The organism is Herbaspirillum sp. Her4, assembly GCF_057961335.1.
Genome location: NZ_CM176330.1, coordinates 1760902 through 2683647, shown reverse-complemented (window position 1 = coordinate 2683647; position 922746 = coordinate 1760902). Strand labels below are relative to the sequence as shown.

Here is a 922746-nt window from a genome sequence, read left to right as displayed (position 1 = left end):
GAGCATCAGGCCCTGACGCGGGCGCGCTTCTGTGCGGGCGATGCCGCCATCGGCGAGCGTTTCGAGGCACTGCGTGAGCGTGTACTGCGCCAGCCGCGCGATGTGAACAAACTGGAAGAGGAAGTGCTGTCGATGCGCCGCCGCATGCGCGACGCTCATCCCAATCGCAGCATGATGTTCGATCTGAAGCACGATGAAGGCGGCATGATCGACATCGAGTTCATGGTGCAATACCTGGTGCTGCGCCATGCCTGCGACCACCCGCAGCTGACCGGCGACATCGGCAACATCGCCCTGCTCAAGCTGGCCGGCCAGCTCGGGCTGATTGATGCGCTGCTGGCGGCGGAAGCAGCCAATGCCTACCGCCTGTTCCGCAAGCTGCAGCACCAGATCCGCCTGCAGGGATCGGAACGCGCCCACATCGATGCGATCCGGGTGGAACATGAACGGGCTTGCGTGATCCGGCTGTGGCAGCAGGTCTTCGGCTGATCTGCTTTCCGGCGGGATGAAGAAAAAAACGAGAGTTGCCTCTCGTTTTTTCATTTCCCTTCATCTGCACCGGATCGTGCGTGAAACCCTTTAATTCATGGGTTTGACGGCCACCAGGTTGATCAGCGTTTCTTCCCGCTCCGCCTTGGGCTTGATGCCGAAGACGCGTTCCAGTATCCCCAGGTCTTCCCGGCTCCACCACAGGTAGGGATAGGAAATCGACTCCGGCGCGACCTCGAAGCCGGCGCTGCGCACCAGGGCCAGGTACTCGCCGGCGGTCTTCTGGACCTCCATCGGATGGCGGAACAGCAAGCGGATGATCCACGAATGAATGTAGCGCCTGGTCGACTCGGCAAAGAGCAGGATGCCGCCCGGTTTGAGGACGCGGTAGAACTCACGAATGGCTTCTTCCTGGTCGATCAGGTGATGGAAGGTCTGGTGGCAGAACAGCAGGTCCACGCTATTGTCTTCCAGCCGCATGCGCGAGCTGGAGCACTGGATGAACTCCGCGCGCAGGCCCTCGGCCTCGGTCTCGCTGCGTGCGGCAGCGATCATGTTCGGATCGATGTCCATGCCGATCAGGCGCTGCGGGGCAAAGCGCTGGTGCAGCTTCTTGAGCGAGCGCCCCCAGCCGCAGCCGACGTCGGCGACCACCGCATAGCTGCTGCGCCGCTCGGGAATGAGGCGCTCCAGATCTTGCAGGGCGCGTTCCAGCACGTGCAGGGTCCAGGTCGGTGTACGCAGGAACCAGAGGCCGAAGGCGGTCTCCGGGACGTGCTCCGGCATGGCCGCAGGCAAGGGCTGTGAATGTGAGTTCATGTCGTTGTGCTTGTTGTTCTGGCCGGATGCGCGGGCAGAGGCGGCTGGCATCCGGGTCGCCGGCGGTTCCCCCTGCCGGCTGATGGAAAAATGCCCCGCCGGCAAGCGCCTGCGGGGCATCAGATGTTACCGGCTGGCAAGCAGGACTGCAACTGTCCCGGGCCAGTGTTCATGCGAGATCAATACTTGGGCGGCGTTTTCTCTTCGCGGCTGGCACGGCGGTCGCTGCCACTGTCACGCGAGGACGAGGAGCTTTCGCGGTCACGCGAACGCGCGTTGTCGCGATTGGCGTCGCGCTCACGGGCGCGGCTGCGGTCACTGTCCTTGGCGTCCTTGTCCTTGCCGTCCTTGCCATCCTTGGACTTGGCATCATCCTTGGCGGCATCCGCCGCAGGCGCGGGCGGGGTCACGGTCTGGATGCCCTTGGCGGCCATGTATTCGTGCATGTCCTTCCAGCCGGTGAAGATACCGGCCTTCAGGGCGTCGGGGTTGCGCTGGTAGCAGTCCTCCAGGCTCTGGCCGGCCTGGCGGCAGCCGGCGCCCAGGGCGATGCCTTCGGCCTTGGCTTCTTCCGGGGTCTGCTTGGGCTTGGAAAAGCTGCTGATGTAGTCGCACGCGGACAGCGAGAAGCTGACGGCGGAAATCAGGGCCAGGTTGGCCAACAGGCGGCGGGCCTGGGATGAGCTTGCTGACATGCGTTCCCTCATTGGGTCGGTTGCTCTTGTTGTGGACAGGCAATGCGCAAACGGAAAAAAGGCCATTGCAAGCGGTGCCTGCAACAGCCTTTCACTCCTTTTGCAGGCTGATTCAACTATTTTCACCTTGGCAAGCAAGCTTGCATACGAGGAAAAGAAGCCGAAACAGCCCTGAAATTGACGCTCCCGGCCAGGGAACCCCGGCCGGTGCGTCAGAACACGCGTCTTACTTGGCGTTGGCCAGGGCGACGGTGGTGTCCAGCATGCGGTTGGAGAAGCCCCACTCGTTGTCGTACCAGGAAGACACCTTCACCAGGCGGCCGGAGACCTTGGTCAGGGTAGCGTCGAAGTTGGACGATGCCGGGTTGTGGTTGAAGTCCACCGAGACCAGCGGGTCGGTGTTGTAGGTCAGGATGCCCTTCAAGGGACCGTTTTCGGAAGCGGCCTTCAGGATGGCATTGACTTCATCCACGGTGGTGTCGCGCGAAGCCACGAAGGACAGGTCGACGATGGACACGTTGATCGTCGGCACACGGATGGCGTAGCCGTCCAGCTTGCCGTTCAGTTCCGGCAGCACCAGGCCGACGGCGGCGGCAGCGCCGGTCTTGGTCGGGATCATGGACTGGGTGGCCGAACGGGCGCGGCGCAGGTCTTCGTGGTAGACGTCGGTCAGCACCTGGTCGTTGGTGTAGGCGTGGACGGTGGTCATCAGGCCGTTTTCCAGGCCGATCTTGTCATGCAGCGGCTGCACCAGCGGAGCCAGGCAGTTGGTGGTGCACGATGCGTTGGAGATGACGGTGTCGGAAGCCTTGAGCACGCCGTGGTTCACGCCGAAGACGACGGTCGCATCGACATCCTTGCCGCCCGGAGCGGAGATGATCACCTTTTTGGCACCGCCCTTGATGTGGGCGCTGGCCTTTTCCTTGGTGGTGAAGAAGCCGGTGCATTCCAGCACCACGTCCACACCCAGCTCGCCCCAGGGCAGCTCGGCCGGGTTGCGCTGGGCCAGCACCTTGATGCGGTCGCCGTTGACGACGATGGAATCGCCATCCACGGTCACGGTGCCCGGGAACTTGCCGTGGGCGGTGTCGTACTGGGTCAGGTGGGCATTGGTCTTCGGGTCGCCCAGGTCGTTGATGGCGACGATCTCGATGTCGTGCTTCTTGCCGCCTTCGTAGTGAGCGCGCAGGATATTGCGGCCGATGCGGCCATAACCGTTGATTGCTACGCGAATTGCCATGCTCTTCTCCTCAAGTAGTAAAAATCAATGCAAACCGGTAGTCGGGAAAGCGACCAGGCCGTCAGCTTGCCCCACTTCGGGGCCGCCGATCGGACATGGATCCTTCTTTTCCGGCCTTTTTGTTCAGTTGTTCTTGCCGTCCCTCTTTGCCCTGCTGATCCAGCCGTTCAATCTCGTGCCGCCCTCACCCGCTCAGGAGTGAAGCTTGCGCCAGACGAAACCGATCTCGTCGAGTTCACTGCCATCATCCCAGGTGAACGTTTGTTCATAAAGCCTTTCGGCCCCGAGCGACTCGAAAAATTCCCCGGCGCCTTCGTTCTTGCTCAGCACCCAGGCCATCAGGCCAGTCGCACCGGCACCGATGAGGGTGGCCGCCACATTGGCCAGCAGCCGCTTGCCCAGCCCCTTGCGCTGCTCATCGGGCAGCACGCAGATGGCGGTCAGCTCGGCATCGCAGCCGAAACGCGATTCGGCCAGGGTCATGCCCGAAGCGAAGCCGATGATCTCGCCCCCGCTTTCGGCGACGAAGGTGCAGGCGGCGTCCGACGACGCTTCCAGCACCTGCTCCCACAGCTTGACGCTTTCCTCGGGCTTGAGGTGATCGAGGTAGCTGTCGGGCACCAGGCCGCGATAGGCGGCGCGCCAGGCGTCGATGCGCACGCCGGCGATCGACGCCGCATCGCCCTTCCTGGCGCGGCGGAACAGGACTTCTTCAGTCATGGACACCAGACTGCTCAAGCCAGCACTGCCTTGGCCTTGGCCACCACGTTCTCGACGGTGAAGCCGAAGTGCTTGAACAGCACGCCGGCCGGGGCCGATTCGCCGAAGGTGTCGATCCCGACCACGGCGCCTTCCAGGCCCACGTACTTGTGCCAGAAGGCGGTGACGCCGGCCTCGATGGCCACGCGCGGCACGCCGCGGGTCAGCACGGAGGCCTTGTAGGCCGCATCCTGGCGGTCGAACACGTCGGTCGACGGCATCGACACCACGCGCACGGCGATGCCTTCAGCGGTCAGGGCGTCAGCGGCCTTGGTGGCCAGTTCGATTTCGGAACCGGTGGCCATCAGGATCACCTTGGCATCGGCCGCATCGCGCAGCACGTAGCCGCCACGGGCGATGTCCTTGACCTGGGCGTCGGTGCGCTCCTGGAAGGGCAGGTTCTGGCGCGAGAAGATCAGGGTGCTCGGACCATCGTGGCGCTTGATCGCTTCAGCCCAGGCCACGGCGGTTTCGGTGGTGTCGCACGGACGCCAGTTGTCCAGGTTGGGGATCAGGCGCAGGCTGGAGACGTGTTCCACCGACTGGTGAGTCGGGCCGTCTTCGCCCAGGCCGATGGAGTCGTGGGTGAACACGAACAGCGCGCGGGTCTTCATCAGGGCCGCCATGCGCAGGGCATTGCGGCTGTAGTCGGAGAAGGTCAGGAAGGTCGCGCCGAAGGGCAGGTAGCCGCCATGCAGGGCGATGCCGTTCATGATGGCGCTCATGCCGAATTCACGCACACCGTAGTTGATGTGGTTGCCGCGCTGGTCGGCGCGCACGGCCACCGATTCCTTCCAGTTGGTCAGGTTCGAGCCGGTCAGGTCGGCCGAGCCGCCCAGGAATTCCGGCAGCGCCTGCGCGTAAGCCTGGATGGCGTTCTGGCTGGCCTTGCGGGTGGCGATGGTTTCCTTCTTTTCCAGCGTGGAATTGATGTAGGCGGTCACGGTCGATTCGAACGCGGCCGGCAGCTCGCCCTTCAGGCGGCGCAGCAGTTCAGCGGCTTCAGCCGGGTATTGGGCGGCGTAGCTGTCGAAGGTCTGCTTCCAGTTCGCTTCGAAGTCGGCACCGGTGGCCTTGGCATCCCAGGCGGAATAAACATCCGCCGGGATTTCGAACGGAGCGGAAGTCCAGCCCAGCGCTTCGCGCACGGCGGCGATTTCCTTGTCACCCAGGGCGGCGCCGTGGACCTTGTCGGTACCGGCCAGGTTGGGCGAGCCCTTGCCGATGACGGTACGGCAGCAGATCAGGGTCGGCTTGTCGGCCAGCTTGGCCTGGTGGATCGCGGCGCTGACGGCCTCGACGTTGTGGCCGTCCACGGCCGGGATGACGTTCCAGCCGTAGGCTTCGAAGCGCTTCGGGGTGTCGTCCTTGAACCAGCCTTCGACGTGGCCGTCGATGGAGATGCCATTGTCGTCATACAGCACGATCAGCTTGGACAGGTTCAGCACGCCTGCCAGCGAGCAGGCTTCATGCGAGATGCCTTCCATCAGGCAGCCGTCGCCGACGAAGGCGTAGGTGTAATGATCGACCACGGCCAGGCCGGGCTTGTTGAATTCGGCGGCCAGCAGCTTTTCAGCCAGCGCCATGCCGACTGCATTGGTGATGCCCTGGCCCAGCGGACCGGTGGTGGTTTCCACGCCCGGGGTGATGTGCACTTCCGGGTGGCCGGCGGTCTTGGAATGCAGTTGGCGGAAGGACTTGATGTCGTCCATCGACAGGTCGTAGCCGGTCAGGTGCAGCAGTGCGTACTGCAGCATGGAGCCGTGGCCGTTGGAGAGCACGAATCGGTCGCGGTTGGCCCAGTGCGGGTTGGACGGATTGTGGCGATAGTGCTTGGCCCACAGGGCCACTGCTATCTCGGCCATCCCCATCGGCATGCCCGGGTGTCCGGAATTGGCTTTTTGTACTGCGTCCATCGCCAGCGCGCGGATCGCGTTGGCCATCTTGTCGGTGGGGAGAGTGGAAATCATGTCGAGGTCAGAGTTTGCTGTACTGGGGGGCGCCGCAGGCGCACAAATCGGATGTTCAAGCCAATGCGCCGGCCCGGAAGCCCGGGTAACGGCGCGGGCCCGTATTTTACCAGAGTGCGCCGGGGGGATTAAAATTCGGGACCAGCCCCTGACCGGACTGACAACTTTTTTCATGTCTTTTTGATCTTCTTCCTCCAGGACCCTGCCCCATGCCCCGCTTTTACTTCCCGCACCCCCTCGGCATCGGCTCCGCCCTGGTCCTGCCCGAGCAGATTGCCCATCACATCCAGGTGCTGCGCCTGCAACCGGGCGATACCGTGACCCTGTTCAATGGCGAAGGCGGCGAATACACCGCCAGCCTGAGCACCCTCGAAAAGAAGCGCGCCCACGCCGAAGTGAAGACTTTTTCACCCCGTGAGGCCGAACTGCCTTATGCGCTGACCCTGGCCCAGGCCCTGCCTGAAGGGTCGAAGATGGACTGGATCGTCGAGAAAGCCGTGGAGCTGGGCGCTACCGCCCTCCAGCCGCTGGCCGCGCAGCGCTGCGTGGTGCGGCTCTCGGGTGACCGCGCCGAGAAGAAGCAGGCGCACTGGCAAGGCATCATCCATGCTGCCGCCGAGCAATGCGGCCGCAATCGCCTGCCGCATCTGGGTGAAGTCACCGACTTCAAGCGCTGGATCGCCCAGAGCGACCTGCATCGCCGCATCCTGCTTTCCCCGCGCGGGACCGAGCCGCTGTCAGGCTGGGCGCGCCACCATCCGCCGCAGGCCGTGACCGTCATGGTCGGCCCTGAAGGCGGCTTCAGCGAGGAAGAAGAAGACCTGGCCTGCGCCCAGGGCGCGCTGATGCTGTCCATGGGCAGCCGGGTACTGCGCACCGAGACTGCGGGGTTGGCGGCGCTGGCCGCCTTGAATGCGGTGTGGGGAGAGCTTTGAAGAAAGCTTCATACCGCTGATTTCCAGGCAGCTTGGCCGCAAAGCGTTACCGCGATTTGTTGAAGGAGTTAGGGCAATGAGCAAGCAACGATTTTCCAGCATCTGGGATGCCATCGAGGACAATCCGGAAGAAGCGGAAAACATGAAGCTGCGTTCCGTCCTCATGACGGCACTCAAGAACCACCTCACCCGCACGGAAATGAGCCAGGCACAAGCCGCCAAGCTCTTCGGGGTGACTCAGCCGCGTGTCTCCGACCTGATGCGAGGCAAGATCAGCCTGTTCGGACTCGATGCGCTGGTGAACATGGCCACGGCCGCCGGCCTGCACATTGAAATGCGTGTGATCGAATCTGCCTGAGTATCCCGGGGCTCCTCGTTTGACGAAACGCGCGCAGCCGCCCGGGTCTCAACCTTGTTGCCACGCAACACGGCATCGACGATCAATTTGCCTGATTCCCGTGCAGGCCGCCGCTACGGACGTCCAAGTTCGGCGCACGCCTCCCCATTTTGTCTCGCTGACAAAACTCTTCATTTCCCCTCGCACAACTTGCCTTACGGCACTTCGCCTCGCAAACCCGCGTGGTGAAGCCTTTTCCCGTTTTTCAGCCGCGTGACGGTCGAGCTGGCACGCCTCCTGCTTAAAGATATTCAATCTTGTATTCAAGTTTGAATATCCAATATGACCACCTCCCATGCCCTGCAGCAAGCTGCCCCCGAGGCCGCCCCGACCACCATCGCCGCCACCCTGGCGGCCTATCGAGAAGGCCGCAGCACACCCGGCAAGGTGGTGGCCGAACTGCTGGCCCGCATCGAGAGCGCCGGACGCGATGAAGTCTGGATCAGCCGGGTGCCGTCCAAACAACTGAAACAACAGGCCGCCGCGCTGGACCTGATGCTGCAGATCAAGGGCGAAGCCGTGCTGGAGAGCATGCCGCTGTTCGGCATCCCCTTCGCCGTGAAGGACAACATCGACGTGGCCGAGATGTCCACCACCGGGGCTTGTCCCGAATTCGGCCGCCTGGCCAGCGAGAGTGCCACCGTGGTGCAGCGCCTGCAGGCCGCTGGCGCGCTGCTGGTGGGCAAGACCAACCTGGACCAGTTCGCCACCGGCCTGGTCGGCGTGCGCTCCCCCTACGGCGCGGTACGCAATGCCATCAAGCCGGACTATGTCTCCGGCGGCTCCAGCTCGGGTTCGGCGGTGGCCGTTGCGCTTGGCCAGGTCATGTTTTCGCTCGGGACCGATACGGCCGGCTCGGGCCGCGTGCCGGCCGCCTTCAATCACCTGGTCGGCCTGAAACCGACCAAGGGCCTCATCAGCGCACGCGGCCTGGTACCGGCCTGCCGCACCCTGGATTGCATCTCCATCTTCGCCCACGACGTGGCCGATGCCTGGCGCGTGCTGTACAGCGCATCCGGTTTCGATGCCGAGGATGGCTATTCGCGCCGCCCTACCATGCTGGGCGTGAAGCGGCGGGGTTATCGCATCGCCATTCCCGAGCAATGTGAATTCTTTGGCGACAGCGTCGCCCAGGAAGCCTGGGAACGCAGCCTGGCGCAAATCGCCGCCCTCCCCGGCGTGAGCCTGGCGAAGATCCCCTTCGCCCCCTTCAGCGCGGCCGCGCAGCTGCTCTATCAGGGCCCGTGGGTGGCCGAGCGTCGCGCAGCGCTGGGCGACTTCTTCCTGGAGAACCCGGAAGCCATCCACCCGGTGGTGCGCCAGATCACCGCCCAGGCCGACGACTACGATGCCGTTGACAGCTTCAACGCCCAGTACCGCCTGGCCGACCTGCGCCGCCAGGCCGAAAACCTGCTCGAAGGCAGCGACCTGATGCTGGTGCCGACCACCACCACCTTCCCCACCATCGCCGAAGTCGAGGCCGATCCCGTGGTGCGCAATGCGCAGCTGGGCCATTACACCAACTTCGTCAACCTGATGGACATGTCGGCCCTGGCCATCCCCGCCGTATGGCGGCGCGATGGCCTGCCCGCCGGCGTCACCCTGATCGGCCCGGCCGGTGCCGATCACCTGCTGGCCGAAGCCGGTGCACGCCTGCAGCAGCAACTGGGCGGCGCGGCGCAAGCCGATGCCATTGCGGCCACCCCGCTGCCCTTCAATGAAAGCACCATCAAGGTCTGCGTGGTCGGCGCCCACCTGGCCGGCCAGCCCCTGAACTGGCAATTGCTGGAAGCCGGTGCGCGCCGCGTGGCCGTCACCCGCACCGCCGCCCACTATCGTCTCTACGCCCTGGCGGGTACCACCCCACCCAAGCCTGGCCTGGCCCGCACCGAAGGCGCCGGCGCCGCCATCGCAGTGGAAGTGTGGGAAATGCCGCTGCGCCAGTTCGGCGGCTTCGTCGCCGCCATCCCGGCCCCGCTGGGCATCGGCACGGTGGAGCTGGCCGACGGCAGCAGCGTCAAGGGCTTCATCTGCGAGCCGGCCGGCATTGCCGGCGCGACCGACATCACCCACCACGGCGGCTGGGTCAACTACCTCCATTCGCTGAACTGACACCCTCACCACGGAGCTGCTCATGAAAAAGAACAACCCCACCGCTGTCCACGATGCCAACCGCCGCAGCTTCATCGCCAAGGCAGGTGCCGTCGCCGCCACCGCCGCCATCGCGGGTGCGCCGGCCATTCTCCGCGCGCAGACGGTGCCCATCCGCATCGGCTACTGGCCGGTGGCCGCCGGGCTGCCCTTCTACGCCGCCGTGGAAGCGGGTTACTTCAAGCAGGCCGGACTGGAAGTGCAAGTCCTCAAATTCGCCGGCGCCCAGCAGGTGATGGAAGCCATGCTGGCAGGCCGCGCCGATGGCTCGGCCAATGGCACCGGGGCCGGCAACCTGGCCATCGGCGAGATCGCCCAGCCGGGCCTGTTCAAGATCTTCGCCACCAATCCCAGCAATGCCAAATACGTTCTGGATGAATTCCTGGTGCCCAAGGACAGCCCAGTCAAATCGATCGCCGACCTCAAGGGCAAGAAGGTCGCTTCCGGCCCTGGCATCCAGAACGTGACCCTGGCCAAGACGGTACTCGAACGCGCCGGTGCCACTGGCGCAACCGTAGTTGAACTGCCCATCGGCCAGCACGTCGCTTCGCTGGCGGCCGGCCAGGTCGATGCCGCCTACACGCTGGAACCGACCGGCACCGTGGGCCGCATGAACAACACCACCCGCGTGCTGGAAGCAGGCGTAATCGCCAAGTACATCCTGGGCGATCCGATGGCTCCCTGGCACGGTGGCGCTGCTGCGCTGACCACCGAATTCATCAAGAAGAATCCGGAACTGGCGCGCAAGTACATCGCCGCCTATGCGCGCGGCATCGAGCTGGTGCGCAGCAATCCGGACCAGGCCCGCACCTACCTGAAGGGCTATACCGCCATCGAAGGTTCGCTCACCAATGAAGTGCCGCTGGCAGCCTACATGCTCTACAACGAATTCAAGCCCAGCGACCTGGCCTACTTCCAGAAGTTCTACGACCTGTTCGTCGAGAAGGGCGTGTTCTCGCAACGCATCGTGGTCGACAACCTGATCTACAAGGGCTGAGGCCATCATGAACGAGACCATCGCTTCTGCCGTGACCGTGGCGCCCAAGCCCGCCGCCCCGGCGTCCACCGCTGCGCCAGCGCCCAAAGCGCCGCGCAAGGCCCCGGCCCTGGGCCGCCTGCTGCCCATCATCGGCCCCATCGCGCTGTTCGTGATCTGGGACCTGGTGGTGCGCGCCGGCTGGATCAAGGCCATCCTGCTGCCCCCTCCGGAAGCCACGCTCATGGCCATGCTCAAGGGGCTGGCCGGGGGACCGCTGCTGCTGGACTTCACCGTCACCGTGATCCGCACGCTGGAAGCCTTTGCCATTGCCGCCGTGCTGGGGCTGCCCATCGGCGTGCTCCTGGGCAGCAATGAGCGCGCCTATCGCAGCGTGGAATTCCTGATCGATTTTTTCCGTTCCACGCCCTCCTCCGCGTTGATCCCGCTGTTCCTGCTGATCTTCGGTGTCTCCGACATCAACAAGGTGGCCATCGCAGCCTTCGGCGCCTTCCTGATCGTGCTCTTCAACAGCGCTTACGGCGTGCTCAATGCGCGCAAGCAGCGGGTGATGGCGGCCAAGGTAATGGGCGCTTCGCGCTGGCGCATCTTCTGCGACGTGCTGATCTGGGAAAGCCTGCAAGCCAGCTTCGTCGGCCTGCGCAGCGCGGTCTCGATGGCACTGGTGATCGTGATCGTGGCGGAGATGTTCATCGGCTCCGAAAACGGCCTGGGCCACCGCATCATCGATACCCAGCAGGTCCTGAACGTGCGCGAGATGTATGCCGCCATCCTCTCGGCGGGCGCATTGGGCTATGCCCTGAACGTGGTCTTCATCGTCATTGAAAAACGTATCGTGCACTGGAGCGGAAGATGAGCGTCGTGATCAGCCCCAAAGTAGACCTGCCCCCGGAAACGCCCTTCGTTCCCGGGCCGCCAGGCACCCACATCACCATTCGCGGCCTGACCAAGTATTTCGCCGGCTGGCCGCTGTATGAAAACTTCGACCTGGATATTCCCAAGCACCAGATCGTCTCCGTCTTCGGGCCCAATGGCTGCGGCAAGTCCACGCTCATCAACATGATCGCCGGGCTCATCCCTATCGATGCCGGAGAGATCCTGTTCGACGGCAAATCGCTGGCGCAGACCAAGATCGGCTACGTGTTCCAGAACTACCGCGATGCCATGTTCCCGTGGCTGCGCACCATCGACAACATTGCCTATCCCCTCAAGCTGGAAGGCAAGTCCAAGGCCGAGATCAAGCGCCGCGTCGATGAACTGGTGGCGTCCTTCGACGTCAAGTTCGACCTGATGCGCTATCCCTATGAACTCTCGGGCGGACAGCAGCAGACCGCCTCCATCATGCGTGCCTTGGCGCCGGGGCCGGAAGTACTGTTCCTCGACGAACCTTTCTCGGCGCTGGATTTTGAGATGACACTGTTCATCCGCGAGAAACTGCAGCAAGTCTTTTTGCAGACCGGCACCACCATGGTGCTGGTGTCGCATGACCTGGAAGAAGCGGTCTACCTGGCCGACCAGATCCTGCTGCTGACCAAGCGCCCGACGGCGGTGGCAGACATCTTGCATTACCAGGATCCACGCCCCCGCACGGTGGAGACGCTGTCGCAGCCCGGCTTCATCGCGGCCAAGAAACTGTCCATGGAAATCTTCCAGCGCGAAGTGCGCAAGCCGGCGCGCATGCAGGCACCGGGTTCGCTGGCGCTGTCCTGATTGCCGTACAGGATTCTGTACAGCCTGAGGTACAGAATCCTGCCCGGAAAGAAGTACCGAATTTGTCTTGCCCCACCCCAACCATCCACGATCACACTGGAGCAACAACATGCAAAACCGCCGCGATTTTCTGAAACTGTCCGGAGCTGCCGCACTGGGCGCTGCCTTTCCGCTGGAACTGCTGGCCGCAGGCCCGCTGACCGTCGGCTTCATCTACGTCGGCGCGCGCGACGACTTCGGCTACAACCAGTCGCATGCGCAAGCCGCCGCCATCATCAAGAAGATGCCCGGCGTGAAAGTGATCGAGGAAGAAAAAGTGCCCGAGACCGTGGCCGTGCAAAAGACCATGGAAGCCATGATCCAGCAGGATGGCGCGACCCTGCTCTTCCCGACTTCCTTCGGCTACTTCGATCCGCACGTCCTCAAGATTGCAGAAAAATATCCCAAGGTGCGCATCGCCCACTGTGGCGGCCTGTGGACCGCCGGCAAGCATCCCATGAACGTGGGCAGCTTCTTCGGCTACATCGAAGAGTGCGAGTACCTCTCGGGTGTGGTGGCCGGCCACATGAGCAAGAGCAAGAAGCTGGCCTTCATCGCGGCCAAGCCGATTCCGCAAGTACTGCGCAACATCAACGCCTTCACTCTGGGCGCACAGTCGGTCGATCCCGCCATCACCTGCCACGTCATCTTCACCGGTGACTGGTCGCTGCCGGTCAAGGAAGCCGAAGCCGCCAACAGCCTCATCGACCAGGGTTGCGATGTCATCACCTGTCACGTCGATGGCCCCAAGGTGATCGTGGAGACGGCCGAGAAGCGCGGCATCATGACCACCGGCTACCACGCCAGCCAGGCCTCGCTGGCGCCCAAGGGCTATCTCACCGGTGCCGAGTGGAACTGGGCTACGCCCTACACCGAGATCGTCAAGGCCACGCTGGAAGGCAAGCCGATGATCAACTTCCTGCGCGGTGGCCTGAAGGACGACTTCGTCAAGATGTCGCCCTATGGCGCAGCCGTGAGCGCACCGGCCAAGAAGAAGGCCGACGAGATCAAGGCGCAGATGCTGGCCGGCAAGTTCCAGATCTTCAAGGGACCGATCAAGGACAACAAGGGCAATACCGTGATCCCGGCCGGCACCACCCAGATCCAGACCGATGTGGCGCTGGAGAAGATGAATTACCTGGTGGCCGGCGTGGTCGGCCAGGTCTGATTGCTGAGCCTTGATGCAGGACGGTCTCATGACATCCCTCCCCGCTCCCGGGGTGGCGGCTGCCGCCACCTCGCCCTGGCACCGCTTGCGCTCGGCGCTGCTCAACGGCAGCGCCCCGGCCTTGCCCACGCTGTGCGCGCTGGCCGGGACGCTGCTGCTGTTCGTGCTGTTCCTGCTGGTGCAGGGCAAGCCGGCGGGCGAGGCTTGCCTGCTGATCTTCCAGGGCGCCTTCGGTACCCTGTTCGCCTGGCAGAACACCCTGCAGCGCGCCGCGCCCTTGCTGTTGACGGCGCTGTGCGTGGCCTTGCCGGCACGCGTAGGGCTCATCGTCATCGGCGGGGAAGGTGCGCTGGCGCTGGGCGGACTGGCGGCGGCGGTGATGCCGCAACTGCTGCCGGCATTGCCTTCGCTGGTGATGCTGGCCGTCATGGCGCTGGCGGCGATGCTGGCAGGCGGGCTGTGGATCGCGCTGTGCGGCGGTCTGCGCCAGTGGCGCGGGGTCAATGAGACCATCTCCAGCCTGCTGTTGTCCTATCTCGCCGTGGCCGTCTTCAAGCATCTGGTCGAAGGACCGCTGCGCGATCCGGCCAGTCTGAACAAACCCTCTACCCTGCCCCTGCCCGATCCGTATCTGGTGGGTTCGCTGCCGGGACTGGAAGTGCATTGGGGCCTGGCCTGGGGTGCACTGGCCTGCGTGGCGGCCTGGGTGTTCCTGCGCCATAGCGTCTCCGGATTCGCCATGGGCGTGGTCGGCGGCAACGTCCGTACGGCGCGGCTGGTGGGCTTGCCGGTCAATCGGCTGATCCTGACGGCCTGCGCCCTCGGTGGTGCGGCAGCGGGACTGGCAGGCATGTTCGAAGTCAGTGCCGTGCAAGGCAGCGCCACCAGTGCGCTGCTGGCCGGTTACGGTTTCTCCGGCATCCTGGTGGCCTTTGCGGCGCGCCAGAATCCGCTGGCCATCATCGTCTGCGCGCTCGTCATCGGTGGCGTGGAAGCCAGCGGCAGCCTGCTGCAGCGGCGTCTGGACCTGCCGGACGCCACCACGCTGGTCCTGCAGGGCCTGCTGTTCTGCAACCTGCTGGCCTGGGAAGCCATTACCGGGCGCCTGTCCGCGCTCAAGCTGCGCTGGCAGCAACAGGCGCAAGTCATCCCCGCCAAGGAGGCCGGCCATGCATGACATCGATCTCACCACCCTGCTGCTGGCGCTCTTCGCGGGCGCCATCCGGGTGGGGACGCCCTTTCTCTTCGTCAGCCTGGGCGAATGCCTGACCGAAAAAGGCGGACGCGTGAACCTGGGCCTGGAAGGCATCCTGGTCTGCGGTGCCATGACCGGCTACGCGGCCTCCTTCTACAGCGGCTCGGCCTGGCTGGGCGTGCTGGCGGCGGGCTGCGCCGGACTCTTTCTGGGAGTGCTGCACGGCGTGGTGTGCTCGCTGCCGCGCGTCAACGACATCGCTTTCGGCATCGCGCTCATGCTGCTGGGGACGGGCCTGGCCTTCTTCCTCGGTAAACCTTTCATCCAGCCGCAGGCACCGATGCTGCCCTCCATCGATCTGGGTGCGTGGAGCAGCAATGACCGCCTGCACCATGCGCTGCAGATCAATGCGCTGTTCTTCATCGGCGTGGCGCTCGCACTGGTGTTGCAGTGGGGCCTGTCGGCCACGCGCTGGGGACTGGCCTTGCGGCTGGTGGGCGACCATGCCGAGACCGCTCGCGCGCTCGGTTACCGCCTCACCGGCACGCGCATTGCGGCCACGGCCGCAGGCGGCTTCCTGGCTGCCATCGGCGGCGCCTACCTGTCGCTCTACTACCCCGGCAGCTGGAATGAGGGACTTTCCAGCGGCCAGGGACTCATGGCCGTGGCGCTGGTGATCTTTGCGCGCTGGCAGCCGTGGCGCTGCCTGCTGGCCGCACTGCTGTTCGGTGCTGCCGGTGCGCTGGGCCCGGCCTTGCAGGCGGTGGGCGTGACCTCCGGCTATTACCTCTTCAACGCGGCACCGTATGCGCTCACGCTCTTGATCATGATCCTCACCTGCCGGCCTGACCGCACGCTCTCGAGTGCGCCGGGCGAACTGAGCCTGACCCGATAAATCCACTTGCCCCAAGGAGAAACCATGTCCGAACGCTACATCCAGGCCGAACCCTATCCCTGGCCCTATGACGGTGCCCTGACCCCGGCCAATACCGCGCTCATCGTCATCGACATGCAGACCGACTTCTGCGGTATCGGTGGCTACGTCGACAAGATGGGCTATGACCTCTCGCTCACGCGCGCGCCCATCGAACCGATCAAGAAAGTGCTGGCCGCCATGCGTGCCGGCGGCTACACCATCATCCATACCCGCGAAGGCCATCGTCCCGATCTGTCCGACCTGCCGGCCAACAAGCGCTGGCGCTCGCGCCAGATCGGCACCAATGGCGTGGGCATCGGCGATGCCGGCCCCTGTGGCCTCATCCTGGTGCGCGGCGAACCGGGCTGGGAAATCATTCCCGAACTGGCCCCCATCGCCGGTGAGATCATCATCGACAAACCGGGCAAGGGCTCCTTCTGCGCCACCGACCTGGAAATGATCCTGCACACGCGCGGCATCCGCAACATCGTGCTCACCGGTATCACCACCGATGTCTGCGTGCATACCACCATGCGCGAAGCCAATGACCGCGGCTTCGAATGCGTGATGCTCTCGGATTGCTGTGGCGCGACTGACCACAACAACCACCTGGCGGCGCTGTCCATGATCAAGATGCAGGGTGGCGTGTTCGGCGCGGTCTCCGATGCGGCCGCACTGATCGATGTGATCGGGGCCTGACATGCATGCCCTGGAGCTGGAGATCATCAATGCCGGCAAATCCTTCGGCAGCTTTCGCGCGCTCGATGAGGTCTCGCTGAAAATCCGCGCCGGCACCATCCACGCGCTGCTGGGCGAGAACGGTGCGGGCAAGAGCACGCTGGTCAAGGGCCTGGTCGGCTACAGCCCGCTGGACCAGGGCAGCATCGTGGCTGACCGCCGCGAGGTGGAGATCCGCAGTGCGCGCGTGCCCAACCAGCTCGGCATCGGCATGGTCTACCAGCACTTCACGCTGGCCCCCAGCCTGACCGTGGCCGAGAACCTGCTGCTGGCGCGCGGCGACCTGCCCTGGCGCATCCGCTGGCGCAGCGAACGCGCCGTGCTGGAAGAATTCATGGCGCGCATGCCCTTCAAGTTGGGGCTGGAGCGCGCGGTGAGCAGTCTCTCCGCCGGCGAAAAGCAGAAACTGGAAATCCTCAAGCAGCTCTATCTGCGCCGCCGCTTCCTGATCCTCGATGAACCGACCTCGGTACTGACCCCGCAGGAAGCCGACGAAGTGCTGGGACTCATGCATGCCCTCACCCGCCAGCAGGAACTGACGGTGTTGATGATCACCCACAAGTTCCACGAAGTGACCGCCTATGCCGACGATGTGACGGTACTGCGCAAGGGTCGCCTGGTCGGCAGTGCCAGGGTTTCCGAGACGACGCCGGATGCCCTGGCGCACTGGATGATGGGCCACGCCCGCGCCGAGAAAACGCAGGTGGAGCGGCCTGCAGTGCCAGCAGACGCCCGCTTCGGGCTCGAAGTGAAGGAACTGACGGTCAACAACGATCGCGGCGTGGCTGCCGTGCGGGCCCTCTCGCTGCAGGTGAAGCGCGGTGAAATCGTGGGCCTGGCCGGCATCTCCGGCAATGGCCAGAAGGAACTGGTGGAAGCCCTGCTGGGCCAGCGCCGCCAGCTGCTGGGCGAGATCCGCATCGAGGATGCGCCCTATGCCGCCACGCGTGAGGAAATGCGACGGTTGCGCGTCTTCGCGCTACCGGAAGAACCCTTGCGCAATGCCTGCATCGCAGGCATGAGCGTGGCCGAGAACATGGCGCTGCGCAATTTCGATGTCGCCCCCTTCAAGCGCAGCGGCTGGCGCGTCGACCGCAGCGCCATGAAGCGCCAGGCGCAATCCCTGATCGCGGCCTTCAACGTCAAGCCGCCCGCACCGGAACGCCCCATCGGCACGCTCTCCGGCGGCAACGTGCAGCGCGCCGTGCTGGCGCGTGAGCTCGGCGAAGAGGGCGATGCAGGCGCGGCCAATGTGCTCATCGTCGCCAATCCGGTCTTCGGACTGGACTTCGCCTCGGTGGCCGATATCCACGCACGTCTGCTGCAAGCGCGCGCACGCGGCGCGGCCGTGCTGCTGGTGAGCGAAGACCTGGACGAACTACTGGAACTGTCCGACCGCATCCTGGTGATGACCGAGGGCCGCATCGTGCACGTGGCGCAGGACGTGGCCACGCAAGGAGCGGACCGCGCCGCCCTGGGCCGCTGGATGGCGGGCCACTCCGAACAACCACCCCACGCCGAGGCCGCATGATCCGTATCGACGCCTTCCCCTATCCCTATCAGTTCCATCCGCGCAGCACCGCGCTGGTGGTCATCGACATGCAGCGCGACTTCGTGGAAGAAGGCGGCTTCGGCAGTGCGCTGGGCAACGATGTGCGGCCCCTGGGCGCGATCGTGCCGACCGTGGCGGCCCTGCTCGCACTGGCGCGCCAGGCGCAGATGCTGGTGGTCCACACGCGCGAATCACACTTGCCGGATCTCTCCGACTGCCCGCGCGCCAAGCGCCTGCGCGGCAACCCGACGCTGGGTATCGGCGACGTCGGGCCGATGGGCCGCATCCTGGTGCGAGGCGAGCCCGGCAACCAGATCCTGCCGCAGTTGGCTCCCCTGGATGGCGAGATCGTCATCGACAAACCGGGCAAGGGGGCCTTCTACGCCACCGACCTGCACGCACAATTGCAGGAGCGCGGCATCACTCACCTTCTGGTGGCCGGCGTCACTACGGAAGTGTGCGTGCAGACCTCGATGCGCGAGGCCAATGACCGCGGCTATGAATGCCTGGTGGTGGAAGATGCCTGCGCCAGTTACTTCCCTGAATTTCATCGCGCCACGCTGGAGATGCTGACCGCCCAGGGCGGCATCGTCGGCTGGCGCACGCCGCTGGCGCAGCTGCACAGCGCCGTGGCCGCCTATACCGGAGAAACGCCATGATGCAAGTGAACCTGCCCCACGTGGTGGCCGAGGTCGAACAAGCGTTTACGGATTACGAATACGCCCTGCTCATCAACGACATCCCGGCCCTGGACCGCTGGTTCTGGTATGCCCCCGAAACGGTGCGCTACGGCGTGGGCGAAGTGCTGCTGGGCGGCGAGGCGATCCGCCAGTACCGCAAGACCTGCACCCCGGTGCCGGCCTCGCGCAAGCTGCATCGCACCGTTGTCACCACCTTCGGCAGCGACTATGCTACGGTCTCCACCGAATTCACCGACCATACGTCCGATCGTATCGGCCGCCAGATGCAGACCTGGGTGCGCATGGATGAAGGCTGGCGCATCGTCGCCGCCCATGTCAGCCTGATGGCATGAGTCCGCAGCCCCCTCGAACCAGAATGCCCGCACCATGACCGTCACCGTCGCCAACCCGCTCGCCGAACAGGTCTATCACCGGATCAAGGACGACATCTTCAGTTTCCGCCTGCTGCCCGGGGACAATTTCACCGAGACCGAGATGGCCCAGCGCCAGGGCGTCTCGCGCACGCCCTTGCGGGATGCGCTGTTCAGGCTGCAGCGCGAGGGCTATCTGGAAGTGGGATTCCGGCGTGGCTGGAAGGTCTGCCCGATCGACTTCGACCGCCTCGACAATCTCTATGACCTGCGCATCGTGCTGGAGATGGCCGCACTGGACAAACTCTGCAGCCAGCAGGAGCCGACGGCCGAACTGGAGCAGTTGAACGCCATCTGGCTGGCCGAACCCGAAGCGCGCCACACCGATGCCGTCAAGGTGGCCGAGCTGGACGAAGCCTTCCACACCAACCTGGTGGCCGCCGCCGGCAATGTGGAGATGACCCGGGTGCATACCGAGGTGACGGAAAAGATCCGCATCGTGCGTCGCCTGGACTTCCTCAAGAAGAAGCGCATCGAAGCCACCTACGAGGAACACGGCAAGATCCTGCAACTGATCGCCAAGCGCAAGGCCACCGAAGCGCAGATCCTGCTGCGCGCCCATATCACCCAGAGCAAGCTGGAAGTCAGAAAGATCACCATCTGGATGCTGGCCGAGGCACGCCAGCTCCAGGAGCCCGAAGCGGCGCTGGCCCGCTGACGCTGCCGGGAAGAAACTTTCATATGAAAGTTTGTCAACATTTCCCTGGTGAAATATGAAAAACTGCGCTGCCTGTCCGCTTCAGGCGGCTTGATCCGTGCCAAGCCGCCACCAAATCAAGGAAAGCTTCCGAAACCATTTATAATGGAAGGCTTTTGCAACAGCGCATCTTTCCAGCGGCTCAATGAAGGTATTTCGCGGACTTCCCACAGCCGAATCGCGCGCCCCGTGCGCGCTGACCATCGGCAATTTCGACGGCGTGCATCTGGGCCACCAGGCCCTCTTGGCGCGCGTGCGCGAGGCCGCCGCCAACCTGGGGCTGGACGCGGCGGTGATGACTTTCGAGCCGCATCCGCGTGAATTCTTCGCCCAGCTGGCCGGCACCCCCGAACGCGCCCCGGCGCGTATCGCCAACCTGCGCGACAAGCTTGAAGCGCTCTCCAACTCCGGCATCGACCGCGTGGTGGTGGAGCATTTCGGCAGCCATTTCGCCGCCCTCTCCCCGCAGGACTTCATCGAGAAGATCCTGGTGCAGGGCCTGCACGTGCGCTGGCTGATGGTCGGTGACGACTTCTGCTTCGGCGCGCGCCGCGCCGGCACGCTCGATACCCTGATCGCGGCCGGCAAGCAGTATGGCTTCGAGGTCCATGCCCTGCCCACGGTGACCAATGCCGGTGTGCGCATCTCCTCTTCGGCCGTGCGCGCGGCGCTGGCCGAGGGCGATTTCACCCTGTCACAGCAGTTGCTGGGCCATCCCTATGCCATCAGCGGCCGGGTCGTGCACGGCAAGAAACTGGGGCGCACCATCGGTTTCCCGACGCTGAACATGCGCGTGGGCCACAAGCGTCCGGCGCTTTCGGGCATCTTCGTAGTGCAGGTGCACGGACTGGCCGAGCAGCCCTTGCCGGCCGTGGCCAGCCTGGGCGTGCGCCCGACGGTGGACGACAGCGGCCGGGTGCTGCTGGAAACGCACCTGCTCGATTTCAAGGGCGATTGCTACGGCAAGCTGGTGCGGGTGGAATTCCTCAAGAAGCTGCGCGACGAAGAAAAGTATGTCGACCTGCCCACGCTGACCACGGCCATTGCCCGTGACGTGGACAATGCCCGCGCCTGGTTCCGTGAAAACGCCGGCTTCGCCGTCTCGGCCACCGACCGAATTTGAACGCTGGGCGGTTGCCGGAGCCCTGCTCCCGCAGCTGTCCAGCCGCCCCATCCTGCATCCTGCCTGCCGCAACGCGTCCTGCTTGTGACGCCTTGCCGGGCCCCCGGAATCAACCTGCATTCAACGAAAGCTTTGTCATGTCCAACAACGAATCCTCCGCCAAGCCCGGCAAACCGGAAAAAGCCGGCAAGGCCCCCTCCAAGTATCCGGTCAACATGACCGAAACCGGCTTCCCGATGCGCGGCGACCTCGCCAAGCGCGAGCCGCTATGGGTCAAGGAATGGCAGGAGAAGAAGGTCTACGAGCGCATCCGCAAGGCCTCGGCCGGCCGCCCGAAGTTCATCCTGCATGACGGTCCCCCGTATGCCAACGGTGACATCCACATCGGCCACGCCGTCAACAAGATCCTGAAGGACATGATCGTCAAGGCCCGCAACATGGCCGGCTTCGACGCCCAATACGTGCCGGGCTGGGATTGCCACGGCATGCCCATCGAGATCCAGATCGAAAAGCAGTTCGGCAAGAACCTGCCGGTGGCCGAAGTGCAGGCCAAGGCGCGCGCCTACGCGGGTGAGCAGATCGAACGCCAGAAGGCCGACTTCATCCGCCTGGGCGTGCTCGGCGAGTGGGACAACCCCTACAAGACCATGAACTTCTCCAACGAAGCCGACGAGCTGCGCGCGCTCGGCACGATCCTGGAGAAGGGTTACGTCTATCGCGGCCTGAAGCCCGTGAACTGGTGCTTCGACTGCGGCTCGGCGCTGGCCGAAGCTGAAGTGGAATACCAGGACAAGCGCGACCCGGCCATCGATGTCGGCTTCCCCTTTGCCGAACACGACAAGATCGCCACCGCCTTCGGCCTGGCCGACCTGCCGACCCGCAACGGCTACATCGTCATCTGGACCACCACGCCCTGGACCATTCCGTCCAACCAGGCGTTGAACGTCCATCCGGAATTCGAGTACGCGCTGGTCGAGACCAGCCGCAACGGCGAAGCCACCCTGCTGATCCTGGCCAAGGACCTGGTGGAATCCTGCCTGCAGCGCTTCGGCCTGGAAGGCAAGATCATCGCCACCACCACCGGCGAGAAGCTGTCCCTGATCCGCTTCCATCATCCGCTGGCCAAGGCTGATGCCGGCTACGACCGCCTGTCGCCGATCTACCTGGGTGAATACGTGACCGCCGACAGCGGTACCGGCATCGTGCACTCGGCACCGGCCTACGGTATCGAAGACTTCATCTCCTGCAAGGCGCACGGGATGAAGGACGACGACATCCTCAACCCGGTCATGGGCGATGGCCGCTATGCCTCCTGGCTGCCGCTGTTTGCCGGCCTGACCATCTGGGAAGCCTCCAAGCCCATCTGCGGCAAGCTGGAAGAAGTGGGTTCGCTGTTCAAGCTGGTCATGTTCGACCACAGCTACATGCACTGCTGGCGTCACAAGACCCCCATCGTCTATCGCGCCACCTCGCAGTGGTTCGCCAGCATGGACAACACGCCCAAGGACGGCGGCCCCAGCCTGCGCCAGACCGCGCTGCAAGGCATCGAGGACACCGCCTTCTTCCCCGGCTGGGGCAAGGCGCGCCTGCACGGCATGATCGCCAACCGTCCGGACTGGACCCTGTCGCGCCAGCGCCAGTGGGGCGTGCCCATGGCCTTCTTCGTGCACAAGGAAACGGGTGAACTGCATCCGCGTACGCCGGAGCTGATCGAGCAGGTCGCCCAACGCATCGAGAAGAGCGGCATCGAAGCCTGGCAGGCCCTGGAGCCCAAGGAATTGCTGGGCGACGAGGCCGAGCACTACCTCAAGAACCGCGACACGCTGGACGTCTGGTTCGATTCCGGCACCACCCACCAGACCGTGCTGCGCGGCTCGCACGCACAGCAGTCGCAGTTCCCGGCCGACCTCTACCTGGAAGGCTCGGACCAGCATCGCGGCTGGTTCCACTCGTCGCTGCTGACCTCGTCGATGTTGAATGGCCGCGCGCCCTACAAGGCCCTGCTCACGCATGGCTTCGTGGTCGATGGTGAGGGCAAGAAGATGTCCAAGTCCAAGGGCAACGTGGTCGCCCCGCAAAAGGTCTCGGACTCGCTGGGCGCGGAAATCCTGCGCCTGTGGGTGGCCTCGACCGACTACTCGGGCGAGCTGTCGATCTCGGACGAGATCCTCAAGCGCGTGGTGGAAGCCTACCGCCGCATCCGCAACACCCTGCGCTTCCTGCTGGCCAACACCTCCGACTTCGACCCGGCACAACACGCCGTGCCGGTGGCCGAGATGCTGGAAATCGACCGCTATGCGATCGCCAACATGGCGCGTCTGCAGGCGGAGGTGCTGGCGCACTTCGAGACCTATGAATTCCACCCGGTGGTGGCCAAGCTGCAGATGTACTGCTCGGAAGACCTTGGCGGCTTCTACCTGGACATCCTGAAGGACCGCCTCTACACCAGCGGCGTGGAGTCGGCCGCACGCCGCTCGGCCCAGACCGCCGTGTGGCACATCACGCAGTCACTGTTGCGCCTGATGGCACCGATCCTGTCCTTCACGGCCGAAGAAGCCTGGCGCTTCTTTGCCGGCAAGGACGCCTTCGAGGCCAGCGGCGAAACCATCTTCTCGCAGGTCTATTACGCCCTGCCGGAAGTGGCCGATAGCGCTGCCCTGCTGGACAAGTTCGCGGTGCTGCACGAAGTGCGCGCAGCGGTCACCAAGCAGCTGGAAGAAGTGCGTATCGCCGGCAGCATCGGTTCCTCCCTGCAGGCGGAGGTGGAGCTGAAGGTCGCCGGCGACAAGGCGGCCCTGCTGGAAAGCCTGGGCGATGACCTCAAGTTCGTCCTCATCACCTCGGCTGCCCGCGTCACCCCGGTGGCCACGGTGGAAGAGGAAGCGGTGGTGGTCACGCCGTCAGCACATCAGAAATGTGAACGTTGCTGGCACTATCGCGCCGATGTCGGGTCTCATGCCGATCATCCGGGCCTGTGCGGTCGCTGCTACAGCAACCTGTTCGGCCAGGGCGAAAAGCGCCTGTTCGCCTGATCCGGGCGGGACGGCCTTGCTAGCGGCCCGCTGCACTTGAATGCAGCGGGCCGTCCACTCCAACAAGAACATCCATGGCAACCAAAAAGCGCTCCTCCTCTTCCGGTTCTTCGTCCACCACCCAAGGGCTCTTGCCCTGGCTGGGCATCGCCACCATCGTGCTGCTGCTGGACCAGCTCACCAAGATCACCATCCTGAAACTGTTCCACTATGGCGAGTCGGTGCCGGTGACCGGTTTCTTCAATCTGGTGCTGGTCTACAACAAGGGCGCGGCCTTCAGTTTCCTGGCCGCCAGCGGTGGCTGGCAGCGTTATCTGTTCACCGCCATCGGCATCGGTGCAGCGGTGTTCATCATCCATCTGCTGCGCAAGCATCCCGGCCAACGCATGTTCTGCTGGGCCCTGGCGCTGATCCTGGGCGGCGCGATTGGCAACGTGATCGACCGCGTCGTGTATGGCCACGTGATCGACTTCCTCGACGTCTACGTCGGCAACTGGCACTGGCCGGCGTTCAACCTGGCCGATAGTGCGATCTGCGTGGGTGCGGTATTGTTCGTCGTGGACGAACTGCGCCGCGTCTCCAAGAAGTAAGGCAAGTCCACACGTCCGCAAGTCTGAACACGCCTGCGGTACGCCGCATTCCGGGAGCAAACAATGGATCTGGCTGGCAAGAAAATCGTATTGGGCCTGACCGGCGGCGTGGCCTGCTACAAGGCCGCCATGCTGGCGCGCGAACTGGGCCGCGCCGGTGCCACGGTGCACGTGGTGATGACCGAGGCGGCCACGCACTTCATGACCGCCGTCACCATGCAGGCCCTGACCGGCAACCCGGTCTACACCGACCAATGGGATGCGCGCATGGACAACAACATGCCGCACATCAATCTCACCCGCGATGCCGATGCGGTCGTCATCGTGCCCTGCTCCACCGATTTCATCGCCAAGCTGGCCCACGGGCATTGCGACGACCTGCTCTCGACCTTGTGCGTGGCGCGTCCGGCGCGGGTACCCCTGATGGTGGCCCCGGCGATGAATGTGGAGATGTGGCAGAACCCGGCCGCCCAGCGCAACGTGCGCCAGATCCGCGACGACGGCATCCTGCTGCTGGGCCCGGATGCGGGCGCGCAAGCCTGTGGCGAGGTCGGCGAAGGCCGCATGCTGGAGCCGGCACAATTGCTGGAAGAGATCGTCGCAGCTTTCCAGCCCAAGCTGCTGGCGGGCCGCCGCGTGCTGCTGACGGCCGGGCCGACCTTCGAGCCCATCGATCCGGTGCGCGGCATCACCAATCTGTCTTCTGGCAAGATGGGCTACGCGATTGCGCGTGCTGCCCGCGAAGCGGGTGCGGAAGTCACCCTGGTCTCCGGCCCGACGGCGCTGGAGACGCCTTATGGCGTGCAGCGCGTGGATGTGCAGACGGCCCTGCAGATGCATGAGGCGGTATTAGCCCATGTGAAGGGAAAAGACCTGTTCGTCGCCGTTGCGGCCGTCGCTGACTGGCGCGTGGCCAATGCCAGCGAGCAGAAACTGAAGAAACAGGACGAAAACGATACCCCGCAACTGGAATTCGTCCAGAATCCCGACATCCTGGCCACCGTTGCCGCCCTGCCCCAGCGTCCCTACTGCGTGGGCTTTGCGGCCGAATCGGAGAACCTGGAGCAATACGGCGCGGCCAAGCGCATCCGCAAGAACATTCCGCTGCTGGTCGGCAATATCGGCCACCAGACCTTTGGCCGCGATGACAACGCGCTCATGCTGTTCGACGCCCAGGGCCACAGCGCCCTGCCCCGTGCGGACAAGCAGACCCTGGCCCGCCAGCTGGTACGCGAGATCGCGCGCCGCATGGCGGCCTGACGGTGCACGGCCCGCCTCTTGCGGGCCGTGTCTTTTGTACGTTTCCGTACGTTTTGTATTTGAATCCGATTACGCATCATGAAGACCATCGACATCAAGATCCTCGACCCCCGCATGAAAGACCAACTGCCTGCCTACGCCACCCCTGGCAGCGCCGGCCTGGACCTGCGGGCCTGCATCGATGCGCCGCTGACCCTGGCGCCGGGTTCCACGCACCTGATCCCGACCGGACTGGCGATCCACCTGGCCGATCCGAATTACGCGGCCGTGATCCTGCCGCGTAGCGGCATGGGGCACAAGCATGGGATCGTGCTGGGCAACCTGGTCGGGCTGATCGATTCGGATTACCAGGGCCAGTTGATGATCTCGACGTGGAACCGCGGCAGTACCGAGTTTGTCCTAAACCCCATGGAACGCCTGGCGCAGCTGGTGATCGTGCCGGTACTGCAGGTCGGCTTCAATGTGGTAGATGAATTCGACAGCAGCGAACGCGGCGCCGGTGGTTTCGGCAGCACAGGCAAACACTGATGGAGAACCGCATGCTCGTATCCCCCCTGCCCCAGTGGCAGAAACTGAAAACCCTCGCCGTCCTGGCACCGCTGGCCTTCCTGGCCGCCTGCGCCACCCAGGAACCCGGTCCGGTCACCACCACGCCGTCCAAACCGGTGACCACGACGATCCAGGCCCCGCGTCCGGTGGCCGACAATCCCCAGCAGGCACAATTGCGCGAACTGATCGCGCAGCAGGACCGGCTCTACCGCGTCGCTGCACCGCTGTTGACCAGCAACGCCCAGCTCTGCCGTGGCAATGCCCGCAACCTGCTGGGCTTTACCGCCAAGAACCGCTATTCCTTCCCCATCGAATATGCAGAAACCGCGCGTAGCCTGGGCTACGACGACCGCCTGCAGGTCACCGGCGTGCTGCCCGGCAGCGGTGCTGCCCAGGCTGGCATCCAGCGGGGCGACTTCCTGATCTCGGTGGCAGGCAAGCCGATGCCGCAAGGCACCGATGCCGAACGCCAGGCCGCCGTGCTGCTGAGCCCGCTGGTGGTCAAGAAGGCCCCGATTGCGCTGGGCGTGCAGCGCAACGGCCAGAACACCACCGTCAATGTGCCGCTGACCTTCGCCTGCGCCTTCAGCATCGAGCTGGGCAATGCCGACAACGTCAACACCTATGCCGATGGCCGCCGCGTGCTCATTACCCGCGGCATGCTCAAGTTCACTCAGTCCGATGATGAACTGGCCTACCTGATCGCCAAGGAGATGGCGCACAATATCCTCGGTCACGCCATCCGCCAGCGCATGGTCTCGACGATTGCCGAAGTGATCGACAACCTGCTGCTGCCACATCCGGATCCGACCACCACGGCCGGCACTGCCGGCATCCGCGTCTATCCGCAAGACCTGGATGCAGCTGCCGATACGCTCTCGCTGTACCTGCTGGCGCGCGCCGGCTACAGCATCGACAACGTGCCGGCGTTCTGGAAGCGCCTGGCCGACCAGTATCCGGCCAGCGTGCCCAACGGCTACACGGCGCTGCATCCGGCTACCGCTTATCGTCTCTCGATGATCGACAAGGTCACGCAGATCGTGAAGGCCAAGCAGGAGGCGGGCAAGCCGCTGGTGCCGTAAAAGTGGTGATATGACGTATTGGACGTGAAGACGGCGCGGTGAAAACCGCGCCGTTTTTGTTTGCGTGATGAAAGTGAAGCAAGCTGCAAAACAAAAGGCCACGCCGGTTTCCCGACGTGGCCTTGATGGCTTGCTTGATACGCTTATTCGACTTCGAGCTTCTCTTGCGGCTCTTCCGGCGGGGACGAATCGTCGCCCTCGGGGAAGTCCAGCTTGATCTGCTCCTTGTCGTCCATCTCCACCGTCACGCGGCCACCGCTGACCAGCTTGCCGAACAGCAGTTCGTCGGCCAGCGCCTTGCGGATCAGGTCCTGGATCAGGCGCGACATCGGGCGTGCCCCCATCAACGGATCGAAGCCCTTCTTGCCCAGGAACTTGCGCAGGTTGTCCGAGAAGACGGCTTCCACCTTCTTTTCGTGCAGCTGCTCTTCCAGTTGCATCAGGAACTTGTCGACCACGCGCAGGATGATTTCCTCGTCCAGTGGGCGGAAGCTGATGATGGCATCCAGACGGTTGCGGAACTCCGGGGTGAACATGCGCTTGATGTCCGCCATTTCGTCGCCGGCTTCCTTCTTCTCGGTGAAGCCGATGGTGCGCTTCTGCAGGCTCTCGGCCCCCGCGTTGGTAGTCATGATGATGATCACGTTGCGGAAGTCGGTCTTGCGGCCGTTGTTGTCGGTCAGCGTGCCATGGTCCATCACCTGCAACAGAATGTTGAAGATGTCGGGGTGCGCTTTTTCGATTTCATCCAGCAGCAGCACGGCGTGCGGCTTCTTGTTGACGGCCTCGGTCAGCAGGCCGCCTTGGTCGAAACCGACATAGCCCGGGGGCGCGCCGATCAGGCGGCTCACGGCATGGCGCTCCATGTATTCGGACATGTCGAACCGTACCAGCTCGATGCCGAGGATGAAGGCCAGCTGCTTGGCCACTTCGGTCTTGCCCACGCCGGTCGGACCGGAGAACAGGAAGGAGCCGATCGGCTTGTCGGTCTTGCCCAGGCCGGCACGTGCCATCTTGATAGCCGAGGCCAGTGCTTCGATGGCCGGATCCTGCCCGAACACAACGTTCTTCAGGTCGCGGTCGATGGTCTGCAGCTTGGCGCGATCATCCTGGTTCACGGACTGCGGCGGGATACGGGCGATCTTGGAAATGATTTCCTCGATTTCCGGCTTGCCGATGGTCTTCTTCTGCTTGGACTTGGGCAGGATGCGCTGGGCAGCACCGGCTTCGTCGATCACGTCGATGGCCTTGTCGGGCAAGTGACGGTCATTGATGAAGCGTGCCGCCAGTTCGGCTGCCGAGGTCAGGGCCGAAGCAGAATACTTCACACCGTGGTGTTCCTCGAACTTGGACTTCAGGCCGCGCAGGATCTGCACGGTCTGCTCCACGGTCGGTTCGTTCACATCGATCTTCTGGAAGCGACGCGACAGCGCGTGGTCCTTCTCGAAGACGCCACGGAATTCGGTGTAGGTGGTCGCGCCGATGCACTTCAACTGGCCGCTCGACAGCGCAGGCTTCAACAGGTTGGATGCATCCAGCGTACCGCCCGAAGCCGAACCCGCACCGATGATGGTGTGGATTTCGTCGATGAAGAGAATGCCGTTGGGGCTGTCCTTCAATTGCTTCAACACGGCCTTCAGGCGCTGCTCGAAGTCGCCACGGTACTTGGTACCGGCCAGCAGCGCGCCCATGTCCAGCGAATAGACGACGGCATTCTTCAGTATCTCGGGCACGTCGCCTTGGGTCACGCGCCAGGCCAGGCCTTCGGCGATCGCGGTCTTGCCGACACCGGCTTCGCCCACCAGCAGCGGATTGTTCTTGCGGCGGCGGCACAGGGTCTGGATGACGCGCTCGACCTCGGAATCGCGGCCGATCAGCGGATCGATCTTGCCTTCGGCGGCCGCCTTGTTCAGGTTCTGGGTGAACTGGTCCAGCGGGCTTTCCTTCTGCTGGCCTTCGGCTTGCACGTCTTCCGCGCCTTCCGGGGCCTTCTGCGGATCAGCCTGCTGGTCCTTGCGCACGCCGTGCGAGATGAAGTTGACCACGTCCAGACGGGTCACGCCCTGCTGGTGCAGGTAGTAGACCGCGTGCGAATCCTTCTCGCCGAAGATGGCCACCAGCACGTTGGCGCCGGTGACTTCCTTCTTGCCGTTGGAGGCCGACTGCACGTGCATGATGGCGCGCTGGATCACGCGCTGGAAGCCCAGCGTGGGCTGGGTATCCACCTCATTGGTGCCGGGGACCGTGGGCGTGTTGTCGGTGATGAAATTGGTCAGCGTCTTGCGCAGATCATCAATGTTCACCGAGCAGGCGCGCAGCACTTCGGCCGCCGAAGGATTGTCCAGCAGCGCGAGCAGCAAGTGTTCCACGGTAATGAATTCATGACGCGATTGTCTGGCTTCGACAAAGGCCATGTGCAAACTGACTTCGAGTTCCTGCGCAATCATGCTTCCTCCATCACGCATTGCAGGGGGTGCCCTGCTTTTCGAGCGTGGGTTAAAACGAGTTCCACTTTTGTGGATGCGATATCTTTGGGATACACACCACACATTCCCTTCCCATCGCGGTGAACCTTGAGCATGATCTGCGTCGCGGTTTCACGGTCCTTGTTGAAGTACTGCTGGATGACTGCGACGACGAATTCCATCGGCGTATAGTCATCGTTCAACAATAAAACCTGGTACATCGGGGGCGGCTTGAGTTTTGCCTCCTGCCGTTCCAGGACTGTACCGCCATCATTTTCGTGCTTGGTTGCCATGCGTTTATTCGACCATCAAAGCTGTGCAACGCACAATGATCACGTAACCTCTAGATGAGATAGATATTACTTGTTTTCCGGACCTTGCGCAGATGACGATGATTTATCCTAAATCAAGGGTTTCTTTCCCCATCGCTCAAACAGGGCCACAAAGCGGAATGTGAAAACTGCTTGACTTTTGGATTTCGACCGAGAACAATGGAATTCATTGATTAGTAGTTACTAAATGTAACAACTCATCGATACGATAGGGGGCAGGTTTAAGGGGGGCTGCGTGACGCGCGATGCTTCTTGCTTTAACGGCTCGTGTGAATAGTTAATTTTGAAAGATGCTTTTATGGCAACAGGTACTGTCAAGTGGTTCAATGATTCCAAAGGCTTTGGCTTTATCACTCCGGATGACGGCGGCGAAGATCTGTTCGCTCACTTCTCCGCAATCCAGATGAACGGCTTCAAGACCCTCAAAGAAGGTCAAAAAGTCCAGTTTGACGTTACGCAAGGCCCCAAAGGCAAGCAAGCTTCGAACATCCAGAACGCCGCTTAAACTCCGGTTTCTCTAAAAGCCCCGCTCTTGCGGGGCTTTTTTCATTGGCGCACTGGAAATCAATTCGCCCCCCGTGCCAACAACAAACAGCCGGACGAAGCCGGCTGTTTGTTGTTTTTCCGTCATTATTTTCAGCAAAACAAGTTGCGGAAGCAGTATGGCGGGCTTACATGTTTTCGATCAGCGCTTCACCGAAACCGGAGCAGGAAACCTGCGTCGCCCCTTCCAGCAAACGCGCGAAATCATAGGTCACGCGCTTGGCCGAGACTGACTTCTGCATGGCCGTGATGATGAGATCCGCGGCCTCGATCCAGCCCATGTGGCGCAGCATCATTTCTGCCGAAAGAATGCTGGAACCGGGGTTCACATAATCCTTGCCGGCATACTTCGGCGCGGTGCCGTGGGTGGCTTCGAACACGGCCACCGAATCGGACATGTTGGCGCCCGGAGCAATGCCGATACCGCCGACCTGAGCCGCCACGGCGTCCGAAATGTAGTCGCCGTTCAGGTTCATGGTGGCGATGACGCTGTATTCCGCCGGGCGCATCAGCACCTGCTGGAAGAAGGCATCGGTGATGGCATCCTTGATGACGATCTGGCGGCCGGTCTTGGGGTTCTTCAGGCGCATCCACGGGCCGTCGTCGATCAGTTCGGCCCCGAATTCGCGGCCGGCCAGCGCATAACCCCAGTCACGGAAAGCACCCTCGGTGTACTTCATGATGTTGCCCTTGTGGACCAGCGTCACCGAAGGCTTGTCGTGGTCGATGGCGTACTGGATGGCCTTGCGCACCAGTCGCTCGGTACCTTCGCGCGAGACCGGCTTGATGCCCAGCGCCGAGGTCTCAGGGAAGCGCAGCTTCTTGACCCCCATCTCGCGCGTGAGCAGCTCGATCAGTTTCTTCACTTCCGGGGTACCGGCCTGCCATTCAATACCGGCGTAGATGTCTTCGGAGTTCTCGCGGAAGATCACCATGTCGGTCTTCTCGGGCTCCTTCAGCGGCGAGGGCACGCCTTTGAAGTAGCGCACCGGACGCAGGCAGACATAGAGGTCCAGCTGCTGGCGCATGGTCACGTTCAAGGAACGAATGCCGCCCCCGACCGGCGTGGACAGCGGCCCCTTGATCGAGACCAGATACTCCTTGAGCACGTCCAGTGTCTCCTCGGGCAGCCAGGTATCGGCACCGTAGAGCTTGGTCGACTTCTCGCCCGCATAGATTTCCATCCAGTGGATCTTGCGCGCACCGCCGTAGGCCTTCTCCACCGCGGCATCGACCACCTTGAGCATCACCGGCGTGACGTCCACGCCCACGCCATCGCCCATGATGAAAGGAATGATGGGGTTGTTGGGGACATTGAGAGTGTCATCGGCATTGGCGGTGATCTTGCACCCTTCTGCAGGCACTTGGATATGTTGGTACGACATCGTGGTCTCCGACGGTTGAGGCGGTAGCGTTGGGAAGCATCAGCGGCAAAGCCCATGCACATCGGCAAGGACCTTGCATGAATTGCCATACAAGCGGGGAATTTTAAGAGATTTCCGGATTTTCAGCCGGAAAAATTCCGGATTGCAATCAGCAGGTCTTATATAAGACACATGACTTGCCTGATTGATTATGCATCAGGATTTTACGCAAGGCCATCTTTTTGCGACACTAGCGCATGCCTTTGATCCTCTTCAACAAACCCTTCGGCGTGATGAGCCAGTTCTCCGCCCATCCCGAGCGCCAGACGCTGGCCGATTACCTCGGCCTTCCCGACATCTACCCTGCAGGCCGTCTCGATGCCGACAGTGAAGGCCTGCTGCTGCTCACCGATGACGGCAAGCTGCAGCACGCGATCGCCCATCCGCGCCGCAAGCAGCCCAAGACCTACCTGGCACAGGTGGAAGGCCTGGCCACGCCGGAGGCGCTGCAACGCCTGCGCGATCCGCTGGACCTGGGCGACTTCGTCACCCAACCCGGAGAGGCCCGCTTGATCCAGGAGCCGGCCTGGATGTGGCCGCGCACCCCGCCCATCCGCCAGCGTGCCAACCAGCCCACCAGCTGGATCGCCCTGACCATCAGCGAAGGCAAGAACCGCCAGGTGCGCCGCATGACGGCGGCCGTGGGCCTGCCGACGCTGCGACTGGTACGCATCGCCATCGGCCCGTTCTCGCTGGCGACCCATCCGGTGATGCCCGGCGAATGGCGCGAAGTCGATCCACAGGAACTGGATGCCTGAGCGCTGCGTGAACAATCTGACAAGGTTTGAAGCACTCAGGGCTGCACACTTCTTCCCGAAACCTCATAAAAAAGATCCGAAATGGTGTCAACCTTCATACGCGCGCGCCGTTATTGGCAGTGATTCGCACGAATCATCGTTTGCCTCACATCCCTAACATGTTGAATTGAAGGACGCAAAATGAAAAAATTGATCGCCGCTCTGATCGCTGGTCTGTTCGCCACTGCTGCTTTCGCACAAGCTCCGGCCGCTCCGGAAGCGCCGAAGGCTGAAGCCGCTGCTCCGAAGGCAAAGAAGGCCAAGAAGGCAAAGAAGGCCAAGAAGGCAAAGAAGGCAGCTGAAGCTAAGTAATTAGCGTCCGCACTCAAAAAAGGCAGGCTGGTCCTGCCTTTTTTCATGTCCGCGCGGTTCAGGCGACGCACCCCGTAGCCATCCACGCCGGCCAGCGCCCCGCTCCCGCTGCACACGCCCCGCCCCGCTGCTGCTATCCTGCCCGATCCGAATCCCGATTGATAAAGAACATGCGCCAATCTTCACTTTCCCGACTTTCCCGTTGCTTCATGCACAGCGCCGTCGCCCTGCTGGCTGTCGGCTGCCTGTCCACCGCCGGCGCGCAGACGCCGCAGGTGCGCAAATTCCCGACCACCCAGCTCAATATCGGCATCCACCTGATCAAGGCCGAAGTGGCCCAGACCGAAGCCGAGCGCGAGCAAGGCCTGATGTTCCGCGAGAAGATGGGCGACAACGAGGGCATGCTGTTCCTGTTCGGCCAGCCGGCCGGGGTATGCATGTGGATGAAAAATACGCTGATCCCGCTGTCGGTGGCCTTCATGGACGAAAAAGGCGTCATCATCAACATCGAGGAAATGAAGGAACAGACCCTGGATTCGCACTGTGCCAAGCGCGCGGCGGTCTATGCGCTGGAGATGAACAAGGGCTGGTTCAAGCAGAAGAACATCAAGCCCGGTACCAGGATCGAGGGATTGCCCCAATAAGGCATCCGGGCTGCAGCGTGTGGCTGCGGCCCGTCATCCCGACACCCATGATGGCGACGGCCGTTGAAAAACCGTTGCCAAAATGCAAAAAACCGCTTGAAATCAAGCGGTTTTCTTGTACTGCAGCCTGAAGCGGGCAACGCCGCGCTTCAGTTCAAGCCAGGATGCAATTAAGCAGCCAGGGCCTTCAGGGCAGCAGCCAGGCGGCTCTTGTGGCGAGCGGCCTTGTTCTTGTGAATGATCTTCTTGTCGGCGATGCTGTCGATGGTCGACACGGAAGATTGGAACACGGAGGTTGCTGCAACCTTGTCGCCGGCGGCGATCGCCTTGCGAACTGCCTTGATTGCGGTGCGCAGGGTCGAGCGCTGGCTCGAGTTGTGAGCGTTTTGCTTGACTGCTTGACGAGCACGCTTACGTGCCTGTGCGGTATTTGCCATGAAAATTATCCTAAATCGAGAGTCGTTTGCGCCGCAAACCCCGAGGACTCGCGATGCCAAATTCTGTAAAGCATCGGATTATAACGAGATTCCCGTGACAAGGCAATCAACTTGTCTGCTTCTGCTGTAAACACGATGCCATCCGTTGCGATGCCACCGCACTCATTCCGATTTCCGCAAAGAAATTCATCCCTGCCGCCGAACCTGTGGCCAAGGCAGCGAGTCTATTGCGCCGTGCACCAGGGGGATTGTCTTTTCCTTCATATCGCCTCCGAACCACCCGTACCAAGGGCCTGCTCCCCCCTGTCGTGCTCCCGCACCAATCCTTGCCACTCCAGCAAAAGCACCGCTGCCCACCGCTATAATGCCGCTCCATGAATCTGCATAAAACCCTCGCCGCCATCTCCGGCATGACGATGCTCTCGCGCATCACCGGGCTGGCCCGGGAAATCCTGTTCGCCCGCGCCTTCGGCGCTTCGGCCTACACCGACGCCTTCAACATCGCCTTCCGCATTCCCAACCTGCTGCGCCGGCTGTTCGCCGAAGGCGCCTTCTCGCAGGCCTTCGTGCCCATCCTGGCCGAATACAAGAACCGCCGCGGCCCCGAGGAAACCAAACACCTGGTGGACCACGTGGCCACGGCCCTGATGTGGGTCATGCTGATCACCTGCGTGGCCGGCATCATCGCCACCCCCTTCGTGGTCTATTTCATCGCCACCGGGCTGCAGTACAACCCGGACGCCTTCCAGGCCTCGGTGCTGATGACTCGCATCATGTTCCCGTACATCGGCTTCATGGCCTTCGTGGCGCTGGCCGGCGGCATCCTCAATACCTGGAAGGAATTCAAGATCCCGGCGGTCACCTCGGTGCTGCTCAATGTCGCCTTCATCGTGGCCTCGCTCTTCGTGGCCCCCTTCATGGAACAGCCCATTTATGCGATGGCCTTCGCGGTGCTGGTGGGCGGCATCCTGCAGGTGGCCATCCAGGTGCCGGCGCTGATCAAGATCGGCATGCTGCCGCGCCTGTACTGGAATCCCCTGCTGGGCCTGCGCGATGAAGGCGTCAAGCGGGTGCTCAAGAAGATGGGCCCGGCCGTCTTCGCCGTCTCGGCCGCGCAGATCAGCTTGATGATCAACACCAACATCGCCTCGCGCCTGCAACACGGCAGCGTCTCGTGGCTGAGCTATGCCGACCGCCTGATGGAATTCCCGACCGCCCTGCTGGGCGTGGCGCTCGGTACCATCCTGCTGCCCAGCCTGGCCAACGCCCATGCTGCCGACGACATGGATGAATATTCCGCCCTGCTGGACTGGGGCCTGCGCCTGACCTTCATGCTGGCCATGCCCTCGGCCGTGGGCCTGGCCACGCTCTCCGAGCCGCTCACCGCCACCCTGTTCCACTACGGCCGTTTCGATGCGCTCTCGGTGACGATGGTCGGCCACGCACTGGTGGCCTACGGTGTCGGCCTGATCGGCCTGATCGTGGTGAAGATTCTGGCCCCCGGCTTCTATGCCAAGCAGGATATCCGCACCCCCGTCATCATCGCCATCGGCGTGCTGATCGCCACCCAGCTCATGAACAGCGTCTTCGTGCCCCTGTTCTCGCACGCGGGGCTGGCCTTGTCGATCGGCCTGGGGGCCTGTCTCAATGCCCTGTGTCTTTACATCGGCCTGCGCCGCCGCCAGATCTACGTGCCGCGTCCGGGCTGGGGCCTGTTCCTGGTACGCCTGACCGGCGCGCTGCTGGTGATGGCCGGGGTGGCGCTGTGGATTTCCGGCCACTTCGACTGGGTCGCCCTGCGCGCTCATCCGCTGCTGCGCATCGGGGCGCTGATGCTGGTGCTGGCGGTGTGTGCGGTGGCCTATTTCGGCCCGCTGTTCGCGATGGGCTTCCGCCTGCGTGAATTCAAGCGCATCGCGCGCCGCTGATCAGCCTTGCAGGCCGCTTCAGCACAAGCCTGGGGCGGTCTGAAACAAGAAATTTCATTCCCCGCCCGGCAGACCTGACGCAGCGCGCAATATTTTGATAGCATGGGTGACATGACGCTCACCTCCCTCGACTATTTTGCTTCGCTGGTGCGCCAGGACGATTCGATTCCGCTGTTCGAATCTGCCTTGACGCTGGGACAGGATTTTTATCCGGAAATGGATTTTGCCGAGGAAGAGATGGCGCTCGACACGCTGGCGCTCAAGCTCAGGCAGCGCCTGCCTCAGGATGCCTCGCAGATCCAGAAACTGCGCATGCTGAACCATTTCTTCTTCCAGGAAATGGCCTTCGCCGGCAACGTCAACAATTACTACGATCCCGACAACAGCTATATCCACCGCGTGATCTCGACGCGGCGCGGCATTCCGATCTCGCTGGCGGTGGTCTATATCGAACTGGCGCAGCAGATTGGCCTGGAGATGAAGGGAGTTTCCTTCCCCGGCCACTTCCTGATGAAGCTGTCGGTGCAATCCGGTGAAATCGTGCTCGACCCCATGAATGGCGCGAGCCTGTCGCGGCAGGAACTGGAAGAGCGGCTGGAGCCTTATCTGGCCCATCAGCCCGAAGAAGATTTCGGCGATGAACTGCCGCTGGCGGCCTACCTGCGTGCGGCCCATCCGCGTGAGATCCTGGCGCGCATGCTGCGCAACCTCAAGGCCATCTTCATGGAAAGCCAGCGCTGGCAGCAAGTGCTGGATGTGCAGGAGAGACTGGTGATCCTGCTGCCCGAGGAAATCACCGAGAAACGCGACCGTGGGCTGGCCTATGCCAACCTCGGGCAAGCCCAGGCGGCGCTGGAGGATCTGGAAGCCTACCTGGCCCTGCGTCCCCACGCCGAGGACGCGCCCAACCTGCGGGAGATGCTGCCCGACCTGCGCGAAGCACTGCGCAAGCCGAGCTGACCGGGGGCGTCCCGGTCGTCCGGACTTACTGCTTCCCTTCGATTTCTTCCCAACGCTCCAGACTCACCAGCAGTTCTTCGTCGATCTCGGCGAAGCGCTGGTTCAGCTTGACGGCTTCATCCGCCCCCTTCTTGTACAGATCCGGATCGGCCAGTTTCGCCGACAGCTCCTTCTGTTCCGCTTCCAGCGCGGCGATGCGCTTGGGCAGTTCTTCCAGCTCGCGCTGTTCCTTGTAGCTCAGCTTCTTCTTGGCCGGTGCGGGGGCGGCGGCAGGAGCGGCCATGGTGGACTCGGCCTTGACCTCGTTCTTGTCGGCCGCCTTGGCAGCAGCCTTGGCCCCTGCCGATGTCTGCGCCGGGCGCTGGCGCTCCCAATCGGAATAACCGCCCACGTATTCACGCCAGACGCCATTGCCTTCGGAGGCGATCACCTGCGTGACCACGTTGTCCAGGAACATGCGGTCGTGGCTGACCAGGAAGACGGTGCCTTCATATTCCTCCAGCAATTCTTCCAGCAGTTCGAGCGTATCGATATCGAGGTCGTTGGTCGGCTCGTCCAGCACCAGCACGTTGGCCGGCTTGGCGAACAGGCGCGCCAGCAACAGGCGGTTGCGCTCGCCACCGGAGAGCGTGCGCACCGGCGAACGGGCGCGTTCCGGCGCGAACAGGAAGTCCGACAGATAGGTCATCACATGCTTGCGCTGACCGTTGACTTCCACCCAGTCGCTGCCCGGCGCGATGGTATCGGCCAGGGTCGTTTCTTCATTCAGCTGCGCGCGCATCTGATCGAAATACGCGACCTGCATCTTGGTACCCTGCTTGACGGTACCGCTGTCCGGGGCTTCTTCACCCAGAATCAGCTTGAGCAGAGTGGTCTTGCCGGCGCCGTTCTGACCGATCAGGCCGACCTTGTCGCCGCGCATGAGGATGCTGCTGAAGTCGCGCACGATGGCCTTGGGGCCGTAGGCCTTGTTGACGTTTTCCAGCTCCGCCACGATCTTGCCGGAACGTTCACCGGTGCCCACTTCCAGCTTCACCTGCCCCTGCCGCTCGCGGCGCTCGCTGCGCTGCACGCGCAGGGCTTCCAGACGGCGCACGCGGCCTTCGTCGCGGGTGCGGCGGGCCTGCACGCCCTTGCGGATCCACACTTCTTCCTGTGCCAGGAATTTGTCGAACTTGGCGTTTTCCACTTCTTCATTGGCCAGCAGCTCGGCCTTGCGGGCCTGGTAGGTCGTGAAGTTGCCGGGGAAGGAAAGAATCTTGCCGCGATCCAGTTCGATGATGCGCGTGGAGACATTGTCCAGGAAGCTGCGGTCGTGGGTGATGAAGAGGATGCTGCCCTTGAAGTCGCGCAGCAGGCCTTCCAGCCACAGGATGGAGCCGAAGTCGAGGTGGTTGGTCGGTTCGTCCAGCAGCAGCACGTCGGGGTTGCCGACCAGGCCGCAGGCCAGCGCCACGCGCTTCTTCATGCCGCCGGAGAGCTCGCCGATGCGGGCGTCGCGGTTCAGGTTCAGCTTGTCCAGGGTGGTCTCGACCTTGTTGCCGATGGACCAGGCGTCGGCCGCATCCAGCACGGTCTGGATCTGGTGCATGCGCTCCAGCAGGGCGTCGTCATTGTCGCCGCCGAACTGGCCGGTGATGGCTTCATATTCGGCCAAGAGCGCCGGCAGCTCGCCCAGGCCCGAGGCCACGGCGTCGAAGACGGTCATCTCTTCCGGGAAATGCGGTTCCTGGTCGACGTAGGCGATCTTCAGGTTCTGCTGCATCACCAAGAGGCCATCATCGAGCTTGGAACGGCCGGCGATGATCTTCAGCAGCGAGGACTTGCCGGTGCCGTTGCGGCCGATCAGGCCGATGCGTTCGCCGGTCTCCAGCGAGAATTCGGCGTGATCCAGGAGGGCAACGTGGCCGAAGGCCAGTTGTGCGTCGGAGAGGGAAATGACTGCCATAGCGTGCGTGATCTGCGTGAATGCGTCGGCCCAAGCCGCGCAGGATGAATGCGAAAGGCGCTTGATGCAGGAAAAAGCGCGAGAGCGGCATTGTACCGACTGCGCCGCACAAATGCTGATTTAAGCGCGCTCTTGCCCCTTTCGATGGGCCGGAACGGCTGCGGCTTGCACTTTGGCAACGGGATTGATGAAAAATAACGACAAAAGCTCGAATTTCCCCGTCATCCGGGAGCCATGTTACAACTGGTTAAGCATTGCCCGTGGCGGGCACGCCGGGCCGGCGGTGCGATGCGGTAAGATAGCGCATTCCGATTCCCGCTCATCCCATGCCTTTTTCCTCTTTGCCGGACCTGCGCCGCCAGCGCGGCTTCCTCAATCCCAACATCGCCAAGTTCATCGGTCTGTCCATCCTCGGTCTCGGCGTCGCCGCTGCCCTGCTGGTGGTGTATGCATTGATCTTCATCAACCCGCGCCTGCCTTCGCTGGACCTGATCACCGACTACCGTCCCAAGGTACCGCTGCGCATCTGGTCCGAGGACAAGGTCCTGCTCGGCGAGTTTGGTGAAGAAAAGCGCAGCCTGGTCAAACTGGAAGATATCCCGGCCGACATGAAGAATGCCGTGCTGGCCATCGAGGACTATCGTTTCTATGAGCACGGCGGCATCGACTGGATCGGCATCGCCCGCGCCCTGGCCACCGACGTGCTGCGCGGCAGTGCCTCGCAGGGGGCCAGCACCATCACCATGCAGGTGGCGCGCAACGTCTTCCTGACCAAGGAAAAAACCTTCTCCCGCAAGCTCTACGAAGTGCTGCTGGCCAACAAGATCGAACATGCCCTGACCAAGGACCAGATCCTGGAGGTCTACATGAATCAGATCTACCTGGGCCAGCGCGCCTTCGGCTTCGCCGCCGCCGCCCGCACCTACTTCGGCAAGGACCTGAAGGATATTTCCTTGGCCGAAGCCGCCATGCTGGCAGGCCTGCCCAAGGCCCCCTCGGCCTACAACCCCATCGTCAACCCCAAGCGCGCGCACATCCGCCAGCAATACATCCTGCAGCGCATGATGGAAGTGGGCTTCATCACCAAGGCGCAATATGAAAAGGCCGCCAAGGAAGAACTGAAGGTCCGCGCACCGGGCAGCCAGTACAGCATCCACGCCGAATACGTGAACGAAATGGTGCGCCAGATGGTGTACGCGCAGTACAAGGAAGACACCTACACCCAGGGCTTCAACGTCTATACCACCGTCAATGCGGCCGACCAGCAGGCGGCCTACCTGGCCGTGCGCAAGGGCGTGATGGATTACGACCGCCGCCACGGCTATCGCGGTCCGGAAGAAACCATCGAACTGCCCGCCAATGCCGAAGACCGCGCCTCGGCCATCGACGACGTCATGGACGACCATCCCGACAACGACGACATCCTGGCCGCCGTGGTGGTGGCCGCCAGCCCCAAGCAGATTGATGCGGTGCTGCGCAGCGGCGACAAGATCAGCATCAAGGGCGAAGCCCTGCGCTTCGTGGCCTCGGCCCTGTCGGAGAAGGCCAAGAAGGAGATCCGCATCGCGCCCGGTGCCCTGATCCGCGTGATGCAGGATGCCAAGCAGAATTGGCAGGTGGTGCAGTTGCCGCAGGTGGAAGCGGCGCTGGTCTCGGTGGTGCCGCAGGATGGCGCCATCCGCGCCCTGGTGGGCGGTTTCGACTTCACCCAGAACAATTTCAACCACGTGACCCAAGCCTGGCGCCAGCCGGGTTCGACCTTCAAACCCTTCATCTATTCGGCTGCATTGGAGAAGGGTTTTGCACCGGCCTCCATCGTCAACGATGCCCCGGTCTCCTATCCGGCCGGCCCCGGCCAGCCGAACTGGGAACCCAAGGATGACGAAACCCCGGCCGGTCCCATCACCGTGCGCACTGCCCTGCAGAAGTCGGTGAACCTGGTGGCGATCCGCACGCTGGACTACATCGGCGTGCCCTATGCCAAGGACTTCATCACCGGCACCTATGGTTTTGATGCCGACAAGGTCCCGCCCTACCTGCCCATGGCGCTGGGTGCAGGCCAGACCAATCCGCTGCAGCTGTCTGCCGCCTACTCGGTGTTTGCCAACGGCGGCTACAAGATCCAGCCCTACCTGATCTCGCAGATCACCGATGCGCGCGGCAAGGTGCTGTCCAAGGCGGAGCCGCTGATCGTGGGCAATGGCGCACCGCGCGTGGTCTCGGAACGCAACAGCTACATGATGACCAGCATGCTCAAGGCCGTGGCCCAGGGCGGCACCGGCGCACGCAGCAACAGCATCGGCCGCACTGACCTGGCCGGCAAGACCGGTACCACCAATGATGCCGTCGACGGCTGGTTCGCCGGTTACCAGCGCACTTTGGCCACCGTGGCCTGGATGGGCTATGACCAGCCCAAGAGCCTGGGCAGCAAGGAATTCGGCGCACAGCTGGCGCTGCCGATCTGGGTGGACTACATGGCCAAGGCCTTGAAGGGGGTGCCGCAGTTCGACCTGCCGGTGCCGGAAGGTATCCGCTTCATCGATGGCGAGCCCTATTACGACAACTTCACGCCCAACAACGGCCTGGTGACCAATGTGGGCGTGACGGTGGTGGATGCGATCTCGAACTTCTTCGGTTGGACACCCAGCCAGACTCCGGCTGCACCGGGCAATGCGCAACCGGCACCGAACGTGCCGGGCACGTCGCAGGGAGCGCCGGCGGCAGCGCCTGGCGGCTCGGCAAACCGGCCTCAGAGCGAGAGCGCAAGACGCTTCCTGGACAATACCAACCAGGGTCATTGAGGCAATGCCAGGCCACTGGCCTGGCAACTTCATTGAGCCAATCGGCAGCACGAAAAAAACGGGCACTTCCGAAGAAGTGCCCGTTTCCTTTTGTCTGGTGCCCCCGACACGGATCGAACGTGTGACCTATCCCTTCATACCACTATGGCTTTCGCCACCATCAGATACATGAACGTCGTGTAACCGGATGTTTGTAGTCTGGACTATACCTTGGCCATGGACCCTGCCGTGACGGCAAGGTCGGAAGGCCGGAGCCGTCTAGTCTCTACACCTTCCGGCTTCGCAGGAAACCGGCTTGGCTCGGTATTGCCAGCAGCCGCTGCAAACGTGCATGCATGCGCTGTCAGGGTTCACCGACTTTGACTCCATTCAGGCGGCGCCTTTCGGCATCCGCTGCCCAATTTGACTTAGGAGGGGATCGCTCTATCCACTGAGCTACGGGGGCAAACAAGGCCGCTATTGTATCCGCTGCGCCCGGCCTTGCAAAGCCGCAAGCGCGGCGCGCGCATGGACTACAATAGGCCGATGCGCTTGCCCACAACAAATATGAAGAAGCTTGCAGCCGCCGCCCTGGGGACACTGATCGCGGGCGGCGCAGCCATGGCCCAGACGCCCGCGGACAAGCCGCGCGCCATACCGGGCATGGCCGAACGCATGGCCGCCTGCATCGCCTGCCATGGCAAGGAAGGGCGCGCCACGGCCGATGGCTACTATCCGCGCATCGCCGGCAAGCCGGAGGGATATCTGCTGAACCAGCTGCAGAGTTTCCGGGATGGCCGACGCCGCTATCCGATGATGAATTACCTGCTGGGCCATCTTTCTGACGATTACCTGCAGCAGATCGCCCTCTTCTTCGCCGACCAGCATCCGCCCTATCCGCCGCCGGTGCCAGCCGATGTGAGCGCCACGGTGCTGGAACGCGGACGCCTGCTGGTCAGCCAGGGCAAGCCAGCCCAGGGCATTGCGGCCTGCGCCAGTTGCCACGGGGCCGGGTTGACCGGCGTGCAGCCCGGCACTCCGGGATTGCTGGGCCTGCCGCGCGACTACATCAATGCGCAACTGGGCGCCTGGCGCAATGGCGAACGCACCGCCAAGGCCCCCGATTGCATGGGCGAGATCGCCAGGGCATTGAGCCCGGAAGAAATCAATGCCGCCAGCAGCTGGCTGTCCTCCCAGCCGGTCCCGGCGGACTATGCGCCTGAGCGCGTGCTGCCCAAACCTTTGCCGGTGGCCTGCGGCAGCATGCCGGCTTCCTCCGCCAGTGCAGGAGCGGCACGATGAACAAGACCTTGCGCCTGGGCCTGGGAATCCTGCTGGGCAGCGTGCTGGCCGTGGTGGCGCTGACCGGCGGCGTGATCGCCTGGCAAAGCCTGCGCAGTGAAGATCCTGGCGTGGTCGTCCCGGTGACCGACCATCAGGCGCAGCTGACCAGGGGCCAGTACCTGGCGCGCGCCGGCAATTGCATGGCCTGCCACACCGTGCGCGGCGGCGCGGCCTATGCCGGGGGACGCGCCCTGCCGACGCCCTTCGGCACGATCTACACCACCAACATCACACCCGATCGCGCCAACGGCATCGGTGACTGGAGCGCCGACGATTTCTGGCGTGCCCTGCACCACGGGCGCGGACGCGATGGCCGCTTCCTCTTTCCGGCCTTCCCCTACACCAGCTACACCCAGCTCAGCCGCGAAGACAGCGACGCCCTGTTCGCCTGGCTGCGCACGCTGCCCCCCGTCAATCAGCCCAATCGTTCACATGAATTGCGCTTCCCTTACGACCAGCGCCCGCTGCTGGGGCTATGGCGTGCCTTTTTCTTCACACCGGCTGTATACCAGCCTGATCCGGCGCGCTCCGCCCAGTGGAATCGCGGTGCCTATCTGGTGCGCGGCGCTGGCCATTGCAGCGCCTGCCACAGCGCCCGCAACGTGGTGGCGGCCAGCATCGCACCGCTGGATCTGGCCGGCGGCATGATCCCCGCGCTGGACTGGTATGCACCGCCCCTGCATGGTGGCGAACACGGCCTGGGCGGATGGAGCGAAGCCGACATCGCCGCCCTGCTCAGGACCGGCGTCTCGCCGCGCGGAACGTCGCTGGGACCGATGTCGGAAATCGTCGGGCGCAGCCTGCAGTATCTGAACGATGAGGACATCAATGCGATGGCGATCTACCTGAAGTCGCTTCCGGCCCAGCCCCTGCCCGCTGCCAGCGCCGCCGCGCAGCCGGAGCCCGCCGAGGCGGAACGCATCCTCAAACAGGGCAAGAAGCTCTATGGGGAATTGTGCGTGGACTGCCACGGCGGCAAGGGCCAAGGCAGTGCCCCGGACTATCCGCCGCTGGCCGGCAATCACGCCATTGGCGGACCGCAACCGGTCAATGCCATTCGCGCGGTGCTCAACGGCGGCTTCCCGCCGTCGACGGCCGGCAATCCCTATCCCTTCGGCATGCCGCCCTTCGGCCCGCAACTGAGTGATCAGGAAGTGGCAGCATTGGTCTCCTATGTCCGCAACAGCTGGGGCAACCAGGGAGGATTCGTCTCGGCTTCGGAGGTGAACCGGTATCGCAGCGTGCCGCTGGACTGAGCAGACGCAAAAAAGGCGATCCGGGGATCGCCTTTTCCTTCATCGCGCTGCCAGCGGGTAGCTCACCTCACTGCTCGGCGCTCAGCTTGTACCCCATCCCGCGCACCGTCTGCACGTAATGCGCCAGATCGCCCAGCGACTTGCGCAACCGCATGATGTGCACATCCACCGTGCGTTCCTCGATGAAGGTGTGGTCACCCCAGACCTTGTCCAGCAACTGGGCACGCGAGAAGATGCGTTCCGGATGCGCCACCAGATAGCGCAGCAGCTTGAATTCGGCCTGGTCCAGCGCCACCGCCCGGCCCGCCACCGCCACCTGGCGGCGTTCGACGTCAATGCTGATGTCGCGGTATTTGAGAGCCTGGCTGCCGATCTCCGGCGCCTTTCGGCGCAACAGGGCCTGCACGCGCGCCACCAGTTCCTTGGGAGAGAACGGCTTGGTCACGTAATCATCCGCACCTTCGTTCAAGCCCTTGACCTTGTCTTCTTCCATGCCCTTGGCGGTGAGCATGATGACCGGCAGCGCCGCCGTGCGCTGGTCGCGCCGCAGCTCCGAGAGCAGCACCAGGCCGGAGCTGTCGGGCAGCATCCAGTCCAGCAGCACGACATGAGGCAGCGACTCGGCAATCAGCTTGCGGGCCTGGGCCACGTCGGTGGCGATGGTGGTGGCAAAGCCCGCGCCCTGCATCGTGAAGCGCAACAGCTCCGCGATGCTGGGTTCGTCTTCGACCATCAGGATATGAGGGAGCTCTTTTGACATCGTCCTTGGATCCGCAACAACTGACTCAGAGCACCTTGGCCGCGATACGCTGGGCCATGCTGCGCGCCAGCTCGGCTTCCTGCGCCTCCACCATCACGCGGATCAGCGGCTCGGTGCCGGACGGACGCAGCAGCACGCGGCCGCGCTCGCCCAGTTCTTCTTCCACGGCAGCCTGTTCGGCTTGCAGGGCGGTGTTGGACTTCCAGTCGTAGCCGGCAGGAATCTTCACATTGATCAGCGATTGCGGATACAGGGTGATGTCGCCGGTCATCTGCGCCAGGGTCTGGCCGGCGCGCTTCAAGGCGCACAGTACCTGCAGGGCCGAAACAATGCCATCGCCGGTGGTGTGCTTGTCCAGTGCCAGCAGGTGGCCGGAGCCTTCGCCGCCGAGCAGCCAGCCCTTCTCCTGAAGCACTTCCAGCACGTAGCGGTCGCCCACCTTGGCACGTGCGAAGGGCACGCCCATCTTCTTGAAGGCCACTTCCAGGGCCATGTTGGTCATGAGGGTACCGACTGCGCCATCGACCGCGCCGCTGCTCAGGCGGTCCTTGACCATCAAGTAAAGCAGTTCATCACCGTTGTAGATGCGGCCGCTGCCATCGACCATGATGAGACGGTCGGCATCACCATCGAGCGCAATGCCGAGGTCGGCCCGGTATTCACGCACCGAGGCCACCAGCGATTTAGGCGCGGTGGCACCACAATCCTCGTTGATGTTCAGGCCATCGGGCTGGTTGCCGATGGTGATGACTTCCGCGCCCAGCTCATGGAATACGTGCGGCGCGATGTTGTAGGCCGCGCCGTTGGCACAGTCCACCACCAGGCGCATGCCGCGCAGGTCCATGGCACTGGGGAAGGTGCTCTTGCAGAATTCGATGTAGCGGCCGGCCGCATCCGACAGGCGGCGCGCCTTGCCCAGCTTCTCGGAGGGGACGCACTCCATGGGCTGCTCCAGCGCCGCTTCGATATCCGCCTCGACCTGGTCGGGCAGTTTGTTGCCCTTGGCCGAGAAGAACTTGATGCCGTTGTCGTGATAGGGATTGTGCGAGGCCGAGATCACCACACCGGCCGAGAGACGCTGGGCGCGGGTCAGGTAGGCCACGGCCGGGGTCGGCAGCGGGCCGGCCAGCCAGACGTCCACGCCGGCAGCGGCGAAGCCGGCTTCCAGCGCGGCTTCCAGCATGTAGCCGGAGATCCGGGTGTCCTTGCCGATCAGCACCGTGGGACGGGCCACGCCATCCTTGGACTTGGCCAGGACCTTGCCGGCCGCATAGCCCAGGCGCATGACGAAATCCGGTGTGATCGGGGCCACGCCCACGCGACCGCGCACGCCATCGGTGCCGAAGTATTTTCCTGCCATGTTGGTCCCTTATCGCTTAATGCTTAACGCTTCTGCTGATTGATGTCTTGCAGGCCCGGCGAGCGCACCGGCCTGTTTCCCATGAAATCTGTTGTCGTGCTTGAGTTTCGATCACGTTCGCGCACGTAGCGCGGCCTGCATCAAAGGTCGCCGCGTCCTGCCTGCCACATGGCCAGCGCGTCGACCGTCTCGGCCACATCGTGCACGCGGATGATCATCGCCCCCTGCTGCGCCGCCGCCAGCGCCGCACCGATACTGCCGGCCATGCGGCGTTCCAGCGGCTTGCCGGTGACCGCACCGATCATGGACTTGCGCGACATGCCGGCCAGCAGCGGCAGATCCAGCGTGTCGATCAATCGGCGCGTGTTCCTGAGCAAAGCCAGATTATGCTCCACAGTCTTGCCGAAACCAAAACCGGGGTCGATGCAAATTCGTTCACGTCCGATACCGGCCGCCTTCATCAGGCCGACCTGGGTCTGCAGGAATTGCTCGACCTCGGTGACCACATCTTCATATCGGGGTTCTTGCTGCATGGTCTGGGGCTGGCCTTGCATGTGCATCACGCACAGGCCGGCTTCGCTGTCCTTGACCGCATCGATGGCCCCCTCGGCACGGAAACCGTTGATGTCGTTGATCATGTCCACCTCGGCGACCAGCGCTTCGCGCATGACGGCCGGCTTGTAGGTATCCAGGGAAAGGGGCTTGCCGCAGTCGCGCAGGGCGTAGATCACCGGCATGACGCGCTCCAGCTCTTCCTGCAGCGACAGCGGCGCAATGCCGGGGCGGGTGGACTCGCCACCGATGTCGATGATGTCGACGCCGTCGGCAATCATCTGTTCGGCATGGGTCAGGGCCAGTTCCAGCGAATGATGGCGACCGCCATCGGAAAAGGAATCGGGCGTCACGTTGAGGATGCCCATGACCAGCGGCCGGCGGCCAGGCTGGACCGGCAGGCGGAACCTGCCGCATTTGAGGAAAGCTTGCGTCATCTTGCTGTGGTAGGTGATGCGGATGAATTGCCCGAGGTGGCGGCCCTAAGCATGCTGCGCCGCGCACCATCGCTGTGCGGCAGCATGATACACCGCCGATGGACCGCCTTTACACTTTTGTCCGGCAGGGGCGCCATCGACTGCACGGTTTTTCATCTGCCAAATTCATTCGCCAAATAAAAAAGGTGAGGATTTCTCCTCACCTTTATCGGGTCTGCGGCTTCAGGCATTCACGCCCTGCGCCTTGCGCTGCACGCCTCAGGCCGGGGCAGTGGCGTTGGGCGAGACGTCGCCGGAGCGGTTGTTGTCCGAGGGCGACTTCTTGGCCGGGACACCATTGCGCGGCGGACGCGGTTCGTCGCCATTCATGATGTCGTTGACCTGATCAGCGTCCAGGGTTTCCCATTCCAGCAGGGCCTTGGCCATGACGTCGACCTTCTCGCGGTTCTCTTCCAGCAGGCGGCGGGCCAGGGCATATTGCTCGTCCAGGATGCTGCGGATTTCAGCGTCCACCTTTTGCTGGGTGGCTTCTGAGACGGTCTTGGACGACATGCGGCCGAAGTAGGCATCCTGCTCCGAATCTTCATACACCATGGTGCCCAGGGTCACGGACATGCCATAGCGGGTAACCATGGCGCGGGCCAGCTTGGTGGCGCGCTCGAAGTCGTTGGACGCGCCGGTGGACATCTGGTGCATGAAGATTTCTTCAGCGATACGGCCACCGAAGAGGATCGAGATCTCTTCCAGCATCTTGTCCTTGTACATGTTCACGCGGTCATGTTCCGGCAGCTGCCAGGTCAGGCCGAGGGCATAGCCACGCGGCATGATGGTGACCTTGTGGACCGGATCGGCCTTGGGCAGCAGCTTGGCGACAACCGCGTGGCCGGACTCGTGATAAGCGGTGTTGCGGCGTTCTTCCTCGCGCATCACGGCCGACTTGCGTTCCGGACCCATGACGATCTTGTCCTTGGCATCTTCGAAGTCCTGCATTTCCACCAGGCGCTTGTTGCGGCGCGCAGCGAAGAGCGCGGCTTCGTTGACCAGGTTGGCCAGGTCGGCACCGGAGAAACCGGGGGTGCCACGGGCCAGGATGTCGGCCTTGACGTCAGGGGCGATGGGCACCTTGCGCATGTGGACGTAGAGGATCTGTTCGCGGCCACGGATGTCGGGCAGGCCGACCATCACCTGGCGGTCGAAGCGGCCCGGACGCAGCAGCGCCTTGTCCAGCACGTCGGCGCGGTTGGTGGCAGCGATCACGATGACGCCGGAGTTGGCTTCGAAGCCGTCCATCTCCACCAGCATCTGGTTCAGGGTCTGTTCGCGTTCGTCGTTGCCGCCACCCATGCCGGCACCACGATGGCGGCCGACGGCGTCGATTTCGTCGATGAAGATGATGCAGGGAGCGTGCTTCTTGGCGTTCTCGAACATGTCGCGCACACGGGAGGCACCGACACCGACGAACATTTCCACGAAGTCCGAACCCGAGATGGTGAAGAACGGCACCTTGGCTTCGCCGGCGATGGCGCGGGCCAGCAGGGTCTTGCCGGTACCCGGGGGGCCGACCATCAGCACGCCGTGGGGGATGCGGCCGCCCAGCTTCTGGAACTTGGTCGGGTCACGCAGGAATTCAACCAGCTCCTGGACTTCTTCCTTGGCTTCGTCGCAACCGGCGACATCGGCGAAGGTGACCGAGTTGCTGTTCTCATCCAGCATGCGCGCCTTCGACTTGCCGAAGGAGAACGCGCCGCCCTTGCCGCCGCCTTGCATCTGGCGCATGAAGAAGATCCAGACGCCAATCAACAACAGCATCGGGAACCAGGAAATGAAGATTTGCGACAGGAAGGACTGCTCTTCCGGCTGGCGCACGTCGAACTTCACGCCATTGTTGAGCAGGTCACCGACAAGGCCGCGGTCCAGGATGGTGGTCGCGGTCTTGACCTTGGTGCCATCCTGGGTGGTGGCGATGATGTTGCGATCCTCGATGGTCGCATCCTTGATGTGTCCGGCCTTGACCTCGGAGATGAAGTCCGAATACGCGATCGGCTTGGCATTGGTCGCCATGCTGCGGCTGTCGAACTGTTTGAACACCATAAACAGCACGAGCGCGATGACTACCCAGATGGCAGCCTTTGAAAACATATTGTTCACTGGAACTCCTCCGACGCCTGCGCGCCACGTTGCCTTTGTATCGTCCGATTTTACCCGGATTCAACCACCCTTACACGGAAAACCACCGTCCGCCCAGCCTCGCCCTGCCCCACTGTGCCATCGCGCAACGCACAAAAAGGCGTCACACCCGGCTGCTGGCGCATTTCTTTGCCATTCCGACATCAGCTTGAAGACTGGCGGGGAAGACATTCTTGCCTGCGATTCAGACAAACTAACGATTTACAGAAATCGATATAAGGCTGAAATCGGGCAAAACAAGGCAGGAAAATTCACTAAATCGCCGTGTTCACAGCAGATTTTGCGCTGGTTTGCGGACGACGAACCGGTTTTGCATCAACTTTAACTGAATTAGCTGCGAGGATTTTTCAGGATTTTCCCTAGCAGAAAGATTTCGGACGACTTGTCGCGGCTGGCCTTGGGCTTCTTCGACATCACCGTCTTGAATTCGGCCCGGAATTTGTGCACCAGTTCGTTGTAGCCGGTCCCGTTGAAACACTTGACCAGCAAAGCGCCGCCAGGTTTCATGTGCAGCTGGGCAAAATCGATGGCCAGGTCGATCAGGTACTCCACCCGCGCGGCATCGGCAATGGCCACGCCCGACAGATTGGGCGCCATGTCCGACAGCACGAGGTCGGCCTTGCGGCCCTGCAGCAAGGCTTCCAGCTGGCGTACTGGTTCGTCTTCGCGGAAGTCACCCTGAATGTAGTGCACATCCGCAATCGGATCCATCGGCAGGATGTCCAGTCCGATGATGGTGCCGTGGATGCCCCCGCCTTCAGCCCCGGCCAGCTTGTTGCGCACGTACTGGCACCAGCTGCCGGGAGTGCAGCCGAGGTCGACGATCACCTGCCCGGGCTTGATGAGGCGCTCTTCCTCATCGATTTCCTTGAGCTTGTAGGCCGCACGCGCACGATAGCCTTCCTTCTGCGCCAACTTCACATAAGGGTCGTTGATATGGTCGTGTAACCAGTTTTTGTTCAGTTTGTTCTTTGCCATTCGCGTAGAATACTGGTTTTATCTCATTGAGGGACAACTTGGCTTCGCCGAGACCTCGTCCCGAACCCGCACTCCCATGTTGAATCTGACTCCCGCCGAGCGCAGCGAACTGCGCGCCCAGGCCCATGGCTTGAACCCCGTCGTGATGGTAGGCGAAAGTGGCCTGACCGAATCCGTCATGAAGGAAATCGACAAGAGCCTGAACGCCCACGGCCTCATCAAGGTCCGCGTCTTCGGCGACGACCGCGAAGCTCGCATCGCGATCTACGAAACCATCTGCGCTGAACTCAAGGCAGCGCCGGTCCAACACATCGGCAAGCTGCTGGTGCTGTATCGCCCGCAAAAGGACGAAGGCAAGAAAGCCGCTGCCGGTGCCAAGGGCGGCCTGCGCGAAGTGACCATCGTCAAGTCGCACGCCACCAAGCGCCCTTCGGTGAGCAAGGTCATGCTCAAGGGCAATGAACGCATTACCGCCGGTGGCCTGGTCAAGAAGGCCAAGCCGCGCCAGCGCAGCACCAAAAAGTCGCTCGGCTGATCCCTCGATCGCCCGTCGCGCCGGGCTGCAGCTTGCTGCGGCCCACAAAACAGAATGCCCGCTGATGCGGGCATTTTCATTTCCGGCGTCGGTATTGCGGCAGGATCATTGCCGCATCCGCCAGGCTTGAGCGAGACGGATGCGGCGGGCTACATCAGACGTAGCGCACTTCCAGGATTTCGTATTCCTTCAGGCCCGAGGGGGCTTCCACGGCCACCACGTCACCGGCGCTCTTGCCGATCAGGGCACGGGCGATGGGCGAAGTCACCGAGACCTTCGATTCCTTGATGTCGGCTTCGTCCAGGCCCACGATCTGGTAGGTCACCTTCTCGCCGCTGTCCAGGTTTTCCAGGTCCACGGTGGAGGCGAAGACCACGCGGCCTTCGGCGTTCAGTTCGGCCGGGTCGACGATCTGGGCCGCGCCCAGCTTGCCTTCCAGGTCGGCGATACGGCCTTCGATGAAGGCCTGGCGCTCCTTGGCGGACTCGTATTCGGCGTTTTCGGACAAGTCGCCCTGCGCGCGCGCTTCGGCGATCGCATTGATGACTTCCGGACGGTCTTTGGTTTTCAAACGGTGCAATTCTTCCTTCAGAAGTTCGGCGCCACGCTTGGTAAGGGGAACTGTGCTCATAAGTCTCTTGCTCAAGGTTAGGGTTACACGGAAGACGCATCCAAGGTCCGCCGGCCGCTGAATACGCAAAAAGAGAGCCGCGCCGCCAACCTGGCGGACAAGCCTTGTTTTTACGGGAACAGTCTGGCTGGTGAACGGACCGTTGCTGCAGGATTCCGTCAGCTCTTCAACAACACGCGCTCTGACTCAGAGCCGCTAAGGACATGACGCCACGCGCAAGCCTGAATCAATGTGGCCCGATGGCGTCATGTCCTTAGCGTCCCCGGACGGATCTGCCCTGCAACATTGAACATGTTGTGGCCGCAGGGTGTCGTCCAAAAGTCAGAGAGGGCATCGATTGCTCAGATGCCCTCTTTGCCTGCCGGCGCCCATCAAACTAACGCCGGCAAAAGTAACGTGTTGTGGGTTTAGTGTATAGCTTTATGCAGGCCTTGTAAATCGTAGACGTCCAGCGCGTCCAGATGGCGCATGCCTTCCACTGCCGCTTCGGCACCGGCGATGGTGGTGAAGGTGGTCACGCGGGCCGCCAGGGCCGAAGTGCGGATCGCTCCGGAGTCGGCAATGGCGTTGCGCTTTTCTTCAACGGTGTTCACCACGAGGGCGATCTCGTTGTTCTTGACCATGTCCACGATGTGCGGACGGCCTTCCACCACCTTGTTGACGGTGGCCACGGGGATGCCGGCTGCGTTGATGGCAGCCGCCGTGCCCTTGGTGGCGACAATCGAGAAGCCCAGCCCAACCAGGTCGCGCGCCACTTGCACGGCACGCGGCTTGTCGCTGTTCTTCACCGACAGGAACACCTTGCCGGACTTCGGCAGCTTCACGCCCGCGCCCATCTGCGACTTCACGAAGGCTTCGCCGAAGGTCTTGCCCACGCCCATGACTTCACCGGTGGACTTCATTTCAGGGCCGAGGATGGTATCCACGCCCGGGAACTTGACGAACGGGAACACGGCTTCCTTGACGCTGTAGTAAGGCGGCACGACTTCGTTCTTGATGCCCTGGCTGTCCAGCGACTGGCCGACCATGCAACGCGCGGCGATCTTGGCCAGCTGCAGGCCGGTAGCCTTGGAGACGAAGGGCACGGTACGCGATGCACGCGGGTTCACTTCCAGCACGAAGACGGTATCGACAGTCTTGCCATCGACTTCACTTTGCTGGATGGCGAACTGCACGTTCATCAGGCCGACCACGTTCAGGCCCTTGGCCATCAGCGCGGTCTGGCGCTTCAGTTCTTCGATGGTGTCCTTGGACAGCGAATACGGCGGCAGCGAGCAAGCCGAGTCACCCGAGTGCACGCCAGCCTGTTCGATGTGCTCCATCACGCCGCCGATGAAGGTACGTTCACCGTCAGAGAGGCAGTCCACATCCACCTCGATCGCATCGTTCAGGAAGCGATCCAGCAGCACCGGAGAGTCATGCGAAACCTTGACGGCTTCACGCATGTAGCGCTCCAGGTCACGCTGCTCGTGGACGATTTCCATGGCGCGGCCACCCAGCACGTAGGACGGGCGCACCACCAACGGGTAACCGATTTCCTGTGCCAGTTGCAGCGCGTCGGCTTCGGTACGGGCGGTACGGTTGGGCGGCTGGCGCAGGCCCAGGTCCTGCAGCAGCTTCTGGAAACGCTCGCGGTCTTCGGCAGCGTCGATCATGTCGGGCGAGGTGCCGACGATGGGCACGCCATTGGCTTCCAGGTCCAGCGCCAGCTTCAGCGGGGTCTGGCCGCCGTATTGGACGATCACGCCGACCGGCTTTTCCTTGTCGACGATTTCCAGCACGTCTTCCAGCGTCACCGGCTCGAAGTACAGGCGATCGGAGGTGTCGTAGTCGGTCGAGACGGTTTCCGGGTTGCAGTTGACCATGATGGCTTCGTAACCATCGTCACGCATGGCCAGCGCGGCATGCACGCAGCAATAGTCGAATTCGATACCCTGGCCGATACGGTTCGGGCCACCGCCCAGCACCATGATCTTCTTCTTGTCGGTCGGGTTGGATTCGCACTCTTCGTCATAGGTCGAATACATGTAGGCGGTATCGGTCGAGAACTCGCCCGCACAGGTATCGACGCGCTTGAAGACCGGACGCACACCCAGCTTCTTGCGCTGTTCGCGCACGGCGGTGTCGGTGGTCTTCAGCAGCTTGGCCAGGCGGCGATCCGAGAAGCCCTTCTGCTTCAGCTGGAACAGGGTCGCCTTGTCCAGCGACTCCAGCGCCACATCCTTTTCCAGCCACAGTTCGATGTCGACGATCTCCTTGATCTGCGACAGGAACCACGGGTCGATGTGGGTCAAACCATGCACTTCTTCCAGCGAGAAGCCTTGGGCGAAGGCGTCGCCCACGTACCAGATGCGATCCGGACCGGGTTCGCCCAGTTCCTTCTCGATCAGTTCGCGGTCGGTGGTCTTTTCGTTCATGCCGTCCACGCCCACTTCCAGGCCGCGCAGGGCCTTCTGGAAGGATTCCTGGAAGGTACGGCCGATGGCCATGACTTCACCCACGGACTTCATCTGGGTCGTCAGGTGCTTGTCGGCCTGCGGGAATTTCTCGAAGGTGAAGCGCGGGATCTTGGTCACGACGTAGTCGATGGACGGCTCGAAGGACGCCGGGGTCGCACCGCCGGTGATCTCGTTGCGCAGTTCGTCGAGGGTGAAGCCCACGGCCAGCTTGGCGGCGATCTTGGCGATCGGGAAGCCGGTCGCCTTGGAGGCCAGTGCCGAGGAACGCGAGACGCGCGGGTTCATTTCGATGACGATCATGCGGCCATCGGCCGGGTTGACCGAGAACTGCACGTTGGAGCCGCCGGTATCCACACCGATTTCACGCAGCACCGCCAGCGAGGCGTTACGCATGATCTGGTATTCCTTGTCGGTCAGCGTCTGGGCCGGCGCCACGGTGATGGAGTCACCGGTGTGCACGCCCATCGGGTCCAGGTTTTCGATGGAGCAGACGATGATGCAGTTGTCCGCCTTGTCGCGGACCACTTCCATTTCGTATTCCTTCCAGCCGATCAGCGATTCTTCGATCAGCAGTTCGGAGGTCGGCGAAGCTTCCAGGCCGCGCTTGCAGATGGTTTCGAATTCTTCGGCGTTGTAGGCGATGCCGCCGCCGGTGCCGCCCATGGTGAAGGACGGACGAATGATGACCGGGAAGCCGATGGTCTTCTGCACCGCCCACGATTCTTCCATCGTGTGCGACACGCCCGAACGAGCCGAACCCAGGCCGATCTTGGTCATGGCCTGCTTGAACTTGGAGCGGTCTTCGGCCTTGTCGATGGCTTCCGGAGTCGCACCGATCAGCTCGACCTTGTACTTGTCCAGCACGCCGTTGCGGTGCAGGTCCAGTGCGCAGTTCAGCGCGGTCTGGCCCCCCATGGTCGGCAGGATGGCGTCCGGCTTTTCCTTGGCGATGATGCGTTCCACCGCTTGCCAGGTGATCGGCTCGATGTAGGTGGCATCGGCCATTTCCGGGTCGGTCATGATGGTGGCCGGATTGCTGTTGACCAGGATGACCTTGAAACCTTCTTCACGCAGGGCCTTGCAGGCCTGGGCGCCGGAATAGTCGAATTCGCAGGCCTGGCCGATGATGATCGGGCCAGCGCCAATGATCAGGATGCTTTTGATGTCAGTACGCTTAGGCATTTTGTTTCTTCTCCATCATCGCCACGAACTTGTCGAACAGGGGAGCGATGTCATGCGGTCCAGGGGATGCTTCGGGGTGGCCCTGGAAGCAGAAAGCAGGTTTGTCGGTGCGCTCGAAGCCTTGCAGCGAGCCATCGAAGAGCGACACGTGGGTCACGCGGCAGTTGGCCGGCAGGGTCGCCTGGTCCACGGCGAAACCGTGGTTCTGCGAGGTGATCATCACCTGCTTGCTGTCCAGGTCCTGCACCGGGTGGTTGGCGCCGTGGTGGCCGAACTTCATCTTGAGGGTCTTGGCACCGGAGGCCAGGGCCATGATCTGGTGACCCAGGCAGATGCCGAAGGTCGGGATGCCGCGCTCGATCAGTTCCTTGGAGGCGGCGATGGCGTAATCACAGGGTTCCGGATCGCCAGGACCGTTGGAGAGGAAGATGCCGTCCGGATTCAGGGCCAGCGCTTCGGCGGCGGTGGCTTGTGCCGGCAGCACGGTGACCTTGCAGCCGCGCTCGGCCAGCATGCGCAGGATGTTGTACTTGACGCCGTAGTCGAACGCGACCACGTGGAATTTCGGGGTGATCTGCTGGCCATAGCCGCGGCCCAGGCGCCATTCGGTCTCGGTCCAGTTGTAGGCCTTCCGGGTGGAAACCACCTTGGCCAGGTCCATGCCGGCCAGGCCCGGGAAGGCGCGCGCCAGTTCCAGTGCCTTGGCGGTCGCCGCAGCGATGTCAGCTTCACCGGCGACGATGGCGCCGTTCTGGGCACCCTTCTCGCGCAGGATGCGGGTCAGCTTGCGGGTATCGATGCCGGCGATGGAGACGATGTTGCCTTCCTTGAGGTAATCCGACAGCGATTGCTGGCTGCGGAAGTTCGACAGCAGGCGCGGCAGGTCCTTGATGATGAGGCCGGCGGCGTGGATCTGCGAAGCTTCGACGTCTTCACGGTTCACGCCCGTGTTGCCGATGTGCGGATAAGTGAGGGTGACGATCTGGCGGCTGTAGCTGGGGTCGGTCAGGATTTCCTGGTAGCCGGTCATCGCGGTATTGAACACGACCTCACCGGTGGTGTTGCCTGCGGCGCCGATGGAAAAACCTTGGAAGACAGACCCGTCTGCGAGCGCGAGGACGGCCGGAATCGCGGGACCGGAAAGAAGAGGCAGCAAGGGTAACTCCTGAGATTGTTACCGCCGCGGCTGGATGACCGGTAGACCTTTGCGCGCCAAACTGACCGGCGCAAACACCCCGACTCATTCGGTACGGAAGCGTGGCTGGGCCTGTTGGGAACGAGGAAGAGGAATGGGTATGCGCTACGGCGGATAAAATTGGCTAAACCGCTCGATTATAGCGCAAAAGCCTCCCTCCGGCAAATCGTAGATTGCCGAAAGTTGGCGTAAATTGCACCGAAATTGCACCGAAACAGCGTGCAAGCAAGGCGGGAACGCCGGCCGGCAAGGCCGCCGGCGTCGAAGGGAAATTACAGGCCCAGGGCAGCGATACCGGCCTTGGCGATCTGCACGTCTTCCGACGACTTCACACCGGAGACGCCGACGGCACCGACGTAATGGCCTTCAACCACCACCGGCACGCCGCCTTCGAGCAGGCCGTCCAGGCCGGGGGCGCTCAGGAAGGAGACACGGCCGTTGTTGATCATGTCTTCGTAGATCTTGCTTTCGCGGCGGCCCAGGGCAGCGGTGCGCGCCTTGGCCGGGGCGATCTGCGAGGAGATCGGGGCAGCGCCGTCCATGCGCTGCAGCCACAGCAGGTGGCCACCGTCATCGACCACCGAGATGGCCACGTTCCAGTTGTTGGCACGGGCTTCGGCTTCAGCGCCGGCAGCGATCTTCTTGACGTCGTCCAGCGACAGGAACGGTTTGGTTTGCATGGTGGCTCCGATAGGCAGAAAAAATTGAACGCTGATTGTACGGCCAGAAAGTCTTTTTTGACATCCCGCCCGGCCAACTCATCTTTCACCAATAGATGAAGATTTTTGCATCAACGCGGCCCTCTCGATCGCTTTTCTCATGCATCAAGGAAACTTTCTGCAAAAACGTAAATCATTTAGCCGAAATATTTTCCTACCCCGTGTAGGAAAAACACTGACTGGGAGAAGCCGCCGAATACCCCGCTTTTGCCCCATAAATGATTTCAGTTTGACAAGCTGGCACGAATCCAGCTTTTGACAAGCCGTAAGATTTACCTTACAGTCCCGCAATCCTATTTTGAGAGGATCCCGATGACCCTACGCCGATCTGACCGAATCCGACGACAAACCGCTCGTGCGTGCGCGCTCGCAGCCGGCCTTTGGATCAGTGCATCGGCCTATTCCGCTGACCTTTCCCTGGCAGCGCAGGATCTTCCCCCTCCCCAAGCCACCTCCCCGCAAGCCCAGCTGCTGATCAGCAAGACCAATCTTGCGATCGCCCGCCTGCAAGACATCACCAACCGCGCCTCCGAACTGGCGACCCAGGCCCTGGCCATGCTGGGCATCAATTACCGCTACGGCGGCAATTCGCCCGATACCGGCCTGGATTGCAGCGGACTGGTGCGTTACGTCTTCAAGGAAGCATGGGGCACCGACCTGCCGCGCACCTCGCTGGAAATCAGCCGCGTGGGCGAGAAGATCGGCAGCGACAACCTGCAGCCGGGCGACCTGGTGTTCTACAACACCTTGCGCCGCGGGTTCTCGCACGTGGGCATCTACCTGGGCGACGGCAAGTTCATCCACTCCCCTTCGGCCGGCGGCCAGGTGCGTATCGAGAGCATGGACGAGTCCTACTGGAAGAAGCGCTTCAATGGTGCACGCCGCATCATCGCAGGTGAAGAAGAGCAGAAATGATCACCATCGCGGTGCAGACCGCATGGCAAAAGGCCGCTGGAGACAGCGGCCTTTTTTTTCGTTCATAGTACGGCCAAAAACGGCCAAGCCGTCAATTCCCGCCAGTCGCCATGAGCTTGAGCTTGCGCTTGATTTCCGGCATGGCAGCGGTGGCGGCCTGTTCGCCAGCCAGGATGGCCACGTTGCGGCTGGCGAAGTCGCTGCCCTTCATCGAACCCAGGCCCGGCTGCAGGACGATGTCGGCGTTCTTCAACTCATACTGGTTGATGGTCTGGCCCATGATGGCGAAGGTCTGCAGCAGCACGTCGATGGAGCTGCTGGAGGCCGCCTGCGCCTCCGGATTGGCCGAGATGTTGACCGCGATCACGAAGTCTGCCCCCATCTGCCGTGCAAAGCGCACCGGCACCGGCGACACCAGCCCGCCATCCACATAGGTGTGGTCGCCGATCCTGACCGACTGGAACACCCCCGGCACCGCTGACGAAGCCCGCACCGCAGTGCCGGCATTGCCGCGCTGGAACAGGATGGGCTGGCCGGTGCGCAGGTCGGTGGCGACTGCGCCGAAGGGAATCTTGAATTTCTCGATGGGGACGTTGTGCACGGCCTTGTTGACGTAGTTCTGCACGCCCTCGCCCTTGAGCACGCCGCTGACCTTGGAGAACAGGGGCACCGACCAGTCCGAGATGGCGGCCTCATCCATGGCCAGCGCCAGCTTCTGCAGGGCGAAGCCATCATTGCCCGCCGCATAGAGCGCCCCGACCAGGCTGCCGGCGCTGGTGCCGGCCACCACATCGACGGTGATGCCCTGGGCTTCCAGTGCCTTGATCACGCCGATGTGGGCAAAGCCGCGCGCTGCGCCGCCGCCCAATGCCAGGCCGATCTTGATGCGGCGTGGCGTCGGTGCCGCCGTGGCGCTGGGCGCAACCGCCGTGCCGGCCGGCGTGGATCCGCTGGCCTCCACGGGCTTGTTGCCAGCACCGCCCGGCAAGAGCGACGAGGTACCGCAGGCAGAGAGAAGAAATACCGAAGCGATGGCCGCAGCCATCAAGCGAGAGGAGAGGCGCATGACGCGAGGGAAAGCAGTGACGAAGCCCGACATTGTACTGCAAGCGCCCTGCCCGTCCGGAGAGCACGGGAGGCGGTGGTGTAGAATGCGGCCCCTGGCTTTTCGATCCGGTCCGGCCCATCCAGGCATCACAGGCAGCATAGGCACATGAATATCGTCATCAACGAAGAACTGAAGCAGTACATCGATCCCCTCACCCCCAACGAGTACGCGGCGCTGGAACGCAGCCTGCTGGCCGAAGGCTGCCGCGATGCGCTGGTGCTGTGGGGCGACGTGCTCATCGATGGTCACAACCGTTACGAAATCTGCAGCAAGTACGATCTGCCTTTCAAGACGATCCAGAACGACAGCTTCGGCTCGCTGGAAGATGTGCTGCTCTGGATGATCGACAACCAGCTCGGCCGCCGCAGCGTCTCGGACTTCCAGCGCGGCATGCTGGCCCTGCGCAAGCGCGACATCATCGCCGCCCGCACCAAGGCTGAGGCCACGCCAGCGAAAAACATCAGCACTGAAGAGAACGAAGGCGCAGCTGCCAGCGATGCGCCTGCGACCAGTGACGATCCCTGGCACGCCGACGACAACACCGGCCGCATCAAGACTCGCGAAGACATCGCCCGCGCCGCCGGCATCAGCAGCGCCACCATCGGCCAGATCGACCGCATCCGCAAGACGGCCGCGCCCGAGCTGGTGGAAGCAGTGCGCAATGGTGCCATCTCCATCAATGCCGCCGCCGCCGTGGCGACCCTGCCCAGCGAGGCGCAGGTCAGCGCCGTGGCCGGGGGCAAGAAGGAATTGCGCGAAGCCGCCAAGAAGGTGCGCGAACAGAAAGCCGCCACCCGCACCCCGCGCGCACCCAAGCCCGATGAGGCGATCACGGAAAACGCCATCCCGCTGGTGGAGGGCCAGGAAAACGAACTCACTGCCACCCTGCGCCGCGAAATCGCCGCCCTGCAGTCGCGCGTGAGCCGCCTGTCGGAAGAGAACCAGGGCCTGCGCGCCGAACTGGCCCTGCTCAAGGGCGCCGCTCCGCAGCAGGACTGAAGCGCCCTCTTTCATGGCCACCTTCACCATCGCCCGGCGCGCCGAGATCGAACTGGAGATCCGCAAGAGCCGCTTCATCGGCATCGTCACGCCGGTGCCCGGCCGCGAAGCCGCCATGCAGGAAATCGCGCGAATGCGCGATGCCCATCGCAGCGCCACCCATGTCTGCTGGGCATTGATGGCCGGGGGCCAGTCCGGCATGTCCGACGATGGCGAACCGTCAGGAACGGCGGGACGCCCGATGCTGGAAGTGCTGCGCCACCACGAGCTCGATGGCGTGCTGGCCATGGTGGTGCGTTACTACGGTGGCGTCAAACTCGGCGCAGGCGGTCTGGTGCGCGCCTATACCGAGGCGATTGCGACTGCGCTCAAGAGTACCGAGCGCACCGAACGCGTGGCCCAAGCCGAGATCGAGATCGGCGTGGTCTATTCCGCCGAGCCGCAGCTGCGCCACTGGCTGGCCCAGCAGAAATACGAATTGCTGGACAGCCGCCACGACACCCTGGCCCATCTTCACCTGCGCTTGCCCGAAGCGGCGCTGTCGCAGGCCGAGGAGGCCATTCGCCGGCTCTCTTCGAACGCCGAGATCAAGCGCATCATCTGATCCATCCGCGCCCGCCGTGCCGCTTCGGGCGGACGCGACCACAGCATGTCGAATTCCGCCACGAGCAGGTGGTAGTCGATTTCCGTCAACGGTGTTGAAGCATTCATGCCACCCTCACCGGTCCCGCGCCACACTGCGCGCCACGAAGATCGCCAGTGCCGGTGCCAGCGTGAACAGCGCCAGCAATACCCAGGCTGCGCGCGCAGTGGCCTCTGCCCCGCCCGCTCCCAGCCCGGCCTGATTGGCCACCAGTCCCGCCAGTGCCGCCCCCAGCGCCATGGCAAACAATTGCACCGTCGTGATGGCCGACGAGGTCAGGTTCTCTTCGCCGGGCTGCGCCGCATGCAGCGCACGGGCCACCAGATGCGGCCAGCCCATGCCGATGCCCAGGCCCGTCGCCCCCAGCGCCAGCGCGATCAGGCCATCGGCCAGCGCGCCAGCGGGCAGCCATTGCGCCGGCATCAAGAACGCCAGCAGCGCCATGCCCAGCGTCATCATGCAGGGGCCGAGCCGGATCATGCGCAAGGCCGCCCGTCCGCTCAGACCCGAACCGCCCAGCGAACCCAGGCTCCAGCCCGCTGCCATGGCCGCCGTCGCATAGCCGGCGCCCAGCGGGTCGTAGCCGTGCAAGCCCTGCAGGAAATACGGCAGGAAGATTTCCACGCAACTGCCCATGACCAGCAAGGTAATGCAAGCCATCACCCCGCCCATCACCGTGCGCGGCCGATAAGCCACGTGCGGCAACAGGTTCGCGCGATGGCCCAGGTCGATGCGCGCCATCCACACAGCCAGCAACACTCCCGCCAGCACGCAGGCCGAGGCCAGCCAGTCATCGTCGGCCTGTGCGGCCAGCGCTACCAGCACTACCGATGACGCCAGCAAGGCGATGCGTCCGAGCGGCACGGCCTGCGCCGGGCCGCTCGCGCTGCGCACCGTCGCCGGCCCCAATTGCCGCCACACCAGCCAGGCCTGTGCGGCAAGCAAGGGCAACAAGGCAAAGAACGCCACGCGCCAATGGCCGCTGGCGGCAAACAGGCCACCGACGGCGGGCCCCAGCAAGGTCGAGACACCCCACATGCCGGACACCAGCGCGATGGCACGCGGCCACATGCGCGGCTCGAACACCAGCGGGATCAGGGCATACGCCAGCGCCGCCAGCAGACCGCCGCCGATGCCCTGCACCGCCCGCCCCGCCAGCATCCATCCCATGCTGCCTGCGCTGCCGCACAGCAAGGCGCCGCTGCCGAACAGCGCCAGCGCCATCAGGTAGGCGGCGCGCGCCCCTATCGCCCCCATGAGCTTGCCGGTCAAGGCGGAACCGGCGATGGAGGCGGCCACGAAGAGCGTCACGTTCCAGGCGTAATACGCCAGGCCGCCGATATCCCGCACCACGGAGGGCAGGATGGTGGTGACGATGTGCACGTTGATCGCATACAGGGCGACCCCGCCGGTCAGCGCGACGGCACGCCAGCGGTGCGGGCCCAGCAGTTCACCCCAGCCGGCCGCAGCCGTTGCGGCGCCTGGGGAAAGGGATGAGGTGGAAGAACGAGTCATGGCAACAGGCCTTTCTCAATGCAGCGGACACGATGCGTGGCCCGGGACCGCATCGACAAGGATGGGACACCGGGATATTATGCAAGTCAATTCTTGCTTAATTACCGCAAATGGTAAGAGCAATTTTTTAATTAAACAAGTAAACACTTGGAAAATATCATGCGCGATGAAAGCTCTGCTGCCGACACCGGCCCCAGCACGGCCGAACGTCTCCTGCTGCGCCTGAAGACACGCGGACCGGCGTCCACCGCCGAACTGGCAGGCGAACTGCAGATCACGCCCGAGGCAGCGCGCCAGCAATTGCAGAAACTGGCGGCAGAAGGCCTGATCTGCCCGCGCCAGGCACAGACTACCGTGCGGGCCGGAAGGCCGCGCCAGGACTGGGAGTTGACCGGTGCCGGCCATCGCCGCTTCCCGGACACGCATGCCCAGCTGACGGTGCAACTGATCGGTTCGATCCGCCAGCTGTTTGGCGAACCCGGCCTGCACAAGCTGATCGACCAGCGCGAGCAGGACATGCGTGCGGACTACCTGCTGCAGTGCGACGGGATCACGGCACCCGGCAAGCGCCTGCAGCGGCTGGCCGAGCTGCGCACCGCCGAGGGCTACATGGCACGGGTGGAAAAGCAAGGAAGGGATTGGTTGCTGATCGAAGACCACTGTCCCATCTGCGCCGCCGCCAGCACTTGCCAGGGATTTTGCCGTTCGGAGCTGCAGCTCTTTGGCGAGGTGCTGGGCGAGGAGTTCGCCATCACCCGGGAGGAGCATCTGCCCGCAGGCGGCCGGCGCTGCGTCTATCGTATCCGGCGCTTGCCCGCGCGCTGAAACGCGGGACTGCCGACACGGCCGGAAATGTGCGAAGATCGCGCTCGCCGCGCCGCCTCGGGGGAGGCCGCACGGCCATCGTCACCATGCCACCGTACCAACGCCAGGGGAAGCCATGCCGCCAGACCAGAGTGATTTCGATCCCGTACTCTTCATCAATGATGGGCCGTCAAAGCCCTTGCTCGACCCCAAGCAATATCCGTACATGTGCAACGACAGGGGCGTGGGCAGCCAGAGCGAGACCCCCGTGGGCGAGCTCATCACGCTGGCACCGGAAGCGCCGGCCCTTGAACGCGGTGCGACCTACCGCGACATCGCCCATTGGCAGCGCACCGTCACACCCAAGGACTGGCCCTCTTACGAGATTACCGAATTCGATTTCCGTGTTCCCGAGGTGCGCTATGAGCCCCTGCCAGCCACCCCGGAGAACGCCCAGGCTTTCGGCGCGACCCTGTTGCGCGACGGCCAATGCCTGCACTTTCCCTTCGACAACCTGGTGATGGCCGACTACACCTATGGCAAGTGGGCCGGCTATGAATCGCCCTACCTGGGCGATGGCCGCAGCCGCGAGCTGCTGACCTGGAACGCCACCGACCTGGAGTATCACGATTTCGCGCACATCTTCTTTTCGCGCGGCCCCGAACCGCTGGTGATCACGGTGGCGCGCTGGCGTCCTTACGTCAATGAAATCAGCCTGGCCGACCTGTGGGTGGAACCGGGCGATGCCCTGGTGATCCCGCCCAAGCGCATGGCCCCGCCGCCCACGCCGGGCATGAGCGAAGAGGAGAAGCGCCTGCTGGTGGTGGACATGCACAACAACCGCAATTCAGCCCAGGCCTGCCGCCGCTATGACGGCCCGCCCGGCCTGTTCACGGTCACGGTGCTGGCCGATGCGGCGGTGATGTCGGCACCGCTGACCCGCCCTTATTATCACGAAGAAAAACAGCCGACCTGGCACGGCATGCTGCGTTAGGGCCTCTTCCGCTTTACTGCTGGCCCAGCTCCCGGTACAGATCATTGGCCCGCATCAGGTGCGCGCGCATGGCGTCGGCGGCGGCATCGCCGTCATGCGCGGCAATGGCGTCGACGATGCGCTGGTGCTCGGCCAGGGTCAGTTCCTCCGCGCCGGGGGCGCGCACCAGGGTGGTGTAGAACTCGCTGGCCCAACGGAACATCGACTCCACCACCGAGGGGAAGATGGGGTTGCCGCTGATGTCGGCGATCTCGCGATGGAAAGCCATGTCGCGTTCGATGAATTCCTCCAGGTTGACCATCGAGGCGCGGTGTGCGGCGATGGCCTCGCGCAGGCGCGCGACCTGCTCCTCGGTGGCGCGTTCGGCGGCCATGCGGGCGGTGCTGGTTTCCAGGAAAACGCGCGCTTCCTTCATATGCCTGAGCATGTCCGGCTTGGTACGCAAGAGATGCTGGGCACCGGCCGCGATCTGGGCGATCAGGCGGTCGGCCGTGGGATCAACCACGCGCGCCCGTTCACCATGGGCAATTTCCACGAAGCCGGAACGCTCCATGGCCTGCAGCGCTTCGCGCACGGCCGGACGGCCCACGCCGTACTGGTCCATCAGGTCGCGTTCGGAAGGCAGCTGGGAACCCGCCGGGAATTCCCCTTGATGAATGCGCGCCATCAGGCGCTCCAGGACTTCCTGGTATAACTTGCGTCGCTGTATCGGTTCCGGCATGGCTGCACTGTCTCAATTGTAGGTTTCGTTGGACGCGCACTCTACCACAATCCCGCGCCAGCACTGTGATTGCGGCCGTCCAACCAACCTCTTCTTTCAGCTGCGCCGGCCCTCCAGCACGTCGCCGAAGAAGCTGCGTGCGCCGACCTGCCCCCCCTTGAGTACCAGCTCCAGTCCGTCGCGTCCCGGATGATCCGACCATGCCCGGCACAAGGGGGCCCCCGGTGCCAGTCCGGCACAGACCGACAGCGCGGCAATATCGAGCGCACTGGCTACCTCGCCCGAGCTGTCGCCGCCGGCAATGGCGATGCGTTGCAGGGGGCTCGCTTCGAGCAGGCGGCGCATGGTGGCCGCCAGTGCCATGCCTACCTTTTGCGCTGCCTCCGGTCGCGTCAGCCCGGCAGCCGCCGCAATCCCGTCAAAGCCGCTCACGCAGGGATCGTCCGGCCCTTCCGCCGAAAACACCAGGGGACTGCGCCGTTCCCGCAGCGCCGCCACGGCGGCCGCGACCAGCCGTGCCAGTTCCGCCTCACGCGTGGCCTCGGACAAGACCGCCGGCAGGTCCATGCGCAGGCACGCGAACCCGTGTTCGCGCGCCCAGCCGATCTGCCCTGCAGTGACCGGCGAGCAGCTGCCGCTGACCGCTGCGATCACCGGCACCGGGCCCGCCTGCGGCAGTCCGGCCTGAGGGGAGATCCAGCCACGCGCACGCCAGTAGGCGGTGAGCGCGTATTGCAATCCGGACGATGAGGCCGTGAAGACGCCCGCCCCGCGCTCTTCCCAGACCAGCCGCCCGGCTTCGCGCAGGGTCTCCTCATCGAGGACATCGATCATCACCACCGGCACATCCTTGCCACGCAAGGAAGGCAGGCGCGCATGCGCGGCCTGGCCCCCCTCGCGCAACTGCAACATGTCCACCAATTCGATGCGGCGTGCCGTCTGGTGCCGCAGATGGCGGCGCAAATCGGCCTCGTCCATGGGCGTGACGGGATGACGGGCCATGGTGGGATGGCGATCGAGCCGGTGGCCCTCACCGTCAACGGCCGCAAACAGGTTCCCAAAGACTTGATAGCGCTTCAGCCGTGGCGCCCCCACGATCATGGGGGAGAAATCGCCCGCCATGTGGCGCACGCCCAGGTCAATGGCGCGGCCAATGGATCCGATGGCCGGCGACGAATCAAAGGTGGAGCACACCTTGTACTGCATCAGCGGCGCACGCAGCGAGGCCAGCGCGGCAAAGGGAGCGGGCAGGTGTTCGTCCATCCACTGCGGCGAACGTCCGCGCGAGGCCCCCGCGATGCCGATGCAGCGCGCCTCGGCAAAGCGCGCCAGCAGCGACGCATCGGGCGTCCGCAAAAACAGTACCGTGGACAAGCCGGCCGCGGTCATCACCTCCATGGCATCGGTGGAGCCGGTGAAATCATCGCCGTAATACGCCAGCAGCAAACCCGGCGGCAGGCCGTCGTGATCGGGCAGCAGGCTCATTTCCAGAACTCCAGCGCCACCTGCAAGGCCGGATGCTTGTCCGCATGCTGCCGCAGCGGCACGCCTTCGACGGCCGCCACCCAGGCCTCGCGCAGCGCCTGCACACCAGCGGCCACGCCTTGCGGATGGCCGAAGATGCCGCCACCGGCGGTATGGATCAGGTCGGCGCAGCCGATGGCCGCATAGGTATCGGCCGCCTGCAGGCCGGTCTGGCCCGAGCTGAACACCGGCATGGTACTGACCATCTCCACCCCCGGCACCACCGGCTGCAGTACCGAGCGCGCAGCGGCAACGACGCTGTCGTCCGGTTCGCTGAACTTGTTGCGCAAGCCATTGACGTGCATGTGGTCGGCCCCGGCAAGTCGCCACAGCTGCTGCCACGGTGCGTAGTCCCAGCCCAGTTGCGGGCTGCGCGTGAGATAGCCCCAGCCGGCGCGGTGCGCATGGATCGGCAACTGCGCATGGCGGCGCAATTCCTGCAAGCCGACCAGGCCGATGGAGTTCAGCACCGCCATCACGCAGGTACCGCCTTCGGCCAGGACCAGGTCGTGGCGGCGGCGCATCTGATCGAGGTCGCCGGTCAGGTTGAAGGCCACCATCACCTTCTTGCCGGTGCGCTCGGCGTGCTCATTGACCACCCGCATCACCGCGCGCACCCGCTCATCGAAGGGACAGCGGCCCCCATCGGCCTGCAATTCATCATCCTTGATGAAGTCGATGCCACCGGCCACCAGTGCGCGCACCTGCTCGACCGTCTCCTCGACCGACAAGCCGATGCTGGGCTTGATGATGGTGCCGATCAGCGGACCGTGGGTCACGCCGGTCAGCTTGCGCGTCCCGGCGATGCCGAAGGCGGGGCCGGGATAGGCCTCCACGAAAGCGCGCGGCAAGCGCAGCCCGGTCAGGCGCAAGCCCGAGACCTGGCGCAGTTCGAACAGGTTGCCGGCCACCGTGGACATCAGGTTGGGCAGCGAGGCGCCGGTGTTTTCCAGCGGCCAGGACAGTTCCAGCCGGCACTGCGTATAGCGCGCGGCGGGCATGCCGCCGGGCAGGCTGGGCGTGGTGCTGTGGCCAAGAATCTCCAGCTGTTCCACCCGCGCGCCGGAGCGCTCCTTCAGGGCGGGCGTTTCGGTGGCCAGGGCCACGAAGGTGCCGCTGGATTGTTCGCCCGCGATGACCTCGGCCGCGCGGGCCGGATCGTCGCCGGTTTCCAGCCAGTAGCTGGCGTAGATGCGTTCCATGCGCGCTCCTGGTCAGGTGATGCGGCGGATGCTCTCGGCGATCTCGTCGTGCTCGAAAACCTTGAGCCAGTCATCGCGCAAGAGGCGCGGCAAGCCGTTCTGGATGGCCTTGTTGCAGGCATCCGAAAACGCGCCCGGGATTTCCTTGAAGATCACCGCGCCCAGGATATTCATGTGGCCCAGCAGGAAGTCGCGCGCGGCCTCTTCCGGTACGCCCCGGCGCACGGTCTCGTCCATGGCCTGCTTCATCGCGTAGAGCAACGTGGCGCAGACCGTTTCCGACAGCCCCGGCTCGAGGATGGCCATCTGTTCCACGGTCAGGCGATAGCTGCGCAGGATCGGCTGGTAAATCACCTTGGCCACGTCTTCCCCGAGATCGAAGGCCGACTCCGGTCCCTGCATCAGGGCACTGGTGATCGATTGCCGGGCCGCGCCGCCACCGAAGAAATCGCGCCGTCCTTCGGCCGTGGTTTCATCGTTGAAGATGGGCGGATGGCACGGGTGCGCCACGAAGTAGACCAGGTCCGGCCGGTCCGGCAGGTGGCCGGCGAAGGGCGCAGCGGCGTCCAGGGTCATCACCATCACACCGGCGCGCAGCTTGGGCGAGATCTCGGCGGCAATCCTGCCGATCAGGGTATCAGGCACGGCCAGGATGACCACGTCCACATTGTCCAGCGCGGCATCGATGCTGACGCACTCGACACCGACTTCGTCGCGCAGGCGCTGCTGGCCGGCTGCACTCACTTCCACGTGAGCCACGCGGTAGTCGGATTTCTTCAGGTTCTTCGCCAGGCGCACGCCCATCTTGCCGCCTGCGCCGAAGAGTGCAATTTTTTCCTTCATTTGAGTTCTCCTGTGATCGTTGGCGGCCCGTTCGTGCATTGAACGGGCCGAGTCTTTGCGTGCGCCGACCTCACTCGGCGATCACGCGTCCCTGCAATTCGCTGGCCTCTTGCCTGGCACCGGCACCGATGGCGAAGATCACCAGGGCCGACACCGCCATGAGCGCGCCCACCACGAACATCGGTGCCTGGTAGTTGCCGGTGGCATCCTTGATGGCGCCGGTGATGAAGGGCGCCATGAAACCGGCTGCGTTGCCCACCGTATTGATCAGCGCAATGCCCGCCGCCGCAGCCGCCCCCGAGAGGAAGCGCGCCGGAATCGACCAGAAGGCCGGCAAGGCCGAGAAGATGGCGCAGGCCGTCACGGTGATGGCCAGCACCGTGGTGGCCGGGCTTTGCATGTAGAGGGCGGCCGGGATGCTGATGGCGCCCAGCAAGGCGGGCAGCCCGACGTGCCAGCTGCGCACGCCGCGCCGGGTGGCGTCACGGCTCCACAGGAACAGCGCGAAGGCGGCCGGCAGGTAGGGAATGGCCGTGATCAGGCCTTTCTGGAAGACATTGAATTTGCTGCCGAACTGCGCTTCGAAGCCGCCGATGATGGTCGGCAGGAAGAAGGCCAGCGCATAGAGGCCATAGATCAGCCCGAAATACACCAGCGCCAGCAGCCACACGCGCGGGTTCTTCAGCGCGGCACCGGCATGGGCCACATGCTCGACACGCTTGCTGCTCTGTTCGGCCTGCAACGCGGTGGTCAGCCATTTGCGCTCGGCCGGGTCCAGCCATTTGGCGTCGGCCGGCCGGTCGGCCAGGTAGAACCAGGCGATCACGCCCACCACGATGGCCGGCAGCGCCACCCCGGCAAACATCACGCGCCAGCCTTCCAGCCCGAACAGGCCGTGCGCCTCGATCAGCAGGGCTGCCACCGGCGCACCGATGACGATGGTCAGCGGCTGGGCCAGGTAAAAGAGCGCCAGGATATGGCTGCGGTGCCGCGCGGGGACCCACAGGCTCAGGTAGAGGATGGCACCGGGGAAGAATCCGGCCTCGGCCACGCCCAGCAGGAAGCGCAGCACATACAGCCCCTCCACGCTGCTGACCCAGGTGAAGAGCAGCGCCACGATGCCCCAGGTGACCATGATGCGGGCCAGCCAGCGGCGCGCGCCGTACTTGTGCAGGGCCAGGTTGCTGGGGATTTCCAGCAGCACGTAGCCGATGAAGAAGACCCCGGCTGCAAACCCGAACTGGGCGGCGGTCAGGGCCAGGTCACGGCTCATGCCATTGGGGCCGGCGAACGAGATCGCCGTGCGATCCAGGAAGTTGATGAAAAACATCAGGCCCACGAAGGGCACGAGCCGCATTGCGACCTTGCGGATGGCCGATCTTTCGACGGCGCTTTGGGGCGTCTCCATTATTGTCTTGTCTCCTGTCGGGTTGAGAGGCTGTGCCTGTTCAACGACAACCTCTGCGGGGTTGGCCAGGAAACGCGGGGGCTGTGCGCCTCGCGGTCGCCTGGCTGCCTTGGTTGTTTCTTTATTATTTCTTTGTGCTGCTTCGTCTTTGCCAGCAGGCAACCCATGCGAAAATCCGGACAGCGCCCACTGGTATAATCACTATACCATTACACCAGATTGGCCTGCCCAAATTTTTTGCATGGATGAGGTGAATATCCTTTCATTTCGCCCTGTAACCCCCGTCACTCGGCGGTTTCCGGCCGGGCAGGATTCGGCCGGGGGCATCAGGCAAGGGCGAACGCGTCCTCCCTGCTGCTGCCTGGACAACGCAAGTGAAGCTTTGCGCATTGAAGTGGGGGGGGGAGGAGAGGAAAAAGAGGGGGGGAAGCGAAGACCAGCCCGGCGCCAAGCACCATGGCCGGGCCGGCGGACAGGCTCAGGCGGCCCCGGCCTCTTGGCGCAGCAAGCCCACGAAGGCCTCCCCCGCCGAGGACAACTGCCCGCCCTTGCGCGTGACAATGCCGATGGTCTGCGACATCGACCGCAGCTTCACCGGCAGGATGCGCAGCATGCCGCGCTTGACGAACATCTCGGCCACTGCCGTCGGCAGGATCGAGACCATGTCGGTCCCCTGCTGCAGCAAGGCCACCGTCACGAAGGTGGAGGCGGTGGAGATCGCATTGCCCGGCATGCTCACCCCGGCCAGGTCCATTTCGCGCTCCAGTACCGCATGCAGCGGCATGTGGCTGGGATAGGTGACCCAGCGATAGCCGGCCAGCGCCGCCAGGCTCATCTGCCTGCCGCGCGGGCGCGGGTGCTCGCCCGAGACCACCACCGACAGCGGCTCTTCCGACAAGGGCTGATAGTGATACTTGCCCGGGTTGTCCGAGACGCTCGCGCGCGCCACCAGCAAATCCAGATGGCCTTCATCCAGCCGGCTCAGCAACTGCACGCTGGTCTCTTCGACGATATCGATGGACAGCTCCGGATGACGCCGCTGCAAGGCATCCACCGCCGGCACCACCAGTTCCGGCAAGGCCCCCATGACCGCCCCGATGGCCAGCCGTCCGCCGCGTCCGGAGCGGATCTGCGCCATTTCCTCGCAGAGCGATCCGAGATCGGTCGCCATCAGGCGCGCGTAGCGGATCACGCAATGGCCGAACTGGTTGGGGATCAGGCCCGATTTGGTGCGCTCGAACAATTGCGCATCCAGCATCGATTCCAGCTCGGCCAGCGACTTGCTGGCCGCAGATTGCGTCATGGCCAGGGCGCTGGAAGCCTTGTGCAGGGATTGATGATCGTCCAGGGCGATGAGCAGTTGCAGCTGCTTCATGCGCAGGCGGGACAGGAGACTGTTGAGGCTTTGCTGGCTGGGCGCGGGTTTCATGGGTGATTCCAAAAAGCGATCACATGATGGAAAGTCTTCACTATACAGTCCATCGGCCCCCACGTATATTCAACGCCATCGCACCCCGCCATCGCTGTGATGGCCCATGACAACCACGACGGAGACTCCATGAGCACCCCCATTTACCGCGGCGTATTTCCGGTCGCCCCGACCATCTTTGACGAAAACGGCAAGCTCGATCTGGAAGGCCAGAAGCGCGCCATCGATTTCATGATCGATGCCGGCTCCAACGGCATCTGCATCCTGGCCAACTTCTCCGAGCAATTCGTACTCTCCGACGAAGAGCGCGTGCTGGTGCAGGACACGGTCCTGAAGCACGTGGCCGGGCGCATCCCCGTGATCGTCACCACCACCCACTTCGGCAGCCAGATCTGCGCCGAGCGCAGCCGTGCCGCGCAGGATGCCGGTGCCGCCATGGTGATGGTGATGCCGCCGTATCACGGTGCCACCTTCCGTGTCTCGGAAAAACAGATTTACGAGTTCTATGGCCGCGTCTCCGACGCCATCGACATCCCCATCATGATCCAGGATGCACCGGTCGCCGGCACGCCGCTGTCGGCCCCCTTCCTGGCGCGCATGGCCAAGGAGATCGCCAATGTCTCCTACTTCAAGATCGAGACCGCCGGTGCCGCCTCCAAGCTGCGCGAACTGATCGAGCTGGGCGGCGACGCCGTGGTCGGCCCGTGGGATGGCGAAGAAGCCATCACCCTGATCCCCGACCTGGATGGCGGTGCGACCGGTGCCATGACCGGTGGCGGCTATCCGGACGGTATCCGCAAGATCGTCGATGCGTATTTCGCGGGCGATACCGAGAAGGCCGCCGAGCTGTACATGCAGTGGCTGCCGCTGATCAACTACGAGAACCGTCAGTGCGGCCTGGCCGCTTGCAAGGCGCTGATGCTCGAAGGCGGCGTGATCAAGTCCGACATGCTGCGCCATCCGCAAGCCCCGATGCACCCCAAGGTGCGCGAAGGCCTGCTGCGCGTGGCGCGCCGCCTGGATCCGATGGTCCTGAGCTGGGGCAAGTAAGGCAGTCCGCAGCAAGGCATGTCGCACGCAACGGGAGCTCAGGCTCCCGTTTTTCTTGGGCGCTCGCTTGCTGCCGCGCATCCGGCGAGGCTGTGCGTTCTGTGTCATCCTTGGCGTTTGCCAATTTTTCTATCGCACGAGGAGTCCATGTCACAAGCCAGCCACTTCCGCCCCGTCGCACTGGAACACGCCAGTCGCCTCATCAACCACGGCCCGACCGTGCTCATCACCAGCGCCCATGAGGGTCGCCGCAACATCATGGCTGCCGCCTGGTCGATGCCGGTGGAATTCACGCCGCCGCGCATCGCCGTGGTGATCGACAAGAGCACCTTCACGCGTGAATTGATCAGGCAATCGGGCAGCTTCGGCCTCATCATCCCCGGTGCGGCACAGATGGATCTGAGCTACGCGGTCGGCAGCACCAGTGGCCGCGACGAAGACAAGTTCGCGCGCCACCGGATCGCGGCCACCAGCGGCCCGGTGCTGGGCGTGCCGGTCCTCGAACAAGGCTGCGCCGCCTGGCTGGAATGCCGCTGGCTGCCGCAGGGCCAGACCGAGGATGCCTACGACACCCTGTTCGCGGAAGTCGTCAGTGCCGCCGCCGATGCCCGCATCTTCGAGAACGGCCACTGGAACTTCACGGCGGACAATGCCGACCTCCACACCCTGCATCACCTGGGCGCCGGCAAGTTCGTGGTGGCCGGCAACCAGCAGCAGGCGCGCCAGGTCTGATCTCCCGCAACGGGAACCTTAGCAGGCCTGAATCGCTTCCGTAAAACAGTAGCCCACGCCGTGCAAGGTGCGCAGCGGCAAATCGTACATGGTGCTGTCGCGCCACTTGCGGCGCAGGCGGCTGACGGTCTTCTCCAGCACCCGCTCGTCGAAGCTGACCCACTCCACGCCGAAGGCATGGGCAATGGCGCAACGGTCAGCGGCATGGCGGGTGCTGCTGGCCAGCGCCTTCAACAGCGCCACTTCGCGCGAATTGATTTCCACCGCATCGTGATGCGGTGCGCGCAGCGTGCGTGCGGCCACATCCAGCTGCCACGCCTGCGGCACCACCCGGCGCAACATGGTCTCGATATAGGCATTGAGCAGTTCCAGCCGCTGCGGCAGCGGTTCACAGAAGTCGGCACCGCGTTCCAGGCCGGCGATGCGCACCGTCACGCTCTCGTGCTCGGAGGCCAGCAGCAGGATGCCCATGCGCGCGTTGCTTCTGCGCAGTCGCTGCGTGAGCGCATAACCGGCGGCGCTGGCCCGCCCTACGTGGATGATGGCGATGTCGCCATCCTGCAGCGGCGCGAGCAATTCCTCACCATCCGCCATCATCCGGCTGACCTTGTGCCCCTGGTCTTCCAGGAAGCGGGCCAGGCAAGCGTTGCGGTCGTGTCTCAAAATGTCTTCAACCAACAGAATAGTGGCCATTGCGATTTCCCCTGATGTCATTGCGTTTCCCGTCACGCCGCGCACCTGCTGCGGGCACGGGTTCGTGGTGTCATCGCCTCGCCGCCGGGCGTGCTGCTGCAACGTCGGCGAGCCCGATGACCGGAAAAGAATTTAGCGCAAGACACCCTCCGTTTTTACCTGCAGGTATTGCGAACCGGTCTCATCTTTCTGGCGCAAGGAAAAATATTTCGGTGCGACGCCATCCATCGCTTCAACGATGCGGGAAGCGCTTCTCAGCGGGTCGCCATGCGCTCTCATTTTTTTCCAGGCGGGCCTCGTCAGCGGCGCTCATTTCTTCGCTCCCGGGCGGCTGGTGCAGCGTCCTCCCTGTCGTCGATATAGAACTTTTTCGATGAATTTCTCGTCGATGTTTTGCTCATCCACCGCAGAGTTTTGATCGCGGGAAAAATATTTTCAGGGCGGCCATTTTCGCTTCGTGTCTTCGAATTTTCGCGGTAACGTCCCGCTCATTCAAGATGAGGCGAACATGGTCTACAAATCAATCCACCCGGTCTATGCCGGGCCTTTGTCCGGACAGCGCATCCTGGTCGTCGACGACGCCGAGGAAGATCGCATGCTGCTGTCGGACTTCCTGCTGCGCCATGGCGCGCGGCTCTACGTGGCACGCGACGGACAGGATGGCTACCGCAAGGCGCAGACCGTGCGGCCGGACCTGATCCTGATGGACATCCGCATGCCGGTCTACGACGGACTCACCAGCGCCCGTCTGCTCAAGGCCAATTCCTGCACGCGCAACATTCCGCTGATCTTCCTCTCGGCCGCCGCGTCCACCGAGGAAAAGGTCAATGGACTGAGCGTGGGCGCGGTGGACTACATCACCAAGCCCTTCGATTTCGAGGAGGTGCGGCTGCGCCTGTGCGTGCATCTGCGTTCAACCCTGCATGCGGACCTGCCGCCGATCACGCAGACGCCCACCGGTTCCGCAACGCAGGGCGGCTCCAGCACTTTCGACATGGTCTTATTCCAGGCCGCGCGCCGGCTCATGATGGACAAGCTGGACCAGCCGCTGGGACTCAATGCCCTGGCCGCTGCGGTCGGCACCAATGCACGCCGCCTCTCCAGCGCCTTCAAGCATTGCGCCGGCGTCACCGTCTTCGACTTCCTGCGCGAGGAGCGCATGAAGGAAGCGCGCCGCCTGCTCTCCGAAAGCACCCTCGACATCGGGGCCATCGCACTGGCCTTGGGCTACAGCAACACGGCCAATTTCTCCACGGCCTTCCGCGAACGCTTCGGCATGCCGCCCAGCCAGTTCCGGCGCTGACGAGAGGACGATGTCACGTCTGCGTAAAGCGCTGCTGTGGCCATCGTTGTTGCTCTGGAGCCTGCTACCCCAAGCCGCGCGGGCCGCACCGGCGCTGCCGTCCATCGAGCTGGCGGGGATCGACTCGCGCGTGGTCATCACGCCGCAAGTGCAGATACTGCGCGACACTGAAGGCCGCGCCATGCTGGCCGCGGCCCTCGGCAGTACGCACTGGGAGGCCATCGCCGTCCCCATGCTGCAGGAGGGCTACAGCAGCGCTGCCTTCTGGCTGCGCGGCACGGTGCGCAACGACAGCAGCCAGCCTGTCACACGCTGGCTGACTCTGGCCTCGGCGCGGCTGCAGGATGTGCGCCTGTACTGGCTGCCCGCCACGCCTGCGGAGGTCGCGACGACAGAGATCACGCCACGCAGCGGCGGTACGCTGCATGCCCTCGCGCAACGCGAGATCATCAGTCGCACACCACTGTTCGCTCTGACACTGGCTCCCGGCGAGCAGCGCCAGTGGGTGCTGCGCGTCGCCGGTGAATCCTCCATCGATCTCAACCTCGCCCTGTGGGAGCCGGCTGCTTATCGCGAAGAGGAAGGACGCGAACTGGCTATCCAGGCCTTCGTACTGGGAGGCGCGCTGCTGCTGGTGAGCTATGCCCTGATCCAGGGCATCGCCTGGCGCGACCGTGGCTTCCTGCTGATGGCTGCGTGGATTCTCATCGCGCTGGCTTATATCTGGACGTTTCAGGGCTATCTCTATCGCTACCTGTTTCCCGCGGGCGGTGCATGGCAGGTGCGTGCCCCGGCCACCCTGGGATGCGCGGCCACCCTGCTCTACGTGCGCATGAGCGAGGTGCTGGTCGGAATGGAGCGATTGCGTGGCTGGCAGATCGTCTATCGCACGTTGTACGTGCTGCTGTCGGTGATCATCGGCTGGACCGCGCTGGGCGATTATCGCGTCACCGCGCCGCTGGCCAATGCCACTGGTGCCCTCGCCTATGTGATCTGGCTGGCCTCGATGCTGCATGCCTGGTGGCATGGACTGCCGCACGCCCGATTGCTGACGCTGTCCTTTGCGGTGGCCTGGCTGGGCCTGTCGGTCAAGCTGCTCGAACTCAATGGCCTGGTCGACCGCAGCCTGCTGCCGGACTGGCATTTCGCGGCGCTGTTCCAGATGGGACTGCTGTGCCTGGCCACCGTGGCGATCATCGGCCGCGCGCTGGAACTGCATCGCAAGCATGAGCAGATGCAATGGGCCATGCTGTATATGCGTGTGCGCGAGCAACTCAAGCTGGAACAGGCGGTGGCGACCCGCACCCGCGAGCTGCGCGAAGCGCTGGCGGCGGCCGACCAGGCCAACCGCGCCAAGACCGGATTCCTCACCCGCATCAGCCACGACCTGCGCACACCGCTGACTTCCATCCTCGGCTTTGCCGACATGCTGCAGACCGGCGGCGGCGAGCGTGCGCGCCATGGCCGCATCATCGTGCGCAGCGCCCGCCACATGCTGGCCATGGTCAACGACCTGATCGACTATGCCCGCGGCGATCGCCCCGATCTGCCGCACGCTGCCCCGGTCTATGCCCACGCCCTGCTGCAGGAGATCGGCCAGGAAGCGGCCCTGCTGGCCGAGCGCCAGCACAATTCCTTTCATCTGCAGGTGGACCCGACGCTGCCACCGGTGCTCGCCATCGACGCCCGGCGACTGCGGCGCATCCTCGGCAACCTGCTGGACAACGCCGCCAAGTACACCCGGGACGGCCGCATCGTGCTGCAGATCCTCTGGCATCCGGCCTCGGCGAAATCCGAGATGGGCGTCATGGAGATGCAGGTACGCGATACCGGCAGCGGCATCCCTGCACATTTCCAGACCCGGGTGTTTGAACCCTTCGAACGGGCCAACGCCGACCGCTCGCAGCCGGGTATCGGCATGGGGCTGTCCATCGTGCGCCAGTGGATGCAGCAGATGGGCGGCCAGGTGATGCTGTCCAGCCGGCCCGGCGAAGGCACGACGATGACGCTGCGCCTGCCGGCCGCCATCTCCAGCGAGCGCGACATCGCCCGCCATGATGCGCCGGAAGACGCCAATGGCCGCCTCCTCATCGATGGCCAGGGCCGCCTGGCGCTGGTGGTAGAAGATCATGCCGACATCGCGCAATTGCTGGGCGACCAGCTGGCCAGCGTCGGCTTCGCGGTGGAATTGCTGGCCGATGCGGAAAGCGCCATCGCCCGTATTGCCCTCCCGGAGGCGCCCGCATTGGCGCTGGTGCTGACCGATTACCAGCTGCCGGGCCTGCATGGCGACGCCGTGCTGCAAGCAGTACGCCGGCATCTGCCGCAAGTCCCGGTGCTGCTGCTGTCAGCCACGCTGCAGCCGGCGCCGAGCGATGAGCCGGGTGAACGTTTCGATGCCTGCCTGCTCAAGCCGGTCAATTTTCTGGAACTGCAGGAGACCATCGGTCGCCTGCTGGGCTTGCATCCGGAGGCGGCCTCAGCCGATGACGATGCCGCTCCCCTGCCCTTGCAGCATCCACCGCCGGAAAAGCTGCAGCAGGCGCTGGCGCTCATCGCGATGGGCGCGGTGTCGGACTTGCTGGATTGGTGCGATACGCTGCAGCAGCAGAATCCCGCGTATGAAAGTTTTGCTGTGCTGGCGCGGCAATGGGTGATCACTGCGGATCTGGACCGGCTGGAGGCGCTGTGCCGCGATGATCAAGCCATGCGGCAAGAGACGGGGGGCGAGGCTTAATCGCGCTCCCGGCTCCGTTCATCGTCCCGCGAGGAGTCCCCCTCGGGCCGACTGCGCGCCAGCTCGGCATTGCGCTGGTTGATCTGGTATTGCTCTTCCGCGTGCTGGAACGCCAGTTGCTCCTTTGGCGAACGGCTGCACGCGCCCAGCATCAGCGGCAGCACCACGGCCAAGACGAGAACGGCGAACCATGCGAACGGGAGGGGGACCGGTCGGATTGTCACGTAAAGTCTCCAGATTTATATTTCTATCCGGAAATATACGCCTCACCAATCCTCACCGCAAGCCCCCTCCTTTTTGGGCATGCGCCGCCGGCAGCGTTGATGGGCGCGGCTCAATCGCGCGCCGAGATCCAGTCCCAGGTATCGGCGGCCGCCATCGGGCGGGCGATGCCGTAGCCCTGTCCGTATTCGCACCCGAGGTGATGCAGGATGCGGCGGCACTTCTCGGTTTCCACGCCTTCGGCTACGACGGCAAAGCCCAGCTTCTGCCCGAGGTGAATCATCGAAGGCACGATCTGCTGGTCCGAGTAATTGCTTTCCATGTTGCGGATGAAGGACTGGTCGATTTTGAGGTAGTCCGCCGGAATGTTCTTGAGATAGCTAAGGTTGCTGAAGCCGGCCCCGAAATCATCGATGGCCACCTTCACGCCCAGGCGCTTGATTTCCTGGATCCGCCCGTAGAGCGCCTCGGGGTTCTTGCTCATCGCGCTTTCGGTGAACTCGATCTCGATCAGCCCGGCCGGAATGCGATGCCGCTGCAACTGCATTGCCAGTGCCAGTACCAGATCATCATTGTCGAAGTCGCGGGCCGATACGTTGATGGCCACCGGAATCGCCCGCCCCCGGCGCGCCCACGTCGCCGCCTGCTCGATGCCATGTTGCAGCACCCACAGTGTCACCTGGCGAATCAGCGCGGTCTTCTCGGCCAGCGGAATGAAGAGGGCCGGCGAGATCAGCCCATGCACCGGATGGCGCCAGCGCAGCAGCGCCTCCACCCCGACGCAATGGCCCGAGGCCAGCGCGATCTTGGGCTGGTATTCCAGCCACAGCTGGTCGCCCGTGAGCAGCGCGCCGGGAATGGCCGACAGCAGTTCGAAGGAATGCTTCTGCTGCTTGCCAAGCGGCTGTTCATAGCGGCATTGCAGGCTGCCGCAATCACGTGCCATGTCAGCTGCCGTCAACAGCGAGGGCACCAGTTCGTCGATGTCTTCACACTGTCCCAGCGGCACGATGCCCACGGAAATTTCCAGCCGATGCGGAATACCCTGGTACTCGACGGTACCGGCGAAGGCACGTTCGATCTGCTCCACCTGTTGCTGCCAGATGTCGCGCCGCTCCAGGTAAGCAAAGGTGGTGGTGCCGATGCGATAGAGCGCCACCTCACCCAGCGACTGGCGCAGTTGTTCCTTGGCCTGGATCAAGAAACCTTCCACGTAATCCCAGCCCAGCGCCTTGACCATGTCGCGCAGGTACACGCGATCACAGATGTCGACCGCCATCGCCGTCAACTTGCCCGACAGGCCCTCGCCGTCCTGCCCCAGCGTAGCGAGACTGTGCAGGTCGGCGGTCAGGCGGCTGCGATTGGGCAAGGAAGTCAGGCTGTCGACGTAGTTGGATACCCGCAGGATCTCCAGCCGTGCCATCACGATGGCCGCCAGCTGCGTCAGCTTGGTCCGATCAGCATCACCGAAGGCGGCGCGTGGCGACTTGCCGATCACGCACAGCGTCCCCAGCCGCACGCCATCGCTGGCCTGCAGCGGGGCCCCGGCATAGAAGCGGATGCCGGGCTCACCGGTCACCAGCGGGTTGTCGGCGAAGCGCGGGTCCTGCGTCGCATCCAGCACCACCATGACCTGATCCCGCTCGATCACATGGCTGCAGAAGGACTGCGAGCGCGGTGTGCCCGGCGCATCCAGACCGCGCCGCGACTTGAACCACTGGCGGTTCTCAGCGACCAGCGAGACCAGTGCGATCTCGGTGTTGAACAGCGTGGCCGCCAGTTCGGTCACCAGATCGCACAGCACATCGGGATGGGTATCCAGCACGCAGTAGGTATCGAGCACGGCCAGGCGCTCACGCTCCCGTTCGGCTTGCCCGGCTTGCCCCGACAAGGGGGCGGTCAATCGGAGGAGGTCGGCGTGCATGGTGGCGTGGCGATCAGAAAGTAACCCATTCGTCGGAAGCGCCCGCCAGACTGCGGCTGGGCACCGGTGCCGACAGGCGCGGCTCGCGCGGTGCAATGCGCGGCTTGATGGTGGCCGGAGCCTTCTTGATGGCCGCCGGTGCCGGTGTCACTGCGGCGGCAGCTACGTCGATGGCCATCTCCTGGGCGGCCTGTGCATCGAGGCGGAACACGCTGACGGCCTGCGCCAGTTCCTGCGCCTGTTCCTGCAGCGATTGCGAGGCAGCGGCCGCTTCTTCGACCAGGGCTGCATTCTGCTGCGTGACCTGATCCATCTGGCCGACCGCCTGGCTCACCTGCTCGATGCCGGAACGCTGTTCTTCACCGGCCGCGCTGATCTCGTTGATCATGCCGGTCACGCGCTGCACGCTCTCGACGATCTCGCGCATGGTGTCACCGGCTTCATTGACCAGCACGCTGCCCGACTCGACCTTGGCCACCGAGTCGCTGATGAGCGCCTTGATTTCCTTGGCAGCGGCGGCCGAACGCTGGGCCAGGCTGCGCACTTCGGTCGCGACCACGGCGAAACCGCGCCCCTGCTCACCGGCGCGTGCCGCTTCCACGGCGGCGTTCAAGGCCAGGATATTGGTCTGGAAAGCGATACCGTCAATCACGCTGATGATGTCGACGATCTTGCGCGAGGAGGCATTGATTTCTTCCATGGTTTCCACCACGCGGCTGACCACGCCGCCACCGCTGCTGGCGATGTCGGAGGCGGCCTGCGCCATGCGGTTGGCTTCGCGTGCATTGGCGCTGTTCTGCTGCACGGTGGAGGTCAGTTCTTCCATCGAGGATGCGGTCTCTTCCAGCGAGCTGGCCTGTTGTTCGGTGCGCGAGGACAGGTCCAGGTTGCCGCTGGCAATCTGCGAGGAGGCGGTGGCGATCATGTCGGTACCACGGCGCACACCAGAGACGATGGTAACCAGGCTGGCATTCATGTCCTTCAGTGCGCTGAGGAGCTCGCCGGTTTCGTCACGGGAACGCACGTCGATGCGGGCGGTCAGGTCACCGCCTGCCACCTGGCGTGCCAGGCGCACGGCCACGGCCAGCGGACGGGTGATGTTGTTGGCCAGCCACCAGGCCAGCAGCAGCGCCAGCACCACCGCGACCACGCCGCCGATGATGAGGGTCTTGCCGGTGAGCGCTTCCAGTGCATCGGCCTGGTCGCTGCGCTCTTGTTGCAGACCGCTTTCCATGCGGTCCATCTCGGCAAAGATGGCGCGCATGTTGTCCATTTCGGCTTTGCCGCGGCCAGCCTGTACAAAGGCCACCAGCTTGCTCATGTCCTCGCGCCCGTCACGCACGGCGCGGCGCAGGGCGACGGTGGGCTCAATGGCCGTGCTCACCCAGCGCTGTTCGGCTTCCGCCACTTGCTGCAAGCGCTGTTGCTGGGTCGGGTTATCCACGGTGAGCTGACGGGCCTTGTCCAGATGCGTTTTGAAACTGGCCAGGCCCTGCTGCATCGGCTCCAGCGAAGCTTCGTTGCCGGTCAGGGCGAAACCGCGCGCGCCCGTTTCCATATTGATCAGGCTTTCGAGCATCGCCTGCATTTCTGCCCTTGCCTCGTAGCTATGGATGTTCATGTCCGTGGCCACACCCAGCCGCGCAAAATTGGCATAGGCCACACTGACCAGGATGACCAGGATGGCGGAAACCATTCCGAAGCCGATATAGAGGCGAGTGCCGATTTTCAGGTCCGATATTTTCATGATGGTTCTTTCCGGGGGGATGCAAGGTTTCTCGAATGGATCGACACGTGTCCACGGGGAGCGGGCCGATTCTTGTTGTTGATCACGATGTTTCACATTCAGGCAAAAGCGTGACACACTCAAAATAATCACGAAAACAAACGATAAAATATCTTTTTCAGCGTGCAACAAATTTGCTTTGCAACGACTCTGAACAGATATATTTAAAAAATATCCGTACATTACAAAAATATTTTTCATTGGAAATACGACAATGACGAACCAACAAGCCCCCTCTTCACCGGCTCCCGCAGCAGAAACAGCCGAGCTGTCCGACCTGCCGCTGCTGCGCCCCGGCGCGGTGGCGCGCCAGTTGGGCATGGCAGTCGAGACGCTGCGTGCTTGGGAACATCGTTACGGCATCACCTCCTCGCAGCACAGCGGCGGCGGCCAGCGCCTGTATTCGCAGGAAGACATGCAACGCCTGGCCTGGATCAAGACACTGGTGGATGCCGGCCATCGCATCGGCAAGCTGGCCACGCTGCCCCCGCAGGACCTGCAGGCGCTGGCGCAGAGCCTGCCTGCCGAGGGCAGCGGCAGCCACGAGCGGCAGGCCGGCCCGGTCACGCGGCTGGCCCTGGTCGGCCCCTGGATTGCCACCAAGGCGGTCGGCCAGGCGCTGGCGCATCGGCAATTGAGCGTCATCATGGCTGTCGAGAGCCTGGATGAACTCGACCTCAGGCAGTTCGAGGGCGACCTGCTGCTGCTGGAAAGCACGGTTCTCGACAGCGATCTCGATCAGCGGCTGGAGGGGCTGCGCCGCGACGGCGTGCAGGTACCGGTACTGATCCTGTATCGCTTCGGCTCGCCGGAGATGGTGGTGCGCCTGCGCGAAGCCGGGCATCGGGTGGTGCGCAAGGCGGTGGAAGGGATCGATGTGGAGTGGCTGTGCGAGATGATCCGGCGCATGGAACCAGCGGCCGCGCAGACACCGGGCGAGGACGAATGGGTGCCGGAGCCGCGCTTCAGCGAGAGCGCCCTGGCGTCGGTGTCGGACCAGTCCGATCGCATGCAATGTGAATGTCCGCGCCATCTGGCCGAACTGCTGACGGCACTGGCCGGATTCGAACGCTACAGCCGCCAGTGCGAAGACGACACGACCGAGGAAGCCGAACTGCATCGGGAACTGCGCATTGCCGCCGGACGCGCGCGCCTGCCGCTGGAAGACGCACTGCAAAAGCTGGCGCGCTTCAAGGGAATTTCGCTGACGTAAGCACAGTTGACCGGGATGAGGCCGGTCCGAATTGGGGACAGAATTCTGTACAGGATCTGGTGCAAAATTCGCACGTGAATTCACGCTTCAATCCACGTGCGGATTCACGCCACAGTTCTGCCCTTCATTCACGCTTGGATTCAGGCCTCAATGCAGGCTTGAATCAATACAAAAAAACAGCGCGCCCAATGGACGCGCTGCTCGCCAAACCCTCCCCTTGCGGGATTGAGCTGGCCCTTCAGAACTGTTCCCAATCCCCTTCAGCAGCGGCCGGCTTAAGGGCTGGCTGCGCAACCGGCAGAGCCTTGGCCGGTGCGCTGGCCTTGGCTGCCGGCTTGCGCGGCAGTGCTGCAGCACGGGGCGTGACGTCCACGGTGCGTGCCGCGGTAGCAGCCACCGGTACCGGACGACGCGTTTCATGGTTGCTCAGCTTGAAGATGCTGACCGTTTCCACCAGACGGCCCGACTGCTCCTGCAGCGATTGCGCAGCGGCGGCCGCCTCTTCCACCAGCGCAGCATTCTGCTGGGTCACTTCATCCATCTGCACGATGGCCTGGTTGATCTGCTCGATGCCATCGCTCTGTTCGCCGCTGGCGGCGGTGATCTCGGCCACCACATCGGTGACGCGCTTGACGCTGGCCACCACTTCATCCATGGTGGTGCCGGCCTGTTCGACCAGGCGGCTGCCGTTTTCCACGCGCTCCACCGAGGCGTCGATCAATGTCTTGATTTCCTTGGCGGCGGCGGCACTGCGCTGCGCCAGGGTCCGCACTTCAGAAGCCACCACCGCGAAACCGCGCCCCTGCTCGCCGGCCCGGGCCGCTTCCACGGCGGCATTCAAGGCCAGGATGTTGGTCTGGAAGGCGATGCCATCGATGACGCTGATGATGTCGACGATCTTGCGCGACGCATCGTTGATCTGGCTCATGGTCTGCACCACTTCACCGACTACGCTGCCGCCCTGGATTGCCACCTGCGAAGCGGTTTCGGCCAGGGTATTGGCCTGACGCGCATTGTCGGCATTCTGCTTGACGGTGGAGGTCAGCTCTTCCATCGCCGAAGCGGTTTCTTCCAGCGCACCGGCTTGCTGCTCGGTGCGCGAGGACAGATCCAGGTTGCCGGTGGCAATCTCGCCGGAAGCGGTATTGATGGTATCGCTGCCCTGGCGCACTTCGGTCACGATGCGGTGCAGGTTGTCGTTCATGGCCTTGAGCGACGCCAGCAGCGCGCCGGTTTCATCCTTGGAGGAATTGTCGATCTGCACCGTCAGGTCACCGGCCGCCACGGCGGTGGCCACTTGCACGGCCTGGTTGAGCGGACGGGTGATGGAACGGGTAATCAGCCAGGCACACACCACCGAGAGCACGATGGCGGCCGCCGACAGCAGCAGCATGATGTTGACCGCATTGCTGGATGCGTCATTGGCGCGCTCCACCGCCTTGTCCATCAGGCTGACCTGGAACTCGGCCAAGTTCTTGAGGGCGGCGAAATACTTGTCCTGCACCGGGATGGTCTGATCGAACAGATAAGCTGTTGCCTCATCCTTTTTCTGCTGCTGGATCAATTCCACGACCTTGGCGCGGTGCTTGCTGTATTCGTCGCGCGACTGATTGAGCGCGCCGATCAATTCCCTGCCGCGCGGGGTGTTGATGAGTTTTTCCATCCGTACCAGCATCTCGCCGACATCCTTGGTGTTGGTCTCGACCCGGTCGAGGTATTTCTTCGCCTCCTCCGGATTGCGCGCCAGGATGGCATTGCGCAGGCTGCGGGCGGCCGTGTTGATCTTGTCGCTCATCTGCGCACCGAGCGCGACCTTGACGTAGCGGTCATTGACGATTTCCGAGGTGGCATCGCTGACCGACCACAAATTCTTGACGCCCACTCCCGCGATCAGGCACATCACCGCAATGAGTGCCGCGAAACATGCGCCCAACCGGACGCTGATCTTGATATCCGTGATTTTCATTTCATCCCCTCTTCGTTTTTACACCTGAGCCAACCCCAAGAAACCCCTGTGCCGGGCCAACATTTGTCAGCCGACTGCAAGAAATATAAACGATTTATTTAACGTATTCGATGAAAATGTTTTTAACGCCGAAATTTCGTCGCATTTTCACGCCACAGTTGCCGGATCAATCATCCAGGCGTGACAAATGGTGAGCATTACCATGTGGAAATAGCCATTCCATAAGGAAATGAGAGGAATTCGCGAATCGATCGATGCCTGCCGAAAAGCAACAAGCGGCTTAATCCACATCAACATTCTGTCCTTTAAAAAGGGGCTTTCTATTGCAATAAAGGAAATCAAAATGCATTTGCATTAAAATACAAATGGTGAATTTGATTAATTTGATTTCAGATTGACACGTTCACCCAACATCCCCCGGAGTAAGCCATGCCCCTCAAACGTCTCAACAACAAGGTCAGGATCACCTCGCTGGTCCTGGCCATCCTGGGCAGCGCGCTGTTTGGTTATGCCTTGCTCAACGGCAGCCTCAGCAGCCGCGAAGCAGCGATCAAGAGCGGCGAGACCGCCACCCTCAACCTCGCCACCGGCCTGGCTACCCAGGTCAACCTGAGCTTTCGTGCGGCCGATCTGCTGATACAGGAAATCGCCGGACTGGAAGGCAGCCGCAGCCTCTCCCCGGCTGAACTGCAAGGCCTGGTGCAAGATCTGCTCACGCGCCAGAACCAGCTCTTTCCCGAACTGGACAGCCTGCTGGTCATCGACGAGCAGGGCCACACCCGGCAGCGCTGGCCCGCCCATGCGGAGCCGGCCGGCCTGTCCGGCATGGAACCGGCAATGGCCATGGCGCGCGGAGAGCGCCGTGCGGAGGACAAGACCGGTGGACTGCAGATCGGCACGCCGGTCATCAGCAGCGTCACCGGCCGCTGGATCATTCCGGTGACCCGCCAGCGCCTGCGCCAGGGCAAGCCGGCCGGCGTCATCCGCGTGGGCGTGAGCCTGGACCACTTCATGCGCCTGTTCAACGAACTCAACATCGGCAAGCAGGGCTCACTGGTGCTGGCCAGCACCGACGGCAGCATGCTGCTGCGCCGACCCTACGGCAGCGAGTTCCTCGGCAAGAGCATGGCCGACCTGCCGCTCTATCGCGATCATGCGCAACAGCGCCAGTCGGGCTGGGCGGTGATCCAGTCGGCGCAGGATGGCGTGCTGCGCCTGAACTATTTCACCCGGGTGCCGGACTATCCGCTGTTCGTCACGGCCGCTCTGGCCCATGACGAAATGCTGGCCGACTGGCGCGAAGCGCAGCGTGCGCAATTGCTGGTGATCGTCTCGGCGGCGCTGCTGGTCGGCCTGCTGACGGCCTACCTGCTGCGCGTGGTACGCATGCGCGATCGCGCCGAAGAAGAGATCGAAAAGAAGAACCTGTCCCTCAAGCTGCTCACCGAAAACCTGCGGGCACAGGCCATGCTGGATGGCATGACCGGCATTCCCAACCGGCGCTACCTGGATGAACAGCTGCAACTGGCCATGCGCAATGCCAGCCGCAGCAAGAGCGCCCTCTCGCTGGTGATGTTCGATGTCGATTACTTCAAGAAGTACAACGACCTGTACGGCCATATTCAAGGCGACTACTGCCTGCAGGACGTGGCCCGCACCCTGCGCGGGATGCAACGTCGCCATGGCGACCTGGCAGCACGCTACGGCGGTGAGGAATTTGCGTTGCTGCTGCCCGACACCGATCTCGACAATGCTCATCGCATCGCCCAGAAAGTCCTGGATGGTGTGCGCGCACTGGCGATCCCGCATCAGGGCAATGCCGGTGGCGTGGTCACCATCAGCGCCGGCGTGATGAGCTGCGTGCCACGGCCCGAAATGCGCATCGAAGATCTGTTCGCGGGAGCTGACCGCGCACTCTATCGCGCCAAGGAACGCGGCCGCGACCGGGTGGAAGACTGCCAGCTGCCGCGTCCGGTAACGCCTTCGATCAAACCGGATGCGGCCGCAGGAAATTCGTAGCGAAGCGCGCAGAAATCAAAGAGGAACTCGCAATAAAAATGAATGACATCCGGTGCGAATGAGATCACCAACATGTCTCCGCAGCTGACAAAATACTGGCTGCGGGAGCGATCCCGTCACGAAATCTCCATCGAAACTTTACACTTTGGTCACACAACGGACTAAGTCAATCGACCGGAAATGCCTGCCCATGCTGATTAAAAGGGGGCTCAGATGCACGGCGCATCCATGGTCGCAGGCAGTTTTTTCACAACTGTGAATTTCTCTTATAATTTGCAGCGCATCCCGCCCCCCCCGACAAGAGCGGACTGGTGATGAGACCAGCATGGCCACCACGGCCTCCTCCTCGAAAATTACTCGCATTTCTAACCCCGCATGAGTTCACATCTGATGTCCGATCCGCTCGGCGCCATGCACCAGATCGAAGCCATGTTCATTGAACACCATGTCTGGTTGCGCACGCGCCTGCGGCGCAGCGTGGGGGGATGCCTTTGCCGCCGAGGACGTGGCCGCCGAAACCTTCACTCAGTTGCTCACCTCGCCGCCGCAGGAAGTGCGCGAACCGCGCGCGCTGCTGACCACGATCTCGTGCCGCATCGTCTACGAGCTGTGGCGACGCCGCGATCTGGAGGAAGCCTGCCTGCAGGCGCTGGCCGGGCTGACCGCCAAGGAATGCGCGGCCTTCCTGCTTTACAAGCTCGACGGCCCGACCTACCAGGCCATCGGTGAACAGTTGCGCATCACGCCCAGCGTGGCTCGCCGCTACGTCGCCAAGGGCCTGCTGCAATGCTACAAGGCCGCCGGCTTCGCGCCGCTGGGGTAAGCGCGCGCATGAAGAACGAAGACAAGATCGTTGAGCAGGCCATCGAGTGGATGCTGCAGATCGAACAAGGCGAACTGAGCAAAGGCGAACAAGCCGCCTTCGAACGCTGGAAAGCGGCTGATCCGCGCCATGCCGTGGCCTATGCCAATCTGGCGCAGTCGGTGCAGCAGTTCGACGTTCCGCGCCAGGTCGGTGCCGCCCCTCAGGTGCTGTGCAACACGCTGCAGCAGAAGAGCAGGTGTCGCAAGGCCCTCAAGCAGATCGCCATGCTGGCCAGGCTCACCGTGGGGGCCGGCCTGCTGGCCGACGGCAGCACTCTGATCTTCAACACGCGCAGCGCCATCGACCGGCAGATCGCAACGGGCATGCGGCAAATCCGCTTGTTGGCTGGCGAAATCCAGCCGCAGGTAGCGGCGCGTGCGGACCTGCCCTTCGTCATCCAGACCGTGCCAGCCTGCAGGGCCGTGCTGTCGAACAATCCAACGTCGACCTGACCGCCGAGCTGGTCAACATGATCGTGGCGCAGCGCGTCTACCAGGCCAATTCGCAATCCATCAAGGTGCAGGACACGGTATTGCAGACGCTCATCAGCCTGCGACGAGAAGGCACGCACGAGAACCGGTATGTCCTTCGCCTCTGCCCCTGCTGCCAACGGTGACGACCTCAATGCGGTCATGGAAGAAGCGGCCGCCGAAGCACGGCTGACCATGGGCACGCTGGGGCGCTGTACCGATTACGCACTGGTCGGTGTGCGCGGTGGCTCAGCTCAGCCCAGTCGCGCCGGACTCAAGGCCGCGGCATCGACCCCGAAGCGCGCGATATGCGCCGGCACCGGTTCGCCCCGGATCAGGGCCGCGTAGGCTTCGCCCGCCGCCGGTGACGACTGGATGCCATACCCGCCCTGCCCGGCAGCCCAGAACAAGCCCGGTACCCGGGTGTCGTAGCCGCCAACGAAACTGCCATCGCTCACGAAGGAACGCAGGCCGGCCCAGACATGCGCCGGGCGGCGGATCTCCAGGGTCGTGCCGTTCTGGATATGGTCGATGGCGATGGCGATATCCAGTTCCTCGGCCTGCACGTCGTGCGCTCCGACCGGATCGGCATTGGCCGGCGAACCCAGCAGCAGGCCGGCATCCGGCTTGATGTAGAAAGATTCATCGACCGGCATGAACATCGGCCAGTGGGCGCTCTCGGCCGGTGCCGCGAAGGTGAAGGCTGAACGCCGCTTCGGCACCAGTCCGATGGGTGCGGCTCCGGCCAGTTGCCCGATCTCGTCGGCCCAGGCACCGGCGGCATTGACGATGACGCCCGCGCGCAACTCGCCCTGACTCGTCTGCACATGCCACGTGCTCTCTCCCTGCTCATGGCCATGCTGCAGCGACTGCACCTCGGCATTGCACAGCACGCGTGCGCCCGCTGCCCGCGCGCCGCGCAGGAAGCCCTGGTGCAAGGCATGCACGTCGATGTCGCTGGCATCTTCCTCGTAGACCGAACCGATCAGGTCTTGCTCACGCAGCACTGGCACCATGGCACGGGTCTGCGCCGCATCGAGGCGCTGCACCTTGTCGGACACCGAACGTACCAGTGCTTCATGGGCATCGAGTTCCGCGTGCAAGGCAGCGGTCGCATAGAACAAGGCACCGCGCGGCGTCAGCAGTGCATGGTCGGCAAAGCCCTCGGGCGGATGATCGAAGAAGGCGCGGCTGGCGCAGGTCAGTGCGCGCACTTGCGGCGGACCGTAGCTCTCCATGTAGAGCGCGGCCGAGCGGCCAGTGCTGTGATAGCCCGGCTGCGATTCGCGCTCCAGCAGCAGCACGCTGCCGTGACGCGCCAGCCAGTAAGCGATGGAGGCACCGGCGATGCCGGCCCCGATGATGAGATAGTCGACGCGGCCTTGCTGGCTCATGGGCAAACTCCGTGATCTTTTCAGAGGGCGGCGATGACGGCCACTTCCACGTCCAGCCCCGGAGCCATCAGCAGTGCCTGCACGCAGGCGCGCGTGGGCGCATGGCCGGCAGGGACCCAGGCATCCCACACCGCATTGAAGGCAGCGAAATGCTCCGGGCTGGAGAGCCAGACATTGGCGCTGACGATACGCTCGCGCGCAATCCCCTGGGCCTGCAACTGGGCATCGACCTTGGCCAGCACTTCGCTGGCCTGCTGCGGGATGGGCGCACCCGGATGGTCCGCCACCTGGCCGGCGACGAAGGCAAAATTGTTGGCCAGCACCAGCTGGCTCATGCGGGCATTGGTATTGAAGCGTTGGATCGTGTTCATGGAATCGTTCAAGAATGAAATGATATAAATGGTTTATACCGCAGCCTGCGCCGCCGCTGCCGTCGCCGCACCATCAAAGATGGGCGGATGGGTAACCAGGGAGGTCAGCGCTGCGTTGACGGACTTCAGCTTCGCCAGGTCAGGCCGTGGCCGCCGCAATGTCTCATCGCCCGCGAACGCCGCCTCCAGCGCGCCGGCCCAGGCCAGCAAACGGGCATCGTCGCGGAAGGCACCGGTGACCTGCAAGCCGAAGGGCATGCCGCGATGATCGCGGCCGCAGGGCAGCGAGATCGAAGGATTGGTAACAAGTGTGACCACATAGGTCAGGGCCAGCCAGCGATAATAATTTTCCAGCGGCGCACCGTTGACCTCCTTCAGGTACAGCTCGCTCCACGGGAAAGGCGAGACCGGCGTGGTCGGCGAGAGGATCAGGTCATAGCGCGCATACCACTGCTGGAAGCGACGGAACAGGCGCGTCTGCTCGCCCTGCGCCCACGCGCAGTCGGACAAGCTCATGGCCGCACCCATCTCGTAGTTGGCGCGGGTGTTGGGGCCGAGCGAAGCGGGATCGCGGCGATAGGCGGCCTCGAACCCGGCCACGAAGGCTTCGGCACGGATCACGTCGAAGGCGCGATGGGCCTCGCCCATCTCCATCTCCACGGGCTCGCAAACCTGCACGAAACGGCTGATGGCAGCCATCTTCTGGCGGAACACTGCGCGAATGCCCTCGTCCACTGCGCACACGCCGAAGTCTTCGGTATAGCCGATGCGCAGGCGCGACAAGTCCACCGGCGGCAAGGCCGCGAACGCCGCGTCATCGACCGCGTAGCTCAAGGGATCGCTGGCATGCAGGCCAATGGTGGCGCGCAATTGCAGCACGGTATCGGCCACATTGCGGCCCATCGGACCGACTACCGAAATCGGCGTCCAGCCCAGCAGCTTGCGCTCGCTCGGTACCAGTCCCGGCGAGGGACGGAATCCCACGACGCCGCACTTGGCCGCCGGAATGCGCAGCGAGCCGCCGGTATCCGAGCCCGAGCACAGCGGCAGCAGATCCACCGCCAGCGCCGCCGCCGAGCCCCCGGAGGAGCCGCCCGCATTGAGCAGCGGGTTGAAGGGATTGCCGGTGGCCCCCCACACCGTATTGCGGCTGTTGGCCCCGGCCCCCATTTCGGGCACGTTGGTCTTGCCGGCCACGATGGCACCGGCTGCGCGCAGGCGCGCCACCAGCGCGTTGTCGTGTGCGGGGACGTTGCCGCGATAGATAGGCGAGCCGTAGGTGGTCAGCAGGCCTTCGGTTTCTTCGAGATCCTTGATGCCGATGGGCAGGCCGTGCAGCAGCCCCAGTTCAGCCCCGTCCATGACCGCCTGCTCGGCCGCACGCGCTTCCTTGCGGGCCCGCTCGAAGCAGGTGGCGGTCACGGCATTGATGTGGGGATTGAGGTCTTCGATGCGGGCGATGCAGGCGTCCAGCAACTCGACCGGAGAGACTTGCTTGCCGCCGATCAGCTGGCGCAGTTCGACGGCAGTTTTTTCGACGAGGGAATCAGACATGAATTTCCTTGTGAGTGGATCAGGCCGGCTGCATCTTGCCGCCGGTCTTGCTGGTGCGGATGAACAAGCTCACCAGCACCGAGAACAGGGCCGCGCCGATCAGGAAGCTGAAGGCGTAATCGTAGTTGGCAAAGGCGCTGACCAGGAAGCCGATCACCAGCGGCGAAATGAAGCCCGCCAGTTGCCCGCCCAGGTTGACCATGCCCACGCCGCTGCCCACCAGCTGCGCCTGCAGCAGCTTGGTCGGCAACGCGATGCAGGTGGCCAGCACGAAGGACTTGAAGAAGTAAGCCAGGCATTGCCAGGCGATGACGCCCTCGACGGTCGCGGCAGTGTACATGCAGTAGACGAAGACGGCGGTCAGCAGCGAAGAGGCAATCAGCAACAGCTTCTCGCGGCCATCGAAGAAGCGCACCATGACCCAGCCGCCGATGGCGGTCGACAGACCGGCCATGATATAGGGCAGCGGCAGCAACAGGCCGACCGCCTTGAGGTTGAGGCCGCGCACGGTCATCAGATAGGTCGGCATCCAGCTGTCGAGCCCCTTGTTGATGATGGACAGGCCAAACCATACCGCCACGATCTTCCACATCAGCGGCATCCTGAGCAGGGCCGCGAAGGCTTCCTTGTTGATGGCCTTGGGACCGTCCTTGCCGGGCCGTACCGGACGCACGCAGAACCAGTACACGAGGGCGAACACCAGCCCGGCAATGCCGATGGTATGGAACACCGCGCGCCAGCCGAAATGCATGATCAGCGGTGCGATCAGCAGCGGGGCCAGCATGCTGCCGATGTAGTTGGAGGACATCAGCAGCGAGGACATCTTGGGCCGTTCCTCGCGGCTGAAGTTTTCTGCCACGCCCTTGACGCTGGCGGCCGGAAACGCGCCCTCGCCCAGACCGAAGATGAAGCGGATCACCACCAGGCTGGTCACCGACCAGGCCATGCCGGTCACGCCGGTGAAGACCGACCACAGCAGGATGGAAATGACGATGACGGGACGCGAACCGTAACGGTCCGCCAGCCAGCCGCCCGGCAGTTGCAGGAGGGAATAGCCGAGGAAGAAACTCGACAGCAGGATGCCAAGGTCGGAAGGCTTGAGCGCGAATTCGCTGGCGATCTGGGTCGCGGCGAAGGTGATGGCGGCGCGGTCGATGTAGGACACGCACCAGCCCAGGTACAGCAGCACCAATACCAGATACTTGTAGCGTCCCTCGCCCTGCGCCTTCGTCATTGCAGCCTGTGCAGCATCCATGAAGCCTCCCTCGCGACGCGACGGCGGGCACCCTGCCGCCGATCCGTGAACGCATCCTAAGCCTGCACATGGTTTGCCACAAGTACAAGTTTTCGAACCAGTGATTGCCGAATCGGCAAACCATTCCTACAATTCATGGATGTCCATCATCCATACCCGAGTGCTGCAGGAGACCGCCGTGCGCTACTTCCTCGAAGTGGTGCGGCGCGGCTCCATTACCGAAGCGGCCAATACGCTCAACGTCGCCTCCTCGGCCATCAGCCGCCAGATCGCGCGGCTCGAAGCCGAACTCGACACGCCGCTGTTCGAGCGCGTCTCGCGCGGCATGCGGCCCAATGCCGCCGGAGAACTGCTGGCCGCGCACGCGCTGCGCCAGCAACTGGAAGCCGAACGCATCGGCAATGAACTGGCGGCCTTGAAGGGCTTGCGGCGGGGTGAGGTGAAACTGGCGACCACCGAGGGTTTTGCATTGGAATTCGTACCGGCGGCGATCGAACAATTCTGCCGCCAGCACAAGGGCATCCGTTTCCAGCTCTCGGTGGGCAATGCAGTCCACGTGGCGCAGCAGATCCGCGAAGGCGCAGTCGACCTGGGACTGACCTTCACCATGGCACCGGATCCGGACATCAAGGTCGAGTTCGCGCAGCGCGCGCCCATCATGGCGGTGATGCGGCCGGACCATGCACTGGCCCATCGCAAGCAGGTCAGCCTGTCGGAACTTGCCCCGTATCCGCTGGCCATGCCGCAGAAGAACATCACCATGCGGCGCCTGATCGATGCCTGCTGCAGCCGCCGCAACGTGCTGCTGGAGCCAACCCTGGCGGCGGACTCCATCAGTGCCCTGCTGTGCTTCGTGATGTCCGGCGACGGCATCGGTTTCTCGGCCGCGCTGCCCATCCGCAAGCTGGTGCGCGAAGGACAGCTGGCCGCCCTGCCCATCCGCGACAAGGACATGAACACCCTGCAGCTGGAAATCCAGTCCCTGGCCGGACGCACCCTGCCCGATGCGGCGCGCGCTTTCCTCAACGCCCTGATTGCGCGCGCCAGCGGGCGGCACTGAACTTTTACGCCACTTCAGCGCCTTGCAGCACCAACAGCGGTGCCAGATGGAAGGAATGTTCCAGGCGCGCCTGCGGGTCTTCCATATGCTCGGCAATGACGCCCATGCAGGCCGCCACCAGGCAGCGCGCCACATCGATGGGCGTGAGCCCGCGCCGCAGCTGGCCGCGTTCATAGGCGATATTGAGGGCGGCGGTCAGATGCTGCAAGGCGCGCAGGCTCAGCGACTCGATACGTTCACCCAATTCCTCCGGCAGCTCGGGCGTGCCGCGATAACGCAGCACCACTTCCATGCGACGCCGCTGCTGTACGTTGCGCAGGAAATCCAGCAGCTTCAGCCACAGCACCTCGCGCAGCAACAACAGCGGCTGCTCGCTCTGGCGATAGACCGCCAGTTCCGGACCGATGTCGAAAGGCCAGACCAGATCATCGAACACCGCATTGACCAGGGACAGCTTGTCCGGGAAGTGCCAGTACACCGCCCCGCGCGTAAAAGCCGCGCTGGCCGCCACGTGTTCCAGCGTGGTGGCCCGCACGCCGCGCCGGGCAAACGCGGCCAGCGCGGCATCAAGCAGGATGGCGCGGGTCTTGCCGGCGCGCGGGCTCATAGCGCGGCCGTGGCCAGGTCACTGGCGACAGGGCTGCCGGAGCGTTCCACCCAGCCGCCGCCGAGCGCCTTGTAGAAGGTCACCAGATTGGTCCAGCGCGACAGGCGCGTACCGATCAGGGTCTTCTGCGCCGAGTACAGCGTGCGTTGCGAATCGAGCACGGTGAGATAGCTGTCCACGCCGTTGTTGAAGCGCGCCTGCGAGAGCCGGTACGAGGCATCGCTGGCCTCCACCAGATCCTCCTGCGCCTTCAACTGGCGGCCCAGGGTATTGCGCTGGGCCAGTGCATCCGAGACCTCCTGGAAGGCGGTCTGGATGGCCTTCTCATACTGGGCCACGCTGATGTCGCGGCTGATGGTGGCGATATCCAGGTTGGCCTGGTTGGCACCGCCATCGAAGATCGGCAAGGAGATCTGCGGCACGAAACTCCACGAGCCCGAACCGCCCTTGAACAGCCCGGCCAGCCGCGCACTGGCCGTACCTGCATCGGCGGTCAGGCTGATGCTGGGATAGAAGGCCGCGCGCGCCGCTCCGATGTTGGCATTGGCGGCACGCAGCGTGCGTTCGGCCTCGACGATGTCGGCGCGCCTCTGCAGCAGGTCCGAGGGCAGTCCCGGTGGAATGGTCGCCAGCGGACTGGCGGCGGCCAGTGCGGTATCGGGCAAACCCTGCGGCAGCAGCCGGTCCGGCAGGTCCTTGCCCACCAGCAGCACCAGGGCATTGCGGTCCTGGTCGACCTGGGCGGTGTAGCTCTCCACGTCCACGCGCGCACTCTCCACGCTGGTCTGCGCCTGGCGCAAGGTCAGCGCCGAGGACGAGCCCAGCTCGAAGCTGCGCTGCGTGAGTTCGTAACTGCTGCTCTGGCTGGCCAGCGTGTCCTTGGCCAGCCGCAGGCGGTCCAGGTCGGAGGCCAGCGTCAGCCAGGCGGTGGCGACTTCGGCGATCAGGCTGATCTGGGTGCTGCGGCGAGCCTCGGCGGTGGAGAGGAAGGATTGCAGCGCCTGTTCCTTGAGGCTGCGGACTCTACCGAACAGGTCCAGTTCGTAGGCGCTGAAACCCAGCGTGGCGGTATAGCTGCGCGAGGTCAGCGCACGGCCGGTGGCCGACAGGTCGGCCGGCGTGCGGCTGGCCGATTCACTGGTGGCGGCGTTGATGGTCGGGAACAGTGCGGCGCGCTCCACGCCATATTGGGCGCGCGCCTTCTCGATGTTGAGTACGGCCACGCGCAGATCGCGATTGTTGGCCAGACTGAGGCTTATCACCTCCTGCAATGTCGGATCGGTGAAGACATCACGCCAGCCGATATCAGACACCGCCATGGCCGGCGTGCCGCTCGCGGCCGCTGCGCTGTGGTCGCCCGCAAACTGGCTCGCCACGGGGGCGGCGGGCCGCTGGTACTCGGGCATCAGGGTGCAGCCGCCCAGCAGCATGGCCAGCAGCAGCGGAGTCATCAGCACCCGGGGACGATGCGCGGCGCGATGGGTCAGGGAAGGATTCATGTCAGTGCTCCGGGGAAATCGCGGGTTGGCCTTGCGGCGCGGAGGATGGCTTGCGGGCGAACAGCTTCATGATGATCACGAAGAACAGCGGTACGAAGAACACCGCCAGCACCGTGCCCGAGAGCATGCCGCCGATCACCGCCGTGCCCAGCGCATGCTGCGCGCCGGCACCGGCACCGCTGCCCAGCACCAGCGGCAGCACGCCGAGAATGAAGGCCAGCGAGGTCATCAGGATAGGACGCAAGCGCATGCGCACCGCATCCATGGTGGCTTCCACCAGGCTCTTGCCATGCTCGTGCAGATCCTTGGCAAATTCCACGATCAGGATGGCGTTCTTGCAGGCCAGGCCGATGGTAGTCAGCAAGCCCACCTGAAAGTAGACGTCATTCATCTTCCAGGTCAGGATCGCACCCAGCAGCGCGCCGAACACGCCCAGCGGCACCACCAGGATCACCGAGAACGGCACCGCCCAGCTTTCATAGAGCGCCGCCAGCGCCAGGAACACGATCAGAATCGAGATCGAATACAGCAGGCCGGTCTTGCCGCTGGAGGCCTTTTCCTGCAGCGACAGGCCGGTCCACTCATAGCCGATGCCAGGTGGCATCTTGGCCAGGGCCGCTTCCACGATGGCCATGGCTTCACCGCTGGAGGCCGCCCCCGGCAAGGCCATGCCGAGGATTTCCATGGAGGGCACGCCGTTGTAGCGCTCCAAGCGGGGCGAACCGGAAGTCCAGCTGGCGGTCGAGAAGGCGCTGAAGGGCACCATGGTGCCGGCGCTGTTGCGCACGTACCAGCGATCGAGGTCGGAGGGCAGCATGCGGTATTGCGCATCGGCCTGCAGCATCACCTTCTTGACGCGGCCCTTGTCGATGAAGTCATTGACGTAGCTGCTGCCCCAGGCGGTGGCGATGGTGTCATTGATGTCGGACATGGCCACGCCCAGTGCTCCGGCCTTGTCGGTATCGACATTGAGGCGGAACTCCGGTGTATCTTCCAGGCCGTTGGGGCGCACCGCCACCAGGCGCTTGTCCTGCATCAGCGTGCCCAGCAACTGGTTGCGCGCCTGCATCAGGGCGGCGTGGCCGAGGTTGGCTTCATCCTTCAGCATCAGGTCGAAGCCGGTGGCATTGCCCAGTTCGGACACGGCTGGCGGGGCGAAGGCGAATACGCGGGCATCGCGGATCTGCGCGAAGGCCGCACCGGCCTTGGCCGCGACGTCGGTCACCGAGAGTCCGGGGCCCTTGCGCTCATCCCAGGGCTTGAGCTTGATGAAGGCAAAGCCCATGTTCTGGCCGCTACCGGCGAAGCTGAAACCGGAGACGGCGAACACGCCCGATACCGCATCCTTCTGGTCCACCAGGAAATGATGCTCGACCTGTTGAATGACTGCATCGGTGCGCGCCTTCGTGGCACCGGAGGGCAACTGCAGGATCGCAAACAGCGTGCCCTGGTCTTCATCCGGCAGGAAGCCCACCGGCAGCTTCATGAAACCCGTCACCACCAGCGCCAGCAGCACCGCGTAAGCGGCCATGTAGCGCCAGCCGCGCCCCAGCATGTGACGCACGATGCCCTGGTAGCGCAGGTTGCCGCGATCGAACTGGCGATTGAACCACCCGAAGAAACCGGTCGTGGCCAGCGCATGGCCCTTGGCCGCGGGCTTGAGCAGCGTGGCGCACAGGGCCGGTGTCAGCACCAGTGCCACCAGCACCGACAGCGTCATGGCCGAGACGATGGTGATGGAGAACTGGCGATAGATCACGCCGGTCGAGCCGCTGAAGAAGGCCATCGGCACGAACACCGCTGCCAGCACCAGCGCCACGCCGACCAGCGCGCCACTGATCTGGCCCATCGACTTGCGGGTGGCTTCCTTGGGCGGCAAGCCTTCCTCGGACATCACGCGCTCGACGTTTTCCACCACCACGATGGCATCGTCCACCAGCAAGCCGATGGCCAGCACCATGGCGAACATGGTGAGCGTGTTGATGGTGAAGCCGAACGCCGCCAGCACGCCGAAGGTTCCCAGCAGCACCACCGGCACGGCAATGGTCGGGATCAGCGTAGCGCGGAAATTCTGCAGGAACAGGTACATCACCAGGAACACCAGCACCACCGCTTCGATCAGGGTGCGTACCACTTCCTCGATGGAGATGCGCACGAAGGGCGTGGTGTCATAGGGCTTCTGCACCTTCATTCCGGCGGGGAAGAACTTCTCCAGCTGGGCCACGCGGGCATCGATGGCCTTGACGGTATCGAGTGCATTGGCACCGGTGGCCAGCTTGATGGCCAGGCCGGCTGCGGGCTTGCCGTTGTAGCGGCCGACCGAGGTATAGCTTTCGCTGCCCAGTTCGATGCGGGCGACGTCGCGCAGCTTGACGCGGGCGCCATCGGAGAGCGTGCGCAGCACGATGTTCTGGAACTGCTCGGCGGTGCGCAGGCGGGTCTGGGCCGTGATGGTGGCGTTGATCTGCTGGTTCTCGGCAGCAGGCAGGCCGCCCAGCTGGCCGGACGAGACCTGCACGTTCTGCGCCTGGATGGCGTTCTTCACGTCCAGCGGCGTGAGGCTGTAGCTGTTGAGCTTGTTGGGATCGAGCCAGATGCGCATCGCATATTGCGAGCCGAAGAGCGTGGTATCGCCCACGCCTTCCACCCGGCTGATCGCATCCTGAATGTTGGCGGCCACGTAGTCCGACAGGTCGGAGCCGCTCATGCTGCCATCTTCCGAAGTAAAGGCCAGCACGTTCAGGAAGTTGGTGGCCGACTTGGTCACGGTAATGCCCTGCTGCTGCACTTCCGAGGGCAGCAAGGGGGTAGCCAGCGACAGCTTGTTTTGCACCTGCACCTGGGCGGTATCCGGATTGGTACCGTTCTCGAAGGTCAGGGTGATGGTCACCGAGCCCGACGATTCACTGGTGGAGGCCATGTAGCTGAGACGATCCAGCCCCTTCATCTTCTGCTCGATGATCTGGGTCACGGTGTCTTCCAGGGTCTTGGCCGACGCCCCCGGATAGTTGGCGGTGATGGCGATGGCCGGTGGTGCGATGGCCGGATACTGCGCAATCGGCAGGGTCAGCACCGAGATGGCACCGGCCAGCATGACGATGATGGCGAGTACCCAGGCGAAGATGGGACGGTCAATGAAGAAGCGAGCCATGATGTTTTCCCGCCTCTCAGTTGTTGCCGTTGCCGGCGCTGCCGTTGGCGCTGGCCACCGTGGTCTTGGGCGACCATGGCACCACCTTCACCTTGGCTCCGGCAGTGGCGCGCTGCTGGCCATCGACCACCAGCTGGTCGCCTTCCTTCAGGCCGCTGCTGACCAGCCATTGACTGCCGATGGCACGATCGGTCACCAGCGCGCGCTGCTCCACCACGCCCTCCGCATTGACCACGAAGGCTACCGGCTTGCCGGCACCGTCACGGCTGACCGCCTGTTGCGGTACCAGCAGGCCCTGCTGGCGCACACCCTCCTGCAGCACGGCGCGCACATACATTCCCGGCAGCAGGTCGGTCTTGGGGTTGGGGAAGACTGCGCGCAGCGTGATGGCACCGGTGTCCTGGTTGACCGTCACGTCGGAGAACTGCAGCGTACCTTCCTGTGCGTAGGTGCGGCCGTTCTCCAGGATCAGCCTGACCTTGGCGCCGTTGCCGGACTTCTGCAGTTCGCCATTGGCCAGCGCTTCCTTCAGGTTGAGCCAGTTGGTGCTGGACTGGGTGACATCGACGTAGATGGGATCGAGCTGCTGGATGGTGGTCAGCGCCGTGGTCTGGCTGGCGGTGACCAGTGCGCCCGGCGTCACGCTGGACTTGCCGATGCGGCCGGAGATGGGCGCATCGACCTTGGCGTAATCGAGATTGATGCGGCTGGTCTGCACGTTGGCCCGGGCCGAACCGACATCGGCCTCGGCTTCGCCCAGGGACGCCACGGCGTCATCGTAATCCTGCTGGCTGACCGCCTTGATGGCCACCAGCTCCTTGTAGCGGCTGGCCTTCAGGCGCGCCGTCTTCACGCTCGCTTCGGCCTTGGCCAGGGCCGCCACGCTGCTGTCATAGGCTGCCTGATAGCTGGCCGGGTTGATCTGGTACAGCACCTGCCCGGCCTTGACGTCGCTGCCCTCGCGGAAATTGCGTGCCTTGATGATGCCGTTGACCTGCGGCCGCACGTCAGCAATCTGATAAGGCGAGGTCCGGCCCGGCAACTCGGTATGCAGTTCCACCGGCTGCGCGCGTACCGTCATCACGCCCAGCACGGGCGTACCCGCTGCCGGTGGCGCCCCGCCGGGCGGCTTGCCGCAGGCACTGAGGACACTGAGGATGGCCAGTGCAGCGACGGGCCGTAGGAGGGGTGTGGTGCGCATGAAGGACTCTCCGGAAAGGGAAGAAGGTTTTTATAACGATACCGAACTGTACAGTATTATTAATTGACAGTTCTTCCCCGGTCAAGCAATACTGAACACATCTGTACGAAAATGACACTTGTAAAGAAAACGGAGACAGTTCGATGAGAGTCAAGACCCCTGCCCGGCGCGAGGCCATCCTGGCCGTGGCGGCAGACGTGTTCAAGGAGATGGGTTTCGAGGGTGCGTCCATGGCCGAGATCTCGGCCCGCATTGGTGGCTCCAAGGCCACGCTGTATGGCTACTTCAAGTCAAAGGAGGAGCTGTTCGTGGCGGTGACCCACGGCGAGGCGAAGAAGCAGATGGAGCCGGCCCTGGCCGCACTGGACCAGGAGGTGGACGATCTGGCGAAGACCCTGCAGGTCTTTGGAGAAAAGGCGGTCAGCTTCCTGTGCCAGGAGAGCACCTTGCAGACGCACCGCATGATCGTGGCCGAAGCCGGCCGCAGCGACATCGGCCGGCGCTTCCATGAAGAGGGACCGAAGATGGGGATGGAGCGCATCGCCGCCTTCCTGAAGAAGCAGATGGCGGCCGGCCGCCTGCGCACCGCTGATCCGATGCTGGCGACCCTGCAGCTGTGCGCCCTGCTCGATTGCGAGACCGTCAAGCCGATGATGCTGGGGCTGGAGATCAGCATCTCGCGGCCGCGCATGAAGCGCATGGTCGGCCGCGCGGTGGAAACCTTCCTCGCGGCCTATGCCGTACCTGCCGACTGAGAACGACCGTCCTCAGAAGGTATGCCGGATCCCCAGTTGCACGCCGGTCTCGCTGGCACCGGCGTCCGGGCTCAGGGCCTGGCTGGCCGTGAAGCTGGCACCGGTCATGCGATAGGCAGCGGTATTCTGGTTGATCAGGCGTGAGGCCACCGCATACAGCCGCGTGCGCTTGGACAGGTCGTAGTTCACGATGAGGCTGAACTGGCGCGCGTTGTTGTTGTAGCGTGAAGCGTCTTTGACAAAGCCGCCACCTGCACCGACGGTAGTCTGCGCGTTGATGCGGTAGTCCGCCGAGAGGCTGTAGGTGTTGTGATAGTCGCCCGCCGTATTGCCGACCACGGCACCGGCCGGATCGTACTTGCCCGCCGGGTTGGTGAAGACATTGCCGGTGGTGGCCGAGATCACTTCGTTGGTGCGGAAGAAGGCCAGGTAGACCTTGCCGCTGCCATAGTCAACATTGCCGCCCAGCATGAACTGCTTCACGCTGTTGGTGTTGGTGGCGTTGTTGGCGTTGAGGTAGGCGCTGCCCACGTAGACCGGTCCCTGCTGGGTCTGCATGCCGATCTGGTAGACCGCATTGCCGGCGGTGCTGCCAGCGCGCTCGCCGACCGAGTAATGCAGCTCCAGCGTGGTATTGGCAAACTTGGGCGAGATGTAGCTGATATCGTTGTCCACCCGCGCCAGCCAGTTGGCGAAGTTGTTGTAGGCCGATCCATAGGTGGCCGCACCGAATGCATCCATGTTGCCCGAGTAGAGGAACATGACGCTGTTCTGCCGCCCCACGCGCACTTCGCCGAAGCCGCCGCCGAGACCGACCCAGGACTGGCGGTCGAAGTAACGGTAGCTGTTCTGCAGGCCGCCGGTGCTGGGATCGAAACCGGTTTCCAGATTGAAGCTGGCGCGATAGCCACCGCCCAGATCCTCGACGCCCTTGAAACCGAGACGGCTGGTCATCTGGCCATTGTTGCCCATGGCCCAGAGCGAGGTGTCCTTGCCGCCGACGGTGCTCTTCTGGTAGGCCGTATAGACATCCACTACGCCGTAGATGGTGACGGAACTCTGCGCGAAAGCAGCGGGAGCGGCGGCCAGCAGCAGGGCTGCCGGGATGAGGCCGAAGCGGCGATGAAACGGTTGATGCGACTGCATGGATCTCTCCTCCTGTGGTGAAACCTGTTATGGAATGAAACCTGGGTTGAACCGGCATGGCGCGCGCAGCCTGCGCCCTGCCGGGACGGCATGCGCAAGCTGACAGCTGCGATGAATCAGTCTTGTTGTTCGAGACGCTTCTTGACGATCAGCGCCAGCGGCACCGTGAAGAAGAAGTGCGACATGAAGCCACCGATGATGATGGCCGGGTCGTAGTAGTTGGGATGGTTGTCTGAGGCGATCATGATGGCCACGTGCATGACGATCCAGGCGATCACCGCATAGACCAGGGCCGCCAGCGTGGCTTCATGCCCCCGACGGCGCAGGTGCGGCCACGCTGCGGCAAACAGGATGCCCCACACCAGGGTGAAAAAGAAATGAATGCCGGTGCCCAGCAGGTAGGCCAGCGGGCCCAGTGACTCCTGGACGTCCTTGCCGAACACCAGGCCGGTGGCGTTGCGCGGGATGCCGGCCAGCGGCATCAGGTGCTGCGCACCGACCCAGACCAAGGCTTCATAAATCCAGATGATGATGCCGCCGGTGAGCCCGCCGATGATACCGGCGCGCAGCATGGCGGAGCGGCTCTTCCAGCCGGACGTGGGACGGTCCGCATCGAGGGCGGCCGCGTGGGTGGCGGTGTGCATGGTGTCTTCCTTCTCCTTGGATTGGCGAAATATCGGGACCGTGTTGGCCCGTCTTTGTGCTGCGCTTGATGCGCCTTCTTGTTGTGGTCGTGCGCCTCTTCTGCGTGGACGCTCTCTTCTTCCCCTCACGGCTCCTTGTCAGGTTCAGCCTGTGGGTCACACAAGATCAGTCGATGTATTTCAAGCCGGCCGCCTCCAGCGGCGCGCGCATCTGGTACATGTCCAGCCCCAGCACGCCGGCGGCCAGCTGGGCGCGCTTCTCGCCTTCCAGGGCTTCGCGCTTGCGGGCCACCTCGGCCACACGCACGGCGTCAGCGGCAGGCACGGCCACCACGCCATCATCATCGGCCACGATCACATCGCCCGGATTGACCAGGGCACCGGCGCAGATCACCGGCACGTTGACCGAACCCGGTGTGGCCTTGATGGTGCCCTTGGCACTGATGGCACGGCTCCACACCGGGAAGCCCATTTCCTTCAACACCTTCACATCGCGCACACCGGCATCGATGATGAGGGCCCGCGCACCGCGGGCCATGAAACTGGTGGCCAGCAGGTCGCCGAAATAGCCGTCGGTACACTCGGCGGTGATGGCTGCCACCACGATGTCGCCAGGCCGGATCTGCTCGGCCACCACGTGCATCATCCAGTTGTCGCCGGGGTGCAGCAGTACGGTCACGGCGGTGCCCGAGATCGTGGTGCCGGGATAGATGGGACGCAGATAGGGCTTCAACAGGCCGGTGCGGCCCTGCGCCTCATGCACGGTCGCCACGCCGAACTGGCCGAGCTGTTGTACGGCCGCGGTATCGGCGCGTTCGATCTGGCGCTTGACGACGCCAAGCTGGTTGATCAGGGGAGTGCTCATGCTGTCAGTCCTTTCGCGTTGAGGGCGGCATCCAGGCGCGGGTAGACGCGGCGGGCATTGCCTTCGTAGATCTGGTGGCGCTCTTCGCGGCTCAGGGCGGCGGCCTCGATGTAGCGCTTGGTGTCGTCGTAGTAGTGGCCGGTCTGCGGATCGATGCCGCGCACCGCACCGATCATCTCGGAGGCGAACAGCACGTTCTCTACCGGGATCACGCGCGTGAGCAGGTCGATGCCCGGTTGGTGATACACGCAGGTGTCGAAGAAGATGTTGTTGAGCAGATGTTCTTCCAGCAGCGGCTTCTTCATCTCCTGCGCCAGGCCACGGAAACGGCCCCAGTGATACGGCACGGCACCGCCGCCGTGCGGGATCAGGAACTTCAGCGTCGGGAAATCCTTGAACAGGTCCGAGGTCAGGCACTGCATGAAGGCGGTGGTGTCGGCATTGAGGTAATGCGCACCGGTGGTGTGGAAGCAGGCATTGCAGCTGGTGCTCACGTGGATCATGGCGGGCACGTCCAGCTCCACCATCTTTTCGTAGAGCGGATACCAGGCGCGGTCCGACAGCGGCGGCGCAGTCCAGTGTCCGCCCGAGGGATCGGGATTGAGATTGATGCCGACGAAACCATATTCGCGCACGCACTTCTCCATCTCGGCAATCGAGGTACGGATATCGGCCCCCGGCGACTGCGGCAGCATGGCCGCACCGATGAAGTGATCGGGAAACAGCTGCGCCACGCGATGGCACAGCTCGTTGCAGATGGCCGCCCAGGTCTGGCTGGTGTTGAGATCGCCAATGTGATGCGCCATGAAGGAAGCGCGCGGCGAGAAGATGGTGAGATCCGCACCGCGTTCGCGCATCAGGCGCAACTGGTTGCTTTCGATGGACTCGCGCAGTTCGTCGTCGCTGATCTTGAGCTCGGCCACCTTGGGACCGAGTCCGGGCGTGTTCAGGTGGGCGATCTGCCGGTTGCGCCAGTCTTCCAGCGCCTTGGGGGCGGTGGTGTAGTGGCCATGGCAGTCAATGATGAGGGAGTCTCGCATGGGATTCAGGAATGGTCGGTCAGGAGTTCGGCGGGGATCAGCACTTCCCCGCGCAGGATGGGACGCGCCGTGCGCAGCAGCGCGGCACGCAGGATTTGTTGCTGGTCGTGCGGATCCAGCTCCAGCGCAACGCTGAATTCGCCGCTGGGATGCTCCACCGAGACGGTGCGCTGCAAGCCGCTGCCAGGCAGCGCCAGCCCCTGGGCTACCGAGCCTTCCAGCACGCAGGCGGTGGCGACGGTGACGGCGGCCAGCACACCAATGGCCTCGTGGCAGACATGCGGGATGAAGCAGCGGGTGCTGATCGTGCCGCCCGCCACGGGGGCCGACAGCAGGCACATCTTGGGATAATTCCTGGCACTGACCTCCCCCAGCCCCATGAGTGGACCGCAGGCCAGTCGCAGCGCCTCCAGTCTCTCCTTCAGGAACGCATCGGCATTGAGGACAGCCACGCTTTCATCACCAGTCAGGCCGAAATCAGACGCACGCACCAGTACCATGGGCATGCCATTGTCGATCAGGGTGACGGCCGTCTCGCGCTGCTCACCGCTGGGCGTGACATAACGCACGCTGTCCTGCACGCGCCCCGTGGGCAGCATGGCAGGGCAGACCGAGCCCGCCGTGTCGAGGAAGTTGATGCTGACAGGTGCCGCCGATCCCGGCACGCCATCGATACGGGTATCGCCCCGATAGCGCAGGCGGCCGCCCGGTGTCTGTACCGTCACGTCGCACTGCATGCCGGTGTTGAGTGTGAGGATGCGCGCGGTGGTGGTCTCGGGACCGGCGACGATGAGGCCGCGCTCGATGGCAAAGGGCAGCACGGCGGCCAGCATGTTGCCGCAATTGGGCGTGGTATCGACACGGTCCGATTCGGGCTGCAACTGTGCGAACAGGAAATCCAGATCCACCCCGGTCACGCGGCTGCGGCTGACGATGCCGGCCTTGCTGGTCAGTGGGTGGGCACCGCCGAGGCCGTCGATCTGACGACGATCGGGCGATCCCAGCGCGGCCAGCAACACGCGATCGCGCGCAGCGATGTCCGCTGGCAGATCATCGGCCACGAAGAAGGGACCACGCGAGGTGCCACCGCGCATCAGGGTGCAGGCAATGGCCAGCAGGTCGGACGCGTCAGCGTCTCCGGGAAGAGGGAAATCGAGGTCAGGCACGGCGCTTTACCTTTGAAAACAATGGCGTCGAGTATGCGTGAGCGCCCTGTCGGCTTGGTTGCGTTGTGGGCCTTCCTCTGTTCTAATTTTCTAATCGCGCTCAGAAATCAATGTCCCGGATCGTCACGCCATGGCCCTGCTCAACCTGCGTCACCTGCATGTCTTCAATGTCGTCGCCACCACCGGCGGAGTACGCCGCTCCTCCGACACGCTGCTGCGTGCCTCCTCGGCGGTGGCGCGCTCGGTGGCGGCGCTGGAGCAGAGCCTGTCGGCGCAACTGTTCGAGCGCAAGGGGCGCGGCATGCTGCTGACCGCCGCCGGCGAAGCCGTCCGGCTGCGGGTCGAGCGCATCGAAGCCGAACTGCGCGAAGTGCGCGACGATGCCCTGCGCCTGCGCGACCGCAACGGCCAGCCGGTAGGCAGCCTGGACGCGCTGTTCAATGAACGCCGCCTGCAGGCCGCCGCGCTGCTGGCCGAAACGCATCACATGCCCAGCGTGGCGCGCCTGATGGACGTGTCGCCCTCGGCGGTGAGCCAGGCCTTGTCGATGCTGGAGGGCATCCTCGGGCAGGCGCTGTTCTTTCGCACCGCGCACGGGATGTTGCCCACCGATGCGGGCCGCCGCTGGACCGAACGCTTCGGCCGGGCGCTGGCCGAACTGCGCCATATTCCGGAAGACATCGCCGCCCTTGACGGTGTGGTGCAAGGTACGGTGACGGTGGGGGCCTTGCCGCTGGCGCGCTCGCAACTGCTGCCGGCGGCCATGACGCGGGTGCTGGCACGCCATCCGCGCCTGCAGATCCGTTCGCTGGAAAGTCCCTATGAAGAGCTGGCCGCCGGCCTCATGAGCGGACGCATCGATTTCATCGTCGGCGCATTGCGCGCCTTCTCCAGTGACACCTTCGACATGCGGCCACTGGTGGCCGACAGTGCCGCCCTGATCGCACGGGCCGGCCACCCGCTGGCGCGCCGCAAGAAGCTGTCCTTGCGTGATCTCGACGGCTATCCCTGGGTGCTCTCACGGGCCGGGACGCCCTTGCGCGATTCCATCGAGCAATTCTTCCGCGACAGCCACTGGCCGGCGCCCCGCCCTGCGGTGGAGACCGGCGACCTGGCGCTGCTGCGCGGACTGCTGGTGGGCAGCGACATGCTCACCGTGATCTCGGCCCATCAGCTGCAGCATGAGATCGCCACCGGGCAGCTCACTACCCTGCCCTTCGCCATGCGCGGCATGGAGCGCCGCATCGGGCTCATGCAGCGCAAGGGGGCCCATCTGTCGCCCGGTGCCCGGGCACTGCAGGAAGCCATCGAAGCGGTCGCCGCCGCGCTGGACTGAACGCTGCAAGCCCGCAGGCGGCGGCTTGCGGCCCTGCGGACTGCACTTTCCGGGGACCGCAATAAATCCATCACGATTAGCAAATGGCAACGCTCCGGTAGCCGAAAGCAATACTCGCCAGCCCTCCCCGTCTTACACTTTGTGCCAAGTCGAGGCACGCTGGTGCTGCCTGGACAGGTAATTCCCAAGCCGCGTGCAGACAAGCCGGCAGATCCCGACAATTCGACACCATTACGGAGACTTAATGAATACAGCACAATCGCTGGACGTGCGTTCGCACATCAACGGGCGCAAGATGTCCGGCTATCAATGGCTACTGCTGATCCTGTGCTTCCTCATCGTGGCCACCGACGGCATGGACGTGGCCATCATGGGCTTCCTGGCACCGGCCATCACCAAGGAATGGGGCATCTCGCGCGCCGCCTTCGGCGTAGTCATGAGTGCCGCGCCCATCGGCCTGGCCGTGGGTGCGCTGCTGGTCGGTCCGCTGTCGGACCGCTACGGCCGCAAGAAACTGCTGATGACGGCGGTGGCCTGGTTCGGTGCGTGCAGCCTGGCCTGTGCCTTCGCTCATGACGTGGTCACGCTCTCGGCGCTGCGCTTTTTGACTGGCCTCGGTCTGGGTGCGGCCATGCCCAATGCCACTACCCTGCTCTCCGAATACGTCCCGGAGCGTTCGCGCAGCACGCTGCTGGCCATCATGTTCACCGGATTCAACCTGGGTTCGGGCCTGGTGGGCTTTCTCGCCGCCGCCCTCTTGCCGGACTATGGCTGGCGCACCGTACTGATGGTCGGCGGTGCCATCCCGCTGCTGTGCCTGCCCTTCTACCTGTGGCTGGTGCCGGAGTCGGCGCGCTTCATGGTGGTGCGCCACTATCCCGCCGAGCGCATTGCCCGCACCCTGACGCGCGTGTGCGGCGGCCACTTCGCCGCCGGCCAGACCTTCAGCGTCAGCGAACCGCCGGTCAAGGGCGGCCAGCCGGCCAAGGTGCTGCTCTCGGAGTCCTATCGCAAGACCACGCTGTCGCTGTGGGGCACCTACTTCATGGGCCTGCTGGTGATCTACCTGCTCTCCGGCTGGCTGCCCACGCTGATCAAGGATGCCGGCCTGCCCATCGAGAAGGCGGCCAGCATCACGGCGCTGTTCCAGCTGGGCGGTACCGTCGGTGCACTGGTGGTAGGCTTCCTGATGGATCGCTGGTCGCCCAGCCGTGCCATCGCCAGCGCCTATATCGCCGGTGCCGTCTTCATCCTGCTGCTGGCGTCCGGCAGCGTGCAGTCGGGCATGTTTGCGGCCTACGTGCTGCTGGCCGGCTTCTGCATGAGCGGCGCGCAGACCGGACTGAACGCCTTCGCACCCTCCTGCTATCCGACCGTGGTGCGTGCCACCGGCGTATCGTGGATGCTGGGGGTGGGCCGCTTCGGCAGCATCCTGGGCTCCTTCGCTGGCGGCCTGCTGCTGTCGATGGGCTGGGGCTTTGGTGCCGTCATCGCGATTCTCGCGGTGCCGGCTACGCTGGCGGCGCTGATCATCGTCTTCATCCAGATGGGGCAGCGTCCGGCGGCTGCGGTTTGATCAAGCTGCTGCATCAATCACATCGGATTCATCTGTTACAGGAATAAATCGTCATGGCCAATATCGTCGGCGCCATCGCCACCTCCCATACACCGACCATCGGCTTCGCGCTGGATGCCAACAAGCAGCACGATGCGGTGTGGGCGCCCATCTTCAAGGCTTACGAGCCGGTGCAGCAATGGCTGCAAGAGAAGCAGCCGGACGTGCTGCTGATGGTCTACAACGACCACGTGACCTCCTTCTTCTTCGACCATTACTCCGCCTTTGCCCTGGGGGTGGGCAGCGAGTACGAGGTCGCCGACGAAGGCGGGGGGGCGCGCAAGCTGCCGGCCGTCGGTGGCCATGCGGCATTGGCACGGCATATCGGCAGCTCCCTGATGGCCGATGAATTCGACATGGCCTTCTTCCAGAACAAACCGCTGGACCACGGGTGCTTCTCACCCCTGTCGATGCTGTGGCCGCACGAGAAAGACTGGCCCGGCCAGATCATCCCGCTGCAGGTGGGCGTGCTGCAGTTCCCGATCCCGACCGCACGCCGCTGCTACAAGCTGGGCCAGGGCCTGCGCCGCGCAATCGAAAGCTATCCGGAAGACCTGGACGTGGTCATCGTCGCGACCGGCGGGCTGTCGCACCAGGTGCATGGCGAGCGTGCGGGGTTCAACAATACGCCGTGGGACCATCAGTTCCTCGATCTCCTGCAGCATGACCCGGAGGCGCTCACGCGCCTGACCCACGCCGAACTGGCGACGCTGGGCGGACTGGAGAGTGCCGAGGTCATCATGTGGCTCATCATGCGCGGGGCCATGCCGGCGGGCGTCAACTGCCGGCATCGCGAGTATTACCTGCCCTCCATGACCGGCATCGCGGTGGCCGTGTATGAACCGGCGGTGCCGGTCGATGCGGCCTTGCAGGCGGCCGAGGTGGCGCGTCATCGCGAGCACGTGGCGCAGCAGCTCAAGGGCATCGAGCAACTGCAAGGCACCTATCCCTTCACGCTGGAGACGGCCAATGCGCGCTACCGCATCAACCGCTATCTGTACCAGCTGATCCAGCCGGCGTTCCGCGAGCGCTTCCGGGCTGATCCGCAGGCCACCTATGAGGAAGCCGGGCTGTCGCAGGAGGAATGCGACATGATCAGCCGCCGCGACTGGCAGGCCATGATCCGCTATGGCGTGATCTTCTTCCTGCTGGAAAAACTGGGCGCGGTGGTCGGCGTGTCGAACCTGCATATCTATGCGGCCATGCGCGGGCAGTCGCTGGAAGAATTCCAGAAGACGCGCAATGCGCCGGGAGCGCTGTACTCGGTAGCGGGCGCAGCGTCGGACAAGGCGGCGGATTGGAACAAGACCGGGACGAAGTGAACGTCTTTGCTTGCTGATGTACCTGGTATCGCGCCCTCCTTCGGAGCGGCGCGATTTTTTATGGATGTCGCCATTCAAAACAATTCGTCATTCCATCAAAAACTGCTATCTATCTTGACGATGGCGGAGTGAACGCAGCAATACAAATCGCCTGAAAATTAGAATTTCTTCCATTGAGAAAACGCCTCTCGCAACGGAGACTGTCGCCTTCGTCGCCCGAGGCCTCTGCAGCACCGATGAGCTCAAGGGCATTGGCCGCATCCGGGACTTCCTCCTTCAAGCCGGGCAAGCGCACTTCGCAAGTGGGTCTGCGTTTTTTGCCTGTTTGTTCACTGGCCTGTTCCGGATTGCGCGAATTCTCTCTGGAAAGCGCATCGCATGCCCGCCCCCTCGCAGAAAGATTCAGCCCGCTCCCAAGCGCGCATCACGCAGCATCGCCGGCTGCTCAAGCTGGACTCGCCGCTCGGGCCGGACATCCTCCTGCCACAACGGCTCATCGCCACTGAGCGACTGAATCACGGCTACGAAGTCACCCTCGATCTGCTGGCCACGCGCACCGGCATCGCGCTGGAGCAATTGATTGCACAGCCCGTCACCCTGTGGATCAGGCAGCATGAAGGCGATACCCTCCCCTGGCACGGCTACGTGCATACCGCCAAGCGCCTGGGCAGTGACGGCGAGATCGATTTCTGCCAGCTCTCGTTTTCTCCCTGGCTGCATTTCCTGCGTTTTCGCAAGGACGCCCGGATCTGGCAGGACAAGACCACCGAGGACATTCTTGCGGACGTGTTCGACGGCCATCCGCAAGCACGCGGCCACTATCGCTTCGAACTGGAGCGCCCGTCTCTGGCTCGGTCCTATTGCACCCAGTACGAAACCGATTGGAACTTCGTCCAGCGCCTGATGGAAGAAGAAGGCTGGTTCGCCCATCACGAGCAACAGGAGGATGGCGGCGGCCATGTTCTGGTCATTACCGACACTACGTGGAGCCTGCCCGGCCTGCACCGGCAAGGCATTGCCTTCCACGGTGCCGGCCCCCGTGACGAGCTCGACAAGATCCTGCAGTGGAGCGCCAGCCGCACGCTCGCCTCGAACGTCTGGCGCGGCCGCAGCGACGACTACAAATCGCTTCGCCTGCAGAAGGAGGCCGAAGAGCAGGTGATGGCAGAGTATGGACTGCTGCCCGCACAGCTGGAGGTGTATGAGTACACCGGCGCATACAGTTTTTCCCAGCAGGAGCAAGGCAATCGTCAGGCCGACCTGCAAGTGGAGCAATGGGAATCTGCGATGCAGCGCTACAGCGGCGTCTCGGGCGTGCGCAATCTGGCTTGCGGGCGCTGGTTCAGGCTGGAGGACCATCCCCTGCATCGCAAGGAGCCGGAGAGCGAACGCCAGTTCGTCATCCTGGCCATCGACTGGTTCATCGAGAACAACCTGCCCCTGTCGCATCAGGCGCTGGATTTTCCGGGCAGCCTGAGCGCGGCGCTGCTGGCCTTCAAGGAGTCGATCCGGCGTGAGCGGCAAGTCGACCAGACGGAGAATGAACACACCGGCCATTGCTTCAACCGCTTCGAGGTACAGCGGCGCAAGCTGCCGTTCCGCCCTGCGCGGTCGCATGCCAGGCCGCTCATGCTGCCGCAGACGGCGATCGTCGTGGGGCCTGCGGGAGAGGAGGTTTACACCGATTCTCTCGATCGCATCAAGGTCCAGTTCCGCTGGGATCGCATCAACCCGGGCAATGAGGCGGCGTCCTGCTGGGTCCGGGTGAGTTATGCCAATGCAGGCGAGTACTGGGGTGCCGTCCATGTGCCGCGCATCGGGCAGGAAGTCATCGTGTCCTTCCTCAATGGCGACCCGGATCGACCGGTCGTGACGGGGCGCCTGTTCAATGAGGAACAGCGTCCGCCATGGCACAGCAACGGACGGCTATCGGGATTCGAATCCAAGGAATTCGACGGTGTCGGGTTCAACCAGCTGGTGATGGATGACACCTCGGCGCAAAACCGTATTCATCTCTACAGCTCCCATGCCCATTCGCAGTTGAATCTCGGCCATCTGATCAGCCAGACGGGCAATGAGCGCCGCCATTTCTTCGGCACCGGTTTCGCGCTCAGTACCGATGCCTACGGCGCCATCGTCACGCACAAGGGCTTGTACATCAGCACCTACGGCAGGCCGGGTGCACAGGGAACGCAACTGGATGCCAGCGAAGCCACCGGCCAACTGAAAACCGCATCGGCAATGAGCCGGCAACTCTCCGAGACAGCGGCGAAGGCAGATGCGGAAGCGCTCGGTGGACTGGATGCCCTGGGCAAGATGATCGAAGCGACGCAAGGCAATTACCCGGAAGCCACGCAATCGGAGGCCAATCGTTTCAAGCAAGCCATCCTGCTGGCCGCGTCTCCCGACGGCATCGGCCTGACCACGCGCAAGGGGCTGCATGCGCATGCCGGAGAAGAGATCACCTTGTCCTCGGGTTCGGATACCAGCATCGCGACCGGCAAGAGTCTGCTGGTCAGCGTCGCCGAAAAAATCAGCCTGTTTGCCTTCAAGGCCGGGATCAAGCTGTTCTCCGCCAAGGGCAAGGTGGAGGTGCAGGCGCAGAGCGACGACCTGGATCTCATTGCCGAGAAGGTGGCGCGGCTGCTATCGACCAGCGGGCGCGTAGAGATCCATGCGAAAGAAGAGGTGGTGATCTCGGCAGGCGGTTCCTTCATCCAGATCAACGCCTCCGGGATCACGCAAGGAACCGCCGGCAAATGGGAATGCAAGGCGTCGCAGCATGCGATGACGGGTCCGGCACGCGTGTCGTATGCGATGCCATTGCTGCCCGCGAGCGACTTGAATCTGCCCAAGCGCTATCCCTACTCACAGTGAGTTTTTCTTCAACGAGGACATCATGCTGATCAGTCCCCCTTTCCTGCCTGCGCGCACGGGTCAACAAGCCGAAGACGAATGGCTGGACCTGGCCATGAACGGCGATGCGCCAGGCCGGGGCGCATTTCCGGTCAGTTTCAATCTCGGCTGGCATGGCGGGATTCACCTGACCGCTCCGAGGGCAGGCAATGCGCATGAACCGGTCAGGGCCATTGCGGATGGCACCATCGTTCTTGTACGCCCGTCGACCAAGGGGCTGCCCAACCTGCCGCCTGAACATCCCCTCATGTACAACGGGGCCACCAGCGATGGCGTGGTCGTCATCAGGCATCAAGCCGAGATCGGCGAAGGTGAACAGGCGCGCGTCGTCTTCTTCAGTGTCTACATGCACTTGCATGACATCGCGCCGGCCACGCTGCTCAAGCGCTTCGTGCATCGCAAGGAAATCATCGGACAGGCGGGCTACATCAATGGCGAAAAGGGCCGCCTGCATGTCGAGATCATCTGCGACGATGCCAATCTCGTCCGTCTCGCGGGCCGCGCTGCAGACGCGTTGTCTCTTGCCTCGAATGGACGCAATGATGTGATCTTCGGCGAGACCTTTTTCCTCATCCCCGCCGGCACGCCGGTCTTCGATCAGGAGCCCCTGCCGCATTCCGCGCAGGCGTTGACTCCGGCCCCGAAACGCAAGCGGCGCGCCGGCGATGAAGAACCGGATCCTCCTGTGGCCCTGACAGCCATTCATGCGACGGCGAGTGACTATCTTGTGGGAGTGCGTTACCCCGGTGCGGAGGGCGATGTTGCGCGTACCGGCGAAGCCGTGGTCTCCGCTTACGCCATGGATGGGAGCCGGATGGGCGCGCCCTTGCCGGACAAGGATGGCGAGGCCGGTCTCTACAGAAATGCGGTACGGATTGCCAAGGCCTTTCCCGATGCGCAGCGGCCGGCACCCGCTGCCGTCTATGAACTGCTGCGTTTCGGACGCGTGATCGGTCCTGACAAGCTGCCCTCGGCCTCGCTGCCCCATTGGAGGAAAGTTCCGTATTCCGAGGGATTCGGCTGGGTCAATCTCCACGCGTCCAACATCCGCATTTTCAGCGATGCGGATTTCCCGCCTTGGAAGGGATGGCGACTCATTGATGACGATACGGATCAGGACAGCCGCTGCGACTCCCGGACCATCCGCAGCTGGCTTGACAGCAACTGCGATGGCCGGGTGCAGGTGGAGGAAGCCACGGCGCGACTGAGCGATCCGACAATTGCCGCCAGATTGCGCCGTGTCATTGTCCGATTCCCTACCGAGTGGGAAAGCAGCAGCATCGACGCGCGCTGGGGATGGTTGAAGACCAGCACGGCAGAAAATCCGACGCCGTTGAGCAACACGGATTTTGAGGCCCTGCGTGCGCACATCAAGGCCTTGGCGTTCTGGCCCGGAGGCATGGACCTGCCCAGAGTGCATTGGCATTGGCATCCGAAGGAATTCATTCGCCACTTCCGCAAATGCGCGTGGCTCAGTGCGAAGGACCTGGCGCGCATCTATCCGAATGAGAAATATCCATTGAAGGCGCTGGAGGCAGAGGGACGCCAGCGCACCCCGGCATCGATTCGGGAAACCTACCGTAAAGACCTCAACAAGGTGATGCGCAAGTACCTGATCAATTCACCGGTGCGGATGACGCATTTTCTCGGGGAAGGGGCGGTTGAACGCAACTATCTCGTGATGATGGCGGAGGGATCAGTAAGCTTTTCAAGGAAACCGACGCATGAGAGTTTTCAGCCGGAAGACGCCGGATTTTATACGCCGAAGGCCAAGACTGATTATCTCTATTACCTCACCGGAAGGCTTGGCAATATCGAAGAGCATGACGGGCCGAAGTTCAGGGGGCGGGGGATCAAGCAGCTCAGTGGCAGGGAGAATTACGGCAAGTATTGGGTGTATCGCGGGTGGCTACAGCCCAATTCATTTGAGCCAAGTTGGTGGAACCCATCGCGTCCTGAAAAGGCACCCAGGGTTCCTGATCCGCAGAGACTATCTATCAACCACTATAACGCTATCGATTCTGGTGGATGGTATTGGACGGCAGGGTCCAAAGATAACGATTTTAAGACTATCAACTTGCAAATAAGGTCTGCCACCATTAACGAAGCTACCGTAAAAAAATTGGCAGAGGCAATTAATGGTGTTAATCGAAAAACGCAGAAGCCAAATAATCTCACTGAGCGCATTAACGAGACTCTTTGGGCTCAGAACATACTAATGGATGACAAAAAATGATCAGAATCCAAGTTCTCTTAGGCATCGTTCTCGCAGGAATTTCTCTGTCAGCCCCTGCAACAGAGATTTCTAAAAGGGAGCTGACCTCGCTGGCAAAAAATCTACATATTCCTGCCACCTGGCGCATTCAGAAAAATATGAAACCACTAGGAAAGGACTTTCCTAAAACGTACTGCACCGTCTTTTATTCACGAAAGACAAATCAATGGCTCGGAGAACTCTGCATTTCTTCAAACAAGAATTTCATCAGGACGATGGGGGTCCGGGACGAAGTACCTGAAGAGGAGGACTGGGCCGATCGTAGCAAATATGAGGTCGGCTACTGGAGCGTCACGCCGCTTTCCATCTACCCAATGACGCCATTTATTTTGAAACCGATAAAGAACTACGCCGCCGAACCGGACTGCTATATGGAAGATGGTCCGGTGTATCGCGCGACCAGCATGTGCCATACCGCACTGTATGAGTTGCGCCCAGGCGTCTTCATTTACAGCGTCTTTCACTTCTTTGACAACGTAAAGCGCAAACAGAAGACCCAACTTGCCGACATCAGGGAGTTGTGGATTCACGTCGGAAAGAAGATCAGCAAAAGATCCAAGCCATGAATGAAAAAATCGCCAGCCCCAATCCCCTCTGCGCCAGACGACAAACCAAGACAGAGCACGCCAAAGACAACGAACCGGACGTATATGCAAGCCATCAAGATACTGGTCTTTCTTTTTCTGCTGATGAGCATTCAACCTGCTTTTTCCCAAGTCATCACCCAGGCGGAGGCGACCGAGCTAATGCGAGACGTGAACATCCCGGTTACATGGCGCTTGGCAAAAAACATGAAGCAGCAGAATCGGTATTATCCAAATACTTACTGTGCGATTTTCCATTCAAAGCTCACAAAGCAATGGATCGGAAAATTGTGCCTGACCATCAACAAGGAATACATTTCTGATGTAGTAATTCGCGACGAAGTCCCCGAAGAAGAAGATTGGGCGGATCGGACACGATACGAAGTCGGCTACTGGCGCGTAACGCCGCACTCCCTCTACCCAATGACGCCGTTTATTCTGAAGCCGATCAAAAACTACTCTGCAGAATCCGACTGCTTTATGGAAGACGGTCCTGTCTATCGAGCCACAAGCATGTGCCACACCACGCTTTATGAATTGCGTCCGGGCGTCTTCATCTTCAGCGTCTTCCACTTCTTCGACAACGTAAAACGCAAGCAAATAACCAAACTCGCGGACATCAAAGCTCTATGGATCCAGATAGGAAACAAGATCAAAAACAAGCCAAGTCACTGACCGCCGAAAAAGTCACAGCGAATTCGAACAAAGGGCGGCCGCAGCAGCCTGCACCAACGCTTGGCTGTCCAGATCCACCAGCCCAGCCGCCCCATTGATCCACCCCAAAAATCAACCCACCTGATAAACCCCCTTCAACATCTTGCGCACAATCGCCTCAAAGAAAATCACCGCAAACCCGTCATTGCGAATGAGCTGCTGCGTCAGGTCCGCGCATTTCTGCCTCACCGCATCCGGCAACAGCTGATCCTCCCCCGCCATCGACCGTCCCGCCACCTGGATCTCGGCGGCCCGCTGCACCGTCCACAGCAGGAAGAAGGCGCGCTGGATATCGCTCTCGCACACCGCCACCCCGTGATTGCGCAACACCAGAATGTGCTTGTCCCCGAGGCTCTGCAGCATGCGTTCCTTCTCCTCCGCAAACAGCGTAATGCCCTCGAACTCGTGATACCCGATGCGCCCGAACAGTTGCGCCCCATAGAAATCGTTGTGCTCGAAGCCGCTCTTCTTCATCGTCACTGCCGAGATCGGCGTGGTATGCGTATGGATCACGCAGCGCAAATCATCACGCGCACCGTGGATGGCGCTATGCAGCGCAAACCCGGCCGGATTGGCCTTGTAGTCCGACGGTTCGGCCAGTTGCCCATCCAGCCCGACCTTGAGCAGGTTGGCCGGCGTCACTTCGTTGTAGTTCAGCGCAAAGGGATTGACCAGGTAATGATGCTCCGGCCCCGGCACGCGCACCGAGATGTGGTTGAAGATCATCTCCGTCCAGCCCAGGTAATCCACCAGCCGGTAACAGTGCGCCAGCTGGATGCGCAGCGCCCATTCTTCGTCACTGCAGTGGGATGGCTTATCTGCGCCATAGCTGAATTGCATGATATTCATCAATTTGACTCCTGAATCCGAAAATGAGGTGATCGCGCTCAGGCGGCCCGTGCCGTCGGCTGCGGTTGTTGTGTCTGCTGCGCTCTCTGTTGTCCTGTCTGCTCTGTCTGCTGCTGCGCCGCCTCGCCGCGAAAACGCGCCAGCGATACGATGGCCCGCGTGATCGGCATCGGGATGGCATAACGCTCGGCCATCTCCAGCACCGCATCGCCGATGGCCGCCAGCTCCAGTGGCCGCCCGCGCTCCAGATCCTGCAGCATCGAGGTGCGGAAGGCCCCCATGGCCTCGCCCAGCTGCAGGAAGGTCAGTGGATCGATATCCACCCGCGCCCCATGGCTGGAGGCCACCAGCAAGGTCTCGCGCATGATCTGGCTGACCACCTCGCGCAGCTCCGGCAAGCCGTACAACTGCTGCAGCGTGCCCTGCGTGATGACCGACAGCGGGTTGGTGCTGATGTTGGCGATGATCTTGGTCCACAGCTTGTCACGGATGCGATCGGTGGCGCGGGCTTCGATGCCGGCCGCTTCCACCGCTGCACGCACGCGCATGAGCCGCTCGCTCATCTCGCCGGAAGGTTCACCCAGCACCATCAGGTGCGGATTGACCGAGCGGATCACGCCCGGGCTCTCGACCTCGGCCGTGATGAAGAGCACGCTGCCAATCAGCCGGTCCAGCGCAACCGCGTTTGACAGCGCACCATCCGGGTCCACGGCCTTGACGGCCTGGCCATCGAAGCGCCCGCCCTCGCGGTGGAAATACCACCACGGCACGCCATTGTTGGTCGGGATCACCACCGTCTCTTCGCCCACCATGGGCGCGATCTGGGGCAGCAGGGCTGACATGTCCTGACTCTTGGCGCACAGGAAAATGACGTCCTGAACACCGAACTCCGGCAACTGGCTGGCCGCCGGACGGGCGTGCGTGGTGCCGTGCAGGTCATGCAAGGTCAGACCGCGCTCGCGGATGGCCTGCAGCGTCTGGCCGCGTGCCAATACGCTGACCTGATGTCCGGCCGCCGATAGCCGCACGGCCAGGATGCCGCCGATGGCACCGGCGCCGGCGATGCAGATGCGCAGCGGTGCTGGCACAGGAGAAGAGGAAGTTTCTTGTTTCATGGAATTCAAGGAAGAAGACATCAGCTAGCCAGCTTGTCCTGGTGCTTGCCGGACAAGCCCAGGTAAGCCTCGATCACGCGGCGGTCATGGGCCAGCTGGCTGGCCGGGCCGTGCATGCGGATCTCGCCGTTCTCCAGCACATAGCCGTAATCGGCCACCTGCAGCGCGGCGCGTGCGTTCTGCTCGACCAGCAGGATGGAAACGCCCCGCCGGCGCAGCTCGGCAATGATGCGGAAGATCTCGCGCACGATCAGCGGTGCCAGCCCCAGGCTGGGTTCGTCCAGCATCAGCAGGCGCGGTTTGGCCATGAGCGCACGGCCCACGGCCAGCATCTGGCGCTCGCCGCCCGAGAGCGTGCCGGCGTGCTGCGTGCGGCGTTCACGCAGGCGCGGGAAGAGCGTATAGACCTCTTCCAGCGTCGCCGCGTAGTCGCGCTGGCCGGTGCGGTAGCGCTGGAAAGCCCCCAGCATCAGGTTGTCCTCGATGTTCATCTCCGAGAACAGCTCACGCTTCTCAGGCACCAGGGTCATGCCGGCCGCCACCATCTCTTCGACCTCGGGCGAATGGCGGATGGTGCCGTCAAACGCCATCGCCCCGCGCGAGGGCAACACCCCCATGATGGCCGACAGCAGCGTGGTCTTGCCCGCGCCATTGGGGCCGATCACGGTGACGATCTTGCCCTGCTCCACCGAGAGGTCGATGCCCGACAGTACCTGCACCCGGCCATAGGCCGCCGACAGGTCGCGTACTTCCAATACCTTATTGCCCATGATGTGCTCCTGCTGCGATGGCATTGCCCGCGCCCTCTTCGACTGCGGCGCCCTCTTCCTCGTCGGCCACGCCCAGATAGGCTTCCAGCACGGCGCGATTGTTCTGGATCTCTTCGGGCAAGCCCTCGGCGATCTTCTGGCCGAAGTCCATCACCACGATGCGGTCCACCAGTTCCATCACGAAATCCATGTCGTGTTCCACCAGCAGGATGGCCATGCCTTCGCTGCGCAGCTTGCGCAGAAGGTCGCCCAGCGCCTGCTTCTCCCCAAGGCGCAGACCCGCTGCGGGTTCATCCAGCAACAGCAGGCAGGGATCGGCGGCCAGCGCACGGGCGATTTCCAGGATGCGTTGCTGGCCCAGCGACAGCGCACCGGCCTGCTCGAACATCTGCGCCTTCAATCCGACACGTTCGATCTGGCGTGCCGCTTCCGCCAGGATGCGCGCCTCTTCCTGGCGATCAAGACGCAGCATGGACGACAGCACACCGCGCTGGCCGCGCAGATAGGCCCCGATGGCAACGTTCTCCAGCACCGTCATGCGCGGCATCAGGCGTACATGCTGGAAGCTGCGGCTCATGCCCAGCCCGGCGATGTGACGCGAACCGCGACCGGTGACCTCATGGCCACGGAACTGCACGCTGCCCGAGGTCGGTGTATCGACACCGGAAATCTGGTTGAAGAGCGTGGACTTGCCCGCCCCGTTGGGACCGATCAGGGCCAGCACTTCACCGGCCATCACCTTCAGGCTCATGTTGTTGTTGGCCACCAGGCCGCCGAACTTGCGAGTCACGTCCCGCACGTCCAGCACCACTTCCTGCGGCGCAGGCATGGGACGGCGCGGCAGGGCTTCGGCTTGCGGATCGATCTCCAGCCGGCGGCTGCGCACCGGCACCAGCCGTGCCAGGTAAGGCCACAGCCCATCGCGCGAACGCTGCAGCAGCACCACGATCAGGAGCCCGAAGACGATGGTCTCGAAATTGCCCGAGCGTCCCAGCACCACCGGCAGGATGCCCTGCAGCCATTCCTTGAGCACCACGATCAAGGTCGAGCCCAGCACCGCGCCCCACACATGGCTGGCCCCACCCAGTACCGCCATGAACAGGTAGTCGATGCCGAAGCCCAGCCCGAAGGGCGAGGGATTGACGAAGCGCTGCATGTGCACGTACAGCCAGCCCGACAGGGCCGCGAGCACGGCGGCGATCACGAAGACCACGATGCGCATGCGCGCCGTATTGATGCCCATGGCCTCGGCCATCACGATGCCGCCCTTGAGCGCACGGATGGCGCGGCCCTCGCGCGAATCGAGCAGATTGCTCAGGGCCGCCACGCCCAGCAGCACGGCCACCCAGATGAGGCCAAACATGGCCCGGTCGGAACTGAGCGCGATGCCAAAGAACGTGATCGAGGGAATGCCCGACATGCCGGTCTGCCCGCCCATGCTCTCCAGCGTGCCGAAGATGAAATACAGGCTGATGCCCCAGGCGATGGTGCCCAGCGGCAGGTAGTGGCCGGAGAGCTTGAGCGTGACGCTGCCCACCGCAAAGGCCAGCACGGCCGTCAGCACCAGGGCCACCACCAGCGCCACCCAGGGCGATTGCATCCACAGCAGCGCATCGGGCAGCGGCAGGATCTTGGCCGACAGTGCCGCCGAGAAGTAGGCACCCAGACCGACGAAGGCCGCCTGCCCGAAACTGGTCAGGCCGGCCACACCGGTCAGCAGCACCAGTCCCAGCACCACCAGCGAGGCCAGGCCGATGTTGTTCAACAAGGTCATGGTGAACGGCGGCAGCACGAAGGGCGCAACCGCCAGCAGGACCACGAACAGGCCCAGCGCCGCGCGCGAGGACAAGCGCGCCACCGGACGTTTGGAAGAAGAGGTGGAGGCAGCGGGTTTCATTCTTCTTCCTCCACGTGACGGGTCGACAGAGAACGCCATAGCAGGATGGGAATGATCAGCACGAAAACGATGATTTCCTTGTAGGCACTGGCCCAGAAGGTCGAGAAGGATTCGATGAGGCCAATGGCCAGTGCGCCGATGGCCGCTACCGGATAGCTGACCAGCCCGCCGATGATGGAACCGACGAAGCCCTTCAGGCTGATCAGGAAGCCGGAGTCATAGTAGATCGTGGTGATGGGCGCGATCAGCACGCCCGACATCACGCCAATGAGTGAAGCCAGCAGGAACATGGCCTTGCCCGCGAACACCGGCGAGATGCCCATCAGGCGCGCGCCCATGCGGTTCAACGCAGCAGCGCGCAAGGCCTTGCCATAGAGCGTGCGCTCGAACATCAGGAATAGCCCGACGATGAGCAACAGCGACACGCAAATCACCCACAGCGCCTGACTGGAAAAGCGCAGGCTGCCCAGTTCCAGGCTGGCCTCGGTGAAGGGCGCGGTGCGTGCGCCTTCGGGGCCGAACACCAGCAGCGCCACACCGACCAGCGCCACGTGCACGGCGATGGAGACGATCAGCAGCACCAGCGGCGAGGCCGAGGCGATGGGCTGGAACGCCATGCGGTACATCAGCGGCCCCATCGGCACCAGCAGCAGCAAGGTCATGGCGATCTGTGCGAGCATGGGCAAGGTGGCGAAGTTGAGATTCAGGGCCAGTCCCGCCACGACCACGGCATACACCAGCTTGGCCGGCAGCCACAGGCTGGGGCGGCGGCGACTGGTACGCCACATGTCGTAGAGATCGAAGGCACAGGCACCCAGGCACATGGCCACCAGCAGCCAGGCGACGGTGAGCGGTTGGCCGTTCTGCATCATGCCCATGGTGAGCGCGCCGAAGGAGACGAACTCGCCCTGCGGGATCAGGAGGATACGGGTGACGGTAAAGACCAGGACGATGGACAGCGCCAAGAGCGCATAGATGGCACCGTTGGTGATGCCGTCCTGTCCCAGCAGCGCCACGATTTGGAGATTCATTGCGACTTCCTTGTGGAGCCGGCGCGCGCTGCCATCCAGCCGGGAACGACGCGCCAGGTTCGGGATGCGGGTGGGGGTGGAACACTGCGCCCGCCCGGCGTGGAGGCCGGACCGGCGCAGCAGGCGTGGTCCTTACGGCTTGAGCAGGGTCCAGTTGCCGCCCTTGACGGTGATGAGCTCACGACCACGTTCATCGAAACCACTGTGGTCCGCCGGGCTCATGTTGTAGACGCCCTGGGTGCCGACCACTTCCTTGGTGCTTTCCAATGCATCGCGCAGGGCGGCGCGGAATTCCTTGCTGCCCGGCTTGGCCTTCTTCGCGGCCACAGGAATGGCTTTCTCCAGCAGCAGGCCGGCGTCATACACGTTGGCACCGAAGGTGGCGGGCACGGTGTTGTACATCTTCTTGTAGGCCTCGATGTACTCGGTGGCGACCTTCTTGGAGGGATTGCTGTCCGGGATCTCGGGCAGTACCAGCATCAGGCTCGCGGCCAGGATGGTGCCCTCGACCTTGTTCTTGCCCAGCTGCAGGAAGGCCGGCAAGGCCGCTCCGTGGGTCTGGTAGATCTTGCCCTTGTAGCCCTGGTCGAACAGCGTGGTCTGCGGCAGCACGGTGGCCGCGCCCGGGGCCGCCACCAGCACGGCATCCGGATTGGCAGCGACGATCTTGAGCGTCTGCGCGGTGACCGAAGTATCGGTGCGCTGGTAGCGCTCATTGGCCACGATCTTGATGTTGTTCTTGGCTGCCAGCTCCGTGAAGACCTTGGCCCAGTTCTCACCGAAGGGATCGTTGACGGCGATGAAGCCGGCCGTCTTGACCTTGGTCTTGACCATCTGCGCCACCAGCGCGCTGGCAATCAGGTCATCATTCTGGGTGGTCTTGAAGACCCACTTCTTCTGCTCCGTCATCGGCAGCACCACGGCCGCCGTGCCCACCGGGGCCAGCATCGGCACGCCGGCTTCGGCCGCAAAGGAAATCACGCCCATGGCATTGGGCGAACCGCTGGGGCCGATGATGGCATCGACGTTGTATTCGGCAATCAGTTTCTTGACTTCGGTGACCGACTTGGTCGGATCGCTGGCATCGTCCAGCGAGATGTATTCGATCTTCAGATCACCGGCCTTGGCCGGCAGCAGCGGCACGGTGTTCTTCTGCGGAATGCCCACCAGCGAGACCGGCCCGGTGGAGGAGGTCACGACCCCGATCTTGACCTGGGCAAAGGCAGGATTGCCGGCGACGCTGGCGAGGGTTCCGGCAGCGGCCAGAACGGCGGTGGCGGCGGTGGCAATCAGGCGTTTGTGCAGCATGTGTTTCTCCCTTGTTGGTTGAGATGATGGCGGGCTTCCCCACGCCGCCACCGATCTGGGACAGCAATCTGGCATCGGCACCAGGCCGATCTTCATCAACGCATGTAGAGCCCGCCGTTGATGTCGAGGCAGGCCCCGGTGGCCGAACCCGCATCGGGCGAAGCCAGCAGCAGCACCGCATCGGCGATGAAATCGGGTTCGCCCAGCGTCTTGACCGGAATGGTGGCGATGGTCGCGGCCAGCTTGTCGGCCGGCACGATCTCGCGCACGATGGGCAGGTCCAGCGGGCCCGGCGAGATGGCATTGACGGTCACACCGGCGCCTGCGAGTTCACGCGCAAATACCTTGGTCAGGGTCAGTACCGCCCCCTTGGCCGCTGCATAGTGCGCACCGGTGGCGGTGCCGCCGTTTTGCCCGGCCAGCGAGGCGATGTTGATGATGCGTCCGTAGCCACGATCGGCGAAGCGTTTGCCGAACACCTGGCACGCAAGAAACGTGCCTTTCATGTTGATGGCGGTGACCTCGTCCCACTCCTCGGGAGTGATCTCCATCAACGCTGCCACACGCGAGCGGCCCGCATTGTTGACCAGCACCGCCGCCCCGCCCCAGCGCAATTCGATGGCGTCGCAGGCGGCGATGAAGTCCGGCTTGCGGCGCACGTCCAGCGCCAGCGGCATGGCGGTGGCACCGCTGGCATCGAGACTGGCGGCCACTGCCGAGACCTGTTCCAGGTCGATGTCAGCCAGCGCCACCTTGTAGCCGGCGGCGTGCATCTTGCGCGCGATGCTTTCACCGAGGCCGCGTGCGGCACCGGTGACCAGGGCAATCTTCTTGTCCATGATCAGGCGCCCTGGATGATCAGGGCGCGGCCCACGCGGGCTTCGATCTTGCCGTACTTCCACAGGCGGTGTTCACCGACCATGGTGGTGCGGAACAGGTTGCAGGCCGCCACCACCGTATCGAGATCGGCCACGTCGGCCATGATGTAGAAGGTCCACGGCGCATCGTCGGACTTGCCCACCATGAGACGATCATCGTCCATGGTGCCCAGTACCTTGATGCCGTCCATGGTGGCCAGTGCCGTCATCATCTGGCCATAGGCCTGCCACACCGGACCGGTCTCGGTGGCGGGCAGGTCGAAGAAGTTTTGCGTCACGCCGACACAGAAGAGGACGCGCAGCGGTTCTTTATCATTGCTTGGGACTTGGCTCATGAGGGCTCCGGACTGAAAACTTGAAATCGAAAAAAGAAAGGACGCGGCGGCTTACAGGAAGCCCGGCATCGGCGGCACGCCCAGCGTGACTGCACCGGCACCGTCATAGATGCCCTCGCCCAGGAAGGCGTGCTGCTTGACCACGGCGGCATCGCGCAGGTAGCGCTGCAGCGGGTGGTTGCTGTAGATGGCGGTGGTGCCGGCCAGGCCGAACATGGCCTGCGTGACTTCATTGCCGACCTTGGCGATTTCCACGGCGGTCAGGCGCAGCAGGCTGACCTGCTCGGGCGTGACGGGGTTGCCGGCGAGGATGGAATTCCAGACTTCGCTGGTGGCGTCATAGAGGAAGGCGCGCGCCGAACGCAACTTGGCTTCGGCCTTGGCGACCTCGATGCGCACATAGGAACGGTCGGCCAGCTTGGGCGCACCGGTAATGGCAACACGGCCACCGGACATCTGGTTGATCTCGTCGATGGCGGCGCGTCCCACGCCCAGGTTCACCACGGCCAGCACCTGCGCGGCATAGGCGATGGTCGGATAGCGGTACAGCGGTTCATCGATGGTGGGTACGCCGCCACGGATGAAGGTCCATTCTTCGGAGACGAATTGCTGGCTCACCTTGAGGTCATGGCTGCCGGTACCCACCAGTCCCATCACGTCCCAGTTGTCGATGATCTCGACCTGCTCCGGCGGCAGCACGGCGGTGCGCGGCTTGGAACCGGCCTGGCCCGGTACGGCCGCACCGATGCCCACGCCCAGCACATCGGCGCCCTTGCAGCCGCTGGCGAACTTCCAGGTGCCATTGACCATCCAGCCGCCCTCGATCTGCTCGGCCGGCTGCAGCGGGAACAGGCCGCCGGCGAAGGTCAGGTCCGGCCCCTTGGCATACAGCCTGGCTTGCGTTTCCCTGGGCAGAGCGGCCAGATAGACCGAGGCCGAACCGAAACTGGCGACCCAGCCGACCGAGGCATCGGCGACGGAAATGCGTTCGATCATCTGCAGGAAACCCATCGGCGAGAGACCGCTGCCGCCGAAGCATTGCGGGGTGGCGGCGCGATAGACACCGGCCTTCTTCAACTGCGCGATGAAATCCTTGGGCACGAAACGCTGCGCGGCGAATTCCTCGCGGCGCGCACGGATCTCAGCCAGCAGCGGGACCAGGGCATCTTCTTCACGGGCGGCCAGCGCGGCCGGGTTCTCCATCACGGACATTGCATTCTCCAGGTGGCTTGCATCAGAATGAAGTCGAGTGTAGGGAGCGGCGTATCCCGGTTCAATCGGGAGCGCTGCAGCTTTTTTAGGGGAATAGGTGAAGCCTTCTAAAGAAATCCCCTAGTGCCATTCCACAAAGCAGCGCCAGTGCTTCCTCCGATGCGTGAACTCATCCATGGAGGAAACACCGTCCTGCAGATCATGAAGCGATGACAGAGACGAGCGATGCCAGAACAAACCGCTGCCCCAGTTTCCCCTGCCCTGCCGGATGACAGCATCCGCTTCGGGCTGGACGATTTCCGCCGCATGATGGAAGCACTGCCCATGTGCATCATCCTGCATGACGCTCAGACCAAGTCCATCCTCTGGGCCAATCCCTCGGCCTGCCAGGTACTGGGGTTCACGCTGGAAGAACTGCTGCCGCTCAAAGCCCCTGACATGAGCCGGCAGTCGCACGAATACCGCCGCGAGATCGGCCGCAAGTGGCTGCACGATGCAGTGCTCCACGGCAGCAACATGGTCGAGTGGTGCTACCGCGCCAAGAATGGTGACGAGATTCTCTCGGAGGCGATTGCCACGCTGGTGCCGCTGACCGAGCGCGACGTGATCATGGTGCAGTTTCGCGATATTGCGCGCGAGGAACAGATCCGGCGCGAGATGAAGAAGCTGGAGAGCCGCCTCAAGGAATTCATGCAGGACTCCGACGAAGGCGTGACGGTGCTGCGTTCGGATGGCGGCATCGAGTACCTGAGCGACGCCGGCCGCAAACTGCTGGGCGTGCGGCCGGGCCAGAACCCGCCGAAGAATTTCGTCGAGCAATGCCTGCCCGACTCGCGCGACGAATTGCTGGAGCTGCTCACGCTGGCGCTGCCGGATGCCATCAGCTTCCCGCTGCGCTACCAGATCGTGCGCAAGGATGGGCTGGTGCGCTGGCATCACGCGGTGTGCCGCTACATCGAGATCGAGAACGACCTCAAGGGCCACCTGCTGCACTTCCACGACATCACCGACCAGGTCGAAGCCGAGGAAGCGCGCCGCCGCGACCAGGCCTCGCTGGAATACCTGGCGCGCCACAATGCCATGGGCGAGATGGCCACCGCCATCGCGCACGAGCTGTCGCAGCCGCTGGCGGCGATCCGCAATTTCCTCGAAGGCTCGGTCTTGCGCATCAAACAGAGCGAGGCCCTGCGCGAACAGGCCGGACAGATCGTGTGGGGGCTGGAGAGTGCCGGACGCCAGGTCGACCATGCCGCCACCATCATCAAGAGCGTGCGCGAATACGTGGTGCGGCTGGAGCAGAGCGAAGGCCTGATCGACCTCAACGCCGTGCTGGAGGAAGTGCGCTGGTTCATCGAGATGAAGGCCGCCGAAGGCAAGGTCCACCTGCACATCGAACCGGGTACGCAGCCGCTGGTGGTGAGCTGCGAGAAGGTGCTGATCGGCCAGGTGATCTTGAATCTCGCCTTCAACGCCATCGAGGAAATGATGGCCTTTCCCGAGGGCGCAAGGCATGTGCGCATCAGCACCGCGCGCAGTGCCGGCAATGCCCTGCTGACCGTTGCCGACGAGGGACGCGGCATCGATGCCGGCCACCGCGAACGGCTTTTCGATGGCTTCTTTTCTTCCAAGGTCAGCGGCAACGGCATCGGATTGGCGCTGTGCAAGAACATCATTGCGCGCCATCGCGGCGATATCTGGGCACAACCCGGAGAAAGCTGCGGCACGCGTTTCTGCTTCACGCTGCCGTTGGTGGAACGCCACAACTAAGGATTCCTTTAGTCCGCGCGGGCGACGCGCCGCCTTGGTGATCGCACGCACTCGCGTGGTGAAGTTCTGCACGATTATCCCGTCATCGCGCCGATTCATGCACCGGATTCGAGAGTCGGCGACTTATCTGTCCGGTGCATGAATCGGGCTTATTCCATCTATCCGCTGCATCAATTTGATCTGGCGCAAATGCGCTTCCTATGATGGCCCCACATGACGACATGTCATGCACGCCACGCAGACCTTCCACATCTACCGGCTGCGTTCGCCGCCCGGCATCGGCCTCACCCGGTGCAGAGCGCGACCATCACACTGCAACACCACAGGGAGCCTTGTCACATGAAGAAGAAACTACTGGCCGCCGCCTTGCTCGCGGCCGGCACGGGGATGGCACATGCACAGAGCAGCGTTTCCATCTATGGCCTGATCGATCTCGGCCTGACCTATTACTCCAACGCCGCCAAGACCGGCGGCGGCGGCGCGTCGCTGCTGCGCATGGACAGCGGCATCGCTCAGGGCAGCCGCATCGGCTTCAAGGGAACGGAAGATCTGGGCGGTGGCCTGAATGCCTTCTTCACCCTGGAAACCGGCTTCGGTGCCGATGACGGCAGCCTGGGACAAGGCGGTCTGTTGTTCGGCCGCCAGTCCTTCGTCGGCCTGGGCAGCAAGGACTGGGGCGCGCTGAGCGTGGGTCGCCAGTACGACTTCATGGCCAACATCGGTGGCCAGTATGCGATGGGCGCACTGTCGCCGGCCGGCTCCTTCGGCTGGGGCCTGCATGCCGATGCCGCGCACGGCACGGCCCTGAACAACCACATCTATGCCGGCGACCGCACCAACAATTCCATCAAGGTCAACAGCGCCAAGTTCGGCGGTTTCAGCTTTGGCGCAATGCTCGGGCTCGGTGAAGTGGCCGGCAACAACAATGCCGGCCGCACCGTCAGCGCCACCGGCCAGTACGACAGCGGTGCCTTCAGCGGCGCGCTCGCCTACACCGACATCAAGAGCAGCAGCGGCGCTTCCGCCACCCGCATCTATGGCGGCGGTGCGCGCTACCAGATCGGTGCCTTCACACCGTTCGGCGTGATCACCCAGGTCAAGAACACCGACACCAATGCCAAGGCCACCACCTATGAACTGGGCACGGTCTATGCATTGACACCGCTGTGGGATCTGGCTGCCGCTTACCAGTTCCAGAAGCGCAACCAGGGTGTGGGCAATGCCCAGGCACTGGTGGCGACGGTGGACTACAAGATCTCCAAACGTACCGACCTGTACGTGGGCGCCGTCTATGACCGCGACAAGGGCTACAACGCGTATCCGGTCTTCGGTGGCGGCATCCAGTCGTCGACCGGCAACCAGAGCGCGCTGCGCCTGGGCATGCGTCACCGCTTCTGAGCACGGGCTACTTGAGGAGGGAAGGCCGCCGCCGACATCCGGTGGTCTTCCCGCAGGCAGGGAGAACGGCCCGCCGCGTTGGCGGGCCTTCTGCTTTCCGGCGCAATGGATCAGCTGCTGCGGCCGTAGCTCTGCAGCATGTCGATGACGATCTGGCGCAGCCAGGTATTGCCGGCGTCGGCATCGAAGGCCGGATGCCAGTGCAAGGTGATGTCCACCGCCGGCAGCTTGACCGGCAGTTCGTAGGAGAGGAATACGTCCGGGTGCTCGCTGTGGAAAAGCTTGGCGATGCGCGCCGGGACGGTGGCCACCAGATCGGATTTGCCGAGGATGCGCGGCAGCACGGTGAAGTGCGGGATCGACAGGCTGATCTTGCGCTGCACGCCGAGATTGCGGAAGGAATTCTCGACCTGGTGATGGCTGCTCTCGGCCGACTCGACCAGGACGTGCGAGAGCGCCAGGAATTCGTCGAGCGCCAATTGTTCACGCGCAGGCAGGGCCGGACGCTTGCGCATCATGCAGACATAGGTTTCGCGGAACAGCAGTTCATGACAGGTCACCGCCTTGAGCGCGGGCAGGTTGCCGAAGGCGAAGTCGAGCTGGCCGGTGCGCAGCGCTTCTTCCAGATGCGCCGGCGGCACCTGCTCCACCTGCAGGCGCGTCTGCGGGGCCTGCGCGGTCAGCAGTTCGCAGAGTTGCGGCAGGAACATCATCTCGGCCACGTCCGTCATCGAGGCGCGGAAGACGCGCGTACTGGCGGCCGGGTCGAAGCGCTCGGTATAGCGCAGCGCATCCTGCACCGCCTGCAGCGCGCGGTTGATGGGCTTGGACAGTTCCAGCGCGGCGGGCGTTGGCTGCATGCCCTCCTTGGTGCGGATGAAGAGCGGGTCATCGAAGATCTGCCGCAGCCGTCCGAGCGCATAGCTCACGGCGGGCTGCGACAGGTGCAGGCGGTTGCCGGCCAGGGTCAAGCTGCGTTCGTCGGCAATGGCCTGGAAGACCCGCAGCAGGTTCAGGTCCATGTTGTTGAAGGTCGCCATAGCAGTCTCCGGATGGGGTCGCGCGGGGGCCTGGGCCCGATGAGTCACATCAAGGAAAGCGGCGATCACTATCCATGCCGCTTATGTGAAAAATATTTTACATCAATTTGATCTATTTTAAGGCGACTTTTAGAATGCTTCACATCAGCCAAGGAAACCGCCTGCATGCCGCGCCCGACGTGGATTGCCAGCCTGGTCGGCCCCATTTGAACGGATGCGCCATGAGCCCCCAGCCAACTTCTTCATCTCCCCTGCCGACGCCGCGCAAGCGCAATGGCCAGGCCGCCCTCGCCGCCCTGCAGCAGCAGGCGCGCATCGCCTGCCTGGGAGCGGCAGGATGAGCAACACTTCAGCACGCACCGTCCCCGGCACCGGCAACGCCCTGCTCTCGCGTTTTCACCTCGGTGGCAGCGGCCCGACAGTGGCCATCAAGGATTGCATCGACATCGCCGGCCAGCCCACTTGCGGCGGCAGCGCCGCCCTGGCCGACGCGCCGCCGGCTGCAGCGCACGCCGACGTGGTTCGCAAGCTGCTCGACGCCGGCTGGCAGCTCACCGCCCGCGCCAACATGCACGAGCTGGCCTACGGCATGACCGGCATCAATGACTGGAACGGCACCGCCGTCAATCCGCAGGACGCCAGCCGCATGACCGGTGGCTCCTCCAGCGGCTCGGCCTCGGCCGTGGGCGCGGGCTTGGTGGACATGTCCATCGGCAGCGACACCGGCGGCTCGATCCGCCTGCCCGCGGCCTGCTGCGGCGTGATCGGTTTCAAACCGACCTTTGGCCGCGTCAGCCGCGCCGGAGCCTATCCGGCCGTGAGCAGCCTGGATTGCGTGGGTCCCTTTGCGCGCAGCATGGATCTCATCATCAGCGCCATGGCCAGCATCGCACCCGGTTTCGACCGCGCTGCCGCTACCGCAGCGCTTGCACAGGCCCGCGTCAAACTGGTGACGGTGCAGGCCGATCCCGTGATCGCAGAGGCCGTCGCCGCGGCCTTCGCCGCCAGCGGGTGGACGGGCGATGCCTGGACCCCGCATCACATGCACGCTGCCTTCGAGGCCGGCATGACCCTCATCAATCGCGAGACGCATGACGCTTTCGGCCACCTGCTCGGCCTGGGCAAACTGGGTGCCGACATCGAGAAGCGCCTCTCGGCCGCCGCCGCCACCACCGATGACGCGGTGGCCCAGGCCGAAGCCGTGCGTGCCGCCTTCAGCGCCGAAGTCGACGCCGCGCTGGCCGACGCCGATGCGCTGTTGCTGCCGACGCTGCCGTCGCTGCCGCCGACACTGGAAGCGATCCGCCAGGGTGCCTCGGTGCTGATGCTGTCCTCGCTGGTGCGGCCCTTCAACCTGTCCGGCCATCCGGCCCTGAGCATTCCGGTGCCGATGGCCGGCAGCTCGCTCAAGGCCGGACTGCAACTGGTCGGCCGCAAGGGCGATGACGAACGCATTTGCGCACTGGGCCTGCATCTGGAACAGGCACTCAGCCAACGCCCCTGACACGCACTGCCCCGACAAGCTCGCCCAATCAACACTGACAACGACTGCAAGCCACTGGAGAAAGCCATGAACGCACCGCTACGCTTCCACCCGCGCAAGACCGATTCATCCTATGCCGACCTGGTACAGGATGCGGTGGTGGATCCTTCGCTCTACACCGATCCGGCCATCTTCGAAGCGGAGATGGACAAGATCTTCTACAAGACCTGGATCTGGGTCGCGCATGAAAGCGAGATCAAGAATCCCGGTGATTTCAAGACTGCCCAGATCGGCCGCCAGCCGGTGATCGTGGTGCGCGACAAGACCGGCAAGATCAACGTGCTGGAAAACCGCTGCCGCCATCGTGGCGCCACCGTGTGCGAAAAGCACAAGGGCAATGCCACCGGTTTTACCTGTCCCTACCACAGCTGGTCCTATGGCCTGGACGGCAAGCTGCGCGGCCTGCCCTATCCGGAAGGCTACGAAGACGTCATCGAAAAGGCCGACCTGCCGCTGCAGAGCCTGCGTGCGGAGAGCTACAACGGCATGATCTTCGCCTCCTTCAACCAGGAGATCGAACCGCTGTCGGACTTCCTCGGCCATGCCAAGAAGTGGATCGACCTGTTCATGAAGCAAGGCGCAGGCTTCCCCGTGAAGGTGCAGGGCGAGCACAAGTTCAGCTTCAAGGGCAACTGGAAGATCCAGCTGGAAAACACCACCGACGGCTATCACTTCCCGGTGGTGCACAAGACCTTCCTGTCGTCGGTCGATGAAGAGACTTCCGAGATGCTGTCCTTCATGACCGATGACCAGTCCATCACCCGCTCGCTGGGCAATGGTCACAGCGTCATGATCATGGTGCCGGAACACGTGGACCTGGATGTGGACGATGGCAGCGAACAACTGCAGGAGCGTTTCGCTCACGTCACCGAAGAACTCTCCAGGACGATGCCGCCGGAACAGGTGCGCCGCATCGTGCGCTCGCTGCACGGCGCCGGTTTCAACCTGAACCTGTTCCCCAACGTGGCCATGTCGATGTCCTTCTTCCGGGTGCTGCATCCGGTGTCGGTCGGTGAGACCCAGATCCGCCACGTGGCCCTGGGCATGGATGGCGGACCGGAGATCGCCAACCGCGAACGCCTGCGCATCCACGAACACTTCCAGGGCCCGTTCGGTTTCGGCAGCCCCGATGACGCCGAAGCCTGGGAACGCGTGCAGGCCGGTTCGCACGCTGGCCGCAATGCACCCATCCTGGTCAATCGCGGCCTGAACCGTGAGTGGGTGGACGACAACGGCGACAAGGTGTCGCACTCGACCGATGAAACCGGCATGCGCGAAGCCTATGCCATGTGGAAAAAGATGATGGAGAAATGACCGATATGAACCAACACGACACCCTGCAAGGCATCCCCGCGCCCATGGCGCGTGCCATCGCCTTCATCTGGAAAGAAGCTGAACTTCTGGACAAAAAGGACTATGCCGCCTGGCAAGCCCTGTGGACCGAAGATGGTTACTACGTGGTGCCCATCGATCCCGACACCACCGACTACGCGGCCTCACTGAACTACGCCTACGACAATGCCCACATGCGCAAGATCCGCATCGAGCGCCTGACTTCGGGCCACGCGATGTCGGCCGTGGATGCGGCAGCGACCGTACGCACCGTGTCGCGCTTCGTGCCGGTGCACCTGTCGGAGGAGCTGGTGGAGATCACCTCGGCCCAGGTCCTGGTGGGCTACAAGCGCCAGCAGCACACGATGTTCGTGGCCAACGTCACCCATCGCCTGCGCTTCACGCCCCAGGGTCCGAAGATCGAGCAGAAGGTGATCCGCCTGATCAACTCCATGGACAGCCTCAACGCGCTGGGCTTCCTGCTCTGAGCTGACGCACCGCACATTCGCAATTGAAATGAACCGACGAGTATTGGCCTCATGAAACTGATCGTAGACACCCTCACCGATGAAACCGGCGACATCCGTTCCTTCCGCCTGGTGCGCGCCGATGGCGCCCCGCTGCCGGCTTACGAGCCGGGGGCCCACGTCGACGTCACCGGGCCGACCGGGATCATGCGCCAATACTCGCTGTGCGGTCCGCTGGAAGACCGTTGCGGCTACACCATCGCGGTCAAGCGCGAACCGGCGTCGCGTGGCGGCTCGGCGGCCTTGCATGATGCGGTCAAGCCGGGCATGGAACTGGAAGTGGGCACGCCGCGCAACCTCTTCGCCCTCGATGCCAGCGCACCGGAGCACCTGCTCTTCGGCGCGGGCATCGGCGTGACGCCGCTGCTGGCGATGGCCTATCGCCTGTGGGCCGAACAGAAGCCCTTCACACTGCATTACTTCGTGCGCGCACGCGAGCATGCGGCCTTTGCCGATCTGCTGGAGAACGCACCCTTCGCCGCGCAGGTGCGTTTCCACTATGCGGTCATGCCGGCGCAGATGGAGCATTACCTCACGGTGTGCCTCGAAGCCGGCAGCAAGGACGCCCACGTCTATACCTGCGGCCCCGCTCCCTTCATGGATGCGGTGGTCAAGTGCGCAGCAGCCAGCCGCAGCGAGGAGGCGATTCATCTGGAGCACTTTGCTGCACCGGTGGCCCCTGCTGCTCCTGCGCAGGGTGCTGGCGGTGGCGATGGTGCCTTCGAAGTGAAGCTGGCCAGCTCGGGCAAGGTGGTGCAGATTCCGGTGGGCATTCCCATCGTCGACATCCTGGCGCGCGAGGGCATCGTCATCGATACCTCCTGCCGCGAAGGCATCTGCGGGACCTGCGTGGTGCCGCTGCTGGAGGGCGAGCCGGATCATCGCGACAATTGCCTCTCCAAGAAGGAGAAGGCGGCCAATGACCAGATTTGTACCTGTGTCTCAAGGGCCAGGTCGGGGATGCTGGTGCTGGATCTCTGACAGTCTCACTGACGTCTAACTCATTCCGTTCGGACTGAGTAGCGGCTTCGCCGCGTATCGAAGGCGCACACACCGGAGCGTCTTCGATACGCCGCTGCGCGGCTACTCAGTCCGAACGGTTTTTTAAAACGAAAAAACACCCCCGCAAAGCATGAATGCCGTTCAGCATTGCGCTGAACGGCATTCATCTTTAACTCCAAGGAAAGAATCTCAGAGCGCCGTACGCTTGACCTTGTGAAACAGCCGATTGAAATAAATGAGGCTATCCTTCTTCTCGTTGACCTCGACCTCGGCCAGCTCCACGAACATCACCGAGTGCGTGCCCACTTCCTTGAATTCGCGGATGCGCCCCTGCAGCTTGACCAGCGCATCGGCCAGTACCGGCTGCCCCAGTTCGCCCGGTGCTTCCCAGATATCCCAGCCGAAACGCTCTTCCATCGGAACCTTGGTGGCACCGGAGAAGTGCATGGCCAGCTGTTCCAGCTCATCCGAGAGCACGTTCACGCACAGGCGGCCATTCTTCTTGAACACGTCATGCATGGCACTGCCGCGATTGATGCAGACCAGGATCGTGGGCGGCGTATCGGTCACCGAGCAGACGGCCGAGGCGGTGATGCCGCAGCGGCCGCCTTCACCATCGGTGGTGATGATGGATACCGCCGCCGGCAGGTGCGCCATGGCATTGCGGAATTCCAGTTGCTCGGCAGCAAGGGGGGCGCGCACCACGGGTGCGGATGGCGTTTCTTTTTGAATGGCAGTGCTGCTCATGGGATCTCCCTGTTATGCACGCCGATGAAGCACGGCGTTCGATGAGAGCAGGTTAAGGCATGCCCATGGTGCAGGCAATCCGTGCCACATGCCCGCCCCACAGGGGATTGCGGCAGACGATCTAGGTAAAAATACCTAGACCATCGTCAGGACGGGGGTGTTACAGTGTCGCTGATCCCAAGAATTTCAGGCCTGTTTTTTGCATAAGTCAAAGCATGACGTTTTGATTTGTGCCGACCAGTCCATCAAGAAATCGAGAGGGTCGGAAATAGCGCCGGTGCAAGCCGGCTCCATTTTGACGAGACGAGGAGTGCAGATGGAAACCAACCCGCCGGTGGTCTACATCGTCGATGATGACGAAGCCGTTCGGACTTCGCTGGCCTGGCTGCTGAGCTCGGTCAATATCCGGACCGAATGCTTCGATGGACCCGAGGCCTTTCTCAAGGCCTATGACGCCAACAGCCTGTCCTGCCTGATCCTGGACGTGCGCATGCCTGAAATCAGCGGCTTCCAGCTGCAGGATCGCCTGAAGGAAATCGGGGCCGACATCCCCGTGATCTTCGTCTCGGGCCATGGCGACATCCCCATGTCGGTGCGCGCCCTGCACAATGGCGCGGTCGACTTCCTGGAAAAACCCTACAACTCGCAGCAGATGCTGGAACGCATCCAGATGACGCTCAAGAACGTGGCCGGCAACATGCAGGCCCGCGAGCGCCGCCAGCAGCTCAAGGCGCGCCTGAAGACCCTCACCGCACGTGAACGCGAGATCCTGGAGAAGGTCATCATGGGCCAGTCCAGCAAGCTCATCGCACGCGACCTCAACATCAGCGTCAAGACGGTGGACGTGCATCGCGCCAGCGTCAAGGACAAGCTGGGCTGCCAGAGCACGGCCACGCTGGTGCGCGACGTGCTGATGGATTTCGGGCCGGAATTTCTCAAGGCGGCCTGATTCTTTCTGATCCTTGCTGATCGTTCCCGAGCCTGCATGAATAGGGCCGCAGCACGCTGCGGCCCTTTTCGATATCCGCCGTTGTGCGATTGGCTTATGCCGCCTGCAAGGCGAAGAAAGCCACTGCCCGCTTCAATTGCGCCGCCTGGTCTTCCAGCGATTTCGCCGCTGCGGCCGCCTGTTCCACCAGCGCCGCATTCTGCTGGGTCACGCCATCCATCTGGCTCACCGCCTGATTCACCTGATGAATGCCTTCGGCCTGCTCGCGGCTGGCGGTGCTGATGTCGCCCACCAGCGCATGCGCGCCCTGCACGCTGCCGACCACTTCCTGCATGGTCTTGCCGGCGCGCTCCACCAGTTCACTGCCGGCATCGACCTTGGAGACCGAATCATCGATGAGCTGCTTGATCTCCTTGGCGGCCGAGGCCGAGCGCTGCGCCAGGGCGCGCACTTCCGAAGCCACCACCGCGAAACCGCGCCCCTGCTCGCCCGCACGCGCCGCTTCCACAGCTGCATTGAGCGCGAGGATGTTGGTCTGGAAAGCGATGCCATCAATCACGCCGATGATGTCGACGATCTTGCGCGAGGAGCTGTTGATGTTGCCCATGGTGTCGATGAGCTCCTGCATCACCTGCCCGCCCTGCCCCGCAATGGAAGCCGCCGACTTGACCAGGTCATTGGCCTGATGCGCGTTCTCGGAATTGGTGCGTACGCTGGACGTGAGCTGCTCGATGGAGGCGGCGGTTTCTTCCAGCGCACCGGCCTGCTCTTCGGTGCGGGCCGAGAGGTCGAGGTTGCCGTTGGCGATTTCACCCGAGGCCACGGCAATGCTGTCGGCCCCCAGGCGCACGGTGGAGACCACGCCATGCAGGCGCTCGCTCATGCCTTGCAGCGAGGTCACCAGCTGGCCCAGTTCATCCTGGCCCATGGGCTGGGCGCGCGAGGTCAGGTCACCGGCGGCCACACGCTGCGAGATGGCCAGCGCCGCATGTACCGGCCGCGTGATGCTGCGCGTGAGCAGCAGTGCGAAGGCGATGCCGCAGGCCAGGATCACGGCTTCCAGTGCAAAGATCTGCCACTGGCTGCTGGCCGCATCCTGCTGGATGTCGGCGGAGATTTCATCGATGCGGGCGCGTTCGAAATCCAGCAGGGACCGCATCGCGCCCTGGGTGTTGTTGGCGATGCCGACGTATTGCTGCTGGTAGAGCTGATCCACCTTGGCCGCATCGCCCTCCTTCTTGGCCGCGTAGATCTGGTCGCGGATGGCGAGGAACTGCTTGCGCGCCGCGTTGATGGCCGCGAACAGCTTCTTCTCTTCCTCACTGGTGAGCAGCTGCTCCACGTCCTTCAGGGTCTGCGCGGATTCCTTGCTGGAAGCCGCAGCCTCCTTGGCGAGGAAGGCTTCCAGTTCGGGATCGCGGCTCTTGACCACGGTGGTGGTGCGCTGGATCGCGATGAGCAGCAGCGTGTTCCATTGCGACACCAGCCGTTCGGTCTTCAGCGGCACGTCCATCATCTGCCGGGTCTGCTGCGCGACCGTCTTGAGCCGCCAGATGCCGACGGCGGCGACCACCATGGAAAACACCAGCACCACGGCAAAACCCGCCCCCAGGCGCGAGCCGATACGTATGTTCTTGATCATTGCTTCTTTCCATCCCAACCATGTTGTGTATGGCGCCCCGTAGACGGACTTTCCCCGACCGTCCGGCTTGCCCCCTGATGCCCCTGCTACCCCAGCAAGACCGATGCCAGCGATTGCCAAATGGCAAGGCCGCCTTGCATGCGCTCGATTCTAGGAGCCCGCTGCCATCGCGACCATATCAAAATGCAGAAACGTGGTATGCCAATTCGGCAACGCAAGCCCGCAAACCCTTGCCGGACAAGGATAGCCTCAAACTGGCCGGGTGGAAACATTATGCAATTTAAAACATTAGGATCTGTGGCCCTCATGCGATGGCGCGCGGCGTGGACCGGACGTTGTTGGTACGTCAACCATAGTCCGGCTCATCCTTGGCCACGCAGCGGACCAAACTTGGGCACAATGGCCGCTTGCCTTCGCGTTTCGGGATACCTGCTGCACCATGTCCACACTCTCCCCACCCATCGCCCTGCTGCTGGCCGCCGGCCGGGGTAGCCGCTTCGGCGCGCACGAAGAAAAACTCTTGCAGCCCTTCGTCCATCACGATGGCCGCCCCGGCATCGTGGCCACCGCTACGGCTGCAGCCTTGCTGGAAGTGATGCCGGTGCTGGCCGTGGTCCATGGAGAAGGACCGCTGGCCGATGCGCTGCGTGCGCTGGGCTGTACGGTCTGCATGACCGATAACAATGGGCCGCGCGAGATGAGCGCGTCGTTGCGATGCGGTCTGCAGCAGAGCGCTGATGCGTCGGCATGGCTGGTGGCGCTGGCCGACATGCCGCGCGTGCAGCCGGACACCGTGCGGCGCTTGCGCGATGTGCTGGCGGCGGGGGCATCGATGGTGGTGCCGGTGATGCAGGGGCGGCGCGGCAATCCGGCCGGTTTTGCGCAGTCGCACCTGCCGGCCTTGCTGTCACTGCAGGGAGATCGCGGTGCGCGGGCTTTGCTGGAGAGCCCGGCGCTGGTCGAGATTGCGGTGGAGGATGCGGGGATTTTTGCGGATGTCGATACGCCGGAAGATCTGCAACGACTCCGGCAGAACCGGGGCTGATCTGCCGCCCGGTTTCCGCCGTCCGGATTCCGTCTTGGGGAATCCGCGCTTCAGATACCGCTGAACCAGTTGTAGCCCTGGTCTTCCCAATAGCCGCCCGGGTTCTGGTTGCTCACGAAGATGGCCACCACATGCTTGGGATTCTTGAAGCCCAGCTTGGTCGGCACACGTACCTTCAGGGGATAGCCGTATTGCGTGGGCAGCGCCTCCTTGCCGAAGTCCAGCGCCAGGATGGTCTGCGGATGCAGCGCCGTGGGCATGTCCAGGCTGGAGTAATAGCGGTCCGCACATTTGAAGCCCACGTATTTCGCCGTGAGATCCGCGCCGACCGCCTGCAGGAACAAGCTCAGCGGCACGCCCGACCATTGGCCGATGGCGCTCCATCCTTCGATGCAGATGTGGCGCGTGATCTGCGCCGCCTGCGGCAGTGCGCGCAGGCGCTCCAGGGTCCAGCTGCGCTTGTCGCTGACCAGGCCAGAGACTTCCAGCTTCCAGTCGCTGCCATCGATGTCGGGCGCGTTGAACTCGTCATAGAAGGCGTTGAAGGGAAACGGATTGGTGATCTGGCTGGCCGCATAGGTCGGTGCCAGTTTCTGGCTGCGGAACAGCAATGCCTGCACCCGGTCATTCCAGCGCGACATGGCCCACAGGACCTTGTCCACGCTGTCGTTGTCCTGCAGGTCGCAGCCCGACAGCATGGACAGCGCCCCCACCGAGAGCGCCGAGCGCAGCATGAGGCGGCGCTGCACGTTCAGCAGGGCCGGGCGATGGTCGGCCAGCAGGATCTTGCCGGCCTCCTCCGGACGTGGCGGTTTGATGTCTTCCTTGTCTTTCATGATGCATTGGCCTCGTGATCACGGCCTCCGGTGAACATCGGGATGAGGGTCTTGGGAACGATGGCCACCAGGGCCACGTGTACCACCACGAAGCCAGCAATCCCGGCCATCGCGGCGAAATGCACCTTGCGCGCAAAGTCGAAGCCGCCGAAGAGATCGGCCAGCCAGTCCAGCTGCACCGGCTTCCACAGCGCCAGACCCGACAGCACCACCAGGATGCCCAGCAGGATCACCGCCCAGTACAGCAGCTTCTGCACGGCGTTGTAGACGCCGGGCTGATGCGGCAGGCGAAAGCGCATGGCCTGCACCGCGTCGCTGACCACATCGGCCGCGCGCAGCGGCAGCAGGTGGCGGCGGAAGTGGCCGCTGAAGCTGCCATACAGCAGGTAGAACAGGCCATTGGCCACCAGCAGCCACATCGCCGCGAAGTGCCAGGCGATGGCGCCGCCCAGCCAACCGCCCAGGGTCATCCAGGGAGCGAACTTGAAGCCGAAGATGGGCGAGGCGTTGTAGATGCCCCAGCCACTGCTGATCATGCAGGCGATGGCCACGGCATTGAGCCAGTGGGCAATGCGCACGGCCAGCGGATGAAGAACGGGTGAACGGGGCATCGCGGCACCTGCTTACATCGGCGGGGTGATGCCGTTCTTGCCGGCGCTCACGCTGTTGGCGGTCAGGCTGCCATCGGCGTTCTTGCGGGCGCGCACTACTACCTTCACGCCTGCGACCAAGAGCGAGCGATCACCGGCTTCGATGCTGACCACGGGCACATCCTCGGGCACCACGATCTTCTTCTCGCCGCCCTTGTATTTCAGGGTGAGGGTGCGGCCCTGGCTGGCCACCACGTCACCCACGGTGCCATTGGTCATGGTGCTGTTGGGCGCCAGGTCGAACGGGCGATGGCCGTCGCCGGTACCGGCCATGGCGGGCGGGAAGACATGCACTTCCAGCGCCTTCTGGGAGCCATCCGGCTGCGGGATGCCGGCCGCGCCGATGTAGCTGCCGGGCTTGATGTCGTTGATGTCGGCAATCGAAATGGCGGCCACGCGGGTGTCCTTGTCGAGGGCCACGTTCTGCTCGGCCCCCTTGTTGGTCTTGACCACCAGCTGATCCTTGCCGACCGAGACGATGCTGCCGCGAATGCCGACCTGCGGCGGCGTCTGCGCCATGGCCGACGACCCGATCAGATAACTGGCAAGCAGCGCCGGGATCAGCGCGCCACGGAGGAGACGGGGCAGAGTTGTGTTGATCATGAGATATGGTCCTGAAAGACGATTTTTGAAGGGGGAGCCTGATTCTAGGCAAGCCGAAACGTCATTCGAATGACATTTCAATGACAAAAATGTCATTCTTCTCGCGCCTTGGCAGACCGCGCGCAAGTACCCATAGCCCGCTCAGCGAGGCGGGCTATGGGTGAGGTTCGGAGGGACTGGGTCGACGGTCTGGAAATGACCGACGGATGGCCAATGACTGGCCGATGAATGCGCCGGGACTCAGTTGTCCTGATGCGCCCAGTTGAAGCTCAGCGAAACGGGCTTCTCACCCACGCTGACCTTGGTGGTCTTCTTGACGCCGTTGTAGACGGCGGTGATTTCGTATTCGCCCTTGGGCAGCTTGAGGTTGGTCATGGGACCGGCGGTGGCCAGGCTGAAGACGCTCTTGCCGTGAAGGTCGGCCACGTCCAGCTTGACGTTGCTGACGTAGGCGCCGTCCTTGGCTTCCGAGAACAGCAGGCGCAGGTTGTAGTCCTTGGCCGATTCACGCAGCTTGGCCTGCTCGCCGGCACCGATGCCGCCGTTCATGTAGGTGACCGTGCCCTGCATGTCCTGGGCGTGGGTCAGGGGTGCCGCCATGCCGGCGAGGCCGAAGACGATGGCGCTGATGGCGGTGATCTTGTTGATGTCCATGATGGCTCCTTGTCGTGGTTCAGGATGAAAGCGCTGCCGCTCCATGGCGGAGCGTCGGCGGTCGCCAATGCTGAGCTGGCCGCCGATGCTTTACTGTAGGTCCGCAAAATTAAGGGATCCTTAACACCACAAAAGATTCCTGAGCACTGACGTCGCAGCAGACCTTGCCCACGCGCAAGCCAACGCTCCCCTGCCCGGTCGGCCGCCTCAGCGTGCGGCCATGCCTTCCGGCACACAGCGCAACGTGTCTTCCAGCTGCGCCAGCCGCCGCCCGTGCTCATCGATGAGAGCCCGCTGCACGGACACCGCATCAGACAGTGCCGCCAACCGGGCAGTACAGTACCCTGCCACTTCATCGGCCAGTTCTTCCAGGGTGGCCAGTACGCTTTGGCCCAGCACGTCGTACAGTTTCTCGTAGGACGGCGGCAAATCGTCGGCAATGCGTTCATAGCCGCTGCCCGCAGGCAGGACCAGCGCCACCGGGGCCGGTGCGGACAGCACATGGCTGTCCAGTACGGCGCGCGCGTGGCGCTCGAAGGCGTGCATCAGTGATGCTTGCAGGCTGGCCAGTACAGTGTCCACATCGCCCGTGCCGGCGTGCTGCTCCAGCAAGGCCGGCAGGCCCGGCATCACCTCGCGCCAGGCCAGTTGGACGATGCGTGCGCGACTGGCGGGCAGTGCTTGCAGTTCGCTCTGCACCAACTGCTGCAAGCCCCCCAGCGCGGGCAAGGTCTGCCCTTGCAGAGGGGCCAGTACCGCTTCCTGCAGATGGTGCAGCAGAACTTCGGCCGGCTTGCGGTCGCGATAGGCCAGGGCCGGTGCCAGCAGGTCCGACAGTGCGGCATACAGGCGTTCGAAACCGGCACCGCGCATCGTTTCGGCATCCGCACCGGCCGTGCGGGCCACATAGGCGGACACCGACACGGGGGCCTTCAGCTGATGCAGCGCCACACCCAGCGATTGCAACTTGTCGGCGGCGCGGGCACGGACGTCGGCTTCCTGGTCGGCGCGGTTGGCATCGGATTTGTTGCGCAGGCATTTGACGATCTGGCCATCCACCTCATCCTCATCGATGACGTCGCTGCGCGTGAGCACCGGCAGCAGCGGCTTGCCACGGCGCAGTTCGCGCGCCAGTTCATCGAGTTCCTGCACCTGTCCGGGCGAAGTCGAACTGGTCAGCCACAGCACCGCATCGGCGCTGTCGAGGAAGCGCTGCGTGAGCGCCGCATTCTCGCCGGTGGCCGAATGCAGGCCGGGAGTGTCCAGCAGCACCAGCCCGTCACCCAGGCAGACGCCCTGCAGGCGCGCCGTGGTTTCGGTAGCGCCTTCATGGAAAGGATCTTCACTCTCCACCAGCGCCCCGTCCTGCAGATGGAAATACTGCACCGCCTGCTGGCGCTCGCGGAAGCGTTGCGCGAGAAAGTTGCATAGCGAGCTTTTACCGGCATTGAACTTGCCGAACACCAGCAGCATGAGCTTGCCCTCGAAACGCTGGGCCAGCGCACGGGCGGGAGCGAGGGCAACCCATTGCTCCTCGCGGCAGCGCGCCTGGTGGATCCGCTCTTCGTGCAAGGCGGCCATACGGCGCGCCATGGGGCTGGCCGACTGCAGACCGCTGGCCGGCAGCGGGGCAGCTTCAAAGGCCTGCGCCAGCGCCACGAGCCAATCACGCAATGCAGACAGCACCGGCTGCAGGTCGGCCTCGCCCTGGCCGGTGCGGCCGATGGAGTCGATGAAACGCTGTTCTTCGCGACTCATGCGCCCTCTCCTTCGCGCAGCCGTGCCAGCGCCTGCTGCGCGCGTTGGTGCGCGTGCAGCTCGGCCTGGCCGATGGCGATCTGCTGTTGCAGCGCCTGGCGGTCTTCCGACAGTTCGTAGTAGTGCAGGAAGGCCTCTTTCAATTGCGCCTGCCCTGCCGGTTCACAGAAACGGCGGCGCAGGTCGGCGCGGTATTTGATGGAGATGCCCAGCACCGCCACCATCACGGTATCGAGGCTGGCCACCGAGGTCTGCTGGCTGGCCGGCAGACCTTCCACGCCATGCTGGATCAGGTGCGCACGAATGGCGATGCAGGCGCGTGAATAAGCGACGTGAATGCGCGCCCGCTCGCGCTTGCCGGCGGTGAGCTTGAATTCGTCGGCGGCGGTATCGGGTACCAGCGCGGGATCGTCCCCCTGAAACTCGACGATCGGCAGCAGATCCTGATGCACTTTTTCCAGCACGGCCTGCAGCCCTTGCTCGAAATCCTGGCGTTGCTGCTGCTGGCGCTGGCGCAGCGTTTGCAGCCCGCTCTCCAGCGCAGCTTGTTGCTGCCGTACCTGCTGGCCGATCTCGGTGAAGAGCAGATGGCGTTCATGTCGGCGCGCGCCCGGCACCTGCTCCACCACGTCACGCAGCAAGGCCTGCAGCGCCGGAATGCCGCTACGCTGCAGCAGCAGCGACTTGCCGCCTTCCACGCCACTGCGGTGTCGCGTCGACGACACCGGATACAGCGTGAGCCCCGGTGCCTGGGCAGAGATGGCGGCGCTGACCTTGGCCAGTTGCTCGTCATCGCTCATCTGGTCCACCTGCGTGAGCACGAACAGCGTCTGCCGCCGCGTGCGCTGCTGGTCTTCGCGCAGGGCCTGCAGCAGATGGCGTTCGGCCGCATCCAGTTCGCCTTCCTTGGCCGCATGCACGAACAGGCGCACATCGGCCTGCAGCCAGGTGGCTTCCTGGGCATGGCTGTCATCCTGCAGGGCGACGTCGGCGTCCAGCCCCGGCGCATCCAGCCAGCGCAGTTCGGCGTGATGGTGTTCGGACAGCGTGACCGTCTCGCGCCGGTCGGCCACCGCAAACACGTCGCGCCCCATCAGTTCGTTGAGCAGGCGGCTCTTGCCGTGGTTATACTTGCCGACCACCGTCACGGTCGGCGCGGCCTGCACTTGTGCCAGCACGCGCAGGCGTGCCAGGTCATGCGCACGGCCCGGCACCACGGCCAGGACTTCGCTGGCGAGCGGGTCGAAGGAATCATGCTGAGGGGTCATCGGGGGGGCTCCATGTTTTTCATTTTTTCTGCGCGGGACGGCCGATCAGCCAGTGCGCGGCCATGCCGATGACCACGCCCCAGAAAGCCGCGCCCAGTCCGAACAGGGTCATGCCGGACGCAGTAGCGAGAAAGGTGATGACGGCAGGCTCGGCATGGTTGCCGTCCTCGCTCATGAGGCGGATGTTGGACACGATGGCACCGATCAGTGCGAGTCCGGCCAAGGCCGCGATCAGTTCCTTGGGAAAGGCGGCAAACAGCGTCACGATGGACGCCGCAAAGGTGCCGCCGATGAGATAGAACACGCCATTGGCAATACCGGCGATGTAGCGCCGGCCCGGTTCCGGATGCGCATCCTTGCCGGTACAGAGCGCGGCCGTGATGGCCGCCAGCACGATGGTGATGCCGCCGAAGCAGGCCGTCAGCAGCGAGGCCAGCGCAGTGCCGGTGACCACGGCGCGCGTGGGCGGATGGTAGCCCGCCAGTTGCAGCACCGCCATGCCCGGCAGGAACTGGCCGGTCAGGCTCACCAGCACCAGCGGCACGGTCAGGCTGAAGAACATGCCGACGCTGAAGTGCGGAGCGATGAAGACCGGCTGCGCCAGTTCCAGATGCAGGGCACCCAGTTCGGTGCGGCCGCCGGCAAAGGCCACCGCAAGCCCGGTCAGTGCCACCACCACGATGCCATAGCGCGGCCACCAGCGGCGGCCTGCGAGATAGGCGGCCAGCATGGCAAACACCATCAGCGGCGCGCCCACGCTGGAGCGAAAGGCCTGCACCCCGAACTGGAACAGGATGCCGGCCATCATGCCGGCCGCAATGCCCTTGGGGATGAAGGCGAGAATTTTTTCAAAGCAGCCGGTCACGCCGATGACGATCAGGATCACGGCCGCCATCAGGTAGGCCCCTACCACTTCCGGCATGCCCACTCCGGGAAAAAGGCTCAGCAGCAGCGCCGTCCCCGGTGCTGACCAGGCCGTGATGATGGGCATCCTGAACCACCAGCTCAGCAGCAGGCCGCTCACGCCCGCCCCCATGGAGATGCCCCACACCCAGGACACCAGTTGTGATTGCGGCACCTGGCCCGCATGGGCCGCCTGCACGAAAATCACCAGCGGACCGGCATAGGAAATCAGGACTGCCAGAAAACCCGCCACCCACGCAGTGAGCGAGCCTTGTCGTTGAACCATCGAAGCTTCCTTGCGAAATGCAACTACACGAACGCACGAAAGGTCCGGCACCCGTGGATCGCTCCGCCAGGTGCCGGACCGGCTTGACCGGCTACGATCTTAAACGCTGCGCGAGATCGGCGTGGCGGTCACGGTCGGCGCAGTCTCCGCTGCCACGGCACGCTGGCCATGACGATAGCGCAGCAGGAAGATGCCGATGGCCAATGCAGCGACCAGTCCCGGCACGGCGAACACCAGGAAATTCATCTTCAGCGGCAGCGCGGCCGCCATCAATGCACCGCCCAGCAGGGGACCGACGATGGCGCCCGAGCGGCCCACACCGGAAGCCCAGCCGAGACCCGTGGAGCGGATCGCCAGCGGATAGAACTGGGCCGTATTGGCATACAGCAGGATCTGCGTGCCGATGGTCGTGGCACCGGCCACGATGATGAGCAGGTACAGCACCGGGGTCGGGCTGTTGAAGCCGAGCAACGCAATGGCCACCGTGCCGACCGCGAAGAAACTCACCACCACCTTGGGCAAGGTAAAGCGGTCTCCCAGCCAGCCGCCGCCGATGGCGCCGACCACGCCGCCGAAGTTGAGCGCCAGCAGGAAGGACAGCGACGACCCCAGGCTGTAACCGGCGCTGGCCATCAGCTTGGGCAGCCACGAACCGAGCGCATAGACCATCAGCAGGCAGCAGAAGAAGGCAACCCAGATCATCAGCGTGCCGAGGGTGCGCTCCTGCTTGAACAAGTCCAGCATCGGCGCGCCAGAGCCCTTGGCATCACTCTGCACCAGCTGCACATCGGCACCCAGCACCGCTTGCGGAGCGACCTGCGCCAGCATGGCACGGGCCTGCTCCTGCTTGCCCGCACGCAGCAGGAAGCCGACCGATTCCGGCAGCTTCCACAGGATCACCGGCAGCAGCACCAGCGGTACGGCCGCGGCAAAGAACATCGATTGCCAGCCGAAGTTGGGCAGCATCCAGATACCCAGGCCCGCGCACAGCACGCCGCCCAGCGAGTAGCCGCTGAACATGATGGCCACCAAGGTACTGCGCAGGCGCTTGGGCGCGTATTCATTCATCAGCGCCACGGCATTGGGCATCAGACCGCCACAGCCGAGGCCGGCGAGGAAACGGAAAATGCCAAACTCACCGGGCGAAGTGGCAAAGCCGCTCAGGAAGGTGGAGACGCTGAAGAGCACGAAGCTGATCGCCACGCCCTTCTTGCGGCCGATGCGGTCGGCCAGCGGGCCGAAGACGAAGGCGCCGAACATCATGCCGAACAGCGCATAGCTGCCCAGCGCGCCGGCCTGCACCGGCGACAGGGACCACTCCTTCATCAGCACCGGCAGCACGGCGCCGTAGATGAACAGGTCATAACCGTCGAACACCAGCAGCAATGCGCACAGGCACATCACCATCCAGTGGAATTGCGTGAAACGCGCGCCATCGATGATCTGGCTCACTTCCTGGGTCTTCATGGGTCTCCTCCGTTGTCGTTTGTCTTGCGGGATTGGCGTTGTTTTGCGTTCTTGTGTTTGTCATGCCCGGCGTTTTTCTTGCAGTAATCCAGTGCGAATCAGGCCTGTCCCTTCTTGCGCAGATGCGCCACCGCCTTGATCTCGATGATGTAGCCCGGCGCACCGCCGAGCATGTGCGCGCCAATCGCCGTCCAGGCCGGCAGCGGATAGGCGTTCAGGTAGCGGTTGCGCACCTTGATGAACAAGGGCAAATCGCGCATGTCGGTATGGAAGGTGGAGAGATCGACGATGTCGTCCAGGGTACCGCCAGCCTTCTCCAGCACCCGCTTGAGGTTCTCGAAGGCCTGCACGATCTGGGCTTCGCGCGGCTCCACCAGTTGCATGTCGGGACCGCGCCCGATCTGGCCGGAGACGTAGAGAACATCGCCGACCAATACGCCGGGGGCATAACCGATTTTTTCGTAGACGTCTTCCATTCCCTCGGGAATGATGGCCTGGCGTTCAGACATGGTGTCTCCGTTCAATGAAGTTGATTGAGAGGCCTCAGCCATTGTCGCCACCGGCGACCGGCAATACGGCCCCGGTGATGTAGCTGGCCTCGTCGGAAGCCATGAAGAGGATCGGTGCGATCTGCTCTTCCAGCGTGGCATAGCGTTTGAAGAAAGTGGAGCCGGTCACCTGCTGCACGGCCTCCTGCATCCATGCCTGTTCCTGCGCGCTGTCGCCCTGCGCATTGCGCGGCACGCGGCGTGGTGGTGCCTGGGTACCGCCGGGCGCGGTGGCCACCACGCGGATGCCCTGCTCACCATATTCCATGGCCAGTGCCATGGTCATGGCATTGACGCCGCCCTTGGCCGCCGAATACGGCACCCGGCGAATGCCGCGCGTAGCGTTGGAGGACACATTGACGATGGTGCCCCGGCCCTCCCGCAACATGTGCGGCAGCACCGCGTGGCAGCCGTAGAGCGTGGGCATGAGCGAGCGGCGGATCTCGGCATCGATCTGATCCGCTTCGAATTCGGCGAAGGGACGCATGCGGATGGCACCGCCCACGCCGTTGACCAGCAGGTCGATACGGCCATGCAGTTCGATGGCGCGGGCCATGGCGGCCTGCGCGCCGTCATGGGTTTCGAGGTCGGCGACGAAGCCGGTGGCCCGTCCTTCGGGCGCTTCCATCGCCACTTCATGGATGAAGCCGGCGCGGTCCACCATCAGCACCTGGCCACCTTCAGCCGCAATGCCCAGCGCCACGCCGCGCAGGATGCCCTGGGCGGCGCCGGTGACCACGGCCACCTTGCCGGCGAAGCGTGCGCGGGGGAGCGCTGCGCTCATGCCGCCACCGCCACCGGCTGGCTGGTGACGAACTTCTCGTAATGGAAACTGGCCGGGGCGATGCCCTGTGTCTGGAAGTGCTTCTGCACCGCTTCCACCATCGGCGGCGGACCGCACAGGTAGACATCGACTGCGCCATCGTGCAGCACCTCGGCCGGCATGTGCTGGGTCACGTACCCCTGACGAGGATGGCTCGTTGTGGCATCGGCTACACAGGTGGTGAAGCTGAAGCCGGGCAAGCGTTTCGCCAGGTCTTCAAGACGATCCACCAGTACCAGGTCCTGGTCGCGGGTGACGCCATAGATCAAGTGCACCGGCTGCTGCACGCCCTGCTGCACCATCTCTTCCAACATCGCCAGGAACGGCGCCAGCCCGGTACCACCGGCCAGCATCAGCACGGGCTTGTCGACCGGGCGCAGGTAGAAGCTGCCCAGCGGACCGGTCATCTCCAGCGCATCACCGGTGGCGGCCTTGCCCAGCCAGCCGCTCATCAGGCCACCCGGCACGTTCTTGATGAGGAAGCTCATGCGCGTGGCCCCCGAGGGCGAACTGAACGAATACGAACGATGCTGGCCGCTGCCCGGCACGGCGATGTTGACGTATTGCCCCGGCAGGAAAGCCGGTGCATCGGCCGCCACCTCCAGCACCAGTTCGAAGGCTGCCTCACCGAAGGCGGTGACCTCGGCTACCTTGCCACCGAACTTCGCGCTGCCGGTCTTGCAGGCGGTAGAGGCAACCGGTACGGCAACCACGCAATCGGATTGCGGGATCATCTGGCAGGTCAGCACGAGGCCTTGTTCGGCTTCATCGCTGCTGAGTGCATCGTCGATATAGTCGTCGCCCAGGTCGTACTGTCCGCTTTCGGCGCGGCACTTGCAGGTGCCGCACACGCCGTCGGAGCAATCCATGGGCAGGTTGATGCGTTGGCGGAACGCCGCGTCCAGGACTTTTTCCTTGAAACCGCACTGGATGATGCGGGTCACCCCGTCTTCGAAATTGAGGGCAATGCGATAGCTGCTCATGTCATGTCTCCTGCGGGCTGGTCAGACGTGATAGACGTCGATGACCTGGCGGATGTAGTCGTTCTTCAGGGCGATCTTCTTGCGGGCGATCTGGAAGCCGCCTTCGGTCTTGCGCAAGCTGACCAGGGTGGTGCCGAAGAACTGGTCGGTGATCTTGTAGCGGTGCGACAGCGTATGGAAGTTGTAGCGCACTTCAACCACATCGTCGTGCTCGTCCAGGATCTCCACATTGGCGATCATGTGGCTGGTGCGCGGCTCCGGCATGGAGGCACTGGAGCGCTCGGTCTTGATGCGGAACACGCGGTCTTCCAGTCCATCGCGGTTGGCGTAGTAGATCAGCGAGATCTCGCGCTGCGGGTCTTCGGTAAGCTGGTCGTCATCGTCCCAGGCCGGCATCCAGTATTCGACGTCCGGGGCGTACAGTTCCAGCCAGGATTCCCACTGGCGTTCGTCGAGATAACGCGCCTCGCGATAGAGGAAGGCGCAGACTGCATCGAGTTGGGCAGGTTGGTTCATGCTTGTGCTCCTTGCTCTGCGGCCGCACGTTCCTTGCTGACGGCCTTGCGCATCTGCTCGGTCCAGTAGTGGTGCTGGCAGACGAAGAGCCCTTCGTCCTCGCTGCGTTCACCGCTCAGTTTGGGGTTCATGCCCATCTTCTTCGCATTCTCGTCCGGACCCTGCTTCCACAGCGGCGCGCCCCGGCTCATGTCGTTGTAGCGCACGGCCGATCCGGCATAGCCGGCCTGGCAGGCGCGGAATTCTTCCAGGTCGTCGGCGGTGCCCATGCCGGAGACATTGAAGAAATCCTCATACTGGCGAATCCGCACGCGGCGATCTTCTGCGCTCTCGCCCTTGGGGCCGAAGCAGAAGATGCTGATCTCGGTCTGGTTCACGCTGATGGGACGGGCCACGCGGATCTGCGTGCCGAACTGGTCCATCAGGAACACGTTGGGATACAGACACAGGTTGCGGGTCTGGGCCACGATGGTATCGGCGCGTGCCTGGCCGACGCGGGCGGCCAGTTCTTCACGCTGGTTCCAGATCGGGCGCACTTCCGGATTGAGCGTATTGGTCCACAGGAGGATGTGGCCGTTCTCGAAACCGTAGACGCCGGCCACGGCCTTGCTCCAGTTGTTGGCATCGGTGGCCTTGGTGCCGCCTTCCTTGCGGCGGCTCATGGTGGCGGCGTAGTTCCAGTGCACCGAGCTGACATGGTAACCGTCGCAACCATTTTCCATCTGCATCTTCCAGTTGCCGTCATACAGGTAGCTGGAGTTGCCGCGCAGGACTTCCAGGCCATTGGGGGCCTGGTCGACGATCTGGTCGATGATGACGCGGGTCTCGCCCAGGTACTCTTCCAGCGGCAGCACGTCTTCCGAGAGGCTGCCGAAGAGGAAGCCGCGATAGTTCTGGAAACGCGCCACGCGGGTCAGGTCATGCGAGCCGTTCTTGTTGAAGGACACCGGATATTCGGTGGTCTTCTCGTCCTTGACCTTCAACAGCTTGCCGCTGTTGGAGAAAGTCCAGCCGTGGAACGGGCAAGTAAAACTGCTCTTGTTGCCGTGCTTGCGACGGCACAGCATGGCCCCCTTGTGGGCGCAGGCATTGATGACCGCGTGCAGCTCGCCGTTCTTGTCGCGGGTGACCACCACCGGCTGGCGGCCGATCCAGGTGCTGTAGTAATCGTTGATCTCGGGGACCTGGCTCTCGTGAGCGAGGTAGACCCAGTTCGATTCGAACAGGTGCTTCATCTCCAGCTCGAACAGGTCAGCGTTGGTGAAGATGTCGCGGCGGCAGCGGAAGATGCCGTTGGTGGCATCTTCGTCCAGGGCGGTGTCGAGCAGGCGCTCGACCTCTTCATACTTGTCGGCGGCAAGGGTGGTCATGTCTTTTCTCCAGGGTGCAGCCCGCCTGTCGCGATGGGAAACCATCGCGGCAAGGCAGTCGGCGGGGATGAGGCTGGCCTGCGCCAGCGGCTGGCGCAGGACGATCGGGCGATCAGGCGGCCAGGCGCGGACGGTCCACGACCTGGTTGTCGGCACCGTTGACCAGCGAGGTCAGGTTGATGTCGAAGACGATCTCGGCGAACGGGCCTTCCAGTCCCTCGGCCTTGATGCTGGCCGCATCGGTACGCTCGACCAGCGGCGGCACCAGGCCTTCGCGGGTGGCGTAGGCAAAGTCGTCATAGATCAGCGGATCGCCTTCGATGTTGATCTGCGTGGTCAGCTTGCGATGGCCATCGGCGGTGACGAAGAAGTGGATGTGTGCCGGACGGTTGCCGTGGCGGCCCAGCTGGTTCAGCAGACCCTGGGTCGGGCCGGCCGGCGGACAGCCGTAGGCGGCCGGCATGATGCTGCGGAATTTGTAGCGGCCCTGGGCATCGGTGATGATGGTACGGCGCATGTTGAAGGGCTTCTGTTCACCGGTCGGGTCGAAGTGCGAATAGAAACCCTTGGTGTTGGCATGCCAGACTTCGACCTGCGCGCCCGCCATGGGCTTGCCATCCGAGCCATAGACAGTGCCGTGCATGATGATGGTCTGGCCGTTCTTGTCGCTGCCATCGTCCAGGCGCGCGAAGCCCTGCTCCACCGGCGCACCGGCCACGTACAGCGGACCTTCGATGGTGCGCGGGGTGCCGCCGGTGATGCCCAGTGCGGCGTCTTCGGCATCCATGCGCATGTCCAGGAAGCGATCCAGGCCCAGGCCCGGCGAGAGCAGGCCGGCTTCGCTGGCAGCGCCCAGGCGATTGACGTAGGCCACGCCGGCCCAGTATTCGTCGGAGGTGATTTCCAGGTCTTCGATGGTCTTGAACAGGTCGGACAGGATGCGATGCACGATCTGCTTGGTGCGCGGGCTGCCGCCTTCGGTGTCGAGGCCGCTGGCCAGGCGCAGGAAGTCCTGGACTTCGGGGGTGCTGAAAATCTTGGCTGCCATGTTGAGTCTCCTTTTGGATTTGTTGATTGGGGAAGTGCGTTTTCTTGTTTTATCCGGCCAGTGTGGCCGGCCTCGCTGCTGTCACTGTCGCCCCTTGCTTGCGGTCGCGCCGGAAGTATTGCACACGCTCCTCATCGAGCACGATGCCCAGGCCGGGGCGGTTGGGTATGGCCAACTGGAAATCCTGGTATTGCAAAGGCTCGGCCAGAATTTCTTCGGTCAGCAGCAGCGGACCGAACAACTCAGTCCCCCACTGCAATTCACGGAAGGTGGCGAAGGCATGGGCCGAGGCGATGGTGCCGATGGCGCCTTCGAGCATGGTGCCGCCGTAGAGCTCGATGCCGGCCGCGTCGCCGATGGCGGCCACCTGCTGGGCGGCGCGCAGGCCACCCGATTGTTCGATCTTGATCGCAAACACATCCGCACCGCCGATGCGCGCCAGTGCAAAGGCCGAGGCCGGACCGGTCAGCGATTCATCGGCCATGATGGCGATGGCGTGCTTGCCCTTCAAGCGGGCCAGCGCCTGGGCCGAGGCCACCGGCTGCTCCACCAGTTCGCAGCCGGCATCGACCAGGCCAGCTAGGCCGCGCTGAGCTTCCAGCTCGCTCCAGGCCATGTTCACATCCACCCGCACCGAGCCACGGTCACCGAGGGCCTTCTTGATGGCGGCCACGTGGGCCACATCGGCCTCGACTTCGCGGCGGCCGATCTTGAGCTTGAAAATCTTGTGGCGGCGCGCGGCCAGCATGCGTTCGGCTTCGTCGATATCTTTGCCGGTGTCGCCGGAGGCCAGGGTCCAGGCGATCGGCAGGCTTTCGCGGGCGCGGCCGCCGAGCAGTTGCGAGACCGGCAGGCCGGTGCGCTGGCCCAGGGCATCGAAGAGCGCCGTCTCGATGGCGCACTTGGCGAAACGGTTGTCCTGGATGGCCTTGTTCAGGCGCGCCATGATGGCCGGGATCAGGCTGGCATCGGCGCCCAGCAGCAGCGGCGCGAAGTAGGTATCGATGGCCAGCTTCATGCCCTCGGGCGATTCGGCGCCGTAGGCCAGGCCACCGATGGTGGTGCCCTCGCCCACGCCGACCGTGCCGTCGGAGCAGTACAGGCGCACCAGCATCAGGGTCTGCCCGTTCATCGTCGCCATCGACAATTGATGGGGACGGATGGTCGGCAGATCGACCAGGAAGGTCTCGACCCGGTCGATCAGGGCCGGGGCCGCAGCGTGAAGGTGTTGTGGGGTATCCATGGACTGCATTGAACACCCGGAAGCCCTGCCATTGCCAACACCAAATTCGTCTAGTTTCATACCTTTTTTATATAGTTTGTAAAGGCTCCTATAAAAATCAAAGGATTAGACATCATTAGTTTCTGTGAGATATGATTTTCGGCCATGGACATCAGACAACTGAAATACTTCGTGGCCGTGGCCAATACGCGCAACTTCACGCGCGCCTCGGAACAGCTGCACATTGCGCAGCCGCCACTGTCGCGCCAGATTCAGCTGCTGGAAGAAGAACTGGGCGTGCAGCTGATCCTGCGCAACAGCCGACCGCTGCGCCTGACCGAAGCCGGCCGGGTGTTCTACGAGCAGGCGCTGCAGATCCTCAACCGGCTGGAGCAGTTGAAGAACGCCACCCAGCAGATCGGCCTGAACCAGCGCCAGACGCTGTCCATCGGCTTCGTCGCCTCCACGCTCTATGGCGGCCTGCCGGTGCTGGTGCGCAAGCTGCGCCAGCATTATCCGGAGGTGGACATCCAGTTGCTGGAGCTGACCTCGATGCAGCAGTTCGCCGCCCTCAAGTCGGGGCGCATCGATGTCGGTTTCGGGCGCATCCGCAGCAATGATGCGACGGTGGCGCGCATCGTCCTGCGCGAAGAAAAACTGGTGCTGGCCATCCCGCCCTCTTTCCCGCTGGCCGCCAGCCATCAGCGCGTGAGCCTCAAGGAAGTGCATGGACAGAAGCTGATCGTCTATCCCAAGGAGCCGCGTCCCAGTTTCGCCGACCACATCCTGAGCCTGCTCAATGACCAGGACATCCATCCGGCTGAAGTGCACGAGGTGCGCGAGATCCAGACCGCGCTGGGCCTGGTGGCGGCCGAATCCGGACTGTGCCTGATCCCGGCCTCGGCGCGGCTGCGCAATGACCTGCATTACCGGCTCATCGACGATCCGCGCGCGACCTCCCCCATCATCCTCACGCATCGCATCAACGACAATGCCTGGTACATCGAGGCCATCAAGCAACTGGTGGCCGACATGTATGCCGAACGCCCGGCCTGGCTGGACATCGAGACCAGCTCCTTCCCGGCGACCGGTTTTCCGAATCCCGAACGGCGCGAGTGAGAGACCATCACGATGCGCCCCCAGCGCTCATCCTGCGCGTAGTTGACGCGCAGCAAACCGTCTGCCCAAGTTGACAGTTGCCCGCACGGACGCCTACACTCGTTTGTGCGAACAAAGGATTTATGTTCGTTTATCGAACATCACGATTTCCCGCCCCGCGTTCATCATCGCGACCAGGGCGCGCGCTGCACGACATTCCACCCATAACGACAACGGAGCACACATCATGCTGTTCATGGTTCAAATGCAGGTCAACATTCCCGCCACGCTCGACAAGGCCGTGGCCGATCAGCTGAAGAAAGACGAGAAGGAGATGTCGCAGAAGCTGCAGCGCGAAGGCAAGTGGCGCGACCTGTGGCGCGTGGTCGGGCAGTATGCCAACGTGAGCATCTTCAACGTCTCCGGCAATGATGAGCTGCACAACATCCTGTCGGCCCTGCCGCTCTATCCCTTCATGACCATTTCGGTCACTCCGCTGACCCAGCATCCCTCGGCCATCGCGCAGATTGGCTGATTCCCGGCGTATCTGACGCTTTTTGATTCACACACGCCCGTCACCACCGCCCGGTGGCGCGGGCCAAGGATTTACTCATGCCCTTTGCAACCCTGAACGGAATCAAACTGCATTACCAGCTCGACGGCGACGCAGCCTTGCCGGTGCTGGTGCTGTCCAACTCGCTGGGGACTTCGCTGGCGATGTGGGATCCGCAGATTCCCGAACTGAGCAAGCACTTCCGCGTGCTGCGTTATGACACGCGCGGCCACGGCCAGTCCGAGGTCACGCCCGGTCCTTACACGATTGCCCAGCTCGGCAGCGACGTCATCGCCCTGCTCGACCAGCTCGACATCAAGCAAGCGCATTTCTGCGGCCTCTCCATGGGCGGCAGCACCTTCATGTGGCTGGCGGTGCATCATCCGGACCGCGTGGCCAAGCTCATCCTCTGCAATACCGGTGCCAAGATCGGCACGCCCGAGGCCTGGAACAGCCGCATCGAGACCGTGCAGCGTGATGGCCTGTCGGCCATTGCCGCTGCGGTCGTTTCACGCTGGCTCACGCCCGAGTATGCCGAACAGCATCCGGAGCAAGTGCAGGCATTGACGGCCATGCTGCTGGCCACGCCGGCGGAGGGCTATGCAGCCGCTTGCGCAGCGGTGCGCGACAATGATCTGCGGGAAGCGATTGCGGGCATCCGCGCGCCCACGCTGGTGATTGCCGGCAGCGGCGACGTGCCGACGCCACCGGCCGATGCGCAGTTCATGCGTGCCACCATTCCGGGTGCGCTGTATGTGGAATTTGATGCGGCCCACATCTCCAACCAGCAACAGCCACGCGCCTTCACGCAGGCGGTGGTGCAGTTCCTGACCGAAGCGGCCTGAGAGCGGGAGCCCCGGCAAGGGGTGAACGGGGAGCGCTTGTGTGAGCTTTGCAGGAGGCCACTATAATGGCGGCCATGTGAATTTTTGTTAGTGTCTGATCAACGCACTCACATGGTCTCCTGTTACGAAATTACCGCCGAATCTTCCCCGTTCACCTTCCTGGTCTGGTGTGCAGCCAATGACGCACAATGGTTCGTCAGCGGCGTGGAAATCCGTCATGACACCATCGGCAAACTCTTCCCCAAACGTTCCCTGCCGGGCCGCTATCCCTCGCGGCCGCTGGCCCTGGCGCGCGGCATTCACTGGTGTGAATCGGTGGCCTACCAACTGCTGGAAGCCGATGTGCCGGAGGTAGCGGAGGAGTTCCTGCCACCGCAGGCGCGGATGATTCGCGAGATGCGCTAACGGCAGCTTGTTTGAGGATAATTTCCTGCACAGCGGGCAAGTCTCCTGACTGCGCAGGTCCTGCAGAGCGGAGACCGGAGTGACCGGCTAAAGCCAGGCTTCCTGTTCGGCCTTGCGTCCTTCGGCCTGCATCGCCACACACAAGGACCGCAAAGACTCCGGCAACTCCTTCCTTGCCAACAGGGTCGTCAGCAAACGATGGTCATGCGCGTTCAACGGCCAGCGCTGCGTGGTGTTTTCCCACTGCGCCAAACCCATTTGATACGGTTCCCACGCCAGTCCGGCACGGGTCCAGCGCGCCCCTGCCGTGCAGGCGATATCCACCCCTGCCGGATCGGCATCGGCACTGATCCAGGCTGGTGCCGGTGCCAACAGCAGGAGATGCGACACCGTATCCAGCCAGGCCGCCGAGGGCCGCCCCGGCATCCACAGCAGCGCCACCCCAAGCGGACGCTGGCGCGCCTGGTGTTCGAAACTGGCACGGTTTTCGATCAGCCACCAGCGTTGCGGCGGCGTGATGCGGTCACAACGCTGCAGGTCCTCCAGCGGCAACCCGAGGCAATGCAGAGGGGCCAGTTCCACCCTGCGCGCTTGCCATGACAGCACCAGATCACCGGCCAGCCATCCCACTTGCGCGAAGTTGGCGATGCCGAGCCGTTCAAGATCAAACATCGAATCCAGCCAGCGCCATTCGCTGTTGCTCAGGGCCTTGGTGAGGTCGCGTGCATGCAAGGCGAAGTTGCGGCGCAATCCCTGCTGGCCGCTGTCGTGCCAGGAAGCGATCGCTTCCAGCAAACCCAGGCGGTCGGCCAGCAGCTCGCGGCGCAAGCTCTTGTCGGCCTCCAGCGCATCGAGAGCCGCCATCAGTTCATCCAGCAGATCAGGATCGAGCGCCACCGATGCGCTGGCTTGCGTGCGCAGTTCCAGCCAGCGCCGCGATTGCGCCAGCAGCGCCTCGCGTTCCTGCTGGCGTTGACCGGCATGCGCAATGCCCAGCAAGGATTGCAGCTGGCGCAGATCGCGCCAGCTCAGGGATTTCCACAACCAGTTGCCACCGCTCAGTTCCTCGCGCAGGCTGACCCAGCCCTCCTGCAGCAGGCGCTGACAAAGGCGTTCGGCTTTTTCGATGGACAGGCCCGCGCTGCCGGCCTCCTTGAGCAAGACCTCGCGGCTGCGCGTGACGGCCTCGCCGCGTGCCCAACGCAACAGGGCCGCACGTTCTTCGGCATCCAGCAAAGGCAACACCGATGGCAGCTCGCCCGACGATTGCAACTCACGGCCCTTGCGGCCGCGTGGCGTCTCGATCAGGCTGCACATCGGTGAGCCCCTCAGGCATCCAGCCGCAAGCGCCGCTGCAGCACGCCGATGGGCGGCGCCCAGCGGGCCTCGCGCGGTTTCTTCGAGGTGACCAGCGTAATGTCGGCCGGCTCGAAGACTTCGACGTTGTGCGTGATCGGCGTGGTCAGCACGTATTGCGCGCGGGTCGATTTCAGGAAGTTGCCGACCAGCTGGATGTTGCGCACGTCGAGGTGGGCAAAGGGTTCGTCGATGAAGACGAAACCGCCCGGCATGTCGTCATCCTTCAACAGCCCCACCAGCAGGATCAGCGACTTGATGACCTGCTGGCCGCCCGAGGCTTCACCGTCGTTCAGGCCGATCTCGCCCTTGCCGTCGAAGTTGAAGCTGACCTTCAGTTCGGCCTGGCGCAGGATGGTGTCGTCATTGTCCAGATGCGGCAGATCGGCGCTGACCACCACACCGGCCAGGGCACCGAGGTCGACGATGTTCTTGCGATAGCGGCGTACCGTCGCGCGCAACACGTCGATGTAGCGTTCACGCGCATTGCCGACGGCTTCCTCGGCCTGGTGATTGCTGATCTTGCGCGAATCCAGTTCGTTGCGCTGGTTGCCGACCGTGCCCTGCATGATGAGGTGCTTGTCCTCGACCGTGCCATCCTTTTCCCAGTGGCCGGTTTCCAGTTCGTTTTCGACGGAAGCCATACGCAGCTCGGCCTGCTTGGCGTTGCTGTATTTCTCGTAGAGCGCCTGCACCGTCGCAGTCGCAATCCAGTGCGCAGGGAAGCGGCCCTTCTGCGCACGCGAGGCCAGCGCGCGGGCGCGCTGCTCATCGTGACGCACGCGCCAGTCACGCTCCTGCCCCGCAAGATCGCCTTCGCTGTCGCGCAGGCGGCGCTGCAAGGCATCGAGCTTGCCATCGAGGATGGTGCGCTGTTCGATGGCGTCCGCGTACTGGGCATCAAACTGGCTCCAACGTTCACTCGCCGCCACGCGCGCGGCCTTCAATGCGGGCAACTGACGGCGCGCCTGTTCGAACTCTTCACTTCGCTTCGCCAGCGCCTCTGCTGCGAGGTGGCCCTCGGTGGCTTTCTTGGCGGCGTCGAGCTGGCGCTTGACTTCGCTCTGCTTCAAGACGATGTCGGTCAACTGTTCGTCCAGCGTGGCCAGGCGCTTCTGGATCGAGGTCTGGCGCGCGGCCATGGCGGCCGCACCGAACTGGTAATCGCCCGGATCGCGCCACACGCTGCGCCCGCCCCGGCCATCGCGCCAGTAGGCTTGCGGCGTGATCCATTCGCCACCACTGCTTGCGCCTTCGACCGTATCGGCCACACGGCGGATCTGCGCCAGTTGGCGCAGCAGCCAGGACGGGGCCTTGGCCGAGAAGCGCAACACCGCCAACAGGCTCTCTGCGGGCGGCTGCGAGGTCGCCGTGGCGGCATCGGAGACCACGTAATGGCGATAACGCTCACGCTCGGCCAGCGCCATGGCGGCGGCTTCATCCTTGGGATCATCCAGCACCACCACCCAGCACGAAGCACGCAAGACGCCTTCGGCGGCGGCACGCCACTGGTCGTCCGCAATCTCGATCACATCGGCCAGCAGGTGATGGGCGATGCCGGCCTGGCGCAAGGCCCGCGTGAATTGCTGCACGTCATTCGGGCGCGGGGCCTGGCGTTGTCCGGTCAGGCGGTCCAGCGCGCCGCTGGCATCCTTGCGTTGCTGCTCCAGGTCACGCCAGCGATCGTGCAGCGTGCTCTTCTGCTGTTCCAGTTCCTCCACGCGGGCCAGCAATTGCGTGGCATCGCCTTCCACCGCGGACAGGGCCAGCAGTTCATCGGCCTGCTTGACCAGTTCCTCCACCGGTTTCTCGGCATCGCGCGCCTTTTGCTGGGCTTGCTGGGCTTCCGCCTTGTCGCGTTCCAGCGCAGTCACTTTCTCGCGTGCCGCCTGCTGCTGCGTCAGCAGGGACGACAGCAGCAAGGTATCGTTGCTGCGCTGGCGGCGCAGGTGATTGTGATGCAGGCGCTGGCGATGCAGTTCGCGCAGGCGCGTGGCCGTGCCTTGGCGCTCTTCGTGCCAGCGCAAGACCGGAATGACCTCGGTGGCCAGCGTCTCGCGCTCGCGCAGCTTGCCCTGATAGGTGCGATACAGCGTGACGCGGCTGTCCAGCTGCGCCAGTTGCGCTTCGCTGTAGGCCAGTTCCTGTTCGGCCAAGGTCACCTCGGCGGCCAGGTCACGTTGATGGCGGCGGGCTTCCTCGTAGCGGTCCAGCACTTCCTGGTCGCCGAACACTTCGAACACCAGGCGCAGCAATTCCTTGGGCGAGAATTCGCAGAGGCGGTCAGTCTGGCCCTGCTCCAGTGCCAGCACGCGCGCAATCGCGCGCGACAGGCCGGCCCCCTCCAGGCGCTTGCGCCAGTGGTCCAGGCCCAGCCAATCCTTCTCGGGCAATTGCGCCAGGGTTTCGATGGCGACGTCGCCATCGCTCATGCAGTAGCGGCGCTGCCAGTCGCCGCCGTTGCGCTCGATGCGGCAGGCCAGCGTGACCTGGTCCGCATAGAGCAGGTTGCGCGCGAACGGACGGGTCGAGGTCTGGCGGCCATGTGGACGGTTGTCCACCGTGGCGCGCAGCCAGGTGGTGTCGGCATTGGCATGGCGGGCGTAGGTCTTGTAGCTGCGACCGCCCGAGCAATCCAGGCCCAGCAGGGTGCGCATGGCGTCCAGCAGCGTGGTCTTGCCGGAACCGTTGGGGCCGGCGATGGTGATGATGGAACCGTCCAGGGGCAGCGTCAGGCGCTGGCAATAATCCCACTGCAGCAGTTCCAGCGATTGCAGGTGGAACATCAGGCGTCTCTCTCTTCGGATGGTTCGTCGGCGGCGTCGGCCTCAGCCTCGGCCTGCGCTTCTGGCGCAGTGTCCGCCTCCTCGCGCGGGGTAGCGCGGGCCAGTACATCGCCCAGGGCGCCGTCGAGGATGCGCGGGGCCAGGGCATCGTAGTCCAGCAGCAGGTCCAGCAAGGGGCCTTCGGCAATGTCCACGCCACGGCGCACGATGAAGCCGTGGGCTTCGAGGCGGCGCAGGTTGGTGTCCATGCGCGTCTTCTTGCCGAGCTGGTTGCCGAAGTCGGCCAGCAGCGCCGTATAGGACACCACCGGGCTGACCTCGGCTGCCGTCGGCATGGGCTTGTCGGTGTGGAACATCTCGTCCTGCTGCTGGGCATCGTCACCGGCGGCGCGCGCCGACTGGCGCTCGCGCTTGGGCAGCACGATCAGCGCCCACAGCACCACCAGCAGCGAGATGGCATCGCGCGGCAGGTCAAGGTTGTTGTTGGCATTCATGCCGGCCTCGCCGAAAACGGCCGATTCGGCCGGGCGCACCAGCGCCACGCTGATGTGATCGGCGTGGATGTTGTCCACCAGGCGCAGGCCAACCTGGGCCAGGCGGTCCTGCAGGGCTTGCCACAGGTCGGCATCGACCAGGGCGCGGCGCACGCGCGGGTGCTTGCGGGGCAGCCAGCGGCGCGCCAGCAGTTCGGCGGCCAACAGGCCGGCCTCGTCTAGGGTCTCACTCATTCGGTCTTTCCCGGGATGGATCTGGATGGACGGCCCCGGCGCTCATGGCGGCGACATCGGGGTCATCGACTTTGTCGACACGCGGCAGGAAGCCGGCTTGCCAAGGCAGGCGCGCCAGGTCGCCGGTCTGCCCTTGCAGGGTGCGCGCCTGGGCGTCCCCCAGCAGCGGCAGCAATTGCAGGCGATACGCGGCCTTGCCGAAGCTGCCGCCCAGCACCACCGAGGTCAGTGGCTGCGGTTGCAATTCGCTGGCGTCCTCGCCTTCCGGCAGGGCCCCCAGGCGTGTCAGTTGTTCAATCAGTTCGCCCAGCTCGACCGGCATGCGCAGCGCTTCGATCTTGCCTTCCACGGCCTGGGCCGGAGGCGGCAAGCCTTGCTGGCGCTGGGTATCGGGACGGTCGCGCTCGAATTCGCCTTCGGCCACATCCAGCAATTCGTGGCCGCTGACGAAGACCGGCTTCACACCGATGGACAGCGCCTCCCCCATCAGCGAAGACAAGTCAGCATGCGATTGCAGCCAGTGCCGCACGTCCGAGCTGGTCACGCCGGTGCTGCCGAGGGTGACGCGCTGGCGGTCGGCCTGCTGCAGGGCGCGGGTGAACTGGCTGGCCATGGTCAGCAGGCGCGCCTGGCCGTTGCCGAGCGCACGCGCTTCGCGTTCCAGGCGGGCGTCGGCATGTTCGCTGCGGATCAGGGCGGTCAGCGCTTCACCGGCGCGATTGACCAGCTTCAGGGCGCGTTCGAATCGCGGCTGGGCCTGGCGCAGCAAGGCTTCCGAACCGCTGGCAATGGCATCGGCGAACTGGTCGTGCAGGCGCGCCAATTGCGCATGCAGGTGGCGGATCTGGCTGGCATCGGACAGGCCCAGTGCCTGGGCCCCGGCCACTTGCGCCAGCAGCGCGGCCATTTCGTCATCCTCGCCGACGGCGCGCGTGAGCGGGGCCAGCAGGGCTTGCACCTGCTGGGCGATGGGCGAGAGCTGGTAATCCTGGCCGGTGGCGTCCCAGACCAGCAGACCCAGATCGCGCAGGCGCTTCAGGGCGGCTTCCATGGCCTCGGGCTTCAAGGCATAGAACAGCTGGTTCAGGTCCTCGCGCTGCAGGCGGCCCTGCGGCTGCGCCGCCAGTTCGAGGAACATCCAGATGCGCAGGCGCGCGGCAGCCTGGCCACCGGAGACCAGGCCGCGCAGCGCGTCCAGCACGTCCAGCCGCTGGCCCAGGCCCCCAGGCCAAGGGCGCTTCGGCGGCTTGCGAAGGATCGCGGAAGTAGCTCTCGAAGGAGCCGGAGTCATGCTCGTCCGCAAGGGGAGCGGGGTCGAATTCTTCTGTCAATTTGTCGTGGAGGTTGACCAGGCAGTGCCTGGATCCTGCCCGGTCGGTGGGCGGACCGGCAAGTTTAGCAGGCCCGGGGGACCTGCCTCCAGCAAAGCGGAGGGCGGCACACATGAAAATGCGCCGGAAAGGAAATGATTTATTACATTAATGCAACGTTAATGCCCGTTGAGACAGCATTAACGCCAGCTTAATGATGGATCAGCGGGCCAGTGAGATCGCTTCGTAGGGCGTCTGCAGGTCGCGCTCGGGGATTTCCCAGACCACCAGCTTGGGCGGCGTCTGGGTGAAGGCGGGATTGGCGAAGTAATCGCGGGCGCTGCCGGAGAACTTGCCGCCATCCTTGGCGAAGCTGCCGATCTTCGCGCCCAGCGCCATCTGCAGGAAGCCGACGAAGCTGGAATTACGCGAAAAGGAGGTCCCGATCAGGGCCACGTTGGGCAACTCGCCGTCGCCCAACAGATCGTCGAGATCATCGCCGCCCTTGGCGACGGCGCCCTGCCCTGTGGCGGCCGCTTCCGTGAAGACGGTGGCGGCCACGCTTTCCGGCGTGGGTTGCCAGCGCAACGGCAGCCAGTCCAGTCCGGCCAGGTGCACCAGGTCGCCGGGACGCTGTGCCAGCTTGCCCGGCTGGGCGGTATAGGCCTGCTGCGGCGTGGCCTGCACGCCAGCGGCCGTGATGCGCGCGGCGATGGCCTGCGCGGCGGCGTTCGCGCCGGTCTCGTTCCAGTGCGTATCGGTGTGCAGGTAGGCCGAAGCACCGAGTGGTGCCAGCGCGGGGGCGAGGTCGATGGCGGCCACGCCATCCTGATTCAGTTCGCTCACCCATTGCGCGGCGCGCGCATTCAATTCGGCCGGACGCGTGAGGCCGCACAAGGCGCTGGCGGCGATGCGGCTCTTGTCCGGCACCACCGCCACCAGCAGGCCGATGCCACGTTGGGCCAGCGCCTGCCGGATGGCCAGCACTGCGGCGCGCTTGGTCTGCGCGTTGGCTTGTGCGTGGCGATTGACCTGCAATTCTTCGGCCAGGAACAGCCAGCCGGGGCAGCCGGTGCGCACGCGCGGGCCGGTATCGCCCAGCAGCAGCCAGCTGCCGGCGCGCTCCAGTTTGGCGGCCTGGTCCGGCAGCCAGGCGTTGGAAAGCTGCTTGGCCAGTTGATGCGTCAGCTCGCCATGCAAGGCGTCGTCGCGCGTCCAGCTGGCGGGTAGCCAGTCGATCTTGCCGGCGTACACCAGCCAGCCGCAGGAGATCAATCCTGCACACAGCACGGCGGCCAGCGCGGCACCGGCCCAACGGCTGGCGCGGCGCGCCATGGCGCTGGGCTCAGGAGGCGTATGTGCAGCGTGAACGGGGGGCGTGCTCATCGTCGGCTCAGAACTGGAAGTAAAGGAAAGGCACGGTCTCGCGGCTGGCGATCAGTGCAAAGGAGAGCAGGAAGGCGGCAATCGGCCACGCCCGCACGAACCAGAGATAGAGTGCGCGTTCGCCCCAGCGCGCCTCCAGCGCCGCCTGCCACAGCGGGGCGACGATCCAGAACAAACCCAGCAGCACGGCGAGCGCCTGCACCGGCCGCAGCATCACGGCCAGCGCATCGCTCAGGCCAGTGCCATGCAAGCCGAACTGGCCCGCATACATCGTGGCAGCGGTGGCGAAATCCGGCGCGCGGAACAGGGTCCAGGCCAGGCACACGAACAGCAGCGTCAAGCCATGGGCCAGCCACGAAGGAATGGACGGCAACGAAGAACGCGACCACGCGCGGTCGATGCACAGCGCCACGCCATGCGCCGAACCCCACAGCAAATAATTCCAGCTGTCGCCGCCATGCCAGAGACCGGCGATGGCCATGGTCAGGAACAGGTTGCGATAAGTCTTCCAGACGCCGTGGCGATTGCCGCCCAGGCCGATGTAGAGATAATCGCGCAGCCAGCTGGAGAGCGAGATGTGCCAGCGCCGCCAGAAATCCTGGATGCTGCCGGCCAGATAGGGATGATTGAAGTTCTCCGGGAAGTGGAAGCCCAGCATCAAACCGAGGCCGATGGCCATGGCGCTGTAGCCGGAGAAATCGAAGAACAGCTGCATCGAATACGCCAGGCATCCGATCCAGGCATCGACCAGGGTCGGATGCTCCAGGTGGAAGGCTGCATCCACCAGGGGCGACAGCGTATCGGCCACCAGCACCTTCATGGCCATGCCGACCATGAAGCGGCGCGCACCGAGTGAGAAATTTTCCCAATTGAACCAGCGCTCGCGCAACTCGCGCTGCACCCAGTCGTAACGGATGATGGGGCCGGCAATCGAGTGACCGAACATCGAGATGTAGGTGGCGTAATTGATGAAGCTGCGCTCCACCGCCACCGTGCGCCGGTGCACATCCACCAGATAGGAAATCGCCTGCAGCACGATGAAGGACAGGCCCGCCGGCAGCGCCACCTTCTGCCACGCCAGCGGCATGGCACCGTAGTGCTGCATCAGATCGCTCACGGTGGCAGCGACGATGTTGGCGTACTTGTACCAGACCAGCACCGCCGTGTTGAACACCACCAGCGCGATCAGCAGCACGGGACGGCGCAGACTGCCCTGCCCTTCCTCACGCGCACGGGCGCGGTCCACCAGCAGGCCGCCAACCCAGGCCACGATGGTCAGCACCACGTGCAGGGACAGGAACAGCGGACTCAGCCAGCCATAGAACAGCCAGCTGCCCGCCAGCAGCACGCCATTGCGCCCGCGCTGCGGCACCAGGGCATAGACCAGCAGGAACAGCGGCAGGAACAGCGTCAGGAATTCAAGCGAGGCAAAGACCATGGCGTGGTGCAGTCGGCGTCAGTCAGCGTAAGTCAGCGTCAAGCAATCAGTTGGCCAGCTTGTCAGTCGCGGCCAGGAGGCGCGGACCGCTGGCCGAGGGCAGCAGCAGGACGCTGTAGCGCTCGCCCGCTTTCAGTTCGCCCAGGTCCAGCACCGGGCCTGTGTTGGTCCCGCCGCAGACCAGTTGCACCGACAGCTTGACCGGATTGATGGAACGGCGCTGCAGGCTGCCTTGCGCCACGCCCTTGAACAGGTCGGCAGTGCGGCCGGCCGGACGCAGGGCTGCAGCGGCACAGGAAGCATCGAGATTGAAGAAGGCCAGCGAGGCCTTCAGGCCATTGAAGTCATCCGGATTGTCCTGCACCGTGACCTGGCGGATGCCCTTGGGGTCCGGCAGCACCACCACCGTGGCGAACTCGCCCGGCTTGGCCTGCACGCCCAGCTCCAGGCTCTTGCCCGCCACCGTCAGCGTGCCCTTGATGGTGGACTTGGCCTGCACCGGGAAGAAGGACGAGACCGGCTTGGCCGCGTCCAGTTTCAGCGGCGGCTGGCCCTTCTGGGCCACCACTTGCAGCGCGTCCGGCGTGGCGTTGATGAAGCGGATGAAAGCGGCATCCTCGGCCGGGCCGGTCGGATACAGCGGAATGTCAGCGGCCATCGCCCCCGCGCAGCCCAGCAGGGCCGCGCTCGCGGTCAGTGCGCGCAGCACGCTCATTTCTTGCCTCCCTTGGCGCTCACGGCATCGGCCGGCAGCTTGCCCAGCGCATCGCCGATGGCCGAACCCCAGGACTTGTAGCCGGCCACGGTGAAGTGCTGGCCATCGGTGGTGATCCATTGGCCCGGCTTGGACATGGCCAGCGAATCTATGTAGGTGCAAGGTGCCACGTTGGCAGCCAGGAACTGCGACATCAGCTGGGTGCGTGCATCGTTCTTCTGGTACATGCCGCCGGCCTTGCCCCAAGCCGGTCCGACCCAGGCGCACTTGGTGCCGGTGGCGGCAATCGCCTTGGTCAGGCTGGTCACGCTTTGCCAGGCCCAGGCCTTGGGGAAAGCCGGCTTGTCGTAGGAGGCCATGGTGTCGCCGATGACCAGCACCACCAGGTCCGGTTTGTCCTTGGCGATCAGTTCGGCGATGGGCGTGGTGCTGGCATCGCGGCCCTTGATCTGGATCTTGCCGTTGTCGATCTGCTCGGCACCGCAGTCGACCTTCTTGGTGGTCAGCCAATCGCCGGCACTGGCACCGCAGGCGCCGATGGAGTGGACCTTGGCGCCCATCTGGACCAGCTTGGCATTGAGGGGTTCGGTGAGGTGGTCGGCCAGGCTCATGTGGCTTTCGCCCAGGACCAGGATACTCAGACCAGCGAGAATGGATGCAGCTGCCATGGCAATCTCTCTATCAAAAAATGTTCAGTCAAATCAGTTGGAGTACGGCGAACGATACGGGCTGACCGGCAAGGTCAGGAAACTGCCCTGCATGTCCTCCAGGGTATAGCGCAGGTACATGGCGACATTGAGTTCGCGGAAGTCGCTCGAATTGTTCAGGCGCAGCGTACCGCCCACAAACAGACGCGGCGCAAAGCGGTATTCGCCGCTGCCTTCCAGGCTGTAGCCGATGCCGGTCTTGGTCTGCTGCCCGTAGGTCTTGCCGCTGGCCGCTTGCAGGGCGGCATCCGTGGGGAAGTAATCCGCGCCGTCCTGGCGGAAGTACTGCACACCGGCCGAGCCCTTGAGCTGGAAGCTGAAACGGTCGCTGCGCTTGGCCCAGGTCACCGGCACGCCCAGCCCCAGATAGGCCTGCGGGCTGAAGTAACCGCCGTGGCCATAGGTGTAGAAGTTCTGGTTGTTGGCGTAGCTGATGAGGGTGGCGGAGACACCGGCCGTCATCTTCTCGTCGTTGCCGTTGGCCAGGTACTGGTAGGCACCGCCGCCCAGTTCCACACGCGTGTTGGATTCGACGTTGCGGCCCATCAGGCTGTGCAGGGCACCGTAGGCGTAGACGCCGGTCTGGGCATCATCCGAACTCATCTCGGCACGGCCGCCGTTGGCGGTCACGCCGCCCCAGGAACGGCCGATGCGCGGGTCGGTGCTGCCGGCAAACGAGGTGATGCTGTCGTTGACGGCACGGCGCGACACCGTCACGCCGAAGCGGTTGGTGCTGCTGCCGCCGAGCGGCTGCTCCACGCTCACGCCACCGACCACGTTGGGATACTTGAAACCGCTGGGTGTCGTGCCGATGTCGGCCTTGACGCCGTCGTCAGGACGCTCGTAGGCTACCGCCACGCCCACGCCGCTGGCGCTCTGCTTGCCCACGCCGGTGGCACTGGAACCGCCACCGCCGAAGCGGCTGGCGGCCTCGTCGGTCATGGTGCCGCCATCCAGCGAGACCGGCGTGATACGCACGGCCACGCGGTCATTGCCGACCGGCATGTTCACTTCCAGCGGGGCTTCGATATCGTTGATGCGGCTCAGGCCCGATTCGCTGGCATTGCCGCGTACCACCACGCCTTGCGTGACGTAGGGGCTGCGTGCCTGCAGGATGTCGTTGAGGGCGCGCTGCGCCGGCGTGAGGTTGTCCGCCGGCAGGCCTTGCTGGCCCTGCAGCGCCAGCAAGGCGCGCTGGGCGGCGGTGGCCGCACCCGGCAAAGCGGTGGCAGGTGCCGCACCTTGCTGCGCATAAGCGCCCGCCCTGCCCGGCTGGGTGGTCTGGACCATCTGCGCCGGAGCCGGCGATGCATTGCTGAACACCGGACCGAGCGCCGGGCCATAGGCCACCGCAGGCGCGGCCTGCGACGCCGCCACACGCGCGTTGGCCGGGGTCGGCAAGACGTCGGCCGCCGCCGGTGCGGAAGCCGTCATCATCGCCGGACGCAGCATGGTCTCGGCAGGCGGCGGGATGGCAGCCACATTCTCGTTGCCCGGCAGGCGACGCTGGGTGCGGAAGGGGTTGATGGCCGGATCGAAACCATTGCCCTGGGCCATCAGGCTGCGCTGGCGCGCCGAGTTTTCAATGGCCACCGCCTTGCGCAACAGTGCCGTGGCTTCGCCGGTCTTGCCCAGCGCACGATAGATGCGCGCGGCTTCGGTCAGGGTGGTGGGATCGCTGCTTTCCAGTTTGTTGAACTGATCCAGCAGGTGCAGGGCATAGGCATTGTCGTGCGCCTGCATGGCGGTATCGGCCGCGCCCAGCAACACCGTGACGTCGCGCGGATTGCGTTCGGCCAGTGGTTTGTAGAGCGCCAGTGCGCGGGCATTGTCGCCGGCCGCATTGAACATGCGGGCCAGTGCCGAGAGCGCACCGATATCGGTGGGCCGCTGTGACAGCGCGGGGGCCAGCGTGTCGTAGGCCGCCGCCAGGTCGCCACCTTCGCGCAGGCGTTCGGCCTGGCGCACGCGGTAGAGGAAACGCACATCGTCGTATTGCTTGCGCGTGGCCACGTCCATTTTCTGGTTCTGCAAGGCCGTGAGTACGCTGTAGACCTGCGCATCCTCACCGGCCCTGAGCAGCACCGACGCGTATTGCAGGCGCGTAGCGGCGCTCGGCGTGGCCGGCGGCGCAATCAGCGGCTGCATCAGCGCCAGCGCACGCGGGGTATCGCCCGCATCGACATAGGCCGAGGCCAGTGTGCCTGTGCGCTCGGCATTGCCGGCCGCTTCGGGCTGCACGCGATCCAGCAGCGCCAGGGCTTCCTGGCGCTGGCCGGTCTTGACCAGCTCGCTGGCATGGCCGACCTGGATGGTCAGCGTGACCTGGCGATACAGATCGGTCATCGGTGCGGTACGACGGGCCTCGGGGATGCGGCGCAGGGTATCGAGCGCATCCTGCCACTGCTCCATCTCGGCCGACAGCAAGGCGCTGGCGTAGAGCGCGTCGACGTTGTCGCGATGCTCGCGGGTGAAGTCATCGATGGTCACGCGCGCCTGGCGCGACTGGCCGGCCTTGATGTAGAGGCGGGCCAGGTCGAAGGTGGTCCAGACGTTGTCGGGATCGTTGCGCACCGCTTCGCGCCGGGCGTCCAGTGCGGCATTGAGATCGCCACGCTGTTCGGCCAGGTTGGCTTGCTGGGTCGCACGCAGGGCGCGCAGGCGGCCCTGGTCGCCGAACTCGGCCTGTTGTTGCGGGGTGAGCTTGTCGAGCAGGCGCAGCGCTTCATCGGCTTGCCCGGTCTGCGAGAGCACATTCACCAGACCGCGAATCGCACCGACCTGTGCCGGCTGCACCGCCAGTACCTGGCGATAGTGCGCCGTGGCAGCCTCGAGCTGGCCGGCCGTGACTTCGATATCGGCGATGGCGACCAGGCCATCGGTGTTCTTCGGATCCAGGCGCAGCGCCTGGGTCAGCGCATCCTGCGCCTGCCGGGTCTGGCCGCGCGCCTGCAGTTCGCGGCCGCGCTGGATCAGCAGCCAGTAGCGCACGCTGTCGAGCGCCTTCTTCCAGCCGCTGCCACCCTTCGCTACAGCGCGCGCCAGCAGCGGTTCGGCGTCGGCCAGACGGTTCTGCTGCTGGCGCACCACACCCAGGCCACCGAGTGCATCGGTTTCATCGGGATGGGTGGCGAGGCGTTCCTGGAAAGCCTTTTCAGCTTCCTGCAGATCGCCCTTCTCCAAGGCCTGCAGGCCGCGCGAGAGCACCGTCGGCGTCTGCGTGGCGGTGACCTGCGAGCGGCCCTTGGCCAGCAGGTCGCGGATGTCCTTGTCGTCCGGATGGACCTTGAGGAATTCTTCAAACAGCGGGGCCTGCGCCGGACTCGGCGGGCCCAGCCAGGTCAGCGCCAGACGCCAGCTTTCATCGGCGTCGCCACCGATGTCGGTCTGCTTGCTCAGGCGCGAGAGCACGCGGATGCCTTCCACCCGGCTGTCTTCATGGCGCGCCAGCTGCTTGCCGTAGAACAGTGCCAGGATGCTGTCCTCGGGAGTTTCGCGCAGCAGGCGTTCCATGCCCTTGCGCGCTTCCGGCCAACTGGCATCGTTGAAGGCCAGGTTGTTGTAGTACTCGCGGCCGACCGTGCCCGAGGGCGTCAGGCCATTGAACATCTTGCGGAAGGTGTCGGTGGCGCGGTCACGCTCGCCGGCATCCACCAGGCGCCGGGCTTCGGCCAGCAGGGCCTGGTTTTCAGGGCGGGCCAGGGCGATGTCCTGCATCAGTTGGGCGGCTTGCCAGGGTTGCGGCGAGAGCGCCTGCAGCCGTTCCAGATACGCATTGGCCTGCTGCGGCCGGTTCTGCTTCACGCCGATCAGGCCCATGCCGTACAGCGCGTTGACCTGCGATTTGTCCAGCTGCAGCACCTTCTGCCAGACCTCGGCGGCGCGCTGGTTGTTGTTGCGCGCCTGCCAGTACTGGCCCTGCTCCACCAGCTGGGCTTGCAGGTCCGTCGGCGCAGCCAGGGCCGGGGCCAGGGGTGCGCCCAGGAGCGCGGCCAGCACTCCGATGGCTAGCGTGGTACGGCGCGTGCGCATGACTTCTCCCAAGACAAATTGAGCGTTCCGTCGTCGCGGAACTGATATCGCTGCTCGGCCCATCCGAGGCCGAACAGGCCGAGCATGACGTTGTAATACAGAATTTCCGGTTGCGCACTGGGCTGGGCCAGTCCGCTCTCCAGCTGTTGTGCGGCGCGCGCCTGCCATTGCGCGGCCAGGGTATTTTCGCCCTTGGCCTGCAGATACGGCACCAACGCCGCGCCAAACCCGAACGGCCCCTGCCCTTCGACGGCACCGCTGGTCACGGCCACCTTCTCCGGCGCGATGCCGGTGGCGACGATGCGCTGGCGCATGCCATCCAGGGCGGCCAGCAGCGGTGCGGCCCCGGGGTCACGCGGCGAGGTCATGCCAGCCCACAGGTAGACGCGGATGGCGTCATAGCTGCCCAGTTCGCCCTTGGCCGGATCGACCATGAACTGGCCGGCTTGCTCCGCCGTCATCTTGTAGCCGACCCAATCCGCCACGAAACCCTTGGGGCTGGTGGCCTGGATCATGCGCACGGTATTGGTGGCGATCTGCTGCCAGGGGCCCTTGGGGCGCTCCTTGTGCAGACGGCGCAGCAGCGGCAACGGCAGGTAACTCGGATTGAGCGTCCAGGCCTGGTTGCCCTGGCTGAAGCCCTGCGGTCCCGGCAAGACCATCTTGCCCAGGCCAGGCAGGTCCACCACGAGGCGCGCTTCGATGGCGTCGAGCAGGCGCACTGCATCGCTGCGATAGGTCGGGCGCTGCCACAGGCGCGCCGCTTCCAGCAGCGCGTAGGCAATCCACAGATCGGCATCCGATGCGGAATTGGCGTCCTGCAATTGCCACTTGCCATCGGCACCCTGCCCCCACAACCAGCCCGGCAAGCGGTTGGCGGCATCGGGCGCCATCATGTTGTCGCGCGTCCAGCTCCAGATCTGGTCAAAGCGTTGCGGATCGTTGGCGATCAGCGACAGCAGCAGGTTGTAGGACTGGCCTTCGGACGTGGTGTGATTGGGCAGCAGGCTGGAGTGCAGGACCCGGCCATCGGGTTGCACGTGACTGCCAGCCCAGGATTGCCAGGCCGGCCAGTCAACCGCCGCGCAGGCGGCCGGCGCGGCGCTGGCGGCCGCACCGGCACCACTGAGCGCGAGTGCTGCCATCACCTTCAACAGGCTGCGTCGCAGAGGCTGGAACGGCAGGTCAGGCATTGAGACGCTTTCTCGCCTTGGCGCGCAGGGTCAGGTAAGCCAGGCCGCCGAGCATCAGGATGCCGCCGGCAATCAGTACGAACATGGCCAGCACGTGGCGCGACAGCCACCAGCGCAGCATGCGCAGCGGCGACATGCTGCCGACGAAATAATTTTCTTCGGCCAGCAGCGGATCGATGGTGGTGCCGCGCACCGCCACCAGGCTGCCCTGGATGGTCTCGGCTTCCGGGTCCTTGCTGGCCATCGCATCGAGGATCTGTTGCAGGCCGGATGCATCGCCACCGGCCAGCACCACCACGCTGCGGCCACTGTCGAGGGGCGACTCGAAACCGGTCAGGTAAGAGGTCGGCTCGCCCCCCGAGAAGGCCAGTGCCAGCCGCGCACGGCGCTTGGCCTGGTCCTCGTCATCGATCTGCAGCCAGCTGCGCACGCGCAGGGCCAGGTCGGCCACCTGGAAGCGCTGCTTGTCTCCGGTCACCACCGCCGGCAGGCGATCGGCCCATTGCTTGAGCAGCGGCTGATTCTGTCCCGAGGCCAGCACCAGCAGGTCGCGCGAGGCCACCTTGTCGACCTGCGCAGCCTGGGTCACGGCCACGCCGGTCGCCGGATAACCGGTGGCGCTGCCGAAGCGGCCCAGCAGCGTCAGGTAGGCCGAGAGATCATCGGGCGTGGCATTGTCGGGCAATACCACCGCCGACTCCGAGAGATCGGCCATGCGCGTGAAGGGGAAACCGGCATCCTTGAACACGCCCAGATTGGGCATGGCCATGAAGTGATCGTAGCCGCGCAGGTCGATGGTGGATTCGGGATCGATGCTGCCGCGCACGTTGTCGATGATGACGTCCTGGCATTCGCCCTGCTTGACGAAATCGTACATGTAGCGCAGCTGCAGACGCGATTGCGGACCGGCCAGGTTCAGCGGCAGGCGCACGTTCATCTCGCGGGTCAGCGCGTCATCCTTGATGGCGGCCAGCAGGCTCTTGTCCAGCTGGTCGTGCGGCAGCAGGACGTCGGCCTTGATCAGGCCATCATTCAGGCTGACCATGAAGGACGAATTGGACGACTTGGGCTGCGGCGTATAACGATACACCAGTTTCAGCTTTGCGCCATCCTGTCGCCAGCTGGAGAGCGCGGGCGGGAAGTTGAGCGGAATGGTGATCTCGCCCGGGTTGTAGCCGGAGACATTGAGGCGCTTGGGATCGATCAGCTCGGAGAGTTTCACCGGACGATCGGTAGGCAGCCAGTTGGGCGCGTCATACGGCTGGCGCGGAGTCAGCGGCTGCAGCTTGTCGACCACCACCGAACTGCCCGCCAGGCCCTTGCCGCCCAGCGTCAGGGCAGCGGCGGCCTGCTTGAGTTCGGCGATGTTGCGGCCGGAGACGATCAGCAATTTGCCATTGGCATCATTCGGATTGGCCTGCACGGTCAAGGTCGGCCCCTTGGGCGCGGCCACGGCCACACCGGCCACGGTGGTGGCGGCCTCGCCGGCCACCATCAGCACGGCATTGCCGCGCTGGGGCAAGGTGTTGATCTGTACCGGGAAGCGCGCACCGCGATAGGCGGCCAGCGCGCCGAACCAGGACGAAAGCGACCCTGCCGCTTCCAGCGTGCCGTTGTCGGGCGTGCCGGCAAAGATGAAGGGCAGGTTCAGCATGCGGATGTCGCGCCGGTCGAAGAAGGGTACGGGCATCAGCGCCAGGTCATCCTTCTGCGGCAGCGCCGTGGTCTGCAGGTCCAGCGTGGAGCCATTGGCCACGCGCGTCCACAGGCTGGAATGCAAGGGATCCTCGCAACCCATCGTGTAGTGGCCGATGAACTGCAGGCTCAGGCGGTTGAATTCGGTAATCAGCTTGGCCGGGATGTCGACCTTGGCGGTCTGCATGCTGCCGGAGTTTTCCTTGGGCAGCGGGATGCTGCCGGCCACGACGTCGTTGACCATCACGTTGATCTGCGACAGGTCCGGCAGCAGCGCGGGCGAATACGTGTAATACAGGGTCACGTGCGCACCGGTGGCCACCAGCGAGACCGGCACGTCGAAGTTGAGACTGTCGGTGGCATCCACGCCATGCAGGTTCATCGAACCGTTGCGGCCCAGCTGCTTGAAGGTGAACACGTAAGGATCGCCGGCCATCGGGATCGGTGCCGGCAGACCGGGCGTGGCCGTGGCTGCCGGAGTCGCGGGGGTGGCCGCCAGTGCCGGCAACGGCAGGCTGCCTGCCGTCATCACGGCCGCCAGCATCAGGCACAGGGAGCGCTGGCGCAAGGGCATCCGTTGCGCTTGAGACTGCTTCGTTTTCATTATTGTTTTTCCAGAGTGTTGTCGGTAACGGGCACAGTGGCTGCCGCCACTGTCGAGGGGGCTGCAGCGGGTGCCGGCGCGCGGCGTTGCGCACGCCGGCTGCGCATCAGGATAAGGGTCGCCTTGAACAATTGCCGTACGCCATTCATGCCGATGCCGGCGACTTCACGCAAGGCTTTGAGCGGTGTATCGGGACGGCTCTTGCCCCAGTTGTTGTCCCAGATGTCGGCGCGCGAGAAGGTCAGGCGCACCAGTTCGCTTTGCTGGCGCAGCGACAGTTCGTGGAACTGCGCACCGACCATGTCGTTGCGGCTGAACACCACCATCGCCGGGAACACCTTCTCCTGCGCATTGCGCATCATCGAGACCTCGATGCGTGCATTGCGTGCGATGCTGACGCCGGCAGGCAGGCGCAGGCCAATGCCCTTCTGCGAGAAGTCGAGTGTCTTGCCGTCGATGATGCTGCCGTCGTCGAGCTTGATGCGTACCGGCAGTTCGGCGGTCACGCGCGGCTCGCTGCGCACCTGGCGGGTTTCGGAAGCGACCGCCATGGCGGCGCTGCTGATGATGACGTTGTAGAGCGTCCAGGCCATGTTGATGAGGATGGTGGTGACCGCATTCGGATCACCATGGATCAGTTGCCAGATGCCGAAGCCCAGTCCGGCCACGTTCAGCCCCAGCAGCACCATGTAGGGCCGCGCCAGCTTCCAGTCGAAGTGGTCATCGGTGATGATGCCGCCCTTGTCGGTGACGTTGAAGCCGCCCAGCTTGGGGTTCACCAGCGCCAGCAGCACCGGCCCCAGGATGTACCAGGCCAGCACGGTCTCGTAGACCTCGTTCCAGAAGGAATGGCGGAAGCGTCCCTGGATGCGCGAGTTGGTCAGGCTGGCGTGCAGCACGTGGGGCAGCACGTAGGCCGTGATCATCAGCGCCGAGGCCTGGAAGATGTGGGCGCCGAAGAACAGGTACGTCAATGGCGCAGTCAGGAAGATCAGGCGCGGCAGGCCATAGAAGAAGTGCAGCATGGCGTTGAGGTAGCACAGCCGCTGGCCCAGACGCAGCCCCCTGCCCTTGAGCGGATTGTCGACGCGGAAGATCTGCGCCATGCCGCGCGCCCAGCGCACGCGCTGGCGGATGTGGCGCGCCAGGTTCTCGGTGGCCAGGCCGGCGGCCTGGGGGATGGCGAGATAGGCGGTGTTGTAGCCGGCACGGTTCATCTTCAGCGCGGTGTGCGCATCTTCGGTCAGGGTCTCGGTGGCGATGCCGCCGATTTCCATCAACGCGGTACGGCGCATGACGGCGCAGGAGCCGCAGAAGAAGGCGGCATTCCACAGGTCATTGCCATCCTGCACCAGGCCGTAGAACAGCTCGCCCTCGTTGGGCACCGAGCGGAAGGTGTTGAGGTTCTTCTCGAAGGGATCGGGCGAGAAGAAGAAGTGCGGCGTCTGCAGCATGGCCAGCTTGGGGTCCTTGTAGAACCAGCCCATGCAGATCTGCAGGAAGGAACGGGTCGGCACGTGGTCGGCATCGAAGATGGCCACGAATTCGCCGTCGGTGACCTTGAGCGCCTCGTTGAGGTTGCCGGCCTTGGCGTGCTTGTTGTCGGAGCGCACCAGGTAGTTCACGCCGATGTTGTCGCAGAACTCGCGGAATTCTTCGCGGCGGCCATCATCGAGCACGTGCACGCGCAGCTTGTCCTGCGGCCAGTCGATGGCCTGCGCGGCGAAGATGGTGAGCGAGACGATGTCCAGCGATTCGTTGTACGAGGGAATGAAGACATCCACCGTCGGCCACTCCGCAGGCGGCATGGTCAGCATCTGCGGCTTGCGGCGCAGCGGCCAGGCGGTCTGCAGGTAGCCCAGCGTCAGCACCAGCAGCGAATACAGTTCGGCCGCCAGCAGTCCGTAGCCGAAGCAGATGTCCAGCCAGCTTTCAAAGGCCAGCGTGGAACTGATGCGCCAGTACATGTAGCGCATCGACACCGTCAGCGAGAGCGTGATCAGAACCAGCACCGGGAACCGTCCCGACTGCTTGCGCAGCACCAGCGCGGCGACGAAGCAGCCGATGGCGAAGACGCATTGGGCGGCGAAGTCCAGCGGCACCGAAATGATCAGCAACGCCAGCATCGTGGCAAACAGCAGCACGGCCCATTGCACCAGACGGCGCGGCCCGCGCGGCAAGCCTTCGAGGCGCGCGCCGACGGTCTGCATCCATTGTTGCAGGCGGTTGGCCGATGGCCGTGCCGAGGGCTCCTGTCCTGGCGGATGCGGAGACAGCGTGGCGGCGGCAGGCAGGTCGGACGGGGCTGGCGACTGCGATGGGGAGGGAGCCTGGGATCCGGTCGTCATGCGCGTGCACCCGTAGCGACGGCTTTGGCGACAGCGGCGCGCAGCACCTCGCTCACGCCCTGCAACTGCTCATAGGCCGGCGAGTGGCCGTCCTTGACCAGCGGATTGAAGCCATAGGCCAGGCCTTCGCTGATGGCGTGATCGAGCGCGATCACCCCAGCCAGGCGCGGCCCCATCCAGCGCTTGAGCACTTCCAGCATGTCCTGGCTGAAACTGCGGCTGGCATCGTATTTGTTGACCACATAGCGGCAGTTGTTGCGGCCATGCAGGACCTGGCGCATATGTTCCAGCGCCAGGAAAGAACCGGCGTCGGGCGTCACCACCGCCAGCACCTGGTCGGCGGCTCGCAGGGCCTGGTCGAGATAGGCGGTCTGTCCGGCCGGCAGGTCCAGCAGCACCACGTCGCCCGCCTGCAGCTGCAGGGCGTGCAACTGGCGCAGCAGCCATTGGCCATCCTCGGCCATCTGCTGGGCCAGCGCAGCTTCGCCAGCACCGGCCACCAGGGTGTGGCTGACCACCTGCGTGCCGGCCATGCCGGCAGCCAGGCCACTGCGCCAATCTGCGGCGGCGGCCGCTGCAGCAACGGCGTCGGCACTCACGCCCAGATGGTATTGCAAGGCATTCTGCGGATCCAGGTCGATGGCGATCACGCGGCCATGGCGCGCCAGGCTGCAGGCCAGGGCCGAGCACAGGGTGGTCTTTCCGACCCCGCCCTTGGGCGAGACTACGGCAATCACCTGTGCGGGCGTCGTGGGGGGCAGGGCCACGCCGGACTGGCCGGCGTCGTCGTTGTTGGCGCGCTGCAGGGCCTCGCGCTGACGCGCGGCCTCGCCCAGCATCGAACGCAACAGGGTGGGTACGCCAGGGCCATGGGGCGCCGACGGGCTGATCTGGCTGACCGGCGCCGGGTTCGGGGAGGAAACAGGCACCTGCACGGACAGGGACGGTGCAAGTCTGGCGACAGGAGCGACCGGGACGGCGGCAGGCGCAGCAACGACAGGGGCTTCAACGACCGGCTCGCTGGCCGGCTCGGTCAGCGGCTCGATCACAGGCTCAATGCGCTGGGAGGAGGAAAGCGAAGGCGGGTCCAGCAGCGGCACCACCGCGCTGGCCGCCACGACCGGTGCCGGTTCGGCCTTCACGTCCGCTGCGGCCGGCTGCGCAACCACCAGCGGCGCCTTGGGCTTGCGGACCGGCTCCTTGTAGTTGATGGCGGCCTCGATTTCGAGATACCCATCCACCGTCGCCCCGAACTTGCTCAGCAAGTTGGAGATATCGTTTCCCATGCTTGACTCCCTGCCCTGTCCTGACGGCGGCGGCTTTTGACCGGGCGCGCAAGACCTGTCTGCAACCTTGTTAAAAAGCGGTAAGTGTTCCCATATGCTGCCATCCCCCAGCTATATTTATTCATCCGCTCTGACGGCGGGACTTTTCCCCTCTGGATGCGGAGTCATGCTCCGCGCGGACCAGGCGCAGGAATGTTGTTTTTTCGACCACATTCCACGTTGTCATTAAAACAAACAAATCCTGATACCGCAACCTTCTTCGTTGCCAAAAATGTAAAAAGCCGACAAGACACAACACTCATTTCTTGCCAGGAACATATGAAGAAAGAGGCAGAATCTTACATGCGAGACGGACGCTTTGTCGCTCAATAGCGACAATTTGTTCCTCCTTCGACGCGGAATTGACACAGTTCCCGAAAGATCCCGCAAGGACACTCGCGAGCCACGGCTGGCGCGGCTTTTCGACTCTCATCCTGCAGGAGATCGGGCAAGCCCGGATCCGGCATGTCCACGTACCCGCCTATGCTAGGGGTTCGTAAAAAGATGTCACTCGGGAAAAACCTGAGAAGCCACGGCGTTCACGCTGGCAGCGCACGGGAATCGGCGATCTGCCACCAGGCCGGCAGCAGCGCCTGCACCTCGGGCCGGCCGAAGCGCTGGTCGATCAGCCAGACCGTGCCCTGGTCGGTTTCGGTGCGGATGACGCGGCCGGCCGCCTGCACCACTTTCTGCATGCCGGGATAGAGGTAGGTGTAGTCGTAACCGCAACCGAACAGTTGCTCCATGCGTTCACGCAACTGCTCGTTGACCGGGTTGAATTGCGGCAACCCCAGCGTGGCGACGAAAGCGCCGATGAGTCGATCGCCGGGCAGATCCACGCCTTCCCCGAAGGAGCCGCCCAATACGGCAAAGCCGATGCCCTGTCCGGCGCTTTCGAAACGTGCGAGGAAGGCATCGCGGTCGGTCTCGGACATGCGGCGCGACTGCTGCCAGGTGGCAATATGCGGATGCGCCCGTGCGAAGGCATCGCGCGCCTGCTGCAGGTAGTCGAAGCTGGAGAAGAACGCCAGGTAGTTGCCCGGCCGCTCTTCATACTGGCGCGCCATCAGTGCGCAGATCGGTGCGATGGAGGCTGCGCGGCGCTGCCAGGTGGTGGAGATCTGATGCGCCACCTTCACCTGCAACTGGCTGGCCTGGAAGGGAGACTCGACATCGATCCAGGCGGTATTGGCCGGCATGCCCAGCAGATCGGCAAAATAATTCCACGGGGCCAGCGTGGCCGAGAACAGCGTGGTCGCATGCGCAAAGGCGAAGCGCGGCCCCAGGAAAGGCGCAGGCACCACGTTGCGGATGCACAGCACGGTATTGCGTTCATCTTCCCGGGTGAGATCAAACAGCGAGTGCGGGCCAAAGGACTCGGCCAGCCGCACGAAGGCCATGGCATCGAAGTAGAAATCGCGCAGCGGCGGATCCAGCGGCACCGCCACCTGCGCCAGGAAATCGCTGATGGCGCCCACGCTGCTGCTGAGTGCCTCGACGAACTTGGCCGGCGGCGCTTCCAGCACCTGATAGGGCAAGTCGGCCTTCTTGCCGGCGGCGGTCCAGGCGCGGCCCAGCCGTTCCAGCGGCTTGGCCACGGCCGGCGGGGCCACGGCGCGCGCGGCCCGCAGCGCTGCCCGGCTCAGTTGCGCGCTGTACATGCTGCGCGCCCGCGAGACCAGGTTGTGGGCCTCGTCGGCCAGCACGCTCACGCGCCAGTCATGCGCCTGCGCCATGCCGTAGAGCATGGCACCGCCATCGAACCAGTAGTTGTAATCGCCGACGATGACATCGCTCCAGCGCGTCATCTCGCTGCCCAGGTAGTAGGGACAGACCTGATGCTGCAGGGCCACGCTGCGCAGATGCTCACGATCCAGCAGCGGCTGCGAGAGGCAGGCCGCCCGGGCGGCAGGCAGGCGGTCGTAGAAGCCCTGCGCCAGCGGACAGGAATCGCCCCGGCACAGCCGGTCCGGATATTCGCAAGCCTTGTCGCGTGCGCACAGTTCCAGCACGCGCAGCGGCAGTTCGCCGTGATCCTTCAAGGTGGCGGCGGCATCCAGCGCCAGTTGCCGGCCGGGGGTCTTGGCCGCGAGGAAGAGGATCTTGTCCAGCCGCTGCGCCGGGGCTGCCTTGAGCGCCGGGAACAAGGTGCCCAGCGTCTTGCCGATGCCGGTCGGTGCCTGCGCCAGCAGGCTACGCCGGCCCGTCTGCGCGCGAAATACCGCCTCCGCCAGTTGCCGCTGACCGGGACGGAAATCGCCATGCGGAAAGCGCAGCGTCTGCAAGGCAGTATCACGCGCCGCGCGGTGCGCCAGCTCCTGTTCGGCCCAGCACATGAAACGCTCGCATTGCGCCGCAAAGAGCGTGGCCAGTTCCTCGCGGCTGCGGGTTTCTTCCAGTACCGTTTCCTGCTGGCTGCCGATGTCGAAATACACCAGCGCCAGATGGATGCGCGCCAGCCCTTCCCGCTCGCACATCAGGTGGCCATAGACCCGCAGTTGCGCCCAGTGCAGGTGGCGATGATTGTCGGGCAGGCTGGAGAGCTGGCCGCGATAAGTCTTCACTTCTTCCAGCAGCTGGCGCGCGGGGTCATACCCATCGGCGCGTCCGCGCACATGCAGCGCGCCATGATCGGCCGAGAGCGTCACTTCGCTCAGGTAGCCCTCCCCGCGCCGCTGCGTCACGATGGCGTGACCGGCGATGCCTTCCTGGGCGGTGGGTGTGGGCGTGAAGCGCAGATCGAGATCGCCCTGCTTGGCGGTGAATTCGCACAGTGCACGAACCGAGACGGTGTAGCGCGGTGCGGACTGCTCTTGCGCAGCGCCGGCCGAGAGCGCCTCGTTCATGCTGCCGCCTGTTCCCATTGCAGGTAGCACACCGCCACCGGCATGGCGTGTTGCGCACAGTAGTCCAGCCAGCGGCGCTGGTTGTCCTGCAGGCGGTCGCCCGGGCCTTTGACTTCGACCATGCGATAGCGCCCTTGCTGCGGCCAGAACTGGATCAGGTCGGGGAAGCCGTTGCGGTTCTCTCGAATGTCGTCAAGGATGCGCAGGCACCACAGCTTCAGATGTGCAGCGGGGATACAGTCCAGCGCCATCAGCAGCAGCTCGCGCGTGACCCAGCCCCAGGCGACGAAGGGCGATTGCAGGCCGTGCTTGCTCTCATGGGTGGCAAGGAGATGCGCACGGTAGCTGCCGTCATCGAAACGGCGCAGGCAGCGCGCCAGCACATCGCGCCGACGCGCCGCGAAATCGGCGCTCAAGAGATCGGCCGGCTCGCGCTGGAAGGGATGGAAGAAGGCGCCGGGAATGGGCGCGAACAGCGCTTCCCAGCACAGCAAGCCGAACAGGGCATTGGCCAGCGCGTTTTCGACATAGAACACCGGCGCATCAGCCCGCTGCAAATGCAACTGCACCGACCGCTCGACGCGGCCGCCCTCGGCCGGCAACACGAGCTCGATCTGATCGACCACGGCGGGGCGCGGCCGCAGCGCCGGCGGCAAACCCAGCTGGCGCGCCAGGCGCGGCGCGATGCGCAGCAGTTGCTGGCGTTCCGCCTCGCTCTCGGGCGATTGCCGGGCGATCGTCAGCAGGGCTTGTGCGGGACCGAAGCGGCCCAGTTTTTCCAGCACGCGGATGGCGCGTGCCCGTGCACCGGGATAACGGCAGGCAGCGTAGATCTGCTGTGCCTGTGGCCAGTCGCCGGCCTTCTCGCAATGCTGGCCGAGCTGGAACAGCAGGCGTTCACGGCGGCTCTCCAGCCAGGGATTGTCGAAGCGCTCCGCGGGTAGCGCGTCGAGCACGGCAGCGACCTTGTCACCGGCCTCGAAGCGCTGCTTGCAGGCCTGGAGTTGCAGGTAAAGATCAATGTCGGTGCGGCTGCGAAAACCGCGCGCCTCGGCAGAAAGGGCGATCTGTTCATAGCGCAGCGTACCCAGATCGGCCAGCACGAATTCGCTCCAGTCCTGGCGCAGGTTGCCGAAGAACATCAAACGCAAACGTTCACACAGGCCGCCAACCCGCATGCGCAGGACCGCTTCCCCGCCCTGCCCCGGCGCAGTCCATTGCGACAGGCAGCGCGGCGCGGCATGAAGGGGATCGCTTTCCAGTGCCGCCAGCAAGCTGTCCTTGCGCGCCGTCTTGAGCGCACCGCGCACGCTGAACCAGCGCAGCAGCTCCGGCTTGGTCGCCAGCGCGAAGACCTGGGCCAGCGACAGCGGCGCATCCTGCTCCACCCACTCCGGCGGCAGATCGCGGGACGCCTGCAGCGGGCAGCCGATCTCCGGATAAGCCAGACGACTGGCGCGGAAGTGCTCGCCCTTGCGCATCATCATGCGCACGAACAGCGCCCGCGCAGCCAGCGGCAAGGCCGGGAAACGCAGCAGGAAAGCGCGCTCCTCGTCCTGCAGCAGGTCGGCATAGCGCTGCCCCAGCCAATCCAGCGCCTGCTGGAAATTGCTCAGGTAGTAAAAACGGTGATCGGGGACGGCGGACATTGCGGCGAAAAGCAGGCAAGAAAGGAACTGTATGGATGCACAGTATATCGCGTAGATGCCAATAACTACACTTTGGAGACGAGATACCTGAAATATCAGGCTCTGTTCACCTTCAACCTGAATCGCGACTGCCCGCTAAGATAGTCGCCCTGCACAGACCAATCAACACTTCCAGGAGACCGCCTTGCCCAAGCTTTCCACCCTCGCCTTCGCGCTGTCCGCTGCCCTGCTGGCTTGCGCCGCGCCCTTGCACGCGCAGCAGACGCCGCGCCATGATGAATTCTTCTGGCTCGGCGAAATCAACAAGGCCACGGCCGTGATCAACACCGACGAAGGCTTGCTGGACAAGTCGATGACCCCGCTGGTCGTCAAGGGCATCCGCAAGGTGCTGGCCGATGGCGAGCTGCCGGGTGCCAAGCGTCCGAAGCTGGTGATCACCTTCGAGCCGCTGCTGATCCAGGCGGCCGGTCCGCAGATCACGCTGCTGCACGCCGGCCGTTCCAGCCAGGACATGCTGGCCACGCTGCGTGCGGCCATCCTGCGCGAAGACCTGCTGACGCTGGCCAACCAGCTCAACGCCACCACGGCGGCGCTGGTCAGACTGGCCGCCAGCCAGCGCGACACCATCGTGCCCAACTACACCAACGGAGTGGCGGCGCAGCCCAACAGCTACGGCCACTACCTGCTGGGCTTTGCCGCCGCACTGGACCGCGATGCCCAGCGCCTGCGCGAAGCCTATGGGCGGCTGGACCGCTCGGCCATGGGCACCACTGTCCTCAACGGCACCAGCTGGCCACTGAACCGCCAGCGCATGGCCGACTACCTGGGCTTTGGCGCCATCGTCGACAACGCCTATGACGCTGCGCAGCTGTCGGCGGTGGATGGTCCGGTGGAAGCGGGCGCGGTGGTCTCTTCCATTGCCCTGCATGCCGGCGCCTTCATCCAGGACGTGATGACGCAATATGCGCAGCCGCGTCCGTGGATCCTGTTGCAGGAGGGAGGGGCCAATACTTACGTGTCGTCGGCCATGCCGCAGAAGCGCAATCCGGGCCTGCTCAACAGCACCCGGCGCGATGCCTCGATGGTGATTGCCGAGGGCATGGGCGTGGCCATCGTGGCGCACAACATCCCGCCCGGCATGAGCGATGCCAAGGAGGTGAAGCCCAACAAGGAGATGGTGCTCAATACGGTCAAGGTCCTGAAGAACTGGGAAAGCATCCTGGGCGCGCTGGTGATCGATCCGAAACGCGCGCTGGAAGAACTCAACAGCGACTGGACCGCGTCCCAGGAACTGGCCGACGTGCTCATGCGCAAGTACAAGCTGCCCTTCCGCGTGGGTCATCACTTCGCTTCGGAAGTGGTGGAGTATGCCAAGGCCAACAACATCCGGCCGCTGGAGTTTCCTTATGACCAGGCGCAGCGCATCTATCACGAAGCGGTGCTGAATTCGGAATTCCCGCAGGCCCTGCCGATGTCGGAACAGGAGTTCCGCAGCACCCTCGATCCGGTGGCGATCGTGCGCAATCGGGCCACCGTGGGCGGTCCGCAACCCGCCGAGATGGACCGCATGCTGCGCGAGGCCACTGCGCGCGTGGCGCAGCAGGATGCGTGGATCAAGGCCCGGCAGCAGCGCATTGCAGGATCGCTGCAGAAGCTGGATGCGGATTTTGACCGGATGGCCGTCTCGGCGGGGGTGAAGTAAGTCGTGCCGGGCGGGCCGTGCAGCTTGGCCTAGCCGCGGGAAATCACCAGCAATCCCGCAGCAATGAGCGCGGCCCCGATCAGCTTGGCGGGCGTGATGACTTCATTGAGAATCCAGACCGCCATCAGCAAGGCCACGATGACACTGCCCTTGTCGATCAGCGCCACGGTGGACACGTCCCCCGCCTTGATGGCCTTGTAGTAGAACACCCAGGAGACGGCGGTGGTCACACCCGAGAGGCCGAGCCAGAGGACGTTCTGCCAGGTGACCGCGCTCAACTGCGCGGCCGGCACGACAGCGGCGGCGAACATGAGGACGAAGACGAACACGAAGCAGGTCCGGATGGCCAAGCCCAGATCGCTGGAGATGCCGGTCAAGCCGAGTTTGGCGATGACCGAGGTGAAGCCTGCAAAGACCATGGAAATGAATGCGTAGGCGATCCAGCGTTCCATCCTCTTCTCCTTGAATGAAAATCGTGTGAGCCACACAGGCCACCGTCTGGCGTTCAGCCAAACCGATCAGGCGCACGAAACAGCCCCGGCATCTGCAAGACGCACTGAACGGCGAAGCGGAGTGATAGACTCAGCACTACCGAAAATCATTCGGCTCCGACCGATCAGAAATCATCCTGATCCGCAATGAGGCTCGTCCCCGCCGACGGGATGGACGAGTTCCGCGCCAACCGACACTTACAAGAGAATCCACGGAAATGCAAAAGACTGAGACGAAGGTTTTGGAGTCGCTCATAGAAAGATCCCTTTTCACCAGCAGATGGATTCTTGCCCCCATGTATCTTGGATTGTGCATGAGCCTGATCCTTCTGGCGTTCAAGTTTGCCCAGAAAAGTTGGGGCATGCTGTCAGACTTCATCAACATCGGTGCCAACGATACCATCGTGGGCATTCTCTCTCTGGTGGATCTGACCTTGATGGGTAACCTGCTGCTGATGATCATGCTTGGTGGTTATCGTAACTTCGTCTCCCGACTGGATTTCCGGGGTCACGAGGATACGCCGGAATGGATCAGCCATGTCGGTTTCGGAAACCTGAAGTTGAAGCTGATGAGTTCGATTGTGGCCATTTCCGCGATTGAGTTGTTGCGGAGTTTCATGTTTCTTGACTTGGTCAGCGACAGAGTGCTGTGGTGGGAAATCGGCATTCACTTCACCTTCGTTCTATCGGCTCTGCTGCTCGCTGGTACGGACCTGCTTTCATCGAAAGCAATACACAAGTAGGGCGCGCGTCCAGCATCGCCTGTCGTTGTTGTCTTCGAGAATCTCAACGGGCCAATTGGAATTTTCCTTGCCCGCCGGACGACTCTCCGGAAACGCTTTGGAAGCGACAGAACGCGCTTGTGCCATCAGCGCCCAATCTTCCTGGACCGATAGCCGAAGACAACAAATTCATCAACCTGCGTTCCATTTTCTTTTTCCTTGAAAGTGGTCCGTACAGAAGGGGTGAGTATCCGACATCCCTGAGCAACTTCAATCATCTGTTCCGGCGACGATCGCTCCCTCTATTCCATGGCGGGCCAGCGCTGCAGTCACGACACCGGCGGTCTTCATCTCCTCGACGAAGGCCGCCAGATACGCACGTGCCTTCTCGCCGCGTGCTGCCGGTGTCCCCATGGCCTGGCGGATGACCATGAAGCGCTGGTCGAGGATGCGCAATCCGCCAACCTTGGCAGCATCGGCCTGCAACTGCTGTTTCACGCCGGCGGCCACGTCCAGCCTGCGCTCGACAAACGTCGGCACTACCGCATTCGAGGTCGGCGTGCGCACGATGGTCGCCTGTTTCAGTTCACGGCTCAGGAAGAGGTCATAGGCGCTTCCACTACCGACGGCCACTGTCAGGCCCGGGCGATCCACCTGGGCATTGTCATGGATGGGAGAATCCGCCCGCACCGCGTAATAGCCCTCGATCAGGACGTAGGGCCGGGTGAACGCAATCTCGCGGGCGCGCCTCGGATCAATGGCGAAGAAGCCGATGTCGGCACGCCCCTCCTCCAGATTGGCGACGGAACCCGCAGCAGTCTTGCCAACCACCAGCTCAACGGGAACCCCGAGGCGCTGCCCCAGTTCGCGGGCGAGCTCAACGGAGACGCCTTGGGCTTGCCCACTCTGCGGATCCAGGCTCGCCAGTACCGGGTTGCCCAGATTGATGGAGGCGCGCAGCACGCCGGTCGGTGCCAGCTGCTGCACCAGGTCCGGATCCGGCGCAAGCCGCTTGAGCAACTGCGCATGAAACAACTCCGGCATCTGCATCTGCGGTGCATGACCAGCGCCGGGGAACACCACCAATGTCGCGTGCGGAATGACGGCAGCCGCCTCGCGCCCGAGCACCGCATAGTTGCCCAGCCCGGCGCGCAATGCCGGCGGTGCGAATTCCTTGCCGATGGCGGTGCTGTCCTGGTCGCCGATCATGAGGACCGTGGGCGTCTTCAGGTTCTTCAGTTCGTAGAACACCGGTTGCGTAAGGATCATGTCGTACAGCAGTGCCGAATTCCACGCCACCCGCTCCTTGCCCGGCCCGCGGTACATGCCGGCCAGCATCTGCACCCAAGGTTCATACTCCGCACTCCACTGCCCGGAGAAATACGTGGCGCGCTCGTAGTTGCGGATGCGCTCGGCCGTGGTACCGAGTTCGCGCGCATACCACTGGTCCACCGACACCGGCGGCACGCCCTTGGCGCGCCAGTCTTCCAGGCCGATGGGGTCGACCAGCACCAGCTGGCGGGTCTGCTGTGGATAGGACAACGCATAGCGGATGGCCAGCATGCCACCAGTGGAGTGGCCTACCAGGATGGCCTGATCGATGCCGAGCGAGGCCAGCAAGGCGTGCGTATTCGCGGCCAGTTGCTGGAAGCTGAACTGGTATTGCTCGGGCTTGCTGGATTTGCAGAAGCCGATCTGATCCGGTGCAATCACACGGTAGCCGGCGCGGCGCAGGACATCGATGGTCTGCTCCCAGGTGCCGGCGCAGAAATTCTTTCCGTGCAGCAGGACGACGGTGCCGTGCGGCACACTGCCGGCGGCAGGTGCCACGTCAAGATAGGCCATCTCGATGTCCTGGCGCTGGGAGTGGAAACGATAACGCGAGACCGGCCAGCGGTAGTCGAAGCCCTCCAGCTGGGGGCCGTAGACCGGCGCGTTTTCCATGTCGGTGACAGATGCCGCAGATGCCGGATTGGCAGCAGGTACCAGCGTGTGCAGGGAGGCCAACACGCTGAACAGGCTGGCAGCCAGCACAGTTTTCGCACGGAACAGGAAGGGTTGTGAATGCATGGGAGGAATCGGGCAGGTAGGTGAGATCGGGATGGCGCGCACAATCGATATCGCCGATGGTAGCCGGATTCGCACAACAAGGTCGGGCTTGACCTCGTTTTACCGGCCCGACCTTTTGCGATGGCTTCGCGCGTGGAGGGTAGACGGCTGCCCTGCCCTGCGATTATCGTGTCACCGGTTTGACCAATCTGAACGGAAGGAACGACAGCATGTTTTCAAAACAGTTTGAAGTGGATCCCAAGCACATCGATTTCCAGGGCGTGGTCGATGGGCTGTATTACCCGTTTTATATGGAATGGACGCGGCATGCCTTTTTGAAGGAAGCGCTGGGAATCGATATCGAAGAGGCCTTCCGGCAAGGGCAGGTGTTCATGGTGCTGGAATACTCGCTGCGCTTTCGCAAGAGCCTGCAAAAGGGCGACACGATGGAGGTCACCTGCGAAGTGCAGAAACACGAAAAGCGCAGCCGGGTGAATTTCGTGCAGCAGATCAAGGTGGGGGACGTGGTGTATGCCGAGGCGGTCTTTGTCGGGGCTTGCTTCATGAATAACCGGCCGTTCGTGCCGGAGGCGATTGCGGCGGCGCTGGCGGCGGCTCCTGCCGCCGATCGGGAGCAACCTGCGCCATAGCCACCATGACGGATTTACCCGGTGGCCTTCACATCGATGTCCGCCGATTTTCCATTCGCCGCTGATCTTCATTCAGCCATTTTGTTGGCGCGCGCATTGATGCGGAGAGGGAACAGATCAAGGCCGGGATAGTCTGAACGCATTCAGCGTGCACGTGGCCGCATGCCAAGCCGGAGCAAGCCGCCATGTGGAAACCTTTTCTCTCAGGACTTCTCTCATGCCTCTGAAATCAACTCTCGTCATGGCGGCCCTTTCTGCCGCTGCTTTTTCGGCACACGCCCAATCCGACAGTCAGGTGGTGCAAGACATGGTGACTCGCTCGGCCAATGTCTGCCCGGGCCATAGCGCGGCGCGCACCACGCCGACGGTAAAGATGCTGCCTGTCGGCGCACTGCGGGTCATGCTGGAACGTGGTCTGGTCATGTGCCCTGACCGCCGCCTCGACGCCGACGCACCGGCGGTCTTCTTCGGCAGAGTTGGGGTATTCGCATGGAACCCGGAGCTGCCTGCAGGCGCGCAGGTGATCGTCAAGCAGATCGACACCATGACCCGCAAGGATGAATACCCCGCAGACACCCTGGTATGGGATGCCAACGGCAAGCAACTTGCGCAGCGCACCGTGCCTGCTTTCGAACCGAAGCCTGGGGCTGCTGTGCTGTACAAGGTACGCTAGGGCCTGTTCACATTTAATCTGCGAGTGCGAGAGGTCGCCAAGCGTTGACTGCCTAGGCGCGGCGACGCGCCGTGGTGGTGCCACGGCAAGGAGCTGCAACAACGGCAGGCGACGCTTGGCGGCCTCTCCCGGAGGGTTGCCCCCAGAAGGCGCGCTGGCCGCGTTGCACGTCAGGGCTGGTGGCACCACCACCAGCCCTGACGTGCAACGCGGCCAGCGCGCCTTCTGGGGGCAACGCATCTCGCAGATCAAATGTGAACAGGCCCTAGCCTTTCGTTGTATCGCTATCGCCAAAGCCTTGTTGCTGGCCCGTCTGACTTCTTCCTGACGTCGGTGAAGTCGCGGACCAGCCGCCAACAAGAATGTGAGCGTCATGGATAGCGCAACCTGCATTCCCTTTCGCAAAGTTCGCCCATCGCGCAGGTGATTTCTTTCCTCCTCGCCTGACACGCCATGGGATTTCCCACATTGGAAAAGCGCCGCGCGCTATTGGTCTTACCAATAAACTGGTAATATCCAGTTTCCCAAATCGACAGCCCATCGCCTGTCGCCGGTCCTCGACACGCTGAGGCCGAGCCACGGCAAAAAGGCGTCATTCAGAGACAATCATTTCTCAAAGGAAACACGATGAAATTACTGCGTTACGGCCCGGTGGGGCAGGAAAAGCCCGGCGTCCTCGACCAATCCGGCAAGATCCGCGATCTGTCCGCCTACATCAAGGACGTCAACGGTGCCGTACTGGATGACGCTTCCCTGGACAAGATCCGCAAGCTGGACCTGGAAAGCCTGCCCGCCGTGGAAGGCTCGCCGCGCATCGGCGCCTGCGTCGGCAATATCGGCAAATTCATCTGCATCGGCCTGAACTACGCCGATCACGCCGCCGAATCCAACCTGCCCATCCCGGCCGAACCCGTCGTGTTCAACAAGTGGACCTCCGCCGTGGTCGGACCCAATGACGACGTCAAGATCCCCCGCGGCTCCAAGAAGACCGACTGGGAAGTCGAACTGGGCGTGGTCATCGGCAAGGGCGGCAGCTACATCGACGAGAAGGACGCGATGTCCCACGTGGCCGGCTATTGCGTGGTCAACGACGTCTCCGAGCGCGAATACCAGATCGAACGCGGCGGCACCTGGGACAAGGGCAAGGGCTGCGATACCTTCGGCCCCATCGGCCCCTGGCTGGTCACCCGCGATGAAGTCGCCGATCCGCAAAAGCTGGGCATGTGGCTGGAAGTGGATGGCAAGCGCTACCAGAACGGCAATACCAGCACCATGATCTTCGGCGTGGCGCACATCGTCTCCTACCTGTCGCGCTTCATGAGCCTGCAGCCGGGCGACGTCATCTCCACCGGCACGCCGCCGGGCGTGGGCATGGGCGTCAAGCCGGAAGCCGTCTACCTGCGCGCCGGCCAGACCATGCGCCTGGGCATCGACGGCCTGGGCGAACAGCAGCAGAAGACCATCGACGCCTGATCCATCCGGATCACCGCGTTACCCGCGCCGCCAGTCGGCGGCGCGGTTGCATCCCCATCGAAGTCCACAAGAACAAGAACGACCATGCGCGGGCGCATGTCCGCCTGCGCGATCCAATGACCGCAACAGGGAAGGAGAAGACACAATGAATCACTACGATTTCCAGGGCCGCAGCGCCATCATCACCGGCGGTGCCCAGGGCTTCGGCTATGCCGTGGCCGAACGCCTGCTGCAAGGCAAGGCCAAGGTGGTGCTGTGGGACATGGACGAAAAAGCCCTGGCCGAGGCCCGCGCCAAGCTGGAACCGCTGGGCAATGTCGAGACCGTCCGCGTGGATATCTCCAACCAGTCCGATGTCCAGCAAGCCATCGAAGCCACCGAAAAACTCACCCAGTCCATCGACATTCTGGTGCACAGCGCCGGCATCGCCGGACAGAACAATCCGGTGGCGGACTACTCGCCTGAAGAATGGCGCCGCGTGATCGACATCGATCTCAACGGCGCCTTCTACGTCAACCAGGTGGTGGTCCAGCGCATGATCGCGCAGAACTACGGCCGCATCGTCAACATCGCCTCCATCGCCGGCAAGGAAGGCAATCCCACCGCCTCCGCCTACAGCGCCGCCAAGGCCGGCATGATCGCCCTCACCAAGAGCCTGGGCAAGGAAACCGCGACCCGCAACATCGCCGTCAACGCCATCACCCCGGCCGCCGCGCAGACCCGCATCCTGGAGCAATGCACCCAGGCCCACATCGATTACATGCTCTCCAAGATCCCGCGCGCGCGCTTCGTGAAGGTGGAGGAGCTGGCAGCGATGGTGGCGTGGCTGGTGTCGGAGGAGAATTCCTTCACTACCGCATCCGTGTTCGATCTGTCGGGCGGACGCGCGACCTACTGAGGGCGCGGGGGCTCGGTCCCCGACCCTGCCCTGTGGAGGTGCAGCAGATTGTTTCACCTGCCTCGCTACCACCGGGTTGACGGCCTGCCAAAACAAAGAACCCGCCAGGATATGCATGGCAGGTTCCTTGTTTGGGGCGTCAGTTTTGTCGGGATATCAGCGCAAGGCCGGTCGCGGCGGCGTGATGTCCACAGCCACGCGGCTGGCCACTTCTTCGCTGCCATAACCCACCTGGTCCTGCGCCAGTACCTTGAACTGGCTCACCACCTCGGACAGGCGCGCGGCCTGTTCCTGCATGGCTTCGGCAGCGGCGGCAGCCTGTTCGACCAGGGCGGCGTTCTGCTGGGTGGTCTGGTCCATGTCGGTGATGGCCAGATTGACCTGGCTGATGCCGTCGCTCTGCTCGCTGCTGGCCGCCGTGATCTCGGAGACGATGTCGGCGACCTGGCGCACGCTGGCCACCACTTCGTCCATGGTCGTGCCGGCACGCTCCACCAGCTCGCTGCCGGAGCCGACCTTGGCCACCGAGTCATCGATCAGGGTCTTGATTTCCTTGGCGGCCGAGGCCGAGCGCTGGGCCAGCGAACGCACTTCCGAAGCCACCACCGCGAAGCCCCTGCCCTGCTCGCCAGCACGGGCCGCTTCCACGGCGGCATTCAGGGCCAGGATGTTGGTCTGGAACGCGATGCCGTCGATGACGCTGATGATGTCGACGATCTTGCGCGAAGATTCATTGATGGAGCCCATGGTCGAGATCACCTGCGACACCACTTCCCCACCCTGCTGTGCCACCGAGGAAGCGGAAGCCGCCAGCTGGTTGGCCTGGCGGGCGTTGTCGGCATTCTGGGCCACGGTGGAGGTCAGTTCTTCCATGGCCGAGGCAGTTTCTTCCAGGGCACCAGCCTGGCGTTCGGTCCGCGCCGAGAGGTCGAGGTTGCCTGTGGCGATCTCGCGCGAGGCAGTGCCGATGGCATCGGTGCCGCTGCGCACCTGGCCGACGATGCGCGCCAGGTTGCCGGTCATGGCCTGCAGGGCATGCATCAGCTTGCCGGTTTCATCCTTGCGGGCGGCCAGATGGTCATCGACACGGGTGGTGAGATCGCCAGCGGCCACGGCTTCGGCCACATTGACCGCCTTTTCCAGCGGCCGCGTGATGCCCAGCGCCAGGCTGCGCGCGAACAGCCAGCCCAGCACCACTTGCAGGATGGCCAGGCCGATCATGAGGTTGCGGCTTTCGTGATAGACCTGCTGGATGTCCTTGGCCACCTGGTCGATGTTGGCGCGTTGCAGGTTGAGCAACTGCTGCAGATTCTCCAGATAGCCCTTGGCCGCCGCATCGAAGGGGCCGGCCAGGATCTTGGCGGCTTCCTCGGCGTTGCCGTCGGCCTTGGCCTTGGAGATGGCGTCACGGTGCTTGATGTAATCCTTGCGCACCTCGCCCAGCTTGGCGAAGACAGCTTTCTCTTCCGGCGATTCGATCAGGGCTTCGATGGCCTTCTGCTGTTCGGTGGACATGCGGCTGGCCTCGGCGGCGTCGGCCGCGAAGAAGCTGGCCAGGCTGGGATCGGCACTCTTGGCAATGGCCGTGGTGCGGCGCACGCTGGTGTGGATGGTGCGATACCAGTCGGAGACCAGGCGCTCCTTGGTCAGCGGCTCGTGCATCATTTCATCGGTGGCGGCGGCGATGCCTTGCAAACGCCAGATCGACAGCGCGACGACCACGCTGGCTGCAGCCAGGATGACGGCAAAACCCAGGCCCAGGCGGCGGCCGATCTTCATGTTGGCGAAATAGCTCATCGTTTTCTCTTATGCGCAGTAGGTGGAGGGGTAGACCGGTACATCTACGGACCGGTCTCAGGCGCTTCGGCTTCATGGTGCGACGAATACCGCCGCGGCGCGATCAGGGATTTCCTGACAACAAGCTGTCATCGCGGCAACGGGATGACGGCTTGCTGGCTAGCACACGGCGGGATGCGCCCGGTGCCGGCCAGGAATGCGAAGCCTGCCCGTGGCGCGCACATGCGTACAACAGCGCCGCCGGCAATGGCCGGGGCTTGCGAGGCGCCATTGTTGCCGTGAAGACAGAAGGCAGGCATTCGTAATTTCACTTACTGACGACATGTCAGCGTTGAGCTATGGCGCAATAGTACGCGCCTGCGGCCGATTCAAACATGAAAAAAGGATGCTGAAGCATCCTTTCCATTTGGTTTGACCGGAGGTGGGCTGTTTATTGCTGCGCCGCGTAATCCGCGATGGTCTGGGTCGCCGGGAAGTGCACCGTGAAGGTACTGCCGTGATCCGGCACCGAGGCAATATCCAGCGTGGCATGGTGGCGCAGCAGCACGTGACGCACGATGGCCAGGCCCAGGCCGGTGCCCTGGGTCTCGCGCGAGCGGCTCTTGTCGACGCGATAGAAGCGTTCGGTCAGGCGCGAGATATGTTCGGGGCTGATGCCGATGCCGGTATCCTGCACCGCGAAATGCGCGCCCTGCTCGTCACTCTGCCAGCGCAGGGTGATGGTGCCGCCTTCCGGGGTATAGCGCACGGCATTGGTGACCAGGTTGGTAAAGGCGCTGCGCAGTTCATCGGCATTGCCCTTGAGGTCGGGGCCGTCGACCACCAGGCGGATGTCATGCTTGCCCGCCGACAGCGCACGGCCTTCCTCGGCGATGCGCTCCAGCAGCGGACGGACGCGCAGCACTTCGGAGCGCAGGGGGTAGTCGATCGATTCCAGGCGCGTCAGCGTGAGCATGTCGTCGATCAGGTTCTGCATGCGCTGGCCCTGCTCGGTCATGAGCTTCAGGTGGGCCATGCGGGTGGACTCTTCGAGGTTCGGCTGCGCCAGCGCGATTTCCAGAAAACCGTTGATGACGGTCAGCGGCGTGCGCAGTTCGTGCGAGGCATTGGCCACGAAGTCACGGCGCATCATGTCGATGCGCTGCGATTCGGTGACGTCGTGGGTGACCAGGATCTGGCGGCGGTTCTCGAAGGGGATGATCTGGATGATCAGCTTGCGCTCATGCAGGGCCAGCGTGAGCGGCTGCTCGTAGCGGCCCAGGATGATGTAGTCGATGAAGGCCGGATTGCGGATCAGGTTGGTGACGCGCATGCCCTTGTCGCGGTCCAGCTTGAGGCCCAGGTGCGACTGCGCGGCCGGGTTGCACCATTCGAGGAAGAGCACGTCGTCCATGATCACCACGCCATCCGGCAGCAGGCTCATGGCCTGGCGGAAGCGCGCCAGCCACTCGGCCAGTTCGGCCTGGTTGCGTTCATCGTCGCGGCGCATGCGGTACAGCCGTGCATAGACATCGGTCCAGGCCCCCCAGCCATCGGGCAGGCGCGACTGGCCGGAATCATCCAGCCAGGTCGACAGGCGCAGCAGGTAGTGCAGGTGCGTGATCATCATCGCGCCCACGCCCAGCACCGCCGCGACCAGCCCGATGATGGGGCCGAAGAAGAAACCGACGACTCCTGCTCCGGCCAGGCACAACACCAGGCGCAATACAGCAGGAATCCAGAACAGAAGTTGTGGACTCATTGATTTGACAGATAAATCTGGGAAGCGCCCGCGCGCCAAACTTTTTAATTTTGCTGATTATGAACGACGCGGGCTGTTTGGTCTTTGATCTTTATTTACTCGATCTTTGTTTGCTCGATCTTTATTTGGTCGAGAGCATGTAGCCGACGCTGCGCACCGTCTTGATGAGGTACTCGGCATCGCGCAAAGCCTTGCGCAGGCGCAGCACGTGGACATCCACGGTGCGTTCCTCGATCACCACGTGGTCGCCCCAGACGCGGTCGAGCAGCTGGCTGCGCGAGAACACGCGATCAGGATGCGCCAGGAAAAACTTCAGCAGCTTGTATTCGGCGTGGCCGATATCGATGCGTGCGCCCGACAGGCTCACCGAGCAGCTGGCCGGATCGAGCGTGACCGGACCGGCCGACATCACTTCCTGGGCGTGCTCCGGGCTCTTGCGGCGCAGGAGGGCCTTGATGCGCGCGGTCAGTTCGCGCGGCGAGAAGGGCTTGGTGATGTAGTCGTCGGCACCGTTGTCGAGGCCGGCGATCTTGTCTTCTTCCATGCTCTTGGCGGTGAGCATGATGACCGACAGTTGCTGCAGCTGGCGGTCGGCGCGGATGCGCGAGAGCAGGTGCAGGCCGCTGCGGTCGGGCAGCATCCAGTCCAGCAGCACCAGTTGCGGGGCGCGGTGCTGGACGAAGTCCCAGGCCGCGGCCGCGTTGGAGACGACGAAACTGGACCAGCCTGCCTCCTTGAGGGTGAAGGCAATCAGTTCGGCAATGGAGGGTTCGTCTTCGACGATGAGGATAGTAGTCATGATAGTCAGGCTTGTTAGCAGTATCGCGGGTCTCCCCTCCGCAATCCGGCAGTGGCAGCGCTTCCCCCGCTGCCAGCACCGGTGCCGTCGTGCTTAGTCTTCTTCCTGGAGCGTCTTGGCCGAACCGAAGTCGGTGTGGCGGATATCCTTGCCACCGACCACGTAGACCACGTATTCGGCGATGTTCTTGGCATGGTCGCCGATGCGTTCGATGGCCTTGGCCACCCACAGGGTATCGATGGAACCGGAGATGGTGCGCGGGTCTTCCATCATGAAGGTGATGAGGCTGCGGGTGATGGAACGGAAGCCGTGGTCGATGCGTTCGTCCTGCTTGATCAGTTCGGCAGCCTGCTTGTCATCGAGGCGGGCGAAGGAGTCCAGGGCGCTGCGCAGCTGGTCCATGGCCTGTTCGGCGATCAGGCTCACGGTTTCATAGTGCGAGACCAGGCCGATGCCGCGCTTGTGCAGGTGGATGGCGGTACGGGCGATCTTGGTCGCCTCGTCGCCCACGCGTTCCAGATCGGTGATGATCTTGATGGTGGCCATGACGGTACGCAGGTCATTGGCGGTCGGCTGGCGGCGCACGATGAGGTGGCTGCAGGCGTCGTCGAGTTCGACTTCTAGGCGATTGACGGCTTCGTCGTCCTTCATCACGCGATGGGCGACGTCGAGGTTGCCGTTGCGGAAGGCCGCAATCGCGTCCTGGAACTGGTGTTCCACCATGCCGCCCATGGCGAGCACCTTGGAGCGGATCTGCTCCAGATCCTGGTCATACTGTTTGGAGGAATGATCGCCGGTCATGTGACGTCCCTAAAAAGAATTTCTATAAATAATATATACGGTGCAATGACTACTCTGTGGAATCGTCGTATCGGCGTAGCGAGCGCTTCGAGTTCGCGTCGAGAAGCGCAGCCGTACTGGGGTACGGCGAGCATCGCAGACGCGAAATCGGAGCGCGCAGTAGCCGAGACGACGGTTCGATCAGCCAAAGCGGCCGGTGATGTAGTCTTGGGTTTCCTTGCGCACCGGATTCATGAAGATCTGGTCGGTCTCGCCAAACTCCACCAGCTCGCCCAGGTACATGTAAGCGGTGTAATCCGAGCAGCGCGCCGCCTGCTGCATGTTGTGGGTCACGATGGCGATGGTGTAGTCGTTCTTGAGCTCACCGATCAGTTCTTCCACCTTGGCCGTCGAAATCGGATCCAGTGCCGACGTCGGTTCATCCAGCAGCAGCACTTCCGGCTTCACGGCCACGCCGCGTGCGATACACAGACGCTGTTGCTGGCCACCGGAGAGCGACAGGCCGCTCTTGTGCAGCTTGTCCTTCACTTCACCCCACAGTGCCGCCTTGTTGAGCGCCCATTCGACGCGCTCATCCATCTCGCCCTTGGGCAGGTTTTCATACAGGCGGATACCGAAGGCGATGTTGTCATACACCGACATCGGGAACGGCGTCGGCTTCTGGAACACCATGCCGACCTTGGCGCGCAGCATGTTCAGATCCTGGCCCGGTTCGAGGATGTTGTTGCCGGCATACATGATCTTGCCTTCGGCGCGCTGGCCGGGGTACAGGTCATACATGCGGTTGAAGGTACGCAGCAGCGTCGACTTGCCGCAGCCCGAGGGGCCGATGAAGGCGGTGACCTTGCCTTCATAGATGTTCAGGTTGATGTTCTTCAAACCCTGGAATCCGCCGTAGTAGAAGTTCAGTTGCGAAACTTCCAGCGTGGTCTTCTGGGCCGCAGCGGCGTTGAGAGGTGCGGTCGAAGCGTGGCTTGCCATTTGATGAGCAGTAGTCATGTCGGTCACTTGGAGAATTAGCCGGGGATTTGTTGTTTGAACAGGGTGCGCGAGAGCACGTTGAGCAGCAGCACGCTGAAGGTGATCAGCAAGGCGCCGCCCCATGCCAGCGAGACCCAGTTGTCATATGGGCTCATGGCGAACTGGTTGATCACCACCGGCAGGTTGGCGATCGGACGGTTCATGTTGGTGCTGAAGAACTGGTTGTTCAGCGCGGTGAACAGCAGCGGAGCAGTCTCACCCGAAATACGCGCCACCGCCAGCAGCACACCGGTCACCACGCCCGCCTTGACGGCGCGCAGGCGCACGATGATGGCTACCTTCCAGCGCGGGGCACCCAGCGCGAAGGCCGCTTCACGCAGGCCGCTCGGCACCAGCTTCAACATGTTGTCGGTGGTACGCACCACCACCGGAATGGCGATCAGCGAAATGGCGAAGGTACCGGCCCAGCCCGAGAAGTGGTTCACGTTGGCCACGTAGATCGCATAGATGAACAGGCCAATCACGATCGACGGTGCCGACAGCATGATGTCGGTAACGAAGCGGGTGACCTGGGCCAGCTTGCTTTCCTCGCCGTATTCGGCGAGATAGACGCCGGCCAGGATGCCGATCGGGGTGCTGATGATGGTGCTGATGCCGACCATCAGCAGCGAGCCGACGATGGGGTTCAACAGGCCGCCGCCGGCATCGCCCGGACCGGGGGTGTTTTCGGTCAGCAGGCCCAGGTTCAGTGCGGCCACGCCCTTGAAGACCAGGGTCAGCAGGATCCAGGCCAGCACGAACAGGCCCAGGCCCATGGCCAGGAAGGAGAACAGCATGCCCATGCGATGCTGCATCAGGCGACGGCGGTAGACGGGGTTCATGGCTTGCGCCTGGTCGGTGCTCTTCACACCGGCTTGTACGGTCTGGCTCATTATTTGGCTCCTTCCTTGCGGGTCATGCCCATGAGCATGATCTTGGCGGCGGACAGAACGATGAAGGTGATGACGAACAGGATCAGGCCCAGTGCAAACAGCGAGGACACGTGCAGCTTGCTGGAGGCTTCGGCGATTTCATTGGCCAGGGTCGAGGCGATCGAGTTGCCGGCCGAGAACAGCGACCAGGACAGGCGATGCGAGTTGCCGATTACGAAGGTGACCGCCATGGTCTCGCCCAGCGCACGGCCCAGGCCCAGCATCACGCCACCGACCACACCTGTCTTGGTGTAGGGCAGCACCACCTTGCGCACCACTTCCCAGCGGGTGCAGCCGAGACCGTAGGCCGATTCCTTCAGCACTGCGGGGACGACTTCAAACACGTCGCGCATCACCGAGGAGATGAAGGGGATGATCATCACCGACAGGATCAGGCCGGCGGTCAGGATGCCGATACCCATGGTCGGGCCGGAGAACAGCACGCCGATGCCGGGGATCTGGCCCAGGGTGGCCTTCAGGAAGGGCTGGCCGTATTCGGAGAACAGCGGTGCGAACACGAACAGGCCCCACATGCCGTAGATGATGGAGGGCACGCCCGCCAGCAGTTCCACACAGGTGCCCAGCGGACGGCGCAGCTTGGCCGGGCAGATTTCGGTCAGGAACAGCGCGATGCCGAAGCTGACCGGGAAGGCGATCAGCAAGGCGATGATCGAGGTCGACAGCGTGCCGACGATGGCGATCATGGCGCCGAATTCGTTATTGGTCGGATCCCATTCGACGCGCGTGATGAAGCCCGGGCCGAAGGCCTGGAACGCCGGTGCGGCACCGATGATGAGGGAAACGATGATCCCGCCCAGCATCAGCAGCACGGACAGGGCGAAGATCAGGGTGATCTTGTGGAAAAAGAAATCCTGCAGACGCTGGCGGCGCATGACGGCCATCAACTTCTCGCGCGCGGCTTGCGCACTTTCAGTCTCTGTCGGGGATTTTTTGACTTCGGTATTCGACATTGCCGTGGTGGAATAATTAGCGCTCATTTGAATTCACCATTAAAACGGGCCATCGCCGCGAATGCTCTGTGCTCCAGAGTTGCTCGTTCTCGCTGCGATGACCCGAATGCTCCGTAGGGGAGAGGCTGCTATGACCGGATGTTCATGGCATCCGGCCGGACTGGGCTTGGCTTACCAGAGTGCCTTGCCGCTGCTGTCCTTGACGTTGCTCTTCCAGGAATCTTCCACCAGCTTGGTGACCGAATCCGGCAGGGGCACGTAGTCCAGTTCAGCAGCAACCTTGCCGCCGTTCTTGTAGGCCCAGTCGAAGAACTTCAGGACTTCCTTGCCCTTGGCGCCATCGCCAGCCTGTTCCTTGTGCAGCAGGATGAAGGTGGCGCTGGAGATCGGCCACGATTCCTTGCCGGCTGCGTCGGTGAAGTCCACTGCGAAGCCAGGGGTCTTGGCCCAGTCGCCAGCGGCGGTGGCAGCCTTGAAGGTGGAATCGTCCGGGGAGACGAAGTTGCCATCCTTGTTCTTCAGCTGGGTGTAGTTCAGCTTGTTCTTCTTGACGTAGGCGTACTCGACGTAGCCGATTGCGCCCTTGACCTTCTGCACGTTGGCGGCAACGCCTTCGTTACCCTTGCCACCCACGCCGGTCGGCCACTTGACGGCAGTACCGGCACCGATCTTGCTCTTGAAGTCGGCGTTGGCCTTGGACAGGTAGGAGGTGAAGACGTAGGAAGTGCCCGATGCGTCCGAACGGTAGACGACGGTGATGTCTTCATTCGGCAGCTTCACGCCCGGGTTCAGGGCGGTGATTTCAGCGGCGTTCCACTTGGTGATCTTGCCGGCGTAGATGTCGCCCAGCACCTGGCCCGACAGCTTGATCTGGCCGGGGGTCACGCCGTCCAGGTTGACCACGGGAACCACGCCACCGACGACGGCCGGGAACTGGGTCAGGCCGGCTTCAGCCAGTTCGCTTTGCGGCAGCGGAGCATCCGAAGCGCCGAAATCGACGGTCTTGGCCTTGATCTGCTTGATGCCACCGCCCGAGCCGATGGATTGGTAGTTCAGGCTGTTGCCGGTGGCGGCCTTGTACAGCTCAGCCCACTTGGCGTAGACCGGGTACGGGAAGGAGGCGCCTGCGCCGGTGATTTCTGCTGCATGCACGGCACCGCTGAAAGCGAAAGCGCCAGCCACTGCGATTGCAACAGACTTGATCAGATGGTTAAAACCCATTTCTGCTACTCCTATGATTTTGAAGAGAGGACGGTCACCGAGAAACATCACGTCGGGAGGGATGACTTTCGAGACAGGGCGAACTTTAACCAGCTAATGTGACGAGTTTATGACCCGAACTTGTCATTCAGTCCAGATCGCACGGGCCTCCGCGCCGCGCTGCAACACTCCCTGCCCGGCACCCGGCAACCGCCCGAAAACCCGTATGCCGCGCGCGGTGCGGCTTTCCTGACAGTTTGATGTCATGGCCCGTGGCGGGTGATGCCACGGGTTGCCTGCAGACAAATATGATTTTGTCATCATATAGAGATGGATTTATACTGAAGCAAATATGACAAAGCAGCCAAGGTGTTGTCATAAACTCGTCATACCTCCTAAATACACTGCCCGCTCTAAGTGGATGGACAGGGACCATTGATGACCAGAAAAGCAAAGCCGGAGAGCAGTACCCAACCTGAACTTCCCGCCAGTACGATTTACCTCAACCGTGAACTGTCGCAACTGGCCTTCAACCGCCGCGTGCTGGCCCAGGCCGAAGATGACAGCGTGCCGCTGCTGGAGCGCCTGCGCTATTTGTGCATTTGCAGCAGCAACCTCGATGAATTTTTCGAAGTGCGCATCGCCAGCCTGCTGGCCAACCGCATCGAGGGCGAGAACATCGACCCGCCCGAACTGCGCGCCGCGCTCGAACGCACCAGCGCCGAATGCCACCGCATCGTTACGCGCCAATATGAACTCCTGAACGAAGAGATCCTGCCGCAGCTGGCCGCCAACGGCATCCACCTGCTGCGCCATGACGACCGCAACGAAGCGCAGCGCGCCTGGGTGAAGCAATATTTCGAGCAGCACGTGCGGCCGCTGCTGACGCCCATCGGACTGGATCCGGCCCACCCCTTCCCGCAGGTGCACAACAAGAGCCTCAATTTCATCATCGAGCTCTCCGGCAAGGATGCCTTCGGACGCGGCACGGCCATCGTCATCGTCAAGGCACCGCGCGTACTGCCGCGCGTGATCAAGCTGCCGGACCACCTGTCGGCCAAGGGGCAGTCCTCGTTCTGCCTGCTCTCTTCGGTGATCCATGCGCATATCGCGGACCTGTTCCCGGGGCGCGACATCACCGCCTATTCGCAATTCCGCGTCACCCGCAACAGCGACCTGTGGGTCGATGAAGAAGAGGTCAAGAACCTGCGCCAGGCGCTGGAGACCGAATTGCAGAGCCGCCAGTTCGGCGTGGCGGTGCGCCTGGAAGTGGCGGCCAACTGCCCGGAACACCTGGCGCAGTTCCTGCTGAACCAGTTCAACATCGAGCGCAATCGTCTGTACGCCGTGCAGGGTCCGGTGAACATGGTGCGCCTGGGCGAGATCGTCAACCTGGTGAACCAGCCGGAGTTGCGCTTCCCGCCCTTCTCGCCCACCCTGCCGCCGCAGCTGGCCAATGAAAACATCTTTGCCGCGCTGGACAAGAAGGACGTGCTGCTGCACCACCCCTTCCAGTCCTTCCAGCCGGTGGTCGATTTCATCCGCACCGCCGCCCACGATCCGCGCGTGCTGGCCATCAAGCAGACCATCTACCGCACCGGCATGAACTCGGACCTGATGGAGGCCCTGATCTACGCCGCCCAGCATGGCAAGGAAGTGACGGTGATCGTGGAGTTGATGGCGCGCTTCGATGAAGAAGCCAACATCAACTGGGCCGTCAAACTGGAGCAGGCCGGTGCGCAGGTGGTCTACGGCGTGGTCGGCCTGAAGACGCACGCCAAGCTGGCCCTGGTGATCCGCCGTGACGACGACCAGAACCTGCGCTTCTATGCGCACCTGGGCACCGGCAACTATCACCCCAATACCACCAAGTTCTATACCGACTTTGGCCTGCTGACCTCCAACCAGGAGCTGACCGCCGAAGTCAACGAAGTCTTCATCCACCTCACCAGCCTGACCAAGCCCCGCAATCTCACGCACCTGTGGCTGGCGCCCTTCTCGCTGCAGAAGGAAATCATCCGTGCCATCCGCAACGAAGGGCAGATCGCCCGCGAAGGCCGGCCGGCGCGCATCATCGCCAAGATGAATGCGCTGCTGGATGAATCGGTGATCCGCGCGCTTTATGCGGCCTCGGCCGACGGCGTCAAGATCGACCTGATCGTGCGCGGTGCGTGCGCGCTGCGGCCCGGCGTGCCGGGGCTGTCGGAGAACATCAAGGTGCGCTCCATCATCGGCCGCTACCTGGAACACTCGCGCATCTATTACTTCCGCAACGACCTCAAGCACGACGTCTACCTGGCCAGCGCCGACTGGATGAACCGCAACCTGTTCCGCCGCATCGAGGTCGGCTTCCCGGTGCTGGACAAGGCACTCAAGAAGCGCGTGATGAACGAGGGCCTGAATCCCTACCTGAAGGACAACACCAACGCCTGGCACCTCGACGTCAATGGTGTCTATACCCTCAAGAAAGCGCGCAGCAAGCAGCAGTCCTTCAACGCCCAGCAGCATCTGATGACCACGCTGGGCATCCCGGCCACGCCGCCGGAAGAGCCTGTGTAATGCCGCGCATGGCGGCCTGCTGATTTCCTCAAGGAGCTGAGATGGACCTGATTCTGTGGCGTCATGCCGAGGCTGAACTGGGCGAACCCGACGAGGGCCGCGCCCTGACCCCGAAGGGGCACAAGCAGGCGGCCAAGATGGCCGAATGGCTGGACCGCAACCTGCCCGAGAGCTGCCGCATCCTGGTCAGCCCGGCCACACGCACGCTGCAAACGGTGGAAGCCTTGAAGCGCAAGTACAAGGTGGTGGCCGACCTGGCCCCCAACATGAGCGCCGACGACCTGCTGCGCGCGGCCAACTGGCCCGACAGCCGCGAGCCGGTGCTGATCGTGGGCCACCAGCCGACGCTGGGCCAGGTGGCGGCACGCCTGATCTCGGGGCAGCCGCAGGAATGGTCGCTGCGCAAAGGCAACGTGTGGTGGATCGCCCAGCGCGACCGGGGCGACGTGACCACCAATTACCTCAAGGCCGTGGTCGCCCCGGAATTGCTGAACAGCCCGGGCAAGCATCCGCCGCGCTGATCCCCGTACGGGAGGGGTGGATCGCCCCCTTTTGCGTGAAAAGTGAATGAAAAAATCGCCGCACCCTGCGCAAGCGGGCTGCGGCGATTCTTCATGGAGCGGGGTGAAGTTTCTGGCAAAAACGCCAGATCGTCCGGCGCGGAGGAGATCAGAAGATCAGGAAATCAGAAGGTCTCCCAGTCGCCATCATCCCCCGCCGGCAGACGCGAGGCGGGCTTGGCACTAGCGGCGGCTGCCGGCAAGGCCGGGCGCTTCAGTGCCGGGACCGCCTTGGGTACGGCCGGCTTGGTCGCTGCAACAGGCTTGGCCGGCGTGGCGGCAGCCTTGGGGGCAGGCTGCTGCACGTTGACCTGCGGCCGTAAGCTCACCACATCGCCCTGGCCTACGCGGAAGATCGCCACTTCCTGCATCAATGCCTGCGCCTGCTGCTCCAGCGACTTGGCCGCAGCACTGGCCTGTTCCACCAGGGCGGCATTCTGCTGGGTCGCTTCATCCATCTGCGTGACCGCGCGCGAGACCTGGTCGATACCGGCGCTCTGTTCATTGGAGGCGGCCGAGATCTCGCTCATGATGTCGGTGACGCGCTGCACTGCCTGGATCACGTCGCTCATGGTCTCGCCGGCCTGGCCGACCAGTTCCGAACCGGCCTGCACACGCTCCACCGAGTGCATGATCAGTTCCTTGATTTCCTTGGCGGCACTGGAAGAACGCTGCGCCAGCGCCCGCACTTCGGTGGCCACCACCGCAAAGCCGCGGCCCTGCTCACCGGCACGGGCCGCTTCGACGGCGGCGTTCAAGGCCAGGATGTTGGTCTGGAAGGCGATGCCGTCGATGATGCTGACGATGTCGGTGATGCGCGCCGAACTCTCGCGGATCTCTTCCATGGTCTGCACCACGCGGCCCACCACGGCATTGCCGTCGGCAGCGATGGTAGAGGCGTTGACCGCCAGGGTCGTCGCCTGGCGGGCATTGTCGGCGTTGTGCTTCACGGTACCGGTCAGTTCTTCCATGCTGGAGGCGGTTTCTTCCAGCGAGGCGGCCTGCTGCTCGGTGCGTGCGGACAGGTCCAGGTTGCCGGACGCGATCTCGCGCGTGGCCGTGGCAATCGCATCGCTGCCGCCGCGCACGGCACGCACGGTACGCGAGAGGCTCTCCTGCATGCGGGAAAGACCTTGCAGCAGCTGGCCCATTTCATTCTTCGAATGCACGTGGACCGGCTGCGTCAGGTCGCCATTGGCGATGGCATCGAAGTGGCGCAGCGCACGCTGCATCGGCTCACCGATCGCGCGGCGCAGCGACCACCAGCTGAAGAAGGCCAGCAGCAGGCCACCGATGACGGCGGCAATCGAGAACATGCGCGAGGCTTGGTAGCGCGCGTTGGTGGCAGCCAGGCTTTCTGCGGCCTGCTCGGTCTCGTACTTGTTGAGTGCCTGGCCATCGAGCTGCATGGCGCTGTAGGCCTGGCCCACCTTGCGTGCCTGATCGGCGATGGCCTGGCGATCCTGGGACTTGATGGCGGCCGTGAACTTGTCCAGCGCGACCTGGGTATTGGCAATGCCTTCGGAGACCTTCTTCACCAGCGCCCTGCCCTCGTCCGTCTGCGGCAGGGCCGTGTACTTGTCCCACCATTGCAGGGCTTCCTTGCGGGCATTGGCTTCCATGACGAACATGCGCTCGGTCCAGGCCGCATCCAGACTCATGGCGGCCTGGTCCAGCGAGGTCCGCTGGCGGCCGATCCAGATCAGGGTGTTGTCGGCGGCCACCGTCTTGGGAATGCGTTCTTCGGAAAGCTGGCGGTTGATGCTCACGGCGGCCGACATGCCCAGCAGGCCCGACAGGCCGAGCGCAAGCAGCAGGAGGGACAGGACAAGGACGGCAATGGCGAGTTGCGCCTTGATCGAGAGGTTCTTGATGGACATGGACTGGTTCCGGTGGATGAAGGGAAAGGGCCGCACTGCAATCCCCGGGGCCGCGTGCTGCGCACTCTGCGCAATCGGCGTGGTCGTCGTCCGGCCTGTGTGGCCGCTGCTGCGACGCCGCGCTCTTCCCCCCGGGTGCGCAGGTGACCGCCCTCCCCTTGCCGGGGCAATCCGCCTGCAACATTTGATATAGCTTTACGGCAACTTCGCAATTATCTTGAATTCTCACGCAGCGTGCTTGCCCGCCCCTGAAAAATAAAAACGCCGCCACCTTGACGGTGGCGGCGCTTGCACGCGAACTTGATTTTTTATTGACTAATGCTTAACCAGAATTACAAGTTCTTGCAACAGCGCATCCGATCAGAATTCCTCGAAATCATCATCGCGTGCGGCCGTCGCCGGCTTGCCTTTGGACGCACCGGAGACCGGCGGCAAGCTGGCCACAGCTGGCTTCCTGGCGGCAGCCACCGCGGGCGGCGGATTGACCGTGCGCACCGCTGCCGGGCTGTTCATCACCGGCGCGGCGGACTGCTTGTGCGCGGGATGTTGAGGCTGTGACTGAGGCCGCGCCTGCGCCGCCGTCTTCAGCTTGAACACGGCCACGGCACGGGCCAGCACATCGGATTGCTCCTGCAGGCTTTCGGCAGCGGCGGCGGCCTGCTCGACCAGTGCCGCATTCTGCTGGGTGATCTCGTCGATCTGCGCGATGGCATTGTTGACCTCGGCGATACCGGCGCTCTGCTCCTGGCTGGCGGCCGTGATCTCGCCCATGATGTCAGCCACGTGCTTCACCGACGCCACGATCTCGCTCATGGTGGCCCCGGCCTCATCGACCAGCTTGCCGCCGGCATCGACCTTGTCCACCGAATCGCTGATGAGCTCCTTGATTTCCTTGGCGGCCGCCGCGCTGCGCTGGGCCAGCGCGCGCACTTCCGAGGCGACCACCGCAAACCCGCGTCCCTGCTCGCCGGCACGGGCCGCTTCCACTGCCGCGTTGAGCGCGAGGATATTGGTCTGGAAAGCAATGCCATCAATCACGCCGATGATGTCGACGATCTTGCCCGAGCTCTCCTTGATCGAACCCATGGTGGCGACCACGTCGCCGACCACACGCCCACCCTTGGTGGCGTAATCCGAGGCCGACAGCACCAGCTGGTTGGCCTGCTGCGCGTTGGCGGCGTTTTGCTGCACGGTGGAGGTCAGCTGTTCCATCGAGCTGGCGGTTTCCTCCAGACTGGAGGCCTGCGATTCAGTGCGGTTCGACAGATCCACGTTGCCGCGCGCGATTTCATGCGAGGCGACGGCGATGACGGCGGCGCTTTCCTTGACCTCGTTGAGCGTGGTCGCCAGATTGCCCTGCATGGCATCGAGGGCGTTGACCAGATGTGCGGCTTCATCGCGCCCCTGGTCGTGGAAGTCGTGAGTGAGATCGCCACGGGAAATCGTTTCCGCAATACTGCCGGCGCGCTTGAGCGGATTGACGATGGAGCGCGTGATGATGAAGGTGAAGAAGAAGCCCAGCCCCAGCGTCAGCACGCCCATGGCCAGCATGCCGATCTGCGCCTTGCGGTAGCTGTCCTTGGCGTCAGCGTGAGCCTGCTTCATGTCCTCCTGCTGGAACGCCGCCAGGGCCGCCACGCTGGCCATCCACTTCTCATGCGCAGGGAGAAAATCGCTCTTGAGCTGCTGGGCTGCATCGAAGTAATTGTTGCTGGCCACCTGCTGGCGGATCTGCTCCACCAGCGGGAACAGCTTCTTGCTCTCGCCGCTGGTGGCTGCCAGCAAATCCTTGCCACGGCCATCGGCGGACAAACCTGTGATCTGCTTCTCGAAGCCGGCATAGGCTTTCAGTATCTCGCCCAGGTGTGCGTCCTCGGCCTTGCCCTCGGCGGCATCAGTGGGCGTGACCACCTTGCGCAGCGCCAGGGCCAGCTGGCTGCCGGCTTCGCGCATGTTCATGGCGCTGGTCATGGCGGCGACCTTCTGGTCGATCACGTATTCACTGCTGGCTTCCAGCTCGGCCATGCGCCACAGGCCGATCAGCAGGATGGCGGTGGCCAGCAGCAGAATGAGGCAGAAGCCGAATGCCAGGCGGCTGCCGATCTTGAGATGTTGAATCATGGCGTGTCTCTTCCTGATAACGCGAACGTCGACGGTGATGCAATTGCGCGCAGGGTGAACCAGCACCCTGCGAGTTGCTCTTTTTACTGCGTGTTGTTGCGCTCGCGGTGGAGCATGATTCATGCCCGGCCCGCCACCTTGCCCCGGCAAGGCCCGCCCGTAGCGGCTCTCAGGCCGACGCGACCGGTCTGCGGCGTGCCTCCGGTGTGGATTCTTGGTTTTTTTTAATCGGTATTACAAGCGGCGCACGCGGGCGTGGCGCATCTTAGAAGAGGGGTACGCGGGCATGCCAATGCTTTGTCGGCATGCCCTCATGTGCGTCTTGCATAGTTATCAAAAGATGAAGAACTGAACGGCTGCGCAAGGCAGCCGTTGCCGGGTCAGCGGATCTCTCGCACCGGCTTGATGGCCGCAGCCTTGCCGGGCGCACTGCGGTGCGCCAGGTGCAGGTGCTGCAGGAACTGCTGGGTGGCCGATTCCCAGGAGCGGGTGGCGGCGTGGGCGCGCACCGCCTCATGGTCGAGCTTCATGGCCTGCAGGCAGGCTTGCTTGAGGTCTTGGCGCAATACGCCGGACACGCCGTTGTCGACCACGTCGATCGGACCTTCCACCGGATAGGCCGCGACCGGAATGCCGCAGGCCATGGCCTCCAGCAGCACCAGGCCGAAGGTATCGGTCTTGCTGGGGAAGACGAACACATCAGCGCAGTTGTAATACGCCGGCAGCTCATCATGGCCCTTGGCCCCCAGGAAGCGCACTTCCGGATAGCGCGCGCTCAGGTCTTCCAGTTGCGGGCCATCGCCCACGACCCACTTGGTGCCGGGCAGGTCCAGCTTGAGGAAGGCTTCGATATTCTTTTCCACCGCCACGCGGCCCACGTAGAGGAACAGTGGACGTTCGATGCAGGCATGGTCTTCCACCGCCGGGCGGAAGTGATTGGTATCCACGCCGCGCCCCCACAGCACGACGTTGCGGAAGCCCTCCTCTTCCAGCGCGGTCTTCATCGCGGGAGTGGGCACCATGATGGCTTCGGAGCGGCCATGGAACCAGCGCAGCAGGCGATAGGTGATCGCCTTGGGCAGCAGCTTGCGCGCAGCCAGGTACTCCGGGAAACGGGTGTGATAGGCCGTGGTGAAACTGAGCTTGTGGCGCACGCAATAACGGCGCGCCGCCAGCCCCATCGGTCCTTCGGTAGCGATGTGGATGCAATCGGGCTGGAAGGCTTCGAGCGCCGCCACGATGCGGGCATAGGGCTTGTAGGCCAGGCGGATTTCAGGATAGGTCGGACAGGCGAAGGTGCGGAAGTCGCGCGGCGACAGCAGCAGCACTTCGTGGCCGAGACCGCGCAGGCAATGCACGGTGGAGCGCAAGGTGTTGACGACGCCGTTGACTTGCGGCTCTCCGGCGTCGCTGATGATGGCAATGCGCATAAACTATATAAACAATATAAACGATATGAATCGCGATGAACCCGCTGCCTCAGGCGGTGGCGAGTTCGCGGGCGGCCTGGCGCGCTTCCTTGCCCGCGCGCTTGAGTTGCATGATTTCCTGCCAGGTCACCAGGCGCAGTTCACCGCTGGGGTCTTCCACCAGTGCCGACAGGCTCTCGACCCAGTCGCCGTCGTTGCAGTAGACGACACCGCCGATGTCGCGGATCTCGGGCTTGTGGATGTGGCCGCAGATGACGCCATCCAGACCCTTCTTCTTGGCCTCGTCGGCGAGCGCGTCTTCGAAGGAGGTGATGTAGTTCACCGCATTCTTGACCTTGGATTTCAGGTACTGCGAAAGCGACCAGTACGGCAGCCCGGCACGCGCGCGCCAGCTGTTGAACCACTGGTTGAACTTGAGGATCATGGTGTAGAGGCTGTCGCCCACGTAGGCCAGCCACTTGGCGCAGGCGATCACGCCATCGAAGCGGTCGCCGTGCAGTACCAGCATGCGCTTGCCTTCGGCGGTCACGTGCACCAGCTCGTCGCGGATCTTGATGCCGCCGAAATCGAGGTCGATGAACTGGCGGATCACTTCATCGTGATTGCCGGGAACGAAGATGACATTGGTGCCCTTCTTGGCTTTCTTGAGCACGGTCTGCACGACGTTGTTGTGCGACTGGTCCCAGTACCAGCGACGCTTGAGTTGCCAGCCGTCGATGATGTCGCCGACCAGGTAGAGCGTTTCGGATTCGGTGGCGCGCAGGAACTCCAGCAGGCGTTCAGCCTGGCAGCCGGTGGTACCCAGGTGGATATCGGAAATCCAGATGGTGCGGAAGCGCAGCGGATCGCGCTTGGCTTCCTCGTCACCGGCATCGTGGTCGGGACCCAGGTCGGCGAACAGCCCCTGGGCTTTTTCCATGAACTGTTCGCGTGGCTTCATGCGGTCCTCGAATCCTTGAGGTAGTGACGGGCATAGCGGCTGTCGAGCTTGGAGAGCGGCAGCAGCAGGAAGAAATCGGCCGAGTGGAAATCAGGATCCCAGGCCGGTTCGCCGCACACCCACGCACCGCTGCGCAGGTAGCCGCGCAGCAGCGGCGGGATCTGCGGATCGACGCCGGCCTGGCGGTCTTCCAGCGGGAAGGGCAGGAGCGGCGTGACGCGGTAGTCCGGCGGCGCCAGGTTCTTTTCGCGGAAGGCGTGGTACAGCGCGGCGGCGTTGTGGCCGCCATCGGCCAGGCTCACGCTGGCGCAGCCCATCAGGTATTCGCAGCGTTCCTTGCGCATGTAGGCGGCCAGGCCGGCCCACAGCATCATGATGACGCCGCCGCTACGGTAGTCCGGGTGGATGCAGGCGCGGCCAGCCTCGGCGATGACGCCGCGGATGTTGTCCAGGCGCGAGAGATCGAATTCCTGTTCCGAGTAGAACTTGCCCATGCGGCGCGCACCGTGGGGGCTCAGCACGCGATAGGTGCCGACCACGGAGAGGGTCTTGCTGTCGCGCACGATCAGGTGATCGCAGTAGTCGTCGAACTCATCCTTGTCCAGGCCTTCGGGGTTGGCCAGGGCCGACAGGTTCATCGCTTCGATGAAGACCTTGTAGCGCAGGCGCTGAACTTCGCGCACTTCTTCCGGGGTGCTGGCCAGGCTCAGGTTCAGCTTGGCAAAACTCGGATTGGCATCGGCAGGAATGGTAAGCAGTCTCATGCATTGTCCTTTGTGGTGATGTTTGAAAGAGACCGTGGAAGATGTCAGCCAGGTCAACCAGACAACATAAGCGACCTCACCTGAACTGCTTCCCGCGTCCCCTTCAGAATTGCGGCTGCCTCAAATGAAATCGAAGAATTGATCGATTAATTTCGAGAAACAGCCGATGTCCCCGGGATAACGCTGCACAGACTAACCAGCGAATGTTTCACGCACATGACCTTTGCGGCCGTTTTGGCAGTGCAGCAACAACCGGCGGCCCAGCGTTACAATGGCGTGACAAAGCTGCGTCCGGAGACCTCCCTGCGGGGAGCAGACGCATGCGCGAGGGCAAGGAAAACGGGTGCAAGGGCGAGATCGGCACCCGTGGAATCTTTCGATGCGCAGTTCATCGAAACCAGGGATTGATGGCCGTCATCGGACACCGTGTGCGACAGCGCCGGTGCCGAGGGCGGTCTGGCTTTGCAATGTCCGTCAACTCGAAACATAAAGGAAGATCATGCTACTCAAGGATAAAGTCGCACTCATTACCGGTTCGGCCAGCGGCATCGGCAAGGAAATCGCGATCGAATATGCCAAACAAGGCGCCAAGGTCGTCATCGCCGACCTTGCCCTGGAAGCCGCCAAGGCCACGGCTGAAGAAATCGTCAAGAATGGCGGCACCGCGATGGCGGTGGCCATGAACGTCACCGATGAAACCCAGGTCGACAAGGGCGTGGCCGATGCCGTGAACACCTACGGCGGGCTGGACATCATGATCAGCAATGCCGGCATCCAGATCATCAGCCCGGTCACCGAACTGTCGCTGGAAAACTGGCGCAAGATGCTGGCGATCCACCTGGACGGCGCCTTCCTGACCACCCGCGCGGCGATGAAAGCCATGATCAAGCAGGGCCGTGGCGGCTCCATCATCTACATGGGTTCGGTGCACTCGCATCAGGCCTCGGCGCTCAAGTCGCCCTACGTGACCGCCAAGCACGGCCTGCTGGGCCTGGCCAAGACCGTGGCCAAGGAAGGGGCCAAGGACAAGATCCGCACCAATGTCATCTGTCCCGGCTTCGTGCGCACGCCGCTGGTGGAAAAGCAGATCCCCGAGCAGGCCAAGGAATTCGGCATCAGCGAAGAGGATGTCATCAAGAAGATCATGCTCAAGGACACCGTGGACGGTGAATTCACCACCACCCAGGACGTGGCCCAGACCGCCGTGTTCCTGGCGGCCTTCCCGACCAATGCGCTGACCGGCCAGTCCGTCGTGGTCAGCCACGGCTGGCATATGCAGTAAGCTTCACCCGCATCCAGGCTTCTCCCAAAGCCGCCGTGGCGCAAGCCCGGCGGCTTTGTCTTGGCCACCGGAAACACTGATGTTTTGCAAGATGTTTCAGGTCATGCCGATGTCATATGAAGGTAATAACGTCCCCGGACCCTCCCCCGAGAATCTGGAGATGCCATGGATGCCCAAGCCGTCAAGGATTTCCGCGCCTGCGTGGCCGACACTGCCAGCGAACGCCAGCGTGTGCGCTCGCTGGTAGCCTGCGGACAATGGCGCGAGGCCGAGCCCGACAGTGAACGGGCGCGCGCCTATGCCCTGCGCCAGCGCAACCTGGGCCATCCGGCCGGTCCGGAATCGATCATCGGCGACAGCGAGGATTTCCTGCGCGCCAGCTTCCTGGCGCAAGGCGCAGCGGTGGCGCGAGCGGTGGCATACGTCGAGGTCAACAGCGATCAGAGCAGCGAACTGGCCACCGGCTTCTTGATCAGCCCGCGCCTGTTCCTGACCAACCAGCACGTCATCGCGGATGCCGCCGCCGCACGCGGCACACGTCTCACCTTCCTGCGCGAACTCGACGCACGCGGAGTGCCGCGTGCCACCACCAGCTACCTGCTGGCACCGGAGCGGCTGGCGCTGTTCTCGCCAGCGGATCAGCTGGACTATGCCCTCATCGCACTGGGCGAACGCCAGTCAGGGACGGCCACGGTGGAGGAGCTGGGCTTCTGCCCGCTCTCGGACCAGCCCGACAAGCACGTCATCGGCATGGCGGCCAACATCATCCAGCATCCGTCCGGCTGGATGAAGATGATCAGCATCCGCAACAACACCGTCACCGCGCGCACCGAACACACCCTGCTCTACGAGACCGATACCCAGCAAGGCTCGTCCGGCTCGCCGGTCTTCAACGACGACTGGCAGCTGGTGGCCTTGCATCACTGGGGCGAGCCTTATCGCGATGCCGGTACGGAAGATCAACCGCTGCGCAAGGTCAACGAAGGCATACGCATCAGCGCCCTCTACCGTGACCTGCTGGCACGCCTGCCCACCTTGCCGCCTGAGGCCCGGGCGTTGCTGCAGGAGGCCTTGAGCTATCAGGTGGCCAGCGCGCCCGCTGCCCTCACCGTCGCCGACAACACCGCATCCGACATGACACAGGAGATCAGCATGAACAACAGTGGCAAAGACATCGCTCTGCAGACCGCAACCCTGACGATTCCGCTGGAAGTGACGGTGCGGGTTGCGGGAGGTGCAGCGACCGTCGCCCAGGCGACGACACCCGCTGCCGCCAACGCAAGCCTCTCTGCCAACAACGCGACCTTGCAGCCACCACGCCGGCTCTCCCCGCCCCGCCCCTCCGCAGGCGCAGAAGCCTTGCGCATCGATCCGGATTACGGCAATCGCAGCGGCTACGATGCCGCTTTCATCCCCGGCGCAGAGCTGCCGCTGCCACAGCCGGATGCGAAGCTGGCGGGCGACATCGTCCCGCTGCTGCCTACCGTGGCCGGTGCCGCTGGCGACGACGGCGAACTGAAATATGAACACTTCAGCATCAAACTGTTGAAGCGCCGCCGCATGGCCGCCTTCACTGCCACCAACATCGACGGCACGCATTACCTTGCAGTCGATCGCGGCAGCGGCCAGGTCAATGCGGCCGAAGGCGATGCCTGGTTCCGCGATCCGCGCGTGGCGGCGGGCAGCGTGCTGGAGCAGGATTTTTATTCGGCGTGGTCGACCTATTTCGATCGGGGCCACCTGACGCGCCGTTCCGATCCGAGCTGGGGTACGCCGGAAGAAGCCGAACGCGCCAATGCCGACACCTTCCATTTCACCAATTGCTCGCCCCAGCATTTCCGCTTCAACCAGAGCGCGACCTACTGGCAGGGCCTGGAGCGCTATGTGCTGGAGAACGGCGTGCTGGCTGCCAGCAGCAAAGGCCGCCTGTGCGTCTTCCAGGGCCCGGTGTTCAACGACCAGGTGGACCTGTGGGCCGATGAGGTGCAGATCCCTTCGGCCTTCTTCAAGATCGTGGTGTGGAAGGGCAAGCAAGGCTTGAAAGCGGTAGGCCTGCTGGCCGACCAGTCGGCCCTGCTGTCGGAGAGCCGACACAGCCTGGGAACGCCGCGCGACCTGCCCTCGGTGGACGTCAACCACTGGCGCGTGGCCATTCCCGAACTGGAAAGGATGACCGGGCTGGACTTCGGTTCCAGGGTACGCGCCGCCGATACCATCGCCGATGGCAAGCAGCCGCAGGTCGGCGAAGCGCGCCAGCGCATCACGGCCTTCGAGCAGATCCGGCTGTAGCAGCGAAGTCCGCTATCATGGCGGGATTGCTTTGCATCCCTGCCCGCCATGATCCCATCCTCGCGACCGCATCCCGACACTGCCCCACCCGTGGCGCAGCTGCACCTGCGCAGCTATCGGGAGGAGTCCTTGGCGCACCGGCATGATTTTCCGCAACTGGTGCTACCGCTGGCAGGCCATCTGGCGATGGACATCGCCGGCCGCGAAGGCCTGGCCGATACCGCCACGGCGGCCTTCGTCGAACCCGGCGCGCGGCATGCCACGCGCGCGGGCGGCGAGAATCGTTCGCTGGTGGTCGACCTGGCACCCGATGCGGTCGGCAGCCTGCAACTGGAGGCGCTGGCGCAGCGGCCTTTCCTGCCGTTGTCGCGCGCCGCCGGCAAACTGGTGGAATTCATGGCGGTGGCGGCGAGCGACACCCGCCCCGCCGGCAACACGCTGCAGCATTGGGTTCCCCTGCTGCTGGACGCGCTCACGCAACAGCCGCAGGCACTGTCGCGGCTGCGTTTGATGCTGGCACGGGTGGAGGCGCGCGCCGAGCATCCCTGGACGGTGGCGCAGATGGCGGAACTGGCGGCGATCTCCCCCAGCCGCCTGCATGAATGGTTTCGCGCTGAACTGGACACGTCGCCGCGCGCCTGGCTGGCCGAAGTGCGCGTGGCCCGGGCCTGCCAGCTGCTGCGCACCAGCAGCCTGCCGCTGGCGCAGATTGCCCAGCGCTGTGGCTATGGCGACCAGAGTGCGCTCACGCATGCGCTGCGCAAGCTGCGCGGCACGACCCCATCAGCGTATCGGAAAAGTTATTTGCCCTGAGGACGGCTGGCCTTGCCCGGCCGCAGCAGGCACTCGTTGAAGTAGCCTGCATAGTGCGCATAATCGGGCGTCGGCAAACCCGCCGTCTTGGCACGATCATCCCAGCGCCGCAACCTGACGGCATCCTCGGCATAGGGCCGATCGATGAAAGCCGCCGCCTGTTCCACATCGAAGATCCCGCCCTGCAATTGCAGGCTGCGCACCGAATCGGCCGAGAGCTGCGCGAAGTAGTCCGGATCAGTGGCGCACAGGTAGCGCTTGGCATCCACATGCAGGGCAATCGGCGCCAGCACGGATTCATGGAAGACGCCGCGCAGGAAAGGCAGCACGCGATACTGGTGCAGGTCATCGATGCCGGCCAGGGTGGGCGTCTGGCCCAGGTCTTCCAGCAGGTGGCCAAGATCGTGCAGCAGGCTGGCCACGATCAGACTGGGCGCTGCGCCCTCCTGCTCGGCCAGCAGCGCCGATTGCAGCGCGTGTTCCAGTTGCGTGACCGGCTCGCCGGTGTATTGCGTGTGGCCGTGCCGTGTGAACAGCAGGGCAATGTCATCCAGGCTCAGGGCCATCATGCGCCTCGCAGGTGAAGAAAAAGACCGAACGCCACTATAGCCCCTGCATCGGCGCACTCCGTGACATCTCCATGACACGCGCACGCGCAAAGAAAAACGGCGAGCCTTGCGGCCCGCCGTCGTTCATCGCTTCACTGCCTCACTGCTTGACTGCTTTGCTGCTTACTTCTTCAGGTCATAGCGATCCAGATCCATCACCTTGACCCAGGCCGCCACGAAGTCCTTGACGAACTTTTCCTTGGCGTCCGAGCTGGCATAGACTTCAGCCAGGGCGCGCAGCACGGCGTTGGAGCCGAACACCAGGTCGACACGGGTGCCGGTCCACTTGACGGCACCGCTCTTGCGGTCACGGCCTTCGAACTCTTCCTGGGCGGGCGAAGTGGACTTCCACTCGGTGCCCATGTCCAGCAGATTGACGAAGAAGTCATTGGACAGCACACCCACCTTGGAAGTGAACACACCCTTGGTGCTGCCACCCACCGTGTTGCCCAGCACGCGCAGGCCACCGATGAGGACCGTCATTTCCGGAGCGGTCAGGGTCAGTTGCTGGGCCTTGTCGATGAGCATGTCTTCGGCACGCACTGCATAACGCTGCTTCTGGAAGTTGCGGAAACCATCAACGACGGGTTCCAGCGGCTCGAAGGAGGCCACATCGGTCTGCTCCTGCGACGCATCCACACGGCCTGCGCTGAAGGGGACCGTCACGGCCACGCCTGCATCCTTGGCCGCCTTTTCGACGGCTGCGCTACCGGCCAGCACGATCAGGTCCGCCAGCGACACCTTCTTGGCACCTTGGTTGAACTCGGACTGGATGCCTTCCAGTGCCTTCAACACCTTGGCCAGCTGGGCCGGCTGATTGGCAGCCCAATCCTTCTGCGGCGCCAGGCGCACACGCGCACCGTTGGCACCACCGCGCATGTCGCCACCCCGGAAGGTGGAAGCCGAGGCCCAGGCGGTCGAGACCAGCTCGCTCACCGACAGGCCCGAGGCCAGGATCTTGCTCTTCAGGGCCGTGACATCGGCTGCATCAATCGGCGCACCTTCTGCCTTGGGCAGCGGATCTTGCCAGATCAGTTCTTCAGCCGGCACTTCCGGGCCGAGGTAGCGGGCACGCGGACCGAGGTCGCGGTGGGTCAGCTTGAACCAGGCGCGGGCGAAGGCGTCGGCGAACTGCTCCGGGTGTTCCAGGAAGCGGCGCGAGATCTTTTCGTAAGCCGGATCGAAGCGCAGCGACAAGTCCGTGGTCAGCATGGTCGGACGCAGGGGCGCGCCACCGTGGGCGTGCGGGATCACCGCATCGGCGCCCTTGGCCACCCATTGATGGGCACCGGCCGGGCTCTTGGTCAGTTCCCACTCATAGTTGAACAGGTTCTCGAAGAAGTAATTGCTCCACTGGGCAGGAGTCTGGGTCCAGGTCACTTCCAGGCCGGAGCTGATGGTGTCGCCACCGACGCCGCTGCCGAAGCTGCTCTTCCAGCCCATGCCCTGGTGTTCCAGGCCCTCGCCTTCCGGTTCGCGGCCCACGTGCTTGGCGTCGCCTGCACCGTGGGTCTTGCCGAAGGTGTGGCCACCGGCGATCAGGGCCACGGTTTCTTCATCGTCCATCGCCATGCGGGCGAAGGTTTCGCGGATGTCATGGGCGGCGGCCACCGGATCAGGGTTGCCTTCCGGACCTTCCGGGTTCACGTAGATCAGGCCCATCTGGACGGCGGCCAGCGGGTTTTCCAGGTTGCGGCCGGTGGGGCCGGTGCGGCTCTGCTCATTGCCGTGACGGTCGGCATCGGCCGTGATCTCGCCGTGGCTGGCGCCGGCCTTGCCCTTGCCGTAGCGGTCATCGCCGCCCAGCCAGGTCGATTCGGTACCCCAGTAGACGTCCAGGTCCGGTTCCCACACGTCCTGGCGGCCACCGGCGAAACCGAAGGTCTTGAAACCCATGGTTTCCAGCGCGACGTTGCCGGTCAGGATCAGCAGGTCAGCCCAGGAGATCTTGTTGCCGTACTTCTGCTTGACCGGCCAGATCAGGCGGCGTGCCTTGTCCAGGTTGACGTTGTCGGGCCAGCTGTTCAAGGGCGCGAAGCGCTGCTGGCCACGGCCGGCACCGCCGCGGCCATCGCCGATGCGATAGGTACCGGCGCTGTGCCAGGCCATGCGGATGAACAGCGGACCATAGTGGCCGAAGTCGGCCGGCCACCAGTCCTGCGAATCGGTCATCACCTTGGCCAGGTCGGCCTTGACGGCGGCCAGGTCGAGGCTCTTGAAGGCTTCGGCGTAGTTGAAATCCTCACCCATGGGGTTGGACTTGGAAGAATGCTGGGCCAGCAGATCCACACGCAGCTGCTTGGGCCACCAGTCGCGGTTGCTGGTGCCGCTACCGGCGGTGTGGTTGAAGGGGCACTTGGCTTCGTTCGACATTGCGTTCTCTCCTGTTGATCGACCCGATGGGTCATGACGCCCGGACCGGGAAACGGGCATCTTCGTGGCTACCTCCAGCCTGGCTGGACATAGCGGCTTGTACTGCAGCGACAGGCTGACTGCGTTCTGCTACGGCACCATGACGCCGTACTGCGGGGCCAGCTTCGCCTTGTTCCGGTCGTGCTTGCGAAGAACCATTAATGTAATTGATCGAAAACAATCGCGTGATTGTCTTTTTGTATAATGCCAGTCAATAAATCCAATCCCACAGGTTCAGAATTTGTGGGTGAACAGTGTAGCCAAAGGCAAATATTCCTGCTGAACTTGCGGCACATTGTTTGTGCAGGCCGTGCGCAACAGCAGCGGAGAACGTGATCACCCCGACCGTGAGGAAATGCGAATATCGGATGCGTACATTGCCTGCTGGGGCAATCTTGCCTGAGGGAAGTCGCCATCCTGGCCTACAGGAGAATACGAGTTTCGAGATTCTTCAGGTCAACCGATATGGAGGTGAATCGTTGATGAAACGCTGCCCGCGTGCCGGGCCGCCCTCCTTTTCCCACATTACAAGAACCATCATGACGGAAGCCACCGAAAACCTGGAACACGCCGAGCACGCCCATGCCTCCGGCAACAAGAAGCTGGCCTTGCTCATCGCCATCCTGGCGCTGGTGCTGGCCATTACCGAAACCCTGTCCAAGTCCTACCAGACCGAGGTCATCCTGAAGCATCAGGAGGCGGCCAACCTGTGGTCCTTCTTCCAGGCCAAATCGGTGCGCGGCAATGCGGCGCAGCTGGCCAAGCAGCAACTGACCTTGCTGGGCAATCCCAAGGATGAACGCATCAGCGCGGCCGTGGCCAAGCTCGACGACGCCATCGCCCATTACGACAGCGACGAGAAGAGCGGCGAAGGCAAGAAGGAGCTGTCCCACAAGGCGCGCGAAGCCGAGCACGAGGCGCATGCCTACATGGAGAAGTACGAAAAGATGGAAATGGCCGCCGGCATGCTGCAAGTGGCCATCGTGCTGGCCTCGGCCACCATCATCACCGGCGTGGCCGTGCTGGCCTACCTGTCGATGGGCATCGGCGTGGTGGCGCTGGCCTTTATCGGTGCGGGCTTGTTCGGCACCGCGATCTGAACGGCTTGACCGCACAGCAGACCAACGCCGGCCTCGTGCCGGCGTTTTCGTTTCTGCCCTCGCCCGCCACAAGAAAACCGTAGCCTGCAACAATCCTTCCCGCGTCGGCTGGGGCATACTGCCCCCCTTTGCAACATGGCTGACTTTGATTCCCGATGAGTTCCAACACGATCCTGCAAGGCATTTTTTATGGCGCACTGGCCGGTGCCGCCTGGGGCCTGGTATTCCTGGCCCCTGAACTGACCCGCGCCTTCTCGCCCTGGCAACTGACGGCCGGGCGCTATCTGGCCTACGGACTGTTCGCAGCGCTGCTGATCGCGCCGCGCATCAAGAAACTGCTGCCGCACCTGGGCCGTGACGAATGGCGCGCGCTGGTGTGGCTGAGCTTGCTGGGCAATGTGGTGTATTACGTGTTCCTGGCCAGTGCCGTGCAACTGGGTGGCATGGCCATGACCTCGCTGGTGATCGGCTTCCTGCCGGTGGCGGTGAGCATCATCGGCAGCCGCGGCCATGGCGCGGTCTCGCTGCGCAAGCTGGCCCCGTCGCTGGCCTTGGGCCTGGCCGGCATCGCCTGCGTGGCCTGGCAGTCGCTATCCGGGTCGGCTGGAGGCGATATGAAGCAAAGTGTCATCGGCTTCTTCTGCGCCCTGGCCGCATTGGCCTCCTGGACCACCTATGCGGTCGGCAACAGCCGCTGGCTGGCGCGCCTGCATGAAGTTTCTGCGCACGACTGGAATCTGCTGATCGGCGTGGTCACGGGGCTGCTGTCGCTGTTCATCGCAGTGCCGGCCTTCACGGTGATGCTGCAGCCGCATGCGGGCAGCGCGTGGATGCATTTCGTGGCGGTGTCGGCGGGAGTGGCGATCTTTGCGTCGCTGTTCGGCAATGCCTGCTGGAACAAGGCCAGCCGCCTGCTGCCACTGACCATGATCGGGCAGATGATCCTGTTCGAGACCCTCTTTGCCCTGCTCTACGGCTTCCTGTGGGAACAGCGTTGGCCGACCTTGCTGGAGATCGCGGCCATGGTGCTGGTCACCGTCAGCGTGCTGCTGTGCGTATCCGCGCACCGGGTCGATGAGGGCGGCGGGCACTGAAGCCCCCTCCTCCTTGCCTCAGCTGGCCTTCTCGGCCAGCTTCTTCAAGACATGCGCTGCGGCCACCAGGCCGAAGGTGGCCGTGACCACCATGGCCGAGCCGAAACCGGCGCAATTCAGCCCTGTCACGCCAGCTTGCGTGCTGTCGGCGGCATCCTCGCCCCCATCCAGGTCTTCTGCCTGCACGATCTCGCAGGCTTCGCCCTCGGCCAAATCCGGGAAACGCAGCGGTTCCGTCGAGAACACTGCGTCGATATGAAACTTGTTCTTGGTCCCGCGCGGGAAACCATGCTGTGAACGCAGGCGCTTGCGTACCTTGGCCAGCAACGGTTCCTGCTCGGTACGGCACAGGTCGCGGATCTCGATCTGAGTCGGATCGATCTGCCCGCCGGCGCTGCCGATGGTGACCATGGGCATGCCGTTCTGGCGGCACCAGGCGATCATCGCCACCTTGGCCGGGACATTGTCGATGGCGTCGATGACGTAATCGAAACGGCCACCGCCCAGCATCTGCTCGACATTCTCCGGATCGACGAAATCCTCCACCTCGGTGACCACGCAGGTCGGATTGATCTGCCGGATGCGCTCATGCAGGGCCGTCACCTTGGCCTGTCCCAGGGTGCCGGTGAGCGCATGGATCTGGCGATTGACATTCGATTCAGCCAGGTTGTCCAGGTCGATCAGGGTCAGGTGGCCGATGGCGCTGCGGGCCAGCGCCTCGACGATCCAGGAGCCCACGCCGCCGACGCCGACCACGCACACGCGCGCCTGGCCGAAGCGTTGCAGGGCTGCCGCGCCGTACAGGCGGGCAACGCCGCCGAAGCGGCGCTCATAGTCGATATCGTTCAGATCGATGGATGCGGTCATGATAAAAAAAGGGGAATGCAGTGATGCGCTGTCGTGAAGATCAGCATTATCCCGCCTTTGCGGGCCTTTCATGAAAAAGGGCCGCTGCGTGAACGCGGCGGCCCTCCCTGTGCAACGCTGGTGAATCGGAAATCAGACCACCGCGCCGCCGTTCTCGTCCTTGACCTTGACCGGCTTGATCAGGTCTTCGCGCTTCACGCCCAGCCACATGGCCAGCGCTGCGGCGACGAACACCGAGGAATAGATACCGAACAGGATGCCGATGGTCAGCGCCAGCGCGAAATAATGCAGCGTCGGGCCACCGAAGAAGAACATCGCCAGCACCATCATTTCAGTGCTGCCGTGAGTGATGACGGTACGCGACATGGTGCTGGTGATCGCGTGGTTCAGCACTTCGGGCGCGGAGAGCTTGCCGAAGCGGCGATCCCGGAAGGCCTCGCGCACCCGGTCGAACACCACCACCGACTCGTTGACCGAGTAACCCAGCACGGCCAGGATGGCGGCCAGCACCGTGAGCGAGAACTCCCACTGGAAGAAGGCGAAGAAGCCCAGGATGATGATGATGTCGTGCAGGTTGGCGATCACCGCCGCCACCGCGAACTTCCATTCGAAGCGGAAGGCCAGGTAGATCACGATGCCCAGCACCACCATGCCCAGGGCCAGCAGGCCATCATGGGCCAGCTCGTCACCGACCTGGGGACCGACGAATTCCACGCGCTGCAGGCGCACGTCCGGATCATCAGCCCTCAGGGCGGCATTGACCTTCTCGCTCTGCTGGCTGGCGTTCACGCCGGCTTGGGCGGGCAGGCGGATCATGACGTCCTGGGCAGTGCCGAAGCTTTGCACCAGGGTGTCGCGGTAACCCAGTCCCTCAATGGACTTGCGGATCTTCTCCAGGTCAGCCGGCTTGTTGTAGGCCACTTCCATGACCGTGCCGCCGGTGAATTCGATGGAGAAGTGCAATCCCTTGGAGAACAGGAAGAACACCGCGGCCACGAAGGTCAGTGCCGAGATCGCATTGAAGATCAGGGCATGACGCATGAAGGGAATATCTTTTTTGATGCGGAAAAATTCCATCACTATCCTTTCGGTGCCGGCGCCGCCTTCAACGGGGCGCCCGGCTCAAATCTGGCTGTGCTGCTGATGATTACTTGGCGTCGCGCTTGGCCTGTGCCTTGCCGGAGGTCGAGAGCACGTCACCCTCGGGCTTCCAGATCTGGCCGATGGCCAGGCCGGACAGGCGCTTCTTGCGGCCATACCAGAGGTTGACCACGCCGCGCGAGAAGAACACGGCCGAGAACATCGAGGTCAGGATGCCCAGGCAGTGCACCACGGCAAAGCCGCGAATCGCGCCGGAACCGAAGATCAGCAGCGCCAGGCCGGCGATCAGGGTGGTCACGTTGGAGTCCAGGATGGTCGCCCACGCGCGATCGAAACCGGCAGCAATGGCCGCCTGCGGCGAATTGCCTGCGCGCAGTTCTTCACGGATGCGTTCGTTGATCAGCACGTTGGAGTCGATCGCCATACCGAGCGCCAGCGCGATGGCGGCAATACCCGGCAGGGTCAGCGTGACCTGCAGCGTGGACAGCAGCGCCACCAGCAGCAGCACGTTCACCGACAGCGCCAGGGCGCTGAAGAAACCGAACAGCTGGTAGTAGATCACCATGAAGACGGCCATGGCCAGGAAGCCATACAGCACCGAATCAAAGCCCTTCTTGATGTTGTCGGCACCCAGCTGCGGGCCGATGGTGCGCTCTTCGATGATGTCCATCGGTGCGGCCAGCGAACCGGCACGCAGCAGCAGGGCCAGGTCGCTGGCGGCTTCGGGCGAACCCATGCCGGTGATCTGGAAGCGCGAACCCAGTTCGGAGCGGATGGTGGCCACGGTCAGGACTTCGCCCTTGCCCTTTTCGAACAGGACGATGGCCATGGCTTTGCCGACCTTGTCACGGGTGGCTTCGCGCATCTTGCGGCCGCCGTCGCCGTTCAGGTCGATGCTCACCGCCGGCTGGTGGTTTTCATCGAAGCTGGCCGAGGCGTTGGAGATGTAGTCGCCGGTCAGCACCGGTTCCTTGTTCAGGACCACGGGCGCGCCCTTGCCGATCTTGAACAGTTCGGAGCCGAAGGGGATGGCCGAGGTTTCTTCGGTGCCGCGCACCACGCTTTCATCGACCATGCGCACTTCCAAGGTCGCGGTACGGCCGATGATGTCCTTGGCACGCGAGACGTCCTGCACGCCCGGCAGCTCGACCACGATGCGGTCGGCGCCCTGGCGCTGGATCAGCGGCTCGGCCACGCCCAGTTCGTTGACACGCTTGGACAGGGTGCTGATGTTCTGCTTGACGCCGTCTTCCTGGGTCTGCTTCAGGGCTTCCGGACGCAGGGTGGCGATGAGTTTGAGGTCATCGCCACTGCCGGCGTCGGTGAGCACCATTTCCTGCAGTTCGCCGAGGGCGGCGCGGGCCTTGTTGCGGGTATCGGCATCGCGGAAGGAAATCTCGATGCTGTCGCCGGAGCGGTTGATGCCGCTGTGGCGGATGTTCTTGTCACGCAGCAGGCTGCGCACGCTCGCTTGCATGCCTTGCAGGCGCTTGTTCAGGACCGCCTTGATGTCGACCTGCATCAGGAAGTGCACGCCGCCGCGCAAGTCCAGGCCCAGGTACATCGGGAAGGCGTGCAGGCTTTGCAGCCATTGCGGGGTATTGGGCAGCAGGTTGAAGGCGACGATGTAGGTCGGGTCGCTGGGGTCGGTGTTGAGTTCCTTCTCCAGCAGGGCCTTGGCCTTGAACTGGATGTCGGTGGTGGCAAAGCGGGCACGCACCGAAGGCTGCGAACCGGCATTGTCGAACGCCACGCTCTCTGCGCCGAGATTGCCTTGTTTCAGGATCTGATCGACACGGCCGGCCACGGCAGGCTCGACCTTCAGGGTCGACTTGGCACTGCTGATCTGTACCGCGGGGGATTCGCCGAAGAAGTTCGGGACGGTATAGATCACGCCGAACAGCAGGGCCAGGACGATCAGTGCGTATTTCCAGAGAGAGTAACGATTCATGGTCTTGTGCTTCTTGCTTGCGGGAGAGGGCGGCAGGGACCTGCCACCCTGTTCAGAACGCTCGCCAGGAAACGGAAGTTTCTGCGCGCCGTTCTAACGACATGGGCGCATCAGCGATGCGCCCATGGGTTCGCCGGTTCAGGCCGGCCAACCGGTGAGGCCGATTACAGGCCCTTGATGGTGCCCTTGGGCAGCAGGGTGGTGACAGCGCCCTTTTGCACGATGACTTCGGTGCCTTCGGAGACTTCGATGGTGATGTAGCCATCGGCCACCTTGGTGATGCGGCCCAAGAGACCACCGGAGGTGACGACTTCGTCTCCCTTGCCCAGTGCGTCCATCATGGCTTTCTGTTCTTTCTGACGCTTCATCTGCGGGCGGATCATCAGGAAATACAGGACCACGAACATCAGGATGATCGGCAGGAAGCTGGCCAGGTTGCCCATCGCGCCACCAGGGGCTGCTGCGGCCGTTTGCGCGTATGCGTCGGAAATAAACACGTAAGGCTCCAAAGGTTGATTGAAAAATAGCCCTGCATTCTAGCACTGCGCAGGCACCAAACCGCCAAATCGGGATGCATTGCCGCAGATCAAGGGGGAACCGGGCAAAATCGGGCTTTTTTATCACCTGCAGCGACAGAAAAATCGCTGCATCCCCCGTGAAATGGCAGGGCGCATGAAAAAAGCTTCATTTCGCCCTAAAGCCGCCCTTAATATAGGCGGCGCTCCGGTCCCCTGCTTCGCGCGCCAACCCGATCCGACACCGCATGCCAGCTTCCCCCGCTCCCGAACCTGCCACCCCCTCCGCCTTGCCCGCTGCCCCGCGCCAACCGGCGTGGGCGATCTTTCTGGTCTTCCTGCGGCTGGGGCTGACCTCCTTTGGCGGGCCGGCCGCCCATCTCGGCTATTTCCGCCATGAATTCGTGGCCCGGCGGCGCTGGCTGTCCGAACAGACCTATGCCGATCTGGTGGCCATGTGCCAGTTCCTGCCCGGCCCCTCCAGCAGCCAGGTCGGGCTGGCCATCGGCCTGATCCGCGGCGGCTATCGCGGTGCGCTGGCGGCCTGGCTGGGCTTTACCTTGCCTTCGGCGCTGCTGTTGATGGTGGTGGCCTTGTCGGTGCTGGAGGATGCACATTGGCTCTCCGGGGAGGTGGTGCACGGCTTGAAGATCGTGGCCGTGGCCATCGTGGCGCAGGCGGTGTGGGGGATGGCGCAGACGCTTTGCCGCGGACCGGTGCGCCTGGCCATCATGGTGCTGGCCGCGCTGGCGGCCTGGCAGCTGCAGGGCAGCCTGGTACAGCTGGGCGTGATCGTGGCCGCCGGTCTGGCCGGACGGCTGCTGCTGCACGGCCCGCAAGTTGTCCTGCAGGAACATCTGCCACTGGTGGTCAGCCGCCGCACGGGGCGCGCCTGCCTGCTGTTGTTCTTCGTCCTGCTGGCGGGCATTCCGCTGCTGGCCGCGCTCCATCCGGCGGCCTGGCTGCAGCAGATCAACATCTTCTATCGCGTCGGTTCCCTGGTCTTCGGCGGCGGCCATGTGGTGCTGCCGCTGTTGCAGGCCGAACTGGTCCCCACGGGCTGGGTCAACAAGGACGTTTTCCTGGCCGGTTATGGCGCGGCCCAGGCGATCCCCGGCCCGCTCTTCACGCTGGCGGCCTATCTGGGCGTGGTGATGTCTTCCTGGCCCAACGGTGTGGCTGGTGGCGTGCTATGCCTGCTGGCCATCTTTGCGCCGTCCTTCCTGCTGGTGACCGGGCTGCTGCCGTTCTGGGATGCGGTGCGCCGTCAGGCCGCGATGCAGGCGGTGCTGGCGGGCGTCAATGCCGCGGTGGTGGGATTGCTGCTGGCAGCGCTCTACCAGCCGGTGTGGACCAGCGCCATCTTCGGCGGGCGCGACCTGCTCATTGCGCTGGCGGCCTTTGCTGCTCTGGTGTGGCTGAAACTGCCCTCTTGGGCGGTCGTGCTGCTGGCAGTGCTGGCCGCAGCCCTGCCGGCGCTGGCCGGGATCTGACTGGCGAGCAGTTGCAGCGGACTCAGTAAACCACCACCACCGAACGCTCCTGCTGGTTCACCAGCAGAAAGGCACGCCCATCCGGGCTGCCCACCGGCGCGGCACCACAGGTATTGGTCACGGCCGCCATGCCATTGATGATATTGACCACCACGTTGCAGCGCGTAGTCACCAGCACCGAGATGGAGAGCTTGGCCGTGGTGGCCGCCTGCAAATGCGGCCAGGCCCAGCAGCCAAGCGTGAGCAGAAGCAGCGCGGCATGCCAGCGCAGCAGGTCAGGACGGGCCAGTCGGGCGCGTGCCATCGAGGGGGGATGTGCCATGGTGCGGGCTCCTTGTCGGGTTGGGCCACTGCATTGTTTGGTTGTGCTGTCATCTTAAATAAATTAAGCGAATAAATCAATAAACTTAATTTAACAGAGCAAAATGACAATATTGTTTATTTCGAACTTGCAGCGGAAGCCGCGCAGCACCAGCAGCAGCGTGGCATAGGTCAATTATTATCGCAATGACAAGCTCAGCATTGTGCCGCATTTTGACCACAGTCGCGCTTTCCCGTCGGAACAAATAAAACAATTTCGGCAATTTATTATCCGATTCGTTATAATTGATTCTATCGAAACCCGCAGTGCCTCCCTGCACTTGCGGGCGGAATCGAACCGGAGTCGGGAAACATGGAGACAAGCTCGTGATGCCAGGCAGCACCCCCAATGACGCGCAGCACGCCCCGGCGCGCCCGCGCGACGGGCGTTTGCCGCTGGCGCTGGCCGAGGCCGGCTTTGCCGTGCTGACGTTGGCCGCGCTGTGGCGTGCCAACCTCCCGCCCTGGTTGATCGTGGGACTGCTGGCGCTGTGGCTGGTACGGGCCCTGATCCTGCTGCGCCTGCTGCGCGACCATCAGCGTGCCGCGCGCAACCTGGTCCTGGCCAAGGAAGCGGCCGACCAGGCCATGCTCACGCGCGGGGCCTTCCTCTCCACCATGAGCCACGAAATCCGCACACCCATGAATGCGGTACTGGGCATGGCCGGACTGTTGCGCACCACGCGCCTGGATACGCAGCAAGCCGAATTCGCCAAGGCCATCGAGGATTCGGCCAATGCCCTGCTGGGCATCGTCAATGACGTGCTGGATTTCTCCAAGATCGACGTCGGCAAGATGGACATCGCCGTGGTCGAGTTCGACCTGCTGGAAGTGGTGGAAGCCAGCGCCGAAGCGCTGTCCTTCAAGGCGCACGAAAAGCGCGTGCGCTTGCTGGCGCACGTCGATCCGCGCCTGCCGGTGCGGCTGCTGGGCGACCCCGGACGCATCCGCCAGGTCCTCCTGAACCTGCTGGGCAACGCGCTCAAGTTCACCCATGTGGGCGAAGTGCTGCTGCGGGTGCAGGCCTTGCACGTGTCGGGCGATCACTGCCGGGTGCGTTTCGAGGTGCGCGACAGCGGCATCGGCATGGATGACGATACGCTGCGCCGCCTGTTCTCGCCCTTCTCGCAGGCCGACAACTCGGTCACCCGCCAATACGGCGGCACCGGCCTGGGCCTGTCGATCTGCAAGCGCCTGGTGGAACTGATGGGCGGCAAGATCGGCGTGGAGAGCACGCCCGGTAACGGTTCCTGCTTCTGGTTCGAACTGGGCATTCCCGTGGCGCAACCCGCGCAGTTCGCCACCCGTCCGCATGCAGCCAAAAAACGACAGGTGGCCCTGCTCGAAACGCACGATGCCAGTGCCGCCATGCTGCACGAATACCTGCGCGGGGCCGGGCTGGAAACGGTGCGCTACAGCAGTGCCAGCGACGCCCTGGCGGCGCTGACCGGCCCGGCGGCCACGGCCACCGGCATCGATACCCTCATCGTCAGCAGCGAGATCCGGGATGTGCCGCCGGCCGCAGTACTGGCGCGCCTGCACGCGGAAAGGCCGGCAGTTACGTGCGTGCTGCTTGACCATGGCGTACACGGCCTTAATATAGACGGAAAATCAACGTCGCCAGCCCTGCAGTTGCCGCTGCGCAAGCAACAGCTGCTGCGTGCGGTCGATCCGCTGGCGGGCGGCAAGGATGCGGCCGACGGGGAATTGACGGCAGCGCGCCCGCTCAGGGCGCTGTCCCATCAGGGGCAGCAGGAACAGCGTGAACTCCTGCTGGTGGAAGACAACGTGATGAACCAGAAGGTGGCGGTGTACCAGCTCAATGCCATGGGCTACGCGGTCGATATCGCCTCCAACGGTGCGGAGGCGCTGGAGAAGCTGGCACGGCGCGCTTACGCGCTGATCCTGATGGATTGCCAGATGCCGGTGCTGGATGGCTACGAAACCACGCGCCGCATCCGGCGTCTGCAGGGCGAGCTGGCCCACACCCCCATTGTCGCGATGACCGCCAATGCCATGGCCGGGGATCGGGAACAGTGCCTGGAGGCCGGTATGGACGATTACCTGACCAAGCCTTTGCTGCGCTCGCAACTGGCGGCGATGCTGGAGCATTACCTGCCGGCCGCGCAGGAAGCGGCCGCCGACACCGGGGCTGCGCCGGTCATGCTTGACGAGAGCCGCCTGCAGGAACTGTTCGGCGAGGACACCGCGCTGGCTGGCCAGATGCTGGACATGTTCGTCGAGCACACCACGCCGGTCATGGACGATCTGGCGCGGCATTGCCAGGCCAGCGATCCGCTGCTGGGCGAGATCCAGGCGCTGGGCCACCGGCTGGCGGGCAGCTGCCTGAACCTGGGCATCCAGGCGCTGGGACAGGCGGGACGCAACATGGAATTGGCGGCACGCCAGGGCGAACTGGCACACGTGCGCAAGCTGGCCGAGGAGTGCGCAAGCGCCTTCGCCGCCTTGCGACAACACCTAAAAGAGAGGGCCGGGGGAACACATGAAGATTCTGATCGTTGACGACGACAAGACCAATCTGTCGCTATTCACGCACATGCTGGCGCAACTGCCCGATACCAGCATCAGCACCTGCCCCGATGCGTATGAAGCGCTGGACTGGTGCGGCAGCCACGATCCGGACCTGATCCTGCTGGACTACATGATGCCGGGCATGGATGGCCTCGATTTCCTCTCGCGTTTTCGCGCCATGCCGGGTCAGGAAATGACGCCGGTCATCATGATCACCGCCGACATGGGCCTGCAGGTGCGGCACAAGGCGCTGCAGATGTCGGCCAATGATTTCCTGTCGAAGCCGGTGAACCGGGTGGAACTGCTGGCGCGGGTGAAGAACATGCTGGCCATGCGCAAGTCGCAGCTGGCCATGAGCCGGAAGATCGAAGACTTGTCTGAAGAGGTGGAACAGAAGGCGCAGCAGAGCACCAGTCTGGCGCTCAATTCGGTGGACCTGCTCTCGCGCGCGGCCGGCTATCGCGATCCGGAAACGGGCGAACACCTGGTGCGCATGTCCAATTACACCCGCATCATCGCCGCCCATCTCGGCTTGCCCAAGGAGGAGCAGGACCTGCTGCTGGCGGCCTCCCCCATGCACGACATCGGCAAGATGGGCATCCCCGACCATATCCTGCTCAAACCCGGACGGCTGGACGAGGAAGAACTGAAGGTCATGCGCCTGCACGCGCAGATCGGTGCCGACATCTTGCGCGGCAGTCCGTCCTCCCTGCTGCAGACCGCCTCCCGGATCGCCGAGACCCATCATGAAAAATGGGATGGCAGCGGCTACCCCAATGGGATAAAGGGCGACGACATTCCTTTGTATGGCCGCATCGTGGCCGTGGCCGACGTGTTCGACGCGCTGACCTCCTCGCGTCCTTACAAAAAAGGCTGGAGCCTGGAAGACGCAGCGCGTTATCTGCGCGACAATGCGGGCAGCCACTTCGATCCGCGCTGCGTGGAAGCCTTCTTTGCCGGCTGGGAGGAAGTGGTCGATATCTACAACCGCAACCAGGACGGCAAATGATGCTCACCTTCATTGAACCCACGTTGTTCGAGAAGCTCAGGAGCGCCCAAGCCCTGCCCTCGCCCGGCGGGGTGCGCCTGACCATCATGCGCCTGTGTGCGCAGGATGATCCCGACATGCATGAACTGATCCACCTGGTGCAGGCCGATCCGGCCCTGTCCGGGCGCATCATCCGCATCGTCAACGTACTCAATGCCGACCGCGTGCGCCCGATCGCCTCGGTCAGCATGGACAGCATGCTGCTGGTCGGCCTGCAGGCCGTGCGCCAGCTGGCCCTGGCGCTGTCGCTGGCGGAAACGACGGCCCCGGCCTCCTGCGCCAACTTCAAGCTGCCGGCCTTCTGGGCCCACAGCTTCGCCATGGCCTGCAGTGCCCAGGCCATCAGTGGCCACACCCGCGTGGCACCGCTGGGAGAAATGTTCACCACCGGCCTGCTGGCCAACATCGGCAAGCTGACCCTGGCCTCGGCCCATCCGGCCGGCTACTCGTCGCTGCTGACGCGCCCGCTGGAACCGTCGGGGCAACTGGCGATGGAACAATCGCTGTTTGGCTTCAATCACCTCAACATCGCGGCGGCGCTGATGCAGGACTGGAAGATCCCGGAACTGTTCTGCGATGCCGTGCTGCACTACGAAGCCCCGGCCCTGCCGGAGGAGCTGCCGGCTCCGCGCCCGCTGGAAATCATCTGGACCCTGTATCTCTCGGCCGCCATGGCCGAACTGGGCTGCGGCACACCGCAGGTAGCCGAGGCCGCCCTGCCCAAGATCGCGCGGGCGCTGCCGCAACTGCAACTGGCACCGAATGATTTCCCGGCGCTGTATCAGGCCGCAGGGGAGGACTGGCAGGATTGGACCCAGACCATGCACCTGACCGCCAAGACCCTGTGGCAGGGTCTCCCGGGGCAGGTCCACGACAAACTGCTGCGCCTGCAAGAGGCCGTCGGCGGAGACGATGCAGGCACTTGAACAACTGCTGCTCAGCGAAGCACCCGACGCCTATGTCCTCATGGACATGCAAGGCGGCGTGGTCTACTGGAACCGCTGCGCCGAACAGATCTTCGGCTACAGCGGCCAGGAAGTGCTGGGCCAGCATCTGTCGGACTTCATCGTGCCGCCCGAGCGGCGCGCAGAGGAAGAGCGGGTGTTCGCCGATACGCTGGCGCTGGGCCGGGCCGAATGCCAGTCCATCCGCCGCCGCAAGGACGGCTCGCTCTTGCACCTGTCAGTCTCCAACAAGCTGTTGCGCGATCAGCAAGGGCAACCGCAATACGTGCTGTCCTGCAAGCGGGACATCAGCCAGGCCACGCTGCAGCGTGACATCAGCCTGATCGCGGCCAGTGTCCACGGGCTTTATGATTCGCTGCCCGACGGCATCGTCGTGGTCAACGCGCTGGACCGCGTGGTGCTGGCCAATCGCCGCGCCGGCGAGCTGTTCGGCTGGGAGGTTGGCGAACTGACCGGGCGTGCCATCGATGTCCTGATCCCGCAGCGCTTCCTGGCCATGCATGCGCAAAACCTGGCGGAGTACCTGTCCGGCCGCGCCGGTCCGGCCAGCAATACCACGCCCGACCTGTGCGGGCTCAAGCGCAATGGCAGCGAATTCCCGGTTGACGTCAGCCTGAGCCCGCTGGCCATCGAGGGCGAGACCTTCCTCATGATCGCCGTGCGCGACATCAGCGACCGCAAGCGCATCGAAGAAGATCTGGCCGAAAAGAACCACGCCTTGCAGGAGGCCGTGGAGTCGCGCGACCGCTTCCTGGCCAATACCTCGCACGAGCTGCGCACGCCCCTGAACGCCATCCTGGGCTTTACCGAAATCCTGCTCACACGCATGGGCGGACCGCTCACGGCCGAGCAGGAACAACAGCTGCAGACCGTGCACGAAAGCGCCCAGCATCTGCTGGGACTGATCACCAGCCTGCTGGATGTCTCGCGCATGGAGGCCGAGGCGGAAGACCTGATCCCCGAGGCCCTGCTCTGCTCGGAACTGATCGAGGAAGCCGTGGCCGTACTGCGCCCGGCCGCAATGAAGAAAGGCTTGCAGCTGGAGCTGGCACCCTATGCGGGCGAAGTGCGCATCCATGCCAACCGGCGCGCCCTGGCGCAGATCCTGATGCACCTGGTCGGCAACGCGATCAAGTTCACCGATCGCGGCCAGGTGCTGGTGAAGCTGCGCCAGCAACACCACGACAAGACCCTGACCAGCTGGATCGAGGTCAGCGACAGCGGCTGCGGCATCAGCGAACAGGACCAGCAGAAGCTGTTTCGCGCCTTCACCCAGCTCGACGCCACCGCCTCGCGCAAGCACGAGGGCATGGGCCAGGGCCTCTACCTGAGCCAGAAGCTGGCCAACCACATGGGCGGCACGATTACGGTACAAAGCCGGGTCGGGACCGGCAGCCGTTTCACGCTCTGCCTCGAAGAGAGCACTTGAGCCAGCGCATGCCGTGACATCTCGGCGTGCGCCAATCCACCACAACAGCGTAGAATCGCGGCACAACAAAAACAGTTTCCGAAGGCTGCTTCCCGTGGGGAGCATGGCTGCGGGAGGGTTTCCAAACATGCCGACTTCACGTCTCCTGATCATTGACGATCATGCGCTCTTTCGTTGCGGCCTGCGGCTGGTGCTGCAGGCCGCCTTGCCGCACGCCAACATCGGCGAGGCCGCCTCGCTGGAGGACGCCATGCGCCTTGAGGACGGCCAGCCGCCCGGCATGGTGCTGCTGGACATCCAGCTGGGCGGGCTCAATGGCATCGACGGCATGTCCGTGCTGGCGCGCAAGTGGCCGCAGGTGCCGGTCATCATTCTTTCCGCCGACGATACCGACGAAACCGTGCGTGAAGCCACCCGGCGCGGCGCGGCCGCCTTCGTCTCCAAGGCAGCCACCGCTGACCACATCCTGCGGGTCTTGCTGGAGGTGGCTGGCGGACGGCATGTCCTCCCTGTGGCCGATGTCGCCGCCGATGCCACCGGCAAACCCCAGTTCACGCCACGCCAGTACGAGGTACTGGGCCTGCTCAGCCAGGGCCTGACCAACAAGGCCATCGGCCGCCGGCTCAATCTTTCCGAAAACACCATCCGCGGCCATGTCCAGGCCATCCTGCTGGCCCTGGACGTGGACAACCGCGCCGAAGCCGCCTTTGCCGCCCGCCGGCGCGGCCTGGTGAGCTAGCGCATGAAGAGCGACGGCGCGCTGGCAAGCGCACCCGTGCACGCGGCGGGCGACGACACGCTGCACCGCGTCCGCGTGGAGCAGGTGCGGCTGTTGTGCGGCAATCTGGGCAGCTCGGTGCTGCCGGGCATTCTGGTGGCGCTGCTGGTGGCCTATGCACTGCGCGAGAGCGCCGGTCTGTGGCCACTGCTGGGGTGGGCTGCCGGGGTGATCGCCTCCAAGCTGTTCGACTACGCCGATGCGCGGCGCATGTTGCGCATGGAAATCACGCCCGCCAACATCGACCTTATCAAGCGCCGCCTGGTCGTGTTGCATGGCATCGATGGTGCCGCCTGGGGCCTGTTGGCACCGCTGGCGCTGGATACCGCCAGCCCGGGTGGCAGCATCCTGCTCATCGGGGTGCTGGCGGGGGTGGCCGGCAATTCCATGTCGATCCTGTCGCCGGTGCTGCCGGCCTTCGTCTCCTTCTGCCTGGTGGAGCTGGGCATGCTGGCGGCCAGCGCCTGGCATACGCATGAAGATGCACTCCAGGTGCTGGCCGTGGCCGCCCTGCTCTACGTCGCCTCGCTCATGGTCCAGGCGCGCAACAGTGCGCGTGCGGCGCACGCAGCCATCATGCTGCGCTTCGAGAACAACGCGCTCATCGAGCGCCTGCAGCGCGAATCCGAAAAAACCCAGCAGGCCCTGCAGCAAGCCGAACAGGCCAATGCCGCCAAGTCGCGTTTCCTGGCCGGGGCCAGCCACGACCTGCGGCAACCCATCCATGCGCAAGGGCTGTTCCTGGAAGTGCTGTCCAATACCCCGCTCGATCCCATGCAGCGCGAGGTGGTCGGCCGCCTGCGCAATGCCGCCGACAATTGCGCCGACATGCTGCATACCCTGCTGGATTACTCACGCATCGAAGCGGGCGTGGTGACACCGCAGCTGGCCCCTTTCCGCCCGCAGGCGCTGATCCATCGCATCAGCCGCGAGATGGCCGCGCAGGCCGAGGCCAAGGGTCTGGTGTTCCGCACCCGCGAGAGCCAGGCAGTGGCCAGCGCCGATGCGGGGCTGACCGAACTGATCCTGCGCAATCTGGTGTCCAATGCGATCCGCTATACCGAACGAGGTGGCGTGCTGGTGGCCTGCCGTCAGCGGGGTCCACAGGTGTGGCTGGAGGTATGGGATACCGGCATCGGCATCGCGCCGGAGCAGCAGCAAGAAATCTTTCGCGAATTCCACCAGCTGGGCAATCCGGAACGCGATCACAACAAGGGGATGGGCCTGGGTCTGGCGATTGCCGAGGGATTGGCGAAGATGCAGGGCTTGCAGCTGACGGTCCAGTCACGGCCGGGACGAGGAAGTGTCTTCCGGCTGCAACTGCCGGCGGCGCTCCTGCCGCTGCCGGCGCATCCGGGCAAGCCGGCACCGGCGCTCACGGCACAGCGGGACCTGCACGGCCTGCGCATTCTGCTGATCGATGACGACCAGCGTGTGCGCGACAGCATGGCGCAGCTGCTGGGCCAATGGGGCTGCCATTGCATCGACGTCGAAGGCCTGGAAGAGGCCAAAGCGCTGGCCCACTCACAGGAATTCGACGTGGTCATCAGCGACTACCGCCTGCGTGCGCATCGCAATGGCACCGAAGCCATTGCGGCAGTCCGCGCTGCCAGCCGGGAGCATGTCGGTGCGCTGCTCATCACCGGGGATACGGCACCGGCCCGGCTGCGCGAAGCCAGCGAAAGCGGCATTCCCATGCTGCACAAACCGGTGGCCCCGGCGCAATTGTGGGAGGCACTGCTGCGGTTGGCGGCGAAGGCTGGAGGCGTGCATCCGCAATGATGGGTTGATGCGCAATGGCGGGCACCAACACATCAGCGCATTGACGCATCAATGGATCAGTCCACGCCGCGTGCGCGGTCTTCCTTGAATTTCCTGACGAAGTCCTGGAAGGTGCCGGCGTCGATGGCGTCGCGCATCTCCTGCATCAGTTGCAGGTAGTAGTGCAGGTTGTGCACGGTGTTCATGCGGGCCCCCAGGATTTCACCGGCGCGATGCAGGTGGTGCAGGTAGGCGCGCGAGAAGTTCTTGCAGGCGTAGCAGTCGCAGCTCTCGTCGAAGGGGCGGTCGTCGTTCTTGTACTTGGCGTTCTTGATCTTGACGTCGCCATAGCGCGTGAAGATCCAGCCATTGCGCGCATTGCGGGTCGGCATGACGCAGTCGAACATGTCCACGCCGTTGGAGACGCCTTCCACCAGGTCTTCCGGCGTACCGACGCCCATCAGGTAGTGCGGCTTGTCGGCCGGCAGGCGCGGGCCGACGTGTTCCAGCACGCGCATCATGTCTTCCTTGGGCTCGCCCACCGACAGGCCGCCGATGGCGAAACCATCGAAGCCCAGTTCTTCCAGGCCGGCCAGCGATTCATCGCGCAGGCCTTCGAACATGCCACCCTGGACGATGCCGAAGAGCGCGTTCGGATTTTCGCCGCGATCGAATTCATCCTTGGAACGCTTGGCCCAGCGCAACGACATGCGCATGGATTTGCCGGCCTCTTCGCGAGTGGCGGGACGGCCATCGATCTCGTAAGGCGTGCATTCATCGAACTGCATGACGATGTCCGAATTGAGCACGCGCTGGATCTGCATCGAGATCTCCGGCGAGAGGAACAGGCGGTCACCGTTGATGGGTGAAGCAAAGTGCACACCCTCTTCCGTGATCTTGCGCATCTCGCCCAGCGAAAACACCTGGAAGCCGCCGGAGTCGGTCAGGATGGGCTTGTCCCAGCCGATGAACTTGTGCAGGCCACCGAACTTGCTGACCACTTCCAGTCCCGGGCGCAGCCACAGGTGAAAGGTATTGCCGAGGATGATCTGGGCGTTGATTTCCTTCAGTTCCAGCGGCGACATGGCCTTGACCGAACCATAGGTGCCCACCGGCATGAAAATGGGCGTCTCGACGGTGCCGTGGTTCAGTTTGACGCGGCCGCGGCGGGCCTTTCCGTCGGTTTTCAGCAGGGTAAATTCCAACATGATGCTCTCTGTTTTCTTTCCGGGTTTCTCAGGTACGGGTCAGCAGCATGGCATCGCCATAGCTGAAGAAACGGTATTGCTGCGCAATGGCGTGCGCATAGGCTGCACGGATGTGTTCATAGCCGGCGAAGGCTGACACCAGCATCAGCAGGGTCGACTTGGGCAGGTGGAAGTTGGTCACCAGCTGGTCGACGGTCTTGAAGGTGTAGCCGGGCGTGATGAAGAGCTGGGTGTCATCGCTGCCTGCCTGGAGCTGGCCGCTCTGCGAGCCGGACTCCAGGGCGCGCATGCTGGTGGTCCCCACCGCGATGACACGGCCCCCTGCGGCTTTGGTGGCACGCACGGCCTCTACCGTCTCGGGCGAGATGGTGTACCACTCGCTGTGCATCTTGTGCTGCGACAGGTCTTCCACCCGCACCGGCTGGAAGGTGCCGGCACCCACGTGCAGGGTCACGAAGGCCTGCTTGACGCCACGGGCGGCCAGTTGCTGCAGCAGGGCTTCATCGAAGTGCAGGCCGGCGGTCGGTGCAGCGACGGCACCGGGTTCCTTGGCGTAGACGGTCTGGTAGCGCGTCTCGTCATAGGCATCGGCCTCGTGGTCGATGTAGGGCGGCAGCGGCAGGCTGCCGTATTGCTCCAGCAACTCGAAGGCATCGGCGGGGAAATGCAGGGTGAAGAATTCGCCGAAACGTTCACCTACGGTGACATCGAAGGCATCGGCCAGGCGAATGCGGGTACCTGGTGGCGGCGACTTGGAGGCGCGTACCTGGGCGTGGACGGTACGCGGATCGAGGATGCGCTCGACCAGGGCCTCGATCTTGCCGCCGGTTTCCTTCACACCAAACAAGCGCGCCTTGATGACGCGGGTATCGTTGAAGACCAACAGGTCGCCGGGCTGCAGCAGCTCGACGATGTCTGAGAAGCGGCGATCGGTCAGTTGCGCACCCTGCACCTGCAGCAGGCGCGAAGCGCTGCGCTCGGCCAGCGGGGTCTGGGCGATGAGCTCGGGAGGGAGCTCGAAATCGAAGTCGGAAAGAGAGTACATGCTTGCAAAATATGGGTGGAGGCGATGCGCACGGCAGCCAACATGGCCAAATGGCCCGGTGCCGGGGCACTTCCCGGGCAAGAAGTGTTGCCGGCGGGATTGATACTGTAAATATTCACAGTAAAATAGCGTAACCCGTTATTTTACGCTGTCTGCGCGTTTTTCCCATATGCGCGTGCGACTAGCCACAATGGCCCTCCGTCCATACCACGCCGACCGCATGCCCGCTACCGCGAAGAAAACCACCCCGCCGGCCTCGAAGAAAAAAGCGGCTCCCGCTGCCAAGGCCACCGCAAAGCCTGCCGCCAAGCCCGAAAACAAGCTGGCCAAGCTGGGCCTGCACAATGACATGGACCTGGTGCTGCATCTGCCGCTGCGCTATGAGGACGAAACCACCCTCATGAGCATCGCCGAGGCCTCCATGCGGGGCCTGCAGACGGTGCAGGTCGAAGGCATGGTCACTGCCTGCGACGTGCAGTTCCGCCCGCGCCGGCAGTTGATCGTGACAGTCGGCGACGACAGCGGGCAGTTGACCCTGCGCTTCATCAATTTCTACGGCAGCCAGACCAAGCAACTGGCCGAAGGTACCCGGGTGCGGGTGCGCGGCGAATTGCGGCATGGTTTCTTCGGCGCCGAGATGGTCCATCCCTCTTACAAGGTGGTCAACCAAGGCGCGCCGCTGCCCGATGTCCTCACGCCCGTCTATCCGGCTGGCGAAGGCCTCTCCCAGGCCTATCTGCGCAAGGCCATCGCCAATGCCATGAGCCGCCTGGACTGGAGCGATACGCTGCCGCCTTCGATGCTGGAGACCCTGAACCTGGCCGGCTTCGAGCCGTCCGTGAGGCTGCTGCACAATCCGCCGCCGGACGTGGATGAGCATGCCCTGATCGAACGTTCCCATCCCGCCTGGATCCGCATGAAGTTCGATGAATTGCTGGCGCAGCAGCTCTCGCTCAAGCGCGCCCAGGCCGCGCGCCGCGCCAAGACCTCGCGTGCCTTGCCGGTCACCGGGCGCATCACCGAGGAACTGACCAAGGTCCTGCCCTTCCAGCTGACCGGTGCCCAGCAGCGCGTTCTCGAAGAGATTCGCGCCGACCTGCGCCAGTCCTTCCCCATGCAGCGCCTGCTGCAGGGCGATGTGGGCAGCGGCAAGACGGTGGTGGCCGCGCTGGCCGCCGCCCAGGCCATCGACAGCGGTTGCCAGGCGGTGCTGATGGCACCGACCGAAATCCTGGCCGAACAGCACTTCCGCAAGATTGCGGCCTGGATGGAACCGCTCAATGTCGGCGTGGCCTGGCTCTCCGGCAGCCAGAAAAAAAAGGAAAAGACCGAGGCCCTGGCCCACATCGAATCCGGTGCGGCGCGCCTGGTCATCGGGACCCACGCGCTCATCCAGGACACGGTGCAATTCGAGAACCTGGGCCTGGTGATCGTCGATGAGCAACACCGCTTCGGCGTGGGCCAGCGCCTGGCCCTGCGCAACAAGAGCTTCAATCCGGCCGACCGCGAAGCGGCTGCCGTGCCGCACCAGCTGATGATGTCGGCCACCCCCATCCCGCGTACGCTGGCGATGACCTATTACGCCGATCTCGAAGTCTCGGTGATCGATGAATTGCCGCCGGGCCGCTCACCTATCGTCACCCGCGTGATCGACCAGAACCGCCGCGATGAAGTCATTGAACGGGTGCATGCGGCAGCGCTGGAAGGCAAGCAGATCTACTGGGTCTGCCCGCTGATCGAGGAATCCGAAGCCTTGCAACTGCAGACCGCGACCGACACCCATGCCGCCCTCTCAGCCGCGCTGCCGGACCTGCAGATCGGCCTGGTGCACGGCCGCATGAAGCCGGTGGAAAAACAGATCGTCATGGAAGGCTTCAGCCGGGGGGCGATCCATCTGCTGGTGGCGACCACCGTCATCGAAGTCGGCGTGGACGTGCCCAATGCCTCACTGATGGTGATCGAACATGCCGAGCGTTTTGGCCTGTCGCAGCTGCACCAGTTGCGCGGACGCGTGGGGCGGGGCTCGGCAGCCAGCGTGTGCCTGCTGCTGTATCAAGGCCCCCTCGGCGGCACCGCCAAGCAGCGCCTGGCGACCATGCGCGAGACGACCGATGGCTTCGAGATCGCACGGCGCGACCTCGATATTCGCGGGCCGGGTGAGTTCCTGGGCGCAAGACAATCCGGTGAGGCCATGCTGCGTTTTGCCGATCTGGCCACCGACCAGTGGCTGGTGGAAAAAGCGCGCGATACGGCGCAGGCACTGCTGCAGCATGCGCCCGATATCGTGGATCGCCATCTGGCACGCTGGCTTGGCGGACGGGAAGATTTCCTGAAGGTATGAAACACCCGCGAAGGCCGCCACAGATGCCACCTTGCCGGGTTTCAAGCTTGGTCTTTTGCAAAGCTTTCCAGCATCTCTCAGGCGGCAGGCCAGTGCAAGGGCTGCAAACGCAAACCAGCAAAATGCCAACCAGATTTCCGCAAAAATCGAGAATTTCTTCGCTTTATGTCGATTGACGGAGAGCAGTACTGAGTCCAATCTACGGCCCACGGTGAACGGGTTCATGAAGGATCGCGCGGCGCACGCTGGTTCACCGGCTTCCCGTTGCGCCGGATGACCATCGCTAACTACAGAAGGCTGAACATTTTGGTTTCCAACCACGATCAACAATTGGCCCGCAGACTGCTCTGCCCCATCTGCCAACGCGCACTGACGGCTTGCATCTGCCACTGGACCTCTCCCATCGATCATGCCGTCGATGTGCTGATCCTTCAGCATCCGCTGGAAGTGAGCAATGCCAAAAACAGCGTGCGGCTGCTGCACCTGAGCCTGCCGTACAGCAAGCTGGTGGTCGGCTCGGTGTTTGATGCCGAGGAACTGCACGCAATGATGCACGCTCCGTCCCGCCTGCGCGGCGTCTCTTCGACCGAACCGGTGCATCCGGTGCTGTTGTACACGGACGATGTCTGCACACCCGAGACCCGCTACTTCGATGCGCGCACCATGATGGTGGACAAGCAGGAGACGCTCAAGCGCGTGCGCCTGGTGATCATCGACGGTACCTGGCGCAAGAGCCGCAAGATGCTGTTCGAAAACCCGATCCTGCAAACCCTGCCGCGCATGATGCTGATCGATACCCCGACCTCGCGCTACACCATCCGCAAGTCGCACAAGCCCGAACAGCTGGCCACGCTGGAAGCAACCGGCTACGCGCTCATGCAGCTGGAACGCAACAGCGAGAAATATCATCCGCTGCTGACGGCCTTCGACAATTTCGTCCTGCAACAGGGCTACATGCGCATGCACGGCCAGGCGACGCGGCGCAGCGAATAGGCGATCCGCCTGGCGCAGGGGAACCAAAGGCGCTGACCGCTGACCAAACCCATCCGGCCGCTCCGTGCGGCCGTTCTTGTTCAGGTGGCGTGGCAATGCGCTTATAATTGTGCGATTGAGACGTTGTGATCCTGAACATCTCTGACATACGTTGACGCCGGCCGGCGTCATCCCATCCCTGCGAACAAATCAACACATGAGTTCCGAATTCCTGCAACTGGCTGAAAAAGTCACTCAGCTCGCCAAGCTGGCACAAGGCCTGCGCGAAGAAAATGCCGAGCTGCGCCGGAAAGTCAAACTGCTCTCCGAAGACAACACCACCCTCGCCTCCCGCGTGGACCAGGCTTACCAGCGCGTCTCCGCCGTGCTGGCGCAACTGCCCGTGGCCGAAGTGGAAGAAGAAGCGGCTGCCGCCGGTGAGGAGGCCGCATGACCACCATCCAGATCAATGCCATGATCATGGGCCAGTCCTATACGCTGGCCTGCCAGGAAGGCGAACAGGCCGCGCTGCATCATGCCGTGGCCTATCTCGACCAGAAGATGCGCGCCATCCGCGACGCCGGCCGCATCAAGGGCACCGACCGCATCGCCGTGATGGCCGGACTGGGCATCGCTGCCGAGTTGCTGAGCATGCAACGTGCTGAAGGTCCCTTCGCCGGCCTGACCATTGCGCAATGGCAGCAGCAGATTGCCGCCATCACCGAGGTAGTGGACCAGGCGCTGGCCCCGCAGGAAAAACTGTTTTGAGTGCGCTGTCAGCGCCATGCTGACACGCGGAAATTCTTTACGCGTGCTTGAGAAAATGGCTGCCTTGCGCAGCCATTTTGCTTTCCCGGAGCAAGCACTTCCCCTGAAGAAAATCCGGTTACAAAATCGTCGACTTATTTTTGAGGAAGGTCTTGGAGGACGAAGATGAATCGGTTAGACTTCGTACTCCTGCCGTGTTCGCGATTGCCATATATTCCTTGAACCATTTACGAGCATAGGCTGTGGGATCGTTTGATGGGCGTGAGCGTCGCTAGTCCGATGAACCCGAAATTGAACTACCGCAGCCAACTTGAACCGTCAGGTTCAGGATGCCGGCACAGCGGCACAGGCGGGACTTGGATTGAAGAAAAACGGCTGCATTCGCAGCCGTTTTTTTATGCCTGTTTGTAATGCCTCTTTGTTACGCCTGTTTGCTGGCGTGACGGAGGACCAAGCAGCGCCGCCCCCTCTTCGCCTCACTCAGCTCTCGCGTTTCTTCGCGCCCTTGCGCTCCAGTCCCACTTCATCGATCACATCCTGGAATTCGGTCACATCCTCGAAGCTCTTGTAGACCGAGGCAAAGCGGATATAGGCGATCTTGTCCAGACGCTTCAGTTCGCGCATCACCAGCTCCCCGACCTGCCCCGACATCACTTCCCGCTCGCCGCTTTGCAGCAGCTTGTCCTGGATGCTCTGGATGGCCATATCGACCGCCTCGGCCGATACCGGGCGCTTGCGCAGTGCCAGCATCAGGCTGCCGCGCAGCTTGGCCGGATCGAAGTCAGTACGGCTGCCATTCTTCTTGACGATCACCGGCATGGTCAGCTCGATGCGCTCGTAAGTCGTGAAGCGCTTGTCGCAATTGCCGCAGCGGCGGCGGCGGCGAATGGAATGGCCGTCCTCGGACAGGCGCGTATCCAGCACCGGGGTATCTTCGTGATTGCAGAATGGGCACTTCATGGTGGCAGTGAGGCAGTAGTTGGATTGAGCTGGACAATGAGGGCCGGGGCCCGGTACTTCGATGACGCGCCGGCCACGCCATGGCCAGCACCACAGTGTTGCATCCCCAGGCCGGCCCGGCCATCGTATGCGAGGGCAAACCGGCCGGTCCAAATAAGCGACGGCGCCCGCAGTAACGGGCGCCGTCCGGAACATCTTCTACGACAGGTGCAGTTTCCGCTTTTTGGCAGAAAACTTCACGCCGGCCCCCAACGGGCCGGCATTTCCGTCGTCAATCAGCCGTAGACCGGGAAGGCCTCGGTCAGCTTCTTCACTTCGGCCTTGACGCGCTCGATGGTGGCGGCATCGTGCGGGTTGTCCAGCACGTCGGCGATCAGGTTGCCGACCTTTTCAGCTTCGGCTTCCTTGAAACCACGGGTGGTCATGGCCGGGCTGCCCAGGCGGATGCCGGAGGTTACGAATGGCTTTTCCGGATCGTTGGGGATGCCGTTCTTGTTGCAGGTCATGTGGGCCGAACCCAGGATGGCTTCGGCTTCCTTGCCGGTCAGGCCCTTGGGACGCAAGTCCACCAGCATCACGTGCGACTCGGTGCCGCCCGAGACGATGCGCAGGCCGCGCTTGATCAGGGTCTTGGCCAGCACGTCGGCGTTCTTCACCACTTGCTGCTGATACGCCTTGAATTCCGGCGAAGCTGCTTCCTTGAAGGCCACGGCCTTGGCCGCGATGACGTGCATCAGCGGGCCGCCCTGGATACCGGGGAAGATGGCCGAGTTGATGGCCTTCTCATGCTCGGCCTTCATCAGGATCACGCCACCGCGCGGACCGCGCAGGGACTTGTGGGTGGTCGAGGTGACGAAGTCGGCGAAGGGCACCGGGTTCGGGTACACGCCTGCGGCGATCAGGCCGGCGTAGTGGGCCATGTCCACCATGAAGTAGGCACCGACTTCCTTGGCGATCTTGGCGAAGCGCTCGAAATCGATGCGCAGCGAGTAAGCCGAAGCGCCAGCGATGATCAGCTTGGGCTTCTTCTCACGGGCCAGGCGTTCCATGGCGTCGTAGTCGATTTCTTCCTTGTCGTTCAGGCCGTAGGAAACCACGTTGAACCACTTGCCCGACATGTTCAGTGCCATGCCATGGGTCAGGTGGCCGCCTTCTGCCAGCGACATGCCCATGATGGTGTCGCCCGGCTTCAACATGGCGAAGAACACGCCCTGGTTGGCCTGGGAACCGGAGTTGGGTTGCACGTTGGCGGCTTCGGCGCCGAACAGGGCCTTCAGGCGGTCGATGGCCAACTGCTCGGCCACGTCCACGAATTCACAGCCACCGTAGTAGCGCTTGCCCGGATAGCCTTCGGCGTACTTGTTGGTCAGCTGCGAACCTTGCGCTTCCATCACGGCCGGCGAGGTGTAGTTTTCAGACGCGATCAGCTCGATGTGATCCTGCTGGCGGGTGTTTTCCTTCTGGATGGCAGACCACAGGTCGGGATCGACTTTCGCGAGAGTCTGGTTCTTGTCAAACATGGCTTTTCTCCAAATTGATGAGCTGGGGCCGAAGATCGCGTCACCGGCAGCATGCGGACATGCCGGGGGCTCGACTTCCGAAATCGAATGAGGGCCGGAAAAATGGAATGGGATTGCGGGCAGCCTCAGTCGTACTGTCCATTCGGCTGCCCAGGCGCACGGCTGTTGAAATCTCACGCTTCCCGATGGATCCCCATCTTGGCCGGTTTTACCCGGCGTTTCGCCAGTCACGTGAGACGAAATGGTGAGCGCATTGTAGTGAAACGGGGCGATTTGGGCAAGAACCATGGTGGCCGCGCAACAGCCCCGTTCCCGAGCCGATATGAAAGAAAAAGCCGGAAAAAACCCGAAAAAAGCGAGCCCATCCTCGTAAAAAGCGGCTTTGGGCTACAATTTCGCTTCTTTCGTTTTTACTTCCGGGTCGCCGGTGTGAAGCTTTATCCAGTTTCGCTGCACGGCGCCGGTCTCATCGCCACACAACAGGAGAATCAAGAGATGGTCGTGTTGATTACAGGAGCAACCGCAGGCTTCGGTGCCGCCATGGCACGCAAATTTGCCGGCAACGGTCACAAGGTGATCGCGGCCGGTCGCCGCAAGGAGCGCCTGGATGACCTGGTCAAGGAACTGGGTGCCGACAAGGTGCTGCCCCTGGTGCTGGACGTGACCAGCAAGGAATCGATCAACGCCGGCCTGGAGAGCCTGTCGGGCGAGTGGAAGCAGGTCGACGTGCTGGTCAACAACGCCGGCCTGGCGCTGGGTCTGGGCCCGGCCCACGAAGTGGCGCTGTCGGACTGGGAAACCATGATCGACACCAACGTCAAGGGCCTGGTCACCATCACCCACGCCCTGCTGCCGGAGATGGTCAAGCGCGGCAGCGGCACCATCATCAACCTGGGCTCGGTGGCCGGTGCCTATCCCTATCCGGGCGGCAACGTCTACGGTGCCACCAAGGCCTTCGTCGACCAGTTCACCCTGAACCTGCGTGCCGACCTGGTCGGTACCGGCGTGCGCGCCACCAACCTGGCGCCCGGCCTGTGCGGCGGCACCGAGTTCTCCAACGTGCGCTTCAAGGGCGACGATGGCGCGGCGGCGAAGGTGTATGAAGGAACGACCCCGCTGACGGCTGAAGACATCGCGGAAGCCGCCTTCTGGGTCGCCACCATGCCCGCCCATGTGAACATCAATTACATGGAACTGATGCCGACCTGCCAGGGCTTCAGCCCCTTCAACATCAAGCGCAAACAGTAAGGGATGGAGTAGAATGGCGTTTTTGCCGAAGGTGCCCTGGCACCGCAAGAACGCCATCCTCGCCCGACCTTGGCTGATGGACAAGTTCTACAGGCAGCGAGCAGCCGTCAATCAGTTCGCTTGCCTGACGGCATCATCGCGGATTGCGATGGATTTCCTGGTTCACTTTTCCTGATTTCCTGATTCTTTCTCCCCTGCCACAGCAGATTTCCCAATAACAAGAAGCATATGAGTGCCGCCAGTAGTCCATTCGACTGGAAGATCCGGGTCTATTACGAAGATACTGACACCGGAGGCGTGGTCTTCTACGCCAACTACCTGAAGTTCTTTGAGCGCGCCCGCACCGAATGGCTGCGCTCCTTCGGTTTCCAGCAGCAGCACCTGGCCGAGACCACCGGTGCCATCTTCGTGGTCAAGAACACCAGCGTCGACTATCTCTCGCCCGCCCGCCTGGACGATGAACTCCGCCTGACCGTCGTGGTCGAAAAATTTCGAAATGCCTCCATGCAATTCATCCAGGAGGCCTGGCGCCTGCCGTCGGGGGACGGCTCAGGTAGCGCAGGCCTCGATGGCAGCGCACCGCGTCTGCTGGCACGAGGCAGCATCACCGTAGTCTGTGTGGACCAGGCCACTTTCCGGCCGCGTCCGATTCCTGACGAATTGCTGAATCGCATCAAGAAGGCCACATGATGTCAACGGAAAAGCTCATCCGGGCCTTTATGGTGCTGGGACTGTCGCCTTGTGGCGACACATTCCCGTCGTTTGGGACAATCTGCGCCGTGGAAAACTTCTCTGCACATTTGCCGTCTTTTGTTTCGTACCGTTTCATATAGCGTCACCGCCTCACTGAACGTTCACACAAAACAACAGATTTTTAACCTAGCCTCCTCACCCCAACGCCGCCTTCAAGCCGCCACACTTTCCCATGAACGTCACACAAGACCTGTCCTTCATTTCACTGATCGCCAACGCGTCCGTCCTGGTGCAACTCGTGATGTTGCTGCTGCTGTCGGCCTCGATCATCAGCTGGACCTACATCTTCCGCAAGATGTTCACCATCCGCTCAGCCCGTGTGCAGACCGAGGAATTCGAGCGCGTCTTCTGGTCCGGCGGCAACCTGTCGGCGCTGTACCAGGATGCCCTGTCCAACCGCCGCAAGGCCGGTGCCGGTGGCGCGCTGGAGCGCATCTTCCAGGCCGGCATGGGTGAATTCACCAAGGCCAAGGCGTCGGTCGCCGCGCGTGGCGGTGCCGTCGAACCCGCCCTGCTGCTCGACGGTGCCCGCCGCGCCATGCGCGCCGCCTACCAGCGCGAGATGGATGCGCTGGAATCGCACCTGGCCTTCCTGGCCTCGGTCGGTTCGGTGTCCCCGTACGTGGGCCTGTTCGGCACCGTGTGGGGCATCATGAACGCCTTCCGTGGCCTGGCCAACGTGCAGCAGGCCACCCTGGCTGCGGTGGCGCCCGGCATTGCCGAAGCCCTGATCGCCACGGCCATCGGCCTGTTCGCGGCCATTCCGGCGGTGGTGGCCTACAACCGCTATTCGCACGACATCGACCGTCTGGCGATCCGCTTCGAGAGCTTCATCGAAGAGTTCTCCAACATCTTGCAACGTCAGGCACGCTAATGGCTGGCTCATCGATGCGCGGGGGCCGTCCCCGCAAGTTCAAGTCCGAGATCAACGTCGTGCCCTACATCGACGTGATGCTGGTGCTGCTCATCATCTTCATGGTGGCCACGCCCATCACCAATCCCAGCGTGATCAACCTGCCCACGGCGGGCAAGTCCACGCAGCCGCCGTCGGATTACATCGAGATCGCCCTGAAGCCCAACGCCCAGGCCACCATTCGCATCAACGGCCCCAAGAGCGGCGGCAAGAAGGCCGAGACCGTGACCGGCAAGACCGACCTGTCGGAACGCCTGCGCAAGCTGCATGAGGATAATCCGGACCTGGCGGTGATGATTTCGGCCGACAAGGAAATCAAGTACGACGACGTGGTGCAAGTCATCTCGGAAGCCAAGAAACAGGGAATCGCGCGGGTCGGCCTGGCCACCAAGTAAGCGCACAGCCGAGTGATATGAGCGATAACGCACACTACACCATCCCCAAGCCACCCGGCCGCTGGCGCGCCATCACGCTGGCGCTGGTGATGCACGTGGCCTTGTTCCTGTTCTTCTGGATCGGCATCCGCTGGCAGAGCGAAACACCGCTGACGGTGGAAGCCGAGATCTGGGATCCGCAGTACAAGGAAGCCGCGCCCCTGCCCACGCCGCCACAGCCGCAGCCCGAACCTGATCCGGTGGTCGAGCCGCCCAAGCCGCAGCCCGTGATCGAGCCCAAGACCGTCGCCCCCAAGGTGATCGACGAGCCCAAGCTCGACAAGCCCGATATCGCCCTGCAGAAAGAGAAGGAAAAGAAGCGCAAGGAAGAGCAGGAGAAACAGGAAAAGGCCGACAAGCTCAAGGCAGAGAAGGAAAAGGCCGAGCGCGAGAAGAAGGAACAGGCCGAGAAGGACAAGGCTGAACGCGAGAAGAAGGAAAAGCTGGAAGCCGAGAAGCAGAAGAAGCTGAAGGAAGACAAGCAGAAGGAAGAAGAAGCCAAGAAGAAGGCCGACGCCGAGAAGCAGGCTGCCGACAAGAAGAAGCAGCAGCAAGCCGCGGCCGATGCCAAGGCGGCTGAACAGCGTCGCCAGGAAGACCTGAAACGCATGATGGGCCAGGCTACCAGTGCCACCGGTGGCACCGGCACGGCCGAGAAGTCGCAAGGTCCGAAGGGCAGCCCCAGCTACGCCAACAAGTTGCGCGCCAAGATCCGCAGCAACACGGTCTTCGACAATAGCGGCGTCAGCGGAAACCCTGCCGGGGAGTACACTGTCGAATTGTTCCCGGACGGGACGGTACGCAGCGTGCGTGTGAACAAGCCTTCAGGTGTCCCTGGCTTCGACGATGCCGTGCGGACTGCCGTCATGAAGTCCCAGCCCTTCCCGGCCGATACGGATGGCAAGGTGCCGTCCAGCTTCACATTCACCCATTATCCGAAAGATCAGTAAACGATGATTAAAGCCCGTTACCTGACCCTGTCCCTGACCCGCATGGCCACTGCCATGGTGGCCGTGGCCGGCCTGTCCTTCGCCCCGGCCTCGCAGGCGCAGATCCGCTTCGAGATCACCGGCGTGGGTGCCTCGCAGATCCCGGTGGCCATCGCCGCCTTCCCGGGTGAAGAATCCGCTCCGCAGCAGATCACCTCGGTGGTCAAGGCCGACCTGGCCCGCAGCGGCATCTTCAAGCTGATCGACAACAGCGATGCGCTCTCGGATTCCTCGGCCATCAACTATGCCGACTGGCAGAAGCGCGGGGCCAACGCACTGGCCGTGGGCAGCGTCACGCGCCTGGCCGATGGCCGTTTCGATGTGCGTTATCGCCTGTTCGACACGGTGCAGTCGAGCCAGCTCTCGGCCCTGTCCATCGGTGCCCAGCCGCAACTGCTGCGCCTGACCGCGCACAAGATCGCCGACGACATCTACCAGAAGCTGACCGGCATCCCGGGCATCTTCTCCACCCGCATCTCCTATGTGACCAAGTCCGGCAACGAATACCGCCTGGAAGTGGCCGATGCCGATGGGGAAGGCACGCAGGTGGCATTGCGCTCCAATGAGCCGATCATCTCGCCGTCCTGGTCGCCGGATGGCACCAAGGTCGCCTACGTTTCCTTCGAGATGAAGAAGCCGGTGGTCTACATCCAGAACCTGGTGACCCGCCAGCGCTCCATCGTGGCCAACTTCAAGGGCAGCAACTCGGCCCCGGCCTGGTCGCCGGACGGCTCGCGCCTGGCCGTGGCCCTGACGCGCGATGGCCTGACCCAGGTCTACGTGATCAATGCCGACGGTTCGGGCCTGCGCCGCCTGACCAACAGTGCCGGCATCGATACCGAACCGCAGTTTTCGCCTGATGGCGGTAGCGTCTACTTCACCAGCGACCGCAGCGGCGGCCCGCAGGTGTACAAGGTGGGCCTGGATGGTGGCTCGCCCCAACGCGTCACTTTCAATGGCAGCTACAACATCAGCCCGCGCATTTCGCCGGATGGCAAGACGCTGGCCTTCATTTCGCGTCGCGACGGTCTGTTCCAGCTGTATGCACTGGACCTGACCAATGGCCAGGAGATTCGCCTCTCCGATGGCAGCCGTGACCAGTCGCCCAGCTTTGCGCCCAATGGCAAATACATCATGTACGCGACGGAATCTGGTCGTCGCGGATCCCTGGCCGTCGTTTCCGTCGATGGCCGAATCAAACAGCGTCTGACGACGCAGGCCGGTGATATCAGGGAACCGACCTGGGGTCCGTTCATGAAATAAAGAAATCCAATATTGCTTTCATCACGACAAGGAGAAATCCAAAATGCGCACTATCAGTACCTTCGCCCTCATCGTCTCCAGCGCTGTTCTGCTGGCCGCCTGCTCGTCGACCAAGCTGGACGACAAGGCCAACGCCCCCGTGCAGAACGGCGCCAGCAACGGCGCTGACACCCGCGCCGTGGGCACCGTCAACGCCGGTTCGGTTGATCCGCTGAACGACCCGCAAGGCGTGCTGGCCAAGCGTAGCGTGTACTTCGACTACGACAGCTACACTGTCAAGCCGGAATACCGTACCGTCATCGAAAACCACGCCAAGTACCTGGTGGCCCACAAGGACCGCAAGGTGATCATCCAGGGCAACACCGATGATCGCGGTGGCGCCGAGTACAACCTGGCCCTGGGTCAGAAGCGTGCAGAAGCCGTCCGCAAGGCACTGGTCCTGCTGGGCGTGTCGGATGCACAAGTGGAAGCGGTTTCCTTCGGCAAGGAAAAGCCCAAGGCACTGGGCCAGGATGAAGCGTCCTACGCCGAGAACCGTCGCGCTGACATCGCTTACCAATAATCGACATGCATACCGCTTTCAAACTGAAATCGGTAACCGTGGCGGCCTTGCTGGCCGCCACGGCTTTCCTACCGCTTACCGCCCGTGCCGGCCTGTTTGATGATGACGAGGCGCGCAAGGCCATCCTGGACATCCGTTCCAAGATCGAAGCCCTGCAGCGTGACGTTGCCAACAAGGCTGACAAGAACAGCGTCCTGACGCTCTCGGACCGCAACGACAACCTGCAATCCCAGATTGCGGCGCTGCGTGGCCAGATCGAGGTGCTGACCAACGAGATTACCAACGCCCAGCAACGCCAGAAGGATTTCTACGTCGACCTGGATGCACGCCTGCGCAAGCTCGAGCCGCAGCAGGTGCAAGTCGATGGCCAGACCGTGGCTGTGGGCGTGTCCGAACAGCAGGCCTATGATGCGGCCCTGTCGCAATTCAAGGGTGGCGACTACAAGGGAGCGGCCAACGCCTTTGCCGACTTCATCAAGCGCTATCCGCAATCCGGCTACGCCGCCTCGGCGCAATACTGGCAAGGCAATGCCCTGTACGCCCAGCGCGACTACAAGGGTGCCATCGCTGCACAGCAGGTGGTGGTGAAGAATTATCCGGACAACCCCAAGGCCGCTGACGCCCTGCTCAACATCGCCAGTTCGCAAGCTGAACTGAAGGACAAGGCAGCGGCCAAGAAGACCCTGGAACAGTTGATCGCCAAGTATCCGAACACCCCTGCCGCACAGACCGGCAAGGATAGGATGGCGTCGCTCAAGTAAGCAGGTTCATCGCGGTGGTGGTGTTTGATGAACGATCATGATCGTTTGTGAAGGCACAGTGTTGACACCGCCGATAGAGTTTGCCTATAATAGCGATCTTTCGGGTCGTTAGCTCAGCTGGTAGAGCAGCGGACTTTTAATCCGTTGGTCGCAGGTTCGAATCCCGCACGGCCTACCAGAAATTCAGCAGTACAAGAGAAGGGCTCCAGTTCGCTGGAGCCCTTTTTGTTTTTCGCGCTTGCGAAAACGTGACCGCGATTCAGACCCGGCATCCATCAGGATTTCCACGCTGCAAACCTGATCACCCTCGCACGAAACGACAATGACACCAAAGTTAATAGCAATTGGTGAAATGTAGTTACGAAATAAATCGGCTACCATTGCGATTCCATTTAGAAATACGGGGGAAAGTGTGGCTTTAATAACTCAAGAATCAATCGAAAACGCCTTGGACTGGGCGTATGAGAAATCTGTCAACGGCATTCCCGGATTGGATTCCGCTATCGAGCTCGCAGATAGTTACATCGAAGGCAACAATGACAGTCCATATGAGAGAGCCAACTCATTGATTCGGTGGCAGAACACCAAGGCAGCGACTTCGGGATTCGTGACGGGACTGGGTGGAATAATCACTCTGCCGGTTGCTATACCGGCCAACATTGCCAGCGTCCTGTATGTTCAGGTTCGCATGATTGCAGCCATCGCCCATCTTGGCGGTTACGACGTAAAAATGACAAGGTAAAGACCTTGGTTTATTCCTGTTTGGTAGCCAATAGCGCGAAGGATGTTTTAAAAGATGTCGGCGTAGCCGTAGGCAACAAATTGGCTCTGAATGCCGTCAAGACGATTTCTAGCAAAACACTCGCCGAAATCAACAAGCGAGTGGGATTCAAATTGTTTACAAAATTTGGTGAAAAAGGCGTCATCAATTTGGGGAAAGCAGTGCCGCTACTTGGTGGACTCATCGGTGGTTCATTCGATGCGTATACCACCAATGCAGTGGGCAATGTCGCTAGAGATACCTTTACACCCAAAAATTAGTCGTCAGCATTTTCAATAAGCGAGTTAGAAAAACTAGCTTGTTCGTCTGACCGCATCCTGGCGCCCGGGCATTGCTCTTCACCTAGATGCAGCCGATTGCAACACGCGAACGCCGCCTTTGCGTTATCAACTGGCCCGCGAGCCCTCTCCCGCCCGCGGGCCGCCACCATCAGAAGTGGCTTGGTCACTGCCAGATAAAGCCCACGCCGCTACCAGGGACTACGCTGCCGCTGCAAGTGGTGTCGTGATAAACACAGGACGCGTCGGCCGATATCGTGATCGCCTGATCGTGGACCAGATGACCCCCAGTGGTCATCTTCCGATTTCCATCGGCCTTCAGGCCATTGGACAGGCCCGCGTGCGCCATCTTGGCCGTTAAGCCGGTGTACATCAGTTCCCCCAGCGCGGCTGGCGGAACGTCACTGCCCTTCTACCCCTGCCCTCACCAGACTATCCGCACTGATCTCCGCGATCCTGCGCGCCCCCGTCAAGGTCATGGCCACCTGCATTTCCTTGGCAAAGAGACCCAGCACATTCTCCACCCCGGCCTGCCCCTCTGCGGCCAGCGCATAAATGAAGGCACGCCCCAGCATCACCGTATCGGCACCCAATGCCAGCAGCCGTACCACGTCCAGCCCTGAACGCACGCCCGAATCCACCAGCAGGGCGAGATCCCCCTTCACCGCACTGGCGATCTCCGGCAAGGCGCGCGCAGTCGAGAGCACGCCGTCCAGCTGGCGGCCACCATGGTTGGAGACCACGATGCCATCGGCACCGAATCGGACCGCCTCGCGTGCATCCTCGGGATCAAGGATGCCCTTCAACAGCATGCTGCCCTGCCAGGAATCGCGTATCCACTGCAGGTCATGCCAGCCGATGCCCGGATCGAAATTGGCCCCCAGCCAGCCTACGTAATCTTCCAGTCCGGTCTTCTTGTTGAGATAGGCCGAGACGTTGCCGAGATCATGCGGACGTCCCAGCAAACCCACATCCCACGCCCAGCGCGGATGCGTGACGGCCTGCAGATAGCGGCGCAGCGCCGCATTGGGCCCGGACATGCCCGAATGGCGGTCGCGATAGCGTGCGCCCGGCACCGGCATGTCCACCGTGAACACCAGCGTGCGCACACCCGCCGCCCAGGCGCGGTCCAGCACGTTCTTCATGAAGCCGCGATCCTTGAGCACATACAGCTGGAACCAGATCGGCCGCGTCACCGCCTGCTGCACCTCTTCGATCGGGCACACCGACACCGTCGACAAGGTGAAGGGGATGCCCGCCTTCTCCGCCGCCCGCGCCGCCTGCACTTCCCCGCGCCGGGCATACATCCCGGTCAGGCCGACCGGCGACAGCGCCAGCGGCATGGCCAGCGACTGGCCCAGCAGCGTGGTGGAGAGATCGACTTCGCCCACTTCCTTGAGTACCCGCTGACGCAAGGCCAGCTGGCGCAGGTCCAGCGAATTGCGCGCCAGCGTGTGTTCATCGTAGGCACCGCCGTCGATGTAGTCGAACAGGAAACGCGGCAAGCGACGCCGGGCGGCTTCGCGGTAATCGTGGGTGGAAGAGATGATCATGATGGTCCTGGTAACGTGAAAGAAATCAAACGGCAGCGGCACGCCGCGCACGGGCGGGGGCTTCTTCGATGTCCAGCAGGCGCTGCTGCACGAAGTCGAGATGCGCATTGGCATGCTGGCGCGCCTCTTCGGCGCGGCCGGCGAGGATGGCATCGAGGATCTGGCGATGTTGCTGATCCAGCTGGGCCACGATGTCCGGCAGGCGATACAGCTGGCGCAGGGTGTCGGCAATGCTGATCTCCAGCAGCCGCAACAGGCCCGACATCACCTGCCGCAACACCACATTGCGCGAGGCCTGGGCGATGGCGAGATGGAAGGCCGCATCGGTGCGCGCCTGCGCGGCCAGATCGTCGAGCGGCGCAGTGGAGACTGCTAGATAGGCCTGCTGCAGGCGGCGCTTGTCGTCGTCGCTGGCGCGCAGGGCGGCGAAATAGGCCGCATCGCCTTCCAGCGAAAAGCGGATCTCGGCCACGTCCTTCCAGTACCCGGCATCGCTGCGCGCCAGTGGCGCCAGCGGCTGCAAGGCCTCGGCAATCGGGTCGGTCAGCGCCGCCTGCTCGTCGTCCGCCATGAAGGTGCCGCCACCGTGACGCGCCACCAGCACACCCCGGCTGGCCAGCACGCCAATGGCCTCGCGCAGGGACGAACGCGAAACCCCGAACTCGGCCGCCAGCGTGCGTTCAGACGGCAGCTTCTGGCCCGGTGCCAGCGCTTGCCGGGCAATCAGGCTGGCCAGGCGATCAACCAGGGGAGAGGCAGTCATCGGCAACTCACTTTCTTGGTGGTCGGACCACTTTGCAGGATCCTTGGGGAGGAATTGCAGTCGATTGTAGTATTCGCTTCTCGGACGCCACAATGCCTTTGCATAGTGGTCCGACCACTTCCGTATTCGCCATGCGACTCCTGCTCCGTTCATCTGCCCGTCCACTCGCTGCCCATGCCCGCCGCATTGCCCGGCGGCTGGAACTGCGTTCCTTCCCGCTGTTGCAAGAGCAGTTCAATGCCGGGGAAGGCGTGCGCGCCGGCGTGGCCATTGCCTTGCCGCTGGCGGCTGCGATGCTGAGCGGCCAGCGCTGGCTGGCATGGGCCGTGTTCGCGGCCTTCTGGACCTGCCTGTGCGACGCGCCGGGGCCGCACGCACAACGCCGCAGGCTGCTGGGCGGCTTTGCCGTGGCAGGCACGGCGGTGGCCTTCTTCGGTGCCTGGAGCGCCTCCTGGGGCCCGCACGCGGCCCTGCTGAGCGCGCCGTTGATGGTGCTGGGGGTGGTGACGCTGACCGCTGCCATCGAGTCCGGCACCCTGCTGGGGACGCTGCTGGCGGTGGTCGCCGTGGTGGCGGCTGGTTTTCCGCACGGGGCGGCGATGGCCGCGCTGCAGGCAGCCTCCTTCTGCGCCGGTGCCGCCTGGGCCTGGCTGCTGATCAATCTGGCGTGGCGTCTCGACGACCAGGCTGCCCTGCGCCAGGCGGCCCGTGCAGCGCTGCTGCGCATGATGGACATGAACCTGGCCCTGCTGGCCGCGCCGCCCGGACAGCACCGCGACCAGCACTGGCACCGTGAGCACGGCGAACACCGCCGCGCCACACGGCTGGCGCTGGAACGCCTGCGGACCATGCTGCAGCGGCATGCGGGCACACCCATGGCCGAGGCGGATGCATGGGAACGCCGGCTGGAAGCCTGCGAAATGCTCTTCCACACCCTGATCGCACTGGAGCATGCGGCCATCCAGCAACTGGCCAGTCCGGGCGAGCGCCGCCGGGCTGCGCGTGTGGCCAGCGCCGTGCTGCTGCACGCCCTCGCCGTTCTGGAGACATCCCCCGCGAAGGCCAACCGGCCGCGCAGCGCCCGACCGCACGCTGCAGCAGCCGATCCCCTGATCGCCGGCTGCCTGCGCGCCCTGGCGCAAGCCGACCGCCTGCTGCAGGCACGGCAAGCCGCGCACGCCCGCGCCTGTTCGTCGCAGACCTCGCCAGCCCCGGCGGTCCCGCCCCACAAGCGCCTGCGCGCCGGCCTGCTGCGGGGCGTGCAACAGGGGGGACGCCAGGCTGCCGGCGTGGCCGCCGTGTTCTATGCGGCCGAGGCCTTTCATCTGGGCTATCCGTATTGGGCGACGATGGCGGTGGTCGTGGTGTTGCAGGGCGCGGCGCGCCAGACCTGGACACGCTGCCTGGAACGCATCCTGGGCAGCCTGCTGGGCGGGCTGCTGGCCTTGACGCTGCTGCAGCTGGTCCCGGCCCACGGGCTGCTGCTGCCGCTGGTGGCGGTCCTGCTGGCAGGGCTGGCAATTGCCCTGCGGCTGGTGAACTACACGGTGTTCGTGGTGTTTCTGACCATGCTCTTCATCTGCGTGACCGACATGCTGCAGCCCGGCACCGGGATCGCCTCGGCCCGCGCACTGGACAACCTGATCGGCAGCGCTGCCGCCCTGCTGGCCGCGCTGGCGCTGTGGCCCGATCTCGGCGCTACGCCGCGCCAGCGCATCGCGGCCGGACTGGAAGCCAATCGCGCCTATCTGGACGCCGTCCTGTCGCAGCAGCCAGCTCCTGTGCTGCGACAGCTGCAACGCCAGGCCGGACTGGCCAGCATCGAGGCCGAAACCGCGCTGCACGAGCTCGGCGGTCTGCGCCGCCAGCGCGACGCCCTGAGCGCCGATGAAGTCGCTTCCCTGCGCAGCCTGCGTGAACTGGCCGGGCAAGCCTCGGTTCAGTGGCACCGGCAAAACAGCCGCGCCGACGCTCCCTGAAAAACGGCGCTTCCCTTCATCTTTTTCCGAAGGGAAAGAGCGCAACAGCAATACCGGCGCGGATATCTGCCCAAACCTTCACTTCCCTCATCAAACCGGGGCAATGTTGTCATCCTGTCATTTTCGTGTGATAGATTGCGCTTCATGATTGGCACTACCGGAACAACGGCGACGACTGCGGCATGCAGCGCGAAGCGCCGGGCCGGTAACGCGCGCGGGGGCGCGCGCGGGGGCGCGCAGGCAGACGCCAGACAACAACAACGACCGGCAGCAACGACCGGTCCTTATCGATGGGGGTACAGGCATGCCGCACAAACGCGCAGCCTTCGGGGAAAGTCATCTGATGCCGCAATCCACACTGCTGGCGCGCGCACGCCATTGGCTGGGCAGCCTGCCGGCGGCTTGCGTGGTGGCGCTGGTGTCGGTGAGCTATGCGGTCAGCTATGCCGTCATGATCTTTGGCGGCAGTGGCGATGCCCTGCTGCAGGCCGGGCTGCCGCTGATGTTCGTCACCAGCGTGCTGTGCCTGCTGGTGATCTGCTTCACCAGTTCGCTGCCCTTCATGCTGGGCGGGGCGGACTCCAATTCGGTCGGCCTGCTCTCGCTGATGGTCGGCGGCATCAGCGCCACCATGCAGCGCGCCCAGCTCTCTCCAGCCGAGATCCTGGCCACCGTCACCATCGCCATCACCCTCAGCAGCCTCCTGGTCGGATTGGCGCTCATGGCGCTGGGCGCACTGCGGCGCGGCAACCTGGTGCTGTTCGTGCCGTTCCCGGTGGTCGGCGGCTTCCTGGCCGGGACTGGCTATCTGCTCTGGAGCGGTGCCTTCACGGTGCTGACCGGACATCCCCTGGGACTGGATGTCCTGCGCACCGGCATCGACCTGAACTGGCAGGAACTGCTGCCGGTGGCCATCGTGGTGATCGGCATGCTGGGCCTGCCGGGACGCAAGTTCGATCATCCGCTGGCGCTGCCGGTCTCGCTGGCACTGGCCAGTGCGGCCTTCTATGGCGCGCTGGCGGCCAGCGGACTGTCGCTGGCGCAGGCCCGTGCGCTGGGCTGGATGTTCGCGCCGCTGAGCCTGGGCCATGTGCAGCTGCCGGTGCAGGTCTCCTGGTCGCTGGTGCACTGGGACATCCTGTGGCGCCACTATGGAGAATTGCTGGCCCTGATCGCCGTGACCACGCTCGCGATCCTGCTCAATGCCACCGGCGTGAGCCTGGCCACGCGGCGCGAAGTGGATTTCAACCGCGAACTGCGCAGTGCCGGCCTGGCCAACATGCTCAGCGGATGCTTCGGGGGCGTGGTCGGCTGCCATTCGCTCTCGCGCACCTTGCTCAATTACCGCTTCGGCTCGCGCGATCGCGTCGCCACCCTGCTGGCGGCGGTGCTGTGTCTGGTGTGCGCGCTGTTCTTCATTCCGCTGCTGGGCTATTTCCCCAAGCCGGTGCTGGCAGGGCTGTTGATCGGCCTGGGTGGCGGACTGCTCAATGAATGGCTGGTCCGCAGCCGCCGTCTGGCGCGCGGGGATTATTTCCTGATCGTGCTGATCGTGGCGGTGGTGGCCTGCTATGGCTTCGTCACCGGCGTGGCGCTGGGCGTGGTGGTGGCCTGCGTGCTGTTCGTGCTGGACTATGGCCGGGTGTCCTGCGTGAAGATGGAATTCACCGGCGCCACCCTGCACTCCAAGCTGGAGCGCGGTGCCGCCGCCCATGCGGAACTCAAGCAGCTGGGCCAGCGCGTCTTCGGCATGCGCCTGCAGGGTTTCCTGTTCTTTGGCAGCGCCAACCAGATCGTGCATCGGGTGCGCGAACAATTGCAGTCGCCGCGCCAGTTCATCATCATCGACTTCCGCCACGTGCAGGGACTGGATGCTTCCACCTCGCAAAGCTTCGTCAAGCTGGCGCAGGTGTGCGAGCAATACAAGGTGACCCTGATCCTGACCGGCATTGCCGATCCCATCCGCCGTCCGATTGCGCGTGCCGCATTCAGCGGCACGGCACCGCGCGAGTTTGCCGATCTCGACCTGGCGCTGGAATGGGTGGAAGACCGCCTGCTGAAACAGGCCATGCGGAATGAATCGCGCGATGCCCTGCACAGCAGCCTGGCCGAGCATTTTGATGCGCGCGAAATGGCGTCGCTCATGGCGCGCATGGAGAAGGTGGAACTGGCCGCTGGCACGCTGCTGTTCCGCAAGGGCGATGCGGGTGATTCGATGTATTTCATTGACGAGGGAATGGTCAGCATCTCGCTGCCGCTGGAGGGCGGCGGCCGCATGCGCCTGCGTTCCTTCGGCAGTGCCACCATCGTCGGCGAGATGGCGCTCTATCGCGGCCAGCGGCGCACCGCCGATGTCGTCACCGACCGCCCCACACTGGCCTGGCAGCTGACGCTGGCCAGCCTGCGCCAGCTGGAGCAAGAGGACCCGGCAACGGCCTTGCGCCTGCATGCGTATGTGGTCAAGGTCATTGCCAGCCGGCTGGAATCGACCAATGAGGCGTATCGGCTGGCTTATTGAGCCGCACGCGGTACCGGCAGGCCGAGCTTGTCGAGGAACTCGCCGACGATGGGCTCCCAGATCTCGGGGCCACGGGCAAAGAGCGTATGCCCGTTCTGGGCGAAGGGCGGCAGCAGCCGATACTCTGCATTGCCGCCGGCCTTGACGAAGGCCTCGTGCCACGCCTTGCTGTGGGTCGGGGCGAAGTAGAGGTCGTTCTCGGTATAGATCCACAGCATGGGCATCTTCGTGGCCTGGCCAAAGCGGGCATACATCTCTTCCAGCCGCTGGGGTGCGCAGGGATTGCCGGGACGTTTTTCCGGATCGCCGCCGGAGCCGCCGGCAAAATTGATCGCGCCCACTACCCCCTCGGGATTGCGCGCGGAAGCGGCCACCGTGAGGTAGCCCCCCACCGACTGTCCCACCAACAGCACACGCTTGGCATCGACATACGGCTGCTGCCTGGCGTAATCCAGCACGGCCAGGATTTCGGTGCTGCCGGCCTCGGCCATGGGCGCGTAATCCTTGCTGGAGCAACTGCCGCTGTCCTCGGGATCGAACTGCGTCATGTAGGCGCCGTAGCCGATGCGGGTCGGCTCGAAGACGGCAAAGCCGCGCGAGACAAAGTAGCGCACCTGCCTGGTGAAGCGAAAACGCGGCGGATCCTGACGATTGGTGGGACTGCGTCCGTGACTGAGGATGACCACCGGAAAAGGCCCCGGTCCGGCCGGCTTGAACTGGGTGATGACGACCTTGCCGCTCTCTTGCCGGCCATACAGGTCCTTGACGCTGACATCGATGCTGGTGACCGATTCGTTGATGTCCAGTGCCAGCTGCTGGGCGCGTCCAGAGAAGGGAACCAGGAGCAGGCCGCACAGGCCCAGTGTCGACAGCAGCCTGCCGAAGGCGAAGAAAGAGAATTGGCGCATGGAATTTTTATGATGAGGGCCGAGCAGGCCGGAGCGCATAAGCTACCGCCAGTGCCGAGCGCCAGGCAAGCACTTTTGCAAGTCGACGGCTGGCGCCTCCAGTCACGGCGATCCTATATACTGCTGCCTTCCCCGTAGCCACCACGGGCCGCGCGTGGCGCGGTCCTGCATTGACCATGTCCGAGCAAGCCCCCGAACCGATCTTCCCCGATGATGCCGTTGCCGGTGCCGACACCATCCCCGCACCGCGCACATGGATCGTGCTGCAGAACGTGCAGGAGGTGGAGACCTGGATCGACACCTACAACCGCGAGCTGCAGGCCGTGGTGTTCCGTCACAAGATGAACACCGTCAACGCCGGCCAGGGCATCTGCTTCACGCTGGAACTGGGCGGCGAGATCCATCTGCACACCACGCCCGAAGGCCAGATCCTGCTGGACGTGAGCGAGGAAGCCTCATGGGCGGCCCCGGTCATCAGCGCTGCCGCCAACGTGCCGGCCCCCGCAGGCAGCGTCTGGGTGCTGCCGCCGGATACGCTGACGCAACTGATCCTGGGATTGTCGGGGCTGATCGCCACGTCGCAGTTCGTGTTGCGGCATGAGTATCGGCTGGGCAAGGGCGTACGTCCGACTTACTGAATCAAAATGAAAATACGCATACTCGTCCTGTTACTTGGATTGCCGTCGTTTCCTGCGCTGGCAGCGCCCCTCTCCCAGAGCCTCTGCAAGCCGGGAGAGAAAATCATTTACAGCTGCCAGACCGCGCGCAAGAAAACGGCGTCACTATGCGCCTCGGCGGACTATCCCGACAAGCGCAGTCGCTTGCAATACCGCTTCGGGACTGCAAGCAAGATCGAGATGCAATTTCCCGATACGCCCCAGCCTGCGGAAGGACGATTCTTTCGCAGCTACACCATGTATTCGGGTGGTTACGAATCGCATGTCCGTTTCAGTACCGACAGCTACGATTATTTTTACTATGACCGGATGATTCGCACCGGTTTCAAGGGGCAGAACCTCCCCAAGGATTCCTCCGGACTGGTGGTGCGTGAACGCAGCAGCGGCAAGGAACAGCATCGCGCTTGTTATCCGGATGCCGTCGAGACAGCGGGCAAAGATGGCCTGCCGGAGACGGAACTGGAAACCCTGAATCTTCCCGACTGAAAGCAAGACCGATGAAAGAACGCACCCTGATCGCCGCTGGCGCGCTGAACATGTTCGTGGCCGTGGGCTGTGGCGCCTTCGGCGCGCACGGTTTGAAGAAAATGATTTCCGAAGAGATGCTGGCGATCTGGCATACCGCCGTGACCTACCAGGTCATGCACGCGCTGGGCATGATCGCCGTGGCGCTGCTGATGCCGCGCATGGCCGGTGCCGCGCTGCACTGGGCCGGCCGGCTGATGCTGGCGGGCATCGTCATCTTCAGCGGCAGCCTCTACTTGCTGGCCCTGACCGGCACCCGCATCCTCGGTGCCATCACGCCGTTTGGCGGTGTGGCCTTTCTCGCAGCGTGGCTGCTGGTGGCGTGGGCGGCGCTGAAGAGCCGATAAGCAGCATTAAGCAAAATTCAATGCTCTGGAAAAGAGCATTGAACGCAGATGAATGGTACCAGGAAGGCGCATTCAGGCCGCAGCGCCACTCAGCGCTTCCTTGACCAGTTCATCGATTTCACCGGTGATGTTGGAAAGCACACCAGCCACCACCGAGAATTCCCTGCCAGCCTGTCCTGATCGCGCTGCCACGATGCGGGCATTGAAGGCCACCATCTTGGCTTCGCGTGCAATGGTTTCGATGTCGGTCATGATGCCGCGCAACTGCTCGCGCATGAGGCGCGCATGCTTCTTCGACTGCGCTTCGTAGACCGCCGTGATCTCGTTCAACACGGCCAGCAGCGGCGTGGTTTCCTGCACCAGCTGTTCCAGCAGGGCCGGACCGGTCTTGAGCTTGTCCTCGATGGCATTGAGCGCACGTTGCGCCAGTTCGGCAAAACTGGTGATGCGCGCATCGCCCCGGCTGCGTCCGAAATACACCTCTTCCAGCTCCGGGCAGAATACGCCGGGCAAGTCCCCGGAGCGCTTGAGCAAGGCCGCATGGGCGCTGCGGAACAGTCCCAATGCCTCGCGCGCAGTGGCACAAGCCCCCTGCTGGCCCTGTGCTGCGAGCACCGCGTACAACACCAAGCGCTGCGACGTGAAGCGGCGGCGGCCAGAGAGATTGATCAGGGCACCAAACACTTCGCCCGAAAGCGGAACGATTGCGGACTCCTCAGCGCCCTCAACAGGGGCCTCCTCGATGACAGCCAGGCTGCTCATGGACATCTCCTTCAATTGCATTGGACAGGTGGCCGGCAGAAGGGTCTGACGCGGGCTTACGCCGCTTCCCGCGCCGGATGCGCCTGCTTGCGATACAGGAACTCCAGCACCGCCGTGCGATAGGCACCATACTGCGCATCCTGCGCCAGCGAGACACGGTCACGCGGACGCGGCAGCTTCACTTCCACGATCTCGCCAATGGTGGCAGCGGGACCATTGGTCATCATCACGATGCGGTCCGACAGCAGCACCGCCTCATCCACATCGTGGGTCACCATCACCACCGTCGATTCAGTCTTGGCCACGATCTTCAACAACTCATCCTGCAGGTGCGCACGGGTCAGTGCATCGAGTGCGCCGAAGGGTTCATCCATCAGCAGGACCTTGGGCTCCATCGCCAGCGCGCGGGCAATGCCGACGCGCTGCTTCATGCCGCCGGAGATCTCATTGGGCCGCTTGCTCTCGGCCGCCGTCAGGCCGACCAAGGCCAGCGCGGCGCGCGTGCGGTCACGCAGCTGGGTGCGATTTTCGCTGGCACCGAACACCCGCTCCACACCGAGATAGATGTTTTCATAGCAGGTCAGCCACGGCAGCAGCGAGTGGTTCTGGAACACCACTGCACGCTCCGGGGCCGGACCACCGATCTCGCGATTGGCACACAGCAGTACGCCATCACTGGGCTTGAGCAGGCCCGCAATCAGGTTCAGCAAGGTCGACTTGCCGCAGCCGGAGTGGCCGATCAAGGTGACGAACTCGCCCTTGGCCACCGTCAGGTTGATCTCGCGCAGTGCATGGAAGACGCCCTTCCTGGTGTGGAACACCATCTCCACACCGTGGATGTCGATGAACTTGCCGTTGATGTTGTCCATGATCCTGCCCTCCTCAGTTGTTGACCTGCTCGTAGGTGAACGCCTTGGCCAGCGCCACCAGCAATTGTTCCAGCACCAGCCCGACCACCCCGATGACGACGATGGCGATGATGATGTGCGGCACGTTCAGGTTGTTCCATTCATCCCAGACCCAGAAGCCGATGCCGACGCCGCCGGTCAGCATCTCGGCGGCCACGATCACCAGCCACGCAGTACCGATGGAAAGGCGCACGCCGGTCAGCATGTAGGGCAATACCGAAGGGAAGAGGATCTTGGTCAGCACCTTCCATTCGGAGAGATTGAGCACGCGCGCCACGTTCATGTAATCCTGCGGCACGCGCTGCACACCGACGGCCGTGTTGATGATCATCGGCCAGATCGAGCAGATGAAGATCGACCAGATCGCCGCCGGATTGGCCGACTTGAACACCAAGAGGCCAATGGGCAGCCAGGCCAGCGGCGAGACCGGACGCAGCAGGCTGATGATGGGGCCGAACATGCGCGAGAGGAATTCCACGCGGCCAATCGCAAAGCCCAGCGGAATGCCCACCAGCGCCGCCAGTCCGAAGCCCATGCCGACCCGCTGCAGCGAAGCCAGCACGTTCCAGCCTATGCCCTGGTCGTTGGGACTGTTGCGGTAGAAGGGATCGGAAAACATCACGCCCGCTTCCTTCAGGGTCACCCATGGCGTGGGGAAGCTGGCGGTCTTCAAGGCGATGATCTGCCAGACCAGCACCAGCAGCGCCACCCCCAGCAGGGGCGGCACCACGCGCATGAAGAGGCCGCCCGCAATGATCTTCTTGCGCAGGCTGCGCGCTTTCACGCTGCCGGCAGCGCTGGCGGCGGGTGCCACCTGCGCTTCGTTGGCGGCGGCTGCACGCACCGGCTCGCTGGCAGCAGACACGCCGGCGTGGCCGTTGCCAGCGGGCTTGGCGTTCTCACCCATGATGCTCTCTGCGACTGCACTCATCATCTTCCCCTTGCTCTAAGCACTTCACCTTGATGGACACGGCGCAGGCCGCACCCGCTTACACCTTGATCTTGAACGCCTGCGCGTAGGCCGCCGGATTCTTGCCGTCCCACACCGTGCCGTCCATCAATTTGGAACTGCGCATGACCTCCTTGGGCAGCGGTGTCTTGGTCATGGCGGCAGCGTCCTTGTAGAGATCGATCTGGTTGACCGACTTGGCCACGGCGAGGTAATCCGGATCACTCTTCAACAGGCCCCAGCGGCGGTGCTGGGTCATGAACCACATGCCATCGGAGAGGAAGGGGAAGTTGACCTGGCCTTCGTCGTAAAACTTCATGTAGTTGGGATCGTCCCAGGTCTTGCCCAGGCCGTTCTGGTAGCGCCCGAGGATGCGCTGGTCGATCACGTCCTTGCTGGTGTTCACATAGGATTTGTCGGCGATCACCTCGGCCATCTTGTTCTTGTTGGCCAGCGAGGCATCGATCCACTTGCTGGCCTCCAGGATGGCGGCCATCATGGCGCGACAGGTGTTGGGGTACTTCTGCACGAACTCCAGCGAAGTGCCCAGCACCTTCTCGGGATGGTCCTTCCAGATGTCCTGGGTGGTGATGGCGGTGATGCCCACGCCATCGACGATGGCGCGATGGCCCCAGGGCTCGCCCACGCAGAAGCCATCCATGTTGCCCACCCGCATGTTGGCCACCATCTGCGGCGGCGGGACCGTAATCACCTTGGCATCCTTCATCGGATTGATGCCGTTGGCGGCCAGCCAGTAATACAGCCACATCGCGTGGGTGCCGGTCGGGAAGGTCTGTGCGAAGGTGTATTCGCGCTTGTCGGTCTGCATCAGCTTGTAGAGCGATGCGCCATCGACCGCCCCCTTGTCGGCCAGCTTTTTGGACAAGGTGATGGCCTGGCCGTTATGGTTCAGGCCCATCAGCACCGCCATGTCCTTCTTCTGGCCGCCGATGCCCAGTTGCACGCCATAGATCAGGCCATATAGCACGTGGGCCGCGTCCAGTTCGCCGTTGGTGAGCTTGTCGCGCACGCCGGCCCAGGAGGCTTCCTTGCTGGGGACGATCTTGATGCCGTACTTCTTGTCGAAACCCAGCACCGAGGCCATCACCACCGAGGCGCAATCGGTCAGGGGGATGAAGCCGATCTTGACTTCTTCCTTTTCCGGCTTGTCCGAGCCGGCCGCCCAAGCACCGCCCGGGAGCATGCCCAGCATGCCACTGCCGGCGGCCAGTGCACCGCCCTGCAGGAGCGTGCGGCGCTTGCCGTCCACCCTGTCCGCTGCCTTGAGCGCGCTGTCCTGTGCATCCTGCATGCCGCTGCCGAGCGCGCCTGTCTTGCCTGCCTGACCTTTGGATTCCATAGCACCATTCCCCTTGCGTTGCGATTTGAAGAAAGCCCAAACAAAAAAGGCGTGTTCCGACATGGATGACCCATACCGGAAGACGCCTTTGTCCTGGACGGCGCGACCGCCATTGGCCACACCTTCACGTTGCTTGCGCATTGCTGCGCTTGTGCATCAGCTTCAGCAAAGAGCGTGCCAGAACCGCGACGCACCTCGGAAAGCCGCATGGGAACTGCGTTGCAAGGGAACACGATGATATCCGCAGCGGCAGGAGGAGGACCTCGCGGCGCGATCAAATCGGGCGGGATCCGCACTTCGGTTGTGCCTTGCACCAAGTTGGCAGCGATTTGTCAGGGTCGCAACGATGGCCTGCGCTGGCCAAGCCGGGGGCGCGGCCACCTACTCACGCTTGCCGGATTTTCCTACAGCACATTGCGATGGGCGCTGATCGTGCGGCGGACCGGCTGACCCTAAGATGACCCCAGCTTTACGAATCACCCGGCGCTTGCACCCTGGCGGGCAAGAACGAACTCAATAACAAAGGAGAAATCCATGACCCTCGGCACCATCCTGCTCATCGTCCTGATCCTGATCCTGCTCGGCGTCATCCCCGCTTGGCCGCACAGCCGCAGCTGGGGCTATGGTCCCAGCGGTATCGCTGGCACCATCGTCATCATCCTGCTGATCCTGCTGCTGCTCGGCAAGATATAAGGCGGGGCGGCAGCCGGCCTGTGCGGTCCGGCTGCCCTGGCCCCAGCCTTCGGACGCTCCCTTCCCTCCCGCAAGCCTGATACCATCCGGTGGCGGACGGGAAAACGGCGCGGACGGTGCCTGTCACCGTCCGCGCCGTTTGCTTGTGGACGCCGCCCCGCCCCGCCGGGGCAAGCTCACGCGCATGGCTTTCCCTGCTCCCGTACCGTGATGAGGCTGACATCAGATGAACAATAAATTCCTCGCTTCTCCCCTGCCCGCTCTCCTGGCGGCCCTGAGCCTGCTTTGCGCGGCCGCCGCGCACGCTGCTGAAGAAGATGTCAGCAAGGCCGATCCCCAGCGCTGGTACCAGGATGACAACAGCGCCAAAGGCCGGCTGCAAAACCTGAACAAGGAAACGGCGGCCGCCTATGCCGAGGCGCTGCAGGGCTGCCGCAGCCTACGCGGGAAGGATGCTGCAGCCTGCCGCAAGCAAGCCGCCGACGCCAGGTCGCAGGATGCTGCGCGGGCACAGCGCATCTTCAAGGACTACCAGGGCGGCGAACCCGTTGCGGTATCCGTCAAGGGTGACCCCAAACAGATGCACAATCACCACAAGCACGGCAGCCACCCGGCTCCGAAATAAACTGGCTCCCTCCACTGCCTGAATGCAACAACGCCGCAACAGGTCACCCTGTCGCGGCGTTGTGGTGGGCCGCTCCTCAGCGCGAGGAGCGGCGGCCGGGATCAGCCGACCAGCGAATTACTTGCCGACCTGATTGCCGATGACGCCACCGACGGCGGCACCACCCACGGTCCCGATGGCGCTGCCACCGGTGAGGACTGCACCACCGACGGCACCGGCACCTGCGCCGATGGCGGTGTTCTTGTCTTGCTGGGTCATGCCGCTGCAGCCGGTCAGGGCGGCAAAGGCACAGATGGCTACCGAGGTCACTGCCAGTTTTTGCATGGTCTTCATGATGACTCCTTCCTCTTTGTCGAATAGGGGAATACGGCCGCCGATCAGGTCGACGGACGCATGATCACGCGCGGCGCCTTGGGCTGTTGTGCGTGATCACGATAAACCGGTGCGCTGGGCGCAGCCTTGGCCGGTTCGCGTTGCGCTGCCGGATCCTTGCCATCGGCGCGTGCGCCAAACAGCAGTACGGCGTTCTGGAGGGACTTGGAGCGCTTGCTCTCGGCCATGTCCATGTAGCGGAATTTCTTCTGCCCCAGCTTGTGCAGACGCGCTGCATCCACCGGCATGTGACGGTCCATCGTGGAAGCCGACCAGCGCGATGCGCTGTCGACGGCTTGCGGAGTTTCTGCGAAAGCGTGAGAGGCGAAAGCCGAAGCGGCTGCCAGCATGCAAATACCGACTGTTTTTTTCATGGTCGTCCCTTTCAGGGGTCCCTTCTGGCGGTGAGCAAAATTTCATGCGGCAAACCGTGAACTCTTTTGCAATTCCCGGCTCTACCAGCACCATGACCACATGGTCGCGGAAATTGCTGCATCACAAAATCAGCCGTTTCCGATATTCGTGTAGGCGTTTTCCTACACGCGCTGTGCTGCCTGCTTCAGATGTCCTTCACACCCTGCCGGCCCGTGCCGCCGGTGAGTGATCAGGTCACCGGAACACGGACATCCAGGACTTAGTCCTTGGCGGCTTCCTTGGCATCGCCATAGGTCTTCTGGACGTTGCCTTCGACCTGCTTGGCAGCACCCTTGACCTGCTGGCTGGTATTGCCGGTCAGCTCACCGGTCTTCTCCTGCACCTTGCCTGCCACTTCCTTCAAGCTGCCTTTGATCTGGTCCTTGTTCATGATGGCTCCTTTGGGTTGTTTGCCTGATGGTTACCCGGTGCCGCACTGGGCTGGCTGCCGGCTCCGCCACCCTTGCCGGCCCGACGGGCGGTGAGTGACGATGAATTCATGGTACCGATGAGCCTGTCGGGCGAACATAAGAGAGTCGTCCTTTCACGCGTAGGAAAAAACGAAAAACCGTGCAGGAAAAACGCTCTTCAAACAAACCTCACCAAAACGCAAAAAGCCGCCCTGGGGGCGGCTTTCAGAGGGTGTGACGCAATCTTGAATACCGTCGGGCGCCGGCCCTTCAAGTCTCGCTGGCAGCAAGTTCCGGACGGATCGGCAGGCTGATGCTGATGAGCGCGCCCTTGCCCGGCGTGGAGCGGATATCGACCTCGCCACCAAAGAACGTGGCGCGCTCGCGCAGGCCGCGCAGACCGTAGGTCTTGTGGTTGTCGCGCCGCTCTTCGGGAATGCCCACGCCATCGTCGCGCACGGTCAGCGCCACATGATCCTCATCGACATCGAGAATCACGTCGACCTTGCTGGCCTTGGCGTGCTTGGTCACGTTGTTGAGCATTTCCTGCAGCATGCGGTAGATGGCGATTTCCATCTCGTGGCCCACATCGACGTCTTCATCGGGCAGGCTGGCGTGGCAGGCGATGCCGGTGCGCTCGTGCAATTCATCGAGCTGTTCCGAGATCGCAGCCTTCAGCCCGAACAGGTCCAGGGTATTGGGACGCAGCTCGGTCTGGATGCGCCGGGTGGTGGCCACCAGCGACTTCATCAGGCCTTGCATGCGGGTCTTGCGATCGGCCCATTTTTCATCCGGCGGCAGGATCTGGTAGACCCCTTCCAGGTGCATCGACAGGGCCGTCAGCGACGCGCCCATGTTGTCATGCAACTCGCGGGCGATGGCGCGCTTTTCTTCCTCGCGCACCGTTTCCAGGTGGTTGGTCAGTTCGCGCAGCAGCGCCGTACGCTCGATGACGGTCTTTTCCAGCCGGCTCTCGCGCTCGCGCAATTCATCCTCGGCCTGCTTGCGTTCGGTGATGTCGGTGCTGATGCCGATCACCCCCTGCACGCTGCCATCCTTGCCGAACCACGGCACCTTGGCAGTCTGGAAGGTCACCACGCCTTCGGGCAGGTGAAGCGTCTGCTCCAGCTTCTCGGGCTTGCCCGAGGCCATGACGCGGCGATCATCGCGGTCGACGGTGTCGGCCTCTTCCTCGACCAGGAACAGTTCACGGCTCGAGCGGTACATGGTCTCTTCCCAAGTCTTGCCCAGCTTGTGCAGCGTGGCCGGGTTGGCGAAGATCATCAGGCCCTGGCGGTTCTTGACGAAGATCGGGTCGCTGGTACTTTCACTGACGGCATTGAGCAACGCACTGGTTTCGGCCAGCTTCTGGGCGTTGCGCGTGCGTTCACCGTATTCGCTGTCGAGCCGGCTGGCCGAGCCCCAGAAGATGAAGAGCACGATCACGCCGTTGATCAGCGTCAGGGTCGGCAGCACCAGCTCCGGCAGGATCCAGCCATGCGTCATGCCCCAGTTCAGCAGCAGGCTGAAGGCCAGCAGCAGGAACAGGGTCTGCGGCAGCAGATGGCGCAGCATCTGGCCACCGGGCGCCATGCGCAGGATCACCGCCATGAGCGGATGCGAGGGACGCGCCATCAGCAAGGCCGCGCCCAGCAGCGCAAACACCAGCGACGACAGCAGAGAGATGGGCAGCGGGAAATCGAGATAGATGAACTGGCTTACGTCATACAGGTAGCCCACCAGAGGGATGGCCGACAGGCCCATGAGCGTGAAGGCGAGATATTCCGCCGGATAGTAGCCGCCCAGCAGACGCCAGTCATGCAGCAGCAAGGCCAGCGCCATCAGCACGAAACCGACTGACATCAAAGGAGGAACGGCCAGTGGCGAAATCGGATGCGCACCATCCAGCGGCAACCAGCCCAGCGTGTACATCACGCCCTGCACCAGCGAGGCCACACCCAGCACCAATAGCAATACCGCCAAGCCGACGGCCAGCTTGCGCACCGAAGGACGGCGCGCGCCGGAATGCATGCAGCGGAAATAGAGCGCCGAAGCGCCCAGGATGAAACCGCCCGCCGTCACCTCCCGCACGGCCAGCAGGCCCGAGAGCAGGCGACGATATTCTTCGCCCAGCAGGCCGGTCACCAGCACCACCACGCCCAGCAGGATCACCGCCATGGACAGGCCCATGGCCAGCGTCACCATGCTGCTGTAATGCGCGTGTGACGCGGCAAAATACTCCACCGATGCGCTGTTCTGGAGATCGGCGGAGGACGGACGAAGGCCGTCATTGTTCTTCTGCATCGTCGAAAATCCCTTGCTTTGGTGCGACCCGTGCCGCCTGCGCGCCTTCTGTGGCGGCCTGCTTGCCATGATCGGTTCTGATTGTCTGATCCATCAAGGTCGCGCCGAACTGCCCTGGCGACTTGCTGGGTAGCTGCACCACATGATGCAGCAAAAAAATAAACTTACATTCCGCCCGTCTGGGCCGGCCCCTGCGGCGGCGTATTGTTGCTCGATGAGGTGCGCCCCAGCTTGCCCGCTCTCTTCTGTGCCAGCTCTTCCAGCAAGTCACACAGCAGCGGCAATTCGGACGACTTGTCAAAGAAGTGCTGCACCCCGCATTGCACTCCCACGCGCCGATAGGTCGGACTCACATGATTGCTGAAGACTACCTTCACTTCGCTCTGGCGACGCGTATTGGAGCGCGCCAGGGACTGCAGCAGGCTCATGCCATTGCCCTGCTTCAACTGGATGTCCAGGATCAGTACGTCATAGCTGTTCTGCTGCAGATGGCGCAAGGCCTCCAGTTCGGTTTCGGCGTAGCCCACCAGGCGCACACCGGCGATTTCCGACAGGCTCTCCACGATCAGGTCCCGCACGTCCTCCGAATCCTCCACCAGGAAGATCCGCAAGGGCGTCCCGTCGCTGTCGCGCTGGGCCCTGCTGTTGAGATTGTCATCCATGATGCGCCGTACCACTCTTCCTTGCCCGCCACCCGGCCAGAATGGCCAGAGACGGCGACATATCCGCCCGGGGGAAACCCGGCTCAGTCGATCAGATTGTTCTTGATCGCGTAATAAATGATGTCCGCGTTGTTGGTCATGCTCATCTTCTGCAGCACGCGCGAACGATAGGTACTTACTGTCTTGACCGACAGGCACAGCTCGTCGGCAATCTGCGTCACCCCCTGGCCTTGGCCGAGCTTGTAGAAGATCTCGTACTCGCGCTGCGACAAGGTTTCATGCAAAGGCTTTTCCGAATCCACCGGTTCGCTGGTGAGCAGCTCGGCCACGCCATAGCTGATGTACTTGTGCCCGCGCAGGATGGTGTTGATGGCGTTGACCAGTTCGGTTGCCAGCGCTTCCTTCTGCACGTAGCCGGAGGCACCGCTGCGCAGCACCTGCACCGCATAGCGGCTCTCGGGGTGCATCGACAGCATCAGTACCGGCAATTCCGGTTTTTCTCGCTTGATCTGCTTCAGCACTTCCACGCCACTCTTGTCGGGCATGGCGATATCGAGCAACACGATATCCCAGTCCTGGGTTCGCACCAGGCGAATGGCTTCTTCCGCCGTGCTGGCCTCCCCGCCGATTTCCATCGACGGAATTTCCGAAATGAAGTGGTGCACACCTGCCCGTACGACCGCGTGGTCATCGACTACAAGTATTTTTGTCATGGCATTTTTGAGCGGTGAATTGATACTTCAGCGCCGTTGGCGCTGCTTGGACCTGTTTTATGTTTGTACTCGATTCCGGCGAGGACCCTGCACACGATTCCGTACAGCAATCTGTACACGATTCACGCGCGTCCTGCGGCCGGCATCGCTGCCTCCCTGTCCTGACAAGCCGGCTGGCCTGCCCCTGCCTGGCAGCAACGGGTTCCAACTATACCTGACAGGCCCTGACCTGTCTTCTTGCGAAACGCACCGGATCGCCCGATGCGCTTTGCAAGTGGCACGTCCACAAGCTGACAAAGCGCGGACCGGTCAACAGACCGGCCACGCGCTTGCAAGTTCCCCGCGTTATTGCTTCAGGCGCAGGTCATTACGCACCGAGACCACACCCTTGACGCCACGGGCCAGTTCGGTAGCGCGGGCAGCGGAGGTGGAGCTGGAGACGAAACCGGACAGCTGGACCACGCCCTTGTAGGTTTCGACGTTGATTTCAGCGGACTTCAGATTCGGCTCGTTGAAGATGGCAGCCTTCACCTTGGTGGTGATGACGGCATCATCGACGTACTCGCCGGTGCCTTCCTTGCCCGGGCTGGATGCGCAGCCCACCAGGGAAACCATGAACAGGGCCAGGAAGAAACCGAGGAAACGCTTGGTCAGGGACATTTTGGTCAGCGACATGATGAAACTCCTTTGAGTTGGTTTGCGCAATCAGGTGACTGCGACAGGAACGAAATAAAGAATTTGCCTTGGATCCGCCCGGGCCCCTGGCCCGGTGCAAATCCACTGCCATTGCGCTCAATCGCGCGGGACAGGATTACTTGCCGAACTTGGCCTTGGCATTGGCCACGCACTTGTCCTTGGCGTCGCCGCTCATGGCATCGCACTTTTCCTTGGCGACGTCATAGTTCGCGTCGTTCTTGTCCTTCATGGCGTCCTTGTCGGCTTCCACGCCCTTGCGCTTGGCCTTGGCGTCAGCGATGGTGGATTCGTGAGCTGCCTTGGCTTCCTTCTCGCAGACATCCTTGTCGTTGCCCTTCAAAGGACCGCACTTCTTCTTGGCCGCCTTGTAGTCGGCATCGGCCTTGGCCTTGTCTGCCTTGTACTGGGCCGCTGCCGGATCGGCTGCGAAGACTGCGCCATGCATGCCGATAGCGGCTGCGCCGAAGATCATGGTTGCGATGATTTTTTTCATTGTGTCCTTCCTCATGGTTTGCTTGGGTTGCGGCCTGGGGCCGTATTCTTATGCAGGCCGGCATGATGACCGGCCTGCGTCCTGCACTTGCACTCACTCACACTCACACACTCCAACTCCTTGCCGTACCCTCGCCGGGACTGCGCGCCCGGCGGTACGTCGACAAGCAGGAACGCTTACTGGCGCAGATCCTTGTTGCGATCTTCCCAGTCGCGAATCTGCTTTTCGGCTTCGTCCTTGCTCACGCCGTAGGCTTCCTGCACGCGGCCGGCCAGCTGGTCGCGCTTGCCGGCGATGACGTCGAGGTCGTCATCGGTCAGCTTGCCCCACTGTTCCTTGGCCTTGCCCTTGAATTGCTTCCAGTTGCCTTCAACGATGTCCCAGTTCATGTCAGTCTCCTTGCAAAGTTGCGGGAACGAATTCCCGGAATGGTCGGCTGTTCCAGTGCGTTCTGAGCGGGCTTACAGGCCCAGCAGATCGCTCATGTCGTCGGCGTGCTCTTCTTCCTGCGCCATGATCTGGATCAGCAGGTGCTTGGTGGTCGGATCGTCGTCGCCGATGCGTTCGATCATCTGGCGATAGGCTTCGATGGCCACACGCTCTTCCACCAGGTTGGCGCGAATCATGTCCTTGATGTCCTCGGACTCGTCGTATTGCGCATGGCTGCGCTCGGCAATGGTCTTGGGATTGAAATCGGGCTCACCATTGAGTTGCACGATGCGCTCGGCAATCTGGTCGGCGTGACTTTGCTCTTCCTGTGCGTGCGCCAGGAACTCGCCCTTGATCGCTTCCACGTTCAGGCCCTTGGCGGTGTAGTAGTGGCGCTTGTAGCGCATCACGCACAGCAGCTCGGTCGCCAGGGCATCGTTCAACATCGCCACGACTTCTTCGCGGTTGCCGCGATAGCCTTCGGTGACGGCACCGTCATCGATCTTCTTGGCGGCGGCACGGATGGCGTCCTTGTCGAGGTGGAAGCTTTGCTTGCTCTTGACGTCGGTTTTCGGTGGATTCTTGGTCATGGTCATTCCTTCTCTCCGGTTTCTTGACTAATGCGCGCTTCAGCTTTCATCGCCGGCAGCGCGCCTGGCTGGATCCGGACTGGCCGCGAGGGCCACACCGGGTTCCGGGAAAATCCTCTGCGCAGTGCTCAGTAGCGGTCCGCGCTGCGGCCCACGGCCAGACCGACCAACAGGCCGATGCCGGTGCCGATGGCGATGGCACGCCACGGGTTGGACTGCACGTAATCGTCGGTGCTGGTGACGATCTGGCGACCGGTTTCCACCACCGCAGCCTGCGCATCCTGCGCGGTGTTGAGGGCCTGCTCCAGCAGATCCTGGGCGCTGGCGCGCAGATCGTCGGCCTTCTTGCCGGTGGCGTTGGCGGCCTCGGCAAACAGGTCCTGCGCCTGTTGCAGCAGGGATTGCACGTCGGTACGGGCGGTCTTGAACTTGTTGGCTTGCATGCTTGGCCTCCTTGTATGCGTTACGGTTTGATCGGGGCGGCGTGGATGATCCAGCCACCCGGGGTGAGGCGTTCTCACGGTGTTGCTCACATCAGGTACTGCAGCACGATCAGCATCAGCACCGGTACACCCAGAAGCCATCCGAGCACGAGCTTGTCCATGATCTCCTCCCTTGTTCTTGGTCATGCCGGGCGGTTGCGGACTGACTCGACGCAATTTCCGGCGCCTTCGTTGATGCTGTCCTGCTGCTGTGTTGCCTTGTATTACCTGGTCTGTTACCTGTATTGCACGGTGCTGCTTCCGCGCTATCCGCTCGATGCCTGATGCGGGCTGTCGCTTGCTTCGGCGAGTCAGGTGCACGATACCGATGCCTTGTTGCGCTTTGTATCGGAGTCAGCCCGATTGGCGTGTAGGACAAAGGCCCATCAACCTGCGTTGCCGCCTGTCACCGCACGCGACGGCGGGCCGCCGGCGGCGGGCTGCCGCCCTCGTCTTCCCAGCGCTGCAGGGCGATGTCCTGCTGGCGCTGGTCGCGGCGCTGCGCCTGGCGAGCCAGCATGCGCAGGCTGGCACCAACGGCCACACCGGCGATACCGGCGGCCCACAACAATGTCTTTCCGAAACTCATCAATGCTCTCCTTCGGTTTGCGTCGCAGCGGCAGAGCCTTACAGCGAACCTGCACGCTGGCGCAGCGAGCGCTTGATCAGATCCTGCGCTTCGCCGACGGCGTGCATGATGCGACCGTCCATCTGGCGGCGCTGTGCCGCACGCTGCAGTTGCACGTTGCCCAGCACCGATCCCACGCTTTCCTGGAACTTGCCGAGGGCAAAGTTGAACTGGCCGGTGATCGTCTTCTTGTTCATGATGGGGTTCCTCGTGGTCAAGGGTTCAACATGGATTGAAAGGAGCGGTGCAGGTCTTGCGTAGACATGTTCGCGATTCACAGCAGCATTTTTTGCTGCCTGAGTCACCGTGAACTCATGGGAAAAATGATAGCGAGCGCCTACTGTTCTGCTCTATAGGACGGCGGCCGATTGTTTTGTAGGACAAAGCGGAAAGCCTTGTCAGCATTGGCGTTTCGCCGGGTCGGGTGGTACTCACCGTAGCGTTTCAGGCAGCAAAAAGCTGGGCCGTTTCCTACATCGGCTTGCGGTCCCGTCCGATGGAAATCGATACGCCCGGATCCTAGGATGGAAACGTGCAATGACGGTCCCGTTTCGTCCGGCAGGTGAGCAAGGGGAAACCGGATCGTTGACCATTTACCTGAACCCGACAAGGAGAACATCATGGGCAAGTATTTCCTCGCATGGCTGTGTGGCGTCCCGGCATTCCTGCTGGTGCTGATCTATTTCTTCGTCCACTGACCGACTCACTGCCGCCTCCATTTGCACCCGCGCTGCAGCGGTGCGTGAAGAGGGCGAGCCACAAGAAAGGAAGACAACATGACCAACGACCACCTGATTTCCACCCTGAACGACCTGATCCAGATTTCCATCGATGGCGAAAAAGGCTTCCGTGCCTGCGCCGATGATGCACAGGAACGCTATATCCCCTACAAGGAAACCTTCAGGGAACGCGCGACGGCCTGCGCCCAGGCCGCGCTGGACCTGCAGGACCTGGTGCAGCGCTTGGGCGGCGACCCGGCCAGCCACAGTACGCTGGGCGGCACACTGCACCGCCAGTGGGTGAACCTGAAAAGCGCCATCACCGGACGTGATGACGAAAGCATTCTGGACGAATGCGAACGCGGCGAGGATGCCGCCGTCAACGCCTATCGCAAGGCCTTGAGTGAAGAGCTGCCGACCGATATTCGCCTGGTCATCGAGCGCCAGTATCAGGGCGTGCTGGCCAACCACGACAAGGTGCGCAGTCTGCGCAATGAGGTGCGGGCACGCAAGGCAGCCTGATGCAGTGATTGTTCATCCCTGCGTCATCGTGGTTGGATGACGCAAAAAAAGCGCAGCCTCGGCTGCGCTTTTTCGTCGATGTATCGAAAATGATTTATATCATTTACGAATAATAGATCGACTTATCCCTCACCCAGATAAGCCGCCTTCACCCGCGGATCATCCAGCATCTGCTGCGCCTGCCCTTCCATGGTGATCAGTCCCGACTCCATCACGTAGCCGCGATGCGCTGCCTGCAGTGCCAGCTTGGCGTTCTGCTCCACCAGCAGGATGGTGATGCCCTGTGCCGACACATTGCGGATCACTTCAAAAATCTTCTCCACCATGATCGGCGACAGACCCATCGAGGGCTCATCCAGCAACAGCAGCTTGGGATGGCTCATCAGCGCGCGCGCCATCGCCAGCATCTGCTGTTCACCGCCCGACAAAGTGCCCGCCATCTGCGCCGCACGTTCCTTCAGGCGCGGGAAGACCTCGAACCAGCGGTCGACGTCGGCCTGGATCTGGCCCTTGTCATTGCTGGTGTAGGCGCCCATCAACAGGTTTTCCTGGATGCTCATGCGCGTAAATACGCCACGGCCTTCCGGTACCATCGCCAGCTTGTCCTTGACCAGCTCGAAGGACTTCTTGCCCTTCAACGGATTGCCCATGTAATACACGTGGCCGTCGACCTTGCTGCTGGGCAGCGTGCCGGTGATGGCCTTCAGGGTGGTGGTCTTGCCGGCGCCATTGGCACCGATCAGGGTAACCAGTTCACCGTCGTTGACTTCCAGGCTGATGCCCTTGACGGCCTTGATGCCGCCATAGGCCACGCTCAGTTGGTCGACTTTGAGAATGTTCGTTGTCATGTTCTGTGGTCTCGCTTAATGTCCTGCACCGAGGTAGGCCTCGATCACCGCCGGGTTCTTCTGCACGTCGGCCGGCACGCCTTCGGCAATCGGCTTGCCGTAGTCCAGCACCGTGATGCGGTTGCACAGGCCCATCATCAGCTTCACGTCGTGTTCGATCAGCAGGATGGTTTTACCTTCGGCCTGGATCTTCACCAGCAGCTCGCGCAAGGCCAGTTTCTCGGTGGCGTTCATGCCAGCCGCCGGTTCGTCCAGCGCCAGCAGTTGCGGATCGGTCGCCAGGGCGCGCGCGATTTCCAGACGGCGCTGATCGCCATACGACAGGTGGCGCGCCGTGCGCTTGGCGAACTGGCCGATGCCCACGAAGTCCAGCAGTTGCTGCGACTTGGCGCGGATCGCCGCTTCTTCGTCACGTGCTGCCTTGTGGCGGAACACGGCACCGAAGACATTTTGTTTGGTGCGCACGTGGCAACCGACCATCACGTTTTCCAGCACGGTCATTTCACCGAACAGACGAATGTTCTGGAAGGTACGGGCGATGCCGGCCTTGGCCACTTCGTGCGGGGCGCTCGGCGAATAGGGTTTGCCGTCCAGTTCGAAGCTGCCGGTATCGGGTTGATACAGGCCCGTGATGACGTTGAAGAACGTGGTCTTGCCGGCACCGTTGGGGCCGATCAGGCCATAGATCTGGCCGCGCTCGATGGTGATGCCCACGCCATTCAAGGCTTGCAGGCCGCCGAAACGCTTGCTGACGTCACGGATCTTGAGCAGTGTTTGTGTCATGTTCTGTGCTCCAGATTAAGCTTTGACTTCGCCGGTGGTACCGACTTGGGTGTGGTCCACTTCGGGACGGTCTTCATGGCGCGGCGAGGGCCACAGGCCAGCCGGACGGGTCAGCATGATGATCACCATGGCCAGGCCGTAGAGCAGCTGGCGCAGCACTTCGGCATCGATCCACACCTTGCCGAAGATGGCCATCTGCAGCGGCTCCACCACGTGGCGCAGCACTTCCGGCAGCGCGGCCAGGATCACGCCACCCAGCACCACGCCCGGAATGTGGCCAATGCCACCCAGCACCACCATGGCCAGCACGGCGATGGATTCGGTCAGGGAGAAGGATTCCGGCGAGACGAAGCCCTGGAAGGCACCGAACATGGCACCGGCCACGCCACCGAAGGACGCGCCCATGGCGAAGGCCAGCAGCTTGACGTTGCGGGTGTTGATGCCCATCGCCTTGGCGGCGATTTCATCTTCACGGATCGCCACCCAGGCACGGCCCAGGCGCGAATCCTGCAGGCGGCTCGAGAAGAAGATCACGAAGATGCACAGCACCAGGAACAGGTAGTAGTACGCGTTCACCGACGGCAGGTTCATGCCGAAGATCTTCAGCATCGAACCCGAACCCGGTTCACCGGCCAGCGAGACGCCGAACACGCGGATCGGGTCGATCAGGTTGATACCCTGCGGACCGTTGGTGATGTTCACCGGCGCGTTCAGGTTGTTCATGAAGATACGGATGATCTCGCCGAAGCCCAGCGTCACGATGGCCAGGTAGTCACCGCGCAGCTTCAGGGTCGGCGCACCCAGCAGCGCACCGAAGAGCGCTGCCAGCACGCCCGAGATCGGCACGATCAGCCAGAGCGAGAGGTGGATGCCGTTCTGCACGATCTGCGGACCGCACAGCCAGACCAGGAAATTGCCGATGGCCGGATAGGTGTTGATGAAGGATTCGATCACCGCGGCGAACTGGGGCGAGGCTAGCAGGCCGGCGGTGTACGCACCGATGGCATAGAAGGCGATGTAGCCCAGGTCCAGCAGGCCGGCAAAACCCACCACCACGTTCAGGCCCAAGGCCAGCATGATGTAGAGCAGCGCCATATCCATGATGCGCACCCACGAATTGCCGAAATGCTGGGCGATCATGGGGAAGATGATCATCAGCGCCAACAGCGCCAGCAGGCTGAACCGCGCCTGCTGGGGGTTGCGCTTCATGTCGAAGGTCATGAGAGCCATAGTGTTCTCTTCCGATTTCTTAAGTTTCTAAGTTTCTGTTTTTAAGTTTTTAAGGTTTTAAATCTTAAAAACTCAGGCCCGATCCGCCACACGCTCACCCATGATCCCGGACGGACGCAAGGTCAACACGATGATCAGCACGATGAAGGCGAAGATGTCCTGATAATTACTGCCCAGGAAGTTGCCGGTCAGGTCGCCGATGTAACCGGCACCCAGACTCTCGATCAGGCCCAGCAGGATGCCGCCCAGCATGGCGCCGTAGATATTGCCGATACCACCCAGCACGGCGGCCGAGAAGGCCTTCAGGCCCGGCACGAAGCCCATGGCGAATTGCGCAGTGGAGTAATTGGCAGCCCACATCACGCCGGCAATCGCGGCCAGTGCCGCGCCGATGGCGAAGGTGACGATGATGACGCGATTGGCGTCCACGCCCATCAAACCGGCGATGCGCGGGTTCTCGGCGGTGGCGCGCATGGCGCGGCCCATCTTGGTCTTCTCCACGATCAGCACCAGGCCGATCATCGCGGCCAGGGCCAGGATGAGCAGCATGATCTGGGTCGGCGAGATCAGGGCACCGGCGATGTTGACCGGGGTCGAGGGCATGATCTGCGGGAACGGCAGCGGGCTGCGGCCCCAGATCATCATGGCGAAGGTCTGCAGCAGGATCGACACGCCGATGGCGGTGATCAGCGGCGCCAGGCGCGGCGCGTTGCGCAGCGGACGATAAGCGATGCGCTCGATCAGCAGGCTGACGATCACGCACACCGGAATGGCACCGACGATGGCGATGATCAGCTTGACGATGCCCGGCAGGTCAGGCGCGACCTGCTGCACCAATTTGAGGATCGACAGGCCGACCATGGCGCCCACCATCAGGATGTCGCCGTGGGCAAAGTTGATCAGGTTCAGCACCCCGTACACCATGGTGTAGCCCAGGGCGATCAGTGCGTACATGCTGCCTAGCACCAATCCGTTGATGATCTGCTGGATGAAAATGTCCATGAATAACTCTTCGATCTAAATGGAAACAAGAAAAACACGTGGCTCTGCACCAAAGCGGACACCGCGCGAAAGCATGTCGATTAGCAAAATCCGTTCCCGAAACCCGGGACCGCGTTATCACTCTTCATAAAAAGGGTGCACGCGTTCCCGGCGAGCAGGGCTCGCTGACGGAGGGAATGGAGGGAAATTCAGCCGCAGTAGCCGTGCGGGCGGCTTGGGCCGGGGCTGGCGCATCGACTGGGCGGGCGCCCGGGAGGTCTTCGCCGGAGGCACCGGGCGAGGCCGGTGGGCAGATGCTCGTACATATGGATGTCTCCCGTCTCTGGTTGACGTCGCGTTGGCGACGCCCTGCCCTCTTTGTGAGGGCTAGCGCTCGGCCGCCTTTTGGGCGGTCCGTCGATAATGGTGCGGAATTATACGCAGAAGATTCCAACAATCGAGCACAAACAATCGCCTGTTACAGAAGAAAGTGCGGTAAGACCAATGAATTGTCGGCGACTTCACAACACCTGTCGCGGAAATGAAGAAGGCCTGCATCAGCAGGCCTCTTTGCGCAAACGCCGGACGTGATTTTCGTCCGAATATTCACCCTTTGTCACAGGGCTGATTCCGGCTCATGCCGATTCGGCCGAGGGCGTGCGGGTACCCAAGCCCTTGGGCAAGGGGAAGGTGACGTTTTCTTCAATACCGTCCAGGACGCGCACGCTGCGCGCACCGATTTCCTTGATGCGATCGATCACGGCCTGCACCAGCACTTCCGGTGCCGATGCACCGGCCGTGACGCCGATGCGCTGGCGGCCTTGTACCCATTGCGGGTCGATCAGGGCGGCGTTGTCGACCATGAAGGCGGGCACGCCCTTTTTCTCGGCCAGTTCGCGCAGGCGGTTGGAGTTGGAGCTGTTGGGGCTGCCGACCACGATCACTACTTCCACCTGCGGGGCCATGAACTTCACGGCTTCCTGGCGGTTGGTGGTGGCGTAGCAGATGTCGCCCTTCTTGGGTTCGGCAATGGCCGGGAAGCGCGCGCGCAGGGCGGCGATGATGTCGGCCGTGTCATCCACCGACAGCGTGGTCTGGGAGACATAGGCCAGCAGTTCGGGATCGGCCACCTGCAGGCGCTGGACGTCTTCCACCGTCTCCACCAGATGCATGCCGGCCTCGGTCTGGCCCATGGTGCCTTCCACCTCGGGGTGGCCGGCGTGGCCGATCATGATGATCTCGCGGCCCTCGCGGCGCATCTTGGCCACTTCCATATGCACTTTCGTGACCAGCGGGCAGGTGGCATCGAACACCGTCAGGCCGCGCTCGGCCGCCTCGGCCTGGATCGCCTTGGACACGCCATGGGCCGAGAAGATGACCGTATTGCCGGCCGGCACGTCGGCCAGCTCCTCGATGAAGACCGCGCCCTTGGCCCGCAGGTCGTTGACCACGTAGGCGTTGTGCACGATTTCATGGCGCACGTAGATGGGTGCGCCGAACTGCGCCAGCGCACGTTCGACGATCTCGATGGCGCGGTCCACGCCCGCACAGAAACCACGGGGCTGGGCCAGCAGGATTTCAGATTCGGCTTGTTCCATGGTCATGGTCATTTCCTTGATTCTTCAAAACATTGCGAGGGCCAACTCGCCAAATGACGAGGCTCTTACAGGATTCCGATGATTTTTACTTCGAACTTCAGCGTTTGCCCGGCCAGCGGGTGATTGAAGTCGAAAATTGCGCCATCATCATCGATCGCTCGCAGGATACCGGCAAAGCGGCCGCCACCGGGGGCAGCGAAATCGACCAGGTCGCCCACGCGATAGTCCTCATCCATGGAAGAATTCTCTTCCAGCGTGGCGCGCGAGATACGCTGGATCAGCTCTTCGCTGCGCTCGCCGAAAGCCTGGGCCGGGCTCAGTTCAAAGGTCTGCTGCGTGCCTTCGGGCAGGCCCAGCAGGCAGGCTTCGAGGAAGGGAGCCAACTGGCCCTGGCCGAACTGCAGGGTGGCCGGATTTTCGTTGAAGGTGCTGACGATGTCTTCGCCGTCCAGCGAGGCCAGGCGGTAATGCAAGGTGAGATAGGCGTTTTCGGTGACGACGGGGACGGTTGGGCTGGACATGGCTGGGAACGGGCTTGGAAGCGGGAAGGTGCACAAGAGCCCGCTATTGTAAGCCACGTTGGCCCGCTCTGCCGCTGTCAGCTGCATCCGGCTGCGCGGGTGGCGGGCGCATCGGACACTTCCTTGCGGCGGCGCAAGCGCACTGCGGCGGTGCCGGGCTTCTGTTGGACGGTTGCGGCGGGACCGGCTGCCGTCTTTCCTCTCGAACGCAATATGAAAGGAGATTCATCTCATGACCATGTCCATTGTCGATTGGCCCGCCGCACAGCGGCCACGCGAACGTCTGTTGGAGCTGGGCCCGGCCTGCCTCTCCGATGCGGAATTGCTGGCCATCTTTCTGCGCGTGGGCACGCCGGGCAAGAGCGTCATGGAACTGGCCATGGATCTGCTGCACCGCTTCGGCTCGCTCGAAGGCCTGTGCAAGGCCGTTCAGCGCGAGCCCAGTCTGGGCAACGGCCTCGGCCCGGCCAAATGCGCCCAGCTATCGGCCTCTCTGGAGTTGGCCAAGCGCGCCATCCACAGCGATCTGAAGCAGGCATCGGCCCTCAATTCCACGCGCGTCGTGGGCGAATACCTGAAGCTGACCTTCTTCGGCAAGGAACACGAATGTTTCGTCGCCCTCTTCCTGAACATGCGCAACAACCTGCTCGGGACGGAAGAATTGTTCAGGGGCTCGCTGAATCAGACCACGGTCCATCCCCGGGAAGTGGTCAAGATGGCGCTGCGTTACAACGCCGCTTCGGTCATCGTTGCCCACAACCACCCTTCCGGCGACCCGCGGCCCAGTGACTCCGATCTGCGCCTGACCAAGACACTCAAGCAAGCCCTGGAGCTCATTGAGGTGGAATTGCTGGACCACATCGTGGTGGCCGGAACACGCCTGTATTCCTTTGCCGACCACGGCAAGGTGTGAACCGTAACCAGCCAGATCGGCCGCAAAGCCTTTACAGGACTGGGATTGCGCCATTGAGGGTGACAGCGGAAAAACAATGTTTCTTCAATTGTTAAATCAATGAACCCCATCAAGACACAATTTTTTTTCGCAAGTCATTGAAAAAGCAGAGTTTTTTCCATATACTCTCGTTTTTCCCAAATTCGGAAATTTTTAAGGAGTCTCACATGGCACGTGTCTGCCAAGTCACCGGGAAGGGGCCGATGGTCGGCAACAACGTTTCCCATGCAAACAACAAGACCAAGCGTCGTTTTCTGCCCAACCTGCAGAACCGCCGCATTTTCGTCGAATCCGAGAACCGCTGGGTTTCGCTGCGTTTGTCCAACGCCGGCCTGCGCGTGATCGACAAGATCGGCATCGATGCCGTTCTGGCCGATCTGCGTGCTCGTGGCGAAAAAGTCTAATTAGCAGAGTAAAGGAAATCTATCATGGCGAAATCCGGCCGCGACAAAATCAAACTGGAGTCGACCGCAGGTACTGGTCACTTCTACACCACCACCAAGAACAAGCGTACTACGCCCGAAAAGATCAGCATCATGAAGTTCGATCCCAAGGCGCGCAAGCACGTCGAATACAAGGAAACCAAGATCAAGTAATTGATCCCGGTCTCCCGATGAAAAACCCGCAGAATACTCTGCGGGTTTTTTATTGCCTGCTCACGTTGACCGCATTGCGCCGGTCAGCCCGCTGCGCACCGCAGCCCTCCCCTCCCGTTTCGGTTTTTTGACAAAAACCTTCAGGCCTGTACTGGCCGATGACGAAAAAAATCCCCGCAGATCGCTCTGCGGGGATGTCTTCATGCTTTTCCTTCACTTCCGGCTTTTACCCCGGAGCAGCGGCCTGGTCAAAGCCGATCAGGCGTAGCTGCGCAGGCGCAGGGCGAAGTCACGCAAGGCCTTCACGCCGGATGCCTCGGCGCGGGTGCACCAGTCCTGCAGTTGCTGCAGCAGCTGTTCGCGGGTCGAGTGCGAACGCTCCCAGATGGCGCTCAGTTCGATGCGCATCTCATGCATGGTCTGCAGCGCCTTGCTGTGGGCGAACAGTTCCGACAGTTGCTGCTTCTGGCCATCTTCCAGACGGGCCGGCTCACGCTGCAGCAGCTTCCTGGAGGACTTCAGGAAGCGCGATTCCAGCTGGGCCTTCTCGATCAGGTGATCCAGCTCGTCCTTCCAGGCGCTCTTGAGCGAACGGGCGTACTTGGCGGTCACGTCGTAACGGTTGGCGATCACGGACTGCAGGGTATCGAAGTCGATCACCGATTTCTGGCTGTCGAACTTGGGCACCGGTGCCACCTTCTTGACCTTGGCCAGGCCGAAGGTCTCCAGGATGCGGATGTACATCCAGCCGATGTCAAATTCATACCACTTGGCCGAGAACTTGGCCGAGGTGCCGAAGGTGTGGTGATTGTTGTGCATTTCCTCGCCGCCGATGATGATGCCGATCGGGAACAGGTTGGTCGCTGCATCGTTGCAATCGTAGTTGCGATAGCCCCAGAAGTGGCCTAGGCCGTTGACCACGCCGGCCGCCCAGAACGGGATCCAGGCCATCTGCACGGCCCACACGGTCAGACCGATGGCGCCGAACAGCAGCACGTCGATGATCAGCATGATGCCCACACCCTGCCAGCCGTACTTGCTGTAGATGTTGTGTTCAATCCAGTCATCCGGAGTGCCGTGACCGAACTTCTCCATGGTCTCGGCGTTCTTGGACTCACTGCGGTACAGCTCGGCACCCTGCCACATCACCTTGTGGATGCCGCGGGTCTGCGGGCTGTGCGGATCTTCTTCGGTCTCGCACTTGGCGTGGTGCTTGCGGTGGATGGCGGCCCATTCCTTGGTCACCATGCCGGTGGTCATCCACAGCCAGAGACGGAAGAAGTGGCTGGGGATCGCGTGCAGTTCGAGCGCGCGATGCGCCTGGCAACGATGCAGATAGAGAGTCACGCCCACGATGGTGATGTGGGTCATCACCAGTGTGTAAATGACAATCTGCCAACCGGACGCGTGCAGCAGGCCGTTGGCAACAAAGTCGAGGATCGCATCAAGGGTCATCAGTACAACTCCAAATAGAAAACAACTATCGGACTACAAAACAGGATTATTACTTGTTCCGTGAAAATGGTTTTATTTTCTTTTAATTGCCGGGCATTGTACGCGAATTCTGTGCCTCTGGGACATCAGGAATTTCCTGGCGCGTACTTTGGCGGAAGCTGCGCTCATCCATGATACGAATGTCGCGCTTGGGATGTGCCACCTGAATGCCATGCTGTTTGAAGGCGGCCCAGATGGCCCGGTTGACGTCGGACAGCACATTGAGCCGTCCATTTTCCGGGTCGGTGATCCAGAACCCCAGTTCCAGATCCAGTCCGTCGGCCCCGATCTTGATCAGCAGGGCTTGCGGAGCGGTCTGCTGGGAGACCCGTTGTACACCAAGTGCGGCCTGTTCCATGATGGACAAGACCGTTTCCACATCGTCCTGGTACAGAATTGTAAGCTGTGTAGCCAAACGTACAATGCGATGGGTCAAGGAATAGTTTTGTACCGGATTGGAGACAAATAGTTCATTGGGCAACACCGATTCGATCCCGTCCAGCCCTTCCAGGATGGTGTAGCGGGTATTGATCTGGGTGACCTTGCCGAAATATTTATCCACGGCAACCATATCGCCAATGACCATGCTGCGCTCCAGCAGGATCACGAAGCCGGAGACATAGCTGCTGGCAATCTTCTGCAAACCCAGGCCGATACCCACACCGAGCGCGCCCCCGAAGACCGACAGCACGGTCAGGTCGATCCCCACCAGCGACAGGCTGACCAGGAAGGCGATCAGGATCAGCAAGGCCCGCATCATGCGCGCCACCACCGTGCGCAGGGAGGAATGCATGCCGCTGAACTTCATGAGGCGGTTTTCCACCACCGTGCCTATCCACAGGGCAATGATGAGCGTCACCAGCACCGAGGCCGCACCTTGCAACATCGTCAACAGGGACACCTTGTGGCGCGCCAGCGGGAAGGTGGTGGTATCCAGATAGTCGACGAAATCCGGCCACAGGCCGGTAATCCACAGCACCACGCACAGCCAGACCAGCAGCGCGATGACCTTTTCCGACAGGTGCAGCAGCGCGCCCACGGTCGCATCCTTCACGAAGATGCCGCGCAATACGTAGAAAACGAAACGCATCGCCACCTGGGCGATGGTCAGGGGGAACATGATTTCCCAGAGCGTGACGGCATGGTGGCCGCGCTTGAGGATGTAATAGGCAGCTGTGAGCAGGCCCAGGGCCAGCAGCGGCGAGAGCACGCGGGCGAAGCTCTTGACGCCGATCTGCATCACCAGCGACTGCTCCTCGCCATCGGCCGGCAGCACGAAACGCGCGCGCAGCCAGCGCGAGAGGCCGATGCCGCCCAGCAGGCAGAGCGCAATGACCACCAGCTGGCGCAGCAGGTCGACGGTGCTGATATCAGTGAAGAGGGAAAGGAAATGATCGGTCATGGCTGGCCGGGTGAAGAATCAGGGCAAATCAGGGCGCCGCCTGGGCATCCTGGCGGTGGCGCTGCCAGTTGCTGGCGTAGCGTGCAGCCAGTGGCGGGTTCTTGCCCAGGATGAGCACGTTCTCGGCGTTCTTGTGCTGGGCCGACCAGGTGAAGTTGTAGCTGCCCGTGATGACGGTGGCCGTCGGCAAGGCCGCATCGATGATGATGACCTTGTTGTGGGCATTGCGGTAATCGGTTTCCAGCCAGACCGGAATGCCGGCCGCGCGCAGCTGGCGCAGGCGGTCTTCGGAATTCTTGTCGAGCTGGCCGGCATCCATCAGCACGCGCACATCGATGCCGCGCTTGCGGGCGGCCACCAGTTCATCCGTAATCGGACGACTGGTGAGCAGATAGGCCTGCATCAGGATCTGGCGCTGCGCAGAGTGAAGCTGGCCGACGATCAGCGCTTCGATGTCATCCCAGGGCGCAAAGGCGGCTTGCACCGTGCCCTGCGCTGCCATCACCGGCGGTGGCGGCAGCGCCTCCCTGGCCTGCAGGCCAGGAGCGGCCGCCAGCAGGCTGGCGGCCAGGCAAGGCAGCAAGACCCGGCGCATCATGCAGCGGCGCGGCGCTCCAGGACGGCCGCGAAGAAACCGTCCGTCTGGTGATGGTGCGGCAGCAGCTTCAGGTAGTCGCCGGTATCCAGCGCAATCTTCTGCTCGGCCAGCACTTCGCTCATGGGACGCAGCGTGAAGTCGGGGTGCGAGGCCAGGAAGTCGGCGATGACTTCATCGTTCTCTTCTTCCAGGAAGCTGCAGGTGCCATACACCAGGCGGCCGCCCGGACGCACCAGGCGCGCGGCGCTGGCGAGAATCGAGCCTTGCTTGGCGCGCATCTCGGTCAGCGTTTCCACGCTCTGGCGCCACTTCATGTCGGGATTGCGGCGCAAGGTGCCCAGGCCGCTGCAAGGGGCATCCACCAGCACGCGATCGAGCTTGCCGGCCAGGCGCTTGACCTTGGCGTCGTTCTCATGGGCGATCACCACCGGATGCACGTTGGACAGGCCACTGCGCGCCAGGCGCGGTTTCAGCTTGGCCAGGCGCTTTTCGGACACGTCGAAGGCATAAAGGCGGCCGGTATTGCGCATCAGCGCGCCCAGTGCCAGGGTCTTGCCACCGGCACCGGCACAGAAATCGACCACCATCTCGCCGCGCTTGGCACCGACGATCTGGGCCAGCAGCTGGCTGCCTTCATCCTGCACTTCGATGGCACCGTCCTTGAACAGCGGCAGGTTCTGCAGGGCCGGCTTCTTGAACACGCGCAGGCCCAGCGGAGAATACGGGGTCGGCTCGCAAGCCACCGGGGCCTTGGCCAGTTCGGCGATGACGGTATCGCGGTCGGCCTTGAGGGCATTGACGCGCAGGTCCAGCGGAGCCGGACGGTTCATGGCATCAGCCAGTTGCAGGGTGGCTTCCTCGCCCATGCGGGCGACCAGCTTTTCCCACAGCCAGGGCGGCAGATTGCTGCGCATCTGGGGGGCCAGCTGGGTGCGGTCGATCTGGGCCACACGCTCCAGCCACTCGGCTTCGCCTTCCTGCAGGCCGGCGATGGATTCGGCACCGACCGCATCGGCCAGGCCCAGCAGGGCCAGGCGGCGCATCATCGGGCCACTGCCGGATTCAGCGAAGTTGGTCAGGACCGTCTTGTTGCGCAGCAGCCCGTAAACCGCTTCAGCGATCACGCCGCGCTCACGGCTGCCCAGGCGCGGATTGTCGCGGAAGTAGCGCGACAGGGTGACGTCGGCCGGGCCGGTGAAGCGCAGCACTTCGCGCAGCAGTTCTTCGGTATGGGGGATGATCGCGGGAGGCAATCTCATGCTAGGTCCTTCAGATTCAATTCAAGTAAGGGTTGCGCGGCGGCCTCTGGCCGTCTGCGCTCAGGCTTCGGCGGCCAGGCGCACGCGGCTGCCGTCCAGTGCCAGGCGGCCTTGCACGAACCAGCGCACGGCGCGCGGATAGATCACATGTTCCTGTTCCAGGACACGCTCGGCGAGCGTCTCCTCGCTGTCCTCTTCCACCACCGGCACGGCGGCCTGGGCCACGATGGGGCCGTGGTCGAGGTCGGGCGTGACGAAGTGCACGGTCGCGCCGTGCAGCTTCACGCCAGCCGCCAGTGCCTGGCGGTGCGTCGCCAGGCCCGGGAAACTGGGCAACAGCGACGGGTGGATATTGAGCATGCGGCCCTGGTAATGATTGACGAACGGTGCCGTCAGGATCCGCATGAAGCCGGCCAGCACCACAAGGTCCGGCGCGAACGCGTCGATCTGCTCGCGCAGGGCGGCATCGAACTGGTCGCGCGTAGGATAGTCGCGGTTGGCCACGACGGCCGTGGCGATGCCGTGGCTGGCGGCGAATTCGAGGCCGCTGGCGTCGGCGCGGTTGCTGATGACGGCGGCGATTCGGGCAGGCCACCGCTCGGCCTGTGCAGCGCGGACGATGGCTTCCATATTGCTGCCTCGTCCGGAAATCAGGATGACAATGCTTCTCATGGTGTGCGCATTGTACCTGCTGACAGCCCCTCCGCCGCCGGTTTTCACGATGTGAAAGATCCGGCGTGGCGTAAAAGGTTTATCAAAATGTGAAGAAAATTTACTGGAAGGAATAGAAAACGCGGAACGGCACCTTCTTCTCAGCCCAGTAATCGGCCGCATCGCGGAAGACGTCGAGCAAGGTCTCGCGCGCTTCCTTGTCGAATTTCTGGGTGTTGGGCAGTTGCTCCAGCACCACGACGAAACCGATCTGCTTGCCGGCCTTGTGGGTCAGGTCGGTCAGGCAGTCATGCAGGGCATCGAAGTTCTTGCCGAAGTGCCGGGGAAACTGGAAGGCGGTGGCGATGGTGGTCAGCACCTGCTGCTTGGTCACGGCCTCGGCGCAATAGGCATAGAGAAAGTGCTGCTGCAGGTGCGCGGCCTCCTGCTGCAGCTCGGTCACGCGGAAGGCGCGGATCGATTGCACGATATTGGGCGGCACCGTTTTGAACAAACTCATTTTGCCTTCAGTATTCATAGGCGGGGCTGTGTGGCTGTCGTGGTTGTCGTAATTGTCGTGATGGTGATGGCTGGCCTGCTGTGTGGCTTGCTGCAACAGGACTCGCGCGCCCTGCCCTGCGCTGTACAAGATCAGTCGCGTATCCGGCGGAAGGTCTTGTAATGGTCACTGGTGTAATAGTATTCGCCCGACGTGGGCGGTTCTCCCCCGCTGACGATGCGACGGGCCCCGCGATTGCGGGCGCGCGGCGTCTTGACCGTGTATTCGCGATAATACCCGCGCTTTTGCTTGGGCAAAACCCCTTCATAGTTGCCGAAGACCGCGCCATCCTTTTCATACGGGAAAGGCCCACCCTGACGGATCAGGGCCATGGTCTGCTGGGCTTCGCGCGGCAGCTGGTCAAGATTGACCTCCGGCAAGTTGCCCGGCACCGGCCCCTTGGCTTGCACCGGGACGGACAGCATCAACGCCGTCAGCAGCACCAGCCAGTAACGGGTGAAGAAGGAAGAAATGAAGCGGGCTCGCATCTGCATTGTCTGCATTGATTCTGTTAATTGCAATTTTGTCAATGAATGGCAACAGCACTCGGTAGATTAACGCGTTGCTTTCGGCTAGGCAACCACGGCAGGCCAGGAACTTGACCGGCAGCAAATCAGGCAGAGGCTTGGAGCAGCTGGGCGGTATCCGGTTCAAAAAAGGCCAGCACCTCCTCGCGCTTGGCGTAGGTATCACTTTCGCCCAGGGCGATCAGCTCGCGTGTGAAGCTTTGTTCAAACAGCAGATAGGACGCCAGTGCCGAGCCGCGCGCCTCGGTGGCCCCGATGCCACCCAGCATGGTGCGGATCGGGCGCGGCAGACTGCCGACGTGGCGGCTGGCGATGCTGTCGATGCGCTGCGAGGGCGAGATCACCAGGGTACGGATGGGTTTCAGGGGCGTATGCCGGCGCTGCTCCTCGTTCAGGACCGACAAGGTCTGGTTGACCCGGTTGATGCGCTCGATGTCGGCCGACAAGCCGTCGAGGAAAATGCCCGACATCGCATGTCCGGCCACCTGCGCCAGGCTGGGGTAATGCGGCGTATTGGTCGGGGCCTGCTCGCCCTTCTCGCCCATGCGTCCGGCACCGATGATGAGGACCTTGGTGGCACCGAGGTGGATGGCCGGGGAAATCGGGGCGATCTGGCGCATCGAGCCATCGCCGCAATACTCGCAGCGGCCGTCGATGTACACCGGAATGGCCGGAAAGATGAAGGGAATGGCAGAAGAGGCCAGCAGGTGATCGATGCCGATCTGATCCCGCATGGCCAGGCGCTGGGTGCGCCGCCACGGTTCGATCTCTTGCGCACACTGGTAGAAGGTGATGTGCTGGCCGCTGGTGTAGGACGAGGCAGTCACCGCCAGCGCATGCAACTGTCCTTCGGCCAGGGCAGCATCCAGCCGTGGCAGGTCCAGCAGGCGATGCAGCATGCTCACCAGCGGGGTGTTGTCCAGCAGGGAATTGGGCGGATTGGCGCGCCACTTGCGCAGCAGCCAGCCGAAGGAAAACAGCGACAGCCAGCGCGCCCCCGAGCGGATCACGCCCAGCGAATCGGCGCGGTACACCTGCTCCACCTGGAAATTGCTCCACACCGCCATCAGCTCGCGCACGGCTTCGCCGAAGTCGTCCGCCCGGCAGGCCAGGGCGGTGCCGTTGATGGCCCCGGCCGAGGTGCCGCAGATGATGGGGAAGGGATTGCTGTGTACCGGCCAGCCGGCTTCGAGCAGGATCATCGAGAGGGCGTTGAGCACACCCACCTGGTAAGCCGCCCGTGCGCCACCGCCGGTCAGGATCAAGCCTGTTTTGTGTTCCATGGTCTCCATGAGGGGAGCTTATCAGTAGCCCCCTCACCGTGGACAAGAGAATTGGCAGGCAAATGCCGTCTATTTGGGCTGCATGCGGATGGCACCATCGAGGCGGATGGTCTCGCCGTTCAACATCACGTTCTCGATGATGGTGCGGGCCAGCTGTGCATATTCGGTGGCACGGCCCAGGCGCGGCGGGAAAGGGACGGCCTGCCCCAGCGAATCGCGCACTTCCTGCGGCATGGCCAGCATCATGGGGGTCTCGAAGATACCCGGGGCGATGGTCATGACGCGGATGCCGCTGCGCGAGAGATCGCGCGCCATCGGCAGGGTCATGGCAACGATGGCCCCCTTGGAAGCCGAATAGGCCGTCTGGCCGATCTGGCCATCGTAGGCGGCCACCGAGGCGGTGTGGATGATGATGCCGCGCTCGCCCTCTTCCTGCGCCTCGGTCTTGGCCATGGCATCGGCCGCAAAGCGGGCCATGTTGAAGCTGCCGACCAGGTTGATGTTGAGCGTCTTCATGAACAGCGCCATGCTGTGCGGGCCGTTCTTGCCGACCAGCTTCTCGGCCGGGGCGATGCCGGCGCAATTGACCAGTCCGCGCAGGCTGCCGGCCGCTTGCGCGGCACGCACCACGGCCTGGGCATCGTCTTCCGAACTGACATCGCAGCGCACGAAGACGCCGCCCAGTTCGCGGGCCAGCGCACTGCCAGCCTCCTCGTTGAGATCGGCCAGCACCGGCTTGCCACCAGCGGCGGCGATCATGCGGGCAGTGGCCGCACCCAGACCGGATGCTGCGCCGGTGACGATGAATACATTTCCTTCGATACGCATGGAGTCTCCTGTTTTTTCTCTGCGCGCAGCCAGGCGGATGGCCTGGCCGGCGAGCCAATGATGATGGGATACATCAGGGGGCATTATTTGACGAATCGGCCAGCCTGGCAATGCAGGCTTTCCCTTCGCGGTGCGGGGATTATGCGCAGGTCGCCGCACGGCAGACTATCCGTGCGGCGACAATCAGGGCTGCAGTCAGATCGGGTCAGGACACCGTCGGCAGCAAGGGCACCAGCAGCAGCGCCACGATGTTGATGATCTTGATGAGCGGATTGACCGCCGGCCCGGCCGTATCCTTGTATGGATCGCCCACGGTGTCGCCCGTGACGGCGGCCTTGTGGGCATCCGATCCCTTGCCGCCATGGTGGCCGTCCTCGATGTATTTCTTGGCGTTGTCCCAGGCGCCGCCGCCGGTGGTCATCGAGATGGCCACGAAGAGCCCGGTGACGATGGTCCCCATCAGGAGCCCCCCGAGCGCCGACGGCCCCAGCAGCAACCCGACCAGGATCGGCACGATCACCGGCAGCAGCGACGGCAGGATCATTTCCCGGATGGCCGACGAGGTCAGCATGTCCACCGCGCGGTCATATTCGGGACGCCCGCTGCCGTCCATGATGCCGGCGATGTCGCGGAACTGGCGACGCACTTCCACCACCACTGCACCGGCCGCGCGTCCCACCGCTTCCATCGCCATGGCACCGAACAGATAAGGAATCAGCCCGCCGATGAAGAGCCCGATGATCACCGCCGGGCTGGACAAGTCGAAGCTGGCGGTCTTGCCCACGGACTCCAGCGCATGCGTGTAATCGGCAAACAGCACCAGTGCGGCCAGTCCTGCCGAGCCGATCGCATAGCCCTTGGTGACCGCCTTGGTGGTATTGCCCACGGCATCGAGCGGATCGGTGATGGCGCGCACCGAATCGGGCAAACCCGACATCTCTGCGATACCGCCCGCGTTGTCGGTGATGGGCCCATAGGCATCCAGCGCCACCACGATACCGGCCATGGACAGCATGGAAGTCGCCGCAATCGCAATGCCGTACAAGCCTGCCAGCCAGTACGACGCCAGGATCGCCGCGCACACCGCCAGCACGGGATAGGCGGTGGACTTCATCGACACCCCGAGACCGGCGATGATATTGGTGCCATGCCCGGTGGTGGAGGCTTCGGCGATATGGCGCACCGGCTTGAAGTCGGTGCCGGTGTAGTACTCGGTGATATAGACCATGAGACCGGTGAGCACGATGCCCACCACGGCCGCGCCCATCAGCGGCACGCGCAGTTCAGGCGGCAACAGCAGCCAGGTGACCGCCGCAAAGCCGACCAGCGACAGGCCGGCCGACCACCACAGGCCGGTATAGAGCGCCGACATGATCTTCTTGCCCGGCTGCGCCTTGACCATCGCGCAACCGACGATGGAAGCCAGGATCGACACCCCGCCCAGCGCCAGCGGATAGAGCACCGCCAAGGTTTCCAGACCCTTGAGCATGAGGCTGCCCAGGAGCATGGTCGCCACCAGCGTGACGACATAGGTCTCGAACAGGTCGGCGGCCATGCCGGCGCAATCGCCCACGTTGTCCCCGACGTTGTCGGCGATGACCGCAGGATTGCGCGGATCATCCTCCGGAATGCCGGCCTCGACCTTGCCCACCAGGTCGGCCCCGACGTCCGCGCCCTTGGTGAAGATGCCCCCGCCCAGCCGCGCAAAGATAGAGATGAGGGATGCCCCGAAAGCCAGTCCGATCAAGGGCTGGATGGCATCGTGCAGGCTGGCGGCGCGCCCCTGTCCATAGACATAGAGGATCCAGAAGAACAGCGATACCCCCAGCAATCCCAGCCCCACCACCAGCATCCCGGTGATCGCCCCGCCCCGGAACGCCACGCCCAGCGCCTCGTTCATGCCGCGCGTGGCAGCCTGTGCAGTACGCACATTGGCACGCACGGACACGTTCATCCCGATGAAACCGCAGGCGCCGGACAGCACCGCCCCCAGCAGGAAGCCGATGGCGGTCAGCCATCCCAAACCGGGAATGAGCGCAATGAGGATCAGCAGCACTACCCCCACCATGGCGATGGTGCGGTACTGCCGCGCCAGATAGGCCGCCGCGCCCTGCTGAATGGCCAGGGCGATTTCCTGCATGCGGGGGTTGCCGGGGTCCTGCTTGAGAATCCAGCTCCGAGAAACCAGGCCATAGATCACCGCGACCATGCCGCAGGCAATGGCAAACCACAGGGCAAGTGCCATCATCGTCTCCTTTGTTATCACGACTCATCAACAATCACGAACATCCGCCGCGCCGTCCGGGTGCTGCTGTTCCGGTTCGTCGCGGCCGATACTGCGCCTGCAAATTGCGTCGCCCTTTTTTATTGGAGTTGTTGTGCCTTGCCGGGCCGCCGGTGCCACGCCCTCGGGCGGGCGTCACTGCCGGTGATCGGTTTACTTAGTTTTTGCTGACTGTCGAGCCAATGGCCTCCAGCGCGACAGCATAAAAAAAGCGGACCGAAGTCCGCTTCACTTTACTCCGCCAGGGCGGCAAATGCACGATCCCTGATTTCTTCCACCGGACCGACGCCGGCGATCTTGCGATACTTCGGCGCACCCGGCTGGCCCGACTTGGCCCAATCACCGTAGTAGCCCACCAGCACTTCAGTCTGCTCGTGATACACGGCCAGACGCTTCTTGACGGTTTCTTCCTTGTCGTCGTCACGCTGGATCAGCGCCTCGCCGGTCAGGTCATCCTTGCCTTCGACCTTGGGCGGGTTGAACTTGACGTGATAGGTGCGGCCCGAACCCGGGTGCACGCGGCGACCGCTCATGCGCTCGACGATGGCGCTGTCGGGCACGTCGATTTCCAGCACGTAGTCGATGGCCACGCCGGCTTCCTTCATCGCATCGGCCTGGCGCGTGGTGCGCGGGAAGCCGTCGAAGAGGTAGCCATTGGCACAGTCAGCCTGTTTCAGGCGATCCTTGACCAGGCCAATGATGATGTCGTCGGAAACCAGACCGCCCGCATCCATCACCTTCTTGGCAGCGATGCCAAGCTCGGTGCCCGCAGCCACGGCCGCGCGCAGCATGTCGCCGGTGGAGATCTGCGGAATGTTGAATTTTTCCTTGATAAAAGTGGCTTGCGTGCCTTTACCGGCACCAGGCGCTCCTAAAAGGATGAGGCGCATGTCGTTTCCTAAATTGAGGGTTTCTGAATATGAATGCTTGAATTCTTTTGCGACGTGATGGCAGAGGATCGCTACCATCTGGACGGTTATGCAGCTTGTTTGCGCGCCGTTTGCATCAGCTCTGGGACGAAACTTACCACAAAATCTTACCGAACCATGACAAACGCCTGATTTTTAAGCAGTCTCCGGACTCTGATTGTGTCGTGTCAGCTTGACATGGAACTTACAGCAGGCCGATCCGGCCGGCCTTGCGGCGGATCATGCCTGCCACGCAGACGAGAGATCAGAGCGCGGAGATGGTCTGCACCAGCGGGCTGTCCGGCGGCGCCTCGAAATGCTTGCGCACGCGCAACAGGTCTTCGGGGGTATCCACCCCGGCTTCGGGCACCATCGAGGTCACGTGCACGGCAATGGCGTGGCCATGCCACAGCACGCGCAATTGCTCCAGCGCCTCGATGCGTTCCAGCGGGGCCGGGGCCAGGGTCGGGTAGAGCTGCAGGAAACGGTTGCTGTAGGCATACAGGCCGATATGGCGCAGCGGCACGTATTCATTGGCGTGATCGGGACCGCTGGCGTCGGGCAGCGACTCACGCGACCTGGCAAAGGCATCGCGATGCCACGGAATCGTGGCGCGCGAGAAATACATGGCGCAGCCGTCCTTGTTGAGCACTACCTTGACCACGTTGGGATTGAAGGCATCCTCGGCAGTCCCGATGGCGTGCGCGGCCGTGGCCATGGGTACGCCGTCCTTGATGTGGGCGGCGGTGGCAGCAATCAGGCCCGGATCGATCAGGGGTTCATCGCCCTGCACGTTGACCACCACCTCATCCTCGGTGAGCCCCAGCGCGGCGGCCACTTCGGCGATGCGGTCGGTGCCGGAGGGGTGATCGGCGCGGGTCATGGCCACTTCGATGCCATGCTGCTCGCAGGCGGCGTGGATGTCGTGGTGGTCGGTGGCCACGATGATGCGGGTGGCCCCGGACAGCGCGGCCCGCTCGGCCACGCGCACGATCATGGGCTTGCCGCCGAGGTCGGCCAGCGGCTTGTTGGGCAGGCGCGTGGAAGCCAGGCGCGCAGGGATGATGACGGTAAAGGTCATGGAATCAACCGCAGCAGGAAGGCAGAAATCAGGAATCAAGAGACCGGGGACTCGCGTCAGGCCGCAGGCGCTGCCGGCACAGCCGTCAGTTCGCGCGCTTCATCGGCCCACATGATGGGGATGCCATCGCGGATGGGATAAGCCAGCTTGTCTGCCTTGCAGATCAGTTCCTGGGCTTTTTTGTCATAGTCCAGCGGGCCCTTGCAGATGGGGCAAACCAGGATATCAAGCAGTCGGGCGTTCACGGAGTTTCTCCACTATATGTTCAGCCAGCGCGCCGTCAATGCGCGCCGAGACAGGCACGACCCAGATGCGCGGGTCGTTTCGGATGGCCTTGATAGCCCTGCATTTTACTGCATCCTTTTCCGTGATCAGGATGACATCGGCCGCAAGGCCTGCAAAAGGATCAATGGCGAAATCAAAATGGTCGGGCAAGGGATGGCGCGCAAAGGACAGACCCGCCGCTTCCAGCGTCGCAAAAAACCGCCCGGGATTGCCAATCCCCGCCACCGCCGCCAGCCTCACGCCACCCTCGCCCATCCGTTCCAGCGGCTTGTGCGCAGCGGGCGGGGCCAGTTGCACGGCCTGGTCCGCCTGCAGCCGCATGGCATGCGCGCCGCCGGATGCGCTGCCCTGCGCGCCGACATTGACCACCGAGAAATCCCGTCGGCGCGAAGCCGGCTCCCGCAGCGGTCCGGCCGGCAGCAGCCAGCCGTTGCCGACACCGCGCGCATCGGACAGCACGATCTCGATGTCGCGCGCCAGCGCGTAATGCTGCAAGCCATCGTCGGAAATGATCACATCCACCTCCGGATGCGCCGCCAGCAAGGCGCGCCCGGCCTCGGCCCGGCGCCGTCCGACCACCAGCGGCACGCCGGTGCGCTGGACGATCAGCAAGGGTTCGTCCCCCACCTGGGCCGCCGCCGCATCGGCCGTGACCTCCAGCGTCTGCCCGGCACCGCCGCCATAGCCGCGCGAAATCACGCCCGGACGCAGGCCAGCCGCACGCAAGGCCTCGATGAGCCAGATCGCAAACGGGGTCTTGCCGGTGCCGCCGACGAAGACGTTGCCCACCACGATCACCGGCACCGGCAGCCGTTCGGCGCGCTTGATGCCCAGCGCGAAGAGCGCGCGGCGCAGCGCCGCCAGTGCGCCGAAGAGCAGCGACAGGGGCCACAGCAGGCAGGCCAGCGGACCGCGCTGTTGCCAGGCGCGGGTCAGGATGGCTTCGGCAGTGGGCCTGGATTCGGCCATTTTCGGGTTCCAGTGAATAAAAAAAACGCGGGCCAGGCGGGACCTGGCCGGCGCGCCATCGCTGCTGGATGACATGAAGCTATTGGCAAATTTTCAGTGCGGGTCGCGGCCGGCTACTTGCTGCTCGACTGCGCCGCGAAGGTCAGCTTGGGATAACCCGCCATGCGTGCCGCCTCCATCACGTTGACCACGGTCTGGTGCGTGGCCAGCGCGTCGGCATTGATGATGATGACCGGATCAGCCTTGCTGCCGCTGCTGCGCACCGCAGCCTGCATCTCTTCCGACAGCCCCTGCGCATCGCGCGCGGCGATGCGCTTGTTGTTGATGGCGTAGCGGCCATTGGCGTCGATGGCGATGTTGATCTCAAAGGGCTGTTCCAGCGCCTTCTGGGCATCGGCCGTGGGCAACGTGACCTGCAGGGCGGTGAACTTGCTGTAGGTGGTGGTCACCATCAGGAAGATCACGATCACCAGCAGCACGTCGATGAAGGGGATCAGGTTGATCTCCAGGTCTTCGCGGGGACGGCCCTTGCGGAAGTTCATGCGGTTCTCCGTCGTCCAAGATCAGCGGCGTACATCGTGGACGATGTCCACGAACTTGACGGCCTGCTGCTCCATGTCGACCACGAAGCCATCGACCTGGGCGCGGAAGTGGCGATAGAACACCAGCGCCGGCATGGCAATGGCCAGGCCGAAACCCGTGTTGTAGAGCGCAATGGAGATACCGTGCGCCAGCTGCGCCGGATTGGTTCCGGCCGCATTCTGCGAGGCAAAGATCTCGATCATCCCGACCACCGTACCAAAGAGGCCCATGAGCGGCGCCAGCGAAGCGATCGTGCCCAGCGTGGTCAGGAAGCGTTCCAGACGATGCGCGGCGGCCTGGCCGGCCTCTTCGATGGCTTCCTTCATCACTTCGCGCGGGGCATCGACGTTGCGCAGTCCGGCGGCCAGTACTTGGCCCAGCGGGGAATTCTGTTCCAGCTTGTCGATGACGTCCTCGTTGACGCGACCGCTCTGGTAGACCCGGACCACTTCGCCCAGCAGGTCCGGCGGCAGGATGCGCGCGCGGCGCAGGTAGGCCAGTCTTTCGATGACCAGCGCCAGGCCGATGATGGAAGCGATCAGCAAAGGCCAGATCGGCCAGCCGGCGGCGAGGATGATGGCGAGCAAAACGTACTCCTAAGAAATGCGGATGAGCGGTGAATCTGGTGCAGCCGGCGGTCCTCTCCGGCACGCCCGTTTCTGCGGTGCAGAATGTAGCCGGTTGCGCGCGGCTCGGCAAGCGCAGCCGGCTTGGCTTTACAATGCGGCATTGTATCGCCCCTGGAGTCCCTGCGTCCCATGCCTGCCGACAAGTTCCCGCCCTTCCCCGCTGCCCGCCCGCGTCCGGAGGCCATGCCGGCCGCCGCCACTACCGACGGCGGCCCGCCCATCCTGACCGTCTCCGGCCTGAACCAGGCGGTGGCACGCATGCTGGAGCGCAATTTCCCGCTGATCTGGGTCAAGGGCGAGATTTCCAATTTCACCCGAGCCGCCTCCGGCCACTGGTATTTCAACCTCAAGGATGACGGGGCCCAGGTGCGTGCGGTCATGTTCAAGGGCCGCGCGCAATACGCCGGCTTCATGCCGCGCGAAGGCGACAAGGTCGAAGTGCGCACCCTGGTGACGCTCTACGCGCCGCGCGGCGATTACCAGCTCAACGTGGAAGCCATCCGCCGCTCCGGCGTGGGCGACCTCTACGCCGCCTTCGTGCAACTGAAGGAAAGGCTGGAACGCGAAGGCCTGTTCGACCGCGACCGCAAGCGCCCCCTGCCGGGCTTCCCGCGCCGCATCGGCATCGTCACCAGCCCGCAGGCCGCCGCCTTGCGCGATGTGCTGACCACCCTGCGCCGCCGCGCCCCGCATGTGGAAGTGATCCTCTACCCCACGCCCGTGCAGGGCGAAGGCTCGGCCCAGCGCATCGCCAATGCCATCCGTATCGCCTCCGCGCGCGCCGAATGCGATGTGCTGCTGGTGTGCCGTGGCGGCGGCAGCATCGAGGACCTGTGGTCCTTCAATGAAGAAGTGGTGGCGCGCGCCATCGTGGAGACCAGCATGCCGGTGATTTCCGGTGTCGGCCATGAAACCGATTTCACCATCGCAGACTTCGCCGCCGACCTGCGTGCTCCCACCCCCACGGCGGCCGCCGAGCTGGCCGCCACCGCCCGCGAGGACTGGCTGGCTGAACTGCGCGGCCACGCCAATGACCTCACGCGCGCCCTGCGCCGCAACCTGACCGAAAAAGCGCAGACCGTGGACTGGCTCTCGCGCCGCCTGGTCAACCCGAGTGCGTATATACAGCATGAGCGCGTCAAACTGGCCGCGCTGCAAACCCGGCTCGCCCACGCCACCCGCGTGCCGCTGACCCGCATGCGCCATCGCCTGCAGCAACTCGCCACCCATCTGTCGCACCAGATTCCCGACACTGCCCACTCCCGGCGCGACCTGCTGGACCTGACGCGACGCCTGCAAGGAGCGCAGGCCGCACGGCAGTTGCGCCAGCGGCAGGCGCTGGCGGGGCTGAGTACGCAGCTCGAACTACTCAATCCGCAGCGCACGCTGGAGCGCGGCTACGCCATCGTCAGCGATCGCCAGGGCCGTGTATTGCACGCCCCGGCCGAGCTGGCCGCGCGCAGTGAGGTCACCATCCGCCTGGCCGAAGGCAGTGCCGAGGTCGGCATTGCCAGCGTGCAGCCACGGCTGGATTGAGGCAATGCTGTCGCCCTGCTTGACAGCTGTGGCAGACTTTTTTGGCATAAGCATTTTCCGGCGCAATACAGCGCAGCGCGCCGTATTACGGGTGGGACCATCGGAAGCCAGTGCGCGGATGAGCTGGAACGTCTTGCGGGGACTGGCATCTACGGTCTTGCCTGCGCTGGCGACCAGCGTCTCCCATTGGGAACCATTCGCATTGCCGCACTGGAGGCCGATGCGCAACTGACGCGCGCCAGATTTGACCGAGTGCAAAGAATTGTCTTCCGCTTTAGAATCGCAGGTTCGGAAAAGACCCCTTCGTAGCAAACCAACAAGACTGAAAGGATTCATCATGGCACATACCCTTCCGGCACTGCCTTACGATCTGGACGCGCTGGCGCCCACGATTTCCAAGGAAACCCTGGAATATCACTATGGCAAGCACCATCAGACCTATGTGACCAACCTGAACAACCTGATCCCGGGTACCGAATTCGAACACCTGTCCCTGGAAGAGATCATCAAGAAATCCTCCGGCGGCATCTTCAACAACGCTGCCCAGGTGTGGAACCACACCTTCTACTGGAACGGCCTGACCCCGAAGGGCCAAGGCGCTCCGAGCGGCGCGCTGGCTGACGCCATCAATGCCAAGTGGGGTTCCTTCGACGCCTTCAAGGCCGAGTTCACCAAGCAAGGCCTGGCCAACTTCGGTTCTGGCTGGACCTGGCTGGTCAAGAAGGCTGACGGTTCCCTGGACATCGTCAACACCACCGGCGCCGGCACCCCGCTGACCACTGACAGCAAGCCGCTGCTGACCGTGGACGTGTGGGAACACGCGTATTACATCGACTACCGCAATGCACGCGCCAAGTACGTCGAGAACTACTGGGGCATCATCAACTGGGACTTCGTGGCCAAGAACTTCGCTTGATCACCCAGCCTCCCGGCAAGAAAAAACCACGCGCGAGCGTGGTTTTTTTTCGTCCGTATTTCGTCTTGGGAGGGATGCTTCGCGCAGGAAAATACAAGATCGCGCAGCCGGCCTGTGCCACAATCGCCCATCCCCTCACCTCACCGAATGGAGACCCGCATGGCCCACGTCACCCTGCACAACGCCGCCGGCTACGCCCAGGACATCAAGGCGCGCATCCACCAGCTCAAGTCCGACGAACCCGAGAGCAATGGTGGCAAGGACACCGGTCCGGCCCCCTATGAATTGCTGCTGGCCGCGCTGGCCTCCTGCACCTCGCTCACGTTGCGCATGTACGCCGACCGCAAGGGCTGGGACCTGGGCAGCATCTCGGTGGACGCCCACTTCGGGCGAGACGACAGCGGACTGGAAACCATCACCCGCAAGATCAGCTTCGGCAATGCCCTGTCGCAAGAACAGCTCACGCGCCTGGCCGAGATCTGCGAAAAGACCCCGGTCACCAAGACCATCCGCCAGGGCACCGCGATTCAGACATCGATGGCGTAACCTGCGGCGCGCCAGGCATCGATGCCGCCCGTGAGCGGCCGCACGCGCGTGTAGCCGCGCCGCATCAGCTGGCGCGCCACCATGGCCGCCGAGGCCTCGTTGGGACAGGCGCAATACACCACCACCTCACCCTCGACGGGGCCATCGAAGACGAAGGTCTGGATTTCCTGGTTGGAAATCGTGACCGCACCCGGAATGCGGCCATCCTGCTGCGACAGCGGCGAACGCACATCGATGATGGTGGGCGCATTGCCCTCTTCGAGCATGGTATTCAATTCATCCACTGAAATACGCGCCATCTCCAGCGACTTGCGGAAACGCCGGCGCTGCCACCACTTGTTGGCCACGAAGGCTGCCAGCGCCACGGCAATCATGAGCATGCCGTAATGGCCCAATTGCGCCAGCACATTGAGCAGGTCATCCACGGCCGAGCTGAAGAGCGAACCGAGGAAAATCCCCAGTCCCGCCCACAGGGCGCTGCCCGCCGCATCCCACAGCAGGAAGCTGATGCGGCGTGTGCCCATGGTGCCGGAGAGCGCACTGGCAATCGAGGCGAAGCCCGGAATGAACTTGGCCAGCAAGAGCGAACGCGCGCCCCAGCGCAGGTAGATCGATTCGGTCTGGCGCACACAGGAGTCCGGCGAGAGCGAAATACGGCACAGGCGCGACATGATCTGGCGGCCGTAGCGGCGGCCGGCGAGATACCAGCAATAGTCGGCAATGAGTGCCGCACTCACCGCCAGCAGCAGCAACAGCGCCGGCGAGTAGCGTCCGGTCGCCGAGAGCGCACCGGTGATGATCAGCGTGGGATAGGCCGGCACCGGCGCGCCCAGTTGCTCGACCAGCACGTTGACGAAAACGAGGATCAGACCGTATTGCTCGATCAGGTGGTAGAGGGTGTCCATGGACGGGCTGCCTTGATGTCTCGCCGCCTGGGAGGCGGCGACTGTTCCGCCGTGATGGCGGTGTGCAGGCTGCCATTATAGGCGTGTGGCCGGCCCCTCTGCTTGGACAAAACCGGCGCGCTCCACCCGCGTAAAAATGCGCCCGGCGCACCGTGAGATCACGGGCGGGCGGACGCAAACGAGGAAGACCTCGGAGAAATCAATCGCGCGCCGTGCTCACACCGCGTGCTTGGCCACCGGTTCTGTGCGGCCTTCAGCCGAGCCGCCGCCGTCCTGCACCGACGGCCGGGTCCGTGCCAGAAATACCAGCACCGCCGCCACCAGCGAGGCCCCCGACAATGCGTACAGTCCGCCCTGAATGGAACCGGTCTTCTGCTCCAGGTAGCCGAAGGTAGCCGGTGCGAAGAAGCCGCCCAGGTTACCCAGCGAATTGATCAGCGCCAGCACCGCTGCCGCAATGCGCGCGTCCAGATAAGCCTGCGGAATGGGCCAGAACAAGGACGAAGCGGCCTTGAAACCGATGCCCGCAAAGCACACCGCCACGAAGCCGATCACGGGACCGGCCGAAGCCGAGACCGCCATGCCGATGGCCGAAATCACCAGTGTGGTCGCCACCCAGAACTGCGGCTTCTTGTAGCGCGCGGCCAGCACGGCAAAGACATACATCGCCGCAATCGCCACGATCCACGGAATCGAGTTGAACAGGCCGACCTGGAAATCATTGAAGTGGCCCATCTTCTTGATGATGGTCGGCAGCCAGAAGGTGGCGCCATAGATGGTCAGCTGGATGGCGAAATAGATCAGGCAGAACAGCACGATCTGCGGATCACGCAACAAGGTCAGCGCCGAAACGTGCGCTGGACGATTGGCGGCACGCTGCTCCTGTTCGGCCGCGATGACCGTAGCCAGCGCCTCGCGTTGTTCCGGCGAGAGCCACTTGGCATCGCGCGGCGTGGAGTCCAGCACCTTCCACACCACCACGCAGAACAGCATCGACGCACCGCCCTCGATGATGAACATCCATTGCCAGCCATGCAGTCCGCCACCTTCAATCAGCAGCAGCGCACCGGTGATCGGACCGGAGAGAATCGAAGCAATTGCCGACCCCGACAGGAACACCGCCATCGCCCGGCCACGCTCATGGTTGGGCAGCCATTGCGTGAAGTAATACACCACGCCCGGAAAGAAACCGGCCTCGGTCACGCCCAGCAAAAAGCGCATGAAATAAAAGCTGGTCTCGCTGTGCACGAAGGCCATGCAAGCCGCCACCAGGCCCCAGGTGAACATGATGCGCGTGAGCCAGGCGCGGGCCCCATAGCGTTGCAGCAGCATGTTGGAAGGGACTTCGAAGATGGCATAGCCGACGAAGAACAGCCCCGCGCCCAAACCAAAGGCCGCTGCGCCGATGCCGAGATCGGTCGCGAGATGACTGCGCACGAAACCGATGTTGACGCGGTCGATGTAGTTGATGATGAACATGGCCACGAACAGCGGCAGGATGCGCCACTTGATCTTGCTCACCGCCGAGGTGAGGACCTGGTTCGCTGCGGGGGAGGACTGGGATGGATTCACGGGTTGTCTCCTCGTATGAGCCCGTACTGCCGGTTGATGAAAGAAAGTGCAGGCCGCCGACGCGTCGATCGCGCTCTTCTCGCAGCCTCGTCAAAACAGATGAAGACCCTTGCTCAACGCACCAGGCAAGGTTTCTTGGGATCGAATTTCCAGCCAGGGATCAGGTATTGCATGGCCACCGCATCATCGCGCGCGCCCAGCCCCATGTTGCGGTAGGTCTGGTGCGCCGCCTCGACCTGTTCCATATCCAGCTCCACGCCCAGCCCCGGCTTGGCCGGCACCTTGACCTTGCCGCCGACGATCTGCAGGGGTTCACGCGTGAGACGCTGGCCGTCCTGCCAGATCCAGTGGGTATCGATGGCGGTGATCTTGCCGGGTGCGGCCGCGGCCACGTGAGTGAACATGGCCAGGGAAATATCGAAGTGGTTGTTCGAATGCGAACCCCAGGTCAGGCCCCATTCATGGCACATCTGCGCGACACGCACCGAGCCCTGCATGGTCCAGAAATGCGGATCGGCCAGCGGGATATCCACCGATTGCAGCGAGATCGCATGCCCCATCTGGCGCCAATCGGTCGCTACCATGTTGGTAGCGGTCTGCAGGCCGGTAGCACGGCGGAATTCTGCCATCACCTCGCGGCCCGAGTAGCCGTCTTCAGCACCACAGGGATCTTCCGCATAGGCCAGCACATCATGCTGGTCGCGGCACAGGCGAATGGCATCCTTGAGCAGCCAGCCGCCATTCGGATCGAGCGTGATGCGTGCCTTGGGGAAGCGCTCGGCCAGGGCGGTGACGGCGGCGATCTCCTCCTCGCCGCGCATCACGCCCCCCTTGAGCTTGAAGTCATTGAAGCCGTAACGCGCATAGGCCGCCTCGGCCAGGCGCACCACCGCCTCCGGCGTGAGCGCGGCTTCGTGGCGCAGGCGCAGCCAGTCATCGTCCGCATCCGCCGCGGCCAGATACGGCAGGTCAGTCTTGCGGCGATCGGCCACGTAGAACAGATACCCCAGCATCTCCACCTCATCGCGCTGCTGGCCCTCGCCCAGCAAGGCCGCCACCGGCACGTCGAGGAACTTGCCCAGCAGGTCCAGCAGGGCCGCCTCCAGCGCGGTCACGGCATGGATGGCGATGCGCAGGTCAAAGGTCTGCAGGCCGCGTCCACCCACATCGCGATCCGCAAAGGCGGTACGCGCACGATTGAGGATGGCCTGCACATTGCCGATGGACTGGCCCACCACCAGCGAGCGCGCATCGTCGAGCGTCTGGCGGATACCCTCCCCGCCCGGCACTTCGCCCACGCCGGTGTTGCCGGCACTGTCGGTGAGGATGACGATATTGCGCGTGAAATACGGACCATGCGCCCCCGAGAGGTTCAAGAGCATGCTGTCATGCCCGGCCACCGGGATGACGCGCATGTCGGTCACGCGCGGCGCGCCCTTGTGCTGGGATGGCGACGATGTCGGGGACGATGCGAAAGCTGGGTTCTGGGTCATGGCGGGTTTTCTCCGGAAACGGAAACGATCAGACTGCAAATTGGTAGCGGTACCAAATTTGAATAGAATGCATGGTAGCGGTACCAATTTTGACTGTCAATGGGGAAGTGTTGATTGCCTCAAGGCATCAGCACATCAGGAAGGATGAGGCGCTTCGGCGAAAACTCAGGCGCTGTCGCGCGCGATGATGGAGAAGCCGACATCGACAATACGCTCGCTGACCTCGCTGCCCGAGGCGCGCTCGATGATGAAGCGCGCGGCGCGCTGCCCGATGCCGGTGCCATCGATGCGCACCGTGGTCAGACGCGGCTGCAGGTCGCGCGAGAATTCCAGATCGCCGAAACCGACCACGGCCAGTTGGCCGGGAATGGCGATGCCGCGGCTCTGCGCTTCGATCATCACGCCCAGCGCCAGCAGGTCGGAGCTGCAGAAGATGGCATCCAGATCAGGCTGCGCCTGCAGCAGTTCGGCCAAGCCTTGGCGGCCTTGCCCCAGCGTCGTCGGGGCGACGACGTGATACATGGGAACCTCTCCCCTGCCCTGCTGCATGCCCAGCGCCGCGCACTCCTGCGCGAAGGCATTCATGCGCCGCTGGCTGCGCTCATCGCGTCCGCCCACCACGGCCACCTTGCGGCGTCCGCGCGCATGCAGGTAGCGCGCCACCTCACGGCCGATGGCTTCGTGCGAGAAGCCCACCAGCATGTCGATGGGGGTCGGTGTCAGGTCCCAGGTTTCCACCACCGGGATACCGCTGGCCAGCAGCCGCTTGCGCGCTTCTGCCGAACGCATGATGCCGGTCAGCACCACGCCATCGGGACGGCGCCCGATGATGGCTTCCAGCAGCGCATCTTCGCGCGAATTCTCGTAGCCGCTCTGGCCCAGCATGACCTGGTAGCCGGCCGCAGCCAGCGTTTCGGTCAGGGTATGGACGATTTCCTGGAACACCGGACCGATGACGGTCGGCACCACCACCGCCACCAGCCGGCTCTTGTTGGAGGCCAGTCCGCCGGCCAGCAGGTTGGGCACGTAACCGGTTTTCTCGACCGCCTCACGCACCTTCTGCAAGACCTTGGGCGAGACTGCCGACGGTGTATTGAGCGCACGCGATGCAGTGATCGGTGCCACGCCCGCCAGCTGCGCCACGTCGCGCAGCGTGATGCCACCGGCGCTCTTGCGGGCAGCACGGCGGCGCGGTTCGGCGCTGTCGTCGTCGCGCTCGGCACTGGTGATTTGCATCGGAGAATCTGGAGGAGGCATACGCTTTTCGGACATGGCGGCATTCTAGCATTGCGGCTGGTAGCGTTACCAATGCGACAAGCTGTGCGTCGGGTTTGGCAGTTGCCTCGGATACCGTCTCGGCAGAACGCAGGGAACGATGCGCATCGCCTCACCCGTCGCCGGGAAGTGCGAGGCAGACCGGCAAATGCCGCGCATGCATTATTGACTTGAATTCAACAATGATTTGTCCGTGCGGCACTTCAAGCGACAAAGGAATTGTCCGATACTCAATCGCTCTGATCCTGATCGCCCCGGCAGCACTGGCCTGCCGGGCATCATCATCAACGCAAAGGACAAGTCATGCACACCTCCACCCTCCCCACCCTGGGCCTGGGCACCTTCCGTCTCAAGGACCAGCAGGTCATCGATTCGATCCGCAACGGCCTGGACCTCGGCTATCGCCACATCGATACCGCGCAGATCTACGGCAACGAAGCCGAAGTCGGCCAAGCCATCGCCGAGAGCGGCGTGGCCCGCGATGATCTCTTCGTGACCACCAAGATCTGGACCGAGAACCTTGCCCGCGACAAGCTCCTCCCCAGCCTCAAGGAAAGCCTGCACAAGCTGCGCCTCGATCAGGTCGACCTGACGCTGATCCACTGGCCTTCCCCCCAGGATGAACTGCCGGTGGCCGACTACCTGCAGGCACTGGCGGAGGCCAAGGCACAGGGGCTCACGCGCCTGATCGGCATTTCCAACTTCACCATCGCGCACATGGAGCAGGCCATCGCCGCCGTCGGTGCGGAAGCCATTGCCACCAATCAGGTCGAGATCCATCCCTTCCTGCAGAACCGCAAGGTGATCGATTTTGCCCGTGCCAAGGGCATCCACCTGACGGCCTACATGCCGCTGGCGTATGGCAAGGTGATGGAGGACGCGACGCTGCTGGAGATCGCCGCCCGCCATGGAGTGTCGGCCGCACAAGTGGCGCTGGCCTGGTCGCTGCAGCAGGGCTTTGCGGTGATCCCCTCCTCGACCCGACGCGAGAACCTGGCCGCCAATCTGCAGGCGCAACGGTTGACACTCTCCGAGGCGGAGATGCAGGCCATCGCTGCGCTCGACCGTGGCGAGCGGCTTGCCAATCCGGGATTTGCGCCGCAGTGGGATTGAACGCTGCTGCCCGCTGCGTGCAGCAGCAGAGCGGATCAGGGCTTGCGCTGATCGCGGTTCTGCAACTGCAATTGCAGGCGCTCGATGGCACTGCCGACCGGGATGAAGAAGTTCATCCCGGCCAGTCCCTTGGCCCCCAGCCCGGCCACGGTGATGCCGATCACCTGGCCTGACTTGTCCAGCAAGGGACCGCCGCTGCTGCCCGGCAGGATCGCCACATCGCTCTGCAGGAAATCCAGATCGCGCACCTTGCGCACGCCACTGAGGATGCCGCGCGTGAGCGTGGTATTGAAGGCATCGCCCAGCGGAGAACCCAGCGCATACACATCCTCGCCGATACCCGGCTCGCCCATGCGCAGCGGCATCGGCCGCACACCCGGCGCTTCGGTCTTCAGCAGCGCGATGTCACGCGCCGCATCCACCCGCACGACTTCAGCAAGCAGTTCTCTTCCGGTCGGCAGGCGCACCCGCACCGCGCGCGCCTGCCCGATCACATGCTGGTTGGTCAGCAGCCAGCCGGAACTGCCGATGTAGAAACCGGTACCGGAGCCGCGTTCGGTCAGCACCGTGACCACCGCCGAACGCAACTCCGGCATCACCCTGGCAATTTCGCCATTGCCCCGTTCGGCGGGCTGGTTGTCGATGGCCAGCGGGCTGCCTGCCGGCATGGCCTCCGGTGCGCGCGCAACGTCGCTGCCGGCACCGCCAATTGCAGCCGCGGCCACGCTGTCATAGGGCGATTGCAGCGCCAGCGCAAAGCGCGGATCGGCCAGCAGATTGCGGACCGCCGCGCCGAAGGCTTCCATCGGAATCGGCGGCACGCTGCCATCAAGACTGCGCTCACGCGAACGGAATACGCCTTCGCTCATGCCGCGATAGATCACCTTGCGCTGCTCCGGCGCGAACACCTGCCATTCCAGGCGGAGATAGGCCTCGCCGGTCCAGCTGTCGCCGCCCTTGGCGCAGAGATTGGTCTGAAACTGGCTGATGACCACGCCTACCTGGAGGTTGAAGTCGGCTGGCCGGGCGCGTTCCTGGGCAGCGTCTTGTTCCCGGAACAGCGGTTCGGCCGGGGACGCCGGCACCGGATAGCCATGCTGCTGCAGCTCGCTGCGAAAGCGCAGGAACAGCGCATTGGTCGGCAACATCACTTCGGCACTGTTCTGGTTCCAGACGATCTCGTTCCTGCGGGTACAGAACAGTCCGCCCTGCAGCTGCCCGATGATCTGGTTGCCCTGGCTGCCCTGCTCGAAGCGGCGCTGCGCACGTGCCAGGTAGGCGGGCCGTGCGGCGGCTTGCGGCGGCATCAGCAGCGGGGTCTTGTCTTCGACGGCGGGCATGAGGGCTTCGGCGGCCTGCACGCCACGCATCAGGGAGAGCGTGCAAGCGAGCAACGCGAGCTGAAGAGGCAGCCGCGCCAGACGGCGCGGCAGGAGTAGCCGGAGAGTCTTGTTCATCATCGAGCGAGGAAAATGGGCCAGCGCCCCGGCTGGCGAAAGAGCGCATTCTGGCATGCTGCCGACGGTCTCCGCGATTGTCCCAAATGCCCGATATAGGAAAAAAAGGCCAGCTTCCACAAGAAAGCTGGCCTTCTCCAAAAGACACAGGTGAAATGATTTACGCGCTGGCCGGTTGCGGCTGCGCTCCCGGATGTCCCTTGATGCGCAACACCAGCACCGCGCCGATCAGACAGGCCACGCCCATCATGATCGACGACAGCGTGTAGTTGCCCAGCGTCGCCCGCATGTAGCCGGCCACCGTGGTGGCAGTAGCGGCGCCGAGCTGGTGCCCGGCCACGATCCAGCCGAACACGATGGGCGCGGCCAGGCGGCCGAAGACGTCATTGGCCAGGCGCACGGTCGGCGGCACGGTGGCGATCCAGTCCAGGCCATAGAAGATGGCGAAGATGGCCAGTCCGTAATACTGCAAGCCAAATGCGTACGGCAGGAAGATCAGCGCCAGCCCGCGCAAGCCATAATACCAGAACAGCAGCACGCGCGGATTGTAGCGGTCCGAGAGCCAGCCCGAGAGCGTGGTACCGACCAGGTCCAGCATGCCCATGGCCGCCAGGATGGAAGCGCCTTTGACTTCATTGATGCCGTAGTCATTGCACATGGCGATGAACTGCGTGCCGATGTAGCCATTGGTGGAGAGCCCGCAGACGAAGAAGCTCATGAACAGCAGCCAGAAGTCCGGCATGCGCACCGACGTGCGCAACGCATCGAAGGCGATGGCCAACGGATTGCGCCTGGAGCGGCCATCATCGGCGGTCTCGCTGGTCTGGCCGAGCATCTTCTGGCCGATGGCCGCCGGGCCTTCCGGCAGCAGCAGCCACACCAGCGGAATGGCCAGCAGCGCCACCGCCGACACCAGGAAAGCCACCGAGCGCCAGCCGTAGCTGCCCACCATGGAGGCCATCAACGGCAGGAACACCATCTGCCCGGTAGCCGCACTGGCCGTCAGCAAGCCCATGGCCAGGCCGCGCCGGGTCTCGAACCAGCGGCTGACGATGGTGGCCCCCAGAGTGTTGGCCGCCACGCCGGTACCGGCACCGACCAGCAAACCCCACGACAGCAGCATGTGCCAGGGCATGTGCATGAGGGTCGACAGGGCCGTGCCGCTGGCCAGCAGCACCAGCGCCCCCAGCACCACGCGGCGGATGCCGAAGCGCTGCATGGCTGCCGCCGAGAATGGTCCGATCAGGCCATACAAGGCGATGTTGACCGAGATCACCACCGAGATGGTGGAGCGGTTCCAGCCGAACTCCTGTTCCAGCGGCAGGATCATCACCGAAGGCGTGGCGCGGATGCCGGCCGAACACAGCAGCACGAGGAAGATCACGCCCACCACCACCCAGGCATAGTGGAAGCGGGGCGTGACGGCGTTGGCCAGCGATTGGGTCAGTTTGTTCATGGCGATCCTGTCGGGAGGGCAGTGCGAGCTTGTTGGATGGGTGGGAGCGAATCGTCGGGTGAAGCAAGGTTCATTGCAGCTTCAAACCGGGCCTGCTGGCGCGTCAGGCGTCCTGCAGGCGGGCATAGGCATCTTCGATGAGGTCATTGAATTCGCGCGCGAGCTTGGGACCGAGACGGCGGTCGATCTCGTCCTGGGCACGCCGCCAGCGCGGCCGGGCTTCCTCCAGCTTGGCGCGGCCGGAGCGGGAGAGTTGCAGGGCGAAGGAGCGCTTGTCCAGCAGGGCATCGTCGGGCAGGTCGACGGTCTCGATCCAGCCGGCGGCCACCAGGGGTTTCAGGGTGCGGCTCAGGGTGCTGCGGTCCATGCCCATGTCCTGCGCCAGCACGATGTTGGCGATCGGTCCCTTGCGGCCGATGCGGCTCAACAACGAATACTGGGTGATGCTCAGTTCGCTGTCCTGCAGGTGATGGTCATAGATGATGGTGATCCTGCGGGTGAGACGACGCAGGGGGGCGCAGGTGCAGATGTCCTTGCTCATGGGGAATCCGGTTGGCGAGGGATGACAATCCGGCGTCAACGAGGCCGCGCCGGGGATCGCACAAAACAATGCATATGCATCGATGTATGCGCATCATAGGTAGCGTACTGCTTGAAGTCAAGCGAGATCAGGACATACCCACGACGCGGGAATGCGCCTACGGAAAAGCGGGGCGTAAAAAAAGCCTGCTCGCGCAGGCTTCTCAGAGGGGGATTGCGGCTTACACCAGGGTATCGTCGTATCCCCCGCCGTCATCCACATCGAAATTGCTCAGATCGGCAAGATCGCTGCTGCTGCCGGAGTCGCTGCCACTGTCATTGCTGGCGAAATCCGATTTGCGGTCCCCATCATTGCCGTAATAGTTGTTGACGGTAGTGTTCTCGATATTTTCCACCGGCGCGCTCAAGCCGTTCTGGTGCGCCAGTCCCGATCCGCTGTTGCCATTGAAGAGGTGCTCGATGCCTTGATACAGGAAGGCGCCACCGGCCACGCCCGCTGCGGTCGCCGCCACCGTGCCCAGCATGCTGCCCATGCCGCCGCCAAAGAACCCGGACGAAGGCGCTGCCGCCGGGGCTGCCTGATAGGCAGGCACGGCCTGCTGGGGTGCGGGATAAGGCTGTGCAGGGGCCGGCATATAAGCCGGGGCCGCAGGCTGCGGACGTGCCGAGGCTGCCGCGGGCGCGTTGCCCCAGGCGTTGCCATCGAGAAAGCCAGAACTCCGCGCGCCGCCTGCGGCATTGGCCTGCAACGACTGCACCTGATTCTGCAGGGCTGCCACCTGGGCCTTGGTCGCGTTGAGGGCCTGCTCCATCAACAAGGCCCGTTGCACCAGCAGATACGCCGCATCCGGCTGACGCGCCACCGCCGCCTGGATCATGGCATCGGCCTGGGCATCCTTGCTGATGCCCTGCACCTGCGTCAGTTGCTGGAGAAAATCCTGAAGGGCTTGGGTTTCTTGCGGACTCATGATGACGCTCCCAACGAAGATGAAAAATCAAAAAAACGATGAACACGATTGAATCGCGATTGAAACGCAGACTGTAGACACAACGCGTCCAACCGCTCCCACCGATGACTGGCATCAGACTCATCAGCAGGCTCAATGGCATTATGCGCGCGCCTTGCTTGCAGATTTGTGTCAACAATCGTCAACTTGGAAACAGCTTGTAACAGCCACCGGCGCCCCCTTGATATCAAACGGCATGGCCGCAAAAAACCCGAAGCGTGAATTTTTAGGTAATATCCCCCTCCCCGCACCCGTTCCGGCGGCCACAAGCCCGGAGCAGGCGGAGGCAGGCGCGGACTATCGGCCACCATCACTGGAGGCCGCTTTCCGTACCCCACTCCGGACCGACGAGAAACACCATCCTTCCCGATCGGCCCGCCGCATTCAAGACCAGGAAACCAGAACAGTACAAGCTGGCCGCAGCAACGCAAGTCGTTGCGCAGACCGCTTTTTCAAGACCGTTTTTCATCCCTCAACCAGACCATGACCCAACAAATTTCTGCCGCCGAGCAACTCCTGCGTGACGCCGCCCGCGAATACCACCGCACCCCGTCGCGCGGCAAGATCGAAGTCCGCCCCACCAAGCCGCTGTCGAACCAGCGCGACCTGTCGCTGGCCTATTCGCCGGGCGTGGCCTATCCCTGCCTGGACATCGAAGCCGACCCGCTGAAGGCCTTCGACTACACCTCGCGCGGCAACCTGGTGGCCGTCATCAGCAACGGCACCGCCGTGCTGGGCCTGGGCAACATCGGTCCGCTGGCCTCCAAGCCGGTGATGGAAGGCAAGGGCTGCCTGTTCAAGAAATTTGCCGGCGTCGACGTGTTCGACATCGAACTGGCCGAGAACGACCCGGACAAGCTGGTCGAGATCATCGCCGCACTGGAGCCGACCCTGGGCGGCATCAACCTGGAAGACATCAAGGCCCCGGAATGCTTCTACATCGAGCAGAAGCTCTCGGCCCGCATGAACATCCCGGTCTTCCACGATGACCAGCACGGTACCGCCATCATCTCCTCGGCTGCCCTGCTGAACGGCCTGGAACTGGTCGGCAAGGACATCGGCGCCGTCAAGATCGCCGTCTCCGGCGCGGGCGCAGCCGCCATCGCCTGCGTGGAAGTGATGATCGGCCTGGGGGTGAAGCGCGAGAACGTCTACATGGTCGACAGCAAGGGCGTCATCTATGAAGGCCGCCCCGGTGGCCTGGACGCCTCCAAGCAGCGCTACGCCATCAAGACCGAAGCGCGCACCCTGGCCGACGTGGTCAACGGTGCCGACGTCTTCCTGGGCTGCTCGGCCCCTGGCGTGCTGACCGCGGAGATGGTCAAGACCATGGCCGACAAGCCCATCATCCTGGCGCTGGCCAACCCGGAACCGGAAATCCGCCCCGAGCTGGCCAAGTCGGTCCGTCCGGACTGCATCATCGCCACCGGCCGTTCGGACTACCCGAACCAGGTCAACAACGTGCTGTGCTTCCCCTACATCTTCCGTGGCGCGCTGGACTGCGGTGCCACCAAGATCACCGAAGCCATGAAGCTGGCCTGCGTGCGCGAGATCGCCGACCTGGCCAAGGCCGAGACCAGCGCCGAAGTCAGCGCCGCCTACCCCGGCAAGGAACTGGTGTTTGGTGCCGACTACCTGATCCCGACCCCGTTCGATTCGCGCCTGATTCTGAAGATCGCCCCGGCCGTGGCCAAGGCGGCTGCCGAGTCCGGCGTGGCGACCCGTCCCATCAAGGACTACGCCGCCTACCGTGAAGAACTGACCCGCTTCATCTACCAGACCGGCATGTTCATGCAGCCCGTCTTCAACACCGCCAAGGTCGCGCCGCAACGCGTGGTCTACGCCGATGGCCAGGATGAGCGCGTGCTGCGCGCCGTGCAGTTCGTGGCCGACGAAGGCCTGGCCGCACCGATCCTGGTCGGCCAGCCCGCCGCCATCGAAGCCGGCATCAAGAAGGCTGGCCTGCGCATCAAGATCGGCCAGAACGTGCAAGTGATCGACCCGGCCAGCGACGCCCGCGTGGCGCAGTACGCCGCCCAGTACAAGGACGGCAGCGAAGCCGACGTGCGCGCCAGCGGCAGCCTGCTGGCGGCGCTGATGGTCAAGGCCGGTGACGCCGACGCCATGCTGTGCGGCCTGGATGGCAACTACGACGGCCACCTGGCCCATGTGGAAAAGGTGATTGGCCTCAAGGACGGCGCGCAGGAATTCGCCGCCCTGAATGCCGTGCTGCTGCCGGAACAGACGCTCTTCATCACCGACACCTACGTCAACGACACGCCGGACGCCGAGCAGCTGGCGCGCATCGCCAAGGCAGCCGCCGAAGAAGTGGCGCGCTTTGGTGTGCCGCCGAAGGTGGCCTTCCTGTCGCACTCCAACCATGGCAGCTCCTCGCGTCCCTCGGCCCGCAAGATGGCTGCCGCGCATGAAGCCTTCAAGAAGCTGGCACCGGAGGTCGAATCCGCCGGTGAACTGCACGGCGACGCCGCCCTGTCGGAAAAGATCCGCAACAATGCGGGCCTGGCCGACAGCGGCCTGACGGGTGCTGCCAACGTGCTGGTCTGCCCCAACCTGGATGCCGCCAACATTCTCTTCAACGTCTTGAAGACCAGCAGCGGCCAGGGCACCACCATCGGCCCCATCCTGCTGGGTACGGCCGCTCCCGTGCACGTGCTGACCCCGTCGAGCACCGTGCGCCGTGTCATCAACATGACCGCGCTGGCAGCGGCCAAGGCACAGGACGGCAAGTCCAAGGCCTGAGTCCCGCAGGTAGCATGAACAACGCCCCGCTGTCGTGAGACGGCGGGGCGTTTTGTTTTGGGACAAAACTTCACGCTGGCGCACACCGGTCAGCCGCAGCGCGCCGTCATGGCCTCATCGTGCGAAATAAAGATCATGCAGATGATCCAGCGCCACCTCGCTGGCCTTCTCCGACAGGATCACCTTGCCGCCCTGCATCAGGTAGACGTGATCGGCCACGCCCACGGCGCGTTCGGTGTTCTGTTCCACCAGGATGATGGTGCGGCCCTCTGCCTTCAATCGCGCCAGGATTTCGAAGAGTTCGTTGACCACCACCGGGGCCAGTCCCAGCGAGGGTTCGTCGATGATGAGCAGCTTCGGCTCGGACATCAGCCCGCGCGCCATCGCCAGCATCTGCGCCTCGCCCCCGGAGAGTGACCCGGCCAGCTGGCGGCGACGTTCGCGCAGCTTTGGGAACATGGTGTAGGCGCGCTCCAGGTTGTCCTTCACGCGTGCCCGGTGCTGCGGGGCGAAGGCACCGACGATGAGGTTTTCCTCGATGCTCATGGCGCGGAAGATCATCCGCCCTTCCGGGATCATCGCCATCGAGACCTTGGACATCTCCCAGGTCGGCATGCCATTGAGCAGTTTGCCCTCCAGCGTGACCTGCCCCTGCCCGATCGGGATCAGGCCCATGATGGCGCGCAGCAGCGTGGTTTTACCGGCACCGTTGGGCCCGATGATGGTGGTCAGCTGGCCCTGCCCCACTGTCAGCGAGACATCCCACAGCACATTGATGGCACCGTAGCCGGCGCGCAGGTTGGTGACTTCAAGCATTCACGCTCCCGTATAACTCTTGATGACTGCCGGATCATTGAACACCTGCGCCGGCGCACCCTCGGCGATGAGCTGGCCGAAGTTGAGCACGGCCACGCGCGGACACAGGTTGCTGATGGTCTCGATGTCGTGTTCGATGATGACGATGCCAACGGCAAAGGCCTCATGCAGGCCCTTGAGCATCTGCATGAAGCGGCGCTTGCCATTGGTCTCCAGCCCGGCCAGCACTTCGTCGAGCAGCAGCAGCTTGGGCTGGGTGGCGAGCGCCTTGGCCACTTCCAGCGCTTTCAGTTCGGTCAGCGCCAGTTCGGTGGCGGCATCGCGCTCGGCTTTTTCGGCCAGGCCGGTGAAGGCCAGCACTTCGTCGATCTTGGCTGCATCCACCTTGCCGGCGGCAAAGCGCTGCGCCACGATCAGGTTCTGCCGCACCGTCAGTTCATGCATGGGCTGCGGAATCTGGAAGGTGCGGCCGATGCCCAGACGCGCACGGCGGTGCAGCGGCGCGTGCAGGATGTCGGCGCCATTGAAGCGGATACTGCCGCTGGTCGGACGCACCAGTCCGGAGATGGCATTGAAGAGCGTGGTCTTGCCCGCGCCATTGGCACCGACCAGACCGACCACGTCGCCGGTGCCGACCTGCAGCGTGACTTCATCGACCGCCGTCAGGCCGCCGAAGCGCACCGAGACTTTTTCAAGTTGCAGCATGCTTGCCTCCTGCGGATTTGCCTTTGCCCAGCTTGCGCAGCAGCGGCAGCAAGCCGTCCGGACTGAAGACGATCATCGCCACCAGCAAGGCCCCCAGCACCAGTTGATGGCCGGAAGGGATGATGTTCTTGAACACCAGCTGATCCAGCAGGTAGACCACCACCGCCCCGACCACCGGTCCGGTGATGCTGCGATAACCTCCGAAAATGGCAGCCACGATGGGGATGGTGACCCACAGGGCGCTGAAGGCATAGTCCGGTTCCAGGAAGCTGATGTAGTGCGCATTGAAGGCACCGACCACGCCGCACATGAAAGCCGACAGCAGCAGCATCATGCCCTTGAGCACGGTGCTGTTGACGCCCACCACGCGGGTCGCGTCCTCGCTCTCGTGCATGGCGCGCAGGGCCAATCCATAGTGGCTCTCGCGTACCCGCGCATACACCAGTGCGAACACCGCCACGATCAGCAGGATCACGAAATACGCACCGATCTTGCTCGACAGGTCCACGCCCATCACCGTCGGCAGGCGCGCAATGTTGGAGAGCCCGCCCGAGCCGCCGGTCATCGAAGTCCACTCGGTGGCCAGGATGCGGAAGATGTGTGCATACGCCAGGATCGCCAGCGCGAAATACGGACCGCGCAGGCGCAATACCGGCAGCATCGCCAGTGCCGCAATCAGTGCACCGACACCGCCCAGCAGCAAACCCAGCAATACCGGCACACCGAATTTCATGCTCAATACCGCCGAGGTATAAGCGCCCACACCAAAGAAAGCCGCGTGACCGAAACTGATCATGCCCCCCAGGTTGCCCAGCAGCGCCCACGACAGCGCGATGCCGCCGATGACCATCGAGGCCACCAGCAGGCTCATCACGTAATGGTCCTGCGCCAGCAGCAGCGGTGCGCCGATCAGCAGCAAGGGCAGCAGCAATGCGGACAGCTTGTTCTTGTTCATCGTCATGATCTCATCCCCTTCTTGCGCGCACGCCGAACAAGCCGTTGGGCATGATGAACAGCACCAGCAGGAACAAGCCCATGCCCGCCAGTTCCTGCAGGGCCGAGCTGGCCAGGGTCACGGTCAGCGCCTCGGCCACGCCGAGCAGGATCGCGCCGATCAGCACGCCCGGAATCGAACCCACACCGGCCAATACAGTAATAATGAAAGCCTTGACCGTGAGCACTCCGCCATAAGCTGGGCTGATAACACCGTAACTGAACAAGGCCACCCCGGCGAAGGACGCCAGGATGCCCGCCACGATGAAGGACACCAGTTCGGTATAGCCGGGATTGATGCCCATGAGCTTGGCCGCATCGCGGTTGCTGGAGACGGCGCGCACCGCACGGCCATACCAGCTGCGCGAGAGCCACCACCAGAGCGCAGCCATCATCAGCAGGCTCACGCCGAAGAACAGCACTTCGCTGCGCATGCTGTAGAAGGGGCCGAGCACGAAGGCTTCCTGCAGCCATTCGGAACTGGTGGAACGGATGTCGGCCTTCCAGATCAGCAGCATGCCGTTGGTGAGGATGACGCCGATGCCATAGGTGAGGATGAGCGAATTGATCTCGCGGTCCTTCTTGATGCGGCTGACCACGAAATACACGATGGCCGAGGTCAGGCACACCACCACCAGCGCGATGGGAATGGCCAGTACCGGGTTCAGGCCCAAGCCCGATTCCACCGAGTAGGCGATGTAAGCCGCCAGCAATACCAGCTCGCCCTGCGCCAGGTTGATGACCCGCATGGCACCGAACACCAGCGCCAGGCCCAAGGCAATGAGAGCGTAGGAGCCCCCCTGCAGCAGCCCCGAGTACAGGGCTTGCAGTATCAGTTCATTCATGTCTGCATTCCGTTGGAGTGGGCAACGGCGCGCATGCCCGTGCAGCGTGCGCGCCGCCCGGGCATTACCAGGGCACGGCCGGATAATTCATCTTGTTGGTAGCGGCCGCCTTGGGCCAGACGATGGCGACCTTGTCGCCCTGGTGCTGGCCCATGTGGTGGGTGAAGTTCAGGTTGTCGCCATTGGCACCGAACTGCACGCGGCCGATCAGGGTTTCACGATCGGTCTTGCGCATTTCTTCGGCCACGCCATCCTTCTTGAGCGTGCCCTTGTCGGCGGCGCGGGCGATGGCTTCGAACAGCAGCATCGATTGCACGTAACCGAACTGGCCCAGGTAGTCAGGGTCCTTCTTGTAGAGGCGGCGATAGGTTTCTTCAAAGAGCTTGCCATCAGCCGTGGTGAACTGCGCCGGATACGGCAGCAGCGCCGTGCCATACACATTGGGCACCAGGTCCGGGAAGTCCTGCGCCATCTTCGGGGTGGCCAGCGACCACACGCCGACCATGGCCTTGACCGCCGGCTTCAACACGCGCGCTGCGCGCAGGATGCCGACGTAGTCATTCTCGTAGCCGATCATGGCGATGACTTCCGGCTTGTCCTGCAGCTTGATCTTGTTGACGATGGGCTTGAAGTCGCTGATGGCCGGATCGAAGGCGTGCGAGGTCACCTTCAGTCCCTTGGCACCCCAGGCTTTTTCCAGGTCCTTGGCCAGCGCCGCCGTGGCTTCCTTGGTGGAATAGACGATGGAGACCGAGCGTGCATTCATGTCGTCGAGCAGGCCCACCATGGCCTTCTGGTAGCCGGCCACGTTGTTGATGCGGAAGAAGTTCTTGCGGCCGCTGTTGACCAGGTTGTCGTCCACGCCGCCGGAGGTCATGTAGACCAGTCCGGCCTTGCCTGCCGCATCGGCAGCCGGTGCGATGTTGTTGGAGCCGTAGCCACCGGTGATGGCCAGCACGCCTTCGCCGGCCAGCTTCTCGACGGCGGCAATCGCCTTGGCCGGCGCCGATTCGTCATCGATGGTGACCAGCTTGATCTTGTGCTTGCCGTTGGTCTTGTTGAAGACATCAGCCGCCACGTTGATGCCCTCCTGCATGCCCGAGCCCACGCGTGCCAGGCTGCCGGTCAGCGGAATTTCCACGCCGACCTTGAGTTCGTCGGCGGCCGCGCTGCCCGCGCCACCGGCCAGTGCCGAGGCGATACAGGCCAGCAGGGCCAGTCGCTTGATGCCTTGATGCTTGTTCGTCATTGTCTCCACCTTTTTCCTCTGAGTGAATCTGAGTGATGTTGATGTCTGTCCTGGCCGGGGACGTCCCGCTTCAGCGATGGATGCCAGGCGCACGACGCTGCCTGCGAACGTGCGCATCCCGGCCGGACAGCACCGGACACCCATGGCTGAAACGGGTCTGCATGACCCCGATGGCGCTGACTTCTGTTTTTTGTTGTGATGGACCTGCGGTACTGCCTTGCTGCGCACCGGTCATGCCTGCGGCATGGCGGCGCGTCTGTCTCCGTGCTCGTTGTTGCTCGTTGTAACCTGTTCGTTGCTGCCTGCCGCTCAGTGGCGGCCCATGCTCGCTTCCACCGTGCGCACCACGTTCACCAGACGCGGGCCGAGGTCTTCCATCAGCATCTCGCGCGTCAGCATGAACGCCGGGCCGCCGCAATTGAAGGCCATGATCTTTTCTTCGTTGGCATCGATCATGGGCACGCCCACGGCGCTGATGGTCTTTTCCCATTCGCCAACCGAAATGCAGAAACCATGATCCTGGTAATCCTTGAAGGCCTGCTCGATGCCGGCCTTGACCTTGGGCCATTGCTCTTCATTGCGCAGGCGGATGTGGTCCATCAGGAAATCGCGTTCGTTCTGGGGCAAGGCGCACAGCAGCGCGCGGCCCATGGAGGTGGTGGCCAGCGGAATGCGCGAGCCGACATCGCGGCGCAAGGTCACGGCGGACTGGCCGCGCGTGGCTTCGATGTAGACCATGCTGAGGCGATCGCGGATGCCCAGCGCCACATTGCATTGCGAATAGTCGGCCAGCTCCTGCATGGCCGGACGCGCCAGCTTGCGCACATCCATGCCGGAGAGGAGTGAGTAGCCGAGGGCGAGCACGCCGGAGCCGAGTTGATAGCGGCCCTGGTCTTCGGAATATTCGAGATAGCCCAGCCGGGTCAGGGTGTGCGTCAGACGCGAGATGGTCGGCTTGGGCAGGCCGGTGCGCTTGGCCAGTTCGGTGTTGGTGAGGTAGATCTCCCCGGGGCGGAAGCACCGCAGGATCTCCAGTCCACGCGCCAGGGCATTGACGAACTGCCGGTCGTGGCTCTCATCCTCACCCTTGAACGACACAATCTCATCCATCCGTCACATCTCCGCGTGGCAGGGCCGTGCCGCATGGTCACGTCGCCCCTCATTGGCTGTGGAATGTACACACCTGAAATCGCAGTGTCAATTATTTGCGAACGTGTGTTCCGCTGTGCAAAACAAGCAGTCCGGATGTGGCGTTTCAACAGCGCCAAAGGAGGCCCCCGGCTCAACCTGCCTTTTTCGCCATCGGCCGCAAACGCCCGCCCCGCGTGAACCTTACTAACAATTGTGCAGATCGGGCCGCTGCGGTATGCACGGTTTACACATCCGGCGCAAATGCGGTATCGTTGCCGACAAAAGCCATTTGCGAACTTGAGTTTCGCTATGCGAACCAACTAGAACAGGAGACTGCTGCATGTCCAAGCAATCCACGGCGGCGGGCGAAACGCCCCCGGTCCATCTGGCGCGTGAAGGTGCCATCCTGGTGGTGACCATCGACAACCCGCCGGTCAATGCGCTGGGGGTGGCGGTGCGCCGGGGCCTGATGTCCGCCATCGAGGAAGGCGAGGCCGATGCCGACGTGACCGCCATCCTGGTGACCGGCGCGGGCCGCAACTTCATCGGCGGGGCCGACATCCGCGAATTCGGCAAGCCGCCGCAATCGCCCCTGCTGACCGAACTGTGCAATCGCATCGAGGCCTGCAACAAGCCGGTGCTGGCGGCCATCCACGGCGCGGCCCTGGGCGGCGGGCTGGAAGTGGCGCTGGCTGCGCATTACCGCGTGGCCCTCGGCAACGCCCGCCTGGGATTGCCCGAAGTACAACTGGGCCTGCTGCCCGGTGCCGGCGGCACCCAGCGCACGCCGCGCCTGATCGGTGCGCAGGCCGCGCTGGAGATGATGCTGACGGGACGCCATCTCAGCGCCAAGGAAGCCCTTTCGCTCGGTCTGGTAGACCAGTTGGCCGAGGGCGACAGCGCCCACCAGGCACGCGCGGCCGGCCTGCGCGAACTGCAGGCCCTGCTCGACACGCACGCCCCGGTACGCCGCAGCCGCGATGGCAAAGGGCTGGCTGATACCGCCGCCACGCAAGCGGCCATTGCGGCCGCACGCGCCGAGGCCGGCAAGAAATCGCGCGGCCTGTTCTCCCCGCACAAGATCATCGATGCGGTGGAAGGCGCCACCACTCTCCCCTTCGAGGAAGGACTCGCACTGGAACGCCAGTTCTTCCTGCAATGCCTGGACAGCCCGCAACGCGCCGGCCTGATCCACGCCTTCTTTGCCGAACGCGAAGTGCAGAAAGCCCCAGAGACCCGCAACGCCCAGCCGCGCCGCATCGAACAGATCGGCGTGGTCGGCGGCGGCACCATGGGTGCGGGCATTGCCGTGGCGGTGCTCGATGCCGGTTTGCCGGTGACCATGATCGAACGCGACGACGAAGCGCTCGCACGTGGACGCGGCCATGTGGAAAAAACTTACGACGCCCAGGTGGCCAAGGGCCGTCTCACGCAAGAGGCCCGCGATGCGGTACTGGCGCGCTTGCAGGGCAGCACCCGTTATGAAGACTTGTCCGCCGCCGATGTAGTGATCGAAGCCGTCTTCGAAGATCTGACGGTGAAGCAAGCCGTCTTCGCCGAACTGGACCGCGTCTGCAAGCCCGGTGCCGTGCTGGCGACCAACACGTCCTACCTCGACATCGATGCGATCGCCGCCAGCATCTCCCGTCCGGCGGACGTGATCGGCCTGCATTTCTTCTCGCCGGCCAATGTGATGAAGCTGCTGGAAATCGTGGTGCCGCGCCAGGTCGCCGCCGATGTGGTGGCCACCGCTTTCGAACTGGCCAAGCGCCTGCGCAAGGTGCCGGTGCGCGCCGGGGTCTGCGATGGCTTCATCGGCAATCGCATCCTGGCCGTGTATCGTCAGGCGGCCGATGCCCTGATGGAAGATGGCGCGTCGCCCTATGAGATCGATGCTGCCGTGCGCGACTTCGGTTTTGCCATGGGGCCGTACCAGGTGGTGGACCTGGCCGGTGGCGACATTGGCTGGGCCACCCGCAAGCGCCGCGCCGCCACGCGCGATCCGCGTGCGCGCTACGTCCACATTGCCGACCGCCTGTGCGAGCGCGGCTGGTTCGGCCAGAAGAGCGGACGCGGTTTCTATCGCTATCCGGATGGACCGCGCAGCGGCGCGCCGGACCCGGAAGTGCTCGCGCTCATCGACGAAGAACGTGCGCGTGCCGGCATCACCCCGCGCAGCTTCAGCAAGGAAGACATCCAGCGCCGCTACCTGGCGGCCATGATCAATGAAGGTGCCAATGTCGTGCACCAGCGCATTGCGCTGCGTCCGCTGGATGTGGATGTCACCTTCCTCTATGGCTACGGTTTCCCGCGCCATCGTGGCGGTCCGATGAAATACGCCGACATGGTCGGCCTGCCCAATGTGCTGGCGGACATCCGCGCCTTTGCCGCCGAAGACCCGCTGTTCTGGACGCCCTCGCCGCTGCTGGTGGAACTGGTCGAACGCGGCGCCAATTTTGAATCGCTGAACCAGGCCGGCTGACCGATCGACCGAACTCCGCGGAGACCGCGCGCCTTGGCGGTCTCCCCCTTGCACCATCCTTCCAGGAGAATTCCATGATGCGGGAAGCCGTCATCGTATCCACTGCGCGTACTCCCTTGACCAAGGCCCATCGCGGCGAATTCAACGTCACGTCCGGCCCGACCCTGGCGGCCTTCGCCGTGCGCGCCGCCGTCGAACGTGCGCGCATCGATCCGGGCCAGATCGAGGATGCCATCCTCGGCTGCGGCTATCCGGAAGGCACCACCGGCCGCAACATCGCGCGCCAGGCCATCGTGCGTGCAGGGCTGCCCATCAGTATCGCCGGCACCACCGTCAATCGTTTCTGTGCGTCGGGCCTGCAAGCCATTGCGATGGCCGCAGGCCGCATCGTGGTCGATGGCGCCGATGCCATGATCGCAGGCGGTGTTGAAAGCATCTCGCAGATCCGCAGCCGCAGCGCCACCGATAGCGGCGACAGCGGCATGGACCCGTGGATCGTCGAGCACAAGCCCGACCTCTACCTGCCCATGATCGAGACCGCCGACATCGTGGCCGCGCGCTACGGCATCTCGCGCGAAGACCAGGACCGCTTCTCCGAAGCCAGCCAGCGCAAGACCGCCGAAGCGCAGGAAGCCGGACGCTACCGCGACGAGATCGTGGCCTGCACCACCACCATGCAAGTGACCGACAAGGCCAGCGGCCAGACCAGCCTGCGCGAGGTGACGGTGGAGGCCGACAACTGCAACCGTCCCGGCACCACCTATGAGGCACTGGCCAAGCTGGCCCCGGTGATGGGCGCGGACAAGTTCATCACGGCAGGCAATTCCTCGCAGCTCTCCGACGGCGCTTCGGCCTGCGTGATGATGGAAGCACGCGCTGCAGAACGCGCGGGGTTGCCGGTACTGGGCGCGTTCCGTGGTCTTGCCGTGGCCGGTTGCGAGCCCGATGAAATGGGCATCGGCCCGGTCTTTGCGGTACCGCGCCTGCTGCAGCGGCACGGCCTGCGCATGGAAGACATCGGCCTGTGGGAACTCAACGAAGCCTTCGCCTCGCAGGCCCTGTACTGCCAGCGACGCCTGGGCATTCCGGAAGAACTGCTCAACGTCAACGGCGGCGCCATTTCCATCGGCCATCCCTTCGGCATGACCGGCGCGCGCCTGGCCGGCCACGTACTCATCGAGGGCAAGCGGCGCGGTGCGCGCTATGCCGTGGTGACCATGTGCATCGCCGGCGGCATGGGCGCGGCCGGCCTGTTTGAAATCTATTGAAGCGCAGCGTCGCTTCGCCGCATCCCCAAGGAGACTGGAATGGATCTGAATTTCACCCCGGCCGAAGAAGCCTTCCGCGACAGCGTGCGCGCCTTCCTCGCCGAGAAGCTGCCCAAGGCCTTGTCTGACAAGGTGGCCAGCGGCAAGCACCTGAGCCGCGACGAGATGGAACAATGGCATGCCATCCTCAACGAGCGCGGCTGGCTGGCCAATCACTGGCCCAAGGAATATGGCGGCACCGGCTGGACCGTGATCGAGAAATTCATCTTCGAACATGAGTGTTGCCTGGCGCATGCGCCGCGCGTGGTGCCCTTCGGCGTCAACATGCTGGGGCCGGTGTTGATCAAGTACGGCAACGAAGCGCAGAAGCAGTATTGGCTGCCGCGCATCCTCAATGGCGAGGACTGGTGGTGCCAGGGCTATTCGGAGCCGGGCGCGGGTTCCGACCTGGCGGCCGTGAAGACGCATGCGGTACGCGACGGCGATCATTACATCGTCAACGGCCAGAAGACCTGGACCACGCTGGGCCACTACGCCAACATGATTTTCTGCCTGGTACGCACCAACCGCGAGGCCAAGAAGCAGGAAGGCATCAGCTTCCTGCTCATCGACATGAACGCCCCGGGTGTGGAAGTGCGCCCCATCATCACGCTGGATGGCGAGCACGAAGTCAACGAGGTCTTCTTCACCGATGTGCGCGTGCCGGTACAAAACCTGGTCGGCGAGGAAGATCGCGGCTGGAGCTGCGCCAAGTACCTGCTGACCTATGAGCGCACCAACATCGCCGGCATCGGCTTCTCGGTGGCCGCGCTGCAACGCTTGAAGAACATCGCCGCCACGCAACGCAGCCATGGCCGTCCGCTGGCTGACGATCCGCTCTTCGCGGCCCGTATGGCCCGCGTGGAAATCGATCTGGAGAACATGAAGACCACCAACCTGCGCGTCATCTCGGCGGTCGCCGGCGGTGGTGCGCCCGGTGCGGAAAGCTCCATGCTCAAGATACGCGGCACCGAGATCCGCCAAGAAATCACCGCCCTCACCCGCCGCGCCATGGGTCCTTATGCGCGCCCGTATCAGTGGCATTCGCTGGAAGAAGGTCACGACGGCGGCACGCTGGGTCCGGAAGCCGCTGCCGGAGCGGCCGCGCATTACTTCAACAATCGCAAGCTGTCGATCTTCGGCGGCTCCAATGAAATCCAGAAGAACATCATCTCCAAGATGATCCTTGGCCTGTGAGGAAACGCCCATGAATTTCGAGCACACCGAAGAACGGCGCATGCTGGCCGACAGCCTGCGCCGTCTCATTACCGAACAGTATGGTTTTGAAGCCCGCAAGCACCTGCTGCAATCCGCACCCGGCATGAGCCGCGACATGTGGTCGCAGCTGGCAGAGATGGGCGTGATCGGCGCGCTCTTCCGCGAGGAAGATGGCGGCTACGGCGGGGGCGGTTTCGACATCGCCGTGGTGTTTGAAGAGATCGGCCGCGGCCTGCTGCTGGAGCCCTTGCTGGGCAGCGCCATTCTGGTGGGCGAGGCCATCGCCGCCGCCGGCACGCCCGCACAGAAAGCCCTGCTGGGAACGATCATCGCCGGCCAGACGCTGGCCGCCTTGGCCCATGAAGAAGCCGACAGCCACTACGCGCCCACGCACGTGGCCACGCGCGCCACGCAATCGGCCGATGGAAGCTGGCGTCTGCAAGGGCACAAGGCGGTCGTGGTGCACGCGGAAGCGGCCGATGTATTCCTGGTCTCGGCGCGCACCAGCGGCGCCACCGATGACACTGACGGCATCTCGCTGTTCCTGATCCCGGCCGATACGGCGGGCCTGCAATTGCACGGCAGCGACACCATCGACGGTGGCCGCGTAGCCGACCTGCTGCTGCAGGATGCCGCCCTGCCCGCCGACGCTTTGCTGGGCAGCCCAGGCGATGGTGCTGCGCTGCTCGAACGTATCCTCGGACGCGGCGTGCTGGCCCTGTGCGCTGAAGCGCTGGGCGCGATGGAAGTGGCCAAGGAAGCCACGCTCGATTACCTGCGCACCCGCAAGCAGTTCGGCCTGCCCATCGGCAGCTTCCAGGCCCTGCAGCACCGCATGGCCGACCTGCTGCTGGAAGTGGAACAGGCGCGCTCGGCGGTCATCAATGCCGCTGCTGCCCTGGACGCCGACCGCCTCACGCGCGAACGCGCCTTGTCGGCGGCCAAATTCAGCATCGGCCGCATCGGCACGCTGGTGGCCGAAGAATCGATCCAGCTGCATGGCGGCATCGGCATGACCTGGGAACTGCCGCTGTCGCATTACGCCAAGCGCCTGGTGATGATCGATCACCAGCTCGGCGACGAGGACCACCACCTGCAACGCTACATCGCGCTGGGCCGCGAAGTAGCGGCATGAGCGAGGTCCTCTGCGAGCAGCGCGGCGCGGTGCGCGTGCTCATCAATCACGATCCGGCCACGCGCAATGCCCTCAACGCCGACCTGTACGTGGCACTGACGGCCGCGCTCGACGAGGCCCAGGCCGATCCGCAAGTGGGGGCCATCGTGCTGGCCGGGGGCGGCAACTTCTTCTGCTCCGGCGGCGACCTGCGCCTGCTGGCCCAGCGCCGCAACATGGCACCCCAACAACGGCGTGCAAAACTGGAAGGCTTGCACGACCTGATCCGCCATATCGGCCGCTGCAGCAAGCCGGTGATTGCAGCCGTCGAAGGCGGCGCGGCCGGGGCCGGGCTGTCGCTGGCCCTGGCCTGCGATCTGCTGGTGAGCACGCGCCAGGCGCAGTTCTCGGTGGCCTACGTCAAGGTCGGGCTCACGCCCGATGGGGGCGTGACGGCCTTCCTCGCGCAATTCCTGTCGCGCCAGGTGCTGACCCAGCTGTGCCTGTCGGGCGAGCGTTTCAATGGCGAACGCCTGCATGCCATGGGCGCGGTCAATCAACTGGCCGAGGCGGGACAGGCACTGCAAGCCGCCGTGCAACTGGCCGCCACCCTGGCCGACGGACCGGCACAGGCGATGGCCCGCATCAAGCACCTGTGCCAGCATGCCTACGGTGCCACGCTGGAAGAACAACTGGAACTGGAAGCGCAGCACATGGTGCTGTCGCAGGGCGAAGAAGAAGCGGCCGAGGGCATTCACGCCTTCCTCGAAAAACGGCCCGCCGATTTCCGGCGGCTGCGGCAGACACCAAACGAATAGCATTACCGGGATGCGCAAGCACGAAATACAGAAGAACAAAACGCAATACGCATCCCGTCCATGAGGAGACAACATGACTGAACAGACTGCATCCCTGCCGCTGGAAGGCGTCCGCGTACTGGACCTCTCGCGCGTGCTGGCCGGCCCGTGGTGTGCGATGGTGCTGGGCGACCTGGGTGCCGAAGTGATCAAGGTCGAGCACCCCGAACGCGGCGACGACACGCGCGACTGGGGCACCCGCATCGGCTCCACCGAAACCGCGTATTTCAACAGCGTCAACCGCAACAAGCGCTCCATCAGCGTCGACCTGCAGACCGAGGAAGGCCAGGATATCGTGCGCCAGCTGGCCGGCAAGAGCGATGTGGTGATCCAGAATTTCAAGTTCGGCGGCGTACAGAAATTTGGCCTCGATTACGAAACCCTGCGCCGCGACAATCCCGGCCTGGTGTATTGCTCCATCACCGGCTACGACAGCAGCGGTCCCGAAGCCACGCGGCCCGGCTATGACCTGGTGATCCAGGGCGAATCCGGGCTGATGTCGCTCAATGGCGAGGCCAGCCAGCCGCCGTTGAAGCTCGGTGTGGCGGCGGTGGACCTGTTCACCGGCATGTATTCCGCCCAGGGCGTGCTGGCCGCGCTGTACCAGCGCCAGCAGACCGGACAGGGGCGCCACGTGGAAATGGCGCTGTTCGATTGCGGCGTCATGATCACCTCGTATTACGGACTGGAAGCGCTGATCCTGGGCGACGATCCGCCGCGCTATGGCAATGCGCATCCCTCCATCATTCCCTATGGCGTCTTTGATGCGGCCGATGGCAGGCTGGTCATTACCGTAGGCACCAACAGCCAGTACCAGCGTTTCTGCCACAGCGTCATCGACCGTCCCGACCTGGCCGAGGATGCGCGCTTCAAGACCAATGTCAGCCGTGGCCAGCATCGCGACGTGCTGGTCCCGGAAATCAATCGCGAACTCAAGGCCCGCAAGCGTGCCGACCTGCTGGCCAAGCTGCACCAGGCCGGCATTCCCTGCGGTGAAGTACTGGGCCTGCATGAGGCCCTGACCAGTCCGCGCGCCACCTCGGCCGGCCTGGTCAGCACGCATCCGCATGCAGAAGCGGGCAGCGTGCAGGTGCTGACGCCGCCCTATCGCTTCGATGGCGAACGCCTGCCGGTGCGCAAGGCGCCGCCCTCCCTGGGTGAAGGCACGGGAGAAGTCTTGCAGTCGCTGCTGGGGATGGAAGAAGCACAGATCGCCGCGTTGCGCGAACGGGGCGTGCTGTAGCGAGAGAGGAGCGGAAGAGAAAACAGATCGCCAGCAAGCCACCGTACAGGCGGCTTGCAGGCGATGTCGCTTCAGTTGGAGAAAGCTGCCAGCCCGGTGATGGCGCGGCCGAGGATCAGCGCATGCACATCATGCGTGCCCTCATAGGTGTTCACGACTTCCAGGTTCACCAGGTGACGCGCCACGCCGAACTCGTCGGAGATACCGTTGCCGCCCATCATGTCGCGCGCCATGCGGGCGATGTCCAGTGCCTTGCCGCAGCTGTTGCGCTTCATGATCGAGGTCTGCTCGATACCGGAATATCCCTCATCCTTCAGGCGTCCCAGGCGCAGGCAGCCTTGCAGGCCCAGCGAGATTTCGGTGAGCATGTCGGCCAGCTTCTTCTGCACCAACTGGTTGGCCGCCAGCGGACGGCCGAACTGCTGGCGCTCCATGGTGTAGCGGCGCGCGCGTTCGTAGCAGTCTTCGGCTGCGCCCAGCGCGCCCCAGGCGATGCCGTAACGCGCGCTGTTCAAGCAGGTGAAGGGCCCCTTCAATCCGCGCACATCGGGGAAGGCGTTCTCCTCCGGACAGAAGACGTTGTCCATCACGATTTCCCCGGTGATGGAAGAACGCAGGCCGACCTTGCCGTGGATGGCCGGTGCCGACAAGCCCTTGGCCCCCTTGTCGAGGATGAAGCCGCGAATCTCGCCTTCGTCATCCTTGGCCCACACCACGAAGACATCGGCCACCGGGCTGTTGGTGATCCACATCTTGCTGCCGGACAGGCTGTAACCCCCGTCCACCTTGCGCGCGCGGGTGATCATGCTGCCGGGATCGGAACCGTGGTTGGGTTCGGTCAGGCCGAAGCAACCGATCCATTCGCCGCTGGCCAGCTTGGGGAGGTATTTCTGTTTCTGCGCTTCGGTGCCGAAGGCATTGATGGGGGTCATCACCAGCGAGGATTGCACGCTCATCATGGAGCGATAGCCGGAATCGACGCGCTCGACTTCACGCGCGATCAAACCATAACAAACGTAATTCAACCCGGCACCACCGTATTGCTCGTCGATGGTCGCGCCCAGCAGGCCCAGTTCGCCCATCTCGCGGAAGATGCTCACATCCATCTTCTCGTGGCGGAAGGCTTCCAGCACGCGCGGGGCCAGGCGGTCCTGGCAGTAGGCCTGGGCGGCGTCGCGCACCTGGCGCTCATCGTCGCTCAGTTGCTGCTCCAGCATCAGGGGGTCGGCGTAATCGAATGCATGTCGTTGCTGCGTTTTGCTCATGGAAGCCTCTTTTGTGCATCAGGAATCGCTGCAGCGGCACAGTCTTCGCGGACCGTCCTCGCGCAGCGGCGGTGGACAAAAATATACGGACTGCCCCGCCCCGGCGCAAACGAATTGTTTGCATCACCGTGTGCGTTTTGCGCACTCCGGTTCCGCCTGTCGAGACAGCCGATCCGGACCCGGCTCAACCCAATCCGCTGGGCAGGCGATAGGCCTTGGCCTGTTCTTCCAGCCAGTCCTGGAACAGGCGCAGCAGCGGCCGCTCCGAGGTGCGCTCGGGATAGATCAGGTAGTAGGAGTGCGTGCTCAGGTAATCGTGATCGACTGCCACCACCAGCAGGCCGCGCCGCAATTCATCCTCGATCAGAAAGCGCGGGATCAGCGCCACGCCCATGCCCACGATGGCGGCCTGGGTCAGCATGGAGAACAGTTCCAGTTGCGTGCCCACCAGGTCGTTCTGCACCTGCATGCCGAAGGAAGCGAACCACTGCCGCCACACATAGGGCCGCGTGCTCTGCTGCAGCAGCGGATAGGCCAGCAGCTCGGTGGGCGTGAGCTTGCGGCCGGCACCGATGAGCTCGGGGCTGGCCACGGCCACCATGCTCTCGCGCATCAGGAACACGCCCTCGGTGCCGGGCCAGCTGGCTTGCCCGGCGTAGAGCGTGGCATCGAGATTGGTCTCTTCGAAAAGGAAAGGCCGGGTGCGCGGCCTCAGGTTGACGGTCACGCCCGGATGCGCCTCCAGGAAGGAGCGCAGGCGCGGCAGCAGCCACCGCGTGGCGAAGGTCGGCATCACGCCCAGCTCCAGCGTATCGCCATGGCCATCGCGCGACATCAGGTGCAGGGCATCGCGCTCGATTTCATCCAGGCGCTGGCCGACCTGGTGGCTGTAGCTCACGCCCGCTTCGGTCAGGCGCACGCCACGCTTGGTGCGGCGAAACAGCTTCAGGCCCAGGAATTCTTCCAGCGCGGCTACCTGGCGGCAGACGGCGCTTTGCGTCACCGCCATTTCCTGGGCGGCCTTGGTAAAGCTCTGGTGCCGCGCGGCCGACTCGAAGACGGCCATGGCCTGGGTGGAGGGAATCTTTCGGCGCATCGTGCGAAAAAGGCGGAGAAGTGAATTTTATGCACATCTTACTGCAGCTGCGGCGTCTTCCATCGTGCCTCATTGAATAATCTTGTACGACATCCTGACAACCATCGATATCAAACAATCGATATCAATTAACGCATTGCCAGCATGATTAATTTCATTGGATGGAAATCTTGCTGGTCGTTAAGATCAAGCCCGATCCAGCCATGCGACCATCGAACAGCAAGCGCCGGCGGCCAAGGGAGGCCGCAGGTGAGAAGAGAGACAGGATGGGCAGGAAGCCGACGCTCCGTGACGGCATGACAGCATGACATCACCAGCACTTCATTGCTCCCGCAACCACGCCCCCGGCCGGTTGCTGCTCTTGACGCCCGCACGCCAAACGGGTGGCCTCGCAGACACGTTCGACTGCATCGTTCGGATCCGACACTGAAAACGATATAAATCGAATGCGAGGAAGACATGATCTGGTTCTACAACCTCAACATCGCCAAAAAACTGGCCCTGTCCTTTGCGGTGGTGATTGCGCTGACCCTGTTGCAGGGCCTGTTCGCCATGAAGGAACTCAAGCAGGTCAACAGTGCTTCCGGCGAGATCGTCAACAAGTGGATGCCGACCATGGATGCCGCGCGCGAGCTGCAGGGTTCACTGCCACCACTGCGCCTCAATGAACTGGAACTGGTCACTGCGGTGACACCCCAGGAGCGCAGCGCTGCCAACCAGTCCATCAAGAAACGGCTGGATGCGCTGGCCAAGCAGCGCGCGGTATTCGAGCAGCGCATGTCCGAACCCGAGGAGAAGGAACAGTACGCCCAGTTCGGCAAGAACCTGGCTGCCTACCTGAAGGTGGATGAACAACTGGCCGAGATGGCGGCCAACCAGCAGTACGACGAGACACGCGCCCTCTTCAATGGCGAATCCGCCAAGCTCTACGCCGCGATGGTCGGCAACCTCAACGCCATCGTGAAGCTCAATGCGAGCGGCAGCGCGCGCGCTGACGAAGAAGCCTCGGGCGTATTCCGTGCGGCGCAGCGCTGGATCGTGGGCTTGCTGGTGGCGACGGTGGCCATCGGTTCGCTGCTGGCCTTCGTGGTGGCGGCCAATGTCTCGCGCCCGTTGAAGGAAGCGGTGGAAATCGCCCAGCGCGTGGCACGTGGCGACCTGACCCTGCGCATCCGCCCGGCCGGCCGCGATGAAACCGGACGCCTCATGGAAGCCCTGCGCGTGATGAACGACAGCCTGCGCGACATCGTCAATGAGGTGCGCCAGGGGACCGACACCATTGCTACCGCCTCCAACGAAATCGCCCGTGGCAATCTGGACCTGTCCAACCGCACCGAACAACAGGCCGGCTCGCTGGAAGAAACCGCGTCGGCCATGGAGCAATTGACTTCCACCGTCACCCAGAACGCCGACAACGCGCGCCAGGCCAACCAGCTGGCGGCCACCGCCTCCGACATCGCCAGCCAGGGCGGTGATGTGGTGGGCCAGGTGGTGCAGACCATGGAGGGGATCACCGAAAGTTCGCGCCGCATTGCCGACATCATCAGCGTGATCGATGGCATCGCTTTCCAGACCAACATTCTGGCGCTCAATGCCGCGGTGGAAGCGGCGCGTGCCGGCGAGCAGGGACGCGGCTTTGCCGTGGTGGCCTCGGAAGTGCGCTCACTGGCGCAGCGCTCGGCCGGTGCGGCCAAGGAGATCAAGGAACTGATTGACGACTCGGTGCAGAAGGTCAGCGCCGGCAGCGCTTTGGTGGAACGTGCCGGTAGCACCATGACCGAAGTGGTGGCCAGCGTGCGCCGCGTCACCGACGTGGTGGCCGAGATCAGTGCGGCCACGCAGGAACAGAGCGGTGGCATCAATGAAGTCAATCTCGCCATCACGCAGATGGATGAAACCACGCAGCAGAACGCCGCGCTGGTGGAGCAGGCGGCGGCGGCAGCGGATTCGCTGAAGGGACAGGCGGGGAATCTGGCGGCGGTGGTGGGGAAGTTCAAGCTGGATTGAGGCCATCCTTGCCGACGTCGGATCGCCTGACGTCGGCGGCGTGCCTTCGCCCCATGTGCAGTCAATCGCGGCCTGTCACGGCCCCATGCGCGAGAGCAGCAGCCTGAACCCGAGCGTCATCATGACGGCACCTGCGGTGCGGTCGAACCAGTGCTTGCCCTGCACATACCAGCGGCGCGGACGCGCTGACGAGAGCGCCACGGCCACCAGGCCATACCATCCCGCTTCGATCAGGAAGACCAGCAGCAGCGTCAGTCCCTTGAAGGGCAAGGAAGTCTCGGCCGGCAAAAAGGCAGCAAACACGCTGGTGTAGGCGATGGCAGTTTTCGGATTGCTGATCTGGGTGACCAGGCCCAGCCACAGGGACCGACGGGACAGGGACGGTGCTTCATCGCGCTGTGCGATATCGTCCGCCATCAAGGGCGTACGCGCCCCGCGCCAGATGCGCCAGCCCATGTAGGCCAGATAAACACCACCCCCCAACTTCAATACCAGATAGAGCGAAGGCACTGCCAGCAGCACCGCTTGCAGTCCCAGCAAGGCCGCTCCGGCAAAGAGCACGCCGCCGATGCCCATGCCCAGTGCGGCCAGCAGGCCATTGGCTCGTCCGCTTCCGACCGAGGTGCGCGCCACCATCACGAAACTGGGTCCGGGGCTCATGGTGGCCACGCTCAACGTGGCGGACAGGGCGATCACTTCAGCAAGATGTTGCATGGTCTTTCTCCTGATGGTGGCCAGGGCATGTGCGTCCGGCCAGATGAAATACAGTTGTGCTGTTCACGGGCAGCAATCAGGTCGGCGGGTTGGCATGACGATGCCGCAATCCCTGTCGTTCGTCCTTCAAGTAGAACGGCACCTCGCTCGTGCCAATACCCAGGTCATTGAGCTCGCGCGTCCCCATCCCCCGCATTTCCGACTCTGCGCCCCCGTGTGAAGCGTGATGGTCCCCGAGGACGCGGGCAAGGACCTGGCTGACGATGTGCCACATGGACTTCTCCCTGGATGAATGCGCAGATCATCCGCCAATCGAAGTCATTGGTAAAATTGAGTTTGATGACAGCCACTATCAGGAAACCTGATGAGAGAACTCAGCCTCGACCAGTTGCGCACGCTGGTCACCATCGTCGACCTCGGCACCTTCTCCGCTGCCGCCAATGCGCTGCACCTGGCCCAGCCCACGATCAGCCTGCATGTCAGCGACCTCGAAGAGCGCCTGGGCAGCGCCCTGCTCATGCGCGGCAGCCGCCGCGTACAGGCCACGGCGCTGGGCGCGCTGGTGATCGACCGGGCCCGGCGCCTGTTGCGCGATGCCGACGATCTGCTCGATGTCGCCAGGAAACATGTCGAAGGCAAGGTCGGCCGGGTACGGCTGGGCACCTCCACCGGTGTGGTGGTGAACCTGCTGCCGCGCGTACTGCGCCAGCTGGAAAACAGCTACCCCGGCATCGACGTGGAGGTCAACATCATGGGCTCCAACGAGACCATGGCGCGCCTGCAGGAAGGCACGCTCGACATCGGCCTGGTCGCCATCCCCATCACGGCCTCCAAGGACATCCAGATCACGCACTGGCGCAGCGACCGCATGATGGCCTTCCTGCCGGCCACCTGGAAATCGCCCGCCGCCATCAAGCCGGGCTGGCTGATGGACAAGCCCATGATCTTCAACGACGCCACCACGCAGATGTACCGGCTCACCATGGCCTGGTTTGCCGAGGCCGGGGAAAACCCGCGCGCACGCATCGAACTGAACTACAACGAAGCCATGAAAAGCCTGGTCTCCGCCGGCTACGGCGCAGCCATCCTGCCGCTGGAGCAACCCCTGGCCGCCGAACTGGAGCGCCACAAGGACATCCGCATCGTGCCGCTGTCGCCGGTGCTCAAGCGCCACATCGGCGTGGCCCATCGCGCCCTGCCCAACCTGGACAAGGCCACCGTGAACGTGCTGGAGACGATACGGCAGTTCCAGCAGGCCTGACGCGGCGGCTGGGCCGCCGGACAGTGCATTAAACACAGCTTAATGCTCGATTCACCGAGCATTAAGCACAGCGCAATCCTGATCTCCTATAGTCGATGCTCATCGACCTACCCTCTTCAGGAGTTCCCCATGAGCCTGGCCACCCTGCCCACGCCCGCCGCCTTGATCGACATCTCGCGCATGGAGCGCAACATCGCCCGCATGCAGCAGCGCATGGATGCGCTGGGCGTGCGCTTCCGTCCGCACGTCAAGACCACCAAGTGCCAGCAGGTGGTACAGGCGCAACTGCAGGCCGGGGCGCGCGGCATCACCGTCTCCACCCTCAAGGAAGCCGAACAGTTCTTTGCCGCCGGCATCACCGACATCGTCTACGCCGTCGGCATGGCCCCCACCAAGCTGGGCCAGGCGCTGGCACTGCGCCGCCAGGGCTGCGATCTCAAGATCGTGGCCGACAGCGTGGTCTGTGCCGAGGCCATCGTGGCCTTCGGCCAGGCGCAAGAGGAATGCTTCGAAGTCTGGATTGAAATCGACGTGGATGGCCACCGCTCCGGCATCGCCCCGGAAGACGCCACCCTGCTGGCCGTGGGCAAGGTGCTCCACGCCGGCGGCATGCGCATCGGCGGTGTGATCGCCCATGCCGGTTCCAGCTATGACTACGACAACGACGCCGCCCTCATCGTCGTGGCCGAACAGGAACGTGTCGGCTGCGTGCGCGCCGCCGAGCGCCTGCGCGAAGCTGGCCTGCCCTGCGAGGTGGTCAGCATCGGCTCCACGCCGACCGCCCTGCGCGCCGAACACCTGCAGGGCGTGACCGAAGTACGCGCCGGTGTCTATGCCATGTTCGACCTGGTGATGCACAACGTGGGCGTCAATACCATGGACGAGATCGCCCTGAGCGTGCTGACCACCGTGATCGGCCACCAGCCCGAAAAAGGCTGGGCCATCGTCGATGCCGGATGGATGGCGATGAGCCGCGACCGCGGCACGCAAGGACGCAAGCACGACTTCGGCTATGGGCAGGTTTGCACGGAAGACGGCAAGGTGCTGGAAGGCTACCTCATGAGCGGGGCCAACCAGGAACACGGCATCCTCTCGCGCCAGGGCAGCCCGGATGCGCAGATCGCAGAGCACCTGCCCATCGGCACGCGCCTGCGCATCCTGCCCAACCACGCCTGTGCCACCGGTGCGCAGTACCAGCAATACCAGGCCATCGCCGCCGATGGCAGCGTGGCTACTTGGCCGCGCTTCAACGGCTGGTAACGGCTCCGCCCGTGAGCCCGCTGCCGAAGTAAGACTGCGCAAGCGCCACCCAGTAACGCACGCCTTCTTCGATGATGTCGTCGTTGAAGTCGTAGTGCGGGTGGTGCAGCGAGTGCGAGGCACGGTCCTGCGGCGCATTGCCGATCAACACATAGGTACCGGGCCGCTCCTCCAGCATGAAACCGAAATCCTCGGAGGTCATGTTGGCCGGGATGCCGGTGCGGATGCGTTCATCACCGAAGGTCTGCCGAATCACGCGTTCGCAGAAGTCGGTCTCGGCCGGAGTGTTGATGGTGGCCGGATAGTACTGGAAGAATTCCACTTCGACCTTGGCCCCATAGGCCTCGGCCAGCGCATGGCACATGCGGCGGATGTCTTCCTGCAGCTTCTGCTGCAAGGTGGAGGACAGCGTGCGGATGGTGCCGCGCAATTCGGCGCGGTCCGGGATGACGTTGTCGGTATCGCCCGCATGGAACATGCAGACCGAAATGACGGCCGGGTCGACCGGGTCCTTGTGGCGCGCCGCGATGGTCTGGCACTGCAGGACCATGGAGCAGGCCAGCGGAATCGGGTCCAGCCCAAGGTGCGGCTGGGCCGCATGGGCGCCCTTGCCGGTGATGGTGATCTTCAGACGCGAACCGGCGGCCATGATGGGACCGGTGCGCAAGCCGAACTGCCCGGCGGGCAAGCCGGGCCAGTTGTGCATGCCGAACACGGCTTCGGTCGGAAACTGGTCGAACAGGCCGTCATCGATCATCTTGCGCGCCCCCGCCCCGCCCTCTTCTCCCGGCTGAAAGACGAAGTGCACGCTGCCCGGCAAGGTCGGCTGCTGCTTGAGCACGCGTGCCGCGCCCAGCAGCATGACGGTGTGGCCGTCATGGCCGCAGGCGTGCATGATTCCGTGGCTGCAGGAAGCGTGCGCAAAGTCATTGGCCTCGACGATGGGCAAGGCATCCAGGTCGGCGCGCAGCACGATGCCGCGTTGCGGATCGCTGCCCGGCAGGCTGGCTACCACGCCTGTGCCGCCCAGGCCGCGCGTGACCTCATAGCCCAGTGCTTGCAGCTCCTGCACCACCACGTCGGCGGTGCGATGTTCCTCGAAACGCAGCTCGGGATGGGCGTGCAGGTCGCGGCGCAGGCCGGCCCAGTGGGCGCGATGCTGGTGCAGGGTGTCGTGCGAATGTTCAGTGTGTTCCATGATGCTCATGTGTTCATGCCGTCATGACGGCGGTGATGAAGACGCTCAGGCGTAGTAGCCCAGGATCGATTTCACTTCCATGTATTCCTCCATGCCCTCCACCCCGTACTCGCGCCCGTTGCCGGACTGCTTGTAGCCGCCGAAGGGGGCCTGCGGATCCCAGGCCGGATAGTTCAGGTGTACCTGGCCGGACTGGATGCGGGCGGCCACGGCGCGCACCTGGTCCTTGTCGCTGCCCTGCACGTGCGCACCCAGGCCATAGACGGTGTCGTTGGCGATGGCAATGGCTTCTTCCACGGTGTCATAGGGCAGGATGGCCAGCACCGGGCCAAAGATTTCTTCCTGGGCGATCACCATGTCGGTATGCACGTCGGAGAAGATCGTGGGCCGCGCATAGTAACCCTGCTCCAGTCCGTCCGGGCGTCCGGCGCCACCGGCCAGCAGGCGTGCACCGTCCTGCATCCCGGCCTCGATCATCTGTTGCACCCGCAGGAATTGCGCACGGTTGGCCAGCGGGCCGTGGGTCGTCGCCTCATCGGTGGGGTCGCCCACCTTCATCTGGGCCAGCGTCGCCAGCGCCAGTTCATGCACGCGATCCAGCGCCGCACGCGGCACGATCAGGCGCGTGGGCGCGCTGCAGGACTGTCCCATGTTGCGGAAGGCCGCCGCCACACCCGGCGGAATGGCACGCGCCAGGTCCGCATCCGGCAACACCACATTGGGCGACTTGCCGCCCAGCTCCTGGGCCACGCGCTTGACCGTGACGGCAGCGGCTTGCGCCACCAGCACGCCGGCGCGGGTGGAGCCGGTGATCGAAATCATGTCCACCTGCGGATGCGAGGACATGGCCGCACCGACCTCGGGACCGCTGCCATTGACCAGGTTGAAGACGCCCGCCGGAATGCCCGCTTCATGCACGATCTCGGCAAACAGCAAGGCCGACAGCGGCGACAGTTCACTCGGCTTCAACACCACGGTGCAACCGGCTGCCAGTGCCGGGCCGACCTTCGCGGTGATCTGGTAGATCGGCCAGTTCCAGGGCGTGATGAGGGCACACACGCCGATCGGCTCGCGCACGATGGCCGTGGTGCCGCGCGGGCGAATGAAGGGATAGTCCGCCAGGTTGTCACGCGCCACGCGCAGGTGTTCGGCGGCCAGCGGCACGTGGGCGGTGCGGGCATAGGTGATGGGAGCGCCCATTTCCAGCGTCAGCGCCTGCGCGAACAGTTCGGTGCGTTCCACCAGCAGGGCGTGAACACGACCGAGCAGCGCGGCGCGCTCCAGCGGCGAGGTCGCGGCCCAGGCCGGAAACGCACGGCGCGCGGCCTGCACGGCCTGATCCACGTCGGCGGCGTTGCCCAATGCGATCTCGCAGACACATTCCTCCGTGGCCGGCGAGACCACGGCGGCGAGCCCGTCGCCTTGCGGGCGCTGCCATTGACCATCGATGTAGAAGTGATCCAGGCGGCCGTTGCGCTTGAGGTGCGCCAGCGGAGAGACGATGTCGGTGGAAGCGGTGCGGGTCATGTCGGCTTGTCCTTGTTTCGGGTTGGTTGCGCGTACGGCGCAGTGTCACAGCAGTGCCGTGGCCTCCACCTCGACCTGCAGGCCGAAGTGCAGTGCCGGGACCGGCACCACGGCGCGCGCCGGGCGGGCGCTGCCGGCCCAGCGTGCGTAGATGTCGTTGAAGGCTGGCCAGTGCGCCACATCGGTGAGATAGATGCGGACCTGCAGCAGCTTGCCGATGTCGCTGCCGGCACCGGCGAGTGCGGCTTCCACATTGGCCAGCACCTGCAGTGCCTGCATTTCGAAGCTGGCCTCGGTGAGCTTGTGCCCGCTCGCATCGATGGGCAACTGGCCCGAAATGAAGACCATGCCGTTGCCGATGGCCACATGGCTGTAGTGGCCGCCCGGGGTGGCCAGGCCGGTCGGGTTGAGGGTGACGGGGGCGGTGTGTGCTGTGTTGTTCATGATGGGCAAGGCTGAAGTGGCAGGAAGGCCGGTCAGGATAACCGACGCATTTCCTGTGATGGACTGTAGCCAAAAGACCTTCAGCGATGTTTAATGTTCGTTCAATTCACCATTAAGAGATTTTTAATGCTGCAACTCGATGACATGCAACTGCTGCGCGCCCTGGGCTCGGCCAGCTCGCTGGCCGGTGCCGCCCGCCTGCTCGACCTGACGCCACCGGCAGTGACGGTGCGCCTGCAGCGCATCGAGGACCGCGTCGGCGTGCGCCTGGCCAATCGCGCCGCGCGCGGCTTCGCCCTCACCGACGAAGGCCAGCGCCTGGTGCAGGAAGCCATGGACATCCTGGAGCGCATCGAATCCATCACCGCCAGCGTCTCGCGTGAATCGGACCGTGGGGCCGGTGGCAACCTGGCCAACGTCAGCGGTTCGCTGCGTGTAGTCGCGCCCTTCGGCTTCGGGCGTCGCTACGTGGCACCGCTGATCCGCGATTTGCACCGCAGCCATCCCAAACTGAGCATCTCGCTGCTGCTGGCCGAAAGTCCGCTGGCGGCTTCCACCGGCGCTGATGCCATCATCTCCATCGGGCGCGTCAAGGGCTCCTCCTGGGTCGGCCACTTCCTCGCGCCCAATGCGCGCTTCCTGTGTGCCGCGCCGGTGCTGGCCAAACGCATGCAGCGCGTCAAGCATCCTTCCGACCTGGCCGAGTATCCCTACCTCAGCCTGCGCGAGAACGACGACGACCTCAGCCGCCTGCGCTTCACGCCCGTCGACAGCGCCGGCCGCCGTACCGGCAAGGCGCTCACGGTCAAGCTCAATGGCGCGCTGTCGTCCAATGACGGCACCATCACGCGCGACTGGGCGCTCGATGGTGAAGGCTTCGTGGCGCGTTCCGAATGGGATTGCGCGCATCTGGTCGCCGATGGCAGCCTCAAGCGCGTGCTGCCCGGCTGGCAACTCGATCCCGCGCCCATCATGGCGCTGCTGCCGGGCCGCCAGGGCCTGACGCTGCGCCAGCGCGTCTTCCTCGACGCCGCCAAGCGGGCCTTCCAGCCCGTGCCCTGGCGGCGCTGAACTGCTTCAGAAATCGGCCACCTTGCCCCAGGACGAATCCGAGAAACGATTGGGGTGATAGGGACGCGGATCGACGATGGGCTCCACACCGCTGGCCAGGTCCGCGATCAGGTGACCCGCCCCCGGCCCGATACCGAAACCGTGACCGGAGAAACCCGCCGCCAGGATCAGGCCCGGCGTCTGCGGCAGCTCACCGATGCCCGGCACGCCATCGGGCGTGCTGTCCACATAACCTGCCCACGTATGCGTGACCTTGGCCTGCGCCAGCTGCGGCAGCAACTCGACCGCACGGCGATGGGTGGCCCGGATCGAGACCGGATCGGCCGAGGCATCCAGGATGCGCATGCGTTCCATGGGCGTGGGCGCATCCATGCGCCAGCGCGACAGGGTCTCGTGGCCACTGCGCCAGGCTTCCAGCCCGCCCGGCGACAGGCTGCGCCAGCGCTTGGCGAACATCGGCAGGAACTGCGGCGAGAAGCGCAGGAACTGCATGGTCGGATCGACCCGCGCGCGGCCGCTGATGGCCAGCGCATAGGAACCGTTGCTGCGGCGGGTGACGGCTACGCCGGAGGTGTAGAGCGCGCCCGGCAAAGGCTGGTCCATCGGTGCCACGCTCATGATGGATTGCCGTACGGATGCCTGCGGGAAGCGAATACCCAGTTGATGGCAGAACGACGAAGCCCACGCACCACCGGCCATGACGGCCACCTTGGTCTTGATGACGCCGGCTTCGGTGATGACACCCGAGACGCGGCCACCTTCGGTTTCGATGCCGCGTGCGGCGCAATTCTGGATCACGTGGCCACCCAGCTTCATGATGGCGCGCGCTACGGCGGGAGCTGCCTTGCCCGGGTCAGCCGTGCCGTCGGTGGGCGAGAAGACGCCGCCCTTCCACGCCCGCCCTGTGGCATGGCCACGCTCGGCCGCCTGCTTCGAATCGAGCATGTAGGTGGTCACGCCGGCGGTCTTGGCGAAGTCGCCCCAGGCTGCCCAGCGGGCGATTTCTTCATCATCGTTGGAGAGATAGAGCAGGCCGCACCGGGTAAAACCGGTGTCTTCGCCGGTCTCGGCGGAGAATTGTTCCCACAGGTCGATGCTCTTGGTGGCCATCGGCAGTTCGCGGGCGTCGCGGTTCTGCTGGCGGCACCAGCCCCAGTTGCGGCTGGATTGTTCGGCACCGATGCGGCCCTTCTCGACCACCGCCACCGAGATGCCACGCTTGGCCAGATAGTAGGCGGTGAAGATGCCGATGATGCCGCCACCGATGACGACCACATCGGCGGAGGCCGGCGGAATGGTAGGACTCTGGACCTGCACGAGCGGGGGCGACATCTTACTTTCCTCCCTCGGCGGCGACGGTCTGCACCACGTAGTACTTGGCCACGCGCTCACTGCTCTCCCAGCCGATGGCCGCACCCAGCGGTACGAAGACGGCGTCGCCGCGTTCCACGGAAACCACGCTGCCATCGGGTTCGGCAAAGCGCACGCCGCCGTCGAGGATGTGCATGAATTCATTGACCGGGTGGGCGCGCACGATGCGGTGGTAAGGGGTGGAATCCCAGGTGCCGATCTTGCAGCCGATGGAGCTTTCATCGATCACGTTGTCGCTGCGGCAGGTGGGCACGTCGCCCAGCAGGATTTCCTTGGGCAGCGAATTGGCCGAGGGCTTGAAGTTGGCTTCGGCCACCAGCGGGAACACGCCCGGCTGCACGGGGTGCGGGCAGTCGGCAGCGCAGAAGATGACGAGGGTCGGCTGCGTGGCCGTGATGCGCACGGCGGCGCCGGTGGCGATGACCACGCCGTTGTCGGGCTTGATCACCAGCGGTGCGGCACCTTCGGCTTCGATACGCAGTTCGCCTTGCACCACGACCAGGGTTTCCTGGTGCGGGAAGCGGGCGATGTCGAGGCTGCCTTCGAAGCGCAGGCGGCCTGCGCTCATGCCGCCGATGCCCTGCCAGGCGAGCTCGCGCGAGACGGCAAAGGGGTCGGAGGCGCTCAGCGCGCCCGGATGGAAGGGGGTGGATACGGGGGTGCCGGAGGCACGGTACAACACCAACGCTGCAGTCATTTCTTCTCCTGTTTCCTTGGGGATGGGCAGGATTGCGAGACCGACTCCACGGTGCTCTTGCGGTCCTGCCCGAATCTTTGCTTCATGGCCGGCGCCGGGGCCGGCGGCATGCATTCCATGACGATGCTACGAGCCGCGCCTGATTCTGTGATTAATGCTCAACGAATCCAGCATTAAATACGGCTTAATGCTCGTTGCCTGCCTTGCCTGCCCGCCATGGCTCGCGGCCAGGCTGGCGGCTGGGTGGGTCACCGGGTCAGACGGTGATGCCCTCCACCGGCACCAGCGGCATCTGCGACTGCTGCAGGTCGGCATCCGAACGGTGGCAAAGAATCTCGCCTCCGTGTTCCATGTTGCGACGGCGCGGCGGCACCACGTTGCAGACGCCATCGATGCGCTGCGGACAGCGCGGCAGGAAGGCGCAGATCTCCGGCGACGGATCGACCGCGCCAATCGGCGGCAGCTTGTGCTGGCCGGCCCCGGCCACCTGTTCCAGCCAGCCTTGCTGCATGGCCGGGACCGACGACAGCAGCAGGTGCGAATACGGGTGATAAGGCGGCGCCATCATGGCTTCGCGCGGACGGTTGGCCACCATGCGGCCGGCATAGAGCACCACGATGTCGTCGCAAATCGCGCGCACGGTGCTGATGTCGTGGCTGATGAACATGTAGGACACCTGCAGCTCGCGCCGCAGCTCGGCCAGCAGTTCCAGGATGGCGGCAGCCACCACGGTGTCCAGCGCCGACGTCACTTCGTCGCACAGGATCAGGTCGGGCTTGGCGGCCAGTGCACGGGCCAGGTTCACGCGCTGCTTCTGGCCACCGGACAGTTCGGCGGGCAGGCGGTCGATGACGCTGGAAGGCAGCTTGACCAGGTCCAGCAGTTCAGCCGTGCGGCGGCGCATGGCCTCGCCCTTCAAGCCGTGATAGAAGGACAGCGGACGATTCAGGATGCGGCCGATGGTGTGCGCCGGATTGAGCGCAGTGTCGGCGTTCTGGAACACGATCTGCACGCGGCGGAATTGTTCACGGGTACGGCCTTCCAGCGTCGGTGACAGGTTCTGGCCATCGAGCTGGATGCTGCCGCGCGCCGGCGCGATCATGCCGGCCACGGCACGCGCCAGGGTGGTCTTGCCGGAACCGGATTCGCCGATGATGCCCACGGTGCTGCCGCGCTGGATGGTGAGATTGATGTCATCCAGGATGCGCACGCCCGGCAGGCCCAGCCGGTCCGGTGCGCCGTAACCGGCCACCAGGCCGCTGATGCGCAGCAGCGGCGCACGGGCTTCGGCCGGCACGCTCTCGGGCACGATCTCGCGCAGTTGCACCACGCGCGCAGCCGGACAGGCGGCAGCAATCAGGCTTTGGGTATAAGTGTCGGACGGGGCATTGAGCACCTGGTCGGTGGTACCGACTTCGCGCACGGCACCGTCGCGCAGCACGATGATACGGTCGGCCATCTGCGCCACCACGGCCAGGTCGTGCGAAACGTAGACGGCGGTCGTGCCGATTTCCTTGACCACTTTCTTGAAGGCGCGCAGCACTTCGATCTGGGTGGTCACGTCCAGCGCGGTCGTTGGTTCGTCCAGGATCACCAGTTCAGGATCGGTGATCAGGGCCATGGCCGCCATCACGCGCTGCAACTGGCCACCGGAGACCTGGTGCGGATAACGCTCACCGATCTTGTCGGGATTGGGCAGGGCCAGCGCGCGGAACAGCTCGACCGCCTTGCGCATGGCGCTGGCCTTGTCCATCACGCCGTGCTGCAGGGCGCTTTCGATCACCTGGTCCATCAGGGTACGGGCCGGATTGAAAGCCGCCGCCGCACTCTGGGCGATGTAGGCCACATGGTGGCCGCGCATGGCCAGCAGCGCCTTCTCATCCATCTGGTCGATCTGGCGCTGGCCGATGCGCACCTGGCCACCGACGATCTGGCAACCGGAACGCGCATAGCCCAGCAGCGAGAGTGCAATGGTAGTCTTGCCCGAACCGGATTCACCGATCAGGGCCAGCACTTCACCGGGGGCCACGGTGAAATTGACGTTCTTGACGATCTCGACTTGGCTGCCGTCGTCCTTGCGGGCATTCACGCGCAGGCCCTGCACTTCCACCAGGGGCCGCACTGCCGCCCCGCCTGCTGCAGCGCCAGCACCGACGCCGCTTTCCTTGCCGAGGAAGATATCGAATTGCTTCACGGGCTTACTCCTTGGCAGCGCGCTTGCTGCGCAGGTTATCGATCAACAGGTTCACGCCGATGGTCAGCGAGGCAATCGCCAGGGCCGGCATGATCACCGCCAGGGCGCCTTCGCCCAGGCCGGAAATGTTTTCGCGCACCAGCGAGCCCCAGTCCGCATCCGGCGGCTGCACGCCCAGCGAGAGGAAGCTCAGGCCCGACAGCAGCAGCACCACGTAGACGAAGCGCAGGCCGAAATCGGCCAGCACCGGGCGGATCATGTTGGGCAGCATTTCCACGGTCATGATGTACCACACGCCCTCGCCGCGAGCGCGCGCGGCCTGCACGTATTCCATGGCCTGCACGTTGACCGCCAGCGAACGGGCGATGCGGTAGGCACCGGGCATGTAGGTGATGGCCGCCGTGAGCACCAGCAGGAACATGGAAGAACCGAAAGTGGCCACCATCATCAGCGCGAACATCTTGCTGGGAATCGAGATCAGGGCATCGAGCGCACGGCTGATGACGGCATCGCGCCAGCCGCCCGAGAAGGCCGCGAACAAGGCGATGGCGGTACCCGAGAGGCTGGCCACCACGGTCGACAGCAAGGCCAGGCCGATGGTGGCGCGGGTGCCGAAGAGGATGCGGCTCAGCATGTCGCGGCCCAGGTAGTCGCTGCCCAGCAGGAACTTGTGGCTCATGCCGGAGAACACGTCGGTATCGACGATGGCAGTGGCGTCGTAGGGCGAGATGCTGGGGCCGAGGATGGCCATCAGGATCCAGAAGCCGACGATCACCATGCCGATCCAGGCCATGGTCGAATGGCGGCGCACGCGCCTGGCGGGTGCGGTGGCTGCGGCAGCCGGTGCGACGGGCGCGCCCGCTTCGGTGCCGGTGGAGTCGTGGAGGGCTTTCATCGGGTCTTCAACCTTGGATTGGAAACAATGGCCAGCACATCGGCGGTCAGCACCAGCAGCAGGTAGCCGGTACAGAAGATCATGGAACAGGCTTGCACCAGCGGCATGTCGCGGGTGGTCACGGCATCGATCATGAGGGTGGCGATGCCGGGATAATTGAAGATGCTCTCGACGATGAGCACACCGCCCAGCAGGTAGGACAGGCTCAGCGCCACGGCATTGGCAATCGGGCCGATGGCATTGGGCAGCGCATGGCGCAGCACGATGCGGGTGCGCTTGACGCCTTTGAGCAGCGCCATTTCGGCATAGGACGAACGCAACTGATCGATCACGGCCGCGCGCGTCATGCGCGTCATCTGGGCCACGATCACGCAGCACAGGGTCAGCACCGGCATGGCATAGGCCTTGATGAAGGCACCCAGGGTGGCGGCATCGCTGGCATGCGACAGCGCCGACAGCCAGCGCAGCTTGACCGCGAAGATCATCACGGCCACCGTGGCCACCAGGAATTCCGGCACCGATACCATCGACACGGCACTGACGTTGACGGCACGGTCAAAGAAGGAGCCGCGATACATGGCCGAGAAGATGCCCAGGAACAGCGCCAGCGGCACCGATACGAGGGCCGTCACGGCCGCCAGCATCAGCGAGGCCGGCAAGCGGCCACCGATCATCTGCGCCACCGGCACATTGTTGACCAGCGACATGCCGGGGTTGCCCGAGAGCAGGTTGCCCAGCCAGTGCGCATAACGCAGCGGGGCCGGCAGGTCCAGGCCGTATTGCAGGCGCAGTGCGGCCACCGTCTCCGGCGTGGCGGCCTGGCCCAGTGCGGTCTGGGCGGCGTCGCCCGGCAACAGGTTGGTGATGAAGAACACGCCGGCCGAGACCAGCAGCAGCGTCAGCACCGCCTGCAGCAGGCGGCGCACGATCAGACGCAGGATCATTCCATTCATAGCTTTCCTCGGTAACGAGTGGCGGGGCCGGCCATCGAGATGGACCGGTCCCGCGCGACTTCCACTGACAGCGTACGTCAGGCGTGAGACTTTCCCGGACTCACGCGTCCAGCCAGACGTACTCCGCACAGGTGTAGTTCATGAACGCACCCAGCGGCACCGGATCGATCCCCTTGACCTTGGTGCTCATGCCTTCCAGGTTGATGATGAAGACCGGGATACCCAGGCCGCACTTCTCGTGGATCATGGTCTGCAGGTCGGCGTACATGGCCTTGCGCTTGGTGAAGTCGGTCTCGCCGCGCGCGGCCACCACCAGCTGGTCGAACTGCGGATTCTTCCAGCCCGATTCGTTCCACTGCGCATCCGACTTGAAGAACTGGGTCAGCAGGATGTCGGCGCTGGGGCGCGGGTTGATGTTGCCGAAACCGACCGGCACCTTCATCCACTGGTTGGACCAGTAGCCGTCGGCGGGCACGCGCTTCACATCCAGCTTCAGGCCGATCTTGGCGGCGCTCTGCTGCATCAGCACGGCCATGTCGACCGAACCGGTGGCGGCCACCGAGGCCACGATGGGGATGGTGCTGCCCAGCACGCCTGCCTTCTCCAGGTGGAACTTGGCCTTCTCCGGATCGAAGGGGCGCTGCGGCAGGCCGGCGAAGTAGAAGCGGTTGGTCGGGTCGATCGGCTGGTCGTTGGCGGTCACGGCATAGCCACGGAAGGCGGCCATCTTGATCTGCTCGCGGTCCAGCAGGTACTTCATGCCCAGCGTGAAATCCATGCTGTTGCCCGGGGCCTGGTCCTGGCGGATGACCAGGTCGGTGTACTGGCCCGACTTGGTTTCCATGACGGTGTAGCCCGGCGTGCCCTTGACGCGGCCGGTGGAACGGGCGTTGACGTCGTTGATCCAGTGCACGTCGCCGGAGAGCAGCGCATTGACGCGCGCGGCTTCGTCCGGGATGCCGAAGAGTTCGACTTCGTCCAGGTAGGGCAAGCCTGTCTTCCAATAATTCTCGTTGCGCACGCCGATGGTGCGCACGCCCGGGGTGAATTCCTTGAGCTTGAAGGCACCGGTCCCGTTGGGGGTGCTGAAGTTGGTGGTGCCGTCGCGGATGATGAGGAACTGCGCGGTCGCCAGGATCACCGGCAAGTCGGCGTTGGCGCTGGTGAGCTTGATCTGGACTTCGTTGGGGCCGGTGGCCTTGACCGATTCGAACTGGTCGGCTACGACCTTGACCTTGGAGGCGGTGGCCGGATCCTTGTGGCGCATGATCGAGTAGACCACGTCGGCCGGGGTGAACGGCTTGCCGTCGTGGAATACCACGCCCTTGCGCAGCTTGACGGTCCAGGTGATGGCGTCGGTGGTCAGCATTTCTTCAGCCAGTACCATCTGCGGTGCGAGCTTGCCATCGAGCTTGGTCAGGCCGTTGTAGAACATGTGCACCCGGGTGTAGTCGGTGGAGTGCGCGGTCTTGGCCGGGTCCAGGGTATCGGCAGTGGAGCTGGTCTGGGTGGCGATGCGCATCTTGCCGCCGCGCTTGCCGGTCTGTGCCATGACGCTGCCGCTGGCCGTCAGCAGGCCCGTGCCGCCGACCGTCATGAGGCTGCCGGCCAGCAGGGTGCGCATCATGTCGCGACGGGTGAAGCCGCCAGGGGCCTGGTCCAGCGCATCGCCGGTGATGATGGAACCCTCTTTGGGGTGATGTCCGTTTTCCTGCTTGCTCATGAAATGCCTCACGATAAAAGTTCAACCACGAAGACCACCGGCCTGCCCTGCCGTCTGCATGTTGCAGATCCCTCGGGAGGGCACGCCGCCTGTTGGGTCCGGCACACTCCTCGCAACATTGATACCAGGGCGGGAGCACACCGGGAATGACGGAAACTGCACGGGAGCCCTGCAGCTCCCGCTCACTGCTGACTGCTGACAAGCGCCTTACAGACCCAGCACGCCCGGCAGGCCGGAGATGTCCTTGATTTCGGTGTAGCCGTAATACGGGGTCGAGGGTTCATGGCCGCGGGCCACGAAGACCTTGTTCTTGATGCCCATGTCGGAGGCCGGCATGAGGTCGTAACGCAGGCTGGAGGACACGTGCAGCACGTCTTCCGGATTGCAGTTCAGGTTGTCGAGCATGTATTCGAAGGCGCTCAGGCGCGGCTTGTAGGCTTGTGCCTGCTGGGCGGTGAAGACCTTGTGGAAGGGTGCGCCCAGTTGCTCGACGTTGTGCATGATCTGGCTGTCGTCGGCATTGGAGAAGATCACCAGCGGGAATTCCTTGGCCACCTTGGAGAGGCCGGCCGGCACGTCGGCGTGCGGGCCCCAGGTCGGCACGGCCTTGTAGAAGGCACCGGTTTCCTCGTCGGTGGTCTTGATGCCCCAGCGCGCGCAGGTGCGGGTGATGGCGTTCTTGCAGACCTGTTCGTAGGGCTTCCATTGATCCAGCACTTCATCGAGGCGATAGGCCGCGAACTGGCGCAGGAAGAACGGCATGTCTTCGGCGGAGACGCGATCGGCGTAAATCTTTTGTGCCGTTTCCGACATCTGGAAACGGGTCAGGGTGCCGTAGCAATCGAAGGTAATGAACTTGGGCTTGAAAATGCTCATGGAAAATCGTCCTGTCAAAAAAGGGGGCGCATCACCTGTTGGGCCTGCGCTGGAGGCTGCTTGCTTGCGGGATTGCGGTTGACTGCATGAGAAGGATTACAACATAGCGAAACTTGCGATTTATTCCTTTTTGACCGGGCCGCGAAACAGAAATATGTGTTTTCTGCGGTCCAATCAGCATAGCTTGCCGAGCAGTGCAGCAATGCGAGCCGGGTGCGCTGCTTTGGGGCATTTTCACCAAGCTGGTGCGGATCGTGTCCGCAGGCTGGCGCATGTCCGGGACTGCATTTGCGCAGGCGATGCCTGCTCCGCATCTGCTTGCGCACCGCGCTGGCCTGTCAAAGCAGAACCTGCGGGGGCTGCATCATGCTACTGCCGGTGCCGCCCAATTTTGTGCCGAGAAGAGGGGGCAGATCGCCATAAGATTGCGAATTGGCAGGCTTGAAAACTGCCGCGCAATGCCGCGCCAGGTGCATCATCGCTGGGGTAGCGTTGCGGACCCGGCCAGCGGGCGCGGCCCGCAGCGCGAGAAGACCGAAACCAGCAAACTATTTATATATTTATAGGATTTGACGGAACAGGGACCATTGACCCTGCCTCATCCGCATCGCCACCGTATCGACAAGGACACGCTGCATGACTACCCAAAGCACGCTCCCGGCCGGACAGGCCGTACAGACCACCCTGCGCCCCATGCGCCCCGAGGACCTGGCCAGTTGCCACGCCATGAGCCTGCACCTCTACTGGCCGCACCGGCTGGCCGACTGGCAGTTCCATCATCAGGTCAGCAGCAGCTGGGCGGTGGAACTGGAAGAACCCGATGGCACGCGCAGCGTGGCCGGCAGCGGCATGCTCTGCCCGCTCGGCGAGGACTATGCCTCGCTGGGCCTGGTCATCATCACCGATGCCCTGCAGGGCCGTGGCCTGGGACGCGCCATGATGCAGCGCCTGCTGCAGGATGCCGGTACGCGCAACGTCATCCTCAATGCCACCGAGGCCGGACGCCCGCTCTATGAGAAGCTGGGCTTCGTGGTCACCGACACCCTGAGCCAGCACCAGAGCACCACCGCGCGTGCCACCCCGGTGCTGGCCGCAGGCGCGCGCATCCGCCCGTTGCGCAAGGACGAAGTGCCTTATCTGCTGGCACTGGACCGACAGGCCAGCGGCATGGACCGCAGCGCCCTGCTGGTGCCGCTGCTGGACACCTCTGAAGTGGCCGTGCTGGAACAGGCGGGCCAGGTCAAGGGCGTCGCCTATCTGCGCGAGTTCGGGCGCGGCCGCGTGATCGGCCCCGTCATCGCCAGCCATGTGGAAGATGCGAAAACGCTCATCGCTTACTGGATCAACGCCTATCCCGGCGCTTATCTGCGCATCGACGTGCCGGGCCGGACCGGCCTCAAACCGTGGCTCGAAGAGATCGGCCTGACCTGCGTGGACAACGTGGTCAGCATGTGCCGTGGCACCCCGCCCGCGCCCGTCACCGCGTGGCGCACCTATTCCATGATCAACCAGGCACTGGGCTGAACGGCCCGCACGAGACCAACATGACTTTTCTCTACAAGGCCGATCCGGTCCGCGGTGCCGAATGGGCGCAACTGTTTGCCGAGAAGGCCCCCGAGCTGCCCTTCCATATCTGGCCGCATGAAGGCGATGGCAGCAGCGTGCGCTATCTGGCCGCCTGGACGCCGCCAGACGATATCGCGCAACGCTTCCCCCATCTGGAAATCCTGTTCTCGGTCGGGGCCGGCATCGACCAGTTCGACATGTCCACCCTGCCCCCGGACCTGCCGGTGGTGCGCATGACCGAACCCGGCATCGCCGCCGGCATGGTGCAGTACGTGACGCACGCGGTGCTGGGCCTGCATCGTGACAGCCGCGTGTATGCGCGACAGCAGCGGGAACAGGTGTGGCGCGCCCATCGCGTGCGCCCGGCCTCGGCTTGCCGCGTCGGCGTGCTGGGACTGGGCATGCTGGGGCGCGCCGTGCTGCAGCAGTTGCACGGACTGGGTTTCCCCTGCGCAGGATGGAGCCGTTCGGCGCACCAGATGGACGGTATCGATTGCTACAGCGGCAGCGATGGCCTGCGCCACTTCCTGGCGCGTACCGATGTGCTGGTGTGCCTGGTGCCGCTGACCGACGATACGCGCGGCCTGCTCAACCGCGAGCTGTTTGCGCAATTGCCGCGCGGTGCTGCGCTGGTCAACGTCGGACGCGGTGGCCATCTGGTGGAAGACGACCTGCTGGCCGCCTTGAATGACGGCCAGTTGAGCGCCGCCGTACTGGACGTGTGCGAGACCGAACCCTTGCCGCAGGGCCATCCCTTCTGGACCCATCCCGACATCGTGCTCACGCCGCACATCGCCAGCATGACCCAGCCCGATGGTGCGGTCGATGCGGTGCTGGAAAACCTGCGCCGCCATCGCGAGGGCTTGCCGCTGCTGGGCCTGATCGACCGCCAGCGCGGTTACTGATACCTCCACGCCACTTCATCCGGAGATGCCGCATGGCAAACAAAATGCCGAACCGCCCCGCCACAACGGCATGCCATGCCGCTGGCGGCGGGCAGTTCGCGTCACGGCGCTGGCTTATGCGTTCTATCCTTGATGACGTGGCGCAGTGCGTCTGCCGCCTCACCTTTCCCCATTCACCTGCCTGAAGCCCCGACCATGAAGCTGGAATCCTACTGGACCGATTCTGCCCCGCTGTTCATCTCCCCCACGCGCGAGCTGCCCACGCAGGTTGACGTGGCCATCGTCGGCGGCGGCTTCACCGGCTTGTCGGCGGCACTGGCTTTCGCCAAACGCGGGGCCTCGGTGGTGGTGCTGGAAGCCGGCCCGCATGTGGCTGCGGAAGCCTCGGGCCGCAACGGCGGCCACGTCAACAATGGCCTGGCGGTGGACTATGCCGAGGTCGCCGCCAAAGTCGGCGTGGAGCGTGCCCGCGCCTGGTATCACGCCTATGACGATGCGGTCGATACGGTGGCACGGCTGGTGGAGCAGGAGCAGATCGCCTGCGATTTCCTGCGCCACGGCAAGCTCAAGATGGCCACCAAACCCTATCAGATGGACGCCCTGCAACGCAGCGCCGACCGTCTCATCGCCGATGGCGTGGACAGCGATGTGGAGATCCTCGATGTCGCCCGCGTGCGTGCCGAGGTGCAAAGCGAGCGCTTCCACGGCGGCCTGCTCTACAAGCGCAGCGGCCAGATGCACATGGGCCGCTTCGCCTGGGGCCTGGCCACGGCGGCAGAACGTCACGGCGCGGCCATCCATACCGGTACCGAAGTGCGACGCCTGGAACGCATCGGCAACACCCACGCGCATCGCGTCCACACCGCGCGCGGCACCATCACGGCCAAGCAGGTGCTGCTGGCCACCGGAGCCAGCCGTCACGGGGCCTATGGCAGCTTCGGCTGGCTGCGCCGGCGCATCGTGCCCATCGGCAGTTTCATCGTGGTGACCGAACCGCTGGGCGCCGAGCGCGCTGCCGCGATGCTGGCCAGGCAGCGCACCTACACCACGGTGGCCAACATCCACCACTATTTCCGCATGACGCCCGATACCCGCCTGGTCTTTGGCGGACGGGCGCGCTTTGCGATTTCCAGTCCGCAGTCCGATGCGGCCAGCGGCGAGATCCTGCGTCAGGGCCTGCATGAGACCTTCCCGCAGCTAGGCCAGGTGCGCCTGGACTACTGCTGGGGCGGCCTGGTCGACATGACACGCGACCGCCTGCCGCAGGCCGGCGAACGCGACGGACTGTATTACTCCATGGGTTACAGCGGCCACGGCACGCAGATGTCGGTGCACATGGGCCAGTGCATGGCCCAGGTGATGGCGGGTGACGCGCTGGCCAATCCCTGGCGCGAACGCGAATGGCCGGCCATCCCCGGCCACTTCGGGCCGCCGTGGTTCCTGCCGGTGATCGGCCTGTATTACCAGCTCAAGGACAAGCTGGCCTGATGATGCGCCGCTGGCTGCATTAACTTTTATTGAATGCTCGTTGATAGTTGCATTAACTTTTGCTGAATGCTCACCATGACCTCTCTGACTCTGCAACGCCAGGATCTGATGCCCGGCGCCCAACTGATCGGCGCCGACTGGCGCGCAGCGGCCGATGGCCGCGTACTGGACGTGACTGACCCGGCCACTGGCCAGGTGTTTGCCACCGTGCCGGACGGTACCGCCGCTGACGCGCGTGCTGCCGTCGATGCGGCTGTGGCCGCCTTCCCGGCCTGGCGTGCCACGCCGGCCAAGCAGCGCGCCACCATCATCAAGCGCTGGAACGATCTGCTGCTGGCGCACCAGGAAGACCTGGGCCGCCTGATCTCGCGCGAGCAGGGCAAGCCGCTGGCCGAAGCCAAGGGCGAAGTGGCCTATGCCGCCAGCTATGTGGAATGGTTCGGTGAAGAAGCCACGCGCGCCAATGGCGACATCATCCCGGCACCGGTCACCGGCCGCCGCATGATGGCGTTGAAGGAACCGGTGGGTGTCGTGGCGGCCATCACGCCGTGGAATTTCCCGGCAGCGATGATCGCCCGCAAGATCGCCCCGGCCCTGGCCGCCGGCTGCACCGTGGTGTGCAAACCGGCCGAGGACACGCCGCTGACGTCGCTGGCGCTGATCCGCCTGGCACTGGAAGCGGGCGTGCCGGCCGGGGTCATCAACATCGTCACGGCCTCGCGCGAACGTACCCCGGAAGTGGTCGATGTGTGGCTGGCCGATGGCCGCGTGCGCAAGATCAGCTTCACCGGCTCGACCGCCGTGGGCAAGCACCTGGCGCGCCATTCGGCCGATACCTTGAAGAAGCTCTCGCTGGAACTGGGCGGCAATGCGCCTTTCATCGTCTTTGATGATGCCGATATCGATGCCGCCATCGATGGCGTGATGGCCGCCAAGTTCCGCAATGGCGGCCAGACCTGCGTGAGCCCCAACCGCATCTACGTGCAAGACAAGGTCTATGAAAACTTCGTGGCCAAGCTCGGGGCGCGCGTGGCGGCACTGAAGGTCGGCCCGGCCACCGATCCGGCTTCGCAGATCGGCCCCATGATCAACGCCCGCGCCATTGGCAAGATCGACCAGCACGTGCGCGATGCCATCGAACGCGGTGCGCGCGTGATCACCGGCGGCAAGCGCCTGCAGGGCGCCGGCTTCGAAAGCGACAACTACTATGCCCCGACCGTGCTGGCCAACGTCACCGGCGAGATGCAATGCAGCTGCGAAGAGACCTTCGGACCGGTGGCACCAATTACCCGCTTCTCGACGGAAGAGGAAGTGATCGCCGCCGCCAATGCCACGCCCTTCGGCCTGGCGGCGTATTTCTATTCGACCGATGTGCGCCGCATCCATCGCGTCACCGATGCGCTGGAAAGCGGTATCGTGGGCGTCAACGAAGGTGCGCTGGCAGCGGAAGCGGCGCCCTTCGGCGGCGTGAAGGAATCCGGTTATGGCCGCGAAGGCTCGGTGCATGGCCTGGATGATTACCTGCACACCAAATACGTTTGCCAGGGCCAGCTCTGAGTCCTCCCCTGCCTAGCTGCCCCTCTCACTGAAACCAACAGGAGCCACCATGCCCGCGCTGTCCACCCACGAGCCCGAGACCGCCCGCGAGCCCTTGCCCGACCTGCTCTTGCGGCCGATTGCAACGGATGACCTGGGCCACTGCCACCGGCTGTCGCTGCGCTTCAAGTGGCCGCACCGGCTGGAAGACTGGAATTTCCTGCTGCAGATGGGGCAAGGCTACCTGCTGGAAAACACCGCCGCGGACGCGGCGCTGCGCACCGTCGGCAGCGTGGTCTGCACCACCTATGGCGAGCACCACGCCGTCATCGGCATGCTGCTGGTGCAGACCGAGTTGCAGCGGCGCGGCCTGGGACGGCGGCTGATGCAGCATGCGGCCAGCGAAGTCAATGGCCGCAGCCTCATCGTCAACGCGACAGCGGCCGGCATGCCGCTCTACAAGCAATTGGGTTTCGTGCAGCAGGATGTGCTGCACCAGTTCCAGGGCTCGTCAGCGCAGCCGGTGCTGGTGTCGCTGCCACCGGGCGAGCGCGTGCGGCCGATGGGCAAGAATGATGTCCATCGCCTGCTGGAACTGGATGCGCAGGCCACCGGCATGGATCGCAGCAAGCTGCTGCTGGCCCTGTTGGAGATATCCGAAGGCGTGGCACTGGACCGCGATGGCGAGATGCTGGGCTTTGCGCTGGTGCGCCGCTTCGGCCATGGCCGCGTGATCGGGCCGGTGGTGGCACCCGACGCGGAACGCGCCAAGGGATTGATCGCACACTGGATCAATACTTATTCGGACTCCTTCATCCGCATCGACGTGTTCGAATCGAGCGGCCTGCCGGCCTGGTTCGACAAGCTGGGCCTGACCTGCGTGGACCATGTCACGCGCATGTGCAAGGGTGAGCCGCCGGTACGTGATGCGGGCATGCAGCTGTTCTCCATCGTCAACCAGGCGCTGGGCTGAGGCTGGGCTGAAGTGTCCGCGCTGCTGCCGCAGAAAATGCCGCAGCAGCGCGCAAAACCCATGAAGATGCTTTTTCAGCCCCGCATCTTGCGCATCGCCTGCGAGGCCGAGGGCATAGGATAGAACACATGCCGGTTGTGCCGTTTGCCTGCACGGCCTTGTTCAACGCATCTTCAGCGAGTCCACCTCTATGCAAACTTCCGCCCTGGCCGCGCTCGACCGCAGCCACCTGATCCACCCCGTTGCCAGCTTCCGCGAGCATGAAGAACTGGGACCCATCATCCTCAAGTCGGGCCAGGGTGCCTACCTGACCGATCACCAGGACAAGCAGTTGCTGGATGCCTTCTCGGGACTGTGGTGCGTCAATACCGGCTATGGCCAGGAAAGCGTGATCCGCGCCGCGACCGAACAGATGCAGCGCCTGCCGTATGCCACCGGCTATTTCCACTTCGCCTCGGAACCGGCCATCCTGCTGGCCAAGAAACTGGTGGACATCAGCCCGGCGTCGCTCAAGCACGTGTATTTCACCTTGGGGGGTTCCGATGCGGTGGATGCGGCCATTCGCTACATCACGCACTATCACAACTCCATCGGCAAGCCGACCAAAAAGCATTTCATCTCGCTGCAGCGTGGCTATCACGGTTCGTCCTCGGTGGGCGCGGGCCTGACTGCATTGCCCAATTTCCATTACAACTTCAACCTGCCGCTGCCGACCCAGCATTACCTGCCCTCGCCTTACCCTTACCGCAGCGAGCTGCAGGGCGATGAAGCGATCATCGCGGCCTCGGTGCAATCGCTGCGCGACAAGGTCGCCGAACTGGGCGCGGACAATGTGGCGGCGTTCTTCTGCGAACCGATCCAGGGTTCCGGCGGCGTGGTGGTGCCGCCCAAAGGCTGGCTCAAGGCCATGCAGCTGGCCTGCAACCAGCTGGACATCCTGTTCGTGGTGGACGAGGTCATCACCGGCTTCGGCCGCACCGGCCCGATGTTCGCCTGCCTGGACGAAGACGTGCAGCCCGACCTGATGACCATGGCCAAGGGCCTCACCGCCGGCTATGCGCCGATGGGCGCGGTGATGATGTCGGACCGTGTCTACAACGGCATTGCCGATGGCGCACCGATGAGCACCGTGGTCGGCCATGGCCAGACCTACTCGGCCCATCCGGTCAGTGCGGCGGTGGCGCTGGAGGTCCTGCGGCTGTATGAGGAAGGCGGTCTGCTGGAAAACGGCCGGCGCCTGGAACCGGTCTTCGCCGGCGGCCTGCGCGCCCTGCTCGATCATCCGCTGGTGGGCGATGCGCGCAGCCGTGGCCTGCTGGGCGCACTGGAACTGGTGGCTGACAAGCAGACCAAGGCACGCTTTGCACCCGAGCTGAAGCTGCACGATCGCATCTTCCAGGTGGCCTATCGCCATGGGCTGGTGTTCCGCGCCTTCGGCGACAACATCCTCGGCTTCGCGCCCGCGCTGTGCTACACGGAAGAGGATTTCGCGCTGATGTTTGCGCGCCTGCGGGCCATCCTCGATGAAGTGCTGGCCCAACCCGAGGTGCGCCAGGCCGTGCGCTGAGCCGGCCCATGCGAGTATCGCCTCCGGCACGATGGGGAAATCGCCGCCGGAGGGGTTAAAATGCCCTGCTACATCCTGCCGGATTGCGCTGCGTGCGATACGCGAGGCAAACCGGCAGGCTGAGTCGAATAACCCGAGGCAACATGATGACTAACGGCGCGTTGAAACTGGACCGGATCGATCTGAGGATTTTGTGTCACCTGCAGCAGAATAGCCGCATTACCAATGTAATCCTGGCCGACGCCGTCGGCCTCTCGCCCAGTCCCTGCCTGATCCGCGTCAAGCGCCTGGAGAAGGCCGGCTACATCAGCGGCTATGGCGCGTATATCCGTCTGGAGAAACTGGCCGACGTCCAGATCGTGTTCACCGAGGTGACGCTGTCGGACCATCGGCGCGAAGACTTCGCCAAGTTCGAAGCCACCATCCGCAACGTCGATGAAATCATCGAATGCCATCTGGTCAGCGGTGGCTATGACTACCTGCTCAAGTTCATGACCCGCAGCGTGGTGCACTACCAGAGCGTAATCGAATCGCTGCTGGAACAGAACCTGCGCATCGAGAAGTATTTCAGCTACATCGTCATCAAGTCGCCCTTCATCAAGCATCACTATCCGCTGGAAAAATTCATCCAGACCTGAGCCCCATGGGCTGGCCACCGCCGGCCGGTACCGTGCGGTGGCAGCCTGGCACGCCCTGCATGTGGCGGCTGCGCTGTCTGCACCGTTTTTCGGTACGTTTTGCTGGCCTTTATCCTCGCCTTTTTCCTGCCCTTTTTTCTGTACAGACGATCGCGGACCCTCCTGATCGTTTTTGCACACCCCCCTGTCAATTTCCGCACAGCAAGCCTTTTCCAGCGCGGCAAGCCCTCGGCCTCATCTTTACATTTATGCCCTCCACGATGGCCGGATTGCGGCATCTCCATCCAATCTCCACAAATTCCCCAGAAAAACACGACTATTGGTCAGCAAACTCCCCTTTACTTTTGTAAAGACGTGCCGTTAACCTTCGGGTGCGCTGACGAAGGGTCAGTTTCTCAAATTACAAGAACATCACGTTTGCTTAGGGGTCAACATGGCAACCTCCACGGGGACGATCTCGACATCGGCCGGTCCGCTTGACGTTTCGACGCTGGTCAACCAGCTCATCGCGGTCGAGAGCAAGTCCAAGCTCACACCGCTGAAGACCAAAGAAAGCGGCTTCAACACGCTCATTTCCGCGTATGGCTCGCTGAAGAATGCGCTGACCAGCTATCAAAGCGCCCTGAAGGTCATGACGGCCGCCAGCTTCAGTGCGCAGAAGACCACCGTGTCCAATGCCGGCACCGGCACCAGCCTGACCACCGATCCGTTCACGGCAGAGGCCAACAGTGACGACTCGACCAAGGTCCTGGCACAGAAGTTGAAATCCGGTGGCTATGCCAGCGGCACCACCTTCAATGCCGGCGACTCGATCGCCATCAAGATCGGCACCAACTCGCCCACCTTTATCACGCTGCAGGCCAATGCCACCCTGGCGGGTCTGCGCGACACCATCAATGCCTCCAAGGCCGGCGTGACGGCCTCCATCGTCACCGATGGCAGCGGCGACCATCTGGTCCTGGAATCCAATACCGGCGGCACGGCCAACACCATCAAGGTCACGGCCAACAATTCGCTGTCCGGGCTGAGCTATGACCCCAGCGTGTCGGGCTCGGTGACGCAGATCCAGGCCCCGCGCGATGCCACCAAGGCCGCCGCCGGCAAGTACAGCATCGGCGTGAGCCAGCTGGCGCAGGCGGTCAAGGTCAGCTCGGCCGGCATCGTGCCCGGCACCACCTTCGACAATGGCGTGCTGGCCATCAAGACCGGCAATGGCTCGACCACGCTGATCCAGCCCAAGACCAATACCCTGGCCGGTGTGCGCGATGCCATCAACGCCAGCGATGCGGGCGTCAATGCGGCCATCGTCAGCGACGGCACCAACGACCACCTGGTGCTCACCGCCAAGGACAGCGGCGCGGCCAACAGCCTGCGGGTCAGCGGCACCGGCAATTTTGCGGTGTTCAACTTCGATCCCAGCGGCACCGTCACCACCACGGGCGTAGCGACCAACCAGACTTACAGCAGCGGCAGCCTGGCGCTGCAGGTCGGCAGCAAGTCCTTCACCATCACCCCGACCGATCTCGACAACAGCGGTGCCATCGGCCTGAACGACGTGATGAAAGCCATCAACGATGCCAATACCGGCGTGACCGCCAGCATCAGCAACGACGGCAGCAATGACCATCTGGTGCTCACGCCGGCCGGCACGGATCCGATCAAGCTGGTCGGCAGCAATGACTATGCCAACCTGTCCGGCAGCAGCATGGGGCAATTGGCCAAGGCGCAGGATGCCAAGCTGACCATCGATGGCGTGGCGGTGACCAGCACCACCAACAAGGTCAGCAATGCGATTTCGGGCGTGACGCTGAACCTGGCGAAGGTGACGACGGCGGCGGACAATTTCTCGCTGTCCATCGCCAATGACACCAGCGGCCTGTCGACGGCGGCCAACAGTTTCGTGACGGCCTACAACAACCTGGCCAAGGCCGTGACCAACCTCACCAAGCAGACCCCGTCCACCACCAAGGGCCAGGCCAGCACCGGCTCGCCGCTGGCAGCGGAATCTTCCGTGCTGAACATGATGACGCAGATCCGCGGCACCATGCTGGGCGCACTGGGCGACGATGGCGGCATGAACCTGTCGCAGGTGGGGATCTCGTTCCAGAAGGATGGCACGCTGGCGCTGGATGCGACCAAGCTGACGACGGCCGGCAACAAGGATTTCGACGCGGTCACCAAGCTCTTCACCGGGACCTCCGGCGTAGTGCCCAAGCTGCAGAAGCTGATGGACAGCATCCTGGGCGACAGCGGCACGCTGGCCACCAAGACCAAGGGCCTGCAGGACAGCCTCAAGATCGTGACCGACCAGCAGACCGCGGCCAATGATCGGCTGCAAACCCTGAAGGACAACTACACCAACCAGTTCAACCGGCTCAACGTGACGCTGGCGACGATGCAGTCGCGGCAGAGCTATCTGACCCAGCAGCTGGCGAAGTTGTCCAAGTCGTCGTGATCGTTTTGAGGACAGGTCCGCACGCGCGGAGCTCCCTGTGAAAGGCCGCAGCGATTCTCGCTGCGGCCTTTTGTTTTCCGGTCTGTCGTTATACTGTGACCAACCCTGGCCGCCCAAGGACCAGGTCTGACTTCGATAACAATGAACAGGGAGACTCAGTGACCACCCTCAACTACCTCGATGACTTCCAGCCGGGCCAGGTATTTCGCTCGCCGGGCACGCTCACCGTGAGCGCCGAAGAGATCAAGCAGTTCGCCCAACAGTACGATCCCCAGCCCTTCCACCTCGACGACGAAGCTGCACAGCAGACCTTCTTCCGTGGCCTGGCCGCCAGCGGCTGGCATACCGCCGCGCTGACCATGCGCCTGCTGGTCGATACCCTGCACATCCAGGGCGGCATCATCGGTGCCGGCTTCGATGAATTCCGCTGGCCGCGTCCGACCCGTCCCGGCGATGTGCTGCGCCTGGAAGCCGAAGTGCTGGGCATCAAGACTTCGCAATCCAAGCCGCAGCAGGGATTCCTCAACCATCGCGTGACGACTTACAACCAGCACGACGAAGCCGTGCTCATCATGACAGGCAACCTGCTGGTACCGCGCCGCAGCCCGGGCTGATCGCTCAGGCGGCGTCGGGCTGTTGCGCCGGATGCGCCTGCTCGAAAGCGGGCAGCGCATTACAGGCGGCCTCGATGGCGCACAGCGTCGGGTAAGGCGCCATGTCCACTTCGAAACGGCGCGCATTGAAGATCTGCGGAATCAGGAAGCAATCGGCCATGGTCGGTGCATCGCCTACGCAGAAGTGGCCACGGGTGGTATCGGCCGCCAGTTGCTGTTCCAGCGCGGTGAAACCGAGCTTGATCCAGTGCTGGATCCAGGCCGTCTTCTGCGCCTCATCCACGGCCAGCGCGTGCTTGAGATAACGCAGCACGCGCAGGTTGTTCAGCGGATGGATTTCACAGGCGATGGCCAGCGACAGTTCGCGGATATGCGCTCGCGCAAAGGCATCGCCCGGCAACAGGGAGGGCGTCGGATAGCGCTCTTCCAGATACTCCAGCATCGCCATCGACTGCGTGAGCAGCTTGCCCTGGTCGGCCAGTACCGGGACCAGCGCATGCGGATTCAACTGCGTGAAGGCGGGCAGCAATTGCTCGCCGCCCTGGTTCAACAGATGCACGGCCGCCGTTTCATAAGGCACGCCTTTGAGATTCAGGGCGATGCGCACGCGATACGAGGCCGAGCTGCGGAAATAGCTGTAGAGGGTAGTCATGCGCTTGCTTCCTTCAGGAAAGACAATCGGATCAGGCCAGGCTGCGGGCAGGCAACACGGTGCCGGCCGCTTCACCGAAACCGATAGTGGGCAAGCCATCGCGACGAGCCACTGCGCGCAGGATGATGGTATCGCCATCTTCCAGGAAGACGCGCTTCTCGCCATTGGCCAGGGTCAGCGGGGTCTTGCCGCCACCGCTCAGTTCCAGCAGCGAACCGGCCTGGTCCGGTGCCGGACCCGACAAGGTACCCGACCCGAAGAAATCGCCCGGACGCAAGTTGCAGCCATTGACGGTATGGTGCGTGACCAGCTGCGCCACGGTCCAGTAGGCATCCCGATAGTTGCCCAGCGAGAGCCGTTGCGGGGCACTGCCCGCTTCACGCATGGCAGCGGTCTGGATCAGCACTTCCAGTTCGATGTCAAAGGCGCCGCTCTCGCGCAGGGTCGGCGCATCCAGGTAAGGCAGCGGCTGCGGGTCGTCCGCCGGACGCGTCCATCCGCAACGGTACGGGGCCAGCGCTTCCAGCGTGACGATCCAGGGCGAGATGGTAGAAGCAAAGCTCTTCGACAGGAAGGGACCCAGCGGCTGGTATTCCCAGGCCTGCACATCGCGTGCGGACCAGTCGTTCAGGAGACAAAGTCCAAACACCTTGTCCTCGGCCTGCGCCATCGGGACCGGCTCGCCCAGGGCATTGCCGCCGCCGATGAAGATGCCCAGTTCCAGTTCGTAATCCAGCCGCTTGCAGGGACCGAAAGCGGGCAGGTCTGCATCGGGGGCCTTGGTCTGGCCCACCGGACGGCGGAACTGCTGGCCCGAGATCGCGATGGAAGAAGCACGGCCGTGATAACCGATGGGCACCCATTTGTAGTTGGGCAGCAGCGGATTGTCCGGACGGAACAGCTTGCCTATCGTGGTGGCGTGGTGGATCGATGTGTAGAAATCGGTGTAGTCGCCGATCACGGCCGGTACATCGTATTCGGCCTGGGCTTGCGGCACCAGGCAGGCGGCCAGTTCTGACTGATGCGCCGAACCGCTGCGCAGCAGGCGCGACAATGCCAGGCGCAGTGCCGACCAGGCAGCCGGCGTGAGCGCCATCAGGGCATTGAGGCTGCTGCCGCTGCAGGCCGCGTGCGCCGCCGTGCGCGTGGCTTCATCGAAGCCCGAGAAGGCGCCGGCTGATTGGGCGGCCGGCAGGTCCAGGATCTGGTCGCCAATCGCAACGCCCGCGCGGTACGCTTCTTCACTGCCGCTGCGGCGAAACACGCCGTAAGGCAGGTTCTGGATCGGGAAGCTGCAGTTTTCTGCATTTGCGCTCTGGACCCAGCTACGCAGCGAGGTGTCATGGGTTTCGTTCAGTGTCAGGCTAGGCAGGCTCATGCGCGCTCCGGGTTGAAGTTCTTCTGGATGCCCAGCCAGCAGTCCTGGTAATCGCGCTGCAAGGTCGGCGCGGACAGGGCGTGACGGGTCGGGCAAAGGATGTTGCGGGTCTCGAACATGAAGGCCATGGTGTGGTCGACCTTGTTCGGGATGCTGGTATCGATGCGGCTGGCTTTCTCGAAGGTGGCCGCATCCGGTCCGTGACCGCTCATGCAATTATGCAGGCTGCCGCCGCCGGGCACAAAGCCGCCGCCTTCCTTGGCATCGTACTGGCCGGTGATCAGGCCCATGTATTCGCTGGCCACGTTGCGGTGGAACCAGGGCGGACGGAAGGTATTTTCAGCAGCCAGCCAGCGCGGCGGGAAGATCACGAAGTCGATCGTATCCACGCCGGGCGTATCGCTCTGCGACTGCAGCACCAGGAAGATCGAGGGATCGGGATGGTCGTAGCTGATCGAACCGATGGTGTTGAAGTGGCGCAGGTCGTACTTGTAGGGAACATAGTTGCCATGCCAGGCCACCACATCCAGCGGCGAATGGCCGATCTTCGCCTGCCACAGATTGCCGCCGAATTTGGCGATGAGCTGGAAGTCGCCCTCGCGGTCTTCGTACCAGGCGTGCGGCGTGGCGAAATCGCGCGGATTGGCCAGTCCGTTGGAACCCAGCGGACCGAGATCAGGCAGGCGCAGCAGCGCGCCGAAATTCTCGCAGATGTAGCCGCGTGCCTCGCCATCCGGCAGGCGCACCTGGAAGCGCACGCCACGCGGAATGACGGCGATCTCCTGCGGCTCGATATCGATCACGCCCAGCTCGGTACGCAATTGCAGGCGGCCCAGCTGCGGCACGATCAGCAGTTCGCCATCGGCCGAATAGAAGAAACGATCGGTCATCGAGCAATTGGCGGCATACAAGTGAATGGCGCAACCGCTCTGGGCTTGCGGCGAGCCGTTGCCGGCCATCGTGACCATCCCTTCGATGAAATCGGTGGGCACGGTCGGCATGGGTAGCGGGTCCCAGCGCAACTGGTTGGGCGGCGCTGCGACGTCGTCGAAGTGACTCACCAGCAGGCCGCGTTCCATTGGCTCAAACGGATGATGCACTGCTGCCGGACGGATGCGATAGAGCCACGAGCGACGGTTGTGACCGCGCGGCGCGGTGAAAGCGGTACCGGAAATCTGCTCGGCATACAGGCCATAGGGCGCACGCTGCGGCGAATTCTGGTGCGCGGGAAGCGCACCCGGCAGGGCCTCGGTGGCGAACTCATTGCCGAAGCCGGACTGGTAGCCGCGTGTATGCACGTGATGGCTGACGGAAGAATCGGTGACGGTATTCATGCGGACACTCCTCGGGAAGTACGATGCAGGCGCGCGATGGTCAGCGCCGAAATCAGCGCCGGCACCGCCGCTGCGATGAACAGCGAACCATTGCTCCACTGCAGCGCGATCAGTTGGCCGCCGATGACCGGCCCGACCACCGAGCCGATGCGGCCGATGCCCAGCGCCCAGCCGATGCCGGTGGAACGCAGCGTGGTCGGGTAGAAGGTACCGGCCAGTGCATTGACGGCCGGTTGTCCACCCACGATGCAGAAGCCCGCCACGATCACCGCCAGGAACAGCAGCACCGGCATGGCCGCCACCTTGCCGATCAGCGCAATGGACACGCAGGCCAGCAGGAAGCAGCTACCCAGTACGCGGGTGAAGCCGAAGCGGTTGATGAAGCGGCCCAAGGTCAGCGTACCGACCACGCCGCCCACTTGCAGCGAGGTACCGATCAGCACGGCCATGCTGGTGGAATAGCCGGCGTCACGAATGAGCGTGGGCAGCCAATTGGAGAGGAAGTACAGGTTGATCAGGTTCATGAAGCTGATCAGCCACAGCAGCACGGTGACACCGGCGCGGCCATCGCGGAACAGGGCGGCTACCGGCATGCCTTCGGCCTTGCTTTCCTTGACCACGACCTCGGTCTTGTCATCGATGCGGATGGCGGGATCGAGCTTGCGCAGCCAGCGTGCCACCTGGCTGCGCGCACGACGGTGCAGCACCAGGAACTGTATCGATTCCGGCAGCCAGACCAGCATCGCCAGGCCCAGCACCAGCGGCACTGCACCGCCCACCCAGAACACCGCATGCCAGCCGTGCGCCGGGATCAGCGCTGCGCTCACGAATCCGCCGGCCGCAGCGCCCACGGTAAAGCCGCAGGAGACCAGCATCATGCGGGTCACGCGGGAGGAGGAGGGGCTGTATTCACCGACCAGCGCCATCGCATTGGGCATGATGCTGCCCAGGCCGAAGCCGGTGATGAAACGCACGATCAGCAACTGATCGATGGTGGTGACCAGCGGCGTCACCAGCATGCAGACCGCAAAGAACAGGGTCGAGGCGATCAGGACCGGACGGCGGCCGTAGCGGTCACCCACCGGGGTAAGCACCAGCGAGCCCAGCAGCATGCCGAACAGGCCGGCACCGAATACCGGTCCCAGGCTGGCCTTGCTCACGCCCCAGTCGGCGATGATGGCCGGGGCCACATAGCCCATGGCCTGCACGTCGAAACCATCGATGATGAGGCACAGGCCGCACAGCAGCAGCAGGCCGAATTGAAAAGTGCCGAACCGGCCCTGCTCCACCACCTGGTCCACATGGACCGTGGGGAGAGCGCCACTTGCGTGGATACTCATTGTCGTGCTCCTCGTCTGTCTTTACGTTTTTTTAGTTGTGTTGCCTGCCATCCATGGGCCGATGCGGCCGACAATGGCAGATTGCATGGCCGTGTGCGCAGACGCTGCTGCGCGGCTCTTGATGGTGTTGTCGCGCCGTCACTGTAGTGCAATCGCCCTTCTTTTACGATATAAATACGAAAATACGATCCATTCATTTCATGAATATTGCAGTGCACGCGTTTGCCGTACTGCCGAGCTGACCATGGCCCTCATCGAACCGCGCGACATCGATCTCAATCTGCTGGTGGTATTTCAGGAAGTCTTCCAGGAACGCCAGATCTCCTCGGTCGCCCGTCGGCTGGGGCTGTCGCAGCCGGCGGTGTCCAACGCGCTGGCGCGGTTGCGGCGCAGCTTCGGCGATGAGCTGTTCGTGCGCACGGCACAAGGCATGCAGCCCACGCCCTTTGCCGAACAGCTGGCCGAGCCGGTGGCTGCGGCGCTGCAGCAGGTAGCCCGTGCTCTCAACCTGCAGGAAGGCTTTGCGCCGCAGACCAGCGAGCGCCGCTTCACGATTGCCATGACCGATGTGGGTGAGGTGTATTTCATGCCGCGCCTGATCGAAGCCTGTGCCGAGGTCGCGCCGGGCGTGAGCCTGTCGACCGTGCGTGCCGGGGCGATCGACCTGAAGAGTGAAATGGAAGCGGGCCGGGTGGACCTGGCCATCGGCGCGTTCGACAATCTGTCGGAGGCGCTGTACCAGCGGCGATTGTTCCGCCAGGAATACGTGAGCATGTTCCGTATCGGCCATGCGCTGGACAAGCGCGGCGAAGTCAGCCTGAAGGAATTCCTGGCAGCCGAGCACCTGATGGTGTCTTCGCTGGAGAGTCCTTATGATCGCATCAACCAGAATCTGGAGAAGGCCGGCGTGCTGCCCAGCGTGCGCTTCCGGGTGCCGCATTTCACGGCGGTTCCTTACATCGTCAGCACCACGGCGCTGGTGGTGACGGTGCCGCGCAAGCTCGCCGAGAGTGCTGCCGCGCCCTTCGGACTGCGTTACATCAAACCGCCGCTGCGCCTGCCGGCGCTGCAGACCAACATGTTCTGGCATCGCCGCTACAATCAGGACGAGGGCAATGTCTGGCTGCGCAACCTGATCTCGGCGCACTTTGCCGAATGAATCCGGGCAGGACAACGACTGTGGCCGGAAGGCCGGGGAGACAACATGAACATCTACCGCGACTATGACCGCGAGGCGCTGGACGAGCAATACAACGTGCGCCTGCGTATTACGGATTTCCAGGCGTATTTCGACCGCTTTGCGCGCGAGGGAGAAGCAGCGCGGCAAGCGCATCCGCATCTGACCGATGTACCTTACGGAGAGGATGCGCTGCAGACGCTGGATTTCTTTCCCGGGCGCAGCAATGGCCGGCCCCTGCTGGTCTTCATCCACGGCGGCTACTGGCGCTCGCTGGACAAGCACCAGTTCAGCCAACTGGCCCTGCCCTACCTGGCCCAGGACATCAACGTGGCCCTCATCAATTACCGCCTGGCCCCACAAGTGCGCATGGGCGACATCGCCGCCGACTGCGGGCGCGCGCTGCGCATGCTGTATGCCAAGGCGGCGGCGCTGCGCTTCGATCCGGATGCGATCTGGCTCATGGGCCACTCGGCCGGTGCCCACCTGGCCGCGCTGATTGCTTCGCTGGGTGCCGCGCCGGTGCGCGGCGTGTGCGGCATCAGCGGGATCTATGACCTGGAACCGGTGCGGCTGTCCTATCTGAACGAAGTGCTGCACCTCTCGCCCTCGGACGCCCAGCAGGCCAGCCCGCAATTGCTCGCCATGCCCAATGGCGTGCAGGCGTTGCTATGTGCGGGCGACGATGAATCGGCGGAATTCCTGCGCCAGCGCGATTTCTATGCGGCCACGCTGCGGCAGTCGGGACATGCGGTGGAAGTCTTGCCGCTGCCCGGGCAACATCACCTGAGTGTGGTGGATGTGGCGGCCGATACCGGGAGCAGTTTGACTCGGACCCTGTTGAAGATGATGTTGGGGTAAACGAGCTTGCCGATGTCGCCCCAGCCACGCTACGTCCCGGTGGCTGGATGCTGTAGCGGAGAGACACTGAAGTCAGCTTGCCTTGCCCGGTCGGCGCATCTTGGCTCGAGGCTTTTCCGTAACGGCAATGGGCGCGCGCAGGACCTTCACCGGTTCGGGTGTCAAATCAAACGTCTTGTTGCCTGGGAACGTTGCCGTCAGCACCAATTGACCGCCCAAGCCCCGCACGAAGTCCATGACGCTGCTCACTAGCAGGTCATCACGACTTTCCATCTTCGAAATGGCTGCCTGCTGAATATTCAAACTCGCGGCAAGGCTGGCCTGCGTCACTTGCAGGCTCTTGCGCAATGCCTGCAATTTGATGCAGGTCTGCATGGATTCGGTTCTTGCGTTTGCCTGCACTTGCGCCTCAGGATGCATGCGGGCGCGCAATTCACTAAATTTTTTTGCCATGATCGACTGCCTCCTTGCTCAGTGTGTCGAGATGAACGTCGTAGAGCCTGTCCGCGAGAGGGATGGTGTGCTCGTACCAACGATGGTTTCCGGTCTTGTCTCCGCCAATCAACAGGATCGCATGCCGCAATGGATCAAATGCGTAGAGCACCCGGCAAGGTCTTCCGGCATGCTGGATCCGAAGCTCTCTCATGTGCGCATGCCTGGAACCGAGAATTCCAGAACTGTATGGGTGTCTGAGAGCGGGTCCGTTTTTCTCCAGCAGGCCGACGTAGGCAGCCACGGACGTCTGCTCAGCATCGTTGAGCCGATCCCACCAGTCTTCGAATTCATCGGTAAATTCTACCTCGCATTGCATGCTTTATTCCCCTGAAGTTATATTCCACTTAAGGAATTTTTTGAAGATGGCAGGAGAATTTCCGGCAACATGCGCTCCTGGCTTGGTCGGCCAGGTTAACCAGCAAGACTGGCAAATAATTTCCTCAAGGAAAATTCATGGTGGAGCTCGAAGAGTTTTGTGTACGGACAGCTACATCACGCCACCCAAAACAACAATAAGAATCATTTTCATCTGAACTATAATACCGGCCTGACCCGCCGGTCGCGCCCGCTGCGGCCCGGCAGACAAGACCAACAAGGCGCATGCGCGCCTCTCGCCGCCCTAGTGATACATGTTCAAGAAGATCTGGTTCCAGTTGCACTGGTTCATCGGCATTACTGCCGGCACCCTGTTGATGACCATCGGCGTGACCGGCGCCGTGCTGGCTTTCCGCGAAGAAATCATGGAGGCGCTGAGCCCCGGCGTGATGCATGTGCAAGTGCGCCAGCAGGCCACGCTCACGCCCCAGCAACTGCTGGACAAACTGCGTGAGGCCGAACCGGCCCGGCGCGTCACCACCCTCACCCTCACTTCTGAACCCGGCGCCTCGGCCCGCGTGGTCTTCGCGCCGCCGCCCGGGGTGCGGCGCGGTGAGGTGCGCTATGCCGATCCCTATACCGGCGCGCTGCTGCCGCCGGTGACAGGCGCGGAATTCTTCGAGTTCATCGAGCACTTCCACCGCTGGCTGCTGCTGCCCACCGAGATCGGCAAGATCGTGCTGGGCACGCTGGCACTGGCGCTGCTGGTGCTGGCGCTTTCGGGCCTCTACCTACGCTGGCCGCGCCGCCCGCTGTCGCTGCGCGCCTGGCTGCGGCTGGACTTCCAGTTGCAGGGCCGCTCCTTCCTGTGGAATCTGCATTCGGTCATCGGTACCTGGTCGCTGGTGATGTATGTCGTGTTCTCCATCACGGGTGCCTACTGGGCGCTGGACTGGTTCAAGGACGGCCTCAATACGCTCGCCGGCGAGAGCCGCCGCCCCGCCATGCAGCGCGGCGAAGGCAAGAAGAAACCGGCCACGGACGAAGCCATCCCGCTGGAACTGACCCAGGCCTGGAACAGTTTCCTCGCCAAAGCACCGGACTACCAGAGCGCCCAGCTGCGCCTGCCGGAACAGGGATCACAGCCGGTGCAGATCTTCTTCCTCGATCACGGTGCGCCCCATGAGCGCGCCCGCAGCCGCATGGTAGTCCTGCCGCAGAGCGGCGAGGTCCGGCAGCTGGAACGTTACGAGGACAAGAGCAATGGCGGCAAGCTGATCGCCGCCATCTATCCGCTGCACATGGGCACTTACTTCGGCCTGCCCGGCCGCATCATCATGGCCATCGCCAGCCTGATGATGCCGCTCTTCGGCATCACCGGCTGGATGCTCTATCTCGACCGCCGCCGCAAGAAGGCCGCGCTGCGCGCCGAACGTGCCAGCCTCAACGGCACGGCACCCGCTGCCGAAGGCGAACCGGTCCTGGTGGCCTATGCCTCGCAGACCGGCCAGGCCGAGCGCATCGCCCTGCATACCGCTGCCGGCCTGCGCCGCAGCGGCATCGCCGTGCAGTTGCAAGCGCTGGCACAAAGCACGCCGGAGAGCTTGCGCCATCACCGCCGCATCCTCTTCATCGCCAGCACCTTTGGCGAGGGCGATGCGCCCGACAGCGCACGCGGCTTCGAAAAGCGCCTGCGCCAGGCCGCAGGGCAGTCGCTGGCCCACGTGCACTACGCCATCCTGGCGCTGGGCGACCGTCACTACGCGCAGTTCTGCGGCTTTGGCCACACCCTCGACCACGGCCTGCGCCAGTGCGGGGCCAAGCCCCTGTTCCCGCTGGTGGAAGTGGACCGCATGGCCGGCGTGGCGCTGCGCAAATGGGAAACTGAACTGGCCGCCCACGGACTGCAGGCGAATGTGAGCGAACTCCTGCCCACCACTGCACCGGCATGGCAACAATGGAAGCTGACACGACGCGTGCTCATGAATCCGGGCAGCCAGGGTGCGCCGCTGTATCACGTGGAATTAAAGCCGCAGGACAGCAGCCTGCCCGACTGGCAAGCCGGTGCACTGGTCGAGATCCTGCCGCGCCACGCACCGGATCGTATTGCCCTGCTGCTGCAGCGACTGCAGCTGGAGGGCAGCACCATGGTGAGCCATCAAGGCCGCCAAAAGACGCTGGCCGACGCGCTGGCCTGCAGCGTGCTGCCCACGCATCCCGCACGGGAAGCCCAAGCCCTGGCCGACCAGTTGCAGCCCCTGGCCGCGCGTTCGTACTCGGTGGCCTCGGTCCCACAGGATGGCGCGGTGCACCTGCTGGTGCGCCAGGTCCGGCATGAAGACGGACTGGGACTGGCCTCCGGCTGGCTGACCGAATTTGCACCAGGCGATGCCTCCATCGATCTGCGTCTGGTGGAGAACGCCGGTTTCGCTCCGGTCGCGGCCGATACGCCGGCCATCTTCATCGGCAATGGCTCGGGCCTGGCCGGCTTGCGCGGTCACCTGCACGCACGCATGCAGCACGCAGAAACGCAGTCCCGCAACTGGCTGCTTTTTGGAGAACGTAACGAACGTTACGATTTCCTGTATGCCGATGAATTGCAGGACTGGCTGGAACACGGCCGCCTGGCGCGCCTTGATCTCGCCTTCTCGCGTGACCAGAGCGAACGCCTGTATGTACAGGACCGCCTGCGTCAAGCCGGGCCCGAGCTGCGCCAGTGGCTGGACCAGGGCGCAGTCATCTACGTCTGCGGCAGCCTGGAAGGCATGGCCGCCGGTGTCGATGCCGTCCTCACGGACCTGCTGGGCGAAGCCGGCCTGCATGCCCTGATCGAACAGAATCGCTATCGCCGCGACGTTTACTGATGATTCCCGCCGGATGGATCGTCGATCCATCCGCCTCTCCTCCTGCGGGATGCAACAGCGCCCGCGCCCCCCTGTAGGCAGCTCCCGCTTTCCTTTGTAGGACAGTTCCGATTCGTGCCTGCGGTCGCGCTACGGCGCTGCAGCCGGGCATATACTCGTCCGCACAGCGTTGCCTGCCGACGCCGGACAGCGTCCCGGTCCATGGCAGCGCCCAACCGGGATCCTTCCATGACCAACAAGAAAATGAGATTGAGGAGCTGGTCCGCCGCCGGGCTCGCGCTGCTGCTGAGCTCGCTGATGCTGGCCGCATGCAGCTCGCTGCCCACCATCGTGCCCGACATGGACACGCAATCGGCCCGCACCATCCAGATGAAGGGCGGACGCGGCGTGCTCTCCGAGGCACAGGCCAAGGCCGCGCTGGACAAGCTGCGCGCGCAGAATGCCGACAACACCCTGCTGGACCGCCACGTGGCCATCGAAGGCGCCATCACCGGCTCGCCGCTGGTCACCGGCAACAAGGTCACGCTGCTCATCGACGGCCCGGCCACCTATGCCTCCATGCAGCAGGCGATCCAGGCCGCGCGCTATCACATCAACATGGAAACCTACATCATGGAAGACGATGAGGTCGGCCGCCAGTTTGCCGACCTGCTGATCGCCATGCAGAAGAAGGGAGTGCAGGTCAACCTGATGTATGACAGCGTGGGCAGCATCAATACCCCGCGCGAATTCTTCCAGCCCCTGATCGATGCGGGCGTGCATGTGCTGGAATTCAATCCGATCAATCCGACGCAGCTGCGCAAGGACTGGGCCGTCAACCAGCGCGATCACCGCAAGCTGCTGGTGGTCGATGGCAAGACCGCTTTCGTCGGCGGCATCAACATCAGCAGCGTGTATTCCAGCGGGTCCTTCAGCACCCGCAAGAAAAAACCGCAGCTCAACAAGGACGGCGAGCAGATCCCTTGGCGTGATACGCAGGTGCGCATCGATGGCCCGGTAGCGCTGGAATTCCAGAAGCTGTTCATCGAGACCTGGGGCAAGCAGCGCGGTCCGGACCTCGGCGACCATCGCTACTTCCCGCCCGTCGCCCCCGCCGGCAACGAGATCGTGCGCGCCATCGGCAGCTCGCCCGATGATCCCTACAGCATCATCTACGCCACCTTCATCTCGGCCATTCAACATGCGGAGAGTTCGATCTACCTGACCAATGCCTACTTCGTGCCCGATCCGCAACTGCGCGATTCGCTCAAGGATGCGGCCCGGCGCGGCGTGGATGTGCGCCTGATCCTGCCCTCGCACAGCGACTCCTCGCTGGTGCTGTATGCCTCGCGCTCCTTCTACAGCGAACTGCTGGAAGCGGGCGTGCGCATCTACGAGCGCCAGGACGCGCTGCTGCATTCCAAGACCGCGCTCATCGATGGCGTCTGGTCCACCATCGGTTCGACCAACCTCGACTGGCGCAGCTTCGTCTACAACCAGGAAATAAATGCCGTGATCCTGAGCCCGCGATTCGGGGCCCAGACCAAAACCATGTTCGACCGGGATCTTGGCGCCTCCAAGGAAATCACAAAGGAACAATGGGAGCAGCGCCCGATCAGTGAAAGGATGAAGGAATTTGGCGCCAGCGTCTGGTCCCGCCTGCTTTGAGCGCGGCGGGAAACGCCGGTGAATGAACGAATGTACTGAAATCGAAAAGGAGTCCGGTTTGCGATCGATGTTGTCCCGTCTGACCTCACGCTTGTTGCTGGCTGCCACCTGTGCCTTGGCGGTCGGCAGCTGGGCACATGCCCAAACCCAGACCGGTGCGGTCGCCATGAAGAGCCGTTACGAAGAATTGCAGGGCGAGCTCAGCAACAACGGTTACCATCGCCCTCTTTACCTGAATTCGCGCGAGGAAGGCGGCAACGTCAAGGGCGACATCTATGCCGTGCTGAGCTATCCCTTTGCGCAAGTGCGCGAGTCGCTGGACAACCCCGATCATTGGTGTGACATCCTCATCCTGCACCTCAACACCAAGTATTGCCGCATGATGCGCGAAAACGGCAAGACCACCCTGCGCATGCAGGTCGGCAAGAAGACCGAACAGGATCTCAACGATACCTACCGCGTCGACCTGCGCTATCACGGCGGGGCCAGCGCGGCCGATTATTTTTCGTCCTCGATGCTGGCCGACAAGGGACCGCTGGACACCTCCAACTATCGCATCGAGATTGAAGCCATTCCGCTGGATGACAAGCGCTCCTTCCTGCATTTCAGCTATGCCTATTCCTATGGCATGGCCAGCAAGCTGGCGCTGCGTGCCTACCTGATGACGGCCGGCCGCGACAAGGTCGGTTTCAGCGTGGTCAAGCGCGAGGCCAACGGACAGCCGCAGTATGTCTCGGGCAGCCGCGCCACGGTGGAGCGCAATACCATGCGCTATTACCTGGCCATCGATGCCTATCTGTCTGGCCTGGAAGCACCGGCCGGAGAACGGCTGGAGAAGCGGCTGACGGCCTGGTACGGTGCGACCGAACAATATCCCCGCCAGTTGCATGAGGTCAGCCGCGAGGACTATCTCTCCATGAAGCGCAAGGAAGTGGCGCGGCAGCAGAAGGCCGCTCAGTAATCCTGCACTTCGGCCTGCTCACGCAGCCACTCAAGGAACGCAGCCACCGCAGGCCGGCGTGCATGATGCGCCGGGTAGACCGCAAAGTGCGCCTTGACCTTGATGGCGCGATCCAGTCCGAAGACCGGTTTCAGTTTCTTTTCCTCGATGTGCCGCGCGGCCACGGTCGCGCTCTCCAGCGCCACGCCCAATCCCTGGGTAGCGGCATCCAGTGACATCTGTGCGCGGTCGAAACGGACCGCGAACTGCTCCGGCGGACGCACGTCCGCAAATTCCCCGAACCAGTCCGACCACTGCACCACGCTCACGTTGCTGCGAATGAGCTTCACGCCCAGCAGATCGGCGGGCTTCCTGAGTCTGTATTCACGGATGAAGGCCGGGCTGGCCAAGGGCACGATGCGCTCTTCGAAGAGCGGCTCCACCACCAGTCCCGGCCAGTTGGGAATGCCGTAGCGGATGTCGATATCGACCTCGCCCAATTCAAAATTGCTCTGCGAATGCGCCGCCGAGAGATTGAAGGTGATCTCCGGATAGGTGCGCGCGAAATCATTGAGCCGCGCCATCAGCCACAGGCTGGCGATGCTGGGCGCGGAATGGATGTAGAGCGTATTGCTGACGCCCTGCCGCACATCCATGGAGGCCGCCGTGATGGCCGAGATCGCCCCCTGGATGCGCGCCAGGTAACTTTCCCCGGCCGTGGTGATGCGCACGCCGTGCGCACTGCGCTCGAAGAGCCGAATGCCGAGATAGGACTCCAGCCGTGCCACCTGATGGCTCACCGCCGAAGCGGTCAGGTGCAGCTCGGCCGCCGCCAGCGCAAAACTCTTGCGCCGGGCCACCGCTTCGAAGGCCTGAAGGTTGGGTAACGGCGGGAGAACGGCCATGGACGGGCTCTGTGGCTAAGATGATGATCCGTCACTTTAACATGACGAGACTTCGCTTGTCGTCAGGCGAGGAAAGTTCGACCATGCGCATCAGAACAAAAACGGAGACATGGTCAACTACCCTGCATGCTGCACGGCAGCACGCGCCATCGCGCATCCGCGCTGTCTCCGCTGTTGCTCACCTCAACGCAAACATCTGGAGAACACGACATGCTGCTCAAGGACAAGGTTGCCGTCATCACCGGCGGTGCAGGAATCAACGGACTGGGCTACGCCACGGCGCGCCTGATGGCCGGACAAGGCGCCCGCGTGGTGGTGCTGGACCTGGCGCAAGCCGACCCGGCCGGCGCCGCTGCGCGCATCGGCAGCCAGCATCTGGGGCTGGTGGCGGACGTGACCGACAAGGCTTCCTGCGAGGCGGCCATTGCCCAGGCCATCAAGCAGTTCGGCCGCATCGACATCCTGGTCAACAATGCCGGTATCACCCAACCCGTCAAGACGCTGGAGATCACCGGCGCGGATTACGACCGCATCCTCGATGTCAGCCTGCGCGGCACGCTCTACATGTCGCAGGCGGTGCTGCCGGCCATGCGTGCGCAGCAGAGCGGTTCCATCATCTGCATCTCCTCGGTGTCGGCGCAACGCGGCGGCGGCATCCTGGGCGGTCCGCACTATTCGGCGGCCAAGGCCGGCGTGCTGGGGCTGGCACGTGCCATGGCGCGCGAGTTCGGTCCGGAAGGCATCCGCGTCAACAGCATCACGCCCGGCCTGATCGGCACCGACATCATCAAGGGCAAGCTCACCGAAGAAAAGAAGGCCGAAATCGCCGAGACCATTCCGCTGGCGCGCCTGGGCCGTGCCGACGACATCGGCGGCGCCTGCGTCTTCCTCGGCAGCGACCTCTCGCAATACTGCACCGGCATCACGCTGGACGTTAATGGTGGAATGCTGATTCATTAAACACAGCTTAATGCTCGCGCACGCCGGCCCGGCCGGCATCTTTCCCGCTATCAGAACAAACAGGAGACCAGACATGACCCAAGACAACAGCAAACCCGGCAAGACCACCCTGAGCCGCCGCCAGCTGCTCAAGGCCGGTGCCGTGGGTGCGGCGCTGCCGCTGTTTTCCATCATGAGCCGTCCGGCCCATGCGGCCGAGTTCAACTACAAGTTCGCCACCGGACAAGATCCGTCGCACCCGGTCAACAAGCGTGCGCAGCAGGCCATCGACCGCATCCGCGAAGCCACCGGCGGCCGGCTGGACATCAAGCTGTTCCCGGCCAACCAGCTGGGTTCGGATACCGACCTGATGTCGCAGATCCGCAATGGCGGCGTGGAATTCTTCAACCAGGCCAGCGTGGTGCTGTCGACCCTGGTGCCGGCAGCCGGCATCGTCAACACCGGTTTCGCCTTCCACGACTACAAGGAAGTCTGGCAGGCCATGGATGGCCCGCTGGGTGCCTATGTGCGCGCGCAGATCGAGAAGGTCGGCCTGTTGACCATGTCCAAACCCTGGGACAACGGCTTCCGCCAGATCACCACCTCGACCAAACCGATCAAGACTGCGGGCGACCTCAAGGGCCTGAAGCTGCGCGTGCCGGCGGCACCGATGCTGACCTCGCTCTTCACCGCACTGGGTGCCAGCCCGACGCCGATCAACTTCAATGAAGTCTATTCGTCGCTGCAGACCAAGCTGGTCGAAGGCCAGGAAAACCCGCTGGCCATCATCAGCACGGCGCGCCTGTACGAAGTGCAGAAGTTCTGCACCATCTCCAACCACGTGTGGGATGCTTACTGGATCCTCGGCAACCGCCGCGCCTTCGAAAAGCTACCCAAGGACATCCAGGAAATCGTGCGCCGCGAACTGGACAAGGCTGCCACGGATGAACGCGCCGACATCGCCTCGCTGGCCGGCTTCGCCCGCAATGACCTGCAGGGCAAGGGTGTGCAGATCATCGAGGCCGACAAGGATTCCTTCAAGGCCGCACTGGCCCAGGCCAACTTCTACAAGGACATGCGCGCCAAGTTCGGCGACGATGCATGGAAGCTGCTGCAGAACGCCGTCGGGAGCCTGGGATGAGCGCCCTGTCGCTGGAGCAGCCGGTGACGGATGACCGCTCGCTGGCAGCGCGCCTGGAAAACTGGCTGGGCCTGGCCATCGAGATTCCTGCCGCGGCGCTGGTGGTGGGCGAGGTGGTGGTCCTGCTGGCGGGCGTGATCATGCGCTTCATCTTCAACAACCCGATCCCCTGGGCGGATGAACTGGCGTCCATCCTCTTCCTCTGGCTTGCCAACCTGGGCGCGGCCGTGGCCCTGCGGCGCGGTACCCACATGCGCACCACCGTGCTGGTGGGCTTCATGAGCGAACGCGGCAAGGCCTGGGCCGAAGCCTTGGCCATCATCGCGCCCTGCGTGATGCTGCTGATCCTGATGCATCCGATGTGGGAATACGCCGAAGACGAAATGTTCGTACAGACCCCGGCGCTGGGCTGGCCCAACACCGTGCGTGCGGCGGCCGTGGCGGTCGGTGCGGCGCTGATGATTGCGCTGTCGCTGCTGCGCATCTCGCGCCAGAAGCTGGTCGACCTGGCCGGCGTGGTGGTCCTGCTGGCCGTGGTGGCCGGTGCCATGTATCTGGGCGCAGGCTGGCTGCAGGCCATCGGCAACTGGAACCTGGTGGTGTTCTTCGGTGTGGTACTGGGCGTGTCGGTGCTGCTGGGCATTCCCATCGCCTTCTGCTTCGGGCTGGCGACGGTGGCCTTCATGCTCACGGTCACCACCAGCCCGCTGGCGGTGGTGGCGGGACGCTTCGATGAAGGCATGTCCTCGCTGATCCTGCTGGCCGTGCCGCTGTTCATCCTGCTGGGCCATCTGGTGGAAATGACCGGCATGGCCAAGGCCATGGTGGATTTCCTGGCGTCGCTGCTGGGCCACGTGCGCGGTGGGCTGAACTACGTGCTGCTGGGGGCGATGCTGCTGGTCTCGGGCATCTCCGGCGCCAAGACCGCCGACATGGCGGCGGTGGCTCCGGTGCTGCTGCCGGAGATGAAGCGGCGTGGCAATCACGAGGGTGAACTCATTTCGCTGCTGGCAGCCTCCGGTGCCATGGCCGAGACCATTCCGCCCTCGCTGGTACTGATCACCATCGGCTCGGTGGCGGGGGTATCGATTGCGGCGCTGTTCACCGGCGGCATCATGCCGGGCATCGTGCTGGCCGTGCTGCTGGCGATCCTGGCGCGCTGGCGCAGTGCCGAGATCCTCGAAGGCATCCAGCGCGCGCCCGGCCGCGTGGTGCTGCGCACGCTCATCATCGCCCTGCCCGCGCTGCTGCTGCCGATCCTGATCCGCACGGCCGTGGTCGAAGGGGTGGCCACGGCCACCGAGGTTTCCACCATCGGCATTGCCTATTCGGTGGTGGCGGGTCTGCTGGTGTATCGCCAGTTCGACTGGAAGCGGCTCTATCCGATGCTGGTCGACACCGCTGCCTTGTCGGGCGCGATCCTGTTCATCATCGGCACTGCTACCGGCATGTCGTGGGCGCTGACGCAGTCGGGCTTCTCGCATGCGCTGGCCGAGGCCATGACCAGTGTGCCGGGGGGCAAGTATGGCTTCCTGCTGGTGTCGATCGCCGCCTTCATCGTGCTGGGCAGCGTGCTGGAGGGCATCCCCGCCATGGTGCTGTTCGCGCCGCTGCTGTTCCCGGTGGCCAAGGCCATCGGCGTGCATGAGGTGCATTACGCCATGGTCATCATCCTCTCCATGGGCGTGGGCCTGTTCGCACCGCCCTTCGGCCTGGGCTACTACGCCGCCTGCACCATCGGCCGCGTGCATCCGGACGTTGCCGTCAAGCGCATCTGGCCGTATCTCGGCGCGCTGGTGGTGGGCCTGCTGATCGTGGCCTTCGTACCGTGGTTCTCGATTGGCTTCCTGTGATTTTTTACGTTTTCATTCCTCTAGCAAGGACTCGCAATGTCTGACAATTTGGCAAACCTGCGCGCAAGCGCATACCGCATCCGCCGCAATGCCGTGCGCATGGGCGAGGTCCAGGGCCAGGGCTACATCGGCCAGGCGCTGGGCTGGGCCGACGTGCTGGCCGTGGCCTACAAGCACGCCATGCAACTGCGCCCGGATGATCCGGAATGGAGCGGCCGCGACCGCTTCCTGCTCTCGCACGGGCACTACGCCATCGCCCTGTATGCCGCCCTGATCGAGGCCGGCATCGTCCCCGATGAAGAGCTGGAATCCTACGGCAGCGATGACAGCCGCCTGCCCATGTCGGGCATGGCGACCTATACGCCGGGCATGGAAATCTCCGGCGGCTCGCTGGGCCAAGGCCTGGCCATCGGCGTGGGCATGGCGCTGGGCCTGCGCTACAACCACAATCCGGCCTTCGTCTACAACTCCATGTCCGATGGCGAGCTGGATGAGGGCTCGACCTGGGAAGCCGCCATGGGCGCCGCCCACCACCAGCTGGGCAACCTGATCTGCCTGGTCGACATCAACAACCAGCAGGCCGATGGTCCTTCCAGCAAGGTGATGGGCTTTGAGCCGCTGGCCGACAAGTGGGCGTCTTTCGGCTGGTACGTGCAGCGGGTCGATGGCAATGACCTGGCCGCCGTGGTGCGGGCCTTCGACAATGCCCGCCACCTCAAGGACGCCAAGCCGCGCGTGATCCTGTTCGATACCCTGATGGGCAAGGGCGTGCCCTTCCTGGAGCAGCGCGAGAAGAACCACTTCATCCGTGTGGATCCGCCCGAATGGCAGCAGGCGCTGTCCATCCTCGACCAGTCTTATCAACAAGGAAGCCAAGCATGAACACCGTCGCAGAGAAGAAACCGCGCCTGACCACTTCGGCCATGATCGCCTCCATCGCCGCCGAAGGGCAGCGCGTGCAGGCGGCCCCGTTCGGCAAGGCCCTGGTGGAATACGCAGCGGACCGCCCCGAGATCGTGGGCCTCACCGCTGACCTGGCCAAGTACACCGACCTGCATCTGTTCCAGAAGGCGTATCCCGAGCGCTTCTTCCAGATGGGCATGGCCGAGCAGTTGCTCATGGCCGCCGCCGGCGGCATGGCCAAGGAGGGACTGGTGCCCTTCGCCACCACCTATGCGGTCTTTGCCACGCGGCGTGCGTATGACTTCATCCACCAGGTGATCGCCGAAGAAAACCTGAACGTGAAGATCTGCTGCGCCCTGCCCGGCCTGACTACCGGTTACGGCCCCAGTCACCAGGCCACCGAAGACCTGGCGATGATGCGCGCCATTCCGGGCATGACCATCGTCGACCCCTGCGATGCGCTGGACCTGGAACAGGCGGTGCCGCAGATCGCGGCGCACCAGGGCCCGGTCTACATGCGCCTGGCGCGCGGCAACGTGCCGCTGGTGCTGGATGAATACGACTACCAGTTCGAGCTGGGCAAAGCCAAAGAGATCCGCGACGGCAACGACGTGCTGATCATCTCCAGCGGCTTCATGACCATGCGCGCACTGGAAGTGGCCAAGGCGCTGGAAGCCGACAACGTCAGCGTGGGCGTGCTGCACTGCCCGACCATCAAGCCCTTTGACGAAGCCACGGTGGTGCAGCAGGTCAGCAAGAAGAACCGTCTGGTGGTGGTGGCCGAGAACCATTCCGTCATCGGCGGCCTGGGCGAGATCGTCGCCACCACGCTGATGCGCCACCGCGTGCAGCCGGCGGGTTTCCAGATGGCCGGGCTACCGGATGCCTTCCTCGATGCAGGAGCGCTGCCGACCTTGCATGACCGGTATGGGATCAGTTGCGAGGTGCTGAGCCGGCGGATCAGGGAGTGGTTGAAGTAATCGCTTGTCCGCGCATACGGACGCAGACCGACATGCAGACGATAAAAAAGGAGACCTCGGTCTCCTTTTCTCATGGCGGTTTGCTGAGGCTTACTTCAGGCTCAACACCCACTTCACCAGCTCCTTCGCCTCAGCCTCGGTCACCTGGCCCTTGTTGGCCGGCATCGCTACCGCGCCCCAGACACCACCGCCGCCATTGAGGACCTTCTGGGTCAGCTTGGCTTCGGCATCCTTCTGGCCGGCGTATTTCTTGGCCACTTCCTTGAAGGCGGGGCCGACGATCTTGGCGTCCACCGAGTGGCAGGCCATGCAATTCTTGGACTTGGCCAGTTGCGCATTGGCCATGGCTTCGGCGGAAATGGCCGAACCGGCCACCAGGGTGGCGATCAACAACAGGTATTTCATGGGGGCTCCTCAGCAAGCGGTGGACGACGGTCAGGCCTGCAGCGGCATTCTCCAGGCGCTTCGCAGGCGGGGCTATTCTACCCGGCTTCGCCACGCCCCCTCTATCTGCCCTCGCGTATATCTGTCATAGATCAAATTCCATGACGGAAATATCACGCCCCCCTCGCCTTGTCGCCCTGCAAGGCCGGGGATATCATGGACGCCCGACTCATTCGGATCCGATATCAGTCCATGTCCGACCATCCCCGCCTGGAATTGCGCCAGCTGCGCTACTTTGCCGCCGTCGCCGAGGAAAAGCATTTCGGCCGCGCCGCCGCGCGCCTGCACATGACCCAGCCGCCGCTGTCGCAGACCATCGCCGCGCTGGAAGAGCAACTGGGTACGCCCCTGTTCCAGCGCACCAAGCGCAGCGTGGCGCTCACGCCGGCCGGCGAGGCATTGCTGCCGGAGGTCCAGCGCATCCTGCAACAGGCCGCCGCCCTGCCCGACCTGGCCCGGCGCGCGGCCAGCGGGGCCTCCGGACTTTTATCGCTTTCCTTCATATCGAGTGCGGACTACAGCATCCTGCCCCCGCTCCTGCAGCGCTTCCGGGCGCGTTATCCGCAAGTCCAGATCGAATTGCGCGAAGCCACCACCGATATCCAGCTGGAAGACCTGATGCAGGGCAAGATCGACGCCGGCCTGCTGCTGCCGCCGCTGCCGGAAAAAGCGGCGGCCGTGCTGGATGTGCGGCCGGTGCTGTCGGAACCGCTGATTGCGGCGCTGCCCGAAGGCGCGGTCAAGAGACGCGGGCCGGTGTCGCTCAAGAGCCTGCGCGAGCTGCCGCTGATCATTTTCCCGCGCCGCATTGCACCGGCCTTCCATGACACCATCCTGTCCTGCTTTCGCGATGCGGGCGTGACGCCCCATATCGGCCAGGAGGCGATCCAGATGCAGACCATCGTCGGCCTGGTCTCGGCTGGCATGGGAATGGCGCTTGTGCCACAATCCGTCTCGAATTTGAAACGCCCGGGCGTGGATTACCGCCGGCTATCGGATGCGGCACCGGAAATCCAGACCGGCCTGGCCTGGCGGCGCGACAACCCGTCCGGCGTGCTGCGTGCCCTGCTGGATCTCCTGGAGATGCCCGCCTGATCCCATCGCACGGGAATCACTGCCGCGAACTTGCGCAAGGCGGCGTGCTCCAACCGCCGTTCCGCCCAACAACAGAAAGATCAAACTCATGCTAGTCCACCCCATGCCCGACCCGATCGCCATCCACATCGGGCCGCTGGCCGTCCATTGGTATGGCCTGATGTACCTGCTGGCCTTTGCCCAATTCATCGCGCTGGGCCGCCTGCGCATCAAGCAGCCGCACATTGCCGCCGTCGGCTGGAAGAAGGAGGACCTCGACGACATGCTCTTCTATGGCGTGCTCGGGGTGGTGTTGGGCGGGCGGCTGGGCGAGATCCTGTTCTACAACCCGGCGTATTACTTTGCGCATCCGGCCGACATGATCGCGGTCTGGAAGGGCGGCATGTCCTTCCACGGCGGCTTCCTGGGCGTGATGCTGGCGATGTACCTGTGGGGCCGCAAGCGCGGCCGCAACCTGATGGACATCATGGACTTCATCGCACCGATGGTGCCGCTGGGGTACGCGGCCGGCCGCCTGGGCAACTTCATCAATGCAGAACTGCCGGGCCGTCCGGCCGATCCTTCGCTGCCCTGGGCCATGATCTGGCCCAACGTCGACAACATCCCGCGCCATCCTTCGCCGATCTACCAGATGCTGGTCGATGGCATCCTGCTGTTCATCATCCTGTGGATCTTCGCGCGCCACTCACGTCCGCGCATGGCGGTGGCGGGCATGTTCTCGCTGCTGTATGGCTGCGCGCGCTTCTTCACCGAGTATTTCCGCGTGCCGGATTACGAGGTGCATTTTGGTGGCATCACCATCTCGGCCGGGCAGATGCTGTCGGTGCCGATGATCGTGCTGGGGATCATCTTGCTGGTGCTGGCTTACAGGCTCAGGCAGCAGGCGCAAGCGCCGGTGGAGCCGGCAGTCGTGGCCAAGAACTAGACAAGCAAAAACTGGTAAAAGAAAAACAAAGACAGGCAAAAAGGGCGGGCAGCGATATCCATCGCGCCCGCCCTTTTTTCTTGATTCATCACCCTGCAATCACCCTCCGACCACTCCAATGAAACGACTCATCCTCATCACGACAAGCGTCCTCTTGATCGTCATGACATGCCTGCTGGGCATCGTACTGACCGGCCTGCTCGATGACATCCAGAAGAGCGATGCAGGCATCGTACTCGGCTCCAAGGTCATGCCGGACGGCACGCCTTCTGACCGCCTGCGCGCAAGACTGGACAAGACCGCCGAACTGTATCGGCAAGGGATGTTCCCGTGCATCATCGTCAGCGGAGGAACAGGCAAGGAAGGTTTCAGCGAGGCGCAAGTCATGGCCACCTACCTGAACGAAGTACAATCCGTTCCCCGTTCGGCCATCCTCCTGGATGAGCAGGGCAACACGACCATGGCCACGGCGGTCAACAGCGCGGCGATCATGCAGGCCCAGGGTTTGCGCAGCGCCCTGGTCGTCACGCAGTTCTTCCACATTCCGCGCAGCCGTTACGCGCTGCACCGCGTCGGCATCGACACCGTTCATTCAGCACATGCGAACTACTTTGAAGCCCGTGATTTCTATTCCCTCGCACGCGAAATGATCGCACTACCAGCCTACTGGCTGGGCAGCAGACAATGACCAAAACAAAAAGCCCCGGCTGCAAACCGGGGCTTTTTTGATTCGATCAGACGGCCGGAAAAACCCGGCACCGTCCTCTCTCAAGGCTGTGGAAAACTCAAACCTTCTTCAACGCAGCTGCCGCCTTGGCGATCTCGGTGATCTTGTCCCAGTCACCGGCCTCGATGGCCGCCTTCGGGGTCAGCCAGGAGCCGCCTACGCACACGACGTTCTTGCACGCCAGGAACTGCGGTGCCGTCTCTTGCGTAATACCGCCCGTCGGGCAGAACGACACATCGGACAAGGGACCGGCAATACCGTTGAGCATGCCCACGCCACCGGCCGGCACGGCCGGGAACAGCTTCAACTGACGGAAGCCCGCTTCGCGCGCGGCCATCACTTCGGAAGGCGTCATCACGCCCGGCAGCAGCGGCAGGCCGCTGCGCTTGGCCGCTTCGATCAGCGCCGGGGTCAGGCCCGGCGAGACGCCAAAGACCGCACCTGCATCACGCGAGGCGGTGAACTCTTCGGGCGAAGTCAGCGTACCCACGCCCACGATGGCGTCCGGCACCGACTCGGCAATGGCGCGAATGGCCGGCAGGCCGTGTTCGGTGCGCAGGGTGATTTCCAGCACGCGGATGCCGCCCGCGACCAAGGCGCGTGCCAGCGGCACGGCGTGTTCGAACTTGTCGATGGCGATCACCGGGATGACCGGCGAGGCGCGCATGATTTCCAGTGTGGTCTTCATACCGTGACTTTCTCTTTCTCAAAAATCGGCGGCAGGCCAAAGGTGGCGCCACCCTCTTCTGCGGTTCCCACCGCGTTGCGGAACAGGCTGAACAATTCGCGGCCCATGCCGTGCTGATTGCCCGACAGATCGCTGCTGTCCAGGCCACGTGCTTCCCACTCGGCTGCCTCCACCTTGGCTTGCAGCGTACCCGCATCAGCGTCCAGGCGGATGATGTCACCGGTGCGAACGCGTCCCAACGGACCACCGCCCAGCACTTCCGGCGTAACGTGGATCGCGGCCGGTACTTTACCCGATGCGCCCGACATGCGGCCATCGGTGACCAGCGCAACGTGACGGCCCTTGTCCTGCAGGATGCCCAGCGCCGGAGTCAGCGAGTGCAGCTCCGGCATGCCATTGGCACGCGGACCCTGGAAGGTGATGACGGCCACGAAGTCGCGATCCAGCTCGCCGGCCTTGAAGGCGGCCATGAAGGCTTCCTGCGAATGGAATACCACGGCAGGTGCTTCCACCACACGATGCTCGGGCTTGACCGCCGAGATCTTGATGACCGCGCGGCCGAGGTTGCCCTGCAGCAGCTTCAGGCCACCATCGGCCGCAAACGGCTTGGCCACCGTGCCCAGCACGCCTTCGTCGCCGCTCGTGGCGGACGCATCGTGCCAGGTGACGATGCCGGGACGGCCGTTCTCGCCTTCAGCGGCCAGCATCGGTTCCTTGCAGTGCTGGCGCAGGCCCTGGCCGAGGATGGTGGTCACGTCGTCATGCATCAGGCCGGCATCGATGAGCTCACGCAGCACGAAGCCGGTGCCACCCGCCGCATGGAAGTGGTTCACGTCGGCCGTACCGTTGGGGTAGATCTTGGTGATCAGCGGCACCACGGCCGAGAGCTTGTCGAAGTCGTCCCAGTCGATCACGATGCCGGCGGCCTTGGCGATGGCCACCAGGTGCAGGGTGTGATTGGTGGAGCCGCCGGTAGCGTGCAGCGCGACGATGGCATTGACGATGGACTTCTCGTCGATCATGCGGCCCACTGGCGTGTATTGCGAACCGAGGTCGGTGATCTTGGCAGCCTGCTTGGCGGCCGCAGCGGTCAGCGCATCGCGCAGCGGGGTATTGGGGGTGATGAAGGCGGCACCCGGCAGGTGCAGGCCCATGGCTTCCATCAGCATCTGGTTGCTGTTGGCGGTGCCGTAGAAGGTGCAGGTACCGGCCCCGTGATAGGACTTCGATTCCGCTTCCAGCAGCTCGGCGCGGCCGATCTTGCCAGCCGTGTAGAGCTGGCGGATCTTGACCTTGTCGCTGTTGCTCATGCCGCTGGTCATCGGACCTGCAGGCACGAACACGGCCGGCAGATGGCCGAAATGCAGCGCGCCGATCAACAGGCCCGGCACGATCTTGTCGCACACGCCCAGGTACAGCGCCGCATCGAACATGTTGTGCGACAACGCGATGGCAGTGGCCATGGCAATGGCGTCGCGCGAGAACAGCGACATCTCCATGCCGGCTTGGCCTTGGGTCACGCCATCGCACATGGCCGGGGTGCCGCCGGCGAACTGCGCCACGGCGCCGGCTTCGCGCGCGGCTTCTTTCAGAATCTGGGGGAAACGCTCGAAAGGCTGGTGCGCCGACAGCATGTCGTTGTAGGCCGAGACGATGGCCAGCGACGGAGCCTTGTCTTCCTTCAGCTTCAGCTTGTCATTGGCGGGGAAGGCGGCGAAGCCGTGCGCCAGGTTCGTGCAGGCCAGCGCGCCACGCTGCGCGCCCTTGCGGCGCGCGGCTTCCAGGCGTTCGAGATAAGCGGTCCGGTAAGGACGGCTACGTTCGGCGATGCGTTGGGTGACGCTGGCTAAGGTAGCGTTGAGAGACATTGTCGGTTTCCTGTTAGCGTTAACACTGTAATTTTACTACACAATTTTGGCCGAATGAAATCATACACTTAGAGCACTGCAGCAGGCCAGTCGCGCCCGTCTTTTCATTGGTCAACATCATTCCGCTTCAAAACCCTTATCACTTCCGGCTTTGGGGCGCAGCGCGCCGATGCCGCACGGCAATGTAACGGGCCGGTCATAAACTGTAGTGAAACTACCACTTTGGCGACATTTGATGTATAGTCGACCGCGTTGCCCCGAGAACATGACCACGGCCGGCCGCGCTGCCAACCAGGTCAAGACAGCCAACCGACACCCAACTCATGCATACCACCGCCCTGACCGACACGGCCGCCTTCCAGGCATTGCAAGCACATCACGCTACGGCAGTTCAATGGCATCTGCGCGATCTGTTCGCCCAACAGCCCGACCGTTTCGAGCGCATGCACGTGCGTGCCGCCGGGCTGCTGCTGGACTACTCCAAGAACCGGCTCAATGCCGACACGCTCTCTCTGCTGATGAGCCTGGCCCGCGAGCGCGGCGTGGAAACCCTGCGCGAAGCCATGTTCAGCGGCGAGAAGATCAACTTTACCGAACAACGCGCCGTCCTGCACACTGCCCTGCGCGCACCGGCTGATGATCGCACCGCGCAAGTGGACGGACAGCCCGTGGCGCAGGAGGTTCACGCGGTCTTGCAGCACATCCGCGCCTTCTCCGAACGCGTACGCAGCGGCCAATGGCGCGGCTACACCGGGCGCGAGATCACCGACATCGTCAACATCGGCATCGGCGGCTCCTTCCTCGGCCCGCAGATGGTCTGTACCGCCCTGCGCGATTATCGCCACGCTCGCCTGACGGCGCATTTCGTTTCCAACGTCGATGGCCATGACCTGGATGAGGTGCTCTCGCGCATCGATCCCGAGACTACGCTCTTCATCGTCGCCTCCAAGACCTTCACCACCCAGGAAACCATGCTCAACGCCAAGTCGGCGCGCGCGTGGTTCTTGCAGCATGGCAAGTCCGACGATCTGGCCAAGCACTTCGTGGCCGTCTCCACCAATGCCAAAGAAGTTTCGGCCTTCGGCATCGATACCGAGAACATGTTCCCCTTCTGGGACTGGGTCGGTGGCCGTTACTCGGTGTGGTCGGCGATCGGCCTGCCGATCGCCCTGCTGATCGGCTATGACAACTTCGCGCAATTCCTGGCCGGCGCCCACGCCATGGACCGCCATTTCCGCGAAGCACCGCTGGAATCGAACATGCCGGTGATCCAGGCCCTGGTCGGGATCTGGAACCGCAACTTCCTCGACAGCGCCTCGCTCACCATTGCGCCCTATCACCAATGGCTGCGCTTCTTCCCGGCCTACCTGCAACAGCTGGACATGGAGAGCAACGGCAAGCGCATCACCCGTGACGGCACACCGGTCTCGGTACAGACCTGCCCGGCCATCTGGGGCGACGTCGGCACCAATGGCCAGCACGCGTACTTCCAGCTGCTGCACCAGGGCACGGACATCACGCCCATCGATTTCATCGCCGTACTCAAGCCTTCGCACACCATTGCCGAGCATCAGGAAGCGCTGCTGGCCAACTGCTTCGCGCAGTCGGAAGCTTTCATGCGCGGCAAGGACGCCGACGAAGTGCGCGCCGACCTGCAGGCACAGGGTGTGCCGGAGGCGGAACTCGCGGCCCTGATCCCGCACAAAACCTTTGACGGCAACCGTCCCAGCAACACCCTGCTGCTGCCCGAACTGAGCCCGCATGCACTGGGCGCGATGATTGCGCTCTACGAACACAAGACTTTCGTGCAGGGCGCGATCTGGGGCATCAACAGTTTCGACCAATGGGGCGTGGAACTGGGCAAGGTCCTGGCCAAGACCATCCTGGCCGAACTGAAGTCCGGCACCGCACCCGACGCCGCGCGGCACGATGCCTCCACCAGCGCCCTGATCGCACTGGCGCGCGAGGCAGCCCGCACCGGGCAGCAAGGCTAGCAACCACGTAGCGCCAACCCGCTACTTCACGCACAAGAGACAACACACACCATGGCTACTTCTGATTTCGATCTGGTTTTATTCGGCGGCACCGGCGACCTCTCGATGCGCAAGCTGCTGCCGGCGCTGTACGCCCGCGAGCGCGCGCGCGACCTGCCGGCCGATGCCCGCATCATCTGCCTGGGCCGCGATGAAAAATCGCGCGAGGATTTCCTCAAGCTGGTGGAAAAGGATTCCAAACCCCACGTGCCGACCGCCAACCTGGACGCCAGCGTCTGGGACCGCTTCACCAACCGCCTGCAATACGCCTCGGTCAATGCCAAGGAAGCCGACAGCTTCAGCCACCTGAAAGAAGCCCTGCGCGAAGTCGACGGCCTGGCGCGCGTGTTCTACCTGGCCACGCCGCCCAGCCTGTTCGCTTCGATCTGCGAGAACCTGTCCAAGGCCGGCCTGGTCACGCCGACCTCGCGCGTGGTGCTGGAAAAACCGCTGGGCCGCGACCTCGAAAGCGCGCGCAACATCAACGCGCAAGTGGGCCGCTACTTCCAGGAATCGCAGATCTTCCGTATCGACCACTACCTCGGTAAAGAGGCGGTGCAGAACCTGCTGGCGCTGCGCTTCGGCAATGTGCTGTTCGAACCCCTGTGGCGCCGTGAATGGATTTCCGACGTGCAGATCACCATCGCCGAAGAGCTCGGCGTCGGTGGCCGCTTCGATTACTACGATACTTCCGGTGCCCTGCGCGACATGCTGCAGAACCACCTGCTGCAATTGCTCTGTATCGTGGCCATGGAACCGCCGGTATCGAACTCGGCCGATGCCGTGCGCGATGAAAAACTGAAGGTGCTGCGCTCGCTCAAGCGTTTCACCCCGACCACGCTGGCCATGAACGTGGTGCGCGGCCAGTACCGCGCCGGTCACGTCGATGGCGTGGCCGTACCTGGCTATCGCAAGGAAGCCGACGCCAATCCCGATTCGCGCACCGAGACCTATGTCGCCGTGAAGGCCGAGATCGATACCTGGCGCTGGGCCGGCGTGCCCTTCTACCTGCGCACCGGCAAGCGCATGGCCGATTCGCTGGCCGAGATCGTGGTGCGCTTCAAGAGCGTGCCGCACGCCATCTTCGCGCATCAGAACGACACTCCCAATTGCCTGGTGATCCGCCTGCAGCCGGACGAAGGTCTGCACATGAACCTGATGGCCAAGCAGCCCGGCGATGGCATGCGCCTGCGCCCGGTGGAACTGGAGCTGGACTTCCGCGAGAAGTTCAAGACCCCGCGCATGGATGCCTACGAGCGCCTGCTGCTGGACGTGCTGCGCGGTCACCTCACGCTCTTCATGCGCAGCGACGAACTGGAAGCCGCCTGGGAATGGGTCGAACCCATCCTCACCTACTGGGACCAGCAGGAAGCCGACCCCGTGCCCTACAACGCCGGCACCTGGGGCCCGGCTGCCGCGAGCGCACTGATCGGCCGCGATGGCCTGCAGTGGCGCGAAGAAGCGCTGCCCGAGGTCTGAGGCCACACGCTTAGCGTCACCAGGCCACTGCCATGTCCATGCTGCTCGATTCCATCCGCACCCACATCAACTCCCTCTCCAAGTCGGAGAAGAAAGTGGCGGCCACCATCCTCGCCAATCCGCAGCTGGCCCTGGCGGAGAACCTGACGGCGCTGGCCAAGAATGCGGAAGTCTCGGAACCGACCGTGATCCGCTTCTGCCGCGCCATCGGTTACGAGGGCTGGCACGACTTCAAGCTGAAGCTTGCGCAGAGCCTGGCGCTGGCCCTGCCCGGTGCGGATGAAACGCTGGCGCAGGATGACCTCGCCGCCGACCTGGTCAACAAGATCTGCAGCCGCTCCATCAACACCCTGCTGGATTTGCGCAATCACCTGAACCCGGATGCGATCCAGCTGGCGCTGGACGTGCTGGCGCGCGCCAACAAGATCGAGTTCTACGGCCAGGGCACCTCCGGCATCGTGGCCAACGACGCCCAGCACAAGTTCTTCCGCTCGGGCGTACCCACGGTGGCCTACTCCGACCCGCACATCCACAGCATCGCGGCCTCGCTGCTCAAGGCTGGCGACTGCGTGGTGGCGATCTCGCAGCGTGGCGGCAATGCCGCCCTGCTGCGCTCGATCCAGCTGGCCCGCAAGGGCGGTGCCGACATCATCGTGCTGGGCCCGTCCGGTACACCGCTGGCCGAACTGGCGACGGTGCTGGTGCCCATCGACCTGTCTTTCAACATCGATCCCTATACGCCCATCTCGGCGCGCCTGGCGCACCTGGTGGTGATCGACATCCTCGCCGTGGGCCTGGCCCTGCGACGCGGACCGGAATTCCGCAAGAAGATGCAGAACGCCCAGAAATCGCTGCAGAAATTCGACATGCAATTCGATTCCTTCTTCCGTTGAGAGGACTGCGACGGATCAAGGATCAGTCATTGACCGACAGACAGCGCAGCGCCAATGCGTACAATGCCGTTGTCCCCTTCATTCTCTTTAGCAACAGGACTTTCCATGAGCCAGCTTGACCAGTTGAAGCAGTACACCACCATCGTGGCCGATACCGGCGACTTCCAGGCGATGAAGGCCTTCGCCCCGCAGGACGCCACCACCAATCCCTCGCTGATCCTCAAGGCCGTGCAGAAGGCCGAGTACAAGCCGCTGCTGGAATCGGTCGTCAAGGCCCACGCCGGCAAGAGCACCGATGAAATCATCGACCGCCTGCTGATCGCCTTCGGCCTGGAAATCCTGAAGCTGATCCCCGGCCGCGTCTCCACCGAGACCGATGCACGCCTGTCCTTCGACACCGAAGGCACTGTCGCCAAGGGCCGCGAACTGATCCGCCTGTACGAAGAAGCCGGCATTGCCCGCGAGCGCGTGCTCATCAAGATCGCCTCCACCTGGGAAGGCATCCGTGCCGCCGAGATCCTGGAAAAGGATGGCATCCGCTGCAACCTGACCCTGCTGTTCTCGCTGCCGCAAGCCATTGCCTGCGCCGAAGCCAAGGTCCAACTGATCTCGCCGTTCGTCGGCCGCATCTATGACTGGTACAAGAAGTCCACCGGCCAGGACTACACCGGCAGCGATGATCCGGGCGTGCAGTCGGTCAAGGCGGTCTACAACTACTACCGCAAGTTCGGCTACGCCACTGAAGTGATGGGTGCCAGCTTCCGCAATACCTCGCAGATCGTCGAGCTGGCCGGTTGCGATCTGCTGACCATCAGCCCGGACCTGCTGCAGAAGCTGGCCGACACCGATGGCCCGGTCGAGCGCAAGCTGAGCAAGGAAGCGGCGGATGCCGCCGATATCGAGCGCATCTCGCTGGACGAAAAAGCCTTCCGCCTGGCCTTGAACGGCGATGCGATGGCCACCGAAAAACTGGCCGAAGGCATCCGCCAGTTCGCGGCTGATGCAGTGAAGCTGGAGCAGATCGTCGACGCATTGCGTTAAGGAGAACGGCGCAGCTGCGCCTTGTCCACGAACGTGATCCAAAAAAGAAGGCCGCATCGTCTGCACGATGCGGCCTTCTTCATTGCGCAATGGAATCCTTCGATTCAGCTCACGCGGCGTTCTTCCTGGTCGCTTCTTCCAGCGTGAGCAGCGTATGCGCAATGCTGTCGGTCGTGGCCAGCGTCTTGATGGTGCCGGTACGCAGCGCGCCCAGCATGGCGCTGGCCTTGCCGCTTTCGCTGGCGACCGCGATGACGTCGGGAATGCGCCGCAAGTCATCCACCGTCAGGCCGATGACGCGCGAGTGCGTCTCCGTGCGGATGGGTTCGCCCTGGATGTTGATGAAGTCGTAGCCCATCATGTCGCCTACCGCACCATGGCGCTTGAGCTCCAGGATTTCCTGGGGCGAGAACCAGCCCATGCGCACCATCGGACTGTCTTCATGGATATCGCCCACCCCGATGAGTGCCACGTGCGCGCGGCGCGCCTTGTCCAGCGTGGGACGGACCGCATCATTGGCCAGCAGCGCATCGCGCATGGCCGCATTGTTGACCAGTGCCGGGGCATACAGCGTTTCACTGTCGCCACCGAAACGCGAGGCCAGGCGACGGCAGATGTGATCGGAGTTCATCGCTTCGCCACCACGATAGTAACCACCGATACCACAGACGAAGGTGGCGCTGCGCCGCGTGTTGGACACCGCGTGTTCGGACACCGCATTGATGTTGCGCCCGATGCCGACGGCCACGATGCTGTCATCGGTCAGGCTGCGGTCGAGGTGATTGGCCACCAGGCCGGCCAGCATGGCGCGCTGGCGGTCCTGGTCGTTGTGGCTGACCGAGATGAGCGCACGCTCGATGCCGAAACGCTGCATCAGCGCGTGTTCCAGCTCGATGGTCTGGCCCGGATGATGGCGCACGCGGATTTCCACGATGCCCTCGTCCTGCGCCCGCTTGAGCATGCGCGCAATCGAGGCGCGCGAAATCGAAAAGCGCTCCGACAGCTCCTGCTGCGTCAGGCCGTCGACGTAATACAGCGTGGCCAGACGCGTCAATTCATCCATGGACATGGATTCCCCCCTTGGCTTGCGTTTGCCTCTGCGTCGCTGCCGGCTTGCACCCGGAAGCGCTGCGCCTATGGGCGCTTGGTATTGTGCAAATGATGTTCATACTCTTTGATGCGCTCCAGCTTTTCGGTCGAGCGCCCACCTGAAAACTCCGCCGCCAGCCAGGTATCGACGATGGCCTTGGCCAGTTCGCTCCCGACCACGCGTGCGCCCAGGGTGATGATCTGGGCGTCATTGCTCTTGCTGGCCCGTTCGGCGGAATAAGTGTCGTGGCATTGCGCCGCGCGCACCCCCGGCACCTTGTTGGCCGAGATCGCCATGCCGATCCCCGTGCCGCACAGCAGGACGGCGCGGCCGATCGCCCCTTGCCGGATCTGTTCGGCCACCGCAAAGGCGATGTCGGGGTAAATCACGGGCTCCGTATCATGGGTGCCGAAGTCCACCACGTCAAGGCCCTTTCCCGCCAGATGGGCCTTGATGACCTCCTTGAGCGCATACGCCGCTTCGTCGCATCCGATACCTATTTTCATCCTTGTCTCCTGGTGACGATGAACTGACTTGCTCATGCTCGGCCAGAATAATTATTCACCGAAGAGCATTTGTTCATCAAGAGACTAATGCAAAAGTGTTCTGCACGCCACAAAAACTGCAGTAATTCAGCTTTAATACCTCGTAAATGCATTATTGCACCGCAAAACAGAAGAAAAAGTTATTTAAAGCGATGAGCAAATGAGCATTGACAGCAAAAAAATTCTTTGCAATGATGGGCTCACAACAAACATTTACCCATCGCTGGACATTTGACCAGCGCATGTATGGAGACAGCCATGGCAGAGCTTTTGCTGGAAGCACATGGAGTGAGCAAGTCCTTCCACGAGATCGTGGCGCTGGCCGATGGACGCCTGCAGTTGAAGCGCGGCAGCGTGCATGCGCTATGCGGCGGCAACGGTGCCGGCAAATCGACCTTCCTGGCCATCATCATGGGCCTGCTGCGGCGGGATGGCGGCGAGATCCGCCTCAAGGGCCAGCCGGTGGATTTCCATTCGCCGGCCGAAGCCCTGCAGCACCACATCGCCATCATCACGCAGGAGCTCTCGCCCATCCCCGGCATGAGCGTGGCAGAAAATCTCTACCTCGGCCGCGAGCCCCGCGTGGCAGGGCTCTGCGTCAACACCCGCGCCATGGAACGGCAGGCGCAGGCGCTGCTGGATCGCCTGCAATTCCAGGTCGATGCGCGCGCTCGCATGCAGGACCTGAGCCTGGCCCAGGTGCAACTGGTGGAAATCGCCAAGGCCTTCAGCCACGACTGCGACGTGATGATCATGGACGAGCCCACCTCGGCCATCGGCGAAAAGGAGACCGAAGTCCTGTTCCGCGCCATCCGCAGCGTGGCCGCACAAGGCACCGGCATCATCTACGTGTCGCACCGTCTTTCCGAAATTTTCCAGATCGCCGACAACTACACGGTCTTTCGCGACGGCCGCTTCGTCGAGACCGGCCTGATCCGGGACATCGACCGCGCCAGCCTGGTCAAGGCCATCGTCGGCCGCACGCTGCAGGTGCAGGAGCGCCGCCGTCGCCAGGGTGGCGAGGCGATCCTGTCGACCGAAGCACTGGGCCGTCAAGGGGAATTCGACCAGATCTCGCTGCAGGTTCATGCGGGCGAAGTGGTCGGCATCTATGGCCTGATGGGCTCGGGCCGCAGCGAATACCTCAATTGCATCTATGGCCTGACCCGGCCCGACCAGGGGGCCGTCACGCTGCGGCAGCAGCCCCTGCCCGCAGGCCGGCCCGCGGCCAGCATCGCCGCTGGTCTGTCACTGGTGACCGAAGACCGCAAGGACAGCGGACTGGTGCTGTGCGCCTCGATCCAGGACAACATCGTACTGGCTGCGTACCGGCGCATGTCGCGCCTGCCGCTGATCCGGCGCAGCCGCGTCGATACGCTGGTGCGGCAGATGATCCAGCGCCTGCAGATCAAGGTGAGTTCACCGCATCTGCCGGTCTCTTCCATGAGCGGCGGCAACCAGCAGAAGGTGGTGCTGGCGCGCTGCCTCTCGACCCAGCCACGTTGCCTGCTGTGCGACGAACCCACGCGCGGCATCGATGAAGGTGCCAAGCGCGAGGTGTACCAGCTGATCGACCGCTTCGTGCAGGACGGCGGTGCCGCCCTGGTGGTGTCTTCCGAGGCGCAGGAAATCCTCGACCTGTGCGACCGCATCGCCATCTTCAAGCGCGGCCGCGTGGTGGAAGTGGTCGATGCGCATGCCACCACGCAGGAAGAACTGCTGCACCTGGCCTCGTAAGCGCGGGACACAGTGCGTGCCTGCGATGACGCGCCGGTCTGCGACGCCCGCCTGATGTATCCCGATGACGATCCACCGACGATCCAATGACGAACCCATGATGACCAAACCCACTTCCCTCTCCGCCGGCCGGCTGGCCTCGCCCTCCTTCACCAGCCTGCGCCAGGCCTATGCGCGCTACGGTGTGCTGGCGGCCCTGATCGTGCTGTGCATCGCGCTCTCGCTGGCCACGCCGTATTTCATGACGCTGGAAAACTGGACCGACATCCTGCGCCAGACCTCCATCAACGGCATCCTCGCCATCGGCATGACCTATGTGGTGCTGACCGGCGGCATCGACCTGTCGGTCGGTGCGCTGCTGGCCTTCTCCGGCATGGTCACGGCGTGGCTGGCGACCGGTGGCGGCTATCCGCCTGCGGTCGCGGTGCTGGCCGGACTGGGCGCAGGTGCCGGGCTGGGCGCCATCAGCGGCCTGCTGGTGGCGCGCATGGCCGTGCCTTCCTTCGTGGCCACGCTCGGCATGCTGAGCGCCGCACGCGGTGCCACCTACATCTACAACGACGGCATGCCGGTCTCGGACCTGCCGCCGGGCCTGCTGTCCATCGGTGGCGGACAGATCCTGCACGTGCCGGTGCCCATCGTCATCTTCGGCGTGGTCATCGCGGTGTCGTGGTTCGTGCTGCGCTTCACCGTCTATGGCCGCTACATCTATGCGGTCGGCGGCAATGCGCGCAGCGCCAAGACCAGCGGCATCGATACCCGCAAGGTCTACTTCGCGGTGTACGTCATCAGCGGCCTGCTGGCCGGGCTGGCCGGCGTCCTGCTGGCCGCACGCACGACGGCGGCGCTGCCGCAGGCGGGCGTGTCCTATGAACTCGATGCGATCGCTGCCGTGGTCATCGGCGGCACCTCGCTCTCGGGCGGCACTGGCACCCTGGGCGGGACCGTCGTGGGTGCGCTGCTGATCGGCGTCATCAACAACGGGCTCAACCTGCTCGGCGTGTCTTCCTACTACCAGCAAGTCATCAAGGGCGTGATCATCGTCGGCGCTGTCCTGCTGGATTCCTCGCGCAAGAAAAACTGAAGTCCCACAACAACTCACACGGAGACGATTCATGATCAAGAAAACCCTCGCCAGCCTGCTGCTGATGGCCGTGGCCACCGGCGTCAGCGCCCAGAACAAGCCCCTGCGCATCGGCGCGGCCGTCTACGGTCTCAAGGGCGAATTCATGCAGATGTGGAGCAATCAGCTCAAAGCCCATCCGGCAGTACAGGATGGCAGCGTGCAGGTCACCGTCTTCGACGGCAACTACGACGCGCTCACCCAGAGCAACCAGTTCGACACGATGATCCTGCAAAAGTATGACGCCATCATCTTCGTGCCCATCGACCTCAAGGCCGGCGCGGCACCGGTGCAGAAGGCGGTCAAGGCCGGCATCCCGGTGATCGGCTCCAATACCCGGGTGCAGGGCGACGTGCTGACGTCCTACGTGGGCAACGATGACGTGGTGGCCGGCCGCCTCGAAGCGGAAGCGCTGATGAAGGCCATCGGCGGCAAGGGCAACATCGTCATGATCGAAGGGCCCATCGGGCAGTCCGCGCAGATCGAGCGTGCGCGTGGCAATGATGAAGTGCTGGCGCGCAACAAGGACGTCAAGGTGCTGGCTCGCAAGACCGGCAACTGGTCGCGTGCGGAATCGATGGCGCTGATGGAAAACTGGCTCACCGCCCATCCCGGCCAGATCAAGGGCGTGCTGGCGCAGAACGATGATGAGGCGCTGGGGGCACTGCAGGCCATCAAGGCCAAGGGCATCGATCCCAAGACCATCCCGGTGGTCGGCATCGATGGCATTGCCGATGCCATTGCCGCCGTCAAGCGAGGCGAGATGGTGACCCAGTTCCAGGATGCCCAGGCGCAGGCGCAAGGCGCGCTGGATGTGGCCTTGCGGGCCATCAAGGGGCCGTCCTACCAGCCGCGCTCGACGATCTGGACCGAGTACGGCGACAAGCTTCCCTGGAAGGGCGGCACCGAGAAATCCTATACCGTGCCCTGGACCACCATCACCCAGGAGAATGCCGATGCCTTCCTGAAAAAGGTCAAGAAATGAGCGCAGCCCTGTCTGCCGATGCGATGACGCGGCCGCATGATTTTTCCGGACGCGTGACCCTGGTCACGGGGGCTGCCGCCGGCATCGGGCTGGCCACCAGCCAGCTGCTGGCGCGCTGCGGTGCCCGGCTGGTGCTGGTGGACCGCAGCGATGCCGTGCTGCAGCTGGCCCGACAGCTCGGGCCGGACCACGCGCACCTGGGCCTGGTGCTCGACGTCTGCGATGAAGCCGCCATCGGCCGCGCCATCGCCCAGGTGGAGCAGCACTACGGACGCATTGACGTGCTGGTCAACAATGCCGGCGTGGCCTTGTTGCAGGAGGCCGAATCGGCCACCTGCGCCGACTGGGACCGCACCATGACCATCAATCTGAAGGCCCCCTTCCTGCTGGCGCAGGCGGTGTTTCCGCTGATGCAGCGCCAGCAGGGCGGACGCATCATCAACCTCGCCTCGCAGGCCAGCGTGGTAGCGCTGGAGCGGCATGCCGCCTACTGCGCCAGCAAGGCCGGACTGGTGGCGCTGACGCGCGTGCTGGCGCTGGAATGGGCGCGCCACGGCATCACCGCCAATGCCATTTCACCGACGGTGGTGGAAACCGAACTGGGCAAGCAGGCCTGGGCCGGCGCGGTGGGGGTGGCGATGCGGGCGCGCATCCCCGTGGGCCGCTTCGCCCAGCCCGACGAAGTGGCGCATCTGGTGGCCTATCTGGCCAGCCCGCAGGCGGCCATGATCACCGGCGAGAACATCCTCATCGATGGCGGCTACACCGTGACCTGACGCTTTGTTTTTGCAGTGGACCGACGTTTTCCAAGGACTGATTCATGACTCTCAATCGCATCGTCAACAACCCCGACCTGGTCGTCGAGGACATGCTGCGCGGCGTGCTGGCCGCGCATCCCGGGTTGTCCGTCCACCCGGACAATCCGCGCGTACTGCGCCATCGCAGCGCCGGCACGCCGGGCCGCGTGGGCATCGTCACCGGCGGCGGCTCCGGCCATGAGCCGGCCTTTCTCGGCTACGTCGGCCAGGGCCTGGTCGATGCCGTGGCCGTGGGTGAAGTGTTTTCCTCACCCACCGCAAAATCCTTCATGGACGCCTTCCAGCTCGCCCATGGCGGCCAGGGCATCGCCTGCCTGTATGGCAACTACGCCGGCGACAACATGAACGTCAAGATGGCCATCAAACTGGCCGAACGCGCCGACATCCAGGTGCGTACCGTGGTGGCCAATGACGACGCTGCCTCGGCACCGCCCGACCAGCCCGGCAAGCGGCGCGGCGTAGCCGGTGAAATCCTGATGTGGAAAGCCGGAGGTGCGGTGGCCGCGCAAGGCGGCACGCTGGATGAAGTGATACAGGCTGCGCAAAAAGCCATCGACAACACGCGCTCCATCGGCATCGGCCTGTCGGCCTGCACCATCCCGGCGGTGGGCAAGGCCAACTTCACGATCAAGCATGGCGAGATGGAAGTCGGTATCGGCCATCACGGCGAGCCGGGTGTATCGGTGCAGGCCGTGGTTCCAGCGCGCGACATGGCGCGCCTGATGCTGGACAAGCTGCTGCCCGATCTGCCCTTCGCGCGTGGCGACAAGGTCGCCGTGCTGCTCTCGGGCCTGGGGGCCACACCACTCATGGAGCAATACATCCTCTATGCCGATGTCGCCGATGGCCTGCGCGAAGCCGGTCTGCAGGTAGCGCACAGCTTCGTGGGCAATCTCTTCACTTCGCTGGAAATGATGGGGGTGACGCTGACCCTGATGCGCCTGGATGCGCAGCTGGACCAATGCCTGGCCGCCCCCTGCGACAGTATCGGCCTGCGCCAGGGAGGCCAGCCATGAACTCCGGATTCGACATGCGCCAGGCTGCCTGGGTGGTACAGGATCTGGTGTCGACCATCAACCAGCACCGCGATTGGCTGAGCGAAGTCGATGGCGCGATCGGGGATGGCGACCACGGCATCAACATGAGCAAGGGTTTCAGCCTGTGCGGTGAACGTCTCAAACAAGCGCCCGAAACCTCGCTGGCGGCGGCCCTCGATACGCTTTCGATCACGCTGATGGAAGGCATCGGCGGTTCCATGGGTCCGCTCTACGGCAGCTTCTTCATGGCCATGAGCACGGTGCTGGAAGGCCAGCCCACACTGGACCGCCAGCTGTTCCTGAAGGCCCTGGACGAGGGCATTGCCGCCGTGCAGGCCATCGGCGAAGCCAAGGTCGGCGACAAGACCCTGATGGACAGCCTGATCCCGGCACGCGACGCCTTCCGCCTCGCACTGGGCCGCGACCTGCCCTTCGCCGCCTGCCTGCAGGCCATGCAGCACGCTGCCGACACCGGCCGCGATTCGACCCGCGCCCTGCAGGCCCGCATCGGCCGCGCCAGCCGGCTGGGGGAGCGTTCCATCGGCGTGCTCGATGCCGGTGCCTGTTCCTGCGCGCTGATCCTCGGCAGCCTGGCCAAATCGCTGCAGGCCGGCCTGCCCCACTAACCGCAAAGCAAAGGACATCCCATCATGCATTTCCATGACGACGACATGCTGGCCGTGGTCTGCCACGCACCACGCGACTATCGCCTGCAACGGGTCAAGCGGCCGGCGGCCGGTCCCAATGAGGTCATCATCAAGATCGCCTCGTGCGGCATCTGTGCCGGTGACTGCAAGTGCTTCGCCGGTGCCGCGCGCTTCTGGGGCGACGAGGTCAAGAACAAGCCCTCCTATGTCAAGCCACCGGTGATTCCCGGCCATGAATTCTGGGGCCATGTGGTGGAGATGGGACCGGGCGCAGCCGAGCACCACGGCGTGGCCATGGGCGACCGGGTGATCGCCGAACAGATCGTGCCTTGCGGCAAGTGCCGCTACTGCAAGACCGGCTATCGCTGGATGTGCGAGGTGCATGATGTCTACGGCTTCCAGCGCCAGGTGGCCGAGGGCGGCATGGCTGACTACATGCGGCTGTCGGCACGGGCGGTGATCCACAAGATTCCCGAGCACATCTCATTCGAAGATGCCGCCGTGACCGAACCGCTGTCCTGCGCCATCCATGCCGTCAACCGCGGCGACATCCAGCTCGATGACGTGGTGGTGATTGCCGGTGCGGGCACGCTGGGCTTGCTGATGGTCCAGGTAGCACACCTCAAGACACCGAAGAAACTGATCGTCATCGACCTCTCCGACCAGCGCCTGCAACTGGCACGTGAATACGGGGCCGATATCGTCATCAATCCGGGCCGCGAGGATGCGCTGAAGATCGTGCGCGAAGCCACCGGCCAATATGGCTGTGATGTCTACATCGAGACCACCGGCGCGCCCGCCGGCGTGACGCAAGGACTGGACATGATCCGCAAGCTGGGCCGCTTCGTGGAGTTCAGCGTCTTTGGCCGTGACACTACCGTGGACTGGTCCATCATCGGTGAAGAAAAGGAACTGGACTTGCGCGGCGCGCACCTCAGCGGAGACTGCTATCCCATCGCCATCGACCTGCTGGCGCGCGGCCTGGTGACCTCACGCGGCATCGTGACGCACAACTATGCCCTTTCTGAATGGGAAGCCGCCATCAAGATGGCCGACTCGATGGATTCGATCAAGGTACTGCTCAAGCCCTAAGCCAGGCTGGCCTGCATGCCGCGCACCAGCTGGCACTGGAAGAAACCGACCGAGGAACGCAAGGTCGTGGCACGGCGATTGAGTTCCTCGGAGGTCGCTGCCAGTTCTTCGGAACTGATCGAGTTCTGCTGAACAATCTGCGCCAGCTGGCTGGCCGCGGCGCTGATCTGGCTGACGGCGGCCGATTGCTGCTCCGACGACTGCACGATTTCCTGCACCAGCGCCGAGGTGCGGGCGATGGTCGGCACCATGTCGCCGAGCTGCCGTTCGACCCGGCTGGCCAGGACCGTGTGATCACGTGCGACCTGGTCGATCTCTTCCGCGGCCGCCTGGCTGCGTTCGGCCAGACGCCGCACCTCACCCGCCACCACGGCAAACCCGGCACCATGCTGCCCGGCATGGGCGGCTTCAATGGTGGCATTGAGCGCCAGCAGATTGGTCTGATAGGCGATGTCATCGATGATGGCGATCTTGCCGGCAATCACCTGGATCGCCGCGACCATCTCACCCACCGTATCCGCGCACTGATGCGCCTCCACGGCAGCGGCCGAGGCGATCTGGTCGGTCAGGCGGGCATTGTCCGCCGTGGTGAGGATGGCGGCATGGATCTGGCTCAGGGCCGTGCTGGTCTGCGCCACGCCGCTGGCCTGCTCGGTGGCCGCCGTGGCCAGCAATTGGGCCGTGGCGCTGACTTCGGCAGCGGTCTCGGCCATGCCCTCGGCGTTGCCGCGCACCTCGGCCACTACCCGCCCCAGGCGCTCGACCATCTTGCGGATGGCGTGCATCATGCTGTCGGCACAGCCGGGCTTGAGCCGGATCTGCTGCAACAGATCGCCGTCGGAAAGCCGCTGCATGACCGTGACCACCTCGCCCGGCTCGCCTCCCATCTGGTGCAGCAAGGTGCGCGTGAGCAGCCAGCCCGCAGCGATCAACGCCAGCAATACAGCGCCCGCCACGACAGCCACCGACTCCAGCGCATGGCTGATGATCTCGCGCGCACTCAATGCGCTGGCCTCACCCAGTGCGACGTTGTAGGAACGATGGCGCGCAAAGCTGGCTTGCACGCTGTCGATGGCGGCACGAAATTCCAGGCCGAGCGCAGTATGGCTGTCATGGACCAGGCTCCTTCCGCTCTCCACCAGCAAGCGGTTGCGGACCTCCTCAAAACCCGCAATGCGGGCATACACTTCGGCCAGCATGGCGCCATCGGTCTCATCGGAGATGTAGGCATCGCCATAGGTCTTGAGATGCCCGTTCATGCGCGCGCGCAGCTGGTCCATCTCCTGCACCAGGCGGGCACGGTCCGCCGGATCGAGGTTGATGAGGTAGAAGTAGACGCGCTCGCGCATGGCGTTGAAGGCGGCCTGGGCATCGTCCAGCGTGGTCACGCTCGGCACCGTATTGACCTGTGCGTAACTGGCCGCCTCATAGACATTGCCGATCTGGCGCAAGCTGACGATGGCGGTCGCCACCAGCCTCATCGACGCCAGCAGGATCAGCACGAACAAGCGCTGACCGACGGTCAGCAAACGAAACCCGGGCCTGGACATGATTCCTCTCCCCAGAGGCAAGGCTGTGGCTGCGTTGTTGGCGCGCTCCCCTCGCTGCTGCGCGCTGCAGAGCTGTCGACGAAATTATCGTCGGCGACCTGCCTTGTCAATCGGGGCCGCGCTGTCCTCTCATGCGCTGCAAAAGAAAACACCGTCCGGCAACGCTGCGCGACGGCATCCTCACGAGCTCTCACCAGCCCTCACGAAAATCTCCCGTCAGGACAACGGCACCTGGCCTATGCCAGCCGGGGCTGCATGCCGCGCGCCAGCTGGCACTGGAAGAAACTCACCGTGGTCTGCAACAGCACGGCGCGCCGGTTGAGTTCTTCCGAGGTCACGGCCAGTTCCTCCGAACTGAGCGAGTTCTGCTGAATCACCTGGGCCAGTTGGCTGGCCGCCTGGCTGATCTGGCTGACCGCCGCCGACTGGCTCTCCGAGGAGTGGACGATTTCCTGCACCAGCGCCGAGGTGCGCGCAATGGTCGGCACCATGTCGTTGAGCTGGCGCTCGGCGGCGCAGGCCAGGGCGACGTTGCTGCGCGCGACCTCGTCGATCTCCTGCGCGGCCGACTGGCTGCGCTCGGCAAGCCGGCGCACTTCGGCGGCCACCACCGCGAAGCCGGAGCCATGCTCACCGGCATGCGCTGCTTCAATGGTGGCGTTCAACGCCAGCAGGTTGGTCTGGTAGGCGATGTCGTCGATAACGACAATCTTGCCGGCGATCTGCTGGATGGCATCCACCATCTGCTTGACGGTATCGGCGCAGGCGCGCGCCTCGACGGCAGCGGCCGCAGCGATCTGGTCGGTCAGCCGGGCATTCTGCGAGGTGCTGAGGATGGAGGCGTGGATCTGCTCCAGCGCCGCACTGGTCTGCTCGACGCCGGAGGCCTGCTCGGTGGAGGCGCGCGACAAGGATTGCGCGGTGGCACTGACCTCCTCGGCGGTGCTGACCAGCCCCTCGGCATTGCCACGGACCTCGCTCACCACCAGGCAGAGACGCTCCATCATCTTCTGGATGGCGTGCATCATGCTGTCACGGTAGCGTGCCTTCACGCTGATCTGCTGCACCAGGTCGCCATCGGACAAGCGCTGCATCACCGTCACCACATCCCCCGGTTCGCCGCCCATCTGGCGCAACAGCGTCCGCGTGAGCAGCCAGCCGGACCCCAGCAGAACCAGCATGATCCCGCCCGCCAGCAGGCTGACCGTCTGCAGCGCATCGCTGATCATTTCGCGCGCACTGAGTGCACTGGCGTCACCCAGCGCAATGTTGTAGGAACGGTGACGGCCGAAGGTCACCTGCACGGCATCAATGCTGGCACGAAACTCCAGGACCGCCTGCGGCACGCTGTCCTCGATGCGGTCCTCATCGGAGGCCTTCAACAGCCGCCGCACCACCTCGTCGAAGGCGACGATGCGCGCCTGGTCATCGGCCAGCATGAGGCCGTCGGTCTCGTCGGTGATGTAAGCCTCGGCGTAGGTCTTGAGATACCGGTTCAGGCGTGCGCGCTGTGTCTCGATCTCCTTCAGCAGACGCGCGCGGTCAAGCGGATCGGGATTGACCAGGTATTGGTAGATGCGCCCCTGGATGGCATTGAAGGCCGCCTGCGCATCATCGAGCGTTGTGACGCTGGGCACGGTATTGACCGTCGCGTAATTGGCCGCATGGTAAACGTTTTCGATCTGACGCAAACTGACGGCCGCCGTGGCGACCAGCCCCAGCAAGGCCAGCAGGATCAGCACCGACAGGCGCTGACCGACGGTCAGCGTACGAAGCCCAGGCCTGGACATGGTTTCCTCCCCCCAGAGGTAATACGGTGGCTGCATGAAAAGGTGCCCGCCCCTCAGCGCGGCCCCCCTGCAGATTTGACGACGCAATTATAGCGGGCGGCAATGCCTGTCCTACGCTGTTGGACAAACGTTTGCGCGGCGGGCAAAAAAATGCCGCCCGGCAATGAAGCGGGCGGCATCAGTGGGGAAGGCGCTTGGGCGGGGCCATCGGGACCGCCCGCATCATGCTCAGTCGAAACTGATCTGCACCTTCATCATCTTGGAACGGTCACCGGCGATCTCGAAGGCTTCCACCGCCTGGGCGATGGGATAGGTCGCCGTGATCAAGGGCTTCACGTCCACCAGCTTGCGGTTCATCAGCTCGACCGCCATGGCGAACTCTTCATGGAAGCGGAACGCGCCGCGCCAGTCCAGCTCCTTGCCCACCAGCAGATTGGCCGGGAACTGGATGTCGCCCCCCAGGCCGACCTGCACGATGACGGCTTGCGGACGCAGCGCTTCCAGCGCCCCCACTAGCGCCCGTTCATTGCCGCTGGCTTCGAAGAGCACATCGAAGGTCCCCTTGTCGATGGCATAGGCCTTCAACGCATCGGGCGTCTCGGCCATGTTGATGGCACGGTCCGCGCCCACCTGCAGGGCCGCTTGCAGCGGCATGCTGGCGACATCGGTGACCACCACTTCCAATGCACCGGCGCGGCGCGCGGCCACCACCACCAGCGCGCCGATCGGACCACAGCCAGTCACCAGCACGCGCTTGCCCACCAGCGGACCGGCGCGGCGCACCGCATGCAACGCCACCGACAACGGCTCGGCCATGGCCGCCTCGCCATCCGTGACATGATCGGCCACGATGTGGGCCTGCGAACGTTCGATGATGATTTCCTGACGGAACGCACCCTGCACGTGCGGGGTGCGCATGGCACTGCCGTAGAAACGCATGTCCAGGCAATGGTTCTGCTTGCCTTCCTGGCAGTACTTGCACACGCCGCAGGGGCGGCTGGGCGAGATGGCGATGCGGGTACCGGGTGCGATGTCGGTGATGGCCGAACCCACTTCGGCGATCTGGCCCGAGACTTCATGGCCCAGCACCATCGGTTCCTTGATGCGCACCACGCCGAAACCGCCGTGGTGATAGTAGTGCAGGTCCGAACCGCAGATGCCGCCGGCCTTGACCTTGACCTTCAGTTGCTGCGGTTGCAGCGGGGCGGACTCCAGCGACTGAATGCGCAGGTCGTGCGGTGCATGGATGACGAGGCCTTGTTGCATGTGTATCTCCGAAATGAGCTAAATGATTTACAAGGTAGCGGTCACGCCGCCGTCCACGTAGAGGATGTGGCCATTGACGAAACGTGACGCGTCGCTGGCCAGAAACACGGCAGCACCGACCAGGTCTTCCACATCGCCCCAGCGGCGCGACGGGGTGCGGCCCACCAGCCAGTCGGTGAACTTGGCATCGTTGACCAGGGCCATGTTCATCTCGGTCTTGAAGTAGCCGGGACCCAGGCCGTTGACCTGCAGGCCGTACTTGCCCCAGTCGATGGCCATGCCCTTGGTGAACATCTTCACCGCCCCCTTGGTGGCGGTATAGGGCGCGATATTGGGACGGCCCAGCTCGCTCTGCACCGAACAGATGTTGATGATCTTGCCGGCACCGCGCGGGATCATGTGGCGTGCCACGGCCTGGGCCGCATAGAAGACACTGTTCAGGTTGGTATTGACGAGATCGTGCCAGTCCGATTCCTTGAACTCTTCCAGCGGATTGCGGCGCTGGATGCCGGCGTTGTTGACCAGGATGCCGATGGCACCGATCTCGCTTTCGATCTTCTGCACCGCCGCCTTGACCTCGTCATGGACGGTGGCATCGAAGCTGGCTTCATGGATGGTGTGGCCCTCGGCACGCAATTGCGCCGCGACGGTGGCGAGCTTGCCGGCATCGCGTCCGTTGAGCACGATGGCAGCGCCCGCCTGGGCCATGCCGCGCGCCAGCGCCAGGCCGATGCCACCGGAAGAACCGGTGATCAGGGCCAGCTTGCCTTCGAGGGAAAAGCCCTGCAAACCTGCGGGCAACGGGGTGGTCTTGATGGTCATGTGGTCTCTTTCTTCTTGTCGGAAATTTCGCTGTCAAACCCTGCCCTGCCCGTGATGGCGCAAAACAGGACTCAGTGCTGCTTTCCGGTCTCGCGCTGGAAGGCGGCGATGGCGTGATACTCCGCCTCCAGTTTGGCCGGAATGGCGGCAAAGATGGGTTGCAGGCGGCCATAGACGGCGACCGCCTCGGCCTCGGGGGCGTGATGATTGGTGGAGCCGACCATGCCCGAGATCACCGACAGCGACGGCAGCAGGCGCAGCGCCCACGCGCCCAGCACGGCCGCGCCCAGGCAGGATGACTCCACGCTCTCCGGCACCACCACTTCACGGTTGAAGATGTCGGCCATCATCTGTCGCCACAGGGCCGAGCGGGCGAAGCCGCCGGTGGCCATCATGCGCTTGGTGGGGCCGACCAGTTCTTCCAGCGCCGGGAGAATGCTGTAGAGATTGAAGATCACCCCTTCCAGCGCGGCGCGGATCATGTGGTGCTTGCCGTGATGCAGGGCCAGGCCGAAGAAGGAGCCGCGCAGGTCGGCATTCCACAGCGGGGCGCGCTCGCCGGCCATGAAGGGATGGAACAGCAGCCCTTCTGCACCGGGCCGCACCTTCTCGGCGATGCGCGTCAGTGCCTCGTAGGGATCGACGCCTTCCTCACGCGCCGCAGCCGCTTCGGCGGTGGCCAGCTCATCGCGCACCCAGCGGAAGATGTTGCCGCCGTTGTTGACGGGGCCGCCGACCACCCAGTGTTTTTCGGTCAGTGCATAACAGAACAGACGGCCATGCGGATCCGTCAGCGGCTCATCGATCACGGTGCGCATGGCACCGGAGGTACCGATGGTCACCGCCACGTGGCCGATCTCGATGGCATTCACGCCCAGGTTGGAGAGCACGCCGTCATTGGCACCGATGATGAAGGGCGTCTCCACCGACAACCCCAGGCGCTGCGCCATCTCCGGCGACAGGGCCGGCAGGCGGTGCGTGGTCGGGACCGGGGTAGGCAATTGGTCGGGACGTACGCCCAGCAATTCCAGTGCGCCCTGGTCCCAGGCCAGCTCGCGCAGGTTGAACATGCCGGTGGCCGAGGCAATGGAGTGATCCACCACCCACTGGCCGAAGAGCTGGTACAGCAGGTATTCCTTGATGCCGACGAAGCGCGCGGCCTGATGGAAGACCTCCGGCTTTTCATGGCGCATCCACATCAGCTTGCACAGCGGCGACATCGGGTGGATGGGTGTGCCGGTACGGCGATAGATGGCATTGCCGTCGTGCTCGTGCTTGATGCGTTCGGCCCAGACCGAGGCGCGGATATCGCCCCAGGTGATGCTGTTGGAGAGCAGGCGATTGTCGGCATCCAGGGCGATGACACTGTGCATGGCGGCGCTGAAGGACAGCAGCGCAATTTCCTGCGGCGCAGCCTTGGCGGCCTTGACAGCACCGGCGATGGAAGCCAGCGCGGCCGCGACGATCTGCTCCGGGTCCTGTTCCGCCATGCCCGGTTCGGTACAGAGGACCGGGTATTCCTCTGCATGCTGGGCGACCACCTTCCCATCGAGCGTGAAGACCACGGTCTTGGTGCTGGTGGTGCCGATATCGACGCCGAGCATGTAGGGTGCGGAAGAGGACATATGCAGTTTCCTTAACAAACAAAGCAAGACGCCCGGACCAGCCGGGCGTTGCGATCAGTCTTAGACGACCAGGTTGAGCAACATGATGAAGATGATAGCAACAACCGAGATCAGCGTTTCCATCACCGTCCAGGTCTTGAAGGTTTCACCGACGCTCATGTTGAAGTATTCCTTGACCAGCCAGAAGCCCGCATCGTTGACGTGCGACAGGATCAGCGAACCGGCACCGGTGGCCAGCACCAGCAGTTCCTTGTTGGTGCCGGGGATCAGCGCCACCAGCGGCGCGACGATGCCGGCACCGGTGATGGTGGCGACGGTGGCCGAACCGGTGGCCACACGGATCACGCCAGCCACGAACCAGGCCAGCAGCAGCGGCGAGATCTGCGCATGCACGGCCAGCTGGCCAATGGCAGTGCCCACGCCGGAGTTCACCAGCATCTGCTTGAAACCGCCGCCGGCACCGATGATGAGCACGATGGCCGCGGTCGGGGCCAGGCTCTGGTCCACGAATTTCAGCACTTGCTGGCGGGTGAAGCCACGGGCGATGCCGAAGGTCCAGATCGCCAGCAGCAGTGCGGCCAGCAGGGCCACGATGGGGTTGCCGATGAAGTCCATCAGGTCGCGCACGGCGTGGCCTTCCGGCAGGGTGACGTCGACGAAGGTCTTGAGCAGCATCAGGAACACCGGCAGCAGCACCGTCACCAGCGTGGTGGTGAAGCCCGGCAGGTTGCTGGTCTGCGGCTCGCGTGCCAGTTGCGCCATCAGTTCCTCGGAGGGCTTGATGTCGACGTAGCGCGAGATGAAGGCACCGAACAGGGGGCCGGCGATGATGACGGTCGGCAGGCCCACCAGCAGACCATAGAAGATGGTCTTGCCGATGTCGGCACCGAAGATGCCGATGGCCAGCAGCGGGCCCGGATGCGGCGGCACCAAGCCGTGCATCACCGACAGGCTGGCCAGCATGGGCATGCCGATCTTGAACAGCGGCACGCCGGAGCGGCGCGCCACGATGAACACCAGCGGGATCAGCAGCACGAAGCCGATCTCGAAGAACAGCGGAATGCCGACCAGGAAGGCGCCCATCATCATGGCCCAGTGCACGCGCTCGCGGCCGAAGGCGCGCACCAGCGTCTGGGAAATCTGGTCAGCGCCGCCGGACTCGGCCATCAGCTTGCCCAGCATGGTCCCCAGGCCCAGCACGATGCCGACGAAACCGAGCACGCCGCCGAAGCCGTCCTGGAAGGACTTGACGATCTTGGGCAGCGGCATGCCGGAGATCAAGCCGAGGAAGCCCGATGTGATGGTCAGGGCGATGAAGGGATGGATGCGCAGGCGCGTGATCATGAGGATCAGCGCAAGGATCGCAATGACTGCATTGAACAGCAAGGTGGCGTCGTGGCTCATGCCCAGCATGGGATCTCCGATTGCCGATAGCCGATGGCGCACGATCCCTGGTTCAGCGCAGTAGCGCGGCCCCGCGCATGGCGCCAGGGCGAGCGTCTCCTGCGGCCTCTCCTGGAGAAGGCACGGGCATCTGCACTATCTGCGTAGTGTTTTATTGAGGAACCCACGAGGGCTGCACTGAGTTCCGTTCCTGAGTGTGGTATGCCGCCGCCAGCTCCGCCGCCGTGTGCCCGGAGGTTCAGATGTTAGCGTTAACATGGGGCGCGATGATAACGCTAACATTTTGTACGGGTCAAACACTTGTTGTGTTGCGGTGCGTCAGAAGCGGGACTTGAGCGGGCGCCGGTGCGATATAAATTGTTTTGCGGAAATACCCGAAAGGACTTCCCGCATGCCAAGAGGGCCCCGCAAGCAGGTATCATGTCGCCACCCTGAATGACCGCCCTCCTCCGCATCCATGACCCAGCGCGCAGCACCCAAGTCCAAGCCCAAGTCCCCACCCGCCGTGCGTGGTAGCCGTGCCACCGGGCGCGTCACCATCATCGACGTGGCGGCCGAGGCCGGGGTGAGCCCGATGACGGTGTCCCGTGCGCTGAAAAATCCCGGCCTGGTGCAGGAACAGTCGCGCCAGCGCATCCTGGAAGCCATCGATCGGCTGGGCTATGTGCCCAACCAGGCGGCCTCGACGCTGGCCTCGGCGCGCTCGCAGGTGATCGCGGTGCTGGTGCCGTCGCTGACCAATGCGGTTTTCATCGAGACGCTTTCCGGCATTCGTGACTATCTGGCCGGCGCCGGTTACCAGTTCCTGATCGGCGAGACCGGTTACGTGCGCGCCAAGGAAGAGCAGCTCATCGCCACCTACCTGGCCCATGCGCCGGCCGGTTTCCTCCTCTCCAGCAGCGAGCAGCACGACATCCTGCAGGCGCGTCCCGGCAGCCGGGATATCCCGGCGGTGCGCATGTTCGACCTGGGGCGCAGCCAGCATGATTTCTCGGTGGGCTTCTCGCAGACACGTGCCGGGCATGCGGTGGCCCGGCATCTGGTCGAACGCGGCTACCGGCGCCCGGCTTTCCTGGCGGCCCAGCTCGACCCGCGCATGATGAAGCGCCGCGAGGGCTTCCGCAAAGGTTTGCTGGAAGCGGGCATCAAGCCGGAGATCGAAGTCTTGCTGCCCGAGCCGACCACCGTCGACATGGGCGCGCAACTGCTGCGGCGAGTGCTGGAACAGCATCCGGAATGCGATTCCGTGTTCTGCTGCAATGATGACCTGGCCTTGGGCGCGCTGTTCGAATGCCAGCGCCAGGGCATCAGCGTGCCGCGCGAGATGGCCATTGCCGGTTTCAACGATCTGTCCTGGGCGGCTTGCGCCACCCCCTCCATCACCACCGTAGTCACGCCGCGCTACGACATCGGCTACAAGTCGGCCGAGATGCTGGTGCGCCAGCTCAAGGGCGAAGACATTCCCAAGGGCCGGCTGGACCTGGGCTTCGAGTTGGCGCTGCGCGAGAGTACCTGAGGCCAAGCGTCTTCACGCGCGCGCCTGCATCCCCCACATCCGTGGACGAATCGGCGCCAATAATCCATCCATCGGCGGCTCCCGGCTCTGGACAGAAAATTGCCATTCTCTACAATCTCCCGGTGTCGTTCTCCTCTGCAAGAATGCAGCAGCACAAAAGTAGGCTGATGCAGGGATGCAGCAGCGCGGACGGCATTTCTATAAATAATATGCAGATAACCAAGTCCAGATCACCAGGAGCAACCCTCATGCAGACATTCACCGGTCTTTGCAAACCCGCCGCCATGGCGCTGCTGCCGCTGTGCGGCGCGCTGGCCTTCCTGCCGGCCTCGGCCCAGACGGCAGCGCCAGCGCCATCGGCCCCGGTCGTCAAGTACGACCTGACCTATGACATCATCAGCCCGGTCCACAGCCAGCACGGCATGGTGGCCACCGAGCAGGAGCTGGCCACCAAGGTCGGCGTGGATATCCTCAAGAAGGGCGGCAATGCCGTCGACGCCGGCGTGGCCGTGGGCTTTGCCCTGGCCGTGGTGCTGCCCAATGCGGGCAACATCGGCGGTGGCGGTTTCATGATGATCCACGATGCCAAGACCGGCAAGAACGTGGCGCTGGACTTCCGCGAGATGGCCCCGCAGCGCGCCACCCGCAACATGTACCTGGACGACAAGGGCAACGTGGTGCCCGGCCGTTCGCTCTACACCCACCTGGCCGTGGGCGTGCCCGGCACCGTCGCGGGCCTGTCGCATGCGCTCTCCAAGTACGGCACCATGAAGCTGTCGCAGGTGATCCAGCCGGCCATCGAACTGGCCGAAAAGGGTTACCCGGTCAGCCGCAGCCTGGCGCTGATCCTCTCGGCCGAGCGCGAACACCTGGGCCAGTGGGATTCCTCCAAGGCGATCTTCTTCAAGGAAGGCCGTCCGCTCAAGGAAGGGGAAATGCTGGTCCAGAAGGACCTGGCCAAGTCGCTGCGCCTGATCGCCAAGGAAGGTCCGAAGGCCTTCTATGACGGTGCCATCGCCAAGAAGATCGTGGCCGAGATGGACAAGCACGGCGGCCTCATCACCGCAGAGGACCTGAAGAACTACAAGGTCGTCGAACGCGTGCCGGTCTCCGGCAACTATCGCGGTTACCAGGTCATGTCGATGCCGCCGCCGAGCTCGGGCGGTGTGCACATCATCCAGATGATGAACATCCTCGAACGCTATCCCCTGAAGCAATACGGTGCCGACAGCGCACAGACCATCCACCTGATGGCCGAAACCATGAAGCTGGCCTATGCCGACCGCTCCGAATACCTGGGCGATCCGGATTTCACCAAGGTCCCGGTCAAGGGCCTGACTTCGCGCGCCTATGCCGACGAGCTGGCCAAGAAGATCAACCCGGACCGCGCCACGCCCTCCACCGAGATCAAACCGGGCCAGCCGCAGCCGTATGAAAGCGACCAGACCACCCATTACTCGGTGGCCGACAAGGACGGCAACCTGGTGGCGACCACCTACACGCTGAACCTGAACTTCGGCAGCGGCATCGTCGCCACCGGCACCGGCATCACCTTGAACAACGAGATGGATGACTTCGCCGCCAAGCCGGGCGTGCCCAATGCGTTCGGGCTCATCGGTGGCGACGCCAACGCGGTCGGCCCCTACAAGCGTCCGCTGTCGTCGATGTCGCCGACCTTCGTGCTCAAGGATGGCAAGCCCTTCCTGGTCACCGGCAGCCCGGGGGGCAGCCGCATCATCACTACCACCCTGCAGACCATCCTCAACGTGATCGACCACGACATGAACGTGGCCGAAGCCACCATCACGCCGCGTATCCACCACCAGTGGGCACCGGACCAGCTGCGCGTGGAAAAGGGCTTGTCCGCCGATACGCTCAAGATCCTGCAGGACAAGGGCCAGAAGATCAGCGTGCAGCCTTCCATGGGCCGTACCCAGACCATCCAGATCCGTCCGGATGGCTTTGACGGCTTCTCGGATCCGCGCAATCCGGATGGACGTACGCTGGGATTCTGAGGCATCGGCAATTGACGCAGTGATGCGCTGATGTGATTCCGCATCACGCGTTTTGTCCGGCACGGAACCGGACCGGACAGTCCCGGTCCGCACCATGGCTCCCGATGATTCGGGAGCCATTTTTTATCAGGGAGCGCGTTTCACTTCCCGCACAATGGCTGCCATTTTTCAAGGAACGTTCATTTCCTGAAACGGCGATCTGAACCGGCCTACCCGCTATCAAAACTTATTTTCACTCCGGCACAATAAAATTGTTCGAACTCCGATCAGTTTTCTTTGCCGCACTTTACTTACCCCAAAAAAATCTCCACTCGATTCCGCCAGACCCTATCTGGCGCGGCTTTCCGGGTAGTTCAGATCATCGCCCTGCAGGCTTTCTGAATTTATTCGATCAAACTCAAGAAAATTTTCGAGACATTCTTCGAAATCTGAAGAGCCGTATTTCGTTAAATTTTTGTATTTCGGTTTTATTCCCTTGATCCCCTTATCAGGACAAAACGACGCCATCACTATGGCAGGCGTTTGTCACTGAGCACGATTTTTCATTCGCTCACGTTCACCCGTACCGCGCACCGGAAGGTGTCTTGCCGGCAGGCACCACCCCTGCCCTGCCAGCGGCTTGGCGTGAGCGATGAAAGCGTGCGTGACCCGATTTCGATTCGTCACTTTCTAGGGAGTACCACCATGACCGTTACCGTTCTCAAGCTGTCCGACGCCGACGCCTATCTCAAGAACATTTCCATCAGGAGCATCAAGGACGTCCGCGCGCTGGACGTGGACCTGATGCTGGTGCTGGTCAACGGAGATCGCATCATCATCAGCAGCGGCGCGGTCAGCGCCATGAGCGCCCCGGAGTCCTCGCTGCAGTTCGCCGATGGCCAGCTGCCGCTGGCCAGCGTGTTCCAGCAGATCGACAAGATCGATGTCTCGCCGGAAGCCAACCTCACCGTCAGTTCCAAGGAAATCACGCGCTACAACCAGAACAACGCCAGGAACAAGAAGGCCCGCAAGAACGACGAGGAAGACAGCGACAAGCCGGTGGTGGTCGAAGACGGCGAGCGCGATCCCAGCGCCGCTGCAGAGACCAGCGGCAGCAGCGGCAACACCGAGCGACCCAACTTTTCGCCCACCAGATCGCCTGACAACCAGAGCCAGATCGCCGATGCCGAAATCAACTCGCAGCATGAAAAGAACTGGGGCGTGCAATGGCCCATCGCAGCCGGCGCGCTGGCGCTGCTGGCAGCGGCCGGGGGCGGTGGTGGCGGCGGCGGCAGCGGGGGCGGCAATGGCGGTAGCGCTGCTAACGGTGGCAGCGGCGGCGCAGGCAGTGGCGCAGGCGCTGCAGCCGCCGGCAGTGCAGGTGCAGGCACGGTCGACCCGTCCGCCGCAGTCATCCGGGGCAACGCCGCGCTGGGTGCCATCAAGAACGCGAACGTCACGGCCTATGACGCAGCCGGCAATGCCATCAGCGATACCGTGGCCGTGGTCGACGGCAAGTACACGCTGACGCTCAAGCATCCGCTCTACAAGGGCCCGATGATGCTGGTGGTGCGCGACAACACCCCCGGCGGAGCCGACAACTACATCGACGAAGGCAGCCTGCAGCTGACCGACCTGGGCCCCACACCGCTGCGTGCACTGGTCATGGCCAGCGGCGTCAACCAGAACGTCAACGTCACCGCACTGACCGAACTGGCCGTGCTCAAGGCCGGTCTGGACCAGGGCGTCACGCGCGCGGCCGAGCAGCCTGACGTCACGGCCGAACGCATCATCGCCGCCAACAATGCGGTCAGCGGCTTCTTCAAGGTCGATATTCTCGGGACGGACGTGGTCACCACTTCCGCCACCCATGCGAACGGACGCGGCATCCCCAAAGCGCAGCCACGACCACCAGCCTGCTCAAACGCGAAATCGGCGCGCTGGTGGAGGACTACCAGCGCGCCGATGCCAATGGCAAAGCCTTCCTCGTTTATACGGCGAGCTTTCTGGTGGAGGGCACGGAGAAACAGGATCCCCGGTCCCCATCAAAAAAATAGGCAGTCGATGACTGCTCGCCATCGCCTGCCTTTACGGTGTTGCTGAAGAACGCTCAACCAGCGGATCACACTGCACCCGGCTGCCTCACCCGATCACCCAGCCACAGGCGCAAGCAAAGAGGCGCTGGCTCTCCTTATTCGCGCACGTCCCCACCCTTCGGATACACCTTCACCAGCACGATCTTCGGTCCCGACATGCGCTTGATGACCACATCAAAGGCCGCGAACTCGATCTTCTGGCCTTCCTTGGGCAGGTCGCCCAGCTTCTCCATCACCAGGCCGCCGACCGAGTCGATGCTGTCGTCATACTCGATGTCGATGCCCAGCATGTGCTCCAGCGTCACGATGGGCAGGCTGCCCTTGCCCAGCAAGGTACCGTCATCCTGACGGCTCCACTCGCCGGTGTTGTGGCGGAATTCGTCGCGGATCTCGCCCACCAGGAAACTCAGCATGTTGTCCAGCGTGATGAAACCCTGCGGCGGCTGGCCCTTCTTGCCGATGATGGCAAAGTGCGGCATGCCGGTGCGGAAGCGGCGCAGCAGGTCCAGTGCCGGCAAGGCCGGCGAAATGAACTGCACCGGACGCAGATATTCCTTCAGGTTGCCGATGGCGCGCCCATCCTGCTGCGCCAGGAACACATCCTTCAGGTGCACCAGGCCCAGCACCTGCTGGCGCTCGGCATCGAAATAGGGATAACGCGAATAGCGGTTGCGATAGATGATGTCCAGGTTCTCTTCCAGACTCTTGTCATCGCCCAGGGACACGATCTCGCTGGCCGGACGCATGATGTCGGCCACGTCCAGTTCGGCAAAGTTCAGGCTCTGCGCGAGCACGTTCCACTCGTCGCGGGTGAACTTGCCACTCTTGCCGCTCTTGCTGCCGGCGCGCAGGATCAGCTTGAGTTCGTCCGAGGAATAATGGGCATCGTGCCCGTGGCCCGCACCCAGTCCGGCCACGCGCAGCAGCCAGTTGGAGCTGGCATTGAGCACCCAGATCAGCGGATACATGCCCCAGTAGAAACCGTACAGCGGCACGGCACACCACAAGCCCAGTTTCTCCGGGCTGCGGATGGCCATCGACTTGGGGGCCAGTTCACCGGCCACGATGTGCAGGAAGGAAATGACGAAGAAGGCGAACACGAACGAGACGCCGTGAATCAGCTCCTGATTGGTCACGCCGACCAGCGAAAAGAGCGGTTCCAGCAAGCGTGCGAAGGCGGGTTCACCGATCCAGCCCAGGCCCAGCGAGGCCAGGGTGATCCCCAATTGGCAGGCGGAGAGATAGGCATCCAGCTGATTGTGGACCACGGCCAGAATGCGGCCGCGCATGCCTTGTGTTTTTGCGATGGCCCGGATGCGCGTTTGACGCAACTTGACCAGACTGAATTCTGCTGCAACGAAAAAACCGTTCAACGCAACCAGGAAGAAGGCCGCGACGATCAGTAATATGTTTTCCAACTAGGGTTCCTATCGGGGTTGTCTAAGGGCCCGGACGCCATGAGCCGGTCCGGACTCCGTAATTTACCATGCATGTGGCATGGAACCCGATTCGTTGTCAAAAAAGTAATCTATGCGTGATCTGCATGACCATGGCGTGGCCTGTGCAGGAAGGCAGGCAGGCGGAGCGGCCGACCTGCCGCTCCACAGCCCGCGCGCTTCAGTCCGCGAACCCTTCCAGCACGATCTTCCCCTTGGCCTTGCCCGACTCCAGCAGGGCATGCGCACGCCGCAGATTCTCCGCGCTGATGCGCCCGTAATGCTCGCCGGTCGTGGTGCGCAGCACGCCCTCGTCCAGCAGTTGTGAAACCCGTTGCAGCAGTTCGTGCTGGCGGATCATGTCGGCAGTCTGGAACATCGAGCGGGTGAACATCAATTCCCAATGCAGCGAAATGCTCTTGCGCTTGAGCGGCACCGCATCCAACGTGGCCGGATCGTCGATCAGCGCCAGCTGGCCCTGCGGTGCCAGCGCCTCGATGATCTGTGCATAGTGCTGGTCGGTATGGGTCAGGCTGATGACGATATCGACCTCAGGAAAACCCAGCTGCTCCAGTTGCGGCTTGAAGGGCTGGCTGTGGTCGATCACGTGATGTGCGCCCAGCTCGCTGACCCATTGCGCGGTTTCCGGGCGTGAGGCGGTGCCGATGACGGTCAGCTGCGTGAGCTTGCGCGCCAGCTGGGTCAGGATCGAGCCCACGCCACCGGCTGCGCCGATGATGAGCAGTCGCTTGCCCTGCCCCGTGCCTTCGGCGACGCCGACGCGGTCAAACAGCAGTTCCCAGGCGGTGATGGCCGTCAGCGGGATGGCGGCGGCATCTGCATGGCCCAGGCTGGCGGGCTTGCGGCCGACAATGCGCTCGTCGACCACGTGCAGTTCGCTGTTGGCACCGGGGCGGACGATGGAACCGGCATAGAACACCTCGTCGCCCGGCGCAAACAGGCTGACCGCCGGGCCGACCGCACGCACCACGCCGCTGACATCCCAGCCCAGCACGCGGGCTTCGCCAGCGCTGGCGCGGATCTTGGTGTCGACCGGATTGACCGAGATGGCCTTGACCTCGACCAGCAGGTCATGCTCGCCAGCGACGGGATCGGGCAAGGTGGTGTCGGCCAGCGAGGCGGCGTCGTGGATGGCTTTGGCTTGCGGGTTGGTGATGATGGCTTTCATGCTGAATCCTTCACGATAATGAGCAACAGATGGGAGACATCTTAGGACAGCGCCACCCGATCAACCACTCCCGGGGCCACGAAAGAGTTTCTTCATACAGGCGAAAATCCACCCCTGTCCCCCACCCGCCCCCGCATCCGCGCAGGTGACCGCTTACACCAGATGCGGCTTGATCACCGCCGCCAGCTTGTCAAAGGCGCGCGCGATCTCCTCATTGGGCACGCTCGCATAGCCCAGCAGCAAGCCCCGCCGCGCCCCGCGTGCATGCATGTAGTAGCGCGACAGCGGGCGCACCACGATGCCGGCAGCCAGCGCCTCTTCGCAGATGAGCACGTCGTCGCACTCCTGCGGCAGGCCCAGCACAAGATGCAATCCGGCCTCGCCGCCGGTAATGGTCATCTTTTCGCCGAAGTGGCGGTTGATGGACTGCTGCAGCAGTTGCAGCCGTTCGGCATACAGCACGCGCATCTTGCGGATGTGCGAAGCGAAGTGGCCCTCGGCCATGAAGTCGGCCAGCGTGGCCTGCAGGAACACCTGGCCGTTGCGATACAACTCGGCAATGCCGGTGGCAAAAGCCTTGGCCAGCGACTCCGGCACCACCAGGAAGCCGATGCGCAATCCCGGAAACATGATCTTGCTGAAGGTGCCCATGTACAGCACGCGGTCCTGCGTATCCATGCCCTGCAGCGACGCCAGCGGACGGCCACCGTAGCGGAATTCGCTGTCATAGTCATCCTCGATGATCCACACCTTGTGGGTCGCCGCGTACTCCAGCAGCATGCGCCGCCGCGACAGGCTCATCACCATCCCCAGCGGATACTGGTGCGAGGGCGTGGTGCAGATGAAGCGCGGCGGACGGCGCAAATTGGCCAGGCGCATGCGCATGCCTTCCTGATCCACCGCAATCGGGACCGACTGGATGCCCAGCGAATTGAGCACGCTGCGGGTGCCCCAGTAGCACGGGTCTTCCACCCAGGCAGTATCCCCATGTTCCCCAAGCAGCTTGACCACGATGTCGATGGACTGGTGGATGCCGGTGGTGATGAGCACCTGCGACGGCGTGCAGTTGACCGAACGCGCCACCCGCAGGTACTCGGCGATCTGCTCGCGCAGTCCGGCATAACCGGCGCCCGGCCCGTAGGTCAGCAGGTCCGAACTGGAACGACGCCAGTGCTTGTTCTGCAGGCGTCCCCAGATCTTGTGCGGCACGCAGGTCACGTCCGGCACGCCCGGCATGAAGGCCCCCCACTGCCGCTCGCCCACGCCGGCCTGGCGCGTGAGCAGCGCACCGCGCGCGGACAGTTCGGATTTGCCGGAAGGATCGGTCAGCGGCTCCTTGCGCTCCACCGCCTCGGGGATCTGGTCCGGCGCCGTATCGGCCACGAAGGTGCCGGCACCGGTGCGGCTTTCCAGATAGCCCTCGGCCAGCAATTGTTCATAGGCATAGGTCACGGTATTGCGCGAGGTCCCCAGCTCCAGGGCCAGGTCGCGCGAGGACGGCAATTGCATGCCCGCCGGTAGCGTATGGGCCAGGATGGCTTCGCGGATCAACTGGTAGATCTGGCGGTTGACGGGCATGCGCTCGCTACCGGTCTTTACGTTTTTGGTGGTCTTCGCTGCGCCGCTTTCGCGGTTGGCCGCCGCCTTGCCCTTGCCCGGCGCGGCCTTGGCGGAGGTGCGATTGATGCGCAGCAGCAGATAGTCGGACAAGGAGGCGAGTTTCAAGTGGCACCATCAAATAATTGAAATTGGCTCTATATTACAGTGCCACTGGGGTTTTATATTGTTTCCCGATTCAGCAATTTCCTGCACATTTCCGCGCCCTGCGGCGCATTCAACGAAGCAAGATCGGAGCAAGCCATGACCAGCAAGGCCACCAACCAAGAGCTGCAACAACGAAAGAATGCCGCCACCCCGCGCGGCGTGGGTGTGATGTGCGACTTCTACGCCGAGCGCGCGTCGAACGCCGAACTGTGGGATGTGGAAGGCCGTCGCTTCATCGACTTCGCCGCCGGCATTGCGGTCCTCAACACCGGCCACCGCCATCCCAAGCTGCTCGACGCCATGCGCGCCCAGCTCGACAAGTTCACCCACACCGCCTACCAGATCGTGCCCTACGCCAGCTATGTCGAACTGGCCGAGCGCATCAATGCGGTGACGCCAGGCAACTATCCCAAGAAGACCGCCTTCTTCTCCACCGGCGCCGAAGCTGTGGAAAACGCCATCAAGATCGCCCGCGCCCACACCGGCCGTCCGGGCGTGATCGCCTTCGCTGGCGGCTTCCATGGCCGGACCATGATGGGCATGGCGCTCACCGGCAAGGTCGCGCCCTACAAGCTGGGCTTCGGTCCCTTCCCCGGCGACGTGTTCCATGCGCCCTACCCCAGCGCCCTGCACGGCATCACCACCGAAGACGCACTGGACGCGGTCCACGGCCTCTTCAAGAGCGACATCGAAGCCAAGCGCGTGGCCGCCATCATCCTCGAACCGGTGCAGGGCGAAGGCGGCTTCTATGCCGCCCCGGCCGACTTCATGCGCGGCCTGCGCGCCATCTGTGACGAGCACGGCATCCTGCTGATCGCCGACGAAGTGCAGTCCGGTTACGGCCGTACCGGTAAATTGTTTGCGATGGAACATTACGACGTCCTGCCCGACATGATGACCATGGCGAAGAGCCTGGCCGGTGGCATGCCGCTGTCGGCCGTCAACGGCCGCGCCGAGATCATGGATGCGCCCGCCCCTGGCGGCCTGGGCGGCACCTATGCCGGCAACCCGCTGGCCGTCGCCTCGGCGCTGGCGGTGCTGGATGTGATGGAAGAAGAAAAGCTGGTCGCCCGCGGCCAACGCCTCGGTGACAAGCTGCAGGAGCACCTGAAGGAACTGCGCTCTGCCGTGCCGCAGATCGCCGAAGTGCGCGGTGTCGGTGCGATGGTGGCGGTGGAGTTTGCCGATCCCGTCACCGGCAAGCCGGATGCGGACTACACCAAGAAGGTCCAGCAACATGCGTTGAACAATGGCTTGCTGCTGCTCTCCTGCGGCAGCTACGGCAACGTGATCCGCTTCTTGTTCCCGCTGACGATTCCCGATACCGTCATGGATGAGGCGCTGGGCATCTTGGCCAAGGCGATCAAGCTGGCCTGAGTCTTGCATTGCAAGGCAGCTTTCAGAACAGGGAAGACGGGCCGCACCAAGTCTGCGGCCCCGCGTACAAGAGAGGATCGATGATGGCAGCTTATGCAATGAAGCAAGCGGCGCAAGCACACGCGCCGGCCGCCGGCAGCGGCAATGACGTGCTGGTGCAGTTCTGCGGCGTGAAGAAAACCTACGATGGCGAAAACCTGATCGTCAAGAATCTGGATCTCGACATTCGTCGCGGTGAATTTTTGACCCTGCTGGGTCCGTCCGGCTCCGGCAAGACCACCTGCCTGATGATGCTGGCCGGTTTCGAATTTCCGACCGGCGGCGAGATCCGCCTCGATGGCCAGTTGCTCAATCGCGTGCCGCCGCACAAGCGCAACATCGGCATGGTGTTCCAGAACTATGCGCTGTTCCCGCACATGACCATCGCGCAGAACGTGGCCTATCCGCTGTCGGTGCGCAAGATGGATCGCGCCACCCGCGAAGCCAAGGTCAAGCAGGCGCTGGACATGGTGCAGATGGGAAAATTCGGTGACCGTTATCCGACCCAGCTCTCGGGTGGCCAGCAGCAGCGCGTGGCGCTGGCGCGCACGCTGGTGTTCGATCCGCAACTGGTGCTGATGGATGAACCGCTGGGCGCGCTCGACAAGCAATTGCGCGAACACATGCAGCTGGAACTGAAGGCCCTGCACAAGCGCCTGGGCGTGACCTTCGTCTACGTCACCCACGACCAGAGCGAAGCGCTCACCATGTCGGACCGCGTGGCCGTCTTCGACCAGGGCGTGATCCAGCAACTGGCCCCGGTCACCGAGCTCTACGAATATCCGGACAATCAATTCGTTGCCAACTTCATCGGCGACAACAACCGTCTCAAGGGCAGCGTGGAATCGGTCCAGGGCGAACACTGTACGGTGCGCCTGGCCGATGGCACGGTGGTGACCGGCCTGAACGTGCATCGCGCCCATGCCGGACAAAGCATCACCGCCTGCGTGCGCCCGGAACGCATCCGCCTGGCCGCAGGCGGCAGTGCCGAACCCAACAGCATCCGCGCCACCATCGCCGGGCTGATCTATTTTGGGGATCACGTGCGCGTGCGCTGCACGGTGACGGGGCAGGAAGACTGCTTCGTCAAGCTCTCCCTCTCCGACCCGGCACTGGCGGGACTGAGCGAGGGCAGCAGCGTGGTCCTGCATGTGGCGCGGGATCGTCTGCGCTGCTTCCTCTGATTTCCCCATACTCCCCCGTTTACTTGGTTTTTTGAGTTATTCCGTTTTTGTTCTTTTGTCGCACCTGATGTTCAGCAGTACCGCTTGATGAGCGAGGCAACTCAGATTGCCGCTCGGCTCTACCTTAGTTCAACACAGTCAACACGCACGATAACCAACGAGGAACAACAATGAAACGCCTGACACCTGCCCTGCTGTCCCCGCTCTTCCTGGGCCTGCTGTTTTCCGGCGCGGCTTCCGCCGCGGAACTGACCCTGGTCAACTTCGGCGGTGCCAATGGCAACGCCCAGAAGGTGGCCTACGTCGAGCCCTTCCAGAAGAGCACCGGCACCAAGGTCGTGACCGCCGAATTCAACGGCGAACTGGCCAAGGTCAAGGCCATGGTCGAGACCAGGAAGGTCAGCTGGGACGTGGTGGAAATCGACGGCGGCGACCTGACCCGCGCCTGTGATGATGGCCTGATCGAAAAGCTCGACCTGGCCAAGACCATCAAGAAGGATGACTACATCCCCGAAGCCACGGTGAGCGAATGCGGCATGGGTGCCTTCGTCTGGTCCACCGTGCTGGCCTACAACGCCGACAAGCTCAAGACCGCACCGACCGGCTGGGCCGATTTCTGGGATACCAAGAAATACCCCGGCAAGCGCGGCATGAAGAAGAGCGCCCAGTACAACCTGGAGTTCGCACTCATGGCCGATGGCGTGCCGACCAAGGATGTCTACAAGGTCCTGGCCACCAAGGAAGGCGTGGATCGCGCCTTCAAGAAGCTGGATCAACTGAAACCCAACATCCAGTGGTGGGATGCCGGTGCCCTGCCGGCGCAGTTCCTGGCCTCGGGTGACGTGGTCATGGCCAACGCCTACAACGGCCGCATCGATGCCGCCCAGCGCGAAGGCAAGAACCTGAAGGTGGTGTGGGCCGGCAGCGTCTACACCCTGGATTACTGGGTGATCCCGAAGGGTTCGCCGAACAAGGCACTGGCCGAGAAGTTCATCAACTTCGTCAGCCAGCCGGAGAACCAGAAGGTCTACGCCAACAACATCGCCTACGGCCCGGTCAACAAGGCCGCCTTGAAGCTGCTGGATGCCAAGACCCTGGGCAACCTGCCGACCTCGCCGGCCAATGCCAAGGATGCGGTGCAGCTGAGCCTGCAGTTCTGGACCGACCACGGTGAAGAGCTGGAACAGCGCTTCGCTGCCTGGATCGCGAAGTAAGAGGTGCGATACAAATGCTGGATGGCCTGACTCCCGTTCGTCCTGAGTAGCGGCGCAGCCGCGTATCGAAGGTTCGCCGTCGGTGCGCCTTCGATACGGCCCTCAAGGGCCTACTCAGTCCGAACGGTAGTGGCTCGCTGCCGCTTTGTATTCGCCCCTACCGGCGCGCAACGCTTTTCATGCGCCGCTGTGTTGAACCCCGCTGCCACCGGACACCCGAGACATGACCACCATCGCCACCCGCTCCGCCGCCGCCATGCCCCTGGCCGAACCTGATCCGCAGCAACTCAAGCGCGAACTGCGCGCCGCCCAAACCCGCAAGCGCCTGGGTGCGCTGGCCCTGATCGCGCCGCTGGCGATCTTCCTGCTGCTGACCTTCGTGGCCCCCATCGTGGCCCTCCTGCAGCGCGCCATCGAGAATCCGGAAGTGGCCGCCACCCTGCCGCAGACCGTGGCGGTGCTGTCGAAGTGGGATCGCAAGTCGGCCCTGCCGGACCAGGCGTTTTCAGCGCTGGCGGAAGATCTGGCCCGTGCCAAGGAAGACACCACCGCCGGCAACCTGGCGCGCCGTCTCAATATCGAATTGTCCGGTTCGCGCTCGCTGGTGATGGGCACGGCGCGTGCCATGCCGCTGCGCGATGCCGATGGCAAAGCCTTGAGCCCCGCCGCCGCGCGCGAGGCCATCATCGCCCTCAATGCACAATGGGGCCAGCCGGAAGTGTGGCGCGTGATCGCCCAGAACGGCTCGGTCTATTCCCCCTACTATCTGCTGGCCTCGCTGGACCTGCGCCAGAACGTCTTCGGCGACATCGAAGCGGCCGCCCCTGAATCGGCGATCTACCGCACCATCTTCGGCCGCACGCTGTGGATGAGCGCGGTGGTCACCCTCATTACCCTGCTGCTGGCCTATCCGCTGGCCTACTGGCTCTCCACCATGCAGGAGCGCCGCGCCAACCTGTTGATGATCCTGGTACTGATTCCCTTCTGGACCTCGATCCTGGTGCGCGTGGCCGCGTGGATCGTGCTGCTGCAATCCGAAGGACTGGTGAACAAGGCGCTGATGCTGGCCGGTCTCACGCAGTCGCCGCTGGAGCTGGTGTTCAATCGCGTCGGGGTCTATATCTCGATGACGCACATCCTCCTGCCCTTCATGATCCTGCCGCTCTACAGCGTCATGAAATCGGTGCCGCCCACTTACCTGAAGGCCGCCGTCTCGCTGGGCAGTCATCCCTTCGCCGCCTTCTGGCGCGTGTATGTGCCGCAGACTTATCCGGGCATCGGCGCGGGCGTGCTGCTGGTCTTCATCATGGCCGGCGGCTACTACATCACCCCGGCGCTGCTGGGCGGACCGAATGAACAGATGGTGAGCTACTTCATCGCCTACTTCATCAACACCACCATCAACTGGGGCATGGCCTGCGCGCTGGGTGCCCTGCTGCTGGCGGCGACCCTGGTGCTGTATGGCGTCTATCGCCGCTTTGCCAAGGTCGATGTGGGCATCAGCTGAGCCATTGAAGAATCCAAGGAGCACGCCATGAACAAACCGCCTCTCTTCCCGCCCTACACCTCGCTGGTGGAACGCGCCTGGTTCTTTGCCTCGCGCGGCTTCAACCTGCTGGTGCTGCTGTTCCTGCTCTCGCCCATCCTGGTGATGATCCCGCTGTCTTTTTCTGACAGCAGTTTCCTGATGTATCCCATCAAGGGCTTCTCGCTGCGCTGGTACGAGAACCTGTTCAGCTCCGATGAATGGGTGCGTGCCGCCAAGAACAGTTTCATCGTGGCACCGGCCGCGACCGTCATCGCAACCGTACTGGGCACGCTGGCGGCGGTCGGCCTCAACAAGTCGGACTTTCGCGGCAAGGGCATCCTGATGGCGATCCTGATCTCGCCCATGATCGTGCCGGTGGTGGTGGTGGGCGTGGGTGTCTATCTGTTCTTTGCCCGCATCGGCCTCTCCGACAGCTACCTCGGCCTGATCCTGGCGCATGCCGCGCTGGGTGCGCCTTTCGTGGTCACGACGGTACTGGCCACGCTGCAGGGCTTCAATCACAACCTGGTGCGCGCCAGCCTGAGCCTGGGGGCCAGTCCGCTGCGTACTTTCTTCCGCATCACCTTGCCGGTGATCGCGCCGGGCCTGATCTCGGGGGCTTTGTTCGCTTTTGCAACTTCTTTCGACGAAGTGGTTCTGACCTTGTTCGTGGCCGGGCCTGAGCAAGCCACCTTGCCGCGCCAGATGTTTGCCGGCATCAAGGACAACATCAGCCCGACCATCGCCGCCCTGGCGACGATCCTGATCCTGTTTTCGACCTGCCTGCTGCTGGCCCTGGAATGGCTGCGCGGGCGCAACAAGGCGGCCGCGCGCTTCTGAGCCTGCTCCCCCCACTTTTACGGAGACCCGACATGCTGCAACAACTCAAAGATCCTTCCCTGCTGCGCCAGCAGGCCTATCTCAACGGCCAGTGGTGCGATGCCGACCAAGGTGGCAAGCACGAGGTCTACAACCCGGCCAACGGCAGCCTGCTGGGCAGCGTGCCCATGATGGGCGCCGCCGAAACCCGCCGCGCCATCGAAGCCGCCAACGCCGCCTGGCCCGCCTGGAAGAAGAAGACCGCCAAGGAACGCAGCGTCATCCTGCGCCGCTGGTATGAGCTGATGATGGCCAATGCCGACGACCTGGCGTTGATCATGACGGCCGAGCAGGGCAAGCCCCTGGCCGAAGCCAAGGGCGAGATCGGCTACGCCGCCTCCTTCATCGAATGGTTTGCCGAGGAAGGCAAGCGCACCTATGGCGACACCATTCCTTCGCCCTCGCCGTCGAACCGCATCGTGGTCATCAAGGAAGCCATCGGCGTCTGCGCGGCGATCACGCCGTGGAATTTCCCCGCTGCCATGATCACCCGCAAGGCCGGTCCGGCACTGGCCGCCGGCTGCCCGATGGTCTTGAAACCCGCTGAAGCCACGCCCTTCTCGGCACTGGCGCTGGCCGTGCTGGCCGAACGCGCCGGCATTCCGGCCGGCGTGTTCAGCGTGGTCACCGGCAGTGCCAAGGACATCGGCGGCGAGATGACCTCCAACCCCATCGTGCGCAAGATCAGCTTCACCGGTTCCACGGGCGTGGGCAAGCTACTGATGGAACAGAGTGCGTCGAGCATCAAGAAGCTCTCGCTGGAACTGGGCGGCAATGCACCCTTCATCGTCTTTGACGATGCCGACCTGGATGCCGCCGTGGAAGGGGCGATTGCCTCCAAGTACCGCAATGCCGGCCAGACCTGCGTGTGCGCCAACCGTCTTTACGTGCAGGATGGGGTGTATGACGCCTTCGCTGCCAAGCTGGTGGAAGCGGTCAAGAAACTGAAGGTCGGTGATGGCATGGAGAACGGTGTGACGCAAGGTCCGCTGATCAACGAGCAGGCCGTCAAGAAGGTGGAGCAGCATATCGCCGATGCGGTCAGCAAGGGAGCCCGCGTGCTGCTGGGCGGCAAGCGCCATGCGCTGGGCCACAGCTTCTTCGAGCCGACCGTGCTGGCCGATGTGACGCCGGCCATGCAGGTAGCCCGCGAAGAGACCTTTGGTCCGATGGCGCCGCTGTTCCGTTTCAAGACTGATGAGGAAGCGGTGGCCCTGGCCAACGATACCGAATTCGGGCTGGCCAGCTATTTCTATTCACGCGACATCGGCCGCATCTGGCGTGTGGCAGAAGGGCTGGAGTCGGGCATGGTGGGCATCAATACCGGGCTGATCTCCAATGAAGTCGCACCGTTCGGCGGCGTCAAGCAGTCGGGACTGGGGCGCGAAGGGTCGCACTTCGGGATTGATGACTACCTGGTCGTGAAGTATTTGTGTATGGGGGGGATCTGAGCGCCGCGATAGCTCACCTCATCCACTGACCCGCACCGGTGATTCTGCATCACCGGCTGCAAGCCGCCGCGCCGCTGTGACTGCAGCCGCGCGGCGTTATTGTTTCTGGCCTGGGCACAGATAAGCTGGGAAGCTTACCCGGCATTAAAGATGCAATATCGCTTTTTTAATGGAAATGCGCCCACGTCGCCATATAAAAGAGCGATTTCACACTTTTAGCTTGATCTGGGTGGGAATGTTGCGATAATAGAGCAATATCACATGCTTAGGATGCACCATGAAAGTCACCTCGCCGCGAGAACTGGGCAGCGTATTGCGCGCCGTGCGGGTAGGCCTTAACGTGCCTCTGGCCGACCTGGCAGAGACATTGAACACTTCACAAACCTTGTTGCGACGGCAGGAACAGGGCGAGGCGACGGTAGCGGTAGAAAAACTGTTTTCGGCCATGCGCGAACTGGGCATTGAACTGCACCTCTCGCTGCCCCCTGCCCTCGACGAACACGCCATTGCTGCCTCAGCACAGGATAGCAAGCGCAGGCGGGCACGCCCATGAACCGGCAGCTCGATGTCTTCATTGATGAAAAGCGGGTGGGCCAGCTTTTCGAGAACACGGGCGTGTGGTCCTTCCGATATGCGCAGGACTGGATCAGCACCGGGCACGAACTCTCTCCCGGAATCCCGCTGACAGCCGGGCTGCATCAGGACGAAGGCACGATGCGTCCGGTGCAATGGTTCTTCGACAATCTGCTGCCCCGAAGAAGGCGCTCGGCTGGAATTGATGGCCTTCATGAGGAAGGACGCCGCGCAGACGGTCGACGCCTGGTCCATGCTGGAACATTTTGGTGCCGAATCTGCCGGCGCAATCACCTTGCTGGCACCAGGCGCGACATTGCCGCCCTCCACACTGGTGCCGCTATCACACGAAGAGTTGGAAACGCGCATCCGTGCCATGCCGCGACAACCGCTCTCGGCGACTGCGCCGAAGAAAATGTCACTGGCCGGTGCCCAGCAGAAGATCGCGGTAGTGCTGCAGAACGGCCAACTTTTTGAACCGACCGGCAGCCTCGCATCAACCCATATCCTCAAGCCCGATGTGCTGAGCGCTCACTATCCGAGCAGCGCAGTCAACGAATGGTTCTGTGCCAGGCTGGCGCAAGGACTGGGCTTGACGGTGCCGAAGGTCGAGCTGCGCTACGTCCCTTCGCCTGTGTATATCGTGGAGCGCTTCGACCGCAAACTCGAGGCGGAACGGGTACGCCGCCTGCACACACTGGATGCGGCCCAGGTCCTGTCGCTCTCGGCCGCAGCCAAATACGCGCATTCCGGTATAAGGGCATTGCTGGATATTCTGGAGAGATGCCGCACCCCAGCGACCGCCCGTACCACATTGTTTCGATGGACGCTCTTCAACATCCTGATCGGCAACAGCGATGCGCACTTGAAGAATCTCTCACTGTATGCCGGTACCGACGGCTACGAACTGGCACCGCATTACGATCTGCTCAGTATCGGCGCATGGGCGCGTCCGGAACTGCTGGGGCCGGGCGAAGCATGCTGGCCAGCCATTCCGATGTCTTTCCCCGTGGCAGAAGCACGCCATTACAACGAGCTCACGCTTGCGCACTTGCAGACGTTCGCGCGGCAACTGGGCGTGGGCAACATCAGCTTCCAGCGCGAAGTCTCGCGGATGATCGATCAGGTCGAAGCTAACTCGCTGGCATTGCAGGACGAGTTCGGCGCCCGTAGCGACGTTCCACCACATCTTCGGGCGTCTCAGTTGCGCATGCTCGGCAGCATTCATCATCTGGCCATCAAGACCATGGTCAGGCAACTCGGGGCGGCGGCGCGCGCGTAAATGTGGCTTTGGATGTGACGTCCAATCTGCCACAAAGCATCTGCAAGTGGCTGGGATGTCAGCGGCTTTACAGGATGTTTACACCCCCACTCAAAAATACAACCCGCCGTTTACGTCCCCCATCCTACATTGACGTCTCCTCCACTACGGACCGGCCCAAGCCCGTCCCCCGTTTATGAGACCGATCGCCATCCTCCAGCATGAAAGCACACAGGGCCCCGGGGTCCTGCTGGATCATCTGGAACAACACGCCCTGCCCTATCGCCTGTTCCATCCCGCCGCAGAAGGCGACGCCCCGCGCGATGCCAGCCAGTTTTCCGGCATCGTCACGCTGGGCAGCGACCACAGCGTCAATGAAGACCTGCCCTGGATCCACGCCGAACACGCCCTCCTGCAAGATGCCCTGGCCCGCGACGTGCCGGTGCTGGGCCACTGCTTCGGTGCCCAGCTGCTGGCCCGTAGCATGGGGGCGCAGGTCAGCCGCAACCTCTGCGCCAACATCGGCTGGAGCCCGGTCTGGGTCACGCCGCCAGCACAGCAGCGCATGGGACTGGCACGCCAGGTCACCATCTTCAACTGGCATTACGACACCTTTGAAATTCCCACCGGCGCGGTGCGCACCATGTATGGCAGCCATTGCCTCAACAAGGGATTCATGCGCGGCAAGCAATGGGGTTTCCAGGGCCATCTGGAAGTGACCGAAGAGAGCGTGCGCAACTGGTGTGCGGCCGGACGCGACGAACTGCTGTGCGCACACGGCCCGGCTGCGCAAAGCCAGGCACAGATCCTCGATCATCTGCCCGAACGCATCGCCGCCCTGCGCCTGGTCGCTGACCAGACCTACGCCGCGTGGACGCGAGAGCTGGATCGTCCGCTGCGTATTTCGGTGCGGGCGCCTTCGTATTACGGATGAACCCGGCTGCGCTCAGTGGAACGCAGGATGCGCCCGCAGGCGGCTCACCGCCAGGTCAATGAAGGCCCGCACTTTGGCCGGTGAGCGCCGCCCTTCCGGATAGAGCACGTGGATCGGCAGCGGCGGCTCTTCGAATTCGCGCATGACCCGCTGCAAGCGCCCGGCCTGCAAGTCGGCCGCCACCTGATAGGCCAGCACGCGCGTCAATCCCCAGCCCTGGCGGGCGGTACTGATGGCGGCTTCATTGGTATTGGTCTGCAGCGCTGCATCGACCACCACACGCTGGCCGTCGGCAAAGCGCCACTCCGGCGAAGCCCAGGCGCTGGTGGACGTGACGATGCGATGCTGCTTGAGATCGGCGGGTGCAGCCGGCGTGCCATGCTGGCGCAGATAGTCGGGCGAGGCACAGATCACGCGGCTGACCGAACCGACCTGGATGGCCGTGAATCCCGAATCAGGCAGATGGCCGATGCGCACCGCCACATCCATGCCCTCTTCCACGATGTTGACCGGGCGATCCACGAAGAAAGTGCGCGCCCGCATGCCCGGATAGAGATCGAGATATTCGGTAACGATGGGCAGCACATGCAACTGTCCGAACAGCAAGGCCGCCGTCACCGACAGCGTGCCCGAGGGCTGGTCGTAATGGCCGGCCGCAGCCGCTTCGGCTTCGGCGATTTCAGCGAGGATGCGACGGCAGTCTTCCAGATAGCGCGCCCCGGCTTCAGTGGTCTTGACCGAACGCGTGGTGCGTACCAGCAGCCGCGCACCGACCAGTTCTTCCAGCCCCGCCACGGTGCGGGTGACCACCGGCGCACTCAACTGCATCTGCCGCGCCGCCTTGGCGAAACTGGCAGTCTCGGCCACTTGCACGAAGATTCGCATTGCCAGCCATCGGTCCATGTGCCTTCCTTCCCTGCCTGTCGGAGAAGGTCGCATTATGCCCTCTTCAGCGGCATCAGGACGGAGGACTTGCCAAGGCCTTCATATCACCCTCACAGCGCCAGTTCCAGGCGCGGTGCATCGGTTCCGGAGGGCTTGGCCGGGCGCGCACAGCACAGCAGTACTTCGCCTTCGCCCACGCTGGCCTGCGGCGGCTTCAGGTAAGTCACTTCCCCGGCCAGCACGCGGGTGCGGCAGCTGCCGCAGTGGCCTTCGCGGCAACTGAACTCCGGCGACAGACCGCGTGCTTCGGCCAGCTCCAGCAAGCTGCCGGAATCCGGGGTCCAGCGGGCTTCCTTGAGGCTTTCCATGAAGATCACCGGGACGGCCGTGTCCGCCACCGGTGCCAGCGGCAGCGCTGCGGCGACGGTGTTGCCAGTACGGGTGAGCGAGGCCGGACCAAAGGCTTCGGCATGGATGCGCTCGTCGCTGATGCCGAAGCCGCGCAAGCCGTCGTAGAGCCCCTGCATGAAGCCGCCCGGACCGCACAGGTAGAACTCGTAATCGCCAAACGGCAGGCTGCGCGAGAGCAGGTTCATGTCGATACGGCCGGCGGCATCGAACGCGTCGCCCTCACGCGCGCCGGTGGTGTCACTGAGCACGCGAACCAGTCTCACCGCACCGCGCGAGGCCGCCACCAGCTCGGCCAGCTCGGCGTCGAAGGCGCGCTCGCCCAGCGTGCGTGCGGCATGAAACAAGATGGCCGGGCGCATGCGCAGGCGACGCAATCCTTCCTGAACGATATGGCGCAGCATGGCCATCATCGGTGTAATGCCGACGCCACCGGCCAGCAGCACCACCGGTCTGTCCGTGGCGGTATCGAGCGTGAAGTCTCCCGCCGGGGCGCGCGCCTCGATGCGATCACCCTCGCGCAACTGCGCATGCAGGTATTGCGACACCACGCCCTCGCGCTTGACGCTGATGCGGTAGTGCGCTTCATGCGGTGCCGACGACAAGGTGTAGGTCCGGATCAGCGGCGCAGCCCCGGCTTCGGTCTGCACGCGGATCGGCAGATGCTGCCCCGGCAGTGCCGGCAGCAGCCCGGCCCCATCGTCGGCGACCAGATGGAAGGAGCGGATGGTGTCGCTCTCCTGCACGATGCGCGCCACTTTCAGGCTACGCCATTGGCCCGCCAGAGACCGTGCGCGCAGGCGCTCCCCGGCTTGCTGCCAGTCGCCCGTCATCAGCGCATACGATGAAAACGCATGCTCCTGGAATGCCCAGCGCAAGGCCAGTGCCGCACGGCGGCGCACGATGCGCTGCGGGCGGAAGGTCCACAGGCGCTCAGCGCCCTCGAAGGCGGCGATCTCGGGGGAGTCGAGGATCACCTCGGCCTGCCCGGTCATCTGCAAGACATCGCCCGAGGCATAGTCCACAAAAAGCAAACCCGCACGGCCGTTGAGCACGATGTTGCCCAGGGTCGAAAAGAACAAGTTGCCGTTGAAGTCCGGCACGGTCAGCAAGCCCGCTTCATCGACCCGCACGAACCCCGGCTTGCCGCCACGATGGGAGACATCCACCTGGCGCCGCCCTTCCTGGTCGGCATAGGTCGCCACGAAGAAGGCATCGGCGCCGGCGATCAGGGCCAGGGCCGGTGCGTCCAGCGTGTCCAGCGACTCCGCCTGCACGTTGCGCGCTTCGGCAGGATCCTGGGCAAAGGAATAGTCGCGCAGCTGGATGTAGCGCGGGCAATTGCCGAAGCTCTGGTCCACCTGCACGCGCCATCCGTCGGCCAGCGGTGCGAGCACACCATTCATGCGATTGCGGCGCCGCGTGTGCATCTCGATGCCGAGCAGGCCGACCGGCGCGCCTGCCGACATCCCGGCCGCCGCCGGATCCTCCGCTGCGGGACGGGCATGCATGTCAAGCCGGGTCGGCGAGGGCGAAGCCAGAAAACCCGGACGACCTTCAAGGAAAGTCGCCCACGCATCCCCCGAGGGATCGACGCTGCCCACTGCGATGAAGGGCAGCTGGCCGTAGAAATCGCGGTGCTGCTCGGGCATGAAGTCGCGTATCACGCGCTGGCCTACGGATTCCATCTTGTCGGCCACGCCGAATTGCGCTTGCAGCTGCTTCTCGCCGGCATGCCAGACGGGGGACTTGGGGGATGCACTCATGGCGGACCTCTCGAAAAGAAACTGAAAACACGCGGCGCGGGATGACCTGACTATTGGAAAACTCAGGCCTGCGCCGCGCGCAGACCCGCCGCCGTCCTCGGGAAGGGCACAAAGCCCGGCAGGGCCTCGATCCCTTGCAGCAGGCGCAGCACCGACGGGTAGCCGCTCAGGTCGACATTGCCTTCGGGTGCCGCCACCAGATAGCTGTAGACAGCCACATCGGCGATGGTCGGGTGATCGGCGGCCAGCCATGCGCGGTTTGCCAGATGCTGTTCCATGCGACCCAGCAGCAGGTGGGCGCGCTGGATCACTTCTTCCGGATTGAAACGGGCGCCGAACACGGTAATGAGGCGTGCGGCAGCCGGACCATAGGCCAGCTCACCAGCGGCCACCGACAGCCAGCGCTGCACGTTGGCGGCACCCTGGGCATCCTCGGGCAGCCAGTCGGTGCGGCCCGCCTTCTTTGCCAGGTAGACCAGGATGGCGTTGGAGTCGGCGATGACGACATCCCCATCTTCCAGCACCGGCACCTGGCCGAAAGGGTTCAAGGCGAGGAAGGCCGGCTGCTTGTGGGCGCCAGCGGCCAGGTCCATGTGAATCAGCTCGGCCTCCAGGCCCAGCAGCGAAGCGAACAGGACGGCGCGATGAGCGTGGCCGGAGAGGGAGAAATGATGGATCTTCATGGGAGGGCTCCTGGTGGGTTGGGTCGGTCATGGAGTGTTCCTTGACCGTGACGCCAGTGTGGAGCCAAGCGCGGATGAAGAGAATCCGTGCCATCGGCACTTCTTTATTGCACAGGCAGGAATAATGCAGCGGAAATGAAAACGGCTTCCGGTGAAAAGCCGGAAGCCGTCAAGCGCTCGCATCGGGTCAGCACGGGACCCGCCGCATCGGTTCAGAAATGCGCATTGCCCGCCACCGGCGCACCGCCGCCACGCGGACCGTAGCGCAGGGTGAGCAAGGTGCCCAGGCTGATGGCAATCACCGCGAAGATGGGGCCGCCCAGTGCACCCACGTGATCGACCAGCACGCCGCCGCCGATCGCGCCGCTGGCAATGGCCACCTGGAACGCCGCCACCATCAGGCCGCCCGCGCCTTCGGCATGGTCCGGCGCGGCGCGCACGATCCAGGTCTGAAAGCCCACCGGGAAGGCACCGAAGGCAAAGCCCCACAGCGTGATGGCGATGGCCGCCACCACCGGCGAGCTGCCGGCCACCCACAGGGAGGCTGCCAGCAGCGCGATGAGCGTGCCGCCGCTGACGATGGCATAGCGTTCGCTGCGCTCGGCGATGAAGCCACCGGCAAAGTTGCCGAAGAAGCCGCCCACGCCATAGCCCAGCAGCACCGCCGAGATGGTCGCCACCGACATGTGGGTGATTTGCTCCATCAGCGGGCGGATGTAGGTGAACCCGGCAAAGTGGCCGGAGACCACCAGCAGCACCGCCATCAGCGCCACCCGCACATCCTTGCGGCCGAGCAATTCGGCCAGCACCTTGAGGCTGGGATGGTCCTTGGGCGGCAGGCGCGGAATCGCGATCCACTGGATGGCGAAGGCCACCAGGCTGACCACGCCGGCGGCAATGAACGCGCTGCGCCAGCCCCACAGGTTGCCCATGTATGCACCGATGGGCGCTGCGCACACGGTCGCCACCGAGACCCCGGTGAGGATCAGCGACATGGCCCGGGCGAACAGGTGATCCGGCACCAGGCGCATGGCCAGCGCCGCCGCCATCGACCAGAAGCCGCCCAGCGCCACGCCCAGCAGCACGCGTGCCACCAGCAGGACCGGCAGATTGGGGGCCAGCACGGCCATGAGGTTGGAGACCAGCAGCAGCAGGGTCAGCATCAGCACCACGCGCTTGCGGTCGATGTTGCGGGTCAGCAGCGGGATGCTGGGCGCGGCCACGGCACCGACGATGGCGGTGGCCGTGACGGCCTGGCCGGCGGCGCCGTCGGAGACGTGCAGGTCGGTGGCGATGGCCGTGAGCAGGCTGGCGGGGAGGAATTCAGCGGTGACCAGGCTGAAGACGCCCAGCGCCAGGCTGGCAATGCCGCTCCAGTTGGCCGGGAGCTCTTGCGCTGCCTTGTGGGCAGGGGCCGCAGAGGCGCTGGCCGGGGCCGCCGTCTCGGTCAGCGGGGCCTCGATGATGCCGGGGTTGGACATGGGAAAACCTTTCTTGTGACGTTTCATGACTGGGTAGCGCAGTCTATGGTTAAATGCTTGGACTTTCCATGCCGATATTTCGCAAAGATATGACTATTCGTCCAAATCTCCCGGAAATCACCGAGTGTACCCCCAAGGACCGTCCCGCCGATGGCGTCGATCCGCTGACCGAGATCCTGCTGGGCCTGCGGCTCGATGGCGTCGAGTACGCGCGCTACGTGCTGCACGAGCCCTGGGCGGTGGCCTTCCCGGCGCGGCGCGAGGCAACCTTCCACTTCATCGCCCAGGGCAGTTGCTGGATGCAGGTCGGCCAGGACGACTGGCTGCTGCTCAACGCAGGCGATGCGGTACTGCTGCCGCGCGGCTCGGCGCATGCGCTGGCCAGTGCGCGCGCCCTGCCGACGGTGGAGATCGGCAAGCTGGCCCGCAAGGCGGTGGCGGACAATCTGTTCCTGGTCGATGACAGTGCGCATGCCCAATCCGATGCTGTCCCCGCGCCGCCGACGCACGTGGTGTTCTCGGGCACGCTGCGCTTCAACCTGGACCCGCTGCACCCGCTCTTGATGATGATGCCCGAGGCCATGCGCGCCTGTGACCTGGCCCAGCGCGATCCGGCGGTGCTGGCCCTGCTCGATGCGATGGAGCGCGAAGTGGCGCTCAACCGCATCGGTGGCTGCGGCATCCTGGCGCGCCTGGCTGACGTGCTGGCCGCCAGCATCATCCGTGGCTGGGTGGAATGTGCCTGCAGCGATGCCAGCGGCTGGATCGCCGCAGTGCGCTGCCCGCTGGTCGGACGGGTGCTGGCGGCGGTGCACCAGCATCCCGAACGCGACTGGTCGGTCAATGAACTGGCGGCCTTGATGGGGGCCTCGCGTTCCAGTTTCATCGAGAAGTTTTCGGCCACGGTGGGCGAGACCCCGGCCAAGTACGTGGCCCGCGTCAAGATGTTCCAGGCGCGCCACTGGATCGCCCGCGACGGCTTGCGGGTGGCGGTGGCGGCCAACCGGCTGGGCTACGATTCGGAAGCATCGTTCAGTCGCGCTTTCAAGCGCATCATCGGCCATCCGCCCAGCGCAGCTCGCCTGGGCTGAATGCCGCACGGGGCTTGCGTTTCCGGACTGACTTTGCACATCGGAAATGTTGCCGGAAGGGATGTGTGAAGAAGCCTTCATTTCCCCCTGTACGCGCCCATTCCGCTTGGCTATGATCGCCAGAGGGGACTAGCCTGCCGGGGCAGGCGGATAGCAAAGCGCAAGGGGACGCTATGCATTATCAGATCGTGCACGCCTTCGGGGCCGGAGTGTATTGCGTCTTCATCGCGCTGTTCCTGCTGGCCGCGCGCATCCCGCGCACGCCGCCCGGTGCCAACTGGTTTGCCGCCGCCATCAGCTGCGCCCTGCTGGGCCGGCTGGCGGTGCTGTATCTCACGCCCCTGGGTGAACTGGCGCTGGCCAATCCGGTGTATGGCAATTTCCTGATCCTGGAAAAGGTGCTGCTGGTGATGGGCTTCGTGCGCTTCTTCGATCTGCAGGAGAGAACACTGCTGGTGCGCGCCGTGGGCGTGGCGGCAGTCGCCGCCGGGCTGTGGATGCTGTGGTCCGACAACCAGCTGGCGCTGCCGCTCATCAAGAGCACCAGCTATGCCCTCTTCAACGTGTTCGCGCTGGGCAGCCTGTCGTGGATGATCCTGCACGACAAACTTGACTGCCCGCCGCTGATCCGCCGCTGCATGGCCACGGCCTGTATTGCGCTGACGCTGCACTGGGCCAGCGGCGGGCTGATTGGACACTTCTATCCGCCCTGGCTGCGCTACGGCTTCCTGCTGGGCACGGCACTGGTGGCGCTGCAGTACACGAGCCTGCTCACGGCCATTCTGGCGCTGTTCCACCGCCGCCTGATCCAGGCCGAGGCCAAGGCCCTCAAAATGGCGTTCAAGGATCCGCTCACCGGCCTCTACAACAAACATTTCATGAACAACCTGTTCGACCAGGCGCTGCTGCTGGCCACCCGTCCGCATCATCTGGTGGCGGTGTATTACATCGACCTGGACAACTTCAAACCGGTCAACGACCAGGCCGGCCATGCGGTCGGCGACAAGGTGCTCATGTGCGTGGCGCAGCGGCTCAAGGAAGCGGTGCGCAGCACCGACATCTGCGCACGCCTGGGCGGGGATGAATTCACCGTGATCGCCACCCAGCTGGAACGCCAGGACCAGGCCCCGGAAATCGCCAAGAAGCTGCTGGCCAAACTGGCGGCCCCCATCGAGGTCGGGCACCAGCAATTCGTCCTGGGCGCCAGCATCGGCATCAGCCTTTATCCCAGCCACGGGCAAGACCTGTCACGCCTGCTGGAGCAAGCCGATGCCGCCATGTATCACGTCAAGCACCGGGGAAAGAGCGGATATGAACTTTACACCGCAGGATAAGGCGCAGAGCGCCTGTCAGAAGCCCACTTGCAGCCGCATGGTGAAGGTGCGCGCACTGAGGGTGACATTGCTGCCGAACAGGTAGGCGGCCTCGTATTTCACGAACTGATGCCCCATGCGCAGCGTACCGAACAGCGCCGGTCCGGCGCGATGCGACTGCTGATCGCGCGTGGCCCAGTGATCCCATCGTCCCAACTCGCCGAAGCCCTGCAGCCCGAAGTTGAACCAGGGCCGCCAGTGCTGACGCACTTGCCATTGATAGACCAGTTGTGTCGGCCCGTTCTGCTGGCTGCGGTAGTCACGCTGCAGGAACAGGTTGGCGTTGAACTGCGTGCGCCACCATTCGGTTTGCAGCGCCGGCCCCCACTCTAGTGAATAGCCGTCGCGCTGGCTGTTTCGATACTGGCCGACATCAGTGTGGATGGCCAGGTCGAAGGGATATTCCCCTTGCGTGAGCAGGACATCGTTCTGCCAGTTCATGCTCAGCATCTGCGTGCCCTGCACGGCATCCTGCTGGGTCACGCCATACAGCTCGGTGTACCAGCGCGAATTGACGCCATAAGCGATCCCCAGCTCGGGCGAGCCGATCGGCGGGCCGACGCTGGCCTTGGCGTTCCAGTACTTGTAATCCAGCGTCCACTGGCCGGGGTCGGAATAGACGCTGACCAGGTAGTAGCCGGTGCCGGCCTGCACCGGCCGCACCCCGGCGGCCAGCAGCAGCACGGCCAGCACCTGGCCGGCACGCCCGTTGCGCTTGTGCATCACTGGCTCCGGCGTCAGCGGGCGGGCAGGCCCTGGATGAACTGCGTCAGCTCGCGCACGTAGAAGCGCGCCATGCCGGTGGTGCCATGGCCACGCGTCTCGGCGCTGGCCGGGATCAGCAGCAGCTGTGCGCCCGGCACTTCCTTCAGCGCGGCCTGCATGATGCCGGTCTCGGGCGGGTTGCGCTCATCGTCGGCGGAATTGATGGCCAGCACCGGCACCTTGATCTTCGACAAACCCGGCGCGGCGTTGTAGTCGGCCGAGGAACCCCACTGGTAGATGAAGTCATTGGCATCCGCCGTCACCGGCGCGGCCAGGCGCTCGTCGACCAGCTTGTCGGCTTGGGCATGGGTGCCGGCGATGGCCTGGTAGGCCAGCGTGCCGCCATTGGTGGCGAAGACGAACATGTTGTTGGCCAGGCGCAGCGACGGCGGCTGGGTGGTGTAGTTGCCGTTGTTCCAGGCCGGGTCCTGCTTGATCGACTCCACCAGCATGCGCCGCATCATCCAGTTGCGGCTGGCCATTTCGGTCGGCTGCGAGGCCATCGGCACCAGGCCATCGGCAAAGCCGGGATAGGTGCCGCCCCAGATCCAGGTCTGCATGCCGCCCATGGAATTGCCGATGATCAGGCGCAGGTGCGAAATGCCCATGCCTTCGGTCAGCATGCGGTATTGCGCCAGCACCATGTCGTCATAGTTGTATTGCGGGAAGGCCGCGCGCAGGCCGTCCGAAGGCTTGGTGGATTTGCCCACGCCGATGCCGTCCGGAATGATGATGAAGTACTTGCTGGCATCCAGCGGCTGGCCGGGGCCAAAGAGCTGGCCGCCGAAGTCCTTGGACAGCATCGCACCGGCGCTCTGGTAGGTGCCGTGCAGCACCAGTACCGCGGGGTTGCTGCGCTCGCCCAGGGTGACATAGTGCAGGCGCAGGTTGTCCAGGGTCTGGCCGGTATGGAACTGGAAGCGCGGTGCCAGCCAGCTGCCTTCGACCGGCTTGGGCGGTTCGGCGGCGTGCAGCGGAACGGCCGCCAGCAGCAGCGTGGCGGAGGTGAGCAACAGGCGGGCGGCCCGGCGCAGGCTTGAAGTCAAAGTCATGAGGTTCTCTGGTCCGATTATTGTAAAAATTACACGCCCTCTCACCCTCTTCCCAAGGGCTGGTACGGCGCAGGCCAGAGTATGTAACAACTGTAAGAGAACGTGTTGCAACTCGAATCTTTTCGAGATCGAGCTGGTCTATTGCCATACCCGCTCCCGCAAGCACGCCGCCCTCAGGCAGCATGCGCGAGCCGGACCCTCATTCAAAAAACTTCGGGAACAAGTCTTTATTTACGATCAGGAAAAAATCATGAAAACACTTCACAAGATCGCTGCCATTTCCATCACTGCCATCGCGCTGACCGCCATGACCGGCTGCAGCAACATGAGCACCCGCGACAAGAACACGGCCATCGGTGCCACCGTGGGTGCCGTCGGCGGTGCCATCCTCACCGGTGGCAGCGGCATCGGTACGGCCGGTGGTGCGGCCGTGGGCGGCGTGATCGGGCACCAGATCGGTCGCTGATCCCGTCAAGTTTCGTCAAGTTTGCGCGGCGACGGCCGCAGCAGCTTCGCCAGGGCGGCCTTCGGGTCGCCCTTGTCGCGTCTGAAGCACGCAATGGCAGGCACCGCTAGACCGCCAGGAAGCCGCCATCCACCGGCACCACTGCCCCGGTCAGCATGGCCGCATCCGCCGACAGCAGCATGGCGATGCTGCGCGCCACGTCCTCGGCGGAGGCGAAGCGCTGCAAAGGATGGCGCACCATCATCGGGGCCGACTTGGCCGGATCGCTCCAGGCCGCCTCTGCCAGTTCGGTCAGGGTGATGGTGGGAGCGACCGCATTAACGCGGATGCCATGCGCGCCCAGCTCCTTGGCCAGCACCCGCGTCGCCCCTTCCAGACCGGCCTTGGAGGCGGCATAGCACAGATGCTCGGCAAAGCCGCGATGGCCCGCAATGGAAGTGATGTTGACGATGGCCCCGCCGCCACCGGCCGCGATACGCGCACGGGCGAAGGACTGGCAGGTGATGAGGGCCGCGCGCAGGTTCACCCCCAGCACGGCTTCATAGCCTGCATCGGTCATCTCGGTACTGGATTGCAATACGTTGATGCCAGCGCTGTTGATGAGGAAGTCCGCAGTACCAGCCTGCTCCATGGCGCGCCGGGCGGCGGCCGGATCGGCCAGGTCGACCTGCACCGAGCGTGAGCCGATTTCTTCGCGCAGGCTGGCCAGGTCGCTGGCGGTGCGCGACAAGGCGATCACCTCGGCACCGCGCTGCGCCATCAAGCGCGCGCAGGCGCGGCCTATGCCTTTGCCGGCCCCGGTGATGATGACCGATGTTCCTGAAAATTCCATCTGCTTGTCTCCATTCAGTGAGACGCTGTGGCCGGAGCGGACTGCGCCGCCAGCAGCGGGGCCAGGCTGTCGCGTACCTCGCGCGCCAGTTGCTGGCTCTTGAGAAAGGCCTGGTAACGCGACTCGTGCAGGCGGCCGATGGCCTCCCCTGTCGGCGCATTGCGCCCGGCCACGCTGGACATGGCCGCCATGGCGCTCTGCAGGTCGGCATGCGTGCCCGCAGCGACCGCCGCCAGCATGGCCGATCCCAGCAGCACCGGCTCAGGACAGGCGGTGATTTCCACCGGCAGGCCGGTGGCATCGGCCAGCAACTGGCGCGTCAGCGGATGCGTACCCGCGCCGCCCGAGACCGAAATGCTGGCGATGCGCACACCGCATGCCGCCTGCGCTTCGATGATCTGGCGCAGGCCATACCCCAGGCTGCACAAGCCGGCGACATAGAGCGCCACCAGGCTGTCGATGTCGTGTTCCATGCCCAGCCCCAGCAGCACGGCACGGGCCTGCGGATCGGCCAGCGGTGAACGGTTGCCGAGGAATTCCGGCACCACGTTGATCTGACCGGCCAGCCAGACTGCCTGCGCCGGCTGCGCCACCGAGGCCAGCGCGCGTGCGGCCAGCCACTGCGGCAATTCCATCCCGTCAGCGGCGGCCAGTTCGCGCGCTTGCGGCGTAGCCGGATGCAGCGTCAGCAGATGATCGATGGCCGCACCCGCGGCCGACTGTCCGCCTTCGTTGAGCCACATGCCGGGGGCCATGGCGTTGTAATACGGGCCCCACACACCGGGAACGAAGACCGCCTTTGCATTGCTGGTCATGGTGCAGGACGAGGTACCGAACACATAGGCCATGCAGGCCGCGGCATCCTCCGCACCACCGCGCGCGGCGACCGTGCCGACGCCACCCGCATGCGCATCGATCAGTCCCGCCGCCACCGCGATGCCGGGCCGCAACTGCAATTGCTGCGCCGCCTCGGGCGACAAGCCGCCATTCAAAGCGGTACCGGGCCACACCACTTCCTGGCCAATGCGCGCAAAGCCTTCCTCGGCCAGATCGCCCAGGCCGATGCGGCGGAAGTAATCCGCATCCCAGCGCCCTTCATGGGCAAGATACGTCCACTTGCAGGTCACGGTGCAGGACGAGCGCTGCAGCGAACCCGTCGCCTTCCAGGTCAGGAAGTCGGTGAGATCGAAGAACTGCGCAGCGCCGTCATACACCTCCGGCAGGTGTTCCTTCAACCACAGCAGCTTGGGCGTTTCCATCTCCGGCGAGATCACACCACCTACATAGGACAACACCGCATGCCCGCCCGCATTGATGCGCTGCGCCTGCTCCAGCGCACGGTGATCCATCCACACGATCACATCGCGCTCGGGATGGCCGGCATCGCCCACGCCGGCCGGCGCGCCTTGCACCACCAGCGAACAGGTGGCATCCACACCGATGCCGGTGACGCTTTCCGGATCGATGCCGGCCCTGGCGACGGCACCCCGCACCGCATGGCATACCGCATCCCAGATCTGGGCACTGGATTGTTCGACGCGCGCGCGGCGCTCGTCGCGGAAGAGAGCGATGTCATGTTTCGCACTGCCACACAGCTTGCCGCTGTGATCAAATACGCCGGCCCGGGCCGAGCCGGTGCCGACATCGATGCCGATCAGATAGGTCTCCATCTTTCCTCGCTGGTTTGGAAAAGGGCCACCTGCCGCGTTGTCTTGCTCACACGCGATCGAAATTGGTGGGGAGCACGAGCATATCGCGGATGGTCACATTGCGGTTGCGGGTCAGCATGTACTCGATCGCATCGGCCACCTCCGAGGGCTCGATCAGGCTGCCCGATTCCTTGGCCTTGCGCAGGTTCTCTTCCGGCCAGTCGGCCAGCAGCGCCGAGATCACCGGGCCGGGCGAGACCTGTCCGACGCGCACGCCATGCGGGATCATCTGGCGTCGCATGGTCTGCACGAAGCAGGTGATGGCCCATTTGGAACCGGCATAGACCGGCTCCCAGTAAGTCGGGAAATGCCCGGCCACTGAGCAGGTGACAATGATGTCGCCGGTCTTGCGCGCGATCATGTGCGGTGCCACGGCATGCACGTTCTTCATCACCGCATTGACGTTGAGGTTGAGCATCTTGTCGATGGCCTCGGGCGTGGTATCGACCAGCTCGCCGCCGATGTAGGTGCCGGCATTGCAGTAGAGGATGTCGATGTGGTCGACCTTGGCCAGGATCTCCGGCACCATCGCCGCGCAGCTGTCGGCGTCCAGCAGATTGGTGACCTGCGGGATGGCCTGCGGACCGAGGCGGGCAGCCAGTTCATCCAGCGCTTTGGCATTCCAGTCCACCATCACCACGGTCACGCCATTGGCCAGCAGTTTTTCGGTGGTGGCCAGGCCGATGCCGGAGGCGGCACCGGTGATGACGGCGATCTTGCCTGCGAGAGATTGGGGCATGTTCTGTCTCCTTGTGAATGAAATCAAGTATGAAAAAAAGGAATGGAAATGCTCAGCGCCATTCCCGGGCGATATAGATGGCCAGCAGGATGATCACGCCGCGAATGATGTCCTGCAGGTAGGGATTGATGCCCATCAGGTTCAGGCCATTGTTGAGGATGCCCAGCAGCACCGCGCCGATGAGCGTGCCCACCACCAGCCCGCGTCCACCGGCAATGGCCGTGCCGCCCAGCACCACGGCGGCAATCGCATCCAGCTCGAAGCCCACGCCCGCATTGGGCTGGCCCGACATCAGGCGGCCCGTCAAAATGATCGCGGCCAGGCCCGAGGTGAAACCGGAAATCGCATACACCGCCAGCTTGATGCGCGTAGTCTTCACGCCCGACAAACGCGCCGCCATCTCATTGCCGCCGATGGCATAGACATGGCGGCCGAAAGGGGTACGCTGCAGCAGCACCCAGGCCAGTGCATAAACCACCAGCATCAGGATCACCGGCACCGGGATCATGCCGATGCGGCCCACGCCGAACCACGAGATCCAGCCCGGCAAACCCGAGATCGGATAGCCGCCCGAGTAGATCAGCCCGACCCCGCGCGCCACGCCCATGGTGGCCAGCGTGACGATGATGGCCGGCATGCGGCCCCAGGCCACCAGTGCGCCGTTGAGCAGGCCGATGCCTACGGCCAGTGCGATGCCGGCCAGCAGCGCGACCGGTGCGGGCAGGCCGCTGTTGACGATCAGCCCCGCCGACAAAGTGCCGGCCAGCGCCATGGCCGCACCGACCGACAGATCGATGCCGCCGGTAAGGATGACGAAGGTCATGCCCACGGCGAGGATGCCGACGATGGACACCTGGCGCAGCACGTTGAGCCAGTTGGAGACGGTGAAGAAATTGTCCGAGGCCAGCCCCATCAGGAGCGAGACCACGACCAGTCCGGCCAGCGGCAGTGCCAGCGGTGAATGGATCAGGGCGCGCCAGCGCGCCTGCGATGAGGCGCGCACGGGGGCGCTGCCCAGGGTATTGGCTTCATGCTGCATGGTGGAGTCTCCCGGTGGTGGCATGGGTCATGATTTCTTCGGCGGTCACGGCATCCCCTTCGACGGTGGCCACGATGCCGCCGCCCTTGAAGACGCAGACCCGGTCGGACATGCCAACCACCTCCGGCAACTCGGAAGAAATCATGATGATGGAATAGCCCTGCGCGGTGAATTCGCGCATGAGCTGATAAATCTCGGCCTTGGCACCTACATCAATGCCGCGTGTGGGTTCATCGAAAATCAGCACCTGCATGTTGTGATTGATCCAGCGCGCGATCACCACCTTCTGCTGGTTGCCGCCGGACAGCGTATCGACCCGCGCATGTGCATCCGGCGCTTTCACGCGCACGCGCTGCATGGCGATGCGGGTCGCTTCGGCTTCGCGGCGGCGATCCAGGAACAGGCCACCCGCGCGATACTTGCCGTAATTGTTCAGCGAGATGTTGTGCAGGATGGGGAAGCTGGTGATGAGTCCCTGCTCCTTGCGGCTTTCCGGCAGCAGGCCGATGCCTGCTTGCAGGGCTTGTGCCGGATCGGCAAAGCGCAACGGCACACCGTGCATGGACAGCTTGCATTGCACCGCCGGATGCGCGCCCAGCATGGCCAGCACGGTCTCGGTGCGGCCCGAGCCGACCAGGCCGGCAAAGCCCAGGATCTCGCCGCGCCGCAACTGGAAACGCGACACCGGGCCATTGCGCTTGAGCTGCAAGGCCTGCACTTCCAGCACCACGTCGCCCTCGGGCGCGGCGGCCGGCTTGGGCGGGAAGCAATTCTCGATGCGCCGCCCCACCATCATCTCCACCAGACGCGCCTGGTCCACTTCACTCACCGCACAAGTGCCGATGTAAGCACCATCGCGCAGCACGGTGATGCGGTCGCAGATCTCGAAGATTTCTTCCAAATGGTGCGAGATGAAGATGATCGCCACGCCCTGCTCACGCAGGCCGCGCATCACCTTGAACAGGTGCTCTACCTCGCCGGGCGTAAGGGTTGCGGTCGGTTCGTCCAGCACCAGGATGCGGGCATCAAGCGCCAGCGCTTTGGCGATCTCGACGAACTGCTGCTGCGCCACCGAGAGCTTGCACACCGGCACCTCCAGCGGAATTTCCACGCCCAGTTGCGCGACGATCTGCGCCGCGCGGCGCTTCATGGCGGCACGCTGCAGCAGGCCGAACGGACTGCGCAACTCGCGCGCCAGGAACATGTTGTCCACCGCATCCAGATAAGGGATCAGCGAGAATTCTTGGAACACCACGCCGACACCGGCGGCGATGGCCTCGTGATAGCTGGCAAAACGGCAGGCCTGTCCATCGATGCGGATCTCGCCCGCATCGGGTGTGACGATGCCGCACAGGATCTTCATCAACGTGGACTTGCCCGCGCCGTTCTCGCCCAGCAGCGCGTGCACTTCACCGGCGCGCACCTGCAGGTCGACGCCGCGCAGCACCGTCACCGGGCCGAAGTTCTTCTTGATACCAGTCAGTTGGAGCATGGCTGCCTCCATCAAGGGAAAGGAAGGCGCGACGGACCAGGGCCGCCGCGCCAGCGGCTTACCAGCTGAAGCCGGCCGCGTTCTTCTTGGTCACCGGCATGACGTCGATGGGCACTTCCTTGGGCACCACGCGTGCGCCCCACTTCTTGGCCAGCGCCATGGCCAGGCCCACGCGCACCTGGTCACGCGGGAATTGCGCGGTGGTCTCGATGAAGGGACCGCCATCGGCAATCGCCTTGACGGCTTCGGGCGCGCCGTCCACCGAGGTCAGCTTGATGTCCTTGCCGCTGCCCTGGATGGCCGCCAGTGCGCCCATCGCACCGCCGTCATTGACCGAGAAGATGCCCTTCAGATTGGGGCGCGACTGGATCATGTTCTCCACCACGCCCAGCGCCACCGAGCGGTCCTGTCGGCCGTTCTGGGTGGCCACCAGCTTGATGTCCTTGTATTCGCCCAGGGCCTGCTTGCAGCCTTCCACGCGCTGCAGGATGGGCACCACGGGGATGCCGTCGAGGATCGCCACTTCGCCCTTGCCACCGATGGCATCGGCCAGTGCGCGGCAGGACTGGTAGCCCGCATCCTTGTTCTTGGAACCGACGAACATGTCCACCGGACCGGAGGCGTTGGCATCCACCGCCACCACGATCACGTTGCGCGCCTTGGCCGCTTTGACTGCGGCTTCCACGCCGGCGGAGTCGGTCGGGTTGATGAGCAGGATGTCGATGTTCTGCTGCAGCATGTCTTCGATGTCGGCGATCTGCTTGGCCACGTTATGAGCAGCATCGGTGACGATGACCTTGGCACCGAAGGACTTGGCCGCATCATCGAGGGCCTTTTTCATCGAGACGAAATACGGATTGTTCATTTCCTGGAAGCTCATGCCGATCTTGAGCTTGGACAGTTCCTGGGCGCTCGCCGGTGCGGTGAATGCCACCAGCGTGGCGGTGGACAAGGCCAGTGCGGTCAGTGCTTTCTTCATTGCAGTCTCCATTGTTGTTGGTGTGTGCTTGATGACGGGATTACCCGGCATGCTCGTTGCGAAGTGACAGGCAACACCTGTCCTGTTCCGGAAAGCGGGGGCTTTCCTGAATGCGTTTTTCCCTGACAAGGAAATGATTTAAATGATTTACGGCGTGCGTCCGGCGCTATCCGGTCGCGGCAAAGAGGCCGTTGCTGGCAAAGGTATTGCGAAACTCCGAAGGCGACATGCCCTTGATCTTCTGGAAGTGGCGGTTGAAATTGGAGAGATTGGAAAACCCGGTCTCGTAGCAGATGTCGGTGATGCGTGCTTCCGGATTGTTGAGCAGCGCGAGACAGGCCAGGTCCACGCGCAGCTGGTTCTTGTAGCGCACCAGCGTGGTTCCCGTGTGGCGCTTGAAGGCGCGCGAGAAGGTGCTCAGGTTCTGCCCCACCATGTCGGCCAGGTCCTGTTCGCCGATGTCATCGGTGAGGTGTTCGCGCAGATAGGCGATGGCACGGTTGAGCCCGCTGCTGTTCACGCCTGACAGGTCCAGCTTGTAGGAGAGACTGGCCAGCACTTCCGGCTCGGGCGAATTGGCCAGCACGTCGAGGATTTCCCAGAACAGGGCGAGGCGCTTCAAGCCGCGCTGGTCGATCAGGCGCTGCATCAGCGGACGCACCGTGTCGCTGGTGGCCGCATCGAACAGCAGGCCGCGATGGCTGCGTTCGAGCAGCGGCATGATGGCTTCCATCTCGGGGATGCTGGCGGCGCATTGATCCACCAGTTGCTCGGGAAACTGGATCACCAGCGAGCGCACGGGGACCACCTCATCGCGGCCGATGTCGGAAATCCAGTTCTGCGGAAGATTGGGGCCGGTCATCACCAGCTGGCCCGGCGCGAAGTCGCCGATGTGGTCACCGACGTAGAAACGTCCCGAAGTCGCCACCACGAGGTGGATCTCGTACTCCGGATGGTAGTGCCAGCGCACGGTACGGAAGGGGTAGCCGTGCATCCATGCCGCAAAGGATTCGCCCTTGCGGATATGGACCAGTTCCAGGTCGGGCTGCATCGTGTCTCCTCTCAATCGAGAGCATTTTCCTTATTGAAACTGACAAATCGCTGTTGTCAGTTTTCATCATGTGCTGCATCTTAGTGCCCCTCTGGCTGCGGGTTCTACATCACCAGCGAGGAAGGACTGATACTTTTTTGCGCAAGAAGGGGTGGAGAATGAAATACGATGCCGCGCAGCAAAACGGCCCTGCAAAGCAGAGCCGTCGTGTCGGTCGGGATGGCTGTATTACACGGAACGCATCAGTCCGCCATCGACCTTGATGTTCTGGCCGGTGATGTAGCCGGCACCGGAGGAAGCCAGGAAAGCGATGGTCGCGGCCACTTCCTCGCTGGTGCCATAGCGCTGCATGGGCACGCCGGCGCGGCGTTCTTCACGTTGTGGCAGGCTGTCGATCCAGCCCGGCAGGACGTTGTTGATGCGGATGTTTTCCGGCGCGTACTTGTCGGCGAAGAGCTTGGTGAACGCGGCCAGGCCAGCGCGAAATACCGCTGAGGTCGGGAACATGTCGGAGGGTTCGAAGGCCCAGGCAGACGAGATGTTGATGATGGCCCCGCCACCCTGTGCCTGCATCAGCGGCGTCACCAGGCGCGTGGGACGGATGACGTTGAGCAGGTAGGTCTCCATGCCGCGATGCCAGTCTTCGTCGGTGATGTCGAGGATGGGAGCGCGCGGACCATGGCCGGCGCTGTTGACCAGCACATCCACGCGGCCCCAGCGGGCCACGGCCTGGTCGACCAGTTTTTGCAGGTCGTCCACAGACTGGTTCGAGCCGGTCACGCCGATGCCGCCCAGCTCGGCGGCCAGCGCCTCGCCACGGCCGGAGGAAGACAGGATGCCGACCTGGAAGCCATCGGCCGCCAGGCGGCGCGCGGCGGCGGCACCCATGCCGCTGCCGGCGGCGGTGATCAGGGCTACTTTGCTGCTCATGGAAACTCCTTGTGGATAAGTGATCTTGCCGCGCGGAAAAAACTCGACCTCTCGCACGGGATTGGCGATTGTAGTTCGTGTCGATGCCGCGTGCAGGGGACGAGAAGCGCAATGGGTGATCCGGAATTTGTCATGTCCCTGTTGCATTTCTGGGGCATCATCGCGCACCATTGCGCAGCCCGGCCCTCGTGCGGCCCCATGAACGTACCGGAAGTCCCATGCAAATCATCGCCAACATCAATCTCGAATCCCTGCTCGATACCTCCATCAGCCTGACGGCCGCCTTCATCCTGGGCGGCCTGATCGGGCTGGAGCGCCAGTACCGGCAACGTACCGCCGGCCTGCGCACCAACGTATTGGTGGCCCTGGGCGCGGCAGTCTTCGTCGACATGGCCAATCGCATGGGCGGTCACGAAGGCGCGGTGCATGTGGTGGCTTATGTGGTCTCGGGGGTGGGCTTCCTGGGCGCGGGCGCGATCATGCGCGAGGAAGGCAATGTGCGCGGCATCAATACTGCGGCCACCTTGTGGGGCTCGGCGGCAGTGGGGGCGGCTGCGGGTGCCGACCTGATCCTGGAAGCGATCCTGGCCACCCTCTTCGTGCTGGCCGCCAATACCCTGCTGCGCCCGGTGGTCAACACCATCAACCGCAAGCCGCTGGATGTGCCTTCGGTGGAAGTGACCAACACCATCCACCTGATCGTGGAAAGCGCGCACCAGAAGCGCGTGCTCATGGCCGTCACCGACATGCTGGAACAGAGCCGCCATCCTACGCATGGACTGGACGTGCGGCCCTTTACGGAGGATGAAGTGGAAATCGAAGCCACCCTGGCGGCGACCTCCGTGGATGGCGATGAACTCGATGCGCTGGTGGAACGTCTGCTGGCCTTGCCTGCCGTGAAGCAGGCGTTCTGGACGCCGAGCACGACGGATTGACGGCAAGTGCGCGGCGGTCAACTTATAATTCCCTCCTGCAAGAACAAGGAGTTCGCCATGCCTCAAACCACTTTCCTGCTACGCCCGCTGCGCAACATCGCCGCGATCCTGACCCTAATTCCTGCACTGGCGCTGGCCGCCGGTGCTGAGGCGTTGACGTTCGACAACGTCAACTACGTGCATCGCTGGTCAAAGAATGGCCAGAACGAATTTACGCCTCCTGCGGAAACGGACCTGAACCACTGGACCGACATGGTCACCATCAATGTCGTCGAGCAGGCCACCGATGGCGACAAGCTGGCGCAGCTGGCCAACCTCGTGCTCAAGCGCTACCAGACGGCGGGCAAGGTGGTCCGCATCAATTCGCTGCCCCGCTCCGACACCCGGCCCGCCGAACACTACATCGCAGCAGTGCTGGGCAATCCGGGTTTTCTGGAGGCAGTCTTCGCGCGCTTCGTGCTGGTGGAGGGGACGGGTTTCATCCTCATTCACTCGCATCGGATCTATGGGCAGCAGGCTGGCAACGACATGGCGCAATGGTTGCAAGCCAATGGGCCGCAGCAGGAAGCGGCCTTGATGGCGTGGAATGCGATGCCCTCATTGCAAGCCTTGCGGCAGTTGCCGCAGAGCGCGCAGTAGGTGCATCCGGCATGGCCCTGGGAGGCGGCCCTGCAGTCAGTCGCTTGATTCCGTTCCTGACTGGCACCCGGTACGCGAATCGACAAGGCGCATTGTGGAATTAATTTCCACACATGAGTCGTGGAGAAATTGCTTGCTCCGCGCAGACCAGACGTGCCATCAATAAGTGGTCGCCCTGAACTTCCCCCGCAACCACTTCACCGGCCCGCCAATGACCGGCAATTTCTGCCAGAGCTCTTCAGCCGCATCCCAGTAATCGCGATGCTCGGTCACCAGGCCCGCCGCATCGAAGCGGAAATGCGTCGCCCCCAGCACCGTGTAGAAGCGGCCCTTCAGCCGAAACTCGAAACGCCAGGTGGCAAAGGCCTGCTCACCCTGCCCCATGCGTTCCAGGATCACGAAGCGCGGATCCTCCGTGGTCTCGAACATGTGCGCAAAGATGGCGCGGATGGATCGCAGGCCCTTGATGTCATTGAAAGGATCCTTGAACAGAGCCTCCGGCGAATAAAATTCCCCAATCCGTTCCAGGCTGCTGCGATCCAGCGCGCCATACCAGTCCAGCAAGCGGTCAAGATGCTGCATGGTCAGCTCAGCATGAAGCGCTGGAACAGCATGAAGCGCAGCCGGAACGGCAGCAGGCGCAGTATCTTCAGCCAGGCCGTGAAGCGCCGTGGGAAGTGGATCTCGAAGCGGCCTTCGGAGATTCCGCGCCAGATGGCGGTGGCCGCCTGCTGCGGCGTCTGGATGGCCGGCATGGGGAAGTCGTTCTTGTCGGTCAGGTCGGTCTTCACGAAGCCCGGATTGACCAGATACACGTTCACCCCCTTGGGCCGCAAATCGCTATAAAGAATTTCCGCAAGATTGATCAGCGCCGCCTTGCCGGGACCATATACGGTCGCGCCCGGCAGCCCCACATAGCCGGCCACGCTGGCCACCAGCGCAATGCCGCCGCTGCCACGTGCCAGCATATCGGGTAGCGCCGCACCCAGCGCCGAATACACACTGGCGACGTTGGTGCGCAAGGTGTGCTCGGCTTCCTCCTCCTGAACCTCCCATGTGCGCTCCGGGCGATACTTGGCCGCGCAGAACACCAGCAGGTCAACACCGCCGAAGGCCTCAACGATGCGCGCATGCTGGTCGCGCCAGGCATCGTGGCAAAGCACATCCAGCGGCGCGATGAAGGCATTCTTGTGGGCTGCCGCGACCTCCTGCAATACGTCCGCACGGCGCGCCGACAAGGCCACGCGGGCACCTGCCTGCAGCGCCTGGCGCGCCAGTTCGGCACCAATGCCGCTGGAGGCCCCGACCAGCCAGATGCGCAGGCCGCGCAGGTCACTGACCGGCTGGTTCATCGGGCCGAACAACACGGCGGGGCGCGAGATCGGAGCACGCTCGCCGGCGGCTCCGGCAGCCTCCTTGGGCAGGGGCTTGGACTGGGTATTCATACACCCTCCTTGCGGAAGAACAACGTGACCTGGCCCACTTCCACACCAAACTTGCTCATGCTGGTGCGGTTGATGAGGGTGCGTTCATCCATCTGGTACATCCAGTCATCCATCTGGACTTCGTATTGCTTGTCATTGACCGGCAGCAGCAGCGTGTAATTCCAGTGCAAGGCATTGCCGGCGGTGTGGCCGATGGCCTCGCCGATGACGTCACCGGCACGGCCGCGCCAGCTGTTGTCGGGCTGGCGCACCAAGGTCCAGACGCGGGTCTGGGTCTCGCCGTCGTCATAGCGGAAACGCTCGTCCAGCGTCAGCGTGTTGCCGTCCACGGTACCGGTCACGACCACATGGAAACGCCGCGCCACTTCGCCACCGCGCTTCTGGAACATGCCCCAGGCCTCAGTGCGGCCCTTGAAGAACACCGCCGGATCGAACACCGGGGTCTTGGCGGCGTAGTCCGATATCTGCTGCGAGGCGCAGCCACCGAGCACCAGCGCCAGCAGCACCAGCGCGATCCCCTTCCACAGGCGCGCGGGCAGGCCCGTGCGCATCAGCTTGGCATTCATGACTCACTCCTTTTGCAAGAGGAACTGCACCACATCGGTCTGGCCTTCATCGAAGCCCACTTCGCAGAACACGTAATACAGCTGCCACAGGCGGCGGAAACGCTCATCGAAACCTTGCGCGGCAATGGTCTCGCGCTGGGCCTGGAAGGCGTCGTTCCAGCGGCGCAGGGTCTCGGCGTAATCACGGCCGAAATGGAAGCGGTCACGCGTGGTCAGGCCGGCGCGCAGCGCGCAGCGAGAGAAGCGCTCATGGCTGGGCAGCATGCCGCCAGGGAAGATGAATTCGCGGATGAAGTCGGCGCTGTCGCGATAGCGTTCGAACACCGCTTCATCAATGGTGATCGACTGGATCAGCGCACGGCCACCGGCTTTCAGGCGGGCCGACACGGTATCGAAATACGTCTGCCAGAAACGCTCGCCGACGGCTTCGAACATTTCGATGGACACGATGGCATCGTATTTCCCATCCAGATCGCGGTAGTCGCACAGTTCCAGATGCGCCAGGTGATCGAGCTGCTGGTGGCGCATGCGCTCCTGGCCAAAAGCCAGCTGCGACGGCGAGATCGTCACGCCATGCACACGGATGCCCAGGCGCGCCGCATGTTCGGCAAAGCCGCCCCAGCCGCAGCCGATTTCCAGCACGCGATCGCCCGCCTGCAAGCCAAGCTGGTCAACGATGCGCTGATACTTGGCCGCCTGCGCCGAGGCCAGGCTCTGGCAGGGCTCGGTGAAGATGGCCGACGAATAGGTCATGGTCGGGTCCAGCCACAGGCGATAGAAATCATTGCCCAGGTCGTAATGCGCATGGATATTGCGGCGGCTGCCGCTGCGTGTGTTGGAGCGCAGCAGGTGGCGCAGGCGGTACCACAGCGAGGCCAGGCGTCCGCCTTCGACCGCGCTGGCAAGCATCGCCCGGTTGCGCATGGCCAGGCGCAGCAGCGCGGCCAGGTCGGGCGTTTCCACCCAGCCATTGCCGTAGGCTTCGCCGAAGCCGATGTCACCGGCGCGCAGGATGGCAGCGCAGGCGCGCCAGTCGAGGATGCGCAGTTGCGCGCTTGGCGGCTGGCGCAGATCGCCGAAGGTCAGCGTGGTGCCGTGCGGTGTGATCAGTTCCAGGTGGCCGTGGCTGAGGCGCTCCAGCATCGCCAGGAACAGGCGGGCCGAAATCGGGCCGGCGCGGCGGCCGGTAGTCTGCAATGCGGGGATACGGTTCACGATAGGGTTTCCTTTCCAGAAGAAGTACCTGCGGCTGCGACGCGCTCGGGCTTGCTGAACCAGGGCACGCGCTTGCGCCACAACAGCAAGGCCTGCCAGTGGATACGGGCGACCACGCCCAGCGTCAGGAACGGCTGCGCACACAGCGCGCCGAAGGCCGTGGCCGCGGTCAGGGGATGCAGATGGCCGCCGACCGAGGTGCGCATCAGGGGCTGCAAACCCTGCGCCACTTCCGACGGATGGCCGTGGTCGTAATAGTCGATGCCGACGAAGGCGGTATTCCCGCCCGCGTCCTCATGCCGTGCCTGGTCGCGAAAGCGGAAACGATAGAAACCGCTCACCTCGCAGAAGGGCGATACATGCATGAGCTTGTTGCAGACCAGCCGCGTGTGCTCGTCGATGACGCCCTGTCCGGGTGCCGACAGCAGGTAGTGCTGGGTCTCGCCAAAGGTGTTGTTGACCTCGGCCAGCACCGCCCGCAGCTGACCTTCACGGTCATGGCACAGGAAGAAGCTGACCGGATTGAAGACGAAGCCGAACAGCCTCGGAAAGGTCTGCAGCCAGATCGCGCCATCGTGCGGCAGCCCGGCCTGTTGCAGATGACCGCGCACCCAGCCGGCCAGATCGCTGCCATCGCGCGGACCATAGTCGCGCGTGCGCACGCACATCAGGCGGCGGCGATCCACGCCGAACCAGGCATTGCCCGCTTCGTTGAGGCGCGCCAGATCGAGGCGCACGCAGAACACCGGATAGACGAACTTGTGCAGCACCGGACGCAAACGCTGATGCATCACCTGCCCGCTCAACAACAGCGCGGGCGCGTCGGTGCGGGAGGTCAGCGAAGTGCTCATGGCGCAGCCCAATCCGGCGTCACGCCGAAGTCCCGGATCACGCGCAGGGCGGATTTCAGGCCATCTTCATGGAAGCCGTAACCGGTCCACGCACCGGCGAACCACGCGCGGTGCTTGCCCTGAATCTCCGGCAGGCGGCGCTGGGCATCGATGGCGGGCTGGTCGAAGACCGGATGCTCGTAATCGAAACGGCCCATCACCGTCGCCGGGTTGGGCGGCTGGGGCGGATTCAGGGTGAGCACGATGTCGGTCTTGCAGGGCAGGTCCTGCAGGCGGTTGAGCCAGTAGCTCACGCACACCGCGCGGCTGCCATCGCTGTGGCGCGAACCAAGGTAATTCCAGGCCGACCAGACCTTGTCCAGCTGCGGCATGAGCGAGACGTCGCTGTGCAGCCAGGCGGTATTGGCCTGATAACGCACGGCCGACAGCACCTGATGTTCATCGATGGTGGCGTCCTGCAGCAGCGCCAGGGTCTGCGGTGCGTGGGTGGCGAAGACCACGGCATCGAACTGTTCCTCGCGCGGCTCGGCACCGCCACTGCGCACCAGCACGCCCTGCTCGTTGCGGGTGACGCTGGTGAGGCGGCTACCCAGGCGTACATCGTCGAGGGTGGCGGCGATGCGGCGCACGTATTCACGCGAACCACCGCGCACGGTGCGCCAGCGCGGACGGTTGTTGACCTGCAGCAGGCCGTGGTTGATGCAGAAGCGCAGGAAAGTCGCCGCCGGGAAATCGAGGATGTCCGAAGGCGAGCTGGACCAGATCGCTGCCGCCATCGGGATCAGATAGGCATCACCGAACAGGACGCCATAGCCGCTCTCTTCCAGCAACTGCCGCAAGGTCACCGGACGCCCCTCGCAGGCGGCCAGGTTGGCGTGCGCCGCACGGTTGAAGCGCAGGATGTCACGCAGCATGCCCAGGAAGGACGGCTGCAGCAGGCGCTTGCGCTGGGCGAAGACGGTATCCAGATTGGTGCCGGCCCATTCGAAACTGCCTTCATCCATCGAGACGCCGAAGGACATGTCGGTATCGTAGGTCTCGACCTTCAGCTCCTCGAACAGCGCGATCAGGTTGGGATAGGTCCAGTCATTGAAGACCAGGAACCCGGTATCGACCGGGAAGGGGACGCCCTCCGGCGCGATCTCCACGGTATTGGCATGGCCGCCCAGCGTCGGGGCGGACTCGAACAGCACGACCTGATGCTTGCGCGCCAGCAGGTAGGCGCTCGCCAGGCCGGAAATACCGGCCCCGATGACGGCGATGCGCTGTCCTGTGCCCTGCTCGATGGCTGCTGCGTTTGGATTCATGAAAACTTGCCCGCCTATGTCTTTGTTATTGAAGTTCTGCCGTTGCCAGTCCGTGGGAATGTTTCCCTGCCCTGCTGGCCCGTGCTGCTTTGGTGACCGGGGCGGCGCTTGCCGTGGGCCTTTTTGCCACTCGCGCCGCTTATTTGCTATTCATCCTTGATTTAGGTGCTAAGATTACTACCAAAGAAAAATAAAATCTACTACTTAGTAACTTTAGCTACCAATGAGTATTTTCGGCAAACTGAGCTTCAAGGACCAAGCCTACAAATTACGGGAGAACGCCATCCTGGATGCCGCCACGTCCGTCCTGGGCAGCAAGGGCTATGACCTGATGACCATGGACGACGTGGCCGGTGCAGTGGGCATCTCCAAGCCCAGCCTGTACAAGCATTTCAAGTCCAAGGAAGAGTTGATCGGCGAGACCATGATCCGTCTCGTCGATGGGGCGATCGACCAGCTGGCGCAGCTGGAGCCGGTTCCCAGCCCGCGCGGCAAGCTCGAAGCGATGCTGGAATGGGCGCTGCGGGTGCGCCTGGAGGGCGGCCTGCCCTTCCTGCCCTCGACCAGCGCGCATGTGCGCGAGATGCTCATGCGCAACGTGAAATACGTCATGCGCGTGCTCAAGCTGAACGGGCAACTGGAAAAGCTGGTGAAGGATGCGCAGAAAAACGGCGAGATCGATGCCGCCCTGCCCAGTGATGTGGTGTTGTACAGCTACTACGCCCGCACCTGTGACCCTGCCGTGGACTACCTGCAGAAGTTCAGCAAGATGAGTACCGACGAGATCGTGAAATACATGCTGCACGTGGCCTTCAACGGCTTCACGAAGTAAAGGGCAGGCGCGCCGCGGCCAGCGGCGGCACCCGCCCTTTTCTGCTCTGCGGTATTACAAACCGTAGCAGCGCGCTGCGGTCCCGCCCCATAGCTGCTCCTGTTCCGCTGCCGACAGGCGCGTGGCCGCCCACTCGCGGACCACGCCCGCCACCGTCGCATAGGACGCCGCCAGCAGACACACCGGCCAGTCCGAGCCAAACATCAGGCGCTGCGGCCCGAAGGCTTCCAGCGCCGTATCCAGGCACAGGGCAATATTGTCGTAATCCTTCTGTCGCAATCCGCGCAGCCAATCCGCCTCGGTGACCAGCCCCGACAACTTGCAGGCCACATGCGGCATGGCGGCCAGTGCGCGCAACTGGCGCTTCCATCCATTGAAGGAAGCTTCACTTCGCCCGAAATCCACGAGGGCTGGCTTGCCCAGGTGATCCAGCACCAGCCAGTGGCGGTCATGGCGTGCACAGAAGGCCTGCACCTCGGCCATCTGCCGGGCATGGATCAGCACGTCATACACCAGGCCCTGCTGCTGCAGCCACTTGATGCCGGCATTGAAGGCGGGGGCCTCGACGAAGGCCGTGACGTCGGCTTCATCCTGGATCTGATGACGGAAGCCGACCAGCTTGTCCCGTCCCCATTGCGCGACGTTGGCAGCCAGGTGCGGCGAAGACAGATCCTCCCAGCCCACCACGCCGGCGATGCGGCGATCGGCACGCGCCAGGTCCAGCAGGAAGCCGGTTTCTTCACGTCCCACGCGGGCCTGCACCGCAATGGAGGCATGCAGCCCTTCGGCATCCAGCACCGGATGCAGCTGCCCTGGCAGACGATCACAGGCCAGCAGCTCCATGCCCTTGCCGATCCAGGGATAGTCGTCGGCGCGATAGCGCCAGAAATGCTGATGGGCGTCGATGCGAAGGGGTTTCATGGTGCGGTCTCGGGAGGGAGGAGGAGAATGAAGCGTCTCCGCATCTCTTAGTTTTTTCTGGATGAAAACTTAGAAACGGGAAAGCAGAAACTTAAGGATTTCCCCGGATCACTCCGGGGAAACCACTGAACATCGGACCGGATCAGTCGTACAGCACTTCCTTGATCTTGGGGTCATCGATGTTGCTCTTGTCGTACCAGTAGAAGCCGGTATCGATGACCTTGGGCAGCTTCTCGCCCTTGATCGCCTTGACCGCCGCTTCCACGGTCTTGTAGCCGATCCCCACCGGGTTCTGGGTGATGGCACCAGCCATCAGGCCGTCGCGGATCGCATCCTTCTGCTGCTTGCCGGAGTCATAGCCGATGATGATGATCTTGCGCTTCATCTCCTTGACACCATTGACCACGCCGATGGCCGAGCCTTCGTTGGTACCGAAGACGCCCTTGATCTTGGGATAGGCCTGCAGGATGGATTTGGTGACCTCGGTCGACTTCAGCTGGTCGCCCGCGCCGTATTGCACGCTGACCACCTTGATCTTGGGATAGTTGGCCTTGATGCGCTCCAGGAAGCCATCGCGGCGATCCACGCCGGTACGGCTGGTCTGGTCGTGTGCCACCACGGCGACTTCGCCTTCCTTGCCGATCAGCTCGGCCATCTTGTCGGCCGCCAGCGCCGCAGCGGCACGGTTGTCGGTGGTGGCGGTGGTGACGGGGATGTCGCTGTCCACGCCCGAGTCAAAGGCGACCACCGGGATCTTGGCGGCTTGCGCCTTCTTCAGCAGCGGAATCGCCGCCTTGCTGTCCAGCGCGGCAAAGCCGATGGCTTGCGGCTTCTTGGCCAGGGCGGCGGAGAGCATGTCGATCTGCTTGTCGACCATGGCTTCGGTTTCCGGACCTTCGAAGGTGACCTTCACCTTCAGGTCCTTGCCGGCCTGGTCGGCACCGGCTTTCACGGCCTGCCAGAACTGGTGCTGGAAGCCCTTGGAAATGAGCGGCACATACACTTCCTGCGCGTGCGCAGCCGAAGTGCCGACGGCGAAGGCCAGACCCAGGGCAGCGGCCAGTAACTTGTTCTTGAACACGGTACGTCTCCTTTTGTTATCGATGATGGAGTGCCGGAAATGGCGCTTCCGGCGGGGCTTGCATTGCTACGAAGAAATCGTTTCAGGCGCGGCGGCGACGGCGCAGGATGTCAAGATACACGGCCAGGATGATGATCACGCCGGTCACTACCGTCTGCCACTCCTGCGCCACTGACATGATGCGCAGGCCGTTGACCAGCACGCTCATGATGAAGGCACCGATGATGGTCCCCAGGATGGTGCCGGTTCCGCCCGAGAGCGAGGTGCCGCCGATCACCACGGCGGCAATCGCATCCAGCTCGTAACCCTGGCCCAGCGCAGGCTGCGCCGAATTCAGGCGGGAGGCGATGATCAGGCCGGCGATGCCGCAGATGGCTCCCGAGAAGGTATAGACCGCGACCTTCCAGAAATCCACCTTCACGCCCGACAGGCGCAGTGCTTCCTCATTGCTGCCCAGGGCAAAGGTATAGCGGCCGAACACCGTCTTGTTGAGGATGACGGAGGCACCGATGGCGACGATGAACAGGATCAGCACCGCATTGGGAATCGGCAGCGAGGGAATCAGGTCACCGATCAGCGAATCCTGGGCGATGGCCGAGAAGCCCTCGGTATCGTTGAAGTAGATCGGGCGCGTGCCGGAGATCACCAGCGACAGGCCCTTCAACAGCATCATCATGCCCAGCGTGGCGATGAAGGGCGGCACCTTGAGCTTGGCGATCACCATGCCGGAAACCCAGCCCGAGAGCGCCCCGAAGAAGATCGCCGCAGCGATGCCCAACGGCAGCGGCATGCCCCAGTTGGTCAGCACCACCCCGGCCATGACGGCGCAGAAGGTCATCATGGTACCCACCGACAGGTCGATGCCGGAGGTGATGATGACGTAGGTGCAGGCGATGGCCAGCACGCCGTTGACGGCGGTGGACTGCAGGATGCTGACCAGGTTGTCCACCTCCATGAAGTTGGGCGAGGCGAAGCTGAAGAACAGGATCATCAGCAGCAGGCTGGCAAAGGCCAGCAGCTTCTGGCGTGCGGCCGGATTGAACAGGCGGGCGCGCAGGCCCGAGGGGGAAGCGGTGTTGGCCATGGTGGATGCGGAAGGGGCGGAGTGGATTTGGTTTGCCATGATCGGTCTGTCTCTCTTGTAATGTCTGGAAGCCCGGTGGCGCTTATTGCGCCACGGCCGATTCGCGCTGCGTGGCCAGTTGCATGATGTTTTCCTGGGTGGCATCGGCGCGCGCCAGTTCACCGGTCACGCGGCCCTCGCACATCACCAGGATGCGATGGCTCATGCGCAGCACCTCGGGCAACTCGGAGGAAATCATCACGATGGCCTTGCCCTGCTCGGCCAGCGCATCAAGCAGCTTGTAGATTTCGCTCTTGGCACCGATGTCGATGCCGCGCGTGGGCTCATCGAAGAACAGGATGTCGCAGTCGCGCAGCAGCCACTTGGCGATCACGATCTTCTGCTGGTTGCCGCCGGAGAGCAGGCGCGCCTGCTGTTCCACCGAGGGGGTCTTGATGGCCAGCTGGCGCACGTAGCCTTGCGCCACTTCACGAATCGCGCGCTGGTCCATGAAGCCGGCCTTGGTGAAACGGCCCATGCTGGAGAGCGCGATGTTGGCCTGCACGTCCATGCCCACGGCCAGTCCGAAATGCTTGCGGTCTTCCGACAGGTAGCCGATGCCATGCGCCACCGCATCGGCCGGCTGGCGGATCACGGCCTTGCCGCCGTGGATGATGATCTCGCCCGACTCCAGCGGATCGGCACCGAAAATGGCGCGCGCCACTTCCGTACGGCCGGCCCCCATGAGACCGGCGAAACCGAGGATCTCGCCCCGGCGCAATTTGAAGCTGACATCGCGGATGGCGCGGCCGCGATTGAGTCCGCGCACTTCCAATACCACTTCGTTGCCGGAGGTATCGGGCGGCATGCGTTGCTCGCCATCGAGCGCGCGGCCCACCATCATGGAAATGATGGTGTCCATGGAGGTGCCCTGCATCGGCACGGTGGCGATGTACTTGCCATCGCGCATGACGCTGACGCGATCGGCGATCTGGCGCAGTTCATCCATCTTGTGCGAGATGTAGACGATGCCCACGCCCTGCGCCTGCAGATCGCGGATGATGCGGAACAGTTCGGCGATTTCGGCGTTGTTGAGCGCGGCGGTCGGTTCATCCATGATGAGCACGCGCGAATCGAAGGACAGCGCCTTGGCGATTTCCACCATCTGCTGGCGCGCCACGGTCAGGTCGCCGACCGGCGTGCGCGGATCCATCTCGAGCCGCATGCGGGCGAAGATGGCGGCGGCCTGGCGGTTCAGTTGCTCTTCATCGATGATGAGACCGAAACCCTTGCGCGGCTCGCGGCCGATGAAGATGTTCTGCGCGGCCGACAGGTGATTCATCAGGTTCAGTTCCTGATGGATGATGCCGATGCCCAAGGCCTGCGCCTGGCGCGGCTCGGCGATCTCCACCGGTTTTCCGTCGAGCAGGATGTCGCCGCTGTCGCGCTGGTAGACGCCGGAGAGGATCTTCATCAGCGTGGATTTGCCGGCACCGTTTTCGCCCATCAGGGCGTGGACTTCACCGGCCACCAGTTCGAACTGGCAATTGTCCAGCGCCAGCACGCCGGGAAAGCGCTTGCTGACATTGCGCAGGGCGATCAGCGGTGTAGGCGATGCCGATGCCGCTGCGCGGGCTTGTGTCTCGTGTTCTTGTTGCATGCTCACCTCGGATGCGGATGCAGTGCTGGCCGGAACAGGTCCTGGCCATCGTTTGCGCGACTCTGCGGTCGCTGCTGTTCGGGGACTACGGTCTTGCGTGCTGCCTGCTGCTACCTGCTGCTACCTACTGTACCGCCTTGCGAAAAACTTAGAAAGCGATTTGCAAAAACTAAACTTTGCTGCAATGGAAACTTAATCTTTTCCATCTTCCTGCGCGGACAGATCGAAGATGCGCGTCATCGGCACCCACTTCTCTCCGGCCGGCGTCCAGGGTGTCGCAGCCTGGAAGCGCCACATCAGCGCTTCCCACGCCTGCACCTTGGGATCACGCTCGCTGGCCGCTGCCATGGCGGCGGCGTCGAACAACGCGTCATCGGTCTCCATCACCATCACCATGCGCGTACCGAGACGATGGATCTCCATCCCGGTCACGCCCTGTCGGCGCAAATGGGCGGCGATCTCGGGCCAGATGCGCTGATGGTGCTGTTCATACTCGGCGATCAGCGCGGGATCATCCTTCAGATCGAGGGCCAGCACGGTACGCATGGCGGCCTCAGGTCAGGGCGCGGTCGAGATGGGTATAGCCCCCATCGACGAACACCCATTGCCCGGTGGTATGCGAGGAGCGGCCCGAGAGCAGGAACACGGCCATGTCGGCCATTTCCTCGGAGGTCGTGAAACGCTTGCCGAGCGGGATCTTGCTGGTGATGGCGTCCAGCTTCTCCTGCGGATTCTCGAAAGTGGCGATCCACTTCTCGTAGAGCGGGGTCATGACTTCCGCCGGTATCAAGGCATTGACGCGCACGCCGTCATCACGCAAGGCGGCAGCCCATTCGCGGGCCAGCGACAGCTGCGCGCCCTTGGAGGCGCAATAGCCACTGGTGTTGCCCTGGCCGGTGAGGGCCGTCTTGGAAGAGACGTTCAGGATCGCGCCGCGCGTGGCCTTCAGGTGCGGCACGCAGTAATGCGCCATCACGTAGTAGTGGATCAGGTTGCGTTCCAGCGAAGCGACAAACTCATTGCGCCCCGCATCCAGGCCTACGCTGTCATTGACGCCGGCATTGTTGACCAGGCCATCGAGACGGCCAAAGCGGCGCACGGTCTCGGCCACGGCCTCGCCGCAGCGCGCCTCGTCCTGCAATTCCAGCTGGAACAGCGCGGCACGCGGCTGCAGGGCGGTCAGGCGGGTCCAGAACTGCGGGTCCGGTTCGCTGCGCGCGAACACCACGGGAATCGCGCCTTCGGCGGCCAGTTGCAGGCTGATCGCGCCGCCGATGCCGGAGGCGCCGCCGGTCACGATGACGACCTTGTCTTGCAGGTTCAAATCCACATCAGTCTCCGTTTTCGTTCATCTTGTCGTGGTGGATGCAGTCTCAACCCCGGAAGCGGTACTGCTCCAGTGAAGCGGGCTTCATTTCGATCGAAAACCCCGGCAGGCTGGGCGGCATGTAGGCCGCGTTGCGGATCACGCAGGGATCGACGAAGTGCTCGTGCAGGTGGTCCACGTATTCGGTCACGCGCCCTTCCTTGCTGCCGGAGATGCACAGGTAGTCGATCATCGACAGGTGCTGCACATATTCGCACAGGCCCACGCCACCCGCATGCGGGCAGACTACCTTGCCATATTTCGCGGCCATCAGCATGACGGCCAGGATTTCATTGACGCCACCTAGACGGCAGGAATCGATCTGCACCACATCGATGGCATCGCGCATGATGAACTGCTTGAACAGCACGCGGTTCTGGCACATCTCGCCGGTGGCGACCTTGACCGCGCCGATGCCGGCGCGGATCTTGCGATGGCCCTCCACATCATCCGGGCTGGTCGGCTCCTCGATGAACCAGGGTTGCGCAAAGGCCAATTCATTGACCCAGTCGATGGCCTGATCCACTTCCCACACCTGGTTGGCATCGATCATCAGATTGCGGTCCGGGCCCAGCACTTCGCGGGCGATGCGCACGCGGCGCTTGTCGTCTTCCAGGTCGCGGCCGACCTTGAGCTTGACGTAACTGAAGCCCTGGTCGATGGCTTCCTGGCACAGGCGGCGCAGCTTGGCGTCGTCATAGCCCAGCCAGCCGGCCGAGGTGGTGTAGCAGGGATAGCCTTCCTGTTCCAGGATGCGCAGGCGTTCGGCCTTGCCGGCTTCCTTTTCGCGCAGCAGGGCCAGTGCTTCATCCGGGGTGATGCAATCGGTGATGTAGCGGAAATCGATGGTGCGCACCAGTTCCTCGGGGGACATGTCGGCCACCAGCTTCCACACCGGCTTGCCGGCCGCCTTGGCCCACAGGTCCCAGGCGGCATTGACCACTGCGCCGGTGGCCAGGTGGATCGCGCCCTTGTCCGGGCCGATCCAGCGCAGCTGGCTGTCAGAGGTGACGTGACGCCAGAAGCGGCCCATGTCGGCGGCGATCCAGTCCAGGTCCAGCCCCACCACCAAATGCTCCATGGCGCGGATGGCGGCACAACAGATCTCGTTGCCGCGACCGATGGTGAAGGTCAGGCCGTGGCCCTTCAGTTGCTCATTGTCGGTATCGAGGATGACGTAGGCGGCGGAGTAATCCGGATCCGGATTCATTGCATCCGACCCATCCAGCGATTGCGAAGTGGGGAAGCGTACGTCCAGCACGCGCAGGGCAGTAATCTTGGTCATCGGTCTCTAGCGTGGATGCCGCTGCGGTGGCGTGCCGCAATCGGCTGGCCATCCGTGGCGGACAGCCTGGGGTGATCGTCTCCGGGGCCAGGCCCCTCTTTTGTTTTTCCTCACAAGTAAAATATCATTTCATCTGTGAGTGCCAGAGCATAACCTTGATTATCCTCCCATTGCCGGGCCAGTCCGATGAAGTTTCCGACCTGACCGATATCGATTTTGGGATGACGAGGCGAGGTCAAGAGATCATGCATGAAAAATTATTTTACGAATAAAATGGATTTTTCATCAAAATCCCCTACAATCCGGCCCCAGAAAAGCCTGCTTTTGCGATCTATCGTCCCCTGTCGCACCCGGAAAACGCCATGCCCAGAACCCGCAAACTCAATCCCGCCGAGGCTCCCGCCGTGCAGACGGCCGCCGACCACGAAGAGGACAGCGCTGCCGGCAAGACGCGCTACGCCGCGCCGGCGCTGGACAAGGGCCTGGATATCCTGGAGTTGCTGAGTCGCTCGGAACAGATGCTGACCCTGAACCAGATCTCGCGGCAACTGGGACGCAGCGTCAATGAAATCTTCCGCATGGTGGTCACGCTGGAACAGCGCGGTTACCTGGTGGCCGACAACGACCATTACCGGCTCTCACTGAAACTGTTTGAGCTGGCCCATCATCATCAGCCGATCCGCTCGCTGGTGAGCACCGCCCTGCCCCACATGCGCGAGCTGGCCAATCGCTCCATGCAGTCCACCCACCTGACGGTCTACGAAGCGGGCCGCGTGATCGTGGTGGCGCAGGTCGACAGCCCCGAACGCTGGGCGTTCGGCCTGAAGGTCGGGGCGCTGGTGAGCCTGACCGACACCGCATCCGGCCACGTGTTGCTGGCCTTCCGCGATGAAGCCGAACGCGCCAGCATGCTGGCCGCGCACGTGCGCATGGATGGCGAACAGGAAATCGGGACCGCGCAGCTGATACGCCAGATCGAGGACACGCGCAAACGCGGCCACTCGCGCATGGAAAGCCGTCAGATCCGTGGCGTGATCAACCTGTCCTATCCGGTGATGGGGGCCAACAACCGCATGCTGGCGGCCTTGAACGTGCCCTATATCGAACGCATCGACAAGAAGGTCAATCCCAGCCTGGACGAGGTGCAAGGCATCGTCCAGGAAATCTCGGCACGGCTGTCGCGGCTGATGGGGGATTCGAGTTTCGGGTCCTGAAGCGGACCCGACGAAAGGATGGCGTGGGGAGCGAAAGCCCCACGCCGCAGACGGCCTCAGCCGGCGAAACGCACTTCAGGCAAGCCGCGCACATCGAGATGCGGCGCGCTGAACAAGCCACCGGCCAGCTTGTCTTGCGCGCGCTGTTCGGCACTCATGCCTTCGTGCGCCGTGGTCACGAACAAGGTATCGAAGGTCGCCCCGCCGAAGGCCACACAGGACGGCTGCGCCGTCGGCACCTCGACAATGCGGTCAATGCTGCCATCGGGCGCGAAGCGCACCACGCGCGCACCACCCCACTGGGCATTCCACAGGTACCCCTCCGCATCGACGGTCGACCCATCGGGGCCGCCCGGCTGCTGCGCCAGATCGGCGAAGACGCGCTGATGGCTGACCGCGCCGCTGTCGGTGTCGTAATCACACACCATGATCTTGCCGGCCATGGAATCGCAGTGATACATCAGCTTGCCATCGAGGCTGAAGCAGATGCTGTTGGAAATGGCGATGCCCGGCAGCGCCAGGCGCTCCAGGCTGAGGTCGGCATTGAGACGATAGAAGCTGGCGATGGGGTCGCGGCCTGCGTCCTCATTCAATGTTCCGAAGACGAAACGGCCCTGGCGATCGCAGCGACCATCGTTGAGCCGCGTGGTCGGCAGGTCATCTTCGATGCGGCAGATCGGGCTGATGCTGCCGGTGTCCAGGTCGAAGAAGGCCAGACGCGATGCGAGCCCGATCAGCAGGCGCCGGGCATCGGCCGTGAAGGCAAAGCAGCACAGGCGTTCCGGCATGCTCCAGCTGCGCGTGGCACCGCTGGCCGGATCATGGTTCCACAAGCGGGAGGCGTGGATGTCGGTCCAGAAGACCGTCTGCGAGCGCTCGCACCAGAGTACTCCTTCGCCCAGTTCATGATGTCCATCGACCAGCAATTGCGCATTCATCGGGGTTCCGCCTGCAAATCAAGAAAATGAAATAAACAAGATAAACAATATAAATTGTTTTGCACGACTGCGGCAGATACCGGAAACGTCTGCCACAAAGACAAAAAAGGGTGGGCTTGCGCCCACCCTCAACTACATCAAGACCACCTCAGGAAGGATTACATTACTGCTGTTCGTTGCATCAGAACGAGTGGGCGATACCGAAGTAACCGCCGGTCTGCTTCAGGCCCGACACGCCGTTGTCACCACTGGTTTCCAGGGTGTGGCCTGCACCAGTACCATTGCGGACGGTACCGACGTCAACATACAACAGAGTACGCTTGGACAGGAAGTAGTTGATACCAGCCATGTACAGATTAGCCGTACCACCGCCATTACCCTTGCCGGTTGCATCCACTGCGGCGTTGTTGGCATTGACATGGAACCATGCGCCCACCAGTTGCAGTTGTGGAGTCACGTCATAGTTGGCACCCACCCAGTACTGATTGGCTCGGTCTGGCGCGCCGGAAGCAGCGTTGGGAGCACGCAGATTTTCCCAGCCGGCGAACATCTTCAGTTTGTCGAACTTGTACGTACCACCCAGGATCAGCTCCTTGGAATGACCCCAGATATCGCTGTAATTGCCGTTGGCGTCGCGCACGACGTCATAGATCGCACGCAGTTCCAGGCCATTCTTTTGATAGGCAATCGAAATCCCGTCCTTGCGACCGTCGCTGCTGCCATTGTTGGCAACGCCGCCGTTGAACGAACCCGGCTTTTCGCCCAGGCTGGTCTGCAAGTTGACGGTGAAACCAGCCATGTCAGGGCTGTTGTACTCGATAATATTGGAAGCGCCCGGCCAGTTGCGGCTGTTGACCAGGGTGGCGGTGCCGATGGCCTGCTGGCCGGTCGGATCCAGATACCAGATGTCGTTGTTGATGAACAGGTTCTTACCGAACTTGATGGAGCCAGCAGTTGCCGAGGACAGGCCGACGTAGGAACGACGGTTGAACAGTGCGTTACCGTTGCTGGTGTCAGAACCGTTGAAGCTGCCCTTGGTCGAGTTGAAACCGGATTCCAGCAGGAAGAAGGCGTTGGTACCGCCGCCCAGGTCTTCCGTGCCCTTGAAACCGATCATGCTGGTGCCCCATTGGTTGTTGGCTGCGCTCCACTTGGAACCTTGACCGTTGGTACCGGCATTGGTCTGGAAGTCGACGCCGGCCACAACACGGCCGTAAATGGTGACACTGCTTTGCGCCTGCGCCTGTGCCGAGAACGCACCCATCAGCGCGAGCGCGCACAGGGTCTTTGCTCCAATAAAGGATGGCTTCACTTGCTTCATGAATAGTCTCCGTGGATATTGCCGTTTAAAATTTTTTTCGTCGGTGGGCTTGGCCGTGCAGCGTTGCACTTCAGACCCCTGGATCCTGACGGACTCCTGACAGTCTCCCAACTTGTTGTTTTTGATGCTGCCCGACCTTCTTCTCTTTCATCCCGCTGCTGTACTGGTTGTCTCCTGTACAGCCCGGAATGTGGCTAGATACTAAGTATTCAGTTCATGTCTTTCCAATGAAATCTTTAGCAATTCCGATATGCGATTTGATATCATCAATTCCTAATAAAAAAACGATTGAAAAAATTTAGAAAACCGTCCCCGGAGACTTATGAAAAACAGTGACCCGAACTGGTTTCTGCGGGCGCGATTGAAGACCCGTCAGCTCCTGCTGCTGATCGCTCTCGACGACACCCGCAACATCCACCGCGCCGCCAGCGAGCTGAACATGACGCAGCCGGCTGCTTCCAAGCAACTCAAGGACCTCGAAGACATGCTGGGCGTGTCCCTGTTCGAGCGCCTGCCGCGCGGCATGCGGCCCACCATCTATGGCGAGGCCATGATCCGCCATGCGCGCATGGCCCTGACCAGCCTGTCCAAGGCCCACGAGGACATCGTGGCCCTGAAGTCCGGCCTGTCCGGCCAGGTCGACGTGGGCGTGATCCTCTCGCCCGGCATGGCCCTGTTGCCGCCGGCCATCGCGCGGGTCAAGGAACAAGCCCCGATGTTGCGCATCGGCGTTGAAGTGGAAAGCAGCAACATCCTGCTCTCGCGCCTGCTGCACGGCGAGCTGGACTTCATCATCGGCCGCATCCTGGATGAGGAAGCCCGGGGCGGCCTGCTCTATGAAGAGCTGGCCGACGAGCCGGTGTGCGCCGTGGCGCGGGTGGGACATCCCTTCCACACCCGCACCGACCTGACCCTGGCCGACCTCGCCGGCGAGGCCTGGATCATGGCCCCCAAGGGCAGCATCCTCCGCGCACGCTGCGACCAGATGTTCCGCGAGCAAGGCCTGGCGCCGCCCTCCAACGTGGTCGACACCACCGCCATCCTGTTCATCACGAGCCTGCTGCAGCAGACCGATTTCATCTACGCCATGCCCACCGAAGTGGCGCGCTACTACACCCAGGCCCGCCTGATGGACATCCTGCCCATCGACCTGCCCTGCCGCATGGCCGGCTTCGGCATCATCACGCGCCAGGACAACCTGCTCTCGCCCGGGGCCAACCTGGTGCTGCAGTCCATCCGTGAAGTGGCGAAAATGATTTACTGATTCCCCCGCCTGCCCGGGCATGTGCCATGCCGGGGTCGGTTTCCTGCGCCAAGTTTTATTAAGAAATGTAAGGAAGCGTAAGCCTCTCTGAAAACGGCCGGAATCGCAGGAACAAAACTGAATTCACGCGACGCAAAACTTTAAAAAAACGCGGCAAAAAAACAACACTTCAGGCAGGTAAAAAACTAAGTTTTTTCAAGCTGTCATACAGCTTTTTCCTGAAACTGCCTGGCTTCTGTTCCCGCTTCGACACTCTTTTGGCGTTTGCGCAAAATTTGCGCAAAAAAAAGAGTCGCCATTTGGCGACTCTTTCTGGTCCGCAGCGCAGACGCGCTTCGTCAAACCGCTCACACCCAGCCGGCGTCGACGATGAATTCCTGCGCGGTACACATCGCGCTGTCGTCCGCCGCCAGGAACAGCACCATGCGCGCCAGGTGCCAGGGCAGCAGGTCACCCTGCAGGCATTGATTGCGCGCGATCGCCTTCTTGCCTTCTTCATCCAGCCACAGCTTGATCTGGCGTTCGGTCATGACCCAGCCCGGTGTCACGGTATTGACGCGGATCTTGTGCGGACCGAGGTCGCGCGCCAGGCCACGGGTCAGGCCCAGGGTCGAGGCCTTGGCCGTGGTATAGACCGGGAAGCCGCCACCGGACTGGTGCCAGCTGATCGAGCTGAAGTTGATGATGGAACCGCCGCCACGGCGTTTCATGCCTTCCACCACCGACTGCACGGCGAAGAAGGACGGACGCTGGTTGATGGCGATGCGGTCGTTCCAGTATTCCAGCGTCACTTCTTCCAGCTTGTGGCGCTGGTCATTGGCGGCATTGTTGACCAGCACGTCGAAGTCGCCCAGCTGTCCTTGCAGCTCGGCGATGGTCGCCTGGAAGGCGGGAATGTCGCGCAGGTCGCAATGACGGAACAGCGGCTTGGGGTGGCCGGCCGCCGCGATGTCATTGCACAGTGCTTCGCTGGCTTCGGTGGCGATATCGACGAAGGCCACATGCGCACCTTGTTGCGCAAACGCTTCGACGATGGCCGCACCGATGCCGGTGCCGCCGCCGGTGATGAAGACGCGCTTGCCCTTGAGGCTGGGGAAGTTCGCCAGTTGCACGTTCTGGGGAGTATTGCTCATGAGGTTTCCTTGCAGGCCGGTGCGCGCGCACAGCGCGGCACCGGCATCATGATGACGGGAAGAAGATCAGTGCGAGTGCTTGGGCACGGCCGCGCCACGGCAACCGACCAGGAAGTCGAAGTCGCAGCCTTCGTCAGCCTGCAGCACGCGGTCCACGTACAGGGACTGGTAACCGCCGGCCATCTCCGGCTTGCGTTCGGCCAGCACCTTGGCACGTTCGGCCAGACGGCGCTGCATCTCTTCTTCGCTGATGTCCAGCTGCAGCTTGCCGGCATAGGCGTCAAGTTCGATGAAGTCGCCATCCTGCACGATGCCCAGCGGACCGCCGGCAGCGGCTTCCGGCGCCACGTGCAGGATCACGGTGCCGTAGGCGGTACCGCTCATGCGCGCATCCGAAATGCGGACCATGTCCTTCACACCGGTAGCCAGCACCTTGGGCGGCAAGCCCATGTTGCCCACTTCAGCCATGCCCGGATAACCCTTGGGACCGACGTTCTTCATCACCAGCACGCAGCTGGCATCGACGTCCAGATCAGGATCGTTGATGCGTTCCTTGTAGTGCGCGAAGTCCTCGAAGACCACGGCGCGGCCGCGATGCTTCATCAGTTCAGGCGTGGCCGCCGACGGCTTGAGTACCGCGCCGCGCGGTGCCAGGTTGCCGCGCAGGATGCAGATGCCGCCATCCTCGATCAGCGGCTTGGCCAGCGGGCGCACCACTTCATCGTTGTAGATCGGCGCATCCTTGACGTTGTCCCACATGGTCTGGCCGTTGACGGTCAGGGCATCCTTGTGCGGCAGCAGGTCGGCTTCGCCCATGCGGCGCAGCACGGCAGGCAGGCCGCCGGCGTAGTAGAACTCTTCCATCAGGTAGCGGCCCGAGGGCTGCAGGTCGACGATGGTCGGGGTGCCACGGCCGATGCGGGTCCAGTCTTCCAGCTCAAGGTCCACGCCGATCCGGCCGGCAATGGCCTTCAGGTGGATCACGGCATTGGTGGAACCACCGATGGCGGCGTTGGTGCGGATCGCATTCTCGAAGGCCTTGCGGGTCAGGATCTTGGACAGGGTCAGGCCTTCCCAGACCATGTCGACGATACGCATGCCGGACAAGTGCGCGAGAACATAGCGGCGCGCATCAACGGCCGGAATCGCCGCATTGTGCGGCAGCGACACGCCCAGCGACTCGGCCATGCAGGCCATGGTGGAGGCAGTGCCCATGGTGTTGCAGGTACCGGCCGAACGCGACATGCCGGCCTCAGCCGCCATGAAGTCGTGGATGGTGATTTCACCGGCCTTGACCTGTTCCGACAATTGCCACACCACGGTACCGGAACCGATGTCGCGGCCCTGGTGCTTGCCGTTGAGCATCGGACCGCCGGTCACGACGATGGCCGGCACGTCGCAGCTGGCCGCGCCCATCAGCAGGGCCGGGGTGGTCTTGTCGCAGCCGGTCAGCAGCACCACGCCGTCGATCGGATTGCCGCGGATCGATTCTTCCACGTCCATGCTGGCCAGGTTGCGGGTCAGCATGGCGGTCGGGCGCAGGTTGGATTCACCGTTGGAGAACACCGGGAATTCCACCGGGAAGCCGCCGGCTTCGATGATGCCGCGACGCACGTGTTCGGCGATCTTGCGGAAGTGGGCGTTGCAGGGCGTCAGTTCCGACCAGGTGTTGCAGATGCCGATGACCGGCTTGCCCTGGAACTCGTGGTCGGGGATGCCCTGGTTCTTCATCCAGCTGCGGTACATGAAACCGTTCTTGTCGGCGGTACCGAACCAGCCGGCCGAGCGCAGGGTGCGGCTCTTGTCTTTTTTGTCGCTACTCATTGTTGAATTCCCGAATGACAGAAAACGAAGGATCTCGAAAAACGCTTGCACCCGAATGCAAAAGGCGGGCGCCAGGCCCGCCTTGCTTGATCCGGATTACTTGTTCTTGTTGTAGACGTCGAAGCAGACGGCCATCAGCAGGACCAGGCCCTTGATCATCTGCTGGTAGTCGATGCCGATGCCCATGATGGACATGCCGTTGTTCATCACACCCATGATGAAGGCGCCGATGACTGCACCCATGACCTTGCCCACGCCGCCGGAAGCCGATGCACCGCCGATGAAGCAGGCTGCGATCACGTCCAGTTCGAAGCCCAGGCCAGCCTTGGGGGTGGCGGTGTTCAGACGCGCTGCGAAGATCAGGCCGGCCAGTGCCGCCAGCACGCCCATGTTGACGAAGGTGAAGAAGGACACGCGCTCGGTCTTGATGCCCGACAGCTTGGCCGCCTTTTCATTGCCGCCCACGGCGTAGACGCGGCGGCCCAGGGTGGTGCGGCTGGTGATGAAGGTGTAGAGCACCATCAGCGCGAACATGATGATGAGCACGTTGGGCATGCCGCGATAGGTCGACAGCAGGTAGCTGAAGGCGATGATGGCGATGGCGAAGACGCCGTTCTTGAGCAGGAAGAACATGGCCGGTTCATCTTCCATGCCATGCTTGGTCTGCTTGCGGCGGCCATGCAGCTTGACCAGGATCAGCACCACGGCGGCAATGATGCCGACGATCAGCGAGGTGGTGCGGAAGGCGGTGTTGTCGGTCAGTTCGGGGATAAAGCCCGAGGACAGCATCTGGAAGGTCTGCGGGAAGGGGCCCAGGGATTGGCCTTGCAGCAGTGCCAGCGCCATGCCCTTGAAGACCAGCATGCCGGCCAGGGTGACGATGAAGGACGGGATCTTGAAGTAGGCGATCCAGTAGCCCTGCGCTGCGCCGATCAGGGCGCCGGCGATCAGGCAGACGATGGAGGCCGGCACGAAGCCCCAGCCGTAATCCACCATCAGCACGGCGGCCAGTGCGCCGATCAGGCCCACCACCGAGCCCACCGACAGGTCGATGTGGCCGGCCACGATCACCATCAGCATGCCCAGCGCCATGATGACGATGTAGCTGTTCTGCAGGACCAGGTTGGTCAGGTTCAGCGGACGCATCAGCGTGCCGTCGGTCATGATCTGGAAGAAGGCCATGATGGCCACCAGCGACATCAGCATGCCGTATTCGCGCATGTTGTTCTTCAGGAAGCTGCCGTAGTCCTTCTTTTCGACGGCGCCGCTGGCGACGGCCGGTTTCTTGCTCATGTCAATGCTCTCCATTGTCTTGCTCCTCGGGTGCTCTCTGGTCTTGATGGACTTTATGGGTGATGCTGCCGGTTTGGCTCCGGCTTGATAATGGGTGTTCAGGCGGCTTGCGACAGGCCCGGATCATCAATGCGCTTGTTGCGCATGATGGCGCGCATGATGCTTTCCTGCGTGGCCTCGGCCTTGGGCAGGTGGCCCACGAACTGACCTTCGTTCATCACGTAGATGCGGTCGCACATGCCCAGCAGTTCCGGCATTTCCGAGGAGATCATGATGATGCACTTGCCCTCGGCCGCCAGCTTGCTGATGATGTTGTAGATCTCGAACTTGGCACCGACGTCGATGCCGCGCGTGGGTTCATCCAGGATCAGCACTTCCGGCTGGGAGAACAGCCACTTCGACAGCACCACCTTCTGCTGATTGCCGCCGGAGAGGTTGACCACCTTCTGCAGCACGCTGGAACAGCGGATGCGCATCTGCTGCTTGAAATCCGCAGCAATCTTGTACTCGCGCGCCTCGTCGATGACGGTGCGTTCGGAGACGCCGCCCAGATTGGCCAGCGAGATGTTCTTCTTGATGTCTTCTTCCAGCACCAGGCCATCGCCCTTGCGGTCTTCGGTGACGTAGGCGATGCCCTTGTCGATGGCCTTCTCGATGGTGGACAGGTCCACTTCCTTGCCGTGCAGGAAGGCCTGGCCGGTGATCTTCTTGCCGTAGGCACGGCCGAAGATGCTTTTGGCCAGCTCGGTACGTCCCGCACCCATCAGCCCGGCGATGCCGACGATCTCGCCAGCGCGCACGGTCATGTTGACGTCCTTGATGGCCAGGCGGTCCGAGTGCAGCGGGTGGTGTACACGCCAGTCGCGCACTTCAAAAATCACGTCGCCGATCTTGGGATCGCGCTGCGGATAGCGGTCGGCCATTTCGCGGCCCACCATGTGCTGGATGATGCGGTCTTCGCTGATCGGTTCAGCGCGGCAGTCGAAGGTATCGACCGTGGTGCCGTCGCGCAGCACGGTGATCGAATCGGCCACCTTGGAAATCTCGTTGAGCTTGTGCGAGATCAGGATCGAGGCGATGCCCTGGCGCTTCAGTTCCAGCAGCAGTTCCAGCAGCGCATCGGAGTCGCTTTCATTGAGGCTGGCGGTCGGCTCATCGAGGATCAGCAGCTTGACTTCCTTGGAGAGCGCCTTGGCGATCTCGATCAGCTGCTGCTTGCCCACGCCGAGGTCACCAACCTTGGTCAGCGGGGATTCCTTCAGACCGACCTTGGCCAGCAGTTCCTTGGCGCGCACGTAGGAGTGTTCCCAGTCGATCACGCCGCCGCGGGCTTGCTCGTTGCCGAGGAACAGGTTTTCCATCACCGACAGCAGCGGCACCAGCGCCAGCTCCTGGTGGATGATGATGATGCCCAGGTGTTCGCTGTCGCGGATATCCTTGAAGGCACGCACCTCACCCTTGTAGACGATATCGCCGGAATAGCTGCCGTGCGGGTAGACGCCCGAGAGCACCTTCATCAGCGTGGATTTACCGGCGCCGTTTTCGCCGACGATCGCATGGATCTCGCCTTCGCGCACGGCCAGGTTGACGTTGTTCAACGCCTTCACACCCGGGAAGCTTTTCTCGATGCCGCGCATTTCCAGAATGTTGCTCATGATGCTGACCTCTCATTTGCCGGGCTTGCGTGGATCACGTAGCCGGACTTGTTTGTCTCTTGCGCGTTGCGGTGGGGCAAGCGCGACTTCCTGAAAGAATTAGTCCCGCACAGAGCGGGACCATGCTGTTCTTCTTACGGTGTTGATTGTTCTTGTTGGGTACTGCGATCTTGCTGCGGGCAGCGGCACCGGAGATGCCGGCCGCCCGCGTGTTACATCAAAGGATTACTTCAGTTGTGCTTCGGTGTAGTAACCGCTGCCCACCAGGATTTCCTTCCAGTTCGACTTGTCGACCACGACCGGCTTCAACAGGTAGGAAGGCACAACCTTCACGCCGTTGTTGTAGGTCTTGGTGTCGTTGATCTGGGGTTGCTTGCCACCCAGGACGGCGTCAACCATACCGACGGTGACCTTGGCCAGTTCGCGGGTGTCCTTGAAGATGGTGGAGTACTGTTCGCCACGGATGATGGACTTGACCGAAGGCACTTCCGCATCCTGACCCGAGACATACGGGAACGGCTGTTGCGGGCTGCCGTAGCCGACGCCGCGCAGCGAGGACAGGATACCGATGGACAGGCCGTCATACGGGGACAGCACGGCGTTGACCTTGGCGTTGGTGTAGAAGGCCGACAGCAGGTTGTCCATACGGGCTTGGGCGGTAGCCGGATCCCAGCGCAGGGTCGCGACCTTGTCCATGCCCATCTGCTTGGAACGCACCACCAGCTTGCCGCTGTCGATGTAGGGCTTCAGGACCGACATGGCGCCGTTGTAGAAGAAGAAGGCGTTGTTGTCGTCCGAGGAACCGCCGAACAGTTCGATGTTGAACGGGCCCTTGCCTTCCTTCAGGCCCAGGGCCTTTTCCAGCGATTGTGCCTGCAGCACGCCGACCTGGAAGTTGTCGAAGGTGGCGTAGTAGTCGACGTTCTTGGAACCACGGATCAGGCGGTCATAGGCGATGACCTTGACGCCCTTGTCGGCGGCCTTCTGCAGCACGTCGGTCAGGGTGGTGCCGTCGATGGCGGCGATCACCAGCACCTTGGCGCCCTTGGTCAGCATGTTCTCGATCTGGGACAGCTGGTTGGGGATGTCATCTTCCGCGTATTGCAGGTCGGTCTGGTAGCCCTTTTCCTTCAGGACCTTGACCATGTTGTTGCCGTCAGCGATCCAGCGGGCCGAAGACTTGGTGGGCATGGCCACACCGACCAGCTGCTTGCTCTGTGCGCTCACTTGGGCGCTGATGGACATCAGGGTGACGCCCAGGCCGAGGGCAATACCGCTCAATACGGATTTGATTTTCATGCTTCGAGTCTCCAGTCTCATTGTTGGAATGGCGTGTTGTAGTTATCTAAAACAGCGCCGTGATTTCTGATGAATGTCATGCAGAGCAACTGTTTTGCGGGCTCTACATTAATTGCTTTACCAATACATTTCTAATGATTTTTTGAGCGTAATGGATATGTTTTTCGGTATAACTCCCTCTATGTAAAGTTATCTTAATTAAGCTTAAAAAATCCCGCCTAAGCCACGGCTGGCGCGGCTTTCGCCGATCCAGCCGATTTGCCGCGCAGGGCTCCCAGGGAAATGACACGCTGCGCGACGCAAAAGACGAACAGCAGCGCGCCAATGAAGATCTTGGTCCACCAGGAACTGAGGCTGCCATCGAAGGCAATGAGGGTCTGGATCACGCCAAGGATGAGCACGCCGGTCAGTGTTCCCGCCACGTAACCATAGCCGCCGGTGAGGAGCGTGCCGCCGATGACCACGGCCGCAATCGCGTCCAGTTCCACACCCTGCGCATGCAATCCGTACCCCGACAGCATGTAGAAGGAGAACAGCACACCCGCCACCGATGCACAGAATCCGCTGAAGGCATATACCAGAACCTTGGTGCGTCCGACCGGCAAGCCCATCAGCAGCGCCGAGCTCTCGCTGCCGCCGATGGCGTAGACGGCACGGCCGAAACGGGTACCATGCGCCATCCAGATCGCCACGGCCAGCACGATCAGGGCAATGACCACGCTGGGCGAGATGAACAGTCCGCCGAACTCCAGCCGCGACTGCGACAGTTCCACGAACAGCGGCTCATCGATGGTGATGGAATTGATGCTGATGAGGTAGCACAGTCCGCGCGCCAGGAACATCCCTGCCAGCGTGACGATGAAGGCCTGCAGTTTGAAGTAATGGATCATCGCGCCCATCGCCGCACCGAAGCCCGCGCCCATCAGCAGGACGGTCGCAATCACCAGCAGCGGCGGCCAGTGCCAGTTCTGCAGCAGGAAAGCCGCCACCATGGTGGTCAGCGCCAGCACCGACCCGACGGAGAGGTCAATGCCGCCGGAGAGAATGACGAAGGTCATGCCGATGGCCACCACCAGCAGGAAGGCATTGTCGATCAGCAGGTTCAGCATCACCTGCGGCGACAGGAAGCCATCGTAGCCAAACGCCCCGATGACCAGCATCAGCACCAGCAGCGCCACCGTAACCATGGAGGTGAACCACGGCGCGTGCGAAGCGCGCCGCAAGGAAGAAGCAAGCATCATGATTTGGACATCCTCAACATGCGGCGGAATTCCGGCGACTGCGACAGGCAGACCAGGAACACCACGATGGACTTGACCACCATATTGACTTCCGGCGGCACCCCCAGCGAATAGATCGTATAAGTCAGCGTCTGGATGATGAGCGCACCGATGACGCTGCCCACCAGGCTGAACTTGCCCCCGGCCAGCGAGGTGCCACCCAGGGTCACGGCCAGGATCGCATCCAGTTCCAGCAGCAGGCCGGCGTTGTTGGCGTCGGCGCTCTTGATGTTGGAGGCGATCATCAGTCCCGCCAACCCGGCGCAGGCACTGCAGAACATGTAGACGAAGAAGATCAGCGCGGCAGTACGGATGCCGGCCAGGCGCGAGGCCACCGGATTGATGCCGACCGACTGGATGAACAGCCCCAGCGCGGTCTTCTTCATCAGCAATGCCAGCAGCAGGAACATGGCCCCGGCGATATAGAGCGAGAACGGCAAGCCGAACAGGTAGCCACCGCCCAGGAAGAAGAAGGGCTTGTAATACACCGTCACGATCTGGCCATCGGTGAGCAGCTGCGCCAGCCCGCGTCCGGCCACCATCAGGATGAGCGTGGCGATGATGGGCTGCAGCCCGAGACCGGCCACCAGCAAGCCGTTCCAGGCACCGCACAGCAGTGCCGCACCCATCGCCGCGCACAGGGCCCACACCATCGGCACGTTGCTGACGTATTCGGAGACACCATTGACCACCACCATCTTGCCGCCGATGAGAACGGCCGCAACGGCACCGGAGATGGCCACCACCGCGCCCACCGAAATGTCCACCCCGCGCGTGGCGATCACCAGCGTCATGCCGAGCGCTGCCAGCATCAGCGGGGCGGCACGGTTGATGATGTCGATCAGTGCGCCATACAGGTGGCCGTCCTTGATCTCCAGCTTGAAGAAGCCCGGCACCAGCAGGAAATCGATCAGCAGCAGCAAGGCCAGCGCTGCCAGGGGACGCACCAGCGGATGACGCAGCAGTGCTGCAAAAGCCGGCGCGCTGCCGCTGGCGGCGCTGTCGGGAATCAGTTTGGAATCCATGGATGCACTCATGCGGCCTCTCCCGCGATCACCTGCAAGACCGATTGCTCATCGAGCTCACCGCGACGGTACTCGCCGCAGGCGCGGCGGTCACGCAGCACCAGCATGCGGTCGCTGCAGCGCAGGACCTCGGGAATTTCCGAGGAAATGAAAAGAATGGACATGCCCTTGCGGCACATGGCGATGACGAAATCCATGATCTCCTGCTTGGCCCGCACATCGATGCCGCGCGTGGGTTCATCCAGGATCAGCATGCCCGGATCGGTGGCCAGCCAGCGTGCCAGCAAGGCCTTCTGCTGGTTGCCGCCGGAGAGCAGGCCGATGGGCGTCTCCAGATCAGCCGTCTTGATGCCGAGCCACTTGACGTAATCGGCGGCGATCTGGTTCTGGCGCTTGCGCGGCAGCACGCGGAACAGCCCTTGGCGCGCCTGCAGCGCGAGGATGATGTTTTCGCGCACGGAGAGTTCGAGGATCGCGCCCTCCTTCTTGCGATCCTCCGAACAGAAACCGATGCCCGTCGCAATCGCATCACGCGGATTGTCGAGCTTCACGCTGCGGCCTTCGATGCGCAATTGCCCGCAATCGGCGCGGTCGGCACCGAACAGCAGGCGCGCCATCTCGGTCCGTCCGGAACCGAGCAAACCGCACAGGCCGAAGACTTCACCGCGCCGCAATTCCAGGTCCTGCGGGGACAGCACGCCACGCCGGCCGAAACCATCCGCCTGCAGGAAGACCTCGCCCTTGCCGGCTTCATCGGCAGACAAGCCGGCCGCCAGTGCCTCGGCACCCGCTTCCACCTTGCGATGATCGACGGCGGTCACGCCCACCATCTTGTTGACCAGATCCAGGCGCGACAAATCGCCGACCAGATATTCGCCTTCGCGCACGCCATTGCGCAGCACGGTAATGCGATCCGAGATGTCGTAGGTCTGGTCCAGGAAGTGGGTCACGAAAAGAATCGCCATCCCCTGCTCGCGCAGGCGGCGCAGCACCTTGAAGAGTTGCTGGACCTCGGCTTCGTCCAGGCTGGAGGTCGGCTCATCGAGAATGAGCACCTTGGCCGAGACCGAGAGCGCACGCGAGATCGCCACCATCTGCTGGATCGCCAGCGGATAGGACGAAAGCAGCGCGCCGACATCGATGTCGATCTGCAACTGCTGCAGCAATTGCTTCGACTGTGCATGCACGCTCTTCCAGTCGATGCGGCCGAAACGGCGGGGATAGCGGCCGACGAAGATGTTCTCGGCCACGGAAAGATTGGGACACAGGTTGACCTCCTGGTAGACCGTGCTGATGCCCAGCGACTGCGCCTCCAGGGTAGAGGCCGGCGCAATGGCGCGGCCATCCAGTTCGATCTTGCCTGCATCGGGTTCATGCACGCCGGTCAAGACCTTGATCAGCGTGGACTTGCCTGCGCCATTCTGTCCCATCAGGGTATGCACTTCCCCCGGGAACAGCCGCAGGCCGACATCAGTGAGCGCCTTCACGCCCGCGAATGCCTTGTGGATACCGCTCAATTCCAGCATGGGACGCGCCTGCGTCCCGACAGACATCGTCATCGCAACTCCATCAGAAGCATCGGAATCCTGATGGGCGCGCGCCGTCTTGCGCACTCCCATCAGGCCACACCAGCAGCGCGCGCGCCCTGGGCAATCCAGTGCGCGCGCTGCCGTCATGCAGGCATCAATACTTGCGGTTCGGGAATTCCTTGGCAGCCACTTCCGCCGGGAAGATGCCTTCCTCGGTGGTGATGCGCTTGGGGACTTCCTTGCCGGCCTTGATGTCCTTGGCGATCTGCATCAGTTGCGGGCCCAGCAGCGGGCTGCATTCGACGGTGACATTGAGCTTGCCGGCCATCATGGCTTCGAAGGCACCCTTGACGCCATCGATGGAGATGATGGTGATGTCCTTGCCCGGCTTGAGGCCTGCTTCTTCGATGGCCTGGATGGCGCCGATGGCCATGTCGTCATTGTGGGCGTAGAGCACGTTGATCTTCTTGCCCTCGGCCTTGAGGAAGGCTTCCATCACTTCCTTGCCCTTGGCGCGGGTGAAGTCGCCGGTCTGCGAGCGGATGATCTTCAGGCGCGGTTCGCTCTTGATGACTTCCTCGAAACCGGCCTTGCGGTCGATGGCCGGTGCCGAACCGACGGTGCCTTGCAGTTCGACGATGTTGATGTCGCCGGCGGGCATGGACTTGGCCTTGTCCAGCAGCCAGCGACCAGCGCGGCGGCCTTCTTCCACGAAGTCCGAACCGATGAAGGTGACATACAGCGACTTGTCAGAAACGTTGACGGCGCGGTCGGTCAGGATGACCGGAATCTTGGCGGCCTTGGCTTCACGCAGCACGGTTTCCCAGCCCGATTCCACCACCGGCGAGAAGGCGATCACGTCGACCTTTTGCGCGATGAAGGAGCGGATTGCCTTGACCTGGTTTTCCTGCTTCTGCTGGGCGTCGGCAAATTTCAGGTTGACGCCGGCCTGCTTGGCGGCATCCTTGATCGATACGGTATTGGCGGTGCGCCATTCACTTTCGGCACCCACCTGGGAGAAGCCCATGGTCAGTGGTTTGTCGGCGGCAAAGGCGGGGAAGCTCACGGCGCTACCCAGGCTCATGCAAATGGCTGCGCCCAGAAGCGCTCTTCTCTTCGAATTCATTGTCAGTCTCCGTTGACAGGGAATTGTGGACTTCCCTTTGTTCTATGCGTGGGGTGCGCTGCGCCGGAATGCGTTTGACTTGTAGGTATGGATTGGAAGCGGCGCGGTGCGGTTGGAATCGCGGACAGCCCTGATCGTCCTTGATTCGCGCTCCATATTAGGCAAGCGACCAATTCGCATCCAATGAATTTTTAATGTTTTTCGATATCGTTTCGCACATCGTTGGGGCAGCGCGCCCCGCCTGTGCATCGAGCTGGCGCATGCCGGCCACGCATGCTGCCTCACTGCCTGCCTCACTGCGGACGGCGCGCATTTTTGATATCGTTTGCGATGATTTTTTCATTATTCCCTATCGGAGTGCGGTGATAGGATCAGCCAGATTTTTTTTGAAGCGCACTGCATGAAGACCGGGCGCGAACCCACGTGAGCCAACTCCTTCTTCCTGCCGACGACTTCAGACAGCCCCAAGGGGGACGACGCGATGGACAACGCGTTCCCGTGCCCACGATGCACGCAGCACTCCATAACAAGATACGAGACACCATGCCATCCCGAGCAAGCGATGCCCAACGTGCAGGCTCCCAGGGGCTGCCGGAAATCCATACCCTGCAATCAGGGCGCCAGCGTCTGCACGTGCTGCCGACGCTGGGCGGCGCACTGGCCGGCTGGGAATGGCAGCGTGACCGCAAGTGGCTGCCGCTGCTGCGCCCCTGGAGTGCCGACCCGGAAAAGCTGTACGCGACCGCGTGCTTCCCGCTGCTGCCCTGGTCCAACCGCATCACCGGCGGCGGCTTCGATTTCAACGGCAAGCATTATCCGCTGAGCCCCAATCGTCCCGGCGAACCCTATCCCATCCACGGCGACAGCTGGCGCCAGGCCTGGACCATCGTGTCCCAGGCCGACGACCGCATGGCGCTGGAACTGGATTCGCATCGCTGCGACGGCAACCCCTATGTCTATCGTGCGCGGCAGGTACTGACCCTGCGCGAGAACGCGCTGGAAATCGAACTGCGCGTGACCAATACGGGCGAAGAGACCCTGCCCTACGGCCTGGGCCTGCATCCGTATTTCCTGCATGACGCGCAAACCCGCCTGCAATTCCGTTCGCGCGGCGTGTGGCTCTCCGGGCCGGACCGCATCCCTACCGGTTTCTCGCGGGAACTGCCGAGCGGCTGGGACTACAACCGCGCCGCCTCGCTGCAAGGCGGCCTGATCGACAACTGCTTCGAAGGCTGGGACGGTCTGGCCATGATCGAGGATCCGGCACGCGGCCTGCGCCTGCAGATGCACACCACGGATCGCAGCGGCTATGTACTGATGTTCCGCCCCAATGGCCTGCCGTATTTCTGCCTGGAACCGGTCACGCATCCCATCGATGCCTTCCACCAGCCGAACCAGCCCGGCCTGATCGCGCTGGCACCGGGAGAAGACATGGTGCTGCTGACCCGCTTCACGGTCTGCGAGATCGCCCAGGAGCCAGTCCGTGCCACCACCCAACAGACAAGCCTGGCGCGCTGACGCCGGCAAAGAATGACGATGAACCAAGCACTGAATCAAGACTGCGCCCTGATTGCCCTCGACTGGGGGACCTCCTCGCTGCGCTGCTATCGTTTCGATCGCAGCGGCCAGGTGGTGGAGCGCCGCGCCCATCCCTGGGGCATCATGAACCTGCCGGCCGTGGGCCACGGCGAAGATGCCCACGCCCCCTACCGCGCCGCGCTGGAAGCCGCCTGCGGCGACTGGCTCAAGGCCGCGCCCGACGCCCCGCTGATCGCGGCCGGCATGGTCGGCAGCAAGCAGGGCTGGCGTGAAGCCGCCTATCTGAACGTGCCGCTGGCCCCCGCGCTGATTGGCAGCCAGCTGACCGAAGTCGACACCGGCCTCGGCCGTCCGCTGTGGATCGTGCCGGGCCTGCTGGAAGCCGGAGCCCTGCCCAATGTGATGCGCGGCGAAGAGACTCAGGTCATCGGTGCCCTGCAGACCCGTACCGAGCGCGAGCTGCTGATCGGCCTGCCCGGCACCCATTCGAAGTGGGTGCGCGTGGTCGAGGGCCGCATCGAACATTTCGATACTTTCATGACCGGCGAAGTCTATGGCGCGCTGTGCGGCCACACCATCCTCGGCCGCACCATGCAAAAACCGGAGGTGGCCGATGACGAAGCCTTCCTGCGCGGTGCCGGCGTGGCCAGGACCGCACAAGGCAAGAGCGGCGTGCTCTCCAACATCTTCAGCAGCCGCACCCTGGGCCTGACCGGTGAACTGGCGGCCGAGGCGCAGCCCGACTATCTCTCGGGCCTGTTGATCGGCCACGAGATCGCCGCCCTGAAGAATCTGTATCCGACCACGCCGGCCATCGTCCTGATCGGCGACCCGGGCCTGTGCCGCCGCTACCAGCTGGCGCTGGACCTGTATGGACTGGGCCCGGCCGCCGAGGCCGGTGCCGCCACCGAAGCGGGCCTGTGGATCCTGGCGCAGCACGCCGGCCTGCTGGCCTGATCGCCCCCTTTACTGCACCACCTACGACGCACCCGGACAAAAGACCATGAGCACCCATTCCCAACGATTCCACGACGCCCTGCGCAGCACCGGCATGATTGCCATTCTGCGCGGCGTGCGCAATGAGGAAGCCGAAGCCATCGGCGCGGCCCTCTACGAGAGCGGCTTTCGCATCATCGAAGTCCCGCTGAATTCGCCCGAACCGCTGGCCAGCATCAGCATCCTGCGCAAGAGCCTGCCGGCGGACTGCATCGTCGGTGCCGGTACGGTCCTGAAGCCCGCGCTGGTGCAAGACGTCAAGAATGCCGGCGGCGAGCTGATCGTCATGCCGCACAGCGATGGCGCCGTGATTCGTGCCGCGCGCGATGCCGGCCTGTACAGCGCACCGGGCGTGGCCACCGTGACCGAAGCCTTTGCGGCGCTGGACAACGGCGCTGACGTACTCAAGATGTTCCCGGCCGAACAGCTGGGTCCCCAGGCGGTCAAGGCCTGGCGTGCCGTGATCGCCCGCGACATCGCGCTGCTGCCGGTCGGTGGTATCACGCCGGAAGGCATGGCCGTGTTCCGTGCGGCCGGTGCCTCCGGCTTCGGCCTGGGATCGGCGCTCTACACGCCGGGCCTGTCCGCCGACGCAGTGCGCCAGCGTGCACAGGCCTTCGTGGCGGCCTGGAAGGCGCTGGGCTGATTTCCCGCACACCAGATTCATCGTTGTCACCGATCGCACAGCGATCATTCATCTACAGAACAGATTAAACGCATAACCGGACCGAACAATGAAAATCACCAAGATCTCCACCTTCATCGTGCCCCCGCGCTGGTGCTTCCTCAAGATCGAGACTGACGAAGGCATCGTCGGCTGGGGCGAGCCCATCGTGGAAGGCCGCGCGCACACCGTCGCGGCGGCCGTGGACGAACTGGCCGACTACCTGGTCGGCAAGGACCCGCGCAACATCGAAGACCACTGGACCGTGCTCTATCGCGGCGGCTTCTATCGCGGTGGTGCCATCCACATGAGCGCCCTGGCCGGCATTGACCAGGCCCTGTGGGACATCAAGGGCAAGGCCCTGGGCGTGCCGGTGCACCAGCTGCTCGGCGGCGCGGTGCGCAACTCGATTCGCGTCTATTCCTGGATTGGCGGCGACCGTCCGGCCGATACTGCAGCGGCGGCCAAGAACGCCGTGGCCCGTGGCTTTACTGCCGTGAAGATGAACGGCACCGAAGAACTGCAATTCATCGACAGCCACGACAAGATCGAACTGACCCTGGCCAACGTGCAAGCGGTGCGTGAAGCCGTGGGCCCAAACGTGGGCATCGGCGTGGACTTCCACGGCCGCGTGCACAAGCCTATGGCCAAGGTCCTGATCAAGGAACTGGAGCCGTACAAGCTGATGTTCATCGAAGAGCCGGTGCTGTCGGAGAACTCGGAAGCCCTGAAGGAAATCGCCCACCTGACCTCGACCCCGATCGCCCTGGGCGAGCGCCTGTATTCGCGCTGGGATTTCAAGCGCATCCTCTCCGAGGGCTATGTGGACATCATCCAGCCGGACGTCTCGCACGCCGGCGGCATCACCGAGACCCGCAAGATCGCCATGATGGCCGAAGCCTACGACGTGGCGCTGGCGCTGCACTGCCCGCTGGGCCCGATCGCGCTGGCCTCCTGCCTGCAGGTCGATGCCGGCAGCTACAACGCCTTCATCCAGGAGCAGAGCCTGGGCATTCACTACAACGAAAGCAATGACCTGCTGGACTACATCCGCGACAAGAACGTGTTCGCGTATGAAGACGGCTACGTCAAGATCCCGCAAGGCCCAGGCCTGGGCGTCGAGATCAACGAAGAGTATGTCCGTCAGCGCGCCGAAGTCGGCCACCGCTGGCGCAACCCGATCTGGCGCCACAAGGATGGCAGCTTTGCCGAATGGTAAAGCGATAAGCCGAAACTTCCTCCTCGGTAGTCCCTCAACCCGGTCCGGCGCAAGCTGGCCGGGTTTTTTTTGCGTGGTTTGAATCAGGGGAGAGATTGCCTCCGACAAGAATCCGAAGCGACATTTCACCAGAATGGGGGGGTTCAGCAAACGCTGAAAATCCCCTTTTCAGTGAAATTCAGAAAGGCACGCCCCACTGCTCTGTAGCGAGAGCAGCCGCATTCATCTGTGGAATCGATCAAGCTGATCTGAATAATCCATTTAACGAATGAATCAAAAACTGGCAAAGTGACCATCTTTGACTTTCGCCAGACCTCTCCATGCATTCAGGCAGCTCATCCGCACCCGCTTTCCACCCGCACCGCATCCGCAACGCCACCCGTGCCACCATGGCGCAGTTCTTCGTCAACGGGGCAACCTTTGCCACCTGGGGCATCCTGATTCCCTCGGTGAAGGATCGCTTCGCCCTGTCGGATGCGGTGCTGTCGCTGGCCATGCTGGCGGTGGCCGGCGGTGCCCTGCTGACCATGGGCCAGTCCGGCAAATGGATCGCGCGCGTGGGCAGCGCGCGCGCCCTGCGCCAGGCCGGCATGCTCTACGCGGCCACGCTGCTGCTGATCCCGCTGGCCCCGCAGTTCTGGATGCTGGTGGCGCTGCTGCTGGTGTTCGGCAGCGCCATGGCCGCCTTCGACGTGGCCATGTCGGTCCAGGCCGCGCTGGTGGAAAACGGCCGCAGCCGGCCCATCATGTCCACCCTGCACGCCATGTTCAGCATCGGCGGCATCGCCGGCTCGGCGCTGGGCGCCCTGCCCGGCCTGTCGCCCCTGGCGCATGCCGCGCTGGTGGCGGCGGTGACGCTGTCGGTAGCCTTGTCCATCGGCCCCTTCGCCTTGCCCGACGATGTCCATGATGAAACCGCGAGCACGCCCGGCACCGACAAATCCGCCCGCCGCATGGTCCTGTTGCTGGGCGTGATCTCCTTCCTGGCACTCATGTGCGAAGGCGGCATGTATGACTGGGCCGCCGTGTACATGCGCGACATCGCCCAGTCGCCCGCCGCCTGGGTCAGCTACAGCTACGCCGCGTTTTCTACCGGCATGGCGGCCGGGCGGCTGACCGGCGACCGCATCCGTGTACGCATCGGCGGCCTGCGTACGCTGCTCTGGAGCGGGGTGGCAGGGGCTGCCGGCATCGCGCTGGCGGCGGCCTTGCCGACACCGCTGGCGACCATGGCCGGCCTGCTGCTGGCCGGGCTGGGCATCGCCAACCTGATGCCGATCTTCTTCTTGGCCGCAGCACGCGTACCGGGCATGCCGGCTGCCGAGAGCATCGCCGCCGTGGCGCGCTTCGCCTATGTCGGCATGCTGCTGGGGCCGGTGTGCATCGGGGGCGTGGCCGAGCACCTGGGGCTGCGGGTGAGCTTCGTGGGGGTAGCGCTGGTGATGATGGTGGTGGCGCTGGTCGGGCCTCGAGCGGTCAAACGCTTCATCTGACGACGGCGAGGGCAAGCGAAATCGGCTACAGTGGCGCGCACCCCTGAAGCCTTCTTCATTTCGCCCCCAAACCACCCATGCCAGCGCCTGCCCGCCCAGCCCCCCTGCTGATCCTCGCCACCACCGGCACCACCGGCGACATGCTGCCCTTCCTCTCGCTCGGTCTCGGCCTGCAAGCGCGGGGACATCGGGTACTGATGGTGGTGCCGCGTTTTCATGCGGCCTTGTTCGAGCAAGCGGGACTGTCCTGCTATCCCCTGGGCAGCGTTGAAGAATTCCAGGCCGTGCTGGCCAATCCGGACCTGTGGGATGAGCGCCGGGGCTGGCAGGTGATCTGCCGGGCCGCCGTACCCTACATCGATTGCCTGCACCAGCTGGTGGCTCAATTGCCTGCAGAGGAAGAGTGCGTCATCCTCAGCCATCCCTTGCTGGTCCCGGCGGCTGACATTGCGCGCACCCTGCGCCCCGGACTGCGCATCGTCGCCACCTATCTCGCCCCCTCCAACCTGTGCAGCAGCCATGACCTGCTGGCCATGGGATCGCTGCCCGTCCCCGGCTGGCTGCCGCTGCCCTGGCGCAAGACCCTGTGGTCACTGGCGCACCGCTGGATGATCGATCCGCCCGCGCTGCCCGCGCTCAATGCCGTGCGGGCCAGGCTGGGATTGCCGCCGGTGGCGCATTTCTTTGCGCACGTGATGCAGGCACCGGATGCATCGCTGGGATTGTTCCCGGACTGGTTCTGCGCAGCCCAGCCAGATTGGCCGCAGCCTTTCCTGAGCGGACAATTTCCGCCACCTTCACCGCCTTCGCCATCGGACTGGACACCGGCCCTGCGGCAGTTTCTCGACACTGGTCCGGCACCCATCGTCTTTACGCCAGGCTCCGGCCACCAGCATGCCGCTCAGTTCTTCGCCAGCGCTGTACGGGCTGCACAGGCCCTGGGCCGCCGCGCACTGCTGGTGACCCGGCATCGCGAACAACTGGCGGCGGTCTTGCCCGAGGGCGTGCTGTGGCAGTCCTATGTGAGCTTCGATGCCCTGCTGCCGGAGGTGGCCGCCATCGTCCATCACGGCGGTATCGGCACCACCGCTGCTGCCTTGCGGGCAGGCATACCGCAGCTGGTGGTGCCGTTTGCCTACGATCAGTTCGACAATGCCTGTCGGGTCAGACGGCTGGGGGTGGGCGAGATCATTCCGGCCAAACGCCTTTCCGCAGCACGCCTGCAAGCAGCGCTGGCGCGCCTGCTCGCAGCGCCTGACGTGGCGCAACGCTGCCACGCCATTGCCCGCTCCATGCAGGCCAGCGAACATCCGGAAGGATGGGCCGAGCTGGCGGAGCAGGCGCTGCTGCCGGGGCGCTGATTCAGTTTTGTTCCCGGGCCTGCGCCTGCTCCATCAACAACTCCAGAAACGCTGCGGGTGCCGCATCCAGCACCAGCACGCCATTGCGGGCCGCAGCCTTGTGCGTGACCACCAGCTCCCAGCACAGCTCCACTCCGCGCAGCTTGACGTTGGCCAGCTTGCCACGCCGTGCATGCACCAGATCGCGCGGCAACAGCGCCACGCCCAGTCCATGCCCGACCAGGTCAAGCAAGGTCACCAGATCACTGACCTCGAAGGCCACGCGACGCCGCAAGCCTGCTTCCGCAAAGCCGCGATCCACCAATGCACGCGTACCCAGCCCGGTTTCGAAATCGACGAAGCCCTCGCCGGCCAGTTGTTCCAGTGTCACCGAACGCGCCTTGGACAGCCGATGGCTGGCATGGCAGGCCAGTACCAGTTCGTCGCAGGCGATGATGTGTTGCTGCAAACCCTCCCCGCTCTCCTCGATGGGCAGGATGGCCAGGTCCAGCTGGCGGGCATCGATCTTTTCATTCAGCTCGCCGGCCGCGCCCTGGCACAGCCGCACCTCCACCGCCGGATGGCGGCGGTGGAAACGCGCCAGCAGCGCCGGCAGATCGACGAAGGAGGGCAGGCTCTGCACCGTGCCGATGGACAGCCGGCCACGCCGCATGGCATTGACGTCGGCCACGTTGGTGGCCCCCTGTTCCAGCGCCGCCAGTGAACGGCGGGCACTCTCCAGGAAAGCCTCGCCGGCCGCCGTCAGCTCCACCCGGCGCGTGGTGCGCACGAATAGCGCTGCCGCCAGTTCTTCTTCCAGCAGGCGGATCGAGGACGACAGGGCCGATTGCACCACATGGCAGCGCGTGGCTGCCCGGGTAAAACTTTTTTCTTCTGCCAGCGCGATGAATTGGCGCAGTTGCCTCAGTTCCATGGGTTCGTGTTGGTTGGTGATGCTGTTGGATTGATCAATGCGATGAATGAATCATGCGGTCTGCATCGATTCTACTGACAAGTCCGCGTCAGCACGGCTGTGGAAAAAAGTCTGCGCCGCGCCTCGAAAAATCGCCATTACCGGGTGCCGATGCGGCAGCCGTCTGCCAGCCCGGCTAAAATAGTCGCCCGAACGACCGCTGCGCACCGCGCAGCACCCACCGAACAGACAAGCATGAGAAAAGTGAAGCTGCGCAACGCCGCAGAAATCGCCCAGGCCCGCGTGGCCGGGCAACTGGCGGCCGAAGTGCTGCATATCGTGGCCGAGCACGTCAAGGCCGGTGTCACCACCGACGAACTGGACCGCATCTGCCATGACCACATCGTCAAGGTACAGCAGGCCACCCCGGCCAACATCGGCTACCACGGCTTCCCCAAGACCATCTGCAGTTCCGTCAACGACGTGATCTGCCACGGCATCCCCGGCGGCCAGGTACTCAAGGATGGCGACATCATCAACATCGACGTCGCCGTCATCAAGGATGGCTGGTACGGCGACTGCAGCCGCATGTACTTCGTCGGCTCCCCCAACGCCACCGCGCGCAAGCTGGTCAACACCACCTACGAGGCCATGTGCGCGGGCATCCGCGCAGTGCGCCCGGGCGCGACCCTGGGCGATGTCGGCCACGCGATCCAGACCGTGGCCCAGCGCGACGGCTTCTCGGTGGTGCGTGAATATTGCGGCCACGGCATCGGCACCATCTACCACGATGAACCGCAAGTGCTGCACTACGGCCAGCGCAACAGCGGCCTGCCGCTCAAGGAAGGCATGATCTTCACCATCGAACCGATGCTCAACGCCGGCAAGCGCCACACCCGCCAGCTCGACGACGGCTGGACCGTGCTGACCGCTGACGGCTCGCTGTCGGCCCAGTGGGAACACATGGTGGTGGTCACCGCCAAGGGCTATGAAATCCTCACGCCCTGGCCGGAAGGCTGCGGCGACTATCCCTCCATCGCCACCCGCAACTGACCTGCCTGCGCATCAATCCGGTGGCGGCTCTCAGCCTGCCACCACCTCGATGGGAAAGTCCGAGAACAGGTCCAGCTGATCCTGTTCCGGCGTCCCGCCCACCACGATCCCCGAAAACACTTCCAGCGTGCTGTAGAAGGCCGGACGAAAACGGCCCAGCTTGCTCTGGTCGATCACCACGTAACACTCCGCCGCGCTGGCAATGGCCGCCTGCTTGATCGGCACTTCGTGGAAGTTGGAACAGCTCACGCCGCGCCGCGCATCCACCCCGCCCGCCGACAGGAAGGCCTTGTTCACGCCCAGCCGCTTGAGATAGGCCACGCCCTCTTCGGACGCAAACGAGGCCGATGACGGGTGATACAGCCCGCCCAGCAGGATCACCTGCGTATTGGGACGCTGGCTGACGATGTTGGCAATGTTCAGGGAATAACAAATCACGCTCAGGCCGATATCAACCGGCAAAGCCTCCGCCAGATGCGTCATGGTGGTGCCGCAGTCGAGGAAAATGCTGTCCCCCTCCTGCACCCGCTGCGCCGCGCGCTGGCAGGCCAGGCGCTTGCGCTGGGCGTGCTGGTCGGCTTCGCGGTCGATCGAATAGCGGTTCTCGCCAGCGCCGGGGCTGCTTTCCAGCACATGCCCGCCGAGGCAGATCAGCGGTGAATCGTCGGCGGCCAGGTCGCGCCGCACCGTCATCACCGTCACTCCCAGCACTTCGGCAATGCGCGCCAGCGGCGTCGGGCCCTGCTCGCGGATCATGTCCTGCATGCGCGACAGCCGCTGGGCGCGTGCGCGTTCGCCCAGCGTGGGTTGAGGGACCGGCTTTCCGGTCGACGTCGGGGTCATCGATGCCATGAGGCGTTTTCCTGATCGGGAAATGTTGCAGATAAAAAAAGGTTGCGCCTTAAAAGTTATGGATGTAACGTTGCAGCCATTAAATGTTATTTGCAAAACATTTAGCGCGTTGGGCCACATTGTAGCGAGGCCGGCGGACGGCGTCGATGCATGCAAGAGCCAAGCCTGACCCAGCGCAAGCAGCACATGGAAGAGACCTGCCCGTCGGCACCAGCCTACGGTAATTAACTAAAAGTTACGCAGCCATGAACATGACCAGCAAGACCCCTTCCCTGCGCCGTGCGCAGGGCGAGGCCGACATCGTGCGCGAGGATAGCGCGCCCGCCGGCCATCCGCGCAACAGCGTGCAGCCCTATGACGCTGCCGCCTTCGAACACTTGCGCATCAACCTGAGCGCCGCCGAAAAGCGCGTCGCCACCTTGAAGGGCCGCCGCTCGGTCAAGAAGGATGCGCAGGCCGCCTGGCTGCTCAAGGCCATCACCTGCATCGATCTCACCACGCTGTCCGGCGACGATACCCCGCAACGCGTGCGCCGCCTGTGCGCCAAGGCTGCCAATCCGGTGCGCGCCGATCTGCTGGAGGCGCTGGGCATGCAGGCACGCGGGCTGACCACGGGTGCGGTGTGCGTCTATCACCGCTTCGTGAAGACGGCAGTGGAAGCGCTGGAAGGAAAGAATATTCCGGTGGCGGCGGTGTCGACGGGCTTTCCGGGAGGTCTCAATCCGCACGCCCTGAAGCTCAAGGAAATCGAAGCCTCGGTGCGCGATGGTGCCGCCGAGATCGACATCGTCATTACTCGCGAACACGTGCTCACCGGCAATTGGGAAGCGCTCTACCGCGAGATGCGCGATTTCCGCCAGGCCTGTGGCGACGCCCACGTCAAGGCCATCCTCGCCACCGGCGAACTGAAGACCCTGCGCAACGTCGCCAAGGCCTCGATGGTCTGCATGATGGCGGGCGCTGATTTCATCAAGACCTCCACCGGCAAGGAAAGCGTCAACGCCACGCCGCTGGTCTCGCTGGTGATGCTGCGCATGATCCGCCAGTACCAGGAGATGACCGGTATCAAAGTCGGCTACAAGCCCGCAGGCGGAGTCGCCACGGCCAAGGATGTTCTCGAATACCAGGTGCTGATGAAGGAAGAACTGGGTGACGACTGGCTGCAACCCGATCTGTTCCGCGTGGGAGCCTCCAGCCTGCTGGCCGATATCGAACGCCAGCTGGAACACCACGTCACCGGCCGTTACTCCGCCTTCAACCGGCATGCCATCGGCTAAGCCACCCTGCACGGACAAGCACAATGAGCGTTTCCACCTATTTCGACACCATGGATTACGGCCCCGCCCCCGAGAGTGACAAGGATGCCCGCGCCTGGCTGGCCAGCCACGAGGCCTCGTTCGGCCACTTCATCGCGGGACGTTTCACCCAGCCCGGCGGCCAGCTGGAAGATCTGGATCCGGCCAGCGGCAAGCGGCTGGCGCACCTCACGCAAGGCTCGGCGGCGGATGTGGATGCCGCCGTCAACGCCGCCCACGCCGCGCTGGCCGGGTGGCAGGCGCTGGGCGGCCATGGCCGTGCGCGTCACCTCTATGCGCTGGCCCGCACCGTGCAACGCCACGCCCGCCTGCTGGCCGTGCTGGAGACCATGGACAACGGCAAGCCGCTGCGCGAATCGCGCGATGTGGACGTGCCGCTGGTGGCGCGTCACTTCTATCACTACGCCGGCTGGGCGCAACTGCAGGAAAGCGAATTCCCGGATCATGTTCCGGTGGGCGTGGTCGGCCAGATCGTGCCGTGGAATTTCCCGCTGCTGATGCTGGCCTGGAAGATCGCCCCGGCGCTGGCGCTGGGCAATACGGTGGTCCTGAAACCCGCCGAAGACACCTCGCTGACGGCCCTGCTCTTTGCCGAACTGGCACAGCAGGCCGGGCTGCCAGCGGGCGTGCTCAACATCGTCACCGGCGATGGCAGCACGGGCGCGGCCATCGTCGCGCATCCCGGCATCCAGAAAATCGCCTTCACCGGCTCCACCGAAGTGGGCCGCCTGATCCGCGCACAGACCGCCGGCAGCGGCAAGTCGCTGACGCTGGAGCTGGGCGGCAAGTCGCCCTTCATCGTCTTCGATGATGCCGATATCGATGCCGCCATTGAAGGCGTGGTCGATGCGATCTGGTTCAACCAAGGGCAGGTCTGCTGTGCCGGTAGCAGGTTGCTGGTGCAGGAAGGCATTCACGATCTCTTCATCGCGCGGCTCAAAAAGCGCATGGAAAAACTCAAGATCGGCGCACCGCTGGACAAGTGCAGCGACATGGGTGCGCTGATTTCCCCGGTGCAGTTGGAACGCGTGCGCCGCCTGGTCGAGCAGGGTGTGCGTGAAGGTGCGCAGTGCCATCAGGTGGCGCTCGATGTGCCGCCCGGCGGCTGCTTCTATCCGCCCACGTTGCTGACCGGCGTGCATCCCGCTGCCACCGTGGCCACCGAGGAAATCTTTGGCCCGGTGCTGGTGGCGATGAGTTTCCGCACGCCCGACGAAGCCGTGCAATTGGCCAACAACAGCCGCTATGGACTGGCCGCCAGCGTCTGGAGCGAGACCATCGGGCTGGCCTTGGGCGTGGCCCCGCAGTTGAAAGCGGGCGTGGTGTGGATCAACAGCACCAACCAGTTTGATGCGGCCGTCGGTTTTGGTGGCGTACGCGAATCCGGCTATGGCCGCGAAGGAGGACGCGAAGGCTGCTACGAATACCTCAAGCCGCGCCATCGCCTGAACCGCGCGCAACGCAATACTGCATCGGCCACGCCGGCCAGCGTGCGCAAGGACTCTCCGCTGCAAGGCGGCCTGGTCGACCGCACTGCCAAGCTCTACATCGGCGGCAAGCAGGTCCGTCCGGATGGCGAAGTCTCCATGCCTTGCCACGCGGCCAGTGGCGAACGTCTGGAAGACGTGGGCCTGGGCAACCGCAAGGATATCCGCAACGCTGTCGCCGCTGCCGTCAAGGCCGGTGGCTGGAGCAGCGCAGCTGCCCATCGCCGCGCCCAGGGGCTGTATTACATCGCGGAAAACCTGTCAGCGCGCGCCGATGAATTCGCGCGCCGCATTGCCCTCACCACGGGCGTCTCCGCCGAGGCCGCGCGGGCCGAAGTGGACGCCGCGATCAAGCGCCTCTTCAGCTATGGCGCCTGGGCCGACAAGTACGACGGTGCCGTGCACCAGCCACCCCTGCGTGGCGTGGCCCTGGCCATGCCGGAAGCCATCGGCGTGGTCGGCGTGGTCTGTCCGGAAGAACAGCCGCTGCTGTCCTTCATCAGCCTGGTGGCGCCCTTGATCGCCATGGGCAATCGCGTGGTGGCCGTGCCGAGCCAGCAGGCAGCGCTTGTCGCGACCGACCTCTATCAGGTACTCGATACTTCCGACCTGCCCGGCGGTGTCATCAACATCGTCACCGGCAAGAGCGCCGAGCTGCTCACCGTACTGGCCGAGCATGACGAGGTCGATGCCCTGTGGGTACGCGGACCGGCCGAGTTCTCGGCGACGGCCGAGCGGCTGTCCGTCGGCAATCTCAAGCGCTGCTTCGTGGATCACGGCGAGGTCACCGACTGGCACGATGCTGCACAGGCTGAAGGCAGCGAATATCTGCGTCAGGCCACGCACGTCAAGAACATCTGGATTCCTTATGGCGAATGAAAACCTTGTGCTTCAGCGCAATACGGTTTTCCTGACGAAGTCCTGACGATATGCTGACTAATAAACCGAAAGAAATGAAATCTTGAAATATTAGTTTTTTACGGTGAACAATCAAGCTGAACAAGGACTCCCAAGCAACAAGATTTAGACTTATTCTATAAGCATACTTATAAAATCCACAGGAGACGACATGCTTAAAAATCTGCATCCTTTATTGAACGCCGATGTGCTCTACGCCTTGCGCGCGATGGGCCACGGTGACGAACTGGTCTTGTGCGACGCCAATTTCCCGGCCGACTCGGTGGCCCGACAGACGGTGCTGGGCAAGGTGCTGCGCATCGATGGCGTGGGCACCACCGACGCTGCGCGCGCCATCCTCTCGGTGCTGCCGCTGGACAATGCCGTGGAGCAGCCGGTGCGGCGCATGGAGATCATGGGCGAACCCGCCACCATCCCTCCGGTACAGCAGGAACTGCAACACGAAGTCAACCAGGCTGAAGGCCGCGAACGTCCGCTCGGGTCCATCGAGCGCTTCGCCTTCTACGAAGCGGCCAAGAAAGCGTATTGCGTGATCGCCACCGGCGAGCGCCGCTTCTACGGCTGCTTCCTGCTCAAAAAAGGTGTGTTGCCACCGGAGGCGTGAGCATGACTTCTCTCTCGCACAAGACCGGCGTGGCCGTGCTGGGCATCTACGTGGCCGACCTCGCTTTCCGCGCACCGGGCATGCCCGGCCTGGGCCAGACCATCGCCGGCACCGGCTTCGCCATGGGGCCCGGCGGCAAGGGCTCCAACCAGGCCGTGGCCGCTGCGCGCGTCGGTGCGCCGGTGCGCTTCATCTCGGCCATCGGCAAGGATTCCTTCGGTGACTTCGCGCTTTCGCTGTGGCGTCAGGAAACCATCGCGCCGCATGTGCGCGTGATCGAGGATGCTCCCACCGGGGCGGCCTTCATCTACGTCAACGATGCCAGCGGCGACAATGCCATCATCGTGGTACCAGGTGCCGCCTCGCAACTGTCCACCCAAGATGTGGAACGCGAACACCAGGCCATCGAAGCGGCCAGTGTCTTCGTCACCCAGCTGGAGCAGCCGCCCGAGGCTGCGCTCACCGGCCTGCAGATCGCCCGGGCGGCGGGCACCACCACCGTCTTCAACCCGGCCCCGGCGCTGGACTTCCCGCCGCAGATCTATGGCCTGTGCGATTTCATCACCCCCAATGAACATGAAGCGGCCCTGCTGACCGGTATCGAAATCCACAACGTCGACGATGCGCGCCGCGCTGCCGACGTGCTGCTGGAACGCGGCGTGGGCTGCGCCCTCATCACGCTGGGCGCGCAGGGTGCCTTGCTGCACAGCCGCTCGCAATCGCTGCATCTGCCGGCCCTGTGCGCAGGCACCGTGGTGGAGACCGCCGGCGCGGGCGATGCCTTCAACGGCGCGTTCGCCGCCGGACTGGCCGAAGGCATGAGCGCAGAACAAGCCGCGCGGCTGGCCACGGCGGTGGCGGCCATTTCGGTCACCCGCCCCGGCACCGCCCCGTCCATGCCCAGCCGCCAGGAAGCGCTGGCGCTGCTGCAGGCCAACGCCGGTGCGCTGGCGCAGGCGCAATGACATTCCCCCGCAAGGTGAACCTACCATGAAACTGAAGATCTCCGACCCGCAACTGCTGTTCCTGCTGGTCATCAACCTGGCCATCCTGCTGGTGGCCACCGTGTTCTCGCGCGGCGACTTCCTGGACCTCTACAACTTCCAGTCCATGGCCAGCCAGCTGCCTGAACTGGGCCTGCTGGCCATCGGCGTGGCGCTGGCGATGATCTCCGGCAATGGCGGCATCGATCTGTCCGGCATCGGCCTGGCCAATCTGGCCGGCGTCGTGGCCGCAGCCACCATGCCGCTGCTGGTGGCCGCGCCCGATGCGGCACCGTGGACCTATACCCTGGGCTTCATCGCGGTGGCACTGGTCACCGGACTGGTGGGCGGTGCGCTCAACGGCTGGCTGATTTCGCGCGGCAATCTGACGCCGATCCTCTGCACGCTGGGCACGCAGATGATCTTCACCGGACTGGCCGTGGTGCTGACCAATGGCTCCAGCCTGCGCATCAGCGTGGTCGATCCGATCTCGGCCATCGGCAATGAATCGGTGCTGGGCGTGCCGATCCCCTTCATCATCTTCGTCGCGCTGCTGCTGGCCGTGGGCTGGCTGATGCGCTACAGCCTGTTCGGCATCAAGCTCTACCTGCTGGGCACCAATGCGCGCGCAGCACGTTACGCGGGCATCTCGCAGAATCGCCTGCGCTTTGCCACCTACACCTTGAGCGGCGTGCTGGCTTCGGTGGCCGGCGTCATCATCGCCGCACGCACTGCCAGCGTGAAGGCCGACTATGGCAACTCCTACCTGCTCATCGCCATCCTGATCGCGGTGATGGCCGGCATCCGTCCGCAAGGCGGCTACGGGCGCATGGTCTGCCTGTTCTTCTCGGCGCTGGCGCTGCAGCTGCTGTCCTCGACCTTCAACCTGCTGGAGATTTCCAACTTCTTCCGCGACTGCGCCTGGGGCTTGCTGCTGCTGTGTTTCCTGGCCTCGGCGCGGGTCAGCTGGCGTGATTTTTTCCCGAATTCAAACGCGCAATTGCGCAAGTCTTGAACAGCACCCCGCCTGTCAAGATCCATCCACATAGTGGGGAAACTGGAGACATGATGAACAAGAAATCGGCTTGCGTACTGGGTTCGGCTCTGGCAGCCATCGGCTTTGCCAGCGCGCTGCAGGCGCAGAACAAACCCATCGATATCGTCACCGTGGTCAAGATCACCGGCATCAGCTGGTTCAACCGCATGGAAGTGGGCGTCAAGGAATTCGCTGCCGCCAATCCCGGCGTGACCACGCGCCAGATCGGCCCGGCCCAATCGGATGCCGCCCAGCAGCAACGCCTGGTGGAAGACCTGGTGGCCAAGAAGGTCGATGCCATCGCCGTGGTGTCGATGGATCCACCGACCCTGGAGCCGGTCTTGAAGCGCGCCTTGGATCGCGGCATCAAGGTGGTCACCCATGAAGCCGACAACCAGAAGAACACCCTGGTCGATATCGAAGCCTTCGACAACACCGCCTATGGCGCACGCCTGAATGACCGCCTGGCCGCCTGCATGGGCGAGACCGGCAAGTGGTCGTCGCTGGTCGGTTCGCTGGGCAGCCAGTCGCAGGTGCAGTGGGCTGATGGCGGCGCCTCCAATGCCGCCAAGAAGTATCCCAAGATGACCCTGGTGGATGCCAAGAACGAATCGGCCAACGATGCCGAGAAGGCCTACGCCAAGGCCAAGGAAATCCTGCGCAAGCATCCTGACATCAAGGGCTTCCAGGGTTCGTCGTCGCTCGACGTGCTGGGTATCGGCCGCGCCGTGGAAGAAGCCGGCCTGCAGGGCAAGGTCTGTGTCTATGGCACCGGCCTGCCGAGCGAAGCGGCCAAGTTCCTGGAGTCGGGTGCCGTGGGTGGCATCGCCTTCTGGGATCCGAAGGATGCCGGCCTGGCCATGAACAAGGCCGCCATGATGCTGGTGCAGGGCAAGAAAATCACCGACGGCATGGACCTGGGCATTCCCGGCTACAACAAGGTCAGCGTCAAGAAGGGTCCGGGCGTGGGCGTGATCGTCACCGGCCAGGCCTGGGTCGAAGTGGACAAGAAGAACTACAAGCAGTACGCGTTCTGATCGCGGCCTGATCAGACCCACCGGACATCCGCCGCGCGCCCGCATCATCATCCCGGCCACGGCGGATGTCCTTCGTCATCGCGTTGGACTATGAGCACTCACGACACTTCCCGCCCCGACGGCGCGCCTGCCCAGGAATTCCTGCGGCTGCAGGGTATCCACAAGCGCTTTGCCGGGGTGCATGCCCTGCGCGGCATCGATCTGACCATCCACGCCGGCGAGATCTATCATCTGCTGGGCGAGAACGGCTGCGGCAAAAGCACCATGATCAAGATCATCGCCGGGGCCCAGCCGCCCAGCGAAGGAGAAATCTTCATCCAGGGCGAACGCGTGGCCGAACTCACGCCGCTGGCCTCGCTGTCGCTGGGCATCGAGACGGTGTATCAGGATCTCTCGCTGCTGCCCAACATGAGCGTGGCCGAGAACGTTGCCCTGAGCGCCCAGTTGGTGCGCCATCAGGGGCGGCTGGCACGCCTGTTCGATCGCGGCGCCCTGAACGACACGGCGGCGCGCGCCCTGCGCGCGGTCAATCTGCCGGCCACGGCGGCGTTTCTCGATACGCGCGTGGACGAGCTGCCCATCGCCACCCGCCAGTTGATCGCCATCGCCCGCGCGATTGCCACCAGCGCGCGCATGGTCATCATGGATGAACCGACTACCTCGCTCACCCAGAAGGAAGTCGATGCGCTGGTCAAGGTCATCAACGGCCTGCGCGCCAATGGCGTGGCGGTGCTGTTCGTGAGCCACAAGCTCGATGAATGCTTTGCCATCGGCGGCCAGGCCATCGTTTTCCGCGATGGCGAAAAAGTCGCGCAAGGACCGATCCAGACCTTCACCAAGGCCCAGCTGGGCCAGCTGATGACCGGCAAACAGTTGAGCGAGGAGCGCTATCGCGTCGACGCCCAATTGCAGAAGACCCGCCTGGAAGTCACGGCCCTCACGCGTCGCGCCGCCTTCGAGGATGTCAGCTTCACCTTGCATGAAGGCGAGATCCTGGGCATCACCGGCCTGCTTGATTCGGGCCGCAATGAACTGGCCCTGGCGCTGGCCGGGGTCGAACCGGCGCATGGCGGACAGATCGTGCTGGACGGACAGAGACTGTCGCTGCGCGCGCCCGGCGATGCGATCACGCATGGCATCGGCTACGTACCCGAGGATCGCATCAGCGAAGGCCTGTTCCTCGACAAATCGATTCGCGACAACATCATCACCACCATCCTGCGCAAGATGCGCGGCAAGTTCGGCGCACTCGATGCGGCGGCCTGCCAGCGCTTCTCGGTGGACACGGTCAGGCAATTGCAGATCGCCACCCCGGACGTGGATCGTCCGGTGCAGTCGCTCTCCGGCGGCAACCAGCAGCGCGTGCTGATCGGCCGCTGGCTGGCCATCAATCCGCGCGTGCTGATCCTGCACGGGCCGACGGTGGGCGTGGATGTGGGTTCCAAGGACATCATCTACCGCATCATCCAGGACCTGGCAAAACAGGGCATGGGCGTCATCCTCATCAGCGACGACCTGCCCGAGCTGCTGCAGAACTGCGACAACCTGCTGCTGATGAAGCGCGGACGCATCGTGCGCCGCTTCGAGGTGGAGGGCTTGTCCGAGAGCGACCTCGCGCACGACCTGGTCTCCGAACAAAGCCACGAACATTGAGAACCGAGCATGGATGCAAGCACTTTGACCCGCCAGAACGCCCACACCGACACCAGTCCCGCCCTGCCCCCGCGCAGTGCGGCAGCCAGCCTAGGTGCGCTGCTCAAGAAAAACCCTTCGCTGTTCACCTTCGTCCTGATCCTGCTGGTGGTGGTGACGGTGGCCCTGATCAATCCCGCCTTCTTCCAGCTGGCGGTGCTGTTCGACATCGTGCGCGCCTGCACCACGCTGGGCCTGTTTGCGCTGGGCGTGATGATCGTGCTGGCCGCCGGTGGCATCGACGTCTCCTTCGCGGCCATCGCGGCGCTCACCATGTATTCCATCACCAAGGTCGTGATGACGTATTTCCCGGAGACGCACATCGCCGTCATCCTGCTGGCCGGTGCGGCCGGCGGCACCGCGCTGGGTGTGCTCAACGGGCTGCTGGTGGACTGGCTCAAGGCGCCCTCGCTGATCGTCACCATCGGTACCCAGTATCTCTATCGCGGCATCCTGCTGACCTTCGTCGGGACCGTGTTCTTCATGAACGTGCCGCATGCCATGGACCAGTTCGGCAAGCTGGCCCTGGCGCGGCATGACACGGCCAGCGGCCTGCACGCCGTGCTGCCCGCCACCGTGCTGGTGCTGGTGCTGGCCAGTGCGCTGACCTGGTGGCTGCTCAACAAGACCCTGATGGGGCGCGCCGTCTACGCCGTGGGCGGCAGCCTGGCCATCGCCGAACGGCTGGGCTACAAATTGCGTTCGGTGCATCTGTTCGTGTTCGGCTATGCCGGTTTCCTGTCAGGACTGGCGGGCATCGTGCACGTCTCCAGCACACGCCTGGCCAATCCCTTCGACCTGGTGGGCAGCGAGCTGGATGTGATCGCCGCCGTGGTCCTGGGCGGTGCGCGCATCACGGGCGGCCATGGCAGTGTGGTGGGTACGCTGCTGGGCGTGCTGCTGGTGACCCTGATCAACAACGTGCTGATCCTGGCCGGCGTGCCCAGTACCTGGCAGAAAGCCATCATTGGCGGCTTCATCGTGCTGGCGGGTGCGGTGTTCGCGCTGCGGCGGGAGAAGTAGAATTTCCCGTTAAAAATACTCACCAATTCTCCCGCCCATCTTTTTTTAAAAAATATTTTCAAATCACTGCATCCAGATCGGCTCCTCGCGGGTAGTACCTCATGTCAGCCCCGTTGTCGCGCATGCGGCGGCGGGCTGCACGAGACAACCATCCATTTCAAGAAACAAGGAGCCCATCATGCAAACTGCCATCCTGTCTACCCGTTCCCTCCGTATCGCCCTGCCCCTGGCCGCGGCCCTCACGCTGGCGGCCTGCGCGCCCATGTCGACCATGTATTCGCAGGACAGCCTGCCGGACGCCGTCAAGGTCCCGGCCGGCAACAAGGTCGTGCTGCAGACCGTGGGCGTGGGTGAGATCCTCTATGAATGCCGCGCCAAGAAGGACATGCCCGGCCAGTTCGAATGGACCTTCGTCGGCCCCGATGCCGTGCTCAAGGATCGCAGCGGCATGCAGGTCGGCCATTACTACGGCCCGCCGGCCACCTGGGAGAGCAGCGACGGATCCAAGGTGACCGGTGCGCAGGTCGCGGTGGCCCCGGCTGGCACCGGCAATATCCCGCATCAGCTGGTCAAGGCCAATCCGGCTACCGGCATGGGTGCGATGACGCAGACGACCTATATCCAGCGCGTCGCCACCAAGGGTGGCGTGGCACCGGCTGATCGCTGCGACATGGGTTCGGCGGGTGCCAAGCAGAAGGTGGGCTATCAGGCCGACTATATCTTCTGGAAGGCTTCCTGATGCGAGCGTAATCCACGCCATAACCTCGCTATAATCCAGGTCACCCCGGCCGGACGTTCCGGCCGGGCAACCTGCGACCGGAGCCTGATTTCGCGTGACTGACGTCCCCGCCTCCTTCGATCATGAAGCCGCCCTGCTGGCCTGCGCGCGCGGCGAGCGCCGTGCATTGCAGGCGCTTTACGAACACGAGGGCCGCACTCTGCTGGGGGTGGCCTTGCGCATCGTGCGTGATCGCGCACTGGCCGAGGACGTCCTGCATGACGCCTTCCTCAATCTGTGGAACCGCGCCGCCAGCTTCGACCCGGCGCGCGGAGCGGCACGCGGATGGATCTACACGGTAGTACGCCATACGGCACTCAATCGCATCCGCGCCATGCAGCACGAAGTCGCCGCCGGTGATGACCTGGAAGAACTGGCCGACCGCGCCGAGCCCGCCGTGGATGCACCCGAGTGGCAAGCCGACCTCGGCCGGCTGGACGAGTGCCTGGGCCAGTTGAGCGATGCCAAACGCGCCAGCATCGTCTACGCCTATGTCGATGGCTGCACCCATGGCGAAATCGCTGAGCGCCTGCAAGCGCCGCTGGGATCGGTGAAGGCATGGATCAAGCGCGGCCTGGCCGCGCTGCGGGAGTGTATCGGATGAATGCATCACACGATGAACTGCAATGGCTGGCGGCCCAGTACGTGCTGGGCACGCTGCCGCACGCACAGCGCCAGGCGGTGGAACAGCGCCTGGCCACGGACGGCGCACTGCGTGCCGCCGTCGATGAATGGGAAACCAAGCTGCATCCCCTGACCGCACTGGCCGAGCCGGTGCAGCCCTCGGCCAGCCTGTGGCAGCGCATCGAGCGCAGCCTGCCCATGCCGGCCCCGGTACGTCAGCGTGGCGGCTGGCATGCATGGTGGGAGAGCGTGCAATTCTGGCGCTGGAGTACCGGCGCGGCGCTGGCCTGCTCGCTGCTGCTGGCCGTGCTCATGCTGCGTGCCGAGCCGCCGACGCGTGCGCCGGCCTACATGGTGGTGCTGGTGGCGCCGCAGGACAAGGCCCCCGGCTGGGTGGTACAGACCGGTGGCAGCGGCCGCCTCAACCTGATCCCTCTGGGCGTGGCCACCGTGCCGCAGGAGAAGGCGCTGCAATTCTGGACCAAGGGGGCCAACTGGAACGGCCCGGTCTCGCTGGGCATCGTCAAGCCTGGCAAGACCCAGGAAGTCCCGTTGGACAAGCTGCCACCGCTGCAGTCGGACCAGCTCTTCGAGATCACCCTGGAGCCGGGTAACGGCTCGCCCACGGGCCGTCCGACCGGCCCCATCCTCTACATCGGCCGCGCGGTCAAGATCACTTCCTGAGACCGGCGCGATGGCGCATGGCGTGAGCCAATCCGCGTGGCAGCGAGGACTGGCGAGATTCGTGGATGGCGCGCATCACTTGCGATGCGCGTTCCTACCGGGCGCTGGGAAATCGTCGCAAAACACGATGCAAAACAATCGCCAACGAAAAAAACCGAATAAGGAGACGCGGTTTTAAATTAAGCTTGCGCGAAATAATTACTGTCTCAGCAATGAATCGCAAAGTCTTCCGGCGCGTTTCCTCCTGGAAAATTCTCCTCTGGGCCTGCACCAGCATGGTCGGAGGCGTCTTTCTGGCGCAGCTCGCGCTGACCGTTTCGGAGATCCGCCACATCGACGCCTCGTCGATGCAGGCCTTGCAGCGTGCGGAAGACGCCGGACGCGCCACCGCCGATGCGCTGCGCCGGGCCGAAGCGAGTCCCTTCGAGATGTGCTCGGAGGGCGACCTTACCATCCTGCGCAACATCACCTATGCCAACAGCTATGTGGCCGACCTGGGCCGCATCGAGCAGGGCGTGGTGCGCTGTACGGCGCTGTGGGGCAAACTGGACAAGCTCACCCGCCTGCCTGAGCCGCACTATCATGCGCGCGGCGGCTTCAGCGTGTGGAGCCATCAGGAAGTGCTGCAGACGCATTACCAGACCAACCTGGTGGCCCTGAACCGCAGCCTGGCCATCGCCTCGCCCTCGACCTTCGATCTCAATCGTTTCTATCAGGATGTATCGCTGCGCATCACCAACGGCAACGGCACGCACACCTATGCCGAGCGCGACGGCCTGCGCTACAACCCGGCCGGCGCGATGGACCTGCTGCCCGGCATCGACATCACCGAATGCAGCCGCGACATGGCCCTGTGCGCCAAGGCAAGCGCGCGCCTGCACTGGTTTGCGCTGGCCCAGCCCTTGAGTTTTGTGGCGCTGCTGGCGGGCAGTTTCCTGCTGGGTGCGCTGGCCTACCTGATGCATCTGCGCCTGCGCCGCAATCAGGGTGTCGTGGAGAAGCTGCGCGAGGGCATCGCCAATGACGAGATCGTGCTGCTGTACCAGCCCATCGTCTGCGTGCGCGACCTGAGCCTGAAGGGATACGAAGCGCTGGCGCGCTGGCGCCCGGCGGATGAACCCGAGATCGGCCCGGACATCTTCGTCCCGCTGGCGGCGCAAAACCGGCTCAGCACGGCGCTCGCGAAGGTGGTACTGGCGCGTGCGCTGCGCGAGATGCAGGATCTGCTGCAGGCCGATCCGATGCTGGTGCTGGCGGTCAATACCGAGGTGGCCGACATCGAGGATGCGGACTTCATCGAGTTCGCGCTCGAACTGACGGCGGCCACGCCGGGCCTGCGTCCGCAATTGCATCTGGAAGTCACCGAGCGTGCCGACATCCGTTCGGCCACTTTCACACAGAACATCGAGCTGTTGCGCCAGGCGGGCTTTGCGATCTGGATCGATGACTTCGGTACCGGCAGTGCCAATCTGTCGCATCTGTCCTATGCGCAGTTCGACGGCATCAAGATCGACCGGCTTTTCACCAGTGCCTTGAGCACCGGTTCACCGCTGCGCTCGGTGGTCCCCAACCTGCTGCGCCTGGCCACCGAGCTGGAGCTGAAGGTGGTCATCGAGGGCATCGAGACGGAAGAGCAATTGCAGCTCATACGCAGCATCGCACCGCAGATTCATGCGCAGGGCTGGCTGTTCAGCAAGGCGATGGAATTGCGCGAGGTGCTGCAGCAGCGGCAGCCTTATACGCTGGAGGAGTTCGGCCTGGCGGCGTGAGCGGGATGCTTGCGCTCAAGGGCTGTGGCCGTCTTTCCAGACATCGACGATGAGCACGACGCGTTTTTTGAAAATCGGGGGATAGTTTTTTACCGGTGAAGCCGCCAGTGTCTGCGCCTGCATGTCAGCGGAACAGAAAATCTCCAACGACGTCGACAATCACATTGCCCAGAAAACCGAAGCCACCGCCCGGCTTGGGCTTCCACAACAACCAAGCCAGGATAAAGACAATCAACAGAAAACCTGTCAAACGCACGTATTGCTCCGATACACAATCAATTGAAACAGCATCCTGAACTGACTCGATAAAACTATTTATATAGTTTTCACACAACGGCAAATACTAGATCAAACCCAACATCGACTTGATCGTGTTGTTCATTTCCACGTACTCGTCATAAGTCATTCGAGGATCATCATTCAGAACAACGTACACGCCATCCAGCACGGGAGTAACCAATGGGCAAACTCCTTCAAGCCTCGCGATGACTTTCTCAGGCCCATATCCTAGCGCGCGATGACAAAGCTCTAAGACCCAAAACTGAGCTGGATAAAGTGTAAATAAGTTGTTACGGCCATCGACATTTATTTCCTTATTTTCTCGAAGCTTTGACCTGCGTCGGTTGCTTATAGCAACTTCCAGCACCTCATATCTATAAAATCCTCGCGACTTAAACTAGTCCGTATTCGCGAAGCTCCCTCTCGGTAGCAAATTCGTATTCCCGCTTGCCGCCAGTATCTTGTGCGGCATCAAAATACCAGCCAAATCCGCATGTCTTGCATAGAAGCAGAAGCTTGCCATCGCATTTATTCTTGAAGACCGCAATGGAATAACCGTTACATCTTGGGCACTCACCATCGACTTCAGGCATAAGCAATGCTTCTAATGAATCGCGAATGAACATCGCTACAAAGGCGAGATCTTTCAGACTCAGTTTGCTCACTGTCCTTCTAAAATGCTCTAACTCTCTCCCCCGTAATGAAGATTTCGATACCGGATAATCTTCCAATTTGAACTGAGAAAATTTATCAAGACCATAGTCGCTGAAAGGCGGGCTCATCATTTTCTCCTGATGACTTTCAATCCATCTCAACAGAACCGTTAGCGTCGCACGAGGCTCCGCCTTGTCCGACAAGGCTTCCACTTTCTGCTGTAGATCTCTCAAATCACTATTTGTTAAAGCCTTCATCAACTATCTGCTTTCGCGAAGGGCATATACGCACGATCCGGGATGGTGATGCCGACATACAGGAGTTCGAGGCAACGCATACACGAGACGCTCCTCGCGGAACTACGTCGACGTGGTGAAGTCGATTTGACGCGTGCTCTCGTCGATAGCTCGTCGATTCGGGCCATGCTGGCGAAAAAAATAACAGGCCCGAATCCCACGAACCGGCGCAAACTTGGCAGTAAGCATAATCTCATCGTCGACGCGCAAGGCATCCCGCTCGCGGTCATCCTGACCGGCGCGAATCGCTACGACATTACCCAGCTCGACCCACTTGTCGAGGCGATTCCGCATATACGAGGAAAGCGCGGACGCCCTCTGCACAAACCGAAAATCGTTCAAGGTGACCGAGGCTACAGTTCTGAGCAACACCGTCAGCGCCTGCGAGCCCGTGGCATCAAACCGATGCTCGCAAAAATCTACGCGCCATGGCAGCAGGCTTGGTAAAACCCGTTGGCCGGTCGAACGCTCGATTGCTTGGCTGCACTCGTTTCGGCGCCTGAAGATTCGTTACGAACGCTATGCTCATATCCACGAAGCCTTCCTGTCATCGGCTTGCGGCTCGATATTCTGGACACGGTTAAAAAAACTTTTACAATAATTTCGCAACAGCCTCTAAGAGAAAAATCAGATCAATCCTAAAATTGGCTTGATGGTGCTATTCATCTCCACATAGGTCTCATAGGTCATCTTCGGGTCGTCATTCAAAACAATGTAAACCCCATCCAACACGGGAGTAACCAATGGGCAAACTCCTTTAAGTCTCGCGATGACTTCCTCAGGCCCGTAGCCTAGGGCACGATGACAAAGCTCTGAGTCCCAGAACTGAGCTGGATGCAACGTATAAATACTATTTCTTCCATCAACATTAATTGACTTATCTTCTTTTAATTTAAAGTAAATAGGATTATCCGATGCATCTCTTCCTTGATATGAGAATGCGTAATCATCATAAAAAACTCCAGCACGATATCCAGAAAAAACCTCTATCACCTTAATAAAATCAGAATTTATGACATGGCGATAATTTATTTTTTTATTTGAAATTTTGAATTCGTAGATTAAATGTTCGTCGAAGGACCCCCGATCTTCGTAGATATATCTATCACCCCTATAAGCATAATCCCCAGCAATTCTTAATCCTCTAACGGGAGGTTTTATTGAATAGAGAGCGACCAGTCCATCTCCACATTCCGGTGCTGATGGAATCTCGCAACCCGCGATACTCAGCACGCCCTCCAAGCGGGACAGCCCCTCCATGATTCTTGCATGTCGCTCAGTTATTGTTTGGTTTTTATCTGGACGAGCATGAAGTCTTAACCTGATATTTTCTGAACTCATGGCTTTCTCACTCTGGTGGTAACAATATCGTCAAAAAGGCTTTCCCGAATAAATTCCGCCGCTTGGCGTTCAACCTTGGCGTTAGGAAACTCATATACAACCTTATAGCCAGGATTCTGCTCAATAGCGGTTTTAACACGCTGCATTGTATTCAAGATCTCTCTTTTAGTTGAATCGCTCCATAATGGGAGTTTAATTTTCGCATCAAGCAAAAGTAGCATCGATCCGTCCTTCGAAGTCTCGACGCCATCAAACTTAATAAAATTGACCCCTCTTTCGTTGGGATTATCGTATCGCAGCGCAGGAACCGCCATCTTCTTCGTATTCAAATCCGAGAATGCCCCGCTCGTTCCAGCCTGAAAATCCTGAGCATCCTGCTTTCCTCGCGGACTTTCTGCAACGTAAATCAAGCCCCTGTTTTCTCCCCCTAAAGCTCGCGCCTCCTTCTCTGTTAGAACGAGAGTATTCGTACTAGGAAGTTGCGTGTCTACCGGATTCCTGGTGACTTGATCCTTACCAGCAGACGGCAGGCCAACGGGAATCTCCTTCCCATCAGTCCCAAAATACCTGGCATCGCCGTAGCCTTTACCCTGAACACTATAATCTGCAGATGGCTTGTTGCCCTCTTCTACATTGGGTCCTTTTTCTGCAACTACCTTCTCAGGTTCAGCCGGGACGGGCTTTGTACTCGGCTCTGGATCAGTAGCACTGGTCTTCGTGCCTTTCTCTGCATCGGCCGCGCTGCTCTTCGTGCCTTGTGCAGATTTTCCTGAACCGATCGCCGCTACCTGCCCTATCCCGCCGACCGCCGTCAATGCATCTGCCAGCGCGGCATCACGCTCTTGCAAAGTCCATTGACTTAACGGAACGATTACTCTGAACTGTCGATTGGCCTCCTGCAATGCCGCTTGCATCAACTGGATTTGCTGCCCGTTCGAAAAATACTCGGCCTTTTCATCATCGGTCAGTTTCCCCTGATACAGCTTCCGATCAAGGATCGACTGTCTCGCGGTCGTAGCCTGCAGATCTTCCTCGACCTCCCGCTTATTCTCTCTACAGCTATCCGCATCCGAGCAAGTACGCTGCTGACGTGTCCGCCCGATCTGGTTGTAGGCTCTTTCCACGTCCCGTCGGCAGGAAGACGGATCTGGACTGGAGGAACAAGCCGCTTTCTTCCGCAGTCTCTGCTCGTCTTCTTCATGCTTGAGGTAATTGTTCGTGACCTCGTTGTAAGCGGCCGCCCCTCCCGCCACTCCGCCAACAGCCGTCCCAACCAAGGTACTCGACAAACCGGTCAACGCCTTTGCCAGACCCGCATCGATGCCAGCATCTTTCAATGCGGCCCCCACAGCGGGAGCCGTCAGCGTACCTGCGGCGGCACCGGCTGCGCCTGAAATTCCACCTGTCAGGCCGCCAACGACCGTATGCGCCAGAAGACGCATCGTCCCATCAGGGCCCCAGTTGCTCTCGATGTTACTGGCTTGATCCCGGAGCGCCTTCGCAACTTCCGGATCAGTTGTCGCATTTGCCAGCGCACGTAAATCTGTCGCTTTCTTCTCCTGCTCCTCGGCATAGTCTCCGATCAGCTTGGAGGCCTGCTGCCCAAACGCCTGCGTAATCTGCGCCTGCGCCTGCACATCCGCCTGCAGCGCCTGCCCATTCCAGGTCTTGTTCAACTTGCCGCTGGTATCCCGGTCACTGCTCACATCGGTATTGATGCTGGCAATGGTCTGCGCTGCAGTCTTGCCGGTCTTCGCCTGTTGGGCCGCGTCATCGGTGATCTTGATATCAGCCTGACTGATGCCGCTCCTGGTCGTGCTGCTCTCGCTGCCACTGGCGCTGCCTACACCGATCCCCGTACCGTTCATCGCGAGCTTCGAGCCATCAAACCCGGTCCCGATGCCAACGCTCTGACTCTCGGCCTTGTAGTCACTACGGTTCTGGATATCCGATTGCGTCAAGGTCTCAGTCGTCAGACTATTCTTGCCCTCAGCCGCAGCCTTGTCCGTGCTGGCAATCTTCGCGCCCTTCAGATCGGTATTGCCCGCCACCTTGATCTGGAAACCACCATCCCCGGCCTTGATCCCCGATTGCTCATTCACGCTGGCATAGTCACCGTCGACACTGCTGCGCGCGGCATTGAGGCTACCGCTCATCTTGCCCATGCCTACCGATACACTCACTCCAACACTTTGCTGATTGCTCTTGTACGTGCTGGTGTCTTGCAGGCTCTCGATGTTCAGATTGCCCTTGCCGCTGGTGCCAACATCCATCACCACTTGCTTGCCACTGACCACCGCGCCCTTAAGCGTCGTATCCGTACCTGATTCGATGGTGAGCTTGTTCCCCGCATCAACGTGTGTATTGACCTGCGCGACATCACTGCCGTCTCCGCGTCCACGGCTGCCGGATACCCCCGCATTGAAGAGCAATCCATCCGTGCCAAACGAAACACCTACCGACCCCGACATCCCCTTGTTCGTGCTGTGTTGTTCCGTCGTGCTCTGCGTGGCGAGGAGCCTGACCTCATTGTCAGCCTTGAGTGTGGCGTTAACGCCAGCCTTGATATCGCTGCCTTGGATAACGATGTTGCTATCAGTGCCGCCACCCGTGGCGGTGATGTTGACGTTGCCACCTGCAGTAACCGTTGATCCCTTGGCCGTATTGGCACTGGCTTCAGAGTGACTCTCGTTCTTGCTCGCGCCCAGGCTGATCGCAAGATTGATTCCGCCTACCTTGTCAGCGGCCGTCGCATCACGCGTCTCCGGCTTGCCATCTGCGCCCGTCTTGAGCGAGCCATCTTCGTTCCGGGCATTCGTCAGTACCTGGGGATTGTCCTTGCCTTCAACCGCAACACCCTGGCCGGTCTTGACCGCATCATAGGCATTCTTGCCCGCGAAGCCGATGTTGGCGGCGGCCAGCAATTTCATCCTTCCATCGGTGGTGCTCTCGGCCGCCTTCTTCATCTGCTGCACCGTCTGAATCGCCGACAACACCGGACTGGTGATCTGCAACGTCAACCCACTCTGCTTGAACACCACATCCTGCGTATTCCGCTCGCTGTCCGTCGCCGCCAGAATGCTGATCTGCCGCGCCAGGATATCGATGTCCCCCTTGGGAGCCATCACATTGCTGCCGACCTGCTTGTAGCCACTCCCCGCGCTGATGGCCACATTGCCCTCGGTACTGCCCACCGTGGACGACACCGCCGTGCTGCTGACGGTGCGGTTCTTGTTGTCCATCTCCTGCTTGCCGATGGTCACTCCAAAGCCCCCGCCGCTGAAGAGACCGCTGGTCACTTCATTGCGCACGTGCGTGCTGTCGGCCTTGTCGCTGGCAGCCAGGATATTCACATCACCCGCCGCCGCAATCTGCGTGCCGCGCGTGGAGACCACGTTGCTGCCCGTGACGTTCACATCCTTGCCCGCCGCCACGCTGACCGTATTGCCGGAAACGGTACTGCCCGAGGCTTGCGACTGGTCCACCTGATCCCGCGTGGTCACCGTCTTCTTTGACAGCCACCCGCTGCTGCCGCTGGTCTGGTGCCCTTCATCGACCTGCTGCCGTGATTCGGCAGTGCCGAGATTGACGTTGTTGGCCGCTGCCAGATTGATGGCCCCCTTGTCGCTGGTGGCGTTCAATCCCCGCGCATTGATATCGTTGCCTGCCATCACCCGCACATCGCCGGCGGCAGCGATGGTGCTGCCGACCTCGCTGCTCATCGCTTCCTTGCGATAGTTGTTGGCATCCACGCGATCCTGAATGCTCACGCCCGCACTGCCAGAAATTGCGCCGGCACTGTTGTCCACGGACGTGGCGGCACGGATGGCGAGCGCCTCCTCGGCACGCAGCTTGCCACGGCGGTTGTCGATCACGTCTGCATCAAGCGTGAGGCGCTTGCCGAGCAGGCCTTGCGAAGCGCCGCTCGTCCCCGTATTGCTGATGCTGGCGGCCTGTACCTGCAATGCCGCATTGGTCTGGATCTGGCCGCCCGTATTGGTGAGCGCCAGATTGCTGCCGCTGATGGAGAGGTCACCGGCGGCGGAGATCACACCGCCGCTGTTGTCCAGGCTGCGTTCGGTGCGCAGGGTCTGGCTCTGGCTGGCCAGCACACTGCCGCGCTGGTTGTCGAGCGACTGTGCCTGCACGCTGATGGTCGCGCCATGGAGACCCTGGTCGCTGGCACCGGTGTCGCGGTTGTCGATGCTGGCGGCCTGCAGGCGCAGGTTGGCGCTGGTGTCGAGCAGGCCGGCCCGGTTGTCCAGGGCACCGCTGCCCAGTGTCACGTCGAGATCGCTGGTGGCCTGCAGTTTGCCGCCACGGTTGTCCAGGCTGGTGGCCGCAATGCTGGCGGTTTGCGTGGACTGGATCTTGCCGGTGTTTTCGATATGGCCGGCGGCGCTGATGCGCACCTCGCCCGCGGCTGCGCCGATGGTGCCGGCATTGCGTACGCCCACACCGGCTTCGGTGCCGACCAGCACGATCTTGTTGGCATACATGCCACCCAGTTGCGCCACGTCGATGGAGAGTGAGGGCGTGTCACCTTCGCCGTCGAGTTTCTCGACGACCTGGTTGTCGGCATTGACGCGGTTGGCTCCGGTGGTGATGCGCAGATCGCGGCTCCAGAGGCCGGCGTTGATGCGGACGGCGCGCGCGATGATGTGGGTGTAGTCGGACTGGCTGCTGTCCAGCCCCTCGCCTTGCACCGTGACCGTGCCGCGCCGGACCACGAATCCATCCAGATTGCCATTGTTCATGATGGCCGTGCCGGTCGTCAGCGTGGTGCGGCTGGCATTGATGAAACCGCAGCCATCGCAGGTCACGCCGGACGGATTGGCGATGATGACCTGCGCACGGTCGCCAGCCACTTCCACGTATCCGCGCAGGAAACTGGGATTGGCCGAATTGACCTCGTTGAGGATCACTCCCGCAGTGCCGGTGGCCAGGTTGGGATTGCGCTGGATCCAGCCGCCCAGTCTGGTTTGCACGTCATTGCGGGCATTGTTGAGGATGGCCCCCGGCTTGTTGACGTCGAACTGGCTGTACGTATTGCGCGACACGCCTGCCGCGCTGGGCGTGGTGATGTTGACCTGCGGCAGGCCGTTGGCGGTAGTCACCACCACGGCCTGTTGCGAGCGCGGTGCCGACGGATCGGCCACGATCTGGGCCTGCGCGGCAGGGAGCGTCAGCAGGTGCGCGCCGGCCAGCACCAGCACCGCGAAGGCCAGCGGCTGCAGGCGCGCAGCGTTGAGCGGCGGCACGGCACTGGTGGCCATGCCGTCCGCACCGGGTGCCGCGCCATGGCTGCGGCCCAGTTCCGACACGGCCATGAGCAGGCCGCGAGTCTTGTTGAAGATGACGCGATAACAGAGCTTGTTCATGGTTCAGGCAGAGAGGGCAAGAGGATCGGCGGCGCTGGCAATGGCAGGCGTGGCAGGCGGATGCAGCGCGAACCAGGCGCGCGCCTCGCGCGGATGAACGGCCATGCCGTGCAGCTCCATGATGCGCATGCCGCGCTCCGCGCCACGGTGATAGAGGGTGCGCATGATGCGGGTGGCCATCAGGCGCTTGCGTACCAGCTGCATCATCAGGTTGGTGTGGCCGAAGGGCGCAATCCAGTCGAGGATCCACAGGCGCTCGCCGCTGCTCCAGTCTTCCTGCCGCATCTGTTCCGGCGAGTGCTGCAGGTAGCGCGCTTCCGCCGCCTCGTCGAGATCGGCCCAGCTCATGTAGAACACCGGCTGGCCGCGCTCGGAGACCAGCACGAAGCGGCCTTCCTTGATCGCCGGCAGCAGCAGCGTGGAGAGCGTATGCAGCGGCACATTGCGGTGACGCGCTGAATGCAGCCACAGCCAGGCCGCCGAGCCGAAGGCGGTGGCTTCGTTGAATTCGCCCGCCAGCAGGCGCGGCGCGAGGATCTCGAAACGGGGTGCGGGTGTCATGAGCATCAGTAGGACCAGGTGAGGGAGAAGCCGGCCGTGAGGCGGGCCGTCTCAAGACGTTCAGGTTTGGAAACCGGTGTGCCGGCGAAGGCTTCCCACGACAGGCTCTTGTAGCCGCCGCGCAGGCCCGCTACCGCGCCCGCCAGGTGCTTGCCAACCAGCAGTTGCGCCGAGGGTCCGGCGACTTCGCCGTAGTCGAGGCCGATGAAGAACTCCTGGCCGCTGCTGCCCAGTGCGGCCGCCAGCTCATTGCGCACGAACCAGCCGTGATCGGCCAGCAAGGTCATCTCGCCGTCGAAGCCGCGCACGGTGTAACGGCCGCCGATGGAGAAGCGTTCCTGCGGTGCCAGGGCGGTACCATTCCATTGGCCGCGTGCGGCCAGCGTGTAGCGCAGTGCCTGTCGTCCCCATGGCGCATCGAGGCTGAAGGGCTGGCTCAGGTTGAGGTCGAGCGTGGCCAGCGAGAAGCGCGCGCTGCCTTCGCCGAAGACGTCTTCCGGTGCCGGCAAGGCCGAGAATGCACCGGTGCCGCGCCGGTAGGCCAGGCTCAGATCGAGTGCGCCATCGGCGATGAATTCACGATGTGCGAGGCCCAGCTCCCAGCCTGCAGTGCGGCGGCGCTGGACCTCGATCTCGGTATCGTTGACGAAATTGCTGGCGCGCCGCAGGAAGGCCTTGGCCGAGACCGACGTCTTGCGCGAGGCATCGCGATAAACCATGCGGGCGAGCTTGATTTCGCTGGTCTCGCTCTGGCCGCGATAGAGATAGGTCTGCGTCAGGCCGGCGATGGTCTGGTGGTAGTCGCTGCTGCTGGTGGTGAAGCCCAGGTTCCAGTAGCCGAAGGGCAGCGAGTAATGCACGGTGCTGCCGCGCGATCCGCGCGGGCCGGCATGGCCGCCGCCCAGATCATGGTTGACGCTGACGTAGAACAGGTCATTGAGGGTCCACCAATTGTCATAGGACAGGGTAAAGCTGCCCTGGTATTTGCCGGTGGCATCGGAGCCGCTGTCGTCGACCGAGACCGCCAGCCGCAAGGGAAAAGCCTGCCGGTAACTGATGACCAGATCGCTCTGGCCGGGCAGTGCGCCTTCGCCCTGCGCAGGTTCGAGCTTGATGTCGGCTTCGGCGGTGGGGACCCGCTTGAAATTTTCCAGACCCTGTTCGATGTCGCGCAGGTTGAGCAGCTCACCGGGACGGACCGGCAAGGCATTCCATTGCGTGCCGCGTGGATCGGCATCGGCGGCGAAGCGTATCTGCCGCACGCGGCCCGGCAACAATGTCAGCATCAGCACGCCGCTGTTGAGATCCTGCGGCTCGGCCAGCACCCGCGTGGTGATGTAGCCGCGCGCGACGATGGCGTTTTGCAGGCGCGTCATCAGGGCATTGATGCCTTGCACGCCCAGGCAGCGCCCGTCCACTGAGGCCTCGTCCCCTAGCAGCCAGGCGAAACGCGCCGCCTCCTCCCCCCGCAGCTCCACACGCCGGATCGGATAGCACGGTGTCTCCTGCGCAGGCAGCGGCGGTGCGGGCGCGGCCGGCTCTGCGGGCAGGCGGACATCCGGTGTGGTTTCCTGCTGGCGGCGCAGTGCGCGTTCGCGCTCCTGCTCGCGCTGATACTGCTGCGTGGCCGGATCGGTCTGTGCCTGCGCGTAGTGCGCCAGGCCCCACTGGCCAAGACTGAAAGCGAAGGACAAAGCGGTCGCCAGCCTGCGTGGGCGCGAAGGGCCCCGCAAGACTCCCTGAGGATCTTGTTTCATGATTTTTAGTTGTGGTTCGGGCGGTGCTGAACGGGTGCGGACCTGTCACCCCTGATGGTCCGTCTGCCTGTTTGTGGCGACATTTCCGCAAGGAAAATATGCCGAGCGGCAATTTTACCCAACTTTACAGTCTCGCCAAACAAGAATTTGTTCGGCTGTTGCAAATCATGTTAGTTGATGCAAAGTCTCAAATAGTCCCTGAGATGTGAACTCAATGAATCCATATGGCAACGGAAACGGACTGATTGTCCTCAATGGATCAGCAGGGAGCTATATGCCCTGAGGGCAGGAAAGAGGGCCTGCGCGCAAATAATTCAGCGCAGCACAAATGCCGGGACGCGCAGCAAAACTGCGCGTCCGGAGAGATCAGGAATGGAGAGACAAGGCGCGCCGTACCAGTTCGGCAGGCGAACCATCATCACGCAAGCCAAGTCGGCGCGCGATACGGTCATCAAGTTCGGGATAGCGGCCAAACACCGCCTCCACCGGCTCTTGCGGGGCATAGCGCACAAGCGCATGGCCATCCACACGATACAAGGCCGAGAGCGTTGCGACCACTTCCTGCATGGATAGCCGCAATACGGGCAAGGCCCAGGTGCGTTCCATGTGGCTCTCGGTATCCAGCAACGGATCCATGACCGCCGCATGCAGCAGGTTCTCCGCACAACGTTGTGCCGACATCCACCACGCAGTGGCCTGCGGTCCGACCGGCAGCGTCACGGACTCGCCCGCCGCCAGCGCATGCAGCAGCTCGCTCATGAAGGCCGAGACCAATCCCGAGGCAGCACGCGGACGCGCCACGATGCCCGGCAGGCGCAGCGAACGGCCATCAAGCACACCACGGCGCGTGGCATCGGCCAGCAGGATTTCGCAAGCCCGTTTGTGCGCGCCATAGATCAGCGCCGGACGCGTGGGCGTGGCCGGGGTGACCGGGTCGGGCAAGGGCGTGCCATACACCGCAATGGTGCTGGCATACACTACCACCGGCGGCGCACTCCCCGTTGCCCTGCCTTCGGCCAGCAAGTTGAACAGGTCAAGCGTGGCATCCAGATTGACTCGGCGACTCAAGGCCGGATCGGCTTCGGCCGCACCGCCCGGCACCGATGCCAGATGAAAGCAGAGATCGGCACCGAACTGTGCCAGGCGTGACTGCACCTGGGCATCCTGCAATTCACCCTCGATGCATTCGACGGACTCGGGCAGCAAAGGCAACTTGCGGTCCATCGCCGCCAGCCGCGTAATACGCTGTTGGCCGACCTGCCCCACCTGGTGCAGCAGCTGCAGCAGGATCGCGCCGATGAAGCCGCCCGCGCCGGTGACCAGGACCCTCATGCTGCCTGCACCACGCGTTGCTGAACGATACCGAAGGGACCGGGACGGCCATCCTCGTAATGCGCCTGCATGCGCACCTCATCGCCGAAGTGCATGAAGCCGGTACGGACCTCGCCGTGATCGATCTTCTCGATCACGCGCCGCTCGGCGATGCAGGCTGAACCGGCCGCGCGCGCCACATTGGAGACCGTACCCGAACCAATGATGCAGCCCGCGGTGAGGCGACGGCTGTGCGCCGCATGCGCGATCAGCTGTCCGAAGGAAAAATTCATTTCACCGCCGTGCGGTTCGCCAAAGCGCGCGCCATTCCACTGCACCTGCAAGCGCATCTGCACGCGGCCATCGCGCCAGGCATCGCCCAGTTCATCGGGGGTGACGGCAATCGGGGCAAAGGCCGTCGAGGGCTTGGCCTGCAGGAAGCCGAAACCGGTCTTCATCTCATGCGGGCCGAGTGCGCGCAGGCTCCAGTCATTGAGCTGCACGACCAGGCGCACGGCCTGCAGGGCTTCGTCCGGTGTCGCGCCCATGGCGACCGGCCCGACCACCACCCCGAACTCGCCTTCGAAATCGATGCCTTCGGCTTCCGACCGCAGCGGCACGTCCTGATGCGGTCCGAGGAAATCATCACTGGCCCCCTGGTACATCACGGGTACGGTATCGAAATACGGAATCGGCGGTGTCTTGAAGGCTTCTTCCATCAGGCGTCCGTGATTGAGGAAGGCCGACGCGTCCAGCCATTGCGGTGCGCGCGGCAGCGGTGCCATGCACAGCTGCGCATCGAAGGCGATGGCACCATCAGCCCGGCCTTCATTGAGGGCCTGATAGCGCTCGGCCAGGGCGGGCGTGACCTCGTCCCAGCGCGCCAGCGCATCGATCAGGGTGCGCGCAATCCGCGGCACCGGCAAGGCGGTGGCGGCATTGCGCGCGACCAGTACCAGCGCGCCATCAGGCGTGCCGTCGCGCAGGGTGGCGAACTTCATGGCTTACGCTCCCTTGGCGAGTTGGGCGGCAATGGCCGGGTCATACTCGCCATCGACCAGGATGAACAGCATGCGGCAAGGCTTGCCGGAACGATTGGCCCAGGCGTGATTGGTGCCACGCTGCACGACCACGCTGCCGGGTTTCAGGGCGACTTCGCCACGATCCAGCACCAGCGTCATCTCGCCTTCGATGACGATGCCGTAGTCCACCGATTCCGTGCGATGCATGAGCGGATGGGGCGAGTCGGTCTGCACGGTGGATGCCGAAGCTTCGCCGATCTGGCTGAAGGCTTCGTGCATCTTGCTGTTGGCGCTGGCGAGGAATTCCTCCGTATCGGGCGGGATGTCGACGAAGCGCATGCGCGTGCCGCGCTCCGGCGGCGACAGCACCAGTGCTCCAAGGCTGGGATCAAGGCCATTGTCCACGCGCGCGGGCGTGGCGCTGGTGCTCCAGACTTCATGGAACAGCGTACCGGGAATGGCGGCCACTTCGACCACGGTCGGCAGCGGACCGTCGCTGCTGATGATGGATCGGCCTTGCGCATCGTGGCCGGTGACCACGCGGTGAATCGGGGGGAAGGACATCATGGGCTCCATTGAATCGCTTGAATCGCTTGTATTGCTTGAATCTGCTGATGGCTGTCCGTGCGGCGGCGATTATCAGGTTTCGTCGAAGATCGCGACCGCGCGCGTCCAGCCGGCACTGGCGCCACGGATCTTGTGCGGGAAGCAGCTGATGGTGAAGCCATGCGCCGGCAACGCTTCGAGGTTGTGCAGTTTTTCCAGGTGGCAGTAGCCGATGTCGCGGCCGGCCTTGTGGCCTTCCCAGATCAGGGACTTGTCGCCGGTCTCGGCGACCCGTTGCGCGGTATAGGAGAACGGTGCGTCCCAGCTCCAGGCATCGGTGCCGGTCAGGCGCACGCCGCGTTCGAGCAGGTACATGGTGGCTTCGTAACCCATGCCGCAGCCGGCACCGAGATAGTCACGGTGACCGTAGCGCGAGCCGGCGCGGGTATTGACCACGACGATGTCGAGTGGCTGCAGCACGTGGCCGATGCGCTTGAGTTCGGCTTCCACATCGGCGGCGGTGGCCACATAACCATCGGGGAAGTGACGGAAGTCCAGTTTCACGCCAGCCTGGAAGCACCATTCCAGCGGCACTTCATCGATGGTGATGGAGGGGCGCGCGCCGCCATTCTTTGCGTCTTGCGTGGAATGGAAATGCCACGGTGCATCCAGATGCGTGCCGTTGTGCGTGGTCAGCGTGACCCACTCGGCCGCTGCGGCCTCGCCATCGGGATAATCCTCGGGCTGCGTGCCGGGCAGCATGGCCATGAATTCGGGCAAGGTGTCGGCATGCTTCTGGTAAGTGATCTTCGGGGCCAGCGGGGGCGGGTCGGAGAGCACGTCGTTTTCAAGATAGATGGACAGGTCGACGAAACGATGACGGCGACGCGTCTGCAGGGATGCGGTCATGCCAGAGCCTCTTGAGGTTGAACGGCGACCGCACGCGGCAGCCGCGAGAAACAGATCGATGCCCCCACGCCCAGCACCACCGCCACCGGACCCAGGCTGCCATAGCCCCAGCCCTGCACCAGCGTGCCGCCGAGGATGGGGCCGATGGCCGCACCCGTCATCAGCATGGCGGGCGTGGCAGCCATGGCGCGGCCGCTGCGGTCCAGACGGGCCATGAGGCCGAAGGCGAAGGTGTGCGTGAAGATCATCACGGCAGCAAACACGGAAGCCGCTGCCGCATAAGGTGCAAAACGCAACGAACTCATGATCACCACCACCAGCAGCGCCTGCACCAGCGGGCCGGCCATCAGCACGCTGCGGGCGGGCAGCCGTTTCTCCAGCAGAGCGGCCAGCGGTGCGGGCAGCAGGTTGACGAAGCCCAGCGCGATGAGTACACCGGTGACCGCTTCCAGCCCGAAACCGCGATCACTGCCCACACGTTCCAGGAAACTGAAGGTCATCGATTGCACCAGCCCCATGCAGGCGATGCCGGCAATGCCGTACCAGACCTGGCGCGGCACCGGTTCGCGCGGCTTGGCGACACGCGGCAGGCCATCCGTCTCCGGGCGGGGAAACGCCAGGGCACACGCCAGCGCACCCATGGCCATCACCCCCGCGAAGAGATGGAACAAGGCAGGACCGCCCACGCTGGCAATGATCGGCGGCGCACTGCCCAGGAACAGGATGGCGAACACGCCCAGCGCGATACCCACCAGCGCAAAGCCCCGATGCGGATTGCTGCCGCGCGCGATGGTGCCATGCGTGACACTGAGCGAGAGCCCGGTGGTGATGCCGCACGCCGCATGCAGCAAGGCCAGCAGCAGGTAGTGCTGGGTCTGCGCCGCCACGGCGAACAACAGGGCCGAAAGGCCGAAGCCGATGGCCGCCTTCCAGCGCGCCGTCTCGGGATCGAAACGGGGTGCCAGCACGGCACTGGCCAGCACCGCGCCGCCCAGGAAGAGCGAGGCCAAGAGGCCAGCCTGGCGGGCATCGAAGTGGTAATGCGCCACCAGCGTGCCGACCCAGACCGGCAGCGCCACCAGGTCGATCATGCCGGCGCAGTGCGCCAGCATCAGCGCAGCCAGGGCGCGCTTGGAATAGGTCGTGATCATCTTGTCTCCTCGCGTCGTACGCAGATTGCAGAAGCGTTAAGCGTTAATCGTTTATATTTTTTATATTGATTAAAAAAATCAGATCGGCTGGACCAGCGCCGCGTGCGATTCGCGCATGATGCGCGAGTGCTCGTCCTTGTCGCCGCCCCCGACCTCGATCTCGCCCAGTCGTGCCGAGTTCTCCACCACCATGCGGCAACGTTCCCAGCGGCGTTCCTCGAAGGCCGACAAGGCCAGCGCTACGTTGCCGTTGCGCGCCAGTTCGTCGGCCAGCACCAGCGCATCCTCGATGCCGATGCAGGCACCGGAAGCCAGGTGCGGCGTGGTGGCATGCACCGCATCACCGATCAGCACGACGCGGCCCTGATACCACGGCCGCGGCAGCAGCAAGCCTTCCAGCGGGCGGAAGATGATGCGGGCGTTGTCGTCGAGCTGGTCACGGATGGTCTTCAACACAGGGGCGCTGAAGTCTTCCAGCAGGCCGCGCAGGCGCGCCACGAAAGTGGCCGGATCGACGTGGTCGTTGACCGGACGCGGCTCGGTGACGAAGAGGTACATCTCGTCTTTGGACACCGGATTGACGCCGGGCTTGATTTGCGGCCCCATCCACATGGTGCAGGTGGTGATCTCCGCCGGACGCGGCAGGATGGCGCGCCACACGGCCTGGCCGCTGTAGCGCGGCTTGGGCGCGTTGGGGAAAAGATGGGCCCGCAGTTTGGAATAGAGGCCATCGGCACCGATGACCAGGTCGTAGCGGCGGGTCTGGCCATCGGTGAAGTCGACCTCGACCTCGTCGCCGATCTCGCGCAGCGCCGTGAAAGTGCAGCCCAGGCGCACGTCGGTACCCGAGGCGCGGGTGGCATCGGCCAGGATGCGCGCCAGTACCGGACGCAGGATGGCACCGCCGCCGGGGACATCGGGCGAGGCCAGGCGCGGGGTGGGCAGCTCGGCGATCTGCGGGCCGTGCGGCAGGCACAGGCGCACACCATCACCGGCCGCGCCTTCGCGCAGGAAGGCATCGAGCACCCCGAGTTGCTTCAGGGCCCGCAGCGTGGCCGGGCCGAGGCTGATGCCGGCACCATAGTTGCGCCACTGGGGATCGAGTTCCACCAGGTCGACCTGGGCGCCACGGCGGCGCAGGTCAATGGCGGCCGATGCGCCGGAAAAACCGCCGCCGATGATGAGGATGCGTTGGGCTGCGAGTGTCATGGTGTCTCCTGAATCTTTTTCTTGATGAGTGGATCGTCTTCGCCGGTGGCCAGGTGCAGGCCGCCGTCGTCATCGATGCGCAGCGCCACCGGCGTGAGCGAGTCGCCCAGGCAAGGACCGAGCGTGCACACGCCGGTGAGCGGATCGAACAATGCGCCATGGGCGGCACAGACCACGTGCTGCCCGCTGGCATCGAGATAGGCATCGCGCCGCCATGGCAGCGGTGTGCCGTGGTGCGGGCAGCTGTCTTGCCAGGCCCGCACCTGGTCGCCCCGGCGCAGCAGGAAGATGGTGGCCTGCCCTGCCCCGCTGGTATCGAAACCGCGTGCGCCGTCCTCAGGCAATTGCGTGACATGGCACAGGTACATGGCTGTCTCTCCCGCTATGCCAGGCAATCAGTGTGCCGCGCCCGGCGGCGGCGGGCCGCCCGGTGCCCACTTCTCGCGGTACTGGAACAGGAACAATTGCGAGGCATCGGCACCCATCGGTGCTTCGCGCGCGGCCCATTGATCGTCGTGCAGGTCCATGTCGGCGTCGTATTCGACGTGGCAGCCCAGCGGCGAATTGAAATACCAGAACCAGTTGCTGCCGAAGCGATGGCGGCCCGGTCCCCAGAAGCTTTGATAACCCTTTTCGACGAAACGGGTGCCGGCCAGCAGCACCTCGGTCGGGCCGCCCATGTGGAAGGTGAAGTGTTCGCAGCCTTTCATGAAGGGCGGGGTCTGGATCATGAACAGCGTGTGGTGATCCAGGGTCCCGGCCGGACGCAGGAAGGGACCCACGCCGGTGAAGCGGTCGGTGCAGACGAAACCCAGGCGCTGATAGAAGGCCTCGGCCTTGGCCGCATCCGGCACGAAATACACCACGTGCGACAGCGTGCGCGGCAGGGCTTCGCCCTCGGCGGGCAGGCCCAGCTGGTTCGGGGCGCGCTGGGCATCGCCGGGGCCGTTGACGCGTTCCGACTTGATGTCGAGCGCACGGCGCACGGTGACCTGGAAGGCCAGCGCAAAGCCCATATCGTCCACACTGCGCACCACACCATCGCGACGGCTGACTTCGCGGTCGCGGCGCAGTTCGGTTTCGATGGCATCCAGGGTGGCGACGTCGGCCACGCCATAGACGGTTTCGCGCAGCAGGCTGGCGCTGCCCATGGGGGGCGGCAGCGTGGCGTCGTCCTTGGCGCGCAGCACGATGGCGGTACCGTCGAGGGCTTCGTAACGGTCGTTACCACCCTCCTTGAGGCCATAGTCGAGCAGGTACTGGCGGCAGGCGGGCAGATCGTCCACGCCAAAGACCAGGGCATCGGGTCCAATGATGTTCATGCGGATTTCCTTGTGATTGACTCGGTGTTTCGTAGCTGCACGGGACGCATCAGCGCTTGGTGCGGCCGCCCAGGGTCTCGGCCACCCAGTCGGCGATGACGTGGCCGGCGTTGATGGAGTTGTCGAAGCTGGCGTGCTGCGCGCCGCCTTCGCGGTCGGTGAAGATCTTCAATTCGCGCTTGGGACTGTTGACCAGCTGTTCGTAGGTGCGGTGCGCCCACTTCAGGGGAATCTGCGTGTCCTTCTCTCCGTGGGTGACCAGGAAGGGCACGCGAATCTTCTCGACCACGCCATCCAGATGCACGTCTTCAGCGATGCGCATGAAGTCGTCGATGTCCTTGGCACCCCACACCCAGCAAACGTGCTGCCAGTAATGCGGCACGGGGAAATCGCCCTCTTTTTCCAGGCGCTTTTTCTGTACATCGCGCCAGTCGTGATTGGCACCCCACACCACGCCACAGGCAAAGCGCGGCTCCATGGCCACCACGCGCGGGCAGTAGTAGCCGCCCAGCGAGACGCCTTCACAGCCGATGCGGCTGGCATCGACATCGTCGCGCTGTTCCAGCCAGTCCACCACGTGGCGCGCCCAGTGCTCGGCATCGAAACGCGCGGTCATGCCATGCAGGCGCAGGGCTTCGCCGGTGCCGGGCTGGTCGATCACCAGCGACGAGACCCCGCGCTCGGCCAGCCAGCCGGGCAGGCCGACCAGGTATTTCATTTCCTTGGTCGAATCCAGGCCATTGAGCTGGACCAGAATCGGGGCAGGACCCTGTACATTGTTCGCGCGGGTATAAAGGCCCGAGATGACCTTGCCTTCGTAAGGAATCTCGACGCGCTCGCAGTTGTCACCGGCCAGCGTGATGCCGCGCTGGAACACTTCCAGGAAGCGGCGATACAGCTCAAGCCGGCCCGGTGCACCGTGACCCTGCAGGCGTTCGCAGGTCAGCAGGTAGCTGGCCGCGCGCTTGTACTTGGCACCGGCCGAGAGCAGCCGGCCGCGCGCTTCATCCTCGGCGGCCAGGCTGCAGAGCTTTTCTGCCATGTCCGCCCAGGTGGCGCGGAAGGCGGCGGTGCCTTCGGCGTCAGGCTGTTTGGCCGCCTCCTGCAGGGGGGCGCACATGGCTTCGATTTCGCCGATGCGTGCGCCCATCTCGATGGCGAGATCGACGGAAAGATTCCAGACATAGTTCGTCGGGAAGTAACGGAACATGGTGTAACTCCTTTGATGATGAGTGATACGGATGGACGGCTGCGCGGCCTCAGTGCGGGCCGCCCATCCACAGCGGCATGGCGAAGTTGATCCAGATGGCATCGCTCTTGGCCGTGTTGGCGGCGTACAGGCCGCGCTGCACGTTCATGTTGATGCTGTAGGTGCCGGCGTTGTAGGCCACGGTCGGCCCCATGGCGAAGCTGCGCGTGCGGTTGCCGGTGATGTCGGTGCCGTTCTGGCGGTCATCGGTGAACTGGTTCAGATAGGAACCGGTGACGCCGACTTTCCACTTGCCGAAGTTCCAGCCACCAATGAAGTCCGCCACGTAGGCAGAGCCGGAGCGGTAATTGGTATCGCTGTTCTTGTCGTTGAAGAGCAGGCGGTTGGAGATGCCCAGGTCCAGCCCGTTGGGATCGTTGTGACGGATCGCCAGCACCGGCTGATACGAGGTGTAGCCGACCGCCACACTGGTGCGATTGGGGTCGTAGGAACCGGTCTTGAGCGCGAAGTCGAAGCCGAAGGTGACGTTGGTATGCGCGGCCACATCCCAGCGCAGCAGCAGCGGCGTGACAGTGACGTTGGAGAGGCCGTTGTGGTTCTCGCCGTGGCCCATCACTTCGGTATGCAGCGAGACTACCGGCAACACCAGTTGCGAATAGACCTTGGCGCCCATCCATTCGACGCCATAGGAAGCCAGCAGGCGCGTGGTGGCCGAGAACACATCGGTCTTGAACGGGATGGGGCGCTTGTTGCCCTTGTTGTCGTACAGGCCGTCGGCACTGCTGTAGTTGAACTGCTCTACCGCAAACAGGCCCGGGATGGGCGGCAGCGCGGCGATGTATTCACTGGTGGACCCGGTGGGGAATGGCGAAACGCCCCCTTCGAAGGCTTGCGCGGACTGCATGCTGGCACTCCCGATCATGGCCACGACGGCCAGGACGGCACGATTCCCCAGCCGCCGGGCTGGTACGGTTCCTCTCTTCACTTCTGTCTCCTTGTCTCCTACCCTGCCTGGCTTGTTGTTTCGCCGTCGCGGCGTCTTGTCGGGGCCAGGCCGATCAATGGCGCAGGGCGCCACCGGCTTGCCGTGCCGGCCTTTTCTTGGATGCTTCTGCGAGGCCGTGCAGCGGATGGATGAAGGTTAAGGTCGAGGTTGATATTGATCAAATGGATTGTTTTGATTCATGATATGGACGGGATCAATACATGACCGGCTCTGCAACCCTTGCACAAAAGAAAGGCCGGCACCCGACAACGGAGACTTATCCAATGCGTTTCAACAAGCTCGACCTCAATCTGCTGGTCGCGCTCGACGCGCTGCTGACCGAACTCAACATCAGCCGCGCCGCCGAGAAGATCCACCTGAGCCAGTCCGCCATGAGCAATGCCCTGGCACGCCTGCGCGAATATTTCGATGACGAATTGCTGATCCAGGTGGGCCGCCGCATGGAAGCCACGCCGCGCGCCGAAGTGCTGCGTGATGCGGTCAATGACGTATTGCGGCGTATCGAAGGATCGATCGCGGCCAAGCCCGCTTTCGTCCCGGCGGAGTCACATCGGGAATTCCGCATCTCGGTCTCCGACTTCAGCCTCAACGTGCTGATCCCGCGCGTGATCGCACGCGCGCATGCCGAAGGGCCGCAGATCCGCTTTGCGCTGATGCCGCAGGTACAGGATCCGACCCGTTCGCTGGATCGCGCAGAGGTCGATCTGCTGGTGCTGCCGCAGGAATTCTGTACGCCCGATCATCCGGCGGAGGAGGTGTTTCGCGAACGTCACGTCTGCGTGGTGTGGCGCGACAGTCCGCTGGCCAAGGGCAAACTGACGCTGGAGCGCTACATGGAGGCCGGTCATGTGGTCATGGTGCCGCCCGGTGCCAATGCCTCCTCGGTGGAGGCGTGGATGGCCAGCAAGCTGGGCTTTGCGCGGCGGGTGGAGATCACCAGCTTCAGCTTCGCCTCCTGCGTGGCACTGGTGCAGGGGACCGACCGCATCGCCACCGTACATGGCCGGCTGGCGCGCAAGCTGGCCACGCAATTGCCGGTGGTGCTCAAGGAAAGTCCGCTACCGCTGGCGGAGATGCATCAGATGATGCAGTGGCATCGCTATCGCACCAATGATCCGGGGATCGAATGGCTGCGTCGCGTGTTTCTGGAAAGTGCGCGCGAGATGGACAAGAAAATGGCCTGATCGAAACCTGATGGACTCGTCAGGTTTTGATCGGCTCAATTTTAAAACTTATAAATCATTTAAATCTTTTAAGCTTTTCTTGAAAAAAATGCCCTGCCGCTTTCCAGCAGCAAGGCATTCCTCACGCGCGTGAGTGACGTACTCAGATCAGAAATCAACCTGCGCCGACAGCACCAGCGTGCGCCCCGATGACGTGCCCACATAACCGTTCTGCATCAGCCAGTAATTCTTGTCGAACAGGTTCTCGATGTTGGCACGATAGGTCACGACCTGCCCTGCCGCCCGGGTGATGTAGCGCGCACCGATATCGACACGGGTCCAGCCCGGCACCTTGAGCTTGTTCTCGTTGCTGTACCACATCGAACCTGTGCGGGTGACACGCGTATTCAAGGCCAGGCCCTGCAGCCACGGCGCATCCCAATCCAGCCCCAGGTTGAAGTTGCTGTTGGGGATCGCGCCGACATCCTTGCCGTCATTGGTGCCGTTGTCGGTGTGGTACTGCTTGGCATCGAAGAAGGTGCCGCTTGCATTGAAACGCAGGCCGCGCTGCAGTTCGCCATAAGCCGCCAGTTCCAGTCCGCGCACGCGATTGCGGCCATCCTGGGTGGTGGTGCTCACGCCATTGACCAGCGTGGTGCTGGCATTGGCCTGCTCGATCTGAAATACGGCCGCCGTGGTCGTGATACGGCCCCAGTCAATCTTGGCACCCGTCTCCACCTGCTTGGACTTGTAGGGCGGGAAGAGCTGGTTGGGATTGCCGTCGCTGGCCGAAGTGAACCCACCTGCGCTCAGGGCCGCCGTGTAGTTGGCATACAGCGAAACGTTCTGCACCGGCTTGACGACCACGCCCAGCACCGGCGAGATGGCGGTCTTGTTGGAGGTCTGCGTGGCATCGACCAGGCTGTGCGAATACACCTGCTGGCGACGCAAGCCGGCGGTGATGCGCAGGCGGTCATCGGCCAGCGACAGAGTATCGGTCAGCGCCACACTGGTCAGTCGGATCTGGCTTTGCGGCGTGGGTTCGCCACGTGCGCCGCTGACCGCGGGCAAGGCGACCGGACGATACAGATTGGAGGTGACGCTGCTGCTCTCGGAGAGGTAGAAGTAATCGGTCTGCTGATCCAGCATGTTCACGCCCAGCATCACGGTGTGCTTGATGCCGCCGGTGTTGAAGCGAGCACGCATGCCGACGTCGGCCGAAGTGGAAACGACCTTCTGGTCGTAGTAACCGTTGTAGAGCGCCGCCGTATCACCGGCCGCATTGAGGATGGTGGCGCTGGGCCAGCTCTGGGAGGACGTGGCCTCGTGATAACCGACGGCACCGTAGGCGGTCAGGTGGTCGTTGATGTCGTATTCCAGGCGGGTGGCGACGGCCTTGTCATCCGATTGCAGGGTGGTGCCGGGATAGAGGTTGGTCTTGCCCGAGGGCGCTTCCGGCATCACCAGACTGCTGATGCTGAATTGCGGACGGAAGTTGCGGGCATCTTCGTGCTGGGTGTAGGCGTCCAGGCTCCAGCGCACGCGGCCCCCGTTGTAGTCGAGTCCGACCGAGCCCATGTTCTGCTGCTGGTTGCTGCCGGACAGGCCCGTGTTGCCATCGGCATAGAGCGCGTTCACGCGGATGCCCCACTCCTGCTGCTCACCGAAGCGGCGGCCGAGGTCGGCCTTCAATCCGAACTGCGAATTGGAAAGATAGGTGGCCGTAACGCTGGAGATCGGATCTTCGTGCGCACGCTTGGGAATCAGGTTGACCGCCCCGCCCACGCCGCCGGCCGGGCCCATGCCATACATCAGCGTGCCCGGCCCCTTGAGCACCTCGATGCGCTCGACCATGGAGATGGGCATGCGCGTGAGCGGCACCATCCCATACAGGCCGTTGAAGGCCACGTCATTGGCCGACATGGTGAAGCCGCGAATCTGGTAGCTGTCGCCGAAACCGCCATTGCCATTGGTGTTGCGCACCGAGGCGTCGTTGGCGATGACGTCGCCGATGGCGCGCGCCTGTACATCCTCGATGCCTTGCGAGGTGTAGTTGGTGGTGCTGAAGGGCGTGTCCATGACGCTGGCCGTACCCAGTACGCCGAGGCTGCCGCCGCGTGCGACCAGTCCACCCGCGTAGGGCGCGGTGGGGTCGGCACTTTCGGTGATCGTGACGGTGGGCAGAACGGCATTGGCATTGCTGCCGGTGGTGGCCGTCGGTGCAGCCACCGTGTAGCCGCCGTCTGCGTTGCGGATCGCTTGCAGCGGGGTGCCGTTGAGCAGCGCGGCAAACCCTTCCGCTACCGTATAGCGGCCGGAAAGACCCGCGCTCTGGCGGTCGCGCGTGATGGCCGGATCGAAAGAGAGCAGCACGCCCGCACGGCGGGCGAAGCTGTTGAGGCTTTGGTCGAGAGGACCAGCGGGGATGTCGTAGGCCTGGCGCTGGGCATCGGTGGCTTGCGCCTGCACACCGGCCATGGGGCTGGCGAAGGCGGCCAGGATGGCCAGTCGGGACAGGGTCGGACGCGAGGGGAAGCGGGTTCGGATGGTCATGGATGTCGTTCGATGGTGAGCTTCAGAGGGCTTGCTATCTGGTAAACCGAACGAGATCCAAAAACCTGCAGAAAAATTTTAAAAATGTTTTATATCCATGCCGGTCTCAGGTGGCGGTACGTGGCCGCAAGGTGATCCAGTAATCCGTGAAGGAATCCACCCGCACCGGCAAGGTCCGCGCAATGGCCGCCAGGATGCGTGCCGGCTGGTCGAGCGGAAACACGCCCGAGATGGTCAGGCCGGCCACCGCCGGATCGCAGCGCAGCTTGCCGGGGAGATAGCGATCCAGCTCGGCCACCAGTTGGCCCAGCGGCATGCGGTCGGCCACGATGACACCATCGGTCCAGGCGATGGCCTGTTCATTGGTGGCAAGGAGGCGGCCGACCAGCCCTTGCGCATCGAACAGCCCTTGACGCCCCGCATCCACGCGCACAGGTGCATTCTCATTTTGCGAACGGAATTCCACCGCACCCTCATAAACGGCAAGGCGCATGCCCTCCTCCGCATCGCGCAGCTGGAAGCGGGTGCCCAGTGCGCGCGCCTGCCCCAGCCGTGTCTGCACGAGGAAGGGACGATAGGAAGGGCGCTCTTCATGTCCCGTGGTGATGAGCACTTCGCCGCGATGCAGACGGATCAGGCGCTGCTGCTCGTCGAAACTGACGTCCACCGCAGTGGCACTGTTGAGTTGCAGCAGGGTGCCATCGGCGAGCGTGATCCGGCGCCGCTCTCCGGTGCGGGTGGTGTAGCCGGCCATCCAGGCCTGCCAGGGCGTCCATCGTGCTGCACTGGCCGCCAGCAGCCCCGCGCCCATCGTCACGCACAAGGTCTTGAGCGCAAAGCGGCGGTTGTTGCGCGTGCGGGCTTCGCTCGCACCGATGCTGCCGTGGGCCAGCGCGCGCGGCAGCGTGGCGACCCGCTCGCTGAGCGATTGCAGCCGTTGCCAGGCCAGCTCGTGCTGCGGCTGTTCGGCGCGCCAGCGGCGGCAGGCTTCGTGCTCATGATCGGTGGCGTTGCCCGATTGCAGCCGCACCATCCAGTCGATGGCGGCCATGACGATGTCGTCGTTGGGGGCCGTGCGCTCAGAGCCCATATTGCAGCCGGTAGCAGGCGGTGAAGGCGCGCTTCATGTATTGCTGCACCGAACTCAGCGACACCTCCAGCCGCACCGCGATCTCGGCATAGGCCAGGCCATCGAGCTGCGACAGCAGGAAGGCGCTGCGCACCTTGGGCGGCAAGCCGGCCAGCATGGCGTCGACTTCGTTGAGGGTTTCCAGCACCAGCAGTTGCGCTTCGGGCGAAGGCAGGTGCTCGGGCGGCATCTGCGCCAGCATTTCCAGGAAGGCAGCTTCCAGCGCGCAGCGGCGGAAATGATCGATCATCAGGCCGCGCGCGATGGTGGCCAGCAGGGTGCGCACTTCATCGACGAGAAAATCGCGGCGCGAGACCATCATCCGCACGAAGGTATCCTGCGCCAGGTCGGCCGCCAGCTCGGCATTGTCGGTACGGCGGCGCAGCCAGCCCAGCAGCCACCGGTGATGCCCGGTGTAAATGCCAGCGATGTCGTGAGGACGGGAAGGAGCGAGGTCGGCCATGACCGCAAGATGTAATGAGAACGTGTCTCATTATAATCTGTAAATGCGGCGGCGGGTCGATGCGGCTTTTGGTCGATATGAAAGAAAAAGCCCCGGCACGAAGGCCGGGGCTTGTCACTGCTGCTCCCGCCGGAACCGTGACGGTCCCGGAGGTGAAGCTTGATGTCAAATTACTTGACCACGCTCAGCAGGGTACGCTTGCCGCCCTTGTAGGTGTACAGGGTCAGGGTACCGTTCAGGATGTCGCCCTTGGCGTCGAAGGCGATTTCACCGGTGACGCCCTTGTGCTTGATCTTGGCCAGGACCGGCAGGTAGACCTTGGGGTCGGACGAGCCGGCCTGCTTCATGGCATCAGCCAGGGTCATCAGCGCATCGTAGGTGTACGGTGCGTAGATCACGACGTCCTGGTTGAATTTCTTCTTGTAGGCAGCCTTGAAGTCTTCCAGCGGCTTCTTGCCTGCTTCGGTCACGCCACCGGCTTCGGCGCAGACCACTTCGCTGTCCTTCAGGCCAGCACCGGCCAGGCTCGGCAGTTCGGTGGTGCAGATACCGTCACCGCCCATGAACTTGGCAGCCACGCCCAGCTGATCCATCTGGCGCAGCATCGGGCCGGCCACGGCATCCATGCCGCCGAAGAAGACCAGGTCAGGCTTCTTGGACTTGACCGAGGTCAGGATGGCGTTGAAGTCGGTAGCCTTGTCGGTGGTGTACTGGGTGGCCACGATGGTGGCACCGGCAGCCAGTGCGCTCTTGCGGAATTCTTCAGCCACGCCTTGACCGTAGGCAGTGCGGTCGTCGATGACGGCCACGTTCTTGCCCTTCAGTTCATTGACGGCATAGCGGCCCAGGACGCCACCGAGCTGGCCATCGTTGGCCACCACGCGGAAGGCGGTGTTGAAGCCTTGCTGGGTGTACTTGGGGTTGGTCGCCGACGGCGAGATTTGCGGGATGCCGGCGTCGAAGTAGATCTTGGAAGCCGGGATGGTGGTACCGGAGTTCATGTGGCCGACCACGCCCTTGACCTTGGCATCGACCAGGGCCTGGGCCACGGTGGTGGCTTGCTTCGGATCGGAAGCGTCATCCTGGGGGACCAGCTGGAAGGTGACCTTCTTGCCGCCGATCTCGAAGCCCTTGGCGTTGAGTTCGTCCACGGCCATGCGGGCACCGTTTTCATTGTCCTTGCCGATGTGCGCGTTGGGACCGGTCAGAGGAGCGACGTGACCGATCTTGATGACTTCTTGTGCCTGCGCTGCCCCTGCGAACGAGAACGCTGCCACCAGTGCCGTAGCGACAGGAATCATTTTGATTTTTTGCATGAATTGCTCCTATTACTTCCAATGAAAGATTGAAAACGCAGTTCGTTGTGCCATTTGTTATGTGCGCTGACCGATTCTGACCACCGTGTGGACGGCAACCTGATCGGAAAGCACCGCAGCGCCTCCCAGTCGCTGACCGGTTCTTGCTTGCGGACTCTGCTACTGCAAAAACCGAGCCATGCCTTGCAGCATCGCCACTCGGGCGCTTTCCCCAGGGGCATCCCCGGATAAAAAGGGACGGAGCCACAGCAGGCAAGCGGCCCGGCCGCAGCGCCAGGCCAGGCGGGGCAGTTCCTCCATTACACCGCCCCGCCGGGCAGAATACACCGTAATGGTGCGGCTGGGAGAGCGAGTTCCGTGCCAACGCGGCGCTTCATTCATATCGCACGTTTTATGCACTTTTTTGAATCGGGATGCGAAGGAGCGCACCAATTAGGGTGGGGAAATAGCAGAAAGCTGCACTTGTAACGAGGCTGGCTCGAACTGCCAGCCTCATTTCCGGGGATCAATTCTCGTATTGCGGGAATTAATCTTCATTTGAACCTGGATCCGGGACCCTGCTTGCGGAAGGGCGAGATGAACGATGGCCGCGGCGGCCTGTGCGCGATTTCATTCATCCCGGCACGGTCAGAATGTGTAACGTCCTTGGACATACAAGCTTCGCGGCGCACCGACCAGCTTGCCCAGATTGCCATCCACGGTACGGGTGAAGTAGCGCCGGTCCAGCAGGTTGTTGACGCCCGCGGTGAGGTCGAATCCCTTCTTGCCCGGCACCTTCCAGCTCGCCTGCGCATTCCAGAGACGCACGCCCGGGATTTCTCCGATGCTGCCGTCAGCGCTTTCGGCGACGGTGTTGGCTTCATCGGCAAACTGTCGGCCCTGGTGCGTGGTCGACAGGTTGAGCGTCCAGGGACCGGTTTGCAGGCGCACCCCGAGCGTATCGGTCGTGCGTGCATAGAACGGCAAGTCCTTGCCCGGATTGCTGCCCGACTTCTGCAGAGCCCGGGTGTAGGTGTAGTTGGCGAAGACCGACCAGCCTTTCAGGGGGCTGTCCTGCTCGAAGGCATAGTCCATCGCCAGTTCGACGCCATCATGCTGGGTGCGGCCGATGTTGCGGAAGACGTTGGGCGTTGTTCCCTGCACCGACACGATCTGGTTGTCAAAATTGATGTGGAACACCGTGGCTTCGACGGAGGCCTGTGCGTTCTTCCAGCGCACGCCGCCTTCCATCGTCCGGGCCAGTTCGGGGGAGAGCGGATTGGCGGAAGACATGGTGTTGAGTTGCGAATTCTGCACCACGCCGAAGGAGGTGTTGCAGTTGCTGAACAGGGTCAATTGCTCCGTGAGCAGATAGGCCAGGTTGATCGAGGGCAGCAGCTTGTCGTTGGCCACTTCGTAAGGATCCTTCTTGCCCATTTCGTAGCGGCTTGACCGCACCTGTTCGAAACGCAGGCCCGGCGTGATGCGCCATTTGCCGAATGCGATCTTGTCATCGATGTAGCCGGCATGGGCATCGGTACTGTTCTGGAACTGGGTGAATCCGCTCAGCGCGCCGGTGCGGACCGCTTCGTTGTAGATGTTGTCGTCCCCACGCTCGCGGATGGTGCGGTAACCCACGGTGACATCGTGCGTAGTGCCGCCCCAGGCGAAGCGCTGCGTGTAGCGGGGTTCGATGCCCAGCGTTTCATAGTTGCGCGGCTGATGCGAGAGGCGCACGCCGGTCACGTTGATCAAGCTGCTCTGGCGGGTCGCCTGGTTGAAGTAGGTCCGGATCTCCAGCTCCTGATGATCCGACAGCGTATTGAGGTAACCGACGTCGAAGCCTTTGCGGGTACCGCTCCAGTTGTCGCGCTGGCGCGTGTTCTGGAACGGATCGGCGGCGTACTGCGCGGTGGTGAGGCCGCCCGGCGTGCGGCTCAGCACGTCGTAGTAATTGAACTTGGCGTGGAGTTCGGAACGCGGGGAAATTCCGTAGCGCATCTTCAGCGCAAAATCGTTGAGATGCTCATCGCTCTTGTCGCGCCATCCGCTGCCGTCCTGGCCCGAGTACAGGAAAGCCATGCCCAGGCCAGTGTCGCTCTGGCCGCCGGCAAAGGCGGTGTACTGCGCATTGCCACCACCCTTGCCGTAGCTGTTGTAGCGCACCGAGGCATCACCCGAGATGCCCTCGCTGGCGGGAATGGAGCGCGTCTTGAAATTGATGATGCCGCCCACGTTCTGCGGGCCGAAGCGCACCGCGCCGCCGCCACGGATGACATCGATCGATTCGATGTTGTTCAGGCTCAGGGGCGCAAACGAAAGCTGGGGCTGGCCATAGGGCGCCACCGACAAGGGGATGCCATCCAGCAGGACGGTGGAGCGCGGCGAAAAGCGTCCGGTCAGACCGCGCACGCCGATGTTCAAGGCAATGGCGCTGCCGGAGCTACCGGCGCTGTCGCTGGACTGCACGCCGGGAATGCGGCGCATCACCTCGCCGATGCTGACGGCGCCGGTGCTGTCGATCTCCTGCTTCTTGACCACGGTGCGGGCACCGGGATAGGTCTTCACGCTGCTCTCGAAGCCAGTGCCGAGCCAATCGCTGCTGACCTGGATCGGTTCCAGCCCCGCCGGCCCGTCGGGCGCCGCGGACTGCTGCGCCATGCCGGCCAGCGGGAAGCCGAGCATCACGAGCGAGGCAAGGGTTGAAGTGGCGATACGCAGATCGCGTGCATGGTTGAATGGGGCCTGATTGTTCTTCATTGCATTTCGGTCCAATAAAAATACTGGCGAACCTCCGCCGTTCATTTCTTATAAAAAAGGCTCTTCCGGACTGATCCGAAAGAGCCGCAATAATAATGATTCGCATTCTATTTTTTACATATTCAGAGCCATGCCTGCATTTCTCTTAACTGACCTCGAATTTTTTTGAGTGCCGCTGCGCAGATGTCGGAAATCTTTTAAGTCTGGATTGCATATCTAAGCCCAGAGCATCTCTCTCCACATCTGCGTCAGCTAACTCTGTCCTAAAAAATCATCTAACTCTGGATTTTTCCGTACTTTGCTCATTTAACTCTGGATTTTTCCTCATGCAAATTTCAGAGAAATATTTCCATCAGAAAACCATCTGCGCCAGATCATGAAAATTACTCCCCTCTAAGCGCCCCAAAGTTCATCGTGGTAAATTTGCTTGCTGCTGCAGCAATATTTGCGGTCGCAGCCAAAAACAAATAAAAACTTGGGGAAATCGTGGCTAATGACATACGGGGCTTAGTTGTTCATAAATTTGTAAAAGAGACTCACGCACCTGGCACCATCGTGCCACGGGCTGAACTGGTTGTAGTTACACCGGCTGTCCAGAGGCTGGTCGACGCTCTTCACCAACTGTATAGCGGAAAAACGGGGAAAGGCTATGGCAAGTTTGAGGACGATGAAGATAACTTTCCAATGCAACGTCGGGTCCGAGAGTATTTCGTAAATAATAATGACACTTTCCTTGCCTTCTCTCTTGCGGCAATGAACATCCTGAAGGGGAAAGCGGATACGGAAGGCTTGGCAACCGGGGGCTATATATTAATAGCCCACATCGTTAGCGACGGACATGACTTCATGCTTTTCGCAATGGTCACTGACATTGTGGGAAGTGCTATCACCGAAGATCTGGACATCGAAGATAGTACTCATGTCGACTTGAATCAATTCCGCGTAGCCGGTCGGATTGACCTTACTCGCTGGAGAAATAACGATGACCGCTACATCGGATTTCTCAAAGGTAAAAAATCTGCTGTTTCGACCTACTTCAAGCATTTCTTGGGTTGCAATGATGCGGTTCTTCCTGCCAACGAAACTCGTAAACTCACTGCGGCCTTAAAAGACTTCGCTATCGCAAATTTTGCCGAAGAGGAGGAACGCGAAGCGTGGCTGTTGATTTGCTCGCGGATTTGACCCTCTCCATTTGACCCACCTTCCACCGTCTACCAAAGGCGGCCACACGGTCGTACGACCCCTCATATCCCAGTTCTCTCAAATCCAAGAACATCTGTTTCAGGGTTCTTCGTTGCTTGCGAGATTTAACGGATTCAGCGCTCAGCCAAGCGGAGAGCCTGTGAGCAAACTCATCAAGAGAACTAGGCGAATGCCTTGCTGGGTATGCTGGTTCGATCGCGTCTGACCGAATATAACGGCGAACCGTATTGCGGGAGATGTCCAGGCGGCGGGCGATTTCCCGGATTGAGATATGGTCTCTGATGTACCAGCGTCGAATAATTCCAAGTAGGGCCACGTTTATCACTCCGTTCTCCCGCTCGCTGTCATGAGCAGGATTGTGGTCTAAACATGGGTCAACTTAGGATGCAAATTTCCTGAGAAAGTGGGTCAGATTTAAATGCAATTCAACAGCCAAGGTGTGCATCTATAGTTCATTCCTTTACAGGGAATTTTTGAGGTGAAATGATATGAGAGAGGAGCCGGGAGGTCTCTTTTAAATTTGAAGAAGTTGCTCCCACGTGCAGCAGTGTTTGCCGAAAGAGGCAGAGGGAAATCTGTCGCTCATCGTCTGAATTTTCGACGAGGCAGCGACAAAATAGGGCTGATGACGGTCACAAAATGAAAATGGTGAATGCCGACAAGGAGCCAGCCGATGCGGCGCATTGCTAGTAATAGATTTCCAGGTGAGGTTAGGAAGACCCTCTGCATGCGACTTCTGCGCTTTCTACCCATTCACCCAGTTACCGAGCGTCGCCGCGATGTTATAAAAAGGTGAGCTTTTACAGGGACCATGGCATCTTCGTGCGGCCTCGACTATCATACGATCACAAGCTCTTGGGGTGACCTCTGCCAAAGCATTCTCCCAGAGGCATCGTTTTTCTGGAAACGAATTGACTTCTTGTTGGATTGATTACTGCCCGAACGAGCTAAGAACCGGTTACGACACATAGAAGTGGCACTTTTGTCGGAGAGCATCCGGCCTTCCGATATGTGAAGCCCTCTAAGGAGTTTTCTAGTGGCACTTACCTCTTTGCCGTTGCAACAATTTGCGAAAGATTCCAGCAAGGCCATCAGTGCAGCTATCGACGGTCCAGTATTTATCACTGACAACGGTATCCCCTCGCACGTGCTATTAACTTACACTGACTATCTGCGCTTACGCTCACAGGAGACTAACATCACCGCTCGCTTAGGTATGCCGGGTATTGAAGAGATCGACTTCGATGTGCAAAAAGTGAACATCGCTATCCGTCCAGCAGAATTCGATTGAATCTAATGTGACATAGATTGCATTGGGCCTCGATGCAGTGGAGCAGAAGGACGTGTCATGACACAGACCTTAGCATCTCTTCGCTTCCCCAGAGACAATCGAAGCGCTCTATGCTCACAGGGAGTCTACGGTCTCAATAGTCGCCCGACTTGTGGGAATACGTACAACCTTTCCGCTTGTGGGGTCGAACAGTAACGTGGCGCTACTTGTCGTGAGGACCTCACGTCCACGATATTCCTTCTTCGCCATGGTCGCAGAGAGGCAAGTCGCAAACTTCTCGTCTTTATTTGACTCTTGACTGAGGCGATACTCGCGTGACATCAGAGGCTGGCACCGAGCAGGTCCAATAACATATTCCTGTATATGTTTTTCCGCGGCAGTTGCTCCGATCAACGAAACTGCAGGCATCAAAATGATGCTAGCAATTATCAGATAAATGACAAACGCCGCGACCAGCGGCACTGTCAAAATGAATGCCGCGCCTCCCGTGATCGCTTGAAGAAGAACGATCTTGAAGGGCATATTCTCATCAGGAATTGCTAACAGAGACTTTCGCCAGCTGTTGACCTTCTCTGCATACTTATTCCGCATTTTGGGTAGCCTTACAAGCACATAGACCACCACCCACGCCACAAACAGAATAGCGCCACTTAGTAACGCACGATAAAACAAATGCGCGTATAAAGAGCTGAAGGTCACGCTCGCCGCCCAGGAGGTCACCTGCGTAATGAACCAGACTGACAATTCAACTAGTTCAAAGGGAGACTGAAACAAGACTTCGTGGGGGATATTGAAGGCTAGATTGGCCGCTGCGGCGACGCCATAGCCTATGAACGCTAGTAGCGTAGCTGCTAGGGAGACCATTAGCAACGCTATGGTGAGTTTATCCTTGAAGGTTGTCTTAGCTGCGTTTTTCGTTGAAGATCGGCCACGAAGCCTTATCTTTTTCTGAAAATTTTTCATTTTGTCGCTCACCAATTTTTTGCAAGGTTCAGTAAGTGAGCCAAGCATTTTCTGCAGCAGAAGAACGTCCAAGATACGCAGCTGGCAATTGGGCAAGGAAGTTATTCTAGTGTGAGCGAAAACACTTCCTTCTCCCGGCACCTAACTAAGGGAGCACGGACGTTTGTGCGATTCGGGTTTTGTTTCACTGCCTCAATTCTCGTTGGCGCGTTTGCGTTCGCCATGTGTAGGGCTACCCCAAGAAGACGCTTTGGATCACGCTGCGTACAGTTATCGCCAGGCCAGCAGTTGCAATGCCACAACTCCAGCACCCCAAAATTCGGATTGGAATGAACCAGTCCCGGTCAGCCTTGAAATAGTCGAAGATTGCCCACACCGGGATCGCCAGTAGCAATATGCAAGAAACCAATGCTCTCCACGTGAGCGAATTCTCGAGCCAAATATGCTCAGCTAATAGTCCACTCGTCAAGAAAATGCCCGCCCCAACTCCATAATAAATTCCATGCAACATTAACAACTCTTTTGTCATGTTGCCTTTGTGGTTTCCCATTTTCGCCTCCCTGCCTAATCAAGTTTTAATAGTGCAACACGGCAACTATTTTTGCAATATTTAATCGAGCGCGGGAGGCACTGCATGTTTCGGAGGCTGGTGGAAACTCAGTTCGGTTTGAAACGGACACTCAGACCAGGACGAGTTGGACAGCACGGCGGCCAACTGCTTTAGCGGCTAGAAACCAACACCAAAGTTGCGAGCAGCATGTGTGAAGGCGGCCAACGTCAGCTTGTTATTCGCCGCAAAGCTGCTCAACCATCAAGACTCCTTCTTGTCGAAAAATCATTTTCCGGTATTATTCAAACTGCGTGAGCGTACCGTTCATTTGCTGCAATCGACATTAAAAGTAATTGGATAAGTCTGGCAACAGACGTTGATCTGTGGAAAGATCAGCTTGTGGGGAGAAGCCGGACCGTCCGTCTCTTCCTGGAAGAGAGTTAGTCGCAGGAATTGGCCATGAGGGGCATGGCAGCTTCCAATGACTTGTCGATGAAGGCAACATGCCTCTCTGCCCCCTACTGTATGGGGTGGCCGATTCCCTTTGATAATATTATTTAAAGGGGCGGACTCGACATGGATGTTAGATATCATCCGGTCAAAGAATCCGACGAGTCCATCTCTAACTTGGATGGACTGTGCGGGGCACTCGACATTACACCAAACGAGCTGGCTCAAGCCCTAGCTCTCGGGGTAGATGAGCGATACCAAAGGCATGAAATCTTAAAAAGGGATGGATCTACACGAGTAGTTCACAATCCACATTTTCTCATCAGAAAAATACAGCGACGCATCAATCGCAGGATTTTCTCTAATCCCAATGTAATTAGTTGGCCTCATCATATTTTCGGATCAATTCCAAACGATTCCGAGGACGACTCGGCTGTAACCAATAGAGACTATATCAACTGTGCGCAGCGCCACTGTGGCGCTAAAAGTGTCTTGACTCTTGATATCAAGGATTTTTTCGACAACATTCATCGAGAGCAGGTTGTCGATATATTTTCCGGCTTTTTAAAGTATTCCAAAGTTGTTTCGGAAACTCTGGCAAATATTTGCTGCCGAGGAGAAAGCTTAGTACAAGGCGCTCTCACATCCAGCTACATCGCAACATTATGTCTTTATAAGAGCGAGGGCGCCCTCGTTAAGCGGTTGTCCCATAAGAACCTCGTATATACGCGCTTCGTAGACGACATTACGATTTCATCGCACATTGCCAATTATGAGTTTGATTACGCCCTGAAGCAGACTGAATTAATGTTAAGCGAAGCGGGGTTGCCTCTAAATACCCAAAAGACTCGTACGCAATTCGTGTCCATGCAACCGATAATTGTGCATGGCCTACGTGTAGATTTTTCATCACCACGACTACCCCCAAACGATCCGCGAAAAATCCGGGCAGCGGTGCGCAGTTTAGAGCTATTAGCGGCCAGCCCTGGCTACCGCGCTTCACGTTCTTATCGAAAAGATTTTAATCGCTGCATGGGGCGAGTTAACAAGTTAGGGCGAGTAGGGCATAAGCAACATCCAGTCTTGCTGGCGCGACTTCGCGAGATACTTCCGCTGCCCTCTCATATGGACATAATGAGGGCTGAAAAACTTATCGGAAGGTTGCAAGTAGATTTTTCAAAGCCAGGATATGCCGAAACTTATTGGTTTCGAAAAAGGTGCTTTGTTGCTCATGAACGCTTGGTGATACTGAAGCGATCCTTTCCTGTAAAGGAGAAGGAGCTTCGGGAAAAACTACGAAAAATAATTCCAGCGACAAGAAATGACTAATCCACTACGGTCTCTTTACAGGTCCAGGCCTAGTATTGCGATACTAGCCTGCCTGATTTTTGCGGTATTAGGAACCGGCTTTCTTATATCAGCAACTGTCTGGATATATACATCAAGAAAGTTAGGCCTCTTTGATCAACCAATCTGCTTCTCGAACGTGTGCGTTAAGGAGTACTTGGAGCGAATTGATCAAAGTTTATTGATATTCAAAGCGACTCTCGATCTCAGCGTGGCTATCGCGACTATAGGAGGTATTTTTGTAGCGTTACTTAGTTACTTTAGTACGACCAGCAATGCGGCTCTGACAAACCATATTGAGCATTTGAAAGTCTTCTGCGAGTATGTTGAATCTGAAATTAAAAAGCGTGACAGGCTCCGAAGTGCCCAAATCGACTCTCTGCTTCTGTACAGCACTATCTTTAGCCAATCTCGAGACGGAAAAACGACTGTTTCTGAAGACTATAAGACATTGATGGTTCAGTTAAACGACCTGATTAAAGAGTCAAACGGCCGATCTGTCATAGGTACTCCTGGAGGTTTTAGCTATAGGGATCACCAAAGAAAAGTAAGGGATCAGCTAGAGCCAGCTGGAATTTTGGTCTACTTGGCACCGAGAAATGATTACTTCGAAATGGAGGCTCAACTCTTTTCGCTGATACAACGAATTAGCCAATCCTTCTGTCCTCCGGGTGTCCTTATCAAATTGGAGGAGCGTCAATACTACTAACTATGAGGTGGCGGTGATATCTTCCTCTAGTTCTCGAATCAGCTGATGTCCCAAACGTCAATTGTCAAAATGTGATCACTTGGAATGAATGATAATTTCTCTTTGTGGATCGTGACATCTGTGACGCCGGCGCTCGCATGATCTGCTAACTCGGCAATGATCGGCAATATGTCGGCTGCACTAGCAGTAAAGCGGTTGGGATAACCGCTGAACGAATGCTGTTTAGCCCTTCCTTCAGAGACCAGAGATTTTAACCAACATACGTTGAAGACGTTAGCCCTCCAAGATGCGATCAAGGGAGATAGCTTGTCATCCGACGTATCTCTCTCGGCTGGCGTCCTGGGGTCCACGACAATCCACCATCCACTCATTCATGCTCCTAAATTTAGAGTCAAACTGCTGCTGAAGCCCTAATCTCCATCTTGGCCTGTGATTTCCGGCTATTGCGATTTCACCAAGATCCACCAAGCGTATCCCACATCGTATTAGCCATCTTAATATGCTCGCTAGTCTGTTACGGCGTCAATGATGTCAGTTACCTGACACTGACCTGTGGATGATTTCTTCGTATGTGAAACGATTCCCGATTGAGGTTCATTCATGCCCGCATGAGAACCCTATCGAGACCTCTGTAATAGGTCAGTCGGCCAAGAACTGAGAAAGTAGGCTGAGGCTCTTTTTTTACACAACCTCGGCCGGTAGCAGTCCTAAACGCGGTGTGATAAGATTTATCTCAATCGCCTGGCAGTCCTCATCCCCGAAAACGGTTCTAGTCGGCTGTCGAGTTTCAGGCAAAACGTAAGCGAAAGCCCGCCTCTGGCGGGCTTTCTCCATTTCCGACCTACGTTTTTGCATCTTGCATTGCGGACAACAAATTTCTAGCCGGCAAATGTAACTCGCCTCGATCCCTTCGAGCGAGACGACCTTGTTCCAGACGCTTGGCCCTGGGTGCCAGCACCGAGTAGTACCGCACGTTTCATTTATCTCTGTAGGGTCGCTACTGGCTGGTTGCGGACGTCCACTTCCGACCTAAAATCGCCTCTCAAACCGATCCCAGCGAATGACCGAATTGCAGAGCGAATGTCTTCTGCGAGCCTTTGCGCAATTCCCTCAGTCTCGGTCACGGTCACGGTCGGCAGCATAGCGCCCAGAGCAGTAGTAGCAACGGTACTCCACACCAGTGACATCGTCGTGCCAAGTGTGAAGATCCCCGGCCGTCAAACGCTGACCGCAGCATGAGCAGCTAGCGGCGGGCAAGTCATCCCCGTCCTCGTTCTCGCAGAAAGTGCATCGATAGCCCGATTCAGACTCCTTGTTGATCACCATGGTGTCGTTGCCGCACTCCTCGCATTCCATACGTACGGGATCAGCTTCAGGGTCCATCGGATCTACAGGATTCTCTGCCTCAACCTCGTCAGCCCTCTTAAGAGCATCATGCAACATGAACCGGTACTCGTCCGAAAGAACCTTGAAGATCGCCCTAGTCGCGTCCGGAATTCGCTTCTCTACGTCTACGAGACTGTAAGAGTCCAGGAACTCCAGAACAGAGCGGAATAGACGGCCGATCGTGATCCGCGCGGTAGCCACGTCCATCTCGAATTTGTGGTGCTCGATGTCATTGCGCAGCCGCTTTAGCCAGTCCAAGTCCTTCCTGAAATCCCCGGCGACGGCGTCTTTGTCTTCGTTGTTGATGAAGTTGACAGCTTCCCAGAGGCCGATTGTCTTGGCCGTTGCCGGGTCGATCTTTGGCGCAAAAGGGTTGGCGTAGATCAGTAGCGGGTGCTTTTCGGTGATGTGGTGCTTGAAGATCAGTTCAATGAAGTGCGCCATGAGTGCCGCGCATGAGACATAATGCCGCCGCCGTGCGCCAATCTCGTGATGCTCAATGGATCGCCTCGGTGTCCAACTGTAATGACCCAGCGAAACCTGCTCACTTTACGCAGCTAAAGCAAACGCCTCAGCCGGTGTCTTCATGCCCAGCGCCTGATGCGGCCGGCGGTGGTTATAGAAGCCGATCCAGTCAGCAATGATACTTGTCTAGCCAATCATCTTTGGCGATACTTAGAAGAGTTTTTTAGGCGCCCTAAACTACGTCGTGGACATATTTATGTCGGACACCGACATGCGGTCGTTCCACTTCTGTCGACTTTTCGATTGTTTTCGGCGGATACAATGTCGCATCATTCTTAAAAAGAGATTTGGATGTCCGATCTGCCTGATTCCGAAAATACCAACATTGAAGCGTTGCTGGCTGAGCTGAACGGCGACTACCGTATGTCAACGGCAATCGAGCTATTTGGCCAGATTAGCTGGGTCGCCGACCTGCCTGAGGCGCTAGTCGGTAAGTTCACACGTACGGTAGACGCTGCAGAAGCTTCTGCGATCTTGCAGGCCTGCGGTCAAAGCGAGCAGTGCGAGCTCCTGATGATCATGTTCTTTGAGAAAAGTAAAGGCTGGAACAACACTGAAGAATGGAAAGAACTTATCCAGAAGCTGATCGCGTACGAGTCGAGGAGCTTTGTCGATTTCTACGTAAAATATAGCGATAGCTACGGATACGGGGCAGTTCGGTACCGTAGAGAGCGCTTTGAAAAAATAAGAAATTTCGCATTCACCCAGATTACCCAGCACATCAAGGTTGCGGAAATTGAGCGCATGATGAATTGTTTGCTGGCCTCCAAATCTCCCGATGACTACCTCGACGAGCTGAATATTCTTGCAAAAGCAAATTGGAACGACGGTCGAATCAATCCGCTACTGAAATTAATGCAGGATAAGCCGCAGCAGTTATACGAGGCAATCTCCAAGTGGTGGGTCAATCAAATCGACCACTGCGTTGATAACCGTCGCAACGACGGCTGGGTCGCCGCTTTGGAGCGCACGTTTTCTCCCAATCGCCCTGATGTCATCAGTTATTTGGCGGGACATGGTGGCGGTTTCCTGTTGGTGCCTATCGGCTTCTTGGCCGGCGTGCATGCCAATACAATGCATGAGATCCAGGAGAAAATTGCAGAATACAGTGGCGGCCGTAACGTTCAAACCTTCATTGCCATGGCAGAACTGTGGCATACCCTGAAAAGCATCAATGAGTTTGGAGCGCCTTACAATGACCATGAAGTAGAGCTACTCGGATTGCGGAAACTGCTAATGCAGAGTGTGAACGAGCACCAGGAAATGTGGTTGCAGGCACTTCCACTGATGATGCGGTTGGCAATAAAAAGTCATATCAAGAGTGACGTCGTCACCGCCACCTGCGAGTTGGGCAAGCGGGCTCATGGTCAGCTGGTGAGCTTGGCTGCAGGAAAGGACCACGAGGTGGCAGCTTTGGCGCGCGGTATTCTTGCCATGATGGAAGGTATCGAGGATCCAAGCAGAACACATCTGACTTTGCTCGCTGACACCCTGGCCCAATACCAGGACGGTACGCCAAAATTCCCGTCGCCGCTGAGTCTGCGCTCTGCGACATGGATCAGCTCTGTGAGGTTCGAGGACCAACTTCGTAATGCAGTGAAAGCCTGCTGTTTAAAGTTCTCAGCTCACGTCTGCGACAATCACGGCAGTGTCGAGGAAGCGATGACAGCCACGCTACAACAGATGCTAATTGATCGACTATCTGCCGCCGGAAAGCCAAGAGCGGGAACGTTGTCGGAGTTCGCTGGGGCGCCGGAGCTCAAGCTACTGCAACGTGAGATTTCGAAGAATGTGGAGGAATCTGAGTACGGTTGCGATCTGGCATTTTTGGTAAAAGCATCAGCCCGTGATGTTTACTGGATGGAATGGGCAGATCTCGTTCAGGTTAAGAAGTCGCTCGTAATGAGCGATGCGGAGGCCACTGAGTTGTCGAGTGATAGCTGGAGCATCACGATCAAGCAGCTCAATACCCTGATTGGAAAGTCAGCGACGGCTGTGTACTTCTTGATCTGCGCCAAGGGAGAAATTCTTGTGGTGCCAGCACGGTTTCTGCTTGGCTTTGTACGTGGCAAGAAGGGATCAGAGAAAAATTTGACCCGAACTCTGGGCTACAACGACATCCGATCGGCAGCAATATCGTTAGAGCAGTATTTGATTGACCTATTGATAGGCCAATGGCTGGGGAGCAGCAGCCAGGATACTCTCGACTTTATCGGTGGCAATCAGAAATTAAAGCCGCGACTTGTGATTGAGGCTGTCATCGAGTTCGCTGCGCCACGTGGTTAATGGCGCACCGACATAAGGCGGCCGGGGTCGGCTAGCGCAAACGGAAGGCGCCAAGTTCTGGCTGCAGGTTGTCACTGAGCTGCGTAATCGGGGCGTGCAAGATATCTTCATCGCTTGCGTTGACGGCTTGAAGGGCTGCCCGGATGCCATCGAAGCTGTGTTCCCGAAGACCACGGTGCAGCTGTGTATCGTCCACATGGTCCGGCACAGCTTGAATTACGTCTCATGGAAACGACGTCCGGAGGTGGCGGCTGACCTAGGATTGATTTACCAGTCGGCAACCGCCCAAGAGGCCGAACTCCGACTCGGTGAATTCGAAGAGAAATGGAATGCAGAGTATCTGCCTATCGGCCAATCCTGGCGGCGCAACTGGCCCCGTCTGATTCCGTTCTTCGACTTCCCACCAGAGATTCGAAAGGTCATCTATACGACCAATGCCATCGAGTCAGTCAACATGAGTTTGCGCAAGCTGACTAAGAACCGGGGCTCGTTCCCCAGCGATGAGGCGCTGATTAAACTCTTCTTCCTAGCCCTGCGCAACATTAGTAAAAAGTGGACGCTGCCCAACCGAGATTGGAAAGCTGCACTGACTCGGTTTACTATCCAGTTCGGTGAACGTATCTCTACGAATTAAACGAAATCCCGTTTACACAAAAATTCGGACACGCCCCTTTGTGGATTCTGCGCACCAGGTACAGAGCGTTTATCTCTATACGCCGGCCCCCAAGCCACGTGGCGCTGCCATCCTACGTCGCCGGAATGCATACCAGCCTGCGGCGGCCCTGGCTTTCACGCGATTATGCAGGCTGGCGCATTCCTGACTTCGCCAAGGAGCAACGCAATTGATCGCAGGCCGGGACGGGCTTCACCGCTTCAAGAACGGTTATAACTCCGTCACCAGCCGATGCAGCGTCTCCGCCGTCTCAGCCGGTCGGGAGAGAAATGGCGAATGCTCGCTATCGATTTCCTTTACCCGGCTGCAGCCGGCACGCCCGGCCATGACCCGTTGCAGCACCGGATCCAGCAATGATTTTCATCTGAAGTCAACCTTCTGTAACTGGATATCGAGGCGCGGCGGATCGAACTGGATATCTGTTGTGTGGTACCCCCAGCAAAACTGCAATATTGGAACCCTGTGCGAGCAGCTCTTGGTAACTCTGTAAACTCAGCAGGACGTGAGTAGCGGCACTGCAGACGGTAATGAAGACAGGCCCATTTACGCAGGCTGCTTTCGCCCACCTCCTGTGCAAAATCTGTCCATTTGTATTTTTTTGCAGATATGACCTTCGCCAGATCTCACGAGCAAATTCCTATTTTGACGCTCAACCTAGCTGGAAACAGATTCATTTCCAAAGTGCAATTATCTCAGCTATTTTGCATGGCCATTTTAAACGGAAGCCAATGGCGTGAAGAGATCACTGGAGGATTCGCCACCCTATCTGCAAAAAGTAGGGACAGAGGAAAAATCAAAGACAATCCATCTGTTTTGTGGCTTGACAGAGAAGGAAGCCGACACTCTTGGTAGGGCTTTAAACAAGGCGGTAAAGAATTCAGCGTGGTTTGAATCGCGGAACGGGAATAGAGGGTCAATGCCATTCAGCATTGGACCAAAGTATTTCTTTAAAGAAACTAGAGCTTTAAAGAGAAAATCCTGAGTTTTCAAATATCCTTCGTCTTGTGGTGAAATTAGCCGATGCGGACACATTACAGACCATATCTCTTCAAGGTAAATTTGTGGTCAGCTGCAAGCTTCCCGCGATACGGGCGTCTTTGTGTTACACCAACCTTTAAATATCATTCCGGACTGAAATGATCTTAAAAACTCCAAAGCTTTTTCGAGCTCACTCGAAGAAATATCTAGCTGGTCAAGTCGGTTCGTTTTCTAACCCCAACATAAATCGAGCAAGAAAGCCGCGAGATATGCCCCTCAACGTACACAATGCGTTGACTGAGTGGTTCACGAATCGCTTTGGGGTAGATTACCGTGGTAGCTCTCTTTTTTGCACAGGTAATGCGTCAATCGCGGCTGGATACGTAACAGAAAGTTCTGCGCTTATCACCATCGAACCTCTCCAGGACTATTCGATTTGCTACAGTATGAAGTGCAAAGATTTGTTCGGTTATTATCAGTTCAATTGGACATCTTCAGACACAACTGCGGAGAGAATTCATTCGGACATGGACTCGTTGGGCTTTATTCACGAGAAGAACGGCGATCTGTTGGCAGCCGCAGCTAGTGGACATGAAGTAATGATTGTGGCTGAACGTTTTCGCTACAGCTTGGTTTAACTGCATCTCGGGGGGGATGGACAATGGATTTTGCTGAAGCAAAGCTGTTCGCAGACTCTCTATTGGCTAAAAAATTTGTTGCCAATTGGGAACTACTAGATTACGTCGCACATGGTAAATCTGCAGTAGTACTTCGCGCTCGTCGAGAACAATCAAATTCCATGATAAAGGTATTTCATCCGGGATTGATTGAGTCGTATGGGCGAGATGCACAGCTAATCAGAATAAATCGTGAACGAGAGCTTATTGGTAAGCATCACCCCAATATAGTTCGCATTCTCGACGCTGGAAATTGTGAAGCCACAGGCCATTTATACGTCGTAATGAATGTTGCAATAGGAAAGCCGTTATCGACGCAGCTCGCGACGATCCCCCGCGCCAGTATTGCAAAGCTAATCGAGCAACTAGCTCGTGCAGCCCAGCAGCTGGAGAACTGGGGGCTCACGCATCGAGATATAAAACCCGACAACATCCATGTAAACGAGGAATTAACGTCGATAACGTTGTTGGATTTCGGGGTTCTCAAGCCGCATGGGGACCACTCTGCGACCAGCTTGCAAGTGTCAAAGGCTTTTGTCGGAACGCACCAGTACAGCCCGCCAGAGATGATTCATGGAAAAGAAGAAGACACACTAAATGGTTGGCGAGCTATTACGTTTTATCAAATTGGAGCAGTCCTACATGACCTCATTGCTCAAAAACCGATTTTTGACTACGCAACGACTAGGCACGCCGATTTGGTAGCCGCTATTGATAACGACAATGTCGCAGTGACTGCGAAAGATGTCGACCCTCACCTTTGCAATTTGGCGAATCGATGTCTTGTAAAAACTCCGGCTGACAGGTTAGAACTCGTTCAGTGGAGTGACTTTATGTTTTCGGAGCATACATCTCAAAAAACATCACTGCAGTCTCGGACAGAAGCGATTAAGCGACAGCTTCGATTTGGAAAAATTCTGGCTGCGACCGATGTGTTCCAGGATGGCGAAGACCGGCGCTTAAAAGATATGCGTTTGTCAAATACGGTGCGATCTGCTCGGGCTCAATTCGACCAAGCACTTGCCGCTCTTGGCAACCTTATTCCTAACAGATTAACCTCTATTGACGGCGGTTCATATCCCAATCCTGCTATAACCTATACCTTCAGATCCATGTCCAACTTGGGACTTGACTCGTCATTTCGAATTCAAGTTAGCGTTGCCCTTAACGATGATCGCAGTATCGTCGATGTATATGCGCGCGCATCTAAGGGAGGTGCGGACAGTGAAATTGGATGGACCCACCTTGGGCCAACATTAGAGAGCTTTGAGAGCTTCGCTGATAATTTTCTAGAGTGGATGCTCACAATAATTGAAGAATTGCTTAGCCAACCTGTAGGAGGCATTCAATAATGTCGGGAACTTGGTGGGTTGAAGAGGGGGATCTGCTTGACGAACAACTTGAGGTCCTCGGGGTAGATCTTTCCGAAGATCTTATGCTTTCGGGGCCACCCGGAAGCGGAAAGACAAATCTTCTGCTGCTACGTGCAAATCATATGATTTTGGCTTCGCCAGATGCTGAGTTTTACATTATTTGCTTTACAAGTTTGCTGCAGAATTTTGTTCGCACAGGTGCAGGTCTCTATTCGTTCCCCGCAAACAGGATCATTACGCAGCAAAAACTGTTTGAGCAAGTTCTGAGTGACCATGGACTTCTTCCGGCAAGACGACCTAATGAATCTTATGCAGATCGAGATGCGGCATTGGGGGCAGCGATGTCAGCCATGATGACGACAGGAATGGGTAAAAATACTTATCCGATACTGTTTATCGATGAAGCGCAAGATTACTCAGACGAAGTCCTAGCGGCATTTAGGTATTTAGCAAGGAACTTATCGTGTGCAGCAGATTTGCGGCAAGGAATTTATGATGGAGGTGTGTCAGGCACATCTTGGTTAAAAGACCATCCTTGGAATAAGTCAATTTCATTGCAGTTTCATCACCGAGTCGCACCTGCCATCCTTGAGGTGGCAGACAAGATTATGGCCGGAAAACTTGGGCATACATCGATGCTTGAAACCCACCAGTATAAAGGCGACGACGGCACTATTGATATCGAGTCCGGCATCGAATGGGCAGATCAGTTCAAGCTTTTAATTCCGAAGCTTCTGAAGCAACTGGCGGTCTATCCAGGGCAGTTAATTGGGGTCCTGATTCCTTTGCGAAAGGACGTCGATAAAGTCTTTGAGACACTTTTTTCGAACCCGGGACTTAGTGCACATGTTACTAATGCGATGTCGCGTAACTTTAACCCAGCATCTCGTATATGGGTTAGCACTGTGCATTCGTCAAAAGGACTAGAGTTTCGATGCGTTCACATCCTTGCAGCGGATCAGTTCGCAGAATTTCGTGAGTACGAGAGAAGAGTCGCCTTCATGGCCATCACCAGAGCCAAAACCTCGCTGAGTATCTACCACGATAAACCTTTGCATCCGTTTTTTGCGTCGGCGCTTGCAAAGCCGAATAGCGAGAAAATTACAGTCAAGCGACTATTTGGAAAAAAGCCATGAAAGAGTTTCGAAGTATCAACATCGAAGCTAGCGAACTTATTCGCAGTTTTGGAAAAATTGGAGAATTGCGCACGCGCGCTCGCCCCATTGATAACAAAGATATTGGCAGTCTGCTTTCTGAAGATAAAGTACGCGCCGTGTGGTCAAATCGAGAAGGCCGGAAGTTAAGCATCCCTAATATTCTTATTGCTTCCGAGGACGTACTAACCAAATTTCTTCCGAGAATACTGGCGCTGCCCGGGGGCCCAACTCCCGTCACGGCCTACATGAAGGCATGGACAATAGAAGATTTCGAGAGCCGCAAATTCGATCTCAATACGCCACTTAGCGACGCTGCAGCGTTGGGATTTGTGGGGTTGATAATAGGAGAGCTCCTCACTACGTCTGGTAACGATGCCGATCTCCGCCAAATTGGTATGGATGGAGTGCGGCGTACGCTAGCGTTTGTCTGCGCTCATGCTGCAATGAGAGGTTGGCGAGAAAGTGGTCTAGAGACTATTGTTAAGCGTTGGCTGGAAGCGGCTATGCTCACTGGCAACAATGCCAACATTGAAGCTATGCTTGAAATTGCAAAGATAGGTATTTTCCTAGCGGAACTCTCGAGTGCCATCGAAACTGAGTCTATCTCGCCAACTATGCTGGCGCATCAAATTCAGTCTTTTCCTTTAGGGGGATACGACGGGAAACAGCCTGATTTTTTGCGAGACACACTCGCTGATATTGCAGAGAAAATTGTAAGGACTAGCAGTCGAGAACAGAGATTCGACATAGTGATGGAGATGCTTGCTAATTCGTCGCCCTACGGTAGGAATAGCCCATTAGAACAAGGATTTTTGATAAGTCTGATTGCACCAGGATCATTCGAATTTCTCGACCTGGCGAAAAATATCGACCCGAATGTCGGAGCAGTTGCTGCCGCGTACTGCGCATGCACAGCAATTCTGGGCAGCGATACCAGCTTAAGAGAATTCAATGGATTCGGTTGGAACATCCTAATAAGCGGCCTTCGACTAGATTTGGATGTTCCTGCAGATATATCAATTATTGAACTTCGCATTGTCAATAATTCGCGAAGAGATACACCGATCCTTTTTAGAACTCGGTCGCCCTGGCTTGTAGATGTCGAGCTTGCCCCACTGATAACGGGCAGTTTTGGAAATGTGGCGAAACGTCGAATTTCCCCACAAAAGCCTGATGAGGAGAGAATCGCTGCAGAACGAGAGCAGTTGCTTCTAGAGAACCTCGCAGTGGCCATGCGAGCATTGGAAGAAGCAAGTCAAGTGATTCACGGCGAGAAACGGCGGCAAAAAAACAAGGTAGGCTTGCGCTAGCTAAAGCGCTGACTTATTGTGAATTTTGTTGGCACTGGCCGAGGATGGCAATAAGAGACAGAGTGACCTATATAGCTCACCCAACTGCTCCCCCATTTTTCTGCTTGATTCTAACGAGGTTGGCCAAAACGGCCCTTTGTAAGCACCTTACTTGTTCATGAAGGTCTGAGCTCCTGACCTGAGACGAATTTTGTAGCCACCGGATAAGTGAGTTCTTTATGCTAACGCCAAGGAGAACTCAATGAAGAAGCGATTTACGGACGAACAGATCATCAGCATCTTGCGAGAAGCAGAGAGCAAGGAGATTGCGACGGTAGATCTGTGCAAGCGTCATAACATTACAGAGCAGACCTTTTACCGCTGGAGAAACAAGTTTGGCGGTATGGATGTCTCGGATGCCCGGCGGCTCAGAGAGCTTGAATCCGAGAACGACAAGCTCAAACGCATGGTGGCGGAGCAGCTGCTGGTGATTGATGGCTTGAAGGAGTTAAACCGAAAAAAATGATGACCTCCGCGGGTCGGCGCGAAGCGCTGGAAGTCCTTACTCGTCGGGGGCTGTCGCAACGCAAGGCATGTCGTTATCTGGAACTGAGCCGGCGGGTAGCGGGTTATCAGTTACTACAACCTGAAAAGGATCGGAGCCTGAAGCAGCAGCTCATCGCGGCATCGCAGGAGGTCCCTCGATTCGGCTATCGGCGTATGTCTGCCTGGCTGGCGTTGGGCGAGTCCCGAGTGCGACGGCTCTGGAGCGCGCTCAAACTGGGCATTCCGCGAAAGCGGCCTCGCAGGCGTCGATGCGGCAACGACATTCGGCTACCTGGAGCAACCAAGCCCAATTCGGTCTGGAGCTACGACTTTGTTCATGACCAGATGGTGGATGGACGCTCATTGAAGATGCTGTGCGTGATCGATGAATACACCCGGGAATGCCTGGCCATCGAAGTTGCTGCCAGTTTGCGCTCCCAGGATGTCATCCTGACGCTCTCGCGATTGATGCAGTTACATGGAAAGCCGGCCTACGTAAGGTCGGACAATGGCGCCGAGTTCACAGCGGCCAAGGTCATGCGCTGGCTGCGCGATGCCTCCTTTGGCCCCGCCTTCATTGCGTGCGGCAGTCCATGGCAGAACGGATTAGTGGAAAGCTTCAATGGCAAACTGCGTGACGAACTGCTTAACCGAGAGTGGTTCCGCAGCCGGGCAGAGGCAAAAGTGCTGATTGAAAGATGGCGTCAGTTCTACAACGAGCGCAGGCCGCATAGCGCACATCAGTACCAACCTCCAGCTACGGTCCGTCGAGCCTGGCTGGAATCGAATATGATCGACAACCGACTCACTGCCTGACTGGCTACAAATTACCGACGCAGGTCACGAGTCCTAAGCATGGCCGGACTCTCCTTATCAATAGCATTTTAAATTTCAAGTCGGACCAACTTTTCAGGCCTGGCCAGCATCCATGCATCTCTTAAGATAAGCCCACGCGGAATCTCTCTTATGTTGTCTCACGTTAAAGAAGCTTTTCTCGTCAGAATAATATCTATGCGTTTTGTCAGTACGTTCAACGATTGGATGAAGAAAACGCTCCATTAATTTCGCTACGTCATAATCACCAAACGCACTCCTTAACTTAAATAGACGTCTGTCCCAAGTAAGAGGGCATGTCACGCCAGCGCCATCTTCAAACTCCGCCGTCAACGTCAATATCCATGCCCCATAGATAAAGTGACGTCTATCGGAAATAAAGCTGTAGCCATCCCAACTAACCTTACAAAATACTCTACTGTCGTAGATGTCGAGTAGCTCATCTAAAATCCTTCGAGATCGAAAGTGCTCGCCGAGAATCAGCAGAACCTGATATACGCAATGGGCCATTTTAAAAGTCAGTCTCCGATTTCCTTGGAGTGAAGCTTCAACAAGCAATATGGTCAAGGCGGCAAGCGAGTTTAAGTCGGCGCGCGAAACCAATTTGCTCAAGAGCGAGGTAGAGACGATTTTGCGATTACTTTTGAACGCTTCGCTCACCGAAGACTTCTTAAAAAGAATTTTTTCCGTTTCGGCATCGAGTCTCAGTAGCCAACTATTGATCAGCTGGAAATCAGCCTCGGTTTCTTTGAGTACGTCCCAGAGCACAAATGTGATCTCAAAAGATGAACCAGGAACTAGAGATTCAACCTCGATAACTTTGCTCATCCGCGGAGTATTACTTCCTCGCGCATACTTTTGCCAATTGTTGGTGAAATTCCTACTCCCGTCACGGCTAGTCACGCGACCTTCAACGTGCTGCTCAACTCTATAAGCACTTTCCGCCTTGATAGCCGTTCGAACGCCATGGCACCAGTATACGGTGCGGATCACATCGACGGTGTCTCTTCGAGGTCCTGGAGGTGCCAGATTTGGCGTACTTTCAGATGCGTGAAAGTCTGTGAAAGATTTTAGTTTTTGAAATATATCAATCACTTAGACGCATCTCTCCAGGAAATACCATCCAAAAAACGGACAAAATTTTACCGCTGGTTTCTTGAAAACACATTGGGTACAGTACGACCGTGACATGTAGTGACGGAGCAGAAAGGTACGCGGTGCATACAGATGAATTGAGGACAGCTCTCGAAGATGAACTCACCCAGCGTTACGGCCCATTAGTATCGGGCGACGATTTGCGCATAACACTAGGGTATGCATCGCCAGAGGCATTTCGGCAAGCTTTCGCTCGTAGGACAATCCCAATACCTGTTTTTGCAATTCCCAATCGGAGAGGCAAGTTTGCTCTTGTCAAAGATGTTGCAAATTGGCTTGCTGATCAACGCGCCAATGCCAAATAGCCTAGTTTCACTACTTCAACTACTAGCAGAAAGGACAGCAACAATGAGCTGATTACATCCCACCAATGAACTTACGAGGATGTAGAAAGGAAAAAGCCCACGAGTTCGAGCTCGCGGGCTTTTTGGGGTACTTCTAGGATTACGTTCCTGCCTAAAGTATCCCTTCCCCCTCGTCGCATGTCAATAGCCACGTCAGTGCTGCTGTTGCATTCGCACGCCTACGTCCGTCTCCTTTTTACAAAACCACATTCACTCCAGCCCAGCGCTGGAGGGAAGAGGAGCAATTTTGTCAAAAAAGAACGAAAACCTCTCGGACGTATTGTCCTCAGACGGCCCAATCAAGCCGGTTAGAAATGTCGCGCATCGATCTACACACCGATCCGTCGGCATCCTTGCATGCTCCTGGATTCAGGGGCACGCGATCGAATACGAATCGCAGCTTGAACGCCGCTTTCTACTCCAGGCCCTGGTGATCCCGATGGTCCAGAGCATCAATCATCAGCCGTTTCGCCTCGAATATCTTGAGGACGGAAAGATGCACACCTACGTCCCAGACTTTTTCATCTGCCTAAAGGACGGAGCCAAAGTCGTTATCGAAATTAAACCTAGTAGATTCCTCAAAAGCCACCACCACAAGTTGGCCGAAGCGAAGCGAATCCTAGCCGAAAGGAATGTGCATTTTTTAGTGGTGACTGACAAAGAAATTGACAGCGGCATCAAGTTCGAGAATGCCAGCTTTCTACTGCGCTTTGCCCGCGGCTCAGCAAGCGAGAAATGCAAGCAGCGCTGCCTAGTGGCTCTAGGCGAGTCATCCGACGGTCTTCGGATCGAAGAGCTGGTGCAAAGAGCAGATGTTTCAGAGACCGACATTCTCCATTTCATAGGCCGCAGGGAACTCTCAATCGATCTTTCCGAGCCGATCAGCCAAGCCACCGCCGTCCATCTTCCTAAGAACGAACATCATGACTATCTACACTTTCTCAATTGGTTTAACACTTCGCCGGGACACGCAATTGCTGGAATTCAGGAGAATGCTGAGTGACACCGAGGTGCAATTTGAAGAACTACTAACCGGCCGAATTCATACATGGTCGTTAGCCCATGTCTATCGTGAGGTATTGGCAGGGAAACTTGTGGTTGTGAACGGCACACCTGTCGATTCGAAAGATGCCAACAAAGACGACGGACCGAAGCTCATTACAAGCACAGATAGTCTCCCGGATAAGTTTCGCAAAGAGATCGAGCGTAAGTACGCGTACATCAATGCAGCAAAAAAGCAAGGAATCAGCAGAGGTCAAAAGAGATTAATTGCCGATGTAATCTCAAAAGTAGCGGCAGAAAGGAATGAAACAGCTCCTTCAACATCTTGGGTGTGTGAAAACTGGCGGAAACTGGATCTGTCTAGCATGAACCCTCATGCAATGCTCTCGAAAAACCACCTACGTAAGCGTGACCGAAAAATTTCGACAACCACCTTAGAGTTGGTTCGGAAGGTCCTGCGTGCCGAATACTTCACTAGAGCTCGATATCCACTCAGCCGCGCTGTGTTGCTGGTGAATCGACAACTAAAAGCTCTCTCGAACACACACTCTGAGGTCAGTACTTCCACTGTCCGACGCATTGCCAATGAAGTGGATAAGTACCACCGCGACGCTGCCCGGCACGGAGTTGCCTATGCCCGCAACAAGTGGCGTTACTCAATGGGAGGGCCTAGGGCATCACGTGTTCTTGAGCGCGTGGAGGTAGATCACACGCAGCTTGATCTCGTGGTGATTTGTGATCGGTCCGGGCTCCCTATGGGACGTCCAACCATCACCATCGTAGTGGACTCCTACTCGGGGTATGTGATCGGCTTCTACATAAGCTTTTGGGGAACCGGTCTCGGCCCGACCTTAAATGCTCTAAAAATCGCAATCAGTCCAAAGCAGATATACACGGAAGGCGTTTCATTTCTGAAAAATCCATGGATGGGCTGCGGAATTTTTGAACTGGCAGTCGTCGACAACGGCCTGGAGTTCCACTCTCCACAGTTCAAGATGGCGGCCTGGCATTTGAATACCGACATTCAATATTGCGCCGTTCGCCAGCCCTGGCTCAAGCCGAAGGTCGAACGCGCACTTGGCGTTGTTTCGCAAAACCTGCCGGCGCAAGGGCGCGTTCATAAACCTGAGAACAATTATCTGCCACCTGATCCGAAAAAGACTGCTGCTATTACCTTTAGTCAGTTGTGCCAAGGACTACTCAAATTGTTCGTAGATGTCATGCCGATGGACGTCAATGAATATACGTTAGCGCAACCATTCCAAACCTTTAAAGAAGGATTTGAGCGCCTCCCCCCTCCGGAATTTTCGGCATCCGAGCAAGAGCTAGGGCTTATTAGCGCGCTGACGAAAAATCTTACCGTCGGAAATTCTGGGATTGAAAGTGCCTACCTGAAATACAACAGCATTGAGTTGCAACAGCTTCGGAGGCAAATTGGCCTGACCTTCAAGACACTGGTCAAGTACCAACCAGAAGACCTGAACTACGTATTTGTACAAGATCCTCGAAACGGAAAATGGCTTCGAGTTCCTAGCATCTACCCTGAGTACACCGAAGGCCTATCGGTAATTCAACACCGCGCAATTCGCTTGGCCAAGAAAAGCGAATTAAGAAAAAAAGACACGATTCTGGTACTGGGACAAGGAAAACTGGAAATGATTGATATGTACGAGGGATTCTTAAAAGGAAATTTAGGGAAGAAGAACATCAAAGCGGCGCAGCAGTTCGGATCATTGACGTCCTCTCAGACACTTCTATCCGCAGGCGATTTGAAAGCCACCGCATCTCGAGCGCCCGAGCAACTCGTAGAAGCCAAGGAGGGCTTGCCAATCCGTCCAGAAGATATTCCATTATTTTCGAGCATCCTACTTGATTGAAAGATCCCACATGAACCCCAAAAGCTTAGCCCACATCGCTCGTCAAGTGAACGCGACGCTCGTCATGCACCAGCAATTTCAGGAAGCATATGACGGCATCCTCGAGCTTATTTACCTCAATAGTCTTTCCGACGTCAGCTTTGGCGGCGTAGTTATTGCGCCGTCCGGATGTGGAAAATCTTCGCTCATCAAACTTGTGCAACAAGGTCTTGCAACTGACTCTCGAGTACCTACCGGCTCTATGTGCCTTACTGTTTCCGCGGGAGCGAACACGTCCGTTGGTCAGTTGGTGTCAGGTTTGATGAAGCAACTTGGATATCAAACAGTCGTTCGCACTTCGACGATCGCAGATCAAAGCGCATTACTCGCAACAACTTTAAAGGAGCGCAAGGTTGTTGCGGTCTTCATCGATGAATCACAGCATATCTCTCGCGGAAGACGAACTCTTTCAGCAGCGGCCATCACTGACTGGATCAAAGTGCTCAGAGATAGTGCTGGAATCGTGATTGTGATGATGGGAACCAGGGAGTTCATTCCTTTGGGCGACAGCAACGATCAACTAGCGTCGAGAGCTCCAGCCACCTTCACGATGTCTGAATTTAAGCATGACGCATCATGGTCCGGTCTTCTTCTGAGAATTGCTCAAGAGGTCAGCTCCTTTGACTTCATGCCGGTAACGACCTTCACGAAACAACTTCATAAGATGACCAACGGCGTTCCACGAACGTTAAAGCAGATATTGATTGCCAGTGCAGCATCAGGACTTAAGTCCAAAAAGACCTCCCTCGATCAGGATTGCCTGAAAGAAGGGTTCCACTCCGTTTTCGGAAACAGCACTGATGCGGAGAATATCTTTGGGCCTGCGTGATTTCCTCCCAATGCCGAGACAAAGCTCACCAGAACCTGATGAGGCTCTGATGGGCTTTGTACTCCGCATGGCGAATGCAAACGCCGTCCAGGGTATCCATTGGCTTTATCAGCGACTGGGAAGAGACAAACTAAATCGATTCAAGTTCGAAGATTGTCGAGACATTGCGTACACATTCGGAAGCTCTGTGGAGAAAATAGAACGTGCAATGTGGAGACGCCGGCATCAAGATGGGATGCCGTTCCATACCTTGGATACGATCATTATCAGGAAACCATATCTGATACGTCCGCTTCGGCCACAGATATGCGCCAAGTGTCTCGATGAGAGCGGCTACTGCCGTCAAACCTGGGACTTTCAGTTTGTGTGTGCCTGCCCCAACCACAACTGCACACTAATTGATCGGTGCCCACGGTGCCGCCGCTATATTCAATGGATGCGTCCTTCACTATTGAGTTGCAATTGTGGCGCCGCGTGGACAGGTGTTGAGCCAGAATCTCTCCTCCCTTTGAAAGCCAGTGTTCGCGTAGCATCACTCGTTCAAAGCAAACTGAGCTCAGATAGTGCGACTTTTCTCCCCCAGGATCCGCTGGAGTCAGCGCTCTCGAATCTCAGCCTTGATGCTATCTCCAAATTGGTTTGGATCTTCGGTTTCAAAGAGCATATTGACAGTCATATAGGGACTGGCCGTAGCCAGCAGATCTTCAGGACTGAAGATGCTACTCGATGTATTGAGCGCGGATATGCCCGGCTAAGAGAGTTTTGTCGTGCGGCCGCTAGCGATCAGGTAAGTACAACAATCGATTCAGTCCACATGCCAGCACTGAAAGTCTTTGTACAAGAAGCCGACTCAACTGCTGATATTCGATTCGCGGAATGGCTATCTTTGCAGGCTCTCCGCCAGTCGGCAGGAAAGTACAAGTTGAGTAGAGCAGGGCATCGGCAGCTCCACCTCTTCTAATTTATGCATCTATTTTTTCCAGGTGTTGATCCACCTTTTCCGACTGAAACACTTGCTTCTTTGACGCAGCGAATAGCTCAGCGACACGACATCAGCTTTCTCCAGTTTCACAAAATATTCGAGACGACAAAGGATCCGGACATGGACTTCTGCATGACCGCAAAGCAGCTCGATATTTTTGGTGAGCGGTGCCGTATTTCACATAGCGTTCTTGAGGTGATCCGAAGAAGTTGTTGCCGCTTTGTCGAGCAACCTTATTTGAAAGACCTCTTACTACGCCGGAAGTGTGACGATATCGACTACAGATTTTGCCCACATTGCTGGCGAGGTGACCATACACCGTATCTTCGGCTTGATTGGCGATTTCGAGATATCACTCTGTGTCGGATACACGGAGAACCACTTGAAGACAGATGCACATCATGCTCAATGCCACTAGCCACGCATCGTCCAATCCTCGGAGGCAGCTTTCATCCACCTCCTGTGCAAAATCTGGCCATTTGTTTTTTTTGCAGATATGACCTTCGCCAGGTCTCACGAGCAAATTCCTCTTTTGATGCTCAGCCCAGCTGGAAACAGGTTCATTTCCAAAATGCAATTATCTCAGCCATTTTGCACGGCCATTTCCAAACGGAAGCAGATGGCGTGAAGAGATCACTGGAGGATTTGCCGGCCTATCTGCAAAAAGTAGGGATGGAAGAAAAATCCAAGAAAGTCCATTTGTTTGCCGGCTTAACTGAGAAAGAAGCCAAGACTCTTGGTAGGGCTTTAAACAAGGCGGTACGAGATGCAACGTGGGTAGAACCCCGAAACGGAGAAAAATTATCAATGCCACACAGCATTGAGGTAAAACGTTTCTTTATGGAAATTCGTGCTTCCAACGGAAAATCCAGAGTTAAGTGACAAAAATCCTGACTTAGATGATTTCCGACAGCAGACCAGGCGCGCAAACACGGCAATTGACGCCTTGAAAATTCCCCAACCCATCCCTATACTTAGCACTCGTCACGGCAGAGTGCTAACAGCGCCGCCGGGCGCAATCCCCTTTTTCATGCGGTGACGTCTGCTGCATTTGGAAGAAAACCGTTGCAGGCATCGCCGCAATCAATGCTAACTTATTGAAAATTAAGGAGTTCTCATGAATCTTCGCCCTTTGCACGATCGCGTTATCGTCAAGCGCCTCGACCAGGAAACCAAGACTGCTTCCGGTATCGTTCTGCCTGACGCAGCGACCGAAAAGCCGGACCAAGGCGAAGTCCTGGCCGTCGGCAACGGCAAGATCCTGGAAGATGGCAAGGTCCGCCAACTGGCCGTGAAGGTCGGCGACCGCGTTCTGTTCGGCAAGTACTCCGGCCAGGCCGTGAAGATCGATGGCCAGGAACTGCTGGTCATGCGCGAAGAAGACCTGTTCGCCGTCGTCGAGAAGTAATTCGGCATCCGGCCTTCCTTTTCCTTCTATATAGATAGAGAAAACGTGAAGGCCATCGGCAACAAGACAGCAGCCGGTGCTCCCTGAATCTTCAGGCCCGAGCCCGGCGACATGAACTGAACCGAATTTCTGGAGAATCCAACATGGCAGCAAAGCAAGTTATTTTCGGCGATGAAGCACGCGCCAAGGTCGTCAACGGCGTCAACATCCTGGCCAACGCAGTCAAGGTCACCCTGGGCCCCAAGGGACGCAACGTCGTGCTGGAGCGCAGCTTCGGCGCCCCGACCGTGACCAAGGACGGCGTTTCCGTCGCCAAGGAAATCGAACTGAAGGACAAGCTGGAAAACATGGGTGCCCAGCTGGTCAAGGAAGTCGCTTCCAAGACCTCCGACAACGCCGGTGACGGTACCACCACCGCAACCGTGCTGGCTCAAGCCATCGTGCGCGAAGGCTTCAAGTACGTCGCCGCCGGCTTCAACCCGACCGACCTGAAGCGCGGTATCGACAAGGCTGTCACCGCCATCGTCGGTGAAGTGAAGAACCTGGCCAAGCCCACCACCACCTCCAAGGAAATCGCTCAAGTCGGCTCGATCTCGGCCAATTCCGACGCGGACATCGGCGACATCATCGCCAAGGCCATGGAAAAGGTCGGCAAGGAAGGCGTCATCACCGTGGAAGACGGCAAGTCGCTGGAAAACGAACTGGACATCGTCGAAGGTATGCAATTCGACCGTGGCTACCTGTCGCCGTACTTCATCAACAACCAAGAGAAGCAGATCGTCGCTCTGGACAATCCCTTCATCCTGCTGTTCGACAAGAAGATCTCCAACATCCGTGACCTGCTGCCGGTGCTGGAACAAGTCGCCAAGGCTGGCCGTCCGCTGCTGATCGTGGCTGAAGACGTCGAAGGCGAAGCCCTGGCTACCCTGGTGGTCAACAACATCCGTGGCATCCTGAAGACCGCTGCCGTCAAGGCTCCTGGTTTCGGCGACCGCCGCAAGGCCATGCTGGAAGACATCGCCATCCTGACCGGCGGCCAAGTGATCGCCGAAGAAGTCGGCCTGACCCTGGAAAAGGCTACCTTGGCTGAACTGGGCCAAGCCAAACGCGTTGAAATCGGCAAGGAAAACACCACCATCATCGACGGCAACGGCGAAGCCGCTGGCATCGAAGCTCGCGTGGCAATGATCCGCACCCAGATCGGCGAAGCGACCTCCGACTACGACCGTGAAAAGCTGCAAGAGCGCGTGGCCAAGCTGGCCGGCGGTGTTGCACTGATCAAGGTTGGCGCTGCCACCGAAGTCGAAATGAAGGAAAAGAAGGCCCGCGTCGAAGACGCCCTGCACGCTACCCGCGCTGCTGTTGAAGAAGGCGTCGTGCCTGGCGGTGGCGTTGCCCTGCTGCGCGCTCGCGCCAACGTCAAGGACCTGAAGGGTGACAATCCGGATCAGGAAGCCGGTATCAAGATCGTGCTGCGCGCCATCGAAGAGCCGCTGCGCCAGATCGTCTTCAACGCCGGCGACGAGCCGTCGGTGGTGGTGAACAAGGTGCTGGAAGGTTCGGGCAACTTCGGCTACAACGCCTCCAACGGCACCTACGGTGACCTGGTGGAACTGGGCGTGCTGGATCCGGCCAAGGTGACCCGTTCGGCTCTGCAAAACGCTGCCTCCGTGGCCAGCCTGATCCTGACCACCGACGCCCTGGTGGCCGAAGTGACCGAGGACAAGCCGGCCGGCATGCCTGGCGGCATGGGTGGTATGGGCGGCATGGGCGGCATGGACGGCATGATGTAATTGGCCTTCCGGCTGCGGGCCATGCGTCGCATGGCCTGTGCTGCAAGTAAAAAACCCGCATCAGCGATGATGCGGGTTTTTTGTTGGGCGGCGATCGGAGCGGATCCGGAATGCAAGGCCTCCTCGCCGAGTTCGCGCAATTGAGTTGACCGAGCATCGACCTCACAAAGGTTTCTGCATAAAAAAAGACCCGCATCCTTGCAGATGCGGGCCAAAACATCGGGCTCCCACGAGCCCGATGCAGTGCCAGAACTTAGAAGGTGTGGATCAGGCCGGCGTTGATGCCGGTCTGGCTGCGATCCAGGCCAGGTTCGCGATCCTTGCCCAGACCGACGCTGTACATGTCGGACGAACGCAGATTGCGGATGACCGCATAGGTGGAAGTACGCTTGGACAGGTCATACTTGGCACCCAGGTTCAGCTGCAGGAGACGGCCATCGGCGCTGCGAGCGAACTTGGCGCGGGTGTACTGCAGGCTGCTGATCAGCGCCAGGTTCGTCGAGATCTTGTAATTCACGCCGACATCCAGAGTGCTGCTGGATTCATGGTTGGCACCGCCGATGAGGAAATCGCCATCGTCAGGCATGTCATAGTAAGGCTTGGCACCAGGGGCCTTGGGATGCGCCAGCGAACGGAAGCTGTAGTCATGCTTGGGATTGAAGGCGATCTGCGACGGCACCTTGGCCAGCGGCAGGCTCAGGCGGGAGTAGGAACCATAAACCTTGGCCGGACCAAACTGATAGGCCGCTGCCAGCGTCCAGGTCTTCAGGCAGGTATCGCCCGCCTTGTCCTTGCCCGCCTCTGCCCCATTGCAGGCGGAGGCGCCGTTGACGTCACTGGAGCCAGCCCCCATCTTGCTTTGGAAATAGCCCAGGCCCAGGGTCAGCGGACCATTGGCGTAAGTACCGCCCAGGCCGAAGGACTGGCCGGCACCGGTATTGCCGGCTTGCTCACCGAAGCCATAGATAACGCTACCACTGAAGCCGCCGAAGTTCGGGGTGTTGTAGCGAATGGAATTGTTGACGCGCTCGCCGTTGGTGCGGTCCAGGTTCTGCGAGTGGACACGGCTGACCACGCCGCCAAAGTCACCAGCCGAGCTGATGGCGCCGATCTCGCCCAGGATGTCGTTCTGACGGCCGACCAGCACCGTACCAAAGTTGCCCGACAGCCCCACGGTCGCCTGACGGCCCCACAGCAGCTTGCCCTGGCCCGCCTCGCCGGTATCGACACTGAAACCGTTCTCGATGGTGAACAGCGCCTTGATACCGCCGCCCAGGTCTTCCACGCCCTTGACGCCCAGGCGCGAACCCTTCATCAGGCCGGAATCGAGCGCCATCTGGCCGCCCGTATCCTTGCCGCCGGTGGAGATCTTGTTGGTGTAGGACAGGCTGGCGTCGACCGCACCGTAGATGGTCACGCTGCTCTGCGCGTGCGCCGCGCTGCCGAAGGCAGCCAGCACGGCCAGGGCCAGGATGGACTTTTTCATAGAGTACTCCGTAGTGGTTTGATTGCTGTTGATTGGAGGGTGGACATCACCTTGCGACGAGGGCACCACCCAGGCTTCCGAAAGAAACATCAAGAAGTCACGGCAAATCTAAACCGACTTTTATTTCTCAAATGAATCATTCCTTGAATTGCTATGCTTTATAAGACTTTTCTGTCGTTTTATAGCAACCAATGTCGCGCATAGAGGTCAGTGTATTTTGTTGTCCATCAGTAATGAAACCGACACTGATGAATCACCAGCCTGCCCGCCACCAACTCGATGACGAGCCGGTGTTCACCCTGCACGCGCACCGCGTAAAGTCCAGGCAAGCGCAGGGGCAAGGCCACCCGGCGGGCCGATGGAATGCAAGCTCCTTCACTTAGTCGTCGCATCAAATGAAGTAATTGACGTGCAACCCGGCGGTCATGGCGACGCCACCAGGCCAGGTCCTCGCGCGCCAGCGGGGTCATCCAGAGCGGGGTCAAGGCTGCTCCTTCAGCGGCAGCAGTTCGGCGCGCAGCTGCAACAGGCTGCACAGCAGGCGTTCGGCATTGAGATCGTTGCCCAGCAGGTGCAGGGCTTCCTGCACTCCGCGCCAGACCGGTTCGCGCACCAGCACCAGGTTGTCGGCACCCGCTCGGGTGAGGATGACTTCATCGATATCGGCCAGCTCCAGCAGCGCGTCGAGGCGCTCGGCCAGGTCAGTGACAGGAAAGGCATACATGGGGAGGATTCCGGGGCTGGATCCGGCGCGCTGCAGCACGCCGGACAAAAAATTCAGGAAGATAAGCCCTGGCACCGTCACGGACGGCATTCAGTGAAAAAATGAGGTGAACGACAAAACTTATTCGACACCTTTCTCGCTCAACATCGAGTCAAGGTCGTCTCCCGGGACCGGGCCCACTGTGCAAATCGCCCCGCAAAGCCGCTCTGCACGCGGGTTCCCGCCGCATGCTAAGACGCGCCGGTTATATGCATAGGCGAAAATTTATTTTCCCTATATAACCTTGCCGCCTTAAAATAGCGCCTTCTTATAAAAATATTGATGGCAGTGGAGACCTGAGGTCCTGACCCGCCCGCAGCGTCCCACGATGCCGCGCTGGCGTCGGCACCCGGGGGCCCGCTGCCATTCTTCTTTTCCATCATGATCGAAATACAAGCTGTCACCCAGCGGTTCGGCAATGTCGAAGCGGTGCGCAATGTCGATTTGTCGATCCGCAAGGGCGAGATCTTCGGCATCATCGGCCGCAGCGGCGCGGGCAAGAGCACCCTGGTGCGCACCCTGAACCTGCTGAATCGTCCCACTTCCGGACGTATCGTCCTCGATGGCCAGGACCTGACCTCGCTGTCGTCCTCCCAACTGCGCGAAGCGCGCCGTGGCATCGGCATGATCTTCCAGCACTTCAACCTGCTCTCCTCGCGCAGCGTCTACGACAACATCGCGCTGCCGCTGGAACTGGCCGGCAAGAGCAAGCCGGAGATCGCCGCCAAGGTCGAACCCTTGCTGGAGCTGGTGGGCCTGACCGCCCTGCGCGACCGCTATCCGGCACAGATTTCCGGCGGCCAGAAGCAGCGCGTGGGCATCGCCCGCGCCCTGGCCAACGATCCCAAGGTCCTGCTCTCGGACGAAGCCACCTCGGCGCTGGACCCGGAAACCACCCGCTCCATCCTCGAACTGCTGCGCAAGATCAACAAGGAGCTGGGCCTGACCATCGTGCTGATCACGCACCAGATGGAAGTCATCAAGCAGATCTGCGACCGCGTGGCCGTGATGGAAGCCGGCCAGGTGATCGAACAGGGCGAAGTGCTGGAGGTGTTCCGCCAGCCGCGCCATGAAGTCACCCGCGCGCTGATCGGCGACGTCATCGCCCACGAGCTGCCCAAGGGCGTGCTGGCGCGCCTGCGCGAGCGCCTGGCGCGTGCCGACGCCGGCCAGGGCACCGACCACCTGTTCCGCTTCGCCTTCACCGGCAACGATGTGGACCAGCCGCACCTGTCGGAAGCGGTGCGCCGCTTCAACCTGAATTTCAACATCCTGCACGGCCAGATCGACGAGATCCAGGGCCAGGCATTCGGTTCGCTGGCGATCCTCGCCAACGGTACCCAGGACAACATCAACCAGGCCATGCAATACCTGCGCGATCAGGGCGTGGTCGTCGAGGAGCTCAACCATGTCATCTGAACTGATCGATCTGTTCGTCAGCTCCTTCGGCGAGACGCTGATGATGGTGGTGATCTCGGGCGTGGTCGGCTCACTGCTCGGCATTCCGCTCGGCATCGCCCTGCACATCACCGAATCCAAGGGCGTGCTGCCCAACGTCGCCTTCAACCGCATCGCCGGCCTGCTGGTCAATGCGGTGCGCTCGACGCCCTTCATCATCCTGCTGGTGGCGGTGATCCCGATGACGCGCTTCTTCGTGGGCACCTCCATCGGCACGGCCGCTGCCATCGTGCCCCTGACCATCGCCGCCGCGCCCTTCATTGCGCGCCTGGTCGAGACCGCCCTGCGCGAAGTCGATCACGGCCTGGTGGAAGCGGCGCAAGCCATGGGTGCGACCACCTGGCAAATCATTTACAAGGTCTTGGTGCCTGAAGCATTTGCTGGTATCGTCGCCGGTCTCACGATCACCTTCGTCAGCCTGGTCGGTTATTCGGCCATGGCCGGTGCCATCGGTGGCGGCGGCCTGGGCGACCTGGGCATCCGCTACGGCTACCAGCGCTTCCTGCCGGAAGTGATGCTGGCCGTGGTGCTGATCCTGATCGTGTTCGTCCAGCTGGTGCAATCCCTGGGAGACCTGCTGGTCCGCAAGCTCAGCCACCGCTGAGCGCATTCACTACAAAAAAACGGCAGCTATCCGCTGCCCACCTCAAAGCTCGAAAGGAAAGTCATGAAGCGTCGTCAGTTGATTCAATTCATCGCAGGCCTGGGCCTGGCCGCCGGCCTGGCCTGTGCTCCCGCCATGGCCGAAGACCAGATCAAGATGGGCGTGACCGCCGGTCCGCACGCCGAGATCATGGAACAGGTCAAGAAGCTGCTGGAAAAAGACGGCGTGCAGATGAAGGTCATCGAATTCACCGACTACATCCAGCCCAACGCCGCGCTGGCCGCCGGCGACCTGGACGCCAACTCCTACCAGCACCAGCCCTACCTGGATGCGCAGATCAAGGACCGTGGCTACAAGTTCGTGAGCGTGGGCAGCACCATCACCTTCCCGATGGGCGTGTACTCCAAGAAGATCAAGTCGCTCAACGACCTGAAACAAGGTGCACGCGTGGGCGTGCCCAACGATCCGACCAACGGCGGCCGCGCCCTGCTGGTGCTGCAAGCCAAGGGCGTGATCAAGCTGAAAGCCGATGCCGGCCTGAAGGCAACCCCGTTGGACATCGTGGAAAACCCCAAGAAGATCAAGATCATCGAACTGGATGCCGCCCAGCTGCCGCGTTCGCTGGATGACTTCGATGCTGCCGTCATCAACGGCAACTACGCTGAATCGGCCGGCCTGTCGCCGACCAAGGATGCGATTGCCGTGGAAGCCTCCACCGGTCCCTACGCCAACGTGATCGCCGTGCGTATCGCCGACAAGGACAAGCCTTGGGTCGCCAAGCTGGTCAAGGCTTACCACAGCCCGGAAGTGAAGAAGTTCGTGCTGGAAAAGTACAAGGGTTCCGTGATCACTTCCTGGTAATCCGCAACGCCTGACTTGCCTGCATCAAGGAAAAGGCCAGCTCATCGAGCTGGCCTTTTTCATTGGGCGGGAATTTTCCGCCAACCGGTGATCCCTCAAAAACTTAGTTTTTGAAGTCCGGTTTCTAAGTTTTCCGGAAAGAAAAACTTAGATTCAACGCCCGCGGTGATCCGGAGCGTCTCGCCAGTCGTAGTCCTCGTCGTCTTCCTCTTCATCCTCGGCCTGCAGGGCATCGGGATTGTCGGTGGACTGATAGGTCACCAGCAGCTCGGCACGCGACTGCGGCGTTTCCAGCGAGATGCGGCCCAGGGCGCCGCTGCGGTAATCCTGCAGGAAGGTGTGCGCGGCCTTCTCGAAATCGTACTCGCCGCCCTTGAGGCGGAAGCCACGCTTGGCCGCCACGCCCTCTACCACCGCCACGCCATCCATGCCTTCGGTATTGAAGCCATAACGCGCCTTGAGCAACTGCGGATAGCGCTGCAGCAGCAGGTCGGCCAGGAAGGTCGCCACTTCCTCTTCGATCAGCGCATTGCTGCCCACCGCATGGCTGGCCGCCAGCATCAGGCCATCGCTGGGATGTTCGATCTTTGGCCAGAGCATGCCGGGGGTATCGGTGAGCACCATGTTGTTGCCCAGATAGAGACGCTGCTGGGTCTTGGTCACGGCCGGTTCATCGCCGACAGCGGCCACGCGCTTTTTCAGCAGCGCATTCATCAGGGTCGACTTGCCGACGTTGGGGATGCCCATGATCATCATGCGCAGCGGCTTCAGGGCAGTACCGCGATGCGGTGCCACCTGAATCGCCAGCTTGGGCACGCGCGCCACATCGGAGGGTTTCTTGCAGGACAGGGCCACTGCGGTGACGCCCTTCTGGCTGTTGTAGTAGTCGATCCAGGCTTGGGTGGCCACCGGATCGGCCATGTCTGTCTTGTTGAGGATCTTCAGGCAAGGACGCTGGCGCGCATTGCGCAGCTGCTCGATCATGGGATTGCAGCTGGCCTGCGGCAGGCGGGCATCGACCACTTCGATGACCATATCGACTTTTTCCATGCTCTCCGCGGCCTTGCGGCGGGCGGAGTTCATGTGACCGGGGAACCATTGGATGGACATGCGGAGCTTCTTTCTGATGCGTATTTCGTTGAAGGCGCTATTTTACGACCCTGCCCCGCCAATCCCTAACAAATACCCAAGAAAACGGCCTGCCGCGCGCAAGTCGGGGCAGGCCGTTGGACGGGGAACAACACCCGCGCTCACGCGCGGCGCGTCACCCATTACTCCTTGACAACACCCACGAAGCGCCACACCAGCCACAGGGCGACGCCATAAGCCAGCGCCATCACGCCGAACGCCAGTGAATTGCGCAGGCTCCAGCCCGCCACGCTGTGCAGGATCGCGCCCATCAGGGCCACGCCGACCAGAGCACCGATCTGGCGATTGGCATTGAGCGCGGCCGCCGCACTGTTGGCGTGGGCCTTGCCGGCCACCTGCATGACCACCGTGGTCATGGAAGGAATGGCGGTACTGATGCCCAGGTTGGCCGCCGCGCATACCAGGGCCAGCAGCCAGTACGGCGTCTCGGGACGGAAACTCATGGCCACGGCGGTAAAGACGGTCCCCACCGACAGGCCCAGCAGCAGCGGCACGCGCGGCCCCCAGTGCGCGGCCATGCGGCCTGACATCAGGTTGCCGAAGAAGACCACGGCCATCATCGGTACCAGTTGCAGCCCGGTCTGCAGGGCATCCGCGCCGCGTCCCTGCTGCAGGAACAGCGCCAGGTAGAACAGGTTGCCATAGACGCCGAAGTTGATGAGAAAGCCAATGCCATTGGCCGCCGCAAACTGCGGCGTGGCAAACAGCGCCTTGGGCAGCAGCGGCGCAATGCCGCGCAGTTCATGGCGCACCAGCGCCACGGCGGCCAGCACCGCCACTGCCAGCGCCGCCAGGATGCGCGGAGAAGCCCAGCCATACACCGGCCCCTGGATCAGCACGAAGGAAATCCCGGCCAGCATCACCACCCCGGCCAGGTGGCTGAACAGATGCAGCGCACGGGCGTGTCCGGCAACCTGGGGAATGAGCTTGCGCGCCATCAGCAAACCCAGCAGGCCCACCGGCACGTTGATGAGGAACACGCTGCGCCAGCCCAGCCAGTGGATCAGCACCCCGCCCAGCAGCGGTCCGGCAGCAGCGGCCAGGCCGACGGTGGCCGACCAGACGCCCAGCATGCGGGCACGCACGCGGTCATCCTCATACACGTGCGTGAGCAGGCTCAGCGAACTGGGCATGAAGAAGGCCGCGCCCAAACCCTGCAGCAGGCGTGCCGCGATCAGGAAGGGCCCGTTGGGTGCAGCCCCGCACAGCAGCGAGGCCACTACGAACAGGAACAGCCCGGTCAGATAAAGGCGCCGCGCACCGAAGCGGTCGGCCAGCGCGCCGCCCACCAGCAGCATGGCGGCGAAGGTCAGCGTATAGCCATCGACGATCCACACCAGCATCGACAAGGGCGCATCCAGGCTGCTGGAGATATTGGACAGCCCGACGTTGACCACCGTCACATCCAGCATGGCCATGACGAAACCGATGGCCAAGGCCACCAGCGGCAGCATGCCGGCATGCGGGGCGACATCGGCAAGGGGAGGTGCCAGCACCGAGGCTGGCGCACGAGGGCATTGTATGGAAGACATGGCAACAGGACTTTCTGCACGCAGGGTGCGAGGGAGAACCGCAATCCCGCGACCGGAGAAGACCGGGGCGGGTTGAATGGGGCAGATTCTAGGCTCGGGCAGTGATGCAATAAAGAGGTATAAAATCAGCGCGCTGATGCAAATTTGCATCACGTCTTCACTGAATCCCCTCTTGCAGCAAAGGCACATCATGGATTGGGACAACGCCCGCATCTTCCTGGCCATCTATCGCGTAGGCACCTTGCGCGGGGCCGCCGAACATCTGGAGATCGACCAGGCCACCGCAGGCCGCCGCCTGGCCGCACTGGAAAGCTCGCTGGGTGCGCGCCTGTTCCTGCGCACGCCCAGTGGCTATGTGCCGACCCCGGCGGGCGAGATGGCGGCAGCTGCCGCTACGCAGATGGAGCAAGGCGCGGAACAGCTGCAACGCCAGATGCAGGGCATGGATGAACGCCTGTGCGGCGTGGTACGGCTGGCGGCCACCGACATCACGGCGCGCCATTTTCTGTTACCGGCCTTGCACCGGCTGCACCAGGAGCATCCGAAAATCCGCGTGGTGCTCTCGACCTCCACCCAGCTCACCAACCTCACCAAGCGCGAGGCCGACATCGCCGTGCGTACCGTGCGCCCGGATGCGCCGGACCTGATCGCGCGCCATCTGAAACGGCTGCATACCGGCATGTATGCCTCGAAAGCCTATGTGAAAAAGCGCGGCCTGCCCGACCCCGGCACCGGCCTGAAGGGACATGACGTGGTGATCTATCCGCGCAGCGTCTCGCCAAGCAAGTCCGAGCAGATCTGCGGCGAATCCATCGCCCACGCCAACGTGGCCATGGAAGTGAGTACCGGGCTGGTCATGGTCGACAGCCTGCAGGCGGGTTTCGGCATCGGCGAACTGCCCACGCATGTGGGCGACAAGGCCAGCGGCCTGGTGCGCATCTGGCCGCAGCGGGCCGTGCCTTACGACATGTGGCTGGTACTGCACAGCGACCTGAACCGCACGGCACGGGTGCGGGCGGTGGCCGATGCGATCATTGCGGCCTATGAGGCCCATAAGACCCATGAGGCCCATGAGGCAAATGCGCCTGCAGAGGTTTGATGAAGCATGCAGCGGGCGGCGGACAGACTGCCCCCTGTGCATAAAAACAAGGCGCGACAAAAACCTTAGTTTTTATCGCGCCATTTCTTAAAAACGCCTGTGGAAAATCTAACTTTCATTCCAGGTCGGCCAGCACCTTCAAGTGAGCCACCACACTGCGCCCCAGCGCAGAGAGGTTGTAGCCGCCCTCCAGGCAACTGACGATGCGGCCCTTGGCGTACTGGTCGGCGATCTTCATGATCTGCCGCGTCATCCAGGCGTAATCGGCTTCCACCAGGCCCATCTGGCCCATGTCATCCTCGCGGTGGGCATCGAAACCGGCCGAGATGAAGATCATCTGCGGCTGGTGCGCATGCAGCGCCGGCAGCCATTTCTCGGTCACCAGCTGGCGCACCGCGCTGCCATCGGAATAGGCCGGCACCGGCACGTTGACGATGTGCGATTCGGTCGGCCCGTCGCCCGAGAAGGGATAGAAGGGGTGCTGGAAGAAACTCACCATCAGCACCCGGGGATCATGGGCAAAGATGTCTTCGGTGCCATTGCCGTGATGCACGTCGAAATCGATCACCGCCACCCGTTCCAGCCCGTGCACGTCGATGGCATGGCGCGCCGCCACCGCCACGTTGTTGAACAGGCAGAAGCCCATGGCCTTGGCGGGCGTGGCGTGATGGCCCGGCGGACGCACCGCGCAGAAGGCATTGTCCAGTTCGCCGGCCAGCACCGCATCGGTTGCGGCCACCGCCGCGCCGGCCGCGCGCAGGGCGGCTTTCCAGCTGTGCTTGTTGAGCAGGGTGTCGCCATCGACGGAGTGATACGACTGCCCCGACAGGCTCAGGGCATGGCTGTGCTCGCGCACGTAATCGACGGCGGCGGCAGTATGCACGCGCTCCAGTTCGGCCGGATCGGCCAGCGGGGCTTCGCGGCGGTCGAGGAACTGATCGATGCGACTCAGGATCAGCTGGTCTTCGATCGCCTCGAGACGAGCGGGCGTCTCAGGGTGCCAGTCACCCATTTCATGGCGCTGGCAATCGGCGTGCGTATAGATGGCGGTAGTCATTCTTGCTCTTGTTGCAATCTCGTTGCGATCTTGTTGCGATGATATTGCCACCCGGCAAACACCAGGCTGGCCGGGTTGTCTCCTCGGACTAGTGTACATTGGCTGTCGCCTATCGTGGTCAAAGCCGCGTCGGCATCATGCACCAGCGCAGGGCGCGGCGGCCGATGCGGTATACTTGCCCGCTTGTCTGGCCTCCCCTGCTGCTCATCCTGCTCATGCCCATCTCCCTGCCTCGCCTGACCGCCCTCGCCTCCACCCTGCTGATCTCCACACTGTGTGCCTTGCCGATGACCGTGCAGGCGCAGGACGGCAAGCCTGTGGAAAAGAAAACCCAGAAAAAGGCGGTGGACAACAAAGACAAGAAGGCAGCAGAGAAGAAAGCCAAGCCGCAGGCCAAGAAGAAAGTGGCCGCTGATGACCAGGGCGAGTTCGTCAACTTCAACGAGTGGAAGGATGTCGCCCGCTTCATGGACGAGATGGCCGAACGCAACCAGTTCCAGCGCAGCGATCTCAACGCCCTCTTCGCCCGGACCCGCTACGTGGACAGCGCCATCCAGCTCATCAAGCCGGCCCCCAGCACCAAGCCCAAGAACTGGGCGGCCTACCGCGCGCGCTTCGTGGAACCGGTGCGCATCAATGCCGGTGTCGATTTCTGGAACACCTATGGCGTCGCCCTGGCCCGCGCCGAGGCGCAATACGGCGTGCCCATGGACATCATCGTCGGCATCATCGGCGTGGAAACCGTCTACGGCCGCAACACCGGCAACTTCCGCGTGATGGATGTGCTGACCACGCTGGCCTTCGACTACCCCAACACCCCCAACCGTGATGCGCGCATGGCCTTCTTCCGGGGCGAGCTGGAAAACACCCTGCTGCTGGCGCGCGAGGCCGGCATCGATCCGATGTCCTTGCGCGGTTCCTATGCCGGGGCCATTGGCTGGCCGCAGTTCATGCCGGGCAGCATCCGCGAATACGCGGTGGATTTCGATGGAGATGGCAAGATCGACCTGCGCAATTCGCCGGTGGACGCCATCGGCAGCGTGGCCCACTACCTGGCCGTGCACGGCTGGCAGCGCGGCGAACCGGTGGCCTTCCCGGTCACGGTCTCGAATGACAACCGCCAGTGGGAAGCCATGCTCAACCAGGGCCTGGAAGCCAAGTACACCGTCGAGGAACTGCAAGCGGCCGGCATCTCCACGTCCGCCCTGCCGGCCGGCCTGCGCTATGGCCTGGTCGACCTGCAGAACGGCACCGGCCCGACCGAGTACTGGGTGGCCACCAACAACTTCTACGCCATCACGCAGTACAATCGCAGCTACTTCTATGCGATGTCGGTGGCCGACCTTGGCCGTGCGGTCGCGGCGGCACGCAACCGCTGACCTGCCGTCTCGCCCACCCGGATTCACCCTTGATGGCACTGTTGATGAGGGAGTGCGCACTGCGTGCTCCTGCTCCTTTCTTTCCACGATAGAACCACGATGAAACGCATTGCACCCCTGGCCTCCACGCTCATGCTGACGCTGGCCGGCACCTCGCTCGGCCTGCCGGCCATCGCCCGTGCGGCTGACGCCGCCGACGACAAGGGCGAGTCCCTGCCCACGGTCAACGTCACCGCCAGCGGTACCGGCCGCGACGCCGGCCGCGTGCGCTCGGCGGGCGTGGCCGGTTTCGACGATGCGCCACTGATCGATACGCCGGCCTCGGTGGCGGTGGTCACTGCCGCGCAGATGCAGGACCAGCAATCGCGCCTGCTCTCGGATGTGGTCAAGAACGATGCGTCCATCAACGAGAACTATGCACCGGTCGGTTACTACGAAAACTTCAGCATCCGCGGCATCACGCTGGACCCGGCCAGCGCCTATCGCATCGATGGCCTCACCGTGGCCGGCGAGCAGACCATCGCGCTGGAAAACAAGGAGCGCGTCGAATTCCTCAAGGGTGTGGCCGGCCTGCAGGCCGGTGTGAGCAGCGCGGGCGGCATCGTCAACTACGTGACCAAGCGTCCGGCCGATGTGCGTTCGATCACGCTGGGGACCGACTCCTATGGATCGCGCTATCTGGCCACCGACCTGGGCACGCTCTTCGGTGAACAGAAACAGTTCGGCCTGCGCATCAATGCCGCACATGAAGACATCCACTCCTACGTCAACAATGGCGATGGCTGGCGTGACTTCGCTTCGCTCTCGGCGACCTGGGCGCTGTCGTCGAAGACGCTGGTGCAGTTCGATGCCGAATACCAGCAGAAGGCCCAGCACTCGGTGGCCGGGTACCAGCTGCTGGGCGGCACCACACTGCCCTCGGGCGTCTCGCCCCGGACCATGCTGACGCCCCAATCGTGGGCGCAGCCGGTGCGTGACAGCTCGCTGAACTATCGCCTGCGGGTGGATACCGATTTCAATGCCAACTGGCATGGTTACGTGCAGGCGGGCCGCAGCCGGGCGGTCATCGATGACTACCTGGCCTTCCCTTATGGCAGCGGTGGCGGGACATCCTCGACCTTTGCGGCCAATGGCGACTTCGATGTGTATGACTATCGCGTGCCCAATGACGAACGCCGCAACGATGAAGCGCAGGCGGTCATGATCGGCAAGTTCGCGACCGGCTGGCTCAAGCATGAGCTGACCATGGGCGTGGCCATGTCGCGCCGGGTGGTGGATAAATCGGATGGGATCAGCGTGCTGGTCGGCAGTGGCAACATTTACAGTGGAACGCCTGCACTGGCACCGGCCACCGATGTCCCCGGCGCGGCGTATCGCAATCTGGACAGCCGCCAGAAAGCCCTGTTCTTCAGCGACCGCCTGCAATTCTCCGAGCGCTGGCAAGCCATTGCCGGGGGCCGACAGGTGTGGCTCAACGAGCAAGCCTTCGCTTCGGACGGCAGCGTCACCCGTGCGACTTCGCGCAACCTGTTCCTGCCGCAACTGGCGCTGATCTTCAAGCCGATGCAGAACGTCTCGCTCTACGGCAGCTATGCCGAGACGCTGACGCTGGGCACGTCTGCGCCCTTCTGGGTCAGCAACTTCCCGACCACCTTGCCGCCCTCCGTGGCACGTCAACTGGAAGCCGGCGTGAAATATGACGTCTCGCCGGACCTGGCGCTGACCGCTGCGGTATTCCGTATTCGGAAAGCCTACGAGTACCAGCAACCGGACAACAGCAGCAGTGGCTTCACCTATGTCCAACAAGGCCAGCAAACCAACACCGGCCTCGAACTCGGTGCCAGCGGCAAGCTCACCCCGCGCCTGGCCGTCGGCGCCAGCGTGACGGCCACCCGCGCGCGCGCCAGCGATACCGGCACCGCCGCCTACGATGGCCAGCAAGTGGTCAACGTGCCGCGCCTGCGCAGCAGCGTCCATGCCGACTATGCCCTGCCGGGCGTGGAAGGCGTGAACCTGATGGGCAGCTGGCTCTACAGCGCCAGCAAGCCCGCTACCCGCGACGGCAGCGTGAGTCTGCCGGCGGTGCATGTGTTCAATGCGGGCCTGCGCTACAAGCTGCGCATCAGCGGTCACACCGCCACCCTGCGCGCCAACCTCGACAACGTCTTCGACAAGCGTTACTGGAAGGATGCCGGCCAGTACCTGGGCGATGGCTATGTGCACCTCGGCGCGCCGCGCACCGCGCGGCTGTCGCTGCAATATGATTTCTGATCTGCCGCCCTGCTGAATCGCCATGGACGCCGCTTCCCATCATCTCACCCGCGTCATCAGCCACGGCATGGGCGTGGAGCCGGTCATCTCCGACTGGCCCGCGCTGACCTCGGCCGAGGTGGCGCGCGTGCTGCGCCACTATCCCGACGTGGGCCAGCCGCTGCGGCTGGAGTGGCACAGCCCGCGCCCGTTCTCGGCGGCCTGCGTGATGCAGACCGAGAGCGGGCCCATCATCGTCAAGCGCCATCATGCGCGCGTGCGCGATGTGGCGGCGCTGGCCGAGGAACATCGTTTCGTCGCCCACCTGCAGGCGCGCGGGCTGCCGGTCAGCAGCGCGCTGGCCACCCGTGAGGGCGCGACGGCACTGGCCGATGAGTACTGGACCTATGAAGTCTTCCCGCTGGCACCGGGCGTGGATCTGTATCGGGAAGCGATGTCGTGGACGCCCTTCACCAGTTGCACCCATGCCCGCTCAGCGGGACAGATGCTGGCCCGCCTGCACCTGGCCTCGGCAGGTTACGATGCGCCGGCACGTCCGGCGCGCCCGCTGGTGTCGAGCTTCACCATCTTCTCGCAGGAAGATCCGGTCCGTCCGCTGCAGCATTACATCGAGCAGCGCCCGGCCATTGCCGACTATCTGGAAAACCGTCCGTGGCGCGGCGAAGTGGCGCAGCACCTGCTGCCTTGGCATGCCGCGCTCAAGCCCTATCTGGATGAATTCGTCCCGCTGTGGACGCACAATGACTGGCACGCCTCCAACCTGCTGTGGAGCGATGCCACGCCTGAAGCGCAGGTGCAGACCGTGCTCGATTTCGGTTTGTGTGACCGCACCTGCGCCTTGCACGACCTGGCCACGGCGATCGAGCGCAACATCGTCGAGTGGCTGGCCATTCCGCAACGTGCAGTGCAGTTGGTCCACCTCGACCTGCTGGATGCGATGCTCGATGGCTATGCCGCTACGCTGCCTCTGACGGCACGCCAGATGCGCGCCCTGGCGGCATTGCTGCCGCTGGTGCATGCCGAGTTCGCACTGGCCGAGCTGGATTATTTCCACGGCGTCACGCAGTCGCCGCAGAATGCCTCGCTGGCTTATGACACCTACTTCCTCGGCCATGCCGACTGGTTCCACTCCGAAGAAGGGCAGCGGCTGCTGGGGCATCTGGAACAACGCGCGCAGGCGCTGGAAAAAAACTAAGTTTTTGCTTGCTGCACATTAAAAAAACGCGTCCGGAAAACTAAGTTTTCGGACGCGTTTTTTGTCTGCCGTGACTGCCGTGCTACTTGCTGACCCGTTGCATCAGGCAAGGTATCAGGCAAAGTCCTTCACCGTTTCCGGCTCGATCAACACCATGTTCTCATTGGCACCGAGCCAGATCTGTCCATCCTGGATCGTGCATTGCAGCTGCATGGTGCGCTGGGCCAGCGCCGCCAGGGCCTGGCTGGCTTCGGCGGGAATATTGATGACCTTGAGGTTCTTGGCGCGGTCGACGCGGCTGCCGGTCTGGCCCCACCAGATGTGCGAGGTGCTGCTGTAGCTGTAGACCAGCACCTTGTCGGCACGGCCACAGGCCTTGAGGATGGCGCGGTCGTCCGGCTGGCCGACTTCCACCCACACTTCGATGGCACCGGTCAGGTCCTTCTGCCACAGGTCCGGCTCGTCGGTATCGGACAAGCCCTTGCCGAAGGCCAGCGCCTCGCTGGCATTGAGGGCGAAGGCCAGCACGCGGATCATCATGCGCTCGTCGGTCTCGGAGGGATGGCGGGCGATGGTCAGTGCGTGCTGCTGGTAATAGTGCCGATCCATATCGGAAATCTGCAGGTCGGCCTTGAAGATGGTGGATTTGAGCGCCATGGGAATCTGTTCGTGCAAGGGAAAGGCGGCCCGGCGTGGCGGGCTGCCGTCAAAGGTTGGCAAGCATAGCCGATCTAGCGCGGCTGTGCGCGTTTGTGATGGGACAGATCAAGCCGGTGGCCTGTCACCGTGGCTGCCCCCGCCATGGCCGTGCGACAATGCCTGTATGAGCACTTCTTCACCTTCCCTTGCCCCTTCCCCGACAACTCCGAGCGACGACGCTGTCGTGGCGCTGACACGCGCTTGGCTGGAACAGGCCGTGATCGGCCTGAATCTCTGTCCATTTGCCAAGTCCGTGCATGTGAAGAATCAGGTCAGATACCACGTCAGCCGGCAGCAGGATTGGAATGATCTTTCTGTCGAGCTGGAACAAGAACTGAGCTTTCTGGCAAAAGCCGACCCGGAACAGGTCGACACCACCCTCTTCATCCTGCCGCTCGCATTAGCCGATTTTCACGAGTACAACGATTTCCTGGACTGGGCCGATCGCCTGCTGGAAAGAATGGAGCTGGACGGGGAATTGCAGATCGCCAGCTTCCATCCGGATTACCAGTTTGCCGACGCGGGACCGGACGATATCGAGAACTACAGCAATCGCTCGCCTTTTCCCATCCTCCATCTGTTGCGAGAAAGCAGCATCGACCGGGCGGTGGCAGCCTACCCCGACGCGGCCGCCATCTTTGAGAAAAACATGGTTACCTTGCGCAATCTGGGGCTAAGTGGCTGGAATATGCTTCCATTTGTCGTATCAAAAGAACAACAATAGCAACTGCGCAAAAAATCCTGTTAATATCTGTTACAAATTCGAAAATGAGTTTCTGCAACTATTGTGGAATAGAATTTTCTGACTGCATGAAAAATGTGCAATTATTTCTATATAGACATAGAATTATTGTTGTGCTGCTGCTTCAGGCGCACTAGGTCAGAGAACAGAGAACTTGAACCGTGTTGTTTTGAAGCCGTTCTTTGATAGGGCTTTCGATATCTTGCAGAAAGAGGCAACGCCTTCTCGGATAACGTCAGTCGCGTTTTGCAGTTTTACAAACAATTAATGCATAGGCGCAATGCCTTCCACAAACATCTGCATAATGGAACGTCCCGATCATGAATACCCACGATACTGCTGAATCCAACTCGATCACCGATCACGTCAACTACGATCCCAACCATCTGCTCGATGCGCTGATCGAAAAGCTGCATCTGAAGAATGATGCCGCTCTGTCGCGCGCGCTGGAAGTGGCACCGCCGGTGATCAGCAAGATCCGTCACCGTCGCCTGCCGGTGGGCGCATCGCTGCTGATCCGCATGCACGAGGTGAGCGAACTGTCGATCCGCGAACTGCGCGAACTGATGGGCGACCGCCGTGAAAAATTCCGCATCAGCGACAAGCAGTTCAAGCCGAAGCCAGGCGCAGCGCCCGGCGCACCGGCACCGACTGGCGGCACCCCCGAGTAATCCGCTTCTGTCCGGCAGCATTGCCCCTGCGGTGCTGTTGCTGAGGCAGCGCTTCAGGAAAAACTTAGTTTCCGTACGGAAAAAACTAAGTTTTCTTTGCCCCCGACCATATAAAAAACGGAGCCATCGGCTCCGTTTTTCATTGCATCCTGTTGTGCGCATCGTGCGCATCGTGCGCATCGTGCGCGTCCGCTGCTGCGGACCACGCACTGCCTTCACCGCCTCAAGCCGGGAACACCCCAGTCGACAGATAACGATCCCCGCGATCGCACACGATGAAGACGATGGTCGCATTCTCCAGCTGATGCGACAGGCGCACCGCAACTTCACAGGCCCCGGCTGCGGAGATGCCGCAGAACAGGCCTTCCGTCACGGCCAGCTTGCGCGCCATGTTTTCGGCATCGGCCTGGCTGACGGATTCCACCTGGTCCACGCGGGAGCGTTCAAAGATCTTGGGCAGGTAGGCTTCCGGCCACTTGCGGATGCCGGGAATGGATGAGCCCTCTTCCGGCTGCGCGCCCACTATCTGCACCTGGGCATTCTGTTCCTTGAGGTACTGCGACACGCCCATGATGGTGCCGGTGGTGCCCATGGCGCTGACGAAGTGGGTGATGCTGCCCTTGGTGTCGCGCCAGATTTCCGGTCCGGTGGTCTCATAGTGCGCCAGCGGATTGTCGGCATTGGCGAACTGGTCGAGGATCAGGCCTTCGCCGTTCTTCTGCATCTGCTCGGCCAGGTCGCGGGCGTATTCCATGCCGCCGCTCTTGGGTGTCAGCACGATCTTCGCCCCATAGGCGGCCATGCTCTGGCGACGTTCTTCGGAAAGATTTTCCGGCATCAGCAACACCATCTTGTAGCCGCGCATGGCCGCCACCATCGCCAGGGCGATGCCGGTATTGCCGCTGGTGGCTTCGATGAGGGTATCGCCGGGCTTGATCTGGCCGCGCGCTTCGGCGCGGGTGATCATCGAGTAGGCGGCACGGTCCTTGACCGAACCGGCAGGATTGTTGCCTTCGAGCTTGCCGAGGATGAGGTTGTTGCGGCGCTTGGCTTCTTCGCCGCCGATGCGCGGCAGCTGGATCAGCGGAGTATTGCCGATGGTGGATTCGATGGTCGGATAAGACATCTGCTTGGCTTCCTTGCGCAGCCGTGCACAGGCACGGGGCGATCTTTGGTCGAAAGGGGCATTCTAATATGACTCCACCGCATGTGCCGGCGGCGTGACCTAACAAGATGCTTATAAGGATATAGCCAAATCATTTAAAGGAATGTTGCCCTGCCTGCCCATCGACGATGCCCTACACTGTAGTGAACGGTAGTGAACACGCCCCCATCACAACTCCAACAGGGCGTACTCATCGGCAAGCGGCTGCGCAACCATGGAGACGACATGCACACCCATGACATCACCAACCAGGTCCCCGACCTGTGCGACTACAACCTCTACCGCAGTGACCTCGCCCTGAGCGAAGCGGTGCAGCGCGAAGGCGCACACTGGCACGACTGCACCCTGGCCAGCCAGGGCGAGCTGCTGGGCCGGGCCGAGATGCGTGAACTGGCCACGCTGGCCAACACGCAGCCGCCGGTGCTGCACACGCATGACCGCACCGGCCATCGTATCGACGCGGTGGAATTCCACCCGGCCTGGCATACGCTGCTGGAACAGCTGCGCCGCGCCGGCCTGCATGCGCTGCCCTGGATGCAGCCGGGCGATGGTGCCCACGCCGCGCGCGCCGCCGGCTACTTCCTGCATGCGCAGATCGAAGCTGGTTCGCTCTGCCCGACCACCATGACCTTCGCCGCCATCCCGGTGCTGCAGCAGGAACCGGCGCTGTTCGAACAATTGCGCAGCCGCCTCTTCTCGCGCGAGCACGACGGGCGCGACCTGCCGATCACGCAGAAGCGCTCCATCCTGATCGGCATGGGCATGACCGAAAAACAGGGGGGGTCCGACGTGCGCAGCAATGCCTCCATCGCCATGCCGGCCGATCCGCTGGAAGACGGGCGCGGCAAGGCTTACCTGCTCTCCGGTCACAAGTGGTTCTTCTCGGCACCGATGTGCGATGCGCACCTGATGCTGGCGCGCACCGAGAACGGCCTGTCCTGTTTCTTCGTGCCGCGCTGGCTGCCGGATGGCACGCGCAATCCCATCCTGATACAGCGCCTCAAGGACAAGCTCGGCAACCGCTCCAACAGCAGCAGCGAAGTGGAATTCGAGGAAGCCATGGGCATCATGGTCGGCGAGGATGGGCGCGGCATTCCGACCATCATCGAGATGGCCAACCACACGCGCCTGGATTGCATCATCGGCAGCGCCGCGCTGATGCGGCAGGCCCTGGTGCAGGCCCTCCACCATGCGCGCCATCGCAGTGCCTTCGGCCGCCGGCTGGCCGAACAGCCCATCATGCGCGCCGTGCTGGCCGACCTGGCCCTGGAGAGCGAGGCCGCCACCCTGCTGATGCTGCGCGTGGCGCATGCCTTCGATGCGCCCGATGATCCCTTGCAACGCGCGTGGAAGCGCATCGTCACGCCCGCCGCCAAGTTCTGGATCTGCAAGCGCGCGCTGGAATTCACCGGTGAATGCATGGAAGTCTGGGGCGGCAACGGCTACGTGGAAACCGGGCCGATGGCGCGGCTCTATCGCGAAGCGCCGGTCAATTCGATCTGGGAAGGCTCGGGCAATGTGATGTGCCTGGACGTGCTGCGTGCCATCAGCCGCGAGACCGAAGGCTTCGCGCAACTGCTGATGGCACTGGACGATGCGGCCAGCACCCATCCTGCGCTGGCGCAGCGGGTGCGCTCACTCAAGCAGATGCTGTCGGCAGCGGAGGAAGAACGGGAAGCCTGTGCCCGGCGTCTGGTACAGCAACTGGTGCTGGCCCTGCAGGGCATGCTGATGGCGTGCCATGCCCCGGGCGGATCGGCCGATGCCTTCCTGGCCAGCCGCGCCGACAGCGATGGCGGACGTGTCTACGGTACCCTCGGCGGCACCAGCCTGGCGGCGCAGGACGCCATCCTGCAGCGCGCCTGGCCCGATGCATGAGGCGACTGTCTCAGCCCGGCAGCGAGGGCATCAACGGACTGCGCTCGGCCCATGCCACGAAGAGTTTTCCACGGCGTGCGCGCACGCGGCGCTTTTTCATGGCGGAGTAGACCAGCTCGGCCAGCGTGCGCTGTTCGGCCGGGCTCATGGTCAATGACAGGCGATACATGCGCAGCAGCATCAGGGCATTGTTCATGAAGGCATTGTCGGCAGCATCGCTGCGCGCCAGCGCCGCCATCTGCGCGGCCAGCGTGAGCGTACGCGTGCCGTCGGCGGCGGCTTGCGCGGGCTGGCGCAGCCACTGCGGTTCCTGATCCTGCAAGGCGATGCGTTCGAGCACCATGCGATAGGAGGCTTCCAGCTCGCCGGACTCGCCCAGGCTGTCGCCGATGGCCACCCCAGCCAGACCGGCCAGCAATTTTTCCAGCGCGCTGAAATTGCTGGCATGGCCGCTCAGTTCGCCATCGCGCCAGCCACCGCCGGCAGGGTCCAGCAGCCAGGCCAGGAAACCATGATCGAATTGCGTCTGGCTGGCCGCACGGCTGGCCAGCAGGCGGCGCGCGATCACGGCCTCTTCGCTGCTCATGCGCGCGGCATGCGACAAAACCTGCTCCACCGCCTCCATGCCAGCGTCTCCCGACTGGCCCACGGCCGCCAGGCCCGCCGCTGCGGCACGCCAGCGGCGATAGGCCGCCAGGTCGCGCGCCAGGGCATCGATGTCTTCCAGCGCCATTGCATGCGACTGCGCATAGGCGTAGGCCTCGGCCAACAGGCGGCGATCCCCATAGGCGAGGAAGTCACGTGGATTGGTTCCTGCCGCAGCACGGCGCACCGGGGACGGCTCGTCCTCGCGGCGCGTGACGCCGAAGACGCGTTGCAGCAGCACCAGATAGGCGCTGTCCTGCGCCGCATGGGCGCTGTTGCCGATCTGGACCAGATCGGCCAGGCGCGGTGCGGCGGCGATCAGTTCGGCCAGCGAGGGGCCGAGACGGGGCAGCATCAGTCCGCGAATCACGCCGCCGGCCAGCGCCAGCGGACCGAGCGGCAGCACCAGGGTTTCCAGCATGCGCGCCAGGTCGGCTTGTTGTTGCGGCGGTAAAGCATTCGGCGAGGAAGGCGACTGCAACTGGTAGAGATCGAGATACTGCTGCAGCAGTTGCGCGTAGTTGTCCGGATAGGCGGTCTGCTCCAATGCAGACAAGCTGGCATAGAACACCAGCGCCGCCGTGATGACCGGCTTCCAGTCACCGCTCTCCAACGCCCGCTGGAACACCGGTGCCCAGTACTTCTGATCCAGCGCAGTGCGCTGGTTGGCCGCTGCGTAGCGCTCGTTGGTGGTGTAGGCGCCGCTCTCGTCATAGACGATGGCCGACAGCTCGGCGCGCGACATGTAGGTAAACGGATTGTCCGCGCGTCCATACAAGGACTCGGTGGCCTGGCGTGCCTGGCGCAGCCGCTGCGGATCATTCGACGGTGGCAGCTCGGCATCGGCGGCCGCAATCGCATCGGCCCCGCGGCGCGCGGCCACCAGCCGTGCTTCGATGGCAAAGAGCGTGTCACGCGTGATCGGGCGCGCGGCATCGATGAGGGTCTTGACCACGCCTTGCATGGGACTGGCCTGGACCGCCTCGGTCGAATCGACCGCCGCCGTGGTCACGCTATCGACCGCCGTGGCCAGTGCCGCCATCAATTTGCCCTGGGCCGACAACGACAGCGTCACGCCTTCTTCAGGCAGCGCGGTGACGGTCGCCACGGGCGCGCCCGGCGGCGCAGCGTTGGCCTCATTGCGCGGCTGCTGTTGCTGGGCCAGTTGCGTGAGCGCATCGCGCGCCGTGATGGCCAGATCGGTTTCCATTGCCATGTCCACTCTCCTGGTTCGGAGTTCTCATGACTTGATTACGGTAAAAGATCGGCAATCTTTACACTTGCAAACCGGCATCATCCAGGCGGGACGCGGCGTCTCGGGCGATTGAGACGATTGCGGCGAACGTGGCGGCTCAGGATTTCTCCGATGCGCAGGGGCATGGCGAAACGCTACATTAGGGCTGAACAGGAGATTCCCATGAACAAGACCCATGCCGTCGTCGCGCTGCTGGCGCTGATGCTGACCTGGCAAGCGGCCCGCACCGAGCGGGCCATGGCCGCCAATGCCGGTGCGCTTGATATCTCGGTAATGGTGGCGGAGAAGTGCCGCGTCGATTTTTCCGAGGGCAGCGCCGATTTCTTCCAGGTCTGTTCCGTCGGCGAGGGCGCAGCCAATGAGCGCGCCCAGCAGATCATGGGGGCCGTCACGGCCCTCGCCCCGCAGGATGATCCCTACTTCCTGGAGCGTGACCCGCAGCGTCCCGAGCGCGCCGCAGGGGCAGACCGCGCGCAGGCTTCCGCACCGGCGGACCGGCGTGGCCCCAAGGTGGTGGTCATCAACTACTGACCGGGTGAGGCCAGCGTGATGCGCCGCCGGTCCTGGCGCGGCAGGTAGTGATTGGGCGAGCTGCGCAGGGCCTTGCGGAACATGTTGGAAAACGCGCTCTGGCTGCGATAGCCCAGTGCCTGCGCCACCACCCCCACGGCATCCCCGCGCGCCAGCCGCACCAGCGCTTCGCTCAGGTGCACCTGCTGCACCCAGTGGCGGAACTGCAAACCCGTTTCCTTCGGAAACAGCCGGATCACCGTGCGCACGCTGGCCCCGCCCATCCCGGCCCAGTCGGCCAGCGAAAACTGCCGCCCGGGATCGTCCAGAATGGCTTCGCAGATGGCCTGCAGGCGACGGTCGCGCGGCCACGGGATGGCCACCGGAATGGCCGGCGCACGGGCCAGTTCCGACAGGATCAGTTCGGCCACATGGCCGGCCCGGCTGCGCGGCGCATACTCGCGCGGCTCGGCCAGCAAGGCCAGAATCAATTCGCGCAGCAGCACCGACACTTCCAGCAGCCGGCATTGCGCGCCCAGCGCCTGGCCCTGCCGCTCCTCGATGTAGAGGGTGCGCATGCTCACGCGCGTGAGCATCAGGATCTCGTGCTCCACCTGTGGCGGCACCCACAACGCCCGCTGCGGCGGTACCAGCCACACGCCTTGCGGGGTGCGCACCTGCATCACCCCGTCCACTGCATAGAGCAGTTGGCCACGCCGGTGCGAGTGCGCCGTCAGCAGGTCGCGCGCCGACAGCTCGCGGGCAAAGGCCACCACGCTGCTGGGCAGGTGCTGGAAGGCATCCACTTCGGCGCTGGGGCAGACGGAAGTCAGGTGGGCACGCATGGCATTTATTCGACAACAAGTGTCATCAGCATGAATAGGTGCCAATGATACGCTTCGAGTCTTCCTCGTGCTTGCCATCCCCGACACCATGACCAGTGCCACCGACTCCAATGCCACCCTGCCTTCCGGCGCGACGGCCTCCACCGATTCTCCTGCGGCCATCGCCGCCCAGCCGCTGGTGATGAGCATCATCCTGGCCTGCGGCGGCGCCCACCTGATCAATGACATGATTCAGGCGCTGCTGCCCTCGATCTATCCCATGCTCAAGACCGGCTACGGGCTCACCTTTACCCAGGTCGGGCTGATCACGCTGACCTTCCAGGTCACCGCCTCCCTGCTGCAACCCTGGATCGGCATGTATACCGACCGCCATCCCCAGCCCTGGCTGCTGCCCACCGGTGCCGTGGCCACCCTGGTCGGCATCGTGCTGCTGGCGCTGGCGGGCAGCTTCACTGCCTTCCTGCTGGCCGCCGCCCTGATCGGCATCGGCTCCTCGACCTTCCACCCGGAAGCCTCGCGCATCGCGCGCATGGCCTCCGGTGGCCGCTTCGGCCTGGCCCAGTCGACCTTCCAGGTCGGCGGCAATGCCGGTTCGGCCTTCGGCCCGCTGCTGGCGGCGGCCATCGTGGTGCCGTATGGCCAAGGCAACGTGGCCTGGTTCGTGCTGCTGTCGGTGCTGGCCATCGTGGTGCTGTCGAGGGTGTCGTCCTGGTATCGCGGCCATCTCGCCGCCAACAAGGGCAAGGCCAGGCCGCGTGCGGCGCAGGCGCTGCCGGCGGCCACCGTGCGACGCGCGCTGGTGGTGCTGGCGCTGCTGGTGTTTTCCAAATACTTCTACATGGCCAGCTTCACCAGTTACTTCACCTTCTACCTGATCGAACGCTTCCAGATGTCGGTGGCGTCCTCGCAGCTGTATCTGTTCCTGTTCCTGGGCGCGGTGGCGGTGGGCACCTTCGTCGGCGGCCCGATTGGCGACCGCATCGGCCGCAAGCTGGTGATCTGGATCTCGATCCTGGGTGCTGCGCCCTTCGCCCTGATGCTGCCGCACGCCAACCTGTTCTGGACGGCCGTACTGTCGGTGGTGATCGGACTGGTCATCTCCTCGGCCTTCGCCGCCATCGTGGTCTATGCGCAGGAACTGGTGCCGGGCAAGGTCGGCATGATCGCCGGCGTGTTCTTCGGTCTCATGTTCGGCTTCGGCGGGATCGGCGCGGCCCTGCTGGGCCATCTGGCCGACCTGTACGGCATCGCCTGGGTCTATGGCCTGTGCGCCTTCCTGCCGCTGGCGGGCGTGCTGACGGTGCTGCTGCCGGATGTGCGCGAGCGCTGAGAAGGAGTTGCCCCTTTTACCAAAAGAAAAACCGCGCTGGCCTGTCAGGCCAGCGCGGTTTTTTCATGAAGATGACTTCGGTTTAGAACCGGCCTGCAGCGTGAATCACTGCCGCGCGACATCCCGCAAGCGGAACAAGGCCACCACTTCAGCCAGGCGCGCCGCCTGCTCCTGCAGTTGCTGTGCCCCGGCGGCGGCTTCTTCCACCAGTGCCGCGTTCTGCTGCGTGGCCTGATCCATGTGGGCCACGGCGTCGTTGGTCTGCTGGATGCCCTGGCTCTGCTCGCGGCTGGCGGAGGTGATCTCGGCCACCACGTCGCTGACCTTGCGCACGCTCTCCACCACGCTGCGGATGGTGCTGCCCGCTTCGCTGACGGTCTGCTCGCCGGCGCGTACCTGCTCCACCGAATCGCCGATCAGCACCTTGATCTCCTTGGCGGCCGTGGCCGAACGCTGGGCCAGCGAGCGCACTTCCGAGGCCACCACTGCAAAGCCGCGTCCCTGCTCGCCGGCGCGGGCCGCTTCCACCGCTGCATTGAGGGCCAGGATATTGGTCTGGAAGGCGATGCCGTCGATCACGCTGATGATGTCCACGATTTTCTGCGAGGAGGCATTGATGGCGCTCATGGTCTGCACCACCTGCTCCACCATGGCACCGCCACGACCGGCGATCTCGGAGGCGGACTGCGAGAGCGTATTGGCTTCCTGGGCATTGTCGGCGTTCTGGCGCACGCTGGAGGTCAGCTGCTCCATGGCGGCGGCGGTCTGCTCCAGCGAGCTGGCCTGCGATTCGGTACGCTGCGACAGGTCCATGTTGCCGCTGGCGATGTCGCGCGTGGCGGCATGGATGGTGTGGCTGGCTTCGCGGATGTCGAGCATGACGTGCTCGACCTTGTCGACGAAGCGATTGAAGGCGGCACTGATGCGGCCCAGCTCATCGGTACTGCCTTGGGTATCGAGGCGGCGGGTCAGGTCGCCATCGCCATCGGCGATTTCTTCCAGCGCACGCTGCACCACCGACAGGCGGCGCAACACGCGCGAGATCAGGGCACCCAGCACCAGCGCCGCGAGGATGGTCACCAGCACGGCCATGACGCCCGAGCTGGCCAGCATGGCGGTCAGCGAAGCCAGCGCATCGGCGCGGTCCACCGCCACCACCAGCAGCCAGTCGGTGCCGGCCACGCGGGCAGCGAACAGCATCTGCTGGCGGCCATCCAGGGCCAGTTCCTGATGGCTGTTGGCGGCCATGGCGGCGGCCAGCGATTGCGGGGTGATGGCGGCATCCAGGTCCGACAGCGGCTTCAGGCGCAGCTTGTCATTGGGGTGGGCGATGATCTTGCCGCCCAGGTCGACCAGGAAGGCGTAGCTGTTGGGGGTCGGCTTGATGGCCACCACGTCGGCCACTACGCTGTCGAGCAGCACGTCGGCTGCGGCTACTGCGGTGACCTGGCCATCCTTGCTGATGGCTTCGGCAAAGGTCACCAGCAGCTTGCCGGTACTGGCGCTGGTGTAGGGCGCGGTCAGCACCGGCCCCTTGCTGGAAGCGGCCAGCTGGTACCAGGGACGCTTGGTCGGATCGTAGTCCGGGGCCCGGTTGCGCTGCTGCGAGAACACGGCGTGCTTGTCGGCATAGCCGATGTAGGCCAGGTCGAAACCACCGGCGGTCTCGGCCGCCTTCACGAAGGGCAAGGGCTCGGCGGTATCGGCCGCCTGCTTGATGGAAGATACCACCAGTTTCCTGGCGTCGGCCCATTCGGCAATGGCGGACGCCTGGCTTTGCGCCAGCTGGGCCATCTGGCCATCCAGCACGCTCATGGTGCGCGAGCGTGCCGTGAGGAAGTTGGTCAGGACGATGGCCAGCATGGCCAGCACGACGATGCCGGCACAGAGGGCGATGAGTCGGGTACGCAGGGAGGAAGATGTCATGATGTGTGGATCTGGAAAAACTGTGGATGATCGGGCAAACGCCTGCCCCGGCCACAGCAAGGCTGTGGTCGGACCTGAAGGCGGATGGAATGTCGTTATGCCCCCGGTCTGGCCGGAGTGCAGGGAATGGTGCCGTCCGCAGTCATGAGCCCGGCCGCTGCCGTGTCTCGCCCCGTTCTGATGCGGATGACGCCATGTCGGATCGTTCCCCCGTTGTAGTCACGCAATCCGATTGCTTGCAAGCGTAACAGCGCGCGGCACGGGAATTTCAACAATTCGCGCGGTTCCCGGCAAAGCGGGATGAAGTGATGCGCGCATGCCACGTTGCCATGCAACAACTTGACTCCCGGCGGGCTGCCAGGATCGCGCTGCGATTTTCTTCCGATTTAAGTCTGGCTTAATTTTCGGGGCCTAGAGTACGCACATCGGGATCTCCTCTTTCCCCTTGTCCGCTGCGACGACATCCAGCGGATCTTTCAGCCCGTCCCTCCCCCGGACGGGCTTTTTTTCGTGACGGCCCGCTTGGCCAGTGTACCGGGGTCTCTCAGGCCGCCTGGGACAGGTCCGGCTGACCTGCCTGCGCCCGCAGCGCACTGATGTGCTCGAACAGGTAGCGGGCATCGCGGTCGATGCCCGAGAAGCGGCCCGAACCCCAGGTGTATTGCCAGGGCAGGCCGAGGAAATACAGACCCGGTGCAGCCGTCACGCCGCGCACATGGCCCGGGTAGCCGCGCCCGTCGAAAATGGGTTCGGCGATCCAGCTGAAGTCGGTACGGAATCCGATGCACCACACCACGGCCGAGATACCCCGTGCGCGCAGGTCGAGCGTGCGTACTTCCTCAGCGGGCGGCTGCCAGACGGGCACATAGCGGGCCTCCGTCGGGGCCTCGATCTGCTGCGCGGCGATGAACTTGTCGATGCTGTCCTTGATGCTTTCGGAGACTGCATCGGCCTCGTCGAGATAGCCCTTGAGGCCGCCACCGAAACGCACCACCTCACCCTCCAGCGTGTCGAACTTGCCGTAGAGCTGCATGCCTTCCAGGGCAAACTTGCGCAGGTCGATGTCGCGTCCGCCGTCACGTCCCGTGACGTAATGATTGGTCTTCTCGCGCACCCCGGTGCCCAGCGGATGCTGGTCGACCGGCAGGTCGTAATACTTCATCTTGTCCAGCCACTCCACCACATCCTTGCCGCGATAGGTGCGCGCCACGCGCGGAGCTTCACCCACGCCCAGATGCACGCGCCGGCCGGCCAGGTGCAGGTCCTCGGCGATCTGGCAGCCGGACTGGCCGGTGCCGACCACCAGCACTTCGCCCTCGGGCAGCGACTGCGGATTGAGATACTGGCTGGAATGGATCTGCACGATATCGGCCGGCAGGCGCTCGGCCGCGCGCGGCACCACCGGGATGTGGTAGCCGCCGACCGCCACCACCACCTGGTCCGCCGTGTAGGCGCCATCACTGGCGCTGAGATGCCAGCGCTCACCCACGCGCCACAGCTTCCCGACCGTCACGCCTTCGCGCACCGGTGGCTGGAAGCTGGCCACGAAACCATCGAGGTAGGCCACGATCTCGTCCTTCTTCATGAAGCCATAGGGATCGTCGCCGCGATACGGATAGCCGGGCAGGTTGCATTGCCAGTTGGGCGTGACCAGGCAAAAGGTATCCCAGCGCTCATGCCGCCAGGCGTGGCCGACCTGGTGTTTTTCCAGTACCACGTGATCGATGCCGGCCTGCTTCAGGTACCAGCTGATCGACAGGCCGGCCTGGCCGCCGCCGATGATGATGACGCTATGGTGGCGCGTCGCGCCTGAGACTTGGGTGGACATGGTGTACCTCGTGCAGTGATGTCGTGTTGGATAAGGCGTGATGGAGCGATCAGGGCGTGAAGGACTCGACCCGGACCACTGGATCGGCACTGGCCTCGAAGCGGGCCGCCATCTCCTCGATGCGACGCAGCTGGTCCAGCGCCGAGGAACAGGCGAAGCCGTATTTCGCCCGGACCCGCTCGCTGCCGATGTTCAATGCCGTGGCGCTGCGCTGGACAAAGTCGGCCAGCGCGTAGCTGCGTCCCTCCTCCAGATGTTCCTTGACCACCAGCGAGGGGGAATAGCAGTCGGTGACGGTGTCGTCCGGCCAGCGGACACGAAAGTGCATTTCAGGCATGGTGTTCCTCTTGGAATGACGCTGCCACGGGCTGGCAGCGGATGAAATCTGCATACAACTCCACATGCCGGCGTGCCGAGCGCTGCCACGAGAAACGCGCACAGACTTCCAGTCCTGCCGCGATCAGCCCAGGCCGTGCCGCCGGCGCCAGCGCATGCGCGATGCCGGCCGCCATCGAGGCCGGATCGTGCGGATCGACCCAGGCACAGCAATCGCCGTCGAGATACTCGGTAAAGGGCGCGATGCGCGACACCACCACCGGCACGCCACTGGCCATGGCTTCCAGCACCACCAGTCCGAAGCCTTCCTTCAGGGAAGGAAAGACCAGCACATCGGCGCAACGGAACAGCGACGGCATGTCGGCATCGTCCACTTGCCCGAGGATGCGCACGGCGTCGGCCGGCAAGGCGGCGGCCGCCAGTTCGGCCTGGAAAGCGCGCTGATAACCGGCGTGATCCAGCACGCTCGCGCCCCCGGCGATGACCAGTTGCGCCTGCGGATAAACGCGGCGCAGGCGCACGAATGCCTGCAGGATGCCCAACGTATTCTTGCGCGGCTCCACGCCGCCCACGGCCAGCAACAGCGGCTTGCCGGTCAGGCTTTGCGAGTGCCGCACGGCCTGGTCGCGCGGATCCGGCCGGGGTGAATGGCGCAGCATGTCGACGCCGTTGGACACCAGTTCGGCGCGCACCCCATGCTCGCACTGCAGGATGTCCTGCCAGGTGCGGCTGACGCACAGCACGCGGTCGGCCATGCGATAGCCGCGTTCCTGCCATGCATGCAGCTGCGGATCATCGAACTGGTCGAGGTGATGGACGGTGCGCACGTAGCCCCGGATCACGCCCCGCTCCACCAGCGTGGCCAGTGCATTGGCGCTGATGGAATCCTGGGCGTGACAAAGATCGAAGGCGTGCATATCGGTCTGCTCAAAGCAGCGCAGGTAGTCCTCGATACGCTGGCGCACCATGCCGACGACACCCTCGCACTGCACCGGCCCGGGCACCGGATGGAAGGTGCAGGCTGCCGCACGGAACAAGCCCTTGCCGCGCGCATCCGGCGCAAACAGGCTGACCTCATGGCCGAGCGCCTGCAGGCCCTCGGCCAGTTGCAGGGCATGCACCACGCCGCCGCGCGGATTGACGGAGTGGGTCAGCATGGCGATGCGCAACGGTATGCGTGAGGTTTCCATTCAGGCCTCCCGGCGCGGACCGCAACCGATCAGCGCTTCCTCGGCCAGGTTCCAGAAGGGCAAACGCTGTCCGTGCCAGCACAGATCGAGCTGGCAGCTGTCATCGATGCGGCCGATGGACGCTGCCGCAATGCCGCGCTCAGCAAAGCGGGCCAGCACCTCCGGCAGGTCATCATCGTCCACGCTCAACAGGAATCCATAACTGGGAAAGGCGCTCAGCCAGCGCTGGAAATCGACACCAGGCGGACACGGCATGGCCTCCAGATCGATCACCGCGCCCTTGGCGGAGCACTCCAGCAGCATCAAGGCGGTGCCGATCACGCCGGCCATGCTGATGTCCTTGCCGGCACGCGCAAGACCCGCTTCGGCCAGTGCGGGCAACACTTCGAGGTCGCCGCGCAGACGTTCGGCGGGTGCGCCTGTACTGGCATTCCAGTAGGCATACGGTTCCTGGAAGCGCCCGCGCAGATCAATGGCGGCCACCAGGTGTTCACCGCTGCGCGCATCAAAACTGGTCAGCAGGCGCGTGGCCCGGCCGATGATGGAGACGGAGAGCTGTTCGCGGTCGTTGCGGCGATTGCTGTGGCCGCCCACCAGCGGCACTCCATAGACGCGCGCGCCCTCGGCCAGTCCGTCGAGGATGGGCCGCGCGGCCTCGCCACCACGGCTCCACAGGGCATCGACCACCGCCAGCGGACGTCCGCCCATGGCGTAGATGTCGCTGACGTTGACCATCACGCCGCAGTAGCCGGCAAACCAGGGCTGCTGGTCGACGAACTCGTTGAGGAAACCTTCGATGGCAAACAGCAGATAGCCGTCGCCATCCGGAATGGCCGCGCAGTCGTCGCCTACGGCCAGCGTATGTCCGTGGTGCTGCATGGCCGGGGCTGGCGGCAGCGCCTGCATCACGGCATCGATATCGCGCTTGTGCGCGATGCCGCGCGAGGCACGCAGGGTCTCGATGATCTGCGCCAGCGTGGGCGCACTGTCGCGCGCATTCATGGCGTGCGCTCCTCGCGACCGACGACGAAACCGACATCGCCATCGCTGATCGGGGGATAGAACGACAGGTCGGCCTGCATCAGGTGATGCGGCAGGCCATGGACTTCAATCTCTGCCAGCGTATGCCAGTGCAGGCGGTGAAACAGCGGCGCATTCTGGCTCTGCACCTGGGCCAGGAAGGTGTGGCAGCCGTGCGCATGCGCAGTGCAGACGGCCAGCCGGATGAGACCGCTGCCGACCGAGCCGACGCGGCGCGCATGCCGTGCCACGGCCAGCCGCGAGCCATGCCACACGCCTGGCGAAGATTCATGGATTCGCACCGTTCCTATGATTTCCTGCCAACCCTCATCGCGCTCCAGAACGGCCACGATGGGCATGGCGATGGCATCGGTAGCGTCGCCATCGTCCTCCTGAAATACCTTCTGTTCGGCGCAAAATACGGCGCGGCGCAGGCGGCGCGCTGCTTCGCGTTCCCCAGTGTCCAGCGCCAGCTTGATGCGCACGCCCCGCGCCAGGATCTCGGGGGCCAGCGATGCGTGTTCGGCGACGTCGCTCATCTCACTTCCTTTCGAACGAAGACAGCGAAGAGCAGGCACCGCACTTGCCGCACCCGGCCTTGGCATCGCCCGATCGCATGCCGGCGTGCTCCAGCATGGCCGCCAGCGGTGCCAGCAGGCGGCGCATGGCGACGGCATCCGGCGAGGGATGGTCTTCCAGCGGCGTGCCCGAGATCGGTACAAACGGCACCACGAAGGGATACACGCCCAGCGCGATGAGCTGCTCGCTCATTTTCAGGATGGCCTCGTCGCTGTCGCCCAGGCCGGCCAGGATGTAGGTGCTGACCTGCCCGCGCCCGAAGACCTCGACGGCAGCGGCGAAGGCTTCCATGTAGCGCTCGACAGGTACGGTGGCCTTGCCGGGCATGATGCGTTTGCGCACTTCCGGCGTGACCGCTTCCAGATGCATGCCCAGGGTATCGATGCCGGCATCGGCCATGCGGCGGAACCAGGCATTGTCGTCCGGCGGCTCGCACTGGCCCTGGATCGGCAGGTTCACCGCCGACTTCACGCCGAAGGCGCTTTCGCACAGCAGCTGCGCGCCGCGATCGGTGGCATTGGGGGTACCGGTGGTCATGACCATGTGCTTGACGCCATCAAGCAGCACCGCCGCGCGCGCCACCTCGCCCAATTGCTCGGGGGTCTTGCGCAGGATGGTGCGGCCGGCCGCCAGCGACTGGCCGATGGCGCAGAACTGGCAGGACTTGCGGCGGCTCTCGTAACGGATGCAGCTCTGCAGGATGGTGGTGGCCAGCACATCGGCGCCGTGCAGCGTGGCGATCTTGCCGTAGGGGATGCCATCGAAGGTCTGCATCTTGTAGAAGCGCGGCTGGTGCGGGAAGGACACCACGCCCACCTCGACACCATCGCGCAGGATGCGGGCAGCGCCATCGGCACCCGGCTGCGTGGCCACGTAGGGCGAGGACCAGGCCCCGGCGGTATGCACCGGGATCATCACGGTGTGACCATCGACGGTCACCGCCTTGTGATCCGACGGCCCTGCCCCGCCCCGGCGGCTCTGCGCGCCGGCAGCGGGATCGTCAAGACGCAGTCCCAGGGACTGCAGTTCCGAGATCAGCTCCACGGCCGCCTTGCGGCTCGGGCGCTGGGGATGCAACTGGATGACGGCTGTCTGCATGAGGGAACCTCGCGGAAGGATGAGTGACGGGAGCAGGCTGTTCGGCCGGGAACAGCGAGCACATGGGAGCAGTGCGGCGATCATCGATCACCAGGTGCAGCAGTTCCGGGCGCGCATAGTGGCCCACCGAATCCATCATGCGCTTGCGCTTGGTGACCAGTTCCATGTCGAGGTCGGCCACCAGGATGCCTTCGCCACTGCGCAGGGGCTCGGCCAGCAGCTTGCCTTCGGGCGACACGATGGCGGTACAGCAGCCACCGCGCAGCGCCTTCTGCGCCTGGGGATCGGGCTCGATGGCGGCGATCTGTTCATCGCTGAGCCAGCCGGTCGCATTGATGACGAAGCAGCCCGATTCGAGGGCGTGATGGCGGATGGTCACCTCCATCTGGTCGGCAAAGATCTGCCCCACCATGGAGCCGGGGAATTGCGCGCAGTGGATTTCCTCGTGCTGCGCCATCAGGCTGTAGCGCGCCAGCGGGTTGTAGTGTTCCCAGCAGGCCAGCGCACCGAGGCGGCCGACGGCGGTCGGCACCACCTTCAGGCCGCTGGCATCGCCCTGGCCCCAGATCATGCGTTCGTGATAGGTCGGCGTGATCTTGCGGCGCTTCAGCACCAGCGTGCCATCGGCATCGAAGACCAGCTGCGCGTTGTAGAGCGTGCCGTGGTCGCGTTCATTGACGCCCAGTACCACCACCGTCCCGTGTTGGCGAGCGGCGGCGGATACGGCCTGGGTCACGGGACCGGGCACCGTCACGGCGCGCTCGTAGAGCAGCAGGTGTTCCGGCCCCGAGGCGAAGGGCGGCCGCACGAACGAGAAATACGGATAGTAGGGAACGAAGGTCTCCGGGAAGACCACCAGTTGCGCACCTTGGGCCGCAGCATCGGCGATGGCCTGGCACACCTTGGCCACGGTGCCGTGTTCGCTGTCGAGGTCGGGCGCGATCTGCACCGCCGCCGCCCGTACCGTTCTCTTGTGCATGCTCATGGGCCGCCCTTCCGCTTACAGGGTCCAGGTGTCGAGGATGAAGGCGTTGTCGCGACGATGCAGCAGCACCAGGTCCAGCACGTCCAGCGGATTGATGGGACGGATGCCCGGGATCAGCGAGGGCTCGCCATGGCCGTACAAAGCCTGCAGCGCGAAGCGGCAGGCGTAGACCTTGCCGCCCTCTTCCATGAACTTGACGATCTGCTTGTTGAAGTTCTGGTGACCGGGGAAAGCCTCATCCCCCAGGGTGGGGAAACCGCGCTGCACGCCCAGGGTCACGCCGGGACCATAGAGCAGGATCGAGGTCTCGAACCCCTTGCGCTTCAGGCGCGTGGCCTGCAACAGATTGACGAAACCGATCGAGCCTTCGAATGCCACGGTGTGGAAGGTCACCAGCGCTTTTTCGCCCGGCTGGGCTTTGACGTCTTCGAATACCTTCTCTTCATAATCCACCAGGAAATCGCCGGGGGCGTGGGCTGCTTTGGTGACTGCGGGCATGGTGATACTCCTCTCGATTGCTGTGGGTCGGCACTTGGGGAAGTGGTCCGGCGACCTCGCCGCGACGCTGGCATTGAATGCATCAGGCGTGCCACCGGCACCCCGTCAATGCAGGAATTGACTGCATAAAAATCCCGTCAATCTCTGCGCGCGAAGGCGCAGGCCAGCATCGGTGCGGCTTGGCGAATCATGATCGGCGAGGTGTTTTTTGACCCTGGCGAAGCAATCCATTCAATCGCTCCATACAATTCACCAACACCGCGCAAACCCGCTTGCACTCTGGCGCGGCGAGATGTGTTGAGTTGGTGCGCAAGGGCGCGCGACGTGATGCACGACGGTGCAATTGGCGACAACCGCGGCGGCGATTGGATGGAATGCAACTTGCATTCAATGAGATGTTTCGATGCAGTCAATATTGAACGCCGGCAATCAAGGAAGGCACCATGTCCAAGCACAGCAGCGTGTGGGTTCCCAAGTTGAAGAAGGGCGGCGGCCCGCTCTATCTGGCCATCGCCAATGCGATTGCCGAGGATGTCGCCACCGGCCACCTGCAACCCGAACAGCGTCTGCCGCCGCAGCGCAAGCTGGCCGAGTTGCTGGACCTGGACTTCACCACCGTGGCCCGCGCCTATACGGAAGCGCATCGGCGCGGCCTGGTGGATTCGGTGGTGGGACGCGGCACCTTCGTCTGCGGCAAGCGCCGGCCGCGCATTCCGCGCGTGACCGAAGGCCGGCCCAACGTCGACATGTCGATGAACATGCCGCCCGAGCCGGAGTCGCCGGAGCTGATGGAATTGATGCAGGCGGGCTGGAACAAGGTCAACGGCCGCCTGCGTGATCTGCTGCGCTATCAGGATTTCGGCGGCTCGACTGAGGATCGTGAGGCCGGCGCGCTCTGGCTGCGCCGGCGCGCGCTGGTGGTGGAACCGGAGCGGGTGCTGGTGACGCCGGGCGCACAATGTGCGCTGCTGGCCATCCTGACCATGCTGGTCGGGCCGGGCGGCGTGCTCTGTTGCGAGGACGTGACCTATCCCGGCCTGCGGGCGCTGGCCGGCCATCTCAACATCAAGCTGGTCGGCTTGCCGATGGACAACGAAGGCATCGATGCCGTGGCCTTCGCCGGTGCCTGCGCGCAATATGCGCCCAAGGCGCTGTACTGCAATCCCACCCTGCTCAATCCGACCACCTGCACCACCTCGCTGTCACGCCGCCAGGCGCTGGTGGACATTGCGCGCCATTATGAAGTGGCCATCATCGAGGATGACGCCTATGGCTTCCTGCCACGCGCAGCGCCGCCGGCCATCGCCAGCATCGGCAGCGAGCTGACTTACTATGTGACCGGCCTGGCCAAAAGCGTAGGCGCGGGCCTGCGCATTGCCTACATGGTGGCCCCCGACGATGCCGCCGCCGCGCGCCTGACCGCAGCCCTGCGCGCCACCACGGTGATGGCCTCGCCACTCACCTCGACCCTCGCCACACACTGGATCCGCGACGGCGTGGCCGACCTGGCGCTGGCCAACATCCGCAAGGAATCGATGGCGCGGCAGAAGATCGTGGCCCGCATCCTCCCCGAGCACAGTTATGCCTCGGAAGCGGAGGCCTTCCATCTGTGGCTCAAGCTGCCCGGCGGCTGGCAGGCCAGCAGCTTTTCGGCGCAGATGCGCAGCAACGGCGTGGCCGTGGTGGGCGTGGACGCCTTCTCGGTGACAGCGGCCCCGCTGCAGGCGGTACGGGTGTGCATCGGCGGCGTCGCCAGCCGCAGTGACCTGCAGCACGCCCTGGGCCTGATCCGCAGCACCCTCGCCGAGCAGCCGCTGATCAAGCCGGCGGTGGTCTGAGCGGCCCGTTCGGGACGAAATTAGCGAAATCGCAACAAGCAGAATCGTTCACATATGGTCATGCATATGAGATCATTAACGACCGGCAATCCTGACCGCACTGCCCTCGGCGCTCTACCGCCTGCGGCCCAGGGATGCCACGCCAACCCGTTCCCCGGTGCGCCGGAAAGATGTACGAGAAATGTTGAAAAAAATTAAAACGGAGGATCTGGTCCTCGGGATGTATTTCTGCGGCTTCGAAGCGGCCTGGCTGGACCATCCGTTCTGGAAGAACAAGTTCCTGCTCAAGAACGAAGCCGACCTCAGGCAGGCGCATGGCAGCGGCATCGAGCACTGCTGGATCGATCCGGAGCGCGGCCTGGATGTGGCCGAAGCGGCTGCCGAGACCGGGCAGGATGACGCCGCAGCGCCCGCCGAGCCGAGCCCCGAACTGCCGCCCGGCCCCGACATTGACACCACCCTGCTGGACGCCGAAGCCCTGCGCGAGAACGCCAAGAAGGCGACCAAGGCCATGTTCAGCGAAGCCCGGCTGGGCAAGGCGCTGGACATGGAGCGCTGCGTCACGGTGGTGGAAGAAATTGCCGGTGCCGTCCTGCAAAGCCCGAATGGCACGCTCAGCGTGCTGCGCCTGAAGCTGGCCGATGAATATACCTACCTGCACTCGGTGGCGGTTTGCGCCCTGATGGTGGCCCTGGGCCGCACCCTGGGCCTGGATGAGAAGGCCTGCCGCGAAGCCGGCCTGGGCGGCTTCCTCCATGATGTGGGCAAGGCCTTCCTGCCGCATGAACTGCTCAACAAGCCGGGCAAGCTGACCGACGAAGAATTCACCCAGATCAAGAAGCACCCCGAGCTGGGCTACAAATACCTGAGCCAGGACCCCAACGTGCCCGATTACGCGCGCGATGTCTGCCTGCACCATCACGAGAAGATGGATGGCCACGGCTATCCGGAACTGCTGCGCAGTGGCCAGATCAGCCTGTATGCGCGCATGGCGGCGATCTGCGACGTGTATGACGCGCTCACCTCGGACCGTCCCTACAAGCGTGCCTGGGACCCGGCCGAAGCGATTTCCAGCATGGCGTCCTGGACCGGCCACTTCGACCGCGCCATGTTCCTGGCCTTCGTCAAGACCCTCGGCATCTATCCGGTGGGTTCCATCGTCAAGCTGGAATCCGGCCGCTCCGGCTTCGTGATCCGCCAGAATGCGCAGGACCTGACGCGGCCGGTACTGAAGGTGTTCCGCTACAACGACGACATGGAAATGAGCGACACCGAGATCCTCGACCTCATGGCCACGCCCGAAGCCGATACCATCGTTGCCCGTGGCGGCGAGGAATGGGCGCGCCTGAGCCATCTCGATACCATGCACATGCTCAGTACGGGCACACCCTCCTGAGCCTGAGCCCGCGGACCGGACCGGTCCGGCCTGTTCAGGCCATCCCCAGCACCGTCATGAAGTGACGCCCGTGCGCCTCGTGCGAGGCCGCGGGCACGCTGATGTCACATGCCATCAGGAAGGTGGTGGCAGCCTCGATGAAGCCATCGGCCAGTTGCATCGCGTCCAGCAGCAGGTGTTCCATGATCCGCTCCTTGTCTCATGCCCGGCAGCGGGATGCGCCGGGCTTGAGAGGATCATGGCGCAGTGTTGTTATCGTCCTGTGTCAAAAGGCGTGCGCCCTGTTTCAATTGAAACCGGCGGAACCAACGCCCCGTTCCGAGAGCGCCTCAGCCTGCGCTGACCTGCCGAATCGCCGCTTCCCACGCGTGGATGCGCTCCTGCGCCTGCTCGCGCGTGAAGCGCGGCTCGAAAGTGCGCTCCATGCGCCACTGCGCGGACAGCTCCGACAAATCACGATAGACACCGGTGGCCACTCCGGCCAGATAGGCCGCACCCAGCGCGGTGGTTTCGGTGACCTGGGGACGGATCACCGGAATGCCCAGCAGATCGGCCTGGAACTGCAGCAGCAGATTGTTGGCCGCCGCCCCGCCATCCACGCGCAATTCGGTGATGGGCGAGACCGCATCCTTGACCATCGCGTTAAGCAAGGCAGTGCTCTGGAAAGCGATTGATTCCAGCGCCGCGCGGGCGATGTGAGCCACCGTGCTGCCCCGGCTCAAGCCGACGATGGCACCCTTGGCACCGGGATTCCAGTAGGGCGCACCCAGCCCCGTGAAGGACGGCACGAACACCACCCCGCCCGAATCTTCCACCGTGCAGGCCAGGCCCTCGACGTCGGTGGAAGTCTTGATGGCCTTGAGGCCATCGCGCAGCCACTGCACCACGGCACCGCCGATGAAGACACTCCCTTCGAGCGCATATTGTTTGCGTTCATCGACCTGGCAGGCGGCGGTACTGATGAGGCCGTTGTGCGAAGTGGCGCACTGGTCGCCGGTATGCAGCAGCATGAAACAGCCGGTACCGTAAGTATTCTTGGCCATGCCGGGACGCACGCAGGCCTGACCGAACAGCGCCGACTGCTGGTCGCCGGCGATGCCGCCGATCTTGACCGCCGCACCCAGGTGCTGTGCATCGATCTCGCCATAGAGGTGGGCCGAGGCATGCACCTGCGGCAGCATCGCGGCGGGAATATCGAGCCATTGCAGCAGCTCTTCATCCCACGCCCCGGTGTGGATATTCCACAGCATGGTGCGCGAGGCATTGGACACATCGCTCACGTGCAGGCGGCCCCCGGTCAGGTTCCAGACCAGCCAGGAATCGACGGTACCGAACAGCAATTCGCCACGTTCGGCACGCGCACGCAGGCCGTCGACATTGTCGAGGATCCAGCGCAGCTTGGTGCCGGAGAAATAAGGATCGAGCACCAGCCCGGTCTTCTTCTGGATGGCCTCGCCCAGGCCACGGTCACGCAGCGCCGCGCACACCACTTCAGCGCGGCGGTCCTGCCAGACCACGGCGTTGTAGACCGGCTTGCCGGTGGCGCGCTCCCACACCACGGTGGTCTCGCGCTGGTTGGTGATGCCCAGGGCGGTCAGTTCTTCGGCCTTGATGCCGCTTTGCGCCAGCACCTTCTGTGCCGTCTGCAACTGGCTCTGCCACAGGTCCATGGGGTCGTGCTCGACCCAGCCCGGCTGCGGGAAGATCTGCGGAAATTCCTGCTGGGCCGTGGCGACGATGGCGCCACTCTGGTCGAAGATGATGCTGCGCGAGCTGGAGGTACCCTGGTCGAGGGCGAGCAGATAGGCCATGATGATTCCTTGCAGACGACTGAAATACTAAAGTTTGAAAATGGAATAACACATTCCTGCGGGCCGCAACCGCAATCCACATGCGGCCATTCTCGGGAGAGACTAAGGTTCAACCCGAAACCAAGTCAACACGCACCCGATCAACGTGAAGACGCCACCCCGACACCGGCCGGGATGGCGTCATCTCACGCGTGATGGCGATCAGGCTGCATCAGCGGACGCGGCCATCCTTCCAGGCTTGCAGCAGCTTGTCGTAGGGGATGGTCTCGCCCTTCGGCTTTTCGTTGGCCAGCTTGGCCCACGGTGCGCCCTTGTCGGACAGCCAGGTGGCCGGATCCTTCTTCGGGTTCAGCTTGGGCGCGCACTGCTTCATGCCGGCGCGCTGCAGGCGGGCCATGATACCGTCCATTTCATCGGCCAGATTGTCCATGGCACCTTGCGGGGTCTTCTCGCCGGAGATGGCCGAGGAGATGTTCTTCCACCAGATCTGCGCCATCTTCGGATAGTCAGGCACGTTGGTGCCGGTCGGGGTCCACGCCACCCGGGCCGGGCTGCGGTAGAACTCGATCAGGCCACCGTACTTGGCGGCGTTCTTGGTGAAGTAGTCGGAGCGGATGTCGGAGTCACGAATGAAGGTCACGCCGACGATGGACTTCTTCAGCGAGACGGTCTTGGAGGTCGTGAACTGCGCATACAGCCAGGCTGCGGCCATCTGGTCCGGCGGGGTGCTCTTGAGGAAGGTCCACGAGCCGACGTCCTGGTAGCCGTTCTGCATGCCGTCCTTCCAGTACGGACCGTGCGGGCCGGGGGCCATGCGCCACTTGGGCGAACCGTCGGCGTTGACCACCGGCAGGCCCTGCTTGGTCATGCTGGCGGTGAAGGCGCTGTACCAGAAGATCTGCTGCGCGATGTGGCCTTGGGCGGGCACCGGGCCGGCTTCGGAGAAGGTCATGCCCAGTGCTTCGGGCGGAGCGTACTTCTTCATCCAGTCCAGATACTTGGTCAGGGCATAGACCGCAGCCGGCGAGTTGGTGGCACCGCCGCGCGAGGTCGAGGCACCGACCGGGGTGCACTTGTCATCGGCTACGCGGATGCCCCATTCATCGACCGGCAAGCCGTTGGGCAGGCCCTTGTCGGCGGCACCGGCCATGGACAGCCAGGCATCGGTGAAGCGCCAGCCCAGCGACGGGTCCTTCTTGCCGTAGTCCATGTGGCCGAAGACCTTCTTGCCGTCCAGTTCCTTGACGTCATTGGTGAAGAAGGCGGCGATGTCTTCGTAGGCCGACCAGTTCTGCGGCACGCCCAGTTCATAGCCGTACTTGGCCTTGAACTTGTCCTGCAGGTCCTTGCGTGCGAACCAGTCGGCGCGGAACCAGTAGAGGTTGGCGAACTGCTGGTCGGGCAACTGGTAGAGCTTGCCGTCCGGCGCGGTGGTGAAGCTGGTACCGATGAAGTCCTTCAGGTCCAGGCCGGGGTTGGTGTATTCCTTGCCGGGGCCGGCCATGTAGTCGCTCAGCACCACGGTCTGGCCGTTGCGGTAGTGGGTACCGATCAGGTCGGAGTCGTTGACCCAGCCGTCATAGATGGACTTGCCCGATTGCAGCGAGGTCTGCATCTTCTCGACCACGTCGCCTTCCTGGATCACGTCGTGGATGACCTTGATGCCGGTGATTTCCTCGAAGGCCTTGGCCAGGGTCTTGGATTCATAGGCGTGCGTATCCAGGGTCTCGGAGACCACGTGGATTTCCTTGACGCCCTTGGCCTTGAGCTTGGCGGCGGCGTCGATGAACCATTGCATCTCGGTGACCTGCTGTGGACGCGACAGCGTGCTGGGCTGGAATTCCGAATCCACCCACTTCTCGGCGGCCTTGATGTCGGCCCAGGCATTGCCCGCGATACCGGCCATGGCCATGGCGGCGGCCAGCACGGTCAGTTTGATTTTCCGCATGTTCTGCATCATGTCTCCTCGTCACCTTCCCCTGAGTTGGCGTGCCGGGTAGGGAAGGAGAATCCCCGGACGTCCATTGTGATTACAGATCTGTTGCCTGCTGCCATAAAACCAAAATCAGCCGTATCACCATCACCACCCGTTCGGACTGAGTAGGCCCGCCAGGGCCGTATCGAAGACGCTCCTGCGCCTGTCGAAGGGCGCTCAGGCGCAGGTGAACCTTCGATACGCGGCTACGCCGCTACTCAGGACGAACGGTAGTCATGACATCCCATCAGCCCTTGCGCATGATCAGCACCAGCGCCACGAAGCCCAGCGCCGCTGCATACCACTGTTCCATATCGGTCAGTCCGACCCAGGCCAGGTTGATGTAAGCGGCCGTGAGCAGCCCGATGAACAGGCGGTCGCCACGGGTGGTGCGCATGGGCAGGAAGCCCTTGCGCTCGATGGTCGGCGAGCGGATCTCCCACACCGTCATGCCGATCAGCATCAGCACCACGCAGACGAAAAAGATCGCAACCGGTGGCGTCCACGACATCCACGACAAAGCATTTCCCATGATCACACTCTCCCCATTGCGAAGCCCTTGGCGATGTGGTTGCGCACGAACCAGATCACCAGGGCTCCCGGAACAATCGTCAGCACGCCGGCCGCAGCCAGGATGCCCCAATCCATGCCTGCGGCCGACGCGGTACGCGTCATGATGGCGCTGATGGGCTTGGCGTTGACCGAGGTGAGCGTGCGGGCCAGCAGCAGTTCCACCCAGCTGAACATGAAGCAGAAGAAGGCCGTCACGCCCACGCCCGACTTGATCAGCGGCAGGAAAATGCGCAGGAAGAAACGCGGGAAGGAGAAGCCATCGATATAGGCCGTCTCATCGATCTCGCGCGGCACGCCCGACATGAAGCCTTCCAGGATCCACACCGCCAGCGGCACGTTGAAGAGCATGTGCGCCAGCGCCACCGCGATGTGCGTGTCCGACAGCCCGATGGTCGAATAGAGCTGGAAGAACGGCAGCAGAAACACCGCAGGCGGCGTCATGCGATTGGTCAGCAGCCAGAAGAACATGTGCTTGTCGCCCAGGAAGCGATAGCGCGAGAAGGCATACGCGGCCGGCAAGGCCACCAGCAGCGACATGACCGTGTTCATGGCCACGTAGATGATGGAGTTGATGTAGCCCGAATACCAGGACGGATCGGTGAAGATCGTCTTGTAGTTGTTCAGCGTCGGCGCATTGGGCCAGAGCGTGAAGACCGACAGCGTCTCCTCGTTGGTCTTCAACGACGTGTTCAGCAGCCAGTACAGCGGTACCAGCGTGAAGGCGATGTAGACCAGCATCACCAGAGTGCGGGTGAGGGTCTTGTCCTGGGTCTTATTCATGTTGGCCACCCGAAGCATTGGCGTTGTTGCCGGCGCTCTGCATCCAGTTGTAGAGCACGAAGGACAACAGCAGGATGATGAGGAAGTAGATCAGCGAGAAGGCGGCGGCCGGACCAAGGTCGAACTGGCCCACGGCTTTCTGCGTGAGGTACTGGCTCAGGAAAGTGGTCGAGTTGCCGGGGCCGCCACCGGTGAGCACGAAGGGCTCGGTGTAGATCATGAAGCTGTCCATGAAACGCAGCAGCACCGCGATCACCAGCACGCCGCGCATCTTGGGCAGCTGGATGAAACGGAACACCGCCCAGCGGCTGGCACCGTCGATCTGCGCCGCCTGGTAATACGCGTCCGGAATCGAACGCAGACCGGCGAAGGCCAGCAGCGCCACCAGCGGCGTCCAGTGCCACACGTCCATGAGCAGCACGGTCAGCCAGGCGTCCAGCGGATTGGATGCGTAGTTGTAATCGATGCCCAGCACGTTCAGCAGGTGGCCACCCAGCCCGATGTCGCCACGGCCGAAGATCTGCCAGATGGTGCCGACCACGTTCCATGGAATGAGCAGCGGCATGGCCAGGATCACCAGCGTGGCCGAGGATTTCCAGCCCTTGTGCGGCATGGCCAGCGCCAGGCCGATGCCCAGCGGCAGCTGCACCAGCAGCACGCAGAAGGAGAAGATCAGCTGGCGCAGCAGGGCCGCATGCAGCTCGCTGTCGCGCATGACGTCGCGGAACCAGTCCAGGCCCACGAAGACTTTCTGTTCGGGGCTGATGATGTCCTGCACCGAATAGTTGACCACCGTCATCAGCGGAATGATGGCCGAGAAGGCCACCGTCAGGAAGACCGGGAGGATGAAGAACCAGGCCTTGTTGTTGTAGGGCTTGTTCATGGCTTAGCGTCCAATTCTCTCGTCGTTGCTGAAGTAGATCGTCTCCGGCTTGGCCAGTCGCAGCCAGTGTGCGCCGGTGGCGATCTTCAGTTCGGGCGACACGCGCGCCTTCACGCTCATGCCCTCGAACTGCGCGGTCACCAGCTGGCTGGTGCCCAGATGCTGGACCTGAGTGACCTCGGCACTGACCGCACCGGCCGTACCGGGTGCGGCCAGCTCGACGAATTCGGGACGGATACCCAGCTTCAGCTCACCGCTGCTGTTCTTCAGGGCCTGCAACTGCGCGGCCTCGACCTGCAGGCGCTGTTGGCCCAGAAGGACCGCATCGCCCTCCACGCGCACCGGGCAGAAGTTCATGCCGGGGCTGCCGATGAAGTAACCGACGAAGGTGTGATCGGGGCGCAGGAACAGCGCCTCCGGCTTGCCCTGCTGCACCACCTTGCCCTCGGTCATGACCACCACTTCATCGGCGAAGGTCAGCGCCTCGACCTGGTCGTGGGTGACGTAGATGAGGGTCAGCTTCAACTGGTGATGGATTTCCTTGAGTTTCTGGCGCAGCTCCCACTTCATGTGCGGATCGATCACCGTCAGCGGTTCATCGAAGAGGATGGCCGCCACGTCCTTGCGTACCAGGCCACGGCCCAGCGAAATCTTTTGCTTGGCATCGGCCGAGAGACCGGCGGCGCGCTGCTTGAGGTCGCGGGTCAGGTCGAGCATCTCGGCGATCTCGCGCACGCGCGCCTGCACTTCGCGCTCGGCGATCTTGCGGTTGCGCAGCGGGAAGGCCAGGTTGTCGAACACGCTCATGGTGTCGTACAGGACCGGGAACTGGAACACCTGCGCGATGTTGCGATCGCGGGTAGCCATGCGGGTCATGTCGCGGCCATCGAAGAGCACCTGCCCTTCGGAAGGCTGCAGCAGGCCGGAAATGATGTTCAACAGCGTGGACTTGCCGCAGCCCGAGGGGCCCAGCAGCGCGTAGGCGCCGCCGTCTTCCCACACCATGTTCATGGGTTGCAGGGCATAGTCCTTGAGGCTGGCCGGGTTGCCACTGTAGGCGTGGCCCAGGTTCTTGAATTCGATGCGGGCCATGTCAGCGGGTCTCCAGCGGGGCGCTCAGCAGGCGTCCCTGTGTATCGAACAGGAAGGCCTTGGCGGCGGCGATGCTCACTTGCACCGTGCTGCCGATGGCCACTTCATGCACGCCCGACAGCTGTGCCACCAGGGGCACATCGCCATGGCGCAGGTGCAGGTAGGTTTCGGAACCGGAGAGTTCGGCCAGGGTCACGCTGCAGCCCAGGCTAACGCCCGGTGCAGTCAGCGCCTCCAGGCGCACGTCATTGCAGCGGATGCCCAGCTTGCAGGGCTGGCCTTCCGACAGGGACAAGCTGCGTCCGGCGATCTCCAGCACGCTGCCATCGTTCATGCGGATGGCAGCCACGCCCTGGCCAGTGGAGATGGCCGTGGCGTCCAGCAGGTTCATCGGCGGATCATTGAAGATCGCTGCCACGCGGGTGGAGGCCGGGCTGTTGAACAGCTCCAGGGTCGGCGCGAATTGCAGCAGGCGGCCCTCGTGCATCACGGCGGTGTGGCCGCCCAGCAGCAGCGCTTCCTGCGGCTCGGTGGTGGCGTAGACCACGGTGGTGTCGCCGGTGGCGAAGAGCGAAATCAGTTCGCTGCGCAATTCCTCGCGCAGCTTGTAGTCGAGGTTGACCAGCGGTTCATCGAGCAGCACCAGCGGGGCGCGCTTGATGAGCGCACGCGCCAGCGCACAACGCTGCTGCTGGCCACCGGAAAGCTCCAGCGGCAGGCGTTGCAGCAAATGCGTGATGTGCAGCTTGTCGGCGATTTCCTTGACGCGCTTGCTGATCTCCTGCTCGGGCTGCTTCTGCAGGCGCAGCGGCGCGGCGATGTTCTCGAACACCGTCAGGCCGGGATAGTTGATGAATTGCTGGTACACCATCGCCAGGTTGCGCTCGCGCACGCCCACGCCGGTGACGTCCTGGCCATCGACCAGCACCCGCCCTGCGGTGGGCTTGTCGAGCCCGGCGATGATGCGCATCAGGGACGTCTTGCCGGCCTGGGTCGGGCCCAGCAGGACGTTGATGCCGCCTTTGGCAAGATTGAGGTCAAGTGGGTACAGGTGCGTTTCGGCACCGACCGTCTTGGCCACTTGTTTCAATTCCAGGGTCACGCTGTCTCCTCGCTACATTTTTGATTGATCTGGTATGCGGTGACCTGGCTCAGTGGGGCGCGGCGTCCGGCAAATTCGCCAGCCACGCCTCCAGCCGTCCTCTGTGCTCTGGCCCGCAGTGCAGGCCCAGCTTGCTTCGCCGCCACAGGATGTCATCCGCACCGCGCGCCCACTCGTGTTGCACCAGGTAGCGCGCCTCGGCCTCGTAGAGGCCCGGTGTCAGTTCTTCGCCCAGCGCCGCCAGGCTGTCGGCCTGGCCGATGATCTGGTCCACGCGTGAACCATAGCTGCGCGCATAGCGATGGGCCAGCCCGGCCGGCAGCCAAGGATAACGTGCCTGCAGCTTGCGCAGGTAGGCTTCGAAGTCGTAGCGCGCCACCATCTTGCCGGGCTGTTCCAGGTCGCCGCCGGGCAGCGGCGCACCGGCCGTCCACGGCTGGCTCGACGCACCCAGGTGCGGGGCCAGCATGGACAGCGCTTCTTCGGCCAGCTTGCGATAGGTGGTGATCTTGCCGCCCCAGACGTTCAACATGGGCGCGCCCGCATCATCGCATTCGAGCAGGTAGTCGCGCGTGATGGCCGAGGCATTCTCGGCGCTGTCGTCCAGCAGGGGACGCACGCCGGAGTAGGTCCAGACCACGTCTTCCTTGCCGATCTGGCGCTTGAAGTAGCGATTGGCCATCTCGCAGAGATAATCGATTTCTTCCGCATCGATCTCGACCTTGCCGGCATCGCCGTGGTATTCGAGGTCGGTGGTGCCGATGAGGGTGAACTCTTCCTGATAGGGAATGGCGAAGATGATGCGCTTGTCCGGGTTCTGGAAGATGTAGGCGTAGGGGTGGTCGAACAGGCGCTTGACCACGATGTGGCTGCCCTTGATCAGGCGCAGGCTGCGCCCGGTCTTGGCCTGCGGCACCGACTGCGCAAAGCGCGCGGCCCAGGGACCGGCGGCGTTGACGATGGCGCGGGCGCGCACTTCTTCCTGCTGCACGCCGCTGGCGTGCTGGTGTTCCAGCACCGCATGCCAGGTATCGCCTTCGCGGCGGGCGCTGATGCACTTGGTGCGGGTGAGGATGCGGGCACCGCGTTCCTGGGCATCCATGGCGTTCAAGACCACCAGGCGCGCATCGTCGACCCAGCCATCGGAATAGACGAAGCCCTTGCGATAGTCGCCCTTCAAGGGCTGCCCGCCCGGGTGGCGGGCGAGGTTCGCGCCTTCGGAGGCGGGCAGGATCTCGCGCTTGGCGAGGTAGTCGTACATGAACAGGCCGGCGCGGATCATCCAGGCCGGACGCTGGTTGGCGTCGTGCGGCATGACAAAGCGCAGCGGCCAGATGATGTGCGGTGCCGAACGCAGCAGGACTTCGCGTTCCTGCAGGGCCTTGCGCACCAGCTTGAATTCGTAATATTCGAGGTAGCGCAAGCCGCCGTGGATGAGCTTGGTGCTGGCCGAGGAGGTATGCTGGGCCAGGTCATGCTGCTCGCACAGCAGCACGCGCAGGCCGCGTCCGGCCGCATCGCGCGCAATGCCTGCGCCGTTGATGCCGCCGCCTACCACCAAGAGATCATATTCGAGCGTCATTCGCCGCTTCTCCGTATTGGATCCGTATGGGTTCCGGGTTGTAACTGTATTGGTGCCGTAGCAAAACTGTACTGGCCGCGCCAATGACACCGTACTGCTGTCGGCGCTGCCACTGTATTGCTGTCGTGTTTCCGCTGTATTACTGCCGTATTGGTGCCGTGTTGCTTGTGTGCGGTAACCGTATTGCCGTCTCAGCGGTTCCGCTGTGTTTGCGTGCAACAGCTGCCGGGGCAACCCCGCACTTTCCCGGGAGTTGCCAATGCACCGTAAGATAAGCGACATCCCGAAAGTAAATCAACAATTATTTGTTGTTTTATGTTCGTTTATGTTTTTTAATGTTCATATCCAATCTAAATTGTTTCCAAAAAATCAACGGATTTCGATCACCTCCATGCTCAATCCCAGGCAACAGACGCTGCTGGAATGCGTTCGCAAGCACGGCACCATTTCGGTGGAAGAGCTGGCCCAGCAGCTGAACGTGACCACCCAGACCGTGCGCCGCGACGTCAAGGCGATGGTCGATGCCAGTTTGCTGGCGCGTTATCACGGCGGGGTCGGACTGCTGTCCTCGACCGAGAACATTGCCTATCCCGAGCGCCAGGTCATGCATGCCGACGCCAAGCGCCGCATCGGCCGCACGGTGGCGGCGCGGGTGCCGGATGGCTGTTCGCTGATCCTGAACCTGGGCACGACTACGGAAGAGGTGGCGCGCGCCCTGCAGCAGCACAAGAACCTGCACGTGGTGACCAACAACCTGAACGTGGCCAATTCACTGGCCAGCAATCCGGCGCTGGAGGTCATCATTGCCGGCGGCGTGGTGCGCGCGCGCGATCGCGGCATCGTGGGCGAGGCCACCATCGATTTCATCCGGCAGTTCAAGGTGGACATCGGCATCATCGGCATTTCCAGCATCGAGATGGATGGCGTCTTGCGTGACTTCGATGCCCGTGAAGTCAAGGTCGCCCAGACCATCATCGAACAGTCGCGCCAGGTCTGGCTGGTGGCCGATGCCAGCAAGTTCGGACGGCAGGCGCTGGTGAAGATGGCGCACCTGTCGCAGATCGACGTGCTCTTCACCGATGCCCCGCCCCCGCCGGAACTGGCGACCCTGCTGGCGGAAACCGATGTGGAAGTGGTGATCGCAAAGTAAGCGCGTCAGGCACGCATGCGGCAAAGGCATGCGCAACTGCCCTCACCTTGTTTTTCAACGATGGGCGACATGGATCAATCCATGCGCAATCATCGATTGTCGTCGTGCGGCACGCGGAGGATATTGACGCTTGCAGGCAGGAACAACAGTTGGCCATTGCAGCACAAGGCCGCGTCCTGCCCTGGCATCCCGTTGATCCCCCCGAGGAGTGCATATGACGCAAATGATGAAAGCGGCCGTCGTCCGCGAATTCGGCAAGCCCCTGTCGATTGAACAAGTGCCCGTCCCCACGCCTGGTCCGGGCCAGATCCTGGTCAAGTTCGAAGCCAGCGGCGTCTGCCATACCGACCTGCACGCCGCCCATGGCGACTGGCCCGTCAAACCCACACCCCCGTTCATTCCCGGCCACGAAGGCACGGGCTACGTCGCTGCGCTGGGCGCGGGCGTGAAGCACGTCAAGGAAGGCGACCGCGTCGGCGTGCCCTGGCTGCATACGGCCTGTGGCTGCTGCTCGCCCTGCCGCACCGGCTGGGAAACCCTGTGCGCCGAACAACAGAACACCGGCTATTCCGTCAACGGCAGCTTTGCCGAATATGGCCTGGCCGATCCCAACTTCGTCGGCCACCTGCCTGCTGGCCTGGACTTCGGCCCGGCAGCCCCAGTGCTGTGCGCAGGCGTGACCGTCTACAAGGGCTTGAAGGAAACCGAGGTGCGCCCCGGTGAATGGGTGGTGATCTCCGGCATCGGCGGCCTGGGCCACATGGCCGTGCAATATGCCAAGGCCATGGGCATGCACGTAGTCGCTGCCGACATCCACGAAGACAAACTGGCGCTGGCCAAAAAACTGGGCGCCGACCTGACCGTCGATGGCCGCGACCACAATGCGGTGGCCGAAGTCCAGCGCATCATCGGTGGCGCGCATGGTGCGCTGGTGACGGCGGTGTCGCCCAAGGCGATGGAACAGGCGTTCGGTTTCCTGCGTGCACGCGGCACCATGGCGCTGGTGGGCCTGCCACCGGGCGACATCAGCCTGCCGGTGTTCAATACGGTGTTGAAGCGCATCACCGTGCGCGGCTCCATCGTCGGTACGCGCCAGGATCTGGAAGAGTCGCTGGTCTTCGCGGCCGAAGGCAAGGTGGCGGCGCACTTTACCTGGGACAAGCTGGACAACATCAATGCCATCTTTGCGCGCATGGAAGAGGGCAAGATTGATGGGCGGATTGTGCTGGACTTGACCTGAGTACCCGAAGCCAGTGCAGAGCAGCACCATGAAAAATGGCAGCTCTTGGCGGAAGCTGCCATCTTCAGTGCACCTGCTGCTCCGTCATCGCTGAGACGACGATATCTGCCGTCACATCGGGATGCAGACCTCCCAAAGCCGATGCCGCCTGCGCGGGTGACTCCAGTATTACTTGAGGAGGGCAGCCACTGCTCTGGCGGCGACGGCCACATCGGCGGCCACGCTGTTGGAGAGTTTCTGGAATGCGATGACCTGGCCTTCGACCCCCTCCACAATATCCAGATTCAGACTGGTTCGTCCCACGATGCTCTCATCCGCCGGAATCGCTTTTACCTCCCATTCGACGATGCCGGAAAAACGACGGCCTCCGTTGAAATCGGACTTGGTCAGCGTGGCGGAAATCTGCAGCCGTCGCGCTTTTCCCTTATCGCTCTGGTGATACAGATCCACTGCATCCAGTCGCTGCTGCAGCGCCAGGGAGATCGCCGTCCGCAGTTCGTCCGGGAGCGGTGCCGTCCACTGGTCAGCAGATGCCGGGGTCATGCTTCCATCGCCGTGTCCGATCATGATGCGTGAGCTATTGAGCGCTTCCGCTGTCCTGACCGGCAGCACCTCGATGAGCAGCGCATCGCTGTCGCGACTGGTGATGTGACCCGAATTCTTCATGTCGACATTCACATGGTTGCTCAGCGTGTGATACCGCATGCCGGTGCTGCTGCATGCCACCAGTCCAATGCACACTGGCAGCGCAATCAACAGGCAAATCAGTTTGCTCATCCGGCGGGCAGCCGGCGCATGGTGCTGATGCCGATCTGGCCCGTACTCCATCTCACCTCCACAAGTCACTTGAGTCGCTGACCAGCAGTGCAGCGAAAAGAACGATCAACATGCTCAGCGATGCCAGGGCGATGCCCGGCACCAGGGATGCAATGAGGCTGACCTGGCAGATGGTCACCAGCATTCCCATGATGTACATCTGGATCATCGTGCAGGGCCGCATCCTGTTGAAGACGCGGACAATCCGGTAGCGGGAGATCGCTTTGGGCGGCGTACCGCGCAGCAATCTGAACGCCATCGACAGCATCTCCAGCAGTGGATAAACGATGGTGGTGATCAGCATGATGAGGTACACCGTTCCGGATCCGGAAGAGTTGCTCAGCATCAGACATTCGATCATGGTGACGCTGACCACTGCGCGCCCGACCATCATGTCGGCAATCGGGAAGATGTTGCCGACGACGAGCAGGAACAGCGCAGAAAACACCAAGGGCAATCGCAGGTCTGCCTTCATGCCAATGCTCTCGACGAACTCGCCTGCTTCGCCCGCTTGCACATGGATAGTCAAGGGTCGGGGTGCTAACGCAGTTGGACAAGCAGTGCTTTCGCACCTTTATCAATCCCGGCCTTGGAGGCACTGAGAGCGCCCATGCTTGCGCCGATATCCCACGGCTTCGGATACTGCTTGGTGATGTAGGCCTTGAGCAGTCGCTTGTCAGAGGCGTCGTACACCTCGACCGAATAGATGATGGAACCACCGACGAGGGCCTCCCGGTCACGCGCATTCTGGACTGCGTTGTAGAGGCCGCCGCCAATGTCGAAACGGGTAAAGGTCGATATCACGGCGGTGTTGGTCTGCGCGCCGGTCAGGGTGAGCTTGATCAACAATGCCTTGCGCGTGCCTGCATTGCTCAGGCTGAAGCGGCTGCGCAACTCCTCCGCAAATTTCTGTTGCATGTAGTTGGCCAGCGTCGCCTTGTCCTCCTCGCTCATGCTACCGAACTGATTGTCAGCGCCCCGATAGATGGCCACCGGCGGCAAGACCACGGCCTCATAACTCGTCCAGTCGACCGGTTGCGAATAGGAAAAGGGGACACGACCGGTACTGTCGCCTTCATTGGCGGTCAATACCTTGGACGAGTCGATCCCGGTGTATTTCACGGGATCCGAGCTCGCGCACGCGGTCAATATGGCGCAGACAAGCGCAACGAAGCACAGTCGCTTCACCGTATGGGAAGAACGCATGATGTATTTCCTTTGTAATGTCAGGCCTGGCTTCAATCGCATGAGCGAAGTCCGCAGCGCGGCGTGAAGTCGCCAGGACAGCCAGAGGTTAACGACCCATCGCCCCCGATCAGGCTGGGGATGGGGCACGGCGGCTGCACTATGGCCATAGCGCGAGATCACTATAGCACCGAATTACCGGTTTACATACCGTCCAGACGGTTTTTATTTTAAATGAGACGGATATGCCACGGAGTTGCCAGCGACACCCGGCGACTCAGTGCTTGCGTGGCTTGGATTTTTGGGGAGAGTTCTTTGTCCAGCGCGACTCATCGAGCAGGAGATCGAAGCAGCGTTGCCGCTCCTGCTCGGAAAGTGGGCACATATTGAAGAGCGAGGTCCAGAGCAAGCCGCGCGCAGCGGTCCAGCGGAGAATCGCCAGGTCGGGGTCAGCGGCCTCATTGCGGATGGCCGCAACGTGATCGGCGTCGGTCCTCTTGACTCCCTCCACGAGCGAGGGTTGCTCGCTGATGGCACCAAGAATGGCCAAGGCCACCGAATGCGGCTGTTTGGAGGCTTCGCGCAGGACGGAAATCTGCATGGCCAGGGCAGGCTCGGAAGAGTACTTGCCCTCCCCTTCCAGGAACTCACGTGCGAAATGGCCGAAGTGCACACGCTGGTTGTCCAACAGCGCCACCAGCACAGCCTGCTTGGTGCGGAAATGATGCAGGACGCCGCCCTTGCTGATTCCGGCCTCTTTGGCAATGGCATCAATCGTCAGCTTGTTTGCCCCGTCGCGGGCGATCACGGAGAGTGCAGCTTGGATGATGAGCTGCCTCGATTTTTCCGAGCGTGTGGAGTTTTCCATTTCTTGAGCGTCAAAGCTGACTGGCGAAGCCCGACACAATAGCCGTTTCTGCCAAGGGGCGCAAATGCTCCGGCTTCGCCCCACGAGGTCAGATCAGGATCAATGTCGGTCGCCTACCAGTATCCCAACAGCTTCCACCACACCATCCCCACCGTCGCAAACACCAGCAATTCCACCGCGGCCATCACGAAACCTACACCCCACCACTTGCCCATGGAGACGTAGCCGCTGCCGAAGATGATGGGCGAAGTACCGGTTGCGTAATGGGTCAGCGTCATCATCACGCCCGAGCCCGCGGTCATCATCAGCATGAAGGGGACCACGTACTGCGGCGGCAGCAATTGCGCGCCCACCGTGAGGAAGGCCAGCATCATCGCGCTGATGTGTGCCGTGGTACTGGCGAAAAAGTAATGCGACAGGACGAAGACCAGCAGCAGCACTGCAGCCACCGCGATCCAGCCCATGCCGCTGGCCACGATGGCGGCCTTCATGCCTTCCGAGAACCAGGCCACCACGCCGGTCTTGTTCAACTGCTCGGCCAGCATCACCAGGGCGCCGAACCACACCAGCGTATCCCACGCGCTCTTTTCCGAGAGCACATCATCCCAGTCAATCGTGCCGGTGATGATGAGCACGAACAATCCAACGAACGCCACCACCGTGGGATCGAGCGTGAAGGCCGCCCCCAGCAGCATGGCCGGGACATTGGCCCACAGCAGAAGCAACAGCGCAAAGGTCCCCAGCATCACCTTTTCGCTGGCCCCGAGTTTGCCCATCTTGTCGAGTTCGCTGCGGGCGTAGTCCACCGCATTGGGCGTGGACTTCAGCTCCGGCGGCGAGAGCAGGTAGATCACCATCGGCATGATCAGCAGACACACCAGGCCCGGCAACAGCATGCACAGCGCCCAGGTGGTCCATGAGAGTTGCAGCGCATGGCCGGTGGCCTTGGCCACATAGTTGACCACCAGCGGATTGGGCGCGGTGGCGGTGAGGAACATGGCCGAGGTGATCGGATTGGCGTGATAGTTGACCAGCGCCAGATAGGTGCCGACCTTGTTCTGCGTGCCCTTGGCCGGATCGGAATCGAAGGCGTTGGCAATCGACTTCATGATGGGATGCACGATGCCGCCGCCACGCGCCGTATTGCTGGGCGTGAACGGGGCCAGCACCAGTTCGCAGATGGCCAGCCCGTAGCCGATGCCCACCGTGCGCTTGCCCAGCAGCGCAATGAACATCAGCCCGACGCGGCGGCCGAGCCCGGTCTTTTTCAAGCCACGCGAGATCAGGATGGCTACCACGATGAGCCAGATCAGCGGATTGGAAAAACTGGCCAGCGCATCGGCAATCGCACCCTTGGAGGAAGTCGAGGTGACCTGCGACAGCGAGACGATGACGATGGCCATCATCGCCATCACGCCGATGGGCATGACCTTCAGGATGATGGCCACGATGGTGGTGAGGAAGATCGCCACCAGTGCCCATGCCTTGGGCTCCAGCCCCGCCGGGCAGGGCGTGAGCAGCAGCAGGATCAGGACCGCCGTGGCGATCAGGGCCGGACCCAGCTTGAACGGAACGGCATCATTGAAATACTTGAAGGTGGCTTTGAGTTGATTGAACATCACATCATCCTGGGACGGAAACTGGAAGCATGAAAGCAAGATGGCCGCACAGCCTGTTGCCGTGCGGCCATCCTGGTGCCAAGTATAGTCAGCCGGGTGAGTGCGCTGTTGCGCTCATTGGCGATGTTTTGATCTGGGCCAGCCAAGCCTCAGTTTTATGGACCCTCAGTGGAAGATCTCGGCCACCAGTGTGGCACCGATGAAGGTACCGGCGTTGGCGGCGAAGGACACCAGCACGATGCGCCAGCCCAGGCGGCGGAACGCCGGGATATCCTTGGCCAGCGACAGACCGGCGAAGGTCAGCATCACCGGTGTCACCGACAGGAAATTGATCTTGCCGGTCAGCGCCACCAGTTGTGCGGCCCACGGACAGAGCGGCGAAGTCAGCGCCATGGCCACGATGGAGACCCAGCACACCGCCGGCACCTTGCGGCCGGTCAGGCGGCACAGCATGTCGCCCACGGCCACTGCGGCCACGATCACCAGCATGCCCGGCAAGGTCTCGACGGGCTTGCTGCCATACAGGATCCAGTCGCTCACCAGCGTCAGTACTGCGGCCACGCCCCAGGCTCCCCACTTCTGCAGTTCGCTCAGTTCCGGAACTTCGGCATGATCGCTGGCCGTGACCTGGCTCTGCTCGGTCGAGGCACGCGTGGTGCGGCCCAGGATGGGCTCCAGAATCCGATAGCCATACACCGCCAGCGGCAGCGAGATGAACAGCGTGAAGTAAGTCCCCAGCGTGGTGGTGATCAGGTTGCTGGCGGCGGCGAAGGTCATGACATCCTTGGCCACTTCCGCGGTCTGCTGGGCAGCCACGGCACCGGCGGCGGCGGCCATCATGCTGCCCGATCCGACACCTGCGCCCATGGCCAGCGCGTAGGGATGGAAGATGTTGAGGCTGGCCAGGAAACCGGCCAGGATGGCGATGAACACGGCACCGAACAGGGTGCCGGTCAGATACTCGGCCAGCACGCCGCGTCCCTCGGGAGAATCCATGCCATAGCGCTCGCCGATGATGGCCAGGCTGGGTTCGCGCCCCACCGAGAAGGTCGCACCGATGGCTTCGCGCTTGATGCCCAGCAGCAGTGCCAGTGGCAGGCCGATCAGGATGGTGCCGACGAAGTGGCCCAGCTCCTGGAAGGCCAGCGCCCAGCCGGCGGCGGCCAGCTTGGGCAGCGAACTGCCGACCATCAGGCCGAGTTTGGCGATGAACAGCAGCAGCGCCGGCTGCAGCACCGACGCCGCACGAAACTGCAGGGACGTATCCAGGCGCAAGGGCGCGGGCATGGACTTGTGCAGCAAGCCCAGCAACCCGCCCATGATGATGGCCCACACCATCGGCAGCAACACCACCTTGCCCGGACCGACATTGAGCGTGACCGAACCGATCCAGTCCGCCAGCAACATCACGATGGCCGTGAAGAAGTACAGCTTCAGGAAGGGAAAGCGGGTCCGCTCTCCCTGTGGTTGCGCGACATGGCTTGCGTAGCTTGCTTGCATCTTGCTTCTCCCTCGTGACGTTGGCCGCCCGGCATCGGCCGGGCAGCCCTCTGTGATGGTGGATCGGTCGGTGTGGTGCTGCCTGGAACGGAATCGTCAGCCGGCGTAGCCGAAGGGCGTGGCCGGATTGGCTGCGGTCTCGACCCACACGCTCTTGGTCTGCGTGTAGTCGTAGAGCGCTTCCATGCCGCTGGAGCGCCCGTAGCCGCTGCGATTGAAACCGCCGAAGGGCGAGGCCACGTTGATGGTCTTGTAGCTGTTGACCCAGAAGGTACCGGCGTTCACGCCCGCAGCCACCCGATGCGCACGTGCCACGTCGCGCGTCCACACCGCACCGGCCAGACCGAATTCGCTGTCGTTGGCAATGGCGATGGCCTCGGCTTCATCCTCGAAAGGAATGGCCACGGCCACCGGACCGAAGATCTCCGCGCGCGCCACCTCCATCGCATTGTTGGCCTGCGCCAGCAGGGTCGGCCGCACGAAATAGCCCTCATCGCCATAACGCGTATGACCGGCGGCCAGGGTCGCGCCCGCTTCCAGTCCGCTGGCCACCATGCGCTGGATGTGTTCGTACTGGCGGCGGTTGTTGATGGGCCCGACTTCGGTGCTGTCCTCCAGCGGTGCGCCGAGCCGGATCTTTTCCGCGCCGGCCGCAACCGTCTCGACGAACTGCTCATACACCTTGCGCTGGACCAGCAGGCGCGAACCCGCCACGCAACTCTGTCCGGCCCCCGAGAAGATGGCCGCCTGCGCACCGAAGGCGGCCAGGCGCAGGTCGGCATCATCGAAGATGATGTTGGCCGACTTGCCGCCCAATTCCAGCACGCAGGGCATCACGCGTTCGGCGGCGGCCTTGGCGATGAGCGCACCAGTGGCGGGCGAGCCGACGAAGATCACCTTCTTCACCGACCAGGTCGCCATGGCCTGCGGCACCATGCTCTGGCCGAGGCCGGCCAGCACGTTGACCAGCCCGACCGGCAGACCGGCCTGCTCACCGAGGCGCGCGATGGCCAGCGACGAGAACGGCGTCAGCTCCGAGGGCTTGAGCAGCACCGCATTGCCGGTGGCCAGCGCCGGACCTAGCTGCCAGCCACAGGTAAAGGCCGGGGCATTCCACGGCGTCATCTGCAGCACCGTGCCATAAGGTTCGCGGCGGGTGTAGTTCAGGTGCGAACTGGGGACCGGAATGACTTCGCCATAGAACTTGTCGGCCCATCCGGCGTAATACTCGAACATCTCGGCAACCTTCTGCATCTCGGCACGGCAGTCGCGAATCGGCTTGCCGGAGGAGATCGCTTCCAGCCGCGCCAGGGCTTCGGCCTCGGCTCGGATGACTGCGCCCACCGCATACAGCGCGCGGCCACGGGCCGCATGGCTCAGTACCCACCACTGGCGTTGCGCACGCTGGGCGGCCGCGGCAGCGGCCTCCACGGCGGCGCCACCGCCATCACGGTAGCTCAGCGAAGGGCGGCCGGTGGCCGGGTTGTAGAGCTGGATGCTCTCGCCCTGCCCGGCCACGAGCTCGCCGTTGATCCAGGAGCCGATTTCCTTGGCTGCGGGGAAGAAATGGCCGAAGGCCAGCATCAGTTGGTCTGTGTCATGGGGCTGCATGCGTGCTCCGGCAATCAATGTTGGGAAGGTTCGATGTAAGTCACGATGCGGTTGAAATCTTCCGCATCGGCCAGGCGCTCCACGCTCCCGGCCCACAGCCGCCCGGCTTCCTGCGCCAGCGGCGTGGCACTCCCGGTCTGTTCGATCAGGTTCATGGCCAGGCGCAGGTCCTTGCGCATCAGTTTCATGGTGAAGCCGGAATCGAAGGCTTCATTGAAGATCCAGGTCGGATAGAAATGCTCGATCACCTTGCTGTTGGCCGAGCCGGCGGCCAGCCCCTGGAAGATCTGGCGCGCATCCAGTCCGGCAGCCGCAGCGATGCGCGCGGCCTCGCCGGCGATGAGCAGATGGGTGCCGGTGACCAGATTGTTGAGCAGCTTGGCCACATGCCCGGCACCCACCGGACCGACGTGCACGCGCTTGGCGCTCATCACGGCCAGCACCGGTTCGATGCGCGCCACGATCTCGGCGCTGCCGCCGATGACCATGCCCATGGTGGCCGTGGCCGCGCCCTTGGGGCCGCCGCTGACCGGCGCATCGACCAGTTCCATCCCCGCTGCCTGCAACTCGGCCGCCAGGCGGCGCGTGCTGTTGGGGTCGGCGGTGGTGGTATCGACGATCACCAGTCCGGCCTTGCCACTGTGCAACAGCCCGCCCTCGCCCAGCACGACCTGCTCCACGATGTCCGAGGTCGGCAGCGACAGCACCACCAGTTCCACCGCCGCAGCCAAAGCCGCAATCGTCTCCACGCAATGCAATCCCCGCTGCGCCAGCTCCGTGCGGGTCGCTTCGAGGGCGTCATAGCCGGTCACCTCATAGCCCCCGCGCTGCAGGGAAAATGCCATCCCACGGCCCATGTTGCCCAGGCCAATCACTCCGATTTTCTTCATCCTTGTCCTCTGCGTTCTCTTGCGATCAACTCATCTTCACCAAATCGAGGCAGGCTTGCGCCAGCGTGATGCGCGGCTCGCACCGATTTTGCGCATCGCAGCAAAATCACCGAAATACACCACAAGATGCACGGTGTTCACTGTGTTTTGCGCGAACTTGCCTTTGATGGACGTTGAGTTTGGCGGCTTTGATCACTACAATCAATCCGCACAGATCATGTTTATTGTTCTAATTTCGAGAACACGGAGAATCCGATGGGCGAGACCCTCAACGACCACCGCATCGCCTATCTGCACGAGGCAGTACGCAGCGGCAGCGTGCGCGCTGCAGCGGACGCGCTCGACATCGCGCCTTCGGCGGTGAGCCGCCAGATCAGCCTGCTGGAACAGGAGTTGGCGGTGCCGCTGATCGAACGCCACAAACGCGGCGTCAGTCCGACCGAGGCCGGGGCCCTGCTGCTGGAGTATTACCGCGAGCAGCGTTCGCACCAGTCCGACGTGCTGGCCAAGCTGCAGGAGATCCGCGGACTCAAGCGCGGATCGATCAACATCATCATGGGGGAAGGATTCATCTCGGACATGGTGAGCGGACCCATCAAGCAGTTCTGCAAGAAGTATCCGGAGATCTCACTGGTGCTGGATCTGGCCGGCACCAACGAGGTCGTCAGTGCGGTCGCGGCCGATGAGGCGGAAATCGGGTTGGTTTTCAATCCGCCGGTGGAAGCCAAGATCGTCAGCCGCGCGGTGGCGCGCCAGCCCATGTATGCCATCGTGGGACGGCAGTTTCCCTTGCTGGGCAAGGTGGAATCGGTGACGCTGCGCGAGCTGGCGGCCTATCCGATGGCGCTCACGCATCTGGCCTATGGCACGCGGCAACTGGTGGAAGCCGCCACGCTGATCGAGAAGACCCGTCTGACGCCGACCATCACCACCAACTCGATTGCCATCCTCAAGCATTTCGTGAAGTCCGAGCTGGGCTTCACGCTCTTGCCCCTCTTCGCGGTCACTACCGAACTGGCGGCGCGTGAACTGTACGCGATCCCGGTGCGCAATACGCTGCTGACACGCTCGGAGGCGCATCTCATCACGCGCACCGGACGGCAATTGTCGACGGCGGCCAACCGGCTGCTGCAGCACCTGAGTACGCGCATGAAGGCCTTTCAGGATTAGGGCCTGTTCACGCAGGTCAGGCGGCCTGCGCGACATTGCCCTCGCCGAAATAGAAGGCCTGGATATCGGCACGCTCCCGCAGCGCCCGGGCGTCGCCGCTCAACACGCTGTGCCCGTGCTCCAGCACCGTGGCGCGATGCGCGTACCGCAGCGCCACCGCCGAATTCTGTTCGGCCACCAGCAGGGCCACGCCCTCCTCGCGGTTGAGCCGGCTCAGCTGCGCAAAGATGTCCGCCACCACCTTGGGTGCCAGCCCCATCGAGGGCTCATCCAGCACCAGCAGGCGCGGCCGCGAGATCAGCGCGCGGCCGATGGCCAGCATCTGCTGCTCGCCGCCCGAGCACAGCCCGGCCAGGCTGCGGCGACGCTGATGCAGCAGCGGAAAGAAGGCATAGATACGATCCAGCGCCTCCCGCAGCACGGCACGCCGCGTGAAGTGCGCGGGCCAGCCGGTGAGCAGATTCTCTTCCACGCTGAGGGACGAGAAACAATGCCGTCCTTCCAGCACCTGCGCCAGTCCCTGCCGCACCAAGTCGGCAGGACTGCTGCGCGCCACCTCCCGCCCCTCGAACAGGATGCGCCCGCCGCGCACCTGCCCGCGCTGCGCCGCCAGCAGATTGGAGACCGCCTTGAGCGTGGTCGACTTGCCCGCGCCATTGGCCCCCAGCAGGGCGTGGATCTCGCCCGCCTGTACGTCCAGGCTCACATCCTGCAAGGCCAGCAGCGCGCCCTGATAACGCACCTCGATGGACTCGATCTGCAACAGCGGCGCACTCATCTCAGCTCCATGCGTGGAAAGGCGGCTTGACGCCATTGAGGTAGTAATTGCCGACGATGGCATATTTCCATCGCACCGGATCATGCAGCGTGTGCGTGCGCGCATTGCGCCAATGGCGGTCCAGGTTGTACTGGCCCAGCGTGGAACGCGTGCCCGCCAGCTCGAACAGCTTGTTGGTGGCGTGGATGGCGATCTCGGTGGAGAGTACCTTGGCTTCCGCCGTCAGGATCTGCGCTCGCGCCACGTTCTCGGCATCGGGGGCGGCGACGGCCGCATCGATGGCGCGGCCCGCGCGTTCCAGCAGCGCTTCGCTGGCATGCAGGCGGATCTGCAGGTCGCCCACGGCCTGGATGGAATACGGATCTTCCCAGGCGTGATCGCGCTGGCTGTCGATCCACGGGCGCGACTTGGTGCGCACGAAGTCCTGGGTATCGGCAATCGCGGCGCGGGCAATGCCCACGTCCACCGCAGCCTGGATGATCTGGAAGATGGCGCCGTCGGCGGAGGGTTCGAGGTAGCCCTTGTAGGCCGGGATCAGATGCGTCTTCGGCACTTTCACCTGATCGATGATGACGGTGCCGCTCAGGGTAGTGCGCTGGCCGAAGGCTGACCAGTCGTCGATGACGGTCAAGCCCGGTGCATTGCGCTCGGCCACCACGTACCAGGTGCGGTTCTCTTCATCATTGGCGACGATGGGCACGTAATGCGCCAGCAGCGCGCCGGTGGAGTAGAACTTCTTGCCGCTCACGATGACGTGGTCACCGGCATCGACGAAGCGCGTCTCGAAGTCCGCAGCCCGCTTGGATCCCGACTCGGAGAAGGCATTGCCCCAACGCACGCCGCGCAGGAAATCGGCGAAGAAACGCTGTTGCTGTTCCGGATCGGAAACGGTGCGCACCGCCGCCACGAAGCCCAGGTGATTCTGCGTGATCTGGCCCAGCGACGGGTCGGCCGCGGAAATGATGGCGATCACTTCGGCCAGCGTGGCATAAGAGACTTCGGCCCCGCCGAAGGCACGCGGCACGTTGATGGCCCACAGGCCGCTTTGCGAATAGGCCTCGATCTCTTCCACCGGCCAGCGGCGCAGCTGGTCGCGTTCGGAAGCGCCTTGCGCCAGGCGCTTGGCCAGCGTGTGGGCGACGGCGATGGCTTCGGCGTCATCACGGATCACGTGCGCCGGTTGTGCCGCGCGCGGCAAGCCGGGTACCGGGCCGCTGGCGGGAGAATAAGACTGTGTGGAGGGGGCGAGCACGGCAGACATGGTCGGACCTTTCAGAAAAAATGGAGAAGTGGAAGAAGACGGCAGGTGGTCCCGCAACAGCGCATCAGTGCATCACTGCATCACCGCAGGACCGCCCTGCCCTCAGTCATCGATGCTCTTGCGCACCTTGATGTTCTTTTCCTTGGCATAGGCCAGGGCGGACTTTTCGATGATGGGACGCAGCAGTTTCCAGTCCGGGGCGATCCAGTCGGAGACCACGTTCCACTGCTTGCCATCCCATTGCTGGAAGGCCACCAGGCCATCGCCTTCGTGGTTGTCCCAGGTCACGTGGATGGAGTGGAACAGCCCCTTGGCACCGAGTGCAGCCGTGCGGGCCTGGTCGATATTGAGGTTCTCCAGACCCCAGCGGATTTCATCCCCGGTGAGCGTGCGCTTGCCGAATTTGGCCTGGGCGATGCGGATCGCTTCCACGTTGAGGATGCCGTTGAGCACGCCGAGATTGTGATAGACGCTGCCGATGCGCTTGGGATCCTGCAGGTTGCCCTTGCCAGCGCCGTAGACGGTCTTCTGGATTTCCTGCAGCACCGGATACTGCGCGCCTGCGGCCACGGTGGTGATGGCCACATAGCCCTTGGCCGCGTCACCGGCCGGGATCACGTCTTCCTCCGAATTGGACCAGACGTTGCCGATGATGTGATCCGCCGGGAAGCCCGACTTCTGCGCCGTCTTCAGCGCCACCGGATTCATCACGCCCCAGCCGCGCAGCACCACATAGTCGGGCTTGGCGCGGCGGATCGCCAGCCATTGCGCCTGCTGGTCATTGCCGGGGTGCGGCACTTCGATCTGCTGCAGCGAGAAACCATATTTTTCCGACAGCAGCTTGTAGATCGGAATGGTCTCCTTGCCATAGGGCGAGCCGTGATACAGCACCACGATCTTCTTGCCCTTGAGCTTGTCGCTGCCGCCTTCCTTGCTGGCGATGTAGTTGACGATACCCGAGGTCTCGCTGTAAGGGTTGAGCAGCAGCGGGAAGATGTACTTGAACACGCGCCCATCGGTGGTGTCGGTGCGGCCGTGGTTGATGGTCAGCAGTGGCACCTTGTCGGCCGTGACGCGGTCCAGCAGCGCATAGGCGATGCCGACCGAGAGCGGGTTCCAGGTGGCGATGTTGGGACGCTGCTTGAGGCGCTCGTAGACTTCCACGCCGCGCTCCACTTCGTACTGGGTCTCGCCTTCTTCCCAGGTCAGCTTGACGCCGCCCACGCCGCCGTCGCGCAGGTTGACCAGGTTCAGGTAATCGATGAAGCCGCCAAAGAAGCCGGTCCCGCCAGCCGCATACGGACCCACCCGGTAACTCTGCAGGGGGAAGAATTGTTCATCGGCATGGGCATGTTGCAGGCCTGCAGACAGGAGGGCTGCGGAGAGAATGAAGGTTTTTAATAATTTTGCGTGCAGCATGGTGAGAGAGCTTCTCCGTGATGAGGGTGGAAGTGAAGGTAAATAGTTATGGCGCAGGCGCGCGCTTGTGAAGGCGACGCCGTGCGCGTTCCCACAGGGCAGCCAGGCCCTGTGGCTCGACAATGAGGAAGAAGATGATCAACGCCCCCAGCACGATGCGCTGGCTCATTTCCAGCACGCCCGAGTCGAACCACTGCCCCAGCAGCAGGCTGCCCAGGCGCGACAGCAGCAGCGGAAACACCACGATCAGCGCCGCCCCCAGGAAGGCCCCGCGAATGGTCGCCAGCCCGCCGATGATGACGATGAAGAGAATCTGCAACGAACGATCCAGATTGAAGCCGGCCGGCTCCACCGTGCGCAGGTAGACGAAGCCCCACAGCACACCGGCCACGCCGATGACGAAGGACGACACGGCAAAGGCCAGCAGCTTGGTGCGCAGCACCGGCACGCCGATCACGCGGGCGGCCTGTTCGTTGTCGCGCACGGCGATGAAGTGATGGCCGGTCTGGCTCTGCACCAGCCGCCAGCACAGCAAGGTCAGCACCGTGACGATGGCCAGCGCGAACAGGTAGCGGCCCGCCGGCGTATCGAAGGCCAGCCCGCCCACCACCAGCGGCGGCGCATCGATCACGCCGGACGGATTGTCATTGCTGAACCAGCTGAACTTGACCAGCACCCACTGCACAAAGAACTGCGCTGCCAGCGTCGAGACGGCCAGATAGAAACCGCGCAGGCGCAGACTGGGCAAGCCGAACACCAGCCCGATGGCGGTCGCCGCCACGCCCGCCAGCGCGATGGAGAGCAGCAGCGGCAGGCCCTCCACGCGCAGGTTGAGGTTGTAGGCGGCGAAGGCGCCCACCGCCATGAAGGCCGAACTGCCCAGCGAGAGCTGGCCCGCGTAACCGGTCAGCAGATTGAGCCCGACCGCCGCCAGCGAGAGTGCCAGGAAAGGAATCAGCAAGGCATCGATGACATAGGGCGAGGCGAACCAGGGAAGAATGACCCAGGCCACTAGCAGCAACAGCAGCCAGGGCGCGGCACGCCGCCACGAGAGCCCGCGCAGGGGCAGCACGCGCGGCGATGAAGCGAGAGAAGTCGTCATGTCAGGCCCTTTGCCATGCGCGCTGGCCGAACAGGCCACTGGGCCTGACCAGCAGGAAGGCCAAGGCGGCCACGTAAGCGAACCAGCCTTCGATGCCGCTGCCCATCAGCGGACCGAGATAGACCTCCGCCAGTTTTTCCAGCGCACCGATGAGCAGGCCACCGACGATGGCCCCCAGCACCGAATCGAAACCGCCCAGCACCAGGACCGGCAAGGCCTTCAGCACCACCAGCGACAGCGAGAACTGCACGCCCAGGCGCGCACCCCACAAGAGACCGGCGATCAGTGCGATCAATCCTGCCGTGGCCCACACGGCGGCAAGGATGCGCGGCAGCCGCAAGCCCACTGCCAATGCGGCAAACCCGTCATCGGCCAGCGCGCGGAATTCCAGTCCGAGGCGGGTGTAGCGGAAGAAGGCCGACAGCAGCGCCACCATCAGCGCCGCCGTGGCAGCGGCAAAGAGATCGAAGGAAGAAATCATCATCCCGCCCAGTTGCAGGGGCGTATCGGCGATGCCCAGCTCCAGCGCATGCACCTGCGTGCCCCACAGCAATTGCGCCGCGCCCTCGATCACGTAGGACAGACCCAGCGTGGCCATGAACAGCGTCATCGGCGACTGGTTCTGCAAGGGACGCAATACCACCCGCTCAATCGAGAGGCCCAGCAGGATCATCGCCGCCAGCGTCAGCAGCAAGGCCAGCGCGAAAGGAACACCGCGCTCCACCAGACTCACGAAAGTCAGCGCGGCAAACAGCAGTTGCGCGCCCTGCGCAAAATTGAGCACGCCCGAGGTCTTGTAGATCAGCACGAAGCCGATCGCTACCAGCGAATACATCACCCCCGAGAGCAGGCCACCGGACAGCACTTCGGCGAAGAACACCCAATCGAAGTCAGCCATCACGCGGCCTCCTGCGTGGTGTGATGCTCAGGCTGGGCCACGCCCAGATAGGCCTCGATCACGGCGGCATCCTGGCGCACCTCGGCCGGTGCGCCATCGGCAATCTTGCTGCCATGCTGCAGCACCACCACGCGGTCGGAGAGTCCGAAGACCAGGCCGATGTCATGTTCGATCAGCAGAATGGCGGTCCCGAACTGATCGCGCGCGGCGCGCACGAAATGCGTCATCTCGCTTTTTTCGGTGACGGTCATGCCGGCCATCGGCTCATCCAGCAACAGCACCCGGGGTTGCGCCACCAGCGCGCGCGCCAGTTCCACGCGCTTCTGCAGGCCGTAGGGCAAGCCGCCCACCGGACGCTCCGCATGCGCGCGCAGGTCGAGGAAGTCCATCATCTGCGCGGCCAGTGCACGGGCCTCGTTGCGCTCGCGGCGGGCGCGGCCGAGACCGGCGATCTGTTCCACGAAGCTGGCCCGCATCGCATCGACGCGGCCCAGCACGATGTTGTCGCGCACGCTCAGGCCCTTGAACAGGGCCAGGTTCTGGAAGGTACGCGCCACGCCCAGCCGCGCCAGGCGTGCCGTGGGCACCTGCCGGAAACGCTTGCCGGCCAGGCTGACCGTGCCCTGCGTGGGCCGGTACAGTCCGCTCATGACGTTGACCAGCGAACTCTTGCCCGCGCCGTTGGGACCGATCACGGCCAGGATCTCGCGTTCATGCAGGGCCAGGTCGACATGGCGCAAGGCCTGCACGCCACCGAAGGACAGGCTGATGCCCTCCAGTTGCAGGACCGGCGCGACGCCGGCCTGCACCGAGCGCTGCGCCGATGTGCCGGCGTCTGCCCCCGCATGGGCGGGCAGCGCGAGCTCAAGCGTGCCGCTCATGCTCATGCCACCGCTTCCAGTGTCTTCGCCTGCTGTGGTGCAGCCGCTGCCGTGGCCTGACGCGCTTCCAGTTCACGCACCAGCGGCAACACTTTCTGGCCGAAGTATTCGACTTCCTCGATGAAGTGCAGGAAGCCGGTCAACACCAGATCCACGCCGATGGCCTTGAGCGCGACGATGCGTTCGGCGATCTGTTGCGGTGTGCCGATCAGGTTGGTCTTGAAGCCGTCGTTGTATTGCACCAGGTCGTCGAAGGTGGACTTGGCCCAGTTGCCCTCGCCTTCGGGCGAAGCCTTGCCCGCCTGCTTGACCGCGTCGCCGAAGGCGTGCACCGCCTCCACGTGGGCGTGGTCGATGATGTCCTGCAGGACGGCTTGCGCTTCTTCTTCGGTATCGCGGGCGATCACGAAGGCGTTCACGCCGATGCGCACCTTGTGGCCGTTCTGCGCGGCCTTGGCCTGGATGTCATCGATCTGCGCCTTGAGGCCCTCGATCGTATTGCCGTTGGTGAAGTACCAGTCCGAGACGCTGGCCGCGTTGTCGCGCGCCGCGCGCGAGCTGCCGCCCTGGAAGATTTCCGGGTGCGGCTTCTGCACCGGCTTGGGACTGAGGGTGTAATTGTTGAAGCGATAGAAATCGCCCTTGAAGGTGAAGTCATCCTGGGTCCAGATGCCCTTGAGTGCGCGGATGAATTCATTGGAACGGCGATAGCGTTCGTCATGTTCCAGCCAGGGTTCGCCGATGGCCTGGAACTCGCCCTTGAACCAGCCACTGACCACGTTGATGGCGATGCGGCCCTGCGAGATGTGGTCGATGGTGGCGATCTGCTTGGCCACCACGGCCGGATGCCACGGACCGGGCAGGATCGCGGCCAGCACCTTGAGCTTGGTGGTGGCGTGCAGCAGGGCCTGGCTGAAGGAGACCGACTCGTGCTGGTATTCGGCACCATAGCCGGCGGTGAAACGGATCTGGCTCAAGGCGTATTCGAAGCCGGCCTTTTCCGCGGCCACCGCCAGGCGCTGGTTGTACTCCAGGCTCCAGTCGGTGCGTTGCGGGATCGTGCTCACCACCAGGCCGCCGCTGACGTTGGGAACCCAATAGGCGAACTTGACGGCATCGGTGCGGGGGACGGTGATGGACTGTGCTTGGCTCATAAAAAATCTCCTGTGGACCTTGTGGTCATCAAAAAGAATGGATGTAAGGGCAATGCAATGGACAGAATCAATGGATGCAAATCAATCTGAAACCGTTCGGACTGAGTAGGCCCGCCAGGGCCGTATCGAAGACGCGCATCTGACGGAGCGTCCTTCGATACGCGGCAAAGCCGCTACTCAGGATGAACGGTGTCTGGCGGCACAACCGAATCAGCAAACCCACTAGCTCGGGACTGTGCTTGTTGCCAGCGCCTGCAACACCGGCAGCGCCCGCTGCACGGTCAGGGCAATGCGTTCCTGCAGGGCCGCACTGATGATGGTTTCGTTGTCGAACTCCTGGGCATTGGCATACACGCCCAGCGGCAGCGTGAGCGCCTGGAAGAAGGCGAACAGCGGACGCAACTGGTGATCGATGGCCAGCGCATGGCGATCGCTGCCGCCGGTGGCGGCCAGCAGCACGGGCTTGCCGAACAGCGACTCCTGCGGCACCAGGTCGAACAGATGCTTGAACAACCCCGAATAGGAGCCGCGATAGACGGGGCTGCCCGCCAGCAGTACATCGGCGCTTTCAATGGCGGCGATCTTCTGGCGTACGGGGTCGGGCAACTGCGCCAGTTCAGTGGCACTGAGCAACTGGCCGCTCAGCTCGGAAAGCGCCACCACTTCCGTCTGGATGGCGATGTGCTGGCCCACCTGCGCTGCAATGGCATTGAGCAGGCCCAGCGTACGGGAGGGACGGCGGCCGCTTCCGGCGACGATGACGACTTGCAGGGGACGGCTCATGAAGAAGGCTCTCCTTGGATGACTGAAGGAAGGACGCAATCGCATCCGCCCTCCTCATTCAGCGAAGAACGTGCCACCCTGCGAAACCTTTCAAATCAAGGACTTGCAAAAATCCGGACTACTGCTGCAGCAGCAATCTGCTCACGCGCTGCTGCTGAAGCAGCAGGAAAGTCGCCCTGATGTTTCTCTTTATTTACTAAGTTTTCCAAGCTGTATGACAGCTTTGCATTCCTGTGCCGATGCTGTCGCCAGACGGCGACGGATGATCGTCAGTTCCTTGTCAGACAAGCTTTTGCGGGCGATGACCCAACGTATACCGAGCATGCTTATGCTGAATTGGTCGTTAATTCGCTCTTTGCATATTGTTAGAATCATTTCACCTTCCCTTCCTGCCTCTCCCCCCGGAGCAGGAGATTCCACAAGCCCGGAGCCTGATATGCATGCCAGCCCTCGCTCTGCCCATCTGTATGCGCTGCCCTCTTCGCCGGAGGGTGATGGCGACGTTGCCGCGCGCACCGCATCGCCGCTGCTGACCTTGCCGCATGCGCGCAAGCTGGGCACGTCCATTCGCGCCACGGCGCAGGTGTTCCACGATCCGGTCTCGGTGGCTTTGCTGGAACGCGTACAGCGTGTGGCACCGAGCGATGCCAACGTGGTCATCATCGGTGCCACCGGTACCGGCAAGGAACTGATCGCGCGTCACGTGCATGCGTTGAGCCATCGCCGTGATGCGCCCTTCGTGGCCGTGAATTGCGGTGCGTTTTCGGAGAGCCTGGCCGAGAGCGAATTGTTCGGCCATGAGAAAGGCGCCTTCACCGGTGCCATCGCGCACAAGGCCGGCTGGTTCGAGGCGGCCAACGGCGGCACGCTGTTCCTCGATGAAATCGGCGACCTGCCGCTGGCCATCCAGGTCAAGCTGTTGCGGGTGCTGCAGGAACGCGAAGTGGTGCGGCTGGGATCACGGCGCAGCATTCCCATCGACGTGCGCGTCATTGCCGCCACCAACGTGCGCTTGCAAGATGCGGTGGCGGCCGGCCATTTCCGCCAGGATCTGTATTACCGGCTGCAGGTGGTGCAACTGGCCATTCCGCGTTTGCGCGAGCGGCCTGCGGATATCCTGCCGCTGGCCTATCACTTCCTCCATGAATATCGCCAGCGGCTGGGCTATGGCGCGCCCCGCATCGATGCCGAAGGCGAACGCAAGCTGCGCGAGCACGACTGGCCGGGCAATATCCGCGAACTGGAAAATGCCATCCACCATGCGCTGCTGATCTGCCAGGAAGACAGCCTGCGCGCCGAGCACTTCCATCTCTCCCATGTGGAGCGGCGCCCGGCCTACGCCGCGCATGGCGGCATCGATTGCAGCAACGATCCCTTGCAAGCGCTGGAACAGGCCTTGCAGAACCTGTTCAATCAATCGCAGGCGGGCCTGTTTGAAAAAATCGAAGACACGGTATTTCGTACCGCCTTCGAGTTTTGCGAACGCAATCAGGTACAGGCCGCGCGCCTGCTCGACATCAGCCGCAACGTGCTGCGGGCGCGGCTGATCCGCAACGGGCAGATCTCGGCGCTGAAATGACGCTCATTGCAAAACAACAACTTGAACAGACTTTTCTTCACAACAAACTTACAATTTCCCAACAATTGTTAACGATTATCATTTATATTCATCGGCCCGATTATTTGCCTGGCTGTTTGAATACCGATGATGATGCACCGAGGATTTGCGACTTCCCTTCCCTGCCGCTGCGCCACCAGCGCCGCGTGGCTGCTGACCAGCCTGCTCGCGGTTGCGCCGCTGGCATGGGCCGACGATGCGGCCACGGCCGCCGGCAGCAATGCAGCGGCCTTGCCCGAGATCAGCGTCTCTGCTGGCCGCGACCAGGCCAGCAGCAGTTACAACGCCACCAGCACCAGCGGTGCCACGCGCACCGATACCCCGCTGATGGAGCTGCCGCAGTCGGTACGCGTGATGACCACCCAGCAGATCGAGGACCTGGGTGCGGTGCGTCTGGCCGATACGGTCGATTACGTCAGCGGCATCAGCCGCCTCAACGACTTCGGCGGCACCTGGGACAACTTCGCCATTCGCGGCTTCAGCAGTACCGACATGGGTTTCCTGGTCAATGGCTTCCCCGGTTCGCGCGGCTACAATCCGCGCCGCGATACTGCCACGATCGAACGCATCGAGTTCCTCAAGGGCCCGGCCGCCGCGCTCTATGGCAGCAGCGAGCCGGGCGGCACCATCAACATCGTCACCAAGAAACCGCAATTCACGCGCAAGAACAGCGCCGAACTCAGTGCCGGTACTGGTGGCCTGCGCCGTGCCACGGTCGACAGCACCGGTCCCCTGAGCCAGAACCTGGCCTATCGCCTGATCGCCATGACCGAGGAAGGCGACAGCCGTTCCAGCCTGCTCAACAACCGCCGCTCGCTGGTGGCCCCCTCGCTGGCCTGGGTGATCGACAAGGACACCCTGCTGAACTACGAGGCCGAATTCCTGCAGGCCAGCACGCCGCTGGACCGCGGCCTGATCAACGTGCGCGGCGTGCTGGGCACGCTGCCGCGCGACCGCGTCCTGAACGAACCCTCGGATGGCAACATGGCCATGCGCAGCAATACGCATCAGCTGACGCTGGAGCGCACGCTGTCCGAGCAGTGGCGTGCCAGGCTTGGTGCCAGCTACAAGGAAAGCAGCTTCGATGGCTATTACACCGAAGCGGCCCTCTCCAATCCGCTGGCCGCTGACAACCGCACGCTCAACCGCACCCGCACCTGGCGGCAGCTTCCCTCGCGCGATACCTCCTTCCAGGCGGAGCTGCAGGGCAACTTCAACACCGGTGCCATCGGCCACACCCTCCTGATCGGTGCAGAAGCATCGACGCTGTGGATGAATACGGAAATCCTGCGCTCGGCCAATACCCCCATCGATATCTACAATCCGGTCTACGGCAGCCCGTTGCTGCCGCTGACCAACCGCACCAGCAGTTCGGACGAAAGACAGCGCGTGAAGGGCGTGTTCGTGCAGGACCAACTGAGCCTGTCGCCGCAATGGAAATTGCTGGCGGGTGTGCGCTGGGATCAGTACAAGCAGAGCATCGAGAACCGCGTGGGCGGCGTCACCACCACCTCGCAGCAACAGAGCGCCGTGTCGCCGCGCGCGGGCATTACCTATCTGCCGACGGCCTGGAGTTCGGTGTATGTGACGGCGGGCAAATCCTTCCGTGCCAACAGCGGCGTGGATGCCAGCGGCCGCGCCTTCGATCCGCAGCATTCGACCGCCTATGAAGCCGGCCTCAAGCTGCAGACCACGGATGAACGCCTGGGGGCCAACTTCGCGGTCTACGACATCACCAAGACCAATGTGCTTACCGCCAGCGATACGCCCGGTTTCCAGGTGGCGGCCGGCGAAGCCAAGAGCGCCGGCTTCGAGGCCGATGCCTATGGCCAGATCGATGCGCACTGGCGTCTTTCGGCCAATTTCGCCTGGGACAATGCGCGCGTGACCAAGGACAAGACCCTGGCCGCCGGCACGCGCCTGGCCAACATCCCGGCCTACAGCGCAGGTCTTCTGGTCATGCGTGAAGATGCAACGGCCAATGGCGCGCGCTATGGACTGGGGGGCGGCGTGAACTACGTCGGCAACCGTTCGGGCAATACCGCCGACACCTATTCGTTGCCGGCGTATGCGACGGTCAAGCTCCTGAGCTACTGGCAGGTGAGCAAGAATGTGCGGCTGTCGCTGGACGTGCACAACCTCTTCAACCGCAACTACTATCCCGGTTCGTGGAACAACCTCTACGTGATGCCGGGGGCGGAACGCACTGTCGTGGCGCGCATGAAGATCGACCTGTAAATCGTTTCCACGACGCCGCAATGACAACGCCCCGATCCGCACTGCGCATCGGGGCGTTTTTCATGCATGAAGAAAAGTCATGCTTGCACGTGCATCCATTCCTCGTGTGCCTGCTTGAGGCGAGCCACGCCGTCGATGATCTCCCGAGGCTGGGCATTGGCGAAAGAAAGTCGCCAATGGCCCGGATCGGATGGCGTGGCATAGAAGGCGCTGCCCGGCACGTACATCACGTTGTGGCGCACCGCGGTCTGCAGCAGTGTCGTGGCATCGGTGCCATCCGTCCAACTGGCCCAGATGAACATGCCGCCTTCCGGGGCGATCAGCGAGAGACGATCGCCGAAGGCTTCGCGCAAGGACGACAGCATGATCGCGCAACGTTCGCGATAGGTGGCGATGATGTGTGGCAGATGGGCCTCCAGATGCCCGGCCTGCAGATATTGCGCCGCCACCATCTGCATCCACGGCGCGGTGCACAGGTCGCCGGTCTGCTTGGCGATCACGGCACGGCGCAGGATTTCCGAGGGGCCGCACATCCAGCCGATACGCAAACCCGGTGCCACGATCTTCGAGAGACTCGACAGGTACACCAGCCAGTCGCGCGCACCCTCGATCTCCTGCGCCACCTGCAGCAGCGGCGGCTCGGCCTGCCCGGAAAAACGCAGCTGGCCGTAGGGATCATCCTCGATCACGATGAACTGGTAACGCACCGCCAGCGCAAGCAAATGACGGCGGCGCGCCAGCGGCAAGGTGGCGCCGGTCGGATTGGCGAAGCTCGGCACCAGGTACAGCAGCTTGGGCCGGGCGCCCGCCAGCAGCAAGGCTTCCAGGGCATCGGTATCCATGCCTTGGGCGTCACCGGGAATCTCCAGCAATTCGGCATGCGCCAGGCGCAAGGCCTGGATCGCCGCCGGATAGCAGGGCCGCTCGATGACCACGCCATCGCCCGGCTCCAGCAGGATGCGCAACAGCAGTTCAAACCCCTGCTGTGAACCGGTGGTGACAATCAGTTCGCCCGGATCGGCACCGCCGATGCGCGAACGCGTGACCTGCTTGAGCACTTGCGCAAGTTGCGCCGCCCCTTCGGTGGCCCCGTATTGCAGGCAGGCCGCCGCTGCACTGTCGAGCAGGGTGGCGGCGCTCTTTGCCAGCCCTTGCGTATCGAACAGCGCCGGGGCCGGATAGCCGCCGGCAAAGGAGATCATGCCGGGTTGCTGCGTGTACTTGAACAGCTCCCGGATGGGCGACCCCTGGGGCGACTGGAAGGCCGGATTGAAACGATAGGCTGCGGTCATGATCGATACAGGCTTATTGCTCGATCATGCGGTTCCAGCGGTTGTTCCACTCGGAGCGCTTCTCGTTGACGGTATCCCAGTCGACGGTGTTGAGGTTCTTGGTCAGCACTTCGCTCTTGCCCAGCTTGGCTTGCGCGGCGTCCGACAGCGGCACGTTGCGGTTGACCGGAATCGAATTGGCCAGCGCCATGCTCTTGGCCTGCACCGCCGGAGTCAGCAGGTATTCCAGCAGCTTCTGCGCCAGTTCCGGTTCGCTGTTGCCCTTGATGGGGCAAGCGCCGGTCATGAGCAGCACGCCGCCTTCCTTGGGGGTGGCGAATTCAGCGGGGATGCCCTTGTCCTTCAGGTTGGCGATGCCGGTCACGGTCAGCGGGAAGATGGCCGCTTCATTGGTCTGCACCATCTCGGAAATCTTGGCCGAGCTGGAGAGATATTCGACCACGTTGGGGCCGATGGTGCTGCCCCACTTCTTGAAGCCGGGGTCGACGTTCTTGTCGGTACCGCCCACCAAGCGGTTGAACATCATGAAGCCATACAGGCCGAAGGTGCTGGCGGAGATCGACTGGAACACCACCTTCTGCTTGTACTTGGGATCAGCGAAATCCATCCACGAGGTCGGTGCCGGCCAGCCCTTCTCGGCGAACAGCTTCTTGTTGTAGCCGATGCCGAGCACGCCCATCTCGATGGCCACGGCCTGGTCGTTGGCCAGGCGCGCGAAGGGATAGACATCCTTGAGCACGGCGGCGTCCTTGACCTTTTCGCACAGGCTCATGTTGATGGCGCGGTACATGATGCCGTCATCGAGGAAGGCCACGTGCATCTGCGGCTTGTCGCGCTGGGCCTGCATCTTGGCGATGATGTCGGAGGAGGTGCCGGGCACCACCACCACCTTGACGTTGTTGGCCTTCTCGAAGTCGGGGAAGATCGAGGCGGTGTAGTTTTTCTCCATCGTGCCGCCGTTCATGCCGACGTAAATGGTCTTGGTCTGCGCCTGTGCACCAGTGGCGATCAGGGTCGCAGCGATTGCACAGGTCACTGCCAGGGTCTTCATCTTCATTACTGCACTCCTTGCCGGTTTGCCGTTGTGGGTCCCGCTTGCGCGGGCGTGGGTCGTGGGATGCCATGCCGGATTCCCAGGTGGAGCAGGAATCCGGCAGCGGTGCTGCATTTTTGCTTGGGGTACTGCGGTTGGACGTGGCCGTCGCTCAGTCGATATCGAACTTCACACCCTGCGCCAGCGGCAGGGTCTTGCTGTAGTTGATGGTGTTGGTGGCGCGGCGCATGTAGTTCTTCCAGGCGTCCGAACCGGATTCACGGCCCCCGCCGGTTTCCTTTTCGCCGCCGAAGGCGCCGCCGATTTCGGCCCCGCTGGTGCCGATGTTGACGTTGGCCAGGCCGCAGTCGCTGCCCACGGCCGAGACGAAGAGCTCGGCTTCGCGCATGTCATTGGTGAAGATGGCCGAGGACAAGCCTTGCGGCACGGCGTTGTTCATGGCGATGGCATCGCCCAGTTCATCGTACTTGACGATGTAGAGGATGGGCGCGAAGGTCTCGTGATGCATGATCGCAGTCTGGCCGGGCATGGTGACCAGTGCCGGGCGCACGTACCAGGACTGCTGGCCCATCACGTCCACCCGTTCGCCGCCGGTGACTTCACCGCCCTGCGCACGCGCTTGCTTGAGTGCCGCCTGCATGGCATCGAAAGCAGCCTGGTCGATCAGCGGGCCGACCAGCGTATCGCCCTGCAGCGGATCACCGACCTTCACGCTGGCGTAGATGCGCTTGATCTGCGCCACCACCTGGTCATGGATGCTGCTGTGGACGAACAGGCGACGCAGGCTGGTGCAGCGCTGGCCGGCGGTGCCCACGGCCGAGAAGGTGATGGCGCGCAGCGCCAGGTTCAGGTCGGCCGAGGGCGCGACGATCATGGCATTGTTGCCGCCCAGTTCCAGCAGGCTGCGGCCCAGGCGTTCGGCCACCACGGTGGCGACCTTGCGGCCCATGCGCACGCTGCCGGTGGCGCTCACCAGCGGCACGGTGGCCGAACGCGAGAGGGTCTCGCCCAGGTCGGCACCGCCGATCAGCAGGCCGCACAGTTGCGCCGGCACCAGGTTGGGACGCTGTGCCGAGAAACGCGCCACGGCCTTGGCGAACAGGGCTTGCACGGCCAGTGCCGTGACCGGCGTTTTTTCGGAAGGCTTCCACACCACGGCATTGCCGCACACCAGCGCCAGCGCGGCGTTCCACGCCCACACGGCGACCGGGAAGTTGAAAGCGGTGATCACGCCGACCACGCCCAGCGGATGCCAGGTTTCCATCATGCGGTGGCCGGGGCGCTCGGATGCGATGGTCAGGCCATGCAGCTGGCGCGACAGGCCCACGGCGAAGTCGCAGATATCGATCATTTCCTGCACCTCGCCCAAACCTTCGGAGAGGATCTTGCCGGCTTCCTGGGTGACCAGGGCACCGAGTTCGTCGCGATGCTCGCGCAGCACTTCGCCCAGCACGCGCACCAGTTCGCCGCGCACCGGCGCCGGCACTTCGCGCCAGGCCAGGAAGGCCTGCTGCGCGCCGGCGATGGCCGCTTCGGCGTCAGCCGGCGTCTGCGCCTTGAGTTGCGCGATGACCTCGCCATCACGCGGCGAACGGATCACCAGATCGTTGCCGGCGTAGGCCGAGAAGTCGGCACCCAGGGTGGAGAAGATGCGTGGAGAAGACATGGGGTTCCCTTGAAAAGTGGAGTGGGATGGGTCTGGAACGATGGAGTATAAGGACAGCCGCCCTACTTCTTAAAACCAAAAAATTTCACCACATCATGAGTTTTTGGAATGCACTGGCCTGGCGCGCGAGAATGCGCGAGGATGGGCGAGGATGGTGCAGCGCATCACTTCATATCGGCCGCAAGCCCCCGTGCCGTGGCGCTTCCAGCCGCGGTGCCGGGGCCGCGCCGGTGGCGGCCTGCAGCGCCCTCATGGCATGACACGAGATGCATCTGCACGCAGGAGAAAAATGCGCGGCCATGAGTTTTAGTCAGCCTGGGAAATCGCTGCACCGAATCGATGCAGCCCGATGGAAGACCTCAGCCGCCCTGTGCTTCGCTCAGGATCCACTCACGGAACTTGAGGATGGCCGCCTTGCCGGCGTTCTTTTCGGGATAGACGAGGTAATAGGATTGCGGGCTCTTGACCGCCAGCGGGAAGGGCACATGCAACTGTCCCAGGCTGATCTCGGTCTCGACCATGAACTTGGGCATGAGCGCCACGCCCATGCCGGCGACAGCGGCCTGGATGACCATGGCCAGTTGCTCGAAGCGCGGGCCCGACAAGGCATTGGGGCAATCCACGCCGACATGGCGGAACCAGTCCTGCCAGGCCTGCGGGCGCGTGGTGTGCTGGAGCAGCGTGACGTTGGCCAGGTCCTCCACCGAGCCCAGGCCTTCGGCCAAAGCCTTGCTGCAGACCGGCACCACTTCTTCGCCCATCAGCCGCACCATCACGGTATCGGGCCAGTCGGGTTCGCCGAAGTGGATGGCGGCATCGACCTGGCGCGTATTGAAATCGAAGGGCAGCACTTCCGTGCTCAGGTTCAGCAGCACATCGGGATAGGCGGCAGCGAACTTGGCCAGGCGCGGGATCAGCCACTTCACGCCGAAGGTCGGCAGGATCGCCAGGTTCAGCACGCTGGCCAGGCTGTTGTAGGTCATCACCTGGAAGGTCGCCATCTCGATCTGCTTCAAGATGGTGGAGACCTGGGCCGCATAATCGCGGCCGGCTTCGGTGAGGATCAGGCGGCGGTTGATGCGCTCGAACAGCTTGACGTTGAGGTACTCCTCCAGGATCGCCACCTGGCGGCTCACGGCCCCCTGCGTCATGTGCAATTCATTGGCCGCCTTGGTGAACGACATGTGCCGGGCCGACGTATCGAAGGCGATCAGGCAGGACGTTGACGGGATGAAACGGCGCATGGGACGAAGACCGCTGGCTGAAGGCGGGGCAGAAGGTGAAGGAGCCCGCACTATAGCAAATGGCGTGCCCTCCCCTCCAGAGCGTCCCGGCACGCTGCCCGTCATGTGAAGCGCGTATTGCCCAGCAGGCAGTGCGGATCGAACACGTCTTGCACGCGGCCGGCCAGCGCGCGTTGTTCGGGCTGCGTGTAGCGCTGGTAGTAATGCTGGTTGAAGGGACCGATGCCGTGCTCGGCGCTGAAACTGCCTTGGTAACGTTTTGCAACCAAGTCATACAGCGCGGTGCGCAGGGCCTCGATGCGCTCCGGCGGGAACTGCGGCTGCTGCGCCGGCGGAATGGCCAGGTTGAAATGCACGCCGCCATCGCCCCAATGGCCGAAGTCGAACACCTCGGCACCGGCGAAGTCCCGTTCCACCAGGGCCAGTGCCTCCGCACGGAAGGCCGGCATGCGCGAGCGCGAGACGGAGATGTCGAAGGCGACGATCCTGCCCTCCTGTTTGACGCTGTCGCTGATGGCATGGCGCAGGCGCCACAGGGTCTCGGGCTTGTCGACCACGGCATCGACGATGGCATCGTCGAAGTGGCGTTCCAGCCACGCCATGAAGAGCTGGTCGAGATCGAAGTACTCACTGGCCGCCGATGACGAACTCAGTTCCACCAGCAAGGCATAGTCCGGTAATGGATCAAAGGGGGCGCTCACCTGCGGCAGGTGGCGCAAGACCGACGCCAGCGCATTGCGCGAGATGCCTTCGAAGGCCGTGAGGAAATCGGCGAACTGCGCCTGGGCATCCTGCAGCAGGCGCAAGCCCGCTTCCAGCGAGGACGGCACGATCAAGGCGGTGGCGCGCTGGCGCGGCAGCGGATGCGCGCGCAGCACCGCTTGCGTGACGATGCCGTAGCTGCCGGCGGTACCGATGAAGAGCTGTTTCCAGTCCGGGCCGGTATTGTTCTTGTGCAGGCGGTTGCCCATCTCCAGCAGTTCGCCGGGCGGCTGCATCAGCAGCGCCTGCAGGCCCAGCGTGTTGTGGCGCACGTCGCCATAGCGGATCAGGCGTGCGCCGCCGGTATTGGCGGCCAGCATGCCGCCTACCGAGGGATCGGCCCCCAGGTCGATGGGAAAGCACAGCCCGTGCGGGGCCAGCGCCTGGTTCAGGTCCGACAGGCGGGTGCCGGCCCAGGCCTGGATCACGCCATCGACCGGATCGATATCGATCACGCCCTTGATGCGTTCCATGCTGAGGATAAGTTGCAAACCCGAACTATCAGGCGAAGCCGCGCCGACCAGGCCGGTGTTGGCTCCCTGCGGGACGAGCCGGATCTTCTCGGCTGCGCACAGGCGCATGAGCTCGGCGGCTTCCGCCACATTGGCCGGACGCGCCACGCACAGCGCCTGTCCGGCTCCATAGCGCGGGCCGTGCTCATAGGGCTGGCGCTCGGGCGCGGAGGTAATCAGGCCGGCGTTGCCCAGCAGGTCCTGCAGACGCGCCAGCGTGGCCTCAGCAGACACTGGCCGCCTCGTCGCTGGCCGCACCGGACGCCACCGCCTCGGTCATCTTGAAGATGCCTTGCGCGTTGCCGCTGTCGAAGGTCAGGTCCAGCTTGCGCTGGCCGGCCTCGTCGGCGAAATAGTCGCGCGAGATGAATTCGTAGAAGGAACCCGGCACGGTGACGGCGACCGGCTGTCCATCCTCGCCCTGCAGCTGGTAATCGACCTTGACCGCACGGAAGGCGGTCTGGCGCACGCGGCCATTGCGCGAGACTTCGACCTGGTCCTTGATGGGACGTCCCAGCTGGCGCTGGCGTTCGGCGGTGGCCACCACGTCGGAGACGCGGTCGGTGGCGTGATTGAAGGCATTGCCTTCGGTGGAGATCCAGGCCATCTCGGCGGACTCGGCCTTGAGCGTTTCGTACTGCGACAGGGTCGGCAGGTCGTGATGGCGGGCGAAGCACTTGAGCATGGCGGGCAGCAGGCGCTTGGCCTCGTCCATATCCAGCTTGCCTTGTGCGGAGAGCTTGGCCAGCAGCGCCAGCACCTCATCGGAGAGCGGATTGCGCGACGTGGCCAGCACGGCGTTCACAGTCTGCTGGAATTGCGGCGAGAACTGTTCCGGATGCAGTTCGCTCACGAAGAACTGGGCGATCTGCTCGGCGTCGTCGATGTGGGTATAGACGCGGCCGGTCATCTTGATGCGCGCCAGCGGATAGGTGCCGGTCTGCTGGTAGCCCAGCGGCAACAGCACGCTGGTGAAGAGGGTTTCGCCATCGGGGAAACCGCTGTCGCGGCCCAGGCGCACGGTGCGCACGGCGCCGTGGTCGAAGCAGATCTTGACGCCCTCGCGCTCGGCATCGGCCACGTAGTCACGGCCGGTGGCGACCTGTTGCAGCAGGCCTTCGAAGAGCAGCATGTTCAGGGCCTGCGCCAGTTCCAGGCGCGAGACCTCGGACGCCGCGGGGCGCAGGGTCGAAGCGGGGACTTCCAGGCGCGCGAACTGGCGCTGCACCAGGGCCTCGTCGCCGTAGTGGGAAAGCAGGAGTTGATGGAGATTGCTGTGCTGCGCGGAGATCGTCATTTGCGTGCCTTTGACCGGGTGACTATGAGATAGCCTCATGGTAAGGGCAGCGCGGGGGGCAAATAAAACGATAAATTCTGGGGCTTCGATGCCTTTTACTCATGCAAGGGCGGGAGCGGGGGTGGAGCGCACAAGCCGGCTGACGGGGCTGGGGCAGCCCATGCGGTTGATATGCCAATGTCGATCACGATGCCGAGCAGATGCTGATCTGTCCATTGACTGTCGTCCCAGAGAGGAAAGGCGGGTGCATCCTGCGCTTGTCGGCATCGCCCTCTTCCCTCTACCGTGTTGCGCCACCGAAAACCCCCTCCGCGGTAACGCAACGCCGGCGCGAGCTTGCAGCCCGCAGCGCCCCCCGACACATGACCGGCAGGGAACGACAGGGGAACTGTATTACAAGCGAGGCGATTTGATTAGCCGTCGTTTTGCGAACGTACTCGTTAATCAGATTGAACAATGCAAGCGCCGCAACGCTTTACCGCGCAGCCGTTTCCTCGTCCTCGGCTGGATGACGGCGCGCGAAATAATCCTGGATCTGGGCAATGCAGGCCAGGATCTTGGCGGGCACGGCGTCGCGATGGCGGGTGGTGATGAAGGCGCAATAGCCCTCCAGCGACCAGTCCGGCAAGACTTCCACCAGGCGTCCCGACTTAAGATCATCTTGCACCTTACTGCGCAGGAAGCGGCCTATGCCATGTCCCTGCACGGCCAATTGCCGCAAAGAGCGCGCATGGTTGGCCGTGATGCGCGGCGTCAGCCGCAGCTGCGCGCACTGCCCGGCGCGGTCGCGCAGGGTTAGCTCCACAGGTGCACCCGGCCCGTGCGGGCTGAAGAAGAGCAACTGGTGATGGAGCATGTCCTCGGGTCGGCGGATCGGCGGGTAGGCCTGGAGATAAGACGGCGCCGCACACAGCACGGCCTCCATCCGGGCCAGCGGGATATCTCCCGGACCGGGTGCCCGGCCTACGCGCAGGGCCAGGTCGACGCTCTTGTCCATGAGGTCGACGTTGTGATCGCAGACATCGATGCTGATGCGCAACTGTGGATGATTGCGAATGAAATCATCCAGGGCTGGCACCAGGTATTCGGGTGCCATGAAGCTGGAAGATGCAATGCGCAGCTCTCCCACCAGTTCGGTATGCAGGCTCTCGGTGGCATCGCGGGCCTCGTTGGCCAGCGCGACGATGCGCGCGCAATGGGCATAGAAGCCCTGCCCGGCTTCGGTCAGACTGAGCTTGCGGGTGGTCCGGTGCAGCAGGGTAGTCCCGAGGATGGCTTCGAGCGCGCTGATGTGCTGGCTCACCGACGAGGAGGTCAGCCCGAGTTCGCGAGCCGCCTTGGAGAAGGCGCCCAACTCGACGACGCGGGAGAAGATCACCATGCGGGGCAGGTAATCCATGGCATTGTTTTTCATCGTGGCGCAGGGGTGGTCGAAGGGGCAGGCTCGACTATAGCGCGGGATGTTGTCTGATGAGCAGATGAGATGAAGCGGAGATTGGGGCTTGTTTCCTGTTTGGCAGGAAGCGGTGGGGAGCGGGTGAGATAGTCACTTGTGTTACCAGAACCCAGTTCAAATCTTGACGGCTGATTTTTTAATTGCACGGATACCTATCTTTCCATAATTTCATGAAAATTTGAGGCTCCGTATCGTCAGAGGTAGTGGAGCTAAAAATGTGAGGCTACCTGGTGCTAACTAAATGAGAATAGGTGGCGCTTTTTCTGTGAATATTCATTCAGTCGAGCTGGACAGCTAGAAAACCATTGTAGTTGCCCCCGCAATTCAGGACACTCAGACATCGTTAAGTTACTGATGCTGCAGCCCGTCTGAACTCGCGAGGCGAGCGGTATTTCAGGGCCTTGTGCGGATGGCGCTCATTGTATTGCTCGAAGGCAGAGGCCAGATGTGTGAGCGCCGTGGGCACATCGAGCTTATCCATGAAGGCGATGTAATCATGCTTCATCGTTTTTACGAACCGCTCCGCCATGCCGTTACTCTGTGGCGAGCGCACGGGCGTGGTCAAGGGCTCCAATCCCAGCTCGCGAGCGAAGCTGCGTGTGCGATGGTCGATGTAGGCCGAGCCGTTGTCGCTGAGCCATTCATTCACCTGTGGAGTCTGCGTGCTTCCAAACCTCTGCTCCACGGCGGCCAGCATCACGTCGCGCACGACATCCCCGCTATGCCCACCGGTAGTGGCCGCCCAGCTGATGGCTTCACGGTCACAACAATCCAGTGCAAACGTCACTCGCAATGCAGCCCCGTCATCACAACGGAATTCGAAGCCGTCCGAACACCAGCGCGCATTACTTTGCTTGACCGCTACGCGACCATCGTGGCGTCGATTGTCGCGTCTCACACCAGGTCGGCGCAGCAGCAACTCGTGCTCTCGCATGACGCGATAGACCCGCTTATGGTTCACGCACGCTTGCCCCAGAGATTCCCGGCTACGTCGCAGCAAAGCCCAGATGCGGCGATAGCCATAGCTCGGCAAGCTCGCGACATGCAGCTCAATCTCTTCGAGCAAGCCGCTGTCGTCGACTTTGCGAGCACTACGGCCATCTCGCCATTCCGGGCTCCGGGCTCGTTTTACTGCCACTGCAGAGCGCGCCACACCGAGAACGTCACAGACCACTTTCATTGGTCGTCCTCCGGCAGCAAGGGCGAGCGCGCAATCAGGTTTTTTGACCGGCCCCATTCGACGGCCTCGCGCAGAATCTCGTTCTCCATGGTCTTCTTGCCCAACAGCCGCTGCAGTTCTTTGATTTCCTTGATGGCCGCGGCCAGCTCCGAGGCAGGGACTACCGTCTCGCCAGCCTTGACGGCGGTCAGACTGCCTTCCTGGTATTGCTTGCGCCAACCAAACACCTGGTTCGGGTTCACCCCGTGTCGCCGGGCAACGGCTGATACGGAAGCTCCAGGAGCCAAGGTCTCCTGGACGATGGCTATTTTCTCTTGGGGCGTGCGTCTTCTGCGACGCTCCGGCTCGGTCAGAATCTCGATATGGTCCACGGTTTGCCTAGTCGTAAAACTGGTCATAAGACTATCCTCTAATTTAAGAGAGTCTTCGTGTCCTGAGATTCAAGGGGCTATTCCAACCATAAAACTACTCAGCGCCGATAGCCTATTACTCTAAGATGTCCGCAACCGGCCATAAACGATTCTTCCGTTTGATCATCTTTTATCCATCCTGGTGGATAGATATCCAAACAGAGCTGTTTTCATTTCCGCTTCAAGCTGAGGTTTTTCAGCCGACGAGGCTTGCTCACACACGCCGATTAGGCTCTTCACCATTCCCAAAGCAATCTGCGCCATACGCACAGCCTCGGCGTTCCCTATCTCAGGGGCACGCCGAATGAATGTCTGGGCGAAACGCATGCGAAGGCTCTCCCTCTCTGCATCAGTACGCGTACTTCTCACCGACGATGAAAACAATACCAAGTAGGCAGGATGCGCTGAAATGAAACCAGTCATCAAATCAACAATACCGTCCGCGAAACCATGAAGATCGAGTTTCTCCTCTTGGGATAGAAACGCACTCCACAAACGGTCCATCTCTTCTGCATACGCAGTGCGCATTGCTGTCGCAATGGCGTCCTTATTGGGGAAATACTGATAAAGGGCGCCAATCGACATGCTAGCCACGGCTGCAATTTCTGTCATGGTCACTGCCTCAAGCCCCCGGTCGTAGATCAATTCCTCCGCGGTAGCTAGGATTTGGCGAATACGATTCTCGGAGCGATCCTGCTTTGGGACGCGGCGTGTAGAAGTAGACTTATGTGAGCACATCCTCACATTATATGATTATAATAATGAGGAAGTCCTCACATTTAAGGAGCAGTTGAACATGCAGACCAACAATGCCGAAAATACCGCGCTAATTGTCATTGACTTGCAAAACAGTAATTTGGCACGCCAACTGGCGCCCCACTCATCAGATCAGGTGCTAGCTAACAGCATTCGGATCGCCGATGCACTCCGTGCAGCCGGAGGGCACGTCATCTGGGTGCGGGTAGACGTCAATGCTCTACCGGCTCTACCTGCAGACAAGCCACTTTCTCGTCCTTCTGGTGCGCCACCGTTACCGCAAAGCGCCTCAGAACTTGCACCAGCCGTGCTGAAGGATAGCAGTGATGTGGTCGTTACAAAGCGCAATTGGGGCGCTTTCTATGGCACCGACGTCGACTTGCATCTGCGCCGCAGCAACATCACGACTGTCATCATGGCAGGAATTGCAACCAACTTTGGAGTTGAATCCACAGCCAGGGCCGCGTTTGATAGGGCTTACGAGCTGATTTTTGCCGAGGATGCCATGAGCTCCATCAATGCTGAGATGCATCATTTCTCAACAGAGCGAGTGTTTCCTCATATGGGAAAGGTGCGTACGACACAAGAAATTTTGAATTTAATTAATGAGTAATCGCCCTCGGAGATCACATTTGGCGTAAAGACAGGTGGTCCGCTTCCGGCCAGAAGCGAACCTGGTAGACAATCAGTACCTCATTCAAATGATTCAATGAAGAATCCATCTTTAGCGTCCAGATATGCTCTAACGATATTCGCCATCGGCCTTGCAATCTTGATGCTGCTAGACCAAATGGACTTGGAATCCATTTTGATAATGGCGCTCCCTCTGCTCTGTGCGGCAGTAGCGGCGGCGCTTTTTTGGCGCAATCTTTCACGTCCTTGGACGTATTTTTTCCACCGGTGTGACAAGTTACGCTTGCTACTTCATATTGGACTCATATCTAGGAATTTTCTCCATACCTATACCTCGGGATTGAGAGCATTACCGGATAGTTGGAGAGCCTGGCGTCCTTGTTCTTGGCACGTTTAACATCTGCCTCGGAAGTTTGTCGGAAGCATTAAAGAAAAAGGGATTCCGATCTCTCGGAATCCCTTGTCAGTACTGGTGGCCCCCCCGTGAGTCGAACACGGCACCAACGGATTATGAGTCCGCTGCTCTAACCAAGCATGAGCTAGGGGGCCAAAAAATCAGCCGGCGATTTTAACATCTCGCCGGCCAATCCTGACTCACCCTTAAGATCAATTCCCTTCCAGGAAGCTCTTGAGCTTGTCCGAACGCGAAGGATGACGCAGCTTGCGCAATGCCTTGGCTTCGATCTGACGAATACGCTCGCGGGTCACGTCGAACTGCTTGCCCACTTCTTCCAGCGTATGGTCGGTCGACATCTCGATACCGAAACGCATGCGCAGCACCTTCGCTTCGCGCGGGGTCAGGGAATCCAGGATGTCCTTGACCACGTTGCGCATCGACGCATGCAAGGCCGCATCGGCCGGCGCCAGCGTGTTGTTGTCCTCGATGAAGTCGCCCAGATGGGAATCGTCGTCGTCGCCGATCGGCGTTTCCATGGAGATCGGTTCCTTGGCGATCTTCATGATCTTGCGGATCTTGTCTTCCGGCATTTCCATCTTGATCGCCAGGGTCGCGGGATCCGGCTCGGCACCGGTTTCCTGCAGGATCTGACGCGAGATGCGGTTCATCTTGTTGATCGTTTCGATCATGTGCACCGGAATACGAATGGTGCGCGCCTGGTCAGCGATCGAGCGGGTGATGGCCTGACGGATCCACCAGGTGGCATAGGTCGAGAACTTGTAGCCGCGACGATATTCGAACTTGTCCACCGCCTTCATCAGACCGATGTTGCCTTCCTGGATCAGGTCCAGGAACTGCAGGCCACGGTTGGTGTACTTCTTGGCGATCGAGATCACCAGACGCAGGTTGGCCTCGGTCATTTCACGCTTGGCCATGCGCGCCTTCTTCTCGCCGGCGCCCATCTTCTTGTTGATCGCACGCAGGTCCGGCAGCGGCAGTACTACGCGCGCCTGCAGGTCGATCAGCTTCTGCTGCAGTTCCTTGATGGCCGGCACGTTGCGGCTCAGCACGGCGCTGTAGTCATGGTTGGCGGCGACTTCGCCATCCACCCAGTCCAGGTTCACTTCGTTGCCCGGGAACACCTTGATGAAGTGCGCGCGCGGCATGTTGCACTTGTTGACGGCCACGTCCAGGATCTGGCGTTCCACGGTACGCACTTCGTCCACCTGCGCACGCAGGGTGTCGCACAGCTTCTCGACGATCTTGGCGGTGAAGCGGATGCCCAGCAGCTCGTTGGAAATGATTTCCTGTGCCTTGACGTAAGGCTTGGAGTTGTAGCCTTCCTTCTCGAAAGCCTTGCGCATGTTCTCGAACTGGGTGCCGATGACGGCAAACTTGCCCAGCGCGTCGCGCTTCAACTGTTCCAGCTGTTCGGCGGAGAAGCCGGCGGCACCAGAGCCGCTGCTCTCGTTTTCCTCTTCTTCTTCGTCTTCTTCCTCTTCTTCCTCTTCCTCGTCGTCCTCATCGGAGTCGGAAGAGGCCGCCTCGACCTGCTGTTCGCTCTCGTTGGGATCGACCAGGCCATCGACGATTTCGTCGACCTTGATCTCATCCTTGGAGATGCGGTCAGCCGCAGCCAGGATCTCGGCGATCGTGGTCGGGCAGGCGGAGATGGCCTGGATCATGTCCTTCAGGCCGTCTTCGATGCGCTTGGCGATTTCGATTTCGCCTTCGCGGGTCAGCAGTTCGACCGAACCCATTTCACGCATGTACATGCGCACCGGGTCGGTGGTACGGCCGAAATCGGAATCGACGGTCGACAGTGCAGCTTCGGCTGCGGCTTCGGCGTCATCATCGCTGGCCACGTTGGCCACGTTGTCCGACAGCAGCAGGGTTTCCGCATCAGGAGCGTGCTCGTAGACCGAGATGCCCATGTCGCTGAAGGTACCGATGATGCCTTCGATGGCTTCCGGATCGACAATGTTTTCCGGCAGGTGGTCGTTGATTTCCGAGAAGGTCAGGAAACCACGTTCCTTGCCCAGCTTGATCAGGGTCTTGAGCTTCTGGCGACGGCGCTCCAACTCTTCTTCGCTGGCTTCGGTGTCGGAAGAGAAAGCGTCCTTCAGCAAGGCCTTTTCCTTGGCCTTGCGATCCTTGGCCTTGGCCTTGTCGGCGGCCTTCAGTTCGGTACGCTCGATGGTGTTCAGTGCGGCAACTTCGTCGCTCTCGGGCTGGAATTCCTTGGGCTTGCGGCCACGGCGGCCCGGCACCTTGACGCTCGGCAGCACATAGCCGGACGTGTCGATGGCTGCCAGGGCAGCGGCATCAGTGGTTTGGCTTACGCTCGACGCAGCAGTCGCGCTGACGTCTTTGCCTTCCACCTGTGCGGCTTTGGTGGTCTTGGCGGTCTTGGTTTCGGGTTTCTTGGTGGTCACGGAAGTCTTCGTCGCTTTCACAGAAACCGCTTGTTCGGCGGCTTGAGGTAACTTGTTGGCTGGCGTTGCAGTCGCTTTGGGCGATGCGGCGCGGGCCGGCTTGGCGGCAGTTGTCTGGGCTGCCGTCTTTTTCGGCGTCGCTGCTGCTGCAGTCTTGGCCGTGGGTTTTACGGTGACAGCAGCCTTCGCCGTCCCCTTGACTGGCGATTTGGCGGCTACCGCCTGGGTGGTCTTGGCCGCAGCGGTCGATTTTACCGCCGCTGCCGTCTTGCTGCTCTTTGCCGACGCTGCTGGAGTTTTCGCGGGTTTCTTCATTGCATTTGCCATAGAATCAACTGCCAATTGAGAATTCACTCATTGCGCCAATCAAGTCATGCTAATGATGCAACTCCGGTACCGGTTGCCCGGTAGACTCCGGCTGCACGCGCAACGTTCCTTTTACCGGCGGGCCATCGATCGCGCGCAGCAGGCAGTCGTGCCGCTTGCAATCCGGCAGGCGATACCGCTGTCTGCCGTCCTCCCTCCCGATGCGCCGGGGTGAAGGCATGTCGCCGCAGGGTGGGGATGCAAGAGCCATCCGGCGGAACTAAAGCCTTCTATTATAGCACAGATGGGGCTCTTTTCCCTGGGATCAAGCCGGGATATTCGGCCATCCGCCAGCGATCCGGTGCGTAAAACACGACAATTTGCAGTGCTTTACCGCGTTTTCCACACCAGGCCGATTTCTGCTTCCCTACTCCTGCTCACTCTTCAGATCGGGTCACGCAAACATCACGCAAGACCCTCCCCGCCGATTCTTCCTTCAGCCCCTCCCCGCTTCCACGGGAAAGCCGCCCCTCAACCTGCTGCGACCGCACCGCCGGTCTGGCGCTTGAGCCATTCCTTGCGCTGCATCAGCTCACGATAGCGATTGCGCTCTTCCTCGGTGCGCAGGTTGGAGGCCACCAGCATCTGCATCTCGTCATCGAGCGCGCGGATCCTGGCCTGGCGGATGGCACCGGCCATCTCGGCCCGCACCACATCAAATTCGGATTCCGACTCGGCCGCGATTTCCGCGATCATCGAGTCAAACTCGGGGCCGCCCTCGCGCAGGTGCTCGACCAGCGCGGCGAAATTGGCCTGCTCGCCCATGCCCTGGGCCACACCGACCAGATGGGCCAGCAGCTCGGCCTGGTCTGGCGCGATGCGGGCGATGGCTTCCAGCGCGGCGGCATCGAGGTCGGCCGAGAGTTGCGGATGCGCCACCAGCAGCCGCATGATCTGGCGCTCCAGCCCGACCGGGGCGGTGCGTTTGGTGCGCGGCGGGGCGCTGCGTACGCGCGCCACCGGCTTTTCCAGCTCAAACAGCACTTCCAGCTCGGCCGGCGTGGTCTGCGTGGCCTGGGCCACGCTGCGCACGATCTGCAAACGCAGGCCGGATGCCGGCAAGGCCTGCAGCAGCGGCTTGGCGGCAAACTGCGCATGGGCGCGGCCTTCGGGCGTACGCAAGTCGTTCTCGCCGATGATTTCCTTCAACAGGAACTGCGACAGCGGCATGGCTTCGCGGATCTGCTCTTCAAAGGCCGGCGCGCCCATCTCGCGCACGTAACTGTCAGGGTCGTGTTCCTTGGGCAGGAACAGGAACTTGATAGTCTTGTTGTCCGACGCATGCGGCAGACAGGCCTCCAGCGCGCGGCGGGCGGCGCGGCGGCCGGCGTTGTCGCCGTCGAAGCTGAAGATCACCTCATCGGTCTGGCGCACCAGTTTTTGCACGTGGATGGGCGTACACGCCGTTCCCAATGTGGCCACGGCCTGCGGGAAACCCAGCTGGGCCAGCGCCACCACATCCATGTAGCCTTCGGTGACCAGCACATAACCCGCCTCGCGGATCGCCTGGCGCGCCTCGAACAGGCCATACAGCTCGCTGCCCTTCTGGAACAGCGGCGTTTCAGGCGAGTTCAGGTACTTCGGTTCACCGCCATCCATCACCCGGCCACCAAAACCGATCACCTGGCCCTTGGTATTGCGGATGGGGAACATGATCCGACCACGGAAGCGGTCATAACGCTTGCGATGGCCACCGCCCTCTTCACTCTTGTCGATGACGAGGCCGGACTCGACCAGCACTTCGTTCTCGTAGTCAGGGAAGACCTGGCGCAGGCTGTCCCATTCGTCCGGCGAATAGCCCAGGCCAAAGCGGGCAGCGACTTCGCCGGTCAGTCCGCGTCCTTTGAGATAGGCAATCGCCGGCTGCGCACTGCGCAACTGATGACGATAGAAATCGTTGGCACGCGTCATCACGTCCGACAGGGCCATGCTCTTGGCCTGCTTTTCCTGGCGCTGTGCCAGGGGGATGTTGTCTTCGCGCTCGGGCACCACCATGCCCACGTTCTGGGCCAGATCCTTCACCGCTTCCACGAACCCCATCCCCGAATACTCGATCAGGAAACTGATCGCCGTACCATGCGCGCCGCAGCCGAAGCAGTGATAGAACTGCTTGGTCGGGCTGACGGTGAAGCTGGGGGATTTCTCGTTGTGGAAAGGGCACAGGCCCATGAAGTTGGCGCCACCCTTCTTCAGTTGCACATAACGACCTACCACGTCGACGATGTCGACGCGGTTGAGCAGGTCCTGGATGAACGACTGAGGAATCACCTGGGCAGCGGGGCGTTAGGCAACGAGGCGAAAGGGCTGCTTACGCAGTCAGCGCGGCCTTGACCAGGGCGGACACCGCTGTCATGTCGGCACGTCCGGCCAGCTTGGGCTTCAACACGCCCATCACCTTGCCCATGTCCTGGGGACCGGCAGCACCAGTGGCAGCCACGGCGGCCTGGACTTCAGCCTTGATCTCGTCATCCGACAGGCTGGCCGGCATGTAGGTGGCCAGCACGGCCAGTTCAGCCTTTTCAACGTCAGCCAGGTCCTGGCGGCCGCCGGCTTCGAACTGGGAGATGGAATCCTTGCGCTGCTTGACCATCTTGTCGATGATGGCCAGCACGTGGGCGTCGGTCAGTTCGACGCGCTCATCGACTTCCTTCTGCTTCATCGCGGCGGTCAAGAGGCGGATGGTGCCCAGCTTGCCCATGTCCTTGGCACGCATGGCGGCCTTCATGTCTTCCGTGATCTGCTCTTTCAAACCCATGGGGTACTCCGAAGATGAGGTGGATGAGTATTCTGCGATCTGGCGCCATCCCGCATCCAGTATTCCGGGCAGCAACAAGGCAAGGCCCGGTCTTGGCATCGTAGAACATGGATGGGCTTATCGCCAGCCCGAATTGGTGCTTTCCTTCCTATTTGGGGCTGCCAACAGGAAAAACCAGGCCAGCCAGGCACCCGGAGAAAACACCTCGACAAATCGGGAATAAATGCGAAAACCCGCTGCGGACCAACACCGGAGCGGGTTTACACATCGGCCGCACGAGTGCGCGGCGAGAAATTCTTAGTACAGCTTCTTCGGCAGCTGTTGGCTGCGGATACGCTTGTAGTGACGCTTCACGGCAGCAGCCAGCTTGCGCTTGCGCTCAGCGGTCGGCTTTTCGTAGAACTCGCGTGCGCGCAGTTCGGTCAGCAGACCGGTCTTCTCGATGGTGCGCTTGAAGCGACGCATTGCAACTTCGAACGGCTCGTTCTCTTTAACGCGAATAGTGGTCATGTAAATTCAAACCAGAAAGGTTAGGTTGGATTAGCAAAGAAAGCGATTGTAGCAGGACTGGCACCCGATTGGAAGGCCAAACGTGGCATTTTTTCCACCACCGTGGTAAAAAACGGATAAGAATCAGGCACTTATCACAGTCAAGATGATCCTTCACCTGAAGTCAAGGGCAAATGAAGGAAAAAGTCCAACATCTGCCTTCCAGGCCGGCCTCACACCGCAGAACCCGCCACCACGCCTGAGGCCCACGCCCACTGGAAATTGTAGCCGCCGAGCCAGCCGGTCACGTCCGTCGCTTCGCCGATGAAATGCAATCCCGGCACCTTGTTGGCCATCATGGTCTGCTGCGACAGCTCGCGCGTATCCACGCCGCCCAGCGTGACCTCGGCCTTGCGATAACCTTCCGAGCCACTGGGCAGGATCACCCAATGATTGAGCGAGTCACCCAGCTTCTTGAGCGACTTGTCGGGCATGTCGGCAATGCGCGCGTTGGCATCGAAGCCATTGATCTTGAGCCAGCCTTCGGCCAGGCGGTTGGGAAGCCACTGTCCCAGCAGATTGCCGAGATTCTTCTTCAGCGTGCCCTTGCCTTGGATCAGCAACTGCGCCACATCCAGTTCCGGCAAGAGATTGAGCCGCAGCGGCGTGCCCGGCCGCCAGAAACTGGAAATCTGCAGGATGGCCGGCCCGGACAGCCCGCGATGAGTGAACAGCAGGTCTTCAAGGAAATGCCCGCGCTCCTTCTTCTCGCCGGTCTCCACCGACACCTCCAGCGCGATGCCGGCCAGTTCGGTGAGCGACTGCCAGGCCTTGCCGTCGAAGGTCAGCGGCACCAGGCCGGGACGCGTCTCCACCAGCTTCAGGTCGAACTGGCGCGCGATGCGATAGGCGAAATCGGTGGCCCCGATCTTGGGAATGGACAAGCCGCCGGTCGCAATCACCAGACTGCTGGCCTGGATCTCGCCGGCACTGGTAGCGATGCGGAACTGTTCACCGCTCTTGCCGACCTCCTGCACCGTACAGGGCATGCGCCAGCTGACGTTGCCCGCCTCGCACTCGGCCTTGAGCATGGCGATGATGTCTTCGGCGGAGTCGTCGCAGAACAGCTGTCCCTTGTGCTTCTCATGGAAACCGATGCGATGGCGCTTGACCAGCCCGATGAAATCCTGCGGCGTATAGCGCGACAAGGCGCTGCGGCAGAAATGCGGATTCTGCGAGAGATAGTGCTGCGGCCCCGCCCCCACATTGGTGAAATTGCAGCGGCCGCCGCCGGAGATGCGGATCTTCTCGGCCAGTTTGCCGGCATGGTCGATGAGCACCACGCGGCGGCCGCGCTGGCCGGCCACGGCGGCACACATCATGCCGGCCGCACCGGCGCCGATGATGGCGACATCAAATTGATTGGGATTGTTCTTGCTCATGCTTCCTCCGGCACGCATCTCGGTGCAGCCCGAGGCCGCTTCAAAGCCGTGATTGTCCGCGATCCCGCCCCGAAAACACAAGAGCCAGGAAACAACGCGCGCTCGGGAAGCCACAAAGACCAAGGGCCGGCATCTCGCGATACCGGCCCTTCGCCTTCTTCCTCCCATCATCCCGCGTGCTCTGCAAACACGCGGAATGCCAGGTGCCTCAACTTTGGTGCAACTTTATCCTAACCAGAAATTTATATCATTTATATCGTTTACTGAAAATACGGCGGCGGCTCCACGCCCATCCACAATTCCGAGGACAAGCGCATCATGTCATTGAGCGAGCCCCGCTGCGCAAACATCTGGCGCAGCCAGCTGGCATCGGACAAGCGATCATGCGCGATGCGGCGCAGGCGCGTGATGGTCTGCTGCTCGGCCTCGTTGGCCACATAGGGTTCCAGCAACTGCAATTGCTGCAGCAGGTGTTCATAGATGGGCAGCTTGCGCGATTGCGAAGGCGTCGCGCCGTGCAGCGCCAGCTGGCCGTTGAGCCCGAAGCGGCTGGCCTCGAAGCGGTTGAACTGGTACAGCAGATAGAAATCATCGCCGACCACGAAAGGCCGCTCGGTGAGGATCCAGCGCGCCAGCAATTGCGCATAGGCACCCAGGTGCGCCGCATGCTCGATGGTCAGCGGCGTATCGCAGACGCGGATTTCCACGGTGCCGTATTCCGGCTTGGGACGGATATCCCAATAGAAATCCTTCATGCTGGCGATGATGCCCATCTGGTGCAGTTCATCGTAATACGTCTCGAACTCGGCCCATTTGGTATGCACCGGCGCCGTGCCCGACAGCGGGAACGCCCGCACCACGTTGCTGCGCGAGGAATCGAACTTGGTGTCCGCGCCCTGGTAGAAGGGCGACGCCGCCGACAGCGCGATGAAGTGCGGCACGTAACGCGAGAAGCCGTGCGTGAGATACAGCGCATCATCGCCGTTCTCCACACCGATGTGGATGTGCTGGCCGAAGACGGTAAAGGTCTTGGCCAGGTAGCCGTATTTCTCGTGCAGGTAATGGAAGCGCTCGCTGGGCGTGATGCGCTGCTCGTTCCAGTGCTGGAAGGGATGCGCGCCACCGCCGGAGACATCGATGTTGAGATATTGCGCGCCACGGTTCAAGGCGCCGCGCAAGCCCTTCAGTTCCTCGATCAGTTCATCCACGCGGGTGTGGATGCCGGAGTTGAGCTCGATCATCCCCTGCGTCATTTCCAGCTTGATCTGCTTTTGCAGGTCACGCGGCTCGATCCAGTTCAGCAGATCGACCGCATCGCTGGCCAGGTTGTAATTGCGGCGGTTGACCAGTTGCAGTTCCAGCTCGATGCCCATGGTGAAGGGCGTGGAGGAACCGAACGGCAGGATGCCGGCGCTGCCCTGCGGACCGGCCACGTGGGCCTGGGTACCGGGGGACTCTTGTTCGTTGCGGATCAGTGTCTCGGTATTCATTCGCGTCCACTCTCTCCAGATTTGATCAGGGCAAACTGGGTTGCCACCGGCCCCAGGAATTCCAGGACCACCATGCTGCCCGCCAGCAGCGGCAAGACATTGGCCGTGGTGTGCGGATACAGCGACGAAACGGTTTGCATCAGGCCCACGCCGACTTCGGTCATGGGCAAGGTGCCCAGCGTGAGCAGGCCGGCCTGGCGCCAGTTCATGCGGGCAAAGCGGGCAAACAGGAACACGCCCAAGCCCATCGCCAGGAAGCGCGCCGCGATCAGGATCAGCACCGAGAAGCCCAGCAGGCTCAAGTCCGACAGCTTCATCGAGGCGCCCACGGTGACGAAGAGCATCACCACGAACAACTCATTGGCGACACCAAACTCCAGCTCCATCAGATCGAACTGGCGATCCAGGTTCTTGGAGAGGATGGCGAAGATCAGCATGGTCAGCATCACCGGCAGATGCAGCGCATGCGCCACGCCGATGGCCAGTGCGATCACCGAGATCACCAGCACGAACTGCGAGCTGTTCTCGCGGCCCAGCAGGCGCGCCAGCGGCATCATCAGCCAGTAGGTCAGATAGGCCAGGATGGCCGAGCCGACCAGCGAATACAGGGTGTGCTGGATCAGCGTCCAGACGGGCGTACCGGCCTCATGCGCGATCACCGGCAAGAGCGCGTAAGCGGCCAGCACGGCCACGAAGTTGTTGAGCGCGGTCATGGCCGCCAGACGGCGCGTGACCTGGCCTTCCGCCTTGAGGTCGCGCAGCACCACCAGCACCACGGCCGGTGCGGTGGCAATGGCCATCACGCCACCCAAGAGCGCCATGACCGAATCGGTACCGAACCAGGTCAGGGCGATGCTGACGAAACCGAAGCACAGCACGGCCGAGACGGCCACCGTGATCATCAGCCATTTTTCGCGGCGCAGCCAGCCGATGTCGACGTAGCGTCCCAACTGGTACACCACCAGCGCGACCGCAATGTCGGCAAAGATGTTGGTGACCTTGAGGACTTCACCGGAAAGCAGATTGAACCCGCCGGCCCCCAAGAGGAAACCGACCAGCAGATAACCCGTGATGCGAGGCACCCATGGGGACTTGGAAACTACGTAGCCCGCGATCAGCCCGAAGAGCAGCAGGCCGCCGAATACCAGCAGGGCATTCCATTGCAGCGTCTGTGCGAGGGTGAACGACGGAAGAGCCCACTCCATATCTCCTCCTGTAACGATGTGGTGTTGAACCGCAGCAGCACACTATCATTCGACGATGACATGCATGTTGCGGATCGCGTAAGCAACATGCCGGGCATGTGCGGCACGAGCAGCCCGACGAGATCGGGCCCGATTTTTCCAAGAAGATTTTTGAAGAAAAAATCTCTCATCAAAAAACCGGAGCACAGAAGATATCACTCTTGCTCTACGCGATGATCTTTTTTTTACCTACAACGGAAATCTGAATTTCCTGATTTGATATTTATTGAATTTCTGGAAGTTATCCGAAGCGCATTGAGAAGATGAATGTAGTTAGGGGAGCCTCAATGCTCCGTCAGGATGCCGTCAGCGGTAATCAGAGCAGACCTGATTCGTTTGTCAGAAAAGACTGACACGAGCGCACTGCGATAGCGGGCCAGCTGCGCTGCGTAATCGGCACGCTCGCTGTCGAGCAGACGGCGCTTGTAATCGATGACCCAGACTTCGTCGTCGAACATGACCACGCGGTCCAGCCGCATGACGCCAGACGGGGCGACGATCTCCATTTCATTGCGCGCCCAGCGATGCAACGACGGATTGAAGAAGCGCTCCAGTTCCGGCTGTGCCAGCACCACGCGTGCCTGCGCATGCACTACCTGCGCCATCTCCGCGGAGATGCCCAGCCAGCGCACCAAAGCAGGCGGCGATGGCAAGTACAACGGCCATGCGTTGCCGTGCGTGAGCCGTTCCAGCAGTGCATGCAGGGCCACGCCTTCATCGATGGCTTCGGTGCTGACCAGCGTGCCATCGGCATCGACCTCGGGCAGCGCATCTTCCTCCTCTTGCGCCGCGCCGAAGAGCGACATCGGTACCGGCTTGGGATCGAACAACGCCAGCGAGAATTGCTCTTCGATAGCGGCAACATCGGCACCGTGTACCGCTTCCTCGCTGATCTCGCGCACCGGAGCATCGCTGGCGAAGAGACGCTGATACCAGCTGCCATCCACCACCCCGCCCTCGCCCGCCCCGCGATTACCGGCCACGCCCGAGACCAGCAGCAACTGCTTGGCACGCGTGACGGCGACGTACAGCAGGTTCCAGTCTTCCTGGGTCTTCAGGCTTTCTTCTTCCTCGAACAGATCATCCCGCGCACAGCCGCGTTCGCTGCGCCGGCCAAAGGCCGAGAAGTGCGTGGGCGCATCCTGGTCCTGCGGCCAGGCGCAGAGGATGCCGAGATTGTCTTCCACCGAATCGCTGTGATTGGCATCGAGGATGGCCACCACCGGGGCTTCCAGTCCCTTGGCACTATGCACGGTGAGGATGCGCACGGCATCGGCGCTGGCATCCACGCTCGCCTCGTCCGGCGCATCGCCACCTGAAGTGCGCTGCAGGACGCGCAAGGCATCGATGAATTTGGGCAAGCTCGGATAGCGCCCGGCATCCATGTTCAGCGACAGCTCCACGAAGGCCGCAATGTTGCCCAGCGTCTGGCTGCGCGTGAGCGGCGAGGCATGCTGCGCATAGCGCGCCACCAGTTCGCCCTGATGCAGGATCATGTCCAGCAGGTCATGCACCGGCAGGTGCGGTGCCGCCTGCAGCCAGCGCTGCAGCAGAGTCACGGCGCGCACCAGAGCGGCCGAAGCGCTGCCCTCCTCCTGCATGCCCTGCAGATGCTGCCACCAGTGTCCGCCCTCGGCTTGCGCCACGCGGCGCGCGATCTGCACCAGGTCCTCATCGGCCGCGCCGATGATCGGGCTCTTGAGGACGTGGGCCAGCGCGCGCGTGTCGTTGGGCGTGATGAGGAAAGTCAGCAGCGCGATCAGGTCGGCGATCTCCAGCGATTCGAGCAGGCCGCCGCGCTTGTCGGAAATGAAGGGAATCCCTGCGGCGCGCAAGGCACTCTCATAGGCCGCCAGGTGCGTGCGCTTGCGCACCAGCAGCATGATGTCGCCCCAGCGCATGGGGCGCGTAGCCTTGCCATCGGCCACCGGCACTTCGCGATAAGCTTTGAGCAAAGCCTGCGCCAAAGCCTGCCCTTCCAGCAGGCGGCGCGCATCATCTTCCTCGTCGCGCGGCGTGGTCAGGGGGTTGCGCCAGGGGATGATGTCTTCAGCGCTGTTCGTGTACTCGGGGGAAGCCGGTTCTTCGGGGGTTTCAGGCGAAATGACGTTTTCTGCATCCTCGTCCTGCCGCGCCAGCGGAAGCCGCCAGACCTCGCCACCCGCAAGGCCCAGCGTGGTCTGCTGCGCGAACAGCGGATTGCCGCCCATGACGAATGAACGATTCAGTACATCGACCACGGCCGAGGCATTGCGGCGCGTCTGGTTGGCGCGCAGGATGGCGGCGCCCTGCACGCGCAGCATCTCGCGCGCGGCCACGAACACGCGCGGCTCGGCGCGGCGGAAGCGATAGATGGATTGCTTGGGATCGCCCACCACGAAGACGCTGGGCTGGGCCGCATCGCCACCATAGGCATCGAGCCAGCAGCGCACGATGCACCATTGCAGCGGGTTGGTGTCCTGGAATTCGTCGAGCAGGATGTGCTTGTAACGCGCATCCAGTCGGGTCTGCAGATAGGCGGCGCTGGCCTCGTTGCGCAGCAGGCGGTAGGCCTGCCATTCGAGGTCGGCGAAGTCCAGCACGCGCTGTTCGGATTTCACCTCCTGATAGCAGGCCAGGTAGGTGCTGCCAGCCGTGAAGAGGGCGCGGTTGAGTTGCAGGACCGCCTTTTCCTTGCTGCGTCCCTGGAGCTTGCGCAGTGCGTTGCCGACGGCATTGAACTCTTCTTCAAAGGCCGTCAGCGCAGCGTCCTCGCTGCTGCCGAAGTGCTGCACCAGCGCGGCCAGCAGCGACTTGACCTTGCCGTTCTTGCGCGGCTTGTCCTTGTCATCGAAGAACTGGATGTAGAGGGCGTCGAAATTCTCCAGCGTCGAACCCGCCGTCAATGCCGACTCGATGGCCACCGCGCGCGTCTTGTTGGCGCTGCCTCCTTGACCGAGCAGGATCGCGATCTGGCTGGCCCGCGCGACCAGTGCCGCATCGTCCCACAGCGACAGGCGCGCATCGCGCTGTGCATCAGGGCCGCACAGCGCTTCCAGCCAGCGCAGCGGCGAGGACGTGTCGGCTGACTCTTCGCCCTCCTCGCCATCATCCTGCGTAGCGGCCCACCATTCGGCACGCTTGTCGATGAAGGCGTCGAGCAACTGCCGCGCATTGAAATCGCCCGCCAGTTCATAGAGTTCCAGCAGTGCCGCCTTGACGGGCGCGCCCTCGGGCTCGCGCAGTTTCTGCATGAAGCGGCGGTAGGCTTCATCGATCAGTTCGCCATTCTTTTCGGTCAGGGTATAGCCGTGCGGCACGCCCGAGGCCAAAGGTGCAATCTGCAACAAACGGGCGAACCAGCTGTGGAAGGTGTCGATGGACAGGCTCTGTTCAGACGAGAGGATGCGCTCGTACAGTCCGCGCGCCACCGGCAGCAAGCGGGGCAGGTCGGGCTCGGCCACGCCACGTTCGCGCAGCAGCGTGGCCGCTTGCGCATCGTCGGCCAGGGCCAGTTCGTGCAGCAGTTCGAGCAGGCGTTCGCGCATTTCCTGCGCGGCCTTGCGGGTGAAGGTGATGGCCAGCAGTTCCGGTGCCTGCGCCCCGGCCAGCAGCAAGCGCAACATGCGCGCCACCAGCAGCCAGGTCTTGCCGCTGCCGGCGCAGGCCTCGACCACCACCGAATGGCGCGGATCGCAGGCGGCACGCGTGAAGACGGCGGCGTCGACCGCCTCGCCATTGACCTCATAAGCCGCCGGTTGCTTGTCGGCGGCGCTCACAGCCAGGCTCCCTTGCGGCACAGGCCGCGCATCTCGCAATACTGGCAGACGGATTCGATGCCGTTGGCCGGTAAAGCCGCGCCGTGGGCGACGGCTTGCATGGTGGTGGTGATCTGTTGCTGGAGCATCTTCTGTTGGCGTGCGAAATCAGGGGCGGCGGCGTCGCCGGTTTTCTTGTCAGGGCCCAGTTCTAGGGCGACGTAATGCGCGTGTTCCACCGCGCCACCGGCCAGTAGGCCATAGAAGGCCAGTTGGTGGTCATCCTCTTCCTTGACCTTCTGCTTTAGGCTGGCGGCGGTCCGGGTCTTGTAGTCGAGCACGGCGCGCTCGCCCTCGGCATTGCGGTCCACCCGGTCAAGGCGACCATACAGTTCGATGCCGCCATCCTGCCATTGCAGGGCGTGTGACCGCGACTCTTCACCGAAGGCGAATTGCCAGCCCTCGGCTTCGCGCTCGTTGGCCCACAGCAGATAGGCCGGCATCACCTTCTGCCAGCGCGCATGGAAGGCCAGCGCGGCCGGATGGCGCTGCATCTCGCGCTGGAAGACTTCCTCGGAAAGTTGCGCCAGCAAAGGCGCGCGGGCCGGCAGCGGGGTGTCGTTGTCGCGCAGGTGGGCGTGATAGCGGTAAAGAATTTCGTGCAGCCAGCTGCCGTAGTCGCGCTTCTCGGGCATGTCCGAGAGCTCATCCATCACCGCCACGCGCAGCATGCGTTGCGCAAAGAACTGATACGGGCAGGCCAGGAAACTGCCGAAGCCGCTGGCCGACAGCGAGGCCGGCAAGAGATCCGGTGCGCTCGGCATCGGCATGGTGGAGCGCACCGCACGCAGTGGCTTCAGCGGCGGCGGCAGCGTCACGCGTTCCAGTGGCGCGGCACCCTGCTGCGCCAGCTTCAGTTCAAGGCGCTGGATCCACGGGCTCACGGGATTGGGCTCGCCATCCTGATGGGTCTGCCAGCACAGCACCACCTCCGGATTCACGCACAGCAATTCGGTGAGGTCGCGCAGTTGCTGGCGCTGGCGCGTAGCGCGCGTGGCCAGGTTCAGTTCGCGCCGCACGGCATTGGAGAAGAACAGGGTTTCCTGCGGCGGTGAAGGCAAGTGCGCGGCATCCGCACCGATCACCAGCACCGCCTCGAAACGCCGCAGCCGCGCGCCGTTCAGGGGCAGCATCACGACCCGCCGGTCCTTGATGGGCGGCATGAAGGAAGTGGCATCCAGACGCAAATTGAGCAGCGCGCGCCATTCCGCAAAACTGAAGGTATCGGTCAGCCCGCCCTGCTCGGCGGCGATCTCGTCGAGCATCAGCAGGCATTGCTCGCCCGCGCCATCGGCGCGCAGCGCGGTTTCCATGCCCAGCGCCTGACACAGGCCGCGCTGCGTCTCGCACCATTGCGCCAGCGTCTTGCGGCCGCCGAAGCGCGCAGCCTGCTTGGCCAGCGTGATGATGCAAGCCAGGTCATCGGCCTGCCCCGCTTCGGCGAAGGCGGATTGCAGCGCCTGCCAGTCGCCGGCGATGTTGGTACGGCGCAGGCGGGCTTCGATGCGCATGACGCGGTCACTGCGGTCTGCATCCTCAGGGAAGACGAAGGGCGACTTCAGCAGGTCGAGCAGTGCATTGGTTTCACCGCGGGCCGAGACCAGGTCATTCCACGCGGCCAGCGCAGCGGCGGCGCGGGTGGTGGAGAGCTTCCAGCCGGTCTCGTCGGCCACGGCTACTTCGGCGCGTTCCAGCAAGGCGCGCAGGCGGCGTGCGGTGACGCGGTCCTGGGCCACGATGGCGATGTCGGTCTTGCCCTGCTGCAGCCAGCGCAGCACGATCTGCGCGCTTTGTATGGCAGCGTTTTCGAGGTCGCCGGCCGGACACAGGCGTGGCAGCGCGATGGGATGCGACGGGGAGACCGCAGCCTGGTCCGCTTCCATCGGCAGACCATCATCGTCGCGCACCAGCTCTTCCCAGGCCGAGAGATACAGCGGATGCAGCGGTGCGATGACCGCGCGGCTCCAGTCCAGCGTGACGATGCGCACCGGCTGGCGCTGGGCGTAGGCCGACAGGAAGGCCGCATCCAGCGGTTCCGGTTCGGTCGGGCTCACCCACACCAGCGGCAGGCTGGCCTGGCCGGCCAGTGCCAGCATCGCGTCGAAACGTTGCACGATGCGGTCATGGGCATCGAGCTGCGTCTTCCACACCTGCCACACCAGCGCCGCTTCGTCAGAGAGCATGCCGTGCGCAGAAGGTGCCAGCGGCTCCAGCAATTGCGCCAGGGCCTGGGTCCAGCGGCCTACTGCGGCCTCGTCGCCATCCGCATTGGCGCGGATCTCCGGCAGCAGCGCCAGGGTCAGCTCATCGGACAAGGACAAGAGCGTCTGCGCCAGCGGCAGCAGGTCGGCATTGCGGCGGGCGGAAAACATTTTCTTGAGCCAGCCATGTTCGCGCAATTGCGCATAGAGCTGCATGAGCCGCTCGCTCTCGGAGGGCGGCGCGCTCTCGCCCGGCGGCTGCATCGCCAGCAGGCCGGACAGCGTATTGATGCGCGGGGCGATGTAGGGCCGGCGCAGTTCGCGCGACAGCGCCGCCTTGAAATTCTGGGCGTGGGAAAACGCCGGCACCATCAATTGCACGCCCGAGAAATCCAGCGCCCCTTGCTGTTGTGCCTGCAGCGCCTGCCCCAGCGGCTGACCCTCGCGCAGCAGCCCGCGCACGGCCTGTTGCCAGAAATCTGGAGTGGGCGGGATCGGTACGGTGGCAAGCAGCATGCGTTCTCTGGCGTCAGTGAGGGCTGGTGAGGATAGCGTGTATGGACACGGCCGGGGCGGCACAAGAGCGTCAGCGGACCGCGCAGCCATTGTATTTTTCTCTTGCTCCGACAGATTTTTTCAATCGCGCCGGAGCAGACGATGCTGCGCATTGTATGCCAGACGGCCCCATGCCGGCCTTGCGGGCGCAACGGGCAAAGCCGCGCCGGCGCTCGCGCAGCGCTGCAATGAGGGCGATGAGGACGGGTGACAACAGGCCACGGAGCGAGCGTCCACACTTTCCCTCAAAATGGGTTATGATTGCCCCTGTACCCCGCCGCTTACCTCTGCCGCGCTTCAATTACAACTTGAATCGGCGCGCAACGACTCCACGTAGACCTAGCAACTCCGGAAGCGTTGATGGCTCACGCCAGGCCTGATGGTATTTGTCCACGGCGCTGATTGACTAATTACACCACTGCCTCATATCGAGGAAATGCCATGAGCGAACATATCAAACATATTACTGACGCCTCTTTCGAAGCCGATGTGCTGAAGTCCGACAAGCCCGTGCTGGTTGATTTCTGGGCGGAATGGTGCGGTCCCTGCAAGGCCATCGCCCCGATCCTGGAAGAAGTCGCCAAGGAATACGACGGCAAGCTGCAGATCGCCAAGCTGGACGTGGACTCCAACCAGGCCATCCCGGCCAAGTTCGGCATCCGCGGCATCCCGACCCTGATCCTGTTCAAGAACGGCGCAGCCGCTGCCCAGAAGGTCGGCGCACTGGCCAAGGGCCAGCTGGTCTCGTTCATCGACAGCAACATCTGATTCTGATGTAACATCCGACGGCGGCGCGCTCGCGCTGCCGTCCGCCCGGCACACGGTGCCCGGCTTTATCCTAGATCCACACCACGCAATTCCCTCCCCCACCTTTACTTATCCCGTCCCGGGACACTCATATGCACTTATCAGAACTAAAAGCGATGCACGTCTCTGCCTTGCTGGAAATGGCCATCAGCCTGGACATCGAGAATGCTGCGCGCCTGCGCAAACAGGAGCTGATGTTTGCCATCCTGAAGAAGCGCGCAAAATCAGGAGAACAGATTTTTGGCGATGGCGCCCTCGAAGTGTTGCCTGACGGCTTCGGCTTCCTGCGCTCGCCCGACGCCAGCTACATGGCGTCCACCGACGACATCTACATCTCGCCTTCGCAGATCCGCCGTTTCAACCTGCACACCGGCGACTCCATCGAAGGTGAAGTGCGCACGCCCAAGGATGGCGAGCGCTATTTCGCCCTGGTCAAGGTCGACAAGGTCAACGGCGAACCGCCGGAAGCCTCCAAGCACCGCATCCTGTTCGAAAACCTCACGCCGCTGCACCCCAACAAGCTCTTGCAGCTTGAGCGCGACATGCGCGGCGAGGAAAACATCACCGGCCGCATCATCGACCTGATCGCCCCGGTCGGACGCGGCCAGCGCGGCCTGCTGGTGGCCTCGCCCAAGTCGGGCAAGTCGGTGATGCTGCAACACATCGCCCACGCCATCACCACCAATCATCCGGACACCGTGATGATCGTGCTGCTGATCGACGAACGTCCGGAAGAAGTGACCGAAATGCAGCGCTCGGTGCGCGGCGAAGTGGTCGCCTCGACCTTCGACGAACCGGCCACGCGTCACGTGCAGGTCGCCGAAATGGTGCTGGAAAAGGCCAAGCGCCTGGTTGAAATGAAGAAGGACGTGGTCATCCTGCTGGACTCGATCACCCGTCTGGCACGCGCCTACAACACCGTGATCCCGGCCTCCGGCAAGGTGCTGACCGGTGGTGTGGACGCCAACGCGTTGCAGCGCCCGAAGCGTTTCTTCGGTGCCGCCCGCAACGTCGAAGAAGGCGGTTCGCTGACCATCATCGCCACCGCCCTGATCGAAACCGGCTCGCGCATGGATGACGTGATCTACGAAGAATTCAAGGGTACCGGCAACATGGAAGTGCACCTCGAGCGCCGCCTGGCCGAGAAGCGCGTCTATCCTGCCATCAACCTCTCCAAGTCCGGCACCCGCCGCGAAGAGCTGCTGATCAAGCCGGACCAGCTGCAGAAGATCTGGGTGCTGCGCAAGCTCATGTACGACATGGATGAGATCGAAGCGATGGAATTCATCCTCGACAAGATGAAGTCCACCAAGAACAACGCCGAGTTCTTCGACATGATGCGCCGAGGCAACTAAGTTCGTCAAAGCAACCAAGTCCTTGGCAGGTTCGGAAAACGGCATGTCCCTCAGCGGGCGTGCCGTTTTTCATTGCCCCCTGGGAAACAAGGGATGTGCATTTTCATCTGAAATACCACGCCGCGCCGGCCCGGGCGGTCGGCCGCCTTGACCCAAGCCCCTGATTCCACTGTATAATTTCGGACTTTTCCAAACCGGCAAGTGATCATCAATCGGGTCAAGAAGCAGGGCGACCGACGAAGTGGCGATTGGCTACCAAACTACTCTTGAGGCAATCATGAAAGAAGGCATCCACCCGGATTACCGCGAAGTCCTGTTCCACGACATGTCGAACGACTTCAAGTTCATCACCCGCTCCACCATCGGCACCCGCGAAACCGGCGAGTTCGAAGGCAAGCAATATCCCCTGGTGAAGATCGAAGTTTCCTCCGAATCGCACCCGTTCTACACCGGCAAGCACAAGATCGTCGACACCGCTGGCCGCGTCGAGAAGTTCCGCCAGAAGTTCGGTTCCGTCGGTTCGAAGACTGCTGTCTCGAAGGCGTAATCAGTACTTCCTCCAAAAAAGGCAGCTCCGGCTGCCTTTTTTGTTGGGCTCACCGGTGGGGCAGCATCAGGGGCTGCACCATCATGTAGCAGACAGAAACAACTATTTACCGGGTTTTCCTGCACAATAGGGCCTGCTAAAAAAACACCAGCCAAAAACACCAGCCGCCGACAACGGCGACCGCGCGGCCCAGGCCACCCCAGCCCGCGCATCACCCAACACGCAGCACAGAACAAGAGCAACAAGATCTTGATGAAGCCAGTCCGTCTTCCCGCCGCCGCGACCAATGCGCTTCCGCGCCTGGCCGTGCTTGCGCTCGCCCTCCTCTACATCCTGCCCGGCCTGATCGGCCGCGATCCCTGGAAGAACGAGGATGCCACCAGCTTCGGCATCATGTGGACCATGGCCCATGGCAACCTGGCCGACTGGCTCACCCCCAACGTGGCCGGCCTGCCGCTGCCGGCGGAAAGTCCGCTGGCCTACTGGTTTGGTGCAATCTGCATCAAACTGTTCGGCTGGCTGCTGGGCGACCCGCTGGCGGCCCGCGTTTCCATCATCGGCTGCTTCCTGGTCGGCTCGCTGTCGATCTGGTACACCACCTACCTGCTGGGCCGCCGCGCCGAAGCGCAGCCGTTGAAGCTGGCCTTCGGCGGCCAGCCCGAACCCAAGGATTTCGGCCGCACCCTGGCCGATGGTGCCTTCCTGATCTATCTCGGTTTCCTCGGCCTGCTGCTGCACAGCCACGAGACCAGCCCCAAGACCCTGCAGATCGCCCTGGTGGCCTATGCCATGTTCGGCGCGGCGCGCGTGTTCGATGCGGGCAAGCTGCGCCATGGCATCTGGCTGGGACTGGCGCTGGGCATGCTGGTGCTGACCTATGGCTGGCTGCTGCCGGTCGGCGTGATGATCGCGCTGGTCCTGCTGGCCGCCCTGCGCAAGGATGGCCGCGCCCTCAGCCTGCTGCTGTTGCTGGCACTGCCGATGGCGCTGTTGATCAGCGCCGCCTGGGTAGCCGCGCTGCACCGCCTGATCCCGGCTGAAGCGGCCAGCCAGTTCGAGCTGTGGATGAGCTGGAACATCTACCAGCTCAACCGCCCGACGCTGGCCACCCTGGCCTTCCTCGGCAAATACGGCGTGTGGTTTGCCTGGCCCGCCTGGCCCTTCGCCGGCTGGGCATTGTACGCCTGGCGCCGCCAGCTGGGCTCGCTGCACATCGCCTTGCCGCTGGCCTTCCTGATTCCCATCACGCTGCTGATCCTGGTCAACGTGCATCGCGAAGAAGGCATGCTGCTGCCGCTGCTGCCGGCGCTGGCGATCCTGGCCGCGTTCGGCCTGCCGACCATGAAGCGCGGAGCGATCAATGCGGTGGACTGGTTCTCGGTGATGACGCTGACCACCTCGGCGGCCTTCATCTGGATCGGCTGGATCGCCAAGGAAACCGGCTGGCCGGCCCAGATCGCGCGCAATGCCTACAAGCTTGCGCCGGGCTTCAAGCCCGGCTTCGAATGGATCTCGCTGGCCATCGCCGTGGCCGCCACCGTGGCCTGGATCGTGGTGGTGCACTGGCGCATCTCGCGCCGTCCCTCGGTGCTGTGGCGGGCCGTGGTGCTGTCGTCGGGTGGCGTGATCCTGTGCTGGGTGCTGCTGATGACGCTGTGGCTGCCCTGGGTCAACTACGGCAAGAGCTATGCGGGCGTGGCCGAACAGATCGAATCGAAACTGACCTCGGTCAAGCAGTGCGTGCAGAGCAATGTGGGACCGGCGCAGCGCGCCTCCTTCGCCTATTTCGGCAACGTGCGCTTTGCCGACGAGCGCGACCAGAGCTGCGACTACCTGCTGCTGCAGGATGACGTCAGCAATCAGGATGCCTCCATCATGCTGCGCCAGTACCCCGGCAACTGGCGCATGGTCTGGGAAGGCCGCCGCCCCTCCGACCGCGACGAGCGCTTCCGCCTGTACCGCCGTGCCGGTCGCTGACGCAAGGTTGGCTGCCGCGTGACGACTGAACTGCCCGCCCTCTCCTCCCGCCATCACGTCGGCCGCATCACGCGGCTGGCGTGGCCGCTGCTGATCGGGCAGCTGGCCATCATCGCCAATGGCGTCATCGATACCGCCATGGTCTCGCGCTTCTCGGCGCTGGACCTGGGCGCGCTGGCGCTGGGCGTGTCGATCTACGTGAGCGTGTTCGTCGGCCTGTCGGGTGTGCTGCAGGCGCTGCAGCCGACCATCGGCCAGCTGTACGGCGCGGGCCGCGTGGGCGAGATCGGCAACGAGGTCAAGCAAGGCATGTGGCTGGCAGTGCTGCTATCCATCGTGGGCTCGCTGATCCTGATGTTTTCACCGCTGTTCCTGGCCGTGGCCAAGGCCTCGCCGGAACTGGTGGAGAAGGCCACGCTGTACCTGCGCATCGAAGCGCTGGCGCTGCCGGCCACGCTGTTCTTCCGCGTCTATTCCTCGCTCAACACCGCCCTGGCGCGGCCCAAGATGGTGATGGCGCTGCAGCTGGGCGGCCTGCTGCTGAAGCTGCCGCTGAACGCCCTGCTCATCTTCGGCGGCCTCGGCCTGCCGGCCTTCGGCGGCCCCGGCTGCGCCATTGCCACCACGCTGATCGCCTGGCTGATGATGATCGCCGCCTGGCTGCTGGTGGCGCGCCTGCCGCTGTATCGTCCGCTCAAGCTGTTTGGCAGCGGCTTCGTCGCGCCCTCGTGGAAGAGCCAGCGCACGCTGCTGCTGCTGGGCATTCCGATCGGCATGTCCTACTTCATCGAAGTGACCGCCTTCACGCTGATGGCCGTGTTCATCGCGCGCCTCGGCGCGGTCCCGGTGGCAGGCCACCAGATCGCGGCCAACGTCGGCACGGTGCTGTACATGCTGCCGCTGTCCATTGCCAGCGCCACCAGCACCCTGGTCGCGCAAGCCATCGGCGGCGGCAACATGGCGGAGGCCAGGAAGATCGGCCGCGCCGGCATCCGCCTGGCGGTCTCGCTGTCGGTAGTGATCGGGGTGATCGTCTGGTTCCTGCGCGAACACATCATTCGCGCCTACACGCCCGATCCGGTGATCGTCGGTGCGGCGCTGCCGCTGTTCCTCTACATCGCCTTCTACCAGCTGTTCGATTCCATGCAGGTGACCACGGCCTTCGTGCTGCGCGCCTACAAGGTGGCGGTGGTGCCCACCGTCATCTACGCGGTCACGCTGTGGGGAGTGGGATTGGGCGGCGGCTATCTGCTGGGACTCGATCCGCTGGGCGTGGCACCGCCGGCGCTGCGCGGCCCGTCCGGGTTCTGGCTGGCCAACAGCCTGAGTCTGGGCCTGGTGGCCCTCGGCCTGCTGGCGTATCTGCGCGTGATCCAGCGCCGCGCGCAGCGCGGCGAACTCAGCGTTTGATCACGCCGCCGGCGGCAAACAGATCGTCATTGCTGGCGTCGACCAGACCGGGCACGCTGACCGCGTCGTCCGGCCGCCCCAGCAGGAAGCCCTGCACCTGATCACAATGCAGCAGCTGCAGTTCACGCAGCTGCCCTTCGGTCTCCACGCCTTCGGCCACCACTTCCATCTGAAGGGCATGTGCCAGCGCAATGATGGCGGCCACGATGGCGCGTCCGGAGTGATCGTCCAGATCCAGGCGCGAGGTGAAGAAACGGTCGATCTTGACCTGGCGGCAGTGGAACTGCGCCAGGTAGGCCAGGCTGGAATAGCCGGTGCCAAAGTCGTCGATGGCAATGTCGAAGCCCAGCGACTGCAGTTCGCGCACCACGCGCGTGGTGCGTTCCACATCCTTCATGGCGGCGGTCTCGGTGATCTCGAACATGAGCCGCTGCGGCGCGATGCCGGACGCACTGACCACCTTGATGATGCGCTCCACCAGATCGCTGCGCATCTGCAGCGGCGACAGGTTCAGCGCCACCTTGACCGGCTTCACGCCGGCCGCATCCCAGCATACGATCTGCCGGCACACGGCGTGCAATACCCAGTCGCCGATGCAGAGGATTTGCCCCGAGCGCTCGGCAATGGGAATGAATTCGGACGGAGCCATCTCGCCCAGCTCCGGATGATGCCAGCGCAGCAGCGCTTCCAGCCCGGTCAGTTCCTTGCCGGCACCGCGATACTTGGGCTGGAAGTGCAGGCGGAACTGCTGCTGGTCAATCGCCTGCTGCAGCGCCTGCCGCACCTGCAGATGACGCATGGCGCTGGCATGCATGGCCGGCTCGAAGAAGCGATAGGTATTGCGTCCGCTCTGCTTGGCTTCGTACATGGCGGCATCGGCATTCTTCATCAGGGCATCGACCGACTCGCCGCTGTTGGGATAGACCGCGATGCCGATGCTGGAGGTCACGCGCAAGGTCGCATCCTCGATCTGGAAATCCAGGCGCAGTTCGGCCAGGATGTTCTCCGACAATTGCTCCACCACCTCGGGCGTGGACAGATTGCTCATCACCACCACGAACTCGTCGCCACCGATGCGCGCCACCATGTCCTCGCCACGGATGCAGGCGCGGATGCGCTGCGCCACCGCCACCAGCAAGCCATCGCCGACGGCGTGGCCGAGCGAATCATTGATGGCCTTGAAGCCATCGAGATCCATGAACAGCACCGCGAACGGTTTGCCGTTGCGACGCGCCACTTCCACCGCATGCTGGATGCGGTCCGCCAGCAAGGCGCGATTGGGCAGGCCGGTGAGCACATCATGGGTGGCGAAGTGCAGCAGCTTGTCATTGGTGCGGCCAACGATCTTCTTCAAGACCTGATTGCGCTGCACGCCGCTGACCACCAGCGCCATGGCCATCGCCAGAAAGGCCAGGAACACCAGGCCATTGACCAGGTGTTCGCGCGTGATGCCTTCCCCGGCCAGGCTTTGCGCCTGCGGGTCGATCAGCAGTGCGCGCAGTCCGGCGGCCGCCGATGACACCAGCCCGGCCCCTACCAGCAGCGCCGCCAGCACGCGCCGCGCCTGCTGGGAATTGAGCGAACCGGTCATGGGCTTGCGTCCGTTGCTGGCGGAAAACAGCGTGACGATGAAGACCGCCACCACTTCCGACACCACCAGGGCCACGATCAGCAAGGGCGTGTGATACACCAGCGGCGGCACCAGCGTCATCGACTTGAGCGCGATATGGAAGGCGGCATTGAAGGCGGCACCGATGGCCAGCCCGCCAATGACCAGCCGAGCCGGTTGCGGACGCCGCATGCCCGTCAGATGCATCAGGTAGAAAGCGCTGGACAGGCACAGCAGCAGGGTGAGCACCACCATGCGCGCATCGAAGGCGATCGGCATTGGCGCGTCCAGCGACGCCACCGTCAGCAGCATCGCGCCCCACACGCCGAGACCGAATACCACCGCGCCGATGGCCAGCCACAAGCGCCGGTGCTGTGACTCCTGCAGCACGATGCGCTCGGAGACCTCCAGCGCCGCGTAGGCCGAGAGGCTGGCGACCAGCAAGGCGAAGGCCAACAGCAGGAAATGAAAGGAAGCTGACATTGTCGAACCTAGGCTCGGGTGCGCACCTTCCACGCGGGCGATCGCTGGGAGCCCGCAGGACAGGACGCCTGCTCGGTATCGCGGCCGTTCCGTCCTGGCGACGAGCGCGCTGGCAGCATGGCGCAGCGGGCCGCAGGACGTCAGTCGATCGCCGTTGCCGGGCAACGGGTCGCCGCGTTCCATCCCGGAAAGCGCCCGCACACCTCGTGCGCGGCAGGAAACCATGCCGCTGCCACGACGCGCGCCGACGTCATTCCGGGAACCTCAAAAAGTTACGTAACCAAAACGTACCACAGGGATGCTGCTGACTTCTTTGATTTATTCGATTCGTTGCAACCAGCGTGCTGCTTGTGTGACTCCCCGGCAAGACGCCGGACGGTGTCGCCCCCCAAAAGCTCGGGCCGGATTATCTAACAAAAACTCCATCCCGTGGAATGGGAAAGATATCGGCTATTCATTCACCGGATGCCCGGTGCGCTTTTCGATCTCCCGCTATTCTAGCGCGCTTCGGCCGCAAGATGCCGCGTCGCATCAGATCTGGAACGCCGTGTCTCGCTCCTTGCGGCGTGTCTCGCGGCGGACACAAACCTTAAAAAATTGCGCCCTGCCGATGCACAGGCAGGAGAGTTGGACCGACAATGCCTGCATCACAAGACCGGCATCGTCCCTCCTGCGTCAAGCATGCGATGCACCAGGCCAGTCCCTGCCATGCGCTCCGCGCGACGTACTTGCAGTGGCCTGATGACCTGACATCTGTGCACGGTGACCCGTGCCAAATGCGGCGGCTCGTTGCACCAAAGACTCTTTTGGAGACTTGCACATGGACGCTTTCCCATCGGCCGGAAATGCCTGCCGGCACTGCTTCGGCGCGATCACGCGCGGACCGCTGCAGGAGCGATGGCGCCCGTTTTCCGACCAGTGAGTATAAATCACGTTTGCGGCGTAACTCACCTCGGAAGCAAACGTACCCCGGAAAGCGCTACCTCAAAGTACCTTCGAAATCATGGAAACCGCCAATCAAAAATTCGCAAAGCGCCTGCGCGCAGCGATGGAAAAAGCAGGATACGAACCCAAGCCCGCCGTTCTGGAACGGGAATTCAATCTACGTTACTGGGGCAAGCCGATGACGCTGCACGGCGTACGCCGCTGGCTGCTGGGCGAGTCGATGCCCAAGCAGGACAAGCTGGAAACGCTGGCCGAATGGCTGATCGTGACGCCACAGCATCTGCGCTTCGGTGAGGAGATCAGCAAGCGCATCGACAAGCGCCGCGCGCGCTGGGAAGAAGCCATCGGCTACCGCGAGCGCGAAGCTTTCGAAGCCTTCATCAATCTGCCTGCGCCCCAGCGCAAGATCGTCAAGGAAGTGATCTTCGCCTTCTCGCAAGTCGCCATCCAGGCGTCAGAAAAAGCCGCTGCACCGACCAAGACCGCCACCACCCGCCGCCGCACCCGCACCTGAAGACGCGCTCCCGCAGCGTTCGCTGCGTGCTCCTCTCGTGTCGTTTCCCGAGATTTCTCCCCCTCCCGAATCACGATCCCGCTCCCCCCTGGGATCTTGCTTCCTTCCTTTCTTGTTCTTGTTCCGCCCGCGTGCGATCCGCCACCGGCATGTGCTGCTGCGCGCGTCCCGCCTGTCAATCTGTCAGCTTCCCGCGTGACGGGAGTGGCTGTGGCGAATCACCCACGCAGCAGTGCATCAATTTCCCACGCGTGCCGCCACGTCGACGCAGTGATCGACCTGCTCGGCGATGGCTTGCGGTACCGGGCGCTGCCCCGCCAATACCTCGTTGATCCAGGCGGCAGTGGCGGCGGCGTCCTGGCCTTCGGGCAGGTCGGGCAATTCCTCCGCCACGCTCTGCTTTTCCACCAGCACGGTGCGGGTGCCGCGGCTGAACCAGTCGATGCGCTGGGCGCGCCGCGCATTGGCCACGGTCTCGCCTTCGGTGCCGCGCATGAGGAAGGCGTCGCCGCGATCATGCGGGGCGGCGTGACTGAAGTAGTCGGTCAGCATCTCCAGGTATTCCGGATGGGTATACGACGTCAGACGCAAGGCGGGCTGCGCAAACGGTTGCATGATTTTGACCAGCGTATGCGTGGAGTTGCGCACGCCGAGGATGCGGCGCAGATCGAGCAGGCGCGACACGGCCGGGGCCAGCGCAGCAATCGGGATGAAGGCCGGCAGGCCGGCGGCCATGCGCGCTTCGGCCTCGGCGGCGGAGGCCGCATGCGGTACCCCCAGTGCAGTGAAAATCTCGGCGCTGGTCACGCGCTGCGGATCGTGGGTGACGCCGTGCATCAGCACGGGGACTCCGCGCCGCACCAGCAACAGGCACAGCAGCGGCGTCAGGTTGGCCATCTTGCGCGAGCCGTTGTAGCTGGGCAGCACCACCGGCGCATAGGGACCCGCGGGCGCATGCAGGGGCGTGAAGGAGGCCTCGGCGGCCGCCAGGAAACCGGCGATCTCCTCGACCGACTCGCCCTTGATGCGCATGGACAGCAGGATGCCGCCAAGTTCGAGATCACTCACGCGGCCATCGAGCATGGCGGCATACATCAGTTGCGCATCCTCGCGCGAAAGACTGCGGGCACCGTCCTTGCCGCGTCCTATTTCCTTGATGAAACGGGCGGCTGCGAACGGGGCCGGTGACGGGGCAGCGGCACTGGCGACAGGCTCGACGGCCGCAGCCGGAGCAGGAATGTGGGCATCGTTTTGCATGGCCGAAGGGTACACCAAAACCGCCGCCTGCCGCAGCCGGGGCGCTTGCCCGGTGGCTTTCCATTACAATAGCGCCTTTGCCGCACGGCCCCCTCCGGGCTTTTTGGCGGCGGCTTCATTGAGTCCATCCCCATGTTAGTTCTCGGCGTCGAATCTTCCTGTGACGAAACCGGCCTTGCTCTGTACGACACCGAGCGCGGCCTGCTGGCGCATGCCCTGCATTCGCAGATTGCCATGCACCAGGAATATGGCGGCGTAGTCCCCGAGCTGGCCTCGCGCGACCACATCCGCCGCGCCATTCCCCTGCTGCAGCAAACCCTGGCCGATGCCCAGGTGCAAGCCGCCGACATCGACGCCATCGCCTACACGCAAGGACCGGGTCTGGCCGGGGCGCTGCTGGTGGGCGCATCGGTGGCCTGCGGACTGGGTCTGGCGCTGGACAAGCCGGTACTGGGCATCCATCACCTGGAAGGCCACCTGCTCTCGCCGCTGCTGGCGAGCAAGCCGCCGCGCTTTCCCTTCATCGCGCTGCTGGTCTCGGGCGGGCATACGCAACTGATGCGGGTCGATGGCGTGGGCCGCTATGAACTGCTGGGCGAGACGCTGGACGATGCCGCCGGGGAAGCCTTCGACAAGTCGGCCAAGCTGCTGGGACTGGGATATCCGGGCGGACCAGCGATCTCGCGCCTGGCCGAGTTCGGCGATCCAGGCGCATACCAGTTGCCGCGTCCGATGCTGCATTCCAAGAATCTGGATTTCAGTTTCTCGGGCTTGAAGACGGCGGTGCTGACCGTGGTCAAGCAGCACAGCGCCAACATCTGCGAACAGGACAAGGCCAACATCGCGCGCGGCTTCGTCGATGCCATCGTGGACGTACTGGTGGCCAAGTGCATGACGGCCCTGAAACAGACCAACCTGAAGCGTCTGGTCATCGCCGGCGGCGTCGGTGCCAATGCGCAACTGCGCGCGGCCCTCAATGCGGCGGCGGCCAAGCGGCGTTATGAAGTGTTCTACCCGGAGCTGCAATTCTGCACCGACAACGGCGCCATGATCGCCTTCGCCGGTGCCATGCGCCTGCGTGAGGAGCCGGGTGCGGCGCGCAAGGAATACGGTTTTGGCGTGCGTCCGCGCTGGCCGCTGGATGAGTTGCGGCCGCCGCAGGCCGGGCAGTAGTCAATCGAAGGCCAACTCTCAGATTGACTTTGAACAAGCCCTAGTCTGAACCCAAGGTAAATCTGCCGATGGCATTGGACATTCCATCAATCTCATGTTTGAGCAATCCAGCCGACGCGCTTGCCTGCTCAACCAGATCAGCATTGCGCTGGGTGATGCCATCAAGCTGCACAATTGCCTGCGCTATCTGATCAATGCCAGCCGTCTGGCTGTCGCCGGCTTGCACGATCTCGCTCATCAAGTCGTTGACCCGGTTGGCTGCATCCACCATTTCCTTCATGGCATCGCCCGTCCCGGCGGCCAACTCATTGCTGGAGGCGATCTGACCGGTCGAGCTTTCAATGAGCTGCTTGATCTCGCGGGCAGCCGCCCCTGAGCGTTGCGCCAGTGAGCGCACCTCGGAAGCCACCACGGCGAACCCCCTTCCCTGTTCGCCTGCCCGCGCCGCCTCCACCGCTGCGTTGAGCGCAAGGATGTTGGTCTGGAAGGCGATGCCATCGATCACGCCAATGATGTCATTGATCTTGCCGGAGGATGTCTTGATGGCAGCGATGGCCATTACCACCTGTTGCACCATCGCGCCTCCCCGCTGCGCCAGTGCGCAGGCGCGGTCGGCAGCCAAGCGTGCCTCCTGCGCTGCTTCATAGTTGGATCGCACGGTGTGTGCCATGTCCTGCATCGAGGCAGCGGTCTGTTCCAGCGATGCCGCCTGCTCCTCGGTTCTCGCCGAAAGCGCCGAGTTGCCGGTGCTCAACTGTTCTATTCCTGCCGCGATCTGTTTCCCGTGAACCGTGACCTCCCTGATCATCTGCGACAAGCTGCGATTCATGGCGGACAGGGCCGCCATCATCCTGCCCGTTTCGTCGCGTGAGGCCACATGGATCCTGCTGGCCAGATCGCCTCGCGCCACCGCACTGGCGATTCCCACGGCTTCATTGAGCGGCTTGCTGACGCGGCGTGCGATCAACCAGGACAAGCCCAATCCGCACACCAGGGCCACTGCGAGCAAGGCAGCCACTCCCACACGGGCCTGGCCGAAGGTCGCATCGGCTTCCTGGCCGCTTGCATGGCTACCTTGCTCGACCGCAGCAAGAAGAGTGGACAAGGATTTCCCTACGGATTGGTCCAGGGCCGCACCCTGCTCCTGCGCCAGGGCCTTGGCTTCCTCGGTGCGCCCCTGATCCGACAGGCTCAACAGCTTTTCGTGCAGGACCAGGTAGCGCTTGATGGATTCCCCATACCCGCGCCAGACCTTTCGTTCATCCTCGGTCAGGGGCAACGCCTGGAATTGCTGCTCCAGCGCTTCCCGCCGACGCATGATCTGCTGCATCACCGTCTCGGCGGCCCGTGCCTCGCTGTTGCGCGTGGCCAGCATGTGGCGAAATTCTTCTATCCGAAACCGCGCAAACTCACTGCGCAGATCCAGCAGAATATGCTGGGCAGGTGTCCAACGCACGATCAGATCGCCCGTCGCATCGTGCACCCGGCCGATCTGCATCAGCGAAAAGTCACCGAGAACAGCGGTGAGGGCCAATACAACAAGGAATGAGGCCATCAGTTTGACGGCCAAGGTGGGGTTGCGCAGCAATCTCATCGACATCGTCTCGCTCCAATTTCAGAACGCGAGTTGTACCTTCATCTGGCTGCTACGGTCCCCTGCCACATTGAACGCATCTACCGCCTGGGTATAAGGGAAGCTCGCCGTGATAAGGGGTGCCACGTCGACCAGCCGCCGATTCATCATCTCCACCGCCATGGCGAATTCTTCATGGAAGCGGAAGGCACCGCGCCATTCCAGCTCCTTCGCCACCAGCAGATTGGCCGGGAAATTGACATCACCGCCCAATCCGACCTGCACGACTACACCGCCAGGACGCATCGTTTCCAGGCCAGCACGCAGTGCACGTTCGGTACCGCTGACCTCGAACAGCACATCGAAGCTGCCCTTTCCTTGCGCATAGGATTGCAGCACCTCGGCCTCGGTCGCCACGTTGATGATACGGTCGGCCCCGACGACACGGGCGGCTTCCAGTGCCTTGGGCGCAATGTCGGTAGCGACGATTTCCGCGGCCCCGGCACGCCGCGCAGCGATGATGACCAGTGCACCGATCGGCCCGCATCCCGTGACCAGGACCCGCTTGCCCACCAGTAAACCTGCCCGGCGCACGGCGTGCAGGGCCACCGAAAGTGGCTCGGCCATGGCCGCCTCGCCATCGCTGACATGATCGGCCACCGGGTGTGCCTGATGGCGCTCGATCACGATCTCTTGGCGGAACGCGCCCTGAACATGGGGCATGCGCATGGCACTGCCGTAGAAACGCATGTCCAGGCAATGGTTCTGCTTGCCTTCCTGGCAGTAGCGGCACACGCCACACGGATGGCTCGGGCTCACCGCAATACGCGTGCCCGCAGCGATATCCTGCACCGCCTCGCCCACGGCACGAACGACGCCGGAGACTTCATGGCCCAGCACCATGGGCTGCTTGATGCGCACCGTCCCGAAGCCGCCGTGATGGTAGTAATGCAGGTCCGATCCGCAAATGCCACCGGCCTTGATCTGTACCTTCAGTTGATGGGGGGCCAGTTCGGCCGTGGGAATTTCTTCGATGCGCAAATCATGGGGAGCATGAACGATGATGGCCTGCATGATGGTTCTCCTGAATGAGGTCGGGATTCAAAGGGTGGCGGTGACGCCGCCATCGACGTAGAGAATGTGACCGTTGACAAAATCAGAGGCTGGACTGGACAAGAAAACGGCCGCCCCCACCAAGTCTTCGACATCTCCCCAGCGTCGCGAGGGGGTGCGGTTGACCAGCCAGTCCGTGAACACCTGATCGCGCACCAGCGGTGCCGTCAGTTCGGTCTTGAAGTAGCCAGGCCCCAGGCCGTTGGCCTGGATGCCGTACTTGCCCCAATCGATCGCCATGCCCTTGGTCAGCATCTTCACCGCCCCTTTGGTAGCGGTGTAGGGCGCGATACCCGGACGGCCCAGTTCACTCTGGACCGAGCAGATGTTGATGATCTTGCCGTGACCTCGCTCGATCATGGCGCGCGCGACCGTCTGACCCACCAGGAACACGGAGTCGAGGTTGGTGCGGATCAGCGCATGCCAGTCCTCTTCGGAAAACTGTTCCAGTGGCGAGCGGCGCTGTATGCCCGCATTGTTGACCAGGATCTCGATGGGACCGACATCTTCCTCGATGCGCCGCACAGCCGCATTGACGGAAGCCGCCTCGGTGACATCGAAGGGCATCCCGGTGACGCGCACCCCCTCTGTTGACAGCCGCTCCACGGCGACTGCAAGTTTTTCCATGTCTCGCCCATTGAGTACCACATGGGCACCAGCATGCGCGAGACCGCGCGCCAAGGCAAATCCGATGCCACTGGTAGAGCCGGTGATGAGCGCAATGCGGCCGGTGAGATTGAAGGCTGCTACGCCAGCAGGGAGGCTCGATCCAGTTTGCAAAGTCTTCTGGTCCATGATGTCTGCTCTCATCCTTCTGTCGCCTTGACCATATCTTCGATGACCTTCTTGGCATCGCCAAAGACCATCATGGTCTTGTCCATGTAGAACAGTTCATTGTCCAGACCTGCATAACCCGCTGCCATGGAGCGCTTGTTCACGATCACGGTCTTGGCCTTGTAGGCTTCCAGGATCGGCATGCCGGCAATGGGCGACTTGGGATCCTTGGCCGCCGGGTTGACCACGTCATTGGCCCCCAGCACCAGCACCACATCGGCCTGGGCGAATTCGCTGTTGATGTCTTCCATCTCGAACACCTGGTCATAGGGCACCTCGGCTTCGGCCAACAGCACGTTCATGTGGCCCGGCATGCGGCCGGCCACCGGGTGGATTGCGTATTTCACGGTCACGCCGTTGTGGGTCAGCTTTTCGGTCAGTTCCTTCAGTGCGTGCTGCGCGCGTGCGACGGCAAGCCCGTAACCCGGCACGATGATGACGGTTTCTGCATTTCCCATCAGGAACGCCGCATCGTCGGCCGATCCCGACTTGACGTTGCGCTGCTGCTGCGCCCCACCACCGGCGGCCGCCGCTTCACCGCCAAAGCCGCCCAGGATCACGTTGAAGAAGGACCGGTTCATCGCCTTGCACATGATGTAGGAGAGGATCGCACCAGACGAACCGACCAGCGAACCCGCGATGATGAGCATGGAGTTGTTCAGCGAAAAACCGATGCCCGCCGCCGCCCAGCCGGAATAGCTGTTGAGCATCGAGACCACCACCGGCATGTCCGCCCCGCCAATCGGGATGATGATGAGCACGCCCAGCGCAAAGGCGATGGCGGCCATGATGATGAAGGGCAGCCAGTTTTGCGTCAGCACGAAGATGATGCCGAAACCGATCATGGCCACCGCCAGCAGGAGGTTCAGGAAATGCTGGCCGGCGAAGTTGACCGGCGCACCCTGGAACAGGCGGAACTTGTACTTGCCCGAGAGCTTGCCGAAAGCGATCACCGAACCCGAGAAAGTGATGGCCCCCACGAAGGTACCGATGAACAGTTCCACCCGGTTGCCCACCGGAATCAGTTGCCCGTGCGCCGAAATGCCCAGCGCCCACGGCTCGGCCACCGCCGCCACCGCGATACAGACCGCCGCCAGACCGATGAGCGAATGCATCGCCGCCACCAGTTCGGGCATCTTGGTCATCTCGACGCTGCGCGCCAGATAAGCGCCGATGCCGCCGCCGACGATCACGCCGCCAGCCACCAGCAGGTAGCCGATGTCACCGGAAGGATTGGTACCATCCCCCTTGATCTTGACGATCAGCGCCAGCGTGGTCAGCACGGCGATGACCATGCCGGCAATGCCGAAGCTGTTGCCACGGCGCGCCGTGGCCGGGTGCGAGAGACCCTTCAGGGCCTGGATGAAACAGATCGATGCGATCAGGTACAGCAGGGTCACCAGGTTCATGCTCATGCTCGTTCTCCCGACTTGGCCTTGGGCTCTTTCTTCTTGAACATTTCCAGCATGCGCTGGGTCACCATGAAGCCGCCGAACACGTTCACCGCCGCCAGCGCCACGGCCAGCGTGCCGGCAATGCGCCCGACCGTGCCTTCGGTGAGGCCCGCGGCCAGCATGGCGCCGATGATGATGATGGCCGAGATGGCATTGGTCACCGCCATCAGGGGCGTGTGCAAGGCCGGGGTCACCGTCCAGACCACGTGGTAGCCAACGTAGATGGCCAGCACGAAGATGATCAGGTTGATGATGGTGTGGCTGACTTCCATTACTTGTCTCCTTGTTTGCGCAGCACTTCGCCACCTGAACAAAGCAGCGTGGCCGCGACAATATCGTCTTCCCTGTTGATGACCAGCTTGCCTTCGGCATCGATGATCAGTTTCAGGAAGTCGAGCACGTTGCGCGCGTATAGGGCCGAGGCATCGGCCGCCACCAGGGCCGCCAGGTTGCCTTCGCCGATGATGTGCACGCCGTGCTTGATGACGGTCTTGCCGGGTTCCGACAAGGGACAGTTGCCGCCCTGGTCGACCGCCATGTCCAGGATCACCGAACCGGGCTTCATGGCCTTGACGGTCTCCTCGCTGATCAGCACCGGGGCCTTGCGGCCGGGGATCAGGGCGGTGGTGATGATGATGTCGGCCTGTTTGGCGCGTTCGTGGACCAGCTCGGCCTGGCGCTTCATCCAGTCCGGCGGCATGGGACGTGCATAGCCGCCCACACCCTGGGCGATTTCCTTTTCTTCCTCGGTCAGGAAGGGCACGTCCAGGAATTCGGCCCCAGCGATTCGATCTGCTCCTTGACCGCCGGACGCACGTCGGAGGCCTCGATCACCGCCCCCAGCCGCTTGGCGGTAGCAATGGCCTGCAGGCCGGCCACGCCGGCCCCCATGATGAGCATGCGCGCGGCCTTGACGGTACCGGCGGCGGTCATCAGCATCGGCATGAAGCGTTGATAGGTATTGGCGGCCATCAGCACGGCCTTGTAGCCGGCAATGTTGGCCTGCGAGGACAGCACGTCCAGCGACTGCGCGCGGGTGGTGCGGGGCGCGGCTTCGAGGCCGAAGGCGGTGAGGCCGGCGGCGGCCATGGCGGCGATGTTGTCGGCATCGAAGGGATTCAACATGCCGATGACCACGGTACCCGGCTTGAGGCGAGCGCGTTCGCCCTCATTGGGAGCGCGCACCTTGAGCAGGATCTCGGCGGTATAGACCGCTTCGGCGCTGCCGATGCTGGCGCCGACGGCCACATAGGCGTCGTCAGGAATGCTGGACCTGACGCCTGCACCGGACTGCACCCTGACTTCATGCCTGGCCGCGATGAATTTCTTGACTGTCTCCGGCGTGGCGGCCACGCGGGTTTCTCCATCCCGTGTCTCGACGGGGATGCCTATGATCATGAATTGCTCCTGCTGTTATCGTTCTTGTGACGCGGTCATGCGACGCGCAGGGGGACATCGCCGAGGATGTCCCCGGTACTGCATCAGAACTGGTGGCGAATGCCGGTGGTCACGCCCAGACGATTGCCGAACAGCGTGCCGGAGGTGGAGCCCAAGGTCTTCCATGCGTCGGTGAGCTTGGTGTAGTCCACCGTGAGATAGACATCGGTGCGCTTGCTGAAGGCATAGAGTACGGTCGGTGCGATGGTCAGGCGGTTGCCGCTGGTGCCGGCGTGCTTGAGGCGGTCGAAGTAGACCGCGTTCCACAAGCTCCACGGTCCGCTGATGTTCCATTTGAAACCGGCAGAGTAGGAACTGTTGCGATAGTCGGCGATATCGAGCTTGTTGTTGATGTAGCCTGCGTACCACTTCACCGGACCTGCGGTGTAGGTAGCGCCCAGTGACCAGGCCGTCTGCTTGCTGTTGGCGCTGATGGCCGAGCTGAAATAGGTAGTCGAATTATTCAACACCTGCCACGCACCGCCGATGTGCAGCGGACCGTCATCATAGGCCAGGCCGATGGCCCTGGATTCACCATTGTGGATGTCACCCGCCACTTCGCCGGCACTGTAGCCCAATGAGGCCGTCACACCCTTATAGGTGCCGGCATAGCGCAAGCTGTTGTCCAGTCGCGCGCCCATGGTGTAGTTGCCGCCCTGGAAGCCGATGGTCTGGGTCACGTTGGAGAGAGCATAGACGTCATAGCTCACGACCATGTCATGGATCAGTGCATACTGACGCCCCACGGTCAGCTTGCCGAAGCCGCCTTGCAGCCCGACCAGAGACTCCCGGCCAAACAGCCGGGTGCCGGAAGCCGGTTGCTGTTGCAGCGCGCCGGTGTCGGTCCCGAATCCGGTCTCCAGCGAGAACAGCGCCGACAAGCCGCCGCCGAGATCCTCCGTCCCCTTGAAACCGATACGGCTGCCGGACAGCGGACCGCCGGCCAGTTGCACCTTGCTCCCGCCCGCGGCGTTCTCATTGGTGCTGTAGCGAACCGACGAATCGACGATACCGTAGATCGTGACACTGCTCTGCGCCTGGGCGCCACAGCTGATGATCCCCAGCGCTGCGGCCGACATGGCTATTTTTTTCATTGACGACTCCCTTTAGTGGTTGAATTGAATTGCACCCTCTACCTCAGACTCTTCGGGAGCCGGCGTGGCGCCGCCTCCCGGCAATGGCCGCCAGGATGTCAGTCATAACGGCCGTTGTTCTTGGGATCAGCGCAGTGCCGCGACCGCGCCGGCCATACGGCGGCAACCTTCTTCAATGGTTTCCACCGAAGTGGCGATGGACATGCGCATATAAGGCGAGAGGCCGTAGGCCGTCCCGGCCACCAGGGCGACGCCAGTGCTTTCGAGGAAATACATCACCACATCGATGTCGCTCTCGATCACCTTGCCTTCCGGCGTCTGGCGGCCCAGCAGGCCACTGCAGTTGATGAACAGGTAGAAGGCCCCCTCGGGCTTGCGGCAGCTCAGGCCATCAATGGCGTTGATCAGTTCAAGCCCGCGATCACGGCGGCGGCGGTAGGTATCGGCAAACTCGGCCACGAAACCCTGGTCGCCGGTCAGTGCGGCAAGAGCCGCCGCCTGGCTGACGGAACTGGGATTGCTGGTCGACTGCGATTGCAGGATATCCAGTGCGCCAATCAGATCGCTCGGACCGGCCGCATAGCCGATACGCCAACCGGTCATGGCATAGGTCTTAGAGACGCCATTGATGAGCAGGGTACGCTCGCGCAGATCGGGCGCTGCATTGAGCAGATGCGGCGTAGGCTGTCCATCGAATCGGATATGTTCGTAGATGTCGTCAGTCATCACCAGCACCTGCGGATGACGGCGCAGCACCTCGGCCAGTGCCTGCAGTTCTTCCAGGGTATAGGCTGCTCCGGTCGGGTTGCTGGGGGAATTGATGATGAGCCACTTGGTGCGTGCCGTGATGGCCGCATCGAGGACAGCAGGCGTCAGCTTGAAGCCGTCTTCCTCCACGCAGGGCACGACGACCGGTGTGCCATCACAAGCCAATACCATATCGGGATAGGACACCCAGTAAGGTGCCGGCACCAGTACTTCATCTCCGCTCTGCACCGTGATGGCCAAGGCATTGAAGATGGCGTGTTTGGCCCCGCAGGTAGCGATGATCTCTCGCGGCGCATAGGCCAGCTGGTTTTCGCGCGCCAGTTTTTCTGAAATGGCTTGGCGCAATGCAGGCGTACCCGCGGTTGGCGTATAGCGCGTCTGGCCGGACTCGATGGCCTCGGCGGCAGCGCGGCGGATGTGCGCGGGCGTATCGAAATCGGGCTCACCCACGACCAGGTTGACGATGTCCTTGCCCTGGCGGCGCAATTCGGCCGCACGCTCGGCAGCGGCACTGCTGGGGGACTGTTTGATACGACGGACGCGGTCAGCGATACGGGGGGAAGTCACACGGCTCTCCAAAAAACGATCAAGAGCGCTAACGGTAAGCGGCTGCCCATTTTTCCGATAAGACGACTTTCGTCTGGCAAAATAACCTCGCCTTATGGCTGCCCCGCAAACTGCTTTCAGCTTGGCTCTCGACGTTTCATGGAGCCATCCCGGACTCTGCTCGCAACCCCTGCAAACTCGGGCTTTCCGCCTGGCCAGTGGCATTTTTTAAGCGACTCGGCCAGTAAATAATTTCCATGCGACAGTGTGTTGATACCGCAACGCGAGCATCCATATAAAATTCTTCTGCCGTGATAGCGTTATCATTGGAGCCCTACCGATATCAACAAGCAGAAGACAAACTGCGCGCCGTATGAGGAGACAGTGGCGTGATTCTTGCATCACGGCTCGCAGCATGGGAGGAAAAGAATCGTGAATCTGCGTCGCCTTAAATATTTCGTCAAAATTGTCGACATCGGCAGCCTCACTCAGGCAGCCGAAATCCTGCACATCGCGCAACCCGCCTTGAGCCAGCAACTGGCCACGCTGGAAGGCGAGTGCCGGCAGCAGCTACTGGTACGGACCAAGCGTGGCGTGACGCCTACGGAAGCGGGCACGACCCTGTATCGCCATGCACAGATCATCCTGCGCCAGGTGGAGCAGGCCCAGAATGACGTCAAGAAATCGGGACAGGCGCTGTCGGGCCAGGTCTCGGTCGGTCTCTCGCCAGGGACGGCCGCCTCGGCATTGTCTCTGCCGCTGCTGCAGACGGTACGGGCGCGCCATCCTGGCGTACTGCTCTACATCAACGAGAACTTTGGCACGACGTTGAGTGAACTGATCATGAACGGGCGCATGGACATGGCCGTCCTGTATGGCGAGAAGTCCTTTCCCGGCCTGTCGTACAAGCCCTTGCTCAAGGAAGATCTTTATCTGGTCGCCCCCGCCTGTCTGCACTTCCCCGAACGCGAGATCAGCTTGCGCGAGCTGCGCGATGTGGAATTGCTGCTGCCACGGCCGTACAACTATGTGCGCAAGTACGTCAACGAGGCCTTCATGGGCGCACAGATGGTACCGCGCGTGGTGGCCGAAATCGAGTCGGCCGCCACCTTGTCATCGGCTATCGGTGCCGGGCTCGGCGCGACCATCCTGCCGGTGTCAGCCGCGCGCGTGATCGCGTCCTCCGGCAACGCCACGCTCTCGCGTATTGTCGATCCGGTGATACTGGCTCCGTTGTCCCTCTGCGAGTCAGATCACCTTCCCCTGTCCGAACCCGCAAACGCGGTGCGCGAGATCCTGCTGGAGCTGGTGGATGACCTTGCCCGTGACAGCGGGCAGCCTCTCGTTCAGGAGCCGTGAACCAGCCTGGATGGGCGGCGGCAGTACCGCGCACCAATCCATAAGGTCGCCTTATCCCTTCAAAGCCAATCCGTCTTATCCCATTGCGAGCGGTCCGCGTATATTGAATTCCTGAATATCGATAGCGCCGCACAGGCAAGGAAAGCGATGGATCTCCCCAAGATAAAAGCACTGATCGACCTGCTCAACAGCTCCGGGCTGAGTGCACTTGAATTGGCCGAGGGCGAACACAGCGTGCGCCTGGAACGTCACGCAAATGCAACTGCGCATACGGTGGTGCCGGTGCCGACCGCTGCTCCCCGCTCTGCGCCTCCCCTGTTTTCTCCCGCCCCTGCTCCTGCTGAAGCAGCGTCCAGCACAGGGCGTGTGATCGCCGCCCCCATGCAAGGCATCTTCCATCTCACACCTGCTCCGGGCGAATCTCCGTTCGTGCAGATCGGCGACGAAGTGCAGTTGGAACAGGTGGTATGCGTGATCGAAGCCATGAAGATGTTCAACACGGTCGAGTCCGACCAGTCCGGCCGCATTGCAGAGGTACTGGTGAGTTCGGGCAGCGAGGTCAAGGTCGGCCAGGCCCTGTTCCGCCTCGCCTGACCCCGGCCAGGATCGCCCTCGCTCATTCACCCCACACATTCATGCTCAAGAAAGTTCTCATCGCCAATCGTGGCGAAATCGCCCTGCGCATCCAGCGCGCCTGCCGCGAGCTGGGCATCGCTACCGTAGCGGTCTACTCCGAGGCCGACGCCGGTGCCCGTCACGTGCGCCTGGCCGATCAGGCACTGTGCATCGGACGTGCCCACCCCACCCACAGCTATCTCAACAAGCACGCCATCGTCCAGGCCGCACGCCTGTGCGGTGCCGATGCCGTCCATCCCGGTTACGGTTTCTTGTCCGAGAACGCCGAATTCGCGCAGTTGCTGGAGGATGCCGGGATTGTCTTCATCGGTCCGCTGGCAAAGTCCATCCGCGTCATGGGCGACAAGATCGCGGCCAAGCAGGCGATGCTCGCCGCGGGTGTGCCGTGCGTACCGGGCTCCGATGGCGCATTGCCCGCCGATATCGAGGCACTGAAGCAAATGGCCCGCGATATCGGTTATCCGGTCATCGTGAAGGCAGCGGGTGGAGGCGGTGGCAAGGGCATGCGCGTGGTCCAGCAGGAGAGCGAGCTGGCCGAGGCCGTTGCGTTGACGCGTGAAGAAGCGCGCCGCGCCTTCGGCAATCCGGAGCTGTACATGGAGAAATTCCTGCAGCATCCCCGCCACGTGGAAATCCAGGTCCTGTGCGACAACCACGGCAATGCCTTCTGGCTGGGCGCGCGTGATTGCTCGATGCAGCGCCGTCACCAGAAAGTCATGGAAGAAGCGCCAGCGCCCGGTATCGCCTCCGCATTGCTGGAGCAGGTGGGTCAGCGCTGCGTCGAAGCCTGCCGGCAGATCGACTACCGCGGTGCCGGCACATTTGAATTCCTCTTCGAAGATGGACGCTTCTACTTCATCGAAATGAACACGCGCTTGCAGGTCGAACACCCGGTCACCGAAATGACCAGCGGCATCGATATCGTGCAGGCCCAACTACGGGTGGCCAGCGGCGAGGTATTGCCCCTGCGGCAGCAGGATATCCAGTGCCATGGCCATGCCATCGAGTGCCGCATCAACGCAGAGGATCCCTATACCTTCGCGCCCTCGCCCGGCACCATCAGCACGTGGGAACTGCCCGGCGGCCACGGTGTACGAGTCGATTCCCATGCAGGCGTCGGTTATACGGTACCGCCCTACTATGACTCCATGATCGCCAAGCTGATCGTGCATGCGCCCACCCGCGAGGAGGCGCTGGCCCGCATGCGCGGTGCGCTGGCAGAGATGCGGGTGAGCGGTGTGAGCACCAACCTGGCGCTGCATGGCGACCTGATGACTGAACCCGGCTTTGCTGCAGGGGGCGTCAACATCCATCACCTTGAACACTGGCTCAAGCAACGGAGCGCACCGTGAAACCATCGACCAAGCTCAGAGAAATCCCGCCGCCAACGCAACCGGGCAGCGATGCCCATGCCCTGAAGATCAGCCTGCTGGGCGCCAAGGCCGTCCTGTTCGAGGCGCCGGGCGCGATGGACCTGCCGCAGCAGCGCCGTATCTGGGACCTGGCCCAGCGCCTCGCAGACTGGCCCGAGGTCGCCGAAGTCGTCCCCGGCATGGCCAACCTGATGCTGGTACTGCGCCAGCCGCCGTCCGACATCGCCAGCGTGGAAGGCGCATTGCGCCGGGCATGGGAAGAATCGGTCGAATTGCACATCGAGGGCCGGCACCTGGCGCTCGATGTGATCTATGGCGGGGAGGGTGGCCCGCACCTGGCCGACGCCGTGGCCCATACCGGGCTGTCCGTGGATGACATCGTGCAGATGCATGCGGCACCGCTGTACACCGTCTATGCCTTGGGCAGCCATCCTGGCTACTGTTACCTGGGCGGCATGGACCCTCGTATTGCTACCCCCCGGCGCAAGGTGCCGGTGGTACGCCTGCCTGGCGGCTCGGTCTCCATCGGCGGCGAACAGACCGGCGTGTCGGCCTCGGATGGCCCCAGTGGCTGGAACACCATCGGCCACACGCAGATGCGTTTCTTCGATCCGCACCGGGAACCGCCAGCCATCCTGGCACCGGGCGATACGATCCGCTTCAACATTGCAAAGGTAATCAAATGATCGAGATCCTGGCCACCGGTGCACTGAGCACCGTGCAAGACCTCGGACGGTTCGGCGTATTGCGCTATGGCGTCGGCACCTCGGGAGCCATGGACGACCTGGCACTGGCCATCGGCAATATCCTGCTGGGCAATGACAGCAATGCTGCCGGGATCGAGGTCCCGATTCTGCCGTTTCGCGTTCGCTTCACCACCGATGCCGATTTTGCGCTGACCGGTGCCGACTGCGAAGCCACGCTGGATGGCCAGCCCGTTCCACCCTGGTGGTGCCGGCAGGCTCGCCAGGGGCAGGTATTGGCGCTGGGCGTACCGCGCAGCGGTGCGCGCGCTTACCTGAGCGTGGCCGGGGGAATCGATGTCGAGCCGGTACTGGGGTCGCGCAGCACGCAGATGCGCGGCAACTTCGGTGGTTTCGAAGGCCGCCCGCTGAAGAAGGGAGATGCCCTCAAGACAGCCTTCCGCCAAGGTGAGTTGACGCCGGTATCGGGCATTTCTTCCAGCGGCTTCGGCGTGCGTCCACCGCAACTGGGATTGCCGCTGACACTGTCAGGAAGCCAGGAGCAGATCCCCGTGCGCGTACTTCCGGCGGGCGAATATGAGGGCTATACGGCGCAATCGCTGGAGGCGTTCTGGCAGCAGCCTTGGCAGGTCACCCCGCAAAGCGATCGTTATGGCTACCGTCTCGAAGGACCGGGACTGCAGGCGGCGCGTCCCATGGAAATGCGCTCGCACGGGATCGTGCCCGGCGTGATCCAGGTACCCCACAGCGGGCAGCCCATCATTCAGTTGCGCGATGCCCAGCCTTCAGGCGGCTATCCCAAGGTGGGCACCGTCATCGAAGCCGACCTGTGGCGTCTGGGGCAGACGCGCATTGGCCAGTCACTGCGTTTCATTCGGGTGGACCATGCGCAGGCCAGCGCCGCGCTGGAAGAAAAGGCGCTCTATCTCGCGCAATTGCAACAAGCGGTGCAGATGCAACGCAAGATCTGGAACAGCTGAGGTGGCCATGGACATTGAACAATTACAGGCGCTGGTCACACTGACGGAGCAGGGCCGGCTGGCGGTACTGGAACTGCGCCGCCCGGGAGAGCGCGTACGCCTGGAGGGACCGGCTCACCTGGATAGCCGGGTTGAGGCAGCGCTGCCGACAGTCTCGCAGGGCGACAAGACAACCCAGGTCATGGCACCTGGTTTCGGTCATCTCGTCACGCAACATCCGCTGCGCTCCGCTCCTTTCGTGACCAACGGCAGTGTGGTGAAACCGGGTGACATCCTCGCACTGATCCAGGCCGATGAACTGTACCTGCCGGTCACCAGCCAGGACGCTGGCTCGGTACGCAGCCTCACGGCAGCGCAAGGCCTGGTCGGCTACGGTACGCCGCTTTTTGAAATTGACGCCTGAGCGACAATCGCGTTGCATTCGGGAAACCAAGGATACACATGAAGATCGATCTCAATGCCGACATCGGCGAAGGCTACGGCCACTACCGCATGGGTGATGACGAGGCACTCATGGACATCATCACCTCGGCCAATATTGCTTGTGGCTTCCACGCTGGCGACCCGGTGATCATGGACCGCACCTTGCGCCAGGCTGCCGCTCGCGGCATCGATATCGGTGCCCACGTCGGGTTTCCAGACATGCTTGGCTTCGGCCGGCGAGTGATCCAGGCCGATCCGCAGGAACTGGCCAAATACGTGCTCTACCAGCTGGGCGCACTCTCCGGCCTGGCCCGGGCAGCCGGTTGCCGGGTAGGACACATGAGCTTCCACGGTGCACTGGGCAATATGGCGGCCGCCGATGATGCGCTGGCCGAACCGCTGCTCAGCGCGATCGCGCAATTCGACCCCGAGATCATCATCAGCGTCTCGACCAATACGGCCATCGAACGCGCAGCCGTACGCCACGGCCTGCCGTGCGCCACGGCCTTCCTGGCCGACCGTGCCTACGACGACCAGGGGGCCCTGGTTTCGCGCAAGCTGCCCGGTGCCGTCATCGAGGACAAGCAAGCCGTACTGCAGCGTGTGGTGGAGCTCCTGCGTACCGGCAGCATCGCCTCCATTACCGGGACGCCGCTGCCCATGCCGGTAAAGCAAATCCTGGTGCACGGCGATACGCCGGGTGCCGTGGCCCTGGCGCGCGCCATCCGCGGTGCCATCGAAGAGGCCGGGGGCAGCGTCACGCCGGTGAGCCAGCTACTGTAACGTATTGGCCTGGCTGGACATAAGCAGTGCTTATCCCCTCAAAGCCAATCCGTCTTAGTCCGAACCGCGCCTGCGCGCTATATTCAACTCAGCGGGCTGCCCAAGTGGCGGCCCTCATACTGGAGATCTTCACATGCCTTTTTCTGATTACAAGACCGCACTGGTCACGGGTGCCTCCACCGGCATGGGCGCAGCCATCGTCGAACGTTTCTGCAAGGAAGGACTGGAGGTGCACGCACTGGCCCGCAGCGAAGGGGCGCTCAAGGAACTTGCGGCACGTACCGGTTGCATCCCGCATGTGGCCGACGTCCGTGACCTGCCCGCATTGACTCACCTGGCACAGCAATACCAGTTCGACGTCCTGGTCAACAATGCCGGCATTTCAACACCGGGTTCGATCCTCAATGCCAGCGAGAGTGACGTCGACGCGCAGGTCGAAATCAACCTGCAAGCGGTCCTGCACCTGGTCCGCCTGATCATGCCCGGCATGGTCGAACGTGATCGGGGCCACATCGTCAACATCAGCTCGATTGCCGCCATCTACAACTTCAACGGCAACTCCATCTATCACGCCACCAAGGCCGGCATCCACGCCCTCTCACGCCAGCTGCGGGTCGATGCCACCGGCAAGCGGGTGCGCGTCACCGAGATCTGCCCCGGCCGCGTGGCCACCGATATCTTCGGACATGTGCATGGCGATATCGAGGCCGCACGCAAACAATTCATCGACGGCTTCGAGCTTCCGCAGGCCTCGGACATTGCGGATGCCATCGCCTTTGCCGTCTCGGCCCCCATCGCCGTCAACATCAGCAACATCGAAATCCTCCCGACGCTGCAGGTACCGGGCGGCCTGACCACCATCAAGCCGCAGGACTGAGTCCGGCGGCCTTCATTTCCACCAGAGAGAGAATCCATATCATGGAACATATCGGCGCACGCAAGAATCCGTCTTCGCCGCAGGCCCCTGCGGCCATCATCGAGCAGCTCAAGAGCATCCCGTCGGCACTCATCAGCGACAACATGCGCCGCCTGGCGGGCACCTCCAACCTGCGTCCCATGTATCAGGGCGAGCAACTGGTCGGTACCGCCGTGACGGTACGCGTGCGCCCCGGGGATAATCTCGCCATCCATCGCGCTTTCGACTACTGCCGCCCGGGTGACGTGATGGTCATCGACGGTGGCGGTGATACGACCCAGGCGCTGATGGGCGAAATCATGACCACCTACGCCCGCACCATCGGCATTGCGGGACTCGTGATCGACGGTGCCATTCGCGACGTGGCAGGGATTCGTGAGATGGGCTATCCGGTATTTGCCCGTGGAGCGACGCATAAAGGTCCGTACAAATGCGGCCCCGGCGAAATCAATGTCCCGGTCAGCATCGACGGCCTGGTCATCAATCCGGGCGATATCATCGTGGCCGACGAAGACGGTATCGTCGCATTCGCCCAGACCGAAGCCTCGTACCTGATCGAAAAGGCGCTGCAACAGATCCAGCGCGAACAAGACACCATGACCGCCATCCGCGAAGGCCGCTACGACCGTTCCTGGATTGACGCGCTCGAAGCCAACAGCGCCGGCTGACGTCATTTCTGCACGTGTAACACCACCTGCGCCAAATGGCGTTTGCGCGCAGGTGTCAATAAATAAAACGATATCGGAGACACACCAGATGAAAGCAGCCATCGCCGTTACCCGGGCGACCTTCCCGGACATCCTGGAGCGCCTGCAGACACGCTTCGACGTACTCGACAATCAACAGGACGTATTGTGGAGCCAGCCTGAGCTCATCGCACGCCTTCAAGGCAAGGTCTGCGCGGTGACCCATGGCAGCGACCGCATCGATGCCACATTGCTGGATGCCTGTCCGCAATTGCGCGCAGTGTGCAACGTCGGCGTGGGCTACAACAACATTGATGTAGAGGCCTGCAACCAGCGCGGCGTACTGGTCACCAATACCCCGGACGTGCTCACCGAGACCACGGCGGATTTCGGCTTCGCCTTGCTGATGGCCACCGCGCGCAGAATCGCCGAATCCGATCGCTACGTGCGCGCGCGGCAATGGAACAAGACGGGGATCTACGACATGCTGCTGGGAGCCGACGTCCACGGCAGTACCCTGGGCATCTTCGGCATGGGCCGCATCGGCCAGGCCATTGCACGGCGCGGCGCGCATGGTTTCGGCATGCGTGTGATTTATCACAACCGCAGTCGCCTGGATCCCTTGGTCGAACAATCCTGCAATGCGGCCTATGTGGATCGCCAGACGTTGCTGTCGCAAGCAGATCACCTGATCGTAGTGGTCCCCTACTCTGCTTCGTCCCATCATGCGATCGGTGCTGCGGAACTGGCGCTGATGAAGCCCACCGCCACCCTGGTCAATATCGCACGCGGCGGCGTCATCGATGATGCCGCCCTGGCCCAGGCGCTGCGCGCCGGCACGATCGCCGCAGCCGGACTGGATGTCTTCGAGGGTGAGCCCAATGTGCGGCCGGACCTGCTGGACATTCCCAATGTGGTCCTGACCCCGCACATCGGCAGTGCCTCCATCCAGACGCGACGCGCCATGGCACTGCTGGCAGTACGCAACCTGGAAGCCGTCTGTGCCGCACCGGTACCGGCGGTACCGACCCCGGTCAATCCGGAACTGCTCTCCAGTCCCTCTCGTTTGCGTCGCTGACGCGTTTGCTGATGCCGGTTGCCGCCATGCGCGTGATTCTTGCAATACGCCATGGCCGCGTACTTGCACGCGCCAGATCGTGACCGGCCGCGAGCTCGGACAGCCCCAAAATGGGGCTTGCTGCACCACCAGAGACGAAGGATGCACCACCATTTCAGAAACTTATCGGATCAGATGAAAAGCGTCTTTTCTTATCGTTTTTGAACCGCGTATTCTCTCTGCAAACGAGTTGTCATTGCCAACACGCATACCGTGGGCGCATCAGTAAAGGAGAAACGCCATTAACCTCAACCTCAATTTTGCAGCCGTCCTGCAAGGGCAATATGCCGACTTGCTGGTCAAGGGCCTGCTGCTTACCCTGGAGCTGACGGTTGCGTCCTGGCTCGTGGCGATGCTGCTGGGGACCTTGCTGGCCACCATGCGCATGAGCGGTCACCGGCTTGCCATGGGCATCGTATCGTGCTTCGTGGCCTACCACCGCAATGTACCGATGCTGGTGCAGATCATGATGTGGTATTTCGCGCTGCCCTCCTTGCTGCCTGACGACGCCCAGATGTGGATCAACCAGTTCAACGGTGAATTCCTCTACTCCGTCATTGCCATCGGCTTGTGCATGGCCGCCTATGTATCGGAAGACATCCGCAGCGGCCTGCGGGCGATTCCGGCGGGCCAGTTCGAAGCCTCGCGGGCACTGGGTCTGAGCTATCTGCGCACCATGCGTTTCGTGATCCTGCCGCAGGCACTGCGCATTGCGGTGCCGCCCCTGATCAACCATACCGTGCTGCTGTTCAAGAACACCAGTCTGGCCATGGCCATTGGTGTGGCCGAGCTGACCTACGCCACGCGCCAACTGGAGAACTACACGTTCCGCACCTTTGAAGCCTATCTCATCGCCAGTGTCGGCTACCTGGCCCTGTCCCTGGCACTGATGGCAGCAGGCGAGGCAATCTCGCGTCACTACAAGATTCCAGGAAGCCGCTAAATCATGTTCGATATCCTGCACAACTACTGGGAACTGCTGCTGCTCGGGCAATATCCGCACGGTGCACTGGGCGGACTGGCCATCACCCTGATCCTTTCATTGCTGGGTCTGGGCCTTGCCTTTCCGGTCAGTATCCTGCTGGCCCTGGCCCGCATCAGTCCGATGGCCGCATTCCGTGTTCCGGCAACCATGCTGGTCTACACCATCCGCGGCATTCCACTGATCATGGTGATCTTCTGGGTGTATTTCTTCCTGCCCTTGCTGATCGGCCGGACCATCACCGGTTTCACCACCATGCTGTGTACCCTGGTGATCTACCAGAGCGCCTACCTCTGCGAGGTCATCCGCGCCGGTATCGAAGCGCTGCCCAAAGGACAGCTCGAAGCTTCGCGTGCACTGGGGCTGGGGTATTTCCGCACGCTGCGCTTCGTGATCCTGCCGCAGGCCTTGTACAACATGATGCCCAGCATGATCAGCCAGTTCGTCTCGACCATCAAGGAAACCTCGTTGGGTTACGTGATCAACGTGCCCGAGGTGACCTTCGCAGCCAATCAGGTCAACAACCAGTTGCTGACCAAACCGCTGGCGGTCTTTTCACTACTGGCCCTGATCTATTTCGTCCTGTGTTTCTCCTTTACGGAGCTGGCGGATTACATCGAGCGCCGCATTACCAACAAGCGCGCCGGCAGGGCACGCAAGAACAAGCCGGATGTTGGCAGCAAGCTGTCCATGACCGCGCTTCCCGCGGCAGCAAGCAAGGAGAATTCATGATTATCTTCACTGACGTCAACAAGTGGTACGGCAATTACCATGCCCTGGTCAACGTCAATGCCCAGGTCAAGCGTGGCGAGGTCGTGGTTGTCTGCGGCCCCTCGGGCTCCGGCAAGTCTACCCTGATCCGGACGGTCAACCGTCTCGAGGACATCCAGCAAGGACAGATTGCCTTCGATGGCCAGGACGTCAATGCCGCCGGACTTGACCTGAACAAGTTCCGTACCCGCGTGGGTTTCGTGTTCCAGCAATTCAACCTGTTTCCGCATCTGTCGGTGATGGACAACATCATCCTTTCGCCAACCCGGGTCAACGGTCTCAAGCGCCAGGCAGCGCGCGAAAAGGCAATGAGCTTGCTGGAGCGCGTGGGCCTGTCATCCAAGGCCGACTCCTTCCCGGGCCAGCTCTCCGGCGGCCAGCAGCAGCGTGTGGCCATCGCCCGGGCATTGGCCATGGACCCGCCGGCCATGCTCTTCGATGAACCCACCTCGGCGCTGGACCCCGAAATGGTGGGCGAAGTGCTCAACGTCATGAAGAGTCTGGCGCGCGATGGCATGACCATGATGTGCGTCACGCATGAAATGGGATTTGCCCGGGAAGTGGCCGACCAGGTCTGGTTCATGGATGCAGGGACCATCCTCGAACGAGCTACGCCCGAGAAGTTCTTCACCAGCCCGGAACATCCGCGCGCGCAGCGTTTCCTTTCCGACCTGCGCTCGCACTGAGTCGCGCGGTACGCCACCGGCAACAAGTTGCAGTCCACGGAATTCGTCCTGATCAAGCGGATTCGACCCAAGGTCTCCTGCCGGCAGGCAGGGGCAATCATTCATCAAGACCTGTTCCAAGAAAAACTGAGGAGCCTTACATCATGAAATTGAATCGCATCGCTGGTGCCTTCCTGTTCTGTAGCGCGATCGGCATCATCCCGAAGGCCAACGCGGACCAGTTGCAAGAGGTCCAGGCACGCAAGGAGTTGATCTGTGGCGTCTATGCGGATGTCGTTCCGTTCTCGTATCCCGATCCCAAGACGCGCGCGCTGGTGGGGATGGATGTGGACCTGTGCAACGCGCTGGCCAAGGAAATGGGCCTCAAGCCCACGCTCAAGCCCTTGTCGGTCGAGGCGCGCATTTCGGAAGTGAAGATGGGACGCGTCGATCTGGTCATCGCCAACCTGGCCTACACCAAGACCCGCGGCGAACAGATCGAGTTCAGCAATGCCTACTACATCACCAAGGAGGTATTGCTGGTCAAGAAGGCCGACGCCGGCAAGACTCTGGCTGATTTCGAAGGCAAGCGCATCAGTGCAGCCAAGGGATCGACCTCGGAACAGTCGATCTACATGTCGGTCAAGAATGGCCAGGCCGTGACCTTCCAGGATTCCGGATCGGCCTATCTGGCCCTGCAGCAGAACAAGGTGAACGGCTTCGTCACCAACATGATGACGGCCATCCAGTATGCCCAGGAGACCAAGGGCAGTCCTAACGAACTAGCGATCCTGCGCGAACCGATGGCGCTGGAACCGATCGGAGCCGGCATGCGCAAGGGCGAGCCTGCCTTTGCGGCGGCGGTCAACAAGGGCCTGATGGCATTGGAGAGTTCGGGTGAATTCAAGAAGATCTGGGACAAGTGGCTCGGTCCGGATACCCGCTATGGCATCACCCGTACTGAAAAAATCGCACCGCTGAGCGAATTGAAGTTCCAGCCCATGCCCTGATTGTTGTCTTTGCATCCCCTGGAAGTTGCTTGAGGCAGTGTCACCTGAGTGTGGTGACTTTTCGGGGATTGGCGGCACTTGCCAATCCCCTTTTTCTTTCCGGTCTTCGCAGGTTGCCGTTGTCACGGTGGTCTATAGCCCCCCGTCTCGCTTTATTTCCCATCTCATGTCTCCCAAGGATCTTTTTGCTGTCCTCATCGCCATCGCGGTGTGGGCGGGCAACATCATCGCCGTCAAAGCCGGTGTCGCTGAACTGCCGCCCTTGTTGATGACGGCCATGCGGCTGGCCATGGTCGGTATCGTGTTGCTGCCCTTCGCGCCGCCGTGGCGCATCGCGCGGACACAATGGAAGTGGATCGTGATGCTGTCGGCCACGTTCTCGACCTTGCATTTTTCTCTGATGTTCATCGGGCTGGGCATGGCGGAGGCGGGCACCGGTGCCATCCTGCTGCAGATGGGAACGCCACTGGCGATCGTTCTGGGCGTGCTGCTGTTCGACGAAACGATGGCACGTCGTCATTGGGTCGGTCTGGCCGTCTCGCTGATGGGCGTGGCCATCCTTACCTTCAGCCCCTCGATGCCCGGAGCACTCGCCTCATTTCTGCTGCTGGGCAGTGCACTCGCCTGGGCGGCCTCGAACATCATCGTCAAGCACGCCCGTATCCCCGATCTGATGGCGATGATGTGCTGGTCTTCCTTGCTGGGCGTACCGCAGGTGCTGCTGGCATCGTGGATGTTTGAACACGGGCAGGCTCATGCCGTCATGGAGGCCAGTTGGCATGCATGGCTGGCCACGGCCTATTGTGCGTTGGGTTCATCCGTACTCGGCTACTGGATCTGGTACCGCCAGCTGGAACGCTATCCGGTGAGCAAGCTGGCGCCCTTTTCGCTGCTGACGCCTGTATTGTCCACACTTCTTGGGGTATGGCTGCTCAAAGACAGCGCCAATCTCATCAAGATCATTGGTATCTCTACGGCAGTATTGGGTGTGGGCGTATTAAACAGCACGCGGGTTGAAGGGAAACAATAGGGTCGGCCGTGCTTGGCAAACATTGATTCTTGACATGCACGCAGAATTGCTTCTCTCCGTCTGCCCCACCGTCCCTTGCCGTCCGGAGGCTGCCACACGGTAGTACCACTCTCAGTATCCCGGTTCGTTCAACTCCGCAAAACTTATCCCTTATCCGGTCAACGGCCTGGTGCCGATCAATCGTGAGGACGAGAACGCACCATCAACAAAAAGGGCCGCAATGCAAATTGCGGCCCTTCTTTTCATTCCAATCGGCAGGCTTACTTGGCCGCCTTCTTCTTGTCGCCAATGCGGCTTTCCTTGCCCGCCAGCAGATTGCCGATGTTCTTGCGATGGCGATAGATCAGCAGTGCCGCCATGGCGACCACAGCCAGCAGGATGCCATCGGTAGTGCCGAACAGCAGGCCGTAATAGAACGGTGCAAACAGCGCTGCCACCAGCGCTGCCAGCGAGGAATAACGGAAAGCGAAGGCCACCACCAGCCAGGTCGCCAGCGTGGCCAGACCGAGCCACGGGTTCAGCGCCAGCAGGATACCCAGTGCAGTAGCCACGCCCTTGCCGCCGACGAAGCGGAAGAACACCGGCCACAGGTGCCCGAGGAAGACCGCCAGCGTCACCAGCGCGATGCCGGTATCGTCCACGCCATAGTGCGGACCGAATTTCTGCGCCAGCCACACCGCCAGCCAGCCCTTGAAGCCATCGCCCAGCAAGGTGAGCGCGGCGGCCTTCTTGTTGCCGCTGCGCAGGACATTGGTCGCGCCCGGATTCTTTGATCCATAGGTGCGCGGATCGGACAGGCCGAACAGCTTGGACACCAGCACCGCAAAGGACAGTGAACCGATCAGGTAGGCCGCGATGGCAAAGAGGATGTTGTACATGAGGTGGGGCTTTCTGCTTTTGCTTTCTGTTGTCTCTGTTATCGGGGAGCGGCGTCAGCACGCGTCAAGTGTCGTCAAGTGTGAGCGTGACGGTTCACGCCGCATCGGCCAGCGCACACTGTACCGCCTTGGCCGGCAACACCTTCAGGATCACCGCCGGATCGATGCCGATCAGGAAACCGCGCCGTCCGCCGTTGATGTAAATCTTGTCCAGTTCGAGGATGGTCGACTCCACATAGACCGGCATGGTCTTGCGCGTGCCGAAGGGCGAAGTACCGCCGATCAGGAAGCCCGAGTGGCGGTTGGCCACCTCCGGCTTGCACGGCTCGACCGACTTGCAGCCGATCTGGCGCGCCAGATTCTTGGTGGAGACCTTGCAGTCGCCATGCATGAGTACCAGCAGCGGCTTGGCGGCTTCGTCCTGCATCACCAGGGTCTTGATGACCGCATGCTCATCCACGCCCAATTCGCGCGAGGACACCGAGGTGCCGCCGTGCTCCTCGTAGGCGTAGGGATGCTCGGTAAACGCCACGCCTTGCTTGCGCAGGAATTGCGTGGCGGGAGTTTCGGAGATGTGTTCTTTCTTGGCGCTCATCGGTCTCTTCCTGACGGTACACTGACCGGCCGCACAGGCCGGCCGGGCCGTCATGGGCGCACATTATGCCGCAAGATCAGCCGCGGGGGTGATGTGCGGCATGCAGTTGCTTGAGGCGTTCGCGTGCGACGTGGGTGTAAATCTGCGTCGTGGAAATATCGGCATGGCCCAGCAGCAGCTGCACCACGCGCAGGTCGGCCCCATGGTTGAGCAGGTGCGTGGCAAAGGCATGCCGCAGCGTGTGCGGCGACAGGCGCACCGTAATACCGGCCTGCAGCGCGTATTTCTTGATGAGGGTCCAGAACATCTGGCGCGTCATCGGCCCGCCCCGTGCGGTCACGAAGAGCGCATCATCGATCTGTCCCTGCAGGATCTGGCTGCGCGCCTCGGCGAGGTAGCGCGCCATCCACGCACCGGCTTCCTCGCCGAAGGGCACCAGGCGCGTCTTGCTGCCCTTGCCGGTCACGCGCAGCACGCCTTCGTTCATGCCGACCTCGATGCTCTTCAAGGTCACCAGTTCCGAGACCCGCAAGCCGCTGGCATACATCAGCTCGATCATGGCGCGATCACGCAGGCCCAGCGGCGTGGACACATCGGGCGCGGCCAGCAGCGCTTCCACCTGCCCCTCCGACATGGTCTTGGGCAGGCGCTGCGGCTGGCGCGCCGAGCGCAGCTTCAGGCAGGGATCGGCGGTGACGTGATGTTGGCGCAGGGCCAGCTGGAAGAAACGTTTCAATACCGCCAGGCGGCGATTGGAGGAACTGGGCTTGGTCTCATCGTGGCGCGCCGCGAAATAGGCGTTGAGATCTTCGGCCTGCGTATCGTAAAGGGCCTTGGCGCGCTCCTGATACAGCCAGTGCGCGTACAGAGTCATGTCGCGCCGATAGGCTTCCAGCGTGTTTTTGGACAGGCCATCTTCCAGCCACAGGCTGTCACAGAATTCGTCGATGGCCTCGCGGCTCACGGACGGGGCTTCGATCTTTGGTGTGGTGCGTCCCATGCGACTTCTTCAGTATCCCGCCACGCCTTCATGGCGCAGCAGCCAGCGCTTGACCTCCAGGTGGAAGCCATCCTCATCGTCATGATGCGAGAAGCCGCCCAGGCCGCCCGCCGCCGTCACCCGATGACAGGGAATCACCAGCGGATACCAGTTGGCCCCGCAAGCCTGTCCGACCGCGCGCGGCGCGGACTGGATGCGCTTGGCGACCTGGCCATAGGTCAGCACCTGACCACAGGGAATCTCGGCAATGGCATGCCAGACGCGCTGCTGGAAGGCGCTGCCCACGCTCAGCAGCGGCAGTTCGAAACGAAAAGCGGGGTCAGCCAGGTAACGCGTGATCTGCTGCACTGCCTGCGCGGCCACGGCATCGGTAGCGTCCTTCTCGGCGTAATGCGGCGGCAGGTAAACCATCTCGACCACGGCCCCGGCCTGGGTGCGCACCCCCATGCCGCCGAAGGGCGTATGCACTACGGCGGAGAACAGGGCGGTCAGTGGAGAATCTGCTGGGGTCATCGGGAGCCGTGGCGTGGACCTGGGGCAGCTATTGTAAGCAATTCACGCGCGGGCTTGATACCATCAGGCAAAACTTGATGGAGACCGCATGAGCACCGCCCCCTTGCACACCGAACCCGACCACCTGGTCATCACCGCCCCCACGCTCAAATCCGGCATGGCCTGGGTGGAACAGTGCCTGGGCGTTTCCATGGCACCGCGCATCGGCGGCCAGCACGTGCGGCTGGGAACGCACAATGCACTGCTGTCGCTGGGCGAAGGCTTCTACCTCGAAGTCATCACCATCGACCCCAACGCCGATGCGCCCGAGCGGCCTCGCTGGTTCGGCATGGATCATCTGGGCAAGGACGCTGCGCCCCGCCTGGCGCACTGGGTGGCCCGCACCAGCGATATCGCGGCGGCCGTGGCGGCCAGCCCCGTTTCACCGGGCGTGATCGAACCCATGAGCCGCGGTGCGCTGGACTGGCTCATCACCATCGCCGCCGATGGAACATTGGCCTGCGAGGGCGTGATGCCGTCGCTGATCCAGTGGCTCAGCCAGCCGCACCCGGCCAGCGCCCTGCCCGACCGCGGATGCCGTTTGCAGCAACTGGTTCTGGAACATCCCGCCGCGCAGGATCTGCAGGCCGCATGCCGGGCCATCGGACTGGACGATGCGCGTATCGTGTTGCAGGAAGGAAAGCAGGCCAGCCTGCGTGCTGTGGTGTTGACGCCACACGGGGAGCGTGTGCTGGGCTGACGGCGGCGTGCGGGAGGTAAAACATATAAACCGTATAAACGATTTATACACATCATCAGCACCACGCGACACAAAGAAAAAAGGCGCATCCGCGGATGCGCCTTCAAAATACTCCAGATGCATTCCCGACCGTTTGAACGGTTTCAATCGAATGCACGTCTCCTCAGTTTCCCGGTATTGATACCGTTTGTTATGCACCACCCGCTTTGTATTCGGTGCTGCCTCGCCACGCCCGGACCGATGTGTCGGAGGGGTCGCCGCCAAGGCAAGTACATCAACAACTCACTAGAAAAACCTAAAACAAAACTCGATTGCCAGGGCGGCAAATACACGGCGCCGATTCAGCAAAGCACGCACTTTAGCAGCACTTTGTGCCGTCTCAAAGCACTTTTTCAGGGCAAAACCAACATACTTTTCAGCAACTTGACAGACATCTGACGAAATCGGCACCGGCCTGGTGCAAGCCCGGTGGCGGCGCCGATTTCATCGTCTCATGGCGTGGTTGCGGATCAGTTGTAGATCAGGTTCGGCAGCCACAGCGACAGGCCCGGCCAGTAGGTCACCAGCGCCAGGAAACCGAGCATGGTCAGCAGCCATGGCATGACCGCGATGGTCAGTTCGGTGATGCCCATCTTGGTAATGCCCGAGGCCACGTAAAGATTCAGGCCCACCGGCGGATGGCACATCCCCACTTCCATGTTGACCACGATGAGGATGCCGAAGTGCACCGGATCGATGCCCAGCTTCATCGCCACCGGGAACAGGATCGGTGCCAGGATCAGCACGATCGACGACGGCTCCATCACGTTACCGGCCAGCAGCAGCAGGATGTTGACCACCAGCAGGAAGGTGATCGGTCCCAGTCCCGAATCGGTGATCCATGCCGCCATCGTCTGCGGAATGTTTTCACTGGTCACCAGGAAGGAGAACAGCACCGCATTGGTGATGATGTAGAGCAGCATGGCCGACATCGACGCCGAATCCAGCAGCACCTTGGGCACCTGCTTCAGGCTCAGGTCCTTGTAGACGAAGACCGCGATGAAGAAGGCATACACCGCCGCCATGGCCGCAGCTTCCGTCGGCGTAAACACCCCAGAGTAGATACCCCCCATGACGATGACGATCAGGAACAGGCCCCAGCCGCTCTTGCGGAAGGCTGCAGCGCGCTCGGCCCAGGTCGCCTTCTTCAGACGCGGATAATTGTTCTTGCGCGCCAGGAACCAGGTGGTCAGGCCCAACAGGAAGGCCAGCAGCAAGCCCGGTACCACGCCCGCCATGAACAGTTTGCCCACCGAGGTATTGGTGGAGACCGAATACATCACCATCACGATGGAAGGCGGGATCAGGATCCCCAATGCGCCGGAAGTCGTGATCACCCCCGCGCCGAAGCGATTCGGGAAACCCTGCTTGACCATCGCCGGCAGGATGATGGAACCGATCGCCACCACGGTCGCCGGTGACGACCCTGACACCGCCGCGAACAGCGCGCAGGCCAGCACCCCGGCCAGCGCCAGGCCACCGTGCCAGTGACCGACCATGGAGGTGGCGAAGTTGATCATGCGCCGCGCCACACCGCCGTGAGTGAGGAAATTGCCAGCGAGGATGAAGAACGGGATGGCCATGATCTCGAACTTCTCGATGCCCGTGAACAGCTTCAGCGCCACCGACTGGATCGGCACGTCGGTCATCGTGAACAGGAAAGTCAGGACCGTCAGGCCGAGCGAGATCGAGATGGGCATCCCGGTCAGCATCAGCCCGAACAGCAAGACGAAAATGATCAGTGCATTCATGCTTTACCTCCGCTGGTTTCTTCGTCCAGACCTTCCACGTGGGCATGGTCATGCTTGGGCAATTCGCCGGTCCGATAAAAATTCCACGCGACCTGGAGGAAACGGAAGCACATCAGGTACGACCCCAGCGGCACGGCCAGGTAGACGATCCACATCGGCAATTCCAGCACTTCAGAAGTACTGTCGTGCTGCGCGATGTCGTAGACGAACTCGGCACCGAAGGTCCCGACGATGCCGGTAAAGAGCGCGCCGGCAAACAGACCGAAGAGCACGAACTTGTTGCGCCACGGGGTGTTCATGCGGTTGATGAGCACATCGACGCCGACGTGGATGCCGGTTCGCACGCCGTAAGCGGCGCCGAACTTGGCCATCCACACGAACATGAAGATGCACAGCTCCTGGGCCCAGCTCATGTTGATCTGGATGAGCTGGTCCTGCAGCCAGGGAATATCCAGGCCCGAGGCGTAGCGGTGTACCACCGCCACGAAAATGATGAAGGTGGCCGCGGCCATGAGGAACGCGATCAGCCACTCTTCCAGGTGGTCGAGTAACTTCATGAAGTCTCCTTGCGCCAGCAGGCCGATACCACAGTGGTATCAGCCCATGACATTGCTTGTTCGGATTGTTCTTGTCTGCAATGCGCCCGCTTCATTGCGAAGGCGGGCGCCCGTTGGAGCCAACGGATTTACTTCTGGCCCAGCGCGGCCGATTCCTTGTTGACGGCGTCGATCAGCTCTTTGCCGATGCGGCTGGCCATCTGCTGCTGTACCGGCAGCAGCGCCTTGCGCCACTCCGCTTTCTGCGCGTCGGTCAGACGGTAGACGGTAGTCTTGCCGGTCTTTTCGACGGCGGCGAGCGCCGCATCGTTTTCCTGCTGGGCGATGGCATTGGCGTACTTGGTCGCATCCTTCATGGCACCTTCGAGCTGGGTGCGCACGTCGGAGGGCAGGCCGTCCCAGAACTTCTTGTTGACGATCACCGCATAGCCGAGGTAGCCGTGATTGGAGACGGTGACGTGCTTCTGCACTTCATGCATCTTCTGGGTATAGAGATTGGAAGGCGGGTTCTCGGTGCCATCGACCACGCCGGTCTGCAGCGCCTGGTAGACCTCGGAGAAGGCCAGCACCTGCGGGTTGGCACCCAGTGCGCGCATCTGGGCATCCAGCACCTTGGAGGACTGGATGCGCATCTTCAGGCCACGGAAGTCCGAGGGCTGATGCAGCGGCTTGTTGGCCGACATCACCTTGAAACCGTTGTCCCAATAGGCCAGGCCGGTGATGCCCTTGGGCTCCAGCTTCTTGAACAGATCCTTGCCGATCGGACCTTCGGTCACCCGGTACAGCACGTCCTTGCTGGGGAAGATGTAAGGCAGGTCGAAGACTTCGAACTCCTTCACGCCCAGCGGACCGAACTTGGCCAGCGACGGCGCGAGCATCTGCACGGCACCGAGTTGCAGGGCTTCCAGTTCTTCCTTGTCCTTGTACAGCGTGCTGTTGGGATAGACCTCGACCTTCACGCGGCCCTTGGTGGCCTTCTCGGCCAGCTCCTTGAAACGCTCGGCGGCCTTGCCTTTGGGCGTGTCGTTGGCCACCACGTGACTGAACTTGATGATGATGGGCTGTTGCGCGAAGGCGCTGGCCACCAGGCCGGCATTGACGACAGTCGCCGCAGCCAGCGCAAAGACGATGGACTTCAGTTTCATGCTTGTCTCCCCAATGAGATGGAAATGATTTAGTTAGTAATTTTTATGGACTAAGGCCGGTCTTGGCGGGGACCGGATTGTGCTGGCGAATTTTGCGCGGCCTCACCAAAACGGAGCAAGTGTGGTTAACCACAATGTCCCTGCCGTCCACTTCCCGCCACGCAGGAAGCTGGCGCAAGCTTTTGGGCGCGGCTACACTGGCGGCGTCATGAAAACCGTCCCGCCGCCCCCGATCGCTCCCCAGCCCGATGCCGCCTCGCAGCTGCAGGCCTCCGGCCGCAAGACCACCATGCGCTGGCTGATCCCTTTCCTACTGGTGTGCCTGTTCCTGGCCACGCTGATCTGGCTGCCGCGCCAGGCCCAGCAGATGGAAGCCAGCGAACGGCTGGAGCAACTGATCGCCGATTCGCTGTGGGTGGAACAGGCGATCCGCTTCCAGCTCAGCCGCGATGACGAGAGCATGCGCATCATCGGCCGCGAGATCAGCAACGGCCGCCTGCATCAGGATCATTTCCGCAGCCGCCTGAACGCCCTGCTGCGCAACAACCGCGAGTTCTATCGCGTGACCTGGTTCAACGCCGAAGGCCATCCGGTCGCTTCAACCGATGATCTTCCGATCAGCCGCAAGGACCTCTCGCAACCCTCGCTGATGACGGCCGACCGCGCGCGCCAGATGCGCCGCCCGCTCTACAGCCCGCCGGCCATCCCGCCCGGCATCGCCGAGCCGATGCTGATGGACTATCACGTGCCGCTGTTCCATGACAATCACTACATCGGCAGCCTGGTGGCCAGCTATGCGGTGGCACGCATCCTCAACGAGATGGTGCCGTGGTGGTTCGCCCAGGACAATGAAATCTCGCTCACCGATACCGATGACAACGTGGTGGCACGCCGCACCTCGGGCGGACCGGGCCTGAACGTCTACACCCATCGGCGTGAACTGGAGCTGCCGGGCTTGACGCTGGTGCTGCATACCAACAGCACCAAGAGCGCACCCAAGCTGCTGCCCAACCTGCTGGTGGGCTCGGTGATCGTGCTCTCGCTGGGTCTGCTGTGGAGCCTGTGGGCGCTGTGGCGCGACATCAACCGCCGGACCAAGGCCGAGAAGGCCCTGCTCAACGAAGCCGTGTTTCGCGCCGCGATGGAAAATTCACTGGTCACCGGCATGCGCGCCCGCGACCTGCAGGGCCGCATCACCTACGTCAATCCGGCCTTCTGCAAGATGGTCGGCTTCGCGGCGGAAGAACTGGTCGGCAAAATCCCGCCCATGCCTTACTGGGCGCCGGAAGCCATGGATGAATACCAGGAGCGTTTCTCCAACGTGCTGGCCGGGCGCGCCACGCCGCAATTCGAGACCATCTTCCAGCGCCGCGACGGCGAGCGCTTCCCGGTGCTGATCTTCGAATCGCCGCTGGTGGACCAGGATGGCAAGCAGACCGGCTGGATGGGTTCCATCCTCGACATTTCCGAACGCAAGCGCGCCGAAGACCTCAACCGCACCCAGGAAGAAAAGCTGCAGGCCAGCGCCCGCCTGGCCAGCATGGGCGAGATCGCCTCGACCCTGGCGCACGAGCTGAACCAGCCGCTGGCGGCCATCTCCAGCTATACCACCGGGGCGCTGAACATGATGCAGCAGGGCCAGGCCGATCCCAAGGCGCTGCAGCCGGCGCTGGAAAAGATCCACACCCAGGCCCAGCGCGCCGGCCACGTGATCCGCAGCGTGCACCAGTTCGTCAAGAAGCGCGAACCGGCGCGCCAGCGTCTGCAGATCCGGCAGCTGGTGGACAACGTGGCCCCGCTCATCGAATTGCAGGCCCAGCAGTTCTTCGTGGTGCTGCAATGGCAGGTGCCCAAGTCGCTGCCGCCGGTGCTGGGCGATCAGGTATTGCTGGAGCAGGTGATCCTGAACCTGACCCGCAACGGCATCCAGGCCATGGCCGCCGTGCCCTCGGCGCGCCGCATCCTGCGCGTGACGGCCGAGCTGACCCGCAATGACGATGGTGCAGAATCGGTCACGGTCTCGGTGATCGACCAGGGGCACGGGATTGCCGAGGAAGTGGCGGCGCGCCTGTTTTCTCCCTTCTTCTCGACCAAGGCCGAGGGCATGGGCATGGGCTTGAACATCTGCCGCACCACCATCGAATTCCACGGCGGCACGCTCACTTACACCGATAACCCGGCAGGCGGTACAATCTTCCGGTTTTCGCTGCCCGCCCAAAGCGGGCAGCCACAATAACGAGACGCCTCTCCCACACTGGATTCCCGCCCCGCATACCGATGCTGCACATAGTCGACGACGAAGAAATCATCCGCGATTCGCTGACCTGGCTGGCGCGCTCGCGCAATATCGCCGCCATCGGCTATGAAAGCGGTGCCGCCGTGCTGGGCGCACTGGCCCATGCCAGCGGCATCGACGCCGAGGGCGAATGCCTGCTGCTGGACGTGCGCATGCCCGGCACCAGCGGCGTGGCGCTGTTCAATGAACTCAAGACCAAGGGCCTGCTGCACCGGCGTCCGGTGATCTTCCTCACCGGTCACGGCGATGTGCCGATGGCGGTGGATATGCTCAAGAACGGTGCCTTCGATTTCTTCGAAAAGCCCTTCAACGACAACCAGTTGATGGACCGCGTGCTGGAAGCGCTGGAAAGTTCGCGCGCCGGCAGTGCCGAGGATGCCGTGCAGAGCCGCCTGGCGGCGCTGTCCGCGCGCGAGCGCGAAGTGCTGGACCTGATCCTGGCCGGAAAGATGAACAAGGTCATTGCCGATGAGCTGGGCATCAGCATGCGCACCGTGGAAGTCCATCGCGCCCACATCTTCGACAAGATGAACGTCAAGACTGCCGTCGAGCTGGCACGCCTGCTGAAGTAAGCACGTGGAGATCCTCAACCTCCTGCTGCCGGACTTCAGCCTCATTGCACTGGGCCTGCTGATCCATCGCATTTCCAACTGGGGCGAAGAATTCTGGGCCGGCATGGAGAAGCTGGTCTATTTCATCCTCTTCCCTGCGCTGCTGTTTTATTCGACGGCGCGCCTGAAGGTTGATCTCTCGGTCACCGGCGGCATGGTGCAGACGGGCGTTGCGGCGCTGCTGGTGGGCATCGCGCTGACCTGGCTGGGCAAACCCTTCCTGCGCGCCACGCCCATGACCTACGAGTCGGGCATGCAATGCGCCTTTCGCTTCAATTCCTATATCGCGCTGGCACTGGCCACCCGCATGGCGGGCGAAGAAGGCGCGGGCCTGATGGCCATCCTTCTTGGTTTTGGCGTGCCCCTCTGCAATATCGCAGCCGTCCATGCGCTGGCCGCAAAAAACAGCAACCTGCTGCGCGAGCTGGCCCGCAATCCCTTGCTGGTGGCGACTGCTGGCGGGTTGACGTTTTCTGCACTAGGGCTGCATTTGCCGGAAGTGGCCAGTGTGGTGCTCTCGCGGCTGGGCGCGGCTTCCATTGCGTTGGGCCTGCTGATGGTCGGGGCCGGACTGCGGCTGTCGGGTTTGAAAGAAAGCAAGCCGGTAGTGGCCTGGTTCATCGTCATCAAGCTGGTTGCAGTGCCGCTGGCCGCTTACCTGATCGGCATGCTGCTGCAGCTGCCACCGCTGCAGTGGCGCATCGTGGTGCTGTTCTGCAGCCTGCCCACCGCCTCCAGCGCCTACATCCTGGCCGCGCGCATGGGCGGCAACGGGCCCTTCACGGCCTTCCTCATTTCGTTCGGGACGCTGCTCTCGGCATTGAGCATTCCGGTTTGGCTGGCGCTGGTGCATTGATCCTGCCGCATCAGGCCAGCCCTGCTGTCTAGCGCACCGGCTGCACCACGATGCGGTGCTCGGTGACTTTCTCGATGGCCCCGCGTGAATACAGCAGCGGGAAATACTCGCCCTTCAACCACTTGTCGGCCAGATCGCGATAGTGCGGGCTGTCGGGGTCGCCCGACTGGCCCGGCGCATTGACGGCCCAGGAATTGTCCCAGCGGCCTACGTCCACCACCACGCGGAAGGAGGGCCCGTTGGTCTGGCGAAAATCATTGACGCGATAGGTCGACTGATTGGGCGAATAGGCCCCGCCATGCTTGGGCATGGGTCCGACGTTGAGCTTCTTGCGGGTCGCCTCATCCACCACATCGGCCAGCGGATGCGCCATCAGGTTGTGGTGCAGCTTGCCCCATTGCCATTGCGACGGATCCGCGCCTTGCAGCTTGGCCAGTTCGGCCCAGGCAGCACCGAGGCTGGAGAGCAGCATCTGATCGCGCCGGGTGCGTGCCTGCGCAGCATCGGCGCCGAAGGCGGGTACCGGGTTTTCCAGCGTATCGAGCAGCACTGCCGTATCAGGCGCCCCCATCGCATCGGCAGCCGACTTGGGCAGCACGGCTTCCTTGAAGGCCTTGCCCAGATGGCGCGAGAGCCAGACTTCGTACAGCGCCGGCTGCGCGGACTCGCTGCGTTCCACGTAATCCCACTGGCCCAGCATGGCCAGCGCAGCGCGGGTGTTGGCGTCATCGGAGGACAAGGGCTTGAGCAAGGCGGCCAGGCGGCGTGCGGGGATGGCCAGGTCATCGTTCTGCAGCCGCATCGAATCCTGCAGCGAGACCTTGGGCAGGCTGGCCAGCACTTCGCTGATGCGGGTGAAGCGCGAATTGTTGGTCCACTCGAATCCGAGCTTGCGCTCGCGGTAGGGATAATCGGCAGGAAGATTCATCTGGTTGGCCGAGGCAAACCAGCCCTGCGCCGGATTGTAGGACGAGGGCAGCTGGTCGCCGCGCCAGAAGCCGGACCATTCATATCGCCCGTCACCCGGCACCGGTAGCAGCCCGTCCCAGTTGGGCCGCTTCGGTGCCAGCCCGCCCGGCACCCAGCCAATGTTGCCTTTGGTGTCGGCATAGACCTGGTTCTCGGTGGGCGCGCCCCAGTTCAGCATGGACTGCTTGAAGTCCTTGAAATTGCGCGTGCGCATGTAGGCGATGCTGCCGAAGTAAGGCGACATGCCCGGCTCCAGCCAGCCCGACCGTACCGCGTAGGCCAGGTGTTTGGCCTGATCGACGTAGATCACCGGACCATGGCGCGTGAAACTCAGATCGGCCACGGCGGGTGCGCCGTTCTTGATGCGCACCGGTTCATGCAGTACGCGCATCGATTCCCACTGGCCCTGATAGCGGTATTGCTGTGGATTGTCGGGATTGAGCTGGTAGACGTAGAGGTCTTCCTGATCGATGTTGAAGATGGTCAACCCGAAGGCGATGCTGCCGTTGTGGCCGATGGAGATGCCCGGCAGGGCCGGTTCGCCGGCCCCGATGACGTTCATGCCCGGTGCGCTCAGGTGGGCGATGTAGCGCAGCGACGGGGCCGAATAGGCGCGATGCGGATCGTTGGCCATGATGGCGCGGCCGGTGGCCGACTTCGACGGGGCGATGACCCAGTTGTTGCTGCCCTCCATGGTCTCTTCCGGATTGACGGCCGGCTCGATGCGCACCAGCTGGCTGTCGCCTGCCGTGGTGGCGGCGTTCAGGCTCTCCTTGGTAATCCGCACGCCCTGCGTGGCCAGCGTGAAGACCTGCAGCAGGTCCTTGGGCAGGCAAGGGTCCAGGCCCTCGGGCATCCCGGCGGTCCAGGGCGGAGTCAGGCCGGAGCGGATTTCATCGGATTTCAGATCGGCCGCGCACGCCACCTTGGCGCGCGCCACTTCGCTTTGCAGGTTGCGCGTGAGGCCGTGGCTGCGGATGCGCACCACGTCCTCGGCCTGCCACTTGGCCGGCAGATAGCCCAGCTGGCGGAATTCGTAAGGCAGTTTTTCCTGATGCAGGGAGACGTAATCGATATACGCATTGATGCCTTCCACGAACGCCTGCGCCACGCTTTCCGCACCGGGGCCATAGGCAGCCCATTCACGCCGCATGTCGCCACGGTAGAGGAACAGCCGGGTCGCACGGTCCTGAGGCAGATACGCGGGACCGAACACTTCGGAAAGCTGGCCCAGCCCGCGCCGACGCCACAGGTCGATCTGGAACAGGCGGTCACGCGCGGCATTGAAACCCTGCATGAAGAAGGCATCGCGCTCGCTGGCGGCATAGATGTGGGGCACGCCCCAGCGGTCGATGAGGATCTCGGCGCGTTGCTGCAGGCCGGGGATGGCGATCTTTTCGGTCGATGCGGGCTGGGCACTGGCCGCCAGCGGCAGGCTCGCAGCCAGCGCGCTGGCCAGCAGGACGGCACGATTCAGTCTGGGCATGGGGTGTCTCCTCCTTGTTGGGAGGGGTCACTCTACTCCATCTGCTCCTGCGACTCCATGGACTCCATGACGGGCCAGCGCCCAGGCCACATGCTCGGCTACCAGCGCTGACGGATGATCCAGGCGCGCCCGCAAAGCCGCCACGATCTCCGCATCGCCACGGTGCGAGGGTGCATCGGCCGCATTGCCCAGCCCGACGGCCAGGTTGCGCAGCCAGCGTTCATGGCCGATGCGGCGGATGGCGCTGCCTTCGGTGTTCTTCAGGAAGACCTCTTCACTCCAGCCGAACAGCTCGACCAGGCTCGCCCGGTCGAGGCCATGGCGCGGGTCGAAGTCCGGCAGGCTGGCACGCTGGGCGAACTTGTTCCACGGGCAGTAGAGCTGGCAGTCGTCGCAGCCATAGATGCGGTTGCCGATCAGCGGGCGCAGGTCTTGCGGGATGCTGCCCTTGAGTTCGATGGTGAGATAGGAGATGCAGCGCCGCGCATCCAGCTCATAAGGGGCGACGATGGCCCCCGTCGGACAGGCCGTGATGCACGCGCTGCATTGGCCGCAGTGCGAGGTGACCGGTTCATCCACCGGCAGCGGCAGGTCGGTCAGCATCTCGCCCAGGAAGAACATCGAGCCGGCCTCCCGATGCAGCAGCAGCGTATGCTTGCCGCGCCAGCCCAGTCCGGCCTTCTCGGCCAGGGCCACTTCCATGACCGGGGCCGAATCGGTGAAGACGCGGTAGCCGAAGGGGCCGATGCGGCCCTCGATGCGGGTGGCCAACTGCTGCAGGCGGGCGCGCAGGACCTTGTGGTAATCGCGTCCGCGTGCATAGATCGAGACCTGGGCGGCCGCCGGATCGGCGCTGCGCGCCTCTTCGCGGGCGCGCCAGTCAGGTTGCTCGGGCTGATCCGGATCGGCGGCGGCCGGCAGGTAGGGCATGCGCACGCTCACCACGCGCACCGTGCCCGGCACCAGTTCGGCCGGCCGTGCCCGTTTCAGGCCGTGGCTTGCCATATAATCCATCTCGCCGTGATAACCCTTGTCCAGCCAGGCCTGGAAGCCCGCCTCGCGGTGCGACAGGTCGACATCGGCGATGCGCACCTCGGCAAACCCCAGCTCCCGGCCCCAGGCCTTGATGGCGGCCGCCAGCGCCGCCAGGCCGGCGGGATCGGCGATGGCAGTGCTCCCGATCGGATCGGCAGGCGTGGGGTGAATGGACATGAGCGCTTGAACCTTCAGACTAGAACCTTGTAACGAACCATCCCGGATGACCCAGAACAGCATGAGCATGCAGCGACTCCACCTCCACCTGCCCGACGAAGCCGCCACCGCCCGCCTCGGGGCCGACCTGGCCCAGGTGCTGGCGCCGGGCCTGGCGATCTACCTGCACGGCGACCTCGGGGCCGGCAAGACCGCGCTCACGCGCGCCCTGCTGCATGCGGCGGGCTACCAGGGGCGGGTCAAGAGCCCGACCTACACGCTGGCGGAGCCTTATGAAGTTTCCTTCGCAGGCCGCATGGTAACAGTCATCCACTTCGATCTGTACCGCATGGCCAGCCCGGAAGAATTTCTCGATGCCGGTTTTCGTGAACATTTCAACGAAAACTCCGTCTGTATCGTCGAATGGCCTGAAAAGGGCGATCCGGTGTTGCCGCCACCGGACATACACGTCAACCTGTCGCTTGCAGGGGACGGTCGTGATGTAGAATTGCGTGCGTTGTCCGACAAGGGTCATCAATGCCTCGCTCGACTGAAATTCGCTCCCAACCTGTGAAGTCCAAAACCCGCCGCACCATCCTCAAAGCCGGCGGCGCCCTGTTCGTCTCCGTCGTCACTCCCCTGCCCGCTCTGGCTTCGCAGATCCTGGCCGTGCGTGTCTGGCCGTCCGAGGACTACACCCGCGTCACGCTGGAAAACGACAGCGACCTCAAGGTCACCCACTTCGTGGTCAAGAACCCGGAGCGCCTGGTGGTGGACATCGAGGGCATCGACCTCAACAGCACCCTGAAGGACCTGGTCGCCAAGATCCAGCCCAACGACCCCTACATCAAGCAGGTACGCGTGGGCCAGAACCGGCCCAGCGTGGTGCGCCTGGTGTTCGACCTGAAGGACGAGATCAAGCCGCAGGTCTTCACCCTGGCCCCGGTGGGCGAATACAAATACCGCTTCGTCATCGACCTGTACCCGGCCGCGCCGCCCGATCCGATCGCCGCCCTCATCCAGAAGGGCGAGTGGAACAAGGAAAGCCCGGCCACCCCGCCGCTGGCGCAGGCCCCGGCCGCACCGCCCAAACCCGATCCGGCCCCGCTGGCCGAGATCAAGCCGCAGCCGGAAGACAAGACCGAGCGCAACCCCAAGGTGGTGCCGGACGAGCCGCGCATGCAGCTGACCCGCATGATCACCATCGCGCTGGATCCCGGCCACGGTGGCGAAGACCCCGGTGCTACCGGCGCGCGCGGCAACCGCGAGAAGGACGTCGTGCTGTCCATCGCCAAGCGCCTCAAACGCAAGATCGAGCAATACCCCAACATGCGCGTCATGCTGACCCGTGATGCCGACTTCTTCGTGCCTCTGGGCCAGCGCGTGGTCAAGGCGCGCAAGGTGCAGGCCGATCTGTTCGTATCGATCCATGCGGATGCCTTCGTGCAGCCGACGGCGCGCGGCTCTTCCGTGTTCGCCCTGTCGGAAAAGGGCGCCAGCTCCACCGCCGCACGCTGGCTGGCCAACAAGGAAAACTCGGCCGACCTGATCGGCGGGGTCAACATCAAGACCCATGACCGCCAGCTGGCCAGCGTGCTGCTGGACCTGTCGACCACGGCGCAGATCAACGACAGCCTGCGCGTGGGCAATGCGGTGCTGAAGGAAATCGGCGGCATCAACAAGTTGCACAAGGGCGCGGTGGAACAGGCCGGCTTTGCCGTGCTGAAGGCTCCGGACATTCCCAGCATCCTGATCGAGACCGCCTTCATCTCCAACCCGGAAGAAGAAGCCAAGCTCACCGACGAGCGCTATCAGGAGCAAATGGCCGATGCCATCCTGACCGGCATCCGCAACTACTTCGCCAAGAACCCGCCGCTGGCCAAGAATCGCCTGACCTGAAAGTCGGCCCTGGCAGGCAACAAAAAACCCGGCACTGCAGTTGCAGGCCGGGTTTTTTATCGGGCGCGTCCTGCCGGGAAGGCGGACATCAGGCGTTGCTGACCTTGCGCTTGCCGCGCAATTTGCGCCACAGCTGCCACAGCGCCCCCAGCACGATGGGGATGACGGCACCGACCAGGCCGATCAGGACCAGGGTATTGAGGTTCTCCCGCACCACCGGAATATTGCCGAACAGGTAGCCCAGCACCACCAGGCTGACCACCCACAGGAAGGCACCCAGCACGTTGAACAGCTGGAAGCGCGCAAAGCTCATGGCCGAGACGCCGGCGATGAAGGGCGCAAAGGTGCGCACGATGGGGGTGAAACGGGCGATCACGATGGTCTTGCCACCGTGTTTCTCGTAGAAGCTGTGGGTCTTGCGCAGGGCGTCGGGGTTGAGCCAGCGGTAGTTGTGGGTATAGACGCGTTGCCCGACCCAGCCGCCGATCCAGTAATTGAGCGTGTTGCCGGCCACCGCGGCGGCGATCAGCAGGCCCATCAGCAGCCAGATGTCCATGGCCCCCAGCGCACAGAAGGTACCGGCGATGAACAGCAGCGAATCCCCCGGCAGGAAGGGCAGGACCACCAGCCCGGTTTCACAGAAGACAATCAGGAACAACACCGCATAAATGAGCGGGCCGTACTGCTCGATCAGGACGCCCAGATATTTGTCCACGTGCACCAGCACGTCCAGCCACTGCAGATAATCCATAAAGCCCAATCTTTGGTGATTCATCAAGGCCGGGGCTCCCCATCGCCGCGCGGCCGGATATTTCCCGCCAGCAACTCCGCCGGGACCTATCGCACAGGCAAAGCGATCTCGCGCACCTGCGCAGGCATCATACAACACTCACCCCGCCGCAACTCAAGAAGCCCGGATACCGGCCGATAAAATCCTTGAGGAAACTTGCCGCAAGAAGATCCTCACACAAGCTCGCAGATCGTTGTGTGGCGGCCCGCCAAGGCCGCCGCCCGCACGCACAACCGGAAGGATTTGGCATATGATCAAAGTCAGATTCGTTCAGTTTTGATGTGCCGAATATGCATCATCAAGCATGTTCTGCGCCTTTCCGCGGCGCGGTCGCTGGCGGTAAGGCAGACGGGACGGCGCTGACGGACGGGCAAATGGAAGCCACCGGGGGAAAACGGGGAACCCGGGCAATCGCAACTCCGCACTGCATGAGGCAAGACGCACGGGCGTCAATACCGGCCAGAGGGGGCGCTGTATGGGGAGCCAGGAGTCATTCGTGGGCCAGTTCGATCATCCGTCGCAGCCGCAGGGGGATCACCAGCGCCTGCGCGAGGAGGAACGCGAGGCGCTGCTGGGCGCGCTCTGGCGTTCCATGGCCATTCTCGAATTCGCTGCCGATGGCAGCATCCTCGATGCCAATGACAAATTCCTCGGCATGCTGGGCTACCAGCGACATGAAGTGGTGGGCCAGCATCACCGCATGCTGTGTGACCCGCTCTCTGTCGAGACCGAGGACTACCAGCGCTTCTGGCAGCACCTGCGCCAGGGCGAGGTGATCGCCGGTACGCTGCAGCGGCGCAGAATCGACGGCACCATCGTCTGGCTGGAAGCCCTGTGCAGTCCGATCCTGGATGGCAGCGGCCAGCTGCGCAAGGTGATCTCGGTGGCGGCCGACATCAGTTCGCACATCGACGATTCGCATCACAGCAACAATGTGCTCAGCGCCCTGAACCGCTCGCTGGGCGTGGTCGAACTCTCGCCCCAGGGCATGATCCTGGCGGCCAACCGCAACTACCTCAAAACCATGGAATACCTGGCCGACGACCTGATCGGCCAGCCGCACAGCGTGCTGTGTCCGCCCGGCTATGCCGACAGCGAGGAATATGCGATCTTCTGGCGCGATGTCTGCAGTGGCCGCTTCTTCTCCGGCCGTTTCCCGCGCCGCACGCGCAGTGGTCGCACGATCTGGTGGGAAGCCACCTATTCGCCCCTGCTCGATCCCCAGGGCAAGGCCGAGCGCGTGATCTGCATCGGCAACGACGTCACCTACCGCGTCACCCGCGAAAAGAGCGACCGTGAACACCTGCACCTGCTCTCGCTGGGCATCAACGAAACCGACAATGCCGTGCTCATCACCGACGAGCAGAACCGCATCGTCTTCCACAACACCGGGTTCACCCGCATGCTGGGCTTCCAGAGCCAGCAGACCATCGGCAAGCTGCCACGCGAGCTGTTTGCCAGTCACCCGACGTTCGTCAAGTCGATCGAGCGCTGCCATGGCGAGCTGCTGCAGGGACACAGCTTCCACACCGAGGAACTGATCCACGACCTGCACGAACAGCCGGTCTGGATTTCGGCGGTGGTCAATCCCATCCTCGACGTGCAGGGCAAGCTCATCAATGCGGTCTGCGTGATGACCGACATCACCAATACCAAGGTCCATGAAGTCCTGCAGTATCGCGTGCTCAACGCCATGGCCCGCGATTCCTCGCTGGCCGAGCAGATGAACCTGCTGTGCGAAGAAGTGGAACGCGTCGCCCCCGAGGTGATCGCCTCGGTGCTGCGCGTGGATGAACAGGGCCGACTGCATACCCTGGCCGCGCCCAGCCTGCCGGAAGCCTACACACGCGCCATCGAGGGCATCCAGATCGGTCCGCTGGTGGGCTCCTGCGGCAGCGCCGCCTATACCGGCGAGAGCGTGGTCTCGGAAGAGATCGCCACCGATCCGCATTGGGCCGACTACAAGGAAATCGCCTTGAGCCACGGCCTGCAGGCCTGCTGGTCGACCCCGATCAAGTCGGCCGATGGCAAGGTCATCGGTACCTTCGGTTTCTACTATCGCCAGCCGCGCGCGCCGAGCGCCTTCCACCACCTGCTGGTGGATGCCGGCCTGCACCTGTGCGCGCTGGCCATCGAACGCGAAGCCTCGCGGGCGCGCATCCACCAGCTGGCTTTCTATGATTCGCTGACCGGGCTGCCCAACCGCAGCCTGCTGCTGGTACAGGCCGGGCAGGCGATCGCGGCAGCCGAGCGCAACCGCAGTATGGTGGCGGTGATGTTCATCGACCTTGATCGCTTCAAGCAGGTCAACGATTCGCTGGGCCACCAGGCCGGCGATGAACTGCTGCGCACGGTGGCCACGCGGCTGCAATCACAGGCGCGCCGCTCGGACATCGTCGGCCGTCTTTCCGGCGACGAGTTCGTGGTGGTGCTGACCCAATACGACACCGACCACCTGACCGAAGTGGTCAAGCGCATCCAGGAACGGCTGGCCATGCCCTGCCACATCAACGGCACGCCGCTCAATCCCTCGGCCAGCATCGGGGTGGCGATCTTCCCCGACAACGGCCACGACATCGAGACCCTGCTGCATCGCGCCGACATCGCCATGTACCAGGCCAAGGCCGTGAACCGGGGACGTTTCAGCTTCTTCAGCGAGGAGATGAACAGCCTCGCCCAGGAACGCCTGGTGCTGGAAGGCGCGCTGCGTGATGCCTTGCGCGGCGGCAGCTTCGAACTGCACTTCCAGCCGCAGATCAACCTGCACGACCTCAGCCTGCACGGCGTGGAAGCGCTGGCCCGCTGGCACGATCCGCAACTGGGGCAGATCTCGCCGGGCCGCTTCATCCCGATTGCCGAAGAATGCGGCCTGATCGGCGAACTGGGCAAGTGGGCGCTGGAAGAGGCCTGCTTCCAGCTGGCTGACTGGCGGCGGCGCGGGATCCAAGTGCCGTCGGTCTCGGTGAACCTGTCGGCCACCAATTTCCACGATCTCGACCTGCCGCAATTTCTCACCGGCCTGCTGCGCCGCTACAGCCTGGCACCGACCGACCTCACGCTGGAAATCACCGAGACCGTGCTGATGGATACCAACCCCAGCACCAACCAGACCATCGCCGCCGTGCATGCACTGGGCATTCCGCTGGCCATGGATGACTTCGGCACCGGTTATTCCAGCCTCGGCTACCTGCGCAAGCTGCCAGTCTCCGAACTAAAGCTGGACCAGAGCTTCGTGCGCGACATGGCCAAGGACGCGGCGGTGAGCGCCCTGACCAATGCGGTCATCCGCATCGGCGAAAGCCTCAAATTGACCGTGGTGGCCGAAGGTGTGGAAGATGCCGACCAGTACCGGCTGCTGATCAGCCAGGGCTGTGACGTGGCGCAGGGCTATTATTTTTCGCGGCCGATGTCGGCTGATCAACTCGAAAGCTGGGTGCGGGATTACCGCGGAGAAAACGCCGCTCCGCCGGGGGCGACAGGACCGCGCGGCTGAACTTGGAGAGAAATAAATACAAGCAGGCAAGAACAATCGAAAGTTCCATGCAAAAAAGGCACTTTCTCGCCGGAAAAACAACAGCACAGTTACATGTGGGCGCAAACATTCGAAGTATTTTGATGTAGCGCAAAATGCTGACGATATACTGACTCGCTTCCCCGCAAGTACCGTGATTTCAGCATGAACGTTGGGCCTCCGTGCAAGGAAGGCCCCTGACGTGAGTGACCGCGTTGCATTGCCGTTTCGGCAATCCGATGCAGCATGCCGCTCCTCCGGCCAAGCTGTCATCGGTACGCAGGCACTGTGTTGCAGGACCTTCCGGAAGACGGAAAGAAGGAGGGCAAACGATGGCGAGATGGGCGCGTAGTCAGCGATCGCCATCGGTCCTCGGATGGTTTTGGTTCGGTATTTGCTTTTCCACACCCTTTGACTTCAAGAACAACAACAGCCATGGCTAATGCAATGTCTGATGCGCGCGGCGCATCTCTGTTCCATCGCTCGGTCGGTGCAAAACTGACTGCCATGACGGTAGCCCTGGTGGGCATCGTCTTCGTGATCGCACTGATGCTGATCACTTACTCCGCTTCACGCATGGTGGAATCGCGCTCCATCGAACAGATGGGCAACGACGCGCGCGGCGTGGCCAACATGGTGGGCATCTTCGACCGCTCGGTGAACAGCCAGGTGGACCGCTTCTCCACCATGTTCGACAAGGAATTCGGCAAGCTCACCCTGGACGAAAGCCGCACCGTGCAGATCGGCGACCGCGCCACGCCGGTGCTGTCCAATGATGGCCGCGAACTGAACATGGATTTCTCCATCCCCGACCGCTTCACCGCCCACACCGGCGTGACCGCCACAATCTTCGCCAAGACCGGCGATGACTTCGTGCGAGTGTCAACTTCCGTCAAGAAAGAAAATGGCGAACGCGCCGTCGGCACCCTGCTTGACCGCGCCCATCCCGGCTATGCCGCCCTGAAGTCCGACAAGACCTACAGCGGCGTGGCCACCCTGTTCGGCAAGCAGTACATCACCAAGTACGTGCCCTTCAAGAATGACGCCGGCCAGATCATCGCCGCGCTCTACGTGGGCATCGACATCTCGGCCGACGTGAAGGCGCTGAAGGACCAGATCAAGTCGCTCAAGATCGCCGAGACCGGCAATTTCTACGCGCTCAATGGCCGCGAAGGCAAGGACCAGGGCGTGATGATTGCCGGTGCCCCGCGCGAAGGCAAGGAAGAAGGCGGCAACCTGATCGAGGCCAAGGATGCTGGCGGCAACACCTACATCAAGACCCTGGTGCAGCAGAAGGAAGGCCAGCTGCGCTACACCGGCAGCGATGGCCGCCAGAAGATCGCCGTCTTCACTCACTATGCCCCGTGGAACTGGGTCATCGTCGGTGAAGCGGCGGTCGATGAGATCACCCGCGAAGTCAACTCGATGCGCAATCTCTACATCGGCCTGGGCCTGCTGTTCCTGGCGGTGCTCGGCGCGATCCTGACGGTGATGATCAACCGCATGATCACCCGTCCGCTGGATGCGGTGTGCAATGCCGCCGACCGCATCGCCGGTGGCGACCTCACCACTCGCCTGCACGTGCACAGCAGCGATGAGATCGGCCGCCTGATGGGCGCCTTCAACGGTATCAGCATGGGCCTGTCGGAAGTGGTCTCCAGCGTGCGTGCCGGGACCGAAGAAATCAACACCGCCGCCAGCGAGATCGCGGCCGGCAACCTCAATCTGTCTTCGCGTACCGAGCAGCAAGCGGGTGCCCTGGAAGAAACCGCCTCGGCCATGGAAGAGCTGACCTCGACCGTGAAGCAGAATGCCGCCAACGCGATTCAAGCCGATGAACTGGCCGGTTCCGCTTCGGAAGTCGCCAGCCACGGCGGCGACGTCGTGGGTCAGGTAGTGCAGACCATGGATGCCATCAACAGCTCTTCGCAGCGCATCGTCGACATCATCAGCGTGATCGATGGTATCGCCTTCCAGACCAACATCCTGGCATTGAACGCGGCGGTGGAAGCGGCCCGCGCCGGTGAGCAGGGACGCGGCTTCGCCGTAGTCGCCACCGAAGTGCGTACGCTGGCCCAGCGCAGCGCCTCGGCCGCCAAGGAAATCAAGGAACTGATCGACGCCTCGGTGCAGACCGTGGCCGGTGGCGGCCAGCTGGTCTCCCAGGCCGGCAACACCATGAATGACGTGGTGGCCAGCGTGCAGCGCGTCTCCACCGTCATCAGCGAGATCACCACCGCCAGCCGCGAACAGAGCGAAGGCATCGACCAGATCAACCGTGCCATCGCGCAAATGGATGAGAGCACCCAGCAGAATGCAGCGCTGGTGGAGCAGGCCGCAGCCGCCGCGCAATCGCTGCAGCAGCAGGCCGAGCGCCTGGCTGCCGCAGTGAGCACTTTCCGTGTGTAAATCATTTATATCGTTTGCATGATTTTCTGCGCGGCGATCCAACGATTGCCCTGCAGAAAACCCTGATCGAATCCGCTCCCAAGAAGCCGCCTACGGGCGGCTTCGTCACATCCGGCCCCTGGCGTCGGCAGGTATAATCCCGCCATGAACGCACCGCACTCCTCCCCCGCTTCCGAACCGGCTGCCGCCCCGTCCCACCGCCCCATCCAGGCCCTGCCCGATCAGTTGATCTCGCAGATTGCCGCTGGCGAGGTGATCGAACGTCCTTCCGCCGTGGTCAAGGAATTGCTGGAGAACGCGCTTGATGCCGGCTCCACGCAAATCACCGTGCGCCTGGAGCAAGGCGGGGTCAAGCGCATCGCCATCACCGACAACGGACGCGGCATTCCACCTGAGCAATTGCCGCTGGCACTGGCGCGCCATGCGACGTCCAAGATTGCGTCGCTGACTGACCTGGAGAATGTCTCCACGCTCGGCTTCCGCGGCGAGGCGCTGGCCTCGATTGCCTCGGTGGCGCAGCTCACGGTAACCAGCCGCACCGCCGATGCCCCGCATGCATGGGAAATCACCGGCTCCCAATTTGGTACCGTGGCCCCGGCCTCGGGCGCACAGGGCACGACCATCGACGTGCAGGACCTGTATTTCAACACCCCGGCGCGGCGCAAATTCCTCAAGTCGGAACAGACCGAATACGGCCACTGCGCCGAGGTCGTGCGGCGTATTGCGCTGGCGCGTCCGGATGTGAGTTTTTCGCTGTCGCATAACGGCAAGACGGTCGATCACTGGAACGTCGGTGAATTCGCCAAGCGCAGCGCCCACATCCTCGGCGACGAATTCGCCAATGCGCGTCTGCCGCTCGACGAGAGTGCGGGCCCCTTGCGCCTGCATGGATTCGTCGGCCTGCCGACGGCCTCGAAGGCACGCGCCGATGGCCAGTATTTCTACGTCAACGGCCGCTTCGTCCGTGACAAGCTGCTCACCCACGCCGTGCGCGCCGCCTATCAGGATGTGCTGCATGGCGACCGTTATCCGGCCTATGCGCTGTCGCTGACGCTGGACCCGGCGCTGGTGGATGTGAACGTGCACCCATCCAAGATCGAAGTGCGTTTCCGCGATAGCCGCGCGGTACACCAGTTCGTGTTCCACGCAGTCTCGCGCGCGCTGGCGCAGACCTCGGCCGTGTCCTTCGGCAATCTGCCGCAGCAACAGACCGAGAGCGCCGAGGGCGCGCCCGCTCCCGCCAGTGGCCCGAATGCCCCGCTGCCCTGGATGCGCGAACAGAAACAGCAGAGCTTCTCCGCCCAGTTCGCTGAACAACCGCGCCCGTTCTCCTTTGCCGGCAACGGCGGACCGGGCAGCGGCGGCTTTGGCGTACGCCAGGATCGCGCGGCCTACGGCAACATGTTCCGCAGCGAGCCTGCCGGGCAGAGCGACAGTGGCAATGCGGCGGCAGGCTTCAACAGCGCAGCCTTCCAGTCCGCTGCACAGCCCGCCGCCCCCCTGCCGGACGGCGACTTCCCGCTCGGCTTCGCGCTGGCGCAACTGCATGGCATCTACGTGCTGGCGCAGAACCAGGCCGGCCTGGTGGTGGTGGACATGCATGCCGCACATGAACGCATCCTTTACGAACAACTGAAGACCGCGCTCGATGGCAACGAGATGTTCGTGCAGCCGCTGCTGATTCCGGTCACCTTCTATGCCGATCCGGTGGAAGTGGGCACGGTGGAAGAACATCAGGAAACGCTGTCGGCCCTGGGCTTCGACATTGCCGTGATGTCCCCGACCACGCTGGCCGTGCGTGCCGTCCCGGCGCTGCTGAAGAACGCTGACGCCCAGACGCTGGCACGCGACGTCCTGCGCGATGTGCGCGAGTACGGTGGTTCGCGTGTCTTGCTGGAGCGCCGCAACGAACTGCTCGGTACGCTGGCCTGCCATACGGCGGTGCGTGCCAATCGCAGCCTGACGCTGCCGGAGATGAATGCGCTGCTGCGCCAGATGGAAGCCACCGAACGTTCCGACCAGTGCAACCACGGCCGTCCGACCTGGACCCAGATGGGCCTGTCGGATCTGGACAAGCTCTTCCTGCGTGGCCAGTAAGGATCGTGCGATGACCCAGCAACTGCCTCTGGCGGTGGCCATCATGGGCCCCACTGCGTCCGGCAAGACTGCCGCTGCGCTGGAGATTGCCCGCCACCTGCCCTGCGAAATCATTTCCGTCGATTCGGCCCTGGTCTATCGCGAGATGGATATCGGCACCGCCAAGCCCAGCCCGGAAGAGCTGGCGGCCGTGCCGCACCACCTGATCGACATCATCGACCCGACCGAAGCTTACTCGGCCATGCAGTTCCGCCAGGATGCGCTGCGGCTCACGCTGGAGATTGCATCGCGCGGCAAGCTGCCTTTGCTGGTGGGCGGCACGATGCTGTATTTCAAGGTGCTGCGCGACGGGCTGGATGAGCTGCCGCAGGCCGATCCGGCATTGCGTGCGCAACTCGACGAGGAGGCGGCACGGATCGGCATGCCGGCCATGCATGCGCGCCTGGCGACGCTGGACCCGGTCACGGCTGCGCGACTGAAGCCGACTGACAGCCAGCGCATTCAGCGTGCGCTGGAGATCAGCTTGCTGACGGGGCAGCCGATGTCGTCCTTGCTGTCGCAGAAGCCGCCTGAGCCGCTGCCGTTCGAGATGCTGCCGCTGGCGCTGGAACCGGCTGACCGTGCGGTACTGCACGAGCGCATTGCGTTGCGCTTTGACCTGATGCTGCGCGGTGGCGCGCTGGAACGTGAAGTCGCCGCTCTGCGTGCGCGGGGCGACCTGCATCTGGGGCTGCCGTCGATGCGTTGTGTGGGGTATCGCCAGATGTGGGAATACCTGGACGGCAGCATTGATGCCACGGCCCTGCGCGAGAAAGGCATTGCCGCCACGCGCCAGCTGGCCAAGCGCCAGCTGACCTGGCTGCGTTCGATGCCGGAGCGCATCAGCATCGACTGCAACCGCCCGGAGGCCACCGCCGAGGTGCTGGCGCGGGTGCAGCAAGCCTTGGCGGAACGCCGCGCCGGATGAGCTGCCGGGGCCTGTGGATAAAATCAAGAGGGAAATGCGGAAAAAGTATTGACAGAAGGCGATTGGACCTCTATAGTCTCGGGCTTGCCTCCTGGTGATATAGCTCAGCTGGTTAGAGCACAGCACTCATAATGCTGGGGTCGGTGGTTCAAGTCCACCTATCACCACCAGATACCCGTCGCTGCATGTGCAATCATGCGTATGCGGCGCCGTCCGAAAAACCCGCCTCTTCGAAAGAAAGGCGGGTTTTTTGTTTGCACAACTTTAGACTCAGCTAAGGACCCGCCTTTGTCCGGCGGCTCGATGCAGGGAACAAACCTCTCCATCCCGGTTTCGCAGTTTAATGAATGCGTCGCCAGGTTTTTGTCAGTTTTATCCGCACCACTTCGCCGCAGCCATGTTCCACGAAGATGTCTGGGGATCGAACAACGCGTATCGAATATTCGCTTCGCCCAGCGCTGCGTGATATCTCAAACGTGTCATTCTCACGCGCCCTCATTTCCCTAAAGTACTTTGTCATATAGGTAATGCGATATTCGTTTCGCGTGCCCTTAGGGTCATGGAGCTTATTGTTGTAATAGACAAAGCGAAATTTTCTCTTCTCTCCGGCCTCGTCTACGCAATAAATCCATGCGTCGGGATTTTTAGTACCAGGGTCAAGATACGGTAAAAACTCCAGCAATTCAGCTTCGGATTTTGGTATCAGAATCCCGCCTTGATGCCCACCTGTTGCTCCAACGTCGTTGGCACTTAAAATTTTACTGAATGATTTCTTTGTCATATTTTTTGGGGTGAAATATCAAGAGCTCGTTTAGTGTCAACTTTATCCCTTATCGAAATAGGGATACTTTCATTTGCAAGATCATTCTTCCACATTGATCGTTCAACCATAACAGACTCCACTGTGTCCACGTAGAAGAGGCGATAAACAGTCACAGGTTGGGTCTGCCCCCTTCTATGAGCCCTAGCACTCGCTTGAGATTCAAGAGCAGGATTCCACACAGGAGTAAAGTGTATTACCACGGTTGCAGCCGTAATATTCAGACCAGCGCCCGCCGCCTTAGGATTTAAAACAAGACATCCCGGTCCGTCATATGCAGCAAACTCATCAATTATTTCTTGCCGACGTGACTGCGCAGTTGAACCGTTAATCGCGCCCCAATAAGCGAGGCCGCTTTTACAAGCCTCAAAAAGTAAGTCCCCTATCTTGTTGAACAGAGAAAATACAATAACTTTTTTCCCGTTTACAAACGCTTCACGGATAAGTTGTACTGCGCGCTCCATCTTTGAATTCATCAAAGGAAATTCTTTCAGAGGAGAAATCTCAGCATCCTCCCCTTCGGGATCACTTTGTACCGATGTGCGAAGCCAAGGATGCGCGCACACCAGTTGTAATTGAAGCGTCGCAACCAACGCACCAGCAACGGGATAACGAGCCATAGTTTCGGCCCTTACCTGCATGTAGTGCTCTACGAGTGCATTATCGAGCTCCAAAGGCACATCAACATCAATGCGATCCGGGAGATCTCCCGCAACATCAACCACCCTACGTTTAAGTATTATCGGATCACAAAGTTGGCCAATGATCCGAGCTGATTCCATGCTATCCGGATAATTCAACTCAAACTCCTGCCGGCTCCCCAGAAGACCGGGAATAGCAAAATCGACCAGAGACCATAAATCAAGGAGGCCGTTCTCAACAGGAGTGCCTGTCATGGGAATGGTACGGAGACGGGGTATACATGCAACAGCTTTGCGTCGACCTGAGTCAGGGTTCTTGATTGCTTGAGCCTCGTCGCAAATTACCCAAGACCATTCAAACGAAGAAAATATCGCGATATCGTTAACCATCGTGTCGTATGTTGTGACTACTACGCTCGAAGTCTGCAACCCACGATAAGTCCCCGTCCTTTCCGATCCACGATGGACAGCAACTGTCAAATCAGGAGCGAATCGGAGAAGCTCTCTCTGCCAATTTGCTATTAAACTGGTCGGGCAAATTATCAACGCCGGCGAAGCGCTTTCAGGCGGCTCCATCATTAACAACGCTATGATCTGAAGAGTTTTCCCAAGCCCCATTTCGTCAGCAAGAACCAAGCCGCCGGTGTGTGAAATTGTCTCCCACATCCAACGAACTCCTCGAGCCTGATATGGAAAAAGCTTCGCTTTTAGATTTGGTATATCACTCGTATCACTAAAGTCATCAGCCGCAACCTTTCCTGCTTTACGAAAATTCTCGCTTCCTAAAACCTCGATCTCCACCGGGGCCTGCCGCATCAATCGCACGGCGTCCGGATAACGCAAACTTTGCGGATCTAATCCATCGAAGATATCAGCAAAAATGGAAGTTGCATCACGTGGCAGAGGACGAATAGTCGTTCCGTCGAGAACCCATGAGTGGCGATTACTTGGCGCAAAATAAACTTGCCGCTCTCCCCTCAGCAGACGGGTGCCAGCAATCTTCGCGACGATATTTCTTCCGTCTTTGTCGAGAATAATTATCGGATCAACAATACGGGCTGAGATGGAAAATCCTGTCGGTACGCTCTTACATAGCTCGTCGAAATCTTCCGGGAAGCTAATGGAATCAAACATCGCAGGACCCCATGATCTCTGCCAGCTCTTCAAGACTGTATGGGATCGGCTTGCGAGTATGCACCGCACGATGACAAGCCGGACAAAGTGGAACCAGATCGATACGGGGATCGTATGGGCGCGGCTCAAGCAAATTCGACAGAGGTTCAAGATGATGGACCTCGATTATTGCACCTGCCTCGCGATACTTCCTCCGCGGCTCCAATCCGCAAGCGATGCATTTCTCACCATGTATCCGGAGACAGAGAAGGCGATTACGAGGATTCCTCTCTCGCCGTCTTACCACCGTTTTGAGGACCGCTCCCTCAAAAGCAGCCGCATCTGCATTGTCACGATCCTCAATGACGTCATATCCAATCAATTCAGCCATCGCAGCCATTAGGGGAACAATTACCTCATGACACGTCGACACCAGAGCTGCGTCATCGTGTGGCTGCTCCCGATCGCGTATGGTGGCCCGGATCCGAAATGAACCGTCAGAAACACTCCATTGCTCGAAGGACTGTCCCGGAATCTCAATGGCGATGTCGGCACGAATAGACGAAACCAACGCGCGTGCCAGCTGCACGTCTTCCGGCGCAGCTTTCAGAATCTGCGCAATAACGTCACCAGAGAAATTCCCGAAGAATAAGTTTATTTGATGCCCCTTCAAGCCGTACGGACGCAACTCAGCCACTGGCCCATGCCGCTCGTCCAAGTCTGCAAACCAGACTCGCAGCCCTCTTCGAAGCCCCCCATCGACTTCGGCTGCAGCGAACTCTGCTCCCGTCCCTTCTAAGAGCTCTTTGAGAATTAAATCGCGGCGATCCGCGATCAAATTACGCTTCGTCATCATCAGAAATTTCGCCAGGCTCCACGTCTGGAATATTCCGTAAAAGCTTTCTGAGGTTATTAGATATTTCGGACCGAATATCTTCGAAAATCGGCTCTAGTTCAGCGTTGGTATTATTTTGCTCGGCGACCGCAAAGGCCCATAACAGTATGTCCATTCCATCAACAGCATAACCATTTGCTGCGGCACGCTTGTATATCTTAAGATAAAAATCGTGATGCTTATTAAGCAGGACGCCCGGAACATATCCACTATCACCAGCGCTTCGCAAAGCCGGCTGCCAAAGCTCCCCCGTCCGAATGCTATCGACCGCTTCGACATAGACTGTCTCCTCGCTGACATTACTCTGAACAGGGGTCTTAATCTTAATTTTTGCCCCGAGATTATTGGATACCACTGCCGACTGTGTCTTCGGATCAACCGAATCTATCCGGGGAGCATCAGCACCACTAGTGTCTGCGATATTTTTGTTCGCACTAGTATGATCAATAGACTTCGTATTGACCTGCTCGCGGTTTTTCCTGCGGTAACGATGCCCGGCTTCCCGATAAATGGGCTGCAGCAACTCGTTTAGTACATCAGCGAGTTCCGGATGGAATAGAATCCTCGACTTCTTCACATCAATCCGAAATGCATCATCCAGCTTGTGCCCAAAATCGAATTCGATACGCAGCAGAGAGTAGTGGGGCTCCGGAACCCCAAACACGTCCATCCAACCACCGTCTTGAATCAATCGCCCCTCACGATAGACGTAAAAGCCCTGTGCTCGATTTGAGATACGTGCGTAGGCCTTCTCCTCATCCTTGGTCATGTCGCTACGGTGCGGAAGTATCCAAGCCTTTATTCGAGCCAGATCCGTCGATCCATCTGGCAGCTCGATTTCTAAGACTTGCTTTTGCTCTGCCAAAACTTGCTCCGAACGAGCCGGATAAAAAGGGTTCCATGGCTCAACAGGCACCCCATTTATAAAAATGCTGATATCTGACTCACGTTTATCGCCTTTATCCAAAAACCGATGAAACACAAGCGAGAAGTGCTTCGCCAAATTTTCGGCGAGCCTGTTGATCGCTGCCTTCTCTTGAGCGCCGCCAGGCTCATAATCCTTAGTCAAAATACGATCGCAGTTTTCCCATATAACCAAAGTACCTTTCGCTCCGCACAACTCGTCAAACGTTTCACGCTCATCTTCTGTGACAGGCTCATGAAGCATTTCCCAGCGCTCTTTGGTAGCAACGTGTTCCAAGTCCCAAGCGAGCTTGGCAAGCTCATCGCCTTCGTTTTTTCTTGAAACAAGTGTGTACTTGAGACATACCGAGCTGGAAGCTGTTTTTAGTCCAAGACCGAATTTCCCTAAGCTTTCTGGATTGTCTCGTTCTGGTGCTCCGTACCTCATAGCGCGCCATACACCGTCAGCATCCATCCCCCGGCCATTGTCACCAAAATAGACAATTTTTCGCCCATCAGGTCGCAATACAATATCCAGATTTATCTGGTCAGCCCCAGCCGCGATTGAGTTATCGACAATATCTGCCGCGGCTGTTCTAACGTTATAACCGGTATCGCGCAGACCAAAAATCAGCCGCTTAGCATCAGGTTCATTGACAAGATCATCGTTCATTCCACAGGTCCCCCGGGATGATAAAAGGAAGGAGGCAATACGTTGCCCCATAAAACTCCTATTATCTTATTGTCACGTAAATTAGTGAACTTGTCTGAGAGTGAAACTCTTTAAAAAAAGAAATTCGGCAGCAATACAAAGCTACATCCCTACTCTGGAAAGAATCTAGCCCCGCATATTCTTCGGATATCCACCACATCCGCCGACGTTGAATAAGATCGTTATAGGGGGCAAGAAATCATTTTCCATAGCGAATGTCATCTTCTAAGCTCCAATTCGCTTCTTTCACTAAGCAACCATTCTTCAAGCAGATCTACAGCTGTTTGGGCATTGCTCCCTCTTCCTTTGAGGGCACATTCCCAAACTACCGCGACCCTCCACCCACCTCCAAGTAATTCGGCCATAAATTTCAAGTCGTTAGCCTTATTACGCTCAATTTTACTAATCCAGAAATCTGTATTAGTGGCAGGAGTTTTGAACATTGGGCAGTTGTGTCCATGCCAAAAACAGCCGTGAATGAAAATTACTGAGCGATATTTCGGAAGAACTAAGTCGGGAGAGCCTGGCAGGTCACGAGCGTGCAACCGATAACGAAATCCGCGCGCATGGATGGCACGACGAACAATTAATTCCGGTCTTGTATCTTTAGGTCTGACAGCCCGCATGTTCTTCGAACGTATCTCGGGCTTATGAACGTCAACCATTTCTACGCCACTTTTTGGCTCGGCATAACAGCCTTACATTTTCCTTCGACGATTCTAGATCTCATCATCTTAGCTACCGCAGCAAAAACGGGAACAACCACGGAATTTCCGAATTGCCGATATGCTTGGGTATCCGAAACAGGGATGCGAAATGCAGCACCGTTTGGCTTGTCGTATCCCATCAAACGGGCACACTCTCTCGGCGTTAAGCGGCGCGGACGGTTCTTTTGATTTTCGGGCGCGCTTAAAGGCAACCTGGGATCAAACCCTCTATCTACAAGTATTTCCGATCCGTCTTTATGATATCTGGCAGAAAGAGTCCGTGTGATTGAAGACTTGTTGACGAGACCGTATCCAAAACCATTTCCCTTTTCCTTATGCTTAATGGAATAATTAAACAGATATTCCCAAAGCTTCGGAGTAAGAATATATTTTTCATCGACTTCAGGCTCGAGAATATCGCCGAGCGCTGTGCTCTTCTTCGGATAAAACTTCGAGATATCAGCAAGGCTAAACCCGTCATGTACTCCGAGATCTTTACGGAAGCCAACTAAAACAATGCGCTCTCTGTGTTGAGGAACGAAATATTTGCCATCAATAATCTTAGGGTCACTTGTACCCGAATGAGCAACATCTGAGATCCAATAGCCAAGCTCTTCCAAGGTTTCAATAATGACCTTAAACGTTCTACCCCGGTCGTGACTCTTCAAATTTTTGACGTTCTCAAGCACAAAAGCTACTGGCTTTTTCACTGCAATGATCCGAGCAACGTCAAAGAACAAAGTGCCTTGCGTTTTACACTCGAACCCATGTTTCAAACCTAACGAATTTTTCTTCGAAACACCGGCAATTGAGAAGGGCTGGCAAGGAAAACCGGCGAGCAGAACATCATGATCCGGAACTACCTTATCGATGTGTTTGTATGCGATCTCCTCCGAAACGTTCTCATGGTGGCTCAGAGTCAATTCCCGGATGTCTTCGTTAAAAACGTGCGTCTCCGGATCAGCGTAGTGATTAGCCTTATATGTCTGAACCGAGTATTTGTTCCATTCGCTCGTAAGTACACAACGGCCACCGATTTCGTCAAAGCCGCGCCTTATACCTCCGATTCCGGCAAAAAGATCGATGAAATCAAACTCATAATTCGAATCGACTGAGGGCGGCTTAGGGAGCAGCTTCTCGAGTTCATTAAATTCGTGATGGCTTAATTTCGGCGACGCTTTGCCTTTCAGCCAGCGATTAACTGTTTCCCGGCACCAAGCCTTTGGTGAAATGTGATTGAGGTACTCGGCAACATATTTCTGATCGTAAATTTCAAGAACTTTGCGGAGTAATAGCAGGTCTTCAGCGCGAGCATCCATGTGAGATCTTAAAAAAGGAATAATCTAGTGACATAATATCACTCAAATGACCCAGCGAAAGCTACTAGTATGCCAGGAGAGTTTGAATGAAATGCATCCGTTCAACTAAGAACGAGTTGAAAAGAGCAAACGTGGCTTTTCACAAGAAATAGAAAAACTGCCTTATTCAGCTGTTCCAACCATTAAGGTCATAGTAATCATCTTTGCCAAGTGCCCACCGCTACGTGGACGCTTCATGCGTATGCAGATCCCTACGAAAAGCCCACCGCTGAACTGCACCCCAAAGTTGGACACAAATCTGACCTTGGGAGTCTTTTTTTCATCGCGCAGCGTGTCCGCCACGGATCCACACTGCGGAGAACTTCCCCCGACCAAGCACGAGAAGTGGAGCGCCCACCTTGCCACAACACCGACGGAGGTCCACTTCGCGCTTACTCGAATCCCCAAGAAGCTAATGCGAAATCGTTTGTTGGGCCGCTGAAGGTGCCTGCCTATACTGGGCTCCCGCTTCTCACCCCTCTGACCTTTCTTGCAAACGGCCCCTTCATGACTGCTTTCCCCTCGATCACCAAACGCTGGATCCCAAAGCTCACCGTACTGCTGGCAAGCCTGGCCGTTGCCAGCACCGTACTGGCCGCACCACTGAAAATTGGCGTAGTACCCGGCGTCTTCGCCGACTCCGTGGAAGTCGCCGCCAAGGAAGCCAGAAAACAAGGCCTGGATGTGCAAGTCATCGAATTCAGCGACTGGGCCACACCCAACATCGCGCTGGATGCCGGCGACATCGACCTGAACTACTACCAGAACAGCAATTACCTGGCCAATGCCGTGCGCAGCAAGGGATTCAAGCTCACCAGCGTGCAGGCTGGCATCCTCTCTTACCTGGGCCTGTACTCCAGCAAATACAACTCCCTGTCCGATCTGCCCAACGGCGCCAAGGTGGCCATCGCCAGCGATCCCGTCAACGTCGGCCGCGGCCTGCGCCTGCTGCAGCACGCAGGCCTGATCACGCTACGCCCTGACACAGGGCTGCTCGGCACCCAGGCCGACATCGTCTCCAATCCCAAGAAGCTGCAGTTCGTCGAGGTCGAGGGACCGCAACTGGTCCGCGTGACGCCCGATGTGGATCTGGCGCAGGGCTTCCCCTATTTCATCATCGCCTCCAAAGCCTTCGATGCGCACAAGGGACTGGCCTATACCAGCTACGAGGATGATTCCTGGGCCATCCAGTTCGTGGCCCGCAGCGACAAGACAAACGATCCGCGCATTGCCCGGTTCCTCACCATCTACAAAAATTCGGAAGCAGTGCGCAGCAGTATCCAGGCGTTCTATCTCAACGACCAGAAACTCTATCGCCTGGCCTGGCTGAAGAAGTAAGCCACCCTACGCAGTATCGTTACCTTTCTTGGAAACGAGCGCGCGGTTGATATTCATCCTGGCAGTTGCAACTCAAGTACGCGCGCAAGCCCGGCAAGCCGAACAGTCGTCATCACGGTGACGGCTGTTCATTTCAAGCACGCCCTGCACAGCGCAGTCAGCGCATCAAACCTGCGAAGGATCTCCGCTCATGCCGCAGGGCAACGGCGAGCGCACAATCCTCACCAACACTCCTGCCTCGGCGGCAATGATGCGAACGAGATGGACAATTTGCTTGCGTTCAAGCAGCTTTCACCAACATCTCAGCAACACCTGACGTTAGAATTTACCCCGCACGTGACCAGTAATTAAGCGGCCCGCCAACGGCCCTCATCACATCCGCGGGAGGAGATTCAATGCGGCAGTTCCACGCCATGCCAAAGCAGCGCATCCGTAATAATGCGCGCTGGTCCGCCGTGGCTACAACCATCGCCGCACTGCCTGCACACCACGCCATGACGCCACGTAACGTCTCGCCATCGGTCGCCCGCACCCCTCGCGCTGGCGCGATGTCTGCATACCGCATCTACATTGCGTTGCACGCACGCGCGAACTCCTGAGCAAGGCAACCCGCCACGCAAGAACATGAATTTGCTCTCCAAGAATTCCCTGGCAGTCCATCTGCTGCGCATCATCTTCGGCAGTTACTTTCTGGTGACGCTGATCGTGACCTGCCTCCAACTTGGCGCTGAATATGAGCACACGCAATCCGGTGTGGACAACGAATTGCGGGCCATGGACCTGACCTTCGGTGCCAGTCTGGCCAGCTCCACCTGGCGCTTCCAGGGGGACGTGCAAAAGGCCACCCTGCGCGGCATCAGCAACCTGCCCGTGGTCACCGGGGTGAAGATCGAAGACCCGCAAGGCAAGCTGGTGATGGCCCTGGGCAATATCATCGATCACGATGGCAAACAGATCCACGTCGACGCCGATGGCGCGCGCAGTGCCGTCAAGCCGGGTTTCTTCAATGCCGCCACCAGCCATCGCTTCCCGATTCTCTATCGCGATGAACACGGCGTCAGCCACGACATCGGTGCCTGGACCGTCTATTCCAGCCGCCAGGTGGTGATCCGCAAGGTGGCCTACGGCTTTACGCTGATCCTCATCAACTCGGTCATCAAGACGCTGGTGCTGTGGTTCATCTTCCTCTACGTCTTCCATCGCTGGCTCGGACGGCCCATCACCCGGCTGTCGGACTTCGTGCGCGGGCAGGATCTGAACCAGCCCGACCACCCCGACAATCCGCAACGCATCCGCCTGCGCGGACGCACGCGCCATGAGCTGCACTTCCTGGCCGATGCCATCAACGCGATGCTGTCCAGCCTGCGCAAGCAGTCACGCCAGAACCGCGCGCTCTACGCGCAACTGGAACAGGAAAAGGAATCCCTGCGCGCCCTCAACAAATCGCTGGAGCTGCGCATCGCCGAACGCACGCGTGATCTGGCGCAGGCCAACGAGCGTCTGCGTTCACTCAGCCTCACCGATGGCCTCACCGGCATCGCCAACCGCCGCAGCTTCGACGAGACACTGGATCACGAATGGCGACGCAGCCTGCGCCACGCCAAGCCGCTGACGGTGGCCTTCATCGACGTCGACTGGTTCAAACCCTACAACGATCATTACGGCCACGTGGCCGGGGATGCGGTCTTGCGCCAGGTAGCGCAGACACTGCAGCACACCATCGGCCGCGCCGGTGAAACCGTAGCGCGCTATGGCGGCGAAGAATTCGCGGTGATCCTCGCCGAGACCGATGGCCTCCAGGGCCAGCACATCCTGCAGCGCATGTGCGATGCCATCCATGCGCTGAACCTGCCGCATGCCGGATCCGCTCTGGGCCGCATTACCATCAGCGCCGGCGTGGCCTGGTGCGTTCCAGCACATCCCGACGCGCGGCTGGAATCCTTGCTGCAAGCGGCCGACCGGGCGCTCTATCAAGCCAAGACCGATGGCCGCAATCGTGTGTTGCTGGCACCGGCGTTGCCGCCGTCGTCTTCCGCTGCCCCCATCTGAAAAGGAAGTCGCGCATGCTCCACCGTCATTGGCTCAAACCCATCGCCCACTTGGTGTGCTGCGCGTGCATGGCGGCCATGCTGCCCATTGCGATGGCAGCCGACCAGATCACCTGGGGCAAATACAATGTGCCGCCCTACATGATTCGCAGCGGAGAATTCGCGCATCAGGGCATCTTCGATCTCACCCTCAACGTGCTGAAAAAGGAAATGCCCGGCTACGAGCACGTCGAACTGGAGGCCCCCTTCCCGCGCATCAACAGCGAGATCCGCAAGGGCAGTCACTGGTGCTTCAACGGCATGCTCAAGACCCCGGAGCGCGAGCATTACGGCTACCTCTCGCTGCCGATGTCGATCTTCCTGCCGCTGCGCATCATCGTGCGGCGTGATCGCGTGGAGGAATTCAGGCACCGGACCTCGCTGACGGGCTTGCTGCAAGACCCACGGCTGACTACATCGGTGATGCGTGACCGCTCCTACAGCCCGACGGTGGACAAGCTGCTGGCCACCTATCCGCCGCGTGAAAATTATTCCGAACAGATGGAAGCGATCGGCATGCTGCTGGCCGGCCGCCTTGACTACATGGTTGAGCTGCCGCTGCTGGCCTTCGACCAGGCGCGCGCCATGGGCCATGCCGGCGAACTGGTGGCGCTGCCGATGCAGGAGGCCAATGAAGTCGTCTTCAATCGCGTGATGTGCCCCCATAACGAATGGGGCCGGCAAGTGGTGGAGCAGGTCAACAAGGTCCTGCTGGCCGAACGCGCCAAGCCATCGTATCGCGCCATCGTCGAGAAATGGCACGATCCGGAGTCGGTGGCGGAAATCCGCAAGATCTATGACAAGGTGTTCCTGAAGATTCCCTGAGCGTGTTGCTCACTCGTGCAGGCCGCCCGCTTCCATCACATCCCAGCACGCGCCCATGGTGTGATAGTCGACCTTACCGGCGGGCGACTTGGTGTCTTCCAGCTTGCTGCCATCGGCGGCCAGAATGCGGAACCAGGCCCCGTGATGATGATCGACCAGATGCGCCCAGCTCCACGCCCAGATGGCGTGATACTGCTGGCGGAAACGTTCTTCCCCGGTCACGCGCCACAAACGCCATGCACTGGCGAAGGATTCGGCCTGGACCCAGAAATATTTGTCGGTGTCATACGGCCGCAGGTCCGGATCGAAGCCGTAGATCAAACCGCCATACAGGGCATCCCAGCCATGCTGCCACGCCGCGTCCTGCAATTCGGCAGCACGCGTCACGTAGGCCGGGCGCGGCTCCTGTGCATGCGCGATCAGCAGCAGCTTGGCCCACTCGGTCTGGTGGCCGGTCTGGAAGCCCCATGGCTTGAAAATGTTGTCGCGGTTGCCGCGGTTGTAGTCGTGATCCAGGGACCAGTCCTGACGATAATGCTCCCACACCAGATCCTGCGATTGCCGTGCCAATCCAAACACGAAGCGCTCGATCAGCAACTGCGCACGTTCCAGGTAGACCGCGCGCCCGGTGGCGACATGCGCAGCGAGGCAGGCTTCGCACATGTGCATGTTGGCGTTCTGGCCGCGATACGGAATCAGCTCGCCCGAGGGCGTGATCTCGTCCGCATACGCTTCATGCGCAGGCTCAAAGAAAGCGCTCTCCATGCGTTCATACGCCTGCGCCACCTGCTGCGCATCACACAGGCCGACGCGGTGTGCCTGCGCGAATGACAGCAGCACGAAGGCCTGGCCATAGGCCATGACGGTGCCATCCTCGATCTGGCCATCGCGCAAGGTCCAGGCATACAGGCCGGCCAACGGTCCCTCTGCATGACGGAAGCGCTGCAGATGCGCCAGGGCATGGCGCGTCTGTTCCAGATAGCGTGATTGCCCGGTATGCAGATACGCCATGGACTGCGTGAAGACCAGCCGCGTCGCGCTGACCAGATGCCGATGGCTGCGCTCATAGACGCTGCCATCGTCCTTCAGGTAGTGAAAGAATCCGCCCTCGGGATCGATGGCATGGCGGTCGTAAAAGGCCAGCGTATCGGCCACATGCGCCTGCAGGAAGGCGCGGCTTTCGAGATCGGGAAGGGACATGCCGGCTCCGGATGGGGAAGAGAGTGTCATTGCGCAGCATCCTTCTGACGCCATTTGTCGAGGATCACGGCCAGCACGATCACCGCGCCCTTGGCCACGTATTGCCAGAACGAGGACAGGCCGAGGATGGTCAGCCCGTTGTTCATCACGCCGATGATGAGCGCCCCTACCACCGTCCCCCAGATCGTGCCCACGCCCCCCATGAGGCTGGTACCGCCCAGCACCACAGCGGCAATCGCGTCCAGTTCATAGCCGCTGCCCCAGTTGCCGTTGGCGCCATACAGGCGGCTGGCCGACATGGCGCCGGCCAGGCCGGCGAACAGGCCGCTGATCGAATACACGAACAGCAGCACCAGTCCCACGCGGATGCCGGTCAGGCGCGCCGCCTGCAGGTTGCCGCCGATGGCGTAGATGTGCATGCCCAGCACCGTCTTGCGCAGGATCACCCAGGACAGCAGCACCACCGCGACCGCCACCCAGATCAGCCAGGGGACGTGCAGGAAATCGCCATTGCCTATCCATTCGAAACTGGGGATGTCATTGTTCAGCACCGTGGTGCCATCGGCCAGCAGATAGGCCGCCCCGCGGAAGGCCGTCATCGTGCCCAGCGTCACCACGAAGGCATTGATGTTGAGGAAGGCCACCATGGCCCCATTGACCATGCCCATCAACAGCCCCGACACGATGAACATGGGAATCGACCAGCCCGGCGCGGCACTGAGCGATATCTGCATGCCCAGCACGGCAGAGACAGCGAGCACCGAGCCGACCGACAAGTCGATGCCGGCGGTAAGGATGACGAAGGTCATGCCGGCCGCCAGCACCAGGTTGATGGCGACCTGGCGCAGGATGTTCATGGTGTTTTCGGCGGTGGCGAAGTTGGAACTGCCGTCGCCGCTGAGATAGATGGTGAGCGCATAGAACAGCAGATACAGCACCACCAGTACCGGCAACATGCCCAGCCGGTGCAGCAGCCATTGCGACGCCGTGGAAGAGGAACGCGCCGCTGCCGCGTTGTTGTGCAGAGGAGTTGGATGAGCCATGACTAGGAGGAATGAGAAGAAGGAGAAGAAGGCAAGCCCGAATGCGCCATGCCGTAAGCCGGAGCGGCCTGTCCATGCGCACCATGCATGCCCCCCGCATCGGTGGCCAGATGCATGATGGCTTCCTGGGTGATGGCCGCGCCGGCCAGTTCACCGGTAATGCTGCCCTCGCGCATGACCAGCACGCGGTCGCAGATGCCGATCACTTCCGGCAGCTCGCTGGAGATGACCACGACGGCCACGCCCTGTTCGGCCAGCTTGTGGACAAGTTGATAGATCTCGCTCTTGGCATAGATATCCACACCCCGCGTAGGCTCGTCCAGGATCAGAACCTTGGGTGCAATCTCCAGCCAGCGCGCCAGCAGGACCTTCTGCTGGTTGCCGCCGGAGAGCTTGCCCACCGCCACGCCGGGATGCGCGACCTTGACGTTGAGGCGCTGGATGGCGTCGCGCGCCACGCCATCCAGCGCGCCGCTGCGTACCAGTCCCAGCGTGCTGTGGCGGCCCGCCACGTTCATGGTGGCGTTGGCTCCCACGGCCATCTGCAGGAACAGGCCCTGGCCCTTGCGGTCTTCCGGCACGTAGGCGATGCCGGCGCGCATGGCGGCGCGCGGTTCATCTATCTGCACCGCCTGGCCATCCAGCAGCACGTGGCCGCCGCTGCGGGCATCGGCACCGAAAAGCAGGCGCGCCAGTTCGGTACGCCCGGCACCGACCAGTCCGGCAAAACCGAGTACCTCGCCGGCACGCACCGCGAAGCTGGCCGGCCTGACCTTGCCGCCCGCCAGATCCTGCACCTGCAACACCACCGGCAAGGCCGCCGCGCGTTCCGGGGCCATGCGGGTGTGCTGGTAGAACTCGCCCAGCGAGCGGCCCACCATCATCTGCACGATGCGTTCGGAATCGATCTCCTCGCGCGCCAGTTCGCCCACGAAGCTGCCATCGCGCAGTACCGTCACGCGATCAGCGAGGGCATACACCTCGGCCATGCGATGGCTGATGTAGATGATGGCCAGGCCCTCATCGCGCAGGCGTTTCACCACGCCGAAGAGATGCTCGGTCTCGCGTTCGGAGAGCGCCGCCGTCGGTTCATCCATGATGACGATGCGGCTGCGATGCACCAGGGCACGGGCGATTTCGACCTGCTGCTGTTCGGCGATGGAAAGACGTCCGGCCCGGTCCGAGGCACGGAAGCTGGCACCCAATTGCCGGAGGACGGCATCGGTGCGCGCGCGCATGGCGGCGTGATCGATCAGCCCCCAGCGTGTGCGCAGTTCGCTGCCCATGAAGACATTGGCGGCCACGCTGATGTTGGGCGCGACCGCCAGTTCCTGGTAGATCAGGTTGATGCCGGCGGCGCGGCTGGCACCGGGGTCGCGCAGCGAGACCGGCTTGCCGTCCAGCCGGATCTGGCCGTCATCAGGCGCATGGACGCCGGACAGCACTTTCATGAGCGTGCTCTTGCCGGCGCCGTTCTCGCCCATGAGGGCGTGGATCTCGCCGGGGCGGATGGTCAGGTGCATGTCCGACAGCGCGCGCGTGGCCCCGAAGGACTTGCTGATGCCGGTCATCTGCAGAATGGGAGTGGAAGTCATGGCAATCAAGGAAAGCAGCCGCGGGGCGGCAAGCGCGTCCCGCAGCCGGAAGATCTCCTGACTGCGGGCGCTGCGGATCGGGCGCGCTCACCTGTGAGGTGAGCTACCAGATGCGTGGCTTCAGTTGGCCGGGACCCAGCCCTTGTAATCCGCCACGTTGTCGCGCGTGATCAACTTGACCGGCAGCAGCTTGACGGCCTTCTCGGGGGCGCGGCCATTCATGACCTGATAGCCGATGGCCACGCTTTCAGCAGCCATGCCATACGGGTCCTGCGCGGGCGAGGCGGCGAAGAGCGACTTGCTGTCCTTGAGCGCACGCTCGGCATCGGGTGCGCCATCGACCCCGGTGATGACCTTGATGTCGCTGCGCTTGGCCTGGCGGATCGCCAGTTCAGCCCCGATGGCAGTCGGGTCGTTGATGGCGAAGACGCCATCGATCTTGCCTTGCGCGGCCAGCAGGTTGGACATGGTGGTCATGCCGCCATCACGGCTGCCGCCGGCGTTCTGGTTGTCGGAGAGGATCTTGATGCCGGGCGATTTCTTGAACTCGGCCTTGCAGCCGGTGACGCGGTCCATCACGGCCGAGACCGGCGGACCATTGACGATGACCACATTGCCCTTGCCCTGCAGCTTGTCGGCGATGAACTTGCAGGACTCGGCGCCGGCCATGGTGTTGTCCGACATGACGGTGACGTCCGCACCTTCTGCGGCCACGTCCACGGCCACCACCACGATGCCGGCCTTCCTGGCCTTCTTCACGGCCGGGCCGACGCCCTTGGAATCGGCGGCATTGAGCACGATCAGATCAACCTTGTTGGCGATGAAGTTCTCGATCTGGCCGACCTGGGTGTTGAGGTCATACTTGGAAGAGACCACGGTGACCTTGGCGTCCGGATTGATCTTGTGGGCGCCGCTTTCAGCGCCCTTGGCGATGGCCACGAAGAAGGGATTGGCCAAATCGCCGAGGGTGACACCGACCGATTTGAGGGGCTTGTCCGCCGCCTGTGCAGTGGCCGTGGCGGCGCCCAGTGCAAGAGTGGCGCAGGCGATGGCGAGGGTTTTCTGGATCATGCTGGTCTCCGTTCTTGTTGGAAGTTCGAGGGGGATGGCTGGGGCCTGTCGCGACCCTTTGCTGCTTGCTGCTTGCTGCATACAACACGCCGGAACGGTCAGTCCCGGCGAACAATCTGGTCGGCACGGCTGCGCGTCGTTTCGATCAGCGCTGCGTTGATTTCATCGCTGTGCATCACCCACGCCTCGGCCTCTTCCGGACTGCGGCCAAACTGCACGTGGCGCGCAATCAGCCGCTGCAGCCGCACGGCAGGATCGACATCGACATACCAGACCTCATCGAGCAAGGGCCGCACGCGCGACCAGTGGCCGCGGTCGAGCAGCAGGTAATTGCCTTCGGTGATGATGAGCCGGGTATCAGCAGGGATGGCGATGCTGCCGGCAATGACTTCCTCGATCTCGCGCAGGAATTGCGGTGCGTAGATGACTTCATCGGCCTGCTGCTGGCGCAGCCGCGCCAGCAGGTGGACGTAACCGGCGCTGTCGAAGGTATCTTCCGCCCCTTTGCGCGTGGCGCGGCCCAGCCGTGCCAGCTCCGCATTGGCGAGGTGGTAGCCATCCATGGGCAGGATGACGGACTGCGTCAGTCCGTGCGCCTGTGCATGCGCCAGCAGCGCAGCGGCGAACGTGGACTTGCCGCTGCCGGGCGGACCGGCGATGCCGAGTATGGTGCGCTGGCCTCGGGCCAGCAGCGCTGCAAGCCGGTCGCTGAAGGGGGCCGGAATCATGGTCGACTCATTCCTTTTTCTAAGGACGGCCTGCCAGGCCATCCGTGCGCGCCGTGCGCGTTCTTTATTGAAATGCAGCACAACAGCAGCTTCTCCTGTTGTGCTTGCCTCGCCCATCTGCCGCATGGCAGGCGGCTGTCGTGCCAACCGGATGCGGACATGCGCGAATTGCGGAAAGCCGACAAACTAAGCGATTCTGTCTCCTGAATTTCAGCACTCCTTAATATTCATGCGTTATTTCTGATTATTGCTAGTTCCTCGTCGTCAACGTGATGAAATTTTCTTTGAATTTTTTCGATATCGATCCCCTTATGAATAAGTCAGATCATTTTCAAGCTGCATGAAAAAAGGACGCTACCTCGGTGGTAGCGTCCTTGTGATTGTCTTTTTCGCGCAGTGCGAAAAAGCCGTCATGCAATGAGATCAGGCCCCGGCCAGCGCCGCCGCATCTGCCACCACGGTGGCATAGCGATCGGCCAGTTCGGTCAGCGCCACACGCTGGACCTCGGCCGCCTTGACCGGCGCACCGCCCAAGGGATCAGGCAGGTCGCGGGTAGCGCAGGCAGCCGCCACGACCGTGGAGGCATAGCCATGGTCCAGCGCCGAGCGCACAGTGGCACTCACGCACATGTGGGTAGCAAAACCGGTCACGATCAGGGACTTGCGGCCGGTCTTCCTGATGGCCTCGTCCAACGCGGTACCGGCGAAGGCGTTGGGCAGGCCCTTGGGCAGCACCAGCTCCTCACCCTGCGGCTGGACGCCGTCGATGATGGCCACGTGCGGACCTTGCGGATCGAACATGGCACTGCCCGGCTTGCTGTGGTGGACGATGTGGATCACCGGCGCACCGGCGGCACGGGCCTGGCGCAGCAGCTCGGCGATCTGGCCCACGGCTGCATCGATGCCGGCCAGCGGTGCGCGGCCGGTGGTGTATTCGGTCTGGTGGTCGATGATGAGCAGGACGGCTTCCTGCCAGGTGGCGGCGCGGGCGCTGCCACCTGCGATCTGGATCAGGGTCTGGGGAGAGGACATGCGCGGTTCCTTGTTAAAAAATGTTCGAGAGAAGTCGATAAAACGCTGCAACTGAACGTCAATGCACAGTGACGGACCATCTTAGTCCGATAAAATTCGCACTGCCATTCACCAAAATCGCCAGGCCCCTGTGAAAAAATTAACAGCCCGCAGCAAGGCCGCGCCCTTGCCCTCCCCGCAAGCCATGCATGCCGCCCTGGATGCCGACTGGGAGAGCCTGCGCAGCTTCGCGGCCTTCGTCGAAGCCGGCAGCCTCTCCGGCGCGGCCCGCGCGCTGGGCGTCACGCATGCCACCATCGGCCGCCGCCTGCAACTGCTGGAAGAGGCCCTGCAGGGTCCGCTGTACCTGCGCCGCGCCGAGGATGTTGAACTGACCCGCCTGGGCGAGAGCGTGCTGACGGCTGCCCGCGCCATGCAGGAACAGACCCGGCAACTGGCGCGCACCCTGGCGGGCGGGGACCTGCGGCTGGAAGGCAAGCTGCGCCTGGCCTGCACCGATGCCATCGGGACCATGTTCCTGGCCCCGCGCCTGCCCGCTCTGCTGGAACAATGGCCAGCGCTGGACGTGGAATTCGCGCTGGGCCACCAGACCCTGAGCCTGGCGCGGCGCGAAGCCGACCTGGCCCTGCGCTTCGGCAAGCCCCAAGATGGCGAACTGATTGCCCGGCCGCTGGGCGCGGTGCGTTTTTACCTGTGTGGCACGGCCGACAACGTCGCGCTCTGGCGACGGGCGCGCAAGACGGCGCCCTTCGTGGCCTATGACGATGGCGTGCCGGACATTCCGGAGACGCGCTGGATCGCCGACCATGCCGCCGGCAACCCGGTGCGTTTGCGCAGCACCAGCCTGGTGGCGCAGTGCATGGCCGCGCGCGCTGGGGTCGGCCTGGCCTTGCTGCCAAGCTATCTGCTGGCACCGGAACTGCAGACTGTGGAGTCCGCGCCACAGCTGCAGCGCGAACTGTGGGCGGTCTTCCATCGCGACCTCAAGACCCTGCCCCGGCTGCGCGCCGTGCTGGCATGGCTGCAGGACTGCTGCGCGCAACTCTGAGAATTGCATCATGGCCAGGCCCACCCGGCGCTGGCGGCGGCTGCACGGGGCCTGCGGTGCTATAATCGCGAACCTCCGGGGATGGGCTCCACCACCGCTGCAGCAGCAGATTCCAGCGGCCCGCCGCCCTCCTCCTCGCCGGCGCGCGCATGTTCCATGCGTCCTTCCTGCGCTCTTCGCCTGATAAAGATTTATGCAGAAAAAAGTATTCATCAAAACCTTCGGCTGCCAGATGAACGAGTACGACTCGGACAAGATGGCCGACGTGCTCCATCTCGCCGAAGGCCTCGTCAAGACCGATCGTCCGGAAGAGGCCGACGTGATCCTGCTGAACACCTGCTCGATTCGCGAGAAGGCGCAGGAGAAGGTGTTTTCCGACCTGGGCCGCCTGCGTGCGCTGAAGAAGGACAAACCCGACCTGCTCATCGGCGTGGGCGGCTGTGTGGCCTCGCAGGAAGGCGACGCCATCATCAAGCGCGCACCCTTCGTGGACATGGTGTTCGGTCCGCAGACCCTGCATCGCCTGCCGCAGATGATCTCCGAGCGGCGCTACAGCGGCCGTCCGCAGGTGGACATCAGCTTCCCCGAGATCGAGAAGTTCGACCACCTGCCGCCGGCCCGCGTGGAAGGGGCGACCGCCTATGTCTCCATCATGGAAGGCTGCAGCAAGTATTGCAGCTACTGCGTGGTGCCCTATACGCGCGGCGAGGAAGTCTCGCGCCGCTTTGAGGATGTGCTCACCGAAGTGGCCGGGCTGGCCGACCAGGGCGTGAAGGAAATCATGCTGCTGGGCCAGAACGTCAATGCCTATCGCGGCGTGATGGAAGACGGCGAGATCGCCGACTTCGCCCTGCTGATCGAATACATCGCCGAGCTGCCGGGCATCGAGCGCATCCGCTTCGTGACCAGCCATCCCAAGGAATTCTCGCAGCGCCTGATCGACACCTACGCCAAGGTGCCCAAGCTCTGCAATCACCTCTACCTGCCGGCGCAGCACGGCTCGGACCGCACGCTGGCGGCGATGAAGCGCGGCTATACCGCGCTGGAATACAAGTCGGTGATCCGCCGCATGCGCAAGGTGCGTCCGGATATCACGGTGCAATCGGACTTCATCGTCGGCTTCCCCGGCGAGACCGAGGAAGATTTCGAAGCGCTCATGAAGCTGGTGGCCGATGTGGGCTTCGACAACAGTTTCTCCTTCATCTTCAGCCCGCGCCCCGGCACGCCGGCCGCCAGCCTGGCCGACGACACCCCGCAGGAAGTCAAGCTGGCCCGCCTGCAGCGCCTGCAGGCCGCGCTCAACGAGAACGCGGCCAAGATCAGTGCCGCGCAGGTCGGCACGGTGCAAAAGGTGCTGGTGGAAGGCGTTTCCAAACGCCGCGAGCATGAGCTGCAAGGCCGCACCGAGAGCAATCGCGTGGTCAACTTCGACGGTGGTCCGAACGGCCAGCGCCTCATCGGCGAGATCATCGAAGTCCGCGTGACCGAAGCCTTCCCCTTCTCGCTGCGTGGCGAGATCGTGACCCGTCATTGATGATTCAATCCCCTTAACCGGAATCGTGCATTGAAAAAAATCCCCAATCAGCCTCATCACTTCACGCCCCAGCCGCTGGACAACAAGCGCCTGGCCAACCTGTGCGGTGCGCTCGATGAAAACCTGCGCCAGATTTCCGCCGCGCTGGACGTGACCATCTTCCGCCGTGGCGACCGCTTCGTGGTTACCGGCACCAACGCCGAACGCGCCGTGGAAGTGCTGGAACGTTTCTACGAGAAGGCCGACCGTCCGGTGGCCGTGGACGATATCCAGCTGGCCCTGGTGGAGCAGCGCGCCAACGCCGCCGCCGACGAAGAAGCCGGCCTGCCGCCACTGCCGGCGCGCCGTGGCAAGGCCGCTGCTGCACCGGCTGCGCCTGCCGCCGATGACAAGGACAGCCAGGACCCGCTGCCCGAGAGCCCCATCCTGAAGACCCGCAAGCACGACCTGCGCGGACGCACGCCGCACCAGAGCCAGTATCTGAATGCCATCCTCGAACACGACATCACCTTCGGTGTCGGCCCGGCCGGTACCGGCAAGACTTACCTGGCCGTGGCCTGCGCGGTCGATGCGCTGGAACGCGATGCCGTGCAGCGTATCGTGCTCACGCGCCCGGCCGTGGAAGCGGGTGAGCGCCTGGGCTTCCTGCCGGGCGATCTGGCGCAGAAGGTCGACCCATATCTGCGTCCGCTGTATGACGCGCTGTATGATCTGCTGGGCTTCGACCGCACGCAGAAGCTCTTCGAAAAACAGGCCATCGAGATCGCCCCGCTGGCCTACATGCGCGGCCGCACGCTCAATCACGCCTTCATCATTCTGGATGAGGCGCAGAACACCACGCCGGAACAGATGAAGATGTTCCTGACCCGCATCGGTTTCGGCAGCAAGGCCGTCATCACCGGCGACGTCACCCAGGTCGACCTGCATCACGGCCAGAAGAGCGGCCTGGTCGATGCGCTGTCGGTGCTGCATGACGTGCGCGGCATCGCCTTCTCGCGCTTCACCAGTGCCGACGTGGTCCGCCATCCGCTGGTGGCGCGCATCGTCGATGCCTATGATGCCGCCGGCAACCCGCGCCCGGATACCGCGCGCGCCACTGCCCGCACTGCCACCAATCTCCTGACCAAATCCGCCAAGCCGCGCCATGCCAAAACATAAACTCACGCTGTCGGTGCAATATGCCGACGACCGCCTCAAGGACAGCATCACCCGCCCTCTCCTGCGCCGCTGGGTGCAGGCCGCGCTGTTTGCGCCGGCCGAACTGACGCTGCGTTTCGTCGGTTCCGAAGAAGGCCGTGACCTCAACCGCGACTATCGCGGCAAGGACTACGCCACCAATGTGCTGACCTTCGCTTATACGGAAGATGAAGACAGCGAAGTCACCGAAGCCGACATCATCTTCTGTACCGACGTGCTGGAGAAGGAAGCCGCCGAGCAGAAGAAGACCGTGGAAGAACACACCGCTCACCTGGTGGTGCATGGCGTGCTGCATGCGCAGGGCTATGATCACGAGGACGATGAGGAAGCCGACGAGATGGAAGCGCTGGAAACCGAGATCCTGGCTACCTTGGGCTACGACAATCCCTACAAGTCACGCTGAAGCAAGGACTGCCTTGCCGCTTCGGCAACGCAATCTGATGTCGCAAACAACGGTCTGCTACTGCAGGCCGTTTTTTGTTTCCGGCCCAGGTTTCATTTTTGTTGCTTTGCCTCAAGCCGTTGCCGCTTTATCACGCCAAAAAGTAATCGGTTTTTCCGATGTGATCATCGATTTTTTCCGTTTCGTAATGGAGTGACAATTTGACGGTGATTTTCCGCTGACATTTAACTAGGCAATTCAGGAAAAGCCCGATGGGAAGCGGACTCCGGCTGAACGAGAATGCTTCCACACCAATTAAACCCATCGGGGAGGATGTCATGAAGAACCTGAAGATCGGCCATCGTCTTGGCCTTGGCTTTGCCGCCGTACTGGTCCTGCTGGTGGCCGTCGCCAGCTTCGGCCTGCAGCAAGTCTCGCGTCTGAATGATCGCATCGTCTTCCTGACCTCCATCGACGAGGGCAAGCTTGAAGCACTTTCCAAAGTGCAATTCGCCGTGGGCCTGCGCGCCATTGCGGCCCGCAACCTGACGCTGGTCAATGGGACTGCCGAACAGAAAGGCGATCTCGACCTGGTCGGCAGCGCCCAGAAAGATATCGATTCCGGCATGGCCGAGCTGACCCGCCTGATGCAAGATCCGGCGACCACGCCGCAGGAACGCGACATGCTGGAGCAACTGCGCAAGCTGGAGGCGCAATACCTGCCGGTGGCCGTCAACATCGTCAAGCTGGCGACCTCGCAACAGAACGAAGCGGCACGCACTTCGCTGGTCAAGGATTGCATGCCCATCCTCAATCGCGTGATTGCCCACGTGGAGCAATTCAACAAGCTGCTGCGCAAGAATTCCGCAGCCAATGTGGACGCAGCTGAAGCCGCCTACGCCATGGCCAAGTGGACCATGATGGGAGCCAGCATTGCGGCCCTGATCCTGGGTGGCCTGATCGCCTGGCTGCTGACCCGCTCGATCTCCCGTCCGCTGGCCCAGGCCGTGAGCGTGGCGCAGAGCGTGCAAGCGGGTGACCTCGGCAGCCGCATCGAAGTCACCAGCAAGGATGAGCTGGGCCAGCTGATGGCCGCGCTCAAGGGCATGAATGACAGCCTGGTGGCCATCGTCGGTGAAGTGCGCCATGGTACCGACACCATCGCCGTGGCCTCAGACGAAATCAAGCGCGGCAACATGGATCTGTCCCACCGCACCGAGCAGCAAGCCGGCTCGCTGCAGGAAACCGCCTCGGCGATGGAGCAGCTGACTGCTACCGTCAAGCAGACCTCCGACAATGCCCGCGAAGCCAAGCGCCTGGCCGACAATGCCTCGGACGTGGCCACCAAGGGCGGCGCCGCCGTGAACCGCGTGGTCGAAACCATGCACGCCATCAGCACCTCCTCGCACAAGATCGTGGACATCATCAGCGTGATTGACGGCATTGCCTTCCAGACCAACATTCTGGCCCTGAATGCTGCAGTGGAAGCGGCCCGTGCCGGTGAGCAAGGCCGTGGTTTCGCGGTGGTCGCCTCCGAAGTGCGCTCGCTGGCCCAGCGCTCGGCTGTTGCCGCCAAGGAAATCGAGACGCTCATCAATGAATCGGTCGCCAAGGTGGCTACTGGTGAAAAGCAGGTCAGCGAAGCCGGGTCGACCATGGACGAAGTGGTCAGGAGCATCCAGAGCGTGACCCATATCGTGCAGGACATCAGCGCCGCCAGCGCCGAGCAGACTGCCGGCCTGGAACAGATCAACACCGCCGTGGCCCGGATTGACGAAACCACCCAGCAGAACGCCGCCCTGGTGGAACAGGCTGCCGCGGCCGCCGCCTCCATGCAGCAACAGAGCGTGGCCCTGACCGATGTGGTGAGCATCTTCAAGCTCTCGGCCGAGCAGGCTGCACCTAGCGGTGTACGCGGCTCGCAGCAGGCCGCTGTGCAGCAATATTCCCAAGACACGGCGATGCCGGCCCTGAGCTACGCCTGAGCACCAGGCAGAAAGTTTTTCCCTGAGGGTGTACTTGCCGGCATCGTGAATGCCGGCTTTTTTTTTGCTCGGTGAAATGGCGTGAAGACATCGGAATTTCCAAGAGGCAAGCGGGACGGCAGCCCGCTGTGGCCGGGCCTTTAGTGGACTTGTCACATAATTGTTGTATCCTATGGCTCTTCGAAACTACGTCGGGCTCGCGCCTAACGCCATGCAAGATCACCCTAGTAGCGTCAAGTCTGACGCTAAACCCCATCGTTCCCTGTTTGAACGACTCACCGCACTGATTTCCCCCGAGCCCGAGAACCGGGCAGAACTGCTCGAAGTGTTGCACGACGCACACGAGCGCAATCTCATCGACGCCGATGCGCTGTCGATGATCGAAGGCGTGTTCCAGGTCTCCGACCTGGCCGTGCGCGACATCATGGTGCCGCGCTCGCAGATGGACACCATCGACATTTCCAAACCGATCGAAACCTGGATGCCCGAAGTGCTGGCCACGTCCCACTCGCGCTTCCCCGCCGTGGATGGCGAGCGCGACAAGGTGATCGGCATCCTGCTGGCCAAGGACCTGCTGCGTTACTACGCCGAGGAATCCTTCGACGTGCGCGACATGCTGCGCCCGGCCATCTTCATTCCCGAATCCAAGCGCCTGAACGTACTGCTGCGCGACTTCCGCGCCAACCGCAACCACATGGCCGTGGTGGTGGACGAATACGGCGGCGTGGCCGGCCTGATCACCATCGAGGACGTGCTGGAACAGATCGTCGGCGACATCGAGGACGAATACGATTTCGATGAAGCCGAAGACAATGTGCTGGCCCTCAAGGATGGCCCGCACGGCGCGCGCTGGCGCGTGAAAGCCCTGACCGAGATCCAGCAGTTCAACGCGGAAGTGGGCAGCCGCTTCTCCGACGAAGACGCCGACACCATCGGCGGACTGGTCGCCAATCACGTGGGCCGCGTGCCGCGCAAGGGCGACGAATTCGACATCGATGGCCTGCACTTCGAAGTGCTGCGCGCCGATGCGCGCCAGGTCCACGTGCTGCTGGTGTCCAAGCTGCCGCCGGCACCGCTGGACGACGAGTGAATCGCCTGATCTGCCTGCCGTTGCAACCGTGACTTCCCCCTCCTCCCAAGACCTGCCGCTGCCGCGCGGCGCGACCGCTGCGCGCGGTCGCCTCGGCACGGCGCTGGCCCTGCTGCTGCCGGTCGCAGCGGGCGCGGTCAACGTCTTCGCCTTCGCGCCCTTCAAACTGTGGCCCTTGCAGATCCTGGCCCTGGCCTGGCTGTTCCATGGCGTGCTGGCGCAACCGCAAGCCTCCACCGGCCGCCACTTCCTGCGCGGCTGGCTGTACGGTTTCGGCTGGGCGGCGGCGGGCGTGCACTGGCTCTACATCAGCATGCATGACTACGGCGGCATGCCGGGCTGGATGGCGGCACTGGCCGTGGGCTTGCTGGCGCTCTATCTGGGCTTGTATGCGGGTGCGGCTACCGCGCTGGCTGGCTGGCTGCGCCATCGCTGGTCGTCCTCGCCGCTGGTACTGGCGCTGTTCATGCTGCCGGCGCTGTGGGCGCTGTCGGAGTGGGCGCGCGGCTGGGTCTTCACGGGATTCCCCTGGCTGATTTCGGGCTATGCGCATACGGTCGGCCCACTGGCCGGCTTCGCCCCGGTGGGCGGCGTCTATTTCGTCGGCTGGGTCGCAGCGCTCATCGCGGGCAGCCTGGCGCTGCTGTGGATGGGCCTCACGCGCAAGGGCGTGGCGGGCACTGGCCAGCGCATCGTGCTGCCGCTGTGTGCTGCGGCCCTGCTGTGCGCGGGCGGCGTGGCCTTGCGGCTGGCGCACTGGACCGCGCCACAAGGCCAGCCGATCACGGTGCGCCTGCTGCAGGGGAACATTCCGCAGGAAATGAAATTCTCCAACGATGCCCTGGTCTCCACCCTGGGCATGTACGAACAGATGATCAGCGCCGCCCCGGCCGACCTGATCGCCACCCCGGAAACCGCCATCCCGCTGCTGCCGCAGCAATTGCCACCGGATTATCTGGAACGCATCGCGCGCTTCGCGCAAAAGAGCGGCAGCCATCTGGCGCTGGGCATTCCGCTCTCCGATGGTCCGCAGTTGTATGCCAATTCGGTGCTGGGCTTCGGCCCCGGAGTGGGATCGGCCTTGATGCCCTACCGCTACGACAAGCACCACCTGGTGCCCTTCGGTGAATTCATCCCGCCGGGCTTCCGCTGGTTCGTCGACCTGATGCACATCCCGCTGGGCGACATGACGCGCGGCGCGCCGGTGCAGTCGCCCTTCGGCGTGAAGGACCAGTGGGTGCTGCCCAACATCTGCTACGAAGATCTGTTTGGCGAAGAAATCGCCGGCCAGCTGCGCGATGCCTACCGTGCCGGCCAGCCGCAGGCCAGCCTGCTGCTGAACCTGTCCAACATTGCCTGGTTCGGCAATTCGATCGCCCTGCCCCAGCACCTGCAGATCTCGCAGATGCGCACGCTGGAAACCGGCCGCCCGATGCTGCGCGCCACCAACACCGGAGCCACGGCGGTGATCCTGCCGGGCGGCGCAGTCAGCGAACTGCCGCCCTACACGCGCGGCGTGCTCTCCGGCCAGGTGCAGGGCTATGGCGGCCAGACCCCCTACATTCTGCTGGGCAACAAGCTCATCGTCGGGCTGGCGCTGCTGATGCTGCTGCTGGCCTGGGGCCGCAACAAGGCCGCGCGCATTCGCCACTGATCTCAAATGCCAGGGGCCGGCAGTGCCGCGCCCTGGCAAAACCGGGTCAAACGCCCCAAAAGGCGCTAAAATTCAAGGTTTTCGCAATTCCTCCGCCGGTTCGCCAGGCCACCACACACGATGCTGACATTTCAACAAATCATCCTCAAGTTGCAAGAATATTGGGACGCCCAGGGCTGCGCACTGCTGCAACCCTACGACATGGAAGTCGGCGCGGGCACCTCGCACACGGCAACCTTCCTGCGCGCGATCGGCCCGGAACCGTGGCGCGCCGCCTATGTCCAGCCTTCGCGCCGTCCCAAGGATGGCCGCTATGGCGAAAACCCCAACCGCATGCAGCACTACTACCAGTACCAGGTGGTCCTGAAGCCGGCGCCGGAAAACATCCTGGACCTGTACCTGGGCTCGCTGGAGGCGCTGGGACTGGATCTGAAGCAAAACGACGTGCGCTTCGTCGAGGATGACTGGGAAAACCCCACCCTGGGCGCCTGGGGCCTGGGTTGGGAAGTCTGGCTCAATGGCATGGAAGTGACGCAATTCACCTATTTCCAGCAGGTCGGCGGCCTCGATTGCAAGCCGGTGCTGGGCGAGATCACCTACGGCATCGAGCGCCTGGCCATGTACCTGCAGGGCGTGGAAAACGTCTATGACCTGGTCTGGACCGAATGGACCGAGAACGGCGTCAAGAAGCACCTGACCTATGGCGACGTGTTCCACCAGAACGAAGTGGAACAATCCACCTTCAACTTCGAGTACTCGAACACCGACTTCCTGTTCTCGCTGTTCACCAACTACGAAGCCGAAGCCAAGCGCCTGATGGAAGTGCCGCTGGCCCTGCCCGCGTATGAACAGGTGCTCAAGGCCGCCCACACCTTCAACATGCTCGACGCCCGTGGCGCCATTTCGGTGACCGAGCGCGCCGCCTACATCGGCCGCATCCGCAATCTTTCGCGGGCGGTGGCGCAGGCCTACTTCGAATCGCGCGAACGCCTGGGCTTCCCGATGCTGGGCCAGGCACCGGCACAAGCTGCCGCCTGAGACGCAGCAACACGACATCATGCGGCACCGGTTGACTTGACCGGTGTCCCGAGCAAGACAGCAAGACAGCAAGACAGACAACATGAACCAGACACTCCTCGTAGAACTCGTCACCGAAGAACTCCCGCCGAAGGCGCTGGCCAAGCTGGGCGATGCCTTCGCCAATGGCATCGTCAATGGCCTGCAAAGCCGCGGCTATCTCGATGCCGGTGCTGCCGCCACCGCCTACGCGACGCCGCGCCGCCTGGCCGTCTCCATCACGCAAGTGCGCGCCGCCTCGCCGGACAAATCGATCCGCGAAAAAGTGCTGCCGGTGACCGTCGCATTGGACGCCGAAGGCCGCCCGTCGGCACCGCTGGTGAAGAAGCTGGCCGCACTAGCCGCCTCCACCGGTGCCACCGTCATCACCCCGGACCAGCTGGAACGCGCCCAGGATGGCAAGGCCGAGAGCTTCTTCTACACCTATACCGCCAAGGGTTCGGCCCTGGCCGTGGGCCTGCAGGCTGCGCTCGACGAAAGCCTGTCCAAGCTGCCCATCCCCAAGGTCATGAGCTATCAGCGCCAGTTCGGCCGCGCGGCCGGCGAGACGGTGCACTTCGTGCGTCCCGCGCACTACCTGGTGGCGCTGCTGGGCAACGACGTGGTGCCGATCAATACGCTGGGCCTGGATGCCGGCCGTACCACGCTGGGCCATCGCTTCCTGTCCTCAGGTGTGCTGCAGATCGCCTCGCCCGATGCCTACGTCGAGGCACTGGCCACGCAAGGCAAGGTCATCGCCAGTTTCACCGAGCGCCGCGAAAAGATCCGCACTGCGCTGCTGGCCAAGGCCGGTGGCGATCAAGTGCTGATGCCGGATTCGCTGCTGGACGAAGTCACCGCACTGGTGGAATGGCCGGTGGTCTACGAATGCAAGTTCGAAGATGAATTCCTGGCCGTGCCGCAGGAATGCCTGATCCTGACCATGCAGACCAACCAGAAATATTTTGCGCTCACCGACGCCGATGGCAAACTGCGTTCGCGCTTCCTGATCGTTTCCAACCTGGAGACCGATCGCCCCGAACACATCATCGGCGGCAACGAGCGCGTGGTGCGTCCGCGCCTGTCGGATGCCAAGTTCTTCTTCGAGCAGGACAAGAAAAAATCCTTGGCCGATCGCGTGCCGCAACTGGCCAACGTGGTCTACCACAACAAGCTGGGCAACCAGTTGCAGCGCACCGAGCGCGTGCAGGCGCTGGCCGGCAAGATCGCCAGCCTGCTGGGCGGCGACGTCAAGCAAGCCGAGCGCGGCGCGCTGCTGGCCAAGGCCGACCTGCTGACCGACATGGTCGGCGAGTTCCCCGAACTGCAAGGCATCATGGGCACGTATTACGCGCGTCACGACGGCGAGTCCGATGAAGTGGCACTGGCCGCTTCCGAACACTACCAGCCGCGCTTTGCCGGCGACGCCTTGCCTGCCACCGCCACCGGTACCGCCGTGGCCCTGGCCGACAAGCTGGAAACCCTGGTCGGCATCTGGGGCATCGGCCTGCAGCCGACCGGCGACAAGGATCCGTTCGCCCTGCGCCGCCATGCCCTGGGCGTGTTGCGCATGCTGGTCGAAAAACGCCTGCCGCTGTCGCTGACCGCCTTGCTGGATGCGACTGCGGGACTGTTCGCCGGCAACGCCAATTTCAAGGATCCGCGCGCCGATGTGCAGGCCTTCATCTACGACCGCCTGCGCGGCCTGCTGCGCGAGCGCGGCTTTGCGCAGAACGAAGTGGAAGCCGTGGTGGCCCAGCAGCCTGACGTGCTGGACAACGTGGTGGAACGCCTGCAAGCCGTGCAAGCCTTCGCCGCCTTGCCGGAAGCCGAGGCCCTGGCCGCTGCCAACAAGCGCATCACCAACATCCTGAAGAAGATCGAAGGCGTGGCCATCGATGCCCACGGTGCCGTGCAGGAAAACCTGCTGCAGGAAGCCGCCGAGCAGGGCCTGTTCGCCGCCATGCAGACCACGCGTCCGCAGGTGCAGGCAGCCTACGCCGCGGGTGACTTCGCCGGTGCGCTCAAGGCCCTGGCACAGCTGCGCCAGAACGTCGATGCCTTCTTCAACGACGTGATGGTCAATGCCGAGGACGAACAGCTGCGCAAGAATCGCCAGGCCCTGCTGGCCTCGCTGCATGGCATGCTCAACCAGGTGGCTGACATTTCCAAGCTGGCCGCGTAATCCAACACGCTACCGGCTAGGGCCCACGCAACACCGATCCGCCGCGCACGGGCTTGTCCTGGCGCGGCGGTATTCATGAAGGAAAGCAGGAATGAAACTGATCATTCTCGACCGCGATGGCGTCATCAACCAGGATTCCGATGCCTTCATCAAGTCGCCCGACGAGTGGATCCCCATCAAGGGTTCGCTGGAAGCGATCGCGCGCCTGAACCAGGCCGGCTATCGCGTGGTGGTGGCCACCAACCAGTCCGGCGTGGCGCGCGGCTTGTTCGACATCAAGACCCTCAACGCCATCCACCAGAAGATGCACAATGCGGCCCAGCAGGCCGGTGCCGATATCGATGCGGTATTCTTCTGCCCGCACTCGGCCGATGACAATTGCGATTGCCGCAAACCCAAGCCGGGCATGTTCCACGAGATCGCCAAGCGCTTCAACATCAGCCTGCGCGGCGGTGTGGCGACCGTAGGCGATTCGCTGCGCGACTTGCAGGCGGGCTATGTGGCCGGCTGTGCGCCCTACCTGGTGCTGACCGGCAAGGGCGAGAAGACCCAGGCCAAGGGCGGCTTGCCGCCAGGCACGCTGGTGTTTCCGGATTTATCGGCAGTGGTTGATTTCATTCTGAAGTCGCCGGTCGGGGTCTCGGTATAGTGCCGTCACTGCGACCGCGCAGCCAACCCCATTCATTACAACAACATGCTTCGGCATGGGAGAAACGATTTTGCGCCTTGTCCTGATTCTGCGTTCGGTGGTCTTCATGGTCCTGATGGCCGTGGCCACCATCATCTGGTCCTTCGCCTGCCTGCTGTCGGCCCCCTTCCCTTACGCCCAGCGCTACTGGTGGACTTCGCGCTGGAACGTGTTCGTGATCTGGACCGCGCGCGTGATCTGCGGCATCCGCTACGAAATGCGCGGCACCGAGAACCTGCCCGATGCGCCGGTGATCCTGCTCTCCAAGCACCAATCGGCCTGGGAAACCATCTTCTACGTCATCAACATGCCGCGTCCGCTGGTGTTCGTGTTCAAGAAGGAACTGACCTACATTCCCTTCTTCGGCTGGGGCATCGGGCTCTTGCGCATGATCCCGATCGATCGCAAGAAAGGCCGCGATGCCTTTGCACAAGTGCTGGAACATGGCCGCCGCCGTCTGCGCGATGGCCAGTGGATCGTGATGTTCCCGGAAGGCACGCGCACCGCCGTGGGCTCGCAGGGCAAGTACAAGGCCGGCGGTTCGCGCCTGGCCGTGGAAACCAATACGCTGGTGGTACCCGTCGCAATGAATTCGGGCGAATGCTGGCCCAAGGGCAGCTTCGTCAAGAAGCCGGGCGTCATCACGGTCTCGATCGGCAAGCCGATTTCGCCGGAAGGCCTGAATCCCCAGGAATTGAACGAGCGCGTCGAAAATTGGATAGAATCCGAGATGCGCGTGATTTCGCCGGACGTCTACAAAAACAGCGCGCCCCGGCCGGCCGCCACGACTGCATCGCAGTAATGCCGCGCGGCCAACTCCTTAGCCAACAGCAACACAGGACGCCGCGACTGCCTTGATACTGCTCCGCAAACCCAAACCCAATCCCGACCAGCTCTCGCTGCAACTGGATTTGTTTGGCGCGCCCGCCGCTGCGCCGGCAGCGGCGCCCGTCGATCCGGGTCCGGCGTTGCCTTCACCTACGGTGCAGCCGCCGCTCATCGTGACACCGCATCCGGTCGTCCATGCGGCTCCGCTGCCGCCGCCCCTGATTCCCGAACCACCCGCATCACCCTCACCTCCCAGTCCGCTGCTGGCCCCGCCGACCACGGCCCGCCCGGCCGATGGCAAGCGCCGCATCCAGCTGGGCGAGCACACCATCGATTTCGCACTGCTGCGTTCCAAGCGCCGCACCATCGGTTTCCTGGTCAGTGATGAAGGCCTGCGCGTGACCGCGCCCAAGTGGGTCACGCTGGCCGAGATCGACAACGCCATCCGCGAGAAGCAGCGCTGGATCCTCTCCAAGCTCAACGAGCGCCGCGAGCGTTCGGCGCGTCGCCTGCAACCGCAGATGCAATGGCGCGATGGCGCCACCCTGCCCTATCTGGGTGCCGAGATCACGCTGCGCATCCGCACCGGCCAGCGCCAGGCGGTGTTCCTCGACGAAGTCACGCGCGAACTCAACATCAGCCTGCCGGCCGACGCCGGCGAGCAGCAATTGAAGGATCGCGTGCAGGGCTGGCTACAGGCGCGCGCTGAAGAACTGTTCGGCAAGCGGCTCATGATTTATGCCGAGAAGCTGGGCGTGCAATATCGCTCCTACGCACTGTCCTCGGCCACCACGCAATGGGGCTCCTGCACGTCGGATGCGCGCATCCGCCTGAACTGGCGGCTGATGCATTTCGCCCTGCCGCTGATCGATTACGTGATCGCGCATGAACTGGCGCACCTGCGCGAGATGAACCACAGCCCACGCTTCTGGGCCACGGTGCAATCGATCTTCCCCGAATTCGAATCGGCCAAGAAAGCCTTGCGCGACAGCGCAGCCGAGACCATGCCGATCTTCTGACCGGCCGGGTCCGGCCCTCCCTCTCTCGCTCAGAAGCGCACGTTCACACCCACGTCCAGCGAGCGCCCATAGCCCGGCAAGGCTTGCAGGCTGCCGCTCTTGGTCTTGGCCAATCCCGACAGGTAGACCCCGCCCAGCGCATCCGCATAGTTGCGATTGAACAGATTGCTGATGCCTGCGCTGACGCTGATGGCCTGGTTGGACTGATAGCTGCTGCGCAGGTTGAAGACGGTATAGCTGGCGGTGACCGGCTCCAGGCGATTGCTGTCCACCAGCGTCTTGCGTGCGACGTAATTCACTTCAGCGCGGTTGGTCCACGCGCCTTGCTGCTGCTCCAGCGCGGCCAGCACGTTGAAGGGCATCATGTGATACAGGTTGCCGCCATCGATACGCTTGCCGCGCGTGAGGCCGGCCTTGCCGGTGAAGGCGATGTCCCCGAGTCCGGCAGTGCGCAACAGCGGCCACTTCCACGAGGCGTTGATGCCATACAGACGGGCATCGTGATTGGCGAATTGCAGCAGCGCACCCGAGGCAGTGCTGACGCTGTAGGGATTGAAGCGGCCGATGACGTCGGCATCGATGTAGTTCTCGACGTAGCTGAAATACGGTGTCAGCTTGAAGAACCAGCGCGGTTCGTTGCCGTCCTTGTCGGCCGCATGCCAGTCAGCGGTGGCCGAGAGGGTATGCGCCACTTCCGGCTTGAGATCGATGTTGCCGACATAGCCGTTTCCATCGCCGAACCAGTTGGTCATGGTCATGGCCATGGTGCCGCGGCCCCAGGTGTAGCGCTCGTAGAGATTGGGCGAACGCGTCTTGCGGGCATAACCCACCTCCCAGGTCTGCCCGGCGTCGGGCGTGAAGCGCGCCAGTGCGGTGAGGTCGATGTTGTTGTCGGTCTTCGCGTGGCCGCGGGCATTGAAGGCATTGGCCGCCGTCAGGTCAGCCATGTTCATCATGTTGGTGCCATAGGATTGCACGTTGCCGGCATCGGTCTTGACCAACTCGTCGCGCACACCCACGATCGTGCTCCAACGTTCATTCAACTTGCCTTCCCACTCGGCGAAGAGGGCGTAACGATCGCGCTTGCCGTCGTTGATGTTCACATAGGTCCGGGGGCCCATCATCATCGAGCCAGGTACGGCCGGCCAGTCGTCATCCAGATGGAAGCTGTGGTACTCGTTGCCCACGCGCAGTACGCTGCGGCCCTCCGGCGCGAGGTCGATATCGGCGCGCAGCGTGTAACCGAGATCACGGCCCTGTGTCTGCATGGGCATGGTGCCGGTGCGTTCGGCGCTGAAAAATCCCATCTCATGCTCGGTGCGCTGCCAGTACACGCGGCCCAGCAGCTTGCCCCAGTCGAAGCGGCGCTCATAGCCCAGGTTGGCAAAGGTGGAGCGGTTGCCGGTCATGTCCATGTACTGGTTCGGGAAGCCCTGGTAAGGGATGTACTGCTGCCCGGCCTTGAACACCAGTTGCTGCCCGTCGCCGCGTGCGGCCACCGTCACCGCGTGGTTGTTGCTCTCGAACTGGCTGCCCAGCACCTTGTCGCCACGGCCGTTGACGTAGCTCTCGGCCCGCGACTGGCTGGCCACGTAATGGACCGAGAGACTGTCGCTGGCCACCGTGCCCTCCACCGACGCCGACACTTCCGAATTGACGCTGCGGGCGGCCACCGAGAAGCCACCCTTGGTCAGCAGCTCGCCGGGCTGTGCCGCGAACTGTGGTGCCGGCGACGCCAGTTCGATGGTGCCGCCGATGCTGTCGCCACCGACGCTGACCGGCGTGATGCCGGCCATCACGCGCGTGATCCCGACCTGCGCGGGCGGCATGTAGGACATGGGTGCGTTCATCTGGTTGCCACAGGCGGCGGTGACCTCCATGCCATCGAGGCGTATCTTGAGACGGTCGGCAGCGAAGCCATTGAGGACCGGCAGCGCCGAAACGCCGCCCGCTGCGGCGCTGGCGTAACCGGGTTGATCGGCCAGCAGCGCAGCGCTGTCAGCGTTGAGCGGGGCCGTTGCGGCAGGCTTGTCACCGCGCACGGTGACGGTCGGCAGGGGCGCATCGGCCGCATCAGAAGTGGTCTGGGCCAGGGCATGGCCGCAAGCGCTGAACGCCAGCGCGATGGCGCAGGCACAAGGAGTGAGTTGCATGGAAATCCCCAGGGGTTGTCGTTATCGGTCTGCCTGTCTGTGCAGGCAAGTACAGCGGGCGATTATGGCCAAGCAAAACGACGAGGGAGTGCGACATATTGTCGCGCGCGGCACGACAGAATGACGAAGGCGGCGCGCAGCTGCCCGGGGAGCGGGTGTGGGCGGCTGCGTCAAATTGACGCAGCCTTTCGACGATGTGTAGCGTCAGTGCTTGAGATAACGTTCGGCCAGCGTTTCGTACAGCGGCGGTGCGAATACTTTGGAGACCGCCGAGGCAATCAGCGCGGTGGCCATCAGCGAGATCACCAGCGCATGGCCGTCGACCATTTCCATCACGATCACGAAGGCGGTGATCGGCGATTGCGTGACGGCCGCGAGGTAGCCCACCATGGCCAGCGCCACCAGCATCGGCAGCGAGGTGCCACCGAAGAGCAGGTGCAGCAGGTTGCCGAAGCCGGCGCCGATGGACAGCGAAGGCGCGAAGATACCGCCCGGCAGGCCCGGCAGGTAGGAGCCGATCATGGAGGCGAACTTGAGGAAGGGATAGAACACCGACAGCCCCTGCCCGTCGTTGAGCAGGCCATGCGCCTGTTCGTAGCCGCTGCCGAAGGTGGCCCCGCCGGCGGCCACGCCGATGACCGCGACGATGAAACCGCACAGCGCCGCGAACGCCACCGGACGTTCGGCGCGCAGCGTCACGACGGGGGCAGGAATCCAGCGGGTCGGATTGAGGATGAGCCAGCAGAAGAGTCCGCCGGCCACGCCCATCAGTACTGCGGTCACGATCACGGCAAGGATCAGGCGGCCGCTGGTTTCGCCAGGGAAGGCGATGGAGCCGAAATAGGTGTAGTTGCCATTGATCGACAGCGCCACCAGGCCGGCGAAGATGATGGTGGTGATGACCACGCCGCTGGCGCGCTGTTCGAAGCTGCGTGAGAGTTCCTCGATGGCGAAGACGATGCCGGCCAGCGGCGTGTTGAAGGCCGCCGCCAGGCCGGCGGCGGCACCGGCCAGGATCAGGCGGCGTTCCATGTGTTCGTATCCGGCCGGATACAGGCGGCGCAGGTTGTACATGATGGCCGCACCGATTTGCACCGTCGGTCCTTCGCGGCCGATGGTCATGCCGCCGGCGATGGCCACCACCGACAGCACGATCTTGCCGACCAGCACGCGGATGGACAGCAGCACGCTGCCGCGTTCAGCGGTATCCCCATGCAGGGTGGCAATGGCCTGCGGGATGCCGCTGCCTTCCGAGCCGGGGAAGTAGCGGCGCGTGAGCCACACGCAGGCGGCACAGACAGCGGGCGTGAGCAGCAGCGGCAGCCAGGGCGACCTGTGTTCGATACTGCGGAAGACACCGAAGCCGAGTTCGATGGCCTGTGCATACAGCACCGCAACCAGGCCGACGATGATGGCACCGCTCCAGAGGATGCCGTATTCGACCCATAGCCGGCGCAGATGACTTTTGGAGAGTTGGTAGAGGCTCAATTGGCGTTCCTGTTGTTGTTCTGTTGATGCAGAGATGCAAGATGCAGACATGCGTGGATGCAGCGATGCATCCTCATGGACACGGCCTGTGCTGCGAAAATCCCGCCGCATGGCCGCGCCATGAAAAAAGCCCGCGTGCGCGGGCTGGCAGGCTGACAGCGACTTGCCTCAGTCGGCGGCGCTGTACTGTTCCTTCTTCTGGATGAACTCGATCTTGTAGCCATCCGGATCGGTGACGAAGGCAATCACGGTCTTGCCGTGCTTCATCGGACCGGCTTCGCGGGTGACCGCGCCGCCCTTGGCCTTGACCGCCTCACAGGCGGCGTAGGCATCGTCGACCTCGATGGCGATGTGGCCGTAGCCGGTGCCCAGGTCATAGGATTCGGTATCCCAGTTGTGGGTCAGTTCGAGCACGGTGTGATCGCGTTCTTCGCCGTAACCGACGAAGGCCAGCGTGAACTTGCCGTCGGGGTAGTCATTCCTGCGCAGCAGTTTCATGCCCAGCACCTGGGTATAGAAATCGATGGAACGGTCCAGATTTCCCACGCGCAGCATCGTATGCAACATTCTCACTTGGCGACTCCTTTTCATGGCTAACGTGAAGCAAGCCGACATTATCCCCGATTTGCCGGGCGCTCGCCGAAGGCCCGCCATGCAAGTCCGCAGCATCGCGACCACTCAGTCCTGATCGGTCCCGCGCAGACGGTGGATCTGCTCTTCCAGCGCGCTGATCCGGTACTGCAAGCGGCGCTCCGTACTGATGTCGACGATCAGTCCGTACCAGCGCACGATGCGGCCCTCGCTGTCGCTGTGGGGCGAGGCACGGCTGCGCATCCAGCGCCATTGGCCGTCCGGCCAGAGCACGCGGAATTCGGTGCGGAAGGGGCGCCCCGTGGGCAGGTTGGCCAGCCATTCCTGACGCACCCGCAAGCGGTCTTCCTCGGGCATGCGCGCCAGCCACTGCTGGTGGCGCTGGGCGGTAGTCAGCTCGGGCTGCCATTCGAAGGTCGGGCCAATGTAGTCGATCACGCCTTGCGCATCGGCGGCCCAGGGGATGTTGGGACTGAGGTCGATGGCCCGATGGAAATGTTCTTCACTGTCGCGCACGGTACGCTCGGCGGACACGCGCGCCGTGATGTCCACCGCCGAGCCGGAGATGCCCAACAATTCACCCAGGTCGCTGCGCACCACCTGGAAGGCCAGCAACGAGGTGCGGCCGGTGCGCGAATTGAAGAATTCCGTGGCGGCAGGAGACGCGCCGTCGACCACCTCGGCCACCATCTGCAACAGCGGGCGATGTTCGCTGCGGTTCAACAGATCGATGACCGGGCTGCCCTCCAGCTCGGTGCCGGCATAGCCACCGAGCAGGTCGATCATCATGGCATTGGCGCTGACCACGCGCAGCAAGGGATCGAGGAAGCACAGGCCAACCGGCGCGCTGCGATAGAGCGAATCGAGCTGGTGCCAGCGCTGGAAGGGCGAGGTATCGATCCCGGCGCTAAGGCGCGACCACACGCCGCGCTCGCCGATCAGGCGTGCCGCATCGGCCAGCGGAGCAGGACGGCCGAGATGGAAGCCTTGCCCGAATTCGCAGCCCATGCGCTTGAGGAGATGGGCGTGGTGTTCAGTCTCGATGCCTTCGGCGACCACGTGCATCTTGAGACTCTGGCCCAGGCCCGCGACCGCCAGCACGATGCGGAAGCTGTCCGGGTTCTGGTCCATGGTGCGTACGAAACTGGCATCGATCTTGATCTCGTCGAAGGGATAGGACTGCAGGCGCGTCAGGCTGGAATAGCCGGTGCCGAAATCATCCAGCGAGAGGCTGGCCCCGGCCAGGCGTGCGGCCAGGATGGTCTGCAAGGTGCGCTCGTGGTCCTGCACCAGCACGGTCTCGGTGATCTCCAGCTGCAGGCGCGACATGGGCAGGCCATGCTGATGCATCACGGCAGCCAGACGATCCAGCAGGCTGCCGTCGAGGAACTGGCAGGGCGACAGGTTGATCGCCAGGCGCAGCTCCGGGGGCCAGTGGCGCAGGGTGGCGGCCACCGTGTCGAGCAACTTGAGCAGCAGGACATCCAGTACGCCGCCACGTTCGGCGATGTCGATGAAATCGATGGGGGAGACCACACCGCGCTGCGGACAGGTCCAGCGCGCCAGCATTTCGAAACCGGCAATGCGGCCGCTGCGCAGATGCACCAGCGGCTGCAGCGCCGGCCAGAGGTGGCCGGCGTCGAGGGCGGTCCGGATGTCATCGGCGGCGATGGGGGCCATCATCGTGGGAGCATCTCCTTGCTGGTTGGCAATGCGCGCTGTTTCGTCATTCTGACGAAACGATCAGCCTCATTATGCTGACAAAATGCCAAGCGGCTCGTCATTATGTAGCGTTTTACTGACGCTTTGCTTGCCCACCACCGCTTTTCTGCGCCCCACGACAAAAAACGGGCAACCCGACAAGGTTGCCCGTTTTCCTCAAGATGGCTTGCGCCTGGATGTCCTGTGCGGGGGAACCTTGTCCGCCGCCCTGCTCATCGGCCGTGATCAGCGGCCGTAGTAGGAGTAGTAGTCCGGACGGTCGTCGTAACGATAGGTACGTACCTCGGTCCGTTCCACGTAACGCACCGGACGCGGCGGCGGCGGGGCGTAGTAGCGCGGCTGCTCGTAGACTACCTGCTGCGGCGGCTGGTAATACACCGGCTGCGGGGCCTCATAGTAAACCTGCTGCGGCGGGGCCTGATAGACCGGTGCCGGCTGCGAGTTGGCGATCAGTGATCCGATGGCGACGGCACCGATGATACCGGCAGCAATCGCCACGCCGTTGCCGCCCCGGTCATGCGCCATCGCAGGCGTGCTGACGACGGCGGCCGAAGCCAGAAGAGTGGTGGCGATCAATACCGATGCGATTTTTTTGCTGGCCATGATTGGCTCCTGTCAAAGAAGTCCGCGATCTGTCGCGGCACGATTCCAATATAAGACAGGTTCAGCTTGAAACTACGGAATATGAAACTTCGTTACAGTTCTTACGGGTGGCGCCGCGGCTGTAATAAAGTGCAACAGCCGCATTGCACGCCCTGTACGGGCCTCAGGCCTGGCGCGCGGCCAGCAGGTTGGCCAGGGCCACGAACTGGTCCACCGGCACCGCTTCCGGACGCGCCTGCGGATCGACGCCGGCCTGGCGCAATTCGTCTTCCGTGAAGAGGCCCGCCACGCAGTTGCGGATCACCTTGCGGCGCTGGGAGAAGGCCTTGGTGACGACCTGCTCCAGCAAGGCCTGCTCGCAGGCCATGGGCTGCGCCAGCGGGATCATGCGCACGATGGCCGAATCCACCTGCGGCGGCGGATCGAAGGCGGTCGGCGGCACCACGAACAGCAGCTCCATGTGATAGCGCCACTGCAGCATCACCGACAGGCGGCCATAGGCCTTGCCGCCCGGTTCGGCGACCATGCGTTCGACCACTTCCTTCTGCAGCATGAAATGCTGGTCCTGCACCTGCGGGGCGATCTCGGCCAGGTGGAACAGCAAGGGGCTGGAAATGTTGTAGGGCAGGTTGCCGACCACGCGCAGCTTGCGGCCTTCCGGCACCGGGATGCTGGCGAAGTCGAACTTGAGGGCGTCCGCTGAATGCACGGTCAGGCGCTCGGCGCTGAACCGTTTCTTGAGGCGCTCGACCAGGTCGCGGTCCAGTTCCACCACGTGCAGGTGGCGCAACTCTTCCAGCAGCAGCGCAGTCATGGCCGCCAGGCCCGGGCCGATCTCGACCATGGCATCGTCGGCGGCGGGCGCGATGGAGCGGATGATGTCGTGCAGCACCACGTCATCGGTGAGGAAGTTCTGGCCGAAGCGTTTGCGCGGGATGTGTTTCATGGTGGTTCCAGTGGGTTCTTGCAATATCAGGCGGCGGCCCGGCGGCGCGCCATGTCGGCAGCGGCACGGATGGCTACGCACAGGCTGCCATGGTCGGCGTGGCCGAGGCCGGCGGCGGCCAGGTCCAGCGCAGTGCCGTGGTCGACCGAGGTGCGGATCAGGGGCAGGCCGAGGGTGATGTTGATGCCGTGGCCGAAGCTGGCGAATTTCAGGACCGGCAGGCCCTGGTCGTGATACATGGCCAGGACGCAGTCGGCCTCTTCCAGGTATTTGGGCTGGAACAGCGTGTCGGCGGGATACGGTCCCCGGGCATCGATGCCGCGCGCACGGGCCGCTTCCAGCGCGGGGGTGATGACCTCGATTTCTTCACGGCCCAGATAGCCATTCTCGCCAGCATGCGGGTTCAGGCCCGTGACCAGGATGCGCGGATGGGCGATGCCGAACTTGTCGCACAGGTCTGCTTGCAGAATGTCGAGCGTGCGTGCCAGGCTCTCGCCGGTGATCGCGGACGGCACATCCTTCAAGGCCAGGTGCGTGGTGGCCAAGGCGACGCGCAGGTGCGGCGCATCCCCGCCGGCCAGCATCATCACGACTTGCGGCGTGCCGGTGACTTCGGCCAGGTATTCGGTGTGGCCGGTGAAGGCCACGCCGGCATCGTTGATGGCGCTCTTCTGCAGCGGCGCGGTGACGATGGCGGAGAAGGCGCCGGAGAGCGCGCCCTGCACGGCCAGGTCCAGCGTCTGCAACACGGCACGGCCATTGCGCGCATCCAGCACGCCGGCACGCACCGGTTCGGCCACCGGACAATCGATGACGGTGAGGCAATCGACCGGAAAATCGGGCAGGCCGCTGTTGCGCCAGGCCTGGATGGAGAGCGCCGCAACCCGCATCTGCGGATCGATCTCATAGGCCGTCTGTGCCAGCAAGGCGGCGTCACCCAGCAGGATGCAGCGCGCTTCGTGGCGCAACTCCCAGGCGGCACGCAGGGAAATTTCCGGACCGATGCCTGCCGGTTCGCCGCAGGTCAGCGCGAGGATGGGTCGGTTCATGGCGGTGTCACTCATGGCCTGTATGGGAAAAAACGGGCTTCAAAAAGGCAAGGGCCGGCGACAAGGCCGGCCTCTCTTGCACGCATGGGGACAGCCCGCTGGCTGCCCCTGCCGGTGCGGCGATCAATCGTCGTTGCGATACTCGACGTAGGCGCGGTCGCGGATCTGGCGCATCCAGTCCTCGGTGGCTTCCTCGATCTTGCGCTCACGGATGGCCTGGCGCGCGGCCTGGCGGGTGCGCTCCTTGGAGGCATCGTCGGTCTTGCGCTCGACCACCTGGATCAGGTGATAGCCGAACGGGGTTTCGATGGGCTGGCTGACTTCGCCCGGCTTCAACTGGTCCATGGCGCGCTCGAACTCGGGCACGGTATCGCCCGGATAGATCCAGCCGAGGTCGCCGCCCTTGGAGGCGGACAGGTCATTGGAGTACAGCTTGGCCAGTTCCTCGAAGGTAGCCGAACCGTGGTCCAGGCGCTCCTTCAGTTCGGTCAGCTTGCGCTTGGCTTCGGCCGCGGTGACGACTTGGTTGACCTTGATCAGGATGTGGCGCACGTGGGTCTGCTGCACGGCGGGGGCGGCTGCCTGGGTGCCCCCGGCGGCGCGGCGGCCGACCAGCTTGAGGATGTGGAAGCCGTTGCCGCTCTTGAGCAGGCCGCTGACCTGGCCATCCTGCAGCTTGGCCACGCCATCCAGGAACAGTTGCGGCAGGCGGTCCGCCGGACGCCAGCCAAGGTCGCCACCGGACAGGGCATCCGACGAATCGGAATAAGCGGCGGCGGTCTTTGCGAAATCGGCACCGGTCTTCAACTGGCGCAGCACGTCTTCGGCACGTTCACGGCGGGCGGCCAGCTGTTCGGGGCTGGCGTTTTCCGGCACGCGGATCAGGATCTGGGCGATGTCCAGTTCCTGACGCTGGCCGCCGGCATTGGCTTCGGCGGCGAGGTAGTTGTCGATCTCGGACTCGGTGACCACCACCTTGTTGTCCACTTCACGCTCGCGCAGGCGCTGGCTCAGGATTTCGCGGCGAATCTCTTCGCGGAAGCTGGCGTAGTTCATGCCCTCGGCCTCCAGGCGGCTGCGGAATTCCGGCATGGACAGCTTGTTCTGCTCGGCGATGCGCTGCATGGCGCGGTCCAGCATGGCATCGTCGACCACGATGCCGTTTTCCTTGGCCATTTGCGCCTGGGCACGTTCGACGATCATGCGCTCGACCAGCTGGCGCACCAGTTGCTGGCGCGGGGGCAGCTGCACGTTCTGTGCGGCCATGCGCTTCTCGACGCTGGCCAGGCGCTCGGCGACTTCCTGGCGGGTGATGACTTCATTGTTGACCACCACCAGGATGGAATCCACCGGGCGCGGCTCATTGCGCGCGCTGGCTGCCGCCGGTGCGGGGGCAGCTGGCACCGCCGCAGGGGCGGCCGGCTTGCTGGCGGCGGGCTTGACGGCGGCCTTGGGCGAGCCCTTGGCTGGTGCCGACGGCGCGCTGCTGGTGGTTTCCGGCGGGGTTACCGGGATGATGGTGGTCGCGAACTGCGCATGCGCATTGCTGATCACGCCCAGCATGCACAGCAGCGCGGTCACTGTTTTGGTTGTTGCGAGGAGTGGTGTACGCATATTACGCATGGACTAATCGTTGGTTCGAAAAAGGTTAGAAGTTGTTGCCGGGCATGGTATCCGGCAGGTTCACGTTCTGGTAACCGGGCACGCTGCTCTTGATGGCATCCAGCGGGTTGGACCCGATCTTGGAGAGGCCATTGAGTTCGAGCTGAATGAAGAAGCCCGTCGATGCCTTGGTGGACGAGGTCGGTATGCGTTGCGCCACCACCCGGAAGACCCAGCAGTCGGCCTTGTACTCGAAGCCGGCCAGGCCTTCGGCCACGGTGCGGTCCGGAATCGAATAGTTCATGCGGCCGACGGCGTAGATGCGCTGGGTAATCGGCCACTGGCCGGACACGTCGATCTGCTTGAGCGGATCGAGCACGCCGGTGTAGGGGTTGATGTAGGTACGGTCCAGGCGGTATTGCAGGTTCAGCACGCGCTTGGGGGCCGGCTGCCAGCGGATGCCGAAGGTGGAACGCACCATCTGGCGCAGGGTCTCGCTGTACTGCACGGTGTTGTCGGTGGAGAACTCGCGGGTGATCTGCCCCCCCAAGGCCAGCAACAGATCGGATTTGCTGCCCAGCGTGGTGGTGGTGGTGCCGCTGATGCCGACCTTGGGATCGGCAAAGTAGTAACGTTGGCCGATGGCCGCGCGCAGGCGCTCCAGGCCGTTTTCCTCGATCAGGCGCGAGGTGACGGCGGCGGTCAGCTGGTTGGCGTCGCTGATGCGGTCGTGGCCGACGAAGCGGTTCTCGGTGAAGATCTGCGCGAAGTTGAAGTCGGCCAGGCCGGAATCGAACACCGGATACTGCGACTGGTCGCGGTAAGGGGTACGAACGTAGAACAGGCGCGGTTCCAGCGTTTGGGTCATGCTGCGGCCCAGGAGATCGGATTCGCGCTCGAAGATCAGGCCGGAATCCAGCGATACGGTCGGCACCGTACGCGTCAAATTGGTCGGTTGACCGGCCGAGACGTTGTTCAGATTGTAGCTGGTCGCATCCAAAATCACCTTGGGCGTGATGAAATAGCCCGGGCGGATGAAGGGATATGACACCGTTTGCGTGACGTAGGCGCGGTCGCCGCCGATCAGGTCGCCGCTGGAGAAGCGGGTGAAGTCGGCGGTGGTACTGAAGTCGAATCCACCGATGTCATAGCGGTTGCCCACGAATGTAATCTGCGGTACGCGATCATAGGGCTTCGCGATGGGCGCATTGACGTCCTGCAGCAACTGATATTTTGACACCAGACCGGTCACGCTCCAGTACGTACTGCTGTAACTGAGGCTGACATTACGCGGAAGCAAGCGCTGCGTGCTGCCCGTGATCGAATGCGAGAAGTCAGACGGATAGTCGTTGTCGGACGCCTTGTTCAGGTTCCAGGCCAGTTGCAGGCCGGGTGCCAGGGTCTGGTTGTGAATCGAGGACAGCGAATAACGGCCGGTTCCGGTGACCTGGTCCTGGATCCCTTCCACGTTGGTAGTACCACTGTAGCTATCACCCAGATAGCGCGTTTCCGCCCCCATCTGCAGCCCGCGGCGTGCGATGTACTTCGGCACCAGCGTCAGGTCATAGTTGGGTGCCAGGTTGAAGTAGTACGGCATCGAGATCTCTGCGCCACCGGTACTGGTCATGCCGATGGTGGGCGGCAGCACGCCCGACTTGCGCTCCCCCGAGAGCGGGAACGTCATCCAGGGCGAACCCAGAATCGGTACATCCTTGAAATACAGCAGGCCGCCATGCATGGTGCCAATATCGCGACCGCTGTCGAGGTCCATGGTGTTGGCGCGCAGATACCAGTCGGGATCCGGTGCTTCGCAGGTGCTGTAGGTCCCCTGCGTCACCTTGGCCTGGTCGTCCGCCAGGAAGTCGATGCGCTCGGCCTTGCCGCGCCCGCCGTTCTTGCCGATCAGGTAAGTCGGATTGGTCACGTAGCCGGCGCCGGTGCCCATGTTCATCTCGGCGTAGTCGCCGGTGTACTGGTCCTGCAGGCGCTGCATCCAGACGTGGCCGGTGGCCTCGACTTCATCCTGGATGATGCGGTATTCGGCCTTGTCGGACTTGATGGTGGTCGCTGCCTTGACCAGCTCCACGTCGCGGTCCAGGTTGACCTGGCGGTCGGGACGGCCGGTCATCTGCTCGGCGCTGACATTGACCGGGGCGTCCTGGTCCTGTGCGGGCGGCGTGGCAGGCGCAGCGGTGGGCATGCTCATCTGGGCGTGCACCGACAGCGGCAGCAGGGCCGAGGCAGAAGCCACTACCATTGCCGAAGAGAACAGACGCGCCAGCCGCCAGTTGACAGTACGTTCAGTGAAAGACTTGGAAAACCGGATCATGAAAAGAGAGGCTAGATACCGTGCAGGCGGATTTTTTGGGTTTAATCCCTTATTATATGGGAACTCAACCTCGTCAAACGATTTCCTCAGATAGTTCATGTCTTCACCTGGTTCCACCCCCGATCTCCGCCTGTCCGAATTGCAAGCCTGGCTGGCCACCCTGGCCGATACCCCGGTGCTTTCCTCCACCCTGCGCCCGGCCTCGGCCGACGCCAGCTTCCGCCGTTATTTCCGGGTGGACACACCCGACGGCGGCAGTGCCATCGTGATGGATGCCCCGCCGCCGCAGGAGGACGTCCGTCCCTTCGTGAAGGTCGCCGGCCTCTTCGGCGAGACCGGGGTGACCGTGCCGAAGGTACTGGCGCAGGATACCGAGCGCGGCTTCCTGCTGCTCTCGGACCTGGGTTCCACGACCTACTTGTCGCAGCTCTCGGCCGACAGCGCGCACGCACTATACATGGATGCGATCGAGGCCCTGGTACTTTTACAAGCGCAAAGCAAGCCCGAGGCCCTGCCCGAATACGACCGCCCGCTGCTGCTGCGCGAGCTGGAACTGTTCCGCGAGTGGTATATCGGCAAGCACCTGGGCGTGACCCTCACCGACGAGCAGAACGCGGTGCTGGACAAGACCTTCGACGCCATCCTGGCCAACAACCTGGCGCAGCCCCAGGTCTACGTGCACCGCGACTATCATTCACGCAACCTGATGGTGCTGCCCAAGGGCAACCCGGGCATCCTGGACTTCCAGGATGCGGTCTACGGTCCCATCACCTACGACCTGGTCTCGCTGCTGCGCGATGCCTACATCCAGTGGGATGAGGAAATGGTGCTGGACTGGGCCATCCGCTACTGGGAAAAGGCGCGCCGCGCTGGCCTGCCGGTCACGCCGGACATCGATACCTTCTACCGCGACTTCGAATGGATGGGCCTGCAGCGCCACCTGAAGGTGCTGGGGATCTTCGCGCGCCTGTGGCATCGCGACGGCAAAGATGGCTACCTGAAGGACATCCCGCTGGTCATGGAATACACCCTCAAGACCGCGCGCCGCTACGTGGCCTTCACGCCGCTGGTGCGCCTGATCGAGAAGTTCGAACAGGAACACGCGCCCAAGTTCGGCTACACCTTCTGAGGCGCCCCGCATGAAAGCCATGATCTTCGCAGCCGGCCGCGGCGAGCGCATGCGTCCGCTGACCGATACCTGCCCCAAGCCGCTCCTGAAAGTACGCGGCCGCCCGCTGATCGTCTGGCAGATCCTCTCGCTGGTACGCGCCGGCATCACCGAGATCGTCATCAATCACGCCCACCTGGGCCAGATGATCGAAGACACCCTCGGTGACGGCAGCCGTTATGGCGCAAAGCTCTTTTATTCACCCGAAAAGACCGCGCTGGAAACGGCAGGCGGTATCGCCCAGGCCCGCCACCTGCTGGGTGAAGAACCTTTCATAGCGGTCTCCGGCGACATCTGGTGCCCGCACTTCGACTACAGCGAACTGCTGACCGTGCTGGAAGACGAGGACCCGTGGGGCAATCCGCTGCCGCAAGACAAGCGTGACCTGGCCTGGCTGTACCTGGTCAAGAATCCGCCCTTCCATCCCGAGGGGGATTTCGCATTGAACAACTTCGCCATCGCCAACGAGGGCCAGCCGAAGCTGACTTTTGCCAACATCGGCGTGTATCGCCCGGAAATGTTCGACGGCATCGCGCCCGGCAGCCACGCCAAACTGGGGCCGCTGCTGCGCCAGTACGCCGACCAGGGCCGCATCGGCGGCGATGTGTATCGCGGCGACTGGCACAACGTCGGCACCATCGATCAACTGGAAGCACTGAACCTGCCACCGCAAGGAACCCGACCATGAGCTTCGACGCCACCCCCTTCGCCGCCCGCCGCGCGCGCCTCTTGGCCAGCCTGCAACAAGCCGGGGGCGGCGTGGCCATCATCCCGACCGCGCCCGAGGTGATGCGCAATCGGGATGCCGATTATCCGTATCGCCACGACAGCTACTTCTACTACCTGACCGGCTTCACCGAGCCCGAAGCCGTACTCGTACTGGTGGCCGGCAAGGAAAACCGCAGCATCCTGTTCTGCCGCGACAAGAACCTGGAACGCGAAATCTGGGACGGCTACCGCCACGGCCCGCAGGCCGCGCAGCAGCTCTTCGCGCTCGATGCAGCCCATCCGATCGAGGAGCTGGACAAGAACATGCCCGCCCTGCTCTCCGACGCCCGCGCCGTCTACTACGCGCTCGGCCAGGACGACCAGCGCGATGCCCAGTTGCAGCGCTGGCTGCAGGGCGTACGCGCACTGGCGCGCAGCGGCGTGTCCGCGCCCGGCGCGGTGGTCGATGTGAGCGTGCTGCTGGATGACATGCGCCTCTTCAAGGACGCCTACGAGATCGACGTGATGAAGCGCGCCGGCATCATTTCCGCCGAGGCGCATTGCCGCGCCATGCGCATCTGCCGTCCCGGCCTGCGCGAATATCACCTGGAAGCCGAACTGCTGCACGAATTCCGCCGCAACGGTTCGCAGTATCCGGCCTATGGCTCCATCGTCGCCACCGGCGCCAACAGCTGCGTGCTGCACTATCGCGCGGGCGACGCCGAAATCAAGGACGGCGACCTGGTCCTGATCGACGCCGGCTGCGAACTGGACAGCTACGCCGCCGACATCACCCGCACCTTCCCGGCCAATGGCAAGTTCAGCGGGCCGCAGAAGGCGCTCTACGAGATCGTGCTGGCCGCGCAAGCCGCCGCCATCGCCGAGACCGCACCCGGCAAACGTTTCATGGATGGCCATGACGCCGCCGTGCGCGTGCTGGCGCAGGGCATGCTCGATACCGGCTTGCTGGACAAATCCAAGGTCGGCTCGCTGGAAGACGTGATCGAAAAAGGCGACTATCGCCAGTTCTACATGCATCGCACCGGCCACTGGCTGGGCATGGATGTGCATGACGTGGGCGACTATCGCGATCCCGCCACCGCCGATGGCAGCAAGCCCTGGCGCACGCTGCAGCCGGGCATGGTGCTGACCATCGAACCGGGCATCTACGTGCGTCCCGGCGAGGGCGTGCCGGAGCAGTTCTGGAACATCGGCATCCGCATCGAGGATGATGCGCACGTCACCCCCTCCGGCTGCGAATTGCTGACCACGGGCGTGCCCACCAAGGTCGATGACATTGAAGCGCTGATGCGCCAGGCTTAAGCGCCCGTCTCCCCAGGGCCGCGCATGCGCCGGATCAAGCCCGGCCGGCGCGGCTCCGCTACAATGAGGCCTTCCTGAATCTTCTGCAGAAGGCATTTCCCGGCATCATGGAATCCGTCGATTTCGACCTCATCATCTGCGGCGGTGGCCCGGTCGGCCAGAGCGTGGCCGGCCTCTTGGCGCGCCGCCAGTTGTCCGCCGCGCGCATCGCTCTGGTGGACATGAAGTCTCCTGAACAAGCCGCCGCTGACCCGCGCACCATTGCCCTTTCCTACGGCAGCCGCCAGATCCTCGATGAACTGGCTGCCTGGGACGACATCGGCCGCAGTGCCACCGCCATCGAACAGATCCACGTCTCGCGCCGTGGCCACTTCGGCCGCACCCTGCTGGACCGCAAGGATTACCAGTTGCCCGCGCTGGGCTACGTGGCGCGCTATGGCGACGTCAACCGCGCCCTTGCCTCGGCCATCGCACCGCTGGGACTGACCCAGATGCGCCCCGCCGAAGCACAGGAGATCACGGAAGAAGAAGACCACGTCGCCGTCACCCTCAAGGATGGACGCGTACTGCGAGCGCAACTGGTGATCCAGGCCGAGGGTGGCGTCTTCGGAGAACAGCAGCAAAAAAGCCTGCAGCGCGACTACCAGCAACTGGGCATCATCGCGCACGTGCTGGCCGATGGCGTGATCGCCCATCGCGCCTTTGAACGCTTCACCGATGAAGGCCCGCTGGCCCTGCTGCCGCAGGATGATGGCTATGCGCTGGTGTGGTGCGTACGTCCTGCCACCGGCGAAGCATTGCTGGCGCTGGACGATGCCGCCTTCCTCTCGTCCCTGCAGCGCACCTTCGGCGAGCGGGTGGGCCGATTCACCCGCATCAGCGTACGCCACGCCTTCCCGCTGGGCTTGAACGCCCGCCCCGGCCAGAGCCGGCGCGTTGTGGCCATCGGCAATGCGGCACAAACCCTGCATCCGGTCGCCGGCCAGGGGCTGAACCTGGGCTTGCGCGACGCCCGCGTGCTGGCCGATGTGCTGGCGCGCGAGGTCTCTCCCGAAGCCTTGCAGGCCTTCGAGCGCCAGCGCGGGCAGGATCGCGGCCTGACCATTCGCCTGACCGACCTGATGGCGCGCATCTTTGCCGGCTCGCCCCAAGGTTCGCCCCTGCAGGCAGCACTGGGCCTGTCGCTGGGCGCGATCGACCTGCTGCCGGCAGCACGCGGCTTGCTGGCCGAACAGATGATGTTCGGTCGCCGATGAGGTGAACAATGCTGCAGTGGCGCGACGTCCCGGCGTCGCGCAGGCGGTCAGGAAATGCGACAATGCTGACTTGCGGCACCCGCCGCTCCACCCAGCAGATACGCATTTGCCATGAAACAAGACCCGCGCTTCAAGAACCTCTTCATCCTCGACCATCCGCTGATCCAGCACAAGCTGTCGCACATGCGCGACAAGCGCACCTCCACCCGCACCTTCCGCGACCTGCTGCGCGAGATCACGCTGCTGATGGGTTACGAAATCACGCGCGACCTGCCGCTGACCACCGAGACCATCGAAACCCCGCTGGTGACCTATGAAGCGCCGGTAATCGCCGGCAAGAAGCTGGCCGTGGTGCCGGTGCTGCGTGCGGGCGTGGGCATGAGCGATGGCCTGCTGGAACTGATCCCCTCGGCGCGCGTGGGCCATATCGGCGTCTATCGCGACGAGAATCACCTGCCAGTGGAATACCTGGTGCGCCTGCCGGACCTGCAGGACCGCATCATGATCCTGTGCGACCCCATGGTTGCCACCGGCAACTCGGCCGTCTATGCGGTGGATGCCCTGAAGAAGCGCGGCGTGCCGGCTTCGCATATCGTCTTCGTGGCCCTGGTCGCGGCACCGGAAGGCGTGCAGGTGTTCGCTGATGCGCATCCGGATGTGAAGCTTTACGTCGCTTCCCTGGATTCCCACCTGGATGAGGATGCCTACATCGTGCCAGGGTTGGGCGATGCGGGGGATCGCATTTTCGGGACCAAGTAAAAAGAAAAGCCGGTTCCGACATCGCTGTCGGGAACCGGCCTGCCGGATCTCATTCTTTTACGTCTGCGCCGGGATCACTTCACCTGCGCTGCGGGTGTCACGGGTTGCGGGGAACTGGCTGTCGTCACCTTGGTAGCCCCTGACGGCTGCTGTGCTGCGGCAGCGGCCTGGGCCTGCTCGGTGGAGACCTTCTTGTCCACGACCGAGGACTCGCCCATCTTCACCGGCAACTGATTCGGATAATCGTAGCCGTTGCCGCGCGAGTGGTCGACAATGGCACCGATGCCGCCGCCGAAAATGATATTGCCCCACATCGAACCGGCCGCGCGCGACACGGCCTTCAACAAGCCATCGGGAACGCCTCCTCGCTTGCAGACCACATCCAGGTCTTCATTCGATTTCCGCACATAGACATTGGCCGGAGTGAGCGCCGCCCAAGAGCCCTTGTCATTGGTCAGTGTGCAGGAAGCCTGCACCGGTTTACCTTCATAGACCGAGGTCAATGCCACCACTTGGGTATCACTTTGCGTAATCGTCGAACAGCCGGATACCATCACGACGCACAGCGCCGCCATTGCAACTTTCACTGTATTTCCCCTGAATTATTGATTGAGTTTCATTGTCGTTGTGTACCGTGATCGCCCTCGGATCCCGCTACCCCAGCGGGAATGCAAGCAAATGCCCCAAAAGCGAACGGCTTGCAAATTGTACAAGATGTACATTCTGGCAAGCCGTTACAGGAAGAAAAATTACGCGTGCGTTGCGCGTAATCAGTTACCAGCAGAACGCACCATCAGATGCCGGTGCGCACGCCAACGTCAGTCCACCGCCTTGACCATGTCCTCGATGACCTTCTTGGCATCGCCAAAGACCATCATGGTCTTGTCCATGTAGAACAGTTCATTGTCCAGACCTGCATAACCCGCTGCCATGGAGCGCTTGTTCACGATCACGGTCTTGGCCTTGTAGGCTTCCAGGATCGGCATGCCGGCAATGGGCGACTTGGGATCCTTGGCCGCCGGGTTGACCACGTCATTGGCCCCCAGCACCAGCACCACATCGGCCTGGGCGAATTCGCTGTTGATGTCTTCCATCTCGAACACCTGGTCATAGGGCACCTCGGCTTCGGCCAACAGCACGTTCATGTGGCCCGGCATGCGGCCGGCCACCGGGTGGATTGCGTATTTCACGGTCACGCCGTTGTGGGTCAGCTTTTCGGTCAGTTCCTTCAGTGCGTGCTGCGCGCGTGCGACGGCAAGCCCGTAACCCGGCACGATGATGACGGTTTCTGCATTTCCCATCAGAAACGCCGCATCGTCGGCCGATCCCGACTTGACGTTGCGCTGCTGCTGCGCCCCGCCACCGGCGGCCGCCGCTTCACCGCCAAAGCCGCCCAGGATCACGTTGAAGAAGGACCGGTTCATCGCCTTGCACATGATGTAGGAGAGGATCGCACCAGACGAACCGACCAGCGAACCCGCGATGATGAGCATGGAGTTGTTCAGCGAAAAACCGATGCCCGCCGCCGCCCAGCCGGAATAGCTGTTGAGCATCGAGACCACCACCGGCATGTCCGCCCCGCCAATCGGGATGATGATGAGCACGCCCAGCGCAAAGGCGATGGCGGCCATGATGATGAAGGGCAGCCAGTTTTGCGTCAGCACGAAGATGATGCCGAAACCGATCATGGCCACCGCCAGCAGGAGGTTCAGGAAATGCTGGCCGGCGAAGTTGACCGGCGCACCCTGGAACAGGCGGAACTTGTACTTGCCCGAGAGCTTGCCGAAAGCGATCACCGAACCCGAGAAAGTGATGGCCCCCACGAAGGTACCGATGAACAGTTCGACCCGGTTGCCCACCGGGATCAGCTGCCCGTGCGCCGAAATGCCCAGCGCCCACGGCTCGGCCACCGCCGCCACCGCGATACAGACCGCCGCCAGACCGATGAGCGAATGCATCGCCGCCACCAGTTCGGGCATCTTGGTCATCTCGACGCTGCGCGCCAGATAAGCGCCGATGCCGCCGCCGACGATCACGCCGCCAGCCACCAGCAGGTAGCCGATGTCACCGGAAGGATTGGATCCCTCCCCCTTGATCTTGACGATCAGCGCCAGCGTGGTCAGCACGGCGATGACCATGCCGGCAATGCCGAAGCTGTTGCCACGGCGCGCCGTGGCCGGGTGCGAGAGACCCTTCAGGGCCTGGATGAAACAGATCGATGCGATCAGGTACAGCAGGGTCACCAGGTTCATGCTCATGCTCGTTCTCCCGACTTGGCCTTGGGCTCTTTCTTCTTGAACATTTCCAGCATGCGCTGGGTCACCATGAAGCCGCCGAACACGTTCACCGCCGCCAGCGCCACGGCCAGCGTGCCGGCAATGCGCCCGACCGTGCCTTCGGTGAGGCCCGCGGCCAGCATGGCGCCGATGATGATGATGGCCGAGATGGCATTGGTCACCGCCATCAGGGGTGTGTGCAAGGCCGGGGTCACCGTCCAGACCACGTGGTAGCCAACGTAGATGGCCAACACGAAGATGATCAGGTTGATGATGGTGTGGCTGACTTCCATGGTGTTCCTCCTTGTGAGGCAGCCCGCTGGTGAAACGGGCCGCATGGTTCTTGTCGAGGGTCAGATCGCCTTGAGGCTGGTGATGCGGTTCTTGTCGTCCACGAAGACCACCTTGGGCTTGTAGCTGGCGACTTCTTCATCGCTCATCGGGGCGTAGGTACAGATGATGAGCAGGTCGCCCAGGTGCGCCAGGCGGGCCGCCGCGCCGTTCAACGAGATCTCGCCGCTGCCGCGCTTGCCGCGAATGGCATAGGTGGAGAAACGTTCACCGTTGTTGACGTTGTAGAGTTCGATCTTCTCGAACTCGCGGATGTCAGCGGCTTCCAGCAGGTCTTCGTCGATCCCGCAGGAACCTTCATAGTTCAGGTCGCACTGGGTGACCGAGGCGCGATGGATCTTCGCGCGCAGCATGATGCGTTGCATGTACTTCTTCCTTCTTGTTTCAAAAGTGATGGGCGTGAGGGGACTGAAAACGCCCGGGTTTTCTGCCGACCCGGGCCGGCAGATTCATTTGCGCAGGATCTCGCCACCCTGGCAGAGCAGCGTGGCCGCGACGATATCGTCTTCCTTGTTGATGACCAGCTTGCCTTCGGCATCGATGATCAGTTTCAGGAAGTCGAGCACGTTGCGCGCGTATAGGGCCGAGGCATCGGCCGCCACCAGGGCCGCCAGGTTGCCTTCGCCGATGATGTGCACGCCGTGCTTGATGACGGTCTTGCCGGGTTCCGACAAGGGACAGTTGCCGCCCTGGTCGACCGCCATGTCCAGGATCACCGAACCGGGCTTCATGGCCTTGACGGTCTCCTCGCTGATCAGCACCGGGGCCTTGCGGCCGGGGATCAGGGCGGTGGTGATGATGATGTCGGCCTGTTTGGCGCGTTCGTGGACCAGCTCGGCCTGGCGCTTCATCCAGTCCGGCGGCATGGGACGTGCATAGCCGCCCACACCCTGGGCGATTTCCTTTTCTTCCTCGGTCAGGAAGGGCACGTCCAGGAATTTGGCCCCCAGCGATTCGATCTGCTCCTTGACCGCCGGACGCACGTCGGAGGCCTCGATCACCGCCCCCAGCCGCTTGGCGGTAGCAATGGCCTGCAGGCCGGCCACGCCGGCCCCCATGATGAGCATGCGCGCGGCCTTGACGGTACCGGCGGCGGTCATCAGCATCGGCATGAAGCGTTGATAGGTATTGGCGGCCATCAGCACGGCCTTGTAGCCGGCAATGTTGGCCTGCGAGGACAGCACGTCCAGCGACTGCGCGCGGGTGGTGCGGGGCGCGGCTTCGAGGCCGAAGGCGGTGAGGCCGGCGGCGGCCATGGCGGCGATGTTGTCGGCATCGAAGGGATTCAACATGCCGATGACCACGGTACCCGGCTTGAGGCGAGCGCGTTCGCCCTCATTGGGAGCGCGCACCTTGAGCAGGATCTCGGCGGTATAGACCGCTTCGGCGCTGCCGATGCTGGCGCCGACGGCCACATAGGCCTCGTCAGGAATGCTGGATTTGACCCCGGCGCCGGACTCCACCATCACTTCGTGCCGGGCCGCCACCAGTTTCTTGACGGTTTCGGGGGTGGCGGCGACACGGGTTTCTCCGTCCCGGCTTTCGGCGGGGATCGCTATCCTCATTCCTGACTCCTTTTTTTGTGGATTCTTGGCCCAATCTTACACGACTCGCCTTGTGCGGCGAGAAATTGGCGGGCAGGCAAGAAAGCCCGGCGATCCCGCGCCGTGGCGGCCCGGGCGCTGAAGAGTCGGCCCTGACAGGGTAAAATGGCGGATTCACGAGGTCATCAATGTCTGAAGTCTGGAAACCCTCTGTCACCGTGGCCGCCATCATCGAGCGCGACGGCCGCTTCCTGATGGTGGAAGAGCACAGCGCCGGCGGACTGCGCATCAACCAGCCGGCCGGCCACCTGGAACCGGGCGAGTCCCTGATCGAGGCAGCCGTGCGCGAAGCGCTGGAAGAATCGGCGCATGTCTTCACACCGACGGCGCTGGTGGGGACTTATCTTTCACGCAACGTGTCGTCCTCGCGCGGCGGCCGGTCGGTCACCTACCTGCGCTTTGCCTTTGCGGGAACGGTCGGCGAAGCCCTGGACCGGCCGCTGGACGAGGGCATCGTGCGCGCCGTCTGGATGACACGCGACGAACTGGCCGCCTGCGCCGAACGGCATCGCAGCCCGTTGGTGTTGCGTTGCGTGGACGATTACCTGGCCGGCCAGCGCGCACCGCTGGAACTGGTGCATACGGATCCCAGCGCCATCGGCGCCCTGCCCGGCTGAGGCGGGCGCATCACTTGGCGGACCTCTTTATGGATGGCCGCATTGAACGGAAACAACATGAGCAAGAAAAGAGTAGTCATCGGCATGTCGGGCGGCGTGGATTCGTCGGTTTCGGCATGGCTGCTGAAGGAGCAAGGCTATGAGGTCATCGGCCTGTTCATGAAGAATTGGGAAGACGACGACGATTCTGAATACTGTTCCACCCGGGAAGACTGGATCGACGCGGTCAGCGTGGCCGATGTGGTCGGGGTGGATATCGAGGCAGTGAATTTTGCTTCCGAATACAAGGATCGCGTCTTCGCCGAATTCCTGCGTGAATACCAGGCCGGGCGCACGCCCAATCCTGACGTGCTGTGCAATGCCGAGATCAAGTTCAAGGCCTTCCTCGACCACGCCATGAAGCTGGGTGCCGATCTGATCGCGACCGGTCACTACGCGCGCGTGCGCCAGGGGCCGCAGGGCGACTTCCAGTTGCTCAAGGCGCTCGACGCCAGCAAGGACCAGAGCTATTTCCTGCATCGCCTGAACCAGGAGCAGCTCTCGCGCACGGTGTTCCCCCTGGGCGAGATCCACAAGACCGAAGTGCGCAAGATCGCCGAGCAGCTGCAACTGCCAAACGCGAAGAAGAAGGATTCAACCGGCATCTGCTTCATCGGCGAGCGCCCTTTCCGTGAATTCCTGAACCGTTACCTTTCCTACAAGCCCGGCCCCATCAAGACCGCCGACGGCCAGACCGTGGGCCAGCACGTGGGCCTGTCCTTCTATACGCTGGGCCAGCGCAAGGGGATCGGCATCGGTGGCCTGAAGGCGCACCAGAATGCCGATGGCCATGGCGATGCCTGGTACGTGGCCCGCAAGGACGTGGAAAACAACACCCTCTACATCGTCCAGGGGCATGACCACCCCTGGCTGCTCTCGCCGACCCTCTCGGCCGGCCAGATCAGTTGGGTCGCAGGCCATGCGCCGCAACTGCCGGCCTTGTCGGCCAAGACGCGCTATCGCCAGGCGGATGTTCCCTGTGGTTTTGCCGATGCCGGCAGCAGCTTCTCGCTGGCCTTCGACACCCCGCAATGGGCGGTCACGCCGGGCCAGTCGGCAGTGCTCTATGACGGCGACGTCTGCCTGGGGGGCGGCATCATCGAAAGCGGAGCCCTGCCGGATTAAGCTTTCATAGAGGCAACTATCGGATGCCCCGCGCGCGATCTTCGCGCCGGGGCATTTTCTTTTGGACAAGCTTGACAGCCTTGATAGGCTGGAAGTGTTTCCTGCACGACCCTAAATGATAAAAATTATCAATCACACCGATAAAAGGGCTTGCAATCCCGCCGCAAATCGCAAATAATCTAAATAAGAATTGTTCGCATTTAATAGGAGGTGATTGTAATGAGCCAACTGAACGACAACAGCATGGACCGTCGCAACAAGCCGGGCACGACCGCCAACGGAACGCCGATCACCCGCATCAAGAGTACGGACCTGTTCCGTCAGATGCGCGAGCTTGAGATTGATCACGGCGGTCGCATCTATAAATTGCGTCTGACCCAGCTGAACAAGCTGATCCTGACGGCGTAAGCCGGCAGTATCAGGACAAGGTGGATCCATAAACAGGCCAGCCAGCGTCGTTCGTCATGACGCACCGCCAGCCAAGCTAGCCCAGCGAGGAGAGTTTGATGGTCAACGAGAACATGACGTCCACGTTCGTGGAACCGAGCAACGCACCGGCCCAGCCTGAACTTCTGGTGTCCGCCGTGCTGCATCTGATGTCGCACTACACCGCCAACAACAGCCAGGAAACGCAGAGCTGCGTGAAGCTGGCCTCGGTGATCGAAAGACACCTCAAGGCCCTGGCGGACCTGCCCAACCTGGCACCGGTGCTGCGGGCCACCTGCCAGCAGCTGTCGGAACAATGGGCACATGTAGTGGAACGCACGATGCCACCGCAGGAAAAATTCAACTTCTTCTCGCGCATGGTTGCAGGAGCGAGAACTTAGCCATCGTCAAGTCAAGAGCCTGATGAAGCAGGCAGCAAGGCGTAAAATGATCGTATGTGTTTGTAACAACATCTCTGAAGGCAAGATCCATCAGGCGGTCGATGCAGGCGTGTCGTCCATGGCCGAGCTGCGCAAGCAGCTTGGCGTGGGCACCTGCTGCGGCAAGTGCCATTCCTGCGCCAAGAACGTCCTGCGCGAATGCCTCAGCAGTTCCCGTCAAACACAGCAAGGTGTGCGTCCGGTAGTATTCCATCCGTCACTGGCCGCTGCCTGAACCAGATCAATGAACGCCATTTCACCGTCTCTCATGAGTGTCAGCCCACCCAGCGCCCTGATGCGCCAGGCACGCAAGATCGGCCCGCTGGGCCTGATCATCCTGTTGCACATTGCCTTCTTCTGGGCGCTGCAAAGCGGCCTGGTCCACCAGGTTGCCAGCGCCGTTCCCAAGGAAGTCATCGCCACCTTCATCGTCCCCGAGAAGGCCCCTGAGCCCGCGCCGCCCAAGGCCGAGCCGGCCCCGCCCAAGCAGGTGAAGATCGTCAAGAAGGTGGTGGCACCGCCCAAGCCGGTTCCCGTCACCGAAACGCCGGCACCAACTGCCATCACTGCGCCGCCCCAGCCGCCGCAACCGGCCGCACCGGCTCCACAGGTGGCTGCCGAACCGACGCCGGCCCCGGCCGCACCGCCTGGCCCGGTCCTGCCCAAGCAGATCACTTCCGGCATCGAATATATCGAGAAGCCGAACCCGACGTATCCCAGCGTCTCGCGCCGCATGGGTGAAGAAGGCGTGGTGGAATTCCGCGTGACAGTCAACACCAGCGGCCGTGCCGAAAAGGTCGAGATCACCAAGTCTTCCGGCTACTCGCGCCTGGACGATGCCGCCCGCAGCGCCGTGATGCGCGCCGTCTTCAAGCCTTACATCGAGAACGGCAAGGCCATCACCGTCAGCACGGTCGGCAGCCTGGCCTTCCGCCTGAACTGAGCAAAGCATCTCGCCTGGCCGGGTCTTGCCCGGCCAGGCAGTCATTTCGTTTCATCATTCCCCTCATCTGATAGCCAAAAATAGAAGGAAACATCATGGAAGTTAGTCCGTACGGATTGGAAAGCCTCTGGGCCCAAGGCGATTTCGTTACCAAGGGCGTCGCCGTCCTGTTGCTGGCCATGTCGATCGCGTCCTGGTACGTGATCTTCACCAAGGCCTTCCAGCTGCTGCGTTTCCGCAAGGCCTCGGCCGCCGCCGGTCACCAGTTCTGGGATACCACCAGCCTGCCCGAAGGCGTGGCCACCCTGGGCCATGACAATCCCTTCGCCGAAGTCGCCAAGGCCGGTGTCACTGCCATGAGCCACCACACCGCCCACAAGGGCCACCTGCACGATCAACTGTCGGTGAACGACTGGGTCACCCTGTCGCTGCGCCAAGCCATCGATGAAGCCTCCGGCAAGCTGCAGACCGGCATGGCAGTATTGGCCTCGGTCGGCTCGACCGCACCGTTCGTGGGCCTGTTCGGCACCGTCTGGGGCATCTACCACGCGCTGGTCTCCATCGGCACCACCGGCCAGGCCAGCATCGACAAGGTCGCCGGCCCGGTCGGCGAAGCCCTGATCATGACCGCACTGGGCCTGGCCGTGGCCATTCCCGCCACCTTCGGCTACAACGCCCTGGTGCGCGGCAACAAGACCACCATCGCCAAGCTCAACAAGTTCGGCTTCGACCTGCACGCCCTGTTCGTCACCGGCGCCCGCGCCGCCGGTGAAGACGGCCAGCCCAATGGCGGCAAGGCCAAGCTGACCGCAGTCGGGAGGGCATGATGGGTATGGGTTCCCTGTCCGATTCGGACGACGATTTCAATCCCGAGATCAACACCACGCCGCTGGTGGACGTGATGCTGGTCTTGCTGATCATCTTCATCATCACCATCCCGGTGATGAACCATGCGGTCAAGATCGACCTGCCCAAGGCCAGCAGCCAGCCGGACCAGGTCAAGCCGGAAAGCATCAACCTGTCCATCGATGCGGCCGGCAACGTGTTCTGGAATGAAGAAAAGATCGACAGCAGCGAACTGAGCGCCCGCATCGCCGTGGCCGCCCAGAAGCAGCCGCAACCGGAAATGCACCTGCGCGCCGAGCGCACCACCCAGTATGAAAAGGTGGCGCAGGTGATGTCGGCGGCGCAGTCTGGTGGGCTGACCAAGATCGGTTTCGTGACGGATCCTGACAAGAAATAAACTTCAGCAGTCGCCAAACCCAAGGGAAGTGCCACCCCGGCACTTCCCGGCAAGCCCTGCCCCACGGGCCTGCAACCGAAAACCTCCCTCGCCTGGCGACGGAGGTTTTTTGCTTTTTCCTTCATACGCCAACCAAAGTAAGAATGATTAGCGATAATTCTTGCTGAACAATGCAGGCATCTGGACTATGATCCGTCGGTCCGCGGTCAGGCAGCTATACAGTCACCCATAATTAACGCGGTTTTCCTCTTACATCAATTTTTAAAGGTAATCCCCATGAAAGGCGATCCCGCAGTCATCAAGTTGCTCAATGCTCAACTGACCAATGAGCTCACGGCCATCAACCAGTACTTCCTGCATGCCCGCATGTACAAGCACTGGGGCCTGGACAAGATCGGTGCCAAGGAATACGCCGAATCCATCGGCGAAATGAAGCACGCTGACAAGCTGATCGACCGCATCCTGATGCTGGACGGCTTGCCCAACCTGCAGGCGCTGCACAAGCTGATGATCGGCGAGAACACCCAGGAAATGCTGCAGTGTGACCTGAAGCTGGAGCAGGCGGCCCACAAGACCGTCAAGGAAGGCATCGCCACCTGCGAACAGCATGGCGATTACGTCTCGCGCGAACTGTTCCAGATGATCCTGGACGACACCGAAGAACACATCGACTGGCTGGAAACCCAACTGGACCTGATCGACAAGGTCGGCATCCAGAATTACCTGCAAAGCCAGATGTCCCCGGCCAGCGAGTAATCGCAAGCAGCCCAGGGCAAACAAAAAGCGCGCTCCTCGGAGCGCGCTTTTTTACGTCATCGCCAAACTTGGCGAAGGGCCCATGGCCCTGCACCTCACAGATGCGGTACGGTTTCCTTGAAGCTGGTCCGTTCCGACACCTTGTCGAACAGCCGCGCCAGTTGCGGATAATCCTCACGCCAGGCCAGGTCGGGGAAGCGGAACGCCAGCCACCCCAGCGCACAGCCCACGGCCACGTCCGCCAGGGTGTAATGGTTGCCCACGCAGAAGGGCTTTTCTCCCAGGCCATCGGCCATCGCCTTCAACGAAGCTTCCACCTTGCTCCACTGGCGCTTGATCCATTCCGGGCTCTGCTGCTTGGTCGGACGCAGGGTCTTTTCCAGGCGCACCAGCACGGCGGCATCCAGGGCGCCATCGGCCAGCGCTTCCCAGCACTTGATCTCGGCGCGCTCGCGGCCATTGGGCGGCAGCAGCTTGCCGACCGGCGTCAGGGTGTCGAGATATTCGACGATCACCCGCGAATCGAACATGGCACCGCCATCATCCATCAGCAGGCAGGGCACCTTGCCCAGCGGATTGCTTTCCTGGATGGTGGTCGATGCACTCCAGACATCTTCCAGGATGAATTCGTAATCGATCTTTTTTTCGGCCATCACGACGCGCACCTTGCGCACGAACGGACTGGCATTGGAGCCGATGAGTTTTAGCATAGCGTGAGGAGTAATAATCTCATTCGATTATAACATTCGCATTTCCTGACAAATTTATGAAGAATCGCGCCAGGAACGGAATGCAACGGTCCATCAGGACTGGGCCGGACGGGAAAATTGGGCCGGCCGGCGTGCCGATGGTAAAATGCCGGGCTCAGGCGATTCGGGTTTTGGCATAAAAGCCTGCCAAAACTCGCCAATCTTCAGTCAACGCATCTCTTCCGTTTCCATCGTTTCCATCATGTCCCTCTCCGCTCTCTCGGCCCTGTCCCCGCTGGACGGCCGCTACGCCTCCAAGACCGATCAACTGCGTCCGCTGCTGTCTGAAGCGGGCTTCATGCACCATCGCGTGAAGGTCGAGATTGCCTGGCTGCAGGCGCTGTCCGAAGCTGGTTTCGCCGAGATCAAGCCGTTCTCGTCTGAGGCCCGCGCGCTGCTGGACAAGCTGGCTGCCGACTTCACCGAAGCCGACGCCGCCCGCATCAAGGAAATCGAAGCCGTCACCAACCACGACGTCAAGGCCGTGGAATACTGGCTCAAGGAACAAGTGAAGGATGTGCCCGAACTGGTGGCCGCCTCCGAATTCATTCACTTCGCCTGCACCTCCGAAGACATCAACAACACCTCGCACGGCATGATGTTGAAGGCCGCGCGCGACACCGTGCTGCTGCCCTCGCTGCAAGCCGTGATCGCCAAGCTGACCGCCCTGGCCCACGAACACGCGGCAGTGCCGATGCTCTCGCGCACCCACGGCCAGCCGGCCAGCCCCACCACCCTGGGCAAGGAAGTGGCCAACGTCGTGGCGCGCCTGCAACGTGCCGCCAAGCGCATCGCCAGCGTCGAGATCCTGGGCAAGATGAACGGTGCCGTCGGCAACTACAACGCCCACCTGTCGGCCTACCCGCAGACCGACTGGGCCGCTTTCTCCAAGGAAGTCGTGGAAAAGCGCCTGGGCCTGACCTTCAACCCCTACACCATCCAGATCGAGCCGCACGACTACATGGCCGAACTGTTCGATGCCGTGGCCCGCACCAACACCATCCTGCTGGACCTGAACCGCGATATCTGGGGCTACATCTCCCTGGGCTACTTCAAGCAGCGCACCAAGGCTGGCGAAATCGGTTCCTCGACCATGCCGCACAAGGTCAACCCGATCGATTTTGAAAACTCCGAAGGCAACCTGGGCATGGCCAACGCCGTGCTGAAGCACCTGGCCGAGAAGCTGCCGGTCTCGCGCTGGCAGCGTGACCTGACCGACTCCACCGTGCTGCGCAACATCGGCGTGGGCTTCGGCTACACCCTGCTGGCCTACGACAGCTGCCTGCGCGGCCTGAACAAGCTGGAAGTGAATCCGCAACGCCTGGCCGACGACCTCGACGCCACCTGGGAAGTGCTGGCCGAGCCGGTGCAGACCGTCATGCGCCGCTATGGCATCGAAAATCCGTATGAGCAGCTGAAGGAACTGACCCGCGGCAAGGGCATTTCCAAAGACGCGCTGCGCGACTTCATCAATGGCCTGGCCATCCCGCAAGAAGCCAAGGACCACCTCCTGGCCATGACCCCGGCCAACTACATCGGTACCGCCGTGGAACTGGCCAAGCAGATCTGATAGTTCATATCAACGATTAGCAAAATGCACGAATGGCGCACAGCAATGTGCGCCATTTTTCATTTGTGCGGCCACAATCCTGAATCATTGTTAGGATTACTCGCAAAAACGGATGGCTGAAGTGCCATTTCGGCGAGTAATGCGAGCAGCGAAAGCTCTTTATACTCAGCAGAGTCAAAAAGAGTGGCATGATCGCTTGCCGCCCGGAATCTTCGCGGATTTCGCGACGCCAGCCCGGCCTGCCCGCCCTGCAGAACCATTGCAGAGCCAGCCGCTCCAAACGCCACCCACGCTCGCCACATCCTATGGAACGCTACACCAAACCCGCCGTGCTGCTGCACTGGCTGATTGCCCTGTTGATCATCTCCGCCTTCGGCCTGGGGCTGACCATGGTCGACATTCCCGGCCTGACCCCGACCAAGCTGAAGTATTTTTCCTGGCACAAGTGGCTGGGCGTGACCGTACTGGCGCTGGTCTGCGTGCGTCTGCTGTGGCGTCTCACGCACAAGGCACCGGCCTATCCGGCCAACATGCCGGGCTGGCAACAGTCGGCGGCACACGGGCTGCACCTTGGCCTGTACGTGCTGATGTTCGCCATTCCCGTCTCCGGTTATTTCTACAGCCTGGCCGCCGGCGTACCGGTGGTCTACCTGGGCGTGGTGCCGCTGCCGGTGCTGATTGCCCCGAATCCGGAGTGGAAGCCGCTGCTCAAGGCCACCCACTACTGGCTCAACATGACCCTGCTGGCCGCCTTTGCCCTGCACGTGCTGGCCGCGCTCAAGCACCAGTTCATCGATCGTGACAAACTCTTCAAACGCATGCTGCCCTGATCCCCTGCACGCCGCACGCTACGCAAGATCATTCATATTGCTCGTTTTTTTACGGAACCCGACATGACCTCCACTCGCTCCACCCGCTTCCTCAAACCCACTCTGCTGGCCTTGGCCGCTGCTGCCTTCACCCTCTCCGCCCAAGCAGCCCCGCTGAAGGTGGATGCCGCCAAGAGCAGCGTCTCTGCCACCTTCAAGCAGCTCAACGTCCCGGTCGATGCCAAGTTCAAGAAATTCAACGCCGCCATCGACTTCGACGCCGCCAAGCCGGAACAAGGCAAGGCGTCGGTGGAGATCGACGTCGCCAGCTTCGACCTGGGTGAAGCCGAGTACAACAAGGAAGTGCAAAAGAAGGAATGGTTCAACGCCGCCCAATACCCCAAGGCCAGTTTCGTGGCCAGCAGCATCAAGGCCGCTGGCGCCGGCAAGTATGACGTGGCCGGCAAGCTGACCATCAAGGGCAAGAGCACCGATGTCAGCTTCCCGCTGACCGTCAAGAAGGACGGAGCCGCCCAGGTCTTCGACGGTGCCCTGCCCATCAAGCGCCTGACCTACAACGTCGGTGAAGGCGAGTGGAAGGATACCGGCATGGTGGCCGATGAAGTGACGATCAAGTTCCACATCGTGGCCCAGTAATTCGTAGCAGCAGCATCAGCAGCCTCAACAACATCAATAAAAGTCGTTCCGCGCCATGACGCACCGCCCTGCAAGGGGCGGGCTCCCCTGCGGTTTTTTTCACTCAAGGAATCCAAACAAATGAAACTGAATCACCTCCTGCTCGCCCTGGTCGCCGCCGGTGCCGCCGTCTCCGCCAACGCTGCCGACACCTACAGCATCGACCCCAGCCACACCTACCCCAGCTTCGAAGCGGACCACATGGGCGTGTCCATCTGGCGCGGCAAGTTCGACAAGACCAGCGGCACCGTGACCCTGGATCGCGCTGCCAAGACCGGCACCGTCGACATCACCATCGATACCGCCTCCATCGACTTCGGCATGGCCAAGATGAACGATCACGCCAAGAGCGCCGACATGTTCGACGTCGCCAAGTACCCGACCGCCCAATACAAGGGCAACATCAAGTTCAACGGCGACAAGCCGGCCACCGTCGAAGGCGAACTGACCCTGCACGGCGTGACCAAGCCGGTCACCCTGACCCTGAACAAGTTCACCTGCATCCAGCACCCGATGCTCAAGCGTGAGGTCTGCGGCGGCGATGCATCGGCCTCCTTCAACCGCGCCGATTTCGGTATCGACTACGGTGCCAAGTATGGTTTCTCGATGGAGACCAAGCTGGCCATCCAGGTCGAAGCCGTCAAGACCAACTGATCCTGCCCGCGCTTGCCTGAAGCGGCCGGACCTGGTCCGGCCCCGGCAAACCACGAAAGCCGATGCGATAATGCATCGGCTTTTTTTATTGGCGCGCCTTGCTTGCGATCATGGAGCAAGCGGCCGCCAAGCCGCACAATGGCTCGCATTCGCCGTTTTGCTGCTCTGCAAAACATTTTGAAACGCGCTAATCTAGCGCCACTCCCCAAGGAGCAAGAAGCATGTCGTTAGCTGACCTACGTAAAGACTACAGCCGCGCCAGTTTGTCCGAACTCGACACTGCCGCCGATCCCGTTGACCAGTTTGCAGTCTGGTTCGACGAAGCGACCAAGGCGCAGATCCCCGAGCCCAACGCCATGAGCGTGGCCACCGTGGGGGCTGATGGACGGCCGTCGTCGCGCATCGTGCTGATCAAGCAGTTCGATCAGCTGGGCTTTACCTGGTTTACCAATTACGACAGCCGCAAGGGCGTCGATGTGGCGGAGAATCCGTACGTGGCGCTGCTGTTCCACTGGGTCGAACTTGAACGCCAGGTCCGCATCGAAGGAAAGATCGAGCGCGTGACCAAGGAAGAGAGCGACGCGTACTTCTACAGTCGCCCCCTGGCCAGCCAGCTCGGCGCGATCGCCTCGCAGCAGAGCCGGACCGTGGCCAGCCGCGAGACGCTGGAACAGCAATACGAAGCAACCAAGCAGCAATTCGGGGACCACCCGACCCGCCCGGAACACTGGGGCGGCTACCGGGTGATTCCCGATCGCATCGAATTCTGGCAAGGCCGCCCCTCCCGCATGCACGACCGCGTGCTCTACACGCGCTCCGATGATGGCCAGTGGCAACGGCAGCGCCTGCAGCCCTGAGGACATCGCACGATGCCTGGCAGGGCCGATCAGCATTCATCACTGACGCGGAGGACATCGTGTTTTGGGAAAAGAAGCTAGACGCCTGGGTAGAAAACATTCGCAATGTGTCGGCCCTGCCACTGCGGCTGGAGCTGTGGAACGGACAGCATTACGACTTCAGCAGCGGTACGCCTGAAGTCACGCTCAAGGTTCCGCACGCTTCAGCCATCACTTCACTGCTCAAGCCGTCGCTGGCCAACCTGGGCGAGGCCTACGTCGAAGGCAAGATCGAGGTCGAGGGCAAGGTCAAGAGCATCATCCAGGTCGCCAACGGTCTGGCTTCCAACACCCTCAAGGCCGAGGGCCGGCTGGGCCGCATGGTGCGCAGCGTGACGCACACCAAAAAGCGGGACGCCGAAGCCATCCAGTATCACTACGACGTTTCCAACGATTTCTACAAGCTGTTCCTGGACGAGAACATGGTGTATTCCTGCGCCTACTTCGAGAACGGCGACGAGGATCTCGCCACGGCCCAGCTCAAGAAGATCGACCACATCCTGGAGAAGATCCAGCTCAAGCCCGGCCACACATTGCTCGACATCGGCTGCGGCTGGGGTGCGCTGGTCTTGCGGGCGGCGCAGAAATTCGGTGCGCGCTGCGTGGGCGTGACGCTTTCCAGGAACCAGTACGCCCTGGCGCGCGAGCGGGTGGAAGCGGCCGGGCTCGGCGACCGCATCGAGATTCGCCTGCAGGACTACCGTGACGTCACCGGCACCTTTGACCGCATCACCTCGGTGGGCATGTTCGAGCATGTGGGCATCAAGAATTTGCCGACGTATTTTGCCCAGATCAGGAAGCTGCTGGCCGATGGCGGCATGGCCATGAACCACGGCATCACCAGCACCGACATCGAGAATGGCGAGTCGCCCTATGGGGCCGGTGAATTCATCGACAAGTACGTGTTCCCCGCCGGCGAACTGCCGCACATCAGCACGGTGCTGCGGACCATGCAGGAAGGCGGCCTGGAAGCCTTCGACGTCGAAAACCTGCGACGCCACTATGCCCGCACCTGCAGCCTGTGGGCCGACAATTTCGAAGCCAACGCCGACGCCATCCACCGCGTGACCGACGAGAAGCGCTACCGTATCTGGCGCGTTTACCTGGCCGGCAGCGCCTACGGTTTCGAACGCGACTGGATCTCGCTGTATCAGGTCATCTGCACCAAGGCCGGCCGCAGCGCACAGCAGCTGCCGTGGTCGCGCAGGTACATCTACGCACAACAATAAGCATTCGCCAGCCCCATCAAGCAACGGGCCTGCCCTCTTCCCGGAGGCAGGCCCGTTGTACGTAGTACTTGGGACGTCGTAACGCCGGCGAGAATTTATTCCGGCTTGCTCTTCTCGGCAAACACCTCACGCAGCTTGGCCACCTTGGGCGCCACCACGAAGGCGCAGTAGCCCTGGAAGGGATGCTGCACGAAGTAGTTCTGGTGATAGTCCTCGGCGCGATAGTAGGTCTGCGGCGGCGACAGTTCGGTCACGATGGGCGCATCCCACACCAGGGCCATCTCGGCGATGATGTGCCTGGCCGTCTCATGCTGGGTCTCGTCCTGATAGTAGATGACTGAACGATACTGCGTACCGACGTCATTGCCCTGGCGGTTCAGCGTGGTCGGGTCATGGATGGTGAAGAAAATTTCCAGAATCTCGCGGAAGCTGATCTGCTGCGGATCGAAGGCCAGCTTGACTACTTCCGCATGCCCGGTCTGGCCGCCGCACACCTGCTCGTAGCTGGGATTGACCACACTGCCGCCGGTATAGCCGGACTCCACCGACTGCACGCCCTTGACCTGCTGGTACACCGCTTCCAGGCACCAGAAGCAGCCGCCGCCGAGTACTGCAATTTCCGTGGCCATGATGTTCTCCCGTTAAGTTGCTTGTTATAAAACTTTACTCCAATTCAGCACCTCAAGTGAGGCCGATGTGAAGCATTCTCAAGCCATCCAAGCCCAGCCCGCACGGCAAGACTGCGCGCGATCCGTTATCATGTGCATCTCCGCGCATTGACCGGCTGGCCGCAAGGTGCAGGCCGCAGCGCTTCGACCTCCAAGCAGACTCCCGATGCACACACGCTTTCCCCGCGCCGAAGCGCGTCAGTTCGACGCGGCGCATTTCCGCCAGGCCCTGTCGCAGTTCGCCACGGGCGTCACCGTCATCACCACGCGGCTGGCCGATGGCAGTCTCCTGGGACTGACCGCCAGCTCCTTCAATTCGGTTTCGCTGGATCCTCCACTCGTGCTGTGGAGCCTCGGCACACGCGCCAACAGCCTGCCGGTGTTCTCCGGCAATTCGCATTACGTGATCAACATCCTCAGCGCCGAGCAGGCACATCTGGCGCAGCAATTCGCCAGCAAGATGGAGAACCGCTTCGAAGGCGTGGCCTACACGCTCTCGCGCACCGGCCAGCCGATTCTGGATGGGGCCTCGGCCTGGTTCGAATGCCACAACCGCAGCCAGTATCCGGAAGGCGACCACGTCATCTTCGTGGGCGAGGTGGAACATTGCGAAGTCGACCCGCAGGCCGCGCTGGTCTTCCACAACGGCCGGCTCACGAAGACTGAGGCTTTCTGAACAGCGCGTCTGCTGTGCTTTGAGGCAGCTGCCCAAAAGAAAATGGCACCCGGATTGCTCCGGGTGCCATTTTTTTGCAGCAGTGTTCCGGTCTTAGAACTTGTAGCCCACCGACAGGAAGCTGACGATCGGGTTGATCGTCAGGCTGGTGCTCGAGTGCGTCGTGCCACCTGCTGCAGCGGGCAGCTCGGTGGTGATGTCGGCATTGGTCTTGAGCGGGATGTAGGACACGGACAAGCCCACGGACCAGTTCTTGTCGAAGTTGTAGTTGGCACCCACGGTCAGCACCGGGGCCCACGACGAGCTCAGGGCGGCACTGGACTTGGCGCTGGTGACGGCACCATTGGTGTACTTGCTGGAGATGGTGCGCTGGAAGTTGTTGCTCAGTTCGATGTTGTCATACCAGACATAGGTCACGCCGGCACCAACGAAGGGGCGGAAGGTGCTGTTGGCATCACCGAAGTGATACTTCGCGACGATCGCCGGACTCCACTGCTTGGCCTGTCCGATCTGACCCACACCGGCCAGCGTGCCGGTACCGTCAAGCTTGAAGGTCGGCGGAATGCCCAGGTCGGCGGTCAGCGAGACGTTGTCCGTCAGGAAGTGAGTGAAAGCGATGCCCAGGGTATCGGCGCTATTGACGGTTGCGCCGGAACCGGGGATCGGACCAGCGCCAGGACCGTCGTTCTTGCGCAGGGTTTCGCTGGAATCCTGGGGTGCCAGATGGAACCAGCCGAGATTGATGATATTGCTGCCCGCGGTCTGCGCCATGGCCGGTGCAGCGCACGCTGCCATCACGGACAATGCGGCGAGTTTGGGCAGGAAGGAAAATTGTTTTTGCATTGCTGTCTCCAAGAGTTGCGGGCAGTGCCCGGATTTTTTATTCCCGATGTCTGGCGATAGACGGGATTGCTGTCACGGCTGGTTACCGTTTTTCATTATTCAACGTAATCCTGCGTAACTGGTCCGTACGTGGTTTTTACGCTGACGAAACAAAAAGAACGCGCGTGCTATTCGGTGGAGATACTATGCCAGCTTTGTCACATTTTGTATAGAACATGTGAAGAGCACGATAGTGCATGTCTGCTTTTGGCAACCGCGTACTGACTGGCGAGTCAGTACTGGCGCAGCAGAACGGGGGCGTGGAGGAAGTACAAAGCGACGACTTGTCCCTGGCAGGTCACTGGCTGAGCGGACGAGCGAACTATGGTTGAGCTGCCGTTCAGCCCTGAAGCAGGCGCGCCAGCAAACCCTGCGAATCGAAAGCCGCGCGGCGCAGGCGGTCGTTGACACCTTGCCAGTCTGCACTGAGGGGCAGGGACTCCACCACGATGAGGTCTGCGCCTGCATGGTCCATGTCACGCAGGGCGGCATAGAGATCGTGGGCATAAGCATCGGCAGTGAGTGGCATGGGCCGGATCACCGTCACGCCGGGCACACCATCACCCCGGAATTCGCGCTGGATCAACGCGACCTTCTGACCGATGCCAGCCAGCTTGCCCAGGAGCGCTGGCAGCTCGGCCGACGCAACCTGCACCACCGGCGTATGCGGTGCGTAGTGCGCATCGAGCGTACCTGATGCGCGCGGTGCGGTGGCGTCGGGCGTCGCCAGCGGCACACCCAGCACGGCAGCAATACGATCCGCGCTGATCTGGCCGGGGCGCAGCAGCACCGGGCCATGGGTCTCGATGCGGGACAGGTCGACGATGGTGGACTCGATGCCCACTTCGCTCTGTCCGCCGTCGAGCACATAGTCCACCGGGCTGTCGGCATCGCTGCCGAATTCCTCGCGCACGTGCTCGGCGGTGGTGGGGCTGACGTGTCCGAACTTGTTGGCCGAGGGACCGGCGATGCCGCCCTTGCCGCCACGGAATTCGCGCAGCAGCGCTTGCGCCACCGGATGCGAAGGGCAGCGCACGCCCACCGAATCCTGGCCACCGGCCACGACATCGGGAATGTGCGCCGCGCGCTTGAGGATCAGCGTGAGCGGACCCGGCCAGAACGAGGCAATCAGGCGCCGCGCTTCCACCGGTACCGACGCGGCCCAGTAGCCGATATCGGCTTCCGGTGAAACGTGCACGATCACCGGATGATTGGCAGGACGTCCCTTGGCCGCATAGATGGCAGCAATGGCGGCCGGATTTTCGGCGTCACCGCCGAGGCCATAGACGGTCTCGGTCGGGAAGGCCACCAGCCCGCCCTGCTCCAGCTTGCGCGCGGCGTGCATGATGGCCGCGACGTCGATGGACACAATGGAAGAAGCGCGCTTGTCGTTCATCGCCGGCCTCGCTTACAGCGTGATGCCGAGGATGGCGCAGGCGGCTGCCAGCTGGCGCTGTGCATCGGCCAGCGTGGCGCCGGTGAAAGTGACATGGCCCATCTTGCGGCCACGGCGCGCTTCAGCCTTGCCGTACAGGTGCAGGTGCGCACCGGGCAGTGCCAGCACCTGATCCCAGGCCGGTTCGCGCTGGGCGTCCGTGTCATCCTCGTACCAGACATCGCCGAGGATGTTCAGCATCACCGAGGGCGAATGCTGGCGCGTATCGCCCAGCGGCAGGCGCGCCATGGCGCGGGCTTGCTGTTCGAACTGGCTGGTGACGCAGGCATCGATGGTGTAGTGGCCGCTGTTGTGCGGACGCGGGGCCATCTCGTTGACTACCAGCGCGCCATCGTCCAGCACGAAGAATTCGATGCACAGCACACCGACATACTGCATCGCGCCGATGATCTGCAAAGCCGCCTGCTGCGCACGCGCAGCGGCATCGGCCTTGATGTTGGGACCGGGCACGGTGGTGGTGAAGAGGATGCCGTCACGATGCACGTTCTCGGCAATCGGATAGACCACGGCCTGGCCATCATGGCCGCGCGCCACCAGCACCGAGACTTCATAGGCCAGCGGCAGCATCTTCTCCAGCACGCAGGTCACGCCCTTCATGGCGGCGAAAGCGGCGCGCACCTCGTCGACAGTGCGCACGCGCACCTGGCCCTTGCCGTCATAACCCATGCGGGCCGTCTTGAGGATGCCCGGCAGCAGCTTGGCATCGAGACCATCGATATCGGCCTCGCTGTTGATCACCAGGTGCGGAGCCGGCAGCACGCCGGACTGCGATCCACACTCGGTGAAGAAGGCTTTCTCGGCAGTACGGTCCTGCGCAATCGAGACGCCGGAAGCCGCGGGTGCCACGAAGGTCTGTGCCGCCAGGGTGGCCAGGCTCTTGGCCGAGACGTTCTCGAACTCGGTGGTGATGGCCGCACACAGCGCTCCCAGTTCAGCCAGCGCCGCCCCGTCGTCGTACGCGGCGTTGATGAGGCGGTCCGCCACCTGCCCGGCCGGGCAGTCGGCATCGGCTTCCAGCACGGCGACCTTGAAGCCCATGCTCTGCGCCGCGTGGGCGAACATGCGGCCGAGCTGGCCACCGCCCATCACGCCCAGCCAGGTGGCCGGCGTGGTCGAGGGAACGGCGGGACGAAGGGTGGAGGCGGACTGCTGGGTCATACAGGCAACTTCATGTCGAGGGCGACTTGCGTCTGGGTCTTGCGGAAGGCTTCCAGCTTTTCAGCCAGGGCCGCGTCAGTGGTGGCCAGCATGGCGATGGCCGACAGCGCCGCATTGGCGGCACCGGCTTCGCCGATGGCATAGGTGGCCACCGGAATGCCCTTGGGCATCTGCACGATGGAGAGCAGCGAATCCTCGCCACGCAGATACTTGGAAGGCACCGGCACACCCAGCACCGGCACGATGGTCTTGGCGGCGATCATGCCCGGCAGGTGTGCAGCCCCGCCGGCACCGGCGATGATGGCGCGCAGGCCGCGCGTGCGGGCGCTCTCGGCGTAGGCGAACATCTGGTCCGGCATGCGGTGCGCGGAGATCACCTGGGCTTCGAAGGGCACGCCAAAGTCCTTCAGGATGGCGACCGCATTCTGCATCACCTCCCAGTCGGAGGACGACCCCATGACCACGCCGATCAACGGTTTGACAGTATCGTTCATGTCCGGTCCTCGTCAGTCCTTGAGCTTCTCGCCGGTCAGGCGTTCCAGCGCCTCGCGGTACTTGGCACCGGTCTTTTCGATCACATCGGCCGGAAGCGCCGGTGCCGGCGGGGTCTTCTGCCAGCCCTCGACGGTTTCCAGGTAATCGCGCACGAACTGCTTGTCGAAGGACGGCGGCGAGATGCCGACCTGGTAGCTGTCCGCCGGCCAGAAGCGCGAAGAGTCTGCAGTCAGCACTTCATCCATCAGGTGCAGCACGCCGTTGTCATCCAGGCCGAATTCGAACTTGGTGTCGGCGATGATGATGCCGCGCGTGGCCGCGTAATCAGCGGCTTCCTTGTAAAGCTGGATGGCGACGTCACGGATCTTGTGGGCCAGTTCGGTGCCGATGCGCTTTTCGGTTTCTTCGAAGCTGATGTTTTCGTCGTGTTCGCCCAGGTCAGCCTTGGCGGCCGGGGTGAAGATCGGCTGTTCCAGCTTGGAGGCCTGCTGCAGGCCGGCCGGCAGCTTGATGCCGCAGATCGCGCCAGTCGCCTGGTAATCCTTCCAGCCGGAACCGATGATGTAGCCGCGCACCACGGCTTCCACCAGGATCGGTTTCAGGCGCTTGGCCACCACGGCGCGTCCGCGCACCTGCTCCACTTCGGCCGGGCTCACCACGGACTCGGGATCGACGCCGGTCAGGTGATTGGGCACGATGTGGCCCAGCTTCTCGAACCAGAAATCGCTCATCTGGTTCAGGACCTTGCCCTTGCCGGGGATCGGTTCGTTCATGATGACATCGAAGGCCGACAGGCGATCGGTGGTCACGATCAAGAGCTTGTCGTCGCCGACGGCGTAGTTTTCGCGGACCTTGCCTGTGCCCAGCAGCGGCAGGGAAGTGATCGAGGATTTGTAGAGACTGCTCATGGTGGTCTTCTCGTAAAGTCAAAAACCGGAACCGCCATTTTCAGGGCGATTCCGGTCGGTGGGGCCTTGCGTCCGGCGTAGGCCGTTCAGCGGCTTGCGTGCTTACTGGACGATCTGTGCCAGTTCGCCGCTCTTGTACTTCTCGGCGATCTTTTCCAGCGAGACCGGCTTGATCTTGCCCGCCTGGCCTTCGCAGCCGAAGGACAGGAAACGTGCCTTGCAGACCAGCTTGGCGGCTTCGCGGGCTGGCTTCAGGTAGTCGCGCGGGTCGAACTTGGACGGGTTCTCGAACAGGTAGCGGCGGATCGCACCGGTCATGGCCAGGCGGATGTCGGTGTCGATGTTGATCTTGCGCACGCCGTGCTTGATGCCTTCCTGGATTTCTTCGACCGGCACGCCGTAGGTTTCCTTCATGTCACCGCCGAATTCGCGGATCTCGGCCAGCAGTTCCTGCGGCACCGACGAAGAACCGTGCATCACCAGGTGGGTGTTGGGGATGCGGGCGTGGATTTCCTTGATGCGATCGATGGCCAGGATGTCGCCGGTGGGCTTGCGCGAGAACTTGTAGGCACCGTGCGAAGTACCGATGGCAATCGCCAGTGCGTCGCACTGGGTGGCCTTGACGAAGTCGGCAGCCTGGTTGACGTCGGTCAGCAGCTGTTCGCGGGTCATGGTGCCGTCAGCACCGTGGCCGTCTTCCTTGTCGCCCTTCATGGTTTCCAGCGAACCCAGCACGCCCAGTTCGGCTTCGACCGTCACGCCGATGGCGTGCGAGAACTCGACCACCTTGCGCGAGACTTCGACGTTGTACTCGTAGCTGGCCACGGTCTTGCCGTCGGCTTCCAGCGAGCCATCCATCATCACGGAGGAGAAACCGGACTTGATGGCCGCCATGCAGACCGCCGGCGACTGGCCGTGATCCTGGTGCATCACCACGGGGATGTGCGGATAGGCTTCCACGGCCGCCGAGATCAGGTGGCGCAGGAAGGCTTCGCCCGCGTACTTGCGGGCACCGGCGGAGGCTTGCATGATCACGGGCGCGCCGACTTCATTGGCGGCTTCCATGATGGCAGTGACCTGCTCCAGGTTGTTGACGTTGAACGCCGGCAGGCCGTAACCGTTTTCGGCGGCATGGTCCAGCAGTTGACGCATGGATACGAGAGGCATGATGAAAACTCCAGAACGATGAAAAATCAGTACTCGCCAACGCGCAGAATCTTCAGCGCATTGGTGCCGCCGACCTGGCCGATGGGCTCGCCCCAGGTCACGACGATCAGGTCACCCTTCTGTACCACGCCTTGCGCCAGCAGCAGATCCTGGGCGCCCTTCAACATGGCTTCGGTGTCGGGCGCCTGGGCCAGTTCCAGCGTATGCACGTTGCGGAACAGCGAAGCCTTGCGGCGCGTGGCGACATTGGGGGTGATCGCAAAGATCGGGATATCGATGTTGTGACGGCTCATCCACAGCGCCGTCGAACCGGATTCGGTGAGCGCAGCGATGGCCTTCACGCGCAGGTGGTGTGCAGTAAACAGCGCGCCATAGGCGATGGACTGGTCCACGCGGGTAAAGCGCAGGTTCAGGAAATCGGCGTCCAGCTGCACGTTCTCGGAGCGCTCGGCTTCCAGGCAGATGGCCGACATGGCTTCCACGGTTTCCACCGGATACTTGCCGGAGGCGGTCTCGGCCGAGGTCATCACGGCATCGGTGCCATCCAGCACGGCGTTGGCCACGTCCGAGACTTCGGCGCGGGTCGGCACGGCGTTGACGATCATGGACTCCATCATCTGGGTCGCGGTGATGGTCAACTTGTTGGAGGCGCGCGCCATCTTGATCATGCGCTTCTGCAAACCCGGCACGGCGGCATTGCCCACTTCCACGGCCAGGTCGCCACGGGCCACCATGATGCCATCGGAGGCATCCAGGATTTCCTGCAGCAGCGGGATGGCTTCGGCGCGCTCGATCTTGGCGATCATCATCGGCTTGTGGCCGAAGGGCTCACCGGCGACGTTGGACAACTGGCGCGCCATTTCCATGTCGGTGGCGTTCTTGGGGAAGGACACGGCCACGTAATCGGCCTGGAAGCTCATGGCGGTCTTGATGTCGTCCATGTCCTTGGCGGTCAGCGCCGGTGCGGACAGGCCGCCACCCTGGCGGTTGATGCCCTTGTTGTTGGACAGCTCGCCACCGATCTTGACCACGGTGTGGATCTCGTTGCCCATCACGCGTTCGACCTTCAGCACGATCAGGCCGTCGTTCAACAACAGCACGTCGTTGCCCTTCAGGTCGCGCGGCAGTGCCTTGTAGTCCAGGCCCACCCGTTCCTGATTGCCCATCTGGCAATCGGAATCGAGGATGAACTTGTCGCCGTTGGCCAGCATGATCTTGCCATTCTCGAACTTGCCCACGCGGATCTTGGGACCTTGCAGGTCGGCCATGATGGCGACCTTCTTGCCGCATTCGTCGGCCACTTCGCGCACCAGGGTGGCGCGGTCGATGTGGTCCTGCGGCTTGCCGTGCGAGAAATTGAGACGCACGACGTCAACGCCGGCGCGGATCATGCGGGTCAAAGTGTCACGGTCGCTGGAAGCGGGACCGATGGTGGCGACGATTTTTGTTGCTCTGGACATGAATACCTTCTGGTTGCGACTTGGTGATAGAAGCCCGCTGCCCGGCCCGATGCAGGGCCGATCAGGCGGAGAGCTTCCGCCCCGAACGCGCGTCTCGGACGCGTTCATCATTGGTGGTGCTACAGACTCAGAATTCGGATGGAACAGCCGGGCGCTGCGCACGGCAACAGGGCGCAGCGCCGGTGACGCTTACTGCGCGCGTTGCAGCAGGATCTCGACAGCCGGCAGGGTCTTGCCTTCCAGGAATTCCAGGAAAGCGCCACCACCGGTGGAGATGTAACCGACCTTGTCGGCAATGTTGTACTTGGCAATGGCGGCCAGGGTATCGCCGCCACCGGCGATCGAGAAGCCGGACGATGCCGCGATGGCCTTGGCCAGGGTTTCGGTGCCACCGCCGAACTGGTCGAACTCGAACACGCCCACCGGGCCGTTCCAGACGATGGTGCCGGCGCGGCCCAGCTGTTCAGCCAGGACGGCAGCGGTCTGGGGACCGATGTCGAAGATCATGTCGTCGTCAGCCACATCAGCAGCCGCCTTCACGGTGGCTGCAGCGGTCGGGGAGAATTCCTTGCCCACCACGACGTCCGTGGGGATAGGTACCGAAGCGCCGCGCTTGGCCATCAGTTCGATGATGGCCTTGGCGTCGTCCACCAGGTCCGGCTCGGCCAGGGACTTGCCGATCTTCAGGCCGGCCGCCAGCATGAAGGTATTGGCGATGCCGCCACCGACGATGAGGTTGTCGACCTTCTCGGCCAGGGTCTTCAGGATGGTCAGCTTGGTCGAGACCTTGGAACCGGCCACGATGGCCACCAGCGGACGGGCCGGCTGGTTCAGGGCCTTGCCCAGCGCATCCAGCTCGGCGGCCAGCAGCGGGCCGGCACAGGCGACGGGGGCAAACTTGGCCACGCCGTAGGTGGTGGCTTCGGCGCGGTGCGCGGTACCGAAGGCGTCATTGACGTAGATATCGCAGAGCTTGGCGATCTTTTGCGCCAGCTCGTCGCTGTTCTTCTTTTCGCCCTTGTTCAGACGGCAGTTTTCCAGCAGCACGACCTGGCCGGGCTGCACCTCCACGCCATCGACCCAATCGGCGACCAGCTTGACTTCACTTCCCAGCAGCTCGGAGAGGCGCTTGGCCACCGGGGCCAGCGAATCTTCGGGCTTGAACTCGCCTTCGGTCGGACGGCCCAGGTGCGAGGTCACCATCACTGCAGCGCCTGCCTGCTGGGCATCGCGAATGGCCGGGACCGAAGCGCGAATGCGGGTATCTTCGGTGATGTTGCCGGCATCATCCTGCGGGACGTTCAGATCGGCACGGATGAAGACGCGTTTGCCTTGCAATTGCTTGGCGGAAATCAAATCGCTCAGTCGGTTGAATTTCATAGGGTGGAATTCGAAGAAGGGGGCGAAAAACGCCGTATTTTACTCCAGCCTGACCCGCTCCTGACGGCTTTTTGGCAGCCTCAACAACATCCGGAGCGCATCCTGGCGCTCTGCGCGAAACTTCATAGCAACCAGCGCAGCAGTGTAAAGAGTGACATTCCTGCGACAATAGTTCCCAAAAGATGACGCGTTGCCGCAAAGAAAACGCCGGCACCGATGCCGGCCAGCAACTTCGGGTTGGCCAGGCTCATCTCGATGGCCCCGCCTGAAGTCACCAGATCCGGGAAGATGATGGCCGCCATGGCCGCTGCCGGCGCGTAGCTCAGGGCATGCTTGACGCGCTGCGGCAGCTTGACCGCATGGCCGAACAGGAAGAAGCCGCTGCGGGTGACGACCGTGGAGATGGTCAGCAGCACAATGGCGCCCCAGACATACCAGTCGCTCATGCCGTCGCCTCTGCATCGCCGTCACTGCCGCTGCCGGGCAGCAGCTTGTCGGCCAGCATCGCCGCCGCCATGCCCAGCACCATGGCCAGCAGCAGGCCCAGCCGGTACGGCAGGTCCAGCGCCAGCACCGCCACCGTACCCGACACCACCACCCCGGCCAGGGCCGGCAGGCTGCTGGTCATGGGGATCATCACGGCGATCAGGGCCAGGGTGCCGGCAAAGCCGATATTCCAGCTTTCCGGAATCTGGCTGCCGAGGAGGATGCCGATGGTCGCACCAAGCTGCCAGGCGACCCAACCCGGATAGCAGATCGCTGCGAAATAACCGATCTTGCCGGCAGGTTGATGAAAAGTAGAGGGAGGATAGCGCTGTGGGAAGAAGGCCATCGAGATATCGCCATTGAAGAAGCCGTACCAGACCCGGCGATACCAGGGCAGGTGTTCGAAATGCGGTGCCACGGCCGCCGAGAAGATCACGAAGCGCAGGTTGACGATCATGGCGGTGAAGAACACCACCAGCAGCGGCACTCCGGCCGCCAGCAGGGGCAGCGCCGCGAACTGGGCCGACCCGGCATAGACCAGCAAGCTCATGCCCAGCGACTGGTAGATCGTCAGCCCCGACTTGACCATGGCCATGCCCGAAACCATGCCCCAGGCCAGCACGGCGGGAATGGTCGAGGCACTGGCGCGCCAGCCTTCCTGGAAGGCTTCCTTCTCGATGCGGCGGGCAGCGTCAGGGTCGTGCGCGGGGGGATTGCTCCCGGCCCCTGATCGGTCCTCGCCTGTCTCCTTCTGCATTGGTCTTCCGTGGGCGATTGAAGAAGCGGCCGGCCGCAGAGGGTCGGCGCGCGTGGTGGTGTGTGCATTTTCACTCAGGCCTTTCATTCTACAGATGAAAGTTTTTACTCGCGTGAATCCGCTAGAATGGTGCTCTTTGTTCAGTTCGATTTGTCAGAACGGAACAATCCATTTCGGGAAGTTTGCATTCACCGCACACAGGGAGACCACCATGTCCATGGCTGACCGCGACGGCAAGATCTGGAAGGACGGCGCGCTGATCGATTGGCGAGACGCCACCATTCACGTACTGACCCACACCCTGCATTACGGCATGGGTGTCTTCGAAGGCGTACGCGCCTACAAGACCGCGGAAGGCACGGCCATTTTCCGCCTGAAGGAACATACCCAGCGCCTGTTCAACTCGGCCAAGATCTTCCAGATGGAAGTGCCGTTCGACCAGGCCACCCTGGCCGAGGCGCAGTGCCAGGTGGTGCGCGAGAACAAGCTGGAATCCTGCTACATCCGCCCGCTGATCTGGATCGGCTCGGAAAAGCTGGGCGTGTCCGCCAAGGGCAACCAGATCCACGTGGCCATCGCGGCCTGGCCGTGGGGGGCCTACCTGGGCGAAGACGGCATCAACAAGGGCATCCGCGTGAAGACCTCTTCCTTCACCCGCCACCATGTGAACGTCTCGCTGGTGCGCGCCAAGGCCAGCGGCTACTACATCAATTCCATCCTGGCCAATCAGGAAGCGCTGGCCGATGGCTACGACGAAGCGCTGCTGTTGGACACGGACGGTTATGTCTCCGAAGGCTCGGGTGAAAATGTCTTCATCGTCAAGAACGGCAAGATCTATACTCCCGACCTGGCCTCCTGCCTGGATGGCATTACCCGCGACGCCGTGCTGACCATGGCGCGCGACCTGGGCATCGAGGTCATCGAAAAACGCATCACCCGCGACGAGATGTATTGCGCCGATGAAGCTTTCTTCACCGGTACCGCCGCCGAGGTCACGCCGATCCGCGAACTGGATCGCCGCGTCATCGGCAACGGCGGCCGTGGCCCCATCACCGAGAAGCTGCAGACCCTGTTCTTCGACGTGGTCTCGGGGCGGGCACCGCAGTACAAGCACTGGCTCACGCTGGTGTGAGGCGCGGGCGGATCAGCGCAGATTTTCACGTATCAACTTCAGTCAATTGCAAGCAACGGAGAACAAGATGAGCCAAGCTCAAGCATCGCAGGGCGTGATCCTGCTCGAAGGCAAGGACCTGCCGGCCCACTGCCCCAACCCCAGCATGTCGGCCTGGAACTCGCACCCGCGCGTGTTCCTGGAACTGGACGCGCACGGCGCGGCCAAATGTCCGTACTGCGGTACCCAGTACCAGCTCAAACCCGGTACCGTGGTCAAAGGCCACTAACATCGAGCTTTCGCACCAGACACGAGAGGGCCCACAAGGCCCTCTTTTCATCTGATCCGGAGATTGTCATGCCCCGCAACAAACTGATCCATGGTTCGCCCGATGAAATCGAAGCTGCCTACTACGACGCCCTGGCCCGTGCCGACCTGGACGCGCTGATGGACCTGTGGGCCGATGACGAGGAAATCGTCTGCATCCACCCCGGCGCACAACGCCTGGTCGGCCACGCAGATATCCGCGCCGTATGGGAAGACATCCTTTCCAACGGCGGCCTGCACATCCGCCCGCGCCAGTTGCACGCCACCCAGAACATGATGACCGCCGTGCACAGCGTGGTGGAAGACATCGACCACGGCGGCGACCCGCAGCAGGATGTGCACGTCATCGCCACCAACGTCTACCTCAAGACAGCCCTGGGCTGGCGCATGGTGATGCACCACGCCTCGGTCGCACCCGGCGCGGCACCGGTGGAGCCGGTGATCAGCGGGGCCATGCTGCATTGACGGCGGCCTGATTTATCCACAGGCGCTTGCGCCATCCGATTCCGAGCAAGGCTGCATCATGCTTTACGTCCCGCCCCGCTGGCTTCCCGGCGGCCATCTCCAGACCATCTATCCGTCCACCTTCCTGCCCAAGCCGAAGGTGGCGTTCCGGCGCGAGCGCTGGGAAGCGCCCGATGGCGACTTCATCGACATCGATTTCGTCGACGGCCAGCCGGGACGGCCGCTGCTGGTGCTGTTCCACGGGCTGGAAGGCTCTTCCGACAGCCACTACAGCCGCGCGCTCATGGCCGAGGTGCAGCGGCGTGGCTGGCATGGGGCGATTCCGCATTTTCGCGGCTGCTCGGGGGAGATCAACCTGGCGCCGCGCTTCTATCACTCGGGCGATACCGCCGAGCTGGACTGGATCATCCGCCGCCTCAAGCTGCGCCAGCAAGACCTGGCGGCCACGCACCTGTATGCCTGCGGCGTCTCGCTGGGTGCCAATGCCCTGCTGCGCTGGCTGGGCGAATCCCAGCACGAGGCCGAGATTGTCGACGCCGCCTGCGCGGTGTCTGCCCCGCTGGACCTGGCCGGGGGCGGTGCGGCGCTGGCCAGTGGTTTCAACCGGCTCTATACCTGGGTGTTCCTGCGCACCATGCGGCCCAAGTGCCTGGCCAAGCTGGACCAGTTCCCGGGCCTGTTCGACCGCGAGGCCCTGCTGTCAGCGCGCGATCTCTACGCCTTCGACAACGTGGTCACCGCGCCCCTGCACGGCTATCGCAATACCGACGATTATTGGGACCGCGCCAGCGCCAAGCACATCCTGCACGACATCAGCGTGCCCACGCTGGTATTGAATGCGCAGAATGATCCCTTCCTGCCGGCGCGCCACCTGCCGCGCTCGGCGGCACCGGAAGTGCTGCTGGAATATCCCGAACAGGGCGGCCATGTCGGCTTTGCCGCAGGCGGGCCGCCGGGCAGCCTGGCGTGGCTGCCGCAGCGGCTGATGCATTTCCTGGAAGGTAAAGCGGAAAGCGCCTTCGTGGCCCGCGCGGAGTTGGCCCATGGATGAGATCGTCCGCCAGGCCATGGCCCGTTGGCCCAACGTGCCGTACTGCTTCGGCTGGCTGCGGCTGGATGCGCGCGGCCAATGGCGCATGCGCGACGAAAGGGCACAGCAACTGGAACTGCCCGGAGACCCCATCCGCCACCCTGCCCTGCTGGCCTTCATCGACCGCAACTACGCCTGCGACGATAGCGGCCGCTGGTACTTCCAGAACGGGCCGCAGCGGGTGTACGTGGATCTGGAGTGGATGCCGCATATCCTGCGGACCGAGCCGGGCGCGGATGCGCTTGTGCCCTCCCTCATCCTGCATACCCAGGCCGCGGTGGAACAAGTCGATGCCGCCTGGATGGATGAACGCGGCCGACTCTACCTGCGCAGCGGCGAGATCATTGCCGGCGTCGATGACCGCGACCTGGCCACCCTGCTGCCCTGCCTGCATCACGCCGGGCAAACAGATGAAGAGGCCCTGCTGCGCTGGCTGGAGGGCGCTGAGGATTTGACACTTTCCTTCACCTGGAACGGGCAGGACCTGCCGCTGCAACGCATCGCCAGCGATCAACTGGAACAAACTTTCAGATTCGTCTGTAGCCCCCGTCCCGCCTGACTTTCCGGCAGGCAGGGGTCAGCGGTCTTTGAGCTCCTTCTGCTCATCCTTCCAGCGCGCCTTCCATTCGCGCTCGCGCGCATCGATCTGTGACTGGTCGTAGAAAGTCGCATCCGGTGCCTTGCGGGCAATCCCCAACTGATCGATGGCCGCCAGCAGGCTGCCGTTGAGTGCATAGGATTCGGCCAACGCCAGATGCTGCAGGGCCTGCTTGCCCTGCGCGGCGTAGACCTTGGCCAGCAGCTGCTGCACCTGGGCATCCGAACGATACAGCTGCGCCTGGTCGCGCAGGTAGCCCACGGCCTGGTCGTAGCGGTTGGCGGCGATCAGGGCATCGGCGTACTGGCGCGCGACGCTGCGCGAGATCGGGTATTGCTGGCGCATGCTCTCCGCCACCTGCAGCGCCTGCTGGGTCTGCTTGCGGGCGATCTTGATGTCGATGTCGAGACTGCCGAAGAAGATGCCGGTCTTCATCGGGATGGCCGCTTCCTGGGCCTCCTTCAATGCGGCCTCGGCCTGCTCGAAGCGGTTCTGGCGGTAGTAGGCGAAAGCCAAGCCATACTTGGCGGCAGCCGTCATCAGCTTGGTATTGCCTTTGGCCTGGTCGGTGAATTTGGCGACGTTGTCGCGCAGGCCCTGCACGCCGTCATTCTGCAAGACCTGGGTACGGGCGCGCGCCAGCTGGAATTCCGGGTTGTCCACGCGCTGCTTGTAGCGCTGGTCGCGGATGCGGGCCTGGATGTCGGCGATACGCTCGGTGGTCAGCGGGTGCGTCATCAGGTAAGGCGGCACGGCATCGCTGTAATTGCGCGAGGCCGTCTGCAAGCGGCCGAAGAAGGTCACCATGCCCGACGGATCGAAGCCGCCATCACGCATGATCTGCAGGCCGATGCGATCGGCCTCGCGTTCGGCATCGCGGCTGAAGTTGAGCTGGCGCTGCACGGCCAGGCCAGTGCCGCCCATCATGGTAGCCATGGCGGCATCGCCACCGGCCTTGGACACCCCGGCCAGCGCGCCCAGTACGATGGCCGCCAGCTGGATCATGGAATTCTGCTTCTGCTGGCCCAGCATGCGGGCGATGTGACGCTGCGCCACGTGGCCGATTTCGTGCGACATCACGCCGGCCAGTTCGGATTCCGACTGTGCCGCCAGCACCAGGCCGCTGTTGACCCCGATGAAGCCGCCCGGCAGCGCGAAAGCGTTCAGCATGGGATCGCGCACCATGAAGAACTGGAAATCGAAGCCAGCCTCGCCGCGCACCTCAGGATGAATGGAGACCAAGTTCTGGCCGAAATTGTTGAGGTATTCCGAGATCGGGCCATCGTCGACATAATCGCGGTCAGTGCGGATGTCGCGCATGATTTCTTCGCCCAGCTTGCGCTCCATCAGCGGCGACAGGCCTTCGCGTTCGGTATCGCCCAGGGTCGGCAGGCCTTGCGCCACGCCGGGATGCGGCAACAGCGTCAAGGGAGCGGCCGGCAGCAGCAGGAAGGTGGCACTGAGCGCACGCATGAGCAGGCGGCGCAGGGGGCGGCGGGAAAGTTCAGGGACGGTTCGTTGCATGGACCCAGTCATCGATGGCAGACACATGGTGAAAGCAAGACAGCGGCGGCGGTGCAGTCGGTGCACAGCTCGGCGCTGGCGGCAAGCCGCAGGCTGCCTGCTATGATACCCGCTCCTTTCCCTTCATTTCATCATCAGCGAACCAGCATGAGCACATCCGGCGACTCCGCGCCCAACGGCGGCCTCACCCATTTCGACCAGGGCGGACAAGCGCACATGGTCGATGTCGGCGGCAAGAACGAGACCCATCGCGTGGCGCTGGCCACCGGCGTGATCCGCATGCAGCCGGCCACCTTGGCCATCATCGAATCGGGCACGGCCAAGAAGGGCGACGTGCTGGGCATCGCCCGCATCGCCGCCATCATGGCGGCCAAGCGCACGGGCGACCTGATTCCGCTGTGCCATCCGCTGGCCTTGACGCATGTGTCGGTGGAGTTCGAGACCGATGCGGCCAGTTCTTCCGTGCGCTGTACCGCGCGAGTGGAAACCTTCGGCAAGACCGGGGTGGAGATGGAAGCACTGACGGCCGTGCAGGTCGGGCTGCTGACCGTCTACGACATGAGCAAGGCGGTCGACAAGACCATGGTCATGACCGATATCTGCGTGACCGAAAAGCGCGGCGGCAAGAGCGACATCAGCATGGCGCGCCCTTGAGGCGGGAAGCTGCAGCAAATTCACCTGTGGACAACACCAATGACAAACGCGCCCGAGGGCGCGTTTTTTCATGCTGCATCCGCTGCTGCAAGCATAGATCAGCCGCGGCAGTTGGCCGGTGCAAACTTGGCCGGGAGCGTACCGGCAACGAAGCCGGTATTGGCCGTAGCCCCTTCGGGCGTGGCCGCCTGCTTCACATCCTTGGCAGCGCATTGCCACTGGATGGTACCGGAGGTGATGGTCGGGGTCAGCGTGAGCGTGCCGCCGTCGCCCACACGCGGGCTGTAAGTGATGGTGATGACACCGCCCACGCCGCGCTTCTCCATCGGCGAGACTTCGATCTTGCTGACGTTGTCGGTCGGAGTGAAGGCCGGCAGGCCCAGTTGCGCCACGGTGAAGACGCCGTTGTTGGAGCTGATCTGCTCGGTCACGGCCAGCTTGTAGGGTTCGGCCAGGTTGAAGCCTTCCGAGACGCGCGCGCGGGCGATGTAGTCCTGGTATTGCGAGGCGCCCAGCATCGCAAGAATGCCGACGATGGCCAGCGTGACCATCAGTTCGAGCAGGGTGAAGCCTTGTTGGGGGCGACGGGTGACGACGGGTTTCATGGGATCCTCGTAAAAATGAAAAGGGCGTTGCCAGTATCGGCAGCGCCGGTCATGCGTACCAGCGAAAAAATTGCAAAGCTATCAGGTTTGTCGTGCTGCGGCGCTGACCTGGCTCAAGCATGGCCGGGTATCGGGCGCCGCGGCACCGGTTCTGGTGTGCAGCGTGTCGGCCATCCCCATGGCCTGCACGCACCTTTGCCGCTCAGACGGCCGTTTTCTGGCGCTCCTGCTTTCGGCGCTTGAGCGTCAGGCCGGTCAGCACCACACCGAGCGCACCGACCAGGCCGGGCAGGCTCAGGTGCACCGCAGCGCCCGGCAACACGAATTCGGTGTCGCCAATGAAGCCCTCGATCCAGCCCTGTACCGCGACATCGCTGAAGATCATGCCACCGGCGATGTAGCCCAGCAAGGCTGCACCCAGGGTGACGATGACCGGGAATTTCTCCATCAGCTTCAACACCAGGGTACTGCCCCAGACGATGATGGGGATGCTGACCACGATGCCGAATACCACCAGCAGCAGCTGGTGCTCACCGGCCGCTTGCTCAGCGGCGCTGGCGATGGCGATCACGTTGTCCAGGCTCATCACCAGGTCCGCCACGATCACGGTCTTGACGGCACCCCACAGGCGGTCGCTGCCGTTGATGTCGGTGTGCTCATCGTCTTCGTTGAGCAGCTTGATGCCAATCCACAGCAACAGGATGCCACCGATCAGCTTGAGGAATGGCAACTGCAGCATCGTCACGGCGAAGGCGATCAGGGCGATGCGGATACCGATCGCACCCACCGTGCCCCAGACAATGCCCTTCATGCGCAGCTTGTCGGGCAGGTTACGGCAGGCCAGGGCAATGACGATGGCATTGTCGCCACCGAGCAGGATATCGATCAGGATGATCTGCGCCACGGCGACCCAGTTCAGGTTGGCCAGGAATTCCATGCATGTCCTCTTGGAAAAACAGCGCCTCGGATCGGGCGCATGGCTGGAAGACCGCGTTATGCGCGGTTAGTGCCTCCCATCGGGACGGCTTGCCAGAAATGACATGGGGAGCCGGAGCTCCCCATGCGGGTCTTGCGGTACTGCTTTACTGCCGTGGCTGAGTGAGTCAGCCCGTGGTCAATTACAGCACCGACTTCAGCAGACGGCCCATTTCGGACGGGTTGCGGGTGACCTTGATGCCGCACTCTTCCATGATGGCCAGCTTGGCTTCAGCGGTGTCAGCACCACCGGAGATCAGGGCACCTGCGTGGCCCATGCGCTTGCCCGGGGGCGCGGTCACGCCGGCGATGAAGCCAACCACCGGCTTCTTCATGTTGTCCTTGATCCAGCGTGCAGCGTTGGCTTCGTCAGGACCACCGATTTCACCGATCATGATGACGGCGTCGGTGTCCGGATCGTCGTTGAAGGCCTTCATGACGTCGATGTGCTTCAGACCGTTGATCGGGTCGCCACCGATACCGACGGCGGAGGACTGGCCCAAACCCAGGGCGGTCAGCTGGCCCACGGCTTCATAGGTCAGGGTGCCCGAGCGGGAAACCACGCCGATGCGGCCCTTCTTGTGGATGTGGCCGGGCATGATGCCGATCTTGATTTCGTCCGGGGTGATCAGGCCGGGGCAGTTCGGGCCCAGCAGCAGGGTCTTGGAACCGGCCTTGGCCATGCGGTCCTTCAGGGCCAGCATGTCACGCACGGGGATGCCTTCGGTGATGCAGATGGCCAGGTCCAGCTCGGCTTCGACGGCTTCCCAGATGGCAGCAGCAGCGCCGGCGGGCGGCACGTAGATCACGGAGACGGTGGCGCCGGTGGCGTTCTTGGCTTCGGTGACGTTGGCATAGATGGGGATGCCTTCGAAGTCTTCACCGGCCTTCTTCGGGTTCACGCCTGCGACGAAGGCATTCTTGCCATTCGCGTAGTCGCGGCACATGCGGGTGTGGAACTGGCCGGTCTTGCCGGTGATACCTTGGGTGATGACCTTGGTGTCTTTGTTGATGAGGATCGACATTTCTCTTCCTTGACTGTGATGCCTGCGCCGCGGGCGGCGCCTGGGCTGCAATCGCTTGCAGCCGGCGGCTCGCGCCGCGCAGGCTTGCGTGTTGGGTTACTTACTTGGCAGCTGCCACGACCTTTTGGGCGGCTTCTTCCATGGAATCGGCCGAGATGATCGGCAGACCGGAATCGGCCAACAGCTTCTTGCCCAGGTCTTCGTTGGTGCCCTTCATGCGGACCACCAGGGGCACCTTCAGCGAGACGGCCTTGGAAGCCGCGATCACGCCTTCGGCGATCACGTCACAGCGCATGATGCCGCCGAAGATGTTGACCAGGATGGCCTTCAGTTCGGGGTTCTTCAGCATGATCTTGAAGGCTTCGGTGACCTTCTCGGTGGTGGCGCCGCCGCCCACGTCCAGGAAGTTGGCCGGCTCGCCGCCGAACAGCTTGATGGTGTCCATGGTGGCCATGGCCAGGCCGGCACCGTTGACCAGGCAGCCGATGTTGCCGTCCAGGGAGATGTAGGCCAGGTCGAACTTGGAGGCTTCGACTTCAGCCGGATCTTCTTCGTCCAGGTCGCGGTAGGCGACGATTTCCGGGTGACGGAACAGGGCGTTGGAGTCGAAGTTGAACTTGGCGTCCAGGGCGATGACCTTGCCGTCGCCGGTCAGGATCAGGGGGTTGATTTCAGCCAGGGATGCGTCGGTTTCCCAGTAAGCCTTGTACAGGCCTTGCAGGTTCTGGCGAGCAGCCGGGATCGATGCGGCAGGCACGCCGATCTTGGCAGCCACGTCGTCGGCTTGGGCGTCGGTCAGGCCATCGATCGGGTCGATGATGACGTTGTGGATCTTTTCCGGGTTGCTGTGGGCAACTTCTTCGATGTCCATGCCGCCTTCGCTGGAGGCCATCAGGACGACCTTCTGCGAGACGCGGTCGGTGACCAGGGAAACGTACAGTTCCTTCTTGATGTCCGCGCCTTCTTCGATCAGCAGGCGACGCACCTTCTGGCCTTCAGCGCCGGTCTGGTGGGTGATCAGCTGCATGCCCATGATCTGGTTGGCGTACTCCTTGACCTGCTCGATGGACTTGGCCACCTTCACGCCACCGCCCTTGCCGCGGCCGCCTGCATGGATCTGGGCCTTGACGACCCACACCGGGCCGCCGAGCTTCTGGGCAGCCGCTTCGACTTCGTCGACCGACATGCAAGGAATGCCGCGCGGCACGGTTACGCCGAACTGGCGCAGGATTTCTTTACCCTGATACTCATGGATTTTCATGGGAGCTTCCCTTTAGACACTGAATGAATGAAACTTGCCGGATTGAAATTCGGAAGCCGGCATTGAGCCGGCCGACCAGAAAGCAGACTGCAACCCGCAGGCGGGGGTCGCATCCGTTGCCGGATGGAGTCGGGCGCAGGCGTGAGCTGCGCGGGTTGCGAGTGAATTCGTCGAATTGGGCATATGCATGCCGTCTGCTTTAGTTGGTCTGATAGTCGAAACGCACCAGCTTGCGCCGAAGCGTTCGCATTATCCATTCCTGCTCCTGACGTGGGCCTTGCACCGTTGCGCCGTTTTAACAAACCGGCAACACGCGGTATCTCCTCAGGCTTGCGCGCCGCAGCAAAAACTTCCGAATTCTAGCACACGACAAACGGCCTGTTGGCCGGTAGCGCTAACACCGGGCGCAATGCGCAGGAATTACCATCGGGCAGGACAAAGCCGCACGCCGGTGGGAGATTTCGAGGAAAACGCGGGAAAAATGTGCTTGGCCGGGCCGGCCCTGCTGGATGCAGCTTGGGTTCAGGCGGATTCTTCGTCGTCGGCCCAAGCGGTCTGGAAGGCTTCGCGGATGCTGCGATGGGAAAAACCGCGCTGCTGGAGGAAGCGCATCTGTTTGGCGCGGGTCTCGGCATCCTCGGGCGGTGCGGCGTACTTGCGGCGCAGCACCTGCGCGGCACGCTCGCCCTCCCCGGCGGCCAGATCGGCCTTCAGTTCGGCGATGGCTTCACCTTCAATGCCATGGCCGTGAAGTTCGGAGATGATGCGCTGATTGCCGTAGCGCGCCGAGCGGCGATGCACGAGCGATTCGGAAAAACGTTCCTGGGAAAGAAAACGGGACTGCTCCAGCCATTGCAGGAGCTCTTCGATGTCATCGCCCTCTTGCGCGTAAGGGGCAAGCTTACGCGCAAGTTCCTGGCGACTATGCTCACGTGAAGAGAGATATTTGAGCGCCCTTGCTTTCAGGCTGATCGGCGGTCTTGGCATGTTGCGAACTTGCTGTACTGCGGTATTGCCTCCCCCTGAGACCGCCAACACAGCACGGCACCAGCGAGATAAACAAGCCACCATCACGACACCCAGGGCTCAGGCAAACCCTGTCGCCGCGATGGCGCTTGAATCCTTTAAGCGCGGATTCAGGAAGCCTTGGCTTCCGCTTCGCCACCGGCCAGTTCCGGCACGCCCAGGGCGACACGGACCTTGTTCTCGATCTCGCGAGCCAGTTCCGGATGTTCCTTCAGGTAGTTACGGGCATTGTCCTTGCCCTGGCCGATGCGCTCGCCGTTGTAGCTGTACCAGGCACCGGACTTCTCGACCACCTTGTGTTCCGAACCCAGGTCCAGGATCTCGCCTTCGCGGGAAGTGCCTTCGCCATACAGGATGTCGAAGTGGGCTTCGCGGAACGGGGGCGCAACCTTGTTCTTGACGACCTTGACCTTGGTTTCGCTGCCGATGACTTCATCACCCGACTTGATCGAACCGGTGCGGCGGATGTCCAGGCGCACGGAAGCGTAGAACTTCAGCGCGTTACCGCCGGTGGTGGTTTCCGGGTTGCCGAACATGACACCGATCTTCATGCGGATCTGGTTGATGAAGATCACGGTGGTGTTGGTGCGGTTGATGCTGCCGGTGAGCTTGCGCAGCGCCTGCGACATCAGGCGGGCTTGCAGGCCCGGCAGGGAATCGCCCATGTCGCCTTCGATTTCAGCCTTGGGGGTCAGCGCGGCCACGGAGTCGACCACGATCAGGTCCACCGCACCGGAGCGCACCAGGGCGTCGCAGATTTCCAGGGCTTGTTCGCCGGTGTCGGGCTGCGAGATCAGCAGGTCGTTCAGGTTCACGCCCAGCTTTTGCGCGTAGGTGACATCCAGCGCGTGCTCGGCGTCGATGAAGGCGCAGGTGCCGCCCAGCTTCTGCATTTCGGCAATCGATTGCAGGGTCAGGGTGGTCTTGCCCGAGGATTCGGGACCGTAGATTTCGATCACGCGGCCGCGCGGCAGGCCGCCGATGCCCAGCGCGATGTCCAGGCCCAGGGAGCCGGTGGACACGGACTGGATTTCCTCAGCGATGACGCCATCTTCCATGCGCATCACCGAGCCCTTGCCAAACTGCTTTTCAATCTGTGCCAACGCGGCGGCCAGCGCCTTGCTCTTTTCAGAGTTGTTCGCAGCTTTTTTGTCGTCCATAAATCTCTCTCGGCAAAATGTCGTGAAGACGGGTGTCAGGGGGAGTCTTGCTGATGTTGCTTGAATGTTGCTTGGATCTTGCTCGCGGTGGCTGGCCATCGCTGGCAGGCCGCGGGTGCTGCCCGGGGGGCAGTGGATGACCGCCCCGATAGAGCGATACTGTATAAAAAAACAGTGCTTAGTGCAAGCGTTTTTGTCGGCCCAAATTCCATCCGTGGACGAAAACCACAATTATACGAGAGGCAGACCTTCCAAAAACTTCATAAATCGCAGAGGAATGATGCATGGAAGGAAAAAAAACGGCACACTCGTGAGTTGGGGGGAATAATTCGTCAGCAATGGCTTAATTGGTAACAATAGTCGTCATCTTGCACGATATTGCGCTGCGGCAATTATTCAGCCCACGGCATTCCGCAATCCCGAACAGATCGCCTTACAGATCGCTTTACAGACCGTTCTCATGAGTTTAGTGCCCTTCAGCCACATCAGCGCCCTGCGCTGCCTGGTCATCGACGACATGCCGACGATGCGCCAGAACATTCGCATGCACCTCGGGCAGCTCGGCGTGACCAAGGTCGACCAGGCTGCCACGCCCGATGAAGCCATCCGCTTCGTGCAGTCCGGCACCTATGACCTGATCATCTGCGACTACAACCTCAACAAGGAAAGCAACGGGCAGCAGCTGCTGGAGTTCTTCCGCACCCAGAACATGCTGTCGCCGACCTGCATGTTCATCATGGTGACGGCCGAGAGCGGCTACAACCTGGTGGCCAGCGCCGCCGAGTTCCAGCCCGACGCCTACATGTTGAAGCCGCTCACGGCCAGCCGCATCGCCGAGCGCGTGGACCGCCTGCTGGAAAAGCAGCACGCCATGCTGCCGGTGACCGAGAAGATGAAGCGCAAGGACATCACCGGCGCCATCATCGAATGCGACAACGTGCTCAAGTCGGCGCCCAAGTGGATCGTCGAGATCATGAAGACCAAGGGCACGCTGCTGATCGAACAGCGCCGCATCGACGAAGCGCGCGAGGTCTACAAGCAGGCCCTGGCCATGCGCGACGACCTGGTGTGGGCCAAGATCGGCCTGGCCCGCTGCAACATCGTGGCCGGCCAGATGGATGATGCGCGCGTGATCGTGCAAGACGTACTGGCGCAGAACAAGCAGTTCATCGCCGCCTACGACCTGATGGCGCAGATCGACGAGGCCCAGGGCAACCAGGAAGGCGCGCTGGAGGCGCTGACCAAGTCTTCCGAGATCATCCCCTCGGCGCGCCGCAGCCGCCTGGTGGGCGACGTGGCCTACCGCAGCGGCCATCTCGACCAGGCGCGCGAGGCTTATGACAAGGTGCTGAAGCACACCAAGGGTTCGCTCACCGCGCAACCGACCGACCTGCTCTCGCTGGCCCAGGTGCACATCGACAGCGGCGATCCGGATGCCGCGCTGCGTTTGCTGGAAAGCGCGCCGCGCCGCTACGAGGAATCCAACCTCTTCGTCTCCGCGCAGGCCGCCGTGCAGGCCCAGGCCTACGTCCAGCTGGGCGACACCATCTCGGCCCAGCAGGCCTTCGAGACGGCCCGCCAGGCGGCCGGCAAGGAAGCCTCGGACACCGCCACCCTGGCCCTGGCCAAGGCGGCCTTCTCGATGGGCAAGGATGAGGAAGGCGCCAAGCTCATCGCCGAAGCCGTCAAGTCCGACCACGAGAACAAGACCCTGCAGATGCTGGCGCGCAAGGTGCTGGCCGATACCGGCCGCGCCAACCTGGCCGAAGAGCTTATCGACGGTGCCGTCAAGCACTGCATGAGCATCATCGCCGAAGCCAATGCCCTCATGCGCAGCGCCAAGCCCGACGAGTCGCTGGCGCGCCTGGAAGAGGCGCTGGCCAGCATGCCGGAGAACACCGGCGTGCTGCTGGCCGCCGCCCAGCTGCACCTGCTGTGGATGAGCCAGCGCGGCTGGAACGAAGAATACGTCAAGCGCGTGCGCCGCTACCTGGCCACCCTGGACCGCCTGATTCCCGGCAACGATAGAGTCGCGAAGATGCACAAATTCCTGCGCGACACCCTGACCAAAGTAGCCCCGAAGAGCTGACCATGGATCCCAAGCTTGCCGCGATCATCATTCACGACATCAAAAACTCCCTGGGCGTGCTGGAGGGGGAATTGCGCCGCCTGTCCGACGACGTGCCGCGCGTGCAGCAGGCTCACGTCACCTGCCTGGCCCTGCAGGAAAAGCTGATCGCCTTCCTGACCCTCTACAAGGCCGATTCCCAGGGCCTGCGCGCGCAGGTCGAGGCGGTCTCGCCGCTGGACTTCCTCGATGCCCTGGTGCGCGAGCACGGCGTATCCCGCAGCAACGACATCGCCCTGCAGGTGGACGAAACCGACATGCCGGTGATCGGCTTCTTCGATGAACACCTGGTGGCGCTGGCGCTGGAAGCGGCGCTGCAGAATGCCAGCCGCTTTGCACGCTCGCAGATCGCACTGGGCTGCCGCAAGCATCCGGAAGGCGGCGTGATCTTCACGGTCCGCGACGATGGCCCCGGCATCGGCACCCAGGAAAAGAAGCCGTCCACCGGATTGGGCATGGACCTGTGCAATGCCATTGCCACCGCCCACAACAAGGAGACCCGGCATGGCGAAGCGCGCCTGTCCAATCATCCGGATGGTGGTGCGCTGTTCGAGCTGTGCCTGCCGTAAATCGATGAGGCGCGTACGGAGACGCATCTTCTCCGTGGCCTCATCGTCCTCCTCGTCCTCCTCTCTCTGCCTGGCCGGTCTGCCGCTCCTGCAGAGGACTACATGACTGAACGGCCGCATCCCGTCTCCTCTACACAACTGCATCTGTACATCTCTGCATCTCTGCATGAGGACCTGATGGCCATCGGCCGCCATGGAATGCCCCCGTTCGAGCCTGCGCCACATGCGCCGCCCGCATATGCAAGCGCGAAAATAGTCGTTCTTCCGCCAGAGCTTCGTCCTTAGAGTGTCGGTTTGTCCCGCCTGTGCGGCCGGCCATGGCCGCGCTGCGCCACTTCGCGCGGGGCGATCCAACCTAGGGAGAACCCATTCATGCAACGCAGAGACTTCCTGCGCCTGGCCCCCGCCGCGCTCGGCGCTACCATACTGGGCAGCGCGCCCCTGCTGGCGCGTGCCGCACAGCCGCCCAAGACCATCCGACTGGACTATGCCTACTACTCGCCGCCCAGCCTGGTGCTGCGCAAGTTCGGCTGGCTGGAGGAAGACCTCAAGGCGCAAGGCACGGAAGTCAAATGGGTCCTCAGCGCCGGCAGCAACCGCGCGCTCGAATATCTCAACAGCGACAGCGTGGACTTCGGCAGCACCGCCGGCCTGGCTGCCCTGCTGGCGCGGGCCAATGGCAATCCGGTCAAGGCGGTCTACATCTATTCGCGTCCGGAATGGACGGCGCTGGCGGTGGGCAAGGAGTCGACGGTGAAGTCCATCACCGAACTCAAGGGCAAGAAGATCGCCGCCACCAAGGGCACCGATCCGTATCTCTTCCTGCTGCGCGCACTGCATGAGAATGGCCTCAAGAAGAGCGACGTCGAGATCGTCCACCTGCAGCACGCCGATGGCCGCGCCGCACTGGAACAGGGCCGCGTGGCCGCGTGGTCCGGGCTCGATCCCCATCTGGCGGCCAGCGAACTGGAAGCCGGATCGCGCCTGATCTACCGCAACGTCAACTTCAACACCTACGGTTTCCTCAACGTCAGCGACACGTTCGCCGCCCGTCATCCGGACCAGGTCAAGCGCGTGATTGCCGCCTATGAGCGTGCGCGCACGTGGATCATCGCCCATCCCGACGAGACCGTGGCCCTGCTGTCGGAAGAGTCCAGGCTGTCGGCCCCGGTGGCGCGCCTGCAACTGAAGCGCAACGATTTTTCGCAGCCGCAGATCGGCCGCGAACATATCGAAGCGCTGCGCGCAGCCTCGCCCATCCTGCTGGAAGAAGACCTGGTCAAAAGCGGCACCGACCTGCCGCGCACCATCAATGCCTTGATCGATCCCAGCTATGCGCAGGGCGTGGTGAAGGCCTGAGGCCATGGCTGATCCCATCCCGCTTCCGGCCAAGCTGCAGGCCACGTCCAAGCCGGACGCCGCCAAGCCGCCCGTGGCGCGCGCCGCCCCCCCGCGCCGCCGGGGCTGGCCGCATGACGATGGCTATCGCCCGGGGCGTTTCACCGGCTGGATCGTTCCTTTGCTGTTCCTGCTGGCGGTAGAAGCCGGTGCGCGGCTGAATTGGATTCCCGCGCGCCTGCTGCCACCGCCCAGCGAGCTGGCACACACCCTGTGGTCACTGGCGCAACGCGGTGAATTGCTGCCGCATATCGCTGCCAGCCTGGCCCGTGTCGCTTCCGGCTTCGTGATCGGCAGCGTGCTGGCGGTTGCCCTGGGGCTACTGGTCGGCATCAGCCGCCGCGCAGAAGCCCTGCTGGAACCCAGTTTCCAGGCGCTGCGCGCCATCCCGAGCCTGGCCTGGATTCCGCTCCTGCTGCTGTGGCTGGGCATCGACGAAACGCCCAAGGTGGTGTTGATTGCCATCGGTGCATTTTTCCCGGTGTACCTGAATCTGGTGGCCGGCATTCGCGACATCGACCACAAGCTGATCGAAGTCGGCACCAGCTCCGGCCTCAGCACCGGCGAACTGATCCGCCACATCCTGCTGCCAGCCTCCCTGCCCTACCTGTTTGCCGGCCTGCGCGGGGGACTGAGCCTGGCGTGGATGTTCCTGGTGGCGGCCGAACTGATCGCCGCCACCAAGGGCGTGGGCTACCTGCTCTCGGACGGGCGCGAAAGCAGCCGGCCCGACCTGGTGCTGTGCGCGATCCTGATCCTGGCCCTGCTGGGCAAAGTCAGCGACAGCCTGTTGCGCGCCGTCGAACAGAAAAGCCTGGGCTGGCGCGACGCGCGGCGTCGATCACACGGCAAGACCGGATGACCATGGACGGACTGGATCAGATCACGCTGATACTGCTGATCATCCTGGTGGTGGTGGCGCTGCTGTTTCCCTTGTCGGACGGACGTCTTCCCCGACGCAACCGGGATCGGGACCGCCCCGGCACTGCGCCGGACGAGCAATCTCAAAAGCGCCGCTGATGCGGTGCTTTTTTTATGGGACGCTGCGACACGAAGGAAAAGGCCGGAACAGGAAAGATGATGCCCGCCACTTGGGCGGCTCCGGACCGAAATGAAGAAAACTTCAGGCGTGGAATGCAGAACCAAGCGAACAAAAAAAACCGCCGGCAAAAGCCGGCGGTAAAACGGACTGGCGACGCTCATCCACTAACCGCCGCCTTCCGCGCCAAACCGATACTTGCTACATGAACGTTCTTGCCAATTTGTCCGGGCCGGTGACTCAGCCCTGGACCGGATCGAGCTGCTGGATACCTGCCAGCACCCAGCCGCCCTGGCCGGCAGCCGGCTTGGACAGGTTCCAGATCTCGGCGAACTGGGCCGGCGAGGCGGTCGGATCTTCCTTGATGAAGCCGAAGAACTTCACGCTGGCCAGGTAATCATTGCCCACGGTTTCCACGCCCAGCACTTCCGCATCCAGCGAGACCACGTCGGTCTGGTTGGCAGCAGCACCGCGTTCCTGGATCTGCAGGCGCAGCTCGGCAAACATCTCGGGCGTCGTGAATTCGCGGATGTCGTTGATGTCAGCCTTGTCCCATGCCGCTTGCAGGCGGATGAAGTAGGTCTTGGCATTGCGCACGAAGCCCACGGTGTCGAAACCGGCCGGGATACCGTAGGCAGGCGCTGCCTCGGCATTGCCGAAACCACCACCGAAACCGCTCTGGGTGGTCGGGGCGGCGGACTGGTCGGTCTTGAGCATGGAGCCGATCTGCGGCGTGGCCGATGCGTTGTCAGCCGCTTGCGGTGCAGCGCTGGCCCAGGCCGGAGCCGGTTGCGCGGACTGTGCCGATTCCGACTTGCGGCGGAACATGCGGATCACGAACATGATCGCCAGGGCAATCAGGGCCACGGTCAGGATGGTGCTGATCATGCTGGCCAGTGCGCCACCCAGGCCGAAGTGCGACAGCAGCGCGCCCAGGCCCAGGCCCAGCAAGGCGCCACCCAGCAGGCCCTTCCACATGCTCGGCTTGGCGGCGGCTGCAGCCGGAGCGGCAGCAGGCGCGGCCGGCTTGGCAGCGGCGGCCTGGTTCTGCTGCATCGGGGCAGGGCTCTGCGCCTGACGGCTGGCGCTGGAAGACTGTTTGCCGATCGAACCGCCACCGCCAAGACGCTTGGCTTCGACGGCCGACATGCCAACAGACAGCGTCATGACCGCCACTATCAGCGCGACAAATGCTTTTTTCATGCTATCTCCTAAAGGATTCTGATGATGTGATGCGGTCACATCGGCCGTAATTCGGAATCACTGGAACAGGTGTGCCCTGGAGGATCAGCACCGGCGCGGGCAGGCCGACGCTGGCCGCGCACGCGCAGGGTCCTGCTGTCGCACGGCGCGAAGCCTCAATCCATCAGGGGCAGTTCAGCGGGCGCAGCAAAACCTGTCGCGCGTGGCGACGGGATCAGGCCCGGGGAGGACGTCCTGCGCGGGGCAGGAACGGGGGTTGCAGGGCGGCATCGCTACGCAGAGCGGGCGCCAGGCGGGAAGTTTGCGGCACCATGGCCAGGGATTGCATCAGCACGGGCTCGTCACCGATACCGGCGTGCGTGGAGAAATCTTCACCGCTGTCGGCGTAACCGGTGCTGTCGTCATCGCTGCCGGCGGCATCGGCCACCAGGGCGTGCGACTGGTCATCACTGAGTGAAGCGGCCTGGTCGGACAGGGAAACGGTCTTGGACACCAGATGCTGGGTCGCCACGGCGGCTTGCACCGGAGCCGGGACTGCGAAGTCGGTTGCGGCCATCGAGCTGGCGTACGTCAGCACCGCTGCAAATACTTGCACCGGGAGCAAACAGATCAGCAGCAGGACCCACAAACGTTTCATCAGATTTTCCAGCGGTTTTTCCAGAAATGGATGCGAGAAATTATATCAACAAAAATTGCGCTGCCAGCAAGTAAATCTTGCTGACGCCTCCTACTATAAGGCCTAAGCTTCAGACTTCAATGCCCCAATCTGAATTGTTACACTTCAAACCCGCGACCTGACCTGTCTCAAGGACAGCGCTCATCAGGCAATCCCTGATTTGCATTGGGGGTTGAATTAGTGGAATATGAATGAAAAGGTATCACAATAATTCAACCATCCGAGACAATTCAGCCGGCCTTGCCTCGCTGACCGATTCTTATGCGCATCCTCCTTGCTGAAGACGACAGCGTACTGGCCGACGGGCTGACCCGTTCCCTGCGCCATTCCGGCTATGCCGCCGATTGCGTCAAGAACGGGGTGGAAGCCGATTCCGCCTTGTCCACCCAGGATTTCGACCTGCTGATCCTGGACCTGGGCCTGCCCAAGATGTCCGGCCTGGAGGTGCTGCGCCGCCTGCGCGCGCGCAATTCGCGCCTGCCGGTGCTGATCCTGACGGCCGCCGATTCGGTGGAACAGCGCGTGCAAGGCCTCGATCTCGGTGCCGACGACTACATGGCCAAGCCCTTTGCGCTCTCCGAACTGGAAGCGCGGGTGCGGGCGCTGACCCGGCGCGGAGCCGGCGGCGGGCCGACGGTCATCAAACATGGTCCGCTGTCCTTCGACCAGGTCGGCCGCATTGCCTACATCGGCGAACAGATGCTGGAACTGTCGGCGCGGGAACTGGGGCTGCTCGAAGTATTATTGCAACGCACCGGCCGCCTGGTCTCCAAGGAACAGCTGGTGGACCACCTGTGCGAATGGGGAGAGGAAGTCAGCAACAATGCCATCGAGGTCTATGTCCATCGTCTGCGCAAGAAAATCGAGGTCGGCGGCGTACGCATCGCCACCGTGCGCGGGCTCGGCTATTGCCTGGAGAAGCTGCCCGAGAACGGCGCTGCCCCGCTGGCGGCCTCCAACAGCGCGGCCTGAGGCCGCGTCCGCCTTCGCTTCACACTGGCACGCCGCGCGCTGATCCCCCATGACCGCGCGCGATCCTTCCCCCGCCGCTGCCTCCGCCCCGCCGCCCGAGGCTGCGCCGGAGTCCACTGCCGCTCCCGCTGCCCCCACGCCCCGCAAGAAGCGCCGCGCCGCCCTGGCGACGCAACCGGTGGAACGCATCCAGCGTTCACTGTTCGGCGAGATCCTCGACTGGATGCTGGCCCCGCTGCTGCTGCTGTGGCCGATGAGCATCGCCATCACTTACCTGATTGCGCAGTCGATTGCCAACCAGCCCTTCGACCGCGCGCTGGAAGACAGCGTGACCGTGCTCGCGCAGCAGGTCTCGGAAGTCAACGGCAAGGCGGTGGCGCGCCTGCCGGTATCGGCACGCGACCTGCTGCGCGCCGACGACATCGACAACATCTACTACAAGATCACCGGCCCCAATGGCGAATATGTCGAAGGCGACGTCGACATGCCGCAACCGCCAGCCGACGAAGATCGCATCACACTTGGCACGGTGCAATTCCGCAACGACATCCTGCACGGCAGTGATGTACGCATCGCCACCCTGCAGGTAGACCTGCGCCGCAGCGCCGCCCAGCGCGCTGCCCAGCGCGAGCCGCGCATTGCCACCGTGCAGGTCGGCGAGACCCTGGAAAAGCGCGCGCAACTGGCCAATGAAATCATCAAGGGCGTGATCCTGCCGCAGTTCGTGATCCTGCCGGTGGCGCTGGCGCTGGTGTGGTTCGCACTCTCGCGCGGCCTGTCTCCGCTGTCGGAATTGCAGCAGCGCATCCGTGCGCGCCGCCCCGACGATCTCTCTCCCATCGACTCCGGCCAGGTGCCCGAAGAGATTTCCCCGCTGGTACGTTCGCTCAACGACATGCTGGCGCGGCTATCGCAGACCATCGCCATCCAGAAGCGCTTCATCGCCGATGCCGCGCACCAGATGAAGACGCCCTTGGCCGGCATGCGCATGCAGTCCGAACTGGCGCTGCGGCAGGATGACCAGGACGACGTGCGCCGTTCGCTGGAACAACTGGCCAAGAGTTCGGAAACCGCCACGCGCCTGGTCAATCAATTGCTGTCACTGGCGCGCGCCGAAAACCAGCAATCGCAATCCGGCGGCATGGTCCCGCTGGAGTTGAACGAACTGGCGCGCAGCGTGGTGCAGGACTGGGTGCCGATGTCCTTCACCCAGCGCATCGACCTCGGTTTCGAGCAGCCGGATCACCCCATCCTCATCACCGGCAACCCGGTGATGCTGCGCGAACTGTTATCCAACCTGCTGGACAATGCCCTGCATTACACACCGCACGATGGCAATGGCCGCGTCACCGTGCGCGCGCGCACCGATGAGGGCGGAGGCCTGGCCATCCTCGAAGTGGAAGACAACGGCCCCGGCATTCCGGTGGCCGAACGCAGCAACGTGTTCGAGCGTTTCTATCGCATCCTCGGCACGCCCAGCACCGGCAGCGGCCTGGGCCTGGCCATCGTGCGCGAGATCGCGCAGCAGCACGAGGCGATCGTCGAGATCACCCACAATCCGCGCAGCAGCGATCCCAAATATCCGGGCAGCCTCTTTCGCGTGAGCTTTCGCATGATGCCGCGCACGCCCTTCTTTGACGACATCACCTGACATGGACCACGGCACGCCTCCCCCGGACCCCGGCAACCAATGGCACCGCACCCGCCGCATGACGGCCTGGCTGCTGGCGCTGTGGTTCGCCGCCACGTTCTTCTTCATCTACTTCGCACGCGAACTGGACCGGGTACACCTGTTCGGCTGGCCGGTCTCCTTCTACATGGCCGCGCAGGGCATGATGCTGATCTACCTGGCCATCGTGGTCATCTACGTGCGCCGCATGCGCCGCATCGAACAACTGGTCCGACGTGAACAAGGCGAGCACTGGCATGGAGAGTAACAAGGACTTCTTCCGGCGGCTGTGCCGCTACTATGGTTTCTATACGCTGGGCTTCATCATCTTCCTGTGCGTGCTGGCCATCCTGGAGCGCGAGGGCATGCCGCGCTCGTGGATCGGCTACCTGTTCCTGTTCGTCACCATCGGCCTGTATGCCGGCATCGGCGTGGTCTGCCGCACCTCCGACGTGCCCGAATACTACGTCGCCGGACGGCGCGTGCCGCCGCTCTTCAACGGCATGGCCACGGCCGCCGACTGGATCTCGGCGGCGACCTTCATCAGCCTGGCCGGCGGCCTCTACCTGCAGGGCTTCGACGGACTGGCCTACATCCTCGGCTGGACCGGCGGCTACGTCCTGGTGGCCCTGCTGATCGCGCCCTACCTGCGCAAGTTCGGGCAATACACCATCGCCGATTTCCTGGCCGCGCGCTATCCGGGCAGACCCGGCAGCCACGGGGTCAACGTGATCCGCATCCTGGCCGTGGCGGCCACCATCCTGATCTCCTTCACCTATGTGGTGGCACAGATCTATGGCGTGGGGCTGATTACTTCGCGCTTCACCGGCATCGATTTTTCCATCGGCATCTTCCTCGGGCTGGCCAGCATTCTGGTGTGCTCCTTCCTGGGCGGCATGCGCGCCATCACCTGGACCCAGGTGGCGCAATACATCATCATCCTGTTCGCCTACCTGATCCCGGTGATCTGGCTCTCGGCCAAGCATGCGACGGTACCGGTGCCGCCGGTGGCCTATGGCGCGGTGCTGCCCAAGCTCTCGGCGCTGGAACACAAACTGGAAGACGACCCCAAGGAAAAGGAAGTGCGCAAGATCTTCCAGGCGCGCGCCGATGACTACGACCGCAAGCTCAAGGGCCTGCCGCAATCCTGGCTCGATGGACGTGTGGAGGCGCAAAATCAGGCCGACCAGGTACGGCGTGATAGCCACGCTTCGCTGGCCGACATCAAGGCCGCCAGCCGCGCGCTATCGTCCTATCCCAAGTCCCCCCAGGAGGCAGAACGCAAATGGACCGAAGCACGCGCGGCCAATCTTGCACGCGCGCAGCCACCGGTCTCGCAGACCGAACCCTTCCCCGGTCGCGACCAGCAGAGCTCGGACATCAAACGCAACAATTTCCTGGCGCTGGTGTTCTGCCTGATGCTGGGTACGGCGGCGCTGCCGCACATCCTCATGCGCTACTACACCACGCCCACCGTGGCGGGCGCGCGCAGTTCGGTGTTCTGGACGCTGTTCTTCATCATGCTGATCTACCTCACCGTGCCGGCGCTCACCGTACTGGTGAAATACGACATCTACACCTCGCTGGTGGGCAGCAGCTACAGTCACTTGCCGGACTGGGTGTATTACTGGGCCAACATGGACAAGCTCAATCCGCTGGTCTCCATCAACGATCTCAATCGCGATGGCCTGGTGCAGCTGGGCGAGATTTCCATGGATGGCGACATCATCGTGCTGGCCATGCCCGAGATCGCCGGCCTGCCGTATTTCGTCTCCGGACTGGTGGCGGCAGGCGGACTGGCGGCAGCACTCTCCACCGCGGATGGGCTGCTGCTGACCATCTCCAATGCGCTCTCGCATGACGTGTATTACAAGGTGGTCGACCCCAGCGCTTCCACGCAAAAACGCGTGACCATCTCCAAGCTGCTGTTGCTGGTAGTGGCGCTGCTGGCGGCCTATGCCGCCTCATTGAAACCGGGCGACATCCTCTCCATGGTCGGTGCGGCCTTCTCGCTGGCGGCCTCCACGCTGTTCCCGGCGCTGGTGCTGGGCGTGTTCTGGAAGCGTGCCAACCAGGCCGGCGCGATTGCCGGCATCGTCTGCGGCTTCCTGATGTGCGTGTATTACATGCTGCACACCAACCCCGCCTTCGGCGGCAGTGCCGCCGGGCAATGGTTCCACATCGCGCCGATCTCGGCCGGCATCTTCGGCGTCCCGGTCGGGATGGCTGCCATGGCCATCGTCAGCCTGCTCACGCCGCCCCCCGATGAAGCCACCATCGCCCTGATCGATCATATCCGTACCCCCTGAGCAGAACCGCCCGACGCCAGCGCCCATGGCTGGCTTGGGTTTTCGGACAGTTTCCTTCACCGCTCCCATCCCCCCTGCCCGCGCCAACCCGACGGGCGGGGGCCTTTGCGCTTTCCTTCACAAAACACGATTGTGTTCGATAACCGCACATATGCGCACTGACCGCACAAATAACTTCTGCATTGTTTTATACTTTTCGCACAAAAAATAAAACAGCCGTACCCCCCAATATCCAGAAGAGAGAGACATGAGACCAGAAACCCCTGCCCTGGACGTCCAGGCCTTCATCAACCGCGAGCCCTTCTCGCGCTATCAATGGCTGATCTTCGCGCTGTGCTTCTTCGTCGTCCTGCTGGACGGCTTCGACACCGCCGCCATCGGCTTCATCGCCCCCTCGCTGCTCAAGGACTGGGGCATCGCCAAGCCGGACCTGGCTCCCGTATTGAGCGCCGCGTTATTCGGCCTGGCCGCCGGTGCGCTGACGTCGGGCCCCCTGGCCGACCGCTACGGCCGCCGCAAGATCCTGCTGCTGTCGGTGCTGGTCATGGGCGTGGCCTGCCTGGGCTCGGCCTTCGCCGGCAACCTGCAGGAACTGACCATCCTGCGCTTCCTGACCGGCCTGGGCCTGGGCGCGGCCATGCCCAATGCGGTCACGCTCACCAGTGAATACAGCCCGGCCGCGCGCCGCGCCATGCTGACCAATGCCATGTTCTGCGGCTTCCCGCTGGGCGCAGCGCTGGGTGGTTTCCTGGCGGCGTGGATGATTCCGCTGTGGGGCTGGCGCAGCGTGCTCATGCTGGGCGGTGCCGCCCCGCTGCTGCTGTTGCTGGTGATGCTGCCCAGCCTGCCGGAATCGGTGCGCCACATGGTGGCCAAGGGCTATGCGGCCGAGCGCATCGGCGCGGTCCTGCGCCGCATCTCTTCTTCAGCCACCGCTTTCAATCGCTTCACCCTCACCGAGACAGGCCCGCAAGGCGAAGCCCCCACCGGCAAGAGCGGCATCGCCCTGCTGTTCGAACGGCGCTACCTGGTCGGCACCTGCATGCTGTGGCTGGCCTACTTCATGGGCCTGGTGATCTTCTATGCGCTGGTGAACTGGATGCCGGTGCTGTTCAAGGATGCCGGCCTGGCACCCAAGACCGCCACGCTCATTGCTGCGCTGTTCCCGCTGGGCGGCGTGGGGGCCATCCTGTTCGGCTGGCTGATGGACCGCTACAACGCCAACCGCGTCATCGCGATCGGCTTTGCCGCCACTGCGGTGGCGGTGTTTGCCATCGGGCAGGCGGCGGGCAATGTGGGCGTGCTCACCGTCGTGGTGTTCGTGGCCGGTACCTTGATGAATACCGCGCAATCTTCCCTGCCGGCACTGGCCGCGGCCTACTATCCGACGCGGGGCCGTGCCACCGGCGTGGCCTGGATGCTGGGCGTGGGGCGCTTCGGCGGTATCGCCGGTTCCTTCCTGGTGGCCGAACTCACGCGCCGCCAGCTGGGCTTCAGCGAAGTCTTCGCCGTGGTGGCCGTGGCCGCGCTGGTGTCTACGGTGGCCTTGCTGGTCAAGCAGGCCTCGGACCGCAATCGTCCCGATGGCGGCAAGCCGCTGATGGTGGCGGACGCAGGGGCACATTGAGCGCAATCCCGAGCTTGGCGTAAAAACAAACATGGCCACTATTCTTTCGAATAGTGGCCATCGTATTTTGTGGCGACGCGGCGGCAACAATACAGAAAATTGCGCTCAGATTGACAGCTGCAAACCCTGCGCCTCTTCGCCCGGCAACACCGTCACTGCTACCTGCATGCTCTGCTGCCCGCCGCCGATGAGCACGCCGCGCAAGGGTGAGATGTCGAGGAAATCGCGTCCCCAGCCCAGCGTGATGTGACTGGTATCGGGGAAGACGCCATTGGTCGGATCGGCGTCGATCCACGTCCCTTCGCCGCCGTCCACGCCGGGGCAATACACCGAGACCCAGGCATGCGAGGCATCGGCTCCGATCAGGCGCGGCTGACCCGGGGGCGGCTCGGTGAGCAGATAGCCGCTCACATAGCGTGCCGCCAAACCGATGGAGCGCAGGCAGGACAGCATCAGGTGCGCGAAGTCCTGGCACACGCCGCGCCGGTTGGTGAAGACTTCCGTCACCGGTGTGGACACGGTGGTCGCGGCCGGATCGAAGGCGAATTCCTCATGGATGCGCATCATCAACGCACGCACCCCCTCCACCACCGACAGGCCCGGGCTGAAGCACTCGGCCGCATAGCGGATGAACTCGCGCTTGATGCGCACGTGTGAGGATTCGAACAGGAAATTGGATGCCTCCAGCATGCCCGGCGCCATGATGCGGCCGCCGTGATAGGCCATCACCGTGGCCGCTTCCTCCCACTGCATGCCGGGCTGCGGCTGCGCACGCGGCGTGAGCGCGACCCAGGAATCGGCCTGCACATCGAGGCTGGTGTGATCGGTATCGAGCGAGAAGGCCTTGATGACGTTGCCGAAATTGTCTTCGTAGCTGCGCACCAGTTGCGGCGACGGCAAGACGTTGACGGTGTGCGAGAGACATTGCTGCCACGGCAGTTCGCGCGGCGTCAGGTGCAGCACCTGGTGCGACAGCCGCACCGGCAGCGAATACTGGTAAGTGGTCTGATGATGGATGCGGTAGACCGTGCGCTCGCTCATGTCATACCCCCTGGCTGACCGGTGCGGTCAGCGGCGTGAAGTAATGGCGCGAGAGATCATCCGAGAGCATGTAGCCGCCGCTGACGGCATCGCGCATCAATTGCGTCAGGCGCGCATTGGCCTCGGCGACGTTGGGATGATCGTGCGCAAACTCGGCCAGGTTCATCGCCTCCAGCTGGCTGGTCAAGTGCGCAGGAATGGTCATGCTCAGCAAGCCCAGCTGCTGGGCGATCTCGGCCATGTATTGCTGCAGCATGCGGAACTGGTAGGCCATGCCATGCGGATTGCTGACGTCGAACACCAGCAGGTGCAGCACCGGCAGCCACTCCGGCGTGCGGCGATAGCGCACGCGATAGGTGACGATGCTGCTGGCCGCCTCCAGCAGCCACGACAGTGCCGCCGTCTGGCGCTGCGGCGGCAGGCGCAGGAAGTTGTCGAAGAGCGCCGCCATGTTGGCCATGCGTTCGATGTGGCGGCCCACCATCAGGAACTGCCAGCCGGCATCGCGCGTCATGTCATCCAGCGCATGACCGGCGAGGCCCGAGCAGGCATCGATGACGTTGCCCAGCACATGCTGTGCAGCGGCCGGTGTGTTGATGCGTTCCTGCACCATGGCCGGCATCTTGGTCAGGGCGTGCCAGTTGTCCAGCGACAGATGTTCGCGCACCTGGTAGGCGGCATTGGCGAGCTGGCGCAACTGCGTGGCCACGCTCACCGGCGCCGAAGGATCGACCACGGCCGCCTGCAGGCTCTGCTGCAGGCCGGTGATGGTCGGACGCGGTTCGGATTTGGGCATCTGCACGCCGAGCTGGCTGCAGATCCACGACACGCTGCCCAGCATGCCACGGCTCTCGGTCTGGCCATCCATGGTGTATTGCAGGGTGGTGCGCAAGAGGCGCGAGAGATTTTTCACCCGCTCCGAATAGCGCCCCATCCAGAACAGGTTCTCACCCGAGTGCGAGGACACATCCACCGTGCCCCTGATGACCGTGACGTTTTTTGCACCATGGCCGTCATCGGCCATGGCCGGGTCCGGGCGCTCCTCTTCACGCAGCACCCACACATCCTTGCTGGTACCGCCCTGCTGCATCGAGACCACGTCGCGCCGCTGGCGTGGCGCCACGCGTGTCAATCCACCCGGCATCACCTGATAGCCACCTTCGCCATCGGCCACCGCAAACACGCGCAGGCTGATGGTGCGGTTCATCAAACGATAGTCACCGCTGCGCGACATCACCGGCGCTTGCGACAGGCGCACCCATTCCTGGGCGGCATAAGCGTGCGGCTGCAGTTGCAGGCTTTCGATCAGGCGGCGGCGCGCGGTACCCGTGACGGTATGGCCGAACACCGGTTGCATGCGCATCGAAGAAAACGCCGGCACGATCACCAGTTCATCCAGATGCGCCAGTGTGTAATCGAGCGCCGGCTTTTCGCCGCACCACCACGACGCTACTGAAGGCAGCAGCAGCGATTCGCCATACATGCGCTCGTTGATGGCTGGCAGGAAGCCGTGCAGTGCGGTCGATTCCAGCACGCCGCTGCCCAGCGAATTGGCGATGACCACATTGCCCAGTCGCGCAGCCTGCGTCAGGCCCGGCACACCGAGGGCGGAATCGGCGCGCAGTTCCAGCGGATCGCAATAGTCATCGTCCATGCGGCGCAGGATGGCGTGCACGCGGCGCAGGCCGTTCAGGGTCTTCAAAAATACCTGGTCGCTGCGCACCGTCAGGTCCACCCCTTCCACCAGCGGGAAGCCCAGCGTGTGCGCCAGGAAAGCATGTTCGGAATAGGTTTCGTTGTAGGGGCCGGGCGTGAGCAGCACGATCAGCGGCACTTCACCCTGGGCCGGGGCCAGGCGCGTCAACATCGCGCGCAAGGTGTGGAAGTAGCGGTGCGGCGACTCCACGTGCATGTCGCGCAGCGCTTCCGGCATGGCGCGCGACATGATCTGGCGGTTCTGCAAGGCATACCCGGTACCGGACGGACCTTGCGTGCGGTCCGACACGACCCACCAGGTGCCGTCGGCCGAGCGCGCCAGGTCGATGGCATACGCATGCAGATGCACGCCACCGGGCGGCTGCCAGCCGTGGCAGGGCATCAGGTAGCCGTGCTGGCCGAACACCAGAGCGGGCGGCAGCAGGCCTTCGGCAATCAGGTGCTGGGGGCCGTAGATGTCGGCGAGCAAGCCGTTCATCAGGCGTGCGCGCTGGGCCACGGCACGTTCCAGGAAATCCCATTCTTCGGAGGACACCAGGTGCGGCAGCAGGTCCAGTTCCCAGGGCCGGTTGGCACCCTTGGGGTCGGCATAGACGTTGTAGGTCACGCCATCGGAGGCGATGGCGTCACGTACCTCGTTGGCGCGCCGGCGCAGCATCTCCGGCGAGAGGTTTTCAAGCTGGTCGATCAGCGTTCGCCAGTGCGGGCGCAGGCGGCCGTCAGCCGCCAGCATCTCGTCGTAACGATCACTGGCGACGGGATAGCTTTCCAGGAGACGCTGGGGCATAAGTCATTGGCGGCCGGGTGGCGCACGCGCCGGGAGCAGGTCCCGTGCGGCGTGTCGCCTTGCAAGCGGCGCGGGGCCGCGCCCAGCTCAGTTTTAGAAGTAGCGTAAGTCTAACGTAAAAGGAAACTCGATAGACGCCCGCGCCGGGGTGACCTGCCATTTTCCCGGGGTATGGTTCATGCGGAAATAGCGCGCCAGACGGCGGCTTTCCGCCTCGAAGGCATTGACCGGGAAGGTCTCGTAGTTGCGGCCGCCCGGATGCACCACGTGATACTGGCAACCGCCCAGGCTGCGGCCATTCCAGGTGTCGACCAGGTCGAAGGTCAGCGGCGAATCCACCGGGATGGTCGGATGCAGCGCCGAAGGCGGCTGCCAGGCCCGATAGCGGATGCCGGCCACGAACTGGCCGACGATGCCGGTGGGCTGCAGCGGCACCGAAACGCCGTTGCAGGTCAGCACATAGCGATCGGAGGCCATGCCGCTGATCTTGACCTGCAGCCGTTCCAGCGACGAATCCACATAGCGCGCCGTACCGCCGCCACTGCTCTCCTCGCCCAGCACGTGCCAGGGTTCGAGCGCGGTGCGCAGTTCGACCTGCATGCCCTTGACCGCATAGTCGCCGATCTTGGGGCAGCGGAATTCCATGTGCGGCGCGAACCATTCGGCACGCATGGGATAGCCGGCCTCGTTCATGTCGGCCATGACGTCGGCGAAATCCTGCTCGATGAAATGCGGCAGCAGGAAGCGGTCATGCAGTTCAGTCCCCCAGCGCACCAGGCGCGCCGGCTTGTAGGGCTCCTTCCAGAAACGCGCCACCAGGCCGCGCAGCAGCAGTTGCTGGGTCAGGCTCATGCGTGCGTGCGGCGGCATTTCGAAGGCGCGCAGTTCCAGCAGACCAAGACGGCCGGTGGCGCTGTCGGGCGAATACATCTTGTCGATGCAGAACTCGGCGCGGTGCGTATTGCCGGTGACGTCGATGAGCAGATTGCGCAGCAGGCGGTCCACCAGCCAGGGCGGGCAATCGCCCTTGGCCACCTGCTTGTCCATCTCGCTGAAGGCCAGTTCGATTTCCACCGTCGAATCATTGCGCGCCTCATCGATGCGCGGTGCCTGCGAGGTCGGGCCGATGAACATGCCCGAGAACAGGTAGGACAGCGAAGGATGGTTGTGCCAGTACGAGATGAGGCTGCGCAGCAGATCGGGCCGGCGCAGGAAAGGAGAATCACTGGTCGTGATGCCGCCCAGCACCATGTGATTGCCGCCGCCGGTGCCGGAGTGATGGCCGTCGAGCATGAACTTTTCGGTCGTCAGGCGCGAGGCGCGTGCGGCGTCATACAGGTGCGTGGTCTGCTCGACCAGTTCGCTCCAGTTGTTGGCCGGCTGGATGTTGACCTCGATCACGCCGGGGTCGGGCGTGACGCTGAACTTGCGCAGGCGCGGATCGTGCGGCGGCTCGTAGCCTTCCAGAAGTACCGGCTGCTTCAGTTCCTCGGCCACCGCTTCGATGGCGGCCACCAGTTCGAGGTAATGCTCCAGTTGCGACAAGGGCGGCATGAACAGGTAGAACACGCCATTGCGCACCTCGGCGCACAGGGCGGTGCGGGTCAGCCAGTTGGCCGATTCGAAGGGGGCCGGTACGGACTGGGTGGCGTTGCTCGTGGTAGCGGCATTGGCAGCATTGGCCGTATTGCCCGCCGCCTTGCCTTCCATGCCAAGTGCAGCCGCAGTGCTGGCCGCCTTCTTCAGGAGCGCAGCCGGCTCCTGCGGGCTGCCCAGCTGGCGGCGGATTTCGGCGCTGCTGGGCAATGGGCGGAAGGCCTGGGTCGGATCGGCCGGATAGACCACCGGCGCCTCGCCCTCCTTGACCCAGGGCAGCGAATCCAGCGGCAGGCGATAGCCCAGCGGCGAATCGCCAGGATACAGGTAGCAGCGCTCGCTGCGCAGGAACCACGCCCCGCTCTGCCAGCCACGGCCATCGTCGCGGCGCGCCAGTGGCAGCACATGGCCGACCGCGCTTTGCAGGCCCTGCGTGAAGACCTTCATCAGGCGCTCGCGCTCCTGCTTGTCATCCACGCGCGAATCAAAGGGATCGACATTGCCCGGCAGGCGGCGCTCGCGCCACATGTAGTAGAACACGTCTTCATAGGCCGGGAAGACGTTCTTGCCATCCACCTGCAAGCGCTGTGCCACGCGGTGCAGGAAATGGCTGGTGACGATCTTGTCGCTGACGTTGGGCTTGGTCTCGTCGCCGATCAGTTCGGGATTCAGCCAGATCGGTTCCCCATCGCGGCGCCAGTAGCAATTGAGCGCCCAGCGCGGCAGCTGCTCGCCGGGATACCACTTGCCCTGGCCGAAATGCGGCAGGCCCTGCGCGGCATACCTGTCGCGCATGCGGTGATACAGCTCGGCGGCCAGCGGCTTCTTGGTCGCACCCAGGGCGGCGGTATTCCATTCCGGTTCATCCGGGTGGTCCAGCGAGACGAAGGTCGGTTCGCCGCCCATGGTCAGGCGCACATCATTGGCCTGCAGGTCGGCATCGATGGCGTGGCCCAGCTTCTCGATGGCGGCCCACTGCTCTTCGGTGTAGGGCTTGGTCACGCGCGGCGCTTCCCAGATGCGCTTGACCGACATCAGGTGCTCGAACTCCACTTCGCAAGGATCGACCAGGCCGCTGACCGGCGCGGCCGAGGCCGGCTCCGGCGTGCAGGACAAGGGGATGTGGCCTTCCCCGGCAAACAGGCCCGAGGTCGGGTCCAGCCCGACCCAGCCGGCACCGGGCAGATAGACTTCGCACCAGGCGTGCAGGTCGGTGAAGTCGGCCTCGGGACCGGAGGGACCATCGAGCGACTTCTGGTCGGCTGTCAGCTGGATCAGGTAGCCGGACACGAAGCGCGCCGCCAGCCCCAGGTGGCGCAGCAGCTGCACCAGCAGCCAGGAAGAATCGCGGCAGGAGCCGGACTTCAGTTGCAGCGTTTCTTCCGGCGTCTGCACGCCGGGTTCCATGCGGATGGTGTAGCCGATGTGGTCGGCCAGCTTCTGGTTCAGCGCCACCAGGAAATTGGCGCTGCCGATCTTCTCGCGCGGAATGCTCTTGAGGAATTTTTCAAACAGCGGCGACAGCGGCAGCTTCTGCCGGTAGGGCAGCAGTTCGTTCTGCAGGTCCTTGGCATACTCGAAGGGGAACTCCTCGGCATAGGGTTCGAGGAAGAAATCGAAGGGATTGATGACCGACATCTCGGCCACCAGATCGACCTCGATCTTGAATTCGGTGGTCTTCTCCGGGAACACCAGGCGCGCCAGGTAGTTCGATTCCGGATCCTGCTGCCAGTTGATGAAGTGCGGCTCGGGCAGCACGCGCAGCGAATAGCTCAGGATGCGGGTACGGCTGTGCGGGGCGGGACGCAAGCGGATGACTTGCGGACCCAGGTTGATGGCACGGTCGTACTTGTAAGAGGTGACATGGTTCAGGGCCACGTGGATCGACATGGAATTCCTTTACGACAAGCAAATGGTCAAGCGCGGGGCTTGGTTGTTGGCGACATGCGGAGCAGATCTCCTGCATACCTTGTTTTTCTTACCGCCTGATTACTTTCCTGGTGACTTTCCGGTTGGGGCTGCCTCGTTGTGAGTGTATGTGAGAGTGTAAGTGCCGGGGGAAGAAAAACTTAATCTTTCGATCCTGAAAACTAAGTTTTTCACTCGCATTGGCAAGTACGCCGCAAGCTTACCTGTGATGCATGTTAATGAAATCCCGCAGGCGCGGATAGATCTCGTTGTCCCAGCGCCGTCCGTTGAAGACCCCGTAATGTCCCACGGCCGTCTGAACATGGTGCAGGCGCATGTAGGGCCGGATGTTGCTGCACATTTCCTGTGCGGCCACGGTCTGGCCGACCGCACAGATATCGTCCTTCTCGCCCTCGATGGTAAAGAGCGCCGTGCGGCGGATGGCGCGCGGGTCGACCACGCGCTCGCGATAGGTCAGCTTGCCCAGCGGCAGCGCATGTTCCTGGAACACCGTGCGCACCGTTTCCAGGTAGAACTCGGCCGGCAGGTCAGCCATGGCGAAATATTCTTCGTAGAAATCCTTGATCTGCGCGGCCTGCGCCTCCTCGCCCTCGACCAGATGGTGATACAGCTTGCGGAAGGCGTCGACGTGGCGGTTCAGGTTCATGTTCATGAAGGCGCTCAACTGCACGAAGCCAGGATAGACGCGCCGCCCGGCCCCGGCATGGCGCGCCGGGACGGTGCTGATCATGTTCTTCTCGAACCAGCTGATCGGCTTGCTCTTGGCCAATGCATTGACGGCCGTGGGATTGACGCGGGTGTCGAGGGGGCCGGCCATGAGCGTCATGGTGCGCGGCTGGGCCGGATGATTGTCCTCGGCCATCACGGAGGCGGCGGTCAGCGCGGCCACGGTCGGCTGGCACACCGCCAGCAGGTGCGCACCGGGACCCAGCTCGCTGAGGAATCCGATCACGTGGGAAACGTATTCATCCAGGCCAAAACGACCGTGCTCCAGGGCAACATCGCGGGCATTGCGCCAGTCGGTGATGTAGACGTCATGATCGCGCAACAGGGTCTTGACGGTGCCACGCAAGAGCGTGGCGAAGTGGCCCGACATGGGCGCCACCACCAGCACCTTGGGCTGTGCGGCCGAGGTTTCCTTGCGGAAATGCAGCAGGCCACAGAAGGGCGTGGCGCTGATCTCCTCCTCATGCACCGCAATTGTGCGTCCGCCATCGAGCACTTCGCCGATCTCGAAAGGCGGGCGCGCATGGGTCAATTGCGTCCGCGCAAAAACCTCGCAGGCCGAGGCCATCTTGCGCAAGGCCGGATTGACCGGAACGCCAGGCCAGGTCGCCCCCAGCAGGGGTGCCATCATGCGGGCACAGGCCCGCAGCGGATCGGTGGCGTCGGCGTAGTTCTGGTAGAGCTGATAGGTATTGATCATGAAGCGCCGCCCTCGGTTGTCTCTTTTTGGTGTCCGCTCGCCATGGCGACGATGCAATTGTCGTGCCATTGATGGGCCGCCAGCCCGCCTGCGCGCAGCTTTTGGGAGTTTTCCGGAGGCATTGGTGGCCGCGCGGAAATGCCGGCGGTGCGTGCCCTGCCGTTCCCGCGAGCTGGCACAAGCCTTGCAAGTAGTGGTACGCGGTCCGCTCCTGTGGCCCGTGTCCTTCCCGAGCGCAGACGGGGCGGACGATGAAGATGACCATGAACAAGACACCGCCGCTCACGCGGCCGCGTGCCCAAAGTCAACCTGCACAAAACAGATAAAGGACTGACATGCCTAAGACGACTTTGCGCATCACCAGCAAGAACTACTCCTCGTGGTCCCTGCGCGGCTGGCTCATGGCCAGGTTCGCCGGGCTCTCTTTCGAGGAAGACATCGTGCCGCCGGACGACCCGTCGGCACGGGCAGAGATCCTGCTGCTGTCTTCCTCCATCCTGGTACCCAGCCTCCACCATGGCGACGTACTGGTATGGGATACGCTGGCCATTGCCGAATATCTCAACGAAATCCGCCCCGGCGCCAAGCTGCTGCCGGCCGACCTCGCCGCCCGCGCGCATTGCCGCTCGGTGTGCGGCGAAATGCATTCGGGATTCTCGGCCCTGCGCGCGGCGCTGCCGATGAACCTCAAGGGCCACTTCCCCAACTTCAAGGTGTGGTCCCGCGCCGAAGCCGACATCGTGCGCATCACCACCATCTGGAAGGAGTGTCTGGCCAAGTACGGCGGGCCTTTCCTGTTCGGCGAACAGCGCACCATGGCCGATGCCATGTATGCGCCGGTGGTGACGCGCTTCATGACCTATGACGTCAAGCTTGATCCCATCTGCACCGCCTATGCCAAACGCATCATGGCCATGCCGGAGATGCAGGAATGGATCACCGCCGCCAAAAAGGAACCGGAGGACATTGACGAACTGGACGTGGAATTCTAGGGCGCGCGCAGCAGCAACGGCAGGAAAAGTCGCGCCCGTTTTTGTCGCAGGCCCATGGCGGGAGACCGCAGAAAGGATGGATGTGATGAATACCGTAGCGGAGGCAAGCGTACTGGCGCAGAACAGCTTTTCGCATGTGAGCGAAGGCGACACGCCCTATGAAACGGGAGGGCTGCGCGACTTCTTCCTGTATCGCGACCTGGGCATTGCCGCGGCCACCGGCGGCCAGGTGGTGGCGCAGCTGGTCAAGGCCAACATGGCCCCGGAAACGGGCACCGGATGGCATCGGCACGAGGCCAACTTCCACATCGTCATCATGTTGAAAGGCTGGGCGCGCTTCATGTACGAGACCGAAGTCACGCTGGTCAAGGCCGGGGATTGCGTGCACCAGCGGCCGGGCATCGTGCACTTCCTGTTCGACTATTCGCCCGACATGGAGTATCTGGAAATCGTTAGTCCGGCCGACTTCAAGACCATCGACATGCCGGCCCCCTGCGAGGTTCCCGCACCCACGCCATGGAATAACTGAAGCCGCTGCGGGTCTGCGTTTGATGGGAGCAGACCCGCGCGGGCGAGGAGCAAAAGCATGCAATTTTCCTCTGTCAAAAAATTCAAGCCTCTGTTAGTCTTTCTTCATGCACGCTGGCGCTGGCGTGCAGCGGCAGTCCCCTAGCACCATCGCATTACGCTGTACCCACGCTGTAGTTTTGCCGTACCCACCGCCTCTGTTTTCGTTACAACCTACTTAGAAAGATTCCCGCTCCCCACGGGAACACGAAGCAAATCTATGGCACATTTTTTTGATGAGATGTATTCAGGAGGCGCAGGCAGCGAAGCAGGTCAAGTGCGTCAGCACTATGCAGAATTCGCCAGCTGGCTTTCGGCGCAGTCGCCCGAAATCATCGCCCGCAAACGTGCCGAATCCGACCTGATCTTCCGCCGCGTCGGCATTACCTTCGCCGTCTATGGAAACGATGCCGGCACCGAGCGCCTGATCCCCTTCGACATCATCCCGCGCATCATCCACAAGGCCGAATGGGCCAAGCTGGAAGCGGGACTGGTCCAGCGCGTCAAAGCGCTCAACATGTTCATCCACGACATCTATCACGAACAGAAGATCGTCAAGGCCGGCATCATCCCGCCCGAGCAGATCTTCCAGAACGCCCAGTACCGGCGCGAGATGCAGGATGTGAACGTGGTCAACGACATCTACGCGCACATCGCCGGTGTGGACATCGTGCGGGCGGGCGAAGGTGAATTCTACGTACTCGAAGACAACCTGCGCGTGCCCTCCGGCGTGTCCTACATGCTGGAGAACCGCAAGATGATGATGCGGCTCTTCCCGGACCTGTTCAAGCGCCACAAGATTGCGCCGGTCGATCACTATCCCGACCTGCTGCTGGACAACCTGCGTTCGGTGGCGCCGGCCGGCGTGACCGATCCGACGGTGGTGGTGATGACCCCCGGCATGTACAACTCGGCCTACTTCGAGCACGCCTTCCTGGCCCAGCAGATGGGCGTGGAACTGGTCGAGGGACAAGACCTCTTCGTCAAGGACAACGTGGTCTACATGCGTACCACGCGCGGCCCCAAGCGGGTCGACGTGATCTATCGCCGCATCGATGACGACTTCCTCGATCCGCTGGCTTTCCGTCCCGATTCGGCGCTGGGCGTGCCGGGCCTGCTGCAGGCCTATCGCGCCGGCAAGGTGACGCTGACCAATGCAATCGGTACCGGTGTGGCCGACGACAAGTCGATCTATCCGTATGTGCCGGACATGGTGCGCTTCTACCTGTCCGAGGATCCCATCCTCAACAACGTGCCCACTTACCAGTGCCGCAAGAAGGAAGATCTTTCCTACACCCTGGCCAATCTCGAAAAGCTGGTGGTCAAGGAAGTGCACGGTGCCGGAGGTTACGGCATGCTGGTCGGCCCGGCTTCCACCAAACAGGAGATCGAGGACTTCCGCGCACGCATCATTGCCAAGCCTGATGGCTACATCGCCCAGCCCACGCTGGCCCTCTCCGTGTGCCCGACCTATGTGGAATCGGGCATCGCCCCGCGCCACCTGGACCTGCGTCCGTTCGTGTTATCCGGCAAGCAGATCACCATGGTCAAGGGCGGCCTCACGCGCGTGGCCCTGAAGGAAGGCTCGCTGGTGGTGAACTCGTCGCAAGGCGGCGGCACCAAGGACACCTGGATTCTGGAGAAATAAGATGCTGAGCCGTACCGCCGATCACCTCTTCTGGATGGCCCGCTACACCGAGCGCGCCGAGAACACCGCCCGCATGCTCGACGTGCACGTGCAGACCGCCCTGCTGCCGCAATCGGTCGACGACGCCGAGCAAGGCTGGCGCGCCGTGCTGGGCATCTCGGAACTGCTCTATGGCTACAACCAGAAATACGACAAGCTCACGCAGAAGGACGTCATCGACTTCATGGTGCGGGACCCCAACAACCCGTCCTCGATTGCCTCCTGCCTGCGCCAGGCGCGCGAGAATGCGCGTGCCGTGCGCGGCGCGCTGACGACCGAAGCGTGGGAGATCCAGAACGCCACCTGGATCAAGATGCAGTCCTATCTGCAGACCAATGCGCTGGAGCAGAACCCGAGCGATTTCTTCGAATGGGTCAAGCATCGCTCGCACCTCTCGCGCGGCGTGACCATCGGCACCATGCTGGAGGATGAGGCTTTCCACTTCATCCGCCTGGGGACCTTCCTGGAACGTGCGGACAACACGGCGCGCATCATCGACGTCAAGTTCCACGGGGCCAAGGAAACGCAATCGCAGAAGCAGAATGGCCAGTCGCAATCTCAATCCCAATCGCAAAGCCAGTCGGCGCGCGATGAAGCGGGACAGCTGGACTTCTACTACTGGGCCGCGATCCTGCGTTCGGTGTCGGGCTTCGAGATCTACCGCAAGGTCTACCGCGACGTCATCACGCCCGAGCGCGTGGCCGAGCTGCTGATCCTGCGGGCCGACATGCCGCGTTCGCTGCTGGCCTGCATGGGCAACGTGATCTCCAATCTGCATCATGTGCGCAATGATGTCTCGGCCGATACCGAGCGCTTTGCGGGCAAGCTGCATGCCGACCTGAAGTTCGCCCGCATCGAGGAAATCCTGGAAGCCGGGCTGCACGATACGCTCACCGAATTTTTGGAGCGCATCTTCGAACTGGGCAATCGCATCAGCCGCGATTTTCTTGTTCCTTTGGCAGCGTAAGCCGCCCCGGCTGTGCTTCGCGCGCAAGAAAGAAGCACAGCCGCTGTCATCTTTTCGGGAAACAGGCCGTTACTGTAGGTACGTCACGACAGATGCCCCCGGCGCGCACGCTCTGGCACCGGGCCTTACGGTAAAATCCGGCTTTCCGTTTCCACGTATCACTTTTCCATCATGACCTACTGCGTAGCCATGCGCCTCAACAGCGGCCTGGTGTTCCTGTCCGATTCGCGCACCAACGCCGGAGTGGACCATATCGGCACCTTCCGCAAGATGAGTGTTTACGAGAATCCGGGCGACCGCGTGATGGTCATGATGACCGCCGGCAACCTGTCGATTTCGCAATCCATCCGCCAGATGCTGACCGACCGCACCAATGCGGAAGGCCGCAGCATCTGGACCGCCACCTCCATGTACGAAGCCGCCCAGATCCTGGGCGATGCCATTCGCGCCGTGCATGACCGCGAGGCCGCCGAGCTGAGCAAGTTCGGTATCGATTTCAACGTCAGCATCATCTTCGGCGGCCAGATCCGTGGCGAGCGCTGTAGATTGTTCCAGATGTATTCGGCCGGCAACTTCATCGAGTCACACGACGAGAACACCTACTTCCAGATCGGCGAATCCAAGTATGGCAAGCCCATCATTGACCGTGTCGTCACGCCGCAGACCTCGCTGGACGAGGCCGCCAAGTGCGCGCTGATCTCCATGGATTCCACGCTCAAGTCCAACATCTCGGTGGGCCTGCCACTGGACCTGCTGGTCTATGAAAGCGAAGACCTGGCCGTGACCCGCTTCGTGACCATCGACGAGCAGAACCAGTATTTCCAGATGATCCGCCGCAGCTGGGGCTCGCAATTGAAGCGCGTCTTCGAGGCCATCGACGATCCGGTCTGGGATGCCCCGCCGGAAGATACCCTGAACGTGCTCTCCACCGCCGCCGACATCAGCGAGCCAGTGCGCGTGCCGCCGCCCAATGGCGTGGCGCGTGGCCTGCAGGCCGTCCCGCGCCAGATCCTGGCGGAGCAGGATGGGGATGTCGGGCAGGCGAGCTGAACTCACTGTTAGTTTTTTCTTGTTGGAAACTTAGTTTTTGTTTTAACAAAACTAAGTTTTCATCCGGCGAGAAATTCTCCAACGGAAATAAAAAAGGCTGCATTCCTGAGAATGCAGCCTTTTTACTTTATAAATCGTTAAAACGATTTACAGGGGTCGATCAGCGCACGATGGTCTGTGCTTCGCCTTCGGCGCGGGCGCGGATGGTGCCGATACGGTAGACGGTTTCACCGGCGGCCTTCAGATGGGCTTCAGCGGCGTCGGCGTTTTCCTTGGAGACGATCACGGTCATGCCGATGCCGCAGTTGAAGACGCGGTGCATTTCCGCATCAGCCACGCCGCCATGCTGCTGCAGCCAGGTGAACAGCGGGGGCATGGTCCAGGACTTGGCGTCCAGTTCAGCCGTGAGGTGATCCTGCAGCACGCGCGGGATGTTCTCGACCAGGCCGCCACCGGTGATGTGGACCATGCCCTTGACTTCCAGCTTCTCCATCAGCGACAGCAGCGGCTTGACGTAGATGCGGGTCGGAGCCATCAGCACATCGGCCAGCTTGCGGCCGTGGAAGTCGGCTTCCAGGTCCGGCTTGGCCACGTCCAGGATCTTGCGCACCAGCGAGTAGCCGTTGGAATGCGCGCCCGAGGAGGCCAGGCCCAGCACCACGTCGCCCGGGGCGATCTTGGTACCGTCGATGATCTTGGACTTTTCCACCGCGCCGACTGCGAAGCCGGCCAGGTCGTATTCACCGTCCGGGTACATGCTGGGCATTTCTGCGGTTTCACCGCCGATCAGGGCGCAGCCGGCCTGTTCGCAACCGGCGGCGATGCCCTTGATGACATCGGTGGCCGAGGGCACGTCCAGCTTGCCGCAGGCAAAGTAATCCAGGAAGAACAGCGGCTCGGCACCCTGCACCAGGATGTCGTTGACGCTCATGGCCACCAGGTCGATACCGACCGTATCGTGACGATTCAGGTGGAAAGCCAGCTTGAGCTTGGTGCCCACGCCGTCGGTGCCGGACACCAGCACCGGTTCCTTGTACTTCTTGCTGATTTCGAACAGGGCACCGAAACCGCCAATGCCGCCCAGCACGCCTTCGCGGGTGGTGCGCTTGGCGAACGGCTTGATCGCTTCGACCAGGGCGTCACCGGCATCGATATCGACGCCAGCGTCACGGTAGGAGAGGGAGACATTGGAAGGTGAAGTCATGATGAAATATTGCCAGTGAAGACGGTAAAATAGGGGATTCAGGGCGGAAGTGCCCCTGCCAAGCCGTGATTTTAACAAAACCGCCACCCGCGAACTCCGAATCCATGCCTTTTTCTTTGTCCGAAGAGCAAAAACAGAACCTGGCGTGGCTGATTGTCGGCATTTTGCTGTTGGCGCTGCTGGTGGCGCTGGGCCCGATGCTCTCGCCCTTCGTCGCCGCCGGCATCATCGGTTATGCGCTCAACCCGGGCGTGGACTGGATCGCCAGCCGCCGCATCGGCCCGCTGCGCATCCCGCGTTTCGTGGGCGTGACCATCATGGTCTTGCTGCTGATCCTGGCCGGACTGGCGCTGGTGCTGATCGTGGTGCCTTTGGTACTGCGCCAGATCCCGCTGCTGCAGGCCCAGGTGCCGCCGCTGCTGGACAAGCTGAACGCCTTCCTCTCGCCGCGCCTGCACCAGCTGGGCATCGATGTGCGGCTGGACCTGGCGGGCATCAAGGCCTTGCTCACGCAACAGATCAGCACCAGTGGCGACGAGCTCTGGAGTTCGGTGCTGGCTTCGGCCAAGGTCGGGGGCACGGCGCTGCTGGCCTGGCTGGCCAACCTGCTGTTCGTGCCGATGGTGCTGTTCTACCTGCTGCAGGACTGGCATCCCTTCCTCAAGCGCCTGCAGATCATGATCCCGCGGCGCTGGGCCGGTCGCGTCAATACCATGGCGGCCGAGGTCGATAGCCTGCTGGGACAGTACTTGCGTGGACAATTGCTGGTGATGCTGGTGCTGGCGGTCTATTATTCGGTTGCGCTCACTGCAGCCGGATTTGACAGCGCCCTGCCGGTGGGCGTCCTGACGGGCCTGCTGGTGTTCATTCCCTATGTAGGCTTCGGCCTGGGGTTGGTGCTGGCGATCCTGGCGGCCATCCTGCAATTCGATGGCGCCATCGGCTTGCTGTGGGTGGCCCTGATTTATGGCGTGGGACAGGTGCTGGAAAGCTTCATCCTCACGCCCAAGCTGGTGGGCGAGCGTATCGGCCTGCACCCGCTGGTGGTAATTTTCGCGCTGTTGGCCTTTGGCCAGCTGTTCGGTTTTGTCGGCGTGCTGCTGGCGCTGCCGGCCTCGGCCATCGTCTCGGTGATCGCCATGCATGTGCGGCGCGAGTATCTGGCCAGCAATTTTTACAACCGTTGAAGAGTTTATGATTGATCACAGCCTCCCTGCCCTTGCAGGACGCTGCGCAGGCTCGGGCGCTTGGCGCCGTCCTGCATTAACTGGCCGCAAGCAGCTTGCGGCCTTCGTAGCTGATAGCCACCGATGAAACAGATTCCGCTCGATTTGAGCGCGGACCAGCCGCAAAGCTTCGACAGCTTCGTGACCGGCCGCAACGCAGAACTGCTGGAGCGCTTGAAGCTGCTGGCCACGGCCGGCGTGGACAAATCCATCCAGACCGGCAGTGCCAGCACCGACCGCTTCATCTATCTCTGGGCCGAAGCCGGTGCCGGCAAGACCCACCTGCTGCACGCCCTGGCCACCAAGGCCGGCCAGGAAGGCAACCGCGCCCGCCTCATCAGTGCCGACTCCCCCGAGTCGGCCTTCGACTACAGCCCGCAGACCAGCCATTACCTGCTCGACGACGTCGATCAACTGTTCGAGGAACAGCAGATCGCCGCTTTCAACCTGTTCAACCAGATCCGCGAACAGGGCGGCTGCATGGTCTGCACCGGCACCCTGCCGCCGACCCGCCTGGAGCTGCGCGAAGACCTGCGCACCCGGCTCGGCTGGGGCCTGATCTACCAGGTGCACGACCTGTCGGATGACGAGAAGATCGCCGCCCTGCTGCAGATCACCCTGGACCGCGGCCTGGAAATTCCCCCGGCCGTGATGATGTACATGCTCACCCACTACCGGCGCGACATGCCCTCGCTGTCGCGCATGCTCGACGCGCTGGACCGCTACTCGCTGGCCACCAAGCGCGCCATCACCCTGCCCTTGCTACGCGAACTGTTACAACAGGAATCCGGAGAACAATGAACCTCGCCCTTTTCGATCTCGACCATACCCTGCTGCCGCTCGACTCCGACCACGAGTGGGGCGAATTCATGGCGCGCATCGGCGCCGTGGATGCCGACAGCTTCCGCAAGGCCAATGACGAATGGTTCGCCCATTACCAGAACGGCACGCTCGATCCGGTGGCTTATCTGGAATTCGCGCTGGGCAACCTGTCGCGCTTCCCGCGCACGCAGCTCGACGAGATGCACCTGCAATTCATGGACGAAGTGGTCAAGCCCGCCATCCTGCCGCAAGCCGTGGCCCTGGTGAAAAAACACCTGGACGCCGGCGACCTGGTGGCCATCGTCACCGCCACCAACCACTTCGTGACCAAGCCGATCGCCTCGCACTTCGGCGTGGAACACCTGATCGCCGCCCTGCCCGCGCTCGATGACGCCGGCAACCTCACCGGCAAGCTGGACGGCACGCCGACTTTCGGCCCGGGCAAGATCGTCCACACCGAAGCCTGGCTGGAGCGTCTGGGCTTCAAGCTGGACCAGTTCGAACGCAGCTATTTCTACAGCGATTCACAGAACGACATTCCGCTGCTGGAACGGGTGACCGATCCGATCGCCACCAACCCCAACGACAAGCTGCTGGCGCACGCCCAGGCGCGCGGCTGGCCGGTGCTGAACCTCTTCGCCGACGGCCACGCGCAATGATCAAGAAACTGATTCGCTCCATACTCGGCCGCGGCAAGGCTGCCGCCGACGAGAGTGCCGAGCCCGTGAAAAAATCGCGCGCCAAGGCCGCTGCCGCAGGCGGCAAGATCGAGCCCGATGTGCTCGGGCCCAAAGAGCATGGCATCGATCCGGCACTGGTCTCGCCCAATGCGGTGCGCGTGACGCAGACCCTGCAGGATGCCGGCTACAAGGCCTTCATCGTCGGCGGTGCAGTGCGCGACCTGCTGCTGGGCATCAAGCCCAAGGACTTCGATGTGGCCACCAATGCCACACCGGAACAGGTCAAGCAATTGTTCCGCCGCGCCTTCATCATCGGCCGTCGTTTCCAGATCGTGCACGTGATGTTTGGACAAGAGTTGATCGAAGTCACCACCTTCCGGGGTGCCTCGGCCGAAGCCGCGCCCAAGGATGAACATGGCCGCGTGCTGCGCGACAACACCTTCGGCGAACAGCATGAAGATGCCACCCGCCGCGACTTCACCATCAACGCGATGTACTACGATCCGGCCAGCCAGGCCGTGCTCGATTACCACGGCGGCATCGCCGACATCCGCGACAAGAAGCTGCGCATCATCGGCGAACCCGAAGCGCGCTACCGCGAAGACCCGGTCCGCATGCTGCGCGTGGTGCGCTTCGCGGCCAAGCTCAAGTTCACCATCGATCCGGCCAGCAGCGCACCGATCCGCGTGATGGCACCGCTGATCGACAACGTGCCGGCCGCCCGCGTGTTCGATGAAATGCTGAAGCTCCTGATGAGCGGCCATGCACTGGCCTGCCTGCAGCAGCTGCGCAAGGAAGGTCTGCATCACGGCCTGCTGCCGCTGCTGGACGTGGTGCTGGAACAGCCGCTGGGCGAGAAGTTCGTCAGCCTGGCGCTGGCCAATACCGACGCCCGCGTCAAGGAAGGCAAGGGTGTCTCGCCGGGCTTCCTGTTCGCCTCGCTGCTGTGGCACCAGGTGCTGGAAAAATGGCGCGCCTACCAGGCTGCCGGCGAGTATCCGATTCCCGCCCTGCATCTGGCCGCCGATGACGTGCTCGATGCCCAGACCGAGAAGCTGGCCCTGCAGCGCAAGATTGCCTCCGACATGCGCGACATCTGGGCCATGCAGCCGCGCTTCGAGCGCCGCGTCGGCAAGGCTCCGTACAAATTGCTGGAACACCTGCGCCTGCGCGCCGGTTTCGATTTCCTGCTGCTGCGCTGCCAGTCCGGCGAACTTGATGCCGAACTCGGCGAATGGTGGGAAGCCTTCATCGCCGGCAACGGTGCCGAGCGCGAAGAACTGATCGCCCGCAAACCGGCCGATCCTGCCGGCAGCAATGCCGGTCCCAAGAAGCGCAAGCGCCGTGGTGGACGCAGCCGCAGCAAGTCGCCAGGGGACACCGTTGAAACCAGCGACAGCGGCTGCGAGCAGGAAGCCACTGCCCCTGCGCCGGTGCGTGCACGCGCCCCCAAGGAAGCGGCCGACACGCCGGATGCACCAGCAGATGCCGGCACGGGTGAGGCCCCCAAGCGCCGTCGCCGCCGTCGCAGCAGCGGCAGTGCCGGTGGTGCGGGTGGGGACAGCGCGCCAACAGGCGACGACTGATCAACGTGGAATCATCCTCCACGCTGGCCTGGATTGGCATCGGTGGCAACCTGGGCGACGCCCGCGCCATCGTCGAAGAAGCCATCGCCCATCTGGCCCGGCTGCCCGAGTCGCAACTGCTGCGGAGCTCTTCGCTCTATCGCACCGCGCCCATCGATTCCAGTGGCGACGACTACGTCAATGCCGTCGTACTGGTCTCCACGTCACTGACCGCACTGGAACTGCTGCATGCGTTGCAGGCCATCGAGCTGCAGCACGGACGCGAGCGGCCCTATCGCAACGCCCCGCGCACGCTGGATCTGGATGTCTTGATGTATGGAGAGGCGCAGCTGGAGGATGAAGAACTGATCGTCCCGCATCCACGCATGGCGCAGCGCGCCTTCGTATTGGTGCCCATGCTGGAGATTGATGCGCAGGTGCGCATTCCGGGATTGGGCGCGGCGCGCCATTTCCTGGACGCCATCACCGATCAGCCGATCAGCCGGCTGTGATCTGAACCAGGCTGCTCAAACCGAGCCGCCCGTGGCGGCACCCTTGCCCAGCGGCCGCAATTCACCGAGACGGCGATGATGCCCCTTCAGCCACAGCGGCAATTCATTGGCCGGCATGGGCTTGCCGATCAGGTAGCCCTGCCCCAGGCTGCAACCGAAGTCCTGCAGCAGACGCCAGTCTTCCATCGTTTCCACCCCTTCCGCCACGGTCACCAGTTCCAGCCGCTGGGCCATATCCAGCGCGGACTGCAGGATCACGCGCAGGTTCTTGCGGTCATGCGCACCATGGACGAAGGAGCGGTCGATCTTCAGTTCGGTGAAGGGGATGCGCGCCAGTTGCTGCATCGACGAGAAACCGGTGCCGTAATCGTCAATCGACAGGCCGAAGCCCTTCAGGCGCAGCCGCGCCAGCATGCCCAGTGAATTGCCCTTGTGCGCCACCACCGAACTCTCGGTGATTTCCAGCACCACGTTCTCGGCCGGCAGCGCGTGCTTGTCCACCAGTTCCAGAATGCGATGCAGGAAGTCCGGCTGCTCCAGCGACAGCGGCGAGAGATTCACCGCCACCTTGATCGCCAGGCCCCGGCTATGCCAGACGGCCGCCTGCGCCATGGACTGGTCCATCATGCTGATGGTGAGATCGTGGATCAGGCCGCACTGCTCGGCCAGCGGAATGAAGCGGTCCGGCGGGATCATGCCGCGTTCGGGATGGATCCAGCGGGCCAGCGCTTCCACGCCCTTGAGGATGCCGGTCTGCACGTCCACCTTGGGCTGGAAATAGGGCAGTACCTGGCCGCCACCGATGGCGGTGCCGAGGTCGCTTTCACACATGGAAGGCTGGGGATCATCATCGGCGTGGGCACCGCCGCCACGCGGACGGAAGGATTGCAATGCGGCGCGCAGCTGGCCCTGGTTGAGCGGCTTTTGCAGCACCCCGATCAGGTTCATGCCCAGGGCCTGGATCATGGTCTCCACCGACAGCAGCAGCGAGGTCTCGCGGCTGGAGGCGACGATCAGGGGAATGTCGATGCCCTTCTGCTGCAATTGCTGGATCAGCTCGATGCCATCCATGCCCGGCATTTCCAGGTCGATCACCGCCAGTCCGGGCGGCAGCTTGAGCAGCGCCAGCAGATCCAGCGCCTCGTTGCCGTTGCCGGCCTCGTAGATCAGATCGACGCCCAGGTCCTGCAGCAGCGACACGCTATGCTGGCGCTGCAGGGCACTGTCGTCGACGACCAGCGCGGATTCGATCAGCTCATTGAGATTCTCTAGAGGCATATTGTTCTATCACTGCGGAGATATGATCGAGCGGGAGGACGTCACCGACGCCGCCCATGTGTATCGCTTCTTTCGGCATGCCGAAGACCACGCTGCTGGCCTCGTCCTGGGCATAGGTGGCGGCGCCGCAATCGGCCATTTCCCGCATCCCCCTTGCGCCATCGTCCCCCATGCCGGTCATGATGATGCCCACTGCATTGCTGCCCGCGGCCTTGGCCGCCGAGCGGAACAGCACGTCCACCGAAGGCTTGTGCCGGCTCACCAGCGGGCCATCCAGCGTTTCCACATAGTACTGCTGGCCATCGCGCCGCAGGACCAGATGCCGGCCGCCGGGCGCGATCAGCACGCGCCCCGGCAGGACCAGATCGTGATGCTCGGCTTCCTTGACCTCGGCACCGGAAATGCGGTGCAGGCGTTCGGCAAAACTGCGCGTGAAACGCTGCGGCATATGCTGCACCACCACGATGCCGGGACAGCGGCCAGTCAAAGGCTTGAGCACCCGCTCCAGTGCCTGCGGCCCCCCGGTCGAAGCGCCGATGGCGACGATGCGCGCCGTCAGCGGACGATAGCCGTCCTCCGGCCCCGGCGCTGCCAATACTGCATCGGCGGTATGACGCTGCAGCACCGCAGCCCAGCCGTCATCATGCAGCATTTCGCGAGCGGCTGCTTTGACCGGGCGCAGCTTGAGCACGGGCGATACAGGCCGTGCCGCAATGGCCGCCATCGCGCCCCTGCCGCCGGCCCCGGCCAGCGCCGCGGCCCGGATGGCGCAAGCCAGTTCGTTGACCGCTTCATGCAGGAAATCACGCACGCCCAGTTGCGGACGGGCAATCACCGACACCGCACCGGCGGCCAGTGCTTCGGCCGTGATATCGCCGGCACCGCCGACCCGCGCACTGCACATGATGACCGGCGTGGGCCTGCTGGCCATGATCTGGCGCAGGAAGGTAATGCCATCCATGCGCGGCATCTCGATGTCGAGCAGGATCACGTCCGGCCACTCCTGCTGCATCTTGCGCAAGGCAAACACCGGATCGGGCGCGGTCCCGATGACGCGGATGTCGGCAGTCTGCGCCAGCAGCTGCTGTACCAGCTGGCGCACCACCGAGGAGTCATCGACCACCATGACGCGGATGGCTGATGGTGCGTTCATGGCGGCCTCCGGTAGATGGAAGGGGAATGCATCAGCAGATCGAGCTCCATGCCGTGCAGCGATTCCGAATGGCCGACCACCAGGTAGCCGCCCGGCCGCAGGCGCGCGATCACATCGCGCAAGACCTGCAGCTTGGTCTCGCAATCGAAGTAGATGATGACGTTGCGCAGGAAGATCAGGTCATACAGGCCATCGTCGTGTTCGTCCAGCGCAGTCAGGTTGCGCTGGGCGAATTCGACCTTGGCGCGCAGGTCTGCCTGTACCAGGAAATGGCCTTCGTATTCGCCGGTGCCGAGCAGGCAATAACGGCGCAGATACAGGCGCGGAATGTTCTGCCCGCGCGCCATCGGATAGAGCGCGCGGCGCGCGAAGCGCAGCACGCGCGTGCTGATGTCGGAGCCGAATATCGACCAGCTGCCGGCGGGCCGGTGATGGTCCAGCAGCATGGCCAGTGAATAGGCTTCCTCGCCGGTGGCGCTGGCCGCGCTCCAGACGCGCAGATGCTGGCGGTCGCGCCAGCGTGGCAGGAGATCCTGCGTCAGGAAATCGAAATGGCCCTGTTCGCGGAAGAAATAGGTTTCGTTGGTGGTGATGAGATCGATGGCGCGCTGACGTTCCTCGGCCCCCTCGGCACTCGTGATGAGGCGGTGATACTGTGCCAGTCCGCGCAGGCCGAGTTCCTGCAGTCGATGGCTGAGGCGGCTCTGCAGCAGGGCCTTCTTGGACAAGGGCAAGTGCAGCCCGATATCCTGCTTGAACAGTTTCTGGAACAGCAGCATGTCGTGATCGCTGACCTCGGGGTCGGCAGATCCGCTGGCCGGTGCGATGGCGGGCACCACCGGCGTCACCGGAATGACGGCAGCAGACGCCGCCTGAGCCCCACGCCCGGCATGCAGACCCGGCACGCTGCCAACAGCCGTGGCCACACCGGCACTGCTGCCGTGCGTGCTGTCGCTGCTGCCTGCCAGGTTGCCGGGTCGGGGCATGGGCCTACTCCCTTTCCGTTTCTGCCGACAGCACCGGCACACCGCCCAGCGCATCCTCGGCACTCATGCCCAGCAGGCTCGCCAGTTCATCTACCGACAGGACGCGCTGCACATCGAGCACCACGATGAAACGCTCATTGACGTTGATCATGCCCTCGATGAAATCGGCGCGGATGCCGGCACCGAATGACGGACGCGGCTCGATGTGATCAACACCGATGCTCAGCACCGCGCTGACCGCATCGACCATCACGCCCAGCAACAGCAGTTGCTCGTCCTGGACCAGTTCCATGATGATGATGCAGGTACGTTTGGCCTCCATCGTGGGGGCACGGCCGAAGCGCACCGACAGGTCGATCACCGGCACCACCGAGCCGCGCAGGTTGATCACGCCGCGCAGGAAATCAGGCATCAGCGGCACTTCGGTCAGGCCGCCGAATTCGATGATCTCGCGAATGCTGGCGATGGGCATGGCGAAGCTTTCCGTTCCGACCAGGAAGGTCAGGAACTGGCGGCTTTCGATGACCTCTTCCTGCTGCCGCTTGCGGACGGATTCGCCATTCAACGATACGCTGGGCATGGCCTGCTCTCCTTGCTGCCGCGCTGTGCGCGCGGCGGATTGATACGGGACAAGTTCAACGCCATGGCACGCTCCTCAGAAACGCTTGAACGAAGATTCATCCACGCCCGGCGCATCCTCATCCACATCCAGCATCGACAGGCGGCGCGTGCTCTCGTGCCCGCCCTGCGCAGCGGACTGAGCGCGTCTGCCGCGCCGCCCGCCGGATTCCGGTACGCCACCGGCCGCACCGCGCACGCCGGGCTTCTGCAATTCATCCACGCGGAAGAAGCGCATCAGGTCCTGCAGATGGATGGCCTGTGCGCTCATTTCTTCCGAGGTCGCGGACAATTCTTCGGAAGCCGAGGCCGTCATCTGCGTGGTCTGCGCCATCTGGTGCACGGCATTGTTGATCTGTTCCAGACCGGTCGACTGTTCCGCCGAGGCGGCGGCGATTTCCTGCACCAGGTCGGCGGTCTTGCGGATCGAGGGCACCATCTGGTTGAGCAGGCCGCCGGCCTTTTCGGCCAGACCGACACTGTTCTCGGCCACCGCGATGATTTCCTGGGCGGCGGTCTGCGAGCGTTCGGCCAGCTTGCGCACTTCGGCCGCGACCACCGCAAAGCCCTTGCCGTGCTCGCCGGCGCGGGCCGCTTCAATGGCAGCGTTGAGCGCCAGCAGATTGGTCTGGTAGGCGATGTCATCAATGATGCCGATCTTGCTGGCGATCTGCTTCATCGCAGCCACGGTCTCGCGCACGGCTTCGCCGCCTTCGGTCGCCGCACTGGCCGAGAGGCTGGCGATGCCATCGGTGGTGCGGGCGTTGTCGGCGTTCTGGGCGATGGTGGCGGTAATCTCTTCCACCGAGGCGCTGGTTTCCTCCACATTGGCAGCCTGTTGCGAAGCATTGTGCGAGAGCGCCTGCGAAGACGAGGAAATCTCTTCCGAGGCCGAGGCCAGCGCACTGGCTGTACCGCTGACATCACCGATGACGTCGGTCCACTTGTTGACCATCTGCTGAGTGCTGTAGAGCACGCTGACCTTGTCGTTCTTGCGCAGTGGCACGGTGACTGTCAGATCGCCCTCGGCCACGCGGCGCAGGACGCTCATGGCATCGCGCGGCTCGCCGCCGATCTGCGAACGGATGGTGCGATAGGCAAACCCGAGGCAGGCGAACAGCACTACCACCGAGGCGGTCAGCAGCCAGAAGATCTTCTGTTCCAGTTCGGCATACTCGCGGCCGGCCCTGAGCACACGGGCTTGCGTGCGTTCGTCGACCTGGCGCAGGAAGTCATTGATCGGGGCCATCACGCGGCCGAACAGCGCACGGTAGGTCTGGTCGAAGACCAGCTCCTGCGCCATGGCCTGGTTGGGCGCACCGACCACGGTGAACTTGCCCTCGCCATCATCGAACTCGCCCTTGACCGCATGGAAGGCGGTGATCTCGATGCGCGAGAGCTGGTCGCCCAGCTTCAGGGCTTCCTGCATCTTGGCCAACTCCTGTTCGGTGAAACCGGCTTGCTTCATCAGCTCGCTCAGCGGCACCGTCTGGGCACCCGCCTCCACCGGCAGTTTGCGGGCACTGACCAGATCCCAGTTGAAACGGTCGTAGTTGGAAGGCCGCGCGCGCTTGCCATTGCGGATGTCCAGGATCATGTAATAGCGATCCTCGTCATTGGGGTCGCCCGTGGTCACGTAGGCGCGCGCGAACTTGGTCATGTCCTCGGTGGTGCGGCGCAGTTCATTGGCCAGCGCGGCGGAGTCGTAACGGGACTGATGCGCTTGCTCCAGCGCACTATTGGCCTGGCGCAGCGTATCGGTAAGGCTGATCACCACCGCCACCAGGATGGACAGGACTACACCCAGCCAGATGAAGATCTGCTTGATGCTCATCCTGTTGGTCATCGATTCTTGCATGCTCGCTTCCCCTCGTGGTGCGGGTCCCTTGATCGGGCCCGTCATGGCGCCGACGCCACACTGCGTTCGGCGTAGGCCGCCGTATTGCCTTGTTCCTGTTGCTGGGTGTGCTGCACCAGGTGCGGAATATCCAGGATCAGCGCGACCCGGCCATCACCCAGAATGGTCGATCCCGACAATCCCTTGACCTTGCCGAACAGCCGCCCCAGCGGTTTGATCACCGCCTGGCACTCGCCCAGCAGACCATCGACCAGCAGCCCGGCGCGCAATTGCCCGTACTGGACGATCACCAGACTCTTGCGCGCACGGGCCTGTTCCCGCGCAGGCAGGTCGAACAGCTCACGCAGCGGGACAAACGGCAAGGGCTCGCCACGGACCGCGACGATATGGCTGCCGTTCTGGCGCGGCGGCATGTCGATGCACTCCACCACCATGTCCAGCGGAATCACGAACACCGCATTGCCGACCACCACCTGGAAGCCCGAGATGATGGCCAGTGTCAGCGGCAGGCGGATGCGGACCACGGTGCCACGCCCGGGTTCGGTATCGATGGCCACCTCGCCCTGCAGGGCATCGATGTTGCGCTTGACCACATCCATGCCGACACCGCGTCCGGAAAGTTCGGTGATCTGCTCGGCGGTGGAAAAGCCGGGCTCGAAGACGAAGCGGTAGATCTCGGCATCGCTGAGTTCGGCCTCCGGCGTCGTCAGTCCTTGTGCGATCGCCTTTTCCAGAATGCGTGTGCGATCCATGCCCCGGCCATCGTCCATCACCTCCACCAGCACGCTGCCGGATTCATGCATGGCATTGAGCCGCAGCGAGGCCTTGGCCGGCTTGCCGGCGGCAATGCGCTCGGCGGCAGGCTCGATGCCGTGGTCGATGGCATTGCGCACGATGTGCATCAACGGATCGGCCAGGCGCTCCACCATGGATTTGTCCAGCTCGGTCTCGGAGCCGGTCATGGTGAGATCGATATCCTTGTCGAGATCGCGGGCGATGTCGCGCACGATGCGCGGGAAGCGCTGGAACACCTCATTGATCTGCACCATCCGCAACGTGAGCGCGGCATCGCGGATCTGTTCCATCAGGCTGTCGATGGCCTGGGTGGCCTCCTCGAACTGGCTGTCCTTGCGGCGTCGGGCAATCAGGCGCGCACTGGCACCGGCGATGACCAGCTCGCCCACCAGGTCGATCAGTTGGTCCAGCTTGGAGACCTCGATCTTGATGAACTTCTGTTCCTGCGCACGCCGCTCGTCCAGCGGGCGCGGCCGAGCACCGGCGCCGGGCGCGGCCGCCGGCACTGCGGGGGCGGCGGCGTCAGCGAGCGTGGCTGCGCCCAGGCAGCGCCATTGGGCTTCGGTGAACAAGTCCAGGCTGCGCCATTGGGCGGCCAGGCGCGCCGCATCGTCGGGGGCGAGCCGCTGCAGCACCGTCGCATACGCCGCCAGGGGACTCTGCGGCGGCAGGATATCGATGCGGCTGTCATCGCGTACGAATTCGAACACGTCTTCCAGCGTCTGCCGGGTGGAGTCGGAGGCCAGGCAGATTTCCACGCCCAGGTAGCAGCTCTCGGCATCCATGGCCGCCGCTTCGGGAATGTCTGCCTCCACCGGCAGGATGGCGACGATGCGGCCCAGCGAACGCAGGTAGTGCAGGAAAGACAGGGGATCGAGTCCATCACGCAGGACATTCTCATTGAACTGCAGCGACAGGTGCCAGTAGGGATAATCGGCCGTCGCCTGCAGGGCCGCGTCCCGGTGGGCATCGCCGCCGTGGGCCGCGTCCGCGGAGGCAGTGCCGGTGAGCCGCTGCAGCAGCCGTGCCGGCTCGCTGGCCGCCTCGCCCGGTGCGCTGGCCGACTGCGCGACCTCGGCCAGTGCAGCCAGCAGCGTGGCTCGGCGTTCGGCATTGGGTTCCTCGGCTTCCTGGTTGCGCTCGATGGCATCGACCAGGTCACTGACGTAATCGCCACACTGCAGCAGCAACGACATCATGGGCGCGTTCAGGGGCAGGCGTTCTTCACGAACCAGATCCAGCACATGCTCCACCTGGTGCGTGAACTGCACGATGCTGTCGAAGGCGAAGAGGCCGGCCGAACCCTTGATGGTATGGGCGGCGCGGAAGATGGCGTTGATGCTGTCTCGGCTCGGTCCTTCCATCTCGATCTGCAGCAAGGCCGCTTCCATGGCCACGAGCAGTTCGCGGGCTTCCTGGACGACGGCATCGCGGGCGGAGTCCTTTTTCATGCGGCCTCCACGGCAGGGCTGAAGCGCTCATGCAATTGCAGCAGGTCCAGCGTGGCCAGCACGGCCGGACTGTAGACACCGATCTCCAGCTGCCGTCCACCGGCGGCCAGCTCGCGCCGCAACAGCAGCAGCAGCTGGATACCGGCCGTATCCAGCTCATCCACGCCGGACAGGTCGAGCACCACCTGCGTCTGCGGCAGCGTCAGGGCGTGCAGCAGCTCCGGCTTGCGCTCGGCCGCCTGGAAAATGGTCAGTCCGCCGCTCACGGTGAGCAGCAGCCTGTCTTCTTGCACGGAATACGTCAGCGGCATCGTCGGGTTCTCGGCATTCTCTTCAAGGGTCCGTGGTATGGCTCACGGCTGTACCAGCTTGGCTACGGCATCGAGCAGCACCGGCGGCAGGAAGGGCTTGTGCACCCAGGCGCGGATGCCGGCGGCCTTGCCTTCCTGCTTGCGCGCTTCGCTGCTTTCGGTAGTCAGCATGATGACGGGGGTGAATTTGTAGGCAGGCATCTGCTTCATCTCGCGCACGAAGGACAGCCCATCCAGATTGGGCATGTTGAGGTCGGAAATGACCAGATTGAACTTGCGGCCATCCAGTTTCTTCAGCGCTTCCAGGCCGTCAGCCGCTTCTTCGACCTGATAGCCGGCGCTCTTCAGGGCTGCCGTGATGGTCTGCCGCAGGCTGAAGGAATCGTCGACGATCAATATGCATTTTTCCATCTCGGTGCCTCGTGATCTCAGAAAAAATCCACCTGCGACGGTGGCGCGGGATGGCCCTGCTGGCCGGCATGCATCTGGCGTTGTTCCTGGGTGGTATAGGTCTTTTCAAGATCAGTCAGCCACTGCTGCGGCGAGGGCAGCGCCCGCGCCTCGGCGGCCGCGTTGCGCAGGCGCAGGATGTCCTGCTGCACGTGATCCAGGATCTGGCTGATGCGGTCCTGGAATTGCAGGTGGACCAGGATGTCGCACACTTCGCGGTCGACTTCGCGGCCTTCGTCTTCCAGCGTTTCCATGGTCGTGGTGAGCTTCATGGCGGAGTGGCGGAAGTCGGCGATGATCTGGTCGATCACGGCGCGCGAGTTTTCGGCGATGCCTTCGGTATCAGCCGCATCCCCGGTGGCACCGATGGCCGCCATGATCTGCTGGCGCGCGCTCTTGGCGCGGGCAGCGATCTGGCGGCTGTTCTCGGCCGAGCGCTCGGCCAGTTCCTGCCAGCTCTGCTCGTCGCTGAGCAGATCGGTCACGCCGGTCTGGCCGGCCAGTTGCTCGTTCTGCTGGGCCAGGCGGCGAATCTCGTCATTGGCCGCCATCAGGCTGTCGAACTTGGTCACCAGCACCTGGCGCGAGGCCAGCATGCCTTCCAGCGCCGAGGCAATCGCACCCAATTGTTCAGCAGCGTGCTGCACGGTCTGCAGGATCTCGCCGTTGGCGCTATGTCGGGCGGGGTCCAGTGCGCCGCCCAGGCGCTCGTGGATGCCGACGAAGCGGGCCGTCAAGCCGTCGATGGCCGATTGCGTCTGGGCCCGCGCCAGTTGCACATTGCCCTGCCACACCGGCAGCACTTCTCGGACCAGTTCGGCCAGTGGCGCGGTGCTCGCAACTGCGCCAGCCGGCTCGGCTGCCATCACCGGCTCTCTCTGCAGCCCGCCAGCAAGCGCTGCCGCAGGTGGCAAGGATGGCTGCGGCGCGGCCATGGCGGGCACCGCCGGGGCGGGCAGGCAAGTCAGGTAGAAGGCCCCGCCGATCAGCAGGCCGACCAGTGCCCCCAGCCACCAGTGCTGGGCCAGCATCATGAACAGCAGCAGATTCACCAGGCACAGCATCGGCAAGATATTGCGAAGCGATTTCACAGCCACGTTTTCCTGTTGGTTGTTGTCAGCTCGGGGCAAAGCGCACGGCCATGATCGCGATGCACACAGCCCGCCCTTGACGGTGTTTACGGCAACTACGGGCGCTTCTTTGGCAAAACCGCCCGGTGCGCAGGCGAAGTTGGCGGCGACAAAGGCGATTCAGCCCCCCTGCACCCACTGCCGCCCGGCACTAATGCAGCTTGCAACGGGTCTATCCTGCGCGCACTGACCCTCAGCCTATTGTGCTGGCTGCCCGGGTCTCGCCTTGCGTGGAATAAAGGCCGAATTCCGGTTGAGTTGTCTGCACCAACGGACAATCATCGAAAAGTTGCCAAGAATCAACAAAAAGCCAGGTCGGCCATTCAGGCCGGCCGCAATGAAATCAACTACAATGCCGCACCCGGCGTGCCGGGGGAAAGACACCATGGAACTGGAAAGCTATCGCTACATCGCAATCGACGGCCCGATCGGGGCTGGCAAGACTTCGCTGGCCACGCGCCTGTCGGCGCTCTGGGGCGCACAGGCCGTGCTGGAGCAGCCGGAAGGCAATCCCTTCCTGGCCGAGTTTTACCGGGATGCTGCACGGCATGCCTTCCAGACCCAGGTTTTTTTCCTCCTGCAGCGCATGGGGCAGTTGCAGGCACCGCTGGATCCGGCGCAGCTGGAGGGACGCTTCATTGCCGACTTCATGCTGGAAAAGAACATCCTGTTCGCCCAGCTGACCCTTGCCGGCGATGAACTGGCGCTTTATGACGCCTTGTATCGCCAGTTGCAGCCCAAGGCGCGGGTGCCGGACCTGGTGATCCACCTGCAGGCACCGGCCGATGTTTTGCAAACGCGCATCACAACGCGGGGGATCGCCATGGAGGAAGCCATCTCCCTGGATTACCTGCAACGGCTGTCGGAGTGCTACAGTCAATTTTTCTATCATTACCAAGACGCGCCGGTACTGACCGTCAACACCGAGCATCTGGATCCGGCCCACAGCGATGCCGATCTGGCCATCCTGCTGCAGCACATCCAGGAGATGCACGGGCCGCGCGCCTTTCTCAATCACGGAGGTTGAATCTTTCATGGCAGGCTATCTTCAGGAATCGGGCGCGGCACGCGCCAAGCCGGTGACCACCCACACCCTGCAGGCGATGCGCGCCAAGGGCGACAAGATCAGCATGCTGACCTGTTATGACGCCAGCTTCGCCACGCTCATGGAGCGCGCCGGGCTGGAAACGGTGCTGATCGGCGACTCCCTGGGCATGGTCTGCCAGGGCCATGATTCGACCCTGCCGGTGACGATCCAAGATGTGGCCTATCACACGGCGGCCGTCGCGCGCGGCACCCGCACCATGCTGATCATCGCCGACCTGCCCTTCGGCACCTACCCGACCCGCGAGGAAGCCTTCCGCAACGCCGCGCTGCTGATGCAGGCGGGCGCGCAGATGGTCAAGCTGGAAGGCGGCGTGTGGCTGGCCGATACCATCAAGTTCCTCACCGAGCGCGGCATCCCGGTGTGCGCGCACATTGGCCTGACGCCGCAGTCAGTGCACCAGCTGGGTGGCTTCAAGGTGCAGGGCAAGACCAGCGATGGCGCCACGCAGCTGCATGCGGATGCGCTGGCGGTACAGCAGGCGGGCGCTTCGCTGGTGGTCATCGAAGCGGTGCCGGCCACGCTGGGCAAGGAAGTGACCGACCGCCTGGCCATCCCCACCATCGGCATTGGCGCCGGCCCCGATTGCTCGGGCCAGGTGCTGGTGATGCATGACATGCTGGGCGTGTTCCCGGGCCACAAGAGCCGCTTCGTGCGCAACTTCATGGACGGGGCCAGCGGCATCGAGGAGGCGGTGCGCCACTATGTGGCGGCCGTGAAGGATGGCAGCTTCCCGGCACAGGAGCATTGCTTCTGAGGCCCTGATTCAGGCTGTGGACAAGAAAAAGGCCAGCGAGATCGCTGGCCTTTTGCTTTGCTGCCGATGATGCAGATGCTGCTGATTACTCGAAGAATTCTTTGACCTTGTCCTTCCAGGTCTTGGTCTGCGGGCTGTGCTTGGCGCCGCCTTCGGTGGTGAGCTGCTCGAACTCGCGCAGCAGTTCCTTCTGGCGATCGGTCAGCTTGACCGGGGTCTCCACCACGACGTGGCAGAACAGATCACCCGCGTAACCGGAACGCACACCCTTGATGCCCTTGCCGCGCAGGCGGAAGGTCTTGCCGCTCTGGGTGCCTTCGGGAATGGAGAAGGACGCCTTGCCGTTGAGCGTGGGAGCTTCGATCTCGCCACCCAGTGCCGCCTTGGCGAAGGAGATCGGCATCTCGCAATGCAGGTCGTCACCATCGCGCTGGAACACGTCGTGCGGCTTGATGTGAATTTCCACATACAGGTCGCCCGGGGGACCGCCATTGACGCCCGGCTCACCGTTGCCGGAGGAACGGATGCGCATGCCGTCGTCAATGCCTTCGGGGATCTTCACTTCCAGCGTCTTGTTGCGCTTGATGCGTCCGGCACCGGCGCAGGTGGTGCAGGGTTCCGGAATGATCTTGCCGCTGCCGTGGCACTTGGGGCAGGTCTGCTGGATGCTGAAGAAGCCCTGTTGCATGCGCACCTGGCCATGACCGCCGCAGGTGGTGCAAGTGACCGGCGAGGTGCCGGGCTTGGCGCCGCTGCCGTGGCAGGTATCGCACTGGTCCCAGGACGGCACACGGATGGTGGTGTCGAAGCCGTGCGCAGCCTGTTCCAGCGTGATTTCCAGGTTGTAGCGCAGGTCGGCGCCGCGATAGACCTGCGGGCCGGAGCTGCGGCCGCGGCCACCGCCGCCGCCAAAGATATCGCCGAAGATGTCGCCGAAGGCATCGGCAAAGCCACCCGCGCCGGCACCGCCGCCGCCACCCATGTTGGGGTCGACGCCGGCATGGCCGTAGCGGTCGTAGGCCTCGCGCTTCTGCGGGTCCGACAGCATCTCGTAGGCTTCCTTGACCTCCTTGAACTTGTCTTCCGCGCCCTTGCTGTCCGGGTTGCGGTCAGGATGGTACTTCATCGCCAGCTTGCGATAAGCCTTCTTGATTTCGTCGTCGCTGGCGTTCTTCGCCAGTCCGAGCACTTCGTAAAAATCGCGTTTTGCCATGTTGTATAACCCACCTTGTTATTGTGTTCCGTCGCTGCTGCGATGGCCTGCATCTGCGGCCGCGCAAGCACGACCGGAAACCAACAATGTGAAAAAGCCGAGTTCAGCTTTTGACTGCGGACTCGGCGTACCGGCCTGGCCGAAAAAACAACCCGGCCGGGTGGATGCTTCTCAAAAATCCGCCCGGGCTGCGGAAAAACCGCACCCGGGCGCGAGCGCTGACCTCCGATGAAACGAGGCGTCAGTCCCGGATTACTTCACTTCCTTGAAGTCGGCGTCGACCACGTTGTCGTCCTTCGGGGCTGCACCGGCGGCACCGGCCTGAGCACCTGCGGCGCCCGCAGCACCACCGGCGGCAGCGGCTTGCGCCTGCTGGTCGGCGTACATCTTCTCGCCCAGCTTCTGCGCCGCGGTCGACAGGGCTTCGGTCTTGGCATCGATGGTGGCCTTGTCGTCACCCTTCAGGGCTTCTTCCAGGTTCTTGATGGCGGCTTCGATGACTTCCTTCTCGCCGGCTTCCAGCTTGTCGCCGTATTCGCCCAGGGCCTTCTTGGTCGAGTGCACCAGCGCATCACCCTGGTTGCGGGTCTCGGCCAGTTCCTTCAGGCGCTTGTCTTCCTCGGCGTTGGCTTCGGCGTCGCGCACCATCTTTTCGATCTCTTCTTCATTCAGGCCGGAGTTGGCCTTGATGGTGATCTTGTTTTCCTTGCCGGTGGCCTTGTCCTTGGCGCCCACGTGCAGGATGCCGTTGGCGTCGATGTCGAAGGTCACTTCGATCTGCGGGGTGCCGCGCGGTGCCGGCGGGATGCCTTCCAGGTTGAATTCGCCCAGGGCCTTGTTGCCCACGGCCATTTCACGCTCGCCCTGGTAGACCTTGATGGTCACGGCCGGCTGGTTGTCGTCGGCAGTGGAGAACACCTGGCTGAACTTGGTCGGGATGGTGGTGTTCTTCTTGATCATCTTGGTCATGACGCCGCCCATGGTTTCGATACCCAGCGACAGCGGGGTCACGTCCAGCAGCAGCACGTCCTTGCGGTCGCCCGAGAGGACCGAACCCTGGATCGCGGCACCGACGGCCACGGCTTCGTCGGGGTTCACGTCACGGCGCGGATCCTTGCCGAAGAATTCCTTCACCTTCTCGATGACCTTGGGCATGCGGGTCATGCCGCCGACCAGGATCACGTCGTCGATGTCAGACACCTTCACACCGGCGTCCTTGATGGCGGTACGGCAGGGTTCGATGGTCTTGGCGATCAGTTCCTCGACCAGAGACTCCAGCTTGGCGCGGGTGATCTTCAGGTTCAGGTGGACCGGCGCGCCATTGGCCATGGCGATGTAGGGCTCGTTGATCTCGGTCTGTTGCGAGGACGACAGCTCGATCTTGGCGCGTTCGGCCGAAGCCTTGATGCGCTGCAGGGCGATGGCGTCCTTGGACAGGTCCAGGCCGTTGATCTTCTTGAATTCCTCGATGATGTAGTCGATCAGGCGCTGGTCGAAGTCTTCGCCGCCCAGGAAGGTGTCACCGTTGGTGGACAGCACTTCGAACTGCTTTTCGCCATCGACGTCAGCGATTTCGATGATGGACACGTCGAAGGTACCGCCGCCCAGGTCATACACGGCGATCTTGCGGTCACCCTTTTCAGCCTTGTCCAGGCCGAACGCCAGTGCCGCTGCGGTCGGCTCGTTGATGATGCGCTTGACGTCCAGGCCGGCGATGCGGCCGGCGTCCTTGGTGGCCTGGCGCTGGGCGTCGTTGAAGTAGGCCGGAACCGTGATGACGGCTTCGGTGACTTCTTCGCCCAGGTAGTCTTCGGCGGTCTTCTTCATCTTGCGCAGGACTTCAGCGGAAATCTGCGGCGGGGCCAGCTTCTTGTCGCGCACGCCGATCCAGGCGTCGCCGTTGTCGGCGGCCACGATCTGGTAGGGCATCAGGTTGATGTCCTTCTGCACTTCCTTTTCGGTGAACTTGCGGCCGATCAGGCGCTTGGCGGCGTAGATGGTGTTCTTCGGGTTGGTGACGGCCTGGCGCTTGGCGGGTGCGCCGACCAGGATTTCGCCGTCTTCCTGATACGCAATGATGGAAGGCGTGGTACGCGCGCCTTCGGAGTTCTCGATCACCTTGGGCTGGTTGCCTTCCATGACGGAAACGCAAGAGTTGGTGGTGCCCAGGTCAATACCAATGATTTTTCCCATGATTTTTCCTTCGTTCTTTCAGCCCTGGATGTCGGGCTACAGGTGTTTTGAATGGTTTGAATATGTGGAGGAAAGACTGACTTTCAAGCGCCGAAACCACCGGATGAAGCAAAAATGATGCCGTTTGCCTCTTTCCCCTTCCGGCGCCGGTCCGCTTACTTTCCCTGGGCCACCGTCACCAGCGCCGGACGCAGCAGACGGTCGGAAATCATATAGCCTTTTTGCAGCACGGCAACCACCGTGTTGGCTTCCTGCTCGGCCGGCACGGCCGAGACGGCCTGATGCTTCATGGGGTCGAGCTTCTCGCCGGCCTGCGGGCAGACTTCCTGCAGCTTGTTCTTCTCGAAGGCCGAGGAGAGTTGCTTCAAGGTCATGTCCACGCCTTCCTTGAGCGATTCCAGCGAGGCGTTTTCGATCTTCAGGGCCATTTCCAGACTGTCCTTGACCGCCAGCAGCGACTCGGCGAAGCCCTCGATGGCGAACTTGTGGGCCTTGGCGATGTCTTCCTGAGCACGGCGGCGGATGTTCTCGCCTTCGGCACGGGCACGCAGGAAGGCGTCCTGCATCTCGGCAGCACGGGCTTCGGCTGCGGCCAGCTTGTCTTCCAGCGTGGGCTCGGCAGCGGCAGCCGGAGCAGCCTGCTCGGCGGCGGTAGCAGCAGCGGCGTCAGCAGCCTGGTTGTCTTGCTGGACGGATGGGTTTTCCTGTTTTTCCATGTCTTGCATTCCTGAATTACCTCCAACAAATCAATGATTTACGTGCGTGCGGCAGCCTGATGTGAAGCGCCGTCCGCCAAGGGATGCGGCTCAAGTAGGGCATGTCCCTGCTTTTTCAAGGGCTTTTTGGCACTTTCCGGCGACTTTTTGCCTGTTTATGCGATTTCAAGAAGAAAAATGTTACGCGCGCTTACAGAAATTACGGGGTCTGACTTCAAGTTAATTCGACCTCGACCTAAACTGAATTCGAGTTCCCGCCCTTTGGGGCAGGCTCGTTTGACGGCATTCCCACTTCCCCTCATCGCTTGTCGCGCCAACAAGGTGTCATCATGAAACTGCCACTGATTGCGGCCATTATCTTCGTTGCCCTGTACAGCCTGCTGGCTACCGCCTGGATCAGCTATACGCATCTGGTGAGCGAATACACGCTCTGAGCGCCGCTACCCCCGGTTTTTTTCTTGTATGAACAATCTGGTCGCCCTGCACCAGGCAAGATCGTTGCCGGACAGACAACATCGGTGACAGTAAAGGCGTTCAGCCCGCCATTTTAGCAGGCTGACGTCGGTTGGCCGCCCGAGGTCGGCGGCCGATATGAAGCTTCCTGAAAAATCAGCGATCCGCGCCGAGTGCCTTTGCCCGCTCTGCGGCGATCGCCTGCTGGCGCGCCATCTCTTCGCGGGCGGCGGCATTGCTCATGGTCGGCCAGCCGGCCAGGTGCTGCTCGACGATCTCCACCATGCCGTTGATCCAGGCCGGTGATTCATTCAGGCAGGGGATGAAGTGAAACTCCTTGCCGCCTGCGTGCAGGAAGTCTTCCTTCACTTCCATGGCGATTTCTTCCAGGGTTTCCAGGCAGTCGCTGGTGAAACCGGGACACATCACGTCGATGCGGCGCACGCCCTGCCGGCCCAGTTCCTGGGCGGTGGGCGCGGTGTAAGGCTGCAGCCACTCGGCCTTGCCGAAGCGCGACTGGAAGGTGACTTGGTACTGCTCATCGGTCAGCCCCAGCGATTGCGCCAGCAGGCGTGCGGTCTTGTAGCACTCGCAATGGTAAGGATCGCCCAGCATCAGCGTGCGCTTGGGCACGCCGTGGAAGCTCATCAGCAGCTTGTCTGGCCGGCCGTGCAGGTCCCAGTGATCCAGCACCGACTGGCGCAGCGCCTGGATGTAGGCATCCTGGTCGTGATAGTTGCGGATCAGGCGCAGCTCGGGAATGTTGCGCACCAGGCGGTAATGGTCGAAGACGGCATCGAAGATGGAAGCAGTGGTCGTGCCCGAATACTGCGGATAGGCCGGCAGCACCAGGATGCGCGTGCAGCCCTGTTGCTTCAGCTGGTCCAGCACTTCGGGCAGCGAAGGCGTGCCATAGCGCATGGCATACACCACCTGCAACTGATGATGGCCGCGCCCGGCCAGTTGCACCGCCAGCGCAGCGGCCTGGCGCTGTGTATGCACGCGCAGCGGCGAGCCTTCCTCGGTCCAGATGCTGGCGTATTTCTCGGCCGACTTGGAGGAGCGGAAGGGCAGGATGATGCCGTTGAGAATGAACCACCACACCGCACGCGGGATTTCCACTACACGCGGGTCCGACAGGAATTGCTTGAGGTAGCGTCGCAGCGCGCCTGCATTGGGCGCATCGGGCGTGCCGAGATTGACCAGCACCACGGCGGTGGAGGCCGGGCTGCCGTGGGTGTAGGGAGGTTCTTTGCGGAAGGGCATGGTCGTTGAGCTTGGGTTTCTTGATGTTCTTGGTGTGAGGGCGATCAGGAAGCCAGCAGCTCGCGCGCGTGCTTGCGCGTGGTGGCCGTGATTTCCAGTCCGCCCAGCATGCGGGCGATTTCTTCCACGCGCGCCTTGGGGTCCAGCCCGTCGATGTCGGAGAGGGTCTTGCCGCCCTCGCTGCGCTTCTTGACCTGGTAGTGCTGGTTGGCCTGGCTGGCCACCTGCGGCAAGTGCGTCACGCACAGCACTTGCCGTTCCTGGCCGAGACGCTTCAAGAGCCGTCCGACCACTTCGGCCACGGCACCGCCGATGCCGCTGTCGACTTCATCGAAGATCAGGGTCGGTACCGTGGTGGCGGCCGAGGCGATCACCGAGATGGCCAGCGAGATGCGCGCCAGTTCACCGCCCGAGGCCACCTTGGCCAAGGCGCGCGGTGCCACGCCGGCGTGGCCGGCCACCAGGAATTCCACCTGTTCCAGGCCGTATGCCGCCGGCTCCACTTCATTGAGCGCGATCTCGAAACGGCCACCGGCCATCGACAGATCCTGCATGGCGGCCGTGACCGCCTCGCCCAATGCGGCCGCTGCCTTGGCGCGCGCCTTGGAGAGGTTCTGCGCCTGCGCCAGATAGGCTTGCTTGAGCTTGTCTTCCTGCGCGCGCAGAGCATCGAGGTCGCTGGCATCGGCCAGTTGCTTCAATTCTTCGGAGAGCTTGCGATGCTCCTCGGGCAGCTCATCGGGCTGCACATGGAATTTGCGGGCGGTCGAATGGATGGCTTCCAGGCGCTCTTCCACTTCCTGCAGGCGCGCGGGATCGAGTTCAACGCGGCCGAGATAATCATTCAAGGCATAGACCGCTTCCTGCAGCTGGATCTGCGCCGGTTCCAGCGCGTCGAGCACCGGCTTCAAGGCAGTATCGACATCGACCAGCTTGCTCAGCTTCTGCGTGATCGAGGAGAGTTGCGAGAGGATCGGCGACTCCGATTCCGAGATCACGCCCAGCGCCTCCTGCGCGCCACCAATGAGCGCAGCAGCATGCGACAGGCGGCTGTGCTCGGTGCTGATGTCAGCCCATTCGCCGGGCTTGACGGCCAGCTTGTGCAGCTCGGCCACCTGCCACTCCAGGCGCTCGCGCTCCAGCAGCACATTGCGCGCATCCTGCTCGAACTGCTCACGCTGGCGGGCCAGGGCGCGCCAGGTCTTGTAGGCGGCAGCCACCTCGCGCGCAGGTTCCAGCAGACCGGCCTGGCTGTCCAGCAACTGGCGCTGGGCATCGGCCTTCATCAGCGACTGGTGCGCGTGCTGGCCGTGGATGTCCACCAGCATCTCGCCGACTTCGCGCAATTGCGCGGCGGTGGCGGCGCTGCCGTTGATGTAGGCCTTGCTGCGGCCGGCATTGTCGATCACCCGGCGCAGCAGCACGCCGTCGTGCTCGCCGCTGAATTCGTGTTCGTCCAGCCAGGCCATCACTTCCGGCGTGGCGGTGAAATCGGCGCTCACATCCGCCTTGGCCGCGCCCTCGCGCACCACGCTGGGATCGCCCCGTCCGCCCATGGCCAGTGCCAGGGCATCGATGAGGATGGATTTGCCGGCGCCGGTTTCGCCGGTGAAGACGGAGAATCCGCGCGCGAATTCGAGCTCGATGGCATTGACAATCACGAAGTCGCGAATCGTTAAGGTACGCAGCATGGTGGTCTCGCAGCGGGTTGGACGGACAGGCCAGTAGGCTCAAGCGGGCCGGCACGCGAAGGCCGGGCTTGATGCGCGCTTATTGTAATCGGCCTTCTATGGAGGGGTATTCATTCCAGTGCAGCTTCTCGCGCAGGGTATCGAAATAACTCCAGCCCTCGGGATGCAGGAAAGTGATCTTGTGCGCCGAACGGCGGATCACGATGCGGTCGCCATGCAGCACGCTGGTCAAGGATTGCATGTCGAAGTTGGCGCTGACCTCGCGCCCGGCCACCACCTGGATCACGATCTCGCAGGAATCCGACAGCGTGATGGGCCGGTTGGACAGCGAATGCGGAGAAATCGGCACCATCACGATCCCGTGCAGGCTGGGATGCAGAATGGGGCCACCGGCCGACAGAGCATAGGCGGTGGAACCGGTGGGCGTGGCCACGATGAGACCATCGGAACGCTGGTTGTACATGAAGCGGCCATCGACCTCCACCCGCAGCTCGACCATGCCGGAGGTGGAGCCGCGCGCCACCACCACATCGTTCAGGGCCAGCGCCCGGAAAATCTCGCTGCCCTCGCGGTAGACCCGCGCTTCCAGCAGCGAACGCGACTCGGCTTCGACCTTGCCTTCCAGCATGTCGGCCAGAGCCGGTATCATGCGGTCCTGGGCGATATCGGTGATGAAGCCCAGGCGGCCCTGGTTGATGCCGATCAGCGGCACGTTGTAGGGTGCCAGCTGGCGCGCGATGCCGAGCATGGTGCCGTCGCCGCCGACCACGATGGCCACGTCGGCGTGATGCCCGATCTGCTCGGGCGTCATGCTGTCATAGCCTTGCAGGGCGATGTTCTCGGCGGTCTCGGACTCGAAGACCACGGTGTGGCCATGCGACTCCAGGAACACCGCGATGTCCGACAAGATCTGCGCGATGCCGACGGCCTGGAACTTGCCGACGATGGCGACGGTTTTGGGTACGGCTGCCTGAACGGGTAATTTGATGGGCCACATGCTGCGGATTAGACCATAATTTGAGATGACATTGTAATGAAACCAAGCGCTTCCTCCCTGCCCTCCTCGCCCGCTCCCTCCCCCATCGAGGCGGTCCTGTTCGATCTCGACGATACCCTGTGGGCCATCGAACCGGTGCTGGTACGTGCCGAAGACCTGCTCTACGACTGGCTGCGCGAGCATGCACCCGCCGTGGTGGCCACCCATACCATTGCCAGCCTGCGCGAACGCCGCATGGCCCTGATGAAGACCGACCCGATGTATCGCATCGACCTCTGGAAGCTGCGCCACACGGCGCTCTCCGAGGTCTTCCGCGAGCATGACGTGGACCTGGCGCTGGTCGACCCGGCCATGGCCCTGTTCTCCGAAGCGCGCAGCACGGTGGCGCTGTTCGATGACGTCGAACCGGCGCTGCTGCGCATGAAGGGCAAACTCACTCTGGGTTCGGTCTCCAACGGCTTTGCCGATCTGGAGCGCATCGGCCTGGCCGGGCACTTCGGGGTCTCGATTGCCGCCCATCGCTTCGGCCGCGCCAAACCGGATCCGGCCATCTTCCACGCCGCCTGCGAGGCACTGCAGGTCGCCCCGGCTGCCACCGTCTATGTGGGCGACGATCCGCTGCTGGACGTGCAAGGTGCGCAGCGGGCCGGTTTGCGGGCAGTATGGATGAACCGTTTCGACCGCACCCTGCCCGAAGGCATCACGCCCGACGCCATCTGCCGCGACCTGCATGAGCTGCACGACTGGCTGCAGGCGCAAGCCTGACCCTTTGTTCAATTTCTGGAAGAACTGATGCGGCCGTCACATTTACCGGATATGCCGCTAGAATATGCCCCATGCAACTCGATAACCGCGCCCGCACACTCCTGAAGGCCCTGGTCGAACGGTACATCGCCGACGGCCAGCCAGTGGGCTCGCGCGCCCTGTCGAAACTGTCGGGCCTGGAACTGTCGCCAGCGACCATCCGCAACATCATGGCCGATCTCGAAGAGATGGGCTTCGTCGCCAGCCCGCACACCTCGGCCGGCCGCGTGCCCACGCCGCGCGGCTATCGCATGTTCGTCGACACGCTGCTCACCGTCGAGGCCATCGACGAAAGCGCCCTCGAAGGCCGCCTGCAGGCACGCCTGCAGCACAGCGGTTCGCCCCAGAAGATCATCACCAATGCGGCCCAGGTGCTGTCTTCGCTGTCGCAGTTCGCCGGGGTGGTGATGACGCCCAAGCGCGAATCGATGTTCCAGCAGATCGAGTTCCTGCGGCTGTCGGAAAAGCGCATCCTGCTGGTCATCGTCGACCAGGGCGGCGACGTGCAGAACCGCATGCTCCTGACCGACGTCGACTACACCCCGAGCCAGCTGACCCAGGCCGCCAACTACATCAACCAGCATTACGCCGGCCAGTCCTTCGACCAGGTGCGCATCCACCTGCAGGGCGAACTGCGCCAGCTGCGCGACGACATGACCGCGCTCATGCAGGCCGCCGTCGAAGCCGGCAGCGACGCCATGAACGAAGAGGCCGACAACAACGTGGTCATCTCCGGCGAACGCAACCTGCTGTCGGTGACCGACCTCTCCTCCAACATGAATTCACTGCGCCGCCTGTTCGACATGTTCGAGCAGAAGACCGGGCTCTTGCAGCTGCTGGATGTGTCCAGCAAGGCCACGGGCGTACAGATCTTCATCGGCGGAGAATCCCAGCTGGTGCCGATGGACGACATGAGCATCGTCACCGCCCCCTACGAGGTCAACGGCCGCATCGTCGGCACTCTGGGCGTGATCGGACCGACCCGCATGGCCTACGAACGCGTCATTCCCATCGTCGACATCACGGCCAAGCTGCTTTCCAGCGCCTTGAGCCAGCACTGATCGCTGCCAGCACAACCATCGCGCCAGGACGCAAAAAAGCCATGTGAGACCTCACATGGCTTTTTTACATTTTCCTTCATGCAGCCTTGCCGGAATCAAGCCAGGCAAGCGAAAGCAAACTTACTTCTTCACTTTCTTGCAGTTTTTGCAATGACCGTAGAGGGCCAGGGCATGGTCGGCGATCTCGAAACCGTGCTCCTGGGCAATCTTGAGCTGGCGCTTCTCGATTTCGGCGTCGAAGAATTCCTCGACCTTGCCGCAATCCAGGCAGACCAGGTGGTCGTGGTGCGAGCCTTCGTTGAGTTCGAAGACGGCCTTGCCGGTCTCGAAGTGATTGCGCTGGAGCAGGCCGGCCTGTTCGAACTGGGTCAGCACGCGGTAGACGGTGGCCAGGCCGACGTCGAGATTGTCGGACAGCAATTGTTTGTAGACGTCTTCGGCGCTGAGGTGGCGCACGGAGGTGTTCTGGAAGATTTCGAGGATCTTCAGGCGCGGCAGGGTCGCCTTCAGGCCGCTGGCCTTCAGTTCGGATGGATTGTTCGGCATGGTAGAGTGGGTTCCCGGGTTTTACTGGTCTCGAACAGGCGCGGCGGTCCACTGGGAAGACCTGGCGGACCGTTCCGGCGGGGCGGTGGGGAACGCCCTTTTACACCCGGAACGCACTCATGCCTATTTAAGAAGTGAGTTCTAGCTTATCATATAGCGCTTTAGGCTCATGGCTCAACCCGGTTGAAATCTTTATGCGCATGCTTTCCCGAATGAAGTCCCGTCATCACACCACCGCCATCGGCGTCCTGGCTGCACTGGCCGTCTCGCTGGCCGGCTGCTCCTCGACCAAGGCACCGGAACAGGCAGCACCCACCGATACCTCGGGCGTGAAGGTGACCGGCAAGAGCAACAGCCTGTTCGGCTTCTTCAAGCCCTACCGCATCGACATCCAGCAAGGCAACTTCGTCTCCAAGGAAATGGTGGCGCAACTGCGCCCCGGCCTGACCCGCGACCAGGTGCGCTTCGTGCTGGGCACGCCACTGCTGACCGACATGTTCCACAGCAACCGCTGGGACTACGATTTCCGTCTGGCCAAGGGCAACGGCGAGATCATGACCAGCCGCGTCTCGGTGTTCTTCAAGGATGACCTGCTGGATCACGTCGAAGGCGGCCAGAACCTGCCCACCGAAAGCGAATACCTGACCCTGATCACTGACGCCAAGGTCGGTTCCAAGGCCGGCTTCAGCGACAAACCCAAGGACGACAGCGAGATCAAGCCCGCCTCGCCGGTGGCGCCTTCTTCGGCCACCAACAAGTAAGCCAGGCAAGCCCCGTCCTTCGCACTTCTTTCTTCCGAGTTTTACATGACTGCACTGAATATCGCGGTGACCGGCGCCTCCGGGCGCATGGGCCGCATGCTGATCGAAGCCATCCTCAACGCCGAGGGCCTGCACCTCTCCGGCGCCCTGGATACGCCTGCCTCGCCTGCCATCGGCACCGATGCCGGCCTGTTCCTGGGCAAGACCACCGGCGTGATCATCGAATCCGAGCTGGCACGCGGCCTGGCCGGTGCTGACGTGCTGATCGATTTCACCCGTCCGGAAGGCACGCTCAAGCACCTGGAATACTGCGCCGCCCACGGCGTGAAGGTCGTCATCGGCACCACCGGTTTCGAGGCCGAAGGCAAAGCCGCCATCGCCGAATTCGCCAAGCGCACCGCCGTCATGGCCGCGCCCAACATGAGCGTGGGCGTCAACGTCACGTTGAAGCTGCTGGAACTGGCCGCCAAGAATTTCTCGCACGGCTACGACATCGAGATCATCGAAGCCCACCACCGCCACAAGGTCGACGCCCCCTCGGGCACTGCGCTGAAGATGGGCGAAGTCATCGCCGATGCGCTGGGCAAGAAGCTCGACGACGTCGCCGTCTACGCCCGCGAAGGCGTTACCGGTGAGCGCGATCCGTCCTCCATCGGTTTTGCCACCGTGCGCGGCGGCGACATCATCGGTGACCACACGGTCCTGTTTGCCGGCATCGGCGAGCGCATCGAGATTTCGCACAAGTCCTCCAGCCGCGTGTCGTACGCCATGGGCAGCCTGCGCGCCGCACGCTTCCTGGCCGACAAGGACACCGGCCTGTATGACATGCAGGATGTGCTGGGCTTCAAGTAAGCCGAGCCCGCAATCACAGGAAATGCCCGACGCTGCCGCGCCCCACCAGGTCCGGCAGCGAATTTTTTTGGGGTCCGCCGCTCCAAGCGACTCACCCCCAGCCAACCGTCATTGACTCCCTGCCGCGCGCGCGCGGCGTCTTTCCCGAAAGCACCTACCATGGAACAGAACGTTGGATTTGCCCACTACTGGGCCCAAGGCGATGCCGTTTCGCACTCGGTGGCCTATCTGCTGTTGCTGATGTCGATCGCCAGCTGGTTCTACATCCTCTCCAAGGCCTGGGCCGCCTGGCGCATCCGCCGTGGCAGCAATGCCCTCGAACAATTCTGGCAGGCCCCGACCCTGGCCGACGCCACTGCCGCCATGCAGCGCCTGGACAGCGAACAGATCTACACCCCCATGGCCGAGCGTGCCGCCGAAGCGGCCGACATCGGCACGCGCCAACAGGGCACGCCCTCGCTCAACGCCGCGACCGATCCGGGCGAACTGATCACCCGCACCCTGCGCCGTGAGATCAACCGCGTCTCGGCGCGGCTGGAACGCGGCCTGACGCTGCTGGCCTCGGTCGGCTCGACCGCGCCCTTCGTGGGCCTGTTCGGTACCGTCTGGGGCATCTACCACGCGCTGGTGGCGGTCTCGGCCAGCGGCACAGTGCAGATCGACAAGGTCGCCGGTCCCGTGGGCGAGGCGCTGATCATGACCGCGCTGGGCCTGCTGGTAGCGATCCCGGCCGTGCTGGCCTACAACGCCTTCACCCGCATCAACCGCGTGGTGCTGGCCGAACTGGATGGCTTCGCACATGACCTGCATGCCTACCTGACCACCGGCGAGCGCGTCGGCGGCATGCGCAAATAATTTTTTCGACACCCGATCCGAGAGGAGTCCCACATGAGTTTCGGCGGATTCAACGACAACCAGAACTCGGCCCCGATGGCCGACATCAACGTCACCCCGATGGTGGACGTGATGCTGGTCCTGCTGGTGATCTTCATCATCACCGCGCCCATGTTCACCCACGCCCTGAAGCTGGACCTGCCCACCGCGCAGTCCAACCCGGCCCCGGAAAAACCGGAGACCATCACGCTGGGCATCGATGCCGCCGGCAAGCTGTACTGGAACGACCAGCCGGTCAGCGAAGCGGACATGGATGCGCGTCTGGCGGCTGCTGCGGCCAAGAAACCGCAGCCCGAGCTGCAACTGCGGGCCGACAAGTCGACCCGTTATGAAATGATCGCCGAAGTGATGTCAGCCGCGCAGGGTGCGGGGCTGACCAAGCTGGGTTTCGTCACCGACCCCAAGGGCGGCGGCAAGAGCAACAGACAAGCAAACTGAAAGAGAGCAGGCATGGCCACCGTACAACTGGCGGGCGACCGCATCACCGACTGGGACAGTTTCCATACCGAGAGCGCAGCCGCCTTCGGCTTCCCGGATTTCTATGGCCGCAGCATGGATGCCTGGGTCGATTGCCTGTCCTACCTGCGCGATGAGGACGGCATGTGCAAGTTCACGCTCAAACCCAAGGAAGTGCTGACCATCGAGATCAGCCACAGCGCCGAGCTGCACCAGCGCCTGCCGGACCTGGTGGAAGATGTGGAATTCTGCTGCACGGCCATCAATGACCGCTGCGAGGATTATGGCGAGCCGCCGGTCATTGCGCTGGTGTGGAAGTGATATTGCCGTTTTCCATTCATCTCCCCCATCGCTGCGGCGGCCCTGATTGATCTCTCAAAGAGATCAATCAACCAAGCGATCGATCGTTCAATCGATCAATCAATCAACTCATCCCCATCATAAAACGGGTACGGCCCATCGAATTCCCCGATGAAGGCCGTATGACTGACCAGGCTCTGCGCAGCCGCATCCCACCAGTGCAACTGGAATCCCGGCGGCTCCATGACGAAGCAGGAAGGTGCTTGCGGATCCAGGTCCAGCTGCACCTGGTGTGACACGCCCGGACAAGTCGTGGCCAGCGTCCCGCCAAAGCGCCGCTGAATGGAGCGATGCAGGTGGCCGCACAGGATGCGTTCAACCTGCGGATGCTTTCGTACCACCGCCTCCAATGCCTGCGGATCGGCCAGCCCCATGTCATCCATGTGCCCGATGCCGGTGGTAAAGGGCGGGTGATGCATGGCGATCACGGTCGGCCGTTCCGGCTGCTGGGCCAGCACCTCATCCAGCCACAGCAGGCTGGAAGTAGCCAGCTCGCCGCCGCTGGCGCGCGGGATCACGGTATCGAGCGCGATGATGCGCACCGGATGATCCTCGATCACATACTCGATGCGCTCGCCGCCCTGCTGCAGATAGGTGTGCTCCGGGAAGGCCGCGCGCAGCGCATTGCGCTCGTCATGGTTGCCCGGCAACAGGTAGTACGGCATGGTCAGCGGTGCCAGCAAGTCACGCAGGCAGGCATATTCGGAGGGCTTGCCGAAGTCCACCAGGTCGCCGGTGATGACCAGCACGTCCGGCTTCTGCTTCAAGGCATTGACCTGCCGCACGCAGCGGCGCAGTGCTTCGGCGGTATCCACCACGCGATAGGATTTCTTGCCATCGGTCTTGATGTGCAGGTCGGAAATCTGTCCCAGGATCATGCGGTCTCCTTCTCGGCACGCGGTGCCAGTTTTACCAGTGCTTCGGCCGGCACGCGGATGGCGATCTGCTGGCCGGCTTCCCACCAGCCACGGCGGCTGGTCTCGGCAATGACCGGGCGTTCGGTGCCAATCTCGATTTCAAAACGGGTACGGTCGCCGAGGAAGAAAGTGTTGAGCAGCTTGCCGCGCACGCACTGCGCATCGGCTTCGGTGACATCCACCACCTCGACATCTTCGGGACGGAACAGGGCACAGGCCTGCTGCCCCTGCTGGGCCGCATCGAGCTTGTCGAGCAACGGCAGGCTCCCTGTGGGCAATAGCAATCTATCTCCCGAAACGATACCTTGCACGCGATTCATCGCCCCGATGAAATCGGCCACGAAGTCATTGGCGGGATGATAGTAGATCTCGCGCGGGGTACCGATCTGCGAAATCTTGCCGCGTTCCATGACCACGATGCGGTCGCCCAGCGCCATGGCCTCGCCCTGGTCGTGGGTGACATAGATGGCGGTGATGCCGAGGCTGCGCAGCAGCTTGTTGAGGTCACTGCGCACAGCTTCGCGCAGCTTGGCATCGAGTGCCGTCAGCGGTTCGTCCAGCAGCAGCACGCGCGGCTCCATCGCCAGTGCGCGCGCCAGGGCCACACGCTGCTTCTGGCCGCCCGAAAGCTGGTCCACGCGGCGATGCGAAAGGCCTTGCAGATGCACCATCTCGAGCAGGCGCTCGACGCGCTCGGCACGTTCGCCGGCGGGGATCTTGCGGATCTTCATGCCATAGGCGATGTTCTCGCCCACGCTCATGTTGGGGAACAGCGCATAGTTCTGGAACACCATGCCCACGCCACGCTTTTCAATCGGCAGTGCGGTCACGTCTTCGTCGCCGAAGAACACGCGCCCGCCTTCATCGGGAAACTCCAGCCCGGCGATCATGCGCAGCGTGGTGGTCTTGCCGCAGCCCGAGGGACCGAGCAGGACCAGGGTTTCACCGGGATGGATATCGAGGTCCAGCGGCTGCAGCGCACGCGTGCCATTGGCGAAGGACTTGGCGCATTGCTGCAGGCGGATGGAAACGGCTTCTTGCTTGGGCTTCATAGACTGACTTTCTTGCGTGTTGCCTGGGTCGCCCACTGCATGCCGATCAGGAGCGGAATGATCATGAAAAAGAAGATCAGCGTATAGGCCGACCCCACCTCCAGCCGCATCGATGCATAGGCATCGGCCAGGCCCACCGGCAGGGTCTGGGTCAGCGGCGTGTGCAGCATCCAGGTGATGTTGAATTCGCCGATGGAAAGCGTGACCACCATCAGCGCCCCGGCCAGGATGCCCGAGGCGGCATTGGGAATGACGATGCCGAAGAAGCGGCGCATCCGCCCCGCCCCCAGGCTGGCGGCGGCTTCTTCCAGCTGGGCCAGCTGCGAGGACTGCATCACCGCCAGCACCGGGCGCACCATGAAGGGCAGCGTGAAGATCACGTGGCCGACCAGGATGAAGAGAATGCTGGCGCGGAACCCGCGCAACTGGCCATAAGCCATGATCAGCGCCAGTGCGGTGGCCAGGCCCGGCACGGCCACCGGCATCATGAGCAACTCTTCGATGACGCGCGCCAGGCGGCTGTGGCCGCCGCGATAGCGCGCCAGCATGTAGGCCAGCGGCACGCCGGCCACCAGGGTCACCGCCAGGCAGGCCAGCGCGATGATGAGCGAGCGCCAGATGGTAGGCTGGTACATCTCCCACACCTGGGCCACCCAGCGCAGCGTCAGTCCGCTGGACAAGCCGACGAAGAAATTCTCGGTCACGCCGGCCAGCATCGACAGCACCACCGGCACCACCAGGAAGGCGCACACCAGCAGCGTGAATCCCAGCTGCAGGTAAAAACGGAAACGATTTTGCATGGCTCTTCCTTATGCCGCAGCGGCCACGCCGCTGCCGGTGAGCGAACGCGCCAGTGCCAGCACCGCCCAGGTGATCAGGCCCAGCACGATGGACAGCGAGGCCGCCGTGGCGAAGTTGGCGTAGCCGGTAAATTCGTTGTAGATGGTCATGGGCAGCACATCGATATTGGCCGCCAGCGTGAAGGCGGTTCCGAAGGCACCGACGCTGGTGGCAAAGCAGATCGCCCCCGATGAAATGAGCGCCGGCAGCAGTGCGGGCAGCACCACGTGCAGCAGCACCTGCCACGGCTTGGCACCGAGCGAGCGTGCCGCTTCTTCCAGCGAGGGATCGAGTTTTTCAGCGGCAGCCACGACAGTGAGGATCACGCGCGGAATCGAGAAATACAGGTAACCCAGGAACAGCCCCGCCAGCGAATACGCGAACACCAGCGATTCGCCAAAGAGCCAGTTGGTGAAGGCACCGATGAGCCCCTGGCGTCCGGCCAGCATGATGACCATGAAGCCGACCACCACGCCGGGAAACGCCAGCGGGAAGGTCAGCATGGCCAGCAACACCGACTGGCCAGGAAAACGATTGCGTTGCAGGAACAAGCCGACGAACACCGAGATGGCCAGCGTGGCGACCGTGACCACTGCCGACAGCGCCAGCGTGGACATCAGGCTGGTGAAGTAATGGCGGTTGGTCAGCACCGACAGATAGGCCATCGCGCCATCCGGTCCCGAGGCGCCCACGCCGACCAGCCGCACCATGGGCAGCAGCCAGAAGGCGCAGAACAGGGTCAGGCCGGGGACGGCGAACCACAGCCAGACACCGTTGCCGGCTGCGCGCGGACGCGCCGCCGGCAGCTGGCCGGCCAGCGGGGTCGGCGCGCCGGACGCCGGGGGAATCATGCTCTTCATGCTTGCTCCTGCGGTCTGCATTCAGCGTACTTCGGCCAGGTAGCGCTCGCCGAACTTGCGCTGGGCTTCGGCCATCTTGCCGTAGTCCACCGCCTTGGCACGGGCGTATTCCGAGGCCGGCAGGAAGCGTGCTTCGGCTTCCTTCGACATCGCCGCCGCACGCACCGGGCGCAGGTAGGCATTGGCCCAGATCGCCTGGCCCTGGTCGGAGAGCAGGAAGTCCAGCACCTTCTTCGCTTCAGCCTGGTGCGGTCCGTTCTTCACCAGCGAGACCACGTAGGGCACGGTGACGGTGCCTTCCGAGGGAATCACGAACGCCACGTTGGCGTGATCCTTGTACTTGGCGCGATAGGCGTCGAAGTCATAGCCCAGCAGGATGGGAATTTCACCCGAGATCAGGCGTGCATAGGAAGTCTGCTTGGGCACGATGGGCTGGTTCTTCTGCAGGTTCTTGAAGAAGGTGATGGCCGGCGAGAAATCGTCCAGCGTACCGCCCATGGCCTGGTTGATCGCCACCGCGCCGACATAGCCGACGAAGGCCGAGGCCGGATCGAGGTAGCCGATCAGGCCCTTGTACTCGGGCTTCTGCAGGTCGGCCCAGGACTTGGGCACGGGCTTGCCCTTCAAGGCATCGACGTTGACCATGATGCCCATGGTGCCGGAGTGGATGGTGACCCAGTAACCGTCAGGATCCTTCAGTCCGTTGGGGATGTCGTTCCAGTGGGCCGGCTTGTAGGCGGCCACCAGGTCCTTGTTCTTCGCTTCGATGCCGAAGGACACGCCCAGGTAGGTGAAATCCGCCACCGGGCTGGCCTTCTCGGCCGTCAGCTGGGCCAGGGCCTGGCCGCTGTTCTTGTTGTCGGGCGGCACCGTGATGCCGGTCTTGTCCTTGATGGCCTTGATCTGCGCAGCCCAGTCCGCCCACTCGGGCGGACAGTTGTAGCAGATCGCGGTCTGGGCCGAAGCGGCCAGGGAAGCCGACAGCAACAGCGCGCCGGCAGCAGTTTGAATAACACGTTTCAGGAACATGTCAGATCCTTTCCTAAGGGTTGAACAACGAGGGCACAACAAATTCTTGACGACATCAGCATCAGCAAGAGGCCGGTGCAGGCGGTGCTACCGAGCCCCCTTCGCGCAGCGTATGCGGAAGGATGTGGCGCACCCCGGCGATGACCGGTACCGGCGCCTCCTCGACCGCCGCAGCGGCGGCAGCTGCCGGCAGCGCGCGCTCGATGGCATCGACCAGCGTGCGCAGGGCGACATCGCCGATCTGCTCGGAGGGCTGCACCACGCTGGCCAGCACCGGCTGCATCAGCGCCCCGACAGGGATGCCGTCGAAGCCCATCACCGAGATGTCCTCCGGCACCTGCAAGCCCAGCGCGCGCAGGTCGCGCATGGCGCTCAGGGCCAGCAGGTCGTTGGAACAGAACAGCGCCGTCGGGCGATGCAAGGGGTCGGCCATCATCTGCTGGTAATCGGTGGCAGCGGTGAGCGTGTGGCGCTCGACCTCGATGGCCGGCAGCGGCGCCAGACCGGCCGCTTGCATGGCATCGAGATAACCGCAGTAGCGCTGCATGGCGCGGTCGGAGGCATTGAAACGCCCCGAGAGCATCTGGATGCGGCGATGCCCCAGCCCGATCAGGTGGCTGACGGCATCGCAGGCGGCAGCGCGGTTGTCCACCGAGACCGAAGCGCGATGCGTGGCGGCCTCGGCATCCGCATCGGCTGCCGAGGCCAGCTGGTTGTAGGCCAGCACGAAGGGAATGCGCTCTCGCTCCAGCAGGTCCAGCGTGGCATTGGCACCGGCATCGGCCACCGTCAGGATCACGCCATCGACGCGATGGCCCAGCAGCAACTCCACCGCCGCCGACTCATCCTCGGGCAGGTATTCGGTGGTGGTGAACATGACCGAGTAGTCCAGCGCGCGCGCGGCCAGCTCGATGCCTTGCAGGCACTGGGCGAACACCGTGTTGGACAGGGTCGGCACCACCACCCCGACCGTGCGCGAATTGCCGGCGCGCAAGTTGCGGCCGGTGAAATTGGGACGGAACCCCAGTTCGGCGATGCTGCGGTGGATCTTCTCGGCGGTTTCCGCACTGACCGACCCCGGCTTGTTGAGCAGGCGGGACACGGTGGCAATGGACACGCCAGCCAGATGGGCAACTTGTTTGATGGACGGACGCACGGGGTTTCCGGGGCAAATGAAAACGATTTCATGATGCCGCCCGATTGTTACGCCCTCATGACCATCAAACCGTGTGGAATGTGAACGAAAACCTCACAAATGCTGGCTCGCAGCGACTTTCCATCTCCCGTCAAACGAAGCAGCCAAATTCAAGCCAACCTCAATAAAAAATTGCTTTTTCACAATTTTTCGAGAATTAACAAGAAGTATTTCGAGAACACGCCACGCCGCCGTTGCCGATGGTTTCATACGTCACGCCAGCCTTCATGCTGGTCAGCGCACCATCCCAGTCCGTCGCCCCCTCGCAGGCGGGAACCGTGTAGCTGCTATCCCTGCTGCCGCCCTGCTCAGGCACAGGGGTCTTGGCCCGCCTCTTCACCGAGGCGGGCTTTTTTTCGGGCGGGGCGGCGCGGGGGCCGCGCAAGGGCGGGCCGGAATGCCGCGCCGGGGCGGTGAGCCGGTATAATGCAGGGTTTCGAATTGCAGTCCCCTCCCAACCGAATTCCATCCGTATCAGCCCGTCATGCAAGATAAATACAGCCCAGCCGAAGTTGAACAGTCCGCACAGCAGCACTGGAACGCCATCGACGCCTACAAGACCGTCGAAAACGCCCGCGACAAGGAAGGCCGCGACAAGAAGAAGTTCTACGCCTGCTCGATGCTGCCCTACCCCTCCGGCAAGCTGCACATGGGCCACGTGCGCAACTACACCATCAACGATGTGATGTATCGCTACCTGCGCATGAACGGCTACAACGTCCTGATGCCCATGGGCTGGGATGCCTTCGGCATGCCCGCCGAAAACGCCGCCATGGCCAATGGCGTGCCGCCGGCGCAGTGGACTTATTCCAATATTGAATATATGAAGTCGCAGATGCAGTCGATGGGCCTGGCCATCGACTGGTCGCGCGAGATGACGGCCTGCCGTCCCGAGTACTACAAGTGGAACCAGTGGATGTTCCTGAAGATGCTGGAGAAGGGCATCATCTACAAGAAGACCGGGACCGTGAACTGGGATCCGATCGACCAGACCGTGCTGGCCAACGAGCAGGTCATCGACGGCCGTGGCTGGCGCTCGGGTGCCGTGATCGAAAAGCGCGAGATCCCGATGTACTACGCCAAGATCACCGACTACGCCGACGAACTGCTGGAACACGTCGAGACCAAGCTGCCCGGCTGGCCCGAACGCGTGCGCCTGATGCAGGCCAACTGGATCGGCAAGTCCACCGGCGTGCGCTTCGCCTTCCCGCACCAGATCAAGGGCGCGGACGGCCAGCTGATCAACGACGGCAAGCTGTTCGTCTTCACCACCCGCGCCGACACCATCATGGGCGTGACCTTCTGCGCCGTGGCCCCGGAACACCCGCTGGCCACCCTCGCCGCAGAAAACAATCCGGCCCTGCAAGCCTTCATCGCCGAATGCAAGCAAGGCAGCGTGATCGAAGCCGACATGGCGACCATGGAAAAGAAGGGCATGCCGACCGGCCTGTTCGTCACCCATCCGCTGACCGGCGAGCAGGTCGAAGTCTGGGTTGGCAACTATGTGCTCATCACCTACGGCGACGGTGCCGTGATGGGCGTGCCGGCGCATGACGAGCGCGACTTCGCCTTCGCCCGCAAATACAAGCTGCCGATCAAGCAGGTCATCGCCGTGGAAGGCAAGACCTACTCCACCGAAGCCTGGGAAGAATGGTACGGCGACAAGGAAGCCGGCAAGACCATCGCGTCCGGCAAGTACGATGGCCTGGGCTATCAGGCCGCCGTCGACGCGGTCGCCGCCGATCTGGCCGCACAGGGCCTGGGCGAGAAGAAGGTGACCTTCCGCCTGCGCGACTGGGGTATCTCGCGCCAGCGTTACTGGGGCACCCCGATCCCCATCATCCATTGCCCGGATTGCGGCGACGTGCCGGTGCCCGAGAAGGACCTGCCGGTGGTGCTGCCGGAAGACTGCGTGCCGGACGGCAGCGGCAATCCGCTCAACAAGCATGAGCAATTCCTCAAGGTCGACTGCCCCTGCTGCGGCAAGCCGGCCCGCCGCGAAACCGACACCATGGACACCTTCGTGGATTCGTCCTGGTACTACATGCGCTATACCTCGCCGGGCAGCAACGAGGCGATGGTCGACTCCCGCAACGATTACTGGATGCCCATGGACCAGTACATCGGCGGCATCGAACACGCCGTGCTGCACCTGCTGTACGCGCGCTTCTGGACCAAGGTCATGCGCGACTTCGGCCTGGTCAAGTTCGACGAGCCCTTCACCAACCTGCTCACGCAAGGCATGGTCTTGAACGAGACCTACTATCGCGAAGACGCCGCCGGCAAGAAGACCTGGTACAACCCGGCTGACGTGGACCTGTCCTTCGACGACAAGGGCCGTCCGGTCTCGGCCGTGTTGAAGGAAGACGGCCAGCCGGTGATGATCGGCGGCACCGAGAAGATGTCCAAGTCCAAGAACAACGGCATCGACCCGCAAGCGCAGATCGACCAGTACGGTGCCGATACGGCCCGCCTGTTCACCATGTTCGCCTCGCCGCCGGAGCAGACCCTGGAATGGTCCGGTGCCGGCGTGGAAGGCGCCAACCGCTTCCTGCGCCGCGTCTGGGCCTTCGGCTACAACAACGCTGCGCGCATCACCGCCGCCGGTGCACTCGATGCCGCCCAGCTCGATGATGCTCTGAAGACCCTGCGCCGCGAGGTGCACAAGGTCCTGCAGCAAGCCGACAACGACTTCAAGCGCATCCAGTACAACACCGTGGTCTCGGCCTGCATGAAGATGCTCAACACGCTGGAAGCCGCCAAGCCCGCAGCCGGTGCGGCCGGTGATGCAGTGATCGCCGAGTGCTTCTCGATCTTCCTGCGCGTGCTGAACCCGGTGGCTCCGCACATCACCCATGTGCTGTGGCAGCAGTTGGGCTATGCCCAGGCGCAGGGCGACATCCTCGACGCCGCCTGGCCGCAGGTCGATGCGGCCGCGCTGGAACAGAGCGAGCTGAAGCTGGTGGTGCAGGTCAACGGCAAGCTGCGCGGCGAAGTGACCGTGCCGAAGGATGCCGACAAGGCCGCCATCGAAGCCGCCGCACTGGCCAACGAAGACGTCAAGAAATTCCTGACCGGCGCACCGAAGAAGGTGATCGTGGTGCCGGGCAAGCTGGTCAACATCGTTGCCTGATCCGGCCCAACCTTAACGACGGAACTCCATGCACGCTCAAGTCCAAATCAAGCGTTTCTCGCAATGGCTGCTGCTGGTGGCGGCGGCCGTGATGCTCACGGCCTGCGGCTTCCATATGCGCGGCGCGGCTGACCTGCCCTTCAAGACCATCTACCTGGGCTTCGCGCCCAACTCGGCGGTCGGGGTGGAACTCAAGCGCAACATCGAGGCCAGCGGCGCCAAGGTGCTGTCCGAACCCAAGGAGGCCGAAGCCAACCTGAAGGTGCTGGCCGATTCCCGCGACCGCCAGGTGCTGACCCTGAACACCAACGGCCGCGTGCGTGAATACGCGCTGTTCCAGCGTTTCACCTTCTCGGTCACCGATGCCAAGGGCGTCATCCTGATCCCGCCGACGGCCATCACCCTGCGCCGCGTCATCACCTATGACGAGAACCAGGAACTGGCCAAGCAGGCCGAGGAAGTGCTGCTCTACCGCGACATGCAGTCCGACCTGGTGCAGCAGATCCTGCGTCGCCTGTCGGCCTCCAAGACCGCCATCAAGAACGAGAAGGCTGCGGCCGACTCGGACTCCTGAGCGGCACGCGGAATCAGCATGCAACTGCGCCACGACTCCCTGGACGCCCATCTCGGCAAATCGCTGGCCCCGCTTTACGTGATCGCCAGCGACGAGCACCTGCTGGCGCTGGAAGCGGCGGACAAGATCCGCCGCAGTGCACGCGCCAACGGCTATACCGAGCGCGAGGTACTGGTGGTGGAGCGCAGCTTCAAGTGGGGTGAGCTGCTGGCGGCCAACCAGTCGCAATCCTTGTTCGGCGACAAGAAACTGATCGAGCTGCGCATCCCCACCGGCAAGCCCGGCAAGGATGGCGGACAGGCGCTGCAGGATTACGCCGCCAATCTCTCGCCCGACAATCTGACCATCATCAGCCTGCCCAAACTGGACTGGGCCACGCAGAAAGCGGCCTGGGTCGGTGCCCTGCAGCAGGCGGCGGTCTACATCGACATTCCGCTGGTGGAACGCGCGCAGCTGCCGGCCTGGATCGGCAACCGCCTGGCGGCCCAGCAGCAGAGCGCCGACCGGGCCTGCCTGGATTTCATCGCGGATCGCGTGGAAGGCAACCTGCTGGCTGCGCACCAGGAAATCCAGAAGCTGGCCTTGCTGCATCCGCCCGGCAAGCTCAGTTTCGAACAGGTGCAGGACGCGGTGCTGAACGTGGCGCGTTATGACGTCTTCAAGCTCAACGAAGCCATGCTCTCGGGCGACATCGCGCGCCTGACGCGCATGATGGACGGCTTGAAGGGCGAAGGCGAGGCGCTGCCGCTGGTGCTGTGGGCGGTCACCGAAGAAATCCGCACCCTGCTCAAGCTCAAATCCGGCATGGCCCAGGGCAAACCCGTGGGCGCCCTGTTGAAGGAATACCGCATCTGGGGCCCTCGTGAACGCCTGATGGAGCCGGCCCTGCGCCGCATCAGCCTGGCCGCGCTGGAACAGGCGCTGCAGGAAGCGGCCCTGGTCGACCGCATGGTCAAGGGCCTGCGTGCCCGCAGCTTTGCCGGCGACCCGTGGGATGCCTTGCTGCAACTGGGCCTGAAGCTGGCACGCGGACGCTGATCCGGCCGTACACCCGGCACATCGAATACCGAACATCGAACCCGACGCGCGCATCGCGCCCCGGAGAAAACTGCATGGAAAACATCGACCTCTACATGAACCGCATCGGCCAGCAGGCCCGTGCTGCCTCGCGCGCCATGGCGCGCGCCGATACCGCTGCCAAGAACCAGGCGCTGCTGCTGATCGCGGCCGCCATCCGCCGCGACGCTGACGCCCTGCGTGCGGCCAATGCGCTGGACCTGGACGCTGCCCGCGCCAACGGTCTGGCCGAAGCCATGCTGGATCGCCTGACCTTGTCCGACAAGGCCATCGCCACCATGGCCGAAGGCCTGGAGCAGATCGCCTCCCTGCCCGATCCCATCGGCGAGATCAGCAACATGAAGTACCGCCCCACCGGCATCCAGGTCGGCCAGATGCGCGTGCCGCTGGGCGTAATCGGGATCATCTACGAAGCCCGTCCGAACGTGACGGTCGATGCCGCCGGCCTGTGCATCAAGAGTGGCAACGCCACCATCCTGCGCGGCGGCTCTGAAGCCATCCACTGCAATCAGGCGCTGGCCAAGCTGGTCAAGGAAGGACTGGCCGGTGCCGGTCTGCCGGAACAGGCAGTGCAGGTAGTCGAGACCACCGACCGTGCTGCCGTGGGTGCGCTCATCACCATGCAGGAATACGTGGACGTGATCGTCCCGCGCGGCGGCAAGGGCCTCATCGAGCGCCTCATGAAGGAAGCCAAGGTGCCCATGATCAAGCACCTCGACGGCATCTGCCACGTCTACATCGACGACAAGGCCGACACCCGCAAGGCACTCGATGTGGCCTTCAATGCCAAGTGCCATCGCTACGGCACCTGCAACACCATGGAAACCCTGCTGGTGTCGCGCAACATCGCCGCCGCCATCCTGCCGCCGCTGTCCGAACTGTATCGCGTCAAGGAAGTGGAACTGCGCTGCGATCCGGAAGCCGCCGAGATCCTGGCCGGCTACCCGCTGCTCAAGGCGGCCACCGAAGAGGATTGGGACACCGAATACCTGGCCCCCATCCTGGCCGTGAAAGTGGTGGCCGACATGGATGAGGCCATCGAGCACATCAATCGCCATTCTTCGCAGCACACCGACAGCATCATCACCGAGGACTACACGCGCGCCATGCGTTTCCTGCGCGAAGTGGATTCGGCCTCGGTCATGGTCAATGCCTCGACCCGCTTTGCCGATGGCTTCGAATACGGCCTGGGCGCGGAGATCGGCATCTCCAACGACAAGCTGCATGCACGCGGCCCGGTGGGACTGGAAGGACTGACCTCGCTGAAATACGTGGTGCTGGGCCAGGGACAGGTCCGCCAGTAACTCATTTCGGAAGAACGCACATGCTGACTCGCTTAAAAGTTAGGGGTTTCAAGAGTCTGGAAGATATCGACGTTGCCTTCGGACCATTCACCTGCATCGCGGGTACGAATGGCGTGGGCAAATCCAATCTTTTTGATGCGATTCTGTTTCTGAAGGATTTGGCAGATAAGTCCATCATTGAGGCCGCCAATCGGGTCCGAAACCGGGATGGCCACAACCGCAGCGATATCCGTTCTTTATTTACAAAAACGATTTCCTCTCAGGCGGAAGAAATCGAATTCGATGCAGAGTTCATTGTCAGCCCGAAGGTGATTGATGACTACCGCAGGGAAGCCAGCCCCAAGGTCACCTATTTGAAATACAACCTGGTCCTGAGGTATCTGCCGGCCACGGATAAGGGCCCCGAAGGCATCGAGCTGACGCGAGAGGTGCTGACCTTCGTTCAAAAGGGTGAAGCACGAAATAGACTTGGCTTCGAACATAGCAAGGAGTTTTTTGATTCCGTTTACCACGGCGGGAGCAAAATCAATTTTATTTACACGGATGTCGAAGACGGCCATCCGGTTCTGAAAGTCAGACAAGATCAGAAAGGCGGGAATCCCGTCACCATTCCGCTTGCGAACACCGAGAGAACCGCACTAAGCGGCATCAACAGCATCGATCGTCCGACGGCTCTCGCGGCCCGCCGCGAAATTCAGTCCTGGACTTTGTTGCAGTTGGAACCCTCTGCATTGCGCCGTCCTGATGACTTTGTCTCGGTGAGTAAAGTCTCCCCCATTGGCGAGCATCTTCCGGCAACGCTTTCCCGGTTGGAGAAGATCGCCGGGAAGAATGCAGAGATCGCAAACGAATTGGCCAATTTGCTTCCTGACGTCGCCAATGTCTCCGTTGACATTGACGAGCCTCGTCAGTCGAAGACTTTGTATCTGGAAACGACGACAGGCATCAGGCATGAAGCCCGAGCCTTATCGGACGGGACATTGCGGTTTCTGGCCTTGTCGATTATCGGAGCGGACTCCGACAGCGGTGGCGTCATCTGCCTGGAAGAGCCTGAAAATGGCATTCACCCAGCACGAATTTCCGCGATGATTCAATTGCTTTATCGAATGACGGCAGATCCTCTTGTACCGGTCGATAGCACGGATAATCCTCTTCGACAGGTCATCATCAACACCCATTCTCCATTGGTGATTGAGAAAATTGTTACTGACGATCTGGTCGTTTCACAAGCCATCAAGAAGGACGGCGCGCAGCTCTCTCGCTTTACCGCAGTCACCCAAACTTGGCGTGAAGCCGCAATGTGTGGCCTTGGCCACCCCCCGATAGGCTATGGCGCATTGCTGGACTTTCTCAACGTTGAGGATTCTGAAGAGCAAATGGAAGAGGGAAAAACGGTGCGTCATTTCTTGCGCCACCAGCTTGGCATGATCGGACGCTAAGGGGACAGTGAATTGATTTCGTATACGCTACTGGCTGATGGAACGTCCGACGCAGCCCTGATGCACGTCATCGATTGGGCCATCACCCAGCAAGATCCTTCCATTGGCATCACGCCCCAATTTGCTCGTCATCTGGGACCCGTCGGAAGCGAACTATCGGAGCGAGTATCAGCGGCAATCCGTGCGTATCCTTGCGATGTCTTGTTCGTGCATCGTGATTCGGAAAGTGAGTCACTGGAAAAGCGCGAATCTGAAATTGCATCGGCTTTCACGGAATTGACCCACAACCATGTCCCGATCATCCCAATGCGTATGACGGAAGCGTGGCTGCTGAGCGATGAGCATGCAATTCGCTCAGCAGCCGGAAACCCCAATGGAAGAGCCGAACTCGGCATCCCCGGCAAGAGAGAATGGGAACGAAACAAAAATCCCAAACAGATTTTATTTGATGCACTCAAAGCGGCTTCAGAGCTAAACGCTCGTGCCTTGAAGAAATTTTCGCCCGACAAGCAGCGCTTGCGCGTCGCTGAACTCACCACCGACTTTTCCGGTTTAAGAGGACTTGCTTCATTCGATCAGTTTGAAGCGACGTTAAAGTCCAAGCTCTTTGGAGAAAAATAGCATGCTCTGGATCAAAGCCCTGCACATCGTCTTCATCGCCTCCTGGTTCGCCGGCCTGTTCTACCTGCCGCGCATCTTCGTGAACCTGGCGCAGGAGACCGACCTGGTCGCGCGCGAACGCCTGCTGGGCATGGCGCGCCGCCTGTACCGCTTCACCGGCATGATCTCGCTGGTGGCGCTGGTGCTGGGCGTGTGGCTGCTGGCCATCACCTGGTCGTTCTGGAAGGGCCCCGGCAATGGATGGCTGCATGCCAAGCTGTTCCTGGTGGTGCTGGTGATCGGCTACCAGCACGCCTGCGGCTCGCTACTCAAGAAATTCGAACACGGCAAGAACGTGCGCAGCCACGTCTGGTATCGCTGGTTCAACGAAGTGCCGGTGCTGCTGATGCTGGCCATCGTGATCCTGGTGGTGGTCAAGCCGTTCTGATCATTCTGCAACTATCTCAGCAGTCTTCGTCCGCTACATTCCACACTCATCCTTCCGGAGCCGGTCATGAGCAAAGTCTGTGAGTACTTCTTCGCGCCGCATTCACCGTTCGCCTACCTGGGCCACGATCGTTTCGTCGCCCTCGCCGAAAAATACCAGGTGCAGATCCTGCCCAAGCCCTTCGATCTGTCCAAGATCTTCGGTGTCTCCGGCGGCCTGCCGCTGGCCAAGCGCGCACCGCAGCGCCAGGCCTATCGCCTCAAGGAACTGGCACGCTGGAGCGAATTCCTGGGCAAGCCCATGGTACTGCAGCCGACCTATTTCCCGGTCAACAGCGACAATGCGGCGCGCCTGATCATCGCCACCCAGCTGGCCCACGGCACCGCCGCCGCACTGCGCCTGACCGGCGCCATCATGCGCGCCGTGTGGGAAGAACAACGCAACATCGCCGACCACGACACCCTGGTCGCCATCGCCAATGCCCATGACCACGATGGCGCGGCCCTGCTGAAGTCGGCCGAAACGGCCAGCGTGCAGGCCGAATTCGACCGCTTCACCGATGAGGCCAATGCCGCCAGCATCTTCGGTGCGCCGTGGTACGTCTACGACGGTGAAGGCTACTGGGGCCAGGATCGCCTGGACTTCATCGAGCGTGCCTTCGTGAAAGGCTGAGCGGCCAGCGTACAATGACGCCGGACTGCGCAGCGAGCCGCGCAGTCCGGCTTTTTTCATTTTTGTTACTTTGTTTTCCAACGGATAAAAGGTACTCCCATGCAATCTCCCGACACCAATTACTCTTACTTCTGTCCCTGCCCGCGCGGCCTGGAAACGGCCCTGGCGGAAGAACTCAACGAGATCGCCGAGCACGCCGGCCCTGCCGCCAACCTCAAGGTGCACAACCAGGTTCCCGGTGGCGTGCACTGCTCCGGCACCCTGCTGGCGGCCTACCAGATGAACCTGCACTCGCGCATCGCCAGCCGCGTGCTGCTGCGCATGGGCCATGGTTCCTACAAGAACGAGAACGACATCTACGACCTCACCCTGGCGCAAGCCTGGGAAGACTGGTTCAAGGTCTCGCACACCATCCGCGTGGACCTGACCGCCGTGAAGTCGCCCCTGCGCAGCCTGGAGTTCAGCACCCTCAAGATCAAGGATGCGATCTGCGACCGCTTCCTCGACCAGTTCAAGCTGCGCCCATCGGTGAATACGCGCACGCCTGACATGCGCATCGCCGGTTTCGTCGATGCCCACAATTTCACGGTCTATCTCGATACCTCGGGCGAGGCACTGTTCAAGCGCGGCTGGCGCGAAGAAACCGGTGATGCGCCGCTGCGCGAGAACCTCGCTGCAGGCCTGCTGCGTACCGCCGGCTGGAAGCCGGGCGTGCCGCTGTTCGATCCCATGTGCGGTTCCGGCACCATCCTGGCCGAGGCGGCGCAGATCATCGCCGGCGTGCCGCCGGGCGCGCGCCGCCGCTTCGCCTTCGAGAAGTTCAGCAACTTCGATGCCGATGCCTGGTTCGCCATCAAGGGCGATTTCAAACCCAATCCGATTCCGACCACGCCCACGCTGTTCGGCAGCGACATCTCCGGCGACATGGTGGAACTGACCCGCAAGAACCTGGTACGCGCCGGCGTGCATTTCGAAGTGCCGCTCAAGCAGATCGAAGCGCAGGAAATCAAGCCGCCGGTCGATGCCGAGGGCAAGCCGCTGGTCGGCATCATTCTCTCCAATCCGCCCTACGGTGAACGTATCGGCGTGCGCGGCGACCGTGCCTTGCCGACCGAGGAATTGTTCACGCAGTTCTTCAGCGCCTTCTCCAGCACCCTGAAGCAGCGCTTTGCCGGCTGGAGCGTGTTCCTGTTCTCGGCCGACCTCGGCCTGCCCAAGCTGATGCGCCTCAAGGAAGCCCGCAAGACCCCGTTCTTCAACGGCGCCCTGGAATGCCGCCTGTTCCGCTTCGACATGGTGGCCGGCTACAACCGCCGCGAGGAAGCCAAGCCGGTCTCGCGCGACAGCGAAGACTGATGCTCTCCGGCGCGGATGGATTGTCAACTTCTCCAAGACAATCCATCCCGCCGCCACCGGTTTATCCGGCCTGCCTTCTTCCCTACAGTGTGGACTTGGCGACTGCCGTTGCGCATGCAAGAAAAAGCAAAAGCGCAACGCTCGCCATCCTTCATCCACTCCACACTTTTCCGGGATCACCATGACCACCGTTACCGTCAACACCCGTGCCGACTACGCCGCCTTCCTGCTGCGCGTCACCATGGGCATTTTCTTCCTGGTCCACGCCGGCCTGAAACTGTTCGTCTTCACACCCGCCGGGACCGTCGGCTTCTTCGCCTCGCTGGGCGTGCCGGGCTGGTTCGCCTATCCGGTCATGGCACTGGAAGTGGTGGGCGGCATCGCGCTGGTGCTGGGCTTCTACGGTCGCTGGCTGGCCTTGCCGCTGGCAGCGGACCTGCTGGGCGCGATCGTGCTGGTGCATGGCAAGGCCGGCTTCTTCTTCACCAATCCCAAGGGCGGCTGGGAATACCTGGCGCTCTGGATCGTCGGCCTGATTGCCGTGTTCCTGCTGGGTGATGGCGCATTTGCCCTGAAGCGTGAAGCGCAGCGCTGATGGCGCATTGATGGCATCATCAGCCAACAATCTCTCGCAGGATCAGCGCCGGGCCCGTGCCCGGCGCACGCCATCCGGCGACAAAGTTCCAAACCGCATCAAAGCAGTCGATGTTCCAAACGTTTTAAATGTTTTAAATGTTTTATATCGTTTATAGCGATTCACAAGGAAACCATCATGTCCACCGTGTCCACTCTCTCCAGCACCGTCGATAGCCTTCCCCTGCCCTCGCTGTTCGTCTCGCACGGCTCGCCCATGCTGGCCGTCGAACCGGGCCGCACCGGGCCGCTGCTGGCCAGCATCGGTGCGACGCTGCCGCGTCCGCGTGGCATCGTGATGGTGTCGCCGCACTGGGAGACGTTCACGCCGCGCGTGGGCCACCAGGCCAAGCCGCGCGTGATCCATGACTTCGGTGGTTTCCCGCAGGAACTCTATGAACTGGACTATCCCGCCCCCGGCGCACCGGCGCTGGCCGAGCACGTGGCGCAACGCCTGCGCGACGGCGGCCTGCCGGCCAATACCGATGGCGGCTGGGGCCTCGATCACGGCGCCTGGGTGCCGCTGCGCTATCTCTATCCGCAAGCCGATGTGCCGGTGATCCAGCTGTCGCTGCAATCGCAGCAGCCGCCGGAATATCACTATCAGGTCGGCCGCCTGCTGGCGCCGCTGGCCAAGGAAGGCATCTTGCTGGTCGGCTCGGGCAGCTTCACGCACAACCTGCGCGAACTGCGCCGCAACGAGATCGAGGGAGGCGATGCCCCGCATACGCTGGAATTCCTGCGCTGGTTCCTCGACCGCATGCAGGCCGGCGACCTGCAGGCCTTGTTCGGCTACCGGACCACCGCCCCGCATGCGGTGCGCACGCATCCCAGCGACGAACACCTGCTGAGCCTGTTCTTCGCCATGGGCGCGGCCGATGACTGGACACAGCTGGTACACCTCGACAGCGGTTCGACGTATCATAGCCTGCGCATGGACGCCTTCGCCTTCGGCACCGGCGCCCGCCTGCTGGCACAACTTCCGGCAGCTGCCTGAGCCGCCGTCTGTTCCGGGGGGTGCCAGCGCAGCGCCCTCTCGGGGAAAACACGATTTGAACAAACTGCGTGAAATCGAATGCTTCATCGCCGTGGCCGACCTCGGCAGCTTCGTCAAGGCGGCCGACGCGCTGGGCATCTCCAAGGCCGCCGTCTCACGCACGGTACTGGAACTGGAAGCGCGCCTGGGTTCGCGCCTGATGCAGCGGACCACCCGGCGGCTCTCGCTGACCGAAGCCGGCAGCCTCTACCTGGAACGCTGCAAGCAGATAGTTGCAGCGCTGGAAGAAGCCGATGACCTGCTGCTGGCCGGCAGCGCCAAGCCCGCCGGCCTGCTGCGCATCAATGCCCCCGTGACCTTCGGCATCCTGCACCTGGCACCGCTGTGGCCGATCTTCCTGGAACGCCATCCGGAAGTGGAACTGGACATCACCCTCTCGGACCGCATCGTCGACATCATCGACGAAGGCTATGACCTGGCGATCCGCATCGCCCGTCTGGCCGATTCCACGCTGATCCACCGCAAGCTCACCAGCACCAGCCTGCCCATCTGCGCTTCCCCCGACTACCTTGAACAGCACGGCACGCCGCGCCATCCGCACGAGCTGGCACAACACCAGATCATCAGTTACAGCTACAACCACGGCAAGGACGAGTGGCAGTTCAGCGGGCCGGAAGGTCCGGTGAGCGTGCGCGTCAATGCGCGCATGCACGTCAACAATGGCGACAGCTGCGTGCAGGCAGCGCTGGGCGGCATCGGCATCACGCGCCAGCCGACCTTCATGATCGACCAGTACCTGCGCAGCGGACAGCTGGTCCCGCTGCTCACCGACTACACCGTGCCGGACCTCGGCATCTACGCGGTCTACCCCAGCCGCGCGCATCTGCCGGCCAAGGTCAGGGCGATGCTGGACTTTCTGTCCGAAGCCTTCGCGCAGGTGCACTGGTCCGGACCGGCCGAGGCCTGATCGCCTGATCCCACGGCGGCAGCAACGCAGCCGTTCTCGCAGCGCGCCCATGCTCTCCCGCAGGCTGGCTTGAACGGCAGCCATGCATAATTTTCATGCATCCTCACACAAGCTTGCAGGCTCGTCTTGCGGACGCTGCACGCGCGCGCAATTGCAGTGGAGCAGACCGGCGCATGCGATTCTGGCTCGCTTTCTGGCGGGCCTGTCCGGGCTGAAGCGCCATTGACACACCGTCTTCTATCGTCGACATTGACCATATGGCGAACGCTTTGTCCATATATTGAACAAATTCCGGATTCAACAGAAGAACATCAGGAGACCCCACATGACAGCCACCGGCACCCCCATGCCCGCCGATCTGAAGATGAAGCCCTACCAGTTCCCCAACCCCAAGGAAGCGCCACTGGAGATCGTGGTCAATCCGGCGGTCCCGGAGGACGAACGCGTGTGGGTGCCGCAAGCCGAGAATGTCTGGTTCCGTCCGCTCTGCCTGAATGTCTCGCAGGGCTACTGGACCAACCTGCTGCGCGTGCGCAAGTCCGGCGTGCTGTCGCGCCACCGCCATCCGGCGCCGGTGCACGGCATGGTGCTCAAAGGCCGCTGGCGCTATCTGGAACATGACTGGATCGCCGAACAGGGCAGCTACGTCTTTGAACCGCCGGGCGAGACCCATACCCTCTACGTGCCCGAAGACGTGGAAGAGATGATCACCTACTTCCACATCACCGGCGTCATGTTCTATTGCGACCCCTGGGGCAAGTTCGAAGGCTACGAGGATGTCTTCACCAAGCTCGACATGTGCCGCAAGCACTATGAAGCGGTCGGCCTGGGCAGCGACTACGTCGATCGCTTCGTGCGCTGAGGATGCGTGACATGACTTATTCCCGCGCATCCCATGACTTTGGCGGCTGCGTGGCCGTGGTCACCGGCGGCCATGGCGGCATCGGCGCAGCCATCAGCGCACGCCTGGCCGCTGGCGGCGCGCAGGTGGTCGTCTGGGACCAGTTGCACGACCCGGCCTCGCCCTATCGGCAAGAAAGCCTCGACATCACCGACGCCGCTGCGGTCATGCAGGCCGCACAGCGATTGCTGGGCGACACCGGGCGCATCGATTTCCTCATCAACAACGCCGGTTACGCCGGTCCGACCGTGCCGCTGGACGAGTATGACGTCGGTGAGTGGCATCGCATCGTGCAGGTCAACCTGCTGGGCGTCTTCCATGCCTGCCGCAGCGTGACGCCGGCCATGCGCGCGGCCGGACGCGGACGCATCGTCAACATCGCCTCGCTGGCCGGCAAGGAAGGCACGCCCAATGCCTCGGCCTACAGCGCCGCAAAGGCGGGCGTACTGGCGCTGACCAAGTCCTTGGGCAAGGAGCTGGCCGAGACCGGCGTGCTGGTCAACGCCATTGCACCGGCCGCCGTGAAGACCGCACTGCTGGAGCAGATGTCGCCGGCCCATGTGCAGACCATGATCGCCAAGAGCCCCATGCATCGCCTGGGCAGCGTCGATGAGGTCGCCGACATGTGCGCATGGCTGTGCTCCGGTTCCTGCAGCTTCAACACCGGCGCGGTGTTCGATCTTTCGGGCGGACGCGCAACTTACTGAGCGGCTTGCCGCTCGGCCACCAGAATCATCCGGGCAAGCAAGGATCGCGTGCCTGGGCAGGCAGCCGCCGCCCGGGCAGCGCCGGACAAGCAACACGCAGGGACGGACTCCACACCGTCCTCAAGACTGCATCCTTGCATGACGCTTCGAACCTGTCCTCGACAGCGAGCTGCGCGACAGACGCGGCCGTTACGAAGCACGCCAATGGCAGCACATCATTCACACTGGAGACGCACACCATGGAAGTCCAAAAGGAAAAGAGCCCCCGGCTCAAACGCATACAGCTCGTGGCACTGAGCTTCCTGATGCTGGCGGGCATCGTCAACTACCTGGACCGCAGCACGCTGTCCATTGCCAATCATTCGGTGAGCCAGGAGCTCAACCTCTCGGCCTCGCAGATGGGCCTGTTGCTGTCGGCCTTCTCGCTGGCCTATGCCTTCTCGCAACTGCCCATCGGCGCCATGCTCGACAAGTTCGGCGCGCGCGTGATGCTGGGCGCGGGCATGTTCATCTGGTCGCTGGCGCAACTGGCGGGCGGCTTCGTCCATACGCTGCAGCAATTCCTGGTGGCGCGCGTGTTCCTCGGCCTGGGCGAAGCGCCGCAGTTCCCGGCGGGAGCCAAGGTGGTGTCCGAATGGTTCGCCATGCGCGAGCGCGGCGGGCCGACCGGCATCTTCGTGGCCTCCTCCACCATCGGCCCGGCACTGGCCCCGCCCATCCTCACGATCCTGATGCTGTCCTTCGGCTGGCGCATGATGTTCATCATCATGGGCCTGCTCGGCATCGCCGTCTCGGTGGGCTGGTACCTGTTTTACCGGAATCGCAACGAAGTCCAGCTCACGCCTTCCGAAGTGCTCTATCTCGCCGATGACCACGACCAGGATCCCAACGCCAATGCCAAGCTGAGCTGGGCCGAATGGAAGAGTCTGTTCACCTACCGCACTACCTGGGGCATGCTGTTCGGCTTCATGGGCGTGATCTACATGGTGTGGCTGTACCTCACCTGGCTGCCGGCCTACCTCGAACATGAACGCCATCTCTCCATCGCCCGCACCGGCTGGGTGGTGGTGATCCCCTACATCTTCGGCACGCTGGGCATGCTCTCCTCCGGCTATATCGCCGATGGCCTGATGAAGCGCGGCATGCCCGCCATCCGCAGCCGCAAGTGGCCGATCTGCGCGGGCCTCATCGGTGCCGGCGCCTTCACCATTCCGGCCGCCTACACGCCCAGCACCACCATGGCCATCGTCTACATCTCGCTGGCCATGGCCTTCGTGAACATGGCGTCCGGCGGCGCCTGGGCGCTGGTGTCGGTGGCCATTCCGCGCCGCCTGGTGGCCTCGCTGGGCAGCATGCAGAACTTCGGCGGCTATCTCGGTGGCTCGCTGGCCCCGGTCATCACGGGCGTGGTGGTGGATCAGACCCACTCCTTCGTCAATGCCCTGCTGATCAGTGCCGCCGTGGCCTTTGCCGCTGCGCTGGTCTACATGTTCGTGGTGGACAAGCCGATCGAGGCGCACGCCGCATGACGCAATGCTTCATGCCCCAGTAGCCTGACCCGATGCCGCCGCCCGACGGGTAGCGGCATCCAGCCAGTCTCCTGCCACTCACCAGAAGGAATTTTCATGAGCTTCATTCCCGACCTGCTTCAGGGCAAGACCGCCCTCGTTACCGGCGGCACCCAAGGCATAGGCGCAGCCGTTGCACGCCAGCTCGCCGCACTGGGCGCGCACGTCATTGCCGCCGGCCTGCCGCCCTTTGTGCATGCGCCATTCGAGGGCAGCGGCATCACCCTGGCCGAGATGAACGTGGCCAGCGAAGACAGCGTGCGCGCGGTGCTGAGCGGTCTCACGCAACTCGATATCGTGGTCAACTGCGCCGGCATCATCAAGCGTGGCGAGGAACTGGAAACGGATGTCTTCGAGCAGGTCATCGCCGTGAACCTCACCGGCACCATGCGCGTCTGCGCTGCCAGCCGCGCATTGCTGAAGCAATCCGGTGGCTGCATCGTCAATACCGCGTCCATGCTCAGCTTCTTCGGCGGCGGACTGGTGCCGGGCTACAGCGCCAGCAAGGGCGGCGTGGCGCAGCTGACCAAGTCGCTGGCCATCGCCTATGCGGCTGACGGCATCCGCGTCAATGCGGTAGCCCCCGGCTGGATCGCCACGCCGCTGACCCAGGCCCTGCAGGATGACCCGGTGCGTGCCGGCCCCATCCTCGCGCGTACGCCGCTGGGCCGCTGGGGCAAGCCGGAAGACATCGGCAATGTTGTGGCCTTCCTGTGTTCGCCGGCGGCTTCCTTCATGACCGGCGCCATCGTACCGGTCGATGGCGGCTATCTGGTGGCCTGAGGCCAACGCAATCTTTTCACGTGCAATGCCATTTGCCCGCGCCGGCTCCAGACGGCGCGGGATTTTTTGCATATGGGCTCGGCTATAATCTGGCGCGAATTCGGTACAGAATTCTGTACGGATTTCCGTACTGAATCTTGTACGCAATCCTGCCCCTGTCCTTGATCCACTCCTGCCCCACGATCCCGCGCTCATGCCCGACCACGACAAACAAGCTGACGACAACAAGATCGCGGGCACTGCCGCCTTCTCCAAGTTCATGGCGGTGCTGCAGCTGATCGCCGATCAGGAAGCGCCGCTCTCCATTGCGCAACTGGCGGCGCTGTCGGGCTATCCGCGTCCGACGGTGTATCGCATCCTGGGCGCGCTGATGGCCGAGGGCATGGTGGTGGAAAACCCGCGCAGCAAGCAGTATGAAGTCGGGCCACGCCTCATCCATCTGGCCAGCCGTGCCTGGGACCGCAGCGACATCCGCACCACGGCCATCGAGTCGCTGCGCCAGCTGCGCGACATCACGCGCGAGACCGTGCACCTGGCCGTGCCCAGCGATCACAGCATGGTCTACATCGAGAAGCTGGAGAGTCCCCAAGCCGTGCGCATGGATTCGCGCATCGGCACGCGCGTGACCTTGTATTCGAGTTCGGTGGGGAAAGCCTATCTGGCCGGGCTGGCGCAAGCGCAGCGCGAACGCCTGATGCGCACGCTGCATCTGGAAGCCTTCACATCCAACACACACACCACGTTGGAGGCGCTGCGCGCCGATGTCGAAGAGACCCACACGCGCGGCTACGCCGAAGATCGTGAAGAAAACGAAGCGCAGATTTTTTGTTACGGTGCTGCCATCGTCGGTGCCGATGGCGTGCCGGTGGCCTGCGTGAGCGTGAGCATTCCGCTCTATCGCCGCCTGCCCGATGCGCAGCAGGCGTATGTGACACCGCTGCTGCAAGCCTGCGCGAACATCTCGCGCAAGCTTGCCGGACCGGGCTGAGTCCGGTCCGATTCTGCCCGTACTCCCTGCAGGCGATCAGGCCTCGGGCGGCAATTCCACCTTGTAGATTTCCTTGCCGTCGGTGTTGTGCAGCGTGACGGTGAGGGTCTTGCTCTTCGCGTCGATCTTGCCGATGCCGAAGAACTGCAGCAGCTCGGCTGGCGAACGGTTCTGCTTCATGTCCGCCGGGATGCTGACGAAACGCACATCCGGACCAAAGGTGCGATCGATCTCGCCCGGCCCGAAGGTCCCCGCATTGATGGGGCCGCCGACGAATTCCCAGAAGGGCTTGAAGTCGGTGAACTGCGCACGCTCGGGCGCGTAGTGCGTGGCCGAGGCGTAGTGCACGTCGGCCGTGACCCACACCACGTTCTTGATATCGTGCTGCTTGATGAAACGCAGCAGTTCGGCTACTTCCAGTTCGCGCCCGGAGGGCTTGCCGTTGTCGGCATTGGCCCAGGCCTCGAAGGTTCCCTGGGGCACATCAGGGTTCAGGTCCGGCACCACGATGGAGAGCGGCATGTCGCTGGCGATGAGCTTCCAGGTCGAGCGCGAACGCAGCAGCGCCTGCTTGATCCAGCGCATCTGTTCGGGACCGAGGAAGTCGGCATCATGGCCGCCCTTCTGGCGATTGGGAGAATTGCGGCCACGATAGCTGCGCTCGTCCAGCATGAACACGTCCAGCAGCGGACCGTGGTTGAAGGCACGGTAGATGCGGAAAGGATCGGCGCTGTCGATGCGGAAGGGATTGTGTTCAAACATGGCCTGGCGCGCGCGGACGGCGAGCACATCGATGTTGCGTTCGTCGTAGCGCTTTTCGGCGGCACCGATCACCTGGCCGGGATACCAGTTGTTGCGGACTTCGTGGTCATCCCACTGCACCAGGAAGGGCACCTCGGCGGCAAAGCGGCGCTTGTTGGCGTCCAGCATGTTGTAGGCGAAGTTGCCGCGATAGTCGTCCAGCGTCTGCGCGACCTTGGATTTGGCTTCGGTCACCACGTTGCGCCACAGCGTTCCGTCCTCCAGCTTCACTTCGGCCTGGATGGGGCCATCGGCATAGATCTGGTCGCCCGAGTGGATGAAGAAATCCGGACGGAAGCGGCGCATGCTTTCATATACGCGATAACCGCCCCACTGTTCGTTGATACCCCAGCCCTGGCCCGCTTCGTCGCCCGAGAAGGCGAAGGTGATGTCGCGCGCCTGGGCAGGCGTGGTGGCGGGCAGCATGAGGCTGCCGGTCAGCGGTTCGCTCAGGGCGGACTCATGCACCAGGTCCTGGAAGCGCACGCGGTAGTAGAGACGCTGACCGGCCGGCAGGCCGCGCAGGTCGACGCGGGCAGTGTAGTCCTCGCGTGCCAGTGCGGTGGGACCGGCGATGCGCACCGGGTTGCTGAAATCCTCGCGGGTGGAATACTCGACCAGCATGCGCGCATTGCGGTCGGCGCGCGCCCAGATCATGGCGCTGTCGCGGGTGACATCGCCGCTCATGATGCCGCCGGGGAATTGCGGGCGCAGGCGCTCGGAAGTGACGATGGCGGGGGCGGCGGAAAATGCGGCGGGTGCGGCCAAGGTGGTAGTGGCGGCAATCGTCGTGACTGCGCTGTCGCGCAGGAAGCGGCGGCGGCTGTGGTCGGCTGGCGGGTTGCGGTCTGGCATGGCGACTCCTGTGAGGGTGAGGGAAAGAGTGACGAAGACACGGGGGCTTGCAATCTAGCAACCGAATATGACCGTCCGATGAAACCCTGCTGACCAGTCCTGACCGCAGAAACATGCAGCGCTCTTCTCGTAAAAAATGCGGCCCTCGGGCCGCATGATCTCGCCTCTTCCCGATGGATAGTGTCGCGATCGATCCAGGCATCACACTATCTCAACGACATCGGACTCTCACGCAAGATCGTTCACCGGAAATCCGTTGATGCCGAGATCGTTTCCCATGCGTCGATTTCCTCGCCCATCCGCGCCAGCTTTTCGCGCACCAGCTTGACGGCATCACTGCCCAGCAGGAGATGGGCCGGCGCGTTGGCATCGCCGGCAATGTCGAGGATCACCTGCGCCGCCTTGGCCGGGTCGCCGAGCTGGTGTCCGCTCTTGGCCTGGCGTGCCGCACGGATCGGATCGATCACGGCGTCGTAATCCGCAATGCTGCGGGGCGAGCGCACCATGGAGCGCCCTGCCCAGTCGGTACGGAAGGAACCGGGCGCCACGGCGGTGACCTTGATGCCGAACGCCGCCACTTCCTTGGCCAGGGTCTCGGAAATGCCTTCCACGGCGAACTTGCTGCCGCAGTAGTAAGCAATGCCCGGCATGGTGATGAATCCCCCCATGGAGGTGATGTTGATGATGTGGCCGCTGCGTCTTGCGCGCATGGTGGGCAGCACGGCCTTCATCATGGCCACGGCACCAAACACGTTGACATCGAACTGGTGCCGCATCTCTTCAAACGAGGATTCTTCGAGCGCGCCTTCATGTCCATAGCCGGCGTTGTTGATCAGCACATCCACCGGAGCCAGGTGCTCGACCACCGCAGCAATGGCGGGGAAATTGGTCACATCGAGAACGATGGCCGTCGCCCGTGCGGGATCAAGCTGCTCGAATTGCTCTTTGGCGGCTTGGCTGCGCACTGTGCCTGTTACTGAATGGCCAGCCTGCAGGGCCGCATCCGCCAGCGCCTGGCCAAAGCCCGAGCTCACGCCCGTAATCAGGAAATGCAATGTCCTGGAATTTTTCATGGGAATCCTTGTAGCTCCTTGATGGTGGCCTCTCCCGGAGGCCGAAGCAGCTTCCCGACGCAAAGGACGATGGGTGCCATCATAGGCAGGACTCCACAAATCCACCATGTCGGTTAGCATGTGGTGTTTGCCTAAAACTATGAGATTGCTCATGTCGGGAAGCACGAAGAAATCCGCGAAGAAAAAATCGAATGCGCATCAGCGCATGGTGCAGCTGCTCACCGAGCTCGCCCCTGACGAGGGCTACAACCTGTCGCTGCTGCCGGATGTGCGCTTCCTCAGGTCCAACCGTGCATTGAGTGAAACGCCGGTCCTCTATGAGCCGGGCATCGTGGTGGTCGTGCAGGGACGCAAGCGTGGATTCCTCGGCGGGCAAACCTATCTCTATGATGCCCGTCACTACCTGGCTGTTTCGGTACCCGTCCCGTTCACGATGGAAACCGACGCCACAGAGAAGACGCCTTTGCTGGCGATCTATTTCCGGCTGGATTTTCAGCTGCTGGCTGAAGTGCTGGTGCAGATGGACGATGCCGACCTCTCCGCCCATCCGCAGACCATGTTCGCGACCCGGATGGATGCCAGCATGTCCGCCTCCGTGTTGCGTTTTCTGAAAGCGATGCGGGTGCCGATGGAAGCCAGGATCCTGGGCCGTTCACTGGTGAAGGAGATCTACCTGCGGGTACTCACGGGCCGGCAAGGAGCCTCCATGCGCGCCGCACTGCGCACTGACGGGCAGTATGGAAAAGTCGCCAGGGCCATCAGGAAGATCCATGCCGCCTACGCGGACAAACTGGATGTGGGGCAGCTCGCGCACGAGGCCGGAATGAGTCCGCCTTCCTTCCATGCGCATTTCAAGGCGGTCACCGCTACCTCGCCGATGCAATACCTGAAATCGACGCGCCTGCATCAGGCGCGTCTGCTGATGCTGCGCAATGGCCTGACGGTGGCCGAAGCCAGCGCACGCGTCGGCTACGAGAGTGCATCCCAGTTCAGCCGCGAATTCAAACGCCTGTTCGAACTGCCGCCGACGCAAGAGGTGGCGCGGATGAAGGATGCGTATGCGCTGCCCGATCCGGAACCGTCGGCGCTGTTCGTGTCATCGCACTAGCGCCTGTTCAAACCGGGTCTGCGAGGTACATGACCGCCAGGGGGCGCAGCGTCCTGGATTTCCCACGGCGGATGATCGCCGAAGTCCTCCGCAAGATAGTCGACGAAACGGCGGACCTTGAGCGGGATTCCTCGCGCGCTCGGATAGACGGCCTGGATAGCCAGTGCAGTGGCGCGGTAATCCGGGAGCAATGCAATCAACCGTCCCTGCCTGATGTGCTCACCGAAAACGAAGGCCGGCCCGTAAGCCACACCCGCGCCCGCCAGCACGCAAGCCAGAAGCATCTGCATGTTGTTGGCTGTCACACGGCAGGGTCCGTCGAGGCGATGTGCCTCTCCCGCCGCATCGATGAATGTCCAGTCTCCGGCAGACACCGCGTCACTGAAGGCCAGACGCGGCAGGCGCGACAAGGCTTCCGGCGTGGCCGGCAGGCCATGCTGCGCGATCAGGCCGGGGGAGGCGCAGGCAATCATGCTGCAGGGTGCCAACCGGCGCGTGACCAGCGCAGGATCGTCGAGCTTTCCGATGCGGATGGCCACATCCACGCCCGCATCGATCAGATCGACATAGCGGTCGCCGAGCACGACCTCGACGTTGACCTCCGGGTGATCCGCCAGATAGCGCGCAACGACCGGGCCCAGGTGCATCGCGCCGAAAGTCACCGGCACCGCCACCCGCAGCAGGCCGCGTGCGCTACGTTGCACGGCAGTCGCTTCGCGGTTCGCCTCATCGAATGCAGCGAGGATCTGGCGGCAACGCTCGTAATACGTCCGGCCCACATCGGTGAGGCTCAGGCGGCGCGTAGTGCGCTGAAACAGACGCGCCCCCAGCTCCGCCTCGACCTGGCTGACGTGCTTGCCCGCCATCGCCGGCGACAGCGCGAAGCGACGCGCGGCCCCGGCAAAACTGCCCTCCTCCACTGCGGCCACGAAGACATTGAGGCTCATCAGTTTGTCCATGCCGTTCCCTATTCGATCATCTGAGTGTCGACTGTGACTAACAATTTGCCAATTATAAATTTTTCGCATGGAATCTACCATTGACTCTCCCCCTCACAAAGGAGCAGACACATGCATATCGAAACCAACGGAACGCGCATCCATGTTGCCCAGCAGGGCAGCGGCGAACTGGCGCTGGTGTTCCTGCATTACTACGGCGGTTCGTCGCGGGCCTGGGATGCGGTAGCCGCGCGACTTGCGCACCGCTGCCGCATTGTTGCCACCGACCATCGCGGCTGGGGCCGCTCTGATGCGCCGGCCGAGGGCTACCGGATTGCCGACCTGGCCGCCGATGCCGAGGGTGTCATTGCCGCGCTGGGACTGCAGCGCTATGTCCTGGTCGGCCACTCTATGGGTGGCAAGGTGGCGCAGCTGATGGCCTCGCGCCGGCCGCACGGGCTCGAAGGGCTGATCCTGGTGGCACCGTCCCCGCCTTCGCCCATGCTGCTCTCCGCTGAACAGCGCGCCATGCTGGTGGGTGCCTACCAGACGCGCGAATCGGTGGAGTTCGTGATCGATCATGTGCTGACAGCACAACCGCTGACGGCGGCCCGCCGTGCACAGGTCATCGAGGATAGCTTGCAGGCTGCGCCCCAGGCCAAGCAAGCCTGGCCCAACGTGGCGATGGCGGAGGACATCACCGCGGAGGTGGCCATCATCGACGTGCCCACGCTCGTCATCTCGGGCGAGCACGACCAGGTGGACCGGGTCGCGACGTTGCAGGCAGAGCTTTTGCCGCGCATTCCGCAGGCGGCACTGCACATCCTGCCCGGCGTGGGCCACTTGTCACCATTGGAAGACCCGGAGGCGGTGGCGCAGCAGATCGCAGGCTTCATTGACGCGCTGGCCAAACCGAAGCGGCCATAAGCAGCGATAGGTAGACAGGGCCTGGCAGCCAACGCACCAAACTGCAGCCCACCCTCGCTACCCGGCACCGATATGCACGGAGTTCGTGCATATCGGCGCCTGACATCGTACAGGCGCACCGAAAAAATCTTTTCGAATCAAGGCACTGTGAATTTTTCACCAAAATGGAACGGAAATTGCTTTAGTCGTGGCTTTCACGCATTTCCTTGCACACTTTTTGGGAGATTTTCTGGTGGACGATCACAAAAACGGCGCAGACGCCCTCTTCATTTTGCTGGGGGCGATCATGATCCTGGCCATGCATGCCGGCTTTGCCTTCCTGGAACTGGGGACTGTGCGCAAGAAGAACCAGGTCAATGCCCTGGTGAAGATCCTGGCCGACTTTGCTGTATCGACTATCGTCTACTTCTTTATCGGCTATTACGTGGCGTATGGCGTGAGCTTCTTTGCCGGTGCCGAAACGCTGGCCGAGCGCAGCGGTTTCGAGCTGGTGAAATTCTTCTTCCTGCTGACCTTCGCGGCGGCCATCCCGGCGATCATCTCGGGCGGCATTGCCGAGCGTTCCAAATTCAATCCGCAGCTGATCGCCACGGCGGTGCTGGTGGGTCTGGTCTATCCCTTCTTCGAAGGTATCGCGTGGAACCAGCACCTGGGCGTGCAAGCCTGGATGGCGGCCACCTTCGGCGCCGAGTTCCATGACTTCGCCGGCTCCATCGTGGTCCACGCGGTGGGTGGCTGGATCGCGCTGCCGGCGGTCCTGCTGCTGGGCGCACGCCGTGGCCGCTACAGCAAGGAAGGCGCGGTGGCGGCGCATCCGCCCTCCAACATTCCTTTCCTGGCCTTGGGTGCGTGGATTCTGACGGTGGGCTGGTTCGGCTTCAACGTGATGAGCGCGCAGACCTTGGACAAGATGAATGGCCTGGTCGCCATGAATTCGCTCATGGCCATGGCCGGCGGCACGCTGGTGGCGCTGCTGATGGGCCGCAACGATCCCGGCTTCGCCTACAATGGCCCGCTGGCCGGCCTGGTGGCGGTGTGCGCGGGCTCGGACCTGATGCATCCGCTGGGTGCACTGGTTACCGGCGGCATTGCGGGGGCGATTTTCGTGTGGATGTTCACCCGCACCCAGAACAAGTGGAAGATCGACGATGTGCTGGGCGTGTGGCCGCTGCATGGCTTGTGCGGCCTGTGGGGCGGACTGGCGGCCGGCATCTTCGGCTTGCAGGCACTGGGCGGACGCGGTGGCGTGTCGTTCATGTCGCAGCTCATCGGCAGCATCATGGGAATCGCCATTGCGGCAGCGGGCGGATGGATCGTCTATGGCTTGCTGAAGAAGGCTGTCGGGATACGGCTGGATCCGGAGCAGGAATTTGAAGGAGCGGATCTGGCCATTCACAAGATTTCTTCTACGGCGGAGAGGGAGACCAGTTGGTAAGACGGTGACAAGCAACAATGAAATCTGGCGAGCCCATTCGAATCGATCGGACTCCTCGGGACTGAAATAAAACTACCATCACCAAAGCGTCGACGCTTTTGAAAAGGCCACCATTTGAACTGACCCCATAAAGTTGGACGGTCATTAGCCGGTTAAGGCCCAGAGGACTGAGTTCTGTATTGCACGGGACTCAGTCCTTTTAATTTGGTCTTGATGCGGTGATGGTTATAGTAATGGATGTACTTGCGGATCTCGGTCTGCAACTGGTCAATACAAGAGAATCTGTGCAAGTAAAAGCACTCCGATTTGAGTGTGCCGAAGAAGCTTTCCATGGCCGCGTTGTCCAGGCAATTTCCCCTTCTCGACATACTCTGTGTGATGCCAGTTTCCGCCAAGGTACGCCGATAAGCATGCATCTGGTACTGCCACCCCTGATCGGAATGAAGCATCGGCCGGGTTACTCCCTTTAAGGTTGCTATGGCTTTCTTGAGCATGCTCTTGACCAGATGAAACTGCGGTGAACGGCTTGTCTGATACGCCACGATCTCGCCGTTGTACAGGTCCATGACGGGCGAGAGATAGAGCTTTTCCCCGCTGACGTTGAACTCCGTCACATCCGTTACCCATTTTTCCCCGAATCGCTCCGCCTTGAATTGCCGTTGGAGTACGTTCGCTACACTGACATGGCCAGGGCCGCGATACGAGCGGTATTTCTTCGGCCTCACTAGCGATTTCAAACCAAGTTGGAGCATCAGGCGCTGAACGGTTTTGTGGTTGATCACTTCGCCAGCTTTTCTTAATGTGGTCGTAATCCGCCGATAGCCGTATCGGCCTTTGTGGAGCTCATAAACCTTGCAGATGTGGGTCTTCACGGCAGCGTACTTATCGTCGGCTGCCTGCGCCCGGACTTGGTAATAGAAGGTGCTGCGTGCCAATCCTGTAATTCTCAACAGAATCGACAGCTTGTGATGTGGCCTCAATTCCTGCACTAGTCGCGCTACTTTTGCGCAGCTGCTTGCTTTGCTTGAATCAAGGCCTTCCGCTTTTTTAGGTAGTCCACCTCCGCGCGCAGATACTCGATTTCATCGAGTAAATCTTGCCGCGTACGTGCATCCTCGGCTTTGGTCTTGAGTGGATTAGGGGGAATTTTAGGCTTCATCATCTTTGGGCGTCCTCTCGGCTTGGGTTTCAATCCATCCAAGCCATGCTCATGATACAGACGCTCCCACCGGCTGACCGTGCTTACTCCCCGAAGATTGAACATCGCCTCTACCTCCCGGTAGGACAAGCCTTCCTTCTTCATTCGTTTCAATACCGAAAGCTTGAATTCGGCGCTGTAATACTCGTGCTTCTTGTTCAGGCCATTGAGACCATGGTGCCGGTACCTCTGCACCCAGCGGTGTACAGTTGCATGATCAATTCCGAATTCTTTACCCGCCGCTCTGGCGCTTTTGCCGCCCTTCAAGCAGCGCCTGACCACTTCATATTTAAACTTCGTGTCGTACTTCGCCATGAAAAACACCCCAAAGGTTGGATCGGTGTCCAACTTTTGGGGTGCAGTTCACATTCGGTGGCCTTTTCATATGGAAAATCGATTGCAGCCAGGCCCCATCTTCCTCTCTCAAGGAGTGGTCAATGCACCGATCCGAATGAGAATGATCAGTCAGTGACTTGAAAGCCAGAGGCCGTATGATCGCTGCAGCTGTTTTGCCATCACAGCACTATCAATGCATTGACCGCATACATCTGCGCGACACCAATTGCACAACAACAACGACCTCACGAGGATACTCGATGATAAAAACCCGTCCCATCATCGGCTATTTTGCTGCCAGCGCATCTCTGCTGTGCGCCAGTGCCAGTTACGCCCGAACTGCCGATGCGCCATCGTTGCAGGAGGGTGATGCCTGGGTCTATCAAGCCACCGAAGAACAAAACACGGCAGGCATACTCGGCTCTACCACCAAGAAATGGGACGTCGCCATTGTCCGTTCCGGCAGCAAGACCATGGTCATTTCCGCCAAGGCGGAAGACTCCAATCTACCACCCAAGGAATTGTTGCGCAATGCCGACTGGGCCGTAGTGCAAAACATCAATGGCAAGAATACCGTTACCAATCGTCCCTATGATTTCCCGCTCAAACCGGGCAAGACCTGGAAAGTGGAATACGATACCGCCAACCCTGATGCACGCACGAAGGTGCAGCACATCACCAAAAATTACACGGTCTTGGGCTGGGTCGATATCAAAGTACCGGCTGGTACCTACCATGCAATCAAAGTGGAAATGGAAGGCGAATGGAGCAAGGAATTCAATCCGACTGCCGCCGTCGCCACTTCCACCGTCACCAGCAGCCAGGCTGGTTCAGTGGCCATTTCCGCCAGCCGAAACGCCAGCACGCAACAGTCGGCCAGCGGCAGAATGTACGACGCGTTCTGGTATGTTCCCGAACTCAAAACTCACGTCAAGTTGATTACCGAAAACTACCAGGCTGGCGGTGCCTTGAATAAACGCGTGACCGAAGAGTTGGCAGCATCACCAGTACATTGATCTGCTCGCGCAAATTTCAGGCATCCAACTCCCTGCGCACCATCTCCGCCCCAGCCCTCAACGCACTGAGCTTGCCGCAGATGAGTTCAATAGATGCATCGGCTCGCACGCGTTGTGGCATTCCAGCGAGACGATGTCGATGTTCGATGCTTGCAGCTCGGGGAGGGCCTCCTCATACTGCCGCTTCTCCATTTGCCCTGCTCTCCGTTGCTGATTGGTGGCGGTCATCCAGTCACGGCCCCCTATTCCGTCCTCCTGAGACCAGGCACACCTGTTTCAGGCTCTTTTTTGCTTTGCAGTTTTGAGCGCTTAGACACGCGCTTCCCCCTTCAGCACAAGAACAAAAGCGGCTCGCAGAAATGCACGCCGCTTTGTGGCGTTCCCTGGATCAAGTCGGTACGGCTTATCGCGGAGGGGTTTTCGATCTCCAAGACAATGCTTGGACAATTATGCCCAAGCACCAGCACTGCCTCATTGTCCAGCGGGCCGGGAAGCGACATTGAGCGGCAATACCGGACAGTACTGATATAGACGCTTTCCGCCTCCCAGACCCGCCGAGTAAGTCACGCACGACTCTGCCTGCAGCGTCAGCCCGTAAGGCTGCAGAGCCTGCTTGGCTTTCTCCTGCTCCAGCTTATTGGCAGCATCGATATTGATCTCTTCCCCCGTTAGTACCACTCGACAAAGAAGTCCCGCCTCGCTCGGTGTTGCCGCTATAACGCTAGCGCGCAAACGAGTGTTTTGAGCGACCCATTTCAGGAGAGCACATCCAGATTCGCTGTTGACCAGTCCGATTTGTGCCGCGATATGATTGACGCGATCAGACCGTTCCTTCAATTCATCAGTGATCCCTTGGAAAACGGCAAACGTCTGTCGCTCCGGATAACGCGTCATCTCCGAAACGAGCTTGGGAAAGGCTGGGCCTCTCGGGAAATTTCCTACAATCTGCGTGAATGAGACCTCCTTGGGAAAGCCGAGTGCCAACCATGACCATGGCGGGTCTCCTTCGGTGATCACCACCGTTGTACGCGCCGGATCTGCAATGGGGGGGACCTCGATATGTACTCCCTGCTCCCCCCATGGCTCATAGCCCCAGGTCTTGATGCCCCCAAGAAGCACAACCATCACCGCGCATCCGAGCAACCAAATGGCAGCGGTACGCGCGCGGAGATAAGGCAGCAGCTGACGCAGCAGCAAGAACACCACCAGAGGTGCGATAAGTTCTATTGGCACCAGATAGCGGTAGATCCCGAACAGCTTGGTCCATAAAGCGAATCCCAGCACTACAACCCACAGCAGATATCTGGCGGGCCAGTTGAGAGAGGGCAACGACCGGCCACGCCAGAGCCACTTGAAGGCCAACAGTATGAACAGTCCATAGACAAGAGCCCAGATGATCTGGCGCACTGCCACCTGGCCTGTATTGCGGGAATCCCATGAAATGATGAAGGGCCACAGAATTTGACGCCAAAAGCCTTGGGGTATCCACTTGACGTCCGCGACACTCATGGAGGTCGCCAAGGAATTGGGGAAGATGCTGCCGAATTGAGGAAACAGGGGATTACCGAACGTGTGCCACATCACGTAGAACCAGTATCCGGACGTCAGCGCCAAGCCGCATAACACGCCGATGCCGAACACGAAAGCAACTGCCAGTCGTCTGAACGCGCTCCCCGGCAGACTCAGCAGGCCAGCACAGAAGGCGACCGCATAGATGCCATTGGTGAGTTTCAACCCCATGCCGGCACCCACCAGGACACCCGCCGCCATCAGGATTGCATACGATGACCTGCTGGCCGTAGAGATGCGATCCTGCTGATGAACGATGAGCGACAACGAGGCCAGGCAAAACAACGCGGTCATATTGTCCCCCATCGAGTTGCCCAACTCCGACAGGAAATTGACCGTCAAGCAGCCCGCCACGGCCAAAAGCAGCGGAACACGATGGATATCTTTATCTGGCAGATCCGGCAAAACCTTGCGGCAAATACCGAAAACCAGCACAAAATTCAAACCATGCAGGGCCCCCATGAGGAATGACAGCAGCCAGCCAGGCAGATGCAGCACGCCAAAGTAATACGGAATATCGAGAACTGGATTGAAGAAGTTCTGAAACCCGCCAGGGGCAAAGTCGATACTCAGTTTGCCGTTGAGCAGAGCATGTACGTTGTAAAGGTGATAGTTGTACAGATCCCAGCTTGCGTCAGTGCCGCGCGTCATGGACCAGACACCGAACAGAAGAGGCATCAGCCATGCCGCACGGATGCACGCTTGAGGAGTATTGAGATCAATGCTGGCAATCCGCTTTGCAAAATCCCGCAAGCTGGAACGAGTACGGTGCTTACCTTCGGACGGACGCATCATCATTTTTATTCAGATCTGAAAACCCAGAATTTGGAAAAGAAGAAATTCCACAGCATCGCCATTCCAGTGCCAACCGCGACACCAAGCAATGGTGTCCAGCTACGCACTGGAGCGAAGTGCATCGTTGCGGCATAGGCAGAAAAATTGATCGCACCGCCGAGCATCATGGCCCAGCAATAGCGCCACCATTCCTGCCACAGCGAGCGCGGCACCTGATCGCCATAGTTGAAAGTGATTTTGCGGTTGATCTGCCAAGTCACGAATACGGCAGAGAAAAATGACATCGCTCGCCCCAGGTAGAGCCCTGCGCCGAGCGAAGTGGCCAGATAGAGTACACCCGCGTCAACGACGAATCCGAGTGCCCCCGCCATCGCAAAACGCATGAACTGGCGGCTCAGCACCTTGCGTCGGTTCCTTCTTCCCGGGGCCCTGGAATGGACAGGTAAGAAAAGCGCTTGGCCTCGGTCCGGCCGTGGGTGACGGTATCGAGCACGATGCCACACACAAGCATGATGGCACCGAACAAGACCAGTGCCGCGCATAACAGGGCGGTGGGAAGACGCGGGACCAGGCCAGTGGTGAAATAAGTCTCGAAGATCGGAGTCGCCAAGCCGATGGACAAGGCGATGCAGACAAAGAAGGCGATGGAAAAAGCCGGCAGGGGCTTCTCTGTCTTGAACAGCGACAAGATCATGTACAGAATGCGAATGCCGTCCCGGTAGGTATTGAGCTTGCTGACCGAGCCCTCTGGCCGCGCCTTGTAGTTAGTGGGAACTTCCAGGACTGGCATACGTAGCTCCAGCGCATGCACGGTAAGTTCGGTCTCGATCTCGAAACCCATCGAATGCGCCGGAAAGGACTTCACATAGCGGCGGGAAAAGACCCGATAGCCGGATAGCATATCCTTGAAAGTCTGGCCGAAAATGACGCCCACGCATTGGGTCAACAGAACATTACCAAAACGGTGGCCCGCACGATACGCGGCATGTTCTTGCGTCTGGCGCATCCCCACGACCATGTCCAGGCAATTATCGGCCAGCAATTTAACCAGCTCCGGAGCCTGCGCGGCATCGTAGGTATCGTCGCCGTCCACCATGACATAGATATCAGCCTCGACATCGGCAAACATCCGGCGGATAACGCTGCCCTTGCCCTGATAGGGTACCTCACGAACGATCGCGCCTGCCGCTCGGGCAACTTCGATGGTTCTGTCACGGGAGTTATTGTCAAAAACGTAAATCCGCGCTCCAGGCAAAGCACGTGAGAAATCTTTAATGACAGCTTCAATCGTGGCTTCTTCGTCGTAGCACGGAATGATTACAGCGACATGCGTATAGCGCGGATCAGACATGGTGAGGGAAAGGGGACGCCACTTGGGCTATGGTCGAAATGTGCGAAAGTATAGCGGAGATTGGCATTTGTACTTTGGCGATTTGAATTGACGAATCGTCTATTTCGTATCGCTATCGTTTATCCACCACCGTCAGAGCACGGAATAGAAGACCGCTTCTGGCCGTCAGGAAACCTTAAACTCGAAGCCCCTGATCCGCCTCACGGAATTCAGCTTGCTTGATCAGCTTCCTTCGTTGTGACGCAGATTTTAGGCGCTGAAGAATGACAGACTTCATTGTTGATTTTCAGCAGTCATTGCCAACAAAGGCGGTCCTGACTCAAGACACCCGCATACCTCGTCGCCACCGCGACATCGGATGAAGAGCAGCCGCCCAGATCCATACGCACCAGCCAGCCGTTCACCCGGCGCGGGGGAACGTACGCAAACACGCGCTGACCACTGCAGCTGCAGCTACTACAAACGCTGCCAACATAACGGTGGCCTGCCAACCGCCGCGCAGTGCGAGGCTCCCCGCGATGGCCGTTCCCGCTGCGCCAGCACCGTAATAGAAGAACAGATACGCAGAATTCAGAACCCCGGAGCGCAAGGGATCAATGGCAACGACGCCAGCCTGATTGGCCACTTGCGCGGCAAAACATCCCGCGTCGAAAATGGCCAGCGCCACCAGCGTGGCCGGCACATGATCAAGAACGACGCCCAAGGTGCTCGCCGCAAGTGATGCACAAAGCAGACCGCAGACCATCACGCGGCAATTCCCGAACCGGTCTGCCAGCCCGCCGGCAATCCGCGTCATGACAAGACCCGTCAGTCCGGCGAGACTGTAGAGTCCGATGCTCGCGGCATTCAGATGATAGGGGGGCGCGGCCAGACGCACGACCAGGCCCACCCAGATCAGATTGAAAGCAAAAAAACATAGCATCCCGGCGCAGATGCGCAGCCGCAGTTCCCTCGATTGCCGCAGCAGGGATGGCAACGCACGCAACGTCGAAAAGTATCCGATGTGACCAACTGGCCGCTGTGCCGGCAGCAGCGGGAAAACGCAAAGACCGCACACGGCCGTCAAGGCCGCCAATACCAGCAGCGCACCGCGCCAGCCAAGCCACTGCACGAGCAAGCCGCCGATGAATCGACTCAGCAATATCCCTGCGGAGATGCCAGCGGAAATCGCCGCCATGCTCAGTGCGCGGCGAGATGCATCGGCCAGCTTGCCGACAATGGCGCTGCTTTGCGCTGCCACCGTGGTGGTGGCGCCGATCAGAACAAAACATCCAATCAGGGCATCCGGGCTCGCTGCCCGCGCAGCAAGCGCCAGAGACAGTGCCAGCGCAAGGAACTGCCCGGGGATCAGGACGCGCGGACTCAGCCTGTCCACCAATGGCACCAGCAGCACCAGGCCAATCAGATAGCCGGCAATGGCGCCCGATATCACCGTGGTCAGCGACGCCACCACCACGCCGAAATCAGCGGCAATCTCAGGCAGCGCCGGTTGCATCGCATAGTTGCTCGCAATGGCGCTGCCCGCTGCGACCGCGAGCATGAAGAGCGCGCGCCCCGCAAGACGGCGATCCTGTCCGGCGCACGTCGTCACTTGACCGTCCTGACGGCAATGGCTTCCACCTCCACCAGAATCGCATCGTCGACGAACGGCAATGCATGCACCAGGGAGAACGCCGGCCGGATATCCCCGTAGACCTCGCCATGGGCACGGGCTGCGTCTTGCCAGTGCTCAAAGTCCGCAACCACCAGCCGGCTCTGCGCCACATCCGACAGCGCAAAGCCGTGCTCAGTGAGCACCTTCTCGATGGTGGCCAGCGCCTCCTTCGTCTGCGTGTAGGCATCCGGACCTTGTCCGGCCGTGCCTGAAATGAAGATCGTATCGTTCACGATCACCGCCCGGGAGTAGCCGACCTTGGACTCCCAGGGGGAGCCGGTGCTGACAAGTTGACGCATGCGGACTTTCCTTTCATGTGATTTTTAACTACTTGAGTAGTAGTTATATAAATCGTATACTACTGCAGTAGTTAGTCAATCCCTGCAAAGAGAAAAATGAGTCGCGCATGACCATAGAAAATGAATTGATCGCTTCCATGACCCGGCTGGGATTCACCCAGTACGAGGCCCAGGCTTATACCGCATTGGTGGGTCAGGCCGCACTCACCGGAGCCGAGGTGAGCCGACGGGCGTCGATGCCGCCCTCCAAGGTTTACGAAACGCTGGCCCGCCTGGAAACAAGGGGTGCGGTACTGGTGAATCGATCCGAGCCTGTGCGTTACAGTGCCGTGCCGCATGCGGCGTTGCTGGAAGAGCTGCGCACCCGCTTCGAGGCTGACCTGGAAGCGGCGGCATCGGCGCTGGATCAACTACCGGTGGAAGAAGAAGCCGGACTGGTCTGGTCGCTGAGCGGAAGGAAAGTGATCGTGCAGGCCTTTGCGCGCGCGATTTCAGGCGCGCAACACACCCTGTTTGCGGGGATCTGGGATGAAGAGCTCGACGAGCTCGGACCGCTGCTGGAAGAAGCCAGTGCGCGCGGTATCGAGACCCATGTCGCGATTTATGGCGACCGCACGCTGGACGGCCCTCACACCTACGACCTGGCCGAATGCGGTGCGAGTGCCAGGCTGCGGCTATCCGGCCGTCGCCTGGCCGTGGTGGTGGCCGATGATGCAGCGGCCGTAGTGGCGGAGCTGGGTGACTCCACCGCGGATCAGGCGACCCTGACTACCAATCCGGTCATCGCGCTGCTGGCCGTGGAATACATCAAAGCCGATGTCAGCGGTCGGCTGATGATCAATGCGATGTCGCCGGCGACCTACAAAAAATTGCTGGCCACGCCGGCAATGCGCGCCATGCTTGCACCTGTCGATCCGAGAGACTGAAACGGACGTGATGTACGGAAACAGCAAGCGGCCTCAACCATGGGTCGCACTTCGCGACCTGGTTTGAACGGCATCAGGTCACCAACTCCCTGCGCACCATCTCCGCCCCCGCCCTCAACGCACTGAGCTTGCCGCGCGCCACTTCACGCGGCAAGGGTGCCATCCCGCAATTGGTACTCGGATACAGCTTGTCCGCCGCCACGAACTGCAAAGCCCGACGCAAGGTCGCCGCCACTTCTTCCGGCGTCTCGACCGCGTGATTGGCCACGTCGATGGCACCGACCATCACCTTCTTGCCGCGAATCAGTTCAATCAGGTCCATCGGCACGCGCGCGTTGTGGCATTCCAGCGAGACAATGTCGATGTTGGAAGCCTGCAGCTTGGGGAACGTCTCCTCATACTGCCGCCACTCCGACCCCAGCGTCTTCTTCCAGTCGGTATTGGCCTTGATCCCGTAGCCATAGCAGATGTGCACGGCAGTCTCGCACTTGAGTCCTTCGATGGCACGCTCCAGCGCAGCTACGCCCCAGTCGTTGACCTCATCGAAGAAGACATTGAAGGCCGGTTCATCGAACTGGATGATGTCCACCCCCGCCGCCTCCAGCTCGCGCGCTTCCTGGTTGAGGATCGTGGCGAATTCCCAGGCCAGTTTTTCGCGGCTCTTGTAGTGATTGTCGTAGAGCGTGTCGATCATCGTCATGGGGCCGGGCAGCGCCCACTTGATCGGCTGCTCGGTCTGGCTGCGCAGGAAGCGCGCATCCTCCACGAACACCGGCTTCTGGCGCGATACCGCACCCACCACCGTGGGCACACTGGCGTCATAGCGATTGCGGATGCGTACCGTCTCGCGCTTTGCAAAATCCACGCCGTCGAGATGCTCGATGAAGGTGGTCACGAAATGCTGGCGCGTCTGCTCGCCATCACTGACGATGTCGATGCCGGCATGCTGCTGCTCCTGCAGCGACAGGCGCAGCGCATCGCGCTTGGCTTCCTGCAGTTCATCGCCCTGCAGTTTCCAGGGCGACCAGAGTTTCTCGGGCTCGGCCAGCCAGACGGGTTTCGGCAGGCTGCCAGCGGTGGAGGTGGGCAATAATTTTTTCACGGTGGAGAACCTTGCAGGTGGAGAGTTCAATGAGCGCCGGCACGCGACCATTGTTCGAGTACGGCGCGATACGGCTTGATGAAATGTTCTTCGGCGAAGCGGCCCTGCTGGACCGCCAGACGGCTGCGCTCCTCGCGGTCATAGACGATGCGCGTGACGGAATAGTCCTCATGCTGCAGGCTGGGCCGGTAAGTCTTGCCGGCTGCCGAATTGGCGTTGTAGATCTCGGGGCGATAGATCTTCTGGAAAGTCTCCATCGTGCTGATGGTGCCGATCAGTTCCAGGTTCGTGTAGTCACGCAGCAGGTCGCCGCTGAAGTAGAAGGCCAGCGGCGCGGCACTGTCGGGGGGCATGAAGTAGCGCACCGTCAGGCCCATCTTGGCGAAGTAGGCGTCGGTCAGCGAGCTTTCGTTTTGCAGGTACTCCACACCCAGCACCGGATGCAGGTTCTCCGTGCGCTCATAGGTCTTGCTGCTGGCCACGCTGAGGCAGATCACCGGTGGCTTGCTGAAGTGCTGGCGGTAGGCGGGAGAAGCGACGAAGCGCTTGAACAGGTTGCCATGCAGTTCGCCGAAATGATCGGGTACGCTGAAGGCGGACTGCTGCTTCGTGTGCTCCAGCAGCACCACGCTGAAATCGTAATCGCGCACATAGGAAGAAAAATTGTTGCCGACGATGCCCTCGATGCGCTCACCCGTGTGGTGATCCACGATGTTGGTCTTGAGCACCTCGATCAGCGGCAGCGCCTGTGCTGTGTCCTGTCCCGCCATCCCCATTTCCACGGAGATGATGTCCAGCTCCACTGCGTAGCGGTCGGCCTTGGGATTGTCCCAGTGTGCCAGCGCATTGAAGCGGTTGTTGATCATGCGGAAGGTATTGCGCAGGTTCTCCCGGCGCTGCGCGCCCCGCGCCAGGTTGGCGAAGTTGGTCGTAATGCGCGTGTTGTCGCCGGGACGATAGTCCTCGTCGAAACAGATGCTCTTGATGGCAAATGAGAAGTCGTTGCTCATGATGTGTCTGCGCCCCTTTGCGGAAATCGAATCTGCAAGGCACGCGCCAATGATGAAGGCGGCGTGCGCAGCAGACTCGATGCGGTCAATGTTCAGGCTGGATTCTATGTCGCCGCATCCATGAATAAAAATGATTTGATCTCATCAATCAATGAGATTCACTCATACATCATTCTTCGCTGCGGCGCGCACAGGCAAAAAAAAGCCCCGCTCCTTGCGGAGCAGGGCTAACACCTTCTCGGGGGGATGAGAAGGCGGGACAGCGTTCCGGCACCGAAGGCGTGCCGGAGCAGTTGCGTTCTATGACCTGCCAGCCGTGGGCAACTGGCCGAAAAAGTCGGCCATGTTGCCTTCGGTCCAATCCTTCACCAGTTCGCCGTCGCACCACACCCGATAGGCATAGAGCCGATGCTCGTGAAGCCCGCCCAGCGTGCGGCTTTCAATCACGTAGGTCTGGTCGCCCACATTCATTTTCATCCGATGAGAAGCCGGGGCTACCCCTTTTTGCTTGCCCATGATCCATCCCGTCTCTTTCCAACGCTTTGCCACCGCTCCCTTCCCAGCCGTCCTGCCAGCCCCCCAAGGCTTGACGCAGGTCAGCTTCCGGGCAGAAGGCTGGCGCTTGTCCGACATGTTTTCGCAAGGGGCACTACAATGCCCGCTTGGCATGAATGTCACCCAAGATGACGCGGCGCAACACATTCCCGCCAAACAAGAATGTCGCCACCACAAGGAACACGTAAGCTCCTCTGACTACAGTATGAATCTCTGTTTATTTCATATTTTGCACACAGCAGATCCCGCAGAAAGTGAAAAATACTAAAGAATCTATGATTCGTTGCATTTCTGCCATCCGCAAAAATATTAAATATGTGAAATATACAAATCTTACACCTGAACAGCTATACTTTTACAAGGATCAATCAAATGGGTCGAGCAGTACCATCTGATGACAAGGAGATGCCTCCTGGCGACCCGGCGATGACTTCGAGAGAAGCCGCCCGTCTGCTGGGGGTATCGATCACGACCGCCCAGATGTGGATGGAAAGCGGCATGCTGGCCTCCTGGAAAACCCCGGGCGGCCATCGGCGTACCCGGCTGAGTTCGGTCATGACCCTGCTCGGCCATCGTGAAGTGAAACAACCCGAGCCCACTGCCGGTCACGCTGGGCCACAGATCGAGGTTCCTTATCCGGTCAGCCCGAACGAGCCAGAACGTGCGCGCTTTGTTGAACAGACAATGGAAGACACACATTCCGAGGCCCGCTTTCATCGCCTGACATGGCTCGCCAGCGAACTGCTGGACGTACCCATTGCCCTGGTCACCTTCCTGACCACGGAGCTGCAGATCTTCCGTGCGGCACATGGCCTGAACATCACGTCCACGCCGCGCTCGTGGGCCTTCTGCAATTACGCCGTGATGCAGGAAGACATCTTCACCGTCTCCGACGCCACCAAGGACGCGCGCTTCGTCAACAATCCCATGGTCACCGGAGCGCCCTTCATCCGCTTCTATGCCGGCATCCGCCTGATGTACCAGGGCCGCGCGTTTGGCTCGCTGTGCGTAATCGATACCGAACCGCGCATCCTGCGCGCCCACGAACGACAGGCCCTGGAAGAACTGGCCGCTCTGGCCACCGACATCCTGTCGCTGCAACTGCTGGAAGCGAACCGGCAGTAATCCCCCGAGCAGCGCGCGGGCGTCAGCACACAAGTCCCGGCCCCAGGCGCTGCTCATTGCACCATCCCCAGCCATTCTTCCAGGTCCTCCGCCGGCATCGGCCGTGCGATCGCGTAACCCTGCGCGAAGTCACAGCCGAGGTGATGCAGGATCCGGGCGGTGCGCTCGCTCTCCACGCCTTCGGCCACCACGCTGAACCCGAGCTGGTGCGCCAGATGGATGATGGTCGGCACGATCACCTGATCGGCCTCATCCTCGGCCAGGCTGCGGATGAAGGAGCGATCGATCTTCATGATGTCGGCCGGAATGCTCTTGAGGTAGGACAGGTTGCTGAAGCCGCTGCCGAAATCATCGATGGCGACCTGCACGCCCAGTTCACGAATGGCCTGCACGCGCTGGCGCACCACCTCTGGATTGCTGGCCATGGCGCTCTCGGTGAATTCGATCTCGATCAGGCCCTGCGGTACCGCATGCTGTTTCAGTTGCGACGCCAGCAGGCGCAAGAGCTCGTCGGACTCGAAATCGCGCGCCGAAGTATTGATCGCAATCGGCACCACCAGCCCGCGCGCGTGCCATTGCGCCGCCTGCGCCACCGCATGGCGCACCACCCAGGCCGTGATCTGGCGAATCTGCGCCGTCTTCTCCGCCAGCGCGATGAACACCGCAGGAGAAATATGCCCCAGCACCGGGTGCTGCCAGCGGATCAGCGCCTCCACCCCGACGCAGCTGCCGTCGCGCAGGCGCACCTTGGGCTGGTAATGCAGGCTGAGTTCATCGGCGGCCTTGAAGGCCATCGGCAAGGCCGAGAGCAGCCAGAAGGCATTGCGCTGGTTTTCCGCATGCACCGATTCGAACTGGCGCGGGCATACGCCTTCTTCACGACTCACATCGATCACCGTCAGCAGCGCACGCACCACGTCGCTGCCGGCGATCTGGTCCACTGCCGGCAGCACGCCGATGGCGATGTCGAGCTGGTGCGGAATGCCGTGGATCTCCAGTGATTGCACGAACTGCTGCCGCACGTTGGCGATATGTTCCTGCCGCTGCGCCGCACTGCCGTCGTGCAGAAAGACGAAGGTGGTGGTCGTGACCCGATACACGGGCTGGCCATCCAACGCCTCGCATAGCGCACGGCTGACCTGCACCAGGAAGGACTCGGCATAATCCCAGCCGAGCGCCTTGACCATATCGAACAGATATTCACGTGAACAGACATCGATACCCAGCGCCGCACATGGGGCGCCGCCAACGCCCTGTGCATGCGCCCGTGCGCGCAGTACTTCCATCAAGCGGGCGCGATTGGGCAAACTCGTCACATGGTCGGTATACCCGCGGTTGCGCAACTGTTCCAGCCGCTCCATGACCATGGCCGCGAGCTGCTCCAGCCGGTCCTGGTCGGCCGGACTGAAATACTGGCGCGGACGATGATCGATCAGGCACAGCGTGCCCAGCGCATGCCCCTGCGGCGACACCAGCGGCGCGCCCGCATAGAAGCGGATGTGCGGCGCACCGGTCACCAGCGGATTGTCGCGAAAACGCGGATCCCGATGGGCATCGAGCACCACCAGGCCATTGCGGGACAGGATGGCGTGGGCACAGAAGGACATCGAGCGCGGCGTCTCATGGGCCGGCAGGCCGGCACGCGACTTGAACCACTGGCGCTCTTCATCCACCAGCGACACCAGCGCAATCTCCACACCGAACAGCGTGCGTGCCAGTTCGGTGATCTGGTCACAGGATTTGTCGGGCAGCGTGTCGAGCACGCAATAGCCCTGCAACGCCGCCAGGCGAGTGCTTTCATCGTCCGGCAAGCGCGCCTGCACTGCGTAATCCGTGTAGTCGGTAGGTTCAAAAAACACGAATCAGCCCATCACCCGTGCGGCCGGTGCCAGCCTGAAGGTCGAAACCAGGCGTGCCAGCGCGCCTGCCTGCGAGGTGAGCGCCTCCGCCGCAGCAGCGGCCTGTTCCACCAGCGCCGAATTCTGCTGGGTGGCTTCATCCATGTGGCCGATGGCATCGTTGACCTGCTCGATGCCCTCGCTCTGCTCGCGGCTGGAGAGACTGATCTCGGCGATCACGTCGGTCACCTTGCGCACGCTGGCGACGATCTCGTCCATGGTCTGGCCCGCCCCCTTGACGCGCCCGCTGCCACTCTCGACCTTGGCCACGGAGGCCCCGATCAGTTCCTTGATTTCCTTGGCCGCCGCTGCGCTGCGCTGGGCCAGCGTCCGCACTTCCGAGGCCACCACCGCAAAGCCGCGTCCGCCTTCACCGGCGCGTGCCGCCTCGACGGCTGCATTGAGCGCCAGGATGTTGGTCTGGAACGCGATGCCATCGATGACGCTGATGATGTCCACGATCTTGACCGAGGATTGACGGATGTCTTCCATCGTCGCCACCACCTCGCCCATCATGTTGCCGCCCGTGACCGCAATCTCCGAGGCCGAGGCCGCCAGGGTATTGGCCTGCTCCGCATTGGCCGCGCTCTGGCGTACGGCCGAGGTGATCTGCTCCATGGCGCTGGCGGTTTCTTCCAGCGAACTGGCCTGGCGTTCGGTGCGTCCGGACAGGTCCACGTTGCCGGAGGCAATTTCGGTGGACGCACGTTCGATCGCATCGGTCCCCTGCCGCACTTCGCCGACGATGGCGGCGAGGCTGTCGCGCATCATGCGCAGGGCATGCAGCAGGCTGCTCTGATCGTTGGGGCGCGTGGCCACGTCCACTGCCAGGTCGCCATGCGCAATGCGCTGTGCGATCTCCATGGCATAGGCCGGCTCGCCACCGAGCTGGCGCAGCAGACCGCGCGTGATGAGGACGGCGACGGCCACCGCGATCAGGATCGCCACCACGGCCAGCGTGGCGATCAGCTTCAGGGCATCGGTGGCGGAGCGCTCCGACTGCTCACCCGCTGCCGTGCTCTGGCCAGCGATATCGGCGATGAGCTTGTTGATGTCGGCTACGATCTTGCGCCGCAAGGGGCTGCAATCATTGACCAGGAAACTGCGATAGGCCTCCATCGCTCCGCTCTCGCGGTACTGGCGCGGACGCTTGAGTTCATCGGCCATCTGCAGCAGACCTGTGCGTACCGGGGCGAAATGCGGGTTGCCGGCCAGTCTCGTTTCCAGCTTCTGCAGTTCGGCGAGATACAGCGCCTTCTGTTCATCGACGATCTTCAGTTCGGTCTGCGCATCGGCATCGCTGAGAAAGACATAGGCATTGCGCGCCGCGATGCCGGTCTGGTCCAGCGCTTCGCGCGCCACGTAGAGCGGCGCCAGGCTCTCGTTCTGGACTTCATTGGCGCGCTCGACGGAGGAGCGCAATCCATTGATGCCGACCATGGCCACCCCAACCAGCACCAGCATCATCACCAGCAAACTGGCGAACCCCAAGCTCAGCTTTGCGCCGATCTTCATGTTTGACAAAACCTTCATCTGCTCCCCCCGACTAGCGTCTGCGACGCAAATATAAAAAATATGCAAATAATCACGAAACATCCCGAAATTTCGGTCGCATATTTCATAATTTTTGCAGTATTTACGCACACAAAGGTCTTACCAGCAAATGAAAATTGCGGTATTGTCGTATTTACATCACGTCGTGAGTATTTCTGTTGTGTAAACGCGAGTTTGCGCCGGACCAAGCATGCCGGGCACTGGCCGGATGAGAAGGGAGATCCGGTGCAGGCGGAACGCAGCGTTCCGGATGGCGCAGCATAAGCACCGCGAAAAATGAGTTGCAGAACAAGCCACGAAAAAAAAAGCGACCGGATGCCCCGGTCGCTCGCCATGATGCCACTGCATTGATCCGATCACGCAGTAAGCACCACCTTGCGGCACTCCTCGCGCTTTTCATTGAAGATGCGATAGCCCTCGGCCGCCTCCTCCAAGGGCAGGCGATGCGTGATGATCGCCTCCGGACGGAGCCAGCCATCCTCGATGCTGGCCAGCAGTTCGGGCATGTAGTGCTGCACGTGGGTCTGGCCGGTCTTGATGGTCAAGCCCTTCTCGAAGATATCGCCGAACAGGAAACCGTGGATGAACCCGGCATACACGCCCGGCACGCTCACCGTCCCGCCGCGCCGCACCGAGGCGATGCAATGGCGTAGCGCCTGGCCGCTGCTGCCTTCGAGCTTGAGGTTGGTCATCGCGGTTTCCAGCACGCTGCCCTTGGCCTCGAAACCGACGGCATCGATCACCGCATCCACACCCCGGCCTGCGGTGTTGGCGATGATGGTCTCGCCGGGATCGGTGTGGTCGAAATTGATCGGGATGGCCTTGTATTGCTCCGCTGCGAAGCGCAGCCGGTAATCGTGGTGATCGACGATGAAAATCTTTTCCGCACCGAGCATGCGCGCACAGGCGGCCGCCATCTGGCCAACCGGACCCGCACCGTAGATGGCCACGCTGGAGCCCTCACGCACACCGGCGTTCTTCACCGCCTGATAGCCGGTCGGGAGAATGTCGCTCAGGAACAGTACCTGCTCATCGGCCAGCGGCGAGTCGATGCGGATGGGACCGACATCGGCCTTGGGCACCCGCACATACTCGGCCTGCCCGCCCGGCATGCCGCCATACAGGTGGCTGTAGCCAAACATGGCTGCGCCTGAA

The 922746-nt window shown here is 62.7% G+C and carries 805 protein-coding genes, 3 tRNA genes, 1 other RNA gene, 11 pseudogenes and 1 riboswitch (2 of these 821 cut by a window edge); of the genes and pseudogenes, 373 read left to right on the top strand and 447 right to left on the bottom strand.

Annotation, left to right across the window (positions count from 1 at the left end; all coding sequences use genetic code 11):
* Positions 1-489: the final stretch of a bifunctional [glutamate--ammonia ligase]-adenylyl-L-tyrosine phosphorylase/[glutamate--ammonia-ligase] adenylyltransferase gene (glnE, locus tag ACWFUC_RS12145; protein ID WP_489624998.1), read on the top strand. 2226 nt of this gene lie to the left of the window's left edge; the window shows 489 of its 2715 coding nt (coding positions 2227-2715); the start codon falls outside the window, past its left edge; its stop codon occupies positions 487-489.
* 90 nt (positions 490-579) lie between these two features.
* On the opposite strand, the gene ACWFUC_RS12140 is transcribed toward glnE, so the two are convergent.
* Positions 580-1308 (bottom strand): class I SAM-dependent methyltransferase, encoded by a 729-nt coding sequence (locus ACWFUC_RS12140; protein WP_489624997.1) that lies wholly within the window; start codon positions 1306-1308, stop codon positions 580-582.
* A gap of 179 nt (positions 1309-1487) precedes the next feature.
* Positions 1488-2003 carry a hypothetical protein gene (locus tag ACWFUC_RS12135; RefSeq protein WP_034329726.1) on the bottom strand — a complete coding sequence of 172 codons (516 nt, stop codon included), beginning with the start codon at positions 2001-2003 and terminating at the stop codon, positions 1488-1490.
* Between ACWFUC_RS12135 and ACWFUC_RS12130 the strand changes: the two genes are divergently transcribed.
* On the top strand, positions 2002-2178 hold the full coding sequence (locus tag ACWFUC_RS12130; RefSeq protein WP_166675533.1) for a hypothetical protein: 177 nt from the start codon (positions 2002-2004) through the stop codon (positions 2176-2178). The genes ACWFUC_RS12135 and ACWFUC_RS12130 overlap by 2 nt on opposite strands.
* A 51-nt stretch (positions 2179-2229) precedes the next feature.
* Here the strand turns inward: ACWFUC_RS12130 and gap are convergent, their stop codons facing one another.
* From gap to tkt, 3 genes are all read right to left on the bottom strand, one after another.
* Positions 2230-3243 (bottom strand): type I glyceraldehyde-3-phosphate dehydrogenase, encoded by a 1014-nt coding sequence (gene gap / locus ACWFUC_RS12125; RefSeq protein WP_034329725.1) that lies wholly within the window; start codon positions 3241-3243, stop codon positions 2230-2232.
* Positions 3244-3435: 192 nt separating this feature from the next.
* Positions 3436-3963 (bottom strand): GNAT family N-acetyltransferase, encoded by a 528-nt coding sequence (locus ACWFUC_RS12120; RefSeq protein WP_198516518.1) that lies wholly within the window; start codon positions 3961-3963, stop codon positions 3436-3438.
* A gap of 14 nt (positions 3964-3977) precedes the next feature.
* The gene (gene tkt, locus ACWFUC_RS12115) at positions 3978-6020 is read right to left on the bottom strand and encodes a transketolase (protein WP_489625538.1); all 2043 of its coding nucleotides are present in this window, start codon (positions 6018-6020) and stop codon (positions 3978-3980) included.
* A 161-nt stretch (positions 6021-6181) separates the two neighbouring features.
* On the opposite strand from tkt, the gene ACWFUC_RS12110 reads away from it, so the two are divergent.
* The 20 genes from ACWFUC_RS12110 (at position 6182) to ACWFUC_RS12015 (ending at position 27214) form a co-directional block, all read left to right on the top strand.
* Positions 6182-6907 carry a 16S rRNA (uracil(1498)-N(3))-methyltransferase gene (locus tag ACWFUC_RS12110; RefSeq protein WP_039788649.1) on the top strand — a complete coding sequence of 242 codons (726 nt, stop codon included), beginning with the start codon at positions 6182-6184 and terminating at the stop codon, positions 6905-6907.
* 76 nt (positions 6908-6983) lie between these two features.
* Positions 6984-7265, top strand: coding sequence for a helix-turn-helix domain-containing protein (locus ACWFUC_RS12105; protein WP_489624996.1), 282 nt, complete (start codon positions 6984-6986; stop codon positions 7263-7265).
* A 321-nt stretch (positions 7266-7586) separates the two neighbouring features.
* Positions 7587-9416, top strand: a complete 1830-nt coding sequence (atzF, locus tag ACWFUC_RS12100) for an allophanate hydrolase (protein ID WP_489637608.1) — start codon at positions 7587-7589, stop codon at positions 9414-9416.
* Between the two features lie 22 nt (positions 9417-9438).
* A complete protein-coding gene (locus ACWFUC_RS12095; RefSeq protein WP_489624994.1) occupies positions 9439-10452 on the top strand; it encodes an ABC transporter substrate-binding protein in 1014 nt (337 codons plus the stop codon).
* A 7-nt stretch (positions 10453-10459) separates the two neighbouring features.
* Positions 10460-11308 carry an ABC transporter permease gene (locus tag ACWFUC_RS12090; protein ID WP_489624993.1) on the top strand — a complete coding sequence of 283 codons (849 nt, stop codon included), beginning with the start codon at positions 10460-10462 and terminating at the stop codon, positions 11306-11308.
* Complete coding sequence (locus tag ACWFUC_RS12085) at positions 11305-12162, top strand: ABC transporter ATP-binding protein (RefSeq protein ID WP_134134754.1); 858 nt, start codon at positions 11305-11307, stop codon at positions 12160-12162. The genes ACWFUC_RS12090 and ACWFUC_RS12085 overlap by 4 nt, the downstream gene beginning before the upstream one ends.
* Positions 12163-12271: 109 nt before the next feature.
* The gene (locus ACWFUC_RS12080; RefSeq protein WP_489624992.1) at positions 12272-13369 is read left to right on the top strand and encodes a BMP family ABC transporter substrate-binding protein; all 1098 of its coding nucleotides are present in this window, start codon (positions 12272-12274) and stop codon (positions 13367-13369) included.
* Between the two features lie 28 nt (positions 13370-13397).
* A complete protein-coding gene (locus ACWFUC_RS12075; protein ID WP_227022590.1) occupies positions 13398-14546 on the top strand; it encodes an ABC transporter permease in 1149 nt (382 codons plus the stop codon).
* Positions 14539-15459 (top strand): ABC transporter permease, encoded by a 921-nt coding sequence (locus ACWFUC_RS12070; RefSeq protein WP_489624991.1) that lies wholly within the window; start codon positions 14539-14541, stop codon positions 15457-15459. The genes ACWFUC_RS12075 and ACWFUC_RS12070 overlap by 8 nt, the downstream gene beginning before the upstream one ends.
* A 24-nt stretch (positions 15460-15483) precedes the next feature.
* Entirely contained in the window at positions 15484-16179 is a 696-nt protein-coding gene (gene biuH / locus ACWFUC_RS12065) for a biuret amidohydrolase (RefSeq protein WP_489624990.1), read from the top strand.
* Between the two features lies 1 nt (position 16180).
* Positions 16181-17749 (top strand): ABC transporter ATP-binding protein, encoded by a 1569-nt coding sequence (locus ACWFUC_RS12060; protein WP_489624989.1) that lies wholly within the window; start codon positions 16181-16183, stop codon positions 17747-17749.
* Positions 17746-18429: a cysteine hydrolase family protein gene (locus tag ACWFUC_RS12055; protein ID WP_209583071.1), complete on the top strand. Its 684-nt coding sequence runs from the start codon at positions 17746-17748 to the stop codon at positions 18427-18429. Before ACWFUC_RS12060 ends, ACWFUC_RS12055 begins: the two co-directional genes overlap by 4 nt.
* Complete coding sequence (hpxZ, locus tag ACWFUC_RS12050; RefSeq protein WP_088755978.1) at positions 18426-18803, top strand: oxalurate catabolism protein HpxZ; 378 nt, start codon at positions 18426-18428, stop codon at positions 18801-18803. The genes ACWFUC_RS12055 and hpxZ overlap by 4 nt, the downstream gene beginning before the upstream one ends.
* Positions 18804-18837: 34 nt before the next feature.
* Positions 18838-19539, top strand: a complete 702-nt coding sequence (locus ACWFUC_RS12045; protein ID WP_134221780.1) for a GntR family transcriptional regulator — start codon at positions 18838-18840, stop codon at positions 19537-19539.
* A gap of 184 nt (positions 19540-19723) precedes the next feature.
* Positions 19724-20701: a bifunctional riboflavin kinase/FAD synthetase gene (locus ACWFUC_RS12040; protein WP_039788668.1), complete on the top strand. Its 978-nt coding sequence runs from the start codon at positions 19724-19726 to the stop codon at positions 20699-20701.
* Between the two features lie 137 nt (positions 20702-20838).
* Positions 20839-23733, top strand: coding sequence for an isoleucine--tRNA ligase (ileS, locus tag ACWFUC_RS12035; RefSeq protein WP_489637607.1), 2895 nt, complete (start codon positions 20839-20841; stop codon positions 23731-23733).
* Between the two features lie 74 nt (positions 23734-23807).
* Positions 23808-24323 (top strand): signal peptidase II, encoded by a 516-nt coding sequence (lspA, locus tag ACWFUC_RS12030; RefSeq protein ID WP_039788672.1) that lies wholly within the window; start codon positions 23808-23810, stop codon positions 24321-24323.
* 63 nt (positions 24324-24386) lie between these two features.
* Entirely contained in the window at positions 24387-25583 is a 1197-nt protein-coding gene (gene coaBC, locus ACWFUC_RS12025) for a bifunctional phosphopantothenoylcysteine decarboxylase/phosphopantothenate--cysteine ligase CoaBC (RefSeq protein ID WP_489624987.1), read from the top strand.
* Positions 25584-25661: 78 nt separating this feature from the next.
* Entirely contained in the window at positions 25662-26111 is a 450-nt protein-coding gene (gene dut, locus ACWFUC_RS12020) for a dUTP diphosphatase (protein ID WP_034330145.1), read from the top strand.
* Between the two features lie 11 nt (positions 26112-26122).
* Positions 26123-27214 (top strand): M48 family metallopeptidase, encoded by a 1092-nt coding sequence (locus tag ACWFUC_RS12015; protein ID WP_489624986.1) that lies wholly within the window; start codon positions 26123-26125, stop codon positions 27212-27214.
* Positions 27215-27357: 143 nt separating this feature from the next.
* Here ACWFUC_RS12015 and clpA read toward each other — a convergent pair whose 3' ends face one another.
* On the bottom strand, positions 27358-29661 hold the full coding sequence (gene clpA, locus ACWFUC_RS12010; RefSeq protein WP_039788676.1) for an ATP-dependent Clp protease ATP-binding subunit ClpA: 2304 nt from the start codon (positions 29659-29661) through the stop codon (positions 27358-27360).
* Positions 29658-29972, bottom strand: a complete 315-nt coding sequence (gene clpS / locus ACWFUC_RS12005; RefSeq protein ID WP_034330154.1) for an ATP-dependent Clp protease adapter ClpS — start codon at positions 29970-29972, stop codon at positions 29658-29660. Before clpS ends, clpA begins: the two co-directional genes overlap by 4 nt.
* A gap of 337 nt (positions 29973-30309) precedes the next feature.
* Here clpS and cspE point away from each other — a divergent pair, with 337 nt between their 5' ends.
* A complete protein-coding gene (cspE, locus tag ACWFUC_RS12000; RefSeq protein WP_006463169.1) occupies positions 30310-30516 on the top strand; it encodes a transcription antiterminator/RNA stability regulator CspE in 207 nt (68 codons plus the stop codon).
* Between the two features lie 166 nt (positions 30517-30682).
* On the opposite strand, the gene icd is transcribed toward cspE, so the two are convergent.
* The gene (gene icd, locus ACWFUC_RS11995) at positions 30683-31939 is read right to left on the bottom strand and encodes an NADP-dependent isocitrate dehydrogenase (RefSeq protein ID WP_121038241.1); all 1257 of its coding nucleotides are present in this window, start codon (positions 31937-31939) and stop codon (positions 30683-30685) included.
* Between the two features lie 236 nt (positions 31940-32175).
* On the opposite strand from icd, the gene ACWFUC_RS11990 reads away from it, so the two are divergent.
* The 3 genes from ACWFUC_RS11990 (at position 32176) to ACWFUC_RS11980 (ending at position 33731) form a co-directional block, all read left to right on the top strand.
* Positions 32176-32736, top strand: a complete 561-nt coding sequence (locus tag ACWFUC_RS11990; protein WP_489624984.1) for a pseudouridine synthase — start codon at positions 32176-32178, stop codon at positions 32734-32736.
* A gap of 180 nt (positions 32737-32916) precedes the next feature.
* Positions 32917-33087, top strand: coding sequence for a hypothetical protein (locus ACWFUC_RS11985; RefSeq protein ID WP_006463172.1), 171 nt, complete (start codon positions 32917-32919; stop codon positions 33085-33087).
* A 170-nt stretch (positions 33088-33257) separates the two neighbouring features.
* Positions 33258-33731: a DUF192 domain-containing protein gene (locus tag ACWFUC_RS11980; protein WP_134134743.1), complete on the top strand. Its 474-nt coding sequence runs from the start codon at positions 33258-33260 to the stop codon at positions 33729-33731.
* Positions 33732-33901: 170 nt separating this feature from the next.
* Here ACWFUC_RS11980 and rpsT read toward each other — a convergent pair whose 3' ends face one another.
* Positions 33902-34168, bottom strand: coding sequence for a 30S ribosomal protein S20 (gene rpsT, locus ACWFUC_RS11975; RefSeq protein ID WP_489624983.1), 267 nt, complete (start codon positions 34166-34168; stop codon positions 33902-33904).
* Positions 34169-34542: 374 nt separating this feature from the next.
* On the opposite strand from rpsT, the gene murJ reads away from it, so the two are divergent.
* Together murJ and ACWFUC_RS11965 are read left to right on the top strand one after the other, a co-directional pair.
* Positions 34543-36096: a murein biosynthesis integral membrane protein MurJ gene (gene murJ / locus ACWFUC_RS11970; protein ID WP_489624982.1), complete on the top strand. Its 1554-nt coding sequence runs from the start codon at positions 34543-34545 to the stop codon at positions 36094-36096.
* A 111-nt stretch (positions 36097-36207) separates the two neighbouring features.
* A complete protein-coding gene (locus tag ACWFUC_RS11965; protein ID WP_034340401.1) occupies positions 36208-37056 on the top strand; it encodes a SirB1 family protein in 849 nt (282 codons plus the stop codon).
* Between the two features lie 25 nt (positions 37057-37081).
* Here the strand turns inward: ACWFUC_RS11965 and ACWFUC_RS11960 are convergent, their stop codons facing one another.
* Positions 37082-39004, bottom strand: coding sequence for an ATP-binding cassette domain-containing protein (locus ACWFUC_RS11960; protein WP_489624981.1), 1923 nt, complete (start codon positions 39002-39004; stop codon positions 37082-37084).
* 326 nt (positions 39005-39330) lie between these two features.
* Here ACWFUC_RS11960 and ACWFUC_RS11955 point away from each other — a divergent pair, with 326 nt between their 5' ends.
* The 3 genes from ACWFUC_RS11955 (at position 39331) to ACWFUC_RS11945 (ending at position 44384) form a co-directional block, all read left to right on the top strand.
* A complete protein-coding gene (locus ACWFUC_RS11955; RefSeq protein ID WP_276844146.1) occupies positions 39331-41805 on the top strand; it encodes a penicillin-binding protein 1A in 2475 nt (824 codons plus the stop codon).
* A 546-nt stretch (positions 41806-42351) separates the two neighbouring features.
* Positions 42352-43086 carry a c-type cytochrome gene (locus ACWFUC_RS11950; RefSeq protein ID WP_489624980.1) on the top strand — a complete coding sequence of 245 codons (735 nt, stop codon included), beginning with the start codon at positions 42352-42354 and terminating at the stop codon, positions 43084-43086.
* A complete protein-coding gene (locus ACWFUC_RS11945; RefSeq protein WP_489624979.1) occupies positions 43083-44384 on the top strand; it encodes a c-type cytochrome in 1302 nt (433 codons plus the stop codon). Before ACWFUC_RS11950 ends, ACWFUC_RS11945 begins: the two co-directional genes overlap by 4 nt.
* Before the next feature lie 67 nt (positions 44385-44451).
* Here the strand turns inward: ACWFUC_RS11945 and ACWFUC_RS11940 are convergent, their stop codons facing one another.
* From ACWFUC_RS11940 to ACWFUC_RS11920, 5 genes are all read right to left on the bottom strand, one after another.
* The gene (locus tag ACWFUC_RS11940; protein ID WP_034340383.1) at positions 44452-45144 is read right to left on the bottom strand and encodes a response regulator; all 693 of its coding nucleotides are present in this window, start codon (positions 45142-45144) and stop codon (positions 44452-44454) included.
* A 25-nt stretch (positions 45145-45169) separates the two neighbouring features.
* On the bottom strand, positions 45170-46504 hold the full coding sequence (glmM, locus tag ACWFUC_RS11935) for a phosphoglucosamine mutase (protein WP_034340380.1): 1335 nt from the start codon (positions 46502-46504) through the stop codon (positions 45170-45172).
* Positions 46505-46644: 140 nt separating this feature from the next.
* Complete coding sequence (gene folP / locus ACWFUC_RS11930; RefSeq protein ID WP_121038214.1) at positions 46645-47493, bottom strand: dihydropteroate synthase; 849 nt, start codon at positions 47491-47493, stop codon at positions 46645-46647.
* 258 nt (positions 47494-47751) lie between these two features.
* Positions 47752-49641 (bottom strand): ATP-dependent zinc metalloprotease FtsH, encoded by a 1890-nt coding sequence (ftsH, locus tag ACWFUC_RS11925; protein WP_034340372.1) that lies wholly within the window; start codon positions 49639-49641, stop codon positions 47752-47754.
* A gap of 369 nt (positions 49642-50010) precedes the next feature.
* A complete protein-coding gene (locus tag ACWFUC_RS11920; RefSeq protein ID WP_034340369.1) occupies positions 50011-50658 on the bottom strand; it encodes an RlmE family RNA methyltransferase in 648 nt (215 codons plus the stop codon).
* A 76-nt stretch (positions 50659-50734) separates the two neighbouring features.
* On the opposite strand from ACWFUC_RS11920, the gene yhbY reads away from it, so the two are divergent.
* Complete coding sequence (gene yhbY, locus ACWFUC_RS11915) at positions 50735-51193, top strand: ribosome assembly RNA-binding protein YhbY (RefSeq protein ID WP_034340366.1); 459 nt, start codon at positions 50735-50737, stop codon at positions 51191-51193.
* A gap of 154 nt (positions 51194-51347) precedes the next feature.
* Here the strand turns inward: yhbY and greA are convergent, their stop codons facing one another.
* The 4 genes from greA to ACWFUC_RS11895 all read right to left on the bottom strand — a co-directional run bounded on the left by greA (position 51348) and on the right by ACWFUC_RS11895 (position 57340).
* Entirely contained in the window at positions 51348-51824 is a 477-nt protein-coding gene (greA, locus tag ACWFUC_RS11910; RefSeq protein WP_013233401.1) for a transcription elongation factor GreA, read from the bottom strand.
* A 407-nt stretch (positions 51825-52231) separates the two neighbouring features.
* The gene (carB, locus tag ACWFUC_RS11905; protein ID WP_489637606.1) at positions 52232-55465 is read right to left on the bottom strand and encodes a carbamoyl-phosphate synthase large subunit; all 3234 of its coding nucleotides are present in this window, start codon (positions 55463-55465) and stop codon (positions 52232-52234) included.
* A complete protein-coding gene (gene carA, locus ACWFUC_RS11900; protein ID WP_008326829.1) occupies positions 55458-56621 on the bottom strand; it encodes a glutamine-hydrolyzing carbamoyl-phosphate synthase small subunit in 1164 nt (387 codons plus the stop codon). Before carA ends, carB begins: the two co-directional genes overlap by 8 nt.
* 311 nt (positions 56622-56932) lie before the next feature.
* Positions 56933-57340: a GlcG/HbpS family heme-binding protein gene (locus ACWFUC_RS11895; protein WP_034338629.1), complete on the bottom strand. Its 408-nt coding sequence runs from the start codon at positions 57338-57340 to the stop codon at positions 56933-56935.
* Between the two features lie 351 nt (positions 57341-57691).
* Between ACWFUC_RS11895 and ACWFUC_RS11890 the strand changes: the two genes are divergently transcribed.
* A complete protein-coding gene (locus ACWFUC_RS11890) occupies positions 57692-58294 on the top strand; it encodes a C40 family peptidase (protein WP_039788715.1) in 603 nt (200 codons plus the stop codon).
* Positions 58295-58385: 91 nt separating this feature from the next.
* Here ACWFUC_RS11890 and ACWFUC_RS11885 read toward each other — a convergent pair whose 3' ends face one another.
* Positions 58386-59360, bottom strand: a complete 975-nt coding sequence (locus ACWFUC_RS11885; RefSeq protein ID WP_134221768.1) for a patatin-like phospholipase family protein — start codon at positions 59358-59360, stop codon at positions 58386-58388.
* A 147-nt stretch (positions 59361-59507) separates the two neighbouring features.
* Here ACWFUC_RS11885 and ACWFUC_RS11880 point away from each other — a divergent pair, with 147 nt between their 5' ends.
* Positions 59508-60401, top strand: a complete 894-nt coding sequence (locus tag ACWFUC_RS11880; protein ID WP_489624977.1) for a ParB N-terminal domain-containing protein — start codon at positions 59508-59510, stop codon at positions 60399-60401.
* Positions 60402-60414: 13 nt separating this feature from the next.
* Positions 60415-61005 (top strand): IMPACT family protein, encoded by a 591-nt coding sequence (locus ACWFUC_RS11875; protein ID WP_034338619.1) that lies wholly within the window; start codon positions 60415-60417, stop codon positions 61003-61005.
* Positions 61006-61119: 114 nt separating this feature from the next.
* Here ACWFUC_RS11875 and ACWFUC_RS11870 read toward each other — a convergent pair whose 3' ends face one another.
* A complete protein-coding gene (locus ACWFUC_RS11870) occupies positions 61120-62559 on the bottom strand; it encodes an MFS transporter (RefSeq protein ID WP_489624976.1) in 1440 nt (479 codons plus the stop codon).
* Positions 62560-62718: 159 nt separating this feature from the next.
* On the opposite strand from ACWFUC_RS11870, the gene ACWFUC_RS11865 reads away from it, so the two are divergent.
* Positions 62719-63384 carry a helix-turn-helix transcriptional regulator gene (locus ACWFUC_RS11865; RefSeq protein WP_489624975.1) on the top strand — a complete coding sequence of 222 codons (666 nt, stop codon included), beginning with the start codon at positions 62719-62721 and terminating at the stop codon, positions 63382-63384.
* 115 nt (positions 63385-63499) lie between these two features.
* The gene (locus tag ACWFUC_RS11860) at positions 63500-64357 is read left to right on the top strand and encodes a hypothetical protein (protein ID WP_489637605.1); all 858 of its coding nucleotides are present in this window, start codon (positions 63500-63502) and stop codon (positions 64355-64357) included.
* A 13-nt stretch (positions 64358-64370) separates the two neighbouring features.
* Here the strand turns inward: ACWFUC_RS11860 and ACWFUC_RS11855 are convergent, their stop codons facing one another.
* The 6 genes from ACWFUC_RS11855 to ACWFUC_RS11830 form a co-directional block, all read right to left on the bottom strand.
* The gene (locus tag ACWFUC_RS11855) at positions 64371-65078 is read right to left on the bottom strand and encodes a transcriptional regulator NanR (protein WP_121038190.1); all 708 of its coding nucleotides are present in this window, start codon (positions 65076-65078) and stop codon (positions 64371-64373) included.
* A 96-nt stretch (positions 65079-65174) separates the two neighbouring features.
* Entirely contained in the window at positions 65175-66563 is a 1389-nt protein-coding gene (oiaK, locus tag ACWFUC_RS11850) for a 3-oxo-isoapionate kinase OiaK (RefSeq protein ID WP_489624972.1), read from the bottom strand.
* A complete protein-coding gene (locus ACWFUC_RS11845) occupies positions 66560-67804 on the bottom strand; it encodes a ribulose-bisphosphate carboxylase large subunit family protein (RefSeq protein ID WP_489624971.1) in 1245 nt (414 codons plus the stop codon). The genes oiaK and ACWFUC_RS11845 overlap by 4 nt, the downstream gene beginning before the upstream one ends.
* Positions 67805-67816: 12 nt before the next feature.
* Entirely contained in the window at positions 67817-68647 is an 831-nt protein-coding gene (locus ACWFUC_RS11840; RefSeq protein WP_034340448.1) for a phosphogluconate dehydrogenase C-terminal domain-containing protein, read from the bottom strand.
* 70 nt (positions 68648-68717) lie between these two features.
* Complete coding sequence (locus ACWFUC_RS11835) at positions 68718-70055, bottom strand: MFS transporter (RefSeq protein ID WP_489624970.1); 1338 nt, start codon at positions 70053-70055, stop codon at positions 68718-68720.
* 478 nt (positions 70056-70533) lie between these two features.
* A complete protein-coding gene (locus tag ACWFUC_RS11830) occupies positions 70534-71484 on the bottom strand; it encodes a LysR family transcriptional regulator (RefSeq protein WP_489624969.1) in 951 nt (316 codons plus the stop codon).
* Between the two features lie 129 nt (positions 71485-71613).
* Here ACWFUC_RS11830 and ACWFUC_RS11825 point away from each other — a divergent pair, with 129 nt between their 5' ends.
* Positions 71614-72534, top strand: coding sequence for a dihydrodipicolinate synthase family protein (locus ACWFUC_RS11825; RefSeq protein ID WP_039789746.1), 921 nt, complete (start codon positions 71614-71616; stop codon positions 72532-72534).
* A gap of 147 nt (positions 72535-72681) precedes the next feature.
* Positions 72682-73266, top strand: coding sequence for a flavin reductase family protein (locus ACWFUC_RS11820; protein WP_134134723.1), 585 nt, complete (start codon positions 72682-72684; stop codon positions 73264-73266).
* A gap of 18 nt (positions 73267-73284) precedes the next feature.
* On the opposite strand, the gene ACWFUC_RS11815 is transcribed toward ACWFUC_RS11820, so the two are convergent.
* Positions 73285-73959 carry a response regulator transcription factor gene (locus ACWFUC_RS11815; protein ID WP_121038170.1) on the bottom strand — a complete coding sequence of 225 codons (675 nt, stop codon included), beginning with the start codon at positions 73957-73959 and terminating at the stop codon, positions 73285-73287.
* 508 nt (positions 73960-74467) lie between these two features.
* Between ACWFUC_RS11815 and ACWFUC_RS11810 the strand changes: the two genes are divergently transcribed.
* Together ACWFUC_RS11810 and ACWFUC_RS11805 are read left to right on the top strand one after the other, a co-directional pair.
* Positions 74468-75262 (top strand): response regulator transcription factor, encoded by a 795-nt coding sequence (locus ACWFUC_RS11810; protein ID WP_039788738.1) that lies wholly within the window; start codon positions 74468-74470, stop codon positions 75260-75262.
* Positions 75263-75272: 10 nt separating this feature from the next.
* The gene (locus ACWFUC_RS11805) at positions 75273-77999 is read left to right on the top strand and encodes a hybrid sensor histidine kinase/response regulator (protein WP_489624968.1); all 2727 of its coding nucleotides are present in this window, start codon (positions 75273-75275) and stop codon (positions 77997-77999) included.
* On the opposite strand, the gene ACWFUC_RS11800 is transcribed toward ACWFUC_RS11805, so the two are convergent.
* From ACWFUC_RS11800 to ACWFUC_RS11790, 3 genes are all read right to left on the bottom strand, one after another.
* On the bottom strand, positions 77996-78223 hold the full coding sequence (locus tag ACWFUC_RS11800; RefSeq protein ID WP_051057645.1) for a hypothetical protein: 228 nt from the start codon (positions 78221-78223) through the stop codon (positions 77996-77998). The two genes, ACWFUC_RS11805 and ACWFUC_RS11800, sit on opposite strands and share 4 nt — an antisense overlap.
* Before the next feature lie 110 nt (positions 78224-78333).
* Complete coding sequence (locus tag ACWFUC_RS11795) at positions 78334-80145, bottom strand: putative bifunctional diguanylate cyclase/phosphodiesterase (protein ID WP_489624967.1); 1812 nt, start codon at positions 80143-80145, stop codon at positions 78334-78336.
* 13 nt (positions 80146-80158) lie between these two features.
* Positions 80159-81892 carry a methyl-accepting chemotaxis protein gene (locus ACWFUC_RS11790; protein WP_489624966.1) on the bottom strand — a complete coding sequence of 578 codons (1734 nt, stop codon included), beginning with the start codon at positions 81890-81892 and terminating at the stop codon, positions 80159-80161.
* A 253-nt stretch (positions 81893-82145) separates the two neighbouring features.
* Between ACWFUC_RS11790 and ACWFUC_RS11785 the strand changes: the two genes are divergently transcribed.
* Positions 82146-83144, top strand: coding sequence for a MerR family transcriptional regulator (locus tag ACWFUC_RS11785; protein ID WP_489624965.1), 999 nt, complete (start codon positions 82146-82148; stop codon positions 83142-83144).
* Between the two features lie 238 nt (positions 83145-83382).
* Here the strand turns inward: ACWFUC_RS11785 and ACWFUC_RS11780 are convergent, their stop codons facing one another.
* A complete protein-coding gene (locus ACWFUC_RS11780) occupies positions 83383-85110 on the bottom strand; it encodes a methyl-accepting chemotaxis protein (protein ID WP_134221756.1) in 1728 nt (575 codons plus the stop codon).
* A 429-nt stretch (positions 85111-85539) separates the two neighbouring features.
* On the opposite strand from ACWFUC_RS11780, the gene ACWFUC_RS11775 reads away from it, so the two are divergent.
* The 4 genes and pseudogenes from ACWFUC_RS11775 to ACWFUC_RS11760 form a co-directional block, all read left to right on the top strand.
* Positions 85540-87129, top strand: a complete 1590-nt coding sequence (locus ACWFUC_RS11775) for a sensor domain-containing diguanylate cyclase (RefSeq protein ID WP_489624964.1) — start codon at positions 85540-85542, stop codon at positions 87127-87129.
* A gap of 445 nt (positions 87130-87574) precedes the next feature.
* Complete coding sequence (locus ACWFUC_RS11770) at positions 87575-87952, top strand: sigma factor-like helix-turn-helix DNA-binding protein (RefSeq protein WP_489624963.1); 378 nt, start codon at positions 87575-87577, stop codon at positions 87950-87952.
* Positions 87916-88446, top strand: coding sequence for a DUF4880 domain-containing protein (locus ACWFUC_RS11765; RefSeq protein ID WP_489624962.1), 531 nt, complete (start codon positions 87916-87918; stop codon positions 88444-88446). Before ACWFUC_RS11770 ends, ACWFUC_RS11765 begins: the two co-directional genes overlap by 37 nt.
* Positions 88407-88550, top strand: a pseudogene (locus tag ACWFUC_RS11760) (flagellar basal body rod C-terminal domain-containing protein); the annotation flags it as partial. The gene ACWFUC_RS11765 and the pseudogene ACWFUC_RS11760, both read left to right, overlap by 40 nt.
* Before the next feature lie 168 nt (positions 88551-88718).
* On the opposite strand, the gene ACWFUC_RS11755 reads toward ACWFUC_RS11760, so the two are convergent.
* From ACWFUC_RS11755 to ACWFUC_RS11740, 4 genes are read right to left on the bottom strand one after another with little or no spacing between them, the layout of a single operon-like run.
* A complete protein-coding gene (locus tag ACWFUC_RS11755; protein WP_489624961.1) occupies positions 88719-89858 on the bottom strand; it encodes an NAD(P)/FAD-dependent oxidoreductase in 1140 nt (379 codons plus the stop codon).
* Positions 89859-89878: 20 nt separating this feature from the next.
* A complete protein-coding gene (locus ACWFUC_RS11750; RefSeq protein ID WP_134221747.1) occupies positions 89879-90229 on the bottom strand; it encodes a RidA family protein in 351 nt (116 codons plus the stop codon).
* Between the two features lie 33 nt (positions 90230-90262).
* Positions 90263-91783 (bottom strand): amidase, encoded by a 1521-nt coding sequence (locus ACWFUC_RS11745; protein WP_489624960.1) that lies wholly within the window; start codon positions 91781-91783, stop codon positions 90263-90265.
* Between the two features lie 19 nt (positions 91784-91802).
* Positions 91803-93038: an MFS transporter gene (locus ACWFUC_RS11740; RefSeq protein WP_489624959.1), complete on the bottom strand. Its 1236-nt coding sequence runs from the start codon at positions 93036-93038 to the stop codon at positions 91803-91805.
* Positions 93039-93177: 139 nt separating this feature from the next.
* Here ACWFUC_RS11740 and ACWFUC_RS11735 point away from each other — a divergent pair, with 139 nt between their 5' ends.
* Entirely contained in the window at positions 93178-94098 is a 921-nt protein-coding gene (locus ACWFUC_RS11735) for a LysR family transcriptional regulator (protein ID WP_121038122.1), read from the top strand.
* Positions 94099-94102: 4 nt separating this feature from the next.
* On the opposite strand, the gene ACWFUC_RS11730 is transcribed toward ACWFUC_RS11735, so the two are convergent.
* From ACWFUC_RS11730 to ACWFUC_RS11715, 4 genes are read right to left on the bottom strand one after another with little or no spacing between them, the layout of a single operon-like run.
* Positions 94103-94705 (bottom strand): TetR/AcrR family transcriptional regulator, encoded by a 603-nt coding sequence (locus tag ACWFUC_RS11730; protein WP_034330032.1) that lies wholly within the window; start codon positions 94703-94705, stop codon positions 94103-94105.
* On the bottom strand, positions 94702-96204 hold the full coding sequence (gene adeC, locus ACWFUC_RS11725) for an AdeC/AdeK/OprM family multidrug efflux complex outer membrane factor (RefSeq protein WP_489624958.1): 1503 nt from the start codon (positions 96202-96204) through the stop codon (positions 94702-94704). Before adeC ends, ACWFUC_RS11730 begins: the two co-directional genes overlap by 4 nt.
* A 1-nt stretch (position 96205) precedes the next feature.
* Positions 96206-99355 carry an efflux RND transporter permease subunit gene (locus ACWFUC_RS11720; protein WP_489624957.1) on the bottom strand — a complete coding sequence of 1050 codons (3150 nt, stop codon included), beginning with the start codon at positions 99353-99355 and terminating at the stop codon, positions 96206-96208.
* Between the two features lie 16 nt (positions 99356-99371).
* Positions 99372-100556 carry an efflux RND transporter periplasmic adaptor subunit gene (locus tag ACWFUC_RS11715; protein WP_489624956.1) on the bottom strand — a complete coding sequence of 395 codons (1185 nt, stop codon included), beginning with the start codon at positions 100554-100556 and terminating at the stop codon, positions 99372-99374.
* A 143-nt stretch (positions 100557-100699) separates the two neighbouring features.
* Between ACWFUC_RS11715 and ACWFUC_RS11710 the strand changes: the two genes are divergently transcribed.
* A complete protein-coding gene (locus ACWFUC_RS11710) occupies positions 100700-101311 on the top strand; it encodes a TetR/AcrR family transcriptional regulator (protein WP_489624955.1) in 612 nt (203 codons plus the stop codon).
* A 12-nt stretch (positions 101312-101323) separates the two neighbouring features.
* Here ACWFUC_RS11710 and ACWFUC_RS11705 read toward each other — a convergent pair whose 3' ends face one another.
* From ACWFUC_RS11705 to ACWFUC_RS11685, 5 genes are all read right to left on the bottom strand, one after another.
* Positions 101324-102457, bottom strand: coding sequence for a porin (locus ACWFUC_RS11705; protein ID WP_489624954.1), 1134 nt, complete (start codon positions 102455-102457; stop codon positions 101324-101326).
* A 116-nt stretch (positions 102458-102573) separates the two neighbouring features.
* Positions 102574-103029: a hypothetical protein gene (locus ACWFUC_RS11700; protein ID WP_489625537.1), complete on the bottom strand. Its 456-nt coding sequence runs from the start codon at positions 103027-103029 to the stop codon at positions 102574-102576.
* A 238-nt stretch (positions 103030-103267) separates the two neighbouring features.
* Positions 103268-103951 carry a 4-carboxy-4-hydroxy-2-oxoadipate aldolase/oxaloacetate decarboxylase gene (ligK, locus tag ACWFUC_RS11695; protein ID WP_310160667.1) on the bottom strand — a complete coding sequence of 228 codons (684 nt, stop codon included), beginning with the start codon at positions 103949-103951 and terminating at the stop codon, positions 103268-103270.
* Between the two features lie 11 nt (positions 103952-103962).
* Positions 103963-105006 (bottom strand): amidohydrolase family protein, encoded by a 1044-nt coding sequence (locus ACWFUC_RS11690; RefSeq protein WP_259434435.1) that lies wholly within the window; start codon positions 105004-105006, stop codon positions 103963-103965.
* A gap of 5 nt (positions 105007-105011) precedes the next feature.
* Positions 105012-106172: a 4-oxalomesaconate tautomerase gene (locus ACWFUC_RS11685; protein ID WP_489624953.1), complete on the bottom strand. Its 1161-nt coding sequence runs from the start codon at positions 106170-106172 to the stop codon at positions 105012-105014.
* Between the two features lie 130 nt (positions 106173-106302).
* Here ACWFUC_RS11685 and ACWFUC_RS11680 point away from each other — a divergent pair, with 130 nt between their 5' ends.
* From ACWFUC_RS11680 to ACWFUC_RS11650, 7 genes are all read left to right on the top strand, one after another.
* On the top strand, positions 106303-107508 hold the full coding sequence (locus ACWFUC_RS11680; RefSeq protein WP_489624952.1) for a LysR family transcriptional regulator: 1206 nt from the start codon (positions 106303-106305) through the stop codon (positions 107506-107508).
* Positions 107509-107752: 244 nt separating this feature from the next.
* Entirely contained in the window at positions 107753-109084 is a 1332-nt protein-coding gene (locus tag ACWFUC_RS11675; protein WP_489624951.1) for an MFS transporter, read from the top strand.
* Between the two features lie 53 nt (positions 109085-109137).
* The gene (locus ACWFUC_RS11670; RefSeq protein WP_489637604.1) at positions 109138-110445 is read left to right on the top strand and encodes a gallate dioxygenase; all 1308 of its coding nucleotides are present in this window, start codon (positions 109138-109140) and stop codon (positions 110443-110445) included.
* Between the two features lie 378 nt (positions 110446-110823).
* Positions 110824-113322: a type VI secretion system Vgr family protein gene (locus ACWFUC_RS11665; RefSeq protein WP_489637603.1), complete on the top strand. Its 2499-nt coding sequence runs from the start codon at positions 110824-110826 to the stop codon at positions 113320-113322.
* Between the two features lie 22 nt (positions 113323-113344).
* On the top strand, positions 113345-115597 hold the full coding sequence (locus ACWFUC_RS11660; protein ID WP_489624950.1) for a M23 family metallopeptidase: 2253 nt from the start codon (positions 113345-113347) through the stop codon (positions 115595-115597).
* Positions 115594-116202 (top strand): hypothetical protein, encoded by a 609-nt coding sequence (locus ACWFUC_RS11655; protein ID WP_489624949.1) that lies wholly within the window; start codon positions 115594-115596, stop codon positions 116200-116202. Before ACWFUC_RS11660 ends, ACWFUC_RS11655 begins: the two co-directional genes overlap by 4 nt.
* 84 nt (positions 116203-116286) lie before the next feature.
* On the top strand, positions 116287-116895 hold the full coding sequence (locus ACWFUC_RS11650) for a hypothetical protein (RefSeq protein ID WP_489624948.1): 609 nt from the start codon (positions 116287-116289) through the stop codon (positions 116893-116895).
* Between the two features lie 111 nt (positions 116896-117006).
* Here ACWFUC_RS11650 and ACWFUC_RS11645 read toward each other — a convergent pair whose 3' ends face one another.
* From ACWFUC_RS11645 to ACWFUC_RS11605, 9 genes are all read right to left on the bottom strand, one after another.
* Positions 117007-117783, bottom strand: a complete 777-nt coding sequence (locus ACWFUC_RS11645) for a class II aldolase/adducin family protein (protein ID WP_034334430.1) — start codon at positions 117781-117783, stop codon at positions 117007-117009.
* A gap of 38 nt (positions 117784-117821) precedes the next feature.
* Entirely contained in the window at positions 117822-118898 is a 1077-nt protein-coding gene (locus ACWFUC_RS11640) for a ketopantoate reductase family protein (RefSeq protein WP_489624947.1), read from the bottom strand.
* Between the two features lie 20 nt (positions 118899-118918).
* Complete coding sequence (locus ACWFUC_RS11635; protein WP_489624946.1) at positions 118919-119668, bottom strand: ABC transporter ATP-binding protein; 750 nt, start codon at positions 119666-119668, stop codon at positions 118919-118921.
* Positions 119658-121565: a branched-chain amino acid ABC transporter ATP-binding protein/permease gene (locus tag ACWFUC_RS11630; RefSeq protein WP_134134687.1), complete on the bottom strand. Its 1908-nt coding sequence runs from the start codon at positions 121563-121565 to the stop codon at positions 119658-119660. The genes ACWFUC_RS11635 and ACWFUC_RS11630 overlap by 11 nt, the downstream gene beginning before the upstream one ends.
* Complete coding sequence (locus ACWFUC_RS11625) at positions 121562-122596, bottom strand: branched-chain amino acid ABC transporter permease (protein ID WP_116535770.1); 1035 nt, start codon at positions 122594-122596, stop codon at positions 121562-121564. The genes ACWFUC_RS11630 and ACWFUC_RS11625 overlap by 4 nt, the downstream gene beginning before the upstream one ends.
* Positions 122597-122728: 132 nt before the next feature.
* Complete coding sequence (locus ACWFUC_RS11620) at positions 122729-123904, bottom strand: ABC transporter substrate-binding protein (RefSeq protein WP_039788787.1); 1176 nt, start codon at positions 123902-123904, stop codon at positions 122729-122731.
* A gap of 95 nt (positions 123905-123999) precedes the next feature.
* Entirely contained in the window at positions 124000-124743 is a 744-nt protein-coding gene (locus tag ACWFUC_RS11615) for an SDR family NAD(P)-dependent oxidoreductase (protein WP_034334416.1), read from the bottom strand.
* Positions 124744-124745: 2 nt separating this feature from the next.
* Entirely contained in the window at positions 124746-125117 is a 372-nt protein-coding gene (locus ACWFUC_RS11610; protein WP_039788791.1) for a hypothetical protein, read from the bottom strand.
* Positions 125118-125168: 51 nt separating this feature from the next.
* The gene (locus ACWFUC_RS11605; protein ID WP_489624945.1) at positions 125169-126329 is read right to left on the bottom strand and encodes an acyl-CoA dehydrogenase family protein; all 1161 of its coding nucleotides are present in this window, start codon (positions 126327-126329) and stop codon (positions 125169-125171) included.
* A 225-nt stretch (positions 126330-126554) separates the two neighbouring features.
* On the opposite strand from ACWFUC_RS11605, the gene ACWFUC_RS11600 reads away from it, so the two are divergent.
* Together ACWFUC_RS11600 and ACWFUC_RS11595 are read left to right on the top strand one after the other, a co-directional pair.
* Positions 126555-128096 carry a PAS domain-containing sensor histidine kinase gene (locus ACWFUC_RS11600; protein WP_134221726.1) on the top strand — a complete coding sequence of 514 codons (1542 nt, stop codon included), beginning with the start codon at positions 126555-126557 and terminating at the stop codon, positions 128094-128096.
* 339 nt (positions 128097-128435) lie between these two features.
* Positions 128436-129494 carry a porin gene (locus tag ACWFUC_RS11595; protein ID WP_134221725.1) on the top strand — a complete coding sequence of 353 codons (1059 nt, stop codon included), beginning with the start codon at positions 128436-128438 and terminating at the stop codon, positions 129492-129494.
* 110 nt (positions 129495-129604) lie between these two features.
* Here ACWFUC_RS11595 and ACWFUC_RS11590 read toward each other — a convergent pair whose 3' ends face one another.
* The gene (locus ACWFUC_RS11590) at positions 129605-130534 is read right to left on the bottom strand and encodes a LysR family transcriptional regulator (RefSeq protein WP_134221724.1); all 930 of its coding nucleotides are present in this window, start codon (positions 130532-130534) and stop codon (positions 129605-129607) included.
* A 337-nt stretch (positions 130535-130871) separates the two neighbouring features.
* On the opposite strand from ACWFUC_RS11590, the gene ACWFUC_RS11585 reads away from it, so the two are divergent.
* The 4 genes from ACWFUC_RS11585 to ACWFUC_RS11570 all read left to right on the top strand — a co-directional run bounded on the left by ACWFUC_RS11585 (position 130872) and on the right by ACWFUC_RS11570 (position 134917).
* Positions 130872-132038, top strand: a complete 1167-nt coding sequence (locus ACWFUC_RS11585; protein ID WP_489624944.1) for an amidase family protein — start codon at positions 130872-130874, stop codon at positions 132036-132038.
* Positions 132039-132104: 66 nt separating this feature from the next.
* Positions 132105-133391 (top strand): aromatic ring-hydroxylating oxygenase subunit alpha, encoded by a 1287-nt coding sequence (locus tag ACWFUC_RS11580; protein WP_489624943.1) that lies wholly within the window; start codon positions 132105-132107, stop codon positions 133389-133391.
* Between the two features lie 5 nt (positions 133392-133396).
* Positions 133397-133897 (top strand): aromatic-ring-hydroxylating dioxygenase subunit beta, encoded by a 501-nt coding sequence (locus ACWFUC_RS11575; protein ID WP_039789766.1) that lies wholly within the window; start codon positions 133397-133399, stop codon positions 133895-133897.
* A 51-nt stretch (positions 133898-133948) separates the two neighbouring features.
* Positions 133949-134917, top strand: coding sequence for a PDR/VanB family oxidoreductase (locus ACWFUC_RS11570; protein ID WP_489635756.1), 969 nt, complete (start codon positions 133949-133951; stop codon positions 134915-134917).
* Positions 134918-135127: 210 nt separating this feature from the next.
* Here ACWFUC_RS11570 and hpaC read toward each other — a convergent pair whose 3' ends face one another.
* Entirely contained in the window at positions 135128-135685 is a 558-nt protein-coding gene (gene hpaC, locus ACWFUC_RS11565; RefSeq protein ID WP_489624941.1) for a 4-hydroxyphenylacetate 3-monooxygenase, reductase component, read from the bottom strand.
* 316 nt (positions 135686-136001) lie between these two features.
* On the opposite strand from hpaC, the gene ACWFUC_RS11560 reads away from it, so the two are divergent.
* Positions 136002-136634, top strand: coding sequence for a response regulator transcription factor (locus ACWFUC_RS11560; protein ID WP_034337633.1), 633 nt, complete (start codon positions 136002-136004; stop codon positions 136632-136634).
* A 94-nt stretch (positions 136635-136728) separates the two neighbouring features.
* On the opposite strand, the gene ACWFUC_RS11555 is transcribed toward ACWFUC_RS11560, so the two are convergent.
* Positions 136729-138276: a methyl-accepting chemotaxis protein gene (locus ACWFUC_RS11555; RefSeq protein ID WP_489624940.1), complete on the bottom strand. Its 1548-nt coding sequence runs from the start codon at positions 138274-138276 to the stop codon at positions 136729-136731.
* A gap of 439 nt (positions 138277-138715) precedes the next feature.
* Here ACWFUC_RS11555 and ACWFUC_RS11550 point away from each other — a divergent pair, with 439 nt between their 5' ends.
* Positions 138716-139321: a nucleotidyltransferase family protein gene (locus ACWFUC_RS11550; RefSeq protein ID WP_489624939.1), complete on the top strand. Its 606-nt coding sequence runs from the start codon at positions 138716-138718 to the stop codon at positions 139319-139321.
* Between the two features lie 50 nt (positions 139322-139371).
* Here the strand turns inward: ACWFUC_RS11550 and ACWFUC_RS11545 are convergent, their stop codons facing one another.
* The 15 genes from ACWFUC_RS11545 to ACWFUC_RS11475 form a co-directional block, all read right to left on the bottom strand.
* A complete protein-coding gene (locus ACWFUC_RS11545; RefSeq protein ID WP_489624938.1) occupies positions 139372-140157 on the bottom strand; it encodes a molybdopterin-dependent oxidoreductase in 786 nt (261 codons plus the stop codon).
* The gene (locus tag ACWFUC_RS11540; RefSeq protein ID WP_489624937.1) at positions 140154-140768 is read right to left on the bottom strand and encodes a cytochrome b/b6 domain-containing protein; all 615 of its coding nucleotides are present in this window, start codon (positions 140766-140768) and stop codon (positions 140154-140156) included. Before ACWFUC_RS11540 ends, ACWFUC_RS11545 begins: the two co-directional genes overlap by 4 nt.
* Positions 140769-140780: 12 nt before the next feature.
* The gene (locus ACWFUC_RS11535) at positions 140781-141410 is read right to left on the bottom strand and encodes a DUF5666 domain-containing protein (protein ID WP_489624936.1); all 630 of its coding nucleotides are present in this window, start codon (positions 141408-141410) and stop codon (positions 140781-140783) included.
* Between the two features lie 240 nt (positions 141411-141650).
* On the bottom strand, positions 141651-142064 hold the full coding sequence (locus ACWFUC_RS11530; protein ID WP_489624935.1) for a hypothetical protein: 414 nt from the start codon (positions 142062-142064) through the stop codon (positions 141651-141653).
* 207 nt (positions 142065-142271) lie between these two features.
* Complete coding sequence (locus tag ACWFUC_RS11525) at positions 142272-143822, bottom strand: dynamin family protein (RefSeq protein ID WP_489637602.1); 1551 nt, start codon at positions 143820-143822, stop codon at positions 142272-142274.
* Positions 143819-145090 (bottom strand): GTPase, encoded by a 1272-nt coding sequence (locus ACWFUC_RS11520; protein WP_489624933.1) that lies wholly within the window; start codon positions 145088-145090, stop codon positions 143819-143821. Before ACWFUC_RS11520 ends, ACWFUC_RS11525 begins: the two co-directional genes overlap by 4 nt.
* A gap of 19 nt (positions 145091-145109) precedes the next feature.
* Positions 145110-146330: a benzoate/H(+) symporter BenE family transporter gene (locus ACWFUC_RS11515; protein WP_489624932.1), complete on the bottom strand. Its 1221-nt coding sequence runs from the start codon at positions 146328-146330 to the stop codon at positions 145110-145112.
* A gap of 48 nt (positions 146331-146378) precedes the next feature.
* The gene (locus ACWFUC_RS11510; RefSeq protein WP_489624931.1) at positions 146379-147746 is read right to left on the bottom strand and encodes an MFS transporter; all 1368 of its coding nucleotides are present in this window, start codon (positions 147744-147746) and stop codon (positions 146379-146381) included.
* A 98-nt stretch (positions 147747-147844) separates the two neighbouring features.
* Positions 147845-148255 (bottom strand): RidA family protein, encoded by a 411-nt coding sequence (locus ACWFUC_RS11505; protein ID WP_039788846.1) that lies wholly within the window; start codon positions 148253-148255, stop codon positions 147845-147847.
* Between the two features lie 34 nt (positions 148256-148289).
* The gene (benD, locus tag ACWFUC_RS11500; protein ID WP_413459453.1) at positions 148290-149078 is read right to left on the bottom strand and encodes a benzoate diol dehydrogenase BenD; all 789 of its coding nucleotides are present in this window, start codon (positions 149076-149078) and stop codon (positions 148290-148292) included.
* The gene (benC, locus tag ACWFUC_RS11495; RefSeq protein ID WP_489624930.1) at positions 149075-150100 is read right to left on the bottom strand and encodes a benzoate 1,2-dioxygenase electron transfer component BenC; all 1026 of its coding nucleotides are present in this window, start codon (positions 150098-150100) and stop codon (positions 149075-149077) included. Before benC ends, benD begins: the two co-directional genes overlap by 4 nt.
* A gap of 21 nt (positions 150101-150121) precedes the next feature.
* Positions 150122-150616: a benzoate 1,2-dioxygenase small subunit gene (benB, locus tag ACWFUC_RS11490; RefSeq protein ID WP_343741946.1), complete on the bottom strand. Its 495-nt coding sequence runs from the start codon at positions 150614-150616 to the stop codon at positions 150122-150124.
* Positions 150613-151986, bottom strand: a complete 1374-nt coding sequence (locus ACWFUC_RS11485; protein WP_121038029.1) for a Rieske 2Fe-2S domain-containing protein — start codon at positions 151984-151986, stop codon at positions 150613-150615. The genes benB and ACWFUC_RS11485 overlap by 4 nt, the downstream gene beginning before the upstream one ends.
* Positions 151987-152098: 112 nt before the next feature.
* The gene (gene catA / locus ACWFUC_RS11480) at positions 152099-153034 is read right to left on the bottom strand and encodes a catechol 1,2-dioxygenase (protein WP_121038026.1); all 936 of its coding nucleotides are present in this window, start codon (positions 153032-153034) and stop codon (positions 152099-152101) included.
* A gap of 49 nt (positions 153035-153083) precedes the next feature.
* Entirely contained in the window at positions 153084-154277 is a 1194-nt protein-coding gene (locus ACWFUC_RS11475) for a muconate/chloromuconate family cycloisomerase (protein WP_413459448.1), read from the bottom strand.
* Positions 154278-154421: 144 nt separating this feature from the next.
* Here ACWFUC_RS11475 and ACWFUC_RS11470 point away from each other — a divergent pair, with 144 nt between their 5' ends.
* From ACWFUC_RS11470 to ACWFUC_RS11455, 4 genes are all read left to right on the top strand, one after another.
* Complete coding sequence (locus ACWFUC_RS11470; RefSeq protein ID WP_039788858.1) at positions 154422-155375, top strand: LysR family transcriptional regulator; 954 nt, start codon at positions 154422-154424, stop codon at positions 155373-155375.
* A 226-nt stretch (positions 155376-155601) separates the two neighbouring features.
* Positions 155602-155889 (top strand): muconolactone Delta-isomerase, encoded by a 288-nt coding sequence (catC, locus tag ACWFUC_RS11465; RefSeq protein WP_013233325.1) that lies wholly within the window; start codon positions 155602-155604, stop codon positions 155887-155889.
* Between the two features lie 77 nt (positions 155890-155966).
* Positions 155967-156752, top strand: a complete 786-nt coding sequence (gene pcaD / locus ACWFUC_RS11460) for a 3-oxoadipate enol-lactonase (protein ID WP_489624929.1) — start codon at positions 155967-155969, stop codon at positions 156750-156752.
* A 111-nt stretch (positions 156753-156863) separates the two neighbouring features.
* On the top strand, positions 156864-157157 hold the full coding sequence (locus ACWFUC_RS11455; protein ID WP_489624928.1) for a hypothetical protein: 294 nt from the start codon (positions 156864-156866) through the stop codon (positions 157155-157157).
* An 87-nt stretch (positions 157158-157244) separates the two neighbouring features.
* Here ACWFUC_RS11455 and ACWFUC_RS11450 read toward each other — a convergent pair whose 3' ends face one another.
* The 15 genes and pseudogenes from ACWFUC_RS11450 to ACWFUC_RS11380 form a co-directional block, all read right to left on the bottom strand.
* Positions 157245-158474, bottom strand: a complete 1230-nt coding sequence (locus ACWFUC_RS11450; RefSeq protein WP_489624927.1) for a DUF2399 domain-containing protein — start codon at positions 158472-158474, stop codon at positions 157245-157247.
* An 11-nt stretch (positions 158475-158485) separates the two neighbouring features.
* On the bottom strand, positions 158486-161299 hold the full coding sequence (locus tag ACWFUC_RS11445; RefSeq protein ID WP_489624926.1) for an ATP-binding protein: 2814 nt from the start codon (positions 161297-161299) through the stop codon (positions 158486-158488).
* The gene (locus tag ACWFUC_RS11440; RefSeq protein ID WP_489624925.1) at positions 161299-162027 is read right to left on the bottom strand and encodes a hypothetical protein; all 729 of its coding nucleotides are present in this window, start codon (positions 162025-162027) and stop codon (positions 161299-161301) included. Before ACWFUC_RS11440 ends, ACWFUC_RS11445 begins: the two co-directional genes overlap by 1 nt.
* A pseudogene (locus ACWFUC_RS11435) lies at positions 162020-163358 on the bottom strand (hypothetical protein). The gene ACWFUC_RS11440 and the pseudogene ACWFUC_RS11435 overlap by 8 nt, the downstream one beginning before the upstream one ends.
* A 201-nt stretch (positions 163359-163559) precedes the next feature.
* A complete protein-coding gene (locus tag ACWFUC_RS11430; RefSeq protein WP_489624923.1) occupies positions 163560-164723 on the bottom strand; it encodes an alginate O-acetyltransferase AlgX-related protein in 1164 nt (387 codons plus the stop codon).
* A gap of 7 nt (positions 164724-164730) precedes the next feature.
* Positions 164731-166161: an MBOAT family O-acyltransferase gene (locus ACWFUC_RS11425; RefSeq protein WP_489624922.1), complete on the bottom strand. Its 1431-nt coding sequence runs from the start codon at positions 166159-166161 to the stop codon at positions 164731-164733.
* 46 nt (positions 166162-166207) lie between these two features.
* Positions 166208-166876 (bottom strand): alginate O-acetyltransferase AlgF, encoded by a 669-nt coding sequence (locus ACWFUC_RS11420; RefSeq protein ID WP_121038002.1) that lies wholly within the window; start codon positions 166874-166876, stop codon positions 166208-166210.
* Positions 166873-167544: an SGNH/GDSL hydrolase family protein gene (locus tag ACWFUC_RS11415; protein ID WP_121037999.1), complete on the bottom strand. Its 672-nt coding sequence runs from the start codon at positions 167542-167544 to the stop codon at positions 166873-166875. The genes ACWFUC_RS11420 and ACWFUC_RS11415 overlap by 4 nt, the downstream gene beginning before the upstream one ends.
* 33 nt (positions 167545-167577) lie before the next feature.
* A complete protein-coding gene (locus ACWFUC_RS11410; RefSeq protein WP_489624921.1) occupies positions 167578-171615 on the bottom strand; it encodes a cellulose synthase subunit BcsC-related outer membrane protein in 4038 nt (1345 codons plus the stop codon).
* Positions 171591-172808 carry a cellulose synthase complex periplasmic endoglucanase BcsZ gene (gene bcsZ / locus ACWFUC_RS11405; RefSeq protein WP_489624920.1) on the bottom strand — a complete coding sequence of 406 codons (1218 nt, stop codon included), beginning with the start codon at positions 172806-172808 and terminating at the stop codon, positions 171591-171593. Before bcsZ ends, ACWFUC_RS11410 begins: the two co-directional genes overlap by 25 nt.
* Positions 172801-175107: a cellulose biosynthesis cyclic di-GMP-binding regulatory protein BcsB gene (gene bcsB, locus ACWFUC_RS11400; RefSeq protein WP_310839966.1), complete on the bottom strand. Its 2307-nt coding sequence runs from the start codon at positions 175105-175107 to the stop codon at positions 172801-172803. Before bcsB ends, bcsZ begins: the two co-directional genes overlap by 8 nt.
* A complete protein-coding gene (gene bcsA, locus ACWFUC_RS11395) occupies positions 175107-177455 on the bottom strand; it encodes a UDP-forming cellulose synthase catalytic subunit (RefSeq protein ID WP_489624919.1) in 2349 nt (782 codons plus the stop codon). The genes bcsB and bcsA overlap by 1 nt, the downstream gene beginning before the upstream one ends.
* A complete protein-coding gene (gene bcsQ / locus ACWFUC_RS11390) occupies positions 177452-178741 on the bottom strand; it encodes a cellulose biosynthesis protein BcsQ (protein WP_489624918.1) in 1290 nt (429 codons plus the stop codon). The genes bcsA and bcsQ overlap by 4 nt, the downstream gene beginning before the upstream one ends.
* A 578-nt stretch (positions 178742-179319) precedes the next feature.
* Positions 179320-181626, bottom strand: a complete 2307-nt coding sequence (locus tag ACWFUC_RS11385) for an ATP-dependent DNA helicase (RefSeq protein ID WP_489624917.1) — start codon at positions 181624-181626, stop codon at positions 179320-179322.
* Positions 181623-183275, bottom strand: a complete 1653-nt coding sequence (locus ACWFUC_RS11380; protein ID WP_489624916.1) for a VRR-NUC domain-containing protein — start codon at positions 183273-183275, stop codon at positions 181623-181625. The genes ACWFUC_RS11385 and ACWFUC_RS11380 overlap by 4 nt, the downstream gene beginning before the upstream one ends.
* A gap of 184 nt (positions 183276-183459) precedes the next feature.
* On the opposite strand from ACWFUC_RS11380, the gene ACWFUC_RS11375 reads away from it, so the two are divergent.
* Positions 183460-184977, top strand: coding sequence for a lyase family protein (locus ACWFUC_RS11375; RefSeq protein ID WP_489637601.1), 1518 nt, complete (start codon positions 183460-183462; stop codon positions 184975-184977).
* Between the two features lie 29 nt (positions 184978-185006).
* On the opposite strand, the gene ACWFUC_RS11370 is transcribed toward ACWFUC_RS11375, so the two are convergent.
* Positions 185007-185429 (bottom strand): EamA family transporter, encoded by a 423-nt coding sequence (locus tag ACWFUC_RS11370; RefSeq protein ID WP_489624914.1) that lies wholly within the window; start codon positions 185427-185429, stop codon positions 185007-185009.
* Positions 185430-185686: 257 nt separating this feature from the next.
* Here ACWFUC_RS11370 and ACWFUC_RS11365 point away from each other — a divergent pair, with 257 nt between their 5' ends.
* Positions 185687-186211 (top strand): TIGR00645 family protein, encoded by a 525-nt coding sequence (locus ACWFUC_RS11365; RefSeq protein ID WP_489624913.1) that lies wholly within the window; start codon positions 185687-185689, stop codon positions 186209-186211.
* Positions 186212-186460: 249 nt separating this feature from the next.
* On the opposite strand, the pseudogene ACWFUC_RS11360 reads toward ACWFUC_RS11365, so the two are convergent.
* Both ACWFUC_RS11360 and ACWFUC_RS11355 read right to left on the bottom strand, forming a co-directional pair.
* Positions 186461-187087, bottom strand: a pseudogene (locus ACWFUC_RS11360) (transporter substrate-binding domain-containing protein); the annotation flags it as partial.
* Between the two features lie 96 nt (positions 187088-187183).
* Positions 187184-188260, bottom strand: a pseudogene (locus ACWFUC_RS11355) (alpha/beta fold hydrolase); the annotation flags it as partial.
* A gap of 179 nt (positions 188261-188439) precedes the next feature.
* On the opposite strand from ACWFUC_RS11355, the gene ACWFUC_RS11350 reads away from it, so the two are divergent.
* The 4 genes from ACWFUC_RS11350 to ACWFUC_RS11335 all read left to right on the top strand — a co-directional run bounded on the left by ACWFUC_RS11350 (position 188440) and on the right by ACWFUC_RS11335 (position 191933).
* Positions 188440-188889, top strand: coding sequence for an acyl-CoA thioesterase (locus ACWFUC_RS11350; protein ID WP_259434396.1), 450 nt, complete (start codon positions 188440-188442; stop codon positions 188887-188889).
* 217 nt (positions 188890-189106) lie between these two features.
* The gene (locus tag ACWFUC_RS11345) at positions 189107-189562 is read left to right on the top strand and encodes a hypothetical protein (protein ID WP_034332680.1); all 456 of its coding nucleotides are present in this window, start codon (positions 189107-189109) and stop codon (positions 189560-189562) included.
* Between the two features lie 627 nt (positions 189563-190189).
* On the top strand, positions 190190-191035 hold the full coding sequence (locus ACWFUC_RS11340; protein ID WP_039788920.1) for an ureidoglycolate lyase: 846 nt from the start codon (positions 190190-190192) through the stop codon (positions 191033-191035).
* A gap of 145 nt (positions 191036-191180) precedes the next feature.
* Positions 191181-191933 (top strand): SDR family NAD(P)-dependent oxidoreductase, encoded by a 753-nt coding sequence (locus ACWFUC_RS11335; RefSeq protein WP_489624912.1) that lies wholly within the window; start codon positions 191181-191183, stop codon positions 191931-191933.
* A 156-nt stretch (positions 191934-192089) separates the two neighbouring features.
* On the opposite strand, the gene ACWFUC_RS11330 is transcribed toward ACWFUC_RS11335, so the two are convergent.
* The 8 genes from ACWFUC_RS11330 to pstS form a co-directional block, all read right to left on the bottom strand.
* Entirely contained in the window at positions 192090-193730 is a 1641-nt protein-coding gene (locus ACWFUC_RS11330) for a methyl-accepting chemotaxis protein (protein ID WP_489637600.1), read from the bottom strand.
* Positions 193731-194160: 430 nt separating this feature from the next.
* On the bottom strand, positions 194161-195471 hold the full coding sequence (gene phoR / locus ACWFUC_RS11325) for a phosphate regulon sensor histidine kinase PhoR (protein WP_489624910.1): 1311 nt from the start codon (positions 195469-195471) through the stop codon (positions 194161-194163).
* A 121-nt stretch (positions 195472-195592) separates the two neighbouring features.
* Positions 195593-196270 (bottom strand): response regulator, encoded by a 678-nt coding sequence (locus ACWFUC_RS11320; RefSeq protein WP_034332673.1) that lies wholly within the window; start codon positions 196268-196270, stop codon positions 195593-195595.
* A 93-nt stretch (positions 196271-196363) separates the two neighbouring features.
* Positions 196364-197071, bottom strand: coding sequence for a phosphate signaling complex protein PhoU (gene phoU / locus ACWFUC_RS11315; RefSeq protein WP_489624909.1), 708 nt, complete (start codon positions 197069-197071; stop codon positions 196364-196366).
* A 180-nt stretch (positions 197072-197251) separates the two neighbouring features.
* On the bottom strand, positions 197252-198052 hold the full coding sequence (gene pstB, locus ACWFUC_RS11310; RefSeq protein ID WP_310160648.1) for a phosphate ABC transporter ATP-binding protein PstB: 801 nt from the start codon (positions 198050-198052) through the stop codon (positions 197252-197254).
* A gap of 35 nt (positions 198053-198087) precedes the next feature.
* Positions 198088-198984 (bottom strand): phosphate ABC transporter permease PstA, encoded by an 897-nt coding sequence (pstA, locus tag ACWFUC_RS11305; protein ID WP_039788929.1) that lies wholly within the window; start codon positions 198982-198984, stop codon positions 198088-198090.
* Positions 198984-199994 (bottom strand): phosphate ABC transporter permease subunit PstC, encoded by a 1011-nt coding sequence (gene pstC / locus ACWFUC_RS11300; protein WP_121037939.1) that lies wholly within the window; start codon positions 199992-199994, stop codon positions 198984-198986. Before pstC ends, pstA begins: the two co-directional genes overlap by 1 nt.
* Positions 199995-200165: 171 nt before the next feature.
* Entirely contained in the window at positions 200166-201215 is a 1050-nt protein-coding gene (gene pstS, locus ACWFUC_RS11295) for a phosphate ABC transporter substrate-binding protein PstS (RefSeq protein WP_039788931.1), read from the bottom strand.
* Positions 201216-201632: 417 nt separating this feature from the next.
* Here pstS and ppk1 point away from each other — a divergent pair, with 417 nt between their 5' ends.
* Positions 201633-203753, top strand: a complete 2121-nt coding sequence (gene ppk1, locus ACWFUC_RS11290; RefSeq protein ID WP_034332662.1) for a polyphosphate kinase 1 — start codon at positions 201633-201635, stop codon at positions 203751-203753.
* Positions 203754-203794: 41 nt separating this feature from the next.
* On the top strand, positions 203795-204274 hold the full coding sequence (sixA, locus tag ACWFUC_RS11285; RefSeq protein ID WP_039788936.1) for a phosphohistidine phosphatase SixA: 480 nt from the start codon (positions 203795-203797) through the stop codon (positions 204272-204274).
* Positions 204275-204438: 164 nt separating this feature from the next.
* On the opposite strand, the gene ACWFUC_RS11280 is transcribed toward sixA, so the two are convergent.
* The 5 genes from ACWFUC_RS11280 to ACWFUC_RS11260 form a co-directional block, all read right to left on the bottom strand.
* Positions 204439-206193 carry a methyl-accepting chemotaxis protein gene (locus tag ACWFUC_RS11280; protein ID WP_121037933.1) on the bottom strand — a complete coding sequence of 585 codons (1755 nt, stop codon included), beginning with the start codon at positions 206191-206193 and terminating at the stop codon, positions 204439-204441.
* A gap of 360 nt (positions 206194-206553) precedes the next feature.
* Complete coding sequence (locus ACWFUC_RS11275) at positions 206554-208314, bottom strand: methyl-accepting chemotaxis protein (protein WP_489624908.1); 1761 nt, start codon at positions 208312-208314, stop codon at positions 206554-206556.
* 380 nt (positions 208315-208694) lie between these two features.
* Positions 208695-209744 (bottom strand): glycosyltransferase family 4 protein, encoded by a 1050-nt coding sequence (locus ACWFUC_RS11270; RefSeq protein ID WP_489637599.1) that lies wholly within the window; start codon positions 209742-209744, stop codon positions 208695-208697.
* A gap of 49 nt (positions 209745-209793) precedes the next feature.
* The gene (locus tag ACWFUC_RS11265) at positions 209794-210684 is read right to left on the bottom strand and encodes a UDP-2,3-diacylglucosamine diphosphatase (RefSeq protein WP_134221658.1); all 891 of its coding nucleotides are present in this window, start codon (positions 210682-210684) and stop codon (positions 209794-209796) included.
* The gene (locus tag ACWFUC_RS11260; protein WP_039788946.1) at positions 210681-211448 is read right to left on the bottom strand and encodes a GNAT family N-acetyltransferase; all 768 of its coding nucleotides are present in this window, start codon (positions 211446-211448) and stop codon (positions 210681-210683) included. Before ACWFUC_RS11260 ends, ACWFUC_RS11265 begins: the two co-directional genes overlap by 4 nt.
* A gap of 499 nt (positions 211449-211947) precedes the next feature.
* On the opposite strand from ACWFUC_RS11260, the gene ACWFUC_RS11255 reads away from it, so the two are divergent.
* The 3 genes from ACWFUC_RS11255 (at position 211948) to ACWFUC_RS11245 (ending at position 215832) form a co-directional block, all read left to right on the top strand.
* Positions 211948-212730, top strand: a complete 783-nt coding sequence (locus tag ACWFUC_RS11255; protein ID WP_034332649.1) for a 3-hydroxybutyrate dehydrogenase — start codon at positions 211948-211950, stop codon at positions 212728-212730.
* Between the two features lie 165 nt (positions 212731-212895).
* Positions 212896-215019 carry a DNA/RNA non-specific endonuclease gene (locus tag ACWFUC_RS11250; RefSeq protein WP_489624907.1) on the top strand — a complete coding sequence of 708 codons (2124 nt, stop codon included), beginning with the start codon at positions 212896-212898 and terminating at the stop codon, positions 215017-215019.
* Between the two features lie 48 nt (positions 215020-215067).
* Positions 215068-215832, top strand: coding sequence for a helix-turn-helix transcriptional regulator (locus ACWFUC_RS11245; protein WP_489624906.1), 765 nt, complete (start codon positions 215068-215070; stop codon positions 215830-215832).
* Here ACWFUC_RS11245 and ACWFUC_RS11240 read toward each other — a convergent pair.
* Both ACWFUC_RS11240 and katG read right to left on the bottom strand, forming a co-directional pair.
* Positions 215820-216398: a phosphonate degradation HD-domain oxygenase gene (locus ACWFUC_RS11240; RefSeq protein WP_034332666.1), complete on the bottom strand. Its 579-nt coding sequence runs from the start codon at positions 216396-216398 to the stop codon at positions 215820-215822. The two genes, ACWFUC_RS11245 and ACWFUC_RS11240, sit on opposite strands and share 13 nt — an antisense overlap.
* Positions 216399-216563: 165 nt before the next feature.
* Positions 216564-218813 carry a catalase/peroxidase HPI gene (katG, locus tag ACWFUC_RS11235; RefSeq protein ID WP_121037916.1) on the bottom strand — a complete coding sequence of 750 codons (2250 nt, stop codon included), beginning with the start codon at positions 218811-218813 and terminating at the stop codon, positions 216564-216566.
* A gap of 578 nt (positions 218814-219391) precedes the next feature.
* On the opposite strand from katG, the gene ACWFUC_RS11230 reads away from it, so the two are divergent.
* On the top strand, positions 219392-219952 hold the full coding sequence (locus ACWFUC_RS11230) for a DUF4337 domain-containing protein (protein WP_034332644.1): 561 nt from the start codon (positions 219392-219394) through the stop codon (positions 219950-219952).
* Between the two features lie 155 nt (positions 219953-220107).
* Entirely contained in the window at positions 220108-221046 is a 939-nt protein-coding gene (locus tag ACWFUC_RS11225; RefSeq protein ID WP_489624905.1) for a DMT family transporter, read from the top strand.
* A gap of 18 nt (positions 221047-221064) precedes the next feature.
* On the opposite strand, the gene tcdA is transcribed toward ACWFUC_RS11225, so the two are convergent.
* From tcdA to yajC, 4 genes are all read right to left on the bottom strand, one after another.
* A complete protein-coding gene (gene tcdA / locus ACWFUC_RS11220; RefSeq protein ID WP_489624904.1) occupies positions 221065-221913 on the bottom strand; it encodes a tRNA cyclic N6-threonylcarbamoyladenosine(37) synthase TcdA in 849 nt (282 codons plus the stop codon).
* Positions 221914-222045: 132 nt separating this feature from the next.
* Entirely contained in the window at positions 222046-222990 is a 945-nt protein-coding gene (gene secF / locus ACWFUC_RS11215) for a protein translocase subunit SecF (protein WP_489624903.1), read from the bottom strand.
* 70 nt (positions 222991-223060) lie between these two features.
* Positions 223061-224965, bottom strand: a complete 1905-nt coding sequence (gene secD, locus ACWFUC_RS11210; protein WP_489624902.1) for a protein translocase subunit SecD — start codon at positions 224963-224965, stop codon at positions 223061-223063.
* A 164-nt stretch (positions 224966-225129) separates the two neighbouring features.
* Entirely contained in the window at positions 225130-225462 is a 333-nt protein-coding gene (yajC, locus tag ACWFUC_RS11205) for a preprotein translocase subunit YajC (protein ID WP_088757356.1), read from the bottom strand.
* A gap of 266 nt (positions 225463-225728) precedes the next feature.
* Here yajC and chrA point away from each other — a divergent pair, with 266 nt between their 5' ends.
* Positions 225729-226973, top strand: coding sequence for a chromate efflux transporter (chrA, locus tag ACWFUC_RS11200; protein ID WP_489624901.1), 1245 nt, complete (start codon positions 225729-225731; stop codon positions 226971-226973).
* Positions 226974-226995: 22 nt separating this feature from the next.
* On the opposite strand, the gene ACWFUC_RS11195 is transcribed toward chrA, so the two are convergent.
* Positions 226996-227295: a hypothetical protein gene (locus tag ACWFUC_RS11195; protein WP_121037898.1), complete on the bottom strand. Its 300-nt coding sequence runs from the start codon at positions 227293-227295 to the stop codon at positions 226996-226998.
* A 368-nt stretch (positions 227296-227663) separates the two neighbouring features.
* Between ACWFUC_RS11195 and ACWFUC_RS11190 the strand changes: the two genes are divergently transcribed.
* The 6 genes from ACWFUC_RS11190 (at position 227664) to ACWFUC_RS11165 (ending at position 235867) form a co-directional block, all read left to right on the top strand.
* Entirely contained in the window at positions 227664-229856 is a 2193-nt protein-coding gene (locus ACWFUC_RS11190) for an ATP-binding protein (protein WP_489625536.1), read from the top strand.
* Positions 229837-230874 carry an HD domain-containing phosphohydrolase gene (locus ACWFUC_RS11185; protein WP_039788967.1) on the top strand — a complete coding sequence of 346 codons (1038 nt, stop codon included), beginning with the start codon at positions 229837-229839 and terminating at the stop codon, positions 230872-230874. Before ACWFUC_RS11190 ends, ACWFUC_RS11185 begins: the two co-directional genes overlap by 20 nt.
* Complete coding sequence (locus ACWFUC_RS11180; protein ID WP_121037892.1) at positions 230871-231839, top strand: HDOD domain-containing protein; 969 nt, start codon at positions 230871-230873, stop codon at positions 231837-231839. The genes ACWFUC_RS11185 and ACWFUC_RS11180 overlap by 4 nt, the downstream gene beginning before the upstream one ends.
* Positions 231826-233307, top strand: coding sequence for a PAS domain S-box protein (locus tag ACWFUC_RS11175; protein WP_489637598.1), 1482 nt, complete (start codon positions 231826-231828; stop codon positions 233305-233307). Before ACWFUC_RS11180 ends, ACWFUC_RS11175 begins: the two co-directional genes overlap by 14 nt.
* Positions 233308-233434: 127 nt before the next feature.
* A complete protein-coding gene (locus ACWFUC_RS11170; RefSeq protein ID WP_121037886.1) occupies positions 233435-234046 on the top strand; it encodes a response regulator transcription factor in 612 nt (203 codons plus the stop codon).
* Positions 234047-234049: 3 nt separating this feature from the next.
* Entirely contained in the window at positions 234050-235867 is a 1818-nt protein-coding gene (locus ACWFUC_RS11165) for an ATP-binding response regulator (RefSeq protein ID WP_489624899.1), read from the top strand.
* A 56-nt stretch (positions 235868-235923) separates the two neighbouring features.
* On the opposite strand, the gene tgt is transcribed toward ACWFUC_RS11165, so the two are convergent.
* Positions 235924-237054, bottom strand: a complete 1131-nt coding sequence (gene tgt, locus ACWFUC_RS11160; protein ID WP_121037880.1) for a tRNA guanosine(34) transglycosylase Tgt — start codon at positions 237052-237054, stop codon at positions 235924-235926.
* 28 nt (positions 237055-237082) lie between these two features.
* Positions 237083-238099, bottom strand: a complete 1017-nt coding sequence (queA, locus tag ACWFUC_RS11155) for a tRNA preQ1(34) S-adenosylmethionine ribosyltransferase-isomerase QueA (protein WP_039788976.1) — start codon at positions 238097-238099, stop codon at positions 237083-237085.
* A 220-nt stretch (positions 238100-238319) separates the two neighbouring features.
* On the opposite strand from queA, the gene recG reads away from it, so the two are divergent.
* The 5 genes from recG to ssrS all read left to right on the top strand — a co-directional run bounded on the left by recG (position 238320) and on the right by ssrS (position 242540).
* Positions 238320-240440, top strand: coding sequence for an ATP-dependent DNA helicase RecG (gene recG / locus ACWFUC_RS11150; RefSeq protein WP_489625535.1), 2121 nt, complete (start codon positions 238320-238322; stop codon positions 240438-240440).
* Between the two features lie 306 nt (positions 240441-240746).
* Positions 240747-241433, top strand: a complete 687-nt coding sequence (locus tag ACWFUC_RS11145; protein ID WP_039789792.1) for a tRNA-uridine aminocarboxypropyltransferase — start codon at positions 240747-240749, stop codon at positions 241431-241433.
* Positions 241434-241629: 196 nt separating this feature from the next.
* On the top strand, positions 241630-241866 hold the full coding sequence (locus tag ACWFUC_RS11140) for a hypothetical protein (protein WP_034330350.1): 237 nt from the start codon (positions 241630-241632) through the stop codon (positions 241864-241866).
* On the top strand, positions 241863-242180 hold the full coding sequence (locus ACWFUC_RS11135) for a cell division protein ZapA (protein ID WP_121037871.1): 318 nt from the start codon (positions 241863-241865) through the stop codon (positions 242178-242180). Before ACWFUC_RS11140 ends, ACWFUC_RS11135 begins: the two co-directional genes overlap by 4 nt.
* A 183-nt stretch (positions 242181-242363) precedes the next feature.
* Positions 242364-242540: non-coding RNA, 6S RNA (gene ssrS / locus ACWFUC_RS11130), on the top strand.
* Positions 242541-242660: 120 nt separating this feature from the next.
* Here ssrS and nrdR read toward each other — a convergent pair.
* Both nrdR and glyA read right to left on the bottom strand, forming a co-directional pair.
* Positions 242661-243140 carry a transcriptional regulator NrdR gene (gene nrdR / locus ACWFUC_RS11125; RefSeq protein WP_121037869.1) on the bottom strand — a complete coding sequence of 160 codons (480 nt, stop codon included), beginning with the start codon at positions 243138-243140 and terminating at the stop codon, positions 242661-242663.
* A 275-nt stretch (positions 243141-243415) separates the two neighbouring features.
* The gene (gene glyA, locus ACWFUC_RS11120) at positions 243416-244660 is read right to left on the bottom strand and encodes a serine hydroxymethyltransferase (RefSeq protein WP_154132635.1); all 1245 of its coding nucleotides are present in this window, start codon (positions 244658-244660) and stop codon (positions 243416-243418) included.
* A 141-nt stretch (positions 244661-244801) separates the two neighbouring features.
* A riboswitch (ZMP/ZTP riboswitch) is annotated at positions 244802-244901 on the bottom strand.
* Positions 244902-245155: 254 nt separating this feature from the next.
* On the opposite strand from glyA, the gene ACWFUC_RS11115 reads away from it, so the two are divergent.
* The 11 genes from ACWFUC_RS11115 (at position 245156) to ACWFUC_RS11065 (ending at position 252624) form a co-directional block, all read left to right on the top strand.
* Positions 245156-245908: an SDR family oxidoreductase gene (locus ACWFUC_RS11115; RefSeq protein WP_121037866.1), complete on the top strand. Its 753-nt coding sequence runs from the start codon at positions 245156-245158 to the stop codon at positions 245906-245908.
* Positions 245909-246136: 228 nt separating this feature from the next.
* Complete coding sequence (ybgC, locus tag ACWFUC_RS11110) at positions 246137-246598, top strand: tol-pal system-associated acyl-CoA thioesterase (RefSeq protein WP_489624898.1); 462 nt, start codon at positions 246137-246139, stop codon at positions 246596-246598.
* Between the two features lie 235 nt (positions 246599-246833).
* Positions 246834-247535: a protein TolQ gene (gene tolQ, locus ACWFUC_RS11105; RefSeq protein WP_039788986.1), complete on the top strand. Its 702-nt coding sequence runs from the start codon at positions 246834-246836 to the stop codon at positions 247533-247535.
* The gene (locus ACWFUC_RS11100; protein ID WP_039788988.1) at positions 247535-247969 is read left to right on the top strand and encodes a biopolymer transporter ExbD; all 435 of its coding nucleotides are present in this window, start codon (positions 247535-247537) and stop codon (positions 247967-247969) included. Before tolQ ends, ACWFUC_RS11100 begins: the two co-directional genes overlap by 1 nt.
* A gap of 17 nt (positions 247970-247986) precedes the next feature.
* On the top strand, positions 247987-248958 hold the full coding sequence (gene tolA, locus ACWFUC_RS11095; RefSeq protein WP_134134600.1) for a cell envelope integrity protein TolA: 972 nt from the start codon (positions 247987-247989) through the stop codon (positions 248956-248958).
* Between the two features lie 3 nt (positions 248959-248961).
* Positions 248962-250260 carry a Tol-Pal system beta propeller repeat protein TolB gene (gene tolB, locus ACWFUC_RS11090; RefSeq protein ID WP_039788991.1) on the top strand — a complete coding sequence of 433 codons (1299 nt, stop codon included), beginning with the start codon at positions 248962-248964 and terminating at the stop codon, positions 250258-250260.
* Positions 250261-250303: 43 nt separating this feature from the next.
* A complete protein-coding gene (gene pal / locus ACWFUC_RS11085) occupies positions 250304-250822 on the top strand; it encodes a peptidoglycan-associated lipoprotein Pal (protein WP_008326545.1) in 519 nt (172 codons plus the stop codon).
* Positions 250823-250827: 5 nt separating this feature from the next.
* Positions 250828-251583, top strand: coding sequence for a tol-pal system protein YbgF (gene ybgF / locus ACWFUC_RS11080; protein WP_121037855.1), 756 nt, complete (start codon positions 250828-250830; stop codon positions 251581-251583).
* A gap of 102 nt (positions 251584-251685) precedes the next feature.
* Positions 251686-251761 (top strand) — tRNA-Lys (locus tag ACWFUC_RS11075).
* A gap of 234 nt (positions 251762-251995) precedes the next feature.
* The gene (locus ACWFUC_RS11070) at positions 251996-252325 is read left to right on the top strand and encodes an EcsC family protein (protein WP_489624897.1); all 330 of its coding nucleotides are present in this window, start codon (positions 251996-251998) and stop codon (positions 252323-252325) included.
* Positions 252326-252330: 5 nt separating this feature from the next.
* Complete coding sequence (locus tag ACWFUC_RS11065; protein ID WP_489624896.1) at positions 252331-252624, top strand: hypothetical protein; 294 nt, start codon at positions 252331-252333, stop codon at positions 252622-252624.
* A gap of 184 nt (positions 252625-252808) precedes the next feature.
* Here ACWFUC_RS11065 and ACWFUC_RS11060 read toward each other — a convergent pair whose 3' ends face one another.
* The 3 genes from ACWFUC_RS11060 to ACWFUC_RS11050 are packed head-to-tail and all read right to left on the bottom strand — an operon-like array spanning position 252809 to position 254958.
* A complete protein-coding gene (locus ACWFUC_RS11060; RefSeq protein ID WP_489637597.1) occupies positions 252809-253015 on the bottom strand; it encodes a hypothetical protein in 207 nt (68 codons plus the stop codon).
* A gap of 28 nt (positions 253016-253043) precedes the next feature.
* On the bottom strand, positions 253044-254195 hold the full coding sequence (gene lldD, locus ACWFUC_RS11055; protein ID WP_489624895.1) for an FMN-dependent L-lactate dehydrogenase LldD: 1152 nt from the start codon (positions 254193-254195) through the stop codon (positions 253044-253046).
* A 25-nt stretch (positions 254196-254220) separates the two neighbouring features.
* Positions 254221-254958, bottom strand: coding sequence for an FCD domain-containing protein (locus ACWFUC_RS11050; protein WP_034333759.1), 738 nt, complete (start codon positions 254956-254958; stop codon positions 254221-254223).
* A 131-nt stretch (positions 254959-255089) separates the two neighbouring features.
* On the opposite strand from ACWFUC_RS11050, the gene ACWFUC_RS11045 reads away from it, so the two are divergent.
* Entirely contained in the window at positions 255090-256937 is a 1848-nt protein-coding gene (locus tag ACWFUC_RS11045) for an FUSC family protein (RefSeq protein ID WP_489637596.1), read from the top strand.
* 343 nt (positions 256938-257280) lie between these two features.
* Positions 257281-259455 carry an SLC26A/SulP transporter family protein gene (locus tag ACWFUC_RS11040; RefSeq protein ID WP_489624893.1) on the top strand — a complete coding sequence of 725 codons (2175 nt, stop codon included), beginning with the start codon at positions 257281-257283 and terminating at the stop codon, positions 259453-259455.
* On the opposite strand, the gene ACWFUC_RS11035 is transcribed toward ACWFUC_RS11040, so the two are convergent.
* The gene (locus ACWFUC_RS11035; RefSeq protein ID WP_489624892.1) at positions 259449-260363 is read right to left on the bottom strand and encodes an alpha/beta hydrolase family protein; all 915 of its coding nucleotides are present in this window, start codon (positions 260361-260363) and stop codon (positions 259449-259451) included. The genes ACWFUC_RS11040 and ACWFUC_RS11035 overlap by 7 nt on opposite strands.
* A gap of 176 nt (positions 260364-260539) precedes the next feature.
* On the opposite strand from ACWFUC_RS11035, the gene ACWFUC_RS11030 reads away from it, so the two are divergent.
* From ACWFUC_RS11030 to ACWFUC_RS11020, 3 genes are read left to right on the top strand one after another with little or no spacing between them, the layout of a single operon-like run.
* Entirely contained in the window at positions 260540-261001 is a 462-nt protein-coding gene (locus tag ACWFUC_RS11030; protein WP_489624891.1) for a hypothetical protein, read from the top strand.
* 6 nt (positions 261002-261007) lie between these two features.
* Positions 261008-261526 (top strand): hypothetical protein, encoded by a 519-nt coding sequence (locus ACWFUC_RS11025; protein WP_329801112.1) that lies wholly within the window; start codon positions 261008-261010, stop codon positions 261524-261526.
* Positions 261527-261537: 11 nt separating this feature from the next.
* Positions 261538-261912 carry a DUF423 domain-containing protein gene (locus ACWFUC_RS11020; protein ID WP_121037833.1) on the top strand — a complete coding sequence of 125 codons (375 nt, stop codon included), beginning with the start codon at positions 261538-261540 and terminating at the stop codon, positions 261910-261912.
* A gap of 72 nt (positions 261913-261984) precedes the next feature.
* On the opposite strand, the gene ACWFUC_RS11015 is transcribed toward ACWFUC_RS11020, so the two are convergent.
* The 4 genes from ACWFUC_RS11015 to ACWFUC_RS11000 are packed head-to-tail and all read right to left on the bottom strand — an operon-like array spanning position 261985 to position 265843.
* Complete coding sequence (locus ACWFUC_RS11015) at positions 261985-262674, bottom strand: type IV pili methyl-accepting chemotaxis transducer N-terminal domain-containing protein (protein WP_489624890.1); 690 nt, start codon at positions 262672-262674, stop codon at positions 261985-261987.
* A 56-nt stretch (positions 262675-262730) separates the two neighbouring features.
* Positions 262731-263543, bottom strand: coding sequence for an ABC transporter ATP-binding protein (locus tag ACWFUC_RS11010; RefSeq protein ID WP_121037827.1), 813 nt, complete (start codon positions 263541-263543; stop codon positions 262731-262733).
* Between the two features lie 13 nt (positions 263544-263556).
* Entirely contained in the window at positions 263557-264513 is a 957-nt protein-coding gene (ntrB, locus tag ACWFUC_RS11005; RefSeq protein WP_343725064.1) for a nitrate ABC transporter permease, read from the bottom strand.
* A 58-nt stretch (positions 264514-264571) separates the two neighbouring features.
* Positions 264572-265843 carry a CmpA/NrtA family ABC transporter substrate-binding protein gene (locus ACWFUC_RS11000; RefSeq protein WP_420840910.1) on the bottom strand — a complete coding sequence of 424 codons (1272 nt, stop codon included), beginning with the start codon at positions 265841-265843 and terminating at the stop codon, positions 264572-264574.
* Between the two features lie 582 nt (positions 265844-266425).
* Between ACWFUC_RS11000 and ACWFUC_RS10995 the strand changes: the two genes are divergently transcribed.
* Positions 266426-266584, top strand: coding sequence for a DUF3309 family protein (locus ACWFUC_RS10995; protein ID WP_039788823.1), 159 nt, complete (start codon positions 266426-266428; stop codon positions 266582-266584).
* 226 nt (positions 266585-266810) lie between these two features.
* Complete coding sequence (locus ACWFUC_RS10990; protein ID WP_489624889.1) at positions 266811-267209, top strand: hypothetical protein; 399 nt, start codon at positions 266811-266813, stop codon at positions 267207-267209.
* 117 nt (positions 267210-267326) lie between these two features.
* Here the strand turns inward: ACWFUC_RS10990 and ACWFUC_RS10985 are convergent, their stop codons facing one another.
* The 13 genes from ACWFUC_RS10985 to ACWFUC_RS10925 all read right to left on the bottom strand — a co-directional run bounded on the left by ACWFUC_RS10985 (position 267327) and on the right by ACWFUC_RS10925 (position 275599).
* On the bottom strand, positions 267327-267542 hold the full coding sequence (locus ACWFUC_RS10985) for a YMGG-like glycine zipper-containing protein (RefSeq protein WP_008326509.1): 216 nt from the start codon (positions 267540-267542) through the stop codon (positions 267327-267329).
* Between the two features lie 44 nt (positions 267543-267586).
* Positions 267587-267955, bottom strand: a complete 369-nt coding sequence (locus ACWFUC_RS10980; protein ID WP_134134591.1) for a hypothetical protein — start codon at positions 267953-267955, stop codon at positions 267587-267589.
* Positions 267956-268215: 260 nt separating this feature from the next.
* A complete protein-coding gene (locus tag ACWFUC_RS10975; RefSeq protein WP_034338233.1) occupies positions 268216-268386 on the bottom strand; it encodes a CsbD family protein in 171 nt (56 codons plus the stop codon).
* Positions 268387-268675: 289 nt separating this feature from the next.
* The gene (locus ACWFUC_RS10970; protein WP_489624888.1) at positions 268676-270709 is read right to left on the bottom strand and encodes a PAS domain-containing sensor histidine kinase; all 2034 of its coding nucleotides are present in this window, start codon (positions 270707-270709) and stop codon (positions 268676-268678) included.
* 164 nt (positions 270710-270873) lie between these two features.
* A complete protein-coding gene (locus ACWFUC_RS10965; protein ID WP_232729739.1) occupies positions 270874-271371 on the bottom strand; it encodes a response regulator in 498 nt (165 codons plus the stop codon).
* 83 nt (positions 271372-271454) lie between these two features.
* Positions 271455-272084 carry a response regulator gene (locus ACWFUC_RS10960; protein WP_006464715.1) on the bottom strand — a complete coding sequence of 210 codons (630 nt, stop codon included), beginning with the start codon at positions 272082-272084 and terminating at the stop codon, positions 271455-271457.
* A gap of 345 nt (positions 272085-272429) precedes the next feature.
* Positions 272430-272759 (bottom strand): BON domain-containing protein, encoded by a 330-nt coding sequence (locus ACWFUC_RS10955; RefSeq protein ID WP_008326489.1) that lies wholly within the window; start codon positions 272757-272759, stop codon positions 272430-272432.
* A 136-nt stretch (positions 272760-272895) separates the two neighbouring features.
* Positions 272896-273273: a hypothetical protein gene (locus tag ACWFUC_RS10950; protein ID WP_034338224.1), complete on the bottom strand. Its 378-nt coding sequence runs from the start codon at positions 273271-273273 to the stop codon at positions 272896-272898.
* A 176-nt stretch (positions 273274-273449) separates the two neighbouring features.
* Positions 273450-273662 (bottom strand): CsbD family protein, encoded by a 213-nt coding sequence (locus tag ACWFUC_RS10945; RefSeq protein ID WP_034338221.1) that lies wholly within the window; start codon positions 273660-273662, stop codon positions 273450-273452.
* A 72-nt stretch (positions 273663-273734) separates the two neighbouring features.
* Complete coding sequence (locus tag ACWFUC_RS10940; RefSeq protein ID WP_034338218.1) at positions 273735-274298, bottom strand: ferritin-like domain-containing protein; 564 nt, start codon at positions 274296-274298, stop codon at positions 273735-273737.
* Positions 274299-274420: 122 nt separating this feature from the next.
* On the bottom strand, positions 274421-274735 hold the full coding sequence (locus ACWFUC_RS10935) for an ElaB/YgaM/YqjD family protein (protein ID WP_034338215.1): 315 nt from the start codon (positions 274733-274735) through the stop codon (positions 274421-274423).
* 445 nt (positions 274736-275180) lie between these two features.
* The gene (locus ACWFUC_RS10930) at positions 275181-275363 is read right to left on the bottom strand and encodes a hypothetical protein (RefSeq protein WP_034338212.1); all 183 of its coding nucleotides are present in this window, start codon (positions 275361-275363) and stop codon (positions 275181-275183) included.
* Between the two features lie 38 nt (positions 275364-275401).
* Positions 275402-275599, bottom strand: a complete 198-nt coding sequence (locus tag ACWFUC_RS10925) for a CsbD family protein (protein WP_034338209.1) — start codon at positions 275597-275599, stop codon at positions 275402-275404.
* Positions 275600-276178: 579 nt separating this feature from the next.
* Between ACWFUC_RS10925 and ACWFUC_RS10920 the strand changes: the two genes are divergently transcribed.
* Positions 276179-276643 (top strand): ferritin-like domain-containing protein, encoded by a 465-nt coding sequence (locus ACWFUC_RS10920; protein ID WP_489624886.1) that lies wholly within the window; start codon positions 276179-276181, stop codon positions 276641-276643.
* Between the two features lie 122 nt (positions 276644-276765).
* Here the strand turns inward: ACWFUC_RS10920 and ACWFUC_RS10915 are convergent, their stop codons facing one another.
* The 6 genes from ACWFUC_RS10915 to ACWFUC_RS10890 form a co-directional block, all read right to left on the bottom strand.
* A complete protein-coding gene (locus tag ACWFUC_RS10915) occupies positions 276766-277491 on the bottom strand; it encodes an ABC transporter ATP-binding protein (protein WP_034331852.1) in 726 nt (241 codons plus the stop codon).
* Positions 277492-277506: 15 nt separating this feature from the next.
* The gene (locus tag ACWFUC_RS10910) at positions 277507-278274 is read right to left on the bottom strand and encodes an ABC transporter ATP-binding protein (RefSeq protein WP_034338203.1); all 768 of its coding nucleotides are present in this window, start codon (positions 278272-278274) and stop codon (positions 277507-277509) included.
* A 15-nt stretch (positions 278275-278289) separates the two neighbouring features.
* Positions 278290-279504: an ABC transporter permease subunit gene (locus tag ACWFUC_RS10905; RefSeq protein ID WP_402704373.1), complete on the bottom strand. Its 1215-nt coding sequence runs from the start codon at positions 279502-279504 to the stop codon at positions 278290-278292.
* A 72-nt stretch (positions 279505-279576) separates the two neighbouring features.
* Complete coding sequence (locus ACWFUC_RS10900; protein WP_034338197.1) at positions 279577-280506, bottom strand: branched-chain amino acid ABC transporter permease; 930 nt, start codon at positions 280504-280506, stop codon at positions 279577-279579.
* A gap of 614 nt (positions 280507-281120) precedes the next feature.
* Positions 281121-282089 (bottom strand): 4-hydroxy-3-methylbut-2-enyl diphosphate reductase, encoded by a 969-nt coding sequence (ispH, locus tag ACWFUC_RS10895; protein ID WP_034338194.1) that lies wholly within the window; start codon positions 282087-282089, stop codon positions 281121-281123.
* Between the two features lie 59 nt (positions 282090-282148).
* Complete coding sequence (locus ACWFUC_RS10890) at positions 282149-282604, bottom strand: FKBP-type peptidyl-prolyl cis-trans isomerase (protein ID WP_039785208.1); 456 nt, start codon at positions 282602-282604, stop codon at positions 282149-282151.
* Between the two features lie 238 nt (positions 282605-282842).
* Here ACWFUC_RS10890 and radC point away from each other — a divergent pair, with 238 nt between their 5' ends.
* The 3 genes from radC (at position 282843) to rpmG (ending at position 284152) form a co-directional block, all read left to right on the top strand.
* Positions 282843-283517, top strand: coding sequence for a RadC family protein (radC, locus tag ACWFUC_RS10885; RefSeq protein ID WP_034338236.1), 675 nt, complete (start codon positions 282843-282845; stop codon positions 283515-283517).
* A 206-nt stretch (positions 283518-283723) separates the two neighbouring features.
* A complete protein-coding gene (gene rpmB, locus ACWFUC_RS10880; protein WP_006463730.1) occupies positions 283724-283960 on the top strand; it encodes a 50S ribosomal protein L28 in 237 nt (78 codons plus the stop codon).
* Positions 283961-283984: 24 nt separating this feature from the next.
* Complete coding sequence (gene rpmG / locus ACWFUC_RS10875; RefSeq protein ID WP_006463731.1) at positions 283985-284152, top strand: 50S ribosomal protein L33; 168 nt, start codon at positions 283985-283987, stop codon at positions 284150-284152.
* Positions 284153-284212: 60 nt separating this feature from the next.
* On the opposite strand, the gene ACWFUC_RS10870 is transcribed toward rpmG, so the two are convergent.
* The 17 genes from ACWFUC_RS10870 to ACWFUC_RS10790 all read right to left on the bottom strand — a co-directional run bounded on the left by ACWFUC_RS10870 (position 284213) and on the right by ACWFUC_RS10790 (position 299449).
* A complete protein-coding gene (locus ACWFUC_RS10870) occupies positions 284213-284356 on the bottom strand; it encodes a hypothetical protein (protein WP_166675601.1) in 144 nt (47 codons plus the stop codon).
* A gap of 54 nt (positions 284357-284410) precedes the next feature.
* Positions 284411-285607, bottom strand: a complete 1197-nt coding sequence (locus ACWFUC_RS10865; RefSeq protein ID WP_121044028.1) for a DesA family fatty acid desaturase — start codon at positions 285605-285607, stop codon at positions 284411-284413.
* Between the two features lie 82 nt (positions 285608-285689).
* Positions 285690-287048, bottom strand: coding sequence for a mechanosensitive ion channel family protein (locus ACWFUC_RS10860; protein WP_489624885.1), 1359 nt, complete (start codon positions 287046-287048; stop codon positions 285690-285692).
* A gap of 28 nt (positions 287049-287076) precedes the next feature.
* Positions 287077-287646: a phospholipase D family nuclease gene (locus tag ACWFUC_RS10855; RefSeq protein WP_489624884.1), complete on the bottom strand. Its 570-nt coding sequence runs from the start codon at positions 287644-287646 to the stop codon at positions 287077-287079.
* Positions 287643-288905: an RsmB/NOP family class I SAM-dependent RNA methyltransferase gene (locus ACWFUC_RS10850; RefSeq protein ID WP_489624883.1), complete on the bottom strand. Its 1263-nt coding sequence runs from the start codon at positions 288903-288905 to the stop codon at positions 287643-287645. Before ACWFUC_RS10850 ends, ACWFUC_RS10855 begins: the two co-directional genes overlap by 4 nt.
* Before the next feature lie 60 nt (positions 288906-288965).
* A complete protein-coding gene (purN, locus tag ACWFUC_RS10845; RefSeq protein ID WP_489624882.1) occupies positions 288966-289577 on the bottom strand; it encodes a phosphoribosylglycinamide formyltransferase in 612 nt (203 codons plus the stop codon).
* Between the two features lie 100 nt (positions 289578-289677).
* Positions 289678-290205, bottom strand: coding sequence for a barstar family protein (locus ACWFUC_RS10840; protein ID WP_370516341.1), 528 nt, complete (start codon positions 290203-290205; stop codon positions 289678-289680).
* A gap of 2 nt (positions 290206-290207) precedes the next feature.
* The gene (locus tag ACWFUC_RS10835; RefSeq protein ID WP_489637622.1) at positions 290208-290603 is read right to left on the bottom strand and encodes a guanyl-specific ribonuclease; all 396 of its coding nucleotides are present in this window, start codon (positions 290601-290603) and stop codon (positions 290208-290210) included.
* Between the two features lie 125 nt (positions 290604-290728).
* On the bottom strand, positions 290729-291934 hold the full coding sequence (locus ACWFUC_RS10830) for a patatin-like phospholipase family protein (RefSeq protein WP_034339323.1): 1206 nt from the start codon (positions 291932-291934) through the stop codon (positions 290729-290731).
* 60 nt (positions 291935-291994) lie between these two features.
* On the bottom strand, positions 291995-292753 hold the full coding sequence (locus ACWFUC_RS10825) for an SDR family NAD(P)-dependent oxidoreductase (RefSeq protein WP_259434349.1): 759 nt from the start codon (positions 292751-292753) through the stop codon (positions 291995-291997).
* Between the two features lie 205 nt (positions 292754-292958).
* Complete coding sequence (locus ACWFUC_RS10820; protein WP_489625534.1) at positions 292959-294998, bottom strand: sodium-translocating pyrophosphatase; 2040 nt, start codon at positions 294996-294998, stop codon at positions 292959-292961.
* Between the two features lie 272 nt (positions 294999-295270).
* Positions 295271-295927 (bottom strand): adenylate kinase, encoded by a 657-nt coding sequence (adk, locus tag ACWFUC_RS10815; protein ID WP_034339334.1) that lies wholly within the window; start codon positions 295925-295927, stop codon positions 295271-295273.
* 283 nt (positions 295928-296210) lie between these two features.
* A complete protein-coding gene (kdsB, locus tag ACWFUC_RS10810) occupies positions 296211-297026 on the bottom strand; it encodes a 3-deoxy-manno-octulosonate cytidylyltransferase (protein WP_134221618.1) in 816 nt (271 codons plus the stop codon).
* A 56-nt stretch (positions 297027-297082) separates the two neighbouring features.
* The gene (locus ACWFUC_RS10805) at positions 297083-297271 is read right to left on the bottom strand and encodes a Trm112 family protein (protein WP_034339340.1); all 189 of its coding nucleotides are present in this window, start codon (positions 297269-297271) and stop codon (positions 297083-297085) included.
* Positions 297252-298280 carry a tetraacyldisaccharide 4'-kinase gene (gene lpxK, locus ACWFUC_RS10800; protein ID WP_489624881.1) on the bottom strand — a complete coding sequence of 343 codons (1029 nt, stop codon included), beginning with the start codon at positions 298278-298280 and terminating at the stop codon, positions 297252-297254. Before lpxK ends, ACWFUC_RS10805 begins: the two co-directional genes overlap by 20 nt.
* Positions 298281-298393: 113 nt before the next feature.
* A complete protein-coding gene (locus ACWFUC_RS10795; protein ID WP_034339343.1) occupies positions 298394-298822 on the bottom strand; it encodes an ExbD/TolR family protein in 429 nt (142 codons plus the stop codon).
* 21 nt (positions 298823-298843) lie between these two features.
* Positions 298844-299449, bottom strand: a complete 606-nt coding sequence (locus tag ACWFUC_RS10790) for a MotA/TolQ/ExbB proton channel family protein (RefSeq protein ID WP_034339345.1) — start codon at positions 299447-299449, stop codon at positions 298844-298846.
* Positions 299450-299674: 225 nt separating this feature from the next.
* Between ACWFUC_RS10790 and xseA the strand changes: the two genes are divergently transcribed.
* The 3 genes from xseA (at position 299675) to ACWFUC_RS10775 (ending at position 302489) form a co-directional block, all read left to right on the top strand.
* Complete coding sequence (gene xseA / locus ACWFUC_RS10785) at positions 299675-301027, top strand: exodeoxyribonuclease VII large subunit (protein WP_489625533.1); 1353 nt, start codon at positions 299675-299677, stop codon at positions 301025-301027.
* A gap of 337 nt (positions 301028-301364) precedes the next feature.
* Positions 301365-301943, top strand: a complete 579-nt coding sequence (gene sodB, locus ACWFUC_RS10780; protein ID WP_034339352.1) for a superoxide dismutase [Fe] — start codon at positions 301365-301367, stop codon at positions 301941-301943.
* A gap of 159 nt (positions 301944-302102) precedes the next feature.
* A complete protein-coding gene (locus tag ACWFUC_RS10775) occupies positions 302103-302489 on the top strand; it encodes an OsmC family protein (RefSeq protein ID WP_088755225.1) in 387 nt (128 codons plus the stop codon).
* Here ACWFUC_RS10775 and ACWFUC_RS10770 read toward each other — a convergent pair.
* From ACWFUC_RS10770 to ACWFUC_RS10755, 4 genes are all read right to left on the bottom strand, one after another.
* Positions 302471-303394 (bottom strand): DedA family protein/thiosulfate sulfurtransferase GlpE, encoded by a 924-nt coding sequence (locus ACWFUC_RS10770; protein WP_134221615.1) that lies wholly within the window; start codon positions 303392-303394, stop codon positions 302471-302473. The genes ACWFUC_RS10775 and ACWFUC_RS10770 overlap by 19 nt on opposite strands.
* 216 nt (positions 303395-303610) lie before the next feature.
* Positions 303611-304966 carry an MFS transporter gene (locus ACWFUC_RS10765; RefSeq protein WP_489624880.1) on the bottom strand — a complete coding sequence of 452 codons (1356 nt, stop codon included), beginning with the start codon at positions 304964-304966 and terminating at the stop codon, positions 303611-303613.
* A gap of 113 nt (positions 304967-305079) precedes the next feature.
* Positions 305080-306459 (bottom strand): glucarate dehydratase, encoded by a 1380-nt coding sequence (gene gudD / locus ACWFUC_RS10760; protein WP_489624879.1) that lies wholly within the window; start codon positions 306457-306459, stop codon positions 305080-305082.
* Positions 306460-306624: 165 nt separating this feature from the next.
* Positions 306625-307695, bottom strand: a complete 1071-nt coding sequence (locus ACWFUC_RS10755; RefSeq protein ID WP_121044057.1) for a LacI family DNA-binding transcriptional regulator — start codon at positions 307693-307695, stop codon at positions 306625-306627.
* Positions 307696-308037: 342 nt separating this feature from the next.
* On the opposite strand from ACWFUC_RS10755, the gene dkgB reads away from it, so the two are divergent.
* Complete coding sequence (gene dkgB, locus ACWFUC_RS10750; protein ID WP_489624878.1) at positions 308038-308847, top strand: 2,5-didehydrogluconate reductase DkgB; 810 nt, start codon at positions 308038-308040, stop codon at positions 308845-308847.
* 35 nt (positions 308848-308882) lie between these two features.
* Here the strand turns inward: dkgB and ACWFUC_RS10745 are convergent, their stop codons facing one another.
* From ACWFUC_RS10745 to ACWFUC_RS10730, 4 genes are all read right to left on the bottom strand, one after another.
* Positions 308883-310187, bottom strand: coding sequence for a S1C family serine protease (locus ACWFUC_RS10745; RefSeq protein WP_489624877.1), 1305 nt, complete (start codon positions 310185-310187; stop codon positions 308883-308885).
* A 277-nt stretch (positions 310188-310464) separates the two neighbouring features.
* Entirely contained in the window at positions 310465-311760 is a 1296-nt protein-coding gene (locus ACWFUC_RS10740) for an MFS transporter (RefSeq protein ID WP_252697659.1), read from the bottom strand.
* Between the two features lie 103 nt (positions 311761-311863).
* Positions 311864-312301, bottom strand: a complete 438-nt coding sequence (locus ACWFUC_RS10735) for a MarR family winged helix-turn-helix transcriptional regulator (RefSeq protein WP_034339376.1) — start codon at positions 312299-312301, stop codon at positions 311864-311866.
* 220 nt (positions 312302-312521) lie between these two features.
* Entirely contained in the window at positions 312522-313268 is a 747-nt protein-coding gene (locus tag ACWFUC_RS10730; RefSeq protein WP_489624876.1) for a DUF2076 domain-containing protein, read from the bottom strand.
* Positions 313269-313790: 522 nt separating this feature from the next.
* On the opposite strand from ACWFUC_RS10730, the gene ACWFUC_RS10725 reads away from it, so the two are divergent.
* Positions 313791-316067, top strand: coding sequence for an NADP-dependent malic enzyme (locus tag ACWFUC_RS10725; RefSeq protein WP_489624875.1), 2277 nt, complete (start codon positions 313791-313793; stop codon positions 316065-316067).
* 114 nt (positions 316068-316181) lie between these two features.
* Here the strand turns inward: ACWFUC_RS10725 and ACWFUC_RS10720 are convergent, their stop codons facing one another.
* The 6 genes from ACWFUC_RS10720 to ACWFUC_RS10695 form a co-directional block, all read right to left on the bottom strand.
* Positions 316182-316883: an ABC transporter ATP-binding protein gene (locus ACWFUC_RS10720; protein ID WP_489624874.1), complete on the bottom strand. Its 702-nt coding sequence runs from the start codon at positions 316881-316883 to the stop codon at positions 316182-316184.
* Positions 316884-317588 (bottom strand): ABC transporter ATP-binding protein, encoded by a 705-nt coding sequence (locus ACWFUC_RS10715; protein ID WP_489624873.1) that lies wholly within the window; start codon positions 317586-317588, stop codon positions 316884-316886.
* Entirely contained in the window at positions 317575-318549 is a 975-nt protein-coding gene (locus ACWFUC_RS10710) for a branched-chain amino acid ABC transporter permease (protein ID WP_489624872.1), read from the bottom strand. The genes ACWFUC_RS10715 and ACWFUC_RS10710 overlap by 14 nt, the downstream gene beginning before the upstream one ends.
* A 4-nt stretch (positions 318550-318553) precedes the next feature.
* On the bottom strand, positions 318554-319426 hold the full coding sequence (locus ACWFUC_RS10705) for a branched-chain amino acid ABC transporter permease (RefSeq protein ID WP_034340218.1): 873 nt from the start codon (positions 319424-319426) through the stop codon (positions 318554-318556).
* A gap of 64 nt (positions 319427-319490) precedes the next feature.
* Positions 319491-320675 (bottom strand): ABC transporter substrate-binding protein, encoded by a 1185-nt coding sequence (locus ACWFUC_RS10700; protein WP_286869575.1) that lies wholly within the window; start codon positions 320673-320675, stop codon positions 319491-319493.
* A 309-nt stretch (positions 320676-320984) separates the two neighbouring features.
* Positions 320985-321785, bottom strand: coding sequence for an IclR family transcriptional regulator (locus ACWFUC_RS10695; protein ID WP_008326330.1), 801 nt, complete (start codon positions 321783-321785; stop codon positions 320985-320987).
* A 361-nt stretch (positions 321786-322146) separates the two neighbouring features.
* Here ACWFUC_RS10695 and ACWFUC_RS10690 point away from each other — a divergent pair, with 361 nt between their 5' ends.
* From ACWFUC_RS10690 to ACWFUC_RS10665, 6 genes are all read left to right on the top strand, one after another.
* Positions 322147-324288, top strand: a complete 2142-nt coding sequence (locus ACWFUC_RS10690; RefSeq protein WP_489624871.1) for a 3-hydroxyacyl-CoA dehydrogenase NAD-binding domain-containing protein — start codon at positions 322147-322149, stop codon at positions 324286-324288.
* A 77-nt stretch (positions 324289-324365) separates the two neighbouring features.
* Positions 324366-325556 (top strand): acetyl-CoA C-acyltransferase, encoded by a 1191-nt coding sequence (locus ACWFUC_RS10685; RefSeq protein WP_489625532.1) that lies wholly within the window; start codon positions 324366-324368, stop codon positions 325554-325556.
* A 39-nt stretch (positions 325557-325595) separates the two neighbouring features.
* The gene (locus ACWFUC_RS10680; protein ID WP_489624870.1) at positions 325596-326792 is read left to right on the top strand and encodes an acyl-CoA dehydrogenase family protein; all 1197 of its coding nucleotides are present in this window, start codon (positions 325596-325598) and stop codon (positions 326790-326792) included.
* Between the two features lie 10 nt (positions 326793-326802).
* On the top strand, positions 326803-327948 hold the full coding sequence (locus ACWFUC_RS10675; protein WP_489624869.1) for an acyl-CoA dehydrogenase family protein: 1146 nt from the start codon (positions 326803-326805) through the stop codon (positions 327946-327948).
* Positions 327945-328745, top strand: a complete 801-nt coding sequence (locus ACWFUC_RS10670; protein WP_489637595.1) for an oxepin-CoA hydrolase, alternative type — start codon at positions 327945-327947, stop codon at positions 328743-328745. Before ACWFUC_RS10675 ends, ACWFUC_RS10670 begins: the two co-directional genes overlap by 4 nt.
* Positions 328746-328818: 73 nt before the next feature.
* On the top strand, positions 328819-330027 hold the full coding sequence (locus tag ACWFUC_RS10665) for a CaiB/BaiF CoA transferase family protein (RefSeq protein WP_310840188.1): 1209 nt from the start codon (positions 328819-328821) through the stop codon (positions 330025-330027).
* A gap of 71 nt (positions 330028-330098) precedes the next feature.
* On the opposite strand, the gene ACWFUC_RS10660 is transcribed toward ACWFUC_RS10665, so the two are convergent.
* Entirely contained in the window at positions 330099-331292 is a 1194-nt protein-coding gene (locus tag ACWFUC_RS10660) for an acyl-CoA dehydrogenase (protein ID WP_088755249.1), read from the bottom strand.
* Positions 331293-331476: 184 nt separating this feature from the next.
* Positions 331477-332388 (bottom strand): LysR family transcriptional regulator, encoded by a 912-nt coding sequence (locus tag ACWFUC_RS10655; protein ID WP_034332540.1) that lies wholly within the window; start codon positions 332386-332388, stop codon positions 331477-331479.
* Positions 332389-332847: 459 nt separating this feature from the next.
* Between ACWFUC_RS10655 and ACWFUC_RS10650 the strand changes: the two genes are divergently transcribed.
* Positions 332848-334395 (top strand): methyl-accepting chemotaxis protein, encoded by a 1548-nt coding sequence (locus ACWFUC_RS10650; RefSeq protein ID WP_489624867.1) that lies wholly within the window; start codon positions 332848-332850, stop codon positions 334393-334395.
* A 75-nt stretch (positions 334396-334470) separates the two neighbouring features.
* Here the strand turns inward: ACWFUC_RS10650 and ACWFUC_RS10645 are convergent, their stop codons facing one another.
* Both ACWFUC_RS10645 and ACWFUC_RS10640 read right to left on the bottom strand, forming a co-directional pair.
* Positions 334471-335109 carry a LysE family translocator gene (locus tag ACWFUC_RS10645; protein WP_489624866.1) on the bottom strand — a complete coding sequence of 213 codons (639 nt, stop codon included), beginning with the start codon at positions 335107-335109 and terminating at the stop codon, positions 334471-334473.
* Between the two features lie 76 nt (positions 335110-335185).
* Positions 335186-335383: a hypothetical protein gene (locus tag ACWFUC_RS10640; protein ID WP_489624865.1), complete on the bottom strand. Its 198-nt coding sequence runs from the start codon at positions 335381-335383 to the stop codon at positions 335186-335188.
* Between the two features lie 90 nt (positions 335384-335473).
* On the opposite strand from ACWFUC_RS10640, the gene ACWFUC_RS10635 reads away from it, so the two are divergent.
* Together ACWFUC_RS10635 and ACWFUC_RS10630 are read left to right on the top strand one after the other, a co-directional pair.
* A complete protein-coding gene (locus tag ACWFUC_RS10635; RefSeq protein ID WP_489624864.1) occupies positions 335474-336370 on the top strand; it encodes a LysR family transcriptional regulator in 897 nt (298 codons plus the stop codon).
* A 129-nt stretch (positions 336371-336499) separates the two neighbouring features.
* On the top strand, positions 336500-337630 hold the full coding sequence (locus tag ACWFUC_RS10630) for a DSD1 family PLP-dependent enzyme (RefSeq protein WP_489624863.1): 1131 nt from the start codon (positions 336500-336502) through the stop codon (positions 337628-337630).
* Here ACWFUC_RS10630 and ACWFUC_RS10625 read toward each other — a convergent pair.
* Genes ACWFUC_RS10625 through ACWFUC_RS10615 form a run of 3 tightly spaced genes read right to left on the bottom strand, consistent with a single transcriptional unit; the run spans position 337617 to position 340799 of the window.
* Positions 337617-338828 carry a M20 aminoacylase family protein gene (locus ACWFUC_RS10625; RefSeq protein WP_489624862.1) on the bottom strand — a complete coding sequence of 404 codons (1212 nt, stop codon included), beginning with the start codon at positions 338826-338828 and terminating at the stop codon, positions 337617-337619. The two genes, ACWFUC_RS10630 and ACWFUC_RS10625, sit on opposite strands and share 14 nt — an antisense overlap.
* Positions 338829-338873: 45 nt before the next feature.
* Positions 338874-340355, bottom strand: coding sequence for an aldehyde dehydrogenase family protein (locus ACWFUC_RS10620; protein ID WP_489624861.1), 1482 nt, complete (start codon positions 340353-340355; stop codon positions 338874-338876).
* A gap of 45 nt (positions 340356-340400) precedes the next feature.
* The gene (locus tag ACWFUC_RS10615) at positions 340401-340799 is read right to left on the bottom strand and encodes a RidA family protein (RefSeq protein ID WP_121044126.1); all 399 of its coding nucleotides are present in this window, start codon (positions 340797-340799) and stop codon (positions 340401-340403) included.
* A 126-nt stretch (positions 340800-340925) separates the two neighbouring features.
* Between ACWFUC_RS10615 and ACWFUC_RS10610 the strand changes: the two genes are divergently transcribed.
* Complete coding sequence (locus tag ACWFUC_RS10610; protein ID WP_134221591.1) at positions 340926-341870, top strand: LysR family transcriptional regulator; 945 nt, start codon at positions 340926-340928, stop codon at positions 341868-341870.
* 6 nt (positions 341871-341876) lie between these two features.
* Here ACWFUC_RS10610 and ACWFUC_RS10605 read toward each other — a convergent pair whose 3' ends face one another.
* The 7 genes from ACWFUC_RS10605 to ACWFUC_RS10575 form a co-directional block, all read right to left on the bottom strand.
* On the bottom strand, positions 341877-343202 hold the full coding sequence (locus ACWFUC_RS10605; protein WP_489624860.1) for an NAD(P)/FAD-dependent oxidoreductase: 1326 nt from the start codon (positions 343200-343202) through the stop codon (positions 341877-341879).
* Between the two features lies 1 nt (position 343203).
* Positions 343204-343938, bottom strand: a complete 735-nt coding sequence (locus ACWFUC_RS10600; RefSeq protein WP_489624859.1) for a cupin domain-containing protein — start codon at positions 343936-343938, stop codon at positions 343204-343206.
* Between the two features lie 256 nt (positions 343939-344194).
* Positions 344195-346132: an ABC transporter ATP-binding protein gene (locus ACWFUC_RS10595; protein WP_489624858.1), complete on the bottom strand. Its 1938-nt coding sequence runs from the start codon at positions 346130-346132 to the stop codon at positions 344195-344197.
* A 4-nt stretch (positions 346133-346136) separates the two neighbouring features.
* Positions 346137-347027 (bottom strand): ABC transporter permease, encoded by an 891-nt coding sequence (locus tag ACWFUC_RS10590; protein ID WP_134137152.1) that lies wholly within the window; start codon positions 347025-347027, stop codon positions 346137-346139.
* Entirely contained in the window at positions 347024-347980 is a 957-nt protein-coding gene (locus ACWFUC_RS10585; RefSeq protein WP_039785967.1) for an ABC transporter permease, read from the bottom strand. Before ACWFUC_RS10585 ends, ACWFUC_RS10590 begins: the two co-directional genes overlap by 4 nt.
* 100 nt (positions 347981-348080) lie before the next feature.
* Entirely contained in the window at positions 348081-349703 is a 1623-nt protein-coding gene (locus tag ACWFUC_RS10580) for an ABC transporter substrate-binding protein (protein WP_039785964.1), read from the bottom strand.
* Between the two features lie 207 nt (positions 349704-349910).
* Positions 349911-350579 carry a haloacid dehalogenase type II gene (locus tag ACWFUC_RS10575; protein WP_034332087.1) on the bottom strand — a complete coding sequence of 223 codons (669 nt, stop codon included), beginning with the start codon at positions 350577-350579 and terminating at the stop codon, positions 349911-349913.
* A gap of 636 nt (positions 350580-351215) precedes the next feature.
* Between ACWFUC_RS10575 and ACWFUC_RS10570 the strand changes: the two genes are divergently transcribed.
* The 9 genes from ACWFUC_RS10570 (at position 351216) to ACWFUC_RS10530 (ending at position 362321) form a co-directional block, all read left to right on the top strand.
* Entirely contained in the window at positions 351216-352103 is an 888-nt protein-coding gene (locus ACWFUC_RS10570) for a GNAT family N-acetyltransferase (protein WP_489624857.1), read from the top strand.
* 20 nt (positions 352104-352123) lie between these two features.
* Complete coding sequence (locus ACWFUC_RS10565) at positions 352124-353050, top strand: 2-hydroxyacid dehydrogenase (protein WP_121044150.1); 927 nt, start codon at positions 352124-352126, stop codon at positions 353048-353050.
* 75 nt (positions 353051-353125) lie between these two features.
* Positions 353126-354538, top strand: a complete 1413-nt coding sequence (locus tag ACWFUC_RS10560; RefSeq protein ID WP_489624856.1) for an NAD(P)/FAD-dependent oxidoreductase — start codon at positions 353126-353128, stop codon at positions 354536-354538.
* Between the two features lie 75 nt (positions 354539-354613).
* Positions 354614-356095 carry an NAD-dependent succinate-semialdehyde dehydrogenase gene (locus ACWFUC_RS10555; protein WP_034332106.1) on the top strand — a complete coding sequence of 494 codons (1482 nt, stop codon included), beginning with the start codon at positions 354614-354616 and terminating at the stop codon, positions 356093-356095.
* Positions 356096-356144: 49 nt separating this feature from the next.
* Positions 356145-357047 (top strand): GNAT family N-acetyltransferase, encoded by a 903-nt coding sequence (locus ACWFUC_RS10550; RefSeq protein ID WP_039785952.1) that lies wholly within the window; start codon positions 356145-356147, stop codon positions 357045-357047.
* A gap of 190 nt (positions 357048-357237) precedes the next feature.
* Positions 357238-358614: an aspartate aminotransferase family protein gene (locus ACWFUC_RS10545; RefSeq protein ID WP_034332097.1), complete on the top strand. Its 1377-nt coding sequence runs from the start codon at positions 357238-357240 to the stop codon at positions 358612-358614.
* A 143-nt stretch (positions 358615-358757) separates the two neighbouring features.
* Positions 358758-359252: an Lrp/AsnC family transcriptional regulator gene (locus ACWFUC_RS10540; protein ID WP_081486017.1), complete on the top strand. Its 495-nt coding sequence runs from the start codon at positions 358758-358760 to the stop codon at positions 359250-359252.
* A 433-nt stretch (positions 359253-359685) separates the two neighbouring features.
* Positions 359686-361707 carry a flagellar filament capping protein FliD gene (gene fliD, locus ACWFUC_RS10535; RefSeq protein WP_489624855.1) on the top strand — a complete coding sequence of 674 codons (2022 nt, stop codon included), beginning with the start codon at positions 359686-359688 and terminating at the stop codon, positions 361705-361707.
* A 158-nt stretch (positions 361708-361865) separates the two neighbouring features.
* Positions 361866-362321, top strand: a complete 456-nt coding sequence (locus tag ACWFUC_RS10530) for a MaoC family dehydratase (RefSeq protein WP_489624854.1) — start codon at positions 361866-361868, stop codon at positions 362319-362321.
* Between the two features lie 4 nt (positions 362322-362325).
* On the opposite strand, the gene maiA is transcribed toward ACWFUC_RS10530, so the two are convergent.
* Genes maiA through ACWFUC_RS10510 form a run of 4 tightly spaced genes read right to left on the bottom strand, consistent with a single transcriptional unit; the run spans position 362326 to position 367025 of the window.
* A complete protein-coding gene (gene maiA / locus ACWFUC_RS10525) occupies positions 362326-362973 on the bottom strand; it encodes a maleylacetoacetate isomerase (RefSeq protein ID WP_276841426.1) in 648 nt (215 codons plus the stop codon).
* Positions 362974-363004: 31 nt separating this feature from the next.
* Positions 363005-364351, bottom strand: coding sequence for a fumarylacetoacetase (gene fahA / locus ACWFUC_RS10520; protein ID WP_489624853.1), 1347 nt, complete (start codon positions 364349-364351; stop codon positions 363005-363007).
* Positions 364348-365685, bottom strand: a complete 1338-nt coding sequence (gene hmgA / locus ACWFUC_RS10515) for a homogentisate 1,2-dioxygenase (protein ID WP_489624852.1) — start codon at positions 365683-365685, stop codon at positions 364348-364350. The genes fahA and hmgA overlap by 4 nt, the downstream gene beginning before the upstream one ends.
* A complete protein-coding gene (locus ACWFUC_RS10510) occupies positions 365682-367025 on the bottom strand; it encodes an MFS transporter (RefSeq protein WP_489624851.1) in 1344 nt (447 codons plus the stop codon). Before ACWFUC_RS10510 ends, hmgA begins: the two co-directional genes overlap by 4 nt.
* Before the next feature lie 244 nt (positions 367026-367269).
* On the opposite strand from ACWFUC_RS10510, the gene ACWFUC_RS10505 reads away from it, so the two are divergent.
* The gene (locus ACWFUC_RS10505; protein ID WP_121044179.1) at positions 367270-368184 is read left to right on the top strand and encodes a LysR substrate-binding domain-containing protein; all 915 of its coding nucleotides are present in this window, start codon (positions 367270-367272) and stop codon (positions 368182-368184) included.
* Positions 368185-368229: 45 nt separating this feature from the next.
* Positions 368230-369063 (top strand): alpha/beta hydrolase, encoded by an 834-nt coding sequence (locus tag ACWFUC_RS10500; RefSeq protein ID WP_209567777.1) that lies wholly within the window; start codon positions 368230-368232, stop codon positions 369061-369063.
* Between the two features lie 72 nt (positions 369064-369135).
* On the opposite strand, the gene ACWFUC_RS10495 is transcribed toward ACWFUC_RS10500, so the two are convergent.
* Both ACWFUC_RS10495 and ACWFUC_RS10490 read right to left on the bottom strand, forming a co-directional pair.
* Positions 369136-369516 carry a helix-turn-helix domain-containing protein gene (locus tag ACWFUC_RS10495; RefSeq protein ID WP_121044185.1) on the bottom strand — a complete coding sequence of 127 codons (381 nt, stop codon included), beginning with the start codon at positions 369514-369516 and terminating at the stop codon, positions 369136-369138.
* Positions 369500-369874: a type II toxin-antitoxin system RelE/ParE family toxin gene (locus tag ACWFUC_RS10490; protein ID WP_489624850.1), complete on the bottom strand. Its 375-nt coding sequence runs from the start codon at positions 369872-369874 to the stop codon at positions 369500-369502. Before ACWFUC_RS10490 ends, ACWFUC_RS10495 begins: the two co-directional genes overlap by 17 nt.
* 313 nt (positions 369875-370187) lie before the next feature.
* Between ACWFUC_RS10490 and ACWFUC_RS10485 the strand changes: the two genes are divergently transcribed.
* The 3 genes from ACWFUC_RS10485 to ACWFUC_RS10475 all read left to right on the top strand — a co-directional run bounded on the left by ACWFUC_RS10485 (position 370188) and on the right by ACWFUC_RS10475 (position 375345).
* Positions 370188-372737 carry a PepSY domain-containing protein gene (locus tag ACWFUC_RS10485; RefSeq protein WP_489624849.1) on the top strand — a complete coding sequence of 850 codons (2550 nt, stop codon included), beginning with the start codon at positions 370188-370190 and terminating at the stop codon, positions 372735-372737.
* Positions 372738-372965: 228 nt separating this feature from the next.
* Positions 372966-374384, top strand: a complete 1419-nt coding sequence (gene cls / locus ACWFUC_RS10480; RefSeq protein WP_489637594.1) for a cardiolipin synthase — start codon at positions 372966-372968, stop codon at positions 374382-374384.
* Between the two features lie 67 nt (positions 374385-374451).
* Positions 374452-375345 carry a hypothetical protein gene (locus tag ACWFUC_RS10475; protein ID WP_039786206.1) on the top strand — a complete coding sequence of 298 codons (894 nt, stop codon included), beginning with the start codon at positions 374452-374454 and terminating at the stop codon, positions 375343-375345.
* Here the strand turns inward: ACWFUC_RS10475 and ACWFUC_RS10470 are convergent.
* Entirely contained in the window at positions 375339-376229 is an 891-nt protein-coding gene (locus ACWFUC_RS10470; protein WP_489624848.1) for a LysR substrate-binding domain-containing protein, read from the bottom strand. The genes ACWFUC_RS10475 and ACWFUC_RS10470 overlap by 7 nt on opposite strands.
* A gap of 210 nt (positions 376230-376439) precedes the next feature.
* Between ACWFUC_RS10470 and ACWFUC_RS10465 the strand changes: the two genes are divergently transcribed.
* The 5 genes from ACWFUC_RS10465 to ACWFUC_RS10445 all read left to right on the top strand — a co-directional run bounded on the left by ACWFUC_RS10465 (position 376440) and on the right by ACWFUC_RS10445 (position 382045).
* The gene (locus ACWFUC_RS10465) at positions 376440-377189 is read left to right on the top strand and encodes an SDR family NAD(P)-dependent oxidoreductase (protein ID WP_489624847.1); all 750 of its coding nucleotides are present in this window, start codon (positions 376440-376442) and stop codon (positions 377187-377189) included.
* 73 nt (positions 377190-377262) lie between these two features.
* Entirely contained in the window at positions 377263-378309 is a 1047-nt protein-coding gene (locus ACWFUC_RS10460; protein ID WP_121044199.1) for a TRAP transporter substrate-binding protein, read from the top strand.
* Positions 378306-380162, top strand: coding sequence for a TRAP transporter large permease (locus tag ACWFUC_RS10455; protein WP_121044201.1), 1857 nt, complete (start codon positions 378306-378308; stop codon positions 380160-380162). The genes ACWFUC_RS10460 and ACWFUC_RS10455 overlap by 4 nt, the downstream gene beginning before the upstream one ends.
* Positions 380163-380198: 36 nt before the next feature.
* The gene (locus ACWFUC_RS10450; RefSeq protein WP_039785929.1) at positions 380199-381044 is read left to right on the top strand and encodes a transketolase; all 846 of its coding nucleotides are present in this window, start codon (positions 380199-380201) and stop codon (positions 381042-381044) included.
* Positions 381041-382045, top strand: coding sequence for a transketolase family protein (locus ACWFUC_RS10445; protein ID WP_134221566.1), 1005 nt, complete (start codon positions 381041-381043; stop codon positions 382043-382045). The genes ACWFUC_RS10450 and ACWFUC_RS10445 overlap by 4 nt, the downstream gene beginning before the upstream one ends.
* A gap of 90 nt (positions 382046-382135) precedes the next feature.
* On the opposite strand, the gene ACWFUC_RS10440 is transcribed toward ACWFUC_RS10445, so the two are convergent.
* The gene (locus ACWFUC_RS10440; RefSeq protein WP_088755289.1) at positions 382136-382450 is read right to left on the bottom strand and encodes a c-type cytochrome; all 315 of its coding nucleotides are present in this window, start codon (positions 382448-382450) and stop codon (positions 382136-382138) included.
* A 231-nt stretch (positions 382451-382681) separates the two neighbouring features.
* Here ACWFUC_RS10440 and ACWFUC_RS10435 point away from each other — a divergent pair, with 231 nt between their 5' ends.
* From ACWFUC_RS10435 to ACWFUC_RS10425, 3 genes are all read left to right on the top strand, one after another.
* A complete protein-coding gene (locus ACWFUC_RS10435) occupies positions 382682-383584 on the top strand; it encodes a LysR substrate-binding domain-containing protein (RefSeq protein WP_205703758.1) in 903 nt (300 codons plus the stop codon).
* Between the two features lie 88 nt (positions 383585-383672).
* Positions 383673-384509 carry a prolipoprotein diacylglyceryl transferase gene (gene lgt, locus ACWFUC_RS10430; protein ID WP_121044207.1) on the top strand — a complete coding sequence of 279 codons (837 nt, stop codon included), beginning with the start codon at positions 383673-383675 and terminating at the stop codon, positions 384507-384509.
* Between the two features lie 118 nt (positions 384510-384627).
* Positions 384628-385197, top strand: a complete 570-nt coding sequence (locus ACWFUC_RS10425; RefSeq protein WP_489624846.1) for a YdcF family protein — start codon at positions 384628-384630, stop codon at positions 385195-385197.
* A 97-nt stretch (positions 385198-385294) separates the two neighbouring features.
* On the opposite strand, the gene ACWFUC_RS10420 is transcribed toward ACWFUC_RS10425, so the two are convergent.
* Both ACWFUC_RS10420 and edd read right to left on the bottom strand, forming a co-directional pair.
* The gene (locus tag ACWFUC_RS10420) at positions 385295-385924 is read right to left on the bottom strand and encodes a bifunctional 4-hydroxy-2-oxoglutarate aldolase/2-dehydro-3-deoxy-phosphogluconate aldolase (RefSeq protein WP_489624845.1); all 630 of its coding nucleotides are present in this window, start codon (positions 385922-385924) and stop codon (positions 385295-385297) included.
* Positions 385921-387792 carry a phosphogluconate dehydratase gene (gene edd, locus ACWFUC_RS10415; protein WP_489624844.1) on the bottom strand — a complete coding sequence of 624 codons (1872 nt, stop codon included), beginning with the start codon at positions 387790-387792 and terminating at the stop codon, positions 385921-385923. Before edd ends, ACWFUC_RS10420 begins: the two co-directional genes overlap by 4 nt.
* Before the next feature lie 323 nt (positions 387793-388115).
* Between edd and pgi the strand changes: the two genes are divergently transcribed.
* From pgi to tal, 4 genes are all read left to right on the top strand, one after another.
* A complete protein-coding gene (gene pgi, locus ACWFUC_RS10410) occupies positions 388116-389786 on the top strand; it encodes a glucose-6-phosphate isomerase (RefSeq protein WP_489624843.1) in 1671 nt (556 codons plus the stop codon).
* A gap of 51 nt (positions 389787-389837) precedes the next feature.
* A complete protein-coding gene (gene zwf / locus ACWFUC_RS10405; protein ID WP_489624842.1) occupies positions 389838-391304 on the top strand; it encodes a glucose-6-phosphate dehydrogenase in 1467 nt (488 codons plus the stop codon).
* Positions 391305-391342: 38 nt separating this feature from the next.
* Complete coding sequence (locus ACWFUC_RS10400; RefSeq protein WP_034310514.1) at positions 391343-392197, top strand: SIS domain-containing protein; 855 nt, start codon at positions 391343-391345, stop codon at positions 392195-392197.
* Positions 392198-392302: 105 nt separating this feature from the next.
* The gene (tal, locus tag ACWFUC_RS10395) at positions 392303-393238 is read left to right on the top strand and encodes a transaldolase (RefSeq protein ID WP_489624841.1); all 936 of its coding nucleotides are present in this window, start codon (positions 392303-392305) and stop codon (positions 393236-393238) included.
* A 109-nt stretch (positions 393239-393347) separates the two neighbouring features.
* Here tal and ACWFUC_RS10390 read toward each other — a convergent pair whose 3' ends face one another.
* A complete protein-coding gene (locus ACWFUC_RS10390; RefSeq protein WP_121044224.1) occupies positions 393348-394307 on the bottom strand; it encodes a sugar-binding transcriptional regulator in 960 nt (319 codons plus the stop codon).
* Positions 394308-394372: 65 nt separating this feature from the next.
* Positions 394373-394834 (bottom strand): ribose 5-phosphate isomerase B, encoded by a 462-nt coding sequence (gene rpiB, locus ACWFUC_RS10385; RefSeq protein WP_034340041.1) that lies wholly within the window; start codon positions 394832-394834, stop codon positions 394373-394375.
* Between the two features lie 297 nt (positions 394835-395131).
* On the opposite strand from rpiB, the gene ACWFUC_RS10380 reads away from it, so the two are divergent.
* From ACWFUC_RS10380 to ACWFUC_RS10350, 7 genes are all read left to right on the top strand, one after another.
* A complete protein-coding gene (locus ACWFUC_RS10380; protein WP_489624840.1) occupies positions 395132-396610 on the top strand; it encodes a sugar ABC transporter ATP-binding protein in 1479 nt (492 codons plus the stop codon).
* 97 nt (positions 396611-396707) lie between these two features.
* Entirely contained in the window at positions 396708-397694 is a 987-nt protein-coding gene (locus ACWFUC_RS10375; protein WP_034340050.1) for an ABC transporter permease, read from the top strand.
* A 31-nt stretch (positions 397695-397725) separates the two neighbouring features.
* Complete coding sequence (locus ACWFUC_RS10370) at positions 397726-398718, top strand: substrate-binding domain-containing protein (protein ID WP_134221559.1); 993 nt, start codon at positions 397726-397728, stop codon at positions 398716-398718.
* Entirely contained in the window at positions 398715-399494 is a 780-nt protein-coding gene (locus ACWFUC_RS10365) for a GolD/DthD family dehydrogenase (protein WP_489624839.1), read from the top strand. Before ACWFUC_RS10370 ends, ACWFUC_RS10365 begins: the two co-directional genes overlap by 4 nt.
* A 44-nt stretch (positions 399495-399538) precedes the next feature.
* On the top strand, positions 399539-400552 hold the full coding sequence (locus ACWFUC_RS10360) for a dihydroxyacetone kinase subunit DhaK (protein WP_489624838.1): 1014 nt from the start codon (positions 399539-399541) through the stop codon (positions 400550-400552).
* A complete protein-coding gene (gene dhaL / locus ACWFUC_RS10355) occupies positions 400549-401199 on the top strand; it encodes a dihydroxyacetone kinase subunit DhaL (protein ID WP_311434342.1) in 651 nt (216 codons plus the stop codon). The genes ACWFUC_RS10360 and dhaL overlap by 4 nt, the downstream gene beginning before the upstream one ends.
* A gap of 24 nt (positions 401200-401223) precedes the next feature.
* Positions 401224-402312 carry an alcohol dehydrogenase catalytic domain-containing protein gene (locus ACWFUC_RS10350; protein ID WP_134221556.1) on the top strand — a complete coding sequence of 363 codons (1089 nt, stop codon included), beginning with the start codon at positions 401224-401226 and terminating at the stop codon, positions 402310-402312.
* Here the strand turns inward: ACWFUC_RS10350 and ACWFUC_RS10345 are convergent.
* From ACWFUC_RS10345 to ACWFUC_RS10320, 6 genes are all read right to left on the bottom strand, one after another.
* Positions 402309-403862 (bottom strand): methyl-accepting chemotaxis protein, encoded by a 1554-nt coding sequence (locus tag ACWFUC_RS10345; protein WP_489624837.1) that lies wholly within the window; start codon positions 403860-403862, stop codon positions 402309-402311. The two genes, ACWFUC_RS10350 and ACWFUC_RS10345, sit on opposite strands and share 4 nt — an antisense overlap.
* 236 nt (positions 403863-404098) lie before the next feature.
* The gene (locus ACWFUC_RS10340) at positions 404099-405652 is read right to left on the bottom strand and encodes a methyl-accepting chemotaxis protein (RefSeq protein WP_205703756.1); all 1554 of its coding nucleotides are present in this window, start codon (positions 405650-405652) and stop codon (positions 404099-404101) included.
* 228 nt (positions 405653-405880) lie between these two features.
* Entirely contained in the window at positions 405881-406918 is a 1038-nt protein-coding gene (locus tag ACWFUC_RS10335; RefSeq protein ID WP_134221555.1) for an L-idonate 5-dehydrogenase, read from the bottom strand.
* A gap of 27 nt (positions 406919-406945) precedes the next feature.
* Positions 406946-407740, bottom strand: a complete 795-nt coding sequence (locus tag ACWFUC_RS10330; RefSeq protein ID WP_343741715.1) for an SDR family NAD(P)-dependent oxidoreductase — start codon at positions 407738-407740, stop codon at positions 406946-406948.
* A gap of 71 nt (positions 407741-407811) precedes the next feature.
* On the bottom strand, positions 407812-409365 hold the full coding sequence (gene gntK, locus ACWFUC_RS10325) for a gluconokinase (RefSeq protein ID WP_489624836.1): 1554 nt from the start codon (positions 409363-409365) through the stop codon (positions 407812-407814).
* A 60-nt stretch (positions 409366-409425) separates the two neighbouring features.
* Positions 409426-410778: a GntP family permease gene (locus ACWFUC_RS10320; protein WP_489624835.1), complete on the bottom strand. Its 1353-nt coding sequence runs from the start codon at positions 410776-410778 to the stop codon at positions 409426-409428.
* A 448-nt stretch (positions 410779-411226) separates the two neighbouring features.
* On the opposite strand from ACWFUC_RS10320, the gene gntR reads away from it, so the two are divergent.
* From gntR to ACWFUC_RS10305, 3 genes are all read left to right on the top strand, one after another.
* A complete protein-coding gene (gntR, locus tag ACWFUC_RS10315) occupies positions 411227-412285 on the top strand; it encodes an HTH-type transcriptional regulator GntR (protein ID WP_121044251.1) in 1059 nt (352 codons plus the stop codon).
* Positions 412286-412533: 248 nt separating this feature from the next.
* Positions 412534-414300: a gamma-glutamyltransferase gene (gene ggt / locus ACWFUC_RS10310; protein ID WP_343724017.1), complete on the top strand. Its 1767-nt coding sequence runs from the start codon at positions 412534-412536 to the stop codon at positions 414298-414300.
* A gap of 684 nt (positions 414301-414984) precedes the next feature.
* Positions 414985-416382 carry a hypothetical protein gene (locus ACWFUC_RS10305; RefSeq protein ID WP_489637593.1) on the top strand — a complete coding sequence of 466 codons (1398 nt, stop codon included), beginning with the start codon at positions 414985-414987 and terminating at the stop codon, positions 416380-416382.
* Between the two features lie 88 nt (positions 416383-416470).
* Here the strand turns inward: ACWFUC_RS10305 and ACWFUC_RS10300 are convergent, their stop codons facing one another.
* The 3 genes from ACWFUC_RS10300 to pdxR form a co-directional block, all read right to left on the bottom strand.
* Positions 416471-417793: a hemolysin family protein gene (locus tag ACWFUC_RS10300; RefSeq protein WP_489624833.1), complete on the bottom strand. Its 1323-nt coding sequence runs from the start codon at positions 417791-417793 to the stop codon at positions 416471-416473.
* A gap of 199 nt (positions 417794-417992) precedes the next feature.
* Positions 417993-419000 (bottom strand): zinc-binding alcohol dehydrogenase family protein, encoded by a 1008-nt coding sequence (locus ACWFUC_RS10295; protein WP_489624832.1) that lies wholly within the window; start codon positions 418998-419000, stop codon positions 417993-417995.
* A gap of 153 nt (positions 419001-419153) precedes the next feature.
* Positions 419154-420725 (bottom strand): MocR-like pyridoxine biosynthesis transcription factor PdxR, encoded by a 1572-nt coding sequence (gene pdxR / locus ACWFUC_RS10290; RefSeq protein ID WP_288067005.1) that lies wholly within the window; start codon positions 420723-420725, stop codon positions 419154-419156.
* Between the two features lie 135 nt (positions 420726-420860).
* On the opposite strand from pdxR, the gene ACWFUC_RS10285 reads away from it, so the two are divergent.
* The 10 genes and pseudogenes from ACWFUC_RS10285 to ACWFUC_RS10240 all read left to right on the top strand — a co-directional run bounded on the left by ACWFUC_RS10285 (position 420861) and on the right by ACWFUC_RS10240 (position 431204).
* Positions 420861-422141 (top strand): 4-aminobutyrate--2-oxoglutarate transaminase, encoded by a 1281-nt coding sequence (locus ACWFUC_RS10285; RefSeq protein WP_039789038.1) that lies wholly within the window; start codon positions 420861-420863, stop codon positions 422139-422141.
* An 83-nt stretch (positions 422142-422224) separates the two neighbouring features.
* Entirely contained in the window at positions 422225-423364 is a 1140-nt protein-coding gene (locus ACWFUC_RS10280; RefSeq protein WP_489625531.1) for an ABC transporter ATP-binding protein, read from the top strand.
* Between the two features lie 170 nt (positions 423365-423534).
* Entirely contained in the window at positions 423535-424578 is a 1044-nt protein-coding gene (locus ACWFUC_RS10275; protein ID WP_121044277.1) for an ABC transporter substrate-binding protein, read from the top strand.
* Between the two features lie 223 nt (positions 424579-424801).
* Positions 424802-426085: an ABC transporter permease gene (locus ACWFUC_RS10270; RefSeq protein ID WP_209532111.1), complete on the top strand. Its 1284-nt coding sequence runs from the start codon at positions 424802-424804 to the stop codon at positions 426083-426085.
* Between the two features lie 27 nt (positions 426086-426112).
* Positions 426113-426946, top strand: a complete 834-nt coding sequence (locus ACWFUC_RS10265) for an ABC transporter permease (RefSeq protein ID WP_034341087.1) — start codon at positions 426113-426115, stop codon at positions 426944-426946.
* Positions 426947-426978: 32 nt separating this feature from the next.
* Positions 426979-428436, top strand: a complete 1458-nt coding sequence (gene gabD / locus ACWFUC_RS10260; RefSeq protein WP_402706392.1) for an NADP-dependent succinate-semialdehyde dehydrogenase — start codon at positions 426979-426981, stop codon at positions 428434-428436.
* 277 nt (positions 428437-428713) lie between these two features.
* Entirely contained in the window at positions 428714-428989 is a 276-nt protein-coding gene (locus ACWFUC_RS10255; RefSeq protein WP_008326183.1) for a helix-turn-helix domain-containing protein, read from the top strand.
* Positions 428986-429192 (top strand): annotated as a pseudogene (locus ACWFUC_RS10250) (HipA N-terminal domain-containing protein); the annotation flags it as partial. The gene ACWFUC_RS10255 and the pseudogene ACWFUC_RS10250, both read left to right, overlap by 4 nt.
* A gap of 31 nt (positions 429193-429223) precedes the next feature.
* On the top strand, positions 429224-430291 hold the full coding sequence (locus ACWFUC_RS10245) for a HipA domain-containing protein (RefSeq protein WP_489637592.1): 1068 nt from the start codon (positions 429224-429226) through the stop codon (positions 430289-430291).
* A gap of 175 nt (positions 430292-430466) precedes the next feature.
* Entirely contained in the window at positions 430467-431204 is a 738-nt protein-coding gene (locus ACWFUC_RS10240; protein ID WP_343741705.1) for a type 1 glutamine amidotransferase, read from the top strand.
* Positions 431205-431216: 12 nt separating this feature from the next.
* On the opposite strand, the gene ACWFUC_RS10235 is transcribed toward ACWFUC_RS10240, so the two are convergent.
* The 4 genes from ACWFUC_RS10235 to ACWFUC_RS10220 all read right to left on the bottom strand — a co-directional run bounded on the left by ACWFUC_RS10235 (position 431217) and on the right by ACWFUC_RS10220 (position 436427).
* On the bottom strand, positions 431217-432107 hold the full coding sequence (locus ACWFUC_RS10235; RefSeq protein WP_121044290.1) for a LysR family transcriptional regulator: 891 nt from the start codon (positions 432105-432107) through the stop codon (positions 431217-431219).
* 92 nt (positions 432108-432199) lie between these two features.
* A complete protein-coding gene (locus tag ACWFUC_RS10230) occupies positions 432200-434263 on the bottom strand; it encodes a 2Fe-2S iron-sulfur cluster-binding protein (RefSeq protein ID WP_489624831.1) in 2064 nt (687 codons plus the stop codon).
* A 62-nt stretch (positions 434264-434325) separates the two neighbouring features.
* Positions 434326-434946, bottom strand: a complete 621-nt coding sequence (locus ACWFUC_RS10225) for a glutathione S-transferase family protein (RefSeq protein WP_489624830.1) — start codon at positions 434944-434946, stop codon at positions 434326-434328.
* 212 nt (positions 434947-435158) lie between these two features.
* Complete coding sequence (locus tag ACWFUC_RS10220; RefSeq protein ID WP_134221538.1) at positions 435159-436427, bottom strand: MFS transporter; 1269 nt, start codon at positions 436425-436427, stop codon at positions 435159-435161.
* An 89-nt stretch (positions 436428-436516) separates the two neighbouring features.
* Between ACWFUC_RS10220 and ACWFUC_RS10215 the strand changes: the two genes are divergently transcribed.
* Together ACWFUC_RS10215 and ACWFUC_RS10210 are read left to right on the top strand one after the other, a co-directional pair.
* A complete protein-coding gene (locus ACWFUC_RS10215; RefSeq protein ID WP_489624829.1) occupies positions 436517-437518 on the top strand; it encodes an AraC family transcriptional regulator in 1002 nt (333 codons plus the stop codon).
* 173 nt (positions 437519-437691) lie between these two features.
* On the top strand, positions 437692-438852 hold the full coding sequence (locus ACWFUC_RS10210; RefSeq protein ID WP_489624828.1) for a diguanylate cyclase domain-containing protein: 1161 nt from the start codon (positions 437692-437694) through the stop codon (positions 438850-438852).
* A gap of 15 nt (positions 438853-438867) precedes the next feature.
* Here the strand turns inward: ACWFUC_RS10210 and ACWFUC_RS10205 are convergent, their stop codons facing one another.
* Positions 438868-439614 (bottom strand): hypothetical protein, encoded by a 747-nt coding sequence (locus ACWFUC_RS10205; protein WP_489637591.1) that lies wholly within the window; start codon positions 439612-439614, stop codon positions 438868-438870.
* A 14-nt stretch (positions 439615-439628) separates the two neighbouring features.
* Positions 439629-440708, bottom strand: coding sequence for an alpha/beta fold hydrolase (locus ACWFUC_RS10200; protein ID WP_489624826.1), 1080 nt, complete (start codon positions 440706-440708; stop codon positions 439629-439631).
* Between the two features lie 250 nt (positions 440709-440958).
* Here ACWFUC_RS10200 and ACWFUC_RS10195 point away from each other — a divergent pair, with 250 nt between their 5' ends.
* Positions 440959-441174 (top strand): YMGG-like glycine zipper-containing protein, encoded by a 216-nt coding sequence (locus tag ACWFUC_RS10195; protein ID WP_088755320.1) that lies wholly within the window; start codon positions 440959-440961, stop codon positions 441172-441174.
* A 106-nt stretch (positions 441175-441280) separates the two neighbouring features.
* On the opposite strand, the gene ACWFUC_RS10190 is transcribed toward ACWFUC_RS10195, so the two are convergent.
* The 8 genes from ACWFUC_RS10190 to ACWFUC_RS10155 form a co-directional block, all read right to left on the bottom strand.
* Positions 441281-442006, bottom strand: a complete 726-nt coding sequence (locus tag ACWFUC_RS10190; RefSeq protein ID WP_134137198.1) for an SDR family oxidoreductase — start codon at positions 442004-442006, stop codon at positions 441281-441283.
* A gap of 14 nt (positions 442007-442020) precedes the next feature.
* Positions 442021-443676 carry an FGGY-family carbohydrate kinase gene (locus tag ACWFUC_RS10185; RefSeq protein ID WP_489624825.1) on the bottom strand — a complete coding sequence of 552 codons (1656 nt, stop codon included), beginning with the start codon at positions 443674-443676 and terminating at the stop codon, positions 442021-442023.
* Between the two features lie 46 nt (positions 443677-443722).
* The gene (locus ACWFUC_RS10180; protein WP_039789070.1) at positions 443723-444454 is read right to left on the bottom strand and encodes an SDR family oxidoreductase; all 732 of its coding nucleotides are present in this window, start codon (positions 444452-444454) and stop codon (positions 443723-443725) included.
* A gap of 52 nt (positions 444455-444506) precedes the next feature.
* A complete protein-coding gene (locus ACWFUC_RS10175) occupies positions 444507-445517 on the bottom strand; it encodes an ABC transporter permease (RefSeq protein WP_375163941.1) in 1011 nt (336 codons plus the stop codon).
* Positions 445483-446985 carry a sugar ABC transporter ATP-binding protein gene (locus ACWFUC_RS10170; protein ID WP_489624824.1) on the bottom strand — a complete coding sequence of 501 codons (1503 nt, stop codon included), beginning with the start codon at positions 446983-446985 and terminating at the stop codon, positions 445483-445485. Before ACWFUC_RS10170 ends, ACWFUC_RS10175 begins: the two co-directional genes overlap by 35 nt.
* 58 nt (positions 446986-447043) lie before the next feature.
* Positions 447044-447964 carry an ABC transporter substrate-binding protein gene (locus ACWFUC_RS10165; RefSeq protein ID WP_034340277.1) on the bottom strand — a complete coding sequence of 307 codons (921 nt, stop codon included), beginning with the start codon at positions 447962-447964 and terminating at the stop codon, positions 447044-447046.
* Between the two features lie 166 nt (positions 447965-448130).
* Positions 448131-449015 carry an AraC family transcriptional regulator gene (locus ACWFUC_RS10160; RefSeq protein WP_034340275.1) on the bottom strand — a complete coding sequence of 295 codons (885 nt, stop codon included), beginning with the start codon at positions 449013-449015 and terminating at the stop codon, positions 448131-448133.
* A gap of 228 nt (positions 449016-449243) precedes the next feature.
* Positions 449244-449945, bottom strand: coding sequence for an SDR family oxidoreductase (locus tag ACWFUC_RS10155; protein ID WP_034340273.1), 702 nt, complete (start codon positions 449943-449945; stop codon positions 449244-449246).
* A 218-nt stretch (positions 449946-450163) separates the two neighbouring features.
* On the opposite strand from ACWFUC_RS10155, the gene ACWFUC_RS10150 reads away from it, so the two are divergent.
* The gene (locus ACWFUC_RS10150) at positions 450164-450880 is read left to right on the top strand and encodes an MgtC/SapB family protein (protein ID WP_134137200.1); all 717 of its coding nucleotides are present in this window, start codon (positions 450164-450166) and stop codon (positions 450878-450880) included.
* 57 nt (positions 450881-450937) lie between these two features.
* Entirely contained in the window at positions 450938-451519 is a 582-nt protein-coding gene (locus ACWFUC_RS10145; protein WP_489624823.1) for a hypothetical protein, read from the top strand.
* A gap of 159 nt (positions 451520-451678) precedes the next feature.
* On the opposite strand, the gene ACWFUC_RS10140 is transcribed toward ACWFUC_RS10145, so the two are convergent.
* Genes ACWFUC_RS10140 through ACWFUC_RS10115 form a run of 6 tightly spaced genes read right to left on the bottom strand, consistent with a single transcriptional unit; the run spans position 451679 to position 456903 of the window.
* On the bottom strand, positions 451679-452101 hold the full coding sequence (locus tag ACWFUC_RS10140) for a nuclear transport factor 2 family protein (RefSeq protein ID WP_039789077.1): 423 nt from the start codon (positions 452099-452101) through the stop codon (positions 451679-451681).
* Between the two features lie 2 nt (positions 452102-452103).
* The gene (locus ACWFUC_RS10135; RefSeq protein ID WP_489624822.1) at positions 452104-452964 is read right to left on the bottom strand and encodes an SDR family NAD(P)-dependent oxidoreductase; all 861 of its coding nucleotides are present in this window, start codon (positions 452962-452964) and stop codon (positions 452104-452106) included.
* Positions 452961-453530: a DUF3833 domain-containing protein gene (locus ACWFUC_RS10130; RefSeq protein ID WP_489624821.1), complete on the bottom strand. Its 570-nt coding sequence runs from the start codon at positions 453528-453530 to the stop codon at positions 452961-452963. Before ACWFUC_RS10130 ends, ACWFUC_RS10135 begins: the two co-directional genes overlap by 4 nt.
* A 3-nt stretch (positions 453531-453533) precedes the next feature.
* On the bottom strand, positions 453534-454745 hold the full coding sequence (locus ACWFUC_RS10125; protein WP_134137205.1) for an SAM-dependent methyltransferase: 1212 nt from the start codon (positions 454743-454745) through the stop codon (positions 453534-453536).
* Positions 454742-455596 (bottom strand): DUF1365 domain-containing protein, encoded by an 855-nt coding sequence (locus ACWFUC_RS10120; RefSeq protein WP_039789821.1) that lies wholly within the window; start codon positions 455594-455596, stop codon positions 454742-454744. Before ACWFUC_RS10120 ends, ACWFUC_RS10125 begins: the two co-directional genes overlap by 4 nt.
* Complete coding sequence (locus ACWFUC_RS10115) at positions 455593-456903, bottom strand: NAD(P)/FAD-dependent oxidoreductase (RefSeq protein WP_489624820.1); 1311 nt, start codon at positions 456901-456903, stop codon at positions 455593-455595. Before ACWFUC_RS10115 ends, ACWFUC_RS10120 begins: the two co-directional genes overlap by 4 nt.
* Positions 456904-457126: 223 nt before the next feature.
* Between ACWFUC_RS10115 and ACWFUC_RS10110 the strand changes: the two genes are divergently transcribed.
* On the top strand, positions 457127-457735 hold the full coding sequence (locus ACWFUC_RS10110; protein WP_489624819.1) for a TetR/AcrR family transcriptional regulator: 609 nt from the start codon (positions 457127-457129) through the stop codon (positions 457733-457735).
* Positions 457736-457789: 54 nt separating this feature from the next.
* On the opposite strand, the gene ACWFUC_RS10105 is transcribed toward ACWFUC_RS10110, so the two are convergent.
* From ACWFUC_RS10105 to ACWFUC_RS10075, 7 genes are all read right to left on the bottom strand, one after another.
* Positions 457790-458656 carry an L-fucono-1,5-lactonase gene (locus ACWFUC_RS10105; protein WP_134221523.1) on the bottom strand — a complete coding sequence of 289 codons (867 nt, stop codon included), beginning with the start codon at positions 458654-458656 and terminating at the stop codon, positions 457790-457792.
* 142 nt (positions 458657-458798) lie between these two features.
* Positions 458799-459737: a substrate-binding domain-containing protein gene (locus tag ACWFUC_RS10100; protein WP_121044353.1), complete on the bottom strand. Its 939-nt coding sequence runs from the start codon at positions 459735-459737 to the stop codon at positions 458799-458801.
* Positions 459738-459819: 82 nt separating this feature from the next.
* Positions 459820-460860 carry an ABC transporter permease gene (locus ACWFUC_RS10095; protein WP_121044357.1) on the bottom strand — a complete coding sequence of 347 codons (1041 nt, stop codon included), beginning with the start codon at positions 460858-460860 and terminating at the stop codon, positions 459820-459822.
* A 43-nt stretch (positions 460861-460903) separates the two neighbouring features.
* Entirely contained in the window at positions 460904-462460 is a 1557-nt protein-coding gene (locus ACWFUC_RS10090) for a sugar ABC transporter ATP-binding protein (protein WP_489624818.1), read from the bottom strand.
* 192 nt (positions 462461-462652) lie between these two features.
* Positions 462653-463006 carry an L-rhamnose mutarotase gene (locus ACWFUC_RS10085; RefSeq protein WP_489624817.1) on the bottom strand — a complete coding sequence of 118 codons (354 nt, stop codon included), beginning with the start codon at positions 463004-463006 and terminating at the stop codon, positions 462653-462655.
* Positions 463007-463013: 7 nt separating this feature from the next.
* On the bottom strand, positions 463014-463790 hold the full coding sequence (locus ACWFUC_RS10080; RefSeq protein ID WP_489624816.1) for an SDR family oxidoreductase: 777 nt from the start codon (positions 463788-463790) through the stop codon (positions 463014-463016).
* A 43-nt stretch (positions 463791-463833) separates the two neighbouring features.
* Positions 463834-465111 (bottom strand): L-fuconate dehydratase, encoded by a 1278-nt coding sequence (locus ACWFUC_RS10075; protein WP_489624815.1) that lies wholly within the window; start codon positions 465109-465111, stop codon positions 463834-463836.
* A gap of 362 nt (positions 465112-465473) precedes the next feature.
* Here ACWFUC_RS10075 and ACWFUC_RS10070 point away from each other — a divergent pair, with 362 nt between their 5' ends.
* Complete coding sequence (locus ACWFUC_RS10070; protein ID WP_209579636.1) at positions 465474-466325, top strand: IclR family transcriptional regulator; 852 nt, start codon at positions 465474-465476, stop codon at positions 466323-466325.
* A 56-nt stretch (positions 466326-466381) separates the two neighbouring features.
* Here the strand turns inward: ACWFUC_RS10070 and ACWFUC_RS10065 are convergent, their stop codons facing one another.
* Together ACWFUC_RS10065 and ACWFUC_RS10060 are read right to left on the bottom strand one after the other, a co-directional pair.
* Positions 466382-467263 (bottom strand): SMP-30/gluconolactonase/LRE family protein, encoded by an 882-nt coding sequence (locus ACWFUC_RS10065; protein WP_209579638.1) that lies wholly within the window; start codon positions 467261-467263, stop codon positions 466382-466384.
* Positions 467264-467444: 181 nt separating this feature from the next.
* Positions 467445-468584 carry a porin gene (locus ACWFUC_RS10060; RefSeq protein WP_489624814.1) on the bottom strand — a complete coding sequence of 380 codons (1140 nt, stop codon included), beginning with the start codon at positions 468582-468584 and terminating at the stop codon, positions 467445-467447.
* A 322-nt stretch (positions 468585-468906) separates the two neighbouring features.
* Between ACWFUC_RS10060 and ACWFUC_RS10055 the strand changes: the two genes are divergently transcribed.
* Entirely contained in the window at positions 468907-469848 is a 942-nt protein-coding gene (locus ACWFUC_RS10055; RefSeq protein WP_252697361.1) for a LysR family transcriptional regulator, read from the top strand.
* 347 nt (positions 469849-470195) lie between these two features.
* On the opposite strand, the gene ACWFUC_RS10050 is transcribed toward ACWFUC_RS10055, so the two are convergent.
* From ACWFUC_RS10050 to ACWFUC_RS10010, 9 genes are all read right to left on the bottom strand, one after another.
* Positions 470196-470981, bottom strand: coding sequence for an SDR family NAD(P)-dependent oxidoreductase (locus tag ACWFUC_RS10050; protein WP_039789823.1), 786 nt, complete (start codon positions 470979-470981; stop codon positions 470196-470198).
* A gap of 66 nt (positions 470982-471047) precedes the next feature.
* Positions 471048-472805, bottom strand: a complete 1758-nt coding sequence (locus ACWFUC_RS10045; protein ID WP_039789103.1) for an IlvD/Edd family dehydratase — start codon at positions 472803-472805, stop codon at positions 471048-471050.
* Between the two features lie 96 nt (positions 472806-472901).
* Positions 472902-474113, bottom strand: a complete 1212-nt coding sequence (gene mmsB / locus ACWFUC_RS10040; protein WP_286863645.1) for a multiple monosaccharide ABC transporter permease — start codon at positions 474111-474113, stop codon at positions 472902-472904.
* An 83-nt stretch (positions 474114-474196) separates the two neighbouring features.
* Positions 474197-475753: a multiple monosaccharide ABC transporter ATP-binding protein gene (gene mmsA / locus ACWFUC_RS10035; RefSeq protein WP_134221514.1), complete on the bottom strand. Its 1557-nt coding sequence runs from the start codon at positions 475751-475753 to the stop codon at positions 474197-474199.
* A 225-nt stretch (positions 475754-475978) separates the two neighbouring features.
* On the bottom strand, positions 475979-477052 hold the full coding sequence (chvE, locus tag ACWFUC_RS10030; RefSeq protein ID WP_276841322.1) for a multiple monosaccharide ABC transporter substrate-binding protein: 1074 nt from the start codon (positions 477050-477052) through the stop codon (positions 475979-475981).
* Positions 477053-477270: 218 nt separating this feature from the next.
* Positions 477271-478293, bottom strand: coding sequence for a galactofuranose ABC transporter, permease protein YjfF (gene yjfF / locus ACWFUC_RS10025; protein WP_121044381.1), 1023 nt, complete (start codon positions 478291-478293; stop codon positions 477271-477273).
* Positions 478290-479369, bottom strand: a complete 1080-nt coding sequence (locus ACWFUC_RS10020; RefSeq protein WP_039789111.1) for an ABC transporter permease — start codon at positions 479367-479369, stop codon at positions 478290-478292. The genes yjfF and ACWFUC_RS10020 overlap by 4 nt, the downstream gene beginning before the upstream one ends.
* Positions 479366-480916 carry a sugar ABC transporter ATP-binding protein gene (locus tag ACWFUC_RS10015; RefSeq protein ID WP_489624813.1) on the bottom strand — a complete coding sequence of 517 codons (1551 nt, stop codon included), beginning with the start codon at positions 480914-480916 and terminating at the stop codon, positions 479366-479368. Before ACWFUC_RS10015 ends, ACWFUC_RS10020 begins: the two co-directional genes overlap by 4 nt.
* Positions 480917-481040: 124 nt before the next feature.
* The gene (locus ACWFUC_RS10010; RefSeq protein WP_039789112.1) at positions 481041-482012 is read right to left on the bottom strand and encodes an ABC transporter substrate-binding protein; all 972 of its coding nucleotides are present in this window, start codon (positions 482010-482012) and stop codon (positions 481041-481043) included.
* Positions 482013-482555: 543 nt separating this feature from the next.
* Here ACWFUC_RS10010 and ACWFUC_RS10005 point away from each other — a divergent pair.
* From ACWFUC_RS10005 to ACWFUC_RS09980, 6 genes are all read left to right on the top strand, one after another.
* Positions 482556-483530 (top strand): aldose 1-epimerase, encoded by a 975-nt coding sequence (locus tag ACWFUC_RS10005; protein WP_489637590.1) that lies wholly within the window; start codon positions 482556-482558, stop codon positions 483528-483530.
* A gap of 18 nt (positions 483531-483548) precedes the next feature.
* Complete coding sequence (locus tag ACWFUC_RS10000; protein ID WP_489624811.1) at positions 483549-484508, top strand: 2-dehydro-3-deoxygalactonokinase; 960 nt, start codon at positions 483549-483551, stop codon at positions 484506-484508.
* A 46-nt stretch (positions 484509-484554) separates the two neighbouring features.
* Complete coding sequence (locus ACWFUC_RS09995; RefSeq protein WP_489637589.1) at positions 484555-485193, top strand: 2-dehydro-3-deoxy-6-phosphogalactonate aldolase; 639 nt, start codon at positions 484555-484557, stop codon at positions 485191-485193.
* 88 nt (positions 485194-485281) lie between these two features.
* Positions 485282-486430 carry a galactonate dehydratase gene (dgoD, locus tag ACWFUC_RS09990; RefSeq protein WP_039789119.1) on the top strand — a complete coding sequence of 383 codons (1149 nt, stop codon included), beginning with the start codon at positions 485282-485284 and terminating at the stop codon, positions 486428-486430.
* Positions 486431-486750: 320 nt separating this feature from the next.
* Positions 486751-487923 (top strand): MFS transporter, encoded by a 1173-nt coding sequence (locus tag ACWFUC_RS09985; RefSeq protein ID WP_489624810.1) that lies wholly within the window; start codon positions 486751-486753, stop codon positions 487921-487923.
* A 77-nt stretch (positions 487924-488000) separates the two neighbouring features.
* Positions 488001-489284, top strand: coding sequence for a glycosyltransferase (locus tag ACWFUC_RS09980; protein ID WP_489624809.1), 1284 nt, complete (start codon positions 488001-488003; stop codon positions 489282-489284).
* Between the two features lies 1 nt (position 489285).
* On the opposite strand, the gene ACWFUC_RS09975 is transcribed toward ACWFUC_RS09980, so the two are convergent.
* Positions 489286-490197: a LysR substrate-binding domain-containing protein gene (locus ACWFUC_RS09975; protein ID WP_489624808.1), complete on the bottom strand. Its 912-nt coding sequence runs from the start codon at positions 490195-490197 to the stop codon at positions 489286-489288.
* 234 nt (positions 490198-490431) lie between these two features.
* On the opposite strand from ACWFUC_RS09975, the gene map reads away from it, so the two are divergent.
* On the top strand, positions 490432-491229 hold the full coding sequence (map, locus tag ACWFUC_RS09970; protein WP_034336051.1) for a type I methionyl aminopeptidase: 798 nt from the start codon (positions 490432-490434) through the stop codon (positions 491227-491229).
* Between the two features lie 30 nt (positions 491230-491259).
* On the opposite strand, the gene ACWFUC_RS09965 is transcribed toward map, so the two are convergent.
* Positions 491260-492081 carry a DeoR/GlpR family DNA-binding transcription regulator gene (locus tag ACWFUC_RS09965; RefSeq protein ID WP_489624807.1) on the bottom strand — a complete coding sequence of 274 codons (822 nt, stop codon included), beginning with the start codon at positions 492079-492081 and terminating at the stop codon, positions 491260-491262.
* A 245-nt stretch (positions 492082-492326) separates the two neighbouring features.
* Between ACWFUC_RS09965 and deoC the strand changes: the two genes are divergently transcribed.
* From deoC to ACWFUC_RS09905, 12 genes are all read left to right on the top strand, one after another.
* The gene (gene deoC, locus ACWFUC_RS09960; protein WP_489624806.1) at positions 492327-493358 is read left to right on the top strand and encodes a deoxyribose-phosphate aldolase; all 1032 of its coding nucleotides are present in this window, start codon (positions 492327-492329) and stop codon (positions 493356-493358) included.
* 23 nt (positions 493359-493381) lie between these two features.
* Positions 493382-495763 carry an aldehyde dehydrogenase family protein gene (locus ACWFUC_RS09955; RefSeq protein ID WP_489624805.1) on the top strand — a complete coding sequence of 794 codons (2382 nt, stop codon included), beginning with the start codon at positions 493382-493384 and terminating at the stop codon, positions 495761-495763.
* A 190-nt stretch (positions 495764-495953) separates the two neighbouring features.
* Entirely contained in the window at positions 495954-496406 is a 453-nt protein-coding gene (locus ACWFUC_RS09950) for an RbsD/FucU family protein (protein WP_489624804.1), read from the top strand.
* Between the two features lie 2 nt (positions 496407-496408).
* On the top strand, positions 496409-497371 hold the full coding sequence (gene rbsK, locus ACWFUC_RS09945) for a ribokinase (protein ID WP_489624803.1): 963 nt from the start codon (positions 496409-496411) through the stop codon (positions 497369-497371).
* Between the two features lie 25 nt (positions 497372-497396).
* Positions 497397-498404, top strand: coding sequence for an ABC transporter permease (locus ACWFUC_RS09940; RefSeq protein WP_489624802.1), 1008 nt, complete (start codon positions 497397-497399; stop codon positions 498402-498404).
* 50 nt (positions 498405-498454) lie between these two features.
* Positions 498455-499462, top strand: a complete 1008-nt coding sequence (locus ACWFUC_RS09935) for a substrate-binding domain-containing protein (RefSeq protein WP_034331985.1) — start codon at positions 498455-498457, stop codon at positions 499460-499462.
* Positions 499463-499552: 90 nt separating this feature from the next.
* Positions 499553-501115 (top strand): sugar ABC transporter ATP-binding protein, encoded by a 1563-nt coding sequence (locus ACWFUC_RS09930; protein ID WP_489624801.1) that lies wholly within the window; start codon positions 499553-499555, stop codon positions 501113-501115.
* A 9-nt stretch (positions 501116-501124) separates the two neighbouring features.
* The gene (locus tag ACWFUC_RS09925) at positions 501125-502177 is read left to right on the top strand and encodes an ABC transporter permease (RefSeq protein WP_039789138.1); all 1053 of its coding nucleotides are present in this window, start codon (positions 501125-501127) and stop codon (positions 502175-502177) included.
* Positions 502178-502355: 178 nt separating this feature from the next.
* A complete protein-coding gene (locus ACWFUC_RS09920; protein WP_489637588.1) occupies positions 502356-502916 on the top strand; it encodes a DUF3455 domain-containing protein in 561 nt (186 codons plus the stop codon).
* Positions 502917-503010: 94 nt separating this feature from the next.
* A complete protein-coding gene (locus ACWFUC_RS09915) occupies positions 503011-503559 on the top strand; it encodes a sigma-70 family RNA polymerase sigma factor (RefSeq protein WP_204724949.1) in 549 nt (182 codons plus the stop codon).
* Complete coding sequence (locus tag ACWFUC_RS09910; RefSeq protein WP_489624800.1) at positions 503556-504263, top strand: anti-sigma factor; 708 nt, start codon at positions 503556-503558, stop codon at positions 504261-504263. Before ACWFUC_RS09915 ends, ACWFUC_RS09910 begins: the two co-directional genes overlap by 4 nt.
* Before the next feature lie 212 nt (positions 504264-504475).
* On the top strand, positions 504476-506032 hold the full coding sequence (locus ACWFUC_RS09905; RefSeq protein WP_489624799.1) for an EAL domain-containing protein: 1557 nt from the start codon (positions 504476-504478) through the stop codon (positions 506030-506032).
* Positions 506033-506156: 124 nt separating this feature from the next.
* On the opposite strand, the gene ACWFUC_RS09900 is transcribed toward ACWFUC_RS09905, so the two are convergent.
* Positions 506157-506288 (bottom strand): hypothetical protein, encoded by a 132-nt coding sequence (locus ACWFUC_RS09900; protein ID WP_489624798.1) that lies wholly within the window; start codon positions 506286-506288, stop codon positions 506157-506159.
* Between the two features lie 415 nt (positions 506289-506703).
* Positions 506704-507222: a cyclin family protein gene (locus tag ACWFUC_RS09895; RefSeq protein WP_489624797.1), complete on the bottom strand. Its 519-nt coding sequence runs from the start codon at positions 507220-507222 to the stop codon at positions 506704-506706.
* 72 nt (positions 507223-507294) lie between these two features.
* On the opposite strand from ACWFUC_RS09895, the pseudogene ACWFUC_RS09890 reads away from it, so the two are divergent.
* Positions 507295-507862, top strand: a pseudogene (locus ACWFUC_RS09890) (IS5 family transposase); the annotation flags it as partial.
* Positions 507863-507888: 26 nt separating this feature from the next.
* On the opposite strand, the gene ACWFUC_RS09885 reads toward ACWFUC_RS09890, so the two are convergent.
* From ACWFUC_RS09885 to ACWFUC_RS09820, 14 genes are all read right to left on the bottom strand, one after another.
* Positions 507889-508602: a hypothetical protein gene (locus ACWFUC_RS09885; RefSeq protein ID WP_489624796.1), complete on the bottom strand. Its 714-nt coding sequence runs from the start codon at positions 508600-508602 to the stop codon at positions 507889-507891.
* The gene (locus ACWFUC_RS09880) at positions 508599-513983 is read right to left on the bottom strand and encodes a two-partner secretion domain-containing protein (RefSeq protein WP_489637587.1); all 5385 of its coding nucleotides are present in this window, start codon (positions 513981-513983) and stop codon (positions 508599-508601) included. The genes ACWFUC_RS09885 and ACWFUC_RS09880 overlap by 4 nt, the downstream gene beginning before the upstream one ends.
* 3 nt (positions 513984-513986) lie before the next feature.
* Positions 513987-514544 carry a toxin-activating lysine-acyltransferase gene (locus ACWFUC_RS09875; RefSeq protein ID WP_121044469.1) on the bottom strand — a complete coding sequence of 186 codons (558 nt, stop codon included), beginning with the start codon at positions 514542-514544 and terminating at the stop codon, positions 513987-513989.
* Positions 514545-514549: 5 nt separating this feature from the next.
* Positions 514550-516301, bottom strand: coding sequence for a ShlB/FhaC/HecB family hemolysin secretion/activation protein (locus ACWFUC_RS09870; protein ID WP_489624794.1), 1752 nt, complete (start codon positions 516299-516301; stop codon positions 514550-514552).
* Positions 516302-516667: 366 nt separating this feature from the next.
* The gene (locus ACWFUC_RS09865) at positions 516668-517633 is read right to left on the bottom strand and encodes an NAD-dependent epimerase/dehydratase family protein (RefSeq protein ID WP_489624793.1); all 966 of its coding nucleotides are present in this window, start codon (positions 517631-517633) and stop codon (positions 516668-516670) included.
* The gene (locus ACWFUC_RS09860) at positions 517630-518613 is read right to left on the bottom strand and encodes a fumarylacetoacetate hydrolase family protein (RefSeq protein ID WP_489624792.1); all 984 of its coding nucleotides are present in this window, start codon (positions 518611-518613) and stop codon (positions 517630-517632) included. Before ACWFUC_RS09860 ends, ACWFUC_RS09865 begins: the two co-directional genes overlap by 4 nt.
* 3 nt (positions 518614-518616) lie before the next feature.
* Positions 518617-519198, bottom strand: a complete 582-nt coding sequence (locus ACWFUC_RS09855) for a cupin domain-containing protein (RefSeq protein ID WP_039788055.1) — start codon at positions 519196-519198, stop codon at positions 518617-518619.
* Positions 519199-519273: 75 nt separating this feature from the next.
* Positions 519274-520089, bottom strand: coding sequence for a cyclase family protein (locus ACWFUC_RS09850; RefSeq protein ID WP_034331966.1), 816 nt, complete (start codon positions 520087-520089; stop codon positions 519274-519276).
* Positions 520086-521240, bottom strand: coding sequence for an MFS transporter (locus tag ACWFUC_RS09845; protein WP_489624791.1), 1155 nt, complete (start codon positions 521238-521240; stop codon positions 520086-520088). The genes ACWFUC_RS09850 and ACWFUC_RS09845 overlap by 4 nt, the downstream gene beginning before the upstream one ends.
* 78 nt (positions 521241-521318) lie before the next feature.
* A complete protein-coding gene (locus ACWFUC_RS09840; RefSeq protein WP_121044486.1) occupies positions 521319-522449 on the bottom strand; it encodes an FAD-dependent oxidoreductase in 1131 nt (376 codons plus the stop codon).
* Positions 522446-522817, bottom strand: coding sequence for a Rieske (2Fe-2S) protein (locus ACWFUC_RS09835; RefSeq protein WP_034331963.1), 372 nt, complete (start codon positions 522815-522817; stop codon positions 522446-522448). The genes ACWFUC_RS09840 and ACWFUC_RS09835 overlap by 4 nt, the downstream gene beginning before the upstream one ends.
* Before the next feature lie 27 nt (positions 522818-522844).
* Entirely contained in the window at positions 522845-523771 is a 927-nt protein-coding gene (locus ACWFUC_RS09830) for a VOC family protein (RefSeq protein WP_209579706.1), read from the bottom strand.
* Positions 523772-523820: 49 nt separating this feature from the next.
* Entirely contained in the window at positions 523821-524981 is a 1161-nt protein-coding gene (locus tag ACWFUC_RS09825; protein WP_034331960.1) for an alpha/beta hydrolase family protein, read from the bottom strand.
* A gap of 49 nt (positions 524982-525030) precedes the next feature.
* A complete protein-coding gene (locus tag ACWFUC_RS09820) occupies positions 525031-525885 on the bottom strand; it encodes a SphA family protein (RefSeq protein WP_288067116.1) in 855 nt (284 codons plus the stop codon).
* Positions 525886-526250: 365 nt separating this feature from the next.
* Here ACWFUC_RS09820 and ACWFUC_RS09815 point away from each other — a divergent pair, with 365 nt between their 5' ends.
* Positions 526251-527171, top strand: coding sequence for a LysR substrate-binding domain-containing protein (locus ACWFUC_RS09815; RefSeq protein WP_209532199.1), 921 nt, complete (start codon positions 526251-526253; stop codon positions 527169-527171).
* A 147-nt stretch (positions 527172-527318) separates the two neighbouring features.
* Here the strand turns inward: ACWFUC_RS09815 and ACWFUC_RS09810 are convergent, their stop codons facing one another.
* From ACWFUC_RS09810 to ACWFUC_RS09790, 5 genes are all read right to left on the bottom strand, one after another.
* Positions 527319-529703, bottom strand: a complete 2385-nt coding sequence (locus ACWFUC_RS09810; protein ID WP_489624790.1) for a TonB-dependent siderophore receptor — start codon at positions 529701-529703, stop codon at positions 527319-527321.
* Between the two features lie 106 nt (positions 529704-529809).
* Positions 529810-530793: a FecR domain-containing protein gene (locus tag ACWFUC_RS09805; protein WP_489624789.1), complete on the bottom strand. Its 984-nt coding sequence runs from the start codon at positions 530791-530793 to the stop codon at positions 529810-529812.
* Positions 530783-531295 carry a sigma-70 family RNA polymerase sigma factor gene (locus tag ACWFUC_RS09800; RefSeq protein ID WP_489624788.1) on the bottom strand — a complete coding sequence of 171 codons (513 nt, stop codon included), beginning with the start codon at positions 531293-531295 and terminating at the stop codon, positions 530783-530785. Before ACWFUC_RS09800 ends, ACWFUC_RS09805 begins: the two co-directional genes overlap by 11 nt.
* A gap of 170 nt (positions 531296-531465) precedes the next feature.
* Positions 531466-532611 (bottom strand): branched-chain amino acid ABC transporter substrate-binding protein, encoded by a 1146-nt coding sequence (locus ACWFUC_RS09795; RefSeq protein WP_039789964.1) that lies wholly within the window; start codon positions 532609-532611, stop codon positions 531466-531468.
* Positions 532612-533238: 627 nt separating this feature from the next.
* Positions 533239-535350, bottom strand: a complete 2112-nt coding sequence (locus ACWFUC_RS09790; RefSeq protein ID WP_489624787.1) for a TonB-dependent receptor family protein — start codon at positions 535348-535350, stop codon at positions 533239-533241.
* A 486-nt stretch (positions 535351-535836) separates the two neighbouring features.
* Here ACWFUC_RS09790 and ACWFUC_RS09785 point away from each other — a divergent pair, with 486 nt between their 5' ends.
* Positions 535837-536532 (top strand): nucleoid-associated protein, encoded by a 696-nt coding sequence (locus ACWFUC_RS09785; protein ID WP_489637586.1) that lies wholly within the window; start codon positions 535837-535839, stop codon positions 536530-536532.
* On the opposite strand, the gene ACWFUC_RS09780 is transcribed toward ACWFUC_RS09785, so the two are convergent.
* Positions 536468-536869, bottom strand: a complete 402-nt coding sequence (locus tag ACWFUC_RS09780) for an HTH domain-containing protein (RefSeq protein WP_489637585.1) — start codon at positions 536867-536869, stop codon at positions 536468-536470. The genes ACWFUC_RS09785 and ACWFUC_RS09780 overlap by 65 nt on opposite strands.
* 720 nt (positions 536870-537589) lie before the next feature.
* Here ACWFUC_RS09780 and ACWFUC_RS09775 point away from each other — a divergent pair.
* Positions 537590-537844: a type II toxin-antitoxin system Phd/YefM family antitoxin gene (locus tag ACWFUC_RS09775; protein WP_489637584.1), complete on the top strand. Its 255-nt coding sequence runs from the start codon at positions 537590-537592 to the stop codon at positions 537842-537844.
* A 114-nt stretch (positions 537845-537958) separates the two neighbouring features.
* Here the strand turns inward: ACWFUC_RS09775 and ACWFUC_RS09770 are convergent, their stop codons facing one another.
* Positions 537959-538879, bottom strand: coding sequence for a hypothetical protein (locus ACWFUC_RS09770; protein WP_489637583.1), 921 nt, complete (start codon positions 538877-538879; stop codon positions 537959-537961).
* A gap of 1054 nt (positions 538880-539933) precedes the next feature.
* Here ACWFUC_RS09770 and ACWFUC_RS09765 point away from each other — a divergent pair.
* Both ACWFUC_RS09765 and ACWFUC_RS09760 read left to right on the top strand, forming a co-directional pair.
* Complete coding sequence (locus ACWFUC_RS09765; protein ID WP_489637582.1) at positions 539934-541136, top strand: reverse transcriptase family protein; 1203 nt, start codon at positions 539934-539936, stop codon at positions 541134-541136.
* Positions 541129-541863, top strand: a complete 735-nt coding sequence (locus tag ACWFUC_RS09760; protein WP_489637581.1) for a retron Ec48 family effector membrane protein — start codon at positions 541129-541131, stop codon at positions 541861-541863. Before ACWFUC_RS09765 ends, ACWFUC_RS09760 begins: the two co-directional genes overlap by 8 nt.
* A gap of 38 nt (positions 541864-541901) precedes the next feature.
* On the opposite strand, the gene ACWFUC_RS09755 is transcribed toward ACWFUC_RS09760, so the two are convergent.
* From ACWFUC_RS09755 to ACWFUC_RS09745, 3 genes are all read right to left on the bottom strand, one after another.
* On the bottom strand, positions 541902-542234 hold the full coding sequence (locus ACWFUC_RS09755; RefSeq protein ID WP_489637580.1) for a hypothetical protein: 333 nt from the start codon (positions 542232-542234) through the stop codon (positions 541902-541904).
* A gap of 739 nt (positions 542235-542973) precedes the next feature.
* The gene (locus ACWFUC_RS09750; protein WP_489637579.1) at positions 542974-543693 is read right to left on the bottom strand and encodes a hypothetical protein; all 720 of its coding nucleotides are present in this window, start codon (positions 543691-543693) and stop codon (positions 542974-542976) included.
* A 105-nt stretch (positions 543694-543798) separates the two neighbouring features.
* Positions 543799-543891, bottom strand: coding sequence for an integrase core domain-containing protein (locus ACWFUC_RS09745; protein WP_489637621.1), 93 nt, complete (start codon positions 543889-543891; stop codon positions 543799-543801).
* A gap of 174 nt (positions 543892-544065) precedes the next feature.
* Between ACWFUC_RS09745 and ACWFUC_RS09740 the strand changes: the two genes are divergently transcribed.
* The 7 genes and pseudogenes from ACWFUC_RS09740 to ACWFUC_RS09710 all read left to right on the top strand — a co-directional run bounded on the left by ACWFUC_RS09740 (position 544066) and on the right by ACWFUC_RS09710 (position 553569).
* Complete coding sequence (locus ACWFUC_RS09740; protein ID WP_489637578.1) at positions 544066-546060, top strand: hypothetical protein; 1995 nt, start codon at positions 544066-544068, stop codon at positions 546058-546060.
* A gap of 31 nt (positions 546061-546091) precedes the next feature.
* A pseudogene (locus ACWFUC_RS09735) lies at positions 546092-546694 on the top strand (IS256 family transposase); the annotation flags it as partial.
* Positions 546695-547980: 1286 nt separating this feature from the next.
* Complete coding sequence (locus ACWFUC_RS09730) at positions 547981-548349, top strand: hypothetical protein (RefSeq protein ID WP_489637577.1); 369 nt, start codon at positions 547981-547983, stop codon at positions 548347-548349.
* Positions 548350-548372: 23 nt separating this feature from the next.
* The gene (locus ACWFUC_RS09725) at positions 548373-549740 is read left to right on the top strand and encodes a protein kinase domain-containing protein (protein ID WP_489637576.1); all 1368 of its coding nucleotides are present in this window, start codon (positions 548373-548375) and stop codon (positions 549738-549740) included.
* Positions 549740-550897, top strand: a complete 1158-nt coding sequence (locus tag ACWFUC_RS09720) for an ATP-binding domain-containing protein (protein ID WP_489637575.1) — start codon at positions 549740-549742, stop codon at positions 550895-550897. Before ACWFUC_RS09725 ends, ACWFUC_RS09720 begins: the two co-directional genes overlap by 1 nt.
* Positions 550894-552228, top strand: a complete 1335-nt coding sequence (locus ACWFUC_RS09715) for a hypothetical protein (RefSeq protein WP_489637574.1) — start codon at positions 550894-550896, stop codon at positions 552226-552228. The genes ACWFUC_RS09720 and ACWFUC_RS09715 overlap by 4 nt, the downstream gene beginning before the upstream one ends.
* Positions 552229-552469: 241 nt before the next feature.
* Positions 552470-553569, top strand: a protein-coding gene (locus ACWFUC_RS09710; protein ID WP_489637573.1) for an IS3 family transposase whose coding sequence is annotated in 2 segments (ribosomal slippage) — positions 552470-552722 and positions 552722-553569 — 1101 coding nt in all. Because the reading frame shifts where the segments join, the coding sequence is not laid out codon by codon here.
* A gap of 93 nt (positions 553570-553662) precedes the next feature.
* Here ACWFUC_RS09710 and ACWFUC_RS09705 read toward each other — a convergent pair.
* A complete protein-coding gene (locus ACWFUC_RS09705; RefSeq protein WP_489637572.1) occupies positions 553663-554682 on the bottom strand; it encodes a hypothetical protein in 1020 nt (339 codons plus the stop codon).
* Between the two features lie 651 nt (positions 554683-555333).
* Between ACWFUC_RS09705 and ACWFUC_RS09700 the strand changes: the two genes are divergently transcribed.
* From ACWFUC_RS09700 to groL, 8 genes and pseudogenes are all read left to right on the top strand, one after another.
* Complete coding sequence (locus tag ACWFUC_RS09700; RefSeq protein WP_489637571.1) at positions 555334-556089, top strand: TnsA endonuclease N-terminal domain-containing protein; 756 nt, start codon at positions 555334-555336, stop codon at positions 556087-556089.
* Positions 556010-557965 carry a hypothetical protein gene (locus ACWFUC_RS09695; RefSeq protein WP_489637570.1) on the top strand — a complete coding sequence of 652 codons (1956 nt, stop codon included), beginning with the start codon at positions 556010-556012 and terminating at the stop codon, positions 557963-557965. Before ACWFUC_RS09700 ends, ACWFUC_RS09695 begins: the two co-directional genes overlap by 80 nt.
* 10 nt (positions 557966-557975) lie before the next feature.
* A complete protein-coding gene (locus tag ACWFUC_RS09690; protein WP_489637569.1) occupies positions 557976-558833 on the top strand; it encodes a TniB family NTP-binding protein in 858 nt (285 codons plus the stop codon).
* The gene (locus ACWFUC_RS09685; protein ID WP_489637568.1) at positions 558805-559794 is read left to right on the top strand and encodes a TniQ family protein; all 990 of its coding nucleotides are present in this window, start codon (positions 558805-558807) and stop codon (positions 559792-559794) included. Before ACWFUC_RS09690 ends, ACWFUC_RS09685 begins: the two co-directional genes overlap by 29 nt.
* 3 nt (positions 559795-559797) lie before the next feature.
* A pseudogene (locus ACWFUC_RS09680) lies at positions 559798-560187 on the top strand (TniQ family protein); the annotation flags it as partial.
* Between the two features lie 36 nt (positions 560188-560223).
* The gene (locus ACWFUC_RS09675) at positions 560224-560697 is read left to right on the top strand and encodes a hypothetical protein (RefSeq protein WP_489637635.1); all 474 of its coding nucleotides are present in this window, start codon (positions 560224-560226) and stop codon (positions 560695-560697) included.
* Between the two features lie 235 nt (positions 560698-560932).
* Entirely contained in the window at positions 560933-561223 is a 291-nt protein-coding gene (groES, locus tag ACWFUC_RS09670) for a co-chaperone GroES (RefSeq protein ID WP_008115200.1), read from the top strand.
* Positions 561224-561366: 143 nt separating this feature from the next.
* On the top strand, positions 561367-563016 hold the full coding sequence (groL, locus tag ACWFUC_RS09665) for a chaperonin GroEL (protein WP_134221484.1): 1650 nt from the start codon (positions 561367-561369) through the stop codon (positions 563014-563016).
* 253 nt (positions 563017-563269) lie between these two features.
* On the opposite strand, the gene ACWFUC_RS09660 is transcribed toward groL, so the two are convergent.
* From ACWFUC_RS09660 to ACWFUC_RS09650, 3 genes are all read right to left on the bottom strand, one after another.
* The gene (locus ACWFUC_RS09660) at positions 563270-564502 is read right to left on the bottom strand and encodes a porin (RefSeq protein WP_489624786.1); all 1233 of its coding nucleotides are present in this window, start codon (positions 564500-564502) and stop codon (positions 563270-563272) included.
* A gap of 227 nt (positions 564503-564729) precedes the next feature.
* The gene (locus ACWFUC_RS09655) at positions 564730-564987 is read right to left on the bottom strand and encodes a type II toxin-antitoxin system YoeB family toxin (RefSeq protein ID WP_121044516.1); all 258 of its coding nucleotides are present in this window, start codon (positions 564985-564987) and stop codon (positions 564730-564732) included.
* Complete coding sequence (locus ACWFUC_RS09650; protein WP_034333913.1) at positions 564984-565226, bottom strand: type II toxin-antitoxin system Phd/YefM family antitoxin; 243 nt, start codon at positions 565224-565226, stop codon at positions 564984-564986. The genes ACWFUC_RS09655 and ACWFUC_RS09650 overlap by 4 nt, the downstream gene beginning before the upstream one ends.
* 420 nt (positions 565227-565646) lie before the next feature.
* Here ACWFUC_RS09650 and ACWFUC_RS09645 point away from each other — a divergent pair, with 420 nt between their 5' ends.
* From ACWFUC_RS09645 to ACWFUC_RS09635, 3 genes are all read left to right on the top strand, one after another.
* Entirely contained in the window at positions 565647-566684 is a 1038-nt protein-coding gene (locus ACWFUC_RS09645; protein WP_489624785.1) for a methionine ABC transporter ATP-binding protein, read from the top strand.
* The gene (locus tag ACWFUC_RS09640; protein WP_034333917.1) at positions 566674-567327 is read left to right on the top strand and encodes a methionine ABC transporter permease; all 654 of its coding nucleotides are present in this window, start codon (positions 566674-566676) and stop codon (positions 567325-567327) included. The genes ACWFUC_RS09645 and ACWFUC_RS09640 overlap by 11 nt, the downstream gene beginning before the upstream one ends.
* A 63-nt stretch (positions 567328-567390) precedes the next feature.
* Positions 567391-568188 (top strand): MetQ/NlpA family ABC transporter substrate-binding protein, encoded by a 798-nt coding sequence (locus ACWFUC_RS09635; RefSeq protein ID WP_034333919.1) that lies wholly within the window; start codon positions 567391-567393, stop codon positions 568186-568188.
* Positions 568189-568341: 153 nt separating this feature from the next.
* Here the strand turns inward: ACWFUC_RS09635 and ylqF are convergent, their stop codons facing one another.
* Both ylqF and ACWFUC_RS09625 read right to left on the bottom strand, forming a co-directional pair.
* On the bottom strand, positions 568342-569298 hold the full coding sequence (gene ylqF, locus ACWFUC_RS09630; protein WP_489637567.1) for a ribosome biogenesis GTPase YlqF: 957 nt from the start codon (positions 569296-569298) through the stop codon (positions 568342-568344).
* Positions 569299-569459: 161 nt separating this feature from the next.
* Positions 569460-570869, bottom strand: a complete 1410-nt coding sequence (locus ACWFUC_RS09625; protein ID WP_489624784.1) for an MFS transporter — start codon at positions 570867-570869, stop codon at positions 569460-569462.
* 190 nt (positions 570870-571059) lie between these two features.
* Here ACWFUC_RS09625 and ACWFUC_RS09620 point away from each other — a divergent pair, with 190 nt between their 5' ends.
* Entirely contained in the window at positions 571060-571968 is a 909-nt protein-coding gene (locus ACWFUC_RS09620) for a LysR family transcriptional regulator (RefSeq protein ID WP_134137258.1), read from the top strand.
* 115 nt (positions 571969-572083) lie between these two features.
* On the opposite strand, the gene ACWFUC_RS09615 is transcribed toward ACWFUC_RS09620, so the two are convergent.
* Complete coding sequence (locus ACWFUC_RS09615; protein ID WP_034333926.1) at positions 572084-573025, bottom strand: histone deacetylase family protein; 942 nt, start codon at positions 573023-573025, stop codon at positions 572084-572086.
* Between the two features lie 215 nt (positions 573026-573240).
* On the opposite strand from ACWFUC_RS09615, the gene mltB reads away from it, so the two are divergent.
* From mltB to ACWFUC_RS09600, 3 genes are all read left to right on the top strand, one after another.
* A complete protein-coding gene (gene mltB / locus ACWFUC_RS09610) occupies positions 573241-574404 on the top strand; it encodes a lytic murein transglycosylase B (RefSeq protein ID WP_199725116.1) in 1164 nt (387 codons plus the stop codon).
* Positions 574405-574503: 99 nt separating this feature from the next.
* Complete coding sequence (locus ACWFUC_RS09605) at positions 574504-576675, top strand: TonB-dependent siderophore receptor (RefSeq protein ID WP_489624783.1); 2172 nt, start codon at positions 574504-574506, stop codon at positions 576673-576675.
* Positions 576676-576697: 22 nt separating this feature from the next.
* On the top strand, positions 576698-577870 hold the full coding sequence (locus ACWFUC_RS09600) for a phosphotransferase (protein ID WP_204724925.1): 1173 nt from the start codon (positions 576698-576700) through the stop codon (positions 577868-577870).
* A 114-nt stretch (positions 577871-577984) separates the two neighbouring features.
* On the opposite strand, the gene ACWFUC_RS09595 is transcribed toward ACWFUC_RS09600, so the two are convergent.
* Positions 577985-578527, bottom strand: a complete 543-nt coding sequence (locus ACWFUC_RS09595) for a YaeQ family protein (RefSeq protein ID WP_034333929.1) — start codon at positions 578525-578527, stop codon at positions 577985-577987.
* A gap of 166 nt (positions 578528-578693) precedes the next feature.
* Here ACWFUC_RS09595 and ACWFUC_RS09590 point away from each other — a divergent pair, with 166 nt between their 5' ends.
* Together ACWFUC_RS09590 and ACWFUC_RS09585 are read left to right on the top strand one after the other, a co-directional pair.
* Positions 578694-579293, top strand: coding sequence for a DUF1415 domain-containing protein (locus ACWFUC_RS09590; protein ID WP_489624782.1), 600 nt, complete (start codon positions 578694-578696; stop codon positions 579291-579293).
* 338 nt (positions 579294-579631) lie between these two features.
* Complete coding sequence (locus ACWFUC_RS09585; RefSeq protein WP_088754773.1) at positions 579632-579982, top strand: hypothetical protein; 351 nt, start codon at positions 579632-579634, stop codon at positions 579980-579982.
* A gap of 223 nt (positions 579983-580205) precedes the next feature.
* On the opposite strand, the gene cysM is transcribed toward ACWFUC_RS09585, so the two are convergent.
* Entirely contained in the window at positions 580206-581108 is a 903-nt protein-coding gene (cysM, locus tag ACWFUC_RS09580) for a cysteine synthase CysM (protein ID WP_489624781.1), read from the bottom strand.
* Between the two features lie 264 nt (positions 581109-581372).
* Here cysM and ACWFUC_RS09575 point away from each other — a divergent pair, with 264 nt between their 5' ends.
* On the top strand, positions 581373-583025 hold the full coding sequence (locus ACWFUC_RS09575) for an isovaleryl-CoA dehydrogenase (protein WP_489624780.1): 1653 nt from the start codon (positions 581373-581375) through the stop codon (positions 583023-583025).
* Between the two features lie 10 nt (positions 583026-583035).
* Here the strand turns inward: ACWFUC_RS09575 and ACWFUC_RS09570 are convergent, their stop codons facing one another.
* The gene (locus ACWFUC_RS09570; protein WP_489624779.1) at positions 583036-584886 is read right to left on the bottom strand and encodes a hypothetical protein; all 1851 of its coding nucleotides are present in this window, start codon (positions 584884-584886) and stop codon (positions 583036-583038) included.
* A gap of 201 nt (positions 584887-585087) precedes the next feature.
* Here ACWFUC_RS09570 and ACWFUC_RS09565 point away from each other — a divergent pair, with 201 nt between their 5' ends.
* The gene (locus ACWFUC_RS09565) at positions 585088-585456 is read left to right on the top strand and encodes a hypothetical protein (protein ID WP_489624778.1); all 369 of its coding nucleotides are present in this window, start codon (positions 585088-585090) and stop codon (positions 585454-585456) included.
* Here the strand turns inward: ACWFUC_RS09565 and ACWFUC_RS09560 are convergent.
* Positions 585450-586280: an AraC family transcriptional regulator gene (locus ACWFUC_RS09560; protein ID WP_489624777.1), complete on the bottom strand. Its 831-nt coding sequence runs from the start codon at positions 586278-586280 to the stop codon at positions 585450-585452. The two genes, ACWFUC_RS09565 and ACWFUC_RS09560, sit on opposite strands and share 7 nt — an antisense overlap.
* 88 nt (positions 586281-586368) lie before the next feature.
* Between ACWFUC_RS09560 and ACWFUC_RS09555 the strand changes: the two genes are divergently transcribed.
* Positions 586369-587610, top strand: a complete 1242-nt coding sequence (locus ACWFUC_RS09555; protein WP_489625530.1) for an MFS transporter — start codon at positions 586369-586371, stop codon at positions 587608-587610.
* 105 nt (positions 587611-587715) lie between these two features.
* On the opposite strand, the gene ACWFUC_RS09550 is transcribed toward ACWFUC_RS09555, so the two are convergent.
* From ACWFUC_RS09550 to ACWFUC_RS09510, 9 genes are all read right to left on the bottom strand, one after another.
* Positions 587716-589536, bottom strand: a complete 1821-nt coding sequence (locus tag ACWFUC_RS09550) for a methyl-accepting chemotaxis protein (protein WP_489624776.1) — start codon at positions 589534-589536, stop codon at positions 587716-587718.
* Between the two features lie 544 nt (positions 589537-590080).
* Entirely contained in the window at positions 590081-591364 is a 1284-nt protein-coding gene (locus ACWFUC_RS09545) for an MSMEG_0569 family flavin-dependent oxidoreductase (RefSeq protein ID WP_489624775.1), read from the bottom strand.
* A 49-nt stretch (positions 591365-591413) separates the two neighbouring features.
* Positions 591414-591701 (bottom strand): MSMEG_0570 family nitrogen starvation response protein, encoded by a 288-nt coding sequence (locus tag ACWFUC_RS09540; protein ID WP_034338457.1) that lies wholly within the window; start codon positions 591699-591701, stop codon positions 591414-591416.
* Positions 591694-592890, bottom strand: coding sequence for an MSMEG_0565 family glycosyltransferase (locus ACWFUC_RS09535; protein WP_489624774.1), 1197 nt, complete (start codon positions 592888-592890; stop codon positions 591694-591696). Before ACWFUC_RS09535 ends, ACWFUC_RS09540 begins: the two co-directional genes overlap by 8 nt.
* A complete protein-coding gene (locus ACWFUC_RS09530; RefSeq protein ID WP_489624773.1) occupies positions 592891-593892 on the bottom strand; it encodes a sll0787 family AIR synthase-like protein in 1002 nt (333 codons plus the stop codon).
* Positions 593889-594449 carry an MSMEG_0567/Sll0786 family nitrogen starvation N-acetyltransferase gene (locus ACWFUC_RS09525; RefSeq protein ID WP_489624772.1) on the bottom strand — a complete coding sequence of 187 codons (561 nt, stop codon included), beginning with the start codon at positions 594447-594449 and terminating at the stop codon, positions 593889-593891. Before ACWFUC_RS09525 ends, ACWFUC_RS09530 begins: the two co-directional genes overlap by 4 nt.
* Before the next feature lies 1 nt (position 594450).
* Positions 594451-595533, bottom strand: coding sequence for an MSMEG_0568 family radical SAM protein (locus tag ACWFUC_RS09520; protein WP_121044812.1), 1083 nt, complete (start codon positions 595531-595533; stop codon positions 594451-594453).
* Complete coding sequence (locus ACWFUC_RS09515; RefSeq protein ID WP_489624771.1) at positions 595490-596572, bottom strand: Nit6803 family nitrilase; 1083 nt, start codon at positions 596570-596572, stop codon at positions 595490-595492. Before ACWFUC_RS09515 ends, ACWFUC_RS09520 begins: the two co-directional genes overlap by 44 nt.
* 15 nt (positions 596573-596587) lie before the next feature.
* A complete protein-coding gene (locus ACWFUC_RS09510; RefSeq protein WP_006463016.1) occupies positions 596588-597070 on the bottom strand; it encodes an MSMEG_0572/Sll0783 family nitrogen starvation response protein in 483 nt (160 codons plus the stop codon).
* A gap of 443 nt (positions 597071-597513) precedes the next feature.
* On the opposite strand from ACWFUC_RS09510, the gene ACWFUC_RS09505 reads away from it, so the two are divergent.
* Together ACWFUC_RS09505 and ACWFUC_RS09500 are read left to right on the top strand one after the other, a co-directional pair.
* The gene (locus ACWFUC_RS09505) at positions 597514-598908 is read left to right on the top strand and encodes an aminotransferase-like domain-containing protein (RefSeq protein ID WP_489624770.1); all 1395 of its coding nucleotides are present in this window, start codon (positions 597514-597516) and stop codon (positions 598906-598908) included.
* Positions 598909-599089: 181 nt separating this feature from the next.
* Complete coding sequence (locus ACWFUC_RS09500) at positions 599090-600304, top strand: HD-GYP domain-containing protein (protein ID WP_489624769.1); 1215 nt, start codon at positions 599090-599092, stop codon at positions 600302-600304.
* A 34-nt stretch (positions 600305-600338) separates the two neighbouring features.
* On the opposite strand, the gene ACWFUC_RS09495 is transcribed toward ACWFUC_RS09500, so the two are convergent.
* The 9 genes from ACWFUC_RS09495 to glpD all read right to left on the bottom strand — a co-directional run bounded on the left by ACWFUC_RS09495 (position 600339) and on the right by glpD (position 610102).
* Positions 600339-600488, bottom strand: a complete 150-nt coding sequence (locus ACWFUC_RS09495; protein WP_166675037.1) for a hypothetical protein — start codon at positions 600486-600488, stop codon at positions 600339-600341.
* 145 nt (positions 600489-600633) lie between these two features.
* Positions 600634-602115: a glycerol kinase GlpK gene (glpK, locus tag ACWFUC_RS09490; RefSeq protein WP_209579756.1), complete on the bottom strand. Its 1482-nt coding sequence runs from the start codon at positions 602113-602115 to the stop codon at positions 600634-600636.
* 211 nt (positions 602116-602326) lie between these two features.
* On the bottom strand, positions 602327-604075 hold the full coding sequence (locus tag ACWFUC_RS09485) for an ABC transporter substrate-binding protein (protein WP_034331199.1): 1749 nt from the start codon (positions 604073-604075) through the stop codon (positions 602327-602329).
* Positions 604076-604337: 262 nt separating this feature from the next.
* A complete protein-coding gene (locus ACWFUC_RS09480) occupies positions 604338-604622 on the bottom strand; it encodes a DUF2160 domain-containing protein (RefSeq protein ID WP_039790026.1) in 285 nt (94 codons plus the stop codon).
* Positions 604623-604624: 2 nt separating this feature from the next.
* Positions 604625-605443: a carbohydrate ABC transporter permease gene (locus ACWFUC_RS09475; RefSeq protein WP_039790027.1), complete on the bottom strand. Its 819-nt coding sequence runs from the start codon at positions 605441-605443 to the stop codon at positions 604625-604627.
* Positions 605436-606326, bottom strand: coding sequence for a carbohydrate ABC transporter permease (locus tag ACWFUC_RS09470; protein WP_121044573.1), 891 nt, complete (start codon positions 606324-606326; stop codon positions 605436-605438). The genes ACWFUC_RS09475 and ACWFUC_RS09470 overlap by 8 nt, the downstream gene beginning before the upstream one ends.
* Positions 606327-606329: 3 nt before the next feature.
* Entirely contained in the window at positions 606330-607418 is a 1089-nt protein-coding gene (locus ACWFUC_RS09465; protein ID WP_489624768.1) for an ABC transporter ATP-binding protein, read from the bottom strand.
* Position 607419: 1 nt separating this feature from the next.
* On the bottom strand, positions 607420-608520 hold the full coding sequence (locus tag ACWFUC_RS09460; RefSeq protein ID WP_209532237.1) for an ABC transporter ATP-binding protein: 1101 nt from the start codon (positions 608518-608520) through the stop codon (positions 607420-607422).
* Between the two features lie 49 nt (positions 608521-608569).
* Positions 608570-610102, bottom strand: coding sequence for a glycerol-3-phosphate dehydrogenase (gene glpD, locus ACWFUC_RS09455; RefSeq protein ID WP_489624767.1), 1533 nt, complete (start codon positions 610100-610102; stop codon positions 608570-608572).
* Positions 610103-610493: 391 nt separating this feature from the next.
* Here glpD and ACWFUC_RS09450 point away from each other — a divergent pair, with 391 nt between their 5' ends.
* Together ACWFUC_RS09450 and adhP are read left to right on the top strand one after the other, a co-directional pair.
* Positions 610494-611252, top strand: coding sequence for a DeoR/GlpR family DNA-binding transcription regulator (locus tag ACWFUC_RS09450; RefSeq protein ID WP_034331224.1), 759 nt, complete (start codon positions 610494-610496; stop codon positions 611250-611252).
* A gap of 214 nt (positions 611253-611466) precedes the next feature.
* Positions 611467-612492, top strand: a complete 1026-nt coding sequence (gene adhP, locus ACWFUC_RS09445; RefSeq protein ID WP_259434206.1) for an alcohol dehydrogenase AdhP — start codon at positions 611467-611469, stop codon at positions 612490-612492.
* 168 nt (positions 612493-612660) lie between these two features.
* Here adhP and ACWFUC_RS09440 read toward each other — a convergent pair whose 3' ends face one another.
* From ACWFUC_RS09440 to ACWFUC_RS09405, 8 genes and pseudogenes are all read right to left on the bottom strand, one after another.
* Entirely contained in the window at positions 612661-613269 is a 609-nt protein-coding gene (locus ACWFUC_RS09440) for a PqiC family protein (RefSeq protein WP_489624766.1), read from the bottom strand.
* A gap of 52 nt (positions 613270-613321) precedes the next feature.
* Entirely contained in the window at positions 613322-613837 is a 516-nt protein-coding gene (locus ACWFUC_RS09435; RefSeq protein ID WP_034331222.1) for a paraquat-inducible protein A, read from the bottom strand.
* Between the two features lie 11 nt (positions 613838-613848).
* Positions 613849-614514: a DUF3313 domain-containing protein gene (locus tag ACWFUC_RS09430; RefSeq protein ID WP_259434205.1), complete on the bottom strand. Its 666-nt coding sequence runs from the start codon at positions 614512-614514 to the stop codon at positions 613849-613851.
* A 256-nt stretch (positions 614515-614770) separates the two neighbouring features.
* Positions 614771-615361, bottom strand: a complete 591-nt coding sequence (locus ACWFUC_RS09425; protein ID WP_259434204.1) for a TetR/AcrR family transcriptional regulator — start codon at positions 615359-615361, stop codon at positions 614771-614773.
* 113 nt (positions 615362-615474) lie between these two features.
* Positions 615475-616980 (bottom strand): DASS family sodium-coupled anion symporter, encoded by a 1506-nt coding sequence (locus ACWFUC_RS09420; RefSeq protein ID WP_489624765.1) that lies wholly within the window; start codon positions 616978-616980, stop codon positions 615475-615477.
* A gap of 165 nt (positions 616981-617145) precedes the next feature.
* Positions 617146-618480 carry a DUF3100 domain-containing protein gene (locus tag ACWFUC_RS09415; protein WP_121044595.1) on the bottom strand — a complete coding sequence of 445 codons (1335 nt, stop codon included), beginning with the start codon at positions 618478-618480 and terminating at the stop codon, positions 617146-617148.
* Positions 618481-618576: 96 nt separating this feature from the next.
* Positions 618577-620091: an aldehyde dehydrogenase family protein gene (locus ACWFUC_RS09410; RefSeq protein WP_489624764.1), complete on the bottom strand. Its 1515-nt coding sequence runs from the start codon at positions 620089-620091 to the stop codon at positions 618577-618579.
* 14 nt (positions 620092-620105) lie between these two features.
* Positions 620106-620987, bottom strand: a pseudogene (locus tag ACWFUC_RS09405) (NAD(P)-dependent oxidoreductase); the annotation flags it as partial.
* A 249-nt stretch (positions 620988-621236) separates the two neighbouring features.
* Here ACWFUC_RS09405 and ACWFUC_RS09400 point away from each other — a divergent pair.
* A complete protein-coding gene (locus ACWFUC_RS09400) occupies positions 621237-622151 on the top strand; it encodes a LysR family transcriptional regulator (protein WP_034341250.1) in 915 nt (304 codons plus the stop codon).
* A gap of 16 nt (positions 622152-622167) precedes the next feature.
* Here the strand turns inward: ACWFUC_RS09400 and ACWFUC_RS09395 are convergent, their stop codons facing one another.
* From ACWFUC_RS09395 to msuE, 8 genes are all read right to left on the bottom strand, one after another.
* Positions 622168-622929: an ABC transporter ATP-binding protein gene (locus ACWFUC_RS09395; RefSeq protein WP_489637566.1), complete on the bottom strand. Its 762-nt coding sequence runs from the start codon at positions 622927-622929 to the stop codon at positions 622168-622170.
* Position 622930: 1 nt separating this feature from the next.
* Positions 622931-624190 carry an SfnB family sulfur acquisition oxidoreductase gene (locus tag ACWFUC_RS09390; RefSeq protein ID WP_051057714.1) on the bottom strand — a complete coding sequence of 420 codons (1260 nt, stop codon included), beginning with the start codon at positions 624188-624190 and terminating at the stop codon, positions 622931-622933.
* Between the two features lie 102 nt (positions 624191-624292).
* A complete protein-coding gene (locus ACWFUC_RS09385) occupies positions 624293-625609 on the bottom strand; it encodes an ABC transporter substrate-binding protein (RefSeq protein WP_039790040.1) in 1317 nt (438 codons plus the stop codon).
* 46 nt (positions 625610-625655) lie between these two features.
* Positions 625656-626711 (bottom strand): branched-chain amino acid ABC transporter permease, encoded by a 1056-nt coding sequence (locus ACWFUC_RS09380; RefSeq protein WP_489624763.1) that lies wholly within the window; start codon positions 626709-626711, stop codon positions 625656-625658.
* A 1-nt stretch (position 626712) separates the two neighbouring features.
* Positions 626713-627609 (bottom strand): branched-chain amino acid ABC transporter permease, encoded by an 897-nt coding sequence (locus ACWFUC_RS09375; RefSeq protein WP_489624762.1) that lies wholly within the window; start codon positions 627607-627609, stop codon positions 626713-626715.
* Positions 627609-628496 carry an ABC transporter ATP-binding protein gene (locus ACWFUC_RS09370; protein ID WP_489624761.1) on the bottom strand — a complete coding sequence of 296 codons (888 nt, stop codon included), beginning with the start codon at positions 628494-628496 and terminating at the stop codon, positions 627609-627611. Before ACWFUC_RS09370 ends, ACWFUC_RS09375 begins: the two co-directional genes overlap by 1 nt.
* Positions 628493-629644, bottom strand: coding sequence for a dimethylsulfone monooxygenase SfnG (sfnG, locus tag ACWFUC_RS09365; protein ID WP_489624760.1), 1152 nt, complete (start codon positions 629642-629644; stop codon positions 628493-628495). The genes ACWFUC_RS09370 and sfnG overlap by 4 nt, the downstream gene beginning before the upstream one ends.
* 222 nt (positions 629645-629866) lie before the next feature.
* A complete protein-coding gene (msuE, locus tag ACWFUC_RS09360; RefSeq protein ID WP_489624759.1) occupies positions 629867-630427 on the bottom strand; it encodes an FMN reductase in 561 nt (186 codons plus the stop codon).
* A gap of 436 nt (positions 630428-630863) precedes the next feature.
* Here msuE and ACWFUC_RS09355 point away from each other — a divergent pair, with 436 nt between their 5' ends.
* Together ACWFUC_RS09355 and ACWFUC_RS09350 are read left to right on the top strand one after the other, a co-directional pair.
* Entirely contained in the window at positions 630864-632006 is a 1143-nt protein-coding gene (locus tag ACWFUC_RS09355; RefSeq protein WP_489624758.1) for a sigma-54 interaction domain-containing protein, read from the top strand.
* A gap of 126 nt (positions 632007-632132) precedes the next feature.
* The gene (locus ACWFUC_RS09350) at positions 632133-634283 is read left to right on the top strand and encodes a TonB-dependent siderophore receptor (RefSeq protein ID WP_489624757.1); all 2151 of its coding nucleotides are present in this window, start codon (positions 632133-632135) and stop codon (positions 634281-634283) included.
* Positions 634284-634360: 77 nt separating this feature from the next.
* Here the strand turns inward: ACWFUC_RS09350 and ACWFUC_RS09345 are convergent, their stop codons facing one another.
* The 9 genes from ACWFUC_RS09345 to ACWFUC_RS09305 form a co-directional block, all read right to left on the bottom strand.
* Positions 634361-635575, bottom strand: coding sequence for an aminotransferase-like domain-containing protein (locus ACWFUC_RS09345; protein ID WP_489624756.1), 1215 nt, complete (start codon positions 635573-635575; stop codon positions 634361-634363).
* 13 nt (positions 635576-635588) lie between these two features.
* Complete coding sequence (locus ACWFUC_RS09340; protein ID WP_420840906.1) at positions 635589-636626, bottom strand: ABC transporter substrate-binding protein; 1038 nt, start codon at positions 636624-636626, stop codon at positions 635589-635591.
* Positions 636627-636780: 154 nt separating this feature from the next.
* Positions 636781-638295 carry an L-piperidine-6-carboxylate dehydrogenase gene (gene amaB, locus ACWFUC_RS09335; RefSeq protein ID WP_134137304.1) on the bottom strand — a complete coding sequence of 505 codons (1515 nt, stop codon included), beginning with the start codon at positions 638293-638295 and terminating at the stop codon, positions 636781-636783.
* Between the two features lie 359 nt (positions 638296-638654).
* A complete protein-coding gene (gcvA, locus tag ACWFUC_RS09330) occupies positions 638655-639539 on the bottom strand; it encodes a transcriptional regulator GcvA (RefSeq protein WP_209567925.1) in 885 nt (294 codons plus the stop codon).
* 101 nt (positions 639540-639640) lie between these two features.
* Entirely contained in the window at positions 639641-641047 is a 1407-nt protein-coding gene (locus tag ACWFUC_RS09325) for an FAD-binding oxidoreductase (protein ID WP_489624755.1), read from the bottom strand.
* Positions 641037-642110: a DUF1338 domain-containing protein gene (locus ACWFUC_RS09320; RefSeq protein ID WP_489624754.1), complete on the bottom strand. Its 1074-nt coding sequence runs from the start codon at positions 642108-642110 to the stop codon at positions 641037-641039. Before ACWFUC_RS09320 ends, ACWFUC_RS09325 begins: the two co-directional genes overlap by 11 nt.
* A 475-nt stretch (positions 642111-642585) precedes the next feature.
* Positions 642586-643509: a LysR family transcriptional regulator gene (locus ACWFUC_RS09315; protein WP_489624753.1), complete on the bottom strand. Its 924-nt coding sequence runs from the start codon at positions 643507-643509 to the stop codon at positions 642586-642588.
* A 400-nt stretch (positions 643510-643909) separates the two neighbouring features.
* Positions 643910-645144, bottom strand: a protein-coding gene (locus tag ACWFUC_RS09310) for an IS3 family transposase (protein WP_489624752.1) whose coding sequence is annotated in 2 segments (ribosomal slippage) — positions 643910-644784 and positions 644784-645144 — 1236 coding nt in all. Because the reading frame shifts where the segments join, the coding sequence is not laid out codon by codon here.
* A 135-nt stretch (positions 645145-645279) separates the two neighbouring features.
* Positions 645280-645894, bottom strand: coding sequence for a TetR/AcrR family transcriptional regulator (locus ACWFUC_RS09305; protein WP_489624751.1), 615 nt, complete (start codon positions 645892-645894; stop codon positions 645280-645282).
* A gap of 58 nt (positions 645895-645952) precedes the next feature.
* Between ACWFUC_RS09305 and ACWFUC_RS09300 the strand changes: the two genes are divergently transcribed.
* Positions 645953-646525: an isochorismatase family protein gene (locus tag ACWFUC_RS09300; RefSeq protein ID WP_489624750.1), complete on the top strand. Its 573-nt coding sequence runs from the start codon at positions 645953-645955 to the stop codon at positions 646523-646525.
* Positions 646526-647015: 490 nt separating this feature from the next.
* On the opposite strand, the gene ACWFUC_RS09295 is transcribed toward ACWFUC_RS09300, so the two are convergent.
* Positions 647016-647094: transfer RNA gene (locus tag ACWFUC_RS09295), tRNA-Ile, on the bottom strand.
* 57 nt (positions 647095-647151) lie between these two features.
* Positions 647152-649377 carry an RNA polymerase sigma factor RpoD gene (gene rpoD, locus ACWFUC_RS09290; RefSeq protein WP_008325811.1) on the bottom strand — a complete coding sequence of 742 codons (2226 nt, stop codon included), beginning with the start codon at positions 649375-649377 and terminating at the stop codon, positions 647152-647154.
* Between the two features lie 52 nt (positions 649378-649429).
* Here rpoD and ACWFUC_RS09285 point away from each other — a divergent pair, with 52 nt between their 5' ends.
* Complete coding sequence (locus tag ACWFUC_RS09285; RefSeq protein WP_227022640.1) at positions 649430-649723, top strand: hypothetical protein; 294 nt, start codon at positions 649430-649432, stop codon at positions 649721-649723.
* Positions 649724-650214: 491 nt separating this feature from the next.
* Here ACWFUC_RS09285 and dnaG read toward each other — a convergent pair whose 3' ends face one another.
* The 8 genes from dnaG to ACWFUC_RS09245 form a co-directional block, all read right to left on the bottom strand.
* Positions 650215-652011 (bottom strand): DNA primase, encoded by a 1797-nt coding sequence (dnaG, locus tag ACWFUC_RS09280; RefSeq protein WP_039790070.1) that lies wholly within the window; start codon positions 652009-652011, stop codon positions 650215-650217.
* Positions 652012-652051: 40 nt separating this feature from the next.
* Complete coding sequence (locus ACWFUC_RS09275) at positions 652052-652498, bottom strand: GatB/YqeY domain-containing protein (RefSeq protein ID WP_489624700.1); 447 nt, start codon at positions 652496-652498, stop codon at positions 652052-652054.
* Between the two features lie 297 nt (positions 652499-652795).
* Complete coding sequence (gene rpsU, locus ACWFUC_RS09270) at positions 652796-653008, bottom strand: 30S ribosomal protein S21 (RefSeq protein ID WP_006462949.1); 213 nt, start codon at positions 653006-653008, stop codon at positions 652796-652798.
* A gap of 212 nt (positions 653009-653220) precedes the next feature.
* Complete coding sequence (locus ACWFUC_RS09265) at positions 653221-654429, bottom strand: BaiN/RdsA family NAD(P)/FAD-dependent oxidoreductase (protein ID WP_489624699.1); 1209 nt, start codon at positions 654427-654429, stop codon at positions 653221-653223.
* Positions 654430-654689: 260 nt separating this feature from the next.
* Positions 654690-655919 carry a YbdK family carboxylate-amine ligase gene (locus ACWFUC_RS09260; RefSeq protein WP_039790074.1) on the bottom strand — a complete coding sequence of 410 codons (1230 nt, stop codon included), beginning with the start codon at positions 655917-655919 and terminating at the stop codon, positions 654690-654692.
* Positions 655916-657124 carry a cation:proton antiporter gene (locus ACWFUC_RS09255; protein WP_034331088.1) on the bottom strand — a complete coding sequence of 403 codons (1209 nt, stop codon included), beginning with the start codon at positions 657122-657124 and terminating at the stop codon, positions 655916-655918. The genes ACWFUC_RS09260 and ACWFUC_RS09255 overlap by 4 nt, the downstream gene beginning before the upstream one ends.
* A 323-nt stretch (positions 657125-657447) precedes the next feature.
* A complete protein-coding gene (locus ACWFUC_RS09250; protein ID WP_489624698.1) occupies positions 657448-660921 on the bottom strand; it encodes a UvrD-helicase domain-containing protein in 3474 nt (1157 codons plus the stop codon).
* Positions 660918-663677 (bottom strand): PD-(D/E)XK nuclease family protein, encoded by a 2760-nt coding sequence (locus tag ACWFUC_RS09245; RefSeq protein WP_489637565.1) that lies wholly within the window; start codon positions 663675-663677, stop codon positions 660918-660920. The genes ACWFUC_RS09250 and ACWFUC_RS09245 overlap by 4 nt, the downstream gene beginning before the upstream one ends.
* 480 nt (positions 663678-664157) lie before the next feature.
* Between ACWFUC_RS09245 and trxA the strand changes: the two genes are divergently transcribed.
* The 5 genes from trxA (at position 664158) to ACWFUC_RS09220 (ending at position 669812) form a co-directional block, all read left to right on the top strand.
* Positions 664158-664484 (top strand): thioredoxin TrxA, encoded by a 327-nt coding sequence (trxA, locus tag ACWFUC_RS09240; RefSeq protein WP_006462943.1) that lies wholly within the window; start codon positions 664158-664160, stop codon positions 664482-664484.
* 131 nt (positions 664485-664615) lie between these two features.
* Complete coding sequence (rho, locus tag ACWFUC_RS09235) at positions 664616-665878, top strand: transcription termination factor Rho (RefSeq protein ID WP_008325783.1); 1263 nt, start codon at positions 664616-664618, stop codon at positions 665876-665878.
* Positions 665879-666155: 277 nt separating this feature from the next.
* The gene (locus ACWFUC_RS09230; RefSeq protein WP_034331092.1) at positions 666156-666425 is read left to right on the top strand and encodes a type B 50S ribosomal protein L31; all 270 of its coding nucleotides are present in this window, start codon (positions 666156-666158) and stop codon (positions 666423-666425) included.
* Positions 666426-666677: 252 nt separating this feature from the next.
* Positions 666678-668402 (top strand): ArnT family glycosyltransferase, encoded by a 1725-nt coding sequence (locus ACWFUC_RS09225; protein ID WP_489637564.1) that lies wholly within the window; start codon positions 666678-666680, stop codon positions 668400-668402.
* A gap of 18 nt (positions 668403-668420) precedes the next feature.
* Positions 668421-669812, top strand: a complete 1392-nt coding sequence (locus ACWFUC_RS09220) for an MATE family efflux transporter (RefSeq protein ID WP_134221432.1) — start codon at positions 668421-668423, stop codon at positions 669810-669812.
* Here the strand turns inward: ACWFUC_RS09220 and ACWFUC_RS09215 are convergent.
* On the bottom strand, positions 669802-671904 hold the full coding sequence (locus ACWFUC_RS09215) for a putative bifunctional diguanylate cyclase/phosphodiesterase (RefSeq protein WP_121044768.1): 2103 nt from the start codon (positions 671902-671904) through the stop codon (positions 669802-669804). The two genes, ACWFUC_RS09220 and ACWFUC_RS09215, sit on opposite strands and share 11 nt — an antisense overlap.
* A gap of 1003 nt (positions 671905-672907) precedes the next feature.
* Between ACWFUC_RS09215 and ACWFUC_RS09210 the strand changes: the two genes are divergently transcribed.
* Entirely contained in the window at positions 672908-673363 is a 456-nt protein-coding gene (locus ACWFUC_RS09210) for a hypothetical protein (RefSeq protein WP_034334286.1), read from the top strand.
* A 237-nt stretch (positions 673364-673600) separates the two neighbouring features.
* On the opposite strand, the gene ybiB is transcribed toward ACWFUC_RS09210, so the two are convergent.
* Positions 673601-674620, bottom strand: coding sequence for a DNA-binding protein YbiB (gene ybiB, locus ACWFUC_RS09205; protein ID WP_134221431.1), 1020 nt, complete (start codon positions 674618-674620; stop codon positions 673601-673603).
* Between the two features lie 132 nt (positions 674621-674752).
* Between ybiB and tsaD the strand changes: the two genes are divergently transcribed.
* Positions 674753-675793 carry a tRNA (adenosine(37)-N6)-threonylcarbamoyltransferase complex transferase subunit TsaD gene (gene tsaD / locus ACWFUC_RS09200; protein ID WP_121044770.1) on the top strand — a complete coding sequence of 347 codons (1041 nt, stop codon included), beginning with the start codon at positions 674753-674755 and terminating at the stop codon, positions 675791-675793.
* A 40-nt stretch (positions 675794-675833) separates the two neighbouring features.
* On the opposite strand, the gene ACWFUC_RS09195 is transcribed toward tsaD, so the two are convergent.
* The 8 genes and pseudogenes from ACWFUC_RS09195 to ACWFUC_RS09160 form a co-directional block, all read right to left on the bottom strand.
* Positions 675834-677393, bottom strand: a complete 1560-nt coding sequence (locus ACWFUC_RS09195) for a methyl-accepting chemotaxis protein (RefSeq protein WP_489624695.1) — start codon at positions 677391-677393, stop codon at positions 675834-675836.
* A 15-nt stretch (positions 677394-677408) separates the two neighbouring features.
* Complete coding sequence (locus ACWFUC_RS09190; protein ID WP_209579799.1) at positions 677409-678440, bottom strand: L-idonate 5-dehydrogenase; 1032 nt, start codon at positions 678438-678440, stop codon at positions 677409-677411.
* A gap of 27 nt (positions 678441-678467) precedes the next feature.
* Positions 678468-679274, bottom strand: a complete 807-nt coding sequence (locus ACWFUC_RS09185) for an SDR family NAD(P)-dependent oxidoreductase (protein WP_489624694.1) — start codon at positions 679272-679274, stop codon at positions 678468-678470.
* Positions 679275-679285: 11 nt separating this feature from the next.
* Entirely contained in the window at positions 679286-680728 is a 1443-nt protein-coding gene (locus ACWFUC_RS09180; protein WP_489624693.1) for an NAD(P)(+) transhydrogenase (Re/Si-specific) subunit beta, read from the bottom strand.
* Positions 680725-681039 carry an NAD(P) transhydrogenase subunit alpha part 2 gene (locus tag ACWFUC_RS09175; protein ID WP_034335569.1) on the bottom strand — a complete coding sequence of 105 codons (315 nt, stop codon included), beginning with the start codon at positions 681037-681039 and terminating at the stop codon, positions 680725-680727. The genes ACWFUC_RS09180 and ACWFUC_RS09175 overlap by 4 nt, the downstream gene beginning before the upstream one ends.
* Positions 681039-682165 (bottom strand): annotated as a pseudogene (locus ACWFUC_RS09170) (Re/Si-specific NAD(P)(+) transhydrogenase subunit alpha). The gene ACWFUC_RS09175 and the pseudogene ACWFUC_RS09170 overlap by 1 nt, the downstream one beginning before the upstream one ends.
* 83 nt (positions 682166-682248) lie before the next feature.
* Positions 682249-683298 carry a porin gene (locus ACWFUC_RS09165; protein WP_121037543.1) on the bottom strand — a complete coding sequence of 350 codons (1050 nt, stop codon included), beginning with the start codon at positions 683296-683298 and terminating at the stop codon, positions 682249-682251.
* 126 nt (positions 683299-683424) lie between these two features.
* Entirely contained in the window at positions 683425-684633 is a 1209-nt protein-coding gene (locus ACWFUC_RS09160; RefSeq protein ID WP_121037546.1) for an aspartate transaminase, read from the bottom strand.
* A 411-nt stretch (positions 684634-685044) separates the two neighbouring features.
* Between ACWFUC_RS09160 and nac the strand changes: the two genes are divergently transcribed.
* From nac to ACWFUC_RS09085, 15 genes are all read left to right on the top strand, one after another.
* The gene (nac, locus tag ACWFUC_RS09155; protein ID WP_121037549.1) at positions 685045-685971 is read left to right on the top strand and encodes a nitrogen assimilation transcriptional regulator NAC; all 927 of its coding nucleotides are present in this window, start codon (positions 685045-685047) and stop codon (positions 685969-685971) included.
* Between the two features lie 147 nt (positions 685972-686118).
* Positions 686119-686565: an acetyl-CoA carboxylase biotin carboxyl carrier protein gene (gene accB / locus ACWFUC_RS09150; RefSeq protein ID WP_209579804.1), complete on the top strand. Its 447-nt coding sequence runs from the start codon at positions 686119-686121 to the stop codon at positions 686563-686565.
* Between the two features lie 41 nt (positions 686566-686606).
* The gene (gene accC, locus ACWFUC_RS09145) at positions 686607-687959 is read left to right on the top strand and encodes an acetyl-CoA carboxylase biotin carboxylase subunit (protein WP_489624691.1); all 1353 of its coding nucleotides are present in this window, start codon (positions 686607-686609) and stop codon (positions 687957-687959) included.
* A 62-nt stretch (positions 687960-688021) separates the two neighbouring features.
* On the top strand, positions 688022-688666 hold the full coding sequence (gene pxpB, locus ACWFUC_RS09140; RefSeq protein WP_489625527.1) for a 5-oxoprolinase subunit PxpB: 645 nt from the start codon (positions 688022-688024) through the stop codon (positions 688664-688666).
* Entirely contained in the window at positions 688663-689664 is a 1002-nt protein-coding gene (locus tag ACWFUC_RS09135) for a 5-oxoprolinase subunit C family protein (RefSeq protein WP_489624690.1), read from the top strand. Before pxpB ends, ACWFUC_RS09135 begins: the two co-directional genes overlap by 4 nt.
* A gap of 7 nt (positions 689665-689671) precedes the next feature.
* A complete protein-coding gene (locus ACWFUC_RS09130; RefSeq protein ID WP_134040109.1) occupies positions 689672-690067 on the top strand; it encodes a biotin/lipoyl-containing protein in 396 nt (131 codons plus the stop codon).
* A 38-nt stretch (positions 690068-690105) separates the two neighbouring features.
* Positions 690106-690870, top strand: coding sequence for a LamB/YcsF family protein (locus ACWFUC_RS09125; protein WP_489624689.1), 765 nt, complete (start codon positions 690106-690108; stop codon positions 690868-690870).
* Between the two features lie 133 nt (positions 690871-691003).
* Complete coding sequence (locus ACWFUC_RS09120) at positions 691004-691747, top strand: SDR family oxidoreductase (protein WP_489624688.1); 744 nt, start codon at positions 691004-691006, stop codon at positions 691745-691747.
* 41 nt (positions 691748-691788) lie between these two features.
* A complete protein-coding gene (locus tag ACWFUC_RS09115; RefSeq protein ID WP_489624687.1) occupies positions 691789-692454 on the top strand; it encodes an RraA family protein in 666 nt (221 codons plus the stop codon).
* Between the two features lie 88 nt (positions 692455-692542).
* Positions 692543-693550 carry a 2-hydroxyacid dehydrogenase gene (locus ACWFUC_RS09110; protein ID WP_209567979.1) on the top strand — a complete coding sequence of 336 codons (1008 nt, stop codon included), beginning with the start codon at positions 692543-692545 and terminating at the stop codon, positions 693548-693550.
* A 280-nt stretch (positions 693551-693830) separates the two neighbouring features.
* Positions 693831-694532: an amino acid ABC transporter permease gene (locus ACWFUC_RS09105; RefSeq protein WP_489625526.1), complete on the top strand. Its 702-nt coding sequence runs from the start codon at positions 693831-693833 to the stop codon at positions 694530-694532.
* Positions 694533-694535: 3 nt separating this feature from the next.
* Positions 694536-695303: an amino acid ABC transporter permease gene (locus tag ACWFUC_RS09100; protein ID WP_489624686.1), complete on the top strand. Its 768-nt coding sequence runs from the start codon at positions 694536-694538 to the stop codon at positions 695301-695303.
* Positions 695300-696028, top strand: coding sequence for an amino acid ABC transporter ATP-binding protein (locus tag ACWFUC_RS09095; RefSeq protein ID WP_489624685.1), 729 nt, complete (start codon positions 695300-695302; stop codon positions 696026-696028). Before ACWFUC_RS09100 ends, ACWFUC_RS09095 begins: the two co-directional genes overlap by 4 nt.
* Before the next feature lie 143 nt (positions 696029-696171).
* Complete coding sequence (locus ACWFUC_RS09090) at positions 696172-697017, top strand: ABC transporter substrate-binding protein (protein ID WP_489624684.1); 846 nt, start codon at positions 696172-696174, stop codon at positions 697015-697017.
* A 166-nt stretch (positions 697018-697183) separates the two neighbouring features.
* Entirely contained in the window at positions 697184-698047 is an 864-nt protein-coding gene (locus tag ACWFUC_RS09085; RefSeq protein ID WP_121037589.1) for a DMT family transporter, read from the top strand.
* A gap of 260 nt (positions 698048-698307) precedes the next feature.
* Here ACWFUC_RS09085 and plsY read toward each other — a convergent pair whose 3' ends face one another.
* The 4 genes from plsY to ACWFUC_RS09065 form a co-directional block, all read right to left on the bottom strand.
* Positions 698308-698925, bottom strand: a complete 618-nt coding sequence (plsY, locus tag ACWFUC_RS09080; protein WP_121037592.1) for a glycerol-3-phosphate 1-O-acyltransferase PlsY — start codon at positions 698923-698925, stop codon at positions 698308-698310.
* A 94-nt stretch (positions 698926-699019) separates the two neighbouring features.
* Positions 699020-699520 carry an aminoacyl-tRNA deacylase gene (locus ACWFUC_RS09075; RefSeq protein WP_039790088.1) on the bottom strand — a complete coding sequence of 167 codons (501 nt, stop codon included), beginning with the start codon at positions 699518-699520 and terminating at the stop codon, positions 699020-699022.
* A 76-nt stretch (positions 699521-699596) separates the two neighbouring features.
* Positions 699597-700520 carry a site-specific tyrosine recombinase XerD gene (xerD, locus tag ACWFUC_RS09070; protein ID WP_121037594.1) on the bottom strand — a complete coding sequence of 308 codons (924 nt, stop codon included), beginning with the start codon at positions 700518-700520 and terminating at the stop codon, positions 699597-699599.
* A 9-nt stretch (positions 700521-700529) separates the two neighbouring features.
* The gene (locus tag ACWFUC_RS09065) at positions 700530-701033 is read right to left on the bottom strand and encodes a methylated-DNA--[protein]-cysteine S-methyltransferase (protein WP_204727170.1); all 504 of its coding nucleotides are present in this window, start codon (positions 701031-701033) and stop codon (positions 700530-700532) included.
* Between the two features lie 88 nt (positions 701034-701121).
* On the opposite strand from ACWFUC_RS09065, the gene ACWFUC_RS09060 reads away from it, so the two are divergent.
* Positions 701122-701772, top strand: coding sequence for a VOC family protein (locus ACWFUC_RS09060; RefSeq protein WP_134221427.1), 651 nt, complete (start codon positions 701122-701124; stop codon positions 701770-701772).
* A gap of 509 nt (positions 701773-702281) precedes the next feature.
* Here the strand turns inward: ACWFUC_RS09060 and ACWFUC_RS09055 are convergent.
* The 3 genes from ACWFUC_RS09055 to ACWFUC_RS09045 all read right to left on the bottom strand — a co-directional run bounded on the left by ACWFUC_RS09055 (position 702282) and on the right by ACWFUC_RS09045 (position 705264).
* The gene (locus ACWFUC_RS09055; protein ID WP_489624683.1) at positions 702282-703562 is read right to left on the bottom strand and encodes a TRAP transporter large permease; all 1281 of its coding nucleotides are present in this window, start codon (positions 703560-703562) and stop codon (positions 702282-702284) included.
* The gene (locus ACWFUC_RS09050; RefSeq protein ID WP_121037603.1) at positions 703559-704119 is read right to left on the bottom strand and encodes a TRAP transporter small permease; all 561 of its coding nucleotides are present in this window, start codon (positions 704117-704119) and stop codon (positions 703559-703561) included. The genes ACWFUC_RS09055 and ACWFUC_RS09050 overlap by 4 nt, the downstream gene beginning before the upstream one ends.
* A gap of 128 nt (positions 704120-704247) precedes the next feature.
* Positions 704248-705264 (bottom strand): TRAP transporter substrate-binding protein, encoded by a 1017-nt coding sequence (locus ACWFUC_RS09045; RefSeq protein WP_088754662.1) that lies wholly within the window; start codon positions 705262-705264, stop codon positions 704248-704250.
* Between the two features lie 208 nt (positions 705265-705472).
* On the opposite strand from ACWFUC_RS09045, the gene ACWFUC_RS09040 reads away from it, so the two are divergent.
* Genes ACWFUC_RS09040 through ACWFUC_RS09030 form a run of 3 tightly spaced genes read left to right on the top strand, consistent with a single transcriptional unit; the run spans position 705473 to position 709027 of the window.
* Complete coding sequence (locus ACWFUC_RS09040; protein WP_039790098.1) at positions 705473-707500, top strand: PAS domain S-box protein; 2028 nt, start codon at positions 705473-705475, stop codon at positions 707498-707500.
* A gap of 41 nt (positions 707501-707541) precedes the next feature.
* Positions 707542-708132: a response regulator transcription factor gene (locus ACWFUC_RS09035; RefSeq protein WP_489624682.1), complete on the top strand. Its 591-nt coding sequence runs from the start codon at positions 707542-707544 to the stop codon at positions 708130-708132.
* Between the two features lie 4 nt (positions 708133-708136).
* Complete coding sequence (locus ACWFUC_RS09030) at positions 708137-709027, top strand: AEC family transporter (RefSeq protein ID WP_034334306.1); 891 nt, start codon at positions 708137-708139, stop codon at positions 709025-709027.
* 28 nt (positions 709028-709055) lie between these two features.
* Here the strand turns inward: ACWFUC_RS09030 and ACWFUC_RS09025 are convergent, their stop codons facing one another.
* Both ACWFUC_RS09025 and queG read right to left on the bottom strand, forming a co-directional pair.
* Positions 709056-711482, bottom strand: coding sequence for a penicillin acylase family protein (locus tag ACWFUC_RS09025; RefSeq protein ID WP_489624681.1), 2427 nt, complete (start codon positions 711480-711482; stop codon positions 709056-709058).
* A 27-nt stretch (positions 711483-711509) separates the two neighbouring features.
* Positions 711510-712694, bottom strand: a complete 1185-nt coding sequence (gene queG, locus ACWFUC_RS09020) for a tRNA epoxyqueuosine(34) reductase QueG (protein ID WP_134135385.1) — start codon at positions 712692-712694, stop codon at positions 711510-711512.
* A 67-nt stretch (positions 712695-712761) separates the two neighbouring features.
* On the opposite strand from queG, the gene tsaE reads away from it, so the two are divergent.
* Both tsaE and ACWFUC_RS09010 read left to right on the top strand, forming a co-directional pair.
* Positions 712762-713247 (top strand): tRNA (adenosine(37)-N6)-threonylcarbamoyltransferase complex ATPase subunit type 1 TsaE, encoded by a 486-nt coding sequence (gene tsaE / locus ACWFUC_RS09015; protein WP_039790104.1) that lies wholly within the window; start codon positions 712762-712764, stop codon positions 713245-713247.
* Positions 713211-714572: an N-acetylmuramoyl-L-alanine amidase gene (locus ACWFUC_RS09010; RefSeq protein WP_039790105.1), complete on the top strand. Its 1362-nt coding sequence runs from the start codon at positions 713211-713213 to the stop codon at positions 714570-714572. Before tsaE ends, ACWFUC_RS09010 begins: the two co-directional genes overlap by 37 nt.
* A gap of 88 nt (positions 714573-714660) precedes the next feature.
* Here ACWFUC_RS09010 and ACWFUC_RS09005 read toward each other — a convergent pair whose 3' ends face one another.
* Positions 714661-715323, bottom strand: a complete 663-nt coding sequence (locus tag ACWFUC_RS09005; protein ID WP_209567989.1) for a VTT domain-containing protein — start codon at positions 715321-715323, stop codon at positions 714661-714663.
* 514 nt (positions 715324-715837) lie between these two features.
* On the opposite strand from ACWFUC_RS09005, the gene ACWFUC_RS09000 reads away from it, so the two are divergent.
* The 5 genes from ACWFUC_RS09000 (at position 715838) to ACWFUC_RS08980 (ending at position 724516) form a co-directional block, all read left to right on the top strand.
* The gene (locus ACWFUC_RS09000) at positions 715838-718855 is read left to right on the top strand and encodes a sensor domain-containing protein (protein WP_489624680.1); all 3018 of its coding nucleotides are present in this window, start codon (positions 715838-715840) and stop codon (positions 718853-718855) included.
* Positions 718856-719320: 465 nt separating this feature from the next.
* Positions 719321-721282 carry a methyl-accepting chemotaxis protein gene (locus ACWFUC_RS08995; RefSeq protein WP_420840868.1) on the top strand — a complete coding sequence of 654 codons (1962 nt, stop codon included), beginning with the start codon at positions 719321-719323 and terminating at the stop codon, positions 721280-721282.
* A 144-nt stretch (positions 721283-721426) separates the two neighbouring features.
* Positions 721427-723379: a DNA mismatch repair endonuclease MutL gene (gene mutL, locus ACWFUC_RS08990; protein ID WP_209567993.1), complete on the top strand. Its 1953-nt coding sequence runs from the start codon at positions 721427-721429 to the stop codon at positions 723377-723379.
* Positions 723380-723389: 10 nt separating this feature from the next.
* Positions 723390-724346, top strand: a complete 957-nt coding sequence (miaA, locus tag ACWFUC_RS08985) for a tRNA (adenosine(37)-N6)-dimethylallyltransferase MiaA (protein WP_204727163.1) — start codon at positions 723390-723392, stop codon at positions 724344-724346.
* Positions 724347-724439: 93 nt separating this feature from the next.
* Positions 724440-724516, top strand: a tRNA-Met gene (locus ACWFUC_RS08980).
* A 170-nt stretch (positions 724517-724686) separates the two neighbouring features.
* Here the strand turns inward: ACWFUC_RS08980 and ACWFUC_RS08975 are convergent.
* The 6 genes from ACWFUC_RS08975 to dcm form a co-directional block, all read right to left on the bottom strand.
* Positions 724687-725127 carry an EcoRII N-terminal effector-binding domain-containing protein gene (locus ACWFUC_RS08975; RefSeq protein WP_209567996.1) on the bottom strand — a complete coding sequence of 147 codons (441 nt, stop codon included), beginning with the start codon at positions 725125-725127 and terminating at the stop codon, positions 724687-724689.
* On the bottom strand, positions 725124-726941 hold the full coding sequence (locus ACWFUC_RS08970) for a DEAD/DEAH box helicase (RefSeq protein ID WP_209567998.1): 1818 nt from the start codon (positions 726939-726941) through the stop codon (positions 725124-725126). Before ACWFUC_RS08970 ends, ACWFUC_RS08975 begins: the two co-directional genes overlap by 4 nt.
* Positions 726934-727776 (bottom strand): HNH endonuclease, encoded by an 843-nt coding sequence (locus ACWFUC_RS08965; RefSeq protein WP_209568001.1) that lies wholly within the window; start codon positions 727774-727776, stop codon positions 726934-726936. The genes ACWFUC_RS08970 and ACWFUC_RS08965 overlap by 8 nt, the downstream gene beginning before the upstream one ends.
* A complete protein-coding gene (locus ACWFUC_RS08960) occupies positions 727760-729391 on the bottom strand; it encodes an ATP-binding protein (protein ID WP_209568002.1) in 1632 nt (543 codons plus the stop codon). The genes ACWFUC_RS08965 and ACWFUC_RS08960 overlap by 17 nt, the downstream gene beginning before the upstream one ends.
* A 257-nt stretch (positions 729392-729648) precedes the next feature.
* Entirely contained in the window at positions 729649-730095 is a 447-nt protein-coding gene (locus ACWFUC_RS08955) for a very short patch repair endonuclease (protein WP_209568004.1), read from the bottom strand.
* A 2-nt stretch (positions 730096-730097) separates the two neighbouring features.
* Positions 730098-731456 carry a DNA (cytosine-5-)-methyltransferase gene (dcm, locus tag ACWFUC_RS08950; protein ID WP_209568006.1) on the bottom strand — a complete coding sequence of 453 codons (1359 nt, stop codon included), beginning with the start codon at positions 731454-731456 and terminating at the stop codon, positions 730098-730100.
* A 546-nt stretch (positions 731457-732002) separates the two neighbouring features.
* Here dcm and ACWFUC_RS08945 point away from each other — a divergent pair.
* From ACWFUC_RS08945 to ACWFUC_RS08935, 3 genes are all read left to right on the top strand, one after another.
* Positions 732003-732833, top strand: a complete 831-nt coding sequence (locus ACWFUC_RS08945; protein WP_204726037.1) for a MetQ/NlpA family ABC transporter substrate-binding protein — start codon at positions 732003-732005, stop codon at positions 732831-732833.
* 624 nt (positions 732834-733457) lie between these two features.
* Positions 733458-734882: a GGDEF domain-containing protein gene (locus ACWFUC_RS08940; RefSeq protein WP_489637563.1), complete on the top strand. Its 1425-nt coding sequence runs from the start codon at positions 733458-733460 to the stop codon at positions 734880-734882.
* Between the two features lie 68 nt (positions 734883-734950).
* Positions 734951-735745, top strand: a complete 795-nt coding sequence (locus tag ACWFUC_RS08935; protein ID WP_489625525.1) for a TIGR02285 family protein — start codon at positions 734951-734953, stop codon at positions 735743-735745.
* Between the two features lie 9 nt (positions 735746-735754).
* Here the strand turns inward: ACWFUC_RS08935 and ACWFUC_RS08930 are convergent, their stop codons facing one another.
* From ACWFUC_RS08930 to ACWFUC_RS08905, 6 genes are all read right to left on the bottom strand, one after another.
* On the bottom strand, positions 735755-736945 hold the full coding sequence (locus ACWFUC_RS08930) for an AGE family epimerase/isomerase (protein WP_489624678.1): 1191 nt from the start codon (positions 736943-736945) through the stop codon (positions 735755-735757).
* A 26-nt stretch (positions 736946-736971) separates the two neighbouring features.
* Positions 736972-737988, bottom strand: coding sequence for an ABC transporter permease subunit (locus ACWFUC_RS08925; protein ID WP_134221415.1), 1017 nt, complete (start codon positions 737986-737988; stop codon positions 736972-736974).
* 2 nt (positions 737989-737990) lie between these two features.
* Positions 737991-739583, bottom strand: coding sequence for a sugar ABC transporter ATP-binding protein (locus ACWFUC_RS08920; protein ID WP_489624677.1), 1593 nt, complete (start codon positions 739581-739583; stop codon positions 737991-737993).
* 120 nt (positions 739584-739703) lie between these two features.
* Complete coding sequence (locus ACWFUC_RS08915; RefSeq protein WP_039790115.1) at positions 739704-740654, bottom strand: ABC transporter substrate-binding protein; 951 nt, start codon at positions 740652-740654, stop codon at positions 739704-739706.
* A gap of 98 nt (positions 740655-740752) precedes the next feature.
* Complete coding sequence (locus ACWFUC_RS08910; protein ID WP_489624676.1) at positions 740753-741382, bottom strand: nucleoside/nucleotide kinase family protein; 630 nt, start codon at positions 741380-741382, stop codon at positions 740753-740755.
* A gap of 423 nt (positions 741383-741805) precedes the next feature.
* Complete coding sequence (locus ACWFUC_RS08905; protein ID WP_252697624.1) at positions 741806-742414, bottom strand: cysteine hydrolase family protein; 609 nt, start codon at positions 742412-742414, stop codon at positions 741806-741808.
* 184 nt (positions 742415-742598) lie between these two features.
* Here ACWFUC_RS08905 and ACWFUC_RS08900 point away from each other — a divergent pair, with 184 nt between their 5' ends.
* The 12 genes from ACWFUC_RS08900 to ACWFUC_RS08845 all read left to right on the top strand — a co-directional run bounded on the left by ACWFUC_RS08900 (position 742599) and on the right by ACWFUC_RS08845 (position 757080).
* On the top strand, positions 742599-743462 hold the full coding sequence (locus ACWFUC_RS08900; protein ID WP_051156696.1) for a LysR family transcriptional regulator: 864 nt from the start codon (positions 742599-742601) through the stop codon (positions 743460-743462).
* Between the two features lie 193 nt (positions 743463-743655).
* The gene (gene miaB, locus ACWFUC_RS08895; RefSeq protein WP_288069469.1) at positions 743656-744996 is read left to right on the top strand and encodes a tRNA (N6-isopentenyl adenosine(37)-C2)-methylthiotransferase MiaB; all 1341 of its coding nucleotides are present in this window, start codon (positions 743656-743658) and stop codon (positions 744994-744996) included.
* Positions 744997-745026: 30 nt separating this feature from the next.
* On the top strand, positions 745027-746154 hold the full coding sequence (locus ACWFUC_RS08890; RefSeq protein WP_034332135.1) for a PhoH family protein: 1128 nt from the start codon (positions 745027-745029) through the stop codon (positions 746152-746154).
* Positions 746141-746596 carry an rRNA maturation RNase YbeY gene (gene ybeY, locus ACWFUC_RS08885; protein ID WP_134221408.1) on the top strand — a complete coding sequence of 152 codons (456 nt, stop codon included), beginning with the start codon at positions 746141-746143 and terminating at the stop codon, positions 746594-746596. The genes ACWFUC_RS08890 and ybeY overlap by 14 nt, the downstream gene beginning before the upstream one ends.
* 317 nt (positions 746597-746913) lie before the next feature.
* Positions 746914-748560, top strand: a complete 1647-nt coding sequence (locus tag ACWFUC_RS08880) for a methyl-accepting chemotaxis protein (RefSeq protein WP_489624675.1) — start codon at positions 746914-746916, stop codon at positions 748558-748560.
* A gap of 211 nt (positions 748561-748771) precedes the next feature.
* The gene (locus tag ACWFUC_RS08875; protein WP_489624674.1) at positions 748772-749650 is read left to right on the top strand and encodes a CorC family transporter; all 879 of its coding nucleotides are present in this window, start codon (positions 748772-748774) and stop codon (positions 749648-749650) included.
* A gap of 28 nt (positions 749651-749678) precedes the next feature.
* On the top strand, positions 749679-751304 hold the full coding sequence (gene lnt, locus ACWFUC_RS08870; RefSeq protein WP_489624673.1) for an apolipoprotein N-acyltransferase: 1626 nt from the start codon (positions 749679-749681) through the stop codon (positions 751302-751304).
* Positions 751305-751424: 120 nt separating this feature from the next.
* Positions 751425-752342, top strand: coding sequence for a glycine--tRNA ligase subunit alpha (gene glyQ / locus ACWFUC_RS08865; protein ID WP_039790129.1), 918 nt, complete (start codon positions 751425-751427; stop codon positions 752340-752342).
* 82 nt (positions 752343-752424) lie between these two features.
* Complete coding sequence (glyS, locus tag ACWFUC_RS08860) at positions 752425-754545, top strand: glycine--tRNA ligase subunit beta (protein WP_209579855.1); 2121 nt, start codon at positions 752425-752427, stop codon at positions 754543-754545.
* A gap of 91 nt (positions 754546-754636) precedes the next feature.
* Positions 754637-755194 carry a D-glycero-beta-D-manno-heptose 1,7-bisphosphate 7-phosphatase gene (gene gmhB, locus ACWFUC_RS08855; protein ID WP_017451462.1) on the top strand — a complete coding sequence of 186 codons (558 nt, stop codon included), beginning with the start codon at positions 754637-754639 and terminating at the stop codon, positions 755192-755194.
* A 55-nt stretch (positions 755195-755249) separates the two neighbouring features.
* Positions 755250-756035 carry a lysophospholipid acyltransferase family protein gene (locus tag ACWFUC_RS08850; protein WP_489624671.1) on the top strand — a complete coding sequence of 262 codons (786 nt, stop codon included), beginning with the start codon at positions 755250-755252 and terminating at the stop codon, positions 756033-756035.
* A gap of 52 nt (positions 756036-756087) precedes the next feature.
* Positions 756088-757080, top strand: coding sequence for a M48 family metallopeptidase (locus tag ACWFUC_RS08845; protein ID WP_489624670.1), 993 nt, complete (start codon positions 756088-756090; stop codon positions 757078-757080).
* Between the two features lie 29 nt (positions 757081-757109).
* Here ACWFUC_RS08845 and ACWFUC_RS08840 read toward each other — a convergent pair whose 3' ends face one another.
* From ACWFUC_RS08840 to ACWFUC_RS08800, 9 genes are all read right to left on the bottom strand, one after another.
* Positions 757110-759233 (bottom strand): TonB-dependent receptor, encoded by a 2124-nt coding sequence (locus ACWFUC_RS08840; protein WP_489624669.1) that lies wholly within the window; start codon positions 759231-759233, stop codon positions 757110-757112.
* A 204-nt stretch (positions 759234-759437) separates the two neighbouring features.
* Positions 759438-760721 carry a chloride channel protein gene (locus ACWFUC_RS08835; RefSeq protein ID WP_134135441.1) on the bottom strand — a complete coding sequence of 428 codons (1284 nt, stop codon included), beginning with the start codon at positions 760719-760721 and terminating at the stop codon, positions 759438-759440.
* A gap of 168 nt (positions 760722-760889) precedes the next feature.
* Positions 760890-761294, bottom strand: coding sequence for a lactoylglutathione lyase (gene gloA / locus ACWFUC_RS08830; protein ID WP_039790136.1), 405 nt, complete (start codon positions 761292-761294; stop codon positions 760890-760892).
* Between the two features lie 105 nt (positions 761295-761399).
* Positions 761400-762995 carry an EAL domain-containing protein gene (locus ACWFUC_RS08825; protein WP_489624668.1) on the bottom strand — a complete coding sequence of 532 codons (1596 nt, stop codon included), beginning with the start codon at positions 762993-762995 and terminating at the stop codon, positions 761400-761402.
* A gap of 264 nt (positions 762996-763259) precedes the next feature.
* Positions 763260-763637, bottom strand: a complete 378-nt coding sequence (locus ACWFUC_RS08820) for a hypothetical protein (RefSeq protein ID WP_034335597.1) — start codon at positions 763635-763637, stop codon at positions 763260-763262.
* A 163-nt stretch (positions 763638-763800) separates the two neighbouring features.
* Positions 763801-764583 carry a 16S rRNA (adenine(1518)-N(6)/adenine(1519)-N(6))-dimethyltransferase RsmA gene (rsmA, locus tag ACWFUC_RS08815; protein WP_121037700.1) on the bottom strand — a complete coding sequence of 261 codons (783 nt, stop codon included), beginning with the start codon at positions 764581-764583 and terminating at the stop codon, positions 763801-763803.
* A gap of 26 nt (positions 764584-764609) precedes the next feature.
* A complete protein-coding gene (pdxA, locus tag ACWFUC_RS08810; protein WP_489624667.1) occupies positions 764610-765632 on the bottom strand; it encodes a 4-hydroxythreonine-4-phosphate dehydrogenase PdxA in 1023 nt (340 codons plus the stop codon).
* 123 nt (positions 765633-765755) lie between these two features.
* Positions 765756-767255 carry a peptidylprolyl isomerase gene (locus tag ACWFUC_RS08805; RefSeq protein ID WP_121037705.1) on the bottom strand — a complete coding sequence of 500 codons (1500 nt, stop codon included), beginning with the start codon at positions 767253-767255 and terminating at the stop codon, positions 765756-765758.
* 25 nt (positions 767256-767280) lie between these two features.
* Positions 767281-769563 (bottom strand): LPS-assembly protein LptD, encoded by a 2283-nt coding sequence (locus ACWFUC_RS08800; RefSeq protein ID WP_489624666.1) that lies wholly within the window; start codon positions 769561-769563, stop codon positions 767281-767283.
* Between the two features lie 97 nt (positions 769564-769660).
* Here ACWFUC_RS08800 and ACWFUC_RS08795 point away from each other — a divergent pair, with 97 nt between their 5' ends.
* The 5 genes from ACWFUC_RS08795 to upp all read left to right on the top strand — a co-directional run bounded on the left by ACWFUC_RS08795 (position 769661) and on the right by upp (position 774777).
* Positions 769661-770692: an aminoglycoside phosphotransferase family protein gene (locus ACWFUC_RS08795; RefSeq protein WP_489624665.1), complete on the top strand. Its 1032-nt coding sequence runs from the start codon at positions 769661-769663 to the stop codon at positions 770690-770692.
* 10 nt (positions 770693-770702) lie between these two features.
* A complete protein-coding gene (murU, locus tag ACWFUC_RS08790; RefSeq protein ID WP_343724119.1) occupies positions 770703-771419 on the top strand; it encodes an N-acetylmuramate alpha-1-phosphate uridylyltransferase MurU in 717 nt (238 codons plus the stop codon).
* The gene (gene pepP / locus ACWFUC_RS08785; RefSeq protein ID WP_121037713.1) at positions 771416-772762 is read left to right on the top strand and encodes a Xaa-Pro aminopeptidase; all 1347 of its coding nucleotides are present in this window, start codon (positions 771416-771418) and stop codon (positions 772760-772762) included. The genes murU and pepP overlap by 4 nt, the downstream gene beginning before the upstream one ends.
* A gap of 107 nt (positions 772763-772869) precedes the next feature.
* The gene (locus ACWFUC_RS08780; RefSeq protein ID WP_489624664.1) at positions 772870-774018 is read left to right on the top strand and encodes an FAD-dependent monooxygenase; all 1149 of its coding nucleotides are present in this window, start codon (positions 772870-772872) and stop codon (positions 774016-774018) included.
* Between the two features lie 111 nt (positions 774019-774129).
* On the top strand, positions 774130-774777 hold the full coding sequence (upp, locus tag ACWFUC_RS08775; protein WP_006461705.1) for a uracil phosphoribosyltransferase: 648 nt from the start codon (positions 774130-774132) through the stop codon (positions 774775-774777).
* A gap of 74 nt (positions 774778-774851) precedes the next feature.
* Here the strand turns inward: upp and ACWFUC_RS08770 are convergent, their stop codons facing one another.
* From ACWFUC_RS08770 to ACWFUC_RS08750, 5 genes are all read right to left on the bottom strand, one after another.
* Complete coding sequence (locus tag ACWFUC_RS08770) at positions 774852-775364, bottom strand: hypothetical protein (protein WP_489624663.1); 513 nt, start codon at positions 775362-775364, stop codon at positions 774852-774854.
* Positions 775365-775595: 231 nt separating this feature from the next.
* A complete protein-coding gene (locus ACWFUC_RS08765) occupies positions 775596-777035 on the bottom strand; it encodes an NAD(P)(+) transhydrogenase (Re/Si-specific) subunit beta (RefSeq protein ID WP_134135455.1) in 1440 nt (479 codons plus the stop codon).
* Positions 777032-777346, bottom strand: coding sequence for an NAD(P) transhydrogenase subunit alpha part 2 (locus ACWFUC_RS08760; RefSeq protein ID WP_034335569.1), 315 nt, complete (start codon positions 777344-777346; stop codon positions 777032-777034). Before ACWFUC_RS08760 ends, ACWFUC_RS08765 begins: the two co-directional genes overlap by 4 nt.
* A gap of 60 nt (positions 777347-777406) precedes the next feature.
* Positions 777407-777769 (bottom strand): aspartate 1-decarboxylase, encoded by a 363-nt coding sequence (gene panD, locus ACWFUC_RS08755; RefSeq protein WP_008325650.1) that lies wholly within the window; start codon positions 777767-777769, stop codon positions 777407-777409.
* Between the two features lie 84 nt (positions 777770-777853).
* A complete protein-coding gene (locus ACWFUC_RS08750; protein WP_287019200.1) occupies positions 777854-778969 on the bottom strand; it encodes a Re/Si-specific NAD(P)(+) transhydrogenase subunit alpha in 1116 nt (371 codons plus the stop codon).
* A gap of 167 nt (positions 778970-779136) precedes the next feature.
* Here ACWFUC_RS08750 and ACWFUC_RS08745 point away from each other — a divergent pair, with 167 nt between their 5' ends.
* From ACWFUC_RS08745 to bfr, 9 genes are all read left to right on the top strand, one after another.
* Positions 779137-779625 carry an NUDIX hydrolase gene (locus ACWFUC_RS08745; protein ID WP_489624662.1) on the top strand — a complete coding sequence of 163 codons (489 nt, stop codon included), beginning with the start codon at positions 779137-779139 and terminating at the stop codon, positions 779623-779625.
* 57 nt (positions 779626-779682) lie between these two features.
* Entirely contained in the window at positions 779683-780789 is a 1107-nt protein-coding gene (mnmA, locus tag ACWFUC_RS08740) for a tRNA 2-thiouridine(34) synthase MnmA (protein WP_489624661.1), read from the top strand.
* 219 nt (positions 780790-781008) lie between these two features.
* Complete coding sequence (gene hemP, locus ACWFUC_RS08735; protein ID WP_008325641.1) at positions 781009-781197, top strand: hemin uptake protein HemP; 189 nt, start codon at positions 781009-781011, stop codon at positions 781195-781197.
* A gap of 98 nt (positions 781198-781295) precedes the next feature.
* The gene (locus ACWFUC_RS08730) at positions 781296-781616 is read left to right on the top strand and encodes a hypothetical protein (protein WP_088754613.1); all 321 of its coding nucleotides are present in this window, start codon (positions 781296-781298) and stop codon (positions 781614-781616) included.
* Between the two features lie 46 nt (positions 781617-781662).
* Entirely contained in the window at positions 781663-781890 is a 228-nt protein-coding gene (locus ACWFUC_RS08725) for a (2Fe-2S)-binding protein (protein WP_034332014.1), read from the top strand.
* A 9-nt stretch (positions 781891-781899) separates the two neighbouring features.
* The gene (locus tag ACWFUC_RS08720; protein WP_121043053.1) at positions 781900-782598 is read left to right on the top strand and encodes an energy transducer TonB; all 699 of its coding nucleotides are present in this window, start codon (positions 781900-781902) and stop codon (positions 782596-782598) included.
* Positions 782599-782693: 95 nt separating this feature from the next.
* Positions 782694-783425: a MotA/TolQ/ExbB proton channel family protein gene (locus ACWFUC_RS08715; RefSeq protein WP_489624660.1), complete on the top strand. Its 732-nt coding sequence runs from the start codon at positions 782694-782696 to the stop codon at positions 783423-783425.
* The gene (locus ACWFUC_RS08710) at positions 783425-783841 is read left to right on the top strand and encodes an ExbD/TolR family protein (RefSeq protein WP_034332017.1); all 417 of its coding nucleotides are present in this window, start codon (positions 783425-783427) and stop codon (positions 783839-783841) included. Before ACWFUC_RS08715 ends, ACWFUC_RS08710 begins: the two co-directional genes overlap by 1 nt.
* Before the next feature lie 276 nt (positions 783842-784117).
* Positions 784118-784597, top strand: coding sequence for a bacterioferritin (bfr, locus tag ACWFUC_RS08705; protein ID WP_008325625.1), 480 nt, complete (start codon positions 784118-784120; stop codon positions 784595-784597).
* A 95-nt stretch (positions 784598-784692) separates the two neighbouring features.
* On the opposite strand, the gene ACWFUC_RS08700 is transcribed toward bfr, so the two are convergent.
* A complete protein-coding gene (locus tag ACWFUC_RS08700) occupies positions 784693-785307 on the bottom strand; it encodes a glutathione S-transferase family protein (protein WP_134221387.1) in 615 nt (204 codons plus the stop codon).
* A gap of 241 nt (positions 785308-785548) precedes the next feature.
* Between ACWFUC_RS08700 and purB the strand changes: the two genes are divergently transcribed.
* The 6 genes from purB to ACWFUC_RS08670 all read left to right on the top strand — a co-directional run bounded on the left by purB (position 785549) and on the right by ACWFUC_RS08670 (position 791200).
* On the top strand, positions 785549-786916 hold the full coding sequence (gene purB / locus ACWFUC_RS08695) for an adenylosuccinate lyase (protein ID WP_489624659.1): 1368 nt from the start codon (positions 785549-785551) through the stop codon (positions 786914-786916).
* Positions 786917-787221: 305 nt separating this feature from the next.
* Positions 787222-787746 carry a cytochrome b gene (locus tag ACWFUC_RS08690; protein WP_259434133.1) on the top strand — a complete coding sequence of 175 codons (525 nt, stop codon included), beginning with the start codon at positions 787222-787224 and terminating at the stop codon, positions 787744-787746.
* A 63-nt stretch (positions 787747-787809) separates the two neighbouring features.
* Positions 787810-788382 carry a YceI family protein gene (locus tag ACWFUC_RS08685; protein ID WP_489624658.1) on the top strand — a complete coding sequence of 191 codons (573 nt, stop codon included), beginning with the start codon at positions 787810-787812 and terminating at the stop codon, positions 788380-788382.
* A gap of 120 nt (positions 788383-788502) precedes the next feature.
* Positions 788503-789075, top strand: coding sequence for a YceI family protein (locus ACWFUC_RS08680; RefSeq protein WP_034332026.1), 573 nt, complete (start codon positions 788503-788505; stop codon positions 789073-789075).
* Positions 789076-789296: 221 nt separating this feature from the next.
* Positions 789297-789932, top strand: coding sequence for a pyridoxamine 5'-phosphate oxidase (pdxH, locus tag ACWFUC_RS08675; RefSeq protein WP_034332028.1), 636 nt, complete (start codon positions 789297-789299; stop codon positions 789930-789932).
* Positions 789933-789991: 59 nt separating this feature from the next.
* Entirely contained in the window at positions 789992-791200 is a 1209-nt protein-coding gene (locus ACWFUC_RS08670) for a class I SAM-dependent methyltransferase (RefSeq protein ID WP_489624657.1), read from the top strand.
* Between the two features lie 95 nt (positions 791201-791295).
* Here ACWFUC_RS08670 and msrA read toward each other — a convergent pair whose 3' ends face one another.
* On the bottom strand, positions 791296-791829 hold the full coding sequence (gene msrA / locus ACWFUC_RS08665) for a peptide-methionine (S)-S-oxide reductase MsrA (protein ID WP_121043045.1): 534 nt from the start codon (positions 791827-791829) through the stop codon (positions 791296-791298).
* Positions 791830-792034: 205 nt separating this feature from the next.
* Between msrA and ACWFUC_RS08660 the strand changes: the two genes are divergently transcribed.
* The gene (locus ACWFUC_RS08660; protein ID WP_489624656.1) at positions 792035-792544 is read left to right on the top strand and encodes a flavin reductase family protein; all 510 of its coding nucleotides are present in this window, start codon (positions 792035-792037) and stop codon (positions 792542-792544) included.
* 93 nt (positions 792545-792637) lie between these two features.
* Here the strand turns inward: ACWFUC_RS08660 and ACWFUC_RS08655 are convergent, their stop codons facing one another.
* A complete protein-coding gene (locus tag ACWFUC_RS08655) occupies positions 792638-793387 on the bottom strand; it encodes an OmpW/AlkL family protein (protein ID WP_489624655.1) in 750 nt (249 codons plus the stop codon).
* A 236-nt stretch (positions 793388-793623) separates the two neighbouring features.
* Here ACWFUC_RS08655 and ACWFUC_RS08650 point away from each other — a divergent pair, with 236 nt between their 5' ends.
* Positions 793624-793758 carry a hypothetical protein gene (locus ACWFUC_RS08650; RefSeq protein WP_276321816.1) on the top strand — a complete coding sequence of 45 codons (135 nt, stop codon included), beginning with the start codon at positions 793624-793626 and terminating at the stop codon, positions 793756-793758.
* Between the two features lie 8 nt (positions 793759-793766).
* On the opposite strand, the gene ACWFUC_RS08645 is transcribed toward ACWFUC_RS08650, so the two are convergent.
* The 9 genes from ACWFUC_RS08645 to ACWFUC_RS08605 all read right to left on the bottom strand — a co-directional run bounded on the left by ACWFUC_RS08645 (position 793767) and on the right by ACWFUC_RS08605 (position 802693).
* A complete protein-coding gene (locus ACWFUC_RS08645; protein WP_489624654.1) occupies positions 793767-794822 on the bottom strand; it encodes an L-threonylcarbamoyladenylate synthase in 1056 nt (351 codons plus the stop codon).
* Between the two features lie 12 nt (positions 794823-794834).
* The gene (locus tag ACWFUC_RS08640) at positions 794835-796040 is read right to left on the bottom strand and encodes a 5-(carboxyamino)imidazole ribonucleotide synthase (protein WP_489624653.1); all 1206 of its coding nucleotides are present in this window, start codon (positions 796038-796040) and stop codon (positions 794835-794837) included.
* The gene (gene purE / locus ACWFUC_RS08635; protein WP_034331809.1) at positions 796037-796534 is read right to left on the bottom strand and encodes a 5-(carboxyamino)imidazole ribonucleotide mutase; all 498 of its coding nucleotides are present in this window, start codon (positions 796532-796534) and stop codon (positions 796037-796039) included. The genes ACWFUC_RS08640 and purE overlap by 4 nt, the downstream gene beginning before the upstream one ends.
* Positions 796535-796546: 12 nt before the next feature.
* A complete protein-coding gene (locus tag ACWFUC_RS08630; protein ID WP_134135463.1) occupies positions 796547-797443 on the bottom strand; it encodes a phosphoribosylaminoimidazolesuccinocarboxamide synthase in 897 nt (298 codons plus the stop codon).
* 102 nt (positions 797444-797545) lie between these two features.
* Entirely contained in the window at positions 797546-798610 is a 1065-nt protein-coding gene (gene fba, locus ACWFUC_RS08625) for a class II fructose-bisphosphate aldolase (RefSeq protein ID WP_006461735.1), read from the bottom strand.
* 26 nt (positions 798611-798636) lie between these two features.
* Positions 798637-800070 (bottom strand): pyruvate kinase, encoded by a 1434-nt coding sequence (gene pyk / locus ACWFUC_RS08620; protein ID WP_034331813.1) that lies wholly within the window; start codon positions 800068-800070, stop codon positions 798637-798639.
* Between the two features lie 189 nt (positions 800071-800259).
* Positions 800260-801450 (bottom strand): phosphoglycerate kinase, encoded by a 1191-nt coding sequence (locus tag ACWFUC_RS08615; RefSeq protein WP_489624652.1) that lies wholly within the window; start codon positions 801448-801450, stop codon positions 800260-800262.
* A gap of 122 nt (positions 801451-801572) precedes the next feature.
* Entirely contained in the window at positions 801573-801896 is a 324-nt protein-coding gene (locus ACWFUC_RS08610) for an AzlD domain-containing protein (RefSeq protein WP_489624651.1), read from the bottom strand.
* On the bottom strand, positions 801893-802693 hold the full coding sequence (locus ACWFUC_RS08605) for an AzlC family ABC transporter permease (RefSeq protein ID WP_121043033.1): 801 nt from the start codon (positions 802691-802693) through the stop codon (positions 801893-801895). The genes ACWFUC_RS08610 and ACWFUC_RS08605 overlap by 4 nt, the downstream gene beginning before the upstream one ends.
* A gap of 211 nt (positions 802694-802904) precedes the next feature.
* Between ACWFUC_RS08605 and ACWFUC_RS08600 the strand changes: the two genes are divergently transcribed.
* The 5 genes from ACWFUC_RS08600 (at position 802905) to ACWFUC_RS08580 (ending at position 806245) form a co-directional block, all read left to right on the top strand.
* Positions 802905-803825 carry a branched-chain amino acid transaminase gene (locus tag ACWFUC_RS08600; protein WP_121043031.1) on the top strand — a complete coding sequence of 307 codons (921 nt, stop codon included), beginning with the start codon at positions 802905-802907 and terminating at the stop codon, positions 803823-803825.
* A 67-nt stretch (positions 803826-803892) separates the two neighbouring features.
* Entirely contained in the window at positions 803893-804093 is a 201-nt protein-coding gene (locus ACWFUC_RS08595) for a zinc-finger domain-containing protein (RefSeq protein ID WP_008325571.1), read from the top strand.
* Between the two features lie 68 nt (positions 804094-804161).
* Positions 804162-804596 carry a YybH family protein gene (locus ACWFUC_RS08590; protein WP_121043029.1) on the top strand — a complete coding sequence of 145 codons (435 nt, stop codon included), beginning with the start codon at positions 804162-804164 and terminating at the stop codon, positions 804594-804596.
* 58 nt (positions 804597-804654) lie between these two features.
* Positions 804655-805647 (top strand): YheT family hydrolase, encoded by a 993-nt coding sequence (locus ACWFUC_RS08585; protein WP_489637562.1) that lies wholly within the window; start codon positions 804655-804657, stop codon positions 805645-805647.
* Positions 805640-806245 carry a DUF2946 family protein gene (locus tag ACWFUC_RS08580; protein ID WP_489624649.1) on the top strand — a complete coding sequence of 202 codons (606 nt, stop codon included), beginning with the start codon at positions 805640-805642 and terminating at the stop codon, positions 806243-806245. Before ACWFUC_RS08585 ends, ACWFUC_RS08580 begins: the two co-directional genes overlap by 8 nt.
* Before the next feature lie 18 nt (positions 806246-806263).
* Here ACWFUC_RS08580 and ACWFUC_RS08575 read toward each other — a convergent pair whose 3' ends face one another.
* Complete coding sequence (locus ACWFUC_RS08575) at positions 806264-807808, bottom strand: M48 family metalloprotease (protein ID WP_134135467.1); 1545 nt, start codon at positions 807806-807808, stop codon at positions 806264-806266.
* Positions 807809-807955: 147 nt separating this feature from the next.
* Here ACWFUC_RS08575 and moaC point away from each other — a divergent pair, with 147 nt between their 5' ends.
* Positions 807956-808462, top strand: coding sequence for a cyclic pyranopterin monophosphate synthase MoaC (gene moaC, locus ACWFUC_RS08570; protein ID WP_121043022.1), 507 nt, complete (start codon positions 807956-807958; stop codon positions 808460-808462).
* A gap of 98 nt (positions 808463-808560) precedes the next feature.
* Here the strand turns inward: moaC and ACWFUC_RS08565 are convergent, their stop codons facing one another.
* The 6 genes from ACWFUC_RS08565 to recA all read right to left on the bottom strand — a co-directional run bounded on the left by ACWFUC_RS08565 (position 808561) and on the right by recA (position 814514).
* Entirely contained in the window at positions 808561-809067 is a 507-nt protein-coding gene (locus ACWFUC_RS08565; protein ID WP_039789165.1) for a pilin, read from the bottom strand.
* Positions 809068-809269: 202 nt separating this feature from the next.
* Positions 809270-810004 (bottom strand): TerC family protein, encoded by a 735-nt coding sequence (locus ACWFUC_RS08560; RefSeq protein ID WP_489624648.1) that lies wholly within the window; start codon positions 810002-810004, stop codon positions 809270-809272.
* A 181-nt stretch (positions 810005-810185) separates the two neighbouring features.
* A complete protein-coding gene (gene sucD / locus ACWFUC_RS08555) occupies positions 810186-811067 on the bottom strand; it encodes a succinate--CoA ligase subunit alpha (protein ID WP_013232695.1) in 882 nt (293 codons plus the stop codon).
* A gap of 100 nt (positions 811068-811167) precedes the next feature.
* Positions 811168-812328, bottom strand: a complete 1161-nt coding sequence (sucC, locus tag ACWFUC_RS08550; RefSeq protein ID WP_121043016.1) for an ADP-forming succinate--CoA ligase subunit beta — start codon at positions 812326-812328, stop codon at positions 811168-811170.
* A gap of 522 nt (positions 812329-812850) precedes the next feature.
* The gene (gene recX / locus ACWFUC_RS08545; RefSeq protein WP_121043014.1) at positions 812851-813315 is read right to left on the bottom strand and encodes a recombination regulator RecX; all 465 of its coding nucleotides are present in this window, start codon (positions 813313-813315) and stop codon (positions 812851-812853) included.
* Between the two features lie 149 nt (positions 813316-813464).
* Positions 813465-814514 (bottom strand): recombinase RecA, encoded by a 1050-nt coding sequence (gene recA, locus ACWFUC_RS08540; RefSeq protein ID WP_034341268.1) that lies wholly within the window; start codon positions 814512-814514, stop codon positions 813465-813467.
* Between the two features lie 460 nt (positions 814515-814974).
* Between recA and ACWFUC_RS08535 the strand changes: the two genes are divergently transcribed.
* The 5 genes from ACWFUC_RS08535 to ACWFUC_RS08515 all read left to right on the top strand — a co-directional run bounded on the left by ACWFUC_RS08535 (position 814975) and on the right by ACWFUC_RS08515 (position 819629).
* Positions 814975-816603 carry a response regulator gene (locus tag ACWFUC_RS08535; protein ID WP_121043012.1) on the top strand — a complete coding sequence of 543 codons (1629 nt, stop codon included), beginning with the start codon at positions 814975-814977 and terminating at the stop codon, positions 816601-816603.
* A gap of 2 nt (positions 816604-816605) precedes the next feature.
* Positions 816606-817211 (top strand): sensor histidine kinase, encoded by a 606-nt coding sequence (locus ACWFUC_RS08530; RefSeq protein ID WP_039789179.1) that lies wholly within the window; start codon positions 816606-816608, stop codon positions 817209-817211.
* Positions 817212-817583: 372 nt separating this feature from the next.
* Positions 817584-818570, top strand: a complete 987-nt coding sequence (locus ACWFUC_RS08525; protein WP_489624647.1) for an aliphatic sulfonate ABC transporter substrate-binding protein — start codon at positions 817584-817586, stop codon at positions 818568-818570.
* Between the two features lie 4 nt (positions 818571-818574).
* Positions 818575-819471 carry an ABC transporter permease gene (locus ACWFUC_RS08520; RefSeq protein WP_489624646.1) on the top strand — a complete coding sequence of 299 codons (897 nt, stop codon included), beginning with the start codon at positions 818575-818577 and terminating at the stop codon, positions 819469-819471.
* A 2-nt stretch (positions 819472-819473) separates the two neighbouring features.
* Positions 819474-819629 (top strand): hypothetical protein, encoded by a 156-nt coding sequence (locus ACWFUC_RS08515; RefSeq protein ID WP_489624645.1) that lies wholly within the window; start codon positions 819474-819476, stop codon positions 819627-819629.
* A gap of 259 nt (positions 819630-819888) precedes the next feature.
* Here the strand turns inward: ACWFUC_RS08515 and ACWFUC_RS08510 are convergent, their stop codons facing one another.
* Together ACWFUC_RS08510 and ACWFUC_RS08505 are read right to left on the bottom strand one after the other, a co-directional pair.
* A complete protein-coding gene (locus ACWFUC_RS08510) occupies positions 819889-820851 on the bottom strand; it encodes a Tim44 domain-containing protein (protein WP_489624644.1) in 963 nt (320 codons plus the stop codon).
* A 214-nt stretch (positions 820852-821065) separates the two neighbouring features.
* Positions 821066-821488 carry a hypothetical protein gene (locus tag ACWFUC_RS08505; RefSeq protein ID WP_121043002.1) on the bottom strand — a complete coding sequence of 141 codons (423 nt, stop codon included), beginning with the start codon at positions 821486-821488 and terminating at the stop codon, positions 821066-821068.
* Positions 821489-821788: 300 nt separating this feature from the next.
* Here ACWFUC_RS08505 and ACWFUC_RS08500 point away from each other — a divergent pair, with 300 nt between their 5' ends.
* The 5 genes from ACWFUC_RS08500 (at position 821789) to ACWFUC_RS08480 (ending at position 828104) form a co-directional block, all read left to right on the top strand.
* Positions 821789-822499, top strand: a complete 711-nt coding sequence (locus ACWFUC_RS08500) for a response regulator (protein ID WP_039789191.1) — start codon at positions 821789-821791, stop codon at positions 822497-822499.
* A gap of 49 nt (positions 822500-822548) precedes the next feature.
* The gene (locus ACWFUC_RS08495; protein WP_204726065.1) at positions 822549-824150 is read left to right on the top strand and encodes a sensor histidine kinase; all 1602 of its coding nucleotides are present in this window, start codon (positions 822549-822551) and stop codon (positions 824148-824150) included.
* Position 824151: 1 nt separating this feature from the next.
* Complete coding sequence (locus ACWFUC_RS08490; protein ID WP_121042998.1) at positions 824152-824436, top strand: DUF4212 domain-containing protein; 285 nt, start codon at positions 824152-824154, stop codon at positions 824434-824436.
* Positions 824426-826477 carry a sodium:solute symporter family protein gene (locus ACWFUC_RS08485; protein ID WP_489624643.1) on the top strand — a complete coding sequence of 684 codons (2052 nt, stop codon included), beginning with the start codon at positions 824426-824428 and terminating at the stop codon, positions 826475-826477. Before ACWFUC_RS08490 ends, ACWFUC_RS08485 begins: the two co-directional genes overlap by 11 nt.
* 247 nt (positions 826478-826724) lie before the next feature.
* Positions 826725-828104, top strand: coding sequence for an MFS transporter (locus ACWFUC_RS08480; RefSeq protein WP_489624642.1), 1380 nt, complete (start codon positions 826725-826727; stop codon positions 828102-828104).
* A 105-nt stretch (positions 828105-828209) separates the two neighbouring features.
* On the opposite strand, the gene ACWFUC_RS08475 is transcribed toward ACWFUC_RS08480, so the two are convergent.
* The 4 genes from ACWFUC_RS08475 to ACWFUC_RS08460 all read right to left on the bottom strand — a co-directional run bounded on the left by ACWFUC_RS08475 (position 828210) and on the right by ACWFUC_RS08460 (position 836599).
* A complete protein-coding gene (locus ACWFUC_RS08475) occupies positions 828210-829145 on the bottom strand; it encodes a transglutaminase-like domain-containing protein (protein WP_209579922.1) in 936 nt (311 codons plus the stop codon).
* 1 nt (position 829146) lies between these two features.
* Positions 829147-831648 carry a circularly permuted type 2 ATP-grasp protein gene (locus tag ACWFUC_RS08470; RefSeq protein WP_489624641.1) on the bottom strand — a complete coding sequence of 834 codons (2502 nt, stop codon included), beginning with the start codon at positions 831646-831648 and terminating at the stop codon, positions 829147-829149.
* A gap of 93 nt (positions 831649-831741) precedes the next feature.
* Complete coding sequence (locus tag ACWFUC_RS08465; RefSeq protein WP_489624640.1) at positions 831742-835134, bottom strand: transglutaminase family protein; 3393 nt, start codon at positions 835132-835134, stop codon at positions 831742-831744.
* A 238-nt stretch (positions 835135-835372) separates the two neighbouring features.
* Positions 835373-836599 carry a polyhydroxyalkanoate depolymerase gene (locus ACWFUC_RS08460; protein WP_489624639.1) on the bottom strand — a complete coding sequence of 409 codons (1227 nt, stop codon included), beginning with the start codon at positions 836597-836599 and terminating at the stop codon, positions 835373-835375.
* A 335-nt stretch (positions 836600-836934) separates the two neighbouring features.
* Here ACWFUC_RS08460 and ACWFUC_RS08455 point away from each other — a divergent pair, with 335 nt between their 5' ends.
* From ACWFUC_RS08455 to ACWFUC_RS08435, 5 genes are all read left to right on the top strand, one after another.
* Entirely contained in the window at positions 836935-837591 is a 657-nt protein-coding gene (locus ACWFUC_RS08455) for a glutathione S-transferase family protein (protein ID WP_034338352.1), read from the top strand.
* Positions 837592-837676: 85 nt separating this feature from the next.
* Complete coding sequence (locus ACWFUC_RS08450) at positions 837677-838120, top strand: cupin domain-containing protein (protein ID WP_121043100.1); 444 nt, start codon at positions 837677-837679, stop codon at positions 838118-838120.
* A 258-nt stretch (positions 838121-838378) separates the two neighbouring features.
* Entirely contained in the window at positions 838379-839806 is a 1428-nt protein-coding gene (locus tag ACWFUC_RS08445; protein ID WP_034338355.1) for a circularly permuted type 2 ATP-grasp protein, read from the top strand.
* A gap of 1 nt (position 839807) precedes the next feature.
* Positions 839808-840812, top strand: coding sequence for an alpha-E domain-containing protein (locus ACWFUC_RS08440; protein ID WP_034338357.1), 1005 nt, complete (start codon positions 839808-839810; stop codon positions 840810-840812).
* A gap of 171 nt (positions 840813-840983) precedes the next feature.
* Positions 840984-841862 carry a proteasome-type protease gene (locus ACWFUC_RS08435; RefSeq protein ID WP_088754567.1) on the top strand — a complete coding sequence of 293 codons (879 nt, stop codon included), beginning with the start codon at positions 840984-840986 and terminating at the stop codon, positions 841860-841862.
* Positions 841863-842022: 160 nt separating this feature from the next.
* Here the strand turns inward: ACWFUC_RS08435 and purM are convergent, their stop codons facing one another.
* On the bottom strand, positions 842023-843066 hold the full coding sequence (gene purM / locus ACWFUC_RS08430) for a phosphoribosylformylglycinamidine cyclo-ligase (protein WP_121042984.1): 1044 nt from the start codon (positions 843064-843066) through the stop codon (positions 842023-842025).
* 104 nt (positions 843067-843170) lie between these two features.
* Here purM and ACWFUC_RS08425 point away from each other — a divergent pair, with 104 nt between their 5' ends.
* The 5 genes from ACWFUC_RS08425 to folK all read left to right on the top strand — a co-directional run bounded on the left by ACWFUC_RS08425 (position 843171) and on the right by folK (position 847871).
* On the top strand, positions 843171-844253 hold the full coding sequence (locus ACWFUC_RS08425; protein ID WP_034338366.1) for an AI-2E family transporter: 1083 nt from the start codon (positions 843171-843173) through the stop codon (positions 844251-844253).
* 123 nt (positions 844254-844376) lie between these two features.
* Positions 844377-845093 carry a DnaA regulatory inactivator Hda gene (gene hda / locus ACWFUC_RS08420; protein WP_034338369.1) on the top strand — a complete coding sequence of 239 codons (717 nt, stop codon included), beginning with the start codon at positions 844377-844379 and terminating at the stop codon, positions 845091-845093.
* Positions 845090-845773 (top strand): histidinol-phosphatase, encoded by a 684-nt coding sequence (locus tag ACWFUC_RS08415; protein ID WP_034338372.1) that lies wholly within the window; start codon positions 845090-845092, stop codon positions 845771-845773. Before hda ends, ACWFUC_RS08415 begins: the two co-directional genes overlap by 4 nt.
* Positions 845770-847380: a polynucleotide adenylyltransferase PcnB gene (gene pcnB, locus ACWFUC_RS08410; RefSeq protein ID WP_489624638.1), complete on the top strand. Its 1611-nt coding sequence runs from the start codon at positions 845770-845772 to the stop codon at positions 847378-847380. The genes ACWFUC_RS08415 and pcnB overlap by 4 nt, the downstream gene beginning before the upstream one ends.
* Positions 847381-847385: 5 nt before the next feature.
* Entirely contained in the window at positions 847386-847871 is a 486-nt protein-coding gene (gene folK, locus ACWFUC_RS08405; protein ID WP_489624637.1) for a 2-amino-4-hydroxy-6-hydroxymethyldihydropteridine diphosphokinase, read from the top strand.
* A gap of 15 nt (positions 847872-847886) precedes the next feature.
* Here the strand turns inward: folK and ACWFUC_RS08400 are convergent, their stop codons facing one another.
* From ACWFUC_RS08400 to ACWFUC_RS08360, 9 genes are all read right to left on the bottom strand, one after another.
* On the bottom strand, positions 847887-849149 hold the full coding sequence (locus tag ACWFUC_RS08400; protein ID WP_288069361.1) for an EAL domain-containing response regulator: 1263 nt from the start codon (positions 849147-849149) through the stop codon (positions 847887-847889).
* Positions 849127-850302 (bottom strand): protein-glutamate methylesterase/protein-glutamine glutaminase, encoded by a 1176-nt coding sequence (locus ACWFUC_RS08395; RefSeq protein WP_121042976.1) that lies wholly within the window; start codon positions 850300-850302, stop codon positions 849127-849129. Before ACWFUC_RS08395 ends, ACWFUC_RS08400 begins: the two co-directional genes overlap by 23 nt.
* Complete coding sequence (locus ACWFUC_RS08390) at positions 850299-851288, bottom strand: CheR family methyltransferase (protein ID WP_489624636.1); 990 nt, start codon at positions 851286-851288, stop codon at positions 850299-850301. The genes ACWFUC_RS08395 and ACWFUC_RS08390 overlap by 4 nt, the downstream gene beginning before the upstream one ends.
* Before the next feature lie 4 nt (positions 851289-851292).
* Positions 851293-851868 carry a chemotaxis protein CheW gene (locus ACWFUC_RS08385; RefSeq protein WP_209533566.1) on the bottom strand — a complete coding sequence of 192 codons (576 nt, stop codon included), beginning with the start codon at positions 851866-851868 and terminating at the stop codon, positions 851293-851295.
* A 75-nt stretch (positions 851869-851943) separates the two neighbouring features.
* Entirely contained in the window at positions 851944-853764 is a 1821-nt protein-coding gene (locus ACWFUC_RS08380; RefSeq protein ID WP_489624635.1) for a methyl-accepting chemotaxis protein, read from the bottom strand.
* Positions 853765-853805: 41 nt separating this feature from the next.
* Positions 853806-856010: a chemotaxis protein CheA gene (locus tag ACWFUC_RS08375; protein ID WP_489624634.1), complete on the bottom strand. Its 2205-nt coding sequence runs from the start codon at positions 856008-856010 to the stop codon at positions 853806-853808.
* Positions 856007-856321 (bottom strand): STAS domain-containing protein, encoded by a 315-nt coding sequence (locus ACWFUC_RS08370; RefSeq protein ID WP_039785201.1) that lies wholly within the window; start codon positions 856319-856321, stop codon positions 856007-856009. Before ACWFUC_RS08370 ends, ACWFUC_RS08375 begins: the two co-directional genes overlap by 4 nt.
* A gap of 42 nt (positions 856322-856363) precedes the next feature.
* On the bottom strand, positions 856364-856732 hold the full coding sequence (locus tag ACWFUC_RS08365; RefSeq protein ID WP_039785198.1) for a response regulator: 369 nt from the start codon (positions 856730-856732) through the stop codon (positions 856364-856366).
* Between the two features lie 17 nt (positions 856733-856749).
* On the bottom strand, positions 856750-857862 hold the full coding sequence (locus ACWFUC_RS08360) for a chemotaxis protein (RefSeq protein WP_134135500.1): 1113 nt from the start codon (positions 857860-857862) through the stop codon (positions 856750-856752).
* Between the two features lie 424 nt (positions 857863-858286).
* Between ACWFUC_RS08360 and ACWFUC_RS08355 the strand changes: the two genes are divergently transcribed.
* Both ACWFUC_RS08355 and panB read left to right on the top strand, forming a co-directional pair.
* Positions 858287-858928 (top strand): deoxynucleoside kinase, encoded by a 642-nt coding sequence (locus ACWFUC_RS08355; protein WP_489624633.1) that lies wholly within the window; start codon positions 858287-858289, stop codon positions 858926-858928.
* Positions 858929-858935: 7 nt separating this feature from the next.
* Positions 858936-859763 (top strand): 3-methyl-2-oxobutanoate hydroxymethyltransferase, encoded by an 828-nt coding sequence (gene panB / locus ACWFUC_RS08350; protein ID WP_134135504.1) that lies wholly within the window; start codon positions 858936-858938, stop codon positions 859761-859763.
* An 85-nt stretch (positions 859764-859848) separates the two neighbouring features.
* Here the strand turns inward: panB and dnaJ are convergent, their stop codons facing one another.
* The 6 genes from dnaJ to ACWFUC_RS08320 all read right to left on the bottom strand — a co-directional run bounded on the left by dnaJ (position 859849) and on the right by ACWFUC_RS08320 (position 868292).
* Positions 859849-860976, bottom strand: a complete 1128-nt coding sequence (gene dnaJ, locus ACWFUC_RS08345) for a molecular chaperone DnaJ (protein WP_121042964.1) — start codon at positions 860974-860976, stop codon at positions 859849-859851.
* A 252-nt stretch (positions 860977-861228) separates the two neighbouring features.
* On the bottom strand, positions 861229-863169 hold the full coding sequence (dnaK, locus tag ACWFUC_RS08340; protein WP_121042962.1) for a molecular chaperone DnaK: 1941 nt from the start codon (positions 863167-863169) through the stop codon (positions 861229-861231).
* A gap of 155 nt (positions 863170-863324) precedes the next feature.
* Positions 863325-863894, bottom strand: coding sequence for a nucleotide exchange factor GrpE (grpE, locus tag ACWFUC_RS08335; protein ID WP_489624632.1), 570 nt, complete (start codon positions 863892-863894; stop codon positions 863325-863327).
* Positions 863895-864494: 600 nt separating this feature from the next.
* On the bottom strand, positions 864495-865604 hold the full coding sequence (gene hemH / locus ACWFUC_RS08330; protein ID WP_489624631.1) for a ferrochelatase: 1110 nt from the start codon (positions 865602-865604) through the stop codon (positions 864495-864497).
* Between the two features lie 44 nt (positions 865605-865648).
* Complete coding sequence (recN, locus tag ACWFUC_RS08325; RefSeq protein WP_489624630.1) at positions 865649-867295, bottom strand: DNA repair protein RecN; 1647 nt, start codon at positions 867293-867295, stop codon at positions 865649-865651.
* A gap of 79 nt (positions 867296-867374) precedes the next feature.
* Positions 867375-868292, bottom strand: a complete 918-nt coding sequence (locus tag ACWFUC_RS08320) for an NAD kinase (RefSeq protein ID WP_039785185.1) — start codon at positions 868290-868292, stop codon at positions 867375-867377.
* 36 nt (positions 868293-868328) lie between these two features.
* Between ACWFUC_RS08320 and ACWFUC_RS08315 the strand changes: the two genes are divergently transcribed.
* A complete protein-coding gene (locus ACWFUC_RS08315) occupies positions 868329-869057 on the top strand; it encodes an HAD family hydrolase (protein WP_489624629.1) in 729 nt (242 codons plus the stop codon).
* Between the two features lie 71 nt (positions 869058-869128).
* Positions 869129-870157 (top strand): heat-inducible transcriptional repressor HrcA, encoded by a 1029-nt coding sequence (gene hrcA / locus ACWFUC_RS08310; protein WP_034341051.1) that lies wholly within the window; start codon positions 869129-869131, stop codon positions 870155-870157.
* Between the two features lie 120 nt (positions 870158-870277).
* On the opposite strand, the gene fur is transcribed toward hrcA, so the two are convergent.
* Positions 870278-870703, bottom strand: coding sequence for a ferric iron uptake transcriptional regulator (gene fur, locus ACWFUC_RS08305; protein WP_034341048.1), 426 nt, complete (start codon positions 870701-870703; stop codon positions 870278-870280).
* 212 nt (positions 870704-870915) lie between these two features.
* Between fur and ACWFUC_RS08300 the strand changes: the two genes are divergently transcribed.
* The 5 genes from ACWFUC_RS08300 (at position 870916) to ACWFUC_RS08280 (ending at position 873987) form a co-directional block, all read left to right on the top strand.
* Positions 870916-871464: an outer membrane protein assembly factor BamE gene (locus ACWFUC_RS08300; RefSeq protein ID WP_039786794.1), complete on the top strand. Its 549-nt coding sequence runs from the start codon at positions 870916-870918 to the stop codon at positions 871462-871464.
* Between the two features lie 45 nt (positions 871465-871509).
* The gene (gene dapB, locus ACWFUC_RS08295) at positions 871510-872316 is read left to right on the top strand and encodes a 4-hydroxy-tetrahydrodipicolinate reductase (RefSeq protein ID WP_039786793.1); all 807 of its coding nucleotides are present in this window, start codon (positions 871510-871512) and stop codon (positions 872314-872316) included.
* A 159-nt stretch (positions 872317-872475) separates the two neighbouring features.
* A complete protein-coding gene (locus ACWFUC_RS08290) occupies positions 872476-873171 on the top strand; it encodes a MotA/TolQ/ExbB proton channel family protein (protein ID WP_034341031.1) in 696 nt (231 codons plus the stop codon).
* Between the two features lie 33 nt (positions 873172-873204).
* Complete coding sequence (locus tag ACWFUC_RS08285; RefSeq protein ID WP_134135514.1) at positions 873205-873648, top strand: ExbD/TolR family protein; 444 nt, start codon at positions 873205-873207, stop codon at positions 873646-873648.
* 12 nt (positions 873649-873660) lie between these two features.
* Positions 873661-873987, top strand: a complete 327-nt coding sequence (locus ACWFUC_RS08280; protein ID WP_134221348.1) for a barstar family protein — start codon at positions 873661-873663, stop codon at positions 873985-873987.
* A gap of 95 nt (positions 873988-874082) precedes the next feature.
* Here the strand turns inward: ACWFUC_RS08280 and ACWFUC_RS08275 are convergent, their stop codons facing one another.
* From ACWFUC_RS08275 to ACWFUC_RS08250, 6 genes are all read right to left on the bottom strand, one after another.
* Positions 874083-874904, bottom strand: coding sequence for a phosphodiesterase (locus ACWFUC_RS08275; RefSeq protein ID WP_134221347.1), 822 nt, complete (start codon positions 874902-874904; stop codon positions 874083-874085).
* Positions 874901-875995 (bottom strand): ABC transporter ATP-binding protein, encoded by a 1095-nt coding sequence (locus tag ACWFUC_RS08270; RefSeq protein ID WP_034341014.1) that lies wholly within the window; start codon positions 875993-875995, stop codon positions 874901-874903. Before ACWFUC_RS08270 ends, ACWFUC_RS08275 begins: the two co-directional genes overlap by 4 nt.
* Positions 875992-876795, bottom strand: coding sequence for an ABC transporter permease (locus ACWFUC_RS08265; RefSeq protein WP_134221345.1), 804 nt, complete (start codon positions 876793-876795; stop codon positions 875992-875994). The genes ACWFUC_RS08270 and ACWFUC_RS08265 overlap by 4 nt, the downstream gene beginning before the upstream one ends.
* A 9-nt stretch (positions 876796-876804) precedes the next feature.
* Positions 876805-877686, bottom strand: a complete 882-nt coding sequence (locus ACWFUC_RS08260; RefSeq protein ID WP_489625524.1) for an ABC transporter permease — start codon at positions 877684-877686, stop codon at positions 876805-876807.
* A 30-nt stretch (positions 877687-877716) separates the two neighbouring features.
* On the bottom strand, positions 877717-878724 hold the full coding sequence (locus ACWFUC_RS08255; protein ID WP_034338144.1) for an ABC transporter substrate-binding protein: 1008 nt from the start codon (positions 878722-878724) through the stop codon (positions 877717-877719).
* A 61-nt stretch (positions 878725-878785) separates the two neighbouring features.
* Entirely contained in the window at positions 878786-879880 is a 1095-nt protein-coding gene (locus ACWFUC_RS08250) for a LacI family DNA-binding transcriptional regulator (protein WP_489624628.1), read from the bottom strand.
* A gap of 523 nt (positions 879881-880403) precedes the next feature.
* Here ACWFUC_RS08250 and leuS point away from each other — a divergent pair.
* The 17 genes from leuS (at position 880404) to ACWFUC_RS08165 (ending at position 898066) form a co-directional block, all read left to right on the top strand.
* The gene (gene leuS / locus ACWFUC_RS08245; protein ID WP_252697250.1) at positions 880404-883052 is read left to right on the top strand and encodes a leucine--tRNA ligase; all 2649 of its coding nucleotides are present in this window, start codon (positions 880404-880406) and stop codon (positions 883050-883052) included.
* 28 nt (positions 883053-883080) lie between these two features.
* Positions 883081-883626: an LPS-assembly lipoprotein LptE gene (locus ACWFUC_RS08240; RefSeq protein WP_051057643.1), complete on the top strand. Its 546-nt coding sequence runs from the start codon at positions 883081-883083 to the stop codon at positions 883624-883626.
* Positions 883627-883644: 18 nt separating this feature from the next.
* Positions 883645-884664 carry a DNA polymerase III subunit delta gene (gene holA, locus ACWFUC_RS08235; RefSeq protein ID WP_121042941.1) on the top strand — a complete coding sequence of 340 codons (1020 nt, stop codon included), beginning with the start codon at positions 883645-883647 and terminating at the stop codon, positions 884662-884664.
* Positions 884665-884738: 74 nt separating this feature from the next.
* Positions 884739-886007, top strand: coding sequence for a glutamate-5-semialdehyde dehydrogenase (locus ACWFUC_RS08230; RefSeq protein ID WP_034340111.1), 1269 nt, complete (start codon positions 884739-884741; stop codon positions 886005-886007).
* A gap of 20 nt (positions 886008-886027) precedes the next feature.
* A complete protein-coding gene (locus ACWFUC_RS08225) occupies positions 886028-887446 on the top strand; it encodes an AAA family ATPase (protein ID WP_420105124.1) in 1419 nt (472 codons plus the stop codon).
* Positions 887447-887506: 60 nt separating this feature from the next.
* Positions 887507-888067, top strand: a complete 561-nt coding sequence (locus tag ACWFUC_RS08220; RefSeq protein WP_420105125.1) for a hypothetical protein — start codon at positions 887507-887509, stop codon at positions 888065-888067.
* A gap of 1 nt (position 888068) precedes the next feature.
* Complete coding sequence (locus tag ACWFUC_RS08215) at positions 888069-888494, top strand: CopD family protein (protein ID WP_008325441.1); 426 nt, start codon at positions 888069-888071, stop codon at positions 888492-888494.
* A gap of 66 nt (positions 888495-888560) precedes the next feature.
* Positions 888561-889166 carry a 2-hydroxychromene-2-carboxylate isomerase gene (locus ACWFUC_RS08210; protein ID WP_489624627.1) on the top strand — a complete coding sequence of 202 codons (606 nt, stop codon included), beginning with the start codon at positions 888561-888563 and terminating at the stop codon, positions 889164-889166.
* Positions 889167-889265: 99 nt separating this feature from the next.
* The gene (locus tag ACWFUC_RS08205) at positions 889266-890522 is read left to right on the top strand and encodes a THUMP domain-containing class I SAM-dependent RNA methyltransferase (RefSeq protein WP_489624626.1); all 1257 of its coding nucleotides are present in this window, start codon (positions 889266-889268) and stop codon (positions 890520-890522) included.
* Positions 890523-890703: 181 nt separating this feature from the next.
* Positions 890704-891117, top strand: coding sequence for a DoxX family protein (locus ACWFUC_RS08200; protein ID WP_121042936.1), 414 nt, complete (start codon positions 890704-890706; stop codon positions 891115-891117).
* Between the two features lie 177 nt (positions 891118-891294).
* Positions 891295-892152, top strand: a complete 858-nt coding sequence (locus ACWFUC_RS08195; protein ID WP_489624625.1) for a dioxygenase family protein — start codon at positions 891295-891297, stop codon at positions 892150-892152.
* Between the two features lie 55 nt (positions 892153-892207).
* Positions 892208-893119 carry a LysR family transcriptional regulator gene (locus tag ACWFUC_RS08190; RefSeq protein WP_489624624.1) on the top strand — a complete coding sequence of 304 codons (912 nt, stop codon included), beginning with the start codon at positions 892208-892210 and terminating at the stop codon, positions 893117-893119.
* A 325-nt stretch (positions 893120-893444) separates the two neighbouring features.
* Entirely contained in the window at positions 893445-893981 is a 537-nt protein-coding gene (locus tag ACWFUC_RS08185; RefSeq protein ID WP_121042930.1) for a 2,4'-dihydroxyacetophenone dioxygenase family protein, read from the top strand.
* A gap of 11 nt (positions 893982-893992) precedes the next feature.
* On the top strand, positions 893993-894727 hold the full coding sequence (locus ACWFUC_RS08180; RefSeq protein ID WP_343724146.1) for an SDR family NAD(P)-dependent oxidoreductase: 735 nt from the start codon (positions 893993-893995) through the stop codon (positions 894725-894727).
* A 239-nt stretch (positions 894728-894966) separates the two neighbouring features.
* Positions 894967-896256: an MFS transporter gene (locus tag ACWFUC_RS08175; RefSeq protein ID WP_489624622.1), complete on the top strand. Its 1290-nt coding sequence runs from the start codon at positions 894967-894969 to the stop codon at positions 896254-896256.
* Between the two features lie 96 nt (positions 896257-896352).
* Positions 896353-897078 (top strand): SDR family NAD(P)-dependent oxidoreductase, encoded by a 726-nt coding sequence (locus ACWFUC_RS08170; RefSeq protein ID WP_489624621.1) that lies wholly within the window; start codon positions 896353-896355, stop codon positions 897076-897078.
* Between the two features lie 193 nt (positions 897079-897271).
* On the top strand, positions 897272-898066 hold the full coding sequence (locus ACWFUC_RS08165; RefSeq protein ID WP_034340063.1) for an IclR family transcriptional regulator: 795 nt from the start codon (positions 897272-897274) through the stop codon (positions 898064-898066).
* A gap of 36 nt (positions 898067-898102) precedes the next feature.
* On the opposite strand, the gene ACWFUC_RS08160 is transcribed toward ACWFUC_RS08165, so the two are convergent.
* Together ACWFUC_RS08160 and ACWFUC_RS08155 are read right to left on the bottom strand one after the other, a co-directional pair.
* Positions 898103-899722: an alkaline phosphatase D family protein gene (locus ACWFUC_RS08160; protein ID WP_489624620.1), complete on the bottom strand. Its 1620-nt coding sequence runs from the start codon at positions 899720-899722 to the stop codon at positions 898103-898105.
* Between the two features lie 242 nt (positions 899723-899964).
* Positions 899965-900795, bottom strand: coding sequence for an oxidoreductase (locus tag ACWFUC_RS08155; RefSeq protein WP_489624619.1), 831 nt, complete (start codon positions 900793-900795; stop codon positions 899965-899967).
* A gap of 205 nt (positions 900796-901000) precedes the next feature.
* Here ACWFUC_RS08155 and ACWFUC_RS08150 point away from each other — a divergent pair, with 205 nt between their 5' ends.
* On the top strand, positions 901001-901903 hold the full coding sequence (locus tag ACWFUC_RS08150; RefSeq protein ID WP_489624618.1) for an AraC family transcriptional regulator: 903 nt from the start codon (positions 901001-901003) through the stop codon (positions 901901-901903).
* Here the strand turns inward: ACWFUC_RS08150 and ACWFUC_RS08145 are convergent.
* A complete protein-coding gene (locus tag ACWFUC_RS08145) occupies positions 901900-902862 on the bottom strand; it encodes a LysR family transcriptional regulator (RefSeq protein WP_489624617.1) in 963 nt (320 codons plus the stop codon). The two genes, ACWFUC_RS08150 and ACWFUC_RS08145, sit on opposite strands and share 4 nt — an antisense overlap.
* 111 nt (positions 902863-902973) lie before the next feature.
* Between ACWFUC_RS08145 and ACWFUC_RS08140 the strand changes: the two genes are divergently transcribed.
* Positions 902974-903768: an alpha/beta fold hydrolase gene (locus ACWFUC_RS08140; protein ID WP_489624616.1), complete on the top strand. Its 795-nt coding sequence runs from the start codon at positions 902974-902976 to the stop codon at positions 903766-903768.
* 232 nt (positions 903769-904000) lie between these two features.
* Complete coding sequence (locus tag ACWFUC_RS08135) at positions 904001-905203, top strand: ammonium transporter (protein WP_489624615.1); 1203 nt, start codon at positions 904001-904003, stop codon at positions 905201-905203.
* A gap of 152 nt (positions 905204-905355) precedes the next feature.
* Here ACWFUC_RS08135 and ACWFUC_RS08130 read toward each other — a convergent pair.
* Positions 905356-906716 (bottom strand): IS3 family transposase gene (locus ACWFUC_RS08130; RefSeq protein ID WP_489624614.1). Its coding sequence is split into 2 segments (ribosomal slippage): positions 905356-906233 and positions 906233-906716, totalling 1362 coding nucleotides; the frame shifts between segments, so codons are not numbered across the junction.
* 281 nt (positions 906717-906997) lie between these two features.
* Here ACWFUC_RS08130 and ACWFUC_RS08125 point away from each other — a divergent pair.
* Entirely contained in the window at positions 906998-907753 is a 756-nt protein-coding gene (locus ACWFUC_RS08125; protein ID WP_489624596.1) for a hypothetical protein, read from the top strand.
* Between the two features lie 87 nt (positions 907754-907840).
* Here ACWFUC_RS08125 and ACWFUC_RS08120 read toward each other — a convergent pair.
* The 6 genes and pseudogenes from ACWFUC_RS08120 to ACWFUC_RS08095 form a co-directional block, all read right to left on the bottom strand.
* A pseudogene (locus tag ACWFUC_RS08120) lies at positions 907841-907942 on the bottom strand (methionine synthase); the annotation flags it as partial.
* A 282-nt stretch (positions 907943-908224) separates the two neighbouring features.
* Positions 908225-910120 (bottom strand): hypothetical protein, encoded by a 1896-nt coding sequence (locus tag ACWFUC_RS08115; protein ID WP_489624595.1) that lies wholly within the window; start codon positions 910118-910120, stop codon positions 908225-908227.
* Positions 910121-910122: 2 nt separating this feature from the next.
* Positions 910123-910518, bottom strand: coding sequence for a GtrA family protein (locus tag ACWFUC_RS08110; protein ID WP_489624594.1), 396 nt, complete (start codon positions 910516-910518; stop codon positions 910123-910125).
* A complete protein-coding gene (locus ACWFUC_RS08105) occupies positions 910512-911468 on the bottom strand; it encodes a glycosyltransferase family 2 protein (protein WP_489624593.1) in 957 nt (318 codons plus the stop codon). Before ACWFUC_RS08105 ends, ACWFUC_RS08110 begins: the two co-directional genes overlap by 7 nt.
* 400 nt (positions 911469-911868) lie before the next feature.
* A complete protein-coding gene (locus ACWFUC_RS08100; protein WP_489624592.1) occupies positions 911869-913008 on the bottom strand; it encodes an MFS transporter in 1140 nt (379 codons plus the stop codon).
* A 47-nt stretch (positions 913009-913055) separates the two neighbouring features.
* Positions 913056-913421, bottom strand: coding sequence for a RidA family protein (locus ACWFUC_RS08095; RefSeq protein ID WP_489624591.1), 366 nt, complete (start codon positions 913419-913421; stop codon positions 913056-913058).
* Between the two features lie 107 nt (positions 913422-913528).
* Between ACWFUC_RS08095 and ACWFUC_RS08090 the strand changes: the two genes are divergently transcribed.
* Positions 913529-914347, top strand: coding sequence for a TrmB family transcriptional regulator (locus ACWFUC_RS08090; RefSeq protein WP_489624590.1), 819 nt, complete (start codon positions 913529-913531; stop codon positions 914345-914347).
* Positions 914348-914420: 73 nt separating this feature from the next.
* On the opposite strand, the gene ACWFUC_RS08085 is transcribed toward ACWFUC_RS08090, so the two are convergent.
* From ACWFUC_RS08085 to ACWFUC_RS08075, 3 genes are all read right to left on the bottom strand, one after another.
* Complete coding sequence (locus ACWFUC_RS08085; protein WP_489624589.1) at positions 914421-915449, bottom strand: methionine synthase; 1029 nt, start codon at positions 915447-915449, stop codon at positions 914421-914423.
* 26 nt (positions 915450-915475) lie between these two features.
* Positions 915476-916459 (bottom strand): DUF1852 domain-containing protein, encoded by a 984-nt coding sequence (locus tag ACWFUC_RS08080; protein WP_134135544.1) that lies wholly within the window; start codon positions 916457-916459, stop codon positions 915476-915478.
* A gap of 300 nt (positions 916460-916759) precedes the next feature.
* On the bottom strand, positions 916760-916975 hold the full coding sequence (locus ACWFUC_RS08075; protein WP_489624586.1) for a hypothetical protein: 216 nt from the start codon (positions 916973-916975) through the stop codon (positions 916760-916762).
* On the opposite strand from ACWFUC_RS08075, the gene ACWFUC_RS08070 reads away from it, so the two are divergent.
* Positions 916974-917282, top strand: coding sequence for a hypothetical protein (locus tag ACWFUC_RS08070; RefSeq protein WP_489624585.1), 309 nt, complete (start codon positions 916974-916976; stop codon positions 917280-917282). The two genes, ACWFUC_RS08075 and ACWFUC_RS08070, sit on opposite strands and share 2 nt — an antisense overlap.
* A 158-nt stretch (positions 917283-917440) precedes the next feature.
* Positions 917441-918139 carry a GAF domain-containing protein gene (locus ACWFUC_RS08065; RefSeq protein ID WP_416037160.1) on the top strand — a complete coding sequence of 233 codons (699 nt, stop codon included), beginning with the start codon at positions 917441-917443 and terminating at the stop codon, positions 918137-918139.
* A 53-nt stretch (positions 918140-918192) separates the two neighbouring features.
* Here ACWFUC_RS08065 and ACWFUC_RS08060 read toward each other — a convergent pair whose 3' ends face one another.
* The 3 genes from ACWFUC_RS08060 to ACWFUC_RS08050 form a co-directional block, all read right to left on the bottom strand.
* Complete coding sequence (locus ACWFUC_RS08060; RefSeq protein WP_489624584.1) at positions 918193-919998, bottom strand: putative bifunctional diguanylate cyclase/phosphodiesterase; 1806 nt, start codon at positions 919996-919998, stop codon at positions 918193-918195.
* 3 nt (positions 919999-920001) lie between these two features.
* Positions 920002-921570 (bottom strand): methyl-accepting chemotaxis protein, encoded by a 1569-nt coding sequence (locus ACWFUC_RS08055; protein WP_489624583.1) that lies wholly within the window; start codon positions 921568-921570, stop codon positions 920002-920004.
* 377 nt (positions 921571-921947) lie between these two features.
* A protein-coding gene (locus ACWFUC_RS08050) for a zinc-dependent alcohol dehydrogenase (protein WP_489624582.1) crosses the window boundary here: on the bottom strand, positions 921948-922746 show its 3' portion. It continues 362 nt past the right edge of the window; 799 of the gene's 1161 nt are visible here — the last part of the coding sequence; its start codon lies off the right edge, out of view; its stop codon occupies positions 921948-921950.

Coding starts and splice junctions, on each gene's coding strand:
- ACWFUC_RS12140 (WP_489624997.1), bottom strand. CDS start 1,308: ATGAACTCACATTCACAGCCCTTGCCTGCGGCCATGCCGGAGCACGTC.
- ACWFUC_RS12130 (WP_166675533.1), top strand. CDS start 2,002: ATGCGTTCCCTCATTGGGTCGGTTGCTCTTGTTGTGGACAGGCAATGC.
- ACWFUC_RS12135 (WP_034329726.1), bottom strand. CDS start 2,003: ATGTCAGCAAGCTCATCCCAGGCCCGCCGCCTGTTGGCCAACCTGGCC.
- gap (WP_034329725.1), bottom strand. CDS start 3,243: ATGGCAATTCGCGTAGCAATCAACGGTTATGGCCGCATCGGCCGCAAT.
- ACWFUC_RS12120 (WP_198516518.1), bottom strand. CDS start 3,963: ATGACTGAAGAAGTCCTGTTCCGCCGCGCCAGGAAGGGCGATGCGGCG.
- ACWFUC_RS12110 (WP_039788649.1), top strand. CDS start 6,182: ATGCCCCGCTTTTACTTCCCGCACCCCCTCGGCATCGGCTCCGCCCTG.
- ACWFUC_RS12105 (WP_489624996.1), top strand. CDS start 6,984: ATGAGCAAGCAACGATTTTCCAGCATCTGGGATGCCATCGAGGACAAT.
- atzF (WP_489637608.1), top strand. CDS start 7,587: ATGACCACCTCCCATGCCCTGCAGCAAGCTGCCCCCGAGGCCGCCCCG.
- ACWFUC_RS12095 (WP_489624994.1), top strand. CDS start 9,439: ATGAAAAAGAACAACCCCACCGCTGTCCACGATGCCAACCGCCGCAGC.
- ACWFUC_RS12090 (WP_489624993.1), top strand. CDS start 10,460: ATGAACGAGACCATCGCTTCTGCCGTGACCGTGGCGCCCAAGCCCGCC.
- ACWFUC_RS12085 (WP_134134754.1), top strand. CDS start 11,305: ATGAGCGTCGTGATCAGCCCCAAAGTAGACCTGCCCCCGGAAACGCCC.
- ACWFUC_RS12080 (WP_489624992.1), top strand. CDS start 12,272: ATGCAAAACCGCCGCGATTTTCTGAAACTGTCCGGAGCTGCCGCACTG.
- ACWFUC_RS12075 (WP_227022590.1), top strand. CDS start 13,398: ATGACATCCCTCCCCGCTCCCGGGGTGGCGGCTGCCGCCACCTCGCCC.
- ACWFUC_RS12070 (WP_489624991.1), top strand. CDS start 14,539: ATGCATGACATCGATCTCACCACCCTGCTGCTGGCGCTCTTCGCGGGC.
- biuH (WP_489624990.1), top strand. CDS start 15,484: ATGTCCGAACGCTACATCCAGGCCGAACCCTATCCCTGGCCCTATGAC.
- ACWFUC_RS12060 (WP_489624989.1), top strand. CDS start 16,181: ATGCATGCCCTGGAGCTGGAGATCATCAATGCCGGCAAATCCTTCGGC.
- ACWFUC_RS12055 (WP_209583071.1), top strand. CDS start 17,746: ATGATCCGTATCGACGCCTTCCCCTATCCCTATCAGTTCCATCCGCGC.
- hpxZ (WP_088755978.1), top strand. CDS start 18,426: ATGATGCAAGTGAACCTGCCCCACGTGGTGGCCGAGGTCGAACAAGCG.
- ACWFUC_RS12045 (WP_134221780.1), top strand. CDS start 18,838: ATGACCGTCACCGTCGCCAACCCGCTCGCCGAACAGGTCTATCACCGG.
- ACWFUC_RS12040 (WP_039788668.1), top strand. CDS start 19,724: ATGAAGGTATTTCGCGGACTTCCCACAGCCGAATCGCGCGCCCCGTGC.
- ileS (WP_489637607.1), top strand. CDS start 20,839: ATGTCCAACAACGAATCCTCCGCCAAGCCCGGCAAACCGGAAAAAGCC.
- lspA (WP_039788672.1), top strand. CDS start 23,808: ATGGCAACCAAAAAGCGCTCCTCCTCTTCCGGTTCTTCGTCCACCACC.
- coaBC (WP_489624987.1), top strand. CDS start 24,387: ATGGATCTGGCTGGCAAGAAAATCGTATTGGGCCTGACCGGCGGCGTG.
- dut (WP_034330145.1), top strand. CDS start 25,662: ATGAAGACCATCGACATCAAGATCCTCGACCCCCGCATGAAAGACCAA.
- ACWFUC_RS12015 (WP_489624986.1), top strand. CDS start 26,123: ATGCTCGTATCCCCCCTGCCCCAGTGGCAGAAACTGAAAACCCTCGCC.
- clpA (WP_039788676.1), bottom strand. CDS start 29,661: ATGATTGCGCAGGAACTCGAAGTCAGTTTGCACATGGCCTTTGTCGAA.
- clpS (WP_034330154.1), bottom strand. CDS start 29,972: ATGGCAACCAAGCACGAAAATGATGGCGGTACAGTCCTGGAACGGCAG.
- cspE (WP_006463169.1), top strand. CDS start 30,310: ATGGCAACAGGTACTGTCAAGTGGTTCAATGATTCCAAAGGCTTTGGC.
- icd (WP_121038241.1), bottom strand. CDS start 31,939: ATGTCGTACCAACATATCCAAGTGCCTGCAGAAGGGTGCAAGATCACC.
- ACWFUC_RS11990 (WP_489624984.1), top strand. CDS start 32,176: ATGCCTTTGATCCTCTTCAACAAACCCTTCGGCGTGATGAGCCAGTTC.
- ACWFUC_RS11985 (WP_006463172.1), top strand. CDS start 32,917: ATGAAAAAATTGATCGCCGCTCTGATCGCTGGTCTGTTCGCCACTGCT.
- ACWFUC_RS11980 (WP_134134743.1), top strand. CDS start 33,258: ATGCGCCAATCTTCACTTTCCCGACTTTCCCGTTGCTTCATGCACAGC.
- rpsT (WP_489624983.1), bottom strand. CDS start 34,168: ATGGCAAATACCGCACAGGCACGTAAGCGTGCTCGTCAAGCAGTCAAG.
- murJ (WP_489624982.1), top strand. CDS start 34,543: ATGAATCTGCATAAAACCCTCGCCGCCATCTCCGGCATGACGATGCTC.
- ACWFUC_RS11965 (WP_034340401.1), top strand. CDS start 36,208: ATGACGCTCACCTCCCTCGACTATTTTGCTTCGCTGGTGCGCCAGGAC.
- ACWFUC_RS11960 (WP_489624981.1), bottom strand. CDS start 39,004: ATGGCAGTCATTTCCCTCTCCGACGCACAACTGGCCTTCGGCCACGTT.
- ACWFUC_RS11955 (WP_276844146.1), top strand. CDS start 39,331: ATGCCTTTTTCCTCTTTGCCGGACCTGCGCCGCCAGCGCGGCTTCCTC.
- ACWFUC_RS11950 (WP_489624980.1), top strand. CDS start 42,352: ATGAAGAAGCTTGCAGCCGCCGCCCTGGGGACACTGATCGCGGGCGGC.
- ACWFUC_RS11945 (WP_489624979.1), top strand. CDS start 43,083: ATGAACAAGACCTTGCGCCTGGGCCTGGGAATCCTGCTGGGCAGCGTG.
- ACWFUC_RS11940 (WP_034340383.1), bottom strand. CDS start 45,144: ATGTCAAAAGAGCTCCCTCATATCCTGATGGTCGAAGACGAACCCAGC.
- glmM (WP_034340380.1), bottom strand. CDS start 46,504: ATGGCAGGAAAATACTTCGGCACCGATGGCGTGCGCGGTCGCGTGGGC.
- folP (WP_121038214.1), bottom strand. CDS start 47,493: ATGACGCAAGCTTTCCTCAAATGCGGCAGGTTCCGCCTGCCGGTCCAG.
- ACWFUC_RS11920 (WP_034340369.1), bottom strand. CDS start 50,658: ATGGCAAAGAACAAACTGAACAAAAACTGGTTACACGACCATATCAAC.
- yhbY (WP_034340366.1), top strand. CDS start 50,735: ATGTTGAATCTGACTCCCGCCGAGCGCAGCGAACTGCGCGCCCAGGCC.
- greA (WP_013233401.1), bottom strand. CDS start 51,824: ATGAGCACAGTTCCCCTTACCAAGCGTGGCGCCGAACTTCTGAAGGAA.
- carB (WP_489637606.1), bottom strand. CDS start 55,465: ATGCCTAAGCGTACTGACATCAAAAGCATCCTGATCATTGGCGCTGGC.
- ACWFUC_RS11895 (WP_034338629.1), bottom strand. CDS start 57,340: ATGCAAACCAAACCGTTCCTGTCGCTGGACGACGTCAAGAAGATCGCT.
- ACWFUC_RS11890 (WP_039788715.1), top strand. CDS start 57,692: ATGACCCTACGCCGATCTGACCGAATCCGACGACAAACCGCTCGTGCG.
- ACWFUC_RS11885 (WP_134221768.1), bottom strand. CDS start 59,360: ATGCGCCTCTCCTCTCGCTTGATGGCTGCGGCCATCGCTTCGGTATTT.
- ACWFUC_RS11880 (WP_489624977.1), top strand. CDS start 59,508: ATGAATATCGTCATCAACGAAGAACTGAAGCAGTACATCGATCCCCTC.
- ACWFUC_RS11875 (WP_034338619.1), top strand. CDS start 60,415: ATGGCCACCTTCACCATCGCCCGGCGCGCCGAGATCGAACTGGAGATC.
- ACWFUC_RS11870 (WP_489624976.1), bottom strand. CDS start 62,559: ATGACTCGTTCTTCCACCTCATCCCTTTCCCCAGGCGCCGCAACGGCT.
- ACWFUC_RS11865 (WP_489624975.1), top strand. CDS start 62,719: ATGCGCGATGAAAGCTCTGCTGCCGACACCGGCCCCAGCACGGCCGAA.
- ACWFUC_RS11860 (WP_489637605.1), top strand. CDS start 63,500: ATGCCGCCAGACCAGAGTGATTTCGATCCCGTACTCTTCATCAATGAT.
- ACWFUC_RS11855 (WP_121038190.1), bottom strand. CDS start 65,078: ATGCCGGAACCGATACAGCGACGCAAGTTATACCAGGAAGTCCTGGAG.
- oiaK (WP_489624972.1), bottom strand. CDS start 66,563: ATGAGCCTGCTGCCCGATCACGACGGCCTGCCGCCGGGTTTGCTGCTG.
- ACWFUC_RS11845 (WP_489624971.1), bottom strand. CDS start 67,804: ATGGAACGCATCTACGCCAGCTACTGGCTGGAAACCGGCGACGATCCG.
- ACWFUC_RS11840 (WP_034340448.1), bottom strand. CDS start 68,647: ATGAAGGAAAAAATTGCACTCTTCGGCGCAGGCGGCAAGATGGGCGTG.
- ACWFUC_RS11835 (WP_489624970.1), bottom strand. CDS start 70,055: ATGGAGACGCCCCAAAGCGCCGTCGAAAGATCGGCCATCCGCAAGGTC.
- ACWFUC_RS11830 (WP_489624969.1), bottom strand. CDS start 71,484: ATGAAACCCGCGCCCAGCCAGCAAAGCCTCAACAGTCTCCTGTCCCGC.
- ACWFUC_RS11825 (WP_039789746.1), top strand. CDS start 71,614: ATGAGCACCCCCATTTACCGCGGCGTATTTCCGGTCGCCCCGACCATC.
- ACWFUC_RS11820 (WP_134134723.1), top strand. CDS start 72,682: ATGTCACAAGCCAGCCACTTCCGCCCCGTCGCACTGGAACACGCCAGT.
- ACWFUC_RS11815 (WP_121038170.1), bottom strand. CDS start 73,959: ATGGCCACTATTCTGTTGGTTGAAGACATTTTGAGACACGACCGCAAC.
- ACWFUC_RS11810 (WP_039788738.1), top strand. CDS start 74,468: ATGGTCTACAAATCAATCCACCCGGTCTATGCCGGGCCTTTGTCCGGA.
- ACWFUC_RS11805 (WP_489624968.1), top strand. CDS start 75,273: ATGTCACGTCTGCGTAAAGCGCTGCTGTGGCCATCGTTGTTGCTCTGG.
- ACWFUC_RS11795 (WP_489624967.1), bottom strand. CDS start 80,145: ATGCACGCCGACCTCCTCCGATTGACCGCCCCCTTGTCGGGGCAAGCC.
- ACWFUC_RS11790 (WP_489624966.1), bottom strand. CDS start 81,892: ATGAAAATATCGGACCTGAAAATCGGCACTCGCCTCTATATCGGCTTC.
- ACWFUC_RS11785 (WP_489624965.1), top strand. CDS start 82,146: ATGACGAACCAACAAGCCCCCTCTTCACCGGCTCCCGCAGCAGAAACA.
- ACWFUC_RS11780 (WP_134221756.1), bottom strand. CDS start 85,110: ATGAAAATCACGGATATCAAGATCAGCGTCCGGTTGGGCGCATGTTTC.
- ACWFUC_RS11775 (WP_489624964.1), top strand. CDS start 85,540: ATGCCCCTCAAACGTCTCAACAACAAGGTCAGGATCACCTCGCTGGTC.
- ACWFUC_RS11770 (WP_489624963.1), top strand. CDS start 87,575: ATGTCTGGTTGCGCACGCGCCTGCGGCGCAGCGTGGGGGGATGCCTTT.
- ACWFUC_RS11765 (WP_489624962.1), top strand. CDS start 87,916: ATGCTACAAGGCCGCCGGCTTCGCGCCGCTGGGGTAAGCGCGCGCATG.
- ACWFUC_RS11755 (WP_489624961.1), bottom strand. CDS start 89,858: ATGAGCCAGCAAGGCCGCGTCGACTATCTCATCATCGGGGCCGGCATC.
- ACWFUC_RS11750 (WP_134221747.1), bottom strand. CDS start 90,229: ATGAACACGATCCAACGCTTCAATACCAATGCCCGCATGAGCCAGCTG.
- ACWFUC_RS11745 (WP_489624960.1), bottom strand. CDS start 91,783: ATGTCTGATTCCCTCGTCGAAAAAACTGCCGTCGAACTGCGCCAGCTG.
- ACWFUC_RS11740 (WP_489624959.1), bottom strand. CDS start 93,038: ATGGATGCTGCACAGGCTGCAATGACGAAGGCGCAGGGCGAGGGACGC.
- ACWFUC_RS11735 (WP_121038122.1), top strand. CDS start 93,178: ATGTCCATCATCCATACCCGAGTGCTGCAGGAGACCGCCGTGCGCTAC.
- ACWFUC_RS11730 (WP_034330032.1), bottom strand. CDS start 94,705: ATGAGCCCGCGCGCCGGCAAGACCCGCGCCATCCTGCTTGATGCCGCG.
- adeC (WP_489624958.1), bottom strand. CDS start 96,204: ATGAATCCTTCCCTGACCCATCGCGCCGCGCATCGTCCCCGGGTGCTG.
- ACWFUC_RS11720 (WP_489624957.1), bottom strand. CDS start 99,355: ATGGCTCGCTTCTTCATTGACCGTCCCATCTTCGCCTGGGTACTCGCC.
- ACWFUC_RS11715 (WP_489624956.1), bottom strand. CDS start 100,556: ATGCGCACCACACCCCTCCTACGGCCCGTCGCTGCACTGGCCATCCTC.
- ACWFUC_RS11710 (WP_489624955.1), top strand. CDS start 100,700: ATGAGAGTCAAGACCCCTGCCCGGCGCGAGGCCATCCTGGCCGTGGCG.
- ACWFUC_RS11705 (WP_489624954.1), bottom strand. CDS start 102,457: ATGCAGTCGCATCAACCGTTTCATCGCCGCTTCGGCCTCATCCCGGCA.
- ACWFUC_RS11700 (WP_489625537.1), bottom strand. CDS start 103,029: ATGCTGCGCGCCGGTATCATCGGCGGGCTCACCGGCGGCATCATCATC.
- ACWFUC_RS11690 (WP_259434435.1), bottom strand. CDS start 105,006: ATGCGAGACTCCCTCATCATTGACTGCCATGGCCACTACACCACCGCC.
- ACWFUC_RS11680 (WP_489624952.1), top strand. CDS start 106,303: ATGGCCCTGCTCAACCTGCGTCACCTGCATGTCTTCAATGTCGTCGCC.
- ACWFUC_RS11675 (WP_489624951.1), top strand. CDS start 107,753: ATGAATACAGCACAATCGCTGGACGTGCGTTCGCACATCAACGGGCGC.
- ACWFUC_RS11670 (WP_489637604.1), top strand. CDS start 109,138: ATGGCCAATATCGTCGGCGCCATCGCCACCTCCCATACACCGACCATC.
- ACWFUC_RS11665 (WP_489637603.1), top strand. CDS start 110,824: ATGCCCGCCCCCTCGCAGAAAGATTCAGCCCGCTCCCAAGCGCGCATC.
- ACWFUC_RS11660 (WP_489624950.1), top strand. CDS start 113,345: ATGCTGATCAGTCCCCCTTTCCTGCCTGCGCGCACGGGTCAACAAGCC.
- ACWFUC_RS11655 (WP_489624949.1), top strand. CDS start 115,594: ATGATCAGAATCCAAGTTCTCTTAGGCATCGTTCTCGCAGGAATTTCT.
- ACWFUC_RS11650 (WP_489624948.1), top strand. CDS start 116,287: ATGCAAGCCATCAAGATACTGGTCTTTCTTTTTCTGCTGATGAGCATT.
- ACWFUC_RS11645 (WP_034334430.1), bottom strand. CDS start 117,783: ATGAATATCATGCAATTCAGCTATGGCGCAGATAAGCCATCCCACTGC.
- ACWFUC_RS11640 (WP_489624947.1), bottom strand. CDS start 118,898: ATGAAACAAGAAACTTCCTCTTCTCCTGTGCCAGCACCGCTGCGCATC.
- ACWFUC_RS11635 (WP_489624946.1), bottom strand. CDS start 119,668: ATGGGCAATAAGGTATTGGAAGTACGCGACCTGTCGGCGGCCTATGGC.
- ACWFUC_RS11630 (WP_134134687.1), bottom strand. CDS start 121,565: ATGAAACCCGCTGCCTCCACCTCTTCTTCCAAACGTCCGGTGGCGCGC.
- ACWFUC_RS11625 (WP_116535770.1), bottom strand. CDS start 122,596: ATGAATCTCCAAATCGTGGCGCTGCTGGGACAGGACGGCATCACCAAC.
- ACWFUC_RS11620 (WP_039788787.1), bottom strand. CDS start 123,904: ATGCTGCACAAACGCCTGATTGCCACCGCCGCCACCGCCGTTCTGGCC.
- ACWFUC_RS11615 (WP_034334416.1), bottom strand. CDS start 124,743: ATGGACAAGAAGATTGCCCTGGTCACCGGTGCCGCACGCGGCCTCGGT.
- ACWFUC_RS11610 (WP_039788791.1), bottom strand. CDS start 125,117: ATGAGCCAAGTCCCAAGCAATGATAAAGAACCGCTGCGCGTCCTCTTC.
- ACWFUC_RS11605 (WP_489624945.1), bottom strand. CDS start 126,329: ATGTCCGTGATGGAGAACCCGGCCGCGCTGGCCGCCCGTGAAGAAGAT.
- ACWFUC_RS11600 (WP_134221726.1), top strand. CDS start 126,555: ATGCCAGAACAAACCGCTGCCCCAGTTTCCCCTGCCCTGCCGGATGAC.
- ACWFUC_RS11595 (WP_134221725.1), top strand. CDS start 128,436: ATGAAGAAGAAACTACTGGCCGCCGCCTTGCTCGCGGCCGGCACGGGG.
- ACWFUC_RS11590 (WP_134221724.1), bottom strand. CDS start 130,534: ATGGCGACCTTCAACAACATGGACCTGAACCTGCTGCGGGTCTTCCAG.
- ACWFUC_RS11585 (WP_489624944.1), top strand. CDS start 130,872: ATGAGCAACACTTCAGCACGCACCGTCCCCGGCACCGGCAACGCCCTG.
- ACWFUC_RS11580 (WP_489624943.1), top strand. CDS start 132,105: ATGAACGCACCGCTACGCTTCCACCCGCGCAAGACCGATTCATCCTAT.
- ACWFUC_RS11575 (WP_039789766.1), top strand. CDS start 133,397: ATGAACCAACACGACACCCTGCAAGGCATCCCCGCGCCCATGGCGCGT.
- ACWFUC_RS11570 (WP_489635756.1), top strand. CDS start 133,949: ATGAAACTGATCGTAGACACCCTCACCGATGAAACCGGCGACATCCGT.
- hpaC (WP_489624941.1), bottom strand. CDS start 135,685: ATGAGCAGCACTGCCATTCAAAAAGAAACGCCATCCGCACCCGTGGTG.
- ACWFUC_RS11560 (WP_034337633.1), top strand. CDS start 136,002: ATGGAAACCAACCCGCCGGTGGTCTACATCGTCGATGATGACGAAGCC.
- ACWFUC_RS11555 (WP_489624940.1), bottom strand. CDS start 138,276: ATGATCAAGAACATACGTATCGGCTCGCGCCTGGGGGCGGGTTTTGCC.
- ACWFUC_RS11550 (WP_489624939.1), top strand. CDS start 138,716: ATGTCCACACTCTCCCCACCCATCGCCCTGCTGCTGGCCGCCGGCCGG.
- ACWFUC_RS11545 (WP_489624938.1), bottom strand. CDS start 140,157: ATGAAAGACAAGGAAGACATCAAACCGCCACGTCCGGAGGAGGCCGGC.
- ACWFUC_RS11540 (WP_489624937.1), bottom strand. CDS start 140,768: ATGCCCCGTTCACCCGTTCTTCATCCGCTGGCCGTGCGCATTGCCCAC.
- ACWFUC_RS11535 (WP_489624936.1), bottom strand. CDS start 141,410: ATGATCAACACAACTCTGCCCCGTCTCCTCCGTGGCGCGCTGATCCCG.
- ACWFUC_RS11530 (WP_489624935.1), bottom strand. CDS start 142,064: ATGGACATCAACAAGATCACCGCCATCAGCGCCATCGTCTTCGGCCTC.
- ACWFUC_RS11525 (WP_489637602.1), bottom strand. CDS start 143,822: ATGAGTCGCGAAGAACAGCGTTTCATCGACTCCATCGGCCGCACCGGC.
- ACWFUC_RS11520 (WP_489624933.1), bottom strand. CDS start 145,090: ATGACCCCTCAGCATGATTCCTTCGACCCGCTCGCCAGCGAAGTCCTG.
- ACWFUC_RS11510 (WP_489624931.1), bottom strand. CDS start 147,746: ATGAAGACCCAGGAAGTGAGCCAGATCATCGATGGCGCGCGTTTCACG.
- ACWFUC_RS11505 (WP_039788846.1), bottom strand. CDS start 148,255: ATGTCTGAACGCCAGGCCATCATTCCCGAGGGAATGGAAGACGTCTAC.
- benD (WP_413459453.1), bottom strand. CDS start 149,078: ATGAGCGCAGCGCTCCCCCGCGCACGCTTCGCCGGCAAGGTGGCCGTG.
- benC (WP_489624930.1), bottom strand. CDS start 150,100: ATGAGCAGCTATCGCATTGCCCTCAATTTCGAAGACGGGGTGACCCGC.
- benB (WP_343741946.1), bottom strand. CDS start 150,616: ATGAACCAACCTGCCCAACTCGATGCAGTCTGCGCCTTCCTCTATCGC.
- ACWFUC_RS11485 (WP_121038029.1), bottom strand. CDS start 151,986: ATGACCACCCTTGCCGCCGACAAGTATGAAGAGGTCGAGCGCCTGCTC.
- catA (WP_121038026.1), bottom strand. CDS start 153,034: ATGGCAGCCAAGATTTTCAGCACCCCCGAAGTCCAGGACTTCCTGCGC.
- ACWFUC_RS11475 (WP_413459448.1), bottom strand. CDS start 154,277: ATGGATACCCCACAACACCTTCACGCTGCGGCCCCGGCCCTGATCGAC.
- ACWFUC_RS11470 (WP_039788858.1), top strand. CDS start 154,422: ATGGACATCAGACAACTGAAATACTTCGTGGCCGTGGCCAATACGCGC.
- catC (WP_013233325.1), top strand. CDS start 155,602: ATGCTGTTCATGGTTCAAATGCAGGTCAACATTCCCGCCACGCTCGAC.
- pcaD (WP_489624929.1), top strand. CDS start 155,967: ATGCCCTTTGCAACCCTGAACGGAATCAAACTGCATTACCAGCTCGAC.
- ACWFUC_RS11455 (WP_489624928.1), top strand. CDS start 156,864: ATGGTCTCCTGTTACGAAATTACCGCCGAATCTTCCCCGTTCACCTTC.
- ACWFUC_RS11450 (WP_489624927.1), bottom strand. CDS start 158,474: ATGTGCAGCCTGATCGAGACGCCACGCGGCCGCAAGGGCCGTGAGTTG.
- ACWFUC_RS11445 (WP_489624926.1), bottom strand. CDS start 161,299: ATGTTCCACCTGCAATCGCTGGAACTGCTGCAGTGGGATTATTGCCAG.
- ACWFUC_RS11440 (WP_489624925.1), bottom strand. CDS start 162,027: ATGAGTGAGACCCTAGACGAGGCCGGCCTGTTGGCCGCCGAACTGCTG.
- ACWFUC_RS11430 (WP_489624923.1), bottom strand. CDS start 164,723: ATGAGCACGCCCCCCGTTCACGCTGCACATACGCCTCCTGAGCCCAGC.
- ACWFUC_RS11425 (WP_489624922.1), bottom strand. CDS start 166,161: ATGGTCTTTGCCTCGCTTGAATTCCTGACGCTGTTCCTGCCGCTGTTC.
- ACWFUC_RS11420 (WP_121038002.1), bottom strand. CDS start 166,876: ATGAGCGTGCTGCGCGCACTGACCGCGAGCGCGGCCCTGCTGGGCTGC.
- ACWFUC_RS11415 (WP_121037999.1), bottom strand. CDS start 167,544: ATGGCAGCTGCATCCATTCTCGCTGGTCTGAGTATCCTGGTCCTGGGC.
- ACWFUC_RS11410 (WP_489624921.1), bottom strand. CDS start 171,615: ATGCGCACGCGCCGTACCACGCTAGCCATCGGAGTGCTGGCCGCGCTC.
- bcsZ (WP_489624920.1), bottom strand. CDS start 172,808: ATGCCTGACCTGCCGTTCCAGCCTCTGCGACGCAGCCTGTTGAAGGTG.
- bcsB (WP_310839966.1), bottom strand. CDS start 175,107: ATGAAAACGAAGCAGTCTCAAGCGCAACGGATGCCCTTGCGCCAGCGC.
- bcsA (WP_489624919.1), bottom strand. CDS start 177,455: ATGACGACCGGATCCCAGGCTCCCTCCCCATCGCAGTCGCCAGCCCCG.
- bcsQ (WP_489624918.1), bottom strand. CDS start 178,741: ATGGGAAACGATATCTCCAACTTGCTGAGCAAGTTCGGGGCGACGGTG.
- ACWFUC_RS11385 (WP_489624917.1), bottom strand. CDS start 181,626: ATGAACGAGGCGCTCTCGGCCGGCGCTGCGCAAGAGCAGTCCGCACCG.
- ACWFUC_RS11380 (WP_489624916.1), bottom strand. CDS start 183,275: ATGTCCGCCGTCCCCGATCACCGTTTTTACTACCTGAGCAATTTCCAG.
- ACWFUC_RS11370 (WP_489624914.1), bottom strand. CDS start 185,429: ATGGAACGCTGGATCGCCTACGCATTCATTTCCATGGTCTTTGCAGGC.
- ACWFUC_RS11365 (WP_489624913.1), top strand. CDS start 185,687: ATGCAAAAGACTGAGACGAAGGTTTTGGAGTCGCTCATAGAAAGATCC.
- ACWFUC_RS11345 (WP_034332680.1), top strand. CDS start 189,107: ATGCCTCTGAAATCAACTCTCGTCATGGCGGCCCTTTCTGCCGCTGCT.
- ACWFUC_RS11340 (WP_039788920.1), top strand. CDS start 190,190: ATGAAATTACTGCGTTACGGCCCGGTGGGGCAGGAAAAGCCCGGCGTC.
- ACWFUC_RS11335 (WP_489624912.1), top strand. CDS start 191,181: ATGAATCACTACGATTTCCAGGGCCGCAGCGCCATCATCACCGGCGGT.
- ACWFUC_RS11330 (WP_489637600.1), bottom strand. CDS start 193,730: ATGAGCTATTTCGCCAACATGAAGATCGGCCGCCGCCTGGGCCTGGGT.
- phoR (WP_489624910.1), bottom strand. CDS start 195,471: ATGAGTCCACAACTTCTGTTCTGGATTCCTGCTGTATTGCGCCTGGTG.
- ACWFUC_RS11320 (WP_034332673.1), bottom strand. CDS start 196,270: ATGACTACTATCCTCATCGTCGAAGACGAACCCTCCATTGCCGAACTG.
- phoU (WP_489624909.1), bottom strand. CDS start 197,071: ATGACCGGCGATCATTCCTCCAAACAGTATGACCAGGATCTGGAGCAG.
- pstB (WP_310160648.1), bottom strand. CDS start 198,052: ATGGCAAGCCACGCTTCGACCGCACCTCTCAACGCCGCTGCGGCCCAG.
- pstA (WP_039788929.1), bottom strand. CDS start 198,984: ATGAGCCAGACCGTACAAGCCGGTGTGAAGAGCACCGACCAGGCGCAA.
- pstC (WP_121037939.1), bottom strand. CDS start 199,994: ATGTCGAATACCGAAGTCAAAAAATCCCCGACAGAGACTGAAAGTGCG.
- pstS (WP_039788931.1), bottom strand. CDS start 201,215: ATGGGTTTTAACCATCTGATCAAGTCTGTTGCAATCGCAGTGGCTGGC.
- ppk1 (WP_034332662.1), top strand. CDS start 201,633: ATGACCAGAAAAGCAAAGCCGGAGAGCAGTACCCAACCTGAACTTCCC.
- sixA (WP_039788936.1), top strand. CDS start 203,795: ATGGACCTGATTCTGTGGCGTCATGCCGAGGCTGAACTGGGCGAACCC.
- ACWFUC_RS11280 (WP_121037933.1), bottom strand. CDS start 206,193: ATGTCCATCAAGAACCTCTCGATCAAGGCGCAACTCGCCATTGCCGTC.
- ACWFUC_RS11275 (WP_489624908.1), bottom strand. CDS start 208,314: ATGATTCAACATCTCAAGATCGGCAGCCGCCTGGCATTCGGCTTCTGC.
- ACWFUC_RS11270 (WP_489637599.1), bottom strand. CDS start 209,744: ATGCGCATTGCCATCATCAGCGACGCCGGAGAGCCGCAAGTCAACGGC.
- ACWFUC_RS11265 (WP_134221658.1), bottom strand. CDS start 210,684: ATGAAGCCACGCGAACAGTTCATGGAAAAAGCCCAGGGGCTGTTCGCC.
- ACWFUC_RS11260 (WP_039788946.1), bottom strand. CDS start 211,448: ATGAGACTGCTTACCATTCCTGCCGATGCCAATCCGAGTTTTGCCAAG.
- ACWFUC_RS11255 (WP_034332649.1), top strand. CDS start 211,948: ATGCTACTCAAGGATAAAGTCGCACTCATTACCGGTTCGGCCAGCGGC.
- ACWFUC_RS11250 (WP_489624907.1), top strand. CDS start 212,896: ATGGATGCCCAAGCCGTCAAGGATTTCCGCGCCTGCGTGGCCGACACT.
- ACWFUC_RS11245 (WP_489624906.1), top strand. CDS start 215,068: ATGATCCCATCCTCGCGACCGCATCCCGACACTGCCCCACCCGTGGCG.
- ACWFUC_RS11240 (WP_034332666.1), bottom strand. CDS start 216,398: ATGGCCCTGAGCCTGGATGACATTGCCCTGCTGTTCACACGGCACGGC.
- katG (WP_121037916.1), bottom strand. CDS start 218,813: ATGTCGAACGAAGCCAAGTGCCCCTTCAACCACACCGCCGGTAGCGGC.
- ACWFUC_RS11230 (WP_034332644.1), top strand. CDS start 219,392: ATGACGGAAGCCACCGAAAACCTGGAACACGCCGAGCACGCCCATGCC.
- ACWFUC_RS11225 (WP_489624905.1), top strand. CDS start 220,108: ATGAGTTCCAACACGATCCTGCAAGGCATTTTTTATGGCGCACTGGCC.
- tcdA (WP_489624904.1), bottom strand. CDS start 221,913: ATGACCGCATCCATCGATCTGAACGATATCGACTATGAGCGCCGCTTC.
- secF (WP_489624903.1), bottom strand. CDS start 222,990: ATGGAATTTTTCCGCATCAAAAAAGATATTCCCTTCATGCGTCATGCC.
- secD (WP_489624902.1), bottom strand. CDS start 224,965: ATGAATCGTTACTCTCTCTGGAAATACGCACTGATCGTCCTGGCCCTG.
- chrA (WP_489624901.1), top strand. CDS start 225,729: ATGCCAGCTTCCCCCGCTCCCGAACCTGCCACCCCCTCCGCCTTGCCC.
- ACWFUC_RS11195 (WP_121037898.1), bottom strand. CDS start 227,295: ATGGCACATCCCCCCTCGATGGCACGCGCCCGACTGGCCCGTCCTGAC.
- ACWFUC_RS11190 (WP_489625536.1), top strand. CDS start 227,664: ATGCCAGGCAGCACCCCCAATGACGCGCAGCACGCCCCGGCGCGCCCG.
- ACWFUC_RS11185 (WP_039788967.1), top strand. CDS start 229,837: ATGAAGATTCTGATCGTTGACGACGACAAGACCAATCTGTCGCTATTC.
- ACWFUC_RS11180 (WP_121037892.1), top strand. CDS start 230,871: ATGATGCTCACCTTCATTGAACCCACGTTGTTCGAGAAGCTCAGGAGC.
- ACWFUC_RS11175 (WP_489637598.1), top strand. CDS start 231,826: ATGCAGGCACTTGAACAACTGCTGCTCAGCGAAGCACCCGACGCCTAT.
- ACWFUC_RS11170 (WP_121037886.1), top strand. CDS start 233,435: ATGCCGACTTCACGTCTCCTGATCATTGACGATCATGCGCTCTTTCGT.
- ACWFUC_RS11165 (WP_489624899.1), top strand. CDS start 234,050: ATGAAGAGCGACGGCGCGCTGGCAAGCGCACCCGTGCACGCGGCGGGC.
- tgt (WP_121037880.1), bottom strand. CDS start 237,054: ATGTTGGAATTTACCCTGCTGAAAACCGACGGAAAGGCCCGCCGCGGC.
- queA (WP_039788976.1), bottom strand. CDS start 238,099: ATGTACTCTCTTTCCGACTTCGATTTCGAGCTCCCTCCCGAGCTCATC.
- recG (WP_489625535.1), top strand. CDS start 238,320: ATGCCCGCTACCGCGAAGAAAACCACCCCGCCGGCCTCGAAGAAAAAA.
- ACWFUC_RS11140 (WP_034330350.1), top strand. CDS start 241,630: ATGAGTTCCGAATTCCTGCAACTGGCTGAAAAAGTCACTCAGCTCGCC.
- ACWFUC_RS11135 (WP_121037871.1), top strand. CDS start 241,863: ATGACCACCATCCAGATCAATGCCATGATCATGGGCCAGTCCTATACG.
- nrdR (WP_121037869.1), bottom strand. CDS start 243,140: ATGAAGTGCCCATTCTGCAATCACGAAGATACCCCGGTGCTGGATACG.
- glyA (WP_154132635.1), bottom strand. CDS start 244,660: ATGTTTGACAAGAACCAGACTCTCGCGAAAGTCGATCCCGACCTGTGG.
- ACWFUC_RS11115 (WP_121037866.1), top strand. CDS start 245,156: ATGGTCGTGTTGATTACAGGAGCAACCGCAGGCTTCGGTGCCGCCATG.
- ybgC (WP_489624898.1), top strand. CDS start 246,137: ATGAGTGCCGCCAGTAGTCCATTCGACTGGAAGATCCGGGTCTATTAC.
- tolQ (WP_039788986.1), top strand. CDS start 246,834: ATGAACGTCACACAAGACCTGTCCTTCATTTCACTGATCGCCAACGCG.
- ACWFUC_RS11100 (WP_039788988.1), top strand. CDS start 247,535: ATGGCTGGCTCATCGATGCGCGGGGGCCGTCCCCGCAAGTTCAAGTCC.
- tolA (WP_134134600.1), top strand. CDS start 247,987: ATGAGCGATAACGCACACTACACCATCCCCAAGCCACCCGGCCGCTGG.
- tolB (WP_039788991.1), top strand. CDS start 248,962: ATGATTAAAGCCCGTTACCTGACCCTGTCCCTGACCCGCATGGCCACT.
- pal (WP_008326545.1), top strand. CDS start 250,304: ATGCGCACTATCAGTACCTTCGCCCTCATCGTCTCCAGCGCTGTTCTG.
- ybgF (WP_121037855.1), top strand. CDS start 250,828: ATGCATACCGCTTTCAAACTGAAATCGGTAACCGTGGCGGCCTTGCTG.
- ACWFUC_RS11060 (WP_489637597.1), bottom strand. CDS start 253,015: ATGTACACCGGCTTAACGGCCAAGATGGCGCACGCGGGCCTGTCCAAT.
- lldD (WP_489624895.1), bottom strand. CDS start 254,195: ATGATCATCTCTTCCACCCACGATTACCGCGAAGCCGCCCGGCGTCGC.
- ACWFUC_RS11050 (WP_034333759.1), bottom strand. CDS start 254,958: ATGACTGCCTCTCCCCTGGTTGATCGCCTGGCCAGCCTGATTGCCCGG.
- ACWFUC_RS11045 (WP_489637596.1), top strand. CDS start 255,090: ATGCGACTCCTGCTCCGTTCATCTGCCCGTCCACTCGCTGCCCATGCC.
- ACWFUC_RS11040 (WP_489624893.1), top strand. CDS start 257,281: ATGCCGCAATCCACACTGCTGGCGCGCGCACGCCATTGGCTGGGCAGC.
- ACWFUC_RS11035 (WP_489624892.1), bottom strand. CDS start 260,363: ATGCGCCAATTCTCTTTCTTCGCCTTCGGCAGGCTGCTGTCGACACTG.
- ACWFUC_RS11030 (WP_489624891.1), top strand. CDS start 260,540: ATGTCCGAGCAAGCCCCCGAACCGATCTTCCCCGATGATGCCGTTGCC.
- ACWFUC_RS11025 (WP_329801112.1), top strand. CDS start 261,008: ATGAAAATACGCATACTCGTCCTGTTACTTGGATTGCCGTCGTTTCCT.
- ACWFUC_RS11020 (WP_121037833.1), top strand. CDS start 261,538: ATGAAAGAACGCACCCTGATCGCCGCTGGCGCGCTGAACATGTTCGTG.
- ACWFUC_RS11015 (WP_489624890.1), bottom strand. CDS start 262,674: ATGAGCAGCCTGGCTGTCATCGAGGAGGCCCCTGTTGAGGGCGCTGAG.
- ACWFUC_RS11010 (WP_121037827.1), bottom strand. CDS start 263,543: ATGGACAACATCAACGGCAAGTTCATCGACATCCACGGTGTGGAGATG.
- ntrB (WP_343725064.1), bottom strand. CDS start 264,513: ATGAGTGCAGTCGCAGAGAGCATCATGGGTGAGAACGCCAAGCCCGCT.
- ACWFUC_RS11000 (WP_420840910.1), bottom strand. CDS start 265,843: ATGCAGGATGCACAGGACAGCGCGCTCAAGGCAGCGGACAGGGTGGAC.
- ACWFUC_RS10995 (WP_039788823.1), top strand. CDS start 266,426: ATGACCCTCGGCACCATCCTGCTCATCGTCCTGATCCTGATCCTGCTC.
- ACWFUC_RS10990 (WP_489624889.1), top strand. CDS start 266,811: ATGAACAATAAATTCCTCGCTTCTCCCCTGCCCGCTCTCCTGGCGGCC.
- ACWFUC_RS10985 (WP_008326509.1), bottom strand. CDS start 267,542: ATGAAGACCATGCAAAAACTGGCAGTGACCTCGGTAGCCATCTGTGCC.
- ACWFUC_RS10980 (WP_134134591.1), bottom strand. CDS start 267,955: ATGAAAAAAACAGTCGGTATTTGCATGCTGGCAGCCGCTTCGGCTTTC.
- ACWFUC_RS10975 (WP_034338233.1), bottom strand. CDS start 268,386: ATGAACAAGGACCAGATCAAAGGCAGCTTGAAGGAAGTGGCAGGCAAG.
- ACWFUC_RS10970 (WP_489624888.1), bottom strand. CDS start 270,709: ATGCAGAAGAACAATGACGGCCTTCGTCCGTCCTCCGCCGATCTCCAG.
- ACWFUC_RS10965 (WP_232729739.1), bottom strand. CDS start 271,371: ATGGATGACAATCTCAACAGCAGGGCCCAGCGCGACAGCGACGGGACG.
- ACWFUC_RS10960 (WP_006464715.1), bottom strand. CDS start 272,084: ATGACAAAAATACTTGTAGTCGATGACCACGCGGTCGTACGGGCAGGT.
- ACWFUC_RS10955 (WP_008326489.1), bottom strand. CDS start 272,759: ATGTCGCTGACCAAAATGTCCCTGACCAAGCGTTTCCTCGGTTTCTTC.
- ACWFUC_RS10950 (WP_034338224.1), bottom strand. CDS start 273,273: ATGAAAAAAATCATCGCAACCATGATCTTCGGCGCAGCCGCTATCGGC.
- ACWFUC_RS10945 (WP_034338221.1), bottom strand. CDS start 273,662: ATGAACTGGGACATCGTTGAAGGCAACTGGAAGCAATTCAAGGGCAAG.
- ACWFUC_RS10940 (WP_034338218.1), bottom strand. CDS start 274,298: ATGACCATGACCAAGAATCCACCGAAAACCGACGTCAAGAGCAAGCAA.
- ACWFUC_RS10935 (WP_034338215.1), bottom strand. CDS start 274,735: ATGCAAGCCAACAAGTTCAAGACCGCCCGTACCGACGTGCAATCCCTG.
- ACWFUC_RS10930 (WP_034338212.1), bottom strand. CDS start 275,363: ATGAGTTTCGGAAAGACATTGTTGTGGGCCGCCGGTATCGCCGGTGTG.
- ACWFUC_RS10925 (WP_034338209.1), bottom strand. CDS start 275,599: ATGAACAAGAAGACGATCACCGGCCAGTTCAACTTTGCCCTCGGCAAG.
- ACWFUC_RS10920 (WP_489624886.1), top strand. CDS start 276,179: ATGACCAACGACCACCTGATTTCCACCCTGAACGACCTGATCCAGATT.
- ACWFUC_RS10915 (WP_034331852.1), bottom strand. CDS start 277,491: ATGACAACGAACATTCTCAAAGTCGACCAACTGAGCGTGGCCTATGGC.
- ACWFUC_RS10910 (WP_034338203.1), bottom strand. CDS start 278,274: ATGACACAAACACTGCTCAAGATCCGTGACGTCAGCAAGCGTTTCGGC.
- ACWFUC_RS10905 (WP_402704373.1), bottom strand. CDS start 279,504: ATGGCTCTCATGACCTTCGACATGAAGCGCAACCCCCAGCAGGCGCGG.
- ACWFUC_RS10900 (WP_034338197.1), bottom strand. CDS start 280,506: ATGGACATTTTCATCCAGCAGATCATCAACGGATTGGTGCTAGGCAGC.
- ispH (WP_034338194.1), bottom strand. CDS start 282,089: ATGACCATGGAACAAGCCGAATCTGAAATCCTGCTGGCCCAGCCCCGT.
- ACWFUC_RS10890 (WP_039785208.1), bottom strand. CDS start 282,604: ATGTCCAGCCCAACCGTCCCCGTCGTCACCGAAAACGCCTATCTCACC.
- radC (WP_034338236.1), top strand. CDS start 282,843: ATGTCCATTGTCGATTGGCCCGCCGCACAGCGGCCACGCGAACGTCTG.
- rpmB (WP_006463730.1), top strand. CDS start 283,724: ATGGCACGTGTCTGCCAAGTCACCGGGAAGGGGCCGATGGTCGGCAAC.
- rpmG (WP_006463731.1), top strand. CDS start 283,985: ATGGCGAAATCCGGCCGCGACAAAATCAAACTGGAGTCGACCGCAGGT.
- ACWFUC_RS10870 (WP_166675601.1), bottom strand. CDS start 284,356: ATGAAGACATCCCCGCAGAGCGATCTGCGGGGATTTTTTTCGTCATCG.
- ACWFUC_RS10865 (WP_121044028.1), bottom strand. CDS start 285,607: ATGACCCTTGATGCGATCCTCGACTTTGTTGCCAACGGCCTGCTGCAC.
- ACWFUC_RS10860 (WP_489624885.1), bottom strand. CDS start 287,048: ATGACCGATCATTTCCTTTCCCTCTTCACTGATATCAGCACCGTCGAC.
- ACWFUC_RS10855 (WP_489624884.1), bottom strand. CDS start 287,646: ATGATGCGCCGGGTCTTGCTGCCTTGCCTGGCCGCCAGCCTGCTGGCG.
- ACWFUC_RS10850 (WP_489624883.1), bottom strand. CDS start 288,905: ATGAGATTGCCTCCCGCGATCATCCCCCATACCGAAGAACTGCTGCGC.
- purN (WP_489624882.1), bottom strand. CDS start 289,577: ATGAGAAGCATTGTCATCCTGATTTCCGGACGAGGCAGCAATATGGAA.
- ACWFUC_RS10835 (WP_489637622.1), bottom strand. CDS start 290,603: ATGCGAGCCCGCTTCATTTCTTCCTTCTTCACCCGTTACTGGCTGGTG.
- ACWFUC_RS10830 (WP_034339323.1), bottom strand. CDS start 291,934: ATGGAGACCATGGAACACAAAACAGGCTTGATCCTGACCGGCGGTGGC.
- ACWFUC_RS10825 (WP_259434349.1), bottom strand. CDS start 292,753: ATGCGTATCGAAGGAAATGTATTCATCGTCACCGGCGCAGCATCCGGT.
- ACWFUC_RS10820 (WP_489625534.1), bottom strand. CDS start 294,998: ATGGCACTTGCCCTGTGGTTTGCCATTGCCTGCGGCATGGTCGCGGTG.
- adk (WP_034339334.1), bottom strand. CDS start 295,927: ATGCGCCTCATCCTTTTAGGAGCGCCTGGTGCCGGTAAAGGCACGCAA.
- kdsB (WP_134221618.1), bottom strand. CDS start 297,026: ATGACCTTTACCGTCATCATCCCTGCGCGCCTGGCTTCCACGCGCCTG.
- lpxK (WP_489624881.1), bottom strand. CDS start 298,280: ATGGCCGAATCCAGGCCCACTGCCGAAGCCATCCTGACCCGCGCCTGG.
- ACWFUC_RS10795 (WP_034339343.1), bottom strand. CDS start 298,822: ATGAACTTCCGCAAGGGCCGTCCCCGCGAAGACCTGGAGATCAACCTG.
- xseA (WP_489625533.1), top strand. CDS start 299,675: ATGCCGGCCGCCGCCACTACCGACGGCGGCCCGCCCATCCTGACCGTC.
- sodB (WP_034339352.1), top strand. CDS start 301,365: ATGGCACATACCCTTCCGGCACTGCCTTACGATCTGGACGCGCTGGCG.
- ACWFUC_RS10775 (WP_088755225.1), top strand. CDS start 302,103: ATGGCCCACGTCACCCTGCACAACGCCGCCGGCTACGCCCAGGACATC.
- ACWFUC_RS10770 (WP_134221615.1), bottom strand. CDS start 303,394: ATGGACACCCTCTACCACCTGATCGAGCAATACGGTCTGATCCTCGTT.
- gudD (WP_489624879.1), bottom strand. CDS start 306,459: ATGACCCAGAACCCAGCTTTCGCATCGTCCCCGACATCGTCGCCATCC.
- ACWFUC_RS10755 (WP_121044057.1), bottom strand. CDS start 307,695: ATGCAAATCACCAGTGCCGAGCGCGACGACGACAGCGCCGAACCGCGC.
- dkgB (WP_489624878.1), top strand. CDS start 308,038: ATGCACACCTCCACCCTCCCCACCCTGGGCCTGGGCACCTTCCGTCTC.
- ACWFUC_RS10745 (WP_489624877.1), bottom strand. CDS start 310,187: ATGCCCGCCGTCGAAGACAAGACCCCGCTGCTGATGCCGCCGCAAGCC.
- ACWFUC_RS10740 (WP_252697659.1), bottom strand. CDS start 311,760: ATGAACAAACTGACCCAATCGCTGGCCAACGCCGTCACGCCCCGCTTC.
- ACWFUC_RS10735 (WP_034339376.1), bottom strand. CDS start 312,301: ATGAGCAAGGACATCTGCACCTGCGCCCCCCTGCGTCGTCTCACCCGC.
- ACWFUC_RS10730 (WP_489624876.1), bottom strand. CDS start 313,268: ATGAGTCCGCAAGAAACCCAAGCCCTTCAGGATTTTCTCCAGCAACTG.
- ACWFUC_RS10725 (WP_489624875.1), top strand. CDS start 313,791: ATGACCCAACAAATTTCTGCCGCCGAGCAACTCCTGCGTGACGCCGCC.
- ACWFUC_RS10720 (WP_489624874.1), bottom strand. CDS start 316,883: ATGCTTGAAGTCACCAACCTGCGCGCCGGCTACGGTGCCATCAATGTG.
- ACWFUC_RS10715 (WP_489624873.1), bottom strand. CDS start 317,588: ATGCTGCAACTTGAAAAAGTCTCGGTGCGCTTCGGCGGCCTGACGGCG.
- ACWFUC_RS10710 (WP_489624872.1), bottom strand. CDS start 318,549: ATGACGATGAACAAGAACAAGCTGTCCGCATTGCTGCTGCCCTTGCTG.
- ACWFUC_RS10705 (WP_034340218.1), bottom strand. CDS start 319,426: ATGAATGAACTGATACTGCAAGCCCTGTACTCGGGGCTGCTGCAGGGG.
- ACWFUC_RS10700 (WP_286869575.1), bottom strand. CDS start 320,675: ATGACGAACAAGCATCAAGGCATCAAGCGACTGGCCCTGCTGGCCTGT.
- ACWFUC_RS10695 (WP_008326330.1), bottom strand. CDS start 321,785: ATGGATGAGATTGTGTCGTTCAAGGGTGAGGATGAGAGCCACGACCGG.
- ACWFUC_RS10690 (WP_489624871.1), top strand. CDS start 322,147: ATGTCCAAGCAATCCACGGCGGCGGGCGAAACGCCCCCGGTCCATCTG.
- ACWFUC_RS10685 (WP_489625532.1), top strand. CDS start 324,366: ATGCGGGAAGCCGTCATCGTATCCACTGCGCGTACTCCCTTGACCAAG.
- ACWFUC_RS10680 (WP_489624870.1), top strand. CDS start 325,596: ATGGATCTGAATTTCACCCCGGCCGAAGAAGCCTTCCGCGACAGCGTG.
- ACWFUC_RS10675 (WP_489624869.1), top strand. CDS start 326,803: ATGAATTTCGAGCACACCGAAGAACGGCGCATGCTGGCCGACAGCCTG.
- ACWFUC_RS10670 (WP_489637595.1), top strand. CDS start 327,945: ATGAGCGAGGTCCTCTGCGAGCAGCGCGGCGCGGTGCGCGTGCTCATC.
- ACWFUC_RS10665 (WP_310840188.1), top strand. CDS start 328,819: ATGACTGAACAGACTGCATCCCTGCCGCTGGAAGGCGTCCGCGTACTG.
- ACWFUC_RS10660 (WP_088755249.1), bottom strand. CDS start 331,292: ATGAGCAAAACGCAGCAACGACATGCATTCGATTACGCCGACCCCCTG.
- ACWFUC_RS10655 (WP_034332540.1), bottom strand. CDS start 332,388: ATGCGCCGAAAGATTCCCTCCACCCAGGCCATGGCCGTCTTCGAGTCG.
- ACWFUC_RS10650 (WP_489624867.1), top strand. CDS start 332,848: ATGATCTGGTTCTACAACCTCAACATCGCCAAAAAACTGGCCCTGTCC.
- ACWFUC_RS10645 (WP_489624866.1), bottom strand. CDS start 335,109: ATGCAACATCTTGCTGAAGTGATCGCCCTGTCCGCCACGTTGAGCGTG.
- ACWFUC_RS10640 (WP_489624865.1), bottom strand. CDS start 335,383: ATGTGGCACATCGTCAGCCAGGTCCTTGCCCGCGTCCTCGGGGACCAT.
- ACWFUC_RS10635 (WP_489624864.1), top strand. CDS start 335,474: ATGAGAGAACTCAGCCTCGACCAGTTGCGCACGCTGGTCACCATCGTC.
- ACWFUC_RS10630 (WP_489624863.1), top strand. CDS start 336,500: ATGAGCCTGGCCACCCTGCCCACGCCCGCCGCCTTGATCGACATCTCG.
- ACWFUC_RS10625 (WP_489624862.1), bottom strand. CDS start 338,828: ATGGAACACACTGAACATTCGCACGACACCCTGCACCAGCATCGCGCC.
- ACWFUC_RS10620 (WP_489624861.1), bottom strand. CDS start 340,355: ATGACCCGCACCGCTTCCACCGACATCGTCTCTCCGCTGGCGCACCTC.
- ACWFUC_RS10615 (WP_121044126.1), bottom strand. CDS start 340,799: ATGAACAACACAGCACACACCGCCCCCGTCACCCTCAACCCGACCGGC.
- ACWFUC_RS10610 (WP_134221591.1), top strand. CDS start 340,926: ATGCTGCAACTCGATGACATGCAACTGCTGCGCGCCCTGGGCTCGGCC.
- ACWFUC_RS10605 (WP_489624860.1), bottom strand. CDS start 343,202: ATGTCGCCCCCGCTCGTGCAGGTCCAGAGTCCTACCATTCCGCCGGCC.
- ACWFUC_RS10600 (WP_489624859.1), bottom strand. CDS start 343,938: ATGACTGCAGCGTTGGTGTTGTACCGTGCCTCCGGCACCCCCGTATCC.
- ACWFUC_RS10590 (WP_134137152.1), bottom strand. CDS start 347,027: ATGAAAGCCCTCCACGACTCCACCGGCACCGAAGCGGGCGCGCCCGTC.
- ACWFUC_RS10585 (WP_039785967.1), bottom strand. CDS start 347,980: ATGAATGGAATGATCCTGCGTCTGATCGTGCGCCGCCTGCTGCAGGCG.
- ACWFUC_RS10580 (WP_039785964.1), bottom strand. CDS start 349,703: ATGAGCAAGCAGGAAAACGGACATCACCCCAAAGAGGGTTCCATCATC.
- ACWFUC_RS10575 (WP_034332087.1), bottom strand. CDS start 350,579: ATGAGCATTTTCAAGCCCAAGTTCATTACCTTCGATTGCTACGGCACC.
- ACWFUC_RS10570 (WP_489624857.1), top strand. CDS start 351,216: ATGACTACCCAAAGCACGCTCCCGGCCGGACAGGCCGTACAGACCACC.
- ACWFUC_RS10565 (WP_121044150.1), top strand. CDS start 352,124: ATGACTTTTCTCTACAAGGCCGATCCGGTCCGCGGTGCCGAATGGGCG.
- ACWFUC_RS10560 (WP_489624856.1), top strand. CDS start 353,126: ATGCCGCTGGCGGCGGGCAGTTCGCGTCACGGCGCTGGCTTATGCGTT.
- ACWFUC_RS10555 (WP_034332106.1), top strand. CDS start 354,614: ATGACCTCTCTGACTCTGCAACGCCAGGATCTGATGCCCGGCGCCCAA.
- ACWFUC_RS10550 (WP_039785952.1), top strand. CDS start 356,145: ATGCCCGCGCTGTCCACCCACGAGCCCGAGACCGCCCGCGAGCCCTTG.
- ACWFUC_RS10545 (WP_034332097.1), top strand. CDS start 357,238: ATGCAAACTTCCGCCCTGGCCGCGCTCGACCGCAGCCACCTGATCCAC.
- ACWFUC_RS10540 (WP_081486017.1), top strand. CDS start 358,758: ATGATGACTAACGGCGCGTTGAAACTGGACCGGATCGATCTGAGGATT.
- fliD (WP_489624855.1), top strand. CDS start 359,686: ATGGCAACCTCCACGGGGACGATCTCGACATCGGCCGGTCCGCTTGAC.
- maiA (WP_276841426.1), bottom strand. CDS start 362,973: ATGACTACCCTCTACAGCTATTTCCGCAGCTCGGCCTCGTATCGCGTG.
- fahA (WP_489624853.1), bottom strand. CDS start 364,351: ATGAGCCTGCCTAGCCTGACACTGAACGAAACCCATGACACCTCGCTG.
- hmgA (WP_489624852.1), bottom strand. CDS start 365,685: ATGAATACCGTCACCGATTCTTCCGTCAGCCATCACGTGCATACACGC.
- ACWFUC_RS10510 (WP_489624851.1), bottom strand. CDS start 367,025: ATGAGTATCCACGCAAGTGGCGCTCTCCCCACGGTCCATGTGGACCAG.
- ACWFUC_RS10505 (WP_121044179.1), top strand. CDS start 367,270: ATGGCCCTCATCGAACCGCGCGACATCGATCTCAATCTGCTGGTGGTA.
- ACWFUC_RS10500 (WP_209567777.1), top strand. CDS start 368,230: ATGAACATCTACCGCGACTATGACCGCGAGGCGCTGGACGAGCAATAC.
- ACWFUC_RS10495 (WP_121044185.1), bottom strand. CDS start 369,516: ATGGCAAAAAAATTTAGTGAATTGCGCGCCCGCATGCATCCTGAGGCG.
- ACWFUC_RS10490 (WP_489624850.1), bottom strand. CDS start 369,874: ATGCAATGCGAGGTAGAATTTACCGATGAATTCGAAGACTGGTGGGAT.
- ACWFUC_RS10485 (WP_489624849.1), top strand. CDS start 370,188: ATGTTCAAGAAGATCTGGTTCCAGTTGCACTGGTTCATCGGCATTACT.
- cls (WP_489637594.1), top strand. CDS start 372,966: ATGACCAACAAGAAAATGAGATTGAGGAGCTGGTCCGCCGCCGGGCTC.
- ACWFUC_RS10475 (WP_039786206.1), top strand. CDS start 374,452: ATGTTGTCCCGTCTGACCTCACGCTTGTTGCTGGCTGCCACCTGTGCC.
- ACWFUC_RS10470 (WP_489624848.1), bottom strand. CDS start 376,229: ATGGCCGTTCTCCCGCCGTTACCCAACCTTCAGGCCTTCGAAGCGGTG.
- ACWFUC_RS10465 (WP_489624847.1), top strand. CDS start 376,440: ATGCTGCTCAAGGACAAGGTTGCCGTCATCACCGGCGGTGCAGGAATC.
- ACWFUC_RS10460 (WP_121044199.1), top strand. CDS start 377,263: ATGACCCAAGACAACAGCAAACCCGGCAAGACCACCCTGAGCCGCCGC.
- ACWFUC_RS10455 (WP_121044201.1), top strand. CDS start 378,306: ATGAGCGCCCTGTCGCTGGAGCAGCCGGTGACGGATGACCGCTCGCTG.
- ACWFUC_RS10450 (WP_039785929.1), top strand. CDS start 380,199: ATGTCTGACAATTTGGCAAACCTGCGCGCAAGCGCATACCGCATCCGC.
- ACWFUC_RS10445 (WP_134221566.1), top strand. CDS start 381,041: ATGAACACCGTCGCAGAGAAGAAACCGCGCCTGACCACTTCGGCCATG.
- ACWFUC_RS10440 (WP_088755289.1), bottom strand. CDS start 382,450: ATGAAATACCTGTTGTTGATCGCCACCCTGGTGGCCGGTTCGGCCATT.
- ACWFUC_RS10435 (WP_205703758.1), top strand. CDS start 382,682: ATGTCCGACCATCCCCGCCTGGAATTGCGCCAGCTGCGCTACTTTGCC.
- lgt (WP_121044207.1), top strand. CDS start 383,673: ATGCTAGTCCACCCCATGCCCGACCCGATCGCCATCCACATCGGGCCG.
- ACWFUC_RS10425 (WP_489624846.1), top strand. CDS start 384,628: ATGAAACGACTCATCCTCATCACGACAAGCGTCCTCTTGATCGTCATG.
- ACWFUC_RS10420 (WP_489624845.1), bottom strand. CDS start 385,924: ATGAAGACCACACTGGAAATCATGCGCGCCTCGCCGGTCATCCCGGTG.
- edd (WP_489624844.1), bottom strand. CDS start 387,792: ATGTCTCTCAACGCTACCTTAGCCAGCGTCACCCAACGCATCGCCGAA.
- pgi (WP_489624843.1), top strand. CDS start 388,116: ATGCATACCACCGCCCTGACCGACACGGCCGCCTTCCAGGCATTGCAA.
- zwf (WP_489624842.1), top strand. CDS start 389,838: ATGGCTACTTCTGATTTCGATCTGGTTTTATTCGGCGGCACCGGCGAC.
- ACWFUC_RS10400 (WP_034310514.1), top strand. CDS start 391,343: ATGCTGCTCGATTCCATCCGCACCCACATCAACTCCCTCTCCAAGTCG.
- tal (WP_489624841.1), top strand. CDS start 392,303: ATGAGCCAGCTTGACCAGTTGAAGCAGTACACCACCATCGTGGCCGAT.
- ACWFUC_RS10390 (WP_121044224.1), bottom strand. CDS start 394,307: ATGTCCATGGATGAATTGACGCGTCTGGCCACGCTGTATTACGTCGAC.
- rpiB (WP_034340041.1), bottom strand. CDS start 394,834: ATGAAAATAGGTATCGGATGCGACGAAGCGGCGTATGCGCTCAAGGAG.
- ACWFUC_RS10380 (WP_489624840.1), top strand. CDS start 395,132: ATGGCAGAGCTTTTGCTGGAAGCACATGGAGTGAGCAAGTCCTTCCAC.
- ACWFUC_RS10375 (WP_034340050.1), top strand. CDS start 396,708: ATGATGACCAAACCCACTTCCCTCTCCGCCGGCCGGCTGGCCTCGCCC.
- ACWFUC_RS10370 (WP_134221559.1), top strand. CDS start 397,726: ATGATCAAGAAAACCCTCGCCAGCCTGCTGCTGATGGCCGTGGCCACC.
- ACWFUC_RS10365 (WP_489624839.1), top strand. CDS start 398,715: ATGAGCGCAGCCCTGTCTGCCGATGCGATGACGCGGCCGCATGATTTT.
- ACWFUC_RS10360 (WP_489624838.1), top strand. CDS start 399,539: ATGACTCTCAATCGCATCGTCAACAACCCCGACCTGGTCGTCGAGGAC.
- dhaL (WP_311434342.1), top strand. CDS start 400,549: ATGAACTCCGGATTCGACATGCGCCAGGCTGCCTGGGTGGTACAGGAT.
- ACWFUC_RS10350 (WP_134221556.1), top strand. CDS start 401,224: ATGCATTTCCATGACGACGACATGCTGGCCGTGGTCTGCCACGCACCA.
- ACWFUC_RS10345 (WP_489624837.1), bottom strand. CDS start 403,862: ATGTCCAGGCCCGGGTTTCGTTTGCTGACCGTCGGTCAGCGCTTGTTC.
- ACWFUC_RS10340 (WP_205703756.1), bottom strand. CDS start 405,652: ATGTCCAGGCCTGGGCTTCGTACGCTGACCGTCGGTCAGCGCCTGTCG.
- ACWFUC_RS10335 (WP_134221555.1), bottom strand. CDS start 406,918: ATGCAACAAGGCCTCGTCATCCATGCACCGCACGACCTGCGCATTCAG.
- ACWFUC_RS10330 (WP_343741715.1), bottom strand. CDS start 407,740: ATGACCATCAAGACCACCCCGTTGCCCGCAGGTTTGCAGGGCTTTTCC.
- gntK (WP_489624836.1), bottom strand. CDS start 409,365: ATGTCCTCTTCCGCACCCTACATGCTCGGCGTCGATATCGGCACCACC.
- ACWFUC_RS10320 (WP_489624835.1), bottom strand. CDS start 410,778: ATGCTGGGCATGAGCCACGACGCCACCTTGCTGTTCAATGCAGTCATT.
- gntR (WP_121044251.1), top strand. CDS start 411,227: ATGACCCAGCGCGCAGCACCCAAGTCCAAGCCCAAGTCCCCACCCGCC.
- ggt (WP_343724017.1), top strand. CDS start 412,534: ATGCAGACATTCACCGGTCTTTGCAAACCCGCCGCCATGGCGCTGCTG.
- ACWFUC_RS10305 (WP_489637593.1), top strand. CDS start 414,985: ATGACCGTTACCGTTCTCAAGCTGTCCGACGCCGACGCCTATCTCAAG.
- ACWFUC_RS10295 (WP_489624832.1), bottom strand. CDS start 419,000: ATGAAAGCCATCATCACCAACCCGCAAGCCAAAGCCATCCACGACGCC.
- ACWFUC_RS10285 (WP_039789038.1), top strand. CDS start 420,861: ATGACCAGCAAGGCCACCAACCAAGAGCTGCAACAACGAAAGAATGCC.
- ACWFUC_RS10280 (WP_489625531.1), top strand. CDS start 422,225: ATGGCAGCTTATGCAATGAAGCAAGCGGCGCAAGCACACGCGCCGGCC.
- ACWFUC_RS10275 (WP_121044277.1), top strand. CDS start 423,535: ATGAAACGCCTGACACCTGCCCTGCTGTCCCCGCTCTTCCTGGGCCTG.
- ACWFUC_RS10270 (WP_209532111.1), top strand. CDS start 424,802: ATGACCACCATCGCCACCCGCTCCGCCGCCGCCATGCCCCTGGCCGAA.
- ACWFUC_RS10265 (WP_034341087.1), top strand. CDS start 426,113: ATGAACAAACCGCCTCTCTTCCCGCCCTACACCTCGCTGGTGGAACGC.
- gabD (WP_402706392.1), top strand. CDS start 426,979: ATGCTGCAACAACTCAAAGATCCTTCCCTGCTGCGCCAGCAGGCCTAT.
- ACWFUC_RS10255 (WP_008326183.1), top strand. CDS start 428,714: ATGAAAGTCACCTCGCCGCGAGAACTGGGCAGCGTATTGCGCGCCGTG.
- ACWFUC_RS10245 (WP_489637592.1), top strand. CDS start 429,224: ATGAGGAAGGACGCCGCGCAGACGGTCGACGCCTGGTCCATGCTGGAA.
- ACWFUC_RS10240 (WP_343741705.1), top strand. CDS start 430,467: ATGAGACCGATCGCCATCCTCCAGCATGAAAGCACACAGGGCCCCGGG.
- ACWFUC_RS10235 (WP_121044290.1), bottom strand. CDS start 432,107: ATGGACCGATGGCTGGCAATGCGAATCTTCGTGCAAGTGGCCGAGACT.
- ACWFUC_RS10230 (WP_489624831.1), bottom strand. CDS start 434,263: ATGAGTGCATCCCCCAAGTCCCCCGTCTGGCATGCCGGCGAGAAGCAG.
- ACWFUC_RS10225 (WP_489624830.1), bottom strand. CDS start 434,946: ATGAAGATCCATCATTTCTCCCTCTCCGGCCACGCTCATCGCGCCGTC.
- ACWFUC_RS10220 (WP_134221538.1), bottom strand. CDS start 436,427: ATGTCCAACCCCGGCATCATCGAGGCCCCGCTGACCGAGACGGCGGCC.
- ACWFUC_RS10215 (WP_489624829.1), top strand. CDS start 436,517: ATGACTATTCGTCCAAATCTCCCGGAAATCACCGAGTGTACCCCCAAG.
- ACWFUC_RS10210 (WP_489624828.1), top strand. CDS start 437,692: ATGCATTATCAGATCGTGCACGCCTTCGGGGCCGGAGTGTATTGCGTC.
- ACWFUC_RS10205 (WP_489637591.1), bottom strand. CDS start 439,614: ATGCACAAGCGCAACGGGCGTGCCGGCCAGGTGCTGGCCGTGCTGCTG.
- ACWFUC_RS10200 (WP_489624826.1), bottom strand. CDS start 440,708: ATGACTTTGACTTCAAGCCTGCGCCGGGCCGCCCGCCTGTTGCTCACC.
- ACWFUC_RS10195 (WP_088755320.1), top strand. CDS start 440,959: ATGAAAACACTTCACAAGATCGCTGCCATTTCCATCACTGCCATCGCG.
- ACWFUC_RS10190 (WP_134137198.1), bottom strand. CDS start 442,006: ATGGAATTTTCAGGAACATCGGTCATCATCACCGGGGCCGGCAAAGGC.
- ACWFUC_RS10185 (WP_489624825.1), bottom strand. CDS start 443,676: ATGGAGACCTATCTGATCGGCATCGATGTCGGCACCGGCTCGGCCCGG.
- ACWFUC_RS10180 (WP_039789070.1), bottom strand. CDS start 444,454: ATGCCCCAATCTCTCGCAGGCAAGATCGCCGTCATCACCGGTGCCGCC.
- ACWFUC_RS10175 (WP_375163941.1), bottom strand. CDS start 445,517: ATGCCACCACCGGGAGACTCCACCATGCAGCATGAAGCCAATACCCTG.
- ACWFUC_RS10170 (WP_489624824.1), bottom strand. CDS start 446,985: ATGCTCCAACTGACTGGTATCAAGAAGAACTTCGGCCCGGTGACGGTG.
- ACWFUC_RS10165 (WP_034340277.1), bottom strand. CDS start 447,964: ATGAAGAAAGCACTGACCGCACTGGCCTTGTCCACCGCCACGCTGGTG.
- ACWFUC_RS10160 (WP_034340275.1), bottom strand. CDS start 449,015: ATGCAGCCCGACCTGGAACTGGTCCATATCCGCAAGGGCGAATCCTTT.
- ACWFUC_RS10155 (WP_034340273.1), bottom strand. CDS start 449,945: ATGAGCAGCAAAGTAGCCCTGATCACCGCCGCCGGCAGCGGCATGGGT.
- ACWFUC_RS10150 (WP_134137200.1), top strand. CDS start 450,164: ATGCAAATCATCGCCAACATCAATCTCGAATCCCTGCTCGATACCTCC.
- ACWFUC_RS10145 (WP_489624823.1), top strand. CDS start 450,938: ATGCCTCAAACCACTTTCCTGCTACGCCCGCTGCGCAACATCGCCGCG.
- ACWFUC_RS10140 (WP_039789077.1), bottom strand. CDS start 452,101: ATGCAGCATCTTGACCGCTTGCTGGACTGGTATGGCGCGCTGGATCGC.
- ACWFUC_RS10135 (WP_489624822.1), bottom strand. CDS start 452,964: ATGAATACCCAGTCCAAGCCCCTGCCCAAGGAGGCTGCCGGAGCCGCC.
- ACWFUC_RS10130 (WP_489624821.1), bottom strand. CDS start 453,530: ATGAATGCCAAGCTGATGCGCACGGGCCTGCCCGCGCGCCTGTGGAAG.
- ACWFUC_RS10120 (WP_039789821.1), bottom strand. CDS start 455,596: ATGAGCACTTCGCTGACCTCCCGCACCGACGCGCCCGCGCTGTTGTTG.
- ACWFUC_RS10115 (WP_489624820.1), bottom strand. CDS start 456,903: ATGAATCCAAACGCAGCAGCCATCGAGCAGGGCACAGGACAGCGCATC.
- ACWFUC_RS10110 (WP_489624819.1), top strand. CDS start 457,127: ATGAGTATTTTCGGCAAACTGAGCTTCAAGGACCAAGCCTACAAATTA.
- ACWFUC_RS10105 (WP_134221523.1), bottom strand. CDS start 458,656: ATGAAACCCCTTCGCATCGACGCCCATCAGCATTTCTGGCGCTATCGC.
- ACWFUC_RS10095 (WP_121044357.1), bottom strand. CDS start 460,860: ATGGCAAACCAAATCCACTCCGCCCCTTCCGCATCCACCATGGCCAAC.
- ACWFUC_RS10090 (WP_489624818.1), bottom strand. CDS start 462,460: ATGCAACAAGAACACGAGACACAAGCCCGCGCAGCGGCATCGGCATCG.
- ACWFUC_RS10085 (WP_489624817.1), bottom strand. CDS start 463,006: ATGCGTACCGTGCTGGCCCTCGATCTGAAGGATGATCCCGCGCTGATC.
- ACWFUC_RS10075 (WP_489624815.1), bottom strand. CDS start 465,111: ATGACCAAGATTACTGCCCTGCGCGTGCTGGACGTACGCTTCCCCACT.
- ACWFUC_RS10070 (WP_209579636.1), top strand. CDS start 465,474: ATGCCCAGAACCCGCAAACTCAATCCCGCCGAGGCTCCCGCCGTGCAG.
- ACWFUC_RS10065 (WP_209579638.1), bottom strand. CDS start 467,263: ATGAATGCGCAATTGCTGGTCGATGGACATCATGAACTGGGCGAAGGA.
- ACWFUC_RS10060 (WP_489624814.1), bottom strand. CDS start 468,584: ATGAAGCAAGTGAAGCCATCCTTTATTGGAGCAAAGACCCTGTGCGCG.
- ACWFUC_RS10055 (WP_252697361.1), top strand. CDS start 468,907: ATGAAAAACAGTGACCCGAACTGGTTTCTGCGGGCGCGATTGAAGACC.
- ACWFUC_RS10050 (WP_039789823.1), bottom strand. CDS start 470,981: ATGAGCAATACTCCCCAGAACGTGCAACTGGCGAACTTCCCCAGCCTC.
- ACWFUC_RS10045 (WP_039789103.1), bottom strand. CDS start 472,805: ATGAGTAGCGACAAAAAAGACAAGAGCCGCACCCTGCGCTCGGCCGGC.
- mmsB (WP_286863645.1), bottom strand. CDS start 474,113: ATGGAGAGCATTGACATGAGCAAGAAACCGGCCGTCGCCAGCGGCGCC.
- mmsA (WP_134221514.1), bottom strand. CDS start 475,753: ATGAGCAACATTCTGGAAATGCGCGGCATCGAGAAAAGCTTCCCGGGT.
- chvE (WP_276841322.1), bottom strand. CDS start 477,052: ATGAAAATCAAATCCGTATTGAGCGGTATTGCCCTCGGCCTGGGCGTC.
- yjfF (WP_121044381.1), bottom strand. CDS start 478,293: ATGATGCTTGCTTCTTCCTTGCGGCGCGCTTCGCACGCGCCGTGGTTC.
- ACWFUC_RS10020 (WP_039789111.1), bottom strand. CDS start 479,369: ATGAGTGCATCCATGGATTCCAAACTGATTCCCGACAGCGCCGCCAGC.
- ACWFUC_RS10015 (WP_489624813.1), bottom strand. CDS start 480,916: ATGACGATGTCTGTCGGGACGCAGGCGCGTCCCATGCTGGAATTGAGC.
- ACWFUC_RS10010 (WP_039789112.1), bottom strand. CDS start 482,012: ATGAATTCGAAGAGAAGAGCGCTTCTGGGCGCAGCCATTTGCATGAGC.
- ACWFUC_RS10005 (WP_489637590.1), top strand. CDS start 482,556: ATGCCATCCCGAGCAAGCGATGCCCAACGTGCAGGCTCCCAGGGGCTG.
- ACWFUC_RS10000 (WP_489624811.1), top strand. CDS start 483,549: ATGAACCAAGCACTGAATCAAGACTGCGCCCTGATTGCCCTCGACTGG.
- ACWFUC_RS09995 (WP_489637589.1), top strand. CDS start 484,555: ATGAGCACCCATTCCCAACGATTCCACGACGCCCTGCGCAGCACCGGC.
- dgoD (WP_039789119.1), top strand. CDS start 485,282: ATGAAAATCACCAAGATCTCCACCTTCATCGTGCCCCCGCGCTGGTGC.
- ACWFUC_RS09985 (WP_489624810.1), top strand. CDS start 486,751: ATGCATTCAGGCAGCTCATCCGCACCCGCTTTCCACCCGCACCGCATC.
- ACWFUC_RS09980 (WP_489624809.1), top strand. CDS start 488,001: ATGCCAGCGCCTGCCCGCCCAGCCCCCCTGCTGATCCTCGCCACCACC.
- ACWFUC_RS09975 (WP_489624808.1), bottom strand. CDS start 490,197: ATGGAACTGAGGCAACTGCGCCAATTCATCGCGCTGGCAGAAGAAAAA.
- map (WP_034336051.1), top strand. CDS start 490,432: ATGAGAAAAGTGAAGCTGCGCAACGCCGCAGAAATCGCCCAGGCCCGC.
- ACWFUC_RS09965 (WP_489624807.1), bottom strand. CDS start 492,081: ATGGCATCGATGACCCCGACGTCGACCGGAAAGCCGGTCCCTCAACCC.
- deoC (WP_489624806.1), top strand. CDS start 492,327: ATGAACATGACCAGCAAGACCCCTTCCCTGCGCCGTGCGCAGGGCGAG.
- ACWFUC_RS09955 (WP_489624805.1), top strand. CDS start 493,382: ATGAGCGTTTCCACCTATTTCGACACCATGGATTACGGCCCCGCCCCC.
- ACWFUC_RS09950 (WP_489624804.1), top strand. CDS start 495,954: ATGCTTAAAAATCTGCATCCTTTATTGAACGCCGATGTGCTCTACGCC.
- rbsK (WP_489624803.1), top strand. CDS start 496,409: ATGACTTCTCTCTCGCACAAGACCGGCGTGGCCGTGCTGGGCATCTAC.
- ACWFUC_RS09940 (WP_489624802.1), top strand. CDS start 497,397: ATGAAACTGAAGATCTCCGACCCGCAACTGCTGTTCCTGCTGGTCATC.
- ACWFUC_RS09935 (WP_034331985.1), top strand. CDS start 498,455: ATGATGAACAAGAAATCGGCTTGCGTACTGGGTTCGGCTCTGGCAGCC.
- ACWFUC_RS09930 (WP_489624801.1), top strand. CDS start 499,553: ATGAGCACTCACGACACTTCCCGCCCCGACGGCGCGCCTGCCCAGGAA.
- ACWFUC_RS09925 (WP_039789138.1), top strand. CDS start 501,125: ATGGATGCAAGCACTTTGACCCGCCAGAACGCCCACACCGACACCAGT.
- ACWFUC_RS09920 (WP_489637588.1), top strand. CDS start 502,356: ATGCAAACTGCCATCCTGTCTACCCGTTCCCTCCGTATCGCCCTGCCC.
- ACWFUC_RS09910 (WP_489624800.1), top strand. CDS start 503,556: ATGAATGCATCACACGATGAACTGCAATGGCTGGCGGCCCAGTACGTG.
- ACWFUC_RS09905 (WP_489624799.1), top strand. CDS start 504,476: ATGAATCGCAAAGTCTTCCGGCGCGTTTCCTCCTGGAAAATTCTCCTC.
- ACWFUC_RS09895 (WP_489624797.1), bottom strand. CDS start 507,222: ATGAAGGCTTTAACAAATAGTGATTTGAGAGATCTACAGCAGAAAGTG.
- ACWFUC_RS09885 (WP_489624796.1), bottom strand. CDS start 508,602: ATGAGTTCAGAAAATATCAGGTTAAGACTTCATGCTCGTCCAGATAAA.
- ACWFUC_RS09880 (WP_489637587.1), bottom strand. CDS start 513,983: ATGAACAAGCTCTGTTATCGCGTCATCTTCAACAAGACTCGCGGCCTG.
- ACWFUC_RS09875 (WP_121044469.1), bottom strand. CDS start 514,544: ATGACACCCGCACCCCGTTTCGAGATCCTCGCGCCGCGCCTGCTGGCG.
- ACWFUC_RS09870 (WP_489624794.1), bottom strand. CDS start 516,301: ATGAAACAAGATCCTCAGGGAGTCTTGCGGGGCCCTTCGCGCCCACGC.
- ACWFUC_RS09865 (WP_489624793.1), bottom strand. CDS start 517,633: ATGAGGGTCCTGGTCACCGGCGCGGGCGGCTTCATCGGCGCGATCCTG.
- ACWFUC_RS09860 (WP_489624792.1), bottom strand. CDS start 518,613: ATGAAGTTCGCCACCCTGCGCGACGGCACGCCTGATGGCGCGCTGGTA.
- ACWFUC_RS09855 (WP_039788055.1), bottom strand. CDS start 519,198: ATGTCCTTCCCCCCGATTCACCGCGTGGTCACCGGCCACGATGCGCAA.
- ACWFUC_RS09850 (WP_034331966.1), bottom strand. CDS start 520,089: ATGACCGCATCCCTGCAGACGCGTCGCCGTCATCGTTTCGTCGACCTG.
- ACWFUC_RS09845 (WP_489624791.1), bottom strand. CDS start 521,240: ATGATCACGACCTATTCCAAGCGCGCCCTGGCTGCGCTGATGCTGGCG.
- ACWFUC_RS09840 (WP_121044486.1), bottom strand. CDS start 522,449: ATGACACTCGCAGCCCAACGCATCCTCATCATCGGCGGCGGTTTTTCC.
- ACWFUC_RS09835 (WP_034331963.1), bottom strand. CDS start 522,817: ATGTACCTGTGCCATGTCACGCAATTGCCTGAGGACGGCGCACGCGGT.
- ACWFUC_RS09830 (WP_209579706.1), bottom strand. CDS start 523,771: ATGAACATCATTGGACCCGATGCCCTGGTCTTTGGCGTGGACGATCTG.
- ACWFUC_RS09825 (WP_034331960.1), bottom strand. CDS start 524,981: ATGTTCCGTTACTTCCCGACGAACTATGTCTGGAATCTTTCCGTCGAT.
- ACWFUC_RS09820 (WP_288067116.1), bottom strand. CDS start 525,885: ATGCAGTCCGCGCAAGCCTTCGAAGGGGGCGTTTCGCCATTCCCCACC.
- ACWFUC_RS09815 (WP_209532199.1), top strand. CDS start 526,251: ATGCGTTTCAACAAGCTCGACCTCAATCTGCTGGTCGCGCTCGACGCG.
- ACWFUC_RS09810 (WP_489624790.1), bottom strand. CDS start 529,703: ATGACCATCCGAACCCGCTTCCCCTCGCGTCCGACCCTGTCCCGACTG.
- ACWFUC_RS09805 (WP_489624789.1), bottom strand. CDS start 530,793: ATGGGCTCTGAGCGCACGGCCCCCAACGACGACATCGTCATGGCCGCC.
- ACWFUC_RS09800 (WP_489624788.1), bottom strand. CDS start 531,295: ATGGCCGACCTCGCTCCTTCCCGTCCTCACGACATCGCTGGCATTTAC.
- ACWFUC_RS09795 (WP_039789964.1), bottom strand. CDS start 532,611: ATGCAAAAAATCAAAATGATTCCTGTCGCTACGGCACTGGTGGCAGCG.
- ACWFUC_RS09790 (WP_489624787.1), bottom strand. CDS start 535,350: ATGAAGAACAATCAGGCCCCATTCAACCATGCACGCGATCTGCGTATC.
- ACWFUC_RS09765 (WP_489637582.1), top strand. CDS start 539,934: ATGGATGTTAGATATCATCCGGTCAAAGAATCCGACGAGTCCATCTCT.
- ACWFUC_RS09760 (WP_489637581.1), top strand. CDS start 541,129: ATGACTAATCCACTACGGTCTCTTTACAGGTCCAGGCCTAGTATTGCG.
- ACWFUC_RS09755 (WP_489637580.1), bottom strand. CDS start 542,234: ATGAGTGGATGGTGGATTGTCGTGGACCCCAGGACGCCAGCCGAGAGA.
- ACWFUC_RS09750 (WP_489637579.1), bottom strand. CDS start 543,693: ATGGCGCACTTCATTGAACTGATCTTCAAGCACCACATCACCGAAAAG.
- ACWFUC_RS09740 (WP_489637578.1), top strand. CDS start 544,066: ATGTCCGATCTGCCTGATTCCGAAAATACCAACATTGAAGCGTTGCTG.
- ACWFUC_RS09730 (WP_489637577.1), top strand. CDS start 547,981: ATGCCCCTCAACGTACACAATGCGTTGACTGAGTGGTTCACGAATCGC.
- ACWFUC_RS09725 (WP_489637576.1), top strand. CDS start 548,373: ATGGATTTTGCTGAAGCAAAGCTGTTCGCAGACTCTCTATTGGCTAAA.
- ACWFUC_RS09720 (WP_489637575.1), top strand. CDS start 549,740: ATGTCGGGAACTTGGTGGGTTGAAGAGGGGGATCTGCTTGACGAACAA.
- ACWFUC_RS09715 (WP_489637574.1), top strand. CDS start 550,894: ATGAAAGAGTTTCGAAGTATCAACATCGAAGCTAGCGAACTTATTCGC.
- ACWFUC_RS09695 (WP_489637570.1), top strand. CDS start 556,010: ATGACTATCTACACTTTCTCAATTGGTTTAACACTTCGCCGGGACACG.
- ACWFUC_RS09690 (WP_489637569.1), top strand. CDS start 557,976: ATGAACCCCAAAAGCTTAGCCCACATCGCTCGTCAAGTGAACGCGACG.
- ACWFUC_RS09685 (WP_489637568.1), top strand. CDS start 558,805: ATGCGGAGAATATCTTTGGGCCTGCGTGATTTCCTCCCAATGCCGAGA.
- ACWFUC_RS09675 (WP_489637635.1), top strand. CDS start 560,224: ATGCCACTAGCCACGCATCGTCCAATCCTCGGAGGCAGCTTTCATCCA.
- groES (WP_008115200.1), top strand. CDS start 560,933: ATGAATCTTCGCCCTTTGCACGATCGCGTTATCGTCAAGCGCCTCGAC.
- groL (WP_134221484.1), top strand. CDS start 561,367: ATGGCAGCAAAGCAAGTTATTTTCGGCGATGAAGCACGCGCCAAGGTC.
- ACWFUC_RS09660 (WP_489624786.1), bottom strand. CDS start 564,502: ATGAAAAAGTCCATCCTGGCCCTGGCCGTGCTGGCTGCCTTCGGCAGC.
- ACWFUC_RS09650 (WP_034333913.1), bottom strand. CDS start 565,226: ATGTATGCCTTTCCTGTCACTGACCTGGCCGAGCGCCTCGACGCGCTG.
- ACWFUC_RS09645 (WP_489624785.1), top strand. CDS start 565,647: ATGATCGAAATACAAGCTGTCACCCAGCGGTTCGGCAATGTCGAAGCG.
- ACWFUC_RS09640 (WP_034333917.1), top strand. CDS start 566,674: ATGTCATCTGAACTGATCGATCTGTTCGTCAGCTCCTTCGGCGAGACG.
- ACWFUC_RS09635 (WP_034333919.1), top strand. CDS start 567,391: ATGAAGCGTCGTCAGTTGATTCAATTCATCGCAGGCCTGGGCCTGGCC.
- ylqF (WP_489637567.1), bottom strand. CDS start 569,298: ATGTCCATCCAATGGTTCCCCGGTCACATGAACTCCGCCCGCCGCAAG.
- ACWFUC_RS09625 (WP_489624784.1), bottom strand. CDS start 570,869: ATGTCTTCCATACAATGCCCTCGTGCGCCAGCCTCGGTGCTGGCACCT.
- ACWFUC_RS09620 (WP_134137258.1), top strand. CDS start 571,060: ATGGATTGGGACAACGCCCGCATCTTCCTGGCCATCTATCGCGTAGGC.
- ACWFUC_RS09615 (WP_034333926.1), bottom strand. CDS start 573,025: ATGACTACCGCCATCTATACGCACGCCGATTGCCAGCGCCATGAAATG.
- mltB (WP_199725116.1), top strand. CDS start 573,241: ATGCCCATCTCCCTGCCTCGCCTGACCGCCCTCGCCTCCACCCTGCTG.
- ACWFUC_RS09605 (WP_489624783.1), top strand. CDS start 574,504: ATGAAACGCATTGCACCCCTGGCCTCCACGCTCATGCTGACGCTGGCC.
- ACWFUC_RS09600 (WP_204724925.1), top strand. CDS start 576,698: ATGGACGCCGCTTCCCATCATCTCACCCGCGTCATCAGCCACGGCATG.
- ACWFUC_RS09595 (WP_034333929.1), bottom strand. CDS start 578,527: ATGGCGCTCAAATCCACCATCTTCAAGGCCGACCTGCAGATTTCCGAT.
- ACWFUC_RS09590 (WP_489624782.1), top strand. CDS start 578,694: ATGAGCACTTCTTCACCTTCCCTTGCCCCTTCCCCGACAACTCCGAGC.
- ACWFUC_RS09585 (WP_088754773.1), top strand. CDS start 579,632: ATGAATACCCACGATACTGCTGAATCCAACTCGATCACCGATCACGTC.
- cysM (WP_489624781.1), bottom strand. CDS start 581,108: ATGTCTTATCCGACCATCGAATCCACCATCGGCAATACTCCGCTGATC.
- ACWFUC_RS09575 (WP_489624780.1), top strand. CDS start 581,373: ATGCACACCCATGACATCACCAACCAGGTCCCCGACCTGTGCGACTAC.
- ACWFUC_RS09570 (WP_489624779.1), bottom strand. CDS start 584,886: ATGGCAATGGAAACCGATCTGGCCATCACGGCGCGCGATGCGCTCACG.
- ACWFUC_RS09565 (WP_489624778.1), top strand. CDS start 585,088: ATGAACAAGACCCATGCCGTCGTCGCGCTGCTGGCGCTGATGCTGACC.
- ACWFUC_RS09560 (WP_489624777.1), bottom strand. CDS start 586,280: ATGCGTGCCCACCTGACTTCCGTCTGCCCCAGCGCCGAAGTGGATGCC.
- ACWFUC_RS09555 (WP_489625530.1), top strand. CDS start 586,369: ATGACCAGTGCCACCGACTCCAATGCCACCCTGCCTTCCGGCGCGACG.
- ACWFUC_RS09550 (WP_489624776.1), bottom strand. CDS start 589,536: ATGACATCTTCCTCCCTGCGTACCCGACTCATCGCCCTCTGTGCCGGC.
- ACWFUC_RS09545 (WP_489624775.1), bottom strand. CDS start 591,364: ATGTCCACCCAAGTCTCAGGCGCGACGCGCCACCATAGCGTCATCATC.
- ACWFUC_RS09540 (WP_034338457.1), bottom strand. CDS start 591,701: ATGCCTGAAATGCACTTTCGTGTCCGCTGGCCGGACGACACCGTCACC.
- ACWFUC_RS09535 (WP_489624774.1), bottom strand. CDS start 592,890: ATGGAAACCTCACGCATACCGTTGCGCATCGCCATGCTGACCCACTCC.
- ACWFUC_RS09530 (WP_489624773.1), bottom strand. CDS start 593,892: ATGAATGCGCGCGACAGTGCGCCCACGCTGGCGCAGATCATCGAGACC.
- ACWFUC_RS09525 (WP_489624772.1), bottom strand. CDS start 594,449: ATGAGCGACGTCGCCGAACACGCATCGCTGGCCCCCGAGATCCTGGCG.
- ACWFUC_RS09515 (WP_489624771.1), bottom strand. CDS start 596,572: ATGAGCATGCACAAGAGAACGGTACGGGCGGCGGCGGTGCAGATCGCG.
- ACWFUC_RS09510 (WP_006463016.1), bottom strand. CDS start 597,070: ATGCCCGCAGTCACCAAAGCAGCCCACGCCCCCGGCGATTTCCTGGTG.
- ACWFUC_RS09505 (WP_489624770.1), top strand. CDS start 597,514: ATGTCCAAGCACAGCAGCGTGTGGGTTCCCAAGTTGAAGAAGGGCGGC.
- ACWFUC_RS09500 (WP_489624769.1), top strand. CDS start 599,090: ATGTTGAAAAAAATTAAAACGGAGGATCTGGTCCTCGGGATGTATTTC.
- ACWFUC_RS09495 (WP_166675037.1), bottom strand. CDS start 600,488: ATGGAACACCTGCTGCTGGACGCGATGCAACTGGCCGATGGCTTCATC.
- glpK (WP_209579756.1), bottom strand. CDS start 602,115: ATGGCCTATCTGCTCGCCCTCGACCAGGGTACCTCCAGCTCGCGCAGC.
- ACWFUC_RS09485 (WP_034331199.1), bottom strand. CDS start 604,075: ATGATGCAGAACATGCGGAAAATCAAACTGACCGTGCTGGCCGCCGCC.
- ACWFUC_RS09480 (WP_039790026.1), bottom strand. CDS start 604,622: ATGGGAAATGCTTTGTCGTGGATGTCGTGGACGCCACCGGTTGCGATC.
- ACWFUC_RS09475 (WP_039790027.1), bottom strand. CDS start 605,443: ATGAATAAGACCCAGGACAAGACCCTCACCCGCACTCTGGTGATGCTG.
- ACWFUC_RS09470 (WP_121044573.1), bottom strand. CDS start 606,326: ATGAACAAGCCCTACAACAACAAGGCCTGGTTCTTCATCCTCCCGGTC.
- ACWFUC_RS09465 (WP_489624768.1), bottom strand. CDS start 607,418: ATGGCCCGCATCGAATTCAAGAACCTGGGCCACGCCTACAGTGGCAAC.
- glpD (WP_489624767.1), bottom strand. CDS start 610,102: ATGACGCTCGAATATGATCTCTTGGTGGTAGGCGGCGGCATCAACGGC.
- ACWFUC_RS09450 (WP_034331224.1), top strand. CDS start 610,494: ATGCTCAATCCCAGGCAACAGACGCTGCTGGAATGCGTTCGCAAGCAC.
- adhP (WP_259434206.1), top strand. CDS start 611,467: ATGACGCAAATGATGAAAGCGGCCGTCGTCCGCGAATTCGGCAAGCCC.
- ACWFUC_RS09440 (WP_489624766.1), bottom strand. CDS start 613,269: ATGAGCAAACTGATTTGCCTGTTGATTGCGCTGCCAGTGTGCATTGGA.
- ACWFUC_RS09430 (WP_259434205.1), bottom strand. CDS start 614,514: ATGCGTTCTTCCCATACGGTGAAGCGACTGTGCTTCGTTGCGCTTGTC.
- ACWFUC_RS09425 (WP_259434204.1), bottom strand. CDS start 615,361: ATGGAAAACTCCACACGCTCGGAAAAATCGAGGCAGCTCATCATCCAA.
- ACWFUC_RS09420 (WP_489624765.1), bottom strand. CDS start 616,980: ATGTTCAATCAACTCAAAGCCACCTTCAAGTATTTCAATGATGCCGTT.
- ACWFUC_RS09415 (WP_121044595.1), bottom strand. CDS start 618,480: ATGCAAGCAAGCTACGCAAGCCATGTCGCGCAACCACAGGGAGAGCGG.
- ACWFUC_RS09410 (WP_489624764.1), bottom strand. CDS start 620,091: ATGCAGCCCCATGACACAGACCAACTGATGCTGGCCTTCGGCCATTTC.
- ACWFUC_RS09400 (WP_034341250.1), top strand. CDS start 621,237: ATGGGCGAGACCCTCAACGACCACCGCATCGCCTATCTGCACGAGGCA.
- ACWFUC_RS09395 (WP_489637566.1), bottom strand. CDS start 622,929: ATGAGTGCGCCGCTGTTGCAGATCGAGTCCATCGAGGTGCGTTATCAG.
- ACWFUC_RS09390 (WP_051057714.1), bottom strand. CDS start 624,190: ATGTCTGCCGTGCTCGCCCCCTCCACACAGTCTTATTCTCCCGCCAGC.
- ACWFUC_RS09385 (WP_039790040.1), bottom strand. CDS start 625,609: ATGCTGCACGCAAAATTATTAAAAACCTTCATTCTCTCCGCAGCCCTC.
- ACWFUC_RS09380 (WP_489624763.1), bottom strand. CDS start 626,711: ATGACGACTTCTCTCGCTTCATCGCCGCGCGTGCTGCCCCTGCGCGGG.
- ACWFUC_RS09375 (WP_489624762.1), bottom strand. CDS start 627,609: ATGGCTGACTTCGATTGGGTGTTCTTCGCCGAAGTGCTGTCCGGTGGC.
- ACWFUC_RS09370 (WP_489624761.1), bottom strand. CDS start 628,496: ATGAGCATGAGCGGCACGCTTGAGCTCGCGCTGCCCGCCCATGCGGGG.
- sfnG (WP_489624760.1), bottom strand. CDS start 629,644: ATGAGCCAAGCACAGTCCATCACCGTCCCCCGCACCGATGCCGTCAAG.
- msuE (WP_489624759.1), bottom strand. CDS start 630,427: ATGAGCCGTCCCCTGCAAGTCGTCATCGTCGCCGGAAGCGGCCGCCGT.
- ACWFUC_RS09355 (WP_489624758.1), top strand. CDS start 630,864: ATGCATGCCAGCCCTCGCTCTGCCCATCTGTATGCGCTGCCCTCTTCG.
- ACWFUC_RS09350 (WP_489624757.1), top strand. CDS start 632,133: ATGATGATGCACCGAGGATTTGCGACTTCCCTTCCCTGCCGCTGCGCC.
- ACWFUC_RS09345 (WP_489624756.1), bottom strand. CDS start 635,575: ATGACCGCAGCCTATCGTTTCAATCCGGCCTTCCAGTCGCCCCAGGGG.
- ACWFUC_RS09340 (WP_420840906.1), bottom strand. CDS start 636,626: ATGAAGACCCTGGCAGTGACCTGTGCAATCGCTGCGACCCTGATCGCC.
- amaB (WP_134137304.1), bottom strand. CDS start 638,295: ATGTCTTCTCCACGCATCTTCTCCACCCTGGGTGCCGACTTCTCGGCC.
- gcvA (WP_209567925.1), bottom strand. CDS start 639,539: ATGCGCCGTTTCATCCCGTCAACGTCCTGCCTGATCGCCTTCGATACG.
- ACWFUC_RS09320 (WP_489624754.1), bottom strand. CDS start 642,110: ATGACGATCTCCGCGCAGCACAGCAATCTCCATCAACTCCTGCTTTCC.
- ACWFUC_RS09315 (WP_489624753.1), bottom strand. CDS start 643,509: ATGGATTACCTGCCCCGCATGGTGATCTTCTCCCGCGTCGTCGAGTTG.
- ACWFUC_RS09305 (WP_489624751.1), bottom strand. CDS start 645,894: ATGTGCTCACATAAGTCTACTTCTACACGCCGCGTCCCAAAGCAGGAT.
- ACWFUC_RS09300 (WP_489624750.1), top strand. CDS start 645,953: ATGCAGACCAACAATGCCGAAAATACCGCGCTAATTGTCATTGACTTG.
- ACWFUC_RS09275 (WP_489624700.1), bottom strand. CDS start 652,498: ATGGGTTTGAAAGAGCAGATCACGGAAGACATGAAGGCCGCCATGCGT.
- rpsU (WP_006462949.1), bottom strand. CDS start 653,008: ATGACCACTATTCGCGTTAAAGAGAACGAGCCGTTCGAAGTTGCAATG.
- ACWFUC_RS09265 (WP_489624699.1), bottom strand. CDS start 654,429: ATGAGCAAGAACAATCCCAATCAATTTGATGTCGCCATCATCGGCGCC.
- ACWFUC_RS09260 (WP_039790074.1), bottom strand. CDS start 655,919: ATGAATACCGAGACACTGATCCGCAACGAACAAGAGTCCCCCGGTACC.
- ACWFUC_RS09255 (WP_034331088.1), bottom strand. CDS start 657,124: ATGGAGTGGGCTCTTCCGTCGTTCACCCTCGCACAGACGCTGCAATGG.
- ACWFUC_RS09245 (WP_489637565.1), bottom strand. CDS start 663,677: ATGCTGCTTGCCACCGTACCGATCCCGCCCACTCCAGATTTCTGGCAA.
- trxA (WP_006462943.1), top strand. CDS start 664,158: ATGAGCGAACATATCAAACATATTACTGACGCCTCTTTCGAAGCCGAT.
- rho (WP_008325783.1), top strand. CDS start 664,616: ATGCACTTATCAGAACTAAAAGCGATGCACGTCTCTGCCTTGCTGGAA.
- ACWFUC_RS09230 (WP_034331092.1), top strand. CDS start 666,156: ATGAAAGAAGGCATCCACCCGGATTACCGCGAAGTCCTGTTCCACGAC.
- ACWFUC_RS09225 (WP_489637564.1), top strand. CDS start 666,678: ATGAAGCCAGTCCGTCTTCCCGCCGCCGCGACCAATGCGCTTCCGCGC.
- ACWFUC_RS09215 (WP_121044768.1), bottom strand. CDS start 671,904: ATGTCAGCTTCCTTTCATTTCCTGCTGTTGGCCTTCGCCTTGCTGGTC.
- ACWFUC_RS09210 (WP_034334286.1), top strand. CDS start 672,908: ATGGAAACCGCCAATCAAAAATTCGCAAAGCGCCTGCGCGCAGCGATG.
- ybiB (WP_134221431.1), bottom strand. CDS start 674,620: ATGCAAAACGATGCCCACATTCCTGCTCCGGCTGCGGCCGTCGAGCCT.
- tsaD (WP_121044770.1), top strand. CDS start 674,753: ATGTTAGTTCTCGGCGTCGAATCTTCCTGTGACGAAACCGGCCTTGCT.
- ACWFUC_RS09195 (WP_489624695.1), bottom strand. CDS start 677,393: ATGTCGATGAGATTGCTGCGCAACCCCACCTTGGCCGTCAAACTGATG.
- ACWFUC_RS09190 (WP_209579799.1), bottom strand. CDS start 678,440: ATGCAGGCCATCATCGTTCATGCTCCCCATGATTTGCGCATCGAAGAA.
- ACWFUC_RS09185 (WP_489624694.1), bottom strand. CDS start 679,274: ATGGACCAGAAGACTTTGCAAACTGGATCGAGCCTCCCTGCTGGCGTA.
- ACWFUC_RS09180 (WP_489624693.1), bottom strand. CDS start 680,728: ATGAGCATGAACCTGGTGACCCTGCTGTACCTGATCGCATCGATCTGT.
- ACWFUC_RS09175 (WP_034335569.1), bottom strand. CDS start 681,039: ATGGAAGTCAGCCACACCATCATCAACCTGATCATCTTCGTGCTGGCC.
- ACWFUC_RS09165 (WP_121037543.1), bottom strand. CDS start 683,298: ATGAAAAAAATAGCCATGTCGGCCGCAGCGCTGGGGATCATCAGCTGT.
- accB (WP_209579804.1), top strand. CDS start 686,119: ATGGATCTCCCCAAGATAAAAGCACTGATCGACCTGCTCAACAGCTCC.
- accC (WP_489624691.1), top strand. CDS start 686,607: ATGCTCAAGAAAGTTCTCATCGCCAATCGTGGCGAAATCGCCCTGCGC.
- ACWFUC_RS09135 (WP_489624690.1), top strand. CDS start 688,663: ATGATCGAGATCCTGGCCACCGGTGCACTGAGCACCGTGCAAGACCTC.
- ACWFUC_RS09130 (WP_134040109.1), top strand. CDS start 689,672: ATGGACATTGAACAATTACAGGCGCTGGTCACACTGACGGAGCAGGGC.
- ACWFUC_RS09125 (WP_489624689.1), top strand. CDS start 690,106: ATGAAGATCGATCTCAATGCCGACATCGGCGAAGGCTACGGCCACTAC.
- ACWFUC_RS09120 (WP_489624688.1), top strand. CDS start 691,004: ATGCCTTTTTCTGATTACAAGACCGCACTGGTCACGGGTGCCTCCACC.
- ACWFUC_RS09115 (WP_489624687.1), top strand. CDS start 691,789: ATGGAACATATCGGCGCACGCAAGAATCCGTCTTCGCCGCAGGCCCCT.
- ACWFUC_RS09110 (WP_209567979.1), top strand. CDS start 692,543: ATGAAAGCAGCCATCGCCGTTACCCGGGCGACCTTCCCGGACATCCTG.
- ACWFUC_RS09100 (WP_489624686.1), top strand. CDS start 694,536: ATGTTCGATATCCTGCACAACTACTGGGAACTGCTGCTGCTCGGGCAA.
- ACWFUC_RS09095 (WP_489624685.1), top strand. CDS start 695,300: ATGATTATCTTCACTGACGTCAACAAGTGGTACGGCAATTACCATGCC.
- ACWFUC_RS09090 (WP_489624684.1), top strand. CDS start 696,172: ATGAAATTGAATCGCATCGCTGGTGCCTTCCTGTTCTGTAGCGCGATC.
- ACWFUC_RS09085 (WP_121037589.1), top strand. CDS start 697,184: ATGTCTCCCAAGGATCTTTTTGCTGTCCTCATCGCCATCGCGGTGTGG.
- plsY (WP_121037592.1), bottom strand. CDS start 698,925: ATGTACAACATCCTCTTTGCCATCGCGGCCTACCTGATCGGTTCACTG.
- ACWFUC_RS09075 (WP_039790088.1), bottom strand. CDS start 699,520: ATGAGCGCCAAGAAAGAACACATCTCCGAAACTCCCGCCACGCAATTC.
- xerD (WP_121037594.1), bottom strand. CDS start 700,520: ATGGGACGCACCACACCAAAGATCGAAGCCCCGTCCGTGAGCCGCGAG.
- ACWFUC_RS09065 (WP_204727170.1), bottom strand. CDS start 701,033: ATGACCCCAGCAGATTCTCCACTGACCGCCCTGTTCTCCGCCGTAGTG.
- ACWFUC_RS09060 (WP_134221427.1), top strand. CDS start 701,122: ATGAGCACCGCCCCCTTGCACACCGAACCCGACCACCTGGTCATCACC.
- ACWFUC_RS09055 (WP_489624683.1), bottom strand. CDS start 703,562: ATGAATGCACTGATCATTTTCGTCTTGCTGTTCGGGCTGATGCTGACC.
- ACWFUC_RS09050 (WP_121037603.1), bottom strand. CDS start 704,119: ATGAAGTTACTCGACCACCTGGAAGAGTGGCTGATCGCGTTCCTCATG.
- ACWFUC_RS09045 (WP_088754662.1), bottom strand. CDS start 705,264: ATGAAACTGAAGTCCATCGTCTTTGCGCTGGCTGCGGCGACTGTCGTC.
- ACWFUC_RS09040 (WP_039790098.1), top strand. CDS start 705,473: ATGAAAACCGTCCCGCCGCCCCCGATCGCTCCCCAGCCCGATGCCGCC.
- ACWFUC_RS09035 (WP_489624682.1), top strand. CDS start 707,542: ATGCTGCACATAGTCGACGACGAAGAAATCATCCGCGATTCGCTGACC.
- ACWFUC_RS09025 (WP_489624681.1), bottom strand. CDS start 711,482: ATGCCCAGACTGAATCGTGCCGTCCTGCTGGCCAGCGCGCTGGCTGCG.
- queG (WP_134135385.1), bottom strand. CDS start 712,694: ATGTCCATTCACCCCACGCCTGCCGATCCGATCGGGAGCACTGCCATC.
- tsaE (WP_039790104.1), top strand. CDS start 712,762: ATGCAGCGACTCCACCTCCACCTGCCCGACGAAGCCGCCACCGCCCGC.
- ACWFUC_RS09010 (WP_039790105.1), top strand. CDS start 713,211: ATGCCTCGCTCGACTGAAATTCGCTCCCAACCTGTGAAGTCCAAAACC.
- ACWFUC_RS09005 (WP_209567989.1), bottom strand. CDS start 715,323: ATGGATTATCTGCAGTGGCTGGACGTGCTGGTGCACGTGGACAAATAT.
- ACWFUC_RS09000 (WP_489624680.1), top strand. CDS start 715,838: ATGGGGAGCCAGGAGTCATTCGTGGGCCAGTTCGATCATCCGTCGCAG.
- ACWFUC_RS08995 (WP_420840868.1), top strand. CDS start 719,321: ATGTCTGATGCGCGCGGCGCATCTCTGTTCCATCGCTCGGTCGGTGCA.
- mutL (WP_209567993.1), top strand. CDS start 721,427: ATGAACGCACCGCACTCCTCCCCCGCTTCCGAACCGGCTGCCGCCCCG.
- miaA (WP_204727163.1), top strand. CDS start 723,390: ATGACCCAGCAACTGCCTCTGGCGGTGGCCATCATGGGCCCCACTGCG.
- ACWFUC_RS08975 (WP_209567996.1), bottom strand. CDS start 725,127: ATGACAAAGAAATCATTCAGTAAAATTTTAAGTGCCAACGACGTTGGA.
- ACWFUC_RS08970 (WP_209567998.1), bottom strand. CDS start 726,941: ATGTTTGATTCCATTAGCTTCCCGGAAGATTTCGACGAGCTATGTAAG.
- ACWFUC_RS08965 (WP_209568001.1), bottom strand. CDS start 727,776: ATGATGACGAAGCGTAATTTGATCGCGGATCGCCGCGATTTAATTCTC.
- ACWFUC_RS08960 (WP_209568002.1), bottom strand. CDS start 729,391: ATGAACGATGATCTTGTCAATGAACCTGATGCTAAGCGGCTGATTTTT.
- ACWFUC_RS08955 (WP_209568004.1), bottom strand. CDS start 730,095: ATGGTTGACGTTCATAAGCCCGAGATACGTTCGAAGAACATGCGGGCT.
- dcm (WP_209568006.1), bottom strand. CDS start 731,456: ATGGATGCTCGCGCTGAAGACCTGCTATTACTCCGCAAAGTTCTTGAA.
- ACWFUC_RS08945 (WP_204726037.1), top strand. CDS start 732,003: ATGACTGCTTTCCCCTCGATCACCAAACGCTGGATCCCAAAGCTCACC.
- ACWFUC_RS08940 (WP_489637563.1), top strand. CDS start 733,458: ATGAATTTGCTCTCCAAGAATTCCCTGGCAGTCCATCTGCTGCGCATC.
- ACWFUC_RS08935 (WP_489625525.1), top strand. CDS start 734,951: ATGGCGGCCATGCTGCCCATTGCGATGGCAGCCGACCAGATCACCTGG.
- ACWFUC_RS08930 (WP_489624678.1), bottom strand. CDS start 736,945: ATGTCCCTTCCCGATCTCGAAAGCCGCGCCTTCCTGCAGGCGCATGTG.
- ACWFUC_RS08925 (WP_134221415.1), bottom strand. CDS start 737,988: ATGGCTCATCCAACTCCTCTGCACAACAACGCGGCAGCGGCGCGTTCC.
- ACWFUC_RS08920 (WP_489624677.1), bottom strand. CDS start 739,583: ATGACTTCCACTCCCATTCTGCAGATGACCGGCATCAGCAAGTCCTTC.
- ACWFUC_RS08915 (WP_039790115.1), bottom strand. CDS start 740,654: ATGATCCAGAAAACCCTCGCCATCGCCTGCGCCACTCTTGCACTGGGC.
- ACWFUC_RS08910 (WP_489624676.1), bottom strand. CDS start 741,382: ATGATTCCGGCCCCCTTCAGCGACCGGCTTGCAGCGCTGCTGGCCCGA.
- ACWFUC_RS08905 (WP_252697624.1), bottom strand. CDS start 742,414: ATGTCCTCTCCCCAGACCCTGATCCAGATCGCAGGTGGCAGCGCCCGC.
- ACWFUC_RS08900 (WP_051156696.1), top strand. CDS start 742,599: ATGCATGCCGCCCTGGATGCCGACTGGGAGAGCCTGCGCAGCTTCGCG.
- miaB (WP_288069469.1), top strand. CDS start 743,656: ATGCAGAAAAAAGTATTCATCAAAACCTTCGGCTGCCAGATGAACGAG.
- ybeY (WP_134221408.1), top strand. CDS start 746,141: ATGCCAAAACATAAACTCACGCTGTCGGTGCAATATGCCGACGACCGC.
- ACWFUC_RS08880 (WP_489624675.1), top strand. CDS start 746,914: ATGAAGAACCTGAAGATCGGCCATCGTCTTGGCCTTGGCTTTGCCGCC.
- ACWFUC_RS08875 (WP_489624674.1), top strand. CDS start 748,772: ATGCAAGATCACCCTAGTAGCGTCAAGTCTGACGCTAAACCCCATCGT.
- glyQ (WP_039790129.1), top strand. CDS start 751,425: ATGCTGACATTTCAACAAATCATCCTCAAGTTGCAAGAATATTGGGAC.
- glyS (WP_209579855.1), top strand. CDS start 752,425: ATGAACCAGACACTCCTCGTAGAACTCGTCACCGAAGAACTCCCGCCG.
- gmhB (WP_017451462.1), top strand. CDS start 754,637: ATGAAACTGATCATTCTCGACCGCGATGGCGTCATCAACCAGGATTCC.
- ACWFUC_RS08850 (WP_489624671.1), top strand. CDS start 755,250: ATGGGAGAAACGATTTTGCGCCTTGTCCTGATTCTGCGTTCGGTGGTC.
- ACWFUC_RS08840 (WP_489624669.1), bottom strand. CDS start 759,233: ATGCAACTCACTCCTTGTGCCTGCGCCATCGCGCTGGCGTTCAGCGCT.
- ACWFUC_RS08825 (WP_489624668.1), bottom strand. CDS start 762,995: ATGATGGCCCCCATCGCCGCCGATGACATCCGGACCGCCCTCGACGCC.
- ACWFUC_RS08820 (WP_034335597.1), bottom strand. CDS start 763,637: ATGGCCAGCAAAAAAATCGCATCGGTATTGATCGCCACCACTCTTCTG.
- rsmA (WP_121037700.1), bottom strand. CDS start 764,583: ATGAAACACATCCCGCGCAAACGCTTCGGCCAGAACTTCCTCACCGAT.
- pdxA (WP_489624667.1), bottom strand. CDS start 765,632: ATGAACCGACCCATCCTCGCGCTGACCTGCGGCGAACCGGCAGGCATC.
- ACWFUC_RS08805 (WP_121037705.1), bottom strand. CDS start 767,255: ATGCGTAATATGCGTACACCACTCCTCGCAACAACCAAAACAGTGACC.
- ACWFUC_RS08800 (WP_489624666.1), bottom strand. CDS start 769,563: ATGATCCGGTTTTCCAAGTCTTTCACTGAACGTACTGTCAACTGGCGG.
- ACWFUC_RS08795 (WP_489624665.1), top strand. CDS start 769,661: ATGTCTTCACCTGGTTCCACCCCCGATCTCCGCCTGTCCGAATTGCAA.
- murU (WP_343724119.1), top strand. CDS start 770,703: ATGAAAGCCATGATCTTCGCAGCCGGCCGCGGCGAGCGCATGCGTCCG.
- pepP (WP_121037713.1), top strand. CDS start 771,416: ATGAGCTTCGACGCCACCCCCTTCGCCGCCCGCCGCGCGCGCCTCTTG.
- ACWFUC_RS08780 (WP_489624664.1), top strand. CDS start 772,870: ATGGAATCCGTCGATTTCGACCTCATCATCTGCGGCGGTGGCCCGGTC.
- upp (WP_006461705.1), top strand. CDS start 774,130: ATGAAACAAGACCCGCGCTTCAAGAACCTCTTCATCCTCGACCATCCG.
- ACWFUC_RS08765 (WP_134135455.1), bottom strand. CDS start 777,035: ATGAGCATGAACCTGGTGACCCTGCTGTACCTGATCGCATCGATCTGT.
- ACWFUC_RS08760 (WP_034335569.1), bottom strand. CDS start 777,346: ATGGAAGTCAGCCACACCATCATCAACCTGATCATCTTCGTGTTGGCC.
- panD (WP_008325650.1), bottom strand. CDS start 777,769: ATGCAACGCATCATGCTGCGCGCGAAGATCCATCGCGCCTCGGTCACC.
- ACWFUC_RS08750 (WP_287019200.1), bottom strand. CDS start 778,969: ATGAGGATAGCGATCCCCGCCGAAAGCCGGGACGGAGAAACCCGTGTC.
- ACWFUC_RS08745 (WP_489624662.1), top strand. CDS start 779,137: ATGTCTGAAGTCTGGAAACCCTCTGTCACCGTGGCCGCCATCATCGAG.
- mnmA (WP_489624661.1), top strand. CDS start 779,683: ATGAGCAAGAAAAGAGTAGTCATCGGCATGTCGGGCGGCGTGGATTCG.
- hemP (WP_008325641.1), top strand. CDS start 781,009: ATGAGCCAACTGAACGACAACAGCATGGACCGTCGCAACAAGCCGGGC.
- ACWFUC_RS08730 (WP_088754613.1), top strand. CDS start 781,296: ATGGTCAACGAGAACATGACGTCCACGTTCGTGGAACCGAGCAACGCA.
- ACWFUC_RS08725 (WP_034332014.1), top strand. CDS start 781,663: ATGATCGTATGTGTTTGTAACAACATCTCTGAAGGCAAGATCCATCAG.
- ACWFUC_RS08720 (WP_121043053.1), top strand. CDS start 781,900: ATGAACGCCATTTCACCGTCTCTCATGAGTGTCAGCCCACCCAGCGCC.
- ACWFUC_RS08715 (WP_489624660.1), top strand. CDS start 782,694: ATGGAAGTTAGTCCGTACGGATTGGAAAGCCTCTGGGCCCAAGGCGAT.
- ACWFUC_RS08710 (WP_034332017.1), top strand. CDS start 783,425: ATGGGTATGGGTTCCCTGTCCGATTCGGACGACGATTTCAATCCCGAG.
- bfr (WP_008325625.1), top strand. CDS start 784,118: ATGAAAGGCGATCCCGCAGTCATCAAGTTGCTCAATGCTCAACTGACC.
- ACWFUC_RS08700 (WP_134221387.1), bottom strand. CDS start 785,307: ATGCTAAAACTCATCGGCTCCAATGCCAGTCCGTTCGTGCGCAAGGTG.
- purB (WP_489624659.1), top strand. CDS start 785,549: ATGTCCCTCTCCGCTCTCTCGGCCCTGTCCCCGCTGGACGGCCGCTAC.
- ACWFUC_RS08690 (WP_259434133.1), top strand. CDS start 787,222: ATGGAACGCTACACCAAACCCGCCGTGCTGCTGCACTGGCTGATTGCC.
- ACWFUC_RS08685 (WP_489624658.1), top strand. CDS start 787,810: ATGACCTCCACTCGCTCCACCCGCTTCCTCAAACCCACTCTGCTGGCC.
- ACWFUC_RS08680 (WP_034332026.1), top strand. CDS start 788,503: ATGAAACTGAATCACCTCCTGCTCGCCCTGGTCGCCGCCGGTGCCGCC.
- pdxH (WP_034332028.1), top strand. CDS start 789,297: ATGTCGTTAGCTGACCTACGTAAAGACTACAGCCGCGCCAGTTTGTCC.
- msrA (WP_121043045.1), bottom strand. CDS start 791,829: ATGGCCACGGAAATTGCAGTACTCGGCGGCGGCTGCTTCTGGTGCCTG.
- ACWFUC_RS08660 (WP_489624656.1), top strand. CDS start 792,035: ATGCACACACGCTTTCCCCGCGCCGAAGCGCGTCAGTTCGACGCGGCG.
- ACWFUC_RS08655 (WP_489624655.1), bottom strand. CDS start 793,387: ATGCAAAAACAATTTTCCTTCCTGCCCAAACTCGCCGCATTGTCCGTG.
- ACWFUC_RS08650 (WP_276321816.1), top strand. CDS start 793,624: ATGTCTGCTTTTGGCAACCGCGTACTGACTGGCGAGTCAGTACTGGCG.
- ACWFUC_RS08645 (WP_489624654.1), bottom strand. CDS start 794,822: ATGAACGACAAGCGCGCTTCTTCCATTGTGTCCATCGACGTCGCGGCC.
- ACWFUC_RS08640 (WP_489624653.1), bottom strand. CDS start 796,040: ATGACCCAGCAGTCCGCCTCCACCCTTCGTCCCGCCGTTCCCTCGACC.
- purE (WP_034331809.1), bottom strand. CDS start 796,534: ATGAACGATACTGTCAAACCGTTGATCGGCGTGGTCATGGGGTCGTCC.
- ACWFUC_RS08630 (WP_134135463.1), bottom strand. CDS start 797,443: ATGAGCAGTCTCTACAAATCCTCGATCACTTCCCTGCCGCTGCTGGGC.
- fba (WP_006461735.1), bottom strand. CDS start 798,610: ATGCCTCTCGTATCCATGCGTCAACTGCTGGACCATGCCGCCGAAAAC.
- pyk (WP_034331813.1), bottom strand. CDS start 800,070: ATGTCCAGAGCAACAAAAATCGTCGCCACCATCGGTCCCGCTTCCAGC.
- ACWFUC_RS08615 (WP_489624652.1), bottom strand. CDS start 801,450: ATGAAATTCAACCGACTGAGCGATTTGATTTCCGCCAAGCAATTGCAA.
- ACWFUC_RS08610 (WP_489624651.1), bottom strand. CDS start 801,896: ATGAGCGACTGGTATGTCTGGGGCGCCATTGTGCTGCTGACCATCTCC.
- ACWFUC_RS08605 (WP_121043033.1), bottom strand. CDS start 802,693: ATGCAGAAGGAGACAGGCGAGGACCGATCAGGGGCCGGGAGCAATCCC.
- ACWFUC_RS08600 (WP_121043031.1), top strand. CDS start 802,905: ATGTCCATGGCTGACCGCGACGGCAAGATCTGGAAGGACGGCGCGCTG.
- ACWFUC_RS08595 (WP_008325571.1), top strand. CDS start 803,893: ATGAGCCAAGCTCAAGCATCGCAGGGCGTGATCCTGCTCGAAGGCAAG.
- ACWFUC_RS08590 (WP_121043029.1), top strand. CDS start 804,162: ATGCCCCGCAACAAACTGATCCATGGTTCGCCCGATGAAATCGAAGCT.
- ACWFUC_RS08585 (WP_489637562.1), top strand. CDS start 804,655: ATGCTTTACGTCCCGCCCCGCTGGCTTCCCGGCGGCCATCTCCAGACC.
- ACWFUC_RS08580 (WP_489624649.1), top strand. CDS start 805,640: ATGGATGAGATCGTCCGCCAGGCCATGGCCCGTTGGCCCAACGTGCCG.
- ACWFUC_RS08575 (WP_134135467.1), bottom strand. CDS start 807,808: ATGCAACGAACCGTCCCTGAACTTTCCCGCCGCCCCCTGCGCCGCCTG.
- moaC (WP_121043022.1), top strand. CDS start 807,956: ATGAGCACATCCGGCGACTCCGCGCCCAACGGCGGCCTCACCCATTTC.
- ACWFUC_RS08565 (WP_039789165.1), bottom strand. CDS start 809,067: ATGAAACCCGTCGTCACCCGTCGCCCCCAACAAGGCTTCACCCTGCTC.
- ACWFUC_RS08560 (WP_489624648.1), bottom strand. CDS start 810,004: ATGGAATTCCTGGCCAACCTGAACTGGGTCGCCGTGGCGCAGATCATC.
- sucD (WP_013232695.1), bottom strand. CDS start 811,067: ATGTCGATCCTCATCAACAAAGACACCAAGGTCATCACCCAAGGTATC.
- sucC (WP_121043016.1), bottom strand. CDS start 812,328: ATGAAAATCCATGAGTATCAGGGTAAAGAAATCCTGCGCCAGTTCGGC.
- recX (WP_121043014.1), bottom strand. CDS start 813,315: ATGCCAAGACCGCCGATCAGCCTGAAAGCAAGGGCGCTCAAATATCTC.
- recA (WP_034341268.1), bottom strand. CDS start 814,514: ATGGACGACAAAAAAGCTGCGAACAACTCTGAAAAGAGCAAGGCGCTG.
- ACWFUC_RS08535 (WP_121043012.1), top strand. CDS start 814,975: ATGAGTTTAGTGCCCTTCAGCCACATCAGCGCCCTGCGCTGCCTGGTC.
- ACWFUC_RS08530 (WP_039789179.1), top strand. CDS start 816,606: ATGGATCCCAAGCTTGCCGCGATCATCATTCACGACATCAAAAACTCC.
- ACWFUC_RS08525 (WP_489624647.1), top strand. CDS start 817,584: ATGCAACGCAGAGACTTCCTGCGCCTGGCCCCCGCCGCGCTCGGCGCT.
- ACWFUC_RS08520 (WP_489624646.1), top strand. CDS start 818,575: ATGGCTGATCCCATCCCGCTTCCGGCCAAGCTGCAGGCCACGTCCAAG.
- ACWFUC_RS08515 (WP_489624645.1), top strand. CDS start 819,474: ATGGACGGACTGGATCAGATCACGCTGATACTGCTGATCATCCTGGTG.
- ACWFUC_RS08510 (WP_489624644.1), bottom strand. CDS start 820,851: ATGAAAAAAGCATTTGTCGCGCTGATAGTGGCGGTCATGACGCTGTCT.
- ACWFUC_RS08505 (WP_121043002.1), bottom strand. CDS start 821,488: ATGAAACGTTTGTGGGTCCTGCTGCTGATCTGTTTGCTCCCGGTGCAA.
- ACWFUC_RS08500 (WP_039789191.1), top strand. CDS start 821,789: ATGCGCATCCTCCTTGCTGAAGACGACAGCGTACTGGCCGACGGGCTG.
- ACWFUC_RS08495 (WP_204726065.1), top strand. CDS start 822,549: ATGACCGCGCGCGATCCTTCCCCCGCCGCTGCCTCCGCCCCGCCGCCC.
- ACWFUC_RS08490 (WP_121042998.1), top strand. CDS start 824,152: ATGGACCACGGCACGCCTCCCCCGGACCCCGGCAACCAATGGCACCGC.
- ACWFUC_RS08485 (WP_489624643.1), top strand. CDS start 824,426: ATGGAGAGTAACAAGGACTTCTTCCGGCGGCTGTGCCGCTACTATGGT.
- ACWFUC_RS08480 (WP_489624642.1), top strand. CDS start 826,725: ATGAGACCAGAAACCCCTGCCCTGGACGTCCAGGCCTTCATCAACCGC.
- ACWFUC_RS08475 (WP_209579922.1), bottom strand. CDS start 829,145: ATGAGCGAGCGCACGGTCTACCGCATCCATCATCAGACCACTTACCAG.
- ACWFUC_RS08470 (WP_489624641.1), bottom strand. CDS start 831,648: ATGCCCCAGCGTCTCCTGGAAAGCTATCCCGTCGCCAGTGATCGTTAC.
- ACWFUC_RS08465 (WP_489624640.1), bottom strand. CDS start 835,134: ATGTCGATCCACGTGGCCCTGAACCATGTCACCTCTTACAAGTACGAC.
- ACWFUC_RS08460 (WP_489624639.1), bottom strand. CDS start 836,599: ATGATCAATACCTATCAGCTCTACCAGAACTACGCCGACGCCACCGAT.
- ACWFUC_RS08455 (WP_034338352.1), top strand. CDS start 836,935: ATGCCTAAGACGACTTTGCGCATCACCAGCAAGAACTACTCCTCGTGG.
- ACWFUC_RS08450 (WP_121043100.1), top strand. CDS start 837,677: ATGAATACCGTAGCGGAGGCAAGCGTACTGGCGCAGAACAGCTTTTCG.
- ACWFUC_RS08445 (WP_034338355.1), top strand. CDS start 838,379: ATGGCACATTTTTTTGATGAGATGTATTCAGGAGGCGCAGGCAGCGAA.
- ACWFUC_RS08440 (WP_034338357.1), top strand. CDS start 839,808: ATGCTGAGCCGTACCGCCGATCACCTCTTCTGGATGGCCCGCTACACC.
- ACWFUC_RS08435 (WP_088754567.1), top strand. CDS start 840,984: ATGACCTACTGCGTAGCCATGCGCCTCAACAGCGGCCTGGTGTTCCTG.
- purM (WP_121042984.1), bottom strand. CDS start 843,066: ATGACTTCACCTTCCAATGTCTCCCTCTCCTACCGTGACGCTGGCGTC.
- ACWFUC_RS08425 (WP_034338366.1), top strand. CDS start 843,171: ATGCCTTTTTCTTTGTCCGAAGAGCAAAAACAGAACCTGGCGTGGCTG.
- hda (WP_034338369.1), top strand. CDS start 844,377: ATGAAACAGATTCCGCTCGATTTGAGCGCGGACCAGCCGCAAAGCTTC.
- ACWFUC_RS08415 (WP_034338372.1), top strand. CDS start 845,090: ATGAACCTCGCCCTTTTCGATCTCGACCATACCCTGCTGCCGCTCGAC.
- pcnB (WP_489624638.1), top strand. CDS start 845,770: ATGATCAAGAAACTGATTCGCTCCATACTCGGCCGCGGCAAGGCTGCC.
- ACWFUC_RS08400 (WP_288069361.1), bottom strand. CDS start 849,149: ATGCCTCTAGAGAATCTCAATGAGCTGATCGAATCCGCGCTGGTCGTC.
- ACWFUC_RS08395 (WP_121042976.1), bottom strand. CDS start 850,302: ATGAACGCACCATCAGCCATCCGCGTCATGGTGGTCGATGACTCCTCG.
- ACWFUC_RS08390 (WP_489624636.1), bottom strand. CDS start 851,288: ATGCCCCGACCCGGCAACCTGGCAGGCAGCAGCGACAGCACGCACGGC.
- ACWFUC_RS08385 (WP_209533566.1), bottom strand. CDS start 851,868: ATGCCCAGCGTATCGTTGAATGGCGAATCCGTCCGCAAGCGGCAGCAG.
- ACWFUC_RS08380 (WP_489624635.1), bottom strand. CDS start 853,764: ATGCAAGAATCGATGACCAACAGGATGAGCATCAAGCAGATCTTCATC.
- ACWFUC_RS08375 (WP_489624634.1), bottom strand. CDS start 856,010: ATGAAAAAGGACTCCGCCCGCGATGCCGTCGTCCAGGAAGCCCGCGAA.
- ACWFUC_RS08370 (WP_039785201.1), bottom strand. CDS start 856,321: ATGCCGCTGACGTATTCCGTGCAAGAAGACAGGCTGCTGCTCACCGTG.
- ACWFUC_RS08365 (WP_039785198.1), bottom strand. CDS start 856,732: ATGGAAAAATGCATATTGATCGTCGACGATTCCTTCAGCCTGCGGCAG.
- ACWFUC_RS08355 (WP_489624633.1), top strand. CDS start 858,287: ATGGAACTGGAAAGCTATCGCTACATCGCAATCGACGGCCCGATCGGG.
- panB (WP_134135504.1), top strand. CDS start 858,936: ATGGCAGGCTATCTTCAGGAATCGGGCGCGGCACGCGCCAAGCCGGTG.
- dnaJ (WP_121042964.1), bottom strand. CDS start 860,976: ATGGCAAAACGCGATTTTTACGAAGTGCTCGGACTGGCGAAGAACGCC.
- dnaK (WP_121042962.1), bottom strand. CDS start 863,169: ATGGGAAAAATCATTGGTATTGACCTGGGCACCACCAACTCTTGCGTT.
- grpE (WP_489624632.1), bottom strand. CDS start 863,894: ATGCAAGACATGGAAAAACAGGAAAACCCATCCGTCCAGCAAGACAAC.
- hemH (WP_489624631.1), bottom strand. CDS start 865,604: ATGCCCTTCCGCAAAGAACCTCCCTACACCCACGGCAGCCCGGCCTCC.
- recN (WP_489624630.1), bottom strand. CDS start 867,295: ATGCTGCGTACCTTAACGATTCGCGACTTCGTGATTGTCAATGCCATC.
- ACWFUC_RS08320 (WP_039785185.1), bottom strand. CDS start 868,292: ATGTGGCCCATCAAATTACCCGTTCAGGCAGCCGTACCCAAAACCGTC.
- ACWFUC_RS08315 (WP_489624629.1), top strand. CDS start 868,329: ATGAAACCAAGCGCTTCCTCCCTGCCCTCCTCGCCCGCTCCCTCCCCC.
- hrcA (WP_034341051.1), top strand. CDS start 869,129: ATGCAACTCGATAACCGCGCCCGCACACTCCTGAAGGCCCTGGTCGAA.
- fur (WP_034341048.1), bottom strand. CDS start 870,703: ATGCCGAACAATCCATCCGAACTGAAGGCCAGCGGCCTGAAGGCGACC.
- ACWFUC_RS08300 (WP_039786794.1), top strand. CDS start 870,916: ATGAAGTCCCGTCATCACACCACCGCCATCGGCGTCCTGGCTGCACTG.
- dapB (WP_039786793.1), top strand. CDS start 871,510: ATGACTGCACTGAATATCGCGGTGACCGGCGCCTCCGGGCGCATGGGC.
- ACWFUC_RS08290 (WP_034341031.1), top strand. CDS start 872,476: ATGGAACAGAACGTTGGATTTGCCCACTACTGGGCCCAAGGCGATGCC.
- ACWFUC_RS08285 (WP_134135514.1), top strand. CDS start 873,205: ATGAGTTTCGGCGGATTCAACGACAACCAGAACTCGGCCCCGATGGCC.
- ACWFUC_RS08280 (WP_134221348.1), top strand. CDS start 873,661: ATGGCCACCGTACAACTGGCGGGCGACCGCATCACCGACTGGGACAGT.
- ACWFUC_RS08275 (WP_134221347.1), bottom strand. CDS start 874,904: ATGATCCTGGGACAGATTTCCGACCTGCACATCAAGACCGATGGCAAG.
- ACWFUC_RS08270 (WP_034341014.1), bottom strand. CDS start 875,995: ATGAAGCCCAAGCAAGAAGCCGTTTCCATCCGCCTGCAGCAATGCGCC.
- ACWFUC_RS08265 (WP_134221345.1), bottom strand. CDS start 876,795: ATGCAAAATCGTTTCCGTTTTTACCTGCAGCTGGGATTCACGCTGCTG.
- ACWFUC_RS08260 (WP_489625524.1), bottom strand. CDS start 877,686: ATGATTCCCCCGGCGTCCGGCGCGCCGACCCCGCTGGCCGGCCAGCTG.
- ACWFUC_RS08255 (WP_034338144.1), bottom strand. CDS start 878,724: ATGTTCCTGAAACGTGTTATTCAAACTGCTGCCGGCGCGCTGTTGCTG.
- leuS (WP_252697250.1), top strand. CDS start 880,404: ATGCAAGATAAATACAGCCCAGCCGAAGTTGAACAGTCCGCACAGCAG.
- ACWFUC_RS08240 (WP_051057643.1), top strand. CDS start 883,081: ATGCACGCTCAAGTCCAAATCAAGCGTTTCTCGCAATGGCTGCTGCTG.
- holA (WP_121042941.1), top strand. CDS start 883,645: ATGCAACTGCGCCACGACTCCCTGGACGCCCATCTCGGCAAATCGCTG.
- ACWFUC_RS08230 (WP_034340111.1), top strand. CDS start 884,739: ATGGAAAACATCGACCTCTACATGAACCGCATCGGCCAGCAGGCCCGT.
- ACWFUC_RS08225 (WP_420105124.1), top strand. CDS start 886,028: ATGCTGACTCGCTTAAAAGTTAGGGGTTTCAAGAGTCTGGAAGATATC.
- ACWFUC_RS08220 (WP_420105125.1), top strand. CDS start 887,507: ATGCACGTCATCGATTGGGCCATCACCCAGCAAGATCCTTCCATTGGC.
- ACWFUC_RS08215 (WP_008325441.1), top strand. CDS start 888,069: ATGCTCTGGATCAAAGCCCTGCACATCGTCTTCATCGCCTCCTGGTTC.
- ACWFUC_RS08210 (WP_489624627.1), top strand. CDS start 888,561: ATGAGCAAAGTCTGTGAGTACTTCTTCGCGCCGCATTCACCGTTCGCC.
- ACWFUC_RS08205 (WP_489624626.1), top strand. CDS start 889,266: ATGCAATCTCCCGACACCAATTACTCTTACTTCTGTCCCTGCCCGCGC.
- ACWFUC_RS08200 (WP_121042936.1), top strand. CDS start 890,704: ATGACCACCGTTACCGTCAACACCCGTGCCGACTACGCCGCCTTCCTG.
- ACWFUC_RS08195 (WP_489624625.1), top strand. CDS start 891,295: ATGTCCACCGTGTCCACTCTCTCCAGCACCGTCGATAGCCTTCCCCTG.
- ACWFUC_RS08185 (WP_121042930.1), top strand. CDS start 893,445: ATGACAGCCACCGGCACCCCCATGCCCGCCGATCTGAAGATGAAGCCC.
- ACWFUC_RS08180 (WP_343724146.1), top strand. CDS start 893,993: ATGACTTATTCCCGCGCATCCCATGACTTTGGCGGCTGCGTGGCCGTG.
- ACWFUC_RS08175 (WP_489624622.1), top strand. CDS start 894,967: ATGGAAGTCCAAAAGGAAAAGAGCCCCCGGCTCAAACGCATACAGCTC.
- ACWFUC_RS08170 (WP_489624621.1), top strand. CDS start 896,353: ATGAGCTTCATTCCCGACCTGCTTCAGGGCAAGACCGCCCTCGTTACC.
- ACWFUC_RS08165 (WP_034340063.1), top strand. CDS start 897,272: ATGCCCGACCACGACAAACAAGCTGACGACAACAAGATCGCGGGCACT.
- ACWFUC_RS08160 (WP_489624620.1), bottom strand. CDS start 899,722: ATGCCAGACCGCAACCCGCCAGCCGACCACAGCCGCCGCCGCTTCCTG.
- ACWFUC_RS08155 (WP_489624619.1), bottom strand. CDS start 900,795: ATGAAAAATTCCAGGACATTGCATTTCCTGATTACGGGCGTGAGCTCG.
- ACWFUC_RS08150 (WP_489624618.1), top strand. CDS start 901,001: ATGGTGCAGCTGCTCACCGAGCTCGCCCCTGACGAGGGCTACAACCTG.
- ACWFUC_RS08145 (WP_489624617.1), bottom strand. CDS start 902,862: ATGGACAAACTGATGAGCCTCAATGTCTTCGTGGCCGCAGTGGAGGAG.
- ACWFUC_RS08140 (WP_489624616.1), top strand. CDS start 902,974: ATGCATATCGAAACCAACGGAACGCGCATCCATGTTGCCCAGCAGGGC.
- ACWFUC_RS08125 (WP_489624596.1), top strand. CDS start 906,998: ATGATAAAAACCCGTCCCATCATCGGCTATTTTGCTGCCAGCGCATCT.
- ACWFUC_RS08115 (WP_489624595.1), bottom strand. CDS start 910,120: ATGATGATGCGTCCGTCCGAAGGTAAGCACCGTACTCGTTCCAGCTTG.
- ACWFUC_RS08105 (WP_489624593.1), bottom strand. CDS start 911,468: ATGTCTGATCCGCGCTATACGCATGTCGCTGTAATCATTCCGTGCTAC.
- ACWFUC_RS08100 (WP_489624592.1), bottom strand. CDS start 913,008: ATGCTCGCGGTCGCAGCGGGCAGCGCCATTGCGAGCAACTATGCGATG.
- ACWFUC_RS08095 (WP_489624591.1), bottom strand. CDS start 913,421: ATGCGTCAACTTGTCAGCACCGGCTCCCCCTGGGAGTCCAAGGTCGGC.
- ACWFUC_RS08090 (WP_489624590.1), top strand. CDS start 913,529: ATGACCATAGAAAATGAATTGATCGCTTCCATGACCCGGCTGGGATTC.
- ACWFUC_RS08080 (WP_134135544.1), bottom strand. CDS start 916,459: ATGAGCAACGACTTCTCATTTGCCATCAAGAGCATCTGTTTCGACGAG.
- ACWFUC_RS08070 (WP_489624585.1), top strand. CDS start 916,974: ATGATCCATCCCGTCTCTTTCCAACGCTTTGCCACCGCTCCCTTCCCA.
- ACWFUC_RS08075 (WP_489624586.1), bottom strand. CDS start 916,975: ATGGGCAAGCAAAAAGGGGTAGCCCCGGCTTCTCATCGGATGAAAATG.
- ACWFUC_RS08065 (WP_416037160.1), top strand. CDS start 917,441: ATGACTTCGAGAGAAGCCGCCCGTCTGCTGGGGGTATCGATCACGACC.
- ACWFUC_RS08055 (WP_489624583.1), bottom strand. CDS start 921,570: ATGAAGGTTTTGTCAAACATGAAGATCGGCGCAAAGCTGAGCTTGGGG.